Source organism: Shewanella denitrificans OS217, assembly GCF_000013765.1.
GTDB classification, from domain to species: domain Bacteria; phylum Pseudomonadota; class Gammaproteobacteria; order Enterobacterales; family Shewanellaceae; genus Shewanella; species Shewanella denitrificans.
Genome location: NC_007954.1, coordinates 2,940,312 through 3,863,057, shown reverse-complemented (window position 1 = coordinate 3,863,057; position 922,746 = coordinate 2,940,312). Strand labels below are relative to the sequence as shown.

At 44.8% G+C, this 922,746-nt stretch carries 773 protein-coding genes, 26 tRNA genes, 3 rRNA genes, 5 pseudogenes, 2 riboswitches and 1 other annotated feature (2 of these 810 running past the window's edge); of the genes and pseudogenes, 526 read left to right on the top strand and 281 right to left on the bottom strand.

Annotated elements, in window-relative coordinates; genetic code table 11:
- Positions 1 to 371: the final stretch of a DUF2333 family protein gene (locus tag SDEN_RS16780; RefSeq protein WP_011497648.1), read on the top strand. The gene continues 601 nt to the left of window position 1, outside the view; only the last 371 of its 972 coding nucleotides appear in the window; its start codon lies beyond the left edge, outside the window; the stop codon is at positions 369 to 371.
- A gap of 65 nt (positions 372 to 436) precedes the next feature.
- Positions 437 to 1,180, top strand: coding sequence for a TIGR04219 family outer membrane beta-barrel protein (locus tag SDEN_RS16775; protein WP_011497647.1), 744 nt, complete (start codon positions 437 to 439; stop codon positions 1,178 to 1,180).
- A 301-nt stretch (positions 1,181 to 1,481) separates the two neighbouring features.
- On the opposite strand, the gene tolC is transcribed toward SDEN_RS16775, so the two are convergent.
- On the bottom strand, positions 1,482 to 2,780 hold the full coding sequence (gene tolC / locus SDEN_RS16770; protein WP_011497646.1) for an outer membrane channel protein TolC: 1,299 nt from the start codon (positions 2,778 to 2,780) through the stop codon (positions 1,482 to 1,484).
- A 356-nt stretch (positions 2,781 to 3,136) separates the two neighbouring features.
- On the opposite strand from tolC, the gene nudF reads away from it, so the two are divergent.
- The 7 genes from nudF (at position 3,137) to parC (ending at position 11,369) form a co-directional block, all read left to right on the top strand.
- Positions 3,137 to 3,760, top strand: coding sequence for an ADP-ribose diphosphatase (nudF, locus tag SDEN_RS16765; RefSeq protein ID WP_011497645.1), 624 nt, complete (start codon positions 3,137 to 3,139; stop codon positions 3,758 to 3,760).
- 43 nt (positions 3,761 to 3,803) lie between these two features.
- Complete coding sequence (locus SDEN_RS16760; RefSeq protein ID WP_011497644.1) at positions 3,804 to 4,271, top strand: DUF1249 domain-containing protein; 468 nt, start codon at positions 3,804 to 3,806, stop codon at positions 4,269 to 4,271.
- A gap of 27 nt (positions 4,272 to 4,298) precedes the next feature.
- Positions 4,299 to 5,138 carry a 3',5'-cyclic-AMP phosphodiesterase gene (gene cpdA, locus SDEN_RS16755; RefSeq protein WP_011497643.1) on the top strand — a complete coding sequence of 280 codons (840 nt, stop codon included), beginning with the start codon at positions 4,299 to 4,301 and terminating at the stop codon, positions 5,136 to 5,138.
- 121 nt (positions 5,139 to 5,259) lie between these two features.
- A complete protein-coding gene (locus SDEN_RS16750; RefSeq protein WP_011497642.1) occupies positions 5,260 to 5,835 on the top strand; it encodes a YqiA/YcfP family alpha/beta fold hydrolase in 576 nt (191 codons plus the stop codon).
- A gap of 45 nt (positions 5,836 to 5,880) precedes the next feature.
- Positions 5,881 to 7,767, top strand: coding sequence for a DNA topoisomerase IV subunit B (gene parE, locus SDEN_RS16745; RefSeq protein ID WP_011497641.1), 1,887 nt, complete (start codon positions 5,881 to 5,883; stop codon positions 7,765 to 7,767).
- 250 nt (positions 7,768 to 8,017) lie between these two features.
- A complete protein-coding gene (locus SDEN_RS16740; protein WP_232279980.1) occupies positions 8,018 to 9,064 on the top strand; it encodes a PQQ-dependent sugar dehydrogenase in 1,047 nt (348 codons plus the stop codon).
- Positions 9,057 to 11,369 carry a DNA topoisomerase IV subunit A gene (parC, locus tag SDEN_RS16735; protein WP_011497639.1) on the top strand — a complete coding sequence of 771 codons (2,313 nt, stop codon included), beginning with the start codon at positions 9,057 to 9,059 and terminating at the stop codon, positions 11,367 to 11,369. Before SDEN_RS16740 ends, parC begins: the two co-directional genes overlap by 8 nt.
- A gap of 223 nt (positions 11,370 to 11,592) precedes the next feature.
- On the opposite strand, the gene SDEN_RS16730 is transcribed toward parC, so the two are convergent.
- A complete protein-coding gene (locus SDEN_RS16730) occupies positions 11,593 to 11,784 on the bottom strand; it encodes a bacterioferritin-associated ferredoxin (protein WP_011497638.1) in 192 nt (63 codons plus the stop codon).
- A 187-nt stretch (positions 11,785 to 11,971) separates the two neighbouring features.
- Here SDEN_RS16730 and SDEN_RS16725 point away from each other — a divergent pair, with 187 nt between their 5' ends.
- Positions 11,972 to 12,307, top strand: coding sequence for a DUF3392 domain-containing protein (locus SDEN_RS16725; protein WP_011497637.1), 336 nt, complete (start codon positions 11,972 to 11,974; stop codon positions 12,305 to 12,307).
- A 75-nt stretch (positions 12,308 to 12,382) separates the two neighbouring features.
- Here SDEN_RS16725 and SDEN_RS16720 read toward each other — a convergent pair whose 3' ends face one another.
- The 3 genes from SDEN_RS16720 to rsgA all read right to left on the bottom strand — a co-directional run bounded on the left by SDEN_RS16720 (position 12,383) and on the right by rsgA (position 15,232).
- The gene (locus SDEN_RS16720; RefSeq protein ID WP_011497636.1) at positions 12,383 to 13,105 is read right to left on the bottom strand and encodes a glycerophosphodiester phosphodiesterase; all 723 of its coding nucleotides are present in this window, start codon (positions 13,103 to 13,105) and stop codon (positions 12,383 to 12,385) included.
- Positions 13,106 to 13,268: 163 nt separating this feature from the next.
- Positions 13,269 to 14,138, bottom strand: a complete 870-nt coding sequence (asd, locus tag SDEN_RS16715; protein ID WP_011497635.1) for an archaetidylserine decarboxylase — start codon at positions 14,136 to 14,138, stop codon at positions 13,269 to 13,271.
- 32 nt (positions 14,139 to 14,170) lie between these two features.
- Positions 14,171 to 15,232, bottom strand: coding sequence for a small ribosomal subunit biogenesis GTPase RsgA (gene rsgA / locus SDEN_RS16710; RefSeq protein ID WP_011497634.1), 1,062 nt, complete (start codon positions 15,230 to 15,232; stop codon positions 14,171 to 14,173).
- Between the two features lie 108 nt (positions 15,233 to 15,340).
- Between rsgA and orn the strand changes: the two genes are divergently transcribed.
- The 4 genes from orn (at position 15,341) to SDEN_RS16690 (ending at position 16,745) form a co-directional block, all read left to right on the top strand.
- Positions 15,341 to 15,886 carry an oligoribonuclease gene (gene orn / locus SDEN_RS16705; RefSeq protein WP_011497633.1) on the top strand — a complete coding sequence of 182 codons (546 nt, stop codon included), beginning with the start codon at positions 15,341 to 15,343 and terminating at the stop codon, positions 15,884 to 15,886.
- A gap of 138 nt (positions 15,887 to 16,024) precedes the next feature.
- Positions 16,025 to 16,100: transfer RNA gene (locus SDEN_RS16700), tRNA-Gly, on the top strand.
- A gap of 243 nt (positions 16,101 to 16,343) precedes the next feature.
- A tRNA-Gly gene (locus SDEN_RS16695) sits at positions 16,344 to 16,419 on the top strand.
- A gap of 250 nt (positions 16,420 to 16,669) precedes the next feature.
- A tRNA-Gly gene (locus SDEN_RS16690) sits at positions 16,670 to 16,745 on the top strand.
- A gap of 436 nt (positions 16,746 to 17,181) precedes the next feature.
- Here the strand turns inward: SDEN_RS16690 and SDEN_RS16685 are convergent.
- Entirely contained in the window at positions 17,182 to 17,904 is a 723-nt protein-coding gene (locus SDEN_RS16685) for a hypothetical protein (RefSeq protein WP_011497632.1), read from the bottom strand.
- A 255-nt stretch (positions 17,905 to 18,159) separates the two neighbouring features.
- Between SDEN_RS16685 and SDEN_RS16680 the strand changes: the two genes are divergently transcribed.
- From SDEN_RS16680 to astD, 20 genes are all read left to right on the top strand, one after another.
- Entirely contained in the window at positions 18,160 to 18,615 is a 456-nt protein-coding gene (locus tag SDEN_RS16680; RefSeq protein ID WP_011497631.1) for a hypothetical protein, read from the top strand.
- A 144-nt stretch (positions 18,616 to 18,759) separates the two neighbouring features.
- On the top strand, positions 18,760 to 19,218 hold the full coding sequence (gene tsaE, locus SDEN_RS16675; RefSeq protein WP_041405868.1) for a tRNA (adenosine(37)-N6)-threonylcarbamoyltransferase complex ATPase subunit type 1 TsaE: 459 nt from the start codon (positions 18,760 to 18,762) through the stop codon (positions 19,216 to 19,218).
- 2 nt (positions 19,219 to 19,220) lie between these two features.
- Positions 19,221 to 20,588, top strand: a complete 1,368-nt coding sequence (locus SDEN_RS16670; protein WP_011497629.1) for an N-acetylmuramoyl-L-alanine amidase — start codon at positions 19,221 to 19,223, stop codon at positions 20,586 to 20,588.
- A 6-nt stretch (positions 20,589 to 20,594) separates the two neighbouring features.
- Positions 20,595 to 22,592, top strand: a complete 1,998-nt coding sequence (gene mutL / locus SDEN_RS16665) for a DNA mismatch repair endonuclease MutL (RefSeq protein WP_011497628.1) — start codon at positions 20,595 to 20,597, stop codon at positions 22,590 to 22,592.
- Between the two features lie 28 nt (positions 22,593 to 22,620).
- Positions 22,621 to 23,511: a tRNA (adenosine(37)-N6)-dimethylallyltransferase MiaA gene (miaA, locus tag SDEN_RS16660; protein ID WP_049763103.1), complete on the top strand. Its 891-nt coding sequence runs from the start codon at positions 22,621 to 22,623 to the stop codon at positions 23,509 to 23,511.
- A gap of 83 nt (positions 23,512 to 23,594) precedes the next feature.
- Positions 23,595 to 23,864 carry an RNA chaperone Hfq gene (gene hfq / locus SDEN_RS16655; protein WP_011497626.1) on the top strand — a complete coding sequence of 90 codons (270 nt, stop codon included), beginning with the start codon at positions 23,595 to 23,597 and terminating at the stop codon, positions 23,862 to 23,864.
- 23 nt (positions 23,865 to 23,887) lie between these two features.
- Positions 23,888 to 25,195: a ribosome rescue GTPase HflX gene (hflX, locus tag SDEN_RS16650; protein ID WP_011497625.1), complete on the top strand. Its 1,308-nt coding sequence runs from the start codon at positions 23,888 to 23,890 to the stop codon at positions 25,193 to 25,195.
- A gap of 32 nt (positions 25,196 to 25,227) precedes the next feature.
- A complete protein-coding gene (gene hflK, locus SDEN_RS16645; RefSeq protein ID WP_011497624.1) occupies positions 25,228 to 26,388 on the top strand; it encodes an FtsH protease activity modulator HflK in 1,161 nt (386 codons plus the stop codon).
- A 3-nt stretch (positions 26,389 to 26,391) separates the two neighbouring features.
- A complete protein-coding gene (gene hflC / locus SDEN_RS16640) occupies positions 26,392 to 27,288 on the top strand; it encodes a protease modulator HflC (RefSeq protein WP_011497623.1) in 897 nt (298 codons plus the stop codon).
- 451 nt (positions 27,289 to 27,739) lie between these two features.
- Positions 27,740 to 28,330, top strand: coding sequence for a ubiquinol-cytochrome c reductase iron-sulfur subunit (gene petA, locus SDEN_RS16635; RefSeq protein WP_011497622.1), 591 nt, complete (start codon positions 27,740 to 27,742; stop codon positions 28,328 to 28,330).
- A complete protein-coding gene (locus tag SDEN_RS16630) occupies positions 28,330 to 29,544 on the top strand; it encodes a cytochrome b (RefSeq protein WP_011497621.1) in 1,215 nt (404 codons plus the stop codon). Before petA ends, SDEN_RS16630 begins: the two co-directional genes overlap by 1 nt.
- Positions 29,544 to 30,239, top strand: coding sequence for a cytochrome c1 (locus SDEN_RS16625; RefSeq protein ID WP_011497620.1), 696 nt, complete (start codon positions 29,544 to 29,546; stop codon positions 30,237 to 30,239). Before SDEN_RS16630 ends, SDEN_RS16625 begins: the two co-directional genes overlap by 1 nt.
- 94 nt (positions 30,240 to 30,333) lie before the next feature.
- The gene (gene sspA, locus SDEN_RS16620; RefSeq protein ID WP_011497619.1) at positions 30,334 to 30,963 is read left to right on the top strand and encodes a stringent starvation protein SspA; all 630 of its coding nucleotides are present in this window, start codon (positions 30,334 to 30,336) and stop codon (positions 30,961 to 30,963) included.
- Positions 30,963 to 31,421: a ClpXP protease specificity-enhancing factor gene (locus SDEN_RS16615; protein WP_011497618.1), complete on the top strand. Its 459-nt coding sequence runs from the start codon at positions 30,963 to 30,965 to the stop codon at positions 31,419 to 31,421. The genes sspA and SDEN_RS16615 overlap by 1 nt, the downstream gene beginning before the upstream one ends.
- 93 nt (positions 31,422 to 31,514) lie before the next feature.
- Complete coding sequence (locus SDEN_RS16610; protein ID WP_011497617.1) at positions 31,515 to 32,087, top strand: anthranilate synthase component II; 573 nt, start codon at positions 31,515 to 31,517, stop codon at positions 32,085 to 32,087.
- 17 nt (positions 32,088 to 32,104) lie between these two features.
- Positions 32,105 to 34,591: a S9 family peptidase gene (locus SDEN_RS16605; RefSeq protein WP_011497616.1), complete on the top strand. Its 2,487-nt coding sequence runs from the start codon at positions 32,105 to 32,107 to the stop codon at positions 34,589 to 34,591.
- 147 nt (positions 34,592 to 34,738) lie between these two features.
- Positions 34,739 to 35,881 carry an HDOD domain-containing protein gene (locus tag SDEN_RS16600; RefSeq protein ID WP_011497615.1) on the top strand — a complete coding sequence of 381 codons (1,143 nt, stop codon included), beginning with the start codon at positions 34,739 to 34,741 and terminating at the stop codon, positions 35,879 to 35,881.
- Between the two features lie 335 nt (positions 35,882 to 36,216).
- On the top strand, positions 36,217 to 37,434 hold the full coding sequence (locus SDEN_RS16595) for an aspartate aminotransferase family protein (RefSeq protein ID WP_011497614.1): 1,218 nt from the start codon (positions 36,217 to 36,219) through the stop codon (positions 37,432 to 37,434).
- Between the two features lie 103 nt (positions 37,435 to 37,537).
- Entirely contained in the window at positions 37,538 to 38,557 is a 1,020-nt protein-coding gene (astA, locus tag SDEN_RS16590) for an arginine N-succinyltransferase (RefSeq protein ID WP_011497613.1), read from the top strand.
- A gap of 9 nt (positions 38,558 to 38,566) precedes the next feature.
- A complete protein-coding gene (gene astD / locus SDEN_RS16585) occupies positions 38,567 to 40,027 on the top strand; it encodes a succinylglutamate-semialdehyde dehydrogenase (protein WP_011497612.1) in 1,461 nt (486 codons plus the stop codon).
- 79 nt (positions 40,028 to 40,106) lie between these two features.
- Here the strand turns inward: astD and crp are convergent, their stop codons facing one another.
- Positions 40,107 to 40,742 (bottom strand): cAMP-activated global transcriptional regulator CRP, encoded by a 636-nt coding sequence (gene crp, locus SDEN_RS16580; RefSeq protein WP_011497611.1) that lies wholly within the window; start codon positions 40,740 to 40,742, stop codon positions 40,107 to 40,109.
- A gap of 313 nt (positions 40,743 to 41,055) precedes the next feature.
- On the opposite strand from crp, the gene SDEN_RS16575 reads away from it, so the two are divergent.
- The gene (locus SDEN_RS16575; protein ID WP_011497610.1) at positions 41,056 to 41,853 is read left to right on the top strand and encodes a tetratricopeptide repeat protein; all 798 of its coding nucleotides are present in this window, start codon (positions 41,056 to 41,058) and stop codon (positions 41,851 to 41,853) included.
- A gap of 53 nt (positions 41,854 to 41,906) precedes the next feature.
- Here SDEN_RS16575 and SDEN_RS16570 read toward each other — a convergent pair whose 3' ends face one another.
- The 3 genes from SDEN_RS16570 to SDEN_RS16560 all read right to left on the bottom strand — a co-directional run bounded on the left by SDEN_RS16570 (position 41,907) and on the right by SDEN_RS16560 (position 44,060).
- On the bottom strand, positions 41,907 to 42,779 hold the full coding sequence (locus tag SDEN_RS16570; RefSeq protein ID WP_011497609.1) for a phosphoribulokinase: 873 nt from the start codon (positions 42,777 to 42,779) through the stop codon (positions 41,907 to 41,909).
- Between the two features lie 67 nt (positions 42,780 to 42,846).
- Positions 42,847 to 43,089 (bottom strand): YheU family protein, encoded by a 243-nt coding sequence (locus SDEN_RS16565; RefSeq protein WP_011497608.1) that lies wholly within the window; start codon positions 43,087 to 43,089, stop codon positions 42,847 to 42,849.
- The gene (locus SDEN_RS16560; protein ID WP_011497607.1) at positions 43,089 to 44,060 is read right to left on the bottom strand and encodes a hydrolase; all 972 of its coding nucleotides are present in this window, start codon (positions 44,058 to 44,060) and stop codon (positions 43,089 to 43,091) included. The genes SDEN_RS16565 and SDEN_RS16560 overlap by 1 nt, the downstream gene beginning before the upstream one ends.
- Positions 44,061 to 44,163: 103 nt before the next feature.
- On the opposite strand from SDEN_RS16560, the gene SDEN_RS16555 reads away from it, so the two are divergent.
- From SDEN_RS16555 to SDEN_RS20980, 5 genes are all read left to right on the top strand, one after another.
- Positions 44,164 to 44,667: a hypothetical protein gene (locus tag SDEN_RS16555; protein ID WP_011497606.1), complete on the top strand. Its 504-nt coding sequence runs from the start codon at positions 44,164 to 44,166 to the stop codon at positions 44,665 to 44,667.
- 106 nt (positions 44,668 to 44,773) lie between these two features.
- The gene (locus tag SDEN_RS16550) at positions 44,774 to 46,366 is read left to right on the top strand and encodes a GMC family oxidoreductase (protein WP_011497605.1); all 1,593 of its coding nucleotides are present in this window, start codon (positions 44,774 to 44,776) and stop codon (positions 46,364 to 46,366) included.
- Between the two features lie 339 nt (positions 46,367 to 46,705).
- Positions 46,706 to 47,698, top strand: a complete 993-nt coding sequence (locus SDEN_RS16545; protein ID WP_011497604.1) for an aldo/keto reductase — start codon at positions 46,706 to 46,708, stop codon at positions 47,696 to 47,698.
- 68 nt (positions 47,699 to 47,766) lie between these two features.
- Positions 47,767 to 48,981: an MFS transporter gene (locus SDEN_RS16540; protein ID WP_011497603.1), complete on the top strand. Its 1,215-nt coding sequence runs from the start codon at positions 47,767 to 47,769 to the stop codon at positions 48,979 to 48,981.
- The gene (locus tag SDEN_RS20980) at positions 48,978 to 49,100 is read left to right on the top strand and encodes a hypothetical protein (RefSeq protein WP_269571443.1); all 123 of its coding nucleotides are present in this window, start codon (positions 48,978 to 48,980) and stop codon (positions 49,098 to 49,100) included. The genes SDEN_RS16540 and SDEN_RS20980 overlap by 4 nt, the downstream gene beginning before the upstream one ends.
- A 159-nt stretch (positions 49,101 to 49,259) precedes the next feature.
- Here SDEN_RS20980 and SDEN_RS16535 read toward each other — a convergent pair whose 3' ends face one another.
- Positions 49,260 to 49,739: a MarR family winged helix-turn-helix transcriptional regulator gene (locus SDEN_RS16535; RefSeq protein ID WP_011497602.1), complete on the bottom strand. Its 480-nt coding sequence runs from the start codon at positions 49,737 to 49,739 to the stop codon at positions 49,260 to 49,262.
- 287 nt (positions 49,740 to 50,026) lie between these two features.
- Here SDEN_RS16535 and SDEN_RS16530 point away from each other — a divergent pair, with 287 nt between their 5' ends.
- Positions 50,027 to 50,434, top strand: a complete 408-nt coding sequence (locus tag SDEN_RS16530; protein WP_011497601.1) for an HIT family protein — start codon at positions 50,027 to 50,029, stop codon at positions 50,432 to 50,434.
- Here the strand turns inward: SDEN_RS16530 and SDEN_RS16525 are convergent.
- Both SDEN_RS16525 and SDEN_RS16520 read right to left on the bottom strand, forming a co-directional pair.
- Positions 50,411 to 50,854: a TIGR02444 family protein gene (locus SDEN_RS16525; RefSeq protein WP_011497600.1), complete on the bottom strand. Its 444-nt coding sequence runs from the start codon at positions 50,852 to 50,854 to the stop codon at positions 50,411 to 50,413. The genes SDEN_RS16530 and SDEN_RS16525 overlap by 24 nt on opposite strands.
- Before the next feature lie 244 nt (positions 50,855 to 51,098).
- Positions 51,099 to 53,009 (bottom strand): ABC transporter ATP-binding protein, encoded by a 1,911-nt coding sequence (locus SDEN_RS16520; RefSeq protein WP_041405865.1) that lies wholly within the window; start codon positions 53,007 to 53,009, stop codon positions 51,099 to 51,101.
- A 157-nt stretch (positions 53,010 to 53,166) separates the two neighbouring features.
- Here SDEN_RS16520 and SDEN_RS16515 point away from each other — a divergent pair, with 157 nt between their 5' ends.
- A complete protein-coding gene (locus SDEN_RS16515; RefSeq protein WP_011497598.1) occupies positions 53,167 to 53,364 on the top strand; it encodes a YheV family putative zinc ribbon protein in 198 nt (65 codons plus the stop codon).
- 18 nt (positions 53,365 to 53,382) lie between these two features.
- Here the strand turns inward: SDEN_RS16515 and SDEN_RS16510 are convergent, their stop codons facing one another.
- The 8 genes from SDEN_RS16510 to sfsA all read right to left on the bottom strand — a co-directional run bounded on the left by SDEN_RS16510 (position 53,383) and on the right by sfsA (position 60,200).
- Positions 53,383 to 53,898 (bottom strand): DUF4124 domain-containing protein, encoded by a 516-nt coding sequence (locus SDEN_RS16510; protein ID WP_011497597.1) that lies wholly within the window; start codon positions 53,896 to 53,898, stop codon positions 53,383 to 53,385.
- Between the two features lie 247 nt (positions 53,899 to 54,145).
- Positions 54,146 to 54,991, bottom strand: coding sequence for a pantoate--beta-alanine ligase (gene panC, locus SDEN_RS16505; protein WP_011497596.1), 846 nt, complete (start codon positions 54,989 to 54,991; stop codon positions 54,146 to 54,148).
- A gap of 68 nt (positions 54,992 to 55,059) precedes the next feature.
- Positions 55,060 to 55,854 carry a 3-methyl-2-oxobutanoate hydroxymethyltransferase gene (gene panB / locus SDEN_RS16500; protein WP_011497595.1) on the bottom strand — a complete coding sequence of 265 codons (795 nt, stop codon included), beginning with the start codon at positions 55,852 to 55,854 and terminating at the stop codon, positions 55,060 to 55,062.
- Positions 55,855 to 55,925: 71 nt separating this feature from the next.
- The gene (folK, locus tag SDEN_RS16495) at positions 55,926 to 56,408 is read right to left on the bottom strand and encodes a 2-amino-4-hydroxy-6-hydroxymethyldihydropteridine diphosphokinase (protein ID WP_011497594.1); all 483 of its coding nucleotides are present in this window, start codon (positions 56,406 to 56,408) and stop codon (positions 55,926 to 55,928) included.
- 2 nt (positions 56,409 to 56,410) lie between these two features.
- A complete protein-coding gene (locus SDEN_RS16490) occupies positions 56,411 to 57,745 on the bottom strand; it encodes a polynucleotide adenylyltransferase PcnB (protein ID WP_041406477.1) in 1,335 nt (444 codons plus the stop codon).
- 219 nt (positions 57,746 to 57,964) lie between these two features.
- Positions 57,965 to 58,828, bottom strand: coding sequence for a tRNA glutamyl-Q(34) synthetase GluQRS (gluQRS, locus tag SDEN_RS16485; RefSeq protein ID WP_011497592.1), 864 nt, complete (start codon positions 58,826 to 58,828; stop codon positions 57,965 to 57,967).
- A 94-nt stretch (positions 58,829 to 58,922) separates the two neighbouring features.
- Positions 58,923 to 59,366 carry an RNA polymerase-binding protein DksA gene (gene dksA / locus SDEN_RS16480; RefSeq protein WP_011497591.1) on the bottom strand — a complete coding sequence of 148 codons (444 nt, stop codon included), beginning with the start codon at positions 59,364 to 59,366 and terminating at the stop codon, positions 58,923 to 58,925.
- 117 nt (positions 59,367 to 59,483) lie between these two features.
- Positions 59,484 to 60,200, bottom strand: a complete 717-nt coding sequence (sfsA, locus tag SDEN_RS16475) for a DNA/RNA nuclease SfsA (protein WP_011497590.1) — start codon at positions 60,198 to 60,200, stop codon at positions 59,484 to 59,486.
- A gap of 144 nt (positions 60,201 to 60,344) precedes the next feature.
- On the opposite strand from sfsA, the gene pepB reads away from it, so the two are divergent.
- Positions 60,345 to 61,622: an aminopeptidase PepB gene (pepB, locus tag SDEN_RS16470; protein WP_011497589.1), complete on the top strand. Its 1,278-nt coding sequence runs from the start codon at positions 60,345 to 60,347 to the stop codon at positions 61,620 to 61,622.
- Between the two features lie 95 nt (positions 61,623 to 61,717).
- Here pepB and thpR read toward each other — a convergent pair whose 3' ends face one another.
- Positions 61,718 to 62,356: an RNA 2',3'-cyclic phosphodiesterase gene (gene thpR / locus SDEN_RS16465; protein WP_011497588.1), complete on the bottom strand. Its 639-nt coding sequence runs from the start codon at positions 62,354 to 62,356 to the stop codon at positions 61,718 to 61,720.
- A 354-nt stretch (positions 62,357 to 62,710) separates the two neighbouring features.
- Between thpR and SDEN_RS16460 the strand changes: the two genes are divergently transcribed.
- The 4 genes from SDEN_RS16460 (at position 62,711) to SDEN_RS16445 (ending at position 70,811) form a co-directional block, all read left to right on the top strand.
- Positions 62,711 to 64,978 carry a putative bifunctional diguanylate cyclase/phosphodiesterase gene (locus tag SDEN_RS16460; RefSeq protein ID WP_011497587.1) on the top strand — a complete coding sequence of 756 codons (2,268 nt, stop codon included), beginning with the start codon at positions 62,711 to 62,713 and terminating at the stop codon, positions 64,976 to 64,978.
- 98 nt (positions 64,979 to 65,076) lie between these two features.
- Positions 65,077 to 67,629: an ATP-dependent helicase HrpB gene (gene hrpB, locus SDEN_RS16455; protein ID WP_011497586.1), complete on the top strand. Its 2,553-nt coding sequence runs from the start codon at positions 65,077 to 65,079 to the stop codon at positions 67,627 to 67,629.
- A gap of 13 nt (positions 67,630 to 67,642) precedes the next feature.
- Positions 67,643 to 69,949 carry a penicillin-binding protein 1B gene (gene mrcB / locus SDEN_RS16450; RefSeq protein WP_011497585.1) on the top strand — a complete coding sequence of 769 codons (2,307 nt, stop codon included), beginning with the start codon at positions 67,643 to 67,645 and terminating at the stop codon, positions 69,947 to 69,949.
- A gap of 157 nt (positions 69,950 to 70,106) precedes the next feature.
- Positions 70,107 to 70,811, top strand: a complete 705-nt coding sequence (locus SDEN_RS16445; RefSeq protein WP_041406474.1) for a DUF3581 domain-containing protein — start codon at positions 70,107 to 70,109, stop codon at positions 70,809 to 70,811.
- A gap of 160 nt (positions 70,812 to 70,971) precedes the next feature.
- On the opposite strand, the gene SDEN_RS16440 is transcribed toward SDEN_RS16445, so the two are convergent.
- Entirely contained in the window at positions 70,972 to 71,151 is a 180-nt protein-coding gene (locus SDEN_RS16440) for a hypothetical protein (protein WP_011497583.1), read from the bottom strand.
- A gap of 256 nt (positions 71,152 to 71,407) precedes the next feature.
- On the opposite strand from SDEN_RS16440, the gene SDEN_RS16435 reads away from it, so the two are divergent.
- The 5 genes from SDEN_RS16435 to SDEN_RS16415 all read left to right on the top strand — a co-directional run bounded on the left by SDEN_RS16435 (position 71,408) and on the right by SDEN_RS16415 (position 76,039).
- Positions 71,408 to 71,830: a MarR family winged helix-turn-helix transcriptional regulator gene (locus tag SDEN_RS16435; RefSeq protein ID WP_041405864.1), complete on the top strand. Its 423-nt coding sequence runs from the start codon at positions 71,408 to 71,410 to the stop codon at positions 71,828 to 71,830.
- Positions 71,831 to 71,960: 130 nt separating this feature from the next.
- Positions 71,961 to 73,112, top strand: coding sequence for a chromate efflux transporter (gene chrA / locus SDEN_RS16430; protein WP_011497581.1), 1,152 nt, complete (start codon positions 71,961 to 71,963; stop codon positions 73,110 to 73,112).
- 83 nt (positions 73,113 to 73,195) lie between these two features.
- A complete protein-coding gene (locus SDEN_RS16425) occupies positions 73,196 to 74,080 on the top strand; it encodes a LysR family transcriptional regulator (RefSeq protein WP_011497580.1) in 885 nt (294 codons plus the stop codon).
- Between the two features lie 328 nt (positions 74,081 to 74,408).
- Positions 74,409 to 75,095, top strand: a complete 687-nt coding sequence (locus SDEN_RS16420) for a hypothetical protein (protein WP_011497579.1) — start codon at positions 74,409 to 74,411, stop codon at positions 75,093 to 75,095.
- Positions 75,095 to 76,039 (top strand): hypothetical protein, encoded by a 945-nt coding sequence (locus SDEN_RS16415; protein ID WP_011497578.1) that lies wholly within the window; start codon positions 75,095 to 75,097, stop codon positions 76,037 to 76,039. The genes SDEN_RS16420 and SDEN_RS16415 overlap by 1 nt, the downstream gene beginning before the upstream one ends.
- An 81-nt stretch (positions 76,040 to 76,120) precedes the next feature.
- Here SDEN_RS16415 and SDEN_RS16410 read toward each other — a convergent pair whose 3' ends face one another.
- Positions 76,121 to 77,854 (bottom strand): FAD-binding oxidoreductase, encoded by a 1,734-nt coding sequence (locus SDEN_RS16410; protein ID WP_011497577.1) that lies wholly within the window; start codon positions 77,852 to 77,854, stop codon positions 76,121 to 76,123.
- A 395-nt stretch (positions 77,855 to 78,249) separates the two neighbouring features.
- Between SDEN_RS16410 and SDEN_RS16405 the strand changes: the two genes are divergently transcribed.
- The 20 genes from SDEN_RS16405 (at position 78,250) to SDEN_RS16310 (ending at position 93,940) form a co-directional block, all read left to right on the top strand.
- Positions 78,250 to 79,443 (top strand): class I SAM-dependent rRNA methyltransferase, encoded by a 1,194-nt coding sequence (locus SDEN_RS16405; protein WP_041405863.1) that lies wholly within the window; start codon positions 78,250 to 78,252, stop codon positions 79,441 to 79,443.
- A gap of 198 nt (positions 79,444 to 79,641) precedes the next feature.
- Positions 79,642 to 80,355, top strand: coding sequence for a subclass B1 metallo-beta-lactamase SHN-1 (locus SDEN_RS16400; RefSeq protein WP_011497575.1), 714 nt, complete (start codon positions 79,642 to 79,644; stop codon positions 80,353 to 80,355).
- Positions 80,356 to 80,689: 334 nt separating this feature from the next.
- Positions 80,690 to 81,949, top strand: a complete 1,260-nt coding sequence (locus SDEN_RS16395; RefSeq protein ID WP_011497574.1) for an AAA family ATPase — start codon at positions 80,690 to 80,692, stop codon at positions 81,947 to 81,949.
- A 143-nt stretch (positions 81,950 to 82,092) separates the two neighbouring features.
- Positions 82,093 to 83,415 (top strand): helix-turn-helix domain-containing protein, encoded by a 1,323-nt coding sequence (locus tag SDEN_RS16390; RefSeq protein WP_011497573.1) that lies wholly within the window; start codon positions 82,093 to 82,095, stop codon positions 83,413 to 83,415.
- 192 nt (positions 83,416 to 83,607) lie between these two features.
- Positions 83,608 to 83,904, top strand: coding sequence for a RebB family R body protein (locus tag SDEN_RS16385; RefSeq protein ID WP_011497572.1), 297 nt, complete (start codon positions 83,608 to 83,610; stop codon positions 83,902 to 83,904).
- A gap of 54 nt (positions 83,905 to 83,958) precedes the next feature.
- Positions 83,959 to 84,237: a RebB family R body protein gene (locus SDEN_RS16380; RefSeq protein ID WP_011497571.1), complete on the top strand. Its 279-nt coding sequence runs from the start codon at positions 83,959 to 83,961 to the stop codon at positions 84,235 to 84,237.
- 24 nt (positions 84,238 to 84,261) lie between these two features.
- Entirely contained in the window at positions 84,262 to 84,528 is a 267-nt protein-coding gene (locus SDEN_RS16375) for a RebB family R body protein (protein ID WP_011497570.1), read from the top strand.
- Positions 84,529 to 84,630: 102 nt separating this feature from the next.
- Positions 84,631 to 84,897 carry a RebB family R body protein gene (locus SDEN_RS16370; RefSeq protein WP_011497569.1) on the top strand — a complete coding sequence of 89 codons (267 nt, stop codon included), beginning with the start codon at positions 84,631 to 84,633 and terminating at the stop codon, positions 84,895 to 84,897.
- A gap of 94 nt (positions 84,898 to 84,991) precedes the next feature.
- Positions 84,992 to 85,222: a RebB family R body protein gene (locus SDEN_RS16365; protein WP_041405861.1), complete on the top strand. Its 231-nt coding sequence runs from the start codon at positions 84,992 to 84,994 to the stop codon at positions 85,220 to 85,222.
- A 9-nt stretch (positions 85,223 to 85,231) separates the two neighbouring features.
- Positions 85,232 to 85,717 (top strand): RebB family R body protein, encoded by a 486-nt coding sequence (locus SDEN_RS16360; RefSeq protein ID WP_011497568.1) that lies wholly within the window; start codon positions 85,232 to 85,234, stop codon positions 85,715 to 85,717.
- A gap of 78 nt (positions 85,718 to 85,795) precedes the next feature.
- On the top strand, positions 85,796 to 86,152 hold the full coding sequence (locus SDEN_RS16355; protein WP_011497567.1) for a hypothetical protein: 357 nt from the start codon (positions 85,796 to 85,798) through the stop codon (positions 86,150 to 86,152).
- A gap of 43 nt (positions 86,153 to 86,195) precedes the next feature.
- Positions 86,196 to 87,200 carry a hypothetical protein gene (locus tag SDEN_RS16350; protein ID WP_011497566.1) on the top strand — a complete coding sequence of 335 codons (1,005 nt, stop codon included), beginning with the start codon at positions 86,196 to 86,198 and terminating at the stop codon, positions 87,198 to 87,200.
- A gap of 27 nt (positions 87,201 to 87,227) precedes the next feature.
- On the top strand, positions 87,228 to 87,959 hold the full coding sequence (locus tag SDEN_RS16345) for a hypothetical protein (RefSeq protein ID WP_011497565.1): 732 nt from the start codon (positions 87,228 to 87,230) through the stop codon (positions 87,957 to 87,959).
- A 2-nt stretch (positions 87,960 to 87,961) separates the two neighbouring features.
- Positions 87,962 to 89,521: a hypothetical protein gene (locus tag SDEN_RS16340; protein ID WP_011497564.1), complete on the top strand. Its 1,560-nt coding sequence runs from the start codon at positions 87,962 to 87,964 to the stop codon at positions 89,519 to 89,521.
- Positions 89,522 to 89,612: 91 nt separating this feature from the next.
- On the top strand, positions 89,613 to 89,801 hold the full coding sequence (locus SDEN_RS16335) for a hypothetical protein (RefSeq protein WP_041405860.1): 189 nt from the start codon (positions 89,613 to 89,615) through the stop codon (positions 89,799 to 89,801).
- Positions 89,802 to 90,201: 400 nt separating this feature from the next.
- Complete coding sequence (locus SDEN_RS20300; protein WP_011497563.1) at positions 90,202 to 90,687, top strand: eCIS core domain-containing protein; 486 nt, start codon at positions 90,202 to 90,204, stop codon at positions 90,685 to 90,687.
- A 69-nt stretch (positions 90,688 to 90,756) separates the two neighbouring features.
- Entirely contained in the window at positions 90,757 to 91,383 is a 627-nt protein-coding gene (locus SDEN_RS16325; protein ID WP_011497562.1) for a hypothetical protein, read from the top strand.
- Positions 91,384 to 91,493: 110 nt separating this feature from the next.
- A complete protein-coding gene (locus SDEN_RS19920) occupies positions 91,494 to 92,348 on the top strand; it encodes a chitinase (protein ID WP_011497561.1) in 855 nt (284 codons plus the stop codon).
- 229 nt (positions 92,349 to 92,577) lie between these two features.
- Positions 92,578 to 93,258: a hypothetical protein gene (locus SDEN_RS16315; protein ID WP_041405859.1), complete on the top strand. Its 681-nt coding sequence runs from the start codon at positions 92,578 to 92,580 to the stop codon at positions 93,256 to 93,258.
- 226 nt (positions 93,259 to 93,484) lie between these two features.
- Entirely contained in the window at positions 93,485 to 93,940 is a 456-nt protein-coding gene (locus SDEN_RS16310) for a hypothetical protein (RefSeq protein ID WP_011497559.1), read from the top strand.
- A 72-nt stretch (positions 93,941 to 94,012) separates the two neighbouring features.
- Here the strand turns inward: SDEN_RS16310 and SDEN_RS16305 are convergent, their stop codons facing one another.
- Entirely contained in the window at positions 94,013 to 94,864 is an 852-nt protein-coding gene (locus SDEN_RS16305) for a LysM peptidoglycan-binding domain-containing protein (RefSeq protein ID WP_011497558.1), read from the bottom strand.
- Positions 94,865 to 95,092: 228 nt separating this feature from the next.
- Between SDEN_RS16305 and SDEN_RS16300 the strand changes: the two genes are divergently transcribed.
- The 7 genes and pseudogenes from SDEN_RS16300 to SDEN_RS16270 all read left to right on the top strand — a co-directional run bounded on the left by SDEN_RS16300 (position 95,093) and on the right by SDEN_RS16270 (position 101,219).
- Entirely contained in the window at positions 95,093 to 96,529 is a 1,437-nt protein-coding gene (locus SDEN_RS16300) for an ATP-binding protein (RefSeq protein WP_011497557.1), read from the top strand.
- A gap of 303 nt (positions 96,530 to 96,832) precedes the next feature.
- A complete protein-coding gene (locus tag SDEN_RS16295) occupies positions 96,833 to 97,459 on the top strand; it encodes a hypothetical protein (protein WP_011497556.1) in 627 nt (208 codons plus the stop codon).
- A 279-nt stretch (positions 97,460 to 97,738) separates the two neighbouring features.
- Entirely contained in the window at positions 97,739 to 98,722 is a 984-nt protein-coding gene (locus tag SDEN_RS16290; RefSeq protein WP_011497555.1) for a hypothetical protein, read from the top strand.
- Between the two features lie 35 nt (positions 98,723 to 98,757).
- Complete coding sequence (locus SDEN_RS16285) at positions 98,758 to 99,504, top strand: hypothetical protein (RefSeq protein ID WP_157599878.1); 747 nt, start codon at positions 98,758 to 98,760, stop codon at positions 99,502 to 99,504.
- A 12-nt stretch (positions 99,505 to 99,516) separates the two neighbouring features.
- Complete coding sequence (locus SDEN_RS16280) at positions 99,517 to 100,428, top strand: hypothetical protein (protein WP_011497553.1); 912 nt, start codon at positions 99,517 to 99,519, stop codon at positions 100,426 to 100,428.
- A gap of 155 nt (positions 100,429 to 100,583) precedes the next feature.
- A pseudogene (locus SDEN_RS16275) lies at positions 100,584 to 100,853 on the top strand (RebB family R body protein).
- A 108-nt stretch (positions 100,854 to 100,961) separates the two neighbouring features.
- The gene (locus SDEN_RS16270; protein ID WP_011497552.1) at positions 100,962 to 101,219 is read left to right on the top strand and encodes a hypothetical protein; all 258 of its coding nucleotides are present in this window, start codon (positions 100,962 to 100,964) and stop codon (positions 101,217 to 101,219) included.
- Positions 101,220 to 101,768: 549 nt separating this feature from the next.
- Here the strand turns inward: SDEN_RS16270 and SDEN_RS16265 are convergent.
- Complete coding sequence (locus SDEN_RS16265; RefSeq protein ID WP_011497551.1) at positions 101,769 to 103,475, bottom strand: amidohydrolase; 1,707 nt, start codon at positions 103,473 to 103,475, stop codon at positions 101,769 to 101,771.
- A gap of 340 nt (positions 103,476 to 103,815) precedes the next feature.
- On the opposite strand from SDEN_RS16265, the gene prfB reads away from it, so the two are divergent.
- Positions 103,816 to 104,914, top strand: a protein-coding gene (prfB, locus tag SDEN_RS16260; protein ID WP_182679436.1) for a peptide chain release factor 2 whose coding sequence is annotated in 2 segments (ribosomal slippage) — positions 103,816 to 103,890 and positions 103,892 to 104,914 — 1,098 coding nt in all. Because the reading frame shifts where the segments join, the coding sequence is not laid out codon by codon here.
- Between the two features lie 59 nt (positions 104,915 to 104,973).
- Entirely contained in the window at positions 104,974 to 106,476 is a 1,503-nt protein-coding gene (gene lysS / locus SDEN_RS16255; RefSeq protein ID WP_011497549.1) for a lysine--tRNA ligase, read from the top strand.
- A gap of 84 nt (positions 106,477 to 106,560) precedes the next feature.
- Here the strand turns inward: lysS and SDEN_RS16250 are convergent, their stop codons facing one another.
- Both SDEN_RS16250 and SDEN_RS16245 read right to left on the bottom strand, forming a co-directional pair.
- Entirely contained in the window at positions 106,561 to 107,121 is a 561-nt protein-coding gene (locus SDEN_RS16250; RefSeq protein ID WP_011497548.1) for a PepSY-associated TM helix domain-containing protein, read from the bottom strand.
- Positions 107,122 to 107,589: a DUF4920 domain-containing protein gene (locus SDEN_RS16245; RefSeq protein ID WP_011497547.1), complete on the bottom strand. Its 468-nt coding sequence runs from the start codon at positions 107,587 to 107,589 to the stop codon at positions 107,122 to 107,124. It abuts the gene before it with no gap.
- A 138-nt stretch (positions 107,590 to 107,727) separates the two neighbouring features.
- Here SDEN_RS16245 and SDEN_RS16240 point away from each other — a divergent pair, with 138 nt between their 5' ends.
- Positions 107,728 to 110,103: a TonB-dependent receptor domain-containing protein gene (locus SDEN_RS16240; RefSeq protein WP_011497546.1), complete on the top strand. Its 2,376-nt coding sequence runs from the start codon at positions 107,728 to 107,730 to the stop codon at positions 110,101 to 110,103.
- A gap of 85 nt (positions 110,104 to 110,188) precedes the next feature.
- Here SDEN_RS16240 and SDEN_RS16235 read toward each other — a convergent pair whose 3' ends face one another.
- Both SDEN_RS16235 and SDEN_RS16230 read right to left on the bottom strand, forming a co-directional pair.
- Positions 110,189 to 110,416 carry a DUF350 domain-containing protein gene (locus tag SDEN_RS16235; RefSeq protein ID WP_041405858.1) on the bottom strand — a complete coding sequence of 76 codons (228 nt, stop codon included), beginning with the start codon at positions 110,414 to 110,416 and terminating at the stop codon, positions 110,189 to 110,191.
- Between the two features lie 11 nt (positions 110,417 to 110,427).
- The gene (locus SDEN_RS16230) at positions 110,428 to 111,567 is read right to left on the bottom strand and encodes a hypothetical protein (RefSeq protein WP_011497545.1); all 1,140 of its coding nucleotides are present in this window, start codon (positions 111,565 to 111,567) and stop codon (positions 110,428 to 110,430) included.
- 325 nt (positions 111,568 to 111,892) lie between these two features.
- On the opposite strand from SDEN_RS16230, the gene SDEN_RS16225 reads away from it, so the two are divergent.
- A complete protein-coding gene (locus tag SDEN_RS16225) occupies positions 111,893 to 113,413 on the top strand; it encodes a protein adenylyltransferase SelO (protein WP_011497544.1) in 1,521 nt (506 codons plus the stop codon).
- Between the two features lie 145 nt (positions 113,414 to 113,558).
- Positions 113,559 to 114,140, top strand: a complete 582-nt coding sequence (locus SDEN_RS16220) for a GNAT family N-acetyltransferase (RefSeq protein WP_011497543.1) — start codon at positions 113,559 to 113,561, stop codon at positions 114,138 to 114,140.
- Between the two features lie 92 nt (positions 114,141 to 114,232).
- Here the strand turns inward: SDEN_RS16220 and SDEN_RS16215 are convergent, their stop codons facing one another.
- Positions 114,233 to 115,282, bottom strand: coding sequence for a 3-oxoacyl-ACP synthase III family protein (locus tag SDEN_RS16215; RefSeq protein ID WP_011497542.1), 1,050 nt, complete (start codon positions 115,280 to 115,282; stop codon positions 114,233 to 114,235).
- A gap of 135 nt (positions 115,283 to 115,417) precedes the next feature.
- Here SDEN_RS16215 and SDEN_RS16210 point away from each other — a divergent pair, with 135 nt between their 5' ends.
- The 16 genes from SDEN_RS16210 to SDEN_RS16135 all read left to right on the top strand — a co-directional run bounded on the left by SDEN_RS16210 (position 115,418) and on the right by SDEN_RS16135 (position 128,483).
- Positions 115,418 to 116,506: a 3-oxoacyl-ACP synthase III family protein gene (locus SDEN_RS16210; RefSeq protein ID WP_011497541.1), complete on the top strand. Its 1,089-nt coding sequence runs from the start codon at positions 115,418 to 115,420 to the stop codon at positions 116,504 to 116,506.
- Positions 116,507 to 116,514: 8 nt separating this feature from the next.
- Positions 116,515 to 117,267 carry an SDR family NAD(P)-dependent oxidoreductase gene (locus SDEN_RS16205; RefSeq protein ID WP_011497540.1) on the top strand — a complete coding sequence of 251 codons (753 nt, stop codon included), beginning with the start codon at positions 116,515 to 116,517 and terminating at the stop codon, positions 117,265 to 117,267.
- On the top strand, positions 117,257 to 117,592 hold the full coding sequence (locus SDEN_RS16200; RefSeq protein ID WP_011497539.1) for a hypothetical protein: 336 nt from the start codon (positions 117,257 to 117,259) through the stop codon (positions 117,590 to 117,592). Before SDEN_RS16205 ends, SDEN_RS16200 begins: the two co-directional genes overlap by 11 nt.
- 58 nt (positions 117,593 to 117,650) lie before the next feature.
- The gene (locus SDEN_RS16195; RefSeq protein ID WP_011495538.1) at positions 117,651 to 118,538 is read left to right on the top strand and encodes an IS982-like element ISSde7 family transposase; all 888 of its coding nucleotides are present in this window, start codon (positions 117,651 to 117,653) and stop codon (positions 118,536 to 118,538) included.
- The gene (locus SDEN_RS16190; protein WP_157599876.1) at positions 118,516 to 119,310 is read left to right on the top strand and encodes a hypothetical protein; all 795 of its coding nucleotides are present in this window, start codon (positions 118,516 to 118,518) and stop codon (positions 119,308 to 119,310) included. Before SDEN_RS16195 ends, SDEN_RS16190 begins: the two co-directional genes overlap by 23 nt.
- The gene (locus SDEN_RS16185) at positions 119,307 to 120,410 is read left to right on the top strand and encodes an aromatic ring-hydroxylating oxygenase subunit alpha (RefSeq protein ID WP_011497537.1); all 1,104 of its coding nucleotides are present in this window, start codon (positions 119,307 to 119,309) and stop codon (positions 120,408 to 120,410) included. The genes SDEN_RS16190 and SDEN_RS16185 overlap by 4 nt, the downstream gene beginning before the upstream one ends.
- Positions 120,411 to 120,412: 2 nt before the next feature.
- Entirely contained in the window at positions 120,413 to 121,492 is a 1,080-nt protein-coding gene (gene pseI, locus SDEN_RS16180; protein ID WP_011497536.1) for a pseudaminic acid synthase, read from the top strand.
- Complete coding sequence (locus SDEN_RS16175) at positions 121,489 to 122,229, top strand: glycosyltransferase family protein (RefSeq protein WP_011497535.1); 741 nt, start codon at positions 121,489 to 121,491, stop codon at positions 122,227 to 122,229. The genes pseI and SDEN_RS16175 overlap by 4 nt, the downstream gene beginning before the upstream one ends.
- A gap of 115 nt (positions 122,230 to 122,344) precedes the next feature.
- Complete coding sequence (locus SDEN_RS16170) at positions 122,345 to 122,578, top strand: acyl carrier protein (RefSeq protein ID WP_011497534.1); 234 nt, start codon at positions 122,345 to 122,347, stop codon at positions 122,576 to 122,578.
- Positions 122,578 to 123,351 carry an SDR family NAD(P)-dependent oxidoreductase gene (locus tag SDEN_RS16165; protein ID WP_011497533.1) on the top strand — a complete coding sequence of 258 codons (774 nt, stop codon included), beginning with the start codon at positions 122,578 to 122,580 and terminating at the stop codon, positions 123,349 to 123,351. Before SDEN_RS16170 ends, SDEN_RS16165 begins: the two co-directional genes overlap by 1 nt.
- Before the next feature lie 10 nt (positions 123,352 to 123,361).
- On the top strand, positions 123,362 to 123,931 hold the full coding sequence (locus tag SDEN_RS16160) for a GNAT family N-acetyltransferase (protein ID WP_011497532.1): 570 nt from the start codon (positions 123,362 to 123,364) through the stop codon (positions 123,929 to 123,931).
- Entirely contained in the window at positions 123,924 to 124,169 is a 246-nt protein-coding gene (locus SDEN_RS16155) for a hypothetical protein (protein ID WP_011497531.1), read from the top strand. The genes SDEN_RS16160 and SDEN_RS16155 overlap by 8 nt, the downstream gene beginning before the upstream one ends.
- Positions 124,169 to 125,308: an AMP-binding protein gene (locus tag SDEN_RS16150; protein ID WP_011497530.1), complete on the top strand. Its 1,140-nt coding sequence runs from the start codon at positions 124,169 to 124,171 to the stop codon at positions 125,306 to 125,308. Before SDEN_RS16155 ends, SDEN_RS16150 begins: the two co-directional genes overlap by 1 nt.
- A complete protein-coding gene (locus SDEN_RS16145) occupies positions 125,308 to 126,036 on the top strand; it encodes an SDR family NAD(P)-dependent oxidoreductase (RefSeq protein WP_011497529.1) in 729 nt (242 codons plus the stop codon). Before SDEN_RS16150 ends, SDEN_RS16145 begins: the two co-directional genes overlap by 1 nt.
- Positions 126,037 to 126,044: 8 nt before the next feature.
- A complete protein-coding gene (locus SDEN_RS16140) occupies positions 126,045 to 127,220 on the top strand; it encodes a class I SAM-dependent methyltransferase (protein ID WP_011497528.1) in 1,176 nt (391 codons plus the stop codon).
- Between the two features lie 72 nt (positions 127,221 to 127,292).
- Complete coding sequence (locus SDEN_RS16135; RefSeq protein WP_011497527.1) at positions 127,293 to 128,483, top strand: class I SAM-dependent methyltransferase; 1,191 nt, start codon at positions 127,293 to 127,295, stop codon at positions 128,481 to 128,483.
- A 115-nt stretch (positions 128,484 to 128,598) separates the two neighbouring features.
- Here SDEN_RS16135 and SDEN_RS16130 read toward each other — a convergent pair whose 3' ends face one another.
- Positions 128,599 to 131,031, bottom strand: a complete 2,433-nt coding sequence (locus SDEN_RS16130; protein ID WP_011497526.1) for a Lon protease family protein — start codon at positions 131,029 to 131,031, stop codon at positions 128,599 to 128,601.
- Positions 131,032 to 131,400: 369 nt separating this feature from the next.
- Between SDEN_RS16130 and SDEN_RS16125 the strand changes: the two genes are divergently transcribed.
- Positions 131,401 to 133,143 carry an ABC transporter substrate binding protein gene (locus SDEN_RS16125; protein WP_011497525.1) on the top strand — a complete coding sequence of 581 codons (1,743 nt, stop codon included), beginning with the start codon at positions 131,401 to 131,403 and terminating at the stop codon, positions 133,141 to 133,143.
- Between the two features lie 145 nt (positions 133,144 to 133,288).
- The gene (locus tag SDEN_RS16120; protein ID WP_011497524.1) at positions 133,289 to 134,425 is read left to right on the top strand and encodes a patatin-like phospholipase family protein; all 1,137 of its coding nucleotides are present in this window, start codon (positions 133,289 to 133,291) and stop codon (positions 134,423 to 134,425) included.
- 114 nt (positions 134,426 to 134,539) lie between these two features.
- On the opposite strand, the gene SDEN_RS16115 is transcribed toward SDEN_RS16120, so the two are convergent.
- Both SDEN_RS16115 and SDEN_RS16110 read right to left on the bottom strand, forming a co-directional pair.
- Positions 134,540 to 136,498 (bottom strand): methyl-accepting chemotaxis protein, encoded by a 1,959-nt coding sequence (locus SDEN_RS16115; RefSeq protein ID WP_011497523.1) that lies wholly within the window; start codon positions 136,496 to 136,498, stop codon positions 134,540 to 134,542.
- A 19-nt stretch (positions 136,499 to 136,517) separates the two neighbouring features.
- Positions 136,518 to 137,831 (bottom strand): porin, encoded by a 1,314-nt coding sequence (locus SDEN_RS16110; RefSeq protein WP_011497522.1) that lies wholly within the window; start codon positions 137,829 to 137,831, stop codon positions 136,518 to 136,520.
- 300 nt (positions 137,832 to 138,131) lie between these two features.
- Here SDEN_RS16110 and SDEN_RS16105 point away from each other — a divergent pair, with 300 nt between their 5' ends.
- The gene (locus tag SDEN_RS16105) at positions 138,132 to 141,164 is read left to right on the top strand and encodes a transglycosylase domain-containing protein (protein WP_011497521.1); all 3,033 of its coding nucleotides are present in this window, start codon (positions 138,132 to 138,134) and stop codon (positions 141,162 to 141,164) included.
- 101 nt (positions 141,165 to 141,265) lie between these two features.
- Here SDEN_RS16105 and serA read toward each other — a convergent pair whose 3' ends face one another.
- Positions 141,266 to 142,495, bottom strand: coding sequence for a phosphoglycerate dehydrogenase (gene serA / locus SDEN_RS16100; protein WP_011497520.1), 1,230 nt, complete (start codon positions 142,493 to 142,495; stop codon positions 141,266 to 141,268).
- A gap of 536 nt (positions 142,496 to 143,031) precedes the next feature.
- Between serA and SDEN_RS16095 the strand changes: the two genes are divergently transcribed.
- Complete coding sequence (locus SDEN_RS16095; protein ID WP_011497519.1) at positions 143,032 to 143,700, top strand: helix-turn-helix transcriptional regulator; 669 nt, start codon at positions 143,032 to 143,034, stop codon at positions 143,698 to 143,700.
- Between the two features lie 105 nt (positions 143,701 to 143,805).
- Here SDEN_RS16095 and SDEN_RS16090 read toward each other — a convergent pair whose 3' ends face one another.
- Positions 143,806 to 145,302, bottom strand: a complete 1,497-nt coding sequence (locus tag SDEN_RS16090; RefSeq protein WP_011497518.1) for a curlin — start codon at positions 145,300 to 145,302, stop codon at positions 143,806 to 143,808.
- Positions 145,303 to 145,325: 23 nt separating this feature from the next.
- Complete coding sequence (locus SDEN_RS16085; RefSeq protein WP_011497517.1) at positions 145,326 to 145,754, bottom strand: curlin; 429 nt, start codon at positions 145,752 to 145,754, stop codon at positions 145,326 to 145,328.
- Between the two features lie 411 nt (positions 145,755 to 146,165).
- Between SDEN_RS16085 and SDEN_RS16080 the strand changes: the two genes are divergently transcribed.
- The 4 genes from SDEN_RS16080 to SDEN_RS16065 all read left to right on the top strand — a co-directional run bounded on the left by SDEN_RS16080 (position 146,166) and on the right by SDEN_RS16065 (position 151,272).
- Complete coding sequence (locus tag SDEN_RS16080) at positions 146,166 to 148,673, top strand: S8 family serine peptidase (protein ID WP_011497516.1); 2,508 nt, start codon at positions 146,166 to 146,168, stop codon at positions 148,671 to 148,673.
- Positions 148,674 to 148,824: 151 nt separating this feature from the next.
- A complete protein-coding gene (locus SDEN_RS16075) occupies positions 148,825 to 149,262 on the top strand; it encodes a PaaI family thioesterase (protein WP_041405854.1) in 438 nt (145 codons plus the stop codon).
- Between the two features lie 119 nt (positions 149,263 to 149,381).
- Complete coding sequence (locus SDEN_RS16070; RefSeq protein ID WP_011497514.1) at positions 149,382 to 149,639, top strand: YgjV family protein; 258 nt, start codon at positions 149,382 to 149,384, stop codon at positions 149,637 to 149,639.
- Positions 149,640 to 149,853: 214 nt separating this feature from the next.
- On the top strand, positions 149,854 to 151,272 hold the full coding sequence (locus tag SDEN_RS16065; RefSeq protein WP_011497513.1) for a hypothetical protein: 1,419 nt from the start codon (positions 149,854 to 149,856) through the stop codon (positions 151,270 to 151,272).
- 43 nt (positions 151,273 to 151,315) lie between these two features.
- Here the strand turns inward: SDEN_RS16065 and SDEN_RS21055 are convergent.
- Positions 151,316 to 151,459, bottom strand: a pseudogene (locus tag SDEN_RS21055) (IS982 family transposase); the annotation flags it as partial.
- Between the two features lie 235 nt (positions 151,460 to 151,694).
- Between SDEN_RS21055 and SDEN_RS16060 the strand changes: the two are divergent.
- The 7 genes from SDEN_RS16060 to SDEN_RS16030 all read left to right on the top strand — a co-directional run bounded on the left by SDEN_RS16060 (position 151,695) and on the right by SDEN_RS16030 (position 159,399).
- A complete protein-coding gene (locus tag SDEN_RS16060; RefSeq protein ID WP_198134606.1) occupies positions 151,695 to 152,948 on the top strand; it encodes a hypothetical protein in 1,254 nt (417 codons plus the stop codon).
- 81 nt (positions 152,949 to 153,029) lie between these two features.
- Positions 153,030 to 154,007, top strand: a complete 978-nt coding sequence (locus SDEN_RS16055) for a hypothetical protein (RefSeq protein WP_011497511.1) — start codon at positions 153,030 to 153,032, stop codon at positions 154,005 to 154,007.
- Positions 154,008 to 154,333: 326 nt separating this feature from the next.
- Complete coding sequence (locus SDEN_RS16050; protein ID WP_011497510.1) at positions 154,334 to 154,831, top strand: GNAT family N-acetyltransferase; 498 nt, start codon at positions 154,334 to 154,336, stop codon at positions 154,829 to 154,831.
- A 209-nt stretch (positions 154,832 to 155,040) separates the two neighbouring features.
- A complete protein-coding gene (locus SDEN_RS16045) occupies positions 155,041 to 155,463 on the top strand; it encodes a hypothetical protein (RefSeq protein ID WP_157599874.1) in 423 nt (140 codons plus the stop codon).
- Between the two features lie 599 nt (positions 155,464 to 156,062).
- Positions 156,063 to 157,040: a hypothetical protein gene (locus tag SDEN_RS16040; RefSeq protein ID WP_011497508.1), complete on the top strand. Its 978-nt coding sequence runs from the start codon at positions 156,063 to 156,065 to the stop codon at positions 157,038 to 157,040.
- A 685-nt stretch (positions 157,041 to 157,725) separates the two neighbouring features.
- Positions 157,726 to 158,433, top strand: coding sequence for a hypothetical protein (locus SDEN_RS16035; RefSeq protein WP_011497507.1), 708 nt, complete (start codon positions 157,726 to 157,728; stop codon positions 158,431 to 158,433).
- A 114-nt stretch (positions 158,434 to 158,547) separates the two neighbouring features.
- The gene (locus SDEN_RS16030; RefSeq protein WP_011497506.1) at positions 158,548 to 159,399 is read left to right on the top strand and encodes a TIR domain-containing protein; all 852 of its coding nucleotides are present in this window, start codon (positions 158,548 to 158,550) and stop codon (positions 159,397 to 159,399) included.
- A gap of 394 nt (positions 159,400 to 159,793) precedes the next feature.
- On the opposite strand, the gene SDEN_RS16025 is transcribed toward SDEN_RS16030, so the two are convergent.
- Genes SDEN_RS16025 through SDEN_RS16015 form a run of 3 tightly spaced genes read right to left on the bottom strand, consistent with a single transcriptional unit; the run spans position 159,794 to position 165,782 of the window.
- A complete protein-coding gene (locus tag SDEN_RS16025) occupies positions 159,794 to 161,284 on the bottom strand; it encodes an efflux transporter outer membrane subunit (RefSeq protein WP_011497505.1) in 1,491 nt (496 codons plus the stop codon).
- Positions 161,277 to 164,513, bottom strand: a complete 3,237-nt coding sequence (locus SDEN_RS16020; protein WP_011497504.1) for an efflux RND transporter permease subunit — start codon at positions 164,511 to 164,513, stop codon at positions 161,277 to 161,279. The genes SDEN_RS16025 and SDEN_RS16020 overlap by 8 nt, the downstream gene beginning before the upstream one ends.
- 12 nt (positions 164,514 to 164,525) lie before the next feature.
- The gene (locus tag SDEN_RS16015; protein WP_011497503.1) at positions 164,526 to 165,782 is read right to left on the bottom strand and encodes an efflux RND transporter periplasmic adaptor subunit; all 1,257 of its coding nucleotides are present in this window, start codon (positions 165,780 to 165,782) and stop codon (positions 164,526 to 164,528) included.
- A gap of 224 nt (positions 165,783 to 166,006) precedes the next feature.
- On the opposite strand from SDEN_RS16015, the gene SDEN_RS16010 reads away from it, so the two are divergent.
- The 5 genes from SDEN_RS16010 to udp all read left to right on the top strand — a co-directional run bounded on the left by SDEN_RS16010 (position 166,007) and on the right by udp (position 170,588).
- Complete coding sequence (locus tag SDEN_RS16010) at positions 166,007 to 166,618, top strand: TetR/AcrR family transcriptional regulator (protein WP_011497502.1); 612 nt, start codon at positions 166,007 to 166,009, stop codon at positions 166,616 to 166,618.
- Positions 166,619 to 166,698: 80 nt separating this feature from the next.
- On the top strand, positions 166,699 to 167,163 hold the full coding sequence (locus SDEN_RS16005; RefSeq protein ID WP_011497501.1) for a GNAT family N-acetyltransferase: 465 nt from the start codon (positions 166,699 to 166,701) through the stop codon (positions 167,161 to 167,163).
- Entirely contained in the window at positions 167,160 to 168,038 is an 879-nt protein-coding gene (locus SDEN_RS16000) for a radical SAM protein (RefSeq protein WP_011497500.1), read from the top strand. The genes SDEN_RS16005 and SDEN_RS16000 overlap by 4 nt, the downstream gene beginning before the upstream one ends.
- A 225-nt stretch (positions 168,039 to 168,263) precedes the next feature.
- Positions 168,264 to 169,439, top strand: coding sequence for a type III PLP-dependent enzyme (locus SDEN_RS15995; RefSeq protein WP_011497499.1), 1,176 nt, complete (start codon positions 168,264 to 168,266; stop codon positions 169,437 to 169,439).
- 390 nt (positions 169,440 to 169,829) lie between these two features.
- Entirely contained in the window at positions 169,830 to 170,588 is a 759-nt protein-coding gene (gene udp, locus SDEN_RS15990; RefSeq protein ID WP_011497498.1) for a uridine phosphorylase, read from the top strand.
- An 89-nt stretch (positions 170,589 to 170,677) separates the two neighbouring features.
- Here the strand turns inward: udp and SDEN_RS15985 are convergent, their stop codons facing one another.
- A complete protein-coding gene (locus SDEN_RS15985) occupies positions 170,678 to 171,433 on the bottom strand; it encodes an outer membrane protein OmpK (RefSeq protein ID WP_011497497.1) in 756 nt (251 codons plus the stop codon).
- A 261-nt stretch (positions 171,434 to 171,694) separates the two neighbouring features.
- Here SDEN_RS15985 and SDEN_RS15980 point away from each other — a divergent pair, with 261 nt between their 5' ends.
- The 3 genes from SDEN_RS15980 to SDEN_RS15970 are packed head-to-tail and all read left to right on the top strand — an operon-like array spanning position 171,695 to position 174,081.
- The gene (locus SDEN_RS15980) at positions 171,695 to 172,174 is read left to right on the top strand and encodes an NfeD family protein (RefSeq protein WP_011497496.1); all 480 of its coding nucleotides are present in this window, start codon (positions 171,695 to 171,697) and stop codon (positions 172,172 to 172,174) included.
- A 12-nt stretch (positions 172,175 to 172,186) separates the two neighbouring features.
- Complete coding sequence (locus SDEN_RS15975; RefSeq protein ID WP_011497495.1) at positions 172,187 to 173,131, top strand: SPFH domain-containing protein; 945 nt, start codon at positions 172,187 to 172,189, stop codon at positions 173,129 to 173,131.
- A 2-nt stretch (positions 173,132 to 173,133) separates the two neighbouring features.
- A complete protein-coding gene (locus tag SDEN_RS15970; protein WP_011497494.1) occupies positions 173,134 to 174,081 on the top strand; it encodes an SPFH domain-containing protein in 948 nt (315 codons plus the stop codon).
- A gap of 96 nt (positions 174,082 to 174,177) precedes the next feature.
- Here the strand turns inward: SDEN_RS15970 and SDEN_RS15965 are convergent, their stop codons facing one another.
- Complete coding sequence (locus tag SDEN_RS15965; protein WP_011497493.1) at positions 174,178 to 176,670, bottom strand: Ig-like domain-containing protein; 2,493 nt, start codon at positions 176,668 to 176,670, stop codon at positions 174,178 to 174,180.
- A 25-nt stretch (positions 176,671 to 176,695) separates the two neighbouring features.
- The gene (gene yjgA / locus SDEN_RS15960; RefSeq protein ID WP_011497492.1) at positions 176,696 to 177,229 is read right to left on the bottom strand and encodes a ribosome biogenesis factor YjgA; all 534 of its coding nucleotides are present in this window, start codon (positions 177,227 to 177,229) and stop codon (positions 176,696 to 176,698) included.
- Positions 177,230 to 177,433: 204 nt separating this feature from the next.
- Between yjgA and pmbA the strand changes: the two genes are divergently transcribed.
- On the top strand, positions 177,434 to 178,777 hold the full coding sequence (gene pmbA, locus SDEN_RS15955; protein WP_011497491.1) for a metalloprotease PmbA: 1,344 nt from the start codon (positions 177,434 to 177,436) through the stop codon (positions 178,775 to 178,777).
- A 188-nt stretch (positions 178,778 to 178,965) separates the two neighbouring features.
- On the opposite strand, the gene SDEN_RS15950 is transcribed toward pmbA, so the two are convergent.
- The 5 genes from SDEN_RS15950 to SDEN_RS20975 all read right to left on the bottom strand — a co-directional run bounded on the left by SDEN_RS15950 (position 178,966) and on the right by SDEN_RS20975 (position 185,840).
- Positions 178,966 to 180,387, bottom strand: coding sequence for a methyl-accepting chemotaxis protein (locus tag SDEN_RS15950; protein ID WP_232279902.1), 1,422 nt, complete (start codon positions 180,385 to 180,387; stop codon positions 178,966 to 178,968).
- A gap of 437 nt (positions 180,388 to 180,824) precedes the next feature.
- Complete coding sequence (locus SDEN_RS15945; RefSeq protein ID WP_011497489.1) at positions 180,825 to 181,925, bottom strand: PepSY-associated TM helix domain-containing protein; 1,101 nt, start codon at positions 181,923 to 181,925, stop codon at positions 180,825 to 180,827.
- 98 nt (positions 181,926 to 182,023) lie between these two features.
- Positions 182,024 to 184,162, bottom strand: coding sequence for a TonB-dependent siderophore receptor (locus SDEN_RS15940; RefSeq protein WP_011497488.1), 2,139 nt, complete (start codon positions 184,160 to 184,162; stop codon positions 182,024 to 182,026).
- 238 nt (positions 184,163 to 184,400) lie between these two features.
- A complete protein-coding gene (locus SDEN_RS15935; RefSeq protein WP_011497487.1) occupies positions 184,401 to 185,504 on the bottom strand; it encodes a phosphoribosylaminoimidazolesuccinocarboxamide synthase in 1,104 nt (367 codons plus the stop codon).
- 213 nt (positions 185,505 to 185,717) lie between these two features.
- Entirely contained in the window at positions 185,718 to 185,840 is a 123-nt protein-coding gene (locus tag SDEN_RS20975; protein WP_269571442.1) for a hypothetical protein, read from the bottom strand.
- A gap of 283 nt (positions 185,841 to 186,123) precedes the next feature.
- On the opposite strand from SDEN_RS20975, the gene SDEN_RS15930 reads away from it, so the two are divergent.
- Both SDEN_RS15930 and SDEN_RS15925 read left to right on the top strand, forming a co-directional pair.
- On the top strand, positions 186,124 to 187,116 hold the full coding sequence (locus tag SDEN_RS15930) for an ABC transporter substrate-binding protein (protein ID WP_011497486.1): 993 nt from the start codon (positions 186,124 to 186,126) through the stop codon (positions 187,114 to 187,116).
- A 4-nt stretch (positions 187,117 to 187,120) separates the two neighbouring features.
- A complete protein-coding gene (locus tag SDEN_RS15925) occupies positions 187,121 to 188,530 on the top strand; it encodes a diguanylate cyclase domain-containing protein (RefSeq protein ID WP_011497485.1) in 1,410 nt (469 codons plus the stop codon).
- Positions 188,531 to 188,532: 2 nt separating this feature from the next.
- On the opposite strand, the gene SDEN_RS20580 is transcribed toward SDEN_RS15925, so the two are convergent.
- Positions 188,533 to 189,306: a hypothetical protein gene (locus tag SDEN_RS20580; RefSeq protein WP_157599873.1), complete on the bottom strand. Its 774-nt coding sequence runs from the start codon at positions 189,304 to 189,306 to the stop codon at positions 188,533 to 188,535.
- Between the two features lie 153 nt (positions 189,307 to 189,459).
- On the opposite strand from SDEN_RS20580, the gene ubiD reads away from it, so the two are divergent.
- From ubiD to SDEN_RS15900, 4 genes are all read left to right on the top strand, one after another.
- Complete coding sequence (ubiD, locus tag SDEN_RS15915) at positions 189,460 to 190,941, top strand: 4-hydroxy-3-polyprenylbenzoate decarboxylase (protein WP_011497483.1); 1,482 nt, start codon at positions 189,460 to 189,462, stop codon at positions 190,939 to 190,941.
- 75 nt (positions 190,942 to 191,016) lie between these two features.
- Positions 191,017 to 191,715 (top strand): NAD(P)H-flavin reductase, encoded by a 699-nt coding sequence (gene fre / locus SDEN_RS15910; RefSeq protein ID WP_011497482.1) that lies wholly within the window; start codon positions 191,017 to 191,019, stop codon positions 191,713 to 191,715.
- Positions 191,716 to 191,798: 83 nt separating this feature from the next.
- Complete coding sequence (locus SDEN_RS15905; RefSeq protein ID WP_011497481.1) at positions 191,799 to 192,377, top strand: nucleoside triphosphate pyrophosphohydrolase family protein; 579 nt, start codon at positions 191,799 to 191,801, stop codon at positions 192,375 to 192,377.
- 37 nt (positions 192,378 to 192,414) lie between these two features.
- Positions 192,415 to 193,230, top strand: coding sequence for a hydratase/decarboxylase family protein (locus tag SDEN_RS15900; protein ID WP_011497480.1), 816 nt, complete (start codon positions 192,415 to 192,417; stop codon positions 193,228 to 193,230).
- Here SDEN_RS15900 and SDEN_RS15895 read toward each other — a convergent pair.
- Positions 193,223 to 193,882, bottom strand: a complete 660-nt coding sequence (locus SDEN_RS15895) for a response regulator transcription factor (RefSeq protein ID WP_011497479.1) — start codon at positions 193,880 to 193,882, stop codon at positions 193,223 to 193,225. The two genes, SDEN_RS15900 and SDEN_RS15895, sit on opposite strands and share 8 nt — an antisense overlap.
- A 72-nt stretch (positions 193,883 to 193,954) precedes the next feature.
- Positions 193,955 to 195,103 carry a sensor histidine kinase gene (locus SDEN_RS15890; protein ID WP_011497478.1) on the bottom strand — a complete coding sequence of 383 codons (1,149 nt, stop codon included), beginning with the start codon at positions 195,101 to 195,103 and terminating at the stop codon, positions 193,955 to 193,957.
- Positions 195,104 to 195,280: 177 nt separating this feature from the next.
- Between SDEN_RS15890 and SDEN_RS15885 the strand changes: the two genes are divergently transcribed.
- The 3 genes from SDEN_RS15885 to SDEN_RS15875 all read left to right on the top strand — a co-directional run bounded on the left by SDEN_RS15885 (position 195,281) and on the right by SDEN_RS15875 (position 198,153).
- A complete protein-coding gene (locus SDEN_RS15885; RefSeq protein ID WP_041405853.1) occupies positions 195,281 to 195,739 on the top strand; it encodes a DUF2141 domain-containing protein in 459 nt (152 codons plus the stop codon).
- Positions 195,740 to 195,763: 24 nt separating this feature from the next.
- Positions 195,764 to 197,311 carry a carotenoid oxygenase family protein gene (locus SDEN_RS15880; protein ID WP_011497476.1) on the top strand — a complete coding sequence of 516 codons (1,548 nt, stop codon included), beginning with the start codon at positions 195,764 to 195,766 and terminating at the stop codon, positions 197,309 to 197,311.
- A gap of 149 nt (positions 197,312 to 197,460) precedes the next feature.
- Positions 197,461 to 198,153: a hypothetical protein gene (locus SDEN_RS15875; protein ID WP_011497475.1), complete on the top strand. Its 693-nt coding sequence runs from the start codon at positions 197,461 to 197,463 to the stop codon at positions 198,151 to 198,153.
- A gap of 102 nt (positions 198,154 to 198,255) precedes the next feature.
- On the opposite strand, the gene SDEN_RS15870 is transcribed toward SDEN_RS15875, so the two are convergent.
- From SDEN_RS15870 to rluA, 3 genes are all read right to left on the bottom strand, one after another.
- Positions 198,256 to 201,918, bottom strand: a complete 3,663-nt coding sequence (locus SDEN_RS15870) for a S8 family serine peptidase (RefSeq protein WP_011497474.1) — start codon at positions 201,916 to 201,918, stop codon at positions 198,256 to 198,258.
- 622 nt (positions 201,919 to 202,540) lie between these two features.
- Positions 202,541 to 203,002 carry a transcriptional regulator AsnC gene (gene asnC / locus SDEN_RS15865; protein WP_011497473.1) on the bottom strand — a complete coding sequence of 154 codons (462 nt, stop codon included), beginning with the start codon at positions 203,000 to 203,002 and terminating at the stop codon, positions 202,541 to 202,543.
- A gap of 235 nt (positions 203,003 to 203,237) precedes the next feature.
- Entirely contained in the window at positions 203,238 to 203,915 is a 678-nt protein-coding gene (gene rluA / locus SDEN_RS15860) for a bifunctional tRNA pseudouridine(32) synthase/23S rRNA pseudouridine(746) synthase RluA (RefSeq protein ID WP_011497472.1), read from the bottom strand.
- A gap of 508 nt (positions 203,916 to 204,423) precedes the next feature.
- Here rluA and SDEN_RS15855 point away from each other — a divergent pair.
- The 4 genes from SDEN_RS15855 (at position 204,424) to SDEN_RS15840 (ending at position 209,339) form a co-directional block, all read left to right on the top strand.
- Positions 204,424 to 205,413, top strand: a complete 990-nt coding sequence (locus SDEN_RS15855; protein ID WP_041406448.1) for a 2-hydroxyacid dehydrogenase — start codon at positions 204,424 to 204,426, stop codon at positions 205,411 to 205,413.
- Positions 205,414 to 205,507: 94 nt separating this feature from the next.
- The gene (locus tag SDEN_RS15850; protein WP_011497470.1) at positions 205,508 to 206,245 is read left to right on the top strand and encodes a dienelactone hydrolase family protein; all 738 of its coding nucleotides are present in this window, start codon (positions 205,508 to 205,510) and stop codon (positions 206,243 to 206,245) included.
- A gap of 499 nt (positions 206,246 to 206,744) precedes the next feature.
- Entirely contained in the window at positions 206,745 to 208,850 is a 2,106-nt protein-coding gene (locus SDEN_RS15845; RefSeq protein ID WP_041406447.1) for a S8 family serine peptidase, read from the top strand.
- 21 nt (positions 208,851 to 208,871) lie between these two features.
- Positions 208,872 to 209,339, top strand: coding sequence for a hypothetical protein (locus SDEN_RS15840; RefSeq protein WP_011497468.1), 468 nt, complete (start codon positions 208,872 to 208,874; stop codon positions 209,337 to 209,339).
- A gap of 113 nt (positions 209,340 to 209,452) precedes the next feature.
- Here SDEN_RS15840 and SDEN_RS15835 read toward each other — a convergent pair whose 3' ends face one another.
- Positions 209,453 to 209,989 carry a mechanosensitive ion channel domain-containing protein gene (locus SDEN_RS15835; protein ID WP_011497467.1) on the bottom strand — a complete coding sequence of 179 codons (537 nt, stop codon included), beginning with the start codon at positions 209,987 to 209,989 and terminating at the stop codon, positions 209,453 to 209,455.
- Between the two features lie 139 nt (positions 209,990 to 210,128).
- Here SDEN_RS15835 and SDEN_RS15830 point away from each other — a divergent pair, with 139 nt between their 5' ends.
- On the top strand, positions 210,129 to 210,872 hold the full coding sequence (locus tag SDEN_RS15830) for a spermidine synthase (protein ID WP_011497466.1): 744 nt from the start codon (positions 210,129 to 210,131) through the stop codon (positions 210,870 to 210,872).
- 239 nt (positions 210,873 to 211,111) lie between these two features.
- Here SDEN_RS15830 and SDEN_RS15825 read toward each other — a convergent pair whose 3' ends face one another.
- Genes SDEN_RS15825 through SDEN_RS15810 form a run of 4 tightly spaced genes read right to left on the bottom strand, consistent with a single transcriptional unit; the run spans position 211,112 to position 213,599 of the window.
- On the bottom strand, positions 211,112 to 212,002 hold the full coding sequence (locus tag SDEN_RS15825) for a cold adaptation protein AtcC (protein ID WP_011497465.1): 891 nt from the start codon (positions 212,000 to 212,002) through the stop codon (positions 211,112 to 211,114).
- Between the two features lie 10 nt (positions 212,003 to 212,012).
- Positions 212,013 to 212,771: a cold adaptation protein AtcB gene (locus SDEN_RS15820; protein WP_011497464.1), complete on the bottom strand. Its 759-nt coding sequence runs from the start codon at positions 212,769 to 212,771 to the stop codon at positions 212,013 to 212,015.
- Positions 212,771 to 213,307, bottom strand: coding sequence for a cold adaptation protein AtcA (locus SDEN_RS15815; protein WP_011497463.1), 537 nt, complete (start codon positions 213,305 to 213,307; stop codon positions 212,771 to 212,773). The genes SDEN_RS15820 and SDEN_RS15815 overlap by 1 nt, the downstream gene beginning before the upstream one ends.
- A 7-nt stretch (positions 213,308 to 213,314) precedes the next feature.
- Positions 213,315 to 213,599 carry a cold adaptation protein ActJcold adaptation protein ActJ gene (locus tag SDEN_RS15810; RefSeq protein ID WP_011497462.1) on the bottom strand — a complete coding sequence of 95 codons (285 nt, stop codon included), beginning with the start codon at positions 213,597 to 213,599 and terminating at the stop codon, positions 213,315 to 213,317.
- A 268-nt stretch (positions 213,600 to 213,867) separates the two neighbouring features.
- Between SDEN_RS15810 and SDEN_RS15805 the strand changes: the two genes are divergently transcribed.
- Both SDEN_RS15805 and SDEN_RS20970 read left to right on the top strand, forming a co-directional pair.
- Positions 213,868 to 213,944: transfer RNA gene (locus SDEN_RS15805), tRNA-Trp, on the top strand.
- A 43-nt stretch (positions 213,945 to 213,987) separates the two neighbouring features.
- The gene (locus tag SDEN_RS20970) at positions 213,988 to 214,116 is read left to right on the top strand and encodes a hypothetical protein (protein WP_269571441.1); all 129 of its coding nucleotides are present in this window, start codon (positions 213,988 to 213,990) and stop codon (positions 214,114 to 214,116) included.
- Here SDEN_RS20970 and SDEN_RS15800 read toward each other — a convergent pair.
- Positions 214,113 to 215,075 (bottom strand): sensor domain-containing diguanylate cyclase, encoded by a 963-nt coding sequence (locus tag SDEN_RS15800; protein ID WP_011497461.1) that lies wholly within the window; start codon positions 215,073 to 215,075, stop codon positions 214,113 to 214,115. The two genes, SDEN_RS20970 and SDEN_RS15800, sit on opposite strands and share 4 nt — an antisense overlap.
- A gap of 229 nt (positions 215,076 to 215,304) precedes the next feature.
- On the opposite strand from SDEN_RS15800, the gene SDEN_RS15795 reads away from it, so the two are divergent.
- The gene (locus tag SDEN_RS15795; protein WP_041406445.1) at positions 215,305 to 216,630 is read left to right on the top strand and encodes a metal-dependent hydrolase family protein; all 1,326 of its coding nucleotides are present in this window, start codon (positions 215,305 to 215,307) and stop codon (positions 216,628 to 216,630) included.
- A 49-nt stretch (positions 216,631 to 216,679) separates the two neighbouring features.
- Here the strand turns inward: SDEN_RS15795 and SDEN_RS15790 are convergent, their stop codons facing one another.
- A complete protein-coding gene (locus tag SDEN_RS15790) occupies positions 216,680 to 217,024 on the bottom strand; it encodes a DUF3634 family protein (protein ID WP_011497459.1) in 345 nt (114 codons plus the stop codon).
- A gap of 524 nt (positions 217,025 to 217,548) precedes the next feature.
- Between SDEN_RS15790 and SDEN_RS15785 the strand changes: the two genes are divergently transcribed.
- The 9 genes from SDEN_RS15785 (at position 217,549) to SDEN_RS15745 (ending at position 227,478) form a co-directional block, all read left to right on the top strand.
- Positions 217,549 to 219,048 (top strand): aldehyde dehydrogenase, encoded by a 1,500-nt coding sequence (locus SDEN_RS15785; protein ID WP_011497458.1) that lies wholly within the window; start codon positions 217,549 to 217,551, stop codon positions 219,046 to 219,048.
- 184 nt (positions 219,049 to 219,232) lie between these two features.
- Positions 219,233 to 219,997: a gamma-glutamyl-gamma-aminobutyrate hydrolase family protein gene (locus tag SDEN_RS15780; protein ID WP_011497457.1), complete on the top strand. Its 765-nt coding sequence runs from the start codon at positions 219,233 to 219,235 to the stop codon at positions 219,995 to 219,997.
- Between the two features lie 2 nt (positions 219,998 to 219,999).
- The gene (locus SDEN_RS15775; protein ID WP_011497456.1) at positions 220,000 to 221,355 is read left to right on the top strand and encodes a glutamine synthetase family protein; all 1,356 of its coding nucleotides are present in this window, start codon (positions 220,000 to 220,002) and stop codon (positions 221,353 to 221,355) included.
- A 317-nt stretch (positions 221,356 to 221,672) separates the two neighbouring features.
- Positions 221,673 to 222,773 (top strand): polyamine ABC transporter substrate-binding protein, encoded by a 1,101-nt coding sequence (locus SDEN_RS15770; protein WP_011497455.1) that lies wholly within the window; start codon positions 221,673 to 221,675, stop codon positions 222,771 to 222,773.
- Between the two features lie 131 nt (positions 222,774 to 222,904).
- Complete coding sequence (potA, locus tag SDEN_RS15765; RefSeq protein ID WP_011497454.1) at positions 222,905 to 224,077, top strand: polyamine ABC transporter ATP-binding protein; 1,173 nt, start codon at positions 222,905 to 222,907, stop codon at positions 224,075 to 224,077.
- Positions 224,074 to 224,979, top strand: coding sequence for an ABC transporter permease subunit (locus SDEN_RS15760; RefSeq protein WP_041405852.1), 906 nt, complete (start codon positions 224,074 to 224,076; stop codon positions 224,977 to 224,979). The genes potA and SDEN_RS15760 overlap by 4 nt, the downstream gene beginning before the upstream one ends.
- Positions 224,976 to 225,785 carry an ABC transporter permease subunit gene (locus SDEN_RS15755; protein WP_011497452.1) on the top strand — a complete coding sequence of 270 codons (810 nt, stop codon included), beginning with the start codon at positions 224,976 to 224,978 and terminating at the stop codon, positions 225,783 to 225,785. Before SDEN_RS15760 ends, SDEN_RS15755 begins: the two co-directional genes overlap by 4 nt.
- Positions 225,786 to 226,508: 723 nt before the next feature.
- On the top strand, positions 226,509 to 226,931 hold the full coding sequence (locus SDEN_RS15750; RefSeq protein ID WP_198134605.1) for a hypothetical protein: 423 nt from the start codon (positions 226,509 to 226,511) through the stop codon (positions 226,929 to 226,931).
- A gap of 103 nt (positions 226,932 to 227,034) precedes the next feature.
- Positions 227,035 to 227,478: a hypothetical protein gene (locus tag SDEN_RS15745; RefSeq protein ID WP_041405851.1), complete on the top strand. Its 444-nt coding sequence runs from the start codon at positions 227,035 to 227,037 to the stop codon at positions 227,476 to 227,478.
- Positions 227,479 to 227,753: 275 nt separating this feature from the next.
- On the opposite strand, the gene SDEN_RS15740 is transcribed toward SDEN_RS15745, so the two are convergent.
- The gene (locus SDEN_RS15740; RefSeq protein WP_011497450.1) at positions 227,754 to 229,244 is read right to left on the bottom strand and encodes a DEAD/DEAH box helicase; all 1,491 of its coding nucleotides are present in this window, start codon (positions 229,242 to 229,244) and stop codon (positions 227,754 to 227,756) included.
- Positions 229,245 to 229,567: 323 nt separating this feature from the next.
- Between SDEN_RS15740 and SDEN_RS15735 the strand changes: the two genes are divergently transcribed.
- The 4 genes from SDEN_RS15735 (at position 229,568) to SDEN_RS15720 (ending at position 232,168) form a co-directional block, all read left to right on the top strand.
- On the top strand, positions 229,568 to 230,647 hold the full coding sequence (locus SDEN_RS15735; protein ID WP_011497449.1) for a DUF3626 domain-containing protein: 1,080 nt from the start codon (positions 229,568 to 229,570) through the stop codon (positions 230,645 to 230,647).
- Between the two features lie 75 nt (positions 230,648 to 230,722).
- The gene (locus SDEN_RS15730; RefSeq protein WP_011497448.1) at positions 230,723 to 231,241 is read left to right on the top strand and encodes a GNAT family N-acetyltransferase; all 519 of its coding nucleotides are present in this window, start codon (positions 230,723 to 230,725) and stop codon (positions 231,239 to 231,241) included.
- 9 nt (positions 231,242 to 231,250) lie between these two features.
- A complete protein-coding gene (locus tag SDEN_RS15725; protein ID WP_011497447.1) occupies positions 231,251 to 231,592 on the top strand; it encodes a cupin domain-containing protein in 342 nt (113 codons plus the stop codon).
- 177 nt (positions 231,593 to 231,769) lie between these two features.
- Positions 231,770 to 232,168 (top strand): GFA family protein, encoded by a 399-nt coding sequence (locus tag SDEN_RS15720; RefSeq protein WP_011497446.1) that lies wholly within the window; start codon positions 231,770 to 231,772, stop codon positions 232,166 to 232,168.
- Positions 232,169 to 232,526: 358 nt separating this feature from the next.
- On the opposite strand, the gene SDEN_RS15710 is transcribed toward SDEN_RS15720, so the two are convergent.
- Both SDEN_RS15710 and SDEN_RS15700 read right to left on the bottom strand, forming a co-directional pair.
- Positions 232,527 to 233,686, bottom strand: a protein-coding gene (locus tag SDEN_RS15710) for an IS3-like element ISSde6 family transposase (RefSeq protein WP_086022092.1) whose coding sequence is annotated in 2 segments (ribosomal slippage) — positions 232,527 to 233,437 and positions 233,437 to 233,686 — 1,161 coding nt in all. Because the reading frame shifts where the segments join, the coding sequence is not laid out codon by codon here.
- A 197-nt stretch (positions 233,687 to 233,883) separates the two neighbouring features.
- The gene (locus SDEN_RS15700; RefSeq protein ID WP_011497445.1) at positions 233,884 to 234,726 is read right to left on the bottom strand and encodes a LysR family transcriptional regulator; all 843 of its coding nucleotides are present in this window, start codon (positions 234,724 to 234,726) and stop codon (positions 233,884 to 233,886) included.
- A 298-nt stretch (positions 234,727 to 235,024) separates the two neighbouring features.
- On the opposite strand from SDEN_RS15700, the gene SDEN_RS15695 reads away from it, so the two are divergent.
- The 3 genes from SDEN_RS15695 (at position 235,025) to SDEN_RS15685 (ending at position 239,779) form a co-directional block, all read left to right on the top strand.
- Positions 235,025 to 236,200, top strand: a complete 1,176-nt coding sequence (locus SDEN_RS15695) for an acyl-CoA dehydrogenase (protein ID WP_011497444.1) — start codon at positions 235,025 to 235,027, stop codon at positions 236,198 to 236,200.
- A gap of 226 nt (positions 236,201 to 236,426) precedes the next feature.
- Positions 236,427 to 238,712, top strand: a complete 2,286-nt coding sequence (locus tag SDEN_RS15690) for a thiamine pyrophosphate-dependent enzyme (protein WP_011497443.1) — start codon at positions 236,427 to 236,429, stop codon at positions 238,710 to 238,712.
- Entirely contained in the window at positions 238,709 to 239,779 is a 1,071-nt protein-coding gene (locus SDEN_RS15685) for an ACP S-malonyltransferase (protein WP_011497442.1), read from the top strand. Before SDEN_RS15690 ends, SDEN_RS15685 begins: the two co-directional genes overlap by 4 nt.
- 153 nt (positions 239,780 to 239,932) lie before the next feature.
- Here the strand turns inward: SDEN_RS15685 and SDEN_RS15680 are convergent, their stop codons facing one another.
- Both SDEN_RS15680 and SDEN_RS15670 read right to left on the bottom strand, forming a co-directional pair.
- Positions 239,933 to 242,266, bottom strand: coding sequence for a M4 family metallopeptidase (locus SDEN_RS15680; protein WP_011497441.1), 2,334 nt, complete (start codon positions 242,264 to 242,266; stop codon positions 239,933 to 239,935).
- A gap of 343 nt (positions 242,267 to 242,609) precedes the next feature.
- Positions 242,610 to 243,302 (bottom strand): class I SAM-dependent methyltransferase, encoded by a 693-nt coding sequence (locus SDEN_RS15670; RefSeq protein ID WP_011497440.1) that lies wholly within the window; start codon positions 243,300 to 243,302, stop codon positions 242,610 to 242,612.
- 305 nt (positions 243,303 to 243,607) lie between these two features.
- On the opposite strand from SDEN_RS15670, the gene SDEN_RS15665 reads away from it, so the two are divergent.
- The 28 genes from SDEN_RS15665 (at position 243,608) to SDEN_RS15535 (ending at position 286,364) form a co-directional block, all read left to right on the top strand.
- On the top strand, positions 243,608 to 244,477 hold the full coding sequence (locus SDEN_RS15665; protein WP_011497439.1) for an AraC family transcriptional regulator: 870 nt from the start codon (positions 243,608 to 243,610) through the stop codon (positions 244,475 to 244,477).
- 168 nt (positions 244,478 to 244,645) lie between these two features.
- Complete coding sequence (gene ahpC, locus SDEN_RS15660) at positions 244,646 to 245,215, top strand: alkyl hydroperoxide reductase subunit C (protein WP_011497438.1); 570 nt, start codon at positions 244,646 to 244,648, stop codon at positions 245,213 to 245,215.
- 282 nt (positions 245,216 to 245,497) lie between these two features.
- Positions 245,498 to 247,093, top strand: a complete 1,596-nt coding sequence (gene ahpF / locus SDEN_RS15655; protein ID WP_011497437.1) for an alkyl hydroperoxide reductase subunit F — start codon at positions 245,498 to 245,500, stop codon at positions 247,091 to 247,093.
- 353 nt (positions 247,094 to 247,446) lie between these two features.
- Positions 247,447 to 249,066 carry a methyl-accepting chemotaxis protein gene (locus tag SDEN_RS15650; protein WP_011497436.1) on the top strand — a complete coding sequence of 540 codons (1,620 nt, stop codon included), beginning with the start codon at positions 247,447 to 247,449 and terminating at the stop codon, positions 249,064 to 249,066.
- 748 nt (positions 249,067 to 249,814) lie between these two features.
- A complete protein-coding gene (locus tag SDEN_RS15645; protein WP_011497435.1) occupies positions 249,815 to 250,387 on the top strand; it encodes a DUF4255 domain-containing protein in 573 nt (190 codons plus the stop codon).
- 2 nt (positions 250,388 to 250,389) lie between these two features.
- Positions 250,390 to 251,283 carry a hypothetical protein gene (locus SDEN_RS15640; RefSeq protein WP_011497434.1) on the top strand — a complete coding sequence of 298 codons (894 nt, stop codon included), beginning with the start codon at positions 250,390 to 250,392 and terminating at the stop codon, positions 251,281 to 251,283.
- A 17-nt stretch (positions 251,284 to 251,300) separates the two neighbouring features.
- Complete coding sequence (locus SDEN_RS15635; protein WP_011497433.1) at positions 251,301 to 252,854, top strand: phage tail sheath family protein; 1,554 nt, start codon at positions 251,301 to 251,303, stop codon at positions 252,852 to 252,854.
- 52 nt (positions 252,855 to 252,906) lie between these two features.
- Positions 252,907 to 253,380 carry a phage tail protein gene (locus SDEN_RS15630; RefSeq protein ID WP_011497432.1) on the top strand — a complete coding sequence of 158 codons (474 nt, stop codon included), beginning with the start codon at positions 252,907 to 252,909 and terminating at the stop codon, positions 253,378 to 253,380.
- A 110-nt stretch (positions 253,381 to 253,490) separates the two neighbouring features.
- Positions 253,491 to 253,964 (top strand): phage tail protein, encoded by a 474-nt coding sequence (locus SDEN_RS15625; protein WP_011497431.1) that lies wholly within the window; start codon positions 253,491 to 253,493, stop codon positions 253,962 to 253,964.
- Positions 253,965 to 253,966: 2 nt separating this feature from the next.
- Positions 253,967 to 254,137 carry a DUF5908 family protein gene (locus tag SDEN_RS20575; RefSeq protein WP_157599872.1) on the top strand — a complete coding sequence of 57 codons (171 nt, stop codon included), beginning with the start codon at positions 253,967 to 253,969 and terminating at the stop codon, positions 254,135 to 254,137.
- Between the two features lie 9 nt (positions 254,138 to 254,146).
- On the top strand, positions 254,147 to 254,788 hold the full coding sequence (locus SDEN_RS15620) for a CIS tube protein (RefSeq protein ID WP_011497430.1): 642 nt from the start codon (positions 254,147 to 254,149) through the stop codon (positions 254,786 to 254,788).
- A 34-nt stretch (positions 254,789 to 254,822) separates the two neighbouring features.
- Positions 254,823 to 256,613 carry a type VI secretion system tip protein VgrG gene (vgrG, locus tag SDEN_RS15615; protein ID WP_041405848.1) on the top strand — a complete coding sequence of 597 codons (1,791 nt, stop codon included), beginning with the start codon at positions 254,823 to 254,825 and terminating at the stop codon, positions 256,611 to 256,613.
- Between the two features lie 10 nt (positions 256,614 to 256,623).
- Positions 256,624 to 256,923: a PAAR domain-containing protein gene (locus SDEN_RS15610; RefSeq protein WP_011497428.1), complete on the top strand. Its 300-nt coding sequence runs from the start codon at positions 256,624 to 256,626 to the stop codon at positions 256,921 to 256,923.
- 19 nt (positions 256,924 to 256,942) lie between these two features.
- The gene (locus SDEN_RS15605) at positions 256,943 to 257,494 is read left to right on the top strand and encodes a GPW/gp25 family protein (protein ID WP_198134604.1); all 552 of its coding nucleotides are present in this window, start codon (positions 256,943 to 256,945) and stop codon (positions 257,492 to 257,494) included.
- Positions 257,484 to 261,725 (top strand): hypothetical protein, encoded by a 4,242-nt coding sequence (locus tag SDEN_RS15600; protein ID WP_011497426.1) that lies wholly within the window; start codon positions 257,484 to 257,486, stop codon positions 261,723 to 261,725. Before SDEN_RS15605 ends, SDEN_RS15600 begins: the two co-directional genes overlap by 11 nt.
- Complete coding sequence (locus SDEN_RS15595) at positions 261,718 to 262,635, top strand: hypothetical protein (protein WP_011497425.1); 918 nt, start codon at positions 261,718 to 261,720, stop codon at positions 262,633 to 262,635. The genes SDEN_RS15600 and SDEN_RS15595 overlap by 8 nt, the downstream gene beginning before the upstream one ends.
- Positions 262,625 to 265,345 (top strand): hypothetical protein, encoded by a 2,721-nt coding sequence (locus SDEN_RS15590; protein WP_011497424.1) that lies wholly within the window; start codon positions 262,625 to 262,627, stop codon positions 265,343 to 265,345. The genes SDEN_RS15595 and SDEN_RS15590 overlap by 11 nt, the downstream gene beginning before the upstream one ends.
- Entirely contained in the window at positions 265,335 to 270,968 is a 5,634-nt protein-coding gene (locus SDEN_RS15585; RefSeq protein ID WP_011497423.1) for a contractile injection system tape measure protein, read from the top strand. The genes SDEN_RS15590 and SDEN_RS15585 overlap by 11 nt, the downstream gene beginning before the upstream one ends.
- A 101-nt stretch (positions 270,969 to 271,069) precedes the next feature.
- On the top strand, positions 271,070 to 272,506 hold the full coding sequence (locus SDEN_RS15580) for an ATP-binding protein (RefSeq protein WP_011497422.1): 1,437 nt from the start codon (positions 271,070 to 271,072) through the stop codon (positions 272,504 to 272,506).
- Positions 272,503 to 275,256, top strand: coding sequence for a hypothetical protein (locus tag SDEN_RS15575; RefSeq protein WP_011497421.1), 2,754 nt, complete (start codon positions 272,503 to 272,505; stop codon positions 275,254 to 275,256). Before SDEN_RS15580 ends, SDEN_RS15575 begins: the two co-directional genes overlap by 4 nt.
- Before the next feature lie 148 nt (positions 275,257 to 275,404).
- Positions 275,405 to 276,433 (top strand): hypothetical protein, encoded by a 1,029-nt coding sequence (locus SDEN_RS15570; RefSeq protein WP_011497420.1) that lies wholly within the window; start codon positions 275,405 to 275,407, stop codon positions 276,431 to 276,433.
- 393 nt (positions 276,434 to 276,826) lie between these two features.
- Positions 276,827 to 277,279: a phage tail protein gene (locus tag SDEN_RS15565; protein WP_011497419.1), complete on the top strand. Its 453-nt coding sequence runs from the start codon at positions 276,827 to 276,829 to the stop codon at positions 277,277 to 277,279.
- 157 nt (positions 277,280 to 277,436) lie between these two features.
- Positions 277,437 to 278,039 (top strand): eCIS core domain-containing protein, encoded by a 603-nt coding sequence (locus SDEN_RS15560; RefSeq protein WP_232279899.1) that lies wholly within the window; start codon positions 277,437 to 277,439, stop codon positions 278,037 to 278,039.
- A gap of 439 nt (positions 278,040 to 278,478) precedes the next feature.
- On the top strand, positions 278,479 to 282,168 hold the full coding sequence (locus tag SDEN_RS15555; RefSeq protein WP_011497417.1) for an ATP-binding protein: 3,690 nt from the start codon (positions 278,479 to 278,481) through the stop codon (positions 282,166 to 282,168).
- On the top strand, positions 282,168 to 282,815 hold the full coding sequence (locus tag SDEN_RS15550) for a hypothetical protein (RefSeq protein WP_011497416.1): 648 nt from the start codon (positions 282,168 to 282,170) through the stop codon (positions 282,813 to 282,815). Before SDEN_RS15555 ends, SDEN_RS15550 begins: the two co-directional genes overlap by 1 nt.
- The gene (locus tag SDEN_RS15545) at positions 282,812 to 284,032 is read left to right on the top strand and encodes a hypothetical protein (RefSeq protein ID WP_011497415.1); all 1,221 of its coding nucleotides are present in this window, start codon (positions 282,812 to 282,814) and stop codon (positions 284,030 to 284,032) included. Before SDEN_RS15550 ends, SDEN_RS15545 begins: the two co-directional genes overlap by 4 nt.
- The gene (locus tag SDEN_RS15540; RefSeq protein ID WP_011497414.1) at positions 284,020 to 284,928 is read left to right on the top strand and encodes a DUF7281 domain-containing protein; all 909 of its coding nucleotides are present in this window, start codon (positions 284,020 to 284,022) and stop codon (positions 284,926 to 284,928) included. Before SDEN_RS15545 ends, SDEN_RS15540 begins: the two co-directional genes overlap by 13 nt.
- 182 nt (positions 284,929 to 285,110) lie before the next feature.
- Entirely contained in the window at positions 285,111 to 286,364 is a 1,254-nt protein-coding gene (locus SDEN_RS15535) for a dicarboxylate/amino acid:cation symporter (RefSeq protein ID WP_011497413.1), read from the top strand.
- Positions 286,365 to 286,454: 90 nt separating this feature from the next.
- On the opposite strand, the gene SDEN_RS15530 is transcribed toward SDEN_RS15535, so the two are convergent.
- On the bottom strand, positions 286,455 to 287,447 hold the full coding sequence (locus tag SDEN_RS15530) for a class 1 fructose-bisphosphatase (RefSeq protein ID WP_011497412.1): 993 nt from the start codon (positions 287,445 to 287,447) through the stop codon (positions 286,455 to 286,457).
- Between the two features lie 521 nt (positions 287,448 to 287,968).
- Between SDEN_RS15530 and SDEN_RS15525 the strand changes: the two genes are divergently transcribed.
- A complete protein-coding gene (locus SDEN_RS15525) occupies positions 287,969 to 290,296 on the top strand; it encodes a S9 family peptidase (RefSeq protein WP_011497411.1) in 2,328 nt (775 codons plus the stop codon).
- A 118-nt stretch (positions 290,297 to 290,414) separates the two neighbouring features.
- Here the strand turns inward: SDEN_RS15525 and arcA are convergent, their stop codons facing one another.
- A complete protein-coding gene (gene arcA / locus SDEN_RS15520) occupies positions 290,415 to 291,131 on the bottom strand; it encodes a two-component system response regulator ArcA (protein ID WP_011497410.1) in 717 nt (238 codons plus the stop codon).
- Positions 291,132 to 291,796: 665 nt separating this feature from the next.
- Here arcA and SDEN_RS15515 point away from each other — a divergent pair.
- Positions 291,797 to 292,234 (top strand): DUF3293 domain-containing protein, encoded by a 438-nt coding sequence (locus tag SDEN_RS15515; protein ID WP_011497409.1) that lies wholly within the window; start codon positions 291,797 to 291,799, stop codon positions 292,232 to 292,234.
- 81 nt (positions 292,235 to 292,315) lie between these two features.
- Positions 292,316 to 292,485, top strand: a riboswitch (Lysine riboswitch).
- Between the two features lie 178 nt (positions 292,486 to 292,663).
- Positions 292,664 to 294,013: a lysine-sensitive aspartokinase 3 gene (gene lysC / locus SDEN_RS15510; RefSeq protein WP_011497408.1), complete on the top strand. Its 1,350-nt coding sequence runs from the start codon at positions 292,664 to 292,666 to the stop codon at positions 294,011 to 294,013.
- A gap of 12 nt (positions 294,014 to 294,025) precedes the next feature.
- Here lysC and SDEN_RS15505 read toward each other — a convergent pair whose 3' ends face one another.
- The 11 genes from SDEN_RS15505 to SDEN_RS15455 form a co-directional block, all read right to left on the bottom strand.
- Positions 294,026 to 294,913 (bottom strand): IS982-like element ISSde7 family transposase, encoded by an 888-nt coding sequence (locus SDEN_RS15505; RefSeq protein WP_011497407.1) that lies wholly within the window; start codon positions 294,911 to 294,913, stop codon positions 294,026 to 294,028.
- A gap of 173 nt (positions 294,914 to 295,086) precedes the next feature.
- Complete coding sequence (locus SDEN_RS15500; protein WP_011497406.1) at positions 295,087 to 296,268, bottom strand: site-2 protease family protein; 1,182 nt, start codon at positions 296,266 to 296,268, stop codon at positions 295,087 to 295,089.
- 89 nt (positions 296,269 to 296,357) lie between these two features.
- Entirely contained in the window at positions 296,358 to 296,789 is a 432-nt protein-coding gene (locus SDEN_RS15495; protein ID WP_083759659.1) for a DUF4144 domain-containing protein, read from the bottom strand.
- 61 nt (positions 296,790 to 296,850) lie between these two features.
- Positions 296,851 to 298,518, bottom strand: coding sequence for a DUF342 domain-containing protein (locus tag SDEN_RS15490; RefSeq protein ID WP_011497404.1), 1,668 nt, complete (start codon positions 298,516 to 298,518; stop codon positions 296,851 to 296,853).
- Between the two features lie 287 nt (positions 298,519 to 298,805).
- Positions 298,806 to 299,843, bottom strand: coding sequence for a methyltransferase (locus SDEN_RS15485; RefSeq protein ID WP_011497403.1), 1,038 nt, complete (start codon positions 299,841 to 299,843; stop codon positions 298,806 to 298,808).
- A 116-nt stretch (positions 299,844 to 299,959) separates the two neighbouring features.
- A complete protein-coding gene (locus SDEN_RS15480; protein WP_011497402.1) occupies positions 299,960 to 301,345 on the bottom strand; it encodes an alkaline phosphatase in 1,386 nt (461 codons plus the stop codon).
- A 2-nt stretch (positions 301,346 to 301,347) separates the two neighbouring features.
- A complete protein-coding gene (gene gshB / locus SDEN_RS15475; protein WP_011497401.1) occupies positions 301,348 to 302,307 on the bottom strand; it encodes a glutathione synthase in 960 nt (319 codons plus the stop codon).
- 35 nt (positions 302,308 to 302,342) lie between these two features.
- Positions 302,343 to 303,077 carry a 16S rRNA (uracil(1498)-N(3))-methyltransferase gene (gene rsmE / locus SDEN_RS15470; protein WP_011497400.1) on the bottom strand — a complete coding sequence of 245 codons (735 nt, stop codon included), beginning with the start codon at positions 303,075 to 303,077 and terminating at the stop codon, positions 302,343 to 302,345.
- Positions 303,078 to 303,090: 13 nt separating this feature from the next.
- Complete coding sequence (locus SDEN_RS15465; protein ID WP_408640240.1) at positions 303,091 to 303,816, bottom strand: endonuclease; 726 nt, start codon at positions 303,814 to 303,816, stop codon at positions 303,091 to 303,093.
- Positions 303,817 to 303,915: 99 nt separating this feature from the next.
- Entirely contained in the window at positions 303,916 to 304,575 is a 660-nt protein-coding gene (locus SDEN_RS15460) for a SprT family zinc-dependent metalloprotease (RefSeq protein WP_011497398.1), read from the bottom strand.
- Between the two features lie 30 nt (positions 304,576 to 304,605).
- On the bottom strand, positions 304,606 to 305,805 hold the full coding sequence (locus SDEN_RS15455; protein ID WP_011497397.1) for a hypothetical protein: 1,200 nt from the start codon (positions 305,803 to 305,805) through the stop codon (positions 304,606 to 304,608).
- A gap of 437 nt (positions 305,806 to 306,242) precedes the next feature.
- Between SDEN_RS15455 and SDEN_RS15450 the strand changes: the two genes are divergently transcribed.
- From SDEN_RS15450 to SDEN_RS15420, 7 genes are all read left to right on the top strand, one after another.
- Positions 306,243 to 307,559 (top strand): sigma-54 dependent transcriptional regulator, encoded by a 1,317-nt coding sequence (locus SDEN_RS15450; RefSeq protein WP_049763059.1) that lies wholly within the window; start codon positions 306,243 to 306,245, stop codon positions 307,557 to 307,559.
- 237 nt (positions 307,560 to 307,796) lie between these two features.
- Positions 307,797 to 308,429 (top strand): hypothetical protein, encoded by a 633-nt coding sequence (locus SDEN_RS15445; RefSeq protein WP_041405847.1) that lies wholly within the window; start codon positions 307,797 to 307,799, stop codon positions 308,427 to 308,429.
- A gap of 26 nt (positions 308,430 to 308,455) precedes the next feature.
- Positions 308,456 to 309,523 (top strand): hypothetical protein, encoded by a 1,068-nt coding sequence (locus SDEN_RS15440; RefSeq protein WP_011497394.1) that lies wholly within the window; start codon positions 308,456 to 308,458, stop codon positions 309,521 to 309,523.
- Between the two features lie 113 nt (positions 309,524 to 309,636).
- Positions 309,637 to 310,260 carry a C39 family peptidase gene (locus SDEN_RS15435; protein WP_232279898.1) on the top strand — a complete coding sequence of 208 codons (624 nt, stop codon included), beginning with the start codon at positions 309,637 to 309,639 and terminating at the stop codon, positions 310,258 to 310,260.
- Between the two features lie 9 nt (positions 310,261 to 310,269).
- Positions 310,270 to 310,983, top strand: a complete 714-nt coding sequence (locus SDEN_RS15430; RefSeq protein WP_011497392.1) for a hypothetical protein — start codon at positions 310,270 to 310,272, stop codon at positions 310,981 to 310,983.
- Entirely contained in the window at positions 310,943 to 311,410 is a 468-nt protein-coding gene (locus tag SDEN_RS15425; RefSeq protein ID WP_157599871.1) for a hypothetical protein, read from the top strand. Before SDEN_RS15430 ends, SDEN_RS15425 begins: the two co-directional genes overlap by 41 nt.
- Before the next feature lie 211 nt (positions 311,411 to 311,621).
- Complete coding sequence (locus SDEN_RS15420) at positions 311,622 to 312,353, top strand: transporter (RefSeq protein WP_011497390.1); 732 nt, start codon at positions 311,622 to 311,624, stop codon at positions 312,351 to 312,353.
- Between the two features lie 64 nt (positions 312,354 to 312,417).
- Here SDEN_RS15420 and SDEN_RS15415 read toward each other — a convergent pair whose 3' ends face one another.
- On the bottom strand, positions 312,418 to 313,329 hold the full coding sequence (locus tag SDEN_RS15415) for a LysR family transcriptional regulator (protein ID WP_011497389.1): 912 nt from the start codon (positions 313,327 to 313,329) through the stop codon (positions 312,418 to 312,420).
- A gap of 124 nt (positions 313,330 to 313,453) precedes the next feature.
- Here SDEN_RS15415 and SDEN_RS15410 point away from each other — a divergent pair, with 124 nt between their 5' ends.
- The 6 genes from SDEN_RS15410 to SDEN_RS15385 all read left to right on the top strand — a co-directional run bounded on the left by SDEN_RS15410 (position 313,454) and on the right by SDEN_RS15385 (position 324,871).
- On the top strand, positions 313,454 to 318,007 hold the full coding sequence (locus SDEN_RS15410) for a biotin carboxylase N-terminal domain-containing protein (RefSeq protein ID WP_011497388.1): 4,554 nt from the start codon (positions 313,454 to 313,456) through the stop codon (positions 318,005 to 318,007).
- 294 nt (positions 318,008 to 318,301) lie between these two features.
- Complete coding sequence (locus SDEN_RS15405) at positions 318,302 to 318,916, top strand: transporter substrate-binding domain-containing protein (protein WP_011497387.1); 615 nt, start codon at positions 318,302 to 318,304, stop codon at positions 318,914 to 318,916.
- A 98-nt stretch (positions 318,917 to 319,014) separates the two neighbouring features.
- Positions 319,015 to 320,217, top strand: coding sequence for an IS4-like element ISSde1 family transposase (locus tag SDEN_RS15400; RefSeq protein WP_011495916.1), 1,203 nt, complete (start codon positions 319,015 to 319,017; stop codon positions 320,215 to 320,217).
- Positions 320,214 to 321,092, top strand: a complete 879-nt coding sequence (locus tag SDEN_RS15395) for a transporter substrate-binding domain-containing diguanylate cyclase (protein WP_011497386.1) — start codon at positions 320,214 to 320,216, stop codon at positions 321,090 to 321,092. Before SDEN_RS15400 ends, SDEN_RS15395 begins: the two co-directional genes overlap by 4 nt.
- 305 nt (positions 321,093 to 321,397) lie before the next feature.
- Positions 321,398 to 323,491: an elongation factor G gene (fusA, locus tag SDEN_RS15390; protein ID WP_011497385.1), complete on the top strand. Its 2,094-nt coding sequence runs from the start codon at positions 321,398 to 321,400 to the stop codon at positions 323,489 to 323,491.
- Between the two features lie 714 nt (positions 323,492 to 324,205).
- Positions 324,206 to 324,871 (top strand): hypothetical protein, encoded by a 666-nt coding sequence (locus tag SDEN_RS15385; protein ID WP_011497384.1) that lies wholly within the window; start codon positions 324,206 to 324,208, stop codon positions 324,869 to 324,871.
- A 426-nt stretch (positions 324,872 to 325,297) separates the two neighbouring features.
- Here the strand turns inward: SDEN_RS15385 and ygfZ are convergent, their stop codons facing one another.
- The 4 genes from ygfZ to SDEN_RS15365 form a co-directional block, all read right to left on the bottom strand.
- Positions 325,298 to 326,254, bottom strand: coding sequence for a tRNA-modifying protein YgfZ (ygfZ, locus tag SDEN_RS15380; RefSeq protein ID WP_011497383.1), 957 nt, complete (start codon positions 326,252 to 326,254; stop codon positions 325,298 to 325,300).
- 178 nt (positions 326,255 to 326,432) lie between these two features.
- Positions 326,433 to 327,926, bottom strand: coding sequence for a methyl-accepting chemotaxis protein (locus SDEN_RS15375; RefSeq protein ID WP_011497382.1), 1,494 nt, complete (start codon positions 327,924 to 327,926; stop codon positions 326,433 to 326,435).
- A gap of 143 nt (positions 327,927 to 328,069) precedes the next feature.
- Positions 328,070 to 328,804: a substrate-binding periplasmic protein gene (locus SDEN_RS15370; RefSeq protein ID WP_011497381.1), complete on the bottom strand. Its 735-nt coding sequence runs from the start codon at positions 328,802 to 328,804 to the stop codon at positions 328,070 to 328,072.
- A 473-nt stretch (positions 328,805 to 329,277) separates the two neighbouring features.
- Positions 329,278 to 329,472: a hypothetical protein gene (locus SDEN_RS15365; protein ID WP_041405846.1), complete on the bottom strand. Its 195-nt coding sequence runs from the start codon at positions 329,470 to 329,472 to the stop codon at positions 329,278 to 329,280.
- 268 nt (positions 329,473 to 329,740) lie between these two features.
- Between SDEN_RS15365 and SDEN_RS15360 the strand changes: the two genes are divergently transcribed.
- From SDEN_RS15360 to SDEN_RS15300, 12 genes are all read left to right on the top strand, one after another.
- Complete coding sequence (locus SDEN_RS15360) at positions 329,741 to 330,205, top strand: hypothetical protein (RefSeq protein WP_011497380.1); 465 nt, start codon at positions 329,741 to 329,743, stop codon at positions 330,203 to 330,205.
- A 93-nt stretch (positions 330,206 to 330,298) separates the two neighbouring features.
- Positions 330,299 to 331,531 (top strand): DEAD/DEAH box helicase, encoded by a 1,233-nt coding sequence (locus SDEN_RS15355; RefSeq protein WP_041405845.1) that lies wholly within the window; start codon positions 330,299 to 330,301, stop codon positions 331,529 to 331,531.
- Between the two features lie 154 nt (positions 331,532 to 331,685).
- Positions 331,686 to 333,755: a PhoX family protein gene (locus SDEN_RS15350; RefSeq protein ID WP_011497378.1), complete on the top strand. Its 2,070-nt coding sequence runs from the start codon at positions 331,686 to 331,688 to the stop codon at positions 333,753 to 333,755.
- A gap of 252 nt (positions 333,756 to 334,007) precedes the next feature.
- Positions 334,008 to 334,874, top strand: a complete 867-nt coding sequence (locus SDEN_RS15345; RefSeq protein WP_011497377.1) for a pirin family protein — start codon at positions 334,008 to 334,010, stop codon at positions 334,872 to 334,874.
- Between the two features lie 132 nt (positions 334,875 to 335,006).
- On the top strand, positions 335,007 to 336,419 hold the full coding sequence (gene dbpA, locus SDEN_RS15340; RefSeq protein ID WP_011497376.1) for an ATP-dependent RNA helicase DbpA: 1,413 nt from the start codon (positions 335,007 to 335,009) through the stop codon (positions 336,417 to 336,419).
- 610 nt (positions 336,420 to 337,029) lie between these two features.
- Positions 337,030 to 337,347, top strand: a complete 318-nt coding sequence (locus tag SDEN_RS15335) for a DUF2834 domain-containing protein (protein ID WP_011497375.1) — start codon at positions 337,030 to 337,032, stop codon at positions 337,345 to 337,347.
- 167 nt (positions 337,348 to 337,514) lie between these two features.
- Positions 337,515 to 337,856: a hypothetical protein gene (locus tag SDEN_RS15330; protein WP_157599870.1), complete on the top strand. Its 342-nt coding sequence runs from the start codon at positions 337,515 to 337,517 to the stop codon at positions 337,854 to 337,856.
- A gap of 1,013 nt (positions 337,857 to 338,869) precedes the next feature.
- Entirely contained in the window at positions 338,870 to 339,295 is a 426-nt protein-coding gene (locus tag SDEN_RS15315) for a hypothetical protein (protein ID WP_041405841.1), read from the top strand.
- A gap of 386 nt (positions 339,296 to 339,681) precedes the next feature.
- On the top strand, positions 339,682 to 339,840 hold the full coding sequence (locus tag SDEN_RS20570) for a hypothetical protein (RefSeq protein WP_157599869.1): 159 nt from the start codon (positions 339,682 to 339,684) through the stop codon (positions 339,838 to 339,840).
- A gap of 11 nt (positions 339,841 to 339,851) precedes the next feature.
- Entirely contained in the window at positions 339,852 to 340,694 is an 843-nt protein-coding gene (locus tag SDEN_RS15310) for a DUF2071 domain-containing protein (protein WP_011497374.1), read from the top strand.
- 111 nt (positions 340,695 to 340,805) lie between these two features.
- Positions 340,806 to 341,234, top strand: coding sequence for a rod shape-determining protein MreB (locus tag SDEN_RS15305; protein WP_011497373.1), 429 nt, complete (start codon positions 340,806 to 340,808; stop codon positions 341,232 to 341,234).
- 171 nt (positions 341,235 to 341,405) lie between these two features.
- Complete coding sequence (locus tag SDEN_RS15300) at positions 341,406 to 341,846, top strand: hypothetical protein (RefSeq protein WP_041405839.1); 441 nt, start codon at positions 341,406 to 341,408, stop codon at positions 341,844 to 341,846.
- Between the two features lie 320 nt (positions 341,847 to 342,166).
- On the opposite strand, the gene SDEN_RS15295 is transcribed toward SDEN_RS15300, so the two are convergent.
- The 3 genes from SDEN_RS15295 to trmH form a co-directional block, all read right to left on the bottom strand.
- A complete protein-coding gene (locus SDEN_RS15295; RefSeq protein ID WP_041405838.1) occupies positions 342,167 to 342,787 on the bottom strand; it encodes a protein disulfide-isomerase in 621 nt (206 codons plus the stop codon).
- 1,120 nt (positions 342,788 to 343,907) lie between these two features.
- A complete protein-coding gene (locus SDEN_RS15290) occupies positions 343,908 to 344,948 on the bottom strand; it encodes a phosphotransferase family protein (RefSeq protein WP_011497370.1) in 1,041 nt (346 codons plus the stop codon).
- A gap of 58 nt (positions 344,949 to 345,006) precedes the next feature.
- The gene (trmH, locus tag SDEN_RS15285) at positions 345,007 to 345,708 is read right to left on the bottom strand and encodes a tRNA (guanosine(18)-2'-O)-methyltransferase TrmH (RefSeq protein ID WP_011497369.1); all 702 of its coding nucleotides are present in this window, start codon (positions 345,706 to 345,708) and stop codon (positions 345,007 to 345,009) included.
- A 174-nt stretch (positions 345,709 to 345,882) separates the two neighbouring features.
- Here trmH and SDEN_RS20565 point away from each other — a divergent pair, with 174 nt between their 5' ends.
- Both SDEN_RS20565 and SDEN_RS15280 read left to right on the top strand, forming a co-directional pair.
- Positions 345,883 to 346,026, top strand: coding sequence for a hypothetical protein (locus SDEN_RS20565; RefSeq protein WP_157599868.1), 144 nt, complete (start codon positions 345,883 to 345,885; stop codon positions 346,024 to 346,026).
- 88 nt (positions 346,027 to 346,114) lie between these two features.
- A complete protein-coding gene (locus SDEN_RS15280; protein ID WP_011497368.1) occupies positions 346,115 to 346,507 on the top strand; it encodes a ribosome recycling factor family protein in 393 nt (130 codons plus the stop codon).
- An 83-nt stretch (positions 346,508 to 346,590) separates the two neighbouring features.
- Here SDEN_RS15280 and SDEN_RS15275 read toward each other — a convergent pair whose 3' ends face one another.
- From SDEN_RS15275 to SDEN_RS15260, 4 genes are all read right to left on the bottom strand, one after another.
- Positions 346,591 to 348,723, bottom strand: a complete 2,133-nt coding sequence (locus SDEN_RS15275; protein ID WP_011497367.1) for a prolyl oligopeptidase family serine peptidase — start codon at positions 348,721 to 348,723, stop codon at positions 346,591 to 346,593.
- A gap of 215 nt (positions 348,724 to 348,938) precedes the next feature.
- Positions 348,939 to 351,719 carry a cation-transporting P-type ATPase gene (locus SDEN_RS15270; RefSeq protein ID WP_011497366.1) on the bottom strand — a complete coding sequence of 927 codons (2,781 nt, stop codon included), beginning with the start codon at positions 351,717 to 351,719 and terminating at the stop codon, positions 348,939 to 348,941.
- 201 nt (positions 351,720 to 351,920) lie between these two features.
- Entirely contained in the window at positions 351,921 to 352,814 is an 894-nt protein-coding gene (locus tag SDEN_RS15265; RefSeq protein WP_011497365.1) for a universal stress protein, read from the bottom strand.
- A gap of 282 nt (positions 352,815 to 353,096) precedes the next feature.
- Positions 353,097 to 354,248 carry a methyltransferase gene (locus SDEN_RS15260; protein ID WP_011497364.1) on the bottom strand — a complete coding sequence of 384 codons (1,152 nt, stop codon included), beginning with the start codon at positions 354,246 to 354,248 and terminating at the stop codon, positions 353,097 to 353,099.
- 161 nt (positions 354,249 to 354,409) lie between these two features.
- Between SDEN_RS15260 and SDEN_RS15255 the strand changes: the two genes are divergently transcribed.
- Positions 354,410 to 356,191, top strand: a complete 1,782-nt coding sequence (locus SDEN_RS15255) for an ABC transporter transmembrane domain-containing protein (RefSeq protein WP_011497363.1) — start codon at positions 354,410 to 354,412, stop codon at positions 356,189 to 356,191.
- Between the two features lie 40 nt (positions 356,192 to 356,231).
- Positions 356,232 to 356,714: a methyltransferase family protein gene (locus SDEN_RS15250; protein ID WP_011497362.1), complete on the top strand. Its 483-nt coding sequence runs from the start codon at positions 356,232 to 356,234 to the stop codon at positions 356,712 to 356,714.
- Between the two features lie 1,087 nt (positions 356,715 to 357,801).
- On the opposite strand, the gene SDEN_RS15245 is transcribed toward SDEN_RS15250, so the two are convergent.
- The 3 genes from SDEN_RS15245 to SDEN_RS15235 form a co-directional block, all read right to left on the bottom strand.
- On the bottom strand, positions 357,802 to 359,409 hold the full coding sequence (locus SDEN_RS15245) for an AMP-binding protein (protein ID WP_011497361.1): 1,608 nt from the start codon (positions 359,407 to 359,409) through the stop codon (positions 357,802 to 357,804).
- A gap of 237 nt (positions 359,410 to 359,646) precedes the next feature.
- The gene (ccoG, locus tag SDEN_RS15240; RefSeq protein ID WP_011497360.1) at positions 359,647 to 361,131 is read right to left on the bottom strand and encodes a cytochrome c oxidase accessory protein CcoG; all 1,485 of its coding nucleotides are present in this window, start codon (positions 361,129 to 361,131) and stop codon (positions 359,647 to 359,649) included.
- A 199-nt stretch (positions 361,132 to 361,330) separates the two neighbouring features.
- Entirely contained in the window at positions 361,331 to 362,818 is a 1,488-nt protein-coding gene (locus SDEN_RS15235; protein WP_011497359.1) for a sigma-54 interaction domain-containing protein, read from the bottom strand.
- Between the two features lie 380 nt (positions 362,819 to 363,198).
- Between SDEN_RS15235 and SDEN_RS15230 the strand changes: the two genes are divergently transcribed.
- The 3 genes from SDEN_RS15230 to ung all read left to right on the top strand — a co-directional run bounded on the left by SDEN_RS15230 (position 363,199) and on the right by ung (position 367,301).
- Positions 363,199 to 365,811, top strand: coding sequence for a TonB-dependent receptor plug domain-containing protein (locus tag SDEN_RS15230; protein ID WP_011497358.1), 2,613 nt, complete (start codon positions 363,199 to 363,201; stop codon positions 365,809 to 365,811).
- A gap of 140 nt (positions 365,812 to 365,951) precedes the next feature.
- On the top strand, positions 365,952 to 366,569 hold the full coding sequence (locus SDEN_RS15225) for a LysE family translocator (protein ID WP_011497357.1): 618 nt from the start codon (positions 365,952 to 365,954) through the stop codon (positions 366,567 to 366,569).
- A 72-nt stretch (positions 366,570 to 366,641) separates the two neighbouring features.
- Complete coding sequence (ung, locus tag SDEN_RS15220; RefSeq protein ID WP_011497356.1) at positions 366,642 to 367,301, top strand: uracil-DNA glycosylase; 660 nt, start codon at positions 366,642 to 366,644, stop codon at positions 367,299 to 367,301.
- Between the two features lie 122 nt (positions 367,302 to 367,423).
- Here ung and ispB read toward each other — a convergent pair whose 3' ends face one another.
- On the bottom strand, positions 367,424 to 368,395 hold the full coding sequence (gene ispB, locus SDEN_RS15215) for an octaprenyl diphosphate synthase (protein WP_011497355.1): 972 nt from the start codon (positions 368,393 to 368,395) through the stop codon (positions 367,424 to 367,426).
- A 359-nt stretch (positions 368,396 to 368,754) separates the two neighbouring features.
- Between ispB and rplU the strand changes: the two genes are divergently transcribed.
- The 8 genes from rplU (at position 368,755) to SDEN_RS15175 (ending at position 374,814) form a co-directional block, all read left to right on the top strand.
- Positions 368,755 to 369,066, top strand: coding sequence for a 50S ribosomal protein L21 (gene rplU, locus SDEN_RS15210; RefSeq protein WP_011497354.1), 312 nt, complete (start codon positions 368,755 to 368,757; stop codon positions 369,064 to 369,066).
- Positions 369,067 to 369,082: 16 nt separating this feature from the next.
- Positions 369,083 to 369,337, top strand: coding sequence for a 50S ribosomal protein L27 (gene rpmA / locus SDEN_RS15205; RefSeq protein WP_011497353.1), 255 nt, complete (start codon positions 369,083 to 369,085; stop codon positions 369,335 to 369,337).
- 241 nt (positions 369,338 to 369,578) lie between these two features.
- Positions 369,579 to 370,745 carry an Obg family GTPase CgtA gene (gene cgtA / locus SDEN_RS15200; protein ID WP_011497352.1) on the top strand — a complete coding sequence of 389 codons (1,167 nt, stop codon included), beginning with the start codon at positions 369,579 to 369,581 and terminating at the stop codon, positions 370,743 to 370,745.
- 24 nt (positions 370,746 to 370,769) lie between these two features.
- Positions 370,770 to 371,531 carry a threonine/serine exporter family protein gene (locus SDEN_RS15195; RefSeq protein WP_011497351.1) on the top strand — a complete coding sequence of 254 codons (762 nt, stop codon included), beginning with the start codon at positions 370,770 to 370,772 and terminating at the stop codon, positions 371,529 to 371,531.
- The gene (locus SDEN_RS15190) at positions 371,531 to 371,998 is read left to right on the top strand and encodes a threonine/serine exporter family protein (RefSeq protein ID WP_011497350.1); all 468 of its coding nucleotides are present in this window, start codon (positions 371,531 to 371,533) and stop codon (positions 371,996 to 371,998) included. The genes SDEN_RS15195 and SDEN_RS15190 overlap by 1 nt, the downstream gene beginning before the upstream one ends.
- A gap of 23 nt (positions 371,999 to 372,021) precedes the next feature.
- The gene (folA, locus tag SDEN_RS15185; RefSeq protein WP_011497349.1) at positions 372,022 to 372,504 is read left to right on the top strand and encodes a type 3 dihydrofolate reductase; all 483 of its coding nucleotides are present in this window, start codon (positions 372,022 to 372,024) and stop codon (positions 372,502 to 372,504) included.
- 77 nt (positions 372,505 to 372,581) lie between these two features.
- Positions 372,582 to 372,968, top strand: coding sequence for a DUF3718 domain-containing protein (locus SDEN_RS15180; protein WP_011497348.1), 387 nt, complete (start codon positions 372,582 to 372,584; stop codon positions 372,966 to 372,968).
- Between the two features lie 190 nt (positions 372,969 to 373,158).
- Entirely contained in the window at positions 373,159 to 374,814 is a 1,656-nt protein-coding gene (locus tag SDEN_RS15175; protein WP_011497347.1) for an SUMF1/EgtB/PvdO family nonheme iron enzyme, read from the top strand.
- An 81-nt stretch (positions 374,815 to 374,895) separates the two neighbouring features.
- Here SDEN_RS15175 and SDEN_RS15170 read toward each other — a convergent pair whose 3' ends face one another.
- Positions 374,896 to 376,710: a winged helix-turn-helix domain-containing protein gene (locus tag SDEN_RS15170; RefSeq protein ID WP_011497346.1), complete on the bottom strand. Its 1,815-nt coding sequence runs from the start codon at positions 376,708 to 376,710 to the stop codon at positions 374,896 to 374,898.
- 521 nt (positions 376,711 to 377,231) lie between these two features.
- Here SDEN_RS15170 and SDEN_RS15165 point away from each other — a divergent pair.
- Positions 377,232 to 378,602, top strand: coding sequence for a hypothetical protein (locus tag SDEN_RS15165; RefSeq protein WP_011497345.1), 1,371 nt, complete (start codon positions 377,232 to 377,234; stop codon positions 378,600 to 378,602).
- Positions 378,603 to 378,863: 261 nt separating this feature from the next.
- On the opposite strand, the gene SDEN_RS20700 is transcribed toward SDEN_RS15165, so the two are convergent.
- Complete coding sequence (locus SDEN_RS20700; RefSeq protein ID WP_041405835.1) at positions 378,864 to 379,127, bottom strand: hypothetical protein; 264 nt, start codon at positions 379,125 to 379,127, stop codon at positions 378,864 to 378,866.
- Between the two features lie 869 nt (positions 379,128 to 379,996).
- Here SDEN_RS20700 and SDEN_RS15155 point away from each other — a divergent pair.
- Positions 379,997 to 380,857 (top strand): hypothetical protein, encoded by an 861-nt coding sequence (locus tag SDEN_RS15155; protein WP_011497344.1) that lies wholly within the window; start codon positions 379,997 to 379,999, stop codon positions 380,855 to 380,857.
- 447 nt (positions 380,858 to 381,304) lie between these two features.
- On the top strand, positions 381,305 to 381,760 hold the full coding sequence (locus SDEN_RS15150; RefSeq protein ID WP_011497343.1) for a DMT family transporter: 456 nt from the start codon (positions 381,305 to 381,307) through the stop codon (positions 381,758 to 381,760).
- A gap of 169 nt (positions 381,761 to 381,929) precedes the next feature.
- Here SDEN_RS15150 and pepN read toward each other — a convergent pair whose 3' ends face one another.
- From pepN to SDEN_RS15120, 6 genes are all read right to left on the bottom strand, one after another.
- On the bottom strand, positions 381,930 to 384,566 hold the full coding sequence (pepN, locus tag SDEN_RS15145) for an aminopeptidase N (RefSeq protein ID WP_011497342.1): 2,637 nt from the start codon (positions 384,564 to 384,566) through the stop codon (positions 381,930 to 381,932).
- Between the two features lie 79 nt (positions 384,567 to 384,645).
- The gene (gene lpoB, locus SDEN_RS15140; protein ID WP_198134603.1) at positions 384,646 to 385,239 is read right to left on the bottom strand and encodes a penicillin-binding protein activator LpoB; all 594 of its coding nucleotides are present in this window, start codon (positions 385,237 to 385,239) and stop codon (positions 384,646 to 384,648) included.
- A 78-nt stretch (positions 385,240 to 385,317) separates the two neighbouring features.
- Positions 385,318 to 386,679, bottom strand: coding sequence for a COG3014 family protein (locus SDEN_RS15135; RefSeq protein ID WP_011497340.1), 1,362 nt, complete (start codon positions 386,677 to 386,679; stop codon positions 385,318 to 385,320).
- Complete coding sequence (gene def / locus SDEN_RS15130; RefSeq protein WP_011497339.1) at positions 386,676 to 387,182, bottom strand: peptide deformylase; 507 nt, start codon at positions 387,180 to 387,182, stop codon at positions 386,676 to 386,678. The genes SDEN_RS15135 and def overlap by 4 nt, the downstream gene beginning before the upstream one ends.
- Positions 387,183 to 387,312: 130 nt before the next feature.
- On the bottom strand, positions 387,313 to 387,525 hold the full coding sequence (locus tag SDEN_RS15125; RefSeq protein WP_011497338.1) for a SlyX family protein: 213 nt from the start codon (positions 387,523 to 387,525) through the stop codon (positions 387,313 to 387,315).
- Between the two features lie 24 nt (positions 387,526 to 387,549).
- Entirely contained in the window at positions 387,550 to 388,506 is a 957-nt protein-coding gene (locus SDEN_RS15120; protein ID WP_011497337.1) for a WD40 repeat domain-containing protein, read from the bottom strand.
- A 187-nt stretch (positions 388,507 to 388,693) separates the two neighbouring features.
- On the opposite strand from SDEN_RS15120, the gene fkpA reads away from it, so the two are divergent.
- Entirely contained in the window at positions 388,694 to 389,464 is a 771-nt protein-coding gene (gene fkpA, locus SDEN_RS15115) for an FKBP-type peptidyl-prolyl cis-trans isomerase (protein WP_011497336.1), read from the top strand.
- A gap of 117 nt (positions 389,465 to 389,581) precedes the next feature.
- Here the strand turns inward: fkpA and SDEN_RS15110 are convergent, their stop codons facing one another.
- Positions 389,582 to 390,547, bottom strand: coding sequence for a zinc transporter ZntB (locus SDEN_RS15110; RefSeq protein ID WP_011497335.1), 966 nt, complete (start codon positions 390,545 to 390,547; stop codon positions 389,582 to 389,584).
- Between the two features lie 206 nt (positions 390,548 to 390,753).
- Here SDEN_RS15110 and SDEN_RS15105 point away from each other — a divergent pair, with 206 nt between their 5' ends.
- From SDEN_RS15105 to aroG, 7 genes are all read left to right on the top strand, one after another.
- Positions 390,754 to 391,125 carry a YacL family protein gene (locus tag SDEN_RS15105; protein ID WP_011497334.1) on the top strand — a complete coding sequence of 124 codons (372 nt, stop codon included), beginning with the start codon at positions 390,754 to 390,756 and terminating at the stop codon, positions 391,123 to 391,125.
- 546 nt (positions 391,126 to 391,671) lie between these two features.
- On the top strand, positions 391,672 to 394,293 hold the full coding sequence (gene exeM / locus SDEN_RS15100; RefSeq protein WP_011497333.1) for an extracellular exonuclease ExeM: 2,622 nt from the start codon (positions 391,672 to 391,674) through the stop codon (positions 394,291 to 394,293).
- A 355-nt stretch (positions 394,294 to 394,648) separates the two neighbouring features.
- The gene (gene glnK, locus SDEN_RS15095) at positions 394,649 to 394,987 is read left to right on the top strand and encodes a P-II family nitrogen regulator (RefSeq protein WP_011497332.1); all 339 of its coding nucleotides are present in this window, start codon (positions 394,649 to 394,651) and stop codon (positions 394,985 to 394,987) included.
- A 9-nt stretch (positions 394,988 to 394,996) separates the two neighbouring features.
- The gene (locus SDEN_RS15090; protein ID WP_011497331.1) at positions 394,997 to 396,247 is read left to right on the top strand and encodes an ammonium transporter; all 1,251 of its coding nucleotides are present in this window, start codon (positions 394,997 to 394,999) and stop codon (positions 396,245 to 396,247) included.
- Between the two features lie 92 nt (positions 396,248 to 396,339).
- Entirely contained in the window at positions 396,340 to 396,741 is a 402-nt protein-coding gene (locus tag SDEN_RS15085) for a hypothetical protein (protein WP_011497330.1), read from the top strand.
- A gap of 274 nt (positions 396,742 to 397,015) precedes the next feature.
- Positions 397,016 to 398,146 (top strand): tetratricopeptide repeat protein, encoded by a 1,131-nt coding sequence (locus tag SDEN_RS15080; RefSeq protein ID WP_011497329.1) that lies wholly within the window; start codon positions 397,016 to 397,018, stop codon positions 398,144 to 398,146.
- A gap of 278 nt (positions 398,147 to 398,424) precedes the next feature.
- Positions 398,425 to 399,480: a 3-deoxy-7-phosphoheptulonate synthase AroG gene (gene aroG / locus SDEN_RS15075; RefSeq protein WP_011497328.1), complete on the top strand. Its 1,056-nt coding sequence runs from the start codon at positions 398,425 to 398,427 to the stop codon at positions 399,478 to 399,480.
- Positions 399,481 to 399,566: 86 nt separating this feature from the next.
- On the opposite strand, the gene SDEN_RS20385 is transcribed toward aroG, so the two are convergent.
- Complete coding sequence (locus tag SDEN_RS20385) at positions 399,567 to 399,743, bottom strand: hypothetical protein (protein WP_011497327.1); 177 nt, start codon at positions 399,741 to 399,743, stop codon at positions 399,567 to 399,569.
- A 328-nt stretch (positions 399,744 to 400,071) separates the two neighbouring features.
- Here SDEN_RS20385 and SDEN_RS15070 point away from each other — a divergent pair, with 328 nt between their 5' ends.
- Positions 400,072 to 401,877, top strand: a complete 1,806-nt coding sequence (locus SDEN_RS15070) for an ABCB family ABC transporter ATP-binding protein/permease (RefSeq protein ID WP_011497326.1) — start codon at positions 400,072 to 400,074, stop codon at positions 401,875 to 401,877.
- Between the two features lie 161 nt (positions 401,878 to 402,038).
- Here the strand turns inward: SDEN_RS15070 and SDEN_RS15065 are convergent, their stop codons facing one another.
- Positions 402,039 to 402,254 (bottom strand): hypothetical protein, encoded by a 216-nt coding sequence (locus SDEN_RS15065; protein WP_011497325.1) that lies wholly within the window; start codon positions 402,252 to 402,254, stop codon positions 402,039 to 402,041.
- Positions 402,255 to 402,596: 342 nt separating this feature from the next.
- Here SDEN_RS15065 and SDEN_RS15060 point away from each other — a divergent pair, with 342 nt between their 5' ends.
- From SDEN_RS15060 to SDEN_RS15050, 4 genes and pseudogenes are all read left to right on the top strand, one after another.
- Positions 402,597 to 403,223, top strand: a complete 627-nt coding sequence (locus tag SDEN_RS15060; protein WP_011497324.1) for a DUF5610 domain-containing protein — start codon at positions 402,597 to 402,599, stop codon at positions 403,221 to 403,223.
- 159 nt (positions 403,224 to 403,382) lie between these two features.
- On the top strand, positions 403,383 to 404,144 hold the full coding sequence (locus SDEN_RS15055) for a ferredoxin--NADP reductase (protein ID WP_011497323.1): 762 nt from the start codon (positions 403,383 to 403,385) through the stop codon (positions 404,142 to 404,144).
- Between the two features lie 77 nt (positions 404,145 to 404,221).
- A pseudogene (locus tag SDEN_RS20890) lies at positions 404,222 to 404,455 on the top strand (hypothetical protein).
- 290 nt (positions 404,456 to 404,745) lie between these two features.
- On the top strand, positions 404,746 to 405,684 hold the full coding sequence (locus SDEN_RS15050) for a Dyp-type peroxidase (RefSeq protein ID WP_011497322.1): 939 nt from the start codon (positions 404,746 to 404,748) through the stop codon (positions 405,682 to 405,684).
- 57 nt (positions 405,685 to 405,741) lie between these two features.
- On the opposite strand, the gene SDEN_RS15045 is transcribed toward SDEN_RS15050, so the two are convergent.
- Positions 405,742 to 406,638 carry a LysR family transcriptional regulator gene (locus SDEN_RS15045; RefSeq protein WP_011497321.1) on the bottom strand — a complete coding sequence of 299 codons (897 nt, stop codon included), beginning with the start codon at positions 406,636 to 406,638 and terminating at the stop codon, positions 405,742 to 405,744.
- Positions 406,639 to 406,767: 129 nt separating this feature from the next.
- Between SDEN_RS15045 and SDEN_RS15040 the strand changes: the two genes are divergently transcribed.
- On the top strand, positions 406,768 to 407,415 hold the full coding sequence (locus tag SDEN_RS15040; protein WP_011497320.1) for an NAD(P)-dependent oxidoreductase: 648 nt from the start codon (positions 406,768 to 406,770) through the stop codon (positions 407,413 to 407,415).
- 111 nt (positions 407,416 to 407,526) lie between these two features.
- On the opposite strand, the gene SDEN_RS15035 is transcribed toward SDEN_RS15040, so the two are convergent.
- The 7 genes from SDEN_RS15035 to lptD form a co-directional block, all read right to left on the bottom strand.
- The gene (locus SDEN_RS15035) at positions 407,527 to 409,548 is read right to left on the bottom strand and encodes a HAMP domain-containing methyl-accepting chemotaxis protein (RefSeq protein WP_011497319.1); all 2,022 of its coding nucleotides are present in this window, start codon (positions 409,546 to 409,548) and stop codon (positions 407,527 to 407,529) included.
- Between the two features lie 121 nt (positions 409,549 to 409,669).
- Positions 409,670 to 410,491 (bottom strand): symmetrical bis(5'-nucleosyl)-tetraphosphatase, encoded by an 822-nt coding sequence (locus SDEN_RS15030; RefSeq protein WP_011497318.1) that lies wholly within the window; start codon positions 410,489 to 410,491, stop codon positions 409,670 to 409,672.
- Complete coding sequence (apaG, locus tag SDEN_RS15025; protein WP_011497317.1) at positions 410,491 to 410,871, bottom strand: Co2+/Mg2+ efflux protein ApaG; 381 nt, start codon at positions 410,869 to 410,871, stop codon at positions 410,491 to 410,493. Before apaG ends, SDEN_RS15030 begins: the two co-directional genes overlap by 1 nt.
- 76 nt (positions 410,872 to 410,947) lie before the next feature.
- Positions 410,948 to 411,751: a 16S rRNA (adenine(1518)-N(6)/adenine(1519)-N(6))-dimethyltransferase RsmA gene (rsmA, locus tag SDEN_RS15020; protein WP_011497316.1), complete on the bottom strand. Its 804-nt coding sequence runs from the start codon at positions 411,749 to 411,751 to the stop codon at positions 410,948 to 410,950.
- A 6-nt stretch (positions 411,752 to 411,757) separates the two neighbouring features.
- Entirely contained in the window at positions 411,758 to 412,747 is a 990-nt protein-coding gene (pdxA, locus tag SDEN_RS15015) for a 4-hydroxythreonine-4-phosphate dehydrogenase PdxA (RefSeq protein ID WP_041405834.1), read from the bottom strand.
- Between the two features lie 6 nt (positions 412,748 to 412,753).
- On the bottom strand, positions 412,754 to 414,058 hold the full coding sequence (surA, locus tag SDEN_RS15010) for a peptidylprolyl isomerase SurA (protein WP_011497314.1): 1,305 nt from the start codon (positions 414,056 to 414,058) through the stop codon (positions 412,754 to 412,756).
- A 144-nt stretch (positions 414,059 to 414,202) separates the two neighbouring features.
- Positions 414,203 to 416,503, bottom strand: a complete 2,301-nt coding sequence (gene lptD, locus SDEN_RS15005; RefSeq protein WP_011497313.1) for an LPS assembly protein LptD — start codon at positions 416,501 to 416,503, stop codon at positions 414,203 to 414,205.
- A gap of 143 nt (positions 416,504 to 416,646) precedes the next feature.
- Between lptD and SDEN_RS15000 the strand changes: the two genes are divergently transcribed.
- From SDEN_RS15000 to SDEN_RS14980, 5 genes are all read left to right on the top strand, one after another.
- Positions 416,647 to 417,786 (top strand): aminoglycoside phosphotransferase family protein, encoded by a 1,140-nt coding sequence (locus SDEN_RS15000; RefSeq protein ID WP_011497312.1) that lies wholly within the window; start codon positions 416,647 to 416,649, stop codon positions 417,784 to 417,786.
- The gene (gene murU / locus SDEN_RS14995) at positions 417,783 to 418,502 is read left to right on the top strand and encodes an N-acetylmuramate alpha-1-phosphate uridylyltransferase MurU (protein ID WP_011497311.1); all 720 of its coding nucleotides are present in this window, start codon (positions 417,783 to 417,785) and stop codon (positions 418,500 to 418,502) included. Before SDEN_RS15000 ends, murU begins: the two co-directional genes overlap by 4 nt.
- Before the next feature lie 18 nt (positions 418,503 to 418,520).
- The gene (djlA, locus tag SDEN_RS14990) at positions 418,521 to 419,300 is read left to right on the top strand and encodes a co-chaperone DjlA (protein WP_011497310.1); all 780 of its coding nucleotides are present in this window, start codon (positions 418,521 to 418,523) and stop codon (positions 419,298 to 419,300) included.
- A 16-nt stretch (positions 419,301 to 419,316) separates the two neighbouring features.
- Positions 419,317 to 420,315 carry a D-2-hydroxyacid dehydrogenase gene (locus tag SDEN_RS14985; RefSeq protein WP_232279897.1) on the top strand — a complete coding sequence of 333 codons (999 nt, stop codon included), beginning with the start codon at positions 419,317 to 419,319 and terminating at the stop codon, positions 420,313 to 420,315.
- A gap of 112 nt (positions 420,316 to 420,427) precedes the next feature.
- Positions 420,428 to 420,748, top strand: a complete 321-nt coding sequence (locus tag SDEN_RS14980) for a DUF1289 domain-containing protein (RefSeq protein ID WP_011497308.1) — start codon at positions 420,428 to 420,430, stop codon at positions 420,746 to 420,748.
- 151 nt (positions 420,749 to 420,899) lie between these two features.
- Here SDEN_RS14980 and SDEN_RS14975 read toward each other — a convergent pair whose 3' ends face one another.
- The 3 genes from SDEN_RS14975 to glnD form a co-directional block, all read right to left on the bottom strand.
- On the bottom strand, positions 420,900 to 421,154 hold the full coding sequence (locus SDEN_RS14975) for a hypothetical protein (protein ID WP_011497307.1): 255 nt from the start codon (positions 421,152 to 421,154) through the stop codon (positions 420,900 to 420,902).
- Between the two features lie 67 nt (positions 421,155 to 421,221).
- The gene (locus SDEN_RS14970) at positions 421,222 to 421,704 is read right to left on the bottom strand and encodes a YcxB family protein (RefSeq protein WP_011497306.1); all 483 of its coding nucleotides are present in this window, start codon (positions 421,702 to 421,704) and stop codon (positions 421,222 to 421,224) included.
- Positions 421,705 to 421,749: 45 nt separating this feature from the next.
- On the bottom strand, positions 421,750 to 424,374 hold the full coding sequence (glnD, locus tag SDEN_RS14965; protein WP_011497305.1) for a [protein-PII] uridylyltransferase: 2,625 nt from the start codon (positions 424,372 to 424,374) through the stop codon (positions 421,750 to 421,752).
- A gap of 119 nt (positions 424,375 to 424,493) precedes the next feature.
- On the opposite strand from glnD, the gene SDEN_RS14960 reads away from it, so the two are divergent.
- A complete protein-coding gene (locus SDEN_RS14960) occupies positions 424,494 to 425,198 on the top strand; it encodes a 16S rRNA pseudouridine(516) synthase (protein WP_011497304.1) in 705 nt (234 codons plus the stop codon).
- On the opposite strand, the gene SDEN_RS14955 is transcribed toward SDEN_RS14960, so the two are convergent.
- The 6 genes from SDEN_RS14955 to SDEN_RS14930 form a co-directional block, all read right to left on the bottom strand.
- Positions 425,195 to 426,748: an MFS transporter gene (locus SDEN_RS14955; RefSeq protein ID WP_011497303.1), complete on the bottom strand. Its 1,554-nt coding sequence runs from the start codon at positions 426,746 to 426,748 to the stop codon at positions 425,195 to 425,197. The genes SDEN_RS14960 and SDEN_RS14955 overlap by 4 nt on opposite strands.
- Before the next feature lie 127 nt (positions 426,749 to 426,875).
- On the bottom strand, positions 426,876 to 427,214 hold the full coding sequence (locus SDEN_RS14950) for a PBPRA1643 family SWIM/SEC-C metal-binding motif protein (protein WP_011497302.1): 339 nt from the start codon (positions 427,212 to 427,214) through the stop codon (positions 426,876 to 426,878).
- A 101-nt stretch (positions 427,215 to 427,315) separates the two neighbouring features.
- Positions 427,316 to 427,732 carry a DUF4402 domain-containing protein gene (locus SDEN_RS14945; protein ID WP_041405833.1) on the bottom strand — a complete coding sequence of 139 codons (417 nt, stop codon included), beginning with the start codon at positions 427,730 to 427,732 and terminating at the stop codon, positions 427,316 to 427,318.
- Between the two features lie 128 nt (positions 427,733 to 427,860).
- The gene (locus SDEN_RS14940; RefSeq protein ID WP_157599866.1) at positions 427,861 to 431,088 is read right to left on the bottom strand and encodes a carboxypeptidase regulatory-like domain-containing protein; all 3,228 of its coding nucleotides are present in this window, start codon (positions 431,086 to 431,088) and stop codon (positions 427,861 to 427,863) included.
- A gap of 23 nt (positions 431,089 to 431,111) precedes the next feature.
- Positions 431,112 to 431,969, bottom strand: coding sequence for a hypothetical protein (locus SDEN_RS14935; protein WP_011497299.1), 858 nt, complete (start codon positions 431,967 to 431,969; stop codon positions 431,112 to 431,114).
- 146 nt (positions 431,970 to 432,115) lie between these two features.
- Positions 432,116 to 432,583 carry a hypothetical protein gene (locus tag SDEN_RS14930; protein WP_011497298.1) on the bottom strand — a complete coding sequence of 156 codons (468 nt, stop codon included), beginning with the start codon at positions 432,581 to 432,583 and terminating at the stop codon, positions 432,116 to 432,118.
- Between the two features lie 1,151 nt (positions 432,584 to 433,734).
- On the opposite strand from SDEN_RS14930, the gene SDEN_RS14925 reads away from it, so the two are divergent.
- Together SDEN_RS14925 and SDEN_RS14920 are read left to right on the top strand one after the other, a co-directional pair.
- Positions 433,735 to 434,214 (top strand): hypothetical protein, encoded by a 480-nt coding sequence (locus tag SDEN_RS14925; RefSeq protein ID WP_157599865.1) that lies wholly within the window; start codon positions 433,735 to 433,737, stop codon positions 434,212 to 434,214.
- 438 nt (positions 434,215 to 434,652) lie between these two features.
- On the top strand, positions 434,653 to 436,275 hold the full coding sequence (locus SDEN_RS14920) for a S8 family serine peptidase (RefSeq protein ID WP_011497296.1): 1,623 nt from the start codon (positions 434,653 to 434,655) through the stop codon (positions 436,273 to 436,275).
- An 81-nt stretch (positions 436,276 to 436,356) separates the two neighbouring features.
- On the opposite strand, the gene SDEN_RS14915 is transcribed toward SDEN_RS14920, so the two are convergent.
- The 6 genes from SDEN_RS14915 to SDEN_RS14890 all read right to left on the bottom strand — a co-directional run bounded on the left by SDEN_RS14915 (position 436,357) and on the right by SDEN_RS14890 (position 442,259).
- Positions 436,357 to 439,263 carry a valine--tRNA ligase gene (locus SDEN_RS14915; protein ID WP_011497295.1) on the bottom strand — a complete coding sequence of 969 codons (2,907 nt, stop codon included), beginning with the start codon at positions 439,261 to 439,263 and terminating at the stop codon, positions 436,357 to 436,359.
- 33 nt (positions 439,264 to 439,296) lie between these two features.
- Positions 439,297 to 439,758, bottom strand: coding sequence for a DNA polymerase III subunit chi (locus tag SDEN_RS14910; RefSeq protein ID WP_011497294.1), 462 nt, complete (start codon positions 439,756 to 439,758; stop codon positions 439,297 to 439,299).
- A 77-nt stretch (positions 439,759 to 439,835) separates the two neighbouring features.
- Positions 439,836 to 440,426, bottom strand: a complete 591-nt coding sequence (locus SDEN_RS14905; protein ID WP_011497293.1) for a DUF1294 domain-containing protein — start codon at positions 440,424 to 440,426, stop codon at positions 439,836 to 439,838.
- A gap of 620 nt (positions 440,427 to 441,046) precedes the next feature.
- Positions 441,047 to 441,133 (bottom strand) — tRNA-Leu (locus tag SDEN_RS14900).
- 53 nt (positions 441,134 to 441,186) lie between these two features.
- A tRNA-Phe gene (locus tag SDEN_RS14895) sits at positions 441,187 to 441,262 on the bottom strand.
- Positions 441,263 to 441,497: 235 nt separating this feature from the next.
- Positions 441,498 to 442,259, bottom strand: a complete 762-nt coding sequence (locus tag SDEN_RS14890; RefSeq protein ID WP_011497292.1) for an outer membrane protein assembly factor BamD — start codon at positions 442,257 to 442,259, stop codon at positions 441,498 to 441,500.
- A gap of 124 nt (positions 442,260 to 442,383) precedes the next feature.
- Between SDEN_RS14890 and rluD the strand changes: the two genes are divergently transcribed.
- From rluD to clpB, 3 genes are all read left to right on the top strand, one after another.
- Positions 442,384 to 443,358: a 23S rRNA pseudouridine(1911/1915/1917) synthase RluD gene (gene rluD, locus SDEN_RS14885; protein WP_011497291.1), complete on the top strand. Its 975-nt coding sequence runs from the start codon at positions 442,384 to 442,386 to the stop codon at positions 443,356 to 443,358.
- 282 nt (positions 443,359 to 443,640) lie between these two features.
- Positions 443,641 to 444,426: a peptidoglycan editing factor PgeF gene (pgeF, locus tag SDEN_RS14880; protein WP_011497290.1), complete on the top strand. Its 786-nt coding sequence runs from the start codon at positions 443,641 to 443,643 to the stop codon at positions 444,424 to 444,426.
- A gap of 182 nt (positions 444,427 to 444,608) precedes the next feature.
- Entirely contained in the window at positions 444,609 to 447,197 is a 2,589-nt protein-coding gene (clpB, locus tag SDEN_RS14875; RefSeq protein ID WP_011497289.1) for an ATP-dependent chaperone ClpB, read from the top strand.
- 150 nt (positions 447,198 to 447,347) lie between these two features.
- Here clpB and SDEN_RS14870 read toward each other — a convergent pair whose 3' ends face one another.
- Positions 447,348 to 447,800, bottom strand: coding sequence for a DUF4124 domain-containing protein (locus SDEN_RS14870; RefSeq protein ID WP_011497288.1), 453 nt, complete (start codon positions 447,798 to 447,800; stop codon positions 447,348 to 447,350).
- Positions 447,801 to 447,892: 92 nt separating this feature from the next.
- On the opposite strand from SDEN_RS14870, the gene pssA reads away from it, so the two are divergent.
- The 5 genes from pssA to SDEN_RS20965 all read left to right on the top strand — a co-directional run bounded on the left by pssA (position 447,893) and on the right by SDEN_RS20965 (position 454,923).
- Positions 447,893 to 448,699 (top strand): CDP-diacylglycerol--serine O-phosphatidyltransferase, encoded by an 807-nt coding sequence (pssA, locus tag SDEN_RS14865; RefSeq protein WP_011497287.1) that lies wholly within the window; start codon positions 447,893 to 447,895, stop codon positions 448,697 to 448,699.
- Positions 448,700 to 449,332: 633 nt separating this feature from the next.
- Positions 449,333 to 450,877, top strand: a 16S ribosomal RNA gene (locus tag SDEN_RS14860).
- 536 nt (positions 450,878 to 451,413) lie between these two features.
- Positions 451,414 to 454,318: ribosomal RNA gene (locus tag SDEN_RS14855) — 23S ribosomal RNA — on the top strand.
- A gap of 253 nt (positions 454,319 to 454,571) precedes the next feature.
- A 5S ribosomal RNA gene (gene rrf / locus SDEN_RS14850) occupies positions 454,572 to 454,687 on the top strand.
- Together the 16S, 23S and 5S rRNA genes form the textbook arrangement of a ribosomal RNA operon.
- A gap of 101 nt (positions 454,688 to 454,788) precedes the next feature.
- A complete protein-coding gene (locus tag SDEN_RS20965; RefSeq protein WP_269571440.1) occupies positions 454,789 to 454,923 on the top strand; it encodes a hypothetical protein in 135 nt (44 codons plus the stop codon).
- Positions 454,924 to 455,310: 387 nt separating this feature from the next.
- Here the strand turns inward: SDEN_RS20965 and SDEN_RS14845 are convergent, their stop codons facing one another.
- Complete coding sequence (locus tag SDEN_RS14845) at positions 455,311 to 456,504, bottom strand: hypothetical protein (RefSeq protein ID WP_011497286.1); 1,194 nt, start codon at positions 456,502 to 456,504, stop codon at positions 455,311 to 455,313.
- Between the two features lie 17 nt (positions 456,505 to 456,521).
- Positions 456,522 to 456,932, bottom strand: coding sequence for a hypothetical protein (locus SDEN_RS14840; protein WP_041405832.1), 411 nt, complete (start codon positions 456,930 to 456,932; stop codon positions 456,522 to 456,524).
- 351 nt (positions 456,933 to 457,283) lie between these two features.
- Here SDEN_RS14840 and SDEN_RS14835 point away from each other — a divergent pair, with 351 nt between their 5' ends.
- Together SDEN_RS14835 and rimI are read left to right on the top strand one after the other, a co-directional pair.
- Entirely contained in the window at positions 457,284 to 457,634 is a 351-nt protein-coding gene (locus SDEN_RS14835) for a DNA polymerase III subunit psi (protein ID WP_011497284.1), read from the top strand.
- Between the two features lie 44 nt (positions 457,635 to 457,678).
- Positions 457,679 to 458,152 (top strand): ribosomal protein S18-alanine N-acetyltransferase, encoded by a 474-nt coding sequence (gene rimI, locus SDEN_RS14830; RefSeq protein ID WP_011497283.1) that lies wholly within the window; start codon positions 457,679 to 457,681, stop codon positions 458,150 to 458,152.
- Between the two features lie 55 nt (positions 458,153 to 458,207).
- Here the strand turns inward: rimI and SDEN_RS14825 are convergent, their stop codons facing one another.
- Positions 458,208 to 458,750 (bottom strand): hydrolase, encoded by a 543-nt coding sequence (locus tag SDEN_RS14825; protein ID WP_011497282.1) that lies wholly within the window; start codon positions 458,748 to 458,750, stop codon positions 458,208 to 458,210.
- A gap of 167 nt (positions 458,751 to 458,917) precedes the next feature.
- On the opposite strand from SDEN_RS14825, the gene SDEN_RS14820 reads away from it, so the two are divergent.
- The 12 genes from SDEN_RS14820 (at position 458,918) to SDEN_RS14765 (ending at position 470,993) form a co-directional block, all read left to right on the top strand.
- Positions 458,918 to 459,802 (top strand): cobalamin-binding protein, encoded by an 885-nt coding sequence (locus SDEN_RS14820; RefSeq protein ID WP_011497281.1) that lies wholly within the window; start codon positions 458,918 to 458,920, stop codon positions 459,800 to 459,802.
- Positions 459,803 to 460,076: 274 nt separating this feature from the next.
- A complete protein-coding gene (locus tag SDEN_RS14815) occupies positions 460,077 to 461,336 on the top strand; it encodes an efflux RND transporter periplasmic adaptor subunit (RefSeq protein ID WP_011497280.1) in 1,260 nt (419 codons plus the stop codon).
- A 21-nt stretch (positions 461,337 to 461,357) separates the two neighbouring features.
- Positions 461,358 to 461,588: a hypothetical protein gene (locus tag SDEN_RS14810; RefSeq protein ID WP_041405830.1), complete on the top strand. Its 231-nt coding sequence runs from the start codon at positions 461,358 to 461,360 to the stop codon at positions 461,586 to 461,588.
- A gap of 12 nt (positions 461,589 to 461,600) precedes the next feature.
- Positions 461,601 to 462,323 carry an ABC transporter ATP-binding protein gene (locus SDEN_RS14805; RefSeq protein WP_011497278.1) on the top strand — a complete coding sequence of 241 codons (723 nt, stop codon included), beginning with the start codon at positions 461,601 to 461,603 and terminating at the stop codon, positions 462,321 to 462,323.
- Between the two features lie 10 nt (positions 462,324 to 462,333).
- Positions 462,334 to 463,644 (top strand): ABC transporter permease, encoded by a 1,311-nt coding sequence (locus tag SDEN_RS14800; protein WP_011497277.1) that lies wholly within the window; start codon positions 462,334 to 462,336, stop codon positions 463,642 to 463,644.
- A 9-nt stretch (positions 463,645 to 463,653) separates the two neighbouring features.
- Entirely contained in the window at positions 463,654 to 464,862 is a 1,209-nt protein-coding gene (locus SDEN_RS14795; protein ID WP_011497276.1) for an ABC transporter permease, read from the top strand.
- A gap of 149 nt (positions 464,863 to 465,011) precedes the next feature.
- Positions 465,012 to 466,502 carry a sigma-54-dependent transcriptional regulator gene (locus SDEN_RS14790; RefSeq protein ID WP_011497275.1) on the top strand — a complete coding sequence of 497 codons (1,491 nt, stop codon included), beginning with the start codon at positions 465,012 to 465,014 and terminating at the stop codon, positions 466,500 to 466,502.
- On the top strand, positions 466,499 to 467,857 hold the full coding sequence (locus SDEN_RS14785) for a sensor histidine kinase (RefSeq protein ID WP_011497274.1): 1,359 nt from the start codon (positions 466,499 to 466,501) through the stop codon (positions 467,855 to 467,857). The genes SDEN_RS14790 and SDEN_RS14785 overlap by 4 nt, the downstream gene beginning before the upstream one ends.
- A gap of 66 nt (positions 467,858 to 467,923) precedes the next feature.
- Positions 467,924 to 468,490, top strand: a complete 567-nt coding sequence (locus SDEN_RS14780; protein ID WP_011497273.1) for a nuclear transport factor 2 family protein — start codon at positions 467,924 to 467,926, stop codon at positions 468,488 to 468,490.
- Between the two features lie 140 nt (positions 468,491 to 468,630).
- Positions 468,631 to 469,386: a type 1 glutamine amidotransferase domain-containing protein gene (locus SDEN_RS14775; RefSeq protein WP_011497272.1), complete on the top strand. Its 756-nt coding sequence runs from the start codon at positions 468,631 to 468,633 to the stop codon at positions 469,384 to 469,386.
- A 99-nt stretch (positions 469,387 to 469,485) separates the two neighbouring features.
- Positions 469,486 to 470,409 (top strand): polysaccharide deacetylase family protein, encoded by a 924-nt coding sequence (locus tag SDEN_RS14770; RefSeq protein ID WP_011497271.1) that lies wholly within the window; start codon positions 469,486 to 469,488, stop codon positions 470,407 to 470,409.
- Positions 470,410 to 470,717: 308 nt separating this feature from the next.
- Positions 470,718 to 470,993 carry a hypothetical protein gene (locus tag SDEN_RS14765; protein WP_011497270.1) on the top strand — a complete coding sequence of 92 codons (276 nt, stop codon included), beginning with the start codon at positions 470,718 to 470,720 and terminating at the stop codon, positions 470,991 to 470,993.
- Between the two features lie 176 nt (positions 470,994 to 471,169).
- Here the strand turns inward: SDEN_RS14765 and SDEN_RS14760 are convergent, their stop codons facing one another.
- Positions 471,170 to 471,646, bottom strand: a complete 477-nt coding sequence (locus tag SDEN_RS14760) for a hotdog fold domain-containing protein (RefSeq protein ID WP_011497269.1) — start codon at positions 471,644 to 471,646, stop codon at positions 471,170 to 471,172.
- 217 nt (positions 471,647 to 471,863) lie between these two features.
- On the opposite strand from SDEN_RS14760, the gene SDEN_RS14755 reads away from it, so the two are divergent.
- From SDEN_RS14755 to SDEN_RS14740, 4 genes are all read left to right on the top strand, one after another.
- Positions 471,864 to 472,799 (top strand): DUF368 domain-containing protein, encoded by a 936-nt coding sequence (locus SDEN_RS14755; protein WP_011497268.1) that lies wholly within the window; start codon positions 471,864 to 471,866, stop codon positions 472,797 to 472,799.
- 198 nt (positions 472,800 to 472,997) lie between these two features.
- On the top strand, positions 472,998 to 473,960 hold the full coding sequence (locus tag SDEN_RS14750; protein ID WP_011497267.1) for a YbgA family protein: 963 nt from the start codon (positions 472,998 to 473,000) through the stop codon (positions 473,958 to 473,960).
- On the top strand, positions 473,950 to 475,443 hold the full coding sequence (gene phrB, locus SDEN_RS14745; RefSeq protein ID WP_011497266.1) for a deoxyribodipyrimidine photo-lyase: 1,494 nt from the start codon (positions 473,950 to 473,952) through the stop codon (positions 475,441 to 475,443). Before SDEN_RS14750 ends, phrB begins: the two co-directional genes overlap by 11 nt.
- Before the next feature lie 227 nt (positions 475,444 to 475,670).
- Positions 475,671 to 476,882, top strand: a complete 1,212-nt coding sequence (locus SDEN_RS14740; protein ID WP_011497265.1) for an NnrS family protein — start codon at positions 475,671 to 475,673, stop codon at positions 476,880 to 476,882.
- Positions 476,883 to 477,005: 123 nt separating this feature from the next.
- Here the strand turns inward: SDEN_RS14740 and SDEN_RS14735 are convergent, their stop codons facing one another.
- From SDEN_RS14735 to rpsU, 7 genes are all read right to left on the bottom strand, one after another.
- A complete protein-coding gene (locus tag SDEN_RS14735; protein ID WP_011497264.1) occupies positions 477,006 to 477,347 on the bottom strand; it encodes a DUF6958 family protein in 342 nt (113 codons plus the stop codon).
- Positions 477,348 to 477,697: 350 nt separating this feature from the next.
- Positions 477,698 to 478,114 carry a hypothetical protein gene (locus tag SDEN_RS14730; protein ID WP_198134602.1) on the bottom strand — a complete coding sequence of 139 codons (417 nt, stop codon included), beginning with the start codon at positions 478,112 to 478,114 and terminating at the stop codon, positions 477,698 to 477,700.
- 159 nt (positions 478,115 to 478,273) lie between these two features.
- Positions 478,274 to 478,350, bottom strand: a tRNA-Ile gene (locus SDEN_RS14725).
- A 250-nt stretch (positions 478,351 to 478,600) separates the two neighbouring features.
- Positions 478,601 to 480,445: an RNA polymerase sigma factor RpoD gene (gene rpoD, locus SDEN_RS14720; protein WP_086022113.1), complete on the bottom strand. Its 1,845-nt coding sequence runs from the start codon at positions 480,443 to 480,445 to the stop codon at positions 478,601 to 478,603.
- 155 nt (positions 480,446 to 480,600) lie between these two features.
- Complete coding sequence (dnaG, locus tag SDEN_RS14715; protein ID WP_011497261.1) at positions 480,601 to 482,325, bottom strand: DNA primase; 1,725 nt, start codon at positions 482,323 to 482,325, stop codon at positions 480,601 to 480,603.
- A gap of 94 nt (positions 482,326 to 482,419) precedes the next feature.
- The gene (locus SDEN_RS14710; RefSeq protein WP_011497260.1) at positions 482,420 to 482,863 is read right to left on the bottom strand and encodes a GatB/YqeY domain-containing protein; all 444 of its coding nucleotides are present in this window, start codon (positions 482,861 to 482,863) and stop codon (positions 482,420 to 482,422) included.
- 7 nt (positions 482,864 to 482,870) lie between these two features.
- A complete protein-coding gene (gene rpsU / locus SDEN_RS14705) occupies positions 482,871 to 483,086 on the bottom strand; it encodes a 30S ribosomal protein S21 (RefSeq protein ID WP_006080725.1) in 216 nt (71 codons plus the stop codon).
- Between the two features lie 273 nt (positions 483,087 to 483,359).
- Between rpsU and tsaD the strand changes: the two genes are divergently transcribed.
- Positions 483,360 to 484,376, top strand: coding sequence for a tRNA (adenosine(37)-N6)-threonylcarbamoyltransferase complex transferase subunit TsaD (tsaD, locus tag SDEN_RS14700; protein WP_011497259.1), 1,017 nt, complete (start codon positions 483,360 to 483,362; stop codon positions 484,374 to 484,376).
- A gap of 112 nt (positions 484,377 to 484,488) precedes the next feature.
- On the opposite strand, the gene plsY is transcribed toward tsaD, so the two are convergent.
- The gene (gene plsY / locus SDEN_RS14695) at positions 484,489 to 485,103 is read right to left on the bottom strand and encodes a glycerol-3-phosphate 1-O-acyltransferase PlsY (RefSeq protein WP_011497258.1); all 615 of its coding nucleotides are present in this window, start codon (positions 485,101 to 485,103) and stop codon (positions 484,489 to 484,491) included.
- 245 nt (positions 485,104 to 485,348) lie between these two features.
- Between plsY and folB the strand changes: the two genes are divergently transcribed.
- The 4 genes from folB to SDEN_RS14675 all read left to right on the top strand — a co-directional run bounded on the left by folB (position 485,349) and on the right by SDEN_RS14675 (position 488,195).
- The gene (gene folB / locus SDEN_RS14690) at positions 485,349 to 485,702 is read left to right on the top strand and encodes a dihydroneopterin aldolase (protein ID WP_011497257.1); all 354 of its coding nucleotides are present in this window, start codon (positions 485,349 to 485,351) and stop codon (positions 485,700 to 485,702) included.
- A 60-nt stretch (positions 485,703 to 485,762) separates the two neighbouring features.
- Positions 485,763 to 486,263: a 2-amino-4-hydroxy-6-hydroxymethyldihydropteridine diphosphokinase gene (gene folK, locus SDEN_RS14685; RefSeq protein ID WP_011497256.1), complete on the top strand. Its 501-nt coding sequence runs from the start codon at positions 485,763 to 485,765 to the stop codon at positions 486,261 to 486,263.
- A 133-nt stretch (positions 486,264 to 486,396) separates the two neighbouring features.
- Positions 486,397 to 487,197: an undecaprenyl-diphosphate phosphatase gene (locus tag SDEN_RS14680; protein ID WP_011497255.1), complete on the top strand. Its 801-nt coding sequence runs from the start codon at positions 486,397 to 486,399 to the stop codon at positions 487,195 to 487,197.
- Positions 487,198 to 487,370: 173 nt separating this feature from the next.
- Entirely contained in the window at positions 487,371 to 488,195 is an 825-nt protein-coding gene (locus SDEN_RS14675) for a putative RNA methyltransferase (protein ID WP_011497254.1), read from the top strand.
- 335 nt (positions 488,196 to 488,530) lie between these two features.
- Here SDEN_RS14675 and SDEN_RS14670 read toward each other — a convergent pair whose 3' ends face one another.
- Together SDEN_RS14670 and SDEN_RS14665 are read right to left on the bottom strand one after the other, a co-directional pair.
- Positions 488,531 to 488,797 carry an Lpp/OprI family alanine-zipper lipoprotein gene (locus SDEN_RS14670; protein ID WP_011497253.1) on the bottom strand — a complete coding sequence of 89 codons (267 nt, stop codon included), beginning with the start codon at positions 488,795 to 488,797 and terminating at the stop codon, positions 488,531 to 488,533.
- A 263-nt stretch (positions 488,798 to 489,060) separates the two neighbouring features.
- The gene (locus SDEN_RS14665) at positions 489,061 to 490,302 is read right to left on the bottom strand and encodes a multifunctional CCA addition/repair protein (protein WP_011497252.1); all 1,242 of its coding nucleotides are present in this window, start codon (positions 490,300 to 490,302) and stop codon (positions 489,061 to 489,063) included.
- 141 nt (positions 490,303 to 490,443) lie between these two features.
- Between SDEN_RS14665 and SDEN_RS14660 the strand changes: the two genes are divergently transcribed.
- Together SDEN_RS14660 and SDEN_RS14655 are read left to right on the top strand one after the other, a co-directional pair.
- A complete protein-coding gene (locus SDEN_RS14660) occupies positions 490,444 to 492,162 on the top strand; it encodes an AAA family ATPase (RefSeq protein ID WP_011497251.1) in 1,719 nt (572 codons plus the stop codon).
- Positions 492,162 to 493,424 (top strand): general secretion pathway protein GspB, encoded by a 1,263-nt coding sequence (locus SDEN_RS14655; protein WP_011497250.1) that lies wholly within the window; start codon positions 492,162 to 492,164, stop codon positions 493,422 to 493,424. The genes SDEN_RS14660 and SDEN_RS14655 overlap by 1 nt, the downstream gene beginning before the upstream one ends.
- Before the next feature lie 68 nt (positions 493,425 to 493,492).
- Here the strand turns inward: SDEN_RS14655 and nhaD are convergent, their stop codons facing one another.
- The 4 genes from nhaD to SDEN_RS14635 form a co-directional block, all read right to left on the bottom strand.
- Positions 493,493 to 494,740 carry a sodium:proton antiporter NhaD gene (gene nhaD / locus SDEN_RS14650; protein WP_011497249.1) on the bottom strand — a complete coding sequence of 416 codons (1,248 nt, stop codon included), beginning with the start codon at positions 494,738 to 494,740 and terminating at the stop codon, positions 493,493 to 493,495.
- 242 nt (positions 494,741 to 494,982) lie between these two features.
- Entirely contained in the window at positions 494,983 to 496,284 is a 1,302-nt protein-coding gene (gene hemL, locus SDEN_RS14645; RefSeq protein WP_011497248.1) for a glutamate-1-semialdehyde 2,1-aminomutase, read from the bottom strand.
- A gap of 59 nt (positions 496,285 to 496,343) precedes the next feature.
- Complete coding sequence (locus SDEN_RS14640) at positions 496,344 to 497,363, bottom strand: aspartate carbamoyltransferase (protein WP_011497247.1); 1,020 nt, start codon at positions 497,361 to 497,363, stop codon at positions 496,344 to 496,346.
- Positions 497,364 to 497,502: 139 nt separating this feature from the next.
- Complete coding sequence (locus SDEN_RS14635; RefSeq protein ID WP_011497246.1) at positions 497,503 to 499,227, bottom strand: chloride channel protein; 1,725 nt, start codon at positions 499,225 to 499,227, stop codon at positions 497,503 to 497,505.
- A gap of 118 nt (positions 499,228 to 499,345) precedes the next feature.
- On the opposite strand from SDEN_RS14635, the gene SDEN_RS14630 reads away from it, so the two are divergent.
- Together SDEN_RS14630 and erpA are read left to right on the top strand one after the other, a co-directional pair.
- Positions 499,346 to 500,137: a DUF6776 family protein gene (locus SDEN_RS14630; RefSeq protein ID WP_011497245.1), complete on the top strand. Its 792-nt coding sequence runs from the start codon at positions 499,346 to 499,348 to the stop codon at positions 500,135 to 500,137.
- Positions 500,138 to 500,139: 2 nt separating this feature from the next.
- Positions 500,140 to 500,490 (top strand): iron-sulfur cluster insertion protein ErpA, encoded by a 351-nt coding sequence (erpA, locus tag SDEN_RS14625; protein WP_011497244.1) that lies wholly within the window; start codon positions 500,140 to 500,142, stop codon positions 500,488 to 500,490.
- A 107-nt stretch (positions 500,491 to 500,597) separates the two neighbouring features.
- Here erpA and SDEN_RS14620 read toward each other — a convergent pair whose 3' ends face one another.
- The 4 genes from SDEN_RS14620 to SDEN_RS14605 form a co-directional block, all read right to left on the bottom strand.
- Positions 500,598 to 501,089 (bottom strand): hypothetical protein, encoded by a 492-nt coding sequence (locus SDEN_RS14620; protein ID WP_011497243.1) that lies wholly within the window; start codon positions 501,087 to 501,089, stop codon positions 500,598 to 500,600.
- 75 nt (positions 501,090 to 501,164) lie between these two features.
- Positions 501,165 to 501,551 (bottom strand): DUF2750 domain-containing protein, encoded by a 387-nt coding sequence (locus SDEN_RS14615; RefSeq protein ID WP_011497242.1) that lies wholly within the window; start codon positions 501,549 to 501,551, stop codon positions 501,165 to 501,167.
- A gap of 61 nt (positions 501,552 to 501,612) precedes the next feature.
- Positions 501,613 to 502,725 carry an anhydro-N-acetylmuramic acid kinase gene (locus SDEN_RS14610; RefSeq protein WP_011497241.1) on the bottom strand — a complete coding sequence of 371 codons (1,113 nt, stop codon included), beginning with the start codon at positions 502,723 to 502,725 and terminating at the stop codon, positions 501,613 to 501,615.
- Positions 502,726 to 502,733: 8 nt separating this feature from the next.
- The gene (locus SDEN_RS14605; RefSeq protein WP_011497240.1) at positions 502,734 to 504,152 is read right to left on the bottom strand and encodes a peptidoglycan DD-metalloendopeptidase family protein; all 1,419 of its coding nucleotides are present in this window, start codon (positions 504,150 to 504,152) and stop codon (positions 502,734 to 502,736) included.
- Between the two features lie 215 nt (positions 504,153 to 504,367).
- Between SDEN_RS14605 and tyrS the strand changes: the two genes are divergently transcribed.
- From tyrS to SDEN_RS14580, 5 genes are all read left to right on the top strand, one after another.
- Positions 504,368 to 505,564 carry a tyrosine--tRNA ligase gene (gene tyrS / locus SDEN_RS14600; protein WP_011497239.1) on the top strand — a complete coding sequence of 399 codons (1,197 nt, stop codon included), beginning with the start codon at positions 504,368 to 504,370 and terminating at the stop codon, positions 505,562 to 505,564.
- 839 nt (positions 505,565 to 506,403) lie between these two features.
- Positions 506,404 to 507,108 (top strand): hypothetical protein, encoded by a 705-nt coding sequence (locus tag SDEN_RS14595; RefSeq protein ID WP_011497238.1) that lies wholly within the window; start codon positions 506,404 to 506,406, stop codon positions 507,106 to 507,108.
- A 466-nt stretch (positions 507,109 to 507,574) separates the two neighbouring features.
- Positions 507,575 to 507,961, top strand: coding sequence for a hypothetical protein (locus tag SDEN_RS20560; protein WP_232279896.1), 387 nt, complete (start codon positions 507,575 to 507,577; stop codon positions 507,959 to 507,961).
- A 451-nt stretch (positions 507,962 to 508,412) separates the two neighbouring features.
- Positions 508,413 to 509,861, top strand: coding sequence for a HEPN domain-containing protein (locus SDEN_RS14585; protein WP_232279895.1), 1,449 nt, complete (start codon positions 508,413 to 508,415; stop codon positions 509,859 to 509,861).
- Between the two features lie 916 nt (positions 509,862 to 510,777).
- Positions 510,778 to 511,791: an IS110-like element ISSde14 family transposase gene (locus SDEN_RS14580; protein ID WP_011497235.1), complete on the top strand. Its 1,014-nt coding sequence runs from the start codon at positions 510,778 to 510,780 to the stop codon at positions 511,789 to 511,791.
- Positions 511,792 to 512,313: 522 nt separating this feature from the next.
- Here SDEN_RS14580 and SDEN_RS14575 read toward each other — a convergent pair.
- The 6 genes from SDEN_RS14575 to SDEN_RS14550 form a co-directional block, all read right to left on the bottom strand.
- Complete coding sequence (locus SDEN_RS14575; protein ID WP_011497234.1) at positions 512,314 to 512,787, bottom strand: nuclear transport factor 2 family protein; 474 nt, start codon at positions 512,785 to 512,787, stop codon at positions 512,314 to 512,316.
- 1 nt (position 512,788) lies between these two features.
- Positions 512,789 to 513,415, bottom strand: coding sequence for a trimeric intracellular cation channel family protein (locus SDEN_RS14570; protein ID WP_011497233.1), 627 nt, complete (start codon positions 513,413 to 513,415; stop codon positions 512,789 to 512,791).
- 1 nt (position 513,416) lies between these two features.
- Positions 513,417 to 513,806: a DUF2721 domain-containing protein gene (locus tag SDEN_RS14565; protein WP_011497232.1), complete on the bottom strand. Its 390-nt coding sequence runs from the start codon at positions 513,804 to 513,806 to the stop codon at positions 513,417 to 513,419.
- A gap of 95 nt (positions 513,807 to 513,901) precedes the next feature.
- Complete coding sequence (locus SDEN_RS14560) at positions 513,902 to 514,900, bottom strand: cobalamin biosynthesis protein CobD/CbiB (RefSeq protein WP_011497231.1); 999 nt, start codon at positions 514,898 to 514,900, stop codon at positions 513,902 to 513,904.
- Positions 514,901 to 515,128: 228 nt separating this feature from the next.
- The gene (locus SDEN_RS14555; RefSeq protein ID WP_011497230.1) at positions 515,129 to 515,821 is read right to left on the bottom strand and encodes a 5'-methylthioadenosine/adenosylhomocysteine nucleosidase; all 693 of its coding nucleotides are present in this window, start codon (positions 515,819 to 515,821) and stop codon (positions 515,129 to 515,131) included.
- Between the two features lie 328 nt (positions 515,822 to 516,149).
- Positions 516,150 to 517,034 (bottom strand): LysR family transcriptional regulator, encoded by an 885-nt coding sequence (locus SDEN_RS14550; RefSeq protein ID WP_011497229.1) that lies wholly within the window; start codon positions 517,032 to 517,034, stop codon positions 516,150 to 516,152.
- Positions 517,035 to 517,136: 102 nt separating this feature from the next.
- Here SDEN_RS14550 and SDEN_RS14545 point away from each other — a divergent pair, with 102 nt between their 5' ends.
- Together SDEN_RS14545 and SDEN_RS19910 are read left to right on the top strand one after the other, a co-directional pair.
- Entirely contained in the window at positions 517,137 to 518,360 is a 1,224-nt protein-coding gene (locus SDEN_RS14545) for an MFS transporter (RefSeq protein WP_011497228.1), read from the top strand.
- A 43-nt stretch (positions 518,361 to 518,403) separates the two neighbouring features.
- Positions 518,404 to 518,934 (top strand): GNAT family N-acetyltransferase, encoded by a 531-nt coding sequence (locus SDEN_RS19910; RefSeq protein WP_011497227.1) that lies wholly within the window; start codon positions 518,404 to 518,406, stop codon positions 518,932 to 518,934.
- Between the two features lie 112 nt (positions 518,935 to 519,046).
- On the opposite strand, the gene SDEN_RS14535 is transcribed toward SDEN_RS19910, so the two are convergent.
- Together SDEN_RS14535 and SDEN_RS14530 are read right to left on the bottom strand one after the other, a co-directional pair.
- Positions 519,047 to 520,138, bottom strand: coding sequence for an acyltransferase family protein (locus SDEN_RS14535; RefSeq protein ID WP_011497226.1), 1,092 nt, complete (start codon positions 520,136 to 520,138; stop codon positions 519,047 to 519,049).
- A 165-nt stretch (positions 520,139 to 520,303) separates the two neighbouring features.
- Complete coding sequence (locus SDEN_RS14530) at positions 520,304 to 520,834, bottom strand: thiol-disulfide oxidoreductase DCC family protein (protein ID WP_011497225.1); 531 nt, start codon at positions 520,832 to 520,834, stop codon at positions 520,304 to 520,306.
- 152 nt (positions 520,835 to 520,986) lie between these two features.
- Here SDEN_RS14530 and SDEN_RS14525 point away from each other — a divergent pair, with 152 nt between their 5' ends.
- The 3 genes from SDEN_RS14525 (at position 520,987) to SDEN_RS14515 (ending at position 522,959) form a co-directional block, all read left to right on the top strand.
- The gene (locus SDEN_RS14525) at positions 520,987 to 521,289 is read left to right on the top strand and encodes a putative quinol monooxygenase (RefSeq protein WP_011497224.1); all 303 of its coding nucleotides are present in this window, start codon (positions 520,987 to 520,989) and stop codon (positions 521,287 to 521,289) included.
- A 189-nt stretch (positions 521,290 to 521,478) separates the two neighbouring features.
- Positions 521,479 to 522,135, top strand: coding sequence for a nitroreductase family protein (locus SDEN_RS14520; protein WP_011497223.1), 657 nt, complete (start codon positions 521,479 to 521,481; stop codon positions 522,133 to 522,135).
- A 281-nt stretch (positions 522,136 to 522,416) separates the two neighbouring features.
- The gene (locus SDEN_RS14515; protein ID WP_041405829.1) at positions 522,417 to 522,959 is read left to right on the top strand and encodes a hypothetical protein; all 543 of its coding nucleotides are present in this window, start codon (positions 522,417 to 522,419) and stop codon (positions 522,957 to 522,959) included.
- A 130-nt stretch (positions 522,960 to 523,089) separates the two neighbouring features.
- On the opposite strand, the gene SDEN_RS14510 is transcribed toward SDEN_RS14515, so the two are convergent.
- From SDEN_RS14510 to gltB, 3 genes are all read right to left on the bottom strand, one after another.
- Positions 523,090 to 523,785 carry a class I SAM-dependent DNA methyltransferase gene (locus tag SDEN_RS14510; RefSeq protein WP_232279975.1) on the bottom strand — a complete coding sequence of 232 codons (696 nt, stop codon included), beginning with the start codon at positions 523,783 to 523,785 and terminating at the stop codon, positions 523,090 to 523,092.
- 306 nt (positions 523,786 to 524,091) lie between these two features.
- A complete protein-coding gene (locus SDEN_RS14505; RefSeq protein ID WP_011497220.1) occupies positions 524,092 to 525,549 on the bottom strand; it encodes an FAD-dependent oxidoreductase in 1,458 nt (485 codons plus the stop codon).
- 4 nt (positions 525,550 to 525,553) lie between these two features.
- On the bottom strand, positions 525,554 to 530,002 hold the full coding sequence (gltB, locus tag SDEN_RS14500; RefSeq protein WP_011497219.1) for a glutamate synthase large subunit: 4,449 nt from the start codon (positions 530,000 to 530,002) through the stop codon (positions 525,554 to 525,556).
- 736 nt (positions 530,003 to 530,738) lie between these two features.
- Here gltB and SDEN_RS14495 point away from each other — a divergent pair.
- Both SDEN_RS14495 and oxyR read left to right on the top strand, forming a co-directional pair.
- The gene (locus SDEN_RS14495; protein ID WP_011497218.1) at positions 530,739 to 531,101 is read left to right on the top strand and encodes an Hpt domain-containing protein; all 363 of its coding nucleotides are present in this window, start codon (positions 530,739 to 530,741) and stop codon (positions 531,099 to 531,101) included.
- 246 nt (positions 531,102 to 531,347) lie between these two features.
- Positions 531,348 to 532,253, top strand: coding sequence for a hydrogen peroxide-inducible genes transcriptional activator OxyR (gene oxyR, locus SDEN_RS14490; RefSeq protein WP_011497217.1), 906 nt, complete (start codon positions 531,348 to 531,350; stop codon positions 532,251 to 532,253).
- Positions 532,254 to 532,975: 722 nt separating this feature from the next.
- Here oxyR and SDEN_RS14480 read toward each other — a convergent pair.
- From SDEN_RS14480 to mutH, 5 genes are all read right to left on the bottom strand, one after another.
- Positions 532,976 to 533,836, bottom strand: a complete 861-nt coding sequence (locus SDEN_RS14480) for a hypothetical protein (protein WP_011497216.1) — start codon at positions 533,834 to 533,836, stop codon at positions 532,976 to 532,978.
- A gap of 10 nt (positions 533,837 to 533,846) precedes the next feature.
- Positions 533,847 to 534,305, bottom strand: coding sequence for a macro domain-containing protein (locus SDEN_RS14475; RefSeq protein WP_011497215.1), 459 nt, complete (start codon positions 534,303 to 534,305; stop codon positions 533,847 to 533,849).
- A 540-nt stretch (positions 534,306 to 534,845) separates the two neighbouring features.
- Positions 534,846 to 535,823 carry a hypothetical protein gene (locus SDEN_RS14470; RefSeq protein WP_011497214.1) on the bottom strand — a complete coding sequence of 326 codons (978 nt, stop codon included), beginning with the start codon at positions 535,821 to 535,823 and terminating at the stop codon, positions 534,846 to 534,848.
- Positions 535,824 to 535,940: 117 nt separating this feature from the next.
- The gene (locus SDEN_RS14465) at positions 535,941 to 537,029 is read right to left on the bottom strand and encodes an adenylate/guanylate cyclase domain-containing protein (RefSeq protein ID WP_049763056.1); all 1,089 of its coding nucleotides are present in this window, start codon (positions 537,027 to 537,029) and stop codon (positions 535,941 to 535,943) included.
- Positions 537,030 to 537,256: 227 nt separating this feature from the next.
- Positions 537,257 to 537,925 (bottom strand): DNA mismatch repair endonuclease MutH, encoded by a 669-nt coding sequence (mutH, locus tag SDEN_RS14460; protein WP_011497212.1) that lies wholly within the window; start codon positions 537,923 to 537,925, stop codon positions 537,257 to 537,259.
- 734 nt (positions 537,926 to 538,659) lie between these two features.
- Here mutH and rppH point away from each other — a divergent pair.
- The 9 genes from rppH to SDEN_RS14415 all read left to right on the top strand — a co-directional run bounded on the left by rppH (position 538,660) and on the right by SDEN_RS14415 (position 546,851).
- Complete coding sequence (gene rppH, locus SDEN_RS14455; protein ID WP_011497211.1) at positions 538,660 to 539,178, top strand: RNA pyrophosphohydrolase; 519 nt, start codon at positions 538,660 to 538,662, stop codon at positions 539,176 to 539,178.
- 28 nt (positions 539,179 to 539,206) lie between these two features.
- Positions 539,207 to 541,531 (top strand): phosphoenolpyruvate--protein phosphotransferase, encoded by a 2,325-nt coding sequence (gene ptsP / locus SDEN_RS14450; protein ID WP_011497210.1) that lies wholly within the window; start codon positions 539,207 to 539,209, stop codon positions 541,529 to 541,531.
- 126 nt (positions 541,532 to 541,657) lie between these two features.
- Positions 541,658 to 542,452, top strand: coding sequence for a sulfite exporter TauE/SafE family protein (locus tag SDEN_RS14445; protein ID WP_011497209.1), 795 nt, complete (start codon positions 541,658 to 541,660; stop codon positions 542,450 to 542,452).
- A 95-nt stretch (positions 542,453 to 542,547) separates the two neighbouring features.
- Positions 542,548 to 543,342, top strand: a complete 795-nt coding sequence (thyA, locus tag SDEN_RS14440; protein WP_011497208.1) for a thymidylate synthase — start codon at positions 542,548 to 542,550, stop codon at positions 543,340 to 543,342.
- 130 nt (positions 543,343 to 543,472) lie between these two features.
- Positions 543,473 to 544,669 (top strand): Na+/H+ antiporter NhaA, encoded by a 1,197-nt coding sequence (nhaA, locus tag SDEN_RS14435; RefSeq protein ID WP_011497207.1) that lies wholly within the window; start codon positions 543,473 to 543,475, stop codon positions 544,667 to 544,669.
- Positions 544,650 to 545,030, top strand: a complete 381-nt coding sequence (locus SDEN_RS14430) for a hypothetical protein (RefSeq protein WP_011497206.1) — start codon at positions 544,650 to 544,652, stop codon at positions 545,028 to 545,030. Before nhaA ends, SDEN_RS14430 begins: the two co-directional genes overlap by 20 nt.
- A 29-nt stretch (positions 545,031 to 545,059) precedes the next feature.
- Positions 545,060 to 545,968, top strand: coding sequence for a transcriptional activator NhaR (gene nhaR / locus SDEN_RS14425; RefSeq protein WP_041405827.1), 909 nt, complete (start codon positions 545,060 to 545,062; stop codon positions 545,966 to 545,968).
- Between the two features lie 86 nt (positions 545,969 to 546,054).
- On the top strand, positions 546,055 to 546,303 hold the full coding sequence (locus SDEN_RS14420) for a succinate dehydrogenase assembly factor 2 (RefSeq protein ID WP_011497204.1): 249 nt from the start codon (positions 546,055 to 546,057) through the stop codon (positions 546,301 to 546,303).
- 98 nt (positions 546,304 to 546,401) lie between these two features.
- A complete protein-coding gene (locus tag SDEN_RS14415; RefSeq protein ID WP_011497203.1) occupies positions 546,402 to 546,851 on the top strand; it encodes a protein YgfX in 450 nt (149 codons plus the stop codon).
- A 14-nt stretch (positions 546,852 to 546,865) separates the two neighbouring features.
- Here SDEN_RS14415 and nadB read toward each other — a convergent pair whose 3' ends face one another.
- Entirely contained in the window at positions 546,866 to 548,479 is a 1,614-nt protein-coding gene (gene nadB / locus SDEN_RS14410; RefSeq protein ID WP_011497202.1) for an L-aspartate oxidase, read from the bottom strand.
- A gap of 213 nt (positions 548,480 to 548,692) precedes the next feature.
- Between nadB and rpoE the strand changes: the two genes are divergently transcribed.
- From rpoE to SDEN_RS14335, 15 genes are all read left to right on the top strand, one after another.
- Positions 548,693 to 549,271: an RNA polymerase sigma factor RpoE gene (rpoE, locus tag SDEN_RS14405; RefSeq protein ID WP_011497201.1), complete on the top strand. Its 579-nt coding sequence runs from the start codon at positions 548,693 to 548,695 to the stop codon at positions 549,269 to 549,271.
- A gap of 24 nt (positions 549,272 to 549,295) precedes the next feature.
- Entirely contained in the window at positions 549,296 to 549,916 is a 621-nt protein-coding gene (locus tag SDEN_RS14400) for a sigma-E factor negative regulatory protein (RefSeq protein WP_011497200.1), read from the top strand.
- Between the two features lie 103 nt (positions 549,917 to 550,019).
- Positions 550,020 to 550,952 (top strand): MucB/RseB C-terminal domain-containing protein, encoded by a 933-nt coding sequence (locus SDEN_RS14395; RefSeq protein ID WP_011497199.1) that lies wholly within the window; start codon positions 550,020 to 550,022, stop codon positions 550,950 to 550,952.
- Positions 550,949 to 551,482 carry a SoxR reducing system RseC family protein gene (locus SDEN_RS14390; RefSeq protein WP_011497198.1) on the top strand — a complete coding sequence of 178 codons (534 nt, stop codon included), beginning with the start codon at positions 550,949 to 550,951 and terminating at the stop codon, positions 551,480 to 551,482. The genes SDEN_RS14395 and SDEN_RS14390 overlap by 4 nt, the downstream gene beginning before the upstream one ends.
- A gap of 127 nt (positions 551,483 to 551,609) precedes the next feature.
- A complete protein-coding gene (lepA, locus tag SDEN_RS14385) occupies positions 551,610 to 553,400 on the top strand; it encodes a translation elongation factor 4 (RefSeq protein WP_011497197.1) in 1,791 nt (596 codons plus the stop codon).
- A gap of 281 nt (positions 553,401 to 553,681) precedes the next feature.
- Positions 553,682 to 554,596 carry a signal peptidase I gene (gene lepB, locus SDEN_RS14380; RefSeq protein ID WP_011497196.1) on the top strand — a complete coding sequence of 305 codons (915 nt, stop codon included), beginning with the start codon at positions 553,682 to 553,684 and terminating at the stop codon, positions 554,594 to 554,596.
- On the top strand, positions 554,596 to 555,276 hold the full coding sequence (gene rnc, locus SDEN_RS14375; protein ID WP_011497195.1) for a ribonuclease III: 681 nt from the start codon (positions 554,596 to 554,598) through the stop codon (positions 555,274 to 555,276). Before lepB ends, rnc begins: the two co-directional genes overlap by 1 nt.
- Complete coding sequence (gene era / locus SDEN_RS14370) at positions 555,273 to 556,277, top strand: GTPase Era (protein ID WP_011497194.1); 1,005 nt, start codon at positions 555,273 to 555,275, stop codon at positions 556,275 to 556,277. The genes rnc and era overlap by 4 nt, the downstream gene beginning before the upstream one ends.
- A gap of 63 nt (positions 556,278 to 556,340) precedes the next feature.
- Positions 556,341 to 557,063, top strand: coding sequence for a DNA repair protein RecO (locus tag SDEN_RS14365; protein WP_011497193.1), 723 nt, complete (start codon positions 556,341 to 556,343; stop codon positions 557,061 to 557,063).
- Positions 557,064 to 557,137: 74 nt separating this feature from the next.
- The gene (gene pdxJ, locus SDEN_RS14360) at positions 557,138 to 557,875 is read left to right on the top strand and encodes a pyridoxine 5'-phosphate synthase (protein ID WP_011497192.1); all 738 of its coding nucleotides are present in this window, start codon (positions 557,138 to 557,140) and stop codon (positions 557,873 to 557,875) included.
- Complete coding sequence (gene acpS, locus SDEN_RS14355; RefSeq protein ID WP_011497191.1) at positions 557,875 to 558,255, top strand: holo-ACP synthase; 381 nt, start codon at positions 557,875 to 557,877, stop codon at positions 558,253 to 558,255. Before pdxJ ends, acpS begins: the two co-directional genes overlap by 1 nt.
- A 156-nt stretch (positions 558,256 to 558,411) precedes the next feature.
- Positions 558,412 to 558,945: a DUF962 domain-containing protein gene (locus SDEN_RS14350; protein ID WP_011497190.1), complete on the top strand. Its 534-nt coding sequence runs from the start codon at positions 558,412 to 558,414 to the stop codon at positions 558,943 to 558,945.
- Between the two features lie 135 nt (positions 558,946 to 559,080).
- Complete coding sequence (locus SDEN_RS14345) at positions 559,081 to 559,521, top strand: acetyltransferase (RefSeq protein WP_011497189.1); 441 nt, start codon at positions 559,081 to 559,083, stop codon at positions 559,519 to 559,521.
- 121 nt (positions 559,522 to 559,642) lie between these two features.
- Entirely contained in the window at positions 559,643 to 560,119 is a 477-nt protein-coding gene (locus SDEN_RS14340) for a DUF3617 domain-containing protein (protein WP_011497188.1), read from the top strand.
- A gap of 11 nt (positions 560,120 to 560,130) precedes the next feature.
- Positions 560,131 to 560,643, top strand: coding sequence for a GrpB family protein (locus SDEN_RS14335; RefSeq protein WP_011497187.1), 513 nt, complete (start codon positions 560,131 to 560,133; stop codon positions 560,641 to 560,643).
- Positions 560,644 to 562,223: 1,580 nt separating this feature from the next.
- On the opposite strand, the gene SDEN_RS14330 is transcribed toward SDEN_RS14335, so the two are convergent.
- Both SDEN_RS14330 and SDEN_RS14325 read right to left on the bottom strand, forming a co-directional pair.
- Complete coding sequence (locus tag SDEN_RS14330) at positions 562,224 to 563,510, bottom strand: HlyC/CorC family transporter (RefSeq protein WP_011497186.1); 1,287 nt, start codon at positions 563,508 to 563,510, stop codon at positions 562,224 to 562,226.
- Positions 563,511 to 563,638: 128 nt separating this feature from the next.
- Entirely contained in the window at positions 563,639 to 564,427 is a 789-nt protein-coding gene (locus SDEN_RS14325) for a cytochrome C assembly family protein (protein WP_011497185.1), read from the bottom strand.
- A gap of 329 nt (positions 564,428 to 564,756) precedes the next feature.
- Here SDEN_RS14325 and ffh point away from each other — a divergent pair, with 329 nt between their 5' ends.
- The 8 genes from ffh to SDEN_RS14285 all read left to right on the top strand — a co-directional run bounded on the left by ffh (position 564,757) and on the right by SDEN_RS14285 (position 571,266).
- Positions 564,757 to 566,130: a signal recognition particle protein gene (gene ffh / locus SDEN_RS14320; RefSeq protein WP_011497184.1), complete on the top strand. Its 1,374-nt coding sequence runs from the start codon at positions 564,757 to 564,759 to the stop codon at positions 566,128 to 566,130.
- Positions 566,131 to 566,420: 290 nt separating this feature from the next.
- Entirely contained in the window at positions 566,421 to 566,672 is a 252-nt protein-coding gene (gene rpsP / locus SDEN_RS14315; RefSeq protein WP_011497183.1) for a 30S ribosomal protein S16, read from the top strand.
- Positions 566,673 to 566,693: 21 nt separating this feature from the next.
- Positions 566,694 to 567,224 carry a ribosome maturation factor RimM gene (gene rimM, locus SDEN_RS14310; RefSeq protein WP_011497182.1) on the top strand — a complete coding sequence of 177 codons (531 nt, stop codon included), beginning with the start codon at positions 566,694 to 566,696 and terminating at the stop codon, positions 567,222 to 567,224.
- A 15-nt stretch (positions 567,225 to 567,239) separates the two neighbouring features.
- Positions 567,240 to 567,986, top strand: coding sequence for a tRNA (guanosine(37)-N1)-methyltransferase TrmD (gene trmD / locus SDEN_RS14305; protein WP_011497181.1), 747 nt, complete (start codon positions 567,240 to 567,242; stop codon positions 567,984 to 567,986).
- A 34-nt stretch (positions 567,987 to 568,020) separates the two neighbouring features.
- Entirely contained in the window at positions 568,021 to 568,374 is a 354-nt protein-coding gene (gene rplS, locus SDEN_RS14300) for a 50S ribosomal protein L19 (RefSeq protein ID WP_011497180.1), read from the top strand.
- 193 nt (positions 568,375 to 568,567) lie between these two features.
- Positions 568,568 to 569,659 carry a 3-deoxy-7-phosphoheptulonate synthase gene (locus tag SDEN_RS14295; protein WP_011497179.1) on the top strand — a complete coding sequence of 364 codons (1,092 nt, stop codon included), beginning with the start codon at positions 568,568 to 568,570 and terminating at the stop codon, positions 569,657 to 569,659.
- Between the two features lie 12 nt (positions 569,660 to 569,671).
- Entirely contained in the window at positions 569,672 to 570,814 is a 1,143-nt protein-coding gene (gene tyrA / locus SDEN_RS14290; RefSeq protein WP_041405825.1) for a bifunctional chorismate mutase/prephenate dehydrogenase, read from the top strand.
- Between the two features lie 116 nt (positions 570,815 to 570,930).
- Positions 570,931 to 571,266 (top strand): hypothetical protein, encoded by a 336-nt coding sequence (locus SDEN_RS14285; RefSeq protein WP_011497177.1) that lies wholly within the window; start codon positions 570,931 to 570,933, stop codon positions 571,264 to 571,266.
- 103 nt (positions 571,267 to 571,369) lie between these two features.
- On the opposite strand, the gene SDEN_RS14280 is transcribed toward SDEN_RS14285, so the two are convergent.
- Positions 571,370 to 573,358, bottom strand: coding sequence for a chorismate mutase (locus SDEN_RS14280; protein WP_011497176.1), 1,989 nt, complete (start codon positions 573,356 to 573,358; stop codon positions 571,370 to 571,372).
- Between the two features lie 279 nt (positions 573,359 to 573,637).
- Positions 573,638 to 573,991, bottom strand: a complete 354-nt coding sequence (gene hpf / locus SDEN_RS14275) for a ribosome hibernation-promoting factor, HPF/YfiA family (protein WP_011497175.1) — start codon at positions 573,989 to 573,991, stop codon at positions 573,638 to 573,640.
- A 367-nt stretch (positions 573,992 to 574,358) separates the two neighbouring features.
- Between hpf and SDEN_RS14270 the strand changes: the two genes are divergently transcribed.
- Positions 574,359 to 575,033 (top strand): cytochrome b/b6 domain-containing protein, encoded by a 675-nt coding sequence (locus tag SDEN_RS14270; RefSeq protein ID WP_041405824.1) that lies wholly within the window; start codon positions 574,359 to 574,361, stop codon positions 575,031 to 575,033.
- A gap of 69 nt (positions 575,034 to 575,102) precedes the next feature.
- Here the strand turns inward: SDEN_RS14270 and SDEN_RS14265 are convergent, their stop codons facing one another.
- The gene (locus SDEN_RS14265) at positions 575,103 to 575,552 is read right to left on the bottom strand and encodes a c-type cytochrome (protein ID WP_011497173.1); all 450 of its coding nucleotides are present in this window, start codon (positions 575,550 to 575,552) and stop codon (positions 575,103 to 575,105) included.
- Positions 575,553 to 575,819: 267 nt separating this feature from the next.
- Between SDEN_RS14265 and SDEN_RS14260 the strand changes: the two genes are divergently transcribed.
- Complete coding sequence (locus tag SDEN_RS14260; protein ID WP_011497172.1) at positions 575,820 to 576,095, top strand: Trp family transcriptional regulator; 276 nt, start codon at positions 575,820 to 575,822, stop codon at positions 576,093 to 576,095.
- 91 nt (positions 576,096 to 576,186) lie between these two features.
- On the opposite strand, the gene SDEN_RS14255 is transcribed toward SDEN_RS14260, so the two are convergent.
- Positions 576,187 to 576,561 (bottom strand): hypothetical protein, encoded by a 375-nt coding sequence (locus SDEN_RS14255; protein WP_011497171.1) that lies wholly within the window; start codon positions 576,559 to 576,561, stop codon positions 576,187 to 576,189.
- Positions 576,562 to 576,826: 265 nt separating this feature from the next.
- Positions 576,827 to 577,303: pseudogene (locus SDEN_RS14250) on the bottom strand (peptidylprolyl isomerase); the annotation flags it as partial.
- 532 nt (positions 577,304 to 577,835) lie between these two features.
- Positions 577,836 to 577,954, top strand: a sequence feature (Thr leader region).
- 63 nt (positions 577,955 to 578,017) lie between these two features.
- Between SDEN_RS14250 and thrA the strand changes: the two are divergent.
- From thrA to SDEN_RS14230, 4 genes are all read left to right on the top strand, one after another.
- Positions 578,018 to 580,495 (top strand): bifunctional aspartate kinase/homoserine dehydrogenase I, encoded by a 2,478-nt coding sequence (gene thrA / locus SDEN_RS14245; RefSeq protein ID WP_011497169.1) that lies wholly within the window; start codon positions 578,018 to 578,020, stop codon positions 580,493 to 580,495.
- A 2-nt stretch (positions 580,496 to 580,497) separates the two neighbouring features.
- Positions 580,498 to 581,484 (top strand): homoserine kinase, encoded by a 987-nt coding sequence (gene thrB, locus SDEN_RS14240; RefSeq protein WP_011497168.1) that lies wholly within the window; start codon positions 580,498 to 580,500, stop codon positions 581,482 to 581,484.
- A gap of 105 nt (positions 581,485 to 581,589) precedes the next feature.
- Complete coding sequence (thrC, locus tag SDEN_RS14235) at positions 581,590 to 582,870, top strand: threonine synthase (RefSeq protein ID WP_011497167.1); 1,281 nt, start codon at positions 581,590 to 581,592, stop codon at positions 582,868 to 582,870.
- 179 nt (positions 582,871 to 583,049) lie between these two features.
- On the top strand, positions 583,050 to 583,595 hold the full coding sequence (locus SDEN_RS14230; protein WP_011497166.1) for a hemerythrin domain-containing protein: 546 nt from the start codon (positions 583,050 to 583,052) through the stop codon (positions 583,593 to 583,595).
- A 159-nt stretch (positions 583,596 to 583,754) separates the two neighbouring features.
- Here SDEN_RS14230 and SDEN_RS14225 read toward each other — a convergent pair whose 3' ends face one another.
- The 6 genes from SDEN_RS14225 to SDEN_RS14200 all read right to left on the bottom strand — a co-directional run bounded on the left by SDEN_RS14225 (position 583,755) and on the right by SDEN_RS14200 (position 592,468).
- Complete coding sequence (locus SDEN_RS14225) at positions 583,755 to 583,934, bottom strand: DUF3545 family protein (protein ID WP_011497165.1); 180 nt, start codon at positions 583,932 to 583,934, stop codon at positions 583,755 to 583,757.
- Between the two features lie 187 nt (positions 583,935 to 584,121).
- Positions 584,122 to 585,759 (bottom strand): glucose-6-phosphate isomerase, encoded by a 1,638-nt coding sequence (gene pgi / locus SDEN_RS14220; protein WP_011497164.1) that lies wholly within the window; start codon positions 585,757 to 585,759, stop codon positions 584,122 to 584,124.
- Positions 585,760 to 585,775: 16 nt separating this feature from the next.
- A complete protein-coding gene (gene tal / locus SDEN_RS14215; RefSeq protein ID WP_011497163.1) occupies positions 585,776 to 586,729 on the bottom strand; it encodes a transaldolase in 954 nt (317 codons plus the stop codon).
- 321 nt (positions 586,730 to 587,050) lie between these two features.
- Positions 587,051 to 588,172, bottom strand: a complete 1,122-nt coding sequence (locus SDEN_RS14210; RefSeq protein ID WP_041405823.1) for an OmpA family protein — start codon at positions 588,170 to 588,172, stop codon at positions 587,051 to 587,053.
- A 532-nt stretch (positions 588,173 to 588,704) separates the two neighbouring features.
- Positions 588,705 to 589,814 (bottom strand): OmpA family protein, encoded by a 1,110-nt coding sequence (locus SDEN_RS14205; protein ID WP_041406403.1) that lies wholly within the window; start codon positions 589,812 to 589,814, stop codon positions 588,705 to 588,707.
- A gap of 287 nt (positions 589,815 to 590,101) precedes the next feature.
- Positions 590,102 to 592,468 (bottom strand): phosphoketolase family protein, encoded by a 2,367-nt coding sequence (locus tag SDEN_RS14200; protein WP_011497160.1) that lies wholly within the window; start codon positions 592,466 to 592,468, stop codon positions 590,102 to 590,104.
- Between the two features lie 429 nt (positions 592,469 to 592,897).
- Here SDEN_RS14200 and SDEN_RS14195 point away from each other — a divergent pair, with 429 nt between their 5' ends.
- On the top strand, positions 592,898 to 594,334 hold the full coding sequence (locus tag SDEN_RS14195) for an alanine/glycine:cation symporter family protein (protein ID WP_041405822.1): 1,437 nt from the start codon (positions 592,898 to 592,900) through the stop codon (positions 594,332 to 594,334).
- Between the two features lie 98 nt (positions 594,335 to 594,432).
- Positions 594,433 to 595,209: a peroxide stress protein YaaA gene (gene yaaA, locus SDEN_RS14190; protein WP_011497158.1), complete on the top strand. Its 777-nt coding sequence runs from the start codon at positions 594,433 to 594,435 to the stop codon at positions 595,207 to 595,209.
- 115 nt (positions 595,210 to 595,324) lie between these two features.
- Here the strand turns inward: yaaA and SDEN_RS14185 are convergent, their stop codons facing one another.
- Positions 595,325 to 596,770: a M20/M25/M40 family metallo-hydrolase gene (locus tag SDEN_RS14185; protein WP_011497157.1), complete on the bottom strand. Its 1,446-nt coding sequence runs from the start codon at positions 596,768 to 596,770 to the stop codon at positions 595,325 to 595,327.
- Positions 596,771 to 596,916: 146 nt separating this feature from the next.
- Between SDEN_RS14185 and SDEN_RS14180 the strand changes: the two genes are divergently transcribed.
- On the top strand, positions 596,917 to 597,213 hold the full coding sequence (locus SDEN_RS14180) for an ArsR/SmtB family transcription factor (protein WP_011497156.1): 297 nt from the start codon (positions 596,917 to 596,919) through the stop codon (positions 597,211 to 597,213).
- 156 nt (positions 597,214 to 597,369) lie between these two features.
- Here the strand turns inward: SDEN_RS14180 and rpsT are convergent, their stop codons facing one another.
- Positions 597,370 to 597,636: a 30S ribosomal protein S20 gene (gene rpsT / locus SDEN_RS14175; RefSeq protein ID WP_011497155.1), complete on the bottom strand. Its 267-nt coding sequence runs from the start codon at positions 597,634 to 597,636 to the stop codon at positions 597,370 to 597,372.
- Positions 597,637 to 597,897: 261 nt separating this feature from the next.
- Between rpsT and murJ the strand changes: the two genes are divergently transcribed.
- The 12 genes from murJ (at position 597,898) to SDEN_RS14115 (ending at position 612,216) form a co-directional block, all read left to right on the top strand.
- Positions 597,898 to 599,457, top strand: coding sequence for a murein biosynthesis integral membrane protein MurJ (murJ, locus tag SDEN_RS14170; protein ID WP_011497154.1), 1,560 nt, complete (start codon positions 597,898 to 597,900; stop codon positions 599,455 to 599,457).
- 73 nt (positions 599,458 to 599,530) lie between these two features.
- On the top strand, positions 599,531 to 600,466 hold the full coding sequence (ribF, locus tag SDEN_RS14165; RefSeq protein ID WP_011497153.1) for a bifunctional riboflavin kinase/FAD synthetase: 936 nt from the start codon (positions 599,531 to 599,533) through the stop codon (positions 600,464 to 600,466).
- Between the two features lie 32 nt (positions 600,467 to 600,498).
- Entirely contained in the window at positions 600,499 to 603,321 is a 2,823-nt protein-coding gene (ileS, locus tag SDEN_RS14160) for an isoleucine--tRNA ligase (protein WP_041405821.1), read from the top strand.
- 22 nt (positions 603,322 to 603,343) lie between these two features.
- Positions 603,344 to 603,856, top strand: a complete 513-nt coding sequence (gene lspA / locus SDEN_RS14155; RefSeq protein WP_041406401.1) for a signal peptidase II — start codon at positions 603,344 to 603,346, stop codon at positions 603,854 to 603,856.
- 150 nt (positions 603,857 to 604,006) lie between these two features.
- A complete protein-coding gene (gene fkpB, locus SDEN_RS14150; RefSeq protein ID WP_011497150.1) occupies positions 604,007 to 604,432 on the top strand; it encodes an FKBP-type peptidyl-prolyl cis-trans isomerase in 426 nt (141 codons plus the stop codon).
- A gap of 4 nt (positions 604,433 to 604,436) precedes the next feature.
- Positions 604,437 to 605,396 (top strand): 4-hydroxy-3-methylbut-2-enyl diphosphate reductase, encoded by a 960-nt coding sequence (ispH, locus tag SDEN_RS14145; RefSeq protein ID WP_011497149.1) that lies wholly within the window; start codon positions 604,437 to 604,439, stop codon positions 605,394 to 605,396.
- Positions 605,397 to 605,932: 536 nt separating this feature from the next.
- A complete protein-coding gene (gene pilV / locus SDEN_RS14140) occupies positions 605,933 to 606,487 on the top strand; it encodes a type IV pilus modification protein PilV (RefSeq protein ID WP_011497148.1) in 555 nt (184 codons plus the stop codon).
- Entirely contained in the window at positions 606,488 to 607,459 is a 972-nt protein-coding gene (locus SDEN_RS14135) for a PilW family protein (RefSeq protein WP_011497147.1), read from the top strand. It begins immediately after the preceding gene.
- A 62-nt stretch (positions 607,460 to 607,521) separates the two neighbouring features.
- Positions 607,522 to 607,950 (top strand): PilX N-terminal domain-containing pilus assembly protein, encoded by a 429-nt coding sequence (locus tag SDEN_RS14130; protein ID WP_011497146.1) that lies wholly within the window; start codon positions 607,522 to 607,524, stop codon positions 607,948 to 607,950.
- A 9-nt stretch (positions 607,951 to 607,959) separates the two neighbouring features.
- The gene (locus tag SDEN_RS14125) at positions 607,960 to 611,532 is read left to right on the top strand and encodes a pilus assembly protein (RefSeq protein WP_011497145.1); all 3,573 of its coding nucleotides are present in this window, start codon (positions 607,960 to 607,962) and stop codon (positions 611,530 to 611,532) included.
- Between the two features lie 4 nt (positions 611,533 to 611,536).
- Positions 611,537 to 611,926 carry a type IV pilin protein gene (locus SDEN_RS14120; protein ID WP_011497144.1) on the top strand — a complete coding sequence of 130 codons (390 nt, stop codon included), beginning with the start codon at positions 611,537 to 611,539 and terminating at the stop codon, positions 611,924 to 611,926.
- Positions 611,926 to 612,216, top strand: a complete 291-nt coding sequence (locus tag SDEN_RS14115) for a TapY2 family type IVa secretion system protein (RefSeq protein WP_011497143.1) — start codon at positions 611,926 to 611,928, stop codon at positions 612,214 to 612,216. Before SDEN_RS14120 ends, SDEN_RS14115 begins: the two co-directional genes overlap by 1 nt.
- A gap of 123 nt (positions 612,217 to 612,339) precedes the next feature.
- Here SDEN_RS14115 and SDEN_RS14110 read toward each other — a convergent pair whose 3' ends face one another.
- Positions 612,340 to 612,858, bottom strand: coding sequence for a GspH/FimT family pseudopilin (locus SDEN_RS14110; protein ID WP_011497142.1), 519 nt, complete (start codon positions 612,856 to 612,858; stop codon positions 612,340 to 612,342).
- A 129-nt stretch (positions 612,859 to 612,987) separates the two neighbouring features.
- Positions 612,988 to 613,500, bottom strand: coding sequence for a GspH/FimT family pseudopilin (locus tag SDEN_RS14105; RefSeq protein WP_011497141.1), 513 nt, complete (start codon positions 613,498 to 613,500; stop codon positions 612,988 to 612,990).
- A 246-nt stretch (positions 613,501 to 613,746) separates the two neighbouring features.
- On the opposite strand from SDEN_RS14105, the gene glnB reads away from it, so the two are divergent.
- The gene (gene glnB, locus SDEN_RS14100) at positions 613,747 to 614,085 is read left to right on the top strand and encodes a nitrogen regulatory protein P-II (RefSeq protein WP_011497140.1); all 339 of its coding nucleotides are present in this window, start codon (positions 613,747 to 613,749) and stop codon (positions 614,083 to 614,085) included.
- A gap of 73 nt (positions 614,086 to 614,158) precedes the next feature.
- A complete protein-coding gene (locus tag SDEN_RS14095) occupies positions 614,159 to 615,445 on the top strand; it encodes an NAD(P)/FAD-dependent oxidoreductase (protein ID WP_011497139.1) in 1,287 nt (428 codons plus the stop codon).
- Between the two features lie 15 nt (positions 615,446 to 615,460).
- On the opposite strand, the gene SDEN_RS14090 is transcribed toward SDEN_RS14095, so the two are convergent.
- Positions 615,461 to 616,474 carry a LacI family DNA-binding transcriptional regulator gene (locus SDEN_RS14090; protein ID WP_041405820.1) on the bottom strand — a complete coding sequence of 338 codons (1,014 nt, stop codon included), beginning with the start codon at positions 616,472 to 616,474 and terminating at the stop codon, positions 615,461 to 615,463.
- 389 nt (positions 616,475 to 616,863) lie between these two features.
- Between SDEN_RS14090 and SDEN_RS14085 the strand changes: the two genes are divergently transcribed.
- The 9 genes from SDEN_RS14085 (at position 616,864) to SDEN_RS14050 (ending at position 629,222) form a co-directional block, all read left to right on the top strand.
- A complete protein-coding gene (locus tag SDEN_RS14085) occupies positions 616,864 to 619,512 on the top strand; it encodes a TonB-dependent receptor (RefSeq protein ID WP_011497137.1) in 2,649 nt (882 codons plus the stop codon).
- A gap of 57 nt (positions 619,513 to 619,569) precedes the next feature.
- Positions 619,570 to 621,117, top strand: coding sequence for a tryptophan halogenase family protein (locus tag SDEN_RS14080; protein WP_011497136.1), 1,548 nt, complete (start codon positions 619,570 to 619,572; stop codon positions 621,115 to 621,117).
- A gap of 727 nt (positions 621,118 to 621,844) precedes the next feature.
- The gene (locus tag SDEN_RS20290) at positions 621,845 to 621,928 is read left to right on the top strand and encodes a hypothetical protein (protein ID WP_332248844.1); all 84 of its coding nucleotides are present in this window, start codon (positions 621,845 to 621,847) and stop codon (positions 621,926 to 621,928) included.
- 316 nt (positions 621,929 to 622,244) lie between these two features.
- Positions 622,245 to 623,144 (top strand): N-acetylglucosamine kinase, encoded by a 900-nt coding sequence (gene nagK, locus SDEN_RS14075; protein ID WP_011497135.1) that lies wholly within the window; start codon positions 622,245 to 622,247, stop codon positions 623,142 to 623,144.
- A gap of 64 nt (positions 623,145 to 623,208) precedes the next feature.
- Positions 623,209 to 624,210 (top strand): glucosamine-6-phosphate deaminase NagB-II, encoded by a 1,002-nt coding sequence (nagB-II, locus tag SDEN_RS14070; protein ID WP_011497134.1) that lies wholly within the window; start codon positions 623,209 to 623,211, stop codon positions 624,208 to 624,210.
- Positions 624,211 to 624,249: 39 nt separating this feature from the next.
- The gene (nagA, locus tag SDEN_RS14065; RefSeq protein WP_011497133.1) at positions 624,250 to 625,413 is read left to right on the top strand and encodes an N-acetylglucosamine-6-phosphate deacetylase; all 1,164 of its coding nucleotides are present in this window, start codon (positions 624,250 to 624,252) and stop codon (positions 625,411 to 625,413) included.
- A 29-nt stretch (positions 625,414 to 625,442) separates the two neighbouring features.
- On the top strand, positions 625,443 to 626,645 hold the full coding sequence (nagX, locus tag SDEN_RS14060) for a transmembrane glucosamine N-acetyltransferase NagX (protein ID WP_011497132.1): 1,203 nt from the start codon (positions 625,443 to 625,445) through the stop codon (positions 626,643 to 626,645).
- A 234-nt stretch (positions 626,646 to 626,879) separates the two neighbouring features.
- Complete coding sequence (nagP, locus tag SDEN_RS14055) at positions 626,880 to 628,181, top strand: N-acetylglucosamine MFS transporter NagP (protein WP_011497131.1); 1,302 nt, start codon at positions 626,880 to 626,882, stop codon at positions 628,179 to 628,181.
- A gap of 330 nt (positions 628,182 to 628,511) precedes the next feature.
- Entirely contained in the window at positions 628,512 to 629,222 is a 711-nt protein-coding gene (locus SDEN_RS14050) for a SapC family protein (protein WP_011497130.1), read from the top strand.
- Between the two features lie 133 nt (positions 629,223 to 629,355).
- Here the strand turns inward: SDEN_RS14050 and SDEN_RS14045 are convergent, their stop codons facing one another.
- From SDEN_RS14045 to mutY, 5 genes are all read right to left on the bottom strand, one after another.
- Positions 629,356 to 630,243, bottom strand: coding sequence for an IS982-like element ISSde7 family transposase (locus tag SDEN_RS14045; protein WP_011495538.1), 888 nt, complete (start codon positions 630,241 to 630,243; stop codon positions 629,356 to 629,358).
- Positions 630,244 to 630,392: 149 nt separating this feature from the next.
- A tRNA-Thr gene (locus SDEN_RS14040) sits at positions 630,393 to 630,468 on the bottom strand.
- A 7-nt stretch (positions 630,469 to 630,475) separates the two neighbouring features.
- A tRNA-Phe gene (locus SDEN_RS14035) sits at positions 630,476 to 630,551 on the bottom strand.
- A 238-nt stretch (positions 630,552 to 630,789) separates the two neighbouring features.
- Positions 630,790 to 631,065 carry an oxidative damage protection protein gene (locus SDEN_RS14030; protein WP_011497129.1) on the bottom strand — a complete coding sequence of 92 codons (276 nt, stop codon included), beginning with the start codon at positions 631,063 to 631,065 and terminating at the stop codon, positions 630,790 to 630,792.
- A gap of 31 nt (positions 631,066 to 631,096) precedes the next feature.
- Positions 631,097 to 632,170, bottom strand: coding sequence for an A/G-specific adenine glycosylase (mutY, locus tag SDEN_RS14025; protein ID WP_011497128.1), 1,074 nt, complete (start codon positions 632,168 to 632,170; stop codon positions 631,097 to 631,099).
- A gap of 182 nt (positions 632,171 to 632,352) precedes the next feature.
- Here mutY and trmB point away from each other — a divergent pair, with 182 nt between their 5' ends.
- The 5 genes from trmB to SDEN_RS14000 all read left to right on the top strand — a co-directional run bounded on the left by trmB (position 632,353) and on the right by SDEN_RS14000 (position 636,881).
- Positions 632,353 to 633,069, top strand: a complete 717-nt coding sequence (trmB, locus tag SDEN_RS14020; protein ID WP_011497127.1) for a tRNA (guanosine(46)-N7)-methyltransferase TrmB — start codon at positions 632,353 to 632,355, stop codon at positions 633,067 to 633,069.
- Positions 633,070 to 633,122: 53 nt separating this feature from the next.
- Positions 633,123 to 633,449: a YggL family protein gene (locus SDEN_RS14015; RefSeq protein WP_011497126.1), complete on the top strand. Its 327-nt coding sequence runs from the start codon at positions 633,123 to 633,125 to the stop codon at positions 633,447 to 633,449.
- Between the two features lie 8 nt (positions 633,450 to 633,457).
- Positions 633,458 to 634,372, top strand: a complete 915-nt coding sequence (gene glsB / locus SDEN_RS14010) for a glutaminase B (RefSeq protein ID WP_011497125.1) — start codon at positions 633,458 to 633,460, stop codon at positions 634,370 to 634,372.
- 335 nt (positions 634,373 to 634,707) lie between these two features.
- A complete protein-coding gene (locus SDEN_RS14005) occupies positions 634,708 to 635,532 on the top strand; it encodes a YggN family protein (protein ID WP_011497124.1) in 825 nt (274 codons plus the stop codon).
- Between the two features lie 407 nt (positions 635,533 to 635,939).
- The gene (locus tag SDEN_RS14000; protein WP_011497123.1) at positions 635,940 to 636,881 is read left to right on the top strand and encodes a LysR family transcriptional regulator; all 942 of its coding nucleotides are present in this window, start codon (positions 635,940 to 635,942) and stop codon (positions 636,879 to 636,881) included.
- A 590-nt stretch (positions 636,882 to 637,471) separates the two neighbouring features.
- On the opposite strand, the gene SDEN_RS13995 is transcribed toward SDEN_RS14000, so the two are convergent.
- Together SDEN_RS13995 and rdgC are read right to left on the bottom strand one after the other, a co-directional pair.
- Positions 637,472 to 639,346, bottom strand: a complete 1,875-nt coding sequence (locus SDEN_RS13995; RefSeq protein WP_011497122.1) for a DUF885 domain-containing protein — start codon at positions 639,344 to 639,346, stop codon at positions 637,472 to 637,474.
- Positions 639,347 to 639,635: 289 nt separating this feature from the next.
- Positions 639,636 to 640,547, bottom strand: a complete 912-nt coding sequence (gene rdgC, locus SDEN_RS13990; RefSeq protein ID WP_011497121.1) for a recombination-associated protein RdgC — start codon at positions 640,545 to 640,547, stop codon at positions 639,636 to 639,638.
- Between the two features lie 370 nt (positions 640,548 to 640,917).
- On the opposite strand from rdgC, the gene SDEN_RS13985 reads away from it, so the two are divergent.
- From SDEN_RS13985 to phoR, 3 genes are all read left to right on the top strand, one after another.
- The gene (locus SDEN_RS13985) at positions 640,918 to 641,871 is read left to right on the top strand and encodes a porin (protein ID WP_011497120.1); all 954 of its coding nucleotides are present in this window, start codon (positions 640,918 to 640,920) and stop codon (positions 641,869 to 641,871) included.
- Between the two features lie 186 nt (positions 641,872 to 642,057).
- Positions 642,058 to 642,747 (top strand): phosphate regulon transcriptional regulator PhoB, encoded by a 690-nt coding sequence (gene phoB, locus SDEN_RS13980; protein ID WP_011497119.1) that lies wholly within the window; start codon positions 642,058 to 642,060, stop codon positions 642,745 to 642,747.
- A 125-nt stretch (positions 642,748 to 642,872) separates the two neighbouring features.
- Positions 642,873 to 644,171: a phosphate regulon sensor histidine kinase PhoR gene (gene phoR / locus SDEN_RS13975; protein ID WP_011497118.1), complete on the top strand. Its 1,299-nt coding sequence runs from the start codon at positions 642,873 to 642,875 to the stop codon at positions 644,169 to 644,171.
- Positions 644,172 to 644,238: 67 nt separating this feature from the next.
- Here the strand turns inward: phoR and hemW are convergent, their stop codons facing one another.
- The 6 genes from hemW to SDEN_RS13945 all read right to left on the bottom strand — a co-directional run bounded on the left by hemW (position 644,239) and on the right by SDEN_RS13945 (position 649,239).
- Positions 644,239 to 645,441, bottom strand: a complete 1,203-nt coding sequence (hemW, locus tag SDEN_RS13970) for a radical SAM family heme chaperone HemW (RefSeq protein WP_011497117.1) — start codon at positions 645,439 to 645,441, stop codon at positions 644,239 to 644,241.
- 9 nt (positions 645,442 to 645,450) lie between these two features.
- Positions 645,451 to 646,053 (bottom strand): RdgB/HAM1 family non-canonical purine NTP pyrophosphatase, encoded by a 603-nt coding sequence (rdgB, locus tag SDEN_RS13965; protein WP_011497116.1) that lies wholly within the window; start codon positions 646,051 to 646,053, stop codon positions 645,451 to 645,453.
- A gap of 179 nt (positions 646,054 to 646,232) precedes the next feature.
- Entirely contained in the window at positions 646,233 to 646,649 is a 417-nt protein-coding gene (locus tag SDEN_RS13960; RefSeq protein WP_232279972.1) for a DUF4426 domain-containing protein, read from the bottom strand.
- A gap of 207 nt (positions 646,650 to 646,856) precedes the next feature.
- Complete coding sequence (locus SDEN_RS13955; RefSeq protein WP_041405819.1) at positions 646,857 to 647,405, bottom strand: YggT family protein; 549 nt, start codon at positions 647,403 to 647,405, stop codon at positions 646,857 to 646,859.
- 180 nt (positions 647,406 to 647,585) lie between these two features.
- A complete protein-coding gene (gene proC, locus SDEN_RS13950) occupies positions 647,586 to 648,404 on the bottom strand; it encodes a pyrroline-5-carboxylate reductase (RefSeq protein WP_011497113.1) in 819 nt (272 codons plus the stop codon).
- A 127-nt stretch (positions 648,405 to 648,531) separates the two neighbouring features.
- A complete protein-coding gene (locus SDEN_RS13945; protein ID WP_011497112.1) occupies positions 648,532 to 649,239 on the bottom strand; it encodes a YggS family pyridoxal phosphate-dependent enzyme in 708 nt (235 codons plus the stop codon).
- Positions 649,240 to 649,273: 34 nt separating this feature from the next.
- Between SDEN_RS13945 and SDEN_RS13940 the strand changes: the two genes are divergently transcribed.
- The 5 genes from SDEN_RS13940 to SDEN_RS13920 all read left to right on the top strand — a co-directional run bounded on the left by SDEN_RS13940 (position 649,274) and on the right by SDEN_RS13920 (position 654,017).
- Entirely contained in the window at positions 649,274 to 650,311 is a 1,038-nt protein-coding gene (locus SDEN_RS13940; protein ID WP_041405818.1) for a type IV pilus twitching motility protein PilT, read from the top strand.
- Positions 650,312 to 650,322: 11 nt separating this feature from the next.
- Positions 650,323 to 651,435, top strand: coding sequence for a PilT/PilU family type 4a pilus ATPase (locus SDEN_RS13935; protein ID WP_011497110.1), 1,113 nt, complete (start codon positions 650,323 to 650,325; stop codon positions 651,433 to 651,435).
- A gap of 410 nt (positions 651,436 to 651,845) precedes the next feature.
- Entirely contained in the window at positions 651,846 to 652,376 is a 531-nt protein-coding gene (locus SDEN_RS13930; RefSeq protein ID WP_232279971.1) for a glutathione peroxidase, read from the top strand.
- Between the two features lie 109 nt (positions 652,377 to 652,485).
- Positions 652,486 to 653,502 (top strand): ferrochelatase, encoded by a 1,017-nt coding sequence (gene hemH, locus SDEN_RS13925; protein ID WP_011497108.1) that lies wholly within the window; start codon positions 652,486 to 652,488, stop codon positions 653,500 to 653,502.
- Positions 653,502 to 654,017: a GNAT family N-acetyltransferase gene (locus SDEN_RS13920; RefSeq protein WP_011497107.1), complete on the top strand. Its 516-nt coding sequence runs from the start codon at positions 653,502 to 653,504 to the stop codon at positions 654,015 to 654,017. The genes hemH and SDEN_RS13920 overlap by 1 nt, the downstream gene beginning before the upstream one ends.
- A 31-nt stretch (positions 654,018 to 654,048) precedes the next feature.
- Here the strand turns inward: SDEN_RS13920 and SDEN_RS13915 are convergent, their stop codons facing one another.
- Entirely contained in the window at positions 654,049 to 654,606 is a 558-nt protein-coding gene (locus SDEN_RS13915) for a DUF4136 domain-containing protein (RefSeq protein ID WP_011497106.1), read from the bottom strand.
- Positions 654,607 to 654,942: 336 nt separating this feature from the next.
- Here SDEN_RS13915 and yciH point away from each other — a divergent pair, with 336 nt between their 5' ends.
- The 32 genes from yciH (at position 654,943) to galE (SDEN_RS13755) (ending at position 688,533) form a co-directional block, all read left to right on the top strand.
- Entirely contained in the window at positions 654,943 to 655,272 is a 330-nt protein-coding gene (gene yciH, locus SDEN_RS13910; protein WP_041405816.1) for a stress response translation initiation inhibitor YciH, read from the top strand.
- 24 nt (positions 655,273 to 655,296) lie between these two features.
- Positions 655,297 to 655,851, top strand: a complete 555-nt coding sequence (locus SDEN_RS13905) for a YqgE/AlgH family protein (protein ID WP_011497104.1) — start codon at positions 655,297 to 655,299, stop codon at positions 655,849 to 655,851.
- A gap of 157 nt (positions 655,852 to 656,008) precedes the next feature.
- Complete coding sequence (gene ruvX / locus SDEN_RS13900; RefSeq protein WP_011497103.1) at positions 656,009 to 656,434, top strand: Holliday junction resolvase RuvX; 426 nt, start codon at positions 656,009 to 656,011, stop codon at positions 656,432 to 656,434.
- A gap of 273 nt (positions 656,435 to 656,707) precedes the next feature.
- Complete coding sequence (gene rfaH, locus SDEN_RS13895; RefSeq protein ID WP_011497102.1) at positions 656,708 to 657,208, top strand: transcription/translation regulatory transformer protein RfaH; 501 nt, start codon at positions 656,708 to 656,710, stop codon at positions 657,206 to 657,208.
- A gap of 818 nt (positions 657,209 to 658,026) precedes the next feature.
- Complete coding sequence (locus SDEN_RS13890; RefSeq protein WP_011497101.1) at positions 658,027 to 660,786, top strand: SLBB domain-containing protein; 2,760 nt, start codon at positions 658,027 to 658,029, stop codon at positions 660,784 to 660,786.
- An 88-nt stretch (positions 660,787 to 660,874) separates the two neighbouring features.
- On the top strand, positions 660,875 to 661,270 hold the full coding sequence (locus tag SDEN_RS13885; RefSeq protein ID WP_011497100.1) for a four helix bundle protein: 396 nt from the start codon (positions 660,875 to 660,877) through the stop codon (positions 661,268 to 661,270).
- Between the two features lie 100 nt (positions 661,271 to 661,370).
- Complete coding sequence (locus SDEN_RS13880; protein ID WP_011497099.1) at positions 661,371 to 662,345, top strand: Wzz/FepE/Etk N-terminal domain-containing protein; 975 nt, start codon at positions 661,371 to 661,373, stop codon at positions 662,343 to 662,345.
- Between the two features lie 299 nt (positions 662,346 to 662,644).
- Positions 662,645 to 664,264, top strand: a complete 1,620-nt coding sequence (locus SDEN_RS13875; protein ID WP_011497098.1) for a pyruvate carboxyltransferase — start codon at positions 662,645 to 662,647, stop codon at positions 664,262 to 664,264.
- Positions 664,248 to 664,919, top strand: coding sequence for an HAD family hydrolase (locus tag SDEN_RS13870; protein WP_011497097.1), 672 nt, complete (start codon positions 664,248 to 664,250; stop codon positions 664,917 to 664,919). Before SDEN_RS13875 ends, SDEN_RS13870 begins: the two co-directional genes overlap by 17 nt.
- 9 nt (positions 664,920 to 664,928) lie before the next feature.
- Entirely contained in the window at positions 664,929 to 665,651 is a 723-nt protein-coding gene (gene kdsB, locus SDEN_RS13865) for a 3-deoxy-manno-octulosonate cytidylyltransferase (protein ID WP_011497096.1), read from the top strand.
- A 42-nt stretch (positions 665,652 to 665,693) separates the two neighbouring features.
- On the top strand, positions 665,694 to 666,722 hold the full coding sequence (locus tag SDEN_RS13860; protein ID WP_198134600.1) for a sulfotransferase domain-containing protein: 1,029 nt from the start codon (positions 665,694 to 665,696) through the stop codon (positions 666,720 to 666,722).
- Between the two features lie 102 nt (positions 666,723 to 666,824).
- Positions 666,825 to 668,189: a lipopolysaccharide biosynthesis protein gene (locus SDEN_RS13855; RefSeq protein WP_198134599.1), complete on the top strand. Its 1,365-nt coding sequence runs from the start codon at positions 666,825 to 666,827 to the stop codon at positions 668,187 to 668,189.
- Complete coding sequence (rfbB, locus tag SDEN_RS13850; RefSeq protein WP_011497093.1) at positions 668,186 to 669,274, top strand: dTDP-glucose 4,6-dehydratase; 1,089 nt, start codon at positions 668,186 to 668,188, stop codon at positions 669,272 to 669,274. Before SDEN_RS13855 ends, rfbB begins: the two co-directional genes overlap by 4 nt.
- Positions 669,275 to 669,358: 84 nt before the next feature.
- Entirely contained in the window at positions 669,359 to 670,228 is an 870-nt protein-coding gene (rfbA, locus tag SDEN_RS13845; RefSeq protein ID WP_011497092.1) for a glucose-1-phosphate thymidylyltransferase RfbA, read from the top strand.
- Position 670,229: 1 nt separating this feature from the next.
- On the top strand, positions 670,230 to 671,105 hold the full coding sequence (gene rfbD / locus SDEN_RS13840; RefSeq protein WP_011497091.1) for a dTDP-4-dehydrorhamnose reductase: 876 nt from the start codon (positions 670,230 to 670,232) through the stop codon (positions 671,103 to 671,105).
- The gene (gene rfbC / locus SDEN_RS13835) at positions 671,106 to 671,645 is read left to right on the top strand and encodes a dTDP-4-dehydrorhamnose 3,5-epimerase (RefSeq protein ID WP_011497090.1); all 540 of its coding nucleotides are present in this window, start codon (positions 671,106 to 671,108) and stop codon (positions 671,643 to 671,645) included.
- A gap of 13 nt (positions 671,646 to 671,658) precedes the next feature.
- Positions 671,659 to 672,573 carry a WxcM-like domain-containing protein gene (locus SDEN_RS20960; protein WP_011497089.1) on the top strand — a complete coding sequence of 305 codons (915 nt, stop codon included), beginning with the start codon at positions 671,659 to 671,661 and terminating at the stop codon, positions 672,571 to 672,573.
- On the top strand, positions 672,573 to 673,676 hold the full coding sequence (locus tag SDEN_RS13825) for a DegT/DnrJ/EryC1/StrS family aminotransferase (protein WP_011497088.1): 1,104 nt from the start codon (positions 672,573 to 672,575) through the stop codon (positions 673,674 to 673,676). The genes SDEN_RS20960 and SDEN_RS13825 overlap by 1 nt, the downstream gene beginning before the upstream one ends.
- A 34-nt stretch (positions 673,677 to 673,710) precedes the next feature.
- A complete protein-coding gene (gene rfbF, locus SDEN_RS13820) occupies positions 673,711 to 674,481 on the top strand; it encodes a glucose-1-phosphate cytidylyltransferase (RefSeq protein ID WP_011497087.1) in 771 nt (256 codons plus the stop codon).
- Positions 674,482 to 674,485: 4 nt separating this feature from the next.
- Positions 674,486 to 675,586, top strand: coding sequence for a CDP-glucose 4,6-dehydratase (gene rfbG / locus SDEN_RS13815; protein ID WP_011497086.1), 1,101 nt, complete (start codon positions 674,486 to 674,488; stop codon positions 675,584 to 675,586).
- Entirely contained in the window at positions 675,586 to 676,014 is a 429-nt protein-coding gene (locus SDEN_RS13810; protein ID WP_011497085.1) for a hypothetical protein, read from the top strand. The genes rfbG and SDEN_RS13810 overlap by 1 nt, the downstream gene beginning before the upstream one ends.
- A gap of 3 nt (positions 676,015 to 676,017) precedes the next feature.
- A complete protein-coding gene (locus tag SDEN_RS13805; protein ID WP_011497084.1) occupies positions 676,018 to 677,151 on the top strand; it encodes a DegT/DnrJ/EryC1/StrS family aminotransferase in 1,134 nt (377 codons plus the stop codon).
- 151 nt (positions 677,152 to 677,302) lie between these two features.
- Positions 677,303 to 678,418 carry a hypothetical protein gene (locus SDEN_RS13800; RefSeq protein ID WP_157599863.1) on the top strand — a complete coding sequence of 372 codons (1,116 nt, stop codon included), beginning with the start codon at positions 677,303 to 677,305 and terminating at the stop codon, positions 678,416 to 678,418.
- A gap of 22 nt (positions 678,419 to 678,440) precedes the next feature.
- Positions 678,441 to 679,313, top strand: a complete 873-nt coding sequence (locus tag SDEN_RS19905) for a glycosyltransferase family 2 protein (RefSeq protein ID WP_011497082.1) — start codon at positions 678,441 to 678,443, stop codon at positions 679,311 to 679,313.
- Positions 679,314 to 679,369: 56 nt separating this feature from the next.
- Complete coding sequence (locus SDEN_RS13790; RefSeq protein WP_157599862.1) at positions 679,370 to 680,590, top strand: hypothetical protein; 1,221 nt, start codon at positions 679,370 to 679,372, stop codon at positions 680,588 to 680,590.
- A 28-nt stretch (positions 680,591 to 680,618) separates the two neighbouring features.
- Positions 680,619 to 681,692: a glycosyltransferase family 4 protein gene (locus tag SDEN_RS13785; protein ID WP_011497080.1), complete on the top strand. Its 1,074-nt coding sequence runs from the start codon at positions 680,619 to 680,621 to the stop codon at positions 681,690 to 681,692.
- 141 nt (positions 681,693 to 681,833) lie between these two features.
- Positions 681,834 to 682,967, top strand: coding sequence for a glycosyltransferase (locus SDEN_RS13780; protein ID WP_041405812.1), 1,134 nt, complete (start codon positions 681,834 to 681,836; stop codon positions 682,965 to 682,967).
- Positions 682,960 to 683,562, top strand: coding sequence for a sugar transferase (locus SDEN_RS13775; protein WP_011497078.1), 603 nt, complete (start codon positions 682,960 to 682,962; stop codon positions 683,560 to 683,562). The genes SDEN_RS13780 and SDEN_RS13775 overlap by 8 nt, the downstream gene beginning before the upstream one ends.
- Positions 683,552 to 684,193 carry an acetyltransferase gene (locus tag SDEN_RS13770; protein ID WP_011497077.1) on the top strand — a complete coding sequence of 214 codons (642 nt, stop codon included), beginning with the start codon at positions 683,552 to 683,554 and terminating at the stop codon, positions 684,191 to 684,193. The genes SDEN_RS13775 and SDEN_RS13770 overlap by 11 nt, the downstream gene beginning before the upstream one ends.
- Before the next feature lie 45 nt (positions 684,194 to 684,238).
- Positions 684,239 to 685,417, top strand: coding sequence for a DegT/DnrJ/EryC1/StrS family aminotransferase (locus tag SDEN_RS13765; RefSeq protein WP_011497076.1), 1,179 nt, complete (start codon positions 684,239 to 684,241; stop codon positions 685,415 to 685,417).
- 174 nt (positions 685,418 to 685,591) lie between these two features.
- The gene (locus tag SDEN_RS13760) at positions 685,592 to 687,526 is read left to right on the top strand and encodes a polysaccharide biosynthesis protein (RefSeq protein ID WP_041406392.1); all 1,935 of its coding nucleotides are present in this window, start codon (positions 685,592 to 685,594) and stop codon (positions 687,524 to 687,526) included.
- On the top strand, positions 687,523 to 688,533 hold the full coding sequence (gene galE / locus SDEN_RS13755) for a UDP-glucose 4-epimerase GalE (protein ID WP_011497074.1): 1,011 nt from the start codon (positions 687,523 to 687,525) through the stop codon (positions 688,531 to 688,533). The genes SDEN_RS13760 and galE (SDEN_RS13755) overlap by 4 nt, the downstream gene beginning before the upstream one ends.
- Positions 688,534 to 688,692: 159 nt before the next feature.
- Here galE (SDEN_RS13755) and SDEN_RS13750 read toward each other — a convergent pair whose 3' ends face one another.
- Together SDEN_RS13750 and SDEN_RS13745 are read right to left on the bottom strand one after the other, a co-directional pair.
- Positions 688,693 to 690,087 (bottom strand): RsmB/NOP family class I SAM-dependent RNA methyltransferase, encoded by a 1,395-nt coding sequence (locus tag SDEN_RS13750; protein ID WP_011497073.1) that lies wholly within the window; start codon positions 690,085 to 690,087, stop codon positions 688,693 to 688,695.
- A gap of 259 nt (positions 690,088 to 690,346) precedes the next feature.
- On the bottom strand, positions 690,347 to 691,033 hold the full coding sequence (locus SDEN_RS13745) for a DUF2461 domain-containing protein (RefSeq protein ID WP_011497072.1): 687 nt from the start codon (positions 691,031 to 691,033) through the stop codon (positions 690,347 to 690,349).
- A gap of 512 nt (positions 691,034 to 691,545) precedes the next feature.
- Between SDEN_RS13745 and SDEN_RS13740 the strand changes: the two genes are divergently transcribed.
- The 3 genes from SDEN_RS13740 to SDEN_RS13730 are packed head-to-tail and all read left to right on the top strand — an operon-like array spanning position 691,546 to position 693,894.
- Positions 691,546 to 691,977, top strand: a complete 432-nt coding sequence (locus SDEN_RS13740) for an ATP-dependent zinc protease family protein (RefSeq protein WP_011497071.1) — start codon at positions 691,546 to 691,548, stop codon at positions 691,975 to 691,977.
- Between the two features lies 1 nt (position 691,978).
- The gene (gene rimK, locus SDEN_RS13735; protein WP_011497070.1) at positions 691,979 to 692,884 is read left to right on the top strand and encodes a 30S ribosomal protein S6--L-glutamate ligase; all 906 of its coding nucleotides are present in this window, start codon (positions 691,979 to 691,981) and stop codon (positions 692,882 to 692,884) included.
- On the top strand, positions 692,884 to 693,894 hold the full coding sequence (locus SDEN_RS13730; protein WP_011497069.1) for a succinylglutamate desuccinylase/aspartoacylase family protein: 1,011 nt from the start codon (positions 692,884 to 692,886) through the stop codon (positions 693,892 to 693,894). Before rimK ends, SDEN_RS13730 begins: the two co-directional genes overlap by 1 nt.
- Before the next feature lie 141 nt (positions 693,895 to 694,035).
- On the opposite strand, the gene SDEN_RS13725 is transcribed toward SDEN_RS13730, so the two are convergent.
- Positions 694,036 to 696,063 carry a methyl-accepting chemotaxis protein gene (locus SDEN_RS13725; RefSeq protein WP_011497068.1) on the bottom strand — a complete coding sequence of 676 codons (2,028 nt, stop codon included), beginning with the start codon at positions 696,061 to 696,063 and terminating at the stop codon, positions 694,036 to 694,038.
- A 276-nt stretch (positions 696,064 to 696,339) separates the two neighbouring features.
- On the opposite strand from SDEN_RS13725, the gene SDEN_RS13720 reads away from it, so the two are divergent.
- The gene (locus SDEN_RS13720) at positions 696,340 to 697,011 is read left to right on the top strand and encodes a fumarylacetoacetate hydrolase family protein (protein ID WP_011497067.1); all 672 of its coding nucleotides are present in this window, start codon (positions 696,340 to 696,342) and stop codon (positions 697,009 to 697,011) included.
- On the opposite strand, the gene SDEN_RS13715 is transcribed toward SDEN_RS13720, so the two are convergent.
- The 4 genes from SDEN_RS13715 to SDEN_RS13700 all read right to left on the bottom strand — a co-directional run bounded on the left by SDEN_RS13715 (position 696,994) and on the right by SDEN_RS13700 (position 699,141).
- Positions 696,994 to 697,734: a substrate-binding periplasmic protein gene (locus SDEN_RS13715; protein WP_011497066.1), complete on the bottom strand. Its 741-nt coding sequence runs from the start codon at positions 697,732 to 697,734 to the stop codon at positions 696,994 to 696,996. The two genes, SDEN_RS13720 and SDEN_RS13715, sit on opposite strands and share 18 nt — an antisense overlap.
- A gap of 356 nt (positions 697,735 to 698,090) precedes the next feature.
- Positions 698,091 to 698,345: a hypothetical protein gene (locus tag SDEN_RS13710; RefSeq protein ID WP_011497065.1), complete on the bottom strand. Its 255-nt coding sequence runs from the start codon at positions 698,343 to 698,345 to the stop codon at positions 698,091 to 698,093.
- Between the two features lie 56 nt (positions 698,346 to 698,401).
- A complete protein-coding gene (locus SDEN_RS13705; protein WP_198134598.1) occupies positions 698,402 to 698,938 on the bottom strand; it encodes an RNA polymerase sigma factor in 537 nt (178 codons plus the stop codon).
- A complete protein-coding gene (locus SDEN_RS13700; protein ID WP_041405811.1) occupies positions 698,938 to 699,141 on the bottom strand; it encodes a YgaP family membrane protein in 204 nt (67 codons plus the stop codon). The genes SDEN_RS13705 and SDEN_RS13700 overlap by 1 nt, the downstream gene beginning before the upstream one ends.
- Positions 699,142 to 699,554: 413 nt before the next feature.
- On the opposite strand from SDEN_RS13700, the gene SDEN_RS13695 reads away from it, so the two are divergent.
- Positions 699,555 to 699,845 carry a hypothetical protein gene (locus SDEN_RS13695; RefSeq protein WP_011497062.1) on the top strand — a complete coding sequence of 97 codons (291 nt, stop codon included), beginning with the start codon at positions 699,555 to 699,557 and terminating at the stop codon, positions 699,843 to 699,845.
- A gap of 235 nt (positions 699,846 to 700,080) precedes the next feature.
- Here SDEN_RS13695 and SDEN_RS13690 read toward each other — a convergent pair whose 3' ends face one another.
- The 6 genes from SDEN_RS13690 to SDEN_RS13665 all read right to left on the bottom strand — a co-directional run bounded on the left by SDEN_RS13690 (position 700,081) and on the right by SDEN_RS13665 (position 719,208).
- Positions 700,081 to 700,338 carry a hypothetical protein gene (locus SDEN_RS13690; RefSeq protein ID WP_011497061.1) on the bottom strand — a complete coding sequence of 86 codons (258 nt, stop codon included), beginning with the start codon at positions 700,336 to 700,338 and terminating at the stop codon, positions 700,081 to 700,083.
- 73 nt (positions 700,339 to 700,411) lie between these two features.
- The gene (gene pfaD, locus SDEN_RS13685) at positions 700,412 to 702,040 is read right to left on the bottom strand and encodes an eicosapentaenoate synthase subunit PfaD (RefSeq protein WP_011497060.1); all 1,629 of its coding nucleotides are present in this window, start codon (positions 702,038 to 702,040) and stop codon (positions 700,412 to 700,414) included.
- Positions 702,041 to 702,064: 24 nt separating this feature from the next.
- A complete protein-coding gene (locus SDEN_RS13680) occupies positions 702,065 to 708,004 on the bottom strand; it encodes a beta-ketoacyl synthase N-terminal-like domain-containing protein (RefSeq protein ID WP_011497059.1) in 5,940 nt (1,979 codons plus the stop codon).
- Positions 708,001 to 710,226: a PfaB family protein gene (locus SDEN_RS13675; protein WP_011497058.1), complete on the bottom strand. Its 2,226-nt coding sequence runs from the start codon at positions 710,224 to 710,226 to the stop codon at positions 708,001 to 708,003. The genes SDEN_RS13680 and SDEN_RS13675 overlap by 4 nt, the downstream gene beginning before the upstream one ends.
- On the bottom strand, positions 710,223 to 718,217 hold the full coding sequence (locus SDEN_RS13670; protein WP_011497057.1) for a type I polyketide synthase: 7,995 nt from the start codon (positions 718,215 to 718,217) through the stop codon (positions 710,223 to 710,225). Before SDEN_RS13670 ends, SDEN_RS13675 begins: the two co-directional genes overlap by 4 nt.
- Positions 718,198 to 719,208 (bottom strand): helix-turn-helix domain-containing protein, encoded by a 1,011-nt coding sequence (locus SDEN_RS13665; protein ID WP_011497056.1) that lies wholly within the window; start codon positions 719,206 to 719,208, stop codon positions 718,198 to 718,200. The genes SDEN_RS13670 and SDEN_RS13665 overlap by 20 nt, the downstream gene beginning before the upstream one ends.
- Before the next feature lie 292 nt (positions 719,209 to 719,500).
- On the opposite strand from SDEN_RS13665, the gene SDEN_RS20955 reads away from it, so the two are divergent.
- The 3 genes from SDEN_RS20955 (at position 719,501) to SDEN_RS13650 (ending at position 722,623) form a co-directional block, all read left to right on the top strand.
- Positions 719,501 to 720,637 (top strand): 4'-phosphopantetheinyl transferase family protein, encoded by a 1,137-nt coding sequence (locus SDEN_RS20955; RefSeq protein ID WP_011497055.1) that lies wholly within the window; start codon positions 719,501 to 719,503, stop codon positions 720,635 to 720,637.
- Positions 720,638 to 721,295: 658 nt separating this feature from the next.
- The gene (locus tag SDEN_RS13655) at positions 721,296 to 721,739 is read left to right on the top strand and encodes a hypothetical protein (RefSeq protein ID WP_011497054.1); all 444 of its coding nucleotides are present in this window, start codon (positions 721,296 to 721,298) and stop codon (positions 721,737 to 721,739) included.
- Positions 721,740 to 722,095: 356 nt separating this feature from the next.
- Positions 722,096 to 722,623: a GNAT family N-acetyltransferase gene (locus tag SDEN_RS13650; protein WP_011497053.1), complete on the top strand. Its 528-nt coding sequence runs from the start codon at positions 722,096 to 722,098 to the stop codon at positions 722,621 to 722,623.
- Positions 722,624 to 722,784: 161 nt separating this feature from the next.
- Here the strand turns inward: SDEN_RS13650 and SDEN_RS13645 are convergent, their stop codons facing one another.
- The gene (locus SDEN_RS13645; protein ID WP_011497052.1) at positions 722,785 to 724,083 is read right to left on the bottom strand and encodes a M23 family metallopeptidase; all 1,299 of its coding nucleotides are present in this window, start codon (positions 724,081 to 724,083) and stop codon (positions 722,785 to 722,787) included.
- 391 nt (positions 724,084 to 724,474) lie between these two features.
- Here SDEN_RS13645 and SDEN_RS13640 point away from each other — a divergent pair, with 391 nt between their 5' ends.
- The 4 genes from SDEN_RS13640 (at position 724,475) to SDEN_RS13625 (ending at position 726,626) form a co-directional block, all read left to right on the top strand.
- The gene (locus tag SDEN_RS13640; protein WP_011497051.1) at positions 724,475 to 724,873 is read left to right on the top strand and encodes a hypothetical protein; all 399 of its coding nucleotides are present in this window, start codon (positions 724,475 to 724,477) and stop codon (positions 724,871 to 724,873) included.
- A gap of 178 nt (positions 724,874 to 725,051) precedes the next feature.
- Positions 725,052 to 725,393 (top strand): antibiotic biosynthesis monooxygenase family protein, encoded by a 342-nt coding sequence (locus SDEN_RS13635; RefSeq protein ID WP_011497050.1) that lies wholly within the window; start codon positions 725,052 to 725,054, stop codon positions 725,391 to 725,393.
- Between the two features lie 105 nt (positions 725,394 to 725,498).
- Positions 725,499 to 726,056 (top strand): GNAT family N-acetyltransferase, encoded by a 558-nt coding sequence (locus SDEN_RS13630; protein ID WP_232279894.1) that lies wholly within the window; start codon positions 725,499 to 725,501, stop codon positions 726,054 to 726,056.
- Positions 726,057 to 726,209: 153 nt separating this feature from the next.
- Positions 726,210 to 726,626, top strand: a complete 417-nt coding sequence (locus SDEN_RS13625; protein WP_011497048.1) for a GFA family protein — start codon at positions 726,210 to 726,212, stop codon at positions 726,624 to 726,626.
- Between the two features lie 162 nt (positions 726,627 to 726,788).
- Here SDEN_RS13625 and SDEN_RS19895 read toward each other — a convergent pair whose 3' ends face one another.
- The 3 genes from SDEN_RS19895 to SDEN_RS13610 form a co-directional block, all read right to left on the bottom strand.
- Positions 726,789 to 727,301, bottom strand: a complete 513-nt coding sequence (locus SDEN_RS19895; RefSeq protein ID WP_011497047.1) for a hypothetical protein — start codon at positions 727,299 to 727,301, stop codon at positions 726,789 to 726,791.
- Positions 727,302 to 727,457: 156 nt separating this feature from the next.
- Positions 727,458 to 728,558, bottom strand: a complete 1,101-nt coding sequence (locus SDEN_RS13615) for a M35 family metallo-endopeptidase (RefSeq protein ID WP_011497046.1) — start codon at positions 728,556 to 728,558, stop codon at positions 727,458 to 727,460.
- A gap of 582 nt (positions 728,559 to 729,140) precedes the next feature.
- On the bottom strand, positions 729,141 to 730,025 hold the full coding sequence (locus SDEN_RS13610) for a GGDEF domain-containing protein (RefSeq protein WP_011497045.1): 885 nt from the start codon (positions 730,023 to 730,025) through the stop codon (positions 729,141 to 729,143).
- Between the two features lie 247 nt (positions 730,026 to 730,272).
- On the opposite strand from SDEN_RS13610, the gene SDEN_RS13605 reads away from it, so the two are divergent.
- On the top strand, positions 730,273 to 732,222 hold the full coding sequence (locus tag SDEN_RS13605; RefSeq protein ID WP_011497044.1) for a monovalent cation:proton antiporter family protein: 1,950 nt from the start codon (positions 730,273 to 730,275) through the stop codon (positions 732,220 to 732,222).
- 71 nt (positions 732,223 to 732,293) lie between these two features.
- Positions 732,294 to 732,818 carry a DTW domain-containing protein gene (locus SDEN_RS13600; RefSeq protein WP_041406380.1) on the top strand — a complete coding sequence of 175 codons (525 nt, stop codon included), beginning with the start codon at positions 732,294 to 732,296 and terminating at the stop codon, positions 732,816 to 732,818.
- A 147-nt stretch (positions 732,819 to 732,965) separates the two neighbouring features.
- Here SDEN_RS13600 and SDEN_RS13595 read toward each other — a convergent pair whose 3' ends face one another.
- Positions 732,966 to 733,544, bottom strand: coding sequence for a pesticin C-terminus-like muramidase (locus SDEN_RS13595; RefSeq protein WP_011497042.1), 579 nt, complete (start codon positions 733,542 to 733,544; stop codon positions 732,966 to 732,968).
- A gap of 388 nt (positions 733,545 to 733,932) precedes the next feature.
- Between SDEN_RS13595 and cysQ the strand changes: the two genes are divergently transcribed.
- Positions 733,933 to 734,748: a 3'(2'),5'-bisphosphate nucleotidase CysQ gene (gene cysQ / locus SDEN_RS13590; protein ID WP_011497041.1), complete on the top strand. Its 816-nt coding sequence runs from the start codon at positions 733,933 to 733,935 to the stop codon at positions 734,746 to 734,748.
- A gap of 139 nt (positions 734,749 to 734,887) precedes the next feature.
- Here the strand turns inward: cysQ and SDEN_RS13585 are convergent, their stop codons facing one another.
- From SDEN_RS13585 to SDEN_RS13570, 4 genes are all read right to left on the bottom strand, one after another.
- Positions 734,888 to 737,860, bottom strand: coding sequence for a TonB-dependent receptor (locus SDEN_RS13585; RefSeq protein ID WP_011497040.1), 2,973 nt, complete (start codon positions 737,858 to 737,860; stop codon positions 734,888 to 734,890).
- 480 nt (positions 737,861 to 738,340) lie between these two features.
- Positions 738,341 to 739,369, bottom strand: coding sequence for a LacI family DNA-binding transcriptional regulator (locus SDEN_RS13580; RefSeq protein WP_011497039.1), 1,029 nt, complete (start codon positions 739,367 to 739,369; stop codon positions 738,341 to 738,343).
- Between the two features lie 53 nt (positions 739,370 to 739,422).
- Positions 739,423 to 740,751 (bottom strand): glycoside-pentoside-hexuronide (GPH):cation symporter, encoded by a 1,329-nt coding sequence (locus SDEN_RS13575; RefSeq protein WP_011497038.1) that lies wholly within the window; start codon positions 740,749 to 740,751, stop codon positions 739,423 to 739,425.
- A 90-nt stretch (positions 740,752 to 740,841) separates the two neighbouring features.
- Positions 740,842 to 742,173 (bottom strand): GH1 family beta-glucosidase, encoded by a 1,332-nt coding sequence (locus SDEN_RS13570; protein ID WP_011497037.1) that lies wholly within the window; start codon positions 742,171 to 742,173, stop codon positions 740,842 to 740,844.
- Positions 742,174 to 742,527: 354 nt separating this feature from the next.
- Between SDEN_RS13570 and SDEN_RS13565 the strand changes: the two genes are divergently transcribed.
- From SDEN_RS13565 to SDEN_RS13545, 6 genes are all read left to right on the top strand, one after another.
- A complete protein-coding gene (locus SDEN_RS13565; protein WP_011497036.1) occupies positions 742,528 to 743,835 on the top strand; it encodes a sugar MFS transporter in 1,308 nt (435 codons plus the stop codon).
- Between the two features lie 3 nt (positions 743,836 to 743,838).
- Complete coding sequence (locus SDEN_RS13560; RefSeq protein ID WP_011497035.1) at positions 743,839 to 746,439, top strand: glycoside hydrolase family 3 protein; 2,601 nt, start codon at positions 743,839 to 743,841, stop codon at positions 746,437 to 746,439.
- A 149-nt stretch (positions 746,440 to 746,588) separates the two neighbouring features.
- Positions 746,589 to 748,673 (top strand): glycoside hydrolase family 16 protein, encoded by a 2,085-nt coding sequence (locus tag SDEN_RS13555; protein ID WP_011497034.1) that lies wholly within the window; start codon positions 746,589 to 746,591, stop codon positions 748,671 to 748,673.
- Positions 748,674 to 748,815: 142 nt separating this feature from the next.
- On the top strand, positions 748,816 to 748,974 hold the full coding sequence (locus SDEN_RS20555) for a hypothetical protein (RefSeq protein ID WP_157599861.1): 159 nt from the start codon (positions 748,816 to 748,818) through the stop codon (positions 748,972 to 748,974).
- A 57-nt stretch (positions 748,975 to 749,031) separates the two neighbouring features.
- Positions 749,032 to 749,934 carry a fructokinase gene (gene mak / locus SDEN_RS13550; protein ID WP_011497033.1) on the top strand — a complete coding sequence of 301 codons (903 nt, stop codon included), beginning with the start codon at positions 749,032 to 749,034 and terminating at the stop codon, positions 749,932 to 749,934.
- A gap of 743 nt (positions 749,935 to 750,677) precedes the next feature.
- Complete coding sequence (locus tag SDEN_RS13545) at positions 750,678 to 751,262, top strand: hypothetical protein (RefSeq protein ID WP_011497032.1); 585 nt, start codon at positions 750,678 to 750,680, stop codon at positions 751,260 to 751,262.
- Positions 751,263 to 751,486: 224 nt separating this feature from the next.
- On the opposite strand, the gene SDEN_RS13540 is transcribed toward SDEN_RS13545, so the two are convergent.
- Entirely contained in the window at positions 751,487 to 752,014 is a 528-nt protein-coding gene (locus SDEN_RS13540) for a hypothetical protein (protein ID WP_011497031.1), read from the bottom strand.
- Positions 752,015 to 752,226: 212 nt separating this feature from the next.
- Here SDEN_RS13540 and SDEN_RS13535 point away from each other — a divergent pair, with 212 nt between their 5' ends.
- Complete coding sequence (locus SDEN_RS13535) at positions 752,227 to 753,021, top strand: YdcF family protein (protein WP_011497030.1); 795 nt, start codon at positions 752,227 to 752,229, stop codon at positions 753,019 to 753,021.
- A gap of 143 nt (positions 753,022 to 753,164) precedes the next feature.
- Complete coding sequence (locus SDEN_RS13530; protein ID WP_011497029.1) at positions 753,165 to 753,824, top strand: DUF2982 domain-containing protein; 660 nt, start codon at positions 753,165 to 753,167, stop codon at positions 753,822 to 753,824.
- A gap of 36 nt (positions 753,825 to 753,860) precedes the next feature.
- Here the strand turns inward: SDEN_RS13530 and napF are convergent, their stop codons facing one another.
- Genes napF through galU form a run of 3 tightly spaced genes read right to left on the bottom strand, consistent with a single transcriptional unit; the run spans position 753,861 to position 756,321 of the window.
- Complete coding sequence (napF, locus tag SDEN_RS13525; protein ID WP_011497028.1) at positions 753,861 to 754,346, bottom strand: ferredoxin-type protein NapF; 486 nt, start codon at positions 754,344 to 754,346, stop codon at positions 753,861 to 753,863.
- A gap of 51 nt (positions 754,347 to 754,397) precedes the next feature.
- Positions 754,398 to 755,414: a UDP-glucose 4-epimerase GalE gene (galE, locus tag SDEN_RS13520; RefSeq protein WP_011497027.1), complete on the bottom strand. Its 1,017-nt coding sequence runs from the start codon at positions 755,412 to 755,414 to the stop codon at positions 754,398 to 754,400.
- Between the two features lies 1 nt (position 755,415).
- Positions 755,416 to 756,321, bottom strand: a complete 906-nt coding sequence (gene galU / locus SDEN_RS13515; protein WP_011497026.1) for a UTP--glucose-1-phosphate uridylyltransferase GalU — start codon at positions 756,319 to 756,321, stop codon at positions 755,416 to 755,418.
- A gap of 310 nt (positions 756,322 to 756,631) precedes the next feature.
- Here galU and phhA point away from each other — a divergent pair, with 310 nt between their 5' ends.
- The 9 genes from phhA (at position 756,632) to SDEN_RS13470 (ending at position 766,241) form a co-directional block, all read left to right on the top strand.
- Complete coding sequence (phhA, locus tag SDEN_RS13510) at positions 756,632 to 757,423, top strand: phenylalanine 4-monooxygenase (RefSeq protein ID WP_011497025.1); 792 nt, start codon at positions 756,632 to 756,634, stop codon at positions 757,421 to 757,423.
- Between the two features lie 61 nt (positions 757,424 to 757,484).
- Entirely contained in the window at positions 757,485 to 757,823 is a 339-nt protein-coding gene (locus SDEN_RS13505; RefSeq protein ID WP_011497024.1) for a 4a-hydroxytetrahydrobiopterin dehydratase, read from the top strand.
- A gap of 227 nt (positions 757,824 to 758,050) precedes the next feature.
- Positions 758,051 to 759,589 carry a transcriptional regulator TyrR gene (gene tyrR, locus SDEN_RS13500; protein ID WP_011497023.1) on the top strand — a complete coding sequence of 513 codons (1,539 nt, stop codon included), beginning with the start codon at positions 758,051 to 758,053 and terminating at the stop codon, positions 759,587 to 759,589.
- Positions 759,590 to 759,821: 232 nt separating this feature from the next.
- Entirely contained in the window at positions 759,822 to 760,808 is a 987-nt protein-coding gene (locus tag SDEN_RS13495; RefSeq protein ID WP_011497022.1) for a fumarylacetoacetate hydrolase family protein, read from the top strand.
- A 107-nt stretch (positions 760,809 to 760,915) separates the two neighbouring features.
- Positions 760,916 to 761,566: a maleylacetoacetate isomerase gene (gene maiA / locus SDEN_RS13490; RefSeq protein WP_011497021.1), complete on the top strand. Its 651-nt coding sequence runs from the start codon at positions 760,916 to 760,918 to the stop codon at positions 761,564 to 761,566.
- 58 nt (positions 761,567 to 761,624) lie between these two features.
- A complete protein-coding gene (locus tag SDEN_RS13485; protein ID WP_011497020.1) occupies positions 761,625 to 762,230 on the top strand; it encodes a nucleotidyltransferase family protein in 606 nt (201 codons plus the stop codon).
- Positions 762,231 to 762,461: 231 nt separating this feature from the next.
- Positions 762,462 to 763,106: an outer membrane protein OmpW gene (gene ompW, locus SDEN_RS13480; RefSeq protein ID WP_011497019.1), complete on the top strand. Its 645-nt coding sequence runs from the start codon at positions 762,462 to 762,464 to the stop codon at positions 763,104 to 763,106.
- Positions 763,107 to 763,338: 232 nt separating this feature from the next.
- Complete coding sequence (gene metA, locus SDEN_RS13475) at positions 763,339 to 764,283, top strand: homoserine O-acetyltransferase MetA (RefSeq protein WP_011497018.1); 945 nt, start codon at positions 763,339 to 763,341, stop codon at positions 764,281 to 764,283.
- Between the two features lie 92 nt (positions 764,284 to 764,375).
- The gene (locus SDEN_RS13470; RefSeq protein ID WP_011497017.1) at positions 764,376 to 766,241 is read left to right on the top strand and encodes a tetratricopeptide repeat-containing diguanylate cyclase; all 1,866 of its coding nucleotides are present in this window, start codon (positions 764,376 to 764,378) and stop codon (positions 766,239 to 766,241) included.
- A gap of 37 nt (positions 766,242 to 766,278) precedes the next feature.
- On the opposite strand, the gene SDEN_RS13465 is transcribed toward SDEN_RS13470, so the two are convergent.
- Positions 766,279 to 767,100 (bottom strand): DUF2797 domain-containing protein, encoded by an 822-nt coding sequence (locus tag SDEN_RS13465; protein WP_011497016.1) that lies wholly within the window; start codon positions 767,098 to 767,100, stop codon positions 766,279 to 766,281.
- Between the two features lie 116 nt (positions 767,101 to 767,216).
- Positions 767,217 to 767,723: a glycine cleavage system protein R gene (locus tag SDEN_RS13460; RefSeq protein WP_011497015.1), complete on the bottom strand. Its 507-nt coding sequence runs from the start codon at positions 767,721 to 767,723 to the stop codon at positions 767,217 to 767,219.
- Positions 767,724 to 767,986: 263 nt separating this feature from the next.
- Here SDEN_RS13460 and SDEN_RS13455 point away from each other — a divergent pair, with 263 nt between their 5' ends.
- From SDEN_RS13455 to SDEN_RS13435, 5 genes are all read left to right on the top strand, one after another.
- Positions 767,987 to 770,242, top strand: coding sequence for an ABC transporter permease subunit (locus tag SDEN_RS13455; RefSeq protein ID WP_011497014.1), 2,256 nt, complete (start codon positions 767,987 to 767,989; stop codon positions 770,240 to 770,242).
- Positions 770,243 to 770,326: 84 nt separating this feature from the next.
- On the top strand, positions 770,327 to 771,985 hold the full coding sequence (pstA, locus tag SDEN_RS13450; RefSeq protein WP_011497013.1) for a phosphate ABC transporter permease PstA: 1,659 nt from the start codon (positions 770,327 to 770,329) through the stop codon (positions 771,983 to 771,985).
- Positions 771,986 to 772,015: 30 nt separating this feature from the next.
- On the top strand, positions 772,016 to 772,834 hold the full coding sequence (gene pstB / locus SDEN_RS13445; protein ID WP_011497012.1) for a phosphate ABC transporter ATP-binding protein PstB: 819 nt from the start codon (positions 772,016 to 772,018) through the stop codon (positions 772,832 to 772,834).
- A gap of 61 nt (positions 772,835 to 772,895) precedes the next feature.
- Positions 772,896 to 773,606, top strand: coding sequence for a phosphate signaling complex protein PhoU (gene phoU / locus SDEN_RS13440; protein ID WP_011497011.1), 711 nt, complete (start codon positions 772,896 to 772,898; stop codon positions 773,604 to 773,606).
- A 108-nt stretch (positions 773,607 to 773,714) separates the two neighbouring features.
- The gene (locus tag SDEN_RS13435) at positions 773,715 to 774,326 is read left to right on the top strand and encodes a DUF502 domain-containing protein (protein WP_011497010.1); all 612 of its coding nucleotides are present in this window, start codon (positions 773,715 to 773,717) and stop codon (positions 774,324 to 774,326) included.
- Between the two features lie 75 nt (positions 774,327 to 774,401).
- Here SDEN_RS13435 and SDEN_RS13430 read toward each other — a convergent pair whose 3' ends face one another.
- Both SDEN_RS13430 and yiaY read right to left on the bottom strand, forming a co-directional pair.
- Entirely contained in the window at positions 774,402 to 774,788 is a 387-nt protein-coding gene (locus SDEN_RS13430) for a hypothetical protein (protein ID WP_011497009.1), read from the bottom strand.
- Between the two features lie 239 nt (positions 774,789 to 775,027).
- On the bottom strand, positions 775,028 to 776,176 hold the full coding sequence (gene yiaY, locus SDEN_RS13425) for an L-threonine dehydrogenase (protein WP_011497008.1): 1,149 nt from the start codon (positions 776,174 to 776,176) through the stop codon (positions 775,028 to 775,030).
- A gap of 409 nt (positions 776,177 to 776,585) precedes the next feature.
- On the opposite strand from yiaY, the gene SDEN_RS13420 reads away from it, so the two are divergent.
- From SDEN_RS13420 to SDEN_RS13410, 3 genes are all read left to right on the top strand, one after another.
- On the top strand, positions 776,586 to 779,717 hold the full coding sequence (locus SDEN_RS13420) for an EAL domain-containing protein (protein ID WP_049763052.1): 3,132 nt from the start codon (positions 776,586 to 776,588) through the stop codon (positions 779,715 to 779,717).
- 74 nt (positions 779,718 to 779,791) lie between these two features.
- Entirely contained in the window at positions 779,792 to 781,060 is a 1,269-nt protein-coding gene (locus tag SDEN_RS13415; protein ID WP_011497006.1) for a DEAD/DEAH box helicase, read from the top strand.
- Positions 781,061 to 781,141: 81 nt separating this feature from the next.
- Complete coding sequence (locus SDEN_RS13410) at positions 781,142 to 782,236, top strand: CobW family GTP-binding protein (RefSeq protein WP_011497005.1); 1,095 nt, start codon at positions 781,142 to 781,144, stop codon at positions 782,234 to 782,236.
- Between the two features lie 5 nt (positions 782,237 to 782,241).
- On the opposite strand, the gene SDEN_RS13405 is transcribed toward SDEN_RS13410, so the two are convergent.
- Both SDEN_RS13405 and nadK read right to left on the bottom strand, forming a co-directional pair.
- Complete coding sequence (locus SDEN_RS13405) at positions 782,242 to 783,915, bottom strand: L-lactate permease (RefSeq protein WP_011497004.1); 1,674 nt, start codon at positions 783,913 to 783,915, stop codon at positions 782,242 to 782,244.
- 98 nt (positions 783,916 to 784,013) lie between these two features.
- Complete coding sequence (gene nadK, locus SDEN_RS13400) at positions 784,014 to 784,892, bottom strand: NAD(+) kinase (protein WP_086022112.1); 879 nt, start codon at positions 784,890 to 784,892, stop codon at positions 784,014 to 784,016.
- 99 nt (positions 784,893 to 784,991) lie between these two features.
- On the opposite strand from nadK, the gene grpE reads away from it, so the two are divergent.
- Positions 784,992 to 785,597, top strand: a complete 606-nt coding sequence (gene grpE, locus SDEN_RS13395; protein ID WP_011497002.1) for a nucleotide exchange factor GrpE — start codon at positions 784,992 to 784,994, stop codon at positions 785,595 to 785,597.
- Between the two features lie 140 nt (positions 785,598 to 785,737).
- Here grpE and dxs read toward each other — a convergent pair whose 3' ends face one another.
- From dxs to xseB, 3 genes are read right to left on the bottom strand one after another with little or no spacing between them, the layout of a single operon-like run.
- Entirely contained in the window at positions 785,738 to 787,606 is a 1,869-nt protein-coding gene (gene dxs, locus SDEN_RS13390) for a 1-deoxy-D-xylulose-5-phosphate synthase (RefSeq protein WP_011497001.1), read from the bottom strand.
- A gap of 19 nt (positions 787,607 to 787,625) precedes the next feature.
- Positions 787,626 to 788,507: a (2E,6E)-farnesyl diphosphate synthase gene (gene ispA / locus SDEN_RS13385; RefSeq protein WP_011497000.1), complete on the bottom strand. Its 882-nt coding sequence runs from the start codon at positions 788,505 to 788,507 to the stop codon at positions 787,626 to 787,628.
- Positions 788,508 to 788,744 (bottom strand): exodeoxyribonuclease VII small subunit, encoded by a 237-nt coding sequence (xseB, locus tag SDEN_RS13380; protein WP_011496999.1) that lies wholly within the window; start codon positions 788,742 to 788,744, stop codon positions 788,508 to 788,510.
- Positions 788,745 to 789,157: 413 nt separating this feature from the next.
- Here xseB and pomA point away from each other — a divergent pair, with 413 nt between their 5' ends.
- The 7 genes from pomA (at position 789,158) to rlmM (ending at position 796,072) form a co-directional block, all read left to right on the top strand.
- Complete coding sequence (gene pomA / locus SDEN_RS13375; protein WP_011496998.1) at positions 789,158 to 789,925, top strand: flagellar motor protein PomA; 768 nt, start codon at positions 789,158 to 789,160, stop codon at positions 789,923 to 789,925.
- A gap of 2 nt (positions 789,926 to 789,927) precedes the next feature.
- On the top strand, positions 789,928 to 790,884 hold the full coding sequence (locus SDEN_RS13370; RefSeq protein ID WP_011496997.1) for a flagellar motor protein MotB: 957 nt from the start codon (positions 789,928 to 789,930) through the stop codon (positions 790,882 to 790,884).
- A 253-nt stretch (positions 790,885 to 791,137) separates the two neighbouring features.
- Entirely contained in the window at positions 791,138 to 792,598 is a 1,461-nt protein-coding gene (gene thiI / locus SDEN_RS13365) for a tRNA uracil 4-sulfurtransferase ThiI (protein WP_011496996.1), read from the top strand.
- Positions 792,599 to 792,756: 158 nt separating this feature from the next.
- Positions 792,757 to 793,668: a transcriptional regulator GcvA gene (locus tag SDEN_RS13360; protein WP_011496995.1), complete on the top strand. Its 912-nt coding sequence runs from the start codon at positions 792,757 to 792,759 to the stop codon at positions 793,666 to 793,668.
- Positions 793,669 to 793,722: 54 nt separating this feature from the next.
- Entirely contained in the window at positions 793,723 to 794,439 is a 717-nt protein-coding gene (locus SDEN_RS13355; RefSeq protein WP_011496994.1) for an alpha/beta fold hydrolase, read from the top strand.
- A gap of 41 nt (positions 794,440 to 794,480) precedes the next feature.
- Complete coding sequence (locus tag SDEN_RS13350; protein ID WP_011496993.1) at positions 794,481 to 794,882, top strand: DUF423 domain-containing protein; 402 nt, start codon at positions 794,481 to 794,483, stop codon at positions 794,880 to 794,882.
- An 86-nt stretch (positions 794,883 to 794,968) separates the two neighbouring features.
- Positions 794,969 to 796,072: a 23S rRNA (cytidine(2498)-2'-O)-methyltransferase RlmM gene (gene rlmM / locus SDEN_RS13345; RefSeq protein ID WP_011496992.1), complete on the top strand. Its 1,104-nt coding sequence runs from the start codon at positions 794,969 to 794,971 to the stop codon at positions 796,070 to 796,072.
- Positions 796,073 to 796,152: 80 nt separating this feature from the next.
- Here the strand turns inward: rlmM and SDEN_RS13340 are convergent, their stop codons facing one another.
- Entirely contained in the window at positions 796,153 to 797,163 is a 1,011-nt protein-coding gene (locus tag SDEN_RS13340) for an isocitrate dehydrogenase (RefSeq protein ID WP_011496991.1), read from the bottom strand.
- A 263-nt stretch (positions 797,164 to 797,426) separates the two neighbouring features.
- Between SDEN_RS13340 and SDEN_RS13335 the strand changes: the two genes are divergently transcribed.
- Positions 797,427 to 800,396 carry a S9 family peptidase gene (locus tag SDEN_RS13335; protein ID WP_011496990.1) on the top strand — a complete coding sequence of 990 codons (2,970 nt, stop codon included), beginning with the start codon at positions 797,427 to 797,429 and terminating at the stop codon, positions 800,394 to 800,396.
- Between the two features lie 95 nt (positions 800,397 to 800,491).
- Here the strand turns inward: SDEN_RS13335 and SDEN_RS13330 are convergent, their stop codons facing one another.
- From SDEN_RS13330 to SDEN_RS13310, 5 genes are all read right to left on the bottom strand, one after another.
- The gene (locus SDEN_RS13330) at positions 800,492 to 800,920 is read right to left on the bottom strand and encodes a DUF3192 domain-containing protein (protein WP_011496989.1); all 429 of its coding nucleotides are present in this window, start codon (positions 800,918 to 800,920) and stop codon (positions 800,492 to 800,494) included.
- Positions 800,921 to 800,973: 53 nt separating this feature from the next.
- Entirely contained in the window at positions 800,974 to 801,732 is a 759-nt protein-coding gene (gene xni / locus SDEN_RS13325; protein ID WP_011496988.1) for a flap endonuclease Xni, read from the bottom strand.
- Positions 801,733 to 801,791: 59 nt separating this feature from the next.
- Positions 801,792 to 803,147 (bottom strand): nucleotide 5'-monophosphate nucleosidase PpnN, encoded by a 1,356-nt coding sequence (gene ppnN, locus SDEN_RS13320; RefSeq protein WP_011496987.1) that lies wholly within the window; start codon positions 803,145 to 803,147, stop codon positions 801,792 to 801,794.
- A gap of 59 nt (positions 803,148 to 803,206) precedes the next feature.
- A complete protein-coding gene (locus SDEN_RS13315) occupies positions 803,207 to 804,763 on the bottom strand; it encodes a GGDEF domain-containing protein (RefSeq protein WP_011496986.1) in 1,557 nt (518 codons plus the stop codon).
- A 206-nt stretch (positions 804,764 to 804,969) separates the two neighbouring features.
- Positions 804,970 to 807,180, bottom strand: a complete 2,211-nt coding sequence (locus SDEN_RS13310) for a tetratricopeptide repeat protein (RefSeq protein ID WP_011496985.1) — start codon at positions 807,178 to 807,180, stop codon at positions 804,970 to 804,972.
- Positions 807,181 to 807,273: 93 nt separating this feature from the next.
- Between SDEN_RS13310 and SDEN_RS13305 the strand changes: the two genes are divergently transcribed.
- Both SDEN_RS13305 and SDEN_RS13300 read left to right on the top strand, forming a co-directional pair.
- Entirely contained in the window at positions 807,274 to 809,124 is a 1,851-nt protein-coding gene (locus SDEN_RS13305; RefSeq protein ID WP_011496984.1) for a M61 family metallopeptidase, read from the top strand.
- Positions 809,125 to 809,337: 213 nt separating this feature from the next.
- Positions 809,338 to 810,309, top strand: coding sequence for a PstS family phosphate ABC transporter substrate-binding protein (locus SDEN_RS13300; protein WP_011496983.1), 972 nt, complete (start codon positions 809,338 to 809,340; stop codon positions 810,307 to 810,309).
- An 803-nt stretch (positions 810,310 to 811,112) separates the two neighbouring features.
- On the opposite strand, the gene SDEN_RS13295 is transcribed toward SDEN_RS13300, so the two are convergent.
- Complete coding sequence (locus SDEN_RS13295; RefSeq protein ID WP_011496982.1) at positions 811,113 to 811,598, bottom strand: glutathione peroxidase; 486 nt, start codon at positions 811,596 to 811,598, stop codon at positions 811,113 to 811,115.
- A gap of 150 nt (positions 811,599 to 811,748) precedes the next feature.
- Between SDEN_RS13295 and SDEN_RS13290 the strand changes: the two genes are divergently transcribed.
- A complete protein-coding gene (locus SDEN_RS13290; RefSeq protein WP_011496981.1) occupies positions 811,749 to 813,125 on the top strand; it encodes a magnesium transporter in 1,377 nt (458 codons plus the stop codon).
- A 282-nt stretch (positions 813,126 to 813,407) separates the two neighbouring features.
- Here the strand turns inward: SDEN_RS13290 and SDEN_RS13285 are convergent, their stop codons facing one another.
- The 4 genes from SDEN_RS13285 to SDEN_RS13270 all read right to left on the bottom strand — a co-directional run bounded on the left by SDEN_RS13285 (position 813,408) and on the right by SDEN_RS13270 (position 816,485).
- A complete protein-coding gene (locus SDEN_RS13285) occupies positions 813,408 to 813,569 on the bottom strand; it encodes a hypothetical protein (RefSeq protein WP_011496980.1) in 162 nt (53 codons plus the stop codon).
- Between the two features lie 220 nt (positions 813,570 to 813,789).
- Positions 813,790 to 814,668, bottom strand: coding sequence for a dTDP-4-dehydrorhamnose reductase (gene rfbD, locus SDEN_RS13280; RefSeq protein ID WP_011496979.1), 879 nt, complete (start codon positions 814,666 to 814,668; stop codon positions 813,790 to 813,792).
- Entirely contained in the window at positions 814,665 to 815,240 is a 576-nt protein-coding gene (gene rfbC, locus SDEN_RS13275; protein ID WP_011496978.1) for a dTDP-4-dehydrorhamnose 3,5-epimerase, read from the bottom strand. Before rfbC (SDEN_RS13275) ends, rfbD (SDEN_RS13280) begins: the two co-directional genes overlap by 4 nt.
- 117 nt (positions 815,241 to 815,357) lie before the next feature.
- Complete coding sequence (locus SDEN_RS13270) at positions 815,358 to 816,485, bottom strand: patatin-like phospholipase family protein (RefSeq protein WP_011496977.1); 1,128 nt, start codon at positions 816,483 to 816,485, stop codon at positions 815,358 to 815,360.
- 299 nt (positions 816,486 to 816,784) lie between these two features.
- Between SDEN_RS13270 and SDEN_RS13265 the strand changes: the two genes are divergently transcribed.
- Both SDEN_RS13265 and SDEN_RS13260 read left to right on the top strand, forming a co-directional pair.
- Positions 816,785 to 818,332 (top strand): DUF3369 domain-containing protein, encoded by a 1,548-nt coding sequence (locus tag SDEN_RS13265; RefSeq protein WP_011496976.1) that lies wholly within the window; start codon positions 816,785 to 816,787, stop codon positions 818,330 to 818,332.
- A gap of 6 nt (positions 818,333 to 818,338) precedes the next feature.
- Positions 818,339 to 819,703, top strand: coding sequence for a sensor histidine kinase (locus SDEN_RS13260; RefSeq protein WP_011496975.1), 1,365 nt, complete (start codon positions 818,339 to 818,341; stop codon positions 819,701 to 819,703).
- 170 nt (positions 819,704 to 819,873) lie between these two features.
- On the opposite strand, the gene SDEN_RS13255 is transcribed toward SDEN_RS13260, so the two are convergent.
- The 5 genes from SDEN_RS13255 to SDEN_RS13235 all read right to left on the bottom strand — a co-directional run bounded on the left by SDEN_RS13255 (position 819,874) and on the right by SDEN_RS13235 (position 824,087).
- Positions 819,874 to 821,589, bottom strand: coding sequence for a proline--tRNA ligase (locus SDEN_RS13255; protein ID WP_011496974.1), 1,716 nt, complete (start codon positions 821,587 to 821,589; stop codon positions 819,874 to 819,876).
- A 113-nt stretch (positions 821,590 to 821,702) separates the two neighbouring features.
- The gene (locus tag SDEN_RS13250) at positions 821,703 to 822,317 is read right to left on the bottom strand and encodes an acyltransferase (RefSeq protein ID WP_011496973.1); all 615 of its coding nucleotides are present in this window, start codon (positions 822,315 to 822,317) and stop codon (positions 821,703 to 821,705) included.
- The gene (gene tsaA, locus SDEN_RS13245) at positions 822,304 to 823,101 is read right to left on the bottom strand and encodes a tRNA (N6-threonylcarbamoyladenosine(37)-N6)-methyltransferase TrmO (RefSeq protein ID WP_011496972.1); all 798 of its coding nucleotides are present in this window, start codon (positions 823,099 to 823,101) and stop codon (positions 822,304 to 822,306) included. The genes SDEN_RS13250 and tsaA overlap by 14 nt, the downstream gene beginning before the upstream one ends.
- A gap of 27 nt (positions 823,102 to 823,128) precedes the next feature.
- Positions 823,129 to 823,521: an Rcs stress response system protein RcsF gene (rcsF, locus tag SDEN_RS13240; protein WP_011496971.1), complete on the bottom strand. Its 393-nt coding sequence runs from the start codon at positions 823,519 to 823,521 to the stop codon at positions 823,129 to 823,131.
- 158 nt (positions 823,522 to 823,679) lie between these two features.
- Positions 823,680 to 824,087, bottom strand: a complete 408-nt coding sequence (locus SDEN_RS13235) for an H-NS family nucleoid-associated regulatory protein (protein ID WP_011496970.1) — start codon at positions 824,085 to 824,087, stop codon at positions 823,680 to 823,682.
- Positions 824,088 to 824,975: 888 nt separating this feature from the next.
- On the opposite strand from SDEN_RS13235, the gene SDEN_RS13230 reads away from it, so the two are divergent.
- From SDEN_RS13230 to SDEN_RS13215, 4 genes are all read left to right on the top strand, one after another.
- Complete coding sequence (locus SDEN_RS13230) at positions 824,976 to 825,725, top strand: electron transfer flavoprotein subunit beta/FixA family protein (protein WP_011496969.1); 750 nt, start codon at positions 824,976 to 824,978, stop codon at positions 825,723 to 825,725.
- 1 nt (position 825,726) lies between these two features.
- A complete protein-coding gene (locus SDEN_RS13225) occupies positions 825,727 to 826,650 on the top strand; it encodes an electron transfer flavoprotein subunit alpha/FixB family protein (RefSeq protein WP_011496968.1) in 924 nt (307 codons plus the stop codon).
- Between the two features lie 91 nt (positions 826,651 to 826,741).
- A riboswitch (Lysine riboswitch) is annotated at positions 826,742 to 826,939 on the top strand.
- Positions 826,940 to 827,008: 69 nt separating this feature from the next.
- Positions 827,009 to 828,577 (top strand): Na+/H+ antiporter NhaC family protein, encoded by a 1,569-nt coding sequence (locus SDEN_RS13220; protein ID WP_041405810.1) that lies wholly within the window; start codon positions 827,009 to 827,011, stop codon positions 828,575 to 828,577.
- A gap of 117 nt (positions 828,578 to 828,694) precedes the next feature.
- Entirely contained in the window at positions 828,695 to 829,273 is a 579-nt protein-coding gene (locus SDEN_RS13215; protein WP_011496966.1) for a thymidine kinase, read from the top strand.
- A 95-nt stretch (positions 829,274 to 829,368) separates the two neighbouring features.
- On the opposite strand, the pseudogene SDEN_RS13210 reads toward SDEN_RS13215, so the two are convergent.
- The 11 genes and pseudogenes from SDEN_RS13210 to gltX all read right to left on the bottom strand — a co-directional run bounded on the left by SDEN_RS13210 (position 829,369) and on the right by gltX (position 835,842).
- Positions 829,369 to 831,160: pseudogene (locus tag SDEN_RS13210) on the bottom strand (acyl-CoA dehydrogenase C-terminal domain-containing protein).
- A gap of 126 nt (positions 831,161 to 831,286) precedes the next feature.
- Positions 831,287 to 831,619 (bottom strand): hypothetical protein, encoded by a 333-nt coding sequence (locus SDEN_RS13205; RefSeq protein WP_232279892.1) that lies wholly within the window; start codon positions 831,617 to 831,619, stop codon positions 831,287 to 831,289.
- A gap of 207 nt (positions 831,620 to 831,826) precedes the next feature.
- Positions 831,827 to 831,902: transfer RNA gene (locus SDEN_RS13200), tRNA-Glu, on the bottom strand.
- A gap of 133 nt (positions 831,903 to 832,035) precedes the next feature.
- A tRNA-Glu gene (locus tag SDEN_RS13195) sits at positions 832,036 to 832,111 on the bottom strand.
- Between the two features lie 320 nt (positions 832,112 to 832,431).
- Positions 832,432 to 832,507 (bottom strand) — tRNA-Glu (locus SDEN_RS13190).
- A 325-nt stretch (positions 832,508 to 832,832) separates the two neighbouring features.
- Positions 832,833 to 832,908: transfer RNA gene (locus tag SDEN_RS13185), tRNA-Glu, on the bottom strand.
- 320 nt (positions 832,909 to 833,228) lie between these two features.
- Positions 833,229 to 833,304: transfer RNA gene (locus SDEN_RS13180), tRNA-Glu, on the bottom strand.
- A 278-nt stretch (positions 833,305 to 833,582) separates the two neighbouring features.
- Positions 833,583 to 833,658: transfer RNA gene (locus tag SDEN_RS13175), tRNA-Ala, on the bottom strand.
- Between the two features lie 38 nt (positions 833,659 to 833,696).
- Positions 833,697 to 833,772 (bottom strand) — tRNA-Glu (locus SDEN_RS13170).
- 468 nt (positions 833,773 to 834,240) lie between these two features.
- Positions 834,241 to 834,316 (bottom strand) — tRNA-Ala (locus tag SDEN_RS13165).
- Between the two features lie 104 nt (positions 834,317 to 834,420).
- Complete coding sequence (gene gltX, locus SDEN_RS13160) at positions 834,421 to 835,842, bottom strand: glutamate--tRNA ligase (protein WP_011496964.1); 1,422 nt, start codon at positions 835,840 to 835,842, stop codon at positions 834,421 to 834,423.
- Between the two features lie 328 nt (positions 835,843 to 836,170).
- Here gltX and SDEN_RS13155 point away from each other — a divergent pair.
- The 6 genes from SDEN_RS13155 to SDEN_RS13130 all read left to right on the top strand — a co-directional run bounded on the left by SDEN_RS13155 (position 836,171) and on the right by SDEN_RS13130 (position 836,815).
- Positions 836,171 to 836,246, top strand: a tRNA-Val gene (locus SDEN_RS13155).
- 41 nt (positions 836,247 to 836,287) lie between these two features.
- Positions 836,288 to 836,363: transfer RNA gene (locus SDEN_RS13150), tRNA-Val, on the top strand.
- Positions 836,364 to 836,394: 31 nt separating this feature from the next.
- A tRNA-Val gene (locus tag SDEN_RS13145) sits at positions 836,395 to 836,470 on the top strand.
- A gap of 41 nt (positions 836,471 to 836,511) precedes the next feature.
- Positions 836,512 to 836,587 (top strand) — tRNA-Val (locus SDEN_RS13140).
- A gap of 36 nt (positions 836,588 to 836,623) precedes the next feature.
- Positions 836,624 to 836,699 (top strand) — tRNA-Val (locus SDEN_RS13135).
- Positions 836,700 to 836,739: 40 nt separating this feature from the next.
- Positions 836,740 to 836,815, top strand: a tRNA-Val gene (locus SDEN_RS13130).
- A 445-nt stretch (positions 836,816 to 837,260) separates the two neighbouring features.
- Here the strand turns inward: SDEN_RS13130 and SDEN_RS13125 are convergent.
- Complete coding sequence (locus SDEN_RS13125; RefSeq protein ID WP_011496963.1) at positions 837,261 to 839,090, bottom strand: ABC transporter ATP-binding protein; 1,830 nt, start codon at positions 839,088 to 839,090, stop codon at positions 837,261 to 837,263.
- 201 nt (positions 839,091 to 839,291) lie between these two features.
- On the opposite strand from SDEN_RS13125, the gene SDEN_RS13120 reads away from it, so the two are divergent.
- From SDEN_RS13120 to sstT, 7 genes are all read left to right on the top strand, one after another.
- On the top strand, positions 839,292 to 840,929 hold the full coding sequence (locus tag SDEN_RS13120) for an AlkA N-terminal domain-containing protein (RefSeq protein WP_011496962.1): 1,638 nt from the start codon (positions 839,292 to 839,294) through the stop codon (positions 840,927 to 840,929).
- Positions 840,926 to 841,501, top strand: coding sequence for a methylated-DNA--[protein]-cysteine S-methyltransferase (locus SDEN_RS13115; RefSeq protein WP_011496961.1), 576 nt, complete (start codon positions 840,926 to 840,928; stop codon positions 841,499 to 841,501). Before SDEN_RS13120 ends, SDEN_RS13115 begins: the two co-directional genes overlap by 4 nt.
- A 171-nt stretch (positions 841,502 to 841,672) precedes the next feature.
- Positions 841,673 to 842,953, top strand: coding sequence for a DEAD/DEAH box helicase (locus SDEN_RS13110; RefSeq protein ID WP_011496960.1), 1,281 nt, complete (start codon positions 841,673 to 841,675; stop codon positions 842,951 to 842,953).
- A gap of 94 nt (positions 842,954 to 843,047) precedes the next feature.
- On the top strand, positions 843,048 to 843,518 hold the full coding sequence (locus tag SDEN_RS13105) for a dual specificity protein phosphatase family protein (protein WP_011496959.1): 471 nt from the start codon (positions 843,048 to 843,050) through the stop codon (positions 843,516 to 843,518).
- Positions 843,519 to 843,784: 266 nt separating this feature from the next.
- Positions 843,785 to 844,678, top strand: coding sequence for a chemotaxis protein (locus SDEN_RS13100; protein WP_011496958.1), 894 nt, complete (start codon positions 843,785 to 843,787; stop codon positions 844,676 to 844,678).
- 127 nt (positions 844,679 to 844,805) lie between these two features.
- The gene (locus SDEN_RS13095; RefSeq protein ID WP_011496957.1) at positions 844,806 to 845,630 is read left to right on the top strand and encodes a M14 family metallopeptidase; all 825 of its coding nucleotides are present in this window, start codon (positions 844,806 to 844,808) and stop codon (positions 845,628 to 845,630) included.
- 170 nt (positions 845,631 to 845,800) lie between these two features.
- Positions 845,801 to 847,024: a serine/threonine transporter SstT gene (sstT, locus tag SDEN_RS13090; RefSeq protein WP_011496956.1), complete on the top strand. Its 1,224-nt coding sequence runs from the start codon at positions 845,801 to 845,803 to the stop codon at positions 847,022 to 847,024.
- A 113-nt stretch (positions 847,025 to 847,137) separates the two neighbouring features.
- Here the strand turns inward: sstT and SDEN_RS13085 are convergent, their stop codons facing one another.
- Together SDEN_RS13085 and SDEN_RS20870 are read right to left on the bottom strand one after the other, a co-directional pair.
- Positions 847,138 to 847,791, bottom strand: coding sequence for an RluA family pseudouridine synthase (locus SDEN_RS13085; RefSeq protein WP_041406360.1), 654 nt, complete (start codon positions 847,789 to 847,791; stop codon positions 847,138 to 847,140).
- A 235-nt stretch (positions 847,792 to 848,026) separates the two neighbouring features.
- Positions 848,027 to 848,698, bottom strand: coding sequence for a protein disulfide oxidoreductase (locus tag SDEN_RS20870; protein WP_011496954.1), 672 nt, complete (start codon positions 848,696 to 848,698; stop codon positions 848,027 to 848,029).
- A gap of 174 nt (positions 848,699 to 848,872) precedes the next feature.
- Here SDEN_RS20870 and zapE point away from each other — a divergent pair, with 174 nt between their 5' ends.
- Complete coding sequence (zapE, locus tag SDEN_RS13075) at positions 848,873 to 850,108, top strand: cell division protein ZapE (protein ID WP_011496953.1); 1,236 nt, start codon at positions 848,873 to 848,875, stop codon at positions 850,106 to 850,108.
- A 231-nt stretch (positions 850,109 to 850,339) separates the two neighbouring features.
- Positions 850,340 to 851,512: a methionine gamma-lyase gene (gene megL, locus SDEN_RS13070; RefSeq protein WP_011496952.1), complete on the top strand. Its 1,173-nt coding sequence runs from the start codon at positions 850,340 to 850,342 to the stop codon at positions 851,510 to 851,512.
- Between the two features lie 102 nt (positions 851,513 to 851,614).
- Here the strand turns inward: megL and cysK are convergent, their stop codons facing one another.
- Positions 851,615 to 852,583 carry a cysteine synthase A gene (cysK, locus tag SDEN_RS13065; protein ID WP_011496951.1) on the bottom strand — a complete coding sequence of 323 codons (969 nt, stop codon included), beginning with the start codon at positions 852,581 to 852,583 and terminating at the stop codon, positions 851,615 to 851,617.
- Positions 852,584 to 852,981: 398 nt separating this feature from the next.
- Here cysK and SDEN_RS13060 point away from each other — a divergent pair, with 398 nt between their 5' ends.
- Positions 852,982 to 854,103, top strand: a complete 1,122-nt coding sequence (locus tag SDEN_RS13060; RefSeq protein WP_041405809.1) for a beta-ketoacyl-ACP synthase III — start codon at positions 852,982 to 852,984, stop codon at positions 854,101 to 854,103.
- A gap of 24 nt (positions 854,104 to 854,127) precedes the next feature.
- Positions 854,128 to 855,351 carry a diguanylate cyclase gene (locus SDEN_RS13055; protein WP_011496949.1) on the top strand — a complete coding sequence of 408 codons (1,224 nt, stop codon included), beginning with the start codon at positions 854,128 to 854,130 and terminating at the stop codon, positions 855,349 to 855,351.
- 115 nt (positions 855,352 to 855,466) lie between these two features.
- On the opposite strand, the gene cysZ is transcribed toward SDEN_RS13055, so the two are convergent.
- Positions 855,467 to 856,240: a sulfate transporter CysZ gene (gene cysZ, locus SDEN_RS13050; protein WP_011496948.1), complete on the bottom strand. Its 774-nt coding sequence runs from the start codon at positions 856,238 to 856,240 to the stop codon at positions 855,467 to 855,469.
- A gap of 165 nt (positions 856,241 to 856,405) precedes the next feature.
- Here cysZ and SDEN_RS13045 point away from each other — a divergent pair, with 165 nt between their 5' ends.
- The 16 genes from SDEN_RS13045 to SDEN_RS12970 all read left to right on the top strand — a co-directional run bounded on the left by SDEN_RS13045 (position 856,406) and on the right by SDEN_RS12970 (position 880,866).
- Positions 856,406 to 859,822, top strand: a complete 3,417-nt coding sequence (locus SDEN_RS13045) for an AAA family ATPase (RefSeq protein WP_011496947.1) — start codon at positions 856,406 to 856,408, stop codon at positions 859,820 to 859,822.
- 19 nt (positions 859,823 to 859,841) lie between these two features.
- Complete coding sequence (gene zipA / locus SDEN_RS13040) at positions 859,842 to 860,852, top strand: cell division protein ZipA (protein ID WP_011496946.1); 1,011 nt, start codon at positions 859,842 to 859,844, stop codon at positions 860,850 to 860,852.
- Between the two features lie 58 nt (positions 860,853 to 860,910).
- Positions 860,911 to 862,923, top strand: coding sequence for an NAD-dependent DNA ligase LigA (gene ligA, locus SDEN_RS13035; protein WP_011496945.1), 2,013 nt, complete (start codon positions 860,911 to 860,913; stop codon positions 862,921 to 862,923).
- Between the two features lie 64 nt (positions 862,924 to 862,987).
- Entirely contained in the window at positions 862,988 to 863,608 is a 621-nt protein-coding gene (locus tag SDEN_RS13030) for a DUF2919 domain-containing protein (RefSeq protein ID WP_011496944.1), read from the top strand.
- Between the two features lie 182 nt (positions 863,609 to 863,790).
- Positions 863,791 to 865,011, top strand: a complete 1,221-nt coding sequence (locus tag SDEN_RS13025) for an HD-GYP domain-containing protein (RefSeq protein ID WP_011496943.1) — start codon at positions 863,791 to 863,793, stop codon at positions 865,009 to 865,011.
- A 135-nt stretch (positions 865,012 to 865,146) separates the two neighbouring features.
- Entirely contained in the window at positions 865,147 to 866,004 is an 858-nt protein-coding gene (locus SDEN_RS13020; RefSeq protein ID WP_011496942.1) for an SDR family oxidoreductase, read from the top strand.
- A gap of 72 nt (positions 866,005 to 866,076) precedes the next feature.
- Entirely contained in the window at positions 866,077 to 866,307 is a 231-nt protein-coding gene (locus tag SDEN_RS13015; protein WP_011496941.1) for an RNA-binding S4 domain-containing protein, read from the top strand.
- Positions 866,308 to 866,316: 9 nt separating this feature from the next.
- Complete coding sequence (locus SDEN_RS13010; RefSeq protein ID WP_011496940.1) at positions 866,317 to 866,703, top strand: ribonuclease E inhibitor RraB; 387 nt, start codon at positions 866,317 to 866,319, stop codon at positions 866,701 to 866,703.
- A gap of 148 nt (positions 866,704 to 866,851) precedes the next feature.
- A complete protein-coding gene (locus SDEN_RS13005; protein WP_011496939.1) occupies positions 866,852 to 867,811 on the top strand; it encodes a permease-like protein in 960 nt (319 codons plus the stop codon).
- Between the two features lie 79 nt (positions 867,812 to 867,890).
- The gene (locus tag SDEN_RS13000; protein ID WP_011496938.1) at positions 867,891 to 868,652 is read left to right on the top strand and encodes a TSUP family transporter; all 762 of its coding nucleotides are present in this window, start codon (positions 867,891 to 867,893) and stop codon (positions 868,650 to 868,652) included.
- Positions 868,653 to 868,701: 49 nt separating this feature from the next.
- A complete protein-coding gene (gene sbcD, locus SDEN_RS12995; RefSeq protein WP_011496937.1) occupies positions 868,702 to 869,973 on the top strand; it encodes an exonuclease subunit SbcD in 1,272 nt (423 codons plus the stop codon).
- A complete protein-coding gene (locus SDEN_RS12990; protein WP_011496936.1) occupies positions 869,970 to 873,767 on the top strand; it encodes an SbcC/MukB-like Walker B domain-containing protein in 3,798 nt (1,265 codons plus the stop codon). The genes sbcD and SDEN_RS12990 overlap by 4 nt, the downstream gene beginning before the upstream one ends.
- A gap of 165 nt (positions 873,768 to 873,932) precedes the next feature.
- On the top strand, positions 873,933 to 875,222 hold the full coding sequence (locus SDEN_RS12985) for a peptidoglycan DD-metalloendopeptidase family protein (RefSeq protein WP_408640228.1): 1,290 nt from the start codon (positions 873,933 to 873,935) through the stop codon (positions 875,220 to 875,222).
- Between the two features lie 282 nt (positions 875,223 to 875,504).
- Positions 875,505 to 877,739 carry a TonB-dependent receptor domain-containing protein gene (locus SDEN_RS12980; RefSeq protein WP_011496934.1) on the top strand — a complete coding sequence of 745 codons (2,235 nt, stop codon included), beginning with the start codon at positions 875,505 to 875,507 and terminating at the stop codon, positions 877,737 to 877,739.
- A 311-nt stretch (positions 877,740 to 878,050) separates the two neighbouring features.
- A complete protein-coding gene (locus SDEN_RS12975; RefSeq protein WP_011496933.1) occupies positions 878,051 to 879,919 on the top strand; it encodes a DUF885 domain-containing protein in 1,869 nt (622 codons plus the stop codon).
- Positions 879,920 to 880,017: 98 nt separating this feature from the next.
- Positions 880,018 to 880,866, top strand: a complete 849-nt coding sequence (locus tag SDEN_RS12970; RefSeq protein WP_011496932.1) for an acyl-CoA thioester hydrolase/BAAT C-terminal domain-containing protein — start codon at positions 880,018 to 880,020, stop codon at positions 880,864 to 880,866.
- Positions 880,867 to 880,908: 42 nt separating this feature from the next.
- On the opposite strand, the gene SDEN_RS12965 is transcribed toward SDEN_RS12970, so the two are convergent.
- Both SDEN_RS12965 and SDEN_RS12960 read right to left on the bottom strand, forming a co-directional pair.
- Positions 880,909 to 881,649 carry a UDP-2,3-diacylglucosamine diphosphatase gene (locus SDEN_RS12965; protein ID WP_011496931.1) on the bottom strand — a complete coding sequence of 247 codons (741 nt, stop codon included), beginning with the start codon at positions 881,647 to 881,649 and terminating at the stop codon, positions 880,909 to 880,911.
- 19 nt (positions 881,650 to 881,668) lie between these two features.
- Positions 881,669 to 882,163, bottom strand: a complete 495-nt coding sequence (locus SDEN_RS12960; RefSeq protein ID WP_011496930.1) for a peptidylprolyl isomerase — start codon at positions 882,161 to 882,163, stop codon at positions 881,669 to 881,671.
- A gap of 154 nt (positions 882,164 to 882,317) precedes the next feature.
- Between SDEN_RS12960 and cysS the strand changes: the two genes are divergently transcribed.
- The gene (gene cysS, locus SDEN_RS12955; protein WP_011496929.1) at positions 882,318 to 883,697 is read left to right on the top strand and encodes a cysteine--tRNA ligase; all 1,380 of its coding nucleotides are present in this window, start codon (positions 882,318 to 882,320) and stop codon (positions 883,695 to 883,697) included.
- Positions 883,698 to 883,848: 151 nt separating this feature from the next.
- Here the strand turns inward: cysS and folD are convergent, their stop codons facing one another.
- Positions 883,849 to 884,709, bottom strand: coding sequence for a bifunctional methylenetetrahydrofolate dehydrogenase/methenyltetrahydrofolate cyclohydrolase FolD (gene folD, locus SDEN_RS12950; protein ID WP_011496928.1), 861 nt, complete (start codon positions 884,707 to 884,709; stop codon positions 883,849 to 883,851).
- A 547-nt stretch (positions 884,710 to 885,256) separates the two neighbouring features.
- Here folD and SDEN_RS12945 point away from each other — a divergent pair.
- The 12 genes from SDEN_RS12945 to SDEN_RS12890 all read left to right on the top strand — a co-directional run bounded on the left by SDEN_RS12945 (position 885,257) and on the right by SDEN_RS12890 (position 897,143).
- Positions 885,257 to 885,333: transfer RNA gene (locus tag SDEN_RS12945), tRNA-Pro, on the top strand.
- Between the two features lie 128 nt (positions 885,334 to 885,461).
- Positions 885,462 to 885,538 (top strand) — tRNA-Arg (locus SDEN_RS12940).
- A 9-nt stretch (positions 885,539 to 885,547) separates the two neighbouring features.
- Positions 885,548 to 885,623, top strand: a tRNA-His gene (locus tag SDEN_RS12935).
- 283 nt (positions 885,624 to 885,906) lie between these two features.
- On the top strand, positions 885,907 to 887,211 hold the full coding sequence (gene tig / locus SDEN_RS12930) for a trigger factor (RefSeq protein ID WP_011496927.1): 1,305 nt from the start codon (positions 885,907 to 885,909) through the stop codon (positions 887,209 to 887,211).
- 91 nt (positions 887,212 to 887,302) lie between these two features.
- A complete protein-coding gene (gene clpP / locus SDEN_RS12925) occupies positions 887,303 to 887,914 on the top strand; it encodes an ATP-dependent Clp endopeptidase proteolytic subunit ClpP (RefSeq protein ID WP_011496926.1) in 612 nt (203 codons plus the stop codon).
- 102 nt (positions 887,915 to 888,016) lie between these two features.
- Positions 888,017 to 889,297 carry an ATP-dependent protease ATP-binding subunit ClpX gene (gene clpX, locus SDEN_RS12920; RefSeq protein ID WP_011496925.1) on the top strand — a complete coding sequence of 427 codons (1,281 nt, stop codon included), beginning with the start codon at positions 888,017 to 888,019 and terminating at the stop codon, positions 889,295 to 889,297.
- 131 nt (positions 889,298 to 889,428) lie between these two features.
- Positions 889,429 to 891,780: an endopeptidase La gene (lon, locus tag SDEN_RS12915; protein ID WP_011496924.1), complete on the top strand. Its 2,352-nt coding sequence runs from the start codon at positions 889,429 to 889,431 to the stop codon at positions 891,778 to 891,780.
- A 262-nt stretch (positions 891,781 to 892,042) separates the two neighbouring features.
- Positions 892,043 to 892,315 (top strand): nucleoid-associated protein HU-beta, encoded by a 273-nt coding sequence (gene hupB, locus SDEN_RS12910; RefSeq protein ID WP_011496923.1) that lies wholly within the window; start codon positions 892,043 to 892,045, stop codon positions 892,313 to 892,315.
- 195 nt (positions 892,316 to 892,510) lie between these two features.
- On the top strand, positions 892,511 to 894,388 hold the full coding sequence (locus tag SDEN_RS12905) for a SurA N-terminal domain-containing protein (RefSeq protein ID WP_011496922.1): 1,878 nt from the start codon (positions 892,511 to 892,513) through the stop codon (positions 894,386 to 894,388).
- Positions 894,389 to 894,490: 102 nt separating this feature from the next.
- Entirely contained in the window at positions 894,491 to 895,081 is a 591-nt protein-coding gene (locus tag SDEN_RS12900) for a pentapeptide repeat-containing protein (protein WP_011496921.1), read from the top strand.
- 43 nt (positions 895,082 to 895,124) lie between these two features.
- Positions 895,125 to 896,012, top strand: coding sequence for an AraC family transcriptional regulator (locus SDEN_RS19890; protein ID WP_198134597.1), 888 nt, complete (start codon positions 895,125 to 895,127; stop codon positions 896,010 to 896,012).
- 708 nt (positions 896,013 to 896,720) lie between these two features.
- Positions 896,721 to 897,143 (top strand): GNAT family N-acetyltransferase, encoded by a 423-nt coding sequence (locus tag SDEN_RS12890; RefSeq protein WP_011496919.1) that lies wholly within the window; start codon positions 896,721 to 896,723, stop codon positions 897,141 to 897,143.
- A 246-nt stretch (positions 897,144 to 897,389) separates the two neighbouring features.
- On the opposite strand, the gene fabV is transcribed toward SDEN_RS12890, so the two are convergent.
- From fabV to pspF, 7 genes are all read right to left on the bottom strand, one after another.
- A complete protein-coding gene (gene fabV / locus SDEN_RS12885; protein WP_011496918.1) occupies positions 897,390 to 898,592 on the bottom strand; it encodes an enoyl-ACP reductase FabV in 1,203 nt (400 codons plus the stop codon).
- 105 nt (positions 898,593 to 898,697) lie between these two features.
- The gene (locus SDEN_RS12880; protein WP_011496917.1) at positions 898,698 to 899,483 is read right to left on the bottom strand and encodes a peptide ABC transporter ATP-binding protein; all 786 of its coding nucleotides are present in this window, start codon (positions 899,481 to 899,483) and stop codon (positions 898,698 to 898,700) included.
- Positions 899,464 to 900,474 carry an oligopeptide/dipeptide ABC transporter ATP-binding protein gene (locus SDEN_RS12875; RefSeq protein WP_011496916.1) on the bottom strand — a complete coding sequence of 337 codons (1,011 nt, stop codon included), beginning with the start codon at positions 900,472 to 900,474 and terminating at the stop codon, positions 899,464 to 899,466. Before SDEN_RS12875 ends, SDEN_RS12880 begins: the two co-directional genes overlap by 20 nt.
- A gap of 3 nt (positions 900,475 to 900,477) precedes the next feature.
- Positions 900,478 to 901,368 (bottom strand): ABC transporter permease subunit, encoded by an 891-nt coding sequence (locus SDEN_RS12870; RefSeq protein ID WP_011496915.1) that lies wholly within the window; start codon positions 901,366 to 901,368, stop codon positions 900,478 to 900,480.
- Positions 901,355 to 902,386 (bottom strand): ABC transporter permease, encoded by a 1,032-nt coding sequence (locus tag SDEN_RS12865; protein ID WP_011496914.1) that lies wholly within the window; start codon positions 902,384 to 902,386, stop codon positions 901,355 to 901,357. The genes SDEN_RS12870 and SDEN_RS12865 overlap by 14 nt, the downstream gene beginning before the upstream one ends.
- A complete protein-coding gene (locus SDEN_RS12860; protein WP_011496913.1) occupies positions 902,386 to 904,134 on the bottom strand; it encodes an ABC transporter substrate-binding protein in 1,749 nt (582 codons plus the stop codon). The genes SDEN_RS12865 and SDEN_RS12860 overlap by 1 nt, the downstream gene beginning before the upstream one ends.
- 133 nt (positions 904,135 to 904,267) lie before the next feature.
- The gene (pspF, locus tag SDEN_RS12855; RefSeq protein ID WP_011496912.1) at positions 904,268 to 905,374 is read right to left on the bottom strand and encodes a phage shock protein operon transcriptional activator; all 1,107 of its coding nucleotides are present in this window, start codon (positions 905,372 to 905,374) and stop codon (positions 904,268 to 904,270) included.
- A gap of 176 nt (positions 905,375 to 905,550) precedes the next feature.
- Between pspF and pspA the strand changes: the two genes are divergently transcribed.
- The 6 genes from pspA to SDEN_RS12825 all read left to right on the top strand — a co-directional run bounded on the left by pspA (position 905,551) and on the right by SDEN_RS12825 (position 910,545).
- Entirely contained in the window at positions 905,551 to 906,234 is a 684-nt protein-coding gene (gene pspA / locus SDEN_RS12850; RefSeq protein WP_011496911.1) for a phage shock protein PspA, read from the top strand.
- Between the two features lie 16 nt (positions 906,235 to 906,250).
- Positions 906,251 to 906,490: an envelope stress response membrane protein PspB gene (gene pspB, locus SDEN_RS12845; RefSeq protein WP_011496910.1), complete on the top strand. Its 240-nt coding sequence runs from the start codon at positions 906,251 to 906,253 to the stop codon at positions 906,488 to 906,490.
- Complete coding sequence (gene pspC / locus SDEN_RS12840; RefSeq protein WP_011496909.1) at positions 906,477 to 906,872, top strand: envelope stress response membrane protein PspC; 396 nt, start codon at positions 906,477 to 906,479, stop codon at positions 906,870 to 906,872. Before pspB ends, pspC begins: the two co-directional genes overlap by 14 nt.
- Before the next feature lie 171 nt (positions 906,873 to 907,043).
- Positions 907,044 to 908,492: a YcjX family protein gene (locus SDEN_RS12835; protein WP_011496908.1), complete on the top strand. Its 1,449-nt coding sequence runs from the start codon at positions 907,044 to 907,046 to the stop codon at positions 908,490 to 908,492.
- 266 nt (positions 908,493 to 908,758) lie between these two features.
- Positions 908,759 to 909,952 carry a TIGR01620 family protein gene (locus SDEN_RS12830; RefSeq protein WP_011496906.1) on the top strand — a complete coding sequence of 398 codons (1,194 nt, stop codon included), beginning with the start codon at positions 908,759 to 908,761 and terminating at the stop codon, positions 909,950 to 909,952.
- 179 nt (positions 909,953 to 910,131) lie between these two features.
- Complete coding sequence (locus SDEN_RS12825; protein ID WP_011496905.1) at positions 910,132 to 910,545, top strand: ComEA family DNA-binding protein; 414 nt, start codon at positions 910,132 to 910,134, stop codon at positions 910,543 to 910,545.
- 185 nt (positions 910,546 to 910,730) lie between these two features.
- On the opposite strand, the gene SDEN_RS12820 is transcribed toward SDEN_RS12825, so the two are convergent.
- Complete coding sequence (locus SDEN_RS12820) at positions 910,731 to 911,468, bottom strand: YciK family oxidoreductase (protein WP_011496904.1); 738 nt, start codon at positions 911,466 to 911,468, stop codon at positions 910,731 to 910,733.
- A gap of 259 nt (positions 911,469 to 911,727) precedes the next feature.
- Between SDEN_RS12820 and SDEN_RS12815 the strand changes: the two genes are divergently transcribed.
- The 7 genes from SDEN_RS12815 to rmf all read left to right on the top strand — a co-directional run bounded on the left by SDEN_RS12815 (position 911,728) and on the right by rmf (position 922,081).
- On the top strand, positions 911,728 to 914,247 hold the full coding sequence (locus SDEN_RS12815) for a VolA/Pla-1 family phospholipase (protein WP_011496903.1): 2,520 nt from the start codon (positions 911,728 to 911,730) through the stop codon (positions 914,245 to 914,247).
- Between the two features lie 113 nt (positions 914,248 to 914,360).
- Positions 914,361 to 915,374 (top strand): protease SohB, encoded by a 1,014-nt coding sequence (gene sohB, locus SDEN_RS12810; protein ID WP_011496902.1) that lies wholly within the window; start codon positions 914,361 to 914,363, stop codon positions 915,372 to 915,374.
- Between the two features lie 161 nt (positions 915,375 to 915,535).
- On the top strand, positions 915,536 to 917,671 hold the full coding sequence (gene rlmKL, locus SDEN_RS12805; protein WP_011496901.1) for a bifunctional 23S rRNA (guanine(2069)-N(7))-methyltransferase RlmK/23S rRNA (guanine(2445)-N(2))-methyltransferase RlmL: 2,136 nt from the start codon (positions 915,536 to 915,538) through the stop codon (positions 917,669 to 917,671).
- The gene (locus SDEN_RS12800; protein WP_011496900.1) at positions 917,661 to 917,897 is read left to right on the top strand and encodes a glutaredoxin family protein; all 237 of its coding nucleotides are present in this window, start codon (positions 917,661 to 917,663) and stop codon (positions 917,895 to 917,897) included. The genes rlmKL and SDEN_RS12800 overlap by 11 nt, the downstream gene beginning before the upstream one ends.
- 1 nt (position 917,898) lies before the next feature.
- Positions 917,899 to 919,821 carry an ABC transporter ATP-binding protein gene (locus SDEN_RS12795; protein WP_011496899.1) on the top strand — a complete coding sequence of 641 codons (1,923 nt, stop codon included), beginning with the start codon at positions 917,899 to 917,901 and terminating at the stop codon, positions 919,819 to 919,821.
- Between the two features lie 26 nt (positions 919,822 to 919,847).
- Entirely contained in the window at positions 919,848 to 921,722 is a 1,875-nt protein-coding gene (locus tag SDEN_RS12790) for a DUF3466 family protein (protein ID WP_011496898.1), read from the top strand.
- 182 nt (positions 921,723 to 921,904) lie between these two features.
- Positions 921,905 to 922,081: a ribosome modulation factor gene (rmf, locus tag SDEN_RS20275; RefSeq protein ID WP_011496897.1), complete on the top strand. Its 177-nt coding sequence runs from the start codon at positions 921,905 to 921,907 to the stop codon at positions 922,079 to 922,081.
- Between the two features lie 198 nt (positions 922,082 to 922,279).
- Here rmf and fabA read toward each other — a convergent pair whose 3' ends face one another.
- A protein-coding gene (gene fabA / locus SDEN_RS12785; RefSeq protein WP_011496896.1) for a bifunctional 3-hydroxydecanoyl-ACP dehydratase/trans-2-decenoyl-ACP isomerase crosses the window boundary here: on the bottom strand, positions 922,280 to 922,746 show its 3' portion. It continues 49 nt past the right edge of the window; only the last 467 of its 516 coding nucleotides appear in the window; the start codon falls outside the window, past its right edge — the gene reads right to left on this strand; it ends in the stop codon at positions 922,280 to 922,282.

Genomic DNA, 922,746 nt, shown 5'->3' with positions numbered 1-922,746 from the left:
ACACTGACTTAGCCGGTGATTCGGCGGCGCGGCAATCCACCCCAAATTCGTCTTCCAGCGAAGTAAAAACCAGTTGGTGGGAAATCGATGATGTGTTTTATGAAAGCCGCGGCTCTGCTTGGGCATTACTCAACTTCATGCGGGCCATCGAGGTGGATTTTAAAGATGTGCTAGAGAAGAAAAATGCCGAGGTAAGCTTACGGCAGATCATTCGTGAATTGGAAGCGACCCAACAGACAGTCTGGAGTCCTATGATACTCAATGGCAGTGGTTTTGGGCTAGTGGCCAACCATTCTTTGGTGATGGCAAATTATATTTCTCGTGCCAATGCGGCAGTGATTGATTTAACTAATCTGTTATCCCAAGGCTAATTTTACAAAAATTTATACACCCAAATAATTATAGATATTCAGCAGTTATTTTATAAAGGATATATATGCTTCATTTAAGAAAAACTTTACTTGCCGCCGCCTGTTTAATGGCGGTTTCTAGCGCGGCTCACAGTGATACCTTTGCCGGTTTTAAAGTGGGTGGTGACTATTGGCACAGCGATGCCAGTGGTTATTTCGCCGATGATAGCGGTGCTAAGGTCAACAGCGATTTAGACGCCGATGCCCAAGGTAGCCTTTGGTTTGCTGTTGAGCACATGCTGCCATTTGTGCCTAATCTAAAAATTCGTGAAAACCGTGTTTCTGCCACCTCGAGCCTAGACAATGCTGACTTTAACTTTAATGGTCATGGGTTTTCTGGCAAGGTCGGCATAGATAACAAGCTAAACAATACAGATTTTGTGCTGTATTACGAGCTACTGGACAGTGATTTGGCCGAGCTTGATGTGGGCGGCGCCTACAAGATGATGAATGGTTCGCTGCGGGTAAGTGATGCCGGTTACCCTGAGCAAATTGATATCGACAGTGGCATTGCCATGGGTTACGCCAGCGGACAAGTGGGTGTGCCTGGTATGGGGTTATACGCTTTTGCCGAGTTGCTACACGGCGTCAGTGAATCAAATGTGCACGATTACTCAGTGGGCCTAGGTTGGGTATTTGATGGGCTAGTTGTCGATACTAAAGTGCGTGTCGGTTACCGTGATATGAGTTTTGATGTCAGCCGCTTTTCTGGCATGACACAAGATACTCAGCTTAGCGGCGTGTTTGCTGGTGTTGAATTAGACTTTTAATATTACTTATTCTATATGGAATAAAGAGTAAGTAACCTCAACTCGGGTTAAGAGATGAATAAATGGTGTTGAAACAGCCTAAATCCAACATCTAGCACTCAAACTTGAACTTTGCACTGATAACAAGGCGAGTTTACGCGTCAATAGCTAGCCTATTGCAAGTGAACTCAACGCAGTTAGCGGTGCAAAGAGCTGTTTGATATACATTTATTATCCCGAGCTGAGGTTAAGTAATAAAGAATTAGCGAATAAAAAACCGCCACATTGGCGGTTTTTTATTACTTGATGCGAATAGAGGTGATTACTCAGGGTTTTTTAAGCCACTGTTAATGGCAATCACATCATCTTCGTTAATGGTACCTGCTGCTTGCTTAAGCGCTAGGATAGATTTGATATATCCATAACGGGCATCTGATAACTTACGCTTGGAATCATACAAATCACGGGTACGATTTAACACGTCAACGATAGTACGAGTACCCACTTCAAAGCCAGCTTGGGTGGCTTTTAAGGCGCTCTCAGAGGACACCACTGATTGCTCATAAGCACGAATTGAGCTAATTGAGGCCGACACGTTGTTAAAGTTGTTGCGTACGTTTTTCACAACGCCCCTGTGGGTCTGCTCGAGCTTTTCACTGGCTTCTACGTACTGGTATTGTGCTTGCTTAACTTTAGAGTCAATTTTGAAACCTTCGAAAATAGGCACTTTAATACTGACGCCCACAGACTTGCTGTCGAAATCAGCTATTGGAGATTGATCAAAAGCCTTAGTGTAATTGGCGTCAAAATTGACGGTTGGCATATGGCCAGCCTTGTAAAGCGTGATGGTTTCTTGGGCTATGTCTTTGGCAATGCGCTGAGTCATTAAATCTATGCTGCGGTTTTCAGCCATTTTTAACCAATCTGCTGAACTGGCTGGGCTAACAGCACTAGCAGAGAAGCGCTCAGTATCAAGCACATTAATAGTCTTGTGATCGACACCTGTGATTTCACGCAGGGCTTCATAACTGTTGGCTAAGGTATTTTCTGCTAAAATTTCAGCGGCTGAGGCTAAGTCAAACTGCGCTTGGGCTTCATGGACATCGGTAATCGCGGTTAAGCCAACGGCGAATCTTTGCTTAGTCTGTTCAAGTTGGCGTTCGATGGCGCGCTTCTCTGCGCCCTGAAACTCATAATTATCTTTGGCGGTCAATACGTCAAAATAGGCGCTGGTGACGCGGGTGATCAGGTTTTGCATTGCAGAGGCATAAGCTGAATCAGCCTGAGAGGCGGCTTTTTCTGCCAAACTTAAGCCTACCCAAGCACTGTGATCGTAAATCAGCTGAGATAACGACACTTTACCTGCATAGCCATCGCTATCCCCTTGGAGATCGTGCCAGTTTTTATCATAACCAACGCTTGCGCTTAAGCTTGGGAGTAACGGTGAGCGATTCTCTTCAATTTTTTCATACAAGGCGTTACGCTGTGCTTGCGCTTGCAGTACGATAGGATCGCTGGTTAATGCTTGCTGATAAATTTGTAATAAATCATCAGCTTGAGTGCTTGGCGCTACGATTGCTAGCGTCAATGCTGCGTATAAAGAACCCATTTTAAATTTCATGTTCTGCCCTTTTCGACAATGCTCCCCATGTTGGGGCGTTTTAAGGTATAAACTTGGCCATGCCAATTAACGAAATGCTTAAGTTTACGGCTCAGGCATGTCTAGCCATACAATGACTTTTAACTAGGATAGATAGTACGAAGACTTTCATTTTTAAGTCAAATTTGAAGTGTAACAGATTCTATTTTAAATCTGTTTAAAATTAAATCTAATTAGCACCTTGGGTTTAACTAAGTAAGCCTGTGAATGAATTTACAGCAGAAATCGAGTAAAATAACTCCTCAAAAAACGACTACTTTTTTGTATCAAAAATTTTCTATGGATAGGGTCATTCCAAGATTAAAGAGGGGAGTAATATGAGCCAGGCGCCACAATTAACTGAGCTTAATGGTCAAGATGATGTCGAATTACTTGATGTTAAGGTCATATACCAAGGTTTCTTTCGCATGGATGAATATCGCTTTAAACATCGTTTGTTTGATGGCAACTGGAGTGCCGAGATTAAGCGTGAGGTATTTGACCGTGGTCATGCTGTGGCGGTGCTGCCTTACGATCCTGTCACTGACCAAGTGGTGCTGATTGAGCAAATACGCATTCCTGCATTAGCAACCACTAAATTAATTTGGCTTCTTGAGCTAGTGGCGGGTATGATTGCGCCCGGAGAATCACCCTGTGAAGTAGCGACAAGAGAGCTGTTTGAAGAGACAGGCCTAAAGGCAAAGCAGCTGTATAAAGTCAGCTCTTATCTTGCAAGCCCAGGTGGTTCCACTGAGCGATTTTATTTTTATTGGGCTCAAGTCGATGCCAGTCAAGCCAGTGGCATCCACGGCCTTGAAGCGGAAAATGAAGATATTCGTGTGCGAGTGTTAACTCGACAACACGCACTAGACTTATTAGAGCAAGGCTTGGTCGATAATGCTGCCACAGTCATAGGCTTGCAATGGTTGGCGTTGAATCAACATAAGCTGACGAGTATCTGAGGTGATTAACTGAGTTTGCCTCAATCGGGTGAGCTTTAACTGTGTGCTAGAAGAAGGTCCTTGCTCATTGGCTAGTTTGGAGTTCAATAAAGCAAAGTATCAACCCAATATCAGTGCTTTTTTAGCCCTGTGCGGACGAAATTATGCTTATATTCTCAAATGGCTACCCAATGACAGTGTTAATGCATCTTGGTTGGTACAAGGTGAATTTGGCATATTAGCGGTCAGTGTCGTAGAGAATACTAAATACACTCAATTAGTTGAGATCTCTCGCGATGTGCCGCAAAGCTTTTTTCTAAATCCACCTAAGGTGTTAGTGCGTATTTATCATGACGCTCAATTAGCAGAAGTGTTAACTAGCCGACAGATTTGCCATTTGAAACCCGTGTATAATTATCCGAATTCAGATATGCATCAAATTGATGAGAAATATCGCATCAATGCATTTTTAGAGGAACTTTTGAAGATAGGCTGCCATCCAATGGGGTCTATGGATTTAACACAACAGTGATAACATCATATTTTTTGGGACAAATGCGTGCTTAATGAGCCTGTATCTTATTCGATAACAGAAAGTGACACAGTGAGGTTAGTACAAGTGACTGACCCTCACCTGTTTGCCGATCTCGAAGCGCAGTTGTTGGGTGTTACCACATATCAGAGTTTTAGTGCTGTTCTGGCGATGATTAACCAAGCTAACCATGGTCAGCATTTGTTACTGGCCACCGGCGATTTGAGCCAAGATTATTCCCCTGAATCTTATCAACTGTTTGCCAATACGGTGAAACGTGTCCCTGTACCTTGCCATTATCTTCCCGGTAATCATGATGATGCTAGGTTAATGAACCTAAGCGTTCAAGGGGACCATGTTTTTGGTCAGCAGCGGATCATCATAGGTCAATGGCAAATCTTGATGCTCAACTCCACCTTGATTGGCAAACCTGGGGGGTACTTAGCTCCAAGCCAATTTACCCTTATCAAACAGGCCATAGCCCAAGCGCCGGATAAACATGTATTACTGGCCATGCATCATAATCCTGTCTTAGTCGACTGCGCTTGGCTCGATCAACATTGCATGGCCAATGGTGAAGAACTTATTGACTTTGCAGGCCAGTTTAAGCAAATCAAAGGCCTAGTTTGGGGCCATGTGCACCAAGCGTTAGACCGTCAAGTGCTAGGTCAGTTTGGGCCAATAAAATTAATGGCCACCCCCTCTACTTGTATCCAGTTCAAGCCAAAGTCGGCACATTTTGCCCTCGACGGTTTGCAACCGGGTTATCGTTTGCTGGATTTAGCCAGCGATGGTAGCATTCACACTCAGGTTTACCGCTTAGCTGGCGATGAATTTTCAGCAGATAATCACGCCAACGGTTATTAAGCCCCATTGCAACTGGTGGCAATGGCTGCAAATTTGTGTCCATTTAAGCACTAAACTATCGAGTTAAGTATTTCCTCTCAGGAAGATTATCAACGTCAATTCTGGCCTAGGTTGAAGTAGTATGCTGCTGTATATTCACGGTTTTAATAGTTCTCCTCAATCAGATAAAGCCAGAGTGACCGCCGAATACTTACGCACTCATTATCCTCAGCTTGCGTTTTTTCAGCCGCAGTTACCTTCATCTCCCATTGCGGCAATAGCGCTGCTTGAGGAAATCTGTGTTGAGGCAATAGCCGAGGGGGAATCATTAGCGTTTATTGGCTCGTCCCTAGGGGGGTATTACAGTTCCTATTTGGCCGAACGTTTTGGTGGTTTGGCGGTATTGGTTAATCCTGCGATAAAACCCTTTGAATTATTTGAACAGTTTGTCGGCCCTCAATATAATCCCTATACCGATGAGCATTATCATTTGTCCATCAATGATAAAGCGGATATTGCTAAGTATGATACCAAGGTCATTAATCATCCCGAGCGTTTTTTAGTGTTATTACAAACGGGTGATGAAGTGTTAGATTACCGTCAGGCATTACATAAATATCATCATTGTGCATTATATTGTCAGCCAGGGGGCGATCACAGCTTCGTGGGCTATCAGCAACACCTTACAAAAATCTGTCAGTTTTTAAAGCTTGACTAAGCATTAACCCAGGGAAGACTTCCCTAATGAGCGAATGTGTAGACTATGACCAATCAATATACCTCTGACGCAATTGAAGTTCTTAATGGACTCGACCCTGTAAAACGCCGTCCAGGTATGTACACAGATACCACTCGTCCTAACCATTTAGGTCAAGAAGTCATAGACAACAGTGTCGATGAAGCCTTGGCAGGTCACGCCACTAAGATTGAAGTGGTGCTGCATAGCGATAACTCATTAGAAGTCACAGATGATGGCCGCGGTATGCCAGTGGATATACACCAGGAAGAGGGCATGTCAGGAGTCGAGTTGATTTTAACTAAGCTTCACGCCGGTGGTAAGTTCTCCAATAAGAACTACCAGTTCTCAGGCGGTTTACACGGTGTGGGTATTTCTGTGGTTAACGCCCTGTCTAAGCGAGTAGAAATTACCGTTAGGCGCGATGCCCAAGTTTATGAAATGGCGTTTGAGAATGGCTTTAAAGTCGAAGAACTTACCGTCACTGGCACTTGTGGACGGCGCAATACCGGCACAAGAGTGCATTTCTGGCCAGACCCTAGCTATTTCGATTCAGCCAATTATTCACTGACTAAGCTGATTTATTTATTGCGCGCCAAAGCGGTGCTTTGCCCTGGGCTTAGAATTAAGTTTACCAATAAGCAAAATGGCGAGACCCATGAGTGGTGCTATGAAAGTGGCTTAACCGACTATTTGCAAGAGGCGGTTAAGGGCTCGGTTCTCTTGCCTCCAGAGCCGTTTGTCGGTAGTTTTAAAGGCGACTTAGAGGCCGCCGATTGGGCTGTGACTTGGCTGCCAGAAGGCGGTAATAGCATCTTCGAAAGTTATGTGAACCTTATTCCGACTCCCCTTGGCGGCACCCATGTGAATGGCTTTCGCCAAGGTTTATTGGAATCCATGCGCGAGTTTTGTGAGTTTCGTAATTTGGTGCCTCGGGGGCTTAAATTGTCGCCAGAGGATATCTGGGACAAGGTGTCCTATGTATTGTCGGTTAAGATGCAAGACCCACAATTTGCCGGCCAGACCAAAGAAAAACTCTCTAGTCGTCAGTGCGCCGCGTTTGTGTCGGGTTTGGTACGTGATTCTTTCTCGCTATGGCTTAACAGTCATATCGAGTTGGCGGAGCAGTTGGCTGAGCTATGTATTAGTAGTGCGCAAAAGCGCCTAAAAGCCGCTAAGAAGGTCGCCCGCAAGAAGGTGACTTCGGGTCCAGCATTGCCGGGTAAACTCACAGATTGTAGCGGCCAAGACCCCATGCGTGGTGAGCTATTTTTAGTGGAAGGTGACTCGGCAGGCGGCAGTGCGAAACAGGCCAGAGATCGTGAGTTTCAAGCCATCATGCCCCTCAGGGGGAAAATCTTAAATACCTGGGAAGTGGATGCCTCACAGGTGCTGGCCTCTCAAGAAGTTCATGATATCTCGGTAGCTATAGGTTGCGATCCTGACAGTGATGATATTTCAGAGCTACGTTATGGTAAGATTTGCATACTTGCGGATGCGGACTCCGATGGACTTCATATTGCCACCTTGTTATGTGCTTTATTTCTAAAGCATTACCGGGTGTTAGTTGAAAAAGGCCATGTCTACATAGCCATGCCGCCATTGTTTCGTATCGACATAGGCAAAGACGTTTTTTATGCCTTAGATGAAGGCGAAAAGGCAGGGATCTTAGACAGGATCACCGCAGAAAAGAAAAAAGGTAAAGTTCAAGTCACTCGCTTCAAGGGACTAGGTGAGATGAATCCTCTGCAACTGCGGGAAACCACTATGGATCCCAATACTCGTCGCTTGGTGCAATTGACCATAGATGAGCCGCTGCAGACTGACGCCATGATGGACATGCTGTTGGCGAAGAAGCGCTCGTCAGATCGCAAGCTCTGGTTAGAGAGTAAAGGTGATTTGGCGCAGGTTTAACTATTTGACCTATAGGCAATACCCAAAGCATTAACTTCACTCTCTGTCTTCGCTTACGATAAGCAAGTGAGATTGTATTAAAATGCTTTTATTGGTTGAATATAAACGAATTTTATAAAGGTAGTAGAATATTCATATGGGTCAACGAGCGATTAAAGACCATAACCAATGGCAAGCAATATGCACTAGCATCACTTGCTTGTTATTGGGTCTATTTCAAACCAACCTAGCCCTAGCTTCGCAACCTGTGATGATAACCGTCACTAAAGGTTTCGGGTTGTCTTTGTATGCCTCAGATATCGGTGATGCCAAACAAATGGCGCTCGGAGATGAAGGCACGCTGTTTGTGGGCTCTCAAAAAGATGGCAGCATTTATGCTTTAGTGGACAGCGATAGCGATGGTCAAGTGGATAAGCGCTATGTGATAGCCAAGGGACTTGAATATCCAGAAGCCATTGCTTTTCATAAGGGGGACTTGTATGTCGCCAATGAAGAGCGAGTGCTGCGCTTTGAAGCTATCGAAAGTCGCTTGCGTCGCCCTGCTAGGCCAAGAGAAGTCTATTCTGGCCTGCCCAGCATGGAAAAGAAACATGCCAGAGCCATGAGCTTCGGCCCAGACGGCCGCCTGTACATCTCCATTAGTTCGCCTTGCAATGTGTGTGAATCACCCGCACCTTTTGGCAGCATTATCGCTGTGAATGTCGATACCGGCGCCAGTGAACAAATTGCCTTAGGCATTCGCACTGTCACAGGTTTTGATTGGTCACCGACGTCGGGGCAATTGCTGTTTGCCGATCAGGGCCGCAATTGGATGGGGGATAACCTGCCATTTGATGAAATCAATCGAGTCGAGGTCGTAGGTAGCCATTTTGGTTTCCCTTACCTGCATGGTAAAGCCGTGGTTGAACCCGCCTACGACAAGCCAAAAAATCTTAATATCAGCTTGCCAGAATTTGAACTGCCCGCTCACGTTGCCCCCACAGGGCTGCATTTTTACCGTGGCACTCAGTTCCCCAAACGTTATCAAGGCAAGCTTTTTGTCGCCGAGAATGGTTCATGGAACCGTTCCAGTAAAGTCGGCTATCAAATTGTCATGTTAAATATGGAAGATGGGGTCATTCGCTCTCGAGAAACCGTGGTCAGTTTCCTCGATGGTGAGTTTCCTGTCGCAAGACCTTATGCCTTATTGACAGCACCGGATGGGGCGCTGTTTATTTCAGACGATCTGAAAGGTAATGTCTATCGCATGTATTACAAAGGTTCAGACGCACCGCAGGAAGAATTAGAAAATGAGTGATGCGATAAATTTAAGCCTGGATGGCGTGGAACAAATGCCACTGCGCCGTTTTACCGAAGAAGCCTACCTGAATTACTCCATGTACGTCATCATGGACAGGGCCTTGCCCCATATAGGTGATGGCCTAAAGCCAGTACAGCGCCGTATTATATATGCCATGAGTGAGTTGGGATTATCGGCTCAGTCTAAGCATAAAAAGTCCGCCAGAACCGTCGGTGACGTACTGGGTAAGTATCATCCTCACGGTGATAGTGCTTGTTATGAAGCCATGGTGTTGATGGCGCAGCCATTTTCATATCGCTATCCTTTGGTGGACGGCCAAGGTAACTGGGGGGCACCGGACGATCCTAAATCCTTCGCCGCCATGCGTTATACCGAAGCCAGATTATCTAAATTTTCAGAGGTGTTATTAAGCGAGCTAGGCCAAGGCACGGTGGATTGGGGGGATAACTTCGATGGCACCATGAAAGAGCCTAAGACCTTACCGGCGCGTTTACCGCATATCTTACTCAACGGCATTACCGGCATCGCCGTGGGCATGGCAACTGACGTGCCGCCACACAATGTGCGTGAATTGGTGGCCGCCTGTGTTGAATTGCTCGATGAGCCTAAGACAGAGCTTGCTCGCCTATTAGAAATCGTCCCTGGGCCTGACTACCCCACAGAGGCGGAAATCATTACCCCTAGTGCTGATATTGCTAAGATTTATGAGACAGGTCGCGGTTCAATTAAAGCCCGCGCCGTCTATACCCTAGAGCAAGGCGAAATCATCATCACCGCACTGCCACATCAGGCGGGTAGCGGTAAAATTCTCGAGCAAATCGCCAATCAGATGATCGCCAAGAAGCTGCCTATGGTAGCGGATTTACGTGATGAATCAGATCATGAAAACCCAGTGCGCTTAGTGATAGTGCCGCGCTCGAATCGGGTCGATTGCGATCAACTGATGGCACACCTTTTTGCTACCACAGATTTACAGAAAAGCTTTAGAGTCAACCTTAACGTGCTAGGCCTAGATGGCCGCCCGCAGGTTAAAGGCCTTAAAGAAATGCTCAGCGAATGGTTGGTTTACCGTGTGGGTACTGTCACCCGCAGGCTTGAATACCGCTTAGAGAAAGTACTGGCTCGACTGCACATTCTTGATGCCTTATTGATTGCCTTCTTGAACATAGACGAAGTAATAGAAATCATTCGTTATCAAGAAGATCCTAAGAGTGAATTAAAAGCGCGCTTTAATTTAACCGACAAGCAAGCCGAAGCCATTTTAGATTTAAAATTGCGTCACTTAGCCAAGCTTGAAGAATTTAAAATCACCGCCGAGCAAGAAGAATTGGCTGCAGAGCGTGACAAATTGCAGCTTATTCTTGGTTCAGAGCGCCGCTTAAAAACCTTAGTGAAGAAAGAACTGATTGCCGACGGCGAAACCTATGGCGATGCCAGACGCTCACCCATAGTCGAGCGCAGTGAATCCAAAGCATTAACCCAGCAAGAGCTTACGCCAACAGAAGCGGTCACCGTGGTGTTATCGGAAAAAGGCTGGGTGCGCTGTGCCAAGGGCCATGATGTTGACGGCCAAGCGCTTTCCTATAAGAGTGGTGACAGTTATCTCGGAAGTGCCATAGGTAAGAGTAATCAAGCGGCGGTGTTTATCGATACTAGCGGCCGCGCCTTTGCCACCGACAGTCATACCTTACCCTCGGCCCGCAGCCAAGGTGAACCCATCACCACCCGCTTTAATATGGCCCCAGGTGAGAGCATGCAACACGTTCTCATGGGCGATGATGATCAGCGCTACTTAATGGCATCAGATGCAGGCTACGGCTTTATTTGTAGCTTCTCCGATATGGCCAGTCGCAATAAAGCCGGTAAGGCGCTACTGACGTTGCCAGAAAATGCCCAGTCCCTGATGCCCAAGCGTATCGATAGCAGTCAATCACCGAGTATCTTAGCCATCACCAACGAAGGGCGGATGTTGATGTTTGAGCTCGATGCATTGCCGCAGCTGTCTAAAGGCAAGGGTAATAAAATCATCGGCATTCCATCGGAGCGCTCGAAAGCCCGCGAAGAGTTATTAGCACACTTGTGTTTAGTCCCGGCAGATTGCAGTGTGACCTTGTGGGCGGGTAAGCGCAAGCTCACCTTGAAACCCAGTGATTTAGAGCATTATCGCGGCGAACGTGGCCGAAGAGGCGCTAAACTGCCAAGAGGATTACAGCGGGTCGATAGCGTCGATATTGAAGCATCATCGCTATCAGCCGAACTCGAAGACGGCGAGCCAAACATCAGCGATGACAGCCCAAGCTAAGGTTTGTTTTGATCTCTGCTGAACAATAAAAATGCTGCCGTATGGCAGCATTTTTTATGGGGAAAATTTGAGTTCATGACACGTAGGAATGAAGTTAAGCAAAGAAGCTAATGAACTCAACGCCCGACAAAGCGACGTTAGTCAATGATATAAGGGAGTGTTTGACGATGAAGCTCGGAAACATTTAAACGAATGCGATAGCGTGATGCTGCTTGGTAAAACCTTAAGCGACTTCGTAGAAATTAGGCTCGATTGCAACTTGGTTTTGGATGATTTGCGTCGCCATACGGGCGCACTTTCCGCATTGATCGGCTACACCTAGACGCTTTTTTACATCGGCCAATGAACTGTCACCCTGACCAACGGCTTGTTTGATCTGAGTATCGGTTATCGCATGGCAAAGGCAAACGAACATATAAGGTCCTCAAACATAGGTTAACAAATGATAATAAACGGATTTTAAATAAGCGTTTATTGACAGTAATGGCATTCTAAATGAAAACGGTTATCATTGCTAATAACTTTTTGAATAGAAAACGCGACTTTTTGTCATAAAGCGGTTATTAGTATTCGTTTGAATAAGAAAGAGAGGAAACAGCAGTATGTTTGACAGTGTGATCAGGCTATTAAGCCAATTTGGGCGATTTTTATATCCTTATATGAATGATATCGCAGTAGCGATTGTGGCTTGTTTGATTGTGATTTTAGGCACCAGAATCAATCGCCTGTTGAGAAGCTCCCTTGCGGGGGCGGGCTTTGTGGTGCGTACCTTAGTGTTTATCTTGGTTAATGCCTTTGGCTATGGTGTGGCGATTGTGGCACTGAGCCCATTGTTAGCAGGGCAGCTAAAGTCGATACCCAGTCAATGGTTGGGATTGGTTATCCTGGCTACCTTTATCGCCATTGGCGCCTGGGCTCAGCGTAATAACCATGCTTAAGCAACGTTAGTTAAGCCTTATGAACATAAATTAGCGCTGGTTTCTGTAAGCTTCAATTGCCTTAGCCAAGGCGAGTTATTCAAACCAGTGGCGGTAATTTGTCTTTGGATTTTGCGTTAGCGCAAGTTTTGCCTTATCGGGGTAATTGCTGAAGATACCATCGACGTTTAAGTGCTTGAGTGCGCGAATATCATCGCCATCATCGACGGTATAAACGTACACCTTAAGTCCTCTGGCGTGGGCATCGGTGATTAAGGCTTGATTGATAAAGCCGATGTCGAGGTTGATGGAATAGGCATTAAGTTCAGTGCCGACTTGGGCTAAATTGAGCGGAATGCCAGCAAGTAGCGGGGCAACGTGACACTGAGGCAGGGTGTGTTTGACTTGGGCAAGATACAGATGATTAAAAGAAGAAGTTAGCAGTTGTTCTGGCTTGAAATTAAGCTCCTCGATGGCCTTGGCATACATGGCAATAAAAGGCGCGACGCAGCCAATCCCTTTAAGCTCAATATTGACTATACAACGGGCCGCTACAAGGGTTAGCACTTGCCACAGACTCGGGATTGGTTCGCCTTGCACGCTCAGTTTGCTTAAATTCTCTAAGGTTTGCTGATGTATTAATCCCCTGCCATTACTTTTACCTGCCAATTGGCGGTCGTGAAATACCATCAATTCCCCTTCAACATTGTGCACATCGAGCTCTATGGCTTCAGCATTAAGGGCGAGGGCCTTATCAAAAGCAGCTAAGGTGTTTTCAGGAGCATAACCACTGGCACCACGATGGGCGAATATCAGCATAATAAAATTCAGATGAGGAGGGCGTAGAGTTATCCTAAATGAAGCGCTTAGTACTGGCAAACAAAAGCCAAAGTATTAATTATCGGATTTTCAGCGGGAGTTAACATGAGGATGCAAATCCCCCACAGCTGCAGCTGTGGGGTGTTAACAGTTTAGTTAGCCTCTACTTACTTTTATTTAGATTGGCAAATTTTTGGCCCATGCGAGTGGTCTCGCCTGGGTCAACGCCAGCGGCGAATGTGTCGATTGCATCTTGGGCGAATAACATCACCACTGTGCTACCCAGTTTGAAGCGGCCCATTTCGGCGCCTTTTTCTAAGGTTAGGGCATCGCTACCTGTTGTTGGGTATTCCCAAGTAAAGACTTGCTTACCCGCAGGCGGCGTCACAGTGCCAGCCCACACAGTTTCTATGCTGGCAACTATGGTTGCACCAACCAGCACCATGGCAAGTGGGCCGACTTGGGTTTCAAAAATCGCCACCACGCGCTCGTTACGGGCAAACAACCCTGGCACATTTTGCGCCGTTAATGGGTTAACCGAAAATAGCTCACCTGGGACATAAATCATCTTAGACAGGGTGCCAGTGATTGGCATATGGATCCTATGATAATCTTTAGGTGCTAAGTAGATAGTGGCGAAGTCGCCGTTGTCGAAACGGGCGGCATCTTTTTCATCGCCGCCTAATAGCGCAACCGATGAATAATGATGACCTTTAGCCTGCACGATTTGACCTGCTTCAATGGGGCCGCGTTGACTTACCGCGCCATCAACGGGATGCACCATGATGCCGTCTTCTTGGCAAAGTGGCCGAATGCCATCTTTTAAGGCGCGGGTGAAAAAATCATTAAAACTAGCATAGGCTTTAGGATCGCTCTGTGCCGCTTCTGACATATCAACTTTATATTGCTTGATAAACCAGTTAATAAAGGCTTGGGTTAGGGCGCCTGCTTTGGCAGCGGCAAATTTACCCACAAGGCGAGACACTAAGTGTTTTGGCATTATGTATTGCAATGCAATTTTTACTGAGTCCAATTGGTTTCCCTTTTTTATCTTTTAAATTGAGGTTATTCGTCGGCATTGCGAAAATGTCTCGCATGCCTTTGCTCGTCTAGACTGGCAATGATTTTATGGTAATTATCGAATCTGTCTTGGGTGATTTTACCCGCGGCGAGGGCTTCTTGCAGGGCGCAACCTGGGTCATCACCGTGTTTACAATCACGGAACTTACAGGTACCTATAAAATCGCGAAACTCCACAAAACACCAGCCAACCCGGGGCGCAGGTAAATGCCACAGGGCAAATTCTCGCACACCTGGGGAATCAATCAAATCGCCGCCACTTTGGAAATGCAATAATTTGGCGGTAGTCGTAGTATGTTGACCTAGACCTGAATTTCCCGATACATCACCCACTATTAGCTCGGCATCTGGCATGAGGGCATTGATAAGCGATGATTTTCCCACACCAGATTGCCCTGCGAATACGCTGACTTTATCTTTGAGTAAATCTTTTATGTCATCGACGCCTTCGCCTGTATGGCTACTGATTAAATACACCGGATAGCCAATGGCTCTGTACCTAGCTAACGCGGCTTCGATTTCAGGGCGGTTTTCATCGGTAAGCAAGTCGGTTTTATTTAAGATGATCACCGCGGGAATATCGGTATCTTCACAGGCAACCAAGTAGCGGTCGATTATTTGAGTGGTAAAGCTTGGCAACACGGACGAGACAATTAAAATCTGGTCTATGTTTGACGCGATAATTTTAACGCCATCGTAAAGATCTGGACGAGTCAGCGAAGAGGTTCGCGGATGCACGGCGATAACAATGCCGCCAATGCCTGAGCTTGAATGCTGCTCGGTGGCAAGGCGTACGATAACCTTGTCACCTGTGACTAAACTGGTGACGGCGCGGCGAATGTTGCAGCGCGCAGTTGCACCATCTTGAGTCTCAATATCGGCATGTTGTCCAAAGCGTGAAATAACCACGCCAGCTTGCTCGGGCCCCAATAAATTGTCTTGCAACTCATTGGTGGTATCTTGAGTGTGGCTGCGCTTAAGTCGCTTGCTTTGATTATCACGCATGCGCCGCAGTTGGCCTTGGCTTAGGGGTTTCTTTTTACTCACAGGCTAATCTTCATCAAATAGGTTTTTTTGTGCTTCAAAAAAACAGTATGATACACCCTCTTTGGTAAAAAAGCCTGAATTTAGGCATAGACATATAAAGGCGGACTTATGACAGCAGATGCAAATAATCTGATTTGGATTGATCTTGAAATGACAGGCTTAGAGCCTGAGGTGGATGTTGTCATAGAAATTGCCACTTTAGTGACGGATTCTGAACTTAATATTTTGGCCCAAGGCCCAGTGATAGCCATTCATCAAAGCGATGAAACCTTAGCGAAAATGGATGATTGGAATCAAAAGCACCATGGTCAGTCAGGCTTAATTGATAGAGTAAAAGCAAGTCAATTTACTGAAGCCGATGCAATTGAGCAAACCATTAAATTTTTAGCGCAGTATGTGCCTAAAGGCGCATCACCTATGTGTGGCAACAGTATTGGTCAGGACAGACGTTTCTTGAACAAATACATGCTCGAGCTTGAAGAATACTTCCATTATCGCAATGTGGACGTTAGCACGATTAAGGAGCTAGTTAAGCGTTGGTCACCAGAAACCATGAAGGGTTTTACCAAGCAGGGCACTCATCAAGCATTGCAAGATATCCAAGAATCTATCGCCGAATTGCAGTTTTATCGTAAAGAAGTATTTAAAATTTAATCAATCAGACATTTTTTTTAAAATTAGGGGTTGCAGCAAAGTAAATATTACCTATAATGCGGCCTCAACTTTCTGCACAGTGGCAACGCTGAACAGCAGAAAGCTGAAGTTTTTAAAATTTGATTTAAAATTTGAAATGCGACATTAGCTCAGTTGGTAGAGCGATACCTTGCCAAGGTATAGGTCATCGGTTCGAACCCGATATGTCGCTCCAAGTTTTGAAAGCGTTAATTAGCTCAGTTGAGTTGATTATAAGTGCCGATACCCTCTTTCTTTCCAAGGTATAGGTCATCGGTTCGAACCACTCTTTATTAGGGATGGTCGCTCCAAATAACAAGTTTTATGCGACATTAGCTCAGTTGGTAGAGCGATAACTTGCCAAGCTAGAAGTGATAACAGCGTCATGGGTTCGAACCACTCTTTATTAGGGATGGTCGCTCCAAATAACAAGTTTTATGCGACATTAGCTCAGTTGGTAGAGCGATACCTTGCCAAGGTATAGGTCATCGGTTCGAACCCGATATGTCGCTCCAAGTTTTGAAAGCGATAATTAGCTCAGTTGAGTTGATTATAAGTGCCGATACCCTCTTTTTTTCCAAGGTATAGGTCATCGGTTCGAACCACTCTTTATTAGGGATGGTCGCTCCAAATTTTAGTGATGTGAAATTAGTTCAGGTTGGTAGAGCGATAACTTACCAAGCTAGAAGTGATAACAGCGTCATAGGTTCGAACCGCTCTTTATAAGAGCAGGTCGCTCCAAAAGTTCAAAGTAAGTTCAGATATGCGACATTAGCTCAGTTGGTAGAGCGATACCTTGCCAAGGTATAGGTCATCGGTTCGAACCCGATATGTCGCTCCAAATTTTAATGATGTGAAATTCATGTCATCGGTTCGAACCACTCTTTACAAGAGCTGGTCGCTCCAATCTCTTACTAATCTCCTCTGTTAAAAATCATTAGCTCATCGGTTCGAACCACTCTTTACAAGAGCAGATCACTCCAATCTCTTGTTAATCTCCTCTGTTAAAAATCATTAGCTCAGTTGAGTTTGTTGAAATAGTCGATACCTCTTTTTTGCCAAGCTAGAAGTGATAACAGCGTCATAGATTCGAACCGCTCTTTACAAGAGCAGGTTGCTGCAATCTTATGTATCCCCCCTTTTTTATACCCTACCAAGTGACAAACCTATACTTTAGTCCGAACCACTCTTTACAAGTGCAGGTCGCTCCCAAAGTTCAAATTCAGCTCAGGTATGCGACATTTTCTCAGTTGAGTTTGTTGAGTGGGCCGATATTCCTAGCCAGTTTTATGATTTAAACAGCCAGCCGCAACCATCTTGAGCCGCCGTTGTTGTGCTTTTTTGCTGACCCTAACCCAGCGAAATAGGTACATTATGATGAGTTTAGTGATTGCACTGGTGCAGGCTAGTGTGAGTAACGGCCAGCCAAGCTCGATCCCCATGCTGAATGCAAAGGCTATCGTCGATATATCCATCATCAAAATGAATTGGCTCATCTTGAGCTCAACCGCACCTGTGCTGCCAGCACGTATGATAACTAAGATTTGATGCAGGTATCCTTGAGCCAAAAAAAGGCTGACCGCGAGCACTAGCCCAGTGGAGATAAACTTGCTTTCATCCGTATAGCTATCACCTACCAATAAGCCTACGTTTGCCATAATCAATAATATGAGTGCCACTATGAAGCAGCTTGTTGCAAGCCGACTTTTCCTGTCGCGCCAAATTTCATACAAGATAGCCAGCACGATGACAGCAGCGATAAGCCTTGGCCAAACCAGGTAGTGATTGAATGGGCTGATACTGTAACCGTAAACAAAAAAGGATAAGTAGGCTAAAAAACTGACACTGAATTGATTCTGGGATAATAAGGCGCATGGATGCGCCTCGTTTTTGAGTTGCCTGTGCTTGATGCGTTGCCATTGTGAAAATATGCCAAATAAGCTGATAAACACAAAAAACGTGTTAATTAATCCAAATATAAAATAGTGTTCCATAGTCATTAAAATATCCCTCCGTACTCACATTGTCGACAATGATGTATTTTAGCAGTGTTATTGTCCATGGTTAATTTGTTTAATATGATAATTGTCGATAATTCGTGCTTGTGAAGGTTTCTGATATTTAAAATAAGCTAAGCGTGAACAGCATCACGTAAACTTCGCTCCTAAGAATCAATACTATGCTTGATGGAAGTCAGAAACGGATTACTGAGGCTGAATAAACTATTTATCAGCCGAAAATTTGAGGAGTTCAGCATGCGTATTCAACAGCTAAGAGATTTACTGGCGTTGGTAGCGGCCAGCAGATTGGAAATGAAGGCTCTCTATCGTAGGCTTAGTCAGCATCTTGATGGGACTAGGGGCAAGATGATGTTGAATTATTTACAGCAACAACAGCAGCAAGTTCATGATGCGTTAATGCGTTACATAGCAGCAGCACCCAGCCATATCTTGGATACCTGGTACGATGGCATAGTGTTTGAAGATTTTACTCAACGCTGTCAAACACAACATTTAGCCGCCAATGCCAATGATGAAGATATCCTCGAAATACACTTAGACCTAGAAGATCGTTTGATTAAGTTACTCGAGCAGGGGGTCAATATGGCGGCAACAGAGGAAATCCGCGGGGCATTAATGAATTTAGTGGAAGTTGAGCGCAAGCAACAAAAGCAATTGGTGCACAATGTTAACCGACTTGAAGATCTATAAAGTATAAGTTTATTGGCATCTTTGGGTCTTTGAATGGTTTGAAGAAGCTATCGGGTAAATATCCGCGTGTAGCTGTGGGTTTTAGGCGTAGGTTTCTGGTATATTTAGCCACTTTAGTTTTTAGTGGTAATGAGCCTAAGCAAAATGACTGTGCTGATAAAAGATCTACCGGATGAACAAGCTAGCGTAGCTATGGGGCGAGCGATTGCTGCAGGACTCCAGCCGCCATTTACCTTATACTTGACCGGTGAGCTTGGGGCAGGAAAAACCACCTTGAGCCGCGGTATTATCCAAGCCTTAGGCCATAATGGCGCAGTTAAAAGTCCCACTTACACCCTTGTTGAGCCTTATGAATTACCCGGCATTGAGGTGTTTCACTTCGATTTATACCGGGTGGCTGATCCAGAAGAGCTCGAGTTCATGGGGATCCGCGATTACTTCAATAATAACAGTTTATGTTTAGTGGAATGGCCGGACAGAGGTTTTGGTATGTTGCCAGAAGCTGACTTGCACTTAGATTTAAGTTATAAAGGCTTACAAAGACAAATAAAAATAGAAGCCAAATCTGCGGCAGGGCAGAGAATATTGGATAATTTAAAATAATAATGAATCATAGCATTATCTTCACCCAAGTCTTATTCAGCATATTATTGAGCGTGGCCAGTGTAGCGGCTTGGGCCAGTAATAAGCTCGACAGCGTGCGTATATGGGCAGCCCCTGAGTCTACTCGAGTTGTTTTTGACTTGACTCAAGCCCCTAGGTACGCAGACTTTACCCTGAGTAGCCCCCATAGGTTAGTGGTGGATTTAGAGGATACTCACCTTGGGGTTAATTTAGCGAAAGTTGCCAATAACAGTAAGTTAATCAAGAGTATTCGTTATAGCACCCCCCCAAAAAAAGGCACCTTGCGTTTAGTGCTTGATTTACACAAACCTGTAAAAGCTAATTTGTTTTCACTGCCACCCACGGCGCCCTATGGCAATCGTTTGGTGGTGGACTTAGATGACTCAGCATCCGCGCAGTCTGCAAGCTCGAGTTCAAGCAGTTCAACCCCAAGTAATTTTGCTGCATCTAGCCAAGGCTTAAGAGATTTAGTTATTGCCATTGATGCGGGGCACGGCGGTGAAGACCCCGGCTCCATTGGGCCTTCTGGTACCCATGAAAAACGCGTGGTACTGGAAATTGCCAACCGTTTAGCGGCCAAAATTAATCAAACACCAGGCATGCGCGCCGTTATGACGCGTCGAGGCGATTATTTTGTTAACTTGAATAAGCGCTCCGAGCTTGCCCGTAATAGTAAAGCCGACTTGCTTATTTCAATTCATGCCGATGCATTTACCTCCCCTAAGCCCCAAGGTGCTTCGGTGTGGATATTGTCAATGCGCCGCGCCAACAGTGAAATTGGTCGTTGGCTCGAGCAAAAAGAAAAACACTCAGAGCTGCTGGGCGGCGCCGGTGAAATTATTCAAAATACCGATAGCGAACAGTATTTGGCGATGACCTTGCTGGACATGTCGATGAATAGCTCCATGGCCATTAGTCATGCAATCGCTGGCGATATCATAAAAGACTTAAACTCAGTGACTAAGCTGCATAAGCATAAACCTGAGGCGGCAAGTTTTGCCGTGCTTAAATCTCCGGATATTCCGTCTATTTTGGTAGAAACAGGCTTTATCTCTAATCCCTATGAAGAGCGACAGCTTAAAAGTGGGGTATATCAGGATAAACTAGCCAGAGCGATACATTCAGGCGTGCTGAGGTATTTTTCCACTAATGCCCCAAGTGATACCGTTCTTGCCAAAAGGGGCGTAAGTACCAGTACGAGTAGCCAAAAACACAAGGTTGCCCGTGGGGAGTCGCTCTCTGTGATTGCTCAGCGCTATCAAGTGTCTGTCACCCGACTTAAGCAGGCGAATAATCTTAGGTCCGATGTGGTGCACGTTGGCCAAGATCTTGTGATCCCAAGGGCTTAGTCGATTATGCCAATTCATATCCTACCGCCTCAACTTGCCAACCAAATCGCCGCTGGCGAAGTGGTGGAAAGACCCGCGTCTGTGGTGAAAGAGTTGGTGGAAAATAGCTTGGATGCCGGTGCCACTCGGGTCGATATCGACATAGACAAGGGCGGCAGCAAACTTATCCGCATCCGAGATAACGGCTCAGGCATACCTAAAGATGAGTTGGCCTTAGCGCTATCGCGTCACGCGACCTCGAAAGTGCACAGCCTAGATGATTTAGAAGCCATTTTAAGCTTTGGTTTTCGTGGAGAAGCCTTGGCCAGTATTAGTTCTGTGGCACGCCTGACCTTAACCTCTAAAACGGCTGAACAAACTGAAGCATGGCAAGCCCATGCCGAAGGCTCGCAAATGGATGTGAGCCTGATGCCCGCGGCCCATCCACAGGGCAGCACTATAGAAGTGGTGGATTTGTTTTTTAACACTCCGGCCAGAAGGCGTTTCCTAAAGAGTGATAAAACTGAGTTTACTCATATCGATGAATGGCTCAAGCGTATCGCCATAGTGCGTACGGATATCCACTTTAGTTTGACTCACAATGGTAAGCTAGTGCGTCAATATCGGGCGGCGAATACCGACATTCAAATGCAGCAAAGGTTGTCGCAAATTTGTGGCCGCGCCTTTGCTGAGCAAGCCATTACCTTGGCCTGTGAACATGATGGCCTATCCCTTGAAGGTTACATTCAGTCACCCCATGACAATAGCGTGACCGACACCAACTACTTTTATGTTAATGGCCGCCTAGTGAGGGATAAACTGGTCAATCATGCAGTGCGCCAAGCGTTTGCCGAGCATCAGTGGCATCAACAGCCTTCATATGTGCTCAAACTCACCTTAGACCCGCATCAAGTCGATGTGAATGTGCATCCGGCTAAGCATGAAGTGCGCTTTCATCAAAGCCGTTATGTGCATGACTTTATTCTGCAGGCGCTGCAATCGGCTTTAGCTCAGTTTCCCGCTAAAGGCAGTCAGGCTGAATATGACTTTGAACAAGATAATGGGTCTTTGGAGGCCACGGCCGCTTCGAATCCAGATAATGGATTAAGCCCGAGTCGTGGTCATGCAGAAGAGGGCGATTTTTCGAATTCAGTCGCTTATGCTGCGAATGCAGCTTCAGTGCACCGAGGATCTACAAGCTCTGAACGTAAGGCCAGCGCCGGGGTCAGTCAATTTGGCCGTATTCCCTCATCTCAAGGTGATTATCAGCCTCAAGATAATAGTCGTTATACACCTAAGCGTTATTCAACAAACGCCGCTTCAACTAATACGGCTTCAAATTACAGTCATTCAACGTCTGCACCAGTGTCTCGTCAGGCACTTGAGGGTTATGCTCAGTTATTAGCGACACCAGAGATAGTGTCTTCTTCAAACCAGTATGTGGCGGATAAAAATCAAGAATTCAAAGACGTCAATGAGTCTGGTTCGACCCCAAAGGTTGCCGCTATGCCTGCGGTGCTTGCTGGGCAATATTGGGTAATCACTCAAGGAGAGTGTTTACGCTTATTACCGCTACAGGCGGTGCGTTTGTGGCTAAGGCAAAAAGAAATCAGTCACAAGCTACCAACAGGACTTGTGAGCCAACCATTACTTATGCCGGTTGCGGTAAAAGCCGATAAACATTGGGGCGAAATCTTGCTTGAAAGAGAGTCTTTACTCAGACAATTGGGTTTAGAGCTGACAATTCGCTACCAGCAGTTGATTATTAAGAAAGTGCCCCCATATTTGAGAGAGAGCCAGTTAGCTGTGTTGATCCCCGAGTTATTGCAATGGGTAGAACACCAAGTGCCGGCAATACCAGCATTAAGTGCCTGGCTTGCAAAACACGGGCAGAAGCATGAACAAAGCTTAACAGACACCTGGGAAGGTTTTTGTTTATTATCAGAGCCTGAGCAGCAAGTGCTGCTAGAAAAGGCAAAAGTATTGCCTTGGCAAGCATGGTTAGAAGAGAGTCAGAGTGAATAAGGTATCACAAGGGAAAATTTTGTTTTTAATGGGGCCAACGGCTTCAGGAAAAACGGCTTTGGCCATTGAAATGGCGCAAAAGCACAATTGTGAGATTATTTCTGTCGACTCGGCATTGATATACAAGCAGATGGACATAGGCACAGCGAAACCCAATGCTGCCGAGCTTGCGCTGGCGCCACATAAATTGATCGACATTTTAGACCCAAGCGAGAGCTATTCTGCAGCGGATTTTAGGCGGGATGCTTTAATCGAGATTGAAGCGATTATCAAAAGAGGCAAGACGCCACTTTTGGTGGGCGGCACCATGATGTATTTCAAAGCCTTGCTGGAAGGTTTATCCCCCCTGCCAAGCGCCGATGAAACCATACGCCAACAAATACAAACCCGTGCCGATATTGAAGGCTGGGAAGCTCTGCACCAAAGTCTGTGTGAGATAGACCCGGTCGCAGGAGCAAGGATACACCCGAACGATCCCCAGCGGTTATCGCGGGCGTTAGAAGTTTATTACATTAGTGGCAAGACAATGACTGAGTTAACTCAGACTAAATCAGCCGCTTTACCCTATGAAGTCGTGCAGTTTGCGATAGCACCACTTGATAGGAAAGTACTACATGAATTAATTGCGAAACGCTTTACAATCATGCTCGAGCAAGGCTTTGTCGAGGAAGTTAACAGCTTGATGGCACGAGGAGATTTGCATTTAGACTTACCTTCTATGCGCTGTGTGGGGTATCGTCAGTGTTGGCAATACCTTGAAGGTGAGTTTGACTATGACACTATGGTTGAAAAAGCGACCGCTGCTACTAGGCAATTGGCTAAACGTCAATTAACATGGTTGCGTGGTTGGCCTGATGTGCATTGGCTAGAAAGTGGTGCAGAAAGTAATTTAGTTACACTTCAAAGGCAAAGGGGCTAGCTAATTGGCCCCTGCTGTATAATACTAAAACTAAACAATAAAACAGAATTCTGATTCTTTATAAAATAAAAAAGGAACATCCAATGGCTAAGGGGCAATCTTTACAAGACCCATTTTTGAACGCTTTGCGTCGTGAACGTGTACCAGTATCAATTTACTTGGTCAACGGGATCAAACTACAAGGTCAGGTTGAGTCTTTCGATCAATTTGTGATCTTATTGAAAAACACAGTAAGCCAGATGGTTTACAAACACGCCATTTCTACCGTGGTGCCGGCACGTGCATTGCACATAACGCCGACCCAAAGTAGCCAGCCTGGCTATGTTCAGCATGACGATGCGCCTGCTGAATAAATTTCATAGAAGGAATACACTTTTTGTTTGATCGTTACGAGGCCGGAGAAACCGCAGTTCTGGTCCATATCGATTTTTCCGACGATGAACGTCGCGAAGATCTTGTGGAACTGCAGCTGTTAGTTGAATCTGCTGGTGCTCGCTCCGTGGGAGTGATTACTGGTAGCCGCCGCGCACCTGACCGTAAGTTTTTTGTCGGTACAGGTAAAGCGGAAGAACTGGCGGCCATGGTTGCCGCTACTGAAGCTAAAGTGGTGATTTTTAATCATGCATTAAGCCCAGCCCAAGAGCGTAATCTCGAGCGGGTGTGCCATTGCAGGGTATTAGACCGTACCACATTAATTTTAGATATTTTTGCGCAAAGAGCCCGTACTCACGAAGGCAAGTTACAAGTGGAGCTAGCGCAATTGCGCCACATGTCGACGCGCCTTATTCGTGGTTGGACTCACCTTGAGCGTCAAAAAGGCGGTATTGGCATGCGGGGGCCAGGCGAAACTCAGCTGGAAACCGACAGACGTCTACTTCGTGGGCGAATAAAGAATATTAATCGCCGCCTCGATAAAGTTGACAAGCAGCGTGAGCAAAGCCGCAGATCCCGTAAGCGCAGCGACTTAGCCACTGTGTCCTTGGTGGGTTACACCAACGCGGGCAAGTCGACCTTATTTAACGGGTTAACCAGTTCAGATGTGTATGCGGCAGACCAATTGTTTGCCACCTTAGATCCAACACTACGCAAGCTAGACTTGCCCGATGGCGCCGTGATTTTAGCCGATACCGTGGGCTTCATTCGTCATTTGCCCCACGATCTTGTTGCTGCCTTTAAGGCCACGCTGCAGGAGACGCGTCAGGCCGAGTTATTGCTGCATATCGTCGATTGTGCCGATGACAATATGCAAGACAATTTCGACCAAGTTCAGGATGTGCTTAAAGAAATCGATGCTGATGAAATACCACAACTTGTGGTGTGCAACAAAATCGATTTGTTGGAAGATTTTGCACCGCGTATCGATTACGCAGAAGATGGTACCCCAGAGCGAGTGTGGCTCTCGGCTCAAAAAGGCCAAGGTTTCGATTTACTGCTGCAAGCTATCACTGAGTTAGTCGGTAATATCGTGCTTGAGTTGACCTTGAAAGTGCCTGCTACTGGTGGTCATTATATTGGCCAAATGTACAAGCTCGATGTCATTGAGCATAAAGATTACGACGATTTAGGTAATTGTATTGTGAAGATACGTTTACTGGATGCCGATTGGCGCCGCATGATTAAGCAGAGCCAAGGCGAATTAGAGACGTTTGTTTTTGAAGCATCAGAAACTGACGTTATTTTGTAATATCATTATTTCATCCACTTATGGAGTGCTAAATGGCTTGGAATGAGCCCGGTAACAAGGGTAAAGACCCTTGGGGAAATAAAAGTAACAACGATAAAGGACCACCGGATTTAGACGAGGTGTTTCGTAACTTATCGAAGCGATTTGGCGGCGGTGGCAAAGGTGATGGTGGCTCAGGCGCCTCATTTAGCACCGCAGGCTTTGTCATTTTTGCGGTTATCGCTTTGGTTGTTTGGGCCGCATCAGGTCTTTATACCATTAAGGAAGCTGAGCGCGGCGTGATGTTGCGTTTCGGGCAGTTCCAAGAAGAAGTGGGCCCTGGTCTACATTGGAAAGCCACCTTCATCGATAAAGTGTACCCTGTCGATGTTGAGACTGTGCGTTCCGTCCCTGCTTCTGGCAGCATGTTAACCTCAGATGAAAACGTCGTTAAAGTCGAATTAGATATTCAATACCGTGTGCTAAATGCGTATGAGTACTTATTCAGCGCGGTCGATGCCAATGAGAGCTTACGTGAAGCCACCGACAGTGCCCTACGTTACGTTGTGGGCCACAATCGCATGGATGACATCTTGACCACTGGTCGTGATGCTATTCGCCGCGATACTTGGAAGGAACTTGAACTTATTCTTGAACCTTACAAGTTAGGCTTAGTGATTGTCGACGTCAACTTCTTACCGGCGCGTCCACCAGAAGAAGTGAAAGATGCGTTCGATGATGCGATTTCAGCTCAAGAAGATGAACAGCGTTTCATTCGTGAAGCCGAAGCTTATGCCCGTGAAATAGAACCTAAGGCTCGTGGTGAAGTGCAGCGTATGTTTCAGCAGGCAAGCGCGTATAAACAGCGTGAAGTGTTAGAGGCCCGAGGTAAAGTGGCTCGCTTTGAGAAACTGCTCCCTGAATACAAGGCTGCACCTGAAGTGACTCGTAATCGTTTATACATAGATGCGATGCAGTCAGTATTCGCTGATACGAATAAGGTACTCATAGACACTAAAAATAGTGGCAACATGATGTATCTACCTTTAGATAAGATGATGAATCAAGGATCAAAAACTCGGCCTAATAGCGCTAAAGTTGACACCCATGTAAATTCTTTATCTAGTGGTGTTAACAGTTCAAACTCTAGTAATAGCATGAGCTTAGACGGGCGTATGCCTCGCGAAGCTCGTACTCGCCAAGGGAGGGAGTAATCCATGGGTAGATTTGGATTAGTGATATTAGTCGCTGTTTTAGGTTTAAGCTTATCGTCTGTTTTTGTGGTAAGCGAAGGCGAACGCGCTATTGTTTCTCGCTTTGGTAAAGTGCTTAAAGATGACGTTGATGGCAAGGAAGTCACCCGTGTGGTGTCTCCAGGCTTACATTTTAAAATTCCAGCGATAGACAAAATTCGTCATTTAGATGCGCGAATTCAGACCTTAGATGGCGCCGCTGACCGCTTCGTGACATCAGAGAAAAAAGATTTAATGGTCGACTCTTATGTGAAATGGCGTATCCGTGATTTTGAAAAATATTACCTGTCGACTAACGGCGGTATTAAAGCCAATGCAGAAAGCTTGCTGCAGCGCAAAATCAACAACGACTTACGCACTGAGTTTGGTCGCCGTACCATTAAGGAAATTGTTTCTGGCAAGCGTGATGAGCTACAGACTGATGCCTTAGAGAATGCCTCTGAAAGTGCGAAAGACTTAGGCATTGAAGTGGTTGATGTGCGTGTTAAGCAAATTAACTTACCGGCTAACGTCAGCAACAGTATTTATCAGCGTATGCGCGCCGAGCGTCAAGCCGTGGCAAAAGAGCATAGAGCGCAAGGTAAAGAGCAGTCTGAAATCATTCGCGCCACTATAGACGCTAATGTGACAGTAAAAATTGCTGAAGCTGAGCGTAAAGCGCTGACTGTTCGTGGTGAAGGTGATGCATTAGCGGCTAAGATTTATGCCGATGCTTACAGTAAGGATGCTGAGTTTTACAGCTTCTTACGTAGTTTAGAGGCTTACAAAGAAAGCTTTGCTGGCAACAATGACATCATGGTGCTCGAGCCTGATAGTGATTTCTTTAAATACATGAAATCAGTGACTGGCAAAGGCAACTAAGTTTGCCGTGTTAGCCGCTTAAGCTATTTTAAGCTTAAATCAAAAGCCCGACTCGTCGGGCTTTTTTGTATCTGCTTGCTAAGCTGAATAAAGTTTATTCATAAGTAAATAAATTTAATCCAAACAAGGTTTTTTTGTGACTAAGTCATCAAGTTAGTAAAAAAGTTATTTAGCAGGCTGTCTTTTGACTTAATGCCTTTAAATTCAATGTGTTGATTTTTGTTTTTGATGGTATTTAATGATTGTAATGGCGATTTTGAGCTGTTGGCATATCTTAAATCGCACATTATTAGCAATATCCTTAACTTACTTGTGTGTTTTCTCTATGATCTGCTTCTAGTTTTTAGCTATAATGAGCACCGCCTCAAACTAAGATTTTAGCTTTTAGTGATCCTAAAGCCGCTAAAATATTGAACTATAAAAATTCCAACACCCTCTGGGAGATAAGTGGATGAGCAATGCGCCAGTCGATACCGGACGTCGCAGATTCCTGACAGCCGCAACCGCCGTAGTAGGTGGTGCTGGTGCCGTCGCTGTAGCGGTTCCTTTCATCAAGTCATGGAATCCGAGTGCCAAAGCGAAAGCTGCAGGTGCACCGGTCGAAGTAAATATCAGTAAAGTAGAGCCAGGTCAGCTAATTCGCGTCGAATGGCGTGGCAAACCTGTATGGATTGTCCGTCGTACTGAAGAAGTGCTAAATCAATTGCCTTCTTTGAATGACCAATTACGTGATCCTAACTCTGAAGAATTACAGCAGCCTGCTTATGCAAGCAATGCTGTGCGTTCAATTAAGCCTGAGTATTTCATTGCCGTTGGCATTTGTACTCACCTAGGTTGTTCACCGACTTATTTGCCAGATACCTTTGGCGAACAAGTACAAGGGATCACCTCTGGCTTCTTCTGCCCATGTCATGGTTCAAAATTTGATATGGCTGGACGCGTGTTCTCAGGTGTTCCGGCACCGTTGAACTTAGTGATCCCCCCGCATCAGTACATCAGTGATGGCTTAGTCATCATAGGTGTAGACCAAGGAGCGGCATAATGATTAAAGGTTTAATTGATTGGATTGACGAACGTATTCCAATGACGGCGACGTATAATCGCCACGTTGGTCAATATGCGACGCCAACTAACTTCAACTTCTGGTACTTCTTTGGCTCACTAGCCATGTTAGTACTGGTAAACCAGCTACTCACAGGTATCTGGTTAACCATGAACTATATCCCTTCTGCAGAGGGTGCTTTTGCTTCTGTTGAATACATAATGCGTGATGTTGAATACGGCTGGTTGCTGCGTTATATGCACTCCACCGGTGCTTCAGCATTCTTCGTGGTGATTTATTTGCATATGTTCCGTGGTTTAATCTACGGTTCATATCAGAAACCACGTGAGCTGTTATGGCTATTTGGTATGTTGATTTTCCTCGTGTTAATGGCAGAAGCCTTTATGGGCTACTTGCTACCATGGGGCCAAATGTCCTATTGGGGCGCGCAGGTTATCATCTCCTTGTTTGGTGCTATCCCTATTATTGGTGATGACCTAACACTGTGGATCCGTGGTGACTATGTTATTTCAGGCGCTACCTTAAACCGTTTCTTTGCCTTGCACGTTATCGCACTGCCATTGGTATTAGTAGTACTGGTGTTCTTGCACTTGGTGGCATTGCACGAAGTGGGTTCAAATAACCCAGACGGTATCGAGATTAAGAAGAATAAGGACGAAAATGGCTGGCCTTTAGATGCAGTACCATTCCACCCTTATTACACAGTTAAAGACATCATGGGTGTAGCTGGTTTCTTGATTTTCTTCTGTTATGTGTTGTTCTTCATTCCAGAAGGCGGTGGTTATTTCTTGGAAGGCCCTAACTTTGAAGCGGCTAACCCGATGAAGACTCCTGAACACATAGCGCCAGTTTGGTACTTCACACCTTTCTACGCCATTTTACGTGCTATCCCTGATAAATTATTAGGTGTGGTGGCAATGGGCTTGTCGATTGCAGTGTTATTCGTATTGCCTTGGCTCGATCGTTGTAAAGTGAAATCGGTTCGTTACCGTAGCCTGACTCACAAGTTGAACATAGGTCAATTTGCCGTGTCATTCATTGTGCTAGGTTATTTAGGTGCCGTACCTGCAACACCTGAGCTAACTATCGCTGCACGTGTGTTCACTGTGACTTATTTTGCCTTCTTCCTATTGTTATGGATTTACAGTAAGAATGAACAAACTAAGCAAGTTCCAGCGAGGTTGACACATTAATGAAAAAACTACTTATTGCTTTAGTGACTCTGTTACCAAGCTTAGCTATGGCTGCTGGCGGCAACGTTCACTTAGAAGATGCCAATGTCGACTTACACGACACTGAATCATTGCAACGCGGTTTAGGACTGTTCCAGAACTATTGTTCTGGTTGTCACAGCACTCAGTATCAAAGATATGAGCGCGTGGCCACAGACTTGAACATTCCTGCTGATGAAATGCGCAAAAACTATATGTTTACCGATGCTAAAATTGGTGAACTAATGGAAAATGCCATTCCTACAGCGGATGCTGCCAACTGGTTTGGCGCAGCACCACCGGATTTGACTTTGGTTGCTCGCGTTCGTGGTGAAGACTGGGTTTACTCATACCTTAAGGGCTTCTATAAAGATGAGAGCCGTCCTTTTGGAGTGAATAATACAGTATTCCCTTTGGTGGGTATGCCGCACGTGCTTGAAGACTTGCAAGGCTTAGCCGTTAAGCAAGAAGACGGCACCTTTGTAGTTTCAGGTGGCAAGTTAACCGCTGAAGAATACGATCAAGCAGTACGTGATATCACGGGTTTCTTGGTTTATTCGGCTGAGCCTGTGAAGCTTGAACGCAAGGCTATGGGTGTGTGGGTGCTTGGATTCCTGTTTATTTTCTTCATCATTGCTTACTTGTTGAAGAAAGAATACTGGAAAGATGTGCACTAGCCATCAATAACGGGTAAAATACATTATCCGCATACTGTAAACGGGGGGCTTAGCCCCTCGTTTGTTTTGTTTTTTACGACTCTGGAGGGTATCAATGGCTGTTGCTGCCAACAAACGCTCTATCATGACACTGTTTTCCGGTGCCGATGATTTATATAGTCATCAAGTACGTATCGTACTGGCTGAAAAAGGAGTCACTGTCGATGTATTGCAGGTTGACCCTAGCGAAAACCCTGAAGATTTACTGGAAGTAAATCCATACAACTCTGTGCCTACCTTGGTAGACCGCGAATTAGTTTTGTATGAGTCGCGTATCATAATGGAATATTTAGATGAGCGTTTTCCTCATCCGCCATTGATGCCTGTATATCCAGTTTCTCGTGGTCAAAGCCGCTTAATGATGCACCGCATCGATTCTGACTGGTACACTTTGGTCGAACGCATTCGCAAGGGTGAAAAGGCCGAAGCTGCACGTAAAGAATTGACTGAAAGCTTAGTGGCTTTAGGGCCGGTTTTTGCTGAAATGCCGTATTTCATGAGCGAAGAATTCGGTTTAACCGATTGCTATCTTGGCCCATTATTGTGGCGTTTGCCTGTATTGGGTATCAACTTAGATAGCCGCACCTCTAAAGATATCAATGCTTATATGACGCGAATTTTTGAACGCGAGTCATTTAAAGCATCGTTAACAGAGGCTGAGCGCGAAATGCGCATGGGCATGTAATGACTGCTATTACTGCTAATCGTCCATATTTGTTGCGTGCTTATTATGAGTGGTTGATGGACAACCACTTAACGCCGCATGTGGTTGTGGATGCCTTTGTAAAAGGGACTCAAGTACCTCAGCAATTTGTGAAGGACGGTCAAATCGTTCTGAACATAGCCGAAGGTGCCGTGGCTAATTTACACATAGGTAATGATTTTGTTGAATTTAATGCTCGCTTTGGCGGGGTGCCACAACAAGTGGTTGTCCCATTAGCGGCCATAGTGGCTATCTACGCCCGTGAAAATGGCGCTGGCACAGTGTTCGACATGGAGGATGCTTACATGATTGAAAGTGACTTAGATCAACTTTCTTCAGTGGCACCAGCCTTGTCCGGTGTAAAAGATACCAAATCAGATGAAGCAAAAAAGACTTCTGAAACAACCAAGCGTCCAAGCCATTTGACTTTAGTTAAATAAGTTAAGGTTTCGCAAAATAAAAACCAGTCAATTGACTGGTTTTTTTATATCATAAGCCTTAATCACTTTAGGCTGCTTGATGTCGGAGCGTCAATGCTGTTAATGATAGATAACTATGATTCTTTTACCTTCAACTTGGTGCAGTATTTCCAGCAGCTGGGACAAGAAATCCTAGTGAAGCGCAATGATGAAATCAGCATTGAAGACATAAGTGACTTGAAGCCCACACATCTGGTTATTTCCCCAGGGCCTTGCAGTCCTGATGAAGCTGGCGTTTCACTGGAGGCTATTGAGTATTTCGCGGGCAAGTTACCTATTTTAGGTGTGTGTCTTGGGCATCAAGCCATAGCACAAGTCTTCGGTGCTAAGGTTATCCGCGCCAAGCGGGTGATGCATGGCAAGACAAGTATGATAACCCATCAAGGCAAAGGCTTGTTCGAGGCCTTGAGTCTGCCGCTACAAGTCACCCGTTATCATTCATTAATCGTCGATGACTTGCCCGAGGGTTTTGTGCTCGATGCTTGGTATGATGACCCGGTACATGGGCGAGAAATTATGGCCATGAGCCATGCAAAACTTAAACTCTATGGGGTGCAATTTCATCCCGAATCAATTTTAACCCTACAAGGCCACGAGTTGCTGGCTAATTTTTTAAAGCAAAACTAATAAAAAAGGGATGCTCCATGAAGCGTTTTATCAGAAATGTCACTTTAAGCACGCTGTCTATTGCTATGGTCAGCAGCTGTAGCCTCACTGCAACACCAGAGCAGTCCCAAGTCATAGATAGTGTAAACACCCCCATTCTTGTGCCACTTGCTAGCCCACCGCAGGTGTCCACTCAGCTTACATTAAATCAAATCATGGCCAATCCTGATTGGATGGGAATTGCAGCCCAAGGTGCCTATTGGAGTGATGATAGCCAATCTGTGTATTTTAACCGCCAAGGCAGTGAAGCGGCCATAGGGCAGCTTTATCAGCAGGCCTTGAATAGCAACAAAGCCAATGAGATCCCGTTAGCTAAGCTCCATTTAGCCGATCAAAAAGGTGGCGAACTTAATCACACTAAAGATAAAAAAGCCTATTTATATCAAGGTAATGTTTTTGTAAAAGATGTACGTTCTAGTGAAATTAAGCAATTAACCCGCCAAAACGACGCCATCAATGGAGTGCGTTGGTTAACTAATGGCGATCTCGCCTATTGGCAAGGGGATAATGTTTACCGCCTGCATCAAGATACAGGCTTGATAGAGCAAATTGCCGCCATAGTCATGAGTGATGCCCCAAAAGCTGTCAATGAGCCTACAAGTTATATTGCTAAGCAGCAGCACAGATTAATCCAATATGTCGCTAAAGAGCACAACAAGGCTAAAGACAGGCAAGCCAATCGTAAGAGTCTAAGGGAGCAAGACCCTAGCTTTGCCAACAAGATATGGTATCTAGGTGGAGCGGAAGTGGTATCGGAGCTGAGTCTGTCGCCAAGTGGCCGCTACCTCTTGCTATCCTTAGTGGATAAAGATTACGACTGGCGTAGCGAGCATGACATCATGCCTAACTATTTAGGTAAAGAGGGTTATGTTGATGCAGTACCTGCAAGGGCGCGAGTGGCTGAAGATAATCCCCCAGGTGAGCGTTTGGTGTTGTTAGATTTAGAGACACACACGAAAAAAGATATCACCATAGAGGGGCTTATCGGGTTCGATGAAGACGTACTGGCCAGCGTAAAAACTGAGAACGCTAAAGCCAAAGGCGAGCGCTATAAGAGTGAGAAACAGCTTCGTAAAGTCCAGCTAATGCAAGACTGGGGCTGGGGCCAAAGCGCTATTCAATGGAATGATGCTGGCACAGATTTATTGGTGCTGCTCGAGTCAGTGGATAATAAAGATCGCTGGCTGGCTCGCGTCGACCTGAATAAAGGCAAACTTGTCACTGAGCACAGGCTGCATGATGACGCTTGGGTAAACTATGACTATAACCAATTCGGTTGGCTACCAAGGGGGGATAAATTTTATTATCTATCTGAAGAGTCGGGTTATTCTCAGCTTTATGTCAAAGCTAGCACTGACAAGGCAATGGCATTAACTCAAGGTCGATTCGTGGTCAATGATGTACAGTTATCGGCGGATGGTAAGTATCTGTATTATCGTGCCAATAAGGTTCATCCTGGGATATATAATGTGTATCGGGTGGACGTAGCCACAGGCAAGAGTGAGCAACTCACAGATTGGCAAGGCGATTTACAGTACAGTTTAAGCCCTGATAATCAATCTTTATTGCTAACGGCTTCAAGTTTGACTAAGCCTAATGAATTGTACATTCAGCCAATAGGGGGTGAGCTGTTAGCCCTTACTGATTATACCAGTGCAGCATTTAAAGAATATCCTTGGCAGGCGCCGCAAATTATTGCCGTGCCTTCCCATCATGGTGCTGGTGTAGTGCATGCAAGAGTCTATTTACCCGAAGGCTTTGATGCGACCCAAGCCAATAAATACCCAGCAGTCATCTTTAACCATGGTGCAGGATACCTGCAAAATGCCCATTATGGTTTTTCCGGCTATTTCCGCGAATTTATGTTCCACAATCTATTGGCCCAGCAAGGTTATGTGGTGATGGACATGGATTATCGCGGCTCCAAAGGGTATGGCAGAGATTGGCGTACCGCCATCTATCGCAACATGGGCCATCCTGAAGTAGAAGATTTAAAAGACGGTGTGAGCTGGATGGTAAGTAATGCCAATGTTGATGTTAATAAGGTTGGCACTTATGGCGGGTCTTACGGCGGCTTCTTAACTTTCATGGCATTATTTAACGAGCCTGAGTTATTTCAAGCAGGCGCCGCACTTAGGCCGGTGACGGATTGGGCGCACTATAATGCGGGCTACACTTCCAACATTCTCAATACCCCTGATGATGACCCCATTGCTTATGAACGCAGTTCACCCATTGAGCACGCACAAGGACTACAAAAGCCGCTACTCATCATGAGTGGCGTATTAGATGATAATGTCTTTTTTCAAGACAGTGTACGTCTAGTGCAGCGTTTAATTGAGCTTGAAAAGCCTATGTTTGAAACGGCAATTTATCCCGTTGAGCCTCATGGTTTTAAGCAGCCTTCAAGCTGGTTAGATGAATATCGCCGCATCTATAAACTGTTTGAGCAGGAACTTAAATAGTACAACTGCTAAAGTGAGTGCAAAAAATAGCCAATGGATTGGTAGGTAACAGAAAAGGCTTCTAAAAAGGAGCCTTTTCTGTCTTTATTGCATAGACTTATCAGCATTGTCGGTTAAATACATTAGCACGCTAAGGGGCGAATATAAGTGGCGATATCCGTTGCAGGAGGCGTTAAGCCGGGCAAAATTATCGAGGTAGAATATAGACTCTATCTGCAACTGCTCGTCGGTAAAAAGGCCGCAGTTAAGATGGAGGATGAACTCGATACTTTGCTTGATGATGCCGCCAATAAGCTTGAGATTGAACGTGCTGCAATCAAGCTGAGGCTGGATAAACAGCTTAAGGCCAAAGCCTTGTACCAAGCTATCTCAGAGCAACTGTCCCATGCCGTCAGTAAAGATATTGAGCATCAGTTAAGTTGGCCCGAAAAAGTATCAGGCCTTTCGGGGATCAGTCAAACGCAACTGTTATTGCTGGACTTGCTCGCGGCAAAAGAAGTCAACCTTGCCCGTTTGCGTCCACTTATCGATGACTCAAGTTGGTTAGTGAGTGAGCTTACGGCGATGATCAACAGCCCGTCATCTCGTCATAGAAGAACCAACCGCGGCAATATACAAGTGAGCGATCTTAAACTCATACTCAATTATGTTGGCGTCGAAAATCTTCGCTTATTAGTGCCTTATTTTTGCTTACGTCACTGGCTACCTTCGGGCAATGCCAATGTGCTGTGGGCTGCACGTAAATTGTGGCGTTACAGCATTATCAGCGCCATCGCTGCGAAAGCATTAGGGCAATTGCACTCAAAGAATGTCAGCTTGGTTTATACCTGCGCCTTATTGAATCAACTCGGTAGTGCAGTGGTGTTAAATTGCGGCGCACGCATGTTTGAAAAGCATTGGCGAACCTGGCTGCAAGAGGCCAGTCACAGTCGCGATAAAGAAGTTTATGATGCTATTTTGGCCACTGAGTTTCCGGCCAATGAGATTTTTAACCAGGTGATGCACCATGGGCAAAAATACAGCTGGCAATTGCTGAGTTTACAATCTTTTGATGATAGTCCGATAACGCAGGTATTAAAGGAATTGGATGTTGAATATCACTTTAGTGAACTATCGCCAGAAGCGGCCATAGTGGCCAAAGCCAGTTGCTATGCTAAGGTGTATTTATTAGAAGAGCTTAAGTTGATTGAACATCAGGAAAAACGAGTAATGTTTGATTATTATGAGTTTTCTCAAGATGAGCTTGCTTGCCTGAAAGGCCTTAACTTCCGCAAGTTGGATTTATTTTAAGTCAAAGCCTTGAGACGGTTTTTTATTCTAGCTGTTATGGCTATTTATTCACTTTTACGACCTTAAGACCCAAAAAAGACTGAAATATCTTTTTTATGACTATTTATGTCATTAAACCTGCCAAATAATGGGTTTAAAGTGCATATTATTCAATTTATATGCAGAATATTAGCGTCAACTGAATAGTGACGCTGTGATTAACTGGTATTTTGATCACATTTTGCTAATAATAACCCAATGCAATACAAGAATCCGCTCAATTACTAACACTAATAATGATCAAATGCGGAATATGCAGCTTAATCACTGCCGAAAACAATAAAGGATGAAATCCAATGAGCGTTGAAATGAAACTAAATCGTGCCCAGTTTGATGAAGTAATGGTGCCTAACTATGCACCCTCTACCGTGATCCCTGTACGTGGTGAAGGTAGCCGAGTGTGGGACCAAGAAGGCACTGAATTTGTCGATTTTGCCGGCGGTATTGCGGTTAACTGCTTAGGTCATTGTCATCCAGCCCTAGTTGGTGCACTCAAAACTCAAGGCGAAAAGCTGTGGCATTTGTCTAATGTAATGACTAACGAGCCCGCACTTGAATTAGCAACCAAACTAGTCAATGCAACATTTGCCGAGCGCGTCTATTTTGCTAACTCAGGTGCAGAAGCCAACGAAGCGGCACTTAAACTTGCCCGCCGTTATGCCCTAGAAAATCATGGCGCTGACAAAGATCAAATTATCGCCTTCGATAAAGCCTTCCACGGCCGTACTTTCTTCACTGTGACTGTCGGTGGTCAAGCGGCTTACTCTGATGGGTTTGGTCCTAAGCCTCAAAGCATTACCCATGTGCCGTTCAATGATATTAAGGCCTTAGAAGCTGTAATATCAGACAAGACCTGCGCCATTATGTTGGAACCATTACAAGGCGAAGGCGGCATTATCAATGGCGACCCAGAGTTTTTAAAAGCGGTTCGCGCCTTGGCTGATAAACACGATGCCTTAGTGATTTTTGATGAAGTACAAACGGGTGTCGGTCGTACTGGCGATTTATTCGCTTATATGGCAACTGATATAGTGCCAGATATTTTAACTAGCGCTAAAGCCTTAGGCGGCGGTTTCCCAATCGCGGCTATGTTAACTACGGCTAAAGTTGCTGCTCATCTAAAAGTCGGCACTCATGGTTCTACTTATGGTGGCAACCCTTTGGCCTGTGCTATCGGTAATGCTGTGTTAGATGTAGTGAATACTAAGGAAGTGTTAGCCGGTGTTAAACACCGTGAGCAGCTTTTCCGTGACGGACTTGCGACAATCAATGCTAAATATCAAGTATTTTCTGAAGTGCGCGGCAAAGGCTTATTGCTTGGCGCCGTGTTAAACGACACTTACAAAGGCCGCAGCCGTGACTTTCTAATGGCCAGTGTCGCTGAAGGGCTAATGAGTTTAGTGGCGGGTGCTGATGTGGTTCGATTCACTCCTTCGTTAGTGATCCCAGAGGCTGATATTGCCGAAGGTTTAGCTCGTTTTGAGCGCGCGGTTGCAAGAGTAGTCGCTGGCTAATGAAAAAGAGAGTGTGGCTTAGGCTGCACTTTTTTTTGTATGCTTAACAAATAAAAGGGGCCCTTGAGTCCCTTTGTTTGTGGGTGACATGAAGGAGAAATTGATGTTAGTCATACGTCCAATTTGTGCCCAAGATTATGATGCACTCTACCAAGTGGCCATAGATTCTGGGCATGGGTTTACCTCATTGCCAGTTAATGAAGAGCTATTAAAATCGAAAATAGCCCGTGCTGAGGCATCATTCAATAAGCACATAGATAAGCCTTTCGATGAAGGCTATCTGATGGTGCTAGAAGACACTAAAACCGGTCAGGTTGTCGGTACTTGTGGCATAGAAGCGGCAGTGGGCATGGAAGATGCTTTCTACCATTATCGTTTAGGTACTGAGGTGTATCATTCGCAGCAGATTTCGGTGCGCAATGAAATTGAAACCTTAACCTTATGCCACGATTACACTGGCGCCGCCGAGCTGTGTACCTTGTTTTTAAATAAAGACTATCGCAAAGACAATAACGGCCGCATGTTGTCACGGTCGCGTTTCCTGTTTTTAGCTCAACATGCTGAGCGCTTTGGCGAAACTGTCATTGCAGAAATGCGTGGTGTCAGTGATGAGAATGGCGACTCGCCATTTTATGAGTGGTTACAGAAACACTTTCTAGGCATAGATTTTGTTGAAGCCGATTATTTATCTGGCCTTGGCAAAAAAACCTTTATGGCGCAGATGATGCCAAGAAGCCCAGTGTATGTCAGCTTGTTGCCTAAAAAAGCTCAGAAAGTCATAGGGGAAGTACACAAGAGTACTCGTCCAGCGCTGAGATTATTACAGGCCGAAGGCTTTAAATTTCGCAACTATGTGGATATTTTCGATGCCGGCCCGACTGTGGAATGTGCCCTGCGGGACATTCGTGCTGTGAAACGTAGCCGTTTAGTGACAGTTGAAATTGGCACCATGCCTAAATCTGATGATCACTTTATTATCGCTAACACCTTATTGGCAGATTACCGAGCCTCTCAAGCGAAATTGTCACTCAAAGACGGTCAAGACAGTGTGGTGATAAGCCAAAAGATCGCCACAATGATGAAGCTAAATGAAGGCGACCAACTTCGCGTTCTAGCAATGTAAGGAATTAACATGACTCAATATATTAATGGTCAGTGGTTTGCTGGCCTTGGCCACCAGGTCAGCTCAATTAACCCTGCGACAGGGCAAAGCATTTGGAATGGCGTAACGGCGACTGCCGATCAAGTGAATCAAGCGGTAGACGCTGCAAGAGCGGCTCAATTTGATTGGTTTATGCTGGGGTTTGAAGCCCGTTTATCCATAGTCGAAGCCTATCGCAGTGAGCTTGAGGCCAATAAGGCACAATTAGCCGAAGTGATAGCCCAAGAAACCGGTAAGCCTCAGTGGGAAACCGCCACCGAAGTCGGCGCCATGATAGGCAAGATAGCCTTATCTGCAGCAGCACACGATAAGCGCACTGGCACAGAAACTAATGAGTTAGCGGCAGGCCGTGCTGTACTGCGTCACAAACCTCATGGTGTGGTGGCAGTATTTGGCCCTTATAACTTCCCAGGTCACTTACCTAATGGGCATATAGTGCCAGCCTTGCTTGCGGGGAATACCGTGGTATTTAAGCCGTCTGAGCTTACGCCAAAAGTGGCCGAAGAAATGCTTAAGTTGTGGGACAAAGCGGGTCTGCCTAAGGGCGTGATTAACTTAGTTCAAGGTGAAGTTGAAACCGGCAAGGCATTAGCGTCACACCCACAGATCGATGGCTTATTCTTTACTGGTAGCTCACGCACAGGTCATATTCTGCATCAGCAGTACGCCGGTCACCCAGGTAAAATTTTAGCACTAGAGATGGGCGGTAATAACCCGCTTATTGTTAAGGGTGTCAGTGACACCAAAGCTGCTGTGCATGACATCATACAGTCGGCTTATATTTCATCGGGTCAACGCTGTACCTGCGCTCGTCGCCTTTACATTGAACAAGGCGCGGCGGGAGATGAGTTAATTGCCCAGTTAATTACTGCGGTTAACAATATTCAAGTGGGAGCGTGGAACAGCCAGCCACAACCCTTTATGGGCTCTATGATCTCTGAAACTGCGGCTCGCGGCATGGTTGCGGCGCAAGCGACTCTGCAAGCATTGGGCGGCGTGTCCTTGGTTGAGCTTGCTCAAGTTGAAGCGGGTACAGGCCTTGTGTCTCCTGGGCTTATCGATGTGACTCAAATCGCTGAGCTTCCGGATGAAGAATACTTCGGACCACTACTTCAATTAGTGCGTTACACAGATTTTGATGAGGCTATTCGCCTTGCTAATGCCACGCGTTACGGTCTATCAGCAGGCCTGTTGGCCGACAACCGTGATGATTACGATTACTTCTTAGCCCGTATTCGTGCCGGTATTGTTAACTGGAATAAGCAGATCACTGGCGCATCAGGCGCAGCGCCTTTCGGCGGTGTTGGTGCATCTGGTAATCACAGAGCCAGCGCCTTCTATGCCGCTGATTATTGTGCTTATCCTGTTGCTTCAATGGAAGCTGACAGTGTCAGCATGCCAGCCAGCTTGAGCCCAGGGTTAAGTATTTAACCGCCTGCTAGACACAATAAAAATGGCAATGAGCTCGTGTTCATTGCCATTTTTTTTATAATATTTTTGCGTGGAAGGGTTAGCGAGTGCCGTAAACCACCATGGTTTTGCCATGTGCTTGGATAAGGTTTTGCTCTTCAAGCATCTTTAAAATGCGTCCTACTGTCTCACGAGAGCAGCCGACAATTTGGCCAATTTCTTGGCGAGTAATTTTAATTTGCATGCCATCGGGATGGGTCATGGCATCGGGCAGCTTGGCAAGGTGCAATAAGGTTTGCGCTATTCGACCTGCCACATCTAAAAAGGCTAAGTCACCGACTTTCTGGCTGGTGCTGTGTAAGCGGTGGGCCATCTGTGAGCTTAACTTCATTAAGATATCTGGGTTTGCTTGGATGAGTTGCTTGAATTTCTTGTAGGAAATCTCGGCTATTTCACAGGCTTGCTTAGCGCGTACAGACGCTGTGCGTTCGGCCTGTTCTTCAAATAACCCCAGTTCACCAATGAAGTCACCTTGATTAAGGTAAGATAAGATCATTTCCTTACCTTCTTCATCTTTGATGAGGACAGCAACGCCACCTTTAACTATGTAGTACAAGGTATCTGAATCTTCACCCGCATGGATAAGCGTGCTCTTGGCAGGGTATTTGTGTATGTGACAATGTGAAAGAAACCACTCCAATGTTGGATCCGGCTTTGGCTTACCTATCAGTGCCATATGTCTATACCTCGATAAAAATGAATGTAAGGATTATCTAATTTATGAATTCTACGTCATCAATCAAGACAAAACTTTGACCAAGATCGTGTTTGTACCATTGAAGTCGGTACATTTAGCATAACTGGGAGATTTATTCTCCGTTATCGATAACCTAAATGTCTATTTAGCTTAACAGGCCTGAGTCAATCATGCTTATGCTGAGTCACTGATGCGGATTTTTAATCAGTGAAATAACTATACTAGTTGTATTGCATGGCGTTGATGGTTAATGTTGCTATTCATAAGCGTTAGATAAGTACAGAGGTTGGTTGTGACGTATTCCCCTAAATTTGCCGTGTTAGCCTTAAGTCTTTATTTGGCAAGCGGTTGGCAAACAGCGCAAGCCTTTAGCTTGCCATCAACGCCCGCATCACAAGCTGCGACTAAGTTGATGCAAATTCAGCTCAAATCCCAGCAGGGAGACCCAGAAGCTCAATTTTTATTAGGCTTGATGAATCTATCTGGCCGCCATATGGAAAAAGATGTAAAAACAGGGCTTCACTGGGTTGAGCAAGCGGCGTTGCAAGGTCACCTTAAGGCGCAGCAAACCTTAGCCGACCTGTCTTTTGAAGGTAAATTATTTCCGCGGGACTTAGCCCTTGCTGAGCGTTGGTATTTAGCCTTGAGTCAGGCAGGCGATCCTTGGGCCCATTTTCGCTTAGGCTTTATTTACTCATCTGGCGGCAATGGGGTTAACCGTGATTGTGGCAAGGCGGTGACTCAGTTCTCTGCTGTGGGTGATGCGGTGGCCCTAGGCAATGTGGCATGGATTTTAGCAACCTGCCCAGAGGCGCAGTTTAGGGACGGCTCACGGGCGGTGGAGTTGTCACTGAAATTGTTACAAGATAACCAAGATGACCCAGCGAATCTTGATAACCTTGCAGCAGCTTATGCCGAAGTGGGTGACTTTTCTTTGGCAGTGCAAACACAAGAGAAAGCCATCGATGCGCTTAAGCAACAGCCAGAGCCTGCAAGTCATGATGAGTTTCAGCGCAGATTACAGCACTATCAGAACAAGCAAGCTTATCGAGAAGTCATTTCCCTTGAGGACACGCTTAAACAACAATAACAGCCCAAGCTTGATTATTGCCTGACATGTTGCCCTTATCTTGACTCGCTCAGTTATTGCTGCGCGAGTTTTTTATTCATTAAATCTCTGATAAGTGGGGTTAAAATCAACTCCATGGCCAAAGACATTTTACCGCCAGGTACCACCATGGTATTGACCCTAGACATAAACGATCCCTGCAGCATGCTTAAATAATACGGAAAATCGACGTTATTCATGCCGCGAAAACGGATCACCACAAAGCTTTCATCTAGGCTTGGGATGTCTTTAGCGCTAAAAGGGTTGGAGGTATCGACCGTGGGCACCCGCTGGAAATTGATGTGAGTGCGGGAGAATTGCGGCGTCATATGGGTGATGTAATCATCCATGCTGCGCACTATGGAACCCATAACTTTCTCGCGGCTGTGGCCTCGCTCTGAAGTGTCTCGGATAATTTTTTGGATCCACTCTAAATTCACGATTGGCACCATACCAATAAGTAAATCCACATGCTTGGCTACATCGGCATCTTCGGTCACAACGCCACCATGCAGGCCTTCGTAGTAAAGGATATCGGTATTCTCTGGCAGCGGCCGCCACTGGGTGAAGGTGCCTGGCATCTGGTTAAAAGGCACGGCTTCATCGAACGTATGCAGGTAGCTTCGTGTCAGCCCTTGGCCTTTTTCACCATAGGTACGAAAGCACTCCTCCAGTTTTGGGAAGTCGTTGGCTTGGGAGCCAAAATAACTCAGGTTTTGGTTTTCGGCTTTGGACTTACGAATAAGCACTTCCATCTCGGCGCGAGTGAAGTTGTGAAAACTGTCGCCTTCGATAAAAGCGGCATTGATCCCAAGTTGCCTAAAAATATGACTAAAGGCCGTGGTCGTAGTGGTTGTACCTGCCCCAGAGGAGCCTGTGACAGCTATGATAGGGTGTTTTGCCGACATGTGATTACCTAAAGTGAGCCGTATAACCTGTAAGTTATACGGCACTCTTACGCGTTAGGCAATGGGCTTAGCTGCCGCTTAATAGATGATTTTTATGGCGAATGGCTATGGAATCATCATCTTCACTGTATTCTACGACTAGCTCGCCACTCTTTAGTGCTTGATGGCACTGGCTTATGGCGTGGCTTAAGGCATCATCTTGTAATTGACCAAAACTGCCGTCTTCGATTTGGGCGAATAAGTATTCTTTGATGAGGTTTTCTAGGGTCTCGCTGGGCAAGCCTTGTAAGGCTTGATAGGGGACTAGCATCAGAGATTACCTTGCTGTAAGAAGCTTAATACCCTAGGTTCGAGGTAAAATTTGGGTTTCCAAGGAAAGCCGCCGGCAATAAAGCCCACATGCCCCCCAAATGCATGGGCCTCATAGCTCACATTGGCTGATAACTCATGCGCTTGTGGCATGACTGCCGCGGTCATGAAAGGGTCATCCATAGCGTGGATCACTAAGGTAGGTTTGCAGACTTTTTTAAGGTAAGGCAGAGCGCTGGATCTCTGATAATAATCCGCCACGCCCGTAAAACCGTGCAGCGGCGCGGTGACTTTATCGTCGAAGGCCTCAAAGGTGCGCAGTTTTCGCAGTTGCCAGCGAGAAATAGGCATTAGCTTGCCGATAATGGGCGTCCTAAGTTTTTGACGCATTTTTTTTCGCAGCTTTTTGAGCAAAAAGTTTTGATAAATTTTAGAGAAACCACGTTCTAATTTTTCGGCGCAGGCGGCCAGTTGCAGCGGCGCCGAGATCACTACAGCTCGGTCAATCAAGCTTTTATCTTGAAACTCACCTTGGTATTTAGCCAACACATTACCGCCTAAACTGTAGCCCACGGCAAATAAAGGCGATTCAGGATAATAGTGTTTTAGCTGCTCTAATGTATGGTGTAAGTCTTGGGTATCGCCGCTGTGATAACTGCGTGCGAGGCGATTGGGCTCGCCGGAGCAGCCTCTATGATGATGCACCACGGCGCACAATTTGGCTGCTTTGGCAGCAACTAGCATGCGGCGGGCATAATGAGAATCGGCGCTACCTTCAAGACCGTGTATGATGACCATAATAGGGTCACCATTTTGTGGACTGCCGAGCCAATCGAGATCGATAAAATCGCCATCGTCCAACTCTTGTCTTTGCCTGAATGTCGTAGGTCTTGCGACTTTGAATATCAAAGGTAAAATGGTTTGGATATGTGGGTTAAGTGCCCACCAAGGTGGTGTAAACTGCTTATTCATAAAGGGTACTTCTGTCCAGCTTGGTACAAGATAATCCGAGCCACTCTACCATAGATGTTCAGCCGACGACAAAGACATAAAATTACACTGAGAGAACCTGCCTATGCAGAGACGCACCTTTTTAACCGGCGCTTTTGTCGGAACTGCAGCCTTAGCCTTGGGGGTGAACCTTTACCCCAACAAGGTGGAAGCCCCTGCGGAGGATTTGTACTCACGATTACTTTTTAGCGTGCTAGTGCCAGTGTTTCTCGATGGCATGCTGCCTGAAGTGGCCAAGCCAAGAGAAATTGTCATTAATCGTACCTTAGATGCTATTTCTGAGGCGATTAAGGTCCTGCCAAGTGAGCAACAACAAGAGCTTGCAGAGCTCTTAGGGCAGCTTGAAAGTCGTTTAGGACTCTTGCTGTTAAGCGGTAGTGTAACCCCACTCATAATGCGTCAACCTCAGCAATTAATCAGCATGCTGGAATCTTGGCGTTTTCATTATTTGCAGCTACTGCAAACCGCGTATTTAGGTTTACGAGAGCTGGTGATGGCAAGTTACTACGCCTGCCCGGAGCACTGGGGGGGCATAGGTTACGCTAAACCTAGCTTCCTGCTTAAGTAGTCAGTATTTTCCTAAATTTGTGGTATTTAGCTCAGCGTATTAGATCATAAAATATGTTCTTAGAACAAAGTTAAGCGCTGAGCGTGAGTTAATTGGAGTGTTAAATTTGAGTATTAGTGATCCCATAGAGAATGGTCTTAAAGGCGGCTGGTTGCATATTGATGCCAGTACCTTGCAGGTCTCGCGGCACTTTGAGGCCGATGTCGTCATCGTTGGCACGGGTGCAGGCGGTGGGGTCGCCGCTGATATTCTCACTCAGGCTGGGCTTAAGGTGATAATGATAGAGGCGGGGGCGCTTAAATCTTCTAAAGATTTTGATATGGAAGAGCGTACCGCTTACCCGAATCTTTATCAGCAGGCGGCCTCGATGAAAACCGCCGATAAAGGCATTAGTATTTTTCAAGGCCGTACAGTCGGCGGTGCTACCACCATTAACTGGACCACATCCATTCGCACACCTGAGCCAACCTTAGACTTTTGGGCCAAGGAAAAATCTGTCGTTGGTTTGGATACGCAGAGCCTTGCCCCTTGGTTTGATACTATGGAGCAGCAACTTAATATCAGCACTTGGTTGTATGAACCTAATCGCAACAATGGTGCCTTGCTCGAAGGCTGTAACAAGCTGGGTTGGCAAAGTACGGTAATTAAACGCAATGTGAAAGGTTGCTGGAACACTGGCTATTGCGGCATGGGTTGTCCAGTGAATGCTAAGCAGTCTATGTTGGTGACCACGATCCCCAGCGCCTTAGATGCGGGGGCTCAGCTAATCAGCCGCGCTAAAGTGATGCAGATTGAACACAGTGAAGGCAAGGTCACTGGCCTTAAGGCGCAAGTGGTGAACACGAACTTTGAGCCTCGAGGTACCACGCTGACGTTTTCGGCTAAGCACTACATTTTAAGCGCTGGCGCCATCCATACGCCGGCGTTATTAATGCGCTCGAACACGCCCGATCCTTTCGAACTGCTGGGTAGAACCTTCCTGCATCCGTCTTTATTGTCTGGCGGTATTTATGATGAACAAATCAAAGGCCACAGCGGTGCGCCGCAATCCATTTATTCAGATGAGTTTGTCTGGCGTGATGGCGCAAGTGGCGATCTAGGCTACAAGTTGGAAGTGGCGCCGGTGCACCCTGTGCTGGTGGCCTCAAAAACCTTAGGCTATGGTCAAAGTCATGCCGAACTGATGAAAAATTTCAATCGCATGCAAGTGGTTATCGCCCTTATTCGTGACGGCTTTAATGAGCAATGCCCAGGCGGTCAAGTGCGCTTAACCGACAGCGGCTTCGCATTAGATTACCCATTAACTGACGGTTTTTGGCAAGGGGCGAAAAGGGCATTTTTAAGCATGGCCGAACTGCAATTTGCTGCAGGGGCAAAGCAAGTTAGGCCTATGACTGAGGGACTGCCACAACTTAATTCTTGGGCAGAGGCTAAGGCTGAGATTGAAACCGCAGATTTAGGTTTACTTCGCACAGTTGTAGCATCGGCTCATGTGATGGGGGGCTGCCCTATGGGGGAAGACAGACTCATCTCCATGGTCAACAGCGAAGGCAGCAGCCATTATTTAGAAAACTTATCTGTCATGGACGGTTCTGTATTCCCAACCAGCCTAGGAGCAAATCCGCAGCTGTCGATTTACGCCCTCGTTGCCCGCAATGCCAGTCTGCTAGCTCAAAGGCTAAAGCCTGTTGTTGGATAAGCTGTTAAATTAGCGCCATTAAACGCCAGCGTTTAATGGCGCTGCCAACATAAGAGCTCAATAATCTATTAATAAAAGGCAATAAGGTCATTATTGTCTCACCAAATGACTGTACTTCTGTGTGGTGGCCCTGTCTTTCGAGTGCCCCCTCTCACTTCATGTAGTGCCCTCCATCTTTAGTTTGAAATTACTTAAGTGCCACTCAGCAATACCCTGCCCTGAAGCGGCTTTAGCGCCATACCAGCTGTTAAGTTTATAAACAGAGTTGACTTAGCACTGTTTAGGTGTTGATATTACGATATCGTACTATATTGTTAAGGGTAATTTAAGGATGAATTCATGAGGAAAATCTTATTAGGCAATAGTGATATTCAGGTTTCAACTCAGGGTTTGGGTTGCATGGGGATGTCGGAATTTTATGGTGAGGCTGAGCCATTAAATGCTTATCAAGTATTAAAAGAAGCCATTTCGCTGGGGGTAAACTTTTTTGATACCGCAGACATGTACGCTTATGGTGAAAATGAGCGTTTATTATCAGAAATACTCTCACAACATCCGGCAAGAGAGGAGTTAATCATAGCGACTAAATGCGGTATTGTCAGGGACAAGAGTCAGCCAACAGCTCGTCACATTGATAACAGTCCAGAATATATAAAGGCCAGTTGTGATCGTAGTACTTTGCGTTTAAACACACATATCGATCTCTATTATTTACACCGAGTAAAAGATGACAAACAGAGTATTAAATTGGCAATGCAAGCCATGGCAGAATTGCTCTCTGAAGGTAAAATTAGGGCAGTAGGCCTCTCGGAAGTCAGTGCAGAAAATATCCTGTTCGCTCACGATTGTTTGCTGACCTATACCCAAGGACGACAAGGTCTTAGCGCCATTCAAACTGAGTATTCTTTGCTTAGCCGTGACGTGGAGCGCAATGGGGTACTGGATACGTGCCAACAATTAGGTATTAGTTTTGTTGCTTACAGCCCTATTTGTCGAGGTTTACTAAGCGGTGCGATTCAATCGAAAGATGATTTAGTGGTGACAGATTTTAGGCAAAACTTACCCCGTTTTAATCAAGAAAATTTGGCTCATAACAACCAATTCACTCAGGCGTTAGCTCAACTGGCTCAAGCTAATAACTGTACCGCAGCACAGTTATCCTTGGCCTGGTTGTCAAAACATCGCACTAATGTGATCAGTATTCCTGGTACTAAAAGGATTGAATATTTGCGTGAGAATGTGGCTGCTGCAGCTATCTCATTAAGTCAAAGTGATTATCAACATCTCACCGAACTCAGTGATGCCTTTATTGTTAAAGGCGAACGTTATTAATTCCGTATTAAATAACCTCAGTTAACGGTTTGTTTACTAAGTTAGTATTATTATATTTTGAGTTTATTATGTCTGAAAATAATCATTTATTTAGCTCCAACCTAAAAATGTGGCTGGCAATTTTTATTCTTGCCATCTCAACATTTACAATTGTTACTGCAGAATTAGCCCCGATAGGTTTACTTACCCCTATGGCGGAAAGTTTGAATCAGTCGGAATCCATGATTGGATTAACCGTCACGCTATATGCTTGGATTGGTGCCATTAGCGCCTTATTGTCGAGTATTTTTTTGGGGAATGTATCTAAAAAACGTTTATTACTGGGGCTAATTTTTATCTTGCTGGTCTCAAATGTATTGTCTGCTTTAGCGAGCAGCTACACCTTATTGTTAGCCGCGAGGGTGATAGGGGCATTATCACACGGTGCTTTTTGGGCCATGATAGGTGCACTGGCAATGTCGTTAGTGCCAGCAAGGCAGCTTGGTTTAGCCACATCGATTGTGTTTGCTGGGGTGTCTGCCGCCAGTGTATTTGGTGTGCCATTGGCTAATTTTATTGGCAGTCAATGGACGTGGCAAAGTGCTTTCTGGCTAATCTCTTTGCTCAGTGTTTTATCTTTAGTTGGGATCCTCTGCTTAGTTCCTTCGGTAAAAGCGAACAGTGAACTGGGGGTGAGTGCACTCAAGCAAGTCATAACAGACCCCTTGTTACTAAAGATTTATGCCGCAACCTTTATTGCTATTACGGCTCATTTTACTGCATTTACCTTTATAGAACCGTATCTGCAAACCAGTGACTCAGTATCCAACACTATGATAGCCATGATGTTATTTACTTTTGGCTGTGCAGGATTATTGGGGAACTTCATTACAGGTGCTTTTATTGACAAGTACTTAAAGCGCTTAATAGCAGTGGCCATAGTCGCTATTGCCTGTGTGTTAGTGACATTAGGGATAGGGGCGCAAGCGTTAACTCAAACCGCTATTGTGCTGCTTATCTCTGTTTGGGGACTGGCGACATCGAGTGTGTTTGTCGGCTTTCAAACTTGGGTGTTAAAAACTGCGCAGCACAGAGCCTTCCCAGCATCTGCGGTATATGTGTCTATTTTTAATGCGGCGATTGGTTCAGGGGCGCTATTGGGTGCTTGGTTAGTTTCACAATTTTCATTCTCAGTATTAATGATTTGCTCAGGGGTAGCGATCGCATGCTCGCTGGTGTTATTGGCGCTTGCGGCCACTAATGCTGTCCGAGTAGAAACACTGCCAGAGGGGGAAAGTGTATGAGTGAAGGACAAGGTTTATCTGAATATGGCAAGCAGATCATGAACCAATTACAAGACGGACTTGCCGAGCAAGTGATCGCAAATCGCTTTAACATGCGCACTCTAAAGCTAAACTGTTAATTTCATCAATTGTATCTTATGCCGAGTTTGGACATGCTAGGCCATTTAATCTGCCGAACAAAATGGAATACAGTGTGTGAAATAAGCCCTCGAGAAATGACGGATTAGACGAATAGTACCTTGGCTGCTCCAGCATATGATTGCTGGGCAGCTAGAGTATTAATCTTGTTTCAGGCCTAACGCTATTTTACGGGTCAGATGTAAAAACTGCTGTTTCTCATCGGCATCTAAACTGTCGCTCAAGCAGGCTAGCCAATCTAATTGTGATTCAAGTACTTGCTCGAAAAATACCTTGCCGTTGTCGATCATACTCACGGTAAATGAGCGTCGATCAGCAGAGCCCATATTGCGTACCGCATATTGATGTTTTTCCAAAAAATCCATAACGGAAGTCATTGCCGAACGGGTTAAGCCTGTCATGCTGGAAAGTTCAGAGGGGGTAAGCTCTCCCATGTTGTAAAGCAGTAACATGACCACAAAACGGCCTTCCGATAAGGCATGTTGTCCCACACGCTCGCTACATTGCTCAACAATTACCTGGTTGAGCGACAGTAACTCGCCACATAACTGCATCGAAACGTGATCTTTGCCTCTGGCATTCGCTTCTTCAATCAAGACTTTATATTTAGGATTCAACATAGCTCTCAAACTTTAGTTTATTATCTTACTATTAATTATTTTATTATACATAACTGTAATAATTTAGCCGGATAATTGTGCAAAGAGACTGCTTTTATTGCATTTTATGGGAAATGTACCGAAATAAAAAATATTGTGACTTTTATGGTTTGTACTTCAAGGGACTTGGAGTATTTTTATGGTCGTAAAATTCACATTAGATGATAGCTAAGTCTGTATGTATCACTTAGATGGTGGTGTTATGAGAAGAGTAGGAATACTAAATTTTTGTCTATTTTGGAGCTGGGATGACGGTTGTAGAGCAAATTGTTAGACGAGAAGTTGATGCCGTAATTCTTTACGAAACGGATAATGTCATCGCATTTTTAGATCATGACCCTATCAACCTAGGTCATGCATTAATTTGCCCTAAGAAACCCTATCACGATTTTATTGATGTCCCAGAGGATGTCATGGCGGAGATATTGCTGGTAGCAAGAGCCATTTATCGAAAAATAGTGAAGAAATATTCATCCGAAGGAGTTAGTTTACTTCAGAATAATGGCAGCTTTAATGAGCTAAAACACTTTCACCTGCATATCTTTCCAAGATTCAACAATGACGGCTTTAGGTGGGTGAGTGCCGAAATGGGTCTGCAAAGTATGGTAAAACTGCAGGCAGAAGCCATAGGCCTAGGCGACGACGGTTTCGTCTAGACCGAATAGGCTGAGGTAGTTATTGATGTTGCTGGCATCCCCATCGGCCTGGAGTTGGTTGAGTCTTTGTAGCAACATTTGTTGGGATTTACGCTCCATGATGAGTTCGACATTGAGCATTTTTTCATACTCAGTGCTGTCCATATGGGGTTTAGTCAGTCGGCGTAATTTACGGTAAGGCTGAACCACGTTATTTTCCCATAACTCTATGCAGGCGGTGAGGCTCTCCCACTGCTGCTGATTGAAAAATAAGGCTTGTTGGTCTAAGTATTGCGCCAATAGCAGCAAGTTTACATTGACCTGATAGGTGTCTTGTAGGGATAGGTAGTGCTCTGTATTGACTAAGTAATACTGCTCACAATCTTGCCATAATTGCGGGCTAAAGCGGTATTTCTGTGGCGTCATCATTGGCATACCCATATGTTTATCCCTGTTTGTTTTTACATCCCTTGGTTGTTAGTCACCATAGGGCGCATTTTTATTTATCCAGATGTGCATCAGCTGGCATCTTAGTCGTTGTATCTAATTTGAATATGGCCCTTTGATTTCGATGTCCAAGGTCACAAAGTTTAAGGCGACCAAAGGAGCCAAAACTAAAATTCAATCGACTTAATATTAGCTAAATAAAAATGATTCTTTTTTATTATCGCTTGTTATTAATACACTATTCGAGTTCGAACTCAAGTTCTATCTCGTCGATCTGCTCTTGTAGCTCTAACCAATTCATTTCACTTTCTTCCATGGCTTGAGTCAGCTGGGTACGCTCATTCAATACCGCCGTCATTTGCGCCTTGTTCTCAGCGTCATAGAGGCTAGTATCGGCTAATGCGGCTTCTAATTCTTTGAGCCGTGTTGCATATTTGTCCTGGGCCGTTTCAAGCTTGGCTTGCAACTTCTTGAGTGGCGACACTTTTTGCCTTAGTTCGGCTTGGATGCGCTTTTGCTGTTTTTTATCTTGCAATGGCTTGGCATCATCACCATTGGCTGGGGTTGATTGAGCCGCTTTAGCCGCTTCCAACAACCATTGATGGTAATCATCTAGGTCGCCATCGAAGCTTGTGACCACGCCTTGGTCAACCAAGTAATAATCACTACAGCTCAAGCGTAATAAATGCCTATCGTGCGACACTATCACCATCGCGCCTTCAAACGTTTGCAGTGCCATGGTTAAGGCGTGACGCATCTCTAAATCTAAGTGGTTGGTGGGTTCATCGAGCAGCAACAGGTTAGGCCTTTGCCATACCAGCAGCGCTAAGACTAGACGGGCTTTTTCGCCGCCAGAGAAGGGCCGCACTGGGGAAAGTACCATATCGCCATCGAAGCCAAAGCCGCCAAGGAAGTTACGCAGCTCTTGCTCTCGAGCATTGGGCGCTAAGCGCACAAGATGTTGCAGCGGGGTATCATCTAAGCGTAAAAACTCTATCTGATGCTGGGCAAAGTAACCAATATTGACGCCGGGATTAGGCTGATACAGACCCGTTTTGGCTTGTAATTGCCCAGATAACAGTTTGATGAGGGTCGACTTGCCTGCGCCATTGCGGCCTAAAAGACCGATGCGAGCGCCTGGCACTAAGTTCAAATGTACCTTGCTTAAAATGGTGGTATCGCCATAGCCAACGGACACTTGCTCCATGGCAATAAGTGGGTTTGGCAAGGCTTCTGGCTCACGAAACTCCATATAAAATGGGCTCTGAGCGTGGGATGGCAGTAATTCCGTCATGCGCTCCAATGCCTTTAAACGGCTCTGAGCTTGCTTAGCCTTACTGGCCTTGTAGCGGAAACGGTCGACGAAAGTTTGCATATGCGCACGCTCTTTTTGCTGGCGCTCAAAAGCCACTTGTTGCTGAGCCAAACGTTCGGCGCGAATGCGTTCAAAGGCGCTGTAATTACCCTTGTAGAAATTTAGTTTGTAATGTTCTACGTGGACGATTTCATCGACAATACCGTCGATAAAGTCCCTATCATGACTGATAAGAATAAGGGTGCCTTGATAGGATTTAATCCAGCCTTCAAGCCAGTACATGGTATCTAAGTCTAAGTGGTTAGTGGGCTCATCGAGTAATAACAATTCTGAGCGGCATAACAGCGCTTGGGCTAAGTTTAAGCGCATGCGCCAACCACCAGAAAAGCTTTTTACTTCATTGCTTTGTGATACTTCACTAAAACCTAGGCCGGCTAATAGTGAGCCAGCGCGGGCTTTAATGGCATAGCCGCCAATAGCATCAATTTGTCCATGAATGCGTGCGATGGCGTTACCATCATCATCGGCTTGGGCTTGATGCAACTGAGCTTCTAACTGACGGTACTCAGTGTCACCATCGATAACATATTCAAGAGCCGATACCTCAAGGGCTGGGGTTTCCTGGGCCACAGTAGCGATGCGCCAACCCGCTGGTAAGCTGAATTCACCCTTGTCTAAATGAAGTTGTCCTAAGATCAGCGCCATTAGTGATGACTTACCTGTGCCATTGGCGCCCACTAGGCCGACCTTGTGGCCAGGATAGATGGTTAATGAGGCTTCATCGAGCAAGGTCTTGGTACCGCGAACTAATTGTGCTTGGCTAATGCTAATCATGAATGACAACTTAGTTGGAGAAATAAAGGACGAAATTGGCAAGGATAATACCTTAGAAGGCACTTATTTGGTATTAGTTAGGGAAAAGAGAGACGTTATGCCAGATAAGCAGTTAAAATAGCGCCATTGAACAGAAATTTACCGTGGAAAAAGGCTAATGACTAAGATAAAAAAGCGTTTTGTTGCCGGTGCCAAATGCCCCAAATGTGGTGCCAGAGACAGTATTTTACTCTTTAAAGAGCACGGCATAGAAACCATAGAATGCACCGAGTGCGATTATCGCGAGCAGCAAACCGATGAGAAAGTGGCTCAGAAAGCCACAGGCGCAGTGATCGGGGTATTTAAACCAGATTAGTATGAACTAAAGCGGGTTTTAGTCGGCTGGCTTTTCAGGGATGGCGGCTAAAATTTGGCTTCTTCTATCATTAAGCAGTTTTATCATGCTTAGGTTACTGGCAATAAGCTCATCATATCTTTGATTAATACTTGCCAATTCTGACAGATATTTAGCATCAGTTTTTTCTAATTTTTGCCAATAGCGTTTTCGATCCAGTTTTTGTATTTCACTAGCACGTATGATGTTGAAGTAACTGTTTTCTTGCTTGAGACGGTAGAGTTCACCATCGAGTAAAAGCATTAATTTTTCAACTGAAATGGTGCCGCCGTTACTGAGAATATCTTTTAAAGGATCGTTGGCTTGTACACGCTTATCTGTGTCGGTTTCTGTGGTGATCCCAAGCTGATATTCAATCTTATGTTGGCTAAAATCGTCAGGGCAGGCATTTTGACTGAAGACGACCTTGCCGTCTTTCATGCATTTGTAGATATCATTGGCATGGCCGAGTAAAGGCCATAGACATAAAATGAAGAAGAGAAGCGTTCTCAACATGCAGTTAACAGTCCTTTGGTCAGGCAAAATTTGGATATAACGCCATAATAACGTTCATTACTATGGCTTATCTTTGGTTATAAAACCAGTTAACAGCCAGAGTTTTTTGTTGGATATCGCTATCTTATACTATCCAATACCAGCGGCGGAACAGCTTGTTAACATCATGGCGCTAGGGAATTAACCACAAAAAAAGCAGCCTAGCTGCTTTTTAATGAGTATATAGAGCGGGCGTGTTGATGATTGACTAGCGGCTAAAACAAAGATTGTCGATTAGGCGAGTGGTGCCCAGATACGCGGCTACCAATATGACCAGTTGTTTATCATCAGCCTGTGCAGGGTGTAAATTGTCAGCATTGCAGACGCTTAAATAGTCCAGTTTAAAGCCTGCTTGCACTATCATGGCCTCGCCTTCGGCAGTGGCTTTGTCTATGGCCTCACCTTGACGCACAGCGTTAGCGATTAAATCCAGGGCGCGCTTGATTGTCGCCGCCGTGTGTTTTTGCTCTGGGGTTAAATAGCCATTGCGCGAGCTCATGGCAAGGCCCGATGCTTCACGTATGGTATCGATACCAATAATATCTATGCCTAAGGATAAGTCATTCACCATGTGTTTGATGACTAACAATTGTTGAAAATCCTTACGACCAAAGAGGGCAATGTCTGGCTGCACTATATTAAACAGTTTGCAGACGATAGTGGCGACGCCGCGAAAATGTCCCGGCCTGCTGGCACCACAAAAGACATCACCAATTTCAGGAACTTCAACAAAGGTCTGTTGCTGTAATCCCTTAGGGTAGATGGTCTGTGCCGTCGGAGTGAATAACAAGGCCGCACCAGCATCGATTAAGGCTTGGCTGTCGGCGGCTAAGGTGCGAGGGTAGGCATCAAGATCTTCATGTTGACCAAATTGCATTGGGTTTACGAAGATGGAGACCACCACATGTTTGGCTCTTAGTTTGGCTTCCTTAACTAAGGTGATGTGTCCCTGATGCAAATTACCCATGGTTGGCACGAAGGCGACTGACTCGCCTTGACTGCGCCAGCTTCTTACTTGGGCACGAATTGTTGAGACATCTGAGCTGGTGATCATCTTGCTGCGTTACCTTACGTTGGGTGAAATCTTTTGTTTAACCATATATGGTGCGATTTAAGCGTGTTTTACACTAAGGTGTGTTCTTCACTGGGGAAATCGCCGGCGGCGACTTCATCAATATAAGCCTTGATGGCTGAACGGATTTCACCAGTTTGCTTTAGATAGTTTTTCGAAAATTTGGGAATATAGCCGCTGGTGATCCCTAGCACATCATGCATCACCAAGATTTGACCGTCGGTATCGGCCCCTGCACCTATGCCTATTACTGGAATAGCCACGGCTTGAGTAATGGTTTTGGCTAAGGCTGCTGGGATGCATTCAAGTACTAACAACTGAGCCCCCGCATCTTGCAAGGCTAAGGCTTCATCTAAGATGCGCTGGGCATTTTTCTCGTCTTTACCTTGCATCTTAAAGCCGCCAAATACATGCACAGATTGTGGCGTTAAGCCTAAGTGACCACAGACAGGGATCCCTCTTTGGGTCAGCATGGTGACAGTTTCGAGTAGCCAATGACCCCCTTCAAGTTTGACCATATTGGCACCCGCTTGCATTAAGGTGGTGGCATTGGTCATGGCTTGCTCTGGGGTAGCATAGCTCATAAAAGGCATGTCGGCGATGAGCAGTGCACGGCTGATCCCCCGGCGCACGCAAGCTGTGTGATATGCCACGTCAGCTGTGGTCACAGGTAAGGTGTCATCATGGCCTTGGAGTACCATGCCTAAAGAGTCTCCCACCAAAATGGCGTCTATCCCTTCGCTGTCAAAGGCGGCAGCAAAGCTTGCGTCATATGCCGTTATCGAGGTGAATTTAGTGCCTTCTTGCTTAAATTTCAACAGGGTAGAGCTAGTGACTTTTGACATAGTAAACTCTTCAAAGGTAAAGGTTATTGCTTAATCCCTCTAGCTTACCGCTTTGAGCTAGGAGGTCAAATTTACTGTAGGTGGATTTGCAATTCATCACGCATTGCAGGGGTTATCAACTCCCTCAGCGGAGTCTGACAAGGCAGGGTTAACTCAGGGGCGATATCAAATAGAGGCACCAGTACGAAGCTGCGTTGTTTCATGCCGTAATGAGGCAGAATAAGCCTGTCAGTATCAAGACAGAGGTTATCATATAGTAGTAAATCTAAGTCTAAGGTTCTGGGTCCCCAGCGCACCAGTCTTTGCCTGCCTTGAGCTAACTCTATGGCTTGCAGTGCGTCCAATAATGCTATCGGAGACAATGACGTGCGTAGACTTGCTACGGCATTGAAGTATTCAGCTTGGGGAATATCCCCCATGGGGACAGAGCGATAAAAAGGTGACAACTTAAGGCTGTCACCTTCGGCAAGCTTAGCCAATGCCTTGCTGGCATGGTTAAGCTGCTGTAGTGGCTCGTCTAGATTCGCACCAAGGGCGATATACACCAATGCCATGATTAATCGGGAGTTTTATTCGCGCTTGGGGCAGCACTCTTAGCAGCACTGTTTGTGGCACTTGGCTTACGTCGTTTTCTCGTGCCTGTGCTGCGATTGCGACTACCGCCCTTGCTCGATTCTTTCACGAACTTGCTACGGGTGTCTTCATCGGCATCGACAAAGGTTTGCCACCAAGTGGCCGATTTGGCGATAGTGCCAGCTTCTGTCTCGCCCCTAAGCAGCAGTAAATCATAAGCTGCGCGGAACTTTGGATGCTCGAATAACTTGAAGGAGCGGGTATTTTGGCCGCGCTCAAGACGTAACTGTAACTGCCAAATGTCTTTTGCCGGGGTGCTAAAACGACGAGGAATGCTGATGGTTTGACACTGCTGCTCCATCACATCACCCATGGCGGCAACGTGAGCATCATAAGCACTTAGGCCTATTTCCATCGCCATATCTTCGGCGCGGCGCTTAAGGGGGTACCAAAGCATAGCGGCATAGAAGAAGGCGGGGGTGACAGGTTTGTCTTGGCTGACGCGAAGATCGGTATTGCGCATGATGGCGCGCACCATACGGGCGGTATCACCTTTTGGTGACTCGTCCAATAGGGCCTGAACTTGTGGGAATAGCGGCGCAAATAAGCCAAATTTTAGCATTAATTCGAAATTGGCTTCAGCTTTGCCGGCAAAAAAGAGTTTCAGCACTTCTTCATACATGCGCGCAGCTGGAATATCGGCCAATAGGCTTGCTAACTCAGTAATAGGCGCTGCAGTGACAGGATCAATCTGCATATCTAATTTAGTGGCAAAGCGAACCGCCCTTAACATACGCACAGGATCTTCACGGTAGCGCGTCTCAGGATCGCCAATCATCTTGATGCTTTTATTGCGCAAGTCATCCATGCCGCCGCCATAGCTGCGGATAGAATAATCACTGATATCATAATATAAGGCGTTGACTGTGAAATCACGGCGCTCGGCGTCTTCATCTATTTCGCCATAAACGTTGTCACGTAACAGGCGTCCTTCGGCATTCGATTTAGAGATGTTGTCGCTGTTCTCGCCGTGATGACCACGGAAAGTGGCGACTTCGATAACATCACGACCAAAAACGATATGCGCTAATCTAAAACGGCGACCGACTAAACGGCAATTGCGAAACAGGGCCTTGATTTCATCAGGGGTGGCGTTGGTGACCACGTCGAAGTCTTTAGGCTCTAAACCCAACAAAATATCGCGAACCCCACCGCCGACTAAATAGGCTTTATAGCCTGATTTATTTAAGCGATAGAGAACTTTAAGGGCATTTTCACTGATCTGTCTCCGAGAAATATCGTGACCATCTCTGGAAATGATATCAAGACGCAAGCTGCCACTAGAGTCTAGTGCGGCTTCGGTCGGCGCAGCTTCGTTGCTACTAAAAAGCTGTTTGCAGAATTGGCTTATACGGCGAAAAATAATACACCTCGAACGACTTAAGTGAATAGGGTAAAAATATGGCGGCTATCATATACCAATTAGTCGAGAATGAGTATATCCGATACACATGTTAGCGGCCTAGACCTGTTAAATTTACAACAGAATTTCTGTCTTTACGGGGATAGCTTCAAGTTTGAACTGGGCTACGGCTTGTTCAAGCATGATGGTTGGGCTGGCTAACTCCACCGCGGCTTGGCCTAAAAAGCCTAAGGCGGCATTGATGCTAGGGCCTGGGTTTAGCAAGTCAATTCCCTGAGCATGGTTTTGCTTGGAAAGCTTGAAGCCAGGTTCAGTGCAAGCCAATGGCAGATGCAGCCAGCCGGGCTCAGCTAAACCTAATGAGCGATAGAGGCTGATTTGTCTCACCGTGGGCTGCAATAGGTCGCTGCCTCTGACCACTTCAGTGATGCCTTGATACGCATCATCGAGCACTACAGCCAGCTGATAGGCATAGAGACCATCGCTGCGTTTGATGATGAAATCTTCCCCAGAAAAGTGAGCATCTTGAATGATAGTGCCCATTAGCACATCATCGAAGCGGTCGATTTTACTGTGATTAACGATACGCACCGCACCCGAGGTTAACTTTGGGCTGCATCGATTACAGCGCCCATCATAAGTGCCGCCCATGGCCTGAATTTGTTTGCGACTGCATTGGCAAAAATAGGCTTGGCCTTGGGCTATCCAACTGTCTATTTGAGCTTGATAAGCTGCTGTGCGCTGGCTTTGATAAAGCACGTCCTCATCCCACTCAAAACCATATGCTGTGAGCGTCTTGAGTATTTGGCTGCTAGCACCGGCAATTTCTCTGGGGGGGTCGATATCTTCGATGCGCACTAACCATTGACCGCCGAGACTTTTAGCACGTAAGTAGCTACCGAGCGCGGCGACTAAGGAGCCAAAATGCAAGGGGCCAGAAGGGGAAGGGGCGAAACGGCCTCGATATAGAGCAGTCACCTAAATACCTTAATGATGTTAATAGTCGATAAATAAACAGGGCGAGCCTAAGCTCGCCCTGTTGGGTCGGTATCTTGAGACATTAAGTCTCAATTTAGCCCGCCATTTGCTTTTCTTTGATCTCGGCTAACGTCTTACAATCGATACACTGATCGGCTGTTGGACGCGCTTCTAAGCGACGGATACCAATTTCAACACCACAAGAATCGCAGAAGCCGAAATCGTCTTCTTCAATTTTTTGCAGGGTTTTTTCAATTTTCTTAATGAGTTTACGTTCTCTATCACGAGCGCGTAACTCTAAGCTGAATTCTTCCTCTTGAGCAGCACGATCGACCGGATCTGGGAAGTTTGCCGCTTCGTCTTGCATGTGAGATAGGGTACGGTCAACTTCTTCACGTAATTGATTACGCCAAGCCTCGAGGATCACTTTAAAGTGACTTCGCTGCTTTGGATTCATGTATTCCTCACCGGCTTTCTCTTGGTAAGGATCGACTCCTGCGATAGCGAGTACGCCGAGTTTTTTAGTGCCTTCTGGCATAACGCATCTCCTGTGATCTTTTGCGTTTTAAGGGCGTCTTAAATTTATGGCCGCTATCTATAACAGAATCTCTATAGTGTGGCAAATAATTTTCCGAGTATTTTGTCTCAATACAACTTAAGTTATCACAGGGCAAGAAGTCAGTATTTGACTTTCCTGAGGCGACATTTGTGTCTGATAGGCTAATACTTCGACTCCCGCGTCGAGCGCTTGAGTGAATAATTCGCTATAGGCTACATCTATATGCCTTGCAGGGCTTACGCTGTTAATACCTGAGTGCTGAACTACAAAAAGTAATACCGCCCTATGTCCTTGTTTTACCATGTGAATAAGTTCACGTAAGTGTTTTTGGCCTCGGACAGTCACAGAGTCTGGAAAATATCCTCTGCCTGACGTTGAACCCTCTTCTAATAAGGTACAACTTTTAACTTCAATATAACAGCTTGCTCGAGTGTCACTGCTAAGCAGGATATCGATGCGGCTATTTTCTTCACCATATTTGACTTCACGCTGTAGCCTGTCATAGCCAGTCAATTCTTTGATCACCCCAAGATTGATGGCCTCTTCTGCTAAGGCGTTAGCGCGGCCGGTATTGATGCCGATTAACTGCTTGTCAGGGGTGCTGCTTTGCTCCCAGGTGTGGGCATATTTACGCTTAGGGTTGTTTGATGTTGAAAACCACACAGTTTCACCGGGAAACAGGCAGTTTTTCATCGAACCCGTATTGGGGCAATGCAGCGTGATTTCTGTGCCATCGTCCAGCAGTACATCGGCCAGGAAGCGCTTGTAACGTCTTAACAAAGTACCGTGAGCCAAATTAGGGGAGTATTGCATGCTTAAACTCAGTGTGAGGGTAATGGGGCATATGGTAACAAATTTTGTCCTAGGGATTATCCTAAGCTTAGGGATCCAGTACACTGATGCCATTAGGCCGAAAAACCGGTCGCGTCGCAGTACAGCAATTTAAAGGAAACTGTAATGGAAATGATGATAGTTAGCCTTAGCAAGCAAGCACCTGCCAGCATCTGGGGTAAAGCGGATGTGAGCTTTGAGGGCAATCAAGCCAAAATCCACCTTATGGGCAGCGATGAGTTACGCCAAATTCAGATGGCAGCAAGAAAAATTCGCGGTCAAGGCATCAGCCAAGTGCAACTCGAAGGTGAATTTTGGAACCTAGACAGCCAATGGGCTTTCGCTCAAGGTTTCGCCACTGCTAAGCCTGGCTACCAAGTGCGTTGGTGCGGCACTGAAATTGAAAAAGCTCAGTTGAACCAAAGATTCGAGGCGGCAAGTTTTGCCCGTAAGCTCATTAACGACACCCCTGAAGATCAGTCACCCTTGACCTTAGCAACAGAAGCGGCTCAGTGGCTTAAAGCCATTGGCGGCGACAAGGTGAGCTTCAAGATTATTGAAGGCGATGCCCTGCTGGAAGCTAAATGGATTGGCCTGCACGCGGTTGGCCGTGGTAGTGAGCGTCCACCTGTGATGCTTGAGCTTGATTACAATCCATTGGGTCAAGATGCCCAAGTGTCTGTGGCCTTAGTGGGTAAAGGCATTACGTTTGACTCTGGTGGTTATAGCATCAAATCATCGGAAGGCATGTTAGGCATGAAGTGCGATATGGGCGGCGCTGCCACAGTGACCGCGGCCTTAGGCCTTGCCATTAAAGGCGGTTTGAACAAACGGGTTAAGCTATTTTTATGCTGCGCCGAAAACTTAATCAGCGGCCGTGCTTACAAGTTAGGGGACATCTTAACTTATAAAAATGGTGTAACCGTTGAAGTGGTTAATACGGATGCGGAAGGCCGTTTAGTGCTCGCCGATGGCTTGCAAGCGGCCTCTGACACTGGCGCGCCATTGATCATAGATGCAGCTACCTTAACCGGTGCTGCAGTGATGGCCGTGGGTGCAAATTATAACGCGATTTTCTCGCCACAAGTTGAAACTCTGCAATTGGCACAGCTGAAAGCGGCCAGTGTGGCCGAGCGTGTATGGCCACTGCCACTCGATGCATGGCACAAAGACATGTGCCCATCGGCCTATGCCGATACAGCCAACAGTCGTCCAGTGAAAGGCGGCGGTGCAGGTGGTGCATCAAATGCAGCTGGATTCCTATGGCGTTTCGTTTCACCACAAGCAAAATGGTTGCACATGGATTTAGCGGGTGCATTTGATGATTCAGGTTCAGCACTTTGGGCTGCTGGCGCGACCACTCATGGCGTGCTAACTATTGCCGAGATCTTAAAAGGCGAATAAGCCTTAGCGACACACTAAAGTCAACACAACGCCCACGATCTTGCATCGCGGGCGTTTTTTTATGTGCATTTTGCGTGTTGTCAGACTCGACGTGGTTACGCTTCACTCTTCATTGGCATAAGTGGCCAACTATGAAGAATTTGATACCGCACTGAACTTTGAGCTTTGCCGTTTTGCTCTGTGTTCACCGAGCGGGATTCATATAAATGTAACTCCCGTGGAGCTAAGTTAATTTGTCGTTCAGGAAGACAGGGCTCAGCTTGGTGCTGATTAAAGCGTGTTACTTTGCGAAACAGGCTGATGTGCGGCGTGTAGCAGTGCTCTTTTATTAAGGGGTTGTGCGCCTGGTTATGTATCAAGGGGGCTAACTGCGTGCTTACCTGTTCGGCTAAATCGGCGAGGTTCGGGCAGGCTTCTCCCTTAAGGCAGAGGATTTTGGGCCCAGGCCAAAAGCATAACTTGGTCAAGGTTTGATTAAATAAAGCGAGCCTGAGCGTGTCAATTGTCGTTAGCAGTTGCGGTAACTGAGCGGTGGGGAATCCACCTAAAAATAACAAGGTTAGGTGAAAGTTTTCTGCAGCAATAGCCTTGGCGTCAGAGTTTAAGTGAGGCGTAAGCTGTTGCTGCAGTGCAGTCAAGAGTTCAGTCTGGTTGGCTGGAATTGAAAAACCCAGAAATAATCGTTTAAATTCAATAGAATTTTGATTATTTGGACTCTGTTTTTCTGGGTTCATTTAATTAACTCACTCATCAAGCTCGTTTATCCTTATCTAATGGCAAGTGTTAACTGAGCAATAAGTGCTCTCTTTTGGTGCTCTCTTTAGGACTCTTACCTTTTTGGTGTATTTTTTTCTTGCCAGCAACAATGCGACAGAAGCCGCGTAAAATCACGGTTAACGCTAAAAAAACTAGCCATCTTTATCTTGCTACTGTAACGTCAACTGATGCTAAACTAATAGCCGCTTTAGGCGATACTCGCCGTTTATATTTCAGTCCGCACTAGAAAGGTCGCCTACAGGTTTATAGGGGGTTTTAGTGCCGCTTTTATTATCTACCATGTTTGTTGTTAAGGAAGTCTTGTTAAATCGATGGAAGATTGGGCGCTAGCAAGATTAAATACACAGCAAATCGATTTGTCTTCTCAGAGTCAGGCCGAGGCCTATGGACAATTAACGCGCAACGAGCTTGCCAGTATTTGCTCTCAGCTTAACTGTGATGCGGCCTTTATTGTGTTTCACCATCCTAACGATTATCAAGCGTTTGGCGGCATACTCCCCCATGATGTGCGCTGGATTGATGAGAAGCCGCCACAGCCAACAATTAACACTCGCCAAGTAAAGCCCAAGCAAGGAATAGAGGCTAATAGTGCCGTCAATCAGGTGATCAATAGTGCCATTGATGGTCTGATTAGCGATGATAACTATCTTGAATCCGTATTTGCGGCTAAAGATGCAAAATTTGCCACTGAAATGTTGCCGCAACGGGCACTTAATGCCCTAAAAGTGCTTACTGAGCACAGCCTGATGATGAGTCGCCCCTGTAACGTGGGTGATACCTGGCTAGTACTTGGGGTCATCACCCATAAACCTTTGGCCTTAGTATTAGATAAACATGCCTACCACTTAGCTTCATCCCTTGAGCTGCAAGCATTAAGTTTCTCCATCGCCAAGAAAGACCGCCAATACCAAGAATTATTTCAGCAGTTGCCTATTCCTTGCGCCTTGATAGATAGCGATAACAGGGTGATGGGCCTGAACCATATCGCTAAAAATAGTCTGTCTCTTGAACTGACAGCCAGTGTATTTACTCTCTTGGATGTGGATGATCATGCCATGCTGCACGACACCCTGCACATAGTCAGGGAAGGTTTGCTAAGGCAGGCATGGTGTGAGGTACCGTTATTGTTATCGGGTCAGCGTCACTGGTTTAAACTGAGTTTTTGTCATGCACTCGATGATAAGGCCCAACTCCTTATGTTGGCTGAAGATATCACCGAGCGCTATCGCTTAGCCGATGAGTTGTCGTTTCACTCTAATCACGATGTATTGACGGGTTTACCTAACCGAGTGCAGTTTGAGTTATTGCTGGATGAGGCTCTGAAAGATCCTGATAGCGCCAATGCCTGTGTGGCTTTTCTGGATTTAGATCAATTTCAAGTGATTAACGATGTCAGCGGTCATCAAGCCGGTGATGAGTTGTTATGCCAAGTGGCAAAACGCTTGAAGCTCTTGCTGCGTAAAGGTGATGTGGTTGCTCGCCTTGGTGGTGATGAATTTGGCATATTAATGTATTCGGCAACCCAAGAGTCGGCCACCTTAGTGGCAAAACGCATTTGCCTGCAGCTGTCAGAACATGAGTTTCAATGGCGCAAGGTTAAGCACAATGTCAGCGTTAGCATGGGGCTGGCAAAGCTTGATAAAAATGCGGGCGATATTTATACCGTCTTGAGTCAAATCGATGCATCTTGCCGCTTAGCCAAGGAAGAAGGCCGTAATCAGTGGCATTTTTACAGTAAAGATGATCCGCAGATAAGTAAGCTTTACAATCAGATGCTGGCTTCGGTGGATATCACAGGCGCCTTAGCGCTGGATGAGTTTGAGCTGTTTTATCAACTGATTGAACCCTTAGAAAAAGCTGACACTGGCCTTCATATGGAAGTCTTGCTGCGCATGGTGCAAAAAGATGGCAGCTATGTGTCGCCAGCCATTTTTCTGCCAGCGGCTGAACGTTACAATTTGGCCTCCCGTATCGACCGCTGGGTGATTGATAACTTGCTTAAGTGGGGGGCAAATAACTTAGCGACTTGGCAACAGCTGACCATGGTATCCATTAACCTGTCTGCCCTGTCATTAGGGGATCAAAAGTTTATGAGCTGGCTTGAAATGCGCCTCATGGTGGAGCCTGAACTGGTGGATAAACTCTGTTTTGAGATAACCGAAACCGCCGCAGTGAGTCAGTTAGATCAAGCCACTGCCTTGATTGATTTATTGCAGCCTCTAGGTTGTAAATTGGCGTTAGATGACTTTGGTTCTGGTTTTTCAAGTTTTGCTTATCTTAAGTGTTTAGACGTAGACTTTGTCAAAATTGATGGTCAATTTGTGGTGAACCTGTGTCAGGATAAGAGTGATAAAGCCATAGTCGCGGCCATCTGCCAGCTAGGTAAGGATATGGAGTTTGAAGTCATTGCCGAGTTCGTTGAAAGCGTCGAAGTGGGTTATCTGTTGAAAAACTTAGGCGTCGACTATGCCCAAGGCTACGCCATCGCTAAACCACAAAGATTATCTAGCCTAACATCTGGCTTACGTACCCCTTGGTTGGTGTCTGAAGCCTCTTTCTATTCTGGCGCCGATATTTAACCTGCCTTTGGACCTCAATTCAGAATCGTTAACCTTGCTTGCCTGTGGCCTTTGACGCCAGTACACTTGGGGCAGTTTTTTATTAAGAAGTTGTCTCCTTGTCGTCATTACCCATAGCAGACTTATTTGCAGCACTTAGGCAAAAGCTCACAAGCCATAAGCAAATCATCATAGAAGCGCCCACTGGGGCAGGTAAATCCACGGCTCTGCCCTTGGAGATGCTCGGCTGGCCTGAGATTACTGGCCGCATTCTCATGTTGGAACCCAGACGAGTAGCCACCCGCAGCGTGGCCCAGTTTATCGCCAAACAGCTTAATCAGGCTGTGGGGGAAACGGTCGGTTATCGGGTGCGAGGTGAGAGCAAGGTCAGCCGTCATACCCGCCTTGAAATCGTCACCGAAGGCATTCTGACGCGGATGATCCAAGACGATCCCGAGCTCACGGGTATAGATATCATTATTTTCGATGAAATTCATGAGCGCCACTTAACCACAGACTTAGGCCTAGCCTTAGCCTTAGAAGTGCAGCAATCCTTACGGGATGATTTGCGCTTAATTGCCATGTCGGCGACCTTAACCGGCCTGCCTTTAGAAGGCTTAATGCCTGAGGCGGCCAAGCTTATAAGCCTGGGGCGCAGTTTTAAGGTTGATATCGAATATCGCCCTGTCCCCAGTCAGCAGCAGTGGCTCGATTATATGGGACGGGTCATAGTTGAATTACTCACAAACCCCATTGACCATAAGCAAGCAAACTCTGAGGTATTCCAAGGCGGCTTGCTGGCATTTTTGCCGGGGAAAGGTGAAATTCAGCGTCTTGCCAGCGTGTTGTCTCAACGGCTTGACCCGCTAATGTTCCAAGTTTGTCCTCTCTATGGTGAGTTATCACCCGCCGAGCAAGATAAGGCGATTTCACCTGCAAAGGCTGGAGTTAGAAAAGTGGTGCTAGCCACCAATGTGGCCGAATCCAGTTTAACCATCAGCGATATCACCTTAGTCGTGGACAGCGGTTATAAACGCGGCGCCAGTTTTAATCCCAGAACCGGCGTGACTCGACTCGGGCTCAAGCGCATTAGCCAAGCGTCTGCGGTGCAGCGAAGTGGCCGCGCCGGCCGCGTTGCCCAAGGGTTTGGCATCAGGCTTTGGAGTCAGGAAGAGCAAGGGCGGTTATTAGCTGCCGATGAGGCTGAGATTGCCACCGCAGAGTTGGTTTCTATGGCACTGGAATGCGCCGCTTGGGGCGTGAGTGACTGTGAAAAACTCCCCCTGTTAAGTGCGCCGCCAGCTGTGCATGAGCAGTTAAGTTGGCAGTTGTTGCAGCGTCTTGAGCTGGTGGATGAAGGAAAAAAAATTACTGCCTTAGGTCAAGCGGCCCATGCCTTAGGCTGTCATCCAAGGCTTGGGCATATGTTACTCAAGGCCAAAGCCATATCAGCGACACAATCAATTGACAGTGCGAGTGATTTTTCAAATTTAGCCTGCCTGCTGGCGGCCATTATTGAGGCCCGCGGCTTGCCTAGAAAAGGCGCCGATATCAGTGGTTACTTAGCGTTGGCAACCCAAGGCAGTATGGGGCAACAGGCACGAAACTGGCAGCGAAAACTGGCGCTGAGTGGCAGCCTAGAACGGGCGGCAAGTCAGGCTAATAACAGTGATATCAGTCTATTACTCGCACTGGCCTTTCCCGATAGAATCGCTAAAGCCAGAGGCAAAGAAGGATTTTTATTGAGTAATGGTACCGGGGTCACTTTAGATGCCGCGGATCCTTTGTCGTTGAGCCCATGGTTAGTCGTCGCCGATTTTCAAGAGAATGAAGGTCGCAGCGCTGGGCGAGTGTACCTTGCTGCCGAACTTGACATGAGCTTATTCGACGATGAATTAGCCTACTTAGTCTCTAAAGAATCTCACTGTGGTTGGGATGAAATCAAGGGGCGTTTCTTTGGCGAAAACCGTTATAGGCTCGGGCACATAATAGTAAAAACCCAAACGGGACAAGTGCTTGATGCTGAGGGGCGCACGGCGGCGTTGATTGCGTTATTGCGCGAAAAAGGATTAAGCCTAGTTAATTTTGATGAGGCTGTTATCCAGCTGCAAAACCGCGTACAGTTAGCCAGAATTTTTGCCCCTGAATATGACTGGCCCAGCATGGATGAAGCGGCTTTGTTAGCCGAGCTGGAACATTGGCTGGGTCCTTACTTGAGTGAGGTAAATAACTTAACTAAATTGAGCAAGCTTAATCTATTGCCTTTGTTGTCATCGCGCCTTAGTTGGGAGCTGAATCAAAAATTGGAGATACTTGCCCCCACTCATTGGCCTATGGCAACGGGGACCCGTGCCCCCATTAGTTATCATTATCAGCAAGATGGTACCCAGAACCAGGCTCAAGCTAGGTTAAGTGTGCGTTTACAAGAAGCCTATGGCCTGAGTCAGAGCCCAGTGTTATTTAATGGCAAGTTAACCGTCACCATGGCCTTGTTATCACCGGCGCAGCGACCTTTGGCACTCACCTCAGATTTAGCCAGTTTTTGGAATGGCCCTTATGTGGACGTGAAGAAAGAAATGCGCGGCCGTTACCCTAAACACTTGTGGCCGGATGACCCAATAAATACTGTGCCAACTAAATTTACCAAGAAGAAAACCCCAGGTTTGAATTAACTAAAGAAGCCCCATGACGACTAAAGCAAAAACGAAATCGAAATCAACAAAAACGCGTAAATCAGGTTCTTCTTGGTTGGCTCGCCTCTGGTCCATCGGCTGGAAACTCAGCATAGTACTGCTGGCATTTTGCAGCTTTTATTCTATTTATTTGGATCAAATCATCGCCCGTAAATTTGAGGGCCAGAAATGGCACCTGCCGGCGCAAGTGTTTAGCCGTTCCATGGCGCTCTATCCTGGGGCTGCGGTGAATCATCCGCAATTAATGGCCGAACTTAAATTGCTGGGCTATCGAAAAGTCGCTAACCCGACTCAAGTGGGGGAGTTTTCAGCTTCCAGCACCCGCATCGAACTGTGGCGCCGACCTTTCTTGCACCCTGAAGGGGATCAAGCTGAGCTGCGGGTAATGATAAGTTTCGACAGTTACGGCATTAATTCCGTGAGACGCATGACTGATAAGCGTGAGCTTGCAGTGTTCCATCTGGAGCCTGTGCTGCTGGATAGAATTATCGCAGGTGACGGTGAAGACAGGGTATTTGTGAACACTGAAGCCATGCCCCAGGCGATTGTGGATGCGCTGATTTTGGTGGAAGATCGCAGCTTTTATGAGCATCATGGGGTGAATCCGTTTGCCATAGCACGAGCCGCCTTAGTCAATATAAGCGCGGGTCGTACTGTGCAAGGTGGCTCTACCTTAACTCAGCAGCTAGCGAAGAACTTTTTCTTAAGCAGTGAGCGCTCTATCGTGCGCAAATTGCGTGAAGCCTTGATGGCGCTCATCATAGATTTTCGCTACAGCAAGGATGCAATTTTAGAAGCCTACTTGAATGAAGTGTATATGGGGCAAGACAAGTCCCGCGGCGTGCATGGCATGGGGCTGGCTTCACAGTTTTATTTTGGCCGCCCAGTGGCAGAGCTCACTATAGCGCAGCAAGCCTTCTTGGTGGCTGTGATTAAAGGGCCATCCTATTACAATCCATGGCGTTACCCTGAACGCGCCCAAGAGCGCCGTGATTTAGTGCTGCGTTTATTGATGGAAGACAATAAATTAACAGTGGCACAGTACAAGGCGGCAGCGCGCTCACCCTTGGCACTGCGTGATGCTAGACGTTCGGCTCATCAACAATTACCTGCCTTCTTTGCTGTGGTTAAAAATGAGTTAAAGCAGCGCTATGGTACTGGGCTATTAAAAGAGTCTGGGGTCAAGGTCTACACTACGCTTGATCCTATGGCGCAGGAGGCGGCTGAGAAAGCCGTTGTATCCACCATGAAATCATTAGAGTCACGGACTAAAAATGTCCAAGTGGGCATGGTGGTTACCGATAAATACACAGGCGGGATTGCCGCCATGGTGGGGGATAAGGTACCTGGGTTTAGCGGCTTTAACCGTGCGGTTGAAATACGTCGCCCCATAGGCTCGTTAGTGAAACCTTTTGTTTATGCCACGGCGTTAACCCAAGGGGATAAATTTACCCTAGCGACCCCCATTGATGATAATCCAATCACCTTGAAAAACGAGCAAGGTAAGCTGTGGTCACCCAAAAACGTCGATAAGAAATTCTCGGGTTCCGTGCCACTAATGACGGCGTTTAAACAATCGATGAACGTGCCTACAGTGAACGTGGGTTTAAAAGTGGGGGTGGATAATGTTGCGCAAACCCTCGCCAATGCCGGCTGGTCTGAAGCCATTAACCCATACCCCTCTATGCTACTCGGGGCGATTAATGGCTCGCCCTTAATGGTGGCGCAAACTTATCAAACCTTAGCCAATGGTGGCCGTTTTAGGCCGCTAACTTCTATCACTGCGGTGCTCGATAGCCAAAATCGTCCTTTAGAGGTCAATCAACTCAACCCTGTACAGGCCATGTCACCGGCGGCGGATTATCTAGTTCAATATGCCATGCAGCAGGTGGTGCGCTCAGGCACGGCAAGTCGCTTAGGTCAGGCTTTCCCCGGCGTTGCGCTTGCGGGCAAGACAGGCACCAGTAACGACAGTCGCGATTCTTGGTTTGCCGGTTTTGATGAGCGAAATGTGGCCGCTATCTGGGTGGGGCGTGATGATAATGGCAAGACTAACCTCTATGGCAGCAGCGGCGCCATGGCGGTTTACCAAGCATTCTTAGCGGAGCGGCCGCCACTCAGCTTACGTATGCCGGCGGTTGAAGGTGTGGTGCAGGGCTATTTCGATCGCAGCACCGGCGTCGCCATGTCCGCCGATTGCGGTGATGTTCAAGCCTTGCCAGCTTTAACCCAGAGTTACCAGCCTGCGGCCAATTGTGGTCAGCCGCTTTCTTGGTGGCAACAGTTATTGGGGAAATAACTAAGGCAGTCGCTTCTTGCTAGACCTTTGATGACTTGAGCCTGTTGTGGGCTCAAGTCATCGGGTGAGTTGTTTTACGTTTTTGCAGTAAACTTGCGCCAAAATGAGTTTGGCATCCTGGTATATGGCTGCGTCAATTACAGAAGAATCCAATAATATGTTTTTATCTCCTTATTTTTCAAATAATAACAATAAAGTTGTTATTTCTTCCCAGCAGGCAAGTGACTTTGCTAAGCAGGTCGCTCAAGATTTTAATCCTATTCATGATGTGGGCGCTAAGCGTTTCTGCGTTCCAGGGGATCTGTTATTTGCATTGATCTTGACCCAGTGCGGGTTAAGCAAAAATATGACCTTTAAATTTGCTGGCATGGTTGGGGATGGGGTCGAGTTAGCGTTAGACCCTAACGCCGGAGATGAGTTTAGCCTGAGTGACACCCGTGGTAAAACTTATTTAAATGTAAGTCGTAGTGGCGACATGAGTCGCTGTGAGGTGCAAACAGAAGCCTTTATTCGCAGCTATGTGGCGTTTTCTGGACTTAACTTCATCCATGTATTAATTCCTTTGATGAAGGCCCGCAAGGTGATGATTAACCCTGACCGTCCCTTGGTGATATACGAGAGCATGTCGTTCCATTTGGACACCTTAGATTTCAGTGAAATGAGCCTACATTTGGCCTCACAAGAGCTGGCAATTGATGGTAAACGTGGTGATGTAACCTTAACCTTTGAGCTATTAAGTGAAGGCAAGATAATAGGTACAGGTAAAAAGACCTTAGTGCTCAGCGGTCTACGTGAGTATGAAGAAGAGGCCGCTCAAGGCATGTGCAACACTTATGAGTCGCGCAAGTTGATGTTTTCTTAAGTCATAAGCTTAAATAATAAAAATGCCTGTACTCCTAGGGAGACAGGCATTTTTTATGGCTTAGATTTAACTAAAGAGACTTAATTAAATCAATTTTATCTAGTCAGCGTTTCACTATTAACTTTGAAGCCTGAAAAGTACAGGCTTCTGTTAGCTAGGGTTAAGCCGTGGTATTGATATTGTGCCCTGAATTACCGACCGGAGTTGCAGCTTCGATTAGCTTAACTGCAATCTCACCTTCCGCCTTTTGCTGCTCTTTGGCGAGTTGGGCCACTTTTACGCCCAAATCACCATTGCTTGTATTAACTGGAATACTACTACTGTTAATCGAGATTGCCATACCAGACCTCTTTAGATAAATGGTAATTGTTTATCGACATATCTTGAACAAACTTTAGCCTAAATACATCCAGTGAGGACAAATATTCACATATTTTTTTGTCACCCAGACTTCGGTTTTAAGGTTTGCTGCTTAGGATTACAAAAGTGCTTGAGTTTGTTATTATTGTTTTAACTTGTGCGCAACCTAAATAAGGGTTCCTATGAAGCCCCCATTCGCTGTCAACCCCGAATCAACAGTCCATAGACAGGATCCCATGCCTGCTAGTCTCGATGCTCAAGTGTGTTTCTCATTATACAGTGCTGCCAATGCCATGGTGCGCGCCTATCGACCTTTTCTGGAGGAGTTGTCGCTGACTTATCCGCAATACTTAGCCATGCTAGTGCTGTGGCAGCAAGATGGGATCAGTGTGAAAACCTTAGGGGAAGCGCTACATCTGGACTCGGGGACCTTAACACCTTTGCTTAAAAGGTTGGAAAATAAGGGCTTGGTGACTCGTGGGCGTTCACAAGGTGATGAGCGAGTGCGGGTGCTCTGCCTCACCAAACAAGGTGTCGCCCTTAAAGTTGCCGCAGGGTTAATTCCTGAAAAAATGCGTTGTAAACTGGGCGACGACGCTGGTCAGTTGCAAGCGCTTAAACGGCTGTGTGACAAGGCGCTAATGCTACTAACAGATTAAAGAGCGTTATTTTACCGTAAGGCAAAATTACATGGTCATAAAAATATCATAGACTTGTCATAGTATTTCTCGAATTCAGTAATAAGTGACGCTCATCACTTTGGTTTTATTTTCGAACAAGGCATTCATTATGTGGCAGATTTTTATTCGTTTTCTCACGTTAGGCTTAATCAGTTTTGGCGGGCCTGCTGCCCATATTGGCTATTTTAGGCAGCTATTTGTACAGGAGCTGAATTGGCTTGATGATAAGCGCTACGCCAGTTTTGTCGCCCTGAGTCAATTTATGCCAGGACCTAGCTCCAGTCAGGTGGGTTTTGCCATTGGTTATCATAAAGGGGGGCTATTAGGTGCTCTGATGGCCTTTATCGGTTTTACCTTACCCTCATTTATGCTGATGTTTTTACTGGCGGTGACCAGTGCTCACTGGCTTGAGAATGTTCAAGTTGCCGGTGCTATTCATGGGTTAAAACTCTTGGCTTTGGTGGTGGTCGCTCACGCCACTATGGGCATGTTTCAGCAGTTTTGCCAGCGTAAAACGGCCCAGATTATTATGCTGGCGACCGCTGTCATCCTCTTGATATTTCCCTTCATGTTAGCTCAGTTATTAGTGCTGTTAATTGCGGCCATGCTAGGCACTGTGTTGCTCACGCGAGGGGCTGATACCCAAGTTGAACAATCGCCCATAGCGCTTAATTATTCTTGGCTGTTGTTATTCATTATCGGCTTGTTAAGCTCATTTTATTTTATTAATCATCACGATAGTTTAGTCCAAATGTTTGCTCAGTTTTATCAGGTGGGCAGCCTAGTCTTTGGTGGCGGCCATGTGGTGCTGCCATTATTGCAAGCTAATGTGGGGGAACTTGTCTCCCCAGATAGATTCTTAACAGGCTACGCCTTAGCGCAAGCGATCCCAGGACCCATGTTCACTCTAGCGACTTTTCTCGGCGCCGACATTTGGCTTGAATCACCCATTTTAGGGGCCTTAGTTGCAACGTTGGCGATATTTATTCCTGGCTTCTTACTCATGCTAGTGGGGCTTAAAAGCTGGCATGCGATTAGTGAGCGCCCAACCATTGCTGGCGCCATAGCTGGGGTAAATGCCGCCGTGGTGGGTTTGCTGTTAGCCGCGCTTTATCAACCTGTGTTCACCACAGCCGTGCTCACCCCGCTAGACATGGCGCTGGTATTATTAGGCTTTGGTATGCTTAAAATATTCAAACCTAGCATAGTGTTATTAGTGCTAGGTTTTAGTCTCGTTGGCGCAGTGATGACTTTCTTATGAGTAAAAAATGTGATGCAAAAGTGTGATGCAAATGTCTCATGAATAACTGTGATGCATAAATTCAATATCAAGTGGTACTGCCTATGAACCTACAGGGTATGCGCGCCTTAGTGCTAACGGCCGAGCTTGGCTCAGTATCGGCTGCTGCAAGGCGTATGGGTAAGCGCCAGTCTCAGGTGAGCCAGTGGCTGAGCAATCTTGAATTAGATCTTGGCTTGACCTTGTTTGAGCGTACTCAGAATCAGATTGTACTCAATGCCGCAGGGGAGGCGTTATTGCCAAGTGCCATCATGGCACTATCGCAATGGGACAGTTTTCAAGGTGCCGCCGAGGTGTTAGCCCTGCAGGGTAAAAATACCTTAGTGCTAGGTGTAGAAAACTATATTCCCATCAGCAGCCTTAATCAGGCTGTTGTACTATTTTGCCAAGCCTTCCCTAAGGTCAATGTGGAGATTATCAGCGACAGCCGTGATGCCTTGCTGGAGAGCTTTAAAACCAAAGAGATTGACCTAGTACTCGTCAATGAGGACTTGAGTCTGGCTCAGCTACAATGGGGATATTGCCGAGTAGGACGTTATCAAGATGTGTTCGTAGTAAGCCCTGACCACCCATTGGCTGGTCAAGTTTGTGATGGCCGCGAGCTGGCGCAATACCGTGAATTAATTTGGGGCAGGGGGGAGATGAAAGCGGATATCCTCGATGTGGGCTTTAGCAGCCATTATTGCATCAGCCCTGATTTACCCCAGTTGCTAACATTGCTGGGCCAATTACCTGCTTACAGCGTGCTACCTAAGGTGTTAGTGCAGTACAAGTTGGACTCAGGCGAGTTAGTTATACTAAACCTCGCCAATGAACTCGCTCCCATGGCGCGCTTTACCCAGCTGTTTTGGCATCATGGTTTCGAGCTTAGCCCCCTAGGCAAGCCTTTGCTGGCTGAACTGAAAGTCGCCTTAAACCAAATGATTTGAGCTTTGATTGTTGAGTCTTAGTCTAGTTTATTGTTGCCTTAAAGATGGTTTGAAATAAGTTCATTTGGTGAACCTGGCTATTATGTTTATTGAATAATGCCTTCCTACCAGTTAGCGATTGCTAGTGCCATAAATGTTATATAGAAATTGAAAAGTTGATCAATAATTTAAAGACCTCAAGGTGTAAACGTCTCAGTGAGCTTTAAATGTGAAAACATAATAATCACATTTTATTCACAACTGGGCGTTAAATTTCTTGAACCTAATCAATAATTTTAATAGCATCACTTTCCTTATAAGCGTTAGTTTAAATACGAGCCTACTATCAATGAGAAAAATAATTATAATCCTAGTGTCGTTAGCGACACTCATTATCACTGGATGTGGCTCTACACCGCAGCCTCTCGTCCCTTTACAAACAAATCAATTGAGCCCTGAAAAGAAAATAGGGATCTATGTCACTGACATAGGTGAAGCGACAACTAACATTTATGGTGCAGGTTGTTTGCTTTGTTATGGTGTAGCTTCTGCAGCGAACAGCTCATTAAGTTCACATTTGGAATCGTTAAGTACAGAAGATATTACTTCAATAAAGCAAGTTTTACTTGAGGGCTATAGAAAGCAGAGCAGTTCAGTTGAATTCGTTAATATTGACCCGAAAGAGTTCAAAAAATTAAAAAAATTCAAAGGTGAATTGGGCTTTGCGAAACAAGATTTTCGTTCATTAAAGGATAAGTTGAATATAGATGTACTTGTTGTATTGAACATTGTCGAGCACGGGGCATTTAGGAGCTACTCTTCATACATTCCAACGAGTGATCCGCAAGGTTATGTTAATGGTTTAGTTTATTCTGTAGATTTATCGACTAATCAATACCTGCAATATTTACAAGCGGACAAAAAAGTAGCTGTAGAAGGCGAGTGGGATGAACCCAAAGTATTTCCTGGTGTGACAAATGCTTATTATCAAGCCGTTGAGAGTGTAAAAGATACAGTAAATAGAATTTTCTTGTAATGGAAAAGTGTTTTTTTGAAGCCTTGATTTTACTGTGCATACTTACAGCCCTTTCGGGCTGTAAGTCGCCGAATCGAGACGATTATATTTCGGCAAAACTCTTATCGAAGGCTGATTTTATTCAGGAAGAGCAGTTTACCTTCTCTTTAGAATCCCTATCAGCGATTGATGTCCGAGGGGAGTATGTCAATGATGACTCAATCAATCAGCCTTCTATAATGTACGCAGGCATTGGCGCTGGCGGTATGCTGGCACAAGTGGTTGCTCATGCCGCGATCAATAGTTCATTGCAAGATAATGCACTCTCTGAACGTCAAATCATGGCTAATATGCAAATAGAACCGATTTCAAGGTTAGTTCTTGAGACTAAATTTCAGGATTTTCTAGGCAAATACCAAGATTTTTACGTATCGATAGATAAAGCAGATAATAAAACAATATTTTTGAAGCCGATCTATTTTGTTAGTCAAAATTTAGAACGCTTGTCATTGAAAATGGTTGTTTGGAGTGGAAAAAAGAATAAAGGAAAAAGGAAGCAGAACTGGGAATATCAAAATCTCATTGAGGTTAATAGCAGAGTGTTGAACAAGGATGAAATTGATAAAATTATCTCCGGTCAAGGAAAGGAACTCTTAGATGCGCTATTGATGGAAATGTCTCAACTTGCACTATCGAGTCTCCAATCTGAGGTCACAGGTGTTATATCGCAGCGCTTGCTAGATCCTTCAGTTAAACCAGCGACTATTACGATTAAAACTGGTGAGACGAAAGAGTACATTAGAGGAACAATTGTGGAGCATAGCTGCCGTTATACCTTGATTAGAAATTTACGCAACTGGTTGATCCATTACCCTACATCTCAAGTTTTATCTCCTGAGGTTGTTGGTGAGCTTACAGATTACCCTAAAGACCACCCCGCTTACTGTTTGACTAAAGCCTTATAATTGACAAAGTGGTCTAAGGAGCGCTGATCTTGCTAACCATGAACGCCGTTACGCGGCGTCCATGGTCATAACTATTAAGAGTTAAATAATAGTTTTTCGGCTTCTCAGTAAGCAATTGACATCTTTACTATGTTTTGTTTTAACATCGATAAGCGCGTGGTAGTTGTCAGTGAAATATTGCTCGGTTGTCACACTGGCATCTTTAAAACTAATAAAAGCACCTTTAGTGTGTTTGATGGGAAAATCACGGCAACTGGCTATCCAATCTTGGGCACGGTTTTCTGCTAAGCGATTGGGAATAGCATCTATAATGTCTTGTTCTGTCATTGCGCAATCTTTGCCATTTGGCTGATCCCACCATGCTTGGTATTGGATGGTAAAGGCACTGGTTTGATAAGGGAATGCAACCGGTAATTGCAGTTCCTTGGGTTCGCTGAGTTTCTTCGCATAATACTCACCACTGATAGCCCCTAGCGTGATGTAGGCGCTGACAGTGTTACACTCTTTAGTGTGCAATAGCCTTGATTGCAATGAGCAAACTAATTGTTCTCGACTGGTTTTATTCCAGTAAGGAGTCGGCATTCTAGAGGTTATTTTGTGAGGTGATGGGCAGTCATCTTCAAGGGTTAGTCCATTATTAACTCTATCCCAATGATCAAAATGCAGTGGATAGATTTGGTTATTGGCTTTAGTGTTTAATTGATACCAAGTATTTGCAGGCATGGCTTTGTCAAAACTGTCTTTAATGCTTTTTACATCGCCTTGATCCAGAAGTGGTTTACCTAAACGAGCGTAACTTTTATCCCGCCTAACTATTTGCCCTAATGTTTTCACCCATTGTAAAACCATATTCAATAAATCAAGTGGCGTACCGCCAAAATGGCCGTTAAAGTTCCAATCTAGTAACGCGTCACAGCTTACCTCTTGTTCATTTGCCACAGGCTTGGCGATCATTTGCAGATTAGTTCCTATTAAATGAGGGTTATTGCCTTGAGCAATAACCTGCTCCCAAGCGGCAATAATATGTACCGCTTTAATGTGGCTCAATACTGGAAAGGTAGTGCGTTTTATCACAAAACTTTTCGCTATTTGTGGCAAATCGAAGGGTTCAAAAAATAATTCAGTGACAATGCCATAGCTTAATCCACCGCCACCTCGTAGGGCCCATAAGAGTTCATCATTTTCCTGTTCTGTTTTAAGGTTTATGGTTAGTGTGTTGAATGTGGCGCTACTGCCCAGAAAGCGAATGTCGCCGTTGCCAAGCACTAAGGTTGCCCCGGTTAAGCGTTCACAACCCATACCATATTTGCGTGTCCAAGGTCCCCAACCCCCTCCCATGGTGTAGCCTGCAATGGCTACCGTTTTACATGTGCCGTGAGCGATAGCTAAGTGTGCTTGATCAAGAACCGGCTTAATTTTTTGAAATCTTGCACCAGGTTGTACAGCAAGCTGTTTGATCATTTGTCCTCGGTATGGGGTTAATCCTGGCTTGATTTCAACATGATCCATCAAGGAGAAATCAAGCAGCACCTTACCGGTTGCAGTACATTCCCCTTCATGGTCATGGCCACCGGATCTTACGGTAAAGGGCAAAATATGCTTGTTAGCAAAAGCCATGAACATAGCGACTTGTTCGGTGTTTTTAACCTTGATAATAAGTGGTGGCATAAAATCAAACTTACGATTAAACACCTTACGCGCTGCTTGATAGGCTAGATCCGTCTTAGGATCGCACGCCCAAATAAATTCAGGTTTTAAGGGGAAGGTGGAGAATTGGGCTTCGCAGGCCTTAAGTATTGCGAGATCTATTGACATGGGTATCTTCCTTAATGATGGCTCGATGCTGAACTTGTGACTGGACATTGTGCAAGGGTGCTGCCGTTAGTTCGATTGCTGTATTCAAATAAGCCCAAGCTTTAACTAAAATAAATGGATTTTACTAAGCCATTCAGCACTATTTTTAATCACACTACTCGCTCTGTATTTCAGTGACGATTACCCATAAGGCTATTTTTGAGTATGATTCTTAGACCCACAAGCTATGGGAGAAAATACATCGCTAACTATGGTCTGGGGCTATGGATGGTTATTTATCAGGTTTTTATTCCTAAAACAGGCTATGATCGCGGCCATTAAACTCATCGCTGCGTATTGTCACTCTAGCTTGCATGAGTTGTTATTATCCGTTCCCAATTATATTAGGCATCAGAATGGCTATCAGAATCAAACTTAAACCTGGCCGAGAGCGTTCACTAGAGCGCCGTCACCCTTGGGTGTTTTCTAACGGCATACATAACGTCAATGGCGGCAAACCCCAAGCGGGTGACACTGTTGATGTGGTCGCTCATGATGGCCGCTGGTTAGGCCGGGGTGCTTGGTCGCCTGAATCACAAATTCAAGTACGTATTTGGACCTTCGATAAAGAAGAGGCCATAGACGCCGATTTCTTTGCTCGCCGTATTCAAAGAGCTCAGGCAGGACGCGAAGATCTTATTCGTGAACAGGGGTTAACTGGTTACCGTTTGATTGCTGCAGAATCTGATGGGCTGCCAGGGATCACTATCGATCGCTATGCCGATGTGCTGGTATGCCAGCTGCTTAATACGGGCGCGGAAAAGTGGCGCGATACTCTCGTTGAGCAATTGGCGTTGCAATTCCCAGGTTGCGCCATCTATGAGCGCTCCGATGTGGATTCAAGAAAGAAGGAAGGTTTAGCGCCCGTGCAAGGATTGCTGCACGGTGAGCTGCCAGCTATGCCAATTATCATAGAAGAGAACGGCATTAAAATAGCGGTTGATGTGGTTAAAGGCCATAAAACAGGATTCTATTTAGATCAACGTGATAACCGCGCTATCGCGGCGCGTTTTGTGAAAGGTAAATCCGTGCTTAATTGCTTCTGTTACACCGGCACCTTTGGTTTGTATGCTGCCAAAGCGGGTGCTGCCAGTATTGAGAATGTCGATGTATCGGCATTAGCACTGCAAACGGCGCGTGACAATATGGCCATCAATGGTCTCGATGATAGCCATGTCAATTATCATGAAGCCGATGTGTTCAAATTATTGCGCCAATACCGTGATGAAGGTAAAACCTTCGATGTGATTGTGCTTGACCCGCCTAAATTTGCCGATAATAAGTCGCAGCTCAATGGCGCTTGTCGTGGCTACAAAGACATCAATATGATTGCCATGCAGTTACTTAATCCTGGCGGTATATTGTTGACCTTTTCTTGCTCTGGCTTGATGGAGTCTGACCTATTCCAAAAAGTGGTTGCCGATGCCGCCCTTGATGCTAAACGTGAAGTGCAGTTTGTTGAGCGCATGCATCAAGCGAGCGATCATCCTATCAGTAGTGCCTTCCCTGAGGGCTATTACCTTAAGGGACTGGTTGCCAGAGTCTGGTAGGCTAAGCCATATACGTTTAGAAAAAAATGCAGCCAAGTTGGCTGCATTTTTATTGGCTTTATATAAGGTTAGTTAGATTTTAAGTTTGTCTTTGTTGGCATTTAAGTGAATCCTGCCCAATAATTGGGTACAAATAGCAATTTAACTCACTAATGCAATAAGTATTAAGTATTTTCTTCAAGCCAAGAAGGTGAATGTATGCGATTTATTCTGTGTCTATTGTTAATGGTATCCAGTCTCACTTATGCAGCTCAGGGGCCGTCAAAGCTCAAAATTGTGCAACTCTCCGATATTGTCTACCAGCATACCTCACTATCAGATGGTGACGCTTATGGCGTTATGGCTGCAAACGGCTTAATTGTTATCGTGGGCAAGCAAGCCTATTTGATTGACACCCCATGGACGGAAGCGGATACCAACACATTAATTCAATGGGTTACCGTTAAAGGCTTAACCATAGGTGGGGTCATAGTCACCCATTTTCATCAAGACTCCAGTGGCGGGCTTGCAGTATTAAATAAACTAAAAATAAATACCTATGCGACGACACTGACAAATCAATTGTTAAAAGCCAATAACCGTGAACCGGCAAGCAATGAAATCACTTCTGAGACCTTTGATCTAGTCCCAGGAGTGATCCAAGCTTATTACCCAGGTGCGGGTCATACCCAAGATAATCTTGTTGTCTGGTTAGCGAAATCTAATTTACTCTTTGGCGGTTGTTTAGTGCAGAGTTTTAACAATAGAAAACTGCTCAACATCGAAGATGCTTCAATTAAAGATTGGCCGAAATCATTGCAAAATGTCATGGTTAAATACCCAAACATAGATATGGTTATCCCAGGGCATGGCCAAATAGGGGACGTGAGTTTGTTAGAGCTAACCCAACAGCTTGCCAGAAAAGCCTTGTGATCTTAGGGGTTTAGTTCATGAATGTTAATTCAGTTCTTCAGGGTGAAGTACGTTGAATTTGTCACACAGGAAATGTGTTTTTGAACTATACCAAAAAGTGAACCGCTGGTGGGTGATAGTTCTATAACAGTCGTGTAATTTATGTGTAACATGATGATTTATCTTGTTTTTTGTTTTTGTATCTAGTTATATATAACTTTGATATATGAAAGGTCGACAAGATGAGAACAGTACCACATGGACGAGTGGCTCTTAATAAGTACACCTTGAAACTGCTAAGAAAAAAAATGGGCTGAGTCAGGAAAAATTAGTTGATGAATGCAGGGCTCGTAGGTTGTCGATATCTATTGGTTCAATTAAAAGGGCGGAAGCTGGGAAAAACATTTTATACCGAACCCTAGTCCAATTAAGTGAGTTTTTTCATATTTCTATTGAAGATTTGATAGGTGATATCCCGGTATCATTGTGGGATTATGTGAGAGAACGGCCGACACAGTTAATACCTTGTATTGGGAGAGATTGGGAGTTATCCCTGCTGCAAAAACTTCAACTGTCATCAAAAACGGGTCTGAAAACGGCGTGTGTCTATGGCATGCAAGGTTTAGGTAAAACATCCTTAGTACGCCATTTCTTGTCTAGATTAGATCAAACTAATTGGCGCGCTTTATATTTATGTAGTCTTGACCAAGGCACATTTCTTCGCAGGTTTATTTGTACACTGTTAGATATTTCTGAAATATTTGATGATGAACAGTTGCGCTTTAGAATTAAGATGATTTCGACTTCCCCCTTAGTTTATTTTTATTTACTTCGTTTATCTGGATTGGTTCTCCATAAATCTGAGTTACAAGCCATAAATAATTTGAGCGAAAATCGATTACATGAAGTCGAAGTACTTTCTGTGATGGGGTTAATTCAAAACTTTAAACAACGAAAAGTATCGGTATTAGCCATTGATAGTTTACACATTTTAAATGAGGGGCAGCTCAGAGTTATTAAAATATTTACTCAAAACATGATAACGCAACCCATATTGATTATTTTTTCTCTTACCGATGTTCATCGGCTCTTGTATCTACCTGATTGGCTTCAAAGTTCAAACCAAATACAACTTAAACCTTTACAGGCTATTGCTATGAATGCTTTGGTCAATAATGAGGTGGAAATGAATCCGTGTCAGCCCATGAAGCTTGCGGCGTATAAAAAAATAGTCGTTCAGCGGGCAAGAGGTAACCCCTTAATACTAAAGGCACTGATTAAGTCTAAACGACCGGATCAAGATTTTCCAGAAGAGATGGTTAACAGTGTTCAAGGGATGTTAACACAGCTTACAGGCATTGAATGCCGACTTTTACAGTTTTTAGCCGCTTGTGGTCCTTGCGTTAGTATCGACACCCTTGAGTTATTCAATTCCCAATTATCGGAGCCCTGCATATGTTTATTGCACAGATTGGTTCGGATCGGATTTCTTTATCCACGCTCTGAGTGCTACATTTTTCGTCACATATTAATTTGGGAGATTGTAAAAGCACAAATGAATGACAGTGACACTGCTTCTGTTTATTCAGAACAACATAATCGATTGAATGCATAGCAAGTGATCCGAATGTGATCCTTTTTCGAGATCTCTTATTCGTTAATTTGTTCCACAGAGGCGATGCGGTTGGTTTGTTTAGCCACTCAATGCAGTAATTTCGCATTACCTCACATGGAATTGACGACATAGAGGGGAAAAAGATGAACGATATAAAACTGAAAGCGGCCATAAATAATCAGCAGCTAACATCATGGATAGGGGAGAGTGCATTTATACTGATAACGAAACAGAGATTAGGTGCCATGGCGAAAAGCGAGCTTCCTGTACTCATCATAGGAGAGAGAGGTACGGGGAAGGAAATTGCTGCACGCATGTTACATGATTGCAGTGTTAGAACTGGGGCACCCTTTATCAGCATCAGCTGTAAAAATAGCAACAAGCAACAGCTAATAGCTCAGATAGAAAAGGGCATATCCGCAGCCCAAGGAGGTAGCCTATACATTAAAAATGTTGATGACTTGGTTGAAGAGGCTACTGGATCCTTAAAAAGCTTTTGGCTTCGCAATGATGTTTCAAAGCCAGATGTTCGCCTCATCGTCAGCAGTTCGACTGCGCCTATGATCGAGGTTGAACTTATAGAAAATGAAGCTGGATTAATAAAAGAACATTTCCTACATTGGTTGCATTACCACTGCCTGAATATTGAACTACCTACACTCTCTAATCGGGAACAAGACATTGAAGCGCTCGTACAAGCGTATCAATTGAGTGATCACAATATAGGAAAACTCTCATTTCAAGCTTGTGCTTGGGATACATTGAAGCATTATTCTTGGCCTGAAAACGTTAAGCAATTGAAAAGGTGTCTTGATAAATTAGCGGTGCAGGCTGAATCATCGATTATCAATCGACAAATATTACTCAATAGTTTTCCATTAATGAGGCAAACACAAGCGTTAAGCGAGCTGTGTATAGACCCAATAAAACGGCAGATATTTACTAAACCTTACTTGAAAATTGATAATCAAGCTGTCGGATTTTCTGCCCCTGTGTTGACTGTTAACCATCAACAAGATCAGGTGGGGTCAACTGAAAGCGATAATATAGTCCACCATGCTAAGAATCATCCTGGGTTGAATAAAGCCATTACTTATTTGTATAAAAACTTCAAAGCTCATCTCACCATGGAGGAGTTGGCAAAGCATGCATGCATTAGCCCTTCTCATTTATCTTATCTGTTTAAGCATTATTTAGGGATGTCATTTAAACAGGTCTTACTACGGCTAAGAATTGTAAAAGCGATGGAAATATTCTCCCAAACCCCCCATAGGCAGGTAACACAAGTCTGTGATGATGTCGGTTTTTCGGATTTGAGTTTTTTTGTGCGTAAATTCAAAACCACGGTTGGCGTTAGCCCTGGTGTTTACCGAGATCAATTTAGTCAATCAGAATCTAGCCCAGAACTGTTGGCGTTGGTTAATGACTTAGCACATCCATTACTGCAGTTATATATTCAACATTAGCTTATAAAAAATGATTTATACCAACGAGGGCCTAGCAGTTGCCAATCAACAACGTTTTACTACCAATTAAATTTATTTTTTATTAATTATGATATCTACATTGTTTGAGATTACTGAGAGAGATTATTTCAAATAACGCAGTAGTAACAAAATCCGATGAATTAAACGACTAAACACTATGAGGCAATAACTATGGCATTTCCAACAGCGGTCAATGACCAGATCACCGACTCGGTCACTCAAGCTAACGTTAAAGTATTGGGCGATGCGCCTGCTATGTCGATGGGCAATTTATTCCAAGCCACATCACAAGCACTGAGTAATGCAGCACATAATGCAACCCTAGCACAGCAGCAATCTGCAATTACCGCTCAGGCTGCGACAACCATGGGTGTGACAACCTTGTATTCAATCGATACGGCGAGCACTGCAATGGGAACTAAATCGATTTTGACGCCATCCCCTACAAAAGTAAAAGGTCTAGGTTAAATCACACTTAGCAATATTCACGATTAATACCCACTCATAAAAGGATAGAAAAATATGGCATTTCCAACAGCAGTAAACGATCAAATTACCGACTCAGTCACTCAAGCCAATGTCAAAGTACTGGGCGATGCACCCGCGATGTCGATGGGGAATTTATTTCAAGCGACTTCGCAAGCGCTAGCCAATGCGGCGCACAATGCAACCATGGCTCAGCAGCAATCAGCAATTACCGCTCAGGCCGCAACGACCATGGGAGTGACCACCTTGTACTCCATTGATACCGCATCAACCGCAGTGGGAACGACAGATATTTTAAATAGCCTAAAAGGCTAATGGAAAATATAAGGAGGCATATTTATGGCATTTCCGACAGCAGTCAATAGTCAAATTACTGATTCAGTTACTCAAGTCAATGTAGAAGTGTTAGGAATGGCGCCCGCTATTGCCATGGGGAATTTGTTTCAAGCGACGTCACAAGCACTCGCCAATGCGGCCCACAATGCAACGTCGGCGCAACAACAAGCAAATATTACAGCGCAAGCTGTGACAACGGCAGGAGTAAGCTTACTTTACTCGGTCGATACCGCGTCCACGGCTGTTGCGACGAGTAAGATATATGCTTAATAGGTTTGATTAAACCTTGAAAGCATAGATGTTACAGCGCGACAGACGGACACACTTGCGGTCATTAAGATCGCTCCAATAACTAGTTGAAAGGAATAAACTATGGCATTTCCAACAGCAGTAAACAGTCAAATTACTGATTCAGTATCTCAAGTTAATACTAAGGTGCTCGGTGATGCGCCAGCAGTGGCTACGGGTAACTTTATGCTCGCGACCAGTCAGGCGCTATCGAATGCGGCTCACAATGCAACAACAGGCCAGCAAAACAATGGTATTACTGCACAGGCGGCGCTTGTGCAGGGTGTTAATACTATGTTTTCCATTGATGTTGCAGCGGACGCCGTCGGTACAGCAAGAATTTATCGATAGATAAATTGCTTTGGCGATATTGGCTGAGAAAGCGTGTCAATATCGCCAATTTCTTAAAAGCGTCACGGTAAAATGGTGAGTAAAAGGAGTCGTAATGGCAACTCAGGTTAACCCAGGATATGAGCAGAGCACAGCTGCTGCCGCATCATTCTCAATGGCGGTAACCGATGTTGTAATGGCCAATACGATAGGTTTATTAATGGAAAATGCCGTTAATAATGAGTCACATTCACAGTCTATTCAAAATGCATGTGTAAACCAGTGTTGTGTAATGATGCTGAGTGCAACAGCCGCAGGCATAGTGAATGGATTGAAGCAAAGCTAAGGAAAAAATATGAGCTCAGTGAACGATCAAGTGACCGATTCGGTCAGTCAGATCCAAATGCTACTCACAGGCGGCGCACCTGCACAGTCGATGGGAATGCTGGATGTCGCCGGAACAGAAACCATTGGCATGTCTATGTTCAATGCCATCACGGCGCAACAAAATTCGCAAACCTCGGCAGGTGCAGCGCTGAACGCCAGTTGTGCAAAAATGTTACGTACGCAAACCGTGCTACATCCAGGTTCTAAGTCAAAACAAGCACTGGAGTTCGAATTACAAAAACTTCAACTTGCTGAAGATAAAATCAAGAATGAATTAACCTTTAAGACACTTGTTGAGCTGAGAAAGTCCAATAAATTGATCACTCAGACCTCTCTTTTAGAAGCATTTAATACAGCGTTAGCTGAAATGAAAACAACCATAGCTGAGAGTGACAAACCACTATTGGACACGGTTTCAAAATCGTTACAAGGCCAACTTAATAAGATTGTATAACGCCCTTTGCAATAGCTTGGCAATGAAAAAGCTAATGCTCAATGGGATGACATTAACAACTAAGAAGGGGGACGCACAATGGGCAGTGAACAAGATGTGAATACTCAGATCGTAGCAACGGTAAATAAAGTGCAAGAGGCGACACTGAGTGGCAATGTAATTAAGGCGTCTGGAACAGGTAAAGCATTCCAGTCAATCTCGCAATCCTCAGCCATTGCTGTACAGGATGCGACGGATAACTTAAGAAATATTAATACTATGGCAACGACTGCCATGGGGGTTGCCTTGTCGCAAATGTTGGCAACGGGTCTGACAGAGCCATATGCAGAAATTCTAAAAGAAGTGAACACGCTAGTAATACAAAGTACCACCAACTTTACCAGTGTCGGTTCTGGAGCGAGCAAGGTGCTTGAAGATTTTTCTAAAGGTTTGTAAGCGGGCTCACAGATAAGTGATTAGGAGATAACAGGAGCAAGATATGACGATTCACATAGAGCAAAGCGACATGCAATCTGTCGAGCAATTAACAGGTAAAAACCAGCTGTTACTGACTATGATCCCGAATGCAACCTCTTGGGTTAAAGCGAATTTAGCTAATAAAAGTAATATATTATCCTTTTCATCTGAAGACGAGTTGGTTGAGCAATTAGGTATTGGCTTATCGGGTACCTCGATCATAGCGCTGCAAGGTTCGAATTTGACCGTAGAGATAAAAAAGCTCATGGAAATGAACATTGAGGATATCTTGATGCTGTTAGCCGATGAAACGTCAGCTCAGACATCGGCGGCGACTCTTGCTGAAATTGCCATGCGTTATCATTTGATCACCAATGATGAGCTCGGCTTAGTGGGGCAATTTTTGCAGGATAACGCAATAACTGTCCCTGTGGGCTGGTGGACCGGTCTTCAGGATACGATTGAGTGCTACCAATCACTGATTTATGCTGAAAAGACACTTAAGCAAAAATCTCATGTAAGGGTTGATGCAATTAACTGGGGGCTAACGCGAGCGCAGACATTGGCCGAACTCGCACGGTACTACTGTTTATACCTTCACTTACATAAACATACCCAAGGAGACTTGGTCCAAATCAATGCCCTTACAAAGCAATTAGTCAATGTCGTTTTAAGCAATCTAGACTGTCCTTTGGTGGCTTATGAGCTCGATCCGGCGAATTTACAACAAGCCATAGTCCAGTGGTTTAAGTCGGGCAGTAACCTTGGTTTTAGCTGTTTAACATCTGGGTTGCTCTGTGTCGCTAGGAATATCAATTTGACTAATGCTGATCGCATTAACGAAGAGGTGACAACGTATCTTAAACAGTTGCAACAGCTGCTCAGTGAGCAACTGAGCACAGATAACTATGTCAACCAAGCAGGAGCTTGTCGTCATTATACTTATTCGCTTCCAATGCGAACCATAATGCTGAATGTCAACCATATCGGTTGTCTAAGCCTACACAGTGACGTTCCCAGCGCCTAGCTCGTTGGGATAGAAAAGGAATAGGTTATGGATCCAATCGATTCAAATGAACAATCGACGGTGCATTTGGCTAATTACATTGGCCAACAAGGAAAAGACTCGCAGGCCAAAGTGGGATCCCAGCTAGTTTATGATCGCAAACAGGCGATGAAAAACTTGGCTGAGATGACAATGCCTGTGGACACTCACGCTATGATGGTGAATGTTGATGACGTGATAGCGGGCGCCATGCAAACCATTAACGATTCTCTTAAGCTTTCATCTCAGCATATTGATCTTGCTAGACAGCGACTAATGCAAGCACATCCTGCGCTAAAGCAAGCTTACGATCCTGAGGTGCCCTCTCCACTTAGCGCAACATCAGAAACGCAGGACACCTCCTCCACTTCAACCGCTATGGATGAATTTAATCAGCATCTCTTGAATGAATTGGATAAAGACACTAAGGATTACCAAAAGCAGGTGTTAGCGACCCATGACACTCAGCAACAGCAAGCCATGGCAAAGCAAGAGGAGATAAATAGCGTCGCGGAAAATATGCAGCAGGAACTCCTAGCGCAACAGCAGGCCTATCAACAACATATTATGGCTCAAGTTTCTCATTCATCGGTACCCGTGGTCGCCCCAAAAGCAGATCAAGAACAAAGTCAGCATGGGCAGATGACGACTCCGCAGGCTGAAGAGCAGACTGAAACGCCATCCAGTGAATCAGCACAGGCCGCCAGCTCTTCATTAAAGCCTGCAGATGAGGAAAAGTAGCAATGATACAACTTGCGTTTACCAAAACAGAGATTAGTGCTGACACCGCGGTAAAACAGGGCGCCGCACTTAGGCAGATGAATGAATTGCTTGAGCGCCTAAGCACAGCCCCTAAGTATCATACCCTGACAAAAAAAGACCGCGCACAGCTGAGTCGAGAAGGCTATGCAGCAGATCTTGTCGATAACTTGGTACTCATCACTCAGCGCAAAGAAGAATCTACAGTCACTGACAATGATAACTTAGTGGTGGGATTTACCTATGCCGCTTTCGACCCTGCGCTGTACGCCAATGAGACGCTTAAAAATCATTTTAAACAGATGAGTCAAGGCTGTTGCTGTTTCTGTGAAAGCTTTCTAATGCCAACCGCCAGTGGTCACATTAGTCATTATCGCCCTGTGCAACAGCTCGATTTAGAAGGCGTTGAACACACCAAGCCAAATTCAGAATGCTCTCCTTATTTCTCAGAGGCTTATCAGCAGGAAAACTTAGTGTATGTCTGTTCAGGCTGTGATGTGACTCATAAAGCGGGCAGATTCCCAATCGCAGGCGAGCGCTTCCCACATGTGGCACTCAGTACAGAAAACGCCTTGTTGGTGAATCCATATCAGGAAAACCCCAGAGACTTCATTCGATTTAACCTTTGCAATGGTCATGCTTACCCCTTTGATCAAGCCTGTGCATTTTACGCTGATACTCAAAAACTGACTGAGCAAGACGTCGAAGCATTGCTATGGAAAACCCCCAGTGCAATTCCCAACCAAGTGGATGAGGCCGGTGCGTTACTGACAGATAGCGGCGTAGAGCAGGCCTTTACCTTTTGGCTAAAAAGTGAGGCAAGTCAACGACAGTCTTCACGGGGAGCGGTAACGATAGTCACGCTGGGATTAAACCGCAGCGACTTGGTACTGGCCCGATTAATGACGCTAAAACAGTACCATAATGATTTTATCACGCACAAAGCGGCATTAGCACAGCCATTAATGCCAGAAGACATAGCCACAATCGCGTATCGAAGTCTAGCGCTTGATGCGTTTGCAACCTGGCAGAGCATAGCTAATGGCACAGGGAGTAACCTAGCTAATAACGAAGGTACTAACAAAGGTACTAACAAAGGTACTAACATAGGTACTAACATAGGTGCTAGCGAAGATACTAACGTAGCTAATAGTTTGCCATTGATGGCGAATACGGTTCTTAAATTAAGGGAACAAGCCAACAATACTGTTGAAAATCCAGAATTGGACATTCTATTACCCAGTTGGTTTCGTTGTTGTTTAAGTTACCTTGTCCTTGAGTCGGAGCTGCAACAAACCGGTAAACGGCGTTTGGTATTCCTTTGTAATCAAGACCGTCTCTATGGTGAAACCGACACTGAAAAATGTATTTTCCTGTCCATTAAGTGGCAGCGGGATTTGCACAAGGTGATCAAAGTGCGTTCGAAACGCAACATTTGGGAGGCATCCTTCAGTGAATTAGCGAATTCACGCCCCCATGAACTGATTAATCTGTTTGCCAATAACGATGTATGGGTTGAGGGTAACTTTCAACCTTTAGCCTAAACCAACTCACTTTAGGCCGCATATCGTGACCTAGAAAGAGGACTCGCCATCTCTGGCGTTAACATTGAAACTTCCATTAAGGAGCACCATCATGAGTCAGGAAAACCAACAAGCTAGCGCACAACAACGCGTCGTTAATCAAGAGCAAGCCGCCACTAGGGCTGTAGAGTACACAGATGAATCTGTGGCTCAGCAGATTTTTGGCACCAGCAATGTCGCTCAAGCCGTATATGAGGCTGAGCAAGAAGCGTTACGAGCCGTGGTGGCAACGGACCAATAATAAGGTTATTTGTCGCCCCTTCATGTTATTTATGACTCGCTTAATTGCTGACCATAGGTGAAGGGGCGTATTGTTTGCTCACTTTACTTCCCTTTATCGACCTCCGCCAATGTTCCTTCATTTGGTGTATTTGCTCACCCCCCCCAATGCCAATCCAATTCCCAAAATCAAGAAATCCTAAAAATTCCAAAAATCATGAGATCAAAAAAATAAAAAGTTCAAAAAATAACCTCTACAAGCCAACTTTTACCAATAGGACGGTAATTTATACCAAGTCAGAACAGGGGGGCGGGCATACAGTTAACTTACTAGAAGCGAAAAGTAGAAACTAAAAGTAGAAAGCAAAAGCAAAAGCAAAAGCAGAAGCAGAAGCAAAAGCAGAAGCTAAAAGGCAGCGCAAATGAAAACTCAACAGGATTTGAAGCGGGCAAGCCTACATAGGCTAAGCACGGAACATAACCGGACAGCCCTCCAAGGGGGCAAAGGTAAGGCACAGCCAGCAAGATGCCAAGCAGGGATAGCTCTGCGGGCCATAAACCGCTTTGCCCTGCCTTGTACTAAACTGATGATCAAGCCCTTGCCCGTTTGCCTGCGCCGGGGGATGGAAAAAATCTCAGGGCTGAATCTGCAACGGGTACGAGTGCACTATAACTCGCGTAAACCCGCCCAAGTGCAGGCCCATGCTTACGCTCAAGGGGAAGATATTTACTTAGCTCCGGGGCAAGAACAGCACCTGCCTCACGAATTGGGTCATGTAGTACAACAAGCGCTGGATATGGTAAAGCCAAATACTATGGTGAATGGTGTCGCGGTCAATGACGACCCCAAGCTTGAGCAACATGCCACCGAGTTAGGGGAGGCAGCCTTGGCGGTTGGTGGGGGTTAATGCGCCAGCATGGCAAAGAGTTGATAATGAGATAGTCGCAATAACATCTAATTTAAAGAGGATTGAGATATGTATGAACAAGTAGTTAAAAGATTTAAATCGACGAATAACTTACTTAACAATAAAAATTATAATTGGAAAAGTAGTCGCCAAAAAACTGTGGTACAAAGAGTGCTTCCTGAACTTGCAAACTTTGTGAAAGTAACTTGGAAAAAGAATAAGCAAAAAATCGCGTTAGATGTACTTGAAATTGCTGTAAATAAATTACTTAAAATTGAGCACGCAACGGGAGAGATATTTAATGTGAATAATTCAAAAAGCCAGTTATTCACCCATAAATTAAATAAAGGTGGTATGGAATATATTATGCCAACAGGACTGCTCATACCTAGCGGAGATAATCTACAGGGAAGTAACGTAGTACGAGCACACATAATGAACATTGATAAAATATCGCTGGAAGAAAACACCTTCGTATTCGCGACTAAGCAAAAACCGTCTAATAAGTTTGACCTAGGGTTGACTGGTGTAAACTGGAAAGAAGGTGAGGCAGTAAAGATGGATTTTTGGTTTATTTTAAATAAAAATTATTTGTACATGTCAGAAAACTTAAATAAAGAATTTGAAGCGTGTTATAAGGTTTATAATGAAAGTTTAATTAAGCCAATGACAAACCTAAAGGCCATTAAAATATAATTAAAAAGGTATTGGAAATGTATATATCAATAGTTCAACTTAAAACCCTTTAAGGGGGCATTTATAAGCACTCGGCTTTGTCGGTGTAATTTAACCAGATAGGAAAATTTATGAGAACAGTAAAAACAACAAGTAATTTCATTATTTCGGAATGTGAATTTAATGACATGTTTCCAAATAGAAATCCAATTTACACTTACAAAGGCTTAGTAACAGCAGCAGCTGCTTTCAGTAGTTCTTTAGTGGGGGTCACCGAAGAAATAACACTTACCAACATGCTGGCTTTTTTGGCCAATGCATCACATGAGACTACTGGTGATGGTTATGCAAGTGGTACTTTTGACAAAGGTTTGTATTTTGTGATTGAAGGTGGAGATGCTACCGCAAAATTATGTGCGATAACCCCTGCACAGACGCCATGGTGCAACGGTTACGGTATTACACCTGATGGTACACAGGCTTATTATGGCCGAGGTGCATTACAATTATCATATCAATCTAATTACCAAGCTGCGAATAACGGCATACCTAATAACCCTGAAGATATTTATAACAATCCAAATGCTGTTGCAGAGAACTCATATCTTGCGTGGGCTACTGCACTTTGGTTCTGGTGTACACCACAAGGCAATAAGCCGGCATGTTCTACAGTGATTAATGGTCAATGGGTTCCAACTGAAAACGATATACTAAAAGGTCGAATTAATACAACCTTTGCGAATCGAATGGGGGTAGTCACCGATATCATCAATGGTGGTATTGAAGCTGGGTCATGGAATGCTAAAACAAAAGAAGTGATACCATTAATACCTGCTGATAGTCAACCCAATAAGCAGGCGATTAATCGCCAACAATATTATCAATACTTTGTAAATAACTTTTTTGCTAAAAAAAATGTAGATGTGATGGCCAAAGAAGAATATGGCATTAATCAAGCTAGTCATATGGCTAACTTTAATTTTTAGAAATAATTAGAGATAGGCTTAATTAGCACTGCGATCGTCTAGGTTTGACACTTTATGGGTTTGAAACCCTAAATCATAGTTATTTGCTTTCAACTGCTTACTTAAAGTCAAAGCTTTCAGCTTCGAACTAACAATGTGTTAGACGAAGGCGATCGGTGTATTAGTTTGCTATTGAGTATAACTTAAAGCCCATAACAATGAATAAAACCAATTGAATAAGGGGAGTGATATGTATGCACAAGTAGAGAAACCAAAAGAGCATCAAAGTAAGGCAGCAGCTAGTTCTGTTGCTCAAAAGAAAAGCAATGTAAAGCAAGGCTTTGGGATTGTGGATAATCGGCCTGAAACTGTCGCTCAAAGAAGATTGAAAAAAATGGCGTACAAACCTCCAAGGACCAAGCTGTCTGGAGCAATTCAGAGCAACAGTTATAGCAAAGACCAAAAAGCTACTGAGACTGCTCAATGTGTATTGGTTGCGCAATTAGCAACACGGCAATCTTCTCCAGTACAGTTTCAAGGAGGCATGGAGAATTTAAGAGATCTCATTTTACAATGGAACTACCTTCCAGGGATCCAGGTTGTAGTCCAACCAACTGATTTTGTGGGAGGTACTTATACAGTTCGGTTCACAAGAGATAATGGCGTAATTAGTCTACAGCAGGCTAACGAATGGGTTCAAAATGCCTTAAATCATGCTCCGCAAAATGAATCAAGCTCTGATGAATCAAGCTCAGGCGATGCATTTATTGAGCATGATTGTGCAATTGTATTAGGAGATGGGACTATGACAAGTGGAAGAGTTGTAAGTGCAATGGGTGATGGTCTATTTTGGGTTAGAATCCAAGATACAAATACTCAAATACCAGCAAGAAGAAATGTTGGTGGGTGGTATGAATTCGCGGCTGAATAATATTGAGATATAACAGTGAACTAAAAGTATGGAGTGGACATTATTTCTTTTTGACGGCATAGACTCGTAAGATGAGGAGCAGGAAGTAATATCAGAAGGTCTTATTTTATTTAACATTAAAATAAGAGTGAGATATAATATTTGCATCTATAAAAATGTCGTCATCTGTATTGTGCGTAACAAGCTAGCGAATCATGATTTAAATCCAATTAAACAGGATTAATAGATGTATCAGCAAGTGGAAAAAACTAAGGGAGATGAAAGGAAGGTAATAAATAATTTCGTTATTAATGATTTGTCTGTTAATACTTTCGATATTAATACTTTCCCTATTAAAAATAGCCAACAGAAAAAGTGGTTAGACTTAAGTAATACCGTTCGAGCATGTAACAAGTTTCAGCATATTTTCGTCAATAAAAAAAGTGTCATACAAAAAATAAATAAGGTGCGTGAGGAAACCACTGAATATCATCGACTGGCAAGTCTCGGTAATGAAGAATCAGACACAACAATTGATGGTAATCGCCAAGCCATCCAACATTATGAACGTGCTATTGAATTAAGGCGTGCTGTCGCCAATAACTATGGCCATATGGGACAAAAGCATGCGCTAGCCATCAATGAGTTACAGGAGAAAATCAGAACTCGGATAATGAAGATATCCAGCATACTCAGCAACTAAATAGCCATTATTTTACAGCTAATGGGCTATTTAGTTGAGAGTCTTGTTTATTTGGCTTGGCAGCTAACTATTTTATTTCCATTGAAGATAACCTGAAAGTTCAACACCTTGATTTTTAAAGTATATCTTGGCAGCTTCATAATAGGATGCATGCACAATGCTGGGGACAATCGCCGCCTTGGTACTCGCATAGTCGCGCCAAGTGATACTCGAGCCACTGGTTAGCGCGTAGTCATTCTGTGACTCATCACCTTTGGAGTAAAGCTGAGGTGATAAAATATCGATATGTGGATTAATGAAAAATGACTTCATTAACTGATCTTTATCAGCAACATCGTAAGGCGCTGAATGGCTTATGGTCACTAACACTTTAAAGCCGCAGGCTTTCGCTGCTTCAAATGAGTTGGCAAATTGAGCTCCCAGATTTGCATCTGCAACTTCAACATCATAAGCGATACCATCATAGCCTTTAATCTGACCCTGAGTTATTGCGGTTGTTATTTCATTTAATGCTTGTTCGGTAAATTTTCCACTTTCACTTCCACCACCAAAGCTAAGGTATTTCTCCCCGTTAAGATGACTTTGTACGTCTGCTTGCTTGCCCCACTCAATGACTTTTTGTGGCCCCCAACCATAAAGGGCAACGCTGAGGGTGGCATTTTTAGGGCATGAAGCGCTATATGGGTACCAGTACCCCATAAACTCAGCTGCTGGAGTGAGCAGTGCGGGGTTATCATCAGGGATTAATCCATCAGTGGATAATGGGATATCAAGTGCTTGGCCGATTTGAAGCTGGTTTGCTTGAATAGATGGGTTTGCATCTGCTAATTGAGATACGGTTAAGGGTGTGGATTGGTTAATCTTATTTACAATGGATGTATAGGTATCACCGCTAGCGACGATATAAGTCAGTTTATTACTCATTGTTTTTCCTCTGTGTTGTGGTTTCCAATACAGTGTGAGGGTTTATATACATTTTGCCTTGGTAATACTTAGCCTTTTGTTGGTTAACACTCTGGATCTCGAGTGAATGTAGACGGCTAGCCCAAAAAATACTAAAGCTTACCTATCAAGGCGTAATTTTTACCAAGCCTCATCCTCAACTTGTACGCATACTGGCGCTAGTATTAGCGCGGCAATAGAGAAACAGAGATGATCAATGATAACGTCATAGCTTATAGAAAAGAGCGCCAGGATAGTGCAGCGCCACAGAGATGTTCACCCGCTAGCCAAAGCAATGCCGCTCTTTTAGGCGCCTACGCAACCTGGTGTGAAGCTGTTATTCAAACTCGTTTGCAGTTGCATTTTGATCAAGCGTGCCCCTTTACTGATGTATATGAGGTGCGACCTCCTGCGATAAGCGCTGAAGATGGCACGCTTGCGGCATTTGTTCAGCAGCATGAACTCGACTTCTCATGCCAATTGTTACTTACCCTTGCCTTGATGCCTATTGTTAAACCTCAGGTACTCGATGTCTTACTGATGAGAAACGACAACATAGAACGGCCCTATACCGAGTTTGGCGGGGGCGAGCATCAAGGCGGGGTTGTGGCTAACGGGGAAACGCTGGCCTTTTTGCTAGGGGGAGAGTCGATTGAAATACGTCTTAAGGTGCAGCGTCTATTGTCGGCGATACAATCCGGTGACATGCGCCAACTAACCGCTAGTGAAGCGGCCGTTATTCAATTGTTTGACGAGCCGGATGAAATCATAATAAACCCATTGAAGTTATTGCTTTTATTATCCCCTAGGCAGGTGAGTTATTTTACTGTGGGAGGAGAGTACTCCACACCTAAAGGGCGTGGTTTTCCGGCACAGTTAGTGACGCCTAGCTATTCGTTTGACTCATTAGTGTTACCTAACTCAGTCGTGCGCCAACTCGATGATATTTATGCGTGGTCGCAATATGGAGACAGGCTTAGAAATGAATGGCAAATGGCCGAACGTATTCGCCCTGGGTATCGAGCACTATTTCATGGACCTTCGGGTACGGGTAAAACCATGACCGCCAGCGTCTTGGGTCAGCGATTGGGCAAGGAGGTATATAAAGTGGATTTGTCGAGGGTGCACTCTAAATACATAGGTGAAACCGAGAAAAATCTTGAGCGAGTGTTTACATTGGCAGAGCACAATCAATGGGTGCTATTTTTTGATGAAGCCGATGCGGTATTTGGTAAACGTACTCAAGCCAGCAATGCCAATGATCAGTTTGCCAATCAAAATGTGTCCTATTTATTGCAGCGAATTGAGCGCTTCGACGGGTTAGTGATCTTGGCCTCTAACTATAAAGACAACCTTGACGATGCCTTCTTTCGTCGCTTTGAATCTGTGATTAACTTTCCCAAACCCGAGGCAGAGCAAAGGTTGGCTATCTGGCAAAAAGGCTTGTTGCCAGAGACGCAGCTCGCGGCAGATGTTGATTTACAAGATATCGCACTAAGATGCAGCTTATCAGGGGCGTCTATCATGAATGTGATCCGCTATGTGTTGCTAAAAGCCATTGCAGAAAATCGCCCGCTTATTAATCATAGCGATCTTCAAGAGGGAATTAATAGAGAGCAAGGAGGTAAAACTCAGCCTCGTTGGTGATCTTACTGTTAGCTTATTTGTTGCTCAATATTAAGTAACCTCAGCTCGGGATAATAAACACTGAAAAAAACGGCTCAGTTATCACAATCATATTGTAGATTGATTCATGCGTTAATCTAAAAACCATAGCCCATACTCAGTTATACCAATCGCACCGTCATAAATACAAACGGATAGCGAGAAACAACCAAGTTGGTAAAACCTCTGTTGCTTATAGTTAATTGCGTAAGTGCAAGACGTAATCGATGTAAAGCAGCCTGTAATCGCTACAGGTAATTAACATGACAGAGACGAGGTGGAAAAATGGGAAATTTAGCAACGGACGCAGTAGCAAGATTAACGTTGAAAACTAGCAATGCATTAGCGAATTCACAAGGTTTCATTGCTAATCAGGTAGTGACGCAAGGATATATTCAAGCAAACAGCAGCAAGGATCAGCATTATGATTTTTGTCTGCGAGAAATAGATATGAGTAGTGCCGGAAAGATCTCTGATTTTAGCACTGCAGAGTTATTATCCATAATAGACAGCAGTGGTTGCGATCTAGCTTTGATGCCATTGATTAAGTTTAACAGTAGCTCGAGCGATAAAAGCAAGATGGCAATCAGTATTGTTAAAAAATTGCAATGTTTTTTACTGCCAATAGATATCACCATTTGGTTTGACGATAAAGATTTTAAAACAGCAATTCCTTTGTTGGATGACAGAAATCAGCTGGTTGATGCGCTTGTTTCTGCAGGGTATTCGGTAGGCTATTACGGTGGTGAAGCTTGTGAGTGCTCACCTTCAAATAGCGCAATACAGAACGGGTCTATCATGTTGAATGTCGTCTCCTGCGGTAGCTCTTCAGTACCTAGCAAAACATTTCCCACGGTTAAAATTGGAGATAATAGTAATGCTTGTAAGATGCGCTGGGTAAGCCCTCAGTAACAATATTGGTGGTTAATGAGCAGGCCGTACGTTGATCCTGTAGCCTATGGCCTGTTCCTTTTATCCACATATTGTCGATTACCTTTTTATATTCAATCGTTCGTTATTCCTGCCTATTCCTCCGCTGGTTTTATCAACTCAAAGCGCAGATTAACCAAGTCCATATTTTCAACAATAGCTAGAGTAGTGTCATGACGGATAAGTCATAAATACGATGTTTTTGTTGATTAATCAAACCCGAATTGCATTGGGTCTAGTCGCTATTTAGGGGAACAATATATGGCGGAGCATAAGGATGTAGGTGAAGTACCGACAAACAATACAGAGTCAGTGTTCATGCCTCAAATTGAGTTAGCAGATGGGCTGATGAATGGATCACAGGCTGATCAAGCATTACCACAATCAGCGGCCTCAAATAACTTGTCATCGGGGCCAGAGCCGGTTACTCAGCTTAAACAGAATCATCTTACTGAAAACTATGTATACGCTGTGGGTGTGCTAAAGCCAGTATTCCCAAATAAAGGCCTGCAGCAAGCCTTTTATAGTGCGGCGCGAACGCTAAAAGTCAGTGAACATGATTATTATTCGGTGTTGAATTACATTGACCCATGCAATGGTTTTCGCCCCTATTTGTACATTGCGGAACAAATTGAATGGGTGTTAACGATACATGATATAGACAGTTACCTATTACTGCCTAGGGCTAAAGCAGAGCTGTTGTGTTTTATCGATGCGTTAAAGCCTGCTGAGAATAGTTTACTTGCCGTGCAATCTACCGCGATTGGTGTCCTTGTTAATGGCGCTACATCGCAGCCGTTAAGTTTGCCGAAGGTGATTTGTAATCATCTTTTCAGTCAAACACTCGACAATTTACATGAGGCGTTAAAAAGTGAAACTGGGGTAACAACCTCAGTGATCCAAGATGTATTAAAAGGCTTAGAGTATCAGCCCAATAATGGTCGAGGGAACTTTAGCCGCGCCAAAAATTATTTAGCCTACCGATACCCTGAAATCTATTTAACCACTCATGCGTTAAAGAATGTTTCGAAGGCTAATGAGGTTGGTTTTTTTCTCAATGATGTGAAAACCAGTTATTCAGATCTCGCCTCCCCTCATGTCATTGTTGACCTTGTATTCACTTATAAGAGTAAAAGTTCCAAGCGGGAAAAACACTACCATTGCAGTGTAGACGTCACTCATCAGTTTCCTTTTGTGAATGCACCATTACAAGTTTATATGCCGCTAACACTGATGGCAGGATGATTGAACGATTGATTATAGGTAACTTTTGATAGGAAATGACAATGAATAAAACGATGGCAAGTGCAATAAACCCGTTCACGCACATCTATGCAATCGGCTTTCTGAGGCCGTATCTTGCGACGCGAGATCTTCAAAAAGAATTTGAAGCGGCAGCAAAAGAGTTGCAGTTACCCAAAGATGACTTTTATGGCGTATTTAGCCATTCATCGACCCAAAATCCTCTCGATGTATTAACTTTTCGGCCGTATCTTTACATTGCAGAAAAAGTGAGCTGGGTGTTCAGCATCAATAATGTTGATACTTATATCTTACTCCCCAAATATAAGAATGAGCTAGATGCCTTAATTGATGCGCTTAAGCAATCCCCGCCTTATCAAAAGGTGGCCATTATTGGTGCTTTAGGAGCAAGTCTTGTTGAAGGTGAGGCAAATGATCTTAATTTGCCTACGGTTGTGTGTAATAACATCGTTAGTTTGCCCAAAGAAGAAATAATCCCCTTTACGTTAAAGGCCAATGATGGTTTATCAGCCGAACACAGAGCAGTGAATTTTGTGGTGGTTAACTTTAATGCGCTTGCCTTAAATCAATTGGATTTTAAAGGCGTATTAACGGACATCAATTATAAACCCTATTCAAAAGAAGGGGAAAGGATACTAATTGAAATTATTCTGACTTACGAAAATCATGAACTTGAAGTGTTTTATTCATGTGGTATCGATGTCACAGATGAATACCCTTTTATTGACTTCCCATTGAGAAACTTTTTGCCCCAAACAGCCTAGCGAGGTAAGACCATGATGACGGATTTAAATCAACAGAATAATCAACAACAGGTGCCAGCGATAGCACAGAGGGCACTGTCTACGTTAAGCGAGCCAGAACGCTTGGTAGAAAATGGCCACTATGCTGAAACTCACGAATACATTTATGTGGTGGGGCATATTAGTGGGTATTTTCCTAATCTAAGCATTGAAAAAGAGTTCTATCAGGCTTGCTTGTTGACAGGTGTTGATGTGTCGAGCTTAAAAGACGTTGATGATGACGTTGCCCTTACACGTTTAAATCAGGATACATCCCTTCATTCGCTTTTGTATCAGGGGCTTAGTCATAAGGACAATGAGTATGTTGCCAGAGAAATGGACTGGTTGTTCCTCAATGTCGATAACAATGATATCTACACTATGATCACGGATTCAGATGACAGCTTAATGCAGTTTATCGCCGCACTAGGGTTAAAGGATCAACAAGTGATCATGCAAGGGCAGATGATGCCAGATGGACGGGTACTCGTGAGTAATCTTATTCCTGTGAAGTCTACCCCAGTCAATAAAAGTCACATTGATCTCAATGCAAACCAACAATTGAAAGAGTTAATTGAAGAAATCCGCTCACTTAATGCCAATGACGGCGCGAGAAATGCTGATCGTGCCTTAAATTATGTTTTATATAACAATAAACGGGTGTTCGAAGAATCTTATAGCCTTTGTTATAAAGCGAACCCAGCAGGGCCTAACCCTAATGGTTACCAATTGGTTAATGTTGAAGTCATGACCTCATGGAGTGGGGAGCGGCTAGTGTCCAAAGTGATATTTAATTATCAAGGGATCAACACCAGTGCAAAACAGAGCTGGTATACCACAGTGGATGTGACAGGAGAGTATCCATTTATGCTGGTAGAGTGGAAACGTTTTTTACCACAGTTCTAAGCAGTAACGCTTTGTTTTCTTATAAAATCCAAAAAATAATTACCGCTTTACTTCAAGGGTTTAGAAAGTATGATGTTTGGTTAATCAATCACTTGAATACTGGGCTTTATCTGGATGGCCGTGTAGTAAGTTGTTAATTAAAAGGATAGAGAAATATGGCATTCCCAACAGCAGTAAACAGTCAAATTACTGATTCAGTATCTTAGGTCAATACTAAGGTACTCGGTGATACGCCAGCAGTGGCTACGGGTAACTTTATGCTCGCGACCACCCAGGCACTATCGAATGCCGCTCATAACGCAACAGCAGGCCAGCAAAACAATGGTATTACTGCACAGGCGGCGCTTGTACAGGGGGTCAATATTATGTTTGCCATGGATGTTGCATCTGGCACATCGGTGCTGCAGGAATTTATTGATAAATAAATTACTCTGGCGATATTGATTGAAGAAATGTGTCAATATCGCCAATTTCTTAAACGCGATAGAATGATGTTTAACTATGCCTAGCATCGTTAACTCCTTAGGTGTTCCATGCATGCTGAAATAGATACAACGAAAAAGTTAATCGAGGCTATCAATAAAGGAGAGCCTTTTTCAGAACAAACTGTGTTTGAATGTATGAGGCAGCTGAAAAGGTCAGTTGGTTTCGAAGAAACACCAGAAAACACTAAAATGTGGGCTACATATTACTGGTCTAAATACCAGTTAATTGGAATAGAAAAACTAATATGCATTTCCCAAGATGATGATTTACTAAGGAATACACTTTATCGCTATTTTGGTAAGTAAAAACCATACAAGAATTTCAAAAATTTAATGAGCCATCCACGATTAAACTTTAACGATCACTTTTAAATCAGCAGGTTACTCACTCTGATGCTAAAGAGGTGAACCATGCCGCTACACGGCGAGAGTTGCGAGACGACCGTCCATCCCATGGCCGCTCCTCTGGCATCGGACCCACATTGACGTGGGAAATGTCAGTATGATGTCTGGAATATCATTGACCATGCCATCGCGGCATTTGTGAGTCCCTTCACATCAGACGGGATGTTCGACTTTTGTTTAAATCAAGAGTCATGGATGACTCTGGTTTAAATCAAAAGCGCAGCGTGTCGGTGACTTCTTGTGAAGTAAAAAAGGGCATGGCAAGCCTGTATGGCGGGATTTAAGTAGCTAAGGATATATAGAAACTAATAAATTTAGTCTCAACATCCTCAACTAGGTGTGCTAATTAACCGCCTTAAGTTAAATTCAATCAGTTAACTTAAGACGGTTCACTTCAGGCGGTTAATGTAAGGTGGCAGCGGCATCACTTAGTTATGCCGAGGCTGATATTTACTCCTGCGCCTCAAATACCACTTCTCCTTCCAGTAATGTCATTAACAGTTGAGTGTTTGCGATTTCCGCTGGAGTCATTTTGGTGATGTCGCCCTCGAGAATCGCAAGGTCGGCAAACTTACCTAAAGTAATAGAGCCGGTGACTTTTTCTAACCCTAAGGCTTTGGCGGCATTGATGGTATAAGCGTCGATGGCACTATTGATATCAAGCGGCCCTGGCATCTTGATGGCGCTGGATATCCCAACTAATGGATTGATATCATTTACATTCCAATCACTGCTTAGGGTGGTGTTAGCGCCAGTTTGCCAAATGGCCTGTACGGGTAACAAGGCTTTGGCGCGCTGCTTGCCTAGGTAAGGGATGGCCCAATCGTGATCTCCTGTGGCTATGTCATGATTGCCTACCTGAAAATCGGCATCGACCTTAAGCGCTGCAAAACGCGGGATATCAGTGTCTGCCACCATCTCAAGATGAGTCATGCCGTAGGGGCGAGTGACGCCTTGCTTTCGCATCACTTCAATGGCATCCAAACCATTACGCACCCCAGCATCACCTATGGCGTGAATATGAGCGCCAAAGCCTAGATTATTCAGTTTCACCAGCCACGTGCTTAGCTCGCCAGCAGGAATGTAATCCACTCCCAAAGGGCTATCAGTCAATGGGCTGTAAACATAGGGGCTTAATACTCTGGCGGTGCCGTTATTGATGATGCCGTCAGTATAGATTTTCACTTGATTGACCAGTAATAACTCATTGGTATCATCAGTTTGAATACGTTTGAAAAAGGCTAACTGCTTTTGCGCATCTTGGCCTGGATACACCCAAGGACGCAGGCTGACTCTGGCGGTGAGGGCATTATCTTTTGCCACTTGCTGCCAAGTTTCATACCAGCCGCGCTGCCAATAGAGGCGGCCATCACCTATGGCTGTGATGCCGTGTTTGGCCGCTTCATCTAAGCCATTAATTAGGCTCTGATAGTTGGCCTTGGCTCTATTGGGCTGGGCGTTCCAGGCAAGCTCCATGAGTTCATCGCCTGCGGTATCGAGTAATACCCCTAAAAGCTTGCCAGTGTGTGGCTCTTTAAGGTACTTGCCCCCTTGAGGCGCAGTGCTTTTAGCCGTTATTCCGGCTCTTGCCAAGGCGATGGAGTTAACCCACATGGAATGAGAGGTTTGCTCCATGATGGCTACGGGCCTGTCCGGATAGAGACTATCTAATATTTCAAGCGGTGTTTGTTCACCATTACCAAGTGATTGATAATCTAATAAAACGTCTAATTCATGGCCGTAACCTAATAGCCACTCGCTGTCAGTGTCTTGATTGCCACAGGCTTTTAGCTCAGTGATATATCCAGCAAGTGAATTGACTTTATCCAGTAAGCAATCGCTGCCTATGTCGCCAGCCGCCTCGAACACATGGTTATGATTGTCGATAAAACCTGGCATCACATAAGCGCCTTCAAGGTCAATAACTCGGGTCTGAGTACCGACATAATCCATAGTGGTGCTATTACTGCCAATATGGACAATTTTACCGTCACTAATGGCCAAGCTACTGGCCTGTGGGTAACCATAAATCTGTCCATTAGTGAGTAAGGTGTCGGCTACTTCTTCTGTGGCGCAGGCCGTTAATGAGCCTAAGCCTAAGCTGGTGAACAATGCTGTGGCGGCCAATTGGGTGGCGTTGAAGGGATATTTTTTCATCGGCTAAACTCCTTGGGAAATTCAGGCCATTATCGATAATATTAGGAATAGAAAAAGTTAGTGGCTATCACAAAATTGTAATAGTAGATGCCATCATGACTTATTTTTATCTCTATCAGTGTTCACTATTATGCTGCTCTCCCATAAAGAGATAGCAAGAACTCAGGCGTAAATACGGCTAAAGTTTAGCCATTATACTTAGTTTGGACACTGAATTAACATTAAAAAAACTCGTTATCCTATCAGCTTTGCCATGGCCTAAGGGCTAGGTTTCAGGCTGGGCTTAAGGTAGAATAGCCGCCGATAAATTCTATTTTTAATTGAAGAAAGTTGAGTATTCATGTTTGAAGTCAATCCGGTAAAATTTAAAGCTAAGGACCTTGCCGAGCGCACAGTGCTTCTTAGGGGGTATCTTTGACTACGCTAATAAGAAAGAGCGTCTAGAAGAAGTTAGCCTTGAGCTTGAAAGCTCTGCAGTGTGGAACGAACCTGAGCGTGCTCAAGCCCTAGGCAAAGAGCGTTCAGCGTTAGAAGCTGTGGTGAAAACCATCGATGATTTGGACTCGGGCCTTGAAGATATTGAAGGTTTAGTTGAGCTTGCCATAGAAGAAGACGATGAAGACACCTTTAACGAAGCCAGTGCTGAGCTGGACGAATTAGAGCGCCGTTTGGAAGACCTCGAGTTTCGCCGCATGTTTTCAGGCCCCAATGATAGCGCGGATTGCTATCTGGATATTCAATCGGGTTCGGGTGGTACTGAGGCTCAAGATTGGGCCAACATGGTATTGCGCATGTACCTTCGCTGGGGTGAAGCCCACGGTTTTAGCCCAGAGCTCATGGAAGTGACTGATGGTGATGTGGCCGGTATTAAAGGCGCGACCATTAAATTCACTGGTGAATATGCTTTTGGTTGGTTGCGCACCGAAACCGGCGTACACCGCTTAGTGCGTAAATCGCCATTCGATTCTAGCGGCCGCCGCCATACTTCATTCTGCTCTGTGTTTGTCTACCCAGAAATTGATGATGATATCGAAATTGATATCAATCCGTCAGAGCTTCGTATCGACACTTACCGTGCATCTGGCGCGGGTGGTCAGCACGTCAACAAGACTGAATCTGCTATCCGTATTACTCACTTACCCACAAATACTGTGGTGCAGTGTCAGAGTGGTCGCTCGCAGCACAAGAACAAAGATTCAGCAATGAAGCAGCTTAAGGCTAAGCTGTATGAGCTTGAAATGATGAAGCAAAACGTCGACAAACAGGCCGCCGAAGACGCTAAATCAGACATAGGCTGGGGCAGTCAAATTCGCTCTTATGTACTGGATGACGCCCGCATTAAAGACCTACGCACTGGGGTTGAAAACCGCAACACCCAGACTGTGTTAGATGGTGATTTAGATAAGTTTATTGAAGCCAGCTTAAAATCAGGACTTTAATTGGTATCACATTTAATTTTCCTTAAATTGAATAATTTAGGGCAACACGAGAAAATATCATGACTGAACTAGTACAAGACGAGAACAAACTGATTGCCGAGCGCCGTGCCAAGTTAGATCACATACGCACACAATGCCCAGCTAACGCCCACCCTAATACGTGGGAGCGTAGCCATAAAGCGGCTGAGCTACAGGCGCAGTACGGTGAAAACACTAAGGAAGAATTAGAAGCTTTAGGTTATCAAACCAGCATAGCTGGCCGTGTGATGGCAAAACGTGGTCCTTTCTTGGTGATTCAAGATGTGTCTGGCCGTATTCAAGCTTATGCGGGCAAACCAGTGCAGGGCGATCTGAAAGAGCGTTATCAAGGTCTTGATATCGGTGACATTATTGGTGTTAAAGGTCAGCTGCATTTGTCTGGTAAAGGCGATTTGTATGTCAATATGGAAGAATACCAGCTGTTGACTAAAGCGCTGCGCCCATTGCCTGAAAAATTCCACGGTTTAACGGATCAAGAAACCCGTTACCGCCAGCGTTATGTTGACTTGATCGTTAACGAAGAGTCACGCAACGCCTTTATTATGCGCTCTAAAGTGGTTTCAGCTATTCGTAACTTCATGATCAAAAAAGAGTTCATGGAAGTTGAAACCCCAATGATGCACGTTATTCCAGGCGGTGCTTCTGCGCGTCCTTTCGTGACACACCACAATGCATTAGACATGGCCATGTACTTGCGTATCGCGCCAGAGCTTTATCTTAAGCGTTTAGTTGTGGGCGGTTTTGAGCGGGTGTTTGAAATCAACCGAAACTTCCGTAACGAAGGCCTATCGCCACGCCATAACCCAGAATTCACTATGATGGAATTCTATATGGCTTACGCGGATTACCAAGATCTTATGGATCTCACCGAAGAGATGCTAAGTTCAATCGCCATCGATTTATTAGGCAGTGCGCAAATGCCTTACGGCGAGCACACGGTTGATTTTGGTGGCCCTTATGCTCGCTTGAGCATGTTAGAAGCGATTCAAAAGTACAATCCAGAGAACGCGACTATTCAAGCCATGACTTACGAGCAAGTGAAAGACGTCGAGTTCATGCGTGATTTAGCATCGAGCCTAGGCATCAAGCTTGAAAAGTTCTGGACCTGTGGTCAGTTATTGGAAGAAATTTTTGGTGAAACTGCTGAACCTAAGCTGATGCAGCCGACCTTCATTACTGGCTACCCAGCGGACATTTCACCGCTTGCACGCCGTAACGATAACAATGATTTTATCACTGACAGATTCGAGTTCTTCATCGGTGGCCGTGAAGTGGCTAACGGTTTCAGCGAGCTTAATGATGCGCAAGATCAAGACAATCGTTTCAAGGCGCAAGTTAATGCTAAAGATGCCGGTGATGATGAAGCCATGTTCTATGATGCTGATTACATCACAGCCCTTGAGCACGGTTTACCGCCAACGGCAGGTCAAGGTATTGGTATCGATCGTTTAGTGATGTTATTTACTAACACTCACACTATCCGCGACGTGATTTTATTCCCAGCGATGCGCCCACAGGCGTAATTGCCAAGATCATAGTGCTAGAAATACATTAGCGCTTAAATTAAAAACCAGCCTTCAGGCTGGTTTTTTTATGCTCGCTCAATGTTAGGCAAGCAGGATAAAAGCCAGCGGAATGGCAAGACCTGTGAGGGTTAGCCAAGTTTTTCTGTGGCGACAAATATTGACGGCTTTAAACATAAATAGTGCTGAAATAGCCAAAAACATCAGTGCAATGGCATAAGCGTCGGCAAACCATACCCAAGCATTGCGAGCCTCATTAAGGTGTAAATAATTCAGCTCTGGCAGCAGGGGGCGCCGGCTTATCATTTCACTGGTGACCATGCCAGAATCCAATGCAACGCTGAGCTGACTGCCGTCTTTTAAAAAGAGTTTATAGTGGTTTTGGCTGGCCCAGTAACCGGTTCTGAGTTTGCCTTCGATAGCAAAGTGAGCCAGTAAATGGGCTTGGATTTCATTCTCACTGGCACTGCCTTTAAGCTCTGGGAGCTGTTTGTGGCTGACAGAGACATGATAATTGGGGTTCCAATCTTCAATGTGGTTTACCGCTATCCCTGAAATGGCGTAAACCAAGGTCATGCCGATGCAGAGATAGCCAATGTCACGGTGTAACAGCCTTAACCATTTACGTCCTTGGTTAGTTAGCATTTAGTGGGTTTCACGAATTTCAACACCGATGGGCTGTAGTTGATACAAGGTGACTGCTTCAATGACGGCGCTGGCATCAAACACTTGTTGGTTTTTTTTCGCCTGATTTTCAAGGTAGCTACGGCTTTGCTCGGGGCTGAGCACAATCTCGGTTAACATCCCTGTGGCATAGGCGTGTTTGCCTCTTGCGCTGATGGGAAATACCATGTCGCCATCACGGACTTTTACCCGTAAACGCTCGCTGCTTTCTTGCGCAGCAATCTCCATCCAACATCCCCGTTTAGTGCACACGGACACCACAGTGCCTTCAATGGTAACCTGTTGTTGCAGATAATCACTTGGGCTTGCCATTAATTCAGTCACAGGGATTAATTTTGTTAAATCAACCGCTTCACCAAACTTTTCAGTAGCTGCTTGAGCTAAGGGAGTCAGTAAACCTGCAAGTAATAACAGAGTGTATGTTTTCATTATCTTTCCTTGAATAAAGGGCAGTATTGACGCTTGAGCAAACAACGTAAATTAAATAAGAATCATTTGCATTTGATGTTTTCATAGTAATAGAATGCCGCTGATTTTTCAAGCAAGCTATTAAAAGGATTTATATTTATGAGAATGCCTCTCTATTCTTCAGCTTACTCAGCTAAGGCAAGTACTAACAAAGTTAACTTCACTAGCCCTAAGTTAATTGGCTCTAAGTTAATTATGCCGGGTTCGGTCAGGGTAAGGTTAGCTAAAGCATTGCGTACAGGTTCACTGCTTGGCTTAGCGTCATTGATCTTCACGCCATTATTGTCTTTCTCAATTGCGGCTGAAGAGCAAGTTAGCAGCCAAGACACTGCCAAAGTACAACTTAAAAGCCCGAATGAACAAGATAAGAATCACAGTACACTTGAAGTTATTCAGGTGATAGGTACAAGGCTGAATTTACGTCAAAAAGCCTTAGAAGTCCCAAGGTCGATGACAGTAGTGACTGACAAATATATTCAAGATACCCAAGCCACCGAGCTTACCGATGTACTGGTGCAGACTCCGAGTATTAGCGTTAGCGATAATGACAGACCTTTGATGGGGAATATTAGTATTCGCGGCTTTGGTAATGAGCGCATTAATCTAGAAGTCGACGGTGTGAGTTATAAACAATTTAGTGACGGCAGCAATGCTAATGGCTATATCAGTCCATTAGATTTGGACCCTAGCATAGTACGGGGTGTTGAAATTACCCGTGGTGCAGATGGTATTGGCAGTGGTAGTGGCGCCATTGGCGGCCAAGTTAAAGTGGTCACTAAAGGCGCTTGGGATTATACCTCTGGGGCGGCGGGTTCAGGCGTATTAGTGCGAACTGGGATGGATGATGCAACTCATATGCGCCGCGGCGGGGTTACGGGTTATGTTGCAACCGATGAGCTGGCTTTAGTGCTGCATGCTAATCGACGCACCTTCGGGGACATTAAGCTTAACCCTAGGGACAGTGAAGGTTCGCTTCGAGGCCAAACTCAGACCCTTAAAAATGATGGTCAAAGCGATGATTTGCGCCTTAAAGTAAATTGGGATAGTGCTCACGGTCAGTTAGATTCAGATACCTTTTACACCGCCAGTGAAGTGGCTGAGTTGCCTTTTGGTAATAATACTCGATGGATAGATCAAGCCTTAACTGAAAGTGAAACCGGTGAACGTTTAAGCCAGTCTTTAGCTTATCATTATGCCAGTGACTCACAGTGGTTGGATTTACGTGCTAAGGCGTATTATCAAGATTATCAAAGAGTACGTGAACAAGATGGCAAAATAGTCTTAGGCAAGAATGAGTATCCGTTTAATAAGCAGGACAGCTTTGAAGATCAAAGTTTTGGTTTATCGTTAAGTAATAGCATTAACCATCAAATGAATGACTGGAAGGGAGAGTTACAGTTATTTGCGAGTGTCGATCGCAGTCAGTTTGAAGATACAGTAACGGATCGACTCACCAACACCCAAGCGACTTATTATGGGCACAGTCAGGGAGATATGTTCGCCTTAGGTGTTAGGCATGAATCGGATTACTCGAGCTGGTTGAGTACCGAGGCTGGCATTAGGCTCGACTCGTTTAGCAATCAATCGGATAATTTTACTGAATACGGTGAAAATAGCGATGAGCAGTGGTCTTCCAATCTAGGCGTTACTATTAGACCAACTGAATGGTTGAGATTTTATGGTCGATATAATGAGAGCTTTCGCGGCGCCAATTTAAGAGAGCTATATAAGAAAGATGAATGGGTGTGTCATCGTCCTAGCAAGCATTGCTACAGCGAGCCACAACCAGGACTAAAGCCAGAGAGCAGCAGCAACTACGAGTTTGGTTTTGGTTTAGTATTCAAGGATATCGCCTTTAGTGATCAATTGTTATTCAAATTGAATTGGTTCGATACTCAAGTTGATAATTACATAGATACAGCACCTTACATGTACAAGCTGGTGGATGGTCAAAAAGTGGCTGCATCGCCAAAAGAGGCCACTCACAGAGACTACTCCAGTAAAAATATCGGTAAATTGTATTCCAAAGGGATAGAGGCTGAGCTGACGTATCAATATCAAGACTTAGATATATTTGCTAATTACAGTCGAGTGAGAATGGATGTAGAAGGCATGCCTAATTTCTATTTAGGCACGATAGAGCAAGTTCGCCAGCCGTACACGCGAGCGCCTCAAGATAGGATTAACCTTGGCCTAAGTTGGCAATTAGTCAGTGAACTGAGGCTGTCTTGGGTATCAAGTTTTGCCATGGATATGAAGCGTCTGCCTGAATTGTACCTAGAGAACGAGATGGACGCAGAAGGATACCAAGTGCATAGCCTTTATATCACTTATCAAGCTTCATGGTTAAGTGGTTTTGAGCTACGTGCTGGAGTCGAAAACCTGCTGGATGAGGCCTATTCGGTTTGGCCAGATGATGAAGACACTAGCCTTCCTGGTCGCAATGCAAAGCTTGCCTTGAGCTATCACTTTTAATGTTTAAATACTTGGTTGAGCAGCGTTGAAGAAAGCTAAAGCAGCAAGTATAAGGGACAAGGCAATTGCCGTGTCCCTTATTTTTCTAGGTCATGGCGGCGGATACGACAATGCCGATAAAGAGTAAAATCGTGGATTGGAAGATGGCGGCGGCGATATTGCCGGCTTTTATTTCTTCAATAAAATTGATCTTCCTAAAGATATACCTGTCTATGATAAGCAGAGCCACAACACTGACAAATAGGCTAATAACAGCGTAACCTAAGTTTATTAGCATGAATATTATATTTTGTTCTAGGGAGGTTATTTCCATTGATGTTATTCCTATTTGACGGCAATTTTGGGGGTAATGTTGTCTTCCACAGTAAAAGGCGTGGTGGGTAATTCACCCCAACCTATGGCCCAAGCTGTGATGGGGTCTAAACTGGCATATTTCAGATCGGCGCTGTAGTAATTCATGATATCTGTGACGGCAAAGTCTTTAGCTGTTTGAATATTATAAAGATCGGCGGCGCCAAACAGGTGCAATATCTCATGGGATTGAGTCTGAGTCGTGATATCGATACGTTTTGTTGGGCCAATTATTTTAGTCAACATTACATATTCTATTTGGCAGCCCTGATATTGTTTTCCAGCAGGGCAAGTTCTGGCAAAAGATCGGGCTTCAGCATTGGTATGGAACACCAGTGCCACTTGTGAGTCAGCACGGCCTTGGCTCAGGTTAGTGACGAAATCTTTAATACTGGCAAAACCTAATTGCTGAGCTAGCATGTCGTCAGCATAGCGAGAGAAGTCTTTACTTAATAGCCATTGGCGGCTCAAGCCTTTGGGGCTATGGACATAGAAGTAACGAATATCGAAGTTAAGATCGGTTATTTGGTAATTCGATGCCTGTTGTTGGTACCAATTGGTGACATGTTCCAAGTTAGTATGATTTTGCATTCTCGCCTTGCCAGACCACTGGCTCCAGCGACCATCATCAAGGTAGATATAGGCAATAGTGACATTATTTTTTAAGCGCTTAGCTATGCCACTGTCACGGGCGTCACGGTAATGGCTATGAAGGTGTCTTTCTTGTTGATGGGCATTTATATGCTTGTCTAAGTCATTAATGCGATTGCGATAATGGCTGCTTAGCTTATGCTTAGGTTTTAATGCTAGGGCTTGATAATAAGTTTCCCTAGCGGAATGAAAATGCAACCAGCTCTCTTCTATACTTGCCTTTTGTTCGAGTAACCATAAGGTCGCGGGCTTACCAATGGGGGCTTTTAGTGCCAGTAGCTGCTTAATTTTCGCCATGGCATTGTCATGGTCGTTATTTTTTAATTGCTGCTTCAGTGAGGTAAATTGCGCCTGGTAGCTGTCAGGTACAACAGGGTGAGCCGTGCCTGTCGGGTCGAAAAATAATAGTAAATAACCTAGTAGCAAACCGGCGCCAGTCAATAATAATTTCTTTCCTTTCAAACTCTTGACCTTATTACTTGTTAAAGAAATCTTAGATTAACATTCATTAGCCAGTAAAATAAATAAACATTTTTATAACGATAGTTTGTAAGCTTTATTGCTAGGGAGTTCATTTTTTATGGTATTTCTCTGCGTTGAATACTTTTGACATAGCACCACTATGCCTTCAAGCCTCTGCCTAGTTAATACCCTTTAAACTCCCGTTGAATCACCAGATAAATAATACTATGGGTATAAATGCTATGATGTGGATCTATTCGTTAGTACTCGTTTTTGTATGGCTGATAATGACAGTTTGTTTTTGATAATGCCGAGGTTTATGTCCATGGATGCCCCTTCTCGTTCACATCTTGCTAGTCCTATACTCGTGGCCAACTACCGTTCCTTGCCCAGTTTTATGTATCGTGACAGTTTGCCAGAGGCGGCTGTTTCGCCGCAGTTATTGGCGCTAAATACTAGGTTGCTTGAGACTCTAGAACAAGATCTTGCTTGGTTTAACAGCTCCGATGCCCTAGAGCAGTTATCAGGGAAAACCTATTACGGCAGCAATTTGCCGTTTGCGTTAGCGTATTCTGGGCATCAGTTTGGTGGCTGGTCTCCCGTGCTGGGTGATGGCCGGGCTCATGTATTGGGTCAGCTTAAAACTGCTGCAGACGAACTCATTGATGTACAACTCAAAGGCTCTGGCGCTACGCCTTTTTCTCGCGGAGGCGATGGCCGGGCGACCCTAGGCGCGGTTATCCGTGAATATTTACTCAGTGAAGCCATGGCAGGGCTTAATATTTCAACGACGGGCTCACTGGCTGTTATCGCAACGGGTGAAGATGTATGGCGTAATGGCGCCTATCCTGGGGCTATTCTAGTGCGCACCGCTAAGAGTCACCTGAGAGTGGGCAGTTTTCAATATGCAGCCGTGCACCAAGGGCCTGAGGCGGTAAAAACCTTAGCCGATTTTGCGTTAGCTCAGTATTACCCGGAACTCAGTCATGATGAAAATCCATACCAAGCCTTACTAGCGCAAGTCATTAAGGGTCAAGCTGAGCTGGTAGCCCAGTGGATGTTGGTGGGCTTTATACATGGGGTGATGAATACCGATAACAGCTCTATCACAGGGGAAACCATAGATTATGGGCCTTGTGCCTTTATGGATGAGTTTAACCCTAATAAAGTGTTTAGCTCTATTGATAGCCAAGGTCGTTATGCTTGGGGCAATCAAGGGGCGATAGCCCAGTGGAACATGGCCCGCTTAGGGGAAACCTTGCTACCGTTACTGGATAGTGATGAAGCTAAAGCCCTCGAAATCGCCCAAGCTCAGCTGGGTGATTTTAACCGTCTGTTTGCCGAACATTTCTATCAAGGAATGGCGAGAAAACTTAGCCTGGACGCATCAGATCCCGAGCTTATCCCTTTTGTTGATAGCACGTTACAACTGATGACAAATACTCGCGTCGATTTTTGCCAATTCTTCAATGCCTTAACTGAATATCACAGTACTCATAGGGAACAAGATGCGGGTCTAGTCGCTTTGTTTTCCACTGAAGCATTCCCATCTTTGTCATCGACACCAGCGCAATTATTGCAAGACTGGTTATCGCAGTGGCAAGCCAAGGCATGTGACAGTCAAGCCGCATTGGCTGCCATGATAAAAGCAAATCCTAAATTCATTGCCCGCAATCATAAGGTGGAAGCCGCCATATCGGCAGCGGAGCAAAATAATGATTATTCACTATTTTTAGATATGGCTAGGGTATTGGCTAATCCTTATGTGCTTGCAGAGCAAGATAAGCATTACCAGGATGCGCCAACTCCAGACCAAAGGGTAAAGCAAACTTTTTGTGGTACTTAGTGAGTACTTGAAGGCGTAATAAGCTTAAACGAGTAAGACAAAACCAGCCCTAAAGCTGTTTTTTTTATGGAAGCTTTAATATCAAACAGTTATGCTATTTTATTTAAAGTTATTTAACCTGAAAATCGATTAGGAAACATAAGTAATGTGGATGAAGACTTGTACCCTGAGCGGCGATCTGGTGGTGTTAGAGCCACTTTCTCTGGATCATGTGCCCGCTTTGAGTGAAGCTGTTATGGATGGTGAAGGCTGGACGCTCTGGTTTGCCAATGTGCCAAGCCCTGGCAAAATGTTTGAATATGTGAAAAGTGCCATAGAAGCGGCAAAGGAAGGCAATCTCGCCTTTGCGGTGCGGGTAAAACAGACGGGGCAAATCATAGGTACCACGCGGCTCTACAATGTTGACTCTGCTAATCGTCGCTTAATGCTAGGTTATACTTGGTATGCAGCATCCGCGCGGCGAACTGGCATTAATACTGAGTGTAAGTTGTTATTACTACAGCATGTTTTTGAAAATCAGCACGCCATAGCGGTGGAATTTAGAACCCACTTCTTTAATAGGGCGTCGCGCACTGCCATAGAGAGGCTCGGGGCCAAGCAGGACGGTATCCTAAGGCAGCACCAGATCATGCCTGACGGTTCATATCGGGATACTGTGGTGTACTCCATTATCGCGAGCGAGTGGCCAGCGGTGAAATGTCATTTACTCAGCAAACGGGCTAGTTAAGCGTCAGTCTCGAAGATCGCAGCTTATGCGATAATATCCAACGTTGGTTTTCATCATCATAACTGAGCATAGAACGATTAAGTTTGAAAGTATTATAGTGTCTTTAACTGTTTGAAAGGAAAATACAGGTTGTTGTCTGAGGCTAAATCGATGAGTTGACATACTCGAAGGGGAGAGCTAGTCATGGCAGCACTTCCCCATGACCAACCGACCCCGAAGCCTGAAAGTATGAGTTTACAAGACCGGGTTGTTAATTGTTCGGATAAACTTAAACATAGGGCTAGCGGAATGGAGGCTGAGCTCGTATTGCCAATATTTTTCATTGAGATAATGACTTGATCTGTATTTAGGCCAAGTTTTTTAGCTAAACGTTTGAGCATCATTTCATTTGCTTGGTGCATTATGCAGTAGTCAATGTCTGCCAGTCGCCAACCTTTTTGCTCAACGCACTGCATAATTGATTTGGGTATTTCACGTAAAGTAAATACAAAAACTTGCGTTCCATCCATAAATAATTCTGGTGATATGCCTGGATTTCTAGCGCCATTGTTGGGCTGAATTAAATAAGGTGCTCCTGAACCGTCACTGCCAAAGTTGAATGTTATTTCATCTGTGCTGGGTGTCTTTTCGATGGCGATCGCACTGACTGCATCACCAAAAAGAGAAGATACACTACGGTTAGAGTCACTGTATTGCTGACTTGTAGTGTCACCAACAACTAATAGTGCTTTTGAACCTTTTAATCCATTGAGTAATTGAGATACAAGCCAAAAGCCATAAATAAAACCTGAGCAACCGAGATTGACATCAAATGCTAATGTTGTTTTAGGGAGATTCAATTTATTTTGTAGTAAAACGGCATTGCCAGGCAAGGGGTAATCAGGGGTTTGAGTGACAAAAACAATGAGGGCTACATCATTGATATCCCAAGCTAACTCGGCCAATAATTGCTGGCAAGCGAAATTCCCTAAATCGAGTGCGGTTTGTTGTGGGCCCACAACTCTTCTAGAATGGATCCCAGTAGAAGCTATCACTTTTTCAATATCAGTTACGCACGTTTGGTCAATATTGGCTAATTCGATTTCAGGTAGAACTGACACTATGCCGATAATAGATATATTCTTAACTGAGGTTGTGGTCATATTGAGTCCATAATTCTTCTGTTATAGCAAAAGAGTAGTGCAAATAGGTCAATGGAAATACACTTTCAAGCTATATTATTCAATGTTATAGTTTAAAACCATTTATATTCATTAATTTTTTCGACAGGATTCGCCATGGAAGCTGTGATTAAATCGGTAAAAATAGTAGGTATGCAAGCGGCAGTTCCTACTCACAGACATTCCTATGTCGAAAATCCAGATATTTTCACTCCAGAAGAAGCCAATAAAATATACGCAAGTACAGGCATCCATAGCCGACGCATTTTACCAAAGCACTTGTGTGCTTCGGATATGTGTGTTGCTGCTGCTGAAGCATTATTAAGCCGATTGAGCTGGGATCCGGCTTCTGTCGATGTGTTAATTTTTGTCTCTCAAGACTCAGATTATGCATTGCCTGCAAGTGCCTGCCTAATGCAACATCGATTGGGGCTATCTCAAGGTGCTGCGTGTATGGACTTGAGTTTGGGTTGCTCAGGATTTGTGTATGCGACATGGATAGCGAGCCAATTACTTGCGGGCTCCAACGGAAAAAGAGCCTTAGTATTGTGTGGTGATACCTCTAGTCGCCATTTGTTACCTGATGATAGAGGAACCTTGCCTCTTTTTGGTGATGCGGGTGTGGCTACAGCTCTTGAGTTTGATGAATCATGGCCTGATTCTTATGCCGTTTTTGGTACGGATGGTACAGGTGGTCAGCATATTGCGGTCAAAGCTGGTGGCAGAAGGCACCCAACGATACCAGAATTAACGGCTCGGACAGCAGAAGATGAAGCAAGGTTGTATCGTGACTCTAGATTGTATCTTAATGGCGCAGCTGTATTCTCATTTACCCTTAAAGTTGTACCTAAATTAGTGAGTGATGTGCTAGCACTAGCTAATGTGAGCGTGGATGATATTGATATGGTTGTTATGCACCAAGCAAATCAATTTATTCTTGAACATTTAAGAAAAAAAGCAAAAATAGATAAAGATAAGTATCTCATAGATATGGCTGATTTCGGCAATACATCCAGTGCATCAGTGCCGTTAGCTATTTGCCATAAGTTGACAGATTTTTTTACTCATAAGACTCAAAAAGTTATGTTAGGCGGATTTGGAGTTGGTTGGTCTTGGGGGGCAATTATTACAGATATAGGCCCAATGGTTTCTCCTGAACTAATCGAAATTTCAGATGATTTTGAACCTCTCTCATTAGCGGTATGATGTGATACATGGATTTCAGTGGTAAGTTATATTTAGTTACAGGCGCTTCGGTCGATTCAGATATTGGCTTTGCTATCTGTAAAAAGTTAGATGAATTGGGTGCAACTTTGATATTGGTTTCACGTCGAGAAGCCTCATTGAAAGATACCGCCCAACAATTGACGGCTAACAAACATCATATTTGCCCATTTGATTTGAGCAAGCTAGATGAGATCCCTATTTGGGTGAATAATCTTGTGAAGCAGTATGGTGCCGTTGATGGATTGATCCATAGTGCAAGCTACCAAGGGTATAGCCCTTTGAGAGGCGTTACTGGGCAGCAGATCAGTAATTATTTTGATATTAATTTTTCAGCGGCCGTTATGCTCACCTCTTCATTATCAAAAGCCCGCCATTTTAACCCTAATGCAAGTTTTGTGTTTATCGGTTCAGCGGCAGGCGTTAGGGGGCTGAAAGCCCGCACTTTATATGCGGCATCTAAAGCAGCGTTGCATTCGTTAGTTCGCTCAGCAGCCCTAGAGCTTGCCAGTAAATCAATCCGAGTGAATTGCGTTGCTCCAGCAGTAGTGTCAGGTGCAAAGGCCGAAAAGCAATTTGAAATATTAGGTGAGGCACAAACTAAAATACTCATAGATGCCCATCCTTTAGGACTCAGTAAGCCTGAAGATGTAGCCAATAGCGTTAGTTTCTTGCTTAGTGATTTAAGTGCTAAAACGACAGGAATGACGTTAACCGTTGATGGAGGGTTCCTTGCAGGATAAACAGCACATTGCTTTTTATGGGAATAGCTCTGTTAATATCGGCGCTGGGCACATAATGCGATTATTTGCCCTTGCGCAAGCTGCAAGTGAACATTTCGCTATTACTTTTCTATATAAGCAATGTATCCCTACTTTATTATCTAAACTGGCGGATGAAGGCTTTAAAACTAAGGCGATTTCTTCTCCGTTAAATAAAGATGAACTATTCAGTGTGTCTTGTGATGTTATTGTTGTTGATGATTATGAGTTGTCTAAAGAAGAATGGCAATGCCTTCGCCAGCTTGGTTGTTATTTAACCTCAACTCGGGATAAAAAACTGAACTAATCGCCCTCTTTGTGATCAGATCTTTCGACCAAGAAGGAACCAATCACGCAGAGGGCTTATGGATAATTTAGTGGATGTATTTTGTGATGTCGATGATTTTTGTGCTGTATTTATGCCGCAATGGAAAAAACAATGCGTAACAGATGGCACGCGTAAGCGCCAACGTTCAAGCAGAATGAGCATGAGCGAAATAATGACTATTATCATACTCTTCCATACATCTCATCATCGTGACTTCAAAAATTACTACACTGGATATCTTGCTCGTTTTTTCAAATCTGATTTCCCCCACTTACTCAGCTATACCCGTTTTCTTGAGCTTATGCCGACAGCTGTCGTGCCACTATGCAGCTATTTCTCCAGCATCAGAAGTCTACCTACGGGGATTGAATTCGTCGATTCGACCAGTGTAAAGGTTTGCCACAATTTGCGAATTCCACGACATAAAACGTTATCTGGCCTTGCTCGCCGCGGAAAAGGGACCATGGGGTGGTTCTACGGGTTCAAGCTTCACCTCATCGTTAACCATAAGGGAGGGATTGTTGCCGCCAAAATTACTCCAGCCAATACCCATGACACTAAGCCTGTTTCAGGCATGGTGGTGAATGCTATGGACAAGCTGTATGCGGATAAAGGCTATATCAGTAAAGCGTTGGCAAGCGAGCTACTTGAGCAAGGCGTAACACTAGTAAACAATGTTCGCAAGAACATGAAAAAGAAGGTTTTATCACTGTGGGATAGGGCAATGCTTTCACGAAGATTTATTATAGAAACGATCAATGATCAGCTTAAGAATATCTCACAAATCGAGCATTCGAGGCATAGAAGTGTGCATGGTTTTATGCTGAATATGATTGGCGGTTTAATTGCCTATCAACTCAAAGAGAGTAAGCCACAACTTAATATCACAGATGTCGATTTCAATGCGATTTCTGTTATGGCTTAAACCGATCTCAGGTTATTTAGTTAAATTAGATGATTTCCTGGATAACTCGCATATTTTTGCAGACTTAATAGTGAACCCTTCTCCTAATTATGGCGCCGCAGAATACGCACTAAGAGCACCTAATGCTTTTTACTGTTTAGGCCCTTCGTACACATTCCTCAGAAAAGAGTTCTCAATTTGCTGCTTAACTCCTCTAGCGGCCAGAGATAGTGTTTTGGTGACACTCGGTGGAACTGACAGCCAATTACTGGCATATCCTATTAGCAAAGCAATTAATGAACTGCAGCTAGCGTGTAAGGTTATTTTATTGCTTGGTAATAGTCATAAAGAGCAGGCTAAATTAAATAAATTAGTTGAACAATATCCTTTGTTCTCTATTGTCTATCGTCCTATATCGGTTGCCGATATCATGATTAATTGCGGTTTAGCCATTGCCGTGGCTGGGGGGACCTTGGGTGAACTTGCTAGTTTAGGTGTTCCAACTTTAGCTCTCATTACTGTGGATAATCAGTTGTCGGCGTTAACTTCCCCATTAAATAACACTTGGTACACGGCAACTGATGTTAGGCACTTTAATGCGCAAGTGAGTCGCTTAGATGCTAATGAAGCATTGTTGAGCGAGATCAAAACAGAGGTTGAGATGCTGTGGCATGATAAATGCCTGAGAAACAAAATGAGTAACTTTGCTCGTCGTTTAGTTGACAGTCAGGGTTGTATGCGTGTTGTTGAGCAGATAAAAATAGGCTTAAAACAGAAATTGGAATTGGTATGATAGCAACCCACTCTCTTGCGCCAGAATGTTATTTCGACGAACAGCTTTTTTTAAAAGAAAAAACTGAAGTTTTTGAAAAAAATTGGATTTTTGTAGGTTTTAGTGAACAACTCGCCAATAATCATGACTTTATTACTACTCAGATTGGCGATAAATCTGTAGTTGTTCAAAATTTTGGTGGTAGTATCAGTGCTCTGCTTAATGTTTGTAGTCACAGAAAAGCGACACTACAGACACTATCGAATGGCAATAGACCCTTAGTCTGCCCATACCATTGCTGGAGTTATAAAAAAGATGGTCAGTTGTCAGGTGTCCCTCTCAATCGCACTGATTTCGGGTTGGATGATGCGGGGAAAAAAGCCTTATCACTTAGGCAGTTTGCTTTAGAAACATGTGGGAGAATGCTGTTTGTTCGAGTGGCCAAAGACGGGCCGACACTGAGCGAATTTCTTGGTCCATATTTTGATATTTTAGAACAAATTTCAACTTCTTTTATTGAACCCGTTCAACAAGACACCTTTGAGTGGAATACTAATTGGAAAATAGCATGCGAGACCGTCTTAGAGGTTTACCATGTTACAGGTGTGCATCCTGAAACCTTCGCTAAATTTGCGAAAGCAGAGTGCGAAATTAACTTTTTTGATGGGCATAGCACAGGTAATACTCCCCTACACGATGAACCTAAAAAGTGGTGGAATGGTGCAAGAAAACATTTGAAGTTTGAGAAGCATGCTTATTTTAAAGAATACAATCATTACTTTATTTACCCTAACTTAGCGATAGGCTTAACGGATGGTTCTTTGATGTCTTTGCAAACTTATCAACCGGTAACTGCCATAAGTAGTAAGTTACATTTTCAGTTAAGAATGATGAGCTCTGCTGAAAATGCCAGAGTGAGTGATGCAGTTAGGGCTGCGATAAAAGCAAATTTTACAGAATTTAATAAAATAATATTAAATGAAGATAAGCTCGTAGCTGAATCTTGCCAAGTTAATATGAGCAGTAATAATATTCCTGGTTTACTAGGAAAATGTGAAGATAGAATTCGTCATTTCCATAGCGCTTGGCGTGAAGATATGCAATATCAACAGGAAAGTTAATTATGTTTAAAGCGTCTATTACCATAGATGGCCGTCATATTGGTCCTGAATATCAGCCTTATATTATTGCTGAATTATCAGGTAATCATAAAGGAAGTTTATCTCAAGCTTTGGCTATGATAGATGCTGCTGCAGCTAGCGGCGTTGATGCGATAAAAATCCAAACTTATACTGCCAATACCATTACGTTACAGCATGATGGCCCTGAGTTTAGGATAAATGGAGGACTATGGAAAGGGCGTACCTTGTTCGATCTTTATGAGGAGGCTCATACTCCTTGGGAATGGCATAAGTCCTTATTTGAACATGCGAAAAAGCAGAATGTAACCTTGTTTTCATCCCCGTTTGACTTAAAAGCGATCGAGCTACTTGAGTCTTGTGAGTGTCCAGCTTACAAGATTTCTTCTTTTGAAATCAATGATATAGGCCTCATTATGGCGGCAGCCAAAACGGGCAAGCCTATTGTGATGTCAACGGGATTAGCAACTCTTGCTGAAATTGAAGAGGCCGTCGAAGCTGTGGCAAATGCAGGTGGTACACAACTGGCTTTGCTGCACTGCATCAGTGGCTATCCAACACCAATTGAAGACTGTAATTTGAAAACGGTAGCAGATCTATGCCAACGGTTTAATTTCCCAATTGGGTTAAGTGATCACACTACTGACATACTTGCCTCCGTGACATCTGTGGCATTAGGAGCCAGTATTATTGAGAAGCATTTTACTTTAGATAAAACTGACGGGGGGGTAGATGCTGCATTTTCATTGGAGCCTGATGAATTTGGCTTACTAAAAAAAGAAACGCAAAGGGCTCATAGTGCACTAGGCTATGCTGGTTACGATATTAAGCCCAGTGAAGCGGGAGGGAGAGATTTTCGCCGTTCAGTATATGTTGCAGATGATATAAGAAAAGGTGAACTGTTCACTGCGAGTAATGTACGCTCTGTCAGACCGGGGCTTGGATTGCATACTCGATATTTACCTCAAATAATCGGTCAAAAATCCAGTCAGGATATTGCTTTTGGATCACCCATGAAAGAAGAGTATTTATCAGTGCCTTTGTTGAAAAGAGACCCGTCATGAAAGTGATTTGCATAACCCAAGCTAGGATGGGGTCTTCACGCTTGCCGGGTAAAGTTCTTAAAATAATTGGAACTAGGCCTATGTTGGAATATCATGTTAGGCGCGTTGCCAAATCTAAGTTAATTAATCACCATATTATTGCTACATCAAATCAAGAAAATGATCTTCCTATCGTAGAATATTGCCAACAAAATAACATTGATTACTATCGCGGTAATGAAACTGATGTTTTAGGCCGCTTTTATGAAACAGCCTTGTCAGTTCATGCTGAACCTGATGATATCATTATTAGATTGACCGGTGATTGCCCGCTAATTTGTCCACAATTAATCGATGATGCAATTAAGCTGCAATTCTCAGGAGAGTCCCAACAATACACTCATGTCAGTCTAGCGTATTTCCCCCGCGGATTTGATGTAGAAGTATTTCGCATGAGAAGCTTGAGTGAGGCTTATTTCAAAGCGTTGGCACCAGCGCAGCGTGAGCATGTTACCTTGTACCTTTACTCTAAGCCGGATGCGTTAATCGTACCAGTTACCTTGCACGGTAATCCGAGCTGGAGCCATTTTAGATTGTGTGTGGATGAGCAAGACGATTTTTTGTTAGTAGAGCAATTAATCTGTCGTTTAGGTGAACAATGGTTGGATGCTGGTCCAAGACAAATCTGTGAGTTACTAGAAGGCAATCCGCAATTAGTCACCATTAATGCTCATATTCATCAACGGACGGCACATTAATCGCTTTATTGAGGTCGTGTTGGATTTTTAGTTTTAGTTTTAGTTTTAGTTAAGCAAGCTGATATGATAAATACCATGTTGGATAATATTTTGACTAGTTTAAAGGTATAACACTATGAACAAAAAAGAATTTTTGAATAATTTAGAAGAAATTTTAGAGCTAGATGCGAATACACTTTCAGGCGACGAAGTTCTTATGGATTTGGAGCAATGGGATTCATTGGCCTTTTTAAGCGTAATTGCTATGGCTGATGAAAATTTTAACATCATTATTCAAGGTGATAAGTTAGAGAAAATTAAAACAATTGCAGATTTGAGCGCTTTGGTTGAAGAGCATTTGACTGCTTAATGATGCTAGATACAAAAATAAATCCGATGGATTTAACTGGAAAGCAAGTGTTAGTTACGGGAGCGTCAGCGGGTATTGGACGCGCTTGTTGTACCTTGCTCAGCCAGCTCGGTGCAAAGATCATTTTAACGGGGCGAAATCAAGCCGGGCTTGAGGAGACTTTGTCTAGTCTGAGTGGTAATGGTCATAAAATCGCAGTATTTGATATCAAGAATATTAATGGCTTGGGGGATTGGGTTAAATATCTCAGAAGTGAATACGGCTATCTTGATAGTTTTGTACATTGTGCTGGGGTGCAAATAACCAAACCTATTCGGTCATTTGACCAAGGTTTTTTCGATGACACTATGCATGTCAATCTTGCGAGTGCAATGGCTATCACCCAAGGCTTTAGATTAAAACGTGATCGATCCAAACAAGGTTCCATTGTGTTTGTATCTTCCATCGCTGGTCTCATTGGCCAAACAGGCAATACGGTTTATGGTGCTAGTAAAGCAGGGCTCATGTCCTTAACTCGTGGTTTAGCAATGGAATTACTCAGAGACAATATTAGAGTTAATTGCGTTGCCCCCGCCTTGGTTGAGACAGAAATGGCTCAACGAGCACAAGACAGCATGACTGCAGCACAGTTTCAACACATGCTTGATCAACACCCTATGGGTTTAGGTAAACCAGATGACGTCGCAAATGCTGTGGCTTTTTTGCTCAGCGATGCTGCAAAATGGATAAATGCCGTAACCTTACCGGTGGAAGGTGGGTATCTAGCTAACTAAGAAGTACGAAATGGCATTGAATTTTAAGCGCGTAACTCAAGATGATGCAGAGCTTTTACTTAAATGGCGAACTTCAGCCGAAATAACTAAGCATATGTTTACAGATCTTGAAAATCCAACCACAGAAAAGCAGCGAACTTGGATAGCTTCTCTTGAAAATAGGGAGGACTACCGAGGTTATATGATCCAGGATGATGGTATTTCTATCGGTTTCCTTTGTTTTAATGAGATAGACAAAATTAATCAGCGCTGCAGTACGGGGTCTTATATTTATGAGCGAGAAGCAAGAGTTAAGTATGGTGTTACGATGCACACCTATATCTGTAATTATGTTTTTCATCACCTTAAACTGAATAAAGTTGTGAATTTAGTACTAGACGCGAATGAGAAGGTCGTCAAATTGCAGCTATTACATAAGACGCGTTTAGTAGGGTATTTAAAGCAGCATATTTATAAAAACGGTCAGTTTTTAGACTTGTATATCTTTGAGTTACTGAAAGATGATTGGGCTAATCAGAAGCAACATTTTGATTTAGCTAAGATAGCAACAGCATTTAATGATTGGGGAATCCATGACTGAGTTATTAGACGAGATATATTCACAAACGCGTCAGATCATAGAGGAAAAGGGAGAGCTATGCCCTGAGCTCAATGTAGGTTCAATTTTTTTAACTGATTTACCTATGGACTCCTTGGATCTTGCGACTTTAATTGTAAATCTTGAATTGCATACTGGTTTAGATCCATTTAAAGATGGTTTTAAACATTTCCAGAGCATTGGAGAGTTAACCAGTCTTTACGAGAGTATGGAAAAGTAATGCTCTTTTCAGCAGGGGAATTTACCTTAATCGAAAATGAACGTTGTTTTACATCTGCTGATTTTATTCCACAACAAAGGAGTAGCGCTAGTGCTTACATTGAAGTTAAGTATCAGCCAACCTCCACGAATAGTTTAATCGTTTCAGCTATGTTACAAGCCTTAGTTAATGCTCAGGCTTATGGTATTCCTGTGATTTTTAATCGGACATCACAAGACATTGAATTATCAGAATTGCCAGAAGGATGTGCTGTCGGCATACTGACTTCTGGGACGACAGGTGCTCCCAAGTTGGTATATCACCAATTAGAGGCATTATTGCCTAAGAACACTAAAGTCAGTGATGCTAAAACATGTTGGTTGCTTTGTTACCATCCTATGAGTTATGCAGGCTTACAGGTGATATTGCAGGCGATTGTAGCTAATGACACGTTAGTAGTAGATGTAGATGCAAGTCTTCAAAAAAAATCCCAGCTCGCGATTGAGTTAAATGTTACCGCCATTAGCGCAACACCTTCATTTATGCGTACTTTATTGATGGCTTGGCATCAGCGTCAGCCCGAGTTAAGGCTTATCAGTTTAGGGGGGGAGATAGCTGAACAGTCGACACTCGATACCTTGAAAAGACAATTCCCTCGAGCGAGCATTAGGCATATCTATGCAACGACAGAGACAGGAGTTATTTTTTCAGTGAAAGATGGGTTGGCGGGCTTCCCATTTGAATGGTGTAACACTGTGGTCAATGGCTGGTTATTGAAAATTGATGATACATTAAAACTTATTAAGGGAAACGTAGAGATTGATACGGGTGATTGTATTCAATCTACCTCCTCACGAGTTATATTTTCCGGCCGGGCTGATAACGTCGTGAATATCGGTGGTGTGAAAGTTAATCTAGAATTACTTGAGCAACAAATTATTGCTTTTGATATTATTTTAGACGCTCGTGTTTATGTGAAAGCCAATCCTATTACTGGCTTTTTAACCTGCGTCGAAATATGTACTGAGGACGAAGAAAAAGCCAGACGGGTTCTACGTGCTTTTTTCTCTGGTTTAGCACCAGCATCTCGCCCTAGAGTGATAACTTTTTCGAAGCAAATTGCACTTAATTTAAGCGGGAAAAAGCAGAGGATTGTTTAATGAGGCATGTCATCGTCAGCGGTGGAAGTCGTGGATTAGGGCTCGGTATCGTTAAATACTTGTTGAAAAATGGGTATATGGTATCGACTTGTAGCCGTAATAAAACAGATGAAATATCTGAATTGGAAAAAGAGTTCTCTCAACTACGTTGGTTTAAAGCTGAAATCGGTAACGCAGAGCAAACTTCAATATTTGTTAAAGATGCGTGTAATTGGGCTGGAGATATCCCTTTATGGGGAGTTGTTAACAATGCTGGCATAGCCAAAGAGGGAGTGTTAGCTACATTCCCAAATACTGAGTCTGATGCCTTGATCCAAGTAAATTTAAATGGTGCTCTATATTTGGCTCGTGATGTGCTTAGGGTCTTCCTAAGGCAAAGGAGTGCGGGACGAATTATCAATATTAGTTCGATTATCGGCAGCCGTGGTTATGCTGGTTTAGCGGCATATTCCGCCTCTAAAGCAGGACTCGATGGGCTAACTCGGGCGTTAGCCAGAGAAAATGGACGCAGAGGAATAACGGTTAACTCTGTTGCGCCAGGTTATCTAGAGACTGAAATGTCTTCTACTTTATCGGAACAAAAAAGAAATCAAATTATTCGCAGAACACCCATCAATAGATTGGGGTTTGTCGACGATATCACCCCTGCAATTGGTTTTTTACTTTCAGAAGATGCGAATTTTATTACTGGTCAGACTTTGATCATTGATGGCGGTATCACCAATTAGGAGCTTTTATGTTACAGGCAAGGTGTCAACTTTGTAACTCTCAGCAATGGCAGCAGTTCACATCTATCTGCTTTGGTACTTGGGCTTTCGAAAATACAGAAATAGAGCGTGATAGTGCCCTGTATCCCATAGGTCTATGCCTTGATTGTGGGCATGTGCAAGTTATGAGCTCATATACACCTGAATTGTTTGATAAGTTGTATTTCCATTCGGCACAAGAGTCCGTAATGTGGCATGAGTCATTGATTAATGATGATAGCCCATATCAAGATATGATTAACTTTGCCATCAGTAAAGAAGCGAACTTAAAGACTGTCGTTGATTTTGGTTGCGGTGAAGGTAAATTGTTACATCTAGCCAAACAATCTGCTTCGATATCCAAGTTAGTGGGTATTGATTTCAATGATAGATTTGCTCAAGAAGGTATAGATTATTTTGCTTATGATTTAAATAATTTATCTGATTTACCGTTAACGCTGTGGCCATGCGGTATTGATCTTGCAATGGCTTCTCATGTGCTTGAGCACGTAGTAGATCCTGTCAATTTTTTGAAAAATATTAAAAGCCATCTCAGTGACACTGGCGTAGTGTTCGTCGAAGTGCCTGATTTTACCTCTCCACATGAACTCAAGTCGATAGGTAAAAGTAACTTAGTTAATTTACAACATATTCATTACTTTTCATTGGCATCTTTGACCTATGCCGCCAATCAGGCTGGCTTCAACGTTGTGAAGAGTCAGCAAGTGACGACAGGATACATTCCTCGATTACAGGTTATGCTAAAGGTGGCTGCAGAGCAGAATGCTACCATTTCGTTTAACGGAACTGTGAAAGTCATCTCTCAATATCAAGAGCAAGTTCAATATTTACGGCAGCAACTCGCACAAGAGTTAATAGAAACGATAAGACTAAATGGAACTGTCGGAGTTTGGGGCGTAGGTGCTGATTTTTATAACTTGATCACCGAACAGCCTTTACTGATTGAATCAATAAAAAATGCACAAATAAGAATGTTTGATTATGAGTTGGCTGGAAAAACGTTTTGCTTTCAAAAAATACACTCAAGTACAGAAATTCCAGAATACGACGGCGCAGTTTATATGTCACCGATTTTAGCTGAAACAAGAGTTAAAATGGCTCGTGTTAGTAAAAACTGGATGAATGTTAGGGATATATTTAAATAACCTTAATTCAGATTAAGTAACATTAACATACACCCTAGTGTTCATTATTGATTAAGTGGTTATGGAGTTAGCATGGATTATCAGCAAGAGCACTGTAAAGTGTGCCAGAAACATGACTGGGATCACTTTGGGACTCTATTGTCTGGAATATGGTCGCAAGAGCCAAATGATTTGGTCAGAGAAGAGCTCGTGTTACCTATCGGTGAATGTCAATATTGTGGTCACGTACAAATGATGAGGCGCTACGATGCGCATATCTTTGAGTGTTTATATTTTTCTAATATAAGACCCCCTGCGATGTTTTTCTTACCAAAAGAAGGTGAAGTGTCGCCTTATTTTCAAATGGTTGATTTTTTCCGAGAACATGTTTCTACGGACAGTAATGTAGTTGATTTTGGTTGCGGTGCTGGCAATATCTTTAAAGAAATGAAGCAACAACACTTAACCGGTGGGGTGTTAACGGGCGTTGATTTTCTTCCTATGATTGAAGATGAGTTTATTAATCAACTGGCTTGGAATTTAAATAGCAAGGAAGAAATACCTAAAACATTCTGGCCACAAGGAGTGGATTTAGCTCTTAATACACATGTGTTAGAACATGTGGAAAATCCAGTGGCTTTCTTATCTATGATCCGTAATCAATTAAAGCCTGATGGAAAAGTCTTTATAGAAGTTCCTGATTGTAGCGAAAACACAGATCTGACTCACCTTGCTTTTACAAACGTAGTACATGGTCAGCATATCCATTATTTTACCAAAGATAGCCTCGCACAAATTGCCCAGGTTGCAGGGTTTACCGTTATAAAAACCGCTCAGATAATGACACGAAGTATTCCGCGGTTACTTATGCTGTTAGAAAATGGACCTATTTCTCAACAAATTGCGAAAGTACCCAATAGTGCAAAAAAAGCCGTTTGGTTCCAGTTAGAGCAAACAGCAGCTCTTCATAATATGCTGGCATTGAAAATTGAAGAAAAAATTAAGTATGAAGGTGTTGTCGGACTATGGGGAGTTGGGGGGGATACCTATCAACTATTTAAGGCTCATAAAAATCTCATTCCATTGCTATTAAATGGTCAAATCACTTTATTTGATGGCGATTTACAGGGTCATAGCTTCAAAGACGCGGAGATTTTATCAAGTCGTGACATTGAAAACTCAAAGCTCAGTATTTTTATTACACCGCTTTATGAATTAACGAAAGAAAAAATGTTGGCGATTAGTGTGGATTGGGCGTCGACTATACTTGACCCATATTGTTAGTTTTTGGGTTAGCCTATATCAAGAGATATAGACTAACTACTAGGTTAGTCGTATCTGTTGGTTGATGACTGGAAATTAGTGTCTATTTTAGCTTCAAGCTTAACTTTTATTCCCCTTATGCTTTTTTATCCTCTATATTCACTTTTTTTTGTTTTAAGTTAATTCGCTGTTGAGCTAAGGCAAAGGTTGCCTGCTTAAGTTCTAGTACGGTTAAAGTCTGCTGTTTTTGTTCAGATTTTCCAGCGTCTAAGTGTTGGCTAATATCTATTCCTTGGGTCAATACGGTCAGTGCTTCTGTTACATGTTCTATGGACCAAATATGAAAGCTCCCTTGGGCGATAGCATCGACAATGTCTTGTCTTAACATCAAATGATGGACGTTGCTTTTAGGGATGATAACGCCCTGATATTGGCTGCGGCCTTTAATGCTACACACATCGAAAAAGCCTTCAATTTTTTCATTCACCCCACCGATGGGCTGGGCTTCACCGAATTGATTCATCGAGCCTGTAATGGCGATATCTTGTCTAAGTGGCTGTTGTGAGAATGCCGAGACGATAGCGCATAGCTCTGCCATGGAGGCGCTATCTCCATCGACACCGCTGTAAGACTGCTCGAAGGTTAAGTGAGTGCAGAAGGGCAGTATGTTCTCTTTGGCAAAAATGGATTTCAAATAAGCAGAGAGGATCATCACTCCTTTTGAATGGATTTTACCCCCTAGTTTGGCATGATGCTCGATATCAAAAATCTCCCCCTTGCCTTTTGCTGTGGTTGCGGTGATTCGAGTTGGGATGCCAAAGCTATGATCTGTAGTGCTCAATACGGATAACGCATTGATCTGACCTATGGCCTCGCCTTGAGTCTGCAGCAACAGAGTGCCATTGGCAAAATCTTGCATCATGCTGTCTTTAAGGCGACTCACCCTTTGCTCTTGCTTAAATAGCGCCTGCTCCACATGTTGTTTACGTATGGTTCTGGCATTGGCTTGGCGAGCACAATAATTGGTTTCCCGTAATAAATTGGCGATATCCGCCGAATGCAAGGACAGCTTATGTTGATCCCCAGCCTGACGTGAACTGTATTCTATTATTCTGGCGATGGCGCTCTTATCACAATGGAGCATGTGGTTGTCGTGCACTATGCTGGCAATGAAGCGGGCATAGTTTTCTTCTGAGCTATCTGTACGGGGCATTTCATCTTCAAAATCTGCAGTTACCCTAAATAACTCACTGAATTCGGAGTCGTAATTCTGTAATAGCTGATAAGTTTGATAATCACCAAACAAGATGATTTTGACATTAAGTGGAATAGGTTCAGGTTCCAGTGAGATGGTGCCCGACAGCGTAAGCTCCTGCTCCAGTGAGTTTAAATTCAGTTTTCGCGATCTTAAGGCTCGCTTGAGCCCATCCCACACATAGGGGCGCTCCAACACCTTGACCGCATCTATCATTAACACGCCGCCATTGGCTTTGTGCAGACTGCCAGAGCGGATAAGTGAAAAGTCGGTGAACACTGTGCCTTTGTAGGTGGCGTTTTCTATGTAACCAAAGATGGTGTGATAGTTAGGGCTTTCTTCCACCACAATGGGGAAGGGGGTCTCATCTTGGCTTACCAAGACATTGACTTGATAACGGCGCGGCAGTTTTTTATCTAAAGAAGCATAGGCAAGGCCCACGAGTTCCTCACTTTCTTCCATGAAGATATCTATGTTATCTAGCATGTCCTTTTGCATGGCGTTGAGGTGGGCTTTGATTTGTGGCAACTGACGAAAGGTTTCTTTTAACGGATCGAAGGCCTTAATGAATACCTTGTTGGCGACTTGTTCATTGTGTTTATCTTGCTTGTCGCAAAACTCATCTTCCCATTGCGCCAGTTTACGCAGGATGCCTCTTAATTTTATTTCCAATGAGGCTATGCTGGTCTCAAAGGCGCTTTTTTCTTTTTCACTAAGCCGTTCGAATGAAGCCTCATCGTGAGGTTCGTCGCCATTGAGGGCAAACAGTTGATAATCTCCTTCGGCGGAAATACTTAACACTACACCTTGGGATTTGGCTTCTTTGGTCAGGCTTAGCAGCGCTGATTCTTGTTTTTTTAACAGCTGATTTTTCAATTTTTCGGAGCGGGTGTAATAGATTTCCGTATCGAAGGCTTGGGGTAGCGCCTTCATCAACTGCTGTAACAGGTTATCGATGGCTTTTTTTAATGCCAGCGCGCTACCCGCGGGCAGCTTTAATACTTTTGGGATTCGTGCATCATCAAAATTGGCCACATAACACCAATCAAATGACTGCTGGCCTTTCATCGGCTGATGGCGATTGAGGTACCTTTGCATCATGGTGCGTTTGCCAAGGCCATTACGACCGACGGCATAGATGTTATACCCTTTATCCTTAATGGACATGGCAAATTCGACCGCTTGCTGCGCTCTTTCTTGGCCGACAATTTCATCCAGTGGGGTTAATTGCTTGGTGGTACGTAACATGGGGTCGAGTTGGGATAATGACGAGGTGCGGTAAACTTGCTCTGTGGTTAATCGTTCTATTGTCATAGGCTTACCTCGATAAGGCCGTAATCGTCACCGTCAATGGCTGACTAAGGCTAGGGCTGACTAGGGCTAGCTAGTCTGTGGTTCACGGGTAAAAGTTGATGCTGTGAACAAATAAAAATAAATAATTGATAATTAAAACATATCTATAAAATTGTGAATTAGCAAGTGCCCCTGTGTATATATCTAAGGCTGGACACAAGGTTTATGGCGAAGCGCTAATCTATGGCAGAAGTCTTGTCATTTAAAATAAATAATCATCATTTGCAGTTTACTCATCGCTGTTTTGACTATTTTCAACTGCCTGACTTTCCTATGCAAATCTCATCATCTTATCAACTATACTCTACTGAATATGACTAACGAGAAGCGATGAGTATGCTTGGTTTTGTTCGATTTATTTTCATCTTGCTGAGTGTTACTGGAATGGCTTTTTCTGCTGTGGCCGAAAGCCTTCCACGGGTTTTGCTGTTGAATTCTTACCATCCTCAATATCAATGGACCAAAGAATTAACTCGGGGGGTTCAGGAAACTCTGGCGAGCAGTATTCCCATGGAGAATCTTCATATCGAGTTTATGGATGAGCGCAGGTTTGCCGATGATGCAGTTTACAAAACTAAGCTTGTGAGTCTGTTTAAGCACAAGTATCAGCAATACTCGCCGGATCTTATTATTACTAGTGACGACTATGCCTATGATTTTATGATTGAATATGGTGATTTGCTGTTTCCTGGCAAGCCCATGGTATTTAGTGGCGTCAATGTCTTCAAGCCTGAAACGCTACAAGGTCGAAGCCAGATCACCGGGATCTTGGAAGGCATGGAGATTATCGGCAACTTGGAATTGATAAAGACAATACAGCCAGATGTAAAACGCATTGTTTTACTGGGGGATACCACAGGGTTTGGCCGAGGCATGACAGATCTTGCCCGTGAGGTAAAGGCAAGCTGGCAGGCAGATCCTAGCTTGGCAGCAGGGGTGAGCTTAGATATTTGGGATAAGTTTACCTTAGTTGAGCTACACCAGAGGGTGGCTGAGTTACCTACTGGCAGCGCAATTTTAGTGTTAGCGATTCATAAAGACAGCCAAGGGCAATACTTTTCCTACGAGGAGCAGCTCCCTATCCTGAGTCAAATCAGCAAAGTTCCCATTTATGGCATGTGGGGCGCCTTGATGATAGGAAAAGGTGCCATGGGAGGGCTGATGAATGACCCATTTGAGCATGGCGCTAGCGCGGCTAAGATGGCGCTGGCCATACTCGATGGCATCCCTATCGCCCAATTACCCATAAAGGAAAAGGCGGCCTTTACCCCAAGCTTCGATTTCGCTCTATTAAATCGCTTCGCTATCGATAGGGCGCTTTTACCCCAAGGCAGCAAGCTTGTCGGTGAGCCTAAGTCTCTCTATCAAGAATATGGCGGCCTGATAAATAGCGTCTTGTTGTTATTAACCTTTTTGATGCTTGTCATTTCCGTGTTATTGACCAATATTCGCAAGAGAATAGCCGTTCAAATCCAATTAGATAAACTCAATCGAGAGCTTGAGTTTCAAGTGCAAGAGCGAACCCAAGATCTTAACTTGCGTAACAGCCAGTTGCATGATGCCACGATAAATATGCGTCAATTAGCATTTACAGACCCTTTAACCGGGCTATCCAATCGAAGGGCTGGCACGGTTGAAACTGGGGCTTATTTGTCACGCTTTAAACAAGATAACCTCGCGTTATCAGTGGCGATATTGGACATAGACTTTTTCAAACGTGTTAATGATACCTATGGTCACAGTCGCGGTGATGAAGTTTTGATTAGTTTTGCTCGTTTGCTTAAGGCAACAGTCAGGCCTAGCGATCGCTTGTATCGCTGGGGAGGGGAAGAGTTTCTGGTTTTATTTCCTGGGGCGGATATTGCCGCTGCGACCCAAGTTTGTGAGCGTTTATGTCACACCATAGCGAGCAAACACTTCGAGGGCGTTGGCCGCATAACAAGCAGCCTTGGGGTGACTGAAGCTAGCCTAGATGATAGCTTAGATTCCTTAGTATCCCGTGCGGATGTCGCCTTGTATCAAGCCAAACAGCAAGGGCGAAACCGAGTTTGTATTGGTGAACGAGCCCCATAAAGTAAATTATTTATCAAGGAAAATCAGCAGTCTGCCTAAGCCTGTCTTATGCTTACACTAATGTAAAATCGATTGCCGAGATCAATCCTTGAGTGAATGCTTCAAGCCAAAGATTGACGCTATGTAAACCTAATTGGGAAGCCCAATGACGAAAAGAGCCTTAGTGTTATCCGGTGGTGGTGCCAGGGGAGCCTATCAAGTAGGGGTACTTAAAGCCATTGCCGACATGCATGATAAAAATAGCCATAATCCTTTTTCTATTATCAGCGGTACTTCATCTGGGGCGATTAATGCCGTGGGGCTTGCTGCCTCGGCCAACAATTTTCGCCTAGCGGTTAAAAAGGTCGAATATTTTTGGCAGCAAATCAGTGTCGAACAAGTGTACAAAGCCGGCGCACTGGATCTGGTTAAAAGTGGCGGCACCTTGTTGCTCTCGTTGTTAAATCAAGGCATAGGCATGAATCGGCCTTTAGCCTTTCTTAATAATGCACCATTGCGGGAATTACTTGGTAGCACCATACAGTTTAAAAATATTCAAAAACGCATAGATGCGGGCTACTTAGATGCGGTAGCAATCAATGCTACCGGATATACCTCGGGTGAGTCGGTGAGTTTTTTCCAAGGTAAGCCTGGCTTCAAGGGCTGGCGCAAAGGCCGTCGAGTCGGGGTGCCGACACGGCTTGCTGTACAACACTTGATGGCATCCTCGGCAATTCCGACCATTTTCCCCGCCGAACAAGTGAGCCGTGAATATTTTGGTGACGGCGCCTTAAGACAGCTTGCGCCCTTAAGTCCGGCGCTTAAATTTGGTGCCGACAAGATTTTGGTCATAGGGGTTAGCGGTAACCCTCGAATTATCCCCAAGCGTGAAACCACCACTCATTCACCATCACTTGCGCAGATGGTTGGCCATCTGTTTAACAGCGCCTTTGTCGATAGCTTAGAGCATGACGTGGATATTATGTTGCGGATGAACGATCTTATTCGTATTAATCAAAATACCGCGGCCCACACGGAACAAGGTGAGGTCAGGGCGGTCAATTTACTGGCTTTAAATCCCAAGGTGGAGTTCGACAAGGTCGCGGCTCGCCATGTGCATACCCTGCCAATGGCCATGCGTTACATGATGAAAACCACAGGTGCGACAGGTAAGGGGGGCGGTGCGAGTTTTGCCAGTTACCTGTTATTCGAGCCGGGATTCTGTAAAGAGTTAATTAGCCAAGGCTATCAAGATGCCATGGAAGAAGAAGTGGCCATACGTGAGTTTTTTGCTAAAGATTAAAGTCGATTACCCTGACTAAATCTATGTTAGGTGTTCATCTAAGCCAGCCTCTTTAAATCAAAACTACAGTAAAGAATACTCGTCAAAGACGAGTATTCTTTCACATGCACTGGGTTAGGTTTTGAATCTACCCACCGAACTTTGCAGTTCTTGTGCTTGTTCCCCCAGTTGTTGTGAGACAAGTTTTAAGCGACTGATATCTTCGGTGGATTCATTGATGGCCAGTGCCATATTTTGAATATTCTGGTTAATTTCTTCGATGGCATTGCTTTCCTCTCCCATGGAGTGAGCGACATGGGCCGTTTCTTGAGAAATTTTCTCGCTGGATGAGGTGATTTTTTCCAAGATCAATAAGGACTGAGCACCGTGTTCGACACTGGCATTAATTTCTTGATTCAATAACTCGATTTGACCGCAGGATGCATTAGATTGCTGCTGCAATCCCTTAATCAGCTCGGAAACCTGAGTAGCGGCTTTTGAGGTGCGAACCGACAGGGTGCGCACTTCATCGGCGACCACGGCAAAGCCGCGGCCGGCTTCCCCAGCACGGGCTGACTCGATGGCGGCATTGAGTGCCAATAAGTTGGTCATATTGGCAATATCAGTGATAAGGCTAATGATCTCATTGATTTCATCGGAGGATTTATTGAGATCTTGCAAGGTGGTTGTCAGGCCGCCCATATCACTGGCGACTCGGCTCATGCGGGTGATCACATCTTTAATCACGCCGCTGCCTTGATCTACTTCCAGTTTAGATTGTTTGGATAGCTCATCGGCTCCCTTGATGGTTTGCGCTATTTGCCCTGAGGTGATGGAAATTTGATTTAAGGCTGCGGCGATGGAATGGGATTGTGAATTTTGCTCCTCCGTTGCTACTGACAAGCTATCGCTAGCCCCTGACACTTGACTTGCCATGGTGCTGACATGCTTGGCATTGTCTATGACTTGCAAAATCAACTCACGAATTTTTTCCACAAACAGGTTAAAGGCGAAGGCAAGCTCCGCGGTTTCATCATCCTTACTATGGGTAACAATGCGGCAGGTCAGATCGCCATCTCCAGATGCCACTTCCTGCAGCAAGTTTTTTACATCATCTATGGGGCGAGTAATCAGGTTCGATACCCAAAAAGACAAACTAATGAAAATAACCAGCATGATCGCTTCAATCAACAGCATAAGATAGATGAGGAAATTGGCGGTGGAAAAAATCTCATCCATAGTCACTAAGCCAATGAATTTCCAGCCAAACTTGCTTGATGTTATCACGTTAACCTGATAACTCTTGCCGTCTAGTTCAATCGTGACCTGACCTTGTTCTATTTGGGCCAGTTGCTGGTAAGCAGTGTCTTTTATCTCGCTGAGTTTTTTGAAATTATTCTCAGGTCGGCGGGGGTCCACCAATAAGGTGCCATCACTCTCGGCCAGCATAAGAAAGCCAGTTTCTCCTAAGCTTATTTGCTTTATGTATTCAGTCAACCCTTTAAGGCTCATGTCCATACCTTGCACACCTATCTTGTTGCCGCGAGCATCTTTGACTTGAGTGACTGTACTAATAATGGTGGCATTGTCGGTGGCATAAAAGTAGGCACTGGTGCGGGTGATACCGTCATTTTTCATCGCATGTTGGTAGAAGGGCCGAGTGCGGGGATCATAGTTGGCCGAGATACTGCCCTCGGGCCACTGAACATAACCGCCATCTTGATTGGCATAATAAATATAGGCGAGGCCATCGTGACTCTTGGCAAACATATCAAACAAGTCATACATTTGGCTTTCGTTGCCACCATTGCGTGATGGGGTCATAGGACCTCCCGCCCCATTAGCATAGGACGTCATCCCGGCGCTATTGTTCGTGGCTACCGGGTGGGTGGCAAGAAAGCGCACATTGTCTTCTATGTCTTTAAACAAGATGGAGATGCCGTTTTCTATTTGGCGTATTTCACGGCTGGAGACATCCACAAATTGCTTTTGGGCTTCCTCATTGAGCTTGTTACTGAGCACCACGGAAATGATCAGAGCTGGGATCACTAATGCAGATAATATACTGAGCTGAATTTTGCTTCTTATTTTCATATTGTTACTCTCGAGCAGGTTAGAAATAATAACCAAAGTTGATATTCACTCGGGTATTCCAGTTATCTTCATCACCCGCCATGGTGCCGCCAATAAAGGGGTGATTCTTGGCACTGACCAAATCTATGTAGGTGTAAAGTCCGCCAGCGGAGACGGCAACACCGAGCACATTCATCACAGTATCTTCAGTTAAATTGCCCGATTTATTAAACATCAAGTTGTAGTCGTTATAGAAAGTCAGGCTAGTAATTGGCCCCCAGTTGACGGGCAATTGATAGGCTAGGTTAGCGTTAATGAGTTCGGCTTCACTTGGGATAGTATCGAAAAAATGATAAGCCCCCACAGCAAGGCGAGTTAAGGCGTTGTCTAGGGCGTATTCATAATGTGTGTATTGAAGTTGCAAGTTCCATCTGTCTATCTGGGTTTTGCTGTGGACGGCAAATGCCTGACGATGACCGACAGAGGCGTTACTGTCTCGTAAGTCGCCATATTGCGCCGATGCGCCAAGCTCAGTATTGCCCCATAAGTAACTGTAACGCGCTGCCATACTATTGTGTTCGGCGATAGCCTGACTGATGCCGTCATATATGCCTTCACTAGGGGGGCGAATACCAACGACATCATAGGAGTAGCGATCGCTGCGATCGTTGACATAACCATCTATACCGCCCATCTCATCGGTGAAGAAATAGCCGAGACGCAGATCGTGGTTATCCCATTTACCGATAAACTTGATGCCCGCATCATAGTCGTCTTCTAGGCCTACATAATAGTTGCTTGAAAAGAAAAAATTGTGAGAGTTGTAGTCCAAGTTGCCAAAGGGCACGCGAGTCACCCCCGCTTGTACTTGCCAGCTTGGGGTTAAGTCATAACCTACCCAAGCATGGTGTATAACATGCATATATTGAAACCAGCGATATTGGGCCGAGAGCTGCACATCACCAAGTTTTCCATTGAGATCCAGGCGAAACACATCGAAATCAAAATCGCCGCCTCTGTCTCGATTACCTTGGTTGTAATCTTCGAAAGAATACTGAAATCGCACAGCGCCCCCCACTTTGATGCCATCACTGGGTTCAGATTTAGGTTCAGACTCAGCTTCAAGCTTAGCTTCAGCCTTAGCAGCCTCAACTCGAGCCAATTGTGCTTGTTGGAACTGCGCTTGTTGTTTTTCTTGGGCAGCTTGTCTGGCCTTAGACTCTGAGAGTTCCTGCTTGAGCTGCAGCAGCTCTTGTTCCATTGTGAGTATGCGCTGCTCAATATCGACTTCTGTGGCTAACACTAAGCATGGAAGCATGGCTGGGAGGAGTAACAGTGGGCTAAATCGTTTCATGGGCAGATCCTGTACTAGCCGAAGAAGGTTCTAGTTGATAAGTGTAGACAAAATAAGAAAACCTAGGCGTCGATTACTAAAAAATTATCGTTTTTGTTATGCTTCCTTGCCTAGCAAGGTAAAAACGAAACAGGAGTAGCGTGAAAAAAACGCCTAGCGCTTAAAAACAAAAGATTTAGTTGTTTAGGCTATATCTAAATATTTCCCCCATCTGGTAAAATTGCGCCGAAGAGAAACCGCAATAGGTCTTATCTTGCTTGCTTAAAAGTGTACAACTTTTTATTTTTCGATGGAGTGATCGTGCTAAGCCCTGAATCGCAGTTTGATAATTACCGGCCCCGTGAACATAAGGTTGAAACGGTGCGCCGCAGCAAGGCCGGATTACTGTTTATCCTTTTATGTTTGTCGATTGCAGGATTGATTGCTTTCGAGGTCAAGACATCCTATTACCAAGCCAAGTTTTTGCACCAATATGCCAAGACCTTAACCTATCATTTGGTGCCTGAAGCCACCCAATCGGTGATTTACCCAAGTTATGGGCCTTTCGATGAGCGTCATGGTTACAGTAAACTGCCAGAGCGGTTAGCACGCTTAACCGAGCGCAATTTCCACATTACTAAGCAAGTCGCTTTTTCTCCGAGGCTACAAGAATACACTCAGCTGGGTTTTTTCCCGCCCTATCATGAGAAAGCTCAATCGGGTTTAAGCCTGCTCGATTGTGGACGACGGGATTTGTTTTCTTTTGCCTATCCAAAGCGTGCCTACCAAGACAGCGATATTATTCCTAAGGAAATAATTAACACTCTATTATTTATTGAAAATAGAGAGATGTGGACCACAGAACCTAAGCTTAATCCTGTGGTGGATTGGCCGCGTTTCGTGGTTGCGGGATTGAGTCAAATTGCCGAAATGTTGGGGGCCAATGTGTCAACCGCTGGGGGCAGCACGCTCGCGACCCAGATTGAAAAGTTTAGGCATTCATCCCAAGGTCTTACCCTAAGTATTAAAGACAAGTTGCTGCAAATTGGTTCGGCCAGTATTCGGGTGTATCAACAAGGGGAGCAAACTGAGCCTGCCAGAAAGCGCATAGTACAAGACTATTTGAATACAGTACCTTTATCTTCGGCGCCCAATTATGGCGAAGTTCATGGCATAGGTGATGGCTTATGGGCTTGGTTTAAAACAGACTTTGACTTTGCTAATACCTTATTAAAAAGCCGGCATACCGCAGATAATGCGGTGAGGCGTGGGCAAGTGTTTCGCCAAATTGTGGCGCTAATGATAGCCCAGCGACGACCTTCCTATTATTTGCTCAAAGGCCACGCGGACCTTGAGGTACTTGTGGATAGCCACTTGCGCTTACTGGAGAAATTTAATCTTATCGATCCGGCGTTAATGAGCGCGACCTTAGCACAAAAATTAGCATTTAATACTAGCAAGAGCCATGACTTTGGTCAGAGCGTGGTGGATAAGGGCATCAATTCTGTGCGTATTCGCACTGCAGGTTTACTGGGGATGAATTTGTATGAATTGGACCGATTAGATTTAAAGGCCAGCACTAGTTTGCACGGTGAGTTACAAAGGCAATTGAGCCAATACCTTCGCAGCTTGTCGAAGGTGGAGGTTGCTCAATCTGTGGGTTTGCTCGGCGAGCGTTTGTTGCAGGCCGATAAATTGGACGAAGTGCTGTACAGTTTTACTTTGTACCAAAAAACCGCTAACTCGAACAAGGTGCGAGTGCAAACGGACAGTACCGATCAGCCCTTCGATATCAATGAGGGCAGTAAACTCGAATTGGGCTCAACCGCTAAATTAAGAGTATTAGCCACCTATTTAGAAATCGTCGCCGAATTGCATCAGAAATTTGCCCCTAAATCTGTCGCTGAGTTATATCGCGTCGACATAGAAGCCAAAGATCACATTACCCGCTGGGTGGTGGATTATTTAATTCAAACTCGAAACTTAAATTTAAAACAAATGTTAGATGCAGCCTTGCAGCGCACCTATTCTGCCTCACCCCATGAACGGTTTTTTACCGGTGGTGGCTTGCACGTGTTTAATAACTTTAGAAAAGAAGAAAATAGCCGCAATCCTACCTTGTATCAGGCATTGCAGGACTCGATTAACTTACCTTTTGTGCGATTAATGCGTGACTTAGTTAATTACAGTAGCAGCTACAATAACGACGGCAGCTTGGCTCAGTTATTACGCAATGATAAAGACCCTCGCCGTGAGGAATACCTGAGGGCGTTCGCCGATCGTGAAGGGGCCATCTTCGTCACCCGTTCATTCCAAAAATACCAGAATAAGACCACCCCTGAGCGGCTTGAGCTGTTTTTTAATTCCATAGGGCAGGCAGAGCATAAGTTAGCGGCCAGCTATCGCTATTTATTACCCGATGAAAGCATTGCCAGTTTTAAGCGCTTCTTACAAAAACGTTTGCCTGAATACCATGCCGAAGATAAGCAGATAGAGCGCTTATATTATAAATACGGTCCCGATAAATTTAACTTGGCAGACCAAGGCTATATTGCTCGGGTTCATCCGTTGGAATTGTGGGTGCTGAGTTATTTGATAGAGCATCCAGAGGCGAGCCGAGCTGACGTTAGGCAAGCCAGCAGTGCAAAGCGCCAAGAAGTGTATCGTTGGTTGTTTCGTACTCGACATAAAAATGCCCGTGATGTGCGCCTTAAGGTGATGCTGGAAGTGGAGGCATTTTTAAATATTCATGCTCGTTGGGTGCGACTTGGTTATCCCTTCGATCATTTAGTGCCTTCACTGGGCTCGGCGCTTGGAAGCTCTGGAGACAGACCCGCAGCCTTGGCTGAGTTGATGGGTATTATTCAAAACCAGGGTAATAGATTGCCCACCGTGAAACTTGATGAGCTGCACTTTGCCGAGCGCACTCCTTACGAAGTGCTACTTAACCACAGCAGCAAACAAGCTGAATATGTTATGCGCCCAGAAGTGGCACAGACCCTAAAGGCGGCCCTTGCCAATGTAGTGCAGCAGGGGACGGCAAGGCGCTTAAAAGGCAGTTTTAAGGACAGTCAAGGCCAAGATTTAGCCATAGGCGGTAAGACAGGGACTGGGGATAATCGCATCGTCACTGAGATGCGTTTCGGAAAGAAGGTGTCAACCACGGCGATGAACCGCACTGCGACCTTTGTGTTTTACCTGGGAGATGATTATTTTGGTACCTTGACGGCATTTGTGCCTGGCGCTAAGTCTGATGACTTTAGTTTTACCTCGGCGCTGCCACTGCAAGTCTTTAAGGGCATGCTGCCCATTTTATCTCCTTACTTGCAGCGTTCTGAACCCATCTGCGATTAAGTTTTTGGATTGCAATGTTAGATGAAAAACGCCCTCATCAGTGACTGATGAGGGCGTTTCAGTAATGTAAACCAGCTGAACTCGGATTGTTAACAATAAGCCTAGAATAAGACGCGAGTGCGAATGGTGCCGTCAATTGCCTTAAGTTCGACTAGAGCCTCTTCGGCTTGATCTGAGTCAACTTCCATTACCACATAACCTATGACAGCGGTTGTTTGCAGATACTGGGCCGCGATGTTGATGCCTTTCTCAGAAAACGCTTGGTTAATCTTAATTAACACCCCTGGACGGTTGTGGTGAATGTGTAATAACCGCGAAGTGCCCTTGTGTTGTGGCAAGGAGACTTCGGGGAAGTTTACCGCAGACAAGGTAGAGCCATTGTCTGAATATTTAGCCAACTTACCAGCCACTTCAATACCGATGTTTTCCTGTGCTTCAGCGGTACTACCACCAATATGCGGGGTGAGGATGACATTATCTAAGCCGCGTAGCGGACTTTGAAATTCATCATCATTGGATTGTGGCTCGACGGGAAACACGTCGATAGCCGCGCCTGCAAGGTGCTCAGACTTAAGGGCATTAGCGAGGTTGTCGATATCCACTACAGTGCCACGGGAAGCATTAATAAAGATAGCGCCCTTTTTCATCATGGCAAATTCTTCAGCAGCAAACATGTCTTTTGTTTGCGGGGTTTCTGGCACATGTAAGGTGACGACATCTGCCTGTGCGAGTAACGCTTCCATGGAGTGAATTTGCACGGCGTTACCTAGGGGGAGCTTATCTTCGATGTCGAAAAATACCACTCGCATGCCCAAAGTCTCAGCCAAAATACCTAGCTGAGTGCCAATATGGCCATAACCAATGACGCCTAGTGTTTTTCCCCTGACTTCGAAGCTGCCATTAGCGCTTTTAAGCCAGCCTCCTCGGTGAGCATGGGCATTGCGCTGGGGAATACCGCGCATCAACATAATGATTTCGCCAAGTACTAGCTCTGCTACTGAGCGAGTATTTGAAAAAGGTGCATTAAACACAGGAATGCCCAGCTTTTCTGCGGCATCGATATCAACCTGATTGGTGCCAATGCAGAAGCAGCCAATGGCAACTAACTTTTCAGCTTGTTGCAATACAGATGCTGTGATTTGAGTGCGAGAGCGTAGGCCGACGAAATGGGCATCTTTTATGGCATCTTTTAGGGCCTCATCACTGAGAGACGCCTTATGATATTCAATATTGGTGTAACCCGCTCGCTCCAATACGTCTATTGCTGTCTGGTGTACGCCTTCCAACAGCAGGATTTTGATTTTATCCTTGTCAAGCGAGTGTTTCGCCATTGTTTGTCTGCCTCTTTGCTCAGTTGTAGATGAAATGTTGAATTTGAACCAAAGTAGCACTTTTTTTCACAGTTGTGGAGCGCTGGACGTCTAAAGTTAATATTCTAATTTTAGAACAATCGAACCTGTGAATTAATTGCTCTATATAACAAACTCATAGAAATAATTTTTAGAGTTACAACTCTATTTATGGGCTGAAAAATATTCATATTTCTTGTAGAAAGTAGGGTTAGTTAACTGTGGATGATCGTTGAATTTAAGGAACTCGCTTAGCTTGATGTAAAGAGTAAAGTGATCTTTTAATTTGTAAAACGGTTTAGAATTCAAGTTTTAATCTGTTTTAATGGGTTATATGCTGAAATTTACTTTGCGCTAGAAATGTTTAATACTTTTAGCTGATGGATTCATCCCTTGAACTAGTCAGAATTCACCCACTAAGTTATCAGGATGTTAACTACAGAATTTGGTTTAGCTGTGTTATGGTGAAAATGCCTAAGTAATACCAGCTAAGAATGGACGCGTTTAGGGAGCGATGTATGAGTTCAAATATCGACGAATTAGTATTTTTACATCAGGTGGCAGCGCCTTGCCACTTGGCTATTTTAGCCGAATCAATCGGAATGAAAACCCGTATCGTAAGACAAGCCTCAGAGTTAGAACAAGAGAAAAAAATTAATAGTTTCTATATGATAGCCCAAAAAGGCGCGGCCTTAGATAACAAGGGTATCCCTCTATTGGTGTCTCGTTTGGTTAACCATGTCCCGGTGGCCTTATACCAAGTTGAACGCGGCTCTCTGGATCAAGAATCGGCGTTATTGTTGGGGGTGCGTGGGCTGTTATATGCTGATCAGCGAATGGATTTAATGCTTACGGGTCTTAGGAAGATGGTGGCTAATGAACTTTGGTATGATAGACCTTTGATTAGTCGGATTTTCCGCCGGTTAGTACAAAAGCTGGATGCGAATAATGATATGCCTGCAGATACTATCGCCATGCTGCAGATGCTCACCAATCGTGAGAGAACCATAATTCAATTAGTGTCCAGTGGTGCAAGAAATAAAGAAATTGCCCATCGATTATGTATCAGTGAGCATACCGTTAAGGCGCACTTGTCTTCAGTTTTCCGTAAAACTCAATCCCGCAATCGAGTCGAGTTACTGCGTTGGGCGCAAACTTACCAAGCGCATTTCGAATTTCAATCTTGAGCTAATAACTTCTGTTGACATAAAAAGAGCGGGCATAAAAAAAGGAGCAATTGCTCCTTTTTTTTATGCCTCTTGAAAGAGGCATTTATTAACTAAGTTTGTATTTTAGTTCTGTACGATAGTTGCGACGTTAAAATCACCTATCTGGGTCGCGTTGGCAATATTGTTCATGCCAGTTTGTGAACCTTCAACTAGGTTATCATTACCTGTCTGCACTATTGTTAGGCTGTTTTCATTGCCGTTGACTGTGAACGAAGCCACACCATCAGTACCGCCAACCCAGTTAGCTGAGCCTGTTTGAGCTATGTCGGCAAAGTTCTCATCACCTGTGATGATTAAATCAACCAGGTTCAAATCACCATCTTGTGCAACGCGTATGTCAGTGTTGTCATAACCCATTACAGATACGATAGCTTCATTCATACCAAGACCGTCTTGGATAACATCCACTTCGTTATCGTCACCTTGCATTTCAACGTAAGCGTAGTTTTCATCACCTTCTTGGCTGATGTCGGCATCGTTATCTTCACCAATAGCGAAGGCGAAAATTTGGTTATCATTACCTTCAGAGGACAGGTCAAAATCGTTGTCATTACCAGCATAAGTACCAAAAGCGGCGTAGTTGTTATTACCATCTTGTTCAAGGTCTGCATCGTTATCGTCTGTAGTGACTTCAAACTCTGCTAAATTGGTGTCGCCCGTTTGCTCGATGTCGATGTGATTGTTACTGCCATTGATCACGGCTGTATTCGTGTCACCGATCATGTTGCCATTGCCGTCTTGTAATACGCTAACATCGTTATCATTGCCAGTGGCGAACTGGAGTACCGTATTGTTGTTATTACCAAACTGGTCAATATCGATTTCGTTATCAGAACCTTCTAGGGCATAGATAAAGCCAGTGTTGTTGTCGCCTTCTTGCATTATAGTGACAGTGTTATCATCACCCGCAACGCCGCGAACGCCGGCTAGGTTGTCATCACCTACTTGACCTAAGGTTACGTCGTTGTTGTTGCCCACGTTAGGTGATAAATCAAGGGCAATCATACCCGCCTGGTTGTTATTACCTTCTTGAGATATGTCACCGTCGTTGCCGTTACCTTGAACACGGAATACACTGAAGTTGTCATCGCCATTCTGGTTCACAAGAGTAGAGTTGGCATCACCCACTAATTCAATGTTTGACTCGTTTGTTGCGCCAGCCTGAGTCACCTCAACGCCGTTGTCATTGCCTGTTACATCGGCAACGCTTTTGTTCCAGAAGCCAGACTGAGTCACAGTGGCTTCATTATTATTGCCGCCTACATTGACTGTAGACACGTGCCAATCATCGCTTTGCTCTGTGATTATTGAGTTTTCATCACCGACAGAATCGATATAAGACTCGTTCCAAACACCGTTTTGAGTCACTTCTGCAGTTTGTAAATTTCCCTCTTGAGAGACTGTGGTGATGTTAAGGTTACCGGTTTGGCTAACAGTCACTTCTTGCTCGGTACCATCTTGAGTCACAGTGGCTTGATTTTCATTGGCGGCATAAGCTTGTGCACTAAACGTAGTGGCAATAGCTAATGCGATTAAGGTTTTTTTAGTATGCGAATTCATTTGACGCTCCCTGTATAGAGTTTTTAGTACTGAGTTATTGTGATTGCTGCATTATCAGCAATTTGTTCAATAGCGAACGTTGCACTGCCTAATTGATTAATTTGAATTAAATTATCATTACCAATTTGAGTGACATCCGCGCGATTGTTATCACCTTGCTGTAACAGCTCAAGTTCATTATTACTGCCAATTTGGATAACGCTTGTCTGGTTACCTATACCGAGTTGAGTTAAATAGGCACTGTTTTCTATGCCTGTTTGACTCAAAATGGCTTGGTTAAAGCTGCCATGTTGAAAGAGATTGACCAAATTGTCTCGGCCATGACTTTCAAGCAGTCCTTGCAAGGTTACCGGTAGCTCTATCTCATAAGCTTGTTTTGATTCATCAGCAGTAAGTGCAAAGCTACACAGAAGGAGACAAGTGACCAAAAAATGTATTAGCTGTCTTGGCACTGAACACTCCTTTGCAATGGTTGAAACAAAATGATTTTTGCTTCGGTGAATCAAATTCAATGCCCAAGTTACTGGCTGAAGACTTATGAAACAATTGCACCTATGGCTATAAATTTGAATAAAAATAAGTCGTTTAGATGAAAGAGTAAATTCTATATCTCACTGTTTTAATAGCTTTATACATTGTTTTCGGTCGTGTTTTTTTAATGTTCATAGGCTAATGGGACTAGTAGTTAAGTCGTAATTAAGCTGAGTGGGCTTTCTTTATCTTTAACATTGTGACAACAATTCAAGGGTAAAAAAAATGCCGGATTTCATGATGTTTTCGCCAATAGCAGCAGGCTAGCGAAGTGACAGTGAGGGTTGTAATGCCGGTTCTGGGATATAAAAAGGACGATAGGAAGCCAGTATATGTTGAATAAAAAGACTCCAGTAGCAATGGCCATTGCCGGTGCTATGGCATTAACAGTAGCGCCAGCAATGGCTAAATCTACTGTAACTTATGAAAAAGACAGCATTTTAGTTGTCTATAAAGACAATGTAACAAATTACGAGCGTTCATCGGCGCAGCGCATCGTCGGTGGGACATTACGTGACTTAAATCGTGATGGTGTTGATGATAAATTTAAGCATGTGATGGGCGGTAAGTTAGCACAAATATCCCTAAGAAAAGGTGCTGACGTTCACGCTGCTATTAAGATGATCAGTAAGCATCCCGCGGTAAAATATGCTGAACCAAATTACATAGTGAGAGCCATTGGTGTGCCCGATGACCCTGACTTTGTCAGCCTTTGGGGCATGAATAACACTGGCCAAAATGGTGGCACAGCAGATGCAGATATCGATGCGGTTGAAGCATGGGATATCACCACAGGTAGCACAGGTGTAGTGGTTGGGGTTATCGATACGGGTGTTGATTATAACCACCCAGATTTACAGGGAAATATCTGGACTAACCCAGGTGAAATCCCTGCAGATGGTATAGATAACGATGGCAACGGCGTAATCGATGACGTGCATGGTTTTAACGCCAATGCTAACAATGGCGACCCTATGGATGGCAATGGCCACGGTACGCACGTATCGGGCACTATTGGCGCTAAAGGTAATAATGGCGTCGGTGTTGTGGGTGTTAACTGGGATGTGAGCATCATAGGCTGTCAATTCCTGGATGCTAGCGGTTCAGGTTCGACAGCCGGTGCGATTTCTTGTATTGACTACATGACCAACCTTAAGCTTAACCATGGTGTTGATGTCAGAGCGACCAACAACTCTTGGGGCGGCGGTGGCTTTAGCCAAGCGTTAAAGGATTCAATCGACAGCGCAGGTGATGCAGGCATTTTATTCTTAGCGGCAGCGGGTAACGGTGCATCTGACAATGATGTCACCCCAAGCTACCCAGCAAGTTATGATTCAGCTGCAGTAATGGCTATTGCCAGTACAGACCGCAATGACAACATGTCAAGCTTCTCACAGTGGGGCTTAACCAGTGTTGATATGGGCGCGCCAGGTTCAGCGATTTTATCTACCACACCGGGTAATACCTACAGCACTTATTCTGGTACTTCCATGGCAACGCCTCATGTCACAGGTGCAGCAGCTTTGGTATGGTCGCTTAATCCAGACTTATCACCAGTTGAAATGAAAGAGCTGTTGATGGTGTCAGGGGATGTGAACGCTGCACTAACGGGCAAAACGGTTTCAGGTACTCGTCTTAACGTGGCCAATGCCTTAGATCAAGCCAACCCAGCACCAGGCTATCGTTTCACTGTTACGCCAACATCACAAAGTGTTGAAGCGGGCAGTGCGGTAAGTTATGACTTTGGTGTCGGCAGTGTTGCTGGCTGGAATGGCAGTGTGGCTTTGAGTGTTGACGTTCAACCTGCACTTAACGGTGTAAGCTTGTCCGCGGCAACTGCGGGTGCTGGTGATAGCTTTACCTTAAATGTAGCCACAGACTCAGGCGCTGTTTGGGGTGATTATGACATTACCGTGACCGGTGATGATGGCGCTAGCGTGAAGTCGAAAGTGGTTTCTCTTTCTGTCTACCCTGCGGGTTTAACTGACTTCCCATATAACAACACTACGCCTGTTGCTATCCCTGACAATACGCCAGCGGGTATTACCAGCACAATTGACGTTACAGATACCGTTCAGGTATTTGGTTTAACTGCTAACGTCGATATTAGCCATACTTGGATTGGTGACTTGGTTGTCAAGTTAACTTCGCCTACGGGTACTGAAGCTGTATTGCATAACCGTGAAGGTGGCAGTGCCGACAATATCGTTAAGTCTTGGGACCTAAGTGCATTTAATGGCGAAATGGCTACAGGGGCTTGGACCTTATCTGTCAGTGATAACGTCGGTGCCGATGTGGGCACATTAAACAACTGGGGTCTAGTGATCACAGGCCTAGGTGATGCAGCTCCTGCAGCGCCAGTGGCAGGTTTTAGCTACTCAGTTGAAGGCTTAGAAGCCAGCTTCACTAACACTAGCTCTGACATTAACGATGATATCGTTAGCTACAGCTGGGATTTTGGTGATGCCCAAACATCAAGCGACATGAGCCCAGTGCACAGCTATGCTGCTGCGGGTGTCTACAGTGTTACTCTGACTGTTACAGACAGTGAAGGTAACATGGATAGCGAGTCAATGGATGTTGAAGTGTTTGCTCACAGCATCACTGCGGGCGTGACTCGTACACGTCTATCTCGTCGTGGAAGTGCATTAGTCGACCTTAACTGGGATGGCGCTATGGGTGAAACGGTTAACATCATGCGTGATGGTGCGATGGTTGCCACTACAGATAACGATGGTAACTACCGTGACCGCTTTACTGCGACCACCACCTCAGTGACTTATCAAATCTGTGAAGCCTCAGGTAACTTATGTTCTGATCCTGTTGTTGCCGAGTTTTAATTTACAGCAATAATAAAGTCAGTAATATAGACATAAGAAGGGACAGCTAGCTGTCCCTTTTTTTATGGTTATTTTTGAAACATCTTGATTAATATTTTATTTTCCCCCGCTTATGAGTAGACTGAGACCAAAATTTTGTAAGGATAGTTTGATGAGCATTTGGTTTAGAGAAGTCACATTAGCAGATTGCCAAAAATTAGATTTAGGTATGCATGGCAAAGGCACCTTGATGCAGACCTTAGGCATACAAATCACAGAAATTGGTGAAGATTTCATGGTGGCGACTATGCCAGCAACGCCCTCCATCCATAACCCACTAGGGATAGTCCATGGTGGTGCCAATGTCGCACTGGCTGAAACCGTTGCCAGTTACGCGGCCAATTTCGCCGTGGATTTTGAGCGTTTTTATTGTGTTGGCCAAGAAATTAATGCCAATCACTTAAAAGCGTCTCGTAACGGGGTGTTAACCGCCACCACTAAGCCGGTGCATTTAGGTAAGCGCAGCTCGGTATGGGAAGTGCTTATCCACAATAGCGCCGGTGAACTGTGCTGCATTTCGCGCATGACAGCCGCTGTGGTTGAGCGCTAAGACTAGGACTAAGAACCGGCTAAGTCTCAGTTTTGGCTAGCCTTAAGTTTTTGGCGAGTCTAAAAGCAGAATAAGCTAAACTTCTGCTTAACTCTCTTTGATAAGTACTAGGAATAACCATGGAACACGCAGTAATTTGGGAATGGGTGGGCTATTTAGCCTCAGTGGTGGTGGCAATATCTTTGATGATGGCCAATATCAAGAAACTTCGCTGGTGGAACCTTGTGGGCGCAGCGCTTTTTGTCGCCTATGGCTTGGCCATTGATGCGCTGCCAGTGGCATTGGTTAATTTCTTCATCGTACTGATTGATATTTATTATTTAGTCAAACTCTACAAAGCACCAGAGCAAGCACAGCCAAAAGAGCCGTCAAATTAAACACTCATGTTATTTGAGTGGTATCAGCTAAAGCTGAAGCGAGTCTTCAGCTTTTTTGTATCTGTTTTCTGTATCGTGTTGAATTTAAAGTGTATTGCATGATATTCTTGTAGAGGTTTGATAGGAATCAATCCAATTTTTAGATGTTTTTTTAGTTGTAAGCCTTTGGGCTTTAGCTTGATTCTAAAAGCTCATTAATAAACAAGGAAATGACATGAAGTCGTTAAAATTTATTGCGTTAATCTCAGTCTTTACCACTCCATTAGCCTTCGCAGGCACTGCTATCTCTGACCAAGCTGATCCAGCCGCTGATGTTTCTTCAGAGGTGTATATTGAATTATCAACGGCAGATATCCTTGATAATTTTCCTATAGGTGAAGGGCGAAATATTCCTAGAGAAACTAAAGTAAATTTAGTTACTTCACTTAGAACATCCTTGTCAAAAGTACAAGGAGGGGCCAAGTTAAGAGGTTTAATGATGGAGAGTCCTAAGGTGGCTAATACTACCAGTGCCGCTCCTCATCAGATCAATTGTGCACAAGCTTATAATCTGAGTGAAGATATTGTTTATACGGATACAATCTCCAGTGTAGGAGAACAGCACTGTTTCGTTATGCCCTTGAGCCAGAAATCTAAAGTAGTAGGTCAATTACTCGCAGCAGATATGGCATCAAATTTTAATCTTTATTTATATCAGTATGATGACACCCAGGGCATTCTAGCTCATGTGGATAGTAGTGAAAATGCTGCAGGTATTATAGAGAAAGCCTACGCCGTGTTACCTAAAGCAAGCTACATATTAGTTGCAGAGCTAATGTCTGGTGCTGGAGGTGCGTTTAACCTTATCGGTAATAGCTTCAGCAGTTACGATAATTTTGAACCAAACGATAGTGATATTACGAGCAAGATTCCAGCTATTACGGTAGGTCAAATTGTAACAGGTAACCTAGATAATCCAGAAGATGTGGATTACTTTGGCTATAAGCTTAAAAGCAATGAGACTGAACTTAAGATTAATGTTAGTGGTAGTGCAGAGCATCAAGTTGAAATTTTTAATGCTGGCGCGTGGCAGGTTTTACCTCATGATCAATTAATTAACGCCAATGGCAGCGCAGGAGCGACTTATTATATTCGTACGCTAGCAAAGCCAAGTACAATACCATCAGCGCTAAATAATTATAAAATTACCACAAGTAACTCATTCGCTAAATTTGCAGATTTTGATGTGTGGACTACAGATCGTAATTTGACTGATTTGGTTGACTATGTCCACACTGAAGCGTTCTCAAATCTGAGTGCTGGTGGCAAGGTTGTAGACTCTAGCGGCAGCCCTCTTGTTGGCGAGAAAATGGTTGTAGCAACCGTGGTTAATGGTGAACAGATACATAAAATAGTAACAACAAATGCCTTAGGCAAATTTTCAGCCTCATTTGATTTACCTAGATGTAGTGGTGATATTATCACCGGTACATTTGATTCCAATTTTGGTACGCCTAGAAATATTTGGGAAATTAAGTATAAAGCGCCTCAAGTTATTGAAATTTATCCTTTGACTAAAAAAAATCAGAACACGCTAAGACCTATGTATATCCATATTTGTAAGGAAACTTTAAAACAGCACATTCCAGGCTAATATGTGGCTTCTATAGCGTGGGTGTCGAGATGCCCACGTTATATTTAAGCTGGTCATTGCGCGTTTCTATAATAAGTATCCGTGAAAGTATTACTCTACCCCACATTGATAAAACCTTTTTTTTCATGTTCTCAAGTTCGGTATTAAGCGCGGCTTCGGTAAGCTGTTTAATCAAAGTGCTGAGGATGGCATCCTTCAAAAGAGCACGTTGTCTTAATGAGTCAATAGCATGGCAAAAAAATCAAGAAGATAACTGTACTGGTCGTTTTTATTCGCAGCCATCCATGGCGCTCACCCTTTCGGGCTAGCTGAAGCTATTCAAATTCGTTCTTGACGAATTTGTGGGTATGGCCTTCTAAACTTTGGGTTAATTATGATAACCATCGCTACACTGTGAATAGTGTTTAATCGCCCTTACATTTGTGGAACAAGAGTCAACCATGGATCCCTTAGTCAAATCACACGATCTCGATACCGCAGTCAGTGACATTATTGAGCGCTGTGGCGAGAACATCATACTCGCTACCGCGCTCGGTTTAGGCAAACCGAATCGGCTGTTAAATCGACTCTATCAGAAGGTAAAATCACAACCCGATAAGTGTAAACTCACTATCTACACTGCGCTTTCATTGCAAGTGCCGCAGGCTAAATCGGATGTAGAGCAACGTTTTTTAGGCCCCTTTGCGGCGCGTCATTTTGGCGAAGATTATCTTGGGTTAGATTATTTGGATGACGCAAACCAAAACACGCTTCCCGATAATATTAGTTTGCATGAGTTTTACTTCAGTTCGGGCAGCCAATTGCATCATGCCAGCGCGCAACAAAACTACATTAGTCAAAACTATACCCATGTGGCGCGAGATTTGGTTGCCGCAGGGGTGAATCTGGTGGTACAGCAAGTGGCTAAACGGGGAGACAGGTTAAGCCTCTCCTGTAATCCCGATGTGATGCTGGATTTGATTGAACAAATGCAAGCTGCCAATAAACCCTTAATGGTCGTGGGTGTGGTTAATGCAGCGCTGCCTTTTCTTGGCGGTGATGCTGATGTGAGCGAGTCGATTTTTGATTTGCTGGTGGATGATGCCATACCGCAAACCTTGTTTGGTATTCCCCGCGAGTCAGTTAGCCTAGTGGATCATGCTATTGGATTACATGCCAGCCGCTTAGTTAAAGATGGCGGAACCCTGCAAATTGGCATTGGCGCCTTGTCCGACGCAATAGTGAATGCATTGATTTTACGCCATCAAAACAATGCTGATTATCACCAAGCGTTAACAGCGATAGATAGCGTTCTAGACAGCACGCTGGTAAAAGACATTGGTGGTATCTCGCCGTTTAAGCAAGGACTTTACGGCGCAACGGAAATGGTCATGGACGGCTTCATGCATCTTAGAAATGCGGGGATATTAAGGCGTTTGGTTTTCGATGATCTAGCGCTGCAAACCTTGTTAGACCAACACATGATCTGTAATCCGTTAGCCAAGAGCGATCTTCAAGTGCTCATTGAGCAAGGCCTCATAGCTCCAGTCATTACCGACAAAGATGTGGCCTGGATGAAAAAATTCGGATTAGTCGACATAAACGCCAAGATCATCGGGGCTAATTTAGCGCTCGCGCCAGATAGCATGTTAACGGTGCCAGCCACATTCATGGAAGATTATTGGCTTTTGTGTTAATGGTGCCATCCACATTCATGGAAGCTTACTAGCTTTTGAACTAGGCTTACACTCTGGACAAACATTAACGAAGGTGAGCTTATGCCGCGCCCTAGAAGAAGTCAGGTGAGTGTAGAAGATACACCCATGTACCATTGTTGCAGCCGCGTAGTCAGAAGAGCCTATCTCTGCGGCGATGATAAATTCTCTGGTAAAAACTATGACCATAGACGGGGATGGGTTGAGGCTCAATTGCTTAAATTAGCAGAGGTTTTTGCAATCGACGTTGCAGCTTATGCTGTGATGAGTAATCACCTACATGTGGTGCTTAGTATCGATATTTACCAAGCTAATCGCTGGACGGATATTGAAGTCATAAACCATTGGCATCAATTGTTTAAAGGTACTGAGATTACTCAAAAGTTTGCCAAGGGTGAAACCCTCGAAGATTATGAAGCGTTAGAGCTTAGCCACGCTATTGCCCTGTATCGCAGCCGTTTAAGCGATATTTCCTGGTTTATGCGAGCCTTAAATGAGCCTATCGCCCGCAGAGCCAATGAAGAAGATGAATGCACAGGGCGATTCTGGGAAGGGCGGTTTAAATCTCAAGCGCTACTCGATGAAGCAGCAGTACTCGCTTGCATGGTGTATGTCGACCTCAACCCTATTCGCTCAAAGATAGCCAAAACTCCTGAATCCTCAGACTTTACCAGCATTAAACGTAGAATAACTGCAGCCCTAAATGGGACTCAACCCAAAGCTTTGCTGCCTTTTGTAGGCAATGATCGTAAAGACATGCCAAAAGGGCTCACATTTCATCTGAAAGACTATCTGCAATTAGTTGAAGATACGGGTAAAGCAGTCCGGAATGATAAAAGAGGCAGTATCAGCCCTAACAGTCACAGCATCTTGAATCGACTCAATATTCCTGCCGATAACTGGCTTAAAATCATCAATGAATTTGGCAAGTTATTCAAAGGCCCTGTAGGCACATTGCAAGAGTTAACTGCGTACTGTGAACACCTTGAAAAACGAAGGCGGCATTACTGTCACGCTTGTCAGCATCTAGCAGCGAGCTAAGCCATTTACACAAAAATACGTATGAAGCAGTACCGAAACCCTTAACAGGATGAATCGTCATGTCTGGACATGGCATTTTTAACTCATCATTCTCTCAAATCGCACAGCGTGAATAGGTAAAACCAATTTTAGAGGTGCAATAATATTCCCAGAAAGTGAACACTTCATATTAAGCGCTGTTGGGCAGGTTCAAACTAGACTATTTTGTTTATGGATGGCAGGTTCAATTTGGTTCAATTATGGATGGCAGGTTCAATTTGGTTCAATTATGGATGGCAGGTTCAATTTTCTACGGGCGTTATGCATTTTTTTGGGGAAAAAGGATTATGGTCATTGAAGTAAGGCGGACTGAGCCGTCAGATGCCAAAGCGATAAAAGAAATCTATGAATGCCAGAATGCTTACAGCGACACATTACAACTGCCATTTCCATCTGCTGATATGTGGGAAAAACGACGTCAAAATGTACCTGACCATGTTTACGCGTATGTTGCGGTCATCGATGGTGAGGTAGTGGGCAATATAGATTTTGAAGTCTGCACCAATCCGAGGCGACGTCACGTAGCTACATTCGGCATGGGTATTAAAGACAAGGTTCAGGGCCTAGGTGTCGGTAGCGCTCTACTTGAAACGGTTATAGATTTGGCTGACAACTGGCTCAACCTTAAGCGAATTGAACTGACGGTTTATGTGGACAACGAACGTGCAATCAAACTGTACAAGAAATTTGGTTTTGAAATAGAAGGTGAGTCCAAAGCTTATGCTTTCAGAAATGGCCACTATGTTGATGCTTACCATATGGCGCGGCTTGTAACACAGAAATAACGAGTAAAAATGAGAGGTATCGATGTCAGAGTCTGGTATGAACTAGGTTGGCCTCAAGCTCAACAGGCAGCAGAAATACATTCCATATTGACCTTCTAGCAATGAAGCACCTAAATCTTGCTTGAGCGCATAGCGAAAGTGCTCTATGTTGTTGTTTTATAGTGGTTTATTCAATTTGTCGTGGAGAATTAGAGTGTGTGTGGCGAGTAGTGTTGATCTCAACATTAATAGTAATGGCAAGCATAAACGTACTTCTCGATTTTCTGCGTAATGCTTCTATTTCAGACATTCATGTAAATGTGGCTTTCTCTGTTTTGGTCGCAGGTTTTGCCACGGGCCTTCCTGCTGCTGTAGCGTTTCTAGTCTCAGCTAAAACAAGCTTTAAACTATGGGGCATCAATATTTATCGTTTGGCAGCTGATTTTGTACTTACTCTGGGCCTATTAGCATGGGGCTACTTGGTGTTTATACGTGATCGTCCCGAGTTCTATGAAGGTGCGTCACATATGTACATTGCAACTTGGCCTGTATTGCTTGGTGTCATCGCAATGGGTATTTATTTATTTTGTTTGTTAACTCAAGGCCTACATTGGGTTGTTAAACATAACCAGCGAAGGTCAGGCAATGTATAAATCCGCGTTAGTTTTGGACTGTTAACGGTGCAGACTGTTAACGGTGCCATCCACCTTCATGGTGTTAATGGTGCCAGCCACATCCATGCTATGAAGGTGCGTCACATATGTACATTGCAACTTGGCCTGTATTGCTTGGTGTCATCGCAATGGGTATTTATTTATTTTGTTTGTTAACTCAAGGCCTACATTGGGTTGTTAAACATAACCAGCGAAGGTCAGGCAATGTATAAATCCGCGTTAGTTTTGGACTGTTAACGGTGCAGACTGTTAATGGTGCCATCCACCTTCATGGTGTTAATGGTGCCAGCCACATCCATGCTATGAAGGTGCGTCACATATGTACATTGCAACTTGGCCTGTATTGCTTGGTGTCATCGCAATGGGTATTTATTTATTTTTTTTGTTAACTCAAGGCCTACATTGGGTTGTTAAACATAACCAGCGAAGGTCAGGCAATGTATAAATCCGCGTTAGTTTTGGACTGTTAACGGTGCCATCCACCTTCATGGTGTTAATGGTGCCAGCCACATCCATGGAAGATTATTGGCTTTTGAACTAGTCTTACACTCTGGACAGACATTAACGAAGGTGAGCTTATGCCGCGCCCTAGAAGAAGTCAGGTGAGTGTAGAAGATACACCCATGTACCATTGTTGTAGTCGCGTAGTCAGAAGAGCCTATCTCTGCGGCGATGATAAATTCTCTGGTAAAAACTATGACCATAGACGGGGCTGGGTTGAGGCTCAATTGCTTAAATTAGCGGAGGTTTTTGCAATCGACGTTGCAGCTTATGCTGTGATGAGCAACCATTTGCATGTCGTGCTGAGTATCGACATTTATCAAGCCAATCGCTGGACGGGTATTGAAGTGATAAACCAGTGGCATCTGCTGTTTAAAGGCACTGACATTACTCAAAAATTTGCCAAGGGTGAAACCCTTGAAGATTATGAAGCGCTAGAGCTTACCTACACCATTGCCCTGTATCGCAGCCGTTTAAGCGATATTTCCTGGTTTATGCGAGCCTTAAATGAGCCTATCGCCCGCAGAGCCAATGAAGAAGATGAATGCACAGGGCGTTTCTGGGAAGGCCGATTTAAATCTCAAGCGTTACTCGATGAAGCCGCTGTACTTGCCTGCATGGTGTATGTTGACCTCAATCCCATCCGCTCAACGATAGCCAAAACCCCTGAAACCTCGGACTTTACCAGCATTAAACGCCGGATCACCGCCGCCTTAAATGGCACTCAACCCAAAGCACTGCTGCCTTTTGTGGGTAATGAGCGTAAAGACATGCCTAAAGGGCTCACATTTCATCTGAAAGACTATCTGCAATTGGTTGAAGATACGGGTAAAGCAGTCCGAAATGATAAAAGAGGCTGTATCAGCCCTAACAGTCACAGCATCTTGAATCGACTCAATATTCCTGCCGATAACTGGCTTAAAATCATCAATGAATTTGGCAAGTTATTCAAAGGCCCAGTGGGCACCTTGCAAGAATTAACTGCGTACTGTGAACACCTTGAAAAACAAAGGCGGCATTACTGTCACGCTTGTCAGCATCTAGCAGCGAGCTAAGCCATTTACTCAAAAGAACATATAAAGCAGTACCGAAACCCTTCACAGGACGAATCGTCATGTCTGGACTTGGCATTTTTAACTCATCATTCTCTCAAATCGCACAGCGTGAATAGGTAAAACCAATTTTAGAGGTGTAATAATATTCCCAGAAAGTGAACACTTCATATTAAGCGCTGTTGGGCAGGTTCAAACTAGACTATTTTGTTTATGGATGGCAGGTTCAATTAGGTTCAAACTAGACTATTTTGTTTATGGATGGCAGGTTCAATTTGGTTCAATTATGGATGGCAGGTTCAATTTTAAAGTGATAGTTTTTTATCCAGCCTGAACTGAATACCTTACTCTGTTCGACTTTGCTTCTCGTTATGTCAATCTTAATGGGTGGTAAAAACACTTGGTGTTATCTGAAGTTAAATATATCTTGCTGAAAAATAACAATATAAACTCTTCCTGCAGTTATATCATGTGAAGCTAGTGGTTCTCGATTATCTAAAGTCTTACTTCTTTCCACTAAAGAGTATCTAGCATCAAAGGGATTGAAAAACCTTGTGCCAACTGATAAGTTGCTAAAATTAATGACAATTTAAGTATCTTACACGATTTTTGGAATGAGTATTCTAGGATGTTAACCGCAATTCGCGTTAAACTTCATTAACTGGATAAAACAAGGAATATACTTCGAATGGATATCAATCAAATTGTAAATGACGCGACAGAAGAAGATGCTAAATCTGCGCTTTCATACTTTCTTCAAAGCTATATGACACCTGCTTTTGGTGCTCTTCCTAAAAACGAAGTCGAGTTAATCGTTCTAAATGTATTAGGAAAATTAAAAGCGATTGAGGATGAACCAGAATTATACGAATTTGTATCAAAGCTGAAAGTTACGCGTTCAAAGGCACGCGGATTGATCTACGATCGAGAGCTCAGACTATCTTCTGAAGATGATTTAGACAAAAAAGTGAAAAGTCTTCTAAAGAGGCCGCTAATTCAGAAGAATGGTGATCTATATGTACTTGAAGTAGACAACCCTCTAGTTTCAGATCATCTTCGTTCAAAAGTTCAAAAACTTGGCTATGTTTCCGATGGCTCATTTTCCCCTAGTATTATTAAACTGGGTCTTGATGCTATTACTGCGCTTATACAGTCATATTTATCTCCTCAAGAGAAAGAAGATATTAAGGCTGTTTTGGTAGCTGCTGGCGCACCGGATACATCATTTACAGGTGTTTTAAAGGCCACCTTTAAAAAGGTGGCCAGCAAAGTGGCATCAGATACAGGTGAAGCTTTAATGAACAAAGCATCCGACTTTATTTCGCCAATCATTGACGCAGGTATCGATTTGATTAAAGAGAAAGCTGGTGAGCTATTTGAACCAACAGCAGAATAGAACGGTTATCAAGCGCATGTTGTCGGATTGGTTTTCCGCTGCGCTCCAAACCAACCACAAATGCGAGCGTTAGCTGCTTTGTGGCAAAAAGTATAATAAGAAGTTGGAGAAATAATGAGAAAACCAAGAGTATTTATAGGCTCATCTGTCGAAAGCTTGCCTATTGCAGATGCAATTGCTGAGAACTTAGAGTTTGATGCGGAAGTTACAATATGGCGGAACGGAACATTTAATCTATCGAGTAACGCTCTTGATGATTTAATTTCAAAAGCTAAATCCGTGGATTTCTCAATTTTTATTTTCTCTCCAGACGACCTGACAATTATGAAGTCTAGAGAAAAGTACGCTGTAAGAGACAATGTGGTTTTTGAACTTGGTTTGTTTATTGGTGCAATTGGAAAGAACAGGTGCTTTATTGTTAAGCCACGTGACGTTGACCTGCATTTCCCAAGTGATCTTCTAGGGATTACTCCAACTGACTTTGATGCAAACAGAAGTGATGAGGACTTAGCGTCATCTCTTAATTACTCCGCTACACAAATCAAGCGAGCTTTCAAAGCGCAAGGCTTGCTTGAACTTGATTCTGTGCAGGAAAAGCCACGCATTGATGTCAATGCTCAATTAGCAACGCTCACCGACACTGATATGATCGCATTGTCTGTGTTGCTTGAGTCTGTTAACTCTGATGTAGATGGCTGCGCTAGTTGGGACTTGTATAACCGTTTTAATAATTATGATTTTAGTTCAGCACAGGTCAACTTGGCAGTAATAAAGCTCACTCGTTCAGGTATGATCGAAAAGTTAAATACTTCGGACTTTAATGGCAATGAGTATTTTAGCTACAAGTTAACTGAGTACGGAATTGACGTTTGCTTATCAAATCAAAATCGTATTGAAACTCTTATTGCACCAAAGAAACGACAATCTGGCAGGGACGTTCCTCAACAACCTCCAGTACGCAGCTAACAGAAATGGATACTACAAATCGCGTGATTTAGCATCGTCTACAGAATTTAACCGGCCACCCACAACTAAATTTTCACGCCCGCTTTTTAAGTCAACAGGTTCCACCAATGCTAAAAATGTGAACCATGGCAATTTGCGAGACGACCGTCTGAGACAGGACGTCGAAGCGAGCTACATGGATGTATCCACGCGTGTCGATGAGTGAATGCCATGGCGAGCCTATACGCCTGAGTTTAAATTACTCACCTAATTTCCAGCTTCTTTAGCCGTATCAATAAGAAGCTAAAAAGCAAAAAGCCAGCGTTTGTGTGCTGGCTTTGCTTTAGGCTTTAAGTTCTCGGGCCTAGGATCTCGCACCTAGAACCTAGAACCTAGAACCTAGAACCTTGACCTCTTACCCCTCCGTTAGGCTCAAACTCCCCGCGAAACTGCGGTAGACATTGACCAACTGGCTGAAGCTTTGTTGCTGCATCTGGGCGAGTTTGTCTTGGCTGCGAAGCTGCTCACGTTCGGCATCGAGCAGTGCTAGAAACTCGCTGGTTCCGGCCTGATAACGGGCTTTTTCGATATTGAGCGCTGTGAGTGTGGCTTGCCATTGCAGCTCGGTTTTAGCCAGCTGCTGCTGACTTAGGCTGTAACCGGTTAAGGATAAGCGCATGTCGGCTAAGGCATTAAATACCGTTTGCTCAAATTCGGCCAGCGCAATTTGCTGCTCTATCTCAGTTACCTTGATGCGTGACTTAATTGAAGATAAATCGGCCAACTGCCAGCTGATGTTAGGGGCTACCGACCAGGCTTGATTATCACTGCTTAAGCTCACGCCTGCTGGGGCAATAAAGCCTAAGAAACCGCTGACCGATACGTTAGGGTATAAGTCGGCACTGGCAACACCGATTTTGGCGCTGGTGCTGGCAATGGCGCGCTCGGCGGCGGCGACGTCAGCTCTGTGTTGTAGATAATTTACCGGCTCTGCGGCAGTGTCCATCATTGCTAGAGGCTGCTTTAGGGTCGGGATTTGGCTAACGGCCGAGCCCTTGGTCGCTATGCTTTGCGCAGCACTGGCACTAACGCTAGCATTGGCCGCATACACCTCTGTCTGGCCAAGTAGGGCAGAAAGCGTCGCCTTAGCGCGGGCCTTATCTTGCTCAAGTTGCAGCAGATTGGCTTCTAGCTCATAGCGCTGGGCATCGATGCGCGCAAGCTCTAACTCAGAGGCAAAACCTGCTTCAAAGCGCGAATGAATAATGCTGCGACTTTGGGCTATGCTGGCACGGTTGTCCTTGGCCACTTGGTGCCTTAATTCTGCGCCGCGAAGCTCGCCATAACTGCTGGCGACTTGGCTTATCAGCTGAATTTTGGCTTCACGCCATAAGAGTCTTGCCTGCTCAGAGTTAGCCTTGGCGGCCTCTGATGCGCGGCGCAGCTTGCCAAATAAATCCACATCCCAGCTTAAGTTAGCGCCCACTTGGTTGGTGCGTATTATGCTGTCGTTATCTTGCATGCTGGCACTTGGGTTCGCGCTTGGGGACTTGAGGGACTGATGACTGCCGCCTAAGCTGCCCTTAGGTAGCGTGTCGTTGTCAGTATCACCAAAGATTGCCTGAGCGCGCTCAACATTAAGGCTTGCCTGCAGTAAGGTGCGGTTTTGCGCTAATGCTAAGCTAACGATACGGTTAAGTTCTGCATCATCAAAGGCTTGCCACCAATCTAGGCTGTGCTCAGCTTGGCTATATTGGCTATCTATAACTTGCTCATTCACCTTAGTAGGCGCCTGATAGTCAGGGCCAACACTGGCACAAGCAGTCAAGGAGGCCACTAAGATGGCAATAGCCGTTCGTTTAAAAGTCACTCGTTTAACTCGCTTTGATTGAGATAAGTTAAGCATCTGCATTGGCTCCTTTGTGAGTCACTAACGTGTTAACAGCAGGGTTAACGACAGGCGCAAATAACTGACCTTGGCTGTCATCGGGTTCAACATTTTTGTCGACATTAGTCTTTTGACGTTTAGCCATAAAGTGATAGAAGAGCGGCGTTAATAGTAGGCCAAAGATGGTCACGCCTATCATGCCTGCAAATACCGCAACCCCCATGGCTTGACGCATTTCAGCGCCAGCACCCGTTGAGAACACCATAGGCACTACACCCATGATAAAGGCGATGGAGGTCATTAATATCGGGCGTAAACGCAGACGGGTGGCCTCTAAAATCGCGTCCATGACATTCATGCCTTCATCTTGCAGTTCTTTCGCAAATTCAACGATTAAGATGGCATTTTTGGTCGCCAGCCCCACCAAGACAATTAAGCCAATCTGAGTGAAGATGTTGTTATCTCCGCCGTAAAGCAGCACGCCGCTTAAGGCTGACAATAAGGTCATAGGGATAATCAATATGATGGCCATAGGTAAGCTTAGGCTTTCATACTGGGCGGCTAACACCATAAACACTAACAAGATCACTAGCGGGAAGACTAACAAGCCGGCGTTGCCTGCCAGAATTTGCTGGTAGGTGATTTCAGTCCACTCATAGGTCATGCCGTTTGGCAGGGTTTCAGCCAAAATTTTCTCAATCGCAGCTTGGGCTTCACCCGAACTATAACCGGGTGCTGGGCCGCCGTTTAACTCTGCCGTAGTGTAAGCGTTGTAATGCATGACTCTGTCAGGGCCTGCCACTTGGGTGACATTAATAAACGAGCCCAGCGGCACCATGTCGCCTTGCTGGTTACGCACTTTTATCTGGCTAATTTGCTCTGGCGTTTGACGGAACTGCTCATCGGCCTGCATTTTTACTTGATAAGTACGACCAAACTGGTTGAAGTCGTTAACGTAAGTCGAGCCCATGTAGGTTTGCAGGGTTTGGAATACTTCATCCAGTGACACGCCTTGCTGCTTAGCCTTGGTGCGATCGATATTGAGATCAAGCTGCGGCACATTCACCTGATAGCTTGAAAATACCCCAGTAAGCTCTGGGGTGCCCCAAGCTTTTTGCATTACCTGCATAGTGACTTTGTATAGCTCGTCGTAACCTAAGTTGCCCTTGTCTTGAATTTGCAATCTAAAGCCACCAATAGTGCCTAAGCCTTGCACTGGCGGCGGCGGGAAGATAGCGATATAGGCATCTTCTATTCCAGCAAACTTTTGGTTTAGCTGCATGGCGATAGCCTCTGCCGACAAACTTGGATCGGTGCGCTCACTAAAGTCATCCAGTGGGGTAAAGACGATGCCGCTGTTCGGGCTATTGGTGAAACCATTGATGCTAAGGCCTGGGAAGGCGACCGAGTGAGCAACACCGGGTTGTGCTAGGGCAATTTCTGACATCTGCTTGATTACCGCTTCGGTGCGATCCAGTGATGCTGCATCGGGGAGCTGTGCAAACGCCACTAGGTATTGCTTGTCTTGCCCCGGCACATACCCTGTTGGTGTGCTAGCAAACATCACCCCAGTTAAGGCAACTAGCGCTAGGTAGATGATGCCGACTATGGCGCCAAAGCGGATGACTTTTTTAACGATAAAACCGTAGCCTCGTGACGCCTTTTCAAACATGCGGTTAAAAGGATTGAATAACCAAGTGCCGAATAGTTTATCCATGGCGCGGGTTAAGCGATCTTTTGGCGCATCATGGCCTTTAAGCAATAATGCGGCGAGGGCTGGGCTTAATGTCAGCGAGTTTAACGCCGATATAAAGGTCGAAATGGTGATGGTTAGCGCAAACTGTTTATAGAATTGCCCGGTTAATCCTGCCATAAAGGCGGTGGGGATAAATACTGCCGCCAGTACTAAGGTGGTGGCAATAATAGGACCAGTCACTTCTCTCATGGCTTTTTGAGTAGCCGCGATTGGGGAGAGACCATCGCCAATATTACGCTCAACGTTTTCAACCACGACTATGGCGTCATCGACCACGATACCAATCGCCAGCACTAGACCAAAGAGTGACAGCGCATTTAACGAGAAGCCCAATAAATGCATGAAGGCAAAGGTACCCACCAAGGACACAGGCACGGCCACTAAGGGGATTATTGAGGCGCGCCATGTCTGCAAGAAGAGCACCACCACTAATACCACCAACAATATGGCTTCAAACAAGGTTTTAACCACAGCTTCAATAGAGCCGCGCACAAACACTGTGGGGTCATACACTATGTCATAGCTTAAGCCGTCGGGGAAAGAGGCTGACAGCTCGCTCATTTTTGCGCGCACATCATCAGAAATCTGAATCGCATTTGAGCCTGAGGCTTGGAACACAGGAATGGCGATAGCGTCTTGATTATCCAGTAGCGAGCGCAGGGCATAAGTGCTGGCGCCTAACTCGACTCTGGCCACATCCCTTAGGCGGCTAAGTTCGCCTTGTGGGCCTACATTGATAATGATGTCTTCAAATTCTTCAACCGTGCTTAAGCGGCCTTTCACGTTAATCAGCAATTGAAAATCCGCGCCGCCACTGGGCTGAGCGCCAAGGCTACCTGCTGCGGCTTGCTGGTTTTGCTCACGCACTGCCGCAAGGACTTGTGCGGGTGACAAGTTTAAGCCCGCCATTTTGTTGGGTTCTAGCCAAATACGCAGGCTGTATTCGCCGGCGCCAAATAAGCGCACAGCGCCCACACCTTCAATACGGGCGAGCTCATCTTTAACATTCAGCGCCGCATAATTTGACAAGTACAGCATGTCATAGCGTTTATCCGGCGAGGTTAAATGCACCACCATGGTTAAATCAGGGGATGATTTTTCTGTCACTATGCCTAGGCGCTGCACTTCTTGAGGCAGGCGAGGGCTGGCTCTATCGACACGGGCTTGCACCTGAGTCTGAGCGCGGTCCACATCTGTGCCAATGGCAAAGGTAATGGTCAGCGTCATCAGGCCATCGGAGGTGGCTTGGGATGACATATACAACATGTCTTCTACGCCGTTAATTTCCTGCTCAAGGGGGGATGCCACAGTTTGCGCAATCACCTTAGGGTTAGCGCCTGGGTAACTGGCGGTAACCACCACAGTTGGCGGCACTACTTCTGGGTATTCGGTGATAGGTAACTTCCACACCGCGATAGCGCCCGCGATGAAAAACATCAAGGAGATCACAGCGGCGAAGATAGGCCGTTTAATGAAAAATTGTGAGAACATAAGTCTATTTCCTTAGCCGCGGGTGCTGCTGGTGGCAGTTTGCGCTGTTAATGCTTGTTGTGCTTTGTCTAAACGGGCTTGTTTCTGGCGCAGCTGCTCAAGTTCGGCCTCTGGTGCCATGGGAAGCATGTTCGGCTCCACCTGCATACCAGGTCTGACTTTTTGCATGCCATTGATAACAATTCTGTCTTTGGCCGTTAATCCTTGGGTGACGATGCGAAGGCCGTGAACTTTTTCACCTAAGGTCACAGGGCGGTATTCCAACTGGTTGGTGTCGGTGACTAGCAGCACATATTTACTGCTTAAATCTGTGCCTATGGCTTTGTCATCGATTAATACCCCGTCATAGCTTGCGCTACCCGCGAGGCGAATTTTGGCAAAAAGCCCAGGCAGTAAATCGCCATCCGTATTATCAAAACTTGCGCGAAGGCGCAGTGTGCCTGTCTGCTGGTTTAGGGCGTTATCGACAAAATCTACCTTGCCTAAACGATTGAACTCAGTCTCGTTGGCGAGCGCCAGGTACACGCTTTGCTCGCTGCTGCGGTTATCGGCGCGCTTACCTTGCTCGCTAAGCTGGGCGTATTTGAGGTAGGTTTGCTCGTCGATATCGAAATAGGCATACATTTGCGCGGTTGAAACGATATGAGTGAGCGGGCTTTGACCGGCATTGACATAGTTACCACGGGTGATAAGCGCGTTAGACACTCGGCCTGTAATGGGGGCCGTGACTGTGGTGAATGACAAATCGAGTTCGGCTTTCATTAATGCCGCTTCAATGGCGGCCACTTCGGCAAGGGTTTGCTGCTTGCGGGCGAAACGGCTGTCTAGCATTTCGGCTGAAATGGCTTTTTGCTCGCTCAGCGTCTTGGCTCGCTGATAGTCATTGATGGCTAAGTTGTTGGCGGTTTTAGCACTGTCAAGATTGGCTTTTAAACGGTCGACTTCGGCTTTAAAAGCGCGATTGTCGATTTGAAATAATGGCTCACCTTGCTTGACTAACGCGCCTTCGACAAAGTTTACCGATTCAATATAACCCGACACCCTAGGCATCAGAGTCACAGTTTCTGGGGCTTGCAGGCGGCCGGTGAATTCATCCCACTCTGTGATGCGCTCAACTAACACATTAGCCACGGAGACTGGCGGCGCCATCATTTGTTGCTGCGTCGGCGATGCTTCTGGACTGCCACAGGCCGACAAAGCCAACGCCGATAGCACCAGAGCGGTCAGGTTACCTAAGATAAATTTTTTACGCGTATTTGTCGTCGCCATGACAATTTCCTTAATAGTGTTTGCAATCGTTGCTAAAAAGAGCAAGAATATTTGTACCGGTCGGTATGATTATCCATTTTAAAAAGTGAGTCAACCTTTTTTGTACCGATTGGTAATTTAATCTAAAGGCTGATTGTTAATCCCATGAAGGCTAACTGTGATTGCCTAGACAAGGACTGTGAGGCTGTTTATTATGTGGATAATTGTTAAACGAGGAGTTTTCTATGTCTGCCACATCCTGTTCTGCCTTAGGCCGTCCAAGGGCTTTTGATCCCGAAGAAGCCCTAGAAAAGGCCTTAGAAGTGTTTTGGCAAAAGGGCTATGAAGGCACCTCATTAACTGATTTAACTAAGGCCATGGGGATCAACAAACCTAGCCTGTACTCCACCTTTGGTAACAAAGAAGAGTTATTTCTTAAGGCCATCGATCTTTATTCAAATCGTCCTTGTGGCTTTTTTATGCCTGCATTAGCCCAGCCTAACTTATACGCTGTGCTAGAAGCCTTGCTCAAAGGTGCCGCCTTGAGTTTGGCGGATAAAAACCATCCCCAAGGTTGTGTGGTGGTGCAAGGTGCACTGGCTTGCAGTGATGAAAACTCTAGCATTAAGCAGGCCTTGATAAAACGTCGCCTGGAAGGTGAGGATGCGGTGAGAGCTCGATTGGAGCAAGCAGTACTCGCGGGTGAAATGCCTAATGGGTACTCGGCGGCCGTGATGGCGCGTTATTTGATGACCTTACTCAATGGCATGACGATTCAATCGACCAATGGTGCCACGGCTGAAGAGCTGATGGATATTGCCGAATTTAGCCTATCTTTGTTGCGCAGCCAAGATTAGTTAAGGCTCAACACCTACATAGCCCCCATCTTTGGCAGGTTTATGCAGGGGGAGATAAATGATCCAACCAGAGGAATGCGATGAATTGGCAAGTGCTCTCTTTTTCCCAGCTAACCACAGACAGCTTGTATGAGTTACTCACACTCAGAACCGATATTTTTGTGGTGGAGCAGGCCTGTGCTTATCCTGAGCTTGATGGCAAAGACAGGCACTCGCAAACCTTACATGTACTGGGCACAGACGATGGAGGCCGCTTATTGGCCTATAGCCGTTTGTTGGCCCCAGGCCTGAGTTACCCCCAAGCCAGCATAGGCCGCGTGGCGGTCGCCAAAGCAGGGCGGGGCCAAGGTCTGGCTCAGCAATTGATGCAAATAAGCATAGACAGTGTGCTTAAGACTTGGCCTGAGGCCGGCATTCAAATTGGCGCCCAAGAATATTTAAGCCACTTCTACCAAGGGCTTCATTTTGTCGTTAATTCAGAGGTCTACCTCGAAGATGGCATTCCCCATTTAGACATGTTATTTCAAGGTCCCACAGCACAATGATCGATTATATTGAACCGGTATTTCGCCCTCCTTCGGAGTGGAAGTCACTCATTTTACAAGTTACCAATGGCTGTAGCTGGAATAATTGCAGTTTTTGCGACATGTATACTCAGCCGCAAAAGCAATTTCGCGCTCAAAAACTCGATAAGATAGAACAAGATATTCTCAACGCTGCTGCCTCTGGCTATCCCATCAGTCGGGTTTTCTTAGCCGATGGCGATGCCATGAGCCTGCCTTTTAAGCGCCTGAAAGAAATCTGTGAGTTAATTAATACTCATCTGCCCAGTGTGACCCGCATCAGCAGCTATTGCTTGCCCCGTAACTTGACCAATAAAACGGTTGAACAGCTTAAAGAGCTCAGAGAAATGGGGTTATCTCTTTTGTATGTGGGCTGTGAGAGTGGCGATGATCAAGTGTTGACCCTGATCGAAAAGGGCGAGAATTTTGCATCATCCCTTGCCGCGCTTGAGAAAATTAAACAAGCGGGGATGAAATCATCTGTGATGATTTTAATGGGCCTGGGCGGGGTGGAATTATCTGAGCAGCATGCGCTTAATTCGGCGCGATTAATGAATGCCGCCCAGCCTGATTATCTGTCGACCTTAGTGGTGAGTTTACCCTTGGGCACAGAGCGGATGGACAAAGTCTTTGGCGGCAAGTTTGTATTGCCCGATACCCAAGGCTTGCTCAAAGAAATGGGCATATTACTTAGCCATTTAGAGCTTGAGAAAACCATCTTCCGCTCAGATCATGCGTCTAATTATTTAGTGCTGAAAGGCGTACTGGGTAAAGACAAAGCCGCGCTGGTGGCCCAAGTGGATCATGCAATCAAAGGGACTATCCCACTTCGCCAAGAATGGCAGCGGGGTTTATAATAAGCTCATTGGGCATTTGCAGCAGTAATACGGAAAGCCTAAACTAAGTGTGCTAAGTTAATAGTGTTTCCTTTGAATTGGCTTTCAAAGGCTTGAGCATAAAAAACTACTCTTTATGCATATAAATTCGTTGCGTATTGCGTGAAAATATCGTTTACTGCGCGTGTTTTCAAATCAACACCCAAATGCTATTTTTATCGCCCAACTATAGGAGGCACTGGCCTAATGAGCCAATTTCAATCGATTGATGTTGCAGATTATTATGAGACGGACACTTTTAACCAGATCAAGGAGTTTGCCAAAGACAAACCGACTCCTTTCGTGGTCATAGATACCAAGATCATTGCGAAACAATACGATGACATGGTGAAGAATTTCCCTTATGCGAATGTGTATTATGCAGTCAAGGCAAATCCGGCCAAAGAAGTGTTAACCCTGTTGCGGGATAAAGGCTCCAATTTCGATATCGCCTCAATTTATGAATTAGAAATGGTGACCTCTATCGGTGTGTCTGCCGATCGTATCAGTTACGGTAACACCATTAAGAAGCGTGTGGATGTGCGTTCTTTCTATGAGCAAGGGGTACGCATGTTTGCCTCTGACTCAGAAGCCGATTTACGCATGATCGCCGAAGAAGCCCCAGGCTCAAAAATCTACGTGCGCATTCTTACTGAAGGCACCCACACGGCTGACTGGCCGTTATCGCGCAAATTTGGCTGTCAAAATGAAATGGCCTATGACTTATTGGTCTTAGCTCGTGAGCTTGGCCTAGTGCCACACGGTATTTCATTCCATGTGGGTTCTCAGCAGCGTGATATCGGTGCTTGGGACAGTGCAATTGGCAAAGTTAAAGGCATCTACGATCGCCTTAAAGAAGAGCACGGTATCCAGCTTAAGATGATTAACTTAGGTGGCGGTTTCCCAGCCAACTATATCGACAAGACCAACGAACTGGCGACCTATGCCGAGCAGATCACCCATTTCCTAAAAGAAGATTTCGGTGATGATTTACCTGAGGTTATTTTAGAGCCAGGGCGTTCATTATTGTCTAATGCGGGTGTGCTAGTGTCTGAAGTGGTATTGATTTCTCGCAAGTCAAACACCGCCCTTGAGCGCTGGGTCTTTACCGATGTGGGTAAGTTTTCAGGCTTAATTGAAACCACAGATGAAGCGATTAAGTTCCCTATATATACCGATAGAACCGGTGAGTTAGATAAGTGCGTTATCGCAGGACCAACCTGTGACAGTGCCGATATCATGTATGAGCACTACAGCTACGGCTTACCTAAAGATCTTGCCATTGGCGATCGCATGTTCTGGTTAACGGCGGGTGCCTATACCACCACGTATTCGGCGGTATGCTTTAATGGTTTCCCACCACTTAAAGATTACTATTTGTAAGTGATACAGGTGATAAAAAGGACGCCTCGGCGTCCTTTTTTGTTTCTATGGGTTTAAGGTTTGAGTCTTGCCACAACCATTATTGGTGATTTTGTAAGAGAGTAAAAATCTCTTGTTTTAGATGCAGCTTTTTAGCCTTAAGGGTTTTCACTTCTGGGGTCAGAACGCTAGTTGTATGTAATTCAACTGTTGACTATTTTTTATACGGATAAGAGAAAAAGTATCAGTTTCATAAGTTATCGCTTAATTACAGTTTAAGTAATTATCTAACATGATAAGATTTAGCTATTCACGATATAACTGTGATGAAGTTAACCAAATCGATTTCTATACTGAGTTAACATCATGGTAATTAGAATTTAATATACAAAAATGAAAGGGGTTTACAAAATGTCGGATGTATTTCACTTAGGTTTAACTAAAAAAATGTTAGATGGTGCCAGCTTAGCAATCGTTCCAGGTGATCCTGAGCGTGTTAAGCGTATTGCTGAGTTGATGGAGAATGCTACTTTCCTCGCGAGCCACCGTGAATACACTAGCTACTTAGCTTATATCGATGGCAAGCCTGTGGTGGTTTGTTCAACGGGTATTGGTGGTCCATCGACGTCTATTGCGGTAGAAGAGTTGGCGCAACTTGGCGTGCGTACCTTCCTTCGCGTGGGTACTACTGGTGCTATCCAGCCTCATGTAAATGTCGGTGATGTGATAGTGACTCAAGCATCGGTACGTTTAGATGGCGCGAGCTTACATTTTGCGCCACTTGAGTTCCCAGCCGCTGCAGATTTTGAATGTACCACAGCTATGGTCGCAGCAGCTCGTGAAGCGGGTCTTGAGCCACACGTTGGTATTACAGCATCTTCTGATACTTTCTATCCAGGCCAAGAGCGTTATGACACAGTGTCGGGCCGTGTGACCAGCCGTTATGTGGGCTCGATGAAAGAGTGGCAGTCTATGGGCGTGCTGAACTATGAAATGGAGTCGGCAACCTTGTTTACCATGTGTGCGACTCAAGGCTGGAAAGCGGCTTGTGTTGCTGGCGTGATTGTAAACCGTACCCAGCAAGAAATTCCTAACGAAGCGACCATGAAGCAAACTGAAGTGAGCGCAGTGTCTATTGTGGTTGCGGCTGCGAAGAAGTTATTAGCATAATTGAGCTTGTTTTTAAGCTTAACTGCCATAAAAAAAGGCGCCTAGGGCGCCTTTTTTGTGTCTCATACCCTTGCGTTAAAGCGCCTGAATTAGAAATGATATTGGGCTATTACTGAGTAGGTGTTTTGATCTATGCCATCGACACCATACTTACTTTTCCAATAATCATATTCGATACCCACATAGAGCTTATTGGCTCGTTTGTCGCCGAAAAGCGCCTTGCCTAAATCAAATTTAAGCTGGGGATTAAAGTGAATATTCTCGTCATAACCTACATTATCAGCGGAGAATACCCAGTCCATGAAACCATCGAAGACAAAGTTAGCGTTACCGATAGGGAAGTCTATTCTAAAGGCTGGGGTCACCTGCCAGCCATCGCTGATATTGCCTGTGCTAATGGCATCACGCTTATAAGTGTTAAGACTGAAGTAGGTAAAACCTGGAATGGCTAAATCTAATCCCACACCGTAGAGGAAACTCTGCACCGGACCTTCGCCTTCTTCATAGGTCAGTGCGATTAGCACATCTTTAACTGGGCCAAATTTAAACTCACCACCAGTCATTTTACCTAGACTGAAACGCGGCGAAATTTCACCATAAGTTGTCGATGTCACGCCAAAATTGTCACCGTTGTAAATGATCAGATCTTGGAAAGTAAACCAATCGCCGTATTTCCAACCACCGGCAGTTTCTAAGGTTAAGGTCGTTTGGTTTGCCGAAGGGGCAAGGTCGTAGTCATCACCATAGAGGAAGGTGCCGCTGACGTCCCACCAGTGGATCAGATCTTCAGCCTGAACAGGAGCGGTTGCTGCGAGTAACAAAAGCGCAAAGCATGATTTATTCATTGTGTTACCTTAATGGGACTCATGTCCTAGGAAAAATAGTACAGCTACCAAAAAATTGCCACATTGTTGATTAATATTTGTTTCTAGGAGAGAAATTAACCCATACGCCTATGGTGATAGTCATTTAATCGAGCGAACTCAGTAAATATGAAATTGTTGACATATTATGTCGATTGTTTATTTGTCTGCTGTTATAGTAAATCATCAAGCAAAGAATAAGCAGTTGATTGCCAAGGGTCTTCAGGCTGCAAAGGAGGAAATATGGAGCTTTCAAATCCTATTATAATTTGGGCTAGCCTAGGACTAGTGCTGATGTTAGCCGAAATTATTGTGCCAGGAGGCATAGTGGTGTTACTCGGCATGGCTAGCCTGTTAGTGGCTGGCGCGTTAGCATTGGGGGTTGTCGAAGGAATAGTTCAAAGCCTGACCTTATGGTTTATCCTGTCCATTGTATTATTGTTGAGTTTTAGGCATATCACCCAAGGGCTCATAGGCGGTGATTCACACCAAGACAATACCGATGAAGAGTTAGATCTTTATAATAAAATCGCCTTAGTTAAAGAGGCGATAGGGCCGGGCGAAAAGTCAGGTCGTGTGACATTTCAAGGCGCAGATTGGCCTGCATTGGGTGATGGCAGTGAAATTCTTGTCGGTACTCAAGTAAGGATCATTTGCCGGGAAAATATTGCACTTATAGTCGAGCCTTGTCCATATCCAGAGACACAATCAGTTTCATCTTAAAGGGAGTTAGTTATGTTAATTTTCACCATAGGTTTTTTATTGGTTTTGTTTGTGCTTTATAAGTTGATGCTTATTGTGCCCATGCGAGAAGTGCATGTGATTGAGCGCTTAGGTAAGTTTTTAACTGTGTTGCCCCCCGGATTTCATTTCTTGGTGCCTTTTGTCGACAGAGTGGCGTATCGCCATGACACCCGTGAAGAAGTATTGGATGTGCCGCCGCAAAGCTGTATCTCTAAAGACAATACCCAACTAGAAGTGGATGGCCTGGTTTATTTAAAAGTGATGGACGGTAAGCTTGCAAGTTATGGTATTGAAAATTATAGAAAAGCTGCGGTTAATTTAGCCCAAACTACCATGCGTTCTGAAATCGGTAAATTAAGCCTGTCGCAGACCTTTTCTGAGCGCGACAGCCTCAATGAATCCATAGTGCGGGAAATCGATAAGGCATCGGATCCTTGGGGGATCAAAGTGTTGCGCTATGAAATTAAGAATATTACCCCCTCTACTAAAGTGATTAACACCTTAGAGAAACAGATGGAAGCGGAGCGGCGTAAGCGCGCCGAAATCACCCTCGCCAATGCGGAAAAAGCGGCGATGATCAACATGTCTGAAGGTGAACGCCAAGAGGCGATTAATTTATCAGAAGGGCAGAAACAAAAACGCATCAATGAGGCGCTAGGTAAAGGGCAGGAAATCTCCATTATTGCTAAGGCTAAAGCCGAAGGAATGCAGATGATCTGTACCGCCTTAGAAGCGAACGGCGGCAATGATGCAATGAACATGCTATTAAAAGAGCAGTTTATTGGCCAAATCGGCAATATTTTATCTGAAGCACAAATCTCTGTGGTACCAGCGGAAATGGCTAAGCTTGAAGGTTTTTTTGAAGGTATGGATCAAGTGACTCATAACATGTCAGGCAAGGGCAATCACAAAGCCACCACAGAGCAGGGAGCATAATAATGGAAGAATTAATGAGTTCGAATTTGCTGCAGACTAATTTTGCCGTGATGATTATTTGGGGGGGAATTTTTGCTATTTTCATCCTTAAATTGTTTCAGTCTATCCGTCTAGTGCCAACCAAGTCGGCATATATTGTCGAGCGTTTAGGTAAATATCACAGCACCTTAGATGCGGGCTTTCATGCGCTTATTCCTTTTATTGATAAAGTGGCCTATATCCATGACTTAAAAGAAGAAACTATAGATGTGCCGCCTCAAGAGTGCTTCTCCAGTGATGAAGTGAATGTGGAGGTTGATGGGGTGATTTATATTTCGGTTACCGATCCCGTTAAGGCGAGCTATGGCATCACTAACTATCGCTATGCCGCGATTCAATTAGCCCAGACTACAACACGCTCTGTAATTGGCACCTTAGACTTAGATCGCACCTTCGAAGAGCGCGATCTTATCTCGGCAAAAGTGGTGGAAGTACTGGATGAAGCGGGGGCGACTTGGGGGATCCGAGTGCATCGCTATGAAATTAAAAATATCACTCCACCAGAAACCGTCAAAAATGCCATGGAGATGCAAGTCAACGCCGAGCGTGAACGCCGGGCACTATTGGCGAAGAGTGAAGGCGATAAGCAGAGTAAAATCAATCGTTCAGAAGGTGTGATGGCTGAGACCATCAACCGCTCAGAAGGTGAGATGCAGCGCAGGATCAATGAGGCTGAAGGTAAGTCAGAGGAGATCTTAACCTTGGCTAAGGCGACTTCTGAGTCTATTGAGCGCCTTGCCAGTGTGATTTCATCCCCAGGTGGCCAAAGTGCACTGCGGATGCAACTGGGCGAGCAGTATCTAAAACAACTGGACGGCTTAAGTAAGAAGGACACTCGGGTGGTGTTGCCTGGCAACATGGTCGATTTTGACTATTGGTTGCAAAGCATAGGACTTAAAGAAGATAAGTAATACATTGGTTTAAGTATTAACAGCCAACAAAAAAGGACCTGAATTCAGGTCCTTTTTTTATGGGCAAATAAGGGCGATGACCTTACTGTGAATTAATTAGAGCAAGGGCACATTGAAGGTTAATTGCGTCGCGACACCTTTAGGGGTGGTAACTGTCAATGTCACTGTGCTGGTGCCCGTGGCGGTATTGACTAAGGTGAACTCTGTGTTGGTGCCGCCCGCTCTTGTGGTATTAGGCACAGTATGGCCATTAAATATCGCGTCACCTTCGCTTGCTTCTACATCGAGTGTTGTTTGAGCTGGTAATATTTGATTGGCACTATCAAATAGTTGCACACTAAAATGTGAACGACCGGCAGCAGGGATTGGTCTGATATCTGTGTTGAAATCATTAATCACTACTCCATCTTGCTTGATGATGAAGTTTGCTTGGGAGCCAGACATGGTCAGCACTAAAGCCTTACGTATGTAAGTCTTATTGGCTTGGCCTGTTCCACAAAGGCTACCCGTACACTGGGGACCATTGAACTTACCATCTGGACCTGAATAAGCGGTTTTTGCTTGGGCATTAAAATAGGGCTTGCCAGCTTCGTAGACGCCGGTTTCATTATCATCCCTGAAGGCATCGCCTAAGTCACTAAAACCGCTATTGTGATAGGTCTCGATATCCATACCGTTGCCGGTACAGGCGACGGCAAGATTATTCGAGTTAACACAGGCATGGGTGATAGCGCCGCCGTCTGCGGCATCGAATTGGTTATTACCATTTGTGTCGAAGAAGGTTTCATGACCGAGTGCATAGGCTAATATGGTGATTCGATGATCGCTTACTCGCGGCGCTGTTGAGGTCCAAGTGACAAAGCAACTGCCATTATTGGTCAAACATGAAGGCTCAATTTGCCCGCCTTCTGCGGTAAAGTTAACCGTAGTGTCATCGGGGGCTGGATTACCAAAACTGTCTGAGGCGTAAATAGTGATAGTCACTTTTTCACCATTATAAGCAGCCGCTTCAGGGTTGAAAGTGCTTGCTGCAATGCTAAAGCCCAGTTGTTGCGGCAAGCCAGTATTCACAGTTAACTGCTCAGACTGGCTGGTGATGATTTCATTGGTGTCTTTATCTGTGGCAGTAGCTGTGACCCTAACTGGAGTCGGTACTGTGCCAGCTTGTATTCGTACCGTGGCTAAGCCATTGGCATTAGTGATACTGCTGGCTTTCGATGGCTGGTTGGCCAAGGCATTAGCGAAGGTAAGCCCGCCAATGACAGTGTCTAGGCTGAAATCCACTTGTTGCTGCGCCGTGGGTTGACCATTGGCGCTGGTCACTAAAAAGGTGACCAGTGATGACTCCGTTGAACCTGTGCCGCCGCTGCCTTTAATGCGAATGCTTGAAGGTGTAGCCGAGACGAAGCTTAAACTGGCTAAAGTTTGACGAGCTAAGGTAAAATCTAAACTCGCAGTTAACACTGAGCCATCGACTTGTACCGTGGCCGTGATGCTGTCACTGCGCTCACTGTTACCGCTGCAATTAATGTCTTGGAAGGTTGCGCCTGCGGTGCCTGAAAGGGTAGTCACAGGAGAATCAAGGCTTGCTAGGTTGTTAGCACCACAGTCAGAGCTAAATACTACGCTGTAAGGGCTTTGTAGGCGGCTAATAGCGCCACTGGTATCCTCGAGGACTAAACTTGCGTTCACACCAAAGCTACCGCCTGCACTGATTTGGTATTTGCCATCTTGATCTGCAATTAGACTGGTACCGAGTTTACCTTCAATGAACTGATTATTACTGTCGAAATGGCCCAGTTTGACTGTGCCTAGGGCGATAGCATCGGCACTGACTACCTGGTAATTACTGCTACGGCTGAGTGTTGTACCTTGGTAATTTGTAGTTGTGACTAAGGAGTATGCGCCCAATTCAGCGACCGTAGGTGTGTAGCTGAGTTTGGCTATGCCTTGGGTGTCAGTGAGTGAGGTATTAGGTGCTAGGTTGGCGTTGCCTGCTTGAAAAGTCACTATCTGATTAGCAACCCCTTGGCTTGAGCCATCCAGTAACCTTGCTTGTAACTCGACGGTTTCGCCAATTTTGAATTGGGCGACAGAGAAACCATTTTTAAATACCCCATTCATTAAGCTGGTATTTTCAGGCAAATTCACAGTGGATTGAATAAATTCATAACTGCGGCTAGCACTGACACTGTCAGCGCCTGCTGGCGCATACATGACACTCAGTGTGCCGGCACTGGGCACCGCGGCGTTTAATGAAATAATGGCTGTCGCCTGACCATTAGCATCTGTGAGTTTAGAGGCCGGGGCAGCAGCACCAATGCTGGCGATAAATTCGACAATGGCACCAGATAAATTAGCATCGCCTTGTTTTACTTGAGCTATGGCACAAAAGCTTTCAACACTGGTGAAGCTTTGACGTGTGGTGACGTCACCACATTGGCCATTGCTTGCGGTTGCAAAGCTTAAGTTAATGCTTAGGGCGCCAGTGGGCGTGCTTGAACTATCTTCTGAGGCGCCATTACAAGCCGAAAGGCTTATGGCGCTGATGAGTACGACAAACGCAGCAAAGCTCTTTCTTATGAGCATCAATAACATCCTTGTCTAGGGTGAATTATTCGGTGATTTCTGAACGAAGATACTTGAAAAGTTCCCGAGATGACTTAGAGTCTGGGCCTTTGGCGAGTTCTTTATTGGCTTGTCTTATCAATTGGCGCAATTTTTGTCTGTCAAGTTGTGGATGCAGCTCAATTAAGGCGTTAATCTCATCATCACCTAATGTCAGCAAGCGTTCACGCATTTTTTCAAATATGTGTACTTGAGCCGTTTCATTATTGTTTTTATTGAGAATTTTATCCAATGTTGCTTCAATTGGCTCAGGGTCAAAACCACGCATCAGCTTGCCTATGTATTGCAGGTGGCGGCGATAGGCTTCGGTTTTTGTCTTGATATTCTTAGAATGCAAAATAGCGTCATAGAGGAATTCATCTAACTCCATTCTGGCCAATTGTGACTTGCTTAGGTCAACTAAACGCATACCTAATTTTTGTGCGGCTTCACTTTCTACTTTTTGGCCAGTACGGCTGACGTATTCGTCATCATTGTCATAGGGCTGTTGAAAGTGCTCTGAATCGCCAACGATCTTCATAATCTTAAACCTCAAATAAATATCTGCTAATAGTAGCACTTTTCAGGATTGGCAAGCCAGATAATATGTGCCAAATAACCCCCATCGGTGGCCACGATATCTAGACATATTTTCCTTAATAATTAAATCACAACGGCGAAGTTATCAATCATATATTGAATTTGCTATGCTAATGAAAAGTCGATTAGCTTAAAGAGTGAAAACGTGTCATCACCTAATATAGATATTGAATTGGATGCCCTAAAAGAAGCAGTTTCAGTGGCTTTGGCTCATGCTAAAAAATTAGGCTCGAGCGCCGCAGAAGTGGCCATCAGCAAACAGCAGGGGTTATCTGTTTCAACTCGTACACAAGAAGTTGAAACCGTTGAGTTTAATAAAGATGGCGCCCTAGGGATCACAGTTTATCGTGGTGGTTGTAAAGGCAGTTCTTCCACCTCAGATCTGAGCACAGATGCCATTGCCCTAGCGGTAAAAGCGGCGGATGATATCGCTCGTTATACTTCAGAAGATCCCTTTAGCGGTCTTGCTGATAGTGCGCTAATGGCTAAAAATATTCGCGATTTACAGCTTTATTATCCTCAAGATATTGGTGCAGAAGAACTGGCTGACTTGGCTATTAGGGCTGAAAAAGCAGGTGTTGATGCCGATACTCGTATTAAATATTCAGATGGTGCCACAGCCAATGCTCATACCTCAGCCAAGGTTTATGCCAATAGTCATGGTTTTTTACAAGGGTATTGCAGCTCGCGTTATAGTTTAAGCAGTGTGGTCATTGGCGAAGAGTCAGACGGCAATATGCAGCGGGATTATGACTATACGGTATCCCGTAAATTTGCTGACTTACTGAGTCCTGAAGAAGTGGGAGCTAAAGCCGCTGAAAAGACGCTGAGCCGCTTAGATGCACGCAAAATAGCCACGGCTAAATTGCCTGTGTTATTTGCCCCGGAGATAGCCACAGGTTTAATAGGGCATCTAATTGGTGCCATCAGTGGCGGCAGTTTATATCGTAAGTCGAGTTTTTTATTAGACTCATTACACACTCACATTTTTCCTGATTGGTTTAGCATTGAAGAGCAGCCCCATATACTGTCAGGGTTGGCAAGTGCTAACTATGATAGCGAAGGGGTGGCCACTCAAGACAGGCGCATTATAGACAGGGGACAATTAGAGACCTATTTACTCACCAGTTATTCTGCCAGAAAGCTAGGAATGACAAATACCGGTCATGCCGGCGGGATTTATAACTGGACCTTAAGCCACAGCAATCAAACCTTTGCGGATTTGATAAAGGCGATGAATACCGGCTTGATCGTTACCGAAGTCATGGGCCAAGGCGTAAATGGCGTGACGGGTGATTATTCTCGCGGTGCGGCAGGCTTTTACGTGGAGAATGGCGTTATCCAATACCCAGTAGAAGAAATCACCATAGCGGGAAATCTAAAAGACATGTTTATAGGCATTCAAGGGGTGGCCATGGACAGAGACCTGCGCTCATCCATCCGCACAGGCGGTATCTTACTCAGCGAGATGAAGATAGCCGGTAACTAATCTCAATTGGGTTAACTAGGTATCATAGATAATCTACCCTATTTAGAAAAACGGCGCATAACAGCGCCGTTTTTTATGTTCCAAAAAACCTTCAGTTATCGTGATTACCCCGTGGTTCTGGGGTGAATGGGATAAAAAAATGCCTAAGTTTAGCTTAGGCATTTAATGGGTTAGAACACAGTGAATGCTTAATCAATACTGCGTTTGAAATCTGTCTTAGCTGTGTGATAGTTAGAAAGTATTTTTCCTAATTTATCAGACGCTTGTGATAATTCGACCACCCCGTGAGACGATTGTCTCGCTAAGTCGCGAATGGTGTTTGATTTAGTGCGAATTTCGCTTAGTTCAGATGAGATTTCATTGGCAACCGTGCTCTGCTCTTCGGCTGAAGCGGCAATTTGGTAGCTCATATCGATAATAGACTGGGACGATTGAGTAATCGAATTTACATCTGTGCCTATATTTGAGATAAGTTCCCGGCTCGACTGAGCTTGCTTAACCGTATTTTGGGTAATGCTAGAGATATTACTGGTTTCAGATTGCAAGTTGGCAATCATGGCCTGAATTTCAACCGTAGCTGCCTGAGTGCGGCTGGCCAAGGTTCTCACTTCATCGGCAACGACCGCAAAGCCGCGGCCCATTTCACCCGCACGGGCCGCTTCAATCGCGGCGTTGAGTGCCAATAAGTTGGTTTGCTCTGAGATTGAATTAATGGTGGTTATCACGTCATTAATCTTGGTGGCGTTCAGTTGCAATGTGGTCACAGAATCTGAAGTCTGTTCAATATAGTTAGACAACTGCTGAATTTCACCTATGGCTTTTTGAACCCGGCCATAACTTTGCTTTATATATTCAGAATCTTGTTCTACTTGCTTCGATGCTTTCTGCGAAATACCAGACACAACCAGTGAAGAGGCGGTCATTTCTTCCATTGCCGTCGCCACTGAGTCTAATGACTCATACTGGGAATCGATTTGCTCTTCGCTCTGGCGAGTCTCATTGGCAAAGGACGTCGATGTGGTATGTAAGGTCTTGGCGCTGCCTTTAACGGTAATAACTAATTCAGTTAGAGTGTCCATGGCCTTGTCTAATGCACAGCCTATGGTGCCAAATTCATCACGCCCAGGATGGAAACCTAAACGAGAGCTCAAGTCACCCTTGGCGATTTTCTCTGTAGTATCCCATAGCACCCACAAGGCACCGCCGAGAAAAGTGGCGATCCAATAGAGCACTAAAGAGAAAGGCAATACCCAAAGGAAAGACAATAACAGGGAATAAAACGCCGCTTGCTTGGTATCGGCTTCGATATTAGGTGCCCCTTGAGTTTGAGACACGTATTCTTGGCTACTGGTTTTTACCACGGCCGTAATGGTGTTTCTTTGTCTGCTGGAGCTGGTTGCCGAGGTAGAGTTAATACCTAGCTGAGCAAACTTATCCGTTTGACCTGTGGTCTCTAATGCTTGCACCATACCCGAGAGTTGAGATTCTAATGCAATAACAGATTGCTGCTCTATTTGGTTGATAGAGTGCTGATAGCGGCCGAGGGACAGTGTCAGTAAGACGATCATAAATAGACTGAATATCGACCAAAACTTATCATTGATTGACATCTTAATGAACAATCTATCAATAGTTCGGAAATCTACTTCCTTCATAATTTCTCCAAAATGGGCAGGCAGGCAAGCAATCATTTTTTGCAATAGTAATTTAGTTTAAAGCAATTTGACATACAAGGTCATTAACTTGTTAGTTAAATTGTGCGCTCGCTAGTATCTAATACCTATTTTCGGCCAGTTTGAATTTTAGTTTAATGCGATTTGGATAAATTTTTAATAAATATCATCATAATGGCTAATATTCTGTGAATTAATTAGCCGCATAGAGAGTTAAAACGCATATTGTTAACAGTGTTAAAAATGTCGTTAACATTCGGTTAGTGGTAAGGCGGGCCTTAACAAGGAAAAATGCACTCGACTCTGTGAGTCGAGTGCATAGGGTGCGACTTTTCCTAGTGGAATATTTGGGCAGCTCGCTGAGTTAATTCTCTTTAAGCAGGCTTTGGGGTTCTTAATGGGAATATGGCTAGTTTTTGCCGCAGGGCATACATATAAATCCCAGTCAGGCCTAATATCAAAGGCATGAGTCCAACCATGCACCAAAGAACACGGCTGAGAAGGCCGCCAAAATAGCCAAAGTGAAGTTTTCTAAAACTGTCTAAAAACACCATGAGTATGCTAGCCTGGCGAATATCTTGTTCATAAATGAGTTCGCCTGTGAGTTTATCAAAACCGACTGTGCTGGCGTATTCGCTATGGAGTGGGTTGTGACTATCAACGTCACCATAGAAGACGATATCTAAATCTTTTTTGTGTGGCATGGCAAGGTAACCTGCCTGAAAACTTGGGATGTGAGTTTCAGCTTGGATCTTAAGTGATTCAAAAGAAATCTGCGCAGCATGTAATGGCTGCTCAATGAATACATGCCCCCCTCTTGGGTGCTCATCGACCTCATGTAAGATGCTGGCGATGTTCCAGTAGGCTCCAGTTGCAGCAATGACAATCAACATAGGTGAGCTGGTGATACCGGTAAATTTATGAATATCACTGAGTAGCATACGAGTTGCGGCTTTTATTCTAAAAGTGAGCAGTTTAGACCAAAACTTTTTATATAAGATGATGCCGCTTATCCCCAAAAAAAGCATAATCAAGGCCATCACAAAGCCGAAGCTAGTACCAACCAGGTGAAGCAAAAAGGTGTAATGCAGCTCAAGCAGCCAGTCGGTGAGATAATGCCCCATGATGTACGGCTGGGATAGCAGCTCACCAGTATATTGATTAATATAAACTTTATACCATTCTTCTGTACCACGTTTTATGAGGTAAGCCGCATCTGAGCGGCTGTGATTATCAAATAGCTCCCATCCTCCCAGTTCAAATTCGATGTTTTGTGTAAGCACTTTGCTCATCATGCTGTCTAGACTAACCCGCGCAGCATCTGGCGCAGCGTTAACTAACATGTGCGCAGGTCTTAGCAGGCTATCTAACTCAACTTTAAATACTAAAATGCTGCCAGTGATTGAGATTATCAATAACGGCAGCAGGGTGATAAGGGCGGTGTAGGAGTGCCATTTAAATAATTTCTTTCTCATGCTAATGCCTTAATGCCTTGGTGCTTAGGTTTTACGACGCTTCAATGTGAAAAATGCCCTCAAGTTGAACTTGAGGGCTGGTAGAATGATGAAAATCGTTACATTTTCCAGCTTAATGTTGCACCATAATTTGCGGGGGCACCGTAATAACCTTGGGCCCAATAGAGGCTATTAATGTACTTCTCATCGGTGACATTCTTAGCGTGTAAGGCCAGAGTTAGATTGTCATTGAACTGGTATTTAGCCATTAAATCGATGACAGCATAGGCTTCTTGAGTAGTGATTATTTTCTCCCCTGCTTTATTAAAGCCTGCGGTGACTACGCCTTGTTCACGGGAAATATCATCTTGCCAGCGTGCATTCATGCCAATGCTTAAACCGTCGATGCTGCTAAATTCATAAGTTGCAGCTAATTTAAGGATTTTACTTGGGGTATAGGCTGAGACTTGATCGTCACCTGTGATAGTAAAGTCGGTATAACCTATGCTGGTATTAAGGCCAGGGTAGATTTCGCCGGCAATATCAAGCTCAATACCATGGCTGTGGATCCCGTCAATACCGATATAGCGCTGCTCTGTAGGAGGCAGTAATGCGGTAATTGGATCGGGTTTTGCCAAGTTAGTTTGTTTCACATCGAAATAGGCAAGGCTTGCTATCAAGTTACCATTAAAGAGTTCGCTCTTAAGGCCGATTTCGCGGCTTTCGCCAGTGACAGGGTCGAGTATGCGATTGTTAATATCTAGCTCTTTTTGCACCATGTAGGTTTCGGTGTAACTGGTGTAAGCAACAAGCTCTGGCAGTAAGCGATAAACCACACCTGCAAAAGGAATAAACTCATTATCATCGGCATCTTGCTTGGTTTCGTAGGTAATGCCTTGTTGTTGCCAATCGTTATAACGTCCACCCAACATTAAGTGTAAATCATCTATTAAGTTGAAACGAGCTGTAAAATAAGCGGCTTGTTGCTCGCGGCTAACATCACTGCCACGGGGATTATCTTTGAATGTTGGCATGGACGTGTTGCCATCCCAGCTGTTGAGATCTGGCATGACTGGAAAGCCATTACCTGTGCTGTAGTCATAGAGCGAGCTGTCTATATAGCTCATTTTTGAATGATTGAGTCCAAATACCAGTTGGTGCTCTCGGCCAAAGAGGCTGATGTCGCCATTGATATACACATCAAATAAATCATGCTTATCATCAAGGTCGTACTCACTGCCATAACCAGTCAATCCAAGACCAGTCGCTTTATCTGGGGTGCCAAAGACGTAGAATAGCTCGGTATCTTCATCTGTGGTTTTGTGTGAATAGGTCGCGCGTAATCGCCAGTTATCATTAAAAAAATGGCTTAGCTCTAGCACAGTATTATTTTTCACGACTTGCCAGTTTGACCAATTCGCTGAGGTGTTGGTTGATCTGGCATAATGAGTTGCGCTGCCATCGATGTAAAACAGCGGCAGTGCGCCCCAGTTGTTGCCCTTAGCATCATTATTAAGATAGCTATGGCTCAATGACACATTGGTATCATCAGTTAAGTTGGCTTCTAAAAAGAGGTAAAAAACATCTTTATCTGTTTGGTATCTGTCTAAATAAGAGTCTTTAGTTTGGTTGGCGGCTACCGCTCTGATAGCAAAGGTGTCATTAAGGCGTGCTGAACCGTCGGCTTCTAAACGCAGATCATTGAAGCTGCCATAGCTTGTGCTTAATGACAGCATGTTATCGGCAGTGGGGCGTTTACGGATAAAGTTAACCGTTGCAGACGGATTGCCCACTCCCGTCATCAAGCCATTAGCACCGCGAATGACTTCTATTCTGTCATAAATCGCGGTGTCTTCATCTGAGTGGTTATTGCCTGAGGTTAAAGGCAAGCCAATACCGTCAATCTGAAAGTTGGTAATATCAAAACCACGGGCAGTATAGTAGGTTCTGTCAGTTTCAATACGTTCTACGTTAACACCGGTTGCCGTGTCTAATGCGCTGTTAATATCCTTGATTTGAAAGTCATCGAGCTGGGCGCTGGTAATGACAGACACTGACTGAGGAATGTCGCTAATGGCCAAATCTAAGCGGGAGGCGCCGCTGACAGAATGTGGATTATAGCCTTGAATATAACGGCCTGTGACTTCAATTTTTTCGATATTCTCATTATTATCTAGCGAGACTTTTTGCTCGGCAGCGACATGGCCAGATAGGCCTATGCTGGTTATTACGGCGAGGTAAATCGGTGTTAGTTTCATTGTGTCATCATCTTCAACGAGTTATGAACTGTCCTTGTTCTTGTTAACGGGCATAAGCTAGAGATTTGCCCACTGAAGATACAATAATTCACTGTGCCAGCAAATGATAATCATTATTATTTACATTGTTTGCTGTTATGTTAATTGAATAAAAAAGCGCCCGAAGGCGCTTTGTCTGTATTGCAAGAATATATAAGATGATAAATAAGGTTTACTTCATTTTTATCAAGCAGGGTATTTAGTCGATTAACCCATAATTTTTTTTGAGTATAGCTATGATATCGGCTTTAGGATTTGCTGCCAGAGTAATGGTTTTACCTGTGACTTTTTCTGCAACGCCTGTGTAGGTGCGCGATACATTCATCATGGCATCCAGTGGCAAAGCATTGTCTCTGGCTAGGGCTTCACGCTCTGGCATTCTGTCTTTATTAAGTAAGACATCTGCATCGGCAACATGATTTAACAGAAACTGGCGGAATCCTTCCTTAGAATTTTCGACTATTTTACTATCTCGATAAGCCGCGCCGTCCCAAATGCGAGATGAATCCGGTGTGCCCACTTCATCCATATAGATTAATTTAGATTGACCATTTTTATCTGTCACATAACCAAACTCAAATTTAGTATCCACAAAGACTTGGTCTAACTGAGCAAGCGCATCGCTAATCACCTTAAAACCATCTTTAAGTAAGGTTTCGTAAAGGTCGATATCGGACAGTGACTCAAAACCAAAGGCTTGGTAGTTAGCTTCGATATCTTGGCGACTGATGTTGACGTCATCTTGCGCGGGTACCCCAGGAATACCGGTTAAAATGCCTTTGGTTGATGGCGTGATGATAAGTTCTGGCAGCTTTTGATCTTTTTTAAGCCCTTCAGGTAGCCTAATACCACAAAATTCACGCTCGCCTTTTGCATAAGCACGCCACATAGAACCGGTAATGTATTGACGGCAAATGGCTTCAACCTTGATGGGCCTCGCTTTTTGCACTATCCACACAAAAGGGTGTGGTATGTCGAGTATGTGGCTATCGGCTAAGCCTTGCTCGGCAAATAATTTAAACCAATGATTCGATATGGCATTGAGTGCCGCGCCTTTACCAGGAATACCTTGCAGGCCGCCTTCACCATGGAAAATACAATCAAAGGCTGAAATTCTGTCGCTAATCACCATGATAGCTAAGGGCGTATCTAAGGGGACTTTATAGCCTTTGTCATTAATTAACCGGCGACTATCAGACTCAGTTAGCCAGTAAACGCTGCGTACCTTGCCGCTATGGACTGGCTTATCGGTACGTATGGGTAGATCGTTATTAACGGCTAAAACAGAATCGGCAAGACTCATCACGAGGATCCCTCTGGAATAAAAATAAATGATGTAAAGGGTATTAATCACGCTATTTTAGCCTGAATGGGGGATTTATTCATGTGCTAAGTCGGACTCTGAGCCGTAAAGTCTTATCGTAAAAAAGATTAGTGATTGAATTTACATCTGAACTTATTTATGGGAGCTTGACTTGGTTTCACTTCTATATTGGTCTATTAATGACCTTTAAATTCACTGGCATTGTGGCAAGCTCACCCCTTTCTTGCCATAGAAATCTAAGGATAGGTTAAGTTTTTCTTCTACTGCGGTGATGGTGTGCTTTAGCTGGTGGTCAAAGGCTATCAAGGCTGACATATCGATATGCTTTCTCTGGTTGGAATTGTCATTATAAGTTGTGTGTTTATTATCCAGCTATGGCCGCAATACCAGAGGTCACGTCACTTAAGAAATAAGTGCGAGGCGTAAATCTCGTCGGCATATTTGCTCTGGGTTAAAGGCTGACAGCATTTTATATCTCAACTGAAGTTATAGATCTTTACGCTTATTTTACTGTGGTTTAGCTATTTTGTTTTGGCCTAAGCAAATTTTAAACTCCAGACTACACTTAAACTTCCTTAAGCATTCACAAACAATAATAATGATTAGATTAGCACTGATATTAACGGGATTTATCTTAGCGACAGGGGTTATCTACAAAAGTGTATTTGCAACGGCGAATTTCCCCATAATACCCCACACCTATCGGATAGCAGTGTCTAGTACTCCCTTGTCTGCGCCTTTTTTTGTCGCCGAGCAACAAGGTTTATTTAAAAAGTTTGGCTTAAATATTGAGTTGCAGCTGTTAAATGGCGGGGTTAAGTGTTTTGAGCAGATGATAGCGGGTGATGCGGAATTTGCTACAGCCTCAGAAACCGTGGTGATGTTTAATAGCTTTTTCAGGGATGATTTCACTGTGCTGACAAGTTTTGTCGAGTCTGATAATGATGTAAAGCTCTTGAGTTTGAATCCTGATAAATATCCTAATATCGCTAATCTCAAAGGTGCACGCGTCGGTATGATTAAAAGCAGTGCCAGTGAGTTTTTTATTGATAACACGCTTATCCTGCATTCAAAAAGTTTAGATTTTATCGATAGAGTCTACTTGAGTGCCAGTGAGCTAGTCCCAGCTTTGCTGGCCGGGAAGGTTGATATCATTTCCGCTTGGGAGCCGCTTGGGTATCAAGTGTCTCAGCTTGCTACTGGGCCAATTCAAGTACTGAGTACTAAAGGTTTGTATAGTCTCTCATTCAATTTAATCACAAAAAAAAATCTAGCTAAAAAGAATGTCGAGGCAAATGCCAGGATATTACAAGCACTATCAGAGGCTATCGACCTTATTAATGCCGCACCAGAGCAGTATCAACAAGATGTGAGTCAATTACTTCAGGTATCACAATCTGAGCTGAGTTATTCGTGGCGAGATTATGTGTTTCGCCTTTCTCTTGGGAATTCACTCGTATCTAACTTGCAAACTCAAGCACGGTGGGCATTACAGAATCGTTTAGTGCCAGGGGATGTGACTGTGGATTTTCGTAATGTTATACATACTCAAGCCTTCGAGGATATGAGTCGCCAGCGGAGCCTGTGGTAAGCCTATGATGATAGCTCTTAGATTACAGCTGATCGTGTATTTATGTGCGCTGCTCATTTTAGGGATTAGTTCATTTTTGTATAAGGCCTACGATTATCAGGAGTTTATTTATAACCAACTTAATCAAGTGATGGAAATTCAACTCAATATAGATAATTTAAGAAGCCAGTTGTGGCTTTATCAAGAATATTCAGATGAGTTGAGTCTGAAAGTGCTTAATAATCGTCAAGCGAATTTAGCTCGTCAGCTACAAATCCCCATGGGCTGGGATGAAAAGCAGCAAAGACTGTTGAATAATCTGAACCGGCTAAATACTAACACTCGGGTCTTGGTCAATACTCAGCTGCCCGCGGAAACTGCATTAAATCGATCGGCTAAATTAAACTCGAACAAATCTGCAAGGGGCAATACTCGCTTCAGTGAATCTGAATATGCTGAATATATTGCGCTGGAAGACGCTCATGCTGCATCAAACAATGAGACCTTTAATACCAAGGCGAGCTTGTTAGAGGCAAGGTACAATATGATCACTCAAGAGATGACAGAAGATGTGTTTAGCTTGCACCATATGTCCATTCAGCGGGCCAAGTACATCCAGCGAAACCTGATTTATGTCACAGGTGTCTGCTTGTTGTTGATGACATTACTGGTTACCGTGTTTTCTTATTTAACCCTTAGGCGTTTTCGTAGCGCAATTCATTCATTAGTGACTGGGGTTAAAGTGCTGGCGAAAGGCGATCTCAATAGCAAGATAGAGGTCAATAATCAGGATGAGTTTTCTTGCCTTGCCCAAGACTTTAACGAGATGAAAGCCTCACTGAAGGGAATGACCATCAAGAAGGATGAACTTAAGCGGGAAGTGGAAAAGCAGACGCAGATTCTTACTGAGCAACAGATCAAACTTAAGTTTTTGGCTGAGCACGATGAGCTGACGGGGATTTTTAATCGCCGTGCCTTAATTAAGCAAGTGGATATTGCCATCGCCCGTGCTATACGTTCTAACTCTCAAGCGGCATTACTCTTTCTCGATCTGAATAATTTTAAGACGATTAACGATACCTTAGGTCATGGCGTTGGAGATAAGGTGATTATGACCATAGCTAAACGCTTGCATGACAATCTACGTAATACCGATATTGTTGGACGCTTAGGAGGGGATGAATTTGTTGTTTGGCTGGATGTCATCGCCCACAGACAAGATGTTATCAACAAAATTAATCAATTACAGGCTTTAATAAACGAGCCCATCACAGTAGAAGAGCATGAGTTGAAAATAGGGGCCAGCTTTGGAGTCAGCCTATTACCCACAGATGGCAACGCCAGTGGCTTATTGTTAAGGGCTGCTGATACGGCCATGTATCATGCCAAGATGCATTCAAAAACAGATTATTATTTCTTTGAAGACATGGAGTAGATTTATTCTTCGGTTTTATCTGTGATGGCTAGATATGTCTGAGTGCTCCAATCGAAGCGGTAACTGACCCCTTGCCATTCATAGACAATGCCACTGTCTTGCTGCACCACTCTAGCATTCGCGGGTAAGCTGGTTAACCCAGTGCTGTGACTCACCTGAGTGCTTAACCGTGAAATAGGTGCGACCTGTATTGCAGTGTCTTGTATTATCTGGTTAGCCTGCAAGTATTCTTGTTTACGCCAAGCATTCTGTCTGCGAGCATTTCCAGTGTCTGAATAGACATAGCTTGCATAATCATTAGTTGAGTAAACTCGAGAATTATTATGCCATGGGCTAAAGGCATTATTGTCTTCAAAGTCGTCTTCAAAGTTGTCTTCAAAACCATTCCAATGACGCCATCTTGGCTGCTGATAGAAACCGCTGTTGTGATAATAAGGGCTATTGCCCCAACTAATGCTCAAGGATGAATTTGGCGACAGTCTATTTCCCCAGCGTGAATACCTAGTGTGGTGAAATGGGTAAGGTTCAGCGCGAACATAACCATGGACGTTATGCCTAGGTGTTAACCACCAAGCTGAAGGATGAGCATGTCGGTCATTATGATTGAGTTGGTATCCTTGACTGAATGACACTCGAGTTTCATCCCTCGCTTGTACTGCACCGCTGAGGAAAGTCGCAAGGCACAGTGAGGCTAAGATAACTCGAATTATTGAAGGCAAGTCGAAGGCTGTAAACTTACGTTTGAGGCGATGAAGTGAGGTTATGGCGTTTGCCATTTTACAGTGTGCCATTATGATACCCAGACCGCTGGAGATAGATAAAGCTTACTCCAATATCTTGCACTTGAGTAGCCAAATTGAGTTATCTCGAGCAGATAAAAAATGCTATAGTGCGCGGCATAACAGGTTTGAAATGATAGGCATTTAGTTATGAGTTTTAAGGATTTACGCAGCTTTATTGATCACTTAGAAGCCAATGGCGAACTTAAACGCATTAGTTATCCCGTTGATCCTTATTTAGAAATGACTGAAATTGCCGATCGCGTACTGCGCTCAGGTGGTCCTGCGTTATTGTTTGAAAACCCAAAAGATAACACTATGCCTGTATTGGTTAACCTCTTCGGTACCCCTAAACGGGTTGCCATGGCGTTGGGTAAGGAAGACCCTTTAGCCCTGCGGGAAGTAGGGGAATTACTGGCTTTTTTAAAAGAGCCCGAGCCACCAACGGGTTTCAAAGATGCCCTAGCCAAACTGCCTAAGTTTAAGCAAGCCTTAAACATGCCGCCTAAATCTGTGAGTCATGCCCCTTGTCAGCAAGTGGTGATCACAGGTGATGAGGTTGATTTAACCGCATTACCTATTCAGCATTGCTGGCCCGGCGACGTAGCTCCACTAGTGACTTGGGGACTGACCATTACCAAAGGCCCGAGACAAAAAAGGCAAAACTTAGGTATCTACCGCCAACAGTTATTGGGCAAAAATAAACTGATTATGCGCTGGCTCGATCATCGTGGTGGCGCTTTAGACTTTAAAGACTTTAAGGAGCTTCATCCTGGAGAGCGCTACCCTGTGGTAGTAGCTCTTGGTAGCGATCCTGTGACAATTCTAGCTGCGGTGACCCCGGTACCTGATTCTATGAGTGAATACGCCTTTGCCGGCCTGCTCAGGGGCGAGCGCACTGAGGTGTGTAAAGCCATCAGTTGCGATTTAGAAGTGCCTGCGACCAGTGAGATCATTTTAGAAGGCTATATCGATCCTAATGAAATGGCTGAAGAAGGGCCATACGGGGATCACACGGGTTACTACAATGAGACCGACAGTTTCCCTGTCTTTACTGTAACTCATATCACTAAGCGCAAAGATGCCATTTACCACAGCACGTACACAGGTCGTCCGCCGGATGAGCCTGCCATGCTTGGGGTTGCGCTTAATGAAGTGTTTGTGCCGATTTTACGTAAGCAATACCCTGAAATTATTGATTTTTACTTGCCACCGGAAGGTTGCTCATACCGTATGGCGGTGATCTCCATTCGTAAACAATACCCAGGGCATGCCAAGCGAGTGATGATGGGGGCTTGGTCTTTTTTACGCCAATTTATGTATACCAAGTTCATCATAGTGGTGGATGAGGACGTAAATTGTCGCGACTGGCAAGATGTTATTTGGGCGATCACGACTCGCATGGATCCCACCCGTGACACTACCTTGATCGATCACACTCCTATAGATTACTTGGACTTTGCCTCTCCTGTGGCGGGGCTTGGCTCGAAAATGGGCCTAGATGCCACTAATAAATGGCCAGGTGAAACCCAAAGAGAATGGGGCACCCCCATAGTCATGGACCCCAATGTAAAGCAAAAAGTAGATGAAATTTGGCAAGACTTAGGCATAGACAGTCATCCGACCCTCTAAGCCAGTTGCAACAATCCTATTCTATAATTGAATTTGTTAGTATTAACCTTAATAAAGGTGTTTAAAGGACGTTAGATGAAAACCATTCGTTGTCAGGTAGAAAAAATTACGCCATTTAATGATGCTGTTTATCAGGTATTGCTTAGACCTGAGGCTGGCTTTGAATTTAAAGCAGGGCAATATCTTAGTGTTGTTATGGCAGAAAATGACAAACGTCCTTTCTCTATTGCCTCAGCACCAGGACTCGATACCCTTGAATTGCATATCGGTGCCGCGGTCAGCGAAAGCTACCCTATGCAAGTGGTGGAGCGGTTAAAGAATTCGACTCATATTGATATCGAAGCGCCAGCGGGTGACGCTTTTTTACGTCAAGAAAGTCAAAGACCTCGACTTATGATCGCGGGTGGCACAGGTTTTTCTTACATCAAAAGCATTATCGAGTCACAAATTTCCCTTGGTCAGACAGTTCACACTCAGTTTTATTGGGGTTGCCGAAACCAAGATGCCATGTATTACCAAGGCATTGCCCGTGAGTGGCACAAGGCTCACACATGGCTTGAATTTATTCCTGTCGTTGAAGATGCACCACAAGGTTGGCAAGGCAAACAGGGCAACCTGTTGAAACAAATCGAGCAAGATTTTGTTAGCCTAATCGGCTATGACATCTATATCGCCGGCCGTTTCGATATGGTCGGCGCTGCAAGGCAGGTGTTTCGTGAAATGGGCGTCGAAGAAGCGCATTTATACGGCGATGCTTTTGCTTTTATTAAATAGTTAGCCTATTAGAATGTGTCTTAAGCTGAAGCGAGTCTTCGGCTTTTTTATTGTGTTTCAACTTATCATTTATCGAGGGAACTATGGAATTTACTCAACTAACCCAGTCACTTTATGAGCATTTATATCGCGATATCAGTGAGTTTCGCCAAACCTTTGATTTACCGCTCAATGACAAGGCAAGTCTTGACGCTAAAGCAGACATCTTGCATACCTCATTGATTATTGAGGAGCTTACCGAATTGGCACAAGCCGATAGCTTGATTGAACAGGCCGATGCCATAGTCGATTCCGTGTATGTCTTGATGGGCCGCCTAGTCCACTTAGGTTCGACTCAAGTCGAAGACACAGTGGAAATAAGCTATTTGGTTGATTTGCTACTGAATGTTGCCAAGAACCTATCCATAAACTTCATTGGCTGTTGGGATGAGGTTCATTCGAGCAATATGAGTAAAGTGTGCCGCAATGAGCAAGAGTTTGCTGAAACCCAGGCCTTCTATGCCAAGCAAGGGGTTGAGATCATGGCTAGCAAACAAGGCGACTTTATTATTGCTAAGTGTGCAAAAGATGTGGAAATGGCGGGCAAAACAGTGCGTCAGGGCAAGGTGCTCAAGTCGGTTTATTATCGCCCTGCGGATCTCGAGAAAATGATTCAAGCGTAACCCCAGCCCCAGAGACAAGTGAGAGAAGGGTAATACCATGACTCCAAGTAGTGAGTTAGCGTTACGACGCATAGCCGGGATCCCAGGCCCTAGGCTTGCTGCAGAATCTAGGCCTGATAACTTTATCGATGCCTTTGCCCTGCAACAGCAAATTTCCCAGGAGGTGTGCCAGCAAGCGAATACACAAGTGATTGGCTGGAAGTGCTTGCTCCCTGTGACGGATAGCCTTACAGGCGACACAAAATACGTAGTAGCGCCCATTTTTGCTTCCACAGTCACCACTGAGTGCAAAAGTAGCGCCACATTAAGCACCCTATGCAGTGTGTATCCTTCATCTAAAGGACTGGCGCGAGTCGAGCCGGAACTCGCCTTTGAATTTAACAAGGCGCTCGCTCCCCAGGAGGGTGAATATACCCATGCTCAGATAGATGATGCCATTGGTAGTGTACGCTTGGCCCTTGAGCTTATTCAGAGTCGTTATAGTCAGCCCAGTGAGGTCAGTTATTTTGAGGCCTTGGCTGATGGTCTTGTGAATCAAGGCCTGTATCTTGGTCCTAAAATCGATTACCCCAAGGGGGATGATTTAAGCTCAGTGGCGGCATTTGAGCTTCAAGTAAGCCAAGGAGAAAGGTCCCTGCCTCGTCGGTACCAAGCTAAACACCCCAATCACACCCCCAAAGCTGGGCTCTATTGGTTGGTGAACTTCTTATCTCAGCAAGGGATAGGCGTACAGGCGGGCCAGCAAGTGATAACCGGTTCCTATGCTGGCGTGCTGGATTTGCCAATGGATCAAGATATTCAGTTTAGCTATGGCGACTTAGGTCAATTTAAGCTGATGTTTCGAGTTAAATAATTCCTAACTCTAAGCCTTTTAGCACGGCGCGGGTGCGATCACGACAGCCGAGTTTGGACAAGATATTCGACACGTGATTTTTGACAGTGCCTTCGGCTAAAAATACCCCAGTGGCTATTTCTTTGTTCGAGCAGCCATTAGCCATAAACTTAAGTATGCTGGTTTCTCGCTCCGATAGCGGGTTAACTTCAGGGGCATTAATTGGCGCCTGTTGGCTTAATTGATTGAGAACCACAGGCTCAATGAGCACACCGCCTTGGGCTATGACTTCGATGGCATTGAGTAATTTATCTAAGGACACATCTTTTAATAAAAAGCCATTAGCGCCGGCATGTAAACTGGTCAGAAACAATTCACTGTCATCGAAGGTGGTGAGCATAAGCGTTGGTAGTTGATTATTGTCGGCGCGAATGTGGCTCAGCAAACTTATCCCATCCATCACAGGCATTCTTATATCACTGAGCAGTATATCTATAGCAGTGCTTGCCAGTAGAGTAAGTGCTTGCTGACCGTTTTCGGCTTGCCAGGTGACCTCTATCTTATCCGAAAGCGCCAGTAGGCTAGCGATTCCTTGACGCACAAGTTGTTGGTCGTCAACCAGACCAACACGAATTTTACTGGGCTTTGCTGTATTGGTTTGCTGAATTTCCATGCTGTTTAGGTATCCTTACTGCATCGCTTTTATAAGTAGTGTTGTTATGTGTGTGGCCGTTTATCAATGAACTTAAGCTAAGGGGTGAACGCAGCGGATCTCAAGCTGAGATCCTCGATGAGCTTGACCCTTTTTAGCATGTTCTACTCGGGGCTTTACCTCAACTTTGCCATCGAATGCCTGCATTCTTTCTTGCATGCCTAGTAGGCCTGAGCCTGGGATGTAATCCCCACCTTGACCATTATCCATGAGTGTCAGTAAGAGTTGCTCTCCCTCTTGTCGCATAATTAATTCAAGCTCAGTCGCTTTACCGTGGCGCACCGCATTGGCTATGCCTTCTTGGAGTACGCAGAGTAGCTCTTGGGCTAACAGGGCCGACTGCAGAGGCTGCATCTTAGTAAAGCGCAGGCTTATCCCAGGAAGCCGGGTCATTATTGCTTCCAGCGGGGTCAGCAGATCAAGATGGGTTTGATGACGCTTTTCTTTTACCACAGCGCGAATGTTGGCCAATAAATCTTTGGCAAGTCGTTGGCTTTGCTGCACTTGAGGCTTAGTCTCAGTGGCAACTTGATGGCTAAGTACTTCTAATTGAAGTGACAACGCCGTGAGTTGATGGCCTAAAATATCGTGTAAGTCTCGGGCTATTCTGAGCCTTTCTTGCTGCTGGCTGGTTTGTGCAAGCAATGAACGCGTGCTTAATAGCTGCTGATTAAGCTGCTCTTGTTCAAGCCTTGCATGCTTTTCGCTGAGCTTAGCGAGGCTACTACTGTAAGCAAATAGTTGAAAGCCACTAAAAATAAGCAGATTAAACTCACTACTATCCAAATTCCAATAATAGGCACTCAGGCTATAAAATGCCGCATTGACCCCCACAAGCTGTAATAGGGCTTGGCGTTTATCGAACCACTCGGCAAGCTGGGATGCCCAAATAATCAATAGAATAGCCAAATAAGCATTAGGGTTCAATGCCAGTAAGCTGAGTATTAATGCAGCTTGTAGGAGTATGGCCGTTCGGATAAGTAAATAATGCCGGTTAGGTAAAATATCTAAAGCCACCAGTAAAAATAAGCCGATAAAGCCGCATAACCCCATAGATTGCAGCCAGAAATTCTGCCCTTGCAGAGTGGATAAGTCTAACCAACTTACCAAGCTCCAACTAATAAGTGCCGCAAGGATTAACAGCCACTCGGCGAGTGCTAATGGATATTTCAACAATGGCATCTCTATCTCTTATTGTTATGGTTTAACACTCAGTTAACGGCGTGGGGAATAACATAACCCAGTATTTGCATATTCATGACTTTTGGCACCTGTCTCTCTCTGTCATATCGCTTATCTTAGGGTTCTTGAGTGCCATCGGGTTTATGTCGAAGGTAAAAATACCGCCAGTAGAGGTTTATGATGAAAGCTAACAACAGTAGCAACAGTAACAGCAAAAAAAACACTTATATTAGCGCCCTAACACTTTTGGGTTTAAGCCTATGCGGCGGCATCGCCCATGGGCATACCTTAAATTTAGTGGTAGACAATATTCCTAAACACACCGGTCAGTTAATGATCCAGATATTTGATAGTAAAGAAAAATATGACTCAGGTCGAGGGGCTTTTATATCCGCATTAACGCCAGTAACCCAGACTCGCCATGAGATTGTTTTTAGTCAATTACCCACAGCCGATTACGCCGTCAGAATCGTCCACGATGAGAATGGCAATGGCAGTTTAGATGTTAATTTTTTGGGCGTGCCGTTAGAAGGTTATGGTTTTAGCAATGATGCTGGAAGCCTGGGGCCAGCGTCTTTTGAAGATGCCAAAGTCGGCATAGACAGCGACATAGAACTTATTATTCATATTCGTTAATTGCTTGAGATAAGGGGACATCACATGGACAGAAGACAGTTTGTTACATCATCACTAGCCTTATTAACGACAGCCGCTTGGGGCGGCGCTGCCGCTAAGCTACTGTCGCTGAATAAGGTGTCTGAGCTTAAGCGTCAGCCGTGGGCGATAGGTTTTTTGGGGGCAGAGCCAAGTCCGCTTAAAAAAATGACAGTCACAGGGACCTTTCCATTAGCGCTTGAAGGCTGCTTATATCGTAATGGTCCGGCTAAGATGTCACGAGCTGGGTTGGATTATCAACATTGGTTTGATGGCGATGGCATGGTGCAAAAATTTACCATTAAAGCCGGCGAGGTAAGCCATCAGAGTGAGTTTATCAAGACAGAGAAATACCTCGCCGAGGAGCAGGCTGGAAAATTCCTGTTCAATAGTGCCGGCACAGTGATCCCCAATAGCCGAGCGATTGGCAACAATGATGATATCAATACCGCCAATACCAGTTTACTCCCTAGGAATGGTCAATTGCTTGCTTTGTGGGAGGCGGGTTCTCCCCATATGATAGACCCAGACAATTTATCGACCCAAGGCATTAAGAGTTTTGGTGCTAAGTTCACAGGACTACCTTTTTCTGCTCATCCCTTAGCAGATGGTGACGGTGGATTGTGGAATTTCGGTTGCTGGTACGTAGGTGGCAACAAGACGCTCTTGGTCTATCAGGTGGGCAGTGATGATAATGTATCTCGCTTAGCCAGTATTGAATTACCGCAAGCTGGCTATATTCACGATTTTGCTCAAAGCCAAAACAAATTGGTGTTCTATATTCCCCCTTGTGTATATCAGCACTGTGATACTTATATCGACTCATTTACATGGCAACAAGGGCTTGGGTCTAAGTTACTTATTATAGATAAGCATGACTTTGAGAAGCGCCAGTACGTGGACTTGCCCGATGGTTTTGTCTTTCATTTTGGCCAAGCATTCGAAGAAGAGAACCAGATGTGGGTGGAGTTAAGTCTCTATAACAACGCCGATATCTTAACCCAAGGGATGAAGTCCCTGTTAAAAGGTGATCAAGCCGAGATAACTCCTGAGGCACAGTGGGTGCGAATTAGCATTGAGCTTGAAAGCACTACAGCATCTAACTCCGAGTTGCTAAGACTGAATGGGAAAGCTTTGTCAGCTCAAAAAACTAATGAAGCGCAAATAAGCTATTCAGGGGTCATGATGGAGTTTCCTCAATTTGATCAAAGTGGTCATGGCATGAGACTGGGTAAGGCAACCTATGGCATTGGCGCTTCAGCGTTGAGTCTCTCTGGATTAAGCGACACCTTGTACCGTGTGGCAAGTCAGCCAGAGCAAGCTGTGCAATCCTACCATTTAGGCGCCAATATTATTGCCGAAGAAGCCTTGTTTATTGAAAGTCATGATGACACGGAAGGTTACTTAGTGATGACCTGGCTTGATTATGGCAGACAAGTATCAGGGCTCAGCGTGTTTGATGCGAGCAAGATCACACAAGGGCCAATAGCAACGGCCAAGTTAGATGCCGTCATTCCCTTAGGATTTCATGGCTGTTTTATAAAAAGTGAATAATTGGATGGGAATGCTAAACAACAGCGAATCAACAGCAAGCATTACCCATCATAGGTGTTAAATTGCACTATGGATAAACATCATCTATTTTGTTGGTATGTGTTATTTTTTATAAAAGCATCGTTATTACCAATACTTAGGGAAGGTTTATGGAACAGGTTTTCGCAGTAGAAATTCAACACTTTAAGAAAGTCTCAAAGCTGCCTAATGCATGGAGCAATCAAGATTACCACGCCTTGATGGCACTCATGGATCTCGATGAGGGTTTGGACGGTATGGATGCCAGTGAGCTTAGGGAAATGTGCATGATGTCACTCAGCGATTTAGAACCCGCAGCAGCGGCTAAAATCGTGTTGACTCATCAATTTTCCGAACAACTGGTAGAAGGAAAGATAGATCAACTAAGTCATGATTTAGCCGGTGATAAAATGTGGGAAGAGTATTCCGATTGCCAACTGCATCACAAATTATTTAGCTGCTACGCGTTATTAAGAGAAGCCTTCAATGGTATTTTTGCCGAACCGACAGGGGTGATATTTAGCGTTAAAGTCAGCGCCGATGAAGAAGGACTTAAAGTATTTGATGAGACGCCTCATGCTGCCATGGTACGGCTATTGGCTAAAGGGTTAAGTCCAGATGCTTTATTGCATAGATTGTATGAAGATCAGTTAATGGGCGACACATTCGAAGAGGCGACAGGTATCTTGTGGCGGTGCGAGCAAAGCAGCGCGAGTAGCCAAAGCCGAGAGTTCAATTTAATCAGTTCCGCTTTCTGGTTCGCCGCCCTTGAAGATGTACAAGATTTCTCAGGCGAGACCCATGGTGATGTAAAGCCTGAGTAGTGCTGGTCATTTAGAAAATAAAAATTTGAGACAATAAAAAAGCCAAGAGCAAGGCTCTTGGCTTTTTTGTTTGTCTATTTTTTAAAGATTAAACATCAATAATTAAGACTTGCGACGACGCAATGCAGCTAGAGGTAGTAACAACATAGTTAACCAACCCATAGAACCACCGCTTGAAGCAGCAGTAACAGTAATAGTTGCTGTGCCTGGCTCACTTGTTAGGCGGCCATCAGAGGCTGTCACAGAAAACTCATAGACACCATCACCCGCTGGTGCTTTAAAGTTAATTTTTGATGTAGCACCGTTTGCAAATGAGACTGTTTTACCGCCAGTTTGCACCCAGTTATAGGTTAGTTTATCACCGTCAGCATCTTGAGCATTTGCACTCGCTATGACAACCGAACCCTCTTCACCAGTCATACCAGTAGGAGCCACAGTTGGTTTAAGATTATTAATATTTACAGAGACTGTCGCAGGTGCTGAGCTGTTACCCATAGTGTCTACAGCAACAACTTGCGCCGTGAGTGTTTCACTTGCTTGGCTAATCACTGCAGTATCACTTAGGCTAACTACACCCTTAGCACTAATTGCTAACATACTTGAATTGGAGTTTAAGACAATAAATTCAGATACGGGGCTAGTCAGCATATCAGGATCTGTTGCGATAATTTGCCCTAACACTGTGTTAGCTGCAGTTCCCTTGTCTACAGATAAAGTGAGATCTTGAACTGTAGGCGCAGAGTTGCCTGCTGCAGAAGTATTGGCTACTACTGACATAGCCCCACTATCTGAGAGCAGCATGTATCCCATAGCGTTCTTGCCAACGGTTGTAACTAACTTGGCACTTTCACCAGGCTTAAGTTCAGTGACCTCTTCATCGTCAGCAGACTCTACCGCAGATGGAGTCACCCCAGCAGCAGGGATCTTAACTAATTTTGCAGAAGCATCAGGTGCAGCTAAGGTTAACGAAGTCGTGACTTCATCACCCGTTCCTGTAGATACCGGCGCCCAATCGCTTTCTTCAACACGGTAGCGGACGCCAATTTTGGCACCTAAGTCGGTTGCAGCTAATCCCATATCTTCAAAACAAGCTTTGGTAGTAAGAAAGTTATTACCTGTTATATGGAATGCAGGTTCTAAAGTTCCGTTTTCAGTACCATAGGTTGTTACCATAGCGTATAAAGAACGAGGGTAAGCATCGTTAAACCATTGGAGGTTGACGGTTTTAGAGGTGTAATCCCAAGTGCCATCATTGTCTAAGTCATAATCAACGTTATAACTGGCAACTAAGCCATGAACAATGGGATCGCGCATTTGGAATGTATTGTAAATGGCAATGCCAGCATCACATGATGAGCTAGAAGCCAATTCACTTGATGCATTCAATAAGTCATGACGCAAATTCATGTTCTTAGGGCTGGTAGCAGTCAGAGGAGCGCTAAATGGATCTGTGATTGATGTTGAACCAATATTAGTTAATGTTCTCACAACACCTTTATCAGTGACCTCAGTTTTAACAGAAACGGCAGCTGCCGCTCTTGGTAAAATATGATAAACCACATGAAGTGCTTGTGTTTCACCATCCATAAACTTGATAGCACCATCGTACTCAGAAAGAGTCAGCGCATCAGAGGCTTCTTGAGCTGTGCCATCTAATTCATATGATGAGGTTAACGACCATTTTGGTAGCTTCGTTGGGTTAATGGTGACCTTTACATCAAAAGATTTAGTTTGACCTGCATTGACTGTCACGCTTGTAGGCATTTCGAAAGAAACCGCACCAGACTCGATATCATTCATGAAACGCTGTTCAGCCATAAGTGAATATGTTTTAACGTCTTTAGAAAAGTTCTTCACTTGGATGGTTTTGGTTATTGAGGTTGTTTCAGTTAAAGAAACTAAACCAAAAGCCAATGCAGCTTGCTTTGTATCTTTATTCCATGCAATAACAGGTAAGTTGATTGCTTTTTCTACATCAACTAAACCAGCACCGATATAACTGATTGGTGCTAATTCTGCATCAGGGTTTAAGCCTCTTGGTTCTGCTGTGACATCTAAATTAGCAGAGTTCATCATGGTTGCTTTAATTTCAAGAGCATTACGTTTTGGTAATGCTTCTTTGATAATACTCATAGCACCCGCAGTAATAGGGCTTGAAAACGACGTTCCACTAATAGGCGTTAAGCCTTCACCAAGACCTGGGTGAGCTGTCATGATAGACGTGCCTGGAGCTGTGATTTCAGGCTTTAAAGTACCCGCAATTGACGGTCCACGAGAAGTAAATGTTGCAATAGCACCGGCAGTAGCAACTTCTTTTGAGACTACGGAATAAGCACCGTTTCCAGAAGCTAATGCTGCTTTAATTGCATCGCCATCTTCTTTAGAAATCATTACAGAAGGAATGGTGATGGCCGAATCACTGCCACCCATTGAGAATGCGCCATCATTAACTTTGTTATTAGCTACAATAACAAAAGATGCACCTTTCTTTTGGGCATTAAGCACTTTGACTGTAAAACCACATGTGCCGCGATCTATGATGACAGCTTTGCCTGTAAAATCTACATCATCAGCAAATGCTGTACAGCCATTTTGATTTGTAGTTGGTACAACTAAAGGTGCAGTGGTGTCATTAAAGCTGAACACGTTGCTGGTGTTAAAACTGGCTCCAAATGATTCAAAGGCTTCACCTGCGGCTACAGCATCAATCTTTGCCGATTTAGTCGTTGGGTGAGTCATAGCACCAACTGAAATAGCGCCATCAGAGGTACTAGGGCCACCGACTACAAATGGAGTTGGGCCATCATTGCCTGCAGAAATAACTAAGTTTACACCTAGAGCAACCATTTCATCGATGAGCTCTTGAACTGCACCGCCCTTGCTGTCACCAAAATCGCCACCAAGCGACATGTTTACAGTATTAACACGATCTGAAATATCACCGTCATCATTAGGATCCATTGCAGCTTCTAAGGCATTTAATTGCGCAAGACCTGGACAACCTGAATTACATACAGAGTAAACATAGAGTTCAACATCTGGTGCAATACCTACAACAGAGTGGCTAACATGTGTTCCGTGGTTGGTGTTGACATCGATAGGGTTAGGATCATCATTCATGAAGTCATAACCGCCGATTATTTTACCTTGCGGCCAATTCGGCATTTCTGATTTTGCAGCTACAGCCGCATTATAATCAGCGACTAGGCCTGAGCCACCGAGTGCTTTATGGGTGTAGTCAACCCCTGTATCTAATACCGCTACTCGTTGACCTTTACCCGTTGCGGTGCCTGCAGCAATAACCTTAGTGGCATTGATGTAGTCTGCACTGTCTGCAACATCCAATTGATAATCATATATTGGTAGGATATCTGCGATATCTGAGTGAGATAAAAGCGCAGTAAGCTGGCTCTTATCTGCTTTAACAAGAATAGAGTTCACTAGTTTAGACGTTTGTCCTACAACTTGAATATCTGCATCAAGTTGCATAATTGCACTTTTAACACGTTGTTGTGACTGCTGAACATTATGAGAGGCTAAAGAAAAGTCTGTGTTAGATGTACGGTGCTGCTGAGAAATTGACGGTACATTTAGTTTTATCATCCATGCAGAGGCTACTTTTTTAACTTGCTCTGACTTGGTTACTTGTAAACCGGCATATTCATCATTTGACTGATTAGTCGTGTTGTATTTATCTCCAGTACCTGCAAAACAAGCGCCTGAAATAAGAGCTGCTGAAACAGCAAGTGATAGTTTAGTTTTCACAACTTCTTCCTTGTTCAACTGCGCAACCTTTGGAGTTAAAGAGTCCAGTGGTATTAAACCAAGTTAAGAGGCTACGCAAAGTTTATAATTTTTGGGTTCATAGATGCATTCTGCGATGCAAGCCATATCTTTTAACATAAAACCACCGCGCTTGTAACGAAAAGTTTTTCAATGTTGCTTTTTTGTTTCGGCGTTTAAAGAGGGCAAAGAGCTTAACTGTCTATACTTTTTTTAATATTTGTAGTTGTAAATATTAAATTTTAATAAATTCAATTATTTGCCTTATTTTTTGATGGTTTAATTTGAGTTGAACATAGCTAAGTGACATTGCCAGTAAATCAGAGTAGTTAACCTTAATTCGGAATGATAAATGCATATCAAACAGCCGTTTGTAACATTAACTGTGTTATTCCTTTACATAAGAAGACTTGCCATAGGCTAGCTATAGACACATAAATTGGTTTTGTTATCAGCGAGAAGCTAAAAATTTAATGTAAGGTATTGAATTTATGTTGTTTCAATACCATTTGTGTCTCTCTCAACCCGAGTTAAAGTGAGTTAATATAAAGCTGCATTCACAGGAGTGAGTAAAATGTATTTTTTCTTTCTTGTCTTACATAAGCTATGGTTTTACGCTTCTGACTATGGGGTTTTGTAGGCTGATGAGGGTTTCTGTGGATTGGATTTCATCGATAGATTGAATGCGATTTATCAACACATGCTGTAACGCTTCTATGGATTGACACATGACTTTAACAAAGATGCTGTAGTTGCCTGTGGTGTAATAGGCTTCGACAACTTCTTCTAGGGCATTAAGCTTGGCTATGGCGGCTGGATAATCTCCAGCGCTTTTAAGATTAATCCCGATAAAACAACAGACATCATAACCTAGGGCTTTGGGATTGACGGTAATTTGTGCCCCAGTAATGATGCCAGCTTGTTTCATTTTTTCCACTCGTACGTGGATGGTGCCAGCGCTAACATTAAAGCGTTTTGCCAGTTCGGCAAAGGGGGTGCGGGCGTCTTGCATTAGGGCTTCAAGAATATGATTGTCGAGTTGGTCGCGCTGAAATGCGGTATCCACGGTGAATGGCCAATTATATGATTAATAATCTATAAATTTACGTCTTCCATTAGATAATAGCCAGCAAAATTACCTAGATAACTAGCAAAAATGAGTTAACAATTGTTAATCTTGCTGGCGTTAGTTAACAGTGTCGGTTGATATTTAACATCCACCAAAAAGTAGGCTAATTAGTTAGCGACTCATGCTATGAAAACCTTCATCTTAAACAGTAGCGTCTTAATACAAAATCGTCTTATTGTTCACCTTCCGGCAGCATAAAGCTGGCATCGGCACTAAAGTGCAACGTATCTTGGGAGTAAGGATGGCAGAAAGTGAGCTCTGCAGCATGAAGTAACAGCCTTGGCGCTAAGCGTTTAGCGAGCGCATCAGCATAGAAGCCATCACCTAGGATAGGATGACCCAGCGCCATCATATGTACCCTGAGTTGGTGAGAGCGCCCAGTAATAGGGCTAAGCTTGACCAATGTAGAGCGCTTACCATAACTAATGATTTTAACTAGCGTGCTGGACGGCTTACCGAGTTTATGATCCACTTTTTGTTTGGGCCTATTTGGCCAATCACAAATTAACGGTAAATCGACACGGGTATGGACAGGGCTTAAGTGACCTGCGACCCTTGCATAATAGACTTTCTTGGTTTCACGGTCATGAAATTGGCGCTTTAGCTCTCGCTCTGCACTGCGTCTCAGTGCTACCACCATGACCCCAGATGTTGCCATGTCTAGCCTGTGGACGATATGCGCGTTAGGAAATTGCGCGAGAACTCGACTGTAGATGCTGTCGCTGTGAGCGGGGTCTCGTCCAGGAACAGACAATAGTCCTGAAGGCTTATTAACCACCAACACGTCTTTATCTTGATGTAAAATCTCAAGCCAAGGTGTCGTAGGGGGCTGGTAAACAAAATCAGTCATAGGGAGTCGTCTGTGGTTAGTGCAAATTCGCCCGCAAAGATACGCTGTCGAGGTAATAGGTGCAAGCGCTTGGGGCTTATGTTTAATGAAGCCAAAGATAAATTCTATTACACTTGGGTCGTTCAGAAGGGAATTATGCTATTTATGGTTTTCTGTTCTTATACCAATCACATTAATTATGTGATCAAACAGAGGGCCTCAAGCTTTTCAATTCAAGGCGCATTAATGCAGTAAGGGTTGCTCCCTTTCAAACCTCATTCTTACACAGGAATGCAACGATGAAGTGGAACGCTTGAGACGCCCCGAGGGGCGGGTTTCAAAGGGGATTTCTCTGCGTTGAAGACTTTTGACATAGCACCACTATGTCTTCAAGCCTCCGCCTTGATTAACCCCCTTTGAACTCCCGCTGAATGACCAGATAATTAATACGATTGGTATTAGCTAATGTTCTCCAGCTGCAACTCAATATCCACTAAAACAAAGAATCAATGAAGAGGTCAGTCCCATGATGAAAATAGGTTTTTTTAGCGCCAAGCATTACGACATAGTGCATTTTTCTGCGATCAATAAAGACTTTGGTGCCCACATTGAATATTTTGACTCTCGGATCTGCATGCAAAATGCCAAGCTTGCTCAAGGATTTGAAGTGGTGTGTGCTTTCGTTAATGATTCTTTATGTGAAGAAGTGTTAATCGAGTTGGCTAAAGGCGGCACTAAAATTCTCGCCATGCGCTGTGCGGGGGTTAACAATGTGGATTTGCTTGCGGCACAGCGCTTAGGGATCACTGTGGTTAACGTGCCAGCCTATTCTCCAGAGTCGGTTGCCGAACATAGCATAGCCTTGATGCTGACCCTAAATCGTAAGATCCATAAGGCCTATCATAGAACACGGGATTCAAACTTCGATTTAAACGGTTTAGTCGGCTTTAATATGCAGGGCAAAACTGTGGGCGTAATAGGCACAGGGAAAATTGGCCTCGCCACCATTAAAATTTTGCTTGGCTTTGGCTGTAAGGTGCTGGCTTTTGATCCTTATCCTAATCAAGCCGTGATTGATTTAGGTATTAGCTATATCGAGCTCGACAGCCTCTATGCCCAGAGTGATATTATCAGCCTGCATTGCCCTCAAACCAAAGATAATCATCACTTACTCAATAATAATAGCTTTGCCAAAATGAAGCCTGGCGTCATGATAATTAATACCAGTCGCGGCGGACTATTGAATGCTTTCGATGCCATGGAAGCCCTTAAAACAGGTAAAATTGGTGCCTTAGGGTTAGATGTTTACGAAAATGAGAAAGGGCTATTTTTTGAGGATAAGTCCAATGAGATTATGCAAGATGATGTATTTAGCCGTCTATCGGCTTGTCATAATGTCATTTTTACTGGCCATCAAGCATTTCTAACCGAAGAGGCGCTCAATGCTATTGCAGAGACGACTTTGACCAACATTCAAACACTGGCCGCAGGGCAAGTGTGTGGTAATGAGTTGCACTAATATAAGTCATGTACTGCTGGGAACAACCATAGCGAGCAAGACTTGTTCTTGCTGTTAATTTATAGCGCTAAATTCAAAATTAGGGTGATATGAAATGAAAGTGATCCAATCCGTGCATGACTTAATCACTAAGACAGGTCCTATGCGCACCCAAGTATACCGCCCTAAAAGTGACGGCCAGTTTGCGAGCATTATCTTTTATTCAGAAATTTTTCAGCAAACGGCGCCAATAGCCAGAATGGCAACTATGCTCGCAGGGCATGGATTTGTGGTGTTAGTACCGGAAATATTTCATGAACTGAATCCCATTGGCACAGTGTTAGGTTATGACGAGGCGGGTAAAAATAAAGGCAATCAAGACAAGTCGATTAAACCCTTAGAGCAACATGATAGTGATACTCAGGCCTTGGTGGATTTTGCGTTAAGCCAGGCCTATTGCAGTAATAAAATTGGGACTATTGGGGTGTGCATTGGTGGGCATCTTGCTTATCGCGCCGCATTAAATGCCGATGTCTGCGCGGCATTTTGTTTATACCCAACTGACATTCACTCAGGCAGTTTACCTAGCCTAGCTGGTAATGACAGCTTAAGCCGCACTAAAGATATTCATGCAGAGCTTGTTATGGTCTTTGGTAAACAAGACCCACACGTTTCCAGTGAAGGGCGTAAAATTATCTATCAAGCATTAGAAGCTCAAGGGATAGATTTTACTTGGCAAGAAGTCAATGCAGAGCACGCCTTTATGCGTGATGAAGATGAACGGTACGATGCTGCCTTAGCATTGCAAATGTATACGCATGCTGTGTCATTATTTAATCGAGTATTAAAATAATAATGTTTCACCTAGGAAATCGCGCTAAATTAAAAGTCTGATATAAGATTAAAATAGAATGTGCTTAATTAAGATTTGTTTGAAATTCATTCGAATTAATTGTCGGCCATGTGAATTAATTGTTAATTGGCGGCTTTGGGCCTAGCAAAGTTGAATCATTTTTTGCTGTAAATATAAGCAAAAAATAAATATCAAAAAATGACTATGCCTTTAGTCTTTGATTTTATTTAACATCTTTATTACAATTTGCGTTTAAAACATTATTGCATGTTACTTATCTGAGATGGGATTTATGTATACCGTCTTTAAATGGAGGTTAATTGTGTTTTATGTTTTACTTTTGGTGTTTGTGTGTTAAAAAACATTCCTCTGCAAGTTAATATCAAATTTTGTAGATAGTGAACACCAAAAAATTAGATTTATAAATTAATCAAGCGTAGTGAAATGCTTGATTTTTAGTCTATGTAGTTTAAAAGACATGAAGGAATGTTAAATGCAAATGCAGAAGTCAATTGTTGCGATGAGTATAACTGCGGCCCTATTAATGGGTTGTGGCAGTGATAAAAAGCCTGTAGTGGAAGTTATCAATACAGCCCCTGTAAGTGAAGATGTGGCATTTAATGCGACTCAATCTATTGCAATTAAGGGCATGTTAAGTGGAAAAGATGCTGAAGGTAATATCACATTTTCTGTGAATGCCGCTGATTTTGCCCACGGTACTTTTACTTTAGTGAATGCTGCTACCGGTGAATTTACGTATTTAACAAACGCTATGGAAGGCAAGGAAGTTGTTCAATTTAAAGTCAGTGATGGAAAATTAGATTCAATGTCAACGTTATCGATTGACATTGAAGGTGGTGATCCACTTTACGTACATCAGTGGCATTTAAATAATTCAGGCCAAAGTGCGTTTGCTATTAATCGTGGTAAAGCGGGTGAAGACATGAATGTGGCTGAGGCAATTGCCCAGAAGACATTTGGTCAAGGCGTTACAGTTGCAGTTGTCGATGATGGCTTGGAAATAGCGCACCCAGATCTTAAAAACAACGTTGTTTCTGGTGGTTCATATAATTTAATCACAGGCACCATAGATTCAACGCCATTTAGTGGCGCTTCAGGACATGGCACTGCCGTTGCTGGTATTATTGCAGCCGAAGGTTGGAATGGCATTGGTGGCCGTGGCGTCGCGCCAAAAGCTAAATTGATCGGCTTTAACTTTTTAGATAGTGATCCAACTGGCGCAGTGACTAGCGTGCAAACGTTTGAGAATTTCGTGAAATCTCACGGCGGTAATTCACTGAGTGACTACGCGCGCGTATTTAATCAAAGCTATGGATACTCGATTCCCTTCCCAGATCTTTTTGATGAAGATGAAAACGAAGTCTATGCCGAAACTTCTACAAAAAGTGCCGACGGGAAAGGAAGTGTTTTTGTGAAGTCTGCTGGTAATGGTTATCAGTATTTCCGTTATTCTGGCACATACTGGATCCCGGGTGATTATTTCTCAGCTCGTGCCTTAGGCGTTCCAGCAAACCAAGGGTTACCTTTCCATAACTCTAATATGACCTCTAGCAACGCTAACGTTTATAACTTAGTTGTCAGTGCGATTAATGCAAAAGGTGAGTTGTCTAGCTACTCTTCCGCAGGGGCAAACATTTTTGTGACAGCACCAGGTGGTGAGTATGGGGAAGATAACCCTGCTATCGTTACTACTGATAGAGAAGGTTGTACTAACGGTTATGCAATTACAGAAGACCGTCCAGGCACACCATTCCACGGTGGTTTACATCCATTGAATCTGGATTGTAACTATACTTCTACTATGAATGGTACCTCTTCTGCAGCCCCTAATACCTCAGGTGCAGTAGCTATGATAATGAGTGCCAACCCAGCACTAACGTGGCGTGATGTGCGTCATGTATTGGCAACGACAGCCACTAAGGTAGATGCAGATATTGCAGCTAAAAAAGTGAAGTTAGGTACAGCTGAAGATGCACTGGAATATACTGCTATCGCAGGCTGGGAAACCAATGCTGCCGGTCTAAATTTCCATAACCTATATGGTTTTGGTCGTGTTGATGTCAGCGCTGCTGTAAAAGCAGCCAAAGAATATAAGACTGATCTAGGTAAGTATGTTGTTACTGATTGGGTGAGCTCTGAGGATCTTGCTAAGGCCATTCCAGATCAAAGCTTAACGGGAGCAACTGACAAGCTTGCCATCGAAGATAACTTGATTGTTGAAGCGGTTCAAATTGAGCTGACTGCAGACCATTTACGTCTTCCTGATCTAGCGGTTGAGTTGATTTCGCCCGCTGGAACTAAGAGCGTTATCATGACTCCATACAATGGTATGGTGTATCAAGGCGTGATGAATGCAACAGATCCTGATGATTTAGTTACTGGCTATAATAAGACTCCTATGCTATCAAACGCATTCTATGGCGAGTCGACTAAAGGCGAATGGACTCTGAAAGTAATAGACGTTAACAGCGGTGATTATAGTTTCATCAAGTACAATGTACGGGGTAGCATTGCCATCCCAAATGAAGCTAATGGTGAGCTAAAAGGTTGGTCAATTCGCTTCCATGGTCACGCAGCTGGTTAATCTAAATTAAGGAGTATAAAGATGAAATTATTAAACTTAACTTTGCTTGCTGCGGCAATCTCAATGTCAGTACAAGCATTTGCGCACGATAAAATAACGTTAACGGAAGATGCAGCGCAAGCTGTAACTAAAGCGAATGTTTCAAGAGCTGACTTTCTTGGATTGGAATCAATTCACTATGTGAAAACAGCTAAAGGCGTGCAAAAAGCCCAAGCTTTGAGCAAAAATCAACAATTAGTGACTGAAAGTGGTTCGCCTTTTGGCACCCTTACAGGCCAATTGGTTGTGAAGCTAAAAGAAGATGTTGATGCGGCTGCATTTGCAAAATCTAAAGGTTTGAAGCTTGAATGGCAGAGTAATAATAACTTAGTTATTTTAGCCACCCCTGAAAATGCTGAACTATTAAGTGTATTAGAGGCCGTAAAAGCTAGCGACAGCGTAGTACGCGCTAAGTTAGATCGTGCAGTTAATAAGAATGAAATTCACTAATATCACGTTTTGGAAACTTTCTTTAGCGGGATAGTTTCCAAATTATGTCGATTAAAGCCAAAAGACCGATATCTTAGAGATATCGGTCTTTTTTTGCAGAAAAACATTTAAAATTATTGCGATTGCTTATCTTCAAGAGCTTCAACGTGAGGGGATACGTCAGTGAGTGGGCTTAATTTGATGACGGCCTTTTGCAGCATTAAGCTATTAGGGTAGGTCATTAAGTCACCCACATCTCGTTTTATCAGCACATGAAAAATACTGATTTCAACGATGACACCTGTTAGGTCTTCATCTTTCTCAACGATGCGGATCCTGTCGCCAATGCGATAGGGAAACACAAAAAATATCAGCACCCCAGCGGTAATATTACTAAGAATCGACCACTGTGCAAATAAGGCGACGCCCAATACGGCAAACGCCGACGACACGAATAATGACACCTCTTGGTAACCTAAGCCTAGGGAGACCGCCATAACAGATGCAGTCACGAAAAACATCAGGTAGGAGATAAGCTGGATAACTAATCGACTGCGAACTTCACTGATTTGCTTGCGATTAGCCTGAGATAAAATCCATTTTTTGACTTGATGCTGGGCAAAGAAGAACACAGCTAAATAACTTAAACTTAATAAAATATGATTCGACATAATCCCATCTGTGACTCATGACTAGAGTAAAAAGCCATTTTACTCCCTTACGCTGCCAGATTGTAGGTCCCCCATGCTAGAATTGCCGATTTGAATATCATCACTCTTATTGAGTGCAAGTTGAGCACAAGCCGAAGCCATGTCAGATATCAAGGTATTACACCAATCCAACGATCAGCTCGGGACCATTTCAGTGATCGATGACGATCATTTTCGGATTCTCTCCTTTGGCGATAACGACGAACAAAGCAAGATGCTGCGGCTTGCCCCCTATATTCCCCAGCACACTTATGTGCAAGCCATGCTGTTGTCCTTACTCTTTATTAAACCTAAGAGTGCCATTATTTTAGGGCTAGGAGGTGGCGCCCTAGTGCATGCACTGCGTCATTGTGATGCTGCCATTAAGCTTACTGCCGTTGAATTAAGAGCGGATGTGATTGAGATAGCTAAACGCTATTTTCAGCTGCCTATAGGCAAAAAATTACAACTTATCAATCAAGATGCTAGCGTGTTTTTACAGGAGAGCCAGCATAAACGAGTCGATGTTATCTACGCCGATATGTATATAGAGCAAGGAGTGGACAAAAATCAGCTAACCCAAAGCTTTATTACGTCTTGTCAGCAGCAACTCAAAGTCGATGGCTTGCTGGTGCTCAATTGCTGGAAAGAGCACAGCCGGGACAGGCAATTACTCGAGCATTTAAAAGCGCAGTTTACTGAGGTATATGCCTGCTTAACCAATGGCGGCAATTGGGTGGTTTTTGCCACCAATACCTTAGGTCGCTTCGAGGCGGCAAACAATAAAACGGCGATACAAGCCTTATCGCAGCAGCTGGAAGTTAATTTGAGCAGAACACTGACCCGATTCGGTCCTTGGGATTAATATCATTTACAAGTTATGCGGTTAATTAAATAGTCGTGGTATAAGACTCTGTATTATGGGTAAAACTCAGTTTAACCATTGTTAATATAGAGTAATATAACAAAAAAATAGCGACCTAAGGTCGCTATTTTTGCTCTTGAATATTGAGTAATTATTGAACCAGTCTCTCGCTCAGTCTATGTAGATTTAATCTGCACATTAAGCTAAAAATCAGTCTAGAAGTTGGTCTTGAAACCGATCTAGAAGTCTAAGTACTGCGGCCAGCCGAGGAGACCACTAAGGCCTTCTTTGTGCTCAAAACGCTCGAGCTTTTCTGGGCTTGCGCCTTGCATCTGCAGCTCGCGGTAACCTTTGGCGAAGTGCAGGGTGCGCAGCAGGCCTTGGGTGTAATGCTTGCTCAGATCTTGGCGTATAGTGTCGGCTAAGTGTTGCGGCAACTTTGCCAGTGCTTGGTCGGTTTGAACCATTAAATAGTCGCTATCGAACCAAGCATCATCTAGCTCAATTTTACCTAAACGCTTCTTAAGATCTTGTCTTACGCCGCTGCCTGCAAATAAGGTGCGGTACAATACGGCTTCAGCCAATACGGCTTCAAGATTGAGGCAGTCGAGTGGGTCGTGATCTGAGCTTAGATAAAACTCGGTCAGTAAGGCGCTAATGGCCTGCTGACGCTTGTGTTCATCTAAGGCATCTTGATAACTCTGCCAGCCTTGCCACTCATCCATATCTGGCGGGCTAGAAACCTTCTCCAGTAGGCTCTGGCTCACATCACCATAGAGTGATTTAGCCGTATTAAGGCTGCTGGCTTGTGTTAATAAGCTCCAGCCCTTTTGAAAACATTTAACCACCCCGTTAGGATCCTTCAACAAGGGTAAAGAAATGGCCGGCTCATCTCCTGTGAGAGAAATAAGCCCAAGGCTTACCACCCCGATGACGTCGTGAGCGGCTTGTTCCAGCAAGTGCATCTTATGCTTGTTGTAAAACTTGTCGGCAAGTTTAAGGCTCATTAAAACGGCCTTACTCTTGATTTGCGACAGCTCTTCTTGGCTAAGTTTTTCTTCACTCTGGCCATAGGCCAGCACTTTAGTTAAATATGGGCCTTGGTTTAGGTCCCGTAATGCCAATTGCATATCTGGGTCCTTAATCTAAAAAGCTAAACATATCATCAACTTCAGCGTATTCGTCCGCCACTTGGTTTTTCTCTTTCGCTTGCAGTACCAGCTCATTAACGAACTTGGAAATAATTTGCTCCCAGCCAGAGCTCTCATTGCGCAGTAAGTTCTTGATGGATTTCGCCACTTCCGGTGCCAGTTCTTGAATTAGCGCCATTAGGCTGCGAGGGTCATCAATGCCTAGGCTGTGGGACTCTTCACTGGCGTGCCAGCTGTCGAAGCCTACCGTGGTGCCATCATCTTCATCGTCATGTAATTCGTGGCCGCCGTCTTCGTTAAATTCACTTGGGGCTAAGATAAGTTCGATAAAAGGTATCGACAAATAGAACAGACCGGCAGGATCTTCTGCAATACACTCTAAAATAGCGGCTTGTTTTTCTTCACTTTCTTGAATGCGAATAAGGTACGTCAAAAATTCAAAGGTGTGAGCGATAAGCTCATCGGCGTTAGTTTTGACTTGCTCTTCCCAGTACAGCGGCTGCTGGCAAACGATGTCGCGAATTTGCTCAGGGCTCATGAGTTCCGACATGATTGACGGGCAAGAAATATCATGATGACTATTAATTTGAGTCAGGGTGACGATATCCATGTGCTCAATCACTTCCACCAATTGGGCATCCGTCATGGTGTTGGCTATGATCTCAAACCGCTTGCTGGCCTGCTTAGGCTCGACGTCGGCAAGTTGTTTTATTTCTTGAGCGGTAATTTCAATCAGACTGGTTGTCATTATCTGTCCTCATCATCGTATTGATCGTAATAGCCTTCTTCTTCGCTATCTTCATCGTCTTCGTCGTCATAATCACTATTTGACTGGCCGTACTCTTCATTGTCGTCATCATTGTCAGATGGCTTGGCCTTTTTCTTGACGCCACTGGCTTCTTGATTGAGCAAATACAATACCGCGCAGCTTTCAATCAGCAAAGATTCGCTGTGGGCCCGTACCGCTTGCACTAAGGGAATATCTGCATTATTAAAGGCGATACTCACCTTGAACTCGTCCCATTCAGGTTGGATGGCGTTATCGAGCCAGTGGGACCACTTAATCATGGATTCAGCCGAGAATTTTACTTGACCAAATAGGGCCACTGGCAAGTATTCAGGCACAGAAGACAGCATGCTGATATCAGCCAGTAACACTTGCTTTATCTGGCGGGTAAAATTGTCCAACGCCTTTGGGGTATCAGGATCATTGTATGACTCGATATTGTCATAGGCATTGCTTTTAAGCTCTTGAATGCGAGCGATATTTAATGATTTGGCCATGGGGTACTCAAGGGTAAAATTGGTCCCACAACTCGCGCATGGCGGTAGTAGGATCTGTCACTATCACATTATTAAAGTCTTTAATGAACGCGTTTCTTAGCTTTTTATCGCTTAGCACGTCATAGGCTTGCTTCACTCTTTGCAGCTGAATTTCGGCTTGCTGTTTTTCCTCATCGGAGGCTAAGAGTAGTTTATCTGGGTGATACTTGTTGGATAAGCGTTTATAGGCTTTTTTTATTTCATCTTCTTTGGCACTGGCTTTGACGCCCAGTACAGTGAAGTGGTTAATCATAAAGGTTACCTGTAGGCGATAATGCTATCGAAACGTCATCCCTGTGAGGATGAATACTTTTAGGGACGGTATTAAGCTGAATGATACCAGAGAAGGCCCATTTGCAGCAATTAACCTAAAATATAAGTCTGTGTGATTAAACACTCAAAAAATAACTCAAAATAGCAATAAAGAGTCCAGTCTTGCTTGAAAAAACTCCAGTTAAAACACTTTTAATAAAAAACACTTTACCTTTGAGAACCCTTTTTGCATAATGCCCCACATCAACAGGGGTGTAGTTCCAATTGGTAGAACAGCGGTCTCCAAAACCGATGGTTGCGAGTTCGAGTCTTGCCACCCCTGCCAAATAAAATAACGGCTTGCATAGCAATATGCGAGCCGTTTTCTTTTGTCTAAAATAAAATACTCAGATAATGACAAGCGTATTCAATTGGCATTGCGCTTTTATCCTGTTGGCTATGTAGACACAGTTAAGGTGCACATAGCCAACAAGATTGGTATTAGTCACTTCACTTAGCGATTTTCACCATTTTTGTCTTTATACATGGCCGCATCGGCTTGCTCAATCATTTGTTCTAATGACTTATCTGTATCATGGGGGAAGCTTGCTACTCCTGCGCTGAATTCAATCTTATAGGGTTTGTTAATTTCAATATTTGTCCTGTCTAATATCTCGCTAAATCGGATCAGAATATCATCTATCTTGTCTTTGCTGGTATCGGTAAGCATGACAACAAACTCATCCCCCCCGAGCCTGCCAATCACATCGCACTCTCGAAAACACTCTTGCAAAGCCTGGGCAAAGGTCGTTAAAGCGAAATCACCTTCATGGTGACCATGTTCATCATTAATAAGCTTAAATTTATTCAGATCAAACAAGATTAATGACACTGACATCTGTTTGCGGCGACAAACTTTAAGGCTGTAATCTGCAAGGGATAAAAAACCACGTCTATTGGAGATCATGGTCAGTTCATCTAAGGTGGCTAATTGAACGGACTTAATTTCTTGCTCTATCATAGCCCCCAGATCGTTTAATAACTGCCGATCTTCGCTATCTAATATCTTGGGTTTAGAATCGATGAGGCACAAAGTGCCTAGATTAATCCCGTGACGTAGTTTAAGGGGGTATCCCGCATAGAAACGAATATTGGGTGCATCTGTCACCAAAGGATTATCGGCGAAGCGCGCATCCTCATTGGTATCGGGAATGATAAACAAGCCATCTTGATTAATGGCATGGCCACAAAAGGAGATTTCTCTTGAGGTTTCTTCGGCATCGAGTCCTTGTTTGGATTTAAACCATTGGCGATTTTCATCAACCAAGCTTACCAATGAAATCTGCACCCCAAACATGCGTTTTGCCATGCGGGTGACCCTATCAAACCTTTCTTCATCTGAGGTATCGAGGATTTGTAATGTCCTTAATGCATGCAGTCTCTCAGCTTCGTTCGCGGGGATTTTCGGTGGGATCATAGTGTGTTTTCCGTCTTAACATTAGCCAATAAAATAAGCATAGCTGCTTGACTGAAAAAAAATGCGCTTTAGTCTGGATAAGATTTTGATTGTTCATTAGCTTTATTCAATAGTGCAACATAACTAATAAGAGCCCTAGATGATAACTTTACTCACTTCCTTGAAATCTAACATGACGTCAGTCTCTGTGATGCAACAGCGCCCGCAGCCTAAACTCATATTATTCACTATGCCGAGCCTAATCGCATTAGCGTTATCAGTGTTGCTAAGCCCTGCACTTTTTGCGAAAACACAGGGTGTTTTAGCTCAAACACAGGTGGCTCAAACACAGGTGATCCATGCTGGGAAATTACTGGCAGTTCCAGGCAAGGCTCCGTTAGCGCAGCAAACCTTAGTGATAAAGGACGGACGGATAACCCATGTTGAAGCGGGCTTTAGACCAGTTTCGCACTATGTAACCGCAAGTGAGCAGGCCCAATTAATCGACTTGTCGAGCCGTTTTGTTATGCCAGGCCTCATGGATATGCATGTTCACTTACAGTCCGAACTTGGCCCTAATAATGATCGCGACACGGTTAAGCTTTCCAATGAAGATTTGGCAATGCAGAGTGTCTTTTTTGCTAAAAAAACTTTGCTAGCAGGGTTTACCACAGTGCGAGATTTGTTAAGTGAGCCTGAGCAAATATATGCGTTACGTGACGGGATAAATAAAGGTTGGATTGACGGGCCAAGGATCATTGCTGCAGCGGGTGTTTCAGTGACAGGTGGGCATTTAGATGCTGATGGTATGGCACATAAACTACTCGAAATCAAATCGATTAAAACTCGCTGTGATGGCCCTTATGAGTGCAGGAAAGTAACCCGAAAAGCGATCAAGTATGGTGCTGATTTGATAAAAATCGCCTCCACTGGTGGCGTGCTGTCCGACACTAATACGGGCACTGGTCAGCAGATGACTCAGGATGAATTAAAGGAAATTGTCGATACCGCCCACAGTCTCGGGAAAAAAGTAGCCAGCCACGCCCATGCCAAAGCCGGCATAGATGCTGCGCTCATGGCGGGCGTCGACAGTATTGAGCATGGGAGCTACGCAGATAAAGGCACGATTAAGTTATTCAAAAAAACCGGCGCATATTTAGTGCCGACCCTGTTGGCTGGCGCAACTGTGGTTGAGATGGCCAATAGCACGGACTTTATGTCGCCAGCGGTGCGCGCCAAAGCGATTCGGGTTGGCGCTGATATGCAACACAACTTCAAAGCCGCCTATGAAGCAGGCGTCAATATTGCTTTTGGCACAGACAGCGGCGTGTCTCGCCATGGAACCAATGCACAAGAAGCCATACTCATGCATCAAGCGGGTATGAGTAATAGTGATATTTTAACCTCTGCGACAGTCAATGGCGCCGACTTGATCGGCATGGGTGATAGTTTAGGTACGCTGGAAGTCGGTAAAATTGCCGATATTATCGCCCTTGAAATGAACCCTCTGGAGCAGATAGAAGCCTTGCTGGACGTCGCATTTGTGATGAAGCAAGGAAAGATTTACAAGCAGTAGGCAGAGCCGTGGCTCAGCACCAAACTGAGTCACAGCAGCCCCTATGAGGTTAACCGCTAAGCTTTGAGTTATCTGCGGTTTTTTTATCGTAATACTCGAAGGGAAACAAGTTTCTGACCTGTTGCACTAGGTTATCGCCGACATTGGCCGAAACATGCAACCGGACGTCGCCTTGTTTTTCGCAGCGTACCGTCATGGAAAGCTTTTCTGCTTTGGCGAGCGCGCGGCAATCTTGTTTGAATTTCTCGGGGATCTTGCCTTTGTGGCTACTGAGCTTGCCATCTTTAAAATGCATTTCAAACAGAGTTAAGCCTTTGTTCGAATTGAATATGAGCTTATAAGCGAGCGCAAATAAAATCAATACAAAGGCTATCTTCAGCACTGTTTCTAACATGTTAATGTCCCTTTTACAGCATCGGCTAATTGATTGAGATATAACATACTGTCTCTGCAAAGAAATGCAAAATATTTCACCCAGATTTTTGCGGCTAACCCCATGCTCACCTCAAGGGGTATCGCGTTATTTTCACACAGATGTAAAATAAATTGTTTGATTGTAACTAAGTGTTGAACTTTTCACCTTGGGCAGCGTAATCTAAGCTCACAGATCCGCATGTGGATTTAAGCGACTTGCTCGCTTAAATGAGTCGCTAAAAAGACTCGTGCTAAATAACCTCAACTCGGGTTAAGAGATGGATAAACGGTAGTGAATTATCAAAAATTCCATCTCTTACATTCAAACTTGAACTTTGCGCTGAAAACAAGGCGAATTTGCGCGTCAATAGCTAGCCTATTGCAAGTGAATTCAACGCAGTTAGCGGTGCAAAGGGCTGTTTGATATGCATTTATTATCCCGAGCTGAGGTTAAATATTCTTCACCACACTGGTCACCCCATATTCTAAGGACAAGAGGTCAATATGAGCGCAGTAAAAACACGCAATGATTGGGAAAGCATGGCACAGGCGCTGTCTATCCAAGGTCAGGCATTCATTAATGGCAAGTATCAAGCCGCCGCTTCCAAACAGACATTCGATTGTTTAAGCCCCATAGATGGCCGCTTGCTCGCCAAAGTCGCCAGTTGCGATCTCGCCGATGCTAATTTAGCCGTGGATAATGCCAGAGACGTATTTGAAGCCGGCACTTGGTCACAACTGCCGCCGGTTAAGCGCAAGCAAGTATTAATACGTTTTGCCGAGCTGATGGAAGAAAATGCCGATGAATTAGCGCTGCTTGAAACCTTGGACATGGGGAAACCCATACGTTATTCAAAATCTGTGGATGTGATGGCCGCCGCCAGAGCCATACGTTGGTGCGGTGAAGCCGTTGATAAAATTTACGATGAGATTGCGCCGACAGCACACAATGAAATTGGCATGATAACCCGTGAACCTGTGGGGGTGGTGGCGGCCATAGTGCCGTGGAATTTCCCTATGATCATGGCCAGTTGGAAATTAGGTCCAGCACTCGCCACAGGCAATAGCGTGATTTTAAAGCCTTCTGAAAAATCACCATTGACCGCCATTCGTCTGGCTCAGCTGGCATTGGATGCGGGCATGCCCGCTGGCGTGCTCAATGTGTTGCCAGGTTTTGGTCACACTGTGGGTAAAGCCTTGGCGCTGCACATGGATGTGGACACCTTAGTGTTCACAGGTTCAACCAAGATTGCCAAGCAGTTAATGATCTACGCGGGTGAATCAAATATGAAGCGGGTCTGGCTGGAGGCAGGCGGTAAGAGCCCGAACATAGTCTTTAATGATGCGCCGAATTTACAAGCCGCCGCAGAAGCTGCTGCCAGCGCCATCGCCTTTAACCAAGGGGAAGTCTGCACCGCAGGCTCCAGATTATTGGTGGAATCAGGCATTAAAGATGAGCTGATTGCCTTAATTGCTAAAGAGTTTGAAGGCTGGCAACCGGGTAACCCATTGGATCCTGCCACCACCTGCGGCGCCATGGTGGACAAGCAGCAGCTAGACAATGTATTAGGTTATATTCAAGCGGGTAAAAAAGAAGGGGCGGCCGTGGTGTCTGGTGGCTCACAAGTGCTGGCAGATACCGGCGGGGTTTATGTGCAGCCGACTATTTTTAGCGGCGTCACCAATCAGATGACCATAGCCAAGGAAGAGATTTTCGGCCCAGTGCTCGCGGTAATCGAATTCGAAGGCATGGAGCAAGCCATAGAAATTGCCAACGACACCATTTACGGCTTAGCGGCAGGGGTGTGGACCAGTAACTTGAGTAAGGCCCATAAAACCGCCAAAGCACTGCGCTCTGGCATGGTGTGGATCAATCATTACGACGGCGGTGACATGACGGCGCCATTCGGTGGTTATAAACAGTCAGGCAATGGCCGAGATAAATCTTTGCATGCGTTTGATAAATATACTGAAATTAAAGCAACCTGGATAGCGCTCGATTAAGAGTGCCAGGCTTAAATGTTGCAACTATTAAATTTGAATTAACAAGGGCTTAACTTCTTGCCTGAGGTTAATATTGAGTGTAGTGTGGGAAAAATGGCCAATATATTTAGCACTAGTGCTTTGTTATTGCGCTATTTATAGCATCCAGGGTATGTGGGAATAGTAGGATTACTTAAGGTGAGATATGACAAGCTCCAAGCTTCCTCTGATCGGTGTCGTTGCCTGCAATAGTCAGCTCGGATTGCACCCTTTTTCTATTGTTGGCGAGAAATATTTACTCAGTGTGGTCGAGGGCTCGGGAGGCTGGCCTTTGGTTATTCCCTCCTTGGGCGGCGCTCAGCCTATCGCCGCCATACTCGACAGCCTAGACGGCATACTCTTTACCGGTTCACCTTCCAATGTTGAACCTCACCATTATCAAGGGCCTGCCAGCAGCGAAGGAACCCATCATGATCCTAATCGCGACGCCAGTACCTTGCCGTTGATCAAAGCGGCCGTCGCGGCGGGAGTGCCTATATTAGGCGTCTGCCGAGGCTTTCAAGAAATGAATGTCGCCTACGGTGGCAGCTTGTACCAAAAACTCCATGAGATAGGTGAATTTATTGAGCACAGGGAAGATAAAACAGCCCCTTTAGATGTGCAATATGGCTTAGCTCATGAAATCAAGATTGAAACAGACAGCCTGTTGTTTAAGGCCTGGGGGCAAGCAAAGGCCCAAGTCAATTCAGTTCATACCCAAGGCGTCGAACGTCTTGGTGTCGGGCTTCGGATAGAAGCCCGCGCGCCAGATGGTTTAATCGAAGCCTTCTCAGTGATTGACGCCAAGTCTTTTGCCTTAGGCGTCCAATGGCATCCCGAATGGAAAGTTACCGAAAATCCGTTTTACTCATCGATTTTCAAGTCCTTTGGTGATGCGTGCAGAAATCGTGCTACAACCCGAGCGAGATAAACATGGATAAACTCATAGCGTTTTTAAAAGAAAAAAAAATTACCGAAGTAGAATGTGTCATCAGTGACATGACAGGCATAGCCAGGGGCAAAATCGCCCCAGTGGATAAGTTTGTCTCTGAGCGTGGCATGCGCTTACCTGAATCTGTATTGCTACAGACAGTGACGGGCGATTACATCAAAGAAGATATTTACTACCAGTTACTCGATGATGCCGAGGTGGACTTTAATTGTGTCCCCGATGAGAACGCAGTATTTATGTTGCCTTGGACCGCAGAAGCCACGGCGCAGGTCATCCATGATTGCTACGATAGAATGGGTAACCCCATAGAGCTATCACCGCGCAACGTGCTTAAAAAAGTCATCGCCCTCTATGACGAGAAAGGCTGGGAGCCAGTGATTGCCCCTGAGATGGAGTTTTATTTAACCCTGCGCAGTGACGATCATGATTTACCCCTTAAGCCGCCAATAGGCCGTTCTGGCAGACCAGAAGCGGGGCGTCAGTCCTTCTCTATCGATGCCGCTAACGAGTACGACCCCTTATTTGAAGACATGTACGATTGGTGTGAAATTCAAGGGCTGGATATCGATACCTTGATCCATGAAGATGGCCCAGCGCAGATGGAGATTAACTTCAGCCACGGTAATGCCCTTAATCTGGCGGACCAAGTGTTTGTGTTTAAACGTACCTTGCGTGAAGCCGCCCTTAAGCACAATGTGTGCGTGACCTTTATGGCCAAACCTGTCACCGACGAGCCTGGCAGTGCCATGCATATTCACCAGAGCATAATCAACAAAGACACAGGTAAAAATATCTTCACCAACGATGATGGCACTAAAAGCGTGTTGTTTTTAGGCTATATCGCAGGGTTGCAGAAATACATTCCTGAATTGTTGCCGCTAATGGCGCCTAATGCTAATTCATTTAGACGTTTCTTACCGGGCACTTCTGCGCCAGTAAACTTAGAGTGGGGCGATGAAAACCGCACTTGTGGCCTGCGCATTCCTGAATCATCACCGCAAAATCGCCGTATCGAAAACCGCATACCTGGGGCGGATGCCAACTGTTATCTGGCCATAGCCGCAAGTCTGTTATGTGGTTATATCGGCATGGTGGATGAGCTTAAACCGTCGACGCCAGTGCAGGGGCGTGCCAACGAGAGCCGCACCAATAACCCTAATTGCCTGCCAGTGACCTTAGAAGAAGCGCTCGCGGCTATGCAGGACAGTGATGCCTGTAAAACCTATTTAGGCGAGGCCTTCACCACGGGCTTTATTGCAGTAAAACAGGCCGAACTTGAGAATTTCCGCCGGGTGGTGAGCTCGTGGGAACGTGAGTTTCTATTGTTGACTGTATAATTTTTTGGAGCATCATTTGAGCGAGAGGCTGGCGTTATTTTCAGCATGAACAATGAGTTTTTATGCAAATAGAGTATAGCCTCTAGCCAAATGCGATTTTTTTGATAAAATCCGCGCCTTAAATAAGTCTGGCGATTATTTAGCTTAAGTATTGGCTGATTAATCATGCAAATTGTTAATCTGTGCACATGAGTGGTGGCACGGGATAAGGGCCCAAAGTAAGTTTGGGCAAGGTAAGCCGCATAGAACGGCATAACTTGGTCCGAGTATTCGCCTCAATCGACGAATGCTTTGGTCATTTACACCAGGGAGTTTATATGAAGTTATTAACCAAATTATCCGCACTAGCATTGGTCTCTGCCAGTCTATTGTCTGCCACAGTTGCCCAGGCCGAAGAAGTGGTACGCATGTACAACTGGTCTGACTATATTGCAGAAGATACGCTGGAAAATTTCCAAAAAGAGACAGGCATTAGAGTCGTTTATGACGTGTTTGACAGCAACGAGCTGGTGGAAGCTAAATTGCTTTCTGGTCGTAGCGGTTATGACATAGTTGTGCCTTCAAACCATTTCCTCGCTAAGCAAATTATTGCCGGTGCATTCCAGCCATTAGACAGAAGCAAACTGACTAACTATGGCAACCTAGCCACAGATCTGATGAAGCAGCTCGAAACCGCCGATCCCGGCAACAAGTTTGCCGTGCCTTATCTGTGGGGAACCAATGGTATTGGTTATAACGAAGGTAAAGTAAAAGCACTGTTAGGTGATGATGCGCCAGTAGATTCACTTGAATTAATATTCAATCCTAAGTATTCATCAAAATTGGCCGAATGCGGTATCGCTATGCTGGACTCATCGGAAGACATGATGCCAGAAGCGCTGATCTATTTAGGCTTAAACCCAAACAGTAAAAATATTGGTGATTATCAAAAAGCCGCCGATTTAATGATGACGATTCGTCCCTACATCACCTATTTCCATTCATCACGTTACATTTCCGATCTTGCCAATGGCAACATCTGTGTCGCTTATGGATTCTCCGGTGACGTATTCCAAGCGGCGGCCCGTGCCGATGAAGCGAAAAATGGTCACAAGATTGGCTACGCTATTCCAAAAGAAGGCGCGAACTTGTGGTTTGATATGTTAGCCATCCCAGCGGATGCCGAAAACGTTGAAAATGCCCATAAGCTTATCAACTACTTACTGCGCCCTGAGGTCATAGCCCCAATCACTAACTATGTGGCATATGCAAACCCAAATAAGCCTGCCCAAGCCTTAGTGGATGAAGCGATTCGCACCGATCCTGCCATCTATCCTTCTCAGGAAGTGATAGACAAGCTGTACATAGGTGAAATTCGTCCCCTTAAAGTGCAGCGCGCCATGACACGTGCTTGGACCAAGGTTAAATCAGGACAATAAGTTTTAAGCCTAAGTGGTAAGCCTAGACTCATGGAGAAGCTTGCTTCTCCATGATTGTTTAATGACAATCAAAAATAACAAAATAAAGGTTTTAGCCTCTTGGCTTTGGGCCGGTAAGACGGAGAAGTATTATGTCAAGCACCTCGGGCACTGCCCAACACACGGCGCCGCAGCCACTAACAACACAGCCACTAGCACCACAGCAAGCCGCCGAACCACAAGTGCTGCTAAAGATAGATGGCGTGAGTAAGTTGTTTGATGGCGTGCGTGCCGTAGACAAAGTGTCACTGACTATCAATAAAGGCGAAATATTTGCGTTGCTTGGTGGCTCAGGTTCTGGCAAGTCGACCCTACTTCGCATGCTTGCAGGCTTTGAGCGCCCCAGTGAAGGCCGAATTTACTTGGATGGCGTAGACATTACCGACATGCCGCCTTATGAGCGGCCAATCAATATGATGTTCCAGTCCTATGCGTTATTTCCGCACATGACGGTTGAGCAAAATATTGCCTTCGGCTTGAAGCAAGATAAATTACCTAAGGATGAAATCACTCAGCGAGTGGCAGAGATGCTCAAGCTGGTGCACATGGAAAAATACGCTAAGCGTAAGCCGCAGCAATTGTCAGGTGGCCAGCGTCAGCGGGTGGCCTTGGCGCGCTCCCTTGCCAAACGGCCTAAGCTGTTGTTATTGGATGAGCCCATGGGGGCCTTGGATAAAAAACTGCGTACTGAAATGCAGCTCGAAGTGGTCGAAATTCTCGAGCGTGTCGGCGTGACTTGCGTCATGGTGACCCATGATCAAGAAGAAGCCATGACCATGGCAGGGCGTATCTCCATCATGAGTGAAGGCTGGATAGCCCAAACTGGCTCACCCATGGACATTTACGAGAGCCCCAATAGCCGCATGATCGCCGAATTTATCGGTACGGTTAACTTGTTTGAAGGTGATATCGTCGAAGATGAAGCGGCCCATGTGATCATCGCCTCTAAGACCTTGTCGCAGCAGTTTTATGTGGACTATGGCGTCTCGACCAGCGTGGAAGACAAGCACGTTTGGCTGGCGCTGCGTCCAGAGAAAACCATTATTTGCCGTGAGCAGCCAGAGGGTGAATACAACTGGGCCAAGGGTGTGGTGCATGACATCGCCTATCTTGGGGGCATTTCTGTGTACTACATCAAGCTTGAAGATGGTCAAATCGTGCAGTCGAGCATGGCCAACCGTGAACGTCGAAGCGATCGCCCGACTTGGGAAGACCAAGTCTTCATCAGCTGGGAGGCCAGCAGCGGCATGGTATTAAGATCATGAAAATAAAATCCCTATTTGGTTTTATCAAGGGTCGGCACCTCACCATGGGTATTCCATACCTGTGGTTATTGCTGTTCTTTGCTTTGCCCTTTGCCATAGTATTAAAGATAAGCTTCTCTTCGGCGGCGATTGCCATCCCGCCCTATGAACCGACCTTTAATTATGTGGATGAGGCGCTGAACATCTTCCTTAACCTAGGTAACTACCTGTTATTGCTTGATGATCAACTCTACTACATGGCGTACCTAAGCTCGATTAAGACGGCGTTTGTGGCGACCTTAGGCTGTTTGCTCTTGGGCTACCCCATGGCCTATGCCATCGCTAAAGCGCCAGCTAGACTGCAAACTGTGCTGTTGCTGCTTATTTTGCTGCCCTCTTGGACGTCGTTTCTTATTCGAGTCTATGCCTGGATGGGGCTATTGAGTAACAACGGCCTGATTAATAACTTCCTGCTGTGGACTGGGGTTATTAGTGATCCCATCCAAATGTTGAATACCAATTTCGCCGTCTATATCGGCATAGTGTACGCCTACCTGCCGTTTATGATTTTGCCCTTGTATGCCACCTTAGTAAAACTGGATATGAGCTTAATCGAGGCTGCATCGGATCTGGGTTCACGCAGCATCAATACCTTCTGGCGGGTGACCTTGCCCCTATCAAAGAGTGGCGTTATTGCTGGCTCCATGTTGGTGTTTATTCCTGCCGTAGGCGAGTTTGTTATCCCTGAGCTGCTGGGCGGCCCAGATTCTTTGATGATAGGTAAAATTCTCTGGCAAGAGTTTTTCAATAACCGCGATTGGCCTGTGGCATCGGCACTGGCAATTGTGATGTTGGCTTTGCTTATTATCCCCATTACCTTGTTCCACCGCTATCAGGCAAGAGAGTTGGAGAAAGACCTATGAAAAAGTTAAGTTTCTCCAACATCATGCTGTGGCTAGGGCTGATTTTCCTCTATGCCCCCATGTTCATCTTGATTTTTTACTCCTTCAACGGCTCAAAGCTGGTGACTGTGTGGGGCGGTTTCTCCACTAAATGGTACAGCGAGTTGTTTGAGGATCAACAGATCTTGGACGCCGTCTGGACCAGTCTGCAAATTGCCTTCTACAGCGCCAGCATGGCGGTGATCATAGGCACTATGGCAGCCTTCGTGATGACCCGCTTTCGCCGCTCTTGGGGCAAGATAACCCTGTCAAACATGATAACCGCGCCCTTGGTGATGCCAGAGGTGATCACAGGTTTATCCTTGATGCTGCTATTTGTGCATATGGCGGACTTAATTGGCTGGCCGACCCAGCGGGGCATGTTAACCGTTTGGCTGGCTCACTCGACCTTCTGCGCCGCGTATGTGGCGGTGGTGGTGTCATCTAGGCTTCGCGACCTTGATTTATCCATCGAAGAAGCGGCCATGGACTTAGGGGCTACGCCCTTTAAGACCTTTATGCAGATAACTGTGCCTATGATAGCGCCCGCGCTGTCGGCGGGTTGGTTATTGTCATTTAGTTTGTCCTTGGATGACTTAGTCATCGCAAGCTTTGCCTCGGGACCTGGGGCGACTACCTTGCCGATGATCGTCTTTTCCTCGGTGCGCCTCGGGGTCTCGCCTAAGATCAATGCGCTAGCGACCTTGATCATTTTGAGCGTGTCCTTGATCGCCTTCCTGTTGTGGTTTTTTGCCAGAAGGGCAGAGAAGAAAGCCAATATGCAGTGATGCGCTGATACGTTAATGTAATGTTGGTGGAGAGTCACACCCAGTTGTTAGAGCAGTTTGGCAACTCTACGTTCGTGGCTCACGAACACATTCAGAAAAGGTGATGACTCACCCATTAAATCAAAGTCGCAGGGTTCCACCCTGCACTGGCCAAGAGGGGAAAACAACAGCATTATCCCCTCTTGCCGATCTGCTGCGAGAGTCCCCCGTGCCGCCCGCGAAGTTGTACTCTTGTGACGTGAAGCTCATATTCACCTAAAAATTCCTAACAGCTCGACGGCACGTCCATGTGCCCTACGAGCCTTAACCATTTCTGATAGGCAGGATGCCTGAATGCCATGTAATCCATGGACGGATGAGAGTGGCCCTGATGGTTACACGGTATTTTTAAGTGAATATTTCGGCACCTTCGAGGGTAATAGGTGCAATCTGTGACAGTTGTGTCAATTGAGAGTTAGGTGTGTTGATTTTATGAGTAATAGATCAAAGCTGATGTGTAAGAGAAAGTGAGTAGCATAAGGTGATAAAGTTAAAACAATATCAAGTCATTAGCCGTCAAATAGTCTAAAAAACAACTACCCCGTAAAAGCAAATTCCTATAGCATCTTACGTTAAGTCAAGAGCTACCAATTAATCTGGATGTGGCAGCGGCCATATTTGGGAATAAGTCCAACACGCGATTTATGCCTTGCAAACAGCGCAAGGCATAAAGACTAAGACGTTATGTGTAATAGAGGCTCCACAGGAATGGTCAGTTTCTTTAGTAAAATATCTATAGTATTACTTGTAGCCATTTCGTTGTCCGGTTGCCCTAGATTTGCGTATATTGATTTATATAACAACACATCAGAGGTTATATTTGTATCTGCATCTAATGAAGAACTGAAAGTAGATGTAGGTACTCGCGGTAGCTTCAAACTTACAGGTTCAGAGTTTATTGTGACTTCCGAGTTAGGTAACTGGAAATACGAAAGGGTAGTTCCACATAAAGGTGAAGATGGTCCTTATTTTAATGGCACGTTAAAAGCACAGATAAACCAAGATGGTAAAATCTATGCATTAAAATTAGAGGAAAGTGCTCCAAAACTAACATTTGAATCGCAACCTAAGGGGTACCCAATTGAGTCAACAACACATCACCAGTAGCACCAACGGACTCCGTAATATTGGCACCTTTTGCGCAAAGAAACGCACAAAAGTCGCCTACATCATTAGACCATTACAGAGTAAGGGGCTTTGTGTTTAAACCATGATTAGTCTATTTAGACGGACAAGAATAATTGATACGCCACTCAAAGCTGAAAAGGCTATTGAGAAGTTGTATCAGCTTAATAATAAGTACGTAAGTCGTGTTAAGTTTGTTGAGGTTGTCAGCAAAGGAACACGAACCTTTGGTGTTTCTTTTTATAAAAATATCGCTTACCAACAGCTGAATTATTCTGTATCCAAAGAACTTTGGATTGAGAATTGTGAGTCTGGCTCGAAACTTCATGTAAGAACAAGGCCTATCGTTTTTATCTGGGCCTTTCCTGTCATTATGTTAACAATGTTGCCTCACTGGTTATATGTGCATGGCCTTGCCGGTTTTATTATTTATGCGGCACCAATACTCTGCTTAGATATCTTATTTTTAGGAAAGTCGATCCCTGAAAATAGAAAGCTTGATTCCTTGATAGATGGGATATTTTCTTGAGATGTAATAAACGTTAATTGTGCCACCTAGGGTAAAATTTTTGGGCTTTATGCTTTTAGTTAAGTGATTTACATCAATGCTAAAAGGGTGAGCCATGGCGCTGTAGTAAGAGAGTTGCTAGACGACCGTCCATTCCATGGCTGCTCCTCGGCATGTTACTTATAGGCCATTGATGTTTACACAAGAGTCTTCAAAAAATAATAAAAATGGGGATGATATGATCATCCCCATTTTTTATATTCACGATATACGAGCCAAACACTTGGCTGAGATGATTAGTCTCTGTTGCCCCAAGGGTTTGTAGCGCCTTTGCTTGGATTGGCGTTAGCCGCCTGGCCTTCATTTGAGGCTGAGCGTCTTGGGCTACGAGTAGGGCGTGAAGGCGTGTTTGCGCCAAGTGCCGCTTCACCAGCTGGTTTTGGGGCGCGGCGTGGACGCTTTGCAGGCTTCTCTTCTAAGCCTATGCTTTGGGCGACTCTGTCGTTGGCCTTACGGTCATTGGCATGCTGGGCATGCTTAGGGCGATTAGGGTTCGGCTGCTTGTGCTGTGGCTGGCTCTTGGCTTGACTGCTGCGTGCGCCATGGCCGTGATTCGATGCAGTGCGGCCCTTAAGGTTTGGCTCGGGCAAGCTGTGTCTTGGCTCGTGCCCTGGAATGGCTTTTCTGTCGATGACTCGGCCAATCAAGCGCTCGATGTCGTGCAGTAATTTGACTTCTTCATCGGCCACTAACGACACGGCTTGTCCACTGGCTCCAGCGCGGCCGGTACGGCCAATACGATGCACATAATCTTCTGACACGTTAGGTAAATCGAAGTTAACCACAAATGGTAATTGGTCGATATCGATACCGCGGGCGGCGATATCTGTGGCCACCATGACTTGCACTTTACCGGCTTTAAAATCCGCAAGGGCTTTAGTGCGCGCGCCTTGGCTTTTATTGCCATGAATGGCCGCGGCTTTGATGCTGGCGGCTTCAAGGTTTTTGGCAATACGGTTGGCGCCGTGCTTAGTGCGAGAAAACACTAACACTTGCTGCCAATTATTGTCTTTAATCAAATCGATAAGCACAGAGGTCTTGTCGCTCTGGCCCACTGGGGTGACCCACTGAGTCACAGTGTTGGCGGTGGCGTTGCGCGGCGTAACTGAAATCTCAACCGGATTGTTCACTAACCCTTTGGCAAGCTCGCGAATGTCATCGCTGAAGGTGGCCGAGAACATCAGGTTCTGACGCTGCTTTGGCAGCATGGCTAATACTTTACGGATATCACGAATGAAGCCCATGTCCAGCATGCGGTCGGCTTCATCTAACACTAGAATTTCTAAGGTGCTAAAACTGAGCGCCCTCTGGTTGCACAAATCCAGTAGTCGACCTGGGGTTGCCACCAAAATATCCACGCCCTGCTTTAACGCCGCAATTTGCGGCACTATGGACACGCCGCCAAACACGACCGCAGATTTAAGCGGTAAGTTGTGACCATAAGTCTCAACACTGTCGGCCACTTGAGCTGCCAGTTCACGAGTTGGGGTGAGCACTAAGGCACGCACTTGGCCACGTTGTGCAGGTTTGCCTTTAGACAAAATTTCTAATAATGGTAATGTAAAACCAGCGGTTTTCCCTGTCCCTGTTTGGGCCGCAGCCATGACGTCTTTGCCTTCCAATACAGCTGGAATAGCTTGGGCCTGAATGGCTGTTGGTGTGTCATAGCCTTGTTTAGCGATGGCTTTTAGCAGGGCGGCACTGAGGCCTAGGGAGGAAAAACTCATACAAAATACTCTTCGGCAGCTAATGCGCTGCAATAAATGATCGGGTGCCAGATCTGGCGGCCGTGAAGCTTACCCTAAGTTGGGGTAAATCGCCATCAATACCCGTTTTCAGGGGCTAACATAAATGCCTGGCGGCTCGCTGGAGTCGATTTCAAATCACTTAGGCTTAATTGTGTGGTTTTTATCTTCTATGTGGCACATTTTTCTACACTTTTTATAATATCCAGTGCTAAATTTGAGCTTATTACCTACAATGCGACTTTGCCACTCATGACCTATCCTAAAATTAGGGCGTAATGAGTCCCCTTAATATCGAGGCCTAAATGACCAGTAAGCTAGCAGCGGTTTCTCATATAGAGAAAATAGCCCTTGGGTTAAGGGATCAAGCCCATGCAGTGATAAAAAACATCCTGATGATGTCTGACATTCCTACTCAAGAACTGCAGCATGCCATGAAGCAGCTCAGTCATCAGGGGCGGGTGGCACTGCATTTTCATCCGGACCGGATCGATAATCGCGGCCTAACCGTAGTGCAAGGCTTATTGCGCGATGGCATTTACAAGAGCCAATTCGAAACCCATATCTCCAATGGCCAATTGTCACCAGAATTAGGCGGCCCACGGGATCATTGGGAGAACCAGCTATTTGGCAATAGCTATTCGGGGATCAAGTCTCGGCCTAAATACGGGGCGCTGGATTTAGGCCTGTGCCCATTAGGCCCAGCGCCACGCTTTGGTAGCTGCTATTTTTTGACTCACTCTCAAGTCTTGTCTCGCTGCACATTCAGCTACATGGACTCCTATCGCTTGCCAAAAGAAAAGGGCACCTTAAGCTGTTTCGATGCCATCTTGGCGGCGCTCTTGAGTGAGAGTTTTGAGCGTTGTTATGCTTTAGGTCGCCAGCCATTTAAGCCCAGAGACATCATGGCCCACATGGCCTGTGAGGCTAAGTCATCGGTGGCGGCGCGGTTCGAACTGCCAGGTTTAGGCAATCTGGATCACTATATCGAAGCTCAGATCCACGGTGATGTGTCTCTTGCCGACGACATTGGCTATCTAGTGGCGGACCCAAGTTTTAAAGGCACTGAAACTGAGGAGTACTTCAATCAGCTGTGCAGTGACTATCAAATAAACCTTCATTGGCACAATGGCTTAACCTTAGCCTGCGATAAGGTGCCGACAGACTTTCGCGGCGCCGCAATGCCTGTACTGGCCAAGCAAATTGCCATCGATGAGGTTATTGACGCCAAGACAGTTGGCGCAGAAGCCGCAAGACTGCAAAAGCAGCCCAGTTCATGGAGTGAGCGCGGCTCTCAGGCCAAGAAAACCCAAGAACTTAAGTTGTTATGGCATGTGTTGGTGAGATTCGGCAAACCTAGGGAAGACAATTTTGATAATCATTGAATTTGTCAATAAATACAGGCAGTAAGTTTAAAGATGAGTGTAGGGATGAGTTTAAGGAAGAGTTTAAGGAAGAGTATGATAAGACAATTTTATCCTGAGGAATGGTCTGTCTATAAAGGCTTACGATTAGCGGCGTTGACAGAAGCGCCCGATGCCTTTGGTAGTACAGTTGCCGCTGAAAGTGGCCGCAGTGATGCTGATTGGCAAGACTTTTTAAACCAAGGGATTAATTGCAGCAATTCAATGCCACTGCTGGCGCTGCATAATGGCAAAGCCGCTGGGCTTGCATGGGGTAAAATGGATAGCCTTAGCTCGAACCCTAGCCCTAGTATCAGCCAAGATACCGCCTATCTGTATCGAATGTGGGTTCATCCTGACTATCGAGGCTTAGGGATAGCACGGCAGTTAATGGCCGCGTTTAAGACTTGGGCTATCAGTGGCGGCGCCACTGTGCTGGCACTCGATGTTGCCATAGACAATAGCGGTGCGTACCACTTATACCGTGCTTTTGGCTTTAATGATGCGGGGCAACCAACGCCGTTAAGGCAAGGCAGTCAATTACAAGTTCAACCTATGGTTTACCAATTAGCTTAAGGAAAATAGATGTCTGTAGTATCAACCCAAAACGCCGAGCATTATCTCTGGGGCGACCATTGTGATGGATGGCATTTAGCTAAAAGTCCGAATTTAAGTGTCATTCAAGAATCCGTGCCCAGTGGCTGCGCCGAAATACGTCACTATCATGCCCACAGTGAGCAGTTCTTCTATGTGTTATCAGGAGTGGCCACACTAGAACTTGATGGCACAATTCATCAGTTAGCAGCAAATCAAGGGTTGCACGTCCCTGTTTTGATGGCGCATCAATTAAGCAACGTGAACGAGGAAACGCTGGTATTTATCGTGGTCTCAACGCCGCCAAGTCATGGGGATAGGATCAATGCCTAGTCTCTTTTTAGCCATTTTTTAATTTAAGACTCGCAGAAGAACACAATGCTTCATATCGAGTCTAGTACTGACATAAGGTGTAATAATCAACTGCTTGCAGACTGTTTGTTGCGGCTGTATATTAACACTTGTGCATTTATCAAGCGCATCTAACGCTAATCAATCAAGGATGGGATCATGGTTCAAAAAGGAAGTTGTTTATGTCAAAAGGTGACATTTGAGATAGACAGTGAATTCGAAGATGTACTCAACTGTCATTGTACTATGTGCCGTAAATTGCACGCCTCGGCATTTCGCACCAGAGCTAAAATTAGCAGCCATGGCTGGAACACCTTAACCGGTGAGGATTTGATCCGCTTTTATGAGTCATCACCCGGTGAGCACAAAGGATTTTGTTCCAACTGCGGCTCGAGTCTATTCACCAAGTTTGATGCTAATCCAGATGTGCTAGGTTTTCCCTTAGGCACCTTAGACACCAATCCCAATGTTAAAGCGACTCGACATATCTTTGTTGCTAACAAAGCCGATTGGCATGAAATCACAGATACACTGCCCCAGCATCAAGAGTTTGGTTAAGCTACAAAATTAATGCAGAGTAAATATGGGATTTGTTGAAGCTTTCAGCCTACGGTAAGGTTTTCAATAATATAAAAGGATTTAGATTTTATGCTGTATTTAAAAGAATGTTGGTTTTGGCTTAGCCTAAGCCTGCTTCCTCTGTGCGCTTTGTTTTCTGCTGGCTATTTAGCAGGGCAGGTCCTTTACTCAGATCCATTTACCTTTGAAAGTATCGGCCAATTCTCCATTATTCCTTTTTGCATCTGTGTTGCTTTTGAGTTGAAACGCAATCTAGCTCACGCAAAAGTTAGGTTTAATTGGGAGTACTTCTAAGGCGGGTTGGTCTGAACTTTTGTCATAACAATGGGTGTACTGGTCAACCCAAATTGGACACTTTTAGTTGAGAATTTTCAAATTCTACAGGTGACAGATCACCATTAGCAGAATGAAGTCGCTCCAAGTTGTAATATTTCATGTAAGCAGTCACATCTTGCTTCATAAACTCCCTTGTTGGTTGAGCAACTTTAAAAATCCAATCGTGTTTCAAACTACCAAAGAAACGTTCAACGACGGCATTATCCCAACACGCACCCACATCCCCCATACTGGCTCGGATACCATAGCTCGATAGCAGCTTACCGAATTGCTTGCTGGTATACTGTGAGCCTCGGTCACTGTGAAATACCAGCCCTCTGGCCGGTTGACGCAGGTTGTAGGCTTTCATTAATGCCTTAGATATCAAATCCGTGGTCATACGCTTGTCTATGTGCCATCCAACAATCCGGCGTGAATATAAATCCATTACCACTGCCAAGTACATCCAGCCTTCACCTGTCTTTAAATAGGTCACGTCACCTGCCCAAACCTGATTTGCGGATACTGGGTTAAAGTTCATGTTTAACAGATTATCAGCCACTGCATCAGAGTGTTTTCGCTGTGTCGTCACCTTGTAAGCTCGTCGCTGGGTAGCTTTGAGTCGAAGGCGGTGCATAATTTTACGAACGAGATAGCGACCAACCTGGTAGCCTTCCTTGCGCAATTTCTTCACCATTTCACGATTCCCTAAGCTGCCTCGACTTTGCTTAAATAGCTGTCGAACAAGGCGATAAAGCTTCAATGTTTCAAGGCTTATCACATTTGTAGGGCGTTTATGCCAATCGTAATAGCCTGACTTACTGACACTCATTACTCGACATAACAGTGCTATAGGGAACAGGTTTGATTGCTGTTTGATGAAGCGAAATTTTACTTCATTTCTCTCGCAAAGAAGGCACTTGCCTTTTTTAGAATTTCTTTCTCCATGCGTAATTCTTTGTTTTCTCTACGCAATCTTTTTAACTCATCACGTTCCGATTCTTCTAAGGCGATACCTTGTTGTAGGGCTTGGTGTTTTTCCTTCCAGTTGTAAAGCAGACTAGTGCTAACCCCAAGAGACTTTGCTGCATCAGCAACGCTATAACCTTGCTCTAGCACCATCAAGACGGCTTCATCTTTATATGCTTGAGGATAACTCTTATGTGATTTTTTTAGACTCATATAGACCTCTTAATTTATTGACCATACTGTCTCAAAATTAAGTGTCCGATGGAATTAGACCAGAACAGGTTGCATTATGGTGAAACCGAAGCGTCAGCAATGTGGCAGTGTAGAGAGCAATGCATTGCAGCGTTGAGCGCCTAAACCCTAAGGTGCTAGATCCTAGATCCTAGATCCTAGATCCTAGAACCTAGAACCTAGTCACTGTGGTATTTACCGCACAGGGCCGACAGCTGTTTTTGCTGCTCAGTATGGGTTTGCCCTAGGGGCAGGGCGAGGCCGACTGTGCGTTTAAGCTCTATGTCCGCAAGGGGGCGAAAGACGATGTCTTTGTGTTCTAGAATCGCGGGAATGGCTGGCACCAAAGCGATTCCTAGGCCGGCGGCGACTAGGCCAACGGCGTATTCCACGGTTTGAATTCTGGCTCTTATCTGCATCTTAATCCCTTCCATATCTAACAGCTGCTGCAAGCTAGTGAGTGCCTCACAGGGGGCGCGGTGGATGAAAGCTTGCTGCTGTAAATCGCCTAAATTGATGGATGATTTAAGGCTCAAACTAAAGGCGGGCGGAATGGCCAGCAGGTAAGTGTCATGCCACATGGGCAGAAAGTTTTCATTACTGGTGAGATCGCAGGTGCTGATGATTTTCGCATCGGCATCTTCGCTAGGCTCCACTAAGGTCAAGTCCATATCCGGGCAGGCATTGGTAAAGTCTTTAAGCAACATACTCATGCGCTGTACACCCAGGGAGCGTATTAGCCCCAGCTTAAAGGGCACTTGAATCTCGGGTTTGCTAAACAGGGCTTGAATGGCTTTAGACTCATTCAATAAGCGTTTAGCCAGTGGATACAAACGAGTGCCAGCATCTGTGGGGCTCACTCCCTTACCATGGCGCTGAAATAATTGAGTATTAAGCTCATTTTCTAACGTGCCTATGGCGGCTGAAATGGATGGCTGAGAAATGTAGCACAGCTTAGCAGCGGCGCTGATGGAGCCGCGTTCTACCACGGCAACGAAATAACCTAGGGCCCTGAGATTCACTTTACCTTCCCGTAAGATATAGATAAAAGCTATGGATGCTAAAGAAAAAGAATATTTTGCCTAAGGTAATATTGTGGATATGCTAAGTCAATCAAAGCAATGCCTTGTAGCACTAAAAACACAAATCGCTACCGCGCACTGGCTTAGAACAATAATAAACAGCTGCGGCTTTGCTGCGTCGAATAAAAACAGACTCAACACATCATTCATCACTTAAGTAGAGTGGCAATCGGTCCCATGCCTTATATGTGGTAGGCGAAAGGAAGGGTTAGCCAATAGATAATTAAAAGGAATGCTCATGTCCCGCGTTAAATTTGATTGGCAAGACCCGTTACAATTCGACAGCTTACTCACAGAAGAAGAGCGGATGATCCGCGATATGGTGCATGATTATGCCCAAGAAAAGTTAATGAGCCGCGTCTTGATGGCTAACCGAAATGAGCATTTTGATCGCGAGATCATGTCTGAACTTGGGGCATTAGGGTTACTGGGCTCAACCTTGCCTGAGCAATACGGCGGCTCCGATGCCAATTATGTCAGCTATGGGTTAGTGGCCCGTGAAATTGAGCGGGTCGACAGCGGCTATCGCTCGGCCATGAGCGTGCAATCTTCATTAGTCATGCACCCTATTTATGCCTACGGCAGCGAAGCGCAGCGGATGAAGTACTTACCTAAACTTGCCAGTGGTGAATGGGTGGGCTGCTTTGGCTTAACTGAACCCGATGTAGGCTCAGATCCCGGCGGCATGAAGACCCGCGCCACTAAAACCCAGGGCGGTTATGTGTTAACGGGCGCCAAAATGTGGATAACCAACTCGCCTATCGCCGATGTGTTTGTCGTCTGGGCCAAGCTTGACGGTGAAATTCGCGGCTTCGTGCTCGAAAAAGGCATGAAAGGCTTAAGCGCGCCTAAGATTGAAGGCAAGTTTTCGCTGCGCGCCTCTATCACAGGTGAAATCGTGATGGACAATGTGGAAGTGGGTGAAGATGCACTGCTGCCTAATGTGTCTGGCTTAAAAGGGCCATTTGGCTGTTTAAACAAGGCCCGTTACGGTATCGCATGGGGCGCACTGGGCGCGGCTGAGTTCTGCTGGCATGCAGCCCGTCAATATAGCCTAGATAGAATTCAATTCAATCGCCCATTAGCGGCAACCCAACTTATTCAGAAAAAACTTGCCGATATGCAAACCGATATCACCATGGGGTTATTCGCTTGCTTGCAAGCTGGCCGCTTGATGGACAGTGAAGCCCTGCCGGTTGAAGCCATTTCTATGATTAAACGTAACTCTTGTGGTAAGGCGCTGGATATTGCCCGTATGGCCCGTGATATGCACGGTGGCAACGGTATTAGCGATGAGTTCCATGTCATACGTCATGTGATGAACCTAGAAGCGGTTAACACCTATGAAGGCACCCATGATATTCATGCGCTGATCTTAGGCCGTGCCCAAACGGGTCTGCAAGCCTTCGGTTAACCTAAGGCCATGTAATCTGCGACATATTTACTGACCTCAGGGCTTAGCCCTGAGGCGATATCTATCATCCCAAGCTTGGTAAATTGGTGATAAATAATGCAGTTTTGGTGCTGATGTCGCTCAAAACTGACTATTTCAACTCAATTAACAAGCAGTGATGACGCAGTGAAACAGGGGATCGGGTTAGGTGGTTAACAATTCAGGCGAAACACTTAAGGTGGCTGGAATGGAAGACAGAGCAATAGCATTAGAGCGTCAGTTTATTGAGCGGGTATTAGCACAAGATTTTGAAGACATAGGCGAAGGCTGGGATCATAAGCAATTAGGCTTAAGCGATGCCGACTTTTTAGGCCTATTCGAGTCGCAATTAAAGAGCCGGTTGCTGGATTTAGAGTCCCGCAGAATGCGCGCCCGCAACCAAGGTTTTTATACCATAGGCAGTTCGGGCCACGAGGGCAACGCGGCTTATGCCTTGGCCACAAGGCCAACGGACATGGCGTTCCTGCATTATCGCAGCGCCGCCTTTATGATAGAGCGTGGCAGGCAAGTGCCAGGGGAGACTCAGCTGTGGGACATGCTGTTATCTTTTTCGGCCTCCAGCGATGACCCCATTTCTGGTGGTCGCCATAAGGTATTGGGCAGTAAGAGATTATTTATCCCGCCGCAAACCTCGACTATTGCCTCACATCTGCCAAAGGCTGTAGGCGCCGCCTTAAGTATTCCGCTTACCGATAGGCTAGCCATAGAGGCTAATATGCCTAAAGACAGCATAGTGGTGTGTAATTTTGGCGATGCATCCGCAAACCATGCCAGTGCTCAGACGGCCATCAATGCCGCCTGTTGGACAGCCTATCAGCAAGTGCCACTGCCACTTTTGTTTGTCTGTGAAGACAACGGCATAGGTATTTCTACCCGCACGCCAAAGGGCTGGATAACCGCCAACTTTAGTCAGCGTCCTGGGCTTAAGTATTTTTATTGTGATGGCAGAGATTTACTGGATACCTATCGTGTGGGTAAGCAGGCGGCAGATTATGCCCGTAAGCACAGAAAGCCGGTGTTCTTACATGTGCGCACAGTGCGGTTAATGGGTCATGCTGGCAGTGATGCAGAAATCGCCTACATGAAAAAAGACTATATTCTGCAAAATGAAGCCCAAGATCCTTTATTGGTGTCGGCGCAGCAGCTGATTGAAGCTAAGCTTTTGACGCCACAAGGGGTTATAGACCTTTATCATGAGCTAAAGGCAAGAATTACCGCCATCGCTATGGAAGTGATCCACAGGCCAAAATTGCAAACCGTAGAACAAGCCATGGCGAGTATCATCCCGCCCAAATTAGTCCCTTCTAAACTAGCAGCTTCCCAAGCGCCCATGCTCAGCGAAGCTGCTTTCAATAAGTTGATGTGCGCTGATAAGTTGTCCTTAGATAAACCAGTACACATGGGTAAGCTTATCAACCTCACCTTAACCGAGCTCATGGGGCGGCACGACAATATCGTGGTGTGCGGTGAAGATGTGGGCAAGAAGGGCGGGGTTTATCACGTGACCTCGCGCTTAGTGGAGCGCTTTGGGCCAAATCGGGTGATCAACACCTTGCTGGATGAGACCTCTATTTTAGGCTTAGCCATAGGCATGGCCCACAACGGTATTCTGCCCATTCCTGAGATCCAGTTCCTCGCCTATGTGCATAACGCCGAAGATCAAATTCGCGGTGAGGCGGCGACTTTATCTTTCTTCTCTAATGGTCAGTTTACTAACCCTATGGTTATCCGTATTGCCGGCCTAGGTTATCAAAAAGGCTTTGGTGGTCACTTCCATAATGACAACTCTTTCACCTTATTTAGGGACATACCTGGGCTGATTTTAGCTTGCCCCTCTAACGGTGAAGATGCCATGGCCATGCTGCGAGAATGTGTGCGCCTTGCCCAAGAAGAGCAAAGAGTGGTGATATTTCTTGAGCCCATCGCTCTGTACATGACTCGTGATTTACATGAAACCGGAGACAACCTGTGGGCGGGGCAATATTTGCCTCAAGCGAATGCGCCAAGGCTTGCCTATGGCGAGCTGGGTCAATACGGCAACGGCAAAGACCTGTGCATTATCAGTTATGGCAATGGTTATTACTTAAGCCGCCAAGCTGAAAAAATCTTATCAGAGCAAGGCATTGGCGTTACTGTGATTGATTTACGTTATTTAGCACCATTAAACGAGGCGGGCATTGCCGAAAAAGCCCGAGATTGCCGCCACATCTTGATCGTGGATGAATGTCGCCGCAGTGGTTCAGTGAGTGAAGCCATTATCACTAGCTTGCACGAGCAGTTAGGGGACTTATGCCCACCGATGGCGCGTATTACCGCAGAGGACTGCTTTATTCCGCTGGCGGATGCCGCCACCTTACCTTTACCAGTGCGAGACACCATAGTCGAAGCGGCGCTCGCCTTAGTGAAAGGCGAGTTAACTGCACAGGCTGCAAAAGCTGCTCGCAGCGCCGTAACTCGGGAGAAACAATCATGAGCCTAAGCCTAGTCGAGAGCCCAAAGCCTAAGCAAAGAATACTGGTGGTCGCCCCAGGGCGCGGCTGCTACAACAAGGATGAACTAGGGTATTTAAATCGATATCATGCTGATAAAAAAGATTTTATCGAAAACATTGATGAATATAGGCATCTCCATAAGCAGCCCAGTATTGCAAGCCTTGATGCTGAAGCTAAATACTCATTTAAGCTGCACACCCCAGGGGAAAACGCTTCGGCCTTGATCTATGCCTGCTCCATGAGTGATTTTATGGATATCGACCGTGAGCAGTACGAGATAGTGGCGGTCACAGGCAACTCCATGGGTTGGTATATTGCCTTGGCGCTTGCTGGCGCCTTGGATGAGGATGGCGCTATTAGTGTCATCAACACCATGGGATCTATGATGGCCGATGGCTTAATTGGCGGTCAGCTTATCTACCCAGAAATGGATGAGCTGTGGCGTTTAGATAGCGCTAAAACCCAGCTGTTAGATACTGTCATCGCAGAGGTGAATAACGAGGAAGGCTGTGCGCTGTTCACCTCAATTTACTTAGGCGGTTATCGGGTGTTGGCGGGCAATGAAGCCGGGCTTAAGCGCGCCGAAACCTTGCTGCCAAGCATTGATGATAAGTATCCGATGCGGCTTTATAACCATGGGGCGTTTCATTCACCTTTATTAGGGCAGGTAAGCGAGCGCGGTAAGGCGGCTTTGGCCGCTGAGTTATTCCACAAGCCGACTATTCCTATGATAGACGGCGAAGGCCGCATTTGGACTCAATACAGCACAGATACCCAAAAGCTACATGATTACACCTTGGGACATCAGGTATTGGCACCCTATGATTTTACTAAGGCCATCGCCGTCGGGGTCAAGGAGTTTGCCCCAGATAAAGTGCTGGTACTGGGTCCAGGTAACACCTTAGGTGGCCCTGTCGCCCAAGCGCTGATTGCCATGCAAGGTTTTGGCTGGCAATCAAAAACTGATTTTACGCAAGCGCAAGAAAACGAGCCCAAGCTGCTTGCCATGGGCCAAGAAGTTCAGCGTGCCCTTGCTAAAGGCGAGTGAGCTTGAGTAAGGGGTTCGCCTTAAAAACTGCATAAAAAATGCCACTCAATAAATGAGTGGCATTTTTATGTTTTCTATTTCACATGTCGTTCAAATTGAGTGATTTTGTGGCGCCGACATAAGCGGTTATCGCCACAAAACCTTAACATTGCCTTAAAAATTAACGTTGGATTCGTTTGAACAAGGGCCGTTGGTTTCACAGACTTTATAGTTGAAACTTGTGCCGGCTGAGTCTCGGAAGCGGTCAACAAAGGATGTGCGGCTTGAAGTGCCCACAGCAACACCGTCACGGTAGATGGTGTACTGAGCGGCATGACTATCACTCCAAGAAAGCGCGACCCGTATGCTACCACGGCGTGACTTGTTAGCACTGTCTATTGCTATGTCTAGGGCGACTTCTGGTACTTCAACGGCAAACTCTGCGGCTGTAGTGTCAGTTGCGCCATCGTTATCAGTTACAGTCAGCGACACTGTGTATGAACCCGATTGTGCATATTGATGAGTGACATTTGTGCCAGTGGCAGTTTGACCATCACCAAAGTCCCAGCTCCATGAAACCAGTTCACCGTCACTGTCTGTACTTGTGCTGTTGAAGCTGGCATTGCCATTGTTAAAGCTTGCGTCAAAGCTAGCAGCTGGGTTGTGATTTGGTGCATCATCTCCCACATAGCTACCCACTAAATTTGCCCCAGAGTAACGACTATAAGCATTAATCATTACCCAATAAGTACCTGCTTGGGCTGGAACTATGGGGCAGCTTTCAGTATTGCCATTTTTGAAGGGGCGGCAATCATAGTTGCTTGAGCTGGGGGCTTGGCCGTATTTAACATACATGTCAGCATCACCAGTACCACCTGACATAACAAAACTCAAATCAGTCGCGCCACTAGCCACGTCTAGGGTGAAGTATTGCTTGTTGCCAGCGTTGCCAGCTAAGTCAGTCACTGGCGTACCGTTTGTCAGTTTATATGCTGCTGGTGGAGGTGGTGGTGGCGGAGTTTCACAAGGAGTAATACCCACAACGGCAAAGGCTGTGACCACGTCGGCAGCACTTAAGCCAAGATCCGTTGCCGCAGATTTAACGCCGCAGGCACCCTGCCAAAATAAGCTATTAGCAGTCCAATAGAGTTGGTTTGCGACAACAAAAGTTTGAAATGCGCTGCGGGTATCCCAACCTGGCATGTTGGCTAAGGTGTAGAAGGCTTTATTGAAAACACCTGAACTATGGTGAACGTTCATACCATCATAATAATCGTCGATATGGCCGATTGAGTTACCATCTAAGGTCGGATCTGCCATGTAACGCAGTGCGCCGCTGGCTTTAAAAATGTCGGCACCCACTAACCAGTCGTTAGCGCCGCGCATATAAAACTCAGCCGCTTCACCAGCCATATCTGAGAAGGCTTCGTTCATGCCTCCAGATTGGTTGGCATATATTAAGCCTGAGTTTTGCTCAGTGAAACCATGGCTGACTTCATGGGCGGATACATCTAAGCTCACCAAGGGATGGAATCGTGTAGCACCATCACCAAAAGTCATGGCACTGCCATCCCAGAAGGCATTTTCATAACCGCTGCCGTAATGAACCCGCATGGTTAACTGGAAGGTTAGCGGCGCTGTGTTGTACCAGTCGCTATACATGTTATAAATCACGTTGCCGAAGTAGTGTGCATCGTTTAAAGGCGCATAAGCACCATTGATTTCTTTGACTGTGTTACGCGGGCAAACGTAAGAAAAAGCACTAGAGCCAGAGGTTGCGCCATTTAGGTTCACGGTTTTGACGTTAGCGGAATTCATGGTGCAGGTATCACCATTGACTGCAACGTCAAGGTTTAAAAAATCGACGCCGTACTCATATTGACCTGTTTTGATGTTGCCGCCAGGGCCCGTGCCTACTGTGGCGTGATTAATGCCTTCCCAGCGCTTAATGATTTCACCAGAGTGTGCATCAACAATAGTGAATGGACGGCTTGGTTGTTCACCGTAAACGACAAATGAGGTGATGTATACAAGGCGAGTTTGCGCTGCATCATCAAGGTAAATCCACAACTTGGCTTGTTGATTTTCAGCCTTCACACTAGCCACGGTTTTGTCTGATTTACCGCGAACTGCAATAGCTAATGCTTGGTCTACTGTTAGCTTAGGTTTGGCAAAATCAGCGGTTTTTTCAATGTTCTGTAATACACGGCCCGACATGTCGCTGTAAAAGCCCATGCTAGATTGCGAAGCCGCAACAGAGAAGCCAAAAATGGGCACGCCATGGAAATACTGCTGTAAACGCTGCTTCTGCAAGCCTTTACTTAGGTTGAGCTGTTTCTCAACTTTAAGTTGGCTGCCTTTATCTAAATTAAGCCCAGAGACTAAGTCATTGCTAGCTGCGCTACTTTTGAGGGTTGCGACATCGACCACATCAGCGGCAAATACCGATGTGCCTAATGTCGCTGACATGGCAATGAAAATCAGTGACAGTTTCTTATTTAACATCATGCTTGAAATCCTTTTTTACTGTGTGAATCGCCTTAATGCGCCATACATGATCATTGGCTGGGCAGATGATTTGAGAACGACGGCTTTATTTGGCTGTAGAGATCCTTTGGTGTTGAGGCACAAAAGAAGCAATTACACAGTTCAAAGCATTCAGGATATTAAGCTGTGCTTAGCCGAATAAGCTTATATCACCCAGATGTTACCAAAATGTAATATTTGATCAATCGGATAAAAAGACTATCTTGAGTGCCGAACTGAGTACTTTCGGACCTAGAATAGGCGCTTTGGCTTAGTTAGATGAGAGTGGCGAAAGTACGCTCGTGTGGGGGGGATGAGCATGCTGCTATAGGCGAGAAAAAGTCAGTATATGGCCTTTAAATGCTTGCTCTAAGTAGTCTGTGTGAAGGGGTTTAGTGTGTAGGCTGCTGAAACCGTATTCCAGCATGAGTGTGCTGAGTTTACTCTTTCGCCCACGGCCTGGGTCGACGATAATAACTTCACATTTTTTGTTCGCATGTTGTTGAATAAAATAGGCTAAGAGCTTTATATGTTCGTCTTCATACAATAAATCACTGCCAATAATTAAATCAAATAGGCCAAGTTTACTCTGATCATTGGCCCAATCCACCCGCTCAAAGGCTATGGTTTTGTCATTATTAAGCAAGGTATTGCGCGTAAGGAAGGCTTCCACTTCGGGATGATAATCTGTGGCGGTAATATCATCGTGCCTTTGGTTGAGCATTAAACTCGATAATGCAATGCCGCAGCCAATTTCCAAAATGCGCAGCCCAGCAGTGTGGTAATTAGCGAGGTGATTGGCAAGGACTAGGCTTGAGGGCCAGATAATACCGAAAATAGGCCAAGTGGCGGAGGAAATTCCCAAGCTGAGTGCCAGCCCTAAAGGATCGCTAAATTGTTGGTTGTCACGCAGGGTGCATAGGTGGAGATCCGTATCACCAATCTCAATAGTCTGATAACGGACGCGAAGGGGAGAAACTAATGGTGTAGTTATGGGAGGAGTTAAGGGGCTTGTCATAGGGTATCCGAAGTAAGCAGCTAGGCTCAGTCAGATATCCAATGAAGATATAAATGACAAAACAGGGTATTCCCCACAGTAAAGCATTTTGAGGCCAGCACAAGGGGATTCGACTAAAGCCTAGATAATAAACCTATGCTAATTGGCACAGGCTTATACCAATAATAGATTAGTGTGTGATCAAAGTGTTTCAATTTAGAAGCCAGAAAAGCAATTGCGCAATCTCAATCAAGTATTCTCATTGGGTCGCTGGCACACTCTCTCCTGTTGTGAACTTAAGGCGTGCTTTATAAAAAGAGTATTTGATGAAACAGAGTAAAAATCGTGGTCAGTTGAATAGAGTAAAAGAGGTGTGTAGCTATATTGGTCAACATCTGGATGAGGAGCTTAACTTAACCCATTTGAGCCAAGTTGGGCTATTGTCTCGATTTCACTTTCATCGGTTATTTTTAGCCGCCACAGGCATGCAATTGAACCGTTATATATTGCTTTTGCGACTTAAGCGGGCGTCATTTCGGTTAGCTTTCGAATCCAAACGCAAGATCCTCGATATTGGTATCGAGGCTGGATTTGACAGCGCCGAAGCCTTTAGTCGTGCCTTTAAACGAACCTTTCAGCAAAGTCCTTCACAGTTTCGCAGCAACCCCGATTGGCCTCATTGGCATTCGGTGATGACCTTAGTTAATCCACCTCAAGGAGACATTATTGTGGATGTGAAGCTTATTGAACTACCTATACAAAAAGTCGCTCAGTTAGAGCACAGCGGCGCCCCTGAAAAACTAATGGAAACGGCTAAACAATTTATTGAATGGCGCAAGACTACTGGGCTATCACCTGTGGCGATTAGCCGCACGTATGGCGTGCCTAATGGTGATCCTAATACCATGGCAGCTGAAGACTTCCGTTTTCGATTTTGTGGTTCAGTCAATGAAGCTGTGCCTGACAACGAGTACGGCGTCGTTACTGGTACCCTTGCCGGAGGCTGCTATGCTGTCATCCGCCATGAAGGCAGTCACGATGCCATGGAGTCGAGCATTTATGGGTTCTTCCGAGAGTGGTTACCACAAAGCGGCAAAGCTATGCGGGATGAGCCGCTGTTTTTTCATTATCTGAATTTTATTCACCAGGTAGATGAATGCGACTTGCTCACGGATATTTATCTGCCCCTTGAATAGCTGTTTGAGGTTAAGGGCTGAATGGGCTTGGTTAAGTTGTGATTTGATAATTCGATTAGGGTGATAGTTTTTATCCGTTATATTTAATTTAGATATGTCGCTATTCTATTTGCATCAACCAAGAGCGAGGCGTTTTTGGTTTTGTATTTAAACACAATGGAGCACGACATGACTCAATCAATTATCAATAGCACTATCAAGCCATTCAAAGCCACAGCATTTCACAACGGCGCATTTGTTGATGTGACAGAGCAAGACTTATTAGGCAAATGGTCGGTAGTCTTCTTCTACCCAGCCGATTTTACTTTTGTATGCCCAACAGAATTAGGCGACATGGCAGATCATTATGAGAAGCTGCAAGCAATGGGCGTTGAAGTTTACTCAGTATCAACTGACACACATTTCACCCACAAAGCGTGGCATGCAAGCTCAGACACAATCGGCAAAATTACTTACCCTATGATTGGCGACCCAACAGGCACTATCACACGTAACTTCGGCGTGATGATCGAAGAAGATGGCCTAGCACTGCGTGGTACCTTTGTTATCAACCCAGAAGGTCAAGTGAAAGTGGCTGAAATTCATGACCTAGGCATAGGCCGCAGCGCGCAAGAGTTAGTGCGTAAAATTCAAGCTGCTCAGTATGTTGCTTCTCACGATGGTGAAGTTTGCCCAGCAAAATGGCAGCCAGGTGAAGAAACACTAGCCCCATCAATTGATCTCGTCGGTAAAATCTAAACCTTAGCTGTAGATTAAGGTCAAAGTACCCCTTTTCTACTTTGACCTTAAGTTTGCCTAAGCTCCCCTGCAGTAATGCGATGTTAAGGCGTTAACGCTTGTATCGCAGCTGACGCTTAGGCAAGTGCTTTCATATTATTTAAGCCAATCATTATTGCTGAGATCTAGGTTGTTCCCCATTAAGCCGCCAATCCTTTAAGAGATCAGGCCTTAGTGGCAGCAAACTGTTATCAAAATTTCACTGATGCTAAATGAGTATCAGGTCAAAATTTAGGAGTTGTTATGTTAGATGCGAATGTAAAAAATCAACTGAAAACCTACCTGCAAAACCTCAAGCGCCCAGTTGAACTTGTCGTGTCTGCAGATGACTCGAAAAAATCTCAAGAGTTAACAAGCTTAGCCCAAGACATAGTCGACAGCTCAGCCTTGGTGACCTTGAGCAAAGTACAAGGCGCGCGCACACCAAGTATGGCGGTGATAAATCCTGACAATAATAGCCAGATTACCTTTGCAGGTCTGCCTATGGGTCACGAGTTTACCTCGTTAGTATTGGCACTACTGCACAGCGGTGGCCATCCATTAAAGCTCGACACCGATGTGATTGAACAAATTAAACAGTTGCCGGGTAAATACCAATTTGAGACCTATGTGTCCTTAAGTTGCCAGACTTGCCCCGAAGTTATCCAAGCATTGAATATGATGGCCGCGATAAACCCTAACATTACTAATGTCATGATAGATGGCGCATTATTTCAAGATGAAGTGGCACAGCGTAATATTCTCTCTGTACCTGCTGTGTATCTTAATGGCGAGCCGTTCTCTGTGGGCGCTATCAGTGTGGTAGAAATTTTAAATAAATTAGATACGGGGGCAGCAAGCCGTAAAGCGGAAGCTTTAAGCCAAAAGTCAGCTTTCGATGTGCTGGTTGTGGGCGGCGGTCCTGCGGGCGCTGCTGCGGCCATTTACGCGGCCCGTAAAGGTTTAGTCACAGGTATCGTTGCCGATAAATTTGGCGGTCAAGTGGCAGAAACCGTAGGTATTGAAAACTTTATTTCGGTATCTAAAACAGAAGGCCCAAAGCTTGTGGCTAACCTTGAGTCACACGTGCATGACTATGATGTAGATATCATGGCCAATCAAAAAGCCAATACTTTGGTTAAAGAAGGTCTATTTAAGCTAGGCCTTGAAAGCGGCGCCAGCTTAAGCAGTAAAACCATTTTACTGGCAACTGGCGCAAGGTGGCGTGAAATGAATGTCCCTGGTGAGCAAGAGTACCGCGGAAAAGGCGTGGCCTATTGCCCCCATTGTGACGGCCCCTTATTTAAAGGTAAGCGAGTGGCTGTGATTGGCGGCGGTAACTCAGGTATTGAAGCCGCTATCGATTTGGCCAACCTAGTTGAGCATGTGACAGTGCTCGAATTTGATGTGAACCTTCGAGCTGATGAAGTGTTGCAGCGTAAAGCTAAGTCTATGGGGAATATCACCATTATTACCCAGGCGATGACGACGAAAGTACTGGGTGATGGCAAGCGAGTGACAGGCCTTAGCTACACAGATAGAAAGAGTGGCGAGAGCCATGAAGTGACACTTGCGGGTATTTTCGTGCAAATCGGCCTAGTACCCAATACTGAGTGGTTAAGAGGCGTGGTGGAGCTAACCGAACGAGGTGAGATTATTGTCGATGCCAAAGGTCAGACTTCAATTCCTGGGGTATTTGCCGCGGGGGATGTCACCAACGTGCCCTTTAAGCAGATTATTATTGCTATGGGCAGTGGCGCTAGCGCATCCCTTGGGGCATTTGATTACCTTATTCGCCACTCGGATGAAGCTGTTATCCAACAGGTCAAAGCAAGTGAAACAGCAGCCAGCGCGGCATGATTGTTAGCTTTGTTAAATTTAAGCCAGCCTAGTGCTGGCTTTTTCTATTGACTTGAAATGATTTATTTAAATTATTTTTGCTGTCTATCAGCGATTTTAAAATTTAGAGACTAGAATAAGTTACAGATGAAAAGCTTGTGTATGTTAACTCAAGGATGGGTAAGCAAAATCTAGCGACTGTGTGCGGGTGTTTGACTTGTTCTGCAGTGACTCTATCGATGACACAAAGCGCTATTTATTGTGTGTTCTAGTATGAAAAAAGGGCTAGGGATGCAGTTTAGTTTAACTTTGCTTATTACTTTAACGATTGGGCCGAGGCTCAATCAGGGGTTCGTATCGCTCGGGGGCGGAACATGAATTGGCTTAGTAACATTTCAATTTTTAAAAAAGTGGCAATAATTTTTATTTTATCTGTGATTATTTTTGCAGTTAACTTAGGCATTAGTGTCGTTGCCATCAATAAAAACCGTGACACCATGGACTTCATGCAGACTAAGGTGAGTCAGAGAATAGAGCTTGCCAATCAAAACGTCATTTTTATCGAAAGGCTCGATGAACTTTATACGCAAGCGGTATCCTTTGCCGATGAAGATTTAATAAAAACGGCTAATAAGACCTTCACCTCTTTGAAGAATATCTTGACTCAACTGGGGGCGATAGACCTTGAACAGGCACAGAACTTGTCGCAGTTGTCCGCTCAGCTAGAGCAATATAATACTATGACCTTAAATTTAGCCACTAGCATGCTAGATGGTACCGCCGATATGTCTAAATTGGGGGAGATCAGTAAGGCTAAAGCGAAAGTGTTTTCTACACTCACCAGTGGCATTCAAGAATACAAGAAAGCCAAGGTCAATGAATTTAGTCTGACTATCAAGGAAGCGGGGGACCGCTCGGATCAAAGCCTGTATTTAAGCTTGTCTATCGGACTTGTTCTCTTGATTGTGATGGCGGTAACGACCATGTCTATCGCCAGATCCATCAGCGGCTCGGCAAGCAATGTGGCGGACTCTCTCGGTGAACTTGCCGATGGTAAAGGAAACTTAAAGCATCAACTGGAGGTCAGGGGTACGGATGAGCTGAGCCAAGTGTCGGCTAACTTTAATCGCTTTCTGCGCTTACTTGCAGGCTCAATTCAACAAGTGGTGAATGTCACTAGCCCCTTGTTTGAAAGTGCGCATACCTTAAAAGAGCGTATGTCTGTGGCCACTAAAGCGACTCAAAAGCAGAGCCGCGACGCCAAAAACGTGCAAACTTCCATGGAAGACATGCGTCACAGTGTGATCGATATCTCTCATAGCGCGCAGCAGGCGGCAGAGGCCGCTCATGTGGCAGAGCAAGAAGCCACCGATGGCCTCGCTGTGGTGCAGCGCACCATTAACATTTCTCAGGAGTTAAATGCCGGTATTGAGCTTGCCTCGAATTCAATTAATGAACTGGCTAAAGATACCGTCAGTGTTGGCTCAATTTTAAACGTCATCACCTCCATTGCCGAGCAAACCAACTTATTGGCCTTGAATGCGGCCATCGAAGCAGCCCGAGCCGGAGAGCAAGGGCGAGGTTTTGCCGTGGTAGCTGATGAGGTGAGGGCATTAGCCTCCAAAACCGCCGATGCCACCAAGGAAATACGCTTGGTACTTGAGCGTTTAAAGGGGGCGGCAGAATCGACGGTTAATACCATGGGCGGCGCGATTACTAAAGCCTCTAGCAATGAGAAGTTTGCTCAAGATACTGGCAATGTGCTTAAGTCGATTCAAGCAAAGATTGTGAGTATTAACAAGATGAACACCGATATCGCATCTTCTACTGAGGAGCAGTCCAATGTGGCGACCCTAGTGGGGAATAATGTAGTAGAGATGAATGCCTCGTTCGATCAAACCTTGCAAATTCTCTCCGAAGTGAGGGATGTATCAGAAGGTTTATTGGGCCTGGCGGACGATCTTAAGAGCGCCACCTCGCAATTTAAACTTTAGCCTTTAAGAGCTTAAATTGTATTTTTAGCTTGTTTTATGTTTGGAGGGGAGTTGATCAAAGTCTGAAATTTGTCTCATTAATAATTATAATTTTTAATTAAGTATTAAAATAAAATTGCGGCACTCTCCTTGAAGGATGGTGTCGCATTTTTATAGGGTGAATTAATTATTAAATAAAGTTAAATTATTAAATGAAAATATTAGCGTAGCAAAGAATATTGCTTTTAGTGTTGTTGGTATTAAATAAGTTTTAAATTCATGAGAAAGTATTACAAGCATTCTTGATTTGTCAGCCTTATTGATGAAATAGAAAGTGTTTTTTTAAAACCAATACGGTCAAGCTGTATTTTACCTCCGCCTGGGTTCGTCCTTGTCACATAAATGTTTATTAATCCATTGATTTAATTCGAATTTTAAACTTTCGTTGAGTAGGGTTGATAATTAATGTTAATAAGTTGTTATCTTTTTTGCTTTTTGAAAAACCTTGTGCTAGTTTTTTAATGGCATTAATTTTTCATGTTTTCATGGTATCTAGTTTGTCAATGTTGAACTCTTCTTGTGTAAGCTTTACCTGCTATCTTGAACTTGATAGAAAAGGGTAATCAAGATCTGTTTCTGTAGGGAAATATAAAGCTCACTCAAAGCATGAAATTTACATTTCGATTTTTTTTATGCTTTGTCTCGGTGCTTTTATCGCAGCATTTTATTGCAGCCTTCTATTGTAGAGATGTGGATGAGGAGTTGATTTTTGTTACTGTCATGCACGAGTCATATCGCATTTAGACTCAATCAATATTTAAAAAACAAATTCGAATTGTCCGAAGACATAGTCGTAGTGTCAAATTTGGTAAACCATGATGGCAGTGCCTGTGCGCATGTGAATAATCGTGTTGTGCTTTTTATTGCCAATATTGAGAAAGAAACGGCGATGAACACCAACAGCCAACTTAGGTCGGGGCATTTCTCAACGGCGAAACCTGTATTTTTAAACCTCTACTTAATGGTTTCGGCTAATTTCACAGGAACTAACTATCTAGAATCCCTAAAGTTTATCTCCAGCATCATAGGTTTCTTCCAGATGCAGCCTGTGTTTAATCATCAAAATTCCCCCGAGTTAGATGCCAACATAGAAAAAATTATCTTAGATATAGAAAACACTCAGACTCAAGAGTTAAGCAATATGTGGAGCATGTTTGGCGCTAAATATGTGCCATCAATTTTATATAAAGTGCGCATGATAACCATAGACACTAACGCTGAAGTGACAAGAACGCCGCGAATTTCCGATGCGGGTGTTTCAGTTAACCCTGAGGCTGATTGACCATGCTGAGCTATTTGCCGCTGTTCTCAATCAATCTCAAGCACAAATACTTTGCCTCATCACAGTGTGAAGGCTTGAGCTTTCACCCAAGCACTAAGACCTTAGCCCAGAGCCGTAACACTGGCGTCATGTTTAAGTCGTCAATGGCGGGCATTCAGGTGTTGTTCGATAAACAAAAACTTAACGTGATGCAGATGTATGCCGCGGATGTCGATGAGCCGCTGGAGTTCGAATTTTACCTGGTATCCGACGAGCCTAGGCTCAGTGATTTTTCCTCTTTAGGCCTTTTTAGAGCAGATGAAGTACTGACTTTCCACAAGGCCCTAGACATAAAAATAGCCGATCATATGGATGAAAGCGCTTGCTACAACTTAGCCAAAGGCGCTGTGGTTTCAAGCTTAGATTTTCAAAAAAAAGTCAGTCATGACGCGGAACCCATGGGCGATGAAAAGCGCTTAAGGGCGCAGTCGTTATTTTTTATTCGTTTGCAGTTATCACCAATCGATTTGAGTTTTCTTTATGAGATGGCGGTCAACAAGCCACAGCCAGTGCAGTTTTTGGCAACAATCGATAATAGCCGTGCTCATTGGGAATACAGGGTGAATGGCCCAGCCATGAGCCAGGAATTTAGCATCATAGATAGGCAAGGCGCGGTCAATTTTTTACTGAAAAATATTGAGTCATGCGCAAGCGGTAAATCCACAGCCATCTTTAGAAGTGATGCAGAAATTGAGTTGAAAGAGAGAGCGGAAAATCATTTTCAACTTATTGAAAAGCGAGCCAGTGGCAACAAGGTGGTAATTAGTCGTTTGCCTGTGGCTCAAGCTGGGAAAGGGTATCAAGAAGTCATTGATAATAAATTAATTAAAATTTCTGAAATTTTCGTTAATTTTTAACTTTAAAGGAATAAATTATGGGCGTGATGAAAACACCTGGTGTGTACATAGTTGAGAAGAATGCATTTCCGAATTCGGTGGTCGAAGTAGCAACCGCCGTACCCGCCTTCATAGGTTTTACACAGAAGGCCATTAATGGCAATAAATCACTACTCAATAAACCCTGGCGAATTACCTCGATGGCGGAATTTCGCCGTTACTATGGTGAGGCACCTGAGCCTGAGTTTGAGATAGCTGAAAAGCCTGCCGACTCCTTAGAGGATGCGGCAATTGTAATGGGGGATAAATCCTATGTGATCTCTCAATCCAATACCAAATACTTACTCTATTACAGCATGATGTTGTTTTTCCAAAATGGCGGTGGCCCTTGCTATATCGTCTCAGTGGGAAATTATACTAACGATGTTGAAGCGGCAAAATTACTGGCAGGCATCCCCACGCTACTGAAAGAGCAGGAACCCACTATGCTGGCAATTCCTGAGGCTATTTTGCTCGCCGAGGATGACTGCATCAGTGTTCAGCAAGCATCCTTAGCCCATTGTGGCGGGGTAATGCGCAATCGCGTGGCGATTCTAGATGTGTGGAACGGCCATCTGGATAGGCAAGACCCAAGCGGTGATTGCATCGAGAGTTTTAGATCTAAACTTGGCATCAACTATCTGGATTTCTCCTCGGCCTACTACCCTTGGCTACACACCACCATAGTGCAGGACAGCGATCTGAGTTTTAAAAATATCGCGAATACCGATGTGCTCATTGGGCTGTTAAAAGAGGAAGTGACGGCAAGTTTTACCGATCTCGACGGCTTGACTGATGATCAGTTAGCCAGCCCAAGTAATAAACTCAGGGTGGCCAAACGTGATCAGATGTTGACCGAGGTCGACAGTCTAGCAACTGTGGCTGGGGACGCTCAAATTGTGCTGTTGAATAAAACCTTAAGCTCCATGAGCCCATTGTACATGAGCATTTTATTGGACATTAAGGGCAAGCTTAATTTATTGCCTCCCTCAGCCTGCATGGCTGGGATTTATACCATGGTGGATAACGCCCGTGGTGTGTGGAAGGCACCGGCTAATGTCAGTCTCAATGCCGTGGTTTCTCCTGCGGTGAATATCTCCCACGATGAACAAGAAGATCTTAACGTTACCACCCAAGGTAAGTCCATCAATGCTATCCGCACCTTTATCGGCGAAGGCACCTTAGTTTGGGGCGCCAGAACCTTAGACGGTAATAGCCTGGATTGGCGTTATATCAGTGTGCGCAGAACCATGATCATGCTGGAAGAGTCGATTCGTCTTGCGGCGAAAGCTTATGTGTTTGAACCCAATACCGCCAATACCTGGACCACACTTAACAGCATGATAACCAACTTCTTAACCGGAATTTGGAAGCGGGGTGGCTTGGCTGGTTCAGTGCCTGCAGATGCCTTCAGTGTCAGTGTTGGCCTTGGCAGCACTATGACAAGTGAAGATATTCTCGAGGGCATTTTACGCATCACAGTGCTAGTGGCTGTGACCCGCCCAGCAGAGTTTATTGAGATCACCTTCCAGCAGCAGATGCAAAAATCTTAAGCACTGAATTGCGCTACGTGGATTTATTTAAGTAAGAGTTAAGGAGAACAATATGTCAGATGATGGTTCAAAACAGTCAGCTAATGTATGGCCAATGGCGAAGTTTTATTTCGAAGTGAAATGGGCCGGCGGTGCGGGTGAAGGCATGGTGTCATCTTTTCAAGAAGTATCAGGATTAGATGTTGAGGCTCAGGTCATCGAATACCGCGCAGGAGATAACAAGATTTTCTCCACCATAAAAATGCCGGGAATAGTGAAAACCAGCAACGTCACCTTGAAGAAGGGTATTTTTGCCAAAGACAACAAGTTTTATGACTGGTACAGCAAGATCAAGCTCAATACTGTGGCCCGTACTGCAGTGACCATAAGTCTGCTAGATGAGACAGGGTCACCCACCATGGTATGGACCCTAGCGAATGCTTGGCCCACGAAAGTGACAGGAACAGATCTTAAGTCCGACGGTAACGAAGTTGCAGTTGAAACCATAGAGCTGGCCCACGAAGGTTTGGCCATAGTGAATAAGTAAGGTTAGTTATATTAACCCTAAGCTCACCGCCAGTCAGGTCAGCAATCGATGTTTTGAGTGCTGGCCTGATTGGATTTTCATTGAGCTTTAATGCCTAGAGGATAACCCATATGTCCGATGGTTCTACCCAAGATGAAGGGATCTGGCCGGTACCCGCCTTCTATTTCAAGGTGGCTTTTCATGGCGCGAAAAATAAGTCCGATACATCCTTTCAAGATATTAGCGGCATAGGGTCGCAAATCGAGACGGAAGATTATGTGGAAGGTGGGGAAAATCGCTTTGTTTATCAGCTTCCTAAGTCAATTAAACACAGTAATCTTACTTTGAAGCGCGGCATGACTAAGCTAGATTCATTTCTGGTTAAATGGTGTAAAAGCTTCTTCGATGGTGACTTTAAAACCGCCTTGGAACCTAAAGACTTGTCGGTGCACTTGTTAGGGGAGAAAGGCACAGTGATCCGCAGTTGGAATTTTTTTCAAGCCTATCCAGTGAATTGGAAAGTCGACAGCTTTAACTCGACCAAGAATGAGGTTGCCATCGAAGAGGTGGAACTCAGTTATCAATATTCCAATCGAGTGATGTAAATATGGCCATAGAAATTAAACAGTTGGTGATTAAATCCAGTGTGGTGGAAGGGGGCGACAGTGGCAATGTGGCCTTAGTAACAGAAGCCGAGCTGGAACAACAAAAAGAGCAATTATTAAAGGCCTGTCTGCGGCTCATTAATCAAAGGCAGACAGAAACCCGTGAGCGTTAAGGGGGCAAGATGGCTAAAAAGATGACCATAGAGACTGAGGATGGCGCCAGTAAGTTTGAATTGATGTTAAACCCATCGAGTTTTAATCATGGTTATGGCATCAAATACGACGATAAGAAGAAAAAACCCTTAGGCACAGCGGCCTCAGAATTGAAATTTGCCGGTTACGACAACGAAACTTTAGACTTCACCACAGTGATTGATGGTACAGGTGTGGTGAAAACCACTCAGCCCATAGATGTTAACCAGCAAATCAGCGCCTTCAAGAAAGTGGCCTATAACTATGTTGGCGATAAGCATGAACCTAACGTGGTGCACCTGAGTTGGGGGACCTTGTATTTTATCTGCCGCCTCACCAGTTTTAAGGTCGAATATGTGTTGTTTAAGCCTGACGGTACCCCACTCAGGGCTAAGCTGAGCCTCACCTTTTCTGGCTACATGACCAATAAAGAAGAAGCACTTAAATCTAAGCGCTCCTCCCCAGATCTCACCCATATCATAGAGTTCAAGGCCGGCGATACCTTGCCTTTACTGTGCCATAAAGTGTATCAGGACGGCTCGTATTATATGGCGGTCGCCAAGGCGAATAATCTCGCCTGTTTTAGGCAGATTAAACCTGGTACTCGGCTCATTTTTCCGCCTCTTATTTAGGCGCTATTGAAGATGTTACAGGACGGAAATGACTATGGCGGCATCCCCATTAGCCAATAGCGATGGTGTAGTAAATTACAGTATTAGCGCCGATGGTAGTGCGCTGAAGGAGAGCATTAATGTGCTCTTGATTGAAGTGAACACTGGGGTAAACCAAGTCCCCATGGCGCGGTTTGTGGTCAGTGACGGTGACATGCCAGATAAAGATTTTCCTGTCAGCACTGAGGCCTGCTTTAAGCCCGGTACTAAGATAGTCATCAAGGCAGGTTATGCCAGTGAAGCCAAGGTGATTTTTAGTGGCATCATCATAGGCCTTGGCATTTCAATTGGACGCAATAATGACTCCAATTTAATTGTCGAATGTAAAGATCAATGCGTGGCCATGACTATAGCTCGCAAGAGTGCCAATTATGTAAAGCAAAAAGACAGCCAGATAATCGAAACCATCATAGGGCAATACGGGAGTCTCAGTAGCCAAGTGACGGCGACAGAGTCCCAATACAGTGAGTTGGTGCAATTTAACTGCACAGATTGGGATTTTATCTTGGCTCGCGCCGAAGTGAATGCGTATCTCGTGTGTGTCGATGCTGCCAAGGTGACAGTGGCGCCGCCCAATGTCAGTGACGCCAGCGTCTTAACTGTGACCTATGGCGAAGACCTCATCGACTTTCAAGCGGATATCGATGCTAGGTATCAGCTGTCATCGGTAAAGAGTGTCTGCTGGGATCCAAGCGAGCAGACCAGCCAAGAGCAAGAGGTGGCATCCCAAAGCTTGAATCAACAAGGGGATTTATCGGCAAAAGATCTGGCCAGCACCTTGTCAGTGGATGACTTTAGATTGCAAAGCGGCAATAACATGGACACGGCGTCACTCAAGGCGTGGGCCAAAGGCCAGCAGGTGAAGTCTGGGCTTGCGCGAATTCGCGGCAAAATGACGTTTCAAGGCAATGCTGCCGCCAAAATTAACACCCAAATTGACGTGCAAGGGGTTGGCAGTCGTTTCAATGGCGCGGTATTTGTCAGCCGAGTGCGCCACGAAATAGTCGATGGCCAATGGTTAACCGACATAGAGTTTGGCATGTCGCCGGCCTGGTCGAGTGAGTATCGGGATATTACAGCACCGCCTGCCAGCGGGGTGTTACCCGCGGTGGAGGGCTTGCAAATAGGCATAGTGATGCAGCTCGATGGCGACCCCATAGGCCAGAATCGCATTCAAGTTAACGTGCCTGTGATGCAAGCCAAGACCCCTGGTGTCTGGGCGCGTTTGGCAAGTTTCTATGCCTCCAAAGAGATTGGTAGCTTCTTTCTGCCTGAGGTGGGTGATGAGGTGGTACTGGGATATTTTAATAATAACCCCAGTGAGCCGGTGATTTTAGGCAGTCTTTACAGCAGTAAGAATCCGCCTCCTTACGAAATCGCGGCGGACAATGACACTAAGGCTATTGTGACTCGCAGCAAGCTTAAGCTTGAATTTAATGAGAAAGACAAGGTGATCACCATCATTACTCCGGGAAATAACCAGATAGTTTTCAGCGATAAAGATAAGTCCATCCTGCTGCAAGATCAAAATAACAATAAAGTGGAGCTGAACAGCAGTGGCATCAGCCTAGACAGCCCCAAAGACATCAAGCTCAGCGCCAAAGGCAGCATGACCTTAGATGCCGTCGGCGCCATGACCATAAGCTCAAAAGCCGATGTCAAAATTAACGGCATGAACATACAGCAAACGGCGCAGATAGGCTTTACCGCTAAGGGCAGTGCCAGTGCAGAGCTCTCAGCATCTGGGCAGACGACGGTCAAAGGCGCCATGGTGATGATAAATTGAGGAGCAACTGATGCCACCAGCTGCAAGAATAACCGACATGCATGTGTGCCCCATGGTGACCCCAGGTCTGCCGCCTATTCCCCATGTTGGTGGCCCCATCATAGGACCTGGCGTACCGACAGTCTTGATAGAGAAATTGCCCGCCAGCGTGATAGGGGACAGCTGCGTCTGTGTTGGACCGCCAGATACGGTAGTGAAAGGCTCAGCCACTGTGATGATTTCGGGCAAGCCCGCAGCAAGGCTTGGGGATTCGACCGTGCATGGGGGCAGCATAGTGCTGGGGGCCATGACAGTACTCATAGGTGGCTAACTAAGACATAGCCCGATGAATGAGGTATATCGTCAGCCTCTTGGCTATAGGCAAAAAGCGAGTAAATGCACGGCAATTAACAGATAGCGAGTCTCAAGGTCAATGGAACAAGTGCCAAGGCTTGGGGGACACAATGAGCTTCAGGGAGGGTGCCATGAGCGCAGATAAGTCATTTTTAGGTACAGGGTGGAGCTTTCCACCACAATTTACTGGCACAAGTCGAGAGGTCGCTATGGTCAGTGAAGAGCGAGATATTGTCGAGAGTCTGGCTATTTTATTGTCGACGAATCCCGGTGAACGGGTGATGGAGCCTGACTATGGTTGCGGCATAAAAGCCATGGTGTTTGAAGAAATCAATCAAGCCACCATCACTAAGCTGACCTTTGTTATCGAAAGAGCCGTGCTGTTTTTTGAGCCACGCATCGATTTAGAGCTGGTGGACATAGAGACTGAGCATGCCCTTGAGGGCCGCTTGGACATAGGCCTGCAATATCGGGTTATCACCACTAACGCACGACGTAACATGGTCTACCCCTTCTATATTATGGAGGGCACACTGGTTGAACTCTAATGCCCTTAGCCGCACACAGGCACAGTCTCTCACCTTAGGTAGCCGTCAGTGCGACAGGCTCAGCGATGCCTTGCTTGCCGGACATTTTGATGTGGATGAAATGTCTTTTGAAACCTTGTTGGTGCTGGCGAAACAGATAGCGGCTAAGTTGCACTTTTATAATTTGGATAACCACAGGGACGGCAGTTGGGAGCCCATGTTCCTTGGCAATGAACTGGTGATTATCGCCATGTTGCAGACGATTAATACTCGTCGAAAAACCATGGAGTTTGAAGAACAGCTCAAAGGGGATATTGATCAGAGTATTGGCATCATTATCGAGATTTTTAGTCAGATAGATGTGAGTTACCGCGCTTTAAAAACCTCAGACAGTAAGGCGGCCCATGAGCTTTGCCTAAAAATATCCTCAGTGATAGATAAGAAACTTCTTGAACAGTTACAGGCGTTTAAATCAATTGCCGCCGGCGCCAATTCAACCAATAAGCCGCAGATGGCGCAGATGGCGCAGTTTATCGCCTCTCTGGATCCACTCTGGGGGATGGAGGCTCAACAAGAGGAGGGGGGAAAGGAATTAAGTCCACAGCTGCAAGTCTCGACACTGAGGCAATGTTTTACCACTTTGTTGAACGTGGTCCGTTTCTTACAAACTGATATTCATATTTATATTCAAGATCTTAAAAAACAATCGGATCACGCCCCCGCCTTAGGGCTACTCATGGCTTTTCTGAAACTTTATCGCTTGAGTCAGCAAGAACTCAATCGCTTTACCATGAAGCACTTAGATTTCTACTACCAAAAATTGCTTAAGTTTACCCCAGAACAGCCTAAGCCTGAGTCCTGCTATCTGGTGTTCAATCCCAGTAAGGGCCTAACCAAGCCCTGCGTACTGCCTAAGGGCACTGAGCTCACCTGTGGTAAGAATGCTCAGCTTGAAGACATCATCTTTGCCTTAGATGAAGATTTGCTACTGTCGAACATCAAGGTCAGTTCTGTCCTGAGTCTGTTTCTGCACCGAGACCCGCTTATCTCCCCTGAGAGTGAACTGCATTATGTGACCCAAGTGGTAAAGAATCGACTCGATTTGGACGCAAAATCTGTGACTGAAGATCATTTTCCCACCTTCGGCGCCAATTCGCTATTGGGCAGTAAAAACCGTCACCCCGCTGAGTTAGGTTTTGGCATTTCGGCGCCCATCTTGAACCTTAAAGAAGGCCGCAGGGATATTTCCTTGGTCATTGCGCTCACCGAATATCAACAAATCAACGCCCATTCCCTATACCAACTGGTGATGACGAATAACCCGACTCAAAAATTGCAGCTGTTGGCGGGGATTTTCAGCGAGTTATTAAGCAGTGAAGCCAGTAACGAACTGGCGAGTCTACAAGGGAGCGTCCAGCCTAAGGGCGATGGCCTTAATGCTTATACTCAATTATTCATAGATACCCTTAAGCCTTGGCAGCGCAATGCCATCTTTGGAGCAAGCGCTGCAGGGGCACGGCAAGTCATCTATAAGCATTACCTGCTGACATTACTTGAGCTTGCAACGTCTGAGGCGCATTTTTATCGCACCTTAGGGCGTATTTTTAGCCGTCATACCTTGGCCTGCCTTGAATGCTGTGGCCAAAAAGACAGTGCGCCAGATGCAGATGGCAGCCAGCAATTAAAACAATCCCAGCAATTAAAAAAACCGGCCTGGTTAACGCAGCTGGATATTCATGTTATCGAGGAAAAAGCTAAGCAATACAATGAAAGCTCAGGCTTAAGCCGTTTGCTGCGACTACTCAAGCAAGATCAGCTGCGCACCTTCTATGAACTGTATGAAACCATGTTTGAGATTAAAATTTCTACTCAAGATGGCTGGCTTGAGATAGGCAGTTACCGTGTTAAACCTTTGAACAATAAAATCAAAGGTGATGATTTAGGCCTGTACGGATTTCAATTTGATATTCCTCTCAGCGCAGATATCGCGGCTATAGTGCCGTGCGATCCCGCTGTCCATGGTGACAAGTGGCCAAGCGGCGAACCTTGCATTCAATTCTCAATTAAGCCTTTGTCGACCTTTTTCCCCTATTCCATCTTTAGAAACCTCATCTTAAGTGCGGTCAACATTGATGTGACGGTGAAAGGGGTGACAGAGCTTGTGGCTTACAATAATCATGGCCGTCTGGATCCTTCCAAGACATTTGTGCCCTTCGGCGCTCTGCCAACACTGCACAGCTACCTTATTCTGGGCAGCGAAGAGATGGCCATTAAACACATTAAAGACATAGAGATTAATATCGATTGGGCGCAGTTGCCCATGGGATTTGGTGGCTTTAGAGAACATTATCTAGGTTATAGCCATGGCTATACAAATCAGAGCTTTAAAGCCAATATTCAAGTGCTTCGCGACGGAAACTGGGTCAGTGGCTCACAGAATAAACGCTTTAACTTATTCGATACTCAGGCAAGTTCTGAAAAACCTCTGGCCCACAAATGCCTGTCAACCAGTGTGGTCAATGAATTTAAACCCGTCACAAGAGGCCGCGCTGAGCTGGAGTTTGACTATAACCTCAAGAGCCGTAATGGTTTTATCAAGCTTGCCCTAACGGCGCCGCAGCCAGCTTTTGGTCATCAAGAATACCCAAGTCTACTGACGCAGACTTTATTAACCAATGCCAAGTCAAAACGCCCAGTGGCACTGCCTAATGCGCCTTACACTCCAACGATAGATAAATTATCACTCAATTATCACGGCGAGACGGTCATTTTTTTGCACCCTTTGAACCAGACAAAAAACCTAGCCCACCACAGTGTGACCCATATTCACCCCTTTGGGTTTCAGCAAATTTACCCCCTTAATGAATCGCGACGTCAAGGCGAGCAGCAAACCCTCTTTCCCCGTTATGGCTATGATGGCAATTTATTTATTGGCTTAGTGGCAAGCGCCTTGGCCGATGAAATTAGCCTGTTTTTTCAATTCGATGAGAAAGCGAATTTAAATAGAAGCGAGGGGGGGAGTGATATTCGCTGGAGTTATTTGGTGGATAACCATTGGCATGCTTTCAGTGAACGGCAGATTATATCTGACTCTACCTCAGGGTTTATCACCTCTGGCATAGTCACCCTCAAGCTGCCCAATACTATGACAGCTAACAACAGCGTTATGCCTTCGGGCCAGTATTGGATAAGGGCATCGGCCAACCGAGACTTGAGCTGCTATGGCCGCTGTTTATCGGTCTCGGCCCATGGGGCTAAGGTCACGCGGCAACTGAGAAGTGATGAAAGCGGTGAAAGTTTAAAGGGGCTTCAAAGCTGGAAGCCGATGCAGGCCATAGTGGGGCTTGGGCAAATCAGTCAGTTGACCCCAAGCTTTGCAGGCAGAACCTTCGAAGGTGAGCGGAAATTTAAGCAGAGGGTGAATGAGCGTTTAAGGCATAAGGGGCGCGCCGTCAGCCCTTGGGATTATGAGCGATTAATTTTACAGGAATTCCCCGATGTTGATCGGGTCAAATGCTTTGCCAACCTTAAATATTGCACCCAGGGAACTTTCCCTGGGCACATATTGATCTTGGTGAGATTAAATGTCCCCCATTGCGGTCATACGCCCTGTGATAATTTTCATGCCAGCAGCGAGATGCTAAACCGCATCCAGAAGTATATTTCTGGCCTATGTTCGGCGTTTGTGAAACTTGATGTGCGCAATCCTATTTATGAAAGCCTGCAGGTACGCTGTGCGGTGAAATTCACTCAAGGGGAGCATCCTGGGTCTGCCATTTCTAAGCTTAATCAAGAACTGTGTGATTTTCTTTGCCCTTGGTCAGAGCGTGGCAATGGCGGCTTTGGCTGGGCGTTGAAAATCCAAGATATCACGGCTTTTATTCGCCATCGTCCTTATATCAAGTTTGTGACTCAGGTTTCCGCCTTACAAATAGTGGCTGGAGAGCAAGGGGAGTTAGTGAATTATCGCCTTATCGACAGCGTGAATGCTAAGGGGATGACACCTGAGGCAAGCGCTACTGAGCCCCTCATTCAGGGCAGTGCGCCTTGGTGCCTCTTGATGCCATTTAGTCACCATGTCATTGACTTGGTTGATGATGAGTATGAGCGGGTGGCTCGCGTCACTGGGGTGGATGAATTGGAGGTCGGTGGTAACTTTATTGTCAGCGATGGGCCTAGTATTTATGAAGAGCGTGATGAAGCGCGTGATGATGCGCGCCTAAATCAAAAAGGAAGTCAGCATAATGGCTAAACGTAACAGGAGCACGCTTAAGAATTATTTTAGCAAGGGTTCATTGCCTTCCTCTGAGCATTTTTCCGATCTTATCGACTCTTGCCTCAATAGTTTAGAAGAGGGCTTTGATAAGTCAGTCAATGAAGGCTTTAAGGTGTCCTCCCTTGAAGAGGATGCTCATCTTTTGAGTTTTTATCGGCAAAATGCCCCCCAGCAGCAACTCTGGTCGATTAAATTTGATACACAAATCGATGCCTTACTTTTTAGCTCCCCTAATGCCCAATATGCAACTCAAGAAAGTGGCGCAGCGGCGAATGGCAATACCGGCGGTGTGAGTGGCGAGAGTCAAGGCCCCCAGAGTGTATTGGCCTTGTCGCCTAATGCTTGCGTGGGCATAAATTGCGATCGCCCCACTCATACCTTGGAAGTCAATGGCACGCTGAAAGCCAGTGGCAGAAAGGGCGGCGCGTTTGAGGAGGAATCTCCTGAGATTTTACCCGTGAGAGCCGATGGTAACTGGCACAGTATTTCCCCTAAATTAGAAGGCTGCCAAGCTCTGGAAGTGGTGGCTGGGGTTGGCATTAAAAGCACTGGTCGCTATGGCATGCTGCGTGCGATCGCCATGAACGCTTGCGATCCCGACGCTTGGTGGTTTGATATTTTCAACTGGTTTAATGTTAAAACCAGTATCAAGAGCCAGCATGCCTATTACACCTCTTCAGCCGATAAGTTATGCCTTCGCTGGGTGAAAGAGAGTAAGACAAAAGGTGACGGCAGCGAGGCTTATCGGCCCTATTACTTGCAGATCCGCAGTAACACTGATTATGGCGAAGGCGTATATATCCGCTATCACATCACTAAGCTTTGGTTCGATAACTATATGCAGGAATGCATACTGACTAAAGAGGAGGCGGGTGATGAAAGCTAGCGCTTCTATAGCCAGACACGATGTAAAAAAAGATCCCTTAAGTTTTTATAGTCTGCGAAAGGCTGGGATAGGCTATGCGCAGCAATTTTCCGGTGAGATTTGGACCGATTTTAATGCCCACGATCCCGGTGTCACCATTTTGGAACAGCTCTGTTATGGCCTTAGCGAATTAAATTACCGCACAGATTTTAATGTTGAAGATCACTTAGCTCAGCCCGATGGCTACCTAGACTTGACTAAGCTTGCACTAGCGCCGCCGGAAGACATCATGCCTTCTCGGGCTTGCACCGCTGCCGATTACCAAAATCTGTTACTCGATGGCATAGAGGAAATAGACAGGCTGTGGATTACGCCGCTGACATCTGATTATTTGGGCCTGTATAAAATCGAGCTTCAGCTCACCCCCACTCAGCGCAGCCTGTGCCAGGCTAGGCCTTCCTTGGCCGATAAAATCATCGATAAGGTATCACAGGTTTTTGGTAAAAATCGCAATCTAGGGGAAGATATCGGTGAGATATGCATCATAGAAGATAGCGGCTATGAGTTAGTGGCTTCTCTGGAACTGAGTGATAATTACAGCGCCGAACATCTGCTCTCCAAAATTTATCATGTTTGTCAGCAGTGGTTGATGGGTGAATTACTGATTGAAAATTATGAAGATCTTAAAAATCAGGGCCAAGAATTAGATAACATACTCTTAGGCCCCAAGACACTTCATGGCCGCTATCAAATTATCGAGGGTCAAACAGCGACAGGCTCAAGAACCTTGTCTTCACTCTATTCACAAATTCGCTCTATCGAGGGGATAGACGTCATCAAGCATCTGGCTTTGACCGAACCCCGCCGCCGCAGTTATGGCAGTCCGGCAAAAGCTGCGCATGTACAGCAGACTCAGTCAGAGGCTCACACGCAAGCCCCAGAACCCGCGCAGGCCCAAGAGACGACTGAGCAGGGGCAGATTATTCGCGACAAGTCTTGGCTGCATATCCCCGATGATCCACAGGACATTAACATCACGCTGCAGCGCAATGGCCAGCCAGTGAAGATAGATTTTGAGACCTTTAGATCCCATGTGGAGCACAGGCAGTTTAAGCAATACTCAATGCGTCACACGCGTCAAGAAGTCTCTAGCCTCTATCAAGCCATAGAAGGCAGCTACCGCCAGCTAAATCAGTATCATTCGGTGCAGCTGCACTTTCCGGTTCACTATAATTTAAGCCTGATGGGGGTGCAGGTTTCAGGGGATCCTCTGGCTAAAGCTAAGGCCAATCAATTAAAAGGATACTTGCTTATTTTTGATCAGTTAATGGCAAACTTTTCAAAAAATATCAATAACCTAAAAACATTGTTCTCCATAGATAAGCAAAGCACGCAGAGCTATCAGTTTTACCATTTCGAGCCAACGTCCTTAAAGGATATCGGCACTTTTTACCCTGAGTCACCTAAAGCCATTTTCGATGAGCTACTGGCAAAATTTGATCATTTCTTCGACAGGAAAGGCCGAGTACTGGATTATTTATTGGCCCTCTATGGTGAATCATTAGATCAAACCCTGTTGCGACAGTTTAATTTTTACGACAGCCAACGTGGGTTAGAACAGCAGTTATTGGACAATAAATATCACTATTTAACCTCTGTGGTGGCCTTGGGCCGGGACAGAGGTGCGGGTTTTGACTACCGCAGTTATCGTGAGTTTGAGCGCAATATCGGCGGTTTTCAATGTAGGCTAAGTTGCCATTTGGGCATGCAGCTGATGCGCTGGCCCTATATGAGCAGCATCAAGCGTCAACCTTTAGATATAGTGACAGATCACGCATTCCAGCAAGCCAACTTTAGTCATCATAATCAAGTGATGTTAAATGATGCCATGGCGAAAAATCTTATCTCCATTCCCTTAATGCATGTGCCTATGGCCCAGGATGAGAAAGCCATTGCCAAGATGTTTTTGTCACTTTTGCCCTTTAAGCACAATGTGATAGGTGAGACCTTTTTTCGAAAAGGCGTCGATATTAATCACTTTAAGTTGGTGAAACGAGAGAGAGACTCGCAATATGACCTCTTCTTTACCCTGCAACAGGGTCGGGATTTAAACGCTCAAGATTTGATTTCACACCAAGACATGAGCTGTTATTTAGGCTCAAGTGCTGATGTCACTAAGGCCAATCGTCTGGCTAATATTTTGCGCCAGCACTTAGTATTTCTTAATCGCAGCTGTGAAGGCATTTATGTGGTCGAGCATCTGTTACTCAGACCCGAGGCGCGAGCACAGAGTGAAACCTCTGCCACCCATAACCCAGCATCCGCCACTGATAACCCAGCATCCGCCTCAGAGAATCCAACATCCGCCCCTGACTGCCAAAGTGCAGCCGAAAATCAACATGGGGCACAGGAATGTGCAGCAGAGGAAGACTTCTACTCATTTAGGCTGTCGGTGATTTTTCCGGGATTTAGCGCCAGATGCGCCGATGCTGGCTTTCGTCGCCGCGCCCAAGAAATCGTCAGGGCTCAGTGTCCGGCGCATATCTACCCTCAATGTTACTGGCTAGATTTTGCCAACTTGTGCGAGTTCGAACAGACTTATATGCAGTGGCAAGAGCTCAGGCGCGCTTCACACCAAGCCAGTGAAGAATGTCAGCACAGTGCTAAACAACTGGTGACCTTGCTGAAGGGATATCAAAGCGCCTCCCTCGGGGAGGAATATGAGCAGTGATCTGATGGGCCGAGATTATGGCAGCCACAAGCACTTGATAGAGCGGGCCATATTAGATATTCAGTTCGATAGCCAGCCGCTGGCCGACGAGTTTCAAGCTCAGGCGCAGGCCTTTATGTTGCACCAGTTACTGCCCGCCATCGATGAGGTCTTCGAGCAACATAGCCAAGAGACTTGGGTACTTAGCATAGAGACATTGGTCATAGACTTAGGTGAGTTATCTGGCGCTAATTATCGCGAGCATTTAGTCACTAGAGTGAGTCAGGCATTGGCTCTGCAGCTCAATAGCTTGGCGAAAACATCTGAGAGCGCAAGTGGCGCAAGGCTCATTTCTCAACTGACGCCCAAACTCACTCCCAAGCTAAGCACAGGACTAAACCCAAGCCCAAGACCCTCGCAAGGGCAGGCAGCAACAGGGCAAGACCTCAACCCGGACTGGCGCCACCAAGATATTTCTGAGCTGAGTTTTTATCAATACCCCAAGGCAGAGTCCAGTTGGCGACAACTTAAGTATTTTCTCGAACATGGCAACCTATCTTGGAATACAGACGCCAGTGGTTTTTATCAAAAGCCGGATACTTGGACTGCATGGTTTGAAGCGACTGTGTTTAATCATTTAGCCGCCCTGAGTGAACTCTTGAAAACCTCCTCGACGCGAGCGGCGATTCTTGTGCGTTTGCTGCGGCAATTAAACACAGACAAGAGCATAGCCTGCCTGTTGGCGCTGCAGGTCGGCAGGCAGTTAAGTCAGCTTAAGTTTTTAGTAAAACTTATGTTCAATCATGGCGCCGAGGCTGAGTTTACTCACACACAAAGGCAGTTTTTTACCTCATCAGGCTGGCTGAGCCGTGCAAGCTTGCAAGAGCAGCAAGCTGTGATGGCAAAGCTCTTTATGACAAGCCTTTTTATGTCAAACTCATCTATGTCGAGCCAAGCGTCAATTAACTCATCGCTACTTAGCGTGTGCAGCCAGTATGCCCCTAGCGCCAAGAAGGCTGAATTCACCCTATTGTTTGCCGCCATGAGCCAAGTTGCCAGTCAAGATGGCTTACAGAATCAAAGAGACAAGCAAGCCCAGACTCAAAGTCACGCTAACGACTATTCAAAAAACCACAGCGAAGCAAGCTGGCAAGCAAAAAATGAGCTGCACCAGCGTCAATCCACAGCTGTCACCAACCAAGCTCGGCAAGGCTATATCGCCCTATTAACCCAAGCCTTACTGCAGGGGAACTATAGAGGGTTACTCTCCATTTGGCCGTTGACAACCCAAGTGTTTGCTAAAGAATTTGTGAGTATACTGAATTACTTAGGCCAGCAATATTCGGTTAGGCATGCCTTAGCCAGCGGGCTTACAGAGCCCATGTTGCTTGACATTCTCACGCTACTTGAACCCAGAGAAAGCCGGTTCATCTTAGGATTTAGGCAGCTTGCCCTAGCTCCTTTGCTATCTAAGCAAGCCCTAGCCAACCAAACCATAGCAAATCAAGCCACACAGCAAGCAGTTGCTAAGCCGCAAGACCCGTTGGATAAAGGCACTGATGCCAATTCATCTTATGCCAATTCATCTTATGCAAGTTCAGCGCATACTGGGGCTGTGGATCACACGGCTGCTCATCAAAAGGCGACTCTTCAAAAAGAAAGGGCGAGCCTCCAACTCATGCCCTTGGCTCAGAGTCACCAGGTATTTTGGGAGTTCACCTTAAGCTACCTGCTGGTGGACAGAGGCAGTGCGTTTAACCGTAAAGCCTATCTTTACAGCATGATAAAGCAGGCTGCGGCACACCAAAATGTCAGCCAAGCGCAGTTGCATCACTCCTTGTATCAATCCGTCATCAGCCTGCCCAAGGATTCGCCGCTTACCAGAAACCTGCAACAATTGCTCAGTGACCTTAGCTTTAATGGCGATGCTATTAGTGGCAATGGCTTTAACAGTAAGCAGCAGGTTGTTGAAGGCATGAAGTCCCATAAAGGCCAGCCAATAGGAATGGATCACCTTGACGAAGAGGCGCGATTAATTGCCCTTCTTGCTATGGCGTTGACTCAAGGTCGAATAGGGTTAATGGCTAAGCATTGGCGCAGTTATATCGGTGAGCACAGGCAGCTACTTAGGCAAGGATTGACTCTCTATGGCCAAGATAGGCGCGCTATCAAGTTAGTTGTCGCTCACTTTACGCATAAGATGCTGCACGAGCTGTTGACTGTGCTGGCACCTAATGATGCCGCTCTTATTTTGTCTATCATGGCGCAGACGGCGTTAATGGGGAAAACCTCTGGGCTATCTAAGCGAGCTGCCATAGAGCAAGACTCAGCCTTAGTTTCAGCAAGCACCAGTGCTCAAGCGGCTATGCTTGGCCCAGGGCAACACCATAAAGATGCTGCGGTGAGCGACAAGCAGCTGTGGCAGTTTAGCTTAAGTTACCTACTGACAGAGCGCGGCTCAGTATTCAATAAGCTCAGTTACTTAGGTTATCTGACTCAGCAAATGGCGGCTCATCACAATCTCAACCACCAACAGCTAGTGCGCGGGTTTGTCCGCTCCTTCTCTTATGTGAGCAAACCTTCGGGGCTGCAACAAGAGATGTTGGGTCTACTGGTGTCTTTGCTGATAAAGCCCATGGACTTAGGCGTTAACAATGCCACTGGGCAGCAATCGAGTGTAGATGGCGAAACCCCAGTGTTATCGACAGACTCAGGTTTAGGCGCTGATTTAGAATCAAAATCAGTTGAAGTAGCCCCAGTACTCGACACAGAAGCCGTTCAGCAGAACCCCGCCTTGCAGCATCTGCTGCAAGGTTTTGTGCTCGCCCTCGAACTTGCCGATAACGCCAGTTTAGCCAAGCTGCTGGGGCAGGCGAGTGAGGGCGTAAAGGCAAAATTCAGGGCCATTTTATTGCACTATTTGTTTAGGAATGAGTTGCAGAATGGGGCCCATGGTTTACCCCAAGAGCTACCCAATGAGTTAGCCAAAGATATGGACTGGGGTGATAGCGACAGCGAAGCGCAGATAAAACGCTATCTATTGGCACTATCCAATGCCAGCCAGTTAAGTCTTTTTAACTTATTGGCGCCCCATTTGAGTCAGGCCTTGGCCGTGTTGTTAAACCCAGACTCGCTGTTGCTTGTAGAGGCAAGCAAGAGCTCAAGCCAAACGACATGGCTTAAGCTTAGTTTGCCAGCTCTATTACTGGATAAGCTAACGCGCTATAGCCTCAGCCAAGGCTTGAGTTACTCAGCAAACTTAGCAACACAGCTATGGCTGATATGTTGGCGTTTTATCTGCATTGAGGCCGAACGCGGCGGGGATATCAAAGCAAGTTTGGCCAAAACTCGAGAGGCAAAGCCTGAAGCTTTTATCCGATTTGTTATTTTGCAGATGGCACAATACCGCAACTTACCTCTTGAGTCCTTGTTGCAGGCCATGCTTAGGGCGTCAAAAAATAACCATGAAATTGGCAGTAGCAGCAGTGGCAATAGCAGCAATGTTAGTCGACATAGAAATGCGCCCCAATGGCTAATAAACCTACTTAGTCAGTGGCTTGAGGGGCACAGGGCGCCTCAAGCCGCTAGTTTAGCAAGAGAAATAGCTGGGAAAGGCGCGATTGCTGAGCAAGAAACGGCTGAGCAAACACATCAGGCCGAGACGGAGACAAGCTCAGTCGCCAGCTTATTTGACTTAGTGCAATCCCAGCAATGGCTGCAGCAATTTTTTACCTTGGTGGCAGGCTTAAGCGCTGCCAAGGCTTATAGATTCGAATCTGAGGCCAATGGCTTAGACAATGGCTCAGAACATGAAGCCAATAGCCAAGAGTTGAGGCGTTTACTCAACTTGCTGAAGGGGTTATCTGCCAAGGATTTTGTGCATCTTGCCGCGCTGATGCCGGAAAGTAAGATGCAACTGGCCTTGCTGCAATCCATTGACTGGAAGCATCTTGCTGCACACCTCTCCAGTGCTGAAGGTGTTAAATTAGGCCAGCTGCTGACCGTTCTTTATCCAAGCCTTAAGTTAACCGAGCTTGCACGCTTGAACTCAGGTTTAGCCTCATTGAGTACAGCCGCATTATGGCGCCGCTCAGTTATAGGAAATTCAGTTATAAAAAACTCAGTTATAGGAAGCTCAGTTAGCGAGAGTTCAGTTGATGGCAACTCAGTTGAAGCCAGCTCTGATAGCGAAAGTTCGGTTAATGACAACTCAGTTAATGGCAACTCAGTTGAAATGAATAATGAACAGGCAATAAAACTCGCCCATAGCTTATTGCATGACATACCCGCTGAGTCTGCAGACTTGTTGACCCTAAGCCTTGAGGACAGGGCTAAGCTTGACCCTAAACGCCAAAGTGCACGGCTTGCCACTATGCTGAAGGCGTTATTGCAAACCCTTGCTGGCACTGACTTGAGTCAATGGCCGCGCCTCAGTGAATATCTCGGGCTAAACCTAGCTAAGAGCCCGCTGGGGAAAGGGGTAGATTTAGGGGTTAAGTCCCTGTTAGCCCATGATAATGAGGCATTAAAAATCTTGCTGTTGCAAAATATGCATCGAGGGCAGGTGATGGATTTTATGCTTGCCCTAAGGAGTGACACTGAACTTGTTGAACTCATGACGTTTTGCTATGGCAATGCATTCACAAGCCTTTATTTGAGGCTGCAAAGTTTAATCTATGACAGCCCCAGCTTAGTTCAATTGCGCCGCGGCTCCCCTAGGATTTTTTGGACATTCATCTGCCAGTACCTGGCTAAGCATCACTGCAGTCATCACTACAGCTCTCACAGCAGGCATCACAACATGAGTCTCCATAAGGCTGAAATGGCCTTTTTGCAGTGGGCGTACTCGAAACAGCGTGCCATTAAAACACGCTTCTCCACCTTCGCGGATTTCTTAACTCAAGTCAGGCTTGAGCTTAGGTTTACACCTAGCTTGAAACAAGACATTGAGCTTAAAGGTGAGGGCCTGCCCCGCCCTAAAGGCGTTATTAGCGAGCCTAAACACAACTTATCGAAAACGCCTAAAACGTCCACAAGGCCCCCAGTATCAGCACCCAAAGCGCTGGAACCATTGGCCGAACTCGAAGCCCTCATCTATGGCGATAAAAGTAAAAATGAGGATAAACAACAGGATGAGGGGCTGGATAAAATTTATGTCGCCAATGGGGGCTTAGTCTTGATAGCGCCTTATATTGGCCGGCTTTTTACTCGCTTAGCCTTGACTGAGAAGGGCGAGTTTATTGATGAGCAAGCGCGGGAAAAGGCGCTGCATCTACTGCAGTACATCGCCTATGGGCGAGAGGGGGCGCTGGAGTTTCAGTTAGGTCTCAACAAGATCCTCTGCGGCATGAAAACCACTACACCTTTAAGTCATCGGCTAGTGTTAACCCATGAGGACAAGAACACAGCCGATGGGCTGTTAACTGGGGTTATCCAAAATTGGACTGGCCTTGGCAACACAAGTAACGACGGCTTGAGGCAAACCTTTCTGCAAAGAGAAGGGGTGATAACCCTAGAGAAAGAAGCGTGGAAACTGCGCATTCAGCCTAAGGCCTTCGATGTACTGCTCGATAGCCTTCCATGGAGCTTTGGGGTAATTAAATTGCCTTGGATGGAGCGAGTTATGCACGTGGAATGGCGCTAGCGGGGCTGTCTACGCCGTTTTATCAGCTAAGACTTAAGTGGAAGAAAGCGTAAAAGTAAAAATCAGAGGTTGTTTTATTTGTTAATACGAGGTCGCCAAGGATGAGTAAATTACAGGTAGTCACTCAGAGTGATAGCGCCGAAGAGACCATTGCTGCTGGCTGTGATGAGGTCACGAGCACTAGCAACTCAGATCCCCTGAGCCAAGCCAATGCCAACAGCCTAGAGCGGGAGATGGACTGGTTTACTAAGGTATTAGATCTACGTATTAAACTTTATTTTCAACAAGAAACTGAACTTGATTCCATAGGCCAGCTGCCGGCGCCAGACTTAACTCATGATGAGTCACCCTATGCCAACTGGGTGAAGCAGCACCTGAAGCACTTTGAGGAGCGGCTAGTGTTAGTGATGGCTATTATCCCTCATATCAGGCCGCATATTTTCGATACCTTTTTTATCAAAAACAGCAATTTTGACAGGCCCTATACTGAGTTTGGTGGCAAGGCAGGCACTGTGCATCAAGGTTTTTTGCCCACCTGTGAGACGGCGGCCTTTGTGCTGGTGGGGGAGGCTTTGGCGGCGCGCTTCAGAATAAGTACTTTTTTTGAGCCTCAGCATGTCTTTATTAAAAACAGCGTCATCAGACTCACGCCGCCCAGTGAGGGAGAGCCCTTTTTTAGCAGCACATTTTCCTTAGAAACCGAGTACTTAAATCGTTTCACCACAGGAGTCACTGAAAAGATCAATTACACCAGTCAGTTTCCGGCCAAATTGATCACTAGCCCATTGAGTTGGGAAGATTTAGTGCTAGCCACTGAGGTGATGGATGAGATAGATAAAATCAAAGCTTGGATAGCCCATGGCAATCATTTGATGCTGGACTGGGGCTTAGCCAAGTCCCTAAAGCCTGGCTATCGCAGCCTCTTCTATGGCCCCCCAGGAACGGGAAAAACCTTAACCGCCACCTTGATTGGCTCCGAGCTTGGGCTGGATGTTTACCGCATAGACTTGTCGGCCATGGTATCTAAATACATAGGTGAGACGGAGAAAAATTTAGCTAAGCTGTTCGATTTAGCTGAAAACAAACGCTGGATCTTATTCTTCGATGAGGCCGATGCCCTGTTTGGCACCCGCTCACAGGGAGGAAGCGCTAACGATCGCCATGCTAATCAAGAAATTGCTTATCTGTTACAGCGCATTGAAGATTTCCCCGGTATCGTTATTTTGGCCAGTAACTTAAGGGCCAACATAGATGATGCCTTTTCCCGCCGCTTTCAATCGCTGATCTATTTCCCTATGCCAGATGCAGAGCAGCGCTATAGCTTGTGGCTCAACATGCTCAATGGCCATTACCGAGATGACAAGCCAGATCAATTACTCTCCATTGCCGAAAAATATGAAATCTCCGGCGGCGCCATTGCCAATGTGATCCGCTATGCCGCCATTTCTGCGGTGCAGGCAGGGGAAAGCGTGATCGCGTTTTCCGAGCTGGTGAGCGGTATTGCCAAAGAGTTACGCAAAGAAGGAAAAACCCTATGAACTGGGTCAATGGACGCCATGCTTGGATGCAAACCTTAGTGTCTTACTGCTCAGTCCCCCTCTTTGTTTTAGCCGTGTTGTTAAGCCTCGGCTTTTCGTCCTTAGTGCTTGCCAGTGATGAAGCGGCGCAGTGCAGCACTCAGATGGCCAAGACCATGGCAGATCCTATACTTAAAAGCCGCATTTTCGGCTCTTTGGTGCAGCAAAATTTAGCCATTATTTATCAGGATAATCCCGATTACCAAGCCGATGCCAAGGGCCCCAAAAATATGCTGGCAGATGGCAGAATTGGCCGCATTACAGAGAAGTGGCTAGGCTATTTTTGTCAGGAATTCAATCAAGCGGCCAGTGTAGAAAATGAAAATGATTTTGTCAGTCAGTTATTAACGGCCTTAGTGACAGTGGCCGAGTTGACCCAAAACTACCCTAATTGGCGCCAGAGTTTAGTCAGTGAGGAATTTAAGTCATGGCTGGCGGTGCTGACCACTAAGGGGCAATACAGTGAGCCAAGTTGTGAAGCCATGCCTTATTGCTATGGCACGCCGACGCAATTGCATGGGCTTTTCGATGAATTTTATCTTAATCCTCGCGCCGAACACTATACAAAGGAATACCCAGAAGCCAACCCAGGTGCATCTTCAAATGTGAGGTCAAATGGACCTGATTATTATCAGCCTGTGGTAAGGCCGCAACCCCAAGTGCTAAGTTATTATCAATTTAATGACATCGATATGGGAAAGCTGACTTTATGGAGTGAGAACACGACTAAATTCAATAAACTAGTCGGTAAAAAATTTAGCTCGGACATAGAAATCGGCACGGCATTAACCCCCATAGTAGTGGCATTGATAGGCACCGACGACAGCGAGACAGTCTCCAAAAGATTAGCGGCATTAATTACTGTGACCCCAGCTGAGTATCAGCTACTGAGCCCTAAGCCTAGTGAGCCAAGCCCTGAGGAGCCAAAACCTGATGAGCAAAGCCCTGAAGCCAAGGCCGCGAGCCAAACCAGCCCAAAGGCCAGCACCAGTGATAACGGCGACGCCAACAGCACAGAAACCTCAGGAGCCGCAGCCGCCGCGGTGATAACGCCAGCTCCAGCGACAACGACTCAAGTATTGTCTCAGCCACAAACCTATGAGGTGAGCCGCGAAACGGCCGACAATTTCTTAAGGTCTCTATCCCTACTGGCCTTGAGTGAAGCGCAGCTGGCAAAGCTTTCGAGTTTAACGGGCAGTGTGTTCCTGGATGACTACTTATTGAGTATTGCCATCAAAGAGCTGGCGCTGGAACTCGATGAGAGTCAGGCGCAGGCGCTCAATACCCTTGCCCACAAAACAGGTAAGCAAGGGCAAGCTGCCGGTAAACCTTTAGTCTGGCAGCCAACCCCAGGTTGTGGCTGCACCCAAAACAGCATCATCGAAGATGGCAATGAGCGGCCTTATTACGGTTTCTACCCTTATTGGCAGCAAGAAACTGGCACGAGCATAGATTACAGTCACTTGACGCGAATGGGTTATTTTTCCGCGGTTATCCAAGGGCCGCAGTTACTATTGCCTAATAATTGGCGCGCCGAAAAGGCCTACTCGCAGTTTGCCATTAATGCCCATAACCACAGGGTGAAAGTGGATTTAGTCTTCTCATCTCGCGGGGAGGAAGTGGCTAGCCCATCCAGGGGCTGGCCCTATAACCAGAACATGGTTGAACAGATAATCGCAGCGGTAAAAACGCCCATCACAGGCAATATGATTAATCGCATTAAACCTGTGATTAGCCTAGGTACCAGCCCTAGCAGAACCTTGGGCGATGGCGTGACACTCAATTTAGATCTTAAGGAAATCAACTCTCAGGAGAAAGTGGATGAGTTTATCGATTTCATTAAAAAGCTAAAGCGGGGCTTAAGTTCAAAGGCTAGTTCAGGCGCTAGTTCAAACACTAGCTTAGATCGAGTATCGAGTCTGAGCGGGGTAAACTCGAGTGCCTCCGATGAGGCAAAACCCACAGACGAATATTACCTCAACCTCATGGTGCCCGCCTATGAGCTAGAAGCAGAGACTCCGGAGTTTTACACTGTAGATAACTTGGCCAAGATAGAGCCCTATATTAATATTTTCATCGTGAATTTCTCACCTCTGTCGAGCGCTGCGCCAACACCCGCTAATAACAGTGTCTCTTCGCTGAAAGCCTTTAGAACCTTGCTCGGTGATGCGGCTTATTCGGACTCGGCGGGTAGGGTGTTCGCTAAGGTCATTCCCTTTATCGGTGTTAATGACGCCGACATTAACGCACTAGAAGCTGTGGTGAATTACACCCAGTGGAGTTATTTAGGCGCCGCTTTTTGGACAATGCCTCTGTCGGCACAGGCTGCGACCTTGATAGAAAAAAGTTACTTCCCAGTCAAACCTTTGATGTTTCCTTCTCTGCAGCCTGTGGTGGAGCTTGCCGACAAAGTGTGTAACCAAGTTTGCCCATTAAGATGGCCATTACGGCTGGTGTTTCTCCTGTTGGTACTTATTGTGGTCATCTATGCCATTGCCTCTTGGTGGATTTTTTCCTTAAGGCAGTTGTTTAGCCGCTGGTACTTCTTGGTTTTCTTGCTGCTGGCATCCTTATTTATCATGTTGGTATTTGGCTGCGATCCATACTGGCAACAGCAGCAACAACTCTTCCTGTTTATTTTTATCCTGGGCATTTTTGGCTACAACTTCTTCCGTCAACTCGCCCAGAAACGCCGTGGCAGCCTGCCATAGGTGAGGCTAACGTTGAGGGGATATATTAAGTTGAGAGCAGATATTTAACTCGTGATGCAAAACATCAAGAAACTGTATCTGCTTAACAGTGACGCAAGAGAGTAAGAGTGTACCTATCCATCAAAGACAAATTAAAAGGATTTTAGCTATGTATGCACAAAAGGAAAAACCAGCTGAGAATAAAAGTAGGGCGGTGGCAAGCGTCGTTACTCAAAAGAAGAAGCGAGGAAATCGTGGTTTTGTGGACAATCGGCCAGAAGCCGTGTCTCAAAGAAAACAACAAGCAATAGCAAACGATAGTTCGTTAGTGAAACAGCTTAGTTTCTCTCCTAGCAAGGCTGATGGCGGCTCTTCAGTAGTGATCCAAAGGGTTGTCGGTGAAGAATATTTAATTGGTTTAGCGACGTATTTTGGGGTGGAAGGGACTGTAGCGAGCGTCGCTGCTGTATTGGGGGTGACGACAGGGACTTTACTTGCTGGACTCGCAGTATTTTCCGTTGCTGGCACTGTATATTCAGTGTCAAAAATGGTGGAATATTTCTCCGCAAAAGATCCGATAGAAACGGCCGTGCTCGACAAAAATAGCATTAGTTTGAAAACAGATATTGATTCAGCGATGAAAAAAATAAAGGTAAAAATCATTTCAGAAGCACAGAAGTCGGTTGAGATTTCTAATTCATTAAAGAGCTCCGGTCGGGATTGGATGGTATACGCTCCTTGGTCAAGTTGGTGGAGTGGTATGTTGGATTTATTATCATCATGGGATGAATCTTGGAAAATTGAGGATACAGCTGGTTTGCTGTTAGATATAGGTGGTGCGCTTCGTAGGGTAACGAGCAAGGTGAGTACGGGTAAAAAAATAATGAATGAATATATGAAACAAAGCCGAACACCAAGCAAAAAAATAAATAAAAAAAGTGATTGGAATAAAGATTTGCCCAAAAATACACGTGTACAAGCTGGGGTATCCGCAACGACAGGCAACTTATTAAGCTTACTTAGGTATTTTGATGTGAATACTGTGGTGGAAATAGAGGCCTTGATGAATGGTGTGATTCTCTATTGGAAAAATTCAAAGGTAAAACAAGCATTAGGGCAATTTCATACCGCAGCTGAAGTATGGACCGCCTATACCTTCCACCTAGAGCAATACGGGAAAAAAGAAAAGAATGAATAGAAAAATGTATAGCAATGACCGATAGAATCCTAGGGCTTTGAACGCCCTCCCAAAGAGTGGATCATTACCTTTGAAGATAGCGCTAAGTAGCCATGGGGCTGGACGGTCGTCATGCATTTCACTCTAGTTCGGCTTTGCTGCATCAGTATGGGCGAGTCGTTCTTAATGACATCCGCCCATTTATCCAATCAGCTCGATAAACTCATGTAATAGCGACTTTCTAGCTGTAAAATCCTAAAATCTTGCTTGAGCACATCTCGAAAGTGCATTATTTTATTGTTTTACAATGGCAGGCCTGTTTTTGGGGCTTCCATTGACGTCGATTTAGCTTGATTTTATAAACCATGGCGACAACACAATAAGTGTCTCGCCATATCACAAAAGGATTTTTGTATGTCGCTATCTGCAGATCAAACTGTTGTAAGTTATCCTATCCCTACTTATCGTTTTCGCGTTAGTGTCGGTACAGAAGAGATGGCGTTTAATGCCGTTTCTGGTCTACAGGTGAGTCATGAAATGGTTGAATATAAAGATGGTCTCGGTGGTTGTTTTCAAATGCCAGGGCAACGAACAGCTATTAACATCAGCCTAAAAAGAGGTGTCGTCTGTGGGCAAACCCAATTATCTGAATGGATTAATTCTATTTCTTTGAATCAAGTGGAAAAGAAAGATATTTCTATTAGTATGACAAATGAGGCTGGTACCGAACTATTTCTGACTTGGAATGTTGTGAATGCCTTTCCCGTCGGGCTCTCCGCACCGGACTTCAATGCGTCCAGCAATGAGTTCGCGATTGAGCAATTAGATCTAGTGGCGGATCGTTTTACAGTGAAGTTTCATACCTAAATGGCCCCAAAGAACCACAGGGTTTTCCATCAATTAATGGGTTAAAAGTGCGGCAGCTTGCCCTAAATGAGACTAAAGTTGAGGGTAGCGTTGAGGGTAGTGATTTTTGAAGAGACTCGAGTTCAGATTATAACTATCGCGGTATGGAAATGATGGAATGGATAAACAAGGAAGCTTTACTATGTCAACAGCCAGCAAGATGGAGAAAAAACCGCCGTTAGCGCAGCGTGCTAATAAGGGCACGACTAATTTAACAACAACTGCCAGTTTAAAGGCAAAGCCGAGCACGAGCAGGGTGATCGAAGACAACCGCCCACAGTCGCTGCAGTTGATGCAGCTTAAATCCAGTCTCGAGGAAGAAGAAAAGTTGGGGCAGCGCAAGGCGTTAAGCACTCATGCACCACAGCCAGTGCAGCGGGCGGCCAATCCTAATCCAAATACCAATACTACTGGGCTGCCTGATGGCCTTAAATCGGGTATGGAATCCCTGTCTGGCATGAGCCTAGATCATGTCAATGTGCACTATAACTCCAGTAAACCCGCCGCAGTGCAAGCCCATGCTTATGCTCAGGGCAGTGATATTCATTTAGCGTCTGGGCAAGAGAAACACTTACCCCATGAGTTAGGTCATGTAGTGCAGCAGGCGCAGGGGCGAGTCAAACCCACCACTTCGGTGTCTGGCATGGCCGTCAATGATAATCCCTCCCTCGAAAGTGAAGCCGATAGCCTAGGGGCTAAGGCATTACAGATGAGCCGCTAGGTCGCCTGATTAAACCTAAAGTTAGCCTTTATCATCACCATCAGTTTGCTTCGCCTGATAAGATAAGGGTTTTATGCCTTATTTATCAGTGGTTTGATATTTGTTTTCCTTTGATTTGTCAGTGAGCCGAAGACTTGGGTCTTTATCGGCGTTCGCTCATTCTTGAGCTGACTGACTCATCACCCATGCTATGCAATGGATATTTATCTCTATTAGATAGCACTAAGTTTTGATTTACTGCGCCCTTGGCTTTATATTCATCCCCCTAACATCTGCCAATCGTTTTTTGTAAACCTCGCCTGCTTAATGACAGTTTCAGCCCATCTTGGTGCGTCAACGTCAGCGAGTGTCAAAAGGCAAGATTGGTCAGTTCGTACAGACTCAATAAATTGAAGTTAATGCTGAGTCACTAAGTGTTAACTTGCTTGAAAGGATCCCAATGCCAAGCTTGAAACGAATCGTGTTAATTAACACTCATCTTCCTGGAGTGGTGGAACTCAACCTCGACGGTCACACCAATATTTGTGGTACGAACGCCTCGGGAAAAACGACGCTGCAGCGTCTAGTGCCGGTGTTTTATGGCGAATACCCAAGCCGGGTGGTGCCGTCGACCCGTGACAGTTTCGAGCGTTGGTACCTTCCCCATGATTCAAGCTACATCATCTATGAATATGAGAAACAAGATGGCAGCCTAAACCAGGCGTTATTGGCATCGGCGGGTGACGGTAAAGGGGTCAATTACCGCTTTATCGCCCGGGGTTTTGAGCTTGAACATTACGTAAAATCCCGCAATGGCGACACCATTATTTGTCACTCAATGGCTGAGCTTGGCCGTGAAGTGAAGCGTGAAGGCATAGCCCACACTAACTTACTCAATACCCGTGAGTTTCGCGCCATTATTCAAAACGATCGCAGCTTACTCAGCACAGGTAGCAATCGTGTGGAGCTTCGAAGCTACGCCCGTCAGTTCTCCCTGTGTGAGGGCGATCATAGCCTGCGCCACATAGAGAAACTCGCCAAAGCCGTGCACTCCAAAGAAGGCAAGATGGAGACGGTGAAATCCATGATTGCCGCCATTCTTGAAGAAGATGGAGTGAACCCGCCCACATCGAGATTAAACCCTCAGCGAGTGGAGTCTTGGATCCGTGAAAGCCAGTTAGTGCAAGGTTTTGAGCAAATTCGTCCGGAATTTGACAAGTTAGAGCAAGAATTTAACCAGCTACAAAGCGCCGAGCATCGCCTCGCGAGCTTGTCTCGCGGATATCAGCACGATGAAACCTTAGAGGCCGAGCGTAAAGATCTCAACGAGACCTTGTCTAAAGAGCATAATCTGCATTTACGCCTGCTAGATGAAGAATGGAAAGAGGTGCGCGACGAGCTTAACCAAGAGCTCAGCGCCGCCAAGGGCGATGTGGATAAATATGAGTATGAACTCGATGCCATCGAAGCTCAGCATGGGGCGTATTTAGATGCCGATATAGAGCAAGCCAAGGCGGATTTAGACAGCCTAGCCAATTGGCGCAGCGATGTTGAAAACCTCAATGAGCGCCATAAGCTGCAAACCGAAAAACACCAAGACATAGAAGCTGCCTTTAATGCTAGGCGCAGCAAAATTGCCGAGCAACTGCACAGCGAGCTTGAAAGCTTACACAGTGAGCAAGAGGCGGGCCGCGAAGCCAGAGACAAGCAACGTGAGCTGGCAAATGAAGACTTAGCACAGCTTGAAACCCAGTGGCGTGAGCAAACCGATGCAGGCAAGGCAAAATTTGTCGAGCAAGAGTATCAACTTAAACTGACCGCCGCCGAGCTTAAGCATCAAGTGGATGGGGTAAGTTACACCGAAGAGGAAAAACTCAGCTTAGCGGTTTTTGATGAACGCATAAGCCTAGCGGACGAAGAGCAAGAGCACTGCAACCAAAAGGTAGAGCGATTAACGCTTGAGGAGCGCAAGCAAAGGGCTAAGCGAGATCAAGCCAATGAAGCCCTGCGTATGGCAAGCCTTAGGGTCAATGAGCGTGAGCAAGAGCGTGAAGAACTGCACCATATGCTGTTCCCGCAATCTCATACCTTGCTTGAGTTTCTCCGTAAAGAATCCCCTGGCTGGGAGGCAAGTTTTGGCAAGGTTATCGCCCCAGAACTGCTTCACCGTAGTGATTTACACCCAAGTATTGACGCCAATGGCGGTGACAGCCTGTTTGGGGTGCAGCTGGATTTAGCGGCTATCAAGGTGCCAGAGCACGCCAGCTCTGAGCCAGATTTACGCATCGCGCTAGCCAAGGCAGAAGAAGCACTTAAGAGTGCCAAAGAGCTGCAAAGCGAGCATGAAGACCAGCTCATTAGCATGAATGATGCCCTAGATGGCATAAATCGCGAACTCACCTTTGCCCGCACCGCCTATAAAAATAGCCGTGAAGACCTGCGGCGTTTATTGGATGAGAAACGCAGCGAGCAAGCCAAGATAAACCAAGCCTTGGCAGACAGAAAAACGGAATCTAACAAGCGCTTAATCCAATTAGACAATGAGCAAAAGCAGCTTAAAAATCAGCACCTAGAGTGGCTCAGTGAGCAAAAAGAGCAGGCCCTAGAAGCTAGGATGGAGAAAAATGCCTATTGGCAAGATGTGGTCGGTGCGCTCGATAATCAATTAGGGCAGATCAAGGCCAACATTGAGCAGCGCCGTGCTAATGCCAAAGCCGAGCAAAAAGCCTGTGAAACCTGGTACAAGAATGAGCTTAAATCTCGCGGCGTCGATGAGGAAGCTATTTTATCTCTTAAGCGTGAAATCAAAGCCTTAGAGAGCAAAATAAGCCTAGCCGAGCAGCGTCGTAGTGAAGTATTACGCTTTGAAGACTGGTATCAACATACCTGGCTTAGCCGTAAACCTAAGCTGCAGAGTCAACTTGCTGAGGTGAAACGGGCAACGCTCGAGTTTGAGCAGCAATTAAAAGCTAAGACCAACGAGATTAAGCACAGACGTCAAGAGTTAGAGGCCTTACGTAAGCAAAGCGACAGCGTTCAAATTGAAGCTTCTGAGAACCTCACTAAGCTTCGCGCCGTGATGCGAAAGCTAGCCGAGCTTAAGCTTGCACCCAATGCAGAAGAAGCCCTTGGCAGCATAGGTGAACGCCTGCGCCAAGGCGAAGATTTACTGCTAAAGCGTGATTATTTGATGGGCAGCGTTAAGCAGTATGTGGAGCATTTCGATACGGTTATCGCCAGTAAATCCGGCTCGAGCTTAGCCGAGTTTTGGGAGCGCGCCCGTGAAGAGTCAAGCTTTGTCACCGACAAGGGCATACGTCTACTGGATTATCGTAAACTCGTGCCTCAGCTGGAGCAGTTACTCAATGTGATGGTGCCGCAATCCTTGATGGCTATTCGCGAGCAAGGGCGCATCTTTGGCGTCGATTTAACGGCTTTTTATGATGTGCTTGCCGATATCGACAGACGCATTGCCTCTCAAAGCGCGCGCATTACCCGTGAAGTGGGTGAAGAGTTGTTTTTGGATGGCGTGTCTGAATCTGCGGTGCGTATTCGCTCGCGCATCAGTGAATTAGAATTCTGGCCTGAACTTGAAGTGTTCGTTAAGGCCTTTAAACAGTGGAAAGCCGATGGCTTTAGCCAACTTCCAGATGAGCATTACACTAACAGCATGCGCCGGGCGCTGGACATCATAGGTAAGGCGGCCTTGACTGGCGGGGTAGCTAAATTGCTGGAGATTGAGCTTAGGCTTAAAGAAGGCAATAGCGATCTTATTATCCGCACCGACAGGCAGCTTAATGAGTCGTCCAGTCACGGCATGGCTTACCTTATTTTGTGTAAATTCTTACTGGCCTTCACTCGTTTACTGCGGGGCAAGGCAGATGTGACCATACATTGGCCCATCGATGAGTTAGGCACCTTGCATCACACCAACGTGAAGAAGATATTCGATGCCTGTGAAAACAATAATATCAGCGTGTTAGGGGCGTTTCCTAATCCAGAGTCTGAGGTGTTAAACCTGTTCGTCAACCGTTACATCATCAATAAACAGACCCGTAAACTGCAAGTGGTTAAGCCTAAGGCTAACCCGCTAGCCGAGTTGTTAAAGCAGAAACAATCCAATCAAGACGCCATTAAGGAGACGATCTAATGTCTGAATTCAGTAGCTTAGTTGGCACCGGCGCCTTGATAGAACAACTGCTAAAAGGCGAATTTATTTGCCGCATTACCAACGAAGATGGCTGGCGGGCCCTTAAAAATAGCGCCACTCGTGATAGGGTCGAGACCTATCTCAATCAAATTAATCGCACCATTGCTAGCGCGGGCGAAGGGGAAGTGTTCTTCTGTGGTTATTTGCAGTTAGGGGATACTGAGCGCAAAGTGATTTCGGCCCAATTTAAAGACATCTGCTCGGCGCTTATTCCTCTGGTGGAGTGGCTGGTGCTAGTGCAAGAGGCCAGTGGCCAAGATGCGCCATTAAGCGAAGGCGCGCCCATCAGATTGACGGATTTACAAGGACGCATCGAAGATACCCCCGCCTTTAGGGAGCAGCTGAATAAACTCAGTCAGTACCGCTTATTTGGCTCTAGCAGTAGCAATGTCGATGGCCAAATTAAGCTTGTGTTCAAACGCTTGGTGGAGCTGGGTTATTTATCTAAGCCCAACAGTGAGAAGCAGATCTATATTGCCACCGGCAAGATAGACTATCTCTATGAAGTTATTCGTTTTATCGATGAAACCGAAGGCTTAAGCTTGGAGGCGCAGGCAGAAACCGCTACCCAAAGGGAGCTGATATGAGCAGCAACTTACACCAGGCCGGGGTCAAGCTGCTTAAGCAGCTAGGACGCCACGCCGATGTGGTGATGGACGCTTACTTAGCGGGTTCTATCAGTGATGCAAGCCACGATGGCGCCGTGATTGAAAAGCTTAAGAAAAGCGGCATTTTATGGCGCCCAGAGCCTGATCAAGAACTGCGCCTTAAGCGTTCGGTGCGCGCTTTGCTTGAAGAAGCCTTAAGTGATGAGCGTAATCGGCAAATTGATGCCAATGTCGGCTCTGCCTTAGCCAGTATTAAAACCCTGGCGGATCACTATAAAGAAGCGCGCTTTAACGTCGATTACAGCGCCGCCGAGGCTTACCTTGCGGATTTAAGTGAGCACGTGTTTAGCTTCACCGACAGCTTGCGATATTCAATCCGCGTACTGTGGGGCCGAATCAATAACGAGTTTGGTTATGTGGGCAGCATTAACGCCAAAATTCGTGAGAATGAATTAGCCCAAAGCCAAGTAACTGAATTGCTTAATGGTCTTGAGATGTTTCAGTTCAGCGAGTTAGGTGAAATTGCCGGTGATATTCGTGAGCTTAGGCGCTTACTGGTAACCAGCTTGCAAGAAACCTTGAGTCACTGCACTCAGGAGCTCAGCATAGTCCAAGGGCGTTTACTTGAGCTACTGGGGCGCTTTAGGCAAATTCAGGGCCGCACCCGCTTGCTCAAAGGCTGGCTACTGCACACTGATTTACACCCAGATTATGAGCCGGCAAATCACGTGGCCCACAATAAAGTACCGACGTTATTTAATTGCGCCGAAGGCATTTTGGCACCCGCCAGCGTGGATGTAAGCAACCCACATCACGAGCTTGAGCTCATGGCGATAGTGGCGCAAATCAAAGCCATCAGTCGCGATCTCGTGTTAACCCCAAGCCGAGTGCAGGATGCCACCTTCGAAGTCAGCGTCAGTGAAGATTTTGATATCCCTGATAATCCACTTAAGCTTGCGGTGGACGAGTATTTCTGCGCCGTGATTGATTCAGGCTCGCGCCAATCGGCGCTAAGCTATTTGACCGAGAAGCAGCTCGACTGGGACGCCGAAAGCTGGCTTTATCAAGTGATTTGCGGTTATGAGGGCTTGCCTGTGGAGCATAAAGAGTACTTTGAACTGGCACCGTTAGGTGAGCCACATCCTGTGTATAGCGGTAACTTTGTTATCCATGATGTTGAGCTGTGGCTAGCTTAAGCAAGGCGCAGATTAAGGCGCTAAAAACCGTGGTGATCAGACGATCGCCGCGGGTAAGTTTCAGCGCTAATTGGCAAGCAATCCATAAACAATATGATATTGGCGAGCCTGATGGGGCGTATAAGCATTTACATTTTCAAGCGGGCGATCATGATTTGCTCAGGGAAATGGTGCAAGTCGAGCTGGGCATTGATTTGCTTACGGTAAACTTTGAGCTAAATCGCTCAGATTTTGCAAAACACAGCCATAAAGAGAAATTAGCCAACATCCGACCCGAAGCTAACCATGTGTTAATCAAGTTACCTTTAACGCCGCCATCTGCCTTTATCGACATAGACATAGGCTCAATGCCTGCTGTGCGCGTCACAGTGGAGCAGGCATTGAGCCTGTGTGCACAATTATCACTTACTCAGCTTATCGTAGTGGAGAACCTAGATAGCTTTGATGCTATAGCCCAGATGAACTTTGACGCTGAGCTAAAAGCTTTGCTATTACAGAGCGCGGTGATTTATCGCGGCAGCGGCGCTCACTCTCCCGCGGGTTGTAAACGCTTGCTCAGGTTAGTGTCAGATGATTCGGAGTTAAGCCAAAAGCTTAAGGTCATCGCTTTTACGGACTTAGATCCCGCAGGCTTGCAAATTGCTCATCTGCTCAAGGGCTGTAGTGGACTTATTGCTCCTAGCTTGTTGCAAACCTCGGCTGACAATTTACTTAACATCAAGCAAATTAATGATGTTGATGATTTTAATAAACAATTTAGGCAGCAAGCTTATTTGGATAATGCCGATTTAGGCGCGTGGCAAGGGATTGCAGATTGGCTTAAACAACATAGAATAAGTATCAAGCAGCAACACTTCTTATCTCACAACATCAAGCTGAGCTTAATCGAACAATAGCGATTTTACTCAAGGCTAGGCTTGTGCTGTATTATTTTTAGTCGATTCAAACGCAGTGGTAGCCATTAAGACGATTAAGATTGAATTTCATTTTTCTTTGTCCCACTATTGCTCCCGCAAGAATAAAATAACAATAAGCACTGCATGCGGTCACTATCCCTTGCAGTCAATAAGAGGGAATTATGGTTAAGTCATTATCAACAAGAATTTTCATCGGCCTGTTTGCCGGGGTGTTATTGGGCAGTGTAGTGCAGTTTGCACTGGCCGATGTGAGCTTTTTTTCAGGCACACTGGTTAATATTGCTTCAGGCCTAGGCACCATGTTCGTTAATATGATCATGATGTTAGTGGTGCCATTAGTGTTTGTCAGTATCATCTGCGGCGTGTGTGAGCTCGATGATTTAAAAAGCTTTGGCCGCCTCGGGGGTAAGACCTTTGGCTTCTACATCATCAACACTGTTATCGCGATTTTTGCCGCCTTTGCAGTGGCCATGATACTCGAGCCAGGTAAAGGCGTCGACATGAGCAGCAGCGATGGTCTAGCCATTACGGCCACAGAATTACCTGATTTAATGTCACTGGTGGTCAGCATAGTGCCAAGCAACCCTTTTTCGGCCTTTACCTCTGGCAACATGCTGCAGGTGATTTTTATGGCCTTGCTAATGGGCGGGGTGATTAAATCCATGGGGCCTGCCATGAGCGGCGCGGTTCAAGGTTTTCAAACCGCCAATAAAATCATGATGCGCCTTATCTCTGTGGTGATGAGCCTAGCGCCACTGGGTGTATTTGCGCTGATGTTTAAGTTAGCGGCCACCTTAGAGCCTGATGTGTTTATCAGTGTGACTCAATACTTAGTGATTATTCTCGCACTATTACTTTTATGGATATTCGTGGTTTATCCTTTTGCCGTGAGCTTATTTACCCCAATTTCTGCTAAGACCTTCCGCTCAAAAATCCAAGAACAGATTTTATTCTCACTGACTACTGCAAGTTCGAATGCGACCATCCCAGTGACCATGCGTACCTTAACGGATAAGCTTGGCGTGAGCCGCTCGGTGGCAGGTTTTGGGGTGCCGCTCGGGGCGACCATGAACATGGGCGGTGTGTCGATTTACATCACTATCGCCATATTCTTCGTCGCTAATGCCTTTGGCATGCCTATCAGTAACGATCAAATTCCATCGCTGTTATTTAGCGTGTTCTTGCTTTCAGTGGGTGCTGGCGGCGTGCCAGGTGGCGGCATGGTCATGATAGGGGTGTTAATCTATCAGATGGGTCTGCCAGTCGAAGCGTTTGCGATTGTGGCGGCACTTGACCGCATCATAGACATGGTGCTGACGTCTTGTAATGTGGTGGGTGACACCGCAGTGCTGACCATAGTGGATCAAACCGAGAAGAAGCATCAACAAGAAGAGTTAGCGGCTGAGAAGGCTTAATATATTGTTTGAGTTTAGTTCTTAGAGCCAACTATGAGCATGCAATAAAAAACCGCCGAAAGGCGGTTTTTTATTTATGTGGATCAAGTGTTAGTCAATATTAGGTTCTTCCCTGTAATCAATACCGTGATAACTCAGGCAAGTATCGACTTCGTTAGCACTGCCCAAGATCACTGCCACTCTTTGATGAATTTCAGATGGGGTAATGTCTAAAATGGTTTCATAGCCATTAGAGGCCTTGCCACCCGCTTGCTCGACTAAGAAGGCCATGGGATTCGCTTCATACATTAAGCGTAATTTGTAAGGCTTGTTAGGGTTTTTATTGTCGGCAGGGTAGGTAAAAATACCGCCTCTTGACAGTACGCGGTGAACATCGCCGACCATGGCGGCTATCCAGCGCATGTTAAATGGCTTCTCGCGAGGGCCAATGTCTCCAAGTAATAAATCGGCAATATAGGTCTGCATTGGCGCTTCCCAGAAGCGCTGATTAGACATATTAATCGCAAACTCACCAGTATCTGGGCTAATAGCCATGGCAGCATCTGTGAGCAAAAACTCTTGGGTGTCTGGGTTTAAGGTAAATAGCTGAGTCCCTTGACCTGTGGTGAGGGCAAGCATGGTGGATGGGCCATAAAGCACATAACCCGCAGCAAGTTGTTTACGCCCTGATTGTAAAAAGCTTTGCTCAGTTAAGGGGCCAGTAGGTGCGGGCAGCACAGAAAAAATGGTGCCGACGAGTGAGTTGATGTCTATGTTAGATGAGCCATCTAGGGGGTCGAAACACACTAGGAATTCACCTTGCTCACTGACTTCAACCACAAAATCCTCTTCTTCTGATGCGAGGCCGCGCACGCCGCCCGCGGCTGTGAGCGCATCTTTGAGCATATCATTGGTGATAACATCGAGTTTCTTTTGGGTTTCGCCTTGCACATTCTCTTGCTCGGTTGCGCCTAACACACCTGCAAGCGCCCCATGGCGAACTGCTAAGCTGATGTCTTTTGAGGTATCGGCTAAGGTGAGTATGAGTTGAGCCAGAGAATCATTAATCTTAGAAGAAGCAAGGGTTTGAGCCAGAGTTTGCATGGTATTTCCTATGACGGCGCGATTATGAAGTCGTGAATATGAAGGCTTATACCAATCGTATTAATTATCTGGTCATTCAGCGGGAATTCAAAGGGGATTAATCAAGGCGGAGGCTTGAAGGCATAGTGGTGCTATGCCAAAAGTCTTCAACGCAGAGAAATCCCCTTTGAAACCCGCCCTTTGGGAGCGTCTCAAGCGTTCCTCTTCATCGTTGCATTAATTTGAAAGGGAATAACCCTTACTGCATTAATGCGCCTTGAATTGAAAAGCTTGAGGCGCTCTGATAGACCACATAATTAATGTGATTGGTATTAATCCAATAACCGCAACATGATAGCAGGATTAGTGGCCTAATTCAGCAGCTAAGCTGGCTGTTATTCTGGAGGCTGAGTTTTTGTTTTCAGTGAAATTCAGGCAGAATGAGCCCAGAAAAATAAGCCTTATAAAGTTTAAAACATAAAATTGAGCCCTATAAATAGAACCCCCAAGTGGCACAGCATTGATAGCAATAAGGAACAAGAATGAAGCTAAGATGGAAACCTAAGGCACTGACATGGGTTTTGCCTGTGTTAGTGTGCGCAAATATGAGCATGATGGCGGCAAATGCAAGCGAGCTAGTTGCGATGACAAATTCCAAAGGAGTGGCGATGACTCAAACAAACCAAGTTGTGGCGCAAGCTAAGTCGTTAAAGGGTGAGCAGACGCCATTAACCATAGAGCGGATTTTTGCCTCCCCAGCGCTAGAGGGCGCGAGCCCTACGGGTCTGAGCTTGTCTCCCGATGGCACACTAGTGACTTACTTAGTGAGCCGCGCCAATAACCAAGATTTTTACGATTTATGGCAGATGGATATCGAGAGCGGCAAACGTAGCCTACTGCTGGATGCCGATAAGCTTGCCGGTGGTGAGCTTTCCGATGAAGAAAAAGCCCGCCGCGAACGCCAGCGCGTCTATGGCCAAGGCATCATGGAGTATTTTTGGGCCGATGATAGCCAGTCGATACTCATACCTTCGGCGGGGCAGTTGTATTTGTTTAACTTAGCCAAGAAAAGCGTGTCTAAGCTTGAAACCGGTGAAGGTTTTGCCACCGATGCGCGTTTGTCACCTAAGGGGAATTTTGTGTCATTTGTGCGTGAGCAAAATCTCTGGGTACTTGATTTACGTAGCCATAAATTGCACGCGCTAACCACAGATGGGCAAGGGCCAATAAAAAATGCCATGGCAGAATTTGTCGCTCAGGAAGAAATGGATCGCATGACAGGTTACTGGTGGGCGCCAGATGAGACGGCTATCGCCTTTACCCGTATCGATGAGTCAGGGGTCGAGTTGGTCACTCGAAATGAAATATATGCCGATGGCATTAAACTCACCGAGCAGCGCTACCCAGCTGCGGGTAAGAGCAATGTCACCATTGAACTTGGAGTGGTTAATCTGACTGACAAGCAGATCAAATGGATCGATCTTGGCGCCGAAAAGGACATGTATTTGCCTAGGGTTGATTGGTTGCCGGACAGTAAGCATGTGTCTTTTCAGTGGCAAAGCCGGGATCAACAAAGATTAGCCTTAAGAGTGGCTGCCATAGACTCACTTACTGTTAGTACTCTTATCACAGAAAAAAGTCCTGCCTGGGTCAATCTTAATGAGGATCTGCACTTTTTAAAGCAACAAGCGGCTTTTATTTGGGGCTCGGAGCGAGATGGCTTTAATCATCTTTATTTATTTGATCTTAAAGGCAAGCTCATTCGCCAATTGACTCAAGGTGATTGGGTCGTGGATGGACTGGAGTTTGTTGATGAAGCCTCGGGGTGGGTGTATTTTTCTGGCCGTAAAGATAAGGTGGTCGAGCGCCATCTTTATCGAGTTAAGCTTAGTGAAGGCGCTAAAAGTATAGAGAAACTTAGCCAAGAGCCAGGTAGCCATTTTAGTGTATTCGCAGCGAACAAAAGCGTGTATTTGGACAGCTTTAGCAGCCTAGTTCAGCCACCTCAGGTGAGTCTGCATGATGGTGCTGGTAAGCTGCTGGCTTGGGTGGAAGAAAATGCTATCGATGCACGGCATCCTCTGTATCCGTTTGCTGGTTTATGGCAAGTCCCTGAATTTGGCGAACTCAAAGCCGACGATGGCCAAGCCCTGCATTACCGTTTATTTAAACCTGTGCCGTTCGATGCCCAGAAGAAATACCCAGTAGTAGTGCGAGTCTATGGTGGCCCCCATGCGCAAATGGTGGTCAATAGCTGGAAAGATGCCGATTACTTCACTCAATACTTGTTGCAACAAGGTTTTGCTGTGTTTCAATTGGATAACCGTGGGTCAGCTTTTAGAGGCACGAAATTTGAGCATGTGATTTACAAGAACATGGGCGATGCCGAAGTGCGAGATCAAAAGGTAGGAGTGGATTATTTAAGAAGCTTGCCCTTTATCGATGGTGAAAAGGTGGCGATTTACGGCCACAGTTATGGTGGTTACATGGCGCTAATGAGCCAATTTAAAGCGCCTGATTATTTTAAAGCGGCCATATCCGGTGCTCCAGTGAGCGATTGGCGACTCTATGACACTCACTACACCGAGCGTTATATGGGACACCCAGAGAGCAATCCTGCAGGTTATGAAGCCAGCAGTGTGTTCCCTTATGTGAAGCAGTATCAGTCTGGACTGATGATGTATCATGGCATGGCCGATGATAATGTCTTGTTTGAAAATAGTACCCGCGTTTATAAGGCGCTGCAGGATGAAGCCAAGCTGTTCCAGATGATGGACTACCCAGGCTCTAAACATTCGATGCGCGGCGAAAAGGTCAGGGTGCACCTATATAAGTCCTTGGCGAATTTCCTTGAGCGGGAGTTGGAATAATATTTTAGCTGCCCCCGGAATTCAGATAAAAAAATACCAGACCCTAAGTCTGGTATTTTTTTGTTCTGCTTTTAATGAGCTTTAATGAGTATGAGTCAGGCTCATCGATGGCAGAAGCTTAAGCGTCTAATTGGCCACAAAAACGATAGCCTTCGCCGTGAATGGTGGCAATGATCTCTGGCGTATCGACTAAGCTTTCAAAATGCTTGCGTATACGGCGAATGGTCACGTCAACGGTTCTGTCATGCGCTTTTAACTCTCGGCCGGTCATCTTCATCAACAAGTCGGCACGAGTAAGGATTTTCCCTGGGTTTTCAACAAAATGCAGCATAGCGCGGAACTCGCTACGTGGCAGTTTGTAAGATTCACCTTTAGGATTAACCAGTGAACGACTGTTGATTTCTAAACTCCAGCCATTAAAGCGGTAGTTCTCAACTGAACCTTTTTCTTCGACTTCTTGTGCGGCACTGTTAACACGAGTTAACAAGTTGCGGGCACGAATAGTCAATTCCCTTGGGTTGAATGGTTTTGTGATGTAGTCATCAGCACCAATTTCAAGGCCTAAGATTTTATCGACTTCATTGTCGCGACCGGTTAAGAAAATGAGGCCTATGTTGTTAATCTCTCTCAGTTCACGAGCGAGTAACAGACCATTTTTACCTGGCAGGTTGATATCCATAACCACAAGATTAATTTTATTATCTTGCATGGCTTTGTGCATTTCTGCGCCGTCATTTGCTTCAGTAACAACATAGCCTTCGGCTTCAAAAATACTTCTTAATGTATTACGGGTGACAGCTTCATCTTCAACAATCAGAATATGCGGGTTTTGCATGTTATGTACCTAAATTAAAAACAATTCGATTCTAGCCTTGTGCTGCTAGGGCTTAATACGCGATACGTGCGCTGATAAAATTTGTGCCTACCTTGGTATTATGGTCGTCTGCCCTGAACAAAACACATAAAAATATTACTAATCATGATGTTACTATAGTTAATGCCAATAACCCTCTGCACTTCAATGTAAAGTCGAATACGCATAGAAATCAGGAGTGGGCCGTAATGTTATGATTAGTCGTACGCTGAGCTTACCCATTTCCAAGACACTTAATGTAAAACTATGAGATGTATTTGCTAGGTTAAGTTCCTTCGCAATTGATTTATTTCATATGTTTAACTGTTTACTAAAATGTAGAACAGTTTGTCTTCGACTGTAAACCTAAGTCGTACAAAAAACATCCACACGAGAAATAAACTGCAACAACTGGATGTTTAAGGTAAATAAATTAACTAATGAGCGCCATTGTACTCGTTTTAGGCATTTGTTAACAAATGAATTGTTAACAAATTTTCAGTGATGGCTATTTATTGTCACTGTTTTTTGTTATTTATCTGTTTTTAATAGTATTAAATAATTGATCAAGTTATTTGTTTTCATTTGTTTGGCTGGGGTAGAAGCTCTGTTACACTAACCTAGGTCTCATTAACGATGCTTTTACGATGAAAAATATAATGGATGATCTCTGGCGTAGTTATCAAAACTGTCAGTTTTTACTGACTCAACCGCTTTCCCCTCTACTGAGTTTATCAATTGTTACCGCTCATAATCCCCTAGGTAAAACCCTTTCTCCCAGTCAAAATCGATTGTTAGATAGGCAATTGCAAGCAAAAATTCAAACATTTAAGCAGCCTTATCGTTCTATGATCACAACCTCTGAGCAGATGTCGCATATGGAAAAAAGCTGGGCAATTTTTTTCCTCGGTCAAGAGGAAGCACTGGCTTTAGGGCAAGCTTTTCAGCAGTTGGCGATTTATCATGTAGAGGCAGGAGAGTTAAGTTTAATGAGTTGTGTTGAACATGATCCAAGACAGGTTCATCTGGGGCCTTTGTACAAGCGGTTAAAACTTGTCAATGAACTCCCAGAGCTTAACCGATGAGAGAATTGTTCAAATAATCCATTTGTGCATTGACTTAAACTCACCTTTATTGGTATTTTTCAAATCCCTCCTTATGTAAGGAGGCACAGAAGAGGCGCGTTAACTAGGTAATAAGTCGGAGAATACCCCATTCTTTGATGGCTTATGAGGGAGTTTAACGCCGAGGCAACATACGTGGTGGTATTGTTGTCGGTCGGTTAGGCTGAATCCTAACGATTGTCACCTTTTTATGGTGGAGAGCTTCTGGTGACGATCGCTGTTTCCCTTCATGGGTGGGTTATCCTTGCACCAGGCTCTTCGAACGACCTTAGTTCGGAGTGTGTTTATGTTGTTTCAATCCTCGTTTTATCATTATTTCTGCTTGGCTTTACAAATCAGTGGCTCCCTTGGGAGTGCTTGCGGCTTTGCTTATTCCCAGCAGGTGGCATCATGAGTCTAGTGGTCGCAAAATTTGGTGGTACTTCAGTCGCTTGCCATTATTCTATGGTTCGCTGCGCTCAAATTGTTATCAATTCACCTATGACTCGTTTAGTCGTGGTTAGCGCGTCAAGTGGCGTGACTAATTGTTTAGTTGAATTGACCCAGAGCAATATTAACGATCAGCAGCGGCAGACGTTATTGACCGAAATTGCCAAAATTCAATATGGGATCTGTGATGGGCTAAGCCGCAGAGCCGAAGTCTTGTCGAACATCGATGTCATACTGAGCCGAATTGCTGAACTCAGCGATGCCTTAGTATTAAATAGAAGCAAAGCCCTGATGGATGAGCTGCTTGCCACGGGGGAACAGTGCTCTGCATTACTCTTTGCCGCCGTGCTCAGAGAGCAAGGTGCCAATGCGCAGGCATTTGATGTGCGACAAGTGCTGAGAACCGATAACCACTTTGGTCGAGCCGAGCCTCAAATCGCCTTCATTGCAGACTTAGCTCAAACTCAGCTTGCGCCCTTGCTGCAATCTCAAGTGATAGTCACTCAAGGTTTTGTCGGCGCAGATGTTGATGGTAATACCACCACCCTTGGCCGCGGTGGCAGCGACTATTCGGCGGCATTGCTGGCTGAAGCATTGCAAGCCAGTGCGGTAGAAATTTGGACTGATGTCGCAGGCATTTACACTACAGATCCACGTCTTGCTCCTAATGCGCGGCCTTTAAAAGAAATAAGCTTTAATGAGGCTGCGGAAATGGCCACCTTTGGCGCTAAAGTCTTGCACCCAGCAACCATATTGCCAGCGGTGAGGCAGCAAATAAACGTGTTTGTCGGTTCGAGCAAGGCCCCAGAAGAAGGCGGGACTTGGATACGCCATCAAACTGAGGATTCGCCGGTATTTCGCGCTGTGACTTTGAGGAAAGATCAAACCCTATTGAATCTACATAGTTTGCAAATGTTGCATACCCAAGGCTTTCTTGCTGAAACCTTTGCCACCTTAGCTAAGCACAAGATTTCGGTTGACCTTATTACCACCTCTGAAGTGAATGTGTCGCTGACTTTAGATAAAACAGGCTCTGACTCCAGTGGTCAGGGTTTATTGACCGAGGCCTTGTTGGCCGATTTGTCTGAACACTGTCGGGTCAAGGTTGAAGATCAATTAGCCTTAGTCGCGATTATCGGCAATAAAATTGCCTCTACGGCAGGGATTTGTGCGCGGGTGTTCAATGTATTAGTGGATTTCAATGTGAGGATGATTTGCCAAGGTGCCAGCCCGCACAACTTGTGCGTGTTAGTGTCGGCCGCGGATGCATCCGCTGTTGTCCAGGCCTTGCATAGCGATTTGTTTGAGTAACCTGAGATCGGTTTAAGCCATAACAGAAATCGCATTGAAATCGACATCTGTGATATTAAGTTGTGGCTTACTCTCTTTGAGTTGATAGGCAATTAAACCGCCAATCATATTCAGCATAAAACCATGCACACTTCTATGCCTCGAATGCTCGATTTGTGAGATATTCTTAAGCTGATCATTGATCGTTTCTATAATAAATCTTCGTGAAAGCATTGCCCTATCCCACAGTGATAAAACCTTATTTTTCATGTTCTTGCGAACATTGTTTACTAGTGTTACGCCTTGCTCAAGTAGCTCGCTTGCCAACGCTTTACTGATATAGCCTTTATCCGCATACAGCTTGTCCATAGCATTCACCACCATGCCTGAAACAGGCTTAGTGTCATGGGTATTGGCTGGAGTAATTTTGGCGGCAACAATCCCCCCTTTATGGTTAACGATGAGATGAAGCTTGAAGCCATAGAACCACCCCATGGTCCCTTTTCCGCGACGAGCAAGGCCAGATAACGTTTTATGTCGTGGAATTCGCAAATTGTGGCAAACCTTTACGCTGGTCGAATCGACAAATTCAATCCCCGTAGGTAGACTTCTGATGCTGGAGAAATAGCTGCATAGTGGCACGACAGCTGTCGGCATAAGCTCAATAAAACGGGTATAGCTGAGTAAGTTGGGAAACTCAGACTTGAAAAATCGAGCAAGATATCCAGTGTAGTAATTTTTGAAGTCACGATGATGAGATGTATGGAAGAGTATGATAATAGTCATTATTTCGCTCATGCTCATTCTGCTTGAACGTTGGCGCTTACGCGTGCCATCTGTTACGCATTGTTTTTTCCATTGCGGCATGAATACAGCACAAAAATCATCGACATCACAAAATACATCCACTAAATTATCCATAAGCCCTCTGCGTGATTTGTTCCTTCTGGGTCGAAAGATCTGATCACAAAGAGGGCGATTAGTTCAGTTTTTTATCCCGAGTTGAGGTTGAGTAACAAATCTCGTTGAAACAAGATGATTATGGTTATTTGATGCAAACAATAATGCCCCAAGCTGGGGCATTATTGTTTTGGTTAACTCTTTAAAATGTCTAGTGGCAGAGCCAATATGCTGTCACTGCTGTGGGCGAGATACCAAATAATCCCAATAAGCAGGCCTACAGTTAGAAAATACCAGATGGTAGAAAATACTTGCCCATATCTGTCCAAAGGTAACAAATGGCTTTGATGACGGCTGCGCCATTCAAACACTATCTCAAGACTACCAATTAACAATAGAAAGCCCAATAGGGCTAAGCCTAAGCTGTAACTGATGTAAACCCCGACTGCCGCCCCTAGAATACAAGCGACTAAGCCTGTGATGCTGTTCATGGAAAAGCTGATGCTTTTTAAAATATGGCCACCATCTAAAGGTAAAATAGGCAATAAATTAAACAGGTTGAGTAATGCGTTAAAGCTTGCAAGCCCTGCGAAGAACACATTACCCGTTACCCAATAAAGCACCAAGGAGCCAATAGAAAGCAAGAGACCAAAGCTGGGTCCCATGATGGATATGACCACATCTTGCCAACGAGTATTGATGCGCTCATCGGTTAACGCCAGACCACCGACAAAGGGGATGAGGTATATTCCCTTGGTTTTCATACCAAAATACTTCATTGCCCTGATGTGACCGTATTCATGAAAAACTAAACAACCTATAAGGGCGAGGGCAAATTCTATAGAAAATAGCCAGGAATAAGCGGCAACACTGGCACTAGCTAACAAAACCTTGATGACTTTAGCACTTTTTAACAGCTTAAACCCGAGGGAGGCTAAGCCGACTACACTGAAGTTTACTTTTTTAACTGGTGCTATTTCAGCTTGCTGGGCTTCGATATCCTTAGTGCTTCTCTGTCCTTGAGTGATTTGCTCATCATCCACTAATAAGCAGTAACTCAAGTTAAACGGCTGCCATATAACATCGATTTCTAAGCGCACAGTAATAGGCTTAACATGCGGCGCTATTGAAATATCTGCATCATCTGGGATATCCGCAATTGGGGCAGATGATCCGGCCTGATTTTCTGAGGGGTGATTTGTTGGAGACTCGGGTGTTTGGCTAAGCTCAAACAAATGAATATTAAAGGCTTGCCTATCTGGGCTTGCAGGGAGCTGAGACACCAATTGATTGTCCCAAAATAGCTGTTGCCAACCGGCCATAGAAGCCTCAAGGCGTAAGCGTTTTCCAAGGCATTCAATGTTTAAGAGTTCCATAGTGCGTTGACCCGAACAAGATTAAGATAATATGGCGGGCATTTTGCCAGAGCCCAAGACAGTACTCAAGCAGGGGCCGGATTAAAGCGTTAACTATTTTGTTCTAGGGAAGCAACGAGGGCGATCCCTTGGGAGATACTGTTAAATACTAGCTTGGCGCTACAGCATTGTTCTAAAAACTCAGCATATTGGCGGACCAAAGGAATAAGTTGCAGTGCTGTCATTTGTTGCTCAGTCGCCACTAAGCTTGGCAGCTGTTTTACCACTTGTTCTTGCCCTTGCTCGCCGGATTGCATAGTAAATTGATTGGCGTCCTTTATATTAAAAATCCAACCTTGAAGGTCAATAAGTCTGTCTAATGGGTCCATCATTTGTGAATTCAGGCACGCGTACGCTATCCAGTCAGACTTGGACTCTAGATAGATAAGCTCTTTGGTTTGTTCTAGTTTGAGGATGGCAGGCCAAAAGACGTCTTGTGTTGGCATAATGCAGTTATCCCGCTTAAGAAGGTGTTGAGGCATGGATGGTCACAAGAGAGCTAACCATTTCGGTGTCGCTCTCTACGTTTCGACATTTAATAAATTAGCGGCCTGTGTAGTTAAAGGCCACTTCCTGATTGACGTTTTTGACTGTGCAGGGACCGTGTTCTCTCTGAGTACGGTTGAATGCTGGACCAATGCGAATGTCGACATTATTGAAAATTTGTTTGGCGGCTTTAATAAAGTATTTGTCGTAATAATTTTCGACTTCTGCCTGTAAGCTGGCGTATTCAGTCTCTTCTTTAAATCTTTCTTCAATGATGAGGTTTTTCTGATCCAGCATCATCTTCACTTGTTCAATCATGCCAGCGTCATTTTGCCATTCATTTTTTGGTGGTAAGCGGTTGAGTCGACCTTCAATTTCTAAGGCGGCTGTCACCATAGACTTAACGCTTTCATCTATGGCCTTGAGATCATTTTTTAATTCGGATTGATCCATGGCACAAAACAGTTCGGTTTTTGTGCCTACTTTGGCACCAATAATAACGGCATGGATCCCATGACCTGCTGTCGCTTGGCCGCCGATAAGATCGCCCCGTCGGGCCGTTTGATCGCTAACTGTAATGACTAAATCCGATCTGGTATTGCTGTGTAACAGCTGCTTGGTAACCAAAACGTTGCCTTTGGCTGTTAGCTCTGAGTATTGTACGAATTGCGCACAAATTTGCCCTTCAGCAGTGATTTTTGTGCTGAGTTCATTGGCCTTGATTTGACGGCCGATAATGCCTTTGCTGACAATCACATCGCCGGCAGCATGTAATGTGGCTGAGTCAACAAAACCCATAACGGTAATATCACCGCTGGCTTTGACCACCATGCCTTCATGGACATCACCACTGATTAAAATACTGCCTTTGAAATCGACATTACCATAGCGAACGTCGACATCTTTAATTTGCAATACATCATCAACTTGCATGCCGGTTTTAGTCTCAACCGGTTGGCCTGCAACGTTAGCAATAAGCCGATAGGGATCCTTAGGGTCAAGTTCCGTGCCATCCCCAGGGTTCATGGGTTTGTCTTGACCTGGCTTTTGTAAAATAACATCACCATGCACTGTGTAACCTGGGGTTCCGGTAGTGGCAGGTTTTTTTTCCATAAGTAAGTCTTTAGGCTTTACCATGATCATTGCGCCAAGGTTTCGCATGTCCACTGTGCCATCTTCTCGTTCTTGAGGTTGAAGCAAACGTTCACGGGCTAAGGAAACTTTACGTTCAATCCTGGCATTGGTGCCATGGATAGGAGCTTTACCTTGGGCAATATCATTTTGGCTACTTTCGCCGGGTGGAAGGAAGTTTAATTGACTGAGAAGGGCTTGAATTTTTGGCTTGCTTAAGCCCATTTTTATTTTGTTGCTCTTAAGGCAATTGAGCACATCCGTTAAGCTGATTTCCTTGCCGCCCCACGCGGCTGTTATTTTCATACTTGCAACCATTTTATCGGCGCTGACAGTCACCTCGGCTTTGCCATCACGGCGTTCACCAATAATAAAAAAAAGTTCATGTTTCCCCGCATCTTGATTGCAGAGCGCATTAACTTCTTTGCAGGCTTTTTCGATATTAGCCAGCATTGGACATAACATAGCAAAGTCTTTTTGGGTCAATAGTTGCTTAATATCATCTTCACTCACAGGACCGTGAGTACTTGGAACAATACGTAATTCGACTTGATTCTTATCAGCGCTAAATGACGCTAAGCTTGACTCCAACATAGGATCCCTTTGTTTTATTATTATTCCAAGTGTATCGTCTGACGTTTAACGCTTACAGCAGAAGCGTTTGTTTATCTTTTGTTTTATTGAGTTGTTGTTGATAAACGTGTTTGTGCTTTATTTTAATCTCTTAAAAGCTCAACAGACCTTAAGAATCTAACTGAATTTATTGACTAACTCCAGCCTAATTGACAAATAACCCTGATGCTTGTGATCTAGGCCAGCTCAAGGCTACTTGGCTGGTCTAATATGGAAATTATTAAAATCGAGTCTTTCTGGCAGAAGGTTTATTTTTTACGGCAGGCGTAGAGTTTAAATTTATTGTTTTCAGCGGGCACGTCAAAGTTGCCAAACACTTGCGCTATGGTGCTTGCATAGGGTAAGTGGCGATTGGCGACAATTTGCCAAATCCCCTTCGATTTAAGCTGCTTCTCGCTCATGGCCACAAATTGGGTGGCGATATCTGTGGTGCTGGTGAGACCATCATGAAAGGGCGGGTTGGAAATAATGGCATCGAACGCGCCTGTGACTTGGGTTAATCCATCTGAAGGATAAACTTTGGCTTGTAACTTATTGGCTTGTAAGGTTAATTCGCAAGAGGCTAATGCCATAGCATTGATGTCTATGCATTCAAGTTCAAGTTTAGGCATGGCCTTAAGTAGGGCGACAGTGATCACCCCTGCACCACAACCAAAGTCAAGCACACGACCTTCAAGCTTCGGCAAGTGAGAGAGCAGTAATTCAGTGCCGAGATCTAAGTGTTTCTCACTAAATACCCCCACCAGATTACAAATGATGATTTCACCCTGAGGCGTGCTCAGGCTGTATTGGCTTAGCCAATTCTCTAGTTTGAAGTCTCTGCCTTGCCGTTCTAGCTGGCAGGTGTAAAGCAAGCAATGTCTGGCATTGTCTCTTTTTACCGGCGCGCTAAAACAGTCTGGAATGAGCTTAGCTACCGACTTTATACCGCCTTTATTGTCGCCGACTATCATCAACTGACCGTCAATATTGAGATGATTCGCTGCAAGTTCAAATAAGTATGGGGCTAAGGATTTGGCCTTTGGAAAGAAAACTATCACGCTATCGAAGGTTTTTCCCGCGAAAGAGCTTGGTAAGGTGTGGCCAAAAAAACAAGCAAGCTGCGGCTGCTCCTTTGCTGCTAGCTGTAAATAATGATTAAAATCAAGCGCTAGTGCAGTAACTGACTTGGCATGGGCTAATAGGCTTAATCCCAAGGTGTCGGCCTCATAATTGAGGATTAGCACATCTTGGTGTTGAAAATAATCACTATTACGAAGAATAACTTGAGATGAATTACTAAGCACTGTGCTGGCCAATTAAAGGTGAGTGGTTCGATTATAACGATTTAGTGACCTACAGTAAAAATTTAGGGAGCTTAAGCTCCCTAAATTTCTCTCTCTAAAATAAGTTCACCAAGCAATTAGAGCTCACTGACTGGTGCGCCCTTGTCTGGTGTGTCTTGGATCATTTCTGGCTTAGGTAAAAGACTAAAAATTTTATTGGCAATGTCGGTATTATCTTGAAAGCCGAAAAATAATTTAGCACCAGGCCCCGTGGCATAAACGGGCACATCTAAGGCTGTGTGGCCAAAGGTAGTCCAGCCCGTCCCTGAGCGTTTATCGATAAGTCGGCTAATGGCCAAGGTGAAATCATCTAAACCCTTTTCTTTGGCTTTTAATAATAATGACCATTCAGAGTCTAGCGGCTCAAAGCCCACAAGTTGCGTAAATGAGCTCAACCAAGCCTCAGTATCAATTAATTGTTTAGCAATACTATCAGGGCTCGCTTTGACATTTTTTATGACCTCAGGATGCCATGCATACTCACCGTTAGCGCCAATTGAGAGGCCGCCAGTATTGTGGTCGGCAGTGATGATAACCAAGGTGTCTTTGTTTTGTCTGGCAAATTGTTCGGCCACTTCGATACTGGCGGCAAACTCTTGCATTTCACCCATGGCAGAGACGATATCATTACTGTGTCCAGCCCAGTCGATAAGGCTGCCTTCTACTAATAATACGAATCCTTGTTCTTGCTGCGACAGTAAGCTTAACGCCTTCTTGGTGAGCTGACTCAGTTGCAGACCCTCTTTATTATTCACGGCCCAAGGCAATTGAACCGGTGCAAATAAGCCGATGACTTTAGGGCTTTTTGCCTTGGCTAAACTTTTTTTATCCGTGGCATATTCATAGCCTTTAGCGACAAATTGTGCCAATAAGTCTTGGGAGAAATAATCTTGTCCGCCACCTAAAATAACATCCGTACCTGTTGCAAGGTAGGACTGCGCGATATCAAGATAGTTTTTTCTACTTTCGTTATGGGTTAAGAAGGCTGCTGGCGTCGCGTGGTTCACTTGGCTTGTGACAGCAATGCCCGTCGCCATACCGAGTGATTTGGCGTGTTCCATTAGGGTGGTCAGTGGTTGCTTATTGATGTCCACTGAAATAGCACCATTGTAGCTTTTAAAGCCGGTGGCCAATGCCGTTGCCGCGGCTGCAGAATCTGTGACATAGCCGCTGCTTCTTTCTGGATAAGTACTGGCCATGCCGACTAAAAGACGATCAAACACGGTTTGCTCAATTTCTTGAGTGTCAGGATTATCCTTAAAATACCGATAAGCTGTGGGGTAGGCTGGGCCCATGCCATCGCCAATCATAATGATGATATTTTTTGGCCTTGCAGGGCCTGCATTTGGCACATTGGACTCTGAGGCGGTAAATACTTCTAAAGCATTGGCGGGAACGGCAGCCACAGCTGTGATGGCAATTGCAACGCCGGTCAGCAGGCTAAGTAGTGATGTAAGGCGCATAATTATCCTTGAGTTTTTTGTTTAACGCGGCGCTCGATAGCGTCCATCAGCATGCCGGTAATATCCACATCGAACGCGGCTTCAATTTCGCGAATACAGGTGGGACTGGTGACGTTGATTTCGGTGAGTTTGTCGCCGATGACATCGAGTCCTACAAATATTAAGCCGCGCTTTTTCAGCTCTGGTCCGATTGAACGAGCAATGTGCCAATCGCTTTCTGATAACGCTTGCGGTACACCGCTGCCACCTGCAGCTAGGTTGCCACGAGTTTCACCTTTCATGGGCACCCGTGCTAACGAATAAGGCACAGGCTCTCCATCGACAACCAAGATGCGTTTATCACCTTGGGTGATTTCAGGGATAAAGGCTTGGGCCATGGCGTACTGTTGACCATAGCTGGTTAAGGTTTCTATGATAACTCCGACGTTAGGGTCGTCCTTTTTAACGCGAAAAATAGATGTGCCGCCCATGCCATCTAAAGGTTTTAATATAATGTCTTGTTTTTGTTTATGAAACTCACGGATGCGCGCCGCATCTCTTGTCACTATGGTTTCTGGTGTGAATTCGCTAAACCAGGCCGTGAACAGTTTTTCATTGGCATCGCGCAGACTTTGGGGCTTGTTGACGATTAACACCCCTTCTTCTTCGGCGCGCTCCAACATATAAGTGGCGTAAATATACTCGGTATCGAAGGGAGGATCTTTGCGCATCAGTACCACATCAAGCTCAGATAGCGGCGTATCTATGCTCTCAGCTAGCTCATACCACTGGGCCGGATCTTGCTTAACCTTTAGGGCGCGCATCTTGGCCATCGCCTTACCATTGACCATGGCAAGATCTTGCATTTCCATATAGAACAATTGGTAACCACGAGCCTGAGCGGCCAATAGCATGGCAAAACTTGAATCTTTTTTTATGTTGATGGCACTGATTGGGTCCATCACTATACCTAGCTTAAGCATGATCTCTCCTAGTAAGTCTAAATGGGGGGCGAGGCTTAGCCGAGATCGCCAAAAGTTAACTGCAACGCTGTTATAGCGGTTAATGAAGCCGTTTCAGTCCTTAACACTCTAGGGCCAAGCAAGACATCGGTAAAGTCACACTGCTCTGTCATGAGAATTTCTTCACTAGACAAGCCACCCTCAGGGCCTATGAGTAATCGAACTCTTGGATTTTCGAGCGTTAACCCCTTAATGCCATGGCTGGCTCTTGGGTGTAAATTAAGCTTTAAGGCTTGGCTAGGCTCTTGGCACCAAGCGGCAACATCCATGGCCGGACGAATGAGGGGCACTTGGCTGCGACCGGATTGTTCACAGGCGCTGATGACGATTTTTTGCCATTGATTGATTTTCTTTTCTAATCGCTCGCCGGTTAGTTTTACACCGCAACGTTCTGAGAATAAAGGGGTAATGGTATTCACCCCTAATTCCACCGACTTTTGAATGGTGAACTCCATCCTGTCACCACGGGAGATAACTTGGCCTAAGTGTAAATTCAGACCCGATTCACTGCGATTATCTTCCATGCTAATGATGGTGATCGTGATATTTTTTTTGCTGGCACTGGTGATATCGGCTAAGTAATCTTTGCCATCGCCGTTGAAAAGCATCACTTGCTCGCCTTCACTCATTCGAAGGACTCTACCGATATGAGCTGCGCCGTCTTCATCGAGAGAATAGGCTTGGCCGATCTCAAGCTGGGCGATGGATTGGTAAATGCGTGGGACTCTCATAACAGTCTAACCTTTAGTTTATTAAGCCGAGTTTGAGGCAGGATTTCTGAACAAATTCATTGTGATTCCCCTGAGATTGGGCAATTAATCTATCACGTTTGCATTCTATACTATTGACCGCATATTGTTTGTCCCAGGCCGAAAATAACTTTGATTGGCTGCTGGAAATTCGCAAGCCATAACGTTGTTGCATGTAAAAATAAGCTCTAGCTATGGCACCACGGGAACTTGCAGGAGGCTGCACTTTTCGGTCTTTAAAATTCACTAACATATCACAACGACCATACTGATTAGCTTTACCGTTCCATTCACTGAATCGGTAGTTACTGCGATCGCCGTTCACTTCACCAATGGCGGGCACTAAGTTATGTAAGTCAGCCTCCATTTTATTAAATTCTGGGCTGTTTTTACTGCAAAATTTACGGCCACCTTGTTGCCAGCATTGCATTTGATGGCCAAATTCCCACGCGGGGACCAAGTGCTCCCATTCAATTCGTTGCGCTCTTTTGGCTTGTTTGCGAACTTTAAAACCACAGGACTCAAATTGTGGCTGCCATTTTTTTCCGTCAATTTTGATATCGCAGCCACAGTAAAAACTTGCCAGCGGTAAGTCGCTATAAATCCCTTGGGCCATTTTCTTGGCTTGTCTAAAACTACTGGCATGCTCGGTGCTTTGACTGACAGAGCTGAATAAGGCGCAGAAAACACCTACAAATAGAGAAAAATATTTGAATTTAATACGGGGCAATTGAATGTCCAAATCTAAGATGATAATCAGTATTACAAGCCTGGGGATACTAGGCGAATCTGGCTTACGAGGCAATGATTTAAACGCACTTTACGCTATGGTTTTAGAGGGAGAAACTGTGGCAGGTTTAAGGGTTTGCATGCAGACCTTGCATCTATACTGATTCTGCCCTCGCTGGACGCGATTGTGGCGCCGTATGGATAAGTTTATTGAGCCGCAGTTGCACAGATACTCAAACTCTTGGCCGGTGACAGATTGGGTATTGAGTTGATGCGTGGTGTGAGGCTGAAGGTTAAAGACTTGTGCCATGATACCTTGCCACTCCTGCCCATGAGGTTTGACCTTGCCATAGACTTGATAGCAGAGTAAATGTGCTATTTCATGGCTGACCACTTGTGTCAGGAACGCTTCGGGGTTTTCCGCCAATAAAATGGGGTTTAAGCGGATTTTATTGAGTTGCAGGTGCGCCGTACCGGCACTTTTTCCTCTTAAGGTGAATAGCAGCTCTGGACGAGAGAATGAGCGTTTAAAGAACTGTTCTGCCTGCAAATAATCTTGTTCAACGCGTTCTATGATTTGTGCTTGTAAGGGGGTTAACTGTGCACTGTGTTTTATCGTCGCTCTTTGGAGTACCGATGTGCATGCTGATGGGTTAGCCGGTTTTTTAGTCTTACTCTGGCGACTGAACAAGGATGAAAACATAAAATATATCTGAGCTCTTAAGGCAAAAGCCAATGGAATGATTTTCATTGGCACAGCGAGTGTTTATTAATAAGCGGGTTAATTTATCGTACTTGCCGCAGCCTCAATCATGGCGCGAACTTGCTCGAGTATTTTAGCTTCATTTTGTGCATCATGGCCACTGACTCTAGGAGTATGAATGTGGCCCACCGGGATAGTTAAGCCCAATTGCTGTTTCAGTAACAAGCTGCGGTAGGAAATTTCATTGGAAAGATATCCCCCTCCAGAACCTTCAACTGAGGTTTCTGATGCCAGTTCCGCTAATGAATTTGCCTCGAATGAGCCTTTAGCTAAGCTAGTCACTCGGCGGTTATCTGTGACTTTCCACGGGCCTTTGACTGCGGCCATCGCTGACACAGGAAGAGAGAACTCGACAAATTCCGGGCCCATGAGTTGACGGCCGTTAAATAGCGGGGGTTTAGGATATGAGGGGCTGGCATGAGTTACACTGTTTAGGTTATCTGGCGCCTCTGCACTGCGATTAAGTCCCGGAAATCTTTCCAAGTCAAACCCTTCTCTGCCCATGCTGATGGTCAGCACCATTTGCACTTGGCGGCTTCGATACCAAGGAGTTAATAAAGACTCAATCAGACCCATGTCAAAATCGTTAAAGCGCACTGGGATCATGGCGGTTTCTATTTGTACTTTTTTGCCATTGACTGTAAATCGATAGCCATCAAGAGCCAGTGCGACGACGCCTGAAGGATTGCTTTGGCTTATGTCTTTATCGAGAAAGAAAGGATCGAATCCAGTCAATAAGACATTAATGTCATTGGCGGGGTCGAACTGAATATCGCTCAATCCACGTGAAGTCTTCTCGATGGTTTTTTGTAAGATGGCTTTTTGCCAACTTGCAACAGAGAAACCCGCTCTTAGCTGTCCTAGCTGGTTTTGCATCATCAAACGGCCCCAGTACAAGGGTCTATCATCAACAAATCCTGACTGAACATCACGGACTGCCTGCTGCCACAGCCGAGTGCCGTGCGATGCTGCTAAGGCTGTGAGCTGCAACTCATTTTGACTCTGTTGATATTGCTGGCTAAATCCCTGATATATCCCTTGGTATCGCTGAACTATATCAGGCATGGCTTGTAGCGCTTTATTCGCCCTTAAACCTTCAACATTTTGTTGATAATTAGGTGTTAATTGCGTTTGTATGGGGTGTGCCGAAACGGGTAAGCAGAGTAGCAACAAAGCAAATATTTTAAGTGATGAGTTAAATGATAAATATTGGCACATGTTAGACCTCTAAGTGTATAAATCTGCTACTTAATCGATGAAAGCTACCAAGAAACAATTGATTTATAAAAAATTATAACGGATTGAAGTCGGAAAGGGAGGATAAAAAGTCAATTTTTTCGCCGTTTTCATGTTTGTAAGCCGAGTTATGGACCATACTATCAAGTTAAGAAGTGAGGGCTTCTTTTAACTGTTTTGACAAGTGTTGTTCATTTGTTCTTGAACAGTGTAGCTTAACATTAATTTGACAAGGATATGATGCCCCTTTTATCTAATGGGAAGAATAAGACTATCTGATTTTTAACGTCTTTTAGGCATCAAGCTATTAACATGATAGTGATTAATTTCTAGATACAAAAAATCGCTTAGTATGACGCAATGCCATTGAAATTAGATAGGTCAATGGTGTCGTGACTATGCTGCGAAAGGATGTGATCATGGAACCATTATTGATGGCTGGTTTTCAGTGTGATGAACTCAATGAAGTGCTTTCTCGCCAAGGATACCAAGCCTTTTACATTAAAAATAACGATTATCAAGCAATGCCTTTTAACTGTCATTTGTGCCTAGTTGATCTTAGAGATGAAAGCTTTATGGCTGAAGCGAATTACTTGGTCCGAGAGCTAGATTCCTGTGTGCATGTGATAGTTCTCATCAACAAGTCACAATTGAATTCGACAGAAATCACCACATTTATTGCGCAGTTTGCTTGGGATTATTGCACCAGTCCCATTCACCCCGAAAGGCTCGAAAAATGTTTAGGTCACGGAATAGGTCTAGCGAGACTTAAGCGTCAATGTGTGCTGAAAGAGGTGATCCCTCACTCCGATGACGAAAGCACCCATTCTTCTCTTGTCATGCAACAATTGTTTAAACAAATTGCTCGGGTAGCACCCACGGATATCCCAGTGTTAATTCGTGGAGAAAGCGGCACGGGAAAAGAGCTTGCGGCGAAGAAGCTGCATCAATTATCCAGTCGTAGCCAAGGGCCATTTATTGCAGTTAACTGTGGGGCAATGGCTGCAGGCTTAGTTCAATCAGAGTTGTTTGGTCATGAAAAAGGAGCATTTACTGGGGCGTCCAGTGCCCGAAAAGGTAAAATAGCCCTCGCCGATGGTGGCAGTTTATTCTTGGACGAAATCGGTGATTTACCCTTAGAGTTGCAAGTTAATTTATTGCGTTTCTTACAAGAAGGGGTGTTTGATACTCTGGGGGGGAATGGCGCTATTTCATCGGATGTACGCATTATTGCTGCGACTCATGTCGATCTAGAACAGGCCATTGATGAAGGACAATTTAGGTTAGATCTTTATTATCGTTTAAATGGTATCACCTTAGAAACACCGCCGCTAAGAGAAAGGCGAGATGATATCTTACCCTTAGCAAAATATTTTATTCAATCTTACTTATCGGAATACGACCTCACCAGTAAACAATTAACCCCAGACGCTAAACAATCCTTATTGAATTATTCTTGGCCGGGGAATGTCCGCGAGCTGATAAATAGGGTCCGTCGTGCAGTGGTGTTAAGTGATGGGGATAAGATTAACGCCTTTAATTTAGAACTCGCCGATAAACGTGAGGAGACACAAGATTTTATGTCGTTAAAATGCCTTAAAGATGACGCAGAAAAACAGGCGCTTCAGTCGGCTATTCTTATTTCTGGTGGCCAGGCCGATGTTGTGGCGTGTCAATTACAAATTTCAAGAGCGACCTTATACCGACTGATGGATAAACACGGTTTGCAACTTTGAATCTTTCTATCCCTTGGCATTTTTCGTTGGCAACATTGATTATTTTGAATAGCGTCTTAAAAATAAGAATGTAGGGTAAATAATAATAATCTATATATTCATGTTCTTATGCTGTATCTATCTCAAATGTAAGACAAAAAAAAGCTTGTATTTATCTATCTAGTTGAAGACATAGACTTTTCATTCTTGGCATAAGGGTTGCTAATACCTAGTGTCATTTACAGAATGGATTGTGTTATGAATATGGTAACTAGGATGTTTAGATTAAGGCTTGGCTCAGCGCCGGTATTGCGTGCCTTTATGCTGAGCCTTTTGGTTGCTCCCATGACGCTTAGTGCGGATCAGACCAGCGTTATAAGTTCTAAAGTTATGCAAGGCGCAGGTCGAGCCGCAGTTAACCAGGCTTCTGGCGATCATAATATTCAATCTAATAGCCATGTATTTGGTCAAAGCACTTCAATCGAATCAATTCAAAAAAATGATCTACATCCCTTAGCGGCATTTTCTAATGCTGTGGAATTTCAGGCCATGCTAGATGATGACGAATTACACGTGTCATTTATCGACAGCCAAGCCTTTGCAAACTTCCAAGGTTTAGCAAGTATCAATCAAGTTAGTGGTCAGAATAACATCCAAACCAACTTAGGCAGTATAGCCTTAGCTTCTATAGCTGGTTTAGGCCTTAGTGATGATGCCTTAACCCAAGTATCGAGTCAGTCAGTGCCCTCGTTTCAAACATCTCAATATCATGCCGACATAGCACCAGACAGTTTTTTGGATGCACAGGGCGTGATGCAAGTTAATCAGATTTCTGGGGATGGAAACATCGCCGTAAACCAATTCTCGCTACAACTTCCCAGCGGGAATTAATAATCATCCGAATGGAGGAATGGAAGATGAAAAAACTCACTCTAGCACTTAGTATTGCAGCAATTATGAGTAGTTCAGCCTATGCAGATGGAATGACAGAATCAGACAGCAGTGTCGATTTAGATAAAAAAGTGAAAGTCACTAAAACACTGGACTATGAAGGTACAGTAACAATTAACGGCAACATTAATGTCAGCGGTTTAGGTATGGCCGTGGTTGAGAACGTGCAGGAATCGAGCATGAATGAAGTGGGTAATTATTATCATGATAATGATGCACACATTACGGATAATGCCTTCGAAAATGCCAGCGGTAATATTGGTGTGAACCAAGCTTCTGGTGACTTTAATGCCCAAACTAACTCGGCAGCCTTAGCTTCTATTGACGCCAATTTTGCATTTGGTTCAGGTGATGCGGAAATTTTCAGCACACAAGTAGGCGGCTTTAATGGTGTCTGGAATGAAGCGTCAACGAATACTGCGACAATCGATGGCGCTTCCTTCATGAATGCCACGGGTAACATTGGTGTGAATATCGCGGCAGGCAACAACAATTTACAAGCCAATAACATGGCTGCATCAGCTTACAGTGGCGCCTTGGGTGAAGCTAGCGTATCAAACGTACAGCAAACGGGTCATAACGGCACTATGAACATGAGTGTAGTAGAAGATTCGGTTGAATTTATTAATATTAATTTAGCGCTGAATGCCGATGGTAGCTATGACGGTAGCTCAGGCTTAGCTGAACCTTACTATCCACAAGTCATTTTAGAAGGTGACGGCGGTCATAATTCAGGTGATGGCACAGTTCAGGGTCATATCGATTTTGATACTGAAAATCCAACGGGTAGCTCAGTTATGACCTTTAATGAAGAAGGTGAGCTGGATTTAGCGGGTACCGTCAGTGGCGCATTGCCATTCTTTATTCAAACAGTGGCTCAAAAAACCAACAATTCAACCTTGCTTGCGGGTACAGCTTTCCAAAACTCAGCGGGTAATATTGGGGTGAATATGGCAAGTGGTACAGGTAACTTACAGTCTAACAATCTAGCACTGACAAGTATTACCGCAGCATCTGATGTTATTGAACCTTAATCTTTAAACCCTTCATGAAATAAGGCAGGGGGGCAACCCCCTGATTTCATTGTATGAGACTTTTTTTATGTTTAGTCATTCTTTTATTTGCTTCGAATTCCACAGCTGCCGAGGTGTCATTAACAGGCTTGGTGCCTGGTATGGGGACTTACACTAAATCAATACAAAGCATACGGGAACGCAAGTTTGAACATGTGATTGAGCAAAAAACAGATTTTTCCTGTGGTGCAGCAAGCCTTGCAAGTGTTCTTAAATACGGTTATGGCCAAGGTGACATTACAGAGCAGCAAGTATTAATAGGTATGCTTAAGCATGCCAATATTGACTTAGTTAAAGAGCAAGGTTTCTCACTTCTCAATATGAAGCGCTATCTGCAGGCAAGTGGTTATAGAGGTCGGGGCTATAAAGTAGGTGAAGCTGAAATTGCTTTACTCAAAATCCCTGCAATCGTCTTACTTGATGATGGTGGTTACAGCCATTTTGTGGTGTTTCGTCGTCATGAGGCTGGAGAAATATATTTAGGCGATCCAGCGTTAGGAAACAGGATAATCACTATGGAAGATTTTATGGCTAAATGGAATGGTGTGGTGTTTGTGGTGATAGGTAACGATTATCAAAGAGAAAATCCGCTCTTGCACCCTAGAGCTAGGTTAAGTTATCGCGCTTTGGCCCCCTTCGCCCCTATGACTGATGCTGAGCTGTTGGAATTCGGTTTTTCATATTCGGATATGCTCTAGGAGGCAAATATGAAACTTACTATGATACTTCTCATTGGGCTTGCTACTCCGGTTGCCGCAGACCTTCCGTCTTTATCTGTGTTGCAAGGCAGCCAGATACTTAATGATGTCGAGCTTGATGCTATGAAGGGGAAATTTACAGATAATGGTCAAGACTATTATTTCGGCCTTCAAATGCAAACTCAATTTATTCAAGATAATGGAATTCAAGATCAGGTCAGTATGCAAGTCGAATTTACTAGGATTAATAATCAGCCTTCCATTGTTATTAATGTCAGTGAAGCTGGACAGATTGATAATTCTCAAGTGGTTGAGTTAGATGCACTTGGGCAGTCAGTTGGGCTTCAACAAAGGATCCAGATTGCAGGAGACACTAACTTAGCAGTGAACGATTTAACCCTGTCTCAAGGTCGATTGGACTCACTGACTAATGGCGTTACCCTGTCATTAGGCACTAGCCTGATTAGCAGCAACGGCACTAGCGTGTTCTCTGCTAATACTGGTTCTTTAGGTTATCAAGTTAACCTAGCGTCGGGGCAAGCAACTCAAGGCGTGAATTATGGCCAAGGAAATGGTCAATTATTACAAAGCATTGCAATTGAAGGAATTAATCACGGTGTCATAAATCAGTCTACAATTAGGTACGATGGGATGTCTGTCGGGACCTTAAGTTCGAGTTTACTTGGCAGACAAATCCGTGATTTACGAACCATTGGATTTTAATGACCAAGGATCTGTATTTATGAATATGAAATGGACCTCTGTGACTGTTGTTCTACTACCTGGTATGTTAGTTATCCAGAGTGCAGTCGCAGAAACGCTTACTCAAAAAAATCAATTGCCGGAAACTCAAGTTAGCCAACAGGCAAAAAGCCAAATCTCAGAACAAGAGCTCAATGCGTTAAAGCAAAAACTCATTATATTAAATAAACAGTTAAAAAGTCAGCAGCAGGCCATTAATCAGATGGCCCAGCAAGTGCTAAAGCAAGAAGCGCAATTACAATCTGGTTCGAAACCACAGCAGACTCGAGAGACAGCTGTCGCCTCAAATGAGAATATAGAGAGACCCTCGTCAGTTCCTGCTTCGGAGGTTTCAAAAAAAACAACAAGTTACAACCAATCAAGAAGGGCGCAAAAAAGCCCCCGATAGGGCTCGCAGTACGGATGACTTACTGCAAGAAACACACAATGTCTTCACTCGTAAACTCACCATAGAGCCTTCCTTTACTTACAGTTATTACAGCCGAAAGGATCTTATTTTAAGGGGCTTTTTAGCATTAGATGCTATTTTTTTAGGCAATTTAAATTTAGATCGTGTCAGAACCAATACTACTCAGATCGATCTCACCACTCGCTATACTTTGAATCAAGATTGGCAGTTTGAAATCGGTGTGCCTTACATGTTTCGCTGGACCCAATATGATTCCGTTGGTGAAGGAAATTCTAGCCAACGATATGAAACCGCCCAAGTTGATGGTGGCGGCATTGGCGACGTGAGTGCAGCTGTCTATTATCGGATTAATGCAGAATCAAACGATTGGCCTGACTGGGTATGGAATCTACGCCTAAGAGCGCCAACGGGTAAAGATCCTTTTGGTATCGCGTTAGAAACCTCTGAATTTGGTAATTTAACTTATCCTACAGAAGTGGCTACAGGTTCTGGAGTCTGGGGTGCATCGACTGGTTTTAGCTTGGCAAAAACATTCGACCCTGCCATCGTCTTTTTTAATCTTAACTATGGCTGGACTCGAGAAGAGGAGTTTGATGATTTATCGGGAAATCCAGGTCTGAGTCCGGGAAAAATTGATTTGGGTGATTATTTGGATTACAGCTTAGGGCTCGCATTTGCGGTATCAGAAAGAATGAGCCTTGCGATGAGTTTTAACCAAAGATTTTATACTAAAACTAAGCAACAACCATTAGGTGGGCCGTGGGAGAAAATCCCCCGCACAGACACTAATACGGCAAGTCTTGGCATAGGTGCAACGATAGCCTTGTCTGAAAACTTGTCTATGGTGACATCTATTGGTGCGGGCTTAACCGAAGACTCTCCTGATTATCAGATTAGTTTGCGCTTTCCGTACCGTTTTTAATATTTTGAAACCACTCTTAATGAGTGGTTTTTTATTCACTTGTGCCCATTTACAGAGGGCTCTGTTAGCTCATCATAGATTGTAATGACTCTTGGCTACCGTAGCGTTTAGCGAAAAACTCTAAAAATGCACTGATGTTAGTAGCGAGTTGCCTTCTACTGGAATATACCCCATACACTTTGAACGGCTCCATCGGCCATTCCTGCAATATGGGCACTAGGGCGCCTGAAGCGAGTTCCTGCTTGCAACTGGTATTAGATAGCATGGCTATACCATAGGCATCAATCGCTAAGCGTTTTACCATGCTGGCACTATTCACCCTGACTTTGCGGTTAAATGTAGCCATGGTTTTTCGCCCCCCTTTGCCCAGTGGCCAAATGGGGGCTGAAAGTGTGGTGCCTAAAAGAATGCCATTGTGTTGTGCAAGCTCTTGGGGTGTCGCGGGAGTACCGTGATTTTTAATGTAACTTGGGCTGGCCACAAGAATGGGTTGGCGCTCGAATAATAACTTAGCGACTAAGTCCGATGATTGCAGTGGACCGTACTTGATGGCGATATCATAACCTTCACCCACTAAACCGACATCATTATCGGTAAACTGAATATCAAGCTCGATATTGGGATAAAGTCGCATAAAGTTGCTGCACAGACTGGCAATAACATCTTGGGAAAATGACACTGGAATGGCGACTCTGAGTGCGCCTGAAATATCGTTGTGAGTGTTTTCTATAATGGCTTTTGCAGCTTCTATTTCTTGGCTGATTGAATCACAATGTTGAAAAAATAGTGCACCTACTTGCGTTAGGCTGATATTTCGAGTGTCTCTTTGCAGTAATCGGACCCCTAATTGCTCCTCAAGTTGAGCAACTTTTCGACTAATGGTCGACTTAGGTTGTCCGACCTCTCGAGCCGCTTGAGAGAAACCCTTAGCCCTTACTACCGCTGCAAACAGCATCATACCGTTCAAATCTGGCATTCTCGCCTCATTGTCTCATTTATGGAACATAGCGTCCAAGCTAGTTTAATGGTAATTAGCCTATTAACAAAGTTATATTTACCGACTAAAAATTTCAGAGGCTATCGACGCAGAGGATCAACAGATGACCAGCAAAAAACAGCCCAAACACATGACTCAAGTACCAAGCCCAGATCCACTTTTTTTACAAGCTGAGCATCTGGCAAAAGATTTTTCTTTATTTCCTGCTCACAGCAAACAAAGTTTGGCTGAAGAAATTAAAGGTTTGTTATCTGATGATGCTATTCAAGTAAACTTAAAAAGTTTAGCTGCATTAGATGTAGACGGTTATGTCAATAAAGTGATCCAACCGACACAAGATAAGAGCCGACCAGGCGCTAAACGTATCATTGCCGATTTAAAAGGTAAGCTCATAAGTGAAATCCACCTAGGGCCTTTTTATCGTGCTGAAGTTGAGCTTAATTTCGGCTCTCGTACCCGCAGAGTTGGCTTCATTGCTCAAGAGCGTACCACTGCCAATGGTGCCTGGATGCCAGAGCATCATATCGCCTGCTGTAAAGCGATTCGTCACTTCGCAGAATTGTCTATGCCTATAGTGTATCTTATTGATACCCCAGGGGCGGACGCGGGTGAGATAGCGAACAGTCAAAATCAGGCTCATAGTATTTCTAAGGCGATCGCAGAATCTGCCAACGTCGACGTGCCAACCGTGGGTATCGTTATCGGTGCTGGCTATTCTGGTGGCGCCATCCCTTTAGCGGCGGCAAACATTCTATTGTCTTTACGTGACGGTATTTTTAATACCATCCAGCCTCAGGGATTACAGAGCATCGCACGTAAATACAACCTGTCTTGGCAGGAATGCGCCAAATCTGTAGGCGTATCTCCAGAGGAACTCTACCACTCAGGTTGCATCGACGGCATTGTTGATTTCTCGCCATCTGATCGCGATGAACGTCAGCACAATCTGCGCCGTGCCATTGTCAGCGGTATTGAAGCCGTTGAAAAGGCAGCTGTCAATTTTGTTCGAGAGTCTACTGATTTACGTGAACATTATGATCGCAGCTTAGAGCGCTTCTTAAATCCTTCTAAAGGATTATTAAATCTAGAGAGTAACTCTGGTTTAGCGGTTGCCGATAGCCCTACTGCACACCATAACTTATTCGGCAGCGCCTACCGTTATTTACGTTATTTAACCCTAAGAAGTCGTATCCATTCTATTTCTCAAGAGCAGTATGGTCGTCTTTCAAAGGTAAGTGTGCCTGAAGGTGATTTGCTTGAGCGTATTAAGCAAGAGCAGGAACGCGTGTTCCATGCATGGCTTTCAAATCCAGATAAACTCGTTTATGACGAGGAATTAAATAAACTTTGGGTTCATTTTGCTGCCAAGCGAAGTGAAATTTCTACCGAGCGCAATGTGATCACTCGGTTTATTTTAGGTGAACCTAAAGAGAATTATAAAAAAGCCCGTAAAGCACTGTTATTTAATGTGAGTTGGTCTCTTTATCACAGATGGAAGAGCAACGCAGGCAATAACTTTAAAGGCCTGATTAAGCATCTTGAGTCATTACCCAGCGAGAAAACAAAAGCGCCTTGGCCTGAGCTGAATCAGCTCACAGTGCTTGATGTGATTGTGAATGATGAATTGCGTGAAGACTTTATTTGGCAATGCCACAATATCCTTATCTTCAACGAATTATATGATGGTGTAGTGGCTAATTTAGCCTCGATATCTAAAGAAGCCATGATGGCCAAAAGCCTGTCCCGTGCTTCGGTTGATAAACTGCTGCACAAATCTATCGATAATGCATTATCCACTCACAAACAGGCGGGAGATAAGAGCAAGTTCTACAAGTGGCTTAAGTATTTTATGTCACAGTCGAACCGTGCCGATTTATTAACCCGTGTTGAACAGTGGAAGAGCGTGGGTTTCCCACAGTTAAACGATAGTTTATTCGTCGTGTTAACGTATTTCTTTGAGCGTTTATTACCCGAGTATTTTGACAGCGAAGATGATCACGACAAGTACACTGGCACGATTAATCCAGTACGTATTGGTCGTCGTAAGGATTTCTGGAACCGTTTAACCATGGGTTATCAAGATTTGTTGATCCAAAAGGTGTTGCGTGACGAGAAGAAAAAAGGCGCCATGGGCTGGGAGAATATTATTGCCAAATTCTTTACTCATTTCGATGAGATTGATGGCGATAAGATGTCGGCTAATTTACTGAACTTCCCTGGTTTCCGTTTATCAATTGAAGATGCAATAGACAAGAAAATCCGTCCTTGTGGCCTTATCACAGGACTTGCTGACTTTACTCATGAAGGCAACAAGTTACGTGTGGGCTTGGCAGTGTCTAATACGGCCTTCCAGGCGGGTGCGTTCGATATGGCCAGCGCTGAGAAGTTCAGTGCGCTATTAATTGAATGTGCTAAGCGCAGGCTTCCTGTGATTTGTTTTATCAGCTCAGGTGGTATGCAGACCAAAGAAGGTGCCGCAGCGTTATTCTCTATGGCTGTAGTGAATGATCGCATTACCCGTTTCATTCGTGATAATGAATTACCCGTGTTGATGTTTGGCTTTGGTGACTGTACCGGTGGTGCACAGGCAAGTTTTGTTACTCATCCATTAGTGCAAACCTATTATTTGTCAGGCACAAATATGCCATTTGCCGGCCAAATGGTAGTGCCAGCCTATTTACCTTCGACGGCGACCTTGTCTAACTACTTGTCTAAAGTACCGGGAGCCATGGCGGGTCTTGTGCTGAATCCATTTAGCGATAACTTAGATTCATTGCTCGCGGGTATTGATCCATTAATGCCGATTTCTAACCTTAAAGTTGAGGATGTGATTGCTAAATCCTTATCTAGCTTAGCGGCTGAAGTGGTTGAAGAAACTGATGAGATAGTGCAAAGCGACCCACGCAAGTTGATGAAGCCGATTAAAAAGGTGTTGATCCACGCCCGTGGCTGTACAGCAGTTAAACTTATCCGTAAGGCCCATGATAACGGTATCAATGTGGTATTGGTGGCCTCAGATCCAGATATGACAGCCGTGCCAGCCGATATGCTTAAAGAAGGCGATAAGCTGGTATGTCTTGGAGGTAACACCTCAGACGAGAGTTATCTAAACGCTTATTCAGTCCTCAAAGTGGCCGAATATGAAGAGGTTGATGCACTTCACCCAGGTATTGGTTTCTTATCAGAAAGCCCACAATTTGCGGCGTTATGCGTCAATAATGGTGTGAATTTCGTTGGACCAAGCGTGCACTCGATGACGACCATGGGTAACAAGTCCAATGCGATTAAAACCTCGCAAGAGCAAAATGTGCCGGTAGTGCCAGGATCTCATGGCATTTTAACTAATGCTGAGCAAGCGGTTAATGTGGCAACAGAAATCGGCTACCCCGTGTTACTTAAAGCGGTGCAAGGTGGTGGCGGTAAAGGTATTCAAGTCGTTAAGCGTCCTGAAGACATGATAGGCCTATTCCAAAAGACGGCCACCGAAGCGGCTGCCGCATTTGGTAATGGCGACTTGTACTTAGAAAAGTACGTGACATCACTTCGTCATATCGAAGTGCAGTTACTGCGTGATAAGTTTGGCAATACTAAAGTGCTGGGTATTCGTGATTGCTCTGTGCAGCGAAATAACCAGAAAGTCATTGAAGAGTCTGGTTCTACCATGCTGCCCGAAGCGCTTAAGCAGCAAGTGCTCGAATATACCCGTGCTCTTGGTGATGCCACCGATTACATGGGGGCTGGTACCGTTGAGTTTATCTATAACTTAGATGCCAATGAAGTGTACTTCATGGAAATGAACACTCGCTTGCAAGTTGAGCATCCAGTAACAGAAGCGACATCGGGTATCGATATCGTGAGTGCTCAGTTTGACATTGCAGCGGGTCGCTCAATTGAGAAGCTTGAACCTGTCGAGCAAGGTTATGCGATGGAAGTGCGAGTGACTGCTGAAAAAGCGGCCCTCGATAGTCATGGCATACTGCAGCTAATCCCCAACCCTGGTAAAATTTCTGAGTGTATTTTACCAGAACGTGATGATGTGGAAATTATCTCTATCGCAGATTCTGGCAAAGAAGTCTCGCCATATTATGACAGCTTAATCGCACAGATAATCATACGTGGCAAAGATAGGCCTGATGTCGTCAAGAAGATGTATGACTATTTAGATAGTGTTGTTATTCGTGGTATTGCCACCAACATTCCATTATTGAAGCTGATCTTAAGTGATGCCACATTCAATGAAGGCGTGTATGACACTAACTATTTACCGCGCTTAATGGCTGAACTGGATATCCCAGCTCTTATTGCCGAAATGGAAGCGGCAGCAGACACTGAAGCTGTGGATACTGAATCCTTACGCGTTGGTGAGAGTAATGAGTTGAAAGTATTGGCACAAGGTGCAGGCATTTTCTACACCTCTCCAGCACCGGGTGAAGCGGACTTCGTTAAAGAAGGCGATATAGTCACAGTAGAGCAGACATTGGCGTTAACAGAAGCTATGAAGATGTTCTCTCAGGTGAACTTAGCAGGCTTTAACAGACAGAGCGCGGTACTTTACCCTGAAGATCAAAAGTACCGTATTGAGCGTATTCTCAATAGTAACGGTCAGCAGGTCTCACAAGGCGATTTATTGTTTGTTATTTCGCCGGTAGAAAACTAAAACCAGCTTATGTGCAGGGCAGTGGTTAGCACTGCATTTAGAATAGAAAATGCCCGCCTTATGGTGGGCATTTTTTTAACTACTTTTTAAGCTGAGCATCATATTACCGCGGGCAGCATTCCGGCTAATAGCGGCTTTGATATCACCTATAGTAGTTCATGTGTGGGTAAGGCCCAGTTAACATTGGATAGCTATCATTAAGGGGAAGGTGTTCAAAATAAATACAGAGCATTGCTATTGACGCAACAGAGTATATTCTTTTGAAACAGCGATTATCCTTGTGTAAGGAGTAAGGTGAATATTTCCCATACTGGTCATGGTTTCATTAATCACTTTATTAGTGCTTTGGCTCTTTTGGGTCTCTTCATAAGCGCAGCAGCCCTTGCTATTCCTGCATCCCCCAAGCTCTCAACCCCAGTAGTCATACCCTATTGCATTGATCCAAATTGGCTTCCCTATGAAGCAATCATTAATGGGAAACATGTTGGTATCTCAGCTGATTACTTACAGTTAGTCGCACATAAAACTGGCTATAAATTTGAGCTGGTTGTCACTGATGATTGGCCTCAAACCTTGGCCTATTTACAGCAAGGTAAATGCGGTATGACCCCGTTCCTTAATAAGACGTCAGACAGGGAGCGATTCTTACTCTTCAGTGATATTTATTTTGAAGCTCCCAATGTATTAGTGTCACTAAAGTCACAGCCCTTTTTACAAGGTTTTGAGAATATCGGTGATAGAAGTTTAGCCATACCAGCAGGGTATCAATTAGTTGAATATGTTCAGCGCCATTACCCACAGGTTAAGTTAATCCTTGTTGATAATGAGAAAGAAGGCTTAGAGAGAGTAGCTCAGGGTGATGTGGATGTTTTTGTAGGTTCCATGCTGTCAGTTAACACTTACATCTAGGGAATCCCCTGATAATTGCTTTTATTTTCAATTTAGTAGACACGCATGGTGCTATCTGATCTAATCAATTTCGCCAAAAACCTACTAGATCTAACACCATGCGTGATATCCATATCTTACACGATTTAATCAAAAAACAATGCCCTCAAATACACCAAAAACGACTTAATTCTCTGATGGTTGCCACTGAGTCACTCCTCGATGGTAATCAACTATCACTTACTCAGCTTGGTCGTAATATTACGGGCTCCGTGGCAGCTAAACACAACATTAAACGTATTGACCGACTCTTAGGTAATTATCACTTAGCTCAAGATAAAATAACAATATATCAGTGGCATGCTCGCTATCTTTGTGGCGCAAACCCTATGCCTATTATTCTCGTCGATTGGTCTGATGTCCGTGAACAGCTTCGAATAATGACGCTACGCGCATCCATCAGCGTTCAAGGTCGCTCTGTGACTCTGTATGAACGGACTTTCTTGTTTGAGGACTACAACGCACCTCGCAGCCATAATGCTTTTCTCGCTGAACTTGCCAACGTTTTACCTCAAGGTTGTTGTCCTCTGATTGTCACCGATGCAGGCTATCGCAATACCTGGTTTAGGGAAGTTGAGCGCTATGGCTGGTTCTGGCTTGGCAGAGTGCGAGGCGATGTAAGCTTTATGCACCACGGGCAAACCACTTGGCATTCAAATAAATCACTCTACTCAAAAGCAAACTCAACCGCTAAATACATAGGTAATGTTCAGCTTGCACGTAAATCACCGCTAAGCTGCCATTTACATCTATTTAAGGCTAAGTCCAAATTACGTAAAGATAAGCGCTCTTCAAAAACGGGCCGAAACCACACCGCACAAAAGAGTTATCGCTTAGGCAGTAAGGAGCCGTGGCTGCTGGCGACCAACTTACCGCCTGAATACTTCAATCCAGCAAAAGTGGTTGAGCTATATGCTAAACGCATGCAAATTGAAGAAACCTTTCGGGATTTAAAAAGCCCACAATATGGCATGGGATTGAGGCAAAGTCGCAGTCGGTGTCCAAAGCGATATGATGTATTGTTGCTTATCGCTATGCTGGCAGAAATACTGTTGTGGTGTATAGGCATAGCCGCGAGGCATCTTGGCTGGCAGAAGGATTTCCAAGCTAACAGCATCAAATATCGCGCTGTATTATCCGTTGTAAGATTAGGAAAAGAAGTGCGGCGAAGGCCAAAATACACACTAAAAGCATCGATAATTTACTGGGCATTAAACGAATATATCAAACTGGTTCATACCGCTGGCAGACCTAAATTATGAGGGGATCCGCCAGCACTTACATTAAACAACGAGGGTTAACCGAACTTAAAATTGCCGGTTGGGGCGGGCCTGCGGATGAGCTCAGGTATGGGATAACCCAAGAGCTACAACACCTGATACCTAGGCTAAATTATGCGTTAAGAGGTATTAGTGAGCAGCAACGATTAGCCATATACAATAAATGGAACAATGTGTCGGTTGTCGAAGACATTGATTATCAAGTCGCGATACAAATTTTAGGTATCTTAGCGGCAATAATTTTTGTGCTTATGCTTCGAAATTACAATATCAAAATTTATTCTCAAGCGTTGGAAGTAAAGAATAAACAACTCGAAGAACTTAGGGGCAACCTAGAGAGAAAAAATCAGCAGCTTGACTTCCTGTCAGCCCACGACCCTTTGACTAAGCTCTACAACAGGCATTATTTCAACAGCCAATACATAGACAAAAAGCAAGATGAAAATAATGTTGAACCCATGTGCTTGATCATTATGGATGTGGACTATTTTAAACTTATCAATGATAACTTTGGCCATAACACGGGTGATATTGTGCTAGCTAAGTTGGCCGAATTATTGATCAATACAGTACGAGGCTCTGACGTTGTTACTCGCTGGGGCGGTGAAGAATTTATCATATTGTGCCCTAAGTTAGCTCTCCAAAGTGCCTGTGAACTCTGTCAAAGATTAGCCATTCAAATTCAACAAACTCAATTCACTGACGGCGTAAAAATCACCTGTAGCTTCGGTGTGGCACAACGTGAAGCTAACGAGTCTATTTTGATGTGCTTAGACAGAGCCGATAAAGCGCTTTATCGAGCGAAAGATGGAGGCCGGAATCAAACTTGCATCGATACAAAAGCGGTTGATTTTTAACCTAGAGCTGGATTAATCACCAAATTGAGTCTTGATGTACAAATCATAGCTACAAAAGCTGAAAAAAAATCCTCAAAGCCATTTAGAGTGAAAAATAATCAGTTATTTTTTACTCTATTGAATTTAAATGATTATGTGCCATATTTTGGCCTTTTTTTCACTAAATATAGATAAATATTGCAAGAGCAGTTTGCGCCCAGCAAGGTTCCAATTTACAATATGCGCCTTAATAACCTGATGTGCGGTGTGTCGGTTCTTTTTCGCATGCTCCGTCTACTTCTTAAACTAATCATTAAAGTTGAATCATGACCGAATTATCCAAATACAGAAACATTGGTATCTTCGCTCACGTTGACGCGGGTAAAACCACGACCACCGAGCGTATCCTTAAGCTAACCGGTAAGATCCACAAGATCGGTGAAGTTCACGATGGTGAATCTACGACAGACTTCATGGTACAGGAAGCTGAGCGCGGTATTACTATTCAGTCAGCTGCAGTAAGCTGTTTCTGGAATGACCACCGTTTTAACGTCATCGACACTCCCGGACACGTTGACTTCACCGTTGAAGTATACCGTTCACTTAAAGTGCTTGACGGTGGTGTTGGTGTATTCTGTGGTTCTGGTGGTGTTGAGCCTCAGTCAGAAACTAACTGGCGTTATGCTAACGATTCAGAAGTTGCCCGTATCATCTTCGTAAACAAGTTAGACCGTATGGGTGCTGACTTCTTACGTGTTGTTAAGCAAACTAAAGACGTATTAGCTGCTAACCCATTGGTTATGGTTCTACCAATCGGTATCGAAGACGAGTTCTGTGGTGTTGTTGACCTACTTACTCGTAAAGCCCACATTTGGGATGACTCTGGTTTACCAGAAAACTTCGAAATCAAAGACGTACCAGCAGACATGGTCGACTTAGTTGAAGAATACCGTGAAATGCTAATCGAAGCTGCTGTTGAGCAGGACGATGATCTATTGGAATCTTACATGGAAGGCGTTGAGCCATCTATGGAAGACATCAAGCGTTGTATCCGTAAAGGTACTCGTACACTGACTTTCTTCCCAACATACTGTGGTAGTGCATTCAAGAACAAAGGCATGCAATTACTGCTTGATGCTGTTGTTGATTACTTACCAGCGCCAGATGAAGTTGATCCACAGCCTCTTACTGACGAAGAAGGTGTTGAAAACGGCGAATTCGCAATCGTTGATGCTGACTTGCCATTAAAAGCATTAGCATTCAAGATCATGGATGACCGTTTTGGTGCATTAACATTCGTACGTATCTACTCTGGTCGTCTTAAAAAGGGTGATACCATCCTTAACTCGTTCACTGGTAAATCTGAGCGTGTTGGCCGTATGGTTGAGATGTACGCAGATGACCGTATCGAAATCGAATCAGCTCAGGCTGGTGACATTATCGCTATCGTAGGCATGAAGAACGTGCAAACTGGTCACACTCTATGTGATCCTAAGCACCCATGTACCCTAGAAGCTATGGTGTTCCCAGAGCCAGTTATCTCTATCGCAGTAGCGCCAAAAGATAAAGGCGGCTCTGAGAAAATGGGTATCGCTATCGGTAAGATGATCGCTGAAGATCCATCATTCCGCGTAGAAACTGACGAAGACTCAGGCGAAACCATCCTTAAAGGTATGGGTGAGCTTCACTTAGACATTAAAGTAGACATCCTTAAGCGTACTTACGGTGTTGAACTAATCGTAGGTGAGCCACAGGTTGCTTACCGTGAAACTATCACTGCAGAAGTTGAAGATAGCTACACGCACAAGAAACAGTCTGGTGGTTCTGGTCAGTTCGGTAAGATCGACTATAAGATCCGTCCTGGCGAAGCAAACACTGGCTTCGTGTTCAAATCATCAGTTGTTGGTGGTAACGTACCTAAAGAATTCTGGCCTGCGGTTCAGAAAGGTTTCGGTAGCATGATGAACACAGGTACTATCGCTGGCTTCCCAGTGTTAGACGTTGAATTCGAACTTACAGATGGTGCTTTCCACGCAGTTGATTCGTCAGCTATCGCGTTCGAAATCGCTGCTAAAGGCGCGTTCCGTCAGTCTATCGCTAAAGCTAAGCCACAACTTCTTGAGCCTATCATGAAAGTTGACGTGTTCAGCCCAGATGACAACGTGGGTGATGTGATTGGTGACTTAAACCGTCGTCGCGGTATGATCAAAGATCAAAACGCTGGCGTTACTGGTGTTCGTATCAAGGCTGACGTACCGTTATCAGAAATGTTCGGTTACATCGGTACACTACGTACTATGACTTCTGGTCGTGGCCAATTCTCTATGGAATTCGCTCACTATGCCGCTTGTCCTAACAGCGTTTCTGAGAAAGTTGTTACTCAGGTTAAAGAACGTAAAGCCGCTGAAGCTAAGAAGTAATTCTTAACTCATCGCTAATAAAAACCGTTGCCTAGGCAGCGGTTTTTTTATGCCTAAAACCCTCTCTATATCTTATACCAATCACATTAATTATGTGATCTATCAGAGCACCTCAAGCTTTTCAATTCAAGGCGCATTAATGCAGTAAGGGTTATTCCTTTCAAACCTCATTCTTGCACAGGAATGCAACGATGAAGTGGAATGCTTGAGACGCTCCCGAGGGCGGGTTTCAAAGGGGATTTCTCTGCGTTGAAGACTTTTGAGATAGCACCACTATGCCTTCAAGCCTTCGCCTTGATTAATACCCTTTGAACTCCCGCTGAATGACCAGATAATTAATACGATTGGTATTAAACAGGCTTTGTCGTCGCTCAGTTATCAAGCAATTATAAGAGTTGATGTTAGTTAGGCAAAATAGTGTGGTTTCCCTTTCGATGGGTTAGCACTACAACAAAGCCTTGATTTAGCATATTCATGTTTTAGATGTAAATTATCTTGACCTAGCGTCTAAAGGTATATAGTGTAACTAGTGTGTAATGTATTGAATTTAATACATATTAAGTTAAGTTGCGGCTAATGAAAACTGAGATGAAATTCGCCGTTAACTAAATCCTATGCAACATGTGGCTGTTAGCTTGATGTTGCTATCACTCAATACCAAGGATGGCAGTTCAGTACCTGCACTGAGTCGGGTAACGACGCCTTAAACATTTTATGAAAACACTGAAATTTACTCGTTCTATTTTCGCTTCTGCAGTCATCGCAGCAGGCCTGTCCACCACCTTTGTTTATGCGAGTCAAACATCAGAAACATTCACTACTTTGACCTCACAACAGACTGAAACAAGTGCGAACCCTATTTATCAAGATACTGCAGCCACTTCAATGTTTCTTAATAAAGGTCAGAGAAAAATTACCTGGATGACATTCTCCCACCCTACGGGTTATGACCAATTAGCTGCTTTGGTGGCGATTTCTTACGGTGATTTATTGAGTGTCTCATGTCAAATTTCGCTGTACGATGGCAATAGCACTCAAGCATTCAAGACACTCAACTGTGCTAGCAGTCAACAATGGAATCCAACTACGCCTAATGTGCCTGTTTTGCCTAGCACCTTAAGAGCTAAAATTGAGCACTATAATGCTGACTTTACTAAGCCTAGCAAACAAGTCTCCCTTAGATTGACTCCTAACTTTGCTAATCAAGAGGATCTCGATCAGGATGGTATGCCTGCCTGGTTCGAGATCTTACGTAACCTCTCAGACAGCAATGCGCTGGATGCAGCCTCCGATAGAGATCAAGATGGTTATACAGCATTGGAAGAGTACTTGGGAGGCTCGCATCCATTGGACAATCGCAGTACACCAGCTAATCCATAGTTAAAAATAAGCTCTGTAGCGGTACGGTTTTGTTGTGCCGCTCAGTTATTGAGCAATTAGGATGGTTGATGTAAGTTAGGTAAAATAGCCTAGCGACTGTCACATGAATACGGTAAGCGTAATGTGTCAGAGATGATGACATAGCGTTATAAGGGCACCTTTGGTAACCACCCTGATGCTCAATATAGGGACAGCCAAAAAATGGCAGTGATGATCGCTTATGGCCTCTTAAATCGTTTCACTGGGTTTGGTATGCCTCAAAGTTACCGATCTCACTAATCAATATCAAAAGACTTGGTGGGTTAGCACTGCAACAAAGCTGCATAGGTAATACCATAAGTAATAATGTAAGCAATAATACCTCCCAGAGTTTAAAAATAAAAAAGCGAGCCTAAGCTCGCTTTAAGTTTCTTCTTCAGAAGTCTGCTATTCCTCGGTCAAAGAGTAAGGCAGGGCTTTGATGGCTAAGCTTGAGCTTTCATCTTCAGCCATTCGCAGCACGGCATCTGCTTCAGTATCGTTAGCGAGCACAGCGGTCATTAATACTCTTTCACCTTCCTGCACCACTTCGATGACATTACCGACTTTGCGGTAGCCGCCTTCAAGTTGGATCTCGACTTGGCTCTCAGTGCTCAGGGTTCGCTGAGTAGTGCCTTCAAGTATATATAGGGCGCGTTTATTGCCGCCACGGTATTTCATCCTAGCAATGGTCTCTTGGCCCATGTAGCAGCCTTTGGTGAAGCTAATGCCATTGACGGCCTGAAGATTACACATTTGCGGTACGTATTGACCACTGTGTTGACTGTCAATGTTGGGATAGCCAGCTGCGATTTCTAATGCTTGCCATGCCTTATGAGCCACAAGCTCAAGCTTTGCCTGCTCGATAAAGATGTTAGCCTGCTCTTGGGGCAGAATAGCCATAAAACCAAAATTGTCCTTTAAGATGGCGCCTTGCTCTGTGGCGGTTAACCCTTGGGTGAGTTCACCAAAGTGCTGAGTCATCAGATCAACTGATTTTTCCCCCCAAAGACCTAAAATAGCCCAGCTATCACTTACATCTGTGAGTTCAGCCTTGCTAAATACGGCGTATTTTTTTAATTGTGCTAAGTCTAAGGCTAGTGTCGACTTAGGCATAAGCATCAATAAGCGCTCTCCTAGGAGAAAAATCCTAAAACTGGCTATCATCTTACCTTTAGGGTCGCAGTGAGCTCCCCAGCGCCATTCCTCGTCTGTCATGCTGATTATATCGGTAGTGACTTGACCATTGATAAAGGTTTTGGCCTGTTCACCTGTGATTTCAATCATTCCGAAGTGGGATAAGCGTGCGGCATTGATTTCGGATACGGGATAAAAATCAGTCATAGACTGAGTGGAAACTGACATTTTTAGTCCTTAAAAGAGGAAAGGAGAATGACAAGAGTGTAACGGAAATCCTGTCAGTACCAAAGCCGTTATCGAGGACTGTAATGGGTATTTGTTTGTTAAATCACTCACTAGACAAAAATACCAATCCGAGTCTGTGCGGATTGGTATTATATATTAGGTTCTATATTGCACTGACTCAGGCTTTAAATTGGCTGGTTAATTTCTTCAATGTCTTTGAGGTTGTTTCTAAGCTCTCTGAGTTTTTATTCATCACATCCAATTGATTTAAATTGTCTTGGCCAGATGTCACAATGCGATTGATGTTGTGGGTCAAGTCCTCTGATACTGCACTTTGTTGTTCAACCGCTGTCGCAATATGACTTGCCATATCGGTAATCTTCTCGGTTGATGCCAAAATACTATTAATAGCCGTTCCTGAACTTTGAGCATTTTTCACCGAAGCTTCACTTTTTGTTTGGCTTTCTAGCATGACTTTTACCGCTGATTTAGCGCCAGCTTGAAGGTTTGTGATACTGAGCTGAATTTCGGCGGTGCTTTGTTGAGTGCGACTTGCGAGCGCGCGCACTTCATCGGCAACCACAGCAAACCCTCGGCCCTGCTCTCCCGCTCGAGCGGCTTCAATTGCCGCATTTAACGCCAGTAGATTGGTTTGCTCGGCGATAGCTCTGATGACATCGAGTACCGATACTATGCCAACCACATTTTTTTCTAGGGAGTTCACCACTGAGGCGGCTTCTGTGAGTTGGCTGGATAAATCTTGAATGGAATTTATGGATTGATTGATGATGGTGGAAACTTCTTTAGCGTCTACATTAGCTTGCAGAGCAGATTCAGCTGACAATTGCACACTGCTGGCAATTTCTTTTGCCGAGGCTGACATTTGGGTGATGGCCGCAGCCACCTGATCCGTTTCCATTTGTTGGTCATGGACGTGGCCTCGACTGGCTTCAGCACCAGTATGCACATTGCGTGCTTCACGGAATACATCATCAACAGAAACTTGTATGGATTGCACCAAAGTTTGAATTTTTTCAACAAACACATTGAATGAGTTAGATACCCGGCCAATTTCATCGTCACGGCTAGCATTAAGCCTGCGGGTGAGATCCCCTTCACCACTGGCAATATTTTCTAATGCGTTGGCAACATGGGTAAGGGGGCGAGTGACCACGCGACTAAAGAGTAGGCTAAGTGCAGTCACTAAGAAGATATCCAGTAATAAGGCTTTAATGATCAATCTGAACGCTAAGCTTGATAATTCCTCCTTGATACTGGTGTTGTCGATATAGACTTTAACGCTACCTATGTCAGTGGCGGTTTCATCTTCTATATATTGTAATTTTACTTCTTCAAATCGACTGCCTAATTCACCTGCTGACTGAGCAATTTGCTCACCTTTGTCATTATGCAGGCTTAAAAATGCCACGTCTTCCGATTGCTGCTCAGAATTTAAAATGCGCACCATCTGCGATTCTTCATAGTTCCAAACAGCACTGGGAAGGCTTAATTGTAGTCGCGATGCCACCAAGGTTATCTGAGCATCTTGCTTATGCTGAAGTTTTTCACTTTGAATGATGTAATCATAAACGCCAAATACCACGACTAAAATAGTCACAGTCACTAAGGCCGCCATAATTAATTTAAACGAAATCGATTTCATTAAAGACATAAGCAGTACTCATTTTAGCTTGGGAGCAACAAAGCAATTAAGTCCATTTATTGCAACATTTTTTGCGAAGCTGCAGATATTGTAACCTTATAGTCTAGTTTACTATCAGCAACTTACTTTGCTGGCCTCGGATAGGTGAAACATCACTTTAAGTGAGCTGACATGAGTGAATTAATGTCAATTTTACCTAGGCCTTCATTATAAATCGCTTGCCACTTTTTACCATCGGCATCGTTTCTAAATGCTATGTATAGGTCTTTATTCATCAATAGTTTAGTGTTCATTTGAACCTTATCTTTGACTGATGAAAGTTTAGTGTTATTGGCTAACATGTAACTCAGCACGTTTGAATCAATAACAGCAGCATCGATACGCCCCCCCGCCACTTTCTGCACGTTTATTTCATCTGAAGTGACAGTTTGAGGTTTAATGGTTTCATTGGCGATTAGGGCGTCAAGTTCTTCTGTGTTGACATAGTCCTGCACCACCCCAAGCTTATACTTAGCAAGATCGCCTACCTCAGCCCAATTTATCGGACTCGCCTTGTTCTCGACCAAGCCTAGCGGGCCTTGTCCCATAGGAGCTGAAAAAGTGAATTCGCTCGACTCATATAAATATTCAGGAAAATAGCCTGCATACTTAGAGCCTGGCTCTGAAGCGAGTTTAACGGCGCGGCTCCAAGGGAAAAAATCGACCACTAACTCGTGGCCCATAGCCTTAAATGCAGCTTTGGCTACCACCACAGAGGCACCTTGATTTTCTAAGCTTTTTCCAGAATAGGGCGCCCAATCTAACGAGCTTAAGTGAACGGTTTCTGCATTAACAGAAATCGCTGAACAGGCGAGTAGCAAGCCAAGAACGCTGTAGTTGAATTTCATAACATCTCCTAAAAAGTAATAGCATTCGTTACCGAGGGTAAAGCCTTAGTATCATCTGTGTGTTTTGTGGGTATGCTGCATTGTATTTTCCTATCTTGGCTTCTCACTCGCGCCACTATTGTAGGCATTTGACCCAGAAACGTTTGTGATCGCACAAGGGGCTGAAAAAGGTTGTTTTAAGCGCAATGCCACTATCCTATTGAAAGTGATTTAACCAACGTTCTGAGTATAGACGGGAATTTTAAAAGTGAGCTGATAAGTAGTTGGATTTTATTAAAGTTCCATTAATGTTACTTCTGCTTCACTGTACTTAATCCAAAAGGGATGAGATCTTCTGCGGGCTTGAATAGATGAGTTAGGGATTATGATGCTTAGCACTTGGCTAGAAGCTATGTTTAAGCATCAGTAGAATAAAGCGCTACATCATTTAAGGTGATTAATCTAGTCAGCAGCGCTAAGCCTCACCATTTTTATTAATGACCACCGCCACCACAACCGCCGCAACATGAATGCTTTTTAGGTTCATTAGTCACCACTTGCGCTTGCGTCTTATCATAGTCGTCAGTATCAACCAAACTCGCTGAGGTCTGTTCAGCTGCATCGGTAAATTGATTTTTATTTTCTGATTTTTTAAAGGCTTGGAACAGTTTGCTTGCTGAAATGCTCATTTAGAATACCCCTAGGATGTGGTTGCATCTGTAACTGACTTGTCTTCGCAATAAACATGTATATTTAAAGCGTGTTTATCCGATGCTATGCTCTAGGGCAATTAACGTCAATAGTCGGCTTAAGCTGTTTCAGTGATTAGCGATAAATTGTGCAGAAACTGTGGCCGAGATCACGGCTTGTCATGGTGGGTAGGCGTTTTTTGCATGAGCGACTAAGGTTAGCAAGACACTCGATGGTGCAAGCAAGCTTAACAATAAGGAAGAAGATATGCTTGATACATTTCACGCTCAATATCAGCACACATTAATGCAGCAGATAGTGGTAGGGAAGGCCTTAGGTTTGTTTATCGGCCTTATTGGTTTTTTTATGTTGCCTTACTTGCTACCTGAAGTTAGCCCACTCATTCGCTGGGGGATATTGTGCTGGTACATTACCTTTGGCGCCGTCATAGGTATGGCTGCACAAATTCATTATCACCCCATGCTTAACTGTCAACTGCCTTGGTGGCTAACGTCTGCAATCATGGGCGGCTGGCTTAACTTAGTGCTGACATTTTTCGCCTATGATGTGATGCAGGCGATGATTTTACGGCTCTTTGGTGAGCAAGGGTTGCTGCAATCGCCATTTTGGTTTGCAGCTGAAGGCCTTATTTTAGGTTTACTTATTGGCTTTGGGGTTAATCGTTTCGCTCAGCGAGTGCCTTTGCCGAAATTCCACTCTTCACAGGGATAAATCACTGGCTAATTTGTTATAATCATAAACTAAAGAAAAACGCCCATCGACGGGCGTTTTTTATGAATGACTGCATTCCCTATGAGTATCACGATGTCTTTTACTGCATTTAACTTACACCCTGTACTGTTAGCGTCCATCAAGGCGCAATCTTATGTTGACCCCACCCCAGTACAGCGACAAGCCATACCTGAAATCCTATTGGGCCATGATTTACTCGTAGGCGCCCAAACGGGCACAGGTAAAACTGCCGCCTTTGCGATCCCTTTAGTGCATAAATTATTGATGCAAAGCGAAGAAGCACATCAAGGCAAGGTCATTAAAGGGCTTATCCTTACCCCTACTCGTGAGCTTGCTTTGCAAGTGCAGCACAATATCCATGCGCTGCTGCAGGGGACCGAACTTAAGCATGCTATTGCCTATGGCGGGGCGAGTATTGGCGAGCAAGTGCGCAGTTTTAAAGCGGGTGTGGATATTCTAGTGGCCACTCCAGGCAGGTTGCTGGATCATTTACGCCATAAGGCAGTGTCCCTTAAGCATGTTGAATACTTAGTGTTTGATGAAGCGGATCGCATGCTAGACATGGGTTTTAAGGATGAAATTGTTGACTTATTAAAACGCCTGCCTAAGCAGCGTCAAACATTATTGTTTTCAGCCACACTCAACGACAGTATTTTTAGTTTTAGTAAAAACTTACTCAATGAGCCTAAGGTGATTGAAGTCGCTAAAGCCAATACTAAAGTCGCCAAAATTGAGGAGCGAGTTTATTGCGTGGATGAGGAGCGCAAGTTAAGCCTGTTATGTCACTTGTTAAGCAAAGAGCGCTGGCAACAAGTGCTGGTATTTTCTCGCACTAAACAAGGCGCCGACAACTTAGCCTGTCAGATGCAAAAAAGTGGCATTGAAGCACTGGCTTTTCACGGCGATTTATCTCAAAGCGTACGGGAGTCAGTGCTTAAGGATTTTTCTCAAGCAAAGGTGCAAGTATTAGTGGCAACTGATGTCGCGGCCAGGGGCCTAGATATTGAGGACCTCAATTATGTGGTCAACTATGAATTGCCTCATGTGAGTGAAGATTACATTCACCGCATTGGCCGCACAGGGCGTGCGGGAAAGGATGGCATCGCAGTGACCTTGTTTGCTATCGAAGACACTGCAAAACTGATGAGTTTAGAAACCTTGCTGGATAGGCGTTTACCTCAACAGTGGTACCCAGGCTTTGAGCCAGACTTAACTAAAGAGGTCACTTTGGGGCGCAAGCACACTAAAGCGGGCCAGAAGCAACAAGCAAGACGCAAAGCATTAGGGGCTAAAGCTAAGCGTTAAACTGTCATCTAATTGCGTCCTTATTGTCACAATCAGTCATTAGTCTAAGTCAGGCAATCGCAGCGAACAAAGCGCGAATAACCCTAAAAAGCCAATCACAATGAACTGATAACTCTAGCGTTAAGCTTGAGTGTGACTTAAGGACTATGTATTTATGAGCAAGGCCACCTTCGATCCTAAGCGTTATAACCACAGCCAGAATCAGACCTTCAGCCAAGTATTAGATAAACAGCTTTCTAGACGCAATTTTGTTAAAAGTGGTCTAGGGCTGAGCGCCATGACGGCCTTTGCGGGCGCGGGTTTGGTTGGTTGTGGCTCAGATAATAACCAAGCTGTTGCTCCGACTCCCAGTCCAGCCCCGACACCAACGCCAACGCCTGTGAATAAAAGTTCAGCGGTATTGGGTTTTGAGTCTATTGCAGGCTCAAAGCTTGATGGGGTGGCTATTCCCGCAGGCTATAGCGCCTATGTATTGGCCCCCTGGGGTACGCCGCTAAACACTAAGGCAGCGCCTTGGAAAGCCGATGGCAGCAACACGGCTGAAGATCAAGCCAATGCCGTAGGCATGCACCATGATGGCATGCACTTTTTCCCCCTTAATGATGCCAAAGATGATGGCCTGCTGTGCATTAACCATGAATACATAGATCAAGATGCACTGCATCCCAATGGCCCAAGTTTCGATGGTATTACAGGTCTGCGTACCGAGATTGATGAAATTCGTAAAGAAATTAATGCTCACGGTGTGTCTGTGGTGCGAATTAAACTCATTGATAATCGCTGGCAAGTACAAACCAATGATAAGCATAATCGCCGTTTTACCGGTGCTAGCGTCATGGATATAGCAGGCCCCATGGCTTACAGCAGCTACCTTGAAACTCGCTATTCACCCGATGGCAGTCAAGCTCGCGGCACACTCAATAATTGCGGCAATGGCAGTACGCCTTGGGGCACCTATTTAACCTGTGAAGAGAACTGGCCCGGGTATTTTGTTAATAAAGGTGCCTTAAGTAACGATCAGCAGCGCATTGGCATTTCAAGCTCAAGCACTCGTTATGGCTGGGATGAGTTGGCAGGCAATAATGATGAGCGCCTCGATGAGTTTGCCCGCTTCGATGTGACGCCAACAGCCAGTAATGCCAGTGGTGATTATCGTAATGAAGCCAATGGCCACGGCTATATTGTTGAAATTGATCCCTATAACCCCAATTCTCGCGCAGTTAAGCGCACGGCTTTAGGGCGTTTTCGCCATGAGGGTTGTACCTTTGGCAAGCTTGCAGTGGGCAAACCTGTCGTGTTTTACTCAGGTCACGACTCACGCTTTGAATACCTGTACAAATATGTCTCAAATGCCCTGTGGGATGAGGCCGATGCCAAGACAAGCAATCGCTTAAGCACAGGCGACAAGTACATGAATGATGGCACGCTTTATGTGGCCAAATTCTCTGAAGATGGCGTGGGTGAATGGCTTCCTTTGACCTTAGATAGCCTAACCACAGAGGGCAAAACCTTAGGGGACAGCTTTGATACCTTAGCGGCCATCATACTCAATACCGCTGGGGCTGCGGACCTTGTGGGGGCAACCCCCATGGATAGACCCGAGTGGTGCACGGTAGACCCTTTCACTGGCAGTGTATACCTAACTCTGACCAATAATTCTAAGCGCACAGAAACCAATGCCGCCAACCCAAGGCTTAAAAATAACTTCGGCCACATTATTCGCTGGGATGAAGGCGATAAAGACACAGAATTTAGCTGGGATATTTTTGTCTTTGGCTCGCCAGCGGATGCTGATGCGCAAACGAATGTCTCTGGACTTACCGACTTAAATCAGTTTGCCAGCCCAGACGGCTTAGCTTTTGATAACCGCGGCATCTTGTGGGTACAAACCGATAACGGCGCCGATGAAGTCGAAGATGATACTAACGATCAAATGCTCGCTATAGTGCCATCCCGCCTTCGAGACAGCAGTGACAAGCAGCAAGTGTTAAATGCCGATAATCAAGCCGAACTCAAGCGTTTCTTTGTGGGCCCCAATGGCTGTGAAGTAACAGGCTTTGCTATTACGCCAGACTACACCAGCGTGTTTGCCAATATTCAGCATCCTGATAACTGGCCATACTCAGATAATGCCGCCGAAGTGACCCCAGCAGGCACCAGCGTGCGTCCAAGGGCGGCGACTGTGGTTATTCGTAAACTCGATGGCACTGAAGTCGGCTTGTAAGCCCTCCTGATACTCCTTAATCATCCATAGAGCGTACTTCGCATTTGCACTCAATGCCCTAAATTAACTTTTAGGGCATTTTTATTCTCCATGCTTTACGGTTCGATTTTTTAGAATGTAATTTGATATTTTTTGCGTTTTTCATTCGCTTAAGTGGGTGTTAACCTGAGTCTATAGCTTGAAGCCGTGCTTCAATCACTATGGCTCAATTACGTTGGCTCAAGCAGTCATTCATACCTAAGGGGATAATCCATGAACGTCACTCACAGTTTTAATGCCCGCCCAGCCATGGACGGAGACGGCGTCAATATTCGCCGAGTTGCCGACTTTAATTTGCAACGCTTCGATCCTTACTTGATGGTCGATGAACTTAAATCTAATGATGAGCAAGATTTTATCGGTGGGTTTCCGCCTCATCCTCACAGAGGCATAGAGACCTTCACCTATATATTGAAGGGCGGTTTCGAGCACAAAGATCAACTGGGCAATGTCAAAGCCATTCGCAGCGGCGACGCTCAGTGGATGAGCACAGGCAGCGGGGTTATTCACTCTGAAATGCCGCTCATTGAGAACAATGAGGGCCTGCATGGCTTCCAGATTTGGATAAACATGCCCGCTAAAGACAAGATGCGCCCAGCCCGTTATCAAGATACAGCAGGGCAGGCTATCCCACAGATATCTAATAGCACAGGCGCCGTATTAAAGGCCTTAGCGGGTCAATGGACTTTTGCAGAAAATACTGGATTTGTGGATGGTCTATTAACTGGTTTGGCCGCCAATGGCGCCATTGCTGACGTGACATTAACGTCACAAGGCGTGGCTGAATTAGCACTGTCGCAGCATCAAACGGTTAACCTTTATCTGTATCAGGGCGAGCTGATTTATCAAGACAAGACAGGCAATGAAGCGCTAGCGAGCGCGGGGCAACTCTTGATATTAGACAGTCAAGCGAGCATCAGGCTTAAGGCCTCAAGCGAAGGCGCAGGATTACTCTTGCTTGCCGGCACTAAAATTGCTGAGGACATCGTCCATCACGGCCCGTTTGTGATGAACACCCAAGCCGAAATAAACCAAGCCATTAGCGATTATCAGCAAGGCAAGTTTGGCAAAATAAGCTAACCACATGGGCTTAAAAAGCCCAAGTCATGGCAAAGATAAACCAGCAAAACCCCGTTAAGCTTGCTACAATAGGCGCCATCAGGCCAGAGCATTATTCGATGTTTTGGCCCTTTGTTTTCTGCCATACAGGATATGACCTTGAGTAACTCAGACAGCCCAATAGTCGCTAACACGGCGTTTTCATCGCTTTCCCTTAAAACTGAACTGCTTGAGAACCTCAAGACCATGGGTTATGAATCCATGACTCAAATCCAAGCTCAGAGCTTACCGCCAATTTTGGCCGGTGATGATGTGATTGGCCAAGGCAAAACCGGCTCGGGTAAGACTGCCGCTTTCGGCTTAGGTTTGTTGAATAAATTGGATGTGAAGCGTTTTCGCATTCAGACCTTGGTCATGTGCCCAACGCGTGAGTTGGCCGACCAAGTCGCCAAGGAGATCCGCACCTTGGCTCGCGGCATTCACAATATCAAGGTATTAACCTTGTGTGGCGGCGTCCCTATGGGGCCACAAGTGGGCTCCCTTGAACATGGTGCCCATATTATTGTTGGCACTCCAGGGCGCATAATCGATCATTTAGATCGCAACCGTTTAGATTTAAGCAATGTGAACATGCTAGTGCTCGATGAAGCGGATCGCATGCTAGAAATGGGCTTTCAAGATCACATAGATGCCATTATTGAGCAAACTCCCCGTGAGCGTCAGACGCTGTTATTCAGCGCCACCTTCCCAGATCAAATTAAATCCATTGCCGATGAGATAATGTACAAGCCTGTGATGGTCAAAGTCGAGTCGACCCATGACGCCATCAGCATAGAACAACATTTCTATCAGCTTGAAGACAACAAATCACGCCTAGAAGCGCTGCGTTTATTGCTGCTCAGTGAGCAACCTGAAAGTGCGGTGGTATTTTGCAATACCAAACGTGAGACTCAGCAGGTGGCTGATGAATTAGCCGAGTTTGGCTTTAGTGTGCTGGCACTGCATGGGGATCTGGAGCAAAGGGATCGCGATCAAATGTTACTGCAATTTGCCAACCAGAGCGCACGTATTCTGGTGGCCACCGATGTGGCGGCTCGCGGCTTAGATATCGATGCCTTAGATGCGGTATTTAACTTCCACCTAGCCTATGATGCCGAAGTGCATCTTCACCGCATTGGCCGTACAGGCCGTGCTGGCAGTACCGGCGCCGCCTACAGTTTTATCGGGCATGATGACGGCTATAAGGTCGCCATGATTGAAGAAATGTTAAATATTGAAATAGTCACCGAAGCCTTGCCAGGCTTGAACGTGCTAAATAAAACCCCGCTGGCGGCCAACATGGTGACCATTCAAATTGAAGGCGGCAAGAAGCAGAAAATTCGCCCTGGCGACATAGTCGGTGCCCTTACTGGTGATAACGGGTTAGATGCCAACGATATCGGTAAAATCAAGGTAACGGATATTCGCGCCTATGTGGCAGTAAAGCGCAATGTGTCTAATCAAGCGCTGAATAAATTGAACAAAGGTAAGCTTAAGGGCCGCAGCTACCGCGCCTGGCTTTTATAATCTTGCGTTAATTATGACGCAATAAACCTGCCACTTCGCATGCTGGTGGCAGTGTTTATGAGACCACAAAACCCCAAGAAGTTAGCACTTCTTGGGGTTTTGCTTTGGCTGAATGCCAGCCTAGGATATTTATGTTTCTGAATTTAATAAGGGAACTTATTAAAATGCTTAGGTGATCTCGGCCATTGGACTAACGTCCCGAGTGACGCCGTCAACATGTCCCTATGGGCTCGGGCGCAGCATCCCTGCTGCTCACGCACTCGAGCCATTCAGTCCAATACCCTCCATTAGCATCAGTATGCTCATTTAGCTCAAATAGATAACGTTGGGTCTTAATGTCGTGGCATTAGCGTAGAAGGGCATTAAAGGGTGATTGAAAATGATGATTTATCATGGAATATACCTAGAGAGTTGTAATTAGAACAACAGATTAACTGACATTTGTTCTAAAAAACATCTACCGAAAATAAGAGAATTGCTATAGCATGAACCTAAATATGTACGTTGTGGTGGCATCGGCTAAGTCCAGCACGTGATTTATGCCTTGCAAACAGCACATAAATACTAAAATGTATAATTTAAAATACTGGGCATCATAGGGAATTGAATTTTGAATATTAGGGCAGTATCTCTCATCTTATTGGTTTTGTTTGCAGGTTACACAGGTTATACGATGACTATTGCAGAACAATCACTCCTCAGTTTCGGCTATCAATTAATATCAAGCCCAGATACAGCACAGGTCGTCATGGATTTGTATATTATGGCTATTCTAGCGCTAGTTTGGATGTATCAAGATATTAAGAATAGAGGTAAAACAATCAAACACTGGTTGCCTTATGCTGTACTAACTTTAATATTTGTTTCTATAGGTCCATTGTTGTATTTAGTGCTTAGGCCAAACAATGGCGGGAGAGACCAAATATAACAAGGTCAAGAAACTTTAGCTACTTCTTGGCATGGACAGTCTTGCAGCAGCACTATTTGTTTCTAAATGATATAAGTTCACGCATCTCATCTTTCTCGCACATCTTTTTTTCTGTTATCTTGTGCTTGCCTATACTTAACCACCGCTGAAAAACGAAGAGGGTTGGAATGAATTTTGTGACTACATTAATCAATATGGCTCCTTATGTCAGTGTATTCGGCGCAATCATTCCTTTTATTTTTTGGTGGTACCAGAAGCGCCCAAGCATTAAAGCTAATGTGATAGTGAAAAACAATTCGTTAAAATTGAGACTTAGAAATCATAAGGATTCTGTAGTTGAAGTTGATCATGTTCGAGTCGTAAAAAAGAAGGCTTTCTGGTGTGAACCAGAGTTTAACGATAACAACTATGGTTACTTGGTCCATTCTAGCAATGCAGACATTTTCCCCCTTCAAGGTGACGAACTAAATATAGCAATTGCCACTAATGATAGCGTTGAAGAGTTTTAAATTGATTTCTCTAATATGGCTGGTTTATATGACGATTTTATACCGTATGATTACTCTGTTTCGCCGTTACAGATAAAATATCTTCGTAAACCCGTTAAAATGCCCATCTGTCATATTGGAATATACCTTAAATCGGGAAAAATCGTATGTGTGCCAATACCTGAAGAGTTTTACAACTACTATCGGAAGAATGAGGGAGATTCGTTCGATACCGATTTCGATATTATAATGGGGCGAGGTGATGTTACGCTTACTTTTAACTCAACGGCGGCCCAAATAGAGCATTTGAAAATGTTACGGGAAGCATACTTCGTTGTGCGTAGAAATTATCACTTATTATTACACTAGTGTACGATCTTAGACAAAATAAACAATTAACGGTGCCACCCAGCGTAAAGTTTGTGTTTTATGCTTTTAAGTTAATAGGTTACACAGAAGCTAAAAAGGTGAACCATGGCAATTTGCGAGACGACCGTTCATCCCATGGACGGGATGTTCGATCATACATGGAGATACTTGCTGCGTGTTGTTGAGTGAATGCTATGGCAAGCCTGTATGCTGAATTTCAGTGTTTTACCATGGCAGGCCAGATCTTGTTATTCAGATAGGAGGACACAGTTTGAGAGATAGTATCTTTTCACTGATTTTTAGGGGGAGAAGCGAAAATATATCGCTTTGGAAGTGGATAAAGTTTTTAACCTTAGAAATCTACCTTGGTGAGCAGTTACTCGAAATGATCTCGACAACCGCAGCTTATAACGAGGGTGACCAATATAAAAAACGGGTCAAGTCGAGTTCGGCGATAACAATTAACTGTGCCACCCAGCGTGACGTTGTCGTTTTATTTTATTAATGAAATCCACCTATTTAGCTAATCAGAAGTCATAAGTTCACATCGTATCGACCTTCAATCTGTAAAATGCCTTAACCTTACTTGAACACATCCAAAAATAGCGTAATGTTATTGTTTTACAATGACTGGCAAAAATAATTGAATGCCATAGAGGTAAGTAGTGTTTGAAAATGCCTATGCTTTAGCTTATTTAGCTAAGTTACAACATATAAAGAATCATTGCGATGTTAATATTGATATATATACGAAACGTTGCGTTTCTCTGCCATTGGTTTTATGGCTAGCGTCATTCATTATAATAGTGGTGCACTTTACATCTATTGAAAAGGGTGGAGCTTTAATAATAGGTGCTCTAGGAATACTAACTATAGAGAGGTTTATTTATGGCAAAACAACAAATGGCAAGTCCTTCAAGTTAGTTGAAGCCAAATGGGAACGTTGGCCAAACAAGAAAAAGTATCAAATTACAGTGTTTGTATGGTTAATTGATGCTATTTCCCTTGGTCTTATGTTGTTTACTGGATGGTTTTTTCGTAGTCCTATTAATAACTTTCCTGGTTTGAGTGAATTATCAGGAATAGGTTAGTCGTCTGAACTGGCTTAGCTAATGGGCAGAATAAAATTTAAAAAAATGGCTGCTCAAAGTTGATTTACGTGCAAGCTGAATTAATGGTGTAACCCATTTTAAATTCCCCAGCATGAAATTTTCGCTTTATGTTTTTAAGTTAACAGATTACACCAAAGCTAAATAGGTGAACCATGATGTTTCGTGAAGTGACCGTCTACTTCTTGTTTAAGAAATTGGACGTCGAAGTGAGCTACAGGTACCTTCTGTTTTCAAAAAGCACGCGTGTCGATGAGTGAGGTGTCATGGCGAGTCCGTATGCCATGTTCTTCGGTATCATCCAGTTTAAAATTTTTTGTTTTATGCTTTTAAATTAACAGCAAACAAAAAAGCTAAAAAGGTGAGCTATGGCGTTTCTCCATGAGGTGTTGCGAGACGGCCATTCATTCCATGGCGTCAGCAGAGCAAAAAAAACGGCCCACAGAGGGCCGTTTTTTTATGTGTATTTTGAGATTAGCTTAACCAACCTGCGAATTAACGGTGCCACCCAGCATAAAATTTTATAAACTATCTTAGGATGTCGATCGGCATTTGTGCTAATACTAAGGCATTATATTTCAAGGAAGGTTTTGCGTTGGAATCACTAAAGTTAATCAATTTTATACACCCGAAACCATCCCCTAAAGGGATTGATCTTCTATGCAAATTACAGCACTTTGCGATAATTACTTACGCAGTCGATCCTTCTAGATTCGATGGTCTCTTTCCTGACAGGTTTAAATTAGATTGCTTGCAAATTGATGGGGTAGAAAAAGCGCTAATTTCAGTCGTGCCTTTTATCGATGTGGATTTCACTTCAGCGGTTTATCCATTTCCAAAATTTACTATGGGCCAAACTAACTATCGAATTTATATTATTGATAAAGAAACAAATGAACGTTGTGTTTGGTTCCTCGGTACCACCTTAGACTCATGGACACTTGCAGTACCTAAATTTCTCTGGAATTTACCTTGGTATAGTGGTGACGTTAAATTTGATTGTGATTTTGATGAATCACAGCAAATATACCTTAAATATAAAATGACCACTGATGCGACTTGGGCGCCTGCGAGTGTTGAATTAACTCAAACTAAAGATGCCCAATTTGAGCTATCTGGTTTTCCTGATACCGAAACCGGACTTGTGTATTTAACTCACCCATTAGCAGGTTTTTATCATCGCCGCGATGGTAAGTTAGGTACGTATCGTGTGTGGCATAAGCAATTAAAGGTTGCATCCGCAAACCTCAAATCGGCTAGTTTTGGCTTGTTGTCACGCTTGGGCTTAGTCACTCAAGAAGAGCAACAAATAGCACATAGCGTACTGATTGAACCTTTAAACGAATTTACTATTTATTTACCGCCAAAAGTGCTGAAGTAGAATTAACGGCCCGTCCACTGTTAAATTTGTTGGATAGTTGCTTTTTTGAATAGATTGTAGTCAATTATTTTGAGTCACTTTAAACGACATGAGTTGTCGAGGATACATTGAATGTTAACAAGGATACTTTCTCATTTTGCATCCGTTCTCTATGTACAGATATGGGAGAACAGGCTTAAGGTTACAGATATATCCACTGGTGAGGTCTTTGACGATGCCCCTTATGTCATCATAAAAATATTTGATAAAGGTGAAAAGATCATCTCGGGAATAGGTAGCATAGCCAATCAACATCTAGCCTCAAACGAAATATCAGTCAATCCATTTTCTCACCCTAGAGTCTTGTTCTCAGATTTTTATGTTGGCGAAAAGTTACTTCAATATGCTTTTACTAAACTGAGTAATATTAAGTCATTGCGTCCAAGGCCAAAAGTCATCATCCATCCGATGGAAAAAACTGAAGGTGGCTTAACTATGATAGAGAAGCGAGCCTTTAGAGAGCTTGCTGTAGGGGCAGGTGCAATTGAAGTTAAGCTATAGACTGGCTTGCCACTGTGCATTTCATCATTAAACTTTAAGGACATTAAAGAAAATGAAGAGTTCAGCACACAACAAGTCAGCAAGAGTGTGGCTTCAAATGTGGTGGTTTTTATATTCTATCTGGTAATCATAATTTTTATGGTGTGGCACTTTGGAAACTAAGGTTTAACGGTGCAACCCAGAGTAAAAATTTATAGTGACTTAGCCAGATTGTTGTTTGATGTTGGTATTATTATGAATTTAAAAAATCCTTATAGGAATGCTGAGCTTCTTGAACCATTTTTTTTCGTAAAAATTGCCGGGATACCTGTTTTCTCAATGCAATTTACCTTGTATTTTGTATTTTTAAGCGATGTTGTTGGTGTTGGAGTGTTTGCCGTTATTTTTTTGTTAACGTTTATTTCTGGCGAAGAGCTCAAGCTACTAAGATACGATGATGAATTTAAGCAGAACTTCTTTTTAGTCTATGCTTTAACAGGTATGTATTCATTATTGATGGGGTGGTTTGACTTTTTTGGCGCAATGTTACTTTTAATTGTGGTAGATGTGTTGTGGTCAGTTAATATTTATCAAGTTTATAAAAAAGTATATTGTGAAGTTAATGAAAAATAACACGGGCATTAGACTAACGAAATTAGCGATCGAGCCAGCATGAATAGTTGGCTTTAATGCTTTGAAGTTAACTGTTAACACAAAAGCTAAAAAGATGAGCCACGCCGCTCATGTCATATTGCCCCTTTAGCAGTGAAATTCCTTAATCTTGCTTGAGCATAAGGCGGATAGCAAAGCTGAGGCAAAAGGCGGGAAAACGTCGTAAATATGAGGCTGTGAGCACCCTGTGCTCACAGCTTTCTTGCATCAGGCTTGAGGTCATTAAATCTTGGGGTAAGACACAGTCCAAAACCTTGGTATTTTGATAGTGTTTATTCGCTTTATTCTTTGGCTAATTTCAATACGGCAATTTCTTTTTCAACCGCAGCGACGACGGCATGAGGACTGCTTAAGTATTTTGAGTGGTCGATAAAGATGGCGTTATCGTCTAAGGTCATCACTAGCACAGGAAAGCCTGTGGTGCCTATCACCTGTTGAATTTCTTCAATGCCGTCTAGTGCGTATTCCGCGTCCATGCTGAGCTCGTCTTTAAACACTTTATTGGAGGGTGACAGCTTAAAGGTTTCCACTATGGCAGTGAAATCGTGTTTATTGTCCAGTGGGCTACCTTCGATGAAATGGGCTCTTTGCAATGCATTGAGCACGGCCAATTGCTTATCGGCCTGCTTGTCCTGTAACCATGCCATAAAGTTTGCGGTTTTTATCGAGCTTTTAGGGCTGTTGGCGTAGCGAATGTGATCGCGACCAAATTTAAGTCCGCTTATTCTCGCAGCCGCCTGCATCTGCTCTTCACCTGCACTGTCTTTGCCTATGTAATGGGCGCTGTGCAACAAGTTAACCTTCATTTCGGGGTAGGCTGCTTGTAATGCGTTCACTAAAGGGGTGGCGGCATAGCTCCAAGGGCAGTGGGAATCGTAGATAAAATAAAGTTCAGTATTCATGGGTGAATTCTTGTGGGCTGACAGATGCGCCGATCCTAGTGAGTTTATTGGCATTATTCAATCATTGAAAAATTGAAAGCACTCAATAGTTGAATTTGGCCTACCCTAGATGTAACAGCGCAATGAAATTTAAACTCACTTTTGGACAAAAACGCGTCAGAATTTAATCATGAAGCACATACAGAAACATGCTGGATTTTTATCTAAACGGTAACTCTGATGCTAATGGGAGGGTGTTGGGCTAAATGGCTCGAGTGCGTTAGCAGCAGGGATGCTGCGCCCGAGCCCACAGGGACGTGTTGACGGCGTCACTCGTGTTGTTAGTCCAATGGCCGAAATCACCTTGAAGCTAATTCCAGTACATCAAACATCCTTTGGGGGCCAAAACAAGTTAACTCTAACATACAGGCTTACTATGGCTTTCGCTCTTCGACACGCAGCAAGTACGGTCCCTGTATGCTCGACTGCCCCGTCCATGGGGCAGACGGTCGTCTCGCAAAAACTCATAGCTCACCTTTGTAGCATTAGCGTAATCTGTTAGCTCTTAAAGTCTAAACCTACGCCTATGTTAACCTTAACTGTACATTCACAGGTTGCACCAACTCCCCACGACGTTAATCCAAACGGAGTTTGGACACCTTCTAAACTCACTTTGGCGCAAAAACGTGCCAGCACTTAATCATCATGCATATACACAAACATGCTGATTTTTTTATCTAAACGGTAACACTGAAGCTAATGAGAGGGTGTTGGACTAAATGGCTCGAGTGCGTGAGCAGCAGGGATGCTGCGCCCGAGCCCACAGGGACGTGTTGACGGCGTCACTCGGGACGTTAGTCCAATGGCCGAGATCACCAATTGAGCTTATTCAGAACACTCTTTAAGGTACAAACAAGCTAACTGAGACTCTGCCATCCAGGCTTGCCATGGTCCATTTTATTCATATGACCATTACAAGGCTCAAAAATCCCGTCTAATGTAAAGGACTTACAAATGCCGCGATGAACGGTCGTCTCGCCTTTCTCGTGGTGAAGCGTTATGTTCCACCTTTTTAGAATTTTCGTAACTAATTGATTTAAAATACTACACTCAAAATTTAACTATGGGTGCCACAGTTAAATTACGCTGGCCGACCTTTGTATAGCGGGAAAAGTTGTTTTGCAATCGCCTGCCATGAATCACGCTTGCCGCTTTGCGGCACTTGCTGCAACACAAAGTTAAAATCACATGCGGGCCGAATTAAACTGACAGCCATTAATTGCCGCTGCAATACTTGCCTATCTAGATAGACTTCATTAAGGGGCGAGTAGTTTGCAACTAGCTCATCTATTAAGGTTTTATTCCCTTGGCAGACAAAAATAATTGGCGTGGCTAATTCGAGTAGTTGACAGTTTCCCACTAGGGCATCACCAAAATCTACCACACCGCAGAGCCGATAGTGCCCATGATGTTTTTCGACCATTAAGTTCCATGGGTGCAAATCCATATGAATAAACACTGCATGGATGTCATTAAAATCACTGTCAGCAGCCTGTAAATAGTCAGAAATTTGGGTGACGAGTTCTGGGCTAACCCCTTTACGAGCATGCCTTGGGACACTATCGGAAATTAATCCCTTAATATACTCAGGCCAATCGACGCTGAGTCTTGGGTCTGGAGTGAATGCTTGTGTGCTGGTTATTTGGTGTAGCTCTGTCATAAATTGACCGAGTTGTTTAACCAGAGGCAATTTCTGTGCTGTATTAAGATCTGGCCAAACAGTGGCCATAGATAGCCCTTTGAGTTTAGTCATAATCACATAAAACCAGTTATCTACTCTGCCAAAACCGATCATTTTAGGGACAGCTAAAGAGAGGTTTTCTGAGTGATTAGCCAGATTAAGCAGTGTTAGCGACGTCACCTCACTAATGCCTTGATAATCCCAGTTTGGTGGCACTAGCTTTAGAATGTATTCATTATCTATGTCGAATAAGGCATTACTGCCATTGCTTATTCGTAGCACGGTTTTTTTCGCTAGTTGGTGTTGGCTTAATATTACCTCAATGGTCGGCAGCCAAAACTCGAGGGGGCGCTCATCTAAGATGTCACAGGCGTCAGCATAGCTTGGATTTTCCACAAGCCGCTTGAGACTAAGATTAATGCTAGGTTCTGTTTTCATCATGTGACTCGGTTAAGGCTAAGTGGTTGCTAGCGTTTCAACCCGTATCAGGGTTAATGCTTTAGCAGGTTAGCGCTTGGGGATCCGGGGCGCGCATTCGTTGCCACCATTCTGTGCTGGCAACAATTTGGCCCTGCTCATCTATGGAGGGGTAGGGGATTTGTTTACGGCGGCACGCCTTAGCATAGACAGGGTGGCCCTGTTCGAACAACATGGTTTGGCAGTAGGCATGGTCGAGTTTACGGGTGCCGTACATATTGGCCAATTGTCGTTGCCGCTGGGCTTCGTACATAACAAGGGCCGCGGCCACTGATACATTGAGTGACTGCACCATGCCTATCATAGGGATTAAGATGTGCTGTGAAGCTGCGGCTATGGCCTCAGGGCTAGTGCCATCACGCTCATTACCCATGACTATGGCAGTGGGCTTGGTATAATCAATGTCGCGATAATCCACTGCTGTGTCAGAAAAGGTGGTGGTTAAAATCTGCATGTTTTGGGCGTTAAAGGCTTGCTCTGCCTCTTCAAAACGGTAGTGTTTGATGGTCTTGACCCACTGCTGGCTGCCCGAGGCGGTATTACCCGATACTCGCATGTCGATATCTGGCCAAACGGCATGAATTTGATGTATGCCGACACAGTCCGCCGAACGAATAACCGCCGCGATATTATTGGTTTTATGTACTTTATCTAGGCATACCGTTAAATCGATTTGTCGGTTATCTAGCATCTGGTTTATGCGGGCAAAACGTTCTGGGCTCATGGGGCAATCTACTTATTCAGGATTCAGTTCAACAGCACATTCGGCTGCATATTCAATAAAAAAAGCTCAAGATTTTTCATCATCATTTGTCATCAATACTTGTTATCAAGACTTTTTATTAATACTTTATATTAGTGATGGGAGGCGCTCTAGGGGCTTGGTAACGAGTCCGCGATGGCGCAGTGTGATGATGTTGGCTGGCATTATACCCTTAAAGGCCACAGGCTAAAAATGCCAGTCATATTGGCAGAGCAACGTGGGGCTTTAACCGTGTCTTTTCTTTGGGTTAGAGAGTGGCACAGTGTCTCTTTGGATTAGAGAGTGGTAAGTTAAACAACTATTTTTAACGAGTCGAGTCAATCGAAGCGGAACAGAATAAAGCTAAATCCAGCGTTCACAGCATGCCATGAATGAAGACATTAATATTTCACTGCCCGCGCTTATTCATCGAATAGGGGGAGCGCAGACTAAGCAAGCCAAAATCATAGCAACGCAATATCATTGTGAACTTAAGCGTGTGCGTCGTTCGAGAAACTGGTTGTTAGTCGGTGGCGCTAAGGCGGTACAATCCTTTAACGCCGAATTGAAAACGCAAGATACACAGGGGTTTCGCCACCTTATTCAGAAGCTTGACAGCGCTTTGCTTAACCATAGTGATAAGCTAGAGCCGTTAGCGGAAAAGCTTGCCCGTATGATTGCTGCAAAGCCAAACATAACCTTAGGTGAACTCATGCAGGCCAGCGAATGCAGCTTAGCAGAAGCCAGGCTCGCCCGTTTTAATGAGGACACCTGGGATTAGTGTTTAAAGAAAAAAACAAAAGCCAGTCTATGACTGGCTTTTATTATACTATTGATTTTTATACTAAATAAATGATGGTAACCTTATTTTAACTGCTGCAACAAGTAAGCGTACACTAGGCTGGTAAGCTCGGCTTTTTGCTGGTTGTCAGCGGTGCCAGAATGACCCCCTTCCATGTTTTCATAATAGAGTACATCAATGCCCATGGACTCCATCTTGGCGACCATTTTACGGGCGTGCGCGGGGTGGACTCTGTCATCTCGGGTTGAGGTGGTAAAGAAAGCTTTAGGGTATTGCTTAGCTTTATCTAAGTTATGGTAAGGCGAATAGGTCTTGATGTAGGCCCAATCTTCAGCCACTTCTGGATTACCGTATTCACCCATCCAGCTGGCGCCTGCCAATAGCTGACTGAAGCGCTGCATATCCAATAAGGGCACTTGGCAAACGACGGCATTGTATAGTTCTGGACGGCGAGTCAGGGCTGCCCCCATAAGTAGGCCGCCATTGCTGCCGCCTTGAATGCCTAAATGCGGGCTTGAAGTAATTTTTCGGCTGATAAGATCTTCCGCTACCGCTTCAAAATCCTCATAAGCCTTGTGACGATTGTGCTTTAGGGCCGCTTGGTGCCAAGCTGGGCCGTATTCACCGCCACCGCGTATGTTAGAAAGCACGTATACGCCGCCCTGTTCTAACCAATTTTTACCCATATCGGCGGAATATTTAGGCTTTAGTGAAACTTCAAATCCACCATAACCGTATAACAAAGTTGGGTTTTTACCATTAAACTTAAGATTTTTGTCCATCACCACAAAATAGGGCACTTTAGTGCCATCTTTTGAGGTGGCGAAGTACTGCTTAGTGACAAATTTATCCGCGGCAAATTGCTGTGGTAATGACTTTAGTTTATTGATAGCAAGAGCGGCCCCTTTCACTTGATAGAAGCTAGACGGCTCGAGGAAACTGTTGTAATCGACGAAGAAATCGTCGCTGTCTTGCTGTATGTCAAATAGGGTCAGACTGCCGTTGGCATCGAATGGTACGGTCGTTTGTGTCCAGTTGTTATCATCTTTTGGCTCAAAACGAACCAGTTTACTTTTCACATCTTCTAGCAGGTTAACGTATACCGCATTTTTGCTAAATGCCACTTGTGCTATGGATGAGTGCGCATCTGGGGCTGTCAGCTGTTGGTATTCAGGTTTATCACTCATCAGCGAATCAACTGGGGCATAGAGCACTGCGCCTTGGACAAATTGCTGTTTATCTGTGTTTAAGACGCTCTTAAGTTCAATATAGATGTTGCCTTTAAAGTAACCTTTAATATCAGCATCTTGAGGGATATTTAGCTTGGTCAGTTTATCGTCGGCGTAGACAAAAACCTTGTTAGTATAGAAGGTGAGGTAGTCACCGATAAGCACCACTTTTGATTGGCCATCATCGAGGACTTGCGCCGCCGCGGCCACTGAGCTTTTATCCGCTTGATAGATAAACTTGGCCTTATCTAAGCTGTCACCACGCTGCCACAATTTGACTACGCTGGGGTAGCCCGAATCTGTCATGCCCTGTTCGCCGCCAAAGTCGGTGGCCACTAACACTTGATCTTGAGTTAACCAGGTGAGATCCGATTTTGCTTCTGGTAAGCGGTAACCCTGTTTAACAAAGCTTTTAGTGGTTAGATTAAATTCTCGCACTTCTACGGCATCTGCGCCGCCGCGCGATAATGATACGAGACATAAGTCGTTTTTAGGCGCTAAGCAATTGATGTCCTTATAGACCCAGCTGACATCATCCGCCTTGGCGATGGCGTCTATATCTAATACGGTTTCCCACTTAGGTTCATCTTTGACATATTCCGCGAGGCTAGTACGGCGATAAATGCCGCGAACATGGGTTTCATCTTTCCAAAAGTTGTACAGGTACTCACCCTTGCGTTCGGCATAGGGGATCCTGTCTTTGCTGTTAAGGATGGCCAGTGAGTTATTCACTAAGGTATCAAAACCTGGGTAAGACTTAATGCTAGTGGCGCTGTGAGCGTTTTTATCCTTAACCCAGGCGAGGGGCTTAGTGCCTTCCACCTCTTCAAGCCATAGGAATTTATCTGCTTGCACAGCAGTTTTTGCGTTTTTTGCTGATGCTTTTTGCTCTGATGCGGGTTCTGCCAATGCCTGGCCTGCTGTGATAGCGCTTAAGACGCACAATGAAACGAGTGCTTTATTCATGTCTTTAATCCCTATTCTTATTATTAATTATTGTTTAGCCTCAACTTGTTGAAGCACAGAGCTGAATAAGCTAACTGAATCTAAGTGAAAAACCAAATGGACCTGCAGGTTTAAGGGAATTTAATTGTAACTGAGTGCTTTCTGGCCCTAGTTCAAGTTGAACTAGGGCCTTAAGGATAAAATCAACGAATTATCAGCGTTTAACGGCAAGCGGCTTAGCTCAAATGACGTTTCTGCCAGGCATGACTTGCGAAGCGGCGAATAAGGTATTTCTCAAGCTCTACCAAAACAAGCACACTCGATGATACCAGTATGATGCGGCCCCACATGGCAAGGCTGATATCTGTGGTGCCAAACAAGGTTTGCATCGGGCTTGAGTAAGTAAATAGCAGCTGAAATACCACTAATACCGCGATGGCAATGAGGACATAATAGTTACCCGTTAGCCCGCGCCAGTTAAGCACAGGGGCAGAGATGTAGCGGGCGCTAAACAGGTAGAATATTTCGAACATGACCAAAGTATTGACCGCCACAGTGCGAGCCAGATTGATGCCATGACCTTGAGCTTGCTCCCAGAGGAATAAACCGAAGGTGCCCAGCATTAAAATCAGCGATACGAAGCCGATCCGCCAGAGTAAATAACCCGATAATAATGGATCGGCGGCGTTTCTTGGGGGCCTTTGCATCACGCTTTTTTCCGATGGCTCAAAAGCCAGTGACAAGGCCAAGGTGACGGCGGTGATCATATTGACCCAGAGGATTTGCACCGGTGTCATGGGCAGCTGAGTAAAGCCCAGCAGCACGGCGGCCAATACGATTAAGGCTTCACCGCCATTGGTGGGCAGGATAAAGATAATGGCTTTCTTGATGTTGTCGTAAACCGTGCGCCCTTGCTCAACGGCATGGCTGATGGAGGCGAAATTATCATCCGCCAACACCATTTCGGCAGCTTCCTTGGCGGCTTCTGTGCCATTTTGCCCCATGGCTGTGCCCACATCGGCGCGTTTTAACGCCGGCGCGTCATTAACACCATCCCCAGTCATGGCGACAATCAGTCCTTGCTCTTGCAGTAATCTCACCAGGCGTAATTTGTGCTCTGGGGTCACCCTGGCAAATACGTCTATGTTTAGCACTTGGTAGGCGAGGCTTTCATCATCGAGCGTATCCAGCTCTTGCCCCGTGAGCACTTGGCTCGAATTGGCAAGCTTTAGTTGCTTGGCGATAGCCAGAGCAGTAATCCCATGATCCCCGGTGATCATCTTCACTTGAATGCCTGCCTTAGTGCAGCGGGCCACTGCGGCGATGGCTTCTTCACGGGGAGGGTCGATAAGCCCAAACAGCGCCAGCATCACCATGCCTTGCTCTACATGTTCAAAATCAAGCTCACGCTGCTCTTGCTCGACCTGTTTGACGGCTATGGCTAAGACTCGTTGGCCTTGTTGGGCTAAGTATTCAATCTGTTTAAGCCAATAGGCCTTGTCTACGGGACTTTCACCTGTGGTGCTAAGCTGGCTTTCGCACATTTCCAGTACTTTTTCTGGTGCGCCTTTGAGATAAATAAACGCTTGTCCGTGGTGGCTGTGGTGCAAGCTTGCCATAAATTTATGCTCAGACTCGAAGGGGATAAAGTCTGTGCGGGGAAAGGCTTTAGCTTCAAAATCAAGATCTAGGCCTGACTTCATCCCTGCGGTTAATAACGCGCCTTCCATGGGATCGCCGCTCACGCACCACTGGCTATCTTCTTGACTTAGGCTAGCATCGTTACATAACACAGCGGCTTGTAAGGCTTGTTGCAAAACAGGATATTGCTCCAACTGCAGTGGCACTGTGCTATTTTCAAGGAAAACATCGCCATGGGGATCATAACCCGCACCAGAGAGGCTAAAGCCTTGTTGGTAGCAGGCTATGCTGCTTAAGGTCATTTCATTACGGGTCAAGGTGCCGGTCTTATCTGAGCAAATAACAGACACAGCCCCTAAGGTTTCTACCGCCGGGAGTTTACGGATAATGGCATTGCGCTTAGCCATTCGCTGCACGCCTATGGCTAAGGTGATGGTCATGATCGCTGGTAGGCCTTCAGGGATCGCGGCAACGGCAAGGCTCACCGAGGCGAGGAACATGTCCGTCATCGAATAGCCGTGAACCAGTACCCCAAAAACAAAGTTAATGGCGGCGATAACCAGAATACCTAAGGTGAGCCAGTGACCAAATTGCGCCATCTGTTTGAGTAGCGGGGTGGTTACATTGTCCACATTGGCCACTAGTGCACTAATATGACCTATCTGCGTCGACATGCCCGTCGCCACCACAACCCCAGTGCCTTGGCCGTGGGTGATTATGGTGCCTGAATAGGCCATTGAAAGACGATCACCCAGTACGGCTTGTTCATTCACCGCGAGAGTGTCTTTACTTATGGCCAAGGACTCGCCAGTTAGCGCTGCTTCCTGTACCTGCAAGCCTTTGACTTTAAATAGTCTGATATCGGCAGGCACTTTATCACCTGATTGCAGTAACACTATATCGCCGGGGACCAAGTTAGCGGCTTTGATTGTCAAATGTTTACCGTCTCTGAGCACGATGGCATTGGATGACAGCATCTGGCGTATGGCTTTTAGGGCATTTTCAGCCTTGCCTTCTTGAATAAAACCGATAATGGCATTGACTAACACCACGGCGAAAATCACCCCAGCATCTATCCAATGTTGCAGCGCCGCCGTCATGACCCCCGCGCCAATGAGCACATAAATAAGCACATTATGGAACTGATCTAAGAAGCGCATCAATGGGCTCTTGCCTTCGCTTGTGGTGAGTTCATTGGCGCCAAATTGGGCTAATCTTTGTTGAACTTGAGCCTTACTCAGTCCTTTATCTGTCACTTCTTTGGCTAATTCAAGGGTTTCAAAGGCTTGCTCTGGCGTCATGGCATGCCACGATTCTTGTACTTGTACTTGGGTTTCTTTGGGGGGGGGTGAGGTGGATGCTACAACTTGGCTCATAAACTCAGTCCTTATGACGCAGTGGCTACACGCTATGAATTGCGGCTCAGTTTAGGGATACTTGCCTAGTTGATCCGCTATCAAGGTTCAAACTCGCGCCCATCCCTAGGCTGGGCGTTCTTGATGAAGAAGTCTTTTTTGTGTTAAGGCTTTAGTATAGCTATTGCTAATTTAAACTGTGAGTTACTAACAGTCAGTAGATTAAAGCAGTGATTTACTGTCTACATCTGGCCCTATGACGAGGAGATCAGTACGGGCAATGTGAATAATTTGCTCTGCGGTATTGCCGACAAGTTTACCCACTATGCCTTTACGGCCCATAGAACCGACCACTAAGCATTGGCTATGAAGTTTTTTGGAGAGGTTAGCTAATACGCCCCAAGGCTCTCCTTCTTCAATGTGAATACATTCTTTGGTTATGTCATAGTCGGCGAGGAGTTCAGCCATATTTTCCTGTGCGCGGACTTTGATTTTATTGGCGTAGGTTTTTGGGTCGACCAGATCAAAATCTTTTAATAGCGTGGGGATTTTTATCACATAGGCGCAGTGCAACTTGGCATCAGTTTGAACCGCGAGGCGAAATGCCGATTCCAGCAACTGGCTATTGAGCGCTTGTTTTTCGGTGGATTTTGCCAAGGCATCCAAGGCCACCAAAACCACTTTTTCGCACTTATGGCTTCGCGGTTCAACCACATAAACCGGAATGGGAGAATCACGAAACAGCATCCAATCCGTGGGGGTGTAAAAACTAGTTTCACTGCGATGGCCGGTTTTGATGATTAAATCATAATTATTGGCTTTGCATTCTTGAATGATGCTGTCATGCAAATGCTTATGCCAAACCACCTGTAAGCTTATGGTGAGACTCGAGTCGTATTGGTTAATTTGTTTCTGCCAAAAATCCTCATACTGCTGAATAATTTGGTTTTTAATACTATCGCCATCGAGTTCTGAATCATTTAGTTCGGCGAAAGATTCATAGCAAACGGCTAGCACCTGAATGCTGGCACAGGAGCTATGGGCCAAGGATAAGGCTTTAATGAACGCGCTTTGTAATTGTGCTAAGGGATCGGCAATAACCAGTATCTTATCCATGGTATCTTTTCCTTTTGATATGTCTAAAAAGTTGAAGCCCAATGCCTTCTTGCATATTTATCTGTTAACCCGAGTTGAGGCTAACTAAATAATAGCGTTAAAAATGCACCTTTCTAGAAAAACCATACCATGAAGTTGGATAGTAAGCAGCGATTCGCGGATGAAAAATAGACTATATCCAAGATAAGTGATCGGGATCACTTATCTTGAATTAACTCAGCCGATTTGCAGTGGGCTAAGTGAAGGAGTTGGTAAAGCACTCGGTGAGAGGAGATGAAATGCCTAGCCTTTAACAGATTGTAAAATAACAAACTTACCATTGGATGCCACTGTGGTGCAGTTACCAAATAAACGCTTAAGCTTAACGTGATAATTGAGATGACGATTACCGACGATATGTAATATTCCGCCACTTCTGAGCCTGTGTTTGGCATCGTTAAACATCTGCCAGGCGATGTGATCTGTGATGGCTTCCCCTTGATGAAACGGTGGGTTACACAATACAAGATCCGGCTGCACGGTTTCATCTAAATGGCTCATGCAATCATCCCAATGAAACTCGGCGCGCTCAGGTGCTAAAGTGTTCAATGCCCAGTTGGCTTGGCTAGATGCCACCGCCATTTCAGAATCATCAATAAAATGTATCTTAGCCTTAGGGTAAAGACCTGCGGCGCGAAGCCCCAATATGCCATTACCACACCCTAAGTCGACCACGGTATTGAACTCGCCATTGGGCATATTTTCTAACATGATGCGGGCGCCGATATCTAACTTATTAGCGGCAAACACATTGCTTAGATTTGAGATTTCAAGTTGATACTCAGGGACTGACCAAGTGATAGCCTTTGGCAGCGAGCGGGCACGTCCATCACTGACACAAGTGATAACTCGAGTGTTTTTCCAGGCAAGGCTGGCGCTGGCAGGGCCTAAATGCTCAGCCAATAATGTGATTAATGCCGAATTGATGGACTTGGCCTTAGCGCCAATCAAGACTTGAGTGCCTTGAGGCAGCACTTGAGATAAACCGCGTAATTGCTGAGCAAAATAAGCTAAATTTTTAGGCAGCTTCATCAGCACTAAGCTTAAGTCTTGAGGCAAAGGCGCACGGCTGGTTAGCCACTTGATACCCTCCGCGTCCAGCTGATTACGAGTTAAGTTTTCCAAAGCGCCCAGCTGGCTGGTCTTAGCGTCTGAAATCACAGTTAAGGGCCAACTTGAGTCCATGCGGGTTAGGGCGCAGCTTAGGGCACCAAAACTGTCATTAATAATGGCGCAGGGCTGTGGGGGGACGGCATTTTCTTCAAGGACCTTTTCTGCAAGGACCTTGATGATATGTTCATCTGCGGCGTCCCAGGCTTGAAGGTTTGATACTTGTTGGCTGGGATAGCGAAGCAACTCGAGAGTCAGGCCTGCAGTAGAAAATTGGCTTGTCATTGGAAAACCCTTATAAAAATCAGCGGCAGATTATCTCAGATATCCACAGTCTAGGCGAGCGTCGTTAATTGGTAACCTTTTGGCTGCAGTTAATTCCATCAATTTAGGTTAGTATTCGAGTTAGTATTTAGGTTTTGTTATTTTTTACAAAAGGATCGCGCTTGAACACCTCAAAGTCTGTTGCAGTTATCCCATGGTTAGCGGGATTTTTACGCCCTTATCGTTGGCGCGTCGTGGCCGCCATAGTGTTTTTATTCATAGGCTCATTGGCCTGGTTATCTTTAGGCCAAGGCGTGCGGCTGATGGTGGATGAAGGCTTTATGGCCGATAATGCTGGCCGTTTAAATGAAATCATGGTGTTTATTTTACTGATCACGTTTGTCAGTGGTGCAGCGGTGTTTTTCCGTTTTTATTTAATGACTTGGCTTGGAGAGCGGGTCAGCGCCGATATTCGCTTAACCGTTTATCGGCATTTATTGTCATTATCGCCTAACTTTTTTGCATCACAGCGAACCGGGGAGGTTATCTCGCGCTTTACCGCCGATACTACTTTACTCCAAAGCGTGGTGGGGGCCAGTCTATCCATGGCGCTGCGCTCTTGCGTCACGGTAATTGGCGGCATAGTGATGATGGGCTTTACCAGTGTAAAACTCACCTTGCTGGTGTTGCTGGCAGTGCCATTAGTATTAGCGCCTGTGGCCATATTAGGTAAAAAAGTACGTGAGTTATCCCGTAAAAGCCAAGATAAAGTGGGGGATCTGGGGGCTTATATCGATGAAACCTTACATGAAATTCACACAGTGCAGGCCTACACCCACGAAGATAAAGACAGGCAATTATTTTCTGAGCGAGTCGAAGCTGTGATGCTGGTGGCCAAAGCCAGAATTGGCTATCGGTCGTTATTGATATCCTCTGTGATGTTTTTGAGCATAGGCGCCATAGCCTGCGTGACTTGGATTGGTGCAAAAGATGTGGTCAGCGGCGCTATCACGGGCGGCGAGCTGTCGGCCTTTATGTTCTATGCGGTTATGGTTGCCGGCGCCGTGGCCACCATCAGTGAAGTCTTCAGTGAAATTCAGCGGGCATCCGGCGCCGCCGAGCGTTTAATTGAGCTTGCCAATACCCCAGTGGATTTACCAGAACTTGAAACCCCTAAACACCTACCGAGTAAAACCGAGCTTAAATTAAGTGGTGCACTCAGCCTTGAAAATGTGCACTTTTCCTACCCATCAAGCCCAGAACAACAAGCGATCTCTGGGCTTAATCTAGTGTTAAAACCTGGAGAACGGGTGGCGCTAGTGGGCCCAAGTGGCGCCGGCAAGAGCACCTTGTTTGAATTGTTACTGCGCTTTTATAGTCTAGATTCTGGCTGTATTACACTCGATGGCGTCGATATCGCGGATCTTAGCCTGCATGAGCTTCGCAGCCAATATGCACTCGTCCCTCAAGAGTCGGTGATTTTTGCCCATAATGTGTTGGAAAACGTGCGTTACGGTAGGCCAGATGCCACAGAAGAAGAGGTGATTGCCGCCTGTGAAGCGGCCAAGGCTCATGAGTTTATTACAGAATTTAAAGACGGTTATCAAACCTATTTAGGGGAGCGTGGCGTGCGTTTATCCGGTGGTCAAAAACAGCGTATCGCCATTGCCAGAGCCATACTCGCCGACAGACCTTTGCTATTACTGGATGAAGCCACCAGTGCTCTGGATGCCATCAGTGAAGATAAAGTTAAGCAAGCTCTAGATACCTTAATGCAAGGCCGCACCAGTTTAGTTATCGCCCATCGCCTTGCAACTGTGATTAATGTGGATCGCATTATCGTGTTAGATAAAGGCTGTGTGGTCGCCACAGGTAACCATCAAACCTTGATGCAGACCAGTGAGCTATACCGAGAGTTTGCCAGTTTGCAACTGCTTACTGAGCCTAAGCAGATGACGGCGTAAATAGTCGTATAACGCACTTTAACTAGAGGAGATCCATCTTATGCCGTCACTTGAACTTAAAGCGCCGTCACTTGAGCTTAAAGTGCCACCGGTTGCAGTCATGCTACTTGTGGCATTGATGATGTGGCTTGTCTCCTTGATAACACCTGTAATAGCACTCACATTCTTTGTGCGGCTGTTCATAGGCGCCATGTTTGCTGTTGCTGGCATTGCCGTTGCGCTTGCTGGGGTTATCTCCTTTATGCAGGCCCATACTACGGTTAATCCCACCACACCTAACTCAGCATCAAACTTGGTGGATAGCGGAATTTATCGTTTCACTCGCAACCCCATGTATTTAGGATTACTGAGCATGCTGCTTGGCTGGGCCGTATTTCTTGCAAGCCCGCTGGCATTAACTGGCACTGTGGTATTTATCCTCTATATGAACCGCTTTCAAATTAAACCCGAAGAAAAAGCGCTGCTCAATGTGTTTGGTGAAGCGTTTTTACAGTACCAAGCTAAAGTGAGACGCTGGCTGTAAGTGAAGTTCTGTTGGTACACTTCAAGAGTTCACTATGATTGCTTTAAATAAAATTATTGCATTAAGGTCATCACGCTCCAGAAGGTTTATGGATGTTTACCTATTTAGTAATGAAACGCCTTAATCTTGCTAGAAATTTAACGGTGGCACCCATTGTTAAATTTTGAGTGTGGTCTTTTAAGTCAACTAGTTACACTAATGCTGAAAAGGTGAACCATGACGCTTCACCACGAGAAAGGCGAGACGACCGTCCATCCCATGGACGGGATGTTCGAGCCCTCATGGATGGCTCTTGATCTCACAAGAAGTCGGCGTGTCGACAAGTGAATGTCATGACGAGCCTGTATGTTAGAGTTCGAGTTAACTTGTTTAGGCCCCAAAGCTTGTTTGCAAGATGTCCAAACTTCGTTTGGATCAAAGTCGCAGGGTTCCACTCTGCACTGGCCAAGAGGGGAAAACAACAGCATTCTCCCCTCTTGGAACACCCCTGTGCCGCTCGCGAAGTTGTTGATCCTCATATTCACCTAAAAATACCTAACGGCTCGACGGCACGTCCATGTGCCCTACGAGCCTTAACCATCATCCCTGATGGTTGCACGGTATTTTTAGGTGAATAAATCGGCAACTTCGAGGGGAGTTGATGTACCCTGTGAATGTACTGTTAGGGTTTACATAAGTATGGGTCTAGATTTTAAGGCTAACAGAAACACAAATGCTAAGAAGGTGAACCATGAGTGTTTGCGAGAAGACCGTCCATCCCATGGACGGGATGTTCGAGCATCCAAGGACGGACTTGCTGCGTGTCGTTGAGTGAATGCCATGGCGAGCCTGTATGCAGAAATTTCAGCAAGTGGTTTTTTCAGGTAAGTTCAGTGTAAATTTTCTAGCTCAGTTCTGTCCAAAAACGTGTTTGAGCTGATTACTGATGGAGCTTATTGATAGCTGAAGTCAGGTTTGCCATCTTTCAAGGTTAATAGATACGCAAGTGCTAAAAGGTGAACCATGCCGTTACAGCATTAGAGTTGTGAGCCGAGCGTCCGACCCACTGAAGACTCTCTATATGTAAGGATTTACAAACTCTTTAAGCCTAGCTATTACTTTGTCTTAGCTCGCGTCTGAGAATTTTACCCACAGTACTTTTAGGCAGCTGGGTTTTAAATTCAAAGATCTTAGGCACTTTGTAAGCGGTGAGTTGCTTACGGCAGTGGGCTTCTATGTCAGCTTTGGCAATTTGAGGATCTTGGCTTGGGTCTTTGAGCACGATAACAGCTTTCACGGCTTCGCCGCTGTGCTCATCAGAAACTCCGACGACGGCGGCCTCTAACACTGATGAGTGGGTGGCGAGGATGTTTTCCACTTCATTGGGGTAGACGTTAAAACCTGAGACGATCACCATGTCTTTTTTGCGATCAACGATAGTATAAAAACCGTCTTCTGAAACAAGCGCAATATCGCCAGTTTTAAAATAACCTGTTTTAGTCATCACTTTGGCGGTTTCGCTGGCTTGCTGCCAATAACCCGCCATAACCTGCGGCCCGCGCACGGCAAGCTCTCCTGTAGTCCCCATTGGCACAGGGTTGTCATCAGCATCCAAAATCATCACTTCAGTGCCAATAACCGCTTTGCCTATGGTGCCAAGGCGTTGAAAACCTGAGGCATTAAGGCACACGACTGGGGAAGTTTCAGAGAGGCCATAACCTTCGCATACCATGCAACCTGTGGTGCGTTGCCAGGCATCGGCGGCGGTGCTGGTGAGGGCTGTGCCCCCTGAAATGGTAATTTTCAAATGACTAAAATCGAGAGTCTTAAAGGCTTCTTGATGGCAAAGAGCGACAAATAAGGTATTAAGGCCGGCAAAGCCTGTGAATGGGTACTTTGCCATGGTTTTGATTAGCCCTGGTATATCTCTAGGATTAGGAATAAGCACGCTGCAAGCGCCTGTTTCAAAATACAGCACCAGATTCACCATAAAGGCATAAATATGGTAAATCGGTAACGGGGCGATAAACACATCTTCACCCGGGGTCATGGTATTGGCGATGCGAGATTTAACTTGATAGGCATTAGCCAGCATATTGCCGTGAGTGAGCATGGCACCTTTTGATAATCCCGTGGTACCGCCTGTGTATTGCAGGGCGGCTAAGGCATCTTGTGCGGGGTAAACTGGGGTGAATTCAAGCTCAGCACCTTGCTTAAGTAAACTTAAAAATTCTATGGTGGCGATATTGGTTTTGGGTTGTATCTGCTGAGCTAACATATCCGCCGAGTGAGTTGAAATCACGTATTTAATCGGGGTAGTGGCGACCACTTTGGCTAAGATGGGCAGCAGATCCGAAAGCACGACTACGGCTCTGGCGCCTGAGTCGTTAAACTGGTGAATGAGTTCCCGCTCTGTGTATTGTGGGTTGGTGTTAACTAGCACCATGCCGGCACGAATAACCCCATAGGCCGCGATGACAAATTGAGTAATATTGGGCAGTTGAATCGCCACCCGATCGCCAGGTTTTAGATCGGTTTTGTGTTGTAAGTAAGCGGCGAAATAACGGGATGCTTGCTCAATATCGTTGAAACTACTGGCTTTATCTAAACAAATATAAGCGGTGTTGTCGCCATAGCGTGCAGTGGTTGTTTCAATCAAGTCCACAAGAGAGCGGTATTGGGATAAATCGACTTGAGTTTGAGCATCAAACGCCATGGGATCACCTTAAAGTGCTTCTGATTATTATAAGAAATATTTCCTAGATTAGTGTGCTTTGGCATCAAGGGTCAATGGGTATCGCGGTAATCATCTTGGAATAATCATGGATAGCTTAAGCTATCCATGATTATTTATCTTTGGGCGGAATGGGAGTCTTATTCTCACCTCCCCTAAGGGCCCCCTAAAGAGCCTATGTTAAGGGCTAATGTAAGGGCTGATGTTAAGCGCTTAATGTTAAGTACTTGGGCTGAAAAAACTGCTGCTTTGGCTAACATTTTGTTCTGGTTTTGCGATATCAATAATCGAAAATTGCAGCACTTCCCGTCCATGGTCTAGGTCTACCAGTTTGGCTTTGACTGTTACTGGGTATTCAAGCTGCTCTGCAGCAGAGACTTGGATCACACTTGGGGTCATGAGTATGAATCGTTGCGGATTATCTAAGGTTATCTGATAGCGTTTCATGGTTTTGGTCTTGTTACGTATTCTTAACTGGTAGGTATTTTCTATTTCTGCCATGCCCACCTCACGGTAGAGGCTTTGCCTGTCGCGAAGAATATTAAACTGAGTTTCACTGATGCTGGATAGGTCGATAAGGGCCACAATAATGAAGGTGAATAGGGCTAGGCCGTAGGACACAAAACGGGCTGAACACCAGAAAGGCTTAGCCTCACCTTTGAGTTCATTTTCGCTGATAAAGCTAATCAGGTTTGACTGATAGCCAAATTGATCCATGGTTTGATTGCAGGCATCGACGCAGGCGCCGCAGTTAATGCATTCATATTGCAGGCCGTTACGTATGTCTATGCCCGTGGGGCAAACATCGACGCACAGGTTGCAATCGACGCAATCACCCAGTTCAGTAGTTTGATTGCGTTTACGTGGGCCACGACTCTCGCCGCGGGCGGCATCATAAGTTACAGTCTTAGTACTGCCATCGAACATCACTGCCTGAAAGCGTGAATAGGGGCAGCAATGTAGGCACATTTGTTCCCGCATCCAACCGGCATTTAAATAGGTACAGATAGCGAAAAACCACACCCAACTGCTGACCCAGAAGCTGCCAGAAAGAGTAAAAATATCCAGATATAATTCCCTCGCTGGCACAAAGTAACCAATAAAGCCGCAGCCAGTCAGTAGGGCTGTTAGGGCCCATAGGCTGTGTTTGCTGCTCCTTTTGATGAGCTTGCTGCTTGTCCAGGCGGCCTTATCTAAGAGTTTACGCTTATTACTGCTGCCTTCTATGCGGGTTTCAATCCACACATACATAAAGGTCCAGGCGGTTTGCGGGCATAGAAAACCGCACCAGACACGGCCCCAAAACACGGTAATAAAAAACAGTCCAAAGGCGGCGGCGATAAATACCCAAGCCAATAAGGTAAAATCCTGCGGCCATAATGTGAGTGAGAAAAAATGAAATTGTTGCTCATTAACATCAAATAGTATGGCTTGTCGGCCTTGGTAATTGATAAATGGGATAATAAAAAAGATCAACACCAGCATGCTGTTGAGCAGGCTTCTTAACTGCTGAAACGGGCCTTTTTGTTCGCGAAATTGGATTTTTCCCTCGGCAGTACCCCCTTTTGTCGTTGGAGTGTGCAGATTCACAGACCTCACACTAGGGCCATTGCCTGTGGGGAGGTTGACTATAGGTATTTGCCCTGCCGATGCGCCATAGGTTTTTTGTTCGGTATTGGGGAAGGCTTGCTCTTGCTGAGTCATAGATAAATCCTGAATGAGACGAAAATATCAGGGTAGGAGCAAGCATTAGGCCAGAATAGTGTGAGTTGTTAATTAACTGAATATATTTGATTTTTTTATTTATAACTGCAGGGCAGAGTCACGATATATCACGAAGTGGCGAAATATCGTGACTCTGTGCTACCCAGTACAGGTGTTACATCAGCGGCTAAGTGCTAGATTAGGGATTCTTATCATTATTGGGCTGTCGAGATGTCGTATCTTGTCGCACTATGCCGAGTTTTTGCATTTTCGATCTTAAGGTGCTCGCAGGCAGCCCAAGTTGTTTGGCTGCGCCATGTTCACCTGAGATCTGCCAATTGAGTTGTTCTAAGGTATGGCGAATATGAGTGGCCTGTGCTTGCGCTAAGGTTTGTCTGTTAGCTGAAGGCTTGATTTTTGACAGCTCTTTAAAGGGCAATTGATGGATATCAAGCTCACTTGCCTGACTCAATATGGCTTCACGCTCGAGTATGTTCTGTAATTCTCGTACATTGCCAGGCCAATGGTAGGCCTTAAGCTCGGCCATGCCTGCTTGACTCACACAGGTAATTTTTTTGGCTAGTTTTTTACTAATATTCAACAACATGCTCTCTACTAGCTCTGGCATGTCTTCAAGCCTATCCCTAAGGGGCGGTACATGTATGGGGAAGACATTTAAGCGATAGTAGAGATCCATGCGAAATAGTCCTTGCTCTACTCGTTCGAGTAAATTGTGGTGACTGGCCGCAATGAGGCGAATATCTATTTTAATGTTACTACTGCCGCCTAGACGCTGGAACTCTTGCTCTTGGATCACTCTGAGTAATTTAGACTGGGCCTCAAGGGAAAGCTCTGCAACTTCATCGAGAAACAGTGTGCCCTTATCCGCCTGTTCAAATTTCCCTTTGCGCTGAGTGTTAGCACCAGTAAAGGCGCCTTTTTCATGGCCAAAGAGTTCACTTTCCAGTAATGACGGTGAAAAGGCGGCGCAATTTACGCTTACCATTAGCTTATGTTTACGGCGGCTAAGTTGATGTAAATTGCGGGCGACAAGCTCTTTACCTGTACCGCTTTCACCACAGATAAGCACTGTGCTGTTGGTATTGGCGACTAGGTGTATTTGCTGTAGTAAATGCGCCATCACTGGGCTGCTGCCTTTAATGCCCATGTTACCGGTTTTATCCGCTAATGCCTGCTGCAGCTCATGATTTTCTGCGGCGAGTTGTTCCGACAGGGCCTGTACCTGGTTAAGTGCTTGCCTTAGGGAGAGCTCAGTTTGTTTTTGCACGCTTATGTCGCGAAATATCGCGATCACGCCGACCATGACGCTCCCTTGATACACAGGGGTAGAGCTGTACAGCACGGGGAAGCTACTGCCATCTTTACGCCAGAACACATCCTGGGCCACTTCCCGTGCCACGCCATCTTTTAAGGTCTGGTAAATAGGGCAAGATTCTTGGGGGTAAGGGCTGCCATCCGCATGGCTATGGTGGTGACAATTGTGAATGTTTTTCCCTAAGAGTTCGTCATTACGCCAGCCCGTCATTCTTTGCGCAGCTGGGTTAATAAATACCGCATTACCCTGTAAGTCGAAGCCATAGATACCTTCGCCGACGGCGTCCAGTAACAAAGTGTTTTCTGGCAAAAAATGCGCGCTAGACGTTGTTGTGTTTGTTTTTTGAACCATTAGGGGGCTTTTATTCTTAGGTTTCTAGATGTTATTGCTGCTGAGTATAAACTTATCCGTTTAAATTAGTGAAGTTTCCACATGGCATTTAGTTACTCTAGAACTCACAAATTTAGAATGCTGGTAAAAGTTCCCATTTAAGTAAAAATATTTTTCTGTAGAAATTTACATGTAAGATATTGATATTTAACAATTGAATCCGCGATCGTAAATAATTAGTTCCACCATGTTGTATTTAGTGTTGGATATTGTTCTTCATATGTTATAAAAATGTTCCTGTTGTGAGATGAGTCATTCGCGAGTTGTACTTTTTTCTTATAAGCTCAGACACATGGGTAGGTAAATAGTACGACAAATTATTATAAGTAGTGGGAGCAAAGATGATGACCGGAATTAAAAAGAATTTTTATTTGAGCTCGTTGAGTTTAGCCGTTTCTTTAGCCTTAACTGGTACCTTAGCAAGTGCAGGTGCATACGCCGCCGCCGACGAAGAGGAAGTCAAGGTTGAAAAGAGAGAAAACGTTGAAAAAATCGCTGTCGTAGGTACTCGCGCCGCGCCGCGCTCAATTGGTGATTCACCAGTGCCTATCGATATTATCAGCAGTGATGACCTTAAGAAAAATGGCTCCACTGATATGATTGACATGCTAGTGACTTCAGTACCTTCATTTAACTCTCGTGCTCAACCTATCAGTGATGCGGCTACTTTGATCCGTCCTGTCAACCTTCGTGGCCTGCCGTCTGACAGTACTTTAGTTTTGGTTAACGGCAAGCGTCGCCACCGTGCCTCCGTCATTGCATTCCAAGGTGGTGGCATTAATGATGGTGCCCAAGGCCCTGATATGTCAGTGATCCCAACCGCAGCCTTAAAGCAGGTTGAAGTACTGCGTGATGGCGCCGCGGCTCAATACGGTTCAGATGCGATTGCGGGTGTAATGAACTTCGTGTTGAAAGATGATAACGAAGGTGGCTCGCTGACTTACACTAAGGGTGAGTATTATGAAGGCGATGGCACCACAACAACCATAGATGGCAATATAGGTCTACCGCTCACTGATGATGGTTTCATCAACATTAGTGGCCAGTATAAAATGGCTGATGCCACTAGTCGCAGTGTGCAGCGTCCCGATGCTGCTGCTATCGCTTATGGCACCGATGGAACAGATGGAAACCCCTATATTCAAAATCCAGCTCAAACTTGGGGCAACCCTGAGCTAAGCGATGATTTTTCTGTCTTTGTAAACTCAGGTTTAGAGGTTAATGATACCACTCGCTTATACGCCTTTGGCAACATGTCATCGCGCAAGGCTGTGGGGGGGTTCTATTATCGCAACCCACAGGATCGTGGTTTAGTATATTCGAAAATTAATGAACAAGATCCGAATGATCCCAATGATGATACAAGAGAGCTATTGGTTGGTGCGTTAAATGGTGACCAATCTTCTTGTGGAGTTGTTTCGGCAGAAGTACCAAATGTGCTTCAAACGGCAGCTTATAAGGCCATGGTTGCAGATCCAAACTGTTTTTCCATGAATCAAATTCGTCCCGGCGGTTATACACCTCAGTTTGCTGGTAAAATTGAAGACAGTTCTTTCGTTGCCGGTATTAAAGGTGAGTTAGGCGAGTGGAACTATGATGCTAGCGCCGGTACAGGTAATAACCAAGCCAGCTTTGGTCTGATGAACTCATTGAATCCATCATTAGGATTAGAGACTCCCACTAATTTCGATACCGGTGCTTATACGCAAAATGAGTCAAGCATCAATATTGATTTCTCTCGCTTTTTAAATATAGGTTCTATCGAAGATGTGAGCTTTGCCACAGGTTTTGAATGGCGTGAAGAATCATTTAAAATTACTCAAGGTGAAGAAGCTTCTTGGGTCGCCGGTCCCTATGCAGAGCAAGGCTTTAATATTGGCTCTCACGGCTTTAAAGGTTTTGGTCCTGAGTCTGCAGGTAAGAATACCCGTAACAATATAGGTATTTATACCGACGTTGAAGCTTATTTGAATGATGATTGGTTACTTGGCGTGGCACTACGTTATGAGGATTTCTCGACCTTTGGCGATACCTTAAATTATAAGATCACCGCCCAGTATATCGCTACCGATGAGTTGTCGTTCCGTGCGTCGCACAGCACAGGTTTCCGTGCCCCAACAGTGGGCCAGGAAAACGTGGTGAATACCCAGACGTCAATTGTTAATGGTGAACTAATTCAAACTTTTATTGCACCGCCAACGAATCCTTTAGCGGCATTCTATGGTGGCGAGGTACTGCAACCCGAAGAGTCAATGAGCATTGCGGTGGGCTTTGTGTATGAATATGAGGATTTCTTCTTAACCTTCGATTATTACAACATCGAAGTGGAAGGCCGTATCTCTCAGTCGAGCCAGAAGGATGTATTAGCGAAAGATTATGATGCACTAAGAGCCGCTGGGGTTGAATTCCCTGAGTTGATTTCAGCTGTGACATACTATGCTAATGATTTCGATACCACGACTCAGGGTATAGATATTGTTGCCAACTATAATATGGAAGCCTTTTCTGGTGATGCTAAGCTAAGCTTGGCTTACGGCTGGACTGATACCAGTGTTGATAAATTCAGCCCTGATACAACTGATGAAGGCAAGGTTCGTCGTTTAGAAGATGGTATACCTGCACACAGAGCCACCTTGACTTGGGCCCAGTCTTGGGATGACATTAACGTGTCAGTGCGCAGTAACTACTTCGGTGAATACTATGCCACCCATGCTGATGACACTTCAGATTGGGGTTCAGAAGATGTAGGCTCAGCTGTGACCTTCGATCTTGATTTCAGCTATGCCTTAAATGATGCGATTACCTTATCTGTGGGTGCTAATAACATCTTCGATAAAAAAGCGCAGAAGCTGAAAGATGGTACTTTAGGTGAGTTAGGGGCGGTTTATTACGAAAGTGGTCCATATGACTACAATGGTGGCTTCTACTATGGCCGGGTTAACTATCGCTTCTAATCTCAATCAACAACTAAGTTGATTAGCTCACCGTTTATAAATGAGTGAGTTCTACAAAACCAGCCAAAATTGGCTGGTTTTTTTATTGCGCTTTATTAGATAATGCCCCGACATTAGCACCACTGACATTGAGAGAGTAAATGAGCATAGAGACTTGGATAGGGCTATTGGCCATTTGTTGTTTAGGAGCTATGTCACCGGGACCTAGCCTTGCCATGGTGGTAAGGCACACCCTCTCCGGAGGCCGATTACATGGCATAGTCTGCGCTTGGGCGCACTCCATCGGCATAGGTGTCTACGCCTTAGTGACCTTGTTAGGCTTAGGCGTTGTACTTAAGCAGGCGCCCATAGTGTTTAATATTATTGCCGTGCTAGGAGCGCTTTATCTTGCTTGGCTTGGTTTGCAAGCATTGCGCTCTCAAGGGGCAAGTGAGCAAAAGCTGGCAGCTGCAGAACCTACGAGCTTACTGACGGCAGCGCGAGATGGGCTAGGAATATCATTATTTAATCCTAAAATATTGCTATTTTTTTTAGCGCTATTTAGTCAATTTGTATTGGCGGCCAATACGTTTTCTGGCCAGTTAATTATAGTCGCAACCCCGTTGATTGTTGATGGGCTTTGGTACACCTTCATTGCGATGATTTTGTCTCATTCGGCGGTCTTACCTAAATTGCGGGCCAAAGCAGTTATTATTGATAAAATCTCTGGCATAGTATTAATTATATTAGCAATTAATGTACTGTTAAGATTATTTTAGTTTTGTGCGAAGTCATTTCACTGGCATAGATATGGCTAGGCAGAGTTGCCCGAGTGGTAAGGAAAAAGTCCAATGAAATCTTGGCAAGCATTAATAGAACAAGAGCAAAATAAGGCGTATTTTCAAGCCTTGCAAGCCAAGGTGGCCACTGAGCGAGCCCAGGGGAGACGAATATTTCCAGCCGATGACTCGGTATTTGCAGCTTTTGCAGTGACGCCACTGGAACAGGTGAAAGTGGTGATTTTGGGGCAAGATCCCTATCACGGCCTAGGACAAGCCCACGGCTTATGTTTTTCAGTTCCCGAAGGGATTAAAATCCCGCCCTCATTGGTGAATATTTACAAAGAACTTGCCACGGATATTGAAGGCTTTAACCCACCCAAGCATGGTGATTTACGCTCTTGGGCGCAGCAAGGAGTATTGTTGTTAAATACAGTGCTAACCGTAGAGGAAGGTAAAGCTCATTCCCATGCTAAATGGGGCTGGGAGTGTTTCACCGATGAAGTGTTATTAGCCTTAAACCAATGTTCGTCACCCATCATATTCGTACTTTGGGGGGCGCACGCGATTAAAAAGGGTAAGGTGATCACCGCCTCTCAACACACTATTTTGCAAGGGCCTCATCCTTCACCGCTTTCTGCATATCGCGGTTTTTTTGGTTGCAAGCATTTCTCAACCATCAATGGGATTTTGCTTAAACAAGGCGATAAAGCGATAGATTGGCAAGTGTAAATGGGCTGTATAAATGGGCTGTATAAAGAAACGGCAGAGTACTAATGACAAAAAGGCTTCGATAGCGAATATCTAGGCCTTCATTGGTGTCAGGTTTTTTATAATCAGCGCATTTGGCCGGATTAGTTGCTGCGGTTTACTGCGATATTAGCCAAGGAAATCAGCGCATCCTTATGCCGACTATCCTTAACGCAAGATAATGCCGCTATGGCCTTCTCAGCTTCTTCTATGGCCTTGTTCTTAGTGTATTCTAATGCACCTGAGTCATGAAGGGCTTTTACAATCTCATCTATCGCTTGGGTACCATCCCCTTGCTCGATGGCTTGCTTAATTAATGCCTTGGCATGAGCACTGCCATGCTCCATGGCAAAAATAAGCGGTAATGTGGGTTTACCTTCTGCGAGATCGTCGCCGATATTTTTGCCCAGTTCATCGCTGCTGGCGGTGTAATCGAGTAAATCGTCGGTCAGTTGGAATGCCGTGCCTAGGAATTTACCGTATTCTCCCAGTGCGATTTGCTCAGCCACACTGGCACCAGCCAGTACACCGGCAAGCAAGGTTGCTGCTTCAAATAATTTAGCGGTTTTGCAGTAGATGACTCGCATGTAGTTGGCTTCAGTGGTGTTTGGGTCATTGCAATTCATTAACTGCAACACTTCCCCTTCTGCTAATACATTGGTGGTGTTGGCCAGCACTTTAAGTACGTGCAGGCTGTCTAACTCTGTCATCATTTGAAAAGAGCGAGTATAGAGAAAGTCACCGACGAGCACGCTGGCACTATTACCAAATAACGCGTTGGCAGTTTCTCGGCCGCGGCGCAATAAAGATTCATCAACAACATCGTCATGGAGTAAAGATGCTGTATGAATGAACTCAACGATTGCGGCCAATTTTAGGTGTTTGTCGCCCTCATAGCCCATGGCTCTACAGGCTAATACGGTTAACAGAGGACGAAGACGCTTACCACCGCTTTTGATGATGTAAAACGCTAATTGATTGATCAAGGCAACATCAGATTCGAGTTGTTGGTATATTAGCTGATCAACTGCTTTCATATCAGTTTCAGCCAGCTCACGAATGGCGTTTAAATCCATGGTAGTCTCTGGTAATTTTTAGGCGATGAGGTCAATATTGCTATCGTCCCCAGTTTATACTGTTTATCATGCCGTAAGTAACATAGTCACAGCTGCTGTGATTAACTTCCCGCTAGGATAACACCCTTCAATGTCAGGAAATTGCGTTAAAGCAAATTTTACCTAATATTCTTACACATGACAGCATTTGTTAACATCAAAGACGCAGCAAGTCGGGGTTTTTTTATTGTTTTATATTTAAGTCTTGCCAGTTCAACATTCTTCGCGTAAACTCCGCGCCCATTGTCATTAAAGTTTTTTTAGCACTCATGCCTCACCTGATGTGAGCTGATGTGTTAGTCATTTGGAGTGAAATAGCTATGTACGCTGTTTTTCAAAGTGGCGGTAAGCAACACCGTGTTGCCGAAGGTCATACAGTTCGTTTAGAGAAATTAGAAGTTGCTACTGGTGCAACCGTAGAGTTCGATCAAGTATTATTGATCGCTGACGGTGAAACAGTACACGTTGGTGCTCCTTTAGTTGCTGGCGGTAAAGTCGTAGCTGAAGTAGTTGGCCACGGTCGCGGCGAGAAGGTAACTATTATTAAGTTCCGTCGTCGTAAGCATCACGATAAGAAGATGGGCCATCGTCAATGGTTCACCGAAGTTAAAATCACAGCGATCAACGCTTAATTTAGGAGTCTAACTCATGGCACATAAAAAAGCTGGCGGTAGTACTCGTAACGGCCGCGATTCAGAAAGTAAACGTCTTGGTGTTAAGCGCTTTGGCGGTGAATCAGTTCTAGCAGGTAACATTATCGTTCGTCAACGTGGTACTAAGTTCCACGCTGGTGTAAACGTAGGTATTGGTCGTGACCATACTTTGTTTGCATTATCAGACGGTAAAGTAAAGTTTGAAGTTAAAGGTCCTAATAACCGTAAGTTTATTAGCATCGAAGCTTAATTCTTTACCAAGCTAGTCTTCGAAAGCCCTGCCTCTGGTAGGGCTTTTGTGTTTCTCTATCTCATTGAGCGTTTACTCCTCATGGGAAATAAAAATTCTATTTATAAGAGAAAAATATTTTTCTTGTAGAACAATTAGATGCGGTAGGCGATATTGTGGTGTTTGCTATCTTCGGCGCTTTCCTGCACATCCCATTCATTTGGGGTTATAATTTACAGATTGAGCGGTGTCAGGAGTAGGTATGAAGTTTATTGATGAGGCAAGTATTAGGGTTGAGGCTGGTGATGGCGGCAGTGGCTGCGTTAGCTTTCGACGTGAAAAATACGTGCCTGATGGTGGCCCTGATGGCGGCGACGGTGGTGATGGCGGTAGTGTGTTTTTACAGGCCGATGAAAACTATAACACCCTAATTGATTATCGATTCGAGCGCTTCCACATGGCCGAGCGTGGCAGTAATGGCCGTGGTCGTGATTGTACAGGACATGGCGGTGTTGATTTAATCCTTAAAGTGCCAGTCGGTACTCGTGCTGTGGATGACGAAACTCAAGAGCTTATTGGCGATTTGACAGCTCATGGTCAAAAGTTGTTAGTGGCTAAAGGTGGTTTCCACGGTCTAGGTAATACTCGTTTTAAAAGCAGTACAAACCGTGCGCCACGTCAAAAAACCTTAGGTACACCAGGCGAAGTGCGTTCGCTTAGGTTAGAATTGCTCTTGCTTGCTGATGTCGGCTTGTTGGGCATGCCTAATGCGGGTAAATCGACCTTCATACGTGCAGTATCAAGAGCGACACCTAAAGTTGCTGATTACCCGTTTACAACACTTGTGCCTAACTTAGGCGTTGTTAATCCGCGTCCAGGGCAGAGCTTTGTTATTGCGGATATTCCTGGTTTGATCGAAGGGGCATCTGATGGTGCGGGCTTAGGTATTCGCTTCCTTAAGCATCTTGAGCGTTGCCGTGTGCTACTGCACATTTTAGATATTGACCCTATTGACGGTAGCTCTCCTGCAGAAGCGGCGAAAGCCATTGTTGCAGAGCTTGAGAAGTACTCGCCTAAGCTTGCTGCTAAGCCGCGCTGGTTGGTCTTTAACAAGACAGATTTAATGCTCGAAGAAGATCTACAAGAGAGAGTTGACGCCATCGTTGCGGAAATGGATTGGCAGGGTGATGTTTATACCATGTCAGCGTTCAATCGCATTGGTACTAAAGAGTTGAGTCTAAAATTATTAGATTATATTGCCAGTCTTCCTCCGATAGATGACAGCATAGATCCTGATAGTGAAGTTGAGTTTAAGTGGGATAATTACCACGAAGCCAATACCGACTCAGTGAATGAAGATTATAACGATGATTTCGATGATGATTTCGATGACGACGATTATGATGTCGAAGTGATTTATCAAAGGTAGTCGTTTACTTGCTATGAGATAAGCGTGTATACAGAAACTCAAAATGATATCACACGCTTAGTCGTACGCACTGCGCAATTACTGTTAGCCTACGGCGCTGAATCTGAGCTGATTGAAGAGATCAGCCAGCGCCTAGGCAAAGCCTTAGGCCTTGACAGTGTCGAGTTATCCCTTTCCTCAAATTCCTTAGTGCTCACTAGCCTAGTTCATGGCACTTGCATAACGACTACGCGCCGAATTCGCGATCATGGTTTAAATATGATGATCATCTGTGAATTACAGCGTATCTGCATCCTGGCAGAGAAGGGCATCTATGGCCCTGATGAAGTACGCCGCCGCTTAGCCCGTATCAGCCCTAAAACCTATCCGGCTAAGCTTGTCGTGCCCATGATAGGTTTATCTTGCGCCAGTTTTTGTCATCTATTTGGTGGCGACTTAATTGCCAGTCTGATCACCTTTGCAGCCTCTGCGATGGGTATGACGGTACGCCTGAATTTGGCCAAGGGGCATTTTAATCTTTTAGTCAATTTTTCCGTGACCGCTTTTATTACCACCATGATAGCCCAAAGTGGCTACCTTATTCCGCTGACTCAAACGCCTGAGATAGCCATGGGAGCTTGTGTACTAATGTTAGTGCCAGGTTTTCCACTCATCAACGCTATATCTGATATGGTTAAAGGCCATATGGCGGTCGGTATTTCTCGCTGGGCTTATGCGAGCCTACTTACCTTGGCATCAGTCATAGGAATTAGCATTGCTATGCAGCTAGGAGGCTTATTCCTCTAATGGACTTGTTATTGACCCTGCTTAATGATGCGCTATTCTCAGCCATTCCAGCAATTGGTTTTGCCATGCTATTCAATGTGCCACGACGTTTTTTAGCCTATTGTGCAATTGCTGGCGCCATAGGTCACAGTTGCCGCACCCTATTGATGTCAATTGATATGCCTATAGAATGGGCAACCTTTTCAGCTGCGGCCATCATAGGTGTCGTCACCATTGGCTTTGCTAAGCGGCATATGGCGCCACCTTTAATGTACTCAGTGGCTGCGGTTATACCTATGATCCCAGGTACCTATGCGTTCAATACCATGATAGCCTTGGTGCAGATGATACCTCAGGCACAAATCAATCCTGAGCTCACAGCTGCAGTTATTTACAATGGTCTCAAGACGGTATTTATTTTAGGTGCGCTGGCGGTAGGTTTAGCGATGCCGAGCTTAGTGTATTATCGTACTCGACCCATTATTTAATCTCAAAAATGTAAGGATAAAACATGCGGATCGCCATGATTGCCGCGATGGCAAATAATCGTGTTATAGGTAAAGACAATCAGATGCCATGGCATCTACCCGAAGATTTACGTCACTTTAAGGCGATGACTTTAGGTAAACCTGTGGTGATGGGGCGAAAAACATTTGAATCCATTGGACGTCCTTTACCGGGCAGACATAATATTGTCATTACACGCCAGCTAGATTACGCCATTGAGGGGGTATCTTGTGTTAGTTCATTTGATGAGGCCAAAAAAATCGCTGGCGATTGTGATGAGTTAATTGTAATGGGTGGCGGTCAACTTTATGCTGAAATACTGCCGTTTGCTGAGGTTATGTACCTGACATTGATCAAGCTTGATGTTGAAGGAGATACTTTTTTTCCCGCTTGGAATGAACAGGAATGGCAAGTTTCACAAACCGAAAGTGTTACAAATCATGATGGACTTGAATATAGCTTTAACACCTTAGTGAAAAAGTGTTAAATTAGTGTGCTTTTTACCCTTGAGCAAGAATTTGTATCACATATTCTTAATAACACCGAATAATAAAGGAGTGTCAGATGCGTTTAGTGCCAATAGCGATCGCCGCCGTGATCGCAGCATCTTCAGTGTCAGCCCCAGTTCATGCAAATGCGGATCAATTAGTCGCTAATATTTGTGATTACGTTAAATCTGACGATAAGAATAGATTGCGTAAGAAATTGAAAGAGAGTCGCGTAAAGCTGCGCAATATTTATACAGGTATTTCTTGCGATGGGATTAGTCTCCTAAGAACCGCTTATGTTGCTAATGCCAACGATGTAGGGGAGTTCGTTGCTAAGCGCTTAGGTTCAGATGAATTAAGTGTTGTCGAAGCTGATGGTAAAGCTATTCTAGACTGGGCAAATGCCAATGGTCATAGCGCCAGCCCAATCACAGCTGCAGTTAAGGAGAGGCTAGGCAACTAGAGTCTCTAACACTAAGCAAGCTATTTAATGATAAAAACCAAGCCGAGAGGCTTGGTTTTTTGTTTTTTTGATTGGCCTTTAGGAAATAAAAGTTAGGATTTTTCTATTTTCTTGCCTTGATAAGGTTTTTGATAAGATTTTTTTTATCGAAAATTTCACCCTAGCGCTTCAATAACAACAAGGAAGCGCCATGAAACTTACTAAACTTTTCGTCAGCCTATTATTATCAAGCACTAGCTATCAGCTTCATGCCGGTGGGATTATTGATCCCATAGAGCCTATTCTAGTTACCATTCCCGCGGGCAGTTTTTCTATGGGCTCGATGGCACAGGCTAACACTCAGCCGGTTCATAACGTCACTATCAGCCAATTTAGTCTGGGTAAATACGAAGTCACAGTGAACGAGTTTAGGCGCTTTGTTGAAGCGACAAACTATCCTGTTCCACTAGAATGCCGCCATGAATTAAATGGCTGGTTTCAACCCGCATCTAAAGGAAATTGGGAAACAAATGCACTCAACACCAGTGAGTTTCAACCTGTGGTGTGCATCAACTGGAACGCCGCCGATGCCTATGTTAAGTGGCTCGCTAAGGAGACGGGCAAACCTTATCGCCTGCCGACAGAAGCCGAGTGGGAGTATGCCGCGAGAGCGGGCACCACAGGGGATTACTATTTTGAGGATGACGCCGAGCAAAGCCGAGTGTGTGATTATGAGAATGTTGGCGATCTGAGCGGCGAAAATATTTTGCAACGAGACGGCAATACCAGTTACTACAATTGGACAGGAAAGATTGCCAACTGCGCCGATCATTCAGGTTATGCCAGCATAGTGGGCATGTATAAGCCTAATCCCTTCGGTGTTCATGACATGGTAAGTAATGTGCTAGAAATGCTGGCAGATTGCGTATCAGAAGATTATAACAATGCAAGCAATGATGGCTCAGCCCACGTAAGTGGCGGCTGCGAAACCCGTGCTACCCGTGGCAGCAGTTGGCATTGGAGTCATTGGCCCATAGCTCAGCGGGGCAGTATCCCTACTGACTTCTCAGGTGGCGTAGATGGCTTTAGGGTTGCCATGGATGGCGAAGCCTCTAGCTTGCCAAAGGCGAGTCAGGCATTTTTGGCTGAGTTAAACTTCGCTCAAACCCAAGAGCACAAGCGCCGCGCGTTAGAGCCAACAGTCCCAGATCCTGTGACTAACCTTAAAATTCAGCAAGACCAAGGCACAGTGATATTAAGCTGGGATAAGAGTCTGCAGGATGATGTTGAAAGTTATCGTGTATATCGCAATAGTATTTCAGGTGGCATGGTTAAATTGCTGGCGACAAACTTAACCCAAACCCAGTTTACCGACACCCATGTAGAGCCGATAAAATACGACTATACCGTGGTGGCGGTAAGACGTCATATGCAAAGCCGCTACAGTGAAGCTGTATCTACTCAAGCTGCTTGGGTGAGTATACCTGGACGAGTCGAAGCGCAGTGGGCCGCCGATTACACGGGCAGCGCCCTAGGTCAAACATCCGATGTTGATGGCGGCTATAACTTCTCTGGCGCCGGCGGTATCGCCGATAAAGCCCTGTTGACCTATCAAATTGATGTCACTAAGGCGGGGCGTTATACGCTGGAATACCGAGTGGCATCGCCGCGGGACACTAAAGGTTTTGAGCTCTATAGCAATGATGAAAACCTAGGCGTTAATCTTGTTAGCAACACGGGGGGGTATCATGAATGGCAAACACAACAAGGGGCGAGTCTGTACCTGAAAAAAGGTAAGCATACTGTGATGCTCAAATCACTCGATAATAACTGGAAATTAAATTGGCTAGCTCTTAAGCCAGGTTAACCGCTTTAGCGCCGAGGATAAAACGAAAATAAATGGCAGCCATAGGGCTGCCTTTTATTTTATTCAAAGAAAGGTTAAGGATTAAAGTTTAAGTGCCACCAGGCTTAATTCATTGATTTCCCGCCAATAGGAGGTTGCATTCTCATCTATGTATTGGGAATAAAAATCATAATTGACCTGCGGATTTTGGGTGGTGCACAAGAGTAGTGCGGCATCCAAACTAAGCAGGCGCTCACCGGCTAGCCGTGCTTGCTCAAATGCGCGTTTGGCATGTTCTAGCATTGAAGGGCTTTGCTGCTGAGCTTGGGCCAATAGGGCTTTAAGATAAGAGTTGTGGGCATTATCTGTTGCTAGGTTTTCAACTAACGCTTGTGCTTGCATTAGCCTACGGTGTTTCAGGTAATAGTGTATTAACTGCTTACGGCTTGATTGAGCAACCCAGTGATCCGGTGTGAGGGCGGTAAACTCCAGCACTTGCTTTAAATGTGGCTCTTTCGCCGCGGCATTACTGGCAAAGATAGCGTAATGAAAAGGGATCTTAGCAAAATGGTAACTGGGGAGTTGATAAGCTTTCATTTTATCTTCAGCTTGCTGTAAGTAAAGATATTTATCCTGCTCTTGCTTATGTTTACTGGCCATTATCGACAGGTAAGTCAATGCATGTAATTCCCGCGCCTTATCCTTGGCAGTTAAAGCCAGTTGAGCAGACTTAAGTAAACTGGCTTTAACTGCTGGGTAATCATGATTTTGATGATCTAACCATGATTGGGCATTCCAGGCATCAGCCTGACGCTTTAAATCCGCTATGGTTTCAAAATGCTCAATGGCTAGCGCCAGTTTTTGCGCGCTTAGCTCAAACAAGGATTTAGCGGTTAAAATTTCGCTCTGGTAAAGCAGCCCATTTCCCAATTGTTGAGGCTGGTGTTGGCGCTTCCCTAAGACTGCTAATTTTTCAGCCATGACCATGGCCTTATCTAGCTCATCCATTTGGATATAAACCGAGATCAGTTGGCCAAGAATTATCAGATCCTCAGGCGCTTGCTGGTGGGCGATGGACAAGTTGGCTTGTTTGAGTTCGGGGGCTTGAGGCTGGCTCAGCAAATCATAGATAACAGGCTGATTTAAATGCTGCTTAAGCTGCTGGAGTAGATCCTGCTCCGATGCGCTGGTCAGTTGTCCTTGCCAATCTGCAAATGGACCTTTCAGCAGGAAATCCAAATAGTAGCTCTGGTTATGAGTGCGGATTTGACCTGTTAATACGAATGGATGAGTCCCTGCCAGTGCGGGATACTCAAGATCTGCTGAGGTTTCAAAATGGGCCGCGTCCAGTTGAGTTAAGGTCGTGAAATCAAAATCTGTATCATCATCCAGCGAAAGCTTTTCAGTACCATTGAGCTGAGTCATTGGGATGTAGGCGATGCTAATCCTTGAATGAGTATTTTCTTGTTGGTCCGGCCAGGGGAGATAGAAGGCGAGGACGCTAACCATAAGCATGCTCGCCAAGGCGAAATATAACCATCGGGGGCGTTTATTGTGACTCGGCACTGGTAGAGGTTGATATTGAGTTCGCACTGGGATTGTTGAGGACTGGGAGTCTGGGGTAACACGCACGGTTTCAAGTTGCCATTGATAACCCCGTTTTGGAAAGGTTTTGATGGCTTGGTTACCTAAGATACTTCTCAAGTGGCTGATATTTTGAAAAACCGCTTGTTCTGACACAGGTCTATTTTGCCAAACATGAGACAAAATATCGTCTTTGCTTAACACCTTGTCGGCGCGCTCAAGCAATAGCGCTAAGACCTTAGCTTCGTTGTGACGGATTGCCAAGGTAAGGCCACTTTTCGTCAGCAGCAAGCTCTCACTGTCAAATTCAAATTCGTTAAATCTATAATTCATTGTTTGTTCAGCGAGTTTATCGGTCTAATTATTGGTTTTCATCTTAACGTATTGGTAACAATAAAAACAGTGAGTACTCATCCTACAGAGGATGCGACAGTTGAGAGTTGAGGTGAGTGGTTGGGCGATTCAGAATCGTTCATGGGTTCAGTTACCGAGGGAGCTATCTAAGTGTAATGAGCTGTAATACTCGCTTTTCTTTATTTATGACACTCTCTAATGGTGAAGAATATAGAGGGATCTGACATTGACACTTTTTCATGGAATATGAATGCGATGGGCCATTGAATGGCTGCTGAGCTGTTTGTTGCAACTGAGTCACAGTTTACAACTTAGTTAAGTCATCGCAATTTTAAAGCCAAATTCTTTAGCATACATCAGCACTAATTCTCTGCATTAACATGAGCTTACCTTGGCGGTCTTGGCACTCTTGGCGCTCTTGGCTAAATCCAGTGAGAGCTTTGGGTTTGATGAAGCGCTCACCCAGACAGACTAAACACTATATTTTAAAGGATAAAATAATGAGTCACTCTACGACACTGCAAACACTCAACGATATCATCATAGCTAATCAGTCAGGTCTTGATAGCAGCAAATACACGGTTTGGGTTGCGGGTTTTATGCAGCAAGCAGGGGATGCGACCGGCTTCTATATCCTCCAGCCAGACGGAAGTTTTGCCGCTGCGACCACAACCACTCAAGCCCAGTTTATCGACATCAATGCAGGTCTTACCGTCAAGGTGCCGGATGTGACTAACTCAGGTAACAATCGCTTGGTGTTCACTGTCACTAAGGCGAGTACCACTCCAGCTGACTACCCCTTAAACGGCTATACCGCCTATCCCTTTAACGCGGCGCCTGGGGTTTGCCCTCCAGGGCCATACGACATCTTTGAATTTGGCCCCAATGCCCAGTATGACGTTTCGGCGGTGGATGCCTTCGGCATTAACCTCTCCTTTAGTGTCTCTGGTGATGCCTCTGTCTACGGCGCTATGGTACCGCGTTCAACATTAGCCGCCACCTTCGCGTCTTTTACTCAAGCAGACCCCAATGGCGCCGCGTTTGAGCAATTGTTGTTCACAAGCCCCACTGGCGAGGGCTATCCAGAATTAATTGAGGCGCAATTCTCCGCCATAGTGTCCCCCAAAGATTGGCTGGCCATATATCCCAGTGCTTCAGGTTTAAGCGGTTACTGGAGCAAGACCACGGAGGCGCTTTTTAGCAAGGGCAATCAAATCAATTTCTATTTAAATGGTGCAACTGTGGGCACTTATTCTGGCAGCAGTGACGGCACTCAGTTTACGCTGAGTGGCCCTAATGGGCTTTCTATCACGATTCCTAAAGCGGATTTCGAGGGGGATAAACCTTTCTTTCAAGCGGTACGGGCACAGAATAGCAATGAATCCGTGCTTGAATACCAGGCCTTCGGTCAGATTGAGGCGGCGATATTTGAAGCTTTCTCTCGAGGCGTAGTACTAGACGGCGTGGTTGATAGTAAGGCTGTAATCAAAGAACACTACACTTCGGATGCGTGGACCAACACAGATAACTGGTACACAGATCATCCTAATAGTTACAATAACGCCAAGAGCCTTTACGACGTCTACGCCAAGTTTTTCCATTGCGCGACCATCCCAGTTGCAGTGGCAACGGCCAGCGGGAAAGACAAGACTGAAGCCATGAATATCTTCGGCAAAAATACTGCTGGAACCTTTGCTATGGCTTACGGGTTTAGCCTAGACGAAAACCCTAATGTGGGCTCAAGCACCTTGGGGATCCCAACCCAAAGTTGGCCTAGCAGTCAAAATGTGCCCTCGAAAACCCCAGGGAATGTGGGTAGCGGTCAAACCGTCAGCCTCACCTTAGGGGCTTGGAAGCCATCAGCTGCTTAAAGCTATGATGCCGTGGGAGTTATGCCGCTGTGGGGGTAAGGCTGTTGCGGTGTAATGCTTTTACAGTGTAATTGTAGGGCAGTAATCGCGAAGTCATTGCGATGTAAGAGTGCGGCTATAGCAGGGTAATAGTCTAATAGTCTAATCAAGAGTCATGGATGACTCTTGATCCATTCTGGCTGTATCGAGCCAGTTAGTCTGATCTTTCCAGTTAGTTTAACTAATGAGTTATAGTTTTCTTCAGGGGGAGGGTTAGACGCCTCAGGAAGCCCAATTAAGTGCTTTTAATCTTTTTCTGGTGGCTGAAGCAATGACACAAAGCCAGCCACTAAAAACAAATGCTAAAGAAAACCACCGAAGGAATTCCCAAGGCTGAGTTGTAGATTCAAGACTACCATAAGCTATAGTTTTATAATTGTTATTAACTAACCAATTAGGAAATTCTCCTTGCTGCAAACGCCTCTTATAACTCCCCTCTTCGCCACCACCAACAGCCAGAGTAAAAGAGGGATATGGCTTTAACACTAACTCGTAATCTAATGAACCAGCAGGCCTATGAACACATGTCCAAAACAAGCATACAGTGACAAATAACAATATGATTCGAAATTTCAATTGGTACTAACTCTCAATAAAAAGGGACTTATATGTGTAGCGTAGCGAAACCGCGCCAACTGTTAGCAGTCTAGTTTTAGTTACTTGCTAGCCTGCTAAAAGAGAATAAACAACACATCCGAAAATAACACTAGAAGGTAAAGAACAAATCAGTTTAAAAGGGGGTTGTTAACTTTTTTGGTTTTTTCCTGAAATGATAAAATATGGTACCCAGATAACTGATGAATAAATCCATATTAACCCAATTAGTATGTTTCCTTCCTTATTCCTGAATTTGAGATACTGCTAAAAATCTTGTACTCAAGTGTTTAATGGTGGCATCGAGCTAGATCTTGTGACTTGATAGGCACACAGAAGTTAAAAAGGTGAACCATGATGCTTCGCGAGACGACCGTCCGCCCCATGGACGGGGCGGTCGAGCATCCACGGACGGACTTGCTGCGTGTCGATGATCGAGCATCATGGCAAGCCTGTACTCTAAGTGTATTCAGTTTTGTTCTTCGATCTCGCGCATTGGACTAACGTCTAGAGTGACGTCGTCAACTTATCCCTATGGGCTTGGACGCAGCGTCTCAGCTGCTCACACACCCCGTGATAGCTAAAAGTGGGAGAAGAAACGAGATTAACAGATAAGGTCTGGTTTGCATGTTAAATGTATAAAAATAAAGCGCTTTACTTCAAGTGCTTAGGATATATAGTATTAATTTAATCAATAGCCTACGCGTCTAAGTAAATCTAGAATGGGTGTAAAAGCCGCTAAGCCAAAATAAGGATAAGTTATGAGTTACGATCTGTTTTTAAAACCCAAAAGTGGCGAGTTTTCTAAAAAACAGTTCGATGCGTACTTTACTAGTCGTGAGCATTACACTCTCGAAGGATCACAAGCTTGGTATCAAAACGAAGCTACTGGCGTTTATTTTGTATTTGAATACCAAGATAAGGAAGATGCCGAAGAAGGCTATTATCCTATTGTTTTCAATATGAACTACTTCAGGCCAACATACTTCATCAAAGAAGCTGAGCCGGAAGTCATAGAATTAAAATCAAAATTCAATTTAGAAGTTGATGACCCTCAAAAGCATGGAATGGGTTCTGGAGACTTTGACGAAGATAAATTCAAGAGTGGGTGGCTTCATGGGAATGAATTTGCTTATCAATCTATTCTGAAAGACAATTCAGATGTCTTTAGCCTCCCCACCAAAAAACTGGAAAATGTCTGGTCATGGAATAATAACAAAGAATCTCTTCAGGAACAGACTGAGGATGATGTATTTGTTCCTTCTATTATGCTGTTGAATTATGAAGGACGAGTTGTCACTGCATGTGTATGGCCTGACGCAATCTCATCAATCATACCTCCAGTCGATATATTGTTGATCGGTAGAAAGGAGCTGGCCCCGAGAAAACTGTTCAAGAAAGTAGAGGATATGGTGTTAGGCGATTGGGGGCAGCTAATGCCAATTTTTGAGAAGCATAAGGCGAAGATGCAGGGAGATGCTTATTATCTTCATTATCACTCAGTGCCAAATGAGATAAAAAAGCATATACAAAACCTAAAATCATTCGATATTTCATCGTTGGAAAGGCTGTCAGTTGATCAAGTATTGAATGAAGAGTTGGTACAAAAGTATGTGGTTTAACAAGTGGCTGTTAGAGGATGTAACGAAGGGGCTGATAGTTAAATTCTGAACCTAGTCTTTATGTCAACCAGTAACACTAAGGTCAACAAGGTGAACCATGACGCTTCACCACGAGAAAGGCGAGACGGCCGTCCATCCCATGGACGGGATGTTCGAGCCCTCATGGATGGCTCTTGATCTCAAAAGAAGTCGGCGTGTCGACGAGACTTTTTATGATAGAAATGGGCCATGTCAAGCCTGTATGGCAGAGTGTCAGTGACAGATTAGCATCGGAGTTGCCACATAGATTAAAAATCAGCATGCTTCTGTTAGTGCATCATGATTAAATTCTGACGCGTTTATGTCCAAAACTGCCAAGCCCGCGGCATGTAAACTGACCTCTATCTGGACCGCATTGTCATAGGCTATTATGTGTCCATCACACTGTTAACTTAAGGCTGTCATCCATTGAGTAATTTAAGCGTTTATTTATTACTGCCGTTTAGCATATTGGTGGGCTTTTCATTTGCCTCCCAAGCGGGGATTAATGCGCAATTAAGATTAGGGCTGAGTAATCCTATCCAAGCCGCCTTTATCTCATTCTTAGTCGGGACGATAATTTTAGGCATCATTGCCTTTATTCAAGGTGGCGCCTGGTTTAAACCCAATGCCTTAACCACAATCCCATGGTGGGCCTGGTTGGGCGGTTTTTTGGGGGCGTTTAATGTTGCCATGTCGATTTTTTTAGCCCCTAAATTGGGTGCCTTAGTGTTAGCGGTTTCCATTGTCTGTGGCCAAGTCATCGCCTCGCTAGCCTTAGATCAACACGGCTGGTTGGGTTATCCAAAAATTGAAATCAGCGTTAATCGAGTCTTAGGGGCCGTATTTTTAATTATTGGGATGATTTTAGTGGCGAAGAAATAGAGGCATACATTAGGTTCAATTGCTTAGCCAGGGAAAACAAAAAAGCGCCAATAGGCGCTTTTTTGTTTTTTACCTCTGAGATAAATCAAGTGCTGAGTGCTGGTGGGATTTGTTCCCATTGGCATTTTTTTGCTTCAACGTCGCAATTAATAACAGCGACTGGCAGAGATTAGTTACTCATTTGCGCCTTGATGCGCACGCAGCGGTGTTCTTCCTGGCGTGCTTCCAGCACAGCTCTGCGGGTGAGGGCTGTTAGGTTAGTGTTAGTGTCTAACACACGGTCTAAGGCACTAATGCCGGCGTAACTGCATGAAGTTGGGATAAGCTTTGCACCGTAACTGCGCATAAACACAGGACCCTTGTTGTCCGTGTAGGGCAGATTAGCCAGACGCTGTTCGGCAGTGGCGGCACTAAAGAGCTGCTGCTCGCTGGGGTAGAGGTTATCCATGGCGACGCGAATTTTAGAAAACGGCATATGTTCGTTGTTTTCTATGGTGTTTAACCATTGGCGTTTAAGGGCGGCTTCTGGGCGAATGACTTCGGCGGCGATAGCGGCTTTTTGGCCAGCATCCGAGTTGTCTTGATGTTTTTCAGCCTGTAGACGCTGCACGCTTTGGGGGAAATCGTAGCGATTCAGCTGCCTGATGATATCCCAGCGCAAGTCTTGGCTCAGGGTTAAACCTTGAACTTTCGTCTTACCGTCCAGTAGCTGGCTTAAGTGGCTTAAGGCTGCGCCATTGTGAGAGAAGGCCACATAGGCATCGAACCAACGGCGTTGGAAATCGCTGTCTTTATGGCTTTCCATGGCACGGCGCAGACTCATCTGGCTAAAGGCTTTGGCGACCTTATCTGTGTAGGCTTTCTGGCTTGGCGCCATTGCATTGAGGTAGTCCATGGCTTGGTGCAAGTTAGCGATGACTTGGCCCAAGATGGTGTAATCTTGCTCTAAAGGGGCGTTAACTAAGGCGACATTGATAAACTGATCTAACCCGGTTTTACCGTCGACTACGCTGTCCCATAAGCTTTGCCATAACATGGAACGTAGCAGCGGATCGTGTACATTGCTCAGCTCTTGCTTGGCAGTTTTAAATGATTTTTCATCCAGCTGCACTTTAACAAAACCCCAGTCCTCGAAATTGGGGTAGACAAGGTCGGGGCAAATTTCACCCACAAGTTCTGGTACATTCGTGAAGCGTCCCTTATAAGTTACCGCAACCACTTGTTGCTGTTCAAGGTAATGACGGCCCTTGTTAAATAGGGCTACTTGCACTTTTTGCTCTCTCAAGGTAGGTAATTCAGGGCTTGGCGCAGATTGAATTAGGGCAAACTGGCTTATCTGATTACCACGGCATTGGAATTGTACTTTAAGGCTGTTTACTCCAGCGCTGTAGAGCCATTCTTTAGTCCAGCGGCTTAAGTCTCTATTACCCGCATCGGCAAGGCTGGCAATAAAATCGGAGAGCTGCGCATTTTGGTAGCTGTATTTGGTGAGGTATTTACTCACACCTTGGCGAAAAACATCATCCCCCAGTAAATGACGCAATTGCTTTAATGTCGAGGCACCTTTTTGGTAGGTAATGGCATCGATATTATCGAAGGCATTAGCCGAGGTGGCCACTGGCACTTCGATGGGGTGGGTGGTGACTAGGCTGTCCTGATGGTAGGCTGTTTGTTTGCCTTTGGCATAAAAGGTGCGCCAAGCATGATGAAATTCAGTCGCTTCGCTGGTGGCCAAGGTGCCCATAAACGAGGCGAAGGATTCATTAAGCCACAGGCCATTCCACCATTTCATGGTGACTAAGTCACCAAACCATTGGTGGGCCATTTCATGCATGATAACCGAGGCTAAGCTCTCTTTTTGCTGTGCTGTCATCGGTGCGCTGGTGAGGAAGTAATTCTCTGAAAAGGTAATCGCCCCGGCGTTTTCCATGGCGCCATAGAGAAAATCTGGCACTAGCAGTTGATCGTACTTCTTAAAGGGGTAGTTAATGCCAAAATAGCGGTCGAAAAAGGCTAGCCCTTGACGAGTGTAAGTAAACCAATCTTGGGGAGCGACTTGGCTTACTACCGACTGACGGGCAAAGAGGCGCATGGGGTAGGCGGCGGAATTATCCTGCCACACATGGTATGGGCCGGCATGCATTGAGAAGTTATAAGGACTGAGTTTAGGCGTCAGCGGGAATTGCCATAACTTAGTGGCGCCCCGTGCTTCTATGCTGGATTCGCGCATAGTGCTGATTACGTGCCAGTCGGCGGGAGCGATGACACTAAGCTGATAGTTGGCTTTAAGATCAGGTTGGTCGAACACGGCAAACATCTGCTGGGCGGCGGCAGGCTCAAAATGAGAGTACAAGTAAACCTTGCCATCCACAGGGTCAACAAATCTGTGTAGGCCTTCGCCGTTAGTGCTGTGCTCTCGGCTAAAATCCACTTCTATGGTGTTTTCACCTGAGGTTAATAGACTCGAGTTAATGGTAATGTAAGCGCCATTATAACTGGGGTACAGCTTAGTGCCGTTGACCACGAAGCGAGTGATATCGGCCTTATTTAAGTCTAAGGTAATGGCTTTACTGGTACTGGATAAATTAAAGGTCACCTTAGTGCTGGCAGTAAAGCGGCTTTCACCGGTGAAGGTATAAGCGAGCTGGTAATTGACATCGGAAATCACCTTGGCGCGTTCTTGGGCTTGAAATTGGCTGATAGAAGCTGTGCCATCACGTTTTGAAGGAGACGTGCTCTGGTTAGTCGAGCAGGCTGCAAGGCTAGCAAGGGTGACTGACAGGATAAAAATGTTGCGCAAGTTCACGAATGATTTCCTATTTGGGTCAAAGTGCCAGTAAAAAGCCGACAGGGTAGTCGGCTTTTTGGGCTAAGTTAGCTCGGGATTATAATCCTAAGAAAGACTTAGATCTCGTTTTTCTGATTTCTTTTTCATCGGACCACTCAATCAAGCCTGTTTGTAAGTCCATTAGGCGCATGGTCATCTTGTAATACACGTCTTTAGTGCTGCCATCTTGCTTAACTATGCTAGATAAGTTGCCATAAAGCATGAACTGGGCACCAATCTGACGACCAAATTTGATGGCCGTGCTTGGGTCAACCATGCCTGCATTGTTTTGGTAATCCAGTTGCTTACGTACGGCGTCGACTTTGGTCATATCGATAAAGCGGAACTTGCCTGAGCGAAGCAACTTGTTGCTTATTGTGTCTGTGACTGATTCTGTGTCGATATGCTCAGAGGTCTTGTTTTTAATCTTATCCACAAAGATGATGGGGCGGCCGGTATCGGTAATGGACATCACAGGGGGGAACACCATCATGCTGTCGACCATCTTGGCGGCTATGGCTTGTAAGTCGGTAGAGCCAAAGTTTTCGTTGACGGTTTCTACTTCAGTGGCATCGCCATATTCAACCTTAGATTGACAGGCACTCAGGCCCATGACAGCGGCTAATACAAAAATAATTTTTAACTGTTTCATAGTTATTTCCATTCGTTTAAGTGGGCCTTAGTGTTGATATTATTACCTTTAATAAAGGTGGTTGCTGTTACAGTTTACCTACAAGATGACAGAATAATAACGGTAATTTCCCAAGGTTTCTATTACCCAGACCAAGGTGGTTCTGTTGGCTTCCACTTGGACATTGATGCCATTGGCTTGAGTTAGGCTCAGCGGGTAACTCCCCACCGGCAAGTATTGTTTGGCAATTTGAGCTTGCCTTGGCAAGGTTAGCCAGCTGCGTCTGTCGGCTTGCTCTGATACCACATTGAATATTTGCATCAAAATTGCGGCTGGGTCTAGCTCATTCTGCTGACTCTTTGAATCGCTGCGCACCCTACGTGCCATCTCTGATTTAGTATACACACGCAGTGCTTGGCGCACTAATGCCGCCGGCAAATCTTCTTTTAATGCATTGATAGCTAAGGCATCGATATTGGCAATGGGTGCAGCGCTCAACGGCGTCGGCAGGCCATAAATGGGGCTAGGCATAGGCGCTAAACCATTGTTGGTATAGGTTGCCATAGAGGCGGTTTGCCAATTGTCGTGCAGCCGAAAGGGAATGGTAATGCTTTGTTTTTCAGGGACAAAACCCCGCTCAACAATAAACACCACTTGACCGTCATTGGCCTGAGGGATTTTAGGTTCTCCCCAGCGGCGGCGATAATCTTCAAACTCCTCCATAGCTAAGTCTTTGGCGAGACGGACTAAGTCTTGCTGCAGGTTAGGGTTGTTCGGGCTTATCTGGGCGGCTTTGCGATAATCGATAAAGGCATCATTGGGTTCACCGAGTAATTCATGTAATAGACCGGTAATGTAGTAGCTGTAGGCATTTAAAAATGAGCTGGTCACAGTGCCCGCCGCAGAGGATAAGCGGCTGACTTCGTTGTCTATGGCGCCATTGGCCATGGATTGCACCGACTTTTGTGATTTCTCGTAGCGTCGCTGCTCGCTCGCTTGCAGTTCATTACTGCGGCGCACTTCCACCAATGCCCCTTGTAGATCGCCACTGAACAAGTAGTTTAGTGCCTGATATTGGTGCAACATAATGCGCTCAAAACCAGGTCCTCGATAAGGAATGCTATTGTCATTAAGCACTAAGCCACTGGCATTAGCCCCCACATTAGACAGGCTGATTTTGGCTCGCTCATCGAAGGCTTGATAGGCGCGCATGGCACTCTGGTAGTAGCCCTTACTGGCACTGAAGTCACCGGTGATTTGCGCGATACGCCCCGCCTCCTGGGCATACAACAAGCCATCATTGCCATCGATATTATCCGTAATATCATCAAGCTTGGGCGCACTTTGACTGGCTAAGGCTTGCTTTAACGGCTTAATTTGCGACGGATAATTGATAAAAACACTGTTCATGGCACAACCAGACAGGCATAAGCTGAGGCAAAATCCTAAGGCTATTCTCATGCTGGGTACGCCTGTTTCTGCTGCTGAGCAAGGCGCTCTATTAAGGTTATGCCTTTGATATGGTCGAATTCATGCTGAAAAATACGTGCCTCAAAATCACTGAAGCTTTGTTCGATAAACTCACCTTTAAGGTTTTGAAATCGGGTGTCAATCTGTTGCGAGCGGACAATACTCATTCTGCTATCTGGAATAGAAAGACAGCCCTCAATGCCCGCTTGGGTTTGTGTGGAATAAGACAATATCTGCGGATTGATTATCACCCTAGGCTCAGTAACTGGCGCGTTGGGGTAACGCTCATTAGGGCGAGATGCCATAACGAACATGGCAAGTGGGCTGTGAACTTGTCCAGCCGCTATGCCAACCCCGTTTGCAGCCATCATGGTCGCCAGCATATCATCAGCCAATTGGATTAAGCTGGCGTCAAATTGACTTACTTTGACCGCGATTCGATTAAGAATAGGCTCACCGGTTATCGCTATGGGCAGTATCTGGCTCGAAGACATGATAAGGCTTGGTACTCCAGTTGAATATCGCTCTATGATGACAGTTGTAATTAACCCACCTTCGCAGTGAACAAGCGGAACCACTGCAATGGTTTAAGGTTAGCTAATGCAAGCGAACATGTTACTCATTTTAGTAATGGGGGGGTGGTGTCTCTTCCGATTCCGATGCCATGTTGCTGGGCTCAATATCCATTAATTTATTGACCATCAAGGATATTTGCTGTTGCTGCTTAGCCACTAATTGGTTGAGTTTTATCACTTCTTGATTCAACTCTTCAACACTTAGTTCCTGAAAAGCCAATTTAGTTTCCAAGTCTTCGATTTTTTGTTGCAACTCTTGCATTGATGCCTCTGAATGTTAGCGCGATTAATATTGCAGGTCCCAAGACTCCAGCAGACCTTGACTGCTGATACTCACAAGTCGCCTTGGACTCTGGCGTGCCACCGAGTATACAACGGCGCCGCGGTTTTGGTTATCCTTAGTCACTTGAACTTGGCGTCTGGCGATTTTTTTGCCGGTTTGACTGTGCCAGAGGAACATTTCCTTGGAGGGTGTCCCTGTGAGTAGGTATTTGTCTTGGTCGATAAAACGTGCCGCCGAGAAGGTCATTTGACGACGCTTGATATCAAGGCGGGTCTTTAACTTGCCGCTTTGGCTGTGCCACAAGGAGGCATTGCCCATGATATCACTGGCAAAACTAATACTGGCGTCATCATTGAGTAATACCTTAGTGACCCTTGAGGCTAATTGCCAGCGCTGGATAGGTTGACCTGTATGAGCATGCCAAAGAATGACTTGGGCATCATTACCCCCACTAAGGGCATATTGACCATCGGCAGACACTGACACGCTGGTGACTTTTTCTGTGTGACCGAGGAATTTAATTAGGCTTTGCCTGTCATGGGCAAGAGACAACACCGAACCATCCACTAAACCCACTAAGGCTTGACCTGTGTTGGCCACCGCCACGGTTTGCCCCGATGCGGGTAAGGACCACCAACCCACAGACTCGCCAGTACCCAAAGACCACAAGCCTAAAGATTGATTGGTTAAGGTGGCGGCATAGGCCGCGTTGGCGGACAAGGCGGTGGCAATGACATTGCTTTTTCCTTCACCTTGATGCCAAGTGTATTTAATGCGTTTTTGTTTGAGATCCCAGACTTGCACGCCTTGGTGCGCAGTACTAACAATGGCGAGACTGGCATCATGGGAGAGACTGGCGCTATAGCTGGCTTCTTGAGTTAAGGTCAACACTTCTTGGGCCGCCTTTTGACAGCCAAACAGTAAGCTTGAGTAAAAAATCAGCATAAGCACACGGATCATGAACTTGCCCCTTGAAAAATTGTCTCAAACGCAGTCATATAGTGCATCTTGGAATTTTAGCCAAGAAGCGAGTTTGAACATTATTTAATGTTAGCCCAATGGAATAACCTGTCTAACTAGTATAAAGTGGCTAACTAATTATAACTCTAGGTTATTGTAACCACTAAAGGACGCTGAGGAAGCTTTAATGAAATCTATTTACAAATTATCGTTAGTTGCATTAGCCGTAGTTGGCTTGAGCGCATGTAATCAAGATCAAGACGTAGCTAAAAAAGTAGAATTAACAACTGACGCACAAAAAGAAGCTTACAGCGTAGGTGGATCTATTGGCCGTTACATGTCAGGCCATATAAAAGAACAAGAAGAATTAGGCTTCGCTGTTGATAAAGCATTAGTTATCAAAGGTTTCAGCGATGGTTTAGGCGAAGACATGCAACTGACTGAAGAAGAAATGCAGACAGTGTTGCAAGGCCTAGACAAGAAGTTAAATGACAAGCGTTTAGCCCAAGCTGAAGAGTTAGCGTCTAAGACAGTCGAAGAAGGTAAGAAATTCCTCGAAGACAACAAAGCCAAAGAAGGTGTAACAACCACTGAGTCTGGTCTACAGTACGAAGTACTGACAGCGGGCGCTGGCGATAAGCCTGCGGCTGAAGACACAGTTGAAGTACATTACCGTGGCACGCTAGTCGATGGTACTGAGTTTGATAGCTCTTATACTCGCGGCGAAACGGCTAAGTTTCCACTTAACCGTGTTATTCCAGGTTGGACCGAAGGCGTTCAGTTAATGAACGTTGGCGCTAAGTATAAGTTTGTTATCCCAGCTGAGCTTGCTTATGGCGAGCGCGATACTGGTACTATTCCAGCAAACTCTACCTTAGTGTTTGAAGTTGAATTGGTTTCAATCGAGAAAACAGCGGATAAAGCGGCTAAGGTTGCTGACGCAGCGGCGAAAAAATAAGCCTGTTGTTATCGCTAATGAAAAAGGACGCTTAGGCGTCCTTTTTTGTGTCTGCATAAAACTATAAAAACTATAATAGTCGACAGAATAGGGCGGCTGAAGTTGCCCTTGATAAAACTATAGCCACTTAAGGCGATAAAAGATCAGCATCTGCATGGCGATAATGACCGCAAGTCCAATGCAGAATGCACTAAAAGCCCAGTCGGTTTCAGCCCCTGGAATACCCCCTATGTTGACCCCAAGTAAGCCGGTGAGAAAGCCTAACGGCAAGAACACCGCCGAGATCAATGAGAGGAAATAGAGCCTTTGGTTTAATTGCTCAGCTTGCTGTGATTGTAATTCTTCATGGGTTACCCCAGCTCTATCACGAATGGTGTCCAGATCTTCGATGACGCGAATTAAAATCTCGTTAATTTCTCTTATGCGCACTTCATCGGCTTCATCGAACAAGTCATTGTGGTCATTGAGCATTCGAAAGAAGGCTTCTCTTTGCGGGGCTAAGTATCGGCGGGTGACGACAGTCTGTCGTCTTAACTCGGCGATATCATTACGCAGATTTTTATTCGCCCTTGTTACCACTTGCTCTTCGAGTTCATCAATTTCATCTTCTAACTTACTGATGAACTCAACTTTTCTGTGGGTCAGTAATTCACAGAGCTGCATGATAAACGCGGCGCTGTCCACAGGCCCTTTCCCATGTTTAATCTGTTCAGCTAGGCTGTGAATGGATTGCAGCTGGCGCTCACAAGTGGATATTATCCTGTGCTCTTCGGCATACAGACGCACAGATACCATGTCTTCTGGATCAGAGCCTGGGTTTAAGTTCACCCCACGAAGTGCAAGCAACATGCCTCTGGCTGTATTCAATACCCGCGGACGGGTATCTTGAGCTAACAAGGTATCCACTTCAACTTTCGACAGGCCAGCTTTATGCACCCAAGCTTGAGCCTGAGGTTCACGGTAACGCAAATGCATCCACAGCAGGCCGTCACTGGGTTGCCATTGTTCAACTTGCGCTAAGGTTAAACTTTGTCCTGCATTAGGGCCTGTGAGTAACAAGCTATAAATGAAACCTGAAGTCATTGAAAATCCTATTTTATTCTTATATTTTGAAGCGGTTAATTTGCAGTTATGCGCTTATTAATCGGTAATAAGCTCATGATAGTAGACCCATCTCGTGCAAAACAAGCTTTTACGAATTTTGTGGTTAGATAAATTAGTCTATAGAGCGGCACACTTAGGCTTCATAGGTTAAAATAGCTAAATCATCAGTTGAATTGAGTTTTATCATGGAATTTGAGTTTCGCCGTAATCGTTTGGATGGCACTGTTTTTGCTGAATTTAGTATGGAACACGTGGCACTCGGTCGCTGGTTTGCCCAAGAGCTTGGCCAAGACGTATTAAGTGCTCAAGCTATTTTGGCCCAAATCCACAGCTTACAAGGCGGTAAACAAACTCAGTTCTTCCAAGCTGGAAAAGATATCAGCCTAGATATGGATCAAGAGCAAGTGAGAGTGTTTGTTAACTCAATAGATTTTGATGAAGATTTTGAGCTGGATGAAGACATGTCACTCTATGATACTGAATCTGAAGCCTTCTGCGGTTTAGAAGACTTTGAGCACGCGCTGCGCAGTTGGCTGAATTTTCTGCAGCAAGACTAAGGCATAGGACCTCAATTCCTTGCTATAAAATGATACAAAAATATTAACTACAGCGAACACTTCTGTTGATATAAGACAACCCCCCACTTGCCAATCCCTATTAGCCTGTTGCAGGCTTTCCTAAGACAAGTGATACAGCACTTGTCTTGCGTCTGTGTCCTTGCTTAGTCCTCCTAAATTTTGTGAAACAGCAGCTTTCAATGGTTAATTCATCCTAAGTATAAAGACTGAATAATAATTCTATTGACTAGACTTTAGGATTATTTTCCTGCTGTATTAGTTTTTTTACAAAAAAAATAGAGTTTGAGCACCAATTTTATCCTGTTTATTTTTCCGTTAGTCACTGTTATTGCTTTACTTATAGTTAGTTGTGTTTTTAATGTTCTCTGTGGTGGATGGTTAAGTTGTTTTGTATCAATAGTATAGGTTGAGTTTTTGTTTTTAAAATGTGAGTTAGAAGCTTTTTATTATCAGTGAATTTTGGGACAATCCCGCCGAAAATTAAAAAAGAGTAATAACAATATTACTCAATATGGGGTTGATGATATGAAAATGGTAACTAAGTTAACAAGTTTGTCTCTGGCAATGGCTGCAGCCATGCCAATGATGGCAAGCGCTGAAGTAATGATTACCGAATATGTTGAAGGTAGCTCAAATAACAAAGCGATTGAAATTTATAACAGCGGCACTGCCACGGTTGATTTGACGGGTTACAAACTAGTTCAATATAGAAACGGTGATACAGCAGCAACAGATATGGCGCTATTAGATGGTCAGACTATCGGCGCAAAAAAATTAAAAATTATTAAAAACCCAAGTGCAGCACTGGGTTTAGCCGCTGGTGTTGATGCCATCGACGGCAACGCTATTTATTTCAACGGCTCTGATGCGGTTGCTTTGATGAAAGACGGCGTTATCGTCGATGTGATTGGTGCTATTCCAACGCCTACGGATTGGGGCAAAGATGTCACAATCCAGCGCAAGATGGATGCATTGTCAGCGAGCATGACATTTGATGAGACTAAGTGGACCACTCTACCTCAAGATACATTTTCAGGCCTAGGTAGCCTAGGTGCAGCTCCAGCGCCAAGCGCGCCAGTATTTAGTTGCAAAGGCGCGAAAATTGTACCTATATATCAAGTGCAAGGTGCGGGCGAATCAAGCCCACTTGTTCCTGAAGGTAAGTATGAATCAGATGCGGAAGTCACAGTACGTGGTGTTGTCACTGCCCGTGGTGATAGCTTATTTAAAGGCTTCTATCTTCAGGAAGTGAATGGCGATAACTCACCTTATACTTCAGATGGTGTATTCGTATTCTTAGATGCTGCTGCGCCAGACTCGATTCAACCTGGTGTTGAAGTTTGTGTTCAAGGTAAAGTTAAAGAGTATTACGGCCTCACTCAAATCGATATCAAGGCTGATAAGAAGTTTGAAGTGGGCGCTCAAGGTGAAGCACCAGCTGCAACCCCTTTCTATGTTGCCGATGGTGAAACCTTAGCTGAGGCCTTAGAGCGTTATGAAGGCATGAATATCGAGCTAGATGCAGGCAGCGATATGAAAGTGAGCCGCACTTTCAGCTACGATTATGCTGCCCGTCGCAACAACATGCTTGCCTCTTACAAAGCACCATTAATGAAGCCGACTCAGCTTTATCCTGCCATGTCTGATGAAGCCATTGCATTGGCTAAAGTGAACGCGGCTAATCAATTATTCATCGAGTCAGATTTTAAAGCCGCCGATGGCGTTGTACCTTACTTCCCCGATTTTAATGCCGAAACGGGCTATATCCGTACTGGCGATCAACTGACTAACCTGCAAGGTGTGGTGGGTTATAGCTACGGTGCTTATCGTTTAGTGGCGACTAATACCGTTGTCGCTGGTGATTTCATCCGTAACAATGACAGAACCGATGCTCCTGAAGTGGCAACACTTGGGGACATTCGTGTTGCCAGTTTTAACGTACTTAACTTCTTCAACGATGCAGTGGGTGGTGATGCGAATCCAGGTGGTAGCAATCGTGGTGCATTAACTGAAGAAGATATGCTAAAGCAGCGTACTAAGATAGTTAGTGCAATTACTGCCATGAACGCCGATATCGTTGGTTTAATGGAAATTGCTAACAATGGCTTTGGCGAGCAGAGTGCAATTCAAAACCTATTGACGGCATTAAATGCTGAACTCACAGCCGATGAAGCCTATAGCTTTGTAGAGCTTGAAGCGGCTGATAAGTTTGAAGGTAAATACTTTGGTAGTGATGCCATCACAGTAGGCATGTTATACCGCGCCAAAACCGTGAGTTTAGCCAGCCCTGCCAAGGTGATTATTACTCCAGAACAACACGCTGCAGAAGGCGTTGCGACTCGTGAGAAAGCTGGCAAGGTTGAAACTAATACGGGTAATGATGCATATCAACGTCACAGCCTCGCGCAAACCTTTTCTATTCAAGATAAAAAGTTAACTGTCGTGGTTAACCACTTTAAGTCTAAAGGTTCAGGCTGTTTAGAGGATTGGGTGAGCTTTGAAGACAAGTCAGATCCCGCTGACATGCAAGGTAAGTGTAACGAGTTCCGCGTTTCTGCTGCAAAAGTATTGGGTGAGTCACTCAAAGATGTCGAAGGTGATTTGCTGGTCATTGGTGACTTAAATGCCTATGGCATGGAAGATCCGCTTCGTGTGTTAACCGATTATGATGCAAGTCAATCTGATCGCGATATCGTTACAGCCTCTTGGACTACCTTAAACGGTAAGATCTATGAAAAAGAAGGCACTAAGATTGAAAAAGGCTATGGTCTAATTAATTTAAACACCAAAGCTCATGGCGTAAGTACTTATTCTTACAGCTATAATGGTGAATTAGGCAATCTTGATCATGCGTTAGGTAACGCGAGTCTTGCGGCAAAAGTCGTGGGCATAGAAGATTGGCATATCAACTCTGTTGAGTCGACGCTATTCGAATACCCAAGCAAATTTACTGGTGATTTATTGAAGTCTGATAATGCGTTTTCTGCTTCAGATCACGATCCTGTGATTGTAGCGTTAAGCTACCCAGCGCCAGTGGTCACTCCTGAGCCAGAGCCAAAACCAGAAGTCGTCAAACGCAGTGGTGGTAGCCTAGGTTACTTAGTCCTGATGATGCTTGCAGGTTTTGGTCTTCGTCGTCGCAGCTAAGCGAGTGACGTACAGTAACAAGTATTGATCAACTTAAAGGGATGCGCTTAGCATCCCTTTTCTTTTCTCCTTTTTATCTTCCCACTTACTCATCTTGAAACATCAGCTGGCCAGCGCCTCGAGTTGGCACGTTGGCATGCTCCTTAGCCCTAATCTGAGATGCGCCACTTAGGTGCACTCTGATGCTTACAAGTGTTAACTATCGCACCTTATTGGTGCAATACGCCATTCATTTTTCATGTTATTTATAAATTATTAAATTAATACAAATACTTACCTTGTTGGCTCGAAGCTTGAATTAATAATCTAACATTTCGGATTCAATTTATAAACAATTGGGATTTTAGGGGGCAGGATGAAACTTGTGAGTGCGATTATTAAGCCATTCAAATTAGACGACGTACGCGAAGCCATCGCTGGCATTGGCGTTGAAGGCATGACTGTCACTGAAGTGAAAGGCTTTGGTCGTCAAAAAGGCCATACCGAGCTTTATCGCGGCGCCGAGTATCAGGTGGATTTTTTACCTAAGGTCAAATTAGATATTGCCATCAAAGAAGAGCAGGTTGAGTTTTTGGTCGAGGCCATCATAGCTGCAGCGCGCACAGGAAAAATTGGTGATGGAAAAATTTTTGTGACAGAGCTTGAGCAAGTGGTGCGTATTCGCACCGGCGAACTCGATAACGAAGCATTATAAGAGGTAGCTATGGAAGAATTAACTAAGTTGGGCTTAACAGTCACTGAGCTGCGTTTTGCATTAGACACCTTCTATTTTTTAGTCTCAGGGGCGTTAGTCATGTGGATGGCGGCAGGTTTCGCCATGCTAGAGGCGGGACTGGTGCGCTCGAAAAACACCACCGAAATTCTCACCAAAAACGTCTGTCTTTATTCTATTGCTTGCATCATGTATCTGCTGTTGGGGTATAACTTGATGTATGTTGGTAATGAAGAAGGGGGCTGGTTACCTTCTATCGGCAGCCTTATTGGCACCCAAGCAGCTGATGCGGATCATGCCTTAGAGTCAGACTTTTTCTTCCAGGTAGTGTTTGTGGCGACAGCCATGTCTATCGTGTCAGGTGCGGTGGCCGAGCGGATGAAATTATGGGCTTTCTTAGTCTTCTCAGTAGTGATGACAGGGGTTATCTATCCCATCGAAGGCTATTGGACCTGGGGCGGCGGCTTCTTATCTCAAGCGGGTTTTGTGGACTTTGCTGGTAGCGGAATAGTACATATGGCTGGGGCGGCAGCGGCTATTGCTGGGGTCTTGCTCCTTGGGCCACGTAAAGGGAAATATGGTGCAAACGGTCAAGTGAATCCTATACCTGGTTCTAACTTACCTATGGCAACCTTAGGCATGTTTATCCTGTGGATGGGCTGGTTTGGCTTTAATGGCGGCTCGCAGCTCTTAGTGTCGGATGCGGCAAATGCGACGTCAGTGGCTAAAATTTTTGTTAATACGAATTCAGCGGCGGCATTTGGTGCAATATCAGCGCTATTATTATGCAAGTACATCTGGGGAAAAGCGGATCTCACCATGATACTTAACGGCGCCCTTGCTGGGCTAGTGGCGATCACCGCCGATCCTCTGTCACCCTCGTTACTCGCTGCTGGTGGTATTGGCGCATTAGCCGGGCTCTTGGTAGTGTTCGCTATCGTTGGGCTAGATAGAATCAAAATTGATGATCCAGTTGGGGCGATTTCGGTGCACGGCGGTGCGGGGATATTGGGCTTACTATTGGTGCCGATTTCCAATGAGGAGGCCAGCTTTTCAACTCAAATCTTGGGTATAGTGGTTATTTTTTCTTGGGTATTCTTGGCATCAATCGCTGTGTGGTTTGTGTTAAAGCTAACCATGGGGATCCGCGTCTCAGAAGAGGAAGAGTACAATGGTATGGATGCCTCTGATTGTGGCGTAGATGCTTACCCTGAGTTTGTGTCGGTTAAAAACGCGTCCTAATGGCTAAACGGGCATTGAAAGGGATCACTGGGTGATCCCTTTTGCTTGTGCTTAGGTTAAGCTTAAGCAAAGCCAATGCTTAGGAGGTTAATATGCGCTTACTGTCCGAGTTTTTCTATCCCTCACGCCAGACTCTCCCCCAAGGAATACCAAGCTTAACTCAGCTTGTGCTGGCTCTTGCCTTACTGTTTAGCATCAATACTTATGTGTTTGCTGGCACTGTGGTTGTGAGGAAATCAACCGAGCCTTTCGATGCGTTTGTCCTTAGGGATGAATTGGCCAAGCAGCATGAGTGGCAACAAGCACTGGCCCAGCAAGCGCAGCTCAATATTATTCGCTCATTGCCAGTGGGCTGCTTAACTCTGGTGGCGCCATACCCTTATTATGCTTGTGATGCACGCTTCTACCGTCCCTATCAGCACAGTGGAGAAGCCCTGTATATACAAATCCCTAACCCAAACGATGCATTTAGCTCAGGCTCGGACATGGATTAAATTAGCGTGTTTGAGCTTAGCTTTTACACGTTTTGTTACCCTTATTTCCCTTAGTGACGCGCGGTATTGAGATTGAGCTTCTATGCTTATATTAGTACGCTAAATTGAGGGCTGAGTTATGTCTTTTACACACATAGATTCAGACTTAAGGATTGAGTCTAAGGTCACTGCTCCTAAGCGCATCACAGCTAAACAAGCGAGTGCCACTGAAGATCAAGATTATCGTTATTTCATCAACCGGCAAGGCTTAATTCATTGGGCTTTTTTTCTATTTTTGGCTTGTACTCTACTGGGTTGTGCATCTGACCAACAAGCACTAAGACAAATCGATCAGCGGGAGATTTTTAACGATGCCTTGTTTGCTGCTGATGTCTATGTGCCCGCTCCTGAAGCCATTTTTGCACTAAGAGAGCAAGATAAAATTGAATTAAAACGTGCCTTTGCCCGTTCTCAGTCAAAAAGACAAAACCTTATTTCTCCCCATGTGTGGCTGGGTCAATACATCAATGCCCATAAGGGGGGATTTGCCTACCAAGATAATATCACTCGAATAGCCGATGACACTATGACTGACAGGCAAGGTAATTGTATGTCTTTGGTAGTGCTGTCTGCGAGCCTAGCTGAAGTGCTTAATATCCCAGTGAAAATTCAAGATATTGAAGTCGAGCCTATATGGGACAGACGGGGTGGTTTTTACTTAGTTAATGGTCATGTTAACCTTAAATTATTAGCGCCTACGGATAATCAGAGCATCATAGTCACTAAATCAGAAATTCTAGTGGATTTTTTACCCGAACGTGCCATTCGTGGTTATCGCGCTACTGTCATCAATAAGCAGCGGTTAGTGGCAATGTTTTACAATAATGTCGCCGCCGAAGCCATGGTGCAAGGTGATTATGACACTGCATATGCCTATGCTAAGCAATCACTTGAAACCGATCCTTACTTTGTATCTGGGGTGAACACCTTAGCGGTTATTTACCGTCATAAAGGTCAAGATAAATTAGCTGAAAAAGTCTATCGCCATGGCATAGCCTTAGATGAAGATAACTTAATTACACTCTATAATTTGTCCTTGATTCTAGGTGAGCAAGATAGGCTCGATGAATGGGCGCAAGTTCATAAGAAGCTTGAATTAGCCCGCATAGCCAACCCTTTTTATTATTTTGATATGGCTCAACAAGCGTATTTCGACAAAGAATACCAACACGCCTTGACTTGGTATAAGCGCGCGGTTGAGAAAGCGGATTATCGCCATGAGTTCTATTTCGGTCTTTCAAGGGCCTATTGGGCAACAGGCGATGAAAGACGGGCAAAGAAGCACATGGAAAAAGCCATTCAGCTCAGTAGTGCCGATAATAAACACAGATACCAGTTAAAACTGCAGGCGATGCAGGGGCATTAATGGCTTAAGGTTATCTCTGCTTGTTCATTGGGCCCACCTTCAGTGGGCTTTTTTATTTATTGCGGCTCTGACCTCATCAATACAATAGATTAATGAATATTATTTGATGAGGCGAATGTTAGGTTGCATAAGCAGTTCAAACTCATTAAATTGAAAGGTCACCCTAAAGTTCGCGCCCGACCTTAAACCTATGCAGCATAAGCATTAAGTTTGATGAAGTTCCTCGCGTTACTGTTACGGCCGATGTGTGTCGGTAAGCTGCTGGAGTTGTAAAACCTATGTATTATCAAAATGATGACCTTCGAATTAATGAAGTCAAAGAGCTGTTACCTCCAATCGCTATTATTGAACGATTTCCAGCATCGGAATCAGCCTCCACTTGTGTTTTTAATGCACGTCACAGCATACAGCAACTGCTGGGCAAACAAGATGACAGGTTACTTGTGGTCATAGGCCCTTGTTCTATTCACGATCCTAAGGCGGCGCTTGAATACGGCAAGCAGTTAACTCAGCTTAGGGAAAAGTATAAAGATCAATTGGAAATTGTGATGCGAGTGTATTTTGAAAAACCTCGCACTAGCGTTGGCTGGAAAGGCTTAATTAACGATCCTTATATGGATAACAGTTTTCAGCTTAATGATGGACTACGTACTGCCCGCAAACTCTTAGTGGATCTTAATGATGCCGGAATGCCGACTGCCGGTGAGTTTTTAGATATGATCACCCCGCAATATGTGGCAGATCTTATGTGTTGGGGTGCCATTGGCGCTCGTACAACAGAATCCCAAGTTCACAGAGAGCTGGCATCAGGGTTATCTTGTCCTGTGGGTTTTAAAAATGGCACAGATGGCACCATTAAAGTGGCGATAGACGCCATTAGGGCTGCTAATGCGCCACATCATTTCTTGTCTGTGACCAAGTTCGGTCATTCTGCCATAGTGTCAACTAAGGGAAACCCTGATTGCCACATTATATTACGTGGTGGCCGCGAGCCCAATTACGCTGCAGAATCTGTTGCAGATATTAGAGCTCAGCTAAAGCAAGCAGGGCAAGCGGACAATATCATGATCGATTTTAGCCATGCTAATAGCGGTAAAGACTATCGTCAGCAGATGCAGGTTGCAGAAGTGGTTGCTGCTCAAATGGCCGAAGGCAATACAGGAATTATGGGGGTTATGGTTGAGAGCCACTTGGTTGAAGGGCGGCAAGATCTGGTAGAAGGCGCGAGCTTAACTTATGGTCAAAGTATCACAGATGCGTGCATAGGTTGGGCTGACACACAAGCCTTGGTGGCGACATTAAACCAAGCCGTGCTTGCAAGGCGCACACGCTAACACTTGTCGTAGTTATTCGCGTTTTGATAGAGCGTTAAGCATAAGGGTGGAGCCTTTATGTGACGCGCTCTAACAAAATGTCTGGGTTATTTTTTATGGGCGTTTGAAAGGTATTCATTGGCTTTGGCTAAACTACCAAAAGCGGAAATGAGATTATCACGGCCCTTTTGTTGTAATTCAGGATCCCCCGATTCAATCATCATCCATACCCAAGTTTGTATGAGTGGCAGTGGTGGGTAATGAGGTATTTTGGGGTCTAACATAACAATTCCTTCAAGCTGATGATAAATATCCTATGAACTAGGTGATGCCAAAGGGATAATGCAAAACTTAATGATTTATTTTGCATGCTACTCGCCAGCACTGATTGCTCGATAGTATAGGTTCAGGCGTATTTTTTAAGATGCAGGGTAGCAAATTCTACCAATCTGTTTAACCATTAACAGCAATAAAGTGATAAATTTAACTAAAAAATTACAAGCCACCTAGCCTTTTATCTTACCGCGCTGCCTTTTTATCAATCATAAGTATTACTTTGGTGTAAGTGCAACAGAGTACCACAACTCATTTTTTGTTATAACCGGAGTTAACATGCGTCCCTCTTCTTATTTAGAAAAAGAACCTGCCAGTCTAAATTGGCGAGTCATTGAGCGGCTGACTCCGTATTTACTCGAGTATAAATTAAGGATTTTTCTTGCGTTAATCTGTCTAGTGGTCGCAAAACTTGCCAGCGTCGGCTTGCCGTTTATTCTAAAAGACATTGTTGATACTTTGAGCCTCCCCCAAGGCCAATCTAGCCTAGAGAACAGCACACTCACTGCCGTGGCATTAGTCCCTATGGCATTAGTACTGGCTTATGGCTGTGTGCGTTTTCTCAATGTCATTATTGGGGAAATACGTGACACCTTATTTGGCCGAGTGACTGAGCGGGCGATTAGGCGGTTAGGTTTGTCTGTGTTCGAACATTTACATGCATTGGATCTGGACTTTCATTTAGACCGGCGCACCGGTGGCTTGTCTCGGGATATTGAGCGAGGCACCAGTGGAATTAGCTTTTTAATGCGCTTTATGGTGTTTAATATTGTGCCTACCTTGCTGGAAATTGCCTTAGTCATAGGGATATTTTTCTATCAATACGGTATTGAGTTCGCCGGGATTACGTTAGTTTCAGTGCTCTTGTATATCGCTTACTCAGTGATAGCCACCCAGTGGCGCACGGGTTTTGTCCGTGATGCTGCTAAAGCTGATACTATTTCAAATGGCCGTGCCATCGACAGTCTGCTTAACTATGAAACCGTTAAATACTTTAATAATGAAGTATTTGAAGCTAAAAGATATGACGAAGCCTTATCGCAATGGGAACAGGCCAAGCGTAAGAACCGGCTGTCATTGTTAGTGCTTAACTCGGGGCAGGCCTTGATCATTGCAGTGGCGATGACCGCTATGATGGCGTTGGCAGCCATTGAAGTGGCCAACAACAGCATGACCATAGGCGACTTTGTGTTGATTAATGCCTTTATGATGCAACTATTTATTCCGTTGAATTTTTTAGGTTTCGTTTATCGAGAAATCCGCGGCGCTTTAGCTAATATTGAACGCATGTTTGAGCTGTTAGCGCTGACACCTAAAATTACCAATCTTGAACACGCCATAGACCAAAGCCCTGAACTTCCCCAGGTGGAGTTCAACGAGGTCAGTTTCGATTACGACGGTCGCCCTATTATTCAAGGCATAAGCTTCCTAGTGCCTGCCGGCAAAAAGGTGGCTGTAGTCGGTGACAGCGGCGCCGGTAAATCGACCTTAATTAAGCTGTTATTTCGATTCTATGATGTGAGTCAAGGGGCGATAAGTATTGGCGGCACAGATATCAGGAAGCTGAGCTTAGCGGCACTTAGGCAGAGCATAGCTATTGTGCCGCAAGATACCGTGCTCTTTAATGACACCTTGTATGACAATATTCGCTATGGCCGCCCCGATGCAACGGATGCTGAAATCAAACAAGCGGCCAAGTTAGCGCATCTGAGTGATTTTGTTGAGTCATTGCCACTCAAATGGCAAACCAAGGTGGGGGAGCGCGGCTTAAAGCTCTCTGGGGGAGAGAAGCAGCGGGTTTCTATCGCCAGAGCCATTTTGAAGGGCGCCAGTATATTGGTGTTCGATGAGGCGACATCATCATTAGACAGTCACGCCGAAAAGGCCATTCTTGATGCCTTAAAGGCTGCGGCTAAAGGGCATACAAGTTTGGTGGTAGCCCATAGGTTATCGACCATAGTGGATGCAGATACTATTCTCGTCTTAAGTCAGGGCAAGGTTGTTGAACAGGGGACTCATGACAGCTTATTAAGTCAGCAAGGTTTATATGCGCGGCTGTGGCGACTTCAGAACGAGACTCAATAGAATAAAATCCCTAGGATTAACAGCTGTGTGTTTTTAGTGCGTTTGAATGGGCATGACACTTTGTCACTTGGCTCTTAAGTGGCACGAAACAGCAAGACGAATTAGTAAGGCCGCAGTGGAATGACGGGAAAGTAGAAAAGCGGTGGAATTGGTGAAATAAGCTATTTATTTGAATTTTTAGTCAGATCTTTTTGCCATGCATGGCAATACATTTTAAGCAAGGGTGTTGCGGAGGTATCTTCTACTAAACGGATAATCTTGCCATTTTCAAAGCACACACGCACACCTTCAATTTCAGTCAGTTTACTGCAATTGTCGCAGCTTACACTGACGGTCTTTTGTGTCACATGGATGTTTTTAGGCGCGGGTTTCAACATGTATCCCTTTCCGTGGTTCTCGTGCTTAAGTTACTGTGAAATGATTGTCTCACTTAGCCTTAATAACACTTAATAGACTCGATATTTTACACTGATTGTTGATCGGGTTCAAAGTATTGCGCTTGATTTACCATAAAGTATTTTTTTGCTATACAATTTTGGATTTTGCTTTATTGATTAGGTGCCTCATCGGCCTAGAAATTTGGCTTCTGGCGGCTTATATATCCATTCCCTCCCTTGCTTTAATTATTTAGATGTTCAATAAGTATACAGCTTAAGTTTTCAATATCTGTGCCGATAGCATGGATATCGGTCACTCTTTATACAGAAAAGGTGAGTTATATGGACATCAATAAACAGTCACAGCTAGGGGCTAATTCAGCTAGCACTAACACTAAATCCAATCATGGCGCGCAAGTCTCTGTTACGGCAAAGGAACCTAAAACACCAGGTATTAATCATGGTCAAGAAGTCAGGGATGTTGCCCGTAAAGAAACAGCGAACCAAACCAGCAAGCAAATGATGAATGCCAGTATTTTGGCAGCTCAAGAAAAGGTTGATTTAGAGTCCGGTGGCAAGTCGATGACCTTGCTTTATAAGGCCGCTATCGAAGCGATTAATAAAGAGTTATCGCCAACGTTAGGCGATAATGCGATCCAGAAAAACGCCGCTAATAATGTCGACTATTCTCCTGAAGCTACCGCAGAGCGAATTGTCAGCTTTGCGACTCAATTCTTCCCACTTCATCAAGAGCGCAATAGCAATATGAGCCTAGATGAGCAGCTGGAAAGCTTTATGGGAATTATCGGTGGCGCAATAGATCAAGGATTTAATGAAGCCAAGGATATCTTAAAAGGCTTACAAGTGCTTAAAGGTGATATCGAATCTGGGGTGAATTCCACCTATGATTTGGTTCAAAAAGGCTTGCAAAGTTTCAGAGATAACATTATTCCTCCAAAAACAGCGTAAAACTAAGCCCGAGTTTGTTGCCTAGCTAATTTACAGCCAAGACTAGGTTTAGTGGTAAGTCACTGATAAGCTACTGACATGTGCCTTTAAATGCATCACAATGCCCTAGAGCATTAGCGAGTTGTGATGGCGTTAGCGTGTGAATTGCGGAGGGGATTTATGTGGACTCAGGGCCTAGTTGTTGCTCGTCGAGACTGGAACGATAAATTATTTACCTTATCCATTAAGGCTGAGATTGCCCCTTTTATAGCAGGGCAATTTATTAAACTGAGTCAGGTACTTGCCGATAAACGTGTCGCTAGGGCTTACTCTATCGTGAGTGCTCCCGATGCTGAGCTGCTTGAAGTCTTGGCTATCAAAGTGGAAGCGGGTCAATTGTCACCCGCCTTGCATCAACTTGCAATTGGAGATGCGATAACCGTCAGCACTAAGGCGGCAGGCTTTTTAACCTTAGACGAACTGCCTCAATCGGCTGATTACAGCAACCTCTGGTTCTTGGCGACGGGCACAGGTGTCGGGCCGTTTATTTCCATGCTGCGCACCCAGGCACCTTGGCTTAAGTATGAAAAAATTATCTTAGTCTATGGCGTTAGTTATCAGACAGATATTGCCTATCATGATGTTATCCAGCAGCTTTTGCTGCAATACCCTAAACAGTTCGTATTTATTCCCATGGTGACGCGGGATCCTGAGGCGAGTGTGAGCATGGCCAATGCATTGCATTGCCGTATTCCTCAAGGATTAGTCTCTGGTGAGTTAGAAACACGGGCTCAAGTGGATATTAACCCCCAAAGTTCACAAGTGATGATTTGCGGTAATCCAGAGATGATATCTGAAGTGCAAACCTTATTACTTGAAAGAGGGCTCAGTAAGAATTTACGCCGCGCTCCCGGTCAAATTACCTTAGAAAAATATTGGTAACTAAGACCTAGGGCCTGTTGATCTTTGCTGGTTGAATTTTGTTCGAGTTAAAAAACGTTTTAATCGAGGCGAATGGATTGAAGCCTAGTCATCTAAGCAAAATCCATTCAACAAAGAATAAAACGTTTTTAGCCGAACCCTTCGGGCAGCGTTTGTTGACCATTTTTACGGCGTTATCGACTTTTTATGTAGAATAACTACACCTCAAAGTCTCTGCCTTGTATAAATGGCCAACAATTCGCTGCAAAAACAACCTTGAAAGATCAACAGGCCCTAGAGCAGTAAAAATAAATAAATTTTCAACGGCCTAAAGCTAGATTAGTGACACTGGGGCAATTCTTCGGCAGACTGTGTCAGTATCAATGGCAGTATTAGCGGTACAGCGTTGAGCTCCACATTATGCTGCTGTATTTGCTTAAGGTCAGTAAGGCCTGCTAATGCCCGAAGTGCTCAGTTTAGCCATAGCTTAAATTCTGCTTCTGCTGGGCTAAAATGAGCTAATAATTAGAAACTAAATAAGCCAATTCACTGTATCTAAGTGCTGAGTTAAGTCGATGAGTATATCGATTTGAGTCTCGCCCCAGCAGTGCTTGATTTCACAATGGAACCGCAAACTATGCCTCGCGAACAATTAGGGATTTGTGCTGAGATAAACTTACACAGCGTTTATTTGATGTTTAATGCCATCGAAGGAGAAGAAAACCACCTTCGTCCTTGTATTGCCAATGTCGCCGAGTATATCCATGAATTAGCAGATCAATATGGCGACAGTGCTTTTAATGGTTTCGTGGCCATAGGGGCTAATTTTTGGGATACCTTTTATCCTGCAGCTCGCCCAGCACTACTCAAACCCTTTCCTGCCATGTCTAAAGACAACCGCGAAGCTCCTGGGTTAGAGTTCGATCTGTTTGTGCAGTTACGCTGCGATCGCTACGATGTGCTGCACTTGGTGGCCAATGAAATCAATCAAATGCTAGAAGGTCTAGTGGAGTTGATGGAAGAAGAGCGGGGTTTCCGTTTTATGGACAGCCGCGATTTAACCGGTTTTGTCGACGGTACTGAAAACCCCAAAGGCCAGCATCGTCAGCAAGTGGCCTTAGTGGGCAATGAGGATATCGGCTTTAAAAATGGCAGCTATGCCCATGTGCAAAAGTTTGCCCACGACTTAAGCAGTTGGCAGAGATTAAGCGTTAAAAAGCAAGAGGATATTATTGGTCGTACTAAGTCAGATAATATTGAATACGCCTCAGAAGATAAGCCACTGACGAGCCACATCAAGCGGGTTAACCTTAAAAACGATCAGGGTGAGCCTATGGAGATTTTGCGTCAAAGCATGCCCTATGGCTCCCTAAAAGAACAAGGGCTGATGTTTATCTCTTTGTGCCATACCCCAGACTACTTTGAAAAAATGCTTCATAGCATGGTACATGGCGATGGCGCGGGTAATCACGATCACTTGATGAATTTCACCCATGCGCTAACGGGTTCTTCCTTCTTTGTGCCCTCGGTAGATTTTTTAGCCCAGTTTGAAGAAGAATAGTCAGCCTCACAGCACACTTAGATTTACACAAAAACGCACCTTAATTGGTGCGTTTTCTTATGTCTGCCACTTAGTGATATCCTGCTGCCACTTCTGGGCAATAAAGTCGATAAAGGCACGTACGTGCAACAGCTGATAGCTGCGAGATAAGTACACTGCCCACAGTGGTTTGCCGGGAGAGACATACTGAGGTAACACCTCAATAAGCTGTCCGTCGGCTAAATAGGGATTGGCCAAATCTGCTGGTAAACACACGAGGCCCTTGGCCAGCAGCGCTGCCTTGATTAGCACCCCCATGTCATTAGCTTGTAAATTACCGCCTACATTTAACTGCTGATGCTGATTGTCTATGAGCCAGTGCCACTGAGATTGACTCGTGTGCACTAGGCAGTTGTGACGGCCGATATCGGCAATATTTATGATGGGCTCATGATGTTCCAGATACTCAGGTGCAGCACAAATAACACTATCAATTTGCATCAAACGCCGGGCGATTAAGTTGTCGTCCGGCTGATGAGTATACCTCAGCGCGATATCCACTCGCTCACCCACCATGGCGGCTAGGGAGTCTGCGAGCACAAATTGAAATTTAACATTGGGGTGCAGGGCGATAAATTCATTTACCACATCAAACAATTTATGCTGACCCAGGCCGATAGGGGAGGCAAGACGAATGGTGCCCACAAGCTTGGTATTGTGCTGCTGAGCCCGACTTTGCATCTGCGCCACACCACTTAGGATCTCTTGGCAATAACTCAAGGTTTCCTCACCTTCTAAGGTCAGGCTAACGCTACGGGTAGTGCGATGTAATAACCGCAAGTTTAGCCATTGCTCCAGTTCCTTAACATGCCTAGAAACCTGTAAACGGCTCAAATTAAGCTGCTCTGCGGCTTGGGTGAAGCTGGCGCAATCGGCCACTTCAACGAAGCTGCGCATGGCGGTGAGTCTATCCATGGAATTTGCCTTCTTGATATCGCTTATTTGTATCTTTAATGGATGCAATTATGTGCCAATATCGATATTTATCATCTAATATCGGACAAGTAAACTGGCTTCATTGTTAATCATCACTGAGGTTAGAATATGAAAATCGGTATTTTAGGTGCAACAGGTTGGATAGGCGGCGAAATATTAGCTCAAGCAATAAATCGTGGTTATGAGTTGGCCGCCTTGGTTCGAGACAGGAGCAAGCTCGCTGGCAGCGACTTGGCTCTGGGCGAAATAGAGATACGTGAAATCGATTTATCCCAGCCATTACTGGCAAGCACATTCGCAGGACTGGACGTGGTTATTGCAGCCATTGGCGGCAGGGCAGGGCACAATCATGAGTTAGTCGCAGCAACGGCGATTAAGTTGTTGGCATTACTGCCAAGCACTCAGGTAACAAGACTGTTATGGGTAGGCGGCGCAGGCAGTTTAGAAGTGGCGCCAGGAGTGAGCTTAGTATCAACCGCTGAATTCCCTGCAGAGTACAAGGCAGAAGCGTTAGCCCAAGGTGAAGCCTTAGGCATATTTCAAGCATATCAAGGTGAGCTTAACTGGACCTTTGTCAGTCCCGCAGCAGAGATTTATCCCGGTGACAGTCAAGGTACTTATCGCGTCGGCGGTGATGACTGCTTTACCGATGAAAATGGACGTAGCCATATTTCAGTGACGGACTATGCCTGCGCCATGTTAGATGAACTTGATAGTGGGGAACATCCACAGCAAAGGATCAGCATCGCTTATTAATTTGAAAGGGAACAACCCTTACAGCATGTTAAAAATAGAAATACCGTTCACCTTAAGTAAACGGTATTAACCTTTAAAACCTTTCTATTGAGGAACCATAATACTGTAAGGTTACACCTTGAATTCACCCACAGAAGCTTGTAACTCTTCGGCAAGTTTGGCGACTTGATGACTTGATTCAGAGGTTTGACTTGCTCCTGTAGCAGTTTCTTCCGAAATCGAGGCGATATGCTCTAATTTCTCAGAAACTTGGCTACTGACTAGATTTTGCTCTTGAGCTGCATGGGCTATATGGTTACCAGCATCGAAAGCTTTATGAACCGATTGGCTAATGCTTTCAAGTGCAAGGTTTGCCTGTTCAGTTTTATCTACACAGGTATTGGCTTGCTCTCTTCCCAAATCCATCGCGGCTACTGCTTGCTGAGCACCTTTTTGCAGCACTTCGATCATCTGCTGGATTTCTTGGGTCGAGACTTGGGTGCGAGACGCTAAGCTTCGCACTTCATCAGCCACAACAGCAAAGCCACGTCCTTGTTCTCCTGCACGTGCAGCCTCAATGGCGGCGTTTAACGCTAATAGGTTAGTCTGCTCGGCAATACCGCGAATAACATCCAAAATAGAGCCAATGGCCGCACTATCTGTGTGTAATTTATTAATCACTATGTTTGCTTTACCAATTTCATCCGCAAGAGACAAGATGGTGAGCTTGTTTTCCTCAGCAATTTTGCGCATATGCTGAGTTTCTTGATCGGCTTGTTTAATCTGCTCTAAGGCATGATCTGCACTCAAGGAAACCTGCTGAGCACTGGAGCTTAATTCTGTGGTCGCAGTAGCGATTTGATCGACTTGGTTCTTTTGCTCTTTAATGCTGACCGTCGTCTGGCTGGTGATAGCAGAAGTCTGCTCGGCTGCTGCTGCCAGTTGATTGGATCTATCGAGTATGCCTATGATAAGTCTTCGTAGACTATCAACTAAAAGATTGCAGTTTGCTGACAGCTCGGCAAATTCATCGTGTCCTGAATCATCAAGCTTATGGGTCAAATCCCCAGAGGCTAATACAGTTAGCGCTTGATTAACTTTCGCCAGAGATTGAGTTAAAGGTTTGACCACGGCATAACTCACGCCTATGGCCACAACGATGGCTAAGGCAACTACCATCATGGTATTAATGCTCGCCTTATCAATATTGCTAATGGCATCGTTACTTATTTCTGTTGCGAAGGCATCAATGTTGCGTGCTAGCACTTTCATTTTAGCGTTGACATCAAGTAAGGAGTTGTTCATTTCAGCAAGCTTGGCATGAGCGCTTTGTTCGTGATTAATTTGGCTGGCTTTTAAGGTGATTATCGAATTGTTACCCGACAACTGAGCAAACACTTTATCGGTTTCTTTGTTGAGATCGGCTAATACATCTTCATCTATGATGCCGTCACCTTGACGATTGATATAGTCAATTTTGTTTTTGATCTCGCTGACCATGTAATCAAGTTCTTTGACGATAAGATCGTATTTATTGTTATCTTCGGCACTCACTAAGTCGTAAACCGTGGTAATGATGTTGATGAAGTTGGTTTCCACAAGGCTTGCTGAAGCTGCAAGACTTTTTTCTGTTTGATCGTCACTGCTATCTAAATCAGTAATATCCATTAATAACGAGGATGCATCATCGGCAGCGTCTTCGAGTTTGCTGCGCATTACCAGCAAGGCTTCTTGCTCACTTAAGGCGCTATTACGCTCATTGAGCACGGTTTGGCTAATATTCTCAAATTGAGCGTAGCTTGATTTAAGTTGACTTAATGGACTTGAAAATTCCACTTGGTTGACAATTAACTGGCTGAGTTTAGCTAGCTGTTGATTAAATTGATTAGCCTGTTGCTTTAATCTTTGCTCAATTGGTGGGATTTTACTGGAATGGTTACTGTAATAGGCGAGTAAGGCTTGCACTTGTTGGGAGCTGATATTCTCTGATAAGTCATTGGTCGCATTGAGTGCTGGCAGACTTATGCTTTGCAGTGTCGTTGTACTGTCCTTGATACTGGAGTTCGTCAACAGCGTTACGCCACCGAGAAGTATCAATAAAAGCGTGACTATGGAAAAACCGCCAATAACCCTGGTGGCAACATTAATTTTCATAAAATACTCCGATTATTATTATTTGTTCCCAAGGTACTAAACTAAGCCATTAGGTTTATATGCTTTACAACATGTTAGCTAGCTATCAATTCAATTTCTATCGGCTAAATCAGCGATTAGTTTAACGTGAATTGATATTAGTTTGTGTAATTTTTTCATTATTTTCAACTTGCCAGAGGGTTAAATGCTTTCCCCAGCAGCAAGCCGTATCCAGTGCTTGAGTTCTTTCAACATGGGTTTCACCCATAAGTGCGGCCCAATGACCAAATACTTTAATTTTCTCACTCGTGAGCGAGTCGAAGCTAAACCAAGGCTTAAGCTTTGCATCATGATTTTCTTGAGGGGGTAATTTGCAATTAAATTCCAAACTGCCATCCAAATGTAAATAGCGCATGCGTGTGAGAGCGTTAATGCAGTATCTGTGTCTTTCAATACCGATTAAGTCTTCATGCCAATGAACTGGGCCATTAATATACATATTGGCGATTAATGACTCAAGGTAGTCGCTGCGCTTCAGTGCTTGACTGACCTGTTCTGCTTCAATTTTAAGCCTGGCAAGATCCCATTGTGGCGGCACACCCGCATGGGTCATCACGATATTATGTTCTGGTAAATATTGCGCTAAGGGTTGTTCTCTTAGCCAATCGATCAAAATCTTGATATCGTCGGCGGCTAATAATTCGTTCAGCTTATCCATTGGGTTGGCTGATTTGAGCTTACCCTGCACGGCCAATAAATGCAGATCGTGATTGCCTAAGACTAATTTTGCACTATTATCCAATGATTTTAAGTAGCGCAATGTGGCTAATGAATCAGGCCCTCTGGCAACCAAATCGCCCACCGCCCACAGTTCATCAATGGATGGATTAAAGCCAACCTTTTGCAGTAATAGTTCGAGCTCTGTAAAGCAGCCTTGGATATCACCGACAAAATAGTGCGCCATTACTGCATAACGCCAGGCATAGCTAAGCGAAATGAGGGAATACTGGCTTCAAAGGTCTCGCCTAGGCCACTTTCCATGGTGTAACGGCCATGCATAAAACCGACTGGGGTTTCAAACACAGTACCACTGGTATATTGATAAGCATTATTTGGGGCTATAGTCGGGGTTTCACCCACGACGCCAGGTCCTTTGACTTGGCTTTCTGCACCATTGGCATCGGTGATTATCCAGTGGCGACTCTTTAATGTGACATTGATATCACTGAGATTGACGATAGTGACAGTGTATGAGAATACGTATTTGCCTTCTAGCAGCGATGATTGCTGTGCAAGGAAATGACTCTCAACCTTAATTTTTATGCTGTCTATTGGAAAACTCATGGTGTCTTTTATCTCAAATTGCCAATTTGGGGGAACGTAAGCGTATAAAAAAGGGCATCTAGATGCCCTTAAGTGATTATTGCTTGTCGCACAGCAAATTTGCAAGCGCAACATATTGTTCGACGCTGATTTGCTCGGGTCTTAGGCTAGCATCAATATTGAGTAAGCCAAACTCTTCATCGCTGATAAGTTGCTTCAGGTTATTACGCAGTGTCTTACGGCGCATGTTAAAGGCCGTAGTACATAAGTGTCTGAGCACTGTGACGTCTTTGCACGGCCAAGGCTTGTTAGCATAAGGTAACAGGCGTACTACTGCTGAATCCACTTTTGGCGCAGGAGTGAAGCTATGGGGTGGCACTTCCAGCACGGGGACTACTTGACAGTAGTATTGCGCCATCACAGTTAAGCGGCCATAGGCTTTGCAGCCTGGGCTTGCAGATAACCTCAGCACCACTTCTTTTTGAAGCATAAAGTGCATGGTTTCAATAATTTCAGCAAACTCAAATAGGTGAAACATTAGCGGGGTAGAAATGTTGTATGGCAGGTTGCCAAATACTTTCATCTTTTTACCCGCTTGCTGCAAAGTAGAGAAATCAAATTGCAGCGCATCACCTTGATGGATATCGAGTTTATCTTTAAGTGTTGGGTGATTTTGCAACCGCTCAACTAAGTCGCGGTCAAGCTCTACCACGCTGAGTTTATCTATGCTCATTGCAACAGGCTCAGTGATCGCACCAAGGCCAGGTCCAATTTCAACCATCACATGATCGTTATCCGGGGAGATGGCACCAACAATGCGGCTGATAATACTGTCGTCGGTAAGGAAGTTCTGACCGAATCGTTTTCTAGCCGTATGGCCTAAATGTACTTTATTGCTCATTTAAAATTAGTTACTTACTTTTGAGGCCAGTTCAATGGCTTTGTTTAAGGCGCAGGTAAAACTGCCAGAATCGGCTAAGCCAGTACCTGCCAATTCTAAGGCTGTGCCATGATCCACTGAAGTCCTAATATAAGGTAGGCCTAAAGTGATGTTGACAGATTTACCAAAACCCAAAGATTTTAGCACAGGTAGACCTTGATCGTGATACATAGCGAGTATCACATCGGCGTCCTGTAAATATTTTGGCTGAAACAAGGTATCAGCCGGCAAAGGTCCGACTAGCTGTATGCCTTGCGCTCTTAGCTCATTCAGGGCAGGGATCATTACGTCTAGCTCTTCTCGGCCAATATGACCATCTTCGCCGGCATGAGGGTTTAAGCCGCAGACATAAATCTTGGGGGAACCTAGACCAAATTTGCTCTTAAGCTCTTTATGCAAAATATGGATAATATGATGTAATCTTTCCCGGGTGATAGCTTTAGCAACGTAGGCCAAGGGAATATGGGTAGTCATCAAAGCCACCTGCAACCCAGGGGCGGCCAGCATCATCACCACATCTTGACAGTTTGCCTGCACAGCAAAGTATTCTGTATGCCCGCTAAAGGCAATACCCGCCTGATTGATGATGCCTTTATGCACAGGGCCGGTCACCACAGCATCAAATTCACGACTCATGTTCTTTTCGCCAGCAAAGCGTAAGGTATCCACGACATAAGCACTATTGAGCTCATTGAGCACACCACATTCGACTTCAGCGGCTAGTTCGAAAGGTGCTATGGTGAGAGTTCCGGCGGCCTGTGGCTGTGGTTTGTTTTCTGAGTGATAGGGGATGAGGCGTAGTGGTAGTCCGAGCTTGGCAGCTCGAGCTAGCAATAATTCAGGGTTAGCACAAACGACTAGCTCAGCAGGCCAAGCCTGCTGAGCTAGAGTGATAACAAGATCTGGCCCTATACTGGCAGGTTCCCCTGCCGTAATAGCGATACGTTTGGTCATCAATTCAGATTACCCACGGTTAACTTCTGGCTCGAAGACTTCAATATAGGCATCACTGCGCATCTCGTCTAACCAAGCTTGTAACTCTTCATTAAACTTGCGACGGAAAATTAATTGATGAGCGCGGTTACTGTTAAATTGTTCGGTGGCATCGGTTTTACGCTTATCCATTAATTGGGTCAAATGCCAGCCATGAGTGGTACGAAACGGCTCACTCATTTCATTTTCTTTCAAGCTGTTAAGGGTTTGTGCAAATTCAGGCACATAAACGTCTGGGCTTGACCAACCTAGCTCGCCACCTTTTGCCGCAGAACCAGGATCTTCTGAATATTGGCGGGCTAATTCAGCAAAATCTGCTTCACCGCTTAAGATCTGTTTTTGGAAGTTCACTAGCATGGCTTTAGCCCGCTCTTCCGATAAAATGGGGGATGGTTTAAGCAGAATATGACGAGATTTAACTTCTTCTACTTCTTTGGTTTGTAAGCCGCGTGCATCCATCACTTTAATAATATGAAAGCCAGAACCTGACTTGATTGGACCTATGATATCGCCCACTTTAGCGCCATTGACCACTTCAGCGAATAAGGTAGGCATTTCGTTGATGTTCATGTAGTCCCAAATACCGCCTTCAAGGGCTTTAGGGCCTGAAGAAGAGGCTATGGCGGTAGAGCGGAAATCTTCTCCCTCATTCAAGCGCTTTAACACGATATTAGCGCGTTTACTGGAGGCTTCCAATTGTTCACTGCTGGGCTCACTAGGCACATCAATCAAGATATGTCCAATTTGAAACTCGACTTCTTTTAATCCCTGCTCCTGCATGAGTTTTACTAAACCACTAATTTCCTGTGGTGAAACTTGAATACGACGCTGTACTTGTATGCGTTGTATTTCACCTAAGGTGATTTCTTCTCTAAGTTGTTCACGGTACTGGCTAAAGCTCAATCCATCATTTTCTAGCTGTTGTTGTAACTGGCTCACGGTCAATTTCTGATCTTTGGCAATGCTCTCTATGGTTTGGTCTAGTTGTAGATCACCAATTTGCAGTCCAATGCGCTCAGCCATTTGCAGCTGTAAACGGGTTAAAATCAGACGTTCAATCACTTGAGTGCGAAGGGCTTGTTCCGATGGCAGAGTCTGGTTTGACTTATTCGCGTTGGCTCTAACCGTGGCAAGCATGTTGCCAATCTCGCTTTCTAGAATGATGCCGTCATTAATTTGCACCGAAACGCGATCTAGAGCCACAGGTGCGGCCATGACAGTTTGGCTCATGGCGAGCGCCAATAAAGCAGTTACTATTTTTTTACTGTGTTTCATCCACAACATCCTTGGCACATTCAAAATTCATTATTAAAGGCGTAATTGAGCCTAAATTATCATAATACCTTTAGGGTTTTAAGGTATTGCGTCTGTTGGACTCTCAATTTAACGCTTGGTTCAGCAATCTAGCATAAAAGCGGGTCAATTCCTTAAGTAAAGTGGTTTTCTGTAGTTAAATAAGCCTTCGTCTAGCATGTCACTCACCCCAAGAGGGCCAGAACCCCCAAGGCCTTTAATCACGAAGTTTAAGTAGACACCTTTCTCAAATTCTTCTCTGTTATCTATGCTAGCCATAAGCTCATCGTCATAGTTAGTTTTTATTCTGTAATGATAACTCAAGCGTACAGCCCAGCAGCAGGATTCATATTGAATACCTGTGTAGGTCTCCACATCACGCTCTTCTTTTAGATCGTGATACCAATTACCAACAAAATAGAGTGAATCTGTCAAAGGCCAAGAAGTGCGTACACCCATTTGGGAAATATTTACTCGACCATTGGTATTAGTGTTGAGTAAATCAGGCACAAATCGATAGCTAAATTGCAATAATTTATCATTGCTCGGTCGATAATCTAATGTGACTTCACTCTTCTTATTCTTACCGTGTTCAGTGTCGTGCTGCACTGCACCACTGATAAACCAGTCTTGATAAAGCCTTGCGTCTAGCTCTGCTGCCAGTACTGAAGCAGATTGTTGAGCATCTCTTAAACCTTGATTTAACAGTACCTTACTGTCTTCAATGTAAAGAGTTTGCCCTATGCTAAATTTAAATTGTTCGCGATTTGAAGCATCCAATAATCGACTGGTTAAGCCCACTGTGGCCTGATTGGCGTCGGCAATACGGTCGTGACCAGAAAAGCGGCGGTCACGAAATAGTCCAAAGTAATCGTCTTGCAGCTGGGCGGTATCATAGAAGCCAATGTTAGACTGATCTTCATAGCCCACATATAAATACTGAACTTGGGGCTCTATGGTTTGACGATATGCCTCGCCCCAGATATTAGCGGGTCGTTCAAAATTCACTTTACCATGTAAGCGCAGTTGCGGGATAGTACGGCTAACATCTTGATTGTACGGGTTGTTTGAATCTTGAGTCTGTTGAAAAAACTGAGTTTGCAGTAGTTTAAGTTCACTGGTAAATGAGCCTGCAGGGCCTTGGATCGGCCAGACTAAACTGGGAACGAGATGAATTCGAGTCGCAGTATTTCGGTTATCGTCTTGATGCTCGAAATTGGTGAGTTCACTGTTAAAATTAAAATCAATGGCCTGCCAAATATCTGCCACCCGATAATTGAAATTCAGTTGCGGCATGACTTGATAAGGCTTTTCTGATTCACCCAAAACTTTAATGTCTTGCACTCTGACGCTCATGTCCCAATTGCGCTCAAAATAACTGGTTTCACCTATGCGTGATAGTTGGTTATCGGTTGAGCGGTTGACGTCAGAATTTAAATCGTTGAAATAATTGTTATCTGACACATCCGTAAAGTTAGCTTGCACCCGCCAATTGTCATTGATGGCGCCTTGGTGACTCATGTTGTAAAGGTAGCGATTCGGCGAGCCAGCTAATTTATTGTCATTATCTAGATATTCGAAATTAACTTGCCCTTGCTGGGCTTCTCCGGCCAAGTAGTTCACTTGAGTTTTAGTAAACAGGCCACGAGATGACATCATATCTGGGGTGAAGGTTAAATCATACTCAGGGGCAATATTCCAATAATAAGGTGTACTCACCTGTACGCCATTGGTGGTGCTGGTACTGAAATTAGGGAATAAAAACCCGGTCTTGCGTTTGTCGGAAACCGGCACTGTCATATAGGGGATGTAAAGCACTGGGACATCGGCAATGCGCAATTTAGCATTCCAGATTTCGCCCCACTCTTCTTTGCTGTCGATTTTAATCAACTCGGCTTCTAGCAACCAAGATTCATCCCCAGGTGGGCAAGTGGTAAAATTGGCATTGCTGAGCAGCAAATTATTTTCTGAAGTGATCTGCATTTTACTGGCTTTGCCATGTACTTGCTGACCATGCAACCAATATTGGGTATTGTCTAAGGTGGCACTATTGCTGCTCATCTGTGCTTCAAGGGTATCTGCAGTAACAGTGATATTTTCATCTTTAAATATCAGGTTGCCTGTGGCGCTTAATTGCTGCTGCCGCTGATCTAACGTTGCCTTATCCGCAGCGATATGTCGTTGTCCTTGGCTGAAGCTGACATCACCATCGAAATGAGCCTGCTTATTAAATGAGGCATCGGTGCGATCAGAAATGATCACAATATCATTAGGATCAATGTCTGTGAGTTGTGCCCTATCATCGAAAGAACGTGATACCGGTGGCTCAATAAGGCATTGAGAGAAAGGGATCTCAGGAGTCGGTTCTTCCGCGGCCCAAACAAGGTGAGGCATTAGGCTGAGTAGCAATAAGTAACGGATATTCATTATTATCAAAAGTTTGAATTCATAGTCCGGGAAAGAGGTGTGGATAACAAGCTGAGATAACAAGTTAACTTGGTTGATTTTTTAGCTGTTTCCACATGTTATGATGGCTATAATAAAGCAATTTTTCATTAAGAGCCATTGAGATGAGTTTAACTGATCCAAGATTTTTCGCCTTACAAGCATGGTTAAGGCAGTTTTTCGATTCTAAGGTCGATATTTCCCTGATCTGTGGCGATGCTAGCTTTAGGCGCTACTTTCGAATAACCCATGATAATAACCATTATATATTGGCTGATTCTCCGCCTCAGTTAGTGCCGATAGCCCCTTTTGTCGCCATAGCTAAGGCTTATCATCAAGGGGGATTGTCTGTGCCTAAGGTGTTACATGCCTGCGCTGAGCAAGGTTTTGTGTTGCAAAGCGATTTGGGTGAACAGCAATTATTAGCCTTGCTGACGGTTGATAATGTCGCCAGTCACTATCGCGCCGCATTAATGCTATTACCTCAGATTGCCCGTGTGACTCAGGTTCAAGTCTTGGATGGGTTGCAGCCAAGGTCTGATGGGCATCAAGCGAGTGAAACCTACCAATCCCTCCCGCTATATGATGCAGAGTTTGTTCAGCGTGAGTTGGCTATATTTTCTGAATGGCTGTTAGGCACACATCTTAAGTTAACCTTAACCCCCGGCGAGCAAAAGATGCTCGATGAGGCCTTTGAGTGTTTAACTCAAAACGCCCTTTGTCAGCCCAAAGTAGGTATGCACAGGGATTTTCATAGCCGGAATTTAATTGTTGCCTCGCAAAGCACTAATACCTCAAGCGGTGCTCACACTATCCCAGCCCAAGATAACCCAGCCCAAGACACACAAGCATTGGGCATAGTGGATTTTCAAGATGCCGTGATAGGCCCTATTAGTTATGATGCGGTTTCTCTACTTAGGGATTGTTATATCAAATGGCCTCAAGCCGTAATCGCACCGTTAATCGAATTTCATTACCAAGAGTGTATTGAACAAGGGCTTCTCGATGCTGAGGTGAGTTTAGCGACTTACACCAGGTGGTTTGATTTGATGGGCATGCAGCGTCATATTAAAGCCGCCGGTATTTTTGCAAGGCTCAACTACCGTGATAATAAGCCGAATTATATGGCCGACATTCCCTTGACCTTAAGTTATTTAGTGGACATAGGGGGTCAATATCCTGAGCTAACCGCATTCAGCCTGTGGATCCAAGATAAGGTTTTACCTTTAGTGAACGCTCAACATCTTGTGGATATTAAACAATGAAGGCGATGATATTAGCTGCAGGGCGAGGGGAGCGCTTAAGACCGCTTACGGATACTGTGCCTAAACCCTTAGTGTGCGCCGCAGGTAAACCCTTGATTGTTTACCATTTGGAAAAATTGGCGGCGATAGGGGTGACAGATGTGGTCATCAATCATGCTTGGCTTGGCCACAAGCTTGTGGACACCTTAGGTTCAGGTCAGCAATGGGGGGTTAACATTCACTACAGTGAAGAAACTCAAGCATTAGAAACTGCGGGTGGTATAAAAAAGGCCTTGCCTTTGCTAGGTGATGACCCTTTTCTGGTGATCAATGGTGATGTGTTTATCGATACCTTACCCGTCATGCCTGAACTCAAAAGTATCAACCCAGACAATGGCTGTTTAGCCCATCTTTGGTTAGTAGAGAATCCCTCCCAACACCCCAATGGGGATTTTGGCTTTGTGTCCCAAGAGGGGGTAACCACTGCGGAATTATCTCAAGGGCCATTAAGCGCCGATCTCAAGCTTAACTTTACCTTTTCAGGAATTGGGCTTTATCATCCACAACTCTTTGATGATATACCAGAAGGGCCAGTACCTTTAGGGCCATTATTAAGAGAGAAAATGGCCTTAGGTCAGGTACAAGGGCAATTGCACCGCAGTTTTTGGTGCGATGTGGGCACCTTAGAGCGATTAGCTCAATTAGAAACCAGGCTTGAATTAGCTGCACGACGTTAAAAACAAGAGAGCGACTAGATGCGTATTTGGGGTAAGATTTTTGGCTTTATTATTGGCTATATGTTTGGGCGTATATTTGGCGCTATTCTTGGGCTTTGGTTAGGGCACCTTTATGATAAACGTCAAGGCTTTGAGGGCTTAATTTCAAAAGGGCGAGAACGGCAGGCGCAGTTTTTTAATACCACGTTTGCGGTAATGGGCCATGTGGCGAAAGCTTCGGGACAAGTCACCCAGACAGACATTAAAATTGCCACTTTATTGATGGACCAAATGAAGCTTTCTGGTCAAGCAAGACAAGATGCCCAGCAAGCCTTTAAAACAGGACGTGATGCCGATTTTGATTTACAACAAACCTTGGCGGATTTTCGCAAGTTAACTTTCGGCCGGCCTGAGTTAGTGCAGATGTTTATTGAAATTCAAATTCAAACGGCATTGTCAGACGGTGAAATCGAATCCAAAGAACACGCGGTATTGAGCACAATTGCCAAAGCCTTAGGCTTAAGTTCACAAGACTTAGATGCACTATTACAGCGCTGGCAGGCTGAGTTTCACCACCACTCATCTAATAGTGGCAGCCAGAAAATGGGCATGGGTGACGCCTATTCTTTATTGGGACTCACGGAAGCTGCAAGCGATCAAGAGATTAAGAAGACCTACCGTAAACTCATGAATGAACACCATCCAGATAAGTTGGTGGCCAAAGGCTTGCCTGAGGAAATGATGGCCTTAGCCAAGGCCAAGACACAAGATATTCAATTAGCCTACGAGCGGATAAAAACTACCCGCGGCATGCGTTAGGTCAAGCAGAAATAACATGGAAAAGGCAAACGAACCCGCGGTGCTTGACTCAACAATGCAACCAAGAGCCAAACTTGTAGTGTTAGATGGCTTTAGCCTAAATCCGGGGGACTTATCTTGGGATAGGCTTAAGGCCCTTTGCGATCTCACTGTTTATGATCGCAGTATGGACCAGCTGGCCCAGCGCTGTCACGGCGCCAAGATGATATTAACCAATAAGACGCCCATCACGGCGGAATTAATGGCGAGTCTTCCCGAGCTTAACTACATAGGTATCTTGGCTACGGGCACTAATGTCGTAGATCTGGAGGCGGCAAAAGCCAGGGGGATAGTGGTGACCAATGTACCCGCCTATGGCCCCGATGCCGTGGCACAAATGGTGTTTGCCCACATATTGCATCACAGTCAGCAGCTTGCTTTACATGACGCGGCAGTCAAAGCGGGGGAATGGAGTCAATCAGAGGACTTTTGCTTCAGCCTAACTCAGTTGGTGTCATTGAAAGGTAAGCGGTTAGGTTTAGTGGGTTTTGGTGATATCGCAACTAAGGTCGCTAAAATCGCGTTGGCATTTGAAATGAAAGTATCGGTCAGCAGATTAAATAAACATAAACCTCTGCCACCCGAGGTGGAACATCTGAGCTTAGATAGCTTATTGTCCACATCCGATATCATTTCACTGCATTGCCCGTTAACCCAAGAGACGCATCAGCTGATTAATCAAGCGCGGCTTAAGCTGATTAAACCAAATGCGCTGCTAATCAATACTGCCAGGGGCGGTTTAATCGACGAGCAGGCGCTGGCTTTGGCGCTCAATCAAGGCCGTTTGTTTGCCGGCGTGGATGTATTAAGCGCTGAGCCGCCTAAGCAAGACAATCCTTTACTCAGTGCCAGAAATATCAGTATCACGCCGCATATTGGCTGGGCAACTTATGAGGCGAGACAACAGCTGCTTAATATAGCCATAGATAATGTCGCCAGTTTTTTGCGCTCAGACATCCGCAATCGAGTTATCTAGCTGACTTAGCCTAAGCACCACCCTCAGTGCGCGTTCAATAAATAAGCATTTATGCTCAATGAAAATACGGCTATGCTTAGGGTTAACCCTTGAGCCCTAGAGCCACATTTTCATGGAACAGTTAAGCTTTTTCAACATACCTAGCCCTTGCTTGGGGATCTGCCAAACAGATCCTCGCGGTTATTGTGTGGGGTGTTTGCGTAGTCGTGACGAAAGGTTTAATTGGCTCAATTTTAGCGACGCACAAAAGCAGGAAGTGAATCGTTTGTGCTTGCAGCGCAAGAAACGTCGTCAATATGCTATTTTTGTAGAAAAAAGACAGGCTATTCAAGCCTCATTGGCTGAGTCTCAGGCGCTGTTTAATCCAGAATTTGATTTTGAACCCGTTAATGAAAGTGATGAAACCATCAACAGGGCTGCTAACAAGGATTGACCACCCGTGGTGAGCAAGCGACAGGGAGTAAAGCTGCTTCTGTGTATCTCATCAAGGCATCATAAAATGTCAGTTGTAAGCATGGGAGGCAATGGCATGCTTGCAGTGACTAATCTAGGTAATATTAGTCCATTACTTGTGAGTTTCAGGGCTATAGTGATCTAGGGGCATTCTCCGGCGGAAGCAGTCTTTGATAGCCCATTTCATTGAGTTGATCGTTAATACAGTCAAACACAAAACGTGCCTTTTCCATGTCTTCAATCTGTTCCTCGGCCGCCACTTGATGGCAGGCATCACGCAGTGAGCTTAACACTTCATTTGGGGCTTGTGCTGCTTGGCTGTCATTGGCTGAAGCGGTAAAGCTCAGGGTCAATAACAAGCCTGTGAGTAATCTTAGCTTTGGCATTTCTTGTTCCTTCTATCGAGAACTTAATATATTAAACGCTGCCTTTAACACCTTTTAAGGTCTGTTTTTAGCTGCTTGGAACTGTCTTAGTCAGAATAAAGGCAATGGCCTCCTGATTTAAACAGCGTTTTGAAATATAGCTTTTTCCATTTTTTACCGCAATCAAAAAACCTTGCTCTGTGACACTAATGTTATTAACACTGGCCCATTCAATGCTGTGGTTAACATAATCGGAGCGAGTATGAATGCCGTTATCATTGATGATTAAGGTCACTTGGTTGCCGGCAGCTTTACTCATCATTTGGCGCATCAGATACCAAGGTTTATGGTATTTCACATGTAGGGCTTCAATAATGCCAAGGCCGATAAAGAAATACACTAGATATCTATTGATGTCGGTAAACACCAATGCAATGCCAAACAGCATAAAGGCTCCCGCCTTTATATAGGCTTTGGGGCTAGTACTGGCTGGCATAGACTCAGAATAACATTCATCGTAATGTGATTTATCCAAAGTGAATTCGGTCGAATAGTGGAAGCTGTTTTCCATGTGTGCTGCTAAACCTTAATGTGACTATTAATACGTTAATGACGATTATACTGGGGATGTAATGAAGCTCACTAATAAAACCCTCAGCTTTTCTTGTTCTTCCGCGCTGAGTGCATGTCCTTCACCATTTGAGAGCAAAAACACATTATCGGCCCTTTCGCCTACGGTATTGATAGACGCCGCATGGATATTTAACTCTAAGGTTCTAAAAGCTTTAGAGATTTGTTCCATAAACTCGCTGGTCTCCAAGGCCGAAATATGCAATAAACTGCGATTAAAATGCTTAGTATGTAAATACTCGATATTGGGTTTACTGCTAAAGGTTTGGCTGTGCCTCGGAGTGCGTTTCTTGGGTATGCTGGCGCCTTGATCCAGTACTTGCAGCAATTTACTGCTGATTTGCTGACGTCTTTGACTGTTTGCTATGGGCTTTTCGTCAAAATCTAACACTTTAAATGACTCCACCACTGAGCCATCTTTGGTCTTTGAGATTTGCGCTTGCTTAACCGAAATACGCAGAGCGCCTAAGGTGTTAAAGAGTTTAACGAATAATCCGGGTTTATCCTTAGTGTAAACAAACACATCTGTGCTGGCCTTAAATTGCGAGTCTTCGATTAAAATCAAGGTGCTGGCGGGTGTATTGTCTTGGCTTGCGGCTAAGTCGTGCTGATATATGGCTAAGGTGTAACGGGCGATATCATCGGCTTCTGTGTTGCTAAAAAATGACAGTGGCAAGCGTTTCCACAGGCGTTGCACTGACTCTAAAGACATCTCATTAATTAACAAGCTTAGGGCTTCTTGTTTTTGCTCTCTTATTTGGCTTCGCAATTGCAGGACATTTTGAAAGCCGTTTTGCAGTGCTTTACGGGTGGCGAAGTACAGATCTTTAAGTAAACTCGCCTTCCAATCATTCCATAAATCATCATTGGTGGCTTGAATATCCGCCACAGTCAGGCAGTAGAGTGCATCGAGACGGCTCTGGCTGCCCACGGCTTTGGCAAAGGTATTGACCACTTCAAGATCGTAAATATCCATCCGTTGGGAGGTGATGGACATCAATAGGTGATGCTCCACTAGCCAAGTGATCAGATGTTGCTGTGATTTTTTAAGGCCATGAAATTTCGCAAATTGCGCCGCATCCACGGCACCCAGCTCGCTATGATCGCCGCCGCGGCCCTTGGCTAAATCGTGAAACAGGGCGGCAAACAGCAAGGATTCTTTGGCGGACATCTTTTGAAAAATATCAGAGGCTAAACTATTGCTACCGCCTAAACTGCCTTGGCGAAATTGATGGATTTTTTTCAACAACTTGTGGGTGTGCTCATCCACAGTGTAGGCATGAAATAAATCAAACTGCATCTGGCCCACGACTTCCCGCCATTGGGGGAGGTATGAGGCTAATATGCCATGCTGGTGCATTAAACTGATGGCGAGCCCCATCCCTTGAGGGTGCTTGAAAATTCGTAAAAACTTCTCTCTGCAGGCATGAAAGTCCTGTAAGTCGCCCATCAAGCGGCGTCTCACTTGACGTAGTAAACGTAAGGTTTCTGGAGTGATGCCCACTATGTCTTGATGGTGGACAGCCACCAGTTCAAATAAGGCCATAATCTGAGTGCGGTCGATAAACACGTCTTCATGAACCGCGTGGATGTGCTTATCTAAAATTTCAAATTGAGAATTGATTTTTATTTGCTGATGCTCGATCTGCGGGCTGATTTCCCGAGCAAAATACGCCAATAACATCTGATTGAGCTCTTTAATGCGCTTCATGGCCCTAAACAGCTGGCGCATCATCTTTTCTATGATGATATTACCGCTATCACCAAAGCCCATAAGGCGGGCGACATCGGCTTGATACTGGAGTAATAGTCTGTTTTCACTTCGCTTGGCGGCTTGATGCAGGGCAAAGCGCACTCGCCAGAGGAAGTTCTGGCACTCCATTAGCTCGGCATACTCATCATTGGTAAAGAAGTTAAATCGGCGCAGCTGCTGCATATCGGCAACGGCAAAATGCTTGCGGGCAACCCAAGTTAAGGTCTGGATATCTCGCATTCCCCCCGGGCTGGTTTTTAGGTTGGGCTCTATGCTGTATGCCGTGCCTTGGGCTTTGGCGTGGCGTTGACGTTGCTCAGCAAGCTTGGCATTAAAAAAGGCCTCACTGTGCCACAAGTCTTGGCCGTATAAGGCGCCCAGTACGCGCTGCTCATGGTGACCGGCGCCTGCCAGATGGCGTATTTCTAATAAGCTGGTGGCCGTGGTGACGTCTTCCTTACAGGCAAGAAAGGTATCCTCAAGGCTTCGAACCCCGTGGCCTAGCTCAATACCCAGATCCCACAATTGAGTTAAAAAACCGCTTATCTTTTCAGATTCAACTTGGGTTAATGGTTTGTCATGCACCAGACAAATGTCGATATCGGAATAGGGATGTAAGGTTTGACGGCCATAACCGCCGACGGCATTTAAGGAGATGCTTTCACTGCACAGGGATAAGTTGTTCCATAGGGAGCAGAGCAGTGTATCGAAGAACTGAGCACGGTATTTGAGGCTGTCATTGATATCGAAATGGCTGACATTTTGCTCTAAATAGGCATCCATTTGGGCAATGGCTTGCTTGAATTGAGCAATGCTCATGTGGGGATTGAGCTCACTTGCTGCGCTATGGGCTAACATGGGGATCCTTTTTTTGCTTATCTATGAAAAAGATAAGTGTTTTAGAATAAGGCATTTACTCTGTGAACTCAAATTGCACATAATGGCGTATTATTTTAATTCAATACTATGTAACTCTTATGGCGTCTAAGCGAGCTAGGCTCGATCAATTTCTTGCCGGTAAATTGCAAGTCCCCCGTAAATCGGTGCGCTTTATGCTACTGGCGGGTCGGGTCAGTGTAGATAACATGATAATTAAAGACATGGATCTTCAGCTTGATGAGTTTAGCCAAGTGTGTGTGGATGGCGCGGCGCTGCAAAATAATCAGCCCTGTTATTTGATGCTCAATAAGCCTGTTGGCGTGGTGAGTGCTACCAAGGATGATATTCATAAAACGGCTTTGGAATTACTCCATGGGATAAAGCTTGAGATGCTGCACATTGCAGGCCGTCTCGATTTGAACTCAAGCGGATTATTGCTTATCACCAATGATGCCCGTTGGTCAGAAGCCTTGATGTCACCAGATAACAAGGTGAGCAAAAAGTACCTAGTGACCTTAGCCAATCCCATCGATGAAACCTATATCAGTGCGTTTGCAGGCGGCATGTATTTCGCCTTTGAGGGCATTACGACCCAGGCGGCGGGGTTTGAAATACTGTCAGAGTATCAGGCGAGAGTGAGCCTAAAAGAAGGCAAGTATCATCAGATAAAACGTATGTTTGGCCGCTTTCGAAATCCGGTTATTGGCCTTCACAGGGAAGCCATAGGGGAATTAGTACTCGATGAAACACTGGCGCCAGGTGAGTTTCGTCACCTGACACCAGCAGAAATCGCACTGTTTTAGGCAGGTTGCCCTTGGAGCGCCGCTTCTTGACGCTGAAGCCCTAGTAGCCATTTTCCATAGAGATAAATGCCCACAGCGGAAATAATCCCAATGGCGCCAATAATGTACCAAGCCATGCCGATATTATGGGCCTCATAGAGTAAGTGAGTCAGCTCTTGTGCCTGCATGCCGGAAAACTCAACCAGTCGAGTGAAGGCTTCCCCTTGAGGTATGGCATCCACATCCGCTTGGCTCATGCCGCGAATGATTAAATCTTCCCGAGAAAACACTTCTTTAGAGGCATAGATTTGATAAAGCTTAGGGGCAAAATAACCTTCTAAAGTCCAACCTATGCCCTGTGGCAGCATCACAAAACCCAAATACATGGCTTTCTTGCCTTCAGGGGCGATATTACCCATAAACTCATTCTTTTTCGGGCTTATCATCATCTCGCCAAATGAGAACATAGCAATGGCCAGCACTATCATCCAGGCGGCGTTAAATACCCCAACCAACATGATGGCGGCAATGCTTAATAAGCAGCCGATGAACATGGCGGTGGTGACCCTATATTTAGCGGTAAAGGCGGCGACTAAGAAACAAGAGGTCATGATCATGCCGGTATTAATGTTAAGCATGCCTTCAGGCATCACCTTAGTACCTTCATTATTTAACCCAAGCCAAAACTGCAATATGCCGTTACTTGTGCCTTCTGGACCAAATAAAGAGGTGACGATAATGCTGGTATCCACCCATTCAGAAATGTGAATAGGCAGTACATCAAACAGTGAATTATATAAAAACCAAAAACCTGCAAACACCAGCATGTAATAGATAACAACGGGCTTTTTAAGCTCACGCAGGGCATCTCTCCACAGTGCCTCTTGCTTGATTTCACCGGACTTTACTTTGCGGGCACGCTCTAACCTGTCTTGTTTACCAGGCTCCTTGTAAGCCAGTAAAAATAAGAAGTTTAATGAGATAATCGCCGCGCAGGCATAGAACACATTATCCCAAGATAACTGACGCATATGCACAGCAACCAATGGGCCGAGGAAGCCACCAATATTGACCACTTGATAGAAAATTCCCCACGCCATGGAGGTGTTTTCTCGCTTGGTGGAAAGCACTAAGGTGCCCTGAATGCCAGGCTTAAATATCCCAGTACCTGCGGCAAGTAGCATGGCGCCAATAAGAAATCCCCAAAAATCAGGCATCAACGCCATGGCAAGATATCCTGAGATTTTGATTATAGTGGAGACAAAAATGGTCTCTTTGTAACCCACACGGTCTGAAATGCCACCGCTTATTACAGGTATAAAGGTTTGCAATAGTGCCCAAACCGCAAGAATGATGCCGTAGTCATGTAGATTTATGCCAAGGCCGCCTTCGGATACTGGGGATTTAGCATACAGACCAGCACTGGCTTTAACGCCGTAATAAGCGATTCGTTCAACCAGCTCCATGCCGCCAACTAGCCAGAAAATGTAACCTAAGCTGGTGATGGAGGCCCACATTCCCAGCTGTTTTACTTCGGTTAAATCGTTGCCACTCGGGCTTGTCCCAGCCATAGTTTTTCCTCTTTTTGTTATTATTTTTATGAAAATAGACATCAATGGCACACTCTACCTAAATCGAGTCAAAATACCAAAAAAAATGCCGACATTAGTCGGCATTTAATCAGTGGTACTGTTGAGTTTAGGCGCCGCAACATTTCTTGTATTTAGCACCGCTGCCGCAGGGGCAAGGCTCATTGCGGTTAGGCTTCGCCTCGAAACTGACTGTTGTTGGCTTATTGATGATACCCATCAACTGCACTGTGTCTTCGGCTTTGTCAGCATCTAAAGTGACTGAAGCTATCAGTTGATGCTCGGCTAATAGGGCATTCACTTCATCTAAACGGGCTTGGCTCTGAACGCTGAGCACTAAAGGATGCTCTTTAGTGCCTAACTTGGCTAAGCGTTTGGTGTTATAGCCACTTTCGCCGTAGGCGGGCTTGGGCGTTTTACGGCCTTTAAAAAAGAATTTATCAGACATGGAGTCAAACCTAAAATACAGGGGAAGATAATGGCGACAGCTTATACTACAAAATAGCCTTTTTGAGCAAATTTTGTTTAGTGTTCTTGTTAAAAATAGAGCTAAATATAGTTAACCTCTATGGTATAGCTTATCTCTTGCTCCCCCTCGCTGGCGCCAGCTTTGACATCCAAGCGGCCACCGATGGCGACCTCTAACGGACCTTGAATTAATGTGAAGGTCTGAGTCTGACCGCCATTTGGCAGTAAAGGGGTGAAGGTGAAATCACTATTACTCATAGGTTGCAATACCACCTTTATTTGGCTATTCGCCGCACCAGAGAAATAAAACTTAGCTAATTGGCTATCGGAATTCACGCAGCCATCGCCTTGGCGCTGACTGGCATCCAACTGGCAATAGAGGCTGACGCTATTGGTTATTTTCCCAAGATCCAGCGTTTGCGCTTCTTCAATCCCCAGCGGGCTGACTAAGGTGAAGTGGGCTTGTGCCACTGCGCTGGCAAGTAAAATTATATTCATGCTATTTGCCTTCGTCTTAGAGAGCCGTAGCATGAGTATAGAGAGTTGTTTGCCAAACAGCTTGCACGCGTGAAAATATTTTTACTCGCCGTTGTCGCCACAGCGTGAGCGGTTTTACACTGCTGCGGTTAGAGTTTAAAGGGAGCTAAGCTAAAGTAGTCCCCAGGTTTTAGGCTCACATCTTGAATTATGGTGCTCGCCGGTGCCCTTGGATTAATGGCAAGCTCGTACTCCCCAGGCATCAAACCCGCAAACATGAAGATACCATCATATTCCACTCGGGCGCTGTGGCTTTCCTTACTGATTTTATGAGTCAGGGTCACTAAGGTGCCTCTAGCAGGGGTGTCGTCATCGAAATAGGCTTCACCTTCGAGCTCTGCGGTAAATAGCACGGGGAAATAGATGTCTTGCACATTGCCAGGGTGCGCTTCGATAGAAAGGGCCCTATCCCTTGGCACTAAGAAGGGATCCGGCAAGGAGTTATCATTGAGCACGAGTTTATGAGGGCGACTGGTTTGTAAATGGGTCAGTAGCAGCTCACCGTCATCATCTGTGCTTTTGCTGGCATCTCGGTGGCCGGAGAAGGTAAGCCCACTGATGGCAATTTCATCTGGATTTTTCACGCCATCATTATTGTCATCTTGGAAAGCGATGATCTTAACGCTGCCGGTACTAAGGTAGCTAATTCTGTCCATAAGCCACTGGTTTTCATCCGGCATATACAAGAGTGAACTGCTCCATTTCAGCTGCGCGCTCCAATCACCCTGGGAGTTATTCTCCAGCGCAAGGCGCACGGCGCCGATATCAAGAAAATATGACAAGGTGTTACGCACTGCATAGGGCGCCAAGGCTTGCGGCTGATAAATCAACTCAAATTGATAGTTTGCAGCATCGTTAATTGATCGGCTGGCATTGATGACCCATTGATTTAAGTTAACCTCTGGAGAGAGAGTCATATCTAAATAGCTTCTTAAATACCACTCATCCTTACGCCCGGAAAGAGAGAGTCGATTAGACCAAAGCTCGCTTTGGGCTGAGATTAAATAATTCACTGTGTTACTCAGTGAAAACTGCTGAAACTGTCCGGATAAGGTGGCACTTAATTGGCTGGAATCTGATCCAAACAGCTGTTCACGCCACTGTCCCCCAAGAGACCAACTTAAGTGGCTATCACTTAAATTGCCGCTGATATTCACTCCAGCTGCCTGCTTAAGCTGTGCATCTGGGTTATCCCAACTGATAAAACCATCGAAGCTGTCCCACTGGGCTTGCCAATCTAACAGCTCACCACTGCCTTGGGCCACTAGGCTCATAGCACTGCCGCTATCATTGTGGGCAAGACTTGCTTGCAACACGCTGGCATCACTGACCAAACTTACACTGAGTTTAGGGGTCAGTAACCAGTCATCGACGGCAACTTCTTGCTGCACTAAGGCAAGGCCTGTGGTGACGTTATCTGACACGGCCCAGTTGGCACTGGCATAAAACTGCTTAAGCTCATCTTGCTCACGCTGCATCATGCCCATGTCGACGCCGAAGCTGCCGGCCTCCATAAGACTTGGGTCTAATAATTTGCTGAATGACTCGACTCGGCTCTCACCATTGGGACCAAAGAAGCGCAGTTGGTATTGGTTTAAGCCAATAAAGTAGGGCACTTCTTCGAAGCGATAGCGGCCATCGCTGCTAACACGCTGCACAGACACTAAACTGTTGTTACGGTAAAGCTCAACATCCCAGTCGGGCTCATTTTCCCCTTCGACTATGATGTGCCTGAGATCGGTATCGAAGTTATCGCCGCCACTCACCACTATTCCCTGACCAAAATTGCCACTGCTCACCAAAGACAAACTATGGCCGTTGACACTGCCTAAACGATAGTGCTTTACCCAGCTGTCTTGCAGGTTTTTCTCTATATAGGCGTTAAGATTTTTCCCTTGTTCTGACCAGGAGTAACCCAGATAACTGCTGTGGCCGAGAATATCGGCGCGGCTTTGAATAAAGCCATCTGGGCTGTGCCTAGTTTCACCCTTAATGGATTGGCTGCGAAGCCCCACATCCACATGCAGGGCTAAATCCCCCACTTGGGCATATTCATTTTTCACAGCCTTACTTTCAAGCTTGCCTTGTTTTTTTTGATTGTTAAACAGTTGATAGCGTTGCTGCCGCGCCAGCAATTGACTCAGTGGAATGCTGGCCTGCTCCTTAAGATCGAAGCGTTGGCGTGCGGAATCGAAACTCAATTGCAGGCCAAACATTTGCGCTATGATGTCTCGCTCAAGATACAGGTCCCAATCATCGAAAAACACAGTCGTCGCGTCAGCATTGCAATCATGATTATGACTCAAGTATTGCATGACATTCTGACTCAGCTTAATGGCATGCTTAGGGTCGATAAACCAGCCCGTGGCCGTTAGCTCATTCATCTCCACCTGCACCGCCAGCATCAATTGCTCGGCTAAAAATTGCAGTGGCAGGTACATCTTGTCATTTTTTTGGTAGGCAAACATATCGTCGGATAATGGCGTTTTGCCATAATTCAGCTGAGTAACAATAAAGTGCTCTTCTTGACCTTTTTTAGTCACATAAATGCGATTTACCGGTCGCTGGCACTGAGGCAAGTCTTGCTGGGGGGCTGTCCCCTGCTCGTTTGATGAACTTGTGGAAGAGGCTGTTGAAACTGCAGCAGAAGGCGCTGTCGATGGCGCTGACGATGACATAGCAACAGGTGCTGAAGAAGCCGATGGTATGGCAGAACTCATCGACTCAGTGGCCCTTGAGGCGTTGATTGGATTTATGGCTCTTGGGGCTAGAGCTGTCGCTCCGCTCATGGCATCGACATTGCCATTTACCTGAGTCAACACCTCAGGCGTTGTTATTGGCTGACTGTGGGGCTGAAATCGAGTTGGCTTTGTAACTGTGCTAGGCGATAGCTTGTTTGGCGTTGCATCCTCGGTAGTCATGGCATGAGTCACTGGCGTTTCTGCATCACTCGTTTCGACACTTGTCTTAGCCCGGGCTTTGGGATCTGTACTGAAATGGTTACTGGAATGGCTACTGGGATTTGCACTTGCACTTGATAAGGGAATAGCGGCTGAGATTGTAGACGGTGCCACTTTTTCGGCTTTTATGTAGGCTGATTCAGGCTCGATTGAGGCTGGCTTCGGTATTTTGGCTAACCTTGGGTTAAGCCTTTTACTTGCCTCTTCGGTTTGAAGGTTTTGATGCAGCAAAGCCAGCTTGTAGCCTAAAGTAAAATCATCGATATCAAGAGCGGGGGTTATTATTTCCCAAAGCAGCAGTAGCATGGCCCCGTTAAGGCCATGCTTGAAGGCGCGCTTAAGCAAGTGCGGATTCATATTACAAGATGAAATTCACCATCTTAAAAGCGGAGCCGAGTTTCAATGCTTTGAGAGTCAAATAAGCTATCATTCTCAGTGTAACGAATGATCAATTCACTGCCGGGCAAGACAGTGTTGCTTAAGGGGACGGTATAAGACTTTTCATTGAGCTCGTGATATACAGCGGCGTTTTTTAATGAGCCTAGCACTTGATTATCCACAGCATTGATGATGTCTAAGCTACCATAGCTAGAGCGCGCCCCTTGCCTGTGCAAAGTCACCTGCAGGCTTTGCTCGCCTTGTGACAGCTCGAGTTTCCCTGTGTTTAGGCTGATATCGGCTTTTAAGTCACCCACACGTAAAAAGACCGGAATGGCAATTTTCATATAAGCCGAAATCGTTAAGCTTAACGATTGGTTGTCCTTGTTAGCATCAGTATTCAGGGCTTTTGGGGCTAAGGGGATTTGGTGAAACACGATATAGCTGCGGTACTCGCCCTCAGGTAAGTCTTTAGGTGCTCGAAGGGCTAAACGAACCCGGCCACCTTGCTCCGGCTCTAAGGTCATTCTTCTTGGGGAGTAGCGTAGATATTTGGCGATGGAAGTCGCCTGCATCTGTGAAGTGAGCGCCTCGTCAGCGACAAGCTTAGTTTCTTCTAATCCGCCATTTTTACCTAAGGTTGCAAACTCACCACTGGGTAGCATGCGCTTCTCTTCGAAATACACTTCATAGCGTGAGGTGCTAGTGCCCTTGTTAACCAAGGAGAATACTGCACTTTTGGCGCGCTTATCATCCAGCTCCACCCTAGTTGGGGTCACCAACAGGTTTGCCTGCAAGGAGTGAGAAAAAGCGCTGCCTAGGAGTAGGGCGGCAGTGCATAAGAGTAATTGTTTGTTCATAAGTTTTGCCCAGCTAATGTGGATGAATTTATATCATCGATTCTTGTTATGGTTAGCTTACATCGAGCTCAGTACTGATAACGAAAAAAGCCCCACAGCGGGGCTTTTTGTTTAATTTGATATAATCAAATTAAACAAGTGGCTTATTAATAAACGACAGACAGAGTATAGCTTAGTGCTTGCGCGCCTGTAGCCGCAGACGCAGACACGATTGCGACTGAACCCGCAACATTAACTGTCGCTGCGTTAGCGACAACTGTTGTAGTAGCAGAATCCAGTGAAGGCGTGAAAGTTACCCCTGAAACGCTGGTATCAGCACCAGAAACAGAAAGGTTAACTGTGCCGTTAGCGGCTGCGATAGTGAATGAACCAGCAGCTTCTGCAGCACCACCTGCAACACAGTTTGAGCCAGTTAGTGTACCTGAAGTGTCGATTGCACAGCTGCCATCAGCAAGAATACTAATGTCACCCAATTGCATTTGCGTGGCTTCAGTAACAGTGATTGGTGCAACTAGATTAAAATTTGCAGTACCTGTGCCATCAGCAGCGTTAGCTTGTGAGGCAATTAAAAGGCTAGAGGCGATAAGTGTAGAAAGTAGTAGTTTGTTTGTCATTTTGAGTCCCAGAGTTTAAATTAATTATTTTATTTACTGCACATTTTAGGTGTGCTTAATATTTCAATGCAAACAAGAGATTAGACTTGTTAGCACGGCTAATTTACCAAGATTGAAATATTTTGCAACATTTTGATTTCATTTTGAGCGCTTTTGCTTGTTTTTCAAGTAAGACAATGGTGGCGTTGCAGCTTGTTAATTCTAACGTGAGCCTAATAGTATCAAACAGTTAATTTTATATTGTCGTTATTTTGTACAGGCAATTATCGTCAATACGTCGTTTGAAATAATTTTTATTATTTTAAACATTAAAGTATTTAAGCTTTTTATAGTTTATCGGCTGCTAATACAGCGATTCCCTTAACTAAGGGAAGACGTTGAGGTTTCAAGTGAATAATACTAGTTTTTTTTGACGGATTATGGTCCATTTTATTTATTGATTATAGCCGTTTAGGCCCTGGTTTTCATGAATAAAAGGCTTTAGGTTATTGAGTTGCATTCAATGATTAATGTATTTTTGTCGCAGATATCACTATGTATTTAATCGTTTTTATTGTGTTTTCGTTTGTTTTTGTCAAGGTTTAAATGGTCAGTGTTTGAGAGTGACTATTATTTCAGTAATAATCATTTAAATGGGCATTGCTTATCATTTATGTACCAAGTTCTTATAATTGACTTGGCCTATCTCCTCCATTTTTATTTTAAAGCAGAACATATAAATGTGAATTTGAATTTACATTTATACGGTTTTAGTTATTAACTTATCATTCAGCAAGATTATGAGGTGATTTGATTTCAGCCATCCATGTATAGTGGTGTTATTAAGGCTGCGTTGTCATGAAAATTTAGCCATAGGGATTGCAGAAAGATTCATCGGTAAGGGGGGGAGAATTAATTTGTGTTATTTTTAATCATTGATGGCTGGGATTATTCATGAGATGATCAAAGATAAATTGTGATAAATGATCTTTTCGATGCTTTTATCTTTATCGATAAGTGTTTTTAGTACTCACCTCTGTAATCTGTTGAATTTTATGGGTTCTTTAATATTGCCGTGTAAGTTATTATGTCTGGTCTTCAGTTTGTGTCAGTTGAGCTATTGCAGTTTGACAGCGAATAAGTTGAGATTTAGTCATTTGAGGATTAATTGTTTGAGTTTAACTAGGCGAATGCTTGGCTGCTTGGTGATCCTGCCCTGCGTCCTGTTGGCGCCAGCCACTTATGCTGAGATAAGTATTAGTGAAGTGCAGCCACTTAAATTCCCCACAGCATTAATGCACTTTAATAAAAATACTGTTGTTGAAGTGAACTGGAAAGGCGAGATTGGCAACAGCACTAATACCACATTATTAGATGATGATTACCACCAAGGGCGCTACCTAGTGACCTCAGACACCAACTTGCCCATTAGCTTGGATTTTATCTCTCTGGCTAATGAGCCTTTTGTTGATTTGAATCGAATTAGAGTGAGGTACAAGAATAAAACTTATACTTCTTTTCCTGTTTCCGGCTTAGTCAATCCAGGTGTTAATGGCGAGTTTGTTGAGATAGGTGCCAAGTTGATTGCTAATAAAAAAAATTCACAAGGGGTTAAAAACCCTCAATATATAATATCAATCCAAGAGCAATAGCCAGCTATGCCCCCCGCAACAATGGCGGTTTTCATTTCGTTACAGGGACCTTTGTAGCGGTGAGATAAGCGCAGGGTTTCCCCCGATCGCATGGTGATCTCAGCATCGCCACAGGCTACTATCTAAGTCGTTCATCTAGTGCCGATATCACACACGTATGCTGCTTAAGTGTTACTTAAATGTTACTTAAATGTATCTGTATGGTTATCGCCTGCGTGTGTTGTTTGAATTAACTTGTCCTATCTCAGTTGGTTTCCCCAATCTGTGATGTATTTAAAATTTAATTTAGCTAACTCATTTTAACTGCCTACCAATGAAAAAAATTTGCTGCGAAGCATGGTAAGTCATAATTGCTTTCCATCAGGAGCAATTGACTGAAGCCGACTCAGCTGTAATTTTTTATTGGTGGTGTAAACGGACTTTTTAAGGATAATCAATATGTTCAAATTAAATTATTTTGCCTTGCTTGCGGTGTCACTGCCGATTTTTGCGGCCAGTGCAGCTAGCCCATCAAAATTGGTACAAACAGATACATCAAATTTTGTTGAAAACCAATATATCGTGGTATTCAATTCAGCGGCTAACGCTATGTCTAAAAACGCGTTCAAGGCACAGCTTGCCGCCAATGCCGATTCATTGGTCAATAAATATAATGTGAAAATTAAACTTCGTTTCGATGACGTGCTTAATGGCGTTGTGGTAACCGCAGATAAACAGCAACTTACACAACTGTTACAAGATGAAAATATTAATTATATTGAACAAGATCAATATATTACTTTAGATCCTGTGATGTCGACTAAAGCGGTGCAAAATAATGCAACTTGGGGTTTAGACAGAATCGATCAACATGACTTACCGCTAGATACTAACTACAACTACCAAGAAGATGGCAGCAATGTGACGGCTTACGTTATTGATACGGGTATTCGCAATAGTCACCAAGAATTTGGTGGACGTGCAAGCAGTGGCTATGACTTTGTCGATAATGACAATGATGCCAGTGACTGTAATGGTCACGGTACCCATGTTGCCGGCACTATCGGTGGCTCTACCTGGGGCGTTGCTAAAAACGTCAATCTTGTGGGTGTAAGGGTATTAAACTGTAGCGGTTCAGGCACTTACTCTGGGGTAATCAATGGCATTAATTGGGTGAATAATAATGCGGCCCACCCTGCGGTTGCGAACATGAGTTTAGGTGGCGGCGTTTCACAAGCGATAGACGATGCGGTTAACAATTTAGTCAGCTCTGGGGTTACCACAGTGGTTGCGGCAGGAAATAGTAATGCCGATGCTTGTTCTTTCTCTCCAGCAAGGGCGGTACAAGCCATTACAGTTGGCTCCACCACGAATACCGATGCACGCTCTAGTTTTTCAAATTATGGTAGCTGTTTAGATGTGTTTGCGCCAGGCTCTTCAATTACTTCAGCCTGGTATAACAGTGATAATGCCACTAATACCATTAGCGGTACATCCATGGCAGCCCCCCATGTTGCCGGTGTTGCGGCGTTATATTTAGATGAAAATAATAGCCTAACACCCGCGCAAATTGACTCGCTAGTGAGCAGCAGAAGCACCAAAAATAAAGTGACTAATCCTAATGCTGGCTCGCCCAACGAGCTGGTGTATTCACTTAATGATAATAACTTAGCGCCGCAAGTGGAGTATCGTGCTCATGTTGCCGACTTGGGCTGGTTAGCCTGGGTTGAGGACGGGGCGACAGCTGGGACTACGGGGCAAAGCCGCCGTATGGAAGCGAGCCAAATGAAATTAGTGAACTCCACTATGCAGATTTGCTATAGCGCCCACGTGGCTAATATTGGTTGGATGACGCCTGTGTGTAATGGCGCCGTGGCTGGCACTACAGGGCAGAGCCGTCAAATGGAAGCCACCAAAGTCTGGCTTAATAATGCCCCCGCTGGCTGTAACATTGAATACCGTGCCCACGTTGCTGGTATGGGATGGTTAGGCTGGGCACAAAATGGCGCTCAGGCGGGCACCACTGGCCAAAGCCGTCGAATGGAAGCATTACAAGCTAAGTTGACTGGCAACTGTAACTAGGCGTTGCCTCGTTAACTAGCTTTAAATCAACAATAAAAAGGCCAGCTTAGTTAAGCTGGCCTTTTTGTGTGCTGAGCAAGATTAAATCTTGGCGAGCTCGATTTTTTGCTCGTTCAATTTTTCAATATCACGGCTTAAGTCGGTCATCTTGGCGCGTTCTTTATCGATAACGGCGGCTGGGGCTTTGGCCACAAAACCTTGATTCGATAATTTGCCTTCGATGCGGGCAATTTCTTGGGCTAGCTTTTCTAACTGCTTGTCGATACGGGCCATTTCCGCGGCCACATCGATCAAGCCTGCCATTGGAATGAGTAGCTCCATGTCGCCAATAAATTGGGTGGTGGACATGGGGGCGGTTTCACCTTCAACAAGTATGGTGATGGTTTCCAATTTCGCAAGACTCGTGAAGAAGGCTTGGTTAGCTTCAAGACGGATACGGTCTTGGTAGCTCACGCCGCGCACTAGGGCATTCAGTGGCTTAGAAGGGGCTATGTTAAGCTCGGCGCGAATATTACGCACAGCGACGATAACTTGTTTCACCCACTCAAGATCTGCCATGGCATCATTGTCCACAAGCTCAGCTTGATAGCTTGGGAAGGTTGCAAGCATCAAGGTATCGCCAGTCACGCCAGCGAGTGGCTTAACCCGCTGCCAAATGGTTTCAGTGATGTAGGGCATGATGGGGTGCATCAAACGCTGCATCTTCTCAAGCACTGTCACTAAGGTATGGCGAGTACCGCGCATTTGCGCTTCGCTGCCGTGTTGCATTACCGGCTTTGTTAGCTCCAAATACCAGTCACAGAATTGGTTCCAAGTGAACTCGTATAAGGTGTTGGCGGCTAGGTCAAAACGGTAGGCGGCCATATGGTCATCGAAGGTTTTCACGGTTTGGTTAAATAAGCCGATGATCCAGCGATCCGCCAATGACAGCTCCATGGCACCAGGCTTGCCATCAACTAAGAGTTGACCACAATCTAACGGCTCACCAGCGGCGTTGCTTTCAGGATCGGCTTGCACCTCTGTGTTCATTAACACATAGCGTGAGGCATTCCATAACTTGTTACAGAAACTGCGGTAACCATCAAGACGCTTCATGTCCCAGTTGATGTCGCGGCCCGTCGATGCCATGGCCGCTAAGGTAAATCGCAGTGCATCTGTGCCGTGGGCTTCGATGCCTTCGCTAAATTCTTTGCGAGTGCTCTTTTCAATTTTGGCGGCAAGCTGCGGCTGCATCATGTTGCCAGTGCGCTTTTCAACTAAGGTTTCAAGCTCGATGCCGTCAATCATATCTAGTGGATCGAGCACGTTGCCTTTAGATTTTGACATCTTGTTGCCGGCTTCATCACGAATTAGCCCTGTGACATACACGGTTTTAAAGGGCACCTGTGGTTTGCCGTTTTCATCCTTGATGAAATGCATTGTCATCATGATCATCCTGGCAACCCAGAAGAAGATGATGTCAAAACCTGTGACCAATACATCGGTTGGGTGGAAGGTTTTTAAGTCTTCTAAGTTGTCAGGCCAGCCTAAGGTTGAGAAGGTCCACAGGGCCGAGCTAAACCAGGTATCTAATACGTCATCGTCTTGGCGCAATACGGCAGAGTCCGCAAGCTTATGCTTAGCGCGCACTTCGGCTTCATTGCGGCCCACATAGACCTTACCGTTTTCATCGTACCAAGCTGGAATGCGGTGTCCCCACCACAACTGGCGCGAAATACACCAATCGTTAATGTCGCGCATCCAGGAGAAATACATGTTCTCGTATTGCTGGGGCACAAACTTAATTTCACCGGTTTCAACCGCTTCGATGGCGGTTTTGGCCATAGACTGAACCGCAACGTACCACTGATCTGTCAGTAATGGCTCAATCACCACCCCTGAGCGATCGCCATAGGGCACTTTTAAGCCGTGGGGATCGATTTTGCCAAGTAAACCTAAGGTCTCAAACTCTGCAACGATAGCATCACGGGCTTTAAAGCGGTCAAGGCCAACGTAACGCTCAGGTAGGGCAAGTTCAACGTCTTTGTTTGGCGTGCCATCTGTGTTGATGACTTCTACAAAACTGCGCACAGCGGCATCTAGAGTGAAGATGTTGTACATAGGCAATTGATGACGCTTACCGACTTCATAGTCGTTAAAGTCATGGGCTGGGGTGATTTTCACACAACCTGTGCCAAATGCCATGTCCACATAATCGTCGGCCACAATGGGAATTAAACGATTAACGATGGGCAATAGAATGAATTTGCCAATGAGTGACTGGTAACGCTCATCATCTGGGTGCACGGCGACGGCGCTGTCACCCAGCATGGTTTCTGGGCGGGTGGTGGCGACTTCTAAATAGTCTTTACCATCGGCTGTTAATGCGCCTTCAGCCAAAGGATAGCGAAAATGCCACATGTGGCCTTGCTTCTCTTTGTTTTCAACTTCTAAGTCTGAAATTGCGGTATGAAGCTTAGGATCCCAGTTAACTAGGCGCTTGCCACGGTAAATGAGTTCATCATCATAGAGGCGCACAAACACTTCTTGAACGGCTTTAGACAGGCCTTCGTCCATGGTGAAACGCTCTCTGTCCCAATCGACTGAGGCGCCCATACGGCGAAGCTGTTTGGTGATAGTGCCGCCAGATTGTGCTTTCCAGTCCCACACTTTATCGATAAAGGCATCACGGCCCAAATCATGGCGAGTCTTGCCTTCTTCGGCTTCGAGTTTGCGCTCAACCAACATTTGGGTGGCGATACCGGCGTGGTCAGTACCCACTTGCCAAAGGGTGTTTTTGCCCTTCATGCGTTGATAGCGGGTTAAGGTATCCATTATGGTGTCTTGGAAGGCATGGCCCATGTGCAAGCTACCGGTGACATTCGGCGGCGGGATCATGATGCAATAATTGCCTTTTGACTCATCGCCATGGGGCTTGAAGTAACCTTGCTCTTCCCAGTTTTGGTAAAGGGCCTGTTCGATAGACTTAGGGTTGTATGTTTTTTCCATGGGCGCGTTATATTCTCTATCTAAATTAAGTGTTTATATGGCTAATGCTTGAGTGCTCGGGTTAATGCCAGTACTTTGATATTGACGGTAGCGACTGCGGGCAATGCGCTTAAGTTCATCATCATTAGCGACAAAATCGATAATATGGGGCAAGTTTACCGCAAAAGCGGGCATCTGGTCTGCAAGATTAATCAGAAGCTGGCGACTTTTATTAGGCCCAAGCTTATCAAAACCAATTTCCACTGGCGCACCTGTCATTGGGCCTTCACCTTTAAGGTTGTGGGGCACAAAGGCTGTGGGTTCAAATTGCCACAACAACTCATCGATGGCATAGGCCTGTTGTTTATCTTGGCAGTGGATGTATATCTCTTGTTGCTGACGATAGGCTCGCTCAGCGAGACGACAAGCTGCCAGATAAACCGCCTCTAATGCAGGCATGGGCTCATGCTCAGGAGAGGGGGTGTCTGGCATAAGGTAAAATATGGCTTGAGTCATGATCCCACTGCATTATTTGACGAATAAATTAGCCCAGAAGTTTACACTAAAGGGCGCTTGGAGTCATGGGGCTAGGGTTAGATAATCTTAGCGATGACGGCATAACACATAGCCGTCACATTGAGGATTACAGTGAGCCAGAAAATCCCCTTGAAGGGTTGTTTGATGGATTTATGCCTCAGCCATTGTTGGGCTAATATTGCCCCAGGCCAGCCGCCAATTAACCCCAACAGATGCAGGCTACTTTCTGGGGTGCGCCAGCGATTTTTTCTGGCGGCGATTTTATCTAAGGCGTAAACCAAAAAGGTCATTAAGCTCAAGCCAAGGTAGGCGATTAACACAATAAAAGGGATATTGTTGGTCAGCTGTAAGAGCAAAAGCGCGATACAAAAGCTTAGCATCACAACATAAGGGAATAGCCGCTGATTTCTTTTAGCGCCTTGGCTGCTTTTGAGTTTATCGCCAGTCAGGGTCGCGTTGGCCGCAGTGGGGCGACCTTGCTTATCAGCCACTAGGGCGTAAGTAATAACATCATCTTCTTGAGGTCTGCGACTGGCATTTCGTAGCGCACTGATGTGCAAGAATACCTCAGGGCCTGTGAGGTTAGGGCGAATAAAGCCAAAGCCTTTATCATCATCCCAGCGTACTAGTTTACCTTTCACCCTCATGCGTTCAAATCCATCTGTTTGGCAAACCCTAAGCTGCTCTCTATTATCATGATAAAGCAGAGTATAACTATTTTTACGCGTTGAGCGAAATCCAAAGTGTCATTGTATAAATTCGGTGGGTGATTTTGAATTCGAGTGGCGAATCGGCACTAAGCAGCGTTCTACTTGATGCATCTGACCCATAAGGAGATGGGAAATGTCAGTATGATGTAGGGATCATCATTGACCATGCCATCGCAGCATTGGTGAGTCCCTTCACATCAGACGGGATGTTCGAGGGCTCATTGATGGCTCTTGAACTAACAAGACGCTGGCGTGTTGACAAGTAAATGCCATAGCGAGCCTGTACTAGCGATGCTGGGATTAAGTTATTTTGGTTTTTTAACGCAGTCTCTGTCCCAAAATAGGTTAGGGAAGACTTCTGAGGAGGGATCTCTTGACTGCAAAATGTATTGTGTAGTCTTTGAGAGGGCAACGGTGGAGCACTGAAATAAAGAAGTGAGACTGTGGGCGTTTTCGGCTGTAGGTTAATGCAAATGGATATCGCTAATCGTTAAACTGAAGAAACAAAAAAGCCTCGCATTGCGAGGCTTTTTTGTTTGTTCTTTCAAAGTTGCGTCTGGTACAGGTGAAAAGATTTGAACTTTCACGCCCTTGCGAGCACCAGCACCTGAAGCTGGCGTGTCTACCAATTCCACCACACCTGCAATGTCGCATCACAACTCTTTGTTATCAGCCGCCTTGGCCACTGATGTAAAAGTGGTGCCCGAACCCGGAATCGAACCAGGGACACGAGGATTTTCAATCCTCTGCTCTACCGACTGAGCTATTCGGGCGACGGACGCAATTTAAAGGGTTTTGCCTATTTGAGTCAACCTGTTTTTTGTCTTTTTATTAAAAAGTCGTTCGTTTGAGTAACTTTTATTCGTCTTGCTGGCCTTTTGAACAAGTGAGATCCAATAGATGGGCTTGATGTGATTAGCCATTATATTGCTGCAAACTTTGTTCTAGGCATAAAAAACGCTCCGAGGAGCGTTTTAAGTTAATTTCATTAAGCTTACTCGGTGGAAATTAGTTGCTGAGCATTTCATTGCTTGGGAAGTTTGCCTTCAGCACAGTCAATACATTTTGTTTTAACTGAGTTTGGCCCAATTCCTGATACGCTTCTGCCATGATTTCAAGTGCGCGTTCTGTGGAAGGTGTATTTGGGAATTTCTCCATCACAGTTTGTGCACGAACCGCCGCGGCACTCCAAGCATTCATCTTGATATAGTATTCTGCTACGATCACAGAATAGTTAGCCAAACGGTTTTTCAAATATTGCATACGTTGCTGAGCATCGGCGGCATACTTGCTGTTTGGGTAACTTTTAATGAGTTTGTCGAAATCTTTGAAGGCATCTTGAGCATTTTTTGTGTCACGATCTGTGCGGTCAATATCTAACATATCGTGAAATAAATAATTATCTGCCTGCATATTAGTTAAACCACGCATATAATGCACGTAGTCGATATTTGGGTGGGTTGGATTTAAGCGTAAAAAACGGTCAATATTGGCCAACCCAGAGGCGGCGTCATCCATTTTATAGTAAGCAAAAATGAGATCTAACTGTACTTGGGTCTTATGTGGACCGAATGGATAGCGAGAATCTAATGCTTCGAGTGAACGAGCGGCTTTAGAATAATTACCTAGTTCCATTGAGGTTCTTGCTTGAGCATAAAGCGCTTCTGGCGACTTTTTGTTAGCAATGTCAGCATCTTCGGGGCTGCTGCTACAAGCTGTAATAGCGAGTGACAACATAACTAGGGCGGCACCTTTGGCAAATTTATACATACTTGAATTCAATTCTTTTTTAAGTTGTTGTTAAGAATTTTTCCATTTCACGATAAAATAGAAAACATCCGATTGTAACAGATAGCACATTTACTTTGGACCCCTAAAATGGGGTACGGTTCCTATGACACAAGAGATTAATCTAAAAAGCGAGATCACAGCAACACAAACAGGCTTGAGATTAGACCAAGCTTTGGCCGAGTTGTTCCCTGACTATTCCCGCACGCGCATCAAAGAATGGATCTTATCTGGTGCAGTTTATGTCGACGGTGTAAAAGTCGACAAGCCTCGCGAGAAGGTACTAGAGTCGCAACAAATTGAGATAGAAGCAACATTTGAAGAAGAAGTTAAGGCAAAAGCGCAAGCAATTGACTTAAATATCGTCTACGAAGATGATCATATCATTATCGTTAATAAGCAAGCCGGTCTTGTGGTACACCCAGGTGCAGGTAATGCCGATGGCACTTTGATGAATGCGTTATTGCATCATTGTCCTGCCATTGAAATGGTGCCTAGGGCGGGCATTGTGCACCGTTTAGATAAAGACACCACAGGTTTAATGGTGGTGGCTAAGACGGTTGAAGCACAAACTCACTTGGTCGCTGCTTTGCAGGCCCGTGAAATAGTGCGTGAATATGAAGCCATAGTCCTTGGTACTATGACAGCCGGCGGCACAGTGGATGAACCCATTGAACGTCATCCGACTAAGCGTACTCAGATGTCAGTGCAGCATGGAGGCAGACCTTCGGTGACGCATTACCGTGTTTCTGAGAAGTTTCGTGCTCATACCCGTTTGCGTTTACGCTTAGAAAGCGGTCGTACTCACCAAATCCGTGTACACATGGATTACATTGGTCACGTATTGGTTGGCGATCCTGTCTATGGTGGCCGTCCCAAACCGCCTAAAAATGCGAGCCCAGAATTTTTTGATATCTTGAAAAACTTTGGCCGTCAGGCTCTGCATGCGGTTAGGCTTGAGCTAGCTCATCCATACACACATGAAATCATGAGCTGGCAAGCACCTATCCCTGAAGATATGGTGATGCTGACTAAAGCACTGCGTAAAGATACCGAAGAGAATCCAATTCAGTATCTTTAATACCAATCACATTAATTATGTGATCTATCAGAGCCCCTCAAGCTTTTCAATTCAAGGCGCATTAATGCAGTAAGGGTTATTCCCTTTCAAATTAATGCAACGAAGAAGTGGAACGCTTGAGATGCTCCCGAAGGGCGGGTTTCAAAGGGGATTTCTCTGCGTTGAAGACTTTTGACATAGCACCACTATGCCTTCAAGCCTTCGCCTTGATTAATCCCCTTTGAACTCCCGCTGAATGACCAGATAATTAATACGATTGGTATAACACTGAGAATATTTGCTATGTTCACTCACGCTTGGCCCATTCCTAACAATGTGTCCATCGCCATGACAAGTCGTCATGGCGGCGTGAGTCAATTTCCTTTCGACAGCCTTAACCTAGGTACCCATGTGGGCGATGTGTTAGCCGATGTGCTGATGAATCGTCAAAGGTTACAAGCATCACTTAATTTGTCTACGCCCATCACTTGGCTTGAACAGGTTCATGGCACACAAGTGCTAGATTTAGCCGAGCTGAGTACTTATGTGCTTTCAAACGATAGCGTGAACACTAGCTCTGCTAGCGATTTACGCTTCGATGCGGTCTATACGAATTTACCTAAGCAAGTGTGTGCGATTATGACGGCCGATTGCTTGCCCATTTTGCTTTGCGACACAGCAGGCACTGAGGTGGCGGCCATTCATGCAGGTTGGCGTGGCCTTTGTAACGGCGTTATAGAAGCCACAGTGGCTAAGTTTCAAACTCTAAGCACCCATATTATTGCTTATCTTGGGCCTGCCATAGGGCCGCAAGCATTTGAAGTTGGCCCAGAGGTGCGTGAAGCATTTTGTGCAAGAGACTTGTCCGCGGCGCAATACTTTCGCCCTAATGGCGAAAAATATTTGGCTAATCTTGAAGGGTTAGCCCAACTGAGGTTGCAGGCACTGGGCATTCACAACATCTACTGTGCTAGTGTGTGTACTTTCACCGATGCAAATTATTTTTCTTACCGTAGAAGTCACCCAACCGGGCGCATGGCATCATTAATCTGGCTTAACTCAAACGCTTTATCTACGTCGCCGAACTAAACCTTAAGCTTAAGACGCTGCGGCCATAACGAAAATGTACAATTGAAAACAGCGTTTAGCACGCATTTTTGAATAGATAAACTTGAAAATATTTTTTATACCCCCATCTTAATGGTAAGCGTATAAGGCGTTTCACTCCGTTAATTACGCACCCTTTTCTTTTATTCTTTTTTGGAGGCCCCATGAGACTCGATCGAATGACCAACAAGTTTCAGATTGCCATTTCAGATGCACAATCGTTAGCGCTGGGGCGTGATCATCAAATAATTGAACCTATTCATCTGATGATGGCGTTGCTGAATCAGGACTCAGGCTCCATTCATCCCTTGTTAACCCAAGCTGGGATTAAGGTGAGTGCCTTACGCTCGGCCATCAGCCAAGAATTAGAGCGCTTGCCCCAAGTGGAAGGCACAGGTGGCGATGTGCAATTATCTCAAGGGCTCATTCGTCTCTTAAATCTGTGTGACAAGTTGGCGCAAAAACGTAAAGACAAATACATTTCTTCTGAGCTGTTTATTTTGGCGGCACTGGAAGGTAATGATGCCTTAGCCCGCAGCTTAAAAGATTCTGGCGCGACCACAGAATTATTAGAAAAAACCATAGAGAATATTCGCGGCGGCCAGAAAATGGACGACCCTAATGCCGAAGATCAGCGCCAGGCACTGAAAAAGTTCACCATAGATCTCACGGAGCGTGCCGAGCAGGGTAAATTAGACCCTGTTATAGGTCGCGACGAAGAAATTCGCCGTACCATTCAAGTGTTGCAACGCCGCAGTAAAAATAACCCTGTGCTCATTGGCGATCCTGGTGTGGGTAAAACTGCCATAGTCGAAGGCTTAGCTCAGCGTATCGTAAACGGTGAAGTGCCAGAAGGGATCAAGAACAAGCGTGTGTTGTCGCTGGATATGGGCGCCTTGATTGCAGGCGCTAAATATCGCGGTGAGTTTGAAGAAAGATTAAAAGCCGTATTAAATGAGCTTTCTCAAGAAGAAGGCCAAGTGATTCTGTTTATCGATGAGCTGCATACCATGGTCGGCGCCGGAAAAGGTGAAGGGGCTATGGATGCGGGGAATATGTTAAAGCCAGCGTTAGCCCGCGGCGACTTGCACTGCGTTGGCGCCACCACCTTAGATGAATACCGCCAATATATAGAAAAAGATGCTGCGTTAGAGCGCCGCTTCCAAAAAGTCTTGGTTAATGAGCCGAGTGTGGAAGACACCATAGCGATACTTCGTGGCCTTAAAGAAAGGTATGAGTTGCACCATCATGTGGAAATTACCGATCCGGCAATTGTGGCTGCAGCCTCTATGTCTCATCGTTACATTTCCGATAGAAAATTGCCGGATAAAGCCATCGATCTCATCGATGAAGCAGCGTCTAGCATCAGGATGCAAATTGACTCTAAACCTGAAGTCTTAGACAGGTTAGAGCGCCGTGCTATCCAGTTGAAATTAGAAGAGCAAGCCTTAAGTAAAGAGACAGATGATGCCAGTCGCAAGCGATTGGAACATTTACAGCTTGAGCTAAAAGACGTTAGCGCCAAAGCGTCAGAGCTAAATGAAATTTGGCACACAGAAAAAGCGGCCCTTGCCGGTACTCAACATATTAAGGCGGATCTGGAGCAAGCGCGAATGGATTTGGATGTGGCAAGGCGAGCCGGCGATTTAACCCGAATGTCAGAGTTGCAGTATGGCCGCATTCCTGAGCTTGAAAAGCAACTGGATTTAGCATCCCAAGCCGAAATGCAAGACATGACCTTATTGCGCAATAAAGTGACTGACATTGAGATTGCCGAGGTGCTGTCTAAAGCCACTGGCATCCCAGTGTCGAAAATGCTTGAAGGCGAGCGAGAGAAACTGCTGCAGATGGAATCGGCACTGCATGAGCGAGTGATTGGTCAGTCTGAGGCGGTTGAGGCAGTATCCAATGCCATTAGGCGCAGCCGCGCCGGACTTGCAGACCCGCAGCGGCCCATAGGTTCATTCTTATTCTTAGGCCCAACGGGGGTAGGTAAAACTGAGCTGTGTAAATCTTTAGCTAAGTTTTTATTCGATACCGAAGCCGCCTTGGTGCGCATCGATATGTCTGAATTTATGGAGAAACACTCAGTGTCTCGTTTAGTGGGCGCGCCTCCTGGTTATGTGGGTTATGAAGAGGGCGGTTATTTAACCGAATCGGTTCGTCGTAAGCCTTATTCGGTCATTTTGCTCGATGAAATCGAAAAAGCCCATCCGGATGTGTTCAACATCTTACTGCAAGTGTTAGATGATGGCCGCTTAACGGATGGTCAGGGCAGAACGGTAGATTTTAAAAATACCGTGATTATCATGACTTCAAATTTGGGTTCTGACATTATCCAAGAAGGTTTTGGCACCTTAAGCTACCAGGAAATGAAAGCCGCTGTGATGAATGTAGTGACTCACAGCTTTAGACCCGAGTTTTTAAATCGTGTCGATGAGTCTGTGGTGTTTCATCCTCTGGATAAAGAGGATATTAAGCACATAGCGGGAATACAGATAGGCTCCCTACGCAAGCGTTTGCAAGAAAAGGATTATGAGTTATTGGTTACCGATGCGGCGCTGTCCTTGATTGCTGCTGCAGGTTTTGATCCCGTTTACGGTGCAAGGCCATTAAAGCGGGCCCTGCAACAGCAAGTGGAAAATCCACTGGCCCATAAGTTACTTCGTGGTGAGTTAGTGCCTGGAACGACCATTAAACTGGACGCTGATAATGGTCAGTTAGTGTTTAAGCGCTTTAAGGTTTCAGGCTAGGCATAGTGTGATCACACTTTATCCCGTAGGTGTGGGTTAAACGATTTAATCGCCTAAACAAAAAAGCTAGCTAAGCACAAGGTGCCCGGCTAGCTTTTTTATTGGCCTGCTTCTGCCTTGAGTAATGAGCCATGTATAGGCTCTGTATTATTACTGGCAGAATAGCTCCACTCTTTGTTGGTTTTCTTGTATGGCCGCTTGTCGCTCAACTTCTGTCATGGTGACCACTTCTCCCGTCTGTTCATTTTGGCGGTTGAGATTCGTGTGTGTGGTTAACACGTTCAGGCTATGGGTAGCTTTATCACAGATCCCTTCGGCTTGTTTGCTGTCTTTTTCTTTGATCAATTTAGCTTCAGCCCGGCGAAGGGCTTCCTCTGAAGGTTGAGCTTGTTCTTTTACAGGGGCCACATAGCCAACCTTATCCCTTTCTATGTCCTCACTGTACTGACGTTTAGCTTCAACTTCGACAGACGGTTCTTGACTGTAATGCACTTGGCCGTCTTTATCGGTCCAAGAATAGATCACAGTTGCACCGACGCTTAAGGATAAGCACAGGATAAAAGCGGTAGATAATAGATAGACCAATGAACGTAGGGTTAGCATCTTGAGCTCCAAAAACTGAACTGAGTTGGCATTCAATAAATTTATGCTATTGTGAGGCATTATTTAATTGTGACTAACTTTGTGTAAAGTGTATGCAAAAATCAACAGAATCAACAATAAAAAATAAAGGCATTTACTTACTGCCAAACATTATCACCACTGCAGGCTTGTTTGCTGGCTTTTACGCCATTATCAGTTCCATGAATGGTGACTTTGAAACCGCTGCCATTGCTATATTTATCGCAATGATCTGTGATGGACTCGATGGGCGAGTGGCCAGGCTCACCAATACCCAAAGTGACTTTGGCGCCGAATATGACAGTATGGCCGACATGGTCTCCTTTGGCTTGGCCCCAGCGTTATTGGCCTACAACTGGGCATTGGCGGATCTCGGTAAACTAGGGTTTGCGGCCTCCTTTATATACTGCGCGGCAGCAGCATTACGATTAGCCCGCTTTAATACCCAAGTTGGGGTTGCAGATAAACGTTACTTCCAAGGACTGGCAAGTCCTGCCGCCGCCGCGATGTTAGCCGGCAGTATTTGGTGTGGGACCCGTTATCAATTTGAAATAGACCACATTAGCTATCTAATGGCAGCAATGACGGCAGTTGCAGGACTGCTAATGGTGAGTAACTTTCGCTACCATTCCTTCAAAGAAGTGAACTGGCACGGCAAGGTTAATTTTCTGGTCATGTTGAGTATAGTGGGGGGCTTTGTGTTAGTTTCCGTTGAACCAGCAATCATTTTATGTGTTGGCTTCTATCTATATGCACTGTCAGGTCCATTCATTACCATCAAAACCATCAAGAAACTCAGAGGTGCACACGTAAGTGCTCAGGCAGCCGAGCAATCCATAGTGGAACAGAGTAAAAAGCCAGAGGATACAGATAAGCAATAGTAGTGAAGACAGTAAGTTTGTGAAGAAATGCGCTTTTACGCATTTGCATTGGCCAAATTTGTACTACACTTATTAGCCGCATCGAGAAAGTTGATGCGCTTAGTGGTGGTAAATCAAGCTTGTTGGTGGTGAATCGAACTGTGCTGCTGGTTAATTGTTCGCTTAAGCGTGATTTGTGATTTTAATACGAAACAATGCTTGCGTAAAAATCTAAGCTCCCTATAATGCGCAACCACTGACACGGCAAGCGGCTCACGCCAATGACGAGTTAGTTTGAAGGCTTCAAATTGAATCCTTCAAAGCGAAAAGAAAGTTTGAAAAAACACTTGACGCTGACAACGGATTGCGTAGAATACGCAGCCCAAGCCAACGACCTAGCGTCTAACGGCGATGTCTGAAAAATCGACATCAAGTTCTTTAACAATACGAACAAGAAATCTGTGTGGACACTCACAGGTATTGAGTTATTCGAAATTGCTTCTTCTTAGGAAGAGCAATCAAAAAATTACAACTCAATGCAACGATGAATGTCCATAGCAATATGTACAAAAGACTTTGTTAACTTCGGTTGATAAAGCAATCAGAATTCATTGAGCCGTTCTTCACTCTTAATTGGGTGGGAACAAAAAACTTTAATTGAAGAGTTTGATCATGGCTCAGATTGAACGCTGGCGGCAGGCCTAACACATGCAAGTCGAGCGGCAGCGGGAAGGTAGTTTACTACCTTTGCCGGCGAGCGGCGGACGGGTGAGTAATGCCTAGGGATCTGCCCAGTCGTGGGGGATAACAGTTGGAAACGACTGCTAATACCGCATACGCCCTACGGGGGAAAGGAGGGGACCTTCGGGCCTTTCGCGATTGGATGAACCTAGGTGGGATTAGCTAGTTGGTGAGGTAATGGCTCACCAAGGCGACGATCCCTAGCTGGTCTGAGAGGATGATCAGCCACACTGGAACTGAGACACGGTCCAGACTCCTACGGGAGGCAGCAGTGGGGAATATTGCACAATGGGGGAAACCCTGATGCAGCCATGCCGCGTGTGTGAAGAAGGCCTTCGGGTTGTAAAGCACTTTCAGTCAGGAGGAAAGGTAGCGTGTTAATAGCACGTTACTGTGACGTTACTGACAGAAGAAGGACCGGCTAACTCCGTGCCAGCAGCCGCGGTAATACGGAGGGTCCGAGCGTTAATCGGAATTACTGGGCGTAAAGCGTGCGCAGGCGGTTTGTTAAGCCAGATGTGAAAGCCCCGGGCTCAACCTGGGAATTGCATTTGGAACTGGCGAACTAGAGTCTTGTAGAGGGAGGTAGAATTTCAGGTGTAGCGGTGAAATGCGTAGATATCTGAAGGAATACCGGTGGCGAAGGCGGCCTCCTGGACAAAGACTGACGCTCATGCACGAAAGCGTGGGGAGCAAACAGGATTAGATACCCTGGTAGTCCACGCCGTAAACGATGTCTACTCGGAGTTTGGTGCCTTGAGCACTGGGCTCCCAAGCTAACGCATTAAGTAGACCGCCTGGGGAGTACGGCCGCAAGGTTAAAACTCAAATGAATTGACGGGGGCCCGCACAAGCGGTGGAGCATGTGGTTTAATTCGATGCAACGCGAAGAACCTTACCTACTCTTGACATCCACAGAAGCCAGCAGAGATGCAGGTGTGCCTTCGGGAACTGTGAGACAGGTGCTGCATGGCTGTCGTCAGCTCGTGTTGTGAAATGTTGGGTTAAGTCCCGCAACGAGCGCAACCCCTATCCTTATTTGCCAGCACGTAATGGTGGGAACTCTAGGGAGACTGCCGGTGATAAACCGGAGGAAGGTGGGGACGACGTCAAGTCATCATGGCCCTTACGAGTAGGGCTACACACGTGCTACAATGGCGAGTACAGAGGGTTGCAAAGCCGCGAGGTGGAGCTAATCTCACAAAGCTCGTCGTAGTCCGGATCGGAGTCTGCAACTCGACTCCGTGAAGTCGGAATCGCTAGTAATCGTGAATCAGAATGTCACGGTGAATACGTTCCCGGGCCTTGTACACACCGCCCGTCACACCATGGGAGTGGGCTGCAAAAGAAGTGGGTAGTCTAACCTTCGGGAGGACGCTCACCACTTTGTGGTTCATGACTGGGGTGAAGTCGTAACAAGGTAGCCCTAGGGGAACCTGGGGCTGGATCACCTCCTTACCTATACGACTAACTCATACCTGAAAGTGAGAAATCACCTTGAGTGTTCACACAGATTACTTGTTAACCTTCTTTGGAAGGGTAGAGTGAAATGCGCCGCGAGCCGGTTAGCATTGTTCTTTAACAATTTGGAAAGCTGATAGTACTAACTAAAAGGCGCAGAAATGATGATTCGTTGTCGTTTGTGTGATTAAGTTAGTGCGAAAAATAATATTGATGCGCAAGCATGAATATGAGTTCTCAAAACACTTTATTAAGTGTCTTGAATATTTTTAAAACTAAGGCGTGTCCACTTCCTACCCGGAGGTGAGACAAGTAAAAACCAAGCTGGTCCCACTCTTTATTGAGTGAACGTATGACTCAGTGTTTTTCTTACTTTATCTCGATAAGGTAAGCGCAGTGATTCGATACGGTGTCTAAGCCGTGGAGCGAATGAGAAAGGAGTGTAGCAGCGCTACATGACTGACGAATGAGGTTCACAATAACGACAGCGTGATGAATAACAAGCGAAAAGAAGAAACCTATCTGGGTTGTATGGTTAAGTGACCAAGCGTATACGGTGGATGCCTTGGCAGTCAGAGGCGATGAAGGACGTAGTAACTTGCGAAAAGCGTTGGCGAGCTAGTAACAAGCATTTGAGCTAACGATGTCCGAATGGGGAAACCCGGCCACATAAGTGGTCATCATAACGTGAATACATAGCGTTATGAGGCGAACCTGGGGAACTGAAACATCTAAGTACCCAGAGGAAAAGAAATCAACCGAGATTCCCCTAGTAGCGGCGAGCGAACGGGGATTAGCCCTTAAGTCTATGGGGTGTTAGTGGAATGGTCTGGAAAGTCCAGCGGCACAGGGTGATAGCCCCGTACACGAAAACTAACCGTAGATGAAAACGAGTAAGGCGGGACACGTGACATCCTGTTTGAATATGGGGGGACCATCCTCCAAGGCTAAATACTCCTGACTGACCGATAGTGAACCAGTACCGTGAGGGAAAGGCGAAAAGAACCCCTGTGAGGGGAGTGAAATAGAACCTGAAACCGTATACGTACAAGCAGTGGGAGCGGTTCTTGAGACCGTGACTGCGTACCTTTTGTATAATGGGTCAGCGACTTACATTTTGTAGCGAGGTTAAGCGAATAGCGGAGCCGTAGGGAAACCGAGTGTTAACTGCGCGTTTAGTTGCAAGGTGTAGACCCGAAACCGAGTGATCTAGCCATGGGCAGGTTGAAGGTTGAGTAACATCAACTGGAGGACCGAACCGACTAATGTTGAAAAATTAGCGGATGACTTGTGGCTGGGGGTGAAAGGCCAATCAAACTCGGAGATATCTGGTTCTCCTCGAAAGCTATTTAGGTAGCGCCTCGAGCGAATACCATTGGGGGTAGAGCACTGTTAAGGCTAGGGGGTCATCCCGACTTACCAACCCTTTGCAAACTCCGAATACCAATGAGTACTACTCGGGAGACAGACAGCGGGTGCTAACGTCCGTTGTCAAAAGGGAAACAACCCAGACCGTCAGCTAAGGTCCCAAAGTACTAGCTAAGTGGGAAACGATGTGGGAAGGCTTAGACAGCTAGGATGTTGGCTTAGAAGCAGCCATCATTTAAAGAAAGCGTAATAGCTCACTAGTCGAGTCGGCCTGCGCGGAAGATGTAACGGGGCTAAGCTAGTCACCGAAGCTACGGGTGCATTTCATTAGAAGTGCGCGGTAGAGGAGCGTTCTGTAAGCCGTTGAAGGTGAAGGGGTAACCCACGCTGGAGGTATCAGAAGTGCGAATGCTGACATGAGTAACGATAAAGGGGGTGAAAAACCCCCTCGCCGGAAGACCAAGGGTTCCTGTCCAACGTTAATCGGGGCAGGGTGAGTCGACCCCTAAGGTGAGGCCGAAAGGCGTAATCGATGGGAAACAGATTAATATTTCTGTACTTCTGTTAACTGCGATGGAGAGACGGAGAAGGCTAGGCTAGCGCGGCGTTGGTAGTCCGCGTTTAAGGTGGTAGGTTGTGTTCTTAGGCAAATCCGGGAACACGTACTTTAATGTACAGGCTGAGAGCTGATGACGAGTCACTAAGGTGATGAAGTAGTTGATGCCATGCTTCCAGGAAAATCTTCTAAGCTTCAGGTTAGTAGGAATCGTACCCCAAACCGACACAGGTGGTCGGGTAGAGAATACCAAGGCGCTTGAGAGAACTCGGCTGAAGGAACTAGGCAAAATGGTACCGTAACTTCGGGAGAAGGTACGCTGCTGTTGGTGATGGGACTTGCTCCCTAAGCTGACGGCAGTCGCAGATACCAGGTGGCTGCAACTGTTTATCAAAAACACAGCACTGTGCAAAATCGCAAGATGACGTATACGGTGTGACGCCTGCCCGGTGCCGGAAGGTTAATTGATTGGGTTATCTTCGGAGAAGCTCATGATCGAAGCCCCGGTAAACGGCGGCCGTAACTATAACGGTCCTAAGGTAGCGAAATTCCTTGTCGGGTAAGTTCCGACCTGCACGAATGGCGTAATGATGGCCACGCTGTCTCCAGCCGAGACTCAGTGAAGTTGAAATTGCGGTGAAGATGCCGTATACCCGCGGCTAGACGGAAAGACCCCGTGAACCTTTACTATAGCTTGGCACTGAACATTGAACCTACATGTGTAGGATAGGTGGGAGACTTTGAAGCATGAACGCTAGTTTGTGTGGAGTCGTCCTTGAAATACCACCCTTGTAGTTTTGATGTTCTAACCTGGACCCCTTATCGGGGTTAGGGACAGTGCCTGGTGGGTAGTTTGACTGGGGCGGTCTCCTCCCAAAGAGTAACGGAGGAGCACGAAGGTTGGCTAAGTACGGTCGGACATCGTACGGTTAGTGCAATGGCATAAGCCAGCTTAACTGCGAGACATACACGTCGAGCAGGTACGAAAGTAGGTCATAGTGATCCGGTGGTTCTGAATGGAAGGGCCATCGCTCAACGGATAAAAGGTACTCCGGGGATAACAGGCTGATACCGCCCAAGAGTTCATATCGACGGCGGTGTTTGGCACCTCGATGTCGGCTCATCACATCCTGGGGCTGAAGTCGGTCCCAAGGGTATGGCTGTTCGCCATTTAAAGTGGTACGCGAGCTGGGTTCAGAACGTCGTGAGACAGTTCGGTCCCTATCTGCCGTGGGCGTTGGATGATTGAAGGGAGCTGCTCCTAGTACGAGAGGACCGGAGTGGACGAACCGCTGGTGTTCGGGTTGTCATGCCAATGGCATTGCCCGGTAGCTACGTTCGGAATCGATAACCGCTGAAAGCATCTAAGCGGGAAGCGAGCCCTAAGATGAGTCATCCCTAGAGCTTTAAGCTCTCTAAAGGGCCGTAGGAGACTACTACGTTGATAGGCAAGGTGTGTAAGCGTTGTGAGGCGTTGAGCTAACTTGTACTAATGACCCGTGAGGCTTAACCATACAACCCAGATGGGTTTTACGGCCTTAGATTAGAAATATAGCGCTTAATAAAGTGTGGTCATAAAATGCTCCAGGCATTGATGACACTAAGTACATCCGTGTACTAGAACTCAAACGAAATCAGCTTTCCGAATTATTATTTAATGCACAAATGAGTGCGTTAGATAGGAGCAATTTATCAAATACATCCCTGTATTTGACCCTAACGGGCCGCACTAAAGTGCGTTAAAAATTTGTTCCGTACAATTTTTTGTCTGGAAACCATAGAGCTGTGGCACCACCTGATCCCATTCCGAACTCAGAAGTGAAACACAGTATCGCCGATGGTAGTGTGGGGTCTCCCCATGTGAGAGTAGGTCATTTCCAGGCGCCAATTAAGTAGAGAAGCCACCTGAATAAGGTGGCTTTTTTGCGTTTGGGATTTACAAAGTAGGCGCATCATATCTGATGACCCAAAGCAATATGCTCAGGTGACTTATCTACTTAAGCACGTACGTGCAACACCTATCCTGATGTCGGTCGATAAACGCTCCTTCAATATAGACACTTCCGCCATCCATGGCGGTCGCCCCGCCGCTAAGCGGGTTCCCCAGCTTGCAGGCTAGCTGCTGCGCGCTTCAAAGCCCTTTAATACCCTGTATTCAAAACAGGGCTTATTCGCCCCCATATGAGAGTAGGTCATTTCCAGGCGCCAAATAAACGAAAAATCCCCAGCACTACGTGTTGGGGATTTTTTCGTTTATCCGCCTGAAAATACCCTCTCACATGGGATATAAAGAGTACATGCGCAGCATGCCACCATACCATGTGATAGTAGGGTGAGTTTTTTGTGTTTATAAAGCGACGCTTTATGCAAATTATCGAACGCGGAGAGCTTGCTCGCCGCTTGCCATGACAGGCGCCAAATACGTAAAAAAGCCCACTCGATTGATGAGTGGGCTTTTGCTGTTATCTATATGCTTATTTAAGTGTAACGACTTAATGTTAGAGGACTAAAATACGAAGTCCAGACTAATAGCCAAGTGTTCAGCATCATTATGGTAATCCCATCCTGTTGCCTGATCGCCTTGATCTACAAAGTTATCGTATTGAATTTTAATCGCGGCATTTTCAAGTACGTTGTAGCGCACACCAGCACTGATAAGCCTATGTTCTTCCAAATCATCTGTCGCTTGAGTGGTATGGTCTGCTTTTGAATAACCGATAAATGGCTGCCATTTGCCTATTTCATATACCAAAGACAGGAAGTAAGTCGGGTAGACTGTCTTGGCGGTATCATCGCGAGAGACATGGTTATAATCGAAATAGAGGGTGAAAGGCGATAGGTATATTGCGCCGCCTAATCCTATAAAGGTTTGTTTAGTCTCATAATGAGTTTTGCCTATTTCTGGCATACTAGCATCGTAATGAGCCGCATTTGCCGGGGTATTATTGACGTAGTGTATATCCCTTACAAAGTCATGAGTAAAGGCGGATAAGCGGACGTCAAAGTAATCGTGAGATACCTTCCAATTTAATCCAATGATATTTTCCCATGATTCATCTGTGTGATCGGCATCACCCACTCGGCCGTCAGGATTACCGTAAAAGCCTAAACTGTTGTAATAGGTCATCTCTTTATTATTTTCTGAGTCTTCTCCACCACCGAAGACACTTATGGTATTGGCATAATCACCGTCACCCAGCAAGAAGTTGTATGAGTACGTCACTCCATTGAACTGGGTAATTTGCCACCAATATAGATTTGATGGTGGTCTAACCCAAGGGTAAGCAAAACCCACTTCCATGAACTCTGAAAAGTAATACATGGGAATATTACGTCTACCTGCCATGATAGAGGACTCATTGGTGAGCTTATATTTGGCATAGTACCAATCAAATTCGGGGCTAAAATCATCCGTACCTTTGCCCACTAGTTGCGCAACGACGGACAAATCGCTACTTAATATCATTTCACCTTGAACAGCGAATATGCTTTCAGGCCTAAAATCAACGCCCTCATCATAGAGGCCGACATCATAAAAATCGGCAATGTATTCCACTTCCCCACCGGCATCTTTCTCGCCGCCAATGGTTTTACCCATGGTAATAGAACCATAACCTGATACTTTTAAATCGACGCTAAACACTGACATACTGGACAAGGAAAGCCCTAATGCAGTAAACGCTAGAATAATGTATTTCATGACTTCTCCAATAATATCTATAGCTTATGGATAATTTTGACAGTAGATGGAATATCTTTATCTTCCACAAAACCTATCAAATTAGGGTTCGTCGCGATTAAAGAAATCATTTCCGAAGTGTTGACTTGCCTTGGGGGAGTCATTTCGCCAGTGAAGGCTTTGTTTGCCCAGTAGGACTTCCATTGTGCCGGACTTCGCCCTATCAGTGCGCTGAGAAAGTGATCAAATCCACCTGAATCTGACGTTAAAGAAATGGCTATGGCTTGAGAGCCGTTACTGAAAGAATTTAATTTACCGAGGAAGATGTTTTTAATTTCACCTTCGGTAAGTGTCGTTTCATTCGACGGATGAACAATTATCACTACGTCTGCGCTAGCGAGTGATGAAAATGTCAACGCCAAACTTAACATTAACGCTTTTGTTTTCATATGAGTCCCTTTTGAATGCCTTTTTATATACAAAAAGTAAAATACGCCGAACGGTTAAAGAATAGACGCAATAATATTTTTTGCATTGTGTTAACAATTTTTTTTCATTTAAGCTTGGATTTGAAAATTAAAGGCATTTTTGTTGTTTGGCTTTATGGTTAGCTTAAGAGTGGCAAATCAAACTGAATTCTATTCGTATCAGATTTAGTTAAGCATTCAGTCAGTCTATCCTTCATAGTTGGCTAATTGGGCCATTCAACTTAAGAGTTTTCACTCTCGGCAAGATTACTGTTATTCTTGTGAGCTAATTTTTTAGCTAGGTTTGATTAAGCTAATGACTCGCGGGGCTTTATGGATAAAACGGTGTTTTTAGATGCTATGGGCATAAGCCGTTGGCGCTTTGGTGCCGAAGAGGTTAAACCCTATATGGTGCTATGGGATGATGAACTTGACTATTACCCAGAAAAGCAGCCGCTAGTTGCCCAAGTGTTAACCTTGCTAGGCGTGGAATTGACTCAGTGTCAATTTGATTCTATGCCCGCTAAAGGGGTGCAAGTGGTTTGGGATATGCGTCAGACTAAAACCCGTCCACGTACTGCATGGGTGAACAGTGAACCACTAAAAACCTTGTTATCTAATGATGGCAGTCATAAACGCAGCTTATGGCAACAAATCTATCAACACTTAAATCAGCCTAAATGACATTCCAGTAGCGATTGTTTTATGAGCAATTATTTGTGAGAAAAATGATAAAGCCTGAACCCTATATTATCCGGCCTTTGATGGAGGCGGATCTTGACGCTATGGCGAAGATTGAAACCTCGGCTCACAGTCATCCTTGGAGCCTAGCTAATTTAGCCGATTGTTTTGGCCGCTTGTATCATGGTATTGGACTTTTTGTCACTCAGGAGTCAATGCCTGAAACCTTGGTGGGATTTGCCCTCGTACAGCAAATTGTCGACGAGGCGAGCTTACTGGATATTTGTATCAGCCCAGAGCGTCAAGGGCTGGGCTTAGGTAGGCAATTAATGGCTCAGCTCATTCAAGACGCCATTAGCCGCGAAGCCGTTGTTATCATGCTTGAGGTGAGAGAATCTAACTTTGGTGCCATTCAACTTTATCAAAGTCTAGGATTTATTGAAGTGAGTCGGCGTAAGAATTACTACCAAACGCCGATAGGCAATGAAGATGCCATCTTGATGGACCTTGCGCTGGTTTAGGTGCAGGGCTTATGTAGTCTGGCTAGCGTGACTCTGTATAAGCTTATTATTGCCATTACTTGATCAGCTTTAACAAGGCTTTGAATTGTTCGCCAGTGGCTAGACGCTGAATTTCAAACAGGGCTGATTCTGTATTGGTGAGCTGGGCACCTAGGTTCATCATCATTTGAATGCCCAGTATTTTATGGTCATTACTGCGGGATGAGGTCGCATCTGCGACTAAATGCACATTAAAATCATGTTCAAGCAAGTCTTGGCAGGTTTGATAGACACAGATATGGGTTTCTATCCCAGCGAGTAGCACATTGGGACGGTTTAATTGTTTTAGTTGAGTCTGAATATCTTGGCATTGCCAAGCACTAAAGTGAGCTTTTGGAATGGCTTGGCAAGAGAGCGCTAATAAGGTGGCAAGTTCCGGACTGGTTTTCCCCAGTTTCTCTGGTAACTGCTCAATCCAAATAATGGGAATGTCTAAAAGCTGAGCGCCAGAAATCAAAATACTCAAATTATGGTGTAGTTGGGCAGTTTGGTTCATTATCTGAGCTAACTGCCCTTGCACATCGACGATAAGTAAGACGCTATCTTTTGCTGTTAACATGGCAACCTCTTGACGAACTTTAGTTTATCATCATGCCCTGATACAGAATAAGGATTGATGTGATGGTTTAATAATCATTTTATAACCTGATTTTTAAGCTATGGGAAGCATTAACCTATTACGAGGTTTAAGCCCTAAGCCATGAGCCTCTGTACAATAAGGAAAATATGTCTATTTCAATAATGCGTTCATCCAAACGCTTAATGGTTAGTTTGCTGTTAACTCTTTCTTTGTTTAGCTATTTTTGTTTGGCGAACACTATTTCTCATAATAAACCCACACCCGTGCAAGCGAAGCGGATCATTGCCCTCTCACCCCAAGCGGTTGAAATGCTGTTTGCCATAGGGGCTGGTGAGTCAATTGTTGCCACTACAGATCATGCGGACTACCCAAAAGAGGCGAAGGCCATTCCACGCATTGGTGGCTATTACGGTATATCCATGGAACGAGTTATCGAGCTCAACCCCGATCTCATCGTCACTTGGTCCAGTGGCAACAAACTCGATGATTTACAGCAGTTACGCCACCTAGGCTTTAGATTACTGGACAGCGATCCTAAAACCTTAGATGAAGTCGCGACAGATTTAGAGCGTTTAGGCCAAGCGACGGGTCACCTAGTTCAAGCGAAAGCACTGGCTGCAGATTATCGACAAGAGCTGCAACACATTCGCCAGCAAGCATCAACTCAGCCTAAGGTTCGGGTTTTCTATCAATTATGGTCAGAGCCCTTGATGACGGTGGCTAAGCAAAGCTGGGTACAACAGAGCATCAGTGCCTGCCATGGTGACAATGTGTTTTTCGATGCCGCCAGTGATTATCCTCAAGTCAGCATTGAGAATGTGTTACTTACGGGCGCGCAAGTGATAATACAAAGCCAGGATGCAGGCAATGTGCTTGGGGTAGACTGGTCAAAGTGGCCTGAGTTACCCGCAGTAAAACAGCAGCATATTTATCAGTTAGATGCCGATTTACTTCACCGCGCGTCCCCCCGCTCTCTGATAGGCGTTAAGGCATTATGCGATATGTTCAATAGAGTGCGCGGACAAGGTTAAGTCCTCACGCCTTATCTTAGCTGCTCCCCCTTATTAGTTTTTAAAAGTGTCCGATCGGACACTTTCCTTATTTCGGACACTTTTAAGTGTGTCCGCGGACACGACTCACAGTATCAACTCCTTTATTCTCGCTTTATCATACTGAATTTTAAAGAGTATATTATTTTTCTGCATCTTGGCACAGCTTGTGCTTTGTCTAGGCTATAGATGAATAGACAGTGTCCGCTTGAGTATCACCTTTATGGTGACTTGAGTGAAGCAATAAGGATGCAAGATGATTAACGATACCCGTGGTCAAGATAGACAAATTGCCCCAAATGCAGTGAAAAAACTTAAACTCCCCTTGCTGCTGGGGGTATCCGCTGTACTGATGAGCGCCTTAGTGTGGGCAAGTTTTTCTGGAGATAAGGCGGCGACTTCAGTAGACGCCAGTGAGCTAAGGTTCGCAAGCTTAACTCGCGGCACGTTAGTGCGTGATATCGCCACCACAGGAAAAATTGTCGCCGCCAATGCACCCATTCTCTATAGCACAGAGGAAGGGGTGGTGACCCTATTAAGCCTGCCTGGGGATGATGTTGCCTTAGGTCAAGTGGTGGCCACCATAGAGAGCCCGAACCTAGTGAGTCAGCTTAAGCAGCAGCAAGCCTTGCATGAGGGAATGAAAAGCTCTCTTGAGCGGGCCAAGTTAGATGCAAGGCGTCAAACGCTCTTGGTTAGTCAGACATTAGATATGGCCAGTGTCGACCTTGATGCGGCCGAGCGTGAGAGTCGCCGCGGCGATCAACTCATCGAAGCCAAGCTCATCAGCAAGATAGATTTCGAGAAAGGCAAAGACGATCTCCATAAAGCCAAGCTCATCCATAAACATGCCATTGAAGAAGTTGAACTATTAAAGGATACCTTAAGTTTTGAATTGCAAAACAGCGAGCTTGAAGTCGATAGGCAGGCATTGGTGGTGGTAGAGCTTGAGCGTCAGCTGGACGCGCTACAAATTAAGGCGCCAGTCGCAGGCATCATAGGTAATTGGTTAGTCGAGCAAAAAGCCCGCATCGCACCGAGTCAGCCATTGCTAACCGTAGTGGATTTAACTGCCTTTGAAGCTGAGCTTGCGGTGCCAGAAGCCTACGCCGATGAATTAGGACTAGGCATGGACGTGGAGCTCAAGCTAGGTAATGTCACCCTAGTTGGCAAGCTGTCGTCCATCTCCCCAGAGGTGCGTGAGCGTGAAGTTTCTGCCAGGGTGCGTTTTGAAAATAGCGATAAGTTGGCGCTACGTCAGAACCAACGATTGTCAGCACGGGTTTTATTGGAACACCGTCCTGATGTATTGATGGTGAAGCGTGGAGATTTTCTGACGCGAGGTGGCAACAGTGTTTACAAGTTGCAAGGTGAGCTTGCCCTGTTAACTGAGATTGAGCTTGGGGCTCGCAGCATGAGTCAAGTGGAAGTGTTAGCCGGCGGTGAGGAAGGCGATGTCTGGGTGATAACAGGCAGTGAAGCCTTCAAACAGGCCGACAAGGTTCAAATTAACTAACGCAATATGAAGGAGGACCCGATGGATCACTCAACACCCAGTTATCTCGGCATTTTAGCCCTAGCTCTTCTCATGGTTGCGTTAAGCATAAGTATTGATACAGCCACGAATTGGCTCAGTTTAAGCCTGGAAATTGTCGAGATGACGTCCCAGAGCAGCAAGGATGGTTTTGAAAAGGTCGGCGAGGTTGATGGATTGATAGCACTCACGCTGTGGCTCATCGAGCAAACCGCACAAATATTACAAAAATAAGGACGAAAAACTATGTTAACCATGAAGAACATTAGCAAGGTATTTAAGACGGATCTAGTGGAAACCCATGCCTTGAGAGACTTTAACCTGACGGTCAATGAAGGGGAGTTTGTCGCTGTGACTGGGCCATCGGGTTCAGGCAAAACCACTTTTTTAAACATTGCCGGCATGTTAGAGGGCTTTACTCATGGGGAGTATTTTCTCGATGGTGAAAACGTTTCAAATTTAACTGACAACAAGAGCGCTGCAGTAAGAAATGAAAAGATAGGTTTTATATTTCAAGGCTTTAATCTTATTCCAGATCTTAATTTGGCCGAGAACGTCGAAGTGCCACTGCGCTACCGAGGCTTTAATGCTAAGGAACGTCAGCGTCGAGTAAAACAAGCCTTAGAACAAGTTGGCCTAGGCGCCAGAATGAAGCACATGCCAACTCAGCTTTCTGGTGGTCAGCAGCAAAGGGTTGCTATCGCTCGAGCCCTCGCTGGAGAGCCCAGATTCTTACTTGCCGATGAGCCCACGGGTAATCTTGATAGCTTGATGGCACGCCAAGTGATGGAGCTACTGGAGAACATTAATAAAGCGGGCACCACCATCATCATGGTGACCCATGACGGTGAGCTTGCCCGCCGCGCGCAGCGTAATATTCAGATAGTGGATGGCCAAGTGTGCGATTTTAACAGCTATCAAAAGTCAGAGCGTGCAGTGGTCGATCTTGTCGCTAACGCTGGCCGCTAAGGAGAAACTTATGTTTTTTTATTATTGCGATTTAGCCTGGCGAAGCATTAAAAACACCCCAGCGTTATCGGTACTTATGGTGCTTGCGATCTCAATTGGCATAGGCATCACCATCACAAGCTTAAACGTCTACCAGATGATGGCCAACAATCCTGCCAAGGAGCGCTCAGATGTGCTCAATGCCGTCATGTTGTGGAGTCAAGGACCGGATACTTGGACTAAGTTCAACCAAAACATCACTTATCAAGACGCCATGGGCTTAAGAAACAGTCAGGTCCCCAGTCGCCAAGTGGCCTCATTTAGAACCGGTATGGCGGTTCAATCAGATAATAAAGACATAGAGCCGGAGCTTGAGAGCATAAGAGTGACCGACAGTGACTTTTTTGGCTTATTCTCAGTGCCTTTCCTCTTTGGTGGTGCTTGGGACAAAGGTGTCGATACTCGAGCAAGTTATCAAGTAGTTATCAGTGAAGCCTTAAACCTGAAGCACTTTAATGGTGCCAATAGTGTTGGCAAGAATTTTTATCTTAATGGCAAGCCCTATCAAATCGTCGGCGTGATTAAAGACTGGAACCCTCAACCTAAATATTACGACCCGACTAATGGCGCCTTTAACCATGCCGAAGGGATTTATTTACCTTTCTCGTTAACGCCCATAGAAGAGTTTGATGTCTGGGGTAATACTAATGGTTGGCAGTTTGAACCTATGGGCACTTATCAAGACAGACTCAATTCGGAAAAAGCTTGGATACAATTTTGGGTTGAATTGGATAACCCTGAACATAAGGCCAGCTATCAAGAGTGGTTGAGCCAGTATGTTGAAAAGCAAAAGTCATTTGGCCGCTTTACTGCCGATAAAAATCCCAAAGAGTCAGTGAGCCTAATGGATGTGCAGCAATGGCTTGAATACAGCAAGGCGGTGAGCAAAGACAATAAAATTCTCGTTGGCCTGAGCTTTTTATTCTTAGCCGTGTGTTTAGTCAACATTTTAGGACTCATGTTAACTAAGTTCTTAAAAAGAGCCCCTGAAGTGGGTGTAAGACGGGCCATAGGGGCGAGCCGAGGGCAGATATTTAGCCAGTACATGGTCGAAGTCGGGGTGATTGGGTTATTGGGTGGTGTGATGGGGCTATTATGGGCATGGGCAGCGCTGAGTATCTTATCTACTCATTTTGATATGGCAAAAAGCCTAACTCAGCTTGATCTCAGCATGTGGTTTATCACCCCAGCTATCGCCATCAGTACCGCCGTGCTCGCGGGGCTTTACCCAGCTTGGGTAGTCTGCCGCACTAATCCTAGTATCTATCTTAAGAGCCAATAAGGACTGCATATGTTACATATTAAACCCATAATATCGAGTTTGCTGCGCAGTAAAAGTGGCCCAGTATTATTGCTATTGCAGATCATTCTCTCTGTCGCCATCGTCGCAAATGCAAGTTTCATTATTCATGAACGTATCGCCTTAATGCAGCGAGATTCAGGCATTGCAGAGGAGGAGATACTGACCTTTAGTCTGTATAACTTCGATGATCGCATCGATAATGCGCAGCAAAACAAGCAAGACCAACGCATTCTGGCCGCGCTGCCTAATGTGCAAGCGGTGACATCCACCAATATGATCCCTTTAAGTGATAGCGGTTGGTCCGATGTCTATGTTGATAGCCCAGATAAAGACATCGCTAAGCAAACCCCTAACTTTGCCTTCTATTTAGGCAATGAGCAGATGCTGGACACCTTAGGGGTTAAGCTGATTGAAGGTCGCAACTTTTCAGCAGAAGAAGTGATTTATAGCTTAACTGATGCGGGTGCACAGGCCATTATCTCATTGCCTTTGGCAAAAGCCTTCTGGGGCGATGAGTCTCCCGTAGGCAAGACCATGTATGCGGGGGATAGCAGCATCAAGATCATAGGCGTAGTAGAAAAGCTACACGGTGCCTGGGTTGATACTGATAATTTTGAATACAGCGTGATCCAAAACGTCGATTTTGGCGGCGAAGGCAAGAATAAATCTTATATGCTAAGGGCTAAAAAGGAGCATATTCCTGAGCTTAAAGAGGCCATAGTGAAGGCGCTGCATCAGGATAACCCTAATCGAGTCATCAATCAGATTAAAACCATAGCCGAATACAAGGCAAGCTCTTATCGTCATCATGAATTGATGGTGGCTGTGCTTACCTTAATGGTGGTGTTATTGCTGCTTATTACTTCGTTAGGTTTAACGGGCATGGTGATGTTTAACATACAACGCCGTACTAAACAGATAGGTACTCGCCGTGCATTAGGGGCCAAGAAACGCGATATTATCAGCTATTTTATGGTGGAAAATTACCTCATCTGCATTGTTGGCGGTGTATTGGGCGGCTTATTAGCGATACAACTTGGGCAGCAGTTAATGAAAATTTACAGCCTGCCTATGCTGGAATGGCAATATCCCGCATTGACCTTAGCGGGCTTGTTTGTGGTCACAAGTCTTGCCGTAGTAGTGCCAGCAACAAGGGCGGCTAATATTTCCCCTGCGACAGCGACCCGCAGCGCCTAAAGGGCAGAGGCTAGCAGCAGGGTGAGAAGTCTTAAAAAGTGTAATGAAATCTGGGTTTTATTACACTTTTACTCTGTGTTAGGCTAATGCTAACAAGTGTGAAATTATAATCATTAGGCGTGTTAGCCTAAATAAATCAATGGGATAAAATGGATAACATCCTCATCGTCGATGATAATCCGTCGATATGCAGCGCCTTAGCCCTGATGCTAGACATTCATGGCTACCAAAGTGTGATTTGTTATGGGCCGGAAGCTGCGCTAAACATCATGGCAGAGCAAGACATCAGTCTTGTCATTCAAGACATGAATTTTAGCCGTGATACCACCTCTGGTGAAGAAGGCAAAGAGCTCTTCTACGCCCTAAGGCAAGCCCAGGCAGATGTGCCTATCATCCTAATGACGGCCTGGACTCAATTAGAGACAGCTGTGGAGTTAGTCAAAGCCGGCGCCGCCGATTACATGGGCAAACCATGGGACGATGCCAAGCTGATTAACAGCATAGCCAATCTGTTAGCCATTTATCATTTATCAAAAGCCAATCAAAAGCTGAGTCGAGCCGATGCCCAGCGCATGGCATCCATTACCCAAGGTAATTTGTGCGGGTTAATTTTTGCTAGCGGCGCCATGCAGCGCTGCGTCGACTTGGCGCTGCAAATTGCCCGCTCCGATGTTTCTGTGTTGGTCACAGGCCCCAATGGCGCTGGGAAAGATAAAATTGCCGATATTCTCCACGCCAACTCCCCCTTAAAAGATAAGCCCTTTATTAAGGTTAATATTGGCGCCTTGCCGATGGATTTATTGGAGGCTGAGCTTTTTGGCGCCGAAGCGGGGGCCTTTACTGGAGCCAACAAGGTAAGAATTGGCCGTTTTGAAGCCGCCGATGGTGGCACCTTGTTCTTAGATGAAATAGGCAATCTGCCGCTGTCTGGGCAAGTTAAACTACTCAGAGTGCTGCAAACCGGTGAGTTTGAACGCCTTGGTAGCCATCAAACGCGCAAAGTGAATGTGCGGGTGTTAAGCGCCACCAATTCCAATTTAACTGAAGATATTGCAAAGGGCCGCTTTCGTGAGGATTTATTTTATCGCTTGAATGTTATCGAACTTAAGTTGCCGTCATTACATGAGCGCCTTGACGATGTATTGCCCTTAGTGCAGCACTTTATTGGTCAAGGGGGGAGCTTGAGCAAGCCCGCCCAACAAGCACTGCTTAATTACACTTGGCCAGGGAATGTGCGCGAATTAGAAAATGCCTGTAAACGTGCGGTGTTACTGGCGCCTTCCACTGTTTTAACGGCCGAAGATTTTGGGTTTAGTGGGGCTGAGCTCACTCAGTCCAGCTCCCATGGTGCTGTGACTCCAAAGGCTAGTTTAGGCTCACAAGCGGGCACTGCGCCCAAGTTAGATCACACTTTTACAAGCTCAAGTGCCCAGCAAGCGACAAATGTACCAAGCATGGGCACACAGGCATCATCACAGGTGCCATCGCCTGCAAATCCACCTATCAGCCAAGTGGACATTGAGCTGGCGCTGGTGGAGCACAAGGGCGTGATTGCGAGAGTGGCGAAATCTTTGGGCCTCAGCCGTCAGGCGCTTTATCGGCGGATGGAAAAGTTTGGCATTCAGGTGGACAAATCATGAGCTTAAAACTTAGTTTTTTGCCATGGGCTAAGTGGTCGCCAATGGGCAAACTTTCCATAGTCCATAAGATGATGCTGATAAGCCTGCTGGCGAGCGTATTTGGTTTTCTGCTGGCAACGGTTGTCTGGCTTTATACACAGGGTGATTTTTTACTTACAGGTGCTATCGCCGCCATGCTTGCCAGTAGTTTAATGGCCTGGCGCCTTAGTCGTTCATTCTCCCATAGCTTGTCAGCATTGGAAGTGGGCCTGCTGAACTTTAAAGATAATGATTTTAGTGTGTCTTTGAGCACCCAGGGGGAAGGGGATTTTGACAACTTAGCCCTGCTGTATAACCAAGCAGCGGCGCAATTACGCAGTGAACGACAATTTATTTATCAGCGTGAGCTACTGCTGGATAAAGTGATTCAAAACTCCCCCAATGTGATGCTGCTGGTGGATGCTGAACTTAGGATTATCTACGCCAACACGGCAGCAAGGCAGTTATTACACCAAGGTCAACTTATCGAAGGCTTATGCCTAAAGCAGCTGTGCGCCAATCTAGCGCCAAGTTTTAGCGAGTTCTTGCTAGGTGACAAAGAAGGCTTGTTTTCATTAGGGGAGGCAGAGCCCGAAACTTGGCATATCAGTCGTGGCCAGTTTAGCCTTAATAATCAAAAGCATAATCTTATTTTACTCAAGCAATTAACTCGAGAGCTTAATCGTCAAGAGGTGGCGGTATGGAAGAAGGTCATTCGCATCATCAGCCATGAACTGAACAACTCAGTGGCCCCCATAGCCTCCATGGTGAATTCTGGGCGTTTATTGACTCAAGATATTGATAAGCCACAACTTAAACTGATTTTCGATACCATAGAGAATCGCACCTCACATTTAAGTGAATTTATTTCCCATTATGCGCACTTTGCCAAACTGCCCATGCCTCAGCGAAAAATTGTAGATTGGGGGAATTTAACGGCGCAATTGGGTCAGCATTACCGTTTTAACCTCAAGGTGGACTTGCCACAAACGCCAAGTTATCTGGATACCATGCAGTTAGAGCAGGTACTGATTAATCTGCTTAAAAATGCCCATGAGTCGGGCTCAGCCGTTGATGCGATTAGTCTGTCCATAGTGGAAATGACCCAGCCAATATCTGGGGTGACTGTGTGTGTTGAAGATGCTGGCAGCGGCATGTCTAGTGACGTATTAGAGCAGGCCTTATTGCCCTTTTATTCCACCAAGCAATCGGGCACAGGCTTAGGTTTACCCTTGTGCCGAGAAATTGTTGAAGCCCATGGCGGGCGCATAAGTTTGCAGAACCGGGTACCTCAAGGGTTAAAAGTCAGCTTGTGGTTGCCTAATGAGGACGCTTAATGACAGGTGTAAAGCATTAAAAAATTGCACGCTTAACGATTTGATTATCCCTTGGTGGAGGTTCCTGTGACCCAAAAAACAACAATGAAACATTGGCGATATTTAACCCTTGCACTCTCAGGAATGCTCTTAGCACCACTCACGGTGCTACTCCCTGCATTAGTCGCTGCATCGGCCCCTATTTCAGCGGCCTCTACTTTGGTAACAGTTCAACAGCAGCAAACGCCTTTGTTTTCTGAGATTTCCACGCTAGATCAAGGGGTATTCGATGCCTTCAATAAATGTAGCGATTCCGCCGAGCTTAAAAAGCACGCCAGCTACTTTGATCAGGACGTTGAGTTTTATCATGACACGGGTGGTGTCACCTGGAATCGCGATGACATGATAGCCAATACCCAAAAATATGCCTGCGGCAATTATCGCCGCGAGCTAGTGCCCAATAGCCTTAAAGTGGTCGCTGTCAAAGAATTTGGCGCCATCGAACAAGGTGTGCATCGCTTTTGCAAACTTGATAGCGGCGACTGTGAAGGCATGGCTGACTTCGTCATCGTCTGGCGTCAGCAGGATAACAAATGGCTTATCACTCGAGTGCTAAGTTATGGACATCGCACCACCGAAGCGCCTTCGCAGTAAGGCGCCGTCTATGTGCCCATGGAACTTAAATTCAATGTTTGGCTGAGTTTGAGCTGCTTTCAAACCGCTACAAGGCAATAATGAACACCCTCATGATTGCGAACTGACATTATTTAACGAATAACTGAGAGTCTAAAAAAATGAAATATTTAATCATCTTCTTGAGCATCTTATTCGCGGTCGTCCTTAGTCCAGTGCAGGCGGGGGAGGCTAAAAAAATTCTTATTGTCGCTTCGAATATGCAAGATATGGGGGATCCAGAGCAGCATGACGCTAGAAATAACCTTTGGGAATATGCACCGCCTTACCATATCTTCGTTTCTCATGGATATGAAGTGGACTTTGTGTCTCCCTCTGGAGGGCCGGTCGCCTTTATGATGGACCCATTAGGGATCAGTAGTTATACGATAAAGTATGAACATTTTCTCGATAAGGCCAATGCTTCATTAACGCCTAAGCAAGTGAACCCAGAGGATTATGCCGCCGTTTTTATCGGTGGCGGCTATGGCACATTGTTCGATGTGGCCTCGAACAAAACATTGCTCGATATTATGGCTAAGATTTATGAAAACGGCGGGGTGCTCGGTAGCTGCGGTCATGGTGCCGGCGGCTTTGCTAACGTTCAACTGAGTGACGGTAAATTTTTGGTGAATGCAAAGCGAGTAGCGGGCTTCCCTGATTCAACGGAGAAAGAAAAATCATGGGCCAAACAGGGGACCTTGTTGCCATTTCTCGTTGAAGAGCAACTGAGAAAAAACAGTGCGGTTATCGTCAATAAGGAAAACATTGCCGATAAGCATGAAGTGATCATAGATCAACGCATAGTCTCGACCATGTTTTTGCCCTCTGCCGCCCTGGTGGCAAAGGAAATGATTATATTGCTTGAGAAAAGGTAACAGCACCCAGTCTGGTTAAATCTGTATGTTTACTTTTCTTTTACACAAGCTATTAAAAAGAGGCCATTAAAATGAGACCATCCATATGAAACCATCAATATGAAGCACTATTTATTATTACTGCTTATCTGTATCAGTCCGTTATCTCATGCAAAACAAATCGCCATTACCTTTGATGATTCTCCTCGAAAGGCTGACGGCTATTTTGATGGCCCTGAGCGTGCCCAAAAATTAATTCAAGCATTAAAAAAGCATAATATTGCTCAGGTGGCATTTTTTTCTAACAGTCTTGGACTGAATGCAGAAGGGATACAAAGGCTGCAATCCTACAGCCAAGCGGGCCATATCATAGCCAACCATACTCACAGCCATCCTGATTTTAATAATATGACAGTGGAAGAATATGCACAAAACTTTTTACTGGCAGATTTAGAACTTAAACAATTTAAGGGCTTTAAAAAGCTATTTCGGTTTCCTTATCTAAGAGATGGCAATAGCGAGTTAAAACGAACCGGCATGCAAGCCGTGTTGAAAAAACAGGGCTATATCAATGCCTATATCACCTTGAATAATTATGATTGGTATATGGAAGACTTGTTTCAACGGGCGATAAAAAAGGGCGTTGCCCTAGATTTTGATCGTATGCGCCAATTCTATGTTCAAGTGCTAATGGAAAGTATCGAATATTACGATGCCATGGCGCAGACGCATTTAGGCCGCTCGCCTAAACATATACTGCTCCTGCATGAAATGGATATCTCAGCCTTGTTTGTCGGGGATTTGGTGGATGCGCTTCGCCGCAAAGGCTGGAGTATCATTACCCCAGAAGAGGCCTATACCGATGACATAGCCCAATATCAACCTCAAGGCGTCTTTAGTTATAATCCCGGTCGCATTGGTGAAATTGCACGGGATAAAGGGCAAAAAGCGGGCCTTTGGCATCACACCCTAGATGAAGCATATCTCGAAAAGCGCTTCGCAGAAGAAGTCCTATCCATTAAGTTAGAGCGTGTTATGGAATAAGTTCAATCGCTGAACTCGGGCATTGGGTTCACTCAGGAATGAGGTCTTATTCATACGAATAAAAAGGTCCCTATGGGCTCGGGCGCAGCAGCCCTGCTGCACTAACGTAATAGAAAACACGAGATAGACGCGAGCCATTTAGCCCAACATCCTCCCATTAGCATCGGAATTGCCATTAAGGTCTTAAAAACAAGGTCAAAGTGGGCAGTTTATAAATCTCATCAAATAAGAAAACATTATAGCTACTTGATTATCAGTGCTCTTGTCCCAATCTAGTTTATAAAGGGGGATTAGGTTGGGGCATTGAAATGGAATTGTTGAGCGCAATTGATATTAGGTATTATTTTTTTATATTATTGGCAATCTTACTGGTCTTGTTTATATTGAAAAGTATGTTTAGATTGGTAATATGGTCTAAAAAAATGCCTAAAGGGGCGTTTATTTTGTTGGCTATTTTTCCGTTAATTTCAATATTTCCCATCCCTGGTGAGGAAGTGAAAAAATTTGAAAGAATAAAGCAAGTACAAATCAAAGAAGAAGATGAAAGTGGCGAACCGCCAAATGAAGATGTTAGTAATGTGTAAGCTTTAACAGTCAGTGTGGCCATAGTGAAGTTCTGTCTTATAGCTAGTGAATGGTGCCAACCGCAGTAAAACTTTTAAATTAATAGGTGATACAAAAGCTAAAGAGATAAATCATGTTACTCATCACTAGAGTGTGAAACGACCATCCCTTCCATGGCCGCTCTTTGGCAAATTATTTACTTAGTTGGCTTTAGTGAGATCCACAGTTTGATTGTGCCTTGAACCACGACTACATCATTGCTGTCATAGGCTTTGACGTCCACCAACATATCGCCTTCTTGCCATTGCTCTGGGGTTACTTGGGCTACGCAGCGGATGTCGCTACCGGCTTTGGCTGTGTAGTCTACCGACATACCTTTTGGGATCCAGCGTAAATGCTTTGGAATAGAGGCTTCTGCCATGGCGCCCATGGCCATTTCTAAGCCGTTACAAATGGCAATCACATGCACAGTACCAATATGATTTTGCACGGCTTTGCGCTTTTTAATCATGAGTTCACAGCGGTTAAGGCTAAGATCCGTGACCTGAGGTTTCACTGTGGCAAAGTAGGGCGCCATACGAGAGACCATTAATGAGAAAATGCGCTTACCAAAAGGCAGGCGAGTGACCTTGTTGTACAGTGCCATGACTTTGTTCGGCTTATTATCTGACATATCAATCCTTGCTTTTGTTGTAACCCATCGAGAGCTTCAACTGGTCTGATGAGGTGGTTTGTTGTGAGCTTAACATTATTGCAATAACTTGGGTATAGGGATTTTTCCTGTCAATGAGCCACTTAATTAGTGGCACATATTACTCTTGCAAACACTGCTATCTAGGTTGAAAGCCATGTATAATTCGCGTCTGCTTTCAGTCGATTAAGGATCTGCATTGAATTATTTGCTCAGTTATTTTAAGGGCCTTGCCATGGGCGCTGCCGATGTGGTGCCGGGTGTCTCTGGTGGCACTATTGCTTTTATTACAGGGATTTTAGATCCTTTACTCGATGGTATACGCAGAATAAACCCAAGTTTAATTGGGATTATCAGGGAAAAAGGCATTAAAGCGGCATTTATGGAGATTAATGGCCCATTTTTGCTGGCTGTGTTTGGCGGCATACTCACCAGTATTTTCTCTTTGGCTAAACTTATTTCTTGGCTACTGGTGACTCACCCTATCCCAGTTTGGTCATTTTTCTTCGGGCTGATTTTATTTTCTGTGGCCCACATGCTCAAACAAGTGCAAGGTTTTACCTGGGGTAGGCTGGGGCTTTTTATTCTTGGGGTCGCCTTTGCATGGATGATAACTGTACTGCACCCTATTGAGATTCAGGTGAGCTACTTAAGCTTCTTTTTTGCCGGTGCTATTGCCATTTGTGCGATGATTTTACCTGGCATTTCAGGGAGTTTTATTTTGTTGCTGCTGGGTTTATATCCTGCTGTATTAGCCGCTGCTAAAGGCTTTCAAATTGATTTTTTAGCCTGTTTTGCCTTTGGGGCCTTGCTTGGCTTATTGAGCTTTAGTCATTTGCTCTCAGCGTTATTGCGCAAGTTTCACGATGCCACTTTAGTATTTTTAACTGGATTAATGCTCGGCACCTTAGGCAAAATCTGGCCTTGGAAACAGGTACTGACATGGCGGACTAACTCCCATGGTGAGCAAGTGCCTTTAGCTGAGCAAAATTTGTCACCCATGGCCTTTGAGCAAATCACAGGTCAAGAGGCGCTAGTGGGTGTCGCTACCGCCAGTTTAGTCTTGGGGATCTGCCTTGTATGGGGCTTAGAAAAGTTTGCTACCCGGGGAGATAAAACCGCTGAACTGTCATAACCCCTTGAGTCATTGCCTAAAAGTTAAATCTAAATTTAGTGATCGATTTTGACACCTTAATCGTAATGCACGCTAGACTAGATTTATATACAAGAACAAGCTAGAACAACAATATGGTTCAAGCTCCCGAGTTGCATTTATTGCAAGTTGGGCGCGATGAACACTTGGAATGCGTGTTTCTAAAGGGAGTGGCTCAAATTGGAACTTTCCTCACATTTTACCCCAGAAAAAATTCAAGTTGGCATCAGCAGCTGTTTGTTAGGTCAAAAGGTGCGTTTCGATGGCGGTCATAAGAACTCTTATTATTGTGATGTCACCTTAAGAGAACATGTTGAATTCGTGCCTGTGTGCCCAGAAATGTCCATCGGCTTAGGTGCGCCGCGAAAGAGTATTCGACAAGTGCGAGACGGTGATACTCTACTCATCCAAAGCGGCGATGGCAGCTTAGATGTCACAGATAAACTCAACACTTTTAGCCAGCAGAAAGTGGCTGAACTGGATTTTTTAGGTGGCTATATTCTCTGTGCCAAATCGCCCACTTGCGGCATGGAGCGAGTCACTGAATATAAAATCGGTACTAATAACGGCAGTAAAGCAGGTGTCGGGGTATTTGCCAAGGTGTTGATGGAGACGTACCCTCATTTGCCGGTGGAAGAGGAGGGCAGATTAAACGATCTGGTGCTCCGTGAGAACTTTATCACTCGCCTTTACGCTTACCATGATTGGTTTTCCATGTTGGCGAGCGGCTTAACTAAGCACAAACTTATTCAGTTTCACTCCCGTTATAAATATTTAATCATGGCCCACAGTCCTAAATGGTATCGTGCTTTGGGGCCTATTTTGGCCGATATTCAAGACTTATCAGCCAGTGCAGATGCTTATTTTGATGGCTTTATGACGGCCCTTAAAATCAAAGCCACTCGCAAAAATCACACCAGCACCTTGCAGCACATTCAAGGCTATTTTAAGAAGCATTTGTCCGCAGGACAAAAGCAAGAGCTGAGTGAGTCTATCGACAAGTATCGCCAAGGGTTATTGCCATTATTAGTGCCAATTACCTTGATTAATCATTACTTGCGCGAATTCCCAACGCCTTATATTGAAAGCCAAGTGTATTTAAATCCTCACCCAGAGGAGTTGAAACTGCGCTATGCCTATTGAGAGTAATGTTCTTAACAATGGGGCATTAAACCCCAATAGTCTCATGTGGTTCAGAAATGACTTACGCCTTGGGGATAATCCTGCGCTAAACGCCGCCTGTGAATATGCTGGTGTTCATGGTGGCAAGGTGCGAGCCGTTTATCTTGTGACGCCTAAGCAATGGCAGCATCACCATGTGGCGCCAATGCAAATTGATTTTATTCGCCGCCACCTTGAGTTATTAGCCCGCTCTCTTGGCGCCTTAGGCATTCCATTGGATGTGCTTTATGGTCAAGTGTTTGATGATACTGCTGCATTACTGGTTGACTATGTGAATGAGCATCAAATCGGCGCTATCTTTGCGGGTAAAGAACCTGAGATTAATGAACAAAGGCGGGATAACGCATTAATTGCATCAGGCTTGAACTTGACCCTATTGCAGCAAGATTGCCTGTTGGCACCGGGTGCTGTGCTCAATCTTAGCGGTGACATGTACAAGGTATTTACCCCTTTTAGTAAAAAGTGGAAGCAAATCGCGGCATCCATGCAAATTTTACCTGTGCCCGTACCCGCGCCCGTTGGCAGCGCGATTACCCAAATAGCACCCATAGTGTTTGACTGCCCAATGCGCTCAAGCGAGGCTTGGCAAGCGGGTGAGGGCGCTGCCAAGCGGATATTGGAGAGGTTTTTAAATCAAAATGTGGCCGAATATCAAGTTTTAAGGGATTTCCCTGCAGAAGAGGGTACCAGTCGATTATCCCCCTATTTAGCCCTAGGGATTATCAGCCCTAAACAATGCGTGGCCGCTATTTTACAGCGCTTTCCTGAAGCCTTAGTGGATTATACCAGCCCCGCAAAAACTTGGCTTAATGAATTAATGTGGCGTGAATTTTATCGTCACTTGCTGGTGGCGTTCCCGCGGCTTTCTATGGGGCATAACTTCAACGCCTTAGGCGATGGCATAAAGTGGCGTAACGATAAGGCTGAATTTAACGCCTGGTGTGAGGGGCGCACTGGCTATCCCTTGGTGGACGCCGCGATGCGGCAACTGAACCAAACCGGTTGGATGCATAATCGACTCAGAATGTTAGTGGCAAGCTTTTTGACCAAACACTTGTTGATCGATTGGCGCTGGGGTGAGCAGTATTTTCGCCAGCAACTGATAGACGGTGATTTGGCGGCAAATAATGGCGGCTGGCAGTGGTCTGCGGGCACAGGTTGCGATGCGCAGCCTTATTTCCGAGTATTCAGCCCTTTGAGCCAAAGCGCAAAGTTTGATTCTGATTGCGAATTTATAAAACGTTTTGTGCCTGAGCTCAGTGAGGTGTCCAATAAAGCCATTCATGAGATAAAATGCAGTGCTGCTTATGAAGCGGCGAAGGTGGACTTGTTTGCCCCACCTGAGCTTGAGGGCAAATCTGCGACTTATCCCGCGCCCATTGTCGAGCATAGCTTTGCCCGTAAACGCGCTATTGAAGTGCTTAGTGCATTAAAAAAGGGGTAAGATTATTAATAGGATTGGCATTAACCTCGACTCGATCACACTCCTGCTTACCCATGAGCTTAAATCGGCATAATCTCATTGAAGCTTAGTTTAGATAAACTTAAACTAGCCTTTAAACAATCATTATAAATACCTGTTTAATGTTAGTTCTTTTAGACAATCACATTGACTAAATGGTTTATAAACAGGTTGCTGGTGAGTCCATCTGATAAGTCGAGTCGTAACCTATGCTAAATATTGACGATCCCTCCAAGACTGAAACTACTCCCGCCATCTGGCGTCTCGGATTTAGGCCTTTTTTCTTAGGCGGTGCCGTGCTGGCAAGCCTCTACATTCCACTGTGGTTACTGGGCTGGTTTGTTCCTGCTTACAGCTTGTTTAATGGTGATATTTGGCATAATGTGGCGCCCATCTGGTGGCACCCACATGAGCTACTGTTTGGCTTTGCCATGGCCATAGTCTGTGGCTTCTTATTGACGGCGGTGCAGGCTTGGACCAATAGACCCACTATCACAGGTACTCCTTTAGCCTTAGTGTTTGCAGCTTGGCTGCTGGCAAGGCTTTGCTTGTTATTGCCCTTTGCGATTCCATTGTATGTGCCTGCAATATTCGACTCACTGTTTTTAGGCGCTAGCGCGATGGCGTTATGGCGCTGTATTTATCCGGTAAAGCAGTGGCGCAATATCGGTTTCCCCATCATGTTAAGCCTTGCATTATTAGTGAATCTACTTAGCTACTATGCCTTGGCTACCAATGACTTTGTGCTGGCTAATCATATCTGGCAAGCCATGCTCTGGTGGTTGGCACTGCTTATCACCATAGTGGGTGGGCGGGTTATTCCTTTCTTCACTGCCATGCGTCTGCAAACGCCAAAGCCTGAGCCTATCGAGGCGCTCGATTACACCGTCATCTTGTTTATGATAGCCCTAGTGTTTCAAGCCATTACCCAGTTATTGCCACAAGGTGTCGAGCAAGGCTTGCTGTTAAGTGCCGGGGTATTACAGCTGGCTCGCTGGTTAAGGTGGCAGCCCTTTAAGACACTAAAAGAGCCCATGCTGTGGTCGCTGCAGTTATCTTATGCGGCGCTGCCTGTCACGCTGGTGGCGTTAAGTTTTTATGTGGGTAATGTTTATGTGACTAAATTATTGCTGCATATCTTCGCCATAGGTTGCCTTGCGGCCTTATGCTTATCTATGATTTCAAGGGTGTCTTTAGGTCATACTAGCCGCAATATTTATCAAGGTCCTAGCATGTTGCTTGCCTTTATCTGCTTGCCTTTGGCGGCGATGCTGAGGGCCGTGATGCCTATGTTTTTCCCTGAACTGACTCAAACTTGGTTATGGCTTGCAGGCATAGCGTGGTTTATTGCCTTTGGCATGTTTGTCTGGCATTACTGGAGTGTATTAACTCAGCCTAGAATTGATGGGCGCCCTGGTTAAGAGCGATGCTGAAGCAAGCATGCTAGGATCGTTGTCATCAGCACGGCGATCCGTTTTCGTTTGAGCGTACCAAGAGCGTTAATAAGTTAAATATTAAGACTAGGCAGCGTTTGTTTTTAAGCTTCAGGGAAGTGTTAACAGGCGTTGCGGTTTTGAGCCTTTAACTTGAACAATACGCTGTTTTACTTCAAGATCTAACTTTACTGTTGTGGTATACCAGCGGCAAGAACCTAGCTTGGTTATATTCTCGTGCCCTATCCTTTGTGCAACGCCAGCTGAAAGCTCACTAAACAATACCCCATCACCCGTTTCAGGAATTAGCGCTATTAATGCTTCACTCACTAGGTCATATTTCCATTTATCTATTCTGGTCGCGGCTTTTCCTTTGGTCGGCGTCAAACAGACCACTTTATCTAGGCTATTGTTCAGGCAGTCCCTTCTTTTTTTAGCAATCAATAGACTCATTCTTAGTCTCTAAATTCGATGTCATCCAGAAAGCATAGAAAATAATAGTTTATTGTTCAATGTAGTAAAGAACAGTGTAGCAAGTAGAGTAACCAATTACGGTTTTTGAAAAACCGTAATTGGTTCTGCAGTTGTGATCCAAGTTCACAAAATATTCAATAGGTAGTAGTGGAGTGGGGTTCTGAACGGTTTAAAAGACGTCGATGCCGATGAAGTTTGTGTTGGGAGGACAAGTTGATTTTTTATGAGTAATGGAGATATGAAGCGGTGATTAAGGCACATCTATTTGATTAAACAGGCTCTAATCTATTATTTTGATGAGCTAGAGCCTGTTTTGTATTCAATCGAAATTAAACGCCTTTGTTTTCACAACCAGGCTGGTTTTTATCGATAATCAAATCGCCTTCAGCACGCATGCCGACAGAACCTATAATAAATGAATGACTTAAATGACTAAGCACGACATCTGAAAGGCCTACCGCACATTTTTCAGATTCGATGGCTCTATCAATAGCTGTTTTCATATTTGGAACGCCGAAAGGCAGAATGAACACAGGGTATGTATCTTCACCTGATACTCGTTGGCCTTTAACAAGCTTGCCTGAGTTTAAATCAAAGTTTTTAGAGCTTGCGACTGTTAGATCGGCTACACGTACAGTACAACCTGAGGCAGTGAGCAATGCTACTGCAATAAGAGCTAGTTTTTTCATCATACTTCCTATATTGATGTTTACTTGATAAATCAGTATTAAGGCGCCGACTTTCATAATGAATCTATGAAAATAACGACAAGGTAGATAGATTTAAAATCGAATTAATAAAAGTGATCTTAATGGATATGCTTTATATGGATCCGATAACTGCCCTGTAAACGCCAAAAACGATAAAGGCGTAGTGGCTATTAACCAACTACGCCTTATCTGAATTGGTGGCCCCTCCCAGACTCGAACTGGGGACCTGACGATTATGAGTCGTATGCTCTAACCAACTGAGCTAAGGGGCCTACTTTTAATAGTCGTCACTATCGAAAGCGCATGCAGTATACGAATTTTGAATCGGCTTGTCACCTGTGTTTTCAACAGAATAGCTTTTTGTGAGTCCGATTGGTTATCTGTTAATCAAATTTCAGTTTGCATTAGCAATTTCTGCACAAATTTGCAGTTTAAGGCAAGAAAAAACCTGCACTGGGCAGGTTTTTACTGAGGACTTGTTATAAGTCTAACTCTTGAAAGCTAAGACGATGAAGTTAAAGCTTATTCGTCTAAGAATGATTTCAAGATCTCTGAGCGAGAAGGGTGGCGTAACTTGCGTAATGCCTTGGCTTCGATTTGACGAATACGTTCACGGGTAACATCAAATTGCTTGCCCACTTCTTCTAGCGTGTGGTCAGTGTTCATGTCGATACCAAAACGCATCCGCAGTACTTTAGCTTCACGGGCTGTCAGGCCAGCGAGTACTTCATGAGTGGCGTTCTTTAGACTTTCGCTGGTGGCTGAGTCCAGTGGTAACTCGAGGGTGGTATCCTCGATAAAGTCACCTAAATGGGAATCTTCATCGTCACCGATTGGGGTTTCCATTGAAATAGGTTCTTTAGCGATTTTCAGCACCTTACGAATTTTATCTTCAGGCATCATCATACGTTCTGCCAATTCTTCAGGAGACGGCTCACGGCCCATTTCTTGAAGCATTTGACGAGAAATACGGTTCAACTTGTTGATCGTTTCGATCATGTGTACTGGAATACGGATAGTACGGGCTTGGTCAGCGATTGAACGCGTGATTGCCTGACGGATCCACCAAGTCGCATAGGTCGAGAACTTGTAACCACGACGGTATTCGAACTTATCCACGGCCTTCATCAAGCCAATGTTACCTTCTTGGATTAAGTCCAAGAATTGTAAACCACGGTTGGTGTATTTTTTCGCAATCGAAATCACCAAACGTAAGTTGGCTTCAACCATTTCTTTTTTCGCACGGCGAGCCTTGGCTTCACCGATAGACATACGACGGTTAATGTCTTTGATGCTAGAAATGGTCAGGTCGGTTTCTAATTCAATGGCAGTCAGCTTGCTGCTGCAACGGTTAACGTCATGAGCAACGGCTTTAAGTGCATCAGCATAAGGCTTGTTGCTGTTCATTTCTTTGTTGAACCAATCTAAGTTCGTTTCGTTGCTGGTGAAAGCCTTAACGAAATTCTTCTTAGGCATTTTAGCCTGTTCAACACACAACTTAAGTATTAGGCGCTCTTGCACACGGACTCTGTCCATCATGGTGCGCATGCTTTTCACTAAGCGGTCGAACTGCTTAGGCACTAAACGGAATTCTTTGAATAACTCACCAATAACGAATAGCGCGCCAATCGCTTCTGGGTGATCACGGCCTTTTTCCGCAATGACGGCTAAGCCTTTTTCATAGACTTCTCTTAGCTCAGTGAATTTTTCTTTGGCTTGCTCAGGATCAGGCCCTTTGTTGCCTTCTTCCTCTTCTTCGTCATCGCTGTCATCATCATCATCGTCATTATCGTCATCGTTTTGCTGTGCTTCGGATAATTCTGAGCCGATATTGGTGGCGGTGGGGGCGACGTCATCTTCGTCAGGGTTGATAAATCCAGCGATAATATCTGTCAGGCGCAGTTCATCAGCTTCGTATTGGTCGAATTGCTCGAGGATCATGGCGATCGCTTGAGGATATTCAGACACTGAACTTTGGACCGTGTTAATGCCTTCTTCGATACGCTTAGCGATAACAATTTCGCCTTCACGAGTCAGCAATTCCACTGTGCCCATTTCACGCATGTACATGCGTACCGGGTCAGTAGTACGACCAAGTTCACTTTCAACTGTTGCTAGCGCAGCTGCGGCTTCTTCAGCGGCATCTTCGTCTGTGTTGTCTTCTGACATCATCATGTCATCGGCATCTGGCGCTTCTTCAAACACCCGAATACCCATGTCATTTATCATCTGGATAATATCTTCAATCTGATCAGAATCGACCATGTCAGCTGGTAAGTGGTCGTTCACTTCAGCATAGGTTAAGTAACCTTGCTCTTTACCTTTAGCGAGCAACAATTTTAGTTGCGACTGCGGAGTGTGATCCATAGATATCATCCAAGTTGGGTAACTGTTACAACGATAGGGCGCAGGCTTTTGCCTTGTGCCGCGAAAACCGTTAATTATAGCTGTCTGGGCTTAGCTTCGCTAGTCCATGACTTTGCTTTTATGTATATTTTTTAGCAGATCTTAACTCAGTCGAGTTAGCTTAAGCCTTTCATGATGGAAATCAGCTTTTGCAATTGTACTTTCTCGGCTTTGGTTAAGGTCTGCTTTAGGCTAAGCTCTTGATATCGCTGTTCAATATATTGATTGTTCAGCCAAATCAAACTCTGCCTAAACTCTTGAATTAAGTTATCATCCGCCACTTGATGGTCCCATTGGGCCAATTTTATCAGAGTCGCCTTTTGCGGGTGTTCTCTGTGCAATTCAAGTAGTTGTGCGCTGTTTAACTTTTCTTCTCGAGTGACTGTTAGCAGGTGGTTGAGTAATTCTATACCTGCAAGTTGTAAATGGGCTAACGCTGGCTGCGGTGCCAAGGAAAGTCCTAAATCTGGATGTTGCACCAGTAAGGCTATAGCTAAGCGCAGTGGCGTACCACGGCCTTGTAAGCCTTTACTATTTACTGTCTGTGACTGCTTGACTGTGAAGCCAAATTTCTTTTTCAGATCGTCTGCACTGTTCATGCCTAGCTTGTGGGCTAGATTTTCCAGCAATAAGTTTTGCAGCACGCTGTCTTGCACTTTTTCAATTAAGCCGATGGCTTGTTTTGCTAAGTCACCTTTATCAGTGCCATAGTTACTGGCCAAGGTGTCAAACAAGAACTCAGGTAAACTTAGCGCTTGCTTCATGGCTTGTTCGAAGGCGTCTTTGCCGACTTTGCGCACCATGGAATCAGGGTCTTCACCTTGAGGCACGAACATAAAGCGTACCTTATCGCCAGGTTTTAGTAGCGGCAATGCGGTTTCTAGTGCTCGCCATGCGGCTTCGCGGCCTGCTCTGTCACCGTCATAGCAACAAATGACTTCTTTGGCGCTACGAACCAATAACTGAAATTGTTCGGCTGTAGTCGAGGTACCCAGTGAGGCGACAGCATAATCCACCCCAAATTGGGCCAATGCCACCACGTCCATATAACCTTCAACAATGAGTACTTGTTCTGGATCGCGGTGACGCTGCTTTAACTCATACAAGCCGTAAAGCTCATTACCCTTATGAAATATGGGCGTTTCTGGAGAATTCAAGTACTTTGGCGTACCTTCTCCTAAAACTCGTCCACCAAAGCCGACTACACGTCCGCGTCTGTCCCTGATAGGAAACATTAATCGGTCACGAAATCTGTCGTAGCGTTTGCCGCTATCATTGGCGATTAGCATGCCGGCGGTCAGCAGCTTATCTTGGGATTGAGGATGCTGGCGATAACGGCTCAGTAATCCATCCCAGCCATCGGGGGCAAACCCTATGCCAAAATGCTCGATGACATCTTCACTCAAGCCACGCATGGCTAAGTAATCGATGACTTTTTGCTTGTCAGCATGTTGGCGTAATTGGCTTTGGTAGAAGAGTTTCGCTTCTTCCATTAGTTGATACAGATCTCGGCTTAAGCCTTGATCGACTCTATTGCCCGTTCCTTGCTCTTGCGGAACGGCTAACCCCAGTTGTCCAGCGAGTTCTTCTATGGCATCGACAAATTCTAATCTGTCATATTCCATTATAAAATCAATGGCATTGCCATGAACGCCACAACCGAAGCAGTGATAGAATTGCTTGTCTCTACTGACGGTGAAAGAAGGAGATTTTTCACTGTGAAAAGGACAACAAGCCGAATGGTTTTTCCCAGCTTTTTTTAATGGTACTTTACGGTCGATAAGCTCGACTATGTCAGTACGAGCAATAAGCTCATTAATAAAATCGCGGGGGATTGCCATGGATTATTATTGTTCTCGCTGTGATACCTTTGTCTCGGTGGTATAAACAAACAAGCCGTGCAGATGCACGGCTCATTCATTCATTAAAGGCTAATTATTGCAATTTTGCGCGAATGAGTGCGCCAATGGCGCCCATATCTGCACGGCCTTGCACTTTAGCTTTTAATGCTCCCATCACTTTGCCCATATCCGCCATGGATGATGCACCTACCGCTAGGATAGCTTCATCAAGTAATGCGGCAACTTCAGCCTCGCTAAGAGGCGTAGGCAGGAAAGTTTCAATAACTTGAATCTCTTCTGCTTCAATTGCTGCTAACTCCGGACGACCTGCTGCTTCATATTGAGCAATAGAATCACGGCGTTGCTTTACCATTTTGGTTAAGACAGCTATGGCTTGTTCATCAGTCAATTCTTCGCGGGTATCCACTTCGATTTGCTTGATGGCGGCCAGTGCCATGCGAATTGTCCCTAAGCGTACCTTTTCTTTGGCACGCATAGCGTCTTTCATTTGGTCTTTTAGCTGATCAATTAGGCTCATAATAAGATTAATATAAACGTACGCGACGTGCGTTTTCGCGAGAAAGCTTCTTAGCTAAACGCTTAACTGCTGCCGCTTTTGCGCGCTTACGTGCAGTTGTTGGCTTCTCGTAGAATTCACGAGCACGCACATCAGCTAGGATACCTGCTTTTTCACAAGAGCGCTTGAAACGACGTAGAGCTACGTCGAATGGTTCGTTTTCACGTACTTTAATTATTGGCATACGCCATCACCCCTTAGGTGTAGTTATATCGGTTCTCTTCAATCTTTGATTAAAGAAACCAAGGCTATTTAAAATGGTGCGGAATTTTACACCGAAGCAGGCTCGTTTGTAAACCCCTTAACTCACATGCCTCGACTATGGCTGCAGTATAGCCTGAATTTACGCCATAGATAGTGGTTGTTATTATCTAGAATAAGGGGGGAACTGGCTGGCGTATTAGCATGCCAAGGGGTAGAATTGGCCCCCAGATTTTTTAACAAAAGATGAGACACTATGCGGGTGCTAGGTATTGAGACCTCTTGTGATGAGACGGGTATTGCGGTTTATGATGACAAACTCGGTTTGTTGTCACATAAACTCTATAGCCAAGTCAAGCTACATGCGGATTATGGTGGCGTGGTGCCGGAATTGGCATCTCGGGATCACGTACGTAAAATAGTACCACTTATCAAACAGGCGCTCTTAGATGCCAATACCAGTGCCAATGAACTCGATGGTGTTGCTTATACTAAGGGCCCAGGGTTAATTGGTGCCTTATTGGTAGGTGCCTGTGTCGGCCGTTCTTTAGCTTATGCTTGGGGCAAGCCTGCGGTGGGCGTGCATCACATGGAAGGGCATTTGCTAGCACCCATGTTAGAAGATGATGCTCCCGAGTACCCTTTTGTAGCTTTATTAGTCAGTGGCGGTCATTCCATGTTAGTGAAAGTGGATGGTATAGGCCGCTATGAAGTGCTGGGTGAGTCAGTGGATGATGCCGCCGGTGAAGCCTTCGATAAAACCGCCAAACTCATGGGGCTTGATTATCCAGGTGGCCCAAGACTTGCCAAATTGGCAAGTGAAGGTGTGCCCGCAGGTTATAAGTTCCCCAGGCCTATGACAGACAGGCCTGGGCTTGATTTTAGTTTTTCAGGCCTTAAAACCTTTACGGCCAATACCATAATGGCTGAACCCGATGATCATCAGACCCGCGCCAATATTGCCCGTGCATTCGAAGAAGCCGTTGTGGATACCTTGGCGATAAAGTGTCGCCGTGCGCTTAAGCAAACCGGTTATAACCGCTTAGTGATTGCCGGCGGCGTGAGTGCCAATACTCGCTTGCGAGAAACCTTAGCTGAATTGATGACAAGTTTAGGCGGCAGAGTGTATTACCCTAGGGGTGAGTTCTGTACCGATAACGGCGCTATGATAGCCTACGCCGGTTTACAGCGCTTAAAGGCGGGGCAGGTAGAGGATTTAAGCGTTAAAGGTCAGCCCAGATGGCCGCTGGATAGTTTGCCAGCAGTAGATTAACCTTATCGTTGATATACTGGTCGTTGATGCATAAGATCCAAGCTTAGAAAAAGAGTTTGATTGTTGATATGCGGATTAAGCTTAAGTTGTCAGGTTGGTGACTTAAGCTTTTTTATGTGGTTTTTTTATCTCGCTTCTTACGTGAGAGTTTAGTCTCTTCCCCTGTCCAGAGTCTGTGTATGTTGTCTTTGTGACGTATGACAATCAGCACCGATAACATGGCAACAGGAATAGTAAACCTTTCGTCGAGCCACCAAGTATAAAGGGGCGCTAAGGAGGCGGCGATAATGGCAGCCACAGACGAGTAGCGAGTGATGAGAGCAAACACCAACCAAGTGGCGAGCAAGAATAAGGCTAAGTCTTCACCTATGGGGGCCATAGCACCAAAAGCCGTTGCGACGCCTTTTCCGCCTTTAAAGGCAAAAAATATCGGGAAAATATGCCCAAGACAGGCCGCCACCGCAACGAGTCCAAGATAGACAGAATCTAAGCCCAGTTTATAGCTAATGTATGAGGGAATGGCGCCTTTTAGCATATCAAATAACAACACCATGACGGCCGAACTTAAGCCACCTATGCGCAGCACATTGGTGGCGCCTGGGTTACCTGAACCATTAGTTCTGGGGTCGGGTAAGCCTCTTAGCCTACATACTAAAACCGCACTTGATATCGAACCGGCTAAGTAGGCGCCTAAGATCATCAAAATGGTGATAGTCACTGCGCTCAAATTGGTTTCCTTACTCTTCTTAGGGTATTATCGCCCATGAATTTATTGTGCTCGAGAATATTCAAGATTCATTATTGTCAGTGTGCGCTTGTAGTGTGAATAAAAGTCACTATACCTGCTTAATTACTGAGCCTATCCTACTGCTTTAACGCCGTTGGAAAAAGGCCAAATCGTGAATAACTGCATTATATCTTGAATTAATTTGTCAGCTGCGCCGACCTCAAGTTAAATTGCTTGGAGAACTCATGGATAAGGTATTAATACGACAATTAAGCATAGAAACTGTGATTGGGATCTATGAGTGGGAAAAGCAAATCCATCAGACCTTATTGGTGGATTTAGACATGGCTTGGGATAATAGTGCCGCCGCTGCGGCAGATAATTATCAACATGCACTTTGCTATGAGACTGTCTCTAAGTGCCTCACTCAGCTTATTACTGAAAAACCGATAGAGCTCATTGAAACTGTAGCAGAAATGATTGCTCAATGTGTGCAAACTGAGTTTAATGTGCCTTGGGTCAAGGTGGTGGTGATGAAGCCTGGGGCCATTCCCCACGCCGCTTCTGTGGGTGTTGAAATTGAACGTGGTCGACTATAACCCCATGTATAACCCCATGAACCCATGAGTCTTGATTAATCGATAGGATGTAGGCCGAAGATGGCACGTATTTATATTAGTTTAGGCACCAATGTTGAGCCTGAACGCCATGTTATTGCTGGGGTTGCCGATTTGCAGCGCCATTTAGGAGCGTTGCAATTATCTCGGGTATTTGAGAGTGAGGCCGTGGGATTTAATGGCACTAACTTTTTAAATATGGTCATAGGCGCAGAGACTGAGCTTTCAATCGCCGAAGTGAACGCTTTATTCAAGCAAATAGAGCAAGACAATGGCAGGCAAGTGCAGGCGAAGAAGTTTAGCCCTCGCAGTTTAGATCTTGATTTACTCCTCTATGATGATGCAGTTTGTCAGTTGCCTATTGTATTGCCTCGCGGTGAAATCCTATATAATGCCTTCGTGCTCTGGCCTTTAGCTGAACTTATCCCCAATGAACTTCATCCGCTGGTGAAAAAGACTTATTTAAGTCTGTGGGATGAATTTGATAAGCAGAGTCAGCACATTTGGCCTATCGCTTTTGATTTTCCACAGCCCGAGCCGTAAACAGCCTTGAGCTATATATAAAGCTTGAGCTTGTAAACAGCCTTGAGCCATAGATAAGGCCTGAGTGAAATAAAGACCTTGAGCCAGATTACAACCTTAGCCCCATAGACACTATTTTCTTTTTAGGAACAACATGGAAACGTTTCAAATAATTTTACTGGCTTTAATTCAAGGTCTTACCGAATTTCTGCCCATTTCTAGTTCAGCTCACCTTATTTTGCCGTCGCAATTATTAGGCTGGAAAGATCAAGGCTTTTCTTTCGATGTCGCAGTGAACACCGGCTCATTATTGGCTGTGGTCATTTATTTTCGCCATGATCTGTGGACTATGGCTAAAGCTTGGGTGCTGAGCTTAGTAAAAGGTGAGCAAAGTAATGAGAGCAAGCTTGCATGGTGGATTATTCTAGCGACTATCCCAGCGGTTATTTTTGGCTTCGCCGCGAAAGACTTTATCGCGACTCATTTAAGAAATACCACAGTGATTGCCAGTACCACCATCATTTTTGGTCTACTGCTTTGGTGGGCCGATAGAATGTCCCGTTCAGAGCTTACTGTGTACCAAACTGGCTGGCGAAAGGCATTATTGATAGGCTTTGCCCAAGCGTTAGCCATTATCCCTGGTACGTCCCGCTCAGGTGCCACCATGACTGCTGCGCTCATGTTAGGTTTAAGTCGAGAGGCTGCAGCTAAGTTTTCATTTTTAATGTCTGTGCCTGTGGGCTTAGGGGCGGCGATTTTAGTGACTAAAGATCTCGTTGAAAGCCCAGAAGCTATAGATTACCAAGCCCTAGGTATAGGGATGCTAGTGTCATTCCTTGCGGCTTATGCCTGTATTTATTATTTCCTTAAATACATTAGCCGCATGGGCATGACCCCCTTTGTGATTTACCGTTTGATCTTAGGTTCAGTGTTATTTGCATTGATCCTTTGGTAAGCGACTTTTTTAAAGTCACAGTTAAACCCTTTAGGTTAACTGTCTCACTTCAGGCTGAGTCTTAATGGTTCAGTTTATTTTTATAAGCCGATGAGTGTGTTTGTTCATCTTTTGGCTAATATTTCAGAGCCAGTTAACCTTAACTGGCTCTTTTTATTTTGGTGGTATTTATAATGACCTCTATGTTGATTTGCCCTATTTGCATGACTCCGCTACAGCAGCATCAAGCTTCTCAGGGTTTTTATTGTGAAAATAAACATCATTATGATCGTCATAAAGAAGGTTACTGGCCATTACTGTTGGCGAATAAAACTAAGATGCAGGCCATAAGCCGCGAAAAAATGCGCGCCAAGCGTTTCTTGCTGGCATCGGGAATATATACTCCAGTGGTGAATAAAATTACTGAGGTGTTATTGAGCCTGCTGGCGGACAAGCCTCAAATACAGCATTTGGATTACCAATGTGGTGATGGCTATTATTTACGGGCGTTAATGCCAAGCCTATCTGAACTTAATGGCCAGCACTGGGGCATAGATGACAGTGAAAATACCTTGTTTGCCGCTGCCAAGGCGGGGACCCGTGCAAATTTAATCCTCTCAGGATTGAAGAAGTTACCCATAGCGGATAACAGTGTCGATGTGATCACGATTCTAGACAGCCCACTGAAAGGCAAGGAGTGTCAGCGTATCCTTAAGGATGACGGCATACTTGTTATGCTTATCCCTGCAGAACGTCATTTATGGCAGCTTAAGCAAGAGGTATATCCAGAGCTAACAGAGAAGCAGCAAGGGATTAATTTACCTAACAATATTCAAGTGATTGAGTCCCATCAAATTAAATTTACTCAAGATATCGATGGTCAGCAAGCCATCACCTTGTTAGACATGTCCACCTTTGGCTGGCGGGCAAACGATGAGCTGAGACATGGCATTAAGAGTAAAGCTATCCTCAAGTTAGAGTTTGAGTTTAATTTAGTGATAGCCAAGAAATTACTTTAGGCTTGTGCGCATTTTGCTTGGAAACCTCTGTGTGAAAACTTTAGTGCTAAGTAGAAGCCGCTGATCTTTTCAAAAGCCAAGGATGGCGTTAAAGAAACTAAAATAAAAGGGCTTAGATAAAGGCACTTGAATAAAAATATCCAAATAAAGGGATTAGCATTAAAGAAGGATGAGGTGTTGCAATAGACAGAGGGAGTGCGTTTGTTGCTGCTGTTTAAAAAAGACTAGAAATAATTAAGGCTTGATGTTGTGCGTGTTACTACTTTCATAGTATCGCCCAATCACCAAGCCCCAATAATCAACCTATTGAATAAGCTAATTCTTTATTGACATTCTTACTTTTTGTAAGAAGAAGCCATGTTGTCTAAACGGTCGTTAGCACGTTTAGCTTCAGCTTGTGCGTCCATAGCAGCAGCTTTTGCGCCTTTAACATCAACGGCTAGCTTGCTTTGCTCAGACTTTAAAGAACCAACTTCTGCAGATAGTTGGTCAACTTTGTTACCTAGGTTAGCAACGCTCTCTTCAAGAGCGGTAGTGTTAGCACAGCCACCTAATAAAGCAGTCATCGCAACACCAGCAATCATCAGTACTTTTTTGTTCATGGGTAAATCCCTTAATATAGGTTGTATAATATGAGCAGAAACACTCTGTTTCTGCAGCGGCGTAATTATGTCACAGCTATTTTAATTTGCTATAGGTAAACACAATAATATTTAATTAAAATAGCGAATATTTATTGAATTGCAAGTTTGTAACCATCTTTTCAACATAATTTGATGTTCCATTAACGATTTACGGCATTACAACCGACTTTCGTTGTATTTTTAAACGAAAATAAATTGATCTCGTACAAATCGCCACCAATCTAGTTTGGTTGTTTTTTAATCAAACTTTGTTTGTATTCATCAATTGCCAGAATTCTGAGTCGATTTAGCTGATTTTTTATGTCGGCGCCGATAAATCCATCGGCAATGATTTTTTGCACTTCAACTTGCTTAGCTAACTGGAAACAATGTTCAATATAAGCCGCTTGAGGGTAGGCACTTTTTTCGAGTCCAGTACGGCCCCTAATATCGGCAATGCAAGCACTGAGTAGGCCGTTTAAACGTTCTGGTTTACGCCAAAAATCCCCTTTATCGAATAGGCTGACTAAGGTGCTGGCTTTAAGCTCGAAGGCATTGTGAATATTTTGATGCTGATCGCTGACCAATAACGCCAGATCTCGATAGTCATTAGGGACTCGCAGACGCTGACAAAACTGCTTGATCAAAGGTAACCCTTTCTGGCCGTGACCATGGTGCTTAGGTAGGCTTTCTTTGGGGCTCAGCGCCTTGCCTAAGTCGTGTACTAAGGTGGCAAAGCGAATCGCCATATCATCCGTGAGTAGACTCGCTTGCTTGAGGCTTAATAGAGTGTGTTTTCCAGTATCAATTTCTGGATGCCACTTTTCGGGCTGAGGCACACCAAACAGGGCATGAATTTCAGGGAATAATACTTCAAGTGCGCCGCACTGAGCTAAAACTTCAAAAAAGACCTGTGGCTCATCTGTGGCTAATGCTCGCTCACATTCTTGCCAGACGCGCTCCGCAGTTAAGTGTTCAAGCTCACCACTTAGGCTGATTTGAGACATTAATGCCATGGTTTCAGTGGCAACCGTAAAACCTAATGAGTGAAAGCGCGCGGCGAAGCGAGCGACCCTGAGCACCCGCAGGGGATCTTCAACGAAGGCTTGGGACACATGACGAAGTTGTTTGTGGATTATGTCTTGTTGGCCGCCATAAGGGTCGTGCAGTTGGCCTTGTTCATCTTGGGCTATGGCATTAATGGTGAGATCCCGGCGCAATAAGTCTTCTTCTAAGCTGACATGCTCATTGGCGTCACAACTAAAGCCGTCATAACCCGTGCCAGTTTTACGCTCAATGCGGGCTAAGGCATACTCTTGTTGATTTTTCGGGTGCAAAAAAACGGGGAAGTCCTTGCCCACTTGACGATAGCCTAAGGAGAGCATTTCGGCAGGGGTTGAGCCCACCACCAAATAATCTTTGTCTTTGATAGTTAGGCCAAGCAAGGCATCGCGCACCGCGCCGCCGACAAGATAAATTTTCATAGCAAGGTCAAATCTTAAATAATGTTACCGAAAGCTTAACACGGCCTAGGTTGATGGCAGAGATTTTAACGCTAAATTTTGACAAGCCACTGGCTAAGGATTAACGTGAGCCGTCGGTAATTAATTAGGAACTGTGGTTACATGTATAAAGCTTTCTTTGGACTGAATGATAATCCCTTTTCAATCGCCCCCAATCCCCATTATTTATTTTTAAGTGATCGTCACAGAGAAGCCCTGGCGCACTTAACCTATGGCTTAGGTGAGACCGGGGGATTTGTACTGCTTACAGGCGAGGTTGGTACAGGTAAGACGACGGTATCTCGTTGCTTGCTAAGGCAATTACCAGCAAATACCGACACCGCTTTTATTCTTAACCCTGCGCTGACTGAACTCGAATTATTGGCCACCTTGTGTGATGAGCTTAAAATCAGCTACAGCGAAAACCCGAGCCTTAAGCAACTGACCGATCTTATCAGTCATTATTTACTGGCTAATCACGAGCAAGGTCGCAATACCGTGCTTATCATAGATGAAGCTCAGCACCTTAAAGCCGAAGTGTTAGAGCAGCTTAGATTACTGACCAACTTAGAAACAGACACCAAAAAATTGCTGCAAGTGATTTTAATTGGTCAGCCAGAATTACAACAACTGCTGAAGAGACAAGAACTTAGGCAGCTAGCCCAGCGCATTACCGCCCGTTACCATTTACTGCCTTTAACCTTAGAGGAAGTGAGTCTCTATGTGCAGCATCGCTTGCAAGTGGCTAATCGGTTTGAGCCTCTGTTTACCGCTAAAGCCTGTAAATACCTGCACAAATACAGTGGCGGCATTCCAAGATTGATCAATCTATTATGCGAGCGCGCCCTGATGGCCGGTTACGGCCAATCTAAGGTGCCCATCGATCATCATATGGTGAAGCAAGCCGCGGTTGAAGTATTGGGCGAGGTGGAAGAATTCTCACTGCCATATAAGCCTGTGGCAATAGCGGCAACTGTGGCCTTAGTGTTTGCCGGCGCTTTTTATGGCTTCTATCAGGCAGCGATATCAAACCCGAATTTAGGCGCTACTCAAGCTCAAGTTCAGACTCAGATAGCCACTCAAGCTACAATTCAAGCTTTGCCACAAGCGTCAGTGCAACAAGGGGCTGAACTAACAAGAGCGGAACAAGTAAGTGCTGAGCAAACATATGCTGCTGAGCAAATTCAACCTACCGCCAACACACTGAGTACTGAGCAGAGAGTGCTCAAGCAAGCCATCACTCAAAGTCAGAATATCGACAATGCCTATGCCGGCTTGTTTGGCGTGTGGCAGCGACAGCCCATAAGCGGCTTAACCCCGTGTCAGGCGGCGATGGAACAGGGATTGGCCTGCCATCAACAGCAAGGTAATTGGCACAGCATCTCAAGACTCAATTATCCTGCGGTGGTTTATTTGCAGGATGAAAGTTTAGGTGATTTTTACGGTGTGTTAGTCGAGCGGGACGATGACCAAGTGTTACTGCAACTTAACGAGCAACAGTTATGGGTGTCTAAGCATTGGTTTAATCAGCACTTTAGCGGCACTTTTGAGTTGTTATGGCAGCCAACCAAGCGAGTGCCAAGAGAAATCAGCCGTGGCTCACATTTATCTCAAGTGCAGTGGTTAGAAAATAATCTGGCTAAGATTAATGGCCGTCAAGCCAGGCTGATGGATGATTTTGATCATGAGCTTGAACGTGAGCTCATGGCGTTTCAGCGCCAACATGGTTTAAAAGCCGATGGCATAGCCGGCAGCCAAACCTTAGTGCAATTGAATTTATTTACCAGTAAGCAAGGCCCAAGATTAACCTCGGCGCTGAGCAACAAGCGTGAGGCACTTTAATGTCGATTTTGTTGGACGCCGTTACCCGTGAGAAGAACCAGCAGATGGGTGTGTTACCAGACGCTGTGCTTACCCCAAGAGCCAATTACCCTAAGCCTAAGTCAGCATTTACCAGCACCAAAGCGCTTTGGTTGATGACAGGGTTAGGGGCAACCGTAGGCGCTGCTTGGCTGATGGCACAAGTTGTGGCCAATCCAAGTCATAAGCTGACCGCCAATACCTTAGTTCAAACTAAGACATTAGATGCCGCACAAGCGCTGCAAACTCAGGTAGGTCATCAGACTCAAGGCCAAGCCAATGAGATTAGCTCAGCAGGCCCTGAAAGCCTTGCATCTATGAGTGAAGATCAATCTAAGCTCAAACCTAACGTTAATGCTATGAACAAGGCTCAGGTGCAATTAGCGGGCAAGGTTGCCTTACCTGTGCCTAAAAGCTATAGCGCAAGTTTGTTGGATCGCAATACCCAAGGAATGAGCGCTAGCCAACAAGATGAACAAATCGATGAAGCCTTACTTGCAAGCTTATCAGAAGACGAGAAGCGCTACGCAAGAGCTGCATTTTCTGCACCTCATTTTGATGACAATCAACAAACGAGTCAGTGGCAAGATGAACAAGGATTTGATGATGAGCCGATCCTGCTTGGGGCTAACGCCAATGCCCGCGGTCTGGCTGAACTCGCTGCATTAAAACAACAAGTGAATGACGCGGCGAGGCAGGTCAATATCAGTGACACGTTTGAGCGTTATAATGACGATATCATTAATGATGATACCTCCCGCCCTCGGCGTATTAGTGGTGAACCAAGGGGCACTCAAAATGCTCCGCAGGGCGGTGATGACACTGCTAATCGCAATAGTCGTTTAAGCCAACGTGAGCGCGATAGCCAAATCGCCGCTGTAAAGCAAGAAGCACAAAAGGATAACCTATTGGCGGCATTTGAAGCAGCGCTTAAGGATGTGGAATATGAGAAGTCAGCCAATCAAAACGTAACCCCAGCGGCTCTCGATCCTATTTCCCAAACCCAAGACAAAGATTATCCTAACTACGGTCAGCTACCTGCCAATTTGCAATTACAAGTGCCTGAGTTCTCTGTGGTAGCTCATGTGTATTCCTCAGATGCCAGCAATCGCTGGCTCAACGTGGACGGTGCAGAGTTGCAGGAAGGGGACAAAATTCAGGATAAGCTCACCTTAATAGAAATAAGGCCACGGGATATAGTGCTAGAAATTCAGGGGACTAAGTTTAAAGTGCCGGCAATTTAGTCTCATCCTCAGATTTACACCCAATAAAAAAGGCGCCTAGGCGCCTTTTTTATTGGTGTGAATCATTACTAAGCGTGGATCTGCTGCGCCATAAACAGAGTTAACCCATAACCGACGCAGTAACATAGCAGCAGTGCTGGCACATATTTAAGGTAGCTAACAAAGGTCAGCTCCTTCACTTTGCTCATGGCGATAATGCCAGATGCCGAGCCTATCACCAACAGCGAACCACCCACACCCACAGAGTAAGTGAGTCCTAGCCATTCCACAGTGGTTAACACAGGTTCAGCCTTGAGTAGGGCCGCTGTGAGTGGCACGTTATCCAATAACGCAGAGCCCATACCGGCAAAGAAGTTAGAGATGTTAGGGTCATACATGCTGTAGACCTGAGTCAATAAATCTAGGGTGCCAATGACTTTTAACATACCCACAAGCAGTAAAATACCGAGGAAGAATAATAAGGTGTCAAACTCGACCTGACGTATGTATTCCAATACCTGGGTTTCTTCCTTGTCTGGGCGGCTCATGTGGCCCACTAGGAACATCACAGATAAGCCGGTTAAGAAGGTCAACACTGGCGGTATGCTAAAGAACACATTCAGTGCCATTGTCATCACGATAGTGGTGAAGAAAATAGCGGCAATGACCACATCCACGGTACGAAATTGCTGCTTAATGGGGGTGGTTTTTACTTCTCCTTCGGCTTTGAGTGAGAAAAGCACAGCCAATAACATCACGCTCACCGCCGCCGGGATAAACAACACCAGCAGATCTGAGATGTGCACTTTACCCGCAAGGAATATCATCAAGGTGGTCACATCACCGGTAATAAGCGCCACGCCGCCAGAGTTTACTGCGAAGATGATAAGCACGGCCATGCGTCTTCTCATCTGCTTATCTAGCTTAAAGGTGGTGAGCAAACCTAATGACACTAAGGTTGCGGTGACGTTATCGCAGATGGCTGAGAGAAAAAGCGAAAACATGGCCACCTGGATCATCAGCATGCGCACCGACACCCGCTGAGGGAACAGTTTCTGCACCATGATCTGGATCATGCCTTTGGCATTCAGGTAGGCCACAAAGGTCATGGTCGACATTAAAAATAGCCATAGGGTGGCAATTTCCAATAAGTTTTCGTTAAGTTCTTCGGCAACAATCTTAGTCTGTTCAGCATCGCCAGAAGCGATAAACAAGCTGACCCAGGCAATACAGCCTAAGAAGAGTGTGGTTTTCGCTTTATTAATATGGGTGACTTCTTCGAGCACGATACTCAGCAATGCGAGCACAGCAAGAATGATAAGAAAGGTGTGTAGCATGACTGCAATTCCAACCTGTTTTTGTGTGTTTGACCAGAAGATGGACTGACTAATTTAAGGGGGCATTAGTCGCTTATTTTGGCGGAGGCGATCAAAACATAATGGCCCTATTTTCGCAACCGAGTTTGCAATTTTTAGGGTAAAAAGGACCATTTATTTCCTTGCAATGCAATTGATAGCGTAAGACTTCAACATTAAGGGACCTTAGGTCCCTTAATGTTACGACTGAATAGCGCTTGAAATTAGAGTTTAAAAGCGACTTTCATTTCAGCAAATACGCTATCTACAGCCTTAAGGGTCATAGCTAGTTCATCTTCGCCGTGAGCCATGGATAAGAAACCGGCTTCATAGGCGCTAGGGGCTAAATACACCCCTTGGGCTAGCATGGCATGATAGAAGTAACGGAAATGCTCCATATTGCACTGAGTGACCTGCGCAAAAGATGTCATAGGCGCAGAGTCTGTGGTGAAGAAGAAGCCAAACATGCCGCCCACGTAGGTAATTGACAGTGGAATGCTGTGTTTGTCGGCTGCCGCTTTCATACCAAGGGCGATGCGCTGCGTTTTTTCCGCTAATGCTGGGTAAAGGCCTGGTTCACACAAGGCTTCCATTTGCGCAAGACCTGCACTCATGGCAATGGGGTTGCCGGAAAGCGTGCCCGCTTGATACACAGGGCCAGTCGGCGCGATATATTGCATTATGGCTTTCTTGCCGCCAAAGGCGCCGACAGGCATGCCGCCGCCAATAACTTTGCCTAGGGTAGTTAAGTCTGGCACGACACCATAATGAGCCTGAGCACCGCCCATGGCGACCCTAAAACCTGTCATCACTTCATCTATGATAAGTAGCGCACCAAATTCATCACACAGGCCACGCAGGCCTTGTAGGAAGCCAGGAATAGGGGGGATGCAATTCATGTTGCCAGCAACAGGCTCTAAAATAATGCAAGAAATGGCATCGGGATGCAGTTCGAACAGTGAACGCACCGAGGCTAAATCGTTATAGGTGGCCGTTAAGGTGTGCTTAGCGAAATCTTCAGGGATGCCAGGCGAGCTAGGTTGGCCTAACGTCAGGGCGCCAGAACCCGCTTTAACTAACAAGCAGTCGGCATGACCGTGGTAACAACCTTCAAATTTTAAAATCTTGTCACGGTTAGTGTAACCGCGGGCAAGACGAATGGCGCTCATGGTGGCTTCAGTGCCAGAGCTTACCATGCGCACTTGTTCGATTGATGGCACCATGGCGATGACTTTTTCAGCCATCTTGACTTCAAGTTCAGTGGGAGCGCCAAAGGAGAGGCCATTTTCTACTGCATCGAGTACAGCTTGACGAATTTTAGGGTGGTTATGGCCTAAGATCATCGGTCCCCAAGAACCGACGTAATCTATGTATTTGTTACCGTCAGCATCGAAAATATAAGCGCCATCGGCTTTTTCGATAAAAAGCGGCGAGCCACCCACACCATTGAAGGCGCGCACTGGCGAGTTTACACCGCCGGGAATGGTTTTCTTCGCCTGCTCAAATAGGGCTTCAGAACGGTTCATGTGTTGTCCTTAATAACTGAATTTATGTAAAAATATAGTGCTAAAGAGTTTGGTGTCGGTTATCTATCGCCTTTGCGGGAATACCAATTCACCGGACACTCGTATTGCTTAAGTTTATCTTCAACCCCTAGGGTTAATGCGAACAGGGCCATACGGATCAACAGGCCATTATCTGCCTGTCTGAAAATGGCTAAACTGGGGTGGCTATTGAGGTCATTATCTAACTCATTGGCCTGTTCCCGCGAGTCTCTTGGCAAGGGATGCATGATCACAGTGTGAGACTTACAGTGCTGGGTATAAATGCTGTGGTTTAACCTAAACTTGCCGCGATATTTGTTGGCTTCTTCCTGAGAGGGAAAGCGTTCTTCTTGAATACGGGTTAAGTAGAGGATATCGGCCTGATGCAAATTGCCTTCCAGTTTATCGGTAATGTGTACCTTGTGACCGGCATTTTCTATGTCATTGAGCACATAATCTGGCATAGACAGCTCTGTTGGGGAGATCAAAGTAAATTGAATGTTTTTATACATGCATAACAGGCGTGACAGTGAATGTACTGTGCGGCCATATTTGAGATCGCCCACCATGGCGATATGCATGCCATCGATCCCCATGCCAGAATGGCTAAGTTCTTTTTGAATGGTAAATAAATCTAATAAGGCTTGGGTTGGATGCTCGTTAGGGCCATCGCCGCCATTAATCACAGGTACTCGGCTGCCTTCGGCAAATTCTTTTACCGAGTAGGCATCGGGATGACGCATGGCAATCACATCGGAATAGGTCGATAACACTCGGGCTGTGTCGTATAAGGATTCACCCTTAGACAAGGACGATGAAGCCATTCCCGTGGTTTCTCTGACATGGCCGCCTAACAAGTTAAAGGCACAGCCGAAACTCACTCGAGTACGAGTGCTGGGTTCAAAAAACAGGTTACCTAAGATCGCACCTTCTAACACCTTAGTGCGTTTTTCTCGCAGGGCGTAGGGTGTCATATTATTAGCAGTGGCAAATATGGTGTTGATAGCGTCGAGATCTAACTGGCTTACCGAGAGGATGTGCGAACCTTCGAACTGTGTCATCAGCCTAATTTCCAATGTTGGGGGGTAATTAGTGCGCAAGGGCGACTCTTTACCCTAGATTTATGTAGGGTGGCTGAGGCGCGATTGTAGCAGAAGCCTAAGGGAGATAATACAGTTTCAGCTTGAATTTACCCCGAGATCACATTTGCCCTAAACGGATCTCCTGTTGCAAATTACTCCAGCTAATTACTCCGACAATTCTGTCAATATTGTCCCGATAAATAAACACTTCACCGCCACGTTTTGCCGCCAATAACACATAAGCATCATCTAAGGTGGCACTGTCTGGCAAGCCTTGCATGGGGTGGCGTGACAGTGTGGTGCTGTCTTCAAATGATTGCATTTCAAGGCGCAGCATTTCTATTTTGCCATCGGTATTTCTCACGAGTACTGGCCTGCCTTCGGCGCGTTTTAATACTTCCAGCAGTAAGTCGCCGTCATCGGTGACTATCACAAAGCGTTTATCCATTAACACCCGCACGCCTTTTTGCTGCAGGCCTAAATTCATTGGCGGTACCTTGTAACTCAACCCCATGATATCAAGCTGCTTTAAAAAAATGGATTCTGCATTAAACCATTGATAGGCAATCAAAAACGCGGGAATAGTCACGAACATGGCTGGCAGTATGATGGACGCATCATTGGTCATTTCCAGCAAAGCGACTAAGGCGGCAAGGGGGGCGCTTAAACAGACCCCCATCATGGCTGTCATGCCGATGACAGTATACAGGCCCACATAAGGCGCAATAGAGGGAAACAGCGCGCTACTGACTAACGCTAATATGGCACCGACCAAGGCGCCAATACCATAGAGGGGACCAATAAGGCCCCCTGGCACGCCAAACCCAATTGCGGCTATAGTGGCCAACATCTTGCCAATCAATAAGGCTATCAAGAAGAATAAGCTTGGGTTCTCACTGACAGCTTCATGGAGGGCTAAATCTCCCGAGCCTAAGGCTTGCGGCAGAAATAGCCCCACCACTGTGGTGATGCTTGCGGCAATGGCAAGGCGGTAAATCAGCGGCCAGTGTTGGCCCTTGGCGGTCACCTTGAGCAGAGAATAGTTAAACGCGGCGGCGGTGCAACCTAAGGCTAACCCCCCTAAGAGTAAAATAGGGTAATGATCCAGTGGAATATGTATAACATCGATGGCGGCGTATTCGTGCACATTACCAAACACCAGCTGGCTAGATACCGCGCCGCAAATGGCGGACAACATAATAGGGAAAAAGTAATGAATTTTGTATTCCCGCACTATGACTTCAAACACGAACAACACGGCGGCTAATGGCGCGTTAAAGGTGGCGGCAATACCGGCAGCTATGCCACTTGCACACATGATGCGCACGCTGTTATCGGGCAGTTTAAATTTTTCAGCCATGACGCTGGCACTCACAGCCCCTAAATGAATGGCAGGGCCTTCTCGGCCGACTGAGAAATTGGTCACAAGGGCGATTAACGCCTGAAAGAATTGCCCTGGCGCCGATTGCAATGGCACCTTGCCATAGTGGTGCCTAAATCTGTGTAACACATAGGCGATACCCATGCGTCGATAGCGCTTTGACCCCAACAAGGCCACCAACCAAATGAGTGCAGCACCGGCTATGGGCAAGTAAGTGCGCCAGTCATAGGCAAGTTCAGTGACTGTGCCGGTATGGACTTGGGTATACTGCTCGGCCCATAACAGCATAAGGCGAAAGAGAATAATCACGGCAGAGGAGATGATGGCAAACAATAAAGCCAGTGCGCACAATTGCACACTTATGCTCGCCTGGGACAGTTGATCCCTAAACTCATTACGCAGATATTTGCGTATAGCGCGTTTGGCGTGAATAATAGCGGCTCTATTTATCTTCAATTGCACTCTTATGCCCAATTATGCCCAGTTAATGAGTGAAAAATCACTGACCTAGTGGCGAGTTTACCTCAAAGGTGAGGAACTCGGGTGAGATTATTGTATTTTATTAAAGGCTTGTAACCTAATGCTAAATTATCATCGCTGGCTTGATCGACTGCAAGCGTTAGAGCGCCGTTATGGCAACTCAAGGGCGTCTTTAACGGCGCTTTGTGTGATCGTTTTCCTGCTCGGTGGCTTGAGCTATCGTCTATGGCTCGATTTTGCCCCCGAAGAAACTCAGTATAGCACCAGCGGTAAGCGTAAATTGACGCTAGAGCTTGAACGGCAAACCCAAGAAACGGCCCGTAAAAACTTAGCGTTAGCCATAGAGCAAGAAGCCAATGCTGAGATGCAAAAAATGTTTACTCGTCAGCTGGCACAACAAAAAGTGCTGGAGAAAGAGCTGGCGTTTTATCGCAGCGTGATGGCGCCAGAAACCAACGCGGAAGGACTGGCTATCCATGCTCTGGAATTAACCCCTGGGCTGGTGGTGAATCGCTACCAAGTCAGACTTATTCTGACGCAATTACAGAAAAGAAAATACAACCTTCGCGGCAGGGCGCAGTTGCTCTTTATTGGCTTGGTGGATGGCAAGCACACTGAACTCAGTTTAGATAAACTGACAAAGACCAAATTTGATTTTGCGTTTCAATATTTTCAAATTTTAGATGCCGAAATTAATCTTCCTGCCAACTTCAGCCTAGCGAGAGTAGAGCTGAAGGCTAAGGTCCGTGCGGGGCGGGGGAATAAAGCGGCGACCTTAAGCCAAGTGTTCGATGTCAGTGAATTATTAGCCTCAGAAAAAGAACTTGGGGTAATACTTGAACAAAATAGTCAGGTAAAGGATAATTCGCTTAATAGTGTGACTAAGAGGTAATCATGACCGAACAGACAGATGCAGCAATGCCTATAAAATTTACTGATGCTGCGGCAATTAAGGTGAAGGGCCTGCTCGAAGAAGAACAGAACCCAGAACTTAAGCTACGCGTTTATGTCACTGGCGGTGGTTGCTCAGGTTTCCAATATGGCTTCACTTTCGATGAAAAAAGCAGTGCAGATGACTTTGTCATAGAAAAACAGGGCGTTAAGCTAGTTGTTGACCCTATGAGCCTACAGTATTTAGTTGGCGGTGAAGTCGATTACACCTCTGGCCTTGAAGGTTCACGTTTCTTCGTGAAAAACCCTAATGCAAGCTCTACTTGCGGTTGTGGTGCCAGCTTCTCGGTATAATTTGACTGAGTCATTGGCAATGAAAAATGCCGATAAACAGCATGAATCAACAGAACCAATAAAAAAGCCGTCTGATGACGGCTTTTTTGATCCGGTAAACTTCACAGCTAGCTCATGATGTTAAAGTTCATTCTCGGTTTAAACCAAGCTTTCACTTTAGCATCGAAGCTTACCCAGACTTGCAGTAAGGCTAGGCTAATCAATACACTAAAGATAATCCAGTCTGGCAATGTGAGCTGCAATAAGCCTAAATCAACCTGAGTAGGCCCCACGACCAAGTTATCGGGGTCGTATAAGAACACAGGTAACAGGCTGACCAAGGCAAGTTGGCTCAAGGTATATAAGCGCAGCAGGTACAAGGCCGAGCGCTGGCGACCAAAGACGGCTAATACCATCAACAAGGTCAGGATGCAAAACAGCACCCCTTGTTTAGCGATAAGGCCGCTGATTGAAATCACAGTAAAAAACACCATCAAGGCAATCAAGCGTTTAGCCAATACCGGCTTGGTCGCGCCTTGAAGCTGTGTTTCGCTCTCAATGCTTTGGGCCGTCGAGTCGAGTGCATCAAGATCGCTTTTGGGCGTGTTTTTGGGTTTCATTGTGAATTTCTCATTACCAGGCTTAACTCTTGCTAGGGCTTATATTATTGGACTCACATCAGTGGGCTCATAATATTAATGCTTTGGTCTGACCCTAGGGGTTAAGCGCTCGTTGAATTCATAGGGCGGGATAACCACACCTAAATCATCTTGAACCGGGAATACTGCAACAAACAAGTCATCTTCTTCCATGCCTGAAACCCAGCGCTCTTGAAACTCATCTAATGGAATCGCCAGTGGCTCACAATCGCTCCACTCATCGACGGCCCAAAGCGAAGCGGCTTCTTCAGACGACCACATAGGGATGCAATCTTCATCGTCTGTGGTTAGCATGACGCAACCATCTTGATCTTGCAGTGTCCAAATGTGCTTCTCAGTTTTGATTTGCTCAACCAAAAAGTCATATCTGGCTTCTGGAGTCATGTTGACTTGCTCTGAAATCGATTTTTTTGCATTGCTCATGGATACTTTCTCATTGTTTAAAGAGTTAATAATTTAACGATTTAGTAATAACATAATGTTGTTATTTAGCGCTGTAGCGCCCACCAAGTACAGCAGATTTTGATGCACCCGTCACCGCGGGTAAGTTGGCGGGTAAATTATGATGATGGCGCATGGCAAGCCACGCAAACGCTATGCCTTCTACCCATTTGGCATCTACACCTAAGGCCGAAGTGGTTTGCAGCTGATACCCAGGTACAAGCTGAGTTAAGCGCTTCATTAACGCGCCATTTAAGGCCCCACCACCGCAGACGAATAACTGACCTTTAGGGGCGAGTTTATTGATGTCATTGGCTATGCTGTGACAGGTTAAGTCCAGCAAGGTGGATTGGATATCTTCGGCATCTAAGTGGCTAAAGTTAGCCAGTTGCTGCTCGAGCCAAGCTTGGTTAAACAACTCCCGGCCGGTACTTTTAGGGTAGTGCAGCGAAAAATACGGATGGGATAGCATTTGGGTTAACAGGGCTTGATTGCTGTTTCCTGAGTCTGCCCATTGGCCATCTTCATCGAAGGCTTGCTCTAGGTTTTGTAGAATATACGCATCAATTAAGGTGTTACCAGGGCCGGTATCAAACCCTAGCACTTGCTCGCTGTTGCCGGGCAGGTAAGTCACATTGGCGATACCGCCAATGTTTAAAATGACCCTGATTTGATCTTTTTCGGCAAACACTTGCTGGTGGAAAGCGGGCACTAAGGGAGCGCCTTGACCACCTAAGGCAATGTCTTTACGACGAAAATCGGCGATGACATCTATGCCTGTCTCAACGGCTATGGTATTGGGATCGCCAATTTGCAGGGTAAAACCCACCTCTAAATTGGGCATATGACGCACAGTCTGACCGTGGCTACCTATGGCAATGATCTGCGACTTAGGGATATTAGTTTTCTCAAGCAAGGCATTAACCGCATCGGCAAACAAGCTGCCCACGGCTCTGTCTAAGCGGCCTAAACGATTAATCTCATCGGCGGCAGGGTTACATAATCTTTGTAGGCCCTTAAGTAGATGCTTAGGAATAGCTTGGGTGTGGCCGGCGATTAATTGAGGTTTAGCTTGGGAGAAATCCACCAAAACGGCATCTACGCCATCCATGCTGGTGCCAGACATTAGGCCGATAAAATATTCAGGCTTGCTCATAGGAATGCTCAGTTGCTGGCAAGTTGCACTTGCTGATTTTGCTTAAGCTTAGCCATTAAATCTTGGCTGAGCCTTTGGAATTTTTGTTTTTCGCTGCGGGCGATGGGATCTGACTTTGGCAAGCTGACCGTTCTTGGGTTGCGATGTACGCCATTGACGATAAATTCGTAATGCAAATGGGCACCGGTAACACGGCCAGTACGGCCAAGAGTGCCTATGATCTGCCCCTGTTTAACGCTATCGCCGCGGCTGACGTTGCGCTTGGTCAAATGCAGGTATTTAGTGGTATAGGTGCCGTTATGCCTAATAAACACATAATTTCCGTTGAACTGGTTGTAACCCGCCTCAATGACTTTACCCCGGCCAGCAGACTTGATGGGCGTGCCAACGGCGGCGACATAATCCACCCCTCTGTGGGCTTTAACTTGGCCGGTCACTGGGTGCAGGCGGCGAGGATTGAAGTTTGAGCTGACGTATTTGAAATCAACAGGCGAGCGTAAAAACGCCTTACGCAGGCTGTTACCCGCTTCTGAATAATACTCACCATCGGAGTAACGCACCGCGGTATGACGTTCACCTTGGTTGACAAACTCTGCCGCCAAGATATTTCCATTACGTAAAAACTCACCGTCGGCAAACTCTTGCTCAACAATTAATGAGAAATGATCGTTACGGCGTAAATCTAAGGCAAAATCCACATCCCAGGCGAAGATGTTGGCCAGTTGCATAATATGGTTGGCCGAAAGCCCTGCATCGGCGGCAGCATTCCAAAAGTTGCTTTTGATTTTGGCGCTGACATATTGGCTGCGGATCTCAATTTCTTTGGTGTTAATTTTTTCAACATAGCCTGAATCATTTTTACTGATCACTAAGGTTGACACTTTATCTATGCGGTAGCTGACCTCTGAGAGTTCTCCCTCAGGGCTTTTGGTGATGGCAATTTCTTCACCGGGAATGATTTTCAGTAGATTTTTCTTCGCCAGTGGCAAATTGGCGATATCGAAGACGTCTTTGGCGCTTAATCCGGCGCGACTAAAAAGCCCACCTAAAGTATCGCCGTTAACCACTTCAAAGTATTCGACATTTTTTTGATCGTCATCGGCGGCTCTTAATTGCTGCTTTTTGGCTCTTATTTGAGCTTGAACGCTATTGAGCAATAAATCTTGATTGCCAAAGGTGTCCATGTCGGCGTCGACAGAGTCAGCTTGTCTGGCTTCAAGGGCTAAAGGAGAGGGATTACTGCGGGCAAACAATAAATCGTCTTCGGTGAAATCGATATTGGCCTTGGTATTAGTCGGCGTCTGTTTAGAGGCCAAGGCGTCTTCCGATGGCAACATCAGAATGACCAATGTGAATAGGCTTAACAACGTTAGCGCTAGTTGATGTGCTTTTGGCAGCAATTTAAATAAAGTTATAAGCTTTGCCATTGACCCTGATACCAATATTTCACGTTCATTATTATCCCCTTAGTGTACACACTTTCATTTGCCGTGGCTAACAAGTAACATAGACCTCTTTATTTTTTTGTATTCAAACCCACACTTAGTTAATAAAACTTATTCAACATCTATGCCATCACTCAGTTGGCGGCCAGAATAAGCCTAGCTAATGCCACGGGAATGCACTAGGAGTCGCAGTAAAAATGGCCGATTTAGACCAAGTATTAGCAGAGATTAAACGCGGTACCGATGAGATTTTACTCGAAGCGGATCTGCTGGCAAAACTAAAGGAAGGCCGTCCTTTACGGATAAAGCTGGGCGCCGATCCGACCGCGCCTGATATCCACTTAGGCCATACTGTCATTTTGAATAAAATGCGCACTTTCCAAGAGTTAGGCCATGAAGTCATCTTCTTGATTGGCGACTTTACTGGCATGGTTGGCGACCCAAGTGGCAAAAACAGCACTCGCCCGCCTCTGACTCGAGAGCAAGTACTTGCTAACGCCGAAACCTATAAAGAGCAGGTCTACAAGATTTTAGACCCAGCTAAAACCCGTATCGAGTTTAACTCAAGCTGGCTTGAGCCTTTGGGCGCTGCTGGCATGATCCGCCTTGCATCACAGCAAACTGTGGCGCGGATGATGGAGCGTGATGATTTTAAGAAGCGTTATGCTTCGGGTCAGTCGATTGCTATCCATGAATTTATGTATCCACTGCTCCAAGGTTATGATTCAGTAGCCTTAAAAGCCGATGTTGAATTGGGCGGCACGGATCAGAAGTTTAACTTACTCATGGGCCGTGAGCTGCAAAAAGCCGAAGGGCAGAAGCCGCAGACAGTCATCATGATGCCATTGCTTGAAGGCTTAGATGGCGTCAAGAAAATGTCAAAATCTGCCCATAACTACATTGGCGTGAGTGAGCCTGCTAATGAGATGTTCGGTAAGATCATGTCGATTTCAGACGATCTCATGTGGCGCTATTATGAATTGCTATCATTCCGTCCGCTGGCCGAAATCGAGCAATTCAAAGCTGATGTTGCTAATGGTACCAACCCAAGAGACGTGAAAATTGCCTTGGCGAAAGAAATCATCGCCCGTTTCCACGATGAAGCGCAGGCGCAATCTGCGCACCAAGCCTTTATCGACCGCTTCCAAAAAGGCGCGATTCCCGATGATATCGAAGAAATTACCCTAGAAGCAGGCGAAGGCTTAGGGGTGGCTAACTTACTTAAAGATGCAGGCCTTGTTAGCTCAACCTCAGAAGCCATGCGCATGATAAAGCAAGGCGCGGTGAAGATGGATGGCGAGAAGCTTGAAGACAGCCGTCAGACCTTTGCTGCTGGCCTTGAAGCTGTATTCCAAGTGGGCAAACGCAAGTTTGCCAAAGTGACGCTTAAATAACTTAGCGTGATTTTAAAACATCTACTCCAGTTCAATGGCGCCTAAATAGGCGCCATTTTTATGCGAGTTTTTGATCACTTAATTTGTACATCCAGCCCAAGTGACATTAAAGGTTCCTACTAGCGTTGTGATCACCACGGAGACTAAGGAACCAATCAGCATTTACTCACTTATGCCCCAAAGCTTGCCACGGCTCGAATGCTAGCTCTTGCTTAGCCAGATAGTTTGAGATACATAAAGTAATGAATACCAAAAAGTATGACCTGCCCATGAGGGATTTCAAAAATCGTTACAGTGAATCAGACTTGCCTAGTCTGGTTCATGCATAAACCCCCGCCATTTTTGCGCTGGCTTCGGGCTAACGCGCTTTGGTCCAAACTCGTGTCAGGCTGATCAGTTCTGGCACGATTATGCCCCTAAGTTAGCTAGCGAAAAAGTTTTTTCACATCCTGTTTGTCAGCTTTTGCCATACCTCTGCTAATGCGAGACGCAACATACAAGTCCTGTCCTTGATTATCATATGAACCGGAGCCTAGTAACTTTGCTCTTTATTATGTAGTAGCGTCTAGCTGCATTTGAAACTACTTAGCTCAATTACCACCTATTCCCTTGTTGTGACTTATCTCCCTGCGTAAACATTGCAATTTATGAAATGATAGAGGTTCTTTGTTTCACTCAGGCAGAGAAACAGGGATAGAGTTCTTTCTATGTTATAACTCATTGTTAACAAATTAGTTTACTGTTAGTCTTGAGTAATTAAAGTACTGGCGACCTGTTCTTATTAAGACCGTTCTTATTCGGAATTCAGCCTAATATACGTTAACTCTCAAGGTACTTTTATGATCAATGCAGAAAATAGTAAGTCGTTATTGAATCAATTGATTAGCATGAGTTTGATTGTCCCATTGCGTTCTGACGGTCGGGAAACAGAGCATATTGAAAGGTATGCCATTTCACACCTTCTGGCTGCTATCTCGGAATCTGACCTGCTGAAATATCCTATTCATATAGAACATTCCGATCGTCCTGATTTTGTTATTTCAACTTCCAATACTTCAATTGGTGTAGAAGTCACGGAAGCTGTCTCACAGAATTCTGCCCATGCAGCTTTTCTCAGGGAAAAGGGGTGTGGACCAGAGGTATATTTTCCGTTACCTATTGAACTCGGTGAAAAACAAAAAAAGAGCAAGCAACTAAAGAAAGAAATCGAAGCTAATCGACCAGGACTACCATGGATGGGAGATGAATCTGAGCGTATTTGGGCACAAGTAATGAGTCACTTTACTGAGTGTAAAGTTAAGTCCTGTACTAAGGTTGGGTTCATGCGCCACGATAGGAATTGGCTACTCATCGATGACAATTGGGGTAATCCACAACTAGATATAGAAGTTGGGTTAGCTAAGTTCCATGAAAAATGCTTGGAGCAATCTGTGTTTGAGGTATTCGACACAATTCTAGTTATCTCTAGATCTGGTGGGGAGCTAGCTGTTGCTACTCAGGAGCACACAGAAACCCTAGCTATTCCATCACTAAAAGAGAATTAATCGGGTAGCCGGGGGTGTCTAGCCTCCAGTCCCAACACCACCTTGCATGCGACTCCGCACACGACTAAATGGATTTAGGAGGTAGGCCAACGTAGGAGCTTGTTGCCGAGGGCTGTTCATTTAGAACACCTAGACTTTCTGGTTAGCTTCTTATTTCGAGAATGAACTGCGATCCATCCATCTCTTAGTGAACATAATCCGCTTTCTTAAGATAATCATTACTTATGATAATGTGAATTGTAAGTTTTAGAGCCTAAGCACTAAATGATTTCTGTCCAAAAATGAGCTAGTGAATCACTCTGGCCCAGACTGAATAACGGGCACAATTATCTGCCACTGTATACTTGTTCTGTAGGTTTTCATCACCCGCTCCGAATTTTTCATTGAGCAGGTATTTTCAAGCAACCTAAATATCAATGCTAGGTGTGGTTCGCTAGGCGCTTACGTTATAATGAACAGTCCATGTATGGACTACGGTTTAGTACAACTTTGGAGTGGTAATTTGAAAAATATTATTAAAAAAACGTTTGGCGGATTGTCTACTGAATACTATCTCCGTCAAATTTTCTTTGCAGCGTTATTCTCTGCATTTATTTTATACGTTGTAGCTCAGGGGGAAGGGCCTATCCAGTATGGGTTTATTGGTTTGCTAATAGCTAATACTTTACTCTATCCATACTCAAGATTCGTGTATGAAAATGTGGTTGGCTTCATACTCGGAAGGCAGGTGTTTTTTGTAAACGCCATTTTTATGCTAGTTGTTAAATTGCTTACAATTGCACTTTGCTGGTGCTTGGCAATATTTATTGCTCCTATAGGCTTGTTGTACCTATATTTCCGCAACAGTAAATGACCCTGATAGAGTGTAAACTCGTGGTGTAGTTGACATTAAATTTGGCCACTTGATAAGGAATGGTATGATCCCATTTATTATCAATATCAGCCCTAAATTGTGCCAGTGAATCACTCTAGGTCAGTCTGGTTCATGCGTAAAACCCCGCCATTTTTGCGCTGGCTTAGGGCTAACGCGCTTTGGTCCAAACTCGTGTCAGGCCGATCAGTTCTGGCACGTTTTTGCCCCAAAGTGAGCCAGCGCAGACTTTCCTTTGATTTTAACCTAGTTAATTTGGCTTACTTTTTCTCATGACTACAACTCTAACTATGCCACCACAAGTAAACCCACGTAATTATTTGATTCAAATGTGGTTTATGTATAATGAAAGCTTAAGTTATAAAAGAGTAAGTGTTTTCGTGGCTTTACTTAGCTGCGGTTTTGCCATCTTCGTAGGGAACTAAAAACAGCAATGACTGAAAGCATCAATGCCCAATTTAAAATTAGTAATAATAAAAATGTCTCTGGTGTATTGTCAGATGCAAAAAGATATAAATTTAACTGTTGGTCTTCAGAGTTTTTTGCTGTGGAGAGTCACTCGAATATTTATGGGAGAACACAGGACAACAAGATACTTTCTCTTCTTAATTGCTTAGGTAATGAATCACGATGCATCGCTGAGGGAAGTGTGACATATAGCAATACTATCCAACCTCACATTGCTCTCACAGGTAAGAAGCGTGTAGAACCAGATAGCGACAAGTTTTGCTCAATTTCATTAGTAGTCGGAAATTCGCATGCTCTGCTTAGGCGGTTCACATCATTTGGATATATCAGTTTTCCTGACGATGGGCTGGTAAGTCAGTTAAATGCTCAAGAGCATGCACCGCTATTTGCTGCTCAACATAATCCTACCCTTGCATACTTCAATGGGGACTTCGATATCTTTTCTCAAAATACTAAACTAGGGGTTATTTCAGCTAGTAACCATATCTCTGTAGGAGATGGATTTAGTAGTGATGGTGTTAGCATTCGAAACAAGGTAGAACTGACGGTTAAGTTTCACACTAGTAAAACCTTAAATGAAGCGCTGAATATCGCTCATAAGGTCTCTTTACTTTTGCGCTTTATTGCTGGTGAGAACGTCTTCTTTAAAGATATGCTGGTGTCTGATGGATCTGAGAACAACTTTCAACTTTTATACAATACCTACTCTTGGGGAGAAGATCTTGATAGCACAAAATCAGGTAATCCACTGATCGATATTTCGAGCGAAGATTTCCCACAGTTTTTAGACTCTTGGTTCAGTCATGTTGATCGTGACATTGTTAGGTATAGTTTCTACGATGGCTTTCTGAAAGGACGGAGCTATTCATCTGATCGGCTGATAAACGCAGCCAACATATTCGATATCTTTCCTTCTTCAACTGGTAGCTCAAAAAAAGTACTTAAGCAGGAAGAAACTGAAACACTCGAGAGACTTAAACAACATATTAAAAAAGAGTTTTCGGAACTGGATGATATTAAGTGTTCTTTGTTAAACTCGATTGGTTTCCTAACAAGAACATCCCTAAAAGAGCGAGTTAATGAAAGGATAACCGTAATCGAAAACTACCTTGAATCAAGAGGATTCGATTTAGACGATATTGATTTTGTTCTTCGGTTAGCGATAAAAGCTAGAAACTATCATGTACATGGCTCTGAATTTAAGCAACTTACTCTACGTCAAATGTATGACTTTCAAATATTATTTACGTGTTTTTTCGAATTTATTTATGCGATTAGTGAGTTAATTGAATGTGGTTGGAGAGAAAGTCATATTTCTCATCTGAATACACGGCACCCCGTTTTTGATAGTGAACGATACTTAAAGTCCGAAATTACTGCATTAAAAGAAACAGTAAAATATAACCAAAAATAAACTAGCTAATTATCTTTGCTTAAGTTTTATAGCTTTGTTAGCTGAGAAAACTCTAGAATCATAGTCATCGCGATAGCATCATCATGGTTTGAGATACTTTTTCTAATCAATACCAGTGACATTAGACTGAATACTCTAAACCATTGTTGTCCAAAAATGAGCCCGTGAATCACTCTACATCAGACTGATTCACGCCATCCGCTAAAACCCGCCCTATCGCCCCGTTTGCAGCTGTTCTGGGGCGATTTTTTCCCTTAAGATGAATCAGATCTCTAGAGAATTGATTCATGTCCCTGTTATGCCGATTCCGACTGGTGATATCGAGTGTTGGTTAGTTTGCAACCAAACGAAGCATTACTATTAGAATAGCTAATCCGAATCTGGCTAATAAGAGTGAATTATCTAACAATGTTTTGTCCAAAAGCTTGTTTGCAAGATGTCCAAACTTCGTTTGGATCAAAGTCGCAGGGTTCCACTCTGCACTGGCCAAGAGGGGAAAACAACAGCATTCTCCCCTCTTGGAACACCCCTGTGCCGCCCGCGAAGTTGTTGCTCCTTATCCTACGAAGAAAATACCTAACGGCTCGACGGCACGTCCATGTGCCCAACGAGCCTTAACCATCATCCCTGATGGTTGCACGGTATTTTAATCGTCGTATTTCGGCAACTTCGAGGGGAGTTGGTGCAGTCTTTGAGTGTACTGTTAAAAGTGAACATAGGAATGGTTCTGGATTTTAAAAATTAGAAGGTTACATTCAAATTTATGAGGTGAGCCATGAGTGTTTGCGAGACGACCGTCTGAGACAGGACGTCGAAGCGAGCTACAGGGATGATGGGATGGACACCTCTTGTTAAATCGGCGTCATTTGCGCCATATTGAATTTGTGCGTTCAATAACTAACAAAAGGTGTCCAATATGAAAGTTACACTAATAGGAATTGATTTAGCAAAAAATGTCTTCCAAGTTTGTGGTATTAACCAAGCAGGGAAGTCGGTTTTCAACCGAGCTCTAAAGCGCTCACAATTGATGGCTTTTCTGTTTAAATACCCCGATAGCATCATTGCTATGGAAGCTTGTAGTGGCTCGAACTATTGGGGGCGAGAGCTGTTAACTAAAGGCTTCGAAGTTCGCCTCATACCACCACAGCATGTGAAACCTTTTGTTAAAGGCAATAAGAATGATCGAAATGATGCATTTGCCATATGTGAGGCAGCATTAAGACCTAATCTCACTTTTGTGCAGCCCAGAACGCTTGAGCAAACTGATATGATCCTAGCTCATCGGATCCGTGAGCGGAATGTAGAGAATCGTACATCTTTAATAAACCAAATAAGAGGATTATTAAATGAATACGGCGTAGTTATCGCCCAAGGTAAAGAGCGGCTAAAACTGGCGATACCAGAGCTCTTAGAAAATGCTGACAGCGGTTTAACTGAAATCGCCAGACAACATTTTCAAGCTCTTTTAGAAGAGTGGAAGCAAGTGGATAGAACCATTAAAAACTTAGAAAAAAATATCAAAAGCCAAGCTAAATTGAATCATCAGACCAATCGGTTAATGGGCATAAAAGGTGTTGCAGAAATTACAGCAACAGCTGCGGTCGCCTTTGCTGGCAACGGTGCGCAATATCATAATGGTCGTCACTTTGCTGCTAATTTGGGACTTGTTCCAAGAGAGTACTCAAGTGGCGGTAAGCAAAAACTAGGCAAAATAACTAAGCGTGGAAATAACTACCTAAGGCGGCTTCTTGTCCAGGGAGCTTGGTCAATCATACGTTATGTCGGAAATAGCACTGACCGTATGTCAGTGTGGGCGAAAAAGTTGATTGAGCGTCGAGGTAAGCACAAGGCCGCTGTTGCCGTAGCCAATAAACTAGCACGAATAATTTGGTCAATGTTGTACAACCAAACAGAATACAGAGCTAATTAGAAAGAGTTTAGTAATAACACATCCAACGATGCGATGAAGTGTAATGAAGTAACAGGTAAAACCGGCCTTTGCCAATGCTGAGAAAGTACACGGGAGCGTATAAACCCGTAGGGACGATAAGCTACAAAGGCGCGGTACTCATTAGGGCCAGAGAATAATACTTTCTCATAAACAGGCCGGATATACGTATGCAGTTTTACCCACTGTTGCTCAATAATATCGCTTGAATTAAGTGAGGTGTCCATATAGGTATTTACGTGTGTCGATGAGTAAATTACATGGCAAGCCTGTACTCGCAACACTGGAGTTAAGTTATTTTGGTGTATAACAAACTTCTGTCCAAAAACGAGTTTGAGCTGATGACTAGGTGGATCTTACCGATAGCCAAAGGTAGATTTGCAAGCTTTAAGGCTAGATAGATACAACAAATACTTAAAAGGTGAGTCATGACGCTTCACCACGAAAAAGGCGAGACGACCGTCCATCCCATGGCCGCTCTCTGGCATCACTTAACGTGTGATCTTATTGGGATTGCAGTTGATCTGACATGGTTTGATAGTCCATCAAGTCCACTTGTTCTGTGAGCCTTTGGGTGTTGGGGTCAAACTTTAAGGTGGTGACGCCTGGGATGGCGATATCGATGATTTTGCCGGGCTTGCCAAACTGCTCCCCTGGGCCGCGAAGATGATAGTTGCCTATCATCACTACCAAGGGGCCAGTATTAAACATGTGCTCTATGTTGAAGTCGAACTCTAGCACGCCTTCGTGGGAGCGTTGCAAGAAGGCGATAATGCTGCGGGTGCCGATATATTTAGTGTCGGCAGTTTTGTCATAAAATACGCTGTCGCGATTGTAATACTTACTTAAGGTTTGATAGTCGTGCTCAGTGAGTGCCTTGATATAGCCCAGTGCCAATTGTTGTTCAATGGGCCTATCGCCAACCTTGGCAGAGACGTGAAAACAGACTAAACAAAGAATAAGACTCAATATTCGCAAACTAGACTCTCTTGGTTTTTAGGTCAAATGCAGGCAAAGATAGATGCCACCTAATCGCACTTAATCTTATGGTCAAAGTGCTTAACATAGCAATCGCTAATGCAGCCATACTATCCATTCCCGCTTGTAAGCTCAAGGTGTAACCTATGCCGCCTAAAATGGACGCGGTTGCATAGATTTCTGTGCGCAGCACCATGGGCACTTGCCGGCAAAGTAGGTCACGGATAATGCCGCCGCCAACGCCGGTTAACAGCCCCATGATCACCGCCACTATGCCAGAGGTACCTAGTAACAAGGCTTTTTCGGCACCAATAATGGTAAACAGGGCTAACCCCAGCGCATCGGCAATGGGCAAGGTCTTGTTTGGCAACCTGTGGGGTTTACGAACCAGCACTAAAAAAGCCGCCGTGGTGGCCAAAATAACCAAAATATAATTTGGATCACGGATCCAAAATACCGGCGTTGCCCCCAGTAATGCATCCCTGATACTGCCGCCGCCCACGGCGGTCACTGCAGCTAGCACCAAGACACCAAAGGCGTCCATGCGGTATTTTCCCGCCGCCATAGCGCCAGTTAAGGCAAACACGGCGGTGCCGCACAAATCGAAGAAATAAATCCACTGGCTCATGCTATTTGCTCAACTCTTTTAGGTGAATATTGAGTGCGTCCACAGAGATGCGAATTTCAACCACAGATAACAACAAGGAATATAAAAGTAACAACAGGCTAATGCCAAAGACCACAGATCCCAAGTGATTAAAGCCGGCGTAAATCAAAATCATGCACACCACACACAAGGCAAAGCTGATGACGCCCGCTTCCTGCATTTTTTTAATCAAGGTGATGCGCTGCTTCAGGTTTTTGATCTGATCGCTATGCACAGGTTTAAGCTCAGGGCTTAGGCTGCGAATAAGCGCCGCCAAGGCAAAGAAGCGATTGGTGTAGGCCAATAGCAGCAATGAAATCGCCGGAAACAACAGCGCCGGTGTGGTCAGTGATATTTGTAAGTTGTCCAGCAAGATGAGGCACCTAAGTTAAGTTAGACACAAGGTTAAACACCTGCCTAGGGGCAGAGTTTGATAATGCGCATAATGATACTCGTTTTCAAAACAATTTACATGCTTTGTAGCCAGCTTAATCCACTCCAAATAAGCGGGATAGACAAGCTAAAAATTATCCAGAATTGGCTGGCGCGGCGGGTTAACATAATGGCCAGATTAATGTCTTGATAATTAGGCAGTTTCCCGGCTTTTATTTTATCTAGCTCTAGGCGGTATTGAGTGCGTCCTTGAGGGATTTTTTGGGGGCCGCCCAGCTCGACGTTTAATAATTTGGCCCCAAGATAGAGGCTTGGGAACTCACTCAAGGCATGGCGGCATTTAGGTGGCGCTAACCAGGCTGTCATTGCCACCTTGCCACCTTGGATAGCCAGTGAAAAATTCCACAGCCCATTAGGCAGCCAAAAGATGATCCGATTGAGGCGATAGATAAAACGGCCAAAATGGCGATTGGCAGGGTAATAGGGCGGCCAACTCAGCTCAAGCTGCCTGCACATGCAAGCGGCCAGCACTAAAGGGGAACCGCCGATGGCAAAAAATAGTATGCAACTGATAGCACCGTAACATGGCCGCGTTAGCAGTTGGCTAATGCTCGCCTTACTTAGGCCCACTTCAGACAGGCCTTGGGTGTCTTGGCTGACCCAATCGGCTAACAAGGTTTTAGCACTTTGGTTTTCTTGCTGTTTGAGCGCGGCGGCGATTTCTCTAGCTGTGCCTGAAAAGCTGGTTGCGCTTAAACAGACATACAGCACAAGTAACTCGAAAAACCACGGCGAGGCCGCCATCGCCAATAAAAAACTGACGATGGCCCAAAAAGGAAATAAGAGTAATAGGCTGGCTAAGGTGCCCGCAATCAACTGTTGTGTTTGGCTTCTGTCATTGTGATTGACCTTGCTGGCTAACTGTTTCGCGAGTAAATGCAGCGCAATAAAAGGCTGATAGCCTTTGGGTATAGGGAATTTGTGGGCGAGGAAGAGCGCCATGAATAGCACAAAGCAGCCAATATAGAAATCAGGGTGGGCCAGTAGCAATTGTTGAATAAAAGGGCTTTCCATTAAAAAACTCCATCCCGTATTAGCCGTCAAACTGAGCAGGGTTTATCGAACATTTTACTTAAGAGAGATGATCAAGACTCAGAACGACTGAGTACTCGCGCGAACACTCACTTGTGCTCTGCGCGAGAAAGGAGCTTAACTGCTAGTTACTTTTCACCGCTCAGCTAATAGTTACTTTTCACCGCTCAGCTAATAGTTACTCTTCACAGCTCAGCTAATAGCTACTTTTTACAGCTCAGTTAATAGTGCTACCACCATCATGGCTGAATGGTGGCCCGCCTTGATGATATAAGAATCAAAATCCACTGGGGAGTCATTATTGGCGTTATCCGATAAAGAACGAATGACCACAAAAGGCACCTTAAACTGGTGACACACTTGAGCAATTGCCGCGCCTTCCATTTCACAGGCCGCCATGGTGGGGAAATTAGCTCGCATCACCTTGGTGCGCTCAGGATCGCAGATAAAGCTGTCACCGGTACAAATCAAACCTTCGATAGCCTTGACTTCACCTAAGGCTGAAACGGCTTTCTTGGCAGCTTCCACTAAGGCAGCATCTGGGATAAAGGCGGCTGGCTGCTGGGCCATTTGGCCAATTTCATAACCAAAAGCGGTCACATCCACATCGTGATGGCGCACTTCAGATGAAATCACAATATCACCAATCTTCAAGCTATCAACAAAACCACCGGCTGAACCTGTGTTGACCACTTGCGTCACGGCAAATTTTTCAATCAGCAGGGTAGTGGCAATACTGGCGGCGACTTTACCTATGCCAGAGCGGGTGATCACCACATCTTTGCCAGCAATTTGGCCACTAATAAATTCAATGCCAGCGATTAAGCTATGTTCAGCCGAGGTTAATGACTGGATCAAGTGGGCGACTTCTGGCTCCATAGCGCCAATAATACCGATTTTCATGGTGTTACCTTAAGATAGTGAAAAACAAAATTGGCGCTAATATACCATGAGCCAACTAGGATAGTGTAGGGTAGAGATAGCTGAGTTGCCGCATGACTCATATTCCTTGTATCAGGATGTGAGTGAAGCTGACGATATGCTGCTTTATCAAGAGTGAGAGACTATCGACACCTTTAATAGCGACAAAAACTCAGCCGCATTTGGTGAAATTATGACGACAGTCGCGCCATTGTTAACCGCGGCGCCTGACTCAGTTTATTATGATTCGACAATCATGGCGCGCTAAGTCATGGCTACTCCAGAAATCTCTGCCTAAGTACAGACTAATTTAAGTACTGACTAATTTTGCTTTGAGAAAGTCTAATAACAAGCGCGTCTTAATCGGCAGGTATTTCTTATTGGGATAAAACCCCCACAACTCCATTTCTTGCCCCTGCAGATGAGGCAACACAGGCACTAATAAGCCCTGTTCTAACTCACGCTTTAAATACAAAGGAGAGGCAAAAAATAACCCCATGCCTTTGGTGGCAGCGTAGAGTAGGGCGTCGACATTATCCGAGATGAAATTGAAATTATTCAGCTCACAGGATTCCCCATTAGCCATCTCGAGCCGGCCTTGCTTGCGGTAATAGTTGTTCATCACCATCTTATGTTCACTGACATCGGCGAGCTGCGTAATGGCAGGATTATTGGCTAAGTAGTGGGGGGCGGCGTATAAGCCGACGCGGTAGTTATATAACTTAGTGCCCCTGTGGGCGCTGGAATTGAAATTGTCGAACTTGCGGCACAGGACGAGATCGTGGTCTAAATCAGGAAACTCGCCAAAGGGAAGTATGTCCAGATGCAGGGTGACTTCTGGGTATAACACTAAAAACGCTTCGATACAGGGCATTAAAATTGCACTGCCGACGACAGAATTGGCGGCAACTCTGAGGGTGCCTGAGGGCCGGTTAGCAAATTGCTGCGTCTCACTTATCATGTCTTCAAATTGGCCGACAAGATCTTTTGAGCGAGACAAGAAGTCGAACCCCGCCTCCGTCAAATTAACCTGACGTGTGGTGCGCACAAACAAGCTTAATCCCAGTTGTTTCTCGAGCCAATCGATGCGCTTACTCATGGCCGAGGGGGATATTTCAGCCACTGCGGCGGCCTGGCTGAAACTGCCATGTTCCACCAGTAAATTAAAGCTCTTTGTCGCCGTCAGCCAATCCATATTCATTCCTGCTAGGACTTAATGTTTTAACCATTAAAGCATTTTTATTCCGCAACTTAAATAATACACTAGCCAATCTACTGAATTGCCTTAGGAATATCTGTGTATTTGTTTTTAGCGATTTTACTCTTGTCTTGTGCTCAATTTGGTAGCCAAATATTGATGCCCGCCCTACCGGGTGTTGCGGCGAGTTTTGGCCTTGAAGACTCAATCGCACAACAAGTGATCATGGTGTATTTTATCGGCTTTGGTCTGTCACAGCTCATTTATGGACCTTGGTCAGATAGCGCCGGGCGTCGAAAGGTATTTCTGGTGGGGCAAGGGCTTTACGTACTGGGCACATTGCTGTGCGTACTAGCCCCCTCTGAGTGGTACTTGGCCTTGGGACGTTTTATTCAAGGTATAGGGGCTGGTGCGCCGCTCATCGTGAGCCGCACCCTGTTAAGTGATCATTTCACCGGCGAGCTTCGCAAGAAAGCCATGGCAAGCCTTGCCATTGCGGCAAGTTTTATCAGCGTCTTGGCGCCCGTGTTAGGTGGAACCTTGACGAGCGCAGTGGGCTGGCAGAGTTTATTCGCCCTTCTAGGATTGTACTTGTTGCTAAGTGGTTTGATTGGTTGGTATTTATTGCCAAGGCAGGTTCAACATAGGCGCAGTCAACATGGCCAGATTCAAGATAGCCAGATTAAGCAGACTAAAGCGACTCCAGTTAAGGGGATAGTTGGCCAATATAGGCTGCTGTTACTCGACCGACGTTTCTTAATGCCCGCGCTGTTTAAGTGGCTGCCAAGCTTACTCTACCTGACATCAGCTACCCTGCTGCCTTTTATACTCCAACATAAATTGGACCTATCGGCGCAGCAATATGGCATGGCAATGATGTTACCTGCCACTGGCTTGATCTTGGGTACCTGCCTTGCAAAGCTTCTGCATGCACAATTGAGCTACCCCTCGCAGCTGTTACTCTTCCTGCCTTTGTTATTTTTGGCGGGGGCGGGCTTTATTTTACTGCCTTTTACCCTAACGAATTGTTTGCTCAGTTATAGCTTATTTATGGTGTGTGGCGGCGCCTTTTACACCATAAGTTTACACTTGTTGATTGAGCCGTTTGAGCAACAAACAGGCATTGTTAATGCCTTATGTGGGGCCATTGATATGCTCGTTTTTTCCGTGTTTGCGATGCTAGTCAACCACTACTGGGTGGACACCATAGCTAAATTGGGATGGCTGTATTTGGTCGTCAGTAGTGCGCTGTTGCTGGTGGGGCTTGCGCTTAAATCCAAAAGCGGTAGCGAGCCTGCTTTCGACGTTAAGTCAATGACTTAAGAGTTAATAGGTTATAGATTATTTAGAATAATAAGGACGTGTAATGCAAATAATAACCCCGAGGCTGACGATACGCTTAATTCGCCTGAGTGACTTAGATGCAAGCTTTGCTCATAGAAGCGATCCAGAAGTGTGCCGTTTCGTGGGGGCGCCCATCACTAAAGCGCAAGCCTTAGAACGGCTCAAGACCTTTGTGAAACCCTGGCAACAACAAGAGCAAGAGAAGCTGCTGCTTGCCATCACGCTTAGAGACGATCCCCAATTGATTGGCGAGCTGATGTTTAAGTGGACTCATGTTGAAAGCCGGATTGCGGAAATTGGTTATCGGCTCGGGACAGAGTTTCAGGGTAAAGGCTATGCCTTCGAGGCGGTGAATGCCCTAATCGAACACGCCTTCACTCATTTAGAACTCCACAAAGTCATGGCCTTTTGTGTCGCAGAAAATAGCGCCTCTTGGCGCTTGATGCAAAAAATCGGCATGCATAAGGAAGGGGATTTAAGTTCTCACTTTAAAATTGGCGAAACCTGGTGGGATGCCTACGTGTTCAGTAAAATTAACCCAAAACATAGCTAATAACATGGCTAATAACATAGCTAACAGGGGTTAGCCTTGGGTGAGCGGCCTTTGCCATGGTCCAGCCGCTTTTGGGGGGCTTCAAAGATGAATGCTTGGCTCTGTGGGCCTGTTAAACCCCGATTAATTTCCTTGAATGCTGTTTAAAGAGTTTTTTTATCACAGCGCTGAGCATGATGCTGCCAAGAATAGACAAGACAAGGCTAATGATGCCAAAGCCCAGTAATAAGCTTGCCTCCCGCTGTTCGGCGAGCAGGTTATGCCCTAGATTAATGAACGCCGCCATAAATAATAAGTGCAGAAAATAAATAGCAAAGGCGTAGTTTCCCAAGAGTGTTAGGCCTTTATCTAAAGGGGAATCCCCATGATTATCTTTGTCTTCGCGGCGCTTTAACCACAACAACACCAGACCAGTGAGCAAGACTTTTTGAGCATAAAACAAGCTTTCTCTTAAGGAAAACCATCCGCTTGCTTGATAGCCATTCAGGTAACCCAAAAAGATGGCCGCGCTAATGGCTATAAAAGCCAGTAGGCAGCTGTGGCTATGGCGCGCCAGCCAAGTTTGCAACTGTGCATAATACTGACCCATTAATAACCCTAGGACATAAGCGCCGATAAAGTAGCCATAGGTTTGTGGCTTAAGAAAGTCAGGAAATGGACTGCGGGTGATAATCAAGGGGCTTAGGGCAATGACCAGCACTATGGCGAGGTATTTTGGCCGCGCGCTTAAATAACTCAAGGCTGGGGTCAGTAAAAATAGCACCAGTATTACTGGAATATACCAATACTGGATACTGGCTTTACCGTAGAAGAGGTTACTGATTAATTGATGGCCGAAATCTGGACTGGCAAGTGGGTTGGCTTGTGGCCAATGATAAAAGGTTATTAGTAATGTCATCAAGCAATAAGGTAAAACGACATTAACCACTTTACTGCGATAAAACCGCCGCCAAGATTGAGCGTGCAACACTTGGCTGAACAATAAACCGGAAATGATCGCAAATAAAAGTGTTGAGCCATGGAATAAGGTTTCACTAGCCGCAAATAACCATGTTAAGCCGGTGGAGTCTAGTTGGCCGGTCCAAAATATGGATAATGACCAAGCATGGGCGGCCACAATGAGTATGATGGCAATGCCTCGAAAGGCATGCAAATGAGCAATAAACGGCCTTATTTGACCATCTATCTGAGCTTTTTCCATCATTAATTCAATCCAGCATCGAGTAACCTAAGCCCCATACTGGCAACTTATTCATAGCGCAACAAGCTTGATACAGATGCATACGAATGCAGGTGTTACTAGGGATCCGGCATAGTGAGTCAAGATGTGAAGAAAGATTGTCGCTAAGGTGCAGCATTACTGTGTGCTTTAGGGTAAGAAGCGCTGCCTAACTGCTGGACTAGGTAACAGACACAGTGGCCGCTGGCCAAATAGTCGGTAGCGGTAGCGGCCAAGCAGTTGATATAACTCGTCTCGAACGGGCCTTGGGATAACCCTTAACCAAGCCAAATAGCGCCACAGTCCGGGTAACTTGCGGGCCACCTCAAGGGCTGCATCACTGCGAAAGTAATAACGACCTGCATCAATGAGCACAAAACTGCCACTTTGGGTTGAGGTTAAGCTATCGATTTGAGCTTGAGGAATGGCGCACTCTTTCATCAAGGCTTTGGCACTGTCACCTTGCAATGGGGCAAAGCGAAACACCCCAAGTGCCGCCTGTGGATTAGCGGCGGTATGGTCCCGAGCGATAATAAAATTCACCGCACTATGGCACAGATTACATTGACCATCGAACAGTATTACAGGCCCTTCTGGACTCGGCTCATTTAACACTCTCTCGTTTGATTTTGGCTCAGTCGCCTTAGGCAAGCTTGGGTTAACTGAGTTTTTAGTTTTCATCTTTTACTCCATGCTAATGGCATTACATAATCGATTATCAAATATATTTTGATAATGTTTCAGTCATTGTCCAGTGTTAACTTAGCTGCCCAGGGGTTAATATTTCTAATCGATGGCTAAGTTGATTAGCTCTCCTACATGAGGAAGATAACATGACTCAATTAACCATAGTTGCCAACATTATTGCCAAGGCCGATAAGGTCGAGTTAGTTAAAGCTGAACTGTTCAAGTTGATTGCGCCGACGCGTAAAGAAGCGGGCTGCATCAATTATCAACTGCATCAAGACAATGCTAACCCAGCCCACTTTATGTTTTATGAAACTTGGCAAAACCGTGAGTCATGGCAGACCCACATGGGTCAACAACATTTGAAAGACTATATGGTGGCGACCGACGGTGCTGTCGAGGTATTTACCTTAAATGAAATGAGCCTAGTCGCTAACATACTGGCGTAAATGAGCCGTTAGCATAGCGCTAAACAACAGCTAAACAACAGCTAAACAACAGCGAAACAACAGCGAAACAACAGCTAATCAACTTAACCCTGCATTCCTTCCTTTTTAGGCTGATATTCAGCCTAAAAAGGAGGGCGGCACAGAATTAATCTTAACAGCTTAGCAACCGCTAGCTTATTGGAGCCCTAGATGACCCACCCTATTATTGCTGACTTAGAAAAACGCTACACCACTAAAAGATACGATCCTAGCAAGCGCGTATCCCAAGAAGATCTCGTTGTCATTTGCGAAGCCATGCGTTTATCAGCGTCATCAATTAATTCACAACCGTGGAAGTTTATTGTTATTGAAAGCGATGCCGCTAAGCAGCGTATGCACGACACGTTTGTGAATAAGTTTCAATTCAATCAGCCACATATTAAAGCCAGTTCCCACGTGATTTTATTTGCACACAAGACTAAATATAGCCGTGAAGATTACGCCAAAGTGATAGATAAAGGCATAGAAGATCGCCGCACTAAACCTGAAGATCGTGAAAATGCCTTTGGCGGCTTTGCCTTTGTAGATTTAAACACAGATGAGCAGGGCAACAACGCCAACTGGACTCGCTCCCAAGCATACTTAGCCTTGGGCAATACTATGCACACAGTGGCCCGTTTAGGCATAGATTCGACGCCGATGGAAGGTGTTGACAGTGAAATGATTGCTGAAATATTTGCTGAAGAGTTAGCAGGTTATGAGTGCAGCGTGGCCTTAGTCATAGGTTATCATCACAGTGATGAAGACTATAATGCCAAGCTGCCCAAATCACGCTTAGCAGCGAAAGACGTTATCCAGATACTCTAACGCTAAATGCTTAAAGCATTTAGATTAAATAAAGGGCGAGGGCGTGTAATAGTCCTCGCCCTTTTTGTTTGGATATTTGGATTTAATGACTGTGCATAGGGCTATTCGTGAGCAGGCGCAAAGGCTGTGCTAGCCAATGTGTTGAGTTGCCAGTTACATTTCGTTGTAATTATTCCATCCACATTCTTGAGTTGCCGATATATTGTGGTACTTAATCTATGGCTGAGGCTAAGGCTAAGTTGTATTTCGTCACCAATATAAAACTCAATAGGGAACAGACAATGAAAGTCCATGAACGAGTCAGCAACCGAGTATTAATCACCTTATTAGTGGGGCTGTGCATCTGGGGGCTACTGATTTGGCAACATTTTCATCATGGGGTACCTAGCCATCATTTATTGAACCGCGCCGACATGCCAGCGATTTCAAATTGGTGGGGAGCAATAATTTTGCCACTGCTCGCCTGGTTTTTGGTGGCGAAAACTGGGTTGCCAAAAGGTGAGACGAGTGTCAGCGCTGCGCTTTGGGGATTTATCGCTGCATTTAGCTATGGTGTGGTGTTCTCGTCGGCGTTTATTGGAGGCCATGGAGCTATATTGGATCTGATGTTGCCAGGCTTATTAGTGATTGCATTGTTTATACCCATATATAGACCTAAATATGTCCTTGGGATGGTGTTCGGTATGGCATACACCTTTGGGGCATTTTTACCCACAGTGTTCGTGCTGGTGTTCGGTTTGATGTCATTTATTATTTTTAACTATATTCGGCCATTGCCATTGTACGTTTTTGGCAAACTCAGTGGCAAAAGCGAACAGAAATAAACGGCAGGCAATTGAGCGTCGCGTTTATTATCTGAATTCGGGCCTCTTGATAAAAACGCTACTTCTTCAATTACCATATAGCTTGCTAGGCTCAGCTTGTCTAAGGCTGCCTATGTAAGGCAGCTGGTGTTTACTTCTTGATGCAGGCGAAAATAGCATTACCAGAGTGGCCATTCCAAGGGACTAATTTGTCATAGTCATGTTCAAAAATGTGCACCTCAAAATAAGGCGCTAACACTTGCTGCATGCGCTGGAAATTCACCGCCACCATAGGGTGCTGATCTTGCCAAGACTGAGTATGGTTGTCACGGGTCTTGTCTATGCTCAGATTCAGCGCTTGCTTATCCCCTTGTCCGCCATAATACCAGCCAGACTGGAACACAAAGTGATTGTCATTGTCGACTAGGCTGTGACTCACCTGCAAGCGGTTATCTATGCTGTCTTTATCGACACTGTTAAAGCAGAACATACCGCCAACGGTGAGCGCTGCGTGAATACTGGCAAGGCACGCCTTGAGCTTGTCTATGCCATCATTGTAATGAATTGAATATAAGAAGCAGCTGATTAAATCCACTGGGGTTTCTAGGCTGAATTCACTCATGTCGCCTTGGCTAAAGTGAGCCTCGGGGCAGCGACTCTGAGCAATGTCTAGCATAGGCTGGTTAATGTCTAGCCCGGAGCACTGATAGCCAAAGTCGATAAAATGACGCACATGGGGGCCAGTGCCGCAGGCTAAGTCCAGATATTGGCTATTGCCATTGCCAAATATCTGATGCAGGCGTTTTACGTAGGCGCTCTGGGCTTGATAATCGATATCGGCGCACATCAAGTCGTAATAACAAGACAAGTCAGTGTACAAGGCGTTGCCGTGAGAGACTGAGAGCGCAGGATCATTGGCTGGTTTGGCTAATGCTGCGGCATCTAGTGCCAAGGCATCGAGAGAGAACGCATCTAAAGGTGTGGCGACTAATGACATAACGACCTAATAAAAAACAGCTGAGATTTTGACCGGCGCGGAGTATATAGCGAGTCAGCTCTGATGCCTAATTAAGTTTTCAACGTCGAATAAAAAAGCCAGACCAAGTGTTCCTTGAGTCTGGCTGTTACTTTAGTTAGCAGGTTAACCTGAGTGTTAGCTGCAAGCGGCTGTTTGCACCTCATCCTTTTGCTGCGCTGCTTGCTCGCCAAGGTAAGTTAATATTCCTAATGCAGCATCGCGGCCTTCGGCAATGGCGGTCACCACAAGATCAGAGCCCCTCACCATGTCGCCACCGGCAAACACTTTAGGGTTAGTGGTTTGAAAGGCCATATCATCCTGCTTGCAGGCTTTGACCAGACCCCATTCGTTGGTGTCTATGCCAAAATCCTTAAACCAAGGGGCAGGGCTTGCCTGAAAACCAAAGGCGATGATGATGGCATCGGCTTTAAGGATTTGCTCACTGCCAGGAATAACCTCGGCGCTTTGGCGACCACTGGCATCGGCGGCGCCCATTTGGGTTTCAACACATTCAATACCCACAACGGCATCGTTTTCAGTGTGTATAGCCACAGGCTGTTGGTTAAATAAAAACTCAACCCCTTCTTCTTTGGCATTTTGCACTTCACGGCGAGAACCTGGCATATTGGCTTCATCGCGACGATAGACGCAGCTGACGTTTGCCGCCCCTTGACGCACTGCGGTGCGCACGCAATCCATGGCGGTATCACCGCCGCCCAGCACCACCACATTCTTACCCGCAAGATCTATGTAAGGCGCGGCGGGGTCTTGGCTGCCCATGAGCTGATGAGTATTACCGATAAGATAGGGCAGAGCTTGAATAACCCCCTTGGCATCTTCGTTGGCAAGCCTTGCCTTCATGGCGGTGTAAGTGCCCATGCCAAGAAATACCGCGTCGTATTCATCAAGCAGGCTTTGAAAGCTTATGTCTTTGCCGACCGTGGTATTAAGCTTAAATTCGATGCCCATGCCTTCAAGTACAGTGCGGCGAGTGGCTAGCACGGATTTATCCAACTTAAAGGAGGGAATGCCGTAGGTGAGCAAGCCGCCAATTTGCGGGTACTTGTCATAGACTACGGCTTTGACGCCGTTGCGGGCTAAGACGTCGGCGCAGCCAAGGCCAGCGGGCCCCGCACCTATGATGGCAACCCGCTCGGTTCTGCCCTTGGGGGCATGACTTAAATCCGGTCGCCAACCTTGGGCGAGGGCCGCATCTGTGATGTATTTTTCAATGTTGCCAATAGTGACGGCGCCAAACTCATCGTTCAAGGTACAGGCGCCTTCACACAATCTGTCTTGAGGACAGACTCTGCCGCAGATTTCAGGCAAGGTATTGGTTTCGTGCATCAAGGTGGCCGCTTCCATTACCCGGCCTTCCTCGGCAAGCTTGAGCCAGTTTGGAATGTAATTGTGCAGCGGGCATTTCCACTCACAATAGGGGTTACCACAATCCAGACAGCGATCCGCTTGTTGCTTTACATCTGGCTCACTAAAATCTTGGTATATCTCAATAAACTGTGTCTTACGCAGTGGCGTATCATGTTTTTTAGGGTCGTGGCGACCCACTTGGATAAATTGAAAATCGTTACTCATGCTATTACCCCACTTTTACGGCAAGTTCGGAACTTTTTTGCTCTATGTTGAGCAAGTCGTTCACGGCAATATTCTTAGGTTTGACCAGCACAAAGCAATCTAACCAATTATTGAAATCACTTAATATTTTCTTGCCATGTTCACTGCCGGTTTCGCTGACGTGGCTTTCGATTAAACGTTTCAGGTGTTGCTGCATGATAGGGGCATCCAGTTTATGGGTGTCCACCAATTCAGTGTTGACTCGGCGATGGAAACGGCCAAATTGATCGAACACATAGGCAAAGCCGCCTGTCATGCCGGCGCCAAAGTTAACCCCTGTCTTACCTAGGACTAACACTATGCCGCCTGTCATGTACTCACAGCCGTTATCACCCACCCCTTCAACCACGGCGATGGCGCCAGAGTTTCGCACCGCAAAACGCTCACCCGCTTGACCTGCGGCATAAAGCTTGCCGCCGGTAGCACCATAGAGGCAAGTATTGCCTATGATGGCACTGCGCTCACTTTGAAATGGGCTGCCAAGGGGCGGGTGGATCACTATCTTGCCGCCAGACATGCCTTTGCCCACATAATCGTTGGCATCACCGCACAGGCTTAATTCAAGCCCAGGACTATTCCAAACACCGAAACTTTGGCCAGCACTGCCAGTAAAGTTAAGTGCTATGGGCTTAAGTGCACCTTTAGCGCCATGGGCATTGGCGATATGCCCAGATAATGCCGCGCCCACCGAGCGGTCGGTATTATTGATAGTGTATTGGCCAGTGAAGCCTTGGCGAGTGTCTACCGCTTGCATGCAGTCATTCAATAACACTTGGTTAAGCACGCCCTTATCTTCTGGCGGGTTGATTTCTTGCCAGGTGAGCGCCGTGCTGGCAGGCAGTTTAGGCTTGAACAAGATAGGGCTAAGATCAAGGCCGCGCTGTTTATCGGTTTGACCTTCCAGTGCCACTAGCCAATCGCTACGGCCTACTAGCTCATCAAATTGACTGACTCCCAGTACAGACATCCATTCACGCACCTCTTGTGCCACAAACTCAAAGTAAGTCATCACCCGCTCTGGTAAGCCGTGATAATGCTTATCGCGCAGATTTTTATCTTGGGTGGCAACGCCGGTGGCGCAGTTGTTCAGATGACAAATACGCAGGTATTTACAGCCGAGCGCTATCATGGGCACAGTGCCAAAGCCAAAGCTTTCGGCTCCAAGCAGCGCAGCCTTAATCACGTCGGTGCCGGTTTTTAGGCCGCCGTCGACTTGTAGGCGAATTTTATGCCTTAGGCCATTGGTGACTAAGGATTGATGCACTTCGGCAAGACCAAGCTCCCAGGGGGAACCCGCATATTTAACCGAGGTGATAGGGCTTGCCCCTGTGCCGCCATCATAGCCTGAGATGGTTATCATGTCCGCGTAAGCTTTAGCCACGCCAGTGGCGATAGTGCCTACCCCAGGCTCTGACACTAACTTAACTGAAATCAGTGCCTTAGGGTTTATTTGTTTCAAGTCGAAAATCAGCTGGGCTAAATCTTCGATAGAATAAATATCATGGTGTGGTGGCGGTGAAATCAAGGTGACACCGGGGCGTGCATGACGCAGGGCGGCAATTTCAACACTGACTTTGTGCCCAGGCAGCTGACCGCCTTCACCGGGTTTTGCCCCTTGAGCGACTTTGATTTGCAGCACTTCGGCATTGACTAAATAGTTGGCCGTGACCCCAAAGCGGCCGGAGGCCACCTGCTTAATGGCAGAGTTGCGCTCGCTGTTGAAACGCTTAGCATCTTCACCGCCTTCACCCGAGTTTGAGCGGCCGCCCAAACGGTTCATGGCAACGGCTAAGGCTTCGTGGGCCTCTGGACTTAGGGCGCCAATGCTCATGGCGGCGCTATCAAAGCGTGAGTAGAGTTTTTCGGCCGCTTCCACTTTGGTGATATCTATGGCTTTTTGCTGGGCCGTGATGCCGATTAAGTCTCTTAGGGTGGCAACGGGGCGGTTATCCACTAATTTAGCGAAGCTTTTGTACTTGGCGTAATCCTTATCCTTAAGGGAGGCCTGCAGTGTGTTGACCACATCTGGGTTAAAGCTGTGGTATTCACCGCCCTCGACGTATTTTAGCAAGCCGCCTTGTGGCAGCGGTAAATGCGGCCGATTGGCACTAGTATGCAACAGCCTTTGGTCGGCTTCGATGCCCTCAAAGCTGACTCCTTCGATGCGGCTGATGACCCCATTAAAGCACAGCTTAATCACATCGCTTGCAAGGCCAATGGCTTCAAATTGCTGGCTACAGCGGTAAGAGCCCACAGTACTAATGCCCATTTTCGACATGATTTTACGCAGGCCTTTTTCGATGCCATAACGGTAGTTCAGCATCAAGCTGTCGGTATCTGTGACATGGCGAATATGGGCTAAGGCAGAGATAGACTCATAGGCTAAATAAGGGTAGATCGCCGTGGCGCCAAAACCTAACAGCACAGCAAAGTGGTGAGGATCTCGTGCCGATGCGGTTTCAACGATAATGTTGGTATCGCAGCGAAGGCTTTGGTCGACTAAGCGCTGCTGCACTGCACCCACGGCCATGGCGGCGGGGATAGTGAGGGATCGCTCACCTATGGCTCTGTCTGACAATACCAACAAGGTGGTGCCACTGCGCGCTAAGCGCTCAGCTTGATCGACTATGGTGCGAATGGCTTGCTCTAGGCCAATCTCTTGGCCGTAGTTAAGATCAACTCTATCGGCGCGGTAGTTTTTGCTGTCTAAATGCCATAACTGGTCGATATCACTGAATAATAGAATCGGTGAGTTAAACATCACTCGATAGGCATTGCCTGTGGTTTCGTTAAATAAGTTTTGCTCACGGCCGACACAGGTGGCCAGTGACATCACATGCTTTTCTCGCAGTGGATCTATCGGTGGATTGGTCACCTGGGCAAATTTCTGCCTGAAATAGTCGTACAGAGAGCGTGATTTTTTCGACAATACCGCCATAGGCGTATCATCCCCCATGGAGCCAATGGCTTCTTCGCCTTGGCTTGCCAGCACCCAAATCACTTGTTCTAACTCTTCCCGGGTGAAGCCAAACTGCTGCTGATACTTAAGTAAGGTTGTGGCCGAAAATTCGCTGTTGCCTTTCTTGTTGGTGTCCACATCTTCTGCGGGGATCAAGGTTTGGCTGTTTTTAGCCATCCACTCTTTGTAAGGGTGGCGACGCTTTAAGTCATCATCGATTTCAAATGATTGGTACAGACGGCCATTTAAGGTGTCTAGCACTAACAATTCACCCGGACCGACGCGGCCTTTCTCTATGACTTCATCGGCGGCGTAATCCCAAATGCCCACTTCTGAGGCCAAGGTCAAGATGCGGTCCTTGGTTATCACATAGCGCGATGGGCGCAGGCCGTTCCTGTCTACGGCGCAGGCGGCATGACGGCCGTTGGTCATCACTATGCCCGCAGGGCCATCCCAAGGCTCCATGTGCATAGAGTTAAAGTCGTAGAAGGCTTTTAGCTCATCGTCCATCTCAGGATTAGACTGCCATGCTGGTGGAATAAGCAGGCGCATGGCGCGGTACAAGTCCATGCCGCCACTTAATAACATTTCTAGCATGTTATCCAGTGATGAAGAGTCTGAGCCGGTTTCATTAACAAAAGGCGCGGCCTGTTGTAAGTCTGGCAGCAAAGGTGAGTTAAATTTGTAGGCGCGGGCGCGGGCCCACTGACGGTTGCCTGTGATGGTATTGATTTCACCATTGTGAGCCAAGAAGCGAAACGGCTGGGCTAAGGGCCACTTAGGAGAGGTGTTAGTTGAAAAACGCTGGTGGAATAAGCAAATGGCGCTTTTAAGGCGAATGTCCGCCAAGTCCGTATAGAAGGAGGGCAGATCAGCCGGCATCATCAGGCCTTTATAGACGATGACTTGGCCAGAAAGGCTGGCGACATAGAAGTCATCATCATTGACAATTTGCTGCTCTAAACGCCGGCGAGCCATATAAAGGCGGCGCTCTAAATCTTTCTCACGCCAACCCGCGGGTGAGTTAATCAAGACTTGGTAAATTTGTGGCAAGCTGTTACGGCCTATTTCACCCAGCACCGAGGGGTCGATAGGGACCTTACGCCAGCCCGCTACGCTTAAGGTTTCACGTTGCAGTTCTTTTTCTAATAGCTGTTTAGCCTGCTGGGCGAGGGTTTCATCTTGACTTAAAAATAGCATGCCAACAGCAAATTTACGGCTAAGGTGCCAGTCATTCTCTGCGGCTATGGCTTCAAAAAAGGCGCTGGGCATTTGCATTAATAAACCACAGCCATCACCGGTACGGCCATCGGAGGCAATACCGCCTCTGTGTTTCATTCTGTCTAGGCCATGAATCGCGGTGCGCACTATTTTGTGGCTGGGTTCGCCATCCATTTGTGCAATAAGCCCAAAGCCACAATTGTCTCGCTCAAAACTGGGGTGATACAAACTCATACGGGGGCTCCCTGATCTTTTACTGGTTACGGCTCGGTAGATATGTGTGAGGGATTTCCCATAGATATGCATCCGAATCAACCAAATTAGCCTGAGAATGAATAAAGGTCAATCCATTAAATTATGCTTTTTGGTTAATTTGGTTGTGATTTTGTTTAAAAAATCACAAACTTTACGTTAACGTAAGCTGAGCAATTGTTCGTATAACCTTCTGAATAAAAAGAATTTCAAAATATAGCGGGTATTTTGCTTAACCTGGAGTTAACATTTTTGAGTTTGAACTCTATTATTTGCGCGAGTAAAATTCATCTTGCAGCGCATAATTTTTATTACCCACTAATACTGACTAAATATTCACTTTTGTTTTTTTTGTTGAACTCGAGTTGTCCATCTTCATTGCCTGGGCAACTTAAGCTAAAAAATATTCCTCAGCTTCTAAGTTTGCACTCATGTAATTAAGTGAACTTAGCCGCAGCTCCTGTGGGCCGAGCCTATGTTTAGTGCTTACTAGTGCTTATCGCTAGTAAGTTTTCGAGTGTGAAACAAGTGTGCAATGAAATGTGTCTAGGGTTGCTGTATTTATCACCTCAGGTGAAGCATCTTGAGGGAGTTTGTTATCGGACTGTTATTTTTAAATTTAAATTGCCTTCAAGCGAGCTGAAGAGTTGCATAGCCGAGTTTACTGGGTATTATGTTGCTAATTTTATTTTATCCAGAATCATTTAGAGGTGCACAAATGACGGCGCAATTAGAAACAATATTGGATCTGAATACCCTTGATCAATACTGTAGTGCGATTGGTGCGGCGACGTTACTGAAGAGCGTAGTCTTGTTTGAGCAATTGATGCCTGAGTATGTGGGAAGCCTAGTGAAAGCGGGTGAAGCCAATGACAAAGAAACCTTGTGCGCCGAAGCTCACAAGTTTAAAGGTGCAGCGGGTTCGGTAGGATTAAAGCGCATTCAGCAATTTGCTCAGCTATTACAACATGGCGAAGAAGCCGGTTGGGATGCGGGACATAAAGCTTGGCTTGCGGCCATCGCCGAGCACGCCAGCGCCGATCTACAGCAGCTTAAATCATTCCTCGAAGCTAAAGCATAACGGCTTAGATTAACGGATGACCTTGTTGGGTGAATTACACTTAAGTAATTGAATAAACGGTTAAAAAATCCGTTTCTCAACCCGTTAAACAAGACGTCTATCTAGATTTATTAACGCCCTCAATGGCTATGCCATGAGGGCGTTTTTTATTGCCTTGGCAACCGGCCTGCTAACTTGCTATCTGCCCGTTGTTAATTCATTATGTGAATTAGTTTATTAGACATCAATCGAAGACATGAAACGACTATGAAAAGCCTTCCTAGCCTAAAGAATTTGTATTATTTGGTGAACCTTCACCAGGAACAGCATTTTAATCGTGCCGCTAAAGTCTGTTTTGTCAGTCAATCCACGCTATCAAGCGGTATTCAAAATCTTGAAGAACAACTGGGCTACCAGCTTATCGAGCGGGATCATAAATCGTTTCTGTTCACCGCCATTGGCGAAGAGGTGGTCGAGCGAGCAAGGGCGATTCTGACCGATGTTGATGACTTAGTGGAACTGGTCAAAAACCAAGGCGAACCCATGACAGGAGAGGTTCGTCTTGGCTGTATTCCCACCATAGCGCCTTTCTTGTTAAGCCCGGTCGTGAAGGGTTGCCAAAGCTTATACCCTAAGCTGACCTTGCTATTAAAAGAGGACACCACAGAGCGTTTGCTCGATGCCCTAGCAAAGGGAGAGTTAGATCTATTAATTTTAGCCTTGCCTGCCGATGTGAGCGGTTTTCACAGCATGAAGGTCGGCGTTGACCCCTTTAAAATGGTGGCTCATGAGAGTTTATCCAGCGTTATTCCCTTGCCTGTGGATTATAAAACCTTACCCGATGAGAGCATTTTCTTGCTGCAAAACGAGCATTGCATTACCGGCCATGCCATCAGCGCCTGCCAGTTGGCAGACACAGCTAAGATAAACCCCTTCGCCGCCACCAGTTTGCATACTTTAGTACAGATGGTGAACAGCAAGTTAGGCACTACTTTCTTGCCGCAAATGGCCATAGACGCAGGGATATTAAAAGATACCGAATTGACCGTTATGACGCCCCCAGGGGAAGCGCCCTATCGCGACATCGGCCTAGTGTGGCGCCAAACCAGCAGCAGGCTAACCACCTTCAGAACCTTAGGCTTATTGCTAGAGAAACTGCTCACACGGCCGTAGAGGTATTGGGTGTCTATCAGGAATATTTCACTAGAAAGTCAGTTATAGCTGTGTTTTACAATACAGTAATAACTGACTTATATAGAAAAAGGTGTGAGCTAAAGAACCTAGCGACCTAGCTGAGTTCACCTTTGTAGTTTTTGTGTATCTGTCAGCCTTAAAAGATTACAGCCTATTTTTAGCAATAGGGCTGTCTCCCCAATAATCAGCTCAAACTTATTTTTCGACAGAACTGAGCTAGAAAATTTACACTGAACTTGCCTGAAAAAACCACTTGCTGAAATTTCTGCATACAGGCCCGCCATGGAATTTACTCACCGACACGCGTAAATACTTCCCTGTAGCTCGCTTCGACGTCCTGTCTCAGACGGTCGTCTCGCAAACACTCATGGTTCGCCTTTTCAGTATTTGCGTGTCTGTTTGCCTTACAAAAATACAAACTTACTTCTGCAATCGGCCTATCACTCCATTTAGTAAGTCTAAACTCACTTTTGGACAGAAATTGGTTAGAGCTTAGGCTCTAAAATTTACAGTTCACATTATCATTGCTAATGATTAGCTTAAGAAAGTGGCTTTATGTTCACTAAGTGATGGAACGCTATTCATTCTTGAAACAAGAAGCTAACCAGAAAGTTTAGTTATGCGTTCTAAATGAACCGCCCTGTGCGGAGCGGCATGCTGGGGCTGGAGGTTAGACACCTCCGGCTACCTGATTAACTGGATTATGTTCCCAGCACTTTCATAGTTAGTTTCATGTTTTTGCACTTATCCAAATGAGACTTTTTGACTAATTGAAACAAATTACTAGCCACTAGATTTTTTGGCGTCTCGTCTCGAAGCTTCTTTAGTTTACACTTCGATGTTTTTTGGTAGTCATATCCATATTTTGACAAAAATGCCATGAGCACGAAATGAAAGCCATGCAACGCAAACCACTTATTGCAATCTTGGTTTTTAGATATTGCAGAAAAGTAATCGGAAACCTTTTTATACTTGCTTATGTTCCAAGTTTGAAACTCAGAGAAGCTAACAACACCATTTTCAGTAATCAAGGAATCAGCCATGCTTAACAATTGGTCTTTGAAAAAATGGTCAACCGCATGCTCACTATCGTAGTTTCGAGCATCAAACAAGGACACATCGCAGAAAATATTTTGCATTGTCTTCAGATATTTCACGAAATATAAGTCATCTTTATCAGACAAGGTGCTATCTAAATAAACAAGTTCTTTTTCAATTTTCCTACACCAAGCAAAAAAGACTAAATACCTATAACAAAATGATTGGAGATAATATTTATCTTTAATTTTTTCCTTAGGCTTAAATGTTAACCAATCTTTGCTACAGTTCCCCGAAAAATTCCATAATCTATGATTCAACGATTCAGCCGCATCAATTAGTGGAACTTTGTACTTGGAAATTGCCTCTTTGATTTTCTTTTTTTGTTCATACTTATGCTCAGTACGAATCTTAAAATGATGAAAATGTTTCTCCCAAAAAGGTTTCGTTAACCCTTTTAAGATAAACATTAAAAGTGTAACCGTACCAGAAACTACAGCTGCAATTATTTTAGGATCTGACATTTAAAATATACTACTCTGATTTGAAATTAACTAATGTGTGACTTTGATTAACCAAAGAACTATCGATTATATCTTTAATAACAGTCCAATTACCACCACCTAAGCCTGCACCAATTTGGGGGTATGCTATTTTCAAACCATCAAATTCTGTGCCAATTTCTTCAAACACTTTTTGGATAGCATCATAATTAACATGAACTTGTGTCCCTCGATAGTCATATTGAGTATAAGCATTTACGAGATAAAAACTTACATCACCTCTAACTATCTTAACTAATGAATAACTACCGAGCTTTCCTTTATCAGCTACCTTTGTTTCGCAGTCAGCGTCATAGGCTTCAGGAAAAAGCGACTTAATAGTCTTGGCTATTCCACCATCCATAACACAGAAACAGTTGCACCCATGGATTATGACGTCAAAGCGCCCACCTAGAGCCAACTTAAGTAAATCACCATCAATAACATCCATATATGACTCCTCTGTTCTGACCTAATCATAGCTAATTCATGAGAAAGCTTCACCAATCCAGTTAACGCTCGCAGAACAGGCCGGAGCAAAAAGGCGACTTTTTTGGAACAAAACAGGTGACAGTTTGCGGAGGTCCTACCCGAAAGCCTAAGAAATGTGCCCAACCATTATAAAACAATAACATAATGCATTTTCGACATGCGCTCAAGCGAGATTGTGAGTAAGTTTAAACGGATTAAACGTGCCATCCAGCCTTAAAATAATCCAGCCTTAAAATAGTCAACTTCGTCGCAGAACGGATTAAACGTGCCATCCAGCCTTAAAATAATCCAGCCTTAAAATAGTCAACTTCGTCGCAGTTCAATTGTGCTTGGTGTGAGAAGCTTGCACTGGGGAAGATTATGACTCTGTAAACTTGGCTTAATCTGTTCAGACTGTACTACTTGACGGAAAGAAGAGCCGAAAATGCCGAACTCAGACATGACAATGCCTCCAATGAGGATTTTTGTACCTTTTTATAGGCAATGTTGAGTAAATGGATTAGCTCGCTGCGAGATGCTGACAAGCGTGAGAGTAATGCCGCCTTCGTTTTTCAAGGTGCTCACAGTACGCGGTTAATTCTTGCAAGGTGCCCACAGGGCCTTTGAATAACTGACCAAATTCATTGATGATTTTAAGCCAGTTATCGGCAGGAATATTGAGCCGTACTAAGATGCTGTGACTGCTCGGGCTGATACTGCCTCTTTTATCATTTCGGACTGCTTTACCCGTATCTTCAACTAATTGCAGATAGTCTTTCAGATGAAATGTGAGTCCTTTTGGCATGTCTTTAAGCTCATTACCCACAAAAGGCAGCAAGGCTTTGGGCTGAGTGCCATTTAAGGCGGCGGTGATCCTGCGCTTAATGCTGGTAAAGTCTGAAGTTTCAGGAGTTTTGGCTATCTTTGAGCGGATGGGATTGAGGTCAACATACACCATGCAGGCAAGTACAGCTGCTTCATCGAGTAACGCTTGAGATTTAAATCGGCCTTCCCAGAAACGACCTGTGCATTCATCTTCTTCATTGGCTCTGCGGGCGATAGGTTCATTTAAGGCTCTCATAAACCAAGAAATATCGCTTAACCGACTGCGATACAGGGCGATGCTGTGGGTAAGCTCTAGCATTTCATAGTCTTCAAGGGTTTCTCCCTTGGTAAATTTTTGAGTAATGTCAGTGCCTTTAAACAATTGATGCCACAGGTTTATGACTTCAACATCCGTCCAGCGATTGGCTTGATAAATGTCGATACTCAGCACCACATGCAAATGGTTGCTCATCACGGCATAAGCCGCAACGTCGATGGCAAATACTTCTGCCAATTTAAGCAATTGAGCTTCAACCCAACCACGTCTATGGTCATAGTTTTTGCCAGATAATTTATCATCGCCGCAGAGATAGGCTCTTCTGACTACGCGGCTGCAACAATGGTACATGGGCGTGTCTTCTACACTCACCTGACTTCTTCTAGGGCGCGGCATAAGCTCACCTTCGTTAATGTCTGTCCAGAGTGTAAGCCTAGTTCAAAAGCTAGTAAGCTTCCATGAAAGTGGATGGCACCGTTAATACCGTTAATAGGTTGTTGGGCTTAATCTTTCTTAATTTTGGGAGTTAATATTGGCGGCAAGCGCGGCGGCAAAGACGTCGATTGGGTATTGTTTGCCCTTGAGTTGAATGGGGCCTAAGGGGGTTAGCTGATATTTTTGCTGCTTATTTTTAAGCTTAGAGGCCACATCGCCCGACAACAGGATACGTTGCCCCAGTGGGTTACATTGATCTTGCAGCCTAGCTAAGGTGTTGACTACATCACTGAAGTAGCTGATTTCTTGTTTATGTACCCCAACGACAGCGGCAACCACTTGGCCGCCATGTACCGCAGCCTTGAATTTAGGTACAAAACCGTATTTTTTCTCAAAATAGTCTCGCTGAATATTCAATTGCTCGCAAAACTCAAAATAAATGTTCAAGCAGCGCTCACGCTTTAAGCCTTCTTGAAGCGGCCAGTGGATCAACACGGCATCCCCCATATAACGGTAGATCTCAGCATCGTTATTGTTGACGGTTTCTGCCAAGAGACTAAAGCTGTCTTGGATCAAGCGGCTGAATTTAACATCTCCCAAGGTCTCGGCGTGGGCGGTGGATGACACCATATCGACAAATAAGAATAAACGTTCTTCATATCTGGGCCTATGGTATTTACCTAACCCTATGTTGACTAACACTCTGGGGCCCACCAGTAAGGCCACTTGCTCGATAAATGCGAGCCCGACTCGCACGATAACTAAATAAACCACCACGGCTTGGAAGGAGGTGTTTTTGATTATTTCGCTGTTAAGCATTTTCCTTAGGGTGACCATGTGGTGATCGACCGCCCACAAGTCTAAAAACTGAGTCATAAATGCCAAGGTCAGCGCACCGATGAACAAAAATGCCCCTTTAAACACCACAGAAAAAAGATAAGGTAAGCGACTAATGTTACTGATATCGGCTAACAGATTGGAAAGCCAATGTAACCCGCCAAACACTGTGCCAAGGAATAGGGCTAAGGTAACCAGATCGCCATTGCCATTGGCCCAAAGTGGTAGTTCTGGCAGTTGGCTATAGCGAAAGAAGACGAAGGATGCCATGGCAAGGCACCAAGCAAAAACGGCAAAGAGTAAGTTTTTCAGTTGGCGGCTGGCTTTCACGGGAAAATGGATGTCCAATTAGGTAAATTTTTGCAGCGGTCAGTGTATAGAAAAGTGCTTCATTGTGTTACCGCTAAATGTGATCTAGATCAATTCAAGGTTAAATTAATCCTTCTAAAGACTGATTATTTTCCCTTAACCTCGTAATAAGGGATAAAACCAACCGATAGCTAATTAACATTAGTCTGAACTTACTATGAATAGTAGCAATAAACAGTTAATGCGGCCTAGCCAAAGGCTTGAGTCAAAATATCCTGGGTGAAGGCGATTTTAAGATAAAAGCCCCTAGGGTTAGATAAGCCCATGGTGCCATCGGCGGCAATGCTCTGAGTGAGCGCCTGGCTATTGGCCGCTTTGGGTCTTAGCTGCAGCACTTCACCATGACGGGCTGTGATGCTGTCGACTTTGCCTAGGGCAATCAGTTCCATTATTTCTTCCCAGTCTTGCTTCAACAGTGCTTGTTGCTCTGGGCTTGGTTGCCAAAGTACCGGGGTGCCAATGCGGCGCTCGGCAATAGGGATGCTGCGATGACCTTCGACGGGCACCCAGAGCACTTGTTGCAACTTATGACACACAAGGCTTGCTTCCCATGTATGACCTTGGATATTGGTCAGGGGGGCCACGCATACGTAAGTGGTCTCAAGGGGCTTGCCACTGGGGCCGATAGGGATGGTTTTAAGCTCTACACCTAAATGGAGAAAATCTTGCTCGGGTTTAGACCCTGCCATGGCTCCAAGCTGAGTTTCGATGAGCTGACCGACCCAGCCTTTATCACGCTTTAGGTTTTCAGGGACGGTAAGATTAAGCTCGTGGGCGAGGGAGCCTAGTGAGATCCCAGCCATATTATGGGCGCGTTCCATGAGTTCGTGCAGATCTTTAGGTTCTTGAGGGTGCATCTATGTCTTGCCTATCAGTGTTCTTTGGGAAGCGCTTGAGACTTTACCTTAATTTATCCGCTAAACCTATGAGATATAAACTGAACAAAAAGTGACCTGCAGTTTGCTTGGGATAACTATTTTAAAAAGCACACAGGCTAATTGATTGAATTTTATTGGTTTTAATGAGTTTAGTTTAGTTTATGTTGATCTTGTCCCAAGTTACTCTCTATTTGCCCTTATATTTCACACATAGTTATCCACAGTTTAGATGGACAACTTTATTATTTCAGCTCTCTAACCGATGAAAACCCCCAAGTCAACGAAGAAATCAGCGAATAAATAGTTATTTTTGCAATAAAGCACTTGTTATTTGTGTATAACTTCTGCGTCTAGATGAAGACTTGTATACAGATTTAACCTAGCTCAAAAAGTAGTCAACTTGGTTTTTTTGCGGTTTTCGATATTGTTATTTTTTTATATTAACTTGTTTTGTAATGAAAATATTGTTTGTCACTTAGGTTTTATCAAGGGTTTATTTTGTTGGTTTTTCCAGCTTATAAATGGTTTATGCAAGTTTCGAACAGAGATATCCACAGAAAATGTGGATAATCCCAACCTCCACCTCCTTTGTCTGTTGATAAATGGCTTGGAAGGTAAAAATTATCCAAGGCTGAAGGTTAAATAGAGGTTTGCCCACTGGCGAGCTTTGTGAAACAATCAGATGATTAATAGTTAGTGAATTTGGAGTCCATGTGATTGATAGCGACGGCTTTCGCGCAAATGTGGGCATTATAATCTGTAACCAATATGGCCAAGTCATGTGGGCTAGGCGTTTTGGACAACATTCTTGGCAGTTTCCACAGGGTGGGCTCGATGACGGTGAATCGGCTGAAGAAGCCATGTATCGAGAACTCTATGAAGAAGTGGGCCTGCGACCTGAGCAAGTGAAGATTTTAACCTCGACCCGTTCTTGGTTAAGGTATCGTTTGCCCAAACGTTTGGTGCGCCAAGATAGCAAGCCTGTGTGTATAGGTCAGAAACAAAAATGGTTTCTACTGCAGCTTAATGGCAATGATAACAACATCAATTTAAACTCATCAGGCCACCCTGAGTTTGATGACTGGCGTTGGGTTAATTATTGGTATCCCGTGCGTCAGGTGGTGTCATTCAAGCGTGATGTGTATCGCAAGGTAATGAAAGAATTTGCCCCAACGACCTTAGCATTTCAAGTCAATGATACTGGCCGAAAGCGTAACAGGCCGAGAAATTAATTTATCTATCTAAGCAGGAGGCAGCTCATTGTTAAAAACATTAAGGGATATTACCCAAGCTGTCGCCGCTGCTACTAGCCTAGAGTCGGCCCTAAGTTTACTGGTGTCGCAAACTCGTCTGGCCATGTCTACCCAATGCTGCTCGATTTACCTTGTGGAATATCAAGCCTTGTCTTCAGAGGCCGCAGCAACGCTTACTCAAACCTTTATAAATCAAACCAGCAGCATATCCCATCAATCAACGCCTTCAGAGCCTGTGTTGGTGCTGTCGGCCACCGAAGGTCTAGCGCCAAGTTCAGTCGGCCGGGTGAGCATGCCAATAACCCAAGGCTTAGTGGGCTTAGTGGCGGAGCGTGAAGAAGCCATTAATCTTGCCGATGCGAGGTTACACCCAAGGTTTAAGTTGTTTCCCGAGGTTGAAGAGGAAGAGTATCGCGCCTTTTTGGCTGTGCCCATTATTTACCAGCAGCAGGTGCTGGGCGTTATTGTGGTTCAACAAGCCGATTTACGTCAGTTCGATGAAGGTGAAGAAGCCTTCCTTATGACCTTAGCAGCGCAGTTGGCCGTGGTGCTACGTGGCCTTAAAAATAAAGCCGCCGTGACTAACGTGCAGCAAAAAGTGGTGTTTAAAGGCACCATGGCTGCCAGCGGTATTGCCATCGCTCATGCCTATGTCCTTGGCGGCGCAATCCCGTTAGAGCAGCCACAACTTCGTTGCCAAGACCCTGTGGTTGAATCCTTACGCCTTAATAGCGCTATTGTGCGTTGCCGTGACAGCATAAGCTCACTGTCACAGAAGTTTGAGCGCGAGCAAGCCAATGAAGTGTCATCCATTTTCTCGGCGCTATTGTCTTTACTCGATAATGAGAGCCTTGCCGGTGAATACCTTAAAGAAGTCTCCCAAGGTTGGCAGGCGGAAACGGCGGTAAGCCGAGTCTCACTTAACTATATTCAGCAGTTTATGGCTATGGCCGATCCTTATCTTAAGGAGCGCGCCAATGACATACGTGAATTAGGTCAGCGTATTTTAAGGCTATTGATTGAACCTGGCCGCTTAGCCCTTGAGCCTGATAAACCGGTTATCTTAGTAGCCAAAGAGATAGATGCGACGCTTTTGGCTGAGTTCCCTAGGCAAAAACTGGCGGGCATAGTCACAGAGCTTGGCGGCGTAAATGCTCACGCGGCTATCTTGGCGAGGGCCTTAGGTGTGCCTGCTATGATAGGCGTCGAGCAAGTGCTGGCTACTGACATAGACAGTCAGCTATTGGTGCTTAATGCCACTCGAGGTCAGCTGTTGGTGGCACCATCCCCGGCTATCATCAACGAATACCGTAACCTGATCTCAATCGACAAAGCCAAGCAGAAGCAGTTTCAAGATGAACTGGCTAACCCTTGTGAGACCTTGGATGGGCATAAAACCCAATTGTTTTTAAATGCTGGGCTTTTGAGCGGTTTAGCCGATGATGTGGTGCAAGGCGCCGATGGCATAGGGCTTTATCGCACCGAAATTCTGTTTATGTTGCATCAACGATTTCCAAGCGAGCAAGAGCAAATCAAGGTATACCGACAAGTGCTCGATGCGGCAGGGACACGTCCTGTGGTGATGCGAACCTTAGATGTGGGCGGTGATAAGCCGCTGCCTTATTTCCCCATTAATGAAGACAACCCTTTTCTTGGCTGGCGCGGTATTCGGCTATCCTTGGATCATCCCGAACTGCTATTGATGCAATTAAGGGCGATGATCCAGGCGGGAGGCGTCGGCACACAATTGCAGATTTTGTTGCCTATGGTGAGTAACCTTGATGAAATCGATCAAGCAGTAGGTTATTTAGAGCAGGCTTATCAAGAGCTTAAAAGCGAGTGTGACGCTAAAATTGTTAAACCTAGTATAGGCATCATGCTTGAAGTGCCGGCGCTGTTATATCAATTGGATGATGTGGCCACTCGGGTCGATTTTGTTTCAGTGGGCAGCAATGATTTAACCCAATACTTGTTGGCAGTAGACAGAAACAATCCCAATGTCAGCGCATTATTTGACAGCTACCATCCAGGCATATTGCGGGCGCTTAAACGCGCCTTAGATGATTGTCGGCGCTTGGGGCTAGATATCAGCATTTGTGGTGAGTTAGCCGGTGAGCCACTAGGGGCCTTGCTGCTTATTGCCATGGGCTATGACAAACTCAGTATGAACCATGCAAGCCTAGGTAAAATCAACTACTTACTCAGGCGAGTGCAGCGCGATGAACTGCGAGTGCTGCTGGATACGGTTTTACGCCTGCCGAACGGCCAACAAGTGCGAGCAAAACTGATTGAATTTTTAACCCAGCAGGAGCTCGCCTGGTTGTTGGAATAACGGCCGCTGGATTTAGGGCGTTAGCTAGGCGAATGCCCTCACATAAATTGCCAAACTAACATAAATTGCCAAACTAGCAGAAAGAACAAAAACTACAAAAATAACCACAGAGGCCAGCTAACCCAGATGTTTACCGTATTCCTTATATGTTTAGCCCTAGGTGCCGTGGTGGGTTTTTTGGCCGGATTACTTGGGATAGGTGGCGGCTTGATCATAGTGCCGGCATTGCTGTATTTGCTTCCCTGGGTCGGGGTTGAGAGCCAACAGCTGACCCACATGGCCATTGCCACTTCACTTGCCTCTATCATATTAACCTCAATGTCCGCGGCCAGTGCCCACCATAAAAGAGCCAATATTCCTTGGCCTTTATTTAACACCATAATGCCGGGAATTATACTCGGGGCCTTGATGGCGGGCTTTATTTCTGAGCAGATATCCTCTGCCGCCTTGCAACAAGTGTTCGCCATCTTCGTTATTCTAATGGCGCTGCAAATGGCATTCCCCATTAAGCCACAAGCTGGGCGAGGCTTACCCAGCGGACAAGTATTATTTGGCTTGAGTGTGGTCATCGCGCTCTTGGCTGGGATGATGGGCATAGGGGGCGGGGTACTTATGGTGCCCCTGTTGAGCTATTTTGGCCTCGCCATGCGCCAAGCGGTGGGCTTATCCTCAGCCACGGGTTTTCTTATCGCCTTAAGTGGATCCTTAGGGTATGTGGTTGCAGGTTTTGATGCCACACATTTACCTGATTATTCATTAGGCTACATATACTTGCCAGCACTGCTTGGGATAGTGATAACCTCCATGCTGGCTGCGCCTTTGGGCGTAAAAGCAGCAAGTCTTTGGCCGACACCTGTGCTTAAGAAGCTGTTCGCGATACTATTAGTCTTGGTAGGGATTAAGCTCATTAGCGCAGGTTAACGTCGCGGTAATGTAAGTGATATAAATACGTTAAAAACATAAGCTATGTTGATAGACACTTTTTAGTAATTTTTGAGTAAAAAAGGGCGAAGGCGATGAAGCAATATCTAGCATTAATGGAGCACATACTGGCCCATGGCGCGGTGAAAACAGATAGAACCGGAACGGGCACTCGTTCAGTCTTTGGCTATCAGATGCGCTTCGATTTAAATCAAGGGTTCCCCTTAGTTACCACTAAAAAGTGTCACCTACGTTCTATCATACATGAGCTGCTATGGTTTCTGCAGGGCGACACCAATGTGGCGTATCTACATGAGCATAATGTGAGTATTTGGGATGAATGGGCCGATGATAAAGGCAATTTGGGCCCAGTGTATGGCGCTCAGTGGCGCAGCTGGCCGACCCAATCCGGTAAGGCGGTGGATCAAATCAGCCAGATCATAGAACAAATCAAGACTCAGCCAGATTCGAGACGCCTAATCGTCTCGGCATGGAATGTGGGCGAACTGGATAAAATGGCATTAGCGCCTTGTCATGCCTTGTTCCAGTTTTATGTCGCCGATGGCAAGTTGTCTTGCCAGCTGTATCAACGAAGCTGTGATGTCTTCTTAGGACTGCCCTTTAATATTGCCAGTTATGCCTTGTTGACCATGATGGTCGCTCAACAGTGCGATCTCGCCTTGGGTGATTTTGTCTGGACTGGCGGTGATACCCACTTGTATTCCAATCATATGGAACAGACTAAGCTGCAGCTAAGTCGCGAGCCTCATGCCCTGCCACAAATGAATATATTACGTAAGCCAGAATCGATTTTTGATTATCAATTCGATGATTTTGAGTTGGTTAATTATCAGCCTCACCCACACATTAAAGCGCCTGTGGCCATCTAGCTGCACAATTCTGCTTTGCTCAAATAATATGACAACTTATCGGTATTATCGATAAGTTGTCACGTTACTTACGATTATCTTTTGTTCTTACTCTAGACTAGACTCAAGTGATTATTTATTTGAGGTGTTTATGGTACAAAAAATCAAAGCGTTTCTTAGCCAAGAATCCAGTGGCGGCATATTACTTATGCTGGCAGTGGCGATGGCGATGCTCCTCGCTAACTCTCCTTTAGCCGGCCTATATCAAGGCTTTCTCGATACGCCTGTGCAAGTTAGATTTGGCCAACTGGACATTAATAAACCCTTATTGCTGTGGGTGAATGATGGCTTGATGGCGCTATTTTTTTTACTGATTGGCTTAGAAGTTAAACGCGAATTAGTCGAAGGGGCATTATCCAGTGTGTCTAAGGCATCCTTACCCACCTTTGCGGCCATTGGCGGCATGGTGTTTCCTGCCTTAGTGTATCTTGGATTTAACTTTGGCAATGAAGCCACCCAAAATGGTTGGGCCATACCGGCGGCCACAGACATCGCCTTTGCCTTAGGGGTATTAGCCTTATTAGGTAATCGGGTTCCCGTGGCCCTTAAAGTCTTTTTGTTGGCGCTTGCCATCATAGATGACATAGGCGTAATCGTGATTATCGCCCTATTTTATAGCTCAGATCTATCCATCACCAGCCTAGTTATCGCCGCAATTGCCATTGGCTCCATGGTTATTTTAAACCTTAAAGGTGTGCGTACCCTGACGCCTTATGCCTTGCTAGGTTTACTGCTATGGATTGCCGTGCTTAAGTCTGGGGTCCATGCAACCTTAGCTGGCGTTGTCATTGCCTTCTGTATTCCATTAAAGGTGAAACCTGGTGAAGAGTCACCCTCGCGCTATCTAGAACATAGCCTGCATCCTTGGAGCACATTCATGATATTGCCCCTGTTTGCCTTCGCTAATGCTGGGCTTTCTTTATCGGGCATGAGTCTGGCGTCATTGGCAGAGCCTGCCGCTTTAGGTGTGATGCTGGGACTCTTGCTGGGTAAACCCCTAGGTGTGCTGCTGTTTAGTTATGCCGCAGTCAAACTTAAGTGGGCAAGTTTGCCGCAAGGGGTTAACTGGCAGCAAATATCAGCCGTCGCCGTACTCTGTGGGGTGGGTTTTACCATGTCGATATTTATCTCTTCGCTGGCATTTGAACATTCGGCGGTGGATGTTGGAAATTATGCCAGACTGGGCACCTTAGTGGGCTCTATGTTATCAGCCAGTATCGCCTATTTTTGGTTAACTAAAGTGTTAAATGACGATAAAGGAGAAACAGATGAAAACAAGAATAGTTAGTCTTTTTATGCTCTTATCAGTAACGAATCTTGCTTACTCTCAAGAGTTGAGCTTTTGTAAAACGGATGTCAGCAGTAAAAGTTGTCAAAGTTATATTGCAGGCCTTGTTGACTCAGCCTTACTCTATGCCCCACAAGGCAGTACGGGGACGCTGGCTGTTGATGATTTTGAAGCGAGAGCACTCAAGTTTCGAGCAGGTAATCGATATAAAAAAGCCCATTCAGCCCATTGCAGTCACAGCGCCGATGAGGCCCTTGATATTGCTGCGGCGCTGGAAGAACAATTGGCATTGAATACCATTACCAACCTTGAAGAATTGAAATTGTTTTTAGACACAGTGCTTAAGTGCAATGGGAGTTGATGTTATCAGCAGGAGTTTCTTAAGTGACAATGCAACACATTAATTATAATCATCTTTATTATTTTTGGATGGTGAAAAAAAAGGGCAGCGTGACTAAAGCTGCTCAAGCCCTTTGTCTTGCACCTCATACTATTTCTGGGCAGATAAAAGCCTTGGAAGCACGCCTTAATGGCAGTTTATTTAACCGAGTGGGTCGAGGGCTTGAGTCTACCGAGCTTGGCGAGTTAGTCTTTCGTTACGCTGATAAGATGTTCGATTTAAGTTATGAAATGCTTGATATTTTGAACTATCAAAAAGACACCTCCATCTTGTTTGAGGTGGGTATCGCCGATGTCTTATCTAAAGCACTGGCGAGTCGGGTGTTATTGTCGGCGCTGCCCACTGATGGAACCATGAATTTAGCCTGTATAGAGTCGACTCATGAGAGTTTAATGGCACGCCTTAGGGAGCATAAGCTGGATGTTATCTTGTCAGATTGCGCCGGAGACTCGCTCAAATACCCTGAGATTTTGTCGAAAAAGTTGGGGGAATGCAGCATCAGCTTTTATTCGGCCAGTGAGTTAAACACTGCGTTTCCCGCCTGTCTTGAGGAACAAGGCCTGTTGCTGCCCAGTAAAAATACTTCTGTAGGGCAGCAGTTGCATCGATGGTTTGCCGAGCAAAGCTTAACGGTACGCATTGCTGGGGAGTTTGATGATGCCGCCATGATGAAGGCCTTTGGCTTTTTCAACAAAGGCATATTTGTTGCGCCATCAATTTATCGTCATGATATACTTTCACAAGGCATGGTATTGCTTGGGGAAGCTGCAGATATTAAAGAAGAATATCATCTAATATTTGCCGAGCGCATGATCCAGCATGCTGGCGTGAAACGCTTATTAACCACAGATTTTAGCGATGTCTTTAGTGGAGTTGCAACGCTTCATCAACAAATCTAATGGCATGTTAATCGTTAATGGCGTTTAAATGGTTTATATTCGGCTGACATCAAGTGTCGGCCGGTTTTTTTCTTAGGAGAGTTGCATTGGAACTTATGAATATCGCCAGAGTGCGCTGGGCTTGTCGCCGTGGCATGTTAGAACTCGATGTGCTGTTTCAACCTTTTGTGGAAGCCCAATATCAGGACTTAAGCGATCAAGATAAATTGGATTTTATTCGTTTGTTAACCTGTGAAGATCCTGAGTTGTTTGCTTGGTTTATGGGGCATGAGCAGTGTCCTGATAGTGATTTGGCTAGGATGGTTATCAAGGTCCGTGGACGTGCGGCGCCATGAACGGCACTATGACCAGTACTATGAAGAACGGTACTATGAACTGGGCCATGACTTGCAGTGTGAAACTGTGCATAGATAGAAATAGCTGTTCATAACAGATGCACTATTCATTTTCCCTCAAAAGCTCCAGAATACAACAAGGTTTTTTGTTTGGCTTTGGTTGCCTCTGTTTCACTAGCCTTTGGTTTTGGCCCAGCATTGATAATGTCATTTACCTAGGGATTAGAGTCTTAACTGGGCTGATTATCTTGAGTGTATTTGCCTACCAAGGCTATCGCTTGACTCAATGGCGCTGGGATATTCGTTTGGATAGTGCAGGAGCAGGGGAGCTTAGGCAGTGCTTAGCCTTAGAGTCTCAATCCTTTATCCAAGATAAGCCTGCTATCGTAACCCCAGTGATGTGCGTGTTGTTTCTTACCCTGAGTTCAGAACAGGGTAAAGATAAAGCCAGCAGCCAGAAACGGCTATTGGCTGTATTTGTGGATATGCTAAACGACACAGACTATCGTCATCTGTGCCGTATTTTATCCTCATCTGCTATTCGTTAATACGCAATAGATGATTAACGCTCTGGCTCAAGAATGGTCGGTTGTGAGTTTTCCACAAGTTCAGGGTAATCAATATTATAGTGCAGGCCGCGGCTCTCTTTGCGGGCCATAGCACAGCGGATAATCAACTCCGCTACTTGAACTAAGTTTCTCAGCTCCAGTAGATTGTTGCTGACTCTGAAGTTACTGTAATACTCTTGAATTTCTTGTTGCAGCATGGCGCAGCGGCGCAAAGCACGCTCAAGGCGCTTGTCTGTTCTAACTATGCCAACGTAATCCCACATAAATAAGCGTAATTCGTGCCAGTTGTGGGCAATCACCACTTCTTCATCTGAGTTACAGACTTTACTCTCATCCCAATGGGGGAGTTCCCCTGGCATAGGTATTTTGGCTAATTGGCTTTCAATATCTTGAGCTGCGGCTCTGGCAAACACTAAACATTCAAGCAGTGAGTTACTGGCAAGGCGATTGGCGCCATGAAGCCCGGTATAGGCCACTTCGCCTATGGCGTACAGGCCATTTAGGTCAGTTTGGCCATGCAAGTCTGTCATTACGCCGCCACAGGTGTAATGGGCTGCAGGGACTACTGGGATCGGATCTGAGGTAATGTCTATGCCAAACTCTAGGCAGCGGCTATAGATGGTGGGAAAATGCTTGATGATAAAGTCTTTCGGCTTATGGGTGATGTCTAAATAGACGCAATCTGCCCCTAAGCGTTTCATCTCAAAATCGATAGCACGGGCAACGATATCCCTTGGGGCTAGTTCGGCTCTGTCATCAAACTCTGGCATAAAGCGGCTGCCATCGGGGCGACGTAAATAAGCCCCTTCACCCCGTAGTGCCTCGGTAAGCAAGAAGTTACGCGCATCGGCGTGATACAAGCAAGTAGGATGGAATTGGTTAAATTCCATGTTGGCCACCCGGCAACCAGCACGCCAAGCCATGGCAATGCCATCGCCACTGGCGACATCTGGATTTGAGGTGTACTGATACACTTTAGAGCAGCCACCTGTGGCTAAGGCAATAAATCGCGCTTTGACGGTTTCGACATGCTCTTGATCGCGATTCCACACATAAGCACCTAATACCCGATTGCCGGTGCGCTGCAGCTTGCGAGTGGTGATTAAGTCGATGGCGTTATAACGCTCTAAAATCTGAATGTTTGGATGGGCAATGGCCCTTTGTTGCAAAGTGGTTTGCACCGCCTTTCCTGTTGCATCGGCGGCATGGAGTATGCGTCTGTGACTGTGACCACCTTCACGGGTAAGGTGATAGGGCGCTTTGCTGCTGTCACCATCTGGACGTTCCTCTTTATCGAACTCAACCCCAGACTGGATTAACCATTCCATGGCACTCTTGGCGTTTTCGGCGGTGAAGGTCACTATTTGCTCATCACATAAACCAGCTCCTGCAATTAAGGTGTCGCTCACATGGGAGGCTATGGTGTCAGTCTCATCGAAAACTGAAGCAATACCCCCTTGGGCGTATAGAGTAGAACCTTCGGAGAGTGGCCCCTTAGATAAGAGTATTACCTTAGATTTTTCAGCAAGATGCAATGCAAGTGTTAAGCCTGCGGCACCGCTTCCTATGACTAAAATGTCAGATTGGTGTTCAACTGCTTGTTTCATCAGGTATCATGGCGTGGCAAATGTGTCCGCCAATGGTAAAACAAATATAAAATATTGGGTACAGCTGCAAAGTGATAATTAGTGATTAATCACCAATAAATGAATTTTTTTTAATCCCAAGCCGAACTTTTCCAATGAGCGCCAGTCTACATAATGTGAATAATGTTCGAGCGACTGAGAAATCAGCATTAGATTTAGGAGTAGTCGGCTCGAATGAGTGGACAAATAAGTGATCAACAACTAGTTGAGCGTGTACAGCAAGGTGATAAAAATGCCTTCAATCTGTTAGTGCAAAAGTACCAGAGTAAAGTGATGAGTTTGATTTCACGCTATGTGCGAAATCAAGCAGATGTGTCAGATGTTGCTCAAGAAGCCTTTATTAAAGCTTACCGTGCTTTACCCAATTTCAGAGGAGAAAGTGCGTTTTACACTTGGTTGTACCGAATAGCCGTCAATTCTGCAAAGAACCATCTTGTTGCCCAAGGCCGTAAGTCTCCGGCCAACAGCGTCGATATTGATGATGCAGAGTATTATGAAGGTAATGATGCATTAAAAGAGTTTGCGACCCCGGAACGTCTGGTCTTGTCTGAAGAAATTAAGAAAGTGATTTTTGAGACATTAGAAGGCTTACCGGAAGAACTTAGAATGGCCATTTCTTTACGTGAACTCGATGGCATGAGTTATGAAGAGATTGCCAACGTGATGGAGTGCCCCGTAGGCACAGTGCGTTCTAGGATCTTCAGGGCTCGTGAAGCTATAGATAAAATGCTTCAACCTTTGTTGGAAAATTAATAGCCTTAATTTAATGGGTGAAAAATGATTAAATCAGGTCAAGAATGGGTGTCAGCAGCAGCAGATGGTGAAGTCGATATACAGACTATTGCTGAGTTAGCGGCTGATAAAACCTCTCATGGTAAGTGGCAAAACTACCATATGATAGGTGATGCCATGCGCAGTGAATTGCCCAAAGCGTTCGATTTAGACTTGTCGGCTAAAATTGCTGCGGCTATCGAGCTAGAGCCTGCTATCCTTGCACCTCAAACTAATGTGCATCAGACTAACATCAAGCCAACTCATGACACGGGTTCAACAAATAACGTCAGCAAGCTTGTGCCTTTATTTAAGCAACTCGGCCAATATGCCATAGCAGCATCGGTGGCATTAGTTGCGGTTGTTGGTGTGCAGAACTATAACCAAGATCAGGACGCTCAGGCACCTATGTCAGTGCTAACCACTCGACCTTTAGTGGGCAGTGTTTCTCCAGTGAGCCTGCAAACCGGTGGCCAGCAATCTAATACTCAACAAGGCGTGAGCAATGAGCAGATGGTGGAGCAACGTCGCCGAATCAATGCTTATATCCAAGATCATATGTTACAACAGAGGTTGAATCCTGGGGTAATATCAGCGGATAATAGTCCGCAAGATACGGATAAGTAATGAACCTAAATCTAGCATCATTATTTTCCAGTTGATGCTTGAAATGTTCAATTAAATTAAGGCTCTGCATGGCAGGGCCTCTTTGTAAATCTGAGGAGTTAGCTTGCGTCTAATCCTGTTAGCACTCTTGGTATTGGCTGTTCCCTGTGCTGCCGAAGAAGAATTGTCTGCCAAAGCATGGCTTGAAACCATGAGCCAAGCACTCAAAGAAAAAGAATTCAAATCCTCCATTATTCATGTCCAATCGGATCATATTCGCCCTCTTGTCTATCTACACGGCAAGGTTGAGGGTGAAGAAATTGCCTTCCTAGAATACTTAAATGGCCCACCCAAGAATGCCGTCAGGATCGGTAATGTTGTGAGCTTTATTGAGCACGATCAGCCTGCATACAGTGTTAAAGCTAATCATATTCAAGGGGTTTGGCCATCGGCATTTGCAGGCAATATCGCCTCTTTGGAAAAAGGCTATCAGTTTGTTCTTGGTGGCCGAAGTCGTATAGCGGGGCGTCCAGGTCAATTGGTGAGAATTATTCCTATCGATAATGACAGATACGCGACCCAAGTGTGGATAGATATGAGTACGTATCTGCCATTGCGCTACGATATTTTCAATAAAGAGAAACAGTTACTAGAACAAGTGATGGTGATAGAGCTGATCGAACTTAAAGAGCCTGCCCATATTTTAGTGGAAGCCAAAAAGCAGCCTTGGCCAGCAGTGGTTGAGCAAGCTGAGCGGACCGATGGTCATAGCTGGAGTTTTTCTTGGTTACCTCAAGGTTTTAATGTCGCAGTGCGTGATAATCACAGGCTGATTGGCAGTCATGAACCGGTTGAATATTTAGCCCTCACAGATGGGTTAGCGAATATTTCTGTTTATGTCTCCAAGCAAGGCGCACAGCCCTTGCCAGAAGAATTAATGACCCGCAATGGCTTGTCCATGGTGGTAGAAAAGCTTGCCGAGCATGAAGTGGTGGCCGTCGGTAAAGTGCCCCATGAAACCTTAAAACGCATTGCCAAAGGCTTAGTGTTACAGTGAGTGGCGCTATAGAAAAACAAGCCACACAGGATGCGGACAACTTACTCGAAGAAGTTGGCCGTATTGTCGCCTATGACGCTAAGGGCTGGGTTCGAGTCGAAGTCGAGCTAAAGAGCGCCTGTAATCATTGTAGTAATAGTGATAATTGCGGTACGTCTGCTGTGGCTAAAGCGTTTTCAGTGAAAACTCAGCAGTTTTCTTTACCTTGTGAGACTCAATATCCCATAGGCGACTTGGTTAAATTAGGCTTGCCAGCCAGCGTATTATTAAAAGCGGCGGCCTTAGTGTATCTGTTGCCACTTATTGGGTTATTTGTTGGCGCCTTGATTGGCCAAGTCTTAGGTCAAAACCTATTGAGTGTAGACAGTGACTTGCCTGCAATCACCTTAGGTGTGGCAGGGGCTTTTTCAGCTTGGCTGTTAGGCAAACGTTTTGCTCATCAATTAGAGCAAGGTGCTCAACCTGTCATTATGGCTCATTTAGGCCGTGAAATTGGCCTGAATGTCAGCACCGAAATGAGTCATAAGTAACCCGTGTTTACTGCACCAATATCCACCTTCATGGGCAAATGTCGAATCTGATTGGTATTACCCCCCTAATCAGGTACAATTTGCCACCTCGTTTTTTATCCTTTTTAGTATTAATCACAGCAGCATAATGAAACACATTAGAAACTTCTCGATTATTGCCCATATTGACCATGGGAAATCCACCCTATCAGATCGCCTTATTCAAGTGTGTGGAGGTCTTAGCGACCGTGAAATGGCTGCACAGGTTCTTGATTCTATGGATCTTGAACGTGAACGTGGCATTACTATTAAAGCCCAAAGTGTGACGCTTGATTATCACGCTAAAGACGGCAACACCTACCAGCTTAACTTCATTGATACCCCAGGGCACGTCGACTTCTCCTACGAAGTATCGCGTTCACTTGCGGCCTGTGAAGGGGCGTTATTGGTGGTCGATGCAGGACAAGGCGTTGAAGCCCAGACATTGGCCAACTGCTATACCGCATTAGAAATGAATTTGGACGTAGTGCCAGTTCTGAATAAAATTGACTTACCTCAAGCCGAGCCTGAACGTGTAGCACTCGAAATTGAAGACATTGTTGGCATTGAAGCCATTAATGCCGTGCGCTGCTCAGCCAAAACCGGTATCGGCGTTGAAGATGTATTAGAAGAAATCGTCGCTAAAATTCCGCCGCCAGTAGGTGATGAAACTGCGCCTTTACAGGCCCTTATTATCGACTCTTGGTTCGATGCATATTTAGGGGTTGTATCGTTAGTGCGCATTAAGCACGGCGTGCTCAAAAAAGGCGAAAAGTTTAAAGTGATGTCCACAGGGCAGAACTATAACGCCGATCGCGTGGGTATTTTCACCCCGAAAGAAAAAGATAAGTTAGAGCTTCGTGCTGGTGAAGTGGGTTATGTGATTTCAGGTATTAAAGAAATTCACGGCGCGCCCGTGGGCGATACCTTGACTCATGCTAAGCATGGCGCCGACAAGCCATTACCTGGCTTTAAAAAGGTGAAACCTCAGGTTTATGCCGGTGTTTTCCCTATTTCTACCGATGAATATGAGAACTTCCGTGATGCACTTAATAAATTAAGTCTTAACGATGCGTCATTATTCTTCGAGCCAGAAACCTCAAGCGCGTTAGGTTTTGGTTTCCGTATCGGCTATTTAGGCCTGCTACACATGGAGATCGTTCAAGAGCGTCTAGAGCGTGAATACAATCTTGATTTGATCACCACAGCGCCTACGGTTGTTTATGAAGTGGTAATGACTAATGGGGATATCGTTTACGTCGATAATCCATCAGACTTACCTGCACTAAACAATATTGACGAAATTCATGAGCCTATCGTTGAAGCTAATATTTTGGTGCCAAAAGAATACTTAGGTAACGTGATTACCTTATGTATTGAAAAGCGTGGCTCACAAACCAATATGGTGTATCACGGCAACCAAGTGGCAGTGACTTATCACTTGCCAATGGCTGAAGTGGTTATGGACTTCTTCGACCGACTTAAGTCCACGAGTCGTGGTTATGCGTCTTTAGAATATAACTTTATTCGATTCGATCCCGCTGACATGGTGCGCTTAGACATCTTGATCAACGGCGACAGAGTCGATGCGCTAGCTATGATTATTCACCGCAGCAACATTCGTCACCGTGGTTTAGCCTTAGTTGAAAAAATGAAAGAGCTCATTCCAAGACAGATGTTCGATATTGCTATTCAGGCCGCCGTAGGCAGTCAGATCATCGCCCGTTCTACCATTAAAGCGCTGCGTAAAGACGTAACGGCTAAATGTTATGGCGGCGACGTTTCTCGTAAGAAGAAACTGTTGAATAAGCAGAAAGAAGGTAAGAAGCGCATGAAGCAAGTGGGCAATGTGGAAGTGCCACAGGAAGCCTTCTTAGCGGTATTGAAACTAAACGATTAATTGTCCCGGCTTAAATATGCATGCACTTAAGCCGTCGCAATCGAATCAATCGCCTTGTTGTATTAACGCCGCACTATGCGGCGTTATCTTTGGCAGTCGTTTAGCCGATTGCTGTTAAAGGCGTTATCGCTATACTTTGTAACAGTTTAATCTTGAGAACTTAGGTGAAAAACGATACTTTTCGTCATCTTAGCCTAGCAACCATTAACCGTTAATATGGCGTTAAGATGTACTATTTTCTTCGTCAGCAATATTTATTTAAGGCAGGAGTTTAATCAGTAATGGCAGCCTATTTTTCCCTTATTTTAGTGCTCATCACGCTAACCACCGGCATTATTTGGTTAATCGATGCGAGCATGTTCGCCCCTAAGCGCCGCGAAAAATTAGCCTTAGTGCAGGCGGGTAATGCACAGTTGTCCGATGAAGACATAGATAAAATCATCCGTGAACCCGCCTTGGTTGAAACGGCGCATTCGGTATTTCCAGTTATTGCCTTCGTACTTATATTGCGCTCGTTTATTTATGAGCCATTTCAAATACCCTCAGGCTCCATGATGCCAACCTTATTGGTGGGGGATTTTATCCTGGTTGAAAAGTTCAGCTATGGGCTTAGGGATCCTGTATGGCGCTCTAAACTGGTTGAAACCGGTGAGCCAGAGCGTGGTGATGTGTTTGTGTTTAAGTATCCACAAGAGCCAAAAGTGGATTACATCAAGCGCGTTATCGGTTTACCTGGTGATAAAATAATCTATAAAAACAAAGGGCTTATCATAGAGCCTGCCTGTAATGGCCAGCTAGCCTGCCCAGAGCCTATGATTATCGACATGTTAGAAGTTAACCGTGGTCAATTTAATCAAGCCGGTGTGGCGTTAACCCGCTTAACTGAGCAGCTGGATGGCGTTGAGCATGACGTATTAATTAATCCATCAAAGCCTGATTACAGTGCTCACTTTTACCCACAGCCAGGGCTTAACCGTGGTGAGTTTTTAGTGCCTGATGGCATGTACTTCGCCATGGGTGATAACAGAGATAACAGCACAGACAGCCGTTTCTGGGGATTTGTTCCTGAAGAAAATCTAGTGGGAAAGGCAGTTGCTATTTGGATTAGTTTTGAATTTGATCGTAGCCCCAGTTCTTGGTTGCCCACTTGGGTACCGACTGGGGTACGTTTTGACAGAGTAGGTGGGATTCAGTAATGGAACCTGTAAAAAATTTAGCGCGTTTAAGCCGCACCTTAGGCTATGAATTTACGAATCAAGAGTTATTAGTACAAGCATTAACCCATCGCAGTGCTGCCAATAAGCATAACGAAAGGTTGGAGTTTTTGGGCGATTCTATTCTTTCCATCGTGATTTCAGATGCCCTATATCATCAGTTTCCTAAGGCGACGGAAGGTGATCTGAGCCGGATGCGCGCCACCTTAGTGAAAGGTGAAACCTTAACCTTAATCGCCAAAGAGTTTAAGCTAGGGGATTACTTGTTCTTAGGGCCAGGAGAGCTTAAAAGCGGCGGTTTTAGACGTGAGTCCATCCTTGCCGATGCGGTTGAAGCCATTATCGGCGCGGTTTATTTAGATGCCAATATGCAAGCTTGCGAAACATTACTGCTAAGCTGGTATAAGGTGCGTTTAGACGAAATCAAGCCTGGGATAAATCAAAAAGATCCTAAGACTATTTTGCAAGAATACCTACAAGGCTATAAAAAGCCTTTGCCTGATTACCAAGTGGTACAGGTTGATGGTGAAGCGCACGATCAGACATTCACGGTGGAGTGTCGCATACAAGATTTAGATGAAGTGGTCACAGGTGTGGGCAGTTCGAGAAGAAAAGCTGAGCAGCTTGCAGCGGCTCAGATATTGGAGTTAATTAATAAATGACCAAAAAAACAGACTTGCCAGCAAGCGAGGCTCAGCAGCCGAGCTTAGATGAACTCTTGGCAAGGATGAACCAAGCAGCCCCTAAAGCCAAGACGCAATTCGAGGTCACCTATTGTGGCATGGTTGCCATAGTGGGTCGCCCGAACGTGGGCAAATCGACGCTGCTGAATAAGCTCTTGGGTCAGAAGGTGAGTATTACTTCAAAGAAGCCGCAGACCACACGTCACCGCATCATGGGTATTCATACCGATGGCCCAAGCCAAGTGGTCTTCATTGATACGCCAGGTTTACACATAGATGAACAGCGTGCTATCAACCGTTTGATGAACCGCGCTGCGGCCAGTTCTCTTGCCGATGTGTCTATGGTGATATTCGTGGTGGATGCCATGAACTGGACCCCAGACGATGAAATGGTACTGAAGAAAATTGGTTACAGCGACCAAGAACGCAAAGTGGTACTGGCTATCAACAAGGTGGACAACATTAAGGATAAGGAAGCCTTATTCCCTTACCTAAATGAGATAGCAAAGAAGTTTAACTTCGATGAAATTTTACCGATTTCAGCGACCAAGGGCACCAATATCCAGCGCATTTTGGATATGGCACGTGAAAGTTTGCCTGAAGGGGATTTCTACTTCCCAGAAGATTATGTCACCGACCGCTCGCAACGCTTTATGGCCTCTGAGATTGTTCGTGAAAAGCTGATGCGTTTCTTAGGTGATGAATTGCCTTACGATTGCACGGTTGAAATTGAGCAGTTCAAGATGATGGAAAACGGTGTTTATCAGATCAACGCCCTTATCCTGGTTGAGCGTGAAGGTCAGAAACGCATGGTCATAGGCAATAAGGGCGAACGAATTCGTACTATTGCTACTCAAGCCCGCTTGGACATGGAAAACTTATTCGATAATAAGGTGTTCCTTGAAGTTTGGGTCAAAGTGAAATCCGGTTGGGCCGACGATGAACGTGCCCTTCGTAGCCTTGGCTATGGCGAAGATTAACTTTAGCTTGATTGAAAAGGCTGCTTTTGCAGCCTTTTTTTGCTTTTCAAATAAGGGGTAAGCATGCTGCGTGCTTATGTCTTACATCACAGACCCTTTCGTGAGTCTAGCGTTATCCTCAATATGTTGGTGGACGGTATCGGCCGAGTCGATGCCATTACTCGCCTAGGCAGTGGTAAACGCTCCATCAAAAGTATCGTTCAGCCGTTTCAGCCGTTACTGGTGCAATTTAACAACCAAAGCGAACACAAATCCCAGGGTTTGCGTAACATTAAACAGTTAGAAGCCGCAGCCCCTGCGATGCCGTTAGCGGGTGACAGCTTGTATTCAGGCTTTTACCTCAATGAGTTACTGGTGCGTTTATTGTCGGTAGAGCACCAAGGCGAAAGCTTATTTGTTGAATACCATAGAGCCTTGGTGGCACTGGCAGGTGAATTTAACGCCGCCAGCTTGCGTTATTTCGAACTGGCATTGCTAAAAGAGTTAGGTGCGCTGCCTTCGTTAGCCGTGGATGTCCAGGGAGAGCCCTTGCTTGCCACGAGTCATTACCGTTTCCTTGCCGATGAAGGTTTTTTACCCGTATTGCAATCGAGTAGCGGAGCGTTTACGCACAGCAAAGGCGTGCTCGAGGGGGGAATGCTCATTGCTCTTAACGAGCATAAATTAACGGCGTTGCAGCTCAATCAAGCCAAAGGCTTAATGCGTTATCTGTTAACCCCTTTGCTTGGCAATAAGCCATTATTAAGCCGACAATTATTTGCTAATAATAAAGGTAAGCAATCGTAAATAGTCGTTTTCCCCTGCACTTCACAGTACAATGCCAGCAATTTTATCGATAAGTGGCAGTTTAGGAGTGCATCATGAGTGGAATTTTATTAGGCATTAACATAGATCATATCGCCACTTTACGTCAGGCGAGAGGCACCAATTACCCGGATCCTGTCCACGCCGCTGCTGTGGCCGAACACGCTGGCGCCGATGGTATCACTATCCATTTACGTGAAGACCGCCGCCACATTATCGACCGCGATGTGTACTTGCTGGCTAAAACACTAAAAACGCGAATGAACTTTGAGTTTGCCGTGACTGAAGAGATGATTGCCATCGCCTGTGACGTTAAGCCTGCTTATGCCTGCCTAGTACCAGAAAAACGTGAAGAACTGACCACTGAAGGTGGCTTAGATGTGGCAGGGCAAATGGATAAGATAACGGCTGCGGTTAGCCGTCTTGCCGCTCATGGGATTAAGGTGTCGTTATTTATCGATGCCGATGCCACTCAAATAGATGCCGCGGTCGCAACCGGCGCCCCTTATATCGAGATCCATACCGGCTGTTATGCCGATGCTAAGAATGATAGCGAGCAGGCCATGGAGCTTGAGCGTATCACTAAAATGGCCAAATACGCCCACAGTAAAGGCTTAGTGGTTAATGCAGGTCATGGGCTTCATTATCATAACGTTAAGGCCATTGCGGCCATTCCAGAGCTTTATGAGCTAAACATAGGACATGCGGTGATCGCAAGAGCCGCCATCGATGGGTTAGAAACAGCGGTGCGTGACATGAAGCGCTTGATGCTCGAAGGTCGCAGAGGCGAATAATGGCCATAATCGGCATAGGCACAGACATTGTTGAAATAGAGCGCATTCGTGAGCAGCGAGACCGCCTAGGTGACAAGCTCGCCAAGCGAGTATTAACCTTGGATGAGCTGGCGATTTACGCGGCGGTTAACATGCCTGAGCGTTACCTCGCTAAGCGTTTTGCAGCCAAAGAAGCTGCCGCCAAAGCTTTAGGCACAGGCATTGGCCGCGGGGTGTCTTTTCAGCACATTCATATCAGTAATGATGACAATGGTGCGCCCTTAGTGAATTTTACTGATGGTGCCGCCTTAAGGTTGGCACAACTGGGTGGCTGCAAAGGGCACATTTCTATTGCCGATGAGAAACATTACGCTATCGCGACGGTGATCTTAGAGTCATAGTGCGAACAAGCTAAAGTTTGAGGGTGCCATAATGGCGCCCTTTTTATTGAGCGGGAGAAAATAACAGATCATTTTCTTTAACTTGCAGATAGGTTAAGTTAACTTAATAAAAAATAACTAGAAACCGCATAATCGCAAAAACAACAAGGACTCAAGATGAAATCTGCAGTAGAGCAATTAGCGACTTACAAAAGCGTGCATTTAAACCCTAAGAACATCCGCACGCATTTTGTCGGTGTGCCTTTGATCATCTGGTCAGCGTTTTTGATGTTCGGTACCTTAAGGTTTGCATGGCAAGATTATCAAATCAGTGCGGCTATGGTGCTCACCTTAGTGGTGCTGGCCTATTACATGGCACTGCATATGCGTTTGGCCTTAGGGTTAGTATTGTTTATCCTGCCAGTGCTTTACACCTCTGAGCTAGTGGTTCACAGCGAGCATCCGTTCATTATCGCCATTAGTTTGTTCGTTATTGGTTGGGTGATTCAATTCGTGGGGCATAAATATGAAAAAGCCAAGCCCGCCTTTGTCGATGATTTGAATCAATTATTGATAGGACCATTTTTTTTGATGGCAGAAGTGTATTTTATGATGGGTTGGGAGCGAGAGCTTGAAGAGGCCATCACCCCAATCGCCATAGAAAAGCGCCGCGCGTTAGAAGATAAACGCCGCGCTAATGAAAAGCGCTAACTTAATCGATTAACTTGAGATCTTAAGGGTAGAGTTTTTTATTAACTTTTATTAACAGGCCATATCTAGCGATTTATACGCTGAACACAGCGCAATGCATTAATACTAACAAGTACTATTTTATAAAGGTTCAGGATGAAAATTGATACCGCATCACAAGATGATTATTTAGCATTAATTGAAATTTGGGAGAAATCAGTTCGAACTACCCATGACTTTTTACCCGAAGAAAATATAAAAACGCTGAAACCTCTTATTCTCGAGCACTACTTCGATACTGTTGATTTAAGAGTGGCTAAAACTGATAAAGAAGATATTGTCGGTTTTATTGGTGTGGCAGACCACAATATTGAAATGTTATTTATTTCACCAGAATATCGTAATTGCGGCATTGGCTCGTTGCTGCTAAAAAATGCAATTCAATTTCAAGGCGCAACTAAAGTCGATGTCAATGAACAAAACCCTGATGCAACTGGTTTTTATCAGCATTTAGGTTTTAACGTTATAGGGCGCTCTGCACTCGATGGACAAGGTAATCCTTTTCCACTGTTGCACATGGTGTTAGGTGAAATGTAACGAATAAAGATAGCCGCATTCGGGAACGCTGGCAAGACTCGTTTACCGGTCTCTGTTGGCCCCCGTTAGCGAGGTTAGGTACAAAAATATCTCTGGTTTCCATTAATTTAAGGACAAATAAATGACCCACACAATGACCAAAATGCTGTTTACAGGACTCATGCTGGCATCAACTCAAATTCACGCCGCAGACTATGACTTCGAACCGGGTTTATGGGAAACCACTTGGAAAACCGAAATAATAGAATTAGACGCACCGGCTGAAATGGAAAAGTTGATGCGAAGTATGGGCAATAGACCTGTTTACACTGAAACGGAATGCATCAAAGACATCGCTTCTTCATTTGATTCTGAGCGTGACAAGGAAAATGAAGGTGAAGAATGTAAAACCACAACTAATCGGATTAGTGCTAACAAGATGGAATTTGAAACATCATGCACCGCCCCTGGCGAAGTCACTAAGACGGTTGGTGAAATACATTTCAATGGCAAAACCAGCACTGCTAAGCTGGAAATGACCAGCGCTAGCGCCGAAGAGTCAATGAACATCAAGTCTACACTTGTTGGCAATGGGAAATATATTGGCGCTTGCGATTAAGGGGGGAGAAAATGATTGTAGACGTTGTTCCTTATCGTCTTGGGTGGCGAAAGGATTTTGAGATTGAAAAAGAGGTTCTGATTAAATATTTTGGCGTGCACATCTCTGAAATCCACCATATTGGCAGTACCTCAGTTATTGGGCTTGCCGCAAAGCCTATAATTGACATCATTCTTGAAGTTCCTAGTCTCATTAAACTTGATAGCGAGCTAAATATTTTTCAGGGTTTGGGGTATGAAGCCATGGGTGAGTTCGGTATTAGAGGCCGGAGATATTATCGAAAAGGTGGCGACAATAGAACTCACCAGATCCACGCATTTGAAGTTGGTGACGCCAATATAGATAGGCATATCGTTTTTCGAGACTACTTGGCTGCGCACCCTGCCGTAAGGTTAGAGTATCAGGATCTCAAGATCCAGTTAGCTAAGGAATGCGATAATGATATTGACCAATATTGCACTGGTAAAGATAGTTTTGTTAAGCACCATGAAGCAAAAGCACTACAGTGGTTTGCAAAAGTTTAACGTTGATAGCCATTGTTAACTCGCGATAAGTAACAAAGGTGATCTTGGTCATTGGACTCATTGTTCGCGTGGTGCCGTATGCTTACCGGTAAAAAACTCCCTATGGGCTCGGGCGAAGCATCCCTACACCCTAACTCAATAGAGCAACTCGAGCCATTTAGCCCAACACCCTCCCATTAGCATCAGAGTTACCATTTCGATCTGCAATCAGCATATTTATACTTTGTGCATAGAATTTAATGGTGGCACCCATTATTAAATTTCCAATGTTGTTTTTTTAGTCAACTAGTTACACCAATGCTGAAAAGGTGAACCATGAGTGTTTGCGAGACGACCGTCCATCCCATGGACGGGATGTTCGAGCTCCCATGGATGGGTTCACAGCGTGTCGACGAGTGAATGCCATGGTGAGCCTGTATGCAGAAATTTCAGTAACAGGTTTTCAAGCCTTCAGTGATGGGTCTTGATCTTATAGAAACCAGCGTGTCGGAGACTTCTTGTGAAATAAATAGGCCATGGTATGCCTGTATGGCAGAGTTTCAACCTAGTTGATTTATGCCCAAATCGTGTTTTGAATAAGCTCAATTGCTGATCTCGGCCATTGCACTAACGTCCCGAGTGACGTCGTCAACACGTCCCTGTGGGCTCGGGCGCAGCATCCCAGCTGCTCACGCACTCGAGCCATTTAGTCCAACATCCTCTCATTAGAATCAGTGTTACCATTTAGATAAAAAAATCAGCATGTTTGTGTATAGGCATGATGATTAAGTGCTGGCACGTTTTTGCGCCAAAGCTTGTTTGCAAGATGTCCAAACTTCGTTTGGATCAAAGTCGCAGAGTTCCACTCTGCACTGGCCAAGAGGGGAAAACAACAGCATTCTCCCCTCTTGGAACACCCCTGTGCCGCCCGCGAAGTTGTTGATCCTCATCCGACGAAGAAAATACCTAACGGCTCGACGGCACGTCCATGTGCCCAACGAGCCTTAACCATCATCCCTGATAGTTGCACGGTATTTTAATCGTCGTATTTCGGCAACTTCGAGGGTAATGGGTGCAACCTGTGAGAGTACTGTTAGGGTTTACATAAGTATGGGTCTAGATTTTAAGGCTAACAGAAACTCAAATGCTAAGAAGGTGAACCATGAGTGTTTGCGAGAAGACCGTCCATCCCATGGACGGGATGTTCGAGCATCCAAGGACGGACTTGTTGCGTGTCGACGAGTGAATGTCATGGCGAGCCTGTATGCAGAAATTTCAGTGACAGGTTTCAAGCATTCAGCAATTGGTTTTTTCAGGCAAGTTCAGTGTAAATTTTCTAGCTCACTTTTGTCCAAAAATGAGTTGGGCTGTTTATGGAGGAACTAGCCGATTGCAAAGATAGGCTGTAATTATGAAATAAATGGTCCATGGCAAGCTTGTATGCAGATATTTCACTGACAGATTTATAGACGTTCTTGCAGAGTCTTTATACGCGCTAGATCAGAATTTTCGCGGTGGGAGTTTCTCATTACTCATTACCAACGCAGACCAATAAAAAAGGCGCTTAGCGCCTTTTTTATTGGATTAAATAAGCCTAAAGCTTATTCGTCGTTATCGTCTGTGCTGATTGGGGTATGCTTGGTGATAACCCTAACAGACTTAACCATATTGTCGGCCACTTCGATGACTTCAACAAAATAGCCTGACAGCATTAAGCTGGTGTTGGCGGCTGGGATATCTTCTAAGTGCTCGATGATAAGACCGTTTAGTGTCTTAGGGCCATCAATAGGGAAGTCCCATTTCATTTCTTTATTGAGATCGCGAATGTTAATCGTCGCATCTATCACGTAGCTGCCATCTTGCTGGATATTAATGTCTTCGCTGGCAGTAGTCACCATAGAGGTGGTGAAGTCACCGACGATTTCTTCAAGAATATCCTCAAGTGTCACTAAGCCCTGAATGTCACCATATTCATCGACCACAAGGCCGATGCGCTCTTTGTTTTGCTGGAAGTTAGTCAGCTGGACGTTAAGTGGCGTGCCTTCAGGAATGAAGTACAGCTCTTTCACTGCCCGCAATAAGGTGGATTTACTGAACTGCTCTTTAGACTGTAAGCGTAATGCGTCACGTAAGTGAATAAAACCAACGGCATCGTCTATGGTGTCACGGTAAACCAGCACGCGAGTATGGGGACTTTGCACCACTAAACGGTTGATGAGCTTAAAGTCATCGTTGACGTTGATGGCGTAAATGTCAGAGCGTGAAATCATGATGTCTTCCACTGTCACTTTTTCAAGGTCGAGGATAGATAGCAGCATCTCTTGGTGACGCTGGGGAATAAGTGCGCCAGCCTCATGGACCACAGTACGCAATTCTTCTTGGCTCAATGCATCATTGGTGCGAACATTTTTAATCCCCATCAGGCGCAAAAAGCCAGTGGTGATTAAATTGATGATTTTCACCAGCGGCGATAACAAGATCAACAACCAACCCAGCAAGATGCTGGACGGGAAAGCAATGCGTTCAGGATGCAGCGCAGCAAAGGTTTTTGGGGTCACTTCGGCAAATACCAGTACTACTAGCGTTAGCACACCTGTGGCGATAGCCACACCCATATCGCCAAATAAGCGCATACCTATGATGGTGGCTATGGCTGAGGCCAAGATATTGACTAGGTTGTTACCGATGAGAATAAGGCCAATCAATCTGTCCGGACGGTCGAGCAGTTTAAGTGCTCGTATAGCGCCTTTGTGCCCAGTGGCAGCAAGGTGGCGGATCCGATAGCGGTTGAGTGACATCATTGCGGTTTCTGAACCAGAAAAATAAGCTGACATCAGAATTAATGCGAATAAGAAAAGAAGGAGTGCGCTGGTAGATATAGCGTCCAAAAAGGGGCTCCATTGTTAGAGTGGAGGTCATAAAGTTGACCTAAACGTAGTTTTCAATCGGACATTATTAATGACTGACTCCCAGAGTCAAGCAAGATTAATCAAGTATCCGAAAGTAAATTAAATGTTTACTTTAAAATCAGTTCCTTAACAACTCTCGCACCGAAATAGCCTATGGTCAATAATCCGGCTCCCGAGAGGGTATAAAGCACTGCGGTACGAATTTTACAGCCTAAGGTGTAATGTTGCCATAGCATGATGGCATACACGGACCAGGCGAGCAGAGACAATATGGCTTTATGGCCTTTGCCGTCGACAAACATGTCGTCGAGGAAGATAAAGCCTGTGATGAGAGATAAGCTCAATAAGCTCATGCCAATAATCACTAAGTGATACAGTTGTTTCTCGACTGTCATCAGTGGCGGCAAGGCAGAGCTGATGACTAATTGCTTGGATTTAAGTTTTTGCTGAATAAACCACAGCTGAATGGCATATAAGGCGGCAATCATCAAGGCACTATAGGCCATGAGTGACAGCACCACATGACCTAAAATCTCGGGATAGAGTTCAAAATGGGTGATGTACTGCGGTGGCAGCAACCACAACAGCGCGACAGAGATAATGGAACAGGCGTACACCACAGGCACGACTATGATGACTTTTAGCCGCAGTAGCAGCACAGTGAAGGTGAAGGCAATGATCCAGTTCACAAGGGAAATGACATTGGTCAGGCTGAAGTTTTGCCCATCAGTAGTAAAAATGGCTTGTGATAGGGCGAAGGCGTGAAACAGCACGGCAACCGCAGCCATGGCAGCCACGGTAGGGCGATTAGGGCCGCTGACATGAAATAAACGGCTGGTGACTAAAATAAGTGCTGCACAGTAAAAAAACATCGCTACTGCAGGAAAAATAACCATCTGATTTTTAAACCTATCGCTAAAGTAATTTATGAGGTCAAGGGAGTGAGCTTTCCCCTGTTTGATATGCTATCCCTCAGGGTAGCATGAGTCAGCTCGGCTTTGACTGTGACCAGTAACACAAAATTTAACAGTATCTTAGCCTAAGCTCCAAGCTTATTTACTCAATTTTTCAGCCAAGTCGCTAACTTGTGACCATGGGATCAATTTTTAAGCCTAGTGATCCCCGTCATTTCCCCCCAGCTTACTGTGCCGGAAACTCGCTTATTAAACCTATATGAGTATAATGAGCGGCAATTATTGATACGCTTAAGGTAAAGAGCTGAGCAATGTTTGAGAATCTAACCGACAGACTGTCGCGGACCCTAAAGAACATTAGTGGTCGTGGTCGCTTAACTGACGACAACATTAAAGAAACCCTACGAGAAGTGCGCATGGCGCTGCTCGAGGCTGACGTTGCTCTGCCAGTTGTCAGAGAATTCGTTAATAGCGTGAAAGAGCGCGCCGTTGGCCAAGAAGTATCTAAAAGCTTAAGTCCGGGTCAAGCCTTCATTAAAATCGTTCAGAGTGAGCTTGAAAAAGCCATGGGCGAGTCTAATGAAGCATTAGATTTAGCGGCAATACCGCCAGCTGTGATCATGATGGCTGGTCTGCAGGGGGCGGGTAAAACCACCTCTGTGGCCAAACTGGGTAAATTACTGCGCACTCGCCATAAGAAATCAGTACTTGTGGTCAGCGCCGACGTGTATCGCCCCGCGGCAATTAAACAGCTTGAAACCTTAGCCGCAGAAGTCGAGGTCGAATTTTTCCCATCGGATGTCAGCCAGAAGCCGCTCGATATCGCCAAGGCTGCCATTGCACATGCCAAGCTTAAGTTCATCGATGTGGTAATTGTCGATACAGCAGGTCGCCTGCATGTCGATGAAGCCATGATGGATGAAATCAAGCAGCTACACGCCAGCATTAATCCGGTTGAGACCTTATTTGTGGTCGATGCCATGACAGGTCAAGATGCGGCCAATACGGCTAAAGCCTTCAACGAAGCCTTGCCTTTAACCGGCGTTATCTTAACTAAGGTTGACGGCGATGCTCGCGGCGGCGCGGCGTTATCTATCCGTAATATCACTGGTAAGCCGATTAAGTTCTTAGGTGTGGGCGAAAAGACTGATGCCCTAGAGCCTTTTCATCCTGATCGCATCGCATCACGCATTTTGGGTATGGGTGATGTGCTGTCACTGATAGAAGAAGTGGAGCGCGGTGTCGATAAAGACAAAGCGATGAAGCTGGCCTCTAAGGTGAAGTCTGGCGGTAGCTTCGATTTAGAAGATTTCCGCGAGCAGCTGCAGCAAATGAAAAACATGGGCGGCATGATGAACATGATTGAAAAGCTGCCTGGTGTAGGCCAGTTGCCCCCAGAAGCCTTAGCCCAAGTCCAAGACGGCAAGATGACAGGTCAAATGGAAGCCATTATTAACTCCATGACGGCCAAGGAACGTAAAAACCCAGATTTAATCAAAGGCTCACGCAAACGCCGTATCGCCTTAGGTTCTGGCACGCAAATTCAAGATGTGAATCGTCTACTTAAGCAGTTTACACAGATGCAAAAGATGATGAAGAAGATGTCGGCTAAAGGCGGCATGAAGAAGATGATGCGCGGCATGAGCGGCATGATGCCACCAGGAATGAAATTCCCAGGGCGTTAATCAGATTGAGGTTAATCTTATTGAGTGAGCAAGCTCGGTAAGACAGTTTTTAAGGCTAGTGTGCAGCTGATTGAGTCAGTTAAGTTACACATTAGCTTGATAATTTTCGTCGGAGAACTGAACTTGATATCAAGGAGCCACTCAAGTCTTAGGCGTAAAAATCGCCGGATTTGGTTGCATTCGTTGAAAAGTCAGGTAAAATCTTCCGGCTTTCTTTCTGGAACTCTTCGCGAACACGGAGTTCCAGTTTTTATTTTTGCTTAAAGCAAATCATTAGAGGAATAAAACGCATGGTTACCATTCGTTTAGCTCGTGGCGGCGCAAAAAAGCGTCCATTTTACAATATCGTTGTTGCTGATAGCCGCAATGCTCGTGACGGTCGTTTCATCGAACGTGTTGGTTTTTTCAATCCATTGGCTCGTGGCCAAGAAGAAACTTTACGTTTAGATCTTGATCGTGTTGAGCATTGGGTTGCTACTGGCGCTGCAACATCTGACCGTGTTGCAAAGCTTATCAAAGACGCGCGTAAAGCTACTGCTTAATTGCGTAAAAGGTATAGATAGATGAGCGATAACCAACAGCCAGTCGTACTGGGTAAATTAGGCTCCAGTCATGGCATTAAAGGTTGGCTTAAAATCACTGCCTATACCGATTCTGTTGAAGGCATCTTCGATTACGTGCCTTGGTTGATTAAAGATCAAGGCGTGTGGCGTGAAGTTAAGGTCACCCAGTGGCGTTTTCAAGGTAAGGCTGTCGTGGCTGAACTTGAGGGCGTAACCACCAGAGAACAGGCGCAAATGCTCACAAATTGTGAAATTGCGATCCTGCCTGAACAAATGAAAGAGCTCGATGATAATGATTTTTATCACAGGGATCTTATCGGCTGTGAAGTGACCAATGTAAACGGCTATAACTTAGGTATTGTCGATCAGATCGTGGAAACAGGATCGAACGACGTACTGCTGGTTAAGGCTAACGCCAAAGATGCATTTGGCAAAGTGGAACGTATGATCCCCTTTGTCACCGAGCAATTCATCAAACAGGTGGACTTGCAAGGTAAACAGATTGTTGTGGATTGGGATCCTGACTTCTAAGTCGAGGTACTGCATATGTGGTTAGGGGTAATAACCCTGTTTCCAGAGATGTTTCGTGCTGTTACAGACTTTGGTGTTACGGGTCGCGCCGTGAAAAACGGCCTGCTTGAGTTGCACACCTGGAATCCTCGTGATTTCACCCATGATAGACACAGTACTGTGGATGACCGCCCTTATGGTGGTGGCCCGGGAATGTTAATGATGGTGCAACCTTTGCGTGATGCTATTCATGCAGCCAAAGCGGCTGCGGGTGATGGTGCGAAAGTGATTTATTTGTCTCCTCAGGGGCGCAAGCTGGATCAGCATGGCGTGACTGAGTTGGCTAAATCAGACAGTTTGATTCTAGTGTGTGGTCGATACGAAGGTGTCGATGAGCGCATTATCCAAACTGAAGTGGATGAAGAATGGTCTATTGGTGATTACGTGCTTTCGGGCGGCGAGTTACCGGCAATGACCTTAATCGATTCAGTGGCACGCTTAGTACCTGGTGTACTGGGCAAGCAAGCATCGGCAGAGCAAGATTCTTTCTCTGAAGGTTTACTGGATTGTCCTCATTACACTCGCCCAGAACAATTGGATGGTATGGACGTACCGGCAGTCTTATTAAGCGGCGACCACGAAAAAATTAGACTCTGGCGTTTACAGCAAAGTATCGGAAGAACTTTTTTGAGACGACCAGAATTATTTGAAAATCTAGCTCTGACTGACGAACAAACGACTTTATTAGCGCAGTTCGTAAATGATACGGACAAGTCCGCATAGTCAACGCTCAGTTAATTCTAGAACGGAGTAAGTTATGAACAACATCATTAAAATGCTCAACGATGAGCAAATGAAGACAGACGTACCTGATTTTGGTGCTGGTGATACAGTAGTAGTTCAAGTACGCGTTAAAGAAGGTGAGAAAGAGCGTCTTCAGGCGTTTGAAGGTTTGGTTATCGCTAAGCGTAACCGTGGCCTGCACTCAGCTTTCACAGTACGTAAAATCTCTAATGGCGAAGGTGTTGAGCGTGCTTTCCAAACACACAGCCCTTTGATTGCAAGCATCGAAGTTAAGCGTCGCGGCCGTGTTCGTCGTGCCAAGCTGTACTACTTACGTGAGCGTTCAGGTAAATCTGCACGTATTCGTGAGAAGTTGGGAACTAAGTAATAGTTACCACTACAGATTAAAAGATGCAGTGTTCGCACAACAACCCGCCGAAAGGCGGGTTTTTGTTTGTGGGGAGAAATATGTAACCAAGTGTTGATCTTATCCCATGATGCAGGCATAGTGGGCTCTCGATTGTAATGGTGTATCATTACAAAAATACAGTGAAGTTTATTAGCCTTAAGCGAGCCAAGCCATGCAACAAGATACCATCAATAACGTCCATATCAGTGCCGAGCAAGTATTAACCACACCGTTGCAATTGAAGCAAGAACTGCCGTTATCTGAGCATGGCTATCGCTATATTCTTTCTGCCCGTCAGACTGTGGCTAACATAGTGCATAAGCAAGATAATCGAGTGCTTGTGATTGCTGGCCCTTGTTCTATTCATGATATCAAGGCTGCGAAAGAATACGCCTTAAAGCTCAAAAAACTTCATGATGAGCTTAAGGATGAGTTTTATATCCTAATGCGAGTCTACTTCGAGAAACCCCGCACTACCGTAGGCTGGAAGGGCTTAATTAACGATCCCGATATGGATGAGTCGTTCGATGTAGAAAAAGGCCTAAGAATGGCTCGTGAGTTGATGATTTGGCTCGCTGAGCTGGAACTACCGGTAGCCACGGAGGCGCTCGATCCTATCAGTCCACAATACTTGTCTGAGTTAGTGACTTGGTCAGCCATAGGTGCTCGCACCACGGAATCTCAGACCCACAGAGAGATGGCGTCTGGGCTTTCAATGCCAGTCGGCTTTAAAAATGGCACAGATGGCAAGCTTGATGTGGCCATCAATGCGCTTAAGTCCGCAGCCAGTAGTCACAGATTCATGGGCATTAACCAAGAAGGCCAAGTGTCCTTATTACAAACTAATGGCAATCCAGATGGACACATTATTCTGCGCGGCGGCCTAACCCCTAATTATGATGCTGCGAGTGTGGCTGAGTGCGAAGCACAAATTCATAAGGCTAATTTGCCAGCACGCTTAGTTGTCGATTGCAGTCATGGCAATTCATCAAAAGATCATTTAAGGCAACAAGCTGTGTGCGCGAATGTGTTTGAACAAATTAGCGACGGTAATCAATCAATTATCGGCGTGATGTTGGAGAGTAATTTACAGCAAGGCAATCAAAGTAGTGACAAGCCATTAGCCGAGCTTAAGTACGGTGTATCGGTAACAGATGCTTGTATCGATTGGCAAACTACAGAGGTGATTTTGCGCCAAGGGGCGCATGAGTTATCTGCGGTCCTGCCAAGCCGTTTTACTATTAAACAGGCGGTAAATAGCTAAATGGATCAACCAATGAATGAGAAAACCACAGCAGAACTTGAGCACTTAAGGGATCTTATCGATGGCGTGGATCAGCAGTTACTGTTATTGCTGCGTAAGCGATTAGATTTAGTCGCCCAAGTGGGGGTGGTGAAACATGGTGCTGGCGTGCCTATCTATGCGCCGCATCGTGAAGCTTCAATGCTTGCTAAACGCCGTGATGAAGCCGCAAAGCTTGGGATATCGCCGCAACTCATCGAAGATGTGTTGCGCCGTTTGATGCGTGAGTCTTATTTGAATGAAAAAGAGGTGGGTTTTAAGCAAGTTAAACCTGACAGCGGCCATATTGTCATCGTGGGAGGGGCCGGTAAGTTAGGTGCGCTTTTTAGTCAAATGCTGAGCTTGTCCGGTTATCAAGTTAAAAGCTTAGATAAAGACGACTGGCAACAAGCGAAGGCACTGTTTAGTGGTGCGGCTATGGTGATAGTCTCAGTGCCCATTAGCCTGACTTGTGCGCTTATTCGTCGTGAATTAAGCCAGCTGCCAGCAGATTGTATACTTACAGATCTGACATCAGTTAAGGCAGAGCCACTGCGAGCTATGCTAGATGCTCATAGTGGACCTGTTCTTGGGCTACACCCCATGTTTGGCCCCGATGTCGGCAGCTTTGCTAAACAGGTCGTGGTTGTCTGCCACGGGCGCCAACAGGATAAATATCAATGGTTTTTAGATCAAATCGCTATCTGGGGGGCGCGGATTGAAATTACCGATGCAAAAAATCATGATGAAGCCATGCAACTCGTTCAAGCAATGCGGCATTTCTCAAGTTTTGTTTACGGATTGAATCTATTCAAGAATAACGCCGATATCGCCAACTTACTGCGTTTTAGCTCACCGATTTATCGACTCGAGCTTGCTATGGTGGGACGTTTATTCGCTCAAGCCCCTGAGTTATACGCCGATATAATATTAGCGCAACCTGGAAATGTTCAGCTGATGAGTGATTATCTGCAGCATTATCAACATGCATTGGAGACCTTAAAGCGCGGAGATAGAGATGAATTTATTCGGCAGTTTAGTCAGGTGTCCACTTGGTTTGGGGATTATGCCCCCGCATTTGCTCGAGAGAGTGGCATGATGTTAGAGTCTGTCAATGATATGAAACCAAGGGAATAGCCATTGAGGATAAATTAAACCCCCTCATTGCGTTATTGGCTTTCGCGGCTTATGGTTAAATTATCAAGCAATAAATACGTTAGTGAATTTAGTGGTTCAATCGATTAGGGGGTCTTATGTCTGCAAGTAACGCTGACGTGTATTTGACAGAGGATGTTACCCTTGCGCACTTCCTTTATGGGTTAATGAGTGCATTTCCCTTGTTTTTTATGCCTGTGATGCTGAGTTTTTGGCTTAATGTGAGCCAAAAGCAAGTGCCACAAGCCTCGCTGCTCGCCGCACATTTAAACTGGCAAAGACACAGCATCATTGGAGTGCTGCCTTTGCTTGTGCTGGGTTATGTTGCGCCGCAGCTGTGGATGAGCCTAGTATGCTACACGGTAGCGATAAGCTGGTTCTGTTATCGTATCTTCAAAGGTTGGTTAAGTTTACATGATGGAATAGCGCCTTAAGCAATTGACTGCTTTATCCTTCAACTCAGACAAAAAAGCCGAACTTAGTTCGGCTTTATTCATTTTGGCGTTTCTGTATTTTTTGCGGGCTAAGCTATTAGCCCTAGCTATAGAGATTATGCATCCAGGTTTTGTAATGCTCCAAACTTTGAATATCCTTAAACGGCAATACTATGCCATCGCCTTGCAGCTGTTTTACCGCTTGTGCTTGGCTAGCAAGCATGACTGAGTCAACACTTTGGCTGGGATTGATGATCACAGGCAAGTGGCTGCGGCCCTTGACTTCGACTAAGGCCGCCAGATCTAGCGCGAGGCGCTCTGGCTGAGCCGGATTGCTTATCCCAGAATCACAGAGTATGAGTTGTTTGTTGCCAGTACTTAACACGCAATCTGCGGCGTGAAGCCAATCATTGATACTCCCTAGGGGATGGCGCTCTAGGATCACTGGGCTTGTGAGTGTCCCAAGCTCCACCAACAAGGTTTGATTGTACATTTGTGAGCCGCTCAGCAGTAATATGTCAGAGGCGCGGCTTAAGACATCAATATCATCTCCATCTTCCACGGTTAGAATACTCATCAGTCCGGCTTGGCTTAAGGTTTGGCAATAGTAAGTGAGTTTACTCTGTGGCAGCTTAGGGTTAAGGATAACGGCTTGAAAGCCGGCTTCCTTTAAGGCTTTAATCTTATGTTCAAAGTCGTTGTACTCAAAACTTGTAGTGCTCTCATTTACTTGACGCAGTTCACTGCCTGGTGATAAATCCATCTTGGCAAATGAGATCAAAGGTTTCGCACCAATAACCACGCCTTTGCAATTTACTTGGCTATCTTGAGATTTATGGCTACGAGAATGGGGCTGTGCCTTGAGGGCTAGCACTGGCTCTATTGGGGCCGCTATACGGGAGCTGTCTGGGGCGAGTATAAGCTGCTCTTGGCTTAATTGGGTCGGTTTGACCGTCTCGCTGGGATAGCAACCTAGCACTTTGATAAAACGCGTTAAGCGCGATAATTCCAATAGTGCATCTTGCATTTGCGGGTTGGCAATGTTGGCATCAACATCAAGGTAAAACATCTCTTCCCAGGGGGTACCTGGAATGGGTCTGGACTCGAGCTTAGACATGTTTAAATTATGCTTTCTTAAGGCGAGCAAGGCTTCTACCAAGGCGCCAGGTTGTTGTCCTGTGGCCATAATCAAGGTGGTTTTGGCTGGCAATTGCGTTGGCACATCAACGGCTTTACGGGCGACGATAATAAAACGGCTTTGGTTGATTTTTTGGTTGGCGAGCCCTTTAACCAGTGGATGCAGTTGATACAGGGCGCCGCCTTCTGCACTGCCTATGGCGGCAACGCTATTATCTTTGGCGTTAATTACCTTGGTCATTGCTTCGGCGCTGCTTGCACAATATTCCAGTTTAAACTCTGGATGCTGGCTTAAATATTTACTGCATTGGCTGATGGGTTGAGGATGAGCATAAACGGTTTTTATCTCGTTAAGTGCAGCATCAGCCTTGGTGAGTAAGCAGTGGCCAACTTCAATGGTCGTTTCGCCAACAATAGACAAACTGGTGTGTTGCAAGACGTCGTAGACTTCATTGATGGAGCCTGAAGAGGTGTTTTCAATGGGCAGGAAGCCATAATCGGCATGACCTGATTCCACCGCTTGAATAATGTCATCGAAGCTCTGGCAACCTAAATCCAGCATATTTACTTGCCTGCGCTGGCAATATCGGGATGCTGCTAAGTAAGAGTAAGATCCCTTGGCGCCGAGATAAGCGACGGCGTATTGTTGTTTCTGAGTATCTGGATTCGCGCGGCCGTGGAGGAATGCCTGTTGATTAAGTACTGAGTCTTCTATGATGCTTTGGTAAAGCGACACCACAAAGTGCGCATCTAGCCCTTGCTCCCTGCCTTTTTGTACTAGCCTTGCCAGCAGCTCTTTCTCCCTTTGGGTATCTCTAATGGGGCGTATATCGACTTCTTTACTGCGGGCGACATCTAAGCTTAGGTTTCTGCGTTTAGCTAACAAAGTTAACAGCTCATTATCCAGTGCGGTTATTTGTTCTCTGGTGCTATCGAGTGTCGGTGGTGTGCTCATAAATACTTATCCCGCTTAAAGTGAATCAATGGATTAACGCTTAGCAATAAAAAAGCCTCCAGTGGGAGGCTTAGGTATTTTCATTTTGCTTTCACACAGAAAAACCGCCTCCTAGGTAGGCCGAATAAAAAACTGTGAGAAAGTAAAAAATGATGTCGTCTTCATAGCTTAAAACTAAAACGCTAGCCCTAGAGTGTCAATAGAATTCTACTCATTAATAAGATTGGCATAAATGAAAAGCGCACCCAAGAGGCGCGCTATGGTTGGACATTACACATTTCAAGCGGCGTTTTCCTCCTTATAGTCATACTCAAAGTCATCTTGGGTCTCAATATTGAGGTCACCATGGCGTTGAGCTTGGGGTTTATGAGTCAGGCGGTTGAGCTGTTTTTCCAGCTTTTGTCCCATTGCCGTAATAGCTGCGTAAAGGTTTTCACTTTTCGCCTGAGCAAATAACTCTCCTGTGGGTAAGCCAACAGAAGTTTCAATTTTAAAGAGCTGTTTTTCTTGGGTAATAATGACATGTGGATTGATGAGATGAAGATCATGCCGGGATAATTTTTCTAAGCGATTTTCAATACGTTCACGAATAAGAGCTGTGACTTCAAGTTGTTTGCTTGTGATTTTCAGCATATTTTTGAACCTTCTGTTATGTGCTTAACTTCAGATTAGCAAGGTTTGTCAGAAAAAGCGTGATCAAAGTCACACTTTTTTGGCTTGAATCACGTGACTGCAGTAAATTTGATCGCTTAGACAATAATGCTAAAAAATGCTGTGGATTTACTTGTGTACGAAAATAAATGAGCGCATATTGGATGGGATAACCTCTCAGCATATTCTGCAGTAACAGCCCGCCAACAACAAAATGCACGTCAATTGAACGAGTGATTTTAATTATTCACTCTACACTCGATATTAAATTTCAAGTCCCAGCAGATTGGTATCAACAGCGTTTGTGGTTAAAATACTGCTTAGTTAAATGCGGATCGGAAAAGATGTTATGAGTTCAGCTGAGATAAAAGTCAGAGTGTGGGATGTTTCAACCCGCTTATTTCATTGGTTAATGTTTATTCTACTCGGTGGACTCTGGCTAACGGCCGAGCAAGGCGAGATGCAATGGCATCAAGTGCTAGCATATTGTTTATTGATTTTAATTAGCTTTCGTCTGCTTTGGGGATTTGTTGGTAGTGATACTGCAAAATTTAAGGCCTTTGTTGTGCCACCATCTCAGGCGCTTAACTATTTAACTACTACACCTAAACCCCAGTCGATTGGCCATAACCCTTTGGGTGGTTATATGGTGCTCTTGATGCTGACTGTGTTATTGACTCAATTAGTCACTGGCTTGTTTTCAACCGATGAAATTTTTACTGAAGGCCCTTTGTTTTATCTTGTGGATGAGTCGGTGGCGTTAGGATTAACATGGCTGCATAAGACTAATTTTAATGTACTGCTCGGGTGCGTTGCAGTGCACATCTTGGCGGTATTATTTCATTGGTTTAAAGGCGAGAACCTTATCAAGCCCATGTTTACCGGTGATAAAGTGCTTAGTGTTGAACATGCGCCTGTGAGCACTCCAAAGATGAAGTCGGGGGTGATTGCTTTAATTATAGTGGCAGCATTCGCACTACCTGTGTGGCTCTATTTACTGAAACCCGTGTTAGATTATATCTAATAGGCTTTACGTTTTGCTTGGTAGCGTTTAGTTAAGCGATGGCAAATACCACCGCTTAACTTGGGTCAATTAGTCTTTTTTATAAACGTCATGACAGCCTTTACAGCTTTTTCCTGTCTCCATAAAGGCTTGCTTCATTGAGTTTTTATCGCCGGTTTGGGCCGCTTGAGCCAGTAACGCGGCGTTATTAACAAATGCAGCCATCTTGTCATCGAAATCGGCTTTATCCTGCCAAATGTTGGCTGAAGCATCTGTCTTACCTTTTTCTGAACCCGGAATAAAACCTTCATGGGGGAGTTTAGCCAAGGCTGCAACATTGCTTGCTCGACTGGCAAAAACGGCTTGGTTGAATTCTTTTTTGCCTTTTAACATGGCACTCATATCGCCAAACTGATAGGCAATTAATCCGAAAGCAGATTGACGGTAGTTAATTGCATCGTTGGCATCATCGAAGTTGTTAGCCTGAGCGACTGAGGCTAATAAGCTAGTGCCTAATAGCGCGATTGCGAATTTTTTCATTATGACTCTCTTATAAGTTATATGGCTTAATCACGATTTATCGAAATTATTCTGGCTTATATTATCTTGTTTCAATTACTTTTTTAAAAATATTTTGTTTCAGTTTGTACCTGTTTGGCCTCAGCGAGTATCAGGCGTGTTACCTATTGGAAAGGCAAGCTGACATCAATTTGGTTTGCTGAAGATTTACATCAGGCTATCACCTGTCAGTTTATGGCTTGTGTTGTTACAATCTGTACTGCCATGGCATGACAAAAGAGGAATTAGATGCGCGCTGGATGGGAACTCGTGGTCGATAAAGTGCTAACACACAACAATGTGGTTGAACTCACGACCTTATTTAATTTGCTGCTAACAGAAGAAGAGCGCAGCGCAGTTGCCGGTCGTCTTAAGGTTTTTCAGTTGTTGCTAGCAGGGGATCTCAGTCAAAGGCAGATTGCCGCGGAGTTTGAGATTAGCATAGCGACCATCACACGCTGCTCAAACTACCTTAAACATATGACGGCTGAAGAGAAGGCTAAAGTAAAAGGCTTGATCCTTTAATATACGGCTTTACTGGGGACAGTTAACTTAAGGCTAGGAATAAAAATCGGGCTGTGATTACAGCCCGATAGTTTGCTGCCTAAATCTCGGCTTAAAAACTCGATACTGGCACCCTGTGATTACGGTAACTGGCTCGGCGCATTAAAATGTAAATCGCATAAGTAAGCAAACAAATGGCGATCAGCGCACTGGAATCTTTAGGGACAAAGCGATATAAGGCGCTTGCCGCTAGAATGCAAATAAATGGCAGGTAGTTGTACACAGCCGAAGGCATCAAGCCTTGCTTACGTTTTCGTCTAAGATCCGTGCGCCTGTTGTTGGAGCGTAAAATATAGATCCTTGCGCCGAGTATATAGACTAATATTGCCGCAGCAATTGCATATTTGGGCTCTAGATACAGCAGACTCAAACCACCAATTGCCATATAGGTAAAAGGCAAGAGTTCATAGATAGGTTTAATTAACATAAGCACTCCGTCGCTCGCTATTAATTGTTATTGTATGGGGGGCAAAGCGCATTATGGGACTGGTGTTACTTTCCTTTACAGGTCAAAACCAAATAATGCGGCTCAATCGTTCAGTTGTTTATATCAAGGACTAGCCTTGTGCACACAACTATACCAACTATAGCTTAAAAAAAAGGGTTTTGCCTATAATATGAGCAAAACCCAAGATGATTACCACTTTCGGATTAGCTTATTTGCTTAATCCGTGTGGCAGTTATTATTAGTGACCACAGCCGCCTGCGGCATGAACGTGGCCATGGGCCAGTTCTTCTTCGGTCGCTTCACGCACATCTAACACTTCAATGCTGAAATTCAACGCTTGGCCAGCTAAAGGATGGTTACCATCGACAACGACGACATCATCTTTTACTTCCATAACTTGTACGGGGCGCTGACCCATTTCAGTTTCGGCAATAAAACGCATCCCAGGGACGATATCTTCAACATCACCGAAGGCGTCAATTGGCACTTCTTGCTTAAGGCCATCATGGTATAAACCATAAGCTTGCTCAGCAGGAATGTTGGCTTCAAGCTTATCGCCAATCATCTTGTCTTCGAGTTCTGCTTCAAGACCCGGGATCAGGTTTCCAGTGCCATGAAGGTAAACCATAGGCTCACCGTCGAATGAACTTTCAATTAATAGACCTTGTTGGTCTGACAGGCGGTAATGGATAGTAACAGCCGCGTGCTTAGTAATTTTCATATTGCCTCCACTTCGAAATGTGCAGGCATGATACCTTGCTTTTAGTCACCATGCGATATCCGGCAGTGCAATTTGTCTAATTGAATACTGGACAGTGCAGGGAGTATTAAGGATCTGAAAGTCGTATTTATGTGAGTTTAAAGCAAGATCTTGAAGATAATTCATATTACTGCTGCTTTCACATGTCGGTGTTGTTTGAGTTTGTGCAAGATATTGTTTTATAAGGTTATTAACTGTGAATATAATTACCTTACGTTTACGTAAAGGTTTGTTTTTGGGTGGTTTATGCCAAAACTAGCGCAGAAAATCACTGATTTTAGCCATTCTGATAAGCTTTGAGTTATCAACACTTAAAAATGCTGAAAATAATCTTAATTGGCTCTTGACAAGGGAGTGTTAAAAAGGCAATTCTGTTAATGAGAGGTAACGCAGTGGTTAATTCCTTAGGGTAATCCATTAGCGCTATTTAGTTACTAATTTTGTAGTTTTTATTAATTCAGCCAAGGTGTAAATGCAATGTTAACGAGCCATGCTCAGAGTATTACTCTTATCACCATTACAACCACCACAATCAATATTGTGGGGGCGGGCTAGCGCACCTAAAAGATTTACAAAAAAAGCCCGCTTCCCACTGAAGCGGGCTTTTTTGTTTGTGGTTCTGGTTCTACACAACACTTAATGAATTGAGCAAAGCACAGCCAAAGGAAAAGAAACATGAAGGTAATGAAATTCGGTGGTACATCGCTAGCTAACTGGTCACGCTTTTCAATGGCGGCAGATATCATTATCGAAGCAGCTGCTGTGGAAGCTGTATCGACCGTGCTGTCTGCGCCTGCAACTGTGACCAATTCGCTATTAGAAATTGCTGATCTTGCAGTTAACAAAGAAGATTTTGAACCTGTACTTAAACATATCAGCAATGTATTTAATGAGTTATACCAAGGCGCAGCCTCAGAGCTAACCTCGGTACAGCAAGCCTTGTTAATGCAGCAGTTTCAAACCCAATTTGATGAATGGCAAGATAGACTCAAAGGCATAGGTTTACTTAGTGAATGCCCTGATAGCGTGCGCGCACAAATTGTTGTGTCTGGAGAGCGATTATCGGCAGGTTTAATGCAGCAAGTCTTGCTTGCTAGAAAAGTCTCGGCAGGATTATTGGATCCCTTGGCGCTGTTTATGGCTCACGGAGAAGTACTCGAGTCTGTGGTGGATATTGCTATCAGTAAACCAAGATTTTCGGCTTTAACATTAGAAAGCAATAAGGTGTGGGTTATGCCTGGCTTTACTGCTGCCGATGCAAAAGGTCGGGTGGTGACCCTAGGGCGAAATGGCTCAGATTATTCGGCTGCAGTGCTCGCTGCCTGTTTAGATGCCAGTAGCTGTGAGATCTGGACCGACGTCGATGGCGTGTATAACACAGACCCAAGAGTTGTGCATGATGCCAAGTTGCTTACACAGCTTAGCTACCAGGAGGCAATGGAGCTGTCTTATTTTGGGGCTAAGGTCTTGCACCCTAAAACCATAGCGCCTATCGCTCAATATCATATTCCCTGTTATATCAAAAACAGCTTTAATCCTAGTGCTCCGGGGAGCTTAGTTTCAAACGACTTGGATACCACTGGGCTACAAGTCAAAGCGATTTCAAACCTTGATCACCAAACCATGTTTAACGTTTCAGGTCCGGGTATGAAAGGCATGGTGGGAATGGCGAGCCGCACATTAGCGGCCATTTCAAGAAGTGGGATTTCAGTGTCGCTTATCACCCAGAGTTCTTCGGAATACTCCATTAGTTTTTGTGTTGCCACCAGTGAAGCGCAAAAAGCCAAGTGGGCATTAGAGCAAGAATTTGAACTGGAAATCAAAAGCGAACTGCTGGAGCCAATAGAGTTAAGACAAGGTCTCGCCATAGTGTCGTTAATTGGTGATGGCATGAAAACCCATAAAGGCGTTGCCGCTAAGTTTTTCAGCGCCCTAGCTAAGGCGAGCGTGAATATCATAGCTATCGCTCAAGGCTCGTCTGAACGCTCTATTTCAACTGTGATTGAGCAGTCAAAAACTAAGCACGCTGTGTGCGCCTGCCATCAGGCATTTTTTGATGTGCAGCAATATTTGGATGTATTCCTCGTGGGCTGTGGCAATGTGGGGGCTGGGTTACTTGAACAAATTAAGCAGCAAGAAGAGTTTCTTAAAGAGCAGCACATTAGTATTCGTGTCTGCGGCATTGCCAATTCTAAAAAGATGCTACTCGATAGTTCAGGCCTCAAACTCGATGAGTGGCACAGCGCTTTAGCTGATGATAATGCCCAAAACAATCATGACTTTGAATTGCCGAAACTGATTGAGTGGGCGAAGGAGCAGCAGCTGCTCAATCCGGTATTAGTCGATTGTACCGCTAACGACAAAATAGCCGACTGTTACCTAGATGCTATGAATTCAGGTTTTCATGTTGTTACCCCTAACAAGAAAGCGAACACGCGTGATTATGAATATTATCAATCACTTCGAAAAACTGCACTATCGCAGCGTCGTCAATTTCTTTATGAAACCACAGTGGGTGCAGGCTTACCCGTTATCGATAACCTGAAGAAATTACTCTGTGCTGGAGACAAGTTAATTAAGTTTAACGGCATTTTATCAGGCTCATTATCTTATATCTTCGGCATGCTGGATGAGGGCATGAGTCTGTCAGAAGCCACTAAAATAGCCCGTGATAAATGCTTCACTGAGCCGGATCCAAGAGATGACTTAAGCGGTATGGATGTTGCGCGTAAGGTACTTATTTTGGCAAGAGAAGTTGGCATGCCACTTTCCCTTGCTGACATTCAAGTGGAATCTGTATTACCAAGCCATTTTGATGACTCTGGTGATGTGACCGATTTTATGGCGCGTTTGCCCTCATTGGATGCCCAGATGGCGGCTAAGGTGGAAGCGGCCAAACGCGAAGGTAAAGTATTGCGTTATGTTGGACAAATTGAACAAGATCAATGCTATGTACGCATCATTGCTGTGGATGCCAATGATCCCCTTTATAGCGTAAAAGGCGGTGAGAATGCACTGGCATTTTACAGTCGTTATTATCAACCTATTCCCTTTGTACTCAGGGGATATGGCGCTGGCACAGATGTCACCGCAGCAGGGGTCTTTGCCGACATGCTAAGAACCGTTAATTGGACTCGGGAAGTGGATTTGTAATTATGATAAGCAAAGAAAAAGCGCCACTAACCGTTTATGCACCGGCTTCCATGGGTAATGTTGGGGTAGGGTTCGATTTGTTGGGTGCAGCACTTGCGCCCATTGATGGCAGTTTATTGGGCGATAAGGTCACCATTAGCCAAGCTTCAAATTCCACAGCAAGTCCTGCTTCACTTCATGCAAGTGGTGAAATCCACTTTAGCCAAACAGGAATTTGGAGCCACAAACTGCCAACAGTACCAGAGGACAATATTGTCTATCAATGTGCACAGTTTTTTTTGGATAAACTGGGCGTTAAGACAGGCATAGCGCTGAATTTAGAGAAAAACTTGCCCGTGGGCAGTGGCCTTGGTTCGAGCGCCAGCTCAGTGGTTGCCGCGCTCTATGGCCTGAATGAGTATTTTGATACGCCGTTTGAGCCACAAGTGTTATTGCAGCTAATGGGGGAGTTTGAAGGCAAAATTTCTGGCAGTGTGCATTACGATAATGTCGCGCCCAGTTACCTTGGTGGGATGCAGCTGATGTTAGACAGTCCCTCTGAACTTTGTGCCGCTATTCCGCACTTTAAACACTGGTATTGGCTGGTGGCTTATCCAGGTATTTCCTTGTCGACAGCTAAGATGCGTGCCTTATTGCCAGCCCAATACGATAAGGCTGTGACAATCGATTTTGGCAGGCACTTAAGTGCGTTTGTTCATGCAAGCCATAGCCAAAATCCTAAGCTTGCCATTGAAGTATTAAAAGATGTGTTGGCAGAGCCTTATCGCGCCGATGCGATTCCTGGCTATAAGCAAGCCAGCGGAGCGTTAAATCAGCTTGGCATGCTAACTACAGGCATCTCTGGCAGTGGGCCAACCCTATTTAGCATTACAGATGACATTGGACTGGCTGAGAAAGCCAAAGCCTGGTTAACCGATAATTATGTGACCCAAGACGGCGGCTTCGTGCATATCTGCCATATTGATGAGCAAGGTGCTCGACGGGTTTAGTGGTGGGGCTATGTAGCTTTAGCCACAATTAAAAGATAAAAATTACGAGCGCCGAGATGGAGCATTATTTTGGCGTAAAACTATAGAAAAGATAAAGGCATCACCATGGAATTATATAATTTAAAGCATGTGTCGGAGCGAGTAAATTTCAGTCAAGCCTTGCAGTTGGGATTAGGTAAGGACAGAGGGCTATTTTTCCCAAGCCAGATCCCCAAACTTGATGACATGGACGCCATCTTAGCGCTGCCTTTTGTCGCCCGTTGTAAGACAATCCTCGGCGCTTGGCTCAGTGATGAGTTAGGTCAAAATCAGGTTGATATGTTAGTGGAGCAGGCGTTTAATTTCTCACTGCCTTTGACTCGTGTGGATGACAATAGGGCCTGTCTCGAACTTTTTCATGGTCCAACCTTGGCCTTTAAAGATTTCGGCGCTCGTTTTATGGCTCAGTGCATTAGCGCCTTAGCCGAAGATAAACGTCTGACCATTTTAACCGCGACATCAGGTGACACTGGGGCCGCGGTGGCCGATGCATTTTTCGGCCTAGATAAGGTACAAGTGGTGGTACTTTATCCTAAGGGCAAAATAAGTCTGCTGCAGGAGAAGATGTTTACTACCTTAGGCGAAAATATCCACACTATAGCGGTAGAGTCTGACTTTGATGCTTGTCAGGAACTGGTTAAACAATCTTTTGAGGATAATGAACTTAGGCAAACGTTAGGGCTTAATTCTGCCAATTCTATCAATATCAGCCGTTTGTTGGCGCAGATTTGTTATTACTTTGAAGCTGTCGCTCAAGTAAGGCAATACAGCGATAAAGACATCGTTGTCTCAGTGCCCAGTGGCAATTTTGGTAATTTAACCGCAGGGCTATTTGCCAAGGCCATGGGCTTACCCATAGCGCGCTTTATTGCTGCCACTAACAGCAACGATACTGTGCCTCGTTATCTTGTTAATGGTCAATGGGTCCCTCATACCACGGTTGCCACCTTATCCAATGCGATGGACGTCTCAGAGCCAAGTAATTGGCCAAGAGTTGAGGCGATATGTGCAGCGATGGGCTGGCCGTTAAGTGTGATAAGCGGTGTTATGGTGGATGAAGTCCAAACAGCAGCATCACTGACCTCTCTGGCAAGCTTAGGCTACCAATCAGAGCCCCACGCCAGTATTGCTGCTCAGGGGCTGGTTACGCTTAAGGAACATGAAACCGGCATATTTTTAGGTACGGCCCATCCGGCTAAATTTAAGGATGTAGTCGACAGCATATTGGGCACAGACTTAGCCTTGCCTCAAGCCTTACGCGCCGTGGAAGCTAAAACTATCCTTTCTAGGCCCCTTGCAGCGGACTTTGGTCTGCTTAAATCTCATTTGCTGCAAAAACTAGCCTAAAACTAAGGTATAAGGTGGCAGTCATTCTCGTGAGTGACCGCCATGGTTTATCTGGGATAGCGCGATACAAGGAGGTTTAGAGCCGAGCTTTTTTTGATAAATATGCATTTTTATGATCAAGAACTGAGCGACTTTTTTAGCTTGCGTTAAACTAATAAAACGGAACTCGGGAGGCTGCTATGCTGAAACGGTTATTACAAGATCACAAACATATCTCAATTTTACTGAATATTTTGGCTCAGAAGCGCCAGCTTCTCTCGGCAGGCAGTGGCGTCGACTTCAAAGTGATAAGAGACATAGTTGAGTATATGCAGGTTTATGCTGAGCACAGTCATCACCCAGTAGAAGACATTATCTTCAGTTATTTTACAGCCCAATCCAAAGCGGTTAATGATAATAAGCTAGACGCTGAGCACCATAAGCTCATTGAGTCGACACAAAATCTCATGTTTAGTATTAACCTCGTTCTATCTGATGTTGTTCTATCTAAAGATCAGCTGGTGGCTGACTTAAGTGATTATCTGACTCAACAACGCCAGCATATGGAATATGAAGAACAGCAATTATTTCCGCTATTTGAGCAGCATTTAACTGAGGCTGATTGGCAAGATATCAACCAAGCTTGTCAGCAGAAGTTGATAGATGACCCCTTGTTTAGCCAAACCGATGATGCGTTATTTGAATCTTTAAAAGAGTACTTAATTAAAGCCGAAACTAATCTCTGACGCTGAATTTTGGCGTGCTGCTAAAAACGTAGGCAATAAAAATGCCACCTCAGGTGGCATTTTTTGTCTGTGAACATTATTAATTAACACAGAGGAAGGGGGACAACTATTACTCGTTTATGTTTGAGTGCGATATCAATTGGCTAATGCTAACTATTGTTAACGCATTGCAGAATCATAATCGAAGTTGTAATCCATATCTTGTAGTTCTTTGATTAAGCGGTGTTTATCCTTGATGGCCTCAATTTCGCGCCATTTACGCTTTTTATTCGCGCTCTTGGTTCGAGTGGGCCTTTCAATAACTTCATCAACTCCAGTACCATAATCTAAACGATCCATGACAACCTCCCTTGTTATATGATGTTTTTCTATGCGATTTAATATCATACTTAGGCTATAGGATGCAAGAATTGTGTTTCATTAATGTTAACGCTGAGTGTTGTTTTGATGATGTTTCGCCATCAACAGGCAATAAAAAAACCAGCATTCGCTGGTTTTTTTATTGGGCATAGCACTGATTGTGAGCTTAAATTTTACCTTGCCTGAACCGATTTATCAGTGCATTGCTGGATGAATCGAGTTCTGTGGCATTGTGCGCCGCACCAATTCGAGCTAGCACATCATTGCCGAGCTGCTTTCCAAGCTCAACACCCCACTGATCGAATGAGTTAATTTGCCAAATCGCGCCTTGTACTAAGGTTCTGTGCTCATAGAGTGCGATAAGCGAACCTAAGGTTTGCGGCGTTAGCTTATCCATCAGCAAGGTGTTACTAGGCTTGTTGCCCAGCATCACCTTGTGTTTAGCGATGAGGGTTTTATCGGCTTCATTAAGTGAGCTTTGAGAAAGCTCTGCCATGGCCTCTTCGAAGGTTCGACCTTGCATTAGGGCTTGAGTTTGACCAAAACAGTTAGATGCAAGTTGTGCATGGTGTTCGCCCAGCGGATTATGACTTTGCAATGGCATAATAAAATCGGCAGGAATAAGTGCTGTGCCTTGATGCAACAATTGGTGGTAAGCGTGCTGACCATTGGTGCCTTCACCGCCCCAAATGACAGGCCCTGTGCTGTAATCCACTTGAGTGCCATTTAAGGTTACCGATTTACCATTGCTTTCCATATCGAGTTGCTGGAAATAGGCAGGGAGCCCACGTAAATAATGGTCATAGGTCAATACCACATGAGACTGAGCCCCATGGAAATTAGTATAAAGCACAGACAACAGCGCCATGATGACTGGCATGTTTTGCTCTAATGGCGCGGCTTTAACGTGCTCATCCATTTGATGGGCGCCATCGAGCAGCAAACGGAAATTGTCCATACCAATTAATAGCGCAATAGGTAATCCTATGGCTGACCACAGAGAATATCGACCACCGACCCAGTCCCACATAGGGAAAATATTGTCTGCGTCCATGCCAAATTCAGTGGCCTTGGTGACGTTTGAGGTCACAGCAACGAAGTGCTTAGCGATATCAGCCTGAGTGGCGCCTTGGTCTAAGAACCAATCTTTAGCGCTTAAGGTATTGGTCAAGGTTTCTTGAGTGCCAAAAGACTTTGATGACATAACAAACAAAGTGGTTTCAGCATTAAGCAGCTTTAATTTTTCACAAATTGAACTGGCATCGACATTGGCAACGAAATGGCAATTAAGCCCGGCCTTCCAATAAGGGCGTAGCGCTTGTGAGACTATCTTAGGGCCTAAGAATGAGCCACCAATACCAATGCTGACTATGTCAGTGATGCGCTTGCCTGTGTAGCCTTTGCATTGTCCAGTTTGCACTGAATCCACAAATTGAGCCATTTTATCCAAGGTTTGCTGCACTTCTGGGACAATATTAACCCCATCGACGCGTATATCTTGGCAGGCTTTACTGCGAAGGGCGGTATGTAATACTGCGCGCTGCTCAGTGGTATTAATAATGTCACCATTAAACATGGCGGCTATTTTTTCTGTAAGCTTTGCTTCTTTCGCTAATGAAAATAATAGTTTAAGTGTGGTCTCATCCGCACGGTTTTTTGAGTAGTCCAAAAAAAGACCACAGGCGTTCAGGCTCATCTGCTCAAACCTTTGAGGGTTTTGAGCAAATAAGTCTCGCATGTGAGGCAGCTTGGCTGCATCGGCAATAAGGGCCTGCCAGCAGCTGCTTTGAGTAAGTTGTGTCATGGGAAACCCCTTAAAACTAAGCCAGTTTTGCTTTTAGCATGACTTCAAGTTTGCCTTGGTCTATGGCGAAGTTACGTATGCCTTCTGCAAGCTTATCTACTGCCATGGCATCTTCATTAAAGTCCCAACGGAACTCGGCTTCACTCATAGGTGCAGGTGCTGCTGTTTGTGTTAGAGCAGGTTTTAGCTTTTGCACTACAAGCTGGTCGCTGTTGGCTAATTCTTCTAACAGGGCTGGGCCTATGGTTAAACGATCGCAACCGGCAAGTTCGATGATTTCACCTGTGTTTCTAAAACTTGCACCCATAACCACAGTGTTGTGACCATGCTGTTTGTAGTAGTTATAAATCTCAGTAACCGAGATAACGCCAGGGTCGGTTTCTGCTGTGTAATCTTGGCCTGTGTCTTTCTTATACCAATCTAAAATGCGACCAACAAAAGGCGACACTAAGTAAACCCCAGCTTCGGCGCAGGCGCGGGCTTGAGCAAAGCTAAACAATAAGGTTAAGTTACAGTTGATGCCTTCTTGTTCAAGCTCTTTGGCGGCGCAAATACCTTCCCACGTAGAGGCTAGTTTGATCAAAATACGTGATTTATCAATGCCGGCTTCTTGATATAACTTAATCAGCTTGTGGGCTTTATCGATAGACTTTTGTTTATCGAAAGATAAGCGTGCATCGACTTCGGTAGACATGCGCCCTGGCACATATTTTAAAATTTCAACGCCGATAGTGACTGCAAGCTTATCGCCGGCATCTTCTATTTGCTGGGCGACGTCGTTACTTTGCGTCTTAGCCCAGGCGATGGCTTGATCTATGTAAGGTGCGTATTCAGGAATTTGCGACGCTTTTAGGATCAGTGATGGATTGGTGGTCGCATCTTGCGGCTGATAACGCTTAATCGCTTCGATGTCGCCGGTATCGGCAACGATAGTGGTCAGTGATTTAAGCTGTGCGAGTGTGTTAGCCATGAAGAATGTCCTCTGAAAGCAATGGGTATTGTATATGCTGTTATTAGAAGCGATTTTAGCGCATATTCCAACAAGAGTTGTAAATAAATTACCAAAATAGTGGCAATAGTTAGATTTTTTGCTTAGGAACTGTATTTAAGCACCAAATTAAGTTGCCGTTATATGAAAGATAAATACCGATGAATGGCTGAGGTTGGTTAGCATAGAGTAGGGCAGTTGGGTTAAACGTACTTTGAGTATTAATGTACGGGGCTACAGAAGTAAATCTAGAGAAATAAAAAAGTCGCAGCCAAGGCTGCGACTTTCATAAGGTATCAATGATTAACGTAGTACTACGCGCTTCTCTGTACCAGTTACAATCGCTTCGATGCGACGGTTCACTCTGTGAGCTTCTGCAGTGTTACCAGCCATTTTAGGCTTAGTCACACCATAACCTACAGACTTGATACGACTTGCACTGATGCCGTATTTAGTCATTAATGCAGTGGCTACCGCTTGAGCTCGGCGCTCTGATAACGACATATTGTAATCAGGTTTGCCGACATTTGATGCATGGCCTTCGATGATCACTGTGTGTGCTGGATACTTCACTAGGTGGTCGCCTAGAATTTCCATATCAGCATAATAACCTGGTTTGATAACCGCGGAATCGTTATCGAATAACACCTTGCCTAGGTCATACATTTTTGTCACAAACTCATACACTGAACAGCCTGTAGCATCGACTTTGTGAGTCATAGGTGTGTCAGGGCACTTATCAATGTTATCGTTCACGCCGTCTTTATCAGCATCACCTGGTACAGCTGGAGCCATAGGGGCTACAGGAGCTGGTTTAGCTGCAACAGGTTTTGCGGCAGTACCGAAGCGGTAGCTTAGTGCTAGGCCCCAGTAGTTGCTTTCCATCGACAGTGTATCCCACTGTTTTTCGTTAAGTGTTTCATAACGACGGTATTTAGCTTGTAACATTAAGTTTTCGGTAAAGTTGTAGCCTATACCGGCACCAATATAAGGTGCTACACCACTATCACTGTAATATTCAGTGCTAGTTTGCTTTTTGTTAGAAAGTAAATAATTAAAAGCACCCGCTTCTGCAGTGATGCTCCAGTTATTAGCTAGCGGAATAAGAGCCACTAGGCCTAGTGATGCACCACGAGCGCCAACATCGTGTGATTTGTTGCTGTAATCTGTCCATTCGGCGCGGCCTAGGTCGCGGTAGCCCAATTCAAGACCAAAATATTCGTTGAACATATAACCACCAAACACGTCCCATGCGTACGGGTCGTCTTTGCCACAGGTCTTCATGGTTTTTAGGTCACAGCTTGGTTCGTAGTTGTTAACGCCAACGCCGCCGCCAACATACCAAGGAGTGAGTTCTTCTGCTGCGCTTGCTGCAAAAGGTAACATTGAGGTGAGTAATACTACTTTTAATGTGTTCATCATCATGTGTAAGTCCATTGTTATTTTACTCCACCAGTATGCCGTTCTCTTGTTATTGCAAGCAGAATCGACATTGCCAGCACTTATTGTGGTGATTCTTTTCTCTTGTAGCTGGCGACGCGGATTATGGTTGTAAAAACAATCAATATCCAGAGGTTAAAGGATTTATTTTTGCGTTTTAACTGAAATAAACGCCATATATTCTATTGACAATGCTGCATAAGCTAATGATTTATCTTGCGCTTATTGTTAATGCTTTGTACGAAAATTGAACGTACTTGCTGTCGGAGCTCGGTTTGGTCTCTTTTATCTAAGACGATGAAAGCCTTTGCCATTGTGATGGGTATAACGCTATAAAAGGATTATGGATATGGACGACATTGGTAGGGTTTACATAAAAAATGAGCAAAAAAATCGCTACCTAGGTAGCGATTAAATATTATGTTAGTCGCACTTAATCCTATTACTGCAGTACAACTTAAGTTAAGGGGGCCAGCAATGTCATTATCCCCGCTACTTAAATAACATGTGCAGTTAATTAACGAAGCACTACACGCTTCTCAGTGCCGGTAACAATTGCTTCGATGCGACGGTTAAGTCTGTGAGCTTCAGCGCTGTTACCTGCCATCTGTGGCTTAGTAAGACCATAGCCAACTGACTTAATACGGCTACCATTGATTTTGTACTTGCTTGTCACTAAAGCAGCAACGGCATTAGCACGACGCTCAGAAAGCAGTAAGTTATAGTCAGGAGTACCTACGTTAGAGGCGTGACCTTCGATAACCACAGTGTGCTGTGGATATTTTTCTAGGTGAGACACTAAAATCTCAACATCGGAATAAGCACCTGGTTTGATAACTGATGAATCGTTATCGAACAATATGCTACCTAGGTCATATTTTTGAGTAACAAACTCATACACTGAACACCCTTTAGCGTCAACTTTGTGAGTCATAGGTGTGTTAGGACACTTATCAATGTTGTCGTTCACGCCGTCTTTGTCAGCGTCGCCTGGTGCTGCAGGGGCTATTGGAGCTGGTTTAGCAGCTGGTTTAGCCGCAGTGCCGAAGCGATAGTTTAGTGCTAAGCCCCAGTAGTTGCTTTCCATTGACAGTGTGTTCCACTGTTTTTCATCAAGGTTTTCATAACGTCGGTACTTAGCTTGCAACATTAAGTTATCAGTAAAATTATAACCTATGCCAGCACCAACATAAGGGGCTACACCGCTGTCACTGTAGTATTCAGTGTGCCACTGTTTCTTATTATAAATAAGGTAGTTCATTGCACCAGCTTCAGCAGTGATGCTCCATTTGTTAGCCAGTGGAAATAGAGCCACTAAACCTAAAGACAGACCACGTGCACCTACGTCATGTGATTTGTTACTATAATCGGTCCACTCGGCACGGCCTAAATCTAGGTAGCCCAATTCGATACCAAAGTTTTCGTTAAATAGGTAGCCGCCGTGTACGTCCCATGCATAGGGGTCGTCTTTGCTACAGGTCTTCATGGTCATTAAATCACAGTTGGGTTCGTAGTTGTTAATCCCTACGCCAGTGCCAACATACCAAGGTGTTAGACCTTCATCTGCGCTAGCGGAAAAAGGTAACATTGAGGTGAGTAATACAACCTTTAATGTGTTCTTCATCATAATTAAGTCCATAGTTATTATACTCCATAAATATACCGCTCTCTTGTTTTTGCAACTCGAATCGGTATTGCCAACACTTATTGTGGAGAGTCATTTCTCTAGTAATTGGCGTGGCCAATTATGGTAGTAAAAATAACTAATATCCAGAATATCAAGGCTTTTCTTTGTCTTTTGTTGTTTTTATGTTTTAAAAACAAATGCGCCCATTAATAAGGGCGCATTGTTAATTGTGGTTTTGCTAGGTCATGTTGTTAAGACATAACGCCTAACCTTATTTAGCCTCAATATTAGCGAGTCCATACCCAGTTTTCGATTTCAACTGGATCTACGCCGTTGGCTTTGATGTAATTCTTGTGGTCAACCAGACGTTGTAACATATCGGTAGTGATGCGAACGTGTTGCGTTTCATCAATCACCCCTTGTTGGAACAACTTGTAAGCCATATCGATAACTAAGTGGTAGCGCGAAGTACCATTACGCACGCCCATGTCAAAGGGTGTAGTCGTTGAACCTTCTTCTTCATAACCCTTGATGCGGAAACGACGGTTACCCTTATAATCAAATACTAGCTTTTTGATGGTGTTTGGATAGCCATGATAGTTAAATACCACGCCTTTATCTTCGGTGAAGACTTCATCCATCATCCAAGGCTTGCTTTGGAACTTAAGGCTACCTAAGCCGCTGCTGTGAAGTTCTGACACACTGACAAAACGGATGCGCACTCTGGGTAAAATCTCACGGATTAGTACTAGTGAGGCCATGCATTCTTGAGTGGCGTAATCACCACAACCAGCCAGTACCACGTCTGGGTTTTCATCAGAGGCAAAATCCCACACCATGATGCCATCTTTGGCCTGCTTGCGGGCTTCATCCAGCGATAACCACTGGGGTAGCGATTTCTTTCCGGCGACGATAATGTTGAGTTTATCGCGATCTCCATAAGCACGTTCGGTGTAAACCAAGGTGCTGTTAGCATCTGCGGGTAAATAAGCCGAGATAATGTTGGGGTGCTTCTCTAGCATGGCGCCTAGGAAAGACGGGTTCTGGTGAGAATAACCGTTGTGATCTTGGCGCTCTAGCAGTGAAGACAATACGACGTTACACGCAGGAATGGGCTTACGAAAATGTATACCTTGGCTTGCATGCACATATTTACAGTATTGGTCTGCCATAGAAGAGACAACTTGAGAGAAAGCCTCATACGTTGGGAACATGCCGTGACGACCCGTTACTGTGTAACCGTGTAACATACCGAACAGCAAGTTCTCTGACAGCAACTCAATCACGCGGCCATCACGAGACATATCTTGATCCCAGCTTTCAATTGGCCACTGCCAAGCGCGATCTGTTTCTTCAAACACGGCTTGAAGTTGGTTTGAATAGGTTTCATCTGGGCTGAAGATACGCAGATTACGTTGATCGCGGTTCAGTTTAAATGCATCACGCATCCACTGGCCCATTTTCAACATGGAGTAACCACGTTGTCCACGCGGGGTTTCGGCGCCATAACCCAGCTTAGCCAAATCTGGATTAGCTAAGGCACGTACCACTTCACCACCGTAGCTTAAGCGTTGGCGGCCACAGCATAAGTCTTTTGGTGGTATTAGCAATAAAATGTCTTTATCAAATACTAATTCGCCAGTTTCAGTGGTTTGTACTAGTTCATCAAATTTGTAGCTGGCGAGCCATTGATCAAGCGCGTTTAGGTGGCCCTTGTCGGTAGCACAATTGTTAACGATAACTTGGTGAGATTCGCAGTTGCCTTCAAGCTTTTTACCTGCGTATTCAGAGGTACCCGTCCAGCCTTTAGCTGTTCTCATTAAGATCACCGGCCAGCGCGGCTTAACCACATCTTCACCAGAGCGAGCGCGGCGCTGTATGTCGGTGATCATCTCATAGGATAAATCCATTGCCGCTGTCATCTGCTCATAGATGTCAGTATCCTGTTCGTCATCGACAATGATGGGGTGATAGCCCAGACCGCGGAATTCTAAATCAAGTTCTTCATGGCTCATGCGGCCCATGCGAGTGGGACCTGAAATTTTATAGCCATTGATATGCACGATTGGCAATACCGCACCGTTATTGGCTGGAGACACTAAGCGGTTAGCGTACCAAGAGGCGGCCAGTGGTCCAGTTTCAGCTTCACCATCACCAATTAAACAGGCTGCAATCAGGTTGGGGTTATCGAGCACAGAGCCCCATGCGACAGACAAGGAATAACCTAGCTCACCACCTTCAAGGATTTGGCCTGGGGCTTCTGGGTTAGCATGTGATGGATAACCGTATGCCGCTGAGAATTTTTTACAAATATCTTCGATGCCAGTTTCTGTAAATGGGATGGTTTCTGGATAAAAATGGCTTAGGGAACCTTCCATAAATAGGTTGGCCTGCACCGCAGGGAAGCCATGACCTGGGCCTACAAGATAGATAAATTCACGATTATGCTTAACGATAAGTCGGTTTATGTTGGCGTAGACAAAGTTGATCCCTGGGCAAGTTCCCCAGTGCCCCAGTAATCTAGGCTTAATATCTGTGTGCTCAAGCTGACGTTTGTAGAGGACGTTTTGCTTAAGGTAGATTTGAGAGGTGGCTAAAAAGTTTGTTGCTCTAACATACTTTTTAAGCGCCTTAATTTCGTTAGCTTGTGTCATGTTCAGCCTCACTGTTGCAATCAAAAATAATTTCAATCTGATGCTGATAATGTAGTTGTAATTTAATTACGAAAATGTGTCCCCGATCTAACTTTGCACCATGGAGGCTGAGTGGTGAGTTTTCAGTTAGTGAAGTTTGCTCTTATCTTTCTGAAATATAGTGGTATTTTTGATTTTATTAGGCTGGGCGAACTTAGGTTTAAGATCAACGTAATGTGAACTGGATCACTAAGTCTGTGTTGTAGAGCAAGAGGTAAGTCTGGTCATAGGAGGATAATATTGGTTATTTTTCGTCATGAAATAACTGATATTTATTCAAAAACTTGCTCTCAGGTCCGCTAAGCTTCACAATTGCGGCTCTTTTCCCTGCATACGAATCGCAGCATAGCATTCTACAAGCAACAGCATTTACGAGGCGGTAGCGGCAATATGTTAGAAACCAGTGTTAACTTTTTAAATGGCTTGCTCTGGGGCAAGTTACTTGTTTATGGGCTAGTAGGTGCAGGTTTATTTTTTACTGTTCGGTTAGGCTTTATTCAAATTACGCATTTTGTCCATGGCTTAAAGGTGCTGGCCATTAGTCGCAGGCCCGGTAAGCATGGATTGTCATCGTTTCAAGTTTTCTGTACCAGTATGGCTGCTAGGGTCGGTGCGGGTAACATGGCAGGGGTTGCAGTGGCTATTGGTGCTGCGGGACCTGGCGCCGTGTTTTGGATGTGGGCCATCGCCGTACTTGGCATGGCGACAGCCATGATTGAGTCAACGTTAGCGCAAATTTATAAAGTCAAAGATGAAGATGGTCAGTATCGTGGTGGACCTTCTTACTACATGGAGAAAGGGCTAGGTCAGCGCTGGATGGGCGTTTTATTTTCTGTGTTTTTGATTATTGCTTTTGGTCTAGTGTTTAATGCCGTGCAGGCCAATACCATTACTGGCGCCATGACTCAGGTATTTGGTTTTGAGCCACTGTATGTCGGCATAGGCATAGTGTTACTCAGTGGTTACGTCATCATGGGCGGGCTTAAAAAGGTCGCTAAGGTGTCAGAATTTGTTGTGCCTGTGATGGCGCTGGCTTATGTTGCCATTGCTTTTGTGGTGGTATTTATGAATATTGAGCAGTTGCCTGCGGTATTTAGCTTAGTGATAAATAGCGCCTTTGGTTGGCAAGAGGCGGCAGCTGGCGGCGTGGCTTACAGTGTTGCTCAAGCCATGCAAGCGGGTATTGCGCGGGGATTATTCTCTAATGAAGCGGGCATGGGCAGTGCGGCTAATGTGGCGGCAAGTGCCTCACCTAACCCCAATCATCCTGCATCCCAAGGTTTTGTACAGATGATGGGGGTGTTTTTTGATACCTTAGTTATATGTACGGCAACGGCTGCTATTATTTTACTGTCCGGAGATGTCGCAAGCTCTGGCGATGGTATTGCTAAAACCATCAATGCATTATCGTCACATGTAGGTGATTGGGGGGGGGCCTTCATTGCCATTTCTATCCTGTTATTTTGCTTTACGTCTATTATTGCTAATTACTCTTATGCAGAAACCAACGTCATGTTCCTATCTGGCAACAGTAAAAAAGCCTTACCATTGTTCAGACTGCTTGTGCTGGGGATGGTGATGTTTGGTGCCTTAGCTAAAATTGGCCTAGTGTGGGATCTTGCCGATGTTTCCATGGGCCTGATGGCAATAGTCAACATAGTGGCACTGTTACTTTTATCCGGCTTAGCTATTCGAGTGATTAACGATTACCGTGAGCAAATCAGCGCGGGTAAAGAGCCTATTTTTGATGTAAAAGAATTCCCAGAGCTTGATGAGCAATTGGAAGGTGGGATTTGGACGGCTTCAAAAGCAACTGACAAGCGTTAAAAACGCTTAGGTTAATCGAAAAAACCATGCCTTGAGTGCATGGTTTTTTTATGTCAGTTAAGTATCATGGACTCATTGATTAGAAGGGAGCATAGCGAATGCTAGTTTTAGTGTCACCTGCAAAAACACTGGATTTTGAAAATCCACCGCTTACCACAGAACATACTCGGCCTACGTTACTTGATCAGAGCCAAGCTTTGATTAAGGAATGTCAGAAGTTGACCCCAGTTCAGATAGCCTCTTTGATGAAGGTCAGCGATAAAATAGCCGGCCTCAATGCGGCTCGGTTTGCTCAATGGCAGCCTAATTTCACCTTAGGTGAGGCGAAACAAGCCATATTCGCCTTTCGCGGTGACGTGTACACAGGCTTTGATGCCGACAGCTTATCAGCCGCGCAACTGCAATCGGCCCAAAACCATTTGCGGATTCTTTCAGGGCTTTATGGTTTGCTTAAGCCATTAGACTTGATCTTACCTTACCGATTAGAAATGGGCACTCGCCTTGAAAATGCCAAAGGCAGTAATCTGTACGCATTTTGGGGAGAAATAATCACAGATGAAGTCAATCGCGCCCTTATTGAGCAAGGGGATGACATTATAGTTAATTTAGCTTCGAACGAGTATTTTAAGGCCGTTAAAGAAAAGTCACTGAAGGGACGTTTAGTCACTCCAGTTTTCAAAGATTGCAAAAATGGCCAATACAAAGTCATCAGTTTCTATGCGAAAAAAGCCCGTGGATTAATGGCGCGATTTATTATCGAGCAGCAGCCCAAAGATTTAACTGCACTCATTAGCTTTGATCTCGACGGTTACTATTACAGTGAAGCGCAATCGACACCATCTAGCCCTGTATTTTTACGGGATGAACAAGTTTGATTTGATAGGCTCGCGGGCAGTGAGTGCATAATTAAAAAATCCTGCCAAGTGGCAGGATTTTTTATGGGTATAATTATTTGTTCAACGTAAGGCTGATTTGTATAGCGTCAGACTATTAATCTTCCAACCCTGTCTTATTGACTGGCCTTAGATCCAGTTCTGATTGGGCCATCATGTAGGCAAATTGTGCGTAGGCTGCGACATTTTGTGCCAATGACTTAGGATCAATTTTGTCTAAGGTGTCATTGGGGGTGTGATGATAATCGAAGTAATCATTGCCATCTTGACGCAAGGAAGCGACGGGGACGCCTAAGGCTGGCAGAATAGACACATCTGGGCCACCACTGGCTTCATTATCACCTAAAGCAACCCCATTACGTATCATGGCTGAATGCTCAAATTTTACTTTCTCGAACACGCTAGGGTGTACATTGAAATCGATTTGATAGATTTTTCCTGCACCAAAATCAGACTCGGCGGCAATATAGTGCAGCTCCATCTCATCTTTATGTTGCTCGGCATAAGCCTTGGCGCCAACTAACCCCAACTCCTCGGCGGCAAACAGCACCACGCGTATGGTTCTTGCAGGGCGCTCGGGCAAGTCTTGAATAAGTTTGGCCGCCGCTGTGACGATGGCAACGCCTGCACCATCATCTAAGGCGCCAGTGCCCTCATCCCATGAATCTAAGTGTGCTCCAATGAGCACGATTTCATTTGGCTTACTGCTGCCTCTAACTTCGGCAATCACATTATAAGAGGTGGCTATGCCCTGATTTTCTGGGCTCATGTTTAACGACAGCACCACATTGTTGCTGCGAGTTAACATGGCATTAATGAGATCCGCATCGGGGTTTGACATGGCAGCAGCTGGGATTTTTGTGACATCTTCGTCATAACGCATCATGCCAGTATGCGCCATACGGTCGCTGTCAGTGCCTATTGAGCGAATGAGTATGGCCAGCGCCCCTTTTTGCGCTGCAACGATAGCGCCTTTAGAGCGGCCGCCCACGGACTCGCCATAGCCTTTACCTGTGATATGGCGCTCAGTTTTATGGTCGATAAAGACGATTTTCCCTTTAATGCGGCCAACGGAAGCCACTTCTAACTCGGCTAACGACTCAAAACGCACAATTGGCGCCTGTATGCCGCGCTCTGGCGTCGCGACGCTGCCGCCAAGGGCTGTGATAACTAAAGGTTGCTCATAAGGCGCGACGATACTGGCAATGGCGGTACCACGAGACCAGGCTGGTACTTGAACCGATTCTTTATAAACGCGATCGAAACCCATTTTCCACAATTTTTCCATCGCCCAGTCAACGGCGACTATGTCTTTATCGGTACCTGCAAGACGAGGACCCACTTCAACGGTAAGGGATTCAACTATCTCAAAAGCCCGGGATGAAGACAGCGCCTGACGAGCAAGCTCCACACTGGTGTCGGCATCACGGGATTGATTAATGACTTTTGGGGCATTGTAGGCTTTAGGTGCTGAGTATTGCTGGCAGCTGGTTAATAAGCTGAGTGTTAGGCCAGCAATCCAAATTTGGCTATGGCGTTTCATGAAGTTCCTTGGCGTTAATTTGTCAGAATAGGGTGTTCATCTCACTTTTGAGCACAATCTAACAAAAAGTGTGCTTCATGTCGCGATCCTATTTTTAAGTAAACGCTATATTAGCTCAGGGTTCGTATAAGGAGAAGATGCGAAAAATGAATATAGAACTACTGCAGAAACAAGCAGATCACGCCGTTGTACTGTTAAAGGCACTGGCAAATGAGCGAAGATTGTTTATTTTGTGCCATTTGCTTAATGAAGGTGAGATGTGTGTTGGTGATATGAACAAAAAGCTCGGCTTGAGTCAGTCGGCCTTATCACAACATTTAGCTTGGCTGAGAAAAGATAAACTCGTGTCCACAAGGAAGGAGGCGCAAACTGTTTTTTACTCATTAAAGAGTAATGAGGTGAAACAGCTTATTTCGGTATTAAGCAATTTATATTGCCATTAGAGTCTGGGCGACTTGCCGTGAAATGCATGAGCGTGATCGGCATTGCCCTTATTCTGTCTGCTATGGCCATTGAAATAATGGGGAAGGGATCTCATTGTCAAATTTTAGGCAAAAAAAAACCGGCAATGCCGGTCTTTTTAAAGTTAAACATTAAGATTAAGCCGCTAGTGCTTTGATCTTAGTGTTTAAGCGTGCCTTTTGACGAGCAGCCTTATTCTTGTGAATAAGACCTTTAGTCGCCATACGGTCAACGATTGGTTGTGCAGCAGCGAACGCTTCTGTAGCCGCTTTATGGTCACCACTTTTGATAGCAGCGATGACTTTTTTCACGTACGTACGTAACATTGAGCGACGGCTAGCGTTATGCTGACGACGCTTTTCAGATTGAAGCGCGCGCTTCTTTGCAGACTTGCTATTAGCCAAGGTGCAACTCCTAAAAACTGGATTTGAGACTTTTAAAGGCCGAGGAATATGCCTGCTTTTTGTCACTTTGTCAATGACTATGATTGCAATATCATCATAAAGATAAATATCTCAATCTAGCGTGCTTATCTTCAACCCAACTCGTGTAAGATGTGGCGCAATTCTAACAGCTCTTAAGGCTGTGTGACAGACTTTGAATCATATTTTTAAGATATATCTGCATTATTGTGTGCCAAGGCATGATTTGCGTCAGGGGGACGTTTGAGTAAAAAGTTAATTAAGTCAGGGATCATTGTTAGCGCTATGACGCTGATTTCTCGTGTATTAGGCCTAGTTAGAGACATAGTCATTGCTAACTTAATGGGCGCAGGAAGCAGTGCGGATGTGTTCTTTTTTGCTAATAAAATCCCTAATTTTTTAAGGCGTTTATTTGCAGAAGGTGCATTTGCGCAAGCTTTTGTGCCGGTATTAACTGAATATCAAGAAAAGAAAACCCCAGAAGAAACTCGCGAGTTGTTAAGTAAGGTGGCCGGAACCTTAGGTTTGTTGGTCACCCTGGTGACATTATTTGGCGTTATTGGATCACCAATCTTAGCGGCCTTGTTCGGCGGTGGTTGGTTTCTTGATTGGCTAAATGATGGACCTAATGCCGAAAAGTTTGAACTCGCATCCTTGATGCTGAAAATCACCTTCCCTTATTTGTGGTTTATCACTTTTACCGCCCTTGCGGGTTCAATTTTAAATACCAGAGGGCGTTTTGCGGTTTCTGCCTTTACACCGGTATTTTTAAATATTTCCGTAATTGCCATCGCCTTGTATTTAGCCCCTCGAATGGAACAACCTGAAATTGGGCTTTCTTGGGGCATATTTGTTGGCGGCTTGATTCAATTTTTATTTCAAATTCCCTTTTTGATTAGAGAGAAAGCCTTAGTTAAACCCAGTTGGGGCTGGCATCACCCTGGGGTGGTTAAAATTCGCACCTTGATGATCCCGGCGCTGTTTGGGGTGTCGGTATCGCAAATTAACCTCTTGTTTGACACCTTTATTGCCAGTTTCTTAATGACAGGTTCGATTAGTTGGCTGTATTACTCAGATAGATTATTAGAATTTCCCCTCGGGCTTTTCGGAATTGCTATTGCCACTGTGATTTTACCGGCGCTTTCACGCAATTTTGTTAATGCCGAAGGAGAAGGCTTTACTCGCACTATGGATTGGGGGGTGAAAGCGATTTTCTTATTAGGCATGCCTGCCATGTTTGGCTTAATCGTATTAGCCAAACCTATGTTAATGGTGCTGTTTATGCGTGGTGCTTTTAGTCTTGAGGATGCCACTATGGCATCTTATAGTTTGATGGCCTATGGTGCTGGCTTACTTAACTTCATGTTAATTAAAGTGTTAGCCCCTGGGTATTATTCTCGTCATGACACTAAAACCCCAGTGCGTTATGGCATTATTGCTATGGTGAGCAATATGGTACTTAACCTAATCTTTGCCGTGCCTTTTGGTTATGTGGGGCTGGCAATCGCCACCTCTCTGTCAGCCTTACTCAATGCAGGACTCTTGTACCGAGGGCTGCATTTGCAAAATATATACAGAGTCAGTCCAGAGACATTGACGTTTATCGGTAAGATAACCGCAGCAACCGCAGTCATGGCGTTGAGTATTTACTGCTTTGGTCCTGTTGAGCAGCAGTGGCTTGATTGGCATACTGGCGAGCGGTTAGTGGCTTTAAGTGCGTTAATTACCGCCGGTGCGCTGAGTTATTTTGTGGTACTGCGACTGCTTGGAGTTAAACCATGGAAATTGAAAAAGGCCAGCTGATGACTGAACCTCGCATCTTAGGCCCATTTGGGTATATAATCTGCCGATTTACGGCAAGCAGTAACCAGACATAATGGAATTGATCCGCGGTATACACAATATTTTACCCTCACATCATGGCTGTGTGCTTACCATAGGTAATTTTGATGGTGTGCACCGTGGTCATGGACAAGTGATCGGTAATTTGGTGAGTAAAGCCCACCACTTTCAATTGCCTGCAACCTTGATGACCTTTGAACCACAGCCAATGGAGCGCTTCCTAGGTGCCAATGCACCGGCGCGCTTGAGTTTGCTAAGGGATAAAGTCCGTTTGCTGGATGAATTAGAAGTGGATCGGCTATTGTGCGTTAACTTTACCCATGCATTTGCCAGCCAAACCGCGGAAACTTTTATCGAAGATTTACTGGTAAAAAAGCTTGGGGTTAAATATTTAGTGGTTGGCGACGATTTTTGTTTCGGCAAAGGTCGATTGGGCAATTTTGATATGCTGCTTAACGCGGGTAAAAAACACGGTTTTACTGTGGTGAGTACCCAAAGTTTTATGTTAGGTTCGCACAGGGTGAGTTCAACCGCAGTGAGGGAGCAACTCGCAGCAGGCAATCTTGAGCAAGCACGGCGCTTATTAGGTCATCCATTTATCTTGAGTGGCCGAGTGGCCCATGGCAAGAAAATCGGCCGCACCATAGGTTTTCCGACGGCGAATATCGCTATGAAGCGTAATGTGGTGCCGGTGCGAGGCGTGTTTGCTGTACGTATTAATTGGCAAGGTAGTGATAGCTACGAAGGGGTTGCTAATGTGGGCTTTAGGCCTACAGTACAAGGGCAAACCTGCCAGCTAGAAGTGCACTTGTTTGACTTTGATGGTGATTTATATGGCAAGCATGTTGAGGTTGAGTTAGTGGCCAAAATACGTGAAGAACAGCCATTTGAATCCCTCGATGCACTTAAACAACAAATTTTGAATGATGCAAACCAAGCGCGAGCTTTGTTTGGCAATGATGCTAGCTAAGAATACTTAGCTCAAATAACGGTATGGGATCAATGAGCGACTATAAATTTACTTTGAATTTGCCGGAAACTGAGTTTCCGATGCGTGGTAATTTGGCAAATCGCGAGCCAGAAATGTTAACTCGCTGGACGCAAGACGGACTGTATCAACAGATCCGTGACAGCCGCCTTGGCCGCAAGCCTTTCATTTTGCATGATGGCCCTCCTTATGCGAATGGCAGCATTCATATTGGTCACTCAGTTAACAAAATTCTGAAAGATATCATTATTAAGTCTAAAACCATGTCAGGTTTTGACGCCCCTTATATCCCAGGTTGGGATTGTCACGGTTTGCCCATTGAATTAAAAGTTGAGCAAAAAGTCGGTAAGCCTGGAATTAAAATCTCTGCGGCAGAATTTCGTGAAGAGTGTCGTAAATATGCGGCAACTCAAGTGGATGGCCAACGTGATGACTTTATCCGTTTAGGGGTATTAGGGGATTGGAATAATCCGTATTTAACCATGGATTTTTCAACCGAAGCTAACATAGTTCGCTCCCTTGCCAAGGTGATTGAATCAGGCCATTTGCACAAAGGTGTTAAGCCTGTGCACTGGTGTACCGATTGTGGTTCAGCCCTTGCTGAAGCTGAAGTTGAATACGAAGACAAAACTTCACCGGCTATCGATGTGGCATTTAGCGCTGTAGACAGCGCTGCCGTAGCCGCCAAATTTGGTGTGGCTAATTATGCCAGTACAGTGTCCATGGTTATTTGGACTACAACGCCTTGGACTATGCCTGCTAACCGCGCGCTAGCCTTAAGTGCTGATTTAGATTACAGCCTAGTGGAATTCACTAAAGAGGGCGTGACTAAGACGCTAATCTTGGCTCAAGTGTTAGTCGAGTCATGCCTTGAGCGCTTTGGTGCTGAATCACACACTATTTTAGGTGAGACTAAAGGCGCAGAGCTTGAGTTAATGCGCTTTAACCACCCATTCTATGCCTTTGATGTGCCTGCGATTGTTGCCGACCATGTCACTACAGATGCGGGTACGGGTATTGTCCATACTGCGCCAGGTCACGGTCAAGACGACTTCGTAGTGGGTCAAAAATACGGTTTAGAGGTCGCAAACCCTGTGGGTGATAACGGCGTTTATAAAGCCGACACTGAAGTCTTTGCCGGACAACACGTATTTAAAGCTAACGCGAATATCGTGACGCTACTGGAAGAAAAAGGCGCACTACTTAATCACGTGGCTTATCGTCACAGCTATCCACATTGCTGGCGTCACAAGTCACCGATCATCTTCCGTGCCACACCGCAGTGGTTTATCTCTATGGATAACAAAGGATTGCGCAGCCAAGCCTTAAGCGAAATCGAGAAGACTAAATGGATCCCAGATTGGGGCCAGAGCCGCATCGAAAAAATGGTTGAGAATCGTCCTGACTGGTGTATTTCACGTCAGCGTACCTGGGGCGTGCCCATTACGTTATTCGTAAACCGCGAAACCGAAGAATTGCACCCAGATAGTGTGGCGTTGATGGAGCGCGTTGCACATCGCATCGAACAGCAAGGTATTCAAGCCTGGTGGGATCTGGATGACGCCGAGCTATTAGGCGATGAAGCGCCGCTTTACCGTAAAGTGACCGACACCTTAGATGTGTGGTATGACTCAGGGTCAAGCTTCTCAACTGTGGTTGCTTCACGCCCTGAATTTCATGGTCATGAAGTGGATTTGTACCTTGAAGGTAGCGATCAGCACAGAGGCTGGTTTATGTCATCTTTGATGATTTCAACCGCCATGAATGGCAAAGCGCCTTACAAGCAAGTACTGACGCATGGCTTTACCGTTGATGGTAAAGGCCGCAAGATGTCAAAATCCGTGGGTAACGTGATTGCGCCTTTACATGTGACCAATAAACTCGGTGCCGACATTTTGCGTTTATGGGTTGCTGCGACAGATTACAGCGGTGAAATGACGGTTTCTGATGAGATTCTTAACCGCAGCGCCGATGCCTATCGCCGCATCCGTAACACGGCGCGTTTCTTATTAGCTAACTTAAACGGTTTCAATCCTGAAACTGATATGGTTGCCAGTGAAGACATGGTGGCGTTAGATCGCTGGGTTGTGCGCCGCGCAGCTGCGCTGCAGCAAGAGATCATCGAGTCTTACGATCAATATAACTTCCACAACGTGACTCAAAAGCTGATGCAGTTCTGTTCGGTTGAGCTGGGCAGTTTCTACCTTGATATCATCAAGGACAGACAATATACCGCTAAGCAAGAAGGTCATGCCCGTCGTAGTTGTCAATCGGCATTATTCCACATCGCTGAAGCTATGGTACGTTGGATGACACCAATCCTAAGCTTTACTGCCGATGAAGTGTGGCAGTTATTGCCAGGTAAGCGTGATAAATACGTGTTCACTCAAGAGTGGTATCAGGGTTTAGAAGCTGTCACCTTAGATACAGATTTAAGCGATGCCTATTGGCAGCAATTGCTTTCTGTGCGTAATGAAGTCAACAAGGTACTGGAGCAGGCACGTCGTGATAAACGCATTGGCGGTGCACTAGAAGCGGAAGTCACCTTGTTTGCCGATGCAAACTTAAGCTCAGCCCTTGCCAGAGTCGGTGACGAATTGCGTTTTGTGTTATTGACCTCAAAAGCGACAGTGGCTGAACTTTCTACTGCGCCAGCAGATGCTATCGACACTGAGATAAGTGCGCTTAAATTATTGGTCGCCAAGAGCGAAGCGCAAAAGTGCGATCGCTGCTGGCATCACAGAGAGGAAGTGAGCACCATTGAAGCTCATCCAAGTCTGTGTCAGCGCTGTGTAACCAACATCGAAGGTGAAGGTGAGAAACGTGAATTCGCCTAAGAAAGTAAGCCCAGTGAGCACGATACCGGTAAGCTGGAAAGACAGTGGTTTACGCTGGTATTGGGTAGCAGGGTTTGCCTTTGTGGCCGATCAACTGTCTAAACTATGGGTGTTAGCTAACTTTGAATTGTCGGAAACTGTACAGCTTCTGCCATTTTTCAACTTCACCTATGTGCGCAACTATGGTGCAGCATTTAGCTTTTTAAGCGATGCGGGTGGTTGGCAACGATGGTTTTTCACAGTTATAGCCTTAGGTTTTAGTACCTTGCTAACCTTGTGGCTGCGTAAGCAGTCACATACCTTGTGGCGTACTAATTTAGCCTTTACACTGGTTATTGGTGGTGCATTGGGGAATTTAGTCGATAGGCTATATCATGGCTATGTAGTGGATTTTCTCCATTTCTATTGGCAAAGCTATCATTTCCCTGCCTTTAACATAGCGGATTCAGCCATCTTTATTGGCGCTGTGCTTATTATTTGGGACTCATTTAAGCCCCAAAAGGCGTCAGTTGTGAGTCAAGATAGCTTGAAGTAGTCGTTAATGGTTGCTGTGTATTGCTAAAGAAAAGGTGCCAAGCGAAATCGTTTGGCACTTTTTTTACTAACACAATGATGCCGCATCGAATCCAATGGTCTCGCCATTGCATTAATAGTCACAATTTTATACAGAAGTAGAGTAGCGCAAATGATAGCAAAATCCTTAGTATGCCATATGAATATCCTTCTTGAAGATGGCTCTACTGCCGATAGCACTAAGGCGTCAGGCAAACCCGCTCGGTTAAATCTGGGTGATGGTAGCTTGAGCCCAGCCTTTGAGGCTCAACTAATCAACTTAGCCGCTGGGGATAAGCATAACTTTACCCTGGAAGCTAAGGATGCATTTGGTGAATTAAATCCAGATGCCATTCATCACATGGACAGAAGCCGTTTTCCTGCGGATATGGAATTAGAAGCCGGCGTTATTGTGAGTTTTGCAGGCCCAGGTGGCAGCGAAATCCCTGGTATAGTACGTGATACCGCTGGTGACTCTATTACCGTTGATTTAAACCACCCCTTGGCGGGACGCAAAGTAACTTTTGAACTCGAAGTCGTTAACTTGTTGGCGGAATAACACTATGTTGAAAATGGATCCTACAAGCCCAGAGCTTAATATTTTACTGGCCAATCCTCGTGGCTTCTGCGCAGGTGTGGATAGAGCCATCAGCATAGTCGAGCGCGCACTAGAACTGTTTGAGCCGCCGATTTATGTGCGCCATGAAGTGGTGCATAATCGTTACGTGGTGGATAACTTAAAGCAACGCGGTGCCTTATTTGTCGATGAGCTTGAACAAGTGCCAGACAATAGCATAGTAATTTTCAGCGCTCATGGTGTGTCCCAAGCCGTACGCAAAGAAGCCAAAGACAGAGGCTTAAAAGTCTTCGATGCAACCTGTCCATTGGTCACTAAGGTGCACTTACAAGTGACCCGGGCGAGCCGTAAGGCAATTGAATGCATCTTGATTGGCCACGAAGGTCACCCAGAAGTCGAAGGCACCATGGGGCAGTATGATAACCCTAACGGCGGCGTTTATTTAATTGAGTCTCCTGAAGACGTGGCTAAGCTTAAGGTAAAAAATCCCGACAACCTTTGCTTTGTGACTCAAACCACGCTTTCAGTGGACGATACTCTGGACATCATTGCTGCGTTACAGCAGAAGTTTCCTTCTATTGAGGGTCCGCGTAAAGACGATATCTGTTATGCCACTCAAAATCGTCAAGATGCAGTAAGAAACATGGCTGCGGATGTGGATTTACTGATTGTTGTCGGCTCTCAAAATAGCTCTAATTCTAATCGTTTGCGTGAGCTGGCGATTAAAAGCGGCACTCAAGCCTATTTAGTAGATACCGCTGCCGATGTGGAACTTGACTGGTTTACCGGTGTGACTCGAGTCGCTGTTACAGCAGGAGCGTCAGCGCCTGAAATATTAGTGCAGCAGGTCATCGAGGCTATCGCGGCAATAGCACCAAGTGTGGTAACAGAGATTGAAGGGCGCAAGGAAGATACCGTATTTGCCGTGCCTGCTGAACTCAGGTAATTGTTCTTAGTTTAAATAATCCAAATAAAATCCAATAGAAACATTCAACTAGCTAATGCCTATGTTGAATGTTTTTTTTTGGCTGGAATACACGCTAAAGACTTATACCAATCCTTATAAATATCTGATCAGTTCAGAGCTATGTCAGCAGTTCTAAAACCAGCCAAATTGGTGACGTCATAGTGGTGCTATGGCGAGACAATTTGGCGCAGTAGTCGGGCTGCTGACAAGCTCCCGCAGGGCGAGTTTATAAGGGGTGTATGCTGTGTTGCCCGAAGTCGACTTATCCCGATAGGCCTTCCATCGGCCGCCTTGCCTACCCTCCCTTATAACACTCGCTGAATGAGCATATATTTATGCGGATTGGTATTTAGTATATTAAGTTACTTTTATAGACGCTAATGTTCCTAGCTGCTTAACTGTATATGCACTATGATTAATTGTTAGTCGTTATTTTAGGTGTAAGCATCAGATTTTGAAGACTTAATCTCGGATATTAAAGTCAAAAAAATGGCAAGCGAAGGGGGTTTGACGGTATGTCAAAAAGTGTACAGGGTTTTTCTCTGATTGAGGTTTTAGTTTCACTCGTCATACTCTTGATCGGGCTTATTGGCATTTTTAATCTGCACATCATTGCCAAACAGGGGAGCTTCGAGTCATTTCAGCAAACTCAAGCCACTTATTATGTGCACAATATTATTAGCCGTATGCGCCTCAATAACAGTGAGTTAGCCAATTATGCTGGGACTTATACAGGTAGCTCTGTGACAGGAGCTAAGGCTTGTGATGTGGGTATAGGTGTCGTTGATTTATGTACAACGGCTGAGACACGGGCCTGGGATTTATTTCAATGGGAGCGATCTTTCGCCGGTGAAAATGAAACCTCTGTTTCGGGGGCTAATGTAGGTGGGCTAGATACCGCGACAGCATGTATTCGCGTGGTTGGAACTGACGTTTTAGTGGTTATCAGTTGGCGAGGAGTAAGAAAAACATCTGATGGCGCAGTAGGGAATGCTGATAATTTTGTGACTGGATGTGGAGCCGCTAATGATAGGCGTCGCACACTAGCTATCAATACTGTGATTATTTAGATGAGGTTCATAAACGTGATCCAAGTTAAGCAATTGGGCTTCTCATTAGTTGAGTTGATGGTGTCTATGGTAATTAGCCTATTTTTAACCTTGGGCATATTTACCATGTTTAACATGTCATCAACCAATGTGACTACCACGAGTCAATTTAGCCAGTTGCAAGAGAATGGACGCATCGCCTTGGCATTAATGGAGCGTGATTTAAGTCAGCTGGGTTTTATGGGGGATATAACGGGTACGGGTCTCACTACGGGAAACACCAGCATATCGGCAACCCCTGTGGCAAATGATTGTGTAGGTGCTGGCATCAATAATGCCAGCTTCCCTAATAATCAGCCGGCTCACTTTAGGGTGCTTTGGGGGTTTGAACAAGGCGTCGGTGCGGGTAATTTCCCCTGTTTTACTGCTAAAACTAATACGGATGTTATTCAATTAAAACGTTTGATTGGTCCTTCAACCTTGGCAACTACGGTCAGCCGTTATTATGCTGCTGTGACGTCAGATCAACTGACATTTTTTGATGGTAGCGCAGCCGTCCCCGCTATTGCTAATAGCCGAGTTTGGGAATATCAGCATCATATTTATTTTATTAACAATGACGGTACTATTCCGGTACTCAGACGCAAAAATCTCTCTATCGGTAATGGCATGAACAACGAAGAACAATTGGTTGAAGGCATAGAAAACATGCGAATTCTCTATGGCTTTGACAATGATGGTGATGATACTGCAGACAGCTATATGCCAGTGCAAAATGTCACAGATTTAATGTGGGACAATCAGTTATTTCAACGATTAGTGTCACTGAAAGTATTTTTATTAGTGCGCTCAATTCAGGAAGATAAGAATTATACCAATGATGTGACCTACAAATTGGGTGATAAAACCCTCAGCGGTTTCAATGATCATTATCGGCGCAAGGTCGTATCCACCACAATCGTGCTAGAGAACCCTGTGCTCATCAGAAACTAATGCTTAACGTATTGTTTTTGCAACAGAGTTAATTATAGGTAAACAGTAAATAAGGTTTACAAATGAAATCTTACAAGAAGCAGCAAGGCATAGTGCTTTTCTTTTCGTTAATCATACTGCTTTTGATGACGATCATTGGGGTAGCGCTGGCGGTTAACTCAACCCAGTCATTGCGTATGGCGGGAGCGGGTAGTGAGCGCATGGAAGCTATGATGAGTGCTAAGGGATCTCAGGATAGAGTGGTGGCACAACAAAGTGCCCTAATGGTTAATATGGTGGCTCCAGCGTCAGTGGTCGATGCAGAGCTTGGGGTGACGAATACCTTAACACCTTTGGTTGCAGCCGATGTTGACTGTCAAAGAACGACCAAAGCAAACAGTGTCGATATACGTTGTAGAAGAATTGAAATTTCCAGTGCTAGCCGTTTTGGTCGAAATGATTTAGGTCAACTCATCATAGTGGCAGGTGTTGAACAAGAGGTATTACCTTAGGGGGTTACCATGTTAACAAGAATTTGTGGCTTCAGTGTGTTTTTCGCCGTCCTTATGGGGGCTGCGACTAGCCATGCCGATGATACTGAGTTGTATGTGTTCGAGTCTTCATCCCGTTCGGGCGCCAGACCCCAAGTGATGATTATTTTTGATAACTCAGGCTCGATGCGAACAGTGGAACCCGATGCTACGGCATTTTACGATCCTAATGTGATTTATCCCGCAGTCGGTAGTGGCAATGCCCTGCAAGAGCGTATGGTTTATTTTACTAAAGGTGGCATAGACAATACGGCTATGCCAGTACCGGATAGCCCCTCAGAGAGCCGCCGTTTTTTAAGTGACATCAACGGCTGTGAAACCTCTTGGAATTATTTGAATACTTATGGGGTGTTTACTGGTTTTTTCCGTGAATATTCGTTTTCTGGCCAGAACGGCACCTGGCAAGAGGTTCCTGATAATAATGGCGCCAATGTCACTGTGATCGATTGTTTCGATGATATCGAAGCCAAAAAATGGAAAAATGCGCCAGGTCAACCCACAGGTTTTCCAGTCGACAGTGCAGGTAATAAGCAAAACCCAATCCGTTATACTCCTATTTCGGCAAGCTCTACTCAGGCACAAATTGATGCCGCTATTATTAAAGCCAAGCAAACGGGCTTCGGTACCGGTAAAGCATTAACACTTTATACTGATAACTATCTTCGTTGGTATCATGGCGATCAAGCTAACGTTCCTAAGAGTCGGTTAGATATTGCCAAGGAAGTGATCAAAAACACCATAGTGACCACCCCAAGTGTCGATTTTGGCCTAACCGTGTTTAACATTAATGCGTTTAGTGAAGGTGATGCCGATGGCGGACGCATAGTGTCAGGGATCAAAACCATGACAGAAGCAAACAAACTCGCTTTGCTGAACACTGTAGCGGGCTTAGATCCTGAAACTAACACCCCATTGTGTGAAACCTTATATGAAGTGCAGCAATATTTTGGCGGCAAAACACTCACCTTTGGTAATAAAGACAAGAAACCCAGTGGTTACAGTTATACGCCTAACACCCCGCCAAGGGATACATCCATAGAGCAGTCAGGAAAATACATCAGTCCATTTAAGGAGTGCCAGAATCTTGCTTATGTGGTGTATATTACCGATGGTGTGCCCACCTTAGACCAAAATGCCAATAATCTTGTGAAGGCATTGCCTAATGCAGATCAAACTGCATACAAAAACACTAATCCTAATTTCAGCAGCTATTTACCTAATTTAGCTCAGTGGATGAATAACAACGATGTCAACGCTAACTTAGTGGGCGAACAGAAGGTAAAAACCTTCACCATAGGTTTTAGTGATGGAGCAGCAGACGCCGCGCCTCTATTAATTAAAACCGCAGAACTTGGTGGCGGCAAATACTTCGCAGCTAAAGGCGCTGCTCAACTACAGGCTGCGCTGCAACAAGTGTTTACCGATATTCTAGAGGTTAACGCCAGTTTTACTTCACCTTCAATTGCCAGTAATAACTTCGATAGAACTGAAACCTTCGACTCAGTTTATTACGCCATGTTTTTACCCAATAGGGGGCCACGTTGGTCGGGTAATTTGAAGAAGTTCAAGGTCACCAGCGGCGGTAAAATAATAGACAGTAAGAGTGTCGAAGCCATTGGCAGTGATGGTAATATCAAGTCCTCAGCTTGCTCATTTTGGACCTCGAGTGCAATTTGTGCTTCTTCCAGTGATGGCGGTGATGGCAACGATGTCACCATAGGTGGCACGGCAGAAGCCTTACGCCAAACGGCTAACCGTAAAATACTCTCTAACCTTAGCGGTGGTTTGGTCAGTTTAACTAAGTCTGCTGCGGCAACGGTCGCAGGTGGTAACGCCAATCTTGCCACTTATATTGGTGTCGATGAAACCAGTTTGGATGCGCATTTTGATTGGCTGAAGGGGGCTGATGTCGATGATGATAATGCCAACAATAATCGCACTGAAAACCGCCGTGACATCATGGGGGACCCTCTGCACTCAAAACCCCTAGCGCTTAACTTTGGTAGTGAGAGTACTCCGGATATTCGGGTCATTTTAGGCACTAACCATGGTTTCTTGCACATGTTTAAAGATGCAGGAACCACAGTTACAGAGTCATGGGCTTTCATGCCCTATGAGTTATTGCCAAACATACGCCCATTAAAAGCCAATGTGCCCAGTGGTGTACATTCTGTGTACGGTATGGACAGCTCTCCTGTCGCTTATGTGAAACGCAGCGCCAGTGGCAGTATAGAAAAAGCCTGGTTATTCGTTGGCATGCGCCGTGGTGGGAAATCATACTATGCCATTGATATCACCAACCCCGATAATCCGAGTTTTATGTGGAAGGTCGATGCTAACTCAGCAGGCATGTCTGAATTGGGGCAAACCTGGGCTAAACCTGTTATCGCCTTTATTCCTGGCTGGCCAACGGGCAATGCAGATGCAGGTTCTGCTAAGCCTGTATTGATCGTTGGCGCGGGTTATTCTCCAGCGACCAAAGATGGCGCGGCTGTGGGGACTGATGACAGCAATGGACGCGGCGCTTTTGTGCTGGATGCCGAAACAGGGGCTTTAGTGCATGCCTTTGGAACCTCCTCAGGAAGTAATGCGACTAAGTTGCCAGGTATAACCGACAGTGTGCCCAATAGTGTGGCGTTACTGGATAGCAACAACGACAGGTTAACCGATAGAATTTATCTAACCGATACTGGGGCTAACGTGTGGCGTATCGATATGCCTAGCGCAAATCCTAGTGATTCAACCAGGCCATGGACAGCCTTTAAGTTTGCAAGCTTAGGTGGCAGCTCGGTTGCAACAGATAGACGTTTCTTTGCCGAGGCAACAGTAGCTAAGACAGTGTTTACCAATATTGCCCAAGTCACCACCACGGATGCACAGGGGCAAAGCACCACAGTTATTAGTCATCAGAATATTCCTTACGATGCGGTAGTCATAGGTTCAGGCAACAGACCACACCCTTCAGACAAGGGCCGTACGGATATGTTTTTCACTCTGCAGGACAGGAACGTATCGTCTAAATCATTTAATGGCACTACGGGTAATGAAATCCCGGTCGTGCTCACTAAGGATGATTTGTATGATGTCACTTCGGCGCCACCCGTAGGTGAAGCACAAAACTTAGCCTTTGGTGCTAAACGGGGTTGGTATTATGCCTTTGGCAGCCTAGGTGAAAAGAGCCTTTCGGCGGCGGCTATCATTAGGGGGCGAGTGTTTTTTACTTCTTATGTTCCTGGTGACAGTTCTTCATCCAATCAATGCTTGGTAGCTGGGGTGGGGCGTCTGTATGGATTTGATCTTCATAAAGGCACTCGCTCCTACACCCAAACCTATTTTGAGATGGGGGAGCGAGTTCCTGATACTCCACAGCTAGTTATTCCTCCTGGCGGTAAGAAATATATGTACCTTATCGGTATTGGGGATGCTGGTGATGATATGGTGAAGAAAGATCCTGATCCCGAGGATGATCCAGAAGATTGTGTTGAAAATTGTGTTGGTGATGGTTTGCAAACCAATAAAATTTATTACCATGTGAGTGAGTAAGGCAATGAAAAGGAACTTAGGCTTCAGTTTGGTCGAGCTAATGGTGGTCGTGGTCGTTATGGGGCTACTAAGCACACTTGTTTATCCTAGCTACGTGGAATACATAGCTAGGGGAGCGAGAGGGGATGCGGTTGCCGGTATCATGCGAGTTGCTAATTTGCAGGAACAGTTTTACTTAGATAACCGCAGCTTTGAAACCGATATGACCAAACTTGGCTTACCGGCGGATCCCTTTGTTGTGGATAATCGTCTGTATCAGATTGATACGGCAGTGGTGGCGGGGGATTACACTGTCACCGCCACAGCTCTTGGTGTTCAAGCCAGTCGAGATACGGCTTGTGCGACAATTTCTTTAACATCAGCCGGGGTTAAGAGCCCTACGGAGTGTTGGTAATGAAGACATATATGATGGCAGTATTACTGCTTTTGGCCTTTAATCTCCATGCTGAGGAAGAAGGGGCTGTTGACTATAAGTGTTACTTGAAAACCAGTTTTGGCCATGAGATTGGTTTTTATCGCTGGCATGAAAAGCTGTATGTACAAGAAGTGGCGAAGTTAATAGCCAGTAAAGTGCAAACTGCGGATGACGATGTATACATCAAAGAAGTGATAGAGTGTACTCAGCTAGATCAAGACTTTGGGCGACCTGACGCTATACTTTTAGATAAAAAAACGGTCCGGTAGATATGATTGGATGGCGATTGATAATCGTGACACTATAATCATGGATCAGCCTCAAGATCTAAAAAGCCCTCAAGGAGGGCTTTTTAATGTCTGAAATTTAATAATACTGAATGAATAATCGTATTAATTACAGTTGATGCCTGTCTCTATTAATTTGACTTTACCGGCCGAGCCAATCTCTGCAGCTTTAGAGTCAGGATTAGTTTTACTTCCTGGGCAATATCTTATTCGTCCAGAGACAGCAACTAAGCCATCGGCATTAAAACTGAAAATACCTAAATCAGATTTAATAAAATCGTTATCATTAAAATCGCCAACGACAGTTATAACGGTATCTGTAATCCCGGCTGTGGTATCTATAGTTCCTAGGACACCATTATCGATAAATACACTGAATCCATCAATCCAGTCGCCGCTGCAACTGCTGCCTTTTAACGGGCAGATAGACACTCTTGAACCATAATTTATCGCTTGGTTACGAGCCAGTACAAAGGAGGACTCTATAGTGTCTACAATATTGTTTACTCGTATTCCCTCATAGAGCGCCTTCATTGAGGGGACTCCTACACTTACTAGTAGCATGGCAACCACTAAGGTAACCATTAATTCGACTAAGCTAAAGCCAATTTGACGTGTTTTCATTAATCCCCCCCAACAATACTATTTGAGTATAAATGAGTCAGGCAATGAAGACAGTTTTTTCGTCTAATTTTTAGTGGCTATTAGTTTCGAAAACCATTATTTATCGCAGGTTAACCACAATAACTATTATTAATCACACTTAATGACTTTCTTGGTTGAAAACCTCACTCTCCCAGCTTGGTTAACCACAAGCGCTTTGGAGTAGGGGCTATCGAATTCCTCTGGACAATATTTGAAGGTGCCATTGGTACCTGACGCGAGTCCATCGGCTTGAAAGCGGATGGCGGGGCGATTGTATAACACGATATCCTTATCATTGAACTCGCCGGTGACATGAAGAATGGTGTCTTCTCCATCCAGTTGGTTTTTCTGCCCTGCATCGGTGAACACACTTAAGCCATCTTGCCAATTCGTACTGCACTTATTGTCTTCAATGGGGCAAACAGTGACTCGGGTACCGTAAGATATTGCCATATTGCGCGCCAGTATTAGAGTTTGTTGAACAGTGCGTATACTGCTATCTGCGCGGGTCGAGAGTAAGAATGAGTTAAGTGAAGGGCTGGCAATCAAGGAAAGCAGCATAAAAATCATTAATCCTGTGAGTAACTCGGTTAGGTTAAAACCTTGATTATTGGCATACATAGTTCATCCTTGTAACTAAGCCACTAGATATCACAATCGTTTTAGTCACGAACTGGCTAAGGGTGTGATTTAGTCGCTGTGAGCCATAAGTGTATTTTAGTATTAAAGTGTGTGGCTTTCTTTTTTATCTAATAAAAATTTCTCAATAGTACTTTAACTTAACAAGCATTCGAGTAAGATAAAGCCAATCGTGGCATTAATGGATAGTGCCAATACAAGTGCTTAGCAAGTGAAGAGGTTGATTTGATGAAGAAGGTCGAAGCCATAATTAAACCGTTTAAGCTCGATGATGTACGAGAGTCACTTGCAGAAATAGGTATTACCGGCATGACAGTGTCAGAGGTGAAAGGCTTTGGCCGTCAGAAGGGGCATACAGAGCTTTACCGTGGCGCCGAATATATGGTTGATTTTTTGCCTAAGGTGAAGATTGAGCTGGTTATCCAAGATGAATTACTGGATCAAGCCTTGGATGTTATCGTTGCTACTGCTAAGACTGGTAAAATTGGCGATGGAAAAATATTCGTCACCGACATAGAAAGAGTCATACGAATTCGTACCGGTGAAGAAAACGAAGAAGCAGTTTGATAAAAGGGCCTTGGGCCCTTTTTTTATGTTCAAAATTTGAATAATTCTTATCAATGCAAGCATAGGTGAGTAGATGGCTGTAAAAGTTGTGATTGTGGGCGGCGGGGCCGCGGGCCTAGCCTTAGCATCTAAGCTCGGGCGAAAATTTGGCCTTAAAGGTGACATGGATATCTATCTTATCGATAAGAGTCCGATGCACATTTGGAAGCCTAAGTTACATGAAGTGGCGGTGGGAATAATCGACCAGTCATTAGAAGGGGTCTTGTATCGTGATCATGGTTTAAAAAATGGTTATCGCTATGTCTCAGGTGAGTTAACTGGCTGCCAGCCAGAGAAAAAAATCATAGAATTAGCGGCTGTCTTGGATAGTGAAGGTGATGAAGTCGTACCGAAACGTGAGATTTGTTACGATTATTTAGTACTCGCCCTTGGAGGGGTGTCAAATAGCTTTAATACCCCCGGGGCTGAGCCACACTGTATATTCCTCGATAACTTACCTAGCGCTGAACGCTTCCATAATAAATTGCTTGATGGTCTGCTGCACGCAAATGAAACCCAAGATAAACTCAGCATAGGCATAGTAGGCGCCGGAGCCACCGGGGTTGAGCTGGCTGCCGAACTTCACCATGTGATTGAGTCGGTTAAATCCTATGGCTACCTCAATATTTCTGCTCAAAATCTTGAAGTACATCTTATTGAAGCTGCTCCTAAAATCTTATCCCAGCTGCCAGATAGAGTCAGCCTCAGAGCGCAAGCACTATTGATAAAACTCGGCATTAAGTTGCACCTTGGCGTGCAAGTTAAAGAGGTCACTAAAGCCGGTTTTGTTACCGCATCAGGGGAGCTTATTGCCGCCAATATTAAAGTGTGGGCTGCAGGGGTAAAAGGCCCCAATATATTTAGCCAGTTAACAGCGCTTCCTATCACAGGGCGGAATCAAGTTCAGGTTGATGCTTGCATGAGGGTGCAAGGGCATGAGGGTGTTTATGCTCTAGGAGATTGTGCCGAACTGTTTCTTGCTAATGGCAAGCCAGTTCCACCCAGAGCCCAAGCGGCGGCGCAAATGGCTGACTGCTTATTTGTGAATTTACAACGTCGACTTAAAGGGCAAGATGAACAGGCCTTTGTTTATAAGGATTACGGTTCACTCGTCTCGTTAAGCCGCTTTTCTGCTGTGGGCAGTTTAATGGGCAGCTTGCGCTCTGGTACATTTTTTGTAGAAGGTCACTTAGCTCGAATAATGTATGTGTCTTTATACCAGCGCCACCTTGCCAGTTTATACGGTTGGGGAGCCGCCATAGTGTATCGATTTGCACAAAAGCTACTACGCTGGCATAGACCTAAGCTTAAACTACACTAATACCAACTTATATTATTAAATTGGCGCCGACGTTGAATCTCGGATGACTGGGCTAGGGGTAAAGACCTTGAAGGTTTCGTTACCCTGAGCTTTTCGTTTATCAATTAATAATTGTGTCGCTATTTGCGCTATTTCGATATTGGGCTGGTGCACAGTAGTTAGTTTTGGCCACGTTTGTCTAGAAAACGGACTGTCCTCAAAGCCGACAATGGACAATTCTGCCGGTATGTCTAACCCTGCAAGTCTTGCCGCAAATAGCGCGCCAGCTGCAATCTCATCGTTACAGGCAACGATGGCTGAGGGTTTGTTTTCCATAGAAAATAATTTATTCGCGCCATCAACACCGGACTCGAAAGCGTATTTCCCATCCAAAATCCATTCTTCATTCACATCGATGGCATTGGTATTTAACGCCTGTTTAAATCCTAGTAAGCGCTCTTTTGTTGATTCATGTTGCTGATCGCCACTGAGAAAAGCAATATTTCTATGGCCAAGATCAATAAGATGTTGAGTTATTGCTACAGCGCCGTGCTTATCGTTTACCAGAACCGTTAGGCCGTTACTTTGTGAATTGTTTTCACCTGCAATAATACGCACATAATTAGCCTTGATACTATCAAGTGCAGCTAAAATATTGGGATTTTCAGACATAGGCGGGGTTAACACTAAACCGGCTAAGCGTGAATGTTTCACCATGGCGGTCAGTTCTTCACAGATAGTGTCAGATTTTGCATTACAAGGGTGGATAAGCAGCTCGAATCCACGCTCTTTACAGGCAGATAAAATACCGTTTTGCATATCAATAATATAATAGGCATTGGGATTGTCATAAATAAACCCAATTACATATGAGCTAGTGCTGGCTAAATTTCGCGCAGCAAGATTGGGTTGATAATTTAACGTGGCAATCGCTTGGTTAACTTTGTCTATTGTTGTTTGTTTAACCGAAGGTTCTTTGTTGGTTACCCGTGATACTGTTTTTATTGATACGCCAGCAAATTTAGCGACATCATTAATAGTTGCTTTCATATAAAAAAGACTCTTTATTAGGCGGATCAACCTAGAATGATACCTCGAATTTTATCATTAGAGGTGGCTATTTTTTTGTAAAAGTACGTTTTTATTCAATAAATAGTCATAAATCAATGTTAACCCATGAGGGGGACTGCAAGGTTATTTATACGATAAATAACAATTCGCTACAGTGTTAGTTCAAGTTATTGTTTTTAATTGATTATTTTTACTTAGTTTTTGTTTTATGAATTGTACGTGAGAAAGATTCCTGCGGAATAGTTATTTTGTTGTGGCGCCGCTGTTAAATTTTGTGTAATGTTTGCTCACACATGACAGCGTTGTCATTCCGTAGTGGAATGGTTATGGACACTAAAAAATAATAAAGTTATGGAAGGGGAACCAAGATGCGACCATCTACCTTTAAAAAAAATGTACTCGCGACGAATATCGCATTCTTACTGGGCAGCGCCGTATCCATGGGTGCCATTGCTGCTGAAAACCCAGTTGATGAAGCCAATATGGAAAAAATTGAAGTCCGTGGTATGCGGGCTTCAAATAAAGCAAATATTAATGAAAAGCGATTTTCTAATGCCGTGGTTGATGCAGTAACAGCAGAAGATATTGGGAAATTTCCTGATTCTGACGTAGGCCAAGCCCTTGGACGTGTGCCTGGTGTGAGCGTTGGTCGTGCATTTGGTCAAGGTAGCTCGGTTTCTATCCGTGGTACAGATCCATTAATGACACTAACGACGTTAAATGGTCAAAATGTGGCTTCAACTGGTTGGTATGATCAGATGAATACAGATCGTTCTTTCAACTATTCTATGCTGCCATCTGAATTGGTTGGTGGAATGGAAGTTTATAAGTCAAGCCAAGCTAATCTCGTTGAAGGTGGTATTGGCGGTACTGTTATTGTTAAAACACGTAAACCTTTAGATATGGAGGCTAATTCAATATTTGGCTCTGTAAAAGGTGAGTACGGTTCTGTCAATGAAGATTGGGCACCTGAAACCTCTGGCTTATATAGCTGGAAAAATGAATCCGAATCGTTTGGTATTTTAGTTGCAGGCTCCTATATTGATCGTGATTATCTTAGAACGGGTACTGAAGCGGATTTAGATTGGGGTGGACGCTCTTCAATTCAGCCATCGAGTTTTCTTCAAGAACAAGAGCGTACCGCTGTTGATGCCACGATTCAATTTAGGCCAACAGATAACCTTGAGTTTGGTGCGCACATACTGTCAATGAAGTTAGGCGCTGATAGTATCGGCGCTAACATGTACATAAATACCGATACAAACTGGGGGGCTGGTGATTCCAATTGCCACAAGTTTAATGCCGCCGGAGTGTGTGTTGTCAGCGTAACCCCTGAAAGTGCTCCAACCGATGTGTTTTTCCAGAATTGGGCTCGTCAAGGTGAAATGACTTCAGATAGCTTTGAGCTGAATGCCGATTATCAAGGTGATGGCTTTAAATTATCGGCAGTGGCGGGTAATACTAAGGCAGAAGGGGGGACTCAAATGAGTGCTAACTTCGGCTATGGTTGGTGGGGTGATAACTTTGGTCAGGTTAAGTGGGCCGGTAATGTTGATGCCACAGGTAAACAGATTGATATCAACGGCCGTGATATGAGCTTCACTCAAGATCAGCTCGATACTACCGTTGGCACGTCTCAGTGGACGGGGGTACAAGGTCCTAATCGTGATGAAGAAAACTATGTCCAGTTCGATGCTGATTTTGATTTAGACATGGGGATCTTAACTAAGTTTGAAACGGGTATTCGCTATACTCAACATGAGTTTGAGAAGTCAGAAAATAAAGCTGTTTATGACCCCACTAAAACTAACTCGTTTAATACCTCAGATCTTTATAGCGGCACAATGAAGTTAGGTTATGACGGTTGGAATGTGCCAAAACCCAATCTAAATGCCATGATTGATAGCACAATTTCATTGGTTGATGAGTTTGTTTATAATCGAGCTGCCTACGGTTTAATCGAAGAAGATAACTTATCTCTTTATGGTATGTTTAGTTTCGATGGTGAAGACTTTCGTGGTAACTTCGGCGTGAGATATATCAACACAGATGTCACATCAAGTGGCCATGTTATTGATAATTCTCCAGCCGATAAATTAGCGGTTAATTCTGGTTGGAGTGAAGAGATACACAGTGTTAGTGATGATTATAGCGATATTTTACCAAGCTTTAATATTTCTTATAACGTCACTCAAGACGTCATTGCGCGTTTTGCAGCAGCCCAAGCCATTACCAGACCTAATTACGACAACCTGTTTTTATCTAGCGTGTCAGGCTACCCAGATGACCGTAAAGGCAATGAAGAGATCACTTACGGTAATCCAGGCTTAAAGCCAATGAAATCTTCACAATTTGATATTAGTCTTGAATACTATTACGGTGACGGTAATTTAGTCTCAGCAACTTACTTCACTAAAGATATCAGTAACTTTATTGTTGCAACAACGGATTACAATCAAAGCATTGGCGTTATCAACAATGACTTAGATACACCGGCAGACGATTGGACGGTTAATAATTTCGTCAATGCTAATGATGGCAAAATTGATGGTATTGAGCTTCAGCTGCTTCATGCATGGGATAATGGCTTCGGTGTTAATGCTAACTATACGTTTGCAAATGGCACTGCGCCTGCCGAAGTATACACAGATAGCATAGGTGTCTTTACTGAGTCATCCGAGCATACCGCTAACTTAGTGGGTTATTGGGAAAATGATGATTTCTCTGCTCGCGCCGCTTACAACTGGCGTTCTGAGTACATGGTCCGTGAATATGGTAAGTATTATGGAAACCGTATGCATGATGCCTTTGGTACCTTAGACGTCACCTTGGGCTGGAATATTACTGAAAATATCGGTCTACAGCTCGAAATTGTTAACTTAACAGAAGAGGATGATGTCCAATACGGTGCAGCATCAGCAGGTACTAAAGTTAAACCTGCGCTTCAGGATGATTTTCCAACGTGGTCTTTCAAAGGCGAAACAACTTATAAGTTAGGTGCAAGTTTCCGCTTTTAATTCTATTTGAAATAGTAAAAACCCAGTCTTGACTGGGTTTTTTTTTAGGAGCTAATCATGAAAATTAAGCGAATTGCGATTGTTGGCGCGGGTACAGCGGGTTGGTTAGCGGCTAATCATTTTGGCGTTGAGCTTAGCGCTGAAAATGACGTGGAAATTACAGTCATAGAATCAAAAGATGTTCCCACAATAGGTGTTGGGGAAGGTAGCGTTCCCTATCTCATTAATGCCCTGAAGAAGTTTGGTATATCTGAAGCCGAGTTGCTTTATTCCTGTGATACGACATTTAAACAAGGGATAAAGTTTGTTAATTGGTCAGATAACAGCATCAAAAATGAAGATTATTATCATCCTTTTGATATTCCCTATCCGAGTGGATTTGATATGAGTCCGTATTGGGTTGCACATGGTCAGCCGCGTCCATTTGGTGATGTTGGTATTCAAGCGCGAATATGTGAGCTGGGATTAGCCCCCAAAAGGAAGAGTTCTGCAGAGTATGAAGGGGCGTTAACCTATGCTTATCACTTTGATGCGTTAAAGTTTGCTCAGTTGTTAGCTAAGAATGCCAAGGAAAGGTTTAAGGTTTTACATGAATTTATCACAGTGGTTGGTGCAAGAAGATCTGCTAATGGCAATATCACTCATTTAGTGACCAGCGATGACACAGAATTAGCCTTTGATTTTTATGTTGATTGCAGTGGATTTTCATCTATTTTAATCGATAAAGTACTGCAAGTCCCTTTTGTAAGCAAAGCAGATCAATTACTTACCGATACAGTGTTAGTGCAACAACTCGCTATTAATGAAGCAGATGAAATCCCCCCTTATACAACTGCAACGGCACATTCCGCTGGATGGATTTGGGATATACCCTTAACAACTCGAAGAGGCACTGGTTTTGTTTATTCAAGCAAACATATGTCTGATGATGAGGCAATTAAGGAATATGCCAATTACTTAGGTATAGAAAAAGAGCACTTCTTCCCCAGAAAAATACCGATGAAAATCGGTTATCGCCAAAAATCGTGGAGTAAAAATTGTGTTGCATTAGGGCTCGCTCAAGGGTTTGTTGAACCGCTAGAGGCGACGTCAATCCTTGCTACTGATTTTTCAGCAGAGCTTTTGGCTCGCAACTTCCCCCGTGATTTTACAGATTTTGATATTGTAGCCCCCTACTATAATAAGGTGCTTACTCATGTCTGGGAGAGCGTGGTGGATTTTATTAAGCTGCATTATTGCATCTCTGATAGAAACGACTCACAGTTCTGGCTAGACAATAAAAATGAAGCGTTTATCTCCGAACAATTAAAAGAGCGTTTAGCTAAATTTGCCATTAACACGCCCAAAAAATCGGATTTCTTTAGTCAGTTTGATTTGTTTAACGATAAAAACTTTCTTTATGTTCTCTATGGAATGAAATTTAACACTCGCCCTGCAAAGATCTCTCTCCATGAAGTCGAGCATTGTAAGATGTTATTGCGCAGTAACGATAAATTAGTTTCAGGCGCCGCAAAGGAATTATTAAGTCATAAAGAGTGGTTGTCAGGACTGAGGACTGCAATGGATAAGAGTCTCATTAAACCTACTGAAGCGCTTAGGGCATAGGGAAATGCTAGTTTGTTAATGTTCAGGGTGATATTTGCTAAAAACAGGTAGATCTATTAACAAAAATTAGGTAGATTAACAAATGACAGCGTTGTCATCCGTTGTTGGTCATTATGTTGTTTAGACCTACATGATGAGGAATAGGTCTCTTCATCATGTGACAATGCATAATCTGTTAGGCAAGGTAGCATTGTCTTTTTAATATACTCTCTGTTTCTTCCCAGAACGAGTATAGGCTGGGAGCATGTTTATGTCCCAGCTTCTTTTTTTTTATTCGCTAATGATTTATTAAACATCTCACCTCAAAAAGTTGATAGCACAATACTCATTGCTTACTCGAATAAACAGAATGAAAGATAAATTGAACTTAGTAAATCGGCCTTAGTCGATAGAATTAGAGTTAGAATCAATCAGATAAATGAAAATAGCGATCTCTGAAGGGATTGAAAAGGAAGCGATAAAAGCAACTTAAGCGCTCAGTGCCATTATGATGTCATTAAGCTTGATAGCATGTTCCCTGATATCGGCTCACTATTTTCCCTTGTTGCAGCCAAGGTGCGGTTTATAACTCATCTACTCATCATTTCAACTCAGAAATGCGTGCACAACAAGCGACTCAGTGGCAGACAATAGCGAATCATTTAGGCCATAAGGAATTAGCTAAGCTTGATCTTGCGGGGATTGCCTACCCTGTACCTCGGTAGGGGCTAAAATTGACCAAGATTTCTTGTTGGCAAATGTGGCGTTTCCAGGATTGAAGATAGAGTATAGAGAGCAAGGTAAAAGCTGCAGCCTTATACTCAAGCTGTGAAGGTGGCTGCTAATGTTGAAGTTCGCACCGTTGCGGCTGATGGTAAATGAAAAGGCAGAAGCTTAGTGGTTCATTAAGCCTACTCAGTAAAAAACCGTTAACAAATAGATATTAACGGTTTCTTACTCTAATATAATAGCTAGGCTACTTTAAGTCATTGTATTTATGTAGATTGATGTGTAATTCAGATTGTTGTTGGCGTTTTTAAGAAAATAAATGACAACGCTGTCATTTATGGGTAACATAGCATTAACTTACTCGTGAGCTTATTTGTTAACAATGAAAATAAGCTAATTACTGAATGTCGAGGGAATTCATGGGTGCTTGTCAGCCAAATAACTCACAGCTTTATATCGGCATAGATGGCGGCGGCAGCAAATGCCGAGCGACTATCTATACGGCAGAACATCAGAAGCTTGGTACTGGTGTCGCTGGCCGAGCTAATCCTTTACATGGGCTAGAGCAAACCTTTTTATCGATTACTGAATCTACTCAGCTGGCGATAGCTGATGCAGGTCTGGCACCCAGTACCAGTCAGCAATTGATTGCAGGCATTGGCCTCGCCGGCGTAAATGTGAGTCATTACTACCAGCATATCGTTAATTGGCAGCATCCCTTTAAAGCTATGTACCTGACAACGGATCTGCATACTGCTTGCATTGGGGCTCATAACGGAGAGGATGGCGCGGTAATCATTACTGGTACAGGCTCCTGTGGTTATGCCCATGTCGGCGACAACACCATCTGTTTAGGCGGACATGGCTTTGCGTTAGGCGATAAAGGCAGTGGTGCTTGGCTTGGATTAAAAGCCGTAGAACATGTACTGCTCGCCTTAGATGGTTTTGCTTGCGCGACAAGCTTAACGGAAAGGCTACTTAGTCACTTTAATGCCCTTGATGCCATGGGCATAGTGGAGCAACTGGCGGGACAATCATCAAGTGCTTATGCCAAATTAGCGCGTTCAGTTTTAGCGTGTGCTCAAGAGGGTGATGCTGTCGCTATATCGATTGTTAAAGAAGGCGCTGAATACATTTGCAAACTGGCTCGTAAATTATTTGCGGTCAATCCTAGCCGTTTTTCAATGATAGGTGGCTTAGTTGAACCCTTATATCCTTGGTTAGATGAAGATGTGGCAAAGAGAATATCACCAGCACTTACGCCGCCAGAATTTGGTGCCTTTTTGTTCGCAAGAAAACAATTTAATACCAAGGCGTGATTTAAATAATTAGCTTAATTAAGTCACGTTTTATTGCATCACTCATGTTAAAGAAAGGTTTATTATGACGACGAATACCATCATGGAACAAGAAGCGCGCACCGCGCCTCAAAAAATTGCTGAGCAGCTATTGGCGAATGATGCCATTACTGAATCATTGGGTTCAGTATTACGGGAATTTAAGCCTAAGTTTGTCATGATAGTGGGACGCGGTTCATCTGATCATGCAGGTGTATTTGCCAAGTACCTTTTTGAAATAGAAGCCAGTATCCCCACGTTTGCTGCGGCGCCATCGGTTGCCAGTGTTTACGGTAAAACCTTGAAACTCGCAGGTGGACTCGTGATTGTGATCTCACAATCAGGTCGTAGTCCTGATATTTTGGCACAAGCTAGAATGGCAAAGAATGCGGGTGCCTTTTGTGTGGCATTGGTTAACGATGAAACCGCGCCTATTAAAGACATTGTCGACGTTGTTATTCCTTTGCGCGCCGGAGAAGAAAAAGCGGTTGCAGCAACCAAGAGTTATTTAGCTACCTTATCGGCGCTTTTACAAGTTGCTGCCAAATGGACCCAAAATGAGTCACTGGTCGAGGCGGTTAATTCATTACCACAGGCTCTACAGGCAGCGGTTGATGCCGAGCCACAGTTAAGGGCTGGATCATTAACAGATGTGAAAAACTTAGTGGTACTAGGTCGTGGATTTGGTTACGCAGTATCAAAAGAAATCGCACTTAAACTGAAAGAAGTCTGCGCTATCCATGCAGAAGCCTTTAGCAGTGCAGAATTCTTACATGGCCCTGTGACGCTGGTGGAAAAAAAGCTTTCTATCTTAGATGTGTGTATCAGGGATGAGTCCTATGGAAGCCATGTTGAACAGATTGCTAATGTTAAACAGCGCGGCGCCAATCTGATCCATTTACATCAAACCTCAGCTGATATTCACCCCCGTATAGCACCTCTTGCACTGTTACAGCGGTTTTACATAGATGTTGCCGCCGTTGCTATTGCATTGGGTATAAACCCAGATAAACCAGCAGGGTTAAAGAAAGTGACCCAGACATTGTAATTTTATGCGTTAAACAGTGACGTCTAGAGCGATAATTTTATGAAACAAACGCTAATTGTTGAGCGATTATTTGATGGTGAGCAGTTCCACTCGAACAGGGTGATTACTATCGAGGCGGGGAAGATAACTCATGTTCAACGGGCTGAAGATTGCCAAACTATAGACTCAAGTGAGCTTGAGTACCTATCGGGTACTTTAGTGCCAGGGTTTGTGGATATTCAAGTGAATGGCGGCGGCGGGGCATTGTTTAATGCAGAGCCCAATCTTGAGTGTATTCAAACTATTGGCTGCGCCCATGCTCGATTTGGCACCAGTGGTTTTTTACCTACACTAATCACAGATGACGTCTCGGTAATGGCAAAGGCTGCAGATGCGGTAGCGTTGGCTATTTCACAGAAAACGGCGGGGGTGTTAGGCATTCATTTTGAAGGGCCTCATTTGAGTGTACCTAAAAAAGGGGTTCATCCGCAGCAATTTATTCGACATATATCCGATGAAGAACTCACCATTTTTAGACGTCAAGACTTAGGGATTAAAGTGGTGACCTTAGCGCCTGAAAATGTATCAAGCCAAGTGATTAAATCTTTGGTGAATGCGGGCGTTAGGGTGTGTCTCGGTCATTCCAATGCCGATTATGAAACCGTAATAAAAGCCATTGAGGCGGGGGCAACGGGGTTTACACATTTATTCAATGCCATGTCAGGATTAGGTTCACGCACTCCGGGTATGGTTGGTGCAGCGCTAGAGAGCCAAGAGACTTGGTGTGGGCTAATTGTCGATGGCCATCATGTGCATCCAGCAACGGCCAAAATCGCGATCAAGGCTAAGCCACGGGGGAAAGTGTTGCTGGTCACTGATGCTATGCCACCCGTGGGGATGGCTGATGATGCGAGCTTTGAGTTATTTGGTACTAAGGTGATACGTCAAGGTGATAGGTTAAATGCTACTACGGGTGAGCTTGCCGGTTGTGTGCTCGATATGGTTGGTGCGGTAAATAATAGTGTTGCTATGTTAGGCCTACCTCATAGCGAGGCCCTACGTATGGCGGCCTTATATCCAGCGCAATACTTGGGGCTAGGCGAACACTTAGGCTTAGTTAAAGCGGGTTATCAAGCTGATTTAGTGCTTTTAAATGAGGCTAACCAAGTCAGTCGAACCTATATCGCTGGCAAGCTAGTATTTACTCAGGAACAAAAGCGTTAAATATTTTTTATGGGTTTAGTGAGGAAGCTATGGCCGTGTTATCCACCACAGATGTGAACTCAAAAGTGGCCGTGCGAGTCAATAGCACTGAGCATAAGGGGCAAACTTCTACCTCCTTAAATAAACCAAGATTAAAATCTCTGGATGCACTACGAGGTTTTGATATGTTTTGGATTATTGGTGGGGAAGGGCTATTTGCTGCGTTATTTACATTAACGGGCTGGGCAGGGTGGAACATTGCCAGTAGGCAAATGCAGCATAGTCAATGGCATGGCTTTACTTTGTATGACTTGATATTTCCACTGTTTATATTTTTATCAGGCGTTGCATTAGGTTTATCACCTAAGCGATTAGACCAGCAAGCTTTTGCTGTGGCTCTGCCTTTATATCAACATGCCTGTAAGAGGTTAATTTTATTAATCGCACTTGGGATTCTTTATAACCATGGATGGGGAACGGGTATTCCAGCCGATCTCGATAAAATTCGTTATAGCAGCGTGTTGGCTCGTATTGGTTTTGCTTGGTTTTTTGCTGCTATGTTAGTCTGGCATACACGCTTAAGCATTCAAGTAATTGTGAGTGTTAGTATTATTGGTTTATACACGCTCGCACAATTGTATTTACCCGTACCTGGCGGACAAGCTGGGCAATTCACCTTAGATGCCAGTATCAATACCTATGTTGATGGGCTGCTGCGCCCTGGTATTGCCTATCAAGACCGGCCGCTAGATCCTGAAGGCATACTGTCTACAGTCCCAGCAGTCATCAATGCTATGGTGGGGGTGTTTGCGGGACAATTTATCATTCGGGCACACTCTAGAGGAGACTGGGCAAAAGTTGGGGTACTCATAGCTTGTGGTGTATTGCTGTTAGTGCTTGCTTGGTTACTCGAGCCCATGATCCCCGTTAATAAAGACCTATGGACCACAAGTTTTGTATTAGTCACCTCTGGATGGAGCCTGCTATTTCTCTCCTTGTTTTATGTGATTATCGATGTATTAAAATGGCAGAAATGGACCTTTGTTTTTGTGGTTATCGGAACCAATGCCATTATTGTGTATTTAGGCTCAAGCTTGATCGACTGGCACTATATTAGCCGCAGTTTATTTGCAGGTGTTATTGAAGCATTACCCGTTTCAAGTCAGCCTTTGTTGGTGGTTATTAGTTTTATCTCAGTTCAATGGTTAGTCTTGTGGTACATGTATCGCCGTCAAATATTTATTCGCATATAAAGATAACCGAGTACATCGTCAGTGATGATGAGTAAATCAATGAAATCAGAGTAAGGATTATAGAATGACAAGTTTAGTTCGTTATTACTAATTACAAATGACAGCGTTGTCTTAATGGTTAACATGTTCTAGTATTGAAACAGTCAAATTGAGTTTGGTCGTATCAGGCTCGATTAAGCTAAACCGCTAAGATAATAATGATAAATAAATATAATAAAGAGCAGGTTTATGGAAATGATAACCCCTACAAATGAGCAATCAAGAAGCAGCATAGTGCCTATGGCAATTGTGGCTATGCTGTTTTTTATACTCGGCTTTGCAACTTGGCTTAATGGCTCCTTAATGCCATACCTCAAGCAAATCCTGCAACTCTCTCCCTTTCAAGCATCACTGATTTTATTCTCTTTCTACATAGCAGTAACCTTTACTGCATTACCCTCTGCCTGGGTCATACGTAAAGTGGGCTATAAAAATGGCATGGCGTTGGGTATGGGAGTGATGATGGTGGCGGGGTTACTGTTTATTCCTGCAGCTCAAACCCAAGTATTTGCGCTATTTTTACTGGCACAACTCGTCATGGGAGCAGGACAGACACTGCTGCAAACGGCAGTTAATCCCTATGTGGTACGTTTAGGGCCTGAAGAGTCGGCTGCCGCCCGTGTTAGTGTGATGGGAATATTGAATAAAGGGGCGGGTGTTATCGCCCCTATGGTATTTACCGCGCTTATTTTAGATAGCTTTAAAGACAGAGTCGGCACGACATTAACCCAAGTACAAATTGATGAAATGGCGGCTAGCTTAATTTACCCTTATCTTGGCATGGCAATTTTCATCGGCATATTGGCTGTTGCAGTTAAGAAGTCGCCGTTACCCGAACTTGATAAAGACGCGGAAGATGAACATTCTGGGCAGGGGCAAATTAAGCAAGCTTTAGCACATCCGAACTTAGTGTTTGGCATCATAGCCTTGTTTGTCTATGTCGCCGTTGAAGTTATCGCAGGGGATACCATAGGTACGTTTGCGCTTACCCTAGGGGTGAAAAACTATGGGGTTATGACCTCATATACCATGTTGTGTATGGTGCTGGGTTATACCTTAGGAATAATTTGTATTCCTCGCTTTATCTCTCAACCCAACGCATTGATGTTGAGTGCTATTTTGGGTTTAATTCTCACTGCTGGCATAGTTTTTGGCGATAATAACTCCTACATGATTGCCAATACCTTATTAGTGCCATTTGGCGGGGCATACTTACCCGATACATTATTGATGATTGCCTGTTTAGGCTTAGCCAATGCGATTGTATGGCCTGCAGTATGGCCTTTAGCCTTATCTGGTATGGGTAAACTCACCAGTACAGGTTCAGCACTGCTCATTATGGGGATCGCGGGCGGCGCATTTGGTCCATTGTTTTGGGGCTTAACAAGTTCAGCAACTTCACTTGGCATGCAAGGGGGTTATATGGTGATGTTCCCATGTTACTGTTTCATCTTGTTTTATGCAGTAAAAGGCTACAAGATAAAAAGCTGGAAATAACCACCGAGCGTTTCAGAGCCAGAAAAAAGAGAGCGCAGGCTCTCTTTTTGTTTGTGGGTTTAACTCAATTTTGAGTTGAATTCGGGTCATAGCCGGCTAACGAACATCCAGCAGCTTCTGAGATTAAATCAATATTAAAAAATACCCAATTCAACAAATATTTCGATGTTAAGCGTGAAAGCTTATGGTATGTTAGATTTAAGTTATAAAGATCATGAATATAGGAACATGAATTGCGCATTTTACTTGAACAATAAGTGTTCACGCCAATCTAAGTTCCACTGACTAAATACGATTAATTATTGATGTTAAAGGATTAAAGGAAGCCCAATGCCAAATAAAATTACCTTACTTGAACCATCTAAACATGGTGAGTTAAAAATTGCAGCCACTGATTTCCAGCACGTTGCCGAGCAACACATAGTGCCAGTTAGCTTACATGAGATTGCTCATGCAGCGACTGAATACCCAATAGTATTTGTTAAAAACGGCGACTCTGATGATTTTCAAGCCGTTGCCATGATGGGATTAAAGCCAGGTACTAACCTAAGCGTTAAAGAAGGTAAGTGGCAAGGTCTGTATATTCCTGCCGTTGTACGTGACTATCCATTAGGTCTCGTGCTAAACCCTGAAGTCAAAGATAAGGTGTGGATTGGTATTCGCGAGAATGCTACCTCTGTGAGCAAAACAGAAGGTATTGCTTTATTTGATGGTGAACAAGAGTCTGAGTTTTTAGCTGCTAGAAAAGCTGCACTGATAACACACTTTGAGCAAGATCAAGCGAGCCGGGGTATTCTAGGCTTCTTATCACAGAAGGGACTGCTTAAGTCGCAAACTCTTACTGTTGATGTTGCGGGCGAAAAACGCAATATTAATGGCTTGTTTATCATTGATGAAGAAAAGTTGAATTTATTAAGTGATGCAGATTACCTAGAACTACGTAAACGTGGTCTGCTTGCACCGATTTATGCACACTTCGCATCGTTAAATCAGGTCAATCGTCTAGCCCGTAGCGAAGTGTTGTCCCAGCAAGTCAGCTAATCGTTATCACTTAGCCTTGCAATTAAAGCCTCTAAGTTAGAGGCTTTTTTATGGCTCAAATTTACTCAGGTTTTGTTCTGATATAAAACTGCGGCAGAAAAAGTCATTTACGCTTAAGTAACCTGAGATCGGTTTAAGCCATAACAGAAATCGCATTGAAATCGACATCTGTGATATTAAGTTGTGGCTTACTCTCTTTGAGTTGATAGGCAATTAAACCGCCAATCATATTCAGCATAAAACCATGCACACTTCTATGCCTCGAATGCTCGATTTGTGAGATATTCTTAAGCTGATCATTGATCGTTTCTATAATAAATCTTCGTGAAAGCATTGCCCTATCCCACAGTGATAAAACCTTCTTTTTCATGTTCTTGCGAACATTGTTTACTAGTGTTACGCCTTGCTCAAGTAGCTCGCTTGCCAACGCTTTACTGATATAGCCTTTATCCGCATACAGCTTGTCCATAGCATTCACCACCATGCCTGAAACAGGCTTAGTGTCATGGGTATTGGCTGGAGTAATTTTGGCGGCAACAATCCCCCCTTTATGGTTAACGATGAGATGAAGCTTGAAACCATAGAACCACCCCATGGTCCCTTTTCCGCGACGAGCAAGGCCAGATAACGTTTTATGTCGTGGAATTCGCAAATTGTGGCAAACCTTTACACTGGTCGAATCGACGAATTCAATCCCCGTAGGTAGACTTCTGATGCTGGAGAAATAGCTGCATAGTGGCACGACAGCTGTCGGCATAAGCTCAAGAAAACGGGTATAGCTGAGTAAGTGGGGGAAATCAGATTTGAAAAAACGAGCAAGATATCCAGTGTAGTAATTTTTGAAGTCACGATGATGAGATGTATGGAAGAGTATGATAATCGTCATTATTTCGCTCATGCTCATTCTGCTTGAACGTTGGCGCTTACGCGTGCCATCTGTTACGCATTGTTTTTTCCATTGCGGCATAAATACAGCACAAAAATCATCGACATCACAAAATACATCCACTAAATTATCCATAAGCCCTCTGCGTGATTGGTTCCTTCTTGGTCGAAAGATCTGATCACAAAGAGGGCGATTAGTTCAGTTTTTTATCCCGAGTTGAGGTTAAGTAAACTCAAATTACAGCCAATAAAAAAGCCACTCATTGAGTGGCTTTTTTATTTTTATGGTGCCGGCACCAAGAGTCGAACTCGGGACCTACTGATTACAAGTCAGTTGCTCTACCAACTGAGCTATGCCGGCTAAATTGTGGTGCCCGAACCCGGAATCGAACCAGGGACACGAGGATTTTCAATCCTCTGCTCTACCGACTGAGCTATTCGGGCAACTAAACTAAGTGTTAGTTTACTATTCTAAATTAGGTAATACTTAGTAGCTAACTCGCTTGCTAAGTGCTCCCTCGTTTGGAATGCGCACATAGTATATTTATGGCTTTTATCCTGCAAGTGCTTTTTAATAGTTTTCTATCGTTCGGCTAGTAATTGCTCAAAGTGGCCGTTTTTAGCCCATTTACAGGCATTTATTATGCTATTGATAGCCATTCTAGCCTGACAGTGTATTTAACTAGTCTTCAACAGGGGGAACATAACCTTCGATTTCTACTTGTTTGCCTTCAAATAAGAAGTTAATCATTTGCTGTTCGAGAAATTGTCTATCTTCGAGATTCATCATATTGAGTTTTTTCTCGTTGATGAGCATGGTTTGCTTTTGCTGCCATAAACCCCAAGCTTCTTTACTGATGTTATCAAAGATACGCTTGCCCAAGTCGCCAGGGTAGAGTTGGAAATCTAAGCCGGGCGCCTCTTTATTTAAATATACGCAGTTGACGTTACGAGCCATGGTTACTCCTAATAATGTAGTGGTTCTATTTTTAATGAGTGATTAGGTTAAGTTGCGCAAGGATACGTTCCGTTGCCGCGGCTAAGCCCACTTTATCTGGATGGCTTATGTTATACCAAAGCGTGTTGCTTTGCTCTTGGATCTCACTGGCTTGTGAAGCTTGGCTGTGATGGGCATCCAAATTTATCACCATGGCACTGATGTCGAGATGAAAATGGCTGAAAGTGTGCCTAAAACAGATAAGCGGCAGAGGAGTTAAATGCGCGAGTCCCTCATCGATGAGTTTTTGTTCTAGGGCTTGCTGGCTATCGAATTGCGGGAAACACCAGAGCCCGCCCCAGATCCCAACTGGCGGCCGTTTATTCATCAAGACTTTGCCATCTTGCACTAGCACTAGCATCCAGGCGGCTTTTTCTGGAATGATTTTTTTGGGTTTCTTACCAGGAAAATTGGCTTGAGTTTGTGTGCTAAAAGCTTGGCAGTCATCGCTGACCGGGCAGAGTTCACATTGAGGTTTACTGCGGCTGCAAAGGCTAGCGCCTAAGTCCATCATGGCTTGATTGTATTTGGCGACCTCAGATTTTGGGGTCTTTAGCTTAGTCATTTCCCATAAACGGTTTTCAACCACTTTTTGCCCAGGCCAGCCTTCGATGGCGCCGTGACGTGCCAATACTCGCTTGACGTTGCCATCCAATATGGGGTGATGCTGTTGTAAAGATAAGGACAGAATTGCGCCCGCTGTTGAGAGTCCAATACCCGGAAGCGCCAAGACTTGCTCTATGTCTTCTGGAAATCGCCCTTGATGATTATCACGAATGATTTGCGCGGCTTTTTGAAGGTTGCGCGCCCTTGCGTAATAACCAAGACCAGTCCAAAAATGCAGCACTTCATCCTGAGGAGCATTTGCTAAGGTCAAAATATCGGGAAAGCGCGCCATGAACTTTTGATAATAACCAATCACAGTGGCGACTTGAGTTTGTTGCAACATGATTTCAGACACCCAAACTGAGTAAGGGGTCTTATTGAGTTGCCAGGGTAAGGTTTTACGTCCATGGACGTCATACCAAGCGACAATGCGCTCAGCAAAAGTAGGAGAGGTATTCATGGCGGCAGTGTAGCCGCTCCGATTTAGTGAAACAAGCGCTAGTTATGGGCATGGAGACTAAATAATTAGTCTCTTGGGTGCACTTGCCAACTAATAGCAGATATACTTGCCAACTGAATGAATGACAGATTGAATTAGACTAATTAAAGCCCGCTTTAGTTGGTGAATATATAGAGGCAAGAATGAGCGACGTAACTACCGCTGAGTTTAATGAAGAAGGCAAGTACCTTCGCAAAATCAGAAGCTTTGTATTAAGAGAAGGCCGCTTGACTAAAGGTCAGGCTCAGGCAATTGAAGCCCATTGGCCTACCATGGGTTTAGATTACACCCCTGAAGCGATAGATTTAGTCAAAATATTTGGCCGTGAAGCGGACACAGTGTTAGAAATCGGCTTTGGCATGGGCGGCTCTTTAGTTGAAATGGCTGCAGCAGCCCCTGAACTTAACTATATTGGCATTGAAGTGCATAAACCTGGTGTGGGTGCCTGTTTAGGCGTAGCGGGTGAAGCTAAAGTCACTAATCTGCGCGTCTATCATCATGATGCTATGGAAGTGTTAGAGCACAGTATTGCCGATGGTTCACTTTCTCGTGTGCAACTCTTTTTCCCAGATCCTTGGCATAAGAAACGCCACCATAAGCGCCGTATCGTTCAAGCTGAATTTGCTGAACTTATTCGCCGTAAATTAAAGCTTGGCGGTGTATTCCATATGGCCACCGACTGGGAAAACTACAGCGAGCATATGCTCGAGGTGATGAACCTTGCACCTGGTTATAAGAATCAGTCTCCTACAGGTACTGTTGTTGAACGTCCAGATCACAGACCTTTGACTAAGTTTGAGGCTCGCGGCCACAGACTCGGCCACGGCGTTTGGGACATAATGTTCGAAAGAATAAGTTAACAGTCAGATAATAAATTAATAAGTTTACATTCAATATATAAGGTAACTGTCTAATGGCTAAGAATCGTAGTGCTCGTTTACGTAAAAAACTTCGTGTCGATGAATTCCAAGAGTTTGGTTTTGATATTAATTGGACATTTGAAGACAATGTTGCTGAAGCCGATATCGATAATCTGGTTGATCAGTTTATCAATGAAGTGATCGAACCGCGTAAGCTGGGCTTTCATGGTGGCGGTCATAAAGAATGGGAAGGTATCATAGCAACCCAAGACATTGGTAAATGTACTGAAGAAGATATTGCTCTGGTTAAAGCCTTTTGGCAGTCAAAGCCAGTTAGAGATCTAGAAATCAGCGCACTGTACGATATTTGGTGGGGCTAATCCCGTCAATGACAGAGCAATTACTGTTAGAGCAAGTGGTCGAACAGGTTCGACCCTTGCTGGGTAAGGGCAAGGTTGCTGACTATATACCAGCCCTTGCTAATGTGAGTTCGAATAAAATTGCCATTGCCATTACCACTATGGATGGCATCACGATTGGGGCTGGAGATTATCTCGAGCCTTTTTCTATTCAGAGTATTTCTAAGGTATTTAGCCTCACGGCAGCACTGGGCCTGTATGAAGAAGATGAAATCTGGCAACGCGTTGGCAAAGAGCCTTCCGGCCATTCATTTAACTCATTAGTCCAAGTGGAATTGGAGCGAGGAAAACCTCGTAATCCTTTTATTAATGCTGGCGCCTTGATCATCGCCGATTTACTTCAAAGCCGTCTCGGTGCGCCCAAACAACGCATGCTTGAAATTGTACGGCAACTGAGTTGTAACCCAAAAATTGGATACGACAAGGTGGTGGCAGATTCTGAATATCAATTCAGTGCCCGTAATGCCGCCATTGCTTACTTGATGAAATCCTTTGGCAACTTTGATGGTGATGTGGATACTGTGCTTAAAAGCTATTTCCATTACTGCGCCCTTAAGATGAATTGCGCTGACCTTTCTAAAGCCATGTTCTACCTTGCAAATCGCGGAAAAACGCTAACTGGCGAGCAACTGGTGACCCCCATTCAAACGAGGCAGCTCAATGCCTTGCTAGCCACATCGGGTTTATACGATGGTGCAGGGGAGTTTGCTTATCGTGTCGGCATGCCGGGTAAGAGCGGTGTGGGCGGCGGGATCATCGCCGTGATCCCAGGCGACATGTCTATCTGTGCTTGGTCGCCAGCGTTGGATGCCAATGGTAACTCGTTAGCGGGTACAGCCATGTTAGAGTTACTCAGCCAAAAGCTTGGCCGTTCAATTTTCTAGCCCTTCTTATTGCCTGCTAGCCTTTATATAGACGATGGATAGCCATTACAGTCCCAACTTGAGATCCATTTGATTGGTAAAATAGTGAAAGTGGAAGAGTTAAATAAGCTAAAAATTGGTTTATTTAACTCATGGAGGGATGCCTAGTTTGTGGGCTTTATCTGAAATCTTCATGAAAACATATAGCTTTCATAGCGTTACTGTTTTGGCATGACTTGTGCTTATCTAGTGTATTAACAAATAGCAATTAACCGTTCACAGCCACGCTTGTCAATGCCAGCCTTAGCATTGTTAGACAGGGTGTTGTAACAAGCATTGAATAAAGGATGATGATAATGAAACTAACAAGCTTAAAAAACCGAGCCCTTATTACTGGCACTTTATGTTCTTCGTTATTAGCGATGAGCATAGCGACGCCTGTGATGGCGAAGATGTCCTTGAATAATGAACAGTGCAATGTATCTCTTAATTACGATGTGACAGTAGAGCCTAAAAAGTTACTGGTAAGTGCTAACGGGGTTGAGCAGTATCGCGTCGAATTAGACCAGCTTTATGTCCAAGGCCAGTCTGTGAAACTCACTCCTAAGCAGAGCCAAGCCTTACAGCATTATTCAGATTCGATATTAACCCAAGTTCCAGAAGTTATCGCACTGGTATCTGAAGTCATGGTTATCGTGGATCAGTCTGTTACTACTGCGCTATCTCCTATTCTTGGTGAGCAGGCAAGTGTGCATTTAGACAAGATGATGCAAAGCATACAAGCCAAAGTCGATACTCTCGCTTACCGTCAAGGTGACAAGTTTTATCTTGGTGCCACTGAGTCTTCCATCGAAGACACTTTTAATGAAGAATTTGAACAAGAAATTGAACAAATGGTGATGAGCTCACTAGGCAGCATAATGATGTCCATAGGCAGCCAAATTTTATCTTCAGAAGGTGGCACATTTGAAGAAAAAATGAATGCCTTCTCAGCCAAGATGGACAATGTGGGTGATGAAATTGAGTTGCAAGTCGAGTCTCAAACTAAAAGTTTAGAGGCAAGGGCCGACAAGCTATGCAGTAATTTTGAAGGCCTTATGGTGCAAGAGAAAAACCTTCACCAACAAATCCCACAATTGTCGCCTTATGTCATTGCTAGTAACAATAGCGCGAAAAAGTAACTCAATGCTGTAGCTGTAATACCCTTTAGCTTTCCTCCCTGCATGCTTGCATGCCCTTAGTCCCACAGGTATTTTTACCCATTTGACTTTCCCTCCGTTTGCTTAGGCACACGGAGGGCTTTTTTTTGTTTGCATTTCTTTGTTCGTATTTATAAATTGTCAATTATAAATATAGAGCAATTGCTGGTTTATTTGATATACTCCCTGCCAAATTACAGTCTGAGCTAATATTCCTAACTGCCTAATTTTATATCACTTGGTTAGGAGGCTAGGTATTGTGAGTCTTGACGACTTTATTGTGCGACAGCACAACAAGTCTAAGGGGTTAACTGACTCACAATCCGGTTTGAGTTACTGACAAGACTGTCGAAGATTATTCATGTCGTACATAGCTTAAGGCGACTTACATGTTAGAACTGCTAGAACCCATTGCCATCTTTACCCATGTCGCCCGAGCCGGCAGCTTCAGTGCAGCAGCAAGACGTTTGGGGATCTCTAAATCTAAAGTGAGCACCCAAGTTGCCGATCTCGAGCATAAACTCGGTGTTCAGCTTATCCAGCGCACGACACGTAGTTTAAGCCTGACTGAAGCGGGCAATTTGCTCTATGTTCAAGGTGAAGAGCTATTACGTGATGCTGAGCAAGCCGTGTCCAGTGTTCATAATCTCAATGATGCCACCCGTGGTGTGCTTAAAGTGGGAATTTCCCAATCTTTTGGTACCATGCACATTATCCCTGCGTTACCTGACTTTATGGCTAGACATCCAGATCTTGAGCTGCAAGTGAGCCTACTGGATCATAAAGTTGACGTAGTGAGTGAAGGCTTAGATTTATTATTAACTATGTCCGAACAACTTCCGCTAGGCATGGTGGCAAGACCTTTGATGAAGTGTCAGTTCCTATTAGTCGCCTCTCCAAGTTACATAGCTCAACATGGCGTAGTTGCTCGTCCCGAGCAGTTGGTTGATCACAACTGTTTGGTGTATCAAGGCGAGTGGCATGAGCACAGCATGTGGCAGTTTAAGCGTGGTGAAGATTATTGCGAAATCGGCGTGTCAGGTAACTTTAGGGTCGACAATGCCCCGGCGCTTAAGTCAGCAGCCGTGAGCGGTTTAGGTGTCGCTTACCTTGCCAGCTACTTGATGGAAGATGAGATAGAAAAGGGTACACTTATCCCGCTTCTCACGGATTGGCAACTAACCAATCACCTGCCTTTGCAAGCGGTTTACCCAAGACGTAAACACTTAGCGCCTAAGGTGAGTGCCTTTATCGACTTTATTAAAACTCATATTGGTTCGCCTCCCCATTGGGATGCTAAGTATGAGCACCTCTACAAACAACGTAAGTAATAATGGAAACAGTGTTTTCTTGTAGAAATAAAGCCGTGGCAGATGCTGCGGTTTTATTTTTTTAGCTTTAAAATCAGTCGCTTACACTTTGTTGTATCTATTGCTTTACGAACAGTTAGGGAAGATTGAAACAGTAAGAACAACGCGCGGGGTTGCAGTCTGTTCTTATTTCAATACAATGGCTTGCAGTTGATTTGAGATAAGTTTATTACTGCAGATATTAAGATATGACCCCATCTTAATGTGTGTAAGCTTAATCGCTTGGCTTAGTTCAGATAGCTACTGGTAGCAGTTTATAATTAAAACAATACCGGACTTAAACCATCATCCTGTCTTTTTTGGTTACCCCAGCCTTTGGCTGGGGTATTTTTTTGCCTATTGAAAAATAAAGTTAAATAACCTCAACTCGGGTTAAGAGATGAATAAATGGTGTTGAAACAGCCTAAATTCAACATCTAGCACTCAAACTTGAACTTTGCACTGATAACAAGGCGAGTTTACGCGTCAATAGCTAGCCTATTGCAAGTGAACTCAACGCAGTTAGCGGTGCAAAGAGCTGTTTGATATACATTTATTATCCCGAGCTGAGGTTAAATACTCTTAGCTTTTATCCACTCTTCCACTTGTTGCTCTAGAATTGTGAGCGGCAGCGGGCCATTTTTAAGCAACAAGGTATGGAACTGGCCTAAGGAGAATTGCTCCCCCAGCTGCTGTTGCGCTTTTTCTCTAAGCTCGAGAATTTTTATCATCCCTACCTTGTACGCGGTTGCTTGGGATGGCATTACGATATGGCGTTCTACCATTTTAATGGCGTCTAATTCGGCGTTGGGGGTGTTATCCATGTAGTAGGCAATGGCTTGCTCACGAGTCCATTTCTGGCTATGGATGCCAGTGTCGACAACCAGACGACAGGCGCGCCAAAGTTCCATAGAAAGACGTCCAAAGTCAGAGTAGGGGTCGGCATAGAACCCCATTTCCTTAGGGAAATATTCGGTATACAGGCCCCAGCCTTCGATATACGCAGTATAACTGCCAAATTTACGGAACTTAGGCACATTGGTAAGCTCTTGTGCTATGGCAATTTGCATATGATGTCCTGGGATCCCCTCATGATAGGCTAACGCCTCGAGCTGATATTTAGGCATGGACTTCATGTCATAAAGATTGGCGTAAAAGGTACCCGGTCGTGAACCATCGGGGGCTGGTGGCTCGTAGAAGGCCTTGCCAGCAGATTGTTCTCGGAACGCTTCAACTTTCTTTACCTTTAACTCAGCCTTTGGCTGGATGTTAAACACTTCATCGAGGCGAGAATGCATAGTGTTGATAACGGTTCTGGCTTCGGTAAGATAGGCCGCTCTGCCCTCTAGGGTATCTGGGTAATAAAACTGTGGATCGTCCCGCATAAAGACAAAAAATGCTTGTAAGCTGCCTTTGAAGTTCACCTTATTCTTGATGACTTCCATAGCGGCATGAATACGCTCAACTTCGGCAAGACCAAGTTGGTGTATTTGAGTTGATGACATCTCTGTTGTCGTGGTCTTGGCCAGTGCATCATTATAAAAAGCTTCGCCATCGGGGAATTTCCACACTCCATCGCGATTATCGGCTCTGGCTTCTAAGGTTTTTATATAGCTAATAAAGTGTTCATAGGCTGGTTTTACCTTATCTGTTAAAGCACTTTTTGCTTGAGTCAGTAATTGTTTTTTCTGCTCAGGGGTCAAAGTTAAGGCATCTATTTTACGATTAAAGTCGGCCCAAATTGCACTTGACTTGTCGCTGTCATCAAAGGGAGCACCTTTGATGATGTTATTACTGTCCGAAATGGCGTAAGGGAAGACAAATTTGGGTGCGATGATATTTTTTTTCGCTCTAATTTCAAGATTGATTTCAAGCTGAGCCAGCATCTCAGGTATACCGTTCAAACGACTGATATAGGCATTGGCATCACTGATGTCGATAATTTGATGTTGGTTGATTAATAATGATGCCAGCATAGTATGCTGGCCGTACATTTGATTCACTGGGTAGCTGTGATGACGCCATTTATCTTGAGCTAAGGTTTGCTTCAAGTCGGCCTCAAGTAATTCATAGCTTAAGCGAGTTTGTCCATCTAGTTTGTGTTGGTCAATTTTTGCAAGTGTTGCCAAATGCTCTTTTATTTTAAGCATGCGCTTATCTTCGGCGGCATCACTGATGTCATTCCATTTGTCGTAGTCTTGTTTGATGCCTAGAAAAGTTTGTGACACTGGATTGGCCATGACTTCCGCCATAAATATCTCATCAAACAATTGGTTTGCCTGGCTTGATGCATCACTTAGGTTTTCTGTTTTACTTGAGGCTGAGCTCACGCTAGTTACACTACTTGTCGCCACATGAGTCCCATCATGGGCATAGGCATTGAAGGCTAGTCCAGTCAGCGCCGAGAGTAGGGCGAGTGACAATACACTTTTACGATATAGAGGCATAAGTTAAGACCTTAATTTGGACGCAAGTTTGCCGTTTGTGGCACTTGTCTGATTGCAGATATGGTGGTAATTAACCGCACCGTTGGATCCTGAATATTATCGGCAGCTAATGCTAATAAACTACGAGGCAAAAGGGCAATATAGAGTGTTAGCGAATGTGTCTAAGATGATGCTGGCGAGGCTTAAACCAAAAAATAAGCGATTAACTTATGCCCATTGCGGCGCAGATTAATCGCTTGTTATGTTTACTCATTGGCCTGCTCTTGCGAGCAAGTAGCCAGTTAAAAAATTAGATGCTTTCTTCCATAGGGCCTAAGGCTTGCGTTAAGGCTTGCACAAAGGCGATTAACTCGCTGCCCATTAAAGCAAAGTCTGCATCGAGTCTGGCTAATGGATCTTCACCACTCACTTCATCGTTATTGGCCCTAAACTCTTCAGAAAACTTAAGGCGTTTGACGCTGGCATCAGATTGCATTAAAAAGGCGATGGACTGAGCAAAATGCAGTGCCAGTTTATGCACTGACTTTCCTGTTGCTATATGGGCAAGTACTTCATCTTCTTGCAGCACTTGCTGCTTAAATCTGACGATACCACCTTCATCTGAATCAGACTTAAGCTCGGCCTCATCTTGCATGGCAAAGGGCAGCGGTGATTCACCAGCTTGCAGCCATTGGGTTAATGTCTGTTCTATTGGTGTGGTGAAACTTAAAGGAATGACGGGCAGACTGCCTAAGGCTTTACGCAATAAAGCTAACAACTCTTCGGCTTTAGTGGCACTTGAACTGTCTACCAAAATCATCTCTATTTCGGGCAAAATTAACGCGTGGGTCTGACTGCGACGCGAAAATGCTCGTGGTAATAAGGTGGTAGTGATTTCATCTTTAATGGTGTCTTTTTCTTTCTTAGTGACCTTGCGGTTTTCTAGTTCTTCAATTTCAGCCACTTTCTCATCTAAGGCTTCTTTGATCACTTGCCCAGGAAGAATCTTCTCTTCTTTAGTCACACAAATGAGATGACGATTTTCGGCGCTATGCACTAAGGCGCTGCCTTTTTTACCTAGGGCTTTAGAGAAGCCAAACTTACTGATATCTTGGCTAGAACAAGGTGAAAAAGTGAAATCAGCTAATGCAGTTTCCAGTGCCTCGGTATCCACAGAAAAAGGCTTATTAAAACGATAGAGGGTAAGATTTTTAAACCACATATCAGGCACTCATTAAATAAATAAAAAATGCAGTTTACGGTATACGGTCCATGGGGTAAACCTCGCTATAAGGGTATTGTTGTTTATTCCTAGTTGCTCAAATTGAACTGAAATCTTGGCTTAAACATCTTGTGCAAGGCGAAGCATTAGTATGATTTGCTAAGTTTTGGAGTGAACTGTTCAATTGTCATAACTCAGTCAAATTAATTAAACCAATGAATTTACGAAAGATGATGAAAACTTTTATGTAATTTTCATCTAAACTGTTGGTTTATTATTAGCACTGAAATATTTCTGCAATATAAACAAGGCAAACTTGCGCTCGTTCCAAACTAACTATCAAGACGAAAGATACCGTCAAAAGGATGAAATGATGAACGTTTTTAGCAAATCTTTACTCGCTGCTGCGATTGCAACTGCAACCCTGTCAACTGCTCACGCAGGTGAACCGCTTCAAGTGTACGGTAAGTTAAACGTCACAGCTCAATCAAATGATGTAAAAGGTGACACTAAAACCACTATCCAGAGCAATGCATCTCGATTTGGCGTAAAGGGTGATCTTGCGTTAAATAATTCTCTAGAAGCTTTTTATACCATCGAATATGAAGTCGATACTGGTGATGACGTTAAAGAAAACTTCAAGGCGCGTAACCAATTTGTGGGTTTAAAAGGCAACTTCGGTGCCGTTTCTGTGGGTCGTAATGACACTATGTTAAAAGTGTCTCAAGGCAAAGTGGATCAGTTCAACGATTTAGAAGCCGATGCTAAAAACCTGTTTAAAGGTGAAAATCGCATGGCACAAACGGCCACCTATTACACCCCTTCAGTGGGGGATTTCAAATTTGGTGTGACTTATGTTGCCGATGGTGACAGCGACCAAGCCTATCTGGATCTAAACAAAATAGAACAAACCCGTGACGGCTTCAGCTTAGCGGCCATGTACGGTGATGATGAGCTGAAAACCACTAACTTCTACGCGGCGCTCGCCTATGATTCGGAAGTTAAAGGTTATGATATTCTGCGTGCAACCGTGCAAGCAAAATTAGCAGATCTCGTTGTTGGTGGCATGTTCCAGCAGGAAGAGAAAGTTGATGGTGGCGATAGTAAAAACGGTTACCTGTTAAGTGCCGCTTATGAAATATCAGCAGTAACCTTAAAAGCCCAGTTCCAAGATATGGAAGACATGGGCGATTCTTGGTCTGTGGGCGGCGACTACAAGTTAGCTAAACCAACTAAGTTACTGGCGTTCTACTCCAATCGTTCGTTAGAAAAAGCAACCAGCGATGACAACTACTTCGGCATAGGCATTGAACATAAGTTCTAAGCTGTGAACAAGTAGGAAGATTAAGGGGGGGGGCTTTGGCTCCCCTTTTTGTTATTGGTTTTCGAAGATTTATGACAAGGGGGGATTTTGATGGCAAAATCATCACTAATTACTCGTCAAAGTCATAAATCTGTAATAGAAATGACCAATAATGTTCAAGTGGCAAATCAAGAGTAGAACTCGATTATGACAGCTAGGATTTTAATAGTAGAAGACGAATCAGCGATTCGTGAAATGCTTATTTTTGTTATGGAACAACACGGTTTTACTACAGTTGCTGCCGAGGATTTTGACTCGGCCATAGGGCTACTGCAAGAACCTTATCCGGATCTTATTCTGTTAGATTGGATGTTCCCAGGCGGCAGTGGCATTCAATTGGCTAAACGCTTAAAACAAGATAAGTTTACCCGTCAGATCCCCATCATAATGCTAACCGCACGCGGTGAGGAAGAAGATAAAGTCAAAGGGCTTGAAGTAGGCGCCGATGATTATATCACCAAACCTTTTTCGCCAAAGGAGCTGGTGGCGCGGATAAAAGCGGTGCTGCGCCGCAGTGCGCCGACACGTTTGGAGGAAACTATCGACGTTCAGGGCCTGCAATTAGATCCTGTTAGTCACAGGGTTTGCGTGGGTGATTCAGTGCTCGATATGGGGCCGACAGAGTTTAGGTTGCTGCACTTCTTTATGACTCATCCAGAGCGAGTCTATAGTCGTGAGCAGTTGCTTGATAATGTCTGGGGCACCAATGTCTATGTGGAAGACCGGACGGTAGATGTGCACATCAGACGTTTGCGTAAAGCAGTAGAGAATACCGGCCATGACAGACTCATACAGACAGTACGAGGCGCGGGCTACCGTTTCTCGACACGTATGTAGTTAAGAGTATTTCAGGAACATTGCGCTGAGATTAACGAGTAACCCGCTGACAAGGGGGTAAAAACTGCTACAATTGCAGCGTTTTATTCGTTTGCTGGACTCAGCGACCATTTATTAGGTTAATTATGTTTGATGCATACTCAGGGTTACGCTTAGGGATAAAGTTAGCGGCTATTCTGTTGTTTCTTACCTTTGTGGGATTAATGTTCGGTGAGCTGAACTTGATGTTACTGCTGGGTGTCATCGCTTTATTAGGCTGGCATTATAGGCAGATTAGCCGACTTAATTTTTGGCTCTGGAAAGACAAGCGCCTAACACCGCCCCAAGGCCGTGGTAGTTGGGAAGGGATTTTTAACGGTATTTACCGCCTGCAAGGCAAGAATCGACGCAGAGTCGGCCAGTTGGCAAGCTTACTTGGCCGTTTTAGACAAGGCGCGGAAGCCTTACCCGATGCCGCAGTCGTACTTGATTCTGAACATAATATTCTCTGGTGTAACAAGCTTGCCCAATTAATTTTAGGGTTTGTCTGGCCCCAAGACAATGGCCAACGCATCGACAACCTCATCCGTCATCCTGATTTTTCTGCTTATCTCAAAAGTGGCGCTTTCCAGCAGCCGCTAGCCTTAGCATCACCCGTGTCTGATGCGCGCTTATTGGAAATTCGTATCATGGCTTACGGTGACCGGCAGCTCTTGCTTATTGCCCGGGATATCACCCGTATTCATCAGCTTGAAGGCATGCGCAAAGAATTTGTCGCTAACGTATCCCATGAGCTTAAAACACCACTTACCGTGCTTCAGGGGTATCTTGAGATCATGCAAGGCATGGAAGAGGAAAACTCCCCTAAAGCCAAACCCCTAAAACTCATGCAACAGCAAACCGAGCGCATGCAGAGCATGGTGGAGCAATTATTAGCCTTATCCCGCATCGAGGATGCCAGCGACATAAACTTATCAAGTCGAGTGGATATGGATAAGTTGATGCAACAGTTAAAAGAAGAAGCCAAGGCGCTCGCTTTAAATAATTACCAAGTGGACTTTAGTTGGGACAAGGGGCTCAATAGCCATGGGGATGAATTGCAACTTAGAAGTGCTTGCATCAATTTGATATCTAATGCTATTCGATACACACCCCCAGGCGGGAAAATCACTGTCAGTTGGCGCAGAGTGGCCACAGGTGGACTATTTAGTGTCACAGACACAGGTTTTGGCATAGCACCGCAGCACATTAGCCGCTTAACTGAGCGTTTTTATCGGGTCGATAATGCTCGTTCCAGTAAAACCGGTGGCAGTGGCTTGGGGCTCGCGATAGTTAAACATGCCTTGAGCCACCACCACAGCGAGCTTTCTATTCAGAGTGAGTTAGCTAAAGGCAGTACCTTCAGCTTCGTTATCCCAAACCATTTGCTCAGCTCGCCTCATTAATGGCTTGGATCATTTTATCGAAAAGATGGCCCAAGGTTACAGCATCACCAAATTAATCAACAAACGGCTAATCAAGAAATTGGGACAAAATATCGTTAACAAACATATGGCCTTTACTGGTCAGCTGCCAGTGAGTCTCATCCTGAGTGATTAGCCCGCGAGACTCTGCTTTCGCCATGCCAATATCAAGACTGCTATGGGCTTGGCCGGTGCGCTGCTCAAATTCAGTCTTAGGGATGGGCGTCATTAGCCTTAAGCGGTTCATCAAGTATTCCAGTCCCATGTCTTCGCTTAAGATTGGCGTCACTGATGCGGCGAAGTGATTAGCCTTATTAGCCGTTGACGGACTAGCTTCATGTGATTTATTCGCAGAAAGCGCGGTTTCAGCGCTAGCAAGGTAACCCTTAGGGTGTTTTATCTTAACGGTGCGGATAACGCTGGTCTCATCCATTAAGGTTATCTTACCGTGTGCGCCGCAGCCTATGCCTAAATAATCGCCAAACTGCCAGTAGTTAAGATTATGTCGGCATTGAAAGCCAGGCTTAGCATAGGCTGATATCTCATATTGCTCATAACCTAAGGCGGCTAGCTTTTGCTGACCTTGCTGATAAATCTGCCATAAGTCTTCATCATCTGGCAATTGCGGCGGTTTAGAGTGGAATAAAGTATTGGGCTCTATGGTGAGCTGATACCAAGACAAATGCGGCGGCGCCAGAGAGACGGCGGTATCGATATCATGCATGGCTTCACTAAAGCTTTGGTTAGGTAAGCCGTGCATCAAATCGAGATTAAAACTTAAGTAATCGGCCTCCTTGGCTTTTTGCGCCGCAACCACGGCTTCATTTTGGTCGTGAATTCGCCCAAGTAAATTTAGCTTATCTTTGGCAAAGCTCTGCACCCCGATAGAGAGTCGAGTCACCCCTGCTGCCCTGTAGGCGCTAAAATCATCATGTTCTAGGGTGCCAGGGTTGGCTTCCATGGTGATTTCTATATCTCGTTCAAAAGGGATAAGCGCTTGGACGCCAAGGAGCAGTCGCTCAATTTGCTTAGCGTCGAACAAAGAGGGGGTGCCGCCACCGATAAAAATGGTGTGCAATTGCCTGCCTTGAACATAATCCATGTCTTGAGCTAGGTCGGCCAATAGGGCATCCACATAAGCTTGTTGCGGTAATTCCCCATGCTGACCGTGGGAATTAAAATCACAATAAGGGCACTTTTGAACGCACCAAGGAATATGGATATAGAGGCTTAATGGCGGCAACTGCAACATGGTATGGGGTTATCCTGTAATAATGCCGTGGGCGGTTAATGCGCTAAGCAGCAACTTAAGGGCTTTGCCTCTGTGGCTAACGCTATTCTTTTGGCTGTCGCTGAGCTCTGAGGCGGTGCACTCTTCAAGTTCTGGAATAAAAATAGGATCGTACCCGTGACCGTTTTCACCTTGAGGCTGCAGTGCTATCTTGCCTTCCCATGAAGCTTGGCAGATAACAGGGCTAGGATCATCACAGTGGCGCATATAAACCAAAACGCATTGAAAGCGAGCGCTGCGATTCGCTTCCCCTTCAAGGGCAGTTAACAACTTAAGGTAGTTATTCTTCTCGTTGGCATTAGGGGCAGCATAACGGGCTGAGTATATGCCAGGTGCGCCATTTAATGCATCGACCTCCAAGCCAGAGTCATCACTGATGGCTGGCATGCCAGTCACTTTTGCGGCATGGCGGGCCTTAATAATGGCATTCTCAACAAAAGTGGTCCCAGTTTCAGCCACTTCGGTGACATTGAACTGGCTCTGTGGCAATACCTTGATGCTAAATGGCGCAAACATCTGTTCAAATTCTTTGAGTTTGCCTTTGTTGCCGCTGGCGAGCACGATTTGTTGCATGAATAACCTGCTGAATATCTAACTGGAGAATAGGGCGTCATGATACCTAACCCTGCGGCCATCAACAAGGCAATCCCCGCGGGTTGGCGGTGGTTTATGAGAGTGATGTACCTTGAAATAAAAACACCCTGCCATAAGCAAGGTGTTTATCTCGTCTGTGTATCAGTTAAAGGAGTCTATTAGTCGATATAGAATTTTTGTTTGAATTTAACTGAGGTATTAAGTTTAGAGTTGTACTTGATTGAGATATCAAAATTGATTTCTTGATCGTCACGATAAGGCACCTGAGCGATGTAATATATCGAATCACCTTCTCGTATTTCTTTAAATTCAAGCTCAATTCTTGCATCTAACAAGTTATTGGCAAGGCCAGAAATTTCCACCGCAACGGCTGGCATATGCTCTTGGCTAGCATCGAGCACAGTAATATTAACTAAACCTGTGTAACGACTGCGCTCTATGCCGTAAGTTTTCGCTATTGCGGGGGTAATAAAGGTACTGCTAAGCGCCATATAGTGAATATCATAATTGCCGACTTTCTGTTTTTGTTCGGCATTGGCTAAGCCTGAAAAACTGATACCAATCAGCACTAACATCAGTGCAATTGATTTTGATAAGTGGTTTACCATGTCTTGTGTCCTCGTTGTGCCTCTGTCCTGAAACTTGGGAGAGTGCTTATCATAAATTGAGTATAGGCTAAGGTGGTATTTTGAGCGCAAAAGTTATCCAGAGTTAACCAGAATTGCTTTTGCTCCATAGCGTTATCCTTTGGTCGCTCAATTGAAGCGCCTAAACCAATCAAGTTAAATCACCGCCCAGAATGGCACGTACTGGGACAAGAGCATATTTAAAAAATTAAGCCCTATGATGACAAACATCACAGATAAATCTAACCCACCCATAGGCGGGATGATACGTCTTACTGGGGCGAGAACCGGTTCAGTTAATTGGGTCATCATCATCACAATAGGGTTATGACCTTGGTTAAACCAGCTTAATAAGGCGCGAATAAGGATAAGCCAAAATAGCAGTACTCCGGCTTCTTTCACTACTGAGATAAGTGAAAACAGCAGTAAGGTCAGAATATCGATAGCAGCGCCTGCAAGCAGAGTAAGCACTAACATTTTCACCAGTACAACGAGCAGCGCTAACACGATAGAAGCTGTGTCTATGCTACCCACTGAAGGCAGTATTCTGCGCATCGGCGCTAATACCGGGTGGGTGGCCTTAACGATAAATTGGCTAAATGGATTGTAAAAGTCGGCTTTTGCCCATTGCAGCCAAAAACGCAAAATAACAACCATTAAATAGAGATCGAAGACTGTTGTGATTAAAAAACTCATTGCATTCATGTTCATGTGCCTTGTTATTGTCGCTTTAATTATTGCAGCTTTAGTTGATGCTGATCCAGTGGTGAAACGTTAGTTGCTTTACGTTGGGCGTAAGCAATTAAACATCTAAACTGATTGTGCACGGTTCGCCCCTGCAGATAAATGATATTTTATCTCTAGGGGCAAACATATAGCGGTGACTTAAAATGTTTTGGCCATTTCATCGGCTCTATTGATGCAATTCACCATGGCTTGTTTGACCAAACCGCGAATATCACCGCGCTCAAAGGTGGCTAATGCTTCGGCCGTGGTGCCGCCCTTTGAGGTGACATTGGTTCTAAGCGCAGCTGGGCTTAAGTCTTGATTGTTAACTATCATCTGCGCCGCGCCAAGGGCGGCTTGTTCGGCCAATAATCGTGATTTTGTTTCATCCATGCCTAAGGCTACACCGGCTTCAATCATGGATTCTACGAATAGGAAAAAGTACGCTGGCGAGCTACCCGCGAGGGCTATCACCAAATTAAGTTCGGCTTCCTTATCTACCCACATGACTTTGCCGCCAGTTAGCATCAAGGTTTCGGCCAATTTTTTTTGTTGCTGATTAATACCTTCAACGGCGAACAGTCCTGTCATGCCGTGACCGATTTGGGTCGGGGTATTTGGCATGCAGCGGATCAAAGGGACCTGTTGCTTAAAATAGTCATCATAGCGATTAGCCGTGATGCCTGCTGCGATAGTGATGACTAACTTATCAGATAAATCTAGCAGTTGCAGCGCCTCACACACTTGCTGCATAAGTTGCGGTTTAACGCCTAACACTATGACATCGCACTCTTTAGCCGTGGCTAAATTGTCGTTGGAGACTTGGATATTGAAGTCAGCCACCATGGCATCAAGCTTGCCTTGGCTTGGATTGGTGGCGTAGATCAAGTCTGCAGGGTAACCGTGTGTCACTAGGCCGCTGACTATGCTGCGTGTCATGTTGCCAGCGCCGATAAAACAGATTTTTGCTTGTGTCATGCTTATGTTCCCAATGGGTTAAAAGGCTATGCTGTTAAATCAGCTGAGATAAAAAGCCCTTGGTATCAAAAATGTAAAACTCGCGCACACTTAAATCAGAGCGCATCAAAGCGAGTGCATACCAAAACTAGCGCGCTCCGAAAATGGCGCTACCTATTCTCACTAAGGTTGAGCCGTGGGCGATGGCAAGGCTAAGATCGTCACTCATGCCCATAGAAAGCGTATCTAGCTGAGGGTAAGTTTGCTTAAGTGTATCAAAACATGCCTTAAGTTGGCTAAATTCCTTTGAAAGCTGAGCTTGGGCTTGCCCGGCATTGTCAAAATTAGCCTGTTGACTGGGAATGGCCATTATCCCTCTAAGCTTGAGCTTAGGCAGTGAATGGATGATGTTGGCAAGGGCTGGGACTTCGGCAAGGGTGACGCCTGCCTTACTGTCTTCGCCACTGATGTTCACTTGTATGCATACGTTTAATGGCGGTTTATCTTGCGGGCGCTGCTGATGAAGACGTTGAGCTATTTTTTCACGGCCAAGGGTGTGCAACCAATGGAAGTGTTCGGCAATGATGCGGGTCTTGTTTGATTGCAGCGGGCCAATAAAGTGCCACTCGATATCGGGATAATCTTGAGCCAAATCGATGATTTTCTGCTGGCCTTCTTGAACATAATTTTCCCCAAAACGGCGTTGTCCCGCTTGGTAGGCTTGGATAATATCACTCAGGGGCTTGGTTTTACTCACGGCGAGGAGGTTGACACTTTGGGCTGGACGGTGATGTTCTTGTTCAGCTTGAGCGATTCTGCACTGGGCGAGCTTGAGTCTGTCTGCTATTGTTGTCATATATTTAATATTGCTTGAATGGATGTCTATCACGATGGAAATTACTGAATTATTAGCCTTTAGCGTAAAACATAAGGCATCAGATCTTCACTTATCAGCAGGTGTATCGCCTATGATCCGAGTCGATGGCGAAGTCAGAAAAATAAATCTGCCGGCGCTGGATCATCAAGGCGTTCACAGCCTAGTGTACGATATAATGAATGATAAACAACGCAAAGACTATGAAGAGCACCTAGAAATCGATTTTTCCTTCGAAGTGCCTAATTTAGCTCGCTTTCGTGTTAATGCCTTTAATCAGTCTCGTGGCGCGGGCGCAGTATTTCGTACGATCCCCAGTGATATTTTATCCCTTGAGCAGTTAGGTGCTCCTGAAATTTTTAAGAAAATCGCAAGCTTCCCAAGGGGGCTGGTGTTGGTGACTGGGCCCACTGGCTCGGGTAAATCAACCACCTTGGCAGCCATGGTGGATTATGTGAATGAAAATCGTCACGATCACATCTTAACCATCGAAGACCCCATAGAATTTGTGCATCAAAACAAGCAATGTTTGATTAACCAGCGTGAAGTGCATAAACACACCCACAGCTTTAATGCGGCGTTACGTTCGGCGCTGCGTGAAGATCCTGATGTTATTCTCGTGGGTGAAATGCGAGATCTTGAGACCATACGCCTTGCCATGACGGCGGCGGAAACTGGTCATTTAGTGTTTGGCACCTTGCATACTACGTCAGCTGCCAAGACCATTGACCGTGTGGTCGACGTATTCCCCGCGGGTGAAAAAGACATGGTGCGCACCATGTTGTCAGAATCCTTACAGGCGGTTATCTCGCAGACCTTGATCAAGAAAATTGGCGGCGGCCGGGTTGCCGCCCATGAAATCATGATGGGCACCCCGGCTATTCGTAACCTCATTCGTGAAGATAAAGTGGCACAAATGTACTCAGCGATTCAAACGGGTATGTCTCACGGGATGCAAACCTTGGAGCAGAGCCTGCAAGTGTTAGTGAATCGTGGTCTTATTACTCGTGAAGATGCCATGTCTAAGAGCTCAAATAAACAAGCTAATTTTTAAGGAAAAGCCCCATGGATGTTATTCCTTTTTTAAAAGTCATGGTGGAGCGCAAAGCCTCGGATCTCTTCATTACCGCAGGTTTTCCACCAAGCGCGAAAATCGATGGTGAACTACGCCAATTAACCGAAGAAAGCTTGAATCCGGCGCAGTCACTGGCCTTTGTCGAAGCCTTGATGACGGATGTACAGAAAAAAGAGTTTCACGACACCAGTGAGTGTAACTTTGCCTTTGCAGAAAAAGAATTAGGTCGATTTCGTGTTAGCGCCTTTTGGCAGCGAGAATCTGCAGGCTGCGTGATGCGCCGCATCGAGACAAAAATCCCTGAGGTGGATGACTTAAAATTACCGCCAATTTTAAAAGATTTAGTCATGAGTAAACGCGGCCTTATCATCATGGTGGGCGGTACGGGTACGGGTAAGTCGACATCACTTGCAGCGTTAGTGGGCTATCGTAACGCCCATTCAAGGGGGCATATATTAACCATCGAAGATCCGGTGGAATTTGTCCACGATCATAGACGCAGCATCATCACCCAGCGAGAGGTGGGCATAGATACAGAATCTTTTGATGCGGCGCTTAAAAGCTCGCTCCGTCAAGCCCCTGATGTGATTTTAATTGGTGAAATTCGCAGCCAAGAAACCATGGAGTTTGCACTGTCGTTCGCTGAAACTGGTCACCTGTGTATGGCAACCTTGCACGCAAACAATGCCAACCAGGCGCTCGATCGCATCATGCACTTGGTACCAGAAAGTAAGCATCATCAATTGCTGTTCGATTTGTCACTGAACCTAAGGGGCATAGTAGCGCAGCAGTTAGTGGCAAAATCTGACGGTAGCGGACGTCGCGCCGCGATCGAAGTGCTGATCAACACCCCTAGGGTGTCCAGCATTATCGCGAAGAATGAGCTGCACTTACTTAAAGAAACCATGGCAAAGTCAAACGAGCAAGGCATGCAGACCTTCGATCAGGCCTTACTTAAACTCTACGCCGAGGGTGAAATTAGTTATGCCGATGCTTTACACCATGCAGATTCTCCTAACGATTTACGCTTGATGATTAAACTGCAAAATAATGAAACCGGTGGCAGTGGCTTAATGGATGGTGTGACCTTAAATATGGATTAATCACTAACTCAGCGGTTTGTTTGGGCTGTTGGTCATTTTGTCGCATTTGTAAAAGACCATTTATCATGGTCTTTTTGCTTTTTATGGGATAGTGATTAGATATGCCTAATAAAATGATGAAATAACAGTGGCGTTATTCTTTGCTATCAATATGATATTATCTTTCTTGCTTTAAAAATTTTGGCCCAAATTTAGAGACCTCAATCTAGGGACTCACTCTAGAGAATCAAGTAGGCCCCCAAGTTAGGGCTTGAGAAGGCAACAAGATGACTAATAAAAAAATGAAAATAATAAATAAATTAACGTCTTTTTCCGCTCGAGACTTACTCTGTGCTGCTGGATTGATTGGAGTAACATTGGCCATGAGTGTTTCAGCTCACGGGCATGACCCCATCCAATCCAACGCTGAAATGACAGCCTCACCACAGGCAATCTGCCCAGAATATTTAAGGGTGAAAGCCAGAAAGCTGCATTCAGAAAACATCATAGACCTGTGTGAACTCACTCAAGCGAAAGCGGTATTAATAGTCAATACCGCCAGCAATTGTGGTTTTACCCCGCAATTTAAGGCACTCGAGGCCTTACACAAAAAGTATCAAGCTCAAGGCTTGGTGGTCATTGGCTTTCCATCGGATGATTTCTTCCAGGAAGAAAACGATGAAGCAAAGACGGCTGCTGTCTGTTTTATCAACTATGGGGTGAGTTTTACCATGCTGGCGACTTCCCCTGTGAGAGGCCAGGATGCCAATTCGGTATTTCAACACTTAACCGCCAAAAGCGCTTCACCCAAATGGAATTTTTATAAATACCTTGTTAGCCCAGATGGCCAACAGGTGCAGCAGTTTAACTCAAGGGTAAAACCTAGCGGCAGTAAGTTAACTCAAGCCATAGAGACATTGCTTAAACAGCAAGGCGTTCATTCCCAAAGAGTGGTTCAATAAAAATGACAGCCGCAGAGATCTAGATCCTTTAATTGTACGTATCACATCTTTTATTAAAAATTAACTTCTGGAGACTATTTTGGCTAACGTAAGCGGTTTATCAAAAGCAATGGGCCATACAAAAAGAAACAAGACAGGCGTCTTATTGATGAATTTAGGTACGCCCGATGCACCGACAACCAGTGCCGTGAGACGATATTTAGCCGAATTTCTAAGTGACCCTAGGGTAGTGGAAATCCCTAGGCTGTTGTGGCTGCTTATCCTTCATGGCATTATTTTGCGCATTCGTCCGGCAAAGTCTGCGGCCTTGTATAAGGGGATCTGGACTGAGGCTGGCTCTCCTTTATTGGCCATCAGTGAGCGTCAACAAGCTAAATTACAAGGTTACCTTGATGAGCAGCAGCTAACAGATAAAAATGGTCAAGCCGTGAGTGTGCATTTAGCCATGCGTTATGGCTCGCCATCGGTGCAGCAAACCATGCTCCAGATGCACCAAGCAGGCATAGATAACCTAGTGGTGCTGCCCTTGTATCCACAATATGCCGCGCCCACCACGGCTTCTGCATTCGATGCTATTGCTAAGACACTAAGCCAGTGGCGCTATTTGCCCTCATTGCACTTTATTCATACTTATCACGATAATGATGACTACATCTCTGCCTTGTTTGCCTCTATTAAGGCCGATTTTGACACCAATGGGATGCCGGAACGTTTACTGCTGAGCTACCACGGCATGCCTGAGCGAAATCTGCATTTAGGCGATCCATATTACTGCTTCTGCATGAAGACCACGCGGCTTGTGATAGAGAAAATGCAGCAGCAAGGGTTAGTGTTTGACAGTGATTTTGTTGTCACAAGCTTTCAATCCCGCTTTGGTAAGGCTAAATGGTTACAACCTTACACTGATGTGACCTTGGAGGCGCTGGCTTCTGAAGGGGTGCGCAAGATTGCGGTAGCATGCCCAGCATTCAGTGCCGACTGTTTAGAAACTTTAGAGGAAATAGAGCAGGAAAACCGAGAAGTCTTTATTCATGCTGGTGGAGAGTCGTTTCGCTACATCAGTGCTTTAAATGATAATGACGATCATATAGTGATGATGGCCAATTTAGTTAAGCCATATCTTTAATGATAGTGCTACAAACTGAGAGATTGAATCTACGGCATTTTACTGCCGATGATAAGGCCTTCGTACTGGCGTTATATCAGAGCCCTGGATTTTTAAATTATATTGGAGACAGGGGCATCCACTCTGAAGCGGATGCACTCGCCTACATTACTACTCGGCTAATACCGTCATACCAGAACTTGGGCTTTGGGCTGTATTTGGTTGAGCGAAAAGAGGATTTAACTCCAGTCGGGACGTGCGGCTTAGTCAAGCGTGACACCCTTGAACAGGTGGACTTAGGCTATGGCTTTGCCGAGGCATATTTTGGTCAAGGTTTTGCTTATGAAGCCTGCGCAGCGGTTATTGATTATGCCGCCGAGGAGCATGGTTTATCGTCCTTGCTTGCCATAGTGCAATCCGATAACGCCGCTAGCATAACGCTACTGAACAAGCTTAAGTTTCACTATTTAAGATGCCAACAAGTGTTAACGCTGCAGGTGAATATCGACGTCTATCGCTTGTCTGCCATGAAATGACAGACAAGCTAGAAGGTAGGGAAATAACTGATTATTTTGACGCTTTTGGTGGGTAGTTTTTCATCATGGCGCTAATGGCCAGATTAATATTGGCGATTTTTTCTTGGGGTGTGTCTCTATCCTTTATCATGTCAGCGACAGTACCACGCCAGACAAGCTTGCCGGTTTTATTGTCAATTAAATCCACAATCAAGGTGCCGACTTCATATTCTCTGACCACAGTTTGCGTATGCACACTGCCTGCAACGCCCCAACGTGGGCCATAAAACGGGTTATAACCAAAATCTGTGCTGAAAGTATCAACATCGATCTTTTTATCAATCTTGGTGAGATAGTTCACTAACACATCTGCATCCAAGGCCGCCACTTGGCTAAAACCTTTTAAGGCTAATTCATTGGCGACAGCCGCCTTGACCCTTTGATCCATGAGTCCATCTAAATGATAACCACTTTGATCTGTCTTCTTTTCTACCCATGCATAATGTTTGTATTGGGCAAAGCTAACCTCAGGATCGTAATCGTAACTGGTTGAAAGTGTGCTACATGCCGCCAAGCTGAACAGGGCTGCGGCGATTAAAAGAATTCTCATAACGGCTCCAAAATATGACTCATAGATACTCTTGTAGAGGCTTTTGCAGTTTAAAAGTTCAACTGGGTGTTAAGGGTTTCAATCTTTCAAAAGCCGAGTGCTTAACTTACTGTTAATATAGTCTTAATTTTCAAGCTGCGATAGAGTCAGCTAAGATAATTAATCCGTTAAGGTTCAAGGTTGAAAACAGGAGCCATTTTTAGTTGACCATGACGGGTACAGGTTTGATAGTATTTATCCTCAAGTAACGACTTGGGTATAGTAAGATGACTGATAGGTGTATGTTCTTCACGAAAGGATATGCAAAGACAATACAAGAGCAAAAGAGATGTTGATATGAGAGTGGACCCGAATGTTTCATTAGTCTACAGCACAGATTCTGGCCGGATTAATCCTGAACAAGTCTCACAAGAGCCGCCCCAAGGCGATGGTATCGTGCGCATTCATAAGGATGCTAAAGGACGTAAGGGGAAAGGTGTCAGTGTGATCAAAGGCTTAGGGCTAGATGAAAAAGATCTTAAAGCCTTAGCGCAAAAACTTAAAAAGCAGTGTGGCTGTGGCGGAACTGTGAAGGACTTTAGTATCGAAGTGCAAACTGATAACCGTGAGCAGCTTAAAACTTTGCTTGAAAAAATGGATTACAAGGTCAAACTAGCCGGCGGCTAGCCCCTCGCCGTAATAGGACATAAAATGGACAGCCTGAAAAATCACTTGCTTATCGCTATGCCTTCTTTAGATGGTTCGTTTTTCGAGCGGACTGTCATTTATGTGTGTGAGCACGATGAGAAGGGCGCCATGGGCATAGTCATTAATCGGCCCATTGGTTTGAGTGTCGAAGCCTTATTGATACAAATGGACTTAGATGCCGAAGCTAACCTTAGTGATGACGCGCAAGTCTTGATAGGTGGTCCTGTGCTGCCGGACAGGGGGTTTGTACTGCACAGCCCAGAAAAAGTTTGGACCAACAGTGAAGCTGTCAGCGATTACTGCACCTTGACGACCTCAAGAGACATATTGAATGCCATTGGCAGCGCCGATGCACCGAGTCAATTCAAGGTCGCCTTAGGGTATTCTGGTTGGAGTAAAGATCAGTTAGAGCAAGAACTTGCGGATAATACTTGGTTGACGATTAAAGCCTCATCTGAATTGGTGTTTGATGTAGACTATGAACAACTTTGGACTCTCGCCACCAAAGAGCTAGGTTTCGATATTTGGCAGCTTTCAAGCCAGACAGGTCACTGTTAGAGGCATAGGGCGCTTCGCTGCCAGGGCCTAGGACGACCTTCGGTCTTCGGTCTTCGAGGGCGCTACGCTGCTAGAACCTAGAACCTAGACTCTAGAACCTAGAACCTAGACTCTAGAAGGAACGAAGTGACGCCCTAATCATTTAATAATTTAAGAGATGACAATGAATCAAACCGTGTTAGGTTTTGACTATGGCACCAAGAGCATAGGTGTCGCAGTGGGGCAGAGCATAACCGCAAGCGCCAGCCCGTTATTGGCGTTAAAAGCGCAAGATGGCATCCCCAACTGGGATGAAATTGAAAAGCTAATAAAAGAATGGCAACCGGACTTAGTGGTTGTCGGATTACCGCTAAATATGGACGGCACAGAGCAAGATATCACCCAAAGAGCAAAGAAGTTTGCCAATCGCATCAGTGGCCGCTTTGGGGTCAAAGTGCTCACCCAAGATGAGCGTTTAACCACCGCAGATGCCAAGGCGCGCTTGTTTGAACTCGGCGGCTACAAAGCGCTTACTAAAGGGCAGGTCGATGCCGTCTCTGCAGTGCTTATCATAGAGAGTTATTTCGAAAATCAATATGATTGAAAAAGCAGGGTGTCGCTTCGCGACAGCTAGGTGCTCGCAAGCTCGCCGAGAGCGTCGCGTTGCTCCTTCTAGACCCTAGGTTCTAGCAGCGCAGCGTCCTAGCAGACCGAAGGTCGTCCTTCCTTTATTTTCTAGCCTACAAGCCTTACTGCTGTTAGAATCTTGCATTCTGCGAAGGAGTGAACAGCATGACTAATACTAAAGTTGATACTCGCATTCGCCTCTTTGGTCCCGTGTACTTTTAATAGTACCTATAGAAAGGTTAATGTGTGAATGAAAGCTTGGTATTTATTATATTGTAAGCCAAAGAGCGAGCTTAGAGCCCAGCAAAACTTGGCATTACAGCAAGTTGAAAGCTACTTACCTGTGATTAAAGAGCAAAAAACGGCCAGAGGAAAAACCAAGGTCGTTGAAGTGCCGCTGTTCCCCAATTACCTCTTCATTCATTTTGACCCTACAGAATTTAGCGTAAACACCATTCACTCGACTCGAGGGGCTAGCCGCATCATAGGTTGCAAGGAATTAATGACGCCAATTAACGATGCCATCATAGCCGAAATCAAACACAGGGTCGGTAATCACCAAGTGGAACTTCAACCAGAACTTGTTAAAGGCGATAGGGTGCGCTTTATCCAGGGACCTTTCGCCGATTTGGATGCTATTTTCGAGGAGCATAACGGTGATAAACGCTGTCATGTTTTGTTTACCATTATGGGGCAGCAGAAGTCTTTACAAGTGAATTTAGATCAGATAGCGCCAAATGGGGAAGAATAAGTCAATCGAGTTAAAAAATTGAAAGTGTTACGGTAATAATAGAGATTAACTGAATTGGGTGTGAGACATTCGCCATAGCTGAGCCGATATGACTTTCATAAATATCCGTAAATATCTATTTTATTGGTTTAAATTTAATGGCTTATTGGTTTTCAGGTCGGGGAATTACTTGTCATTTTCTGGTCAAAAATAAAACATTAATTACAAGGCTTATGCAACTGAGTGATTAATCTACATAAGTTTTTTATCAGATCAGGTATAATCCTTCGCCTTCAATTTTTACTGCTAGTTTTCATGGCTGTAAATAATTGAAAATTAGTACAAACAATACAGAATTTCGCATAGCGAAGGGCAATATAGAAGCCGCAATCTATGGGCGGTAGCGTGTCTGGAACAGACCATTTTATGAAAAGTTTCATAAAATGAGTGGACGCCGAAACCCGTCTCGGGTGCCACGCGGAACGGTAGCGTGTCCGACACAAATTGTCTGGAACAATTTTGAACAGCTTTAGCTGGCCCGGAGGGTGAATTACAGGATGTAATTCATAAAGGACGAAAGACTAAAAAGTTTTAGTCTTCAGCGGGAGCGGATTGAGCTCAGCGAAATCCTGGAACGGTAGCGTGTCTGAAAGCAGGACGTCGCATTGCGACTGCTAGGTGCTCGCAAGCTCGCCGAGAACGTCGCGTTGCTCCTTCTAGGTCCTAGGTTCTAGCAGCGCAGCGTCCTAGCAGACCGTAGGTCGCCCTTCTTCAGGCAGAACGTCGCTTCGCGACTTACAGGTCGCCCTTATTTTTATTTTTTTCAACGGAGAGAACAGGTGTTACACAAAACAAAAACAATGTTAGTTGCCAGTGTCGCAGCACTATTCCTTTTGGGCAGCCAGGCGCAAGCCGTGACTCCTTCTCCGCAGATGATAGAGCAATTCAAACAGTTGCCAAAATCAGAACAAGAACGTATAGCGAAGCAATATGGCATAGATCCTTCAATGTTGTCAGGGGGCTCGCGCGGCACATCACAGCCCTTGGAAAATCCTAATCTTGTTAACTCAAGAGGTAAGTTTGACAGTGAAAAAGCCTTAGAAGAAGACAAAAAAATAGAATTTGATTTTAAGCAAGATAGCCAAAAAAATGAGTTAAAACGTTTCGGTTATGAAATGTTTGCCGGTGAACCTACCACCTTTGCGCCAGTTTCTGATGTGCCTGTACCCAGTGATTATAAAATTGGCCCTGGAGATGTGCTTAAGGTTCAGTTATATGGCAAAGAAAACCAAGAATACAGCCTAACGGTAGGTCGTGATGGCAGTGTGCAATTTCCAGAATTGGGTCCAATCCAACTGAGCGGCATGAGCTTTTCTGAAGCAAGGGAGTCACTGCAGCAACGTATTAAGCAGCAGATGATTGGCATAGAGTCCAATATCAGCATGGGTGAGCTGCGTTCAATCCGTATTTTTGTTGCGGGCGATGCTTACAAGCCTGGTTCTTATACCGTATCGAGTCTATCCACTATTACCCAAGCCTTGTTTGTGGCGGGCGGGGTAAATGAGATTGGTAGTCTGCGTAATATCCAAGTAAAGCGTCATGGCAAGTTAGTGGGTCACCTTGACTTATATGACTTGTTATTAAGAGGCGATGCCTCTGGCGATATTAACTTACGCTCTGGTGATGTGGTATTTATTCCTGCAGTTGGTTCATTAGTCAGCGTCACCGGTGAAGTGCGTCGCCCCGCTATTTATGAAGTGGCTAATAATGAAACTATAGGCGATATCGTCAATATGGCAGCGGGCGTTAAAGCCGGTGCTTACGCACAAGCCACGAGTTTAGAGCGTTTTAATGATAACGGGCTAAAGAGCATTATCAACCTTGACTTAACCAAAGCTAAAGACAATCAGTTAAAAGCAAAGGCGGGCGATTATATTCGCGTTAAGACGGCTTCGAGTCAATTTGAGAATAGCGTTACCTTAGTTGGCGCAGTGGTTCGAGCGGGTAAGTATCAATGGCACGAAGGGCTCAAAGTAAAAGATATCATTCCTAGTGTGTGGGGCGATTTAGCGCCAACGGCGGATCTTAATTATGCCTTAGTGATCCGTGAAATAAATAAAAACGGCGATATTGAAGTGATTCAATTTGGCCTTGGTGCTGCCATTAGCGATAGCAGTTTAAAAGATAATCTAGTCTTAGCCCCTAGAGATAAAATCTTAGTTTTTAACTATGACGATACAACTCAAAATCGCTTCGAGTTAAATAAGCTGGTTAAGGAAAGAATTGCAAAGGTTGCTGAGCTTAAAGGTGATTCGTTATTGGGAGATGACTTATTTAAAGCAGGCTTTGAAACCATCAACTTTTCGGCCAAGAAAAAACATACCACTGCAGATATAGCTGGCGTGGTGATGACAGATAAAAATGATAATCAGCAACAAGAGCAACAGCGGAAGGCGGTAGCGAACGAAGTTTCTCAAATGCTGGCTAATTTATTCGATGATGTTGAACTGGTAAGACTTAGCAGCGTAATGAGTCGCAACGAATTACTTTATCCCATCATTAATAAACTATACCAACAGGCAAACACACAAAGCAGCATACAAATAGTCGCAGTTGCTGGAAAGGTGCGTCATCCAGGTTTGTATCCATTGAGCCAAAATGGCAGTGTCACTGACTTAATCAAAGCCGCAGGTGGCTTAATTGAAGGCGCTTATATTAAAAAAGCTGAGTTAACTCGGACAATTAATAGTGGCACAAGTTCTGGGATATCCCACATAAGCATAGACTTACAAAGCGCGTTAATCGGCGACCAGCAGGCGAATGTCATGCTTGAAGGACGCGATGTGTTAACGGTACAAACTATTCCGGATTGGCAAGAGTCAAAAAGCATTGAAATCCGTGGTGAAGTTAAATTCCCTGGTACCTATAATATCGGCCGCGGCGAGAGTTTAAGTGATGTGCTAGCCCGTGCTGGCGGTTTAACTGAATATGCATCAGCCAGTGGTGCTGTGTTTGTGCGTGAATCTGTGCGTCAGCAAGAGCAGCTCGAAATCAAAAAGCTAGCCAATCAGCTTCGTCGAGATATAGCCAGCCGTGGTGTTTCTAAAGATGGTTTGCAGGTGAATTACAGTGAAGCCCAGTTGATGTTAACCGATCTTGAGAATATCAAGGCGGTTGGCCGCTTAGTGGTAGACCTTAATGCCCTAAACTTAGGGATTGAAGAAGCCGATCTGCAGTTAGAAGATGCCGACGTGCTTTATGTCCCCGCCGTGAAACAAACGGTTGCAGTGATGGGCGAAGTGCAGCACCCATCTACTCACAGATTTAAGGCCGGTTTGACACTGGATGACTATTTAAACATGTCTGGTGGCAGTCGTGAGCGTGGCGATGACTCACGGATTTATGTAATCAAAGCCGATGGTTCGGTAATGATGCCGCAAAATAGCTTGTGGTTTACTGCCGATACCAACATAGATGCCGGCGATACAGTCATAGTGCCATTAGACACTGAGTACAAAGACAACCTGACCTTGTGGACGCAAGTGACGGGCATCATCTACAACACAGCTGTTGCCATCTCAGCGATATCTGGGCTCTAGCGTAATAAAAGGTACGAGGAGCTAGGTACTAGGTCCTAGAAAACATGCTAGTACTAAGTCTCACTCTAGTTGAACCAAGGATGGTTAAATGAATGCATTTAGTTTTCAGAATTTAGACGTATGGAAGCGATCCAGTAGACTGGCATGTGATATTTATTCTGAATTGAGAAATTGTCGGGATTATGGTTTAAAAGATCAAATGACTCGAGCAGCAATTTCAATACCTTCCAACATTGCGGAGGGGGAAGAGCGAGAATCACATGCTGAGTCTGCGAGATTCTTATATTTTGCGAAGGGCTCATCTGGAGAGTTAGCGACGCAGATTTTTATAGCTATTGAAATAGGCGTTATAGAAAAACAAAACGGATTGAAGCTAATTAATGAAACAAGAGAGATCTCAGCAATGCTTGGTGCATTAATTAAAATAAGAAAAGGTTGCGTGAAAGAAGATGCTGCCGATTATATTGCAGAACCTAGAACCTAGAACCTAGAACCTAGAACCTAGAACCTAGAACCTAGAACCTAGAACCTAGAACCTAGAACCTAGAACCTAGAACCTAGAACAAAAAAGAGACAAACGTTTAATGTCGATAGAAATTAAAAAATACCAACAAGATGTGAACTTCCCATCCACACAGCAGATGGAAAGTTCTGATGAAATCGATCTTCGCGAACTTTTTGCTGTTATCTGGCAAGGCAAGTGGGTAATTATCGCCATTACTGCAATATTTGCTATCGGTTCGGTGATATTCGCATTAAGCCAGCCGAATATCTATAAATCCGAAGCACTATTAGCGCCAGCAGACGCTGAGCAGGGCGGTGGCGGCCTGGCAGCTCTTGCTGGCCAATTTGGCGGACTAGCTTCCATGGCCGGCATCAATCTTGGCGGTGGCGGTGGCGTCGATAAAACCCAGATGGCCATTGAAGTGATGAAGTCGCGCCAATTTACTAGCGAATTTATTCAAAGGCATGACTTACTTGCCGATTTAATGGCTGCAAAGTCATGGGACATGGCAAACGATAAAGTTATTTATGACGTTGATGATTACTTAGTAGATACAAAAAAGTGGATAAGAGAAGTTAATCCGCCTTTTAAACCACAACCATCAATGCAAGAAGCGTATAAAGAATTTTCAAAGCTGGTTTCGATCAATAAAGATAAAGAAACCGGTATGGTTAAACTTGCAGTTGAACATGTTTCACCAACGCTCGCTCAGCAGTGGGTGACCTGGTTGGTTGAGGATATAAATAAGGTGATGAAACAGCGTGATGTACTTGAGGCCATGCGCAGTACTGAGTTTTTAAACAAGCAAATAAGCCTAACTAATATCGCCGATATCCGCTCTATGCTATACAAACTAGTTGAAGAGCAAGCTAAAACCATCATGTTTGCTGAAGTTCGCGATGAATATATATTTAAAACAATCGATCCTGCATTAGTTCAAGAAGAAAAAGCCAAGCCTAAACGCGCATTAATTGTAGTGTTGGGCACTATGCTCGGTGGCATGCTGGGTGTGTTTTTTGTGTTAATCAGACATTTTGTGAGAAAAGAAGATTAATTTTGACAAGCCTATTGGGACTGTTTCACGAAAAATATTGAAAACTAGGCTTTATAGGAGATAGCGGGAATATCACGGTCTTAAAATGGATGAAAAGTGTCTCAGTACTCACATAAGACTGGATTAAATAGTGTTAAATTTCATTTAAAGAACACGTGTCACATACAAGAAGATATGTTATTTAACTCAAATGCAGGTAATTTGACGTCGATATTTGTAATGCTTAAAAAGTACGTAATATTGTTGGCTTTTTTACGTTTTTTAAGTAGTAACTTATGAAGTTCAAAGGAACATGTTTAATGAAAAATTTTAGTATTCTTGATTGTACCCTTCGAGATGGTGGTTATTATAATAATTGGGACTTTTGTCCTGAAGTGGTCAGCGCTTATTTAGATGCAATGGCAAAATCAAAAATTGATTATGTTGAATTAGGATTAAGAAATTTTCCCAAGAAAGGTTTCGATGGCCCATTTGCATATACAACCGAGTCTTTCCTTAAAGGACTTGGTTTGCCTTCTGGCCCAACATATGGCGTGATGGTTGATGCGAAGACAGTTTTAGATGCTCCAATGACAATTGAACAGGCTATAGATAAACTTTTTGTAGATGCCTCTAAAAGTCCTATAAAGCTTGTTCGTGTTGCTGCACATTTTCATGAAGTAGAGCATTCGGGCCCAATTGTCAAAGCTCTTAAAGCTAAAGGATATATTGTTGGTTATAACCTAATGCAAGCTGGAGGTAAGCCTAACGAAGTCATCGCAGCAAAAGCTAAAGTAGCGAGTCAATGGAACAGCTTAGACTCACTTTATTTTGCAGACTCATTGGGTAATATGGACGCAACAGAAGTTACTCGTATTGTTAAAGCATTACGTACCGAATGGTCTGGTGATATCGGCATACATACTCATAATAATATGGGAAAAGCTCTAGACAATACTTTAACAGCCAAAGAACTTGGTGTTAATTGGCTAGATGTAACTGTAACTGGGATGGGACGTGGTGCAGGAAATGCACAAACTGAAAGCTTATTAGCTGTTCTATCCAATGTCACAAATTACTATCTTCCTTCATCTGTATACGAGTTAGTAATTCGTCATTTTGAACAAATGCAAAAAGTTTCTGGCTGGGGGAGTAGCTTATTGTACTTTCTGGGTGCTCAAAATGATGTGCATCCAACCTATATTCAAAATTTAATATCAAACAAGCATTATGGCACAGAAGAAATTGTTGGAGCTATCAACTATTTGAGCCAGCTTGAGGGAACAACATCATATAATGGTGATGTTATGGAATCTGCCATTTCATTTGATACATCTTCAAAAGAAATATCCGGCACAGATTTGTTACTCGGAAAGTTTAAAGGCAAAGAGTTGTTAATTGTTAGTAATGGCCCTAGCCTTTCACGATACCTATCTGAAATTAAGAACTACATAGAAGAACGTAAACCCATCGTTATCGCTATTAATGCTATTAGCACTTTAGCGCCTGAGTTTGTGAATTATTACTGTGTGTCTCATAATAGTAAATTCTTATCTGAGCAAGACGTATATAAAAGTTTAGAGCGTCCATTGATTATGCCTGCTCATAGGTTTACTGATGAAGAGCTGAAAAGTGTATCCAATGAGTTTATAGATTATGGCCTTAATATTGAATCTGATAAATTTATGGTGGCAGATAAAAGTTGCAGCGTGCCTTATGATTTAACTGCCGCGTATGCTTTGGCTATAGCTGTTCACTCGCAAGCGAAAAGCGTTTCCCTCGTAGGCGTTGATGGCTACGAACGCGGTGATATTCGTCAAACTGAAATGTTCGACTTACTGTCAAAATTTAAACTGTTTGCTCCTAACTTAACAATTAAAGCTCTTACTCCAACGAGCTACCCTGTTGAACAAGGGTCTATTTATGCACCCAATCTATAATTACGACCTGTATATTTTTGATTGTGATGGAGTTATTTTAGACTCAAATGCACTTAAGGTTCAAGCTATGAGGGAAGCGCTGTCAGCCCTTCCTTTTACCCCTGAGTTAATTGCTGAATGTGTTGATTATTTTGCTAATAATTTCGGAAAATCACGCTTCCATCACGTTGCTCATTTTTTAGAATACATTCTTAATGTTGAAGAAATAGATAGAGTGTATGTAGAGCAAAAACTACTAGCAGATTTTTCAAACCAATGCCGTACGCTTTATCTTACTGCTGAATTAACACCTAATTTCTTGGAGTTCATAGAGTCATTACCGGGTCGAAAATACGTAGCAAGTGGTTCAGAACAAAGTGAACTACGTGAAGTATTCAAAAATCGTGGGTTAGATCTGCACTTTATTAAAGTATATGGTTCTCCTACAAAGAAATCAGATCTAATAAAAAAGATTATAAGTAAAGAGTCAAATGCAACTGCAGTGATGATTGGTGATGCTGTTTCTGATTTTGAAGCAAGTAAATCTAACAATATAGACTTCTATTGCTATATACCTTATTCAAATGTCGTTGAACGTATGCAAATGCTATCAGAAGATAATAATTTTGAAGTATTAGAACAGTGGCCAATTATAATCAATAATACAAAGGTTTAAGATACTTATATGGAATGCGCAGTTGTTATCCCAGCTAGATATCAATCTAGCCGTTTCCCAGGGAAACCATTAGTTAATATCCTTGGGAAACCAATGATACAGCACGTTTGGGAGCGGTGTTCTGCTGCTGTTGGAGCAGAAAATGTTTATGTAGCAACAGATAATGATAAGATTTATGAAGTATGTAATGCTTTTGGTGCAAAAGTTATTATGACTTCATCCGAATGCTTAACGGGTACAGATAGATTAGCTGAGGCCAATCTGCAGTTGGATTGCGATTTTATCATTAATGTACAGGGCGATGAGCCTTTGATAGAACCTGATGATATTCGAACTGTTATAGCAAAATATAAAGAACAACCAAATACGGTTGTTAATGCGATGTGTGCAATTTATTCAGAAGATGAATTCAGATCCTTTACCGTACCAAAAGTTGTTGTAAGCAAAACTGGTAATTTACTCTATATGAGTCGCTCTCCTATACCAGTCACAAAAAACAATGAGTATACTTTTGGTTATAAGCAAGTTTGTATCTATGCTTTTTCTAAAGAGCATCTAGTCTTTTTTGCTTCTCATAAAGAGAAAACAAAAATTGAGCAGGTTGAGGATATTGAAATATTACGTTTTATAGAGAATGATATTCCAGTACAGATGATAGAAGTGCCAAGTTCTAGTATTGCCGTTGATACTCCAGGAGATGTACAACGTGTAATAATGAGAATGCAAAATTAATAGATTTGTTCTTTATGGAATAGAATGTTGAGTAATTTTAATATGAAAGAAAGTGAAATAAACTATTTGGACCTATCTGGTTATATGTTTTCAGGAAAGTCTGCTTTTTCAGATTTGTTGAGAGAATTTCAGAATTTCTCAGTCCCTGATTATAGAACTGAATTTGATTTGATTCGAATAGGAGGAGGCTTGGCTGAACTTAGATGGGCTTTTGTTGATAATTGGTCGCCTTTACGAGCTGATGCTGCGTTGAAAAAATTCAAAAAAACAATCGCGATATTATCTAGAAGTCCTAAAGGAATACATAAATTTTATCAAGCCGGTTTTGGGTATGAAACACAATATCCAAATATAATTGAAGTAACGAAAGAATTTGTCGATGCGCTATCTCAATATTCATGGTTGATGAAGTCACCATATTCATTGGTAGATTTATCACCTTTTGAAGTTTTTAAGACAAAGTTTATTGCAAAAATAAAAAAAGAATTTCCATGGCCTGATATTGATTTTAATTTAACAGAAAGAACAAATTTTGATCTTTATGCAAAACGTTATGTTAACCGCCTGCTTACAAATGGATTAAATCGGAACTCATCTACAATTGTAACTCATAATGCTTTAGAACCTTATAATCCTATGGCTGGCTTTCCTTTTTTTGATAACATCAAATCTATTGTCGTTGACCGTGATATACGTGATATATATATGACTTCAATTACAAGTTCTAATGGTTATAATGTCGATGTCAGTACTTTTTCAAAAATTGCGGGTTCATTTGATATAGATCTGTTCATTCAGAGACAAAAGACAATGAGAAAGATAGTTTCTGATAAAGAAAATGGCAAGGTCCTAAGAGTAAATTTTGAAGATTTAGTTTTTGATTATGATAAAACAGTGATTAAAGTTGTGAAGTTTTTAGGTTTGGAGCTTGATGAACATAAGTATAAGAAAGAATTCTTTAATCCAATGTGTTCAATAAAAAACACAAAGTTATGGGGAAAAGCTGACAAAAATATATTGGCTAATATATTGAAAATAGAAAAGTCATTGCCAGAATATTGTTATCTGTGAGTATTTGCATTGAATAAAAATAATTTTAAGGTATCTAGTATATTATATACTCTAGGCAGTATATTCAGCGCTTCGATTAGTTTTATATTTCTACCTGTATTCATGTCTGAGTTTTCAGTTAGTCAATATGGAACTTATTCTCTTATACTTATATGTAGCTCAATTGGAGCTGCCGTATTTTATTTAGGGGTTACAAGTGCATTAAATCGTTCCTATTTTGATTATCCCGAGCATCAAGATAGAATGAATTGTTTTTACACCACATTAGTCTTATTGGCCTTTGGTGGTGGATTGCAAATTATACTGGGTTATATTTTTGCAGATTTTATTTCAATACTTATATTCGATAATGTAACCTGGGCGCAGGGGGTTTTTTACGCACTGATTACTGCCTCATTCGGCTTCATTAATTTTGCCTTTCTAACTTATTTTAGATTAAAAAACGAACCATACCTTTTCCTTTTTTTTAGTATATTAAGTGTGTTTGGCAATATAGTTGGTATTTATTACTTTGTTATTTTTGAGGGAATGGGTGTTATTGGGGCATTAATTGGTCCTTTAGTTTCTCAGGTTATAATTTTTATTGTATTTTTTTTGTTTCACTATCGATTATTTTTCCAATCAAAATTCATGAGAAAAGAAGCCGTTTTACAATTGAATTATGGTTTCTATACAGTATTATCAAGTCTAGGTGGCTTGACAATATTGTGGGCTGACCAATTTTTTATCAATAAATATCTTAGTATCAATGATGTAGGTGTTTATTCACTATCGGTTAAGTTAGCAGGAATTATTACTGTTATTTTCACGACACCATTTATTCAGGTTTTCAACCCAATAGTAATGGAGCAAAGGGAAAGTAATGGTGTTAAGGTATTAATTTCGAAAACTTATGAAAGTTATGTTCTAATAGGATTGTTTTTATCTATACTAATATCTTTTGCGGCAGAAGAATTTGTGTATCTTTTTGGTAAACACGCAGGTTATGCAGAATCAATAATTTATATATTTCCATTAATGCTATCTGTTTGTATTTATGGACTTGTTAACGTTGTTTCCATTGGTCTTTCTTTTAAAAGAAAGTTAGGTCGTCAAACTCTTGTTTATTTTGCATTCTCTTTGGTTAATATCATTTTAAATGTATTTCTTATTCCTGCATTCGGGATTTGGGGCGCGATCTTAAGCACTTTTGTAACGTATTTTTTGATAACTGTATCGTTAGGGATTGTTTCAAATCATCTTTATAAAGTAAAATATTCGCCTGCAATTACTTGGTTTGTTATTGTGTCATCTGTTTTGTTTTTTTTCATAAACTCCCAGTTTGTTGGCAGTGATATTGTTTATAGAATGTCTTATAAGTGTATCGTCTTCTTGTTGATTATTTTTTATGTGGAACATAAGTTTAAGTTGATAGAGAAAATCGCGCATAATTTCTTGAAGTCGAAAAGTAATAAAGGAGCAACATGAAGATACTTGTAACAGGCGGTGCAGGTTTTATTGGTTCATCGGTAGTTCGTTATATTATTAATAATACTAAAGATACAGTAATTAATCTCGATAAATTGACTTATGCAGGTAACCTTGAGTCTCTAGTCAGCATCGAAAATGATGAAAGATACATTTTCGAGCAAGTCGATATTTGCAACCTTGTTGATTTAGTCAGAGTGTTTAAAGAGCATCAACCAGATGCGGTTATGCACTTAGCTGCAGAGTCTCATGTTGATCGCTCGATCACTGGACCGTCAGACTTTATTCAAACTAATATTGTTGGCACCTATACGCTACTTGAAGCCGCTCGAGCCTATTGGAATACCCTAGCTGATGATGCTAAAAAAGCCTTTAGGTTCCATCATATCTCGACAGACGAGGTTTATGGCGATCTACCACATCCAGACGATATTGAAGATAGTATCGAGTCTTCACCCAATAAGAAGTTGCCGTTATTTACCGAAACGACATCATATGAACCTTCTAGTCCGTATTCGGCATCAAAAGCTTCAAGCGATCATTTAGTCAGAGCCTGGCACCGTACCTATGGTTTACCAACCCTTGTGACGAACTGCTCTAACAACTACGGTCCGTATCATTTTCCTGAGAAGTTGATCCCGTTAGTGATTTTAAATGCCTTAGAGGGCAAGCCATTACCTATTTATGGTAAGGGCGATCAAATTCGAGATTGGCTGTATGTTGAAGACCATGCTCGAGCACTCTATAAAGTGGTTACAGAGGGTAAAGTGGGTGAAACTTATAATATTGGTGGTCACAACGAGAAACAAAATATTGAAGTGGTAAATACTATTTGCAGTATTTTAGATACGTTAGTCCCTAAAAGTACCCCGTATGCAGAGCAAATCACCTTTGTAGCTGATCGCCCTGGTCATGACCGTCGTTATGCTATTGATGCAACTAAAATACACAAAGAATTAAATTGGTTGCCAGAAGAAACATTTGAAACAGGTTTACGTAAAACTATCGAATGGTATTTAGCTAACCAAAACTGGTGCCAGCATGTACAAGATGGTAGCTACCAACGCGAACGTCTAGGTATTTAACCAGCACTTGCTGTTGCATTGACCTAAAGTCCTAGTTTTAATTTCTATAACCTAGGGCCTATTAATCTAGGAACTTATTTAAATATGAAAGGCATTATTCTCGCCGGTGGTTCAGGGACGCGTTTATATCCATTGACTCGTGGTGTATCTAAACAGTTATTGCCAATATATGACAAACCAATGATCTACTATCCATTGTCAGCATTAATGCTAGCAGGCATTCGCGATATCTTGATTATTACTACGCCAGAAGACAATGAAGCTTTTAAGCGTTTATTAGGTGATGGTTCAGATTTCGGCATTAATTTAAGCTATGAAATTCAGCCATCACCAGATGGCTTAGCACAAGCTTTTATTATCGGTGCAGAATTTATCGGTAAAGACGGTGTGTGTTTAGTCTTGGGTGATAATATTTTCTATGGCCAGTCTTTTAGTAAAACGCTGAAGAATGCGGCTAATAAAGATAGAGGGGCTACAGTTTTTGGTTATCAAGTGAAAGATCCTGAACGTTTCGGGGTGGTTGAATTTGACCAAGATATGAAAGCAATTTCGATAGAAGAAAAGCCATTGAAACCTAAGTCAAATTATGCGGTAACAGGACTTTATTTTTATGACAACAGAGTCATAGAAATGGCAAAGACTGTCAAACCTTCGCTCCGCGGTGAGTTAGAAATTACAAGCTTAAATGAAATGTATTTAAATGATGGTAGTCTGAGTGTCGAGTTATTAGGTCGCGGCTTTGCTTGGCTAGACACGGGAACTCACGAGAGCTTGCACGAGGCATCTTCCTTTGTGCAAACTATTGAGAATGTACAAGGCCTTAAAGTAGCTTGTTTAGAAGAAATTGCGTTACGTAATGGTTGGTTAAGTTCGCAGCAACTTTTAGAACTAGCTAAACCTATGATGAAGAATAATTATGGTCAATATTTAGCTCGATTAGCTAACGGATTATAATATGAGGATCTTAATCACAGGCAAGAATGGTCAAGTAGGGAGTTGCTTAGTTGAACTTCTCGATGCAGAGACTGATCTAACGTTTTTAGCATTAGACCGCGAACAGCTTGATATTACCGATGCCAATGAAGTCAGTAAAGTCGTTGCAGAGTTTAAGCCTGACATCATTATTAATGCAGCTGCTTATACTGCAGTTGATAGAGCAGAAAAAGAATGTGAGTTGGCCTATGCAATAAATCGAGATGGTCCTTATAATCTTGCACTTGCAGCCAATGATGTCAATGCACTTATTATCCATCTTTCTACAGATTATGTATTCTCAGGAAATAGCTCTGAGTCCTATGTCGAATCCGATAAAACTGGGCCTCAGAGTGAATATGGTCGTAGTAAACTTGCTGGCGAACAAGCTGTAGTACTTGCCTGCTCAAGGCATATTATATTACGAACAGCATGGGTCTTTGGGGAACACGGTAATAACTTCGTTAAAACAATGCTTCGCCTCGCTAAAACAAGAGACACTTTAGATGTTGTGGCCGACCAGTTTGGTGGACCTACCTATGCAGGGGATATTGCTAAGGCTATTTTAGCTATATCAAATCAAGTTATGAAGGGCAATCAAGCTTATGGTGTATATCATTACTCTGGTTTTCCACATGTAAGTTGGTATGATTTTGCTAAAACTATTTTTAGCACAGCGCTACAGCAAGGTTTTTTGAAAAACACAATTCAAGTTAGACCAATAACTACACTGGATTACCTAACTCCAGCTAAACGGCCTGCAAATTCCCGATTAGATTGCCATAAAATTAACATTGCCTTCGTTATTGAACAAAGTGATTGGCAGAGTGCATTAAAACAGATTGATGAGTATTCATAGATGAAAGTTATTGATACAAAAATACCCGATGTGAAAATCATTGAACCACTAGTGTATGGCGATGAACGTGGTTTTTTTATGGAAACATGGCGACAAAATGAATTTGAAGAAAAAGTCGCCAAAAAACCTTGCTCTTTTGTTCAAGATAATCACACAAAATCTAAGAAAGGTATTCTTCGAGGTTTGCATTACCAAACTGAAAATGCTCAAGGTAAACTTGTACGCGTTGTTTCCGGTGAGGTGTTTGATGTGGCGGTTGATATTAGAAAAGACTCATTAACATATGGTCAATGGGTTGGGGTGTATTTATCTGCCGAAAATAAGCGACAATTATGGGTGCCAGAAGGGTTTGCCCATGGCTTTTATGTCACCAGTGATGAGGCTGAGTTTGTCTATAAATGTACTGAATATTATAACCCTAGTTCGGAAGTGAGTATATTTTGGGATGATAAAAGTTTAAATATTCACTGGCCGTTAATTGATAGGCCTTTGTTATCGAGTAAAGATGAAAGCCTAGCAATACATTTCAATCAATTATAAAATCAGGTGAAAAATGATTCATAAATTAGCAGATGTTCAATCTCAAAATATTGGTGACAATACCAAAGTCTGGCAGTTTTGCGTTATATTAGCCGGTGCTGTTATAGGTAGGAATTGTAATATTTGCGCAAATTCACTAATTGAAAATGATGTGGTTATTGGTGATAATGTCACCATTAAATCAGGTGTTCAAATTTGGGATGGTATACATATTCAAGATGATGTGTTTATTGGACCCAATGTAACCTTCACTAATGATAAGCAACCACGTTCAAAAATTTATCCTGATGAATATTTGAAAACAATAGTTAAAAAAGGTGCATCTATAGGTGCGAATTCAACCATTTTACCAGGTATTCTTATAGGCGAAAATGCAATGGTTGGTGCTGGGGCTGTTATAACCAAAAATGTTCCTGACAATGCTATTGTAATTGGTAATCCAGGGAGGATTACTGGTTATGTTGAAGCAAACACAGGCGTAATTATGCCTAGCAATAATTTCGAATTAAAATTGCAGATGTCAAAGGTTAAAGGCGTCTCACTACATAAGTTTCACTTAGTTAACGATTTAAGAGGTAATTTATCAGTTGGTGAATTTGAGAAGGATATTCCGTTTACTCCTAAGAGATATTTTACCGTCTTCGGTGTACCTAACAAAGAAGTGAGAGGGGAGCACGCACATAAAGAGTGTAAACAATTTTTGATATGTGTAAGTGGGAACTGTAGTGTTTTAGTGGATGATGGTGAAAATAGAGAAGAATATGTTCTAGATAGTATTGATAAAGGGATATATTTACCTCCAATGACATGGGGCGTTCAATATAAATATTCAAAAGATGCCGTACTCTTGGTTTTTGCTTCTCATTACTATGATTCTGATGATTACATTCGTGATTATTCAACTTTTAAACAAATGAGACAAAACTAATGATTCCATTTTTAGATTTGAAAGCAATCAACGGCCAATATTCTGATGAATTAAAACAAGCTTGCTCTCGTGTTATCGATTCAGGTTGGTACATAATGGGGAGTGAGCTGACTAATTTTGAAAGCGAATTTGCTGATTATTGTGGCACCCAATATGCGGTTGGAGTCGCAAATGGATTGGATGCACTTACATTAACCTTGCGTGCTTGGAAAGAGATGGGAAAACTGCAAGAAGGTGATGAGGTGATTGTTCAAGCGAATACCTATATCGCTTCTATCTTGGCGATTACAGAAAATAGACTAAAGCCTGTATTGGTTGAGCCTGATTGCAACAGCTTTAACCTAACTCCCGAAGGGATCAAGGCTGCTATAACACCTAAAACTAAAGTTATCTTACCCGTTCATCTTTATGGCCAAATCTCACCTATGGTCGAGATTATGCAAATAGCTAATGAACATAACTTACTAGTATTAGAGGATTGTGCTCAGTCTCATGGTGCAATGATAGATGGAAAAAAATGTGGTACTTGGGGGGACGCGGGTGCATTTAGCTTCTATCCAGGGAAAAATTTAGGAGCATTAGGTGATGCTGGCGCGGTAACTACAGATGATGATGAGCTAAATGAAGTGCTAATTGCTTTACGTAATTACGGTTCACACGAAAAATATAAGAATAAATACAAAGGTGTTAATAGCCGTTTAGATGAGATTCAAGCAGCTATGCTACAAGTTAAATTGAAGTATTTAGACCTTGAAATATCGGCTAGGCGAAATATAGCGAAAGCATATACAAGTGAAATTAATAATCCACAAATAATATTGCCAACAGTTGAGGTTGAAAGTGGCCACGTTTGGCATTTATATGTAGCTAAATGTACTCATAGATCGAAGTTTCAGAAATATTTAATGGAAAAGGGAATTCAAACGTTGGTTCATTATCCCATTCCTCCACATAAACAAGGTGCATATATTGAGATGTCAAATTGTAAGTTTGACATCTCTGAAAAGTTACATGAAGAGGTTATTTCTTTACCTATAAGTCCTGTTATGAGCTTAGGTGATGTTAGAAAAGTAATATGTGCAGTGAATGAATTTGAGATTTAATAGATAAAAATCATATAGAAATTTAAGGAAAGTTATGAAAGTATTATTATTAGCAGGTGGATTAGGGACACGGCTATCAGAGGAAACGGATCTTAAACCTAAACCTATGGTTGAGATAGGAGGTAAGCCGATCCTGTGGCACATTATGAAAATGTATTCGCAACATGGTTATAATGAATTCGTTGTATTATTAGGTTACAAAGGTTATTACGTTAAGGAATACTTTGCGAATTACTTTTTACATCAAAGTGACGTAACTATAGATTTATCAACAAATGAGATGAAAATTCAGAAAAACACATCCGAGCCATGGACTGTGACTTTGCTCGACACTGGTGTTAATAGCATGACCGGCGGGCGTGTTAAAAGAGCGCAAGAGATCATAGGTAATGAACCATTCATGTTAACTTATGGCGATGGAGTTTCGGACGTTAATATTACTGAATTAGTCGATTTTCATAAAAGTCATGGAAAGGCTATAACTATGACATCTGTGCAACCAGATGGTCGTTTTGGGGCTATTGAAATTGAAGGGAATAGAATTACAAATTTCCTTGAAAAACCAAAAGGTGATGGCTCTTGGATTAATGGTGGATTCTTCGTTTGTGAGCCATCAGTATTTGATTATATTAAAGAAGGCGATTCAACTGTTTTCGAGCAAGCACCTTTACAAAATTTAGCAAAAGATGGAGAGTTATTTTCCTATAAACATAATGGTTTTTGGAAGTGTATGGATACGCTAAAAGATAAAAATGAGTTAGATGCCATGCTACAGTCAAATAAAGCTAAGTGGAAGAGTTGGTAATTATATGTTTGGAAGTATTTATAATGGGAAAAAAGTCTTAATTACTGGACATACAGGTTTTAAAGGAACCTGGTTAACAGCTTGGTTGCTTGAGCTCGGTGCAGAGGTTTGTGGTTTATCAATTGATATTCCAACAAAACCATCGATGTTTGAAGAACTAGAACTTGAAAAGAAAATTACACATCATATTGCCGATATACGTGATTTAAATACTATAACAAAAATCATTACTGATTTTAAACCTGATTTTCTTTTTCATCTAGCAGCTCAGCCGATAGTATCTTTATCTTATAGTAACCCTTTAGAGACTATTTCAACGAATGTAATGGGAACTGCTAATGTCCTTGAGGTTCTTCGAAAGTTTACGCATAAATGTTACGCAGTAATTATTACTAGTGATAAGTGCTATGAAAACGTTGAATGGGTCTGGGGATATAAAGAGACTGACGCTGTTGGTGGTCGTGACATTTATAGTGGTTCAAAAGGTGCTGCTGAAGTTATTTTCCATGCTTATCAACAATCATTTTTTCCAACGGCTGATGATAATGTAAGAGTAGCGACAGGCAGAGCTGGTAATGTTATTGGTGGTGGAGATTGGGCGCCTGATCGAATTGTCGCTGATTGTATGCGAGCTTGGAATAAAAATCTCCAGGTCGAAATTAGATGTCCTGATGCTACAAGACCGTGGCAACACGTTTTAGAACCATTAAGTGGTTATTTAGCACTTGGTCAAGGGCTAGCTTTAGATTCAAATAACCATGGGCAACAGTACAATTTTGGCCCAAGATCAGAGCAAAATCATACAGTCAAAGATTTGCTTTCTGATCTAAGTAAATATTGGTATTTTAAAAATACCGATGATGCCTATGTTGTGACCGACAATATCCCCTTTCATGAAGCTGGTTTACTTAAATTAAACTGTGATAAGGCTCTATTTAATTTGAAGTGGGAAGCTAACCTAAATTATAATCAGTGCATTAAATTTGTGAGTGAGTGGTATTACGAGTTTTATCAGAAAGAAAAAGACATGATGAAATTTACTTCTATGCAAATTAATGAATATCAACGAATAGCTAAAGAAAAAAATATATCATGGTGTGACTAATGATTGACGGAATTGTTATTACTCGATTAAAGCGAATATTAAATGAGAAAGGTGATATTTATCATGCTTTAAAAAATTCCGATGAAAGCTTTAGTTCATTTGGTGAAGCATATTTTTCTAGTGTTCATTTAGATGATATTAAAGGCTGGAAAAAACATACGAAAATGATTCTAAACTTAGTTGTACCAGTTGGTAGCATAAGATTTGTTTTCTATGACGATAGATATGAAAGTAATTCGTATGGTGAGTATGTAGATGTCATAGCGTCTCCTGATAATTATGTTCGACTAACAGTCCCTGCTGGTGTCTGGGTTGCATTTCAAGGCGTTGGTTCTGGATTGAATCTGTTACTAAATATTGCCAGTATTGAACATGATCCTTCAGAATCTATTTCAGAGGCATTAAGTTATATTCCTTATAAGTGGTAAATTATGAATAGAATAAGATTATCAAAATCATCAATAGGGCAGGAAGAAAAGCTAGCCGTATTATCAGTTTTAGATAAAGAATTTCTTGGTATGGGCTTAGAAGTCCAATTGTTTGAGAGGGAGATCGCTAAATATATAGGCATAGACGAGTCTAATGTCATATGCGTTAATACTGGAACTGCAGCTTTACATCTTGCTCTAGCTGGTATGGATATCAGTCATGGTGACGAAGTTTTAGTGCCTTCCTTAACATACGTTGCATCATATCAAGCTATTTCAGCAACAGGGGCACAACCCGTTTCATGTGATGTGAACGAAAGTGATTGTTTCATTGACCTTATTGATTTAGAAGCAAGAATCACATCAAAAACAAAAGCAATTATGCCTGTGCATTATGGAAGTAATTCCGCTCAAATCCCCTTAATTTATGAACTTGCCAATAAATATAACTTAAGAGTTATTGAAGACGCTGCACACTCATTTACATGTACCCGAAATAGTAAGAAAATTGGTCTGGAAGGTGATGTCATTTGTTTTAGTTTTGACGGAATAAAAAATATCACTTCAGGTGAAGGCGGTGCCATTATAACTAGCGATAGCAATCTTCAGCAACGAATAAGAGATGCTAGATTGTTAGGGGTTGAAAATGACTCCGAACGACGCTATAACGGTGAACGTAGTTGGACTTTTGATGTGCAGCATCAAGGCTTTAGGTATCATATGAGCAATATTATGGCTGCCATTGGCCGTGAACAACTTAAAAAAGCCGATAATTTTGCAAAAAGAAGAAAAGATATTGCAAAAAAATACAGCGCAGAGTTGAGTGAACTAAAGAGTATTACATTACTTGATCTTGATTTTGAAGAGATTACTCCACATATATTTGTAATAAAAGTTACTGATGATACTCGTGATGAATTAAAAGCTCATCTTCTAGAAAAAGGTATTGAAACAGGAATTCACTATCAACCAAATCATTACTTAACTCTATACAAGTCAAATTATTCGCTACCAGTTACTGAGTTGTTGTCTAAACAGATCTTGACATTGCCTATGCATTTTGATTTGTCCGACTCAGAGGTCAGTTATGTTGTTGATGCTATCAAAGATTACTTTAATAAAAAGTATAATTTTTAAAAGTTGAATGTATTCTTAATTAGGTTGCAAAGTGTTTATGAATTGTAACAAAACGCTAGTTTTTTATTTTCCTTATCGTGAAGTGGGAGGCGTCTCAGTACTTTTCCTTCGTTTGGCCACTATTTTGTCAAAATCATTCAAAGTGATCCTGATGGATTTTGATAATGGGTATATGGCAAGAAATTTACCAGATAATGTTAAGTTTGTTCCATTTGATCAACCAGAATTACTGCCTGTTAATTCAGTTTTAATTTTACAAAGTATTCCTTTGTGGCGAATTCATAAGGTAAGTTCCTTTCCTCGAGATATAGACGTTTTTTTCTGGAATTTACATCCTGATAACTTATTCCCTGGGTTAGTTTCTAATCATCCATCTAAAACACTTTTTAAGTTTATTGCTCCTTTAGTCAATTCTTTCTCTTTTTTAAGGAAGAGGAAAATAAAAAATATGCTAAAAGTTTTATTGCATAAACAATCGATCGCATTTATGGATTTAGAAAATAAAAATAAAACGTATAGGTATTTTAATGTACCCTTAGATACATATCCTTTACTACCAATAATGACGGGGTATGAAAATAAAACTGTCATAAATTTTGCACCAATTGATGATATAAAATGTTTATGGCTTGGCCGGCTAGAGGGTTTTAAAGTACCTATATTATTGCATACTATCGATCGACTTGATGGGCTGTCGCGGAAAATTTCTTTAACTATTGTCGGTGATGGCGTGTCAACATCAAAAATCAAAGAACATGCATCTCTTTGTAAGCATCTTAACTGCAATTTTGTCGGAACAGTTCCTTTTGATGGGTTAGATAGTCTTATTGCATCACATCATATTGTATTTAGTATGGGAACAAGTGCTCTAGAAGGAGCGAAAAATAAAATTCCAACTTTTTGTTTAGATTATTCATATCAAGAAATACAAGGGCTGTATAAATACAAGTATTTATTCGATGTCAAAGGTTTTAATGTTGGTGAAGAAATTACAAGCGAACATCTAGAAGATGTATCTTCTCTTGATGTGGAGATTGAAAAGTTAGTAAATGATTTTTCTGCTGTATCAAAAAATTCTTATGAGTATTGGAAGCAACATCATTCTCCTAATGTAATAACGGATAAATTTCTCGCACATCTTAGAGAGTCTTCTTGTACACTGCATGAACTTATTGTTTTAGGGTATTCGGATGAAGATTTTTTTACTAAGTTAATTACTAAATTACATCATCCGATTGAAAATGAATCAGGCTTCATAAGCCGTTAAGTTAAAATTTAAAGGTGCCATTTTGTCTCCAAAAATAAGTGTAATTATTAATTGTTTTAACAGCGATAAATATCTTTTTGAATGTGTTGAGTCTGTCATCGCTCAAACTTATACCGATTTCGAAGTTGTCTTTTGGGATAATCAATCAACTGATACTAGCGCTTCGATTGTAAAATCATTTAATGATAATAGGATTAAGTATATATTTGCACCAGAGCATACTCCATTAGGACTAGCCAGAAACTTAGCAGCAGCTGAAGCCAGTGGCGAGTGGATCGCTTTTTTAGATGCTGATGATTTATGGTGTAAAGATAAATTAATGATGCAAATGGATCTGGTGAAATCTTCTTCTGCTAATCTCGGCCTTGTATATAGTAGGGTTCAACTTATTACTGAATTGGGGGCTAGTATCCCAATGGTGAATCTATATTCCAGAATTATAAGTAAAATAAAAGCACATTCTGAAAAAAACATATTCCAATTGTTATTAAATGGTAATTTCATTATATTTTCATCTTTACTTGTGAAAAAAGAATGCTTTTATTCAGTTGGAGGGATTAACCCTGACCTGGAGCAAAATGAAGATTTTGATTTGATTTTGAAAATTTCAGATTCAAATTCTGCGGCATGTACACACCAATCTTTAGCTAGTTACAGAATTCATGGTGCTAACACTTCGTTAAAAAATGGATTGAAGAATTTCGAAGAAACTGATCTTATTCTATCTTCTTTGCCTAAATCATCTGCGGTTGTCGATGCCATTCGCCATAACAAAACAAAACAGAGCCTTTTTTTATTGCTTAATAACGATTATATTAATGGTGTTAAATTGTTTATTGTGGGGGGGAGTTTTTTGATTGCTCTAAAACTAATTTATAATAGATTCAAAGGTTAGTAATGTTTTGTATTAGGTCGTTATCTTCATCTCTTTGTTTGCTATTGGTTTTTTTAGTGTTGTTCATACCGACTTCCTATGTCTCAATAAAAGCTCCCATTCTGGGGCTGTTAATTCTAATTATAACTATTGATATTGTTAGAAACGGTGCGTTACTTTCAAAGCAGACTTTGTCTTTACTTTTTTTATATTCTTTGGTTGGGTTGTTATATTCTTTTTATGGTCAACTTAATGGTAATGCTGGTGCGTTTAGGGTAATTAGCACGCAGGTGCTATGGCCTCTTTGTTATTTATTTATCAGTACACTGTCTTTGCAAGTAAACTTCTTTATTTATTTTACGAGAACCTTAATCTTTTCTTTGGTATGTATTGTTATTTACACTTTTATTTATTTAGGCCATGATGTTGGAATTGTTCCTGGGTTTCTTTATTTTGAACTCGATCAAGGTCAATCTTTCGGTTTATACGAGGGTTTTATTGAGTATAAGTTACATACAATAACATCCTTGATCTTTCTTGTTCCAATGCTGTTTCATATAACTTGGAATGATATTTCTCAAAAAAAGATCCATTTACCTAAGATTTTTTTATGTTTCTTATCACTTATCTTGGTTTTTTTGACGGGAAGAAAAGCTTTTTGGTTGATAATTTTACTTTTACCGATTATTATTGTTTTTTCAAATTTAGTGTTAAACAGCAAGCGATTACCTTATAATCCCATTGTATTATTGTTTAAATCTCCTATTCTTATTTGCTTGTTATTTTTTGTTGTCGCAACGATGACCTATATATTATTTAATAAGTTTGGTTTGAATATCAATACATTGTTTAATGAATTTGTTAATGGTTTTGATCCTGAAGCAAGTGCTGGTGCTAACTCTAATTTGCGAACAATTCAATTTCATTCATTAATGAGTGGTTGGTATGATTCAAATTTAATTTTTGGTTCAGGAAATGGTGGCCAAGTAGAGGTTGTTAGAGATGTCGACATGCCTTGGGCTTATGAGTTAACTTATATATATATGCTTTTTTCAACAGGTTTGTTTGGCGTGCTATTCTTTTTGTTTTGGTTTATATGCGGGATATTACGTTTGAGATTAGCTATGCTGAGTGATAGTTATTTATCCATATCCATACCTCCAATGTTAACCGGCGTATTTTGCATAATGATAGCTAGTGCAACTAATCCATATTTTGCAAAATTTGATTATTTGTGGATTGTATGTCTGCCACATTTATTAGTCGACGGTGCTAGGTTTGTTAGGCTGAACCGTTAAAGGTTCTATTTTTATCGAGATTTAATGTATGGAATTTAAGGTCGTTGTATTTAGTAGGTATGGCAGGTTAGGGGCGAGTAGTCGCTTACGTTTCTTTCAGTACTATAAGTATGTAAATAGTTTATTTGGCAGTGTTGTAACATATCCTTTATTTGATGATGAGTATTTGACTGATTTATACAGCCATGGCGTCAGACGAAAATCTAAAGTTATATATTCGTATGTAAAAAGACTATTCCAGATTATTACTATTCATAAGTATGACGTTGTTATAATTGAAAAGGAGTTATTTCCATATTTTCCTGCAACAATTGAAAGATTATTGAATTTTTTTAATGTAAAATATGTTGTGGATTATGATGATGCAATATTTCAAATGTATGAAGAATCATCTAATTGGATGGTTAAGTTTTTTTTGAAAGACAAAATAAACGTTGTTATGAATAATGCACATATTGTTATAACAGGTAATGATTTTTTATTTTCTAAAGCAAAATTTTACGGCGCTAAAAATGTTACAGTCATTCCTACTGTGATTGATATTGATAGATATGTTCAAGAGTCTACTCGTCAGGAAGTTCCTACAGTTTGTTGGATCGGTTCGCCAAGTACTCAAAAGTATGTGGTTGAATTAAAAGATGTTTTGATTAGAGTTTGTTTAGAGAATAAAGCTAAGCTTGTATTAGTAGGTGCCACGACTTCAGTTGGTGATTTTTTTCCAGATATTGATTTAGAAATTATTCCATGGGAAGAGTCAACGGAAGCTTTCATTATCAAACATTCAGATATTGGTATTATGCCAATTGCCTCTACTAATTGGGAACGAGGCAAATGTGGCTATAAGCTTATTCAATATATGGCTACAGGCAAACCTGTAGTAGCATCTAATTTTGGTGCTAATATTGATATTGTAAAAAATGAGTGTTGTGGATTGTTAGTCAATTCTGATGATGAATGGTATGAAGCTCTAACTCAGCTTATAAAAGATCGTCAATTAAGTCTTAAACTTGGAGCTTCAGGGCGTGAGCGTGTTGAAAATATTTATTGTATACAAGCACAGTACAAACAATTTTTAAAAGTTTTGAGATCTTCAGTTAACTGATGGTAGGTTAATGGCTGAACTATGAATTATTGGTTAACTGGTAGTTCATTTATGGTTGGCACAATGTGGAGTTGCTTTTTAGTCGTTTGATGACTTTGAACTCAATGGGTAGTTAAGCAATATAACTAAGTGTTTAAGTATATGAAAAAATTATTGATAGTCACGACTGTTCCTGAAACGTTGGCAACTATTTTACAATCACAACCAACCTTCTTAAATGAAGAGTATGAAGTATTTTTGGCTAGTTCCACTGGAATTCAACAAGTTGCTGACATTGAAAATGTAAGATGTTTTACAATTAATATGTACCGAGGGTATTCGCCTTTTAAGGATTTGTTTTCTATTTTTAAAATGTTTTATTTGCTGTTAAGAATTAAACCACACATTATACATTCTTATACCCCAAAGGCAGGTTTAGTCTGTGCCATTGCCGCTTATTTTGCACGAGTACCTCATCGAATTCATACATTTACAGGGTTGCTCTTTCCTACTGCAACAGGATTTAAACACTTAATATTAAAGTTTACAGATAAGTTGGTTATTTATTTAAATACTCACATTGTTTGTGAAGGTTATGGTGTTTGGAGGCAATTTTATCGGTTTGGTTTTTCTGAATCAAAATTTGAAGTTATTGGGAATGGAAATATAGCTGGAGTGGATTTGTGTTATTTTGATCCCGATATTGTAGATTTGTCAGTAAAATCAAATTTAATTTCTAGTTATAAGCTGGAGGGGTGCAAGGTTTTTTTATATGTGGGTCGCTTAAATGTTGACAAAGGCATTAAGGAACTTGTTAATGCATTTATAAATTTGAATGACAATTCTAAATTGTTAATTGTTGGCGCGTTAGATACAACTGCTCCTCCTGATGATGATACGCTTCTGAAAATAAAGGTGAATCCTAATATCATTGACTTTGGTTTTTTAAACGATATTCGTCCAATAATGTCAATTTCAAGTTGTCTAATACTACCAAGTTACAGGGAAGGTTTTCCGAATGTCGTTTTACAAGCTGGAGCTATGGAGTTACCTTGTATTGTAACTGATATTCCAGGCTGTAATGAGATAATTTCGCATGATGTAAATGGTTGGTTGGTTAAACCTAAATGTATTGATGCTTTAGAATCTGCGATGAATGATTTTTTAAGTTTAGATAATGCAAAACTACTTTCTGTCAAAAAAGAAGCAAGTGAAAATATAAAAACCAACTTTGAAAGAAGTTTTTATCAAAAAAAACTTTTAAATTTTTATAATAAGGTTTTAGAAAATGATTAAAAGATTTTTTGATATAGTAGTCTCATTAATGACAATTTTTTTATTGTTGCCTATTTTTTTATTTTTAATGTTGCTAGTGTCAATAAAAATTGGTAGCCCAGTTATTTTTGTACAAAAACGACCAGGTATACATGGTAAATTGTTGCATTTATACAAGTTTCGTTCAATGAGCAATGCAGTCGATGAGCATGGATCTCTTTTACCTGATGCTGAGCGTTTAACTTCTTTTGGGATGAAACTACGCTCTACCAGTTTAGATGAGATACCAAGTTTGTTTAATGTATTGAAAGGTGACATGAGCTTAGTCGGACCTCGCCCATTATTGGTAGAATATCTGCCTCTGTATTCTCAAGAACAAGCTCGCAGGCATAATGTTCGTCCTGGCATTACCGGTTGGGCACAAATCAATGGACGCAATGCGATTAGCTGGGAAGATAAGTTTAAGTTTGATGTTTGGTATGTTGATAATCAAAGTTTTTGGTTAGATATTAAAATATTGTTGTTAACGGTAAAAAAAGTCTTCGTGCGGGAAGGTATTAGTGCTGATGGTCATGTAACCATTGAACCATTTAGAGGGTCAGAACGTGGATCCTGATATCAACAGGGTTTTATATATCATTGGTGCCAGTGGGCATGGAAAAGTCATTGCCGATCTTGCGGAGTTACTCGGTTATACTGTCTATTTTTATGATGATGCTTATCCAGAGAAGCAGCAAATAGAGCACTGGACTGTTCTTGGTACCTTTGACGATTTATTGCAATTAGAGCCGGACAAGATAAATGTCGCAGTTGCTATTGGTAATAATGTTATTCGGCAAGAAAAGATACTGCTGTGCGAAAAACATCATTATCAACTTCCTAGGCTCATTCACCCTAGTGCAATCATTAGTAAATATGCACAAGTAGGTACTGGAACAGTTGTTCTTGCTGGGGCTGTAATTAATGCTTTTGCTAGGATTGGTCGTGGATGTATTATTAATACAGCGTCAGTCGTTGAACATGATTGTATCATTAATGATTTCGTGCATATTTCCCCTAATTCAGCTCTAGCAGGTTCCGTTTTCATTGGTGAGTGTTCATGGATTGGCATTGGTAGTCAAATCAATCAGTTAGTTAATGTTGATGAGCACGTGTTGATTGGTGCTGGAAGTACTGTTGTGAAAAACATTCCTGCTAATGTCGTTGCTTTTGGCTCGCCAGCTAAAGTTATTAGTCATAATCGTTAAGTTTCTTTGTTATTAAATTGAATTAATTTTAAGAATAGGAATATCATGCTAAATTCGCCTTTTTCACCTTGGCCTTCGTTCTCACAAAATGAAGCAGATGCCGTCAGTCGTGTGTTGCTTTCAAATAAAGTGAATTACTGGACAGGTTCAGAATGTCGAGATTTTGAGAAAGAGTTTGCTGTTTGGGCTGACTCTCAATACGCGATAGCGTTAAGCAATGGCACGCTAGCGTTAGATCTTGCCTTGAAAGCGCTAGATATAGGACCTGGGGATGAAGTTATTGTCACTCCACGTACTTTTTTAGCATCGGTTTCTTGTGTTGTTACGGCGGGGGCTACCCCGGTGTTTGCCGATGTTGATCTCAATAGCCAGAACATTGAAGCTGACACCATAGCTCAAGTCATCACACCCAAAACCAAGGCTGTAATTGTGGTCCATCTTGCTGGTATGCCTGCTGATATGGACCCCATTATGGCGCTTGCCAAGCAACATGACTTTTTTGTGATTGAAGACTGTGCTCAGGCCCATGGTGCTAAGTATAAAGGTAAGAGTGTCGGCTCTATTGGTCACATCGGTGCATGGTCTTTCTGCCAAGATAAGATTATGACCACAGGCGGCGAAGGTGGCATGGTGACCACAAATGATATCACCTTATGGTCAAGAATGTGGTCTTACAAAGATCATGGAAAAAGCTTTGATGCCATTTATAACAGAGAGCATCCTGCAGGTTTTCGTTGGTTGCATGAGTCTTTTGGCACTAATTGGCGGATGACAGAGTTGCAAGGTGTTATAGGCCGAATTCAACTTACCAAAATGGCTGAATGGACTAAAAAACGCCGTGAGAATTCTGCATTAATCGATGCTGCAGTTTCAGATTTGAAAATAGTCCGGACTGTTTGTGTCGCTGAAAATATTGAGCATGCTGAATATAAACATTATTTGTTTATCCAACCTGAGTTTTTAGCCGATGGTTGGTGCCGCGATCGTATCGTTGAAGCGATAAATGAGCTTGGCGTCCCAGCATTTCAAGGAAGTTGCTCTGAAGTTTACTTAGAGAAGGCGTTTGACCACACTCCATGGCGTCCAGCTGTGAGTCTACCCAATGCAAAGGTACTTGGTGAAACGAGCTTGATGTTCTTGGTACACCCAACATTAACAGCTAACGAAGTCAGTAAAATGTGCAAGGTGATTGTTGATATATTGACGCTTGCAAGTAAGTGTTAGTATTTTTTAAAGGCTGTTGTTACGTTGTTTTTGAATTAAGCTGTAGTATTGTAAAATTCCCCGCTTTTTCTTACTCGTATGCAGCAGTAATCGTTTTTAGTATATATTTTGTTATTAAATTAAGTCGTAGTATAAATTCGTATAGCAGAAGGTGTCATGATGATTGGGCTTAAAATGGATTTTTTACAAAGCATGTTTAGCTTAAAGCGTGCCCATAAGCGTGCTGTGAGCGTTACGATTGACTCTCTTTTCCTGTGTGTCGCATTCTGGGCAGCGTTATTAGTTAGAGTTGATGATGTTAATGTGTTGGTTAATTCACAATATTGGCTATTACTTATATTGGTCGTTCCCTTAAGTATCATAGGCTTTATCAAATTTGGTCTATATCGCGCAGTGCTTAGGTACATGGGGTTACAAGCACTCACGGCCATTTTATTAGGCGTAATAATCTCTACGATCGCCTTAGTGTTAATTGCTTATTATACCGATGCACAACTCCCAAGAACTGTGCCTATCATTTATGCTGCGTTTGCATTAGTTTTTGTGGGCGGCACTCGTGCTATGGTTCGCTCTCTTGTTGGCTCTGGCATGAAGCGTAATGGTGAGCCGGTAATCATTTATGGTGCAGGAGTGAGTGGTCGCCAACTGGTTATGGCATTGGTGCAAAGCCATGAGTATTATCCCTTTGCTTTTGTTGATGATGATGAAGCCGTACAAGGTTCTGTTATTCAGGGAGTACATGTTCATTCTCCTTCTATCATTAAAAAGTTAATTAAGCAGAAAGCGGCAACAAAAGTATTATTGGCAATTCCTAGCGCTTCTAGATCCAGGCGACAGGAGATATTACTTCAGTTAGAGCCATTATCGGTACAAGTACTCACTTTGCCTGCGATGGCTGATCTGGTTAGTGGTAATAAGCTCTATAGCGACATTAAAGAAGTCGAAATCGATGACTTATTAGGCCGTGATTCGGTGACTCCAAGGCAAGATCTATTAACCGCGAACATTAAAGATAAAGTCGTCATGGTAACTGGCGCTGGCGGTTCTATTGGTTCAGAACTCTGTCGTCAAATTTTAAAGCAAGCGCCTAAAAAGTTAGTTCTCTTTGAGCTGTCTGAATTTGCGCTCTATGCCATCGAATCAGAACTAACAGCTACAGCGATTGAATTAGGGTTAACAGTACGCATTTTACCTATGATGGGCTCGGTACAAAAAGAGAATCGGGTTCAGGCGGTAATGGAAGCATTTGGGGTACAAACCGTATACCACGCAGCAGCCTATAAGCATGTCCCCTTAGTTGAGCACAATGTGGTAGAAGGCGTACGTAATAATGTATTTGGTACCCTGTATACTGCAAGAGCCGCGATTAAAGCTAAGGTTGAGACATTCGTGCTTGTATCAACGGATAAAGCCGTGCGACCCACCAATGTGATGGGTACCACTAAGCGTATGGCTGAGCTGGTATTGCAGGCTTTTGCCAAAGAGAAACACAGTACGCGTTTTTGCATGGTGCGTTTTGGCAATGTACTCGGCTCATCAGGCTCTGTAGTGCCTTTATTTCGCAAACAAATTGCTAATGGCGGCCCTGTTACTGTCACGCACCCCGAAATTACCCGCTTCTTTATGACAATACCCGAAGCCTCTCAACTTGTTATCCAGGCCGGCGCTATGGGTAAAGGCGGAGATGTGTTTGTACTGGATATGGGAAAGTCGGTTAAAATTGTCGATTTAGCCACTAAAATGATCCGTTTAAGCGGCTTTGAAGTGAAGAACGAATTAAATCCTGATGGTGATGTGGCCATAGAGTTTACGGGTTTACGTCCAGGCGAAAAACTCTATGAAGAGTTGCTTATTGGTGATGATGTCACTGGCACCGAGCACGAACGTATCATGACTGCCAACGAATTGTATTTAAGCTGGGCTAATTATTCAGCTATTTTGGATAAATTGGATTTAGCCTGTCATGAGTTTGATCATGAGAGAATTCGCGCAATTCTGTTAAGCACCCCAACAGGCTTTGCCCCTACTGATGGTATTTGTGATCTGTTGTTTCAGCAGAGAGAAAAAATATCTGGTACTAAAAAGAATGTGGTGAATTTCGTATTATGAAAATCTTAGTTACAGGCGGTGCAGGTTATATAGGCTCGCACACTATTTTAGAAATGCTAGCCGTGGGTTTAGATATCATCATTGCTGATAATTTATCTAACTCGAGTCTAGAATCTATAAGGCGAGTTGAGTCAATTGCGGCTAAAAAAGTGACTTTTTGCCAAGGTGACATTTTAGATAAAACTTTTTTAAGGGATATCTTTAAGCGTCATAGCATAGATGCTGTGGTCCACTTCGCTGGCCTTAAAGCCGTGGGTGAATCTGTTGAGCAGCCTCTACGGTATTATGAAAACAATGTCACAGGTACTTTATATCTATGCCAAGTGATGGCAGAATTTGGCGTTAAAAACCTAGTTTTTAGCTCATCGGCTACGGTTTATGGTGACCCTTCGGCTCTGCCAATCACTGAGGATTTCCCTACTAGTGCGACCAATCCTTACGGACAATCAAAACTCATGGTTGAGCTCATGTTAGCTGATCTTGCTAAAGCAGACTCCAGTTGGAATATTGCTTGTTTGCGTTATTTTAATCCCGTGGGTGCTCACGAAAGCGGCCTGATTGGCGAAGATCCTAACGGTATTCCAAACAACTTATTGCCTTTTATTGCCCAGGTGGCAGTAGGTAAGCGTAGCCATGTGAATGTGTTTGGCAATGACTATGACACGCACGATGGTACTGGGGTACGTGATTATATTCATGTAGTTGATTTAGCCTTAGGCCATATCAAGGCGCTAGAGAAAATAACTAAAGGCTCAGGCTTTGTGACCTACAACCTTGGCACTGGCCAAGGCTATAGCGTGCTTGAAATGATTAATGCTTTCGAAAAGGCTTGTGGCCATAAACTTGCCTATGAAGTGGTTGCCCGCCGTGCGGGTGACATCGCTGCTTGTTATGCTGAGCCGAACAAAGCCCTAAATGAACTTGGCTGGCAAGCCACCCACTCTTTGCGCGATATGGTTAATAGCAGCTGGAAATGGCAAAGCCTGAACCCTAACGGGTATAAGTAAGAGCAGGGCGACCTGCGATCTTCTAGGTTCTAGGACGGACTTAGACCTGCGAGGACGCTACGCTGCTAGAACCTAGAACCTAGAACCTAGAAGTCACGCAGTGACGCTCTCGCAACCTCAGGCGAGCTTGCGAGTTCCTGCAGGCGCTGCGCCGCCGTGCTATCTCTTAACCATCTTAGCGACAAACATGCCGTCGCTGTTGGCATCTTGTGGCCATACGGTTAGCATCTTGGTCGTCTCGCCGTTAAATGGATGTTCAATTTCTAGCAACTCAAACTCTGAATTATTGGCTAAGAAGTCATTGACCACGGCTTGGTTCTCGGCGTCCGCCAAGGAGCAAGTGGCGTAAACTAGCTGTCCGCCGGCTTTAACGGCCTTGCTACTGCGAGTCAGAATATCCAGTTGCAATGCGGGTTTATCTTCAATGGCGCTGGCGGTATCGAGCCAGCGCATGTCGGGGTTTCTGCGCCAAGTGCCAGTGCAGCTACAAGGTGCATCCACTAATACCCCATCAAACGCATTTGCCTCTACTGGCAAGGCATCGCTGTTCCATTTTGCTATGCTAATCCCATCAAATCCTGCCCGTGCGGCGCGCTTTTTTAATTCTTCTAAGGCATTACTGCGAATATCTGATGATGTGATGCTGCCACTTTCGCCGTTACTGCTGTTGGCTTGTTGATACATTAACGATCTTAACTGTAAGGTTTTACCTCCTGCGCCACTGCAAGTATCCCACCAATGCTCATCGGCTTTTGGTTGACAAATTTGACCTATCACTTGAGAGCCTAAGTCTTGCACTTCAAGATGCCCTTGTTTGTAAAGGCTCACTTCATTGAGATTAATGCTTTGATATCCAAGGCTTAACGCGTCACTGAAATACTCACTGGCCTCTGCGGTTATCTCAGTATTGGCGAGTTCTGCGATCACTGCCGTACGGCTGTGCTTTTGCACCCTAAGCCAAAGTGGCGGTCTGCTGCTCATGGCTTCAATAAGGGGTAATTTAGCGGCTTCATCTAGCTTGCAATGTTGCCAAAACCACAAGGGTAATAAGTCGTCCACCTTGGCCTCATTAACACCCGTTAAGCTGCTAAACGCCTTAAGCTTGTGAGTGACACTGACCCCTTGGGTAAGCAATTGCTCACTTTCATGAATTAGTTGACTATCAAGCGCTGCGAACGCCTGCCAGGCGCTGCGAATATCTTGCCAGGCGTGCTGCTCTAACAGGGCTGTGCTGCTTAGTAAGCTGTACCAAATATTGGCTTCAGCTTGTATTTCTTTACTGAGAAGTTGCTGTCCCCAACCCCACCAACGAAATAAGCCGAATAATGTCTCGCGAATGATGCGCCTGTCTTTAGAACCATGCTTCTTATTTTCCCGAAAATATTGCCCTAACACCCGATCTGCAGGCTGTTTGCTGATTAATACTAGGGTGAATAATCGATGAATGGTGCCAGCATAGCTAAGAGCACGTTTTTGTGTGCCATTGAGGCTATCGAGTTCAGTATGCTTAGGGTCAAAGCTTGGCAGCATGGGGGCAAGGGCTTGTTGAGTCATGAAAAACCTGAAGATAATAGCTGGTAAAGGTGAACCTTAATAAAACGCTTAGGTTAGTCTTTAGCAGTTTAGGGCATGATAATGGCCGCTAGTTTAGCATAAGAAAAAGCAGGACGCTGCGGTTCTAGAGCGGCTGCGCTAACGGAAGACGGAATGCTGCGCTGCTAGGTGTTAGGGCGGACTTCGTCCTGCTAGGTTCTAGGACCTAGGATCTAGCAGGAGCAAGGCGACGTCCTCTGCGAACCTGTGAGCACCTTTTTTAGAAATCCAAATCTAAGGCGAAACACAAATAGTACATCAGTGCGCTGGTGTACTGGTATTGCTGGGCACAAAAATCAACCAAGTCTAATTGGCACACCTGCTCAAGGCTTATGTCTTTAATGGCGATAAAATCCTTGCGCTTAAGCTCATCAATCAAGGGGTGACTCTTATCAAAGCCTCTAGGTGGGCGGCTTAGGCTATCTCCCGACAGTTCGAACCCTGCTGCGGTTAAGTTTGCGATGGCTTTCTGGTAACCCTTGGGGTTTTCATCGATACAATGGCGAATGGCATTGAGTGCCTTGGATTCTGGATGCCAAATGCCCGCTGCGATAAAGCAGCCGTCATTGGCTAGATGTAAGTAAAGCCCAGGGGCATGGACATCTTTAGCTTGGAAATGGCGAAATTGAATGCCGACATTAAGTTTATAGGGCGTCTTGTCCTTGCTAAAACGGCTATCCCTTTGCGGGCGCATTAAGCTGCCGCCCACTTTCTTTGCCACTGCGGTGAGCCTAGGTGATAAATCGACTACCGAGCCACTCATGGCTTCAATAAAATGCAGAGCCGGCGTGCGGACTTGCAACTCATATTCCGCTTGATTCGCCTTAAACCATTCACGGTTATTATTGTGCTCAAGCTTGGTCAGGAAATCAAAACTTGCTGGGGTAAAATAGCTTGGGGTTTGCATCGGGGGCCCTTAAGGAATGCTGACATCATAGATCAAACTAAAATAGCAATTCAGGGTAAAACAATCAAAGACCTAGACAGAAAATATTAATGGTTTAATGTCACTGTTGTGTTTGAGTGTTTTTTAATCTTTTTGATTTTTAGTGAGATAATTTTAGTACTTTCCTTATGATTAAGTTTGATAAAAACCACCTTTGAGATTAGCTGTTTTTTAATCGTAAATAGCTGAATTAATACTATTTCAATAGCATTTGTCACTTGTCAATTTGTAGTAAATGCTGCTTTGTGCTACTTTAATAACTCAATGCCTTGTTTTCTTATGATTAGCTCAAGGTTATCTTTTCGTTGCTATGGCCTGTTCTATGCCATACTGACAGTTTACTGAGCCAGCTGTAATCAAAGCTATGGGTATGTGTGTCGTCAACATATTTGCATAGCAAAACAGGCTCGTTTAATGACATGTTTATTCGAGCACACTTCTTGATGAGTGGCCGATGATAAAAAGGATAGACCATGACTGAAGATACCCTAGGTTTAGTGGGTTGGCGCGAGTGGGGCACATTTCCTGAAATTGGTAATGAAAAAGTCAAAATGAAGGTAGATACTGGGGCGCGCACTTCGTGCTTGCATGCCTTTAAGATTAAGCCCTTTCAAAAGAACAATGAAAAATGGATCCGTGTTTGGTTTCACCCAGAGCAAGAGTCAGATAGGGAGGTCGTCTGTGAGTTTCCTATTTTCGATCGCCGAGATGTCAGTGATTCAGGCGGACACAGAACCAAGCGTTACGTTATAAAAACGCCAATCATTATGGGCGGCAAGAAATTTGATATTGAATTAACTTTGACTAACCGAGATAACATGAAATTTCGCATGTTACTGGGGCGACGTGCATTAGAAGGGCGCTTCTTGGTTAATTCTGCTAAATCCTATCTAACTGGAGAATAAAATGCATATCGCTATTATGTCACGGAACAAAAATTTGTATTCGACACGTAGGCTCAAGGAAGCGGCTATTGCTCGTGGCCATGATGTCAAAGTGGTTGACCATATCAGCTGCTACATGAACATCAATATGACCTCTCCAAGCATTCATATGAAAGGCGTCGAGTTGCCAAAATTTGATGCGGTTATTCCACGTATTGGGGCTTCGGTGACCTTCTACGGTACTGCGGTTCTGCGCCAGTTTGAAATGATGGGGGTGCACCCGCTTAACGAGTCTGTGGCTATCACGCGTTCACGTGATAAATTGCGTTCATTGCAGTTGTTATCGCGTAAAAGCATAGGCTTACCCGTAACAGGTTTTGCGAACAAGCCTTCTGATGTGCCTGATTTATTAGACATGGTTGGCGGCGCGCCTTGCGTAATCAAACTACTTGAAGGCACCCAAGGTATTGGTGTGGTGCTGGCCGAAACTCGCAAAGCGGCAGAATCTGTGATTGAAGCCTTTATGGGCCTTAAGGCCAACATCATGGTGCAAGAATACATCAAAGAAGCGGGCGGCGCAGATATTCGCTGTTTCGTCATTGGCGATAAAGTGATTGCCGCCATGAAGCGTCAAGCTTTGCCTGGTGAATTCCGCTCTAACCTGCATCGCGGTGGCAGCGCTACGATTGTTAAATTGACTCCAGAAGAGCGCTCAACCGCCCTTCGTGCAGCCAAGACCATGGGCTTAAATGTTGCTGGTGTTGATATTTTACGCTCCAAACACGGCCCACTAGTGATGGAAGTTAACTCATCCCCAGGCCTTGAAGGCATCGAAAAAGCCACAGGGATTGACGTGGCCGATAAGATTATTCAGTTTATAGAAAAAAATGTAAAAGCGACCAGCACTAAGACCAAGGGAGTCGGTTAATGGTTAAAAAGCGTGAAGCATTTGAATTTGGTGATTGCAGCGTAAAAGCGGGCAGCCAAGAAAGTGTTAAGTTACCTGCAGCGAAATTGTATAACGATACGCCGATGGAATTACACGTAGAAGTGTTCCATGGCAGCAAACCAGGCCCAGTGCTATTGGTGTGTGCGGCCATTCACGGCGATGAGCTTAACGGCATAGAAATATGCCGACGCTTATTGAGCCGTATTAATGCTAAAACCTTAGCGGGTACCTTACTTGTGGTGCCTGTGGTGAATGTGTTTGGCTTTATTCATCAGTCGCGTTATTTGCCGGATAGGCGCGATCTTAATCGCTGCTTTCCTGGCAGCCCCAAAGGGGCCTTAGCCAGCCGTTTAGCGAATCTTTTTTCAAGCCAGTTAGTGACCCGTGCAACGCATATTATTGATTTGCACACTGGGGCTATTCACAGAGAAAACTTGCCGCAAATTCGCTGTGATACCGACAGTCCTGTCATGCTGGATATGGCCAATGCCTTTGGCGCGCCTGTGATTATGTCATCGAAAGCCCGCGAGGGTTCCATGCGCGGCTATGCTAACGAGCTTAATGTGCCTTGTATTCTGTATGAGGCGGGTGAAGCGCTGCGATTTAGCGATCTCTCCATTAAGTCAGGCTTAACCGGGGTGATGAACGTGATGCGCAGCCTTGGCATGATCAAGGGCAAAGTACGTGCCAAAACTAGCGTTAACGCCAGTCGCAGCTATTGGGTGCGCAGCGAGTCTGATGGACTCATCAATGTGAAGTTAAAACTCGGTGAGCGTGTCAGCAAGGGCAATATTTTGGCTCATGTGGTCAACCCCCATGGCGGCGAATCAGTGGCGCTGATTGCACCAACGGATGGGATCATCATAGGCATTAGCAACATACCTGTGACCAATGAAGGTGAAGCCTTGTTTCATATCGCCCAATTTGCCGGTGATGAAATCGAAGTCGCCAACGATAACTTGGATGATTTCTTAGCGGAATATGCTTAAAAAACAGAGCGCCTGCGGCTGCTAGGGCGACCTTCGGTCTGCTAGGGCGCTTCGCTGTTAGAACCTAGAAGGAGCGAAGCGACGCTCTCGGCGAACCTGTGAGCTCCTAGGATCTAGAAGGAGCAACGCGATTCTCTGCCGCTACAGCTTAAATCGTTCAACCGAAGTGGTGAGTGAGTGGGCGAGGTTATTCAACTCGGCACTTTCTTTGGCCATGGCACTGGACTCGGATGCATTTCGTTCGGCCGCATCCGACGTTTCTATCATGGTATCTTCAATTTGCTGACTAAATTTCACTTGCTCATTAGCCGCTTGGTTGATGCTTTGACTCATTAAGTTAATCTGAGTCAAGGCGTTCTCTATTTGTTCAATGGAGCCATGCAGCGTCTTACTCTGCTCGACACAATCACTGGCCTGGGATTGACCTTGTCCTATGGCCGTTACTGCATTTTTAGTTTCTTGTTGCAGTGCATTAATCATGGTTTGAATTTCGGCCGTGGATGATTGAGTGCGTGACGCCAAGGATCTGACCTCATCCGCTACTACGGCAAAACCTCGGCCATTTTCGCCCGCTCTTGCCGCTTCAATGGCTGCATTTAACGCCAATAAATTGGTTTGTTCGGCGATGGCGCTGATGGTCACCAAAATACTGCCAATATTATTGCTGTGTTGACTCAAACGGGTGACGACTTGTACTGAATCGCCTAAGTTATTGGAGAGGTTTTCAATGATCCTTTGGTTGTCGTCGGCGACACCTTTGACTTGTAAGCCAAGCTTTGACGCCAACAAAATTTGATTGGCCGATTCTTCGGCTTGGGTGTGCACAGTATTTGAGCTGTGATGTATTTGTTCGGCAAGGGCGCGAGCCTGTTTCACCCGCTTAATTTGGCCATTAGCCGATGCTGCTATCTTCTCTCCCTGTTTTTGCGATGAGATGGCCGAGGTGTCTAACTTGTGGGCATCGCGGCTAATGCCTTCTAATAAATGCGCTAATGAGTCACTGAGTTTATTCATGTTATCCATCAAGACACCAAACTCATCTTCATTGCGTTTAGTCAGGCGTTTAGATAAATCGCCGCTGGCGATGAGTGCGAGGGCTTTGTTTATGGCGTTAAGAGGGCCTAGCATGGCTTTGGAGGTGAAAAAATAAATAAAACTGGCCATGAGTATAAACACTAAGGTCATTAGCATGGCTAAGGTCTGAGCGCCGTTAATTTCATCGTCGGCCACTCGCTGTAAATTTTCGAAGCGTTTATCAGCAAGGGCGACTAATTGATTTAATGCGGCGAAATTACTCTTGAATACTTGGTCGGCTTGAGTGTGGGAAACTTCGGCAGCAAGCTGGTTTTTGATCACTTGCTCTTGAGCTAAATAAAGCTCCCCAGGTGTCTCGAGCAACTTAAGAATCAACACTAGCTCAGTGTCAAATTGGGCTAAGGTATCGTCGGCGGGCAAACCATAGGCTTGCTGCTTGAGATAATCAAAATTACTTCGGATATTGCTCAGTAAAAAGCCCACGTCTTGTTTATGGGTTTGCAGTGCATCCATTTGCTTTATGCGGCCAAGATCCATCAATGAATTGCCTAAGGTGTACAACATATCATCGACCCGCGTTCCCGTCGCGATAACATCATTTAACAGGGCTGCTTGATCGCCAGCATCAATGATCTCTAAATCTATCATGGCATTACTGGCATTTGTTCTGGCTTGCTTGAAATTACTGTCTAAGGTTTTAAAGGCTTCGATAGCGGCATCAATGGCAAGCTTTTCAGTAAACATATTATTTGTGTACTGTGAGTAGGCTAAAAAATGCTCTTGGGCTTTGGCTAATGCGGTTTGCATCTGAGTTTGATCTGACACTTTTTGTGCAAGTTCAGTCTGGATCTGTTGATATTGGGAATGTATTGTCTGGTACTCGGCAAGACTTGCCTCTATGTTAACTCGTTTGGATTGGGCAAAGGCTTGGCTATTGAGCTTGGCCATTTTAAGTAATGCCAGTTGTAACTGGTTACTTTGCTGTTGAACAGGCACTGCCAGTGTTTCAATATTATAATTGGCTGTTTGGATTTTGGTTAAGGATGAATAGAAAAAGCTTGTCCCAGCAAGCAATAACAGTCCTATTGATGCAAACCCTATGGCAATTTTCTGTTTGATTGTTATCTTAAGCATGTTTAATGGCCATTATTGTTATTATTGCTCCAGTTTGTCTTTGCTTATCAGTGACAAACTCAGTGAGATAGATGTTGAATTATCTGGGGCTTTGTTGGTTTCATGTTACTTTTGTTTGCCCGTTGAATGCAAACGCTTGTTTGATAAATGTGCATCTCCTTTGCTGTTCAAGCATATTGATTGTAGTAGAATAAACGCCATATTTTGCTGAATACTTATGGGTTTAATGTATTTAGCGATGCGGTCTACCGCGAAATTTGATAAGAGGAACACACAGTGGCATTACGAGAAATCACTCTGCGAGGCACTCATGGCAATAATGAGAAGCTGGCGCCATCTAAATTGATCTGTATTGGCCGTAATTATGTGGATCACATTCATGAGCTAGGTAACGAATTGCCCGACGATATGGTGGTGTTTCTTAAGCCCAACTCTGCTATCAGCCATCATCTCATCGCATTTTCACAGGAGGCTATCCATTATGAAGCCGAGCTGTGTTTCTTAGTTAAAGACGGCACGTTTGCGGCAGTGGGTTTAGGGTTAGATTTGACCAAGCGTGAATTGCAAGGCAAGTTAAAGTCAAAAGGATTGCCTTGGGAGAGAGCGAAAGCCTTCGATGGCTCGGCGGTGTTCAGTGAGTTTGTCTGCCTAGATGCGCAGCAATCCTTGATGACTTTACCATGGAGTTTCGAGTTCGAACTCGAGGGCCAGCTATTACAGCGGGGCGATAGCGCCTTGATGCTGTATTCGCCGCAACAAATCTTACAGTCGATCAGTGAATTTATGACATTGGAAGATGGCGATATTGTGATGACAGGCACACCTAAAGGAGTCGGTGTTTTACAAGCTGGTGGGCTGTATCAGGCTCGTCTGTGGCAAGGCCCACTGGATGGTGAAAAAATAAACTCACAAACGCCTACCTTAAGCGTCTCATGGCAGGCTAGCTAACACTTGCTCTTCGGCTTGCCTCAGTAGACTGGCTAATTCTCCACTTTGTTTCATGGCCTGAATAGTTGTATCGAGTCCTTGGAGTAAACTTGGGTTTTCTTCAATAACTGCAGGGTGAATGTAGTGGTACAGTTCAAGATTTGCCAGTGCAGGCCTAAGGGGAACAATATGAGTCAATCCAAGCTTTTTAATCATGTATAAGCCGTCCGTGGTATTGGTCAGCGCCAAACTGGTGCGCTTCTGGCCAAGGGCGGTAAACATATCCTGAGTGTCATTAAAGTCGTACACGTGAGTCAGGCCCTGGGTAATGTTATTGGTGTGCTTAACCCCAAGCACTTTTAATACGTTATATTTGCCAAGGTCGGCTTTGGAGTTGAGTGTTATTTGGCTGTCTTTATGAGCGAAGGCCATGGTTTCAAGATGATAATAAGAGGTAGGCACTCTGACCATGTTAGGATTTTCAATGCCATAGGTAAAAATCCTCATGATTTCCCCATCTTTACGGCCCATGATGGCCTCCATCTGTGCCCGTTTGCCGGGCATTGAGATGATGCTGATGCTGTGCCCCAGTTTTTGGTAGATTTGAGGTAGAACAATTTCACCGACTTTTTGTTCAAACAAGCCTTCGATAGAAGCATACTGAAACTCGTCTGCACTGCTAAGCTGTGGGGAAAAAAGTAAAAAGCATAGTAAAAAGCATACTAATAGACGACTAAACTGCATTCGTTAGGCCTTGTAGTGTTGTCAATCGGTCAGAAGTGTTATGTTTTAAGCTTATCATAGTTCACTAAAATAACATTTTATAGCTCAAACTGGCTTCACCTTTTAAATGAACTCAAGATCATAGTGAAGATGTCCTGTGAGCGCCGTTTATTCCACAAATCTCAAGTCCATCATAGATATTTTTTCTTAAGCTTTTAACCTGGCTCCACAAGGCTCAAGTGTCTCCATGAGACCAGTGCTTACATTAATGTACATTAATATGCGGCAGTCAAAGATGACTAACATCAACTCAGCACTTGAGCCTAACTCCTAAAATCAAAAATCAAAAATCAAAAATCTAGGACCTAGGTTCTTCCCTAAGGTAAAAGTGTTGACGTTTTAAAACGGTTTTTTAACTGCGTCCACTTCAGATACAAGGTTTCAAACAGACCTATAGTCCAGCACACGGGGCAACCTTTGAATGCGATAATCATCAGCACTCCAAGACCTAGGGATGCCCATGGCTGCTCGGCAGCTATGTCTATCGCCAACCACAATAGGGCAAGTCCTAAGATCCCGCGCACTAAGTGCTCGGTGAGGCTGCTACTGGCAAACAAGCTTTTATCTAACATAGTCTTTCACCTTTAAATTTCACGTTTAAATCAAGTGCTCACTAAGCCGTATACTCTTAAATCAGGTACTCACGGATCAACAGCCGCGCTCGATGAAGCTGAGCTTTAACACTCTCTCTGGAGCGATTCAACTCATCGGCAATCTCTTCTATCGTCATGCCATTGATATCCCTCAGTAACACCAGATGGCGATAATGTTCGGGTAAAGATTGAATGGCGCGGATGAGATCCAATCTGAGTTCATTTTCCGGCCTATGGGACAGCTGTAAATCATCGGCAAAGCCATCAATATCTTCGGCGCCCTTGAGTAAATGGGCTTTTTGCGCCACGCGAAAACATTCACGTTTTACCACAGTAAATAACCAAGCTGGCAAGGATGCCAGCATCTTAACCGTGCCAATGCGTTTCGATAGTAGCCACAGTGTTTCCTGCACCGCGTCATCGACATTCGCGGCGGCGCAAGAAAGCTTAGCGTAGCGGCGAATATCGGGCTGGGTGGCGATCACCAAATTATTGATGGCAACTTCATCACCGGCGCGGGCAAGCTCAAACATGTGCGCATCGTATCTAGTGGTATTGGCAGGCTGGGTCATTAATTCTTTTTCCTCGGTACAGCGAACGCACACATAGGGCAAAAACCGATAAAGCCTGTGATGGCAGTGAAAATGCCCACGGCGGTGATCAAGTAACCCAAAGCTAGGCCACTTAAGCCTATGGCGCCACAGGAAATCATAGCTGCTCCGGCAATCACTCGGGCAAAGCGTTTCCATCTGGGTAAATTTTTAACATAAAACATGGTTTATCCTCTTTTGTAATCGAGATGAACAAGGTGCGAAATGCTCTTTGTGCTCACTCACAATAGATAAGAGGCCGCAGTTATTGATTTCGGTTCGCGGCGAATGAAAAAAAACCGAAATAAATTCTCTATTACGAGTTTGCTGCAACAGGTCGTACTTGTTTGAGGCAAAAATAGGAGTAATCTCGATTGATAACAGTTTGTTTACAAAGCCAATGAAGCAAACTAATAAAACAAGTCGTCGAACCATGGCTGTTGCCCGAATGAGTTCATGTCTGTGGGATTAAATCCATTGCAATGGTGTAAATCAACGGATGCGGAAATTGATTGGAGCCAATTCGACTTAGCGCAAACTGCCAATTACAGGTAGTAAGCGTCTTATAAGCGTGGTGACAAATCATTTTGGAGTGAGCATGAGCGATAATACGTTAAGTAACAATATGAACAGTGTGAGAAAGATAGAAGTCCCTAGCCGCAATATGGATATCCATCCTGGCGCTGAGGGCGATATTGCCAGCATGAATACCTGGCTCAAACAGCAAGAAGGTTATGTGGAAGGCTTGCGCTTCACCATAGCCGAGAAGCTTAAAGGCCACAATGTGCAGTTTTATTACGATTACCCAGAGAGTTTTTCTGCAAAACAAGCCCAAAGAGCCAGAGAACTGGTCGACATGGTCAAGACAGATTTTTTACATATGCAGTAATTTACATATGCAGTAATAGGTCACACTTTGAATTAGGTTGGTCTTAGGGTGACCTTAGGTTTTCGAGGTCGCTTCGCTGCTAGAGTCTAGAGGCGATAACTGTACGCTACGCTTACGGGAAAAACAGGATAACGGACAACTGAACGCTACGCTTACGAAAAACAGAACACTTGTTTACCGAAAACCGTATTCTGTAGCCCGCAGGGCGTTCGGTAGGCGCAACGCGCCGTTCGTTTCATTTAAGCTTATTCACCGCTTCCATATCCAGCTCTATATCCGTACAGCCTTTGGCGCAGAATATGCCTGCCGGAGGCGTGTCTGCTGAGTGCTTGTTAGCCTGGCTAGGTAAGCGCAAGGTCAGTGGTTTTTGACATTCAGGGCACTGACTCGGTGTGCCTTTTAACACTCGCTTGATCAAGTTTTTCTGCGCAATAAAGGATTTTTCCGTGGTGTCGTTAATGGCGGAGAAATCTAACTTTTGAGTGTCGCTCATCGAATGTTCTCGTCTGTTGGCAATGGCCCTGAAAATAAAAGAGCCCACAATGTGGGCTCTTGGTTGACGCAGTTTAACTCACCTTGTCCTGTGGTTTCCAGCGTTGTAAATTCACTGGAATGCTCACCCCTTGGGAGTGGAGTAAATTAATCCTCGCTTGGTAGGCGGCGCCATGCATCATGTGCTTGGCTAAATCCACCGCTCGGCGTTCGCGATAATCATCTAAATAGCTGTCCTTCGCCCAAGCATTAAAGGCGCCAAGGGACGGGCCTGCCCAGATTTGATAATCCATTTCACGGCCAACTTCGCCCGTGTTAGACCAGCGGCTCGATAGCCCTAAGTACCAGCGGAAAATCAGTGCCATCTTGCGCTTAGGGTTATCCTTGGCGCGCTCTATCTGCTTAGGGTCTCGCTCGTTAAAGTGGGCCACAGTGCCGGCCCAAATCTCATCAAGAGACGATCTAAACACTTGAGTCTCAAGCTTTTCACGCTCATCCGCTGGAATGGCTTCTATTGAATCGTAGCGGGTATAAATTTCATATAACTTGTTGGCGCGCATGGGGAATAGGGTGCCGCGCTTAACGACCTGTAGTTTAACCCCCATCTCAAACATGTCTGCCGCCGGCGCCATGGTCACATCGGCCATTTCTGTGGTAGCAAGCAGTTTGCGGGTGTGCTCACTGGCGCCTGCTTCGATACAGGCCTGATTGATTGAGCCGGTAACGATAAAGGCCGCGCCCATGTTAAAGGTGGCAAGGGCTGCATCGGGTGTGCCGACACCGCCGCCACAACCCACACGAATAGGGGTTTTGTATTGATATTGAGCCTGCACCTTGTCCTTTAGTGCCAAAATCGTCGGAAGCAAGGTCACCAAGGGGCGATTATCTGTGTGGCCGCCTGAGTCCGCTTCGGCGGTAATGTCATCGGCCATGGGCACGAGTTGCGCAAGCTCCATTTGCAGAGGGGTGATAAGTCCCTCATTAAGGAGCTGCTGCAGGATTTTCACCGGCGCTGGCTCCATAAACTTAATCGCCACTTCGGTGCGGCTAATTTTAGCTATCACCTTATTATCGATTTGAATGTCGCCATGGGCATCGCGACTTAAACCGGCGGCGCGGTAATAAACGATTTGCGGCGTCAAGCCTAAAAAGGCTGAGGCCTCAACGGTGCGCACCTTATGCTTTAAAAATAGTTCCACACTGCCGCGCTCTAAAGCTGGCTCGCTAGGGCTATGAATGAGGTTAAACATATAGGGGCCGTTTGGCAGCGCCTCTTGAATACGCTTAATGGCCGCTTCTACTCGGGTTGGAATTAATCCTGCTGCGCCAAATGAGCATAAAATACCCGCCTGACCTAGGGCGATAACCAGTTCTTCTGAGGCAATACCATTAGCCATAGCACCGGCATAGTAGGCGTATTTAACCCCGTGCACCCGGCGAAAATTACTGTCACCTAGGCTTTGAGTGCCAAGGGCAGGGGCAAAGGCGCTGACCGGTAAGGCGCCGTTATTACGATCATTTTCTGTGACCACATCCGCCTGCTGGGCAGCGCCAAGACCCAACTCTGGGTCATTAACCAGATAACAGGCCTGAGTTAAATCTTTGAGTTTTTTGCCAAGTTCAGCTTCATCAAAACTGAGCTCATTGCGACTCACTTGCCAAGGCCAAGGAGAAAGCTTTTCGTTATGCACTTGTGTTGTCATTATTGTTATTCCTTTGTAAGGGCCTTAAGCTTCTTCAATGCAGATGGCGATGTCTTTGACTTCATAAATACGCAGGCCATCTTTACTCAGATTGGCATCGCCTATGATGATGCGTTTGCCATCTTCATCTTTGACGGCGCTGATATGCACATCCAGCGACATTTGTTTGTTCAGTGGGTTAATTTGACCTCGGTATTTCCATTTTATGTCCGACAAAATTTGGCCAAATTTCGGATTAGTGAAACCTTTGCCTAAGTCTTTGCTGATGGCGTAAGTTTGCATTAACTCGATCACGGCTTCAACGCCTAATGAGCCAGGCATGACAGGATCTTGATGGAAATGGAATTGGAAGAACCAATCGCTAGGATCTATGGTGCGTGACGCCGCAAGGTAGCCCTTGCCATATTTGCCGCCGGTTTCAACAATCTCGGCCTTGTCGATAAAATTAAGCTGACCACCGGCTAAGCGGTAATGAGGCTGGTTTACTGGCGCATTAAACACCCTAGAAGTCTTATCCAGTAAATTCACACTTATATTAGCCGGGACATTATGTTCAACATGCCAAGGCTGAGTGACTCTGCCGTTATCTATGCCTAGCTGGTTTTTAAGCGCATCGCCTTTGAAGTAACCAAATACCGCACTGCCCGTATAGAAAGCCTCGCCATCGACACTGAGCTCAAAGGTGAAGCTTTGAATGATGTTGCTGCCGGCAATGACGGTAGATAGCAGCTTAGAATCATTGACTATGGTCTTGCCGCGCAAATCCACGTGGCGCAGTAATTTGCCGCCGCCATCTAAGTTACGGAAAAACAGCTCTTGCCCTGGGAAGCCGAGCGTCGTGCCCATGTAGCCTGAGATAAAACCATTAGGTTGTAATGAAATCTCCATTAATACCGAGTAAGGCATCACTGATTGATGGCTGTTATTCTTGAAGTACCAGGCATCTGCTGGCACTTCATATTCGGCGATACAAGAGGACGGCTTTTTAAGCTCGCCGCGTTTACCGTTAATTTCAACCACACGGGTGGTGAGCTGTAAATCACCACAAGGGGTGCGCGGGGGAATTAAGCCGCGGTAAATGCTAAAGTCTGGACCGAAACATTTTTCGATGTCGCCTGTGGCAAATTCAAACATGTGATAAGGGGTGAAAGGCACTGTATCGGGCACGCGGTTAGCGTATTTTGAATCTGCGGCTACAACTGGCGCTTCAACATGCTTAAGGGGGATAACCCCTTTATTCACCGGGGCGCTTAAATCAGGGATTTGCGCCATTAATGGTGCTTTATGAGTCTGACTTGTATCAGTAGATGTTAACCCCTGACTTGCTGCTGTAGATGTTAGCGATGCCTGCGTATAGCGGGTACATTCGCTTTCTTCTTTGATCATTACCCCAAGATGTTGGAAATCCACCACCGCCTTGCCGTTGAGCAAGATATCGATATTGGCTTTAGCGTAAGGGCGCGGGCTTAACCCAATTTCAGTGACCTCCATGCGGTAGGTCAGTTCGCCATGTTGCGGCAATACTTGCCCGCGGCAACGCACTTTCTGTGACGCATTTTCAAGGGGTTGGAAGCGGCCATTGCTCACCTTGGTATGCATGCCAAGGTGTAGCATAAAGAACTGCAATAATTGACCACAACCTTCGGCCATTAATGAGCCTGCCATTACTTGATCGCCCTTAAAGTGGCAAGGGAAATACCAGTGATCCGGTGCCAATTGCTTATGACCTTCGATTAAGCCCAAGCCCCAGGCGCCGCCACGGACATCAAGCTTGCTGACCCTTTCTATCATCAAGAATTTTTCAGAAGCAAAGCATAAGGATGGTTGCAGGCCGGTTTGCAGCTGGTGGCCCACGTGCTCACCGCCAAAGCAGCTGCCGATGTCACCATTAAGCAGATGATGAATTTGGCAGTAATCGAACTGAGTCTGGGCGCAGTGCAGCAGTGGCTCAAAACGAGGTTTGTTAGGGTTATTCATCGCGTCTTGGCGAGCCTTAATTTCAGCTTCTGTATGAATCACCCCTTTACCGTCGGCAAGCTCTTGGTCGGTAAAGAAGCCTGCGCAGCCGCCATCCATCTTAAGAATAAGCGTGTCGCCCACAAAGCACTCGTAGGAGAAGAAGAACAATAGCGTGTCACCATTACTGGCAAAGTTATTGATTTTTATGTCGTATCTTAAGGTGTCGCCGCCCCGAGGCAGGTCTCCAAGGAAGGTTAGCGTGCAATCGAGTAAACGATAAACCCGCTCGCCCTTGTTTTCAAAATCTATGCCTAAGTAGCTGATTAGCATTAAGTCACACTGGCCCGATTCCACCGCGACGGCCCAAGGGATTTGACCATCCACGAGATAGGGCGCATCCACAGGAATATCGTATTCCGTGGTCATAGAACAAGGCTTATATTGATTCATTACCGCATCAAGCTTAGTCACCCGTGACACTAACAAGTAGTCCGTGGTGGGCAGGCGCACCCGGCGAGAATAGCTGTCTATGATGGCATAATCTGGGCCAAAGACCTTGGCGATATCCCCCTCGGCGTATTCGACTAAGTCTGCATAGTTCCAAATGCAGGGCTTATCGGCTGGAATAGGCGCGGTATATGCGGGCACGCTTGAGTGATCAGGAGTTGAATGAACAGGAGTTGAATGTTCAGGAGCGGCCTGATTTAGTGATACTTGAGTAGACGTCGCTTGGGCAGTGGCAGTCACTTGAGTAGGTAGTGCACTCGCTAATACGTTAACCGCTTGGGGCGAACCATTAGCTTGCGCAAGCTGGTGTTTTAGCAGGCTGTCGGCGACCTTTAGCCCCGCGTCACGGCTTTTTAAAAACGCAAAATGCGCTTGCTGGGCTAACCACTGATTTTGTTGGAATGGGCTTAAGTGTGCTGGGGGCAAACTCGTGGCACTGAGTTTAGGCGTGGCACTTTGCATAGTCGTGGCACTTTGACTAGCGGAGGCTGTCGAAGCCGATTTTAGATTAGGCATAATAGTCTGGGTAGTCTCTGTTGAAGTCGGCAATAAGCTGTGCGTCTGCACTGTTGGCTGAGTCATTGGCAGTATCTTAGGCGCAGGTGACCGCTCTGTTCGAAGAACTTTTGGCAAGATCATGGCACATTTGGCTTTAATGCTCTCTATGGCAGCAATTGGCGTATCAAGAATGTGCTGATAAATATCTCGCCCGCCAAGGCTCACTTGCTTGATCAGGCTTAGCTTACTGCCAGTGGTTATGGTATCTGATAGCTGCTGTGTCAGTGGTGTGGTTAAGCGCTGACTCAAAGATTGTTGCTGTGTTTGAGACAGGCTGACATCAAGGTTTGAACACTGATTTTCACTTATGCTCACCACATTGGCATGAGCGCTTTGCGTGCCCGTGTCATTACTAGTATTGAGCTGACCGTTAAGATGAATAAGACTATGAAGCAAGCTTGCCATGCCAGAGGCGGCGAAACTGTGTCCCATTAAATCTTGTGCCTGGCTTACAACATTCCTGCCAACGGCTAGCTTATTGACCAATGTTTGTGCCAAGGGATCGAACTGACTCTCGGGTGAGAGATTGATTTCAATCAAGGCATTGGGGTGAGTTAACACTCGACCGCTTACTTGTGCGATTAATGTTTCTGCCTTGTCTGTCGATGCAAATTGCAGACTGTTAATGCTGGCGTAGCTGCTAGCAGACGCGTCGGCCTGCAAGACTATGGCACCGGCGCCTTCACCCACGGTCCAAGGGCGGGCACTGATATCGCTCATCTGAATGCCAGATGCCGCTAAACTAGCATTTTTAAGTAAGATGTTTTCAATGCTGCCGGATAAATCCACCGCGGCTATGATCACCGCATCCAAGGGCTCTTGGATTGAGCCTAAGGCAAACAGGTTTTGCGCCACATCGATACAGCGGTTTACCGATTGCTCGCCCGCAGAAATAGTAAACGCTGGGCCATTAAAGTCCCACAGTGATGAAATCCGCGATGCCATGATATTGCCAATAAAGCTAGTGTACTGATTTAGCTTGGCGGCATCTAACACACTGTCCATGGCGATAGTTTCAAGGGCTTGGTATTCATCATCTGTTAGCGCAACACCTTGGGCTTTAAGGCTTTGGGCAATTTGGCTATGCAGATTAACGCGGCCCCTGAACTGATGCAGCTCAAGCTCAGTTTCCATGGCCACTAATACCGCAACCTTGCTGCCGGGTTTCAGTTTGGCATCATTAATGGCTTCATCGGCCACTTTCATCAGTAACAGTTGTTGCGAGATTAATCTGTCATCTTCATTTGGCGGCACTTTGAAACGCAGGAAATCAAAATCAAAGGCATCGATATAGCCGCCTTCAGGTACTGCAAGGAGTCCATGCTGGGCCAAAATCTCTGGATGACGCTCAAGCCCTTTCCAGCGCTTGGCAGGCAGAGTCGTCATTAAGGACTCTTGTTGAGTTATCTTTTGCGCCAGAACATTAATGCTGCTGGCTTTGCCAAAGTGCGCCGCGATACCCGTTATATGAAGCTCAGTGTTGGCAGCATCTAGGGTTGACTGACCTTGCAAGGTGTTCGTCGGCGACTTGGCGGCATCATTATCATAAGATTCAATCAATAAATGGGCGTTACAGCCACCAAAACCAAACACAGACACCCCAGCATGACGGGCTTTATTGCCCGCTTTGTCAGGCCAAGGCAAGACTTCATTGGGCAAGGTTTGCTGACCAAACAATTGATTAGGTGAGGCGATTGGGCTGCTGATATTGATACTGGGGGGCAACACGCCTTGGCGCATGGCGAAAATCATCTTCATGATCCCGGGCATGCCTGCGGCGGTAAGCAAATGACCCAAGTTGGATTTAGCCGAGCCAATTAATGGGGTGGCGCTGCCACTGAGTTTATCTTCAAAGAAGCGCTCCATGGAGGTGAGCTCGACCTTGTCGCCCAACGGCGTGCCGGTGGCGTGGCATTCAATCACTTCAATGCTGGCAGGTGCAATGTCAGCTTCACGGTAGGCGCGCTCAAAGGAAAGCACTTGGCCTTTACTGTTGGGGCTTAACACGAACTGACCTTTACCGTCGTTCGATAAGCCAATGCCGCTAACGAGGGCATAAATATGGTCGCCATCGCGCTCGGCATCCTCAAGGCGTTTAAGCACCAAGACTCCAGCACCTTCACCGGCGAATAAGCCTTTGCTGTTGCTATCAAAAGGCGCTGAAATACCGTGATCTGGGTAGGCGTGGAAAATCGAGAAGCCCATGTTGATAAAGAAAGGATCGGCCCCAGATACGGCGCCCGCCAGCATGATATCGGCCTTGCCTGTGTGCAAGTAATCACAGGCGAGTTTTAGGGCGTAGACTGAACTTGCGCAGGCGGCATCTAAACTTAATTGCGCTGCGCCTAACCCGAGCGCGTCGGCAACAAGCTTTGAGGCATTGTGAGCGATTCTGCCATTGCGGTAATTGATTGAGCGGGTCTGTCCAAGCGGCTGCTCGTTGCTAAAACCTTGTAACACAAAGTTTGGTTGCCCAAGTTTCAGCTGCAGGGCTTTTTCAACCACGTCATGGTAAAGCGGCACAAACAGCTCATTGGATTTAGCCGTTGGGAATGACAGGGTGCCCATCACAATACCTGTGCGGGATAAGCGGCTGTCGCTTAAGCCAATGCCTGCATCGGTTAAGGCATTACGGGCGGTATCGGTTGCCCATAAAAAGCTGTCATCCAAACCTTCAAATGCACTGGCGGGGATCTGGTAGCCATTAGCATTAAATGTAAAGTCTTGAATATAGCCGCCTCTATCGCAATAAAAGCGGTCTGACTCACCTTGAACACCTGTGTAATCTTGGGGGTTGGCATTGAGCTTTTGCTGGCTTATTTGGCTGCGAGAATCTTTTTTATCCAACAGATTTTGCCAAAACTTTGCTGGCGTATCGGCATCTGGGTACTGATTCGCAAGGCCTACGATGGCAATTTTTGGTAATTTATGAGAACTCAATGAGGTTCTCCTTCTGAAATTAAGTGAGCTGCAGCTTGTTGTAAATCTGCATCGAGGCCAAGGCTTAAACACTCAATGGCCTGTTCAATGCTGTCCACAAAGGGCGCGAATGACATAGACACCCGATGGCTTAATAACTGGGCTAAACATTTCAATAAACTGATACTTTCATCCGCGCCTTTGGCATTGATGGCAATGGCATGGGCGGGACTGGGGTGGTTATTTATGTCTTGCAGCGGCGCTTGAGATGCCAGTATTTTATCAATCAAGGTGCTGGTTTGTCTGTCGGCGCCAATTTCCACAAATAATCTGCTGCCGTGATGACAAGCCTTGGCAATTAACTGGGTGAAGTCCAATTGATGGCAAAAAGTGTCGGCAATGGATTGGGCGATGGCATCGCTGTTTAAGGGGATTGGCTTATCCTGCGTTGCCGTTAAGAATGTTATCGAGGTGGGCAGTTTATCCATCAAGGTTTGATGATAAAACTGCTTCACTTGCTCAATAATTTGCATCGCTGGCGGCGTGTGCATCGCGGTCACTTTATTGGACGCCATGCCGCGCTTGCCCGCCTGTTTAAGCATGGCTTTACAGCTTGCCTCGCAACCTGCTATCACGCAGGTATCGCCCTGAATAATCGCGATATAGGCCCGAGGGAAATCCTTAAGGTGTGGGGTTAATTCCTCTGGGGTAGCCCGGGTCACGAAGCTGTTCCACACAATTTCATCAGCTTGCCCGTCAGTGTGAGTTAACTGCCAATCTTTTCTAACACAATTAAGCGCGCCGGAAATATCTTGGGTAAAAATAGTGCTAGATTGGGTGGCTTCTATCAAGCTGTGAGGCTGTTGCCAGACGTTCAAGCTGGCCCACATGGACGCTTCACCCATGGAGTAACCTAAGGCAAGTTTGGGCTTGATGTTAAATTCTTTGTCCAGCAACTTGGTCAATAGATAACTCGCGCCAACGCCGGCAATGGCAAGTTGTGACAGGCTCATGCCTGCAACGCCTATGGGACTTGTGTCATTGCTGTTTGCGGCGCTTTTCTGATCAGCTGAGGCATAAATATGCTGATTTTGTAACATGGCTTGTAAATCGCCTTGTTTTTCAAGCTCGGCATAAAGCGCAGGGAAGCTATGACCTAAATGCTTAAACATGTCGGCGTATACCGTGCCGACACCTGGGTAGACAAAGCTTAAGCCTGCCTCACCTGAGGGCTGATTGGTGAAGCAGCTACCCGCTGGGGTCTTGTAACTAATCGGGGCCTTAGGTTCGCTGGCCTTAATGAATTGCTCCATGGCATTCACTTCAGCCTTAAGCGCATCAAAACTTGTGGCCATCACAACGGCTGTTAATGGATATATAGCTGAGTTTGCTTGATATTTACTTAGCGCTTGCTTGATGAAGTTAAGCAAGGCTAATGGGGTGTCTAACCCAGTGAGATGTTGTGATAAGTCGATTAACCCTTGTTGCAAATCATCCATCGAGGTTGCCCCAAGAGGCAGCCACAATCTGTGTTGATTGAGCAAAGGTTTAGCCGCAATCACCGCAGTGCCTTGGGTTAAAATGATGGCTTGATGTGAGTCATCACTCGCTTTACTCGAAGCCTTGCGAGTACTAATACTCGTGCCAGCACTTGTGTTAGTAAAGCTGTTACTAAAAGCGGCGACGCGGCTTTGATGAAAATCGCAAAACCAATACCCGCCACTATCCAATGATTGCCGTTGGGCGATAGCTGTCACTAAGGCTTTTAACCCTTGCAGCTTGTCGTTAGAACATGCACTGCTGACTTGCTGCACTTTAGGTGCAAGGTGGGTGCGTTTTGCGTGAACTAAGGCTTGGGTAATGGCGTCATGACTGTTTGCCGCTATCCCAACGCCATTGATATAAGCGTGGGGATGCAGGGCATTTTTTGCCGCCGTGAGTGCTGGCATTAACCATAGGGTATCAGCCAGATTGACGATGACATTGCTGGTATTCGTGCTTAAGTCCGTGGTGCTAAGGATCTGCGCCGCAGTCGCTAGCGCTTGCTCAAAGGCCAGCGGGTGACTGTTGTCCACTGTCACTAATTGAATATCAGCGCCAAGTAAACTTGGCTCTGTGAGCAGCACTGCAATGCGAAGCGGCAAGGTTTGCCGTGCTTTAACCGCATCGACCAATTGCGATACGCTTAGGGGCTTAACCACAGCTAGCATGCCGTCAGTTGCAACATGAGGGGTTAAGTTCATGCTGGTTCTCGCTTATTGCGCGGCGCACTAAAGGCATCGTTCAAGCTCTTACTGATAGTGGTTTTAGCATTTTTCATGGCGCAGCTTAAGCGACCATCTTGATGATAAAGCGCAATGTCAGCAGTGAGCGAGCGACTTGAGCTTTTGACTACCGTCAATACTAAGTAACCTTGATCGCCAGAGGCGAACGGCGCATAAGTTGTCAGCTCGCCAATGCTTGAGGGCAGGCTGGCGGCATCAAATTTTATCCGCGCCCACACTAGCATGGCCTGCAGCAATAAATCTTCAGCAAACGCCTGGCTGCCACCAAGGACTAACTTAGGGGCAAAACCGGCGCAATCCAGCGGATTAATCTGCGGTAATTCAACTTTGCACACTAGCTGCTCGTCATCGGCGATCAGCACTTGCTTAATGCCTTGTAGGCGAGGGCCATGGAACAAGCTGCCGTTGGAGTAAAGTTCGCTGCCAGTGCTAATCACTTTACCTGCGTTCGCTAATTGCTGTGCATCGATAGCGGCCGTTGGCAGCGTCGTTGAAGCATTATCTAGCTGTTTGTTAACAACTTTATCGTTAACCAGCTTTTCATTAACAATAAGGCTCGCTTGATATTGCGGCCTTAACACACTGTCTACCGGATCGCTTTGCAGTCGGCTAGAAATTAACGCACTTAAGCCCGTCTCAGTTTGCGTCAGTGTTAGACGCAGGACTTGTGGCTCGTTGGTGTCGAATATGATGCCTTTAAGCAATTTATACTCTTGCACACTCGCAAGCTGTCCGCACAATAGCTGCGCGGTTTCGCGCATCCATTGAATCGCGCACACGGTGGGCAGTACTGGATTCCCCGCAATGCAATGATCTTCAATGAAGGGCATGGCAGCGGGGCTTAGTACTCGTTCGACCGTGTGGCTGTTATTGGCAGCAGAAAAACAAAGTGTCAGCGAACTCATTGCAGCAGGCAAAGAGTTCGCATTAAGCTTTTTTACAGAAGCACTCGCTTGTGACGCATCAGCTTGTGATGAAGTGTCAGTCCCTTGAATGCCAGAGCCTTGCATGCTCGATCCAATCAGCATTTGCACGCCAGATTCAGATAACAGCTTGTGAGCAAACAGGTTTGCGCCTTTATCTAACGGAATAACGTACACGCCGCGCTCAACAAACATCTTCTTCAACGCCGAGCTGACCATACCGCCGTCCCAAGGGCCCCAGTTAAAGCTCATCACTTTTGCTTGCGGATAGTTAGCCGCAAGTTGTAGTGCCGTTTTGTTGAGGATCTCATTAGACATTGAGTAGTCACTTTGGCCTGTGTTGCCGTAGAAACCTGCCGCAGATGAGAACATGGCCACCAGCTTTAGCTTGCTTGCATCTATGGCGTTAATAATGCCGGCAAAGCCTGACACTTTAGTGCCATACACACGGCCTAACTCAGCTAAGGTTTTGTCTTGAATATGTTTATCGGCTAATACGCCCGCACCATGAATGATGCCGGTAATCGTCTTAAGCCCTTTAAGCGTTTGCTTAATGGCTGCATCTGAGCTCACATCCATGCTGATATATTCAGCACTGGCGCCCACCTCTTTAAATGCATTAAGCGCGCGATCTATCTCTAAACTGCTGGTAATAGGCCAAACTAAGGCATCAATCTGCTTAGGCGTTGGCTTGTCACCTTGGGATTGAATATACCCAATGGCAGCAGCTTTTAACTCATTGGCTTGCTTGCCTTGAGCCCAGCTTGGCAAGTTTGCCCCTAAGTGCTCACTGCGACCGGCTAAGAAAAAGTGTGATTTGGTTTGTTTGGCTAAGGTTAGGGCACACTCGAAGGTGACACCTTTTGCGCCGCCAGTGACTAACACATTGTCTTCATTAGTTAATGTCGTGGCTTTAAAGCGGGTTGTCGCAGTATCTATGGCGCTAAGGGTATAACGCCCTTGGCTGCTAATGCCCACTTCAGTGATGCTGGTATCAATATCAAATAGTTCAGCAACAATTGCCTGTGCTAATTCAACCGCTTCAAAACTTGGGGCGATATCTAAGGCACGGCAGAACACGTTTGGCCATTCATGGCCGAGTGTTTTGCTTAATCCAGATAATGCCGCTTGGTTAAGTTCTGCCTTGGCTAAGGCGTTTACATCTAAGTAGCCGAAACCACCGTCGATGCGGCTTACCGTCATAAAGCTAACGCGCTCAGTTTTTGAAAGGCTTTCAAAGCTTTGTTGTAAATGCTTCGCCATTAAGAAGGCTTGTTCAACGGCGTTAAAGCCTGCATCACTCAAGGCGAGGCCAGTTTGTTTTGCTGTATCAAATTGCGGCTGAAGGTGTACAAAAGCGGCAATCTTGTGTTTAGCACTAATTTGCGCAACGACGTTAGCTATTGCGTCATCGCTGACGTCAGTTAAAGAGTAACTGGCAATGGCACTGCTCAGTGGAGATTGCTTGCTGGTAACGGATTTTGGGCTATGGATTATTGCGACGGTTAAGCCAGTTGCCACTAATTTTTCTGCTAATACACCGGCATTATGGCCATCATCATTGATGACGATACAGGCGTCTTTAGAAAAACAGTCAACTAATTTATCCGCCGCTGGTAGCTTTTTTAGGGCGACTTCCTGGTGCGGAGGTAAATCGTTCGCAAGTTCAGCTACCGTACTTGCAGTGTTCACAGGATCGGTGACAACACTAGAGCCCTCAGCGGGTAGACGTGAGCCCATGTACGAAACGATTTCACCTAAGGTACGGCACTCAGCTAAGTCTTCAGGGTTAAGTTCTGGTAAGCCTGGAAGCTCATCTTGTACTGTGCCGAGAATTTCAACACGCTTGATTGAGTCGATGCCTAAATCGGCTTCCATGTCCATGCTTAACTCAAGCATTTCAGTTGGGTAACCGGTTTTGTCGGCAACCACGGACATCATGGTGCTTAATACCTTTTCAGTGCTCAGGCCATTACTAACAACTGGTGCGACAGCTGCTTGTGCTGGCAGTGGAGAGTTCATGGCGGCTGCGGCTGGCAGATTGGAGCCCTCAGCGGGTAGGCGTGAGCCTTCGGCGAGTAGACGAGAGCCCATGTAGGCCACGATTTCACCAAGGGTGCGACACTCAGCCAAATCCTCAGGGTTAAGTTCAGGTAAGCCTGGAAGCTCATCTTGCACCGTACCTAGAATTTCTACCCGCTTGATAGAATCGATACCTAAATCTGCTTCCATATCCATGCTTAACTCAAGCATTTCAGTGGGGTAGCCGGTTTTGTCGGCAACCACGGCCATCATGGTGCTCTGTACTTTCTCTGAGCTCAGGGCTGTTTGCGCGCTCAAGGCTGTTTCAGCACTCAGTCCATTGCTAACAACTGGTGCGACAGCTGGTAATGTAGAGCCCTCAGCGGGTAGACGTGAGCCTTCGGCGAGTAGTGAGCCTTCAGCGGGTAATTTGCTGTTCATATAGGCAACGATTTCACCTAATGTACGACACTCGGCTAAATCTTCTGGGTTAAGTTCAGGTAAACCTGGAAGCTCATCTTGCACCGTACCTAAAATTTCTACCCGCTTGATAGAATCGATACCTAAATCAGCTTCCATATCCATGCCAAGCTCTAGCATTTCAGTTGGGTAGCCAGTTTTGTCGGCAACCACAGCCATCATGGTGCTTAATACCTTTTCAGCGCTCAGTCCATTGCTAACAACTGGTGCGACAGTTGCTTGTGCAGTTTGTAGAGAGTTCATGGCGCCAGCGGCTGGCAGCTTGCTGCCCATATAAGCCACGATTTCACCAAGGGTGCGACACTCGGCTAAATCTTCTGGGCTAAGTTCAGGTAAGCCTGGAAGCTCATCTTGTACTGTGCCTAAAATCTCAACCCGCTTGATAGAGTCGATACCTAAATCGGCTTCCATATCCATGCCAAGCTCTAGCATTTCAGTAGGGTAACCGGTTTTTTCTGCCACCACTTCTAGCATGGTCTGAAGGACCTTTTGCGCGCTCAAGGCTGTTTGCCCGCTTAAGCCTGAAGCTTGAACGGGGGCAGATTGAACAGAGGTGGCAACCGAGGCACTTTGCGCAGGCAACTTGCTGTTCATGTAGTCAACGATTTCACCAAGGGTGCGACACTCAGCCAAATCCTCAGGACTTAATTCAGGTAAGCCTGGAAGCTCATCTTGTACCGTGCCTAGAATTTCAACCCGCTTGATGGAATCGATACCCAGGTCTGCTTCCATATCCATGCCAAGTTCTAGCATTTCCGTTGGGTAACCGGTTTTTTCTGCCACCACTGCTAACATGGTGTTTAGCACCTTTTGCGCGCTTAAGCCCGAACTCACAACCGCTTGAGCAGCTGAAGCAACAGGCGCCGCAGCAACTGGAGCGGGGGCTTTAACTGGCGTCACTTGAGGCGCTGGAGCTGACATAGCAACGACAGCTTGTGGAGCCGGCGCTGCGCGATTTTGCACAATAGCTTGAGCGACAGGTGTTTGAGTCCCAAGATGTTGAACTGGCTGTTGAACGCGAGCTTGAGTGCCAACTGGCGCTTGTTGAATCTGGGCTTTTTGAACAGGCACTGGCGCTTGACCGGCTAGCATGGCCAACACTTGTTGGTTCGATTGCGCTTGCTGCTCGAGGAACAAGGTATGGCTTTGCAGGGTTTGCGCTTGGTGCTGGTGGAATTGCGCCATAGATTGCTGCAAGCTATCTGGAATAGCAACGCCTGAGGCTGCCATTTGAGTTTGTGCAGCCATTAAGGTGGCAAAGGTATCGCCGTATTGCTGGGGGATGGCTAAAAACTGCTGATGCAGTTGAGCCGTTTGTTCCTGGGCGGCAAAAAACGCCCCTATGCTGTCATGGCTGACTGGCGAAGCACTCGTTGGCGTAGAGCGGACCTGTGCAGGGGCATGGTTTGCTTGAGCACTTGTTTGAACATTTGCATTTGCACTGCCTGCTTGTGGCACTTCAATATATTCAGTTTTAATCACTTCTTTTTCCACGATCTTCTCAACAATAGTTTCAACAGCAGTTTCAACAATTTTCTCGACAGGCACTTCAACTTTCACTTCCTTCAGGGCAACTTGACCCGTTTCCAGTGACTTTTGCATTTTGGCTTTGGTCGCTGGGCTGATGAAGTTGCTTGCCGTTAGCTTGACGTTCATGGGTGATGACTTGGCAAGTTCGGCTATCGGTGCTTGATACGGGTCAACCTCAGTGAGGCTTAAACCGAGTACCGCAAGTTGAGTCGCGGCTTGGCGCAACTGAGTGTCGCTATTGCCCTTAGGATTTGGATTAAGGCTTATCACGCTGACAGCATCGCTTTGGTTGCCTAAGGTGCCTTCTACCAATTTTTGCAGAATATTTTTCGGGCCAAACTCAACAAACACCCGGGCTCCAGCATCGTACATAGACTGTAATTGATCGCTAAAACGCACAGATTGCAGCATATGCTCGCTAAAGGCGGCTTGGATGGCCTTAGGATCTTTAGGGTGCAACTTACCTGTGCCGTTAGCGTATAAATTAAGCTTAGGTTTGGCGAACTTGACCTTGTTGATTGCGTTAGCAAAAGGCTGCTGAGCATGGGCCACAAGCGGGGTGTGGAATGCGCCAGAGACAGGCAAGGCAATGGCTTTAAAGCCTAAGGCTTGAATGGCTTTTGCTGCATCCGCGCTTGCTGCCGTTGGGCCTGCAATCACTAACTGAGCCGGTGAATTGTAATTAGCCACTTTCACGCCATCAAAGGCTGCGATGCATTTTTCAAGCTGCGCCGTGCCATTTTCTGCGGTTGCGGGAATAATCACCGCATACATGGCGCCTGCATCTTGATCTTTTGGCGTTGCCGCCATGGCTTGACCACGGGCAAAGGCAAGTTGGTAGTAATCATCTTGGTTAATCACGCCTGCAGCGCATAATGCCGACAATTCACCAAAACTGTGGCCTGCGACCATGTCAGGCTTAAAGCCTGCTTGGGTTAATAGCTGATATTGCCCCATGCTCACTGCACCTATGGCGCTTTGAGCATTGGCAGTATTGGTGAGCAGCGCCTGCTGGGCCGCTAGCACATCGGCTTCAAATGCCGGAATAGGGAATAACACCTGGGATAACGGCATTTGTTTGTTTTTGGCAAACACCTTGTCGGCCAACATCAATTGCTGGCGCATCTCAGGGTAATAACAGGCAAGATCGACGCCCATATTTAAATACTGTGAGCCTTGACCGGCAAATAGCGCGGCGACTTTGGCATTGCTGTCTTTAGCCACTAACGCGCTAGCGCGGAAACTGGTACCAGAAGGCAATTGCCAATGATCCGCCGAGTTTGAACTTAGCTGAGCAATCGCTTGAGTCAGTTGAGTGGTAAGTTCTGTTAATGAACTGACCACAATACCGATACGAGCGGCTTTGCTGTCAATGTCAGTCACAGCGAAGCGCTTGGCTAATTTTGCTAACTCAATCTCAATCCCATTCGGGCACTTGGTATCTAAACCATTGAGTTCATTTAACAGCTGAGTCAGCTCAGCCTGTAACCCTGCCTTGTTGGCGGCGCTTATCAATAAACTTTGCGCCACGGCGCGATGACGGTACTTGGCATCGCGGCCATGGTCTAGCTTGTATTCTTCTAACACCACATGGAAGTTAGTGCCGCCAAAACCGAATGAGCTAATGCCTGCACGGCGCGGCGTATCATCGGTGCGTGGCAACCAAGGGCGGGTTTCAGTGTTGAGATAAAACGGTGAATCTTCAACCCCAAGTTTTGGATTTGGCTTACTTACGTTGATGGTTGGCGGTAATACCTTGTGGTGCAGCGCCAGCGCCGCTTTTATCAATCCTGCGGTGCCCGCGGTTGATTTAGTGTGGCCTACTTGGGATTTAACCGAGCCTAAAGCTATGTGCTGCTTAGTGCCGTTGCCTTCTGAAAACACTGACTTTAAACCGTTAAATTCGGCCACATCACCGGCGGCAGTGCCTGTACCGTGAGCTTCAATTAAGCCTATGGTGTGCGGCTCAAAACCTGCGTCATCGTAGGCGCGCTTTAATGCTTTGGCTTGGCCTTCAGGGCGCGGGGCATAAATGCTCTTAAATTTACCGTCCGATGAGGCGCCAACCCCTTTAATGACGGCATAAATACGGTCGCCATCGCGCTCAGCATCTTCAAGGCGCTTCAATGCGACCATGCCGATACCTTCGCCAATCATCATGCCTTTTGAATCGATATCAAAGGGTTGGATGGTTTCGTTAGTGGTAAAGGCTGGGGTTTTTGAAAAACTCATGTACATGGACGGTGAGTTATCGGTACACACGCCGCCGGTTATCATCATGTCGCTGCGACATTCTGTAAGTTCGGTGAGTGCCATACGCAGCGCCGCAAGGGAGCCTGCACAAGCGGCGTCGACGACACAGTTCATGCCGCCTAAATCGAAACGGTTGGCGATACGGCCTGCTATCACGTTACCCAAAGATCCCGGGAATGAGTTTTCTTCCCAATGAACATACTGATCTTGGAACTTTTTGATCAGCATTTCAGTGTCTTCATCGCTTAATCCGCTGCTTTTAAATACCTTCTTAAGTACAGGGTATTGCAGACGGCCACTTAAACTGTGGTTAAGTTTTTGACCGCCACCGACGCCCAAGGTAATGCCTATGCGGTCTGTGTCGTAATCGGCGCCAACGCCTGCATCGGCTAATACTTCTTTGGCCACGATAAGCGATAACAATTGTGATGAATCGGTCAGCTCTAGGATATTAGGCGGCAGGCCAAACTCCATCGGGTTAAAGTCGACTTCGGGTAAGAAACCGCCGCGTTTGCAATAGCTTTTATCCGGCGCCGATTTGTCAGCATCATAATAGTCTTCTACGCGCCAATGAGTGTCAGGCACTTCGGTAATGGCATCGATTTTTTCGCTTATCAAGTCCCAAAACTTATTTAAATAGCGAGAGTTAGCAAAAATGCTCGCCATGCCGACTATGGCAACGGGCATGTCCTTCAAACGCTTATTTAAACGCTTGTCGGTATTATTCTTGGATTGGCTCATGGGAGTCTCCGTTGGGTAACTGGGTGTCAGTTACCTGATGTAGGTGAGTGGCCGATTTGTGCGGCGACGCAGGGTTGGCGGCCATGCTAGCGCCGGGAAAGCGCGCTAAAAAGCTGTGATAATTTTTTACCAGTAACTTACGTAAGTGGAACGGGCCATGCTTTAACACATGGGCCATGTATCTATTGGTCGCCTGGGTATGGCTGTCTTTATAGACGTCTAAATAAACCCAGTCGGTCTTGAAATCGACCCCAAGCAGCACAGAGTAATTCTGCTGCTCAGTGAGCTTTGGGGGAATACTTAAGGACACCACTTGCACTACGTTGTCAGGATCTGGGCTTGGCAGCGACAAGGTTTCGGCCAAGGTTTTGGGATCTAAGGTGTAGGTTTGAACGTCCGTGCCTTGAATAACAGGCAGCTGGTTGAAGAATTTTTCTGGCACATAGGGGCTGTCGAATTCATCGAGTTTTGATACCCCAAAGCGCTTTAAACAGCGGGCAAGGCCGGAGCGGGACACATTGGGGTTAATGAATTCTTGAGTGACTTGAAGCAACCTGTCTAAGGGCATTTTCAATTGATAGCGCAGCCCCAGCATCACGTATTCTTCCATGGGGGAGAGGGTGGTGTTGAGTTTGTGGGGCGTGTTAGGGCTATTATCGATTGAGTCGCGTTTACGCCATTTGCGCACTGTGGCTTCGCTAATATTTAGAATTTTTGCCAGTTCCGCGACGCTCATGGGAGATGATTGAATAAAAGCGCGCATTTCGGGGGTGGTGGTGGCATTGGAATGACGTTTTTGACTGGCAGATGGCTTTTTATGAGTAAGGGGTTTGAGCTTTGCCTTGGCACTGGCTTTGGCACTGGCTTTAGCCTTAATGCTTGTTTGCACTTCGCTCGTCTGCTTAGTGCTCGTCTGCTTAGTGCTGGCTCGATTACCCCTGGTTTGAACGGCGTCATTGGCCTTGGTGCTGGTGGATGCGCTTGAGGTCATCTTAATCTTGGCTATCCATATAATCTAGTGGGACTCTTATTCTAGTCAGGCTCAGATGAGATCAAATAATCTATTGTTAATCTAGCGTTTTGGCCCTAAAAAGCTGTCATGCTAAAAAACAACCATGGCAGATTACCTGAGGTTTCACTCCGATACAATCATGCGGAACTAAAAATCAGTCTAAGTCGTTAAATATAATTTCAAGACAGGGTATTTCGCCGCTGTTATCATGGGCAGGTGAGCCAATTTAATCGCGATACCAAGAGATTAATTTCAATACCAAGAGCCCCCTATGCCCAATGAGCTTTCTTCCAACGCGCTTTCCTCTTGTGGAGCCCAAGCCCGTGAGCTGCTAGCAAACGAACCACTCGTTAGCGAGGTGCATCTATACCTGTTGCCGTTAGCCGCCATAAATTCATCTCAACGCGCGCTGTTACTCAAGTGCCTCAGTGACGATGAGCAAGCCAAAGTTGGCCGTTATCAGCCAAAAAGTCGCAATAATGCCTTAATTGTCAGGGCAGGTTTACGCCATGTGCTGTCTTTGCATAGGCAGTCTTTGCATGGGACGCTTTCACATGAGACGTGTTTACCCGAGCAGTGGCAATTTGATTACGGCAAGCAGGGCAAGCCTGAATTAACGGCGGCGCAGTACGCCCAAACGGGAATAAACTTTAACTTAAGTCACTCTGGCGAGTGGTTATTGATTGGAGTGCTGCAAGCGCCGACTCATGGCAAGCGGTACGCTTTGGGCGTAGATATCGAGCGCCGCCGCGACAGCACTAACATCCACACTATCCTTAAGCGCTACTTTGCAGAGGCTGAAATCAGTGACTTATTGGCCTTAGATGCATCCAAGCAGCGGGATCGTTTCTTCGACTTATGGGCACTGAAGGAATCCTATATCAAGGCCTGCGGTAAAGGTCTTGCCATGGTACTGGCAAGTTTCAGCTTCGATATTAACGCCGCGCGCCATCTCCAAAACAGTGACAGCACTGACAGCACTGACAGCACTTCTAGCACTTCTAGTACTTCTAGTATTAACAGCAGCAGCAACAACAGCAGCCAAGGGCCAAAGATCCACAGCCTAAGCTTGGATGGCTTGTTTGGCTTCAATAGTGCTGAAAGTGGCGTTGTGAGTGTTAACTCTCCAGAACCAGTCACACCAGAACCAGTCTCAGCTGACATCGACTATTCGCCAGCGCAACAAGCGGTGATGACACGGATAAATCGAGCCGAGTCACTGAATTGGCTGTCCGTACCTTTGCAGCTGGGCTTAAATGCAGGTTCTGGTTTAGAACTGGAACTAAAACAAGAGCTAGAGCAGGCAGGTTGTAGTGAGAAAGCTGACACGGCTGCAGACAATAGCTGGCACAGTTACCTTGCTCAACTCGATGAGCAATACCGCATCGGCGTGAGTGTTGGTTTGTGAGATTTAATGCTTAAACCAGAAGATTATCAAAGGGAGTTTGTTTAATTTCGCTATACAGGCTTGCCATGGCGCATTTGTCTCGAGAAAGTCTACGACACGCAGCGTTTTGATTTAACCCAGATTCGTCCATGGCTCTTGATTTCAACTAAAGTAGAACATCCTTTCTGATGTGAAAGGACTCACAAATGCTGCGATGGTTAATATCAATATTTAGATTAATGAGTAAGTGAACGAAAACAGAGTTTTGGCACTATTCACTGGTTGATTGAAATGGTCATACAGTCTCACTCAGGTGTTCACTCTACGACACGCGTGAATACTTCCCTGTAGCTCGCTTCGACGTCCTACTTTTTTACAAGAGTAGACGGTCGTCTCGCAAATCACCTAAGCTCAACTCGTTAGTTTCAGTGTTAGCTGTGTGCTTAAAATCTTAAAGACTAAATCCAAAAAAATTTAACAATGGGTGTCATTATAATTAAAATGTCTTCCTTAAACGCCTAGCGTATTGGCCTTCACGCAGTGAAATCCTAAAACCTTGCTTGAGCGTATGCCAAAAGTGCTTTATGTTATTGTTTTACAATGGCTGGCCTGATTTTTGCTACTTAACGTGAAAACCGCACAGCGGCAAAATTGATCGCCGTGCTCAAATGAGAATTATATGCTCGAGTTTATGCGTTGTTATTATCTTTATATCTTTTATTGGTGCATTGAGAATGACCGAAAATCAGATAGACAGCCGTTCCGCCCAGGGGGCATTATATTCTTGGGGATGGTCATCATCCCCTTCCAGCTAATGGCACTCTTATGTGTGCTGCAATACTTAGACATTCCCTTGCTGGATTGGGCTATGGCCTTACAGAAGCTGCAGCTAGTAGAAACCTTTAAAGGGCCAGTCACAGGAGCTGTGGTACTTTTTTGGGGGGCAGGGATCTATCTCGCTTATTTGATCTGCTATCGCAATGTGGATTATGCCGCCATCCCTGCAAAGCTGCAGCGTTATCGGTTCTTTTCCCAGTATTCGGCTCTCAAGCTCTTTTCGTTGATCATGTTGAATGTTTTTGTATTTCTTTTCTGCTTGTGGTGGTTGACGAAAGATCAATAAAAGGGATAAAAGTAAATGAGGACAGCCACAATAAAGAGCATGATTTGCTCCCTCTACTAAACCAAAAAGTTGTCGATGTTAGAACATCCTGTTCAACTCATTATTGGTCATGCCCTTGTAGAGCCCAAATCAGTGGGGAAAACAGTTGTTGTTTCTTAATGAAATCCATCCCTTTAGCTAATCGGCTTCCTAAACGCCTAGCGTATTGGCCTTCTCGCAGTGAAATCCCAAAACCTTGCTTGAGCGTATGCCAAAAGTAAATTATGTTATTGTTTTACAATGGCTAGTCAGGTTTTATTAACGGATTATCTGGGGATCCCCTAGTGCGAAAGGTTTGATAAAAATAAGGAAGTTTTGTGAAGATATCAAGTAACACAATAAATCTGCGTCTCTTAGATAAATCAGATTGGGAATTGTTTAAAGTTTTAAATACTTGCCCAAAAATTATGGAGCATGTATTCGAACCATTTTCTATCGAAGAAACTAAGAAAAGATTTGAAGAGCGTACCCAGCCTTGGGATGGCGAGGTAGGCCAGTGGCTGTGTTTAGCCATTGACGAAATTAATACAGGTGAAAAGTTGGGAAGCATAGGTTTAAAAATCACTAATGATAAAGCAAGGATAGCTGAAGTAGGCTACTTACTTAGAATTGAAGCCCATGGAAAAGGAGTGGCCTCAGAGGCATTAAAGCTCCTTAAGAACTACGCATTTACGACGCTTAACTTAAATAAACTCGTTGCTACCTGTTCAACAAAGAATATAGGTTCATACAAAGTGCTAGAAAAAGCCGGCTTTTCACGAGAAGGTTGTTTAAAACAAAACTCAATCATTAATAACAAATATAAAGATGATTATGTTTATGGCTTGTGTGCGCCGCAAGAATAGAGCCATAAAAGAAATTTGAACACTACCGTGGACGCTTCCGGTGAGCCAAGGCAATAGTCTGCTCACGGCAGGCTTTTGGCCTGAGTGAAAACCGTAAAAACAGCATAATCTGGGATCTAACATAATATAAACCCCTCAAAGGAGGGGTTTATTCTTATCTATTAGATACTGCCAGCATTATACAGTGGCGTCCAAGCGCACAGAGTACGATTATTATTTAAATCAAACAGATTGAAACGATTGCAGTTATTGTCATAGTTATAACTACCAATGTTTATTCTGTATTGACCGAAATTCACGCCTTGCAACGACATATGACGTCCATCCTTTAACAAAGAGAAATGCAAATGGGGCCCTGTTGAGCTTCCCCCTTCACACAAGGCTGTATTTCTATTATTGGCATAGATACCCATCACGGTATTTGGATTTACATATTGGCCATTGCGCACTGTAATTTGGTCCATATGATAATAGTTGGTCGCCCAACCGTTAGTATTTGTCACCCGCACTTGGCAGCGAGACAACACATTAACGGTTCCACCATGAGCTGCAGTGACAGAATAAGTCGAACTACCCCATTGCGGCCAATCGTAGGATACATCGATAGATGATAGCGGGTAGCCAGACCCAGTATGGGAATGAGCACCATTAGCTTGCCATGAATATCCCTGACGCCAAGGCATTTGCAGCATGTTACTCGGCGGTAAACTATTTATAGTGACATTTGCCATAGGTGTCACGTTTTGCATCGACTGGGTCGAATCGAGGGCAACTCCATTCTTAGGTGCAGGACTCATTAAAAGCTCGCTGTCACTGTTGCCAAATAACAATCTAAACTGCTCTAAAAATTGATCTAACCCCAAAACCTCGTCGCTTGCCATGGCAGCTTGATTTTTTTGCTCTAACGGGTTACTGCTTAACAGATCCAATAAAGCGAAACTCGATGCATTAATCGCTTCAGTACTTTGCTGGCGTTGACCTTTTAATTGGAGCTCTTCATAGGCATAAAAACGTTGCGAAAGTTGAGATAATACATCTTGTAGCTGCTCTTCAAAACCTTGCTTACCCGATAGCGCTCCCAAAGGCCGATTGAGCGCTGCGGCTGTAGGGAATGAAATTAATTGAGATTGCATTTCCATCAGCGTCAGCACAACTTTGGGGTTAATACTGTAATATCCGGCCCAATGGGAAATAGTCTCTTTTTTATCAGTTAAGTCAGGGGCATTGACATAAATGAAGTCAGTTAAATCAAACTGAGATGCATCCGTGCCATATAAAAACATCCGATTATTAAATGGTAGCAATATGCTGGATTGAGCCATCAAATTAATTTCTGAGGGTTCAATATGATACTGATTAACAGGCACATCAGATGCCATTGTAGGTAGTATCATGACTACTGACATGCTTAACGTGCGGCCTATCCATAATGCAGTGCAACGTATTTTAGAAATATTCATACTTATCAACGTCCTTTAGTAAGTTACTCAAATAAATATTGTTTTTTCAAATGTCCGTTCAATTTAGACGTGATTAAAGCTCACACTCTAAGAACCTTAAAGAAGGTAAGTGACAATAATAATTTATGCAAGCTAGCGAGAAATGAGAAATCTGGCCCCCCAGCGTTAACTGAGTTGCCTAGCCTCTTCTACTAATTCTTCCCGAACTCACGGGCTACCATGTCCCTCCATCTTGTATGGAATGTTTTTTTACAATTAATATCAGCAAGTTGTATGGTATTTTAATTGACGAGCAGGGGGCTTATCTTCTAGGCTAAGCGCTTATTTAGACAAACTGTCGATTCGCTGGCTACATAGGCGAGCTTTCATATTCACTTTTCTGGAGTTCACTATGAGTCATATTTATAAATCAGCTCTTTTACCGCTGCTTGTTGTTTTATCGGGTTGTGCTGGTTTGACTGGCTTCACGGGGGCCGATGCGGGGACTCGAATGGGGGATTGGGTTGAATTTAATGTCAGTCACCCTGGATTGACGGTAAAAATTATCGAACCCTTCAGCCAAGACTTAGCGCCAATCTCAACAGTGGGTAAGACTTCACCATCCCCTCTACGGCATACAGTGACCTTCGGCAGAACTACAGATTTGCACACCCTAGAGATAGTGGGCCGATACCACAAAGATGTGTATCTTGATGGCCAATTTTATGCTTCTCTCTGGACTGGCGATGTGGTCATAAAAGAGGGACTAATATCTATCGATGGAAAATTACTACCACAGATTAAAAACTAGCGAGTATTTCAACAGGATCCCTCCTATATCAATGGATGATATTTGCAGTCGTTAGGATCTTACCGGGCTATAATAACGAATTAATTTTGAACTCTTTTTTATGGGATCTTTTATAAGCGTGATTGAATGTGAGATCAAAATGTTAGCGATTTTTTAGCAGGGAAGATGGAGTAAAGCAATGGAACAGATCAGTGTAATCAATACTATAGTCGTTCCAACAGGCATGGAGGCTGAAGCCGAGTCTATCCGTGCAGAATATGTTGAATATTTTAAAAAACAACAAGGTTTCGTCAGTTCAACTTTTTACAAATCCTTTATTCGAGAAGCTGAAGGCTCGATAAAATATGTCAACATAGTCGTCTGGGAATCCTACGCTCATTTTGAACTGGTTGTAAATAAAGGCTTTCAAAACGAACAAGGTGAAAATAGCGATGGTAAGCGGGTTCTTGGTAAAGGATTCCCTGAGCCAATTGTCGTTTCAGCTGGTCAGTATCGAATTATCGAGCATACAAAGGTATAGCTAAACACTGAGATTTATAGTCAACATCTTGATTGTTAATATGTTTACGATATACTCGCGCTCACTAAACGGACTTATACATCACAAAAGGATCATTGAAGTAAAATGCAGAATTTATTACAGGGTCATCAATCAGGGCGAGTGGAGATGATTTCTTCATCGGCTGAACATATTCGCATAGAGCTTGAAACCCCTGAATTACTGGCTGAAAAGTTAAACGCATTTGTGTCAGAACATTGGCCATCGGGAGAGTATGATCGGGATGCGATGGCGTTTTTCCTGTCGTGTTTTGAAACCGGTGGCGATGCGGCGCAAGGTTGGTACGGCTGGTATGCCATCAACATAGATGCGGCACAAGGGGCCAGAGCATTAGTCGGGGCCGGTGGTTATTTTGGCCCTCCAGATGCTGATGGGATTGTCGAGATTGGCTATTCAGTATTGCCAGAGTGGCAGCGCCGTGGCTACGCCACTGAAATGGTTAACATGTTAGTGGCTCACGCGTTATCCTTTGATAACATAAGTAAAATTATCGCTCACACCTCAGCAGAGAATATCGCCTCCGTTAATGTATTAACCTCTTGTGGTTTTAACGCTGTTGCCACTTTTGAAGCTAAGAGTGAGGGCAATCTGCGCTTTGAATATCTAGATCGTAATTTGGGCTAGGTCGCCTTCCTCTCTTTCGTTACTAAGTCAGTTAGCTTTACTTGAACGCAGTATGTGGTTTTGTTATGCCATTGTTTTAATTGTATTTCTGTTGGGCTGGCTAGAGCTTGTGCTAATACGTCGTATTATGTTTATCAATTAAGGTGTTATCAAATGTCTGTTTCTGAAGCCAATTGCCTTTGTGGTGCTGTAAACATCACTGCCGAAGATATCGACCCTAAATTTACCGTGTGTCACTGCCAATCATGCCGGACCTGGGGCGGCGCGCCATTTTTCGCGGTTAAATGTGGCACTAAAGTGACCATAGAAGGCGATGATAAGGTAAAAATGTATCAATCATCCGCTTGGGCATCTCGCGGCTTTTGCACTGAGTGCGGCACGCATTTGTTTTATAAATTCAAAGCCACCGGTGAATATAATATGCCTGTGGGCCTGTTTCCAAACCTAGAGGGGCTTAAGATGGATATGCAATACTTTAGCGATATGCGCCCTAGTTACTACTGCTTTTCCAATGAAACCAAAGAGATGACAACCGCTGAAATCATGGCTTATTTCGCCTCATCAGTGTAGCTAGCAGTGGCAGCAAGTACAGCAAAATAGACCGCCATCAGTAGATGAAGAAAAAGCACTTTGATTCAAAAATGTTGCTGACTTTACACAATACAGATACGGTAAAGCGCCCTGTGAAGTAAGGCGTTTAAAGCCAATGAGAAGTATGATGAAAGTTAATTGCTACAAGGCTAACTTGAGAGTGGGACAGACTAAGGTGAAGCTTTGGCTGTCATTGCCCACTGGGTGTAATTCAAACGGGTTAATGGTAATGAGATAGTTAGCCGCAGGCAGTTCATAGGCTTGGGCTAAGTCCAACTCCACCGCTAAGTTTACCCCTGAAGCTAGCGTTTCATAATCCTCGAGATTGGGTTCCCCTCGTTTGGCCAGCGCCCCTTGGTATTGCACTGTTTCACCGTCCCTTTCTCCACCCAAGACAGTGATACTCATAAAGCGGCTGAACCAAGCATCAAAGGGAGTGTGCCAGCTAAGGAACTGCCAGGTATGGCTGCTGTGGTTGGTTAGGCTAACCAAGATCACTCGCTTCTCATCTGTCGTTGTGACGCTGCAGCTGATTGGTGACGTCATGTTTAAGGCTCCATCAAGGTGTTTATCATCAATTACATGACCATTGGCGTTTGAAGAGATTAGCAATAAGGAAAGTAATCCGGTTAGGGCGTGAATGATGATTTTCATTATGAGTCCTCCATGCAATAAATGCTTAGCAATCACATTAACTCGTTTTAAAATAGCTCGCTAGCAATCGAAAATAAAAAAGGCGAACCAAGGTCGCCTTTTTTCTCTATGTCACAGCTTGAGTCTAGCTCATCGCCGTTTTATGACACTCATCAATTAGTTCTGATTAGGCGTGTTCTCAGCGAAGTATTCATGACTGTCAGCATTTTGAATCGCTTGTGCTGGATTGCTGATGGCAAGAGACTTAGCGCCGCTTTGGCCATAAACGATATCATCAGTTCCAGCAACGATATTAAAGTGGCTTAGCTCATGAATGATGGTGCCGCCTTTAGAGTCAGTACCTGAAGTTGGCGCGCTCCAGAAGGCATTACATAAATAAACTTTGTAAGGCTGAGTCGGGTATACGTAGGCAAAGTAGCTCTTGCTGCACTTACAGTCGAAGGTCAGTGGCTCATTGTTTAGCGCACTGTCTATGTTGCTGAAGTTATTAGCAACAGTGTTCCAACGGCTTGAGCTGTAGCTACCAAACCAAGTGTTATAACGTGTAGTTGGGCTGCTAAATTGCATATATGATTTGGCATTAGCTGCCATGCTTCTTGCAGCGCTTAGGCCTGATAAAATAGAACTCTGCTCTGAGTTACTGCAGCGGCCTGTGAATGACACCGAACCGCCTGCAGCGCTGGCCATAGTACTGACTATGCCATCGGCTGTTAATTCATGGGTAGGAGAGGCTATTTTTCGGCCTTCTAAATAGAAGTTGACCTTGTCTGTTTTAACTTTTTCGTTACTTAGGCTTTGGCTCATAGGTGATAAGCTGTTGTTTTTGCTAGTACCTGGGCCCATTAACTTAAGGTTGCTGACATCGTAGCTAATCTCATAATTACCCGTTTGTGACATGTCATACAGAGACGATAATTCAATCTTGTATGACAGGCTTTGGCCAGATTTAAGTTTAATATAGTCTTTCAGTGTGGGTGCAGGACGCTTGTAGTGAGCACCTAAATAGGGCTGTTCTTGACCATCGACACTTACCTTGAACAGGGCCTCTTCTACGCCATCGGCGGCGGTATACCATTTTAATAATTTAACGGCTTTAGGTTCTTCATTGGTCAAGGTCAGAGTGACATAAACGTCTTGTTGGCTGGCATAACTTTGCTTATCCATGGCTAGGCTTGCACGTATGCCATCTGCTAAGGCACCGGTGCTTAAAAGCGCTGCGCTAAGTCCGATAATTTGGAGGGTAGTTTTCTTCATCATGCTTGTTCCTCAGGTCCCTTGGAATGTAAGGGAGAATCTTGCTGTTAATTATTGTCATCAACTACAGTCAGCGAACATTGCCAGCCAACTTAATGTTTCCATTATGTTGCAATCAGGTTGCATTTTTATTTCGAGTTGGATTCTAGTTCCAGTTGCTAATTTAAGACAAGTGTTATTTTCAAGGCTTGACATAAGTCGTAGGAAAAAGGCCCGTTGCTACCTAAATGTATTACAACAAATGAGGGGAGGATTTTGCTTGATAAGCCATAGATAGTTGCAGGAACAGTTGAAAATTTTGATTTTAAAACAGTTAGTCTTGAATGTTTTTTTATTTAAAAGTATTTAATATCATTTAGTTATTCGGCATATAATCATTTTTCATATTTTTGATTTGAAATATAATGCTATTGGTAATAAGTAATAATCAAATGGAATATGGCGGCCGGGTTATTATTCACATAAACAAGCTTACAACTTCACTTTTTTAGGTGAAAATTGCTTAAGTCGACAATAAAAAGCCACCTTAGCAGTGGCTTGTTATGTTAACGGGTTGTTTCTTTTGTGATCGTTAACAGACCTGTGCTAACTGGCTTTATCTATTTTAAAGCCGTTTCTTCCGTCCGCTTTGGCGCTGTACAGGGCTTTATCGGCAATTTCATAAAGCTGCTCTGGGTTTTGCGCACTTTTATGACCCGCAACACCCATACTTGTTTGCACTTGAAATTGATTGAGCAAAGGGTTGGTGGGGATAAATTCCATGATCCTATGACATAATATGCCTGCGGCGTCTTCGTCACCCTGAACGATAATGACAAACTCGTCGCCACCAATTCTAAAAGCTTGATCTGTATTGCGAATTGCTTTATTGATTACCTTAGCAAACTCCATAAGCACAGTGTCACCGAGCTTATGGCCAAATTCATCATTTAAATTTTTAAATCTGTCTAAATCCAACACCACTAAGGATACCTTGCCATGCTTACGTTGGGCACGAGCGAGGGCATTGAGGATAGATTGACTATAGTAATGGCGATTGCCTAAACCCGTTAATGCATCAAACATGGCTTGGTTGGCCATCTTTTGATATTTAAGTGCATTAATAAAAGGCAGAGCAAACAGTGGTTCTATTTTCTCAAGCTGCATTAACTGTAAAGGTGTGAGTGGGGCCGACAACTGGTATTGAAACGCCATGTTAGTGTCATTGTGGCACAGGTTTCTTTGCAAGCTTAAGCCGTGGTGGCGCCCCCAGCTGAGCTTTTGCTGCTCGACAGCAAGCTGAATGCCTTGGATAGGCAAATGTTGGCCGATGACTTTGCCGAAGCAGGCAAAGACTGTCCTTGGCTCTAAACTGGCATGTAATTGCTGAACGACTTGGATCAGATCGAACTCTGGCTCATCCTTGAGGTAAGAGTCAGACTGATACCAGTACTCTTCAGGATACAGTTGTGTTGCTAAGGCAAAATCCATAGTGTTTACTCCAACAAGGTACATCTAAATGTGTGGTCTGGCCCGATTGATTAGACGATGAAGCCATTTTTTCGCTTCTAAGCCAGCCGACATGGATTATTAAGCAATAACTGTGCCTAAAAAGATTTTTTGTTGTTTTTTATATAGTTGCTATCTTTAATAGCGTCCCCGTTAAAATTAGCGCTAATTCAAGCTGATTCCCCTAATCTCGAAGTCGTCATTTTATTGACAAGGAGTACATGAATAGATGGACCACAGTATCTTTATCCAGATCCTATCTATGTTGGTGATCGCCATTATTGCTATCGCTTTGCTCAGGCGCATCGGCTTACCGCCTATCTTGGCTTATCTATTAACGGGCGTGCTCAGTGGCCCCAGTGGCTTTCATTGGTTTACTCAATTGCAAATGCAGTCCGTGGCTGAACTTGGAGTCGTGTTGTTAATGTTCACTTTGGGGCTTGAATTTTCCGTGCCCAGACTTTGGGCCATGCGCCGTACTGTGTTTGGTTTGGGTAGCGCACAGATGATAGTGACCGCCGTGCTTGCTGGTGGCACAGCATTATTGTTGGGGCAAGATGGGGTGGCGGCCTTAGTGATTGGTGCTGCGGTCGCCCTGTCTTCCACCGCCATAGTACTCAAACTATTAAATGAGCAGGGCTGGCTTAGACGCCGTCACGGAGAGTTGTCCGTCAGTGTGCTGTTATTTCAAGACTTGGCTGTGGTGCCGTTATTAATAGTCTTGCCGCTATTGTCCAATGATGGTGCGCCCATAGGGTCGGCCGATATTGCCTGGGGACTACTTAAGGGGATTTTAGCCTTTATCGGTTTAATGTCTTTTGGCAAGTGGGTGCTGCCGAGGATCTTCGATGAGGTGGCGCGCTCCCGTTCAAACGAGCTATTTGTACTGTCGACCTTAGTGGTGGCCTTAGTCACAGGTGCTTTTACTCAGTGGCTTGGCTTGTCCATGGCGCTGGGGGCGTTTATTGCAGGTATGTTGCTAGGTGAAAGTCAGTATCGGCGTCAGCTTGAGGCAGATATTCGCCCGTTTCGCGATTTACTCATGGGCTTATTCTTTATTTCTATCGGTATGTTGCTGGATTTTGGTTTAGTGATGCAATTTTGGTGGCAGATTATTTTGATCTTATTGGCCGTGGTGCTCACTAAGGCTGGGGTGGTTTATGGCTTATTAAAGTTAGCTGGGGAGCCTTTTAAGATTGCCATGAGTACCGCCATCAGCTTGGCTCAGGTTGGCGAATTCAGCTTTGTACTGCTGGCACTAGCGGTGAATTATCATTTATTAGAAAACCAAGTCAGCACCATTTTGGTCATGGTTGCGGTGTTATCTATGTCTGTCGCGCCTTGGCTTGTGCGTAATAGTCAGAAAATAGCTAAAAAAATGCAGGGCAATTATAAAGGGGGGCAAGAGATGCTGCCGGAAAACTTGCCCCACAGTGATAGCCAAGAATTAGTGCTTATCTTAGGCTACGGCCGAGTAGGACAAACCATTGCCCGTTTTCTAAAAACCGAAGCCGTGCCATATATCGTACTGGATTTAGATCCCACTCGGGTGTCAGAGGCGCGGGCTGCGGCAGAGCCTGTGTACTTTGGTGATGCCTGTAAGCTTGGGATTTTAAAACAAATAGGCATTCGCCAAGCCAATATGGTGGTGCTGACGTTTTGCGAGCCGAGACAATCGGAAGAATCCTTGGCCCTGTGCCGCAAATTAGCGCCGGATGCAAAAATTTTGGTGCGCACCCGAGATGACAGCGATTTAACCGAACTTAAAGCGGCGGGCGCCACTCAGGTTATTCCGGAAACCTTGGAAGGGAGCCTGATGTTGGTCTCTCAAGTCTTATACCAATGTGGGGTGCCTCTAGCGCGAATTTTAAAGCGCTTAGAGTCAGAGCGGCGCAATCATTATCAATACCTGCATGGCTTCTTCTCTGGTACTGAAACTGACTTTACTTTAGATTTACTCCATGCGGTGACCTTGACCAGTAGTGCAAGCGCGGTAGGGAAAACCTTGGCCGACATTCCTTGGATTAGCTTGGAAGTGGAACTCAGGGCGGTTCGCCGTAAAGGCGCCGAATATGATAATCCTGCCAGCGACTGGCAACTGAAAAGAAACGATATATTACTCTTAGTGGGTAAGACACATCACATTGATAAAGCTGAAGAATATTTGCTTCAAGGATAGTGATATGAAAATGAAGAACCGCGTATTGAAGAGGCTCCACTGAAGAACCCTATGCTTAAAAAATGGCCTCGATGAACCTAGTATTACTCACCCACAGCAGAGAGCTTGAGCGTCCGAGCAACACAGGGAAATTGGTCACAGCTTTACTGACAGAACACAGCCCACTGCAAGTGCGCACTGTGGTTTGGCAGCGCAAACAGCCCTGCAGCCTGTTACTGGCTCAGCTTGCCAGTGAGGCATGGGCACTAGTCTACCCGGGTGTTGGGGCGATCTGTTCGGCTAAGGTGCTCGGCAGTGACAATCTCGGCAGTGGCAATCTCGGCAATGACAATCCGCCAGAGGGATTGATTTTATTGGACGCCACCTGGCAAGAAGCACAGAAAATGTATAACCAAAGCCCCTATTTGCATGAGCTAACTAAAGTGTTAATTGAACAGAAGGGGCCTTCTGTTTATCGGCTGCGGCGCAATCAAAAAGACTATGGCCTGTGCACCGCCGAGTGTGTTAGCACCTTGCTAAACCAGCTTGGCTTAAGGGATGACGCTGAGACGTTACTGCAGAGTTTAGAGATCATGCAACAAGGGCTTGGCCGTTAGGTTTTAGCCGCTTTCCTGTCAATTACATCCAATTAATACGTTTGGTATATGCACTCAAGACTGGCTATTTCTGTCGCTAACTGTCAGTGATGACTCACTGTGACTGACAGTCATGAGTGCGATAGCTTGCGCTTTATGTTGATGACGTTAATGTTGGGTACTCATAGGGTTATTTTTCCCCAGCCAATGAGCTAATAGGTCTGCTTCTTTGTTGCGTCTTGTGGCGTATTTGTCGCCAAAATTTCGCAAGTTAGCTAAAGCTTGTTGCCATTGACCTTGGGTGACTTGTCGCCAGAAATTAGGGGTGCGTTTGGCGAGGTTACCATATTGGAATGCCACCGAGGCTATGATGGTAGCGCAAGGGGTGGGCAAGGCGTCGAAGGGTTGTTTTGGGTTAGCTTTTTGCCACAAATGACACAGTCGGTCCACTGCGGCAGCTTTAGTGTATTTGTCTATTTCTACTGCGTCCTGCTCCGTTATCTTAAGCGGCGTGTCAGACAAACAGTCGAGGGCGTCCTGTTTTGTTTTACCCACGTAAGGCAGTAGTTTATCGGCAAGTTCGGCAGGGAAATGGCTGGTTATTTCATCTTTTGAGCATTGGCCTATGTCAAACCCTGACGCCACAGTGACGCCTGATTTGCTTATTGTCGGGTCTGGCACATAGCCTTTAAGGCTAAAGCCCTCTAAGTTATGTATAAAATCGAAATCAATATTGTGGTTATCCATAATCGAGTCCTTGTGTTCATCAATGAGTCACAAGTAAAGCTTAGAAGCTAAGGCTGGGTTAGCCAGTCAGATCTGGACTTGTGTGCAGCTTTACGACCGAGGGGCGTGGAGTCAGTGTCCCTACATCCCAAAACCGCGAATTCTTTCCAATGACCCATTATGAATACGAATGCAACTCGGCTTGAGTCTCTTCTCTGTGACCTTGGCTTGGCTTAGACTGGCTAAAGCCTGATGATTACCGTGCTTTTGCATATCTCATAGCCAAAAATTCCCTTGTTAATCGGTGACTAATGGCATAATAGCCAATCAGACGAGTTAAGAGTGAAATCGGTGTAAGCCGTGTTTTACTTAGCACGCCCAAGTCAATGTAGAACAACAGGGGATGTAAATGGCAACAGCGACGGTTTTCACCTTTTCAGAGGCTGAGCTTGCAAGCTTAGTGCGCATCGCCAACGTTGCGGGTGATGGGATCATGGCCGTGTATGGCAAGGCTGAGTTTTCGGTGCAAAATAAAGCCGATGAAAGCCCAGTGACAGAGGCGGATATTGTTAGTCACAATTTGATTGTGTCAGCCTTAGGCGAAGCGTTTCCACAGTGGCCCATCATGAGTGAAGAAGCCGCCGATATTTCATGGGATGAGCGCAAAGCGTGGCAAACCTATTGGCTGATTGACCCTTTAGATGGCACTAAGGAGTTTATTAAGCGTAATGGCGAATTTACCGTCAATATCGCCCTTATTCATCAAGGACAAGCTGTGGTTGGTGTGGTGCATGCCCCCGTGCTCGAGACTTGTTATTCAGGCATTAAAGGACAAGGCGCTTGGCGTGAACACGCTGGGGTTGTGACTGTGCTCGATATTAGCCAAAGGCCTTTAAGCCCAGTGCCGGTAGTAGTAGGCAGTCGATCTCATATTAGCCCAGATGTGCAAGCCTATTTGGCTCAAATTGGCGAGCATCAGATGCAAAGCGTTGGCAGCTCACTTAAGTTTTGTTTAGTGGCCGAAGGCAAGGCAGATGTGTACCCAAGGCTTGGGCTTACCAGCGAGTGGGACACAGCGGCAGCTCAGGCGGTATTAGAAGCCGCTGGTGGCCTTGTGCTGCGCTACCCTGAGGGCGATGCCCTTAACTACAACAGCAAAGAGAATATTTTAAATCCTTATTTTATTGCTGCATCAAAGGCTTGGTTTGCTAAAAACGAGATTTAACTATCTTGAGCAGGGTTAACTATCTTGAGTGGTGAGTAATACAAAAGCAGCGACTTATTAGGTCGCTGCTTTTTTTCACCCTTGAGCTCGCTTATCCACTAGCAATCTCATTCAGTGGCCATCTATTGACAGGCTAGGATTAAAACTTGTATCTCATGCCTAAGTTATATCGAGCACCATACTGATTTGCCCTAAGCAGTTGCTCTTCATAACGCACAAAAGAGCGCTGGGTTTCTTCGGTTAGGTTAAGCGCTTCGGCAAATACCGTGAAGTTTTCTGTGATGGCGTAACTTACGTTTGCATCCACTTGAGAGTAAGCCTCAGTATAAACCGGTGAACCGTGTTGATCTAAACCGCTGAAGAACTGATCGCGCCAATTGTAAGATACCCGTGCCGACCACTGTTCATTTTGATAAAACATTGAAACGTTAGCCGAATCGCTCATGCCGGGTAGGGCAAACTCTTGTTCGATGGCATCTGGGTCAGCTTCCACGTCACCATTAACGAAGGTGGCATTCACCATAGCGCCAAAACCTGAGTCACCGAATAAATGCTGGGCTGCAATTTCCCAGCCGAACAGGTTAGCCGTCTCACCATTGGTCACCCCAGTTCTATCAAACACGGCCAAAGGGTCGTCGTCATTAGGACGTATTGGGGTAGTTAGATCAGTAATGCCCATATTCTCGTTAATGCGTGCAAACACATTAGGATCTGTGGCTTGCAGCCCCTCAGCGACGAGTTGAGCACGGGCTTCTTCAGCCCTAGGGCCTGCGTATACGTCTCTTATGCCATCAATTTCCACTTTAGAGCTTGATTTAACAAGGAAGTTATCAACAATTTTCTTGAAGTAACCTACTGAAACGTAACTGCCTTCTGCGTAATAGTACTCGGCCGATAAATCGAAGTTATCTGCAATATAGGGGCTTAAGCCAGGGTTGCCGGAAACAATTTTTCGCTGACCGACTTTGGGAGAACCGGCAAAATCGGTGGTTGAGCGTAAATCACCTATGTTAGGTCTAGTCAAAGAGCGAGCAAAGGAGAAACGAGTAATAAGATCGTCCGTGACAGTTAAGCTTATGTCTAAGCTAGGTAGAAATTGCTTAGTGGTCGCTTCACCGTCAGAGAATGCAGCTTCGCCGAATTCGTAAACAAACTCGTTACCACCTGACCAAATCACGTTAGTTGCAGGGGTCTCAAGTCCTTGAGATGATATTTTAGCTTCTTCGTACCTAAGACCTGTCACTAGGTTTATCGGCATGCCATTGAATTCATCTTCGAATGTTAATTGCGTGAAAGCCGAAGTGACCACTTCATTAACTCGCGCATCTGAATCATTACTGCCTGCCCAAAACTTACCTGTACCATCGGCATTTTTGAACTCATCGGGCCAAGATTCATTGAAGCAGCAAGAAGCAAAGGTATCAGTGATGGTTTCATAACCGTGCAAGATAGTGTCGAAATCGGCTCTGTAGTATGAACCTTGAGTGATATTACCGCTGTTGCCAAAGGCGTTTAATAAGCCATTGGTGCTGCCCTGTGACCATAACTCATCTGGCCAATATTGCGCCGACCAGTTCCACCAGCCTGCAGGTAATAAACCTGAATAAGCTTTGGTGTTTTTAAATGATTGCTCGGTTCTGGCGACACCAAAGTCGATGCTGACCAGGGAGCCGTTACCGCTATTGAGCCATTTCCCTTTTAGCTGGAATTGGTCCATGTCATTTTCGCTGCTATCTTGAGTTGCACCGCCAAATAATGAACCTATGTCGGCGGCTGTTAGTCCTGCCTGAGGATTGCCATTACCGTCGACAAAGGTCATGTCATAAATTGGAATACCACTTGCCGGGAAAGTGGCACTCTTGACGTCGATAGCCGCAGTGCTTGGACCCGCACCTGGGGTGCTGCCACACCAATTACAGAAGGTATTACCAATAATTAAGAAGGCATCATTACCTAGGCCCACCCCTCTATCTAGGGCTGAAGATGTGTGTGCATCGAAGGTAAACTCAAAATTTTCAGTCGCTTGCCACTCAATGTTTAAGCCCAGTGATTTGTTTTCTTTTTCACTTTCACCTCGACCTACGTTGGTGGCAAAATCACCACCGGATTCGGCGACTTGGGTATAGGTGCCTCGCTCATTGATAGTGCCATTAACAATAGAGCCGCCATTGTTAAACCAGACACCGAAGGAGTCAAAATCACCTCGGGTTTCCACTTTTGAATAGGTATAATCCAGTGTCGAGGTGAGTGTGTCTGTGGGGGTATATTGGAATACAATCTGGCCATTGGTACGCTGACGGCTGTTGTCTTTAATCGTGTATCCAGAGTTTTGAGGATACCAGTTGGCACCATCGGCTCTTTGGTTGTTATTAGTAATTATGCCAGTGCCTGTACCCACGTTCGGGATCCAGTTATCGACACCTGCGGTTTCTTCTCTGTTGTCACGGTCTTGGAAAGAGCCTGAAATAAGAAAACCAAAGCTGTCATCGGCAAAGGTATTGCTAAATAAACCTGATAACTCAGGTGTTAGCTCACTTCCCCTGTCTTCAACCGAGGTTTCGTGAACGGCTTTACCACTCACAACGGCTTGCAAACCCGGGTTTTGGAAGGGGCGTGCAGTGATCATGTTTACCGTAGCACCAATACCGCCCGTGGGTAATTCGGCCTTAGCGGTTTTATACACTTCTACCGTGCTAACAGCATCTGTGGCTATGTTGCTAAAATCAAAAGCGCGTCCACCTACGGTTGGCATCTGACGACCATTTAGGGTCACCATATTGAATTCAGGCCCCATGCCTCGAACTGTGATTTTAGCGCCTTCACCATTACTTCTATCGATTGACACGCCAGAGATGCGTTGCAATGACTCTGCTAAGTTGCCATCAGGGAATTTACCTATGTCTTCGGATGTAATGGCATCGACAATGCCATTGGAGCTGCGCTTGATATCCATAGATTTAACTAAACTGCCACGAATACCTGTGACTTGGAACACTTCAATTTTATCTTCACTGGCCTTATCTGCGGCATGAACAGGTAAGACGCTGCTCACTCCAAGCACCAGCGATAGGCTAGTGGCAAGCTTGGTTTTGGTAAATAATCTTGTTTTCATCTAGGAAATCCCCATTGACTAGATTTTACTATCTCAATTTAACTGCGGGTTAGGCGCAAGTCGTTTTTTTTATTATCCATCCACGCTGTAACCATTACTTATAATTCTTGTCTTATCAAACAGGCAATGTAAGCGCTTACATAAAAATAGTGTAATAACTGACCACAGTCAACCAAAACAAGTCAAAACCATTACAATTTGTTAACTAAAAAATTTTGATTAATGTATCATAAGATTTTAGTTGTTGTTTTTAATGCATTTTATTGTCAGTGGTATTTTTGATGTAAATGTAAGCGCTTTCTTTTGTTGTGCGCTTTTAAACCGAAAATAACGGCTAATTGACAGATGAAGCCCCAGGGCGTGAGGCAAACTTAATGCTCAATTCATGAGTTGGCGGCATGGCTCGTGGGGTGTTTACCTGGCTCTTGTGTTGTGGACATCGCCCTTGAGGTTATAAAGTCCTGTGTTGGCTTGCCATTATCAGGGGGTATTAGCATTGACATTGGAAAGGGCAAGGGCTTGGGACGAATCTCGAATAAAGAGTTCTGGCTGAAATGAGCTTTCAACAACGACATTTTTATCGTTATAGACCTGTTGCAGCACCCATCTAGCGGCCATTTTTCCCATCTCGTTAATGGGGTTACTGACAGTGGATAACTTAGGTGAAATGTACTGTGGAAAGGGGATATTGTCGTAGCCGATAAAAGAAATATCATCGGGTACCCGTAAGCCCCGGGCTAAACAAACGGAAATAGCGCCAGAGGCCATTTGATCGTTAGCGCAGACCACAGCAGTAATGGGTTTATTGAGGGACAACAAATGCTCCATGGCGTCACTGCCGCCAAATTCACGGAAGTTACTTTCAACGCAAAGCTCAGGATCAAATGCAATATTAAATTCTGCTAAGGCGCGCTTATGGCCTTGAAGGCGATCTCTGGCATCGAGTTTGAACAAGGGGCCTGAAATATAGGCAAGGGCTTTATGCCCTAATGACAAAATGTGTTGAGTGGCCAAGTAGCCGCCCATTTCATTTTCTAGATAGACACAACGCTCTTTTATGGCGTCGATATAACGGTTAATAAATACCACAGGGGTTGAACCTTGACTCAGCTCAATCAGATACTGATCCGAGACGGCTTCAACGTCCAAAATCAATGCGTCACAGCCGCGACTCATTAAAAACTCGACCCCTTCTTTTTCTTGCTTCTCGTCGCTGTGGCCTGAGGCGATGATCACGTGTTTATTGGCACTGCGAAGGGCGGTTTCAATTTCAGTCATCATGGGACCATAGAAGGGACCATCAAGCTGGGACACTAACACCCCGACGCTGTTTGAACGGTTCGAGGCCAATGACTGGGCAATGGTATTAGGTCGATAGCCTAATGCTTGCATTGCATCCAGTACTTTTTGCTTGGTTTTATCACTGACCTTAGTGTTGTTATTCATCACTCGAGAAACGGTCGCCAGCGATACTCCAGCCATGATAGATACGTCGTAAATTGTCGCCATATAATTGTTTTTATGCCAATCTTGGAGCCGATAACCCCAAGATTAACACGCTTTTATTTTGCTTCTCTATTTAATTCTAAATGGATTTGCTGCACTTTTTGATTGTCTAAGCTGTACCAACGCATCACCAAGGCCACCACTATCGAGCCTATGGCAGGGTATAGGGTAAAGGACAATAAAATACCTTCTTGGGTATCGAGGGTCTGCACTGCGCCTGCTTGATAGCCATAGCCTGCGAGTAACCAACCCGCTGCTGCGCCGCCGATGGCCACCCCGAGTTTGATAAAGAAAATCACCGATGAGTAAATCATCCCGGTAATACGCACGCCGTTTTTATATTGACCGTAATCGACCACATCCGCCATTTTTGCCCATAACAGGGGGGTCGCCATGTTGAAGGTGAAACCCCATATCACAAACATGCCAAAGGCCAGCACCACTTGGTCGCTCGGCACAAAGTAACTCATGATGCAGATTGCAGCGGCCAGCAGCTGCAAGCTGATGTAGGCTTTAACTTTGCAAAAACGCTTTGCTAATGGCTCGGCTAGCATGCAGCCGAAGATGTTGCCTATCATGCCTAAGGTGATGAAGAGTGTGATGGAGTCGGGCATGTTGAGGAAATATTTAACGTAGTAAATGGCAAGGCTTGTGCGTAACACCATGCCAGACAATAAACACACGGCGGCAATGGCCAGCACTCGCCATTGGTCATTGTTGAGCATGTCGATGAAGTCTTTTTTAAAGCTGGAGGCTTGGTTAATTGGGGGATGTAAGCGCTCTTTGGTGCCCCAAAAACAGGCTAAAAACATAGCCACACCTAATATGCTCATGGCCGCTATGGTCAGTTGATAGCCCTTAGCCTCATCGCCTTGCCCTAAAAAATCCACTAAGGGTAAGGTTAACCCTGAGACTAATAAGCCGCCCAGCATAGCAAATACGAAGCGGTAGGATTGCACCGATACCCGCTCCTGTGGATCCGCGGTCAGCACCCCGCCTAATGCGCAGTAAGGAATGTTAATTGCGGTATAGACCATCATTAGTGCGGTATAGGTGACGAAAGCGTAAATCATTTTTCCGTCTTCAGATAACTCTGGGGTGGTAAAGGCTAAGACACTGATACAGCCGAAGGGCAGGGCAAACCATAACAGGTAGGGGCGAAATTTACCCCAGCGCGTATTTGTCCTGTCGGCTAATGCGCCCATTAAGGGATCGGTAACGGCATCGATTAAACGCACGGCTAGAAACATGGTGCCGACAAATGCCGGTGAAATGCCGAAAATATCGGTATAAAAAAAAGTTAAAAATAGCATCACGGTTTGGAACACTATGTTACTGGCCGTGTCCCCGAGTCCGTAGGCTATTTTCTCTCTGATACTTATCATGGCTGCCTCAATGATTATTATTGTTTAAATTATGCGACGGTTTGCATCGCATGAAGCCGCTTATCGCCCGACTTAATGCCGCTGAGGCGTTCATTTTCTTGCTTGTATAAAGTCACGGTAGCCGTGGGCACTGGCTTTTAGGGTTCGCTGCTGGGTTTGATAATCAACATAGACAATCCCGAAACGTTTTAAATAGCCTTCAGCCCATTCAAAATTATCCATTAAACTCCAGGCAAAGTAGCCAATCACATTCACCCCTTGTTCGATGGCATTATTCACGGCATTCAAGTGAGCATTATAGTATTGCAGTCTGTCTTGATCATCCACGTTACCGTTTTGCAGTTTATCGTCCATCGCCGCGCCATTCTCTGTGATGTAGACAGGAGGCAGTGGATATAGTGCATTGAGAGAAGTCAATAAATCGGTAAAGGCTTGGGGGTAAATCTCCCAGCCCATCTGGGTTTTAGGCACATTTTGCATGTCGACTTGGCTAAATCCTGTTTTTTCATCGGCTTTATAGACTGCGCGGGTATAGAAGTTAATCCCTAAGAAATCCAGCGGCTGGGCGATGATATCAAAATCTCCCTCTTCAATGCTTGGCAAGTCTTCACTGGCCAAATCCTCGATAATATCGGGGTAACAACGGTCAAACAACGGCTTAATGTACCATTGATTGAAATACTCATCGGCTTGCTTGGCGGCGCGGATATCTGCGGCGGCATCTGTGGCGCTATAACAAGGAGTAAAATTGAGCACGATACCATTTTGGCTATTGGGGCTGTTTTTTTGCAGCACCTTCATGGCTAAGCCGTGAGCCAGTAATAAATGGTGGGCCGATTGTCGGCCGTAGGATTTTTTAGCCAATCCAGGGGCATGAATACCAATTTCATAGCCTAAGTATGAACTGCAAAAGGGCTCATTAAAGGTGGCATAGGAATAAACTCGGTCGCCAAATGCCTGGCTTATTTTGTCGGCGTAATCGGCAAATAAATACGCAGTGTCACGATTTAACCAACCGCCATTATCTTCAATATGCTGGGGCAAATCCCAGTGATATAAGGTCACAAAGGCCTTAATGCCACGGCGATTGAGCTCATCAAGCAGGTCGATGTAAAAGTTAACGCCCTGAGGGTTTAAGCTGCCGTCTTTATGCAACACCCGTGGCCAAGAAATGGATAATCGATAGGCATCGACCCCTAATGAGTCGATGAGGTCGACATCTTCACGCCATAACTTTAAGTGCTCACAGGCGTGTTCACCATTGGATGCATCACGAATGTTACCTTCTGTGGCACAAAAGGTATCCCAGATGCAGGGCAGGCGTGAGTCGACTCCACCCTCGATTTGGAATGAGGCCGTCGCCACCCCATAAATAAACGAGGTTGAATGCATGTTTGAATCGGCTGGTAAGGATATTTTCATTGGGTTATTCGCTTAGTGTTGATTATTTTTATCAGTTATTTATCAGCAATATACTTTTTTAACATTCGAGGGGTAGCCCCTTAACAAGCGGTTTGTCACTCAGTTGAAATTGTGCTTTCGCGTTTGAAAATCGTTGACAAGCGTTATTGATATGTTAAAAATGAAAGCGCTTACATTGAGGTTAGTGATAAATTATCCAAAGATCAATAACTGATTTGGCTAATGATTACCCAATAGCAGATTGCCGCGATGACTTGCCTGTGTGGGCGAGAGCCTAAGCGATGATATTTGCGGGGGATTTGACTGACGCCAGGTACAGCAACCCAAAACGATTAACAAGAATAAGGGCATATCATGGCGACATCAGAGCTTCAATCAGAATTAACTCAGGTTAATTCAACTCATCAGCAGGGCAACTTTCGCTTTGCGTTAGTGGCGTTAACCTCGCTATTTTTTATGTGGGGATTCCTTACCTGCCTTAACGATATTTTGATCCCTTATTTAAAAAACATGTTTGAGCTCAGTTACGCCCAAGCCATGTTGGTGCAGTTTTGTTTTTTTGGGGCCTATTTTATTGTGTCTATTCCAGCTGGAGTGTTAGTCGGGAAAATCGGTTATCAAAAAGGCATAATTACAGGATTAGCCATTGCCTGTGTTGGTTGTTTACTCTTTTATCCTTCGGCGAGCTACGGCTCTTACAATATGTTTTTGTTTGCTTTTTTTGTGTTGGCATCGGGCATTACTATTTTGCAAGTCTCGGCCAATCCTTATGTGAGCGTATTAGGGCCTGCTGAAACCGCATCGTCTCGTTTAACCTTAACTCAGGCCTTTAATTCTCTGGGGACGACGGTTGCGCCATTTTTTGGTGGCTGGTTAATTTTGTCGACCGTTGAGCACGACGAGAAGATCACAGAAGTCGGTAAGGTCATAGGCCAATTGTCGGTTGAGCAACAAGCCAGCGCGGTGCAAATGCCCTATTTAATCTTAGCGGGGGCGTTATTCGCGTTAGCGCTGATTTTTATGTTACTGAAGCTGCCCTTACTGGGTAAAAAATCCTTGGATAGCCGCTCAGGGATAGCCGGCAGTGCGTGGCACTATCCACACTTGATATTGGGCGCTGTGGGTATTTTTGTTTACGTGGGCGCAGAAGTGGGCATAGGCAGCTTTTTAATTAGCTTTTTAACCCAAGAGGACATTGGCGGCATCTCTGAATCTCAGGCCGCGAACTACATAGCTTACTATTTTGGTGGTGCCATGGTGGGGCGCTTTATTGGCGCCGCCGTGATGCAAAAAATTAAAGCCGGTAAAGTGCTCGCCTTTAATGCTGTGTGTGCCTGCGTGTTGGTGACCGCGGCCATGCTGAATGTCGGCACCCTTGCCATGTGGGCATTATTACTGGTGGGATTATGCAATTCCATTATGTTCCCAACGATTTTCAGCTTAGCGTTACAAGATTTGCAGCAGCACACCAGCCAAGGCTCTGGCATCTTGTGCTTGGCCATAGTGGGGGGCGCGGTATTGCCCTTACTTCAAGGCATACTGGCGGACAGTTTTGGCATTCAACTCGCTTTCATAGTGCCGCTACTATGCTACGTATTTATTGTGTATTACGGCTTGATTGGCTGCGATGCAAAGCGTCCAGTATCTGCAGAAAAGGCATAACCTATGACATTAATTAACAGACAAAATACAGGGCCGCTTACCGGGAGCCTACTTGCCTTAGGGGTCATGCTAGCGCTTAGCGCTTGTGGTGACAGTCAGCAAGTAAGTTCAGCTAAGGATGCGGCTGAAGCACCGCAAAAGGCGGCCAATTCTTTGGCTATTTGGCCTGAACTTGTGCCTGCCATAGGGAAAGATCCGCAGTTAGAAGCCAAGATAGAGGCACTGCTTGCCCCCATGACCTTAGGGCAAAAAGTGGCGCAAATGATCCAACCAGAAATTCGCGATATAACGGTTGAAGACATGCGCAAATATGGCTTTGGCTCATACCTCAATGGCGGCGGTGCTTATCCCAATAACGATAAACATGCCACGCCAGCGAATTGGGTTGCATTGGCAGAAGCTTTCTATCAAGCGTCGGTGGATGACAGCCTAGATGGCAGCACTATCCCAACCATGTGGGGAACCGATGCGGTGCACGGCCATAATAATGTCATTGGCGCCACCTTGTTCCCGCACAACATAGGGTTAGGGGCGGCGAATAACCCTAAGTTAATCGAGAAAATTGCTGCCATTACCGCTAAAGAAGTCATGGTGACAGGCATAGATTGGGTGTTTGCCCCTACGGTTGCCGTGGTTCGTGATGATCGCTGGGGCAGAACCTACGAAGGCTATTCGGAAGACCCACAAATTGTAAAAGCCTATGCATACGCCATCGTTGAGGGGCTACAGGGGGCTGTTAAGGGTGACTTTTTATCTGATCAACACGTGATTTCAACGGTTAAACACTTTTTAGGCGATGGCGGCACTGAAAAAGGCGTAGATCAGGGAGATAACTTGGCCAGTGAGCAAGACTTGTATGACATTCATGCTCAAGGCTATGTGGGCGGCCTCAACGCCGGCGCTCAAAGCGTAATGGCTTCATTTAATAGCTGGCATGGAGTAAAAAACCATGGCAATCCCTACCTGTTAACTGAGGTATTAAAAGGCAAATTAGGCTTCGATGGTTTTGTGGTGGGGGATTGGAATGGCCACGGCCAAGTGGCTGGCTGTACAAACGAGTCATGCGCTCAAGCCGTTAATGCGGGCTTAGACATCTTTATGGTGCCCACAGCGGCATGGAAACCCTTGTATGAAAACACCTTAGCCCAAGTGGAAAACGGTGAAATCAGTCAGGCGCGAATAGACGATGCGGTAAGGCGTATTTTACGAGTTAAATTGCGTGCTGGTTTGTTCGATAAACCGAGTCCTGCCAATAGGCCGTTATCCGCAGACACCCAATTAATCGGTCACCCGAGTCACAGAGATATCGCCCGCCAAGCGGTGCGGGAATCCTTGGTCTTGCTTAAAAACAACCAATCATTATTGCCGCTAAATCCTAACATCAAGGTACTGGTCGCCGGGGATGCCGCCGACAATATCGGTAAGCAATCCGGTGGCTGGACTATTACTTGGCAGGGGACTGATAATCAAAATAGTGATTTCCCTGGCGCCAGCTCCATTTATGCTGGCATTGAGCAGCGCCTAGCCCAAGGTGGCGGCGAGGCAATACTCAGCCCTAGGGGAGAATTCAGCCCAGAGCAAAAGCCTGATGTGGCGATCGTGGTGTTTGGTGAAGAGCCTTACGCCGAAGGCAATGGTGATATTGATAACTTAGAATACCAACGGGGGGACAAGCGTGACTTGGCGTTACTGAAAAAGCTTAAAGCCCAAGGTATTCCTGTGGTGTCCGTGTTTATCAGTGGCCGGCCTATGTGGGTCAATCCTGAGATTAATCAATCGGATGCCTTTGTTGCTGCCTGGCTGCCAGGCAGTGAAGGTCAAGGCATTGCGGATGTGTTGTTTAGGGAGAATGACGGCAGCCTAGCCCATGATTTTGTGGGTAAGTTATCGTTTTCATGGCCGGCAACGCCGCAGCAAACTCAGGTTAATCTTCCCTTAGCGCAACACAAGGGCACATCCGCTGATTATCAACCCCTGTTCCCCTATGGTTACGGCTTGACCTATCGGTCAGGGCTCACCGATGGGAAAGCGCTAGCGCCATTGCCTGAAGACAATATGGCAACCAGCCAAGCCCTAGAAGATCTTGCCTTATTTGAGCGGGCAGTGAAATCACCTTGGTCTATGTACATAGCCAGTAAGGGTGATTGGCAGACTTTGTCGAGCAGTGTCGCTGAGAATAGTGCCCTTAAAATCCGCACTATGGATAGGCAAGTACAAGAAGATGCCCGTTTAGTCCAATTTAATGGGACTGAACTGGGTACTGTGGGTTTAGTGAGTAATTTCCCAAGAGATTTTCGCGCCTACAGTGATGCTGATTCGGCTTTGTCGCTCAGTATTAAAGTTGACAGTGCATTAAATCAACCTTTGTGGCTGGGTATGGCTTGTGAAGGCGACTGCCGTGCACAGTATGACATTAGTAAACAAGTGACCGTAGGTGAATGGAACAATGTCAGTGTGGCACTGAATTGCTTTGTGCAAGAATCGATGGACTTTGGCAAGATGGTATCGCCTTTTTATCTTGCGACAGATGCTAAGGTTCAGCTGAGCTTTAGCGATGTCCTTATTCAAGCAAACCATCAAGCACACACTATTCAATGTAATTAATCATTAACCATTTGCGCGGTTCAGGCTTTGCTGATTTCAGTAAAGCCTAGCCAATAGCATGCAAAGATGTGCCGAGTGAAACAGTTGATGGGCCCTGAGTTGGACTCCGTTATTGACAACGTGCGATTAAATTTTGTTTAGGAGCAAAAATGAATCATCAAATAAATGGGCTATCTTTTCAGCTTAATATCATCGCGATTGCCTTGTCAGGACTGTTTTTATTAGGGTGTGGTTCAGGCAACCCCACAGTTGTTGACGAAGTTGAAGCAACACCTCCCACAAGCATTACGGGTTGGCAGATGGTGTGGCAAGATGAATTTGACGGTACAGAAGTCGATAGCAGTAAATGGAGTTTTGCAGTTGATTGTTTTGGTGGTGGTAATGATGAAGCGCAGTGTTATACCGCAAGATCTGAAAACTCGCAGGTGGCGGAAGGGCTATTAACCATCACCGCCCTAAGAGAGACATTCTCAGGGCCTGCAGTGAATGACTCTGATCCAAATTATGATCCTTTAGATACGTCTAAAACCTTGGACTATACCTCTGCAAGATTAGTCTCCAAAAACAAAGGTGACTGGAAGTACGGTCGATTTGAAATTCGCGCTAAGTTACCGCAAGGCCAGGGCACATGGCCTGCTATTTGGATGTTACCAACTGACTGGGTGTATGGCCCTTGGGCGGGATCCGGTGAAATAGATATCATGGAAGCCGTTAACTTAACAACGGTGACCAATGGGGGCGAACCTGAATCAGCGGTTCACGGCACATTACATTTTGGCAAAACCTGGCCGAATAATGTTTACAGTGGTCAAGATTACCATTTACCAGAGGCACAAAATCCCGCCGATGATTTTCACGTTTACGCCCTAGAATGGCAAGAAGATGAGATCCGTTGGTATGTCGATGATGTGCATTATGCTACCCAACGCTCGTCTGGTTGGTACAGCCAATACACTGATGAAAATGGCGCTACCGCCAATGCACCCGGTGACGCACCTTTTAACCAACAATTTCATATGTTGCTTAATCTTGCGGTAGGCGGGTCTTGGGCGGCGAATGTCAATAACACTGGCATTGATGAAAGTGTGTTCCCACAGACGATGCAAATTGATTATGTGCGTGTGTATGAATGTGCTGACTCACCGAACACAGGAGCTGGTTGCGCCGCTATTGATGATGCGGCGATTATCGTGCCGGGTCATAGCGCACCAGAGATTGTGATACCGGATACACAATTTGGTCAAGGGCCCACTTTTAGCCTATTCAGTTATGCCGATACCATCGCACTCAACACCAGTTTATCTTTTGGAAGTTATAACCCAGATGGCGCGATAACCTATCAAGTTGGTAGTGATGATGTGCGCGGTGAGGTGCTTGAAATCACCAAAATAGCAACAATAGGTAATGTATTTTTTGAATATTCTCCACGGGTTGATTTATCCCATTGGCAAGCTCTGGGTGAGTTAGTGTTTGATATCAATATCGCCTCAATCACACAGGGAACAGAAGTGTTGGTTAAAGTCGACAGTGGTTGGCCAAAAGTGGGTGACATGAGTATTTCACTGCCGACTAACCTCAATGAATGGCAAGAAGTCAGAGTGCCACTTGCCAGCCTTGTGGCCAGTGGTAATCGCTTTTCACCGGGTAGCACTGTCAATTTGGCCGATGTTGTTAATCCATTTGTTATTGAACCTACTGGGCCAGTGGTATTCAAACTGGATAATATTCGTTATGAATATCAAGTGGCTCAGCAGACCGAGTTAGTGGTATATGATGATGCCGCTGTTGCTCCCTATGCTTTTGGTTTATTTGCAGCATCTGGACAATTAGTAGAGGAGCAAGTCGATGTGGGAGGCGAGCATAAAATAGTGACCCAATTAACCTTTAATACCAATGAAGCTGTAGGGTTTTATCAAAGTAGCGGCACTGTGATGGATTTCAGCAGCTTTAACTTCTTATCATTCGATTTGAATGTGGTAACAGATCCGCGTGAAGTGCGAAATATGAAGATTAAAATGGACTGTCAAACCCCCTGTAGTTCAGGAGATTTTGACATAACCCCACCGGATATCGGTGCGTGGACCCATTATAATATTGCATTAACTGATCTGGTGGCTAACAAGGGTTCAAGTTTAGATTTGACCAAAGTTGATACCCCGATGGTTATTTTCCCGAAGTGGGGCGATCAACAAGGCGTCGTATTGCAAATTGATAATATTAAGCTAATCAAATAGAAATCAAATATGCCACCCTTGATATATCGATTTAACTGCAGGATATGTTAAGTATTATTACTGAATACGAATGCAAGAATGAAGGGTTTACTTTGACTGAGGCAGCGCTTGGCTTAGTATCAATTTCAATGGGGTTTTGAGCATGGGGCGAACCACAAAGAATGCTGGCCCCAAGAACAGCCTTGAGCTTAGCGATGAAACAGCCTTGAGCAGCCTTGAGCTTAATCATAACATTAGCCTTAACATTAGCCCTGAGCTTAATCATGACATTAGCCCTGAGCTTAACCATGTGTTTAGCTAAGACTAGGCCTATGACTCGGGCTAAGACCCAAACAATAATAAGATGGAGTAACAAGATATGATGCGCATGGGTGTGGATCTAGGTGGCACTAAGATAGAGATTTTGGCCATTGATGAACAAGGGCACGAGCTATTTAGAAAGCGCATTCCAACGCCTAAGGAATATCCTGGCACCTTGGCGGCGATTTGTGAGCTAGTTAATGCCGCTGAAACTGAAACTGGCCTTAAAGGTACAGTGGGCGTGGGTATTCCGGGCGTAGTCTCACCTTTTACTGGCTTGGTTAAGAATGCCAACTCCACCTGGATCAATGGCAAGCCCTTAGATAAAGACTTAGGCGAATTGCTCAAGCGTGAAGTGCGGGTCGCCAACGATGCCAACTGCTTTGCAGTATCAGAAGCCGTGGACGGCGCAGCTGCCGGCAAGGGATTAGTGTTTGGGGTGATTATTGGCACAGGCTGCGGCGGCGGTATCGCGGTTAATGGCAAAGTACACGGCGGTGGCAACGGTATCGGCGGTGAATGGGGTCACAACCCTTTGCCTTGGATGACGGCAGATGAGTTCAATAGCACTGAATGTTTCTGCGGTAATAAAGACTGTATCGAAACCTTTATTTCTGGCACAGGCTTTGTGCGTGACTTTAATACAAACAGTAGCCAATCCTTGCCCTGTGGCAATGATGTAATGGCCCTTGTGGAAGCGGGTGATCCAACTGCGGTGGCGGCATTTGAGCGCTACCTTGACCGTTTAGCGCGTGCGCTCGCCCACATGATCAACATGCTCGATCCCGATGCCATAGTGTTAGGGGGCGGCATGTCACAGGTGCAAGCCATTTACCCAAGATTGCCAGCACTGCTGCGCCAATACGTTTTGGGCGGCGAATGTGATACCCCAATTTTGGAAAACAAATTCGGCGGCTCATCCGGCGTACGCGGCGCCGCCTGGTTATGGGGCAAGGTGTGAGCGAGCAGTGCAATTGTAAGAGCCAAAGCGATTGCAAGTGAGTTTACGCGTCAGCCTGTAGCTTAAGTTACTCAGCTTCAGTACTAAAACAAACCACCAAACCCACAGCTTCGAGGTAGACTCGAATCTGTGGGTTTTGTTTTATATGGGATTACGGGGGGAGTAAGTAATAGTCGGTAATGCTTTGTTAAAAGTTAGTATTGAAAACTCCTGCATTTAGGCTTGCCATGGTCTTTTTATTACAAAAAAGTTATCGACGCGCCGCCTCTGAATTTAAATCAAAAGTGTCCTGGAGGGCTCGAACATCCTGACCATAGGAATGGACTCACAAATATTGCGATGGCATAGTCAAAGGTGTTCTCGACATCATGATGACATTTCCCACATCTGTGTGGGTCAGATGCCAGAGAGCAGCCATGGGCCAGACGGTCGCCTCACACTCACATGATGGAAAGACATGGTTCACCTTGTTAGCAGTGCGTAATACGTGGGCTAATTTGTCGGCGACTCAATGGGGTCAGCACGATTGAGTCAAAGAGTTGGTTTCGGGCGTTGAAGTAGAATATGGTAAGGTTGAAAACTGTCGTCACAAGCTCTAACTCTTTCAATTTAAAATCGAAAGCTGTATGTTGAGCCTTGTACTTTGAGCTCGACATCTGAAACGATTAACATCGCTTATGGGATTAAGCTGGTTCATAACTCGGGCACTAATAATAAAATTGATATAACAATAAGGGAATATAATGAAATACCTTCTACCTCTGTTTTTCCTCATCTTTACTTCAGGTTGTGCGGTTAAAATGAATGATCTTAAACCCGCGACTAAGTCTGCTCATTTCACCTTAGAACAAGATCTCTATGTAGAAGGCATATATGGGCTATTAAACTATCACTGGGTTCACGGACTTAAGGCGGGTACCTATGTCCTGATCGGTGAAGATAAAGAAGGTTTTTACTACCATAATTCGGGGGATGTCGTCATTGCTCTCTCTGAAGAATACGCGGATTCATATTTAAAAAAGGGTGTGATGCCAGCTTATGGTCAAAGGAATTTCCCTAATGCTGGCCCTGGCGGTTTATGGATCCCTAAAGACAAGCAAGCCAAACCGCAGATTTATTATTTACCCAATACGGGCCCATCCATTGACTCGACCATTGCTGGTGGCAATATCGGCTTGACGACTACTGGAAGTGGTCCCGGCTTCCTCGTAGGTGCTGTGACTATGAGTGTAATAGCTGAAATGGTGAGAGGATCTATTCAAAAAATTAAACTTGAAGAATTTTCTGAAATATTTACAGATGTAAAAATTGTTGAAACGCTTATGTAACTTTGTATAAGCGAGCTTAGCGTACAGGCTAGCTATGGCACTTGCTTAAAAACCGCTCTTCGACTCGATAGAGGATTTTGAGGATAGTGCCGATTTGTTGTGAGCAGAATACCTGTTCCGAAACTCGCGAGTTAATATCAGCCAGCTTGTTGATAAGTATCGTTAAAATTCAATGAAGAGTAATGTAAAATACTTGCTATACATTACTCTTATTAGGATCTGAATTAGTTTATTAATTTATAAGCTGTCCAGCTTTCGCCTGTTCTTTGATCTACCCCTTTAATAATATTGGGTAACACTTCGGTTACTTGGTATTTCCATAAGCAACGAGTGCGGTTAAGGCCTGCACTGAAGTCAGTACAGAAGCTGAGTTGGTTTAATTCAGTAACTGTGACTTGGGTAATATTAAATTGATAGTTGCTTTGGTCTTCAATTACACCGCCATCGTTAAAAAAGTCTAGCTTCTTGTCGATGCCACTAACATCATAAGTTAACCGCCACTTTGTTCCTTTAATGCTATCAAAGGTCACTCTTGCTTGATTGTTCTGAAGCTTATATTTGAGTTCCCCGTTGCTGGTTTGCCAGATCACATCGAGCCGATGATCACCATCCATGTCTTTCAATAAAAATGTCTGCACATCTTCACCCTGTAGTAGTGTTTGGGTCTCCTTAAATTCAATGTCAGCTGCAGTAGCTATAAAAGTATTAATGGCCATTGCCCCACAAACACCGAGTATGGTTTTCTTTTTCATTGTTGTAGTTCCTTGAGTTATTATTAATTGCACCTTTTTTGGTGCCTTATAAATCTCTCATACTTTTTTATTCCTGCAAGTAAATGAGCGGTGGAAATGTAAGCAGTCAGTTTAAATTGTTTAAATCAGGCATGATTCCAAATCTTGGGTTTAACCCAGCTTAACGGTACACTGGCGCTATAAGGCTTCCTTTGGGGTATTTTGGAGACAAGATGTTTGATTCTGGCGTGTTTTTTTGGCTTAAAAAACTGTTAGCTCAGTTGGTTATGCCGCTTCCCTTGCTTTTTTTATTATTATTAATTTTGCTGTTTATCATCAACTGCCGTGCTGCTAAGGTTAACGCCTTGGCCAATGGACTAGTGATTACCATGTTAGCGATTGTGCTCTTGAGTCAGTTGCAGATAAGTCACTTATTAGGCGGGAGTTTAGAGCAAAGATACAGTGCCAACCATCAAGCGATTCAGGGTGAATGCACCGTGATGGTATTAGGTTCAGGCCATTCTCTGACCCTTGGCTTGAGTGCCACTCAGCAATTATCTCCCACTGCCTTAGCGAGATTAGTCGAAGGCATAAGGCAGCTTAAATTAAGCGAACCAACCACTGAGGCTCCACACTCTTGTCGTTTAGTGGTCAGTGGTTGGAATGGCGGCCGCGAAGGGGCGTCCCACGCCGAAGTCATGGCGCTGGCGGCCCAAGAGCTTGGCGTATCGAAAGCGCAAATTACCACCTTCCCAGAAGCCAGAGATACCATTGAAGAATTGATGAGCATGAAGCAAATAATGGGGGAAGCGCCTTTTAGGCTTGTGACTTCAGCCACCCATATGTCAAGAGCTATGAGGATAGCCAGAAGTTTAGGCTTAAATCCTGAAGCGGCGCCGAGCAACTTTCTTGCTGGCGATGGATATTGGTGGCGTTTATCTGCCGATAATTTAATTCTTTCTCAAGCATCCCTTCATGAATATGTCGGCATGTTATGGCTCGATGTAAAACGCGGGTGGAATAACTAATGATGACGCCAAAGCCTTCGAATGAGCCTTCAAATGGGTCTTCAAGTGAACCTTCAAACCCACTAGATCCCAACTCATCGGCTGAACAAGTTGATCATGGGGGGGGAAATAAGGGCGCAAGCTTAAACAGCGACGCGGCTTTAGTGACTGAGTTGACCATTAAGCCTTATTCAAAGCGCAACGGCTTAACCTTAACCTTGGTCGGTTGGATAAGCGCCTTGTTAGGGCTCACCTTCGTGCTGTCTATGACTCAGCTGTTCGCCCCAGGAATCGTCTTTATTGGCATAGGCATGACCTGTTTGGTGCTGGGTATCGCTAAGCTTTATGAGCCTGAGGTCAGTCTTAGATTAACGCCCAGTGGCCTTGATTATTACCATAGACGCGGCAGCTGGCATATGGATTGGGATAATATTCACCGCTTGGATAGTGTTAGAGTCAGTCAAAACTTAGACTTGATTGAATTGCCTTACATCGGCTTTAAACTGAATAAAATCAATCCACTATTGGATTGTATTTCCCCTCGCTTAGCCACAGGTTTACTGACAGAGCAGCGGCCGCTATTGATGACGGCGGCAACCCAAGATGAAGATTTGCAAGAGTTGGAGCATTTTTTGGGGGCAGAATTTACCCCTCTTGAAGTACACGGCGAACGTTACAAAGGCGTACTGGCCATGTTCGGCCACAGGGCGCAGACCTTAAATAGCCAGTTGGGTTACCATATTTACTTGCCCCATGATTGCCTCGACAGAAGTCCAAGGGAATTTATTAGCCTTATTAATGAGTGGCGAAAAATCTATGGATAAGTGCTCATTTGAGCGCATATTAGATTTGAGCTCAGATTAGTCTGGCTTGATAACGTTAATGGCATCCGCTGGGCAAGGTGAGACGCAGGCGCCGCAGCCGGTGCAGGCATCTAAATCTATATGTGGTTTAGGCACTTGACCTACTGCCATCACAAAGTTGATGGCCCTAGGCTCACAGGCATCTTTGCAGCTTTGACACCAAATGCCATTTTGGGTGAGGCAGGCTGAGCTGATTTCGGCCTTAATGGCCCAAGGGGCCGTTTGGTGGAGGTCAAAGATGGGCTCAGGGCAGGCGCTGACACATTTCTCACAAAACGTGCATTCATCTTGATTGAAATTAACCTCGGGGAAGCCGCCATCGCCTCGGCTGATGATGTGAGTCTCACATACTTTGATGCAGGCATCACAGCGGCTACAAAGATCGGTGAAGTCGATATCTGCCTTCACCCAAGGTGGCCGTAGTGCATCGTTAGTTTGACGCCGAAAGAAACGTCGCCGCCCTTGATCTATCCCTTGAGTCACAATTCTTACCTCTTGCCTTAGCCTTGCAGTATGTCGATGTAAAGCTACGCGCTAGCGTGAACGATAACCATTAGGATTGGTTGACTGCCAATGCCAGCTACTGGCCGCCATATCATCTAAATTATACTTGGCTTGCCAGCCAAGTTCAGCCAGTGCCAAGCTTGGGTCCCCATAATAACATGCCAGATCGCCGGCGCGCCTCGGGCTGACTTGATAAGCAATAGGCTTACCGCAGGCGCTTTCAAACGCTTTAAGCATATCAAACACACTGCCGCCTTTACCTGTGCCCAAGTTGTAGGTCACAAGACCTGGTTTTGTGGCGAGTTTATTCAGTGCCAGCAAATGCCCTTTAGCCAGATCAACAACATGTATATAGTCACGCACCCCAGTGCCATCATGGGTGGGATAGTCATCACCGAAGATGTGCAGTTTCTCTCTTTTCCCCACCGCGACTTGGGCAATAAAAGGCATCAAATTATTGGGGATATCGTTGGGGTCTTCACCAATCAAGCCACTTTCATGGGCGCCAACTGGGTTAAAGTAACGCAGGCGGGCGATATTCCAGCTGTTGTCAGAGATATAGAGGTCGTTAAGAATTTCTTCAACCATGAGCTTTGAACGGCCATAGGGATTACTGGCCCCTAAGGGAAAGTCTTCAGTAATCGGCAGTTTCAGTGTTTCGGCGTACACGGTCGCCGAGGAGCTAAAGACTAAGTTTTTAACCTTAAATTCCGCCATGACTTCACACAAGACTAAGGTGCCCGTAACGTTAGTTTCATAATATTTAAGGGGTTTTTGCACCGACTCTCCGACGGCTTTTAAACCCGCAAAGTGGATAACGCTGTCTATCTTGTTGTCGGTAAAGATTTTTTGCAGTAACGGTTTATTGAGAATATCCCCTTGATAGAAGCTCATTGTCTTGCCTGTGATGGTTTCCACTCGTTTAAGGGCTTCAAGGCAAGAGTTACTTAAATTATCTATTATGATGACTTCTTGGCCGGCATTCAGCAGCTCGACCACAGTATGAGTGCCTATGTAACCTGCGCCGCCTGTCACTAAAATGGTCATGTTAGCGCTCCTTGACTAAGGCTTTAAGGTATTGACTAAAATCACAGCCGATTTCAGCGTGACGCAGGGCGTATTCCACATTGGCGCGCATATAGCCTTGTTTATTGCCGCAATCATGACTCTTGCCTTCCATGGCATAGGCATTGACGGTTTGCTGCTGCATTAACATGGCGATGGCGTCGGTGAGCTGAATTTCATCGCCGGCGCCCGCAGGGGTCTTGGCTAATAAGGGCCAAATTTCAGCTGGGAGTACATAGCGGCCCACAACCGCGAGGTTTGATGGCGCTTCATCTATGCTTGGCTTTTCAACAAGCGCGATGAGTGGCTTGGATTCACCCGGCTTGAGATCGTGACCATTCACATCGGCAATGCCGTATTGATCAACCACAGCATGGTCAACACCTTCAACCATGATTTGGCCCACTTGTGTTTCATCGAACAGGCTGACCATCTTGGCAAGGTTATCACGGCGAAGATCGCAGCTAGCCTCATCCACTAATACGTCCGGTAACAATACCGCGAAGGGATTATCACCCACCACGTGTTTAGCGCACAAAATAGCGTGGCCTAGGCCCTTAGCTTGGGATTGACGCACGCTGATCACAGTCACATCTTTGGGGCAAATCGATTGCACCGCATCTAATAGCTGACGTTTTACCCGCCGCTCTAATTGGGCTTCTAGCTCAAAACTGGTGTCGAAATGGTTCTCGATGGAGTTTTTACTGGCATGGGTCACCAGCACGATTTCTTTAATGCCGGCGGCAATAGCTTCAGATACCACGTATTGAATGAGTGGCTTATCCACTATGGGCAGCATTTCTTTGGGAATGGCCTTAGTGGCCGGTAACATGCGAGTGCCAAGGCCAGCAACAGGGATGACAGCCTTACGAACGAGATGAGTCTTCATGAATAACCTAAATATCGCGATACAAATCTGAGTAATGCTGACATTGTAACTAACTTAAGTGGAATTGCATGTGAATTTGCACCGAAATAACACTATGGTCTGCTTTAATCTTCATAGAAATATCTTATGGCTCACATTTTTATCTAGTTGAATTACTTGTTTAATCAGGGAGTAAATTTGGGTTTGTATGCTTAAGTTTACAATTTATGCACCCAAGTCTCAGGACTATAAAGACCCTAAGAGTTAACAAATTGTGCGCCATGGCACACTATGGTGGGAGTGAAGTTGACGTAAAGTGGAACTTATTAAGATGGCGACAAAATACATTTCCCATACCCCAGATGCTAATGGTGTTATTGACTATAGCCCTGAGGAAAACCATATTTGGCAGCGACTCTATGAGCGCCAAGTGACCAATATGCCAGGCCGCGCCTGTGATGCTTATATGCAGGGTTTAGACGCGCTGAATATGTCAAAAGACAGCATTCCCCAGTTAGGTGACATAGATAAGGTGCTACTTGAGGCCACAGGTTGGAAGACTGCTGCCGTGCCGGCACTTATTCCTTTTGGGCGTTTTTTTGAGTTACTGGCCAATAAAGAATTTCCGGTGGCGACCTTTATTCGCAGCGAAGAAGAGTTCGATTACTTGCAAGAGCCTGATATATTTCATGAAATATTTGGACACTGCCCCTTATTAACCAACCCAGCGTTCGCTCATTTTTCCCACATGTATGGCAAGCTAGGTCTTGCGGCAACCAAGGAAGAACGTATTTTTCTCGCGCGTCTGTATTGGTTCACCATAGAATTTGGCCTAGTGCAGGGTAAGGGCGAGCCGTTAAATATTTATGGCGGCGGTATCTTAAGCTCACCTGGGGAAACCTTGTATGCCTTAAGCGATGACCCAGAACGCAAGCCCTTTGATTTACTCGAAGTACTGCGTACCCCATATCGTATCGATATTATGCAGCCCATATATTATGTGATTGAATCTGTTGATTATCTTGATGAGATAGCCAACATGGACATCATGGCCTATGTGGCCAAAGCACAAGAACTTGGCTTACTGCCCGCGAAATTTGCCCCAAAAGTGAAAGCGAGTTAAGCCGCTAGCATTAGCGACATTATCTAAACAGAATAGAGAAATACTTAAGACAGGAGTTGTTATGAACGCGTTAACCAGCATGAAGTGTGAAGCTTGCCAAGCCGATGCGCCTAAGGTGTCTGATCAAGAATTAGCCGAACTTATTCGTTTGATCCCAGATTGGGGCGTCGAAGTCCGCGACGGCATAATGCAACTTGAACGAGTCTATAAGTTTAAGAACTTTAAACTTGCCATGGCATTCACTAACAAGCTTGCCGATGCCGCAGAAGAAGAAGGGCATCATCCAGGGATATTGACTGAGTGGGGCAAGGTGACAGTGACTTGGTGGTCACATTCAATTAAGGGCCTGCATAAGAATGATTTCATCATGGCTGCCAAGACAGACCAGTTGTTAGATTAAGTTTTAAATCAATAAAAAACAGCAGCTTACCTTAATGGAGGCTGCTGTTTTTTTTATGGCGCATTCACTGGTCTGTAAACAAGACTTGCCACTTGTGAAATAACCTTCTAACGTATCCCAGTCAAGACGTGTGCAGTGGTGTTAATTCTGCCCTGCAATCACGGCTTAATGCCCATAAATTCATTACCCATTCCAAAAAAATCATTATAAAAAGGAATAGTTGCATCATGCGTTTGGAAGTCAGTTGTATCGACCGGGTCGGTTTAGCCAAGGATATTTTGGTTATTTTAGAAAGATATGGCATCAATCTTATCGCCATCGACGCCAGCAATCGCGGTTTCTTATATTTGCAATTTGCCGAGATTAGTTTTGAAACTTTGCGTGAACTTATGCCGCTTATCCGTAAAGTGGAAAGCGTGCACGATGTGCGCACTGTGTCCTTTATGCCTTCAGAGCAAGAGCATTACGCCTTAAAAACCTTATTGCAAACCCTGCCAGACTCAGTTTTTTCTATCAATGCCAAGGGCCGAATTCGCATAGTGAACGAATCGGCATTACTGACCTTAAGCATGGCCGAGCATGAAGTGCTGGATGAATCTCTCAACCATTGGGTGCAAGGCTTTAACTTTGGTCGTTGGCTCAGTGAGCCGCAAGTGTTGGCGCAGGCGACAAGGGTCACCATAGGCACGAACGAATACCTTGCCGAAATGCTGCCGATTTACCTGCCTGATGAAAACGACAGCCAAATTCTTGCCGGCGCCGTGGTGTCGCTTAAATCGCCTGCTCGAGTCGGCAAGCAATTTAATGCTTTGCAAAATCAGACCACGGGCTTTGAAAGCGTATTGGCCATGAGTGACAAGATGAAAGACGTGCTCAAGCAGGCAAGACGCATGGCTCAGCTGGATGCACCGCTACTTATCACAGGGGAAACCGGCACAGGTAAGGAGCTGATGGCTAGAGCCAGTCACGATGCCAGCATGCGCCGTGAAAAACCCTTTATTGCCATCAATTGCGCCGCGCTTCCGGACAGCGCCGCCGAAGAAGAGCTGTTCGGCTTTGTTAATCAAGGCACTGTGGTGAAGCGTGGCTTGTTCGAAGAAGCCAGTGGCGGCACTGTATACTTAGATGAAATTGCCGAAATGTCCAAAACGGCCCAGGTCAAGTTACTGCGTTTTCTGCAGGATGGCTGCTTTAGACGCATTGGTGGCGATGAAGAAGTGCGCGCTGATGTACGCATCATTTGTTCGACCCAGAAAAATCTCGCCGAGCTTTGTCAAACCGATGAGTTTAGAGAAGATCTTTATTATCGTATTCATGTGCTTAGCTACCATATGCCCGCCCTTCGGGAGCGAAAGGTGGATGTCATCCCACTGACAGAAATGTTCCTCGAGCACTACAGTCAGCAGTTATCTAGCCCCTTAAGGCGTATCTCTGCCAGTTGCCGTGATTACCTGTTCAGCTATGCCTGGCCTGGCAATGTGCGCCAACTGAAAAATGCGGTCTTTAGGGCGGTGTCCATGTGGGATGGCGCCACAGAGCTCACGGTAGAGCAGCTTAAACTGCCATCCTATGCCGAAGGTTTTGGCTATTTCGATGAAGAATTTGAAGGTAGCCTAGATGATGCTATGAAAGAGTACGAAGCCGGATTGCTCAGACGCTTGTATCCCGCTTATCCCAGTACCCGCCAACTGGCGAAAAAACTCGGGGTATCCCATACGGCGATTGCCAATAAGCTTAGGGATTATCAGATAGTCAAGAAACGCTAAGGCAATGTAACGAATTAGTGCCATGGTCTGTTACTTTTTGAGCAATAAGCTAAGCTAACTGATTGATATAAGATGGTTAGCTTAGTTTGTACTGAAAAGTTTACAGAAATGACCTGGCCAAGATAAAATGTGATTTTGCGCACGCTATAGGAATTTGACTGCGCTTAAGGTATTTCTAGCGCCATAGAGGCTGTTTTCTGCCTAGGCCAACACAATATAAGTAGGAGCAACAATGAAACTTGCAAGCTATAACAATGGACGCCGCGATGGTCAGCTAATGCTAGTGAGCCGCGATCTCACCCAGGCTGTCGCTGTTCCTGCTATTGCTCATACCATGCAGCAATTACTCGATGCTTGGGCACTGCTTAAGCCACAACTGCAAGAACTTTATGACGCCTTGAACGCTGGGCAAATGGATAACGCGGTTGCATTTGATCAAAGCAAATGCCTGTCGCCATTGCCACGTGCTTACCAATGGGCCGATGGCAGTGCCTATGTGAATCACGTTGAATTGGTGCGTAAAGCCCGCGGCGCTGAAATGCCAGAAACCTTCTGGACTGATCCCTTGGTCTACCAAGGCGGCTCAGACAGCTTTATCGCGCCGACGGCCGATATCGAGATGGCAAGCGAAGACTGGGGCATAGATTTCGAATCTGAAATTGCCGTGGTCACTGACGACGTGCCTATGGGCGTGAGTGCTGACAATGCAGGCGAGCACATTAAGCTACTTATGTTAGTGAATGATGTGTCACTGCGTAACCTTATTCCAGGCGAATTGGCTAAAGGCTTTGGTTTCTTCCAATCTAAGCCATCCAGCAGTTTCTCTCCTGTTGCCATTACGCCCGATGAGTTAGGCGACAAGTGGCAAGACTCGAAAGTACATTTGCCTTTAGTGACTCACCTAAACAATGATTTGTTTGGTCGTCCAAATGCGGGTGTGGACATGACCTTTAACTTTAGTCAGTTAGTGGCTCATGTGGCTAAGAGCCGTCCATTAGGCGCAGGGGCGATTATCGGTTCAGGCACGATTTCAAACTATGACCGCAGCGCGGGTTCTAGCTGTTTAGCCGAAAAACGCATGCTTGAAATCATTGCCGACGGCAAAGCCAGCACGCCATTTATGCGTTTTGGTGACAAGGTACGCATCGAGATGTTTGATGACAACAATGTCAGCATCTTTGGCGCTATCGATCAGAGCGTGGTTAAATACCCAAGCTAAGCGTGTGGCTTAGTGCATAACAAAGGGGGGCTTGAGCGATTGCTTGGCCCTTTTTTAATAGGCTTTTTATAGAGATAACATTTCATCGACAATAGGGAAATATCACCATGAAACTATTTGGTTACTGGCGTTCAAGTGCCGCTTATCGGGTACGCATAGCACTGAATTTAAAAGGCTTAAGTGCTGAGCATATTTCGGTGCACTTAGTGAAAAATGGCGGCGAGCAGCACAGCCCTGAGTATGCAGAATTAAACCCTCAGCATTTGGTGCCGACCTTAGTGGACAGTAATGAAATGGGCGAGTTTAGCCTGTCGCAATCTATGGCCATCATGGAATATTTAGATGAAAAGCATCCACAAGCGCCATTATTGCCCACCAATCTTGAAGATAAAGCCATAGTGCGCGCCATGGCGCAATCTATCGCCTGTGAAGTACATCCGCTAAATAATTTACGCGTATTGCAATATTTAGTGGATGAAATGGGCCTAGACGAAGCCGCCAAGCTTAAGTGGTATCACCATTGGATTATCCAAGGTTTTGCCGCCTATGAGCTATTATTAACTCGCTACAGCGGTCGTTACAGCTTTGGCGATAGCGTTACTATCGCCGATTTATGTTTGGTGCCGCAGGTTTATAATGCCAAACGCTTTAATGTGCCTTTAGAGGCGTATCCAGAGCTAATGCGGGTATTCGATGAGTGTCAGCAGCTGGATGCCTTCAAGCAAGCGGCCCCGGAAGCCCAGAGTGATGCGAGCTAAGCTTATTCCCCCAAGGCCAAGCTTCGAGTGAGAAAGTAGGGCGCTTTCAGGAGAGTTTATGTCACTAACATCCACCTTTGTTTCACAGCAAGCCCAGCTATTTCATTGGCTACAGCACGACGAAGAGCGCATGTATGCCTTGCATGCGGCGCTTAATATCGCCAAACATAACCATATCGAACACTGGCTGATAGCCGCGGGGTTTGTGCGAAATTTGGTGTGGGATAAACTGCATGGTTACCCCTCTAACCTGATTATGGATCACGGCGAGCAAGTCGATGTGGATTTTATTTATTTTTGCTCTAAAGACAGCGCTAAGGCGCGGGATGTCGATTTGGAGCAGCAGTTTAAGCAATTAGGCGATGGCTTGGCCTGGTCGGTGAAGAATCAAAGCCGCATGCACAGTCGTAATGGTGATGAGCCCTATGTGGATCTTAAGGATGCCATGGGGCACTGGCCGGAGAAGGAAACTGCCATAGGTATAAGACTTGTGCCTAATTTAGTGTCTTTTGAATTCCATTTAGAAACCGCATTCGGCTTAGACAGCTTGTTTCAGCTGCAACTGAGTCATAACCCTCAAAGGCAATACCAGCAATTTCAAGCAAGGCTCGCCCAGAAACGCTGGCTTGAACGCTATCCCCAGTTAACCACTATCCCCAGTTAACCCAGTGCCTATTCAAGTATCTGAATAACCACCAAGCTAGGTTTAACAAGAATTATGAAGTAGTAATTATTTGTTTTTGTGAATTAGATCAAGACTCTAACTTATGATGACTCGAAGACTTTATGGGCTTGATCCAGATCAATATTCCATTGGCTCTTATGGGGCAGAGTAGCGACAACTGTAAAGGATATGAGGATTCATATCTGTCTGTCGCCCAAATGGAGTCGTAAAATGAATAATAACATCACCCTAGCTTTACTTGCAGCAGGTCTTATTACTGCAAGTTTTACTAATGTTGCTCAAGCTCATCAAGCAGGCGACATTATCGTCCGTGCTGGTATAGCAACCGTCGCGCCCAATGAATCTAGCCCTGTGGTTGCCGCCGTGGATGAATTCACTGTGGATACTAACACTCAACTAGGGCTTAACTTTGCCTATATGCTGACAGACAGTATAGGAGTCGAATTACTCGCCGCCTCGCCGTTTAGCCATGACATTTCCCTAGGATCCTTAGGTCAGATTGCCGAGACTAAGCATTTACCGCCAACACTAGTGGCCCAGTATTATTTTGGACAAGCCAGCAGCGTAGTGCGTCCTTATATAGGCCTAGGGCTTAACTACACCAATTTCTATGATAACGAATTCACCAATGACTTAAATGGTGCACTCACCAATTTAAGCATGACCTCATCTTGGGGCGTAGCCGCGCAGGTTGGCCTAGATTATAAGCTGAATAAAGACTGGTTAGTGAATGCCTCAGTGTGGTACGCCAAAATCCAAACCGATGTCAGCTTTGATATGGGCGGCATAGCGCAAAAGGTTGAAACAGACATAGATCCTTGGGTTTACATGGTGAGTGTGGGTTACAGCTTTTAAGGGCTAGCCTAAGATTAACTCTATGATTTACGCTAAGGCTAAGCAGGCCTTAAGCTGTGACAAGTCAAAACAACGCAGGAGCCAACAGGCTCCTTTTTTTGCTTACAGGTTTTGTTAATAGGTAAATAAGAAAATTTCTCATGGCTAAAAGTTAAAAGAAGGTAGACATCTAGACGTCCTTGGTTATGATGTTAGTGTGACTTTATCTTGACCATCTTATTTGGAGGCCAGTATGCCCGTAAGGATCCCTGATGATTTACCTGCAGCAGGCATTTTAGAATCAGAAAATATTTTTGTGATGTCAGAAACCCGCGCCGCCAATCAGGACATTCGACCGATGCGAGTGCTGATTTTAAATTTGATGCCAAACAAGATTGAGACTGAAACTCAGCTACTGCGCTTACTCGGTAATACCCCTTTGCAGGTCAATGTGGACTTATTGCGCATTCATGATAAGACATCGAAACACACCTCAATGGATCACATGAATAACTTCTATTGTGATTTTGAACAAGTGCGCCAGCGTAATTACGATGGCCTTATCATCACAGGCGCGCCTTTAGGGCAAATCGAATTTGAACAGGTGAGCTATTGGGATCACATTCGGGAAATCATAGATTGGTCTCAGACTCATGTCACCTCAGTGCTGTTTCTTTGCTGGGCAGCCCATGCTGCCTTGTATCATTTGTATGGTTTGCAGCGTCAGCTATTAACGACAAAATGCTCAGGAGTATTTAATCACAGCCGTACCCAAGCACTGCATCCCTTGCTGCGTGGTTTCGATGACGAGTTTTATGCGCCTCATTCACGTTTTGCCCAAATGGAGCTCGCACAAATCAAACAGCATGATGAGCTCGAAGTCTTGGCACAATCCAATGAGGCTGGTGCCTATATTATTTTAAGCCAAGATAATCGCAATTTATTTGTCACAGGCCATCCCGAGTACCAAAAAGGCACCTTAAGGGATGAGTTTATCCGTGATAGTCAAGAAGGCTTAAACCCAAGTGTGCCCTGCAATTATTTTCGTGATGATGACCCTGAACAAGACATTATCGCCCGTTGGCACAGCCACGGTTCGCTGCTGGTGAGTAATTGGCTCAACTATTACGTGTATCAGCTGACGCCTTATGATCTGTCTGATATGAGCGCCACTACCCCTTGGGAGCACAAAAAATAATCGACAATAGAGAGAAAGGCTTTCCATGGGGCAGACTTAGACTAAGCTTAGTAAGCTGTTGCTGCAGGCCTAATCCCTAGTTGGAGCTTAGTATGAGTCCTAGTGTTATAACTCTCTTGTTTGTATTGGTTTTTCTATGGGAAGGGAAGGCGTTAGCTCAGGATAATAATCAAACTAGGATTGAACAAATCAAACAGACGCTTGCTGAAATAGCCAGCCCTGAAGATAAGTTAACCTACCTGAGCGCCAAGTCATCCCTAGTTGAAGGCTTATCTGGGCTAGAGCAAGGACAATTTTTACATTTATTGGCAGGGGTACAAGAAGAGTTACAACAGCTTGATGGCGCTATAATTAGCTACACCCAAGCCATAGCCATACTTGAACAGATGCCTTTGAATCCATTGTTGGTTCATAGCTACTTAGAACGCTCCTACATTAATTACTTAAATAGCAATGACGCTAATATCTATTGCCAAGATAGGCAGATAGGGCTTAGGTACGCGCGGCAATTACAAGATCCAGAATTGACCGTTAAGGCGCTGAGTCTCGCGGCCTTTTGTTTTAATTCGGCAGAAAAATTTGATGTAGGTATTAAATTGCTGGATGAGGCATTAGACATCGCCAAATTACATCAGCTTTCTAATAATCGCCAAGCCATGATTTATAACGCGGCAGCAGCCCTCTATAGGGATCACGGATTACACCGACACGCCTTGGCTTTCTTCAAACATGCCTATGAGTTATGGCTGGAAATCGATGATACTCAAGATATCTTTAACATGCTGCACAATATCATCGGCGAGACAATCAATTTATTTCAATGGGAGCAAGCGGACATCTACTTAGAAGAAATGGAGAAACTCACCGCAGCCAAGCCAGAATTCAAAGATTTTAGATTTTTCTATCATTATAATTTCGGCCGTAAATCCCTGTTTAGTTATGATTTTACTCAGGCAATCTTACATTTAGAGCAAGCGATAGCCTTACAGGCGACCACTAACGAAGTATTTTTTGTACACACAAGCTTTGCTTTTTTATCCATAGCATACATTCAAAGCGGTGATAAAGAGCAGGCGGTGAAATGGGCGAATGCATTCAATCAATCTGCCAGTGTGTCAAGCAGCAAGCAAGACTTGGTCATGAGCATGCAAGCCCTGGGGCTTTTAGGTCAGGACAAGCCAATTGAGAGCGTGAATATTTTGCTCAAAACCATTAATTATGAAAGGGAGAAGTTTGCTGATTTACTTAATAACGCGGTGATTTTTTCAGCATTAGATCACAACTCAAAAGTCGCGGAACATGAAAATAGATTGTTAGAGAAGCAATTAGAAATTAAACAATTGGAACTTAAGGCGCAGCAGGATGAACAAGAAATTACCCGTTTAAGCTTGTGGTTGTTTGTGTTGCTGGTGGCGATTTTATTGGGATTTTTAGGTTTTTTATACCAATCGAGACGATTTTTTAAGCATCGCTCTCAAACGGATTTTTTAACCGGGATTGCCAGCCGTAGCTTTACCATGGAAGAAGGGGCTAAAGCTCTGGAGACTTGCCATAAGCTCAAGCAACCTTTGGCCGTGGTGATGTTAGACATAGACAATTTTAAGCATATCAATGATTCCTATGGCCACGATATTGGTGATATGGCCATAAGAGCCGTGGCTCAGCGCGCTAAGCACTGGCTTAAGCGAAACGATATTTTAGGCCGTATTGGCGGGGAAGAGTTTTTATTAGTGCTGCCCAACAACAACCAGCAGGAAGCCTTGTTAATTGCCGAGCGCCTCAGAGTAAGCATCAACGAAAAGCTATTTAAGTTTAAGGGTGTTGAGCTTAAGTTTTCTATCAGCTTAGGGGTGGCGCTATCCAAACCTCAACAAGGGTTTAATGAGCAAGTCAAAAATGCCGATCTGGCCCTGTATCAGGCGAAAAATGCCGGAAGAAATTGTGTGAGTATGGCCTAGCTAGGACAGACTCACACTCACTATGCATTGGAGTGACCTAGTTAGTCGTGACAGTGACTTCATAGGCGCTGAACTTGCGGATGTTAATCACCCCAGTATCAAAGATCAGGTATTGCCCTTTAATGCCTAATAATACCCCTGTGACCTCTGGAACCTTATCGAAATTGTGCGAGCTGATTTTCTTAGGAAACGCGGTCATAGGGTAGTTTATCTGCTGAATAGTTTCAGTTAAACGCTCAATTTTGTACTCGCCTTTTTCCATGGCAAGCTCGTTCAGCCTATGCTCTATATGCGGGATAAGCTCCTGTGCTTTGGCATTTAAGTCAATATCAGCGGCATTGCTCTTGAGCATCGCCTGCCAATTGGTTTTGTCTTTAACCAGCTTGGCTAATTCCACTTCGATAAGGCCTGAGAGTTGACGGGTAGAGACCTTAAAGATGGCTAGGCCTTGGGTGGCACCTTGGTCAATCCAGCGGGTGGGCAATTGATTGTTGCGGGTGATCCCCACCTTAATGCCTGAGGTATTAGACAGATAGACATAGTGGGGCACAAAACAATGGGACTGAGCCCACTGCGGTTCACGGCAGGTGCCTTGATCGAAATGACAAGTCTCAGGTTTCATGATGCACATGTCGCAGCTGGCAAGTTTTTGCATGCAAGGAAAGCAATGGCCTTGAGAATAACTTTTCTTAGTTTTACGGCCACAATTACAGCAAAAAATATTACCTGTGTGAGTTAAGCTAAGGGTTTGACCGATAAGGGGGTTTAGCGGGAGTTCTTGGTCACCGACGACCAGGTTATACTGCACTAGATCCGCTTCATCAAGGCGGCTTCGAAGCTTTTTTAACGTTCCAAGCATGACATTCCAATATTTGAGTATTTTAGCCGAGTTTATCAGAGGCTAGACCTGAGTTTAACCTCAGTGTGGCGCCTTGCCTCATTTAGTGGAATTGAAACCCCATTATTGCCTAAATATCATGCACTTTTACTGAGTTTATCCAGCACCACGTCATCGCCCATGGCGTAGAGAGATTCGGTTAACAAGGCTTCTTGGGATGGGTCAGTTAATCCTAAGCCGAAGGTGGCTCGAAACAGGGCAACGCCCGTGTGGCTTGCCGTTTCAAACTGGCTGCTGAACTCTTCAATATTGATGCCTAATGCACTAATTTTGTTCGATATTTCAAGTACGAGGCCAGGTCTATCATAGGCCACTAAATTGTAGCTCAGGCGCTTAATGGGCTTAGGGGTAATGCTGGTTTTAGCGAACGTCAGGCTCAAACCTTCAAGGCATTCTAAGGCTTCTAACAGCTCATCCCATTTTTGCTCGTCGATTTCTAGTTGTAATATTGCCGCAAAAACCCCCTCGATATGACGCATTTCAGAGTCTAACCAGTTGCCACCATGATGACTGATTGTGTTAGCGATTTGCTCAACTAATCCTTTCCTATCAGTTGCTTGTAGCGTTATTAGGTACCTTACCATGATTTGTTTCTCCTCTGAACTCAGCAATTTGTCGCTGTAACACTATTGTCATGTTTGCGTAATATAATTTGCGCCATTGATGAATGACTATAAGTGCTTTATGGGGTTTTCACCCGATGAGCTTATTAATTTAATGACATTAATTAATAAGTTACCCATTAAGACCGACGCTGGACTATAGGGTCGTACATTCAAAGTAGTAACACAGCCAAATGCACAATCCTAGCGAAATTTCGTTAACGATTAAATTATAGAGGTTCTGAATGGAAAGTCAGGTAAGTCAGCCGGCTTCTGCTGCCAGCAAGATTTTAGGTGGCAGCAAGGCAAAAAGCAGGGCATTTAAAGATAAGGCTGCACAAGTGGGTGTCACCATAGGTGGCACCTTAGTCTTCGTCGCCTTATTGTTGATTTTCTTTTATTTACTTTATGTTATCAAACCTATTTTTGATGGGGCAGATATTCGCCCTCTAAGTAAGATTAGTTTAATAGACACTCAGACACCTAGCCTGATGATAGGCACAGATGAACAAAACGAAATTGCCTTCAGGGTGCTAATGGATGGCCAAGTTGAATTCTATTCTGTGGCCAGTGGTCAACTGCTAAGCTCACAAATACCTCTACTCAGTGAAGGCGAAACTGTCACCAGTAGTGCCAAATCTTCACCTAATGAGCAAAGGTTTGCCTTAGGGCTTAGCTCGGGCAAGGTGTTGGTCGTCGATGTCGATTTCGCTGTGACCTACCCAGACAATCAAAGGCTTATCACCCCAAGATTGCGCTATCCCAATGGTGAAACGCCGCTTAATCTATCCACGAATTCTGCCGTGTATAACCTAGCATTTGATTACAGCGATAGCCGCATGAGTTTTGCTTATCAAGACAAGGATGGCCAGTGGCGTTTTAACCGTCAAGAAGGCGAAGAGAACATGATGACAGAGGAAGTTGAGTGGAGCTCAACAGAATCTATTATTGCTGATGCCCCCGCCAATAAAACCCATGCCTTAGTCACCCCAGATCATAGCCAATTAATTTTGCCTGGCACAGATAAAATTTTCGTCTACAACACCCGCGATGCCGATGCCATTGACTTGCTTCAAGTCATAGACGTGAGAAACGGACAAGATACCGTGAGCCAAGTGTCGTTACTGGCGGGGGCGAGCTCCATTCTAGTGAGCTATCACTCTGGCCTCGTGGCGCAATACTTTCAGGTCAATAGTGACAGTGGCCGCTTATATCAACGCATTCGTCAATTCGATGAGCTTGCGCCCATGTCAGCTATCGCCACCGAGTTTTACCGCAAAAGCTTTGCTGTGGTGAGCAAAGAGGGTGAGTTATCTCTACTCTATACCACCAGTGAACGTAAATTATTTGAACAGAAAATGGCGCTTCAATCACCAAGCAATATGGCGTTTAGTCCCCGTTCCAATGCCTTGATCATCGAAACTAACCAAGTACTTAGCCTGTTTGCGGTTGATAATAGTCACCCAGAAGTCAGCTGGAGTGCCATGTGGGAAAAGGTGTGGTACGAAGGTTACCCTGAGCCTAAATACGTGTGGCAGTCGACGTCTGGCTCTGATGATTTTGAAGCCAAATTGAGCTTGATGCCGCTGGCGTTTGGCACCATGAAGGCGGCGTTCTACGCCATGCTATTTGCTGTGCCGCTTGCGGTAGCAGGCGCTATTTATACCGCTTACTTTATGTCTCCTAAGGTGCGCAGCATAGTGAAGCCCACCATCGAAATTATGGAAGCGCTGCCGACTGTGATTTTAGGTTTCTTGGCTGGATTATGGCTCGCGCCGTTAATTGAGGATCACCTCCCTGGGATTTTCATGCTGCTTGTGCTGCTGCCCAGCGCTATTTTAGCCAGTGCGTTTTCTTGGAGCTTATTACCGGGGCGTTGGAAGCAGCGTTTGCCCGAAGTTTATCAAGAGTTGATGCTTATTCCTGTGATTATCTTTGTGGGTTGGTTCTGCTTTGCTATCAGCCCCACGGTCGAGCTTGCCTTGTTTGGCGGCGATACCCGTCAATTTATTACCAATGAGCTCGGGATCACCTTCGATCAACGTAACGCCTTAGTGGTGGGAATTGCCATGGGTTTTGCGGTGATTCCAACCATATTCTCCATTGCCGAAGATGCCATTTTCTCTGTGCCGCGTCACTTATCCAACGGCAGTTTAGCCTTAGGTGCGACTAACTGGCAGACGCTGACTCGGGTGGTGCTACTTACAGCAAGTCCAGGTATTTTCTCTGCCATCATGATGGGCCTTGGCCGCGCAGTGGGGGAGACCATGATAGTACTGATGGCAACCGGTAACACGGCCATCTTAGAGTGGAGTGTGTTCGAGGGCATGCGTACCTTAGCGGCTAATATCGCGGTAGAAATGCCTGAGTCGGCCATTGGCAGCTCCCATTATCGGGTCTTGTTCCTCGCGGCCTTTGTTTTGTTTATTTTCACCTTCTTCTTTAACACCATAGCCGAAGTTGTCCGTCAACGATTGAGAGAGCGTTATAGCTCGCTGTAACTCTGGCGATAAAAGTTGAGAATACTATGTGTAATGTATTGAATAATAATTTTATTTCGCCAATCTCCTTAAGAGGTGCGTGTAATGGGTAAGTGGGTAAAATCAGGTTCACCCTGGATCTGGATGACAGGTGGCGCCGTCAGTATCAGTTTGATTGCCGTATTGGGGCTGTTGCTGCTTATTGCATGGCGTGGGTTAAGCTACTTTTGGCCAGCGGATCTGTATCAATGGCAGCTCGAAGACAGCCAAGGGCAAAAAGGCACCTTGATTGGTGAGATTTATGACAGAGAAGAGGTGCCATCAGAGCGCTTGATTTCCGCCGGGCATAAGTTTCAAATCCCGCCCGGTGAATTTGTGACTCGCTACCTAGTGAAAACCGGTAACCGTGAGTTTGTCGGTTTAGACTTTCGCTGGATTTTAGCCACAGACATCATCAGCCGTGAAACCCCCGTAGGACTGGCTAAATTTGAGCGCACCAAAAACGGCAATTTCTACGGCTACCCTGTGGCAGTGATAGAAGCGGGCGAGCGTTTAGCTGTTGCACCAACTGAGCTAGGTGCTGTACTCAATGAGCATATTGCTCGCAGCGTCGCCATTGCCGAAGAGGCACTGGAGTTACAAAAATCAGATATTGGTTCCATTAACTACCGCATGGAACGATTACGCCTTAAAGAGCGTAAATATGAACTTGAAGGCAGCTTAACTGAGGCGAAAAAGGCCAGCATAGAAGCTGAAATTACTCAGCTTAATGCCGACTATCAAGTGCTAGAGAAACGCTTATTCGCCTTACGGGACCATGCGAGTAGGGACAGCGTAGTCATCAAAGACATGCGCGGCGAAGAAGTGATATTGAATTTAGACACTGTGCTTGATGTCACTTATGTCAACGATATGACAATGATGGATAAATTGGGGCATTGGTTTAAAGGTGTCGGTGGTTTCGTGGTGGATGACCCCCGTGAAGCTAATACCGAAGGCGGCGTGTTTCCAGCCATTTTTGGCACTGTGTTCATGGTAATGCTGATGGCAGTTATCGTGACCCCATTTGGGGTGATAGCGGCGATTTATTTACACGAATACGCTAAGAAAGGCCCTATTACTAAGATGATCCGCATCGCTGTCATTAACTTAGCCGGTGTGCCTTCCATCGTCTACGGGGTATTTGGTCTGGGCTTCTTTGTTTATATGCTTGGGGGCTCCATTGATCAACTGTTTTACCCTGAAGCCTTGCCAGCACCTACCTTTGGATCGCCTGGCGTCATTTGGTCGGCGCTGACCTTGGCTATCTTGACCTTACCTGTGGTTATCGTCTCAACCGAGGAAGGCTTAAGCCGTATACCAAGTGCTGTGCGCCAAGGCAGCTTAGCCTTAGGCGCTACCAAGGCTGAAACCTTATGGCGGATTGTTATTCCAATGGCAAGCCCTGCCATCATGACTGGACTCATTTTAGCGGTAGCCCGCGCGGCGGGTGAAGTGGCGCCCTTGATGCTCGTGGGTGTGGTTAAACTTGCGCCAACACTGCCACTGGATATGAATTTTCCCTTTGTGCATTTGGAGCGTAAATTTATGCACTTAGGTTTCCATATTTATGATGTGGGCTTTCAAAGCCCTAACGTAGAAGCGGCGCGCCCCTTAGTGTATGCCACCTCATTCTTACTAGTGTCAGTGATAGTTGCGCTCAACTTAACCGCCATTAGTGTGCGTAATCACTTACGCGAAAAGTTTCGTTCGCTTGAACATTAATTAACGATATCCTGACGTTAAGGACTTATGATGATTTCGATAGATCAAAGAGCTATGCAAGCAAAACCTATAGATTTAGAACATTTATCGGCGCAGGATACCGCTCTTGAAATCCGTAACTTAGACTTAAGTTATGGTGACAAGCAGGCGTTATTTAATGTGTCGATGAAGATCCCTAAAAAACAAGTCACCGCCTTTATTGGCCCGTCCGGCTGTGGTAAATCCACCTTGCTGCGCTGTATCAATCGCATGAATGATTTGGTGGACAGTTGTAAAATTAAGGGGGAAATTTTGCTCCATGGGCAAAACATCTATGATAAAAAAGTCGATGTTGCCGCCTTGCGTCGCAACGTGGGCATGGTGTTCCAGCGCCCAAATCCATTCCCTAAGTCCATCTATGAAAATGTGGTTTATGGCTTACGTCTGCAAGGGTTAAATAACCGCAGAGATTTAGATGAAGCGGCAGAGCGCTCCCTTCGCGGCGCGGCTATTTGGGATGAAGTGAAAGACAGGCTGCACGATAACGCCTTTGGTTTATCAGGCGGTCAGCAGCAGCGTCTAGTGATAGCGCGGGCCATTGCTATTGAGCCTGAAGTTTTGTTACTGGATGAACCTACCTCGGCGCTGGATCCTATCTCCACCTTGACCATCGAGGAGCTTATCACTGAGCTTAAAGACAAATACACTGTGGTGATTGTGACTCACAACATGCAACAGGCAGCCAGGGTATCTGATCAAACTGCCTTTATGTACATGGGCGAGCTGGTGGAGTATGCCGATACCAACACCATCTTTACCACTCCAAGAAAACGTAAAACTGAAGATTACATCACTGGACGTTACGGCTAACGCCGACGCATCCCGTCACTCTATCAAAGCCGCGTGCAGTCATGAATTGGAAGGTTGAATTATGGAAAAAATGAATTTAAATAAACATATCTCTGGTCAGTTCAATGCTGAACTTGATGATATTCGCAACCGAGTACTGGCCATGGGCGGCTTGGTTGAGCGTCAACTGGAGCAGTCTTTGGATGCATTAAGCAGCTTAGATGCTGAGCTTGCACAGAAGGTTATTGAAGGGGATCACCGAGTGAATGGCATGGAAGTGTCAATCGATGAAGAATGCACCCGCATTATTGCCAAACGTCAGCCTGCCGCCAGTGACTTACGCCTTATTATTGCCATTTCTAAGACGATTGCAGACCTTGAGCGTATCGGCGATGCTTGCGTGCGTATCGCTAAAGCGGCGCTAGATAAACGCACGAATAATCAACAACCTTTGTTGGTGAGCATAGATAATATGGGCCGACATGCCACTCGTATGCTGCATTCAACCTTAGACGCCCTTGCTCGTATGGACGCCGAAAATGCCTTAGAGCTTCACAAGGAAGATGCCAAGCTAGACAAAGAATATGAAGGCATTATTCGTCAGTTGATGACCTATATGATGGAAGATCCACGCTCAATTCCTGGGGTGCTCGATGTGCTTTGGGCAGCCCGCGCCATCGAACGTGTGGGGGATCGCTGTAAGAACATCTGTGAATACATTATCTACTATGTCAAAGGCAAAGATGTGCGCCATACCTCCTATGAAGACATGGAAAAGGATGTGAATAGCTAGCATCAGTAGTGCTTTAGAGCTGCCGTATTAATACTTTGCCTTAACGCTCTTGAGTTAGGGCTTTTTTTTATACACAATGGCGGCACTTTGTACGTCTGAGATCCACTAATGAAAACGACTCTGGCCCGCGGGCTGACCAATTTGTTACCTATGGTGTTATCCATCTGGCTGTTTTGGTCATTATTTATTTCCCTCGATGGCCTAGGGCGCTTAATGCTTGAGACCTTAGGGGTCGACAAGATAATGCTGGGAGCGGGTTTTGCCTTAGTCGCATGTCTCGTATTTGTGGCGGGGTTATTATTTTCGGTGAGCCCCATCGTCTGGGTCTACAGCTGGATAGAACGTCAGTTGATGAAGTTCCCCCTGTTTAAGACAGTGTATGGCAGCATTCGTGATATTGCCGGCTTGATGAATCGAGACGGCAAACCTAAAACCCATAAAACTGTGTTGGTTAGGCAAGCCAATGACAGCTATGTGGTGGGTTTTATCATGAGTGATTTCCCCCCAGAACCGTTACGTGAAGCCCTTCCTGAAGGGGATTGGGTGCCAGTGTTGTTTCAGCTCAGTTACCAAGTGGCAGGGGTAACAAGCTTAGTCAAGCGGGCTGATTTAATTGAGGTTAACTGGTCTTTTGAAGAAGCGATGCGCTTTAATTTAACGGCTGGGATCACAAGTTTGTCCGATCCAACTCAGAAAGGTGAAGCCTTTACTAAGGCATAAGCTGGCACAAAAAAGCCTTAAGGGTGCAGCCCTCTTGCTGGCACCAATAAGGCTTAAGATTTAATCGCTCAACGGCTAGACAGCAATAGCCTCGAGTGAGTTGGCTTTTTCTAATCTATGTTGATAATCTTTGATAAGGTGCTGCATTATGCTTTGAGGAGAGGCATCGTGACAGCAATGGTCGAGGAAGATTTTGAAGGTCACTAGGGCATGGCCATCATGCTTTAGACGATCGCTTTGCATGGCAAAATAGGCTTCTTCACCATCGGCTTTTCTGACAACAAAGTTTTCAAGTTCAAACGATTTACTGCCGGATAAGTTGTGCCATTTGGTGATGCGGTTTAGGGCGATTTCACTAGATTGGTTTACTTCAATATGATTTAGCCAAGTTGCCGGGGTTTCATTCTCTGTGTAGTGTGGGCATCTGACTGTGTAGTTATAAACATGAGTGATTGCTGTCATAAGTTACCTACCTAATGTTAAGGATGTACTTCACTATAGGCTGTTTATTTTCAATCGGTCAATTGTTATTTCAAGAACTTAGCGTTCACCGTCAATTATTAAATAAATCCCTATCTTCTATTGAGAACTCCTTATCTTTGATGAAATTTGCGTTCTTTATGTTAGCGAATAAGGCCAGCAATTAGCTGGCCTTAAGTTATTTACAGTTATCTATTGGATTTTGATTTTTTCAAATAACATCAAAGCGCATTAGTGAAAATCTGGCAGATTTCCTCATGGCTCGCTTGTTTTGGATTGGTAAAACCGCAGGCATCTTTGAGGGCGTTATCGGCCAAGGTTGGAATATCTGCGGCGTTCACGCCAAGCAAGGTTAAATTCGCCGGAATATCCACAGCCACAGCTAAAGACTTAATCGCTGTGATGGCGGCTTTAGCGCCTTGCTCATCTGTCATGGCGTTAACATCAACCCCCATGGCTTTGGCGACATCTTTTAACCTAGGTGCCGCCACTTGTGCATTGTATTCCTGTACATGGGGCAATAATAGCGCATTGCACACACCATGAGGCAGGTCGTAAAACCCGCCTAACTGATGAGCCATAGCATGAACATAACCTAGGCTTGCATTGTTAAACGCCATGCCGGCTAAGAATTGAGCATAAGCCATTTGCTCACGGGCCTGCATATTCTTACCGTCATTGACTGCTGCGATGAGGTTTGCCTGAATAAGCTCGATGGCCTTGATAGCACAAGCATCTGTAATGGGAGTGGCTGCAATGGAGACATAAGCTTCGATAGCGTGAGTGAGTGCATCCATACCGGTTGCCGCGGTTAATTGAGCGGGCTTTTCAAGCATCAATTCAGGATCGTTCACCGACAATATTGGGGTGGTGTTTTTATCCACTATGGCCATCTTAATATGACGATGTTCATCTGTGATGATGCAAAAACGGGTCATTTCACTGGCGGTGCCTGCTGTGGTGTTAATGGCGATAAGTGGAAGTTGCGGCTTAGTGGAGACATCGACCCCTTCATAGTCTTTGATTTTGCCGCCATTAGTGGCCACTAGGGCGATACCCTTAGCGCAATCGTGGGGAGAACCGCCGCCCAAGGAAATAATAAAGTCACAGTGATTATCGTTTAGAATACCAAGGCCTGCGTCCACATTGGCTGTAGTGGGGTTGGGTTGTACACCATCAAACAAAAAGACTTTGATGCCATTATTAACCAACTTAGTTGCCACTTTTTCCACCAAGCCAATCTTAACTAATGGCTTGTCAGTCACAATCAATGCGCGTTTAAAGCCAAGGGTTTTAATATCTTCTATGGCATCGTCAACGCCGCCCTGGCCTAAAATGTTAACACTGGGAATATAAAATTTAGTCGCCATAATGTGCCCCTTAATTCTGTCTTTTTTGGATAAGCTTAAATTGCGTAAACCCAGCTTAACAAGGGATGCCTGCGACCTGTGTGACCCAGCTCTAAGTTACGCTATTTTCAACAGCTCAATGTTGTCTACCTATACTAAGTATGGGCTCAGTTTTATCTTTGAGATTTTGTGTTAGTGAATGGCCACTTCTTTTCACTGAGGCATATTTTGGCTTTTCTGAATGCATCAGATGCTTTTTCTAAAACGAATAAAAATGTTAGATAAATTCAGCTTAAATACAAACTGCTAACTATACTGAGTTTGTGCTCCATCTCCTTTTATCTTTACGATAATCACGTTGATATTTGTAGGTCGCCTTTTATAGCGCAGACTTCGCTGACAACTGCATTACAAATGGATGTTATTCGCTATGGATAAAGCATTTCTGTTCTTTTTTCTTGGGCAAGTGGCAATCGTGATGATGCTGGCTTATTTTCTTTGCCTCATTCCTAGAAATGATCAGCAAAAACATGCGCCTAGCTATCAAATTGTTATAGGCGTATTGGCAGCCTTTGGAGTTATGCTGTTAATTGAGCACGGGATCATGTATGGATTAGGACTGCCTTCCAATGAGAGTGTGTTTCAGGATTTGAATCAGACATACTCAAGTGATAGCGAACTCACGGGATTATTTTTTGCCTCTAGTGCCTTGATAGCGAGTTTGGTAGGGCTTTATTTTGGCCGGTATGTGCTGCTGGTCGCGGCCCTAGTACTCAGCCCTTATGTTATTTACTTAACGGACTTTCCGATTATTAGCTTAATACTTGCTCTGGGCTTGAGTGGCGTTCTTGGGGCACTTTTTCGGCGTTATACTGTAGAGCACTTAGGCACAATCAAACTTGCAAAGCTCTACTTGTTTGGTCTGGTTGTGCAAATCGTCTTTTTATCCACTAGCATGCTAACGGCAGATAACTGGCGCCATGTCATCCATTTGAATTCACTTTATTTATTAGTATTTTTTCCTTTGATTATGTTAGCAGCGGCTAATTTAATGTCTAAGTACATCTTCTTTGAACGTAATATGCAAATACGGCTTCAGGAAGATTTTCTCTTCAAAAATCAGTTTGATATTGGAAATATTGGCATAGCCATTACTTCGAAAGCTAAGTACTGGCTTAAGGTTAACCCTTGTATTTGTAAGATGCTTAAATACTCAGAAAAAGAGTTAACGAGAATGACATGGAAGGAGTTAACTCACCCTGAAGATCTGGAAAAAGATTTAAGCTATTTCAACAGAATGTTAAAAGGGGAAATCAGTGAATACGAGATTGATAAACGTTTTATCGCAAAAGATGGCGCCATAGTTTATACCCATTTGACCGTCGCTTGTCGGTTTTATGATAACGGTTCCATGCTAGTGATTGCAGGTTTCCTGGATATTACCAAGCTTAAACAAGCAGAAGCCGCATTGCAAAACTCCAAGGAGCAATTGGCATTGGTGCTCGACAGTAGCGATCTTGGTATTTGGGATTGGCATATTAATACCAATGAGGTGGCCAGCAATTTACGTAGCGCTCAAATCATAGGTTGTGAATTAGCATTATTAAACCAAAAACCCTCCCTATGGTTTAAAGCCATTATTGCAGAGGACAGAAAACGGCTTATCAAGTCATTATTGGCAATACGTAAAGGTCAGAGTATTCATCATAAAATTGAATATCGCATTCGCAGTTTAAACGGTGACATCAGATGGATATTAGACACAGGAAAAGTGGTGGAGGTGGCAGATACCGGTCAGCCATTGAGGATGTGCGGTACCCATACCGATATCACAGATTTAAAACGAGCGGAGGAGTCTTTAAGTATCGCGGCTTCGGTTTACCGTAACTCCAGTGAAGCCATGTGTGTGTTCGATTACCAAGGCAAGATAGTTAATACTAATCCAGCCTTTAGTGAAATCACGGGGTTTGATGCCGATGAAGTCATAGGTCAGCATTTAGCTGTGTTACAAAAAGAGGAGCAAGCTGAGCATTTTAACTTACAGCTAGAACAGTACTTGTTTGAAAAACGCTATTGGCAGGGAGAACTTTCATTTCAAAGAAAGAATGGCCAAACCTATACGGCGTGGGTAACCATTAACGCCATCGGTGAACTAGACACTTGTGACACCTTGAATGTGATGTTATTTGCAGATGTATCAGAAAAGAAGCAAGCCGAAGAGCTTATTTGGTTGCAAGCCAATTACGATACCTTGACTGGCCTGCCTAATCGACGCATGTTACTCGAGTATATTAAATTACAAATCGCGAATTGTACTCGTGATAATCAAGGTTTTGCCTTGTTGTTTCTGGATTTAGATTTCTTTAAGGAAGTGAATGATTCCTTGGGTCATGACATGGGGGATTCACTTTTGGTGGAAGCTTCCCAGCGAATTAAGGCCTGTATTCGAGACGCCGATCTTGTGGCTCGTATTGGCGGGGATGAGTTTACCATAGTGCTAACCGATTTTACCGGGCCAAAAGGCGTTGAACGTGTCACCAATAAGATATTAAAGCAACTGTCGGAGCCTTTTATGTTAGGCAGTGAAATGGCCTATATCAGTGGCAGTATAGGTATTACCTTATATCCCGATGACGCTCTCACCATAGATGGCTTGCTTAAGAATGCCGATCAGGCCATGTATTCGGCCAAGGCTCATGGACGTAACAAGTTCAATTACTTTACCCCCAAGATGCAAGAGACCGCTTTGAGGCGGATGAAGTTAATTCAAGATCTTAAAACGGCGATCAAGATGGAAGAGTTTGAACTTTATTATCAGCCCATTATTGATTTTTCCGCTAACGCTAGCGACAACATTACTAAAGCCGAGGCCTTGATCCGCTGGCATCATCCCAAATTAGGCTTTATCTCGCCGGTTGATTTTATTCCCATTGCCGAAGATACCGGCATGATAGTGGAAATAGGTAATTGGGTGTTTAGACAGGCTTGTCGGCAAGCGGCTCAGTGGAAGCAAACCTATGGGCTGGACATACAGATAAGCATTAATAAATCGCCAGTACAATTTAGGGATGAGCGTTCAAGTGTAACGAGCTGGACTCAATATATGTCTGAGTTAAATTTGAGCCCTGCAAGCATTTGTGTGGAAATTACCGAAGGTCTGCTATTGGAGACGGAATCAGGTGTCGGGGCTAAATTAGCCGCATTTCGTGATGCTGGTATGCAAATTTCTTTGGATGATTTTGGTACAGGTTACTCTTCACTGTCTTACCTAAAGAAATTTGATATAGATTACTTGAAAATTGATAAGAGCTTCGTCAGTAACCTTGAAGATAATACTAACGACTTAAGTTTGTGCGAGGCAATTATCGTCATGTCACACAAACTCGGCATAAAAGTCATCGCCGAAGGGATTGAAACTGAACTACAAAGGGCCATGCTCGAGTGTGCGGGCTGTGACTATGGACAAGGCTATTTATTCTCAAAGCCTGTAAAAGCAGAAGATTTTGAGTCGCGGTACTTTATAAGCTCAGATGAGTTTAGGGTAAAAAAGAATAGGGCCTAATGAGGGAATTTATGATCGCATAAATTCCCTTAAAGGTTACAATACAGCCCAATTATTGTCAGTTTTGAGTTCCTATGCCTTTTAATGCCCTCGGTTTATCCAGCCAACTACAAGATGCCGTCAAAGAATGTGGTTATGACGCCACCACTCCCGTTCAACAGGCCGTTATTCCGGTTGCACTCCTTGGGCAAGATGTCTTAGCCAGCGCTGAAACGGGCACAGGTAAAACCGCCGCTTTTGCCTTGCCGATTTTGATGAACTTATCTCAAATTGATACTCAGACATTAACGCCAGAGCAAAGACTCAGAGCACTGGTGATGACGCCGACTCGCGAACTTGCGATTCAAATCGAGCAAAACTTTCTGAGTTACAGCCGTTACCTTGAACTTAATAGCTTGGCAGTTTATGGAGGGGCGAGTATTAACCCACAGCGTAAAGCCTTAGCTCAAGGGGTAGATGTGCTGGTGGCAACCCCAGGTCGATTGTTTGATATTATTGGTCAGCATGAGTTAGATCTCTCCCATGTGACGCATTTAGTGATAGACGAAGCCGATCGCATGCTGGATTTAGGCTTTGTGAAAGACATAGAAAAAGTGCAGCGCTTAGTGGCAAGGCAGCGTCAGACTATGATGTTTTCGGCCACCTTTTCCGATGAAGTACAAGTGCTTGCGCAAAAAATGCTAAACCAGCCGGCCATTTTCCACCTTGCCAGCAGCACGACCGCCAGCACAGTAAGCCAAGAAGTGTATTTGGTGGATAAAAGGCGTAAAGCGGAATTACTCTCAGAGCTTATTGGCCGTAATAACTGGCAGCAAGTGATGGTGTTTACCAGCACTAAAGAAACCGCTGAGCATTTATTATCTGAGCTAACACTTGATGGCCTTAAAGCCGCAGTGTTTCATGGTGATAAGTCTCAAGGTGCGCGCAATAAAGCCTTAGAAGAGTTTAAGCAAGGTCAGCTGCGAATTTTGATAGCCACAGATCTCGCCGCCAGAGGCTTAGACATTCAAGCGCTGCCCTTAGTGATCAACTTTGAATTGCCACCAGAGCCAGAAGATTATGTTCACCGCGTAGGCCGTACTGGCCGTGCGGGGATGGCGGGTCACGCCATTTCTTTTGTGAGCCCAAATGAGCAGCAACTACTTATAGATGTAGAAGCCCAAGTGGGGCTGACACTAGAGAGCAAGGTGTTACCTGGTTACGAAGAAGGTGCGCCGCTACCGGCTCGCTATCGTGACCTTGCTGATGCAAAACCTAAGAAAGCCTTTAAGCACAAGCGCCCTAAACCTAGCCCGAACAAAGCGCCTACCCGTCACGGTAAATACGCTAAAGTTAAAAAGTAATCTAGAGTGCATCGATAGTTCTACTCTGAATTAGGGATTAGCTATCGATGCAAAAATATTAAGTAATGGTGGTTGCCGTCCATGATAGTTAAGCCTGTTAATACCAATATCATTACGGGGTTTCTCGGAGTTGGTAAAACCTCATTAATTAAGCAGCTGCTGGCAACCAAACCTGCGAATGAAACCTGGGCAATCCTCATTAATGAATTTGGTGAGATTGGACTCGATGCCCAGCTACTCAACCAAGGCAAGCAGGCCAGTAAACTTGTGATAAAAGAAGTCGCTGGTGGCTGTTTATGCTGCGCCGGCGGGTTACCCATTCAGGTGGCGATAAATCAATTGCTCGCCAAAGCCAAACCAGACAGGCTTATCATTGAACCCACTGGGCTTGGGCATACAGATCAAATCATCAAATTATTAGCCTCAGAGCATTATCAGCAGGTTATTGGGCTCAATACTTGCCTATGCTTGGTGGATGCACGAAAACTGGCCAAACCTGAATATCGCAGCCACCCACTATTTATTAAACAGTTGCAGTGCGCCGATATGATTTTAGCCAACAAGTCTGCCAGTTACAGTCCAGAGGATTGGACTGCTCTGCAAGACTTCTTAGTCCAAATTGGCTGTGCTGAGCGGGTGCTTATTAAGGATGACGCGTTAACTGAAGACTCCCTTGTTCTGCATTCAAATGAGTTAATAGCTAGGGTCATTCAAGGGTTACAAAGGCCAACAACACTGAGGCATCAGCTTAAATCTCAGTCACAAAGTGGACTTAGCTTGGTGACAAAGCCTGCGGCTCATTTGGGGCTATTTGATGCAGAAGAAACCTTAACTGCCGAACTTGCCTTTAACCCGTTAGGTTTTTGCAAAAAACAGCAAGATAATGGCGAATACATGAGTTGTGGCTGGGTGTTTGAGCCTACACAGGTTTTTGATTTTGATCAATTACTCTCACTTATTCATGGGATTAAGTTAGACTTTGTTCGACTGAAAGCTGTGATGATAACCTTAGATGGCATTGCCTGTTTTAACTTAATCGATGGCGAGCTCAGTATTCAAGAGCAAGAGGATGCACTAGATTCACGGCTTGAAGTTATTGCGATGAGTAACACTAATCAGCCAAATCAAGACGCCATTGAAACGTTACAGACTTCGCTGCTTAGCTGCCGTGTTTAACGCGTCTAGTAGCCGCCCCAAATAGCGGCGACTGTGCCTGCGATGAGGGCATAAGCTAATGCTACCGGCATGGTTTTTCGAATAATATCGGCTTCTTTTTCCGCCATACCGACCACAGTGGCTGCGGCGACAACATTCATTACGCACATCATATTGCCCGCATTTGAGCCTATGCCCTGTAGCGCTAGAGCAAGGGTAGGACTCATGCCGATGCGTTCGGCCACCGAATATTGCAAACTGGCAAACATCATATTGGAAAAGGTCGCAGAGCCGGATAAAAACGCACCGAAAATCCCCACTATGGGCGAAAACCACGCCCAAACTCCACCCATGGTTTGCGCCAGTAAATCCGCTAAAGCGATGGGCATGGATTGCAGATTTGCGTGGTTAGCCCCTGAGTTTAAAAATATTTTCACCATGGGCACACTGGCGCCTAAGGCGATTAACGTCGGTAACATGGCTCTCAAAGAGTCAGTTATGGCCATATTGATTGCTTTGGCCTTCATGGAAAACAACCAAACACTCATTAAACAAACCAGCACAAAAAATGCCCCAGGTGCGTATAAGGTGGCGAAGCTAGTGCTAAGCTCAGTGCCCAATATGCCTTGCCAGCTAAGGGTAAAACTCGACAGCCACGCCTTAAGTGGCATCAAGGTGCGGGATAAGACTAAGAGTAACGCCATGACTAGGTAAGGCGACCAAGCGGCGAGTTGCGATATCGGCTTAGTATTAGATAGTGACTGCGATGTCGATGAGGCGCTTATCAGGTTGAGTTCTGTTTGCTCAGGGTTAACGGCAAAGTCATGCCAAGGTGTTTTTGGTAATAGCCAGCCTTTTTTCGCCACGGGAATGACTAAAGCCATGCCCATAAGCGCACCAATCACAGAAGGGAATTCAGGTCCAGCGAGATAATTAATGCTCCAGGCTGGCACAGTGAAAGCAAACCCTGAAAACAAGGCAAATTTCCAAATAGATAGGCCTTCTTTGAATGAGTGATTTCTGCCGAAAAAACCGGTTAGCAGACAAGACAGCAACAAGGGCATCAGGCTACCAGTAAGCAAATCTATGCTGATGATATGCATGGCAATGTATTGAGCATAATTGGCAAAATTGCCGCCATGTAAGCTGATTTGTTCGGCGGCCATACTGCCATCAACCCCCATCAGTCCTTGCTCCATGCCAAAGAGTATGGGTAAGCCTATGGCACCAAACGAGACTGAGGTTGAATCTGCAATGAGGGCGACAACGGCCGCGGCAATTGGAGGTACACCTAAAAGCAGGAGCAATGGCGCGCCAATGGCGGCTGGGGTACCAAAGCCTGCTGAGCCTTCGATAAAGGATCCAAATAACCAACAAATTATGATGACTTGCACTCTGGCGTCACTACTTATCTGAGTAAAGCCTGAGCGTATGGTGTCCATGGCTCCAGCGTGCTTTAAGGTGTTGAGTAACAGCACAGCACCAAATATGATGCTCAATGGAGTAAGCGCCGCCAGTAAGCCTTCGACCACTGAAGCCGATAGCATTAGCGCATCCATTTCCCAAATAAAATAAGCACTAAGGCCTGTCATCAGCATGGAGAGTGGCATGGCTTTCGCGGCAGACAGGCGCATCAATACCAAAAATATCAGTACACTGATGACAGGAGTTAAGCTTGCCAGTATTTGAAGAAAGGACATGAGCACCTCAAATTAAATCGCGTCTTGTCGATGTTAATCGATTCAACACTCAAGCCTATCTTAGCGCTCAGTTAGGCTAACATGCAGCAAAGATGACGCTAAAACAATTTGCTGCCCCAACCTAGCTTGTTTCTGAGGACGTGAAAATAATTATGCCCCTTAGGGTGGATAAGCATAAGCCGTTGTTGACTGCGGCGTATGATGATTTCATCCCCAGGCAATACAGATAAGTGGACATGGCCATCACAGCTGACTTCTAAATTTTCACCGTTATCGGGGGACACCACGAGTTTTATTGTACTGCAAGCATCGACCACGATTGGGCGGCAAGAAAGCGTATGGGGAAACATGGGGACAAGAATAAGCGCTTGTAAATTTGGCGTTAAAATGGCGCCGCCAGCAGATAGGGAATAAGCCGTAGAGCCGGTAGGGGTTGAGACTATCATGCCATCGGCCCTTTGGCTGTACATAAATTGCTCATCAATATAGACCTCAAATTGGATCATATGGGCAATTTTACCAGGGTGGAGCACGGCTTCATTTACCGCAGTGTTGCTGGCCTTTATCATGCCATGACGATGGACTTCGGCTTCGAGCAAAAATCTGTGTTCGGTTTCAAACTCTCCGCCGAGGACTTGGGCTAATTGGGTCTCAAAGCCATCTGGAGGTAAATCAGTTAAAAAGCCTAAATTACCACGGTTGACCCCAATTACCGCCACATCATAACGGGCTAATACTCGGGCAGCGCCAAGCATATTGCCATCACCGCCGACCACTATGGCTAAGTCGCAACGTTCACCTATTTCCACCAAATCCACTGCCTGAAACTCAATTTCCAATTCAGCAGACACCCGCTCTTCAACCAGCACAGTGTAACCTTGCGCCGTTAACCACAGGTGTAACTTTTCTATGGTTTGATTGGTCCCCTGATGATGGGGTTTGCCTATTAGGCCAATTGTCTGAAATTTTTTGCTCATATTAGGAGTTGATCTAGCTCTAGGCCTTGAAACGTCAGAATTGATCCCCATAATATGCCCATAGCATTCAGAAACAAAGCATTTTTAGCTGGAGTGAAAATGAGCACAGAGCCAACAAACCAAGATCAAGCCCCAATCGATGAAGCCTTAACTCAAGAGGTTGCCCAAGACGAGGCAAGCTTAATGGACGAGTTAACCCAGGCAAATTTCCGCGTAGAAGAGTTGGAGCAGCTTTTGGCTGAATCACAAGCGGCCTTAGCCGAGCGTAAAGATGTTGAGATGCGCGCCGCTGCTGAAACTCAAAACATTCGTACTCGCGCCGCCAAGGACGTAGAGCAAGCCCGCAAGTTTGCCCTCGAGAAATTTGCTAACGAGTTGCTGCCTGTTATCGATAACATGGAGCGCGCACTGCAAGGCACTAACCCTGAAGATGAAGCTACTAAGGCTATCTATGAAGGGGTTGAGCTGACAATGAAAGGCTTCTTAACTTCGGTTGAGAAATTTGGTGTTAAGCAAGTCAACCCACAGGGTGAGACTTTTAACCCCGATCACCATCAAGCCATTGGCATGCAGCCAAGCCCTGATTTCCCTGCCAATACTGTCATGATGGTGATGCAAAAGGGCTATTTGCTCAATGATCGCCTATTGCGCCCAGCCATGGTCATGGTGTCTCAAGGTGGACCAAGCGTCGATATCGAAGCTTAACCTTTTGCGAAGCAGCAAGTAAGCTTGTAGCAACAAAGGTTGTGGTAATAAAAAAGGACTGAATTTTCAGTCCTTTTTTTGTGTCTTGATTTAGGTAAATTTCAATTGGGAAAATTTACCATTAGATTTATTAAGCCAGTCTATTCACTCAAGTACTCTTGGATCTGAGCGAGGATACCTTTCGAATCTAACCTGAGTTCAGCGATGATTTCATCCGGTGCGCCGTGCTTAATAAATTCATCCGGCAAACCAATTTGTAGCACAGGTTTGCAGATTTTAAGCTTATGCAAGGCCTCGATTACCCCAGAGCCTGCGCCGCCCATAATGGCATTTTCTTCAATGGTGACAATCACATCATGCTCAAGCGCCAAAGTATGCAATAAATCCACATCCAAAGGTTTGATAAAACGCATGTCGGCGACGCTGGCATCGAGCTGCTCGGCAACCTCTAAGGCAGACGCTAAGGTGGTGCCAAAGTTTAAGATGGCAATCTTCTTTCCTTGACGACAGACGCGACCTTTTCCTATAGGAAGGGCGGTCATTTGTTCAATTTGTTCAGCCCCAGTGGCAAAGCCCCTTGGATAGCGCACCGCTGTCGGCCCATCTTGATAACGATAGCCAGTGTACAGCATCTGACGGCATTCATTTTCATCGGCTGGCGCCATGATGACTAAATTGGGAATGCAGCGCATAAAGCTTAAATCGAATGCACCTTGATGAGTGGCCCCATCGGCGCCAACTATGCCGCCGCGATCTATGGCAAATAGCACAGGTAAACGCTGCAGCGCTACATCATGAATGAGCTGATCGTAACCGCGCTGCAAGAAGGTTGAATAAATTGCCACCACGCTTTTAAAGCCTTCACAGGCAAAGCCTGCCGCTAAGGTTACCGCATGCTGCTCTGCGATGGCCGCATCGAAATATTGCTCAGGAAAACGCTGGGAAAACTCCACCATACCTGAGCCTTCGCGCATGGCTGGGGTAATGGCAAGCAGCTTGTCATCTTGGGCAGCAACATCACATAACCATTTACCAAACACCTGAGAAAACGTCGGTAAACCTGGCTTGGTTGCGGGTTTTTTAAACTGATCTGGGTCAAATTTTGGCACAGCATGCCAGCCGATGGGATCTTTCTCCGCTGGCTCATAGCCGCGACCTTTCTTGGTCATAATGTGCAGGATTTGTGGGCCTTTAAGGCTGCGCATATTACGCATGGTTTCCACTAAGGCATCCACATCATGGCCATCGATTGGGCCAATATAGTTAAATCCCAATTCTTCAAACAAGGTGCCAGGGACAACCATGCCTTTAAGGTGTTCTTCGGTACGCTTGGCCATTTCTTTGATGACAGGCATGCCTTGTAAGACTTTTTTACTGCCTTCACGTATTGTGGTGTACAACCTGCCTGACATCAGCTGAGCGAGGTGATTGTTCAGAGCACCAACGTTTTCTGAAATTGACATTTCATTGTCATTGAGCACCACTAACATGTCTTTATGTAAGTCACCAGCGTGGTTCATGGCTTCAAACACCATGCCGCCTGTCATGGCGCCATCACCAATAACGGCAACCACTTTGCGGCCCGCCGCTTCTTTATCTGCTGCTATGGCCATGCCTAAGGCGGCACTGACTGAGGTGCCAGAATGACCGACACTGAAGGTGTCGTACTCACTTTCTTCACGCCATGGAAAAGGATGCAGGCCATTTTTTTGTCTTATGGTGTGCATTTCATCCCGTCTGCCGGTCATAATTTTATGGGGATAGGCCTGATGGCCCACATCCCAAATCAAGCGGTCAAACGGAGTATTGTAGACATAATGCAAGGCAACGGTGAGTTCGACTGTTCCTAAGCCAGAGGCAAAGTGTCCACTTGAATTACCCACAGACTGGAGTAAAAATTGACGTAATTCAGTCGAGACTTGAGAAAGCATGTTTTGAGGCAGCTTTCTTAAGTCTTCAGGAGTATTGGCCTTAGCCAATACTGGAAATTTAGATATGTCAAAACTCATGGCAGGTATGTTAGCTCTTTTATAATCTTCGCGTAATGATGTATCTGGCGAAGTCTGCAATTAACTGGGTATTGTAAGGTAATTCTTCCAGCGCTGATAGTGCCTGTTGGACAAGTTCTGTCGCCTGAGCTTGCGCTGCGGCTAATCCTAATAATTTAGGAAAGGTGCTTTTATTGGCTTGCTCATCGCTGCCTTGGGGCTTGCCTAATTCTTGAGTCGATACAGTGACATCTAAAATGTCATCTTGTACTTGAAATGCTAACCCTAAGGCATGGGAAAACTGGGCTAGATGAGCTCGTTCCACAGGACTTGCATCGGCTAGAATAATGGCCAACTCCACGGCGCAGCTTATTAACGCGCCTGTTTTTTTATTATGCAGTTGGGTGAGTTGGGCTAAATCTATGGCTTTATTGGTGGCGGCTAAATCTATGGCTTGCCCGCCGCACATGCCTTGATAGCCCGCGGCCTTGGCTAAGACTTTAACCATGTGCAGTTGTTGAGTAGGGCTAGTGTCTGCTTGACTCTCTGTCATGAGCTCAAAGGCCAGTGATTGCAGCGCATCGCCAGCAAGAATGGCTTGAGCTTCATTGAACGCAATATGTACGGTTGGTTTACCGCGCCTTAAATCATCATCATCCATGGCGGGTAAATCATCATGGATAAGTGAATAGGCGTGAATGCATTCGATGGCGGCGGCGGCATTGTCCAGTTTTTCAAGCGGGACCTTGAGCATTTGACCTATGGCATAAACCAAAAAAGGCCTGATACGTTTGCCACCCATGAGGGCGCCGTAGGTCATGGCATCTTTCAATTCAGGGGCGCAGTCGTCAAGTTGCTCGAGCTTATTCTTGAGTACGATATCGACTCTTTGCTGATATAGTTCAATCGCTTGGGCTAACACTTAATCACCTTCAACATTAAACTGGCTGAGTTCTGTGTCGCCTTCATTGAGCAAAATAGAAACTTTTTGTTGTGCTTGTTCCAGCTTCGCCTGACTTTGTCGAACCAGATTGATACCACGTTCAAATTGTTTTAGCGCATCATCAAGGGAAACATCACCTTGCTCAAGTTGGATTACTATCTGTTCAAGTTCGCCAAGCGATGCTTCGAAGCTGAGATTTTCAGGTTTTTTAGCCACGTTTTCATCCTTTCTTTTATCCGCTGACAAGGTATATCAGGGCGGCCCATGGGTCAAATAGAGTCGTGCTATATTTGTTCAAAATTGGAGCCAATGAAGGAAATTTGTTGAGAAAAATAAAATCGAACTAAACTTGCTTTAGCTTTGACCGATATAGAGAGAGCTAAATGCGAATCAATGCCACAAAAAATGAAGTATTTCAGGGGGTAAAATAATGAAATACTGGGCGCGATTACTAACTAAGGTTACACTGTTAGTTAACTTGTGTTGTCGTTAACCCTTTCGTTGAAATAGATTAGAAATAATAAGCAGGTTTTAACTGTGGAAGATAAACACACAGAGAGAAATTTGCCTTAACGCTTTTTTGGGATAACCCGGATGCAGGCCATAGAGACTGCAGTTGAGGAGTAATTGTGGATTTAGGAACGCTGATCGGCATTATAGGTGCTTTTGGATTTATCGTTGGTGCCATGGCCACCAGTGGTGGTGTTGGTTTATTCATCGACGTCGCGTCGGTGCTCATTGTGGTCGCAGGTTCCGTGTTTGTGGTAATGATGAAATTCAACCTCAAGCAATTTTTTGGCGCTGTGAGCATTGGTCTCAAAGCCTTTATGTTTAAAATTGATAAGCCAGAAGAGCTTATTGAGCAGTCGGTAAATATGGCCGATGCGGCTCGAAAAGGCGGCTTTCTCGCGTTAGAAGAAGCGCAAATCACTAACAGCTTTATGCAAAAAGCCGTGGATATGCTAGTGGATGGCCATGACGGTGAAGTGGTTCGCGCCGCCTTAGAGAAAGACATAGCGCTTACTGAAGAGCGTCATAAAACGGGTATTAGTATTTTTAGGGCCTTTGGTGACGTGGCGCCTGCCATGGGCATGATAGGTACCCTTGTGGGCTTGGTGGCTATGTTATCAAACATGGATGACCCCAAGTCTATCGGGCCTTCTATGGCGGTGGCCTTGTTAACGACACTTTATGGCGCCATGATTGCTAACATGGTCGCCATTCCTATGGCGGATAAATTGTCGCTGCGCATGGCTGAAGAAATGCTGAATCGTAACCTGATTATGGATGCGGTATTGGCGATTCAAGATGGGCAGAACCCTAGGGTCATTGAAGGCTTCTTGAAAAATTATATTTCTGAGAAAAAACGTAAAGTAGATACGACGGACGGGGAGTAACTATGGCTCAAGCCAAGTGCGTATGTCCTCCTGTTGGCGCGCCGTTATGGCTGGCAACTTTTGCCGATCTCATGTCGCTGCTAATGTGTTTCTTCGTGCTGCTGCTGTCTTTTGCTGAAATGGATGTGATGAAATTTAAGCAAATCGCGGGCTCGATGAAATACGCTTTCGGGGTACAGAATAAAGTCGAAGTGAAAGACATTCCTAAGGGAACGTCTGTGATTGCCCTTGAGTTCAGGCCGGGTCGCCCAGATCCTACCCCTATAGAAATTATTAACCAGCAAACCAATGAGATGACTCAGCAGACCATAGAGTATCAAGCGGGTGAAGATGATAGCGCAGGTGGGGTGCAAAAACAGCAAGGGGAGCAGCGCGGCGGTGAGGCGTCGGCAACGGCTCAAGAAACTGCGGAAGCGAAAAAGTCTGAATCTTCGTCATCTCAAGAGAATATCAATGAACAAGTTAAGAAAATGGCGGAGCAACTTAACGAAGAAATAGTAGATGGTGCCATTGAGATTGAATCCTTGGGGCAGCAAATTATTATCCGTATTCGTGAGAAAGGCTCCTTCGCTTCGGGTTCTGGGTTCTTGCAACCTAAGTTTAAGCCGGTGATCCGCTCCATAGGTAGTTTACTTAAAGACGTCCCTGGGATCATTACCGTTGCCGGTCATACCGATGGTATGCACATTAGTAATGAACTTTATAGTTCTAATTGGGATTTATCCAGCGCCCGTGCAGTGGCTGTGGCTCATGAATTTATGCGTGTTCCAGGTTTTGATGAAACACGCATGAAAGTCGTTGGAATGGCTTCAAATGATCAATTGGTGAGCAATGAGTCCAGTGAGAATCGCAGTCAAAATCGCCGAGTTGAAATTACTATCGAGCAAGGTAAGGCGAAGGAATCCGATAACGAAATCATAGCTAACCCCAATACTCAGCCTGGCACTGAGGAAAACTAGTTTGGCGCTATTAGCCGGCCCATGAGTTTGGATCATCAACGAAAAATGCCGCGCTAGTCGCGGCTTTTTTGTGGGCGTTTTTCTTTGGTTAAAGGCCTGAGTTTGCTATAATCCGCGCCATATGAGTCTGGGGGAATATTTCCAGATGTTTGCTCTTGTCAAATGGCTTAATTTTCAATTGCTTGCTATTTTACTTTGCAAGTATAAAGAGATTGAGCCCGAATGACATAAAATACTAGTCTGCGGAAATCCAATGAAGTTTATCGTAAAGTTATACCCAGAAATCATGATGAAGAGTAAGTCGGTGCGCTCGCGTTTTACTAAAATGCTTGAGACCAACATACGCAATGTCCTTAAAAAAGTTGATGAAGATGCCAAAGTGCAGCGTCAATGGGACAGGATCATGGTTAGAGTACCGGCAGATAGACCTGAATTGGTGGATGCCTTCGCCGAGCGTTTAGGCTGCATTCCGGGTATCGCCCACGTAGTGCAAGTGAATGAATACACCTTTGATTCAGTCGATCATATCTACCAGCAAGTGCTGCCTTTATATCGTGAGCAACTTGCGGGTAAGACCTTCTGTGTTCGCGTTAAGCGCACTGGTCAGCACGATTTTAAATCCATCGAAGTTGAGCGTTATGTCGGCGGCGGCTTAAATCAGCACACCGATGCGGTTGGGGTAAAACTTAAAAACCCAGATTTAACCATTAACCTAGAAATCGACCATGAGAAGCTATACATGGTGGTGCGCCGCATCGAAGGTTTGGGCGGTTTTCCTATGGCCACTCAAGAAGATGTGCTGTCGCTCATTTCTGGTGGTTTTGACTCAGGGGTTTCAAGCTTTCAGTTCATTAAGAAAGGGGCCCGTACCCATTATTGTTTCTTCAACCTTGGCGGCTCACAGCATGAGATTGGCGTTAAGCAGGTGGCTTATCACCTGTGGAAAACCTATGGTGAATCTCATAAGGTGAAGTTTATCTCTGTGCCGTTCGAAGGTGTGGTGCAAGAAATTCTTGAACGTATCGACAACGGTCAAATGGGAGTTATTCTAAAGCGGGTGATGATGCGCGCTGCGACCTTGCTGGCGGATAAATACGGCATTCAAGCATTAGTCACAGGTGAGAGCCTAGGTCAGGTATCGAGCCAGACATTGACCAATTTAAACGTGATTGATAGATGCACAGATTTGTTAATCTTGCGTCCTTTAATCGCCATGGACAAGCAAGATATCATCAACCAGAGCCGCATTATTGGCACCGAAGATTTTGCAAAGTCTATTCCTGAGTATTGTGGCGTGATTTCTCAAAAGCCAACGGTGAAAGCCGTATTGTCCAAGATTGAAGCCGAAGAACTTAAGTTTTCTGAAAACTTAATTGAAAACATAGTGGCTCAAGCGAAAGTCATCGATATTAAAGATATCGCCATCGAAATGGACAACCAAATCGCGGCCGCCGAAGCAGAAACTGTAGTTGCTGTGGACACGCAAGAAGTGGTTATCGACATTCGCGCTCAGGAAGAAGAAGAGAAAAACCCGTTGAGCCTGCCCGGCAAAACTGTGATGACTATCCCTTTCTTTAAACTGTCTACTCAGTTTGCAGACTTAGACAAATCAGTCACTTATTTGCTTTATTGTGAGCGCGGCGTGATGAGTAAGCTTCAGGCTCTATACTTGATTGAGCAAGGTTACACTAACGTTAAGGTGTATCGTCCTTAATCACTAAATATATCTTTGAACAAAAAAAACCGCGCTCATGCGGTTTTTTTATGCCCGCTTTGCCGCAATACCTGCTTTACAAATAAGTCTATATAGGGATAATCATTAGAAAAACTTATGATAGCAATCACAATAATAATAACGATAAGCGAGTTCCTATGTCTAGACGACTGCCGCCTCTCAATGCTGTAAAAGCGTTTGAAGCTGCCGCGCGCCACCTAAGTTTCACCCGCGCCGCCGAAGATCTTTTTGTTACCCAAGCAGCCGTAAGCCATCAAATTAAAGCCTTAGAAGACTACTTGGGTTTGAAGCTATTTCGCCGCAAGAATCGATCTTTACTGTTAACGGAAGAGGGTCAGAGTTACTTTCTTGATATTAAAGATATTTTTACCCAGTTAAGTGAGGCTACCGACAGATTATTAGCCCGCAGCGCCATAGGCTCGTTAACTGTGAGCATGTCACCCAGTTTTGCTATTCAATGGTTGGTACCACGATTAGCCAAATTCAGTGAGAAAAATCCCGATATTGATGTACGCATTAAGGCGGTGGACAGTGAAACAGGCTCACTCACGGATGATGTGGATGTGGCCATTTATTACGGCCAGGGCAATTGGCCTAATTTGAAAGCCGATAAACTGCGCAATGAAGTCTTGATCCCTGTGTGCTCGCCATCACTGCTTAATGGCAGTAAACCCCTTGAAAAACCAAGCGATCTTAAATATCACACCTTACTGCATGATGCTAACCGCCAAGATTGGCAGGCCTGGTTTAGGCAGTGTGGGGTGACTGACATCAATGTCAATCAAGGGCCTATTTTCAGTCACTCATCATTAGTGTTGCAAGCCGCGGCCCATGGGCAAGGCGTCGCCTTAGGTTACAGCGTGTTAGCAAGGCCAGACATTAAAGCGGGGCGACTTATTTGCCCATTCCCAGAAGTCTTGGTCAGTAAAGATGCCTATTTTCTTGTGTGTCAGCAGGCTCATGCAGAACTGGGTAAAATCGCTGCATTCAGGGCATGGATGTTAGACATGTTCGCCGAAGAATCAAGAAGTGAACTATTAACGCCTTAATATCCCGAACAATCACTTTTTGATATTGCGAATACAAGATAAAGGATAGGCAAGATGAGCGTCATGACACAGCCAGAGGCCAGTGCTTTAGCGATTGATTATGTCTTAGAGGGCAATTCCAGTGACACCTTGGTGATTTTTGCTCATGGCGCTGGAGCCAATATGCACTCAGATTTTATTCAGCAGATGAGCCGAGATTTGCTTGATGGAGGCTGCCAGGTATTACGATTTAACTTTTTATATATGCAAGCCAATATGCAAGATGGTAAGCGCAGGCCCCCTGATAGAGCGCCTAAGTTACTGGCACATTTTGAATCAGTGCTTGACTGGCTTGAGGATAAAGTCAGTGTTGGAGAGCTCTCGCCTAAACGGGTATTTTTGATGGGTAAATCCATGGGGGGGCGCATGGCCGCGACGCTGATGTCAGACTGTGCGTCCGCAGCTAAGTCCACCAAAGCACGCAGTATTAGAATCGATGGCATTATTTGTTTAGGCTATCCCTTTATTCCAGTTAATGGCGGTGAACCTAGGCTTGATGCCCTTAATGCTTGCCAGGTACCTGTGTTAGTTATTCAAGGTGAACGGGATAAATTCGGCACTAAAATGCAGGTGCCGATTTGGGACATATCCGAAAGCATAACGTGGCAATGGCTTGTGGATGGCGATCACAGCTTTGTGCCTAGAAAAGCTTCGGGAGTCACACTCGAGCAGAATATGGCTCAGGCAATTGAGGCAAGTTTAGCTTTCATGAAGCGAGAGCAATGGGGTTAATCTCAGTCCATATGTGTTACCAATAAAGGTTAATAAAACCCATGAATCGAACTTGGCTTATGCTTGGCTGTGTTGGGGCGTTTTTGTCTGTGCTATTGGGCGCATTCGCTGCCCACGGCCTGAAAAAACTGATATCCATTGATATGATAAATATCTTTAGCACAGGGGTGGATTATCAGTTTTACCACAGCTTCGCGCTATTTATTTGTGCCATTTATGCCAAAGAATGCCAGCAACAGCCAAAGGCACAGCGCTTTCTTGCCTTGGCGGCCCGTTTTTTTATCATGGGCATAATGCTCTTTAGCGGATCACTTTATTTATATGCACTCACTGCGCAGAAGTGGTTAGGGCCAATAACCCCCCTTGGTGGCGTGTGTTTTTTACTGGCTTGGGTTTGCCTTGGCATTTGCTTTTGGTCAAGCCAAAGCAAGCGTGAAATTTAAGGCAGTCAAAGTCCAAGGAATTTAGTTATAATGCAGCCAAGAAAAAATCTTGGCCCAATTGGGCCATCCGATGAGTTAAGGTTGTGATGAAAAACCTCTTTTTATTTTGCCGCGCAGGTTACGAAAAAGAATGTGCTGCAGAAATTCAGCAGCGCGCTGCAGAGATGAATGTTGGCGGTTTTGTAAAAACCACTAACAATGATGCTTATGTCATTTATCAATGTTTTGAAGACGATGGCGCGGACACGTTAGCCAAAATGCTGCCATTGAATAGCTTGATTTTCGCTCGACAAATGTTTGCAGCGTCTGAGTTGCACAGCGACTTGCCTGAACAAGACCGAGTGGGTCCCCTAGTGGCAAGTCTACTCGAGGCTGATGTAACTAAGTGCGGTGAGCTGAGAGTTGAAACCCCAGATACCAACGAAGCCAAGGAATTATCGGCATTTTGTCGTAAGTTTACTGTGCCATTACGCCAAGGCTTGAAAAAAGTTGGTGTGTTGCTGGATAAAGAAAATGGCCGTAGGCCAATCATCCATGTGTGTTTTGTCGGTCCTGGTAAAGCTTATGTGGGTTATTCTCTGAGTAATAATAGCTCGCCTCATTTCATGGGGATCCCACGCTTACGTATGGCGGCGGACGCACCGAGTCGCTCTAGCCTTAAACTCGATGAGGCCTTTGGCGCATTCTTAACCAAGGAAGAGCAAGAAATGCGTTGTCGTAGTGGCTTAAAGGCTGTCGACTTAGGCGCCTGCCCTGGAGGCTGGACTTATCAATTGGTGCGCCGCGGCATGATGGTGGCTGCGGTTGATAATGGCCCCATGGATGAAAAGCTGATGGAAACCGGCCAAGTAAAACATTATCGCGCCGATGGTTTTAGGTTTGAACCGCCCCGCAAGAACATCTATTGGCTAGTGTGTGACATGGTTGAGAAGCCATCTCGTGTTGCTGAGCTAATGGAAGCTTGGGCTATCAATGGTTGGTTTAAGGAGGCGATTTTCAACCTTAAACTGCCGATGAAGAGTCGCTATAAAGAAGTTCGGGTGATTTTAGATACCATGGGCGAAATTTTTAAAGAAAATGAAATCGACTATCGCTTACAGTGTAAGCATCTCTACCATGATAGAGACGAAGTCACGGTTCATTTGTGGATTTTCCCTGAAAAAGGGGTGAGCTACGCCGAAATGGGCTAGCAAGCCATTAGGGTAAATGCCTAAACAAAAAGCCCTATCAAATTGATAGGGCTTTTTAGTCTCTCTAATCATTTAGTTTATTAGACTAAACGATCTAATACTGCTTGAGTGAAGTCGGTGGTACCGTGAGTGCCACCCAAATCGCGGGTGGTGCGATCGCCTTCTTCAATCACAGCCGACACGGCGCTGCGGATCATCTCTGCCTTATCGGCCATGCCTAAATATTCAAGCATTTGGATAGACGCTAAGATAACCGAGGTTGGGTTGGCTAGATTTTTACCTGCTATATCCGGTGCACTGCCGTGTACGGCTTCGAAAATTGCCGCATCACGACCAATGTTTGCCCCAGGGGCCATGCCTAAACCGCCCACTAGACCTGCGCATAAGTCAGATAAAATGTCGCCGAATAAGTTGGTGGTCACTATCACGTCGAAATTTTCTGGGTTCATCACAAGTTTCATGCAAGTCGCATCGACGATCATCTCTTCTGTGGTGATGTCTGGATAGCGAAGGCTCACTTCACGAGCCACTTTCAAGAATAACCCTGAGGTAGACTTCATGATGTTAGCTTTGTGAACTATGGTCACTTTCTTACGGTTTTCTTTGCGAGCGAGCTCGTAAGCGAAGGTGGTGATCTGCTCGGCGCCTTGACGCGTGATGATACTGGTGGCTTCTGCTGTCTCGCCATCTTCAGACACTTTCTGGCCTAGGCCTGAGTACATGCCTTCGGTGTTTTCACGCACTGTGATGATGTCGATATTTTCGTAGCGAGCCTGAGTGCCTTTAAAAGACAAGACTGGGCGCACGTTGGCATATAGGCCGAACTTTTTACGTAAACTTACGTTAATTGAAGTGAAACCTTCACCTACTGGCGTGGTTAACGGGCCTTTTAGGGTGATGCGGTTTTTTTCAATAAGATCTAATGTACGTTGTGGTACTAGCTCACCGTGCTTTTCTAGAGCAACAAGGCCTGCATCGGCGAATTCATATTCGAAATTACATCCTGCTTTGTCGAGGATTTTTAATGCTGAATCTATGATGCTCGGGCCAATCCCATCACCTGGGATCACGGTTATTGTACGCTTTGACATGATTTGTCCTTCCACAATGTGGTTACTGCTGTTGTCAGCCCCAAAAGCGTAGGCTTGTAGGGCGCTTGAATATTGTTACTCAGCCGCGTATTTTAACTAATTTGGTTATTTATTTACAGAAATTAGTGAGAAATATCCCTTTTAATCCACCTTTTGGCCAATTTAATTCAGGGAATGCCTGAAGTTGGCCATTGCCTTTTTGACCTTCACGGTGTTCCCGTGTAGTTTGCTCGGCAAAGTCGAAAAAATAATAAGGAAAACCCTTGAATCGCTACTCAATTCTTAGGCCCCATTGGTCTAAATTGCTCCTCTTAGGTTTATTCGCTTGTGCAAGCGGCTTAGCTCAACCAAGTGTATCGCTAGTGGGGGCAGAAACTGTCAATGCTCAAGGTTTGCAAGGGAGCACCAGGCCCTTAACCTTAGAGGACATCATGCATTATCAAACCCTGAAATTGCCGCAATTGTCTGACAATGGGCAATTATTAGCGGTTGAGGCAAAGCCTGACAGGGGAGAGAGTCAGGTATTGATTAAGCCTTTGGGTCATGGCGAGCCTAAGCGAGTGAAGGGCAGCAAGCCACAAGTGAATGCTGATGGCAGTTTTGTACTCATTAGCCAAGAGCCTAGCTTACTTGAGCGTGAAACCTTAGAAAAAGCGCAATTAACCACTCGGGCCGTATTGCTTGATAGCCAGACAGGCACTGAGCAGGTTTTTGAACATGTAAAACAGGCGAGATTTAGCCCAGATGGCGCCTATGCCTTGATTTGGTTTGAAGAAGATAAAACCAAAACTGAACATAAAATTGATAACGACATTCATAATGAGCCAGATGGGAGCATTGCCCCTAATGCTAAACCTAGTTCTAAGCTTAGCGCTAAAAGCAAAGCAGCAACGTCGGCAAACACTAAAACCGCCAAGGCCGATAAAGAGTTAGCTGAAAGTGAATTACTGCTTATTCGCTTAACTGACAACAAACAGCATAGGTTTTCTCAAGTTAGTGTGTTTGCCATGGGCGAAAATGCCAAAGGCCTGTTACTGGCTCAGGGGCTCACTGATTGTAAAGACGGCAAGGATAGCGCAAGTGAAACCCTCGCTGCTAAATGCAACGGCCAACAATTGCTATTTGTGGATTTTGCATCCTTTAAGATAACGCCTTTATTTAACAGTAACACTCACAGATTTGGCGCATTAGCGTTAGCGGATGACTTAAGTTATGGGGCATTTACCTTAGGGAATAGCCTTGAGCTTAGATCTGTGCGTGAATATCAATTACACCGAATAGATATTGCCAGTGGTCAAAAGACTGCAGCACCAAAAGACACGACATGGCTTTATAATCAGTATTCTAGCTTAGTCTTTTCTCAAGACAATCAACGTTTGTTTGTTGGACGAGTGCCTAACATAAGGGCATTAGCTCAAAAGCCAAAACTTGATACCCAAGCTAAATTATTCGATAAGGCCCTTATTCAAGCTAACAGCCAAGGCAATGTTTGGCACGGTGATGATAGAAAAATTAAACCCCATGAAATTCATGATTATGAAAAGTCATTGAAAAAAACCTACCTTGGGGTTTGGCACATGAGTAGCGAGAGATTGTTACAAATCGCCAACGAGCAGTTGCCTGAGGTTAAAGCTGGCCAGCAAAGCCGATTTTTACTGGCAAGTTCTGACATACCTTATCAAAAGATGATCACTTGGGCGGGGTTCTTTCGTGATTGGTCAGTGGTCAATCTTAATACTGGCAAAGCCACAGAAGTACTGGTTCAGCACCCAAGTGACTCCCCTATGAGCCTGTCACCGGATGGCAAGCAGCTTATTTATTTCAAGCAAGGTCAGATTTGGCTCTATAGTCTGATGAGCCAGCGGCACACCAATTTGTCGGCCAAGATAGCCACGCCCTTTAGTGATGAAGATCATGACTACCCCTCGGCGGCGCCAGGCTACGGATTTGGTCCTTGGCTTGCCGATAGCTCAGCCGTGTTAGTGTATGATAAATACGATATCTGGCAGTTTAGCAGCCAAGGCTCAAAAGCCATTAACCTGACAAATGCACAAGGCCGTAAGCAGCAATTACAGCTTAGGGTGAAAGCACTGGTTAACGATAAAAGTCGCCAAGCTGTGGTGAATAAAGGGGATACACTATTACTGCAGGGCTATAACGAGCGCACTAAAGCCGATGGTTTTTATCAGGCCAAAGTCGGGAAAACCGGGCTCAGTGTTGTCGTGGAAGGGGATCATAAGTTGACAGTTTTGGCCCGCAGTAAAAACACGGGGCAGTTTTTGTTCTCAAAAGAAAGGTTTGATTTGTATCCCGACCTCTATAGCGCAGATATTAATGCGCCAGCGACTTGGACACAGCAGACGTTTCTTGCCAAGCAGCAAGCCCCTTTTACTTGGGGGAATGCTGAATTAGTGCAGTGGACCAATGATAGCGGCAAGCGCTCGGATGGTGTGCTGATTAAGCCAACTCACTATCAAGCGGGTAAGGCTTACCCTGTCATAGTGTATTTTTACCGCTTTATGAGCGACAGATTACATGACTATCCCGATATGGCCATAAACCACAGGCCTAACTTTGCTTGGTATGCCGACAATGGTTATGCCATCTTCTTACCGGACATTCGCTTTGAAGAGCAATACCCGGGTCTATCGGCGGTTAAAGCGCTCACTTCTGGGGTACAGCATCTTATCGATATGGGCATAGCTAAAGCCGACGCCATAGGGCTACATGGTCACTCATGGGGCGGCTATCAAACAGCCTTTGCTGTGACTCAAACCCCCTTGTTTAAGGCGGCAGTGGCAGGGGCGCCTGTTGCAAACATGACCAGTGCCTATTCTGGGATCCGCCATGGCAGTGGACTTGCTCGGCAGTTTCAATATGAAACCGGCCAGAGCCGCATGGGCCAAAGTTTGATGGATATTCCGCTGCGTTACATGGAAAACTCGCCGGTATTTTATGTTAAGCGAGTCACTACTCCTTTGATGATCATGTTTGGTGATAAAGACGACGCCGTGCCTTGGGAACAAGGAGTTGAATTATATTTGGCCATGCGCCGCGCCGGCAAAGCCGTGGTCTTTTTGCAATATGAAGATGAGCCGCACCATTTGAAAAAGTACCCCAACAAGCTCGATTACAGTATCAAGATGATGCAGTATTTCGATCATTACCTTAAAGGTTTACCCGCGCCAGACTGGCTTAAACAGGGGCAAGCCTATCAAGAGTATCGTGACTAGTTGGCCGTTAAACGTCGCAAGTGATGAAGTGAAGTAGAGACAAAAAAGCCCATTAACATTAAAGGTTAATGGGCTTTTTTTTGGGGGATGAATATTTACTGTTCAGAGACAATATTGGCCGTTGCTAGGCTAATGTTCGCATTGAGGTACTGCTGATAGGTATCAGGCCCCCAAGCGATGAGCTTCTCATTGTCAAACAACAGGGGAGTGCATTCATCTTTGGTGGTGATGCCATCGCCTTTGATGTGGTGAGTGCGGTAATACATTATCTGTAGCGCCGTGCCTGTCACCGTTTTCGCTTCCACAAAATCGGCTTCCCCCATCAGGGTGACTATCTCATCTAAGCTTTGGCCTAACTTGATATGGCTGAGCTGTTGTAAATTAAAGGCTTGCCTGTCATCCCAATCTTTTTCACCGGGCAAAGGATCGTAGCTGCTGAACATCACAGCAACAAAGACTAAATAGGCTGAGAAGCCTCCTAATAAGACTAAGGTTAGTAAGGAGGGTTTGTTTTTCTTTTTCATGTTTCAGGGCCATTCCTGTTCTTGGCAATAGGGATAGTTTAACGAAAATGTTACTATTTTTTAACTCTAAATTGTTTCAAATTAATTTCTAATGGCATATGGCATTGCAGTTGCCCCAGCTTGTAGCTAATTCTGGCCATTTCGCGTCCCTCGGCAAGTTTCTGGGCTTGCTTGGCACCTAAATTATCTAATGAGTTATAAATATTAGCTAAGGTTCTGAACTTATTGAGTAAATCAGCTGCTGATTTGGGCCCTATGCCAGCTATCCCAGGGATTTTATTACCACTGTCTCCAGCGAGCGCAATAAAGTCTAAGAATTGATATTGCTCCACGGCGAGCTTTTTCTCATGGGCGCTAATGTCTAAAAAAAGCTGCTTAAAATGATCCCAAATTTGAATATTCTTTTTCACTAGCTGACTAAAGCCCTTGTCTGTTGAAACGATAATAGCAGCGCCGCTATTTTCGACCATTTTAGTGGCCAAGGTGGCAATAACATCATCGGCTTCTGACTCGGCTTCAAGGGAATGTATGCCCGCCTCACTGAGTGTGTTACGTATACCCACTAGGGCTATTTTTAATGCTTCAGGCATAGGCTTTCGCCCTTTTTTGTAGTCGCTATAGAGCTTTTTCCGCCAAGACTCTTCATCGCCATCCCAGACCACTATGACGTGAGAAGGCTGATGAGTCTTGAGCATTTTAGTGCAGGCGAGCAATGTCATTTGTTGGACATTATTGATGTCATTCTCGTCAGGCTGCGCCGCATGTATGCGGCGCACTAAGTTGAGTCCATCTATGATGAGTAGTGTATTCATGTTCTAGTTTAACTAATGAGTGAATGAGTGATTGAAATGACCCAACGGCTGTTATTTCACTATTTAATGATCTGATAGCAAGGCACATAGTCGCTACCAGGCAGTTTCATTCGCTGCTGTTTGACGAAAGCACTGAGCAGCTTGTCCATCATTTCCATCAAGTGGGGATCGCCTTTTATTTGAAAGGGACCAGCTTGTTTGATGAGTTTGATGGTTTCACCTTTTACATTGCCTGCCACAATCCCCGAAAACGCTTTACGCAAATTGGCGGCAAGTTCAGCCTTGTTCTGCTGAAAATACAAACTTAAATCGGCCATCACTTCGTGGGTGGGTTCAAAGGGCAGTTGAAACTCGGGCTCAATTTTTAACGACCATTGGTATTGATAAGCATCACCGCAAGATTTGCGATAGGTTTTCACTTGCTCCATGCCTTGCTTCATAATTTGTGCGACCTTTATGGGGTCATCCACTATGATCTGGTATTTACTCTGAGCTTCTTCCCCTAAAGTGGCGCCAACAAAGGCATCAATTTCGTCAAAGTAGTCGGCGCTTTGGGCGGGACCTGTGAGCACCAAGGGGAAAGGGATTTCGCTGTTGGCTTGATTGAGTAAAATACCTAATAAATACAAGAGCTCTTCAGCAGTACCGGCGCCGCCTGGGAATATAATGATGCCGTGACCTAGGCGCACAAAGGCCTCTAAACGTTTTTCGATATCGGGTAAAATCACTAACTCATTGACAATTTGATTGGGTGGCTCGGCGGCAATAATACTGGGCTCAGTCAGGCCTATGTAGCGTGCATTTTTGACCCTTTGCTTAGCATGGCCAATAGCGGCGCCTTTCATCGGGCCTTCCATAGCGCCAGGGCCACAGCCAGTACAAATGTCTAAATCCCTAAGGCCCAATTGGTAACCCACTTCCCGAGTGTATTGGTATTCAATTTCGTTGATACTATGCCCGCCCCAGCAGACGATGACATTGGGATCTTTCATCGGTGAAATCGCGCGAGCATTGCGCAAAATATCGAAAACCACGTTAGTGATGTGGCTGGCGTTGGTGAGATTGATGTGTTTAAGGTTTTCGTACTTGTTACTGATATAAATAATATCGCGCAACACGGCGAATAAGTGTTCTTGAATGCCAGCGATGATTTGCCCATCGACAAAAGCTTGTTCTGGGGGATTTATAAGCTCAATTTTTACGCCGCGCTCACGCTGCAATACGTTGATGTTAAAGGTATCGTATTGAGTGAATAAGTCTTCGGCGTTATCGCTTTTAAGGCCTGATGCTAACACGGCCAGAGAACAGCTGCGATAGAGCTGATAGAGATCGCTCTTAGCGCCTTGCTTAAGGCGGTCTACTTCCAATTGAGACAGTTGATCTAAACTTCCACGCGGGCTGATTCTTACTATCATAGGCAACTCCTTAGCGTATACAGAATTACAATATAGCCAGCAGCCACACTTGGATATGACTAGACCTCTATCACAACTCTGTCTCGACCATTGTTTTTGGCCTTGTAAAGGGCAGCATCGGCACGCTCGAACGTCTCAGTGCAGAGTTCATTTTCTAGCACTTGCGCAGCCCCTATAGACAATGTAACTGTAATTCTCTGATTTTTAAACTTAAACGGAATATTTTTTATTTTCTCCCGTACTCGGTTCAATAATTGAGATATGTGCAGTTCAGTGACATCGGGTAACAAGAGCACAAATTCTTCACCGCCGTAGCGGGCAACAAACTCACTCTCACGTAGGGAGTTTTTCAGTGCCATGGCGATGACTTGTAAGGTTTTATCCCCAGTGCTGTGGCCGAAGTTATCATTGATTGATTTAAAATGATCTATGTCAATAACCGCAATCCACAATGGGGTATTAAAGCGTTTATGATGGCGGTATTCTTGCTCCATTTTGTCTTCGAGTGCGGCGCGGTTGGCCAGCTGAGTCAAGGGGTCGAGCAAGTTAAGCTTCTGATGTTCAAAAAGTTGTTCTTTATAGCTGTTGGCTTCATTAGTGATATTAGCCAATTCTTTGCGCATGGCCTCGATGGATTTACGCAATACCGCCTGTTCGCGTTCCTCTAAAGATTCTTTTCGGGTTAACGCATCCCGCAGTGAACTGAGCTGTATGGTTAACTGAGTTTTAAGCTCGGTGAGATCTGAGGTTTCAATCAGAATACCGTCGGCATTGTCGACCCTAAGGTTGATTTCCTGATTAAGCTGAGCTTTTATTTGTTGACTGCGTTGATTGTGATTATGGCTGTTGTTTACCACATCCCTTACGATAGACAGTGCATCGTTGAGGGCATATAAAAAATCTTCAGAGGCGGTTTTTTCTCTGGCGATATTATCCAGTAACAGGCATAACACCGTTTGGTAAGACTCAAGTAAGCTGCTAAGGCTTATGTCACTGAGCAGCACTTCCTTGAGGACTAAGACTTGATCTCTTTGCTCTTTCCTAAATTCAATCTCGGAAATTTTTTGTGCCAACTCTTTTGCTAACTGAATGTGCTGCGGCAAAATTTGGTAATTATCGGCGCCTTTTAAATCTTGGGCTAAAATAGACTCGTAAAACCCAATAAGCTGCTCAACTTTTGGAATATAATCCCAAATGGTGTGAAAAGGTTTGTCTAAATCTTGTTTGGCGTAACCAATCTCTTTTTTGAGTTTGTCTGGCGCAGAGTTGACACGCTGAATTTGTCTGATGACTCTAATTAGGCCTTGACGGCTATCTTCGAGTTTGAGTTTAGTGTGGTTGTAGCTGTTCTTTAATAATCGCTCAATGTCCATCAGTTCAGGCAAGGCATCATCAATCTGCTCGAAATTATTCAAGTTATGGCGCAGCTTGGCGAGTTTATTGTCCAGCTCTAAGTGCTGACCTTTACAAGCAAGGCTTAAGTGATTGATAAATTGTACTAAGGTTTTGAGTTTGCTGTTTCTATCGTCCGTGATTTCAGCTAATGCAGATTTAGTGGAAAGAAGCTTTTGCTTCAACAGGGCAATTTGCGATATTGGCGTACTTAGATCTTGCATTATAACGCTTTCCTACATAACTCACTGGCTTAAGACAATCCAATGTCCAGCATCAGATGAAAGGCGTATAATATAACATTTCACCGGAACTGAGAATCCAGTATGGTGAACTATGTTACTAACATCATTAAAAAGGTTATCGTTTGTTCATTATTGCAGCAATGCCTTTGGTTGCTCACTCAGTCCAGTCTCAACTTTGGCACTGACTAGTTTGTAGGCCAATCTATTTCATTGATAGAATAATTACTGTCAGCCCGTATCATCCCCCTTTGCATCGCCTGAGCAAGGTTTAAATACAAGGGTTTAAAGAAAATAGCCGCAGGGGCAAAATTTAACGCCCGTAAACTTAGATAACTGTCTTTCTTTTCCATGCTCAGTGCCGCGGCGAGCGCAAATTGTGCCGTTTCGAATTCCAGTTCAGGGCTAATTTGCACATCTGGGTTAGGGTGTAAGGGTAAGTTCACATGGCCTAAGTTAACAGTATTGTCAAAATTAGAGGCGCTATTAAAACCTAAGTAAATACGTTGATTCAAGTGAAGTTCAGTGAGGCAATTTTTTAGTTTTTCAGCGACGTCAGCAATATTGACATTAGTCTCGAAATAAAACCCAAGCAAACCACTATGGATAACAAAGACTTGTGTTGCCATCTGTGACTCAAAATAGTCCACATGAGCGTGTAACATACTGTTTGCCTGAGACTGACCTAATAGCAACTCACAGTTAGCTAAGGAGTCGATGCGAGCTAAGACTAAGGTTTGTTGTACTTGAGGCTGGCTGTGTTGATCTAGCCCTTTATGATGTTGTGTTAACTGTTTTATCAGCCCTTGATAGCCCTTTAGCTGAGTCACAGGCTCTAAGGACAAACTCTGCCGTTGTTGCTTCACTTTGCGTCTTAAATTGCGATTGTATCTATAAAGAGAATAGAGTGCGGGTAGCAGCAAGGTTATTATGGCGATAAGTGCAAAAATAATCAGGTGATTCTGCTGCTTTTGTTGAATATATTGGCTATTTTTAAGCTGTAACAAATTGAGTTCAAACTTAAGTTTCTGTTCAGTCAAACTGAGGCTTGCCATATCCTCTTGCAATGCGGGCTGCTTGGCCTCAATAAGCGCTAACAGGGTCTTCAGTGCTTTTATTGTTTCAGGAAAATCATTCAATTCACCGTGGGCTTGAGCCAGGTAGCCTAATGCTTCTATTTGCTCATCAATAAGCTGTTTGTTTTTGGCTATGATGAGTGCTTCATTGCCGTGGTGTACGGCCTTCTGCCATTCTTGTTGTTCGACAGCCCATTGAGCAAAAAGCAATTCATTGTAAACCAAGTAGTGCAGCGTCTTTTTTTGCCTAAATATATCATTGGCTAACTGCATATATTTTTCGGCAGCTACTGGGTTATTTAGGTGTTTATAGGCTTCACCTATATTGTGAAAATTAAGCGCCTCTCCAATTGAGTTGCCTAATTTGTCATTCACTTGTTGAGCATTGAAGTAATAATCTATGGCTTTGTGCCATTCTTCCTGCGCGCCATAAATCATGGCAATTACCGTTAATGCCTCTGATACTTTAGGTTGCTGATCTAATTTTTGGAAGCTGGTTACTGCCGCATGAGCATTCTTAAGCGCATCACTCCATTGTTCCAAATCACGATATGTGCGTGCCAGTTGGAATTGTAAACTGGCTTTAATGACGGGGTAATCGAGGCGGTTTGCTATGCTAAATGCTTCGCTATAATGCTGTAATGACTTAGCTAACTCTTTCTTTTTATTGTAATACAGCCCCAGTGCGGATTCACTTTGGGCAATGAAGTAATCGTTTCTTAGTTGATAGGCAATTGCACGGTACCGATTCAGGTGCGACAGTGCAGGCACTTCTTGAAGTAACATATAGTGCAGCTGACTAAGGTGTTCGTGTAGGGTGTATTTAAACAAAATAGCGGCAATATCTTGCTCGTCTGAAATTCTAGCTAAAGCCTGATTATAAAGATTAACGGCTTGGGTAAATTCATGTTTCTCCTTTGCGATAAGCCTTGCTTTGAGCATTAACACCACAGACTCTTCCAACGGCGTTGTCGCAATGGATTCAAGCTGGGTGACTAACAGACTAACATCGTCAAACTTAGTGTCACTCTTTACACTTGACTCCAGGTTCAATCTGGCAAGAATTTCTATGCTGCGATGCAGTTGATTCGCTTCAAAGCTAAGATCCTTAGCAAGGGCTTCAAATTCGGCGCGGCCATTAAAGACCAAAGGCGATCCTGTGGTTTTATTGAGTTCCAGATACAGTTGATGTGGCTGTTCTCTAAAGTTCACCTCAAGCTGTTCATTATACTGCACTAAGGCAAACGCAGGGCTAGGTAAAAAGGCCAATAATGCCAGCATGATAAAACAGATTGCATTTGCTAAGGGTCGATTTAATGTCATTTGTAAGTTTTTGTTAGTTAGGTGTTAGAAAATAGCTGGAGCTTGTTATACTCGCCACAAAAAAAGAAAGCAAATTTACCAGAGGAAATTAGAGTGACATTACCCACTTTCGCAAAGTCTTGCCTATATCTAGCCTTATCGGCGAGTGCTTTTTTAGGCACGGTTAACGCCGATGTGCATTATAAGATTGATTTACGCTCTCCAGAGCACCACGGCGCCACCGTAGAGGTGCAATTCCCTCAGACGAAGAGCAACACACTTAAGGTCAATCTGCCAATGTGGCGCACCGGGAAGTATCAAATGCTGCCCCTTGCTGACGGTATACGCAAATTTAGCGCGACAGACAGTCAAGGCAAATCACTTAAATGGCAGCGATTAGGGAGCGGCGAGTGGCAAGTTGAGTTAGAAAAGCCGACTTCTGTGACGGTAAGTTATCAGCTGTATGCTAATGATTTAGGCTTAAGGGTCAGGGACATTAATGCCACCCATGCGTTTTTAGATGCCAGTGGTGTCTTTATGTATAGCCCTAGCAGCCAGGCCGAGCCTTTGTCTGTGAGCTTGCAGGTGCCAACAGGTTGGAAAAGCTATTCAGGCATGGAAAAAGGCAGTACTAACCAAGAACAAGTGCATGTCTTTAAAGCGGATAATTACCATGTATTAGTGGACTCCCCTATAGAAACGGGTATCAATACGGCCTACGATTTTAACGCCGATGGCCGTGAATATCAGGCTGTTTTCTGGGGGGAGGGGAATTATGATAGCCAGAAAATTGTTGCTGATCTGACTAAAATCAGTGCTCAAGCCAAGCGGATTTGGAGTGGCTTCCCCTTTGAGCGATACGTGTATATGATCCACGCGACGAGTGGAGAAAAGGGCGCGACTGAACATCTAAATTCCACCGTCATTCAATTACCTCGATTTAACTTCCGCGAAAGAGAGGACTACCTGCGTTTTATTAGCACAGCGTCCCATGAATTTATTCATACTTGGAACGTTAAAGCCTATCGTCCACAAGGTTTAGTGCCTTACGATTATCAAGCCGAAAACCTGACCAGCTTATTGTGGATAGCAGAAGGCTCTACCAGTTATTTTCAGAATCAATTTTTGTTAAGCGCAGGGATAATGACAGCCAAAGAGTTTTTACAGGACTTGGCTAAACGCATAGATGCGAATCTTAAAACGCCAGGTAAAGCCATGCAGTCGGTCGCCGAGGCAAGCTTAGGACAGTGGACCAGTACTGGCGGTGATTACGCCATGAATCATAGCGTGAACATCTATTCTGAGGGTTATTTTGCTTCCTTGTCGTTAGATTTTACCTTGCTTGAAGACAGCGGGCTTAAACACAGTTATCGAGATGTACATCGCGCGCTTTATGCGGATTTCAAGCTACCTAAGGCTTATGGTGTCAATGATGTGAAAGGCATTTTAACTTCACTGACGGGGAAAGATTATCAAGCCTGGTGGCAACAAAACGTCGATAGCCCAATGAGCCTAGATTTTGATAGGCTGTTGAATAAAGCCGGTCTTAAATTGCAATACGGTAAGAAAGCCAAAACCACAGTGGATGCCGGCATGAGTTTGACTGGCGTTCATGGTGATTTGACGTTAGGCCATGTGAGTAAAGATGGGCCAGCTTGGCAAGCGGGCTTAACTGCGGGTGATGAAATCGTCGCAATTAACGGCTTAAAAGTCACCAGTGAAGGTTTTAATAAGCGCCTAGAAGATTTTAACGCCGGCGATACAATGACACTGAGCGTGTTTAAACAGCAGCAGTTACAACAAGTGACGCTTACCTTAGCCGAGCAAGCTAAAGGGGATGCCATGTTAGTGGGCGTTGCTAAGCCCAGTGCTGCTCAAAAGGCTTTTTATAAGGCTTGGTTAGGCATGGATTGGCCTTTTGATGACAAAGGCAAACTGCTTGATAGCGACAACTCAAATGAGTAAAGCCGTTAGGCTAGTGGGTCAGGCAAGTGATTGAAAAAAGCCATCTTAGGATGGCTTTATTGTTGCGGCTCTTGGCGAACAAAAGGCATGAGGCAGTTTGGTTTATCCAGTGTCATATAAGTGTCACTTATTAGTAATAGACTTGTCATGCTGGCCAATGATACTGAGCTGGTTAATTCAACCCAAGTACGCTTTTTAATCTGGAGCACTAGAATGAAATTGAAACAGCTTGTTAGCGCAATGACTTTAACTGCAGTCAGTGTATTCTCTGCAGCTTCTATGGCATCAATCGATGCCGCCCTGCCTACTTATGAAAAAACCAGCGGTGTGTCAGGTAATTTATCTTCAGTAGGTTCAGACACGTTAGCAAACATGATGACCTTATGGGCAGAAGAGTTTAAGCATATTTACCCTAATGTGAATATTCAAATTCAAGCCGCGGGTTCTTCTACTGCGCCGCCAGCATTAACTGAAGGCACATCCCAGTTCGGTCCAATGAGCCGCAAGATGAAGCCAAACGAAGTCGAAGCCTTTGAGAAACACTATGGTTATCAACCAACCGCTATCCGGGTAGCGATTGATGCATTGGCTGTGTTTGTGCATAAAGACAACCCAATTAAAGGCCTTAGCATAGCTCAAATCGATAGCATCTTTTCATCGACCAACAAATGTGGTGGTGATGAAGCCAATCGTTGGGGGCAACTAGGTTTAGACGGTAACTGGAAAGAGAAAGACATTCAGTTGTATGGCCGTAATTCAGTGTCAGGAACCTACGGATACTTTAAAGAGAAGGCCCTATGTAAAGGTGATTTTAAAGCCAACGTAAACGAGCAACCGGGTTCAGCTTCGGTGGTACAGTCTGTGTCCCAGTCACTTAATGCCATAGGTTATTCTGGCATTGGTTATAAGACAGCTGGCGTGCGTGCATTAGCTATATCGAAGAAGGGCGGTGAGCTTATTGCTGCAACTCCTGAAAATGCTGCCAGCGGTACTTATCCATTATCACGTTACCTGTACGTGTATATCAATAAGCACCCCAATAAAGAATTATCACCCATGGATCGTGAATTCATACGTTATGTTTTGTCTAAACAAGGCCAACAAGTGGTTGAGAAAGATGGTTATGTACCATTACCACGCAGCGTAGTGGCCAAAGATTTAGAAAAAGCCGGTATACGCCTGTAATAATAACTCTTGTTTGATAAAAGGCCTCTTCGGAGGCCTTTTTTGTGTCTGGCATCCGTGAAATATCGATTATGAGGCATCGAAAATAAGACAAAAAAAAGCAACCTAAATAAGGTTGCGACGTTTGCAAAAGCAATGCGTTTGATAGTGAAACACCTATCTAAAAAGGGAGGATGATGAACAAAAATGTGTAAAACAAATTTGGTACATAATGTATGACTCAAGCTGTTGAGATAAGTTCCGTTTAAGTGGGATTTATTTCGTTTATTTTAGCCGCCGTCGAATATCTTGACTTCAGCTCACAATCTTCCCCAAACAGCAGGCAAAAAAAAGCAACCTAAATAAGGTTGCGACGTTTGCAAAAGCAATGCGTTTGATAGTGAAACACCTATCTAAAAAGGGAGGAGGATGAACAATAATGTGTAAAACAAATTTGGTACATAATGTATGACTCAAGCTGTTGAGATAAGTTCATTCCAAGATGATATTTTTTACTCATCGTTTTCAATATCTGTTCAGTGGCTGTGAATTTTAGGCATAAAAAAAGGCAATCAATGGATTGCCTATCGATCTACTTTGAGATCAAAGGGGCCGCGCTAGAAGCCCCAGGGAGATGATGAAGAAAGTGAAAAATGACTTTCAATATATTGGAGCCCTTGCCAGAGGAAAAGTTCATTATTAAATTGAAATTTTGATCATTTATTTAATTTTGTTAGCTGATGATATTTAAAGGTGTTATTTATCAGATGATTGCCTTGCTTTTTATTTTTAACCACCAAGTAACTTATTCAATACATGGCTGATTAACTTAACAGTTTGGCTATCTTGGGCGCTAAGGTTTCGGGTTTGGTGGTCGGTGCAAAACGTTCCAGTACATTCCCTTCGCCATCCACCAGAAACTTAGTGAAATTCCACTTTATGCCTTCTGTGCCTAACACTCCCTTGGCCGTATTTTTAAGGTACTGATATAAAGGTGCCGCATTGGCGCCATTGACCTCTATCTTGCTAAACAGTGGAAAACTCACCCCGAAGTTTATTTCGCAGAATTGGCTGATCTTGGCTTCGTTTTCTTTTTCTTGGGCACCAAACTGATTACAAGGAAAGCCAAGAACGGCGAAACCTTTAGCTGAGTATGACTGGTAAAGCTCTTCTAATGCCTTGTATTGTGGTGTAAAACCGCATTGACTGGCGGTATTAACAATTAACAGTACTTTGCCTTTAAAACTGCTCATACTGATGTTGTTACCTTGGATGTCTGTGACTGTGAAATCGTAGATAGAATTTGGCATAATAAGCTCCAAAAAATAGGGTGTACAGACTATAGTCAAAATGTGAGTTTTTCACAATTAGATTGTGTGCAATTTTTTATATCTATTTGCTTATAAATGTAAAAATCAATATAGTTTGTCCATATTTGTCATTGTGAAAGGGGCCGTTGCGTGAATGAAATTGAGACCGAGATTGAAACTGGTACTCAAACTCAGGCAGAAGTAAGTCTTGTTGTTCAACAGCTTACAGAGGCTGAAGGTGAGGCTCAAGCCGAGGTTTTTAGCGATATTCTCGAAGAGGCTGAACCTGGCACGATTTCAATTCTATTAGAATCTTTACCCTTAGATGAGCGTTACGATCGTTGGCAACAAGTTGCCATAGAAGCAAGGGCTGAAGTATTAAGCCTGATGCGTGCCGATCCGCGTTTGGGGATCTTGAAAAAGATGCCCAGCGAAGAGATTGATCTGCTGTTTAGTCAATTAAGCCCTGAAGACTTAATTGACTGGAGTGACTCATTACCCGATAGCATGATTGACAGAGCGCTAGCCCAGATGGGCGAGCGACAACGTCGGCACTTTGAGCTTTATAATCAATATGGTGAAAATGAAATAGGCCGTTATGCCGATCATCAAATGTTAGTGTTAGGCCACTTATCTTCAGTCGCTCAAGGGCAGCGATTTTTTAGGCGTATCGATCTAGATTGTAATGATCACCTTTTTTTAGTGGATGAAGAAGATAAGTACCTTGGTACTGTTAGGCGCCATGATCTGTTTAAACAAGATCCCGACACTTTGCTTGAGTCATTAATTTGGGAAGATGGCCGCTCTATTGCCGCCGATTCGTCGCTAATTGAGGCCGCCGAAGCGGTTGAGCATAGCCGTGAGCTTGAATTCCCAGTGGTTGATGCCGAAGGGGTATTGATAGGCCGAGTGACACTGCGTACCGCGACAGCATTAGTGCGTGAGCATTATGAAGCTCAGTTGATGGCGACCGCGGGTATGGATGAGGACGACGATCTCTTCGCCCCCATTATGATAGGTGCAAGGCGCCGTGCTGTATGGTTAGGCATTAACTTACTGACCGCATTTTTAGCTTCGGCGACCATAGGCTTATTCGAGAATGTGTTATCGCAAGTGGTGGCCTTGGCGGTATTAATGCCTATTGTTGCTTCCATGGGCGGCATTGCTGGCAGTCAGTCGCTAACCCTGATGATCCGTGGTATGGCCATGGGACAGATTTCAGCGGGTAACGTGATGTCGCTGCTGAAAAACGAACTGGGCATAGGTGCTGTTAACGGGATACTTTGGTCCATTACTGTGGGCATAGTTGCTGGCTGGTGGTTTAATGATGGAGTCATGGGGGTCATCATAGGCTCTGCTATCTTAATCAACATGGCTGTGGCGGCCATGGCAGGGGTTATCATCCCTATGGTATTGCAAAAATTCAATCAAGATGCGGCCTTGTCGGGTTCGGTGATTTTAACCACAGTGACGGATGTCGTCGGCTTCTTTACTTTCCTAGGATTAGCGACCATTTTATATCTTTAATCATGTCTGGGAGTACTTAAGTCCACAGCCCTTCGAGTGGGTTAGTTAAGTGCCGCTAGATAATTAATATGATAGGTTTCATAGTCAAGGATCGCTTAGCGGTCCTTTTTTTATGTCATTTTTAATTACTAGAGATAATGATAAAGAAACATCAAATCACGGTTTAGTCTTTATTTCAGCGTGTTAGAAAAACTAAGTCTATGAGCTGTGAGGGGGGGGGCAACAAAAAAGCAAGTTGCGAGCAACTTGCTTTCATCAATTTGAGGTGGCAAAAACCTTAAGTTATTTCCACTTAGCGGGGACAAAATCCATACTGGCATTATCATCAACAAAACGGCGTTTGTTATCGCGACGGCGTTGTTTAACACGTTTGGTCTTTTGTTTTTCCTTGATGTTATCGCCCCATGGCGTTGCATCGTCATCAAATTCGAATGTGTGAGACATGATCTAAGTCCTGATAGAACACCAATTTATTAATGCAATTGGTATAACAATACCACTCTTGGTAACTTACCCTTTTTACCTAATGCTAGGATTGATCGAAAGCGAAATTTTTCTGCATTGTTGGTGAATTTATTTGCATGAATCATGTTGTTTTCATATGCAGGGGATGCACTCGGTTAATTAACATGAGTCATTAATAACTTAGCCAAGAAGTTTACGGTTAAGTTTTATTAAGTAAGTACTGAGTTAACTGTGTTTGCCAGGGCTTAACTAAACAAATTTCAATGGAGTCATCACATGCCAGCGCGCTGTATGCAGGTCTATTAACGATTGATGAATAGCATTCACTGCTGATAGGGATTATTGGGATCGGCTGTTTTACTATGCCAAGCAGCAAGGCTTGGCGCTGAATTTCTACGGCAAACTCAAACCAAGAACATACCCCAGAATCGCTCCAATGGTAGATGGGAGAGAATGACTTAACATGGCGCAGAGACCAGATGAAGTTTGCCAAACCAAGCACATACGTTGGACTACCATATTGGTCTGCTACCACGCTAAGGGTCTCTTTGGTGCGCATTAAGTTAAGCATGGAATCAACAAAGTGTCGCCCTTGTCCACCATAAAGCCAAGAAGTGCGCACTATGGTTAACTTGGTGTCATTGTGCGCCAATATTCCTCGCTCACCTTGGCGTTTAGTCTGGCCATAATGATTGATGGGGTTCGGACTGTCTGTGCATAAATACGGGCTGTGTTTATTGCCATCGAAAACATAATCACTGGAAAGATGAATTAGGCGAGCACCTTGTTGTTTTGCAAGGCGCGCAAGTTCACTCACGGCGGCGCCGTTTATGCTAGTGGCTAACTCACGTTCCTGTTCGGCTAATTCAACCTGAGTAAAGCCTGCCGCATTGATGATGATTTGAGGTGTGAGTGCTTGCAAGCATTGGCCTAATTTAGGCACATTAGTGATATCCAGCGCTTTCCTGCTTAAGGCAATAACATTGATATCAGCGGGCTTCGAAGCCAACAAGGCTTGGCCGACTTGCCCCTTCGCGCCTAAAATTAGCACAGTGATTGGTTTTTTTGCCTCAGTCATTTTATTTTCTGCATCATAACCAGAGGGTTTGAGGCTTGACAGAAAAACTGTGGATTGTCTTTTATTGATAAAATGGGCTCAGCTTCAAGGGGCCAATCTATGGCTAGTTGAGGATCATTCCAAGGGATGACTCGCTCATCATGGCTCTGATAATAATCACTGCATTTATAGACGATATCGGCGATATCTGAGAGCACATAAAAACCGTGGGCAAAACCTGTGGGGATCCACATTTGTAACCGGTTTTCTGCTGAAAGGATATGGCCTACCCAGTGGCCAAAGGTTGCCGATTGTGGCCGAATATCGACAGCCACATCAAATATTTCACCTTGGGAAACCCGCACTAACTTACCTTGGGGATGATGCTCTTGGAAGTGTAACCCCCTGAGTACATGGCGATGAGAACGTGAAACATTGTCTTGCACTAACGGGGTTGCCGCCATGCCATTGGCCATGAGGCAAGCATCAAATTCTTTTTGCCTGAATGTTTCCATAAAAAAGCCGCGCTCATCACCATGGAGTGTGGGCTTAAAGAGTAATACCTCCGGGATGGTGGTGGGTTGGCAATTCATTTTTTGGCATACTGTCTCAGGTGTTGAATGTCCAAATTATACCTTAAGCATCTCAGTGAGTCGTGTCGTTGTTTGTCAGTTATTCCAACGGGTTTTGTATTTTTATGACTCTTTTGCTTAGTGAGCGATATTAAAGAAGGATTTAATCTCATCGATTTGTGCCATAGCATCACTATACCCTAAGTTGATCAAGGCACTGGTATAGCTTTTTTCGAATAACAAGTAAGACACGATACTGGAATCTGATTGCCGTTCAAGCCCCATTAACCTTAACAAGGCCTTAACGGCATAGGGCATATCTTGATAGAAGCGAGCGGCAATCTGACTTAAATCTTCGCTGGGTTTGATCACTAAGGTTTTGATGGGCCGCAGACTCAGATCGCGGCGATTTTCCTCTGGAATTAACCCTAAGGTGGTATTGATGCGGGTGAGGCGCTCTAAATCACTGTTCAGTGTGTCTGAAAATATCGTATCCAACAGGTGGCCTGCTATGGTGGCTGTTTTAGGGTGATACTTAAGTTCTAAATTATTGACTTTATGTGGGCTGTCTAAATTGATCACAAACAGTTTGTCAGCGCCTAAATGAATTGGGCTCGATAAGGGGGATAGCTGGTGCACTGAGCCATCGCCAAAATAGGCTTGGTTAAGTTTAATTGACGGGAACACCAAAGGAATAGCGGAACTTGCCAGTAAATGATCTGTATTGAGGCGAGCCCTTAACCCCATTCGGCGGGATCTATGCCAATCGTCGATGCTGTCTTTGGCCTGAAAAAAACTGTAGGAGCGGGAATCATTGTAGCAGGAGGCATCTATGCTCAGTGCCGTTAAGGCATTGTTGGCTATGTTTCTGTCTATTCTTTTAAAATCAATTAACTGATTGAGTAAATTTCGCAGCGGACTATTATCAAATAGGCTACCAGCGTCTGTATTTACCTTGTCATCCTGTAAGCCTTTGATGGCCATTTTTCCTAGATGGGAAAGCACGCCTGCCACTGAGGCTTTATACACTTTATGGGTTTCAAAATTACGCCATACCCACTCAAGTTTACGCACTCCAAGATGAAAACAGGATGCATGGGTGGCTAATGAGGTAGCATTGATGGCACCGGCGGATGTCCCACTTATTATTTTAAATGGCACCCCATGATTGCGGGGATAGAATTGGGCTAAGGCTTTGAGTACCCCAATTTGGTAAGCGGCTCTGGAGCCGCCGCCGCCTAGAACGAGTGCTATGGAATCAGACAATGAAAATCCTCACTTTATGTCGCCTTAGCATACCTTATTCAACATTGATGACATCACCAGGTTATTATTGATTGGCCTTGTCATGGTTTAGCGCATTTTGTCGCAAAGGTAAGCTATTTTTAACTGACGGCATAGTTGATGTTTTATTTATGTTACTTGGATAATAAGCTAAATTTTCAATATCAAACAAGACTATTGCTGAAGATAAATTCCATCAAGTATGAAAGCTATAGACTAGAATTATTCACAGACACAGAAAATACCCACTTTTGGCATAGGCAGAGAAAAAGGATCACTGAGTGGCATTATTTAAACAATCATCAACTAGCCCTAAGAAAGATGACAAGGCCGATGCGAGCCAATATTGGAAAGTGGTTATTATTGACGATGAACCTGGCATTCACGATGTCACTAAGTTCGCCTTGAATAGTTTCAACTTTGAAGGTAAAAGCCTTAAATTTTATTCCTGTTACAGCGCAGAGGAGGGCTTTGCGCTAATGCGTGACGAAACCGATATCGCGCTCGCCTTTATCGATGTAGTGATGGAGAGCGATCAGGCGGGGTTAGAATTAGTCCATAAAATCCGTAACGAATTAGATAACCACTGCACTAGGATCATTCTTCGCACAGGCCAGCCAGGCAGTGCCCCAGAAGAGCAAGTTATTCGTGAATACGATATTAACGATTATAAAGCAAAAACAGAGCTCACCGCTGCCAAGTTAAAATCCTGCGTTTACACCTCACTGCGATCTTACCGTGATATCAAAATCATTGAACAAAGCCAAAAAGGCATGGAGCGGGTTATTTCAGCGTCAAGTTCAGTGCTTAAGAGTCACACCTTGCACCATTTTGGTAGTGCAGTACTGGAACAGACACTGCAACTCTTGAATCTAGACACCTCAGCATTGTATTTAGCCAGTTATCACCAAGATTTATACTTAGATACTCAAATGACCTTACTTGCTGCTACCGGCGACATGGTGAGTTATAAGGAGATAGAGAATGTTGAATCCTTACCTGCCGATGTAAAAGAATACATTATCGAAGCCATCGCCCTTAAGACATCAATAATCAATGACAATATTTATGTTGGTTTTTATCAGTTTGGCCAAGATGTCACCAGTATTCTGTATTTGGAACACAATACTGCACTGACAACACTTCAAGTGCGTATTTTAGAACTGTTTGCGGCTAATGTAAGCTTAACCTTTGAGAATTTGGCGGGTAAAGAAAACATACAACAGACTCAAAAAGAGCTGATCCTCATCATAGGTGATGCAATAGAGCAGCGTAGCAAAGAGACTGGGGCACATGTGCGCAGAGTGGCCATGATGAGTGAGATGCTTGCCACACATTTGCAATTGGGTGAAAGTTTTATTGAGACCATTCGCTATGCAGCGCCTTTGCATGATGTGGGGAAAATTGGCATTCCAGAGAGCATATTGCATAAGCCGGGTAAGCTTGACGAGGCAGAGTGGGAAATAATGAAAACCCATGCAGAGAAAGGATATAGGTTGCTGGCAGGATCAAATCGCATTATCGCTAAAATGGGAGCAAGAATTGCTCACACTCACCACGAACGTTGGGATGGCACAGGTTACCCAAGAGGATTAGTGGGCGATGAAAGCCCCATAGAAGGGCGGATCATGGCCATCGTCGATGTGATTGATGCGTTATTGTCAAAGCGCAGCTACAAAGAGGCTTGGCCTGTTGAAAAGGTAAGGGACTACATTATAGCGCAGTCGGGCAAGCAATTTGATCCCACACTTTGTGGTGCATGTTTGCACTTAATGGACAAGCTTTCGGCCATTCACAAGGATTTCCCCGATGAGAAATCGGTGGAGTGATGTTTCATGGATATTGAATTAAAAAATTTATTATTTGAAATTAATAAGTCGCCCGTAATTGATGATGGCGATTTGACCGTGGCTTCTGAGCTGATTGTTAACGCCATCACTAAAGGCTTAACGATTAGCCGAGCGGGCATTTGGCTACTGAGTGAAGATAAGCAGCAATTAAAAAGTTACCTGCTTAAAGAAGCGAAACAGACGATTGCCAATATTAGCCTGCAACGCTCAGGTTTTCCGGTATTTTTTAATGCACTCGATAAGGAGCTAAATCTCGTTATTCATCGTGAAGAAGATGACTATATTCATTCTGAGTTTTTAGACGCTTACCTTATCCCCAATGATATCACTAGCCTCATTGCCAGCCCTATCCGTCATCATGGTGAGATGGTTGGGGTATTAATAGCAGAGCAAACATCGCTAGTTAAGCCCTGGAGTTTGGACGATGAAGACTTTGTTTGTGCATTAGCGGGCGTTTTTGGCAGGGTGTTGGGCGCAAAGCAAACGCTCACTTATCAACAGAAACTCACTCAGATTAATGCAGAACTTGAAGCTCAAGTGACTCTGCGCACTCAGGCCTTGAATGAAGCGTTAAATAACTTACACGTCACTCAGTCGACTTTACTCGAAAGTGAGAAAATGGCGGCTTTAGGTAGCCTAGTCGCCGGTGTCGCTCATGAAGTGAATACCCCCCTCGGTATAGCGGTCACCTCAGTGAGCCATTGTATCGATGAGCTTAATTTACTTAAGAAGCGTTTTTCTAGTAATGAGCTTGATGAAGAAGACTTTGTGGCTTTCATCGATACCTTATCTGATGGCTTGCAATTGATTGATCGCAACCTTTCACGGGCCGCTGAGTTGGTGCATAACTTTAAGCGTACCGCAGCAGATCAACTGACCTTAGAGAAAGAGCGTTTTAATTTATCCCATTATTTAGAACAGATCTCAAGTCCCCTTAGGCCATTGACTCGAAAGCACAATATTCGATTAGATATAAATATTACTGATGATATTTTTGTTGAATCCTACCCTGGTGCCATAGCACAAATTTTCACAAACTTAGTTTCCAATTGTTTTCGCCATGCGTATCCAGTCAGTTTTATTGGCGACAAACAGATAGTCTTAGGTGCTGAACGCTGTGGTGATGAAATTAAAATGTATTATAAAGATAACGGCAAGGGCTTAACCCCTGAAGTGAAAGATAAAATATTCGAACCTTTTTTTACTACTGCTAGAAACGAAGGCGGGACAGGACTTGGAATGTCGATAGTGTTTAACTTAGTGAATAAAACCTTAGGTGGGCGTCTGGTATTACTCTCAGACATAGATCAAGGGTTAGAGATAGATATTTTTATCCAGGCGACTGAATAATTTAAGCTACTAGGATATGGGGGCTACTGGATAAGCCATTATGTTGAGTTAAACCAGAATTCAGATAATAAAAAAGCCGCTCAAACTTAGCAAAATCCTAAAGTTTGGCGGCTTTTACGTTAAAGGCTTAACATATTATTAGCCCTTTCTTTAAACTTACCTTTTTAAGGTTAAGCTTTTAATGAAGATTTAAGAAAGTCGACAATTTGATCTAATGGAATATCTTGCTTCTCACCTGTGCGGCGGTTTTTATATTCAAATACGCCAGCATCTATGTTGCGATCGCCAATGACGACCACATGCGGTAAGCCAATCAGTTCCATATCGGCAAACATCACCCCAGGACGCTCTTTACGGTCATCGAGTAACACTTCGATACCGGCGTCATTTAGGTCTTGATAAAGCTTCTCTGCAATGTCAGCCACTCGATGAGACTTGTGCATGTTCATCGGCAATATGCCCACAGTGAAAGGGGCTAAGGCTTCAGGCAGCATTATGCCTCTATCATCGTGGTTTTGCTCAATCGCTGCTGCCACTATGCGGCTAACGCCGACACCGTAACAGCCCATGAGCATCACTTGAGATTTTCCGTTCTCATCCAATACTGTGGCGTTCATGGCTTTTGAGTAATTGGTGCCAAGCTGGAAAATATGACCCACTTCAATACCGCGAGCCATAGCATAAGTGCCTAAACCATCAGGGGTGGCTTCACCTTCGACAACGTTACGGATGTCAGCAGCCGTTGCCAGTGGTAAATCGCGCTCCCAGTTGATACCAATAAAATGTTTATCATCTTGGTTAGCACCAGCGGCAAAATCACTCATAACGCTGACACTGTGATCGATAAACACTGGAATATTCAAACCAACAGGGCCGATTGAACCTGGACCTGCGCCAATGGCAGCACGTATTTCGGCTTCTGATGCAAACTCCAGTGGTGAGGCCACTAAGTCAATCTTGTCGGCTTTAACTTCATTAAGCTCGTGGTCACCGCGAATGACTAAGGCGATAAGTGGCTGCTCTTCAGTCGCCCCTTTAACGATTAAAGTCTTAACCGTGCTAGTGATGCTTAAATCGAACTGCTCGACTAACTCGGCGATGGTCTTAGCATTAGGGGTATCGATAGTGCTCATCGCTTGAGATGGCGCCAGCCGAGACTGTGTTGGTATTGCCGCTTCTGCTTTCTCTATGTTGGCGGCATAATCGCTACCGGTCGAGTAAGCGATTAAGTCTTCACCGCTGTTGGCAAGCACGTGGAATTCGTGGGAAAGACTGCCACCAATTGAACCTGTGTCAGCAAGTACAGGGCGGAATGCAAGTCCCATACGAGTGAAAATATTGTTATAGGCCGTGAACATTGCCTGATAAGTTTCATCCATGGTGCCTTGATCTAAATGGAACGAGTAGGCATCTTTCATTAAGAATTCACGGGCACGCATTACGCCAAAACGTGGGCGCACTTCATCGCGAAACTTGGTTTGGATTTGATACAGGCTTAAAGGCAGCTGCTTATATGAGCTGACTTCTTTACGCACAAGATCTGTGATCACTTCTTCATGGGTCGGGCCAAGGACAAAATCACGATTGTGTCTGTCTTGGAAGCGCAGCAGTTCAGGACCAAACTTTTCCCAGCGACCCGTTTCAATCCATAAGTCAGCAGGTTGAACTAGGGGCATCAGAATTTCGATGGCGCCAGCCTTGTTCATTTCTTCACGCACGATAGCTTCAACTTTACGTAAAACACGTAAACCAGACGGCAACCAGCTGTAAAGACCCGAAGCATTACGGCGGATCATACCCGCACGCAGCATTAACTGATGACTTATCACCTCTGCATTTGCAGGTGTTTCTTTTTGTGTTGAAAGCAGGTACTTGCTAACTCGCATTCCCAATGTCCAATTAGTAGCTATGAATGAGCGCCATTTTAGCAGCTAGTGGGATGATGTCACCTGATAATTAAAGGGATGAGTACACAAATAGAAGGGGATGAGCTATGGGGTTATGTTTTATCTCGCCTATCGCCTATGACCCGGGCAGGATTACCGGCAACGATGGCAAAATCGGCCACGTTTTTTGTCACAATCGCCCCCATACCAACCACAGCATGATTGCCTATGGTAACGCCGTCCACTATGCCTGCTTGGGCACCAATCCACACATCCTCACCTATGACTATGCCATTGGATGACACGGTTTGTTGATAGATGGGATTGCCCATAGCCATGCCATGATTAAAGGCATAGATGGTGACATTATTGGCAATGCGTGTTTGTTTGCCTATGGTTATTCCTGCTCGGCCTCCATCTAAGCTACAGCCATGATTAATAGCCACTTCATCACCTAAGGTAATTGGGCCGTGGATAAACACATCGGCGGCTATCATGCACAAGTTGCCTATATGGATATCTCGTCCGGGTTCTGCGAACAATTTAGCTTCAGGGGCAATAAAGCATCGCTCACCTATGTGGACAGTTTCTAATTGTTTAAGTGTTGACTGTATTTGGTCTTGCCAAGGCTTGGCCCAAACTAAGTGCTTATCTTTTAATGAGAAATACAGCCAAGGCATCCATGATAATCGCTGTTTGTGTTGAGCTTGGTAATCAGGCTTTTCCATTATCAGGCTCACTTTTACCTAAGCGTGTGGGTTTAAGCTCTATGACTTCAATTTTATCGTCAACTAGGTGCCAGAAAATATCTAAATCATACAGGGCTACTTGATATAGTTTAGCGTCTAGCTTAGTTTTTTTGTAAGCAGGGCGAGGGTCTTGGGATAACACCCCGATGATGAGACTTTCAAGTTCGGCGTACTGGGATTGAGCACCTAAATGTGCAAGCTGATTAGCGGCAAGTGAAGAAAAGCTTACCGGGATAAGCTCTGGCGCATCTTGGGCAATGCCGCCGCGGGCGTCAAAAATGGCATCGGAGAAGGGGATATAAGGCTTAATATCGATAATAGGCGTGCCGTCCAGTAAGTCCATGCCAGAAATTTCTAAACATATTTTACCTTTGCGTTGCACTACACCATGAAGGCGCACCACAGATTGGCCTATGCCATTGGGCCTGAAGGTGGAGCGGGTAGCAAATACGCCTAACTTTTCGTTGCCGCCTAAACGCGGTGGCCTGACTGTGGTTTTCCAGCCTTGGGATAAATTTTCATGGAAGCAAAATAATAGCCATAAATGGGAGTACTGCTCAATACCACGCACGGCATCTAAGTGGTTCACCTCAGAGGTTAATTCAATATAACCCTTTGCATTAACTAACCCAGGTTGCCGTGGAATACCAAACTTTTGTTTGTAGGGGCTGCGGCAAATAGCGACAGCGTTAATGGTATTACTAAATACGGGTTCTTTGTGTGCAATCTTGACCGTATTTGGTACTGAGTTTATATCCGTCATAAGATTAAGCTTGATACCCAAAGGCTATTATTGCTGATTTATTTTGATGGCTTGCGCGACACATAAGGCACGGCTAACACAATCTTGTTCTGGCACTTCAATAAGTTGACAACTCTGGATAATAATTCCGTTAGCACCAAGATCGGCCGCTGCTCGTCTGGCTAAGGTCCTAGCGTCAGCAATCGATGCAGGAGCATCATTTTCTTTAATCTGACAGGTTTCACCGCTGACAAGTTTTAGGCGCTTAAAAGGCGCACTAGGACTAGAGTTCGCATCGAAAACAGTGACTTCGCTGGGTTTAAAATAATCATTAATAGCTTTAGGGTCTAAATTGCTTTTAAAGCCATAATCACCCGCACAGGCGGTGATTAATAAGGTGACAGCGCCGCAACTTAAATTGCGTAGAGAGATAAAAGACATAAATCTAGCCTGAAAGAGGAGTGAAGCCTTAGTTTACCTTGTCTGAAAAGCTTGAGAAAGTCTTAGCTTGATAAAGGATGAAAATAAAAAAGCCTGTATTAATACAGGCTTTTCTGAGCTAGGCCGTGTGTTTGTCACGGCAGAAGGTGGGGGAAAACTTATTCCATGCCAGGAATTAAGAAATCTTCCATTTTTTTGCCTTTTTCTAGCTGAGTTTTAAATACCGTTGGCATACGACCTTGGCCTGTCCATTGGATCTGTTCGCCATCAACGGTAATTTGATATTTAGCAGGACGTGGAGCACGTTTCTTAGCCGGTGTTTTCGCTACGGCAACATCACCTAAATCATTAATCGATAAACCATTGTTTTCGATTTGAGCCAAAATTTCAGCAATCTTTGCATTACGCTCAGCATTAGCTGCAGATTCTGCTTTTTCTTCGGCTTCACGTTCAGTGATGATCTTCTCTAGCTTAACGGCTAAATCACGTAAGTCGGTTAGGGCTAGTTCTTTCACTGCAGCTTTAAAGCGGCGTCCGTGAGTTAGAATATTTAAAAAATCGCTCATATCTGTGTTCATCCTAATCTAGAGTGTAAAGTAATGGTCTATTTAGCATATTGCAGGTGAATTAGTTTAAGAAATCTCACTACTGACTTAAGCCTGATAAGTAATATAGTCAAAGAAATCCATTTAAACAGCTAATCAACTTAGATTTATTTCAACATGAATAGGCAGTCAAATGAAAAGACAATGTAAATGCCATGAACTTAAGTTGTTACATTTAGTGTCGCATAGCTTACAGGATGCTAAATGTAATGACATAACACATTAAAAATCAAAGAAACATCATTGATGGGCTATCTTTCTTTAAAACTCAACCCTTATGAACTAAGTCGTAAGTGCTTATGTATTTTCGCCAAACTAAATATTAATGATGATTAATCATATTCTCTTTAGTCTGTCAGTGTTGTCATAACAACCCAATACTGTCTTTTAGAAAAATAGCGCTATCTGATGATGTACTATGTTTATCTCGCGTTAGTGCGTTAAGTGTTCACTTCTAACGTTCATATTTTAACTACTCAACACAAATGCTAAGCATAAGTACTAAGTGTTAGCTCAATCTGTCGTCAAATCTATAAATTAGCAATGATGTTCACAAACGAATATGCTTTCGTAAACTTAATGATAGAAACTAAAATATTTATAATCAAATCAAATTACATATTAATTGAAAATTAAATAAAGATAATTACCCATAAGTTATAAAATTGGGTATTTCATATGATTTTCATCACACTTTAGGGTGACTTTTGTGAACAGAGCGCGCAAAAAATGCAAACGCTTGTTTAACACCGGTTGACGTTAACGTCAACAGGACGTAAAGTTGGCCTATCTTGCATTGGGTTCACCAATGCTCAACCCACATACATTGAAGGTGTAGAAGGAAGCCCTATGAAAGTATTGGTGCCAGTAAAACGCGTAGTCGATGCCAATGTGAAAGTCAGGGTTAAAGCTGACAACACAAATGTTGATACAGCAAACCTTAAAATGGCCTTAAACCCATTCTGTGAAATAGCTGTTGAAGAGGCGGTGCGCCTTAAAGAAGCCGGAAAAGCAACTGAAGTTATTGTTGTCAGTGTCGGTACTAAGGCAGTACAAGAGCAGCTAAGAACAGCGATGGCGCTAGGGGCTGACAGGGCTATTCATATAGAAACAGATGAAGAGTTAGTGCCTTTATCTATCGCTAAGCTACTGCTTGCGGTGCAGCAAAAAGAGCAAGCGGAGTTAGTGATTTTTGGTAAGCAGTCTATTGATGGTGACAATAACCAGACTGGACAAATGCTGGCGGCGTTAGCAGGTATGCCTCAGGCGACCTTTGCTTCTGAGATTAACATTGAAGGACAAACTGCCACAGTGACTCGTGAAGTCGATGGCGGTTTGCAAACTTTGACCATGCCATTACCCGCCGTCGTGACTGTGGACCTACGTTTAAATGAACCCCGTTATGCGTCTTTGCCTAACATTATGAAGGCAAAGCGTAAGCCTTTGGATGTGATGTCGATTGCGGATTTAGGCGTTGAACTCAAAGTACACCAGAAGGTACTTAAGGTGGCTCCACCGTCAGAACGTAAAGCCGGGATCATGGTTTCCTCTGTGGAAGAGTTGATCGAGAAATTAAAAACTGAAGCGAAGGTGATCTAACATGGCCATTTTAGTCTTAGCTGAACATGATAATACCCATTTAAAATTAGATACCGCTAAAGTGATTAGTGCGGCCAAAGCCATAGGCGCCGAAATACATTTATTAGTGGCAGGCTTTGAATGTGCTGAAGTGGTGACCGCTGCCAAAACCCTAGATGGCGTAAGCAAAGTATTGGTGGCAGATGCTTCTGTTTACCAGGCACAGCTTGCTGAAAACCTATCGGCTTTAGTCTTAACACTTGCATCTGACTATGAACACATTTTGAGTGCTGCCTCAAGCGTGGGTAAAGACACTTTACCTCGGGTTGCAGCCTTATTGGATGTGGCTCAGATTTCTGAAGTGATAGAAGTTGTTAGTCCTGATACATTCGTCAGACCAATATACGCGGGTAACGCATTAGCGACAGTGCAGAGTTTAGATAGCAAAAAAGTGATGACAGTGCGCTCAAGTGCATTTGATGTCGCCGCATCTAACGGCAATGCTGAAGTGGTGAGCTTAACTCAGGTGATTGAAGCTAAAACGGCTTTTGTATCACAGGAGCTCACTGTCTCGGCCCGTCCTGAACTGGGAAGCGCTGGCATCATAGTGTCTGGTGGTCGCGGTATGGGTAGCGGCGAAAATTTCGCACTACTTGAAACCTTAGCCGATAAGCTGGGTGCTGCGGTTGGCGCATCACGTGCAGCAGTAGATGCAGGCTTTGTTCCTAACGATTTACAAGTCGGACAGACGGGTAAAATTGTTGCACCTGATTTGTATATAGCAGTGGGTATTTCTGGCGCGATTCAGCATCTTGCCGGTATGAAAGATTCAAAGATCATTGTTGCTATCAACAAAGATCCAGAAGCCCCTATCTTTCAAGTGGCAGATTATGGCTTAGAAGCAGACTTATTTGAGGCTGTACCTGCACTGACTAACTTGCTTTAATTAGTGAACTAAATCAAACTAAGCGCCTGTGAGTTGATAGACTCACAGGCGCTTATGTTTATATGTGCCCGCGTTGACTTAATTCAACGCCCTTTATGGTAGAGGTGCGCTAATTATAAGTAGTGATCAGTAGGGTGATGCCTAAGATCGTTCACGAAAGGAGTTAGTGCCGAAGTTGAGCTATCCATCATGATCTACTGCTGGTGTTGCTGTTGAAAAAGCGCAACACTGCCATGGTGTTTTTTATCGGGAAGATAGAAGATTTTAACCGTGGAGCGCTACTGATAGGACAGGTGTTTAATGCGTTTCCTGCCACCGGTTCAGTTGCCTCCATACGTTCGTATTAAAGAAAATGACAATGAACCTAATAACTTATTCTGATTCCATGCTTTCCTTACTCCCTCCTTTAGTTGCCATCATTCTGGCTATTTTCACCCGCCATGTACTCTTGTCTCTTGGCTTTGGGATCATCATTGGTGCCTTATTGCTTAATGACTTTTCTGTGATGGCCAGCGGTGAATTTGTCGCTAAAAGCGTCAGTGGCCTAGTGTGGACGGATGGCGGACTTAACAGCTGGAATCTGTACATCATAGGCTTCCTGATGGTGCTTGGGATGATCACGGCCTTGATAACTGTCAGCGGCTCAGCTCGGGCATTCGCAGAATGGGCAAGGCTGCGCATTAGAAGCAAGCGGGATGCTAAATTACTGACTATCTTCCTAGGTTGTGTGGTGTTTATTGATGATTATTTTAACAGCTTAGTCGTAGGTGCAATCTCTCGCCCCATTACCGACCGATATCATGTGTCTCGAGCTAAACTTGCCTATGTACTGGACTCGACAGCGGCGCCTGTGTGTGTCTTGTCGCCAATATCCAGTTGGGGGGCATACATTATTGCACTTATTGGCGGTATTTTAACGGCTCATGGTTTTGCCGATTCAGGCCATTTAAGCCTGTTTGTGCAGATGATCCCGATGAACTTCTATGCCATTTTCGCTTTGCTACTGCTGTTGTGTGTTGCCATGTTCGGTCTTGATGTCGGCCCAATGCGCAAACATGAAATGAATGCCAAGAAAGGCGAGTTATTTGATGAATCGAAAGGCATTCCCGCTGGCGCCATAGCTGAACTGCCTGAAGCCGATACCGGCAGTGTATTAGGCTTGTTTTTGCCTATTTTGATGTTGGTGTTGGGGACTTGCTACTTTATGGTTTCAAGTGGTGCAAACGCGCTCCAGGATGCCAATATTGAATTTAGTTTACTGGGTGCCTTTGAAAAAACGGATGTCAGTTCATCATTATTTTTCGGTGCGCTGAATGGCTTTGCTGTAACGATTATCCTGAGCCTAGTGCAGAAAATCGAGCTTGGCATGATAGCAAAAGGTTTGACACTAGGTGCCCGCTCCATGTTGCCGGCCATTTATATTCTATTATTTGCCTGGACTATCGCAGGTATCATTGGCGAGTTAGAAACCGGTAAGTATATGGCAAGCTTAGCCACTAGTGGCAATATTCCTTTCGCGCTGTTACCTTCAGTATTATTTATTTTGGCAGGCATTACCGCATTTTCAACGGGAACCAGTTGGGGCACGTTTGGGATCATGCTGCCCATTGCCGCAGACATGGCCATGGGAAGCGATAGCACCATGATGCTACCTATGTTGTCTGCGGTATTGGCAGGCGCTGTATTTGGCGATCATTGTTCACCGATTTCAGACACCACCATTTTGTCTTCAACTGGGGCGAGTTGTCATCATATCGACCATGTGGTAACCCAATTACCTTATGCGCTTATCGCAGCAATGATAAGCCTTGTGGGGTATTTAGTTTTAGGTTTTAGTCAGTCTTTACTCTATAGCCTTGCAGCAGCAAGTGGACTATTCGTTATTAGTGTTTTTATTCTCAAAGTGAAAGCTAACCGTTATTTCTAAATATGAAATAGCGATAATTAACCATGCCGTTAACCGAAAGTAGCGGCATTGTTATTATGCTTTTAGGTATCCTCATCCACCTAGCGGCGGTATAAACCTCATTCAAGGACATGTATTTTGGCACAACTTTATTTCTATTATTCGGCGATGAACGCGGGTAAGTCGACTTCGTTATTACAATCTTCCTATAACTATCGTGAGCGCGGTATGAATACCTTGGTGATGACTGCATCCATTGATAATCGTTATGGCATAGGTAAAGTGGCGTCTAGAATAGGTTTGCAAACCGAAGCACAAGTGTTTGGTGAAGGTGATAACTTAATTGAATTGGTTGAAGCGACTCATCAGCAGACTAAATTACATTGCGTATTAGTCGATGAAAGCCAATTTTTGAGTAAAGAGCAAGTGAGGCAATTAACCCATGTGGTGGATAATTTAGATATTCCCGTGTTGTGTTACGGTCTTCGCAGTGACTTTCAAGGTGAACTATTTACCGGTAGTCAGTATTTGCTGGCTTGGGCTGATAAGTTGGTGGAGCTTAAGACCATTTGCCATTGCGGCCGCAAGGCGAATATGGTGGTCCGTCTTGATGGTGAAGGTAAGCCTATGCGAGAAGGTGAGCAAGTTGCCATAGGCGGTAACGAGAGCTATGAATCTGTGTGCCGTAAGCATTTTCGTGAGTTTTTGTGGGATTAAGGTCAATGCGAACTTAAGAATGAACAATAAAAAACAGCTTCAATTGAAGCTGTTTTTTATTGTGGCTTGGTCACTGAGGAACAGAGATTAATACCTTAGAAGTATGAGTCATTAAATTCTGTGATTTGAATGCTTGAGGCTTCTATTTGCAGCCTTAGACTCTTAGCTTGGCTGCCCCAATAGCTCATGAAGAAGCTTGCGGTTTGCAGTTTAGCTTGATAGAAATCCGCATCTTTTGGGTTGGACGTTAATGCTGTAATAGCGATGTCGGCCATTCTGGTCCACATCCAAGCAAGGGCGGTTATCCCCAATAGTTTCATATAAGCCATGGACGCAGCACCTAAGCTATCTGGTGATGTTGCCGCAAGACTTACAATATATCCTGTGGCTTTTTCAAGTTCAGTGGCAGCGCTCATTAAACCGGTAATATATGGGGTCAGTTGCGCCTTATCTTGGCGACTGAGTATAAAGTCTTTCACCAGACCTTGCCATAAGCCTAAGGCGTGTCCTTTATCACTTAAGAGTTTCCTGCCGACTAAATCCAGTGCCTGCACCCCATTGGTGCCTTCATAGATCATTGCAATGCGAATGTCTCTGACAAACTGCTCCATGCCCCATTCATTGATATAACCATGACCGCCAAACACTTGCTGCGCATCGACGCAGGCATTGAATCCTTCTTGGGTGACAAAGCCTTTCACTATCGGTGTAAACAGAGCGGCTAATGCCGAAGCTTGCTTAGCTTTCACTGGGTCGTTATGACGCTCGGCTTCATCGAGCCATAAAGCTTGCTGGCCCATAAGCGCGCGTGCGCCTTCATTAAAGGATTTTTGTGATAAAAGCATACGACGAATGTCGCCATGGAACAAAATGCTGTCAGCGGCTTGCTGTGGCTGTTTAGCACCGCTTAGTGCACGACCTTGAATACGATCTTTAGCGTAGGCGAGAGCATTTTGATAGGCTATATCCGATACGCCAAGCCCCTGTATACCGACCCCAAGCCGTGCTTGATTCATCATGGTAAACATAGCCTTAAGCCCTTGATGAGCATCGCCAATCAGTTCACCAATCGCGCCATCAAAGTGCATGACACAGGTTGAATTACCGTGGATCCCCATTTTATGTTCAAGCCCGGTGGCGCTGAGGCTGTTGAGCGCTCCTAAACTGCCATCGGCACTAACCAGAAATTTAGGAACAGCGAACAGAGAAATGCCTTTAACGCCAGCGGGGGCATCGGGCAAGCGTGCCAGCACTAAATGGATGATATTGTCGGCAAGGTCGTGATCGCCTGAGGAGATAAATATTTTCTCGCCACTGATGGCAAAGGTTGTTTCACTCACAGGGACAGCTTTGGTTCGCAGTAAGGCTAAATCGGTGCCAGCATGGGATTCAGTTAAGTTCATGGTGCCAGTCCATTCACCACTGACAAGTTTTGGCAGGTATTTTTGTTTTAAGGCTTCATTTCCGTGGGCATGAATGGCGCTGTAAGCCCCATGAGTTAAACCTGGATACATGGCAAATGCCATATTTGGTGGCGGTTTTCATTTCCGTGGCAAAGGTGCCAACCACTTCGGGCAGTCCTTGACCACCAAATTCTGGATCGCAAGTTAAGGTTGCCCAGCCGTTATCCACATACTGCCGATACGCTGAGATATATCCTTCAGGAGTGATAACTTTGCCATCTTTTAGTGCACAACCTTGTCTATCGCCACTGGCGTTGATTGGCAGCATGACTTCGGTGGCAAAATCGGCAACACCTTGCAAGATGGCGTCAATAAGCTCAGGGTCAAAATCATCGAAGCCTTTCAACTCATCTTGCTGATATATATTGAGTAGCTCTGAAAGGATGAATTGATAATCTCTAAGTGGCGCTTGATAGATGGGCATAGTTAGGTTCCTTGGATTAAGAGTTCCTTATTGTTATGCCATTAATCTAGCGAACATTGAGTAAAAACTCAGCATTTATTTTCTTAAACGCTTGTTTAAGATCACATAAATACCGATTGATATGCTTTATTCAAGGGTTGCCAGTAAAAAACGGACTTCACTGCGAGTTTCATCAATGGATTTTATGAGGAGTTCGGTACTCTGGTTATCTTGAATAAAGGTGTGCCAGTTCTCACGCCAATCTTGATGCAACTTTTCTGTGGCAAGTTGCATTCTAGCATTAGTTATTTGGCTGAGATCTTTGATGAGTCCGACTTTAACCCAGGCTTTACGAGGATTACCAGCGATAGGATCGTTATCATAGTGGCCAGAATAAATAATAAGTTCTAACTCAGAGAGTTGCAGCAGCATCTCAAAACTTGCATCGCGAATATTGGCATTGTATTCAGTTATTTCCATGCGCCATACATTGTAGCTAAAGCCAACCAAAGCAAAAAATAAGCTAAAAAGTGCGGTGAATTGAAATAGGGGGTATGAAGCGAGTGATTGTGTGGGTCAAGGGAGGCATAGCCATCAGAATTCCTAAATAAAAGTATTCAGATTAGAGTGTGGCAAAAGAGTGCATTAAATAAAAGGCATAAAAAAACCACCTTGCGGTGGTTAATTTGGTATCCCATAGGGGATTCGAACCCCTGTTACCGCCGTGAAAGGGCGGTGTCCTAGGCCTCTAGACGAATGGGACACTAGTCATGCTTTATACTCTGCACTGAGAGTGAATACTCGTTAATGTCTGTAGGCTAAACATCGACGCTATTTTAGATTTTCAAACCTTTTCGAAAAATCGCTTCGAATACTGTTCAACCATCTTAAAAAAGTGGTATCCCATAGGGGATTCGAACCCCTGTTACCGCCGTGAAAGGGCGGTGTCCTAGGCCTCTAGACGAATGGGACACAGTTGATACCTTATACTCTGTATCGAGTGAATACTCATTGATGTCTGTAGGCTAAACATCAAAGCTAATTGCTACATAATTAATATCAAGGATTTGAAACCCCTGTTACCGCCGACTCTCTTATAAACCAAAGTGGGCGATGTCCTATTCTCTCTATATCTAGACGAATGGGACACAGTTGATACGTTATACTCTGTATCGAGTGAATACTCATTGATGTCTGTAGGCACTTTTGGTAACCAAGAATATCAATGCTATTTTAGATCTTCAAACCTGATCGAATAAACTGCTTCGAATCATGTTCAACCATCAAAAATATGGTATCCCATAGGGGATTCGAACCCCTGTTACCGCCGTGAAAGGGCGGTGTCCTAGGCCTCTAGACGAATGGGACACATTTGATACCTTATACTCTGTATCGAGTGAATACTCATTGGTGTCTGTAGGCTAAACACCAGTGCTAGTTACCTATAATGAAGAACAAAACCCTAAGGATTCGAACTCCTGTTACCGCCGACTCTTTATAAACCAAAGTGGGCGATGTCCTAAGCTCTATTTCTAGACGAATGGGACACAGTTGATACGTTATACTCTGTATCGAGTGAATACTCATTGATGTCTGTAGGCACTCTTAGTAACCAAGAATATCAATGCTATTTAGATCATTAAACGCTTTTTCCGAAAACAATTTCTTCGAATCATGTTCAACCATCAAAATATGGTATCCCATAGGGGATTCGAACCCCTGTTACCGCCGTGAAAGGGCGGTGTCCTAGGCCTCTAGACGAATGGGACACAGTTGATACCTTATACTCTGTATCGAGTGAATACTCATTGATGTCTGTAGGCTAAACATCAAAGCTAATTGCTACATAATTAATATCAAGGATTTGAAACCCCTGTTACCGCCGACTCTCTTATAAACCAAAGTGGGCGATGTCCTATTCTCTCTATATCTAGACGAATGGGACACAGTTGATACGTTATACTCTGTATCGAGTGAATACTCATTGATGTCTGTAGGCACTTTTGGTAACCAAGAATATCAATGCTATTTTAGATCTTCAAACCTGATCGCATAAACTGCTTCGAATCATGTTCAACCATCAAAAATATGGTATCCCATAGGGGATTCGAACCCCTGTTACCGCCGTGAAAGGGCGGTGTCCTAGGCCTCTAGACGAATGGGACACAGTTGATACGTTATACTCTGTATCGAGTGAATACTCATTGATGTCTGTAGGCTAAACATCAAGGCTAATTGCTACATATTTAATAACAAGGATTTGCCCTCCTGTTACCGCCGACTCTTTATAAAACAAAGTGGTCGATGTCCTATTCTCTCTATTTCTAGACGAATGGGACACAGTTGATACGTTATACTCTGTATCGAGTGAATACTCATTGATGTATGTAGGCACTCTTGTTAACCAAGAACATCAATGCTAATTTGCTTTAATAAGCAAATTTGGTGGAGCTACACGGGATCGAACCGTGGACCTCTTCACTGCCAGCGAAGCGCTCTCCCAGCTGAGCTATAGCCCCGAATATAAAATCTCGGTTGATACCAAAACTTAAAAAAGTGGTATCCCATAGGGGATTCGAACCCCTGTTACCGCCGTGAAAGGGCGGTGTCCTAGGCCTCTAGACGAATGGGACACAGTTGATACGTTATACTCTGTATCGAGTGAATACTCATAGATGCCTGTAGGCTAAACATCAATGCTAATCGCTACAAAATTAATAACAAGGATTCGAATCCCTGTTACCGCCGACTCTTTATAAACCAAAGTGGGCGGTGTCCTATGTTCTATTTCTAGACGAATGGGACACTGTTGATACGTTATACTCTGTACCGAGTGAATACTCATCGATGTCTGTAGGCACTCTTGTTAACCAAGAATATCAATGCTAATTGCTAGATAATTACTAACAAGGATTCGACCCCCCTGCTACCGCCGACTCTTTATAAACCAAAGTGGGCGGTGTCCTATACTCTATTTCTAGACTAATAGGACACATTTGATACCTTATACTCTGTATCGAGTGAATACTCATTGATATCTGTAAGCACTCTTGTTAATCAAGAATATCAATGCTTTCATCTAATAAAGATGCTTAAGTAAGTGGTGGAGCTACACGGGATCGAACCGTGGACCTCTTCACTGCCAGCGAAGCGCTCTCCCAGCTGAGCTATAACCCCGACTTACTTAAATTGCTTTTGGATACGCTACCAGAATTACTGACCACGTGTCTCAACTGCGAGGCGCATTCTATGCAGCATACCCAAAAGTGTCAACTCGTTTTTTAGGAATTTATTCTATCTGCTACAAAATCAATCGCTTTGGATATTCTTTGCTCAGATCTGTCTTTTCCAATTAAAAACAAGGTTAAATCTAGAGCAGGCGACTGGCCTGCACCTGTTACAGCAACACGCAGTGGCATACCTACTTTACCCATGCCAACCTCAAGTTCAGTGGCGGTATCTTCAATTACTTGATGAATTACACTGACAGACCATTCAGTTAAGGCTGCTAATTTAGTCTTAACTAAGGTTAACGGCTCAAGGGCCACGCCGCGTAAATGCTTTTTAGCTTGAACTTCATCAAAGTCAGTGAAGTCTTCAAAGAAATAACGGCTCGATTCGGCCAGTTCTTTTAATGTTTTGGCGCGCTCAGAAAGTGCGGTCACTATCTCAGCTAGGGCTGGACCATTGCTGGTATCAATGTTTTGATCTTCCATATGCCAAGCTAAATGACTTGCGACATATTCTGGGTCAAGGGTCTTAATATAGTGTTGATTTAACCAAATAAGCTTATCTGTGTTAAAGGCGGATGCTGCTTTGTTAATGTCGCCCAGTTTAAAGTGCTGCTTCATTTCTTCCATTGAGAAGATTTCTTGGTCGCCATGAGACCAACCTAAGCGCACTAAATAGTTCAACAGGGCTTCGGGTAAATAACCGTCATCACGGTATTGCATTACACCAACAGCGCCGTGGCGTTTGGATAGCTTAGCGCCGTCGTCGCCTAAAATCATAGACACATGGGCATATTCAGGGATAGGCGCCCCGAGCGCTTTAAGAATATTGATTTGACGTGGCGTATTGTTAATGTGATCTTCACCTCGCACAACGCTAGTAATACCCATGTCCCAATCATCAACGACCACACAGAAGTTGTAAGTAGGCACACCATCGGTACGTTGGATAATTAAATCATCTAACATTTCGTTAGATATTTCGATGCGGCCGCGCACATGATCGTCAAAAACGACACTGCCCTCTAACGGGTTTTTAAAGCGTATAACAAACGGCTCGTTAGTTTCTCTTGCTGCAAGGTTGCGGCAATGGCCATCATATTTTTGTTGTAATCCCGCAGCAGCTTGTTCTTCACGCATGGTTTCAATGCGCTCGCGTGAACAATAACATTTATAGGCAGTGCCTTTTTCTAGCATTTGGCCGATGATTTCATGGTAACGATCAAAACGCTTTGTCTGGTAATAAGGACCTTCGTCCCAAGTCAAACCTAACCAGTTCATACCATCAAGAATGGCATCACAAGCCGCTTGTGTTGAACGCTCGATATCTGTGTCTTCGATTCGGAGCACAAATTCACCATTATTAGCACGAGCCTGAAGCCAAGAATAAAGTGCTGTACGGGCACCGCCAACATGAAGGAAGCCGGTTGGGCTAGGAGCAAAACGCGTTTTAGTTATCGCGGGAGTTGTCATAATCGGACACTAACCTATTAAAAACGTCTAGAAGAAGACAAAGTATAAAATGTGGCGCTTATTCTAACAGCCAATCCACCTAGTGGAAATGTTTCTCATTATAATAGAGTCACTCCAAGATATTGTCAGGCTATCTATCCCCTTGATGTTTTGCCATGAAAAAGGGATTAATAGGGCTTTAATCTATGGCTAAGCCACGATAGGCTCAGAATGTAATTTGTTTAACAAAACAACAAAGAGGGTAAATTTTCTGCGGCTAAGTTTTTTTTCGTCGAAAAGCGTTGACAGGTTTTACTCGGTCCCTATAATACGGCCCCACACAGCATGAGGTCGCTTAGCTCAGCTGGGAGAGCACCTCCCTTACAAGGAGGGGGTCACTGGTTCGAGCCCAGTAGCGACCACCATAGCTTCAATCTGAAGTTATTTTTCTGTTGATTACATCCCAGGTCGCTTAGCTCAGCTGGGAGAGCACCTCCCTTACAAGGAGGGGGTCACTGGTTCGAGCCCAGTAGCGACCACCATGTAATCCAGTGAGTATAGTGTAGAGTCCCAGGTCGCTTAGCTCAGCTGGGAGAGCACCTCCCTTACAAGGAGGGGGTCACTGGTTCGAGCCCAGTAGCGACCACCATTTCTCTCATAGATAGGTGGACTCGAACGTAAAATATCCCAGGTCGCTTAGCTCAGCTGGGAGAGCACCTCCCTTACAAGGAGGGGGTCACTGGTTCGAGCCCAGTAGCGACCACCATATTTTACTAAGATTTTAAAATAGATTGATATCCCAGGTCGCTTAGCTCAGCTGGGAGAGCACCTCCCTTACAAGGAGGGGGTCACTGGTTCGAGCCCAGTAGCGACCACCATATCTCTGTATTCTGTTAGATTATTCTGCGTTATATCCCAGGTCGCTTAGCTCAGCTGGGAGAGCACCTCCCTTACAAGGAGGGGGTCACTGGTTCGAGCCCAGTAGCGACCACCATTTCTTTGCTTCAAACAATCCCAATCGTTTTTATTCCAGTTAATGTCTTCTTTTTATTATTCTCTGTGAATTATCCCTGTTAAAAACGTCATCATATCTATTCGTTTGAACACTATTTCTCATTGCTATTTTTTCAAACTTTATTGTTATTTTTTAAATAAAGTGGCAATAAAAAAGCCACTCAATGAGTGGCTTAGCTTTGGTGTTTTAGTTTAATGATCCAGTGCCACTTACCTAAGTAAATAACCTCAACTCGGGTTAAGAGATGAATAAACGGCATTGAAACAGCCAAAATTCAAGTAATTACCCTCAAACTTGAGCTTTGCGCTGATAACAAGGCGAATTTACGCGGCAATAGCTAGCCTATTGCAAGTAGATTCAACACAGTTAGCGGTGCAAAGAGCTGTTTGATATGCATTTATTATCCCGAGCTGAGGTTAAATAGCTAGTCAACACCGATAAAACCGCCGGTTTGATGAGCCCATAATTGCGCGTATATGCCTTTAGCGTCGATCAATTCTTGATGTGTGCCTTGTTCAACAATCTTACCTTGATCTAACACTATGAGCCTGTCCATTGCCGCTATGGTGGATAATCTGTGGGCGATGGCAATAACGGTTTTGCCTTCCATTAACTCGTACAACGAGCCTTGGATTGCCGCTTCGACTTCAGAGTCCAGCGCAGAGGTGGCTTCATCAAGTAATAGAATCGGCGCATTTTTAAGTAACACACGGGCGATGGCGATACGCTGTCTTTGGCCACCAGAAAGCTTAACCCCGCGTTCACCCACTTGTGCATCTAAGCCAACATTGCCGTGGGGATCCGTTAAGTGCTCAATGAACTCATGCGCCTGAGCCTGAGTGATGGCGGCCATCAAGCGCGCTTCACTGGCATTGGGGTCGCCATAGAGCACATTCTCTCGAATGGATCTGTGCAGCAATGAGGTATCCTGAGTCACCATGCCTATGTTGGCCCGCAGCGAGTCTTGGGTAATGTCAGTGATGGGTTGTCCATCTATGCATATTTGCCCTTGCTCAACATCATGAAAACGCATCAACAGATTAACTAGGGTGGATTTACCCGCGCCAGAGCGGCCAACAAGCCCCACTTTTTCGCCAGCCTTGATATTAAGATTTAATTCATCAATAACGCCGGTTTTCTCGCCGTAATGAAAGCTCACTCGGTTGAAATCTATCTTTCCTTGGCTGACAACTATGTCTTTCGCGCCTGGTTTATCTTCGATAGCGATAGGCTTAGACAAGGTATTCATGCCGTCGGTCACAGTGCCAATATTTTCAAATAATGAACTGATTTCCCACATGATCCACTGGGACATGCCATTCAAGCGCAATGCTAAACTCACGGCAATGGCGATAGCGCCGACACTAATGGCATTGTCAGCCCACAGCCAAATGGACACAGCAGCGATGACAAAGGCCAGCACATAGTTGATGATTTGCACCGATACGTTGATAACAGTCACTAAGCGCATCTGACCATAAACGGTTTTTAGGAAAATCATCATGCTGTCACGGGCATAATCCGCTTCTTGCTTAGTATGGGAGAAGAGTTTTACTGTCGAGATATTGGTATAGCTGTCGACGATGCGTCCTGTCATGGTTGAGCGTGCATCGGCTTGCTCAGTGGAAATAGCCTTTAACTTAGGCACTAATTTCCACTGAATTGCCACATAAGCGGCGAGCCAGACAAGCATAGGTAGCATTAAGCGCAGATCGGCGCTGGCTATCATCACTAACATGGAGGTGAAATACACCAGCACATAGACCAGGACATCGAGTAATTTCATTACGGTTTCACGCACCGCAAGTGAGGTTTGCATCACTTTCGTGGCGATACGGCCGGCAAAATCATCTTGATAAAACGAAATGCTCTGTTTAAGCAGATACCTGTGAGTCTGCCAGCGAATGGCCATGGGATAATTGCCCAGCAAAGATTGGTAGGCAATCGATGCGTGTAGCCACACCAGCAGTGGGATCACCAGTAAGACGATGACAGACATGGCGACCAAGGTAGTTTTCTCATCTTGCCACAAGGTTTGCGGGTCTTTAGTGACAAGCCAATCCACCAGCTGACCCATAAAGCCGAATAAAGACACTTCGAGCATGGCTAAAATAGCGGTTAATACCGACATGGTGATCAGCAAGGCGCCAAAACCTTGAGTGTAATGGCGACAGAACGCATACACGCCAGAAGGGGGCTGCGTTGGTTCTTCTGGGGGCAAGGGTTGGGTTAATGATTCAAAAAATTTAAACATCGAATACTCAGCGCATCATTCAATAAAAACAGATAGCTAGGATAACTCAAAACGGATGGCTGTTAAGGGTTAAATTTCATTTCCATTTGCCTAAACGAGTTATTTACCTTATCTGAACATTGAGTTCCGATTTCCGCTAGTGGGTATCTGTTTATTTCAGTACAGTTGGGCATAGATATGAAATACAGTGGATAGAAGCCAATGGCAACTCGCAATGAAGTTCAAGGGCCACATGAAAATAACTGCGTGATAAGCCCAAGTGTATGCCTGCAAGCTAGACTCAGCCGCGATGCAAGGTTTGACGGTCAGTTTTTTACCGGGGTATTTTCGACGGGTATTTATTGCCGTTCTATATGCCCAGCGCCGCCTCCACTTGAGAAAAACGTGCGCTATTTTGATTCTGCCATTCAGGCTGCCAATGCCGGGCTGAGGCCTTGCCTGCGTTGTCGCCCCGACAGTGCGCCGCATTCACATGCTTGGCTTGGTACTCAAACCAGCTTAAAACGTGCCATTAGTCTGATAGAACAAGGCTATTTACGTGGTGATAACTCAGGCTCTGTGGAGTCGTTAGCGCTGAAGTTGGGGATTTCGAGCCGTTACTTAGCCAAGCTCTTTAACCAAGGTCTGGGAACGTCGCCCAAGCGCTTTGCCTTGTATCAACAGTTGATGTTTGCCAAGCAATTGTTACATCAAACTCAGTTACCCATAACACAAGTTGCAATGGCCGCAGGCTTTAATAGCTTACGGCGCTTTAATGAAGTGTTTCAGCAAGAATTGCAACTGACGCCAACGGCGCTACGCAAAGTGTCAGCCAAGGCCCAAACAAATACTCGCAACAATAAGGATGCAGAGGGGGCAATAACCCAAGAGATTTGCCTGTCGCTGGCATTTCGCCCGCCGCTCAATTGGCACAAAATGTGGGCGTTTTACCAATTTCGTCAAGTGAGCGGCATGGAAATTTTAGATGAAGAACAAGGCTACAGCCGCAGCTTTTGCTTCGATGGGGTAAAAGGCGTGTTCAGGGTGCGTCTCAATGAAGCTAAGTCGCAGTTCGACACCCAAATTTATTTACTGCACAGCCATGATGTTAAGCAATTACACCCAGTGGTATTGAGGATAAGGCGTCTGCTCGATTTAGATACTGATATGGCGACGATAGCGCAGATCTTTGTTCCGCTTGTTGCCATGGGGGCAAAGCTTGATGCTGGTTTACGCATTCCAGCGACCGCAAGCGTGTTTGAGGCAGCGTGCCGAGCCATATTGGGTCAACAGGTTAGCGTGCAACAAGCCACTAAATTACTCAATACGCTGGTTGAACATTATGGCGAAACCTTTGAGCTTAATGGTCAAGTTTGGCGCTTATTTCCAACACCTGAAGCCGTGGCTACAGCGAGTCTCGATGAATTAAAAATGCCAGGTGCGCGCAGGCTTGCCCTCAATGCCCTTGGCGCTTATGTGCAAGAGCACCCACATTCCACCCCAGATGATTGGCTTGAGGTTAAAGGCATTGGCCCTTGGACTGTGGCCTACGCTAAGATGCGTGGCTTAAGTGAGTCCAATGTGTTTTTAAGTTCAGACTTAGTGATTAAGCATAGAATTCACGGGCTATACGCTAAGGCGGGGGGAATCATTGAAACCCCAAAAGCGTATTTAGCCTTGGCGGCTGACATAGCCAATAAGGTGTCACCTTGGGGCAGTTATCTCACCTTTGGCCTATGGGATGATGAAGATCTAATGACGAGTAAGAAAGAGTCGAGCAAGCATGTGGTTTGCAAAAAAGTCATTAACACTAAACAACCTAGCCAGAAAGTGTCAAACAAAAAGGAAGCGCTCAAATGAAGCCAAAAAATCAGATTGATAACAAGATGCCTGCGCCTGTGATTGAGTTCCTTGTGAGTAGCCCTGTGGGGCAGTTATCCCTAAAGGCCAGCGACCTAGGTTTGACCCATTTGCAAGTAAGCTGTTTGGAGGCGGTAAGTAACACCCTTGAAGTTAAATCAAGCACAGTGTTAGATAGGGATTTAAATGCCCCGATTGAAAAAGCATTGGTTGATCAAGGCAGGGCACACCTTGAGCTCACCCTAGCTCAACTCACAGATTATTTTGCAGGAAAGCGCCAACACTTTGAACTCCCCTTAGCGCCAAAAGGCACTGAGTTTCAGCGGCAAGTGTGGCAGGCTTTAAGTGAGCTTAACTTTGGTCAAGTGTGCAGTTACTCTGATATTGCCAATACTATATCGAGGCCCAAGGCTGTGCGCGCCGTGGGTGCAGCCAATGGCGCCAATCCCATTGCCATTGTCGTCCCTTGTCACAGGGTGATAGGTAAGGGTGGCCAACTAACAGGGTATGCCTATGGTTTGGCAATGAAGCAGTATTTGCTTGATCTGGAAGGGGTTAGTGTAAACTCATAATGGCGTAATCTATCGCTGTTTGAAAATAAGAACAGATTGAGGCGTTGAGGTTCACAGTCTGTTTGGTGGCGAATAATTAGCCAGGTTCGAGGCGAAGGCTAATTAATCTGACTATCAGATTAAAGTACGTTAAAATGCGCCTTGAATTCATTTCTTGAGCGCCTTAAATCAATGACCCAAGCTTTCGCCACGACTTTTGCCGAATTTGGCTTACACAATGCCTTATTGTCACGACTTGTCGAATTAGACTATCAAGTGCCAACCCCTATTCAAGCCCAGACCATAGGTAGCATTTTAGCGGGTAAAGACTTGTTAGCTGGGGCGAATACTGGCTCAGGAAAAACGGCGGCGTTTGCTCTGCCCCTATTGCATGCTTTGCTTTCAAAACCGCTAAAACCTCTTAAAGGTAACGGCGTTCGTGCGTTGGTGTTAGTGCCAACAAGAGAGCTTGCCAAACAAGTCGCCGACAGCTTTAAGTCTTATGCGGTTCACAGTAATGGCGCCATTAAAGTTGTGGCAGCGTTTGGCGGAGTCTCTGTGAATACTCAGATGCTGGCCTTACGTGGCGGCGCTGATATTGTGGTGGCAACGCCAGGTCGTTTGCTCGATTTACTCTCTTCTAATGCACTCAAACTTGCCGATGTCAGTACCTTAGTGCTCGATGAAGCCGACAGAATGCTAAGCCTTGGGTTTACCGATGAAATCGGTCAAATCTTGGGGTTATTGCCCAAAAAGAAACAAACCTTGTTATTCTCGGCCACCTTCCCTGAAGAGGTGCGTCAATTAACCGATGCCTTGCTGAATAGCCCCCTTGAAATCCAATTGCAAAATCCTGAATCAAGCACTTTAGTGCAGCGAGTGATGACGGTAAACCGCGAGAAGAAAACCGCCTTGTTAGCCCATTTGCTCAATGAGCATCAGTGGCGACAGGTGCTGATTTTCGTTGGCGCTAAAAATAGCTGTAATCATCTGGCGCAAAAATTGGCTAAGCGCGGCATTACTGCCGAAGTGTTCCACGGCGATAAGGCCCAAGGCGCTCGAAGTCGTGTGCTTGAAGGGTTTAAAGCCGGCGACATTCAAGTGTTGATCGCAACCGATATCGCAGCTCGTGGGCTAGACATTGAAAAACTGCCGGTGGTAATCAACTTTGATTTACCCAGAAGTCCCGCGGACTACATGCACAGAATTGGCCGCAGCGGCCGTGCCGGTGAAGTGGGCTTAGCGTTAAGTTTATTGTCACATGATGAATACCATCATTTCACCGTGATAGAAAAAAAGAACAAAATCAGGTTGGAGCGCGAGCAAGTGGCGGGATTTGAAGCCGATGAGCAAATGCCTGAAGCCCTATTGGAGCAGGAAAAACCCATGGCAAAGCCCGAAGGCACAGGTAAGAAAAAACGCAAGGTCTTGCCGCAAGCCAATGTGGATATTTGGGGCAATAAAGCTGACTAGTTTAGCCCGTTCAGCGTTAGTGTTTAGCTCAATGAGTTGTGATGCTAGATGACTAAGGTCACGATAAAAGTTCAATGCCAGAGTAGTAGATAAGATGAAAGATGTTTTTTGGTTAGTTGAAGGTAAGCTTGCTGGTCGCAGTGGCCCTAATAAAACCCCTTGGGATTTACAAGAGCTAGCCGCCAATGGTATTAAAGTCATTGTTTCTCTTAATGATGCCAATCAATGTGATGAGAGTGCAATGGCAGAGGTTGGGATCCTTCATAGGGTGTTTACCTTGCCCGATAGCATTCCGCCCACCCTTGATGATTTAGCCATTTGCACTGAAATATTGCCAAAAATTTTAGCTTTTATTGCTCAATGTGAAGCGGATAACTTGCCTGTGCTTATTCATTGCCGCTCAGGTAAAGACAGAACGGGTCTTATGATGGCCTATTACTTAATGAAAAATGGCGCTGCGCCTTTGCATGCTGTGAGTCAAGTGCGTAATGTGCGAGAGATAGCTTTTAGTGCAGACGGCTGGGATCAATTTGTATTTGATGTGTTATACGCATTGCAAGACTAATGGCCGTTAATGGCTCATAATTATTTAAGTTCTTTTTTGTGGTGGTCGCTTTGCGACTTTGATTTAGGGTTAACGATTTGCCTTTGTCGCTCTAGGCTGTTCTTTTAAATTGAAATCTAGTCGATGTTATTGATAAGCTGGCAATATATAGGCCATTGATTTTATGCTAAATGCGAATGGTCTCATTTTATTAGCCAGCTATATAGGCGTGAAGTCATACGCGAGTGTGGTAGTTTTTATCTTGTGTTAACACGAAGGATGAGGGTATGAAAAGTAAAGCAAGTCAATCTCAAGGTTTGTTACTTTTTCGGCTGAATTATACTCAACTGTTTGCCTTAGGCACCTTAAAAATTCGTGAATTAGTGCCTTATTTGCCCTTGACCAAAATCCCAAACTCTCACCCTAATATTCTCGGCGCAGCGACTGTGCGCGGCGGGACTATCCCCGTTGTTGATATGGCAGCGGCCATAGGTTTTAAGCCTATAGCAGAGGAAGATAAAGCCAAAAGCTACATCATAGTGACCGATTGTCAGCGGATGTTAATTGGCTTTATGGTGCGGGAAATTGATAAGATCATGGAGTGTAATTGGCGTGATATTGAGGCGCCTTCGGGTAACTTAGGTGCCAATGCGTTTTTAACTGGGGTCACGCGTTATGAAAATCAACTGGTGCAGTTAATGGATGTTGAGCTGTTACTGTCAAAAATCTTCCCAGATGATCCCACCACTCAACGGGCGATACTCACAGATGTGCAGCGTGAGAAGTTAAAGCCATTGCAAATTTTACTGGTGGATGACTCTAAAGTTGCCCGCAAGCAATTGTCCGATGTGCTCGACTCGCTCAATATAGGCTATCGTGTGACTGAGAACGGTCAAGATGCGCTGGATATCATGGTAGAAGCGGCGGCAGATAGAAAGCCCATTGATTTATTGGTCAGCGATATCGAGATGCCAGGGCTTGATGGTTATGAACTGGCGTTTGAGGTACGGGATAACCCGCTGCTGAATCATGCCTACATTATTTTGCACTCTTCACTTTCCAGTGAAATCAGTGTCGGACAAGCCAAACAGGTTGGCGCGAATGAAGCATTAACTAAATTTGATGCCCATGAATTGATAGGTGCCATGCTTAGAGGCGCTAATGCGTTAAGCCAATCGTAATTTTATTTAGGTATTTTCTTAGTATTTTATTCAAGATATTTTATCTTAGTATGGTGCGCAGTTTAGTCACCCAAAGAGGCTTAGCACCGCCACAACACCACTTTATTTTGCGAAAGAAGATGAGTTTATGACAAGCAGATCCCCATTTGAGTCTTTTGTATGGCAGTCAGAGATATTTAATTGCCAGAGCAATGATATCGACGCTTTTTACGCTCAGCTAGCCGAAGAGGTTAACCGTCTTGGGCTCAAGAAAAACACCTTAGGTAGCGTTGACAGCTTTGCTATCAATCTCTATCAATCTGCAAGCCAGAGATCAGATTTACCTTCATTGCTCATTAGCTCTGGATTTCATGGTGAAGAAGCCGCCGGTCCTTGGGGCATGTTGCATTTTTTACGTGGCTTGCAGCCGGCATTATTTGAGCGGGTAAACCTGAGCCTTTTGCCTTTGGTGAATCCAACCGGTTTTAAAGCAGGGCATAGGTTCAATCGTTTTGGCGAAAATCCCAATCGAGGCTTCACTCTGGAAAATGGCAAGCCTACCCCCAACGAACACACATCCCTTGAGGGTAAACTGTTACTTGAGCATGCTCAGCTACTATGCGCCGCCAGTCGGGATGGCATTTTAACCTGCCACGAGGATGTGCTTATGAATGAAACTTATGTCTACTCTTTCGAGCCGACTCAAACACCGGGACGTTTCAGCCTGGGGCTCAGAGACGCATTAGGTCAGTATTTTAAACTGGCGAAAGATGGGTTTATCGATGAGTGTCCGGTAACAGATGGGGTGATTTTTAATCATTTCGATACCTCCTTCGAGGCTTTCCTTGTTCGAAGCGGCGCTAAATTAGCTGCCTGCAGTGAAACGCCTGGGCAGGAGGATTTCGACCGACGAGTGCAGGCAAACAGTGCCGCTATGGGACAATTTATCGCCCACTGCGCGCCGATCCTTTAGCATAAACAAGTTAACGCTTGGTTTTGGCCGAGTTCCGATTGATATCCTCAAAAGTATCGGTTAGCTTACTTTGGTGATATTCCATCTTGATAATATTGATTGGCAATACCCTGACAGGATTTTGCCTATTTCACTTGTTAGCAAAACAATAACAATAAGTAAGGTTTCTTATGAGTTCTAATCCATCACTTTTTAGCCGTATTATTCATGGCAGCTTAGTATTACAAATCATTGTTGGTATAGCGTTAGCGGTTATTTTAGCCAGTGTGTCAGCGTCTGCGGCTAGTCAAGTCGCTTTTCTTGGGGATTTCTTTGTTGGCGCCCTTAAGGCGATAGCACCCATTTTAGTGTTTGTCTTGGTGGCATCCTCCATAGCCAATCAAAAAAAGAACAGTCACACCAATATGCGGCCGATTATTAGCCTTTATTTGATTGGTACCTTTGCCGCCGCATTAACGGCAGTGCTTTTGAGTTTTTCCTTCCCCACCACCTTAGTGTTGGTGACAGGAATTGAAGGTTCGAACCCACCTCAAGGTATTGCTGAAGTCTTAAATACCTTGTTATTTAAGTTGGTGGATAATCCCGTTAATGCGTTAATGACTGGTAATTACATTGGCATTTTAGCCTGGGGTATTGGTTTAGGTATCGCGCTGCACCACGGCACTGATGCAACCAAAGCCGTGCTTAATGACATTAGTCATGGGGTGTCGCAAATGGTGCGCTTTGTTATTCGATTAGCACCTCTTGGTATTTTTGGTTTAGTGGCAGGCACTGTAGCAGCGACAGGTTTTGATGCCTTAGCAGGTTACGCTCAGCTACTGATGGTGTTAGTGGGGGCCATGTTAATTATGGCCTTGGTGGTGAATCCGTTAATTGTTTACTTAAAAATTAAACGTAACCCCTATCCTTTGGTGCTTAAATGCCTAAGAGGTAGCGGGGTAACCGCATTCTTTACCCGTTCCAGTGCGGCGAATATTCCGGTGAATATGGCTTTGTGTGAAGAGCTTAAACTTCACGAAGATACGTATTCTGTTTCTATCCCCTTAGGGGCCACCGTTAACATGGGTGGCGCTGCGATTACCATCACAGTGCTAACGTTAGCGGCGGCGCATACCTTGGGCGTGCAAGTGGACTTTGTCACAGCATTATTACTGAGCGTGATGGCGTCCGTTGCAGCCTGCGGCGCCTCGGGTGTTGCGGGTGGCTCGTTATTGCTTATTCCACTTGCTTGTAGTCTATTTGGTATTTCTAATGATATCGCCATGCAGGTTGTGGCAGTGGGCTTTATTATTGGCGTAGTGCAGGACTCAGCTGAAACCGCCCTTAATAGCTCCACCGATGTGCTCTTTACTGCAGCAGCCTGTGAAGCCGCAGAAGCTAAAGCAAATAGTTAGCACCAAACTCTAACACGTATGTGAATGCCCAAAGGCAGACACAAAAAGCCCATGATGTTTGCATCATGGGCTTTTTCTTTTTAAGCAGCTAAATATAGCCAAGGTGATGGGTATTAAAACGGATGCTGGCTAAAAAACTGTATTTCAATCTGCTTGAAAGGGTGAAGTAGGGTCAAAGATTGCGCATGCAGATTCAGTCTGTGACTGGCGGCTATAACAGTTTCGTCACCGTAAAACTCATCCCCAATAATGGTGTGCCCTAGGGCCTTCATGTGCACCCTAAGTTGGTGAGTGCGACCCGTGTGTGGTTTTAATTCTACTAGGCTTGTGCTCGCTCTGTGCTCCAATAAGCGGTAATAAGTGAGCGCTGGCTTACCTGACTCTATGACTTGCTGAAAAGGCGGTGTCATTGGATCCGGCCCGAGAGGAAAATTGACCTTGCCATCTTGGTGTTCGAAACATCCGCTGACTTCGGCAATATAAACCTTTTTGGCTTGCCTATTTTGAAACTGAGTCTTGAGATTGGATTCGGCTTTTTTATTGCGAGCAAAGATCATAATGCCTGAGGTATCGCAATCGAGCCGATGAATGAGAATCGTCTCAGGATACAGGCGCTGTAAACGTGTGATGGCGGTATCATAGGTCTCAGGTGCGCGGCCTGGGTTTGACAGTAATCCCGACGGTTTGTTGATGACTATGATGTCTCTATCAAGATAGCGTATGTCAAGCCATGGAATACTCGGTGGCTGGTAATTAAAGACTTGCATCACTGGGCTGTGGTTCATTGTGCTCTCTATCATGGGCATGATGTTACTTGAAGAGGGTATCTATGTGGCAGTGTCACAGGCTTTTGTTGATACCTTAAGGGCGCTAATGATAACAAGATTTAACGGCCAACGAAAAGCGGACACCATTATTACTCAGCTTATGACAATTTATCGCAACTGTTTTATAGGAACTGATTTCAATTCTGCTCAGTGTAGTGCTAGTTGTCAGCATTGCCTACAGGCTTGCCCACCAAAGCCTAAGACGTAGCCCCCATTGTGAGCTGGCGCCTGAGGTAACGAAGACAATCTTATTTTGCTCATCTAAGATATAAAACGCCGGCACTGCCTGAACGCCCCAAATCTCACTTATGCTGCCATTATCATCATTGATAACATCGAACTGGTAGTCTTCTTGAGTCATAAATTGATTGATCTGCAAATCGGTACCTGAAGCCAAGGCAATGGCGATAGTGGGGTAATCCTGCGCTATGGCGGTAACTTCGGGGGACGTGAAGCGGCACACTGGGCACCAAGAACCAAAAAAGTACACAAGCTTCGCCTTGGGCTCATTGGCATAGCTTGAAAATGCCATGCTGCCTTGAGTTGTCAACATATTGAGGCTAGGCGCTATATCTTTAAGCATGTGACGTTGCTGATAGCTTGCAATGGCAAACCCTATGATCAGCAATAGGCTTAAGTCTCGAAATAAATGAAGCCAAAAACGGCGCTGCTTAACTTGTGCACATGCCGTTAAGATACGCTGTCGCCAATTGGGCGGTATAACGGCTTCTGCCGCTGTTGGGGGAATTGAGCTTATGGTCGGGCTATCTGCTCGAGATGAGCCAGGTTTAGATGAGCTGGGTTCGGCCAATGGATTTCTTCTTATGCTGGAATGAACTAACTTCATCTCTTATACGCTGGCCACCAATGTACTCAGCGGCAAAAGACTAGGGTTCAATTGGGTAACTTGCTCTATGGTACTCTGTTTCATTGCATCAGAGTAAAGTAAACTGCGATTGGAATAAAGCTAACCCATAGGATTTAAGACGCCAGCGTTGAGTGTTAAGCGTCGCTATTCATCATGATTTTGTCACCACTGACCCGATACATAACCCTTTGCGAAAGCCATATTGTCGACGATCCTGCTCAACATCAGGCGATAACGGCATTAGAAGCGCTTTATCAGCTATGGTTCTGCCCTGAAGCTGATACTAACGCCAAAAAGTCTGACTCTACTATTTCCTCTAGCAAGATAGGCAGGGTGAAAGGGGTATACCTTTGGGGCGATGTGGGCCGGGGTAAAACCTTGCTGATGGATATATTTTATCAAGCGGTCAGTGAGAGGCAAGCTGACCAAGTGCTCAGGCTGCATTTTCATCGTTTTATGGCTATGGTGCATAAGAAACTTAATCAGACATCTGGCAAGGGGGACCCTCTGCTTTATATCGCTCGGGAGTTAGCGGCAGAATTTAGGCTCATTTGCTTCGATGAATTTTTTGTGGCTGACATTGGTGATGCCATCTTGCTTGGACGGCTATTTGATGCACTGTTTAATTCGGGTGTGGTACTGGTGGCAACCTCTAACATTCCCATCCATGAGCTGTATAAGAATGGCCTGCAGCGGGATAGGTTTCTGCCTGCAATCGCCCTGTTGCAAACCTTTAACCATGAGATTCACCTCAGTGGGCAAGTGGATCACAGGCTTTCAATTTATAACCCAAGCGCTATCAGCGATGAGGGCCTAGCAGGACTTACGTATTTACCATCACAGCAAACCCCTCAGGTAATGTTTGAACACTTATGTGCTCAGCGCTATTCGAGGTTTTCGCCGCAGTTAGCGCCACAGACAAACACGAGAGTGCGTATTTGTCAGCGAGATATTCCTGTTAAGGGTCTGTGTGGCTCCATCGCTTGGTTTGAATTCTCAGCCCTGTGCCAAGGGCCACGCTCGGCCTTAGATTACATAGAGATTGCCGAACGCTTTAGCCATGTACTGGTGAGTTCTGTGCCCCGTCTTGGCGGCGCCGTGCGAGGCTGGATAAGAGCTCGCGGCACCGAAGATGGGGCCCTAGCAACCACCACAGGAGAAAGACAATTAGCCTATGCAGTAGAGGATGACCCCGCGCGGCGTTTTATTAGTTTGGTGGATGAATTGTACGATCAAAAAGTGACGTTAGTGCTTAACAGCCAATGTGCACTGGATGAACTTTATCAAGAAGGTGCACTTAAATTTGAGTTTCGCCGCACTTATAGCCGTTTGGTAGAAATGCAGCGATTCAGTGAGCGAACTGATGTCCAGCATGCTAGCTATTCATAGGTGTGACTCGGTTACAAACTGACTAAGTGCTGCGTAGGTTGTTAACGCCAACCCCATTTAATTAACGCAGATGTTTTGCATGTAACATAGTTTTTACATCGCAAGGCGGGATATTTTTTGTCACCCCATTGGCTAAATCGTCAGTCCCTGTATGTTATGCAAAGATGAAATTAATTCATACTGAGCATTACCACACTAACAACACATAATATTTGTGGTCAGGAGATTGAAATGCAAGATAAATGGAAGTCAGCAACGGTTGCGATTCATGGTGGTCATCAAAGAGAAGCGTTTGGGGCGCTGGTGACACCTTTATACCAAAGTGCCACCTTTGCGTTTGAAACCGCAGAGCAGGGCGGAGCGAGGTTTGCTGGGGACGAACCTGGCTATATTTATACTCGTCTTGGCAACCCAACCACGGCTGAACTCGAACGAAAGATGGCGCTGCTAGAAGGCGCCGATGATGCGGCTGCAACGGCATCTGGCATGGCGGCCGTGTCTGCTGCGCTATTGACTCATCTGGAGCAAGGGGACCATTTAATTGCCTCTAAAGCCGTGTACGGTTGCACCTATGCGTTGATAACCACCCAGCTTTCCCGCTATGGTATCAGCACAAGTTTGGTGGATTTTAGTGATATGCAAGCGGTTGAAGCCGCTATAAAACCTAACACTCGGGTACTTTTTTGTGAAACGCCGGTGAATCCCCATCTACAAGTGTTTGATTTAGACGCCATGGCGAAAGTGGCTAAAAAACATGGGCTGATTAGCATAGTGGATAACACCTTTATGACGCCACTGCTGCAAAAGCCATTGGCTATGGGCATAGACATGGTGATCCACAGCGCGACCAAATATTTAAACGGCCATGGTGATGTGATTGCCGGCATAGTGTGCGGCAACAGCGAGCATATGCATAAATTGAGGTACGAGATTTTAAAAGACTTTGGCGGCGTTATGTCTCCCCATGATGCTTGGCTTATTCTGCGAGGGCTTAAGACTTTAGATGTGCGCTTAGCAAGGCATTGTGATAATGCCGAAATATTGGCTAACTACTTGGTTGAGCACAAGGCCTTTTCCCAGGTGTTCTACCCAGGGTTAAGTACCCATCAAGGTCATGCGTTTATTGGCAAGCAAATGAAGCGTGCTGGTGGCGTGATAGCGTTTGAGCTTAAGGGTGATAAGCAAGATGCAATTAACTTTGTCAATCGTTTAAAGCTATTTACCATAGCGGTAAGTTTAGGTGATGCTGAGTCATTAATTCAACATCCTGCCTCCATGACTCACTCGCCTTATACCTTAGAGGCCAGAATGGAAGCTGGGATCACTGATAATTTATTGCGAATTTCAGTGGGCCTTGAAGATGTGCAAGATTTAATTGCTGATATCGAGCAAGCGTTAGCGTAACTCAACTCGGGTAAATAGACGAAAAAACGCCAGCATATGCTGGCGTTTTTATTGGGGTTAATCTGTTGGTGACTAAGGCCAGCCTAAGCAATTTCCAACGGATTATTGAATGTTTTCAGCGTCGTCAAATTCACCTTGGAACAAGACTGAAGATAAATAACGCTCAGCGGCTGATGGCAATATAACCACGATAGTTTTACCTTCAAATTCAGGTAAAGCCGCAATGCGATTAGCTGCAACAACGGCGGCACCTGAAGAAATGCCGACTAAGATGCCTTCTTCTTTCATTAAACGTCTTGCCATTTCAATGGCGTCTTCATTACTGACAGCTTCGACTCTGTCAACTAATGACAAATCTAAGTTACCCGGGATAAAGCCTGCGCCTATGCCTTGGATTTTATGAGGACCCGGTTGCAAAGGCAGACCCGCTAAGGCCTGGGCGATGACAGGGGAGTCTACTGGCTCTACCGCAACCGAAGTAATGGCTTTACCTTGAGTGTTTTTAATATAACGGCTCACCCCGGTTAAGGTGCCACCCGTACCGACACCTGCGACAAATACATCGATTTGACCATCAGTATCATTCCAGATCTCTGGCCCTGTGGTGTTCTCATGAATTTCTGGGTTTGAAGGATTCTCAAACTGCTGCAAAATCAGGTACTTTTCAGGTGCCGATTGACGAATTTCTTCGGCTTTATCGATAGCCCCTTTCATGCCTTTAGCGCCTTCAGTGAGCACTAGATTTGCGCCTAAGGCTTTAAGCAATTTACGGCGCTCAAGGCTCATGGAATTAGGCATGGTTAAGGTCAGTTTGTAACCGCGAGCGGCAGCAACATAAGCTAAGGCGATACCGGTATTGCCTGACGTTGGCTCAATGAGTTCGATATCTTTATTGAGCAAGCCTTTCTTTTCTGCATCCCAAATCATGTTGGCGCCGATGCGGCATTTAATACTGAAGCTTGGGTTACGTGATTCAACTTTAGCCAATACATTGCCATTGCTGACCTTGTTGAGTCTAACTAAAGGCGTATTGCCCATAGTGTAGGAATTATCTTCGAAAATCTTGCTCATGATACTTATGCTCCTTTGAGTTCATGTATTGATCATAATCAGCTTTGTGTGTTTGAGAAGTGATTCTTTGTTCTGCTTTATGCTTTTTAGTTATGAATGAAACAATTTATATGCCAATAATATCCACTCTTGTGCTTCAAAATGAACGCATAACCTAAGCCTAATGCCTGTTTGGGGCTTATTTTTAAGAGGTAAAGTACAGCTTATTAGTCCCTTTGCTGCTTGTTTGGTCTGACCATCGCAAAAAAAGAAATTAGTAGTAAAGTAATTCAAGTAGATAGTACTAGAATAAGCAACAACAATTTACGGCCAATATTAATAATACGCCCATTGCATGATAGTTCTTTTTTGAGTGTTTATGGATTGGCCGCTCATTCAATTGGTCGGATAAGAGTATGATGAAAAAGGTAGTTATTTCTGGGTCGGGCTTATTTACCCCACCCTATAGCGTCTCCAATCAGGAACTGGTTAGCAGCTACAATGCGTATGTGGACCAATTCAATTTAGCCCATCAAACTGAAATAAAAGAAGAAAAAATTGCGCCATTAGCTCATTCATCCAGTGAGTTTATTGAAAAGGCTTCAGGTATTCAGAACCGTTATGTCATGGTTAAAGAAGGGATATTAGATCCCAATGTCATGATGCCCTTGATTGCCGATGCGCCATCAGATGCCCTGTCAATGCAGGCGTCCATGGGGATTGAAGCGGCGAAGCAAGCATTGGTGGAGGCAAATCTGTGCGGTGAAGATATTGATCTAGTCATAGTGGCCTGCGCCTACACTCAAAGAGCCTACCCTGCGATTTCGATTGAAATTCAACAGGCGCTCGGCACTCAAGGTTTCGCCTATGACATGCTGGTGGCCTGTTCGTCGGCGACCTTCGCCATAGTCAATGCCCTCAATGCCATTCGCGGCGGCACAGCAAGACGTGTGCTGGTGATAAACCCTGAGCTGACCTCGCCGCAGATTAACTTTAAAGACAGGGACAGCCATTTTATTTTTGGTGATGTAGCGACAGCGGTAGTGGTAGAGGATGCGCAATTATGCAAAACAGATAATGCGTTTAGTATTCTATCCAGCCGCTGCGTAACAAACTACTCCAACAATATTCGCAGTAATTTTGGTTTCGTCAACCGCTGCGATCCCGCCAATGCTCAAAACGCGGATAAGTTATTTCATCAACAGGGCCGTAAAGTATTCAAAGAATTGTTGCCTATGATCTACCAGCATTTAGACGAACAATTTAATGATGAGCAGATTAAGCCTGATGAATTTAAACGCCTCTGGTTACACCAAGCTAACATCAATATGAATATGTTTGTGGTGAAAAAATTATTGGGTGATGATGTTGACCCCATTAAAGCACCAATTGTACTCAATGAATACGCCAATACGGCCTCGGCAGGTTCTGTCATTGCATTCCACAAATACAAACAAGATTTTGTCCGTGGTGATTTAGGCCTGCTATGCTCATTTGGTGCGGGTTACTCAATCGGCAGTATCGTATTAGAGAAAAACTAGTTCTTACAAGAAGAGGTGAGTGGATTGCGAATTCTGATCGTTGAAGACAGTACTACGGTATCTAAAATTTTACAGCATTACATTGTTCAAGAAATAGGCTGTGAAGTCGATACCGCCGCCGATCTCACCTCTGCCATTGCCTTACTCGATAAGCATAGCTATTTCGTGGTGGTTGCCGACCTTGTGCTGCCGGATGCACAGCATGGTGAGATAGTTAAATTGGTTCGTTCTGCCTACCAGACACCTTGCATAGCGCTGACAGGGCAGTTTAATGAAGAGCTTCGTACTGAGTTACTCACCATGGGGATCGTCGACTACATCCTTAAAGAAAACCGCTACAGTTATCAGTATGTTGCCAAGTTAATCGCTAGGCTTTATCGAAATAAAGACGTTAAAGTCTTGATAGCCGAGCAGTCGGTTATTAGTCGCAAATTTGTTAAGTTGTTATTAGAGCAGCACTTGTTTCAAGTCATCGAAGTCGAAGATGGTGCCGAGGCATTGACTGTACTTGCCGAGCAGAAAGACATTCGCTTACTTATCACAGATTATGATATGCCAAACCTCAATGGCGCCGATTTGGTGATTAAGTTAAGGGAAGAATATGAGCGGGAAGATCTTGCCATTATCGGTTTGGCAAGTGATGCTAGCCTGTCGGCACGCTTCATTAAAAATGGCGCCAACGACTTTTTGCAAAAGCCCTTTGTACATGAAGAATTTCATTGCCGCATCAATAACACCTTAGATGCCCAGGACATGATGAAAATGTTATGGGAAAAGGCCAATCGAGATTTTCTCACTAAGGTCTTTACCCGCAGGTATTTTTTTAGCCATTATCAGGATGAACATGAAGAGCAAGGGTGTTTCAGTTTAGCCTTGCTGGATATCGACTTTTTCAAAAAAGTGAACGACACCCACGGACATGATGTGGGTGATGAAGTGCTAATGGTGTTTGCCAGTCGATTAACCGAAGCTTTTGGGCATAAATTCACTGTGGCCCGTTTTGGCGGTGAGGAATTTGTGGTTGCATTTAAAGGGCTAGATATTGAAAAAACCATCACATTAATGGAGGCGTTTCGGCAGCACAATGAGCAAAAGAGCGTTAAGACATCGGCCGGTGAATTAATCGTTACCTTTAGTTGCGGTTTAGCCGCCTTTGGCGATGAGTTGATTGATGATGTGTTAATCAGGGCTGATGAGGCCTTGTATGAAGCCAAGCAGCAAGGCCGAAATAGGATTGTGATGCATTAAGCTGGTTAATCAAAACGACAAGCTTACTCAAAAACAAAAATGCCAAGTTGATCACTTGGCATTTTTATTGAGTTTATCATGTTATTAAACTTTAACACTCTTCAACTCGGGTTAACTAGTCTCTGGCGATGGTCGGGTGTTTATAGGCATCTCTATACCTGTCTACCCATAAGGCAGTTGCACCGCAAATTGCCACTGGCATCACGATAAAGTTCACGATAGGGATCATGGCGAACAGGGTCACGGCGGCGCCAAAACTGTAACTTGTGCCCTTGGTCTGGTTGAGGGCAAACTTCATGTCCTCAAAAGGCACTTTATGGTTATCGAAGGGGAAATCACAATACTGCACTGCCATCATCCAGGCTGTGAATAAAAACCACAGCACAGGTGCCACAGTCTGACCTACCACAGGCACCCAAAATAAGATTAAAAAGCCAATGGCGCGGGGTAAATAATACTTAAGTTTTTGCCATTCACGGCCAAAAATTCTAGGCAAATCTTTCACCAAATCGAGGGTGCCACCTGAGTTTAATGCTTTACCCGTGAGGTGCTGCTCGACTTTTTCAGCCAAAAGGCCATTAAAAGGTGCCGCTAGCCAGTTCATTACCGAGCTAAACACAAATGACATGATAACCAAGAGGCTGAGCACCGCTAAGGGCCAAAGAAAAAACTTAAGCCAAGTTAAGTAGTCTGGTAGTTGGCCATTGACCCAGTCAAATAACAGCGCCAATTCGCCGACGGCAACATACATTACAGTCGCAAATAACAGTAAGTTAATCATCAGGGGGATAAACACGAAGCTTCGCAAACCCGGTTGTTTAATTAAAGCAAAACCATCCATAAAGTAGTTAAAGCCACTCTTATTCGGTTTTTTTACATCGCTGGACATTAAGGCTCTCCTTTAAAGTCTTTTCAGAATTGTGCTTACCTCAAGTTAATAAAACAAGGGGATATCGCTATTTTACTGATAAAAATCGTTACAAGGTGCGACCTAATTGCTAAAGTGAGCGCCGTTCACACTTGTCTTGAGCCCAGGAAATGACCCTTTAGCAATATGAGATTAAAACAGATAAAACTTGCTGGATTTAAATCCTTTGTCGATGTGACCAAAATTCCCTTCGAGCAGCAACTCTCAGCGATTATTGGTCCGAATGGTTGCGGTAAATCCAACATCATAGACGCGGTGCGCTGGGTGCTTGGGGAAAGCTCGGCCAAGAATCTTCGCGGCGATTCGATGACAGACGTTATCTTCAATGGCTCGAGTGTGCGCAGGCCAGTCTCTGTGGCTGGGGTTGAACTGGTGTTTGACAACAGCCTAGGGCGACTCGCTGGTCAGTATGCCAGTTATCAGGAAATTTCGGTTAAGCGTCAGGTGAGCCGTGATGGCGACAGCTTTTACTTTCTCAATGGACAAAAGTGTCGCCGCAAAGACATTACCGACTTGTTTATGGGCACAGGCCTTGGGCCACGCAGTTATGCCATCATAGAACAGGGCACAATTTCACGCTTAATAGAATCTCGGCCGCAAGATTTGCGGGTATTTATCGAAGAAGCTGCGGGTATTTCTCGTTATAAAGAACGCCGTAAAGAGACAGAGAATCGCATTCGCCATACCCGAGATAATTTAGAACGCTTAAATGATATTCGACTCGAACTTGGCAGCCAACTTGATAAATTGGCTGAACAGGCTAAGTCGGCGCTCGCTTATCGCGAGTTCAAACAACAAGAACGTCAGCTACAGGCACAGTTGTTGGTGGTGCGTTATCAAGAGTTAGCACTTAACACTGAGAAAATAGATAAAGAAATTCAGCTGCTTGAACTTGAACTTGCCGAAATTAATGCGGCGGCACAAGCGGCATCCCTGAGCCTACTGCAATGGCAAACTCAGTTAGCCGAGCTTAACGAACAAGAGCAGCAGCAAGTCGAGCATTTTTATCAGAGTAGGACTGATATCGCCAAATGCGAGCAGGCCCTACATCATTGGCAAACTCAACATAGTCAGTGGCAACAGCAAAAACAGGCATTAACCACCCAGCTTGCGCAAACCGCTCAAGATAACGTTCAAGGTGAAAACGAACTGCAAAGGCTAGAAGCCGATCACGTTCAGCAACACACTGTGTGGGAGGCGAGTCAGTACGCCTTAGAAATACTCGATGAACAAATAAACCAACTGGAGGAGTCCAGTGACGCGCTTAATGAAAACTTAAGCCGCTGTCAGGAAACGTTAGCCAACGCAAAAATGGCTCATGCAGTAGAGAATGCCAAGCGTGAGCACACTCAGAAGAACTTGTTGCACGCTGAGCATAAACTCACTGAGCTTGCTAATGAACTTGAAACCCTACAAGCCATAGATAACAGTGATGCTCGCCTGCAACTAAGCCAAGCCTTGAGTGATAACGCCAAAGCCTTGTCACAGCAGACTTTGCTTAGCGCTGAGCATGAACATTCAATGCAGGCCCAAGAGCAGGCACTCAATGACAAACTCGCTCATCATCAACAGCTGACAACCACACTGACCTCAGCCAAGGCCCGCCATCAAGTCATAGAGGAATGGCTCGCCGGTGAGCAAGAAAGTGATGGTAGCCAGTTATTGTGGCAGCATATAAAAGTGACCCCAGGTTGGGAGCTTGCGGTTGAATTGGCATTGCAACCAGTGTTGCAGGCGAACGTATTGCAAGGTGAGTCCAAGGCAGGGTTTATTCATTCAGCTGAATATGAGTCTAACCATCAAGCTTTTTCAGCGGCGGTAAACTTAACCCCGTGGACTGAGCGACTGATTTGGGTGGAAGATTTAGCTTATGCCAAGGCACACCTTAATGAACTTAAACCGCAGCAATGCTTTGTCAGTCGTGATGGGTATTTATTGGGCCATGGCTTCTTACTGCAAGCTCAAAGTCAGAAACAATCTAATTTGCTCCTGACTCAAGAGCTTAATCAGCTCTCATCCCAGATAAGTAGACTAGCTTCAGAGGTTGAGCTTAGCGAACAGCAAGTGCTGGACGCGAGAAACAATCTTGCAGAGGTAAAGTTGCTGGCACTCGAGTGTCAACGGCAAGGGCATGCGCTTGCGCTAAAGAAACAAGCCTTATCCTCTGAGATGGCAAAATTGTTACATCAAGATGACGCCAAAGAGACAAATCTGGCAAAGATAGCGTCATCCCAAGCCCAGCTTGAACAACAGCGTGAGGATAGCCAAGTGCAGCTATTGGCATTGATGACGCTATTGGACAGTCAAGATGATGAGTTACAAGGATTATCAAAAAAACAACAAGAGCTTAATCAAGAGTGGCTGTCAGTGAGTGCCCAGTTAAGGCAAGCTAAAGCGCAGCGCATTGAGCAAGATAACATCAAGCGTCAGCATGAGCATGCCCGTCAAACCTTGAGCACTCAAGTGGCGCTGCAGCAACAAACACTGCAACAAATTGCACTTAAGCGGCAGGAGTTGAACCACAGCTTGGCTCAGCTTGAGCAAGCCAGTCGCCAACAGCAAAGCAGTCAAGAGCAAGACCAACAAGCGCTGCTTGAACAGAATCTTGCGACCTTACTCCAGACTCAGGCGCAGCAGCAGGGGCTGCTCAATGATACGCGTGCTAAACAAGCACAAGTGCAAATCGAGCTAGATAATGTACTATTAACGCAAAAACAACAGCTTGGTATCATAGAAGGCTTGACTCAAAAGATAGGCGCGTTAAAGTTACGTCGTGAGGGTTTTAAAGGTCAAGCGGATGGCCAACAGCAATTGCTCGATGAGCATAAAGTGGATGTGTCTGCTGTCGCGCGTCAACTCAAGCCAGATGTGAAGACGCAGCAGTTAAGTAATGAGCTAGATAAGTTGCGGGCAGAGATCCTAAAGTTGGGTGCCATTAACCTTGCCGCTATCGAAGAATATGAAGTACAAGAGCAGCGTAAGGCCTATTTGGATGCTCAAGATGAGGATCTCAATAAAGGGTTAATGATCCTCGAAGATGCCATTCGTAAGATTGACAAGGAAACCCGCAGCCGCTTCAAGGCCACGTTTGAGGCCGTGAATAAAGATTTAGGCTTGTTATTTCCTAAAGTGTTTGGCGGTGGTCAGGCATATTTAGCGTTAACAGAAGATGACTTACTGGAAACTGGCGTTACCATTATGGCGCAGCCACCAGGAAAGAAGAACAGCAGCATTCATTTATTAAGCGGTGGAGAAAAAGCCTTAACCGCATTATCATTGGTGTTCGCCATCTTTAGGCTGAATCCGGCACCTTTTTGCATGCTAGATGAAGTCGATGCGCCACTTGATGATGCCAACGTAGAACGTTTTTGCCGTTTATTACAAGAAATGTCCCAAAGCGTGCAGTTTATATACATTAGCCATAATAAAATAACCATGGAAATGGCAGATCAATTAATTGGCGTTACTATGCATGAACCCGGCGTTTCACGTATAGTTGCTGTGGATATAGAACAAGCGGTCGCCATGGCGGACGCGCTATAAATAGGAATACAGGTAACCAATGGAAGATTTACAACTTGTTTTGTTTGTATTGGGTGCTATCGCCATTATTGCGGTATTGGTACATGGTTTTTGGTCCATTCGTAAACAACAACCTAAACCGATAAAAGAAAGAACTCGGGCGCAAAATATTAGCGAAGCCCAGCGCCGTGATAGCCAAGGTTTCGATGCCGATGGTATAGGCGCGGTGCGTGTGCGTAAGCCTGGAACCGAAGACTTGCCTAGCAGTCGTAATCATACCAGTGTCCCTGTGATGACATTGCAAAAAGCCTCAGCCACTGATGCGGGCGTCGCTTCATCCCATGGTTATAGTCCGGAGCGTACGACAGCTGAGCGGGCAGAACCTGTAAGGGCAGAGCGAGCGGCAACCAATGCTACCGTTGCGGGTTCCATGAATACTCAACCAGTAACGCCGCAGCCTGCAAGCTATGGCGTTCAAGGGGTAACAGCAGAAGTAAAGCAATCGGTTGAGCCTCAGACGATAACGCCTTCGCAGCACGTTCACATAGAGTCACCTAAGTATGGGGCAACAACTCAAGCTAGCCCTCAGCCAGCGAGCCCCGTGCAGAGTCAAGCGCCAAGAGAACCTGAGCCGCTTGGGGAACCACAAGATGTACTCGTACTTCACGTGGTGGCCCATGAAGGGCAAGAAATACAAGGTGCTGAATTATTGCCTTGTTTGCTATCACTCAACTTTAAATTTGGTGATATGAATATTTTCCATCGCCATAGCGACAATGCCGGTAACGGTAAGGTGTTGTTCTCTTTGGCGAATATGATGAAACCTGGGGTGTTTGATCCCGACAATATGGAACAGTTCTGCACTCAAGGTATCGTGATGTTTATGACCTTACCTTGCCATGGCGAGGCGCAGCATAACTTCTCCATCATGCTTAATTCTGCCGAGCAGTTAGCCGATGATTTGGGTGCCATAGTGCTCGATGAGCAGCGAAAAGTGTGGACTGAGCACAATAAACAAGATTATTTACGCCGTATTAAAGCCATAGTTTAACGTTATTATTGAATAATAAGGCCGCTTAAGCGGCCTTATTTGTTTGTTAGGATCAAGTATGTCAGCCATTCAACTTCAAATCGCCAATCTTGTTAACGAGCTTAACCAACATAATATCAAGTATTACGTTGATGATGCCCCAAGCGTTACCGATGCCTACTATGACAAGCTTATGCAGCAATTGTTGGCCTTAGAGGCCGAGCACCCTGAGCTCATCCAAAGCGATTCTCCAAGTCGGCGAGTTGGCGGTCATGCATTAGACAAGTTCTCACAAGTAACTCATCTAAAACCTATGCTCAGTCTAGACAATGCGTTTGAGCAGGCCGACTTTGAAGCCTTCAATAAGCGCATCACAGATAAGGTCGGCACTGTCGATTATGTTTGTGAGCCTAAACTTGATGGCTTAGCCGTATCTATCACCTATCGCAATGGTCAGTTTGAGCGAGCGGCAACCCGAGGTGACGGTACTGTGGGTGAGGATATCACTGAGAATGTGCGCACCATTAAATCGATTCCTATGGGACTTCGCGGCGACGGTTACCCTGAATTGGTGGAAGTGCGCGGTGAAGTGTTTATGCCAAAAGCGGCCTTCGATGCCCTTAATGCTCGTCAGCAGGCAAAAGGGGATAAAACTTTCGTTAATCCTCGCAACGCCGCCGCAGGCAGTTTGAGGCAGCTCGATTCTAAAATTACCGCATCGAGAGCCTTAGGCTTTTATGCCTATGCCCTTGGGGTGGTAGAGGGTGAAGTCCAGCCTATGGAGCCAAGTCACTTTGGTCAGCTAGCACAGCTTAAACGTTGGGGCTTGCCCGTCAGTCAAGAGGTGAAGCTCTGTGATAGTTTAGAGAAAGTGTATGCTTATTATGATGACATACTCAATCGCCGCGGCCAGTTAAGTTATGAAATCGATGGGGTCGTGATTAAAGTCAATGCTATCCCTAAGCAGCTTAGCTTAGGCTTTGTGGCCAAAGCGCCGCGCTGGGCCATCGCCTATAAGTTTCCCGCCCAAGAAGAGATGACGCTACTGGAATCGGTTGATTTTCAAGTGGGCCGCACTGGCGCCGTCACCCCAGTGGCAAGGCTTCAAGCAGTATTTGTCGGCGGGGTAACTGTGTCTAACGCCACGTTACACAATGCCGATGAGATAGCCCGTCTAGGCGTAAAAATAGGCGATACTGTGATCATTCGCCGTGCTGGTGATGTTATCCCGCAAATCGTTGCCATAGTGCCAGAAAAACGTCCGCAAGATGCACAAAATATCGTCTTTCCAACACACTGCCCCGTTTGTCAAAGCTTGGTTGAGCGTCTGGAAGGTGAAGCCGTGGCTCGCTGCAGCGGCGGCCTATTTTGTGAAGCGCAGCGAAAAGAGGCCATCAAGCATTTTGCTTCTCGTAAGGCGCTTAATATTGATGGCATGGGCGATAAAATTGTCGAGCAGCTTATCGATAAGGAGCTTGTCCAATCTCCCGCTGATCTATTCGGCCTAACGGCCTCTATGATGACCATGTTAGAGCGCATGGCGATGAAGTCGGCGACCAAACTCGTTGCAGCCATCGATGCCGCCAAAACCACCACCTTAGCGCGCTTCATATACAGTTTGGGTATTCGAGAGGTAGGCGAAGCCACAGCAGCTAATCTTGCCAATCATTTTAAAAGCTTAGCCGCAGTGCGTGAGGCAGGGGTGGAGCAGCTACTGGAGGTGGCAGATGTGGGAGAGATTGTCGCCAAGCATATTCGCCATTTCTTCGACCAAGCACATAACTTGGAGGTGGTTGATAAATTGCTCGCCGCCGGCATAAATTGGCCTGAAATTACTGCGGTTGCCGAGGATGAATTACGCTTGAAAGGTCAGACCTGGGTGCTCACTGGCACCTTAACTCAGCTTAATCGCAACGAGGCAAAAGCCCAGCTACAAGCTCTTGGAGCAAAAGTGGCTGGCAGTATATCCAAAAATACCGATTGTTTGGTGGCAGGAGAAGCAGCGGGCTCTAAGCTTGCCAAAGCCCAAGAGCTTGGGGTTAAAGTGATTGATGAAACCGAGTTGTTGGTTTTTCTTGGGCTCGCAGGTTAAGCCCAGTTGAATTTAGCTGGTGCTGTATTTTAGACAGGTTATTTGACAGTGAAACGGAGTGGCTTTGAACTTTAGCAATATTACCTGGCTCGATGATAAAGGTCATATAAAACCGCCGATATTCTTGTATTTGATGCTGGTTTTTTTGGCAAGAGGTTGGTGTGTATTTATCGCCTCTCTGACTCAATTTAGCGATCAAGCAGGCTTAGTGAAGCTGTTTTATCCCGAGAAAAGCGATTTCATCTTAGCGCTTGTTTCAGGTGTCGGCGCCGTGATGATTTATGGCTTAATCATTGCCGAACGTAAACGTTCACCTGCATGGCTTCAGCCTATTTTTAGGCGTCTTATTGGCATCTTGTGGCTCTTATTGGTGCTCGATGCCATTATTTTAGGTCAGAGATTAGCCCATGATTATTTTATCTTTAAAATAAGTTACGCCTTAGATGGGCTGATTTTATTCTGGTCAGCCTTGTATTTAGCCAATTCAAAACGTTTGATGCATTATGTGAAAGACTGGCATCCTGATGAGGAAATGGCTGAAACAAAGACAAGCAGTGAGTCGTCGCAAGATATTGACCGCGAACCTAGCGTAGCTAGCTTAAGATCTAAGCCTACCGCTAGGGCAGTAACATCTGTGCTTATGCAGCCAAAAATTAACCAAGCTGATAGCAATAAAAATGAATAAACTCTTTGGATTACGTCGGTTATTCACTAAGTCAATAATACTTTTGCGTTAATAGTGAGTAAATTGGGGCGTAAATTGAGCAAAAATTCGCTTATACTCACTTTTTTATAATAATAATCTATAGTTACTGTTACCTTTAACTCAGAATAAATTTTTATCGTCGACTTAAGAGGAGGGACTGTGTGGCCAAAGCTGAATTAATGCAACTCCCTGCCTCACAGATGGTGATAGGGTTAACGGTTAAGTTGCCCCTTGGTTGGACTCAACATCCATTCTTTATCAATCGCATTAAACTCACCAGTCAGGCACAGATAGAACTTATCCGAGGTTTAGAATTGACCTTTGTTTATGTGCTTTCCGGCCATGAACTCTTGCCTGAAGTTATTGAAGAAGTCGAAGATAAACAAGCGGATCCTATGCAAGTTAAGGCTAAGCCAAAGAAGGTCTTGGACTCAAAGGCTGCGGTCATTAAGGCGATGCGAGTCGGACAGCAGCGTTTCTTAAGCAATATCAACGAGAGTCGAAGTGTGTTTGCCCAATTTGCCATTGAACCTGATAAGGCATACCGTGAGGCTGCCACTATGGTCGAAGGTTTTGTGGATCATCTACAAGAAACTGACACGCCGTACTTGGCGTTAGTGGGCAGTGGCGAAATGGACGTGAGTGTGACACAACATGGAATTTCTGTGGCTGTGTTGTCGTTAATGATAGGGCATGCTTTAGAATTACCTAAGAGCGATCTTAGGGATTTGGCCTTAGGTAGCCTGTTTCATGATTTCGGTAAACTTAAGATCCCTGATAACATACGTCGTAAACGGAGTGAGTTGACAGAACCTGAGCAAAATTATCTCAAAATGCACCCCAATTTGGGTTTCGATTTGCTCAATGCCTGTAATTTATACCCTAAGAGCGTGCTCAATATCGTCCTGCATCACCATGAATATATCGATGGCAGCGGTTATCCGGACCACCTCACCGAGAAAGACATTCCGCTATTAACCCAAATAGTGTCTTTAGCCAATGACTATGAAGGTTTGTTAGAGCAGTTTACCTTTTCCCCCCAGTTAGCCTTAGGTACTTTATTTAAATCCCATGCAAAAAAGCATGCTCAAAATTTGATAGCAGCCTTAGTGAAAGTCCTTGGTATTTATCCTCCAGGCACCTTAGTCAGCCTATCTGATGGCAGCATAGGCAAGGTCATGATGACTACTCGAGAAGTTAAGCAGCCCCATGTGTGGTCTTGTAATTTAGGCGGCGGGGAAGCTAATTTAAGATTCTTGCTAGAGGAAGATGTTACCGTCAGCTCAGTGTTAAGATTAGAAGAGCTGACCGAGGGCGCCTTAAAAACCTTGCAAGCAGATAGCCCCATCAGCTTTTATTTCAGTGCCTTGCCAGACAATTAATAAGCTATTTCAGTATCAAATTATGATCCACTTCGTCATCATATTGTATGGCTCATGCTAATTATTTAGTGCTTAGCGCACAAACTAGATTCAAGGTTAGGCTAGTCACTAGCCCGCAAAGGATGTCATCACATAATGAAACAGATAGGTATTATCGGCTGTGGTTGGTTTGGTTTACCGTTAGCTCAAGCCCTTAAGCAGTTAGGGCATAAGGTTATCGGGACTAAACGCAGTATTGAGGGCTGTGAGCAGTTAGCCTCATTGGGAATAACAGCTTGTCCATTAGATCTCAATGATGACATTTTCTATAATGAGGCTTTTGCTAATAACACTTTCGCTAATAACATAAATGAGTTACTGGAATGCCAAGTCTTAGTGATTAACATTCCCCCAGGGCTTAGGAAAAAAGCAGGCAAGGCAGAGAGCCGCTATCTTGAACAGTTGAGTAACTTAGTGCATTTTATTGGCCCCCGCGGTTATCAAAAACTGGTATTTATCAGCACAACCGGCGTCTATCCTGCGGGGGATGACGCTGAGCTGCCACTGAGTGAAGCGGATGCTAAAGCTCACAATGACGCCAGTGAGATTTTACTTAACGCCGAAGCCTTATTTGCGCCAATGGATAACAGTTGTATCCTCAGGTTTGCAGGTTTGGTGGGACCTAATCGGCATCCTGGACGTTTTTTTGCCGGGAAAACAGGGATAAGTGGCGCCAATGTTGCGGTTAACTTAGTGCACCTTGATGATTGTATTGGCGCTGTGATTAAGGTTATCAATGCTGATAAGACGGCGCCCGTCTATAATATTGTCGCCCCAGAGCATCCCAGTAGAGGCGAGTTTTACCCCTTGGCAACGACACATCTTGGCTTGGTTGCACCAGTTTTTAATCAAGAAGTTATGCCAACAAAAGTGATATCAGGTGCGCTTATTTGTCAGCAGCTTGGCTTTATTTATCAATACCCAGATCCGTTGAAAATGCTGTATGCCTGCTAAGCTCACTTAGGGTATAATTCGATGCAGAAATGAGCCGGCTCGGTTTAGATAAGTGACCCTAAGGGCAAAAGCGTGAATAATATTCAAGAATTTCCACTGCTAAGCGGTGATGAGTTTGTAGAGCTGTATAAAGTACTTAAAGTACAAGGTCTAGTTAATGGCGGCGGCGAAGCCAAGCATGCGATTACCGAAGGTCAAGTCAAGGTCAATGGTGAAGTGGATACCCGCAAACGTAAGAAGTGTGTTGTGGGTGATATCATTGAATTTAATAATGAATCGATTAAAGTCGTTGCGACTAAGTAAGGATTAAACATGCAATTTCCAGATGACGACAATGGTGAAATGCTTAAAGCTATGGCCGAAGCAGGTATCGATCTTAGCAAAGCATTGGAAGTGGATTTCTTCCTAGTGTTTGACGAGCAGCGCGATGCAGAGTCGGCGCTGGAAGCCCTAAGTCAATCAGACTTAGAAGGTGAGTTAGAGCTAGTTTTTGATGACGAAATTGCTAAGTGGGAACTGATTGTCGCTATCAATATGGTGCCAGCTTATGATGCGCTAGTGGCGAAAGAGACTGAGCTTAATACCTTTGCTGCAGAGTTTGACGGCATGACGGATGGTTGGGGTGTGATGCAACACCAAGAAGGCGATGATGAATTTGCCGATGATGACCATGTGCATGGTCCCGATTGCAAACACTAATCGTACACTTGCCATAACACTCATAAAGCCGGCGATAAGCTGGCTTTATATTCAGTTTGTATTACTCTTATTTTCATTCAACAAAGATTACAGCTTAAGCATGTTTTAGTTCGAGATTTACTTTTTTTGCACAAGGATGGCAAAACTCATGGCACACTTCTTCATCATAACCGCAAATCTCATCTGGGGCGGTTTACCTATTTATTTCTATTTTTTCACCGATACATCGCCGCTATTTATGCTCGCCATGCAGATAGTGTTTACTTGGCTGGTCTTGCAGCTAGTGTTCAGTGGCGACCCCAAAGTCAAACCAAACAACCAAGGGCAAGCACAGCCCAAAGCCCAACTCGGTCTTAAGAGCTGGCTTACCTATATACCGTCGACCTGTTTTATTGGTGCTAACTGGGGCGTTTATGCGTTAACTGTGCAAAGTGGTCATGCGTTAGAAGCCAGTTACGCTTATTTAATTACGCCTATCCTGTTTGCCATAGTGGATTATTTATTGCCTGCCAATCGCCGCAACATGACATTGCTAGTCTTGATGCTTGCAGCCCTTGGACTTATTGCCGTGGATGCGGTCATAGAGCAAGTGCTGCCTATCGCGGGGATTTTTATTGGCGCTTGTTTTACTGCTTATATTCTTTGGCATCGAAGCCAATCGCTAGAGCCTATCACGGCGCTGAAACGTGAAACTACCCTGTTATTACCTTTTGCCCTGTTGATCTTGTTTATTGTGCTAGAGCCTAATGCCCATTGGGAGGCATTAAGTCAATTGCAATTGTGGCTACTGCCTTTAATCGGTATCTTAACGTGCTTGCCATTAGGTCTGTTTATACTGGGCAGTAAGCAAGTGTCTTTTAGTCAGATTTCCCTGTATCAATTTATCTCGCCGCTCGTGGGTACCTTAGTGGCAGTAGAATTGTTTCAAGAAAGCTTTAGTCTTTCAAAAATGCTGGTTTATGGAGGGCTTATCGGTATTTTGTGTTTGAACTTGCACCTTACCCGTCGCCAATTGGCAGCCCAAAGCACATTGGCTAAAAAGGTATTAGACAATAAAGGAGAGTTGATGAGTCACTCTGCCAAGGTTGATGGTTTGAGCTTGAAGTAATATCTTCCCTAAGCGCTTTGAGTTTTAAGTAAAAACAGGGTCTAATATCAGGCTTAATCAGCTTAATATAAGTCAAAGCATGTTTGAATTAACAGTGGAAATGGCGGCAGTGCTGTTTAGCGTCGCCATCTTAGCGGGATTTATCGACTCTATCGCCGGTGGCGGTGGTTTATTGACCATTCCGGCGCTCTTGTGGGCAGGGCTCCCCCCCGCAGCAGCCCTTGGTACCAATAAGCTGCAATCCTGTGGCGGCAGTTTCTTCGCCAGTTGGTACTTTATTCGTAAAGGTATGGTGGATGTCCGCAAGATAAAGTTATCCCTCGCATGTGCATTTGTTGGCGCGTCATTGGGCACTATTGGCGTGCAGATGATAGATGCCAGTGTACTGGAGACCTTGTTGCCTTTTCTTATTCTTGCTATCGGTGGCTATTTCCTATTTTCTAAGAAAATCTCAGAAAATGACCGTCACCAAGTCATCACCCCCACAGTGTTTGCTTTCACCGCCGCTCTCGGAATAGGTTTTTATGACGGTTTTTTTGGCCCAGGTACGGGGAGTTTCTTGGCGTTAGCTTTTGTATCACTGGCAGGTTTTGGCTTAGCTAAGGCTACCGCCCATGCCAAATTACTGAATTTTGCCACCAATGTGGCATCGCTGATTTTCTTCGCCATTGGTGGCCAGGTTGTGTTAGTCCTAGGCCTTATCATGTTAGTGGGGCAAGCCATAGGTGCAACTTTAGGGTCCCGTTTGGTGGTGACTAAGGGGGTGAGTATTATCAAGCCCTTGGTGGTATTTATGTCCTTGGTGATGAGTATTAAGTTGCTCTTTAGCCAGTATTTTTAATCAGTTTTTTTGATCATAATTTTTAGTAATTAATATAAGAGCAAGCGATATGCGCATTATCCATACATCTGACTGGCACCTTGGGCAAAACTTTTATGGCAAGAGCCGGGCAAGGGAACACAGGGCCTTTATGGACTGGCTGCTGGAGCAAATTGCACTGCACCAAGTAGATGCGCTTATTATTGCCGGTGATGTGTTCGATACCGGTACGCCGCCAAGTTATGCTCGCGCCCTTTATAATCAATTCATAGTGCAGATGCAGCAAAGTGAGTGTCAGCTGATTATTTTGGGTGGCAATCACGACTCTGTCTCCACTTTAAGTGAATCTAAAGAGTTATTAGCTTGCCTCAATGCTCGGGTAATACCAGGGGCTTTTGATAACATCAGCGAGCATGTGTTTGAACTTAACAATCGCAAAGGGGAGGTGGGCGCTATCATTTGTGCGCTGCCTTATTTGCGTCCAAGGGACATGATGCTCAGCCAGGCAGGCCAATCAGCAACGGACAAACAGCAACAGTTAGCTAATGCCATTGCCGCGCTTTATCAAGATAGTTTTGCCATTGCCCAAAGCATTCAGGCAAAGCAACAAGCGCCAGTGCCTATCATTGCCACAGGTCATTTAACCACGGTCGGGGCATCAACTTCAGAGTCGGTACGAGAAATCTATATCGGCAGTCTCGATGCCTTCAATGCCAACCTTTTTCCTGCTGCGGATTATATTGCCCTTGGGCATATTCACAGGCCACAGAAAATCGCTAAAACAGAGCATATACGCTACAGCGGCTCGCCGATCCCGTTGAGTTTTGATGAACTCAATGGTGACAAAAGCGTATTTTTAGTTGAGTTTGATGGCATATCCCCAACCGTCACTGGACTCGTCGTGCCAAAGTTTCAGCCCCTTGCCGTAATAAAGGGCGATTTAGCGCATATAGAGACGCAAATTAATCGACTCGCAGCAGATGAAGCCATTGAAGAGAGTGGCAATCAGTTAAACCACAACACTTGGTTAAGTGTGGAGGTGAGTGAGCAAGATTATTTGTCTGACTTACAGACTCGTATAGGCGAGCTTATTGACGGCAAACCATTGGAAGTGTTGCAGTTAAAAAGGGCTCGAACGGCAAGGAGCGCGCAGATTGAGCGAGTTGATAACGAAATTCTCGCCGAATTATCTGTGACTGAAGTCTTTGAGCGGCGTCTCGCACAAGAGGAGTGGTCAAGCGATGACCAGCTGAAAAAGCGTGGCCGAATTCAAGCTCAGTTTCAGCAAGTATTAGCCAGCGTCGAAGAGTCGCTAATTCAAGGCGTGGAGGACAAAGAATGAAAATCCTTAGCCTGCGCTTTAAAAACATTAACTCCCTTAAAGATGAGTGGAAAATTGATTTTACCCTGTCGCCATTCAAAGAAAATGGCTTGTTTGCCATCACGGGCCCCACGGGCAGCGGTAAAACCACCATTTTAGATGCCATCTGTTTAGCCTTGTATCACAGAACGCCAAGACTGAGTGTGATTTCTAAATCCACCAATGAGCTGATGACCCGTGGTACAGGTAGCGCCTTAGCCGAAGTGGAGTTTGAAGTAAAAGGCAAGGCTTATCGCGCCTTTTGGAGTCAGCGCCGTTCTCGAGATCTTGCCGATGGCAACCTGCAAGATGCACAGGTTGAGCTTGCTGAACTCGAGTCTGGGGTGATTCTTGCCAGTCAAATCAAACAAAAAACAGAGTTGGTCGAGTCTATTACCGGGCTTGATTTTGCGCGATTCACCCGCTCTATGCTGTTATCTCAAGGGGATTTTGCTGCCTTTTTAAATGCCAGTGCCAACGAGCGAGCCGAGCTACTCGAAGAATTGACCGGCACTGAGATCTACAGCTTAATCTCGGAGCGGGTGCATCTTGAGTTTGGCGAACAAAAACATCGTCTTAACCTGCTAAAAGTGCAATTGGATAGCGTTAAGTTGTTAAGTGCAGAAGAGCGTGAAGCAAAGCTTGCTAGCGCTTTGGCGTTAAAAGAGACTCTGGCACAGAAACAGCAGCAGTTACTAGCCTTAGTTGATTGCCTTACATGGTGTGATGCCATGCAGGCACAAACGCAGCTGGTAGAGCAAAGCGAGCAGGGGCTTCAGGCTGCAGAAGAGGCCATTAGGGATGAAAAAAATCAGTTACAACGCCTAGCAGACAGTGAACCTGCGCAGGGATTAGCGCCATTGTTTGAGAGAAAACAGCAACTCAGCCAGCAGCATCAAGCCCTTGATAAACAGGTCGCGGAGCTTGGGCAGCAATTAGTGAGCGCACAGCAAACCCTAAAAGAGCTGAGTGAGCAGCAAAGCGCGGCGGCTACAGCACTTATTGTTGAAAAACAGGCGCAGCAAGCCCTCCATCATTTAATAGACACCCAGGTTCAGCCCTTAGAGCAAAAGCTGGCCCAGAGCCGATTTAAATTAACTCAGTGCCAACAAGCCCTTGATAAATCTCGCACCACTGAGGATGAATTAAATCATGAGCTATCGGCGGTTCAAGCTCGCAAGCAGGATTTAACCCTTGAAATTAAAGAGCTTTCAACATTGCTTAGTCAATATCCCCAAGGGCAAGCCCTCGGTGAGCAGTTAAGCGGTTGGAAGACGCAAGTCGCGCAGTTAATTGAACTTGAACAGCAGCGCGGTGAGCTTGATATTCAGCAAAGGCAGTTGCAGCAATCCTCTACGCTGTGCAAACAAAACCTTGAGACTAACCAGCAGCAATTAACGCAAGCCCAGCAGGTACAAATTAATGCCAGTCATTTGCTGGCAGCAACGACAGCGCAGATAAATGAATTGCTCAGTGGCCGTGAGATACATCAGCTGCAACAAGAGTATCAGCAGTGTCTCGATAGCCAGCATGGGCGCAGTGAGCTGGCAAAAACATTCGAGCAATATCGCAAGTTGTACGCCACTTGGCTTGAGTTAACCCAAAAAGCGGCTGATGACGCTTTGCAAACGATTGAGTTAACCAGCGAGCTTGCTAAGGTGCGCCTGCAATGGCGTGATAAAAATCAGCAAGTGAAAGATGTCACAGGGCTTTTGTCTCAGGAGAAACACATTAGCTCTCTCGACGCTGAGCGGGCTAAATTGCAACCCGGCGAGCCTTGCGCCCTGTGTGGCTCAATTGAGCACCCTTTAGTGAGTGAATATCAAGGCATCAATGTTTCTGACACTGAGCAGCGTCAGCAAAAGCTACTACAAGAATTAGAGCAATTAAAACTTGCAGGTGAGGGGCTTAATTTAGCGCTATCTAAGCTTGAGCTGTCTTGGGAGCACACACAGCAGCAATTAACTCACTGCATCAGCGAGCAACAAGAGTTACGTAATCATTGGCACGCTTTATTCGCACAACTTGGGCTTTCTCTAAATGAGTTTGCCCTGCCAGCACCGTGGCGTAGAGCAAGTGATGGTGATAAAGCAAGCATCAATCCTGGAGTCAATGAAGCTGCCTATTTAGAGGCTCTTGAGAGTCAATTACGATCTTTTATTGTTAAGGCAACTGAGGAACAACACAAGCTCAGTGAGTGCATAACTCAGCTTTCAGGTATGCAGAACCAAGAGGCGACTGAGCTTAAAGCGTTGCAGCAAGCAGAGGCTCAGGCTCAAAGGCTAGTCTCAGCGCGAGACGTACTCAGCGCGGAGCAGTGCAATATCACTCAGGGCATTGAGGAGCAAATTCGCCGAATTAACAGGCTTGAAGAGCAGCAACAGATGCTGATCCAAAACCTAAACACTGAATGTGGCCAATTTGGCGTTACTTTACCAGCACGGGAGAGCAGCGCTTCTGAATATCAACACTGGTTAAATGAGCTCAGTGCTAATTTACAACAGTGGCGCTTGGCGCAGCAGCAATTAATCCTAAAACAGCAACAGTTAGAGGTTTTACAGCAAAGTAGCAGCAGTATTTCCCAGCAGCTTAATAAGAACCGCACTCAAATTGAGACTGATAAGCAGCAGTTGATGACCATAGAAGCTGAACTTAAGGCGCTGAATGCCGAGCGGTTTGACTGCTTTGGTGACAAAGATATAGAGCATGAAAAAGACCAAGCAGAAATTAACAAACAGCAAGCCGAAAACGTAAATGCAGCACTTGTCAGCAAGCAGCTGGAAGCCAGTACGCTAGAAAACACCATCAAGACGCGTTTAGATAGCTTGAATGAACAGCTCACTCACCTTGTGACAAGCTTAACTGAGCATCAACAACATTGGCAAAATGCCTTAGATGCTAGCCCGTTTAGTGATGAAGCAAGCTTTAGCGCCGCTTGTTTAAGTCAGGCGGACAGGCAAGCTCTGCAGACGCTGAAAAATGAGCTTGATACTCGCTTGCATCAACAGCAAGCTCTGGCGCAACAAGCCAAGCTTGGGCTGGAAAAGTTACAACAACGAGGGCTGGCGGCAGAGTATCAGCTGTCATTGGCGCCAGCTCTTCGTATAGAGCATGGCGAGCTTGAGCAATTGCAGCAGCAATTGACACAGGAGTTGTGGCAGATAGAACGCGTTTTAACAGAGGATAGCGAGCAACAAGCGGCGCAAGGCTCCTTGGTGAGTCAGCTTGAGGCTGCGAAACAGTCCTATGATGATATGGCGTATTTGCATGCCCTTATTGGCTCGCAAAAGGGCGATAAATTCCGTAAGTTCGCCCAAGGGCTCACACTCGATCACCTTGTGGCACTGGCTAACCGACAGCTTGGGCGTTTGCATGGGCGCTATTTATTAGAGCGCAAAGGCAGTGATGCCTTGGAATTACAAGTGATTGATACCTGGCAAGGGGATGCGCTAAGGGATACCCGTACGCTTTCAGGGGGAGAGAGCTTTTTGGTGAGTTTAGCCTTGGCCTTAGCGTTATCAGATCTGGTCAGTCATAAAACCAGTATTGACTCACTCTTTTTAGATGAAGGCTTTGGTACCTTAGACAGTGAAACCTTAGACATGGCCCTCGATGCCTTAGATAACTTGAATGCCTCAGGTAAGATGATTGGGGTGATAAGCCATATCGAAGCCATGAAGGAACGCATTGATGTACAGATAAAAGTAAATAAAATGAATGGCCTAGGTATTAGTCGATTACAGAGTCAATACCAATATCAAGCAGTTTTAGAATGATGTGAATCAAAAAAGTAACAAAATATGTGCTAGCGCAGACTAGATTAAGATAAATTTAGTTTGTGTTAGTGATTTTTTTTGATATAAATGAGCAGGAAATTTTTTCAAGTAGTGCAAATGTACTAAGCATATCATCAATAAAAATAATAATAGGTGGATTAGACATTGCTAACAGAGAGACTTATGGCGTTAAACTTGCCAAGAGCAAGTTTGCAAAACTTGCCAAATTTTCACAAAAAAGTATTGATGGCCAGCGTTTTTTTTATGGGTGCAGCCCTATTATGGCCATCTGAACAAAGCTTCTCCCCAGAACGTATTCCCGTCGCCTTAGACATTGAATCCCTATTACCGGATCTGAGCACTGGGCCTGTCACTAAAGTTGCAGCTAAACGTCAACCTTTGTTCGAACATGTCATAGAAACTGGCGATACCTTAAGTAAATTGTTTGAGCAAGCGGGCATAGATCAGAAGACCATGTATAAGGTGTTGGAGGCGGATTACAGCGTCTTGGCGTTCGATACCTTATTGCCGGGCAACCGTATTCAGTTTTGGCAGGATAAAAACGGCGATCTGACTAAACTAGAATTGTATTTTAATCCTGCCCATCAAGTGGTATTCACGCGTTTCGATGATGGCAGTTTTAATGCCGAAGAAGTGATCCGCGAAGGGGTATGGCAAAACCGTGTGGTTGGCGGTGAGATCAATGGCTCATTCTATGTGTCGGCTAAACGCGCGGGTTTAAGCGCTACTGATATCCAAAAAGTTGAATCTTTACTGAAAAATAAACTGAACTTCTCTCGTGATTTACGCGCAGGCGATACTTTCTCAATACTGATGAACGATCAATTTGTCCAAGGTGAAGCCACGGGCAGTAGCCGTTTAGAAGGCATAGAAATTGTTAATGGTCGTCGCAATATTACCGCTTTTCAGCATATCGATGGCAACTATTATGATGAAGAAGGTTCTGGCTTAGCCAAGGCATTCCAACGAATTCCACTGAATAAAAAAGTACGCCTAACATCACGTTTCAACCCTAAGCGTAAAAATCCTGTGACCGGCAGAGTTTCACCTCACAATGGTACCGACTTTGCTACCCCCATTGGCACTAGCGTCGTGGCGCCAGGGGATGGCGTGGTAACCTTAGTCACTAAGCACAGGTATGCGGGCAACTACATAGTGATAGAGCATGACAACAAGGTGCGTACTCGTTATTTGCATCTATCAAAGTTCTTAGTAAGAAAAGGCCAGCGAGTCACTCGTGGTCAAGTGATTGCATTGTCTGGCAATACAGGACGTTCAACCGGCCCACACCTTCATTATGAATTTCATGTCAATGGCCGCCCGGTCGATGTAATGAAAGTGGATATACCAGAAGCATCGACCTTACCGAACAAGTCTTTAGAGCAATTTAGAGCCTTGGTTAAGAGCCGCAAGATGATGATGCAGCTGGGATAGCTCGCAAGCAAACTGGTTTGAGTCAGTAACTGGTTTTAGTAATAAATATATCCCTTAGAGGCCTATGCTTCTAAGGGATTTTTTATATCATTAATCTTTACAAAGTATTTAACTGATAATCATTCTCATTGTTATTCTGGCCCATTATAATGCCGGCTTCTTTTCGTTGTTATACCACTGCAGTTGACTGCGCTAATCGCTCTGTCTGTGCTTTCGGAGCAGAAGACCGTTAGTCGAAATGCTGATGCTGTCTTGCAGTGGTGTCAAATAAGGACCTGCAACATGAGTCACCCAGATCTACTCTCCCGTCAAAATCACAATGTAAGCCCCAGTACCCTCGGCCTTACATTAGCCTGTATTCTTGGCAGTTTTCCCTGCCAAGTGTTAGCCGGTAATGTGCTTGGCGTCCCTAAAGTCACCGGAATTGAAGTCATTGAAGTCAGCGGTATTCAACATCGCCGCCCGATGGCAATTGTCACCCCAGGGGAAGCGCTTATTACAATGGAGCAGCTGGAGGAAATGCAGGCTTCGAGCTTTGCAGAAGTTATCGATGATATGGCAGGTGCACATATTGATGGTGGTACTCGTAGTGGCGGTGAGCGGATAAATATTTGGGGCTTTGGCGAGACAGAGGACTTAAATGTCTATGTGGATAATGCGCCAGTGGGCTTTGAGCAATATCGCTACGGTTCATTCTTTATTGACCCTGATTTACTCAAGCAAGTGGAAGTGATTAAAGGTGCCCATGATGTACGCTCGGGTAACGGGGGTTTTGGTGGCGCGATTTACGCTGTCACTAAGTCTGCGAGTGATTTTCTTAAACACGATCAAAGCTTTGGTTCTAGAGTCAAAGCCAGTTATGCCAGCAACAATGAAACAAAAGGTTATACCGCAACTAGCTATGCAACATTTAGCCCTGAGTTATCGGCTTTACTGCATATTACAGGAAAAGAAGCTGATGACACTGAGCTTGCTACTGGCGAGGCTTATGCATATTCAGGTTTCGAGCAGCAAAATTATCTCGGGAAACTGGATTTCGAGCAGGGCGACCATCAACTAGCATTGAGCTTTACTCGCTACCTTGATGAAGGCCGTAAGCCTTGGGCGAATCGCCGTGGTGCCATGCCGACTATTTCAGATTACAACATTAAGAAATACGGCTCTTACGAGCAAGCCTTATACGCCACCACATCTGATAATACATACAGAGAAAACACGTGGTCAGCCAATTATCGCTATTCCCCCAGTAACCCGCTGATCGATACTCAAGTAGCCATTTCTCATTCGAGCAATGACCGTCACTGGATCCGACCTGATATTGCATGGGAAAAAATGTTTGTTTCAGTGGGCAGTTTTGGCCATGAATCTTGGCTGGAATATAAACGTGACTTTGTCGATATCAATAACCTTAGTCGTTTTGGCAATCACGAGCTAATCACAGGGCTACAGTACCGCAGTCTAGATCGAAACTCCTTAGTGTTTAATAAAAGTTATCAGAAAAAGGCAGAGAAAAACTTTGGCTTATACACGCCTTATTATCAGCCAAGTGGCCGCCAAGATACTTATGCTGCGTATATTCAAGATAGGATCAGTCTCACCGATGAGCTGACCATCAAACCTTCACTGAGGTACGATTATATCTACAGCGTGGGCCGAGAAAACTTAGCATCAGATTATAACGATCTCGCCGCCGGTCATGATTACAGTGCAACTGACCACAGTGGCTGGTCACCTCGATTTGGACTTGAATATCGGTTATCGACAAACCACCAACTTAGTTTTGATTATGCCTACAGTTTAATGGCGCCAGTAGTGGATGAAATCTATGCTGTCCAATACGCCAAGGCCAGTATCACAGCAACCAGCCCAGAGGTAGAGCTTGAACGGCTACATGCTTATAAACTGGGATTAACATCATCATTTAGTGACCTTTTCGCCGCCCAAGATCGACTGGCGACCCAAGTTACCCTATTTGCTAATCACGGCGAAAATGATATTGCTCAGCGACGAGGAGAAAATTCAGATAAATCACTGCCATTGCAGTCAAATTATACCAATCTGGATGGATATAAAATGCACGGTGTGGACATTGAGGCCCAGTATCGTGTTGCACGTTTCTTTAGCGATCTGGCCGCATCTTGGCAAGCAGGTACTCATAATGGCAGCCTGAGAGACAGCCAAGGGGATGATGAGTATTTAGCCAATATTGCTCCGCTTGATATCAAATTACGCCTAGGTTATTACCTGACTGACGAATTGTCATTGGCTTGGCAAGGGGCTTGGTACGATGCGCAAGATAAGGTGCCTAGCGAGGACTTATTTAATAGTGAATTACCCAGTGATAACTACTTCTTGCAGCACGCTACGCTTGCGTATGAACCGCAAGGCTCTTTGAGTGGATTGACACTGAGATTGATGCTTAAAAACATCACAAATGTACAAGTGACGCCTTTCTTGTCTGATGGCATTCCTGCTGCAGGTCGCGATGTGCGCTTAAGCGCGGCCTATAGCTTTTAAAAACCGCCAAGTGTGAAGCACGTGCGCGTTATCATAATCATGGCATTATTATTCCGAGCTGAGGTTAGATTCGTTTTAATCATTAACTGATTTTAGTAATAAATACACCCCTTAGAGGCCTATGCTTCTAAGGTTTTTTTTATGTTATTTCATCAGGATGCCTTAATACTGATGGTATTACATTTTGTTACTAGACCTTTTTGTTAATGTTAGCTTCTTGTTGTAACCTGCGGATTGGGATTGAAAACATCTTATTGATTTCCCGCTTAATTTGGATAGGGATTTACCACTGATAATATTAAGGACTAAGCATGTTGAAGAAAACACTCAAATGGATTGGTGCAGGCACGTTGGGGCTAGCGACTGTTACCGCGGGATTTGCCGCTCATGAATGGTATGCGGATAAACCGTTTATGTTTAGGGCCTTTTTAGACAGAGAAATGGTTAAAGTCGCTTTTAGCGATCCTGAAACCCTCACTTCACTGGGTTTTTTAGAGTCGGTAGGCATAACGGGCCATAATGCCCATCTTGATGATGAAGCGCCTGAGCGAACCGAAGAGATGTTTGCTCATTTAAAGCAGATCCGTGAAGGCCTTGAACAGTACAGTGATGCAAGCCTATCCCAAGAGCAATTGATGACTAAAAATGTCGCCATGTATCTGCTGAATATGGCTGAGAAGGCCGAGGTGTTCCAATATCATACGTATCCTGCCAATCAGCTTTTTGGTATTCAAAATCAATTCCCAAGTTTCATGGAATCATCCCACCAGGTACACAGCGTCGAGGATGCACAGAATTATCTTTCACGTTTAGGGGAGCTTGAGCGTAAATTTAGCCAGCAATTAATTGGCCTTAAACTGCGGGAAGAGAAAGGCATTATTCCGCCGTTATTTGTAATTGAACGTGTGCTCGATGAGATGCGCGCCTTTGTGGCCACCCCGCCACTTGAAAATATTCTCTATGCTTCATTGGATAAAAAACTCAATGAGTCAGAAGATATAACCCAAGAACAGCGCCAAAGCTTATTGTCCCAAACTGAAATTGCTATCAATGAGCAAATATACCCAGCCTATGGCCTGTTGATTGATTATTTTGATGGCCTTAAAACTAAGGCGGGAAATGATGATGGTTACTGGCGCCTACCTCAAGGCGCAGAGGCTTATAAGTTTGCTTTAAAATTCTTTACCACCACAGATTACAGCCCAGAATACATACATAATTTAGGTTTACAGGAGGTGGAGAGAATTCAAGCTGAAATGCTAACTATTTTTAAACAGCAGGGAGTTAACATTGACTCTGGCTACTTGGCTGCTATGGACGCTTTCTCGGCAAAGCCTGAATATTATTATGAGGATTCAGATGCAGGGCGCGCGCAAATTCTTATTGATTATCAAACTATTTTAGATGAAATCGATAAAGGTCTAACAAGTGCTTTCAATATACGTCCAGAAGCGGGCATGGAAGTGGTGCGTATTCCTGAGTTTAAAGAAAAAACCTCACCGGGTGCTTATTATCAGCCACCAGCCCTTGATGGCAGTCGTCCAGGGCGTTTTTTTGCCAATCTTTACGATGTGAAAACTACACCAAAATTTGGCATGCGCACCTTGGCTTATCATGAAGGGATCCCAGGGCACCACTTTCAAGTGACCATCGCCATGGAGCTTGAGGGCATGCCACTCATTCGCCGCTTCGCGCCATTTACTGCGTACAGTGAAGGTTGGGCACTCTATGCCGAACGGGTAGCGTTTGAGCAAGGTTTTCAGTCAAAACCTGAAGATAATATTGGCAGGCTTAGCGCAGAACTCTTTCGTGCGGTGCGGTTAGTGGTTGATACAGGTATACATCACAAACGCTGGACTCGAGCCGAAGCTATAGACTATATGGCGAGCCACACAGGTATGGCAGAGCGGGATGTGGTGGCAGAAATTGAGCGTTATATTGTTATGCCTGGTCAAGCCACGGCTTATAAAGTGGGCATGATAAAAATTCTTGAGCTACGTCAAAAAGCCATGGATAAACTGGGGGATAAGTTTGATATTCGTGAGTTTCATGATGCTGTGCTTAAAAATGGTGCCATGCCGCTAGATTTGCTCGAACAAGTCATCGACAGCTACATTGCCAATACAAGCACTGAAGCTGCAGGTTCAGCTGTGGCCTTAAAAGAGACCAGCAATCTGTAATACTAATATGGTGGGCATAAGTTTGCTGGCAGTTATTGCCAGCAAACAATTGACTTATGATTTAGTAATACTCTGATTTTATTTGGAATATAAAAATTATGTTGAGAAAAAGCCTTATCCTGGTATTAACTGGTGCTTTGACTGGATTGTTCTCGTCAATTAGTCAGGGGGCTGAAACACTCAGTGTTGCAACAGATGCGATAGCCGCCGACTTTTACCCCGCAACCCAAGCTGGTCCTCAATATGGCGTGTTAGTGCTAGGGGGGGCAGAAGGGGGCAAGCCTGAGAGTCTCGCGAAGGCGATTGCCCATGAGGGCCACCCTGTGCTTTCGTTAGCCTATTTTAATGACAAGGGCTTGCCGCAAGAGCTAGAACAAATCCCCCTTGAGTATTTTGCCAAGGCCAAAGTCTGGCTACTCAATCAAGCCAATGTACGTCAAGATGGGCTTATCTTAGTGGGTTGGTCAAAGGGGGCCGAGTTATCCCTGTTATTGGCATCACAAGATCCACTATTTTCTAAAGTTGTCGCCATTGCGCCGAGCTCTGTAATATGGGCAGGCTTTTTAAAGGACTGGACTAAGACGCCTAGTTCGAGCTGGACCCAAGGGGGCAAAGCGTTAGATTTTGTGCCTTTTAGGCCCACAGGCGAAGTCAAAGGGCTATTGGATTTATATAGCCAATCATTACAAAACGCGAAGGCGGGTCAAGGACGTATTCCGGTTGAAAACATAAAAGGGGACGTTGTCTTGTTGACTGGCTCAAACGATGAAATATGGCCTTCCAATCTGATGGCAAAAGCGCTTTGCCAGCGAATGGATACCGCAGGCACTCAAGGTTCATGTACGCATATTAATTTTGAAGGCTTAGATCATTTACTGGGAGAGAAATTTCTCGACAGCAATGATGCTATGCATAAACAATTCATGGGTTTTTTAGAAGCAGAATAATAGCGACTTGAGCTATAGTGGATTAGGCTAAAGTAGTTTAGGTTAAAGTGGCAGTGAGTTCAGTTCGCACAAGGATGGTCCGATGCGTAATATGCTGCCTTGATCATACCAATCACCGACTACCAGACGTTGCCTGTTATTGGCAAGCTGATGAATCGCAGGTCTATGGGTGTGGCCGTGGATCATTCGGGTTGAGTGAGTTTGCTCAAGCAGTGCATCGACGGCTTGTGGCTCAACGTCCATGATTTCAGTGCTCTTATACTGATTATCTTTTTTGCTCTTGTTGCGAATGTTTTGCGCAATCTTTAAGCGTTGGGATTGAGGCAGTTGAGTGTATAACCAGCGAACCAGCTTGATGGAGCGAAAACGGCGAAACTTTTGGTAGGCTTCATCTAAGGTGCACAGACTATCACCGTGTAAAATCACAGTTTGAATGCCATAAAGTGTTGTGCAATGAACATCCGCTAAGGGCGTCATGCCTGCCCGTTGGCAAAAGTCCTTGCCCACCAGAAAGTCACGGTTACCTTGGGTGAAATACACTGGCATGCGCTGGGATACTTGCTGCAGTGCGCGCGCTATCTCTAAACTGAAAGGCTCTGCAATATCATCGCCCATCCAGACTTCAAATAAATCACCAAGGACGTACAGCGCCTCGACATTATCTAAGCCATGACTGAGAAAAGCTAAAAAAGCTTGGCTGATATCGGGGCGATCGGCACTTAAATGCAGATCGCCCACAAAGACAGTGTGCTGTTCTATCCTGGTTGCAATAGCCTGAGTCATCACTGTCTGCGCCAAAGATTTATGCCTTAACGCTGACGCTATTGATAACGATAGCTTCTAATGGCACATCTTGGTGCATACCGCGGTTACCCGTGGCAACGCCTTTGATTTGTTCTACAATTTCAATGCCTTCAACCACTTCGCCGAATACGCAATATCCCCAGCCTTGGCTGTTCTCAGCTTTAAAATCTAAGAAAGTGTTATCGCCGACATTGATGAAGAACTGGGCTGTCGCTGAATGTGGATCAGAAGTTCTGGCCATGGCAACAGTGCCTTTACGGTTAGATAAACCGTTATTGGCTTCGTTTTTAATTGCAGCACCTGGAGTCTTTTGGGTCATATCTTCAGTGAAACCGCCACCTTGGATCATGAAACCATCGATAACGCGGTGAAAAATAGTGCCATCGAAGAAACCCTCTTCAACGTATTTCATGAAGTTAGCAGCTGTGATAGGGGCTTTTTCGTCGTTAAGTTGTAGCGTAATGTCGCCAGCACTAGTGTGTAAAGTGATCATGGATAATAACCTAAATAATAACCGAGAGTGATTTCTGTGGCGCGATTCTAACTTATCTTAACTGTGGCTTAAAGTGCGGTGTTCAAAACGGCGTACATCATGCTAGACTCAGCAAAAAGTTTGCCTTTAAATTTTAGCGTAAAGAGAACTATCAATGTTGAAGATTTACAATAGCATGAGCCGCGAGAAACAAGAGTTTAAACCTATTACCCCTGGTAAAATTGGCATGTATGTTTGTGGCATAACTATTTACGATTTATGCCATATTGGCCATGGTCGTACTTTTGTATCTTTTGACATGATCGTACGTTATCTACGTTACCTAGGTTACGAAGTAAATTTTCAGCGTAATATTACCGATGTGGATGACAAGATCATCAAACGCGCCGCTGAAAATAATGAATCTTGTGATGCGTTGACTGAGCGTTTAACCGCTGAAATGCATAAAGATTTTGATGCGCTTAACATGGTCAGGCCTGATTTTGAGCCGAAAGCGACCTTGCATATGCCTGAAATCATTGAGATGGTGCAGCGGTTACTAGACCGTGGCCATGCTTATGTTGCTCCCGATGGTGACGTGTTATTCAGTGTGGCGTCCTATAAAGAGTATGGGCGTTTATCTGGGCAGAATATTGACCAACTTCAAGCGGGTGCACGCGTTGAAATTGATCATAACAAACAAAACCCGATGGATTTTGTGCTGTGGAAAATGTCAAAGCCTGGCGAGCCAACCTGGGAGTCACCTTGGGGAGCGGGTCGTCCAGGATGGCACATTGAATGTTCAGCGATGAACGGTAAGCACTTAGGTACCCATTTTGACATTCATGGCGGCGGCTCAGACTTACAGTTTCCCCATCATGAGAATGAAATCGCTCAATCTTGCTGTGCCCATGACACCCCTTATGTGAACTATTGGATGCACACAGGCATGGTGATGGTTGACCGTGAAAAAATGTCTAAGTCGTTAGGTAACTTTTTCACCATTAGGGACGTACTTAAGCATTATGATGCGCAAACCGTGCGTTACTTCTTGCTATCTGGACATTATCGCAGCCAGCTTAACTACTCTGAAGACAACCTTAAGCAGGCGCGTTCAGCACTAGAGCGTTTATACACAGCGTTCAAAGATTTGGATTTAACTGTAACCGCAGCGCCTGCCGATGAGTATGTGACTAAGTTCAAATCTGCCATGAATGATGACTTTAATACCCCAGAAGCCTATTCAGTGTTGTTTGATATGGTGCGTGAAATTAACCGCTTAAAAACCACGGACATGGGTGCCGCATCGGCCCTTGGGGTGAGCATGAAGCAGCTTGCTGATGTACTTGGGATTGTCAGTGTAGATATTGAGACCTTCTTTAAAGGCAGTGGCAGCGATGATGAAGTGGCTGAGATTGAAGCGCTGATTGTCGAGCGTAACCGTGCCCGTACTGAAAAGGACTGGGCTGCGGCCGATGTGGCGCGCGATCGTCTAAATCAGCTAGGTGTGGTGCTTGAAGACGGTGAAAATGGGACTACTTGGAAAAAGAAGTAGGCTAGAAAAAAGTCAATTAAAAAACTCGCGTTGGGCGATAATTAAGCCCTGATAAAAATGCCTGCACATTTGCAGGCATTTTTGTATTTATTTATTTTTGTTTTTCATACTGAATAACTTTTATATGGAATAATTTTGCTAAAACCAAAGGTTAGTTCACGTCGTGATAAGTTTCAGCGGCATACAAGGTGTTTTCAAGTAAACAGGCAATCGTCATTGGACCGACACCGCCAGGGACTGGCGTAATAAAGCCTGCGTGTTGTGACGCTGCATCAAATTCCACATCACCCACTAAGCTGCCATTTTCGAGGCGGTTAATGCCCACATCAATCACGATAGCGCCAGGTTTTATCCACTCACCGAGAATAAACCCAGGTTTACCAACGGCGACAACCAATAAATCTGCTTGGCGAACCTTTTGCTCGAGATTTTTGGTGAATCTGTGACAAGTGGTGGTGGTGCAACCCGCTAACAACAATTCCAAGGTCATAGGGCGGCCAACAATGTTCGAGGCGCCTACTATCGTGGCATCTAAGCCGTAGGTATCTACACCCGTGGACTTGATTAAGGTCATAATACCAAGTGGGGTACAAGGACGCAGCACGGGAATGCGCTGGGCTAATCGGCCGACATTATAAGGATGAAATCCATCGACATCTTTATCGGGGCGGATGCGCTCAATAACTTTTGAATCATCGATATGTTCAGGTAAAGGCAGCTGGACGAGAATGCCGTCGATGCTTGGGTCTTGGTTGCATTTATCAATAAGGGCGAGTAAATCGGCTTCACTGGTATTGATGTCTAAATCGAACGAACGTGATTCAAAACCCACTTCCTCGCAGGCACGGCGTTTGCTGCCAACATAAATTTTAGAGGCAGCGTCCAGTCCAACTAAGATGACCGCAAGGCCTGGCGCACGCTTACCCGCTTCAATGCGTGCGGCGACTTTTTGTTTTAATGTTGAGCGAATAGTTTGGGCTATCGCTTTGCCATCAATGAGTTGTGCTGTCATGGCTTAGGATCCTATCAGGGTAGAGAAAGCTGGGTAGAGTAAAGCACGTGGCGCTAATTAAGACATCTAGTGTCGGCGGCATCGTTGCGTGACTCTAATTTGGGCATAGGGGAAATCGGTCGTCATTCTAACAGGGGGGACTTGGGCTGTCATGGTGGATAGTGCGAATATTATATTCACGCTAGGGTGATAATCGCACTAACTCAACCTAAGCTGCTGCATTAGTAGTCAGATAGACTAAATCAATAAAAAAAGCATTGACGCTAACGGGGTGACTCGTTAAGATGCGCTCCGTTCTCGAGCTTCAAGTGCTTCTGCGATGTTGAAGTTTTAAGAAAGATTTATTGTAAAGATTTCCGGTGATTAGCGTAGTTTGGTAGCGCATCACGGCCCTTTGAAAGGGTGGAGCAGAGGGGTGCCCTCGACAGGCTCCAAATAATAAAGAAGATTTGCGGTGATTAGCGCAGTTTGGTAGCGCATCACGGCCCTTTGAAAGGGTGGAGCAGAGGGTTGCCCTCGGTAGTCTCAAAATACTAAGCAAAATTTTCGGTGATTAGCGCAGCCCGGTAGCGCATCTGCTTTGGGAGCAGAGGGTCAGAGGTTCGAATCCTCTATCACCGACCACATTTAACATTACTGCTTGTAAATTCGGTGGTAGATGTGCAAGATTTAACGTCATTAGTTAGTGTGTAATGACGGAACAAGTTTCTACTTGTTCAATGCTTGACAGGATTTGTTAAAATTTGTTCTATGCGCCCGTAGCTCAGTTGGATAGAGCACCCGCCTTCTAAGCGGGTGGTCGCAGGTTCGAATCCTGCCGGGCGTACCATTTTCAGTGGTGATTGTAGCTCAGTTGGTAGAGTCCCGGATTGTGATTCCGGTTGTCGTGGGTTCGAGCCCCATCAGTCACCCCATTATTTCATCGTGTAGCGCATTTATCGCACGATTATTAAAAAAAGCGACCTTAGGTCGCTTTTTTTATAGCCAAAATGGCCATTTTCAGGCTCGACTCTATAGAAAACGCTGGCTATAATGGCGCGTCTTGATAAGTATCAACTAAAGAACAACTCGCGCCGCTGCAAAGTTTTGGCAGTACTTAAATGTGCGTTAGTCACAATTAATCATCAAGAAACGAATAATCAATAGTTGAATTTTCGACTATTTAAAGGATGTTTAGACATATTTCGAGGTAATACAATGCAAGTTTCTGTTGAAACAACTGAAGGCCTAGGTCGTCGCCTAACTATTTCTGTTCCTGCTGAACAAATTGAAAAAATGGTAAAAGACGGTATCACACGTGAAGCTAAGCGCGCGCGTCTTCCTGGTTTCCGTCCAGGCAAGGTACCGTTAAGCGAAATTAACAAGCGTTATGGCCAAGCTATCCGTCAAGATGTGATGGGTGAAGTGATGCAACGCAACTTTATCGAAGCTATCATTGCTGAGAAATTAAACCCAGCTGGCGCACCAACCTTTATGCCTGGCAAGTCTGTGGGTGAAAGCTTTGAGTTTGTTGCTACCTTCGAAATCTATCCAGAAATTACCTTAACGGGTCTTGACACTATCGCCGTTGAACAGCCTAAAGCTGAAGTTAACGATGCCGATTTAGATGCAATGATTGAAACACTTCGTAAGCAGCATGCAACCTTTGCCGTTGTTGAGCGCGCAAGTGCTGCAGGCGACAAAGTGAAAATGAATTTTGTTGGTTCAATCGATGGTGAAGAGTTTGACGGTGGCAAGGCTGATGATTTCGAACTTGAAATCGGCAGTAACCGTATGATCCCAGGTTTTGAAACTGGTGTTACTGGCCATAAAGCCGGTGAAACCTTCGATATCGAAGTTAGCTTCCCTGAAGATTACCACGCTGAAAACTTAAAAGGTAAAGCGGCTAAATTCGCTATTACCCTCACTGAAGTTCAAGCGGCGCAATTACCAGAAGTTAACGATGAGTTCGCGACTTTGTTCGGTATCACTTCAGGCGGCGTAGACGCATTGAAAGCTGAAATCCGTAAGAACATGACCCGTGAACTTGAGCAAGCGCTTAAAGCTAACGTGAAAGAGCAAGTGATCAATGGTTTACTCGCGGCAAATGACGTGACTATTCCTAGCGCATTAATCGACGGTGAAGTTGAAGTGTTGCGTAAGCAAGCAATGCAACGTTTTGGTGGCCAGACTAAGAACATGCCTGAGCTTCCTGCTGAACTATTCACTGAACAAGCTGAGCGTCGCGTTAAAATCGGTCTATTATTAGGCGAAGTGATCAAGACTAGCGAATTAAAAGCTGAAGACTCCCGCGTTCAAGCGCTAATCGCGTCTATGGCTTCTGCTTATGAAGATCCAGCTGAAGTAGTTGCTTACTACAATAGCAATAAAGAAATGATGCAGAACATGCGTAACGTAGCCCTTGAAGAGCAAGCCGTTGAAGCGCTGCTAAAATCTGCTAAAGTCACGACTAAAGAAGTGGCTTTTGAAGAATTTATGAACAAGGCTAGTGGCCGCGCGTAAGCTTAGCTTGACTTGAACTGCGGTTCGCCATTTATAATGGCTCGTATGAGGTTCCTCATGCGGGCCATTTTTTATTTTAGGGAAGTGAATAATGCATAAAGCGCCAGAATCTGTACTCAATGCTCTTGTACCTATGGTTGTTGAACAAACCGCTAAGGGTGAACGTTCATATGATATTTATTCTCGCCTGTTAAAAGAACGGGTGATATTTTTAGTTGGCCAAGTTGAAGAGCACATGGCTAACCTTATCGTGGCCCAGTTACTGTTCCTCGAATCAGAAAGCCCAGATAAAGATATCTATCTATACATTAACTCGCCAGGTGGCTCTGTCACTGCGGGTATGGCCATTTATGACACCATGCAATTTATCAAGCCTAACGTCAGTACTGTGTGTATTGGACAAGCGGCAAGCATGGGCGCATTTTTGTTAGCTGGCGGTGCTAAGGGCAAGCGTCATTGTTTGCCTAACTCACGAGTGATGATCCATCAGCCATTAGGTGGCTTCCAAGGTCAGGCATCGGATATCGCCATTCATGCTCAAGAAATCCTGGGTATCAAGAACAAATTAAACCAAATGTTGGCCGAGCATACGGGTCAACCGCTGGAAGTTATCGAGCGTGATACTGACAGAGACAACTTCATGAGTGCAACGCAAGCAATGGATTACGGTTTAGTTGATTCGCTTTTAACTAGTCGTAGCTGATTTTTAGCCGACATTAGGCTATTGTGAAACTAGAGATAGCCTGTGTGGCTAGCAAGAATTCTGACTACAGGCAGTGTGTAGGCTGCAAATAGAGGTAGGGTAATGGGCGATAACAAAAATAACGGTGACAGCGGTAAATTGCTGTACTGCTCTTTTTGCGGAAAAAGCCAGCATGAGGTAAGAAAACTCATTGCGGGTCCTTCTGTATATGTGTGTGATGAATGTGTCGAGTTGTGTAACGACATCATTCGCGAGGAGATCAAAGAGATCTCACCTAAGCGTGATCATGATAAATTGCCTACGCCCCATGAGCTGCGTAATCATTTAGATGAGTATGTCATAGGGCAAGACAAGGCAAAAAAAGTCCTCGCGGTGGCTGTGTATAACCATTACAAACGTTTGCGTAATGGCACCACCAAAGAAGGCGTTGAACTTGGCAAGAGTAATATCTTGTTAATCGGCCCAACCGGTAGCGGTAAAACCTTACTGGCAGAAACCTTAGCCCGTTCACTGAACGTGCCATTTGCCATGGCAGATGCCACCACCTTAACCGAAGCGGGTTATGTGGGTGAAGATGTTGAAAACATCATTCAAAAGCTATTGCAAAAGTGCGATTACGATGTAGAAAAAGCTCAGCGCGGTATCGTCTATATCGATGAAATCGATAAAATCAGCCGTAAGTCTGACAATCCATCCATTACTCGTGATGTGTCGGGTGAAGGCGTGCAGCAAGCTTTACTTAAGCTGATTGAAGGTACTGTAGCTTCTGTGCCTCCACAAGGTGGTCGTAAGCATCCTCAGCAAGAGTTTTTACAGGTTGATACCTCTAAAATCTTATTTATCTGTGGCGGTGCATTCGCAGGTCTTGAGAAAGTGATAGAACAGCGGGCGCACACAGGTACTGGCATAGGTTTTGGCGCAGAAGTGAAGGGCGAGCAAGATAAAGCCACAATTTCACAAATCTTAGGTCAAGTAGAACCTGAAGATTTAGTGAAATACGGTCTTATCCCTGAGTTTATTGGTCGTCTACCTGTTGTGGCTACCTTAACTGAATTGGATGAATCAGCTTTGATACAGATTTTGTCTCAACCAAAGAATGCCTTAACTAAGCAGTATGGCGCCTTATTTGAGATGGAAAATGTCGAGCTTGAATTCCGCGAAGATGCCCTTAAAGCTATCGCGAAAAAAGCCATGAGCCGTAAAACCGGTGCCCGTGGTCTGCGTTCAATCGTAGAAGGTATTTTACTTGATACCATGTACGATTTGCCGACAGTCAAAGGTGTGGTGAAAGCCGTTATCGATGAGTCAGTGGTTAAAGGCGAGTCAGATCCCATTCTTATTTATGAGAATAACGACACTAAAGCGGCTTCAGGCGAACAATAATTGTTCTATTAGCTAATAAACTGATAAATAAGGAGTCCATTGGGCTCCTTTTTTTATTTTAGCTATTGAAACTGACGCTTGCGCCCCAATATACTCATAATTAATCCATTTCTTAAAAACGGAAACTAGCTATGACCGAAGAGCGTGAAGCGCATATCGAACTCCCCGTGCTGCCACTGCGAGATGTGGTGGTCTATCCCCATATGGTTATTCCGTTGTTTGTCGGCCGAGAAAAATCTATTCGTTGCCTTGAATCGGCCATGGAGCAAGACAAGCAAATTTTATTGGTCGCCCAGCGCGATGCCGATTTAGACGAACCAGGTAAAGACGACATCTTCGACATAGGCACAGTGGCCTCTATCTTGCAGTTGCTTAAACTGCCCGATGGCACAGTGAAAGTCTTGGTTGAAGGCGGTCAGAGAGCCAAAGTCTTAAAGTACACCCAAGAAGACAGTTTCTTCGTTGCCACTGCCCAGTATTTAGAATCAGAAGATCTTATCGAGAAAGAAGAAGAGGTCTTAGTTCGCAGTGCAATAAGTCAGTTTGAGGGTTACATCAAGCTGAACAAAAAAATCCCTCCGGAAGTATTAACCTCGCTTTCAGGAATAGATGAAGCTGCACGCCTTGCCGATACCATGGCGGCCCATATGCCGCTTAAGCTTGAAGACAAGCAAGCCGTACTTGAAATGATCAATGTCGGTGAACGTCTTGAATACTTGATGGCGATGATGGAAGCGGAAATTGACCTATTACAGGTTGAAAAACGCATTCGTACTCGGGTCAAAAAGCAAATGGAGAAGAGTCAGCGTGAGTACTATTTGAATGAGCAAATGAAAGCCATTCAAAAAGAACTGGGCGACATAGATGAAAGTCATGATGAATTTGATGTTTTAGGCAAAAAAATTGAAGAAGCTGGCATGCCAGCAGATGCCAAAGACAAGGCCAATGCCGAACTCAATAAACTTAAGATGATGTCGCCAATGTCGGCAGAAGCCACAGTGGTGCGCAGTTATGTTGACTGGATGACGTCAGTGCCTTGGAAAAAGCGCTCTAAAATTAAGCGCGATTTAGCCAAGGCCCAAGTGGTGCTGGATACCGACCACCACGGTCTTGAAAAAGTAAAAGACCGGATTTTAGAGTACTTGGCGGTGCAGAGCCGGGTGCGTAAACTCAAAGGGCCAATCTTGTGTTTAGTCGGACCACCGGGTGTGGGTAAAACCTCATTAGGTCAGTCTATTGCCAAAGCGACCGGCCGTGAATATGTGCGGGTTGCGCTAGGCGGCGTGCGTGATGAGGCTGAAATTCGTGGCCATAGACGGACTTATATTGGCTCTATGCCTGGTAAAATCATCCAGAAGATGGCCAAGGTTGGGGTGAAAAACCCACTGTTTTTGCTCGATGAAATCGATAAGATGAGCTCAGACATGCGCGGCGATCCGGCATCGGCACTGCTTGAGGTGTTAGATCCTGAGCAAAATGGCACCTTTAACGATCATTACCTCGAAGTCGATTATGACTTATCGGATGTAATGTTTGTGGCTACCTCAAACTCTATGGATATTCCAGGGCCCTTATTGGACCGCATGGAAGTCATTCGTCTTTCTGGTTATACCGAAGATGAAAAATTAAATATTGCCAAAAAGCACTTACTTGAGAAACAAATTGAGCGTAACGGCTTGAAAGCCAAGGAAGTGCATATCGATGATAGCGCGATTTTGGGTATTATTCGTTATTACACTCGTGAAGCCGGTGTGCGTTCTCTTGAACGTGAGCTTTCAAAAATTTGCCGCAAAGTCGTTAAACAGATTTTATTGGATAAAAGCGTTAAATCTGTGGTCATTAATCAAGACAACCTGAAAACCTTCTTAGGGGTGCAGCGTTTTGATTACGGCAAAGCCGAGTCTAAGAACCAGATAGGTCAAGTGACAGCTCTCGCCTGGACCCAAGTGGGCGGGGATTTACTCACTATAGAAGCGACGTCAGTGGCGGGTAAAGGTAAGCTGGCTTATACCGGTTCCTTAGGCGATGTGATGCAAGAGTCTATTCAAGCGGCCATGACGGTGGTGCGTGCTCGTGCAGAACAATTGGGTATCAATAACGATTTCTATGAAAAACGTGATATCCATGTGCATGTACCTGAAGGGGCGACGCCAAAAGACGGGCCTTCAGCGGGCGCGGCTATGTGTACCGCTTTAGTGTCTAGCCTTACTGGGAATCCAGTGCGCAGCGATGTTGCCATGACAGGGGAAATCACCCTACGTGGTGAGGTGTTGCCCATTGGCGGCCTAAAAGAAAAATTGCTTGCAGCCCATCGTGGCGGCATTAAGCATGTGCTAATTCCTAAGGAAAATGAGCGTGACTTGGAAGAAATTCCAGCTAATGTTATCGCTGATTTGCAAATTCATCCGGTTCGCTGGATTGATGAAGTGCTTAAATTAGCACTAGAAAAGCCGGTTGAAGGCTTTGAAGTGGTTAAAAAGTAGCTTGAAAATAGCAAAATTTGCTAGCAGGGCAAAAAAAATGAAAAAAGGGGCTTAACAAACGCTAGACCTGTGGTAGCCTAGGTCTGTGGAGAGTCAGAGACTCCAAGCCCTTGGGGTAGCTGACTTTGAGCTGTATCCAGTTTCATTTTTTTGGTTTTCATAATAGGTTTGAAATAACAACAAACTTATAACAATAAAGCCTCCGCAGACCGCTCCACTATGGATTAGGTTGCGGCGCGACAATAACATTCAAGGGGATGACATGAACAAATCTGAACTAATCGAGAAAATCGCATCTGGTGCTGATATCTCTAAAGCGGCAGCTGGCCGTGCACTAGATTCTTTTATCGCTGCAGTGACCGAAGGTCTAAAAGACGGTGATAAAATTTCTCTAGTTGGTTTTGGTACATTCGAAGTACGTCAACGTGCTGAGCGTACTGGCCGTAACCCACAAACGGGTAAAGAAATCAAAATTGCTGCGGCAAATATTCCAGCATTTAAAGCTGGCAAGTCTTTAAAAGACGCAGTTAATTAATTATTAATATTGCGGCCTTTGTAAGGCATCCGCTCATGTTGCAGCTAGGCTGTACCTAAGCGGGCATAAATACCCTGTATTACACTGGGTATTTGGGGCTTGAGTCTAACCACTAAGCTCTACATATTACAAAAAAGGCGCATCCATTCTGTGATGCGCCTTTTTAATTTTTAATCGCAACAAGCGAGAATTCAGATGTTAGAGAAAATTCGCGAAGGTTCACAAGGCGTTGTAGCCAAAGGCATTTTAGTGCTTGTGATATTCTCCTTTGCTTTTGCTGGTGTCAGCAGTTATTTGGGAACTTCAACGGATTTGCCCGTCGCCATAGTTAATGGTGATGAAGTATCTACCAGTGAATTAGAACAAGCATTCCAAAACGAGCGCAGCCGTATCGAGCAGCAATTAGGTGACATGTTTGAAACCTTAGCCGCTGATGATACTTATATGGCTGGGATTAAGCAGAGCGTGTTAGAAAAATTGGTTGGTGACAAGCTCATCGATCAAGCCGCCTTTGCGTTAGGCCTGCGCGTGTCGGATGAACAAATTAAACAAGCCATCGTCTCTGAGCCTGCGTTTCAGACTGACGGTGTATTTGACAATAGCCGTTATCAAGCGGTATTGCGTCAATTAGGCTATCAAGCGGTGAGCTTTAAAAACATGATGCGGGTTGATATGACTCGTCGTCAGTTATTGTCTGCGTTAGTGGGCAGTGAGTTTGCACTCGATGGCGAAGCTAAGCAGCTGGCTGAAGTACAAGGTCAGACCCGTGATATTCGTTACTTAACCGTTGAGTCAAACCAGTTTTTAGCTGATAACTCTGTCACAGATGAAGAAGCGCAAGCTTATTATGATGCCAATCAATCTCAGTATTTAAGCCCTGAGAAAGTGAGCCTTGAATATCTTGAGCTGAATGTGGCTGAACTTGCCAAAGACATAACAACTTCACCTGAAGAAGTAAAAGCCTATTACGACGAGCATCAAAAACAGTATCAGACGGCTGAAAAGCGCCTTGCGGCACATATTCTGATCAATAAATCCGATGACGATGCAGCCGATGAAGCTAAAGCGGCGGCTATTCTGGCTAAGTTAACCGCAGGGGAGAGTTTTGAAGCCCTAGCTAAGACTGACTCAGAAGATAAGTTTAGCGGTGAACAAGGCGGGAAACTTGATTGGTTTGAGCCTGGCGTGATGGCCCCAGCCTTCGATGAGGCATTATTCTCACTAGAGAAAGGTGCTCATTCAGGTTTAGTGAGTACAGAATTTGGTTATCACATCATTAAGCTTTTAGATGTGCAAGCAGGGCAGTTAGCTCCTTTTGCTGATGTTGAAGCTAAGATTGTTGCTCAAATTCAAGAGAAAAAAGCCTTAGACAAGTTCTACGGTTTACAAACCAAGCTTGCCGATACCAGTTATGAAATCCCAGATACCTTAGTGGACGCGGCGAAGGCCATTGGTGCTAGCATCAAGACCACTGAGTTATTCGATCGTAACGCTGTGCCTGCGGAATTTAATCAGGCTGATTTTATTAAAGCGGCATTTTCCGATCAAGTATTGGCTAGCGGCATGAACAGTGATGTTATCGAAATCGCCCCGAATCACATACTTGTGGTGCGTATGAAAGAGCATCAAGCTGCCGGAACTTTGAGTTTTTCAAGTGTAAAAGACAGCATTATCGCACGTTTACAACAAGATAAAGCTAAAGAAGCAGCCCTTAACAAAGCTGTGGAGTACATGGCTCAACTTAAAGACAGCACTTTCGATGCTTCAAGCTTAAGTTTAACCACTCAGGCTAAGCTTGGCCGTTATAGCCAAGATGTCGACAGCGGCATAGCGGCGAAAGCGTTCCAGATGCCGGTACCTGCAAAGGATGCTGTTAGCATAGATACCGCTGAGCTAGCTTCTGGTTATGCCATCATACTGTTGGATAAGGTTAACCCAGCCGAAGGCATTAACGACAATGTATTAAGTGCGATGAAACAGAGATTAACGCCTCAGTACAGCGAAGCTGACTATCGTGGTTTAATCGCCTCGTTAAAAGCCAAAGCCGATATAGAATACCCAGTGGCTGAATAAATCTAGCCCTGATATAAAAATAAGATAAAAGTGAAAAGACCAAGGCCTGCCTTGGTCTTTTTGTTTATGTTTTTGTTTACGGTGCAGCGCAAGGAAGAGTCTATGTTTAACCTGCAAAGCTATTTTGAGCAAAGCTTCGATACTCTCGATATAGCAGAGCAAGGACTCGATGGGGTTGAGTTCGAGCAATGCGTGTTTTATCGCTGTAACTTCAGTAAAGTGAACTTTTCGCGCTGTAAGTTTATCGAATGCCGCTTTGTTGAATGTAATTTAAGTCTAGCCCGCCTTGGTTTTAGCGTATTTGATAGTGCAGAATTTGATGAATGTAAACTGCTCGGTATCGATTGGACTCAGGTTCAGTGGCCGCAGTTCAGCAGTGGTATTCCTGTTTCATTTAATCAGTGTATTTTAGATTCAGGCTCCTTTATGGGCCAACAGCTCAAGCTGATGAAGATGCACCATTGCCGCGCTCATGATGTTGATTTCAGGGAGGCCAATCTCAGCCAAGCAGAAATGCACGGCAGTAGCTTTAGCCATAGCCTGTTTCATAGAACCAACTTAACCAAGGCTAATTTTACCGATGCCACAGGCTTTCACATTGACCTTAACAACAACCTCATCAAGGGCGCGATATTTAGCCGCTTCGAGGCACTGACTTTACTAGAAAGTTTAGGCATAGAGTTGGTTGATTAAGCTTGATTGGTTAATTAGCCTGATTGGTTAGGAAAGGATGAACATGATGGAAGATTATCAACAAAAGTTTGAGCGGGTGCTAAGCCATATTGATGAGCATTTGTCCAAGCCCTTGGCCGTTGATACTTTGATTGCAATCGCAGGCTTACCTCAAACTCAGGGTCAAGGGCATTTCCTGCGCTTGTTTAGCGCCATGTATGGTATTGAACTTATCGATTACATCAACCTACTTAGAGACTTACAATCTGTGTTTGAGTTGGCTTACCGGCCAAATATATCCATGGCTGATATAGCATCAAATGCCAGCTTTCAATGCCCTAAGGCCTTCTCTGAGGACTTTAACGCAAGAAACGGCATGACACCTGAAGCCTTCAGGTTGAAACCCGAGTGGAACGCATGGTTTGAAAAGCAAGCGGCATTAGACACTATGCGTACGCCGAACTTAGCCTCTAACGATATTCACCACAAAGTGACTTTAGTGGACTTAGCTAGCATCGAACTTGCTGTGGTTGAACATAGTGGGCCGGTATCAAATTTACACGGCAGTTTGCAGGCTTTTATCGGTTGGCGACGAGCAATGCATACGCCGCCCCTTGTCAGTCGCAGCTTTAATCTTGTTTATCATGACGTTAAACATGTGCCAGCTTCTGAGTATCGATTGGATATTGGCGCCGAAATCGGCCGGCCATTAACGGCGCAGGATGTGGGTATGGTAAGTAAACAGTTGCCCAAAGGGCGCTACGCATTACTTGCTCACACAGGCAATGAGGCAAGCCTAGGGGAGGCGATAAACGACTTATACGGGCAATGGCTGGTGAACAGCGGCGAGCCGTTAGCCGACTTCCCCTTAGTGCTTGAACGAGTCACGCAGTTCCCCGATGTGGCCCAACATAAAGCCGTCACCCATATTTATCTTGGGCTTAAAACATAATGCATAACGGTGAAGCATCGCTGCTTCAGTTTTTCATTAGGACATTCAAACTATTTTTCCCTGCAGCATCAAAATAGCATGGCGTCGTCATTGCTTCTAAATCAGTATGTTATGCGAGTATTGATTAAGTTCTGACACGTTTATATCCCAAAGCTTGCTTGTTGTGATTCGTATTAAGGTGTACTCGGCCATTGGGCTAAGGTCCCGAGTGACGCCGACTGTTTTTCTGTAAAAGTAAGTCCCCATGGGCTCGGGCGCAGCATCCCTGATGCCTAATTCAATAGAGCAACTCGAGCCATTTAGTCCAACACCCTTTCTTTAGCATCAGAGTTGCCATTTAGATCTGCAATCAGCATATTGATACTTTGTGCATAGAATCTAATGATGGTACCCATTATTAAATTTTGAATGTTGTCTTTTAAGTCAAATAGTTACACTATTACTGAAAAGGTGAATTATGACGCTTCACCACGAGAAAGGCGAGACGACCGTCCATCCCATTGACGGGATGTTCGAGCCCTCATTGACGAGTTGACGGCGTGTCGAAGAGCCAATGCCATGGTAAGCCTGTATGGCAGAGTTTTAGTGACAGCTTTATGCCCCAAAGAGTGTTTTGAAAAAGCTCAAGTGGTTATCTCGGCAATTGGACTAACGCCCCATACTTGGGCTTAAATTTCATTCCAACTTCACTAAAAATGTAGGTAAAAGATGATAATTAGTTTGGCTAAAACAGAAAAAGAAATATCTGACTGCTTTAATCTTATTTCTCAATTACGACAGCACTTAACCTTAGCCGACTTTATCCATAAAGTTAAAAAAATGTCAGAGTCGACAGGTTATGAATTAGTCTACTTAAATGATGATGGTATAAAAGCTGTAGCGGGAATTCGAATGTCTGAGTGGTTACATTCAGGACGCTATCTTGAAATTGAAGAGCTAATAACTGATCAAAGCGCTCGTTCTAAAGGCTATGGTGGGACATTGTTCGATTGGATTTTTTGTTATGCTAAAGACAATAGCTGTAAGCAAGTGAAGCTTGTATCTGGGGTCTCAAGAGAGAATGCCCATAGGTTTTATTTGAATAAAGGTATGGTTTTCGAAGCTAAATATTTTTCATTAAATATAGACTAATAAGCACGGCAAATTAGATGGATAAAAATATTGTTGCGCCGCGCTTAGTCAGCGGCTAGTGGGGGCACGATTGCGCGTCAGATTTGGGTGGCTGGGTTTCTGCTCATACGGGTCATTAGCGGATCCCTTTTTAAATAACGGTTTAATTGTCTAAACAGCTTGATATAAAAAAGCCGCATCTGATGCGGCTTTCATGTTTTATGTCACAGCTATATCGCTGTGCTAGCTTTATCGAACTAGGGCTCGTTAAAGCTCGATCACGTCGAAGCTGACATTGGGGTTCACGTCGGCGTCATAATCTATGCCTTCGATGCCAAAGCCAAATAGTTTAAGAAATTCAGCCTTGTACTCCATGTAATCGGCAAGCTCGCTTAAGTTCTCTGTGGTCACTTGTGGCCATAGGTCGCGGCAATGCTGCTGTATATCTTCACGCAGTTCCCAGTCATCGAGTCGCAAACGCTGCTTATCGTCTGTGGCAGGGGCGGCGCCATCGGTGCGGTATAAACGCTCACTGAACATGCGATAAATTTGATCCATGCAGCCTTCATGCAGGCCTTCTTGACGCATCTTTTTGAATACCATAGCGATATAAAGCGGCATCACAGGGATGGCTGAACTTGCTTGAGTCACGACACTCTTAAGCACGGCAACGTTGGCTGAGCCACCTTTAACCGCAAGCTTATCGTTTAATGCGTGAGCGGCGCGGTCAAGGTCCATTTTGGCTTTGCCTAAGGCGCCATGCCAGTAAATCGGCCAAGTGAGCTCTGTGCCGATATAGCTGTAAGCCACGGTTTTGCAGTTGTCACTTAATACGCCAGCATCGCTTAAGGCGTTGATCCACAATTCCCAGTCTTCACCGCCCATCACAGTCACAGTATCGGCAATTTCTTGTTCTGTGGCAGGTTCTACGCTGGTTTGGATTATGCAATCCTTGTTGGTGTCTACCGCAGTGGCGGTATAGGTTTCACCAATAGGCTTGAGCGATGAGCGAATAAGCTCGCCAGAATCCGGTAATTTACGCACAGGTGAGGCCAATGAATAGACCACCATGTCCACTTGACCTAAGTCTTCCTTGATAAGCTCGATGGCCTTTTTCTTAGCTTCATGACTAAAGGCATCGCAATTGATGCTCTTAGAATACAGGCCTTCAGCCTTAGCGAATTTGTCAAAGGCGGCAGTGTTGTACCAGCCTGCGGTGCCAGGCTTCGTCTCTGAGCTTGGTTTTTCGAAGAATACGCCTAAGGTGGCCGCATCTGAGCCAAAGGCTGCAGCGATGCGTGATGACAGGCCATAACCGCTAGAAGACCCCACAACTAACACACGCTTTGGGCCATTAGCTATCTTGCCTTTGGCTTTGGTTAGCTCGATTTGTTCTTTAACGTTGGCCTCACAGCCGACTGGGTGAGTGGTGGTACAAATAAAGCCACGAATTTTTGGTTTAATAATCATATTTCAGTATCTTCCTTTAATATTGGCTCTAGGATAAATAGTTCATCGCCTAAATGGCACTGATTTTTATCAAAATGCGCTGTTAAACCCAGTGGTTGGATCAGTTTAACGTTTTTGCATAAACTGACTCTGTTCTTGAATAAGCCTCTGGGTGTACTCGTGTTGAGGTGAATTAAACAAGTCTTCTGTGGTGGCATGCTCCACCATTTGTCCTTGGTGAAGCACCATGATTTTATCGCTCACATGGCGGACAATATTCAAATTGTGGGACACGAAAATGTAAGACAGTCCCATTTCTTTCTGTAATTTAAGCAATAAGTTAATAATTTGAGAGCGGACAGATAAGTCCAGCGCCGTTAAGGCTTCGTCGGCGATGATGATCTTGGGGTTTAACATTAAGGCCCGTGCCACAGCGACCCGCTGCTTTTGACCATCAGAGAGCATATTGGGATAGAAATCGGCGTGCTCGGGCAGTAATCCCACCTTGCGCAAGGTCTCGATAACTTGTTGTTTACGCTCAATGGCCGTTAAGTTGGAGCTAAAGCGTAATGGCTCATTTAATAATTCACCTATGGTGAGTTTGGGGTTGAGCGACGTATTAGGATCTTGGAAAATCATCCGAATTAGTCGACAGCGCTGCTTTACATTGCGTGACTCTAGGGCTTCACCTTCGAAGAATATCTCTCCTGTGCTGCGCTGCTCAGCGCCCACTAAAATGCGGGCTAAGGTGCTTTTCCCTGAGCCGACTTCACCGACTATGGCCAAGGTTTGCCCGCGCTCTAATTCGAACGACACTGGGGCTAGGGCTTGGTAATACTGCGCTCTGAAGCGCTTATAGCCCGTCAGGTATTGTTTACTGAGTGCAGTCACGTTAAGCAATGGCGTCGTCATCGGTATCCTGCTCATTTAGATAGGGGAAATGACACGCAAAGTAGCGGTCTTTTTGATGCTCAAGAGCGGGTTGCTTAACGCAATTTCGCTGAGCCTCAGGGCATCGTGGCCCTAAGCGGCAGCCCGCTGGCATATTGTGCAAGGAAGGCGATGAGCCCTGCAGTGTCGGTAAATAGGATTTATGTCGCATTTTACCTGTGTAATCGGGCAGGTTTTTCAGGAGCGCTTTAGTATAAGGATGAAACGGATGGGCTATCATCTCATCTGTGGGTCCTGACTCCATGACCTGACCGCCATAGAGCACAGTTAAGTGATCGCACCATTGCACTAAGGTTTCCAGCTCATGGCTGATGAGCAAAATTGACACATTTTGCAGTTGATTGAGCTGGGATAATAATCTGAAAATTTGTGCCTGAGCATTAAGCTCAACCGAGTTGGTCGGTTCATCGGCGATCAATAATTTAGGTCGATTGGCGATCGCCATGGCAATCATGACTTTCTGACACTCTCCTTCGGACAGCTCCCACGGATAGCAGGACATCAAAGATTTTGGATTCTTAATGCCCACCTTATGCAGCCATTTAAGTGCGTTAAGGTAAGTGTCTTTGCCTCGGCGCCAAAAAGCCACGGCTTTATTAGGCGTCATGGATTCAATCAGCTGACTGCCAATGGTTTTCACCGGATCTAAACTGCCAGAAGGGTCTTGGAAAATCATCGCAATATCACTGCCCATCAAGCAGCGACGCTGTTTGGGGCTCATGTCGAGTAAGTTTTTTCCATCTAACATTAATCTGTCGGCTATCACTGTCCACTGGGGACCAAGGGCGCCTAAGATGGCTTTGGCGAGCAAACTGCGCCCTGAGCCAGACTCCCCCACTAGGCCATGAATTTCGCCGGCATTCAGGGTCAAGCTCACTTTCTCTAGCACCTTCACTTTCGTGTTATTGGTGTTGAGTTCTATGGTGAGGTTGCGTATGTCGAGTAATGGCATAGGTTAGTTTCTTATAGCAGCGAGGGCTGAGCGCAGACCGTCACCCACCAGATTAATCGACAGTACGCTAAATAAAATCGCCGCGCCAGGGATGGTGACAGTCCAAGGGGCGATGAGCAAATTATCTAAGGCTTGCAGTACCATGGAACCCCACTCAGCGCTGGGTGCTTGCGCGCCTAAATTTAAAAAGCCCAGTGCGGCGATATCAAGGATTGCCGCTGAAATGGCCAGCGTGGTTTGCACTATGACCACATCCCACACATTGGGCATGATAACAAACCAGAAGATTTGCCAATTGTTGGCGCCATCGAGACGGGCCGCAGTCACATATTCTTTTTGCAGCTCTTCATGAACCGCTTGATGGATGGCGCGAATAAATTGCGGCGTCATGGCAATGCCGACGGCCCAAAATACGTTAAATAGCCCAGGCCCGATAATGGCCACCACCAAAATGGCCATTAGCAAGGAAGGAATTGACATCAAGGCATCCAGTAAATGCCCCAAAATACTCGATTTTATGCCTTTCATCATGCCGGAGATGGCGCCGATCAGAAATCCAGCCCCTAAGGCCGCAGTCACGATAAGTAACGACATGCCAAAGGTGAGTCTCACTCCGTGCAGAATGCGGCTAAAAATATCTCTGCCCAAGTCATCTGTGCCAAAAAAGTGCTCTACATGACCGTCTATATCCCAAGAGGGTGGCATTAATATCGTATGAGCCTGCTGGGCTTCAGGGGCGAAGGGCGCAAGAAACGGTCCAAAGCCAATGAGCAGCAACAGAAATAACACTACCCACAGCGAAATAAGGGAAGCAGGATTTGCGGAAAACGCTTGCCAGACTCGCAATGACGGCGAGGCAATATTATCCTCTTGGTAAATTTTAATGCGCGGCATACAGCTCCTTTTTACTCATAGGATTAATGGCTGTATAGATTAAATCTATGATAATACTTAAAAATATAATGAGCAGCGACACAGATAAGATACCGCCCTGAATGACAGTGTAGTCTCGTTGATAAATGCCTGAAACTAACCAAGCCCCAACACCAGGCCAGGCGAAAATCACTTCTACCACAATGGCGTAGCTTGCAAATGAACCTAGCATAAGCCCAAAGCTCTTGAGTACAGGGATAAAGGCATTAGGTAGGGCATGGCGTAAGAGAATTTTCGTGCTGCTAAGTCCCCGCGCTTCAGCGGCCTGAATATAGGTTTGCGTCATCACATCTTGCAGCGCCTGACGTGTGATGCGTATGACAGTGGTAAAGGGCAGCACAGCCAAAGTGACGCCAGGCAGAATGATGTGCAATAAGGCATCTTCGAAGGCGGCCATGGCAAAGACTGAGTCGGATAACAAGGTATCGATAAGCATTAAGCCTGTTACCGGTTCAATTTCATAGAGCAAGTTAATTTGTCCGGCTATGGGTAGCCAGCCTAAATTCACCCCAAACCACAAGGACAAGGTTAAGCCTAACCAGAATACGGGCACTGAATAGCCGGTGAGTGTTAGTGCCAAGATGCTGGTTTCAATTAGTTTGTTTTTGGTTAGGGCCGCAATCACCCCAAGGGGCACCCCAAAAAATAGCGCTAAGGCGCCTGCAAACAGAGACAACTCGAGGGAGGCGGGCAGCACGCTCATCAGCTCATCGGCCACGCTTTGCTGTGAGTTACTGGAAATGCCTAAATTTCCAGAGAGGCGCTCCCGCAAATAGGCGGTAAATTGACTAAATAGGTTGTTATCGAGCTGATAGATTTGGGTTAATTGCTCGTGCTGCTGGGGCGTTGGAAATTCAATGCCGCTCAGTGAATAACTTTTTTCCACCGGAAACAAACTGGTAGCAATAAACAGCACGGCCATCATGACTAAGGAGGTGGCAAAGAACAGCACCATGCGTCTAATTAGATAACGCCACATCAGCCTTGCTCCTTAGTTTGTGCTTGTTCTATGGCAGAGCGCTCTTTAGGCGGATTCTCAATGGCAGGGCTCTTCATGGGGGCGCTTTTTATGGGTGAATACTCAAGATCAATGTGTTGAGCTGGCTCAATGGGCGCCGTTAACTGGGGGGGTGCTAGCATCATAGCAGCGAATGAAATACCGCCATAGGGCGCGTTATGGGTAGAGATAAGCGAACTCTTACGCAGCACCACTTTTGGCCCATGGGCCAAGTTTACCATGGGTACTTGTGCGGCAATGATGGCTTCGGCGGCTTGATACAGGGCTTTTCGCTCACCTTTATCTGTGGTGGCCTGCGCTTTGGCCAGCAACTCATCGAAGGCGGGGAGGCACCAGCGTGAGCGGTTATTGTTAGAGTTAAACGCTGCGCAGCTTAATAAGGGAGAGAAAAAATTATCAGGGTCGCTATTGTCAGCATTCCAGCCGATGAGCACAGAGTCATAATCTGCCAGCGCCAGTTTTTGAGTAAAGACACTCCAATCGAAACTGATAATATTGACTTTCACTCCAATGGCCGCCAAGTCAGCCTGAATAAGCTCGGCGGTTTTCAGTGCATTGGGGTTATATACCCGGGCAACGGGCATGGCCCATATATCGATTTGCAATCGGCTTACCCCAGCTTCTTTTAACAGGGCGCGGGCCTTGCCTGGATTGTATTCATTAGGGATAACGCTTGGGGTATAAGCCCAAGAGGCGGGAGGCAAGACGCCGGTGGCAGCCACGGCGGTATCGTGGTACACCACCCGCAGAATATTGTCTTTGTCCACGGCATGGGCCAGCGCTTGGCGCACTCTCACATCATTGAAGGGGGCTTTTTGAGTGTTAAATGCCCAAAATGCCACATTTAGCCCAGCCTGAGTATCAATAACTAAGTTGGGGTGCTGCTTGACCACGGCAAGTTCAGTGGCTTTTGGCAGTGCTGATACGCTGCAATCTCCGGTGATGAGTTTAGCAAGGCGCACCGAGCTTCTAGGAGTGATATCAAACACCAGCATTTCAATTTTGGGAGGCTCGCCCCAAAAGTCAGGGTGTTTCTTGTAGCGAATATACTCGTTCTTAACATATTCATCGAGTCTGAAGGGCCCTGTGCCTATGGCAAAGAAATCAAGTTTTTCCGCTTGGTTTTGAGCTAATAGCTGCTGGCCATACTCTGCGGATAAGATCACCGCAAAGTCGGTTGCTAAATTAGAAATAAAGGTGGCATCGGGGCGTGTTAGGTGAAAAACCACTTCAAAGTCATTCACTTTCTCAATGCTATCCACTAACTCGGCAAAGCTAATACTCTGAAAGAAGGGATAACCCGTGCGAGTGAGGTAGTGGTAAGGATGCGCAAGGTCGATGATGCGATTGAAGGAAAAGAGTACATCATCGGCATTGAAATATCGGCTTGGCGTAAAAAGTTCGGATTGATGAAAATGTACGTCACGGCGTAAATGAAAGCGATAGGTAAGGCCATCTTCAGACACTTGCCACTGGGTCGCAAGGCTTGGCACTATGCTCGCGCTGGTGACATCATAATCCACTAAACGGTTATAAATTTGATTCGAGGTGGCATCGACTGTGGTGCCTGAAGTAATAAGCTGCGGGTTAAAGGTTTCAGGGTTCCCTTCACTGCAATACACCAGCCCCGAAGGGAGCTGAGCTTTACCGCAAGCACTAAGGAGCAGGCTACAGGCGCACACTAAGGTGAGTTGCCATTGACGCATCATGTTTAGCCCCAAAATATTATCATTATTGTGTCCACCAAAGGCTAGCTGCGCCCACTTGAGTAAGCATAAGCCTAAATGCCTATTTTAACAGTGGAAAGCAAGTGGGGGCAATGTGCATCTTTTATCATCAAGATTATGCCTTATCCAATAAATTGTATTTCTTTAAGATCCCCCTGAGTTGATGGTAGCTAAGGCCCAGCAGATCGGCGGTTTTCTTCTGGTTAAATTGGCTCTCGCTAAGGGCTTGATTAATTAAATCAACCTCAAACTGCTCTGTATGTTCCTTAAAGCTAATGGGGAAGTTTAACGCTGCCTCTCGAAATAATGGCATCTCCAAGGTAGGCTCGGAAGTTTGGCTGTTTGTTTCAGCAGTGATAGCGTGAGCTGAATTGGGCGTTGTACTTAACGCTTGGGGTTGAACCTGTTGACGACTTAAGGTTTTTACTCTGTTAGTGGGGCGATAGGGAGAAGCGAAGGGATCGACAATGATTTCATCTATGGCCTCTTCTTGGCCGCTACGATAGACGCTGCGTTCAACCGCATTTTTAAGCTCACGAATATTACCCGGCCAGGTGTGCATCATCAATTGTTCGACGGCGATGGGGCTAAAGCCTGGGAAAAAATCTAAGCCTAATTGTCTGGCCATACTGACCGCAAAGTGCTCTGCCAGAGGCATGATATCTTCGGTGCGACAACGCAGTGGCGGCAGGGTTATCACATCGAATGCCAGTCTATCGAGCAAATCGGCACGAAACTCACCTTGTTCAGCTAGTGTGGGTAAATCTTCGTTAGCCGCACAAATTAATCGAACATCGGTTTGCACTGTTTTACTGCCACCCACACGCTCGAACTCACCGTATTCAATCACTCTAAGCAGCTTCTCTTGAATAAGCCCTGAAGTGTTTGCCAGCTCATCTAAGAAGAGAGTGCCGCCATCGGCGCGCTCGAAACGGCCTTCGTGCTTACCCTTAGCCCCAGTAAATGCCCCTGAGTCATGGCCAAAGAGTTCACTTTCTAATAAGTTTTCACTCAAAGATGAACAATTGAGTTTAATAAAAGCTTGATCCCAGCGGGGGGATAAGTAGTGTAGGCGCTCGGCGATAAGCTCTTTACCAGTACCCCGCTCGCCTATGATCAACACAGGCTTGGAAAGGGGCGCTATCTTAGAAACGTGCTCTAATACTTCTAACAGCGCATTGGATTGACCGATAAGGTTATCTTGTTGGTATGAATTTGCCACGATATTGGTTAGTCTTTTACGCTAATTATTGGTGAAAATCATAATAGTTGCCTGAGGTTTAAAAAGAAAGAAAAACTTAAATTTAATCTAACTATATGAAAAATATCATTTATCAAAAGTTGGCACGCTATGTGTATTATGAACTTCGACATTAACGTTCAATTGAGGAACAAATTATGGGAATTTTCTCTCGCTTTGCAGACATAGTTAACTCCAACATCAGTGCTTTATTGGATAAAGCTGAAGACCCTGAAAAAATGGTGCGCCTTATCATCCAAGAGATGGAGGACACCTTAGTTGAAGTCCGTTCAACCTCTGCCAAGGTTTTAGCAGAAAAGAAAGAGCTATTAAGACGCGTTGCCCGTGTGCAGGAACAAGTACAAGATTGGCAAGATAAAGCAGAACTCGCCCTATCAAAAGACAGGGAAGATTTAGCTAAAGCAGCCTTGATTGAAAAGCAAAAAACAGGCACCTTACTGAGTACTTTGGAGCTTGAGTTACAAGTTGTTGAAGAGCACATAACGCGCTTGAAAGATGAAGTTGCTCAACTGCAAGAAAAACTGAATGATGCAAGAGCACGTCAAAAGACCATTATCATGCGTAAGCAGACTGCAACCTCACGTTTAGAAGTGAAAAAACAGTTAGATTCAAGCAAGATAGATGACGCTATGATGAAGTTTGAGCAGTATGAACGCCGCGTAGAAGGCATTGAAGCGCAAGTTGAATCTTATGATATGGGTAAGAAAAACAGCTTAGCGGATGAATTTGCCGCCTTAGCAGCAGAAGACTCAGTCAGTGACGAATTAGCAGCATTAAAGGCCAAGGTAAAAGCTAAGGCTCAGCCGAAAACAAAAGCCTAATTACTCGAGGTAGGTTATGGACATGGATATATTAATTGCACCAATTATTCTCTTTTTGGTCATTGTTGCTCCCATTTGGCTGGTACTTCATTACCGCAGCAAGCGGCAGGTGAGCCAAGGGCTCACCGAAGAAGAGTTCAGTCAGCTCAATGATCTCATAGGAAAAGCCGAGAAAATGGGCAGTCGCATTGAGACTCTGGAGGCAATATTAGATTCTCAATCACCAGAATGGAGGGCAAAGCATGAACACCTCTAATGGCCGTACTTTATACCGTAACGCCAAGGCGGGTAAAATTGCTGGGGTCTGTGCGGGTATCGCGGAATACTTTAATTTCGAGACTTGGTTGGTAAGAGTATTAGCGGTATCGATATTTTTATTGGGCGGCACAGGGTTTGTATTTGTTATCTATATTGCCCTTTGGATGATCTTAGATGAAAAGCCTAAAAGCTTAGATGATAAGTTCGATCATAAAGATATCGAAGTGAAGAAGAAAGTCTGGCAAGCAGGTGAGCCTGCAAAACAAGCGCTCTTCGATGTTAATCGCCAGTTTACTAAGCTTGAAATACGCTTGCAGCAACTTGAGCGTCACGTCACTTCAGATAATTTCGATCTGAAAAGGCAAATAGACAATCTGTAGCATCATCCAAAGGGCGGTTTACCGCCCTTGTTGCTATGATAAATAAGCCGTAATAGTGCACACCCACACAGAATAGGTACAGCACCTCGACATAACCGCTCTACTGAGTATATAAATAGACTCAGTCAATCTAGCCGCACAATTTAGCTTTAGAATAAGGAAGCCAACGACTTGGGATTGATAGAACGCTCATTGAATAAGCTTAATCAAGCAACCCAATCCTTAGTGCTTCGCAGCACTGACAGGCATGTACGTTTGGCGGTGACTGGCCTGAGCGGCGCTGGGAAAACGGCGTTTATCACAGGCCTAGTGAATCAATTACTCCACTGTGATGCTAAAACGAGCCCTTCACCTTTGCCCTTATGGCAAGTTGCCAGAGAAGGGCGTTTGATAGGCGTTAAGCGTGCCATGCAGCCGGATTTGGCTGTGGCAAGCTTTGATTATCAAGGCGCTATGGATGCTTTAACCTCAAGCCCTGTGAGCTGGCCTGCCTCCACTCGGCAAATCACCGAGCTTAGATTGGCAATCAAGTACCGCCCTGAGAAAGGCCTAGTTGCCAAATTAACCGATACCGCGACCTTGTATGTAGATATCATAGATTACCCTGGTGAATGGTTACTGGATTTACCTATGCTGAGGATGGACTTTGCCACTTGGTGTTTATCTCAAAAAGCCACAGCCGCGCGTTTTAAGACCTCGCCCCTTTATGATGCATTTTCCCAGCAACTTAAGTCATTATCGCTGGACAAGATTGCCGATGAGCAGCAACTAAAACAGCTCGCCGCCAGTTATCAGGCGCTATTAGTCGACCTTGTACGGGTTCAAGGCTATTACTTAGCCCAGCCTGGCCGCATGTTGTTACCCGGTGAATTCGAATCAACCCCTCTACTGGCTTTCTTCCCTTTGCTTGAACTGGATGAGGCGGATCATAAACGCTTAGAAAGTAGCGCCGATAATAGTCACTATCAGGTGCTTAAGGCTCGTTATCGGGAATACGTGGCGAAAGTCGTGAAGCCCTTTTATCGGGACTATTTTTCGAGTTTTGATCGCCAATTAGTGCTGGTGGATTGTTTAAACGCACTCAATCATGGGCACGGTCAATTTAATGATATGAGCCATGCACTTAATCAAATCATGGAGAGCTTTCATTTCGGTCAGTCGAGCCTTATCAAGCGTTTGTTTGCGCCCCGTATTGATAAGTTATTATTTGCCGCCAGCCAAGTTGACCGTGTTACCCGAGATCAGCAAGGTCATGTGTTGCAGTTATTAACTGAAATGCTTAGACAAAGCCAACATTTTGCCAGTTTTGAAGGCTGTGATGTCGAAACCATGGCCATCAGCGCCATCAAGGTGACTGAACATGGCATGGTCAACACGCCTGAAGGTAGCCAAGAAGTGATTAAAGGCAGAAACTCGCAAGGCAAAATGATGACAGTCTTTCCCGGCGAAGTGCCTAATCATTTGCCCAATGCGGATTTTTGGCGTGAGCAAGGCTTTGATTTCTTGTCTTTCCAACCTAAAGATAGCTCCGGCAGTCACCGGCATGGCAGTGGGCCGCAATTTGAACATATTCGCCTCGATCATTTACTGCAATTCTTGCTTGCCGATAAGTTAACCTAGGGCCTGTTGATCTTTGCCGGTTGAATTTTGTTCGAGATAAAACCGTTTTAATCGCGGCGAGTGGATTGCAGCCTAGTAATCTAAGCAAAATTCTCTTAACAAAGAGTAAAACAGTTTTAGCCGAACCCTTTGGGCAGCGTTTGTTGGTCATTTCTACTGCGTTATCGGTTTTTTATGTAGAATAACTACACCGCAAAGCCTCTGCCTTGTATCATTGGCCAACAATTCGCTGCAAAAACAACCTTGAAAGTTCAACAGGCCCTACTATGTTAGATAAACCTTCGAATAATAAATTAAAACAGCAGCGAGTCTTCGATGAGCAAACTTCTGATGAGACTAAAGATGCTCAAGCTGAGTTGACTTCCAGCGAACGAAACTTACCTGGGTCTAGTCAGATGAAATCTTACCGAGTTAAAGGCAGCCAAGCCTTCGATAGCAAAGATTTTCGCTCCAGTCATGACGCCAGCACAGCAACAGAAGTTGACGAAAAGGCGTTAATAGCGGGTGTGGGGGAGCTGAGGGATGAACCGGTCACTAAGCTTAAGTCTCGCAGTAAATTTACTTGGCCAGTGAAAATCTTGCTATTGGCATTGACCAGCTTCGTTGTTATGGAAACTGGCCTTGGACTCTGGCAAGCCTTCGAGCAAAGCCCTTGGTTATTTGGGTTTTATGCCACAGTCTTAGTCGTTGTTATCATGGTGGCAAGCCTAGGTGTTATCAGTGAATGGCGTAAACTGGGACAACTTAGGCAAGTGGTTAGCAGCCAAGAAACCGGTAAGCGCTTAGCCCAAAGCATGCAAATTGGTGAGGCGGACAAATTTATTCAACCACTCTTGAGTCGATACCCGCAGGACACTGCTAGCCGTGGATACTTATCCCACATAAACCCAGAACATAATGATGCTGAAAAGCTCATGTTGTTTGATACCTTAGTCTTGAGTCAAAGGGATAGTGAAGCCAAAAAGTTGGTCAGTCGTTATGCGGGCGAAGCGGCGTTGCTCTTGGCGGCAAGTCCGCTGGCGGCCTTGGATATGGCGATTATTTTATGGCGTAATCAAAAAATGATCACCGAAATTGCCCGAATTTATGCCATTGAATTAGGTTATTGGAGCCGGATTAAGTTATTGCGCAGCATAGTGGCTAACATCATTTATGCGGGCAGTGCAGAGTTGATTACTGATTTAGGCACTCAAGTGTTATCCCTTGAAATGGCAGGTAAGTTATCCGCACGGGTTGCCCAAGGTCTTGGTGGCGGGCTATTAACTGCACGTTTAGGTTATCAAGCCATGAGTCTTTGTCGGCCCTTAGTGTTTAATCAAGGGAATAAACCTAAATTGAGTCAGCTGCATCAGAGTCTGTTAAGTCAATTAAAAGACGTAAGTCTTTCAAGTTTTTCCCAGCAAGTGCCAAGCAAAAATGCTCGTGATAATCTTCAAGGGGTAAAACGAGAGAGTAAGTGAAACGAGCAAGAGCCAATTTTAGCTGACCTATTGAACTTAAGTTAATTTGGTACTCTGAGAGTTTTTTACTAAGGTTAATGTCTAACCAAGGTACGTTTAACTTAGCGTGCAAGTTAGTTAACATTCAGCCAAGGAACAGGAGACAGGCTGGATCTTCACTGGACACAAGGAGATACATTATGACCTTCTTATCAAGAATGACAGCCAAAGTACGTCAGTTGATGACACTGCTCAGCACGCTACTACTGGCTTTATTACTGCTGAACCCGCTTCATGCCACAGAACCTGAAATGAAAACACCTAAAGCTAACCCCGAAAAAGTGAAACTTGATCATGACAAGGCGGTTAAAGCAGAAATTCAAAAGGCTAAAAACAGTGCATCACCGGATGCGATGGACAGTTATAGAGTTAATATAAATCGAGCCGATCTTGATGAATTACAGCAGCTAAAAGGAATTGGTTTAGCGAAGGCGAAAGCGATTATCGAATACCGTGAACATAACGGTAAAATTGATAGTTTAGATGAACTCACTCAAGTATCGGGTATTGGTGAGAAATTTATCGAACAAAATGCAGATAAAGTCAGTTTTTAATTGCGGTACTAAAACGGTACTAAAACGGTACTAAAACGGTACTAAAGTGATACTAAGCGGCACTAAACCGTGTTGAAAATAATAATCTTTACATTAAAAATAAAAATAGGGAGCCTTGGCTCCCTATTTTTTGTCCTAAAACTAGCACTCAACACTCAGGTAAACGCGATATCCCTTGATAAATGTTATTGGGCGTTTAACTGAGCACCATTGGTATTCACTGAATCTTCACCCATGAGGAATAAGTAAGTTGGCATTATGTCTTCAGCCGCTTTAAGGCTCATAGGATCTTCACCTGGGTAGGCTTTAGCACGCATTTCGGTGCGAGTTGCACCTGGATTTATGCTGTTCACTCTGATGCTGGTGCCATCACACTCATGGGCAAGCACTTGCATCATGCCTTCGGTGGCAAATTTAGAAAACGCATAGGGTCCCCAGTAGGCCTTTCCTTGGCGGCCAACACCGCTTGAGGTAAAGATGATAGAGCCACTGGGGGCTTTACGCATGATAGGTAACAAGGCTTTGGTTAGTAACACTTGAGCCGTAACATTCACCTTCATGATATCTTCAAGTGAAGTTAAATCGATATGTTCAAAAGGCCCTAAGGCCCCTAGCTGACTGGCATTGTGCAATAAGCCATCTAAATGACCAAATTGCTCGGCTATGGTGTCTGCCATGTCTTTGTAATGTTGCTCAGTGGCACCTTTTAGATCCAGTGGCACTATGGCTGGAGTAGGGTAGCCAGCATTGACAATAATGTCGTAGACATTTTCAAGTTTTTTGACTGTCTTGCCGAGCAAAATGACGGTCGCGCCAAATTTTGCAAATTCTATTGCAGCGGCTTTACCTATGCCATCGCCAGCACCTGTCACTAAGATCGTTTTGTTAATGAGTAAATCTTTTCCAGCTCGATAATCCAACATGATTGAATACTTCCTCTGGGCGCCAAAGCCCGCCAAATCAAGAGTCGCACTTAAAGTAAACGATTGTTTTAAACAATTGACTGATAATTGTTAACTAGCCAGCCACTTTGAGGTAACAAATTTGTAGCTAACTCAATAATTTTACGTTAACTTGAGACGAGTTAAGGACAGAAATAAGTCCTTATGGTCATATGTTTGGACTATTGTGACCATTTTTTTGGGGAAAACAAATTATTACAACAAGATTTGGGGAAAAAAGATGAAAAGACTCATTTTGGGTGTTGCAATTGCATCTGCTCTTGGACTCACAGGCTGTGGCGAAGATAGCACAAACGAATTAATTGAAAAGGCAGTGCCGTTAATCCCAGTTTCGTACATTGATTTCGATCCGGGCAACACTGACCCGGCGAAACGAATATTACCATTACCTAATGATCTGCTCTTCAGCGGCACCAGTGATGGCACCATCAATATGCCAAATAATGTAGAAGCGGGTGGCGACTATGTTAATCCTAAGATTGCGTTGGGTGCTCTGGATGGCTGGTCTACCACATCACCTATCTCTATTGATATTAAATTAGCTAAAGATCATGATGGTACAGAGCTAACACTGGATGAAGCTTCCGTGGCCCAAGCGGGTGCGGTACGTTTATTTGAAGCCACAGTGGGTGGTGTGTTGTCTGGCGATCCTGAATGTAAAGCAGCAACGTCAGTGTCTGCCTGTAAAGTGGGTGCAGAGCTTGAATACGGGGTTGATTTTATTTCTGTGGGTTCAGGCAGCAAAATCGCTATTATTCCACTTAAGCCATTAAAGGCTAAACAATCCTATATTTACGCCACCACTAAGCTTATTCAAGATTCTAAGAATCGCGCCATCGAAGCGTCAGCCACTTACAACTTGTTGAAGCTGGATATGGAAACCAATTTCTTAGCAACACCCAGTCAACGTTTACTGCAAACTTTAGTGAACAGTTATGAAAAGGGCATGGCCGCCGAGCATGGTGTTGATGCCAGTGAAATTACTTACTCAGGGCTGTTTACGACGCAATCGGTTGCCGATGTGTATGAGACAACTAAGTTATTAATGGCGTCCAGCGCGCCTTATAAGCCTTCTTTCGTGCAGACGCCGACCCCTATGGGGATAACCGTTGCCCAAGCGCGTGGGATGACGCCCTCCACTGACAGAAGCTATGTGATGGCTAATATGGCGGACTTGTATACCGCCACCATTCGTGTGCCTATCTATGGTAATTGCTCTTCAGCATCCTGTGTGCTAGATAATAATTCAGTTGAAGAAAAACGAAAGCGCTTAAATAATAGCCGCTGGTCAGCTCAAGGTGATAGCCCGCTTTCAGTGTTATTGGCAGTGCAAACAGGAACCATGAGCACGGCACATTTTGCTACTCAAGCCATAGCCCAAGGTGTCGACCCGGCTGCGGCGCAAACTAACCCAGCCCTACTTGTCGGTAAAACGTTCACCTTAAATGACGGTACTGCTGCGGATAAGACCAAGCATTTAACCAAATTTAACCCTATACCTGCAATCAAGGGTTATGAAAATATTAAGCTGCAAATTACCCTGCCAAACGGCCCTAAATTAGCGGCCTTTTTAGCGGGAGAAGGTAAAACCTTCGTGCCGCCCACCAATGGTTGGCCTACAACCATGGCTTTACATGGTCTAGGCGGCGGCAAAGAAATGGCATTGTCTTATGCCGGAACGTATGCGGCAGCGGGTATTGCCACTATCGCTATGGATATGCCACTGCACGGTGAGCGTTCGTTTGACGCTAATAGTGATGGTATCTATGAAGTTACTGCAACGCTAGAGGATTACGGCAAAGTTGTCGGTAAACCTGATGCCTTTAACAAAGGCACTATCTTAGATTTTATCAATATTGCTAGCTCATTGATGGTGCGTGATAACTTCCGTCAGGCAACCCTTGATCACTTAAGCTTGCGGCTATTACTTACCGGGATGGCACAACAACTTGCAGCCGCGAGTCAGCCACAAGTGTTTGATGTGTCTAAAATCAGTGTTCAAGGCTTAAGTCTTGGCGGCATAGTCGGTTCAACCTTATCAACTTACGCCAGTACGGGGCTTAAAGATCCTACAACAGGTGCTGATTTAGGCAATCCATTTGCGGTAAATGCCGCGTCTTTAGTGGCGCCAACTGGCGGCTTAGCGGGTTCATTTGCAGGTTCAGCAAGCTTTGCGCCAGTGTTATTTACTAACGTGACTAAGGATCCGACCTTTATTGCACTAGTGGCTGAGAAAAACATAGAAGGTTATCTCGAAGGTACACCTGAGTATACAGCCCTTGTGCAAGCCGTGTACGCAGGCTTTATCCCAGGCTTTGCCTTAGCGATTCAAACAGCAGTCGACTCAGTTGACCCAGTTAACCATGGCGCTAAGTTAGCGGCATTAGGTTTACCGGTTCATTTGATTGAAGTGGTCGGTGATGGCGCGGACAATAAGCCTGATCAAACCCTACCTAATTCAGTTGCAGGTTTCCCGCTATCAGGCACTGAGCCTTTTATCCGCTCATTAGATCTAGGCTGTGTTGCTTCAACAACTCAGGGTTCAGGTGCGGTGCGTTTCGCTAAAGGGCATCACAGCTCAATAGTGGACCCCAAAGAAAGCTCTGCCACAGATGGCATGGCGTTTGAGGCTACCAAAGAAATGCAGAAGCAGGTAGCAGGTTTTGCTCAGTCAGCAGGCATGGGAGCACCAACCATAGTTGTGACAGATACTAAGGTTATTGCTGCCTGTGGTCGCTAATTAATTCCAGTTACATAGTGATACAAAACCCAGCGAGAGCTGGGTTTTTTATTCCTGTAAATGCCTGCTAGAATGGCGGGCAATTTCGCCCTGTGCTTGTTTTGGAGTTAATTTTGGAATTTTTATACGAATACGGTTTGTTTTTAGCTAAGGCTGTGACGATTTTATTGTCTGTACTGGCGGTAATTACCATGGTGCTGATGAGCGCGATTAAGCAAAAATCAGATAAAGGCGAGTTGAGCTTAACCCATGTTTCTGAAGAACTGACGGCGCTTAAGCACGATCTTAAGCAAGAGTTGCTGACTAAAAAGCAGTTTAAGGCCTACGAAAAGCAACTAAAAGCTGATGAAAAAGCGAAAGAGAAGCAAGATGAAGTCAAACAAGCAACAGTGTTTGTTATTGATTTTAAAGGCAGTATCGATGCCAATGAAGTCAGCTCGCTTCGAGAAGAAATTACCGCGATTTTGACCATAGCCGAAGCGGATGATGAGGTTATCGTCAATGTAGAAAGTGGTGGCGGCATGGTGCACGGCTATGGTTTAGCCGCCAGTCAGCTGGACCGTCTGCGTCAAGCCAATATCAAGTTTAGTGTGTGTATCGATAAAGTCGCTGCCAGCGGCGGTTATATGATGGCCTGTGTTGCGAATAAAATTTACGCCGCGCCCTTTGCTATTGTGGGCTCCATTGGCGTGGTCGCACAATTGCCCAATTTTCACCGTTTGCTGCAAAAGCATGATATCGATTATGAGCAACATACCGCCGGTGACTTTAAGCGTACTTTGACCTTATTCGGTCAAAATACCCAAGAAGGTAGGGACAAGTTCCAGCAAGAGCTTGAAGAAACCCACGTGCTATTCAAATCTTTTGTGGGTCAATATCGGCCCGAGATGGATATCGCTAAAGTTGCCACGGGGGAGCATTGGTATGGCCAGCAAGCGATAGAATTAGGTTTAATTGATGCTATCAGCACCAGTGATGATGTGCTGCTGAATTTGGCAAAAGAGCACAGGGTGATTAAGGTTAAATACCAAATCAAGAAAAAACTCAGCGATAAACTCGCCCATGGGGTGTCATTATCTGTCAGCTCAATCGTTAATCGCTTAATGGAAATTAATCGTCCGAGCTAAAATTGGCAATATAAGTTTGGCAATAAATGACGATGCGATAAAAAGCGGCTAATTAGCCGCTTTTTAGCTTTATTGGCGCAAATGATTAGTTGTTTGGGGAAACTCACTATTTGAGTATATAATGCGGGCTTGATTTTCCCTGTGATGACGACTTAATTTTAATGTTTAATTTTTTTGCTGCGGCCCCCAAGGGCTTCGAATATAGCTTAGCCAATGAACTCACCGAGTTTGGCGCTACCGATGTGAAAGAGAGTGTGGCGGGCGTTTACTTCTCATCCTCTCTTGAACTTGCCTACCGCATTACGCTGTGGACACGCCTTGCGAGCCGTATCGTTGTTGTCATCTATAAAGGTCCCTGTGAATCTCCTGAGCAGTTATACAACGCTGCCTATTGCATTGACTGGCCGTCGCATTTCTCCAATAAGAAAACCTTCAGTATCGATTTTCATGGTACTGGCGGCTTCATTAATAATACTCAGTTTGGCGCCTTGAAGATAAAAGATGCTGTCGTTGACCGTTTTCGTGATGATGGCGATGCCCGTCCGAACGTTGAGCGTGTCGATGCTGAGTTTAGAGTCGATGCCCACTATCGCAATGGTCAATTGACTATATCGGTAAACTTCTCCGGCCCGTCTCTACATCAGCGTGGCTACCGTTCCACCACAGGTGAAGCACCGCTTAAAGAGAATTTAGCGGCGAATATGTTGGTCCGAAGTGGCTGGCAGGCTGAACAAGTGGATTTACTCGATCCATTTTGCGGTAGCGGCACAGTATTAATTGAAGCGGCGCTAATGGCTTGCGATATCGCCCCAGGGCTTAAACGTCAACGCTTTGGTTTTGAAAGCTGGCGCCAGCACAATGCCACTATGTGGAATAAGGTGTTAGAAGAGGCTCACGCCCGCGCCAGTTTAGGCCGCACTCGTTGTAAGGTTAAATTCTATGGCTCAGACATCGACCCTCGTATGGTGAGCCTTGCTAAACGTAACGCCGAGAACGCAGGCGTCGATGAGTTGATTGAATTTAGCGAGATGGATGCGTTAAACGTCAAAGTGCCGTGCGAAACAGGCTTTATGATTTCAAACCCACCTTATGGTGAGCGTCTAGGTAACATTACCGAACTATTGCAACTTTACTATCAGTTTGGTGACAAATTAAAGCAAGATTTTGGCGGCTGGAAAGTCGCCATGTTATGCAGTGACGTTGAGCTAATTTCATCATTAAAGCTTAAAGCCGACAAGCAGATGAAGATGTTTAACGGCGCGCTTGAATGTGCCTTTAATCTTTATACCTTGCATGCCAACAGCACCCGCCGTGATGCCCCCGTATTGCCAGAAGGTGTGGATGACATCGCCGATATTGCGCCAGCATTTGCTAACCGCATTAAGAAAAACGTTAAGACATTAGGTAAGTGGGCCAAGAAAGAAGGCATCGACAGCTACCGTTTATATGATGCTGACTTACCTGAATACAATGTTGCCATCGATAAGTACGTGGATTACGTGGTAATTCAAGAATACAGTGCGCCAGCGACAATTCCTGAAGCGGTTACCAAGCGCCGTTTAAGCGATGTACTGTTAGCCCTGCCTAATGCCTTAGGTATACACCCAGATAAAATCACCCTAAAGACCCGTGAGCGTCAAAAGGGCACTAATCAATACCAGAAGCTTGCTGAGAAAAAACTTGAAATTATCACCCAAGAATACGGCGCTAAATTTAAGCTTAACCTCACAGGTTACTTAGACACTGGGCTGTTTTTAGATCACAGGGTGACACGAAAGCTGGTTGGCGAAAAAGCCAAAGGCCGTAAGGTACTTAACTTATTCTCTTATACTGGCTCTGCATCTGTACATGCAGCCCTTGGTGGCGCCAAAAGCGTGACCACGGTCGATATGTCAAATACCTATATCAGCTGGGCGAAAGAAAACTTTGAGCTTAACGGTATTAATCTTAAAAACCATGAGTTTGTGCAAGCCGATTGTTTGCAGTGGGTTGATGATTGCCGCGAGCAATTTGACCTTATTTTTATTGATCCACCGACCTTCTCCAATTCAAAACGCATGGAAGACAGCTGGGATGTACAGCGTGACCATGTGGCGTTATTAGGCAAACTTATCAAGCTATTAAGCCCTAAAGGTGAGCTGATATTTTCTAATAACAAACGTAAGTTTAAGATGGATATTGAGGCATTAACTGCCTTGGGCGCGACGGTAAACAATATTGACGAACTCTGTTTGCCACTGGATTATAAACGCAATCCCCATATCCATAACGTGTGGTTGTTGACCCATGGCAAGTGATCCAGCCCTCGAGTACACCCTCTATCACACAGATGGCTGCCATCTGTGTGAACTGGCAAAAGCGCTCGTTGAAGCGGCAGGGGTTGATTTTAATCACATAGATATTTGTGAACAGCCAGCGTTAGCCGAGCGTTATGGGATAAGTATTCCTGTGTTTGCTCAAGGTGAACGCGAGCTTTTTTGGCCTTTTGATGCCGCGCAATTACACGATTTTTTAGGAGTTTAGCTTGAGTCTGGTTCGTATTAATAATGGCTCTTTAGCCTATGGTTACACCCCGTTACTGCAAAATGCCGATTTCACCATAGAAGCGGGTGAACGTGTGTGTATTGTTGGCCGCAATGGTGCGGGTAAGTCGAGCTTATTGAAAGTTTTGTCAAAAGACGTGTTGCTCGATGACGGTGAATTTAATATCGCAGGCGATGTTACTGTTGCCCGTTTACAGCAAGACCCTCCTAAGGCGGAAACCGGTTCTGTTTATTCCTACATTGCAGCGGGTCTGCAGGAGATAGGTGAAGCGTTAGAGCAATATCATCAATTGTCTCATGATGTGGCAGAAGCCTCCCCTGAGCAGATGGAGCGTATGCTCAATAAAATGCAGCAATTGCAAGAAGTGCTGGATCATAATAATGGTTGGTTATTGGACTCACGCATTCAGCAAAACTGTGAATTATTAGGTCTAGATCCAGATAAGCCTCTGAGTGAACTGTCTGGCGGTTGGCAACGTAAAGTGGCCTTGGCTCGCGCACTTGTGAGTGAACCACACTTATTGCTGCTCGATGAGCCCACCAACCATTTAGACATAGATACCATTGAATGGTTAGAGCAATTCTTACTGAGCTACAAAGGCGCTATCGTGTTTATCAGTCACGATAGGGGCTTTATTTCCCGTATGGCGACCCGCATTGTCGATTTAGATCGCGGCGTGGTGACCTCATGGCCGGGCAATTATCAGATGTACCTTGAAGGCAAAGCCGAGTGGATCCGTGTTGAAGCGGAAAAAAATGCCCATTTTGATAAAAAGCTCGCCGAAGAAGAAGTGTGGATCCGCCAAGGCGTCAAAGCCCGTCGTACCCGCAATGAAGGCCGAGTTCGTGCGTTAAAAGCCCTGCGGGTTGAGCGTAGCGAACGATTGAATCGCATGGGCAATGCCAAAATGGCGGTCAGTGACACTGAGCGTTCAGGTAAGCTAGTGTTCGATGTGAATATGCTCAACTACAACCTGCCTGACAAAAACTTGGTGAAAAACTTCAGCACTACCGTAGTGCGTGGTGACCGTATCGCGTTAATCGGACCCAATGGCTGCGGTAAGTCCACCTTGATAAAACTCTTGATTGAAAAGCTTCAGCCTCAGTCTGGAGAAATCAAAGTCGGCACTAAGCTTGAAGTGGCGTATTTCGATCAATATCGTGAAGCGTTAGATCCTGAAAAAACCGTTGAAGAAAACGTGGGTGAAGGCAAGAGTACAGTCACAGTTAATGGCCAAGATAGGCATATCTTAAGTTACTTACAAGATTTCTTATTCTCACCTATGCGTGCTCGCACCCCAGTAAAAGCCTTGTCAGGTGGCGAGAAGAACCGCCTATTACTGGCGCGCTTATTACTGCGTCCTGCTAACTTAATTATTCTCGATGAACCGACAAACGATCTTGATATTGAGACGTTAGAGTTGTTAGAGTCCTTGCTGACTGACTTTGAAGGCACCTTACTTATTGTCAGCCATGACAGGGCCTTTATCGATAATACTGTGACCAGTAGCTGGTGGTTTGCCGGTAATGGCCACTGGAATGAATATGTGGGTGGTTATGAAGATGCGGTGTCTCAGGGCGCTAAATTTTATTCTGAGGAACCTGTAGGGCAAAGCGTTGTCGAAACACAGGCAAAACCTGTGCAGATAAAAGCAGAGCCTGCACCAGTTAAAGTCTCAGCGAAGAAACTGTCGTATAAGATGCAGCGTGAATTAGATGAATTGCCTAAGCAACTTGAAGCGTTAGAACAAGATATTGAAGCGCTTCAGGCTCAAATCGGAAATGCTAATTTTTACAGTCAGAGCCAAGATAACATTGAGCCAGTGCTGCAAGCCTTGGCCGCAAAAGAACAACAATTAGAAGTCAGCTTCGAGCGATGGGAAGAGCTGGAATCGCTGAAGTAATTTATTTTAAAAACAGGAATTTTTTAATGACGTTAAAGTTTGATAAAGCCCTTTCTATCGTGGCATTAAGCGTTTTAGGCGCATTAAGTGGTGCACAAGCTGCACCTGTATATGAAATTGTTAATATTGAGAATTTTGATCTCAAAGGTACCCTAACTGATACCCGTAACGGTTATGCCATGGCGGTGAATGCCAATAACGAATTAGTCGGTATTGCCAAGGGCACCAAGAAGCTGACGGTTGAAGATATTCAAGGTGGTATTGTCGATGTGGAAGACGGCATAGCGCCGGAAGCAAAAATTGAATACTCAATTTTCAAGCCTGTCGTTGCCAATAATTTCACCTTTACAGCAGAAGAAAATGATGCCGTTTCACCTTGGAACCTGCATTTTTTAAGCATCAATGGTTCAGTTGAGCCAAGTCAGCAAGATGCTACTTCGATTAATTCAGTCGATAGTTTTTTTTACGACATCAATGATGCCGGCGTTAAAGTGGGTTCTTATAGTGGAGTAGAGAAAAAACAAACTTATGTTGGTGATCTGACTAACCAAGATTTTTGGTATTATCGTGACTTTGAATTACGCGCAGTGGCAGTGAATAATGACGCACAAGTGCCATTATTACCTCCTTATACGACGTATGTTCGTCCGGCTAACGCAGCTGACAATGTCGTTGAGACAAGTGTTGAGTTAGGCGGGATTTCTGTCGCTGCTGCAATCAATCCAAACAATCTTATTGTGGGTTATGCCAGTACAGCACTTGCCAGTTTCAGTGCAGATAGAATTAATGCCTGTATTGACGCCGCGCTAGCCACTGGAGCTGTTAATCCTACACCTATCAATATTTGTGTGCAGTCAAATCAATACCCAGTGAATAATACTCGTAATGTGCAGTATCAAACTCGTGCCTATGTATGGCAGTTGGACGATGCTAATAATGTCACTGGTACTGAATTGCCTTTAGGGTTAACGCCACCAGAAGGCTCGACCTTAGTGTACACAGCACAAGGTCTTGGAGTGAATACGGCTGGAACAGTTGCTGGGCGTTCACATGTGTTCCGTAATGGCAATCAAGATTCACTCTATGCAGATGCGGCCTACTGGACTAAAGACAGCAATGGCACATACCAATATTCTTGGGTCAAAATGGCCAATGAGGTCTTTAACTCTATCGCCTATGATATCAATGACAATGGCTTGCTTGTGGGCAGCTATAGCCAATATATTCAAGGCTATCCCCGTAATAAATTCTTCTATTTTGACACTAAAAATCCAGATGCGGGTATCGTTACTCCTGATGATTTAAAAGTGGGTTTGTCGGATTTAAGCAGTAAGCCCAAAGATATTAACAATAAAGGTCAAGTTGTTGGTCATATTGAAACTACCTTCGATAAAGATAAACCAAGACCTAAAGCTGGCTTTTTGTTTGACATTGCAACAAAAGAGTTTTCTAACCTTAATAGTTTACTGACTTGTGATTCTCAAGGGTACACAAAAGATGCTAATGATACTTGGGTACGTAATAAGGTCAACATCACAGATGGTTCTGGTGGTGCGCTAAGTTATGAAACTGATATTCAAGTGGTAGAAGCTAATAGTATTAATGAAGACGGCACCATAGTCGGTACTGCTTTTGTGCGTAAACCACAATACCAAATAGACAGTACGGGTAACGTAATATTAGGTACTAACGGTCAACCATTGTTTGCTTTGGATGGTAATGGCAATCCAGTGACAGCATATTTACCACGTATGGTGGTGCTAAAGCCAACGACCAGTGGTGTCGTTTGTGATCTAACTAAAACTGAGATCGAAAACAATTATGAGCGTAAGGGCGCGGCCAGTTTCGCTTGGTTATTCGCATTACCTTTACTTTGGTTACGTCGTCGTAGCCAGAAATAGTCTCAACTGTTGATGTTTAAAAAATCGAGGAATTATTCCTCGATTTTTTTTAACTACTGTATCAATACCTTAATAATTATCTGTCAATCTAGGGTGTTTTTTTGATTGATCTTGGTTAAAAAAAGTTCTATTTCTATAACTGACGCTTTTGCTTCTTGGTTTAAAGAAAAGAGGACGCTTGCATGAAAAGACAAAAACGAGATCGTTTAGATAGGGCTTTTTCGAAAGGATTCCAGGCTGGTGTAGGAGGACGCTCAAAGGAATTATGTCCCTACGCAAATTTGGACTCTAAGTCGCAATGGTTAGGCGGCTGGCGAGAAGGGGTTGATGGACGAATGACAGGTTTATTTAATCGATGACGCGTGCCGTCACCTCAATCAGGCTTAATGTTTAATGCAGTAAACAGTAGTTATCTTATTTATATTCATCCAATGAACGAGAAGCAGATTGAATTAAGGCTCTAATGTTACATTCAGTCTAATAGCGTACAAAAAATGCCCTCAATGATGAGGGCATTATTTTTGAGTTATCATTCAGTGATAAACGAATCGAGCAGATTAAAACGTAGAGGTGTCACTGAAAATACCGACTTTAAGATCCGTTGCACTGTATATTTCACGGCCATCGACTTCCATGGTGGCATCGGCAATGCCCATGACGAGCTTACGGTGAATTTTGCGTTTGATATTAAGCTTGTAAGTCACTTTTTTAGCATCAGGCAATACTTGACCAGTAAATTTAACTTCACCCACACCTAGTGCACGTCCTTTGCCTTGTGCGCCTTCCCAGCCAAGATAGAAACCGACAAGTTGCCACATGGCATCTAAGCCTAAGCAGCCAGGCATTACTGGATCGCCTTTAAAGTGACAATCGAAGAACCACAGCGTAGGGTTAATATCGAGTTCAGCGATAATTTCACCCTTACCAAAAGCCCCGCCGTCTTCATTGATGCGGACAATGCGATCGACCATTAACATGTTATCGATAGGTAATTTAGGTGAATTAGCGCCTAAAAGCTCGCCTT

Coding starts and splice junctions, on each gene's coding strand:
- SDEN_RS16775 (WP_011497647.1), top strand. CDS start 437: ATGCTTCATTTAAGAAAAACTTTACTTGCCGCCGCCTGTTTAATGGCG.
- tolC (WP_011497646.1), bottom strand. CDS start 2,780: ATGAAATTTAAAATGGGTTCTTTATACGCAGCATTGACGCTAGCAATC.
- nudF (WP_011497645.1), top strand. CDS start 3,137: ATGAGCCAGGCGCCACAATTAACTGAGCTTAATGGTCAAGATGATGTC.
- SDEN_RS16750 (WP_011497642.1), top strand. CDS start 5,260: ATGCTGCTGTATATTCACGGTTTTAATAGTTCTCCTCAATCAGATAAA.
- parE (WP_011497641.1), top strand. CDS start 5,881: ATGACCAATCAATATACCTCTGACGCAATTGAAGTTCTTAATGGACTC.
- SDEN_RS16740 (WP_232279980.1), top strand. CDS start 8,018: ATGATAACCGTCACTAAAGGTTTCGGGTTGTCTTTGTATGCCTCAGAT.
- parC (WP_011497639.1), top strand. CDS start 9,057: ATGAGTGATGCGATAAATTTAAGCCTGGATGGCGTGGAACAAATGCCA.
- SDEN_RS16730 (WP_011497638.1), bottom strand. CDS start 11,784: ATGTTCGTTTGCCTTTGCCATGCGATAACCGATACTCAGATCAAACAA.
- SDEN_RS16725 (WP_011497637.1), top strand. CDS start 11,972: ATGTTTGACAGTGTGATCAGGCTATTAAGCCAATTTGGGCGATTTTTA.
- SDEN_RS16720 (WP_011497636.1), bottom strand. CDS start 13,105: ATGCTGATATTCGCCCATCGTGGTGCCAGTGGTTATGCTCCTGAAAAC.
- orn (WP_011497633.1), top strand. CDS start 15,341: ATGACAGCAGATGCAAATAATCTGATTTGGATTGATCTTGAAATGACA.
- SDEN_RS16685 (WP_011497632.1), bottom strand. CDS start 17,904: ATGACTATGGAACACTATTTTATATTTGGATTAATTAACACGTTTTTT.
- SDEN_RS16680 (WP_011497631.1), top strand. CDS start 18,160: ATGCGTATTCAACAGCTAAGAGATTTACTGGCGTTGGTAGCGGCCAGC.
- tsaE (WP_041405868.1), top strand. CDS start 18,760: ATGACTGTGCTGATAAAAGATCTACCGGATGAACAAGCTAGCGTAGCT.
- SDEN_RS16670 (WP_011497629.1), top strand. CDS start 19,221: ATGAATCATAGCATTATCTTCACCCAAGTCTTATTCAGCATATTATTG.
- mutL (WP_011497628.1), top strand. CDS start 20,595: ATGCCAATTCATATCCTACCGCCTCAACTTGCCAACCAAATCGCCGCT.
- miaA (WP_049763103.1), top strand. CDS start 22,621: ATGGGGCCAACGGCTTCAGGAAAAACGGCTTTGGCCATTGAAATGGCG.
- hfq (WP_011497626.1), top strand. CDS start 23,595: ATGGCTAAGGGGCAATCTTTACAAGACCCATTTTTGAACGCTTTGCGT.
- hflK (WP_011497624.1), top strand. CDS start 25,228: ATGGCTTGGAATGAGCCCGGTAACAAGGGTAAAGACCCTTGGGGAAAT.
- hflC (WP_011497623.1), top strand. CDS start 26,392: ATGGGTAGATTTGGATTAGTGATATTAGTCGCTGTTTTAGGTTTAAGC.
- petA (WP_011497622.1), top strand. CDS start 27,740: ATGAGCAATGCGCCAGTCGATACCGGACGTCGCAGATTCCTGACAGCC.
- SDEN_RS16630 (WP_011497621.1), top strand. CDS start 28,330: ATGATTAAAGGTTTAATTGATTGGATTGACGAACGTATTCCAATGACG.
- SDEN_RS16625 (WP_011497620.1), top strand. CDS start 29,544: ATGAAAAAACTACTTATTGCTTTAGTGACTCTGTTACCAAGCTTAGCT.
- sspA (WP_011497619.1), top strand. CDS start 30,334: ATGGCTGTTGCTGCCAACAAACGCTCTATCATGACACTGTTTTCCGGT.
- SDEN_RS16615 (WP_011497618.1), top strand. CDS start 30,963: ATGACTGCTATTACTGCTAATCGTCCATATTTGTTGCGTGCTTATTAT.
- SDEN_RS16610 (WP_011497617.1), top strand. CDS start 31,515: ATGCTGTTAATGATAGATAACTATGATTCTTTTACCTTCAACTTGGTG.
- SDEN_RS16605 (WP_011497616.1), top strand. CDS start 32,105: ATGAAGCGTTTTATCAGAAATGTCACTTTAAGCACGCTGTCTATTGCT.
- SDEN_RS16595 (WP_011497614.1), top strand. CDS start 36,217: ATGAGCGTTGAAATGAAACTAAATCGTGCCCAGTTTGATGAAGTAATG.
- astA (WP_011497613.1), top strand. CDS start 37,538: ATGTTAGTCATACGTCCAATTTGTGCCCAAGATTATGATGCACTCTAC.
- astD (WP_011497612.1), top strand. CDS start 38,567: ATGACTCAATATATTAATGGTCAGTGGTTTGCTGGCCTTGGCCACCAG.
- crp (WP_011497611.1), bottom strand. CDS start 40,742: ATGGCACTGATAGGTAAGCCAAAGCCGGATCCAACATTGGAGTGGTTT.
- SDEN_RS16570 (WP_011497609.1), bottom strand. CDS start 42,779: ATGTCGGCAAAACACCCTATCATAGCTGTCACAGGCTCCTCTGGGGCA.
- SDEN_RS16565 (WP_011497608.1), bottom strand. CDS start 43,089: ATGCTAGTCCCCTATCAAGCCTTACAAGGCTTGCCCAGCGAGACCCTA.
- SDEN_RS16560 (WP_011497607.1), bottom strand. CDS start 44,060: ATGAATAAGCAGTTTACACCACCTTGGTGGGCACTTAACCCACATATC.
- SDEN_RS16555 (WP_011497606.1), top strand. CDS start 44,164: ATGCAGAGACGCACCTTTTTAACCGGCGCTTTTGTCGGAACTGCAGCC.
- SDEN_RS16545 (WP_011497604.1), top strand. CDS start 46,706: ATGAGGAAAATCTTATTAGGCAATAGTGATATTCAGGTTTCAACTCAG.
- SDEN_RS16540 (WP_011497603.1), top strand. CDS start 47,767: ATGTCTGAAAATAATCATTTATTTAGCTCCAACCTAAAAATGTGGCTG.
- SDEN_RS20980 (WP_269571443.1), top strand. CDS start 48,978: ATGAGTGAAGGACAAGGTTTATCTGAATATGGCAAGCAGATCATGAAC.
- SDEN_RS16535 (WP_011497602.1), bottom strand. CDS start 49,739: ATGTTGAATCCTAAATATAAAGTCTTGATTGAAGAAGCGAATGCCAGA.
- SDEN_RS16530 (WP_011497601.1), top strand. CDS start 50,027: ATGACGGTTGTAGAGCAAATTGTTAGACGAGAAGTTGATGCCGTAATT.
- SDEN_RS16525 (WP_011497600.1), bottom strand. CDS start 50,854: ATGGGTATGCCAATGATGACGCCACAGAAATACCGCTTTAGCCCGCAA.
- SDEN_RS16520 (WP_041405865.1), bottom strand. CDS start 53,009: ATGATTAGCATTAGCCAAGCACAATTAGTTCGCGGTACCAAGACCTTG.
- SDEN_RS16515 (WP_011497598.1), top strand. CDS start 53,167: ATGACTAAGATAAAAAAGCGTTTTGTTGCCGGTGCCAAATGCCCCAAA.
- SDEN_RS16510 (WP_011497597.1), bottom strand. CDS start 53,898: ATGTTGAGAACGCTTCTCTTCTTCATTTTATGTCTATGGCCTTTACTC.
- panC (WP_011497596.1), bottom strand. CDS start 54,991: ATGATCACCAGCTCAGATGTCTCAACAATTCGTGCCCAAGTAAGAAGC.
- panB (WP_011497595.1), bottom strand. CDS start 55,854: ATGTCAAAAGTCACTAGCTCTACCCTGTTGAAATTTAAGCAAGAAGGC.
- folK (WP_011497594.1), bottom strand. CDS start 56,408: ATGGCATTGGTGTATATCGCCCTTGGTGCGAATCTAGACGAGCCACTA.
- dksA (WP_011497591.1), bottom strand. CDS start 59,366: ATGCCAGAAGGCACTAAAAAACTCGGCGTACTCGCTATCGCAGGAGTC.
- sfsA (WP_011497590.1), bottom strand. CDS start 60,200: ATGCAATACTCCCCTAATTTGGCTCACGGTACTTTGTTAAGACGTTAC.
- pepB (WP_011497589.1), top strand. CDS start 60,345: ATGGAAATGATGATAGTTAGCCTTAGCAAGCAAGCACCTGCCAGCATC.
- thpR (WP_011497588.1), bottom strand. CDS start 62,356: ATGAACCCAGAAAAACAGAGTCCAAATAATCAAAATTCTATTGAATTT.
- SDEN_RS16460 (WP_011497587.1), top strand. CDS start 62,711: ATGGAAGATTGGGCGCTAGCAAGATTAAATACACAGCAAATCGATTTG.
- mrcB (WP_011497585.1), top strand. CDS start 67,643: ATGACGACTAAAGCAAAAACGAAATCGAAATCAACAAAAACGCGTAAA.
- SDEN_RS16445 (WP_041406474.1), top strand. CDS start 70,107: ATGTTTTTATCTCCTTATTTTTCAAATAATAACAATAAAGTTGTTATT.
- SDEN_RS16440 (WP_011497583.1), bottom strand. CDS start 71,151: ATGGCAATCTCGATTAACAGTAGTAGTATTCCAGTTAATACAAGCAAT.
- SDEN_RS16435 (WP_041405864.1), top strand. CDS start 71,408: ATGCCTGCTAGTCTCGATGCTCAAGTGTGTTTCTCATTATACAGTGCT.
- chrA (WP_011497581.1), top strand. CDS start 71,961: ATGTGGCAGATTTTTATTCGTTTTCTCACGTTAGGCTTAATCAGTTTT.
- SDEN_RS16425 (WP_011497580.1), top strand. CDS start 73,196: ATGAACCTACAGGGTATGCGCGCCTTAGTGCTAACGGCCGAGCTTGGC.
- SDEN_RS16420 (WP_011497579.1), top strand. CDS start 74,409: ATGAGAAAAATAATTATAATCCTAGTGTCGTTAGCGACACTCATTATC.
- SDEN_RS16415 (WP_011497578.1), top strand. CDS start 75,095: ATGGAAAAGTGTTTTTTTGAAGCCTTGATTTTACTGTGCATACTTACA.
- SDEN_RS16410 (WP_011497577.1), bottom strand. CDS start 77,854: ATGTCAATAGATCTCGCAATACTTAAGGCCTGCGAAGCCCAATTCTCC.
- SDEN_RS16405 (WP_041405863.1), top strand. CDS start 78,250: ATGGCTATCAGAATCAAACTTAAACCTGGCCGAGAGCGTTCACTAGAG.
- SDEN_RS16400 (WP_011497575.1), top strand. CDS start 79,642: ATGCGATTTATTCTGTGTCTATTGTTAATGGTATCCAGTCTCACTTAT.
- SDEN_RS16390 (WP_011497573.1), top strand. CDS start 82,093: ATGAACGATATAAAACTGAAAGCGGCCATAAATAATCAGCAGCTAACA.
- SDEN_RS16385 (WP_011497572.1), top strand. CDS start 83,608: ATGGCATTTCCAACAGCGGTCAATGACCAGATCACCGACTCGGTCACT.
- SDEN_RS16380 (WP_011497571.1), top strand. CDS start 83,959: ATGGCATTTCCAACAGCAGTAAACGATCAAATTACCGACTCAGTCACT.
- SDEN_RS16375 (WP_011497570.1), top strand. CDS start 84,262: ATGGCATTTCCGACAGCAGTCAATAGTCAAATTACTGATTCAGTTACT.
- SDEN_RS16370 (WP_011497569.1), top strand. CDS start 84,631: ATGGCATTTCCAACAGCAGTAAACAGTCAAATTACTGATTCAGTATCT.
- SDEN_RS16365 (WP_041405861.1), top strand. CDS start 84,992: ATGGCAACTCAGGTTAACCCAGGATATGAGCAGAGCACAGCTGCTGCC.
- SDEN_RS16360 (WP_011497568.1), top strand. CDS start 85,232: ATGAGCTCAGTGAACGATCAAGTGACCGATTCGGTCAGTCAGATCCAA.
- SDEN_RS16355 (WP_011497567.1), top strand. CDS start 85,796: ATGGGCAGTGAACAAGATGTGAATACTCAGATCGTAGCAACGGTAAAT.
- SDEN_RS16350 (WP_011497566.1), top strand. CDS start 86,196: ATGACGATTCACATAGAGCAAAGCGACATGCAATCTGTCGAGCAATTA.
- SDEN_RS16345 (WP_011497565.1), top strand. CDS start 87,228: ATGGATCCAATCGATTCAAATGAACAATCGACGGTGCATTTGGCTAAT.
- SDEN_RS16340 (WP_011497564.1), top strand. CDS start 87,962: ATGATACAACTTGCGTTTACCAAAACAGAGATTAGTGCTGACACCGCG.
- SDEN_RS16335 (WP_041405860.1), top strand. CDS start 89,613: ATGAGTCAGGAAAACCAACAAGCTAGCGCACAACAACGCGTCGTTAAT.
- SDEN_RS20300 (WP_011497563.1), top strand. CDS start 90,202: ATGAAAACTCAACAGGATTTGAAGCGGGCAAGCCTACATAGGCTAAGC.
- SDEN_RS16325 (WP_011497562.1), top strand. CDS start 90,757: ATGTATGAACAAGTAGTTAAAAGATTTAAATCGACGAATAACTTACTT.
- SDEN_RS19920 (WP_011497561.1), top strand. CDS start 91,494: ATGAGAACAGTAAAAACAACAAGTAATTTCATTATTTCGGAATGTGAA.
- SDEN_RS16315 (WP_041405859.1), top strand. CDS start 92,578: ATGTATGCACAAGTAGAGAAACCAAAAGAGCATCAAAGTAAGGCAGCA.
- SDEN_RS16310 (WP_011497559.1), top strand. CDS start 93,485: ATGTATCAGCAAGTGGAAAAAACTAAGGGAGATGAAAGGAAGGTAATA.
- SDEN_RS16305 (WP_011497558.1), bottom strand. CDS start 94,864: ATGAGTAATAAACTGACTTATATCGTCGCTAGCGGTGATACCTATACA.
- SDEN_RS16300 (WP_011497557.1), top strand. CDS start 95,093: ATGATCAATGATAACGTCATAGCTTATAGAAAAGAGCGCCAGGATAGT.
- SDEN_RS16295 (WP_011497556.1), top strand. CDS start 96,833: ATGGGAAATTTAGCAACGGACGCAGTAGCAAGATTAACGTTGAAAACT.
- SDEN_RS16290 (WP_011497555.1), top strand. CDS start 97,739: ATGGCGGAGCATAAGGATGTAGGTGAAGTACCGACAAACAATACAGAG.
- SDEN_RS16285 (WP_157599878.1), top strand. CDS start 98,758: ATGACAATGAATAAAACGATGGCAAGTGCAATAAACCCGTTCACGCAC.
- SDEN_RS16280 (WP_011497553.1), top strand. CDS start 99,517: ATGATGACGGATTTAAATCAACAGAATAATCAACAACAGGTGCCAGCG.
- SDEN_RS16270 (WP_011497552.1), top strand. CDS start 100,962: ATGCATGCTGAAATAGATACAACGAAAAAGTTAATCGAGGCTATCAAT.
- SDEN_RS16265 (WP_011497551.1), bottom strand. CDS start 103,475: ATGAAAAAATATCCCTTCAACGCCACCCAATTGGCCGCCACAGCATTG.
- lysS (WP_011497549.1), top strand. CDS start 104,974: ATGACTGAACTAGTACAAGACGAGAACAAACTGATTGCCGAGCGCCGT.
- SDEN_RS16250 (WP_011497548.1), bottom strand. CDS start 107,121: ATGCTAACTAACCAAGGACGTAAATGGTTAAGGCTGTTACACCGTGAC.
- SDEN_RS16245 (WP_011497547.1), bottom strand. CDS start 107,589: ATGAAAACATACACTCTGTTATTACTTGCAGGTTTACTGACTCCCTTA.
- SDEN_RS16240 (WP_011497546.1), top strand. CDS start 107,728: ATGAGAATGCCTCTCTATTCTTCAGCTTACTCAGCTAAGGCAAGTACT.
- SDEN_RS16235 (WP_041405858.1), bottom strand. CDS start 110,416: ATGGAAATAACCTCCCTAGAACAAAATATAATATTCATGCTAATAAAC.
- SDEN_RS16225 (WP_011497544.1), top strand. CDS start 111,893: ATGGATGCCCCTTCTCGTTCACATCTTGCTAGTCCTATACTCGTGGCC.
- SDEN_RS16220 (WP_011497543.1), top strand. CDS start 113,559: ATGTGGATGAAGACTTGTACCCTGAGCGGCGATCTGGTGGTGTTAGAG.
- SDEN_RS16215 (WP_011497542.1), bottom strand. CDS start 115,282: ATGACCACAACCTCAGTTAAGAATATATCTATTATCGGCATAGTGTCA.
- SDEN_RS16210 (WP_011497541.1), top strand. CDS start 115,418: ATGGAAGCTGTGATTAAATCGGTAAAAATAGTAGGTATGCAAGCGGCA.
- SDEN_RS16205 (WP_011497540.1), top strand. CDS start 116,515: ATGGATTTCAGTGGTAAGTTATATTTAGTTACAGGCGCTTCGGTCGAT.
- SDEN_RS16195 (WP_011495538.1), top strand. CDS start 117,651: ATGGATAATTTAGTGGATGTATTTTGTGATGTCGATGATTTTTGTGCT.
- SDEN_RS16190 (WP_157599876.1), top strand. CDS start 118,516: ATGCGATTTCTGTTATGGCTTAAACCGATCTCAGGTTATTTAGTTAAA.
- SDEN_RS16185 (WP_011497537.1), top strand. CDS start 119,307: ATGATAGCAACCCACTCTCTTGCGCCAGAATGTTATTTCGACGAACAG.
- pseI (WP_011497536.1), top strand. CDS start 120,413: ATGTTTAAAGCGTCTATTACCATAGATGGCCGTCATATTGGTCCTGAA.
- SDEN_RS16175 (WP_011497535.1), top strand. CDS start 121,489: ATGAAAGTGATTTGCATAACCCAAGCTAGGATGGGGTCTTCACGCTTG.
- SDEN_RS16170 (WP_011497534.1), top strand. CDS start 122,345: ATGAACAAAAAAGAATTTTTGAATAATTTAGAAGAAATTTTAGAGCTA.
- SDEN_RS16165 (WP_011497533.1), top strand. CDS start 122,578: ATGATGCTAGATACAAAAATAAATCCGATGGATTTAACTGGAAAGCAA.
- SDEN_RS16160 (WP_011497532.1), top strand. CDS start 123,362: ATGGCATTGAATTTTAAGCGCGTAACTCAAGATGATGCAGAGCTTTTA.
- SDEN_RS16155 (WP_011497531.1), top strand. CDS start 123,924: ATGACTGAGTTATTAGACGAGATATATTCACAAACGCGTCAGATCATA.
- SDEN_RS16150 (WP_011497530.1), top strand. CDS start 124,169: ATGCTCTTTTCAGCAGGGGAATTTACCTTAATCGAAAATGAACGTTGT.
- SDEN_RS16145 (WP_011497529.1), top strand. CDS start 125,308: ATGAGGCATGTCATCGTCAGCGGTGGAAGTCGTGGATTAGGGCTCGGT.
- SDEN_RS16140 (WP_011497528.1), top strand. CDS start 126,045: ATGTTACAGGCAAGGTGTCAACTTTGTAACTCTCAGCAATGGCAGCAG.
- SDEN_RS16135 (WP_011497527.1), top strand. CDS start 127,293: ATGGATTATCAGCAAGAGCACTGTAAAGTGTGCCAGAAACATGACTGG.
- SDEN_RS16130 (WP_011497526.1), bottom strand. CDS start 131,031: ATGACAATAGAACGATTAACCACAGAGCAAGTTTACCGCACCTCGTCA.
- SDEN_RS16125 (WP_011497525.1), top strand. CDS start 131,401: ATGAGTATGCTTGGTTTTGTTCGATTTATTTTCATCTTGCTGAGTGTT.
- SDEN_RS16120 (WP_011497524.1), top strand. CDS start 133,289: ATGACGAAAAGAGCCTTAGTGTTATCCGGTGGTGGTGCCAGGGGAGCC.
- SDEN_RS16115 (WP_011497523.1), bottom strand. CDS start 136,498: ATGAAAATAAGAAGCAAAATTCAGCTCAGTATATTATCTGCATTAGTG.
- SDEN_RS16110 (WP_011497522.1), bottom strand. CDS start 137,831: ATGAAACGATTTAGCCCACTGTTACTCCTCCCAGCCATGCTTCCATGC.
- serA (WP_011497520.1), bottom strand. CDS start 142,495: ATGGCGAAACACTCGCTTGACAAGGATAAAATCAAAATCCTGCTGTTG.
- SDEN_RS16095 (WP_011497519.1), top strand. CDS start 143,032: ATGAGTTCAAATATCGACGAATTAGTATTTTTACATCAGGTGGCAGCG.
- SDEN_RS16090 (WP_011497518.1), bottom strand. CDS start 145,302: ATGAATTCGCATACTAAAAAAACCTTAATCGCATTAGCTATTGCCACT.
- SDEN_RS16080 (WP_011497516.1), top strand. CDS start 146,166: ATGTTGAATAAAAAGACTCCAGTAGCAATGGCCATTGCCGGTGCTATG.
- SDEN_RS16075 (WP_041405854.1), top strand. CDS start 148,825: ATGAGCATTTGGTTTAGAGAAGTCACATTAGCAGATTGCCAAAAATTA.
- SDEN_RS16070 (WP_011497514.1), top strand. CDS start 149,382: ATGGAACACGCAGTAATTTGGGAATGGGTGGGCTATTTAGCCTCAGTG.
- SDEN_RS16065 (WP_011497513.1), top strand. CDS start 149,854: ATGAAGTCGTTAAAATTTATTGCGTTAATCTCAGTCTTTACCACTCCA.
- SDEN_RS16055 (WP_011497511.1), top strand. CDS start 153,030: ATGCCGCGCCCTAGAAGAAGTCAGGTGAGTGTAGAAGATACACCCATG.
- SDEN_RS16050 (WP_011497510.1), top strand. CDS start 154,334: ATGGTCATTGAAGTAAGGCGGACTGAGCCGTCAGATGCCAAAGCGATA.
- SDEN_RS16040 (WP_011497508.1), top strand. CDS start 156,063: ATGCCGCGCCCTAGAAGAAGTCAGGTGAGTGTAGAAGATACACCCATG.
- SDEN_RS16035 (WP_011497507.1), top strand. CDS start 157,726: ATGGATATCAATCAAATTGTAAATGACGCGACAGAAGAAGATGCTAAA.
- SDEN_RS16030 (WP_011497506.1), top strand. CDS start 158,548: ATGAGAAAACCAAGAGTATTTATAGGCTCATCTGTCGAAAGCTTGCCT.
- SDEN_RS16025 (WP_011497505.1), bottom strand. CDS start 161,284: ATGCTTAACTTATCTCAATCAAAGCGAGTTAAACGAGTGACTTTTAAA.
- SDEN_RS16020 (WP_011497504.1), bottom strand. CDS start 164,513: ATGTTCTCACAATTTTTCATTAAACGGCCTATCTTCGCCGCTGTGATC.
- SDEN_RS16015 (WP_011497503.1), bottom strand. CDS start 165,782: ATGGCGACGACAAATACGCGTAAAAAATTTATCTTAGGTAACCTGACC.
- SDEN_RS16010 (WP_011497502.1), top strand. CDS start 166,007: ATGTCTGCCACATCCTGTTCTGCCTTAGGCCGTCCAAGGGCTTTTGAT.
- SDEN_RS16005 (WP_011497501.1), top strand. CDS start 166,699: ATGAATTGGCAAGTGCTCTCTTTTTCCCAGCTAACCACAGACAGCTTG.
- SDEN_RS16000 (WP_011497500.1), top strand. CDS start 167,160: ATGATCGATTATATTGAACCGGTATTTCGCCCTCCTTCGGAGTGGAAG.
- SDEN_RS15995 (WP_011497499.1), top strand. CDS start 168,264: ATGAGCCAATTTCAATCGATTGATGTTGCAGATTATTATGAGACGGAC.
- udp (WP_011497498.1), top strand. CDS start 169,830: ATGTCGGATGTATTTCACTTAGGTTTAACTAAAAAAATGTTAGATGGT.
- SDEN_RS15985 (WP_011497497.1), bottom strand. CDS start 171,433: ATGAATAAATCATGCTTTGCGCTTTTGTTACTCGCAGCAACCGCTCCT.
- SDEN_RS15980 (WP_011497496.1), top strand. CDS start 171,695: ATGGAGCTTTCAAATCCTATTATAATTTGGGCTAGCCTAGGACTAGTG.
- SDEN_RS15975 (WP_011497495.1), top strand. CDS start 172,187: ATGTTAATTTTCACCATAGGTTTTTTATTGGTTTTGTTTGTGCTTTAT.
- SDEN_RS15970 (WP_011497494.1), top strand. CDS start 173,134: ATGGAAGAATTAATGAGTTCGAATTTGCTGCAGACTAATTTTGCCGTG.
- SDEN_RS15965 (WP_011497493.1), bottom strand. CDS start 176,670: ATGCTCATAAGAAAGAGCTTTGCTGCGTTTGTCGTACTCATCAGCGCC.
- yjgA (WP_011497492.1), bottom strand. CDS start 177,229: ATGAAGATCGTTGGCGATTCAGAGCACTTTCAACAGCCCTATGACAAT.
- SDEN_RS15950 (WP_232279902.1), bottom strand. CDS start 180,387: ATGTCAATCAATGATAAGTTTTGGTCGATATTCAGTCTATTTATGATC.
- SDEN_RS15945 (WP_011497489.1), bottom strand. CDS start 181,925: ATGAGAAAGAAATTATTTAAATGGCACTCCTACACCGCCCTTATCACC.
- SDEN_RS15940 (WP_011497488.1), bottom strand. CDS start 184,162: ATGAAACTAACACCGATTTACCTCGCCGTAATAACCAGCATAGGCCTA.
- SDEN_RS15935 (WP_011497487.1), bottom strand. CDS start 185,504: ATGAGTCTTGCCGATTCTGTTTTAGCCGTTAATAACGATCTACCCATA.
- SDEN_RS20975 (WP_269571442.1), bottom strand. CDS start 185,840: ATGTCAGCCTTGATAGCCTTTGACCACCAGCTAAAGCACACCATCACC.
- SDEN_RS15930 (WP_011497486.1), top strand. CDS start 186,124: ATGATTAGATTAGCACTGATATTAACGGGATTTATCTTAGCGACAGGG.
- SDEN_RS15925 (WP_011497485.1), top strand. CDS start 187,121: ATGATGATAGCTCTTAGATTACAGCTGATCGTGTATTTATGTGCGCTG.
- SDEN_RS20580 (WP_157599873.1), bottom strand. CDS start 189,306: ATGGCAAACGCCATAACCTCACTTCATCGCCTCAAACGTAAGTTTACA.
- ubiD (WP_011497483.1), top strand. CDS start 189,460: ATGAGTTTTAAGGATTTACGCAGCTTTATTGATCACTTAGAAGCCAAT.
- fre (WP_011497482.1), top strand. CDS start 191,017: ATGAAAACCATTCGTTGTCAGGTAGAAAAAATTACGCCATTTAATGAT.
- SDEN_RS15905 (WP_011497481.1), top strand. CDS start 191,799: ATGGAATTTACTCAACTAACCCAGTCACTTTATGAGCATTTATATCGC.
- SDEN_RS15900 (WP_011497480.1), top strand. CDS start 192,415: ATGACTCCAAGTAGTGAGTTAGCGTTACGACGCATAGCCGGGATCCCA.
- SDEN_RS15895 (WP_011497479.1), bottom strand. CDS start 193,882: ATGGAAATTCAGCAAACCAATACAGCAAAGCCCAGTAAAATTCGTGTT.
- SDEN_RS15890 (WP_011497478.1), bottom strand. CDS start 195,103: ATGCCATTGTTGAAATATCCATTAGCACTCGCCGAGTGGCTGTTAATC.
- SDEN_RS15885 (WP_041405853.1), top strand. CDS start 195,281: ATGATGAAAGCTAACAACAGTAGCAACAGTAACAGCAAAAAAAACACT.
- SDEN_RS15880 (WP_011497476.1), top strand. CDS start 195,764: ATGGACAGAAGACAGTTTGTTACATCATCACTAGCCTTATTAACGACA.
- SDEN_RS15875 (WP_011497475.1), top strand. CDS start 197,461: ATGGAACAGGTTTTCGCAGTAGAAATTCAACACTTTAAGAAAGTCTCA.
- rluA (WP_011497472.1), bottom strand. CDS start 203,915: ATGACTGATTTTGTTTACCAGCCCCCTACGACACCTTGGCTTGAGATT.
- SDEN_RS15855 (WP_041406448.1), top strand. CDS start 204,424: ATGAAAATAGGTTTTTTTAGCGCCAAGCATTACGACATAGTGCATTTT.
- SDEN_RS15850 (WP_011497470.1), top strand. CDS start 205,508: ATGAAAGTGATCCAATCCGTGCATGACTTAATCACTAAGACAGGTCCT.
- SDEN_RS15845 (WP_041406447.1), top strand. CDS start 206,745: ATGCAGAAGTCAATTGTTGCGATGAGTATAACTGCGGCCCTATTAATG.
- SDEN_RS15840 (WP_011497468.1), top strand. CDS start 208,872: ATGAAATTATTAAACTTAACTTTGCTTGCTGCGGCAATCTCAATGTCA.
- SDEN_RS15835 (WP_011497467.1), bottom strand. CDS start 209,989: ATGTCGAATCATATTTTATTAAGTTTAAGTTATTTAGCTGTGTTCTTC.
- SDEN_RS15830 (WP_011497466.1), top strand. CDS start 210,129: ATGTCAGATATCAAGGTATTACACCAATCCAACGATCAGCTCGGGACC.
- SDEN_RS15825 (WP_011497465.1), bottom strand. CDS start 212,002: ATGCAATTGGCATTACGGGACCTAAACCAAGGCCCATATTTAACTAAA.
- SDEN_RS15820 (WP_011497464.1), bottom strand. CDS start 212,771: ATGACAACCAGTCTGATTGAAATTACCGCTCAAGAAATAAAACAACTT.
- SDEN_RS15815 (WP_011497463.1), bottom strand. CDS start 213,307: ATGGCCAAATCATTAAATATCGCTCGCATTCAAGAGCTTAAAAGCAAT.
- SDEN_RS15810 (WP_011497462.1), bottom strand. CDS start 213,599: ATGATTAACCACTTCACTGTACTGGGCGTCAAAGCCAGTGCCAAAGAA.
- SDEN_RS15800 (WP_011497461.1), bottom strand. CDS start 215,075: ATGATCCCACCGAAAATCCCCGCGAACGAAGCTGAGAGACTGCATGCA.
- SDEN_RS15795 (WP_041406445.1), top strand. CDS start 215,305: ATGCCGAGCCTAATCGCATTAGCGTTATCAGTGTTGCTAAGCCCTGCA.
- SDEN_RS15790 (WP_011497459.1), bottom strand. CDS start 217,024: ATGTTAGAAACAGTGCTGAAGATAGCCTTTGTATTGATTTTATTTGCG.
- SDEN_RS15785 (WP_011497458.1), top strand. CDS start 217,549: ATGAGCGCAGTAAAAACACGCAATGATTGGGAAAGCATGGCACAGGCG.
- SDEN_RS15780 (WP_011497457.1), top strand. CDS start 219,233: ATGACAAGCTCCAAGCTTCCTCTGATCGGTGTCGTTGCCTGCAATAGT.
- SDEN_RS15775 (WP_011497456.1), top strand. CDS start 220,000: ATGGATAAACTCATAGCGTTTTTAAAAGAAAAAAAAATTACCGAAGTA.
- SDEN_RS15770 (WP_011497455.1), top strand. CDS start 221,673: ATGAAGTTATTAACCAAATTATCCGCACTAGCATTGGTCTCTGCCAGT.
- potA (WP_011497454.1), top strand. CDS start 222,905: ATGTCAAGCACCTCGGGCACTGCCCAACACACGGCGCCGCAGCCACTA.
- SDEN_RS15760 (WP_041405852.1), top strand. CDS start 224,074: ATGAAAATAAAATCCCTATTTGGTTTTATCAAGGGTCGGCACCTCACC.
- SDEN_RS15755 (WP_011497452.1), top strand. CDS start 224,976: ATGAAAAAGTTAAGTTTCTCCAACATCATGCTGTGGCTAGGGCTGATT.
- SDEN_RS15750 (WP_198134605.1), top strand. CDS start 226,509: ATGTGTAATAGAGGCTCCACAGGAATGGTCAGTTTCTTTAGTAAAATA.
- SDEN_RS15745 (WP_041405851.1), top strand. CDS start 227,035: ATGATTAGTCTATTTAGACGGACAAGAATAATTGATACGCCACTCAAA.
- SDEN_RS15740 (WP_011497450.1), bottom strand. CDS start 229,244: ATGAGTTTTTCCTCCCTAGGCCTCAGTGCCGCCCTGCTAAAAGCCATC.
- SDEN_RS15735 (WP_011497449.1), top strand. CDS start 229,568: ATGACCAGTAAGCTAGCAGCGGTTTCTCATATAGAGAAAATAGCCCTT.
- SDEN_RS15730 (WP_011497448.1), top strand. CDS start 230,723: ATGATAAGACAATTTTATCCTGAGGAATGGTCTGTCTATAAAGGCTTA.
- SDEN_RS15725 (WP_011497447.1), top strand. CDS start 231,251: ATGTCTGTAGTATCAACCCAAAACGCCGAGCATTATCTCTGGGGCGAC.
- SDEN_RS15720 (WP_011497446.1), top strand. CDS start 231,770: ATGGTTCAAAAAGGAAGTTGTTTATGTCAAAAGGTGACATTTGAGATA.
- SDEN_RS15695 (WP_011497444.1), top strand. CDS start 235,025: ATGTCCCGCGTTAAATTTGATTGGCAAGACCCGTTACAATTCGACAGC.
- SDEN_RS15690 (WP_011497443.1), top strand. CDS start 236,427: ATGGAAGACAGAGCAATAGCATTAGAGCGTCAGTTTATTGAGCGGGTA.
- SDEN_RS15685 (WP_011497442.1), top strand. CDS start 238,709: ATGAGCCTAAGCCTAGTCGAGAGCCCAAAGCCTAAGCAAAGAATACTG.
- SDEN_RS15680 (WP_011497441.1), bottom strand. CDS start 242,266: ATGATGTTAAATAAGAAACTGTCACTGATTTTCATTGCCATGTCAGCG.
- SDEN_RS15670 (WP_011497440.1), bottom strand. CDS start 243,302: ATGACAAGCCCCTTAACTCCTCCCATAACTACACCATTAGTTTCTCCC.
- SDEN_RS15665 (WP_011497439.1), top strand. CDS start 243,608: ATGAAACAGAGTAAAAATCGTGGTCAGTTGAATAGAGTAAAAGAGGTG.
- ahpC (WP_011497438.1), top strand. CDS start 244,646: ATGACTCAATCAATTATCAATAGCACTATCAAGCCATTCAAAGCCACA.
- ahpF (WP_011497437.1), top strand. CDS start 245,498: ATGTTAGATGCGAATGTAAAAAATCAACTGAAAACCTACCTGCAAAAC.
- SDEN_RS15650 (WP_011497436.1), top strand. CDS start 247,447: ATGAATTGGCTTAGTAACATTTCAATTTTTAAAAAAGTGGCAATAATT.
- SDEN_RS15640 (WP_011497434.1), top strand. CDS start 250,390: ATGCTGAGCTATTTGCCGCTGTTCTCAATCAATCTCAAGCACAAATAC.
- SDEN_RS15635 (WP_011497433.1), top strand. CDS start 251,301: ATGGGCGTGATGAAAACACCTGGTGTGTACATAGTTGAGAAGAATGCA.
- SDEN_RS15630 (WP_011497432.1), top strand. CDS start 252,907: ATGTCAGATGATGGTTCAAAACAGTCAGCTAATGTATGGCCAATGGCG.
- SDEN_RS15625 (WP_011497431.1), top strand. CDS start 253,491: ATGTCCGATGGTTCTACCCAAGATGAAGGGATCTGGCCGGTACCCGCC.
- SDEN_RS20575 (WP_157599872.1), top strand. CDS start 253,967: ATGGCCATAGAAATTAAACAGTTGGTGATTAAATCCAGTGTGGTGGAA.
- SDEN_RS15620 (WP_011497430.1), top strand. CDS start 254,147: ATGGCTAAAAAGATGACCATAGAGACTGAGGATGGCGCCAGTAAGTTT.
- vgrG (WP_041405848.1), top strand. CDS start 254,823: ATGGCGGCATCCCCATTAGCCAATAGCGATGGTGTAGTAAATTACAGT.
- SDEN_RS15610 (WP_011497428.1), top strand. CDS start 256,624: ATGCCACCAGCTGCAAGAATAACCGACATGCATGTGTGCCCCATGGTG.
- SDEN_RS15605 (WP_198134604.1), top strand. CDS start 256,943: ATGAGGTATATCGTCAGCCTCTTGGCTATAGGCAAAAAGCGAGTAAAT.
- SDEN_RS15595 (WP_011497425.1), top strand. CDS start 261,718: ATGGCTAAACGTAACAGGAGCACGCTTAAGAATTATTTTAGCAAGGGT.
- SDEN_RS15590 (WP_011497424.1), top strand. CDS start 262,625: ATGAAAGCTAGCGCTTCTATAGCCAGACACGATGTAAAAAAAGATCCC.
- SDEN_RS15585 (WP_011497423.1), top strand. CDS start 265,335: ATGAGCAGTGATCTGATGGGCCGAGATTATGGCAGCCACAAGCACTTG.
- SDEN_RS15580 (WP_011497422.1), top strand. CDS start 271,070: ATGAGTAAATTACAGGTAGTCACTCAGAGTGATAGCGCCGAAGAGACC.
- SDEN_RS15575 (WP_011497421.1), top strand. CDS start 272,503: ATGAACTGGGTCAATGGACGCCATGCTTGGATGCAAACCTTAGTGTCT.
- SDEN_RS15570 (WP_011497420.1), top strand. CDS start 275,405: ATGTATGCACAAAAGGAAAAACCAGCTGAGAATAAAAGTAGGGCGGTG.
- SDEN_RS15565 (WP_011497419.1), top strand. CDS start 276,827: ATGTCGCTATCTGCAGATCAAACTGTTGTAAGTTATCCTATCCCTACT.
- SDEN_RS15560 (WP_232279899.1), top strand. CDS start 277,437: ATGGATAAACAAGGAAGCTTTACTATGTCAACAGCCAGCAAGATGGAG.
- SDEN_RS15555 (WP_011497417.1), top strand. CDS start 278,479: ATGCCAAGCTTGAAACGAATCGTGTTAATTAACACTCATCTTCCTGGA.
- SDEN_RS15550 (WP_011497416.1), top strand. CDS start 282,168: ATGTCTGAATTCAGTAGCTTAGTTGGCACCGGCGCCTTGATAGAACAA.
- SDEN_RS15545 (WP_011497415.1), top strand. CDS start 282,812: ATGAGCAGCAACTTACACCAGGCCGGGGTCAAGCTGCTTAAGCAGCTA.
- SDEN_RS15535 (WP_011497413.1), top strand. CDS start 285,111: ATGGTTAAGTCATTATCAACAAGAATTTTCATCGGCCTGTTTGCCGGG.
- SDEN_RS15530 (WP_011497412.1), bottom strand. CDS start 287,447: ATGCAAACTCTGGCTCAAACCCTTGCTTCTTCTAAGATTAATGATTCT.
- SDEN_RS15525 (WP_011497411.1), top strand. CDS start 287,969: ATGAAGCTAAGATGGAAACCTAAGGCACTGACATGGGTTTTGCCTGTG.
- arcA (WP_011497410.1), bottom strand. CDS start 291,131: ATGCAAAACCCGCATATTCTGATTGTTGAAGATGAAGCTGTCACCCGT.
- SDEN_RS15515 (WP_011497409.1), top strand. CDS start 291,797: ATGAAAAATATAATGGATGATCTCTGGCGTAGTTATCAAAACTGTCAG.
- lysC (WP_011497408.1), top strand. CDS start 292,664: ATGAGTCTAGTGGTCGCAAAATTTGGTGGTACTTCAGTCGCTTGCCAT.
- SDEN_RS15505 (WP_011497407.1), bottom strand. CDS start 294,913: ATGGATAATTTAGTGGATGTATTTTGTGATGTCGATGATTTTTGTGCT.
- SDEN_RS15500 (WP_011497406.1), bottom strand. CDS start 296,268: ATGGAACTCTTAAACATTGAATGCCTTGGAAAACGCTTACGCCTTGAG.
- SDEN_RS15495 (WP_083759659.1), bottom strand. CDS start 296,789: ATGCCTCAACACCTTCTTAAGCGGGATAACTGCATTATGCCAACACAA.
- SDEN_RS15490 (WP_011497404.1), bottom strand. CDS start 298,518: ATGTTGGAGTCAAGCTTAGCGTCATTTAGCGCTGATAAGAATCAAGTC.
- SDEN_RS15480 (WP_011497402.1), bottom strand. CDS start 301,345: ATGCGCCTTACATCACTACTTAGCCTGCTGACCGGCGTTGCAATTGCC.
- gshB (WP_011497401.1), bottom strand. CDS start 302,307: ATGCTTAAGCTAGGTATAGTGATGGACCCAATCAGTGCCATCAACATA.
- rsmE (WP_011497400.1), bottom strand. CDS start 303,077: ATGAGAGTCCCACGCATTTACCAATCCATCGCCCAGCTTGAGATCGGC.
- SDEN_RS15460 (WP_011497398.1), bottom strand. CDS start 304,575: ATGAAAATCATTCCATTGGCTTTTGCCTTAAGAGCTCAGATATATTTT.
- SDEN_RS15455 (WP_011497397.1), bottom strand. CDS start 305,805: ATGTGCCAATATTTATCATTTAACTCATCACTTAAAATATTTGCTTTG.
- SDEN_RS15450 (WP_049763059.1), top strand. CDS start 306,243: ATGGAACCATTATTGATGGCTGGTTTTCAGTGTGATGAACTCAATGAA.
- SDEN_RS15445 (WP_041405847.1), top strand. CDS start 307,797: ATGAATATGGTAACTAGGATGTTTAGATTAAGGCTTGGCTCAGCGCCG.
- SDEN_RS15440 (WP_011497394.1), top strand. CDS start 308,456: ATGAAAAAACTCACTCTAGCACTTAGTATTGCAGCAATTATGAGTAGT.
- SDEN_RS15430 (WP_011497392.1), top strand. CDS start 310,270: ATGAAACTTACTATGATACTTCTCATTGGGCTTGCTACTCCGGTTGCC.
- SDEN_RS15415 (WP_011497389.1), bottom strand. CDS start 313,329: ATGCCAGATTTGAACGGTATGATGCTGTTTGCAGCGGTAGTAAGGGCT.
- SDEN_RS15410 (WP_011497388.1), top strand. CDS start 313,454: ATGACCAGCAAAAAACAGCCCAAACACATGACTCAAGTACCAAGCCCA.
- SDEN_RS15400 (WP_011495916.1), top strand. CDS start 319,015: ATGCGTGATATCCATATCTTACACGATTTAATCAAAAAACAATGCCCT.
- SDEN_RS15395 (WP_011497386.1), top strand. CDS start 320,214: ATGAGGGGATCCGCCAGCACTTACATTAAACAACGAGGGTTAACCGAA.
- fusA (WP_011497385.1), top strand. CDS start 321,398: ATGACCGAATTATCCAAATACAGAAACATTGGTATCTTCGCTCACGTT.
- SDEN_RS15385 (WP_011497384.1), top strand. CDS start 324,206: ATGAAAACACTGAAATTTACTCGTTCTATTTTCGCTTCTGCAGTCATC.
- ygfZ (WP_011497383.1), bottom strand. CDS start 326,254: ATGTCAGTTTCCACTCAGTCTATGACTGATTTTTATCCCGTATCCGAA.
- SDEN_RS15375 (WP_011497382.1), bottom strand. CDS start 327,926: ATGTCTTTAATGAAATCGATTTCGTTTAAATTAATTATGGCGGCCTTA.
- SDEN_RS15370 (WP_011497381.1), bottom strand. CDS start 328,804: ATGAAATTCAACTACAGCGTTCTTGGCTTGCTACTCGCCTGTTCAGCG.
- SDEN_RS15365 (WP_041405846.1), bottom strand. CDS start 329,472: ATGAGCATTTCAGCAAGCAAACTGTTCCAAGCCTTTAAAAAATCAGAA.
- SDEN_RS15360 (WP_011497380.1), top strand. CDS start 329,741: ATGCTTGATACATTTCACGCTCAATATCAGCACACATTAATGCAGCAG.
- SDEN_RS15355 (WP_041405845.1), top strand. CDS start 330,299: ATGTCTTTTACTGCATTTAACTTACACCCTGTACTGTTAGCGTCCATC.
- SDEN_RS15350 (WP_011497378.1), top strand. CDS start 331,686: ATGAGCAAGGCCACCTTCGATCCTAAGCGTTATAACCACAGCCAGAAT.
- SDEN_RS15345 (WP_011497377.1), top strand. CDS start 334,008: ATGAACGTCACTCACAGTTTTAATGCCCGCCCAGCCATGGACGGAGAC.
- dbpA (WP_011497376.1), top strand. CDS start 335,007: ATGACCTTGAGTAACTCAGACAGCCCAATAGTCGCTAACACGGCGTTT.
- SDEN_RS15330 (WP_157599870.1), top strand. CDS start 337,515: ATGAATTTTGTGACTACATTAATCAATATGGCTCCTTATGTCAGTGTA.
- SDEN_RS20570 (WP_157599869.1), top strand. CDS start 339,682: ATGGCGTTTCTCCATGAGGTGTTGCGAGACGGCCATTCATTCCATGGC.
- SDEN_RS15310 (WP_011497374.1), top strand. CDS start 339,852: ATGTCGATCGGCATTTGTGCTAATACTAAGGCATTATATTTCAAGGAA.
- SDEN_RS15305 (WP_011497373.1), top strand. CDS start 340,806: ATGTTAACAAGGATACTTTCTCATTTTGCATCCGTTCTCTATGTACAG.
- SDEN_RS15295 (WP_041405838.1), bottom strand. CDS start 342,787: ATGAATACTGAACTTTATTTTATCTACGATTCCCACTGCCCTTGGAGC.
- SDEN_RS15290 (WP_011497370.1), bottom strand. CDS start 344,948: ATGATGAAAACAGAACCTAGCATTAATCTTAGTCTCAAGCGGCTTGTG.
- trmH (WP_011497369.1), bottom strand. CDS start 345,708: ATGAGCCCAGAACGTTTTGCCCGCATAAACCAGATGCTAGATAACCGA.
- SDEN_RS20565 (WP_157599868.1), top strand. CDS start 345,883: ATGGCGCAGTGTGATGATGTTGGCTGGCATTATACCCTTAAAGGCCAC.
- SDEN_RS15280 (WP_011497368.1), top strand. CDS start 346,115: ATGAATGAAGACATTAATATTTCACTGCCCGCGCTTATTCATCGAATA.
- SDEN_RS15275 (WP_011497367.1), bottom strand. CDS start 348,723: ATGAATAAAGCACTCGTTTCATTGTGCGTCTTAAGCGCTATCACAGCA.
- SDEN_RS15270 (WP_011497366.1), bottom strand. CDS start 351,719: ATGAGCCAAGTTGTAGCATCCACCTCACCCCCCCCCAAAGAAACCCAA.
- SDEN_RS15265 (WP_011497365.1), bottom strand. CDS start 352,814: ATGGATAAGATACTGGTTATTGCCGATCCCTTAGCACAATTACAAAGC.
- SDEN_RS15260 (WP_011497364.1), bottom strand. CDS start 354,248: ATGACAAGCCAATTTTCTACTGCAGGCCTGACTCTCGAGTTGCTTCGC.
- SDEN_RS15250 (WP_011497362.1), top strand. CDS start 356,232: ATGCCGTCACTTGAACTTAAAGCGCCGTCACTTGAGCTTAAAGTGCCA.
- SDEN_RS15245 (WP_011497361.1), bottom strand. CDS start 359,409: ATGGCGTTTGATGCTCAAACTCAAGTCGATTTATCCCAATACCGCTCT.
- ccoG (WP_011497360.1), bottom strand. CDS start 361,131: ATGACTCAGCAAGAGCAAGCCTTCCCCAATACCGAACAAAAAACCTAT.
- SDEN_RS15235 (WP_011497359.1), bottom strand. CDS start 362,818: ATGGTTCAAAAAACAAACACAACAACGTCTAGCGCGCATTTTTTGCCA.
- SDEN_RS15230 (WP_011497358.1), top strand. CDS start 363,199: ATGATGACCGGAATTAAAAAGAATTTTTATTTGAGCTCGTTGAGTTTA.
- SDEN_RS15225 (WP_011497357.1), top strand. CDS start 365,952: ATGAGCATAGAGACTTGGATAGGGCTATTGGCCATTTGTTGTTTAGGA.
- ung (WP_011497356.1), top strand. CDS start 366,642: ATGAAATCTTGGCAAGCATTAATAGAACAAGAGCAAAATAAGGCGTAT.
- ispB (WP_011497355.1), bottom strand. CDS start 368,395: ATGGATTTAAACGCCATTCGTGAGCTGGCTGAAACTGATATGAAAGCA.
- rplU (WP_011497354.1), top strand. CDS start 368,755: ATGTACGCTGTTTTTCAAAGTGGCGGTAAGCAACACCGTGTTGCCGAA.
- rpmA (WP_011497353.1), top strand. CDS start 369,083: ATGGCACATAAAAAAGCTGGCGGTAGTACTCGTAACGGCCGCGATTCA.
- cgtA (WP_011497352.1), top strand. CDS start 369,579: ATGAAGTTTATTGATGAGGCAAGTATTAGGGTTGAGGCTGGTGATGGC.
- SDEN_RS15190 (WP_011497350.1), top strand. CDS start 371,531: ATGGACTTGTTATTGACCCTGCTTAATGATGCGCTATTCTCAGCCATT.
- folA (WP_011497349.1), top strand. CDS start 372,022: ATGCGGATCGCCATGATTGCCGCGATGGCAAATAATCGTGTTATAGGT.
- SDEN_RS15180 (WP_011497348.1), top strand. CDS start 372,582: ATGCGTTTAGTGCCAATAGCGATCGCCGCCGTGATCGCAGCATCTTCA.
- SDEN_RS15175 (WP_011497347.1), top strand. CDS start 373,159: ATGAAACTTACTAAACTTTTCGTCAGCCTATTATTATCAAGCACTAGC.
- SDEN_RS15170 (WP_011497346.1), bottom strand. CDS start 376,710: ATGAATTATAGATTTAACGAATTTGAATTTGACAGTGAGAGCTTGCTG.
- SDEN_RS15165 (WP_011497345.1), top strand. CDS start 377,232: ATGAGTCACTCTACGACACTGCAAACACTCAACGATATCATCATAGCT.
- SDEN_RS15155 (WP_011497344.1), top strand. CDS start 379,997: ATGAGTTACGATCTGTTTTTAAAACCCAAAAGTGGCGAGTTTTCTAAA.
- lpoB (WP_198134603.1), bottom strand. CDS start 385,239: ATGAAACAGTTAAAAATTATTTTTGTATTAGCCGCTGTCATGGGCCTG.
- SDEN_RS15135 (WP_011497340.1), bottom strand. CDS start 386,679: ATGAGAATAGCCTTAGGATTTTGCCTCAGCTTATGCCTGTCTGGTTGT.
- def (WP_011497339.1), bottom strand. CDS start 387,182: ATGTCTTCGAGCCAGATACTGCCCATAGCGATAACCGGTGAGCCTATT.
- SDEN_RS15125 (WP_011497338.1), bottom strand. CDS start 387,525: ATGCAAGAGTTGCAACAAAAAATCGAAGACTTGGAAACTAAATTGGCT.
- SDEN_RS15120 (WP_011497337.1), bottom strand. CDS start 388,506: ATGATCCGTGTGCTTATGCTGATTTTTTACTCAAGCTTACTGTTTGGC.
- fkpA (WP_011497336.1), top strand. CDS start 388,694: ATGAAATCTATTTACAAATTATCGTTAGTTGCATTAGCCGTAGTTGGC.
- SDEN_RS15110 (WP_011497335.1), bottom strand. CDS start 390,547: ATGACTTCAGGTTTCATTTATAGCTTGTTACTCACAGGCCCTAATGCA.
- SDEN_RS15105 (WP_011497334.1), top strand. CDS start 390,754: ATGGAATTTGAGTTTCGCCGTAATCGTTTGGATGGCACTGTTTTTGCT.
- exeM (WP_011497333.1), top strand. CDS start 391,672: ATGAAAATGGTAACTAAGTTAACAAGTTTGTCTCTGGCAATGGCTGCA.
- glnK (WP_011497332.1), top strand. CDS start 394,649: ATGAAACTTGTGAGTGCGATTATTAAGCCATTCAAATTAGACGACGTA.
- SDEN_RS15090 (WP_011497331.1), top strand. CDS start 394,997: ATGGAAGAATTAACTAAGTTGGGCTTAACAGTCACTGAGCTGCGTTTT.
- SDEN_RS15085 (WP_011497330.1), top strand. CDS start 396,340: ATGCGCTTACTGTCCGAGTTTTTCTATCCCTCACGCCAGACTCTCCCC.
- aroG (WP_011497328.1), top strand. CDS start 398,425: ATGTATTATCAAAATGATGACCTTCGAATTAATGAAGTCAAAGAGCTG.
- SDEN_RS20385 (WP_011497327.1), bottom strand. CDS start 399,743: ATGTTAGACCCCAAAATACCTCATTACCCACCACTGCCACTCATACAA.
- SDEN_RS15070 (WP_011497326.1), top strand. CDS start 400,072: ATGCGTCCCTCTTCTTATTTAGAAAAAGAACCTGCCAGTCTAAATTGG.
- SDEN_RS15065 (WP_011497325.1), bottom strand. CDS start 402,254: ATGTTGAAACCCGCGCCTAAAAACATCCATGTGACACAAAAGACCGTC.
- SDEN_RS15060 (WP_011497324.1), top strand. CDS start 402,597: ATGGACATCAATAAACAGTCACAGCTAGGGGCTAATTCAGCTAGCACT.
- SDEN_RS15055 (WP_011497323.1), top strand. CDS start 403,383: ATGTGGACTCAGGGCCTAGTTGTTGCTCGTCGAGACTGGAACGATAAA.
- SDEN_RS15050 (WP_011497322.1), top strand. CDS start 404,746: ATGGAACCGCAAACTATGCCTCGCGAACAATTAGGGATTTGTGCTGAG.
- SDEN_RS15045 (WP_011497321.1), bottom strand. CDS start 406,638: ATGGATAGACTCACCGCCATGCGCAGCTTCGTTGAAGTGGCCGATTGC.
- SDEN_RS15040 (WP_011497320.1), top strand. CDS start 406,768: ATGAAAATCGGTATTTTAGGTGCAACAGGTTGGATAGGCGGCGAAATA.
- SDEN_RS15035 (WP_011497319.1), bottom strand. CDS start 409,548: ATGAAAATTAATGTTGCCACCAGGGTTATTGGCGGTTTTTCCATAGTC.
- SDEN_RS15030 (WP_011497318.1), bottom strand. CDS start 410,491: ATGGCGCACTATTTTGTCGGTGATATCCAAGGCTGCTTTACAGAGCTC.
- apaG (WP_011497317.1), bottom strand. CDS start 410,871: ATGAGTTTTCCAATAGACAGCATAAAAATTAAGGTTGAGAGTCATTTC.
- rsmA (WP_011497316.1), bottom strand. CDS start 411,751: ATGAGCAATAAAGTACATTTAGGCCATACGGCTAGAAAACGATTCGGT.
- surA (WP_011497314.1), bottom strand. CDS start 414,058: ATGAAACACAGTAAAAAAATAGTAACTGCTTTATTGGCGCTCGCCATG.
- lptD (WP_011497313.1), bottom strand. CDS start 416,503: ATGAATATCCGTTACTTATTGCTACTCAGCCTAATGCCTCACCTTGTT.
- SDEN_RS15000 (WP_011497312.1), top strand. CDS start 416,647: ATGAGTTTAACTGATCCAAGATTTTTCGCCTTACAAGCATGGTTAAGG.
- murU (WP_011497311.1), top strand. CDS start 417,783: ATGAAGGCGATGATATTAGCTGCAGGGCGAGGGGAGCGCTTAAGACCG.
- djlA (WP_011497310.1), top strand. CDS start 418,521: ATGCGTATTTGGGGTAAGATTTTTGGCTTTATTATTGGCTATATGTTT.
- SDEN_RS14985 (WP_232279897.1), top strand. CDS start 419,317: ATGGAAAAGGCAAACGAACCCGCGGTGCTTGACTCAACAATGCAACCA.
- SDEN_RS14980 (WP_011497308.1), top strand. CDS start 420,428: ATGGAACAGTTAAGCTTTTTCAACATACCTAGCCCTTGCTTGGGGATC.
- SDEN_RS14975 (WP_011497307.1), bottom strand. CDS start 421,154: ATGCCAAAGCTAAGATTACTCACAGGCTTGTTATTGACCCTGAGCTTT.
- SDEN_RS14970 (WP_011497306.1), bottom strand. CDS start 421,704: ATGGAAAACAGCTTCCACTATTCGACCGAATTCACTTTGGATAAATCA.
- glnD (WP_011497305.1), bottom strand. CDS start 424,374: ATGTTAGCCCATAGCGCAGCAAGTGAGCTCAATCCCCACATGAGCATT.
- SDEN_RS14960 (WP_011497304.1), top strand. CDS start 424,494: ATGGCGTCTAAGCGAGCTAGGCTCGATCAATTTCTTGCCGGTAAATTG.
- SDEN_RS14955 (WP_011497303.1), bottom strand. CDS start 426,748: ATGGCTGGGACAAGCCCGAGTGGCAACGATTTAACCGAAGTAAAACAG.
- SDEN_RS14950 (WP_011497302.1), bottom strand. CDS start 427,214: ATGTCTGATAAATTCTTTTTTAAAGGCCGTAAAACGCCCAAGCCCGCC.
- SDEN_RS14945 (WP_041405833.1), bottom strand. CDS start 427,732: ATGAATATAATTTTACTTGCCAGCGCAGTGGCACAAGCCCACTTCACC.
- SDEN_RS14940 (WP_157599866.1), bottom strand. CDS start 431,088: ATGAATCCGCACTTGCTTAAGCGCGCCTTCAAGCATGGCCTTAACGGG.
- SDEN_RS14935 (WP_011497299.1), bottom strand. CDS start 431,969: ATGAACAAACAATTACTCTTATGCACTGCCGCCCTACTCCTAGGCAGC.
- SDEN_RS14930 (WP_011497298.1), bottom strand. CDS start 432,583: ATGACAAACAAACTACTACTTTCTACACTTATCGCCTCTAGCCTTTTA.
- SDEN_RS14920 (WP_011497296.1), top strand. CDS start 434,653: ATGTTCAAATTAAATTATTTTGCCTTGCTTGCGGTGTCACTGCCGATT.
- SDEN_RS14915 (WP_011497295.1), bottom strand. CDS start 439,263: ATGGAAAAAACATACAACCCTAAGTCTATCGAACAGGCCCTTTACCAA.
- SDEN_RS14910 (WP_011497294.1), bottom strand. CDS start 439,758: ATGACTCAAGCCATATTTTACCTTATGCCAGACACCCCCTCTCCTGAG.
- SDEN_RS14905 (WP_011497293.1), bottom strand. CDS start 440,426: ATGAGGGTGAAAGGTAAACTAGTACGCTGGGATGATGATAAAGGCTTT.
- SDEN_RS14890 (WP_011497292.1), bottom strand. CDS start 442,259: ATGTATAAATTTGCCAAAGGTGCCGCCCTAGTTATGTTGTCACTCGCT.
- rluD (WP_011497291.1), top strand. CDS start 442,384: ATGACACAAGAGATTAATCTAAAAAGCGAGATCACAGCAACACAAACA.
- pgeF (WP_011497290.1), top strand. CDS start 443,641: ATGTTCACTCACGCTTGGCCCATTCCTAACAATGTGTCCATCGCCATG.
- clpB (WP_011497289.1), top strand. CDS start 444,609: ATGAGACTCGATCGAATGACCAACAAGTTTCAGATTGCCATTTCAGAT.
- SDEN_RS14870 (WP_011497288.1), bottom strand. CDS start 447,800: ATGCTAACCCTACGTTCATTGGTCTATCTATTATCTACCGCTTTTATC.
- pssA (WP_011497287.1), top strand. CDS start 447,893: ATGCAAAAATCAACAGAATCAACAATAAAAAATAAAGGCATTTACTTA.
- SDEN_RS14845 (WP_011497286.1), bottom strand. CDS start 456,504: ATGAAATACATTATTCTAGCGTTTACTGCATTAGGGCTTTCCTTGTCC.
- SDEN_RS14840 (WP_041405832.1), bottom strand. CDS start 456,932: ATGAAAACAAAAGCGTTAATGTTAAGTTTGGCGTTGACATTTTCATCA.
- SDEN_RS14835 (WP_011497284.1), top strand. CDS start 457,284: ATGGATAAAACGGTGTTTTTAGATGCTATGGGCATAAGCCGTTGGCGC.
- rimI (WP_011497283.1), top strand. CDS start 457,679: ATGATAAAGCCTGAACCCTATATTATCCGGCCTTTGATGGAGGCGGAT.
- SDEN_RS14825 (WP_011497282.1), bottom strand. CDS start 458,750: ATGTTAACAGCAAAAGATAGCGTCTTACTTATCGTCGATGTGCAAGGG.
- SDEN_RS14820 (WP_011497281.1), top strand. CDS start 458,918: ATGTCTATTTCAATAATGCGTTCATCCAAACGCTTAATGGTTAGTTTG.
- SDEN_RS14815 (WP_011497280.1), top strand. CDS start 460,077: ATGATTAACGATACCCGTGGTCAAGATAGACAAATTGCCCCAAATGCA.
- SDEN_RS14810 (WP_041405830.1), top strand. CDS start 461,358: ATGGATCACTCAACACCCAGTTATCTCGGCATTTTAGCCCTAGCTCTT.
- SDEN_RS14805 (WP_011497278.1), top strand. CDS start 461,601: ATGTTAACCATGAAGAACATTAGCAAGGTATTTAAGACGGATCTAGTG.
- SDEN_RS14800 (WP_011497277.1), top strand. CDS start 462,334: ATGTTTTTTTATTATTGCGATTTAGCCTGGCGAAGCATTAAAAACACC.
- SDEN_RS14795 (WP_011497276.1), top strand. CDS start 463,654: ATGTTACATATTAAACCCATAATATCGAGTTTGCTGCGCAGTAAAAGT.
- SDEN_RS14790 (WP_011497275.1), top strand. CDS start 465,012: ATGGATAACATCCTCATCGTCGATGATAATCCGTCGATATGCAGCGCC.
- SDEN_RS14785 (WP_011497274.1), top strand. CDS start 466,499: ATGAGCTTAAAACTTAGTTTTTTGCCATGGGCTAAGTGGTCGCCAATG.
- SDEN_RS14775 (WP_011497272.1), top strand. CDS start 468,631: ATGAAATATTTAATCATCTTCTTGAGCATCTTATTCGCGGTCGTCCTT.
- SDEN_RS14770 (WP_011497271.1), top strand. CDS start 469,486: ATGAAGCACTATTTATTATTACTGCTTATCTGTATCAGTCCGTTATCT.
- SDEN_RS14765 (WP_011497270.1), top strand. CDS start 470,718: ATGGAATTGTTGAGCGCAATTGATATTAGGTATTATTTTTTTATATTA.
- SDEN_RS14760 (WP_011497269.1), bottom strand. CDS start 471,646: ATGTCAGATAATAAGCCGAACAAAGTCATGGCACTGTACAACAAGGTC.
- phrB (WP_011497266.1), top strand. CDS start 473,950: ATGCCTATTGAGAGTAATGTTCTTAACAATGGGGCATTAAACCCCAAT.
- SDEN_RS14740 (WP_011497265.1), top strand. CDS start 475,671: ATGCTAAATATTGACGATCCCTCCAAGACTGAAACTACTCCCGCCATC.
- SDEN_RS14735 (WP_011497264.1), bottom strand. CDS start 477,347: ATGAGTCTATTGATTGCTAAAAAAAGAAGGGACTGCCTGAACAATAGC.
- SDEN_RS14730 (WP_198134602.1), bottom strand. CDS start 478,114: ATGAAAGTCGGCGCCTTAATACTGATTTATCAAGTAAACATCAATATA.
- rpoD (WP_086022113.1), bottom strand. CDS start 480,445: ATGGATCACACTCCGCAGTCGCAACTAAAATTGTTGCTCGCTAAAGGT.
- dnaG (WP_011497261.1), bottom strand. CDS start 482,325: ATGGCAATCCCCCGCGATTTTATTAATGAGCTTATTGCTCGTACTGAC.
- SDEN_RS14710 (WP_011497260.1), bottom strand. CDS start 482,863: ATGAGCCTAATTGATCAGCTAAAAGACCAAATGAAAGACGCTATGCGT.
- rpsU (WP_006080725.1), bottom strand. CDS start 483,086: ATGCCAATAATTAAAGTACGTGAAAACGAACCATTCGACGTAGCTCTA.
- tsaD (WP_011497259.1), top strand. CDS start 483,360: ATGCGGGTGCTAGGTATTGAGACCTCTTGTGATGAGACGGGTATTGCG.
- folB (WP_011497257.1), top strand. CDS start 485,349: ATGGATAAGGTATTAATACGACAATTAAGCATAGAAACTGTGATTGGG.
- folK (WP_011497256.1), top strand. CDS start 485,763: ATGGCACGTATTTATATTAGTTTAGGCACCAATGTTGAGCCTGAACGC.
- SDEN_RS14680 (WP_011497255.1), top strand. CDS start 486,397: ATGGAAACGTTTCAAATAATTTTACTGGCTTTAATTCAAGGTCTTACC.
- SDEN_RS14675 (WP_011497254.1), top strand. CDS start 487,371: ATGACCTCTATGTTGATTTGCCCTATTTGCATGACTCCGCTACAGCAG.
- SDEN_RS14670 (WP_011497253.1), bottom strand. CDS start 488,797: ATGAACAAAAAAGTACTGATGATTGCTGGTGTTGCGATGACTGCTTTA.
- SDEN_RS14665 (WP_011497252.1), bottom strand. CDS start 490,302: ATGAAAATTTATCTTGTCGGCGGCGCGGTGCGCGATGCCTTGCTTGGC.
- SDEN_RS14660 (WP_011497251.1), top strand. CDS start 490,444: ATGTATAAAGCTTTCTTTGGACTGAATGATAATCCCTTTTCAATCGCC.
- SDEN_RS14655 (WP_011497250.1), top strand. CDS start 492,162: ATGTCGATTTTGTTGGACGCCGTTACCCGTGAGAAGAACCAGCAGATG.
- nhaD (WP_011497249.1), bottom strand. CDS start 494,740: ATGCTACACACCTTTCTTATCATTCTTGCTGTGCTCGCATTGCTGAGT.
- hemL (WP_011497248.1), bottom strand. CDS start 496,284: ATGAACCGTTCTGAAGCCCTATTTGAGCAGGCGAAGAAAACCATTCCC.
- SDEN_RS14640 (WP_011497247.1), bottom strand. CDS start 497,363: ATGACACAGTTCGAAGGTTCGCACATCCTCTCGGTAAGCCAGTTAGAT.
- SDEN_RS14630 (WP_011497245.1), top strand. CDS start 499,346: ATGCTAAATTATCATCGCTGGCTTGATCGACTGCAAGCGTTAGAGCGC.
- erpA (WP_011497244.1), top strand. CDS start 500,140: ATGACCGAACAGACAGATGCAGCAATGCCTATAAAATTTACTGATGCT.
- SDEN_RS14620 (WP_011497243.1), bottom strand. CDS start 501,089: ATGAAACCCAAAAACACGCCCAAAAGCGATCTTGATGCACTCGACTCG.
- SDEN_RS14615 (WP_011497242.1), bottom strand. CDS start 501,551: ATGAGCAATGCAAAAAAATCGATTTCAGAGCAAGTCAACATGACTCCA.
- SDEN_RS14610 (WP_011497241.1), bottom strand. CDS start 502,725: ATGAGCAAGCCTGAATATTTTATCGGCCTAATGTCTGGCACCAGCATG.
- SDEN_RS14605 (WP_011497240.1), bottom strand. CDS start 504,152: ATGGCAAAGCTTATAACTTTATTTAAATTGCTGCCAAAAGCACATCAA.
- tyrS (WP_011497239.1), top strand. CDS start 504,368: ATGGCCGATTTAGACCAAGTATTAGCAGAGATTAAACGCGGTACCGAT.
- SDEN_RS14595 (WP_011497238.1), top strand. CDS start 506,404: ATGATCAATGCAGAAAATAGTAAGTCGTTATTGAATCAATTGATTAGC.
- SDEN_RS20560 (WP_232279896.1), top strand. CDS start 507,575: ATGGACTACGGTTTAGTACAACTTTGGAGTGGTAATTTGAAAAATATT.
- SDEN_RS14585 (WP_232279895.1), top strand. CDS start 508,413: ATGACTGAAAGCATCAATGCCCAATTTAAAATTAGTAATAATAAAAAT.
- SDEN_RS14580 (WP_011497235.1), top strand. CDS start 510,778: ATGAAAGTTACACTAATAGGAATTGATTTAGCAAAAAATGTCTTCCAA.
- SDEN_RS14570 (WP_011497233.1), bottom strand. CDS start 513,415: ATGAGCCAGTGGATTTATTTCTTCGATTTGTGCGGCACCGCCGTGTTT.
- SDEN_RS14560 (WP_011497231.1), bottom strand. CDS start 514,900: ATGGAAAGCCCTTTTATTCAACAATTGCTACTGGCCCACCCTGATTTC.
- SDEN_RS14555 (WP_011497230.1), bottom strand. CDS start 515,821: ATGAAAATCGGTATTATTGGCGCTATGGAGCCAGAAGTCGCCCACTTG.
- SDEN_RS14550 (WP_011497229.1), bottom strand. CDS start 517,034: ATGGATTGGCTGACGGCGACAAAGAGCTTTAATTTACTGGTGGAACAT.
- SDEN_RS19910 (WP_011497227.1), top strand. CDS start 518,404: ATGCAAATAATAACCCCGAGGCTGACGATACGCTTAATTCGCCTGAGT.
- SDEN_RS14535 (WP_011497226.1), bottom strand. CDS start 520,138: ATGATGGAAAAAGCTCAGATAGATGGTCAAATAAGGCCGTTTATTGCT.
- SDEN_RS14530 (WP_011497225.1), bottom strand. CDS start 520,834: ATGAAAACTAAAAACTCAGTTAACCCAAGCTTGCCTAAGGCGACTGAG.
- SDEN_RS14525 (WP_011497224.1), top strand. CDS start 520,987: ATGACTCAATTAACCATAGTTGCCAACATTATTGCCAAGGCCGATAAG.
- SDEN_RS14520 (WP_011497223.1), top strand. CDS start 521,479: ATGACCCACCCTATTATTGCTGACTTAGAAAAACGCTACACCACTAAA.
- SDEN_RS14515 (WP_041405829.1), top strand. CDS start 522,417: ATGAAAGTCCATGAACGAGTCAGCAACCGAGTATTAATCACCTTATTA.
- SDEN_RS14510 (WP_232279975.1), bottom strand. CDS start 523,785: ATGTGCGCCGATATCGATTATCAAGCCCAGAGCGCCTACGTAAAACGC.
- SDEN_RS14505 (WP_011497220.1), bottom strand. CDS start 525,549: ATGAGTAACGATTTTCAATTTATCCAAGTGGGTCGCCACGACCCTAAA.
- gltB (WP_011497219.1), bottom strand. CDS start 530,002: ATGAGTTTGTATCACCCCAGTTTTGAGCGAGACAATTGTGGCTTTGGG.
- SDEN_RS14495 (WP_011497218.1), top strand. CDS start 530,739: ATGACGGCGCAATTAGAAACAATATTGGATCTGAATACCCTTGATCAA.
- oxyR (WP_011497217.1), top strand. CDS start 531,348: ATGAAAAGCCTTCCTAGCCTAAAGAATTTGTATTATTTGGTGAACCTT.
- SDEN_RS14480 (WP_011497216.1), bottom strand. CDS start 533,836: ATGTCAGATCCTAAAATAATTGCAGCTGTAGTTTCTGGTACGGTTACA.
- SDEN_RS14475 (WP_011497215.1), bottom strand. CDS start 534,305: ATGGATGTTATTGATGGTGATTTACTTAAGTTGGCTCTAGGTGGGCGC.
- SDEN_RS14470 (WP_011497214.1), bottom strand. CDS start 535,823: ATGCCGCGCCCTAGAAGAAGTCAGGTGAGTGTAGAAGACACGCCCATG.
- mutH (WP_011497212.1), bottom strand. CDS start 537,925: ATGCACCCTCAAGAACCTAAAGATCTGCACGAACTCATGGAACGCGCC.
- SDEN_RS14445 (WP_011497209.1), top strand. CDS start 541,658: ATGTTTACCGTATTCCTTATATGTTTAGCCCTAGGTGCCGTGGTGGGT.
- thyA (WP_011497208.1), top strand. CDS start 542,548: ATGAAGCAATATCTAGCATTAATGGAGCACATACTGGCCCATGGCGCG.
- nhaA (WP_011497207.1), top strand. CDS start 543,473: ATGGTACAAAAAATCAAAGCGTTTCTTAGCCAAGAATCCAGTGGCGGC.
- SDEN_RS14430 (WP_011497206.1), top strand. CDS start 544,650: ATGAAAACAAGAATAGTTAGTCTTTTTATGCTCTTATCAGTAACGAAT.
- nhaR (WP_041405827.1), top strand. CDS start 545,060: ATGCAACACATTAATTATAATCATCTTTATTATTTTTGGATGGTGAAA.
- SDEN_RS14415 (WP_011497203.1), top strand. CDS start 546,402: ATGCACTATTCATTTTCCCTCAAAAGCTCCAGAATACAACAAGGTTTT.
- nadB (WP_011497202.1), bottom strand. CDS start 548,479: ATGAAACAAGCAGTTGAACACCAATCTGACATTTTAGTCATAGGAAGC.
- rpoE (WP_011497201.1), top strand. CDS start 548,693: ATGAGTGGACAAATAAGTGATCAACAACTAGTTGAGCGTGTACAGCAA.
- SDEN_RS14400 (WP_011497200.1), top strand. CDS start 549,296: ATGATTAAATCAGGTCAAGAATGGGTGTCAGCAGCAGCAGATGGTGAA.
- lepA (WP_011497197.1), top strand. CDS start 551,610: ATGAAACACATTAGAAACTTCTCGATTATTGCCCATATTGACCATGGG.
- lepB (WP_011497196.1), top strand. CDS start 553,682: ATGGCAGCCTATTTTTCCCTTATTTTAGTGCTCATCACGCTAACCACC.
- rnc (WP_011497195.1), top strand. CDS start 554,596: ATGGAACCTGTAAAAAATTTAGCGCGTTTAAGCCGCACCTTAGGCTAT.
- era (WP_011497194.1), top strand. CDS start 555,273: ATGACCAAAAAAACAGACTTGCCAGCAAGCGAGGCTCAGCAGCCGAGC.
- SDEN_RS14365 (WP_011497193.1), top strand. CDS start 556,341: ATGCTGCGTGCTTATGTCTTACATCACAGACCCTTTCGTGAGTCTAGC.
- pdxJ (WP_011497192.1), top strand. CDS start 557,138: ATGAGTGGAATTTTATTAGGCATTAACATAGATCATATCGCCACTTTA.
- acpS (WP_011497191.1), top strand. CDS start 557,875: ATGGCCATAATCGGCATAGGCACAGACATTGTTGAAATAGAGCGCATT.
- SDEN_RS14350 (WP_011497190.1), top strand. CDS start 558,412: ATGAAATCTGCAGTAGAGCAATTAGCGACTTACAAAAGCGTGCATTTA.
- SDEN_RS14345 (WP_011497189.1), top strand. CDS start 559,081: ATGAAAATTGATACCGCATCACAAGATGATTATTTAGCATTAATTGAA.
- SDEN_RS14340 (WP_011497188.1), top strand. CDS start 559,643: ATGACCCACACAATGACCAAAATGCTGTTTACAGGACTCATGCTGGCA.
- SDEN_RS14335 (WP_011497187.1), top strand. CDS start 560,131: ATGATTGTAGACGTTGTTCCTTATCGTCTTGGGTGGCGAAAGGATTTT.
- SDEN_RS14325 (WP_011497185.1), bottom strand. CDS start 564,427: ATGGTTATTTTTCCTGCAGTAGCGATGTTTTTTTACTGTGCAGCACTT.
- ffh (WP_011497184.1), top strand. CDS start 564,757: ATGTTTGAGAATCTAACCGACAGACTGTCGCGGACCCTAAAGAACATT.
- rpsP (WP_011497183.1), top strand. CDS start 566,421: ATGGTTACCATTCGTTTAGCTCGTGGCGGCGCAAAAAAGCGTCCATTT.
- rimM (WP_011497182.1), top strand. CDS start 566,694: ATGAGCGATAACCAACAGCCAGTCGTACTGGGTAAATTAGGCTCCAGT.
- trmD (WP_011497181.1), top strand. CDS start 567,240: ATGTGGTTAGGGGTAATAACCCTGTTTCCAGAGATGTTTCGTGCTGTT.
- rplS (WP_011497180.1), top strand. CDS start 568,021: ATGAACAACATCATTAAAATGCTCAACGATGAGCAAATGAAGACAGAC.
- SDEN_RS14295 (WP_011497179.1), top strand. CDS start 568,568: ATGCAACAAGATACCATCAATAACGTCCATATCAGTGCCGAGCAAGTA.
- tyrA (WP_041405825.1), top strand. CDS start 569,672: ATGAATGAGAAAACCACAGCAGAACTTGAGCACTTAAGGGATCTTATC.
- SDEN_RS14285 (WP_011497177.1), top strand. CDS start 570,931: ATGTCTGCAAGTAACGCTGACGTGTATTTGACAGAGGATGTTACCCTT.
- SDEN_RS14280 (WP_011497176.1), bottom strand. CDS start 573,358: ATGAGCACACCACCGACACTCGATAGCACCAGAGAACAAATAACCGCA.
- hpf (WP_011497175.1), bottom strand. CDS start 573,991: ATGCTGAAAATCACAAGCAAACAACTTGAAGTCACAGCTCTTATTCGT.
- SDEN_RS14270 (WP_041405824.1), top strand. CDS start 574,359: ATGAGTTCAGCTGAGATAAAAGTCAGAGTGTGGGATGTTTCAACCCGC.
- SDEN_RS14265 (WP_011497173.1), bottom strand. CDS start 575,552: ATGAAAAAATTCGCAATCGCGCTATTAGGCACTAGCTTATTAGCCTCA.
- SDEN_RS14260 (WP_011497172.1), top strand. CDS start 575,820: ATGCGCGCTGGATGGGAACTCGTGGTCGATAAAGTGCTAACACACAAC.
- SDEN_RS14255 (WP_011497171.1), bottom strand. CDS start 576,561: ATGTTAATTAAACCTATCTATGAACTCTTGCCTTTTACCTATATGGCA.
- thrA (WP_011497169.1), top strand. CDS start 578,018: ATGAAGGTAATGAAATTCGGTGGTACATCGCTAGCTAACTGGTCACGC.
- thrB (WP_011497168.1), top strand. CDS start 580,498: ATGATAAGCAAAGAAAAAGCGCCACTAACCGTTTATGCACCGGCTTCC.
- thrC (WP_011497167.1), top strand. CDS start 581,590: ATGGAATTATATAATTTAAAGCATGTGTCGGAGCGAGTAAATTTCAGT.
- SDEN_RS14230 (WP_011497166.1), top strand. CDS start 583,050: ATGCTGAAACGGTTATTACAAGATCACAAACATATCTCAATTTTACTG.
- SDEN_RS14225 (WP_011497165.1), bottom strand. CDS start 583,934: ATGGATCGTTTAGATTATGGTACTGGAGTTGATGAAGTTATTGAAAGG.
- pgi (WP_011497164.1), bottom strand. CDS start 585,759: ATGACACAACTTACTCAAAGCAGCTGCTGGCAGGCCCTTATTGCCGAT.
- tal (WP_011497163.1), bottom strand. CDS start 586,729: ATGGCTAACACACTCGCACAGCTTAAATCACTGACCACTATCGTTGCC.
- SDEN_RS14210 (WP_041405823.1), bottom strand. CDS start 588,172: ATGATGATGAACACATTAAAAGTAGTATTACTCACCTCAATGTTACCT.
- SDEN_RS14205 (WP_041406403.1), bottom strand. CDS start 589,814: ATGATGAAGAACACATTAAAGGTTGTATTACTCACCTCAATGTTACCT.
- SDEN_RS14200 (WP_011497160.1), bottom strand. CDS start 592,468: ATGACACAAGCTAACGAAATTAAGGCGCTTAAAAAGTATGTTAGAGCA.
- SDEN_RS14195 (WP_041405822.1), top strand. CDS start 592,898: ATGTTAGAAACCAGTGTTAACTTTTTAAATGGCTTGCTCTGGGGCAAG.
- yaaA (WP_011497158.1), top strand. CDS start 594,433: ATGCTAGTTTTAGTGTCACCTGCAAAAACACTGGATTTTGAAAATCCA.
- SDEN_RS14185 (WP_011497157.1), bottom strand. CDS start 596,770: ATGAAACGCCATAGCCAAATTTGGATTGCTGGCCTAACACTCAGCTTA.
- SDEN_RS14180 (WP_011497156.1), top strand. CDS start 596,917: ATGAATATAGAACTACTGCAGAAACAAGCAGATCACGCCGTTGTACTG.
- ribF (WP_011497153.1), top strand. CDS start 599,531: ATGGAATTGATCCGCGGTATACACAATATTTTACCCTCACATCATGGC.
- ileS (WP_041405821.1), top strand. CDS start 600,499: ATGAGCGACTATAAATTTACTTTGAATTTGCCGGAAACTGAGTTTCCG.
- fkpB (WP_011497150.1), top strand. CDS start 604,007: ATGATAGCAAAATCCTTAGTATGCCATATGAATATCCTTCTTGAAGAT.
- ispH (WP_011497149.1), top strand. CDS start 604,437: ATGTTGAAAATGGATCCTACAAGCCCAGAGCTTAATATTTTACTGGCC.
- pilV (WP_011497148.1), top strand. CDS start 605,933: ATGTCAAAAAGTGTACAGGGTTTTTCTCTGATTGAGGTTTTAGTTTCA.
- SDEN_RS14135 (WP_011497147.1), top strand. CDS start 606,488: ATGAGGTTCATAAACGTGATCCAAGTTAAGCAATTGGGCTTCTCATTA.
- SDEN_RS14130 (WP_011497146.1), top strand. CDS start 607,522: ATGAAATCTTACAAGAAGCAGCAAGGCATAGTGCTTTTCTTTTCGTTA.
- SDEN_RS14125 (WP_011497145.1), top strand. CDS start 607,960: ATGTTAACAAGAATTTGTGGCTTCAGTGTGTTTTTCGCCGTCCTTATG.
- SDEN_RS14120 (WP_011497144.1), top strand. CDS start 611,537: ATGAAAAGGAACTTAGGCTTCAGTTTGGTCGAGCTAATGGTGGTCGTG.
- SDEN_RS14115 (WP_011497143.1), top strand. CDS start 611,926: ATGAAGACATATATGATGGCAGTATTACTGCTTTTGGCCTTTAATCTC.
- SDEN_RS14110 (WP_011497142.1), bottom strand. CDS start 612,858: ATGAAAACACGTCAAATTGGCTTTAGCTTAGTCGAATTAATGGTTACC.
- SDEN_RS14105 (WP_011497141.1), bottom strand. CDS start 613,500: ATGTATGCCAATAATCAAGGTTTTAACCTAACCGAGTTACTCACAGGA.
- glnB (WP_011497140.1), top strand. CDS start 613,747: ATGAAGAAGGTCGAAGCCATAATTAAACCGTTTAAGCTCGATGATGTA.
- SDEN_RS14095 (WP_011497139.1), top strand. CDS start 614,159: ATGGCTGTAAAAGTTGTGATTGTGGGCGGCGGGGCCGCGGGCCTAGCC.
- SDEN_RS14090 (WP_041405820.1), bottom strand. CDS start 616,474: ATGAAAGCAACTATTAATGATGTCGCTAAATTTGCTGGCGTATCAATA.
- SDEN_RS14085 (WP_011497137.1), top strand. CDS start 616,864: ATGCGACCATCTACCTTTAAAAAAAATGTACTCGCGACGAATATCGCA.
- SDEN_RS14080 (WP_011497136.1), top strand. CDS start 619,570: ATGAAAATTAAGCGAATTGCGATTGTTGGCGCGGGTACAGCGGGTTGG.
- nagK (WP_011497135.1), top strand. CDS start 622,245: ATGGGTGCTTGTCAGCCAAATAACTCACAGCTTTATATCGGCATAGAT.
- nagB-II (WP_011497134.1), top strand. CDS start 623,209: ATGACGACGAATACCATCATGGAACAAGAAGCGCGCACCGCGCCTCAA.
- nagA (WP_011497133.1), top strand. CDS start 624,250: ATGAAACAAACGCTAATTGTTGAGCGATTATTTGATGGTGAGCAGTTC.
- nagX (WP_011497132.1), top strand. CDS start 625,443: ATGGCCGTGTTATCCACCACAGATGTGAACTCAAAAGTGGCCGTGCGA.
- nagP (WP_011497131.1), top strand. CDS start 626,880: ATGATAACCCCTACAAATGAGCAATCAAGAAGCAGCATAGTGCCTATG.
- SDEN_RS14050 (WP_011497130.1), top strand. CDS start 628,512: ATGCCAAATAAAATTACCTTACTTGAACCATCTAAACATGGTGAGTTA.
- SDEN_RS14045 (WP_011495538.1), bottom strand. CDS start 630,243: ATGGATAATTTAGTGGATGTATTTTGTGATGTCGATGATTTTTGTGCT.
- SDEN_RS14030 (WP_011497129.1), bottom strand. CDS start 631,065: ATGGCTCGTAACGTCAACTGCGTATATTTAAATAAAGAGGCGCCCGGC.
- mutY (WP_011497128.1), bottom strand. CDS start 632,170: ATGAATACCTCTCCTACTTTTGCTGAGCGCATTGTCGCTTGGTATGAC.
- trmB (WP_011497127.1), top strand. CDS start 632,353: ATGAGCGACGTAACTACCGCTGAGTTTAATGAAGAAGGCAAGTACCTT.
- SDEN_RS14015 (WP_011497126.1), top strand. CDS start 633,123: ATGGCTAAGAATCGTAGTGCTCGTTTACGTAAAAAACTTCGTGTCGAT.
- glsB (WP_011497125.1), top strand. CDS start 633,458: ATGACAGAGCAATTACTGTTAGAGCAAGTGGTCGAACAGGTTCGACCC.
- SDEN_RS14005 (WP_011497124.1), top strand. CDS start 634,708: ATGAAACTAACAAGCTTAAAAAACCGAGCCCTTATTACTGGCACTTTA.
- SDEN_RS14000 (WP_011497123.1), top strand. CDS start 635,940: ATGTTAGAACTGCTAGAACCCATTGCCATCTTTACCCATGTCGCCCGA.
- SDEN_RS13995 (WP_011497122.1), bottom strand. CDS start 639,346: ATGCCTCTATATCGTAAAAGTGTATTGTCACTCGCCCTACTCTCGGCG.
- rdgC (WP_011497121.1), bottom strand. CDS start 640,547: ATGTGGTTTAAAAATCTTACCCTCTATCGTTTTAATAAGCCTTTTTCT.
- SDEN_RS13985 (WP_011497120.1), top strand. CDS start 640,918: ATGATGAACGTTTTTAGCAAATCTTTACTCGCTGCTGCGATTGCAACT.
- phoB (WP_011497119.1), top strand. CDS start 642,058: ATGACAGCTAGGATTTTAATAGTAGAAGACGAATCAGCGATTCGTGAA.
- phoR (WP_011497118.1), top strand. CDS start 642,873: ATGTTTGATGCATACTCAGGGTTACGCTTAGGGATAAAGTTAGCGGCT.
- hemW (WP_011497117.1), bottom strand. CDS start 645,441: ATGTTGCAGTTGCCGCCATTAAGCCTCTATATCCATATTCCTTGGTGC.
- rdgB (WP_011497116.1), bottom strand. CDS start 646,053: ATGCAACAAATCGTGCTCGCCAGCGGCAACAAAGGCAAACTCAAAGAA.
- SDEN_RS13960 (WP_232279972.1), bottom strand. CDS start 646,649: ATGTTAGTGCTGATTGGTATCAGTTTTTCAGGCTTAGCCAATGCCGAA.
- SDEN_RS13955 (WP_041405819.1), bottom strand. CDS start 647,405: ATGAATGCAATGAGTTTTTTAATCACAACAGTCTTCGATCTCTATTTA.
- proC (WP_011497113.1), bottom strand. CDS start 648,404: ATGACACAAGCAAAAATCTGTTTTATCGGCGCTGGCAACATGACACGC.
- SDEN_RS13945 (WP_011497112.1), bottom strand. CDS start 649,239: ATGACAACAATAGCAGACAGACTCAAGCTCGCCCAGTGCAGAATCGCT.
- SDEN_RS13940 (WP_041405818.1), top strand. CDS start 649,274: ATGGAAATTACTGAATTATTAGCCTTTAGCGTAAAACATAAGGCATCA.
- SDEN_RS13935 (WP_011497110.1), top strand. CDS start 650,323: ATGGATGTTATTCCTTTTTTAAAAGTCATGGTGGAGCGCAAAGCCTCG.
- SDEN_RS13930 (WP_232279971.1), top strand. CDS start 651,846: ATGACAGCCTCACCACAGGCAATCTGCCCAGAATATTTAAGGGTGAAA.
- hemH (WP_011497108.1), top strand. CDS start 652,486: ATGGGCCATACAAAAAGAAACAAGACAGGCGTCTTATTGATGAATTTA.
- SDEN_RS13920 (WP_011497107.1), top strand. CDS start 653,502: ATGATAGTGCTACAAACTGAGAGATTGAATCTACGGCATTTTACTGCC.
- SDEN_RS13915 (WP_011497106.1), bottom strand. CDS start 654,606: ATGAGAATTCTTTTAATCGCCGCAGCCCTGTTCAGCTTGGCGGCATGT.
- yciH (WP_041405816.1), top strand. CDS start 654,943: ATGAGAGTGGACCCGAATGTTTCATTAGTCTACAGCACAGATTCTGGC.
- SDEN_RS13905 (WP_011497104.1), top strand. CDS start 655,297: ATGGACAGCCTGAAAAATCACTTGCTTATCGCTATGCCTTCTTTAGAT.
- ruvX (WP_011497103.1), top strand. CDS start 656,009: ATGACAATGAATCAAACCGTGTTAGGTTTTGACTATGGCACCAAGAGC.
- rfaH (WP_011497102.1), top strand. CDS start 656,708: ATGAAAGCTTGGTATTTATTATATTGTAAGCCAAAGAGCGAGCTTAGA.
- SDEN_RS13885 (WP_011497100.1), top strand. CDS start 660,875: ATGAATGCATTTAGTTTTCAGAATTTAGACGTATGGAAGCGATCCAGT.
- SDEN_RS13880 (WP_011497099.1), top strand. CDS start 661,371: ATGTCGATAGAAATTAAAAAATACCAACAAGATGTGAACTTCCCATCC.
- SDEN_RS13875 (WP_011497098.1), top strand. CDS start 662,645: ATGAAAAATTTTAGTATTCTTGATTGTACCCTTCGAGATGGTGGTTAT.
- SDEN_RS13870 (WP_011497097.1), top strand. CDS start 664,248: ATGCACCCAATCTATAATTACGACCTGTATATTTTTGATTGTGATGGA.
- kdsB (WP_011497096.1), top strand. CDS start 664,929: ATGGAATGCGCAGTTGTTATCCCAGCTAGATATCAATCTAGCCGTTTC.
- SDEN_RS13860 (WP_198134600.1), top strand. CDS start 665,694: ATGAAAGAAAGTGAAATAAACTATTTGGACCTATCTGGTTATATGTTT.
- SDEN_RS13855 (WP_198134599.1), top strand. CDS start 666,825: ATGTCTGAGTTTTCAGTTAGTCAATATGGAACTTATTCTCTTATACTT.
- rfbB (WP_011497093.1), top strand. CDS start 668,186: ATGAAGATACTTGTAACAGGCGGTGCAGGTTTTATTGGTTCATCGGTA.
- rfbA (WP_011497092.1), top strand. CDS start 669,359: ATGAAAGGCATTATTCTCGCCGGTGGTTCAGGGACGCGTTTATATCCA.
- rfbD (WP_011497091.1), top strand. CDS start 670,230: ATGAGGATCTTAATCACAGGCAAGAATGGTCAAGTAGGGAGTTGCTTA.
- rfbC (WP_011497090.1), top strand. CDS start 671,106: ATGAAAGTTATTGATACAAAAATACCCGATGTGAAAATCATTGAACCA.
- SDEN_RS20960 (WP_011497089.1), top strand. CDS start 671,659: ATGATTCATAAATTAGCAGATGTTCAATCTCAAAATATTGGTGACAAT.
- SDEN_RS13825 (WP_011497088.1), top strand. CDS start 672,573: ATGATTCCATTTTTAGATTTGAAAGCAATCAACGGCCAATATTCTGAT.
- rfbF (WP_011497087.1), top strand. CDS start 673,711: ATGAAAGTATTATTATTAGCAGGTGGATTAGGGACACGGCTATCAGAG.
- rfbG (WP_011497086.1), top strand. CDS start 674,486: ATGTTTGGAAGTATTTATAATGGGAAAAAAGTCTTAATTACTGGACAT.
- SDEN_RS13810 (WP_011497085.1), top strand. CDS start 675,586: ATGATTGACGGAATTGTTATTACTCGATTAAAGCGAATATTAAATGAG.
- SDEN_RS13805 (WP_011497084.1), top strand. CDS start 676,018: ATGAATAGAATAAGATTATCAAAATCATCAATAGGGCAGGAAGAAAAG.
- SDEN_RS13800 (WP_157599863.1), top strand. CDS start 677,303: ATGGATTTTGATAATGGGTATATGGCAAGAAATTTACCAGATAATGTT.
- SDEN_RS13785 (WP_011497080.1), top strand. CDS start 680,619: ATGGAATTTAAGGTCGTTGTATTTAGTAGGTATGGCAGGTTAGGGGCG.
- SDEN_RS13780 (WP_041405812.1), top strand. CDS start 681,834: ATGAAAAAATTATTGATAGTCACGACTGTTCCTGAAACGTTGGCAACT.
- SDEN_RS13775 (WP_011497078.1), top strand. CDS start 682,960: ATGATTAAAAGATTTTTTGATATAGTAGTCTCATTAATGACAATTTTT.
- SDEN_RS13765 (WP_011497076.1), top strand. CDS start 684,239: ATGCTAAATTCGCCTTTTTCACCTTGGCCTTCGTTCTCACAAAATGAA.
- SDEN_RS13760 (WP_041406392.1), top strand. CDS start 685,592: ATGGATTTTTTACAAAGCATGTTTAGCTTAAAGCGTGCCCATAAGCGT.
- galE (WP_011497074.1), top strand. CDS start 687,523: ATGAAAATCTTAGTTACAGGCGGTGCAGGTTATATAGGCTCGCACACT.
- SDEN_RS13750 (WP_011497073.1), bottom strand. CDS start 690,087: ATGACTCAACAAGCCCTTGCCCCCATGCTGCCAAGCTTTGACCCTAAG.
- SDEN_RS13745 (WP_011497072.1), bottom strand. CDS start 691,033: ATGCAAACCCCAAGCTATTTTACCCCAGCAAGTTTTGATTTCCTGACC.
- SDEN_RS13740 (WP_011497071.1), top strand. CDS start 691,546: ATGACTGAAGATACCCTAGGTTTAGTGGGTTGGCGCGAGTGGGGCACA.
- rimK (WP_011497070.1), top strand. CDS start 691,979: ATGCATATCGCTATTATGTCACGGAACAAAAATTTGTATTCGACACGT.
- SDEN_RS13730 (WP_011497069.1), top strand. CDS start 692,884: ATGGTTAAAAAGCGTGAAGCATTTGAATTTGGTGATTGCAGCGTAAAA.
- SDEN_RS13725 (WP_011497068.1), bottom strand. CDS start 696,063: ATGCTTAAGATAACAATCAAACAGAAAATTGCCATAGGGTTTGCATCA.
- SDEN_RS13715 (WP_011497066.1), bottom strand. CDS start 697,734: ATGCAGTTTAGTCGTCTATTAGTATGCTTTTTACTATGCTTTTTACTT.
- SDEN_RS13710 (WP_011497065.1), bottom strand. CDS start 698,345: ATGTTAGATAAAAGCTTGTTTGCCAGTAGCAGCCTCACCGAGCACTTA.
- SDEN_RS13705 (WP_198134598.1), bottom strand. CDS start 698,938: ATGACCCAGCCTGCCAATACCACTAGATACGATGCGCACATGTTTGAG.
- SDEN_RS13700 (WP_041405811.1), bottom strand. CDS start 699,141: ATGTTTTATGTTAAAAATTTACCCAGATGGAAACGCTTTGCCCGAGTG.
- SDEN_RS13695 (WP_011497062.1), top strand. CDS start 699,555: ATGAGCGATAATACGTTAAGTAACAATATGAACAGTGTGAGAAAGATA.
- SDEN_RS13690 (WP_011497061.1), bottom strand. CDS start 700,338: ATGAGCGACACTCAAAAGTTAGATTTCTCCGCCATTAACGACACCACG.
- pfaD (WP_011497060.1), bottom strand. CDS start 702,040: ATGACAACACAAGTGCATAACGAAAAGCTTTCTCCTTGGCCTTGGCAA.
- SDEN_RS13675 (WP_011497058.1), bottom strand. CDS start 710,226: ATGAACTTAACCCCTCATGTTGCAACTGACGGCATGCTAGCTGTGGTT.
- SDEN_RS13670 (WP_011497057.1), bottom strand. CDS start 718,217: ATGAGCCAATCCAAGAATAATACCGACAAGCGTTTAAATAAGCGTTTG.
- SDEN_RS13665 (WP_011497056.1), bottom strand. CDS start 719,208: ATGACCTCAAGCGCATCCACCAGCACCAAGGCCAATGACGCCGTTCAA.
- SDEN_RS20955 (WP_011497055.1), top strand. CDS start 719,501: ATGCCCAATGAGCTTTCTTCCAACGCGCTTTCCTCTTGTGGAGCCCAA.
- SDEN_RS13655 (WP_011497054.1), top strand. CDS start 721,296: ATGCTCGAGTTTATGCGTTGTTATTATCTTTATATCTTTTATTGGTGC.
- SDEN_RS13645 (WP_011497052.1), bottom strand. CDS start 724,083: ATGAATATTTCTAAAATACGTTGCACTGCATTATGGATAGGCCGCACG.
- SDEN_RS13640 (WP_011497051.1), top strand. CDS start 724,475: ATGAGTCATATTTATAAATCAGCTCTTTTACCGCTGCTTGTTGTTTTA.
- SDEN_RS13635 (WP_011497050.1), top strand. CDS start 725,052: ATGGAACAGATCAGTGTAATCAATACTATAGTCGTTCCAACAGGCATG.
- SDEN_RS13630 (WP_232279894.1), top strand. CDS start 725,499: ATGCAGAATTTATTACAGGGTCATCAATCAGGGCGAGTGGAGATGATT.
- SDEN_RS13625 (WP_011497048.1), top strand. CDS start 726,210: ATGTCTGTTTCTGAAGCCAATTGCCTTTGTGGTGCTGTAAACATCACT.
- SDEN_RS19895 (WP_011497047.1), bottom strand. CDS start 727,301: ATGAAAATCATCATTCACGCCCTAACCGGATTACTTTCCTTATTGCTA.
- SDEN_RS13615 (WP_011497046.1), bottom strand. CDS start 728,558: ATGATGAAGAAAACTACCCTCCAAATTATCGGACTTAGCGCAGCGCTT.
- SDEN_RS13610 (WP_011497045.1), bottom strand. CDS start 730,025: ATGGATTTTGCCTTAGCAACACAACTGTATCCTGAAGAGTACTGGTAT.
- SDEN_RS13605 (WP_011497044.1), top strand. CDS start 730,273: ATGGACCACAGTATCTTTATCCAGATCCTATCTATGTTGGTGATCGCC.
- SDEN_RS13600 (WP_041406380.1), top strand. CDS start 732,294: ATGAACCTAGTATTACTCACCCACAGCAGAGAGCTTGAGCGTCCGAGC.
- SDEN_RS13595 (WP_011497042.1), bottom strand. CDS start 733,544: ATGGATAACCACAATATTGATTTCGATTTTATACATAACTTAGAGGGC.
- cysQ (WP_011497041.1), top strand. CDS start 733,933: ATGGCAACAGCGACGGTTTTCACCTTTTCAGAGGCTGAGCTTGCAAGC.
- SDEN_RS13585 (WP_011497040.1), bottom strand. CDS start 737,860: ATGAAAACAAGATTATTTACCAAAACCAAGCTTGCCACTAGCCTATCG.
- SDEN_RS13580 (WP_011497039.1), bottom strand. CDS start 739,369: ATGGCGACAATTTACGACGTATCTATCATGGCTGGAGTATCGCTGGCG.
- SDEN_RS13575 (WP_011497038.1), bottom strand. CDS start 740,751: ATGATAAGTATCAGAGAGAAAATAGCCTACGGACTCGGGGACACGGCC.
- SDEN_RS13570 (WP_011497037.1), bottom strand. CDS start 742,173: ATGAAAATATCCTTACCAGCCGATTCAAACATGCATTCAACCTCGTTT.
- SDEN_RS13565 (WP_011497036.1), top strand. CDS start 742,528: ATGGCGACATCAGAGCTTCAATCAGAATTAACTCAGGTTAATTCAACT.
- SDEN_RS13560 (WP_011497035.1), top strand. CDS start 743,839: ATGACATTAATTAACAGACAAAATACAGGGCCGCTTACCGGGAGCCTA.
- SDEN_RS13555 (WP_011497034.1), top strand. CDS start 746,589: ATGAATCATCAAATAAATGGGCTATCTTTTCAGCTTAATATCATCGCG.
- SDEN_RS20555 (WP_157599861.1), top strand. CDS start 748,816: ATGGGGCGAACCACAAAGAATGCTGGCCCCAAGAACAGCCTTGAGCTT.
- mak (WP_011497033.1), top strand. CDS start 749,032: ATGATGCGCATGGGTGTGGATCTAGGTGGCACTAAGATAGAGATTTTG.
- SDEN_RS13545 (WP_011497032.1), top strand. CDS start 750,678: ATGAAATACCTTCTACCTCTGTTTTTCCTCATCTTTACTTCAGGTTGT.
- SDEN_RS13540 (WP_011497031.1), bottom strand. CDS start 752,014: ATGAAAAAGAAAACCATACTCGGTGTTTGTGGGGCAATGGCCATTAAT.
- SDEN_RS13535 (WP_011497030.1), top strand. CDS start 752,227: ATGTTTGATTCTGGCGTGTTTTTTTGGCTTAAAAAACTGTTAGCTCAG.
- galE (WP_011497027.1), bottom strand. CDS start 755,414: ATGACCATTTTAGTGACAGGCGGCGCAGGTTACATAGGCACTCATACT.
- galU (WP_011497026.1), bottom strand. CDS start 756,321: ATGAAGACTCATCTCGTTCGTAAGGCTGTCATCCCTGTTGCTGGCCTT.
- phhA (WP_011497025.1), top strand. CDS start 756,632: ATGGCGACAAAATACATTTCCCATACCCCAGATGCTAATGGTGTTATT.
- SDEN_RS13505 (WP_011497024.1), top strand. CDS start 757,485: ATGAACGCGTTAACCAGCATGAAGTGTGAAGCTTGCCAAGCCGATGCG.
- tyrR (WP_011497023.1), top strand. CDS start 758,051: ATGCGTTTGGAAGTCAGTTGTATCGACCGGGTCGGTTTAGCCAAGGAT.
- SDEN_RS13495 (WP_011497022.1), top strand. CDS start 759,822: ATGAAACTTGCAAGCTATAACAATGGACGCCGCGATGGTCAGCTAATG.
- maiA (WP_011497021.1), top strand. CDS start 760,916: ATGAAACTATTTGGTTACTGGCGTTCAAGTGCCGCTTATCGGGTACGC.
- SDEN_RS13485 (WP_011497020.1), top strand. CDS start 761,625: ATGTCACTAACATCCACCTTTGTTTCACAGCAAGCCCAGCTATTTCAT.
- ompW (WP_011497019.1), top strand. CDS start 762,462: ATGAATAATAACATCACCCTAGCTTTACTTGCAGCAGGTCTTATTACT.
- metA (WP_011497018.1), top strand. CDS start 763,339: ATGCCCGTAAGGATCCCTGATGATTTACCTGCAGCAGGCATTTTAGAA.
- SDEN_RS13470 (WP_011497017.1), top strand. CDS start 764,376: ATGAGTCCTAGTGTTATAACTCTCTTGTTTGTATTGGTTTTTCTATGG.
- SDEN_RS13465 (WP_011497016.1), bottom strand. CDS start 767,100: ATGCTTGGAACGTTAAAAAAGCTTCGAAGCCGCCTTGATGAAGCGGAT.
- SDEN_RS13460 (WP_011497015.1), bottom strand. CDS start 767,723: ATGGTAAGGTACCTAATAACGCTACAAGCAACTGATAGGAAAGGATTA.
- SDEN_RS13455 (WP_011497014.1), top strand. CDS start 767,987: ATGGAAAGTCAGGTAAGTCAGCCGGCTTCTGCTGCCAGCAAGATTTTA.
- pstA (WP_011497013.1), top strand. CDS start 770,327: ATGGGTAAGTGGGTAAAATCAGGTTCACCCTGGATCTGGATGACAGGT.
- pstB (WP_011497012.1), top strand. CDS start 772,016: ATGATTTCGATAGATCAAAGAGCTATGCAAGCAAAACCTATAGATTTA.
- phoU (WP_011497011.1), top strand. CDS start 772,896: ATGGAAAAAATGAATTTAAATAAACATATCTCTGGTCAGTTCAATGCT.
- SDEN_RS13435 (WP_011497010.1), top strand. CDS start 773,715: ATGAAAACGACTCTGGCCCGCGGGCTGACCAATTTGTTACCTATGGTG.
- SDEN_RS13430 (WP_011497009.1), bottom strand. CDS start 774,788: ATGACAGCAATCACTCATGTTTATAACTACACAGTCAGATGCCCACAC.
- yiaY (WP_011497008.1), bottom strand. CDS start 776,176: ATGGCGACTAAATTTTATATTCCCAGTGTTAACATTTTAGGCCAGGGC.
- SDEN_RS13420 (WP_049763052.1), top strand. CDS start 776,586: ATGGATAAAGCATTTCTGTTCTTTTTTCTTGGGCAAGTGGCAATCGTG.
- SDEN_RS13415 (WP_011497006.1), top strand. CDS start 779,792: ATGCCTTTTAATGCCCTCGGTTTATCCAGCCAACTACAAGATGCCGTC.
- SDEN_RS13410 (WP_011497005.1), top strand. CDS start 781,142: ATGATAGTTAAGCCTGTTAATACCAATATCATTACGGGGTTTCTCGGA.
- SDEN_RS13405 (WP_011497004.1), bottom strand. CDS start 783,915: ATGTCCTTTCTTCAAATACTGGCAAGCTTAACTCCTGTCATCAGTGTA.
- nadK (WP_086022112.1), bottom strand. CDS start 784,892: ATGAGCAAAAAATTTCAGACAATTGGCCTAATAGGCAAACCCCATCAT.
- grpE (WP_011497002.1), top strand. CDS start 784,992: ATGAGCACAGAGCCAACAAACCAAGATCAAGCCCCAATCGATGAAGCC.
- dxs (WP_011497001.1), bottom strand. CDS start 787,606: ATGAGTTTTGACATATCTAAATTTCCAGTATTGGCTAAGGCCAATACT.
- SDEN_RS13370 (WP_011496997.1), top strand. CDS start 789,928: ATGGCTCAAGCCAAGTGCGTATGTCCTCCTGTTGGCGCGCCGTTATGG.
- thiI (WP_011496996.1), top strand. CDS start 791,138: ATGAAGTTTATCGTAAAGTTATACCCAGAAATCATGATGAAGAGTAAG.
- SDEN_RS13360 (WP_011496995.1), top strand. CDS start 792,757: ATGTCTAGACGACTGCCGCCTCTCAATGCTGTAAAAGCGTTTGAAGCT.
- SDEN_RS13355 (WP_011496994.1), top strand. CDS start 793,723: ATGAGCGTCATGACACAGCCAGAGGCCAGTGCTTTAGCGATTGATTAT.
- SDEN_RS13350 (WP_011496993.1), top strand. CDS start 794,481: ATGAATCGAACTTGGCTTATGCTTGGCTGTGTTGGGGCGTTTTTGTCT.
- rlmM (WP_011496992.1), top strand. CDS start 794,969: ATGAAAAACCTCTTTTTATTTTGCCGCGCAGGTTACGAAAAAGAATGT.
- SDEN_RS13340 (WP_011496991.1), bottom strand. CDS start 797,163: ATGTCAAAGCGTACAATAACCGTGATCCCAGGTGATGGGATTGGCCCG.
- SDEN_RS13330 (WP_011496989.1), bottom strand. CDS start 800,920: ATGAAAAAGAAAAACAAACCCTCCTTACTAACCTTAGTCTTATTAGGA.
- xni (WP_011496988.1), bottom strand. CDS start 801,732: ATGAATACACTACTCATCATAGATGGACTCAACTTAGTGCGCCGCATA.
- ppnN (WP_011496987.1), bottom strand. CDS start 803,147: ATGATAGTAAGAATCAGCCCGCGTGGAAGTTTAGATCAACTGTCTCAA.
- SDEN_RS13315 (WP_011496986.1), bottom strand. CDS start 804,763: ATGCAAGATCTAAGTACGCCAATATCGCAAATTGCCCTGTTGAAGCAA.
- SDEN_RS13310 (WP_011496985.1), bottom strand. CDS start 807,180: ATGACATTAAATCGACCCTTAGCAAATGCAATCTGTTTTATCATGCTG.
- SDEN_RS13300 (WP_011496983.1), top strand. CDS start 809,338: ATGAAATTGAAACAGCTTGTTAGCGCAATGACTTTAACTGCAGTCAGT.
- SDEN_RS13295 (WP_011496982.1), bottom strand. CDS start 811,598: ATGCCAAATTCTATCTACGATTTCACAGTCACAGACATCCAAGGTAAC.
- SDEN_RS13285 (WP_011496980.1), bottom strand. CDS start 813,569: ATGTCTCACACATTCGAATTTGATGACGATGCAACGCCATGGGGCGAT.
- rfbD (WP_011496979.1), bottom strand. CDS start 814,668: ATGACTGAGGCAAAAAAACCAATCACTGTGCTAATTTTAGGCGCGAAG.
- rfbC (WP_011496978.1), bottom strand. CDS start 815,240: ATGAATTGCCAACCCACCACCATCCCGGAGGTATTACTCTTTAAGCCC.
- SDEN_RS13260 (WP_011496975.1), top strand. CDS start 818,339: ATGGATATTGAATTAAAAAATTTATTATTTGAAATTAATAAGTCGCCC.
- SDEN_RS13255 (WP_011496974.1), bottom strand. CDS start 821,589: ATGCGAGTTAGCAAGTACCTGCTTTCAACACAAAAAGAAACACCTGCA.
- SDEN_RS13250 (WP_011496973.1), bottom strand. CDS start 822,317: ATGGAAAAGCCTGATTACCAAGCTCAACACAAACAGCGATTATCATGG.
- tsaA (WP_011496972.1), bottom strand. CDS start 823,101: ATGACGGATATAAACTCAGTACCAAATACGGTCAAGATTGCACACAAA.
- rcsF (WP_011496971.1), bottom strand. CDS start 823,521: ATGTCTTTTATCTCTCTACGCAATTTAAGTTGCGGCGCTGTCACCTTA.
- SDEN_RS13235 (WP_011496970.1), bottom strand. CDS start 824,087: ATGAGCGATTTTTTAAATATTCTAACTCACGGACGCCGCTTTAAAGCT.
- SDEN_RS13230 (WP_011496969.1), top strand. CDS start 824,976: ATGAAAGTATTGGTGCCAGTAAAACGCGTAGTCGATGCCAATGTGAAA.
- SDEN_RS13225 (WP_011496968.1), top strand. CDS start 825,727: ATGGCCATTTTAGTCTTAGCTGAACATGATAATACCCATTTAAAATTA.
- SDEN_RS13220 (WP_041405810.1), top strand. CDS start 827,009: ATGAACCTAATAACTTATTCTGATTCCATGCTTTCCTTACTCCCTCCT.
- SDEN_RS13205 (WP_232279892.1), bottom strand. CDS start 831,619: ATGGAAATAACTGAATACAATGCCAATATTCGCGATGCAAGTTTTGAG.
- gltX (WP_011496964.1), bottom strand. CDS start 835,842: ATGACAACTCCCGCGATAACTAAAACGCGTTTTGCTCCTAGCCCAACC.
- SDEN_RS13125 (WP_011496963.1), bottom strand. CDS start 839,090: ATGTTTAAATTTTTTGAATCATTAACCCAACCCTTGCCCCCAGAAGAA.
- SDEN_RS13120 (WP_011496962.1), top strand. CDS start 839,292: ATGGCAACTCGCAATGAAGTTCAAGGGCCACATGAAAATAACTGCGTG.
- SDEN_RS13115 (WP_011496961.1), top strand. CDS start 840,926: ATGAAGCCAAAAAATCAGATTGATAACAAGATGCCTGCGCCTGTGATT.
- SDEN_RS13110 (WP_011496960.1), top strand. CDS start 841,673: ATGACCCAAGCTTTCGCCACGACTTTTGCCGAATTTGGCTTACACAAT.
- SDEN_RS13105 (WP_011496959.1), top strand. CDS start 843,048: ATGAAAGATGTTTTTTGGTTAGTTGAAGGTAAGCTTGCTGGTCGCAGT.
- SDEN_RS13100 (WP_011496958.1), top strand. CDS start 843,785: ATGAAAAGTAAAGCAAGTCAATCTCAAGGTTTGTTACTTTTTCGGCTG.
- SDEN_RS13095 (WP_011496957.1), top strand. CDS start 844,806: ATGACAAGCAGATCCCCATTTGAGTCTTTTGTATGGCAGTCAGAGATA.
- sstT (WP_011496956.1), top strand. CDS start 845,801: ATGAGTTCTAATCCATCACTTTTTAGCCGTATTATTCATGGCAGCTTA.
- SDEN_RS13085 (WP_041406360.1), bottom strand. CDS start 847,791: ATGCAAGTCTTTAATTACCAGCCACCGAGTATTCCATGGCTTGACATA.
- SDEN_RS20870 (WP_011496954.1), bottom strand. CDS start 848,698: ATGAAGTTAGTTCATTCCAGCATAAGAAGAAATCCATTGGCCGAACCC.
- zapE (WP_011496953.1), top strand. CDS start 848,873: ATGATTTTGTCACCACTGACCCGATACATAACCCTTTGCGAAAGCCAT.
- megL (WP_011496952.1), top strand. CDS start 850,340: ATGCAAGATAAATGGAAGTCAGCAACGGTTGCGATTCATGGTGGTCAT.
- cysK (WP_011496951.1), bottom strand. CDS start 852,583: ATGAGCAAGATTTTCGAAGATAATTCCTACACTATGGGCAATACGCCT.
- SDEN_RS13060 (WP_041405809.1), top strand. CDS start 852,982: ATGAAAAAGGTAGTTATTTCTGGGTCGGGCTTATTTACCCCACCCTAT.
- cysZ (WP_011496948.1), bottom strand. CDS start 856,240: ATGTCCAGCGATGTAAAAAAACCGAATAAGAGTGGCTTTAACTACTTT.
- SDEN_RS13045 (WP_011496947.1), top strand. CDS start 856,406: ATGAGATTAAAACAGATAAAACTTGCTGGATTTAAATCCTTTGTCGAT.
- zipA (WP_011496946.1), top strand. CDS start 859,842: ATGGAAGATTTACAACTTGTTTTGTTTGTATTGGGTGCTATCGCCATT.
- ligA (WP_011496945.1), top strand. CDS start 860,911: ATGTCAGCCATTCAACTTCAAATCGCCAATCTTGTTAACGAGCTTAAC.
- SDEN_RS13020 (WP_011496942.1), top strand. CDS start 865,147: ATGAAACAGATAGGTATTATCGGCTGTGGTTGGTTTGGTTTACCGTTA.
- SDEN_RS13010 (WP_011496940.1), top strand. CDS start 866,317: ATGCAATTTCCAGATGACGACAATGGTGAAATGCTTAAAGCTATGGCC.
- SDEN_RS13005 (WP_011496939.1), top strand. CDS start 866,852: ATGGCACACTTCTTCATCATAACCGCAAATCTCATCTGGGGCGGTTTA.
- SDEN_RS13000 (WP_011496938.1), top strand. CDS start 867,891: ATGTTTGAATTAACAGTGGAAATGGCGGCAGTGCTGTTTAGCGTCGCC.
- sbcD (WP_011496937.1), top strand. CDS start 868,702: ATGCGCATTATCCATACATCTGACTGGCACCTTGGGCAAAACTTTTAT.
- SDEN_RS12990 (WP_011496936.1), top strand. CDS start 869,970: ATGAAAATCCTTAGCCTGCGCTTTAAAAACATTAACTCCCTTAAAGAT.
- SDEN_RS12980 (WP_011496934.1), top strand. CDS start 875,505: ATGAGTCACCCAGATCTACTCTCCCGTCAAAATCACAATGTAAGCCCC.
- SDEN_RS12975 (WP_011496933.1), top strand. CDS start 878,051: ATGTTGAAGAAAACACTCAAATGGATTGGTGCAGGCACGTTGGGGCTA.
- SDEN_RS12970 (WP_011496932.1), top strand. CDS start 880,018: ATGTTGAGAAAAAGCCTTATCCTGGTATTAACTGGTGCTTTGACTGGA.
- SDEN_RS12965 (WP_011496931.1), bottom strand. CDS start 881,649: ATGACTCAGGCTATTGCAACCAGGATAGAACAGCACACTGTCTTTGTG.
- SDEN_RS12960 (WP_011496930.1), bottom strand. CDS start 882,163: ATGATCACTTTACACACTAGTGCTGGCGACATTACGCTACAACTTAAC.
- cysS (WP_011496929.1), top strand. CDS start 882,318: ATGTTGAAGATTTACAATAGCATGAGCCGCGAGAAACAAGAGTTTAAA.
- folD (WP_011496928.1), bottom strand. CDS start 884,709: ATGACAGCACAACTCATTGATGGCAAAGCGATAGCCCAAACTATTCGC.
- tig (WP_011496927.1), top strand. CDS start 885,907: ATGCAAGTTTCTGTTGAAACAACTGAAGGCCTAGGTCGTCGCCTAACT.
- clpP (WP_011496926.1), top strand. CDS start 887,303: ATGCATAAAGCGCCAGAATCTGTACTCAATGCTCTTGTACCTATGGTT.
- clpX (WP_011496925.1), top strand. CDS start 888,017: ATGGGCGATAACAAAAATAACGGTGACAGCGGTAAATTGCTGTACTGC.
- lon (WP_011496924.1), top strand. CDS start 889,429: ATGACCGAAGAGCGTGAAGCGCATATCGAACTCCCCGTGCTGCCACTG.
- hupB (WP_011496923.1), top strand. CDS start 892,043: ATGAACAAATCTGAACTAATCGAGAAAATCGCATCTGGTGCTGATATC.
- SDEN_RS12905 (WP_011496922.1), top strand. CDS start 892,511: ATGTTAGAGAAAATTCGCGAAGGTTCACAAGGCGTTGTAGCCAAAGGC.
- SDEN_RS12900 (WP_011496921.1), top strand. CDS start 894,491: ATGTTTAACCTGCAAAGCTATTTTGAGCAAAGCTTCGATACTCTCGAT.
- SDEN_RS19890 (WP_198134597.1), top strand. CDS start 895,125: ATGATGGAAGATTATCAACAAAAGTTTGAGCGGGTGCTAAGCCATATT.
- SDEN_RS12890 (WP_011496919.1), top strand. CDS start 896,721: ATGATAATTAGTTTGGCTAAAACAGAAAAAGAAATATCTGACTGCTTT.
- fabV (WP_011496918.1), bottom strand. CDS start 898,592: ATGATTATTAAACCAAAAATTCGTGGCTTTATTTGTACCACCACTCAC.
- SDEN_RS12880 (WP_011496917.1), bottom strand. CDS start 899,483: ATGACGACGCCATTGCTTAACGTGACTGCACTCAGTAAACAATACCTG.
- SDEN_RS12875 (WP_011496916.1), bottom strand. CDS start 900,474: ATGCCATTACTCGACATACGCAACCTCACCATAGAACTCAACACCAAT.
- SDEN_RS12870 (WP_011496915.1), bottom strand. CDS start 901,368: ATGCCGCGCATTAAAATTTACCAAGAGGATAATATTGCCTCGCCGTCA.
- SDEN_RS12865 (WP_011496914.1), bottom strand. CDS start 902,386: ATGTGGCGTTATCTAATTAGACGCATGGTGCTGTTCTTTGCCACCTCC.
- SDEN_RS12860 (WP_011496913.1), bottom strand. CDS start 904,134: ATGATGCGTCAATGGCAACTCACCTTAGTGTGCGCCTGTAGCCTGCTC.
- pspA (WP_011496911.1), top strand. CDS start 905,551: ATGGGAATTTTCTCTCGCTTTGCAGACATAGTTAACTCCAACATCAGT.
- pspB (WP_011496910.1), top strand. CDS start 906,251: ATGGACATGGATATATTAATTGCACCAATTATTCTCTTTTTGGTCATT.
- pspC (WP_011496909.1), top strand. CDS start 906,477: ATGAACACCTCTAATGGCCGTACTTTATACCGTAACGCCAAGGCGGGT.
- SDEN_RS12830 (WP_011496906.1), top strand. CDS start 908,759: ATGTTAGATAAACCTTCGAATAATAAATTAAAACAGCAGCGAGTCTTC.
- SDEN_RS12825 (WP_011496905.1), top strand. CDS start 910,132: ATGACCTTCTTATCAAGAATGACAGCCAAAGTACGTCAGTTGATGACA.
- SDEN_RS12820 (WP_011496904.1), bottom strand. CDS start 911,468: ATGTTGGATTATCGAGCTGGAAAAGATTTACTCATTAACAAAACGATC.
- SDEN_RS12815 (WP_011496903.1), top strand. CDS start 911,728: ATGAAAAGACTCATTTTGGGTGTTGCAATTGCATCTGCTCTTGGACTC.
- rlmKL (WP_011496901.1), top strand. CDS start 915,536: ATGTTTAATTTTTTTGCTGCGGCCCCCAAGGGCTTCGAATATAGCTTA.
- SDEN_RS12800 (WP_011496900.1), top strand. CDS start 917,661: ATGGCAAGTGATCCAGCCCTCGAGTACACCCTCTATCACACAGATGGC.
- SDEN_RS12790 (WP_011496898.1), top strand. CDS start 919,848: ATGACGTTAAAGTTTGATAAAGCCCTTTCTATCGTGGCATTAAGCGTT.
- rmf (WP_011496897.1), top strand. CDS start 921,905: ATGAAAAGACAAAAACGAGATCGTTTAGATAGGGCTTTTTCGAAAGGA.